The sequence below is a fragment of the Spirosoma jeollabukense genome, from assembly GCF_054777855.1.
In genome coordinates, this window is sequence record NZ_BAAHAD010000001.1 from 1,239,764 (window position 1) to 2,095,664 (window position 855,901).

667 protein-coding genes, 6 tRNA genes and 3 pseudogenes (1 of these 676 only partly in view) are annotated in these 855,901 nt (G+C 49.0%); 385 read left to right on the forward strand and 291 right to left on the reverse strand.

Annotation, left to right across the window (positions count from 1 at the left end):
- From atpH to ACYVEA_RS05060, 6 genes are all read right to left on the reverse strand, one after another.
- Window positions 1–511, reverse strand: the 5' portion of a protein-coding gene (atpH, locus tag ACYVEA_RS05035) for an ATP synthase F1 subunit delta (RefSeq protein WP_461112241.1). 29 nt of this gene lie to the left of the window's left edge; the window shows 511 of its 540 coding nt (coding positions 1–511); it begins with the start codon at window positions 509–511; the stop codon falls past the left edge of the window.
- A gap of 6 nt (window positions 512–517) precedes the next feature.
- A complete protein-coding gene (locus tag ACYVEA_RS05040; protein WP_461112242.1) occupies window positions 518–1,012 on the reverse strand; it encodes a F0F1 ATP synthase subunit B in 495 nt (164 codons plus the stop codon).
- 164 nt (window positions 1,013–1,176) lie between these two features.
- On the reverse strand, window positions 1,177–1,437 hold the full coding sequence (gene atpE, locus ACYVEA_RS05045) for an ATP synthase F0 subunit C (RefSeq protein WP_093828525.1): 261 nt from the start codon (window positions 1,435–1,437) through the stop codon (window positions 1,177–1,179).
- Between the two features lie 83 nt (window positions 1,438–1,520).
- Window positions 1,521–2,642, reverse strand: a complete 1,122-nt coding sequence (gene atpB, locus ACYVEA_RS05050; protein ID WP_461112243.1) for a F0F1 ATP synthase subunit A — start codon at window positions 2,640–2,642, stop codon at window positions 1,521–1,523.
- Between the two features lie 19 nt (window positions 2,643–2,661).
- A complete protein-coding gene (locus tag ACYVEA_RS05055; RefSeq protein ID WP_461112244.1) occupies window positions 2,662–3,024 on the reverse strand; it encodes a hypothetical protein in 363 nt (120 codons plus the stop codon).
- Between the two features lie 66 nt (window positions 3,025–3,090).
- Window positions 3,091–3,366, reverse strand: coding sequence for an AtpZ/AtpI family protein (locus ACYVEA_RS05060; RefSeq protein WP_461112245.1), 276 nt, complete (start codon window positions 3,364–3,366; stop codon window positions 3,091–3,093).
- A gap of 116 nt (window positions 3,367–3,482) precedes the next feature.
- Between ACYVEA_RS05060 and porW the strand changes: the two genes are divergently transcribed.
- From porW to uvrC, 3 genes are all read left to right on the forward strand, one after another.
- Window positions 3,483–5,744, forward strand: a complete 2,262-nt coding sequence (gene porW, locus ACYVEA_RS05065) for a type IX secretion system periplasmic lipoprotein PorW/SprE (protein WP_461112246.1) — start codon at window positions 3,483–3,485, stop codon at window positions 5,742–5,744.
- Between the two features lie 101 nt (window positions 5,745–5,845).
- Window positions 5,846–8,203, forward strand: a complete 2,358-nt coding sequence (locus ACYVEA_RS05070; protein WP_461112247.1) for a penicillin-binding protein 1A — start codon at window positions 5,846–5,848, stop codon at window positions 8,201–8,203.
- A 143-nt stretch (window positions 8,204–8,346) separates the two neighbouring features.
- A complete protein-coding gene (uvrC, locus tag ACYVEA_RS05075; RefSeq protein WP_461112248.1) occupies window positions 8,347–10,158 on the forward strand; it encodes an excinuclease ABC subunit UvrC in 1,812 nt (603 codons plus the stop codon).
- 75 nt (window positions 10,159–10,233) lie between these two features.
- Here the strand turns inward: uvrC and porN are convergent, their stop codons facing one another.
- From porN to sucD, 8 genes are all read right to left on the reverse strand, one after another.
- Window positions 10,234–11,277, reverse strand: coding sequence for a type IX secretion system ring subunit PorN/GldN (gene porN / locus ACYVEA_RS05080; RefSeq protein ID WP_461112249.1), 1,044 nt, complete (start codon window positions 11,275–11,277; stop codon window positions 10,234–10,236).
- Between the two features lie 66 nt (window positions 11,278–11,343).
- Window positions 11,344–12,930 carry a type IX secretion system motor protein PorM/GldM gene (gene porM / locus ACYVEA_RS05085; protein ID WP_461112250.1) on the reverse strand — a complete coding sequence of 529 codons (1,587 nt, stop codon included), beginning with the start codon at window positions 12,928–12,930 and terminating at the stop codon, window positions 11,344–11,346.
- A 106-nt stretch (window positions 12,931–13,036) separates the two neighbouring features.
- Complete coding sequence (porL, locus tag ACYVEA_RS05090) at window positions 13,037–13,849, reverse strand: type IX secretion system motor protein PorL/GldL (RefSeq protein ID WP_461112251.1); 813 nt, start codon at window positions 13,847–13,849, stop codon at window positions 13,037–13,039.
- A gap of 127 nt (window positions 13,850–13,976) precedes the next feature.
- Window positions 13,977–15,104, reverse strand: a complete 1,128-nt coding sequence (gene porK, locus ACYVEA_RS05095; RefSeq protein WP_461112252.1) for a T9SS ring complex lipoprotein PorK/GldK — start codon at window positions 15,102–15,104, stop codon at window positions 13,977–13,979.
- Window positions 15,105–15,371: 267 nt separating this feature from the next.
- Window positions 15,372–16,346, reverse strand: a complete 975-nt coding sequence (locus ACYVEA_RS05100; protein WP_461112253.1) for a PorP/SprF family type IX secretion system membrane protein — start codon at window positions 16,344–16,346, stop codon at window positions 15,372–15,374.
- A gap of 175 nt (window positions 16,347–16,521) precedes the next feature.
- On the reverse strand, window positions 16,522–17,307 hold the full coding sequence (locus tag ACYVEA_RS05105; RefSeq protein ID WP_461112254.1) for a uroporphyrinogen-III synthase: 786 nt from the start codon (window positions 17,305–17,307) through the stop codon (window positions 16,522–16,524).
- A 119-nt stretch (window positions 17,308–17,426) separates the two neighbouring features.
- A complete protein-coding gene (locus ACYVEA_RS05110) occupies window positions 17,427–18,542 on the reverse strand; it encodes a DUF4271 domain-containing protein (RefSeq protein WP_461112255.1) in 1,116 nt (371 codons plus the stop codon).
- Window positions 18,543–18,675: 133 nt separating this feature from the next.
- The gene (gene sucD / locus ACYVEA_RS05115) at window positions 18,676–19,554 is read right to left on the reverse strand and encodes a succinate--CoA ligase subunit alpha (protein WP_461112256.1); all 879 of its coding nucleotides are present in this window, start codon (window positions 19,552–19,554) and stop codon (window positions 18,676–18,678) included.
- Between the two features lie 161 nt (window positions 19,555–19,715).
- On the opposite strand from sucD, the gene ACYVEA_RS05120 reads away from it, so the two are divergent.
- Window positions 19,716–20,306: a DUF6962 family protein gene (locus tag ACYVEA_RS05120; RefSeq protein WP_461112257.1), complete on the forward strand. Its 591-nt coding sequence runs from the start codon at window positions 19,716–19,718 to the stop codon at window positions 20,304–20,306.
- A 107-nt stretch (window positions 20,307–20,413) separates the two neighbouring features.
- A complete protein-coding gene (locus ACYVEA_RS05125) occupies window positions 20,414–21,493 on the forward strand; it encodes a DNA topoisomerase IB (RefSeq protein WP_461112258.1) in 1,080 nt (359 codons plus the stop codon).
- Here the strand turns inward: ACYVEA_RS05125 and ACYVEA_RS05130 are convergent.
- Together ACYVEA_RS05130 and ACYVEA_RS05135 are read right to left on the reverse strand one after the other, a co-directional pair.
- Window positions 21,482–21,706 carry a DUF2188 domain-containing protein gene (locus tag ACYVEA_RS05130; RefSeq protein ID WP_461112260.1) on the reverse strand — a complete coding sequence of 75 codons (225 nt, stop codon included), beginning with the start codon at window positions 21,704–21,706 and terminating at the stop codon, window positions 21,482–21,484. The two genes, ACYVEA_RS05125 and ACYVEA_RS05130, sit on opposite strands and share 12 nt — an antisense overlap.
- A gap of 53 nt (window positions 21,707–21,759) precedes the next feature.
- Window positions 21,760–23,145 carry a TolC family protein gene (locus ACYVEA_RS05135; RefSeq protein WP_461112261.1) on the reverse strand — a complete coding sequence of 462 codons (1,386 nt, stop codon included), beginning with the start codon at window positions 23,143–23,145 and terminating at the stop codon, window positions 21,760–21,762.
- Window positions 23,146–23,252: 107 nt separating this feature from the next.
- Here ACYVEA_RS05135 and ACYVEA_RS05140 point away from each other — a divergent pair, with 107 nt between their 5' ends.
- Window positions 23,253–24,884: an amidohydrolase gene (locus tag ACYVEA_RS05140; protein ID WP_461112263.1), complete on the forward strand. Its 1,632-nt coding sequence runs from the start codon at window positions 23,253–23,255 to the stop codon at window positions 24,882–24,884.
- Here the strand turns inward: ACYVEA_RS05140 and ACYVEA_RS05145 are convergent, their stop codons facing one another.
- Together ACYVEA_RS05145 and ACYVEA_RS05150 are read right to left on the reverse strand one after the other, a co-directional pair.
- Window positions 24,885–25,349: a 3-oxoacyl-ACP synthase gene (locus ACYVEA_RS05145; RefSeq protein WP_461112264.1), complete on the reverse strand. Its 465-nt coding sequence runs from the start codon at window positions 25,347–25,349 to the stop codon at window positions 24,885–24,887.
- Between the two features lies 1 nt (window position 25,350).
- Window positions 25,351–27,078 (reverse strand): GMC oxidoreductase, encoded by a 1,728-nt coding sequence (locus ACYVEA_RS05150; protein ID WP_461112265.1) that lies wholly within the window; start codon window positions 27,076–27,078, stop codon window positions 25,351–25,353.
- Between the two features lie 144 nt (window positions 27,079–27,222).
- Here ACYVEA_RS05150 and ACYVEA_RS05155 point away from each other — a divergent pair, with 144 nt between their 5' ends.
- The 6 genes from ACYVEA_RS05155 (at window position 27,223) to ACYVEA_RS05180 (ending at window position 34,548) form a co-directional block, all read left to right on the forward strand.
- Window positions 27,223–28,407, forward strand: coding sequence for an ATP-binding protein (locus ACYVEA_RS05155; RefSeq protein ID WP_461112266.1), 1,185 nt, complete (start codon window positions 27,223–27,225; stop codon window positions 28,405–28,407).
- The gene (locus tag ACYVEA_RS05160; protein WP_461112267.1) at window positions 28,397–30,625 is read left to right on the forward strand and encodes an ATP-binding protein; all 2,229 of its coding nucleotides are present in this window, start codon (window positions 28,397–28,399) and stop codon (window positions 30,623–30,625) included. Before ACYVEA_RS05155 ends, ACYVEA_RS05160 begins: the two co-directional genes overlap by 11 nt.
- Window positions 30,626–30,676: 51 nt before the next feature.
- Window positions 30,677–31,573, forward strand: coding sequence for an SDR family oxidoreductase (locus tag ACYVEA_RS05165; RefSeq protein ID WP_461112268.1), 897 nt, complete (start codon window positions 30,677–30,679; stop codon window positions 31,571–31,573).
- A 95-nt stretch (window positions 31,574–31,668) separates the two neighbouring features.
- On the forward strand, window positions 31,669–32,532 hold the full coding sequence (locus ACYVEA_RS05170) for an SDR family oxidoreductase (protein ID WP_461112953.1): 864 nt from the start codon (window positions 31,669–31,671) through the stop codon (window positions 32,530–32,532).
- 64 nt (window positions 32,533–32,596) lie between these two features.
- On the forward strand, window positions 32,597–33,961 hold the full coding sequence (locus ACYVEA_RS05175; RefSeq protein WP_461112269.1) for a cytochrome P450: 1,365 nt from the start codon (window positions 32,597–32,599) through the stop codon (window positions 33,959–33,961).
- A 212-nt stretch (window positions 33,962–34,173) separates the two neighbouring features.
- Window positions 34,174–34,548, forward strand: coding sequence for an HPF/RaiA family ribosome-associated protein (locus ACYVEA_RS05180; protein ID WP_093828576.1), 375 nt, complete (start codon window positions 34,174–34,176; stop codon window positions 34,546–34,548).
- A 77-nt stretch (window positions 34,549–34,625) separates the two neighbouring features.
- Here ACYVEA_RS05180 and metK read toward each other — a convergent pair whose 3' ends face one another.
- The 4 genes from metK to ACYVEA_RS05200 form a co-directional block, all read right to left on the reverse strand.
- Window positions 34,626–35,903 carry a methionine adenosyltransferase gene (gene metK / locus ACYVEA_RS05185; RefSeq protein WP_461112270.1) on the reverse strand — a complete coding sequence of 426 codons (1,278 nt, stop codon included), beginning with the start codon at window positions 35,901–35,903 and terminating at the stop codon, window positions 34,626–34,628.
- A gap of 84 nt (window positions 35,904–35,987) precedes the next feature.
- Complete coding sequence (locus tag ACYVEA_RS05190; protein ID WP_461112271.1) at window positions 35,988–37,157, reverse strand: lycopene cyclase family protein; 1,170 nt, start codon at window positions 37,155–37,157, stop codon at window positions 35,988–35,990.
- Between the two features lie 86 nt (window positions 37,158–37,243).
- A complete protein-coding gene (gene lipA, locus ACYVEA_RS05195; RefSeq protein ID WP_461112272.1) occupies window positions 37,244–38,122 on the reverse strand; it encodes a lipoyl synthase in 879 nt (292 codons plus the stop codon).
- Window positions 38,123–38,248: 126 nt separating this feature from the next.
- A complete protein-coding gene (locus ACYVEA_RS05200) occupies window positions 38,249–39,046 on the reverse strand; it encodes a hypothetical protein (RefSeq protein ID WP_461112273.1) in 798 nt (265 codons plus the stop codon).
- Between the two features lie 158 nt (window positions 39,047–39,204).
- On the opposite strand from ACYVEA_RS05200, the gene ACYVEA_RS05205 reads away from it, so the two are divergent.
- Window positions 39,205–39,648 (forward strand): OsmC family protein, encoded by a 444-nt coding sequence (locus ACYVEA_RS05205; RefSeq protein ID WP_461112274.1) that lies wholly within the window; start codon window positions 39,205–39,207, stop codon window positions 39,646–39,648.
- Window positions 39,649–39,890: 242 nt separating this feature from the next.
- Here the strand turns inward: ACYVEA_RS05205 and ACYVEA_RS05210 are convergent, their stop codons facing one another.
- Window positions 39,891–40,709 (reverse strand): hypothetical protein, encoded by an 819-nt coding sequence (locus ACYVEA_RS05210; RefSeq protein ID WP_461112275.1) that lies wholly within the window; start codon window positions 40,707–40,709, stop codon window positions 39,891–39,893.
- A 552-nt stretch (window positions 40,710–41,261) separates the two neighbouring features.
- Here ACYVEA_RS05210 and ACYVEA_RS05215 point away from each other — a divergent pair.
- The 16 genes from ACYVEA_RS05215 to ACYVEA_RS05290 all read left to right on the forward strand — a co-directional run bounded on the left by ACYVEA_RS05215 (window position 41,262) and on the right by ACYVEA_RS05290 (window position 64,547).
- On the forward strand, window positions 41,262–42,056 hold the full coding sequence (locus ACYVEA_RS05215) for a FecR family protein (RefSeq protein ID WP_461112276.1): 795 nt from the start codon (window positions 41,262–41,264) through the stop codon (window positions 42,054–42,056).
- 21 nt (window positions 42,057–42,077) lie between these two features.
- Complete coding sequence (locus ACYVEA_RS05220; RefSeq protein WP_461112277.1) at window positions 42,078–45,230, forward strand: SusC/RagA family TonB-linked outer membrane protein; 3,153 nt, start codon at window positions 42,078–42,080, stop codon at window positions 45,228–45,230.
- 46 nt (window positions 45,231–45,276) lie between these two features.
- Window positions 45,277–46,989, forward strand: coding sequence for a RagB/SusD family nutrient uptake outer membrane protein (locus ACYVEA_RS05225; protein WP_461112278.1), 1,713 nt, complete (start codon window positions 45,277–45,279; stop codon window positions 46,987–46,989).
- Between the two features lie 165 nt (window positions 46,990–47,154).
- A complete protein-coding gene (locus ACYVEA_RS05230; protein ID WP_461112280.1) occupies window positions 47,155–48,576 on the forward strand; it encodes a Gfo/Idh/MocA family protein in 1,422 nt (473 codons plus the stop codon).
- A gap of 94 nt (window positions 48,577–48,670) precedes the next feature.
- Window positions 48,671–50,065 (forward strand): putative oxidoreductase C-terminal domain-containing protein, encoded by a 1,395-nt coding sequence (locus ACYVEA_RS05235; protein ID WP_461112281.1) that lies wholly within the window; start codon window positions 48,671–48,673, stop codon window positions 50,063–50,065.
- Window positions 50,066–50,071: 6 nt separating this feature from the next.
- On the forward strand, window positions 50,072–51,244 hold the full coding sequence (locus tag ACYVEA_RS05240) for a Gfo/Idh/MocA family protein (RefSeq protein WP_461112282.1): 1,173 nt from the start codon (window positions 50,072–50,074) through the stop codon (window positions 51,242–51,244).
- A gap of 169 nt (window positions 51,245–51,413) precedes the next feature.
- Window positions 51,414–52,769 (forward strand): sigma-54-dependent transcriptional regulator, encoded by a 1,356-nt coding sequence (locus tag ACYVEA_RS05245; protein ID WP_461112954.1) that lies wholly within the window; start codon window positions 51,414–51,416, stop codon window positions 52,767–52,769.
- Between the two features lie 516 nt (window positions 52,770–53,285).
- The gene (locus ACYVEA_RS05250; protein WP_461112955.1) at window positions 53,286–53,366 is read left to right on the forward strand and encodes a potassium-transporting ATPase subunit F; all 81 of its coding nucleotides are present in this window, start codon (window positions 53,286–53,288) and stop codon (window positions 53,364–53,366) included.
- Between the two features lie 45 nt (window positions 53,367–53,411).
- Entirely contained in the window at window positions 53,412–55,124 is a 1,713-nt protein-coding gene (kdpA, locus tag ACYVEA_RS05255) for a potassium-transporting ATPase subunit KdpA (protein ID WP_461112283.1), read from the forward strand.
- Window positions 55,125–55,168: 44 nt separating this feature from the next.
- A complete protein-coding gene (kdpB, locus tag ACYVEA_RS05260) occupies window positions 55,169–57,223 on the forward strand; it encodes a potassium-transporting ATPase subunit KdpB (RefSeq protein ID WP_461112284.1) in 2,055 nt (684 codons plus the stop codon).
- Between the two features lie 92 nt (window positions 57,224–57,315).
- Window positions 57,316–57,879, forward strand: a complete 564-nt coding sequence (locus ACYVEA_RS05265) for a K(+)-transporting ATPase subunit C (protein ID WP_461112285.1) — start codon at window positions 57,316–57,318, stop codon at window positions 57,877–57,879.
- 88 nt (window positions 57,880–57,967) lie between these two features.
- Window positions 57,968–59,107 carry a porin gene (locus ACYVEA_RS05270; protein ID WP_461112286.1) on the forward strand — a complete coding sequence of 380 codons (1,140 nt, stop codon included), beginning with the start codon at window positions 57,968–57,970 and terminating at the stop codon, window positions 59,105–59,107.
- Window positions 59,108–59,226: 119 nt separating this feature from the next.
- Window positions 59,227–60,351: a sensor protein KdpD gene (locus ACYVEA_RS05275; RefSeq protein WP_461112288.1), complete on the forward strand. Its 1,125-nt coding sequence runs from the start codon at window positions 59,227–59,229 to the stop codon at window positions 60,349–60,351.
- Between the two features lie 2 nt (window positions 60,352–60,353).
- Window positions 60,354–62,186 (forward strand): ATP-binding protein, encoded by a 1,833-nt coding sequence (locus ACYVEA_RS05280; RefSeq protein ID WP_461112289.1) that lies wholly within the window; start codon window positions 60,354–60,356, stop codon window positions 62,184–62,186.
- Window positions 62,187–62,231: 45 nt separating this feature from the next.
- Entirely contained in the window at window positions 62,232–63,068 is an 837-nt protein-coding gene (locus ACYVEA_RS05285; protein WP_461112290.1) for a ThuA domain-containing protein, read from the forward strand.
- A gap of 159 nt (window positions 63,069–63,227) precedes the next feature.
- Complete coding sequence (locus ACYVEA_RS05290; RefSeq protein ID WP_461112291.1) at window positions 63,228–64,547, forward strand: gluconate:H+ symporter; 1,320 nt, start codon at window positions 63,228–63,230, stop codon at window positions 64,545–64,547.
- 165 nt (window positions 64,548–64,712) lie between these two features.
- Here the strand turns inward: ACYVEA_RS05290 and ACYVEA_RS05295 are convergent, their stop codons facing one another.
- From ACYVEA_RS05295 to ACYVEA_RS05310, 4 genes are all read right to left on the reverse strand, one after another.
- Window positions 64,713–66,104 carry a Gfo/Idh/MocA family protein gene (locus ACYVEA_RS05295; RefSeq protein WP_461112292.1) on the reverse strand — a complete coding sequence of 464 codons (1,392 nt, stop codon included), beginning with the start codon at window positions 66,102–66,104 and terminating at the stop codon, window positions 64,713–64,715.
- 177 nt (window positions 66,105–66,281) lie between these two features.
- The gene (locus ACYVEA_RS05300) at window positions 66,282–67,070 is read right to left on the reverse strand and encodes an alpha/beta hydrolase (RefSeq protein ID WP_461112293.1); all 789 of its coding nucleotides are present in this window, start codon (window positions 67,068–67,070) and stop codon (window positions 66,282–66,284) included.
- A gap of 314 nt (window positions 67,071–67,384) precedes the next feature.
- Window positions 67,385–68,278 carry an alpha/beta hydrolase gene (locus tag ACYVEA_RS05305; protein ID WP_461112294.1) on the reverse strand — a complete coding sequence of 298 codons (894 nt, stop codon included), beginning with the start codon at window positions 68,276–68,278 and terminating at the stop codon, window positions 67,385–67,387.
- A 115-nt stretch (window positions 68,279–68,393) separates the two neighbouring features.
- Window positions 68,394–69,044, reverse strand: coding sequence for a hypothetical protein (locus ACYVEA_RS05310; RefSeq protein WP_461112295.1), 651 nt, complete (start codon window positions 69,042–69,044; stop codon window positions 68,394–68,396).
- A gap of 308 nt (window positions 69,045–69,352) precedes the next feature.
- On the opposite strand from ACYVEA_RS05310, the gene ACYVEA_RS05315 reads away from it, so the two are divergent.
- Complete coding sequence (locus ACYVEA_RS05315) at window positions 69,353–69,904, forward strand: DUF4468 domain-containing protein (protein WP_461112296.1); 552 nt, start codon at window positions 69,353–69,355, stop codon at window positions 69,902–69,904.
- A 19-nt stretch (window positions 69,905–69,923) separates the two neighbouring features.
- A complete protein-coding gene (locus tag ACYVEA_RS05320; RefSeq protein WP_461112297.1) occupies window positions 69,924–70,403 on the forward strand; it encodes a hypothetical protein in 480 nt (159 codons plus the stop codon).
- 6 nt (window positions 70,404–70,409) lie between these two features.
- Here ACYVEA_RS05320 and ACYVEA_RS05325 read toward each other — a convergent pair whose 3' ends face one another.
- Entirely contained in the window at window positions 70,410–72,167 is a 1,758-nt protein-coding gene (locus ACYVEA_RS05325) for a metallophosphoesterase family protein (RefSeq protein ID WP_461112298.1), read from the reverse strand.
- A gap of 447 nt (window positions 72,168–72,614) precedes the next feature.
- Between ACYVEA_RS05325 and ACYVEA_RS05330 the strand changes: the two genes are divergently transcribed.
- The 4 genes from ACYVEA_RS05330 (at window position 72,615) to ACYVEA_RS05345 (ending at window position 76,665) form a co-directional block, all read left to right on the forward strand.
- Entirely contained in the window at window positions 72,615–73,355 is a 741-nt protein-coding gene (locus tag ACYVEA_RS05330; RefSeq protein WP_461112299.1) for an SDR family oxidoreductase, read from the forward strand.
- Between the two features lie 30 nt (window positions 73,356–73,385).
- On the forward strand, window positions 73,386–74,300 hold the full coding sequence (locus ACYVEA_RS05335; protein WP_461112300.1) for a helix-turn-helix domain-containing protein: 915 nt from the start codon (window positions 73,386–73,388) through the stop codon (window positions 74,298–74,300).
- Between the two features lie 356 nt (window positions 74,301–74,656).
- Window positions 74,657–75,367: a lysostaphin resistance A-like protein gene (locus tag ACYVEA_RS05340; protein WP_461112302.1), complete on the forward strand. Its 711-nt coding sequence runs from the start codon at window positions 74,657–74,659 to the stop codon at window positions 75,365–75,367.
- A gap of 386 nt (window positions 75,368–75,753) precedes the next feature.
- The gene (locus tag ACYVEA_RS05345; RefSeq protein ID WP_461112304.1) at window positions 75,754–76,665 is read left to right on the forward strand and encodes an alpha/beta hydrolase family protein; all 912 of its coding nucleotides are present in this window, start codon (window positions 75,754–75,756) and stop codon (window positions 76,663–76,665) included.
- Between the two features lie 134 nt (window positions 76,666–76,799).
- On the opposite strand, the gene ACYVEA_RS05350 is transcribed toward ACYVEA_RS05345, so the two are convergent.
- The gene (locus ACYVEA_RS05350) at window positions 76,800–77,573 is read right to left on the reverse strand and encodes an NUDIX hydrolase (protein WP_461112306.1); all 774 of its coding nucleotides are present in this window, start codon (window positions 77,571–77,573) and stop codon (window positions 76,800–76,802) included.
- 367 nt (window positions 77,574–77,940) lie between these two features.
- Here ACYVEA_RS05350 and ACYVEA_RS05355 point away from each other — a divergent pair, with 367 nt between their 5' ends.
- Complete coding sequence (locus ACYVEA_RS05355) at window positions 77,941–79,620, forward strand: sulfatase family protein (protein WP_461112308.1); 1,680 nt, start codon at window positions 77,941–77,943, stop codon at window positions 79,618–79,620.
- A 270-nt stretch (window positions 79,621–79,890) separates the two neighbouring features.
- Here ACYVEA_RS05355 and ACYVEA_RS05360 read toward each other — a convergent pair whose 3' ends face one another.
- The 6 genes from ACYVEA_RS05360 to ACYVEA_RS05385 form a co-directional block, all read right to left on the reverse strand.
- Window positions 79,891–80,799 carry a helix-turn-helix domain-containing protein gene (locus tag ACYVEA_RS05360; RefSeq protein WP_461112309.1) on the reverse strand — a complete coding sequence of 303 codons (909 nt, stop codon included), beginning with the start codon at window positions 80,797–80,799 and terminating at the stop codon, window positions 79,891–79,893.
- 10 nt (window positions 80,800–80,809) lie between these two features.
- A complete protein-coding gene (locus ACYVEA_RS05365) occupies window positions 80,810–81,619 on the reverse strand; it encodes an SDR family NAD(P)-dependent oxidoreductase (RefSeq protein WP_461112310.1) in 810 nt (269 codons plus the stop codon).
- Window positions 81,620–81,843: 224 nt separating this feature from the next.
- Entirely contained in the window at window positions 81,844–82,155 is a 312-nt protein-coding gene (locus tag ACYVEA_RS05370; RefSeq protein ID WP_461112312.1) for a DUF5694 domain-containing protein, read from the reverse strand.
- 272 nt (window positions 82,156–82,427) lie between these two features.
- On the reverse strand, window positions 82,428–83,345 hold the full coding sequence (locus ACYVEA_RS05375) for a helix-turn-helix domain-containing protein (protein ID WP_461112314.1): 918 nt from the start codon (window positions 83,343–83,345) through the stop codon (window positions 82,428–82,430).
- Between the two features lie 129 nt (window positions 83,346–83,474).
- A complete protein-coding gene (locus ACYVEA_RS05380) occupies window positions 83,475–84,269 on the reverse strand; it encodes an SDR family oxidoreductase (RefSeq protein ID WP_461112315.1) in 795 nt (264 codons plus the stop codon).
- Window positions 84,270–84,597: 328 nt separating this feature from the next.
- Complete coding sequence (locus tag ACYVEA_RS05385; protein WP_461112316.1) at window positions 84,598–85,485, reverse strand: helix-turn-helix domain-containing protein; 888 nt, start codon at window positions 85,483–85,485, stop codon at window positions 84,598–84,600.
- Window positions 85,486–85,758: 273 nt separating this feature from the next.
- Here ACYVEA_RS05385 and paoA point away from each other — a divergent pair, with 273 nt between their 5' ends.
- From paoA to ACYVEA_RS05410, 5 genes are all read left to right on the forward strand, one after another.
- Window positions 85,759–86,397 carry an aldehyde dehydrogenase iron-sulfur subunit PaoA gene (gene paoA, locus ACYVEA_RS05390; RefSeq protein WP_461112317.1) on the forward strand — a complete coding sequence of 213 codons (639 nt, stop codon included), beginning with the start codon at window positions 85,759–85,761 and terminating at the stop codon, window positions 86,395–86,397.
- A 60-nt stretch (window positions 86,398–86,457) separates the two neighbouring features.
- Window positions 86,458–87,408, forward strand: coding sequence for an FAD binding domain-containing protein (locus ACYVEA_RS05395; RefSeq protein WP_461112318.1), 951 nt, complete (start codon window positions 86,458–86,460; stop codon window positions 87,406–87,408).
- 1 nt (window position 87,409) lies between these two features.
- Window positions 87,410–89,620: an aldehyde oxidoreductase molybdenum-binding subunit PaoC gene (gene paoC / locus ACYVEA_RS05400; RefSeq protein WP_461112319.1), complete on the forward strand. Its 2,211-nt coding sequence runs from the start codon at window positions 87,410–87,412 to the stop codon at window positions 89,618–89,620.
- Window positions 89,621–89,872: 252 nt separating this feature from the next.
- Window positions 89,873–91,534 (forward strand): carboxylesterase/lipase family protein, encoded by a 1,662-nt coding sequence (locus tag ACYVEA_RS05405; RefSeq protein WP_461112320.1) that lies wholly within the window; start codon window positions 89,873–89,875, stop codon window positions 91,532–91,534.
- Between the two features lie 290 nt (window positions 91,535–91,824).
- Window positions 91,825–94,227 (forward strand): FtsX-like permease family protein, encoded by a 2,403-nt coding sequence (locus tag ACYVEA_RS05410; protein ID WP_461112321.1) that lies wholly within the window; start codon window positions 91,825–91,827, stop codon window positions 94,225–94,227.
- Window positions 94,228–94,318: 91 nt separating this feature from the next.
- On the opposite strand, the gene ACYVEA_RS05415 is transcribed toward ACYVEA_RS05410, so the two are convergent.
- Window positions 94,319–95,170, reverse strand: a complete 852-nt coding sequence (locus tag ACYVEA_RS05415) for an alpha/beta fold hydrolase (RefSeq protein WP_461112322.1) — start codon at window positions 95,168–95,170, stop codon at window positions 94,319–94,321.
- Window positions 95,171–95,513: 343 nt separating this feature from the next.
- Here ACYVEA_RS05415 and ACYVEA_RS05420 point away from each other — a divergent pair, with 343 nt between their 5' ends.
- Both ACYVEA_RS05420 and ACYVEA_RS05425 read left to right on the forward strand, forming a co-directional pair.
- Entirely contained in the window at window positions 95,514–96,206 is a 693-nt protein-coding gene (locus ACYVEA_RS05420) for an aspartate/glutamate racemase family protein (RefSeq protein WP_461112323.1), read from the forward strand.
- Between the two features lie 159 nt (window positions 96,207–96,365).
- Window positions 96,366–97,424 (forward strand): medium chain dehydrogenase/reductase family protein, encoded by a 1,059-nt coding sequence (locus ACYVEA_RS05425; RefSeq protein ID WP_461112324.1) that lies wholly within the window; start codon window positions 96,366–96,368, stop codon window positions 97,422–97,424.
- 193 nt (window positions 97,425–97,617) lie between these two features.
- On the opposite strand, the gene ACYVEA_RS05430 is transcribed toward ACYVEA_RS05425, so the two are convergent.
- The 3 genes from ACYVEA_RS05430 to ACYVEA_RS05440 all read right to left on the reverse strand — a co-directional run bounded on the left by ACYVEA_RS05430 (window position 97,618) and on the right by ACYVEA_RS05440 (window position 98,992).
- Window positions 97,618–98,070 carry a nuclear transport factor 2 family protein gene (locus ACYVEA_RS05430; RefSeq protein ID WP_461112325.1) on the reverse strand — a complete coding sequence of 151 codons (453 nt, stop codon included), beginning with the start codon at window positions 98,068–98,070 and terminating at the stop codon, window positions 97,618–97,620.
- 4 nt (window positions 98,071–98,074) lie between these two features.
- Entirely contained in the window at window positions 98,075–98,305 is a 231-nt protein-coding gene (locus ACYVEA_RS05435) for a hypothetical protein (protein ID WP_461112326.1), read from the reverse strand.
- Window positions 98,306–98,395: 90 nt separating this feature from the next.
- Complete coding sequence (locus ACYVEA_RS05440; protein WP_461112327.1) at window positions 98,396–98,992, reverse strand: Crp/Fnr family transcriptional regulator; 597 nt, start codon at window positions 98,990–98,992, stop codon at window positions 98,396–98,398.
- A gap of 843 nt (window positions 98,993–99,835) precedes the next feature.
- Between ACYVEA_RS05440 and ACYVEA_RS05445 the strand changes: the two genes are divergently transcribed.
- The 7 genes from ACYVEA_RS05445 to ACYVEA_RS05475 all read left to right on the forward strand — a co-directional run bounded on the left by ACYVEA_RS05445 (window position 99,836) and on the right by ACYVEA_RS05475 (window position 115,597).
- Window positions 99,836–100,717, forward strand: a complete 882-nt coding sequence (locus tag ACYVEA_RS05445) for a hypothetical protein (protein WP_461112328.1) — start codon at window positions 99,836–99,838, stop codon at window positions 100,715–100,717.
- A gap of 3 nt (window positions 100,718–100,720) precedes the next feature.
- Entirely contained in the window at window positions 100,721–101,515 is a 795-nt protein-coding gene (locus tag ACYVEA_RS05450) for a LytR/AlgR family response regulator transcription factor (RefSeq protein WP_461112329.1), read from the forward strand.
- 4 nt (window positions 101,516–101,519) lie between these two features.
- On the forward strand, window positions 101,520–103,409 hold the full coding sequence (locus ACYVEA_RS05455; protein WP_461112330.1) for a sensor histidine kinase: 1,890 nt from the start codon (window positions 101,520–101,522) through the stop codon (window positions 103,407–103,409).
- A gap of 1,011 nt (window positions 103,410–104,420) precedes the next feature.
- Complete coding sequence (locus tag ACYVEA_RS05460; RefSeq protein ID WP_461112331.1) at window positions 104,421–111,437, forward strand: putative Ig domain-containing protein; 7,017 nt, start codon at window positions 104,421–104,423, stop codon at window positions 111,435–111,437.
- A gap of 179 nt (window positions 111,438–111,616) precedes the next feature.
- Window positions 111,617–114,364, forward strand: a complete 2,748-nt coding sequence (locus tag ACYVEA_RS05465; protein WP_461112332.1) for a right-handed parallel beta-helix repeat-containing protein — start codon at window positions 111,617–111,619, stop codon at window positions 114,362–114,364.
- 68 nt (window positions 114,365–114,432) lie between these two features.
- Entirely contained in the window at window positions 114,433–114,747 is a 315-nt protein-coding gene (locus ACYVEA_RS05470) for an antibiotic biosynthesis monooxygenase (RefSeq protein WP_461112333.1), read from the forward strand.
- Between the two features lie 502 nt (window positions 114,748–115,249).
- A complete protein-coding gene (locus ACYVEA_RS05475; protein ID WP_461112334.1) occupies window positions 115,250–115,597 on the forward strand; it encodes a nuclear transport factor 2 family protein in 348 nt (115 codons plus the stop codon).
- Window positions 115,598–116,071: 474 nt separating this feature from the next.
- Here ACYVEA_RS05475 and ACYVEA_RS05480 read toward each other — a convergent pair whose 3' ends face one another.
- Complete coding sequence (locus tag ACYVEA_RS05480; protein ID WP_461112336.1) at window positions 116,072–117,112, reverse strand: sialidase family protein; 1,041 nt, start codon at window positions 117,110–117,112, stop codon at window positions 116,072–116,074.
- A 267-nt stretch (window positions 117,113–117,379) separates the two neighbouring features.
- Between ACYVEA_RS05480 and ACYVEA_RS05485 the strand changes: the two genes are divergently transcribed.
- The 5 genes from ACYVEA_RS05485 to ACYVEA_RS05505 all read left to right on the forward strand — a co-directional run bounded on the left by ACYVEA_RS05485 (window position 117,380) and on the right by ACYVEA_RS05505 (window position 121,478).
- Window positions 117,380–118,321: a hypothetical protein gene (locus ACYVEA_RS05485; protein WP_461112337.1), complete on the forward strand. Its 942-nt coding sequence runs from the start codon at window positions 117,380–117,382 to the stop codon at window positions 118,319–118,321.
- Window positions 118,322–118,526: 205 nt separating this feature from the next.
- Entirely contained in the window at window positions 118,527–119,507 is a 981-nt protein-coding gene (locus tag ACYVEA_RS05490; protein ID WP_461112956.1) for a YihY/virulence factor BrkB family protein, read from the forward strand.
- A gap of 44 nt (window positions 119,508–119,551) precedes the next feature.
- The gene (locus ACYVEA_RS05495) at window positions 119,552–120,127 is read left to right on the forward strand and encodes a DinB family protein (RefSeq protein WP_461112338.1); all 576 of its coding nucleotides are present in this window, start codon (window positions 119,552–119,554) and stop codon (window positions 120,125–120,127) included.
- Entirely contained in the window at window positions 120,128–120,826 is a 699-nt protein-coding gene (locus ACYVEA_RS05500; RefSeq protein WP_461112339.1) for a pseudouridine synthase, read from the forward strand. It abuts the gene before it with no gap.
- 154 nt (window positions 120,827–120,980) lie between these two features.
- Window positions 120,981–121,478: a DinB family protein gene (locus tag ACYVEA_RS05505; RefSeq protein WP_461112340.1), complete on the forward strand. Its 498-nt coding sequence runs from the start codon at window positions 120,981–120,983 to the stop codon at window positions 121,476–121,478.
- Between the two features lie 97 nt (window positions 121,479–121,575).
- Here the strand turns inward: ACYVEA_RS05505 and ACYVEA_RS05510 are convergent, their stop codons facing one another.
- Window positions 121,576–122,733 carry a T9SS type A sorting domain-containing protein gene (locus tag ACYVEA_RS05510; RefSeq protein WP_461112341.1) on the reverse strand — a complete coding sequence of 386 codons (1,158 nt, stop codon included), beginning with the start codon at window positions 122,731–122,733 and terminating at the stop codon, window positions 121,576–121,578.
- Window positions 122,734–122,878: 145 nt separating this feature from the next.
- On the reverse strand, window positions 122,879–124,021 hold the full coding sequence (locus tag ACYVEA_RS05515; RefSeq protein ID WP_461112342.1) for a DEAD/DEAH box helicase: 1,143 nt from the start codon (window positions 124,019–124,021) through the stop codon (window positions 122,879–122,881).
- Window positions 124,022–124,206: 185 nt separating this feature from the next.
- On the opposite strand from ACYVEA_RS05515, the gene ACYVEA_RS05520 reads away from it, so the two are divergent.
- The 4 genes from ACYVEA_RS05520 (at window position 124,207) to ACYVEA_RS05535 (ending at window position 127,156) form a co-directional block, all read left to right on the forward strand.
- On the forward strand, window positions 124,207–124,725 hold the full coding sequence (locus tag ACYVEA_RS05520; protein WP_461112343.1) for an RNA polymerase sigma factor: 519 nt from the start codon (window positions 124,207–124,209) through the stop codon (window positions 124,723–124,725).
- Complete coding sequence (locus ACYVEA_RS05525; protein WP_461112344.1) at window positions 124,709–125,500, forward strand: HEAT repeat domain-containing protein; 792 nt, start codon at window positions 124,709–124,711, stop codon at window positions 125,498–125,500. Before ACYVEA_RS05520 ends, ACYVEA_RS05525 begins: the two co-directional genes overlap by 17 nt.
- A 156-nt stretch (window positions 125,501–125,656) precedes the next feature.
- Complete coding sequence (locus ACYVEA_RS05530) at window positions 125,657–126,433, forward strand: DUF4097 family beta strand repeat-containing protein (protein WP_461112345.1); 777 nt, start codon at window positions 125,657–125,659, stop codon at window positions 126,431–126,433.
- A gap of 24 nt (window positions 126,434–126,457) precedes the next feature.
- Window positions 126,458–127,156: a DUF4097 family beta strand repeat-containing protein gene (locus ACYVEA_RS05535; protein ID WP_461112346.1), complete on the forward strand. Its 699-nt coding sequence runs from the start codon at window positions 126,458–126,460 to the stop codon at window positions 127,154–127,156.
- Window positions 127,157–127,364: 208 nt separating this feature from the next.
- Here the strand turns inward: ACYVEA_RS05535 and ACYVEA_RS05540 are convergent, their stop codons facing one another.
- Complete coding sequence (locus ACYVEA_RS05540; protein WP_461112347.1) at window positions 127,365–128,705, reverse strand: DEAD/DEAH box helicase; 1,341 nt, start codon at window positions 128,703–128,705, stop codon at window positions 127,365–127,367.
- Between the two features lie 157 nt (window positions 128,706–128,862).
- Between ACYVEA_RS05540 and ACYVEA_RS05545 the strand changes: the two genes are divergently transcribed.
- From ACYVEA_RS05545 to ACYVEA_RS05560, 4 genes are all read left to right on the forward strand, one after another.
- Window positions 128,863–129,978 (forward strand): family 20 glycosylhydrolase, encoded by a 1,116-nt coding sequence (locus tag ACYVEA_RS05545; RefSeq protein WP_461112348.1) that lies wholly within the window; start codon window positions 128,863–128,865, stop codon window positions 129,976–129,978.
- Window positions 129,979–129,991: 13 nt separating this feature from the next.
- Window positions 129,992–131,227 (forward strand): hypothetical protein, encoded by a 1,236-nt coding sequence (locus tag ACYVEA_RS05550; protein WP_461112349.1) that lies wholly within the window; start codon window positions 129,992–129,994, stop codon window positions 131,225–131,227.
- Between the two features lie 72 nt (window positions 131,228–131,299).
- Window positions 131,300–131,506, forward strand: a complete 207-nt coding sequence (locus tag ACYVEA_RS05555; protein WP_461112350.1) for a DUF2281 domain-containing protein — start codon at window positions 131,300–131,302, stop codon at window positions 131,504–131,506.
- Window positions 131,503–131,889, forward strand: a complete 387-nt coding sequence (locus tag ACYVEA_RS05560; protein WP_461112351.1) for a type II toxin-antitoxin system VapC family toxin — start codon at window positions 131,503–131,505, stop codon at window positions 131,887–131,889. Before ACYVEA_RS05555 ends, ACYVEA_RS05560 begins: the two co-directional genes overlap by 4 nt.
- A 38-nt stretch (window positions 131,890–131,927) precedes the next feature.
- Here ACYVEA_RS05560 and ACYVEA_RS05565 read toward each other — a convergent pair whose 3' ends face one another.
- The 3 genes from ACYVEA_RS05565 to ACYVEA_RS05575 all read right to left on the reverse strand — a co-directional run bounded on the left by ACYVEA_RS05565 (window position 131,928) and on the right by ACYVEA_RS05575 (window position 133,675).
- On the reverse strand, window positions 131,928–132,257 hold the full coding sequence (locus ACYVEA_RS05565; RefSeq protein ID WP_461112352.1) for a YciI family protein: 330 nt from the start codon (window positions 132,255–132,257) through the stop codon (window positions 131,928–131,930).
- A 30-nt stretch (window positions 132,258–132,287) separates the two neighbouring features.
- Window positions 132,288–132,707, reverse strand: coding sequence for an ester cyclase (locus ACYVEA_RS05570; protein WP_461112353.1), 420 nt, complete (start codon window positions 132,705–132,707; stop codon window positions 132,288–132,290).
- Window positions 132,708–132,778: 71 nt separating this feature from the next.
- The gene (locus tag ACYVEA_RS05575; protein ID WP_461112354.1) at window positions 132,779–133,675 is read right to left on the reverse strand and encodes a helix-turn-helix domain-containing protein; all 897 of its coding nucleotides are present in this window, start codon (window positions 133,673–133,675) and stop codon (window positions 132,779–132,781) included.
- A 175-nt stretch (window positions 133,676–133,850) separates the two neighbouring features.
- Here ACYVEA_RS05575 and ACYVEA_RS05580 point away from each other — a divergent pair, with 175 nt between their 5' ends.
- Entirely contained in the window at window positions 133,851–134,321 is a 471-nt protein-coding gene (locus ACYVEA_RS05580) for a hypothetical protein (protein WP_461112355.1), read from the forward strand.
- A 45-nt stretch (window positions 134,322–134,366) separates the two neighbouring features.
- On the opposite strand, the gene ACYVEA_RS05585 is transcribed toward ACYVEA_RS05580, so the two are convergent.
- The 10 genes and pseudogenes from ACYVEA_RS05585 to rpoN form a co-directional block, all read right to left on the reverse strand.
- Window positions 134,367–135,233: a sugar phosphate isomerase/epimerase family protein gene (locus tag ACYVEA_RS05585; protein ID WP_461112356.1), complete on the reverse strand. Its 867-nt coding sequence runs from the start codon at window positions 135,231–135,233 to the stop codon at window positions 134,367–134,369.
- Window positions 135,234–135,331: 98 nt separating this feature from the next.
- Window positions 135,332–135,710, reverse strand: a pseudogene (locus tag ACYVEA_RS05590) (glycoside hydrolase domain-containing protein); the annotation flags it as partial.
- Window positions 135,711–135,796: 86 nt separating this feature from the next.
- On the reverse strand, window positions 135,797–136,003 hold the full coding sequence (locus ACYVEA_RS05595; protein WP_461112357.1) for a hypothetical protein: 207 nt from the start codon (window positions 136,001–136,003) through the stop codon (window positions 135,797–135,799).
- 419 nt (window positions 136,004–136,422) lie between these two features.
- Window positions 136,423–137,526 (reverse strand): ice-binding family protein, encoded by a 1,104-nt coding sequence (locus ACYVEA_RS05600; RefSeq protein ID WP_461112358.1) that lies wholly within the window; start codon window positions 137,524–137,526, stop codon window positions 136,423–136,425.
- Window positions 137,527–137,620: 94 nt separating this feature from the next.
- On the reverse strand, window positions 137,621–138,181 hold the full coding sequence (locus tag ACYVEA_RS05605) for a helix-turn-helix domain-containing protein (RefSeq protein WP_461112359.1): 561 nt from the start codon (window positions 138,179–138,181) through the stop codon (window positions 137,621–137,623).
- Window positions 138,182–138,418: 237 nt separating this feature from the next.
- Window positions 138,419–138,724, reverse strand: a complete 306-nt coding sequence (locus tag ACYVEA_RS05610) for a hypothetical protein (protein WP_461112360.1) — start codon at window positions 138,722–138,724, stop codon at window positions 138,419–138,421.
- A gap of 944 nt (window positions 138,725–139,668) precedes the next feature.
- Window positions 139,669–139,742: transfer RNA gene (locus tag ACYVEA_RS05615), tRNA-Arg, on the reverse strand.
- Between the two features lie 52 nt (window positions 139,743–139,794).
- Window positions 139,795–140,592 carry an enoyl-CoA hydratase/isomerase family protein gene (locus tag ACYVEA_RS05620; RefSeq protein WP_461112361.1) on the reverse strand — a complete coding sequence of 266 codons (798 nt, stop codon included), beginning with the start codon at window positions 140,590–140,592 and terminating at the stop codon, window positions 139,795–139,797.
- A 112-nt stretch (window positions 140,593–140,704) separates the two neighbouring features.
- On the reverse strand, window positions 140,705–141,343 hold the full coding sequence (locus tag ACYVEA_RS05625; RefSeq protein WP_461112362.1) for a hypothetical protein: 639 nt from the start codon (window positions 141,341–141,343) through the stop codon (window positions 140,705–140,707).
- Between the two features lie 142 nt (window positions 141,344–141,485).
- Entirely contained in the window at window positions 141,486–142,931 is a 1,446-nt protein-coding gene (rpoN, locus tag ACYVEA_RS05630) for an RNA polymerase factor sigma-54 (RefSeq protein WP_461112363.1), read from the reverse strand.
- A gap of 150 nt (window positions 142,932–143,081) precedes the next feature.
- On the opposite strand from rpoN, the gene ACYVEA_RS05635 reads away from it, so the two are divergent.
- From ACYVEA_RS05635 to ACYVEA_RS05695, 13 genes are all read left to right on the forward strand, one after another.
- The gene (locus tag ACYVEA_RS05635; protein WP_461112364.1) at window positions 143,082–144,569 is read left to right on the forward strand and encodes a nicotinate phosphoribosyltransferase; all 1,488 of its coding nucleotides are present in this window, start codon (window positions 143,082–143,084) and stop codon (window positions 144,567–144,569) included.
- A 280-nt stretch (window positions 144,570–144,849) separates the two neighbouring features.
- Window positions 144,850–145,587 (forward strand): HAD family hydrolase, encoded by a 738-nt coding sequence (locus tag ACYVEA_RS05640; RefSeq protein ID WP_461112365.1) that lies wholly within the window; start codon window positions 144,850–144,852, stop codon window positions 145,585–145,587.
- Window positions 145,588–145,683: 96 nt separating this feature from the next.
- The gene (locus tag ACYVEA_RS05645; RefSeq protein ID WP_461112366.1) at window positions 145,684–146,856 is read left to right on the forward strand and encodes a TIGR03364 family FAD-dependent oxidoreductase; all 1,173 of its coding nucleotides are present in this window, start codon (window positions 145,684–145,686) and stop codon (window positions 146,854–146,856) included.
- Window positions 146,857–147,101: 245 nt separating this feature from the next.
- A complete protein-coding gene (locus tag ACYVEA_RS05650) occupies window positions 147,102–150,521 on the forward strand; it encodes a SusC/RagA family TonB-linked outer membrane protein (RefSeq protein WP_461112367.1) in 3,420 nt (1,139 codons plus the stop codon).
- A 106-nt stretch (window positions 150,522–150,627) separates the two neighbouring features.
- Window positions 150,628–152,223: a SusD/RagB family nutrient-binding outer membrane lipoprotein gene (locus tag ACYVEA_RS05655; protein ID WP_461112368.1), complete on the forward strand. Its 1,596-nt coding sequence runs from the start codon at window positions 150,628–150,630 to the stop codon at window positions 152,221–152,223.
- Between the two features lie 151 nt (window positions 152,224–152,374).
- Window positions 152,375–153,472: an alkaline phosphatase family protein gene (locus ACYVEA_RS05660; protein WP_461112369.1), complete on the forward strand. Its 1,098-nt coding sequence runs from the start codon at window positions 152,375–152,377 to the stop codon at window positions 153,470–153,472.
- A 50-nt stretch (window positions 153,473–153,522) separates the two neighbouring features.
- Window positions 153,523–154,443, forward strand: coding sequence for a metallophosphoesterase family protein (locus ACYVEA_RS05665; RefSeq protein ID WP_461112371.1), 921 nt, complete (start codon window positions 153,523–153,525; stop codon window positions 154,441–154,443).
- Between the two features lie 19 nt (window positions 154,444–154,462).
- On the forward strand, window positions 154,463–155,002 hold the full coding sequence (locus ACYVEA_RS05670; RefSeq protein ID WP_461112372.1) for a phosphonate degradation HD-domain oxygenase: 540 nt from the start codon (window positions 154,463–154,465) through the stop codon (window positions 155,000–155,002).
- A 79-nt stretch (window positions 155,003–155,081) separates the two neighbouring features.
- Window positions 155,082–156,371, forward strand: coding sequence for a DUF5690 family protein (locus tag ACYVEA_RS05675; protein WP_461112373.1), 1,290 nt, complete (start codon window positions 155,082–155,084; stop codon window positions 156,369–156,371).
- 219 nt (window positions 156,372–156,590) lie between these two features.
- A complete protein-coding gene (locus tag ACYVEA_RS05680; protein WP_461112374.1) occupies window positions 156,591–157,493 on the forward strand; it encodes a ThuA domain-containing protein in 903 nt (300 codons plus the stop codon).
- 4 nt (window positions 157,494–157,497) lie between these two features.
- Window positions 157,498–160,689 (forward strand): PVC-type heme-binding CxxCH protein, encoded by a 3,192-nt coding sequence (locus ACYVEA_RS05685; RefSeq protein ID WP_461112375.1) that lies wholly within the window; start codon window positions 157,498–157,500, stop codon window positions 160,687–160,689.
- 129 nt (window positions 160,690–160,818) lie between these two features.
- Window positions 160,819–161,433 (forward strand): 2,3-bisphosphoglycerate-dependent phosphoglycerate mutase, encoded by a 615-nt coding sequence (locus ACYVEA_RS05690; protein ID WP_461112376.1) that lies wholly within the window; start codon window positions 160,819–160,821, stop codon window positions 161,431–161,433.
- A 150-nt stretch (window positions 161,434–161,583) separates the two neighbouring features.
- Window positions 161,584–162,516, forward strand: a complete 933-nt coding sequence (locus ACYVEA_RS05695; protein WP_461112377.1) for an NADP-dependent oxidoreductase — start codon at window positions 161,584–161,586, stop codon at window positions 162,514–162,516.
- A gap of 210 nt (window positions 162,517–162,726) precedes the next feature.
- Here the strand turns inward: ACYVEA_RS05695 and ACYVEA_RS05700 are convergent, their stop codons facing one another.
- A complete protein-coding gene (locus tag ACYVEA_RS05700) occupies window positions 162,727–163,998 on the reverse strand; it encodes an asparagine synthetase B (RefSeq protein ID WP_461112378.1) in 1,272 nt (423 codons plus the stop codon).
- Window positions 163,999–164,117: 119 nt separating this feature from the next.
- Between ACYVEA_RS05700 and ACYVEA_RS05705 the strand changes: the two genes are divergently transcribed.
- From ACYVEA_RS05705 to ACYVEA_RS05725, 5 genes are all read left to right on the forward strand, one after another.
- The gene (locus ACYVEA_RS05705) at window positions 164,118–166,712 is read left to right on the forward strand and encodes a M1 family metallopeptidase (RefSeq protein ID WP_461112379.1); all 2,595 of its coding nucleotides are present in this window, start codon (window positions 164,118–164,120) and stop codon (window positions 166,710–166,712) included.
- Window positions 166,709–167,623 carry a helix-turn-helix domain-containing protein gene (locus ACYVEA_RS05710; protein ID WP_461112380.1) on the forward strand — a complete coding sequence of 305 codons (915 nt, stop codon included), beginning with the start codon at window positions 166,709–166,711 and terminating at the stop codon, window positions 167,621–167,623. The genes ACYVEA_RS05705 and ACYVEA_RS05710 overlap by 4 nt, the downstream gene beginning before the upstream one ends.
- Window positions 167,624–167,710: 87 nt before the next feature.
- Window positions 167,711–168,178, forward strand: a complete 468-nt coding sequence (locus tag ACYVEA_RS05715; RefSeq protein WP_461112381.1) for a hypothetical protein — start codon at window positions 167,711–167,713, stop codon at window positions 168,176–168,178.
- 18 nt (window positions 168,179–168,196) lie between these two features.
- Complete coding sequence (locus ACYVEA_RS05720) at window positions 168,197–168,514, forward strand: DUF3817 domain-containing protein (protein ID WP_461112382.1); 318 nt, start codon at window positions 168,197–168,199, stop codon at window positions 168,512–168,514.
- Window positions 168,515–168,709: 195 nt separating this feature from the next.
- Window positions 168,710–169,075 carry a hypothetical protein gene (locus tag ACYVEA_RS05725; protein ID WP_461112383.1) on the forward strand — a complete coding sequence of 122 codons (366 nt, stop codon included), beginning with the start codon at window positions 168,710–168,712 and terminating at the stop codon, window positions 169,073–169,075.
- A gap of 61 nt (window positions 169,076–169,136) precedes the next feature.
- Here ACYVEA_RS05725 and ACYVEA_RS05730 read toward each other — a convergent pair whose 3' ends face one another.
- Window positions 169,137–169,439 (reverse strand): hypothetical protein, encoded by a 303-nt coding sequence (locus ACYVEA_RS05730; protein WP_461112384.1) that lies wholly within the window; start codon window positions 169,437–169,439, stop codon window positions 169,137–169,139.
- A 148-nt stretch (window positions 169,440–169,587) separates the two neighbouring features.
- On the opposite strand from ACYVEA_RS05730, the gene ACYVEA_RS05735 reads away from it, so the two are divergent.
- Window positions 169,588–170,301, forward strand: coding sequence for a lysoplasmalogenase (locus ACYVEA_RS05735; RefSeq protein ID WP_461112385.1), 714 nt, complete (start codon window positions 169,588–169,590; stop codon window positions 170,299–170,301).
- A 47-nt stretch (window positions 170,302–170,348) separates the two neighbouring features.
- Here ACYVEA_RS05735 and ACYVEA_RS05740 read toward each other — a convergent pair whose 3' ends face one another.
- Complete coding sequence (locus ACYVEA_RS05740) at window positions 170,349–170,783, reverse strand: hypothetical protein (RefSeq protein WP_461112386.1); 435 nt, start codon at window positions 170,781–170,783, stop codon at window positions 170,349–170,351.
- A gap of 195 nt (window positions 170,784–170,978) precedes the next feature.
- On the opposite strand from ACYVEA_RS05740, the gene ACYVEA_RS05745 reads away from it, so the two are divergent.
- From ACYVEA_RS05745 to ACYVEA_RS05760, 4 genes are all read left to right on the forward strand, one after another.
- Window positions 170,979–171,848: a bifunctional transcriptional activator/DNA repair enzyme AdaA gene (locus ACYVEA_RS05745; RefSeq protein WP_461112388.1), complete on the forward strand. Its 870-nt coding sequence runs from the start codon at window positions 170,979–170,981 to the stop codon at window positions 171,846–171,848.
- A 115-nt stretch (window positions 171,849–171,963) separates the two neighbouring features.
- Window positions 171,964–172,659 (forward strand): 2OG-Fe(II) oxygenase, encoded by a 696-nt coding sequence (locus ACYVEA_RS05750; protein WP_461112389.1) that lies wholly within the window; start codon window positions 171,964–171,966, stop codon window positions 172,657–172,659.
- On the forward strand, window positions 172,656–172,916 hold the full coding sequence (locus tag ACYVEA_RS05755) for an Ada metal-binding domain-containing protein (RefSeq protein ID WP_461112390.1): 261 nt from the start codon (window positions 172,656–172,658) through the stop codon (window positions 172,914–172,916). The genes ACYVEA_RS05750 and ACYVEA_RS05755 overlap by 4 nt, the downstream gene beginning before the upstream one ends.
- Before the next feature lie 61 nt (window positions 172,917–172,977).
- On the forward strand, window positions 172,978–173,607 hold the full coding sequence (locus ACYVEA_RS05760; protein WP_461112391.1) for a Uma2 family endonuclease: 630 nt from the start codon (window positions 172,978–172,980) through the stop codon (window positions 173,605–173,607).
- 57 nt (window positions 173,608–173,664) lie between these two features.
- On the opposite strand, the gene ACYVEA_RS05765 is transcribed toward ACYVEA_RS05760, so the two are convergent.
- Window positions 173,665–175,155, reverse strand: a complete 1,491-nt coding sequence (locus tag ACYVEA_RS05765) for an aminotransferase-like domain-containing protein (protein ID WP_461112957.1) — start codon at window positions 175,153–175,155, stop codon at window positions 173,665–173,667.
- 86 nt (window positions 175,156–175,241) lie between these two features.
- Here ACYVEA_RS05765 and ACYVEA_RS05770 point away from each other — a divergent pair, with 86 nt between their 5' ends.
- From ACYVEA_RS05770 to ACYVEA_RS05785, 4 genes are read left to right on the forward strand one after another with little or no spacing between them, the layout of a single operon-like run.
- Window positions 175,242–175,865 (forward strand): pyridoxamine 5'-phosphate oxidase family protein, encoded by a 624-nt coding sequence (locus ACYVEA_RS05770; RefSeq protein ID WP_461112392.1) that lies wholly within the window; start codon window positions 175,242–175,244, stop codon window positions 175,863–175,865.
- Window positions 175,866–175,880: 15 nt separating this feature from the next.
- Window positions 175,881–176,528 (forward strand): LysE family translocator, encoded by a 648-nt coding sequence (locus ACYVEA_RS05775; protein ID WP_461112393.1) that lies wholly within the window; start codon window positions 175,881–175,883, stop codon window positions 176,526–176,528.
- Between the two features lie 37 nt (window positions 176,529–176,565).
- On the forward strand, window positions 176,566–177,198 hold the full coding sequence (locus ACYVEA_RS05780) for an FMN-binding negative transcriptional regulator (RefSeq protein WP_461112394.1): 633 nt from the start codon (window positions 176,566–176,568) through the stop codon (window positions 177,196–177,198).
- 12 nt (window positions 177,199–177,210) lie between these two features.
- Window positions 177,211–177,687, forward strand: a complete 477-nt coding sequence (locus ACYVEA_RS05785; RefSeq protein WP_461112395.1) for an OsmC family protein — start codon at window positions 177,211–177,213, stop codon at window positions 177,685–177,687.
- A gap of 26 nt (window positions 177,688–177,713) precedes the next feature.
- On the opposite strand, the gene ACYVEA_RS05790 is transcribed toward ACYVEA_RS05785, so the two are convergent.
- The 3 genes from ACYVEA_RS05790 to ACYVEA_RS05800 form a co-directional block, all read right to left on the reverse strand.
- A complete protein-coding gene (locus tag ACYVEA_RS05790) occupies window positions 177,714–178,361 on the reverse strand; it encodes a response regulator (RefSeq protein ID WP_461112396.1) in 648 nt (215 codons plus the stop codon).
- 10 nt (window positions 178,362–178,371) lie between these two features.
- Entirely contained in the window at window positions 178,372–179,049 is a 678-nt protein-coding gene (locus tag ACYVEA_RS05795; RefSeq protein ID WP_461112397.1) for a sensor histidine kinase, read from the reverse strand.
- 730 nt (window positions 179,050–179,779) lie between these two features.
- A complete protein-coding gene (locus ACYVEA_RS05800) occupies window positions 179,780–180,451 on the reverse strand; it encodes a hypothetical protein (protein ID WP_461112398.1) in 672 nt (223 codons plus the stop codon).
- A 260-nt stretch (window positions 180,452–180,711) separates the two neighbouring features.
- Between ACYVEA_RS05800 and ACYVEA_RS05805 the strand changes: the two genes are divergently transcribed.
- Window positions 180,712–181,023: a hypothetical protein gene (locus tag ACYVEA_RS05805; RefSeq protein WP_461112399.1), complete on the forward strand. Its 312-nt coding sequence runs from the start codon at window positions 180,712–180,714 to the stop codon at window positions 181,021–181,023.
- A 155-nt stretch (window positions 181,024–181,178) separates the two neighbouring features.
- Here ACYVEA_RS05805 and ACYVEA_RS05810 read toward each other — a convergent pair whose 3' ends face one another.
- The 4 genes from ACYVEA_RS05810 to ACYVEA_RS05825 form a co-directional block, all read right to left on the reverse strand.
- On the reverse strand, window positions 181,179–181,907 hold the full coding sequence (locus ACYVEA_RS05810; RefSeq protein WP_461112400.1) for a universal stress protein: 729 nt from the start codon (window positions 181,905–181,907) through the stop codon (window positions 181,179–181,181).
- A gap of 119 nt (window positions 181,908–182,026) precedes the next feature.
- Window positions 182,027–182,998: an SPFH domain-containing protein gene (locus ACYVEA_RS05815; RefSeq protein ID WP_461112401.1), complete on the reverse strand. Its 972-nt coding sequence runs from the start codon at window positions 182,996–182,998 to the stop codon at window positions 182,027–182,029.
- An 87-nt stretch (window positions 182,999–183,085) separates the two neighbouring features.
- Complete coding sequence (locus ACYVEA_RS05820; protein WP_461112402.1) at window positions 183,086–184,303, reverse strand: MFS transporter; 1,218 nt, start codon at window positions 184,301–184,303, stop codon at window positions 183,086–183,088.
- 238 nt (window positions 184,304–184,541) lie between these two features.
- Window positions 184,542–186,284, reverse strand: coding sequence for a serine hydrolase (locus ACYVEA_RS05825; RefSeq protein WP_461112403.1), 1,743 nt, complete (start codon window positions 186,282–186,284; stop codon window positions 184,542–184,544).
- A 211-nt stretch (window positions 186,285–186,495) separates the two neighbouring features.
- Between ACYVEA_RS05825 and ACYVEA_RS05830 the strand changes: the two genes are divergently transcribed.
- From ACYVEA_RS05830 to ACYVEA_RS05855, 6 genes are all read left to right on the forward strand, one after another.
- Entirely contained in the window at window positions 186,496–186,894 is a 399-nt protein-coding gene (locus ACYVEA_RS05830; RefSeq protein ID WP_461112404.1) for a RidA family protein, read from the forward strand.
- Window positions 186,895–187,078: 184 nt separating this feature from the next.
- Window positions 187,079–187,816 (forward strand): VOC family protein, encoded by a 738-nt coding sequence (locus ACYVEA_RS05835; RefSeq protein WP_461112405.1) that lies wholly within the window; start codon window positions 187,079–187,081, stop codon window positions 187,814–187,816.
- Between the two features lie 37 nt (window positions 187,817–187,853).
- A complete protein-coding gene (locus tag ACYVEA_RS05840) occupies window positions 187,854–188,051 on the forward strand; it encodes a hypothetical protein (RefSeq protein WP_461112406.1) in 198 nt (65 codons plus the stop codon).
- Window positions 188,032–188,703 (forward strand): hemerythrin domain-containing protein, encoded by a 672-nt coding sequence (locus tag ACYVEA_RS05845; RefSeq protein ID WP_461112407.1) that lies wholly within the window; start codon window positions 188,032–188,034, stop codon window positions 188,701–188,703. Before ACYVEA_RS05840 ends, ACYVEA_RS05845 begins: the two co-directional genes overlap by 20 nt.
- 30 nt (window positions 188,704–188,733) lie before the next feature.
- Entirely contained in the window at window positions 188,734–189,579 is an 846-nt protein-coding gene (locus ACYVEA_RS05850; protein ID WP_461112408.1) for a DUF6597 domain-containing transcriptional factor, read from the forward strand.
- A 123-nt stretch (window positions 189,580–189,702) separates the two neighbouring features.
- Window positions 189,703–190,296 carry a c-type cytochrome gene (locus ACYVEA_RS05855; protein ID WP_461112409.1) on the forward strand — a complete coding sequence of 198 codons (594 nt, stop codon included), beginning with the start codon at window positions 189,703–189,705 and terminating at the stop codon, window positions 190,294–190,296.
- 195 nt (window positions 190,297–190,491) lie between these two features.
- Here ACYVEA_RS05855 and polA read toward each other — a convergent pair whose 3' ends face one another.
- Together polA and ACYVEA_RS05865 are read right to left on the reverse strand one after the other, a co-directional pair.
- Window positions 190,492–193,566 carry a DNA polymerase I gene (gene polA / locus ACYVEA_RS05860; protein ID WP_461112410.1) on the reverse strand — a complete coding sequence of 1,025 codons (3,075 nt, stop codon included), beginning with the start codon at window positions 193,564–193,566 and terminating at the stop codon, window positions 190,492–190,494.
- Window positions 193,567–193,786: 220 nt separating this feature from the next.
- The gene (locus tag ACYVEA_RS05865; RefSeq protein ID WP_461112411.1) at window positions 193,787–194,812 is read right to left on the reverse strand and encodes a fasciclin domain-containing protein; all 1,026 of its coding nucleotides are present in this window, start codon (window positions 194,810–194,812) and stop codon (window positions 193,787–193,789) included.
- A 208-nt stretch (window positions 194,813–195,020) separates the two neighbouring features.
- On the opposite strand from ACYVEA_RS05865, the gene ACYVEA_RS05870 reads away from it, so the two are divergent.
- Window positions 195,021–195,497 (forward strand): hypothetical protein, encoded by a 477-nt coding sequence (locus tag ACYVEA_RS05870; RefSeq protein WP_461112412.1) that lies wholly within the window; start codon window positions 195,021–195,023, stop codon window positions 195,495–195,497.
- Here the strand turns inward: ACYVEA_RS05870 and ACYVEA_RS05875 are convergent.
- Window positions 195,489–196,337 carry a sterol desaturase family protein gene (locus tag ACYVEA_RS05875; RefSeq protein WP_461112413.1) on the reverse strand — a complete coding sequence of 283 codons (849 nt, stop codon included), beginning with the start codon at window positions 196,335–196,337 and terminating at the stop codon, window positions 195,489–195,491. The two genes, ACYVEA_RS05870 and ACYVEA_RS05875, sit on opposite strands and share 9 nt — an antisense overlap.
- Window positions 196,338–196,581: 244 nt before the next feature.
- On the opposite strand from ACYVEA_RS05875, the gene ACYVEA_RS05880 reads away from it, so the two are divergent.
- On the forward strand, window positions 196,582–197,097 hold the full coding sequence (locus ACYVEA_RS05880) for an acyl-CoA thioesterase (RefSeq protein WP_093830503.1): 516 nt from the start codon (window positions 196,582–196,584) through the stop codon (window positions 197,095–197,097).
- Between the two features lie 99 nt (window positions 197,098–197,196).
- On the opposite strand, the gene ACYVEA_RS05885 is transcribed toward ACYVEA_RS05880, so the two are convergent.
- The 3 genes from ACYVEA_RS05885 to ACYVEA_RS05895 all read right to left on the reverse strand — a co-directional run bounded on the left by ACYVEA_RS05885 (window position 197,197) and on the right by ACYVEA_RS05895 (window position 200,402).
- Window positions 197,197–198,495: a serine hydrolase domain-containing protein gene (locus ACYVEA_RS05885; protein WP_461112414.1), complete on the reverse strand. Its 1,299-nt coding sequence runs from the start codon at window positions 198,493–198,495 to the stop codon at window positions 197,197–197,199.
- A gap of 36 nt (window positions 198,496–198,531) precedes the next feature.
- Window positions 198,532–199,041 (reverse strand): hypothetical protein, encoded by a 510-nt coding sequence (locus ACYVEA_RS05890; protein WP_461112415.1) that lies wholly within the window; start codon window positions 199,039–199,041, stop codon window positions 198,532–198,534.
- 146 nt (window positions 199,042–199,187) lie between these two features.
- Window positions 199,188–200,402 carry a PQQ-dependent sugar dehydrogenase gene (locus ACYVEA_RS05895; RefSeq protein ID WP_461112417.1) on the reverse strand — a complete coding sequence of 405 codons (1,215 nt, stop codon included), beginning with the start codon at window positions 200,400–200,402 and terminating at the stop codon, window positions 199,188–199,190.
- Between the two features lie 442 nt (window positions 200,403–200,844).
- On the opposite strand from ACYVEA_RS05895, the gene ACYVEA_RS05900 reads away from it, so the two are divergent.
- From ACYVEA_RS05900 to ACYVEA_RS05910, 3 genes are all read left to right on the forward strand, one after another.
- Window positions 200,845–202,485, forward strand: a complete 1,641-nt coding sequence (locus ACYVEA_RS05900) for a TldD/PmbA family protein (RefSeq protein WP_461112958.1) — start codon at window positions 200,845–200,847, stop codon at window positions 202,483–202,485.
- A gap of 108 nt (window positions 202,486–202,593) precedes the next feature.
- On the forward strand, window positions 202,594–203,934 hold the full coding sequence (locus ACYVEA_RS05905) for a TldD/PmbA family protein (protein ID WP_461112418.1): 1,341 nt from the start codon (window positions 202,594–202,596) through the stop codon (window positions 203,932–203,934).
- A 143-nt stretch (window positions 203,935–204,077) separates the two neighbouring features.
- Window positions 204,078–205,370, forward strand: coding sequence for an NAD(P)/FAD-dependent oxidoreductase (locus tag ACYVEA_RS05910; RefSeq protein ID WP_461112420.1), 1,293 nt, complete (start codon window positions 204,078–204,080; stop codon window positions 205,368–205,370).
- A gap of 88 nt (window positions 205,371–205,458) precedes the next feature.
- On the opposite strand, the gene ACYVEA_RS05915 is transcribed toward ACYVEA_RS05910, so the two are convergent.
- Window positions 205,459–205,971 carry a pyridoxamine 5'-phosphate oxidase family protein gene (locus tag ACYVEA_RS05915; RefSeq protein WP_461112421.1) on the reverse strand — a complete coding sequence of 171 codons (513 nt, stop codon included), beginning with the start codon at window positions 205,969–205,971 and terminating at the stop codon, window positions 205,459–205,461.
- Window positions 205,972–206,191: 220 nt separating this feature from the next.
- On the opposite strand from ACYVEA_RS05915, the gene dnaE reads away from it, so the two are divergent.
- Window positions 206,192–209,827 carry a DNA polymerase III subunit alpha gene (gene dnaE / locus ACYVEA_RS05920; RefSeq protein WP_461112422.1) on the forward strand — a complete coding sequence of 1,212 codons (3,636 nt, stop codon included), beginning with the start codon at window positions 206,192–206,194 and terminating at the stop codon, window positions 209,825–209,827.
- 2 nt (window positions 209,828–209,829) lie between these two features.
- Here dnaE and ACYVEA_RS05925 read toward each other — a convergent pair whose 3' ends face one another.
- The 6 genes from ACYVEA_RS05925 to ACYVEA_RS05950 form a co-directional block, all read right to left on the reverse strand.
- Window positions 209,830–210,867: a hypothetical protein gene (locus ACYVEA_RS05925; RefSeq protein ID WP_461112423.1), complete on the reverse strand. Its 1,038-nt coding sequence runs from the start codon at window positions 210,865–210,867 to the stop codon at window positions 209,830–209,832.
- A complete protein-coding gene (locus ACYVEA_RS05930) occupies window positions 210,854–214,210 on the reverse strand; it encodes a hypothetical protein (RefSeq protein WP_461112424.1) in 3,357 nt (1,118 codons plus the stop codon). The genes ACYVEA_RS05925 and ACYVEA_RS05930 overlap by 14 nt, the downstream gene beginning before the upstream one ends.
- Before the next feature lie 9 nt (window positions 214,211–214,219).
- Window positions 214,220–214,867, reverse strand: coding sequence for a hypothetical protein (locus ACYVEA_RS05935; RefSeq protein ID WP_461112426.1), 648 nt, complete (start codon window positions 214,865–214,867; stop codon window positions 214,220–214,222).
- Window positions 214,822–216,174, reverse strand: a complete 1,353-nt coding sequence (locus ACYVEA_RS05940) for a hypothetical protein (protein WP_461112427.1) — start codon at window positions 216,172–216,174, stop codon at window positions 214,822–214,824. Before ACYVEA_RS05940 ends, ACYVEA_RS05935 begins: the two co-directional genes overlap by 46 nt.
- A gap of 79 nt (window positions 216,175–216,253) precedes the next feature.
- Entirely contained in the window at window positions 216,254–216,919 is a 666-nt protein-coding gene (locus ACYVEA_RS05945; protein WP_461112428.1) for a DUF3226 domain-containing protein, read from the reverse strand.
- Window positions 216,916–218,094, reverse strand: a complete 1,179-nt coding sequence (locus ACYVEA_RS05950; RefSeq protein WP_461112429.1) for an AAA family ATPase — start codon at window positions 218,092–218,094, stop codon at window positions 216,916–216,918. Before ACYVEA_RS05950 ends, ACYVEA_RS05945 begins: the two co-directional genes overlap by 4 nt.
- Before the next feature lie 177 nt (window positions 218,095–218,271).
- On the opposite strand from ACYVEA_RS05950, the gene trxA reads away from it, so the two are divergent.
- On the forward strand, window positions 218,272–218,616 hold the full coding sequence (trxA, locus tag ACYVEA_RS05955) for a thioredoxin (protein ID WP_461112430.1): 345 nt from the start codon (window positions 218,272–218,274) through the stop codon (window positions 218,614–218,616).
- Window positions 218,617–218,758: 142 nt separating this feature from the next.
- Here the strand turns inward: trxA and ACYVEA_RS05960 are convergent, their stop codons facing one another.
- Window positions 218,759–220,522 (reverse strand): pyruvate dehydrogenase complex dihydrolipoamide acetyltransferase, encoded by a 1,764-nt coding sequence (locus ACYVEA_RS05960; RefSeq protein ID WP_461112431.1) that lies wholly within the window; start codon window positions 220,520–220,522, stop codon window positions 218,759–218,761.
- A gap of 229 nt (window positions 220,523–220,751) precedes the next feature.
- Window positions 220,752–221,948 carry a class I SAM-dependent rRNA methyltransferase gene (locus tag ACYVEA_RS05965; protein ID WP_461112432.1) on the reverse strand — a complete coding sequence of 399 codons (1,197 nt, stop codon included), beginning with the start codon at window positions 221,946–221,948 and terminating at the stop codon, window positions 220,752–220,754.
- Window positions 221,949–222,127: 179 nt separating this feature from the next.
- On the opposite strand from ACYVEA_RS05965, the gene ACYVEA_RS05970 reads away from it, so the two are divergent.
- Window positions 222,128–223,009 carry a sugar phosphate isomerase/epimerase family protein gene (locus ACYVEA_RS05970; RefSeq protein WP_461112434.1) on the forward strand — a complete coding sequence of 294 codons (882 nt, stop codon included), beginning with the start codon at window positions 222,128–222,130 and terminating at the stop codon, window positions 223,007–223,009.
- A gap of 115 nt (window positions 223,010–223,124) precedes the next feature.
- Here the strand turns inward: ACYVEA_RS05970 and ACYVEA_RS05975 are convergent, their stop codons facing one another.
- On the reverse strand, window positions 223,125–224,240 hold the full coding sequence (locus ACYVEA_RS05975) for a zinc dependent phospholipase C family protein (protein ID WP_461112435.1): 1,116 nt from the start codon (window positions 224,238–224,240) through the stop codon (window positions 223,125–223,127).
- A gap of 91 nt (window positions 224,241–224,331) precedes the next feature.
- On the opposite strand from ACYVEA_RS05975, the gene ACYVEA_RS05980 reads away from it, so the two are divergent.
- The 4 genes from ACYVEA_RS05980 to ACYVEA_RS05995 all read left to right on the forward strand — a co-directional run bounded on the left by ACYVEA_RS05980 (window position 224,332) and on the right by ACYVEA_RS05995 (window position 226,897).
- Window positions 224,332–224,730: a Dabb family protein gene (locus ACYVEA_RS05980; RefSeq protein ID WP_461112436.1), complete on the forward strand. Its 399-nt coding sequence runs from the start codon at window positions 224,332–224,334 to the stop codon at window positions 224,728–224,730.
- Window positions 224,731–224,834: 104 nt separating this feature from the next.
- Window positions 224,835–225,101 (forward strand): 30S ribosomal protein S20, encoded by a 267-nt coding sequence (rpsT, locus tag ACYVEA_RS05985; RefSeq protein WP_461112437.1) that lies wholly within the window; start codon window positions 224,835–224,837, stop codon window positions 225,099–225,101.
- Window positions 225,102–225,227: 126 nt separating this feature from the next.
- On the forward strand, window positions 225,228–225,923 hold the full coding sequence (radC, locus tag ACYVEA_RS05990) for a RadC family protein (RefSeq protein ID WP_461112438.1): 696 nt from the start codon (window positions 225,228–225,230) through the stop codon (window positions 225,921–225,923).
- A gap of 197 nt (window positions 225,924–226,120) precedes the next feature.
- Window positions 226,121–226,897, forward strand: a complete 777-nt coding sequence (locus tag ACYVEA_RS05995; protein WP_461112439.1) for a LytR/AlgR family response regulator transcription factor — start codon at window positions 226,121–226,123, stop codon at window positions 226,895–226,897.
- On the opposite strand, the gene ACYVEA_RS06000 is transcribed toward ACYVEA_RS05995, so the two are convergent.
- The 7 genes from ACYVEA_RS06000 to ACYVEA_RS06030 all read right to left on the reverse strand — a co-directional run bounded on the left by ACYVEA_RS06000 (window position 226,875) and on the right by ACYVEA_RS06030 (window position 232,468).
- A complete protein-coding gene (locus ACYVEA_RS06000) occupies window positions 226,875–227,933 on the reverse strand; it encodes a sensor histidine kinase (protein WP_461112440.1) in 1,059 nt (352 codons plus the stop codon). The genes ACYVEA_RS05995 and ACYVEA_RS06000 overlap by 23 nt on opposite strands.
- Entirely contained in the window at window positions 227,930–229,021 is a 1,092-nt protein-coding gene (locus ACYVEA_RS06005) for a sensor histidine kinase (RefSeq protein WP_461112441.1), read from the reverse strand. The genes ACYVEA_RS06000 and ACYVEA_RS06005 overlap by 4 nt, the downstream gene beginning before the upstream one ends.
- Before the next feature lie 79 nt (window positions 229,022–229,100).
- Window positions 229,101–229,694 (reverse strand): pseudouridine synthase, encoded by a 594-nt coding sequence (locus ACYVEA_RS06010; protein WP_461112442.1) that lies wholly within the window; start codon window positions 229,692–229,694, stop codon window positions 229,101–229,103.
- Window positions 229,695–229,743: 49 nt separating this feature from the next.
- Window positions 229,744–230,523, reverse strand: a complete 780-nt coding sequence (locus ACYVEA_RS06015) for an exodeoxyribonuclease III (RefSeq protein WP_461112443.1) — start codon at window positions 230,521–230,523, stop codon at window positions 229,744–229,746.
- A complete protein-coding gene (locus tag ACYVEA_RS06020; protein ID WP_461112444.1) occupies window positions 230,524–230,943 on the reverse strand; it encodes a hypothetical protein in 420 nt (139 codons plus the stop codon).
- A gap of 77 nt (window positions 230,944–231,020) precedes the next feature.
- Window positions 231,021–231,212, reverse strand: a complete 192-nt coding sequence (locus tag ACYVEA_RS06025) for a hypothetical protein (RefSeq protein WP_461112445.1) — start codon at window positions 231,210–231,212, stop codon at window positions 231,021–231,023.
- 35 nt (window positions 231,213–231,247) lie between these two features.
- Entirely contained in the window at window positions 231,248–232,468 is a 1,221-nt protein-coding gene (locus tag ACYVEA_RS06030; RefSeq protein WP_461112446.1) for a nucleoside permease, read from the reverse strand.
- A gap of 180 nt (window positions 232,469–232,648) precedes the next feature.
- Here ACYVEA_RS06030 and ACYVEA_RS06035 point away from each other — a divergent pair, with 180 nt between their 5' ends.
- The 5 genes from ACYVEA_RS06035 (at window position 232,649) to ACYVEA_RS06055 (ending at window position 238,561) form a co-directional block, all read left to right on the forward strand.
- Complete coding sequence (locus tag ACYVEA_RS06035) at window positions 232,649–233,368, forward strand: LolA family protein (protein WP_461112447.1); 720 nt, start codon at window positions 232,649–232,651, stop codon at window positions 233,366–233,368.
- Window positions 233,369–233,501: 133 nt separating this feature from the next.
- Window positions 233,502–235,694, forward strand: coding sequence for a M28 family peptidase (locus ACYVEA_RS06040; protein WP_461112448.1), 2,193 nt, complete (start codon window positions 233,502–233,504; stop codon window positions 235,692–235,694).
- 102 nt (window positions 235,695–235,796) lie between these two features.
- Window positions 235,797–236,546, forward strand: coding sequence for an acyl-[acyl-carrier-protein] thioesterase (locus tag ACYVEA_RS06045; RefSeq protein ID WP_461112449.1), 750 nt, complete (start codon window positions 235,797–235,799; stop codon window positions 236,544–236,546).
- Window positions 236,547–236,724: 178 nt separating this feature from the next.
- Window positions 236,725–237,621 carry a 2-oxoadipate dioxygenase/decarboxylase family protein gene (locus ACYVEA_RS06050; RefSeq protein WP_461112450.1) on the forward strand — a complete coding sequence of 299 codons (897 nt, stop codon included), beginning with the start codon at window positions 236,725–236,727 and terminating at the stop codon, window positions 237,619–237,621.
- A gap of 100 nt (window positions 237,622–237,721) precedes the next feature.
- Entirely contained in the window at window positions 237,722–238,561 is an 840-nt protein-coding gene (locus tag ACYVEA_RS06055; protein WP_461112451.1) for a sugar phosphate isomerase/epimerase family protein, read from the forward strand.
- A gap of 68 nt (window positions 238,562–238,629) precedes the next feature.
- Here the strand turns inward: ACYVEA_RS06055 and ACYVEA_RS06060 are convergent, their stop codons facing one another.
- The 6 genes from ACYVEA_RS06060 to ACYVEA_RS06085 all read right to left on the reverse strand — a co-directional run bounded on the left by ACYVEA_RS06060 (window position 238,630) and on the right by ACYVEA_RS06085 (window position 243,580).
- Complete coding sequence (locus tag ACYVEA_RS06060) at window positions 238,630–239,730, reverse strand: aminotransferase class I/II-fold pyridoxal phosphate-dependent enzyme (RefSeq protein ID WP_461112452.1); 1,101 nt, start codon at window positions 239,728–239,730, stop codon at window positions 238,630–238,632.
- A 40-nt stretch (window positions 239,731–239,770) separates the two neighbouring features.
- Window positions 239,771–240,796 (reverse strand): dipeptide epimerase, encoded by a 1,026-nt coding sequence (locus ACYVEA_RS06065; protein ID WP_461112453.1) that lies wholly within the window; start codon window positions 240,794–240,796, stop codon window positions 239,771–239,773.
- 131 nt (window positions 240,797–240,927) lie between these two features.
- On the reverse strand, window positions 240,928–241,578 hold the full coding sequence (locus ACYVEA_RS06070) for a response regulator (protein ID WP_461112454.1): 651 nt from the start codon (window positions 241,576–241,578) through the stop codon (window positions 240,928–240,930).
- Between the two features lie 150 nt (window positions 241,579–241,728).
- Window positions 241,729–242,529 carry a sensor histidine kinase gene (locus ACYVEA_RS06075; RefSeq protein WP_461112455.1) on the reverse strand — a complete coding sequence of 267 codons (801 nt, stop codon included), beginning with the start codon at window positions 242,527–242,529 and terminating at the stop codon, window positions 241,729–241,731.
- The gene (locus tag ACYVEA_RS06080; protein ID WP_461112456.1) at window positions 242,496–243,137 is read right to left on the reverse strand and encodes a hypothetical protein; all 642 of its coding nucleotides are present in this window, start codon (window positions 243,135–243,137) and stop codon (window positions 242,496–242,498) included. Before ACYVEA_RS06080 ends, ACYVEA_RS06075 begins: the two co-directional genes overlap by 34 nt.
- 65 nt (window positions 243,138–243,202) lie before the next feature.
- Entirely contained in the window at window positions 243,203–243,580 is a 378-nt protein-coding gene (locus tag ACYVEA_RS06085; protein WP_461112457.1) for a hypothetical protein, read from the reverse strand.
- 514 nt (window positions 243,581–244,094) lie between these two features.
- Between ACYVEA_RS06085 and ACYVEA_RS06090 the strand changes: the two genes are divergently transcribed.
- Window positions 244,095–244,649, forward strand: a complete 555-nt coding sequence (locus tag ACYVEA_RS06090) for a fasciclin domain-containing protein (protein ID WP_461112458.1) — start codon at window positions 244,095–244,097, stop codon at window positions 244,647–244,649.
- A gap of 78 nt (window positions 244,650–244,727) precedes the next feature.
- Here ACYVEA_RS06090 and ACYVEA_RS06095 read toward each other — a convergent pair whose 3' ends face one another.
- The gene (locus tag ACYVEA_RS06095) at window positions 244,728–245,594 is read right to left on the reverse strand and encodes an AraC family transcriptional regulator (RefSeq protein ID WP_461112459.1); all 867 of its coding nucleotides are present in this window, start codon (window positions 245,592–245,594) and stop codon (window positions 244,728–244,730) included.
- Window positions 245,595–245,818: 224 nt separating this feature from the next.
- Here ACYVEA_RS06095 and msrA point away from each other — a divergent pair, with 224 nt between their 5' ends.
- A complete protein-coding gene (gene msrA, locus ACYVEA_RS06100) occupies window positions 245,819–246,481 on the forward strand; it encodes a peptide-methionine (S)-S-oxide reductase MsrA (protein WP_461112461.1) in 663 nt (220 codons plus the stop codon).
- An 86-nt stretch (window positions 246,482–246,567) separates the two neighbouring features.
- A complete protein-coding gene (locus ACYVEA_RS06105; RefSeq protein WP_461112462.1) occupies window positions 246,568–247,776 on the forward strand; it encodes an MFS transporter in 1,209 nt (402 codons plus the stop codon).
- An 86-nt stretch (window positions 247,777–247,862) separates the two neighbouring features.
- Here ACYVEA_RS06105 and ACYVEA_RS06110 read toward each other — a convergent pair whose 3' ends face one another.
- Together ACYVEA_RS06110 and ACYVEA_RS06115 are read right to left on the reverse strand one after the other, a co-directional pair.
- The gene (locus tag ACYVEA_RS06110; RefSeq protein ID WP_461112463.1) at window positions 247,863–248,468 is read right to left on the reverse strand and encodes a hypothetical protein; all 606 of its coding nucleotides are present in this window, start codon (window positions 248,466–248,468) and stop codon (window positions 247,863–247,865) included.
- Between the two features lie 156 nt (window positions 248,469–248,624).
- A complete protein-coding gene (locus ACYVEA_RS06115; RefSeq protein WP_461112464.1) occupies window positions 248,625–250,475 on the reverse strand; it encodes an ABC transporter ATP-binding protein in 1,851 nt (616 codons plus the stop codon).
- Between the two features lie 215 nt (window positions 250,476–250,690).
- On the opposite strand from ACYVEA_RS06115, the gene ACYVEA_RS06120 reads away from it, so the two are divergent.
- From ACYVEA_RS06120 to ACYVEA_RS06135, 4 genes are all read left to right on the forward strand, one after another.
- On the forward strand, window positions 250,691–251,758 hold the full coding sequence (locus ACYVEA_RS06120; RefSeq protein WP_461112465.1) for a leucine-rich repeat domain-containing protein: 1,068 nt from the start codon (window positions 250,691–250,693) through the stop codon (window positions 251,756–251,758).
- A 194-nt stretch (window positions 251,759–251,952) separates the two neighbouring features.
- Window positions 251,953–252,903, forward strand: coding sequence for a thioredoxin family protein (locus ACYVEA_RS06125; RefSeq protein WP_461112466.1), 951 nt, complete (start codon window positions 251,953–251,955; stop codon window positions 252,901–252,903).
- Between the two features lie 98 nt (window positions 252,904–253,001).
- Window positions 253,002–253,520: a low affinity iron permease family protein gene (locus ACYVEA_RS06130; RefSeq protein ID WP_461112467.1), complete on the forward strand. Its 519-nt coding sequence runs from the start codon at window positions 253,002–253,004 to the stop codon at window positions 253,518–253,520.
- Between the two features lie 145 nt (window positions 253,521–253,665).
- Window positions 253,666–255,690 (forward strand): sensor histidine kinase, encoded by a 2,025-nt coding sequence (locus tag ACYVEA_RS06135; protein ID WP_461112468.1) that lies wholly within the window; start codon window positions 253,666–253,668, stop codon window positions 255,688–255,690.
- Here ACYVEA_RS06135 and ACYVEA_RS06140 read toward each other — a convergent pair.
- From ACYVEA_RS06140 to ACYVEA_RS06150, 3 genes are read right to left on the reverse strand one after another with little or no spacing between them, the layout of a single operon-like run.
- Entirely contained in the window at window positions 255,665–256,255 is a 591-nt protein-coding gene (locus ACYVEA_RS06140; RefSeq protein WP_461112469.1) for a biliverdin-producing heme oxygenase, read from the reverse strand. The genes ACYVEA_RS06135 and ACYVEA_RS06140 overlap by 26 nt on opposite strands.
- The gene (locus ACYVEA_RS06145) at window positions 256,255–256,686 is read right to left on the reverse strand and encodes a response regulator (RefSeq protein WP_461112470.1); all 432 of its coding nucleotides are present in this window, start codon (window positions 256,684–256,686) and stop codon (window positions 256,255–256,257) included. Before ACYVEA_RS06145 ends, ACYVEA_RS06140 begins: the two co-directional genes overlap by 1 nt.
- 3 nt (window positions 256,687–256,689) lie before the next feature.
- Complete coding sequence (locus ACYVEA_RS06150; protein ID WP_461112471.1) at window positions 256,690–258,930, reverse strand: ATP-binding protein; 2,241 nt, start codon at window positions 258,928–258,930, stop codon at window positions 256,690–256,692.
- Between the two features lie 268 nt (window positions 258,931–259,198).
- On the opposite strand from ACYVEA_RS06150, the gene rbsK reads away from it, so the two are divergent.
- From rbsK to ACYVEA_RS06165, 3 genes are all read left to right on the forward strand, one after another.
- The gene (gene rbsK / locus ACYVEA_RS06155; protein WP_461112472.1) at window positions 259,199–260,098 is read left to right on the forward strand and encodes a ribokinase; all 900 of its coding nucleotides are present in this window, start codon (window positions 259,199–259,201) and stop codon (window positions 260,096–260,098) included.
- A gap of 157 nt (window positions 260,099–260,255) precedes the next feature.
- On the forward strand, window positions 260,256–261,800 hold the full coding sequence (locus ACYVEA_RS06160) for an ADP-ribosylglycohydrolase family protein (protein WP_461112473.1): 1,545 nt from the start codon (window positions 260,256–260,258) through the stop codon (window positions 261,798–261,800).
- 83 nt (window positions 261,801–261,883) lie between these two features.
- Window positions 261,884–263,065 (forward strand): hypothetical protein, encoded by a 1,182-nt coding sequence (locus tag ACYVEA_RS06165; protein ID WP_461112474.1) that lies wholly within the window; start codon window positions 261,884–261,886, stop codon window positions 263,063–263,065.
- Window positions 263,066–263,188: 123 nt separating this feature from the next.
- Here the strand turns inward: ACYVEA_RS06165 and ACYVEA_RS06170 are convergent, their stop codons facing one another.
- Complete coding sequence (locus tag ACYVEA_RS06170; RefSeq protein ID WP_461112475.1) at window positions 263,189–263,821, reverse strand: outer membrane beta-barrel protein; 633 nt, start codon at window positions 263,819–263,821, stop codon at window positions 263,189–263,191.
- A 255-nt stretch (window positions 263,822–264,076) separates the two neighbouring features.
- Complete coding sequence (locus tag ACYVEA_RS06175) at window positions 264,077–265,537, reverse strand: sulfatase family protein (RefSeq protein ID WP_461112476.1); 1,461 nt, start codon at window positions 265,535–265,537, stop codon at window positions 264,077–264,079.
- Between the two features lie 226 nt (window positions 265,538–265,763).
- Between ACYVEA_RS06175 and ACYVEA_RS06180 the strand changes: the two genes are divergently transcribed.
- On the forward strand, window positions 265,764–267,020 hold the full coding sequence (locus ACYVEA_RS06180) for a cation:proton antiporter (protein ID WP_461112477.1): 1,257 nt from the start codon (window positions 265,764–265,766) through the stop codon (window positions 267,018–267,020).
- A 119-nt stretch (window positions 267,021–267,139) separates the two neighbouring features.
- Here ACYVEA_RS06180 and ACYVEA_RS06185 read toward each other — a convergent pair whose 3' ends face one another.
- Window positions 267,140–268,993, reverse strand: coding sequence for an outer membrane protein assembly factor BamB family protein (locus ACYVEA_RS06185; protein WP_461112478.1), 1,854 nt, complete (start codon window positions 268,991–268,993; stop codon window positions 267,140–267,142).
- 144 nt (window positions 268,994–269,137) lie between these two features.
- Complete coding sequence (locus tag ACYVEA_RS06190; RefSeq protein WP_461112479.1) at window positions 269,138–270,130, reverse strand: multidrug DMT transporter permease; 993 nt, start codon at window positions 270,128–270,130, stop codon at window positions 269,138–269,140.
- A gap of 126 nt (window positions 270,131–270,256) precedes the next feature.
- On the opposite strand from ACYVEA_RS06190, the gene ACYVEA_RS06195 reads away from it, so the two are divergent.
- The 7 genes from ACYVEA_RS06195 (at window position 270,257) to ACYVEA_RS06225 (ending at window position 276,162) form a co-directional block, all read left to right on the forward strand.
- Complete coding sequence (locus ACYVEA_RS06195; protein WP_461112480.1) at window positions 270,257–270,700, forward strand: DMT family transporter; 444 nt, start codon at window positions 270,257–270,259, stop codon at window positions 270,698–270,700.
- A gap of 66 nt (window positions 270,701–270,766) precedes the next feature.
- Window positions 270,767–271,375 (forward strand): hypothetical protein, encoded by a 609-nt coding sequence (locus ACYVEA_RS06200; RefSeq protein WP_461112481.1) that lies wholly within the window; start codon window positions 270,767–270,769, stop codon window positions 271,373–271,375.
- A gap of 75 nt (window positions 271,376–271,450) precedes the next feature.
- Window positions 271,451–272,749 carry an MFS transporter gene (locus tag ACYVEA_RS06205; protein ID WP_461112482.1) on the forward strand — a complete coding sequence of 433 codons (1,299 nt, stop codon included), beginning with the start codon at window positions 271,451–271,453 and terminating at the stop codon, window positions 272,747–272,749.
- Between the two features lie 11 nt (window positions 272,750–272,760).
- Entirely contained in the window at window positions 272,761–273,588 is an 828-nt protein-coding gene (locus ACYVEA_RS06210; protein ID WP_461112483.1) for a YwqG family protein, read from the forward strand.
- Window positions 273,589–273,661: 73 nt separating this feature from the next.
- Window positions 273,662–274,012 (forward strand): hypothetical protein, encoded by a 351-nt coding sequence (locus tag ACYVEA_RS06215; protein ID WP_461112484.1) that lies wholly within the window; start codon window positions 273,662–273,664, stop codon window positions 274,010–274,012.
- Between the two features lie 173 nt (window positions 274,013–274,185).
- Window positions 274,186–275,520 carry an argininosuccinate lyase gene (argH, locus tag ACYVEA_RS06220; protein ID WP_461112960.1) on the forward strand — a complete coding sequence of 445 codons (1,335 nt, stop codon included), beginning with the start codon at window positions 274,186–274,188 and terminating at the stop codon, window positions 275,518–275,520.
- Window positions 275,521–275,568: 48 nt separating this feature from the next.
- Window positions 275,569–276,162 carry a Uma2 family endonuclease gene (locus ACYVEA_RS06225; RefSeq protein ID WP_461112485.1) on the forward strand — a complete coding sequence of 198 codons (594 nt, stop codon included), beginning with the start codon at window positions 275,569–275,571 and terminating at the stop codon, window positions 276,160–276,162.
- A 55-nt stretch (window positions 276,163–276,217) separates the two neighbouring features.
- Here ACYVEA_RS06225 and ACYVEA_RS06230 read toward each other — a convergent pair whose 3' ends face one another.
- Window positions 276,218–276,997 carry an SMP-30/gluconolactonase/LRE family protein gene (locus ACYVEA_RS06230; protein WP_461112486.1) on the reverse strand — a complete coding sequence of 260 codons (780 nt, stop codon included), beginning with the start codon at window positions 276,995–276,997 and terminating at the stop codon, window positions 276,218–276,220.
- 287 nt (window positions 276,998–277,284) lie between these two features.
- Here ACYVEA_RS06230 and ACYVEA_RS06235 point away from each other — a divergent pair, with 287 nt between their 5' ends.
- Window positions 277,285–277,494 carry a hypothetical protein gene (locus ACYVEA_RS06235; RefSeq protein WP_461112487.1) on the forward strand — a complete coding sequence of 70 codons (210 nt, stop codon included), beginning with the start codon at window positions 277,285–277,287 and terminating at the stop codon, window positions 277,492–277,494.
- 47 nt (window positions 277,495–277,541) lie between these two features.
- On the opposite strand, the gene ACYVEA_RS06240 is transcribed toward ACYVEA_RS06235, so the two are convergent.
- The gene (locus ACYVEA_RS06240; RefSeq protein WP_461112488.1) at window positions 277,542–278,792 is read right to left on the reverse strand and encodes an MFS transporter; all 1,251 of its coding nucleotides are present in this window, start codon (window positions 278,790–278,792) and stop codon (window positions 277,542–277,544) included.
- Window positions 278,793–278,860: 68 nt separating this feature from the next.
- Between ACYVEA_RS06240 and ACYVEA_RS06245 the strand changes: the two genes are divergently transcribed.
- Window positions 278,861–279,529 carry a phosphoribosylanthranilate isomerase gene (locus ACYVEA_RS06245; RefSeq protein ID WP_461112490.1) on the forward strand — a complete coding sequence of 223 codons (669 nt, stop codon included), beginning with the start codon at window positions 278,861–278,863 and terminating at the stop codon, window positions 279,527–279,529.
- Between the two features lie 102 nt (window positions 279,530–279,631).
- On the opposite strand, the gene ACYVEA_RS06250 is transcribed toward ACYVEA_RS06245, so the two are convergent.
- Window positions 279,632–280,054 carry an Hsp20/alpha crystallin family protein gene (locus ACYVEA_RS06250; protein ID WP_461112492.1) on the reverse strand — a complete coding sequence of 141 codons (423 nt, stop codon included), beginning with the start codon at window positions 280,052–280,054 and terminating at the stop codon, window positions 279,632–279,634.
- Window positions 280,055–280,430: 376 nt separating this feature from the next.
- Window positions 280,431–281,201, reverse strand: a complete 771-nt coding sequence (locus tag ACYVEA_RS06255; protein WP_461112493.1) for an AMP nucleosidase — start codon at window positions 281,199–281,201, stop codon at window positions 280,431–280,433.
- A 115-nt stretch (window positions 281,202–281,316) separates the two neighbouring features.
- Between ACYVEA_RS06255 and ACYVEA_RS06260 the strand changes: the two genes are divergently transcribed.
- The 5 genes from ACYVEA_RS06260 to ACYVEA_RS06280 all read left to right on the forward strand — a co-directional run bounded on the left by ACYVEA_RS06260 (window position 281,317) and on the right by ACYVEA_RS06280 (window position 287,890).
- Entirely contained in the window at window positions 281,317–281,760 is a 444-nt protein-coding gene (locus ACYVEA_RS06260; RefSeq protein WP_461112494.1) for a type I restriction enzyme HsdR N-terminal domain-containing protein, read from the forward strand.
- A gap of 85 nt (window positions 281,761–281,845) precedes the next feature.
- The gene (locus ACYVEA_RS06265) at window positions 281,846–284,224 is read left to right on the forward strand and encodes a penicillin acylase family protein (RefSeq protein ID WP_461112495.1); all 2,379 of its coding nucleotides are present in this window, start codon (window positions 281,846–281,848) and stop codon (window positions 284,222–284,224) included.
- A gap of 197 nt (window positions 284,225–284,421) precedes the next feature.
- A complete protein-coding gene (argS, locus tag ACYVEA_RS06270; protein WP_461112496.1) occupies window positions 284,422–286,221 on the forward strand; it encodes an arginine--tRNA ligase in 1,800 nt (599 codons plus the stop codon).
- Between the two features lie 66 nt (window positions 286,222–286,287).
- Entirely contained in the window at window positions 286,288–286,908 is a 621-nt protein-coding gene (locus ACYVEA_RS06275; RefSeq protein WP_461112497.1) for a glutathione peroxidase, read from the forward strand.
- A gap of 85 nt (window positions 286,909–286,993) precedes the next feature.
- Complete coding sequence (locus ACYVEA_RS06280; RefSeq protein WP_461112961.1) at window positions 286,994–287,890, forward strand: 1,4-dihydroxy-2-naphthoate polyprenyltransferase; 897 nt, start codon at window positions 286,994–286,996, stop codon at window positions 287,888–287,890.
- 18 nt (window positions 287,891–287,908) lie between these two features.
- Here ACYVEA_RS06280 and ACYVEA_RS06285 read toward each other — a convergent pair whose 3' ends face one another.
- A complete protein-coding gene (locus tag ACYVEA_RS06285) occupies window positions 287,909–290,242 on the reverse strand; it encodes a metallophosphoesterase (protein WP_461112498.1) in 2,334 nt (777 codons plus the stop codon).
- Between the two features lie 348 nt (window positions 290,243–290,590).
- Here ACYVEA_RS06285 and ACYVEA_RS06290 point away from each other — a divergent pair, with 348 nt between their 5' ends.
- From ACYVEA_RS06290 to ACYVEA_RS06300, 3 genes are all read left to right on the forward strand, one after another.
- Window positions 290,591–291,952 carry an OmpA family protein gene (locus ACYVEA_RS06290; RefSeq protein ID WP_461112499.1) on the forward strand — a complete coding sequence of 454 codons (1,362 nt, stop codon included), beginning with the start codon at window positions 290,591–290,593 and terminating at the stop codon, window positions 291,950–291,952.
- 510 nt (window positions 291,953–292,462) lie between these two features.
- Complete coding sequence (gene ileS, locus ACYVEA_RS06295; protein WP_461112500.1) at window positions 292,463–295,903, forward strand: isoleucine--tRNA ligase; 3,441 nt, start codon at window positions 292,463–292,465, stop codon at window positions 295,901–295,903.
- Between the two features lie 200 nt (window positions 295,904–296,103).
- On the forward strand, window positions 296,104–296,619 hold the full coding sequence (locus ACYVEA_RS06300; protein ID WP_461112501.1) for a hypothetical protein: 516 nt from the start codon (window positions 296,104–296,106) through the stop codon (window positions 296,617–296,619).
- A gap of 112 nt (window positions 296,620–296,731) precedes the next feature.
- Here ACYVEA_RS06300 and ACYVEA_RS06305 read toward each other — a convergent pair whose 3' ends face one another.
- Window positions 296,732–297,283 (reverse strand): hypothetical protein, encoded by a 552-nt coding sequence (locus tag ACYVEA_RS06305; protein ID WP_461112503.1) that lies wholly within the window; start codon window positions 297,281–297,283, stop codon window positions 296,732–296,734.
- A gap of 219 nt (window positions 297,284–297,502) precedes the next feature.
- Between ACYVEA_RS06305 and recQ the strand changes: the two genes are divergently transcribed.
- From recQ to ACYVEA_RS06320, 3 genes are all read left to right on the forward strand, one after another.
- Entirely contained in the window at window positions 297,503–299,635 is a 2,133-nt protein-coding gene (gene recQ / locus ACYVEA_RS06310) for a DNA helicase RecQ (protein ID WP_461112504.1), read from the forward strand.
- A gap of 181 nt (window positions 299,636–299,816) precedes the next feature.
- Window positions 299,817–300,881, forward strand: coding sequence for a lytic transglycosylase domain-containing protein (locus ACYVEA_RS06315; RefSeq protein ID WP_461112962.1), 1,065 nt, complete (start codon window positions 299,817–299,819; stop codon window positions 300,879–300,881).
- Window positions 300,882–301,196: 315 nt separating this feature from the next.
- Window positions 301,197–302,261 carry a lytic transglycosylase domain-containing protein gene (locus ACYVEA_RS06320; RefSeq protein WP_461112505.1) on the forward strand — a complete coding sequence of 355 codons (1,065 nt, stop codon included), beginning with the start codon at window positions 301,197–301,199 and terminating at the stop codon, window positions 302,259–302,261.
- Window positions 302,262–302,401: 140 nt separating this feature from the next.
- On the opposite strand, the pseudogene ACYVEA_RS06325 reads toward ACYVEA_RS06320, so the two are convergent.
- The 3 genes and pseudogenes from ACYVEA_RS06325 to ACYVEA_RS06335 form a co-directional block, all read right to left on the reverse strand.
- Window positions 302,402–303,196 (reverse strand): annotated as a pseudogene (locus tag ACYVEA_RS06325) (DUF4249 domain-containing protein).
- 38 nt (window positions 303,197–303,234) lie between these two features.
- The gene (locus tag ACYVEA_RS06330) at window positions 303,235–304,551 is read right to left on the reverse strand and encodes a cryptochrome/photolyase family protein (protein ID WP_461112506.1); all 1,317 of its coding nucleotides are present in this window, start codon (window positions 304,549–304,551) and stop codon (window positions 303,235–303,237) included.
- Between the two features lie 100 nt (window positions 304,552–304,651).
- The gene (locus ACYVEA_RS06335) at window positions 304,652–305,362 is read right to left on the reverse strand and encodes a GNAT family N-acetyltransferase (RefSeq protein ID WP_461112507.1); all 711 of its coding nucleotides are present in this window, start codon (window positions 305,360–305,362) and stop codon (window positions 304,652–304,654) included.
- A 367-nt stretch (window positions 305,363–305,729) separates the two neighbouring features.
- Between ACYVEA_RS06335 and ACYVEA_RS06340 the strand changes: the two genes are divergently transcribed.
- The 3 genes from ACYVEA_RS06340 (at window position 305,730) to ACYVEA_RS06350 (ending at window position 310,039) form a co-directional block, all read left to right on the forward strand.
- Window positions 305,730–307,052: an MFS transporter gene (locus ACYVEA_RS06340; protein ID WP_461112509.1), complete on the forward strand. Its 1,323-nt coding sequence runs from the start codon at window positions 305,730–305,732 to the stop codon at window positions 307,050–307,052.
- 103 nt (window positions 307,053–307,155) lie between these two features.
- Window positions 307,156–307,953: an ion transporter gene (locus tag ACYVEA_RS06345; RefSeq protein WP_461112510.1), complete on the forward strand. Its 798-nt coding sequence runs from the start codon at window positions 307,156–307,158 to the stop codon at window positions 307,951–307,953.
- Window positions 307,954–308,095: 142 nt separating this feature from the next.
- Window positions 308,096–310,039, forward strand: coding sequence for a DNA polymerase III subunit gamma/tau (locus ACYVEA_RS06350; RefSeq protein ID WP_461112511.1), 1,944 nt, complete (start codon window positions 308,096–308,098; stop codon window positions 310,037–310,039).
- 11 nt (window positions 310,040–310,050) lie between these two features.
- Here the strand turns inward: ACYVEA_RS06350 and ACYVEA_RS06355 are convergent, their stop codons facing one another.
- Window positions 310,051–310,617, reverse strand: a complete 567-nt coding sequence (locus tag ACYVEA_RS06355) for a hypothetical protein (RefSeq protein ID WP_461112512.1) — start codon at window positions 310,615–310,617, stop codon at window positions 310,051–310,053.
- A 149-nt stretch (window positions 310,618–310,766) separates the two neighbouring features.
- The gene (locus ACYVEA_RS06360; protein ID WP_461112513.1) at window positions 310,767–311,885 is read right to left on the reverse strand and encodes a tetratricopeptide repeat protein; all 1,119 of its coding nucleotides are present in this window, start codon (window positions 311,883–311,885) and stop codon (window positions 310,767–310,769) included.
- 100 nt (window positions 311,886–311,985) lie between these two features.
- Here ACYVEA_RS06360 and ACYVEA_RS06365 point away from each other — a divergent pair, with 100 nt between their 5' ends.
- The 9 genes from ACYVEA_RS06365 (at window position 311,986) to ACYVEA_RS06405 (ending at window position 320,673) form a co-directional block, all read left to right on the forward strand.
- Complete coding sequence (locus ACYVEA_RS06365) at window positions 311,986–313,221, forward strand: M16 family metallopeptidase (RefSeq protein WP_461112514.1); 1,236 nt, start codon at window positions 311,986–311,988, stop codon at window positions 313,219–313,221.
- Window positions 313,218–313,697, forward strand: a complete 480-nt coding sequence (ispF, locus tag ACYVEA_RS06370) for a 2-C-methyl-D-erythritol 2,4-cyclodiphosphate synthase (RefSeq protein WP_461112515.1) — start codon at window positions 313,218–313,220, stop codon at window positions 313,695–313,697. The genes ACYVEA_RS06365 and ispF overlap by 4 nt, the downstream gene beginning before the upstream one ends.
- 19 nt (window positions 313,698–313,716) lie before the next feature.
- Window positions 313,717–314,847 (forward strand): amidohydrolase family protein, encoded by a 1,131-nt coding sequence (locus tag ACYVEA_RS06375; protein ID WP_461112516.1) that lies wholly within the window; start codon window positions 313,717–313,719, stop codon window positions 314,845–314,847.
- 96 nt (window positions 314,848–314,943) lie between these two features.
- A complete protein-coding gene (locus ACYVEA_RS06380; protein ID WP_461112517.1) occupies window positions 314,944–316,044 on the forward strand; it encodes a mandelate racemase/muconate lactonizing enzyme family protein in 1,101 nt (366 codons plus the stop codon).
- A 4-nt stretch (window positions 316,045–316,048) separates the two neighbouring features.
- Window positions 316,049–316,609: a GNAT family N-acetyltransferase gene (locus ACYVEA_RS06385; RefSeq protein ID WP_461112518.1), complete on the forward strand. Its 561-nt coding sequence runs from the start codon at window positions 316,049–316,051 to the stop codon at window positions 316,607–316,609.
- 86 nt (window positions 316,610–316,695) lie between these two features.
- Window positions 316,696–317,979 (forward strand): serine hydrolase domain-containing protein, encoded by a 1,284-nt coding sequence (locus ACYVEA_RS06390; RefSeq protein WP_461112519.1) that lies wholly within the window; start codon window positions 316,696–316,698, stop codon window positions 317,977–317,979.
- Window positions 317,980–318,032: 53 nt separating this feature from the next.
- Window positions 318,033–318,674, forward strand: coding sequence for a cysteine hydrolase family protein (locus tag ACYVEA_RS06395; RefSeq protein WP_461112520.1), 642 nt, complete (start codon window positions 318,033–318,035; stop codon window positions 318,672–318,674).
- A gap of 131 nt (window positions 318,675–318,805) precedes the next feature.
- Window positions 318,806–319,852, forward strand: a complete 1,047-nt coding sequence (locus ACYVEA_RS06400; RefSeq protein ID WP_461112521.1) for an aminopeptidase — start codon at window positions 318,806–318,808, stop codon at window positions 319,850–319,852.
- Window positions 319,853–319,881: 29 nt separating this feature from the next.
- Entirely contained in the window at window positions 319,882–320,673 is a 792-nt protein-coding gene (locus ACYVEA_RS06405; RefSeq protein ID WP_461112522.1) for a DUF3108 domain-containing protein, read from the forward strand.
- A 75-nt stretch (window positions 320,674–320,748) separates the two neighbouring features.
- Here the strand turns inward: ACYVEA_RS06405 and ACYVEA_RS06410 are convergent, their stop codons facing one another.
- Both ACYVEA_RS06410 and dnaA read right to left on the reverse strand, forming a co-directional pair.
- A complete protein-coding gene (locus tag ACYVEA_RS06410; protein WP_461112523.1) occupies window positions 320,749–321,723 on the reverse strand; it encodes a GNAT family N-acetyltransferase in 975 nt (324 codons plus the stop codon).
- A gap of 63 nt (window positions 321,724–321,786) precedes the next feature.
- The gene (dnaA, locus tag ACYVEA_RS06415; RefSeq protein ID WP_461112964.1) at window positions 321,787–323,196 is read right to left on the reverse strand and encodes a chromosomal replication initiator protein DnaA; all 1,410 of its coding nucleotides are present in this window, start codon (window positions 323,194–323,196) and stop codon (window positions 321,787–321,789) included.
- Between the two features lie 315 nt (window positions 323,197–323,511).
- On the opposite strand from dnaA, the gene ACYVEA_RS06420 reads away from it, so the two are divergent.
- Genes ACYVEA_RS06420 through ACYVEA_RS06430 form a run of 3 tightly spaced genes read left to right on the forward strand, consistent with a single transcriptional unit; the run spans window position 323,512 to window position 327,771 of the window.
- Complete coding sequence (locus ACYVEA_RS06420; RefSeq protein WP_461112524.1) at window positions 323,512–324,849, forward strand: methylmalonyl-CoA mutase family protein; 1,338 nt, start codon at window positions 323,512–323,514, stop codon at window positions 324,847–324,849.
- A gap of 22 nt (window positions 324,850–324,871) precedes the next feature.
- Window positions 324,872–327,076, forward strand: a complete 2,205-nt coding sequence (gene scpA, locus ACYVEA_RS06425; RefSeq protein ID WP_461112526.1) for a methylmalonyl-CoA mutase — start codon at window positions 324,872–324,874, stop codon at window positions 327,074–327,076.
- 35 nt (window positions 327,077–327,111) lie between these two features.
- Entirely contained in the window at window positions 327,112–327,771 is a 660-nt protein-coding gene (locus ACYVEA_RS06430) for a Uma2 family endonuclease (protein ID WP_461112527.1), read from the forward strand.
- A 48-nt stretch (window positions 327,772–327,819) separates the two neighbouring features.
- Here ACYVEA_RS06430 and ACYVEA_RS06435 read toward each other — a convergent pair whose 3' ends face one another.
- Window positions 327,820–328,893 (reverse strand): NHL repeat-containing protein, encoded by a 1,074-nt coding sequence (locus ACYVEA_RS06435; protein WP_461112528.1) that lies wholly within the window; start codon window positions 328,891–328,893, stop codon window positions 327,820–327,822.
- A 270-nt stretch (window positions 328,894–329,163) separates the two neighbouring features.
- Entirely contained in the window at window positions 329,164–331,188 is a 2,025-nt protein-coding gene (locus tag ACYVEA_RS06440; protein WP_461112529.1) for a tetratricopeptide repeat protein, read from the reverse strand.
- 127 nt (window positions 331,189–331,315) lie between these two features.
- Between ACYVEA_RS06440 and ACYVEA_RS06445 the strand changes: the two genes are divergently transcribed.
- On the forward strand, window positions 331,316–332,170 hold the full coding sequence (locus tag ACYVEA_RS06445; RefSeq protein WP_461112530.1) for a DNA/RNA non-specific endonuclease: 855 nt from the start codon (window positions 331,316–331,318) through the stop codon (window positions 332,168–332,170).
- Between the two features lie 20 nt (window positions 332,171–332,190).
- Here the strand turns inward: ACYVEA_RS06445 and ACYVEA_RS06450 are convergent, their stop codons facing one another.
- The 12 genes from ACYVEA_RS06450 to ACYVEA_RS06505 all read right to left on the reverse strand — a co-directional run bounded on the left by ACYVEA_RS06450 (window position 332,191) and on the right by ACYVEA_RS06505 (window position 349,999).
- Entirely contained in the window at window positions 332,191–333,273 is a 1,083-nt protein-coding gene (locus ACYVEA_RS06450) for a fatty acid desaturase family protein (protein WP_461112532.1), read from the reverse strand.
- A gap of 161 nt (window positions 333,274–333,434) precedes the next feature.
- Entirely contained in the window at window positions 333,435–334,331 is an 897-nt protein-coding gene (gene gnd, locus ACYVEA_RS06455; protein ID WP_461112533.1) for a phosphogluconate dehydrogenase (NAD(+)-dependent, decarboxylating), read from the reverse strand.
- Window positions 334,332–334,390: 59 nt separating this feature from the next.
- On the reverse strand, window positions 334,391–334,750 hold the full coding sequence (locus ACYVEA_RS06460; protein ID WP_461112534.1) for a VanZ family protein: 360 nt from the start codon (window positions 334,748–334,750) through the stop codon (window positions 334,391–334,393).
- Window positions 334,747–335,472: a gliding motility-associated ABC transporter permease subunit GldF gene (gene gldF, locus ACYVEA_RS06465; protein ID WP_461112536.1), complete on the reverse strand. Its 726-nt coding sequence runs from the start codon at window positions 335,470–335,472 to the stop codon at window positions 334,747–334,749. Before gldF ends, ACYVEA_RS06460 begins: the two co-directional genes overlap by 4 nt.
- A gap of 46 nt (window positions 335,473–335,518) precedes the next feature.
- Window positions 335,519–336,055 (reverse strand): DUF4199 domain-containing protein, encoded by a 537-nt coding sequence (locus tag ACYVEA_RS06470; protein WP_461112537.1) that lies wholly within the window; start codon window positions 336,053–336,055, stop codon window positions 335,519–335,521.
- A 28-nt stretch (window positions 336,056–336,083) separates the two neighbouring features.
- Window positions 336,084–336,635, reverse strand: coding sequence for a DUF4199 domain-containing protein (locus tag ACYVEA_RS06475; RefSeq protein WP_461112538.1), 552 nt, complete (start codon window positions 336,633–336,635; stop codon window positions 336,084–336,086).
- Window positions 336,632–337,987, reverse strand: coding sequence for a dihydroorotase (locus ACYVEA_RS06480; protein WP_461112539.1), 1,356 nt, complete (start codon window positions 337,985–337,987; stop codon window positions 336,632–336,634). Before ACYVEA_RS06480 ends, ACYVEA_RS06475 begins: the two co-directional genes overlap by 4 nt.
- 84 nt (window positions 337,988–338,071) lie before the next feature.
- A complete protein-coding gene (gene gcvH / locus ACYVEA_RS06485) occupies window positions 338,072–338,455 on the reverse strand; it encodes a glycine cleavage system protein GcvH (protein ID WP_461112540.1) in 384 nt (127 codons plus the stop codon).
- Window positions 338,456–338,543: 88 nt separating this feature from the next.
- Window positions 338,544–339,617 carry an aldo/keto reductase gene (locus ACYVEA_RS06490; RefSeq protein ID WP_461112541.1) on the reverse strand — a complete coding sequence of 358 codons (1,074 nt, stop codon included), beginning with the start codon at window positions 339,615–339,617 and terminating at the stop codon, window positions 338,544–338,546.
- 102 nt (window positions 339,618–339,719) lie between these two features.
- Window positions 339,720–340,574, reverse strand: coding sequence for an SDR family oxidoreductase (locus ACYVEA_RS06495; protein WP_461112542.1), 855 nt, complete (start codon window positions 340,572–340,574; stop codon window positions 339,720–339,722).
- A 34-nt stretch (window positions 340,575–340,608) separates the two neighbouring features.
- On the reverse strand, window positions 340,609–348,195 hold the full coding sequence (gene sov, locus ACYVEA_RS06500) for a T9SS outer membrane translocon Sov/SprA (protein WP_461112543.1): 7,587 nt from the start codon (window positions 348,193–348,195) through the stop codon (window positions 340,609–340,611).
- Window positions 348,196–348,508: 313 nt separating this feature from the next.
- Window positions 348,509–349,999, reverse strand: a complete 1,491-nt coding sequence (locus ACYVEA_RS06505) for a cellulose synthase family protein (protein ID WP_461112544.1) — start codon at window positions 349,997–349,999, stop codon at window positions 348,509–348,511.
- A gap of 200 nt (window positions 350,000–350,199) precedes the next feature.
- Between ACYVEA_RS06505 and ACYVEA_RS06510 the strand changes: the two genes are divergently transcribed.
- The 7 genes from ACYVEA_RS06510 (at window position 350,200) to ppk1 (ending at window position 358,239) form a co-directional block, all read left to right on the forward strand.
- The gene (locus tag ACYVEA_RS06510) at window positions 350,200–351,000 is read left to right on the forward strand and encodes a Rossmann-like and DUF2520 domain-containing protein (protein WP_461112545.1); all 801 of its coding nucleotides are present in this window, start codon (window positions 350,200–350,202) and stop codon (window positions 350,998–351,000) included.
- A 279-nt stretch (window positions 351,001–351,279) separates the two neighbouring features.
- Window positions 351,280–351,732, forward strand: coding sequence for an RNA polymerase sigma factor (locus tag ACYVEA_RS06515; protein WP_461112546.1), 453 nt, complete (start codon window positions 351,280–351,282; stop codon window positions 351,730–351,732).
- Window positions 351,733–351,743: 11 nt separating this feature from the next.
- Window positions 351,744–352,241 carry a hypothetical protein gene (locus ACYVEA_RS06520; RefSeq protein ID WP_461112547.1) on the forward strand — a complete coding sequence of 166 codons (498 nt, stop codon included), beginning with the start codon at window positions 351,744–351,746 and terminating at the stop codon, window positions 352,239–352,241.
- A 74-nt stretch (window positions 352,242–352,315) separates the two neighbouring features.
- Window positions 352,316–353,341: a WD40/YVTN/BNR-like repeat-containing protein gene (locus ACYVEA_RS06525; RefSeq protein ID WP_461112548.1), complete on the forward strand. Its 1,026-nt coding sequence runs from the start codon at window positions 352,316–352,318 to the stop codon at window positions 353,339–353,341.
- A 47-nt stretch (window positions 353,342–353,388) separates the two neighbouring features.
- Entirely contained in the window at window positions 353,389–354,504 is a 1,116-nt protein-coding gene (locus tag ACYVEA_RS06530; RefSeq protein ID WP_461112549.1) for a glycosyltransferase family 4 protein, read from the forward strand.
- Between the two features lie 117 nt (window positions 354,505–354,621).
- A complete protein-coding gene (locus ACYVEA_RS06535) occupies window positions 354,622–355,698 on the forward strand; it encodes a M48 family metalloprotease (RefSeq protein ID WP_461112550.1) in 1,077 nt (358 codons plus the stop codon).
- 417 nt (window positions 355,699–356,115) lie between these two features.
- On the forward strand, window positions 356,116–358,239 hold the full coding sequence (gene ppk1, locus ACYVEA_RS06540) for a polyphosphate kinase 1 (RefSeq protein ID WP_461112552.1): 2,124 nt from the start codon (window positions 356,116–356,118) through the stop codon (window positions 358,237–358,239).
- Between the two features lie 2 nt (window positions 358,240–358,241).
- On the opposite strand, the gene ACYVEA_RS06545 is transcribed toward ppk1, so the two are convergent.
- The 3 genes from ACYVEA_RS06545 to ACYVEA_RS06555 form a co-directional block, all read right to left on the reverse strand.
- The gene (locus ACYVEA_RS06545; protein WP_461112553.1) at window positions 358,242–360,065 is read right to left on the reverse strand and encodes a cytochrome c peroxidase; all 1,824 of its coding nucleotides are present in this window, start codon (window positions 360,063–360,065) and stop codon (window positions 358,242–358,244) included.
- A 75-nt stretch (window positions 360,066–360,140) separates the two neighbouring features.
- Window positions 360,141–361,616: an alkaline phosphatase PhoX gene (locus ACYVEA_RS06550; RefSeq protein WP_461112554.1), complete on the reverse strand. Its 1,476-nt coding sequence runs from the start codon at window positions 361,614–361,616 to the stop codon at window positions 360,141–360,143.
- A gap of 125 nt (window positions 361,617–361,741) precedes the next feature.
- Window positions 361,742–361,888, reverse strand: coding sequence for a hypothetical protein (locus ACYVEA_RS06555; protein ID WP_461112555.1), 147 nt, complete (start codon window positions 361,886–361,888; stop codon window positions 361,742–361,744).
- A 280-nt stretch (window positions 361,889–362,168) separates the two neighbouring features.
- Between ACYVEA_RS06555 and ACYVEA_RS06560 the strand changes: the two genes are divergently transcribed.
- The gene (locus ACYVEA_RS06560) at window positions 362,169–366,359 is read left to right on the forward strand and encodes a lamin tail domain-containing protein (protein ID WP_461112556.1); all 4,191 of its coding nucleotides are present in this window, start codon (window positions 362,169–362,171) and stop codon (window positions 366,357–366,359) included.
- Between the two features lie 184 nt (window positions 366,360–366,543).
- Here ACYVEA_RS06560 and ACYVEA_RS06565 read toward each other — a convergent pair whose 3' ends face one another.
- The 4 genes from ACYVEA_RS06565 to ACYVEA_RS06580 form a co-directional block, all read right to left on the reverse strand.
- Entirely contained in the window at window positions 366,544–366,798 is a 255-nt protein-coding gene (locus ACYVEA_RS06565; RefSeq protein WP_461112557.1) for a hypothetical protein, read from the reverse strand.
- A 224-nt stretch (window positions 366,799–367,022) separates the two neighbouring features.
- Entirely contained in the window at window positions 367,023–367,499 is a 477-nt protein-coding gene (locus ACYVEA_RS06570) for an alkaline phosphatase (protein ID WP_461112558.1), read from the reverse strand.
- A 24-nt stretch (window positions 367,500–367,523) separates the two neighbouring features.
- Window positions 367,524–368,870, reverse strand: a complete 1,347-nt coding sequence (locus ACYVEA_RS06575; RefSeq protein WP_461112560.1) for an alkaline phosphatase — start codon at window positions 368,868–368,870, stop codon at window positions 367,524–367,526.
- 157 nt (window positions 368,871–369,027) lie between these two features.
- On the reverse strand, window positions 369,028–369,714 hold the full coding sequence (locus ACYVEA_RS06580; protein ID WP_461112562.1) for a hypothetical protein: 687 nt from the start codon (window positions 369,712–369,714) through the stop codon (window positions 369,028–369,030).
- A gap of 335 nt (window positions 369,715–370,049) precedes the next feature.
- Here ACYVEA_RS06580 and ACYVEA_RS06585 point away from each other — a divergent pair, with 335 nt between their 5' ends.
- From ACYVEA_RS06585 to ACYVEA_RS06605, 5 genes are all read left to right on the forward strand, one after another.
- Window positions 370,050–372,935 carry a TonB-dependent receptor gene (locus tag ACYVEA_RS06585; RefSeq protein ID WP_461112564.1) on the forward strand — a complete coding sequence of 962 codons (2,886 nt, stop codon included), beginning with the start codon at window positions 370,050–370,052 and terminating at the stop codon, window positions 372,933–372,935.
- 48 nt (window positions 372,936–372,983) lie between these two features.
- The gene (locus ACYVEA_RS06590) at window positions 372,984–374,675 is read left to right on the forward strand and encodes an IPT/TIG domain-containing protein (RefSeq protein WP_461112567.1); all 1,692 of its coding nucleotides are present in this window, start codon (window positions 372,984–372,986) and stop codon (window positions 374,673–374,675) included.
- Window positions 374,676–374,982: 307 nt separating this feature from the next.
- On the forward strand, window positions 374,983–375,729 hold the full coding sequence (locus ACYVEA_RS06595) for a beta propeller repeat protein (protein WP_461112568.1): 747 nt from the start codon (window positions 374,983–374,985) through the stop codon (window positions 375,727–375,729).
- Window positions 375,730–375,798: 69 nt separating this feature from the next.
- Entirely contained in the window at window positions 375,799–376,233 is a 435-nt protein-coding gene (locus ACYVEA_RS06600; RefSeq protein WP_461112569.1) for an energy transducer TonB, read from the forward strand.
- A 512-nt stretch (window positions 376,234–376,745) separates the two neighbouring features.
- Complete coding sequence (locus ACYVEA_RS06605) at window positions 376,746–377,222, forward strand: YybH family protein (RefSeq protein WP_461112570.1); 477 nt, start codon at window positions 376,746–376,748, stop codon at window positions 377,220–377,222.
- 423 nt (window positions 377,223–377,645) lie between these two features.
- Here ACYVEA_RS06605 and ACYVEA_RS06610 read toward each other — a convergent pair whose 3' ends face one another.
- The 4 genes from ACYVEA_RS06610 to ACYVEA_RS06625 all read right to left on the reverse strand — a co-directional run bounded on the left by ACYVEA_RS06610 (window position 377,646) and on the right by ACYVEA_RS06625 (window position 385,197).
- A complete protein-coding gene (locus ACYVEA_RS06610; protein WP_461112571.1) occupies window positions 377,646–380,051 on the reverse strand; it encodes a TonB-dependent receptor in 2,406 nt (801 codons plus the stop codon).
- A 92-nt stretch (window positions 380,052–380,143) separates the two neighbouring features.
- A complete protein-coding gene (locus ACYVEA_RS06615; RefSeq protein WP_461112572.1) occupies window positions 380,144–380,674 on the reverse strand; it encodes a hypothetical protein in 531 nt (176 codons plus the stop codon).
- A gap of 106 nt (window positions 380,675–380,780) precedes the next feature.
- On the reverse strand, window positions 380,781–382,181 hold the full coding sequence (locus tag ACYVEA_RS06620) for a RagB/SusD family nutrient uptake outer membrane protein (RefSeq protein WP_461112573.1): 1,401 nt from the start codon (window positions 382,179–382,181) through the stop codon (window positions 380,781–380,783).
- A 67-nt stretch (window positions 382,182–382,248) separates the two neighbouring features.
- On the reverse strand, window positions 382,249–385,197 hold the full coding sequence (locus ACYVEA_RS06625; RefSeq protein ID WP_461112575.1) for a SusC/RagA family TonB-linked outer membrane protein: 2,949 nt from the start codon (window positions 385,195–385,197) through the stop codon (window positions 382,249–382,251).
- A gap of 971 nt (window positions 385,198–386,168) precedes the next feature.
- Here ACYVEA_RS06625 and ACYVEA_RS06630 point away from each other — a divergent pair.
- On the forward strand, window positions 386,169–389,387 hold the full coding sequence (locus tag ACYVEA_RS06630; protein WP_461112576.1) for a WD40/YVTN/BNR-like repeat-containing protein: 3,219 nt from the start codon (window positions 386,169–386,171) through the stop codon (window positions 389,385–389,387).
- A 133-nt stretch (window positions 389,388–389,520) separates the two neighbouring features.
- Here the strand turns inward: ACYVEA_RS06630 and ACYVEA_RS06635 are convergent, their stop codons facing one another.
- Both ACYVEA_RS06635 and ACYVEA_RS06640 read right to left on the reverse strand, forming a co-directional pair.
- Entirely contained in the window at window positions 389,521–392,517 is a 2,997-nt protein-coding gene (locus ACYVEA_RS06635; RefSeq protein WP_461112577.1) for a WD40/YVTN/BNR-like repeat-containing protein, read from the reverse strand.
- 15 nt (window positions 392,518–392,532) lie between these two features.
- Complete coding sequence (locus ACYVEA_RS06640; RefSeq protein ID WP_461112578.1) at window positions 392,533–393,600, reverse strand: PepSY-associated TM helix domain-containing protein; 1,068 nt, start codon at window positions 393,598–393,600, stop codon at window positions 392,533–392,535.
- 351 nt (window positions 393,601–393,951) lie between these two features.
- Here ACYVEA_RS06640 and ACYVEA_RS06645 point away from each other — a divergent pair, with 351 nt between their 5' ends.
- The 7 genes from ACYVEA_RS06645 (at window position 393,952) to ACYVEA_RS06675 (ending at window position 406,186) form a co-directional block, all read left to right on the forward strand.
- Entirely contained in the window at window positions 393,952–397,047 is a 3,096-nt protein-coding gene (locus tag ACYVEA_RS06645) for a VPS10 domain-containing protein (protein WP_461112579.1), read from the forward strand.
- 81 nt (window positions 397,048–397,128) lie between these two features.
- Window positions 397,129–400,365 (forward strand): WD40/YVTN/BNR-like repeat-containing protein, encoded by a 3,237-nt coding sequence (locus ACYVEA_RS06650; RefSeq protein WP_461112580.1) that lies wholly within the window; start codon window positions 397,129–397,131, stop codon window positions 400,363–400,365.
- Between the two features lie 42 nt (window positions 400,366–400,407).
- Window positions 400,408–400,959 carry a hypothetical protein gene (locus ACYVEA_RS06655; RefSeq protein ID WP_461112581.1) on the forward strand — a complete coding sequence of 184 codons (552 nt, stop codon included), beginning with the start codon at window positions 400,408–400,410 and terminating at the stop codon, window positions 400,957–400,959.
- 92 nt (window positions 400,960–401,051) lie between these two features.
- Window positions 401,052–403,394, forward strand: coding sequence for a TonB-dependent receptor (locus ACYVEA_RS06660; RefSeq protein WP_461112582.1), 2,343 nt, complete (start codon window positions 401,052–401,054; stop codon window positions 403,392–403,394).
- An 86-nt stretch (window positions 403,395–403,480) separates the two neighbouring features.
- The gene (locus ACYVEA_RS06665) at window positions 403,481–404,347 is read left to right on the forward strand and encodes a heme/hemin ABC transporter substrate-binding protein (protein WP_461112583.1); all 867 of its coding nucleotides are present in this window, start codon (window positions 403,481–403,483) and stop codon (window positions 404,345–404,347) included.
- A complete protein-coding gene (locus ACYVEA_RS06670) occupies window positions 404,347–405,414 on the forward strand; it encodes a FecCD family ABC transporter permease (RefSeq protein ID WP_461112584.1) in 1,068 nt (355 codons plus the stop codon). The genes ACYVEA_RS06665 and ACYVEA_RS06670 overlap by 1 nt, the downstream gene beginning before the upstream one ends.
- Complete coding sequence (locus ACYVEA_RS06675) at window positions 405,407–406,186, forward strand: heme ABC transporter ATP-binding protein (protein WP_461112585.1); 780 nt, start codon at window positions 405,407–405,409, stop codon at window positions 406,184–406,186. Before ACYVEA_RS06670 ends, ACYVEA_RS06675 begins: the two co-directional genes overlap by 8 nt.
- 301 nt (window positions 406,187–406,487) lie before the next feature.
- Here ACYVEA_RS06675 and ACYVEA_RS06680 read toward each other — a convergent pair.
- The 3 genes from ACYVEA_RS06680 to ACYVEA_RS06690 form a co-directional block, all read right to left on the reverse strand.
- A tRNA-OTHER gene (locus ACYVEA_RS06680) sits at window positions 406,488–406,576 on the reverse strand.
- A gap of 60 nt (window positions 406,577–406,636) precedes the next feature.
- Window positions 406,637–408,091: a Gfo/Idh/MocA family protein gene (locus ACYVEA_RS06685; RefSeq protein ID WP_461112586.1), complete on the reverse strand. Its 1,455-nt coding sequence runs from the start codon at window positions 408,089–408,091 to the stop codon at window positions 406,637–406,639.
- A 172-nt stretch (window positions 408,092–408,263) separates the two neighbouring features.
- Window positions 408,264–408,761: a hypothetical protein gene (locus ACYVEA_RS06690; RefSeq protein ID WP_461112587.1), complete on the reverse strand. Its 498-nt coding sequence runs from the start codon at window positions 408,759–408,761 to the stop codon at window positions 408,264–408,266.
- A gap of 90 nt (window positions 408,762–408,851) precedes the next feature.
- Here ACYVEA_RS06690 and ACYVEA_RS06695 point away from each other — a divergent pair, with 90 nt between their 5' ends.
- The 4 genes from ACYVEA_RS06695 to ACYVEA_RS06710 all read left to right on the forward strand — a co-directional run bounded on the left by ACYVEA_RS06695 (window position 408,852) and on the right by ACYVEA_RS06710 (window position 412,320).
- A complete protein-coding gene (locus ACYVEA_RS06695; protein ID WP_461112588.1) occupies window positions 408,852–410,012 on the forward strand; it encodes a sensor histidine kinase in 1,161 nt (386 codons plus the stop codon).
- 5 nt (window positions 410,013–410,017) lie between these two features.
- Window positions 410,018–410,779 carry a LytR/AlgR family response regulator transcription factor gene (locus ACYVEA_RS06700; RefSeq protein ID WP_461112589.1) on the forward strand — a complete coding sequence of 254 codons (762 nt, stop codon included), beginning with the start codon at window positions 410,018–410,020 and terminating at the stop codon, window positions 410,777–410,779.
- A 125-nt stretch (window positions 410,780–410,904) separates the two neighbouring features.
- Window positions 410,905–411,837, forward strand: coding sequence for a sugar phosphate isomerase/epimerase family protein (locus tag ACYVEA_RS06705; RefSeq protein WP_461112590.1), 933 nt, complete (start codon window positions 410,905–410,907; stop codon window positions 411,835–411,837).
- Window positions 411,838–411,912: 75 nt separating this feature from the next.
- The gene (locus ACYVEA_RS06710; protein ID WP_461112591.1) at window positions 411,913–412,320 is read left to right on the forward strand and encodes a hypothetical protein; all 408 of its coding nucleotides are present in this window, start codon (window positions 411,913–411,915) and stop codon (window positions 412,318–412,320) included.
- 19 nt (window positions 412,321–412,339) lie between these two features.
- On the opposite strand, the gene ACYVEA_RS06715 is transcribed toward ACYVEA_RS06710, so the two are convergent.
- Complete coding sequence (locus ACYVEA_RS06715) at window positions 412,340–413,782, reverse strand: glycoside hydrolase family 125 protein (RefSeq protein ID WP_461112592.1); 1,443 nt, start codon at window positions 413,780–413,782, stop codon at window positions 412,340–412,342.
- A gap of 213 nt (window positions 413,783–413,995) precedes the next feature.
- Here ACYVEA_RS06715 and ACYVEA_RS06720 point away from each other — a divergent pair, with 213 nt between their 5' ends.
- The gene (locus ACYVEA_RS06720; RefSeq protein ID WP_461112593.1) at window positions 413,996–417,466 is read left to right on the forward strand and encodes a ThuA domain-containing protein; all 3,471 of its coding nucleotides are present in this window, start codon (window positions 413,996–413,998) and stop codon (window positions 417,464–417,466) included.
- Between the two features lie 35 nt (window positions 417,467–417,501).
- Here the strand turns inward: ACYVEA_RS06720 and ACYVEA_RS06725 are convergent, their stop codons facing one another.
- Window positions 417,502–419,244 carry a serine hydrolase domain-containing protein gene (locus tag ACYVEA_RS06725; protein ID WP_461112594.1) on the reverse strand — a complete coding sequence of 581 codons (1,743 nt, stop codon included), beginning with the start codon at window positions 419,242–419,244 and terminating at the stop codon, window positions 417,502–417,504.
- Window positions 419,245–419,759: 515 nt separating this feature from the next.
- Here ACYVEA_RS06725 and ACYVEA_RS06730 point away from each other — a divergent pair.
- Window positions 419,760–421,175 (forward strand): annotated as a pseudogene (locus tag ACYVEA_RS06730) (ABC transporter permease); the annotation flags it as partial.
- Between the two features lie 109 nt (window positions 421,176–421,284).
- Window positions 421,285–422,028 carry a DUF3108 domain-containing protein gene (locus tag ACYVEA_RS06735; protein WP_461112595.1) on the forward strand — a complete coding sequence of 248 codons (744 nt, stop codon included), beginning with the start codon at window positions 421,285–421,287 and terminating at the stop codon, window positions 422,026–422,028.
- 18 nt (window positions 422,029–422,046) lie between these two features.
- On the opposite strand, the gene ACYVEA_RS06740 is transcribed toward ACYVEA_RS06735, so the two are convergent.
- A complete protein-coding gene (locus ACYVEA_RS06740; RefSeq protein ID WP_461112596.1) occupies window positions 422,047–423,588 on the reverse strand; it encodes a YifB family Mg chelatase-like AAA ATPase in 1,542 nt (513 codons plus the stop codon).
- A 689-nt stretch (window positions 423,589–424,277) separates the two neighbouring features.
- Between ACYVEA_RS06740 and ACYVEA_RS06745 the strand changes: the two genes are divergently transcribed.
- The 3 genes from ACYVEA_RS06745 to ACYVEA_RS06755 all read left to right on the forward strand — a co-directional run bounded on the left by ACYVEA_RS06745 (window position 424,278) and on the right by ACYVEA_RS06755 (window position 425,894).
- Window positions 424,278–424,838: a hypothetical protein gene (locus ACYVEA_RS06745; RefSeq protein ID WP_461112597.1), complete on the forward strand. Its 561-nt coding sequence runs from the start codon at window positions 424,278–424,280 to the stop codon at window positions 424,836–424,838.
- 60 nt (window positions 424,839–424,898) lie between these two features.
- The gene (locus ACYVEA_RS06750; protein WP_461112598.1) at window positions 424,899–425,486 is read left to right on the forward strand and encodes a hypothetical protein; all 588 of its coding nucleotides are present in this window, start codon (window positions 424,899–424,901) and stop codon (window positions 425,484–425,486) included.
- Between the two features lie 132 nt (window positions 425,487–425,618).
- Window positions 425,619–425,894 carry a hypothetical protein gene (locus ACYVEA_RS06755; protein ID WP_461112599.1) on the forward strand — a complete coding sequence of 92 codons (276 nt, stop codon included), beginning with the start codon at window positions 425,619–425,621 and terminating at the stop codon, window positions 425,892–425,894.
- A 152-nt stretch (window positions 425,895–426,046) separates the two neighbouring features.
- On the opposite strand, the gene ACYVEA_RS06760 is transcribed toward ACYVEA_RS06755, so the two are convergent.
- Complete coding sequence (locus tag ACYVEA_RS06760) at window positions 426,047–426,295, reverse strand: hypothetical protein (RefSeq protein ID WP_461112600.1); 249 nt, start codon at window positions 426,293–426,295, stop codon at window positions 426,047–426,049.
- Window positions 426,296–427,510: 1,215 nt separating this feature from the next.
- Between ACYVEA_RS06760 and ACYVEA_RS06765 the strand changes: the two genes are divergently transcribed.
- Window positions 427,511–428,095, forward strand: coding sequence for an outer membrane beta-barrel protein (locus ACYVEA_RS06765; RefSeq protein WP_461112601.1), 585 nt, complete (start codon window positions 427,511–427,513; stop codon window positions 428,093–428,095).
- 674 nt (window positions 428,096–428,769) lie between these two features.
- On the opposite strand, the gene ACYVEA_RS06770 is transcribed toward ACYVEA_RS06765, so the two are convergent.
- From ACYVEA_RS06770 to ACYVEA_RS06785, 4 genes are all read right to left on the reverse strand, one after another.
- Window positions 428,770–429,123, reverse strand: coding sequence for a hypothetical protein (locus ACYVEA_RS06770; RefSeq protein WP_461112602.1), 354 nt, complete (start codon window positions 429,121–429,123; stop codon window positions 428,770–428,772).
- Between the two features lie 359 nt (window positions 429,124–429,482).
- Window positions 429,483–430,742 (reverse strand): metal-dependent hydrolase, encoded by a 1,260-nt coding sequence (locus ACYVEA_RS06775; protein WP_461112965.1) that lies wholly within the window; start codon window positions 430,740–430,742, stop codon window positions 429,483–429,485.
- 1,013 nt (window positions 430,743–431,755) lie between these two features.
- Window positions 431,756–432,661 (reverse strand): 16S rRNA (cytosine(1402)-N(4))-methyltransferase RsmH, encoded by a 906-nt coding sequence (gene rsmH / locus ACYVEA_RS06780; RefSeq protein WP_461112603.1) that lies wholly within the window; start codon window positions 432,659–432,661, stop codon window positions 431,756–431,758.
- Between the two features lie 44 nt (window positions 432,662–432,705).
- Complete coding sequence (locus ACYVEA_RS06785) at window positions 432,706–433,713, reverse strand: hypothetical protein (RefSeq protein WP_461112604.1); 1,008 nt, start codon at window positions 433,711–433,713, stop codon at window positions 432,706–432,708.
- 184 nt (window positions 433,714–433,897) lie between these two features.
- Between ACYVEA_RS06785 and ACYVEA_RS06790 the strand changes: the two genes are divergently transcribed.
- The 4 genes from ACYVEA_RS06790 to ACYVEA_RS06805 all read left to right on the forward strand — a co-directional run bounded on the left by ACYVEA_RS06790 (window position 433,898) and on the right by ACYVEA_RS06805 (window position 438,890).
- Window positions 433,898–435,157, forward strand: coding sequence for a TlpA family protein disulfide reductase (locus ACYVEA_RS06790; RefSeq protein WP_461112605.1), 1,260 nt, complete (start codon window positions 433,898–433,900; stop codon window positions 435,155–435,157).
- A gap of 159 nt (window positions 435,158–435,316) precedes the next feature.
- Window positions 435,317–435,787 (forward strand): MarR family winged helix-turn-helix transcriptional regulator, encoded by a 471-nt coding sequence (locus tag ACYVEA_RS06795; RefSeq protein WP_461112606.1) that lies wholly within the window; start codon window positions 435,317–435,319, stop codon window positions 435,785–435,787.
- Window positions 435,788–435,799: 12 nt separating this feature from the next.
- Window positions 435,800–436,399, forward strand: coding sequence for a nucleotidyltransferase (locus tag ACYVEA_RS06800; RefSeq protein ID WP_461112607.1), 600 nt, complete (start codon window positions 435,800–435,802; stop codon window positions 436,397–436,399).
- Between the two features lie 40 nt (window positions 436,400–436,439).
- Window positions 436,440–438,890, forward strand: a complete 2,451-nt coding sequence (locus ACYVEA_RS06805) for a 3-hydroxyacyl-CoA dehydrogenase/enoyl-CoA hydratase family protein (protein WP_461112609.1) — start codon at window positions 436,440–436,442, stop codon at window positions 438,888–438,890.
- 124 nt (window positions 438,891–439,014) lie between these two features.
- Here the strand turns inward: ACYVEA_RS06805 and ACYVEA_RS06810 are convergent, their stop codons facing one another.
- On the reverse strand, window positions 439,015–440,007 hold the full coding sequence (locus ACYVEA_RS06810) for a hypothetical protein (protein ID WP_461112610.1): 993 nt from the start codon (window positions 440,005–440,007) through the stop codon (window positions 439,015–439,017).
- 188 nt (window positions 440,008–440,195) lie between these two features.
- Between ACYVEA_RS06810 and ACYVEA_RS06815 the strand changes: the two genes are divergently transcribed.
- Complete coding sequence (locus tag ACYVEA_RS06815) at window positions 440,196–440,834, forward strand: DUF1345 domain-containing protein (protein ID WP_461112611.1); 639 nt, start codon at window positions 440,196–440,198, stop codon at window positions 440,832–440,834.
- Between the two features lies 1 nt (window position 440,835).
- Here ACYVEA_RS06815 and ACYVEA_RS06820 read toward each other — a convergent pair whose 3' ends face one another.
- Together ACYVEA_RS06820 and ACYVEA_RS06825 are read right to left on the reverse strand one after the other, a co-directional pair.
- Window positions 440,836–441,018 (reverse strand): hypothetical protein, encoded by a 183-nt coding sequence (locus ACYVEA_RS06820; protein WP_461112612.1) that lies wholly within the window; start codon window positions 441,016–441,018, stop codon window positions 440,836–440,838.
- 76 nt (window positions 441,019–441,094) lie between these two features.
- On the reverse strand, window positions 441,095–442,330 hold the full coding sequence (locus ACYVEA_RS06825) for a nucleoside recognition domain-containing protein (RefSeq protein WP_461112613.1): 1,236 nt from the start codon (window positions 442,328–442,330) through the stop codon (window positions 441,095–441,097).
- A gap of 148 nt (window positions 442,331–442,478) precedes the next feature.
- On the opposite strand from ACYVEA_RS06825, the gene ACYVEA_RS06830 reads away from it, so the two are divergent.
- A complete protein-coding gene (locus tag ACYVEA_RS06830; RefSeq protein ID WP_461112614.1) occupies window positions 442,479–443,162 on the forward strand; it encodes a M15 family metallopeptidase in 684 nt (227 codons plus the stop codon).
- 80 nt (window positions 443,163–443,242) lie between these two features.
- Here ACYVEA_RS06830 and ACYVEA_RS06835 read toward each other — a convergent pair whose 3' ends face one another.
- Together ACYVEA_RS06835 and panC are read right to left on the reverse strand one after the other, a co-directional pair.
- On the reverse strand, window positions 443,243–443,425 hold the full coding sequence (locus ACYVEA_RS06835) for a hypothetical protein (RefSeq protein WP_461112615.1): 183 nt from the start codon (window positions 443,423–443,425) through the stop codon (window positions 443,243–443,245).
- Between the two features lie 41 nt (window positions 443,426–443,466).
- Window positions 443,467–444,306 carry a pantoate--beta-alanine ligase gene (gene panC / locus ACYVEA_RS06840; RefSeq protein WP_461112616.1) on the reverse strand — a complete coding sequence of 280 codons (840 nt, stop codon included), beginning with the start codon at window positions 444,304–444,306 and terminating at the stop codon, window positions 443,467–443,469.
- A 136-nt stretch (window positions 444,307–444,442) separates the two neighbouring features.
- On the opposite strand from panC, the gene ACYVEA_RS06845 reads away from it, so the two are divergent.
- Together ACYVEA_RS06845 and glmS are read left to right on the forward strand one after the other, a co-directional pair.
- A complete protein-coding gene (locus ACYVEA_RS06845) occupies window positions 444,443–445,249 on the forward strand; it encodes a glycogen/starch synthase (protein WP_093830615.1) in 807 nt (268 codons plus the stop codon).
- A gap of 191 nt (window positions 445,250–445,440) precedes the next feature.
- Window positions 445,441–447,279: a glutamine--fructose-6-phosphate transaminase (isomerizing) gene (gene glmS, locus ACYVEA_RS06850; RefSeq protein WP_461112618.1), complete on the forward strand. Its 1,839-nt coding sequence runs from the start codon at window positions 445,441–445,443 to the stop codon at window positions 447,277–447,279.
- Between the two features lie 46 nt (window positions 447,280–447,325).
- Here glmS and ACYVEA_RS06855 read toward each other — a convergent pair whose 3' ends face one another.
- The 3 genes from ACYVEA_RS06855 to ACYVEA_RS06865 all read right to left on the reverse strand — a co-directional run bounded on the left by ACYVEA_RS06855 (window position 447,326) and on the right by ACYVEA_RS06865 (window position 452,211).
- Entirely contained in the window at window positions 447,326–449,542 is a 2,217-nt protein-coding gene (locus tag ACYVEA_RS06855) for a penicillin acylase family protein (RefSeq protein ID WP_461112619.1), read from the reverse strand.
- A gap of 36 nt (window positions 449,543–449,578) precedes the next feature.
- Window positions 449,579–451,165 carry an amidase gene (locus ACYVEA_RS06860; RefSeq protein ID WP_461112620.1) on the reverse strand — a complete coding sequence of 529 codons (1,587 nt, stop codon included), beginning with the start codon at window positions 451,163–451,165 and terminating at the stop codon, window positions 449,579–449,581.
- Between the two features lie 200 nt (window positions 451,166–451,365).
- Window positions 451,366–452,211, reverse strand: a complete 846-nt coding sequence (locus tag ACYVEA_RS06865; protein WP_461112621.1) for an SDR family oxidoreductase — start codon at window positions 452,209–452,211, stop codon at window positions 451,366–451,368.
- A 98-nt stretch (window positions 452,212–452,309) separates the two neighbouring features.
- Between ACYVEA_RS06865 and ACYVEA_RS06870 the strand changes: the two genes are divergently transcribed.
- The 6 genes from ACYVEA_RS06870 to ACYVEA_RS06895 all read left to right on the forward strand — a co-directional run bounded on the left by ACYVEA_RS06870 (window position 452,310) and on the right by ACYVEA_RS06895 (window position 460,368).
- Window positions 452,310–452,759 carry a winged helix-turn-helix transcriptional regulator gene (locus ACYVEA_RS06870; RefSeq protein WP_461112622.1) on the forward strand — a complete coding sequence of 150 codons (450 nt, stop codon included), beginning with the start codon at window positions 452,310–452,312 and terminating at the stop codon, window positions 452,757–452,759.
- A gap of 142 nt (window positions 452,760–452,901) precedes the next feature.
- Entirely contained in the window at window positions 452,902–453,594 is a 693-nt protein-coding gene (locus ACYVEA_RS06875; protein WP_461112624.1) for a hypothetical protein, read from the forward strand.
- A 402-nt stretch (window positions 453,595–453,996) separates the two neighbouring features.
- Window positions 453,997–456,564, forward strand: a complete 2,568-nt coding sequence (locus ACYVEA_RS06880; RefSeq protein ID WP_461112625.1) for a TonB-dependent receptor — start codon at window positions 453,997–453,999, stop codon at window positions 456,562–456,564.
- Window positions 456,565–456,817: 253 nt separating this feature from the next.
- Entirely contained in the window at window positions 456,818–459,682 is a 2,865-nt protein-coding gene (locus ACYVEA_RS06885; RefSeq protein ID WP_461112627.1) for a TonB-dependent receptor, read from the forward strand.
- Window positions 459,683–459,793: 111 nt separating this feature from the next.
- Entirely contained in the window at window positions 459,794–460,051 is a 258-nt protein-coding gene (locus tag ACYVEA_RS06890) for an AbrB/MazE/SpoVT family DNA-binding domain-containing protein (protein ID WP_461112629.1), read from the forward strand.
- Window positions 460,039–460,368: a type II toxin-antitoxin system PemK/MazF family toxin gene (locus ACYVEA_RS06895; protein WP_461112631.1), complete on the forward strand. Its 330-nt coding sequence runs from the start codon at window positions 460,039–460,041 to the stop codon at window positions 460,366–460,368. The genes ACYVEA_RS06890 and ACYVEA_RS06895 overlap by 13 nt, the downstream gene beginning before the upstream one ends.
- Window positions 460,369–460,449: 81 nt before the next feature.
- Here ACYVEA_RS06895 and rpoC read toward each other — a convergent pair whose 3' ends face one another.
- The 17 genes from rpoC to mnmC2 all read right to left on the reverse strand — a co-directional run bounded on the left by rpoC (window position 460,450) and on the right by mnmC2 (window position 478,482).
- Window positions 460,450–464,799, reverse strand: a complete 4,350-nt coding sequence (rpoC, locus tag ACYVEA_RS06900) for a DNA-directed RNA polymerase subunit beta' (protein WP_461112632.1) — start codon at window positions 464,797–464,799, stop codon at window positions 460,450–460,452.
- 113 nt (window positions 464,800–464,912) lie between these two features.
- Window positions 464,913–468,782, reverse strand: a complete 3,870-nt coding sequence (gene rpoB, locus ACYVEA_RS06905) for a DNA-directed RNA polymerase subunit beta (RefSeq protein WP_461112633.1) — start codon at window positions 468,780–468,782, stop codon at window positions 464,913–464,915.
- A gap of 250 nt (window positions 468,783–469,032) precedes the next feature.
- A complete protein-coding gene (gene rplL / locus ACYVEA_RS06910; protein WP_093832246.1) occupies window positions 469,033–469,416 on the reverse strand; it encodes a 50S ribosomal protein L7/L12 in 384 nt (127 codons plus the stop codon).
- A 56-nt stretch (window positions 469,417–469,472) separates the two neighbouring features.
- Complete coding sequence (rplJ, locus tag ACYVEA_RS06915; protein ID WP_093832244.1) at window positions 469,473–470,006, reverse strand: 50S ribosomal protein L10; 534 nt, start codon at window positions 470,004–470,006, stop codon at window positions 469,473–469,475.
- Window positions 470,007–470,009: 3 nt separating this feature from the next.
- Window positions 470,010–470,708, reverse strand: coding sequence for a 50S ribosomal protein L1 (gene rplA / locus ACYVEA_RS06920; RefSeq protein ID WP_093832242.1), 699 nt, complete (start codon window positions 470,706–470,708; stop codon window positions 470,010–470,012).
- 25 nt (window positions 470,709–470,733) lie between these two features.
- Window positions 470,734–471,177 (reverse strand): 50S ribosomal protein L11, encoded by a 444-nt coding sequence (gene rplK, locus ACYVEA_RS06925; RefSeq protein ID WP_093832240.1) that lies wholly within the window; start codon window positions 471,175–471,177, stop codon window positions 470,734–470,736.
- Window positions 471,178–471,329: 152 nt separating this feature from the next.
- Window positions 471,330–471,890, reverse strand: a complete 561-nt coding sequence (gene nusG, locus ACYVEA_RS06930) for a transcription termination/antitermination protein NusG (protein WP_461112635.1) — start codon at window positions 471,888–471,890, stop codon at window positions 471,330–471,332.
- Window positions 471,891–471,955: 65 nt separating this feature from the next.
- Window positions 471,956–472,147, reverse strand: a complete 192-nt coding sequence (secE, locus tag ACYVEA_RS06935) for a preprotein translocase subunit SecE (RefSeq protein ID WP_093832236.1) — start codon at window positions 472,145–472,147, stop codon at window positions 471,956–471,958.
- Between the two features lie 16 nt (window positions 472,148–472,163).
- A tRNA-Trp gene (locus ACYVEA_RS06940) sits at window positions 472,164–472,234 on the reverse strand.
- Between the two features lie 122 nt (window positions 472,235–472,356).
- Window positions 472,357–473,544, reverse strand: a complete 1,188-nt coding sequence (tuf, locus tag ACYVEA_RS06945) for an elongation factor Tu (RefSeq protein ID WP_461112637.1) — start codon at window positions 473,542–473,544, stop codon at window positions 472,357–472,359.
- Window positions 473,545–473,688: 144 nt separating this feature from the next.
- A tRNA-Thr gene (locus ACYVEA_RS06950) sits at window positions 473,689–473,760 on the reverse strand.
- 73 nt (window positions 473,761–473,833) lie between these two features.
- Window positions 473,834–473,906 (reverse strand) — tRNA-Gly (locus tag ACYVEA_RS06955).
- 81 nt (window positions 473,907–473,987) lie between these two features.
- Window positions 473,988–474,070 (reverse strand) — tRNA-Tyr (locus ACYVEA_RS06960).
- Window positions 474,071–474,289: 219 nt separating this feature from the next.
- The gene (locus tag ACYVEA_RS06965; RefSeq protein ID WP_461112639.1) at window positions 474,290–474,823 is read right to left on the reverse strand and encodes a hypothetical protein; all 534 of its coding nucleotides are present in this window, start codon (window positions 474,821–474,823) and stop codon (window positions 474,290–474,292) included.
- Between the two features lie 148 nt (window positions 474,824–474,971).
- Window positions 474,972–476,993 (reverse strand): M13 family metallopeptidase, encoded by a 2,022-nt coding sequence (locus ACYVEA_RS06970; protein ID WP_461112640.1) that lies wholly within the window; start codon window positions 476,991–476,993, stop codon window positions 474,972–474,974.
- 118 nt (window positions 476,994–477,111) lie between these two features.
- Window positions 477,112–477,705, reverse strand: coding sequence for a thioredoxin family protein (locus ACYVEA_RS06975; RefSeq protein WP_461112641.1), 594 nt, complete (start codon window positions 477,703–477,705; stop codon window positions 477,112–477,114).
- Between the two features lie 111 nt (window positions 477,706–477,816).
- Entirely contained in the window at window positions 477,817–478,482 is a 666-nt protein-coding gene (gene mnmC2 / locus ACYVEA_RS06980) for a tRNA (5-methylaminomethyl-2-thiouridine)(34)-methyltransferase MnmC2 (RefSeq protein ID WP_461112642.1), read from the reverse strand.
- 93 nt (window positions 478,483–478,575) lie between these two features.
- Between mnmC2 and ACYVEA_RS06985 the strand changes: the two genes are divergently transcribed.
- The 7 genes from ACYVEA_RS06985 (at window position 478,576) to ACYVEA_RS07015 (ending at window position 489,877) form a co-directional block, all read left to right on the forward strand.
- Window positions 478,576–479,085, forward strand: a complete 510-nt coding sequence (locus ACYVEA_RS06985; RefSeq protein ID WP_461112643.1) for a DUF4293 domain-containing protein — start codon at window positions 478,576–478,578, stop codon at window positions 479,083–479,085.
- 158 nt (window positions 479,086–479,243) lie between these two features.
- Window positions 479,244–481,724 (forward strand): zinc-dependent metalloprotease, encoded by a 2,481-nt coding sequence (locus ACYVEA_RS06990; RefSeq protein WP_461112644.1) that lies wholly within the window; start codon window positions 479,244–479,246, stop codon window positions 481,722–481,724.
- A 163-nt stretch (window positions 481,725–481,887) separates the two neighbouring features.
- Complete coding sequence (locus ACYVEA_RS06995; RefSeq protein WP_461112646.1) at window positions 481,888–482,517, forward strand: TetR/AcrR family transcriptional regulator; 630 nt, start codon at window positions 481,888–481,890, stop codon at window positions 482,515–482,517.
- A gap of 39 nt (window positions 482,518–482,556) precedes the next feature.
- Window positions 482,557–483,924 (forward strand): TolC family protein, encoded by a 1,368-nt coding sequence (locus ACYVEA_RS07000; protein ID WP_461112647.1) that lies wholly within the window; start codon window positions 482,557–482,559, stop codon window positions 483,922–483,924.
- Window positions 483,925–483,933: 9 nt separating this feature from the next.
- Window positions 483,934–485,037, forward strand: coding sequence for an efflux RND transporter periplasmic adaptor subunit (locus ACYVEA_RS07005; protein WP_461112648.1), 1,104 nt, complete (start codon window positions 483,934–483,936; stop codon window positions 485,035–485,037).
- A gap of 14 nt (window positions 485,038–485,051) precedes the next feature.
- Window positions 485,052–488,201, forward strand: coding sequence for an efflux RND transporter permease subunit (locus ACYVEA_RS07010; protein ID WP_461112649.1), 3,150 nt, complete (start codon window positions 485,052–485,054; stop codon window positions 488,199–488,201).
- A gap of 218 nt (window positions 488,202–488,419) precedes the next feature.
- Window positions 488,420–489,877, forward strand: a complete 1,458-nt coding sequence (locus ACYVEA_RS07015) for a hypothetical protein (RefSeq protein WP_461112650.1) — start codon at window positions 488,420–488,422, stop codon at window positions 489,875–489,877.
- A 72-nt stretch (window positions 489,878–489,949) separates the two neighbouring features.
- Here ACYVEA_RS07015 and ACYVEA_RS07020 read toward each other — a convergent pair whose 3' ends face one another.
- A complete protein-coding gene (locus ACYVEA_RS07020; protein WP_461112651.1) occupies window positions 489,950–490,396 on the reverse strand; it encodes a DUF2846 domain-containing protein in 447 nt (148 codons plus the stop codon).
- Window positions 490,397–490,536: 140 nt separating this feature from the next.
- Window positions 490,537–491,478, reverse strand: coding sequence for a malate dehydrogenase (gene mdh / locus ACYVEA_RS07025; RefSeq protein ID WP_461112652.1), 942 nt, complete (start codon window positions 491,476–491,478; stop codon window positions 490,537–490,539).
- Between the two features lie 192 nt (window positions 491,479–491,670).
- Between mdh and ACYVEA_RS07030 the strand changes: the two genes are divergently transcribed.
- The 5 genes from ACYVEA_RS07030 to ruvA all read left to right on the forward strand — a co-directional run bounded on the left by ACYVEA_RS07030 (window position 491,671) and on the right by ruvA (window position 496,505).
- A complete protein-coding gene (locus ACYVEA_RS07030) occupies window positions 491,671–492,132 on the forward strand; it encodes a YkvA family protein (RefSeq protein ID WP_461112654.1) in 462 nt (153 codons plus the stop codon).
- Between the two features lie 172 nt (window positions 492,133–492,304).
- Window positions 492,305–492,511, forward strand: coding sequence for a Sec-independent protein translocase subunit TatA/TatB (locus ACYVEA_RS07035; protein WP_093832206.1), 207 nt, complete (start codon window positions 492,305–492,307; stop codon window positions 492,509–492,511).
- A 138-nt stretch (window positions 492,512–492,649) separates the two neighbouring features.
- Entirely contained in the window at window positions 492,650–494,074 is a 1,425-nt protein-coding gene (gene gatA, locus ACYVEA_RS07040; RefSeq protein ID WP_461112656.1) for an Asp-tRNA(Asn)/Glu-tRNA(Gln) amidotransferase subunit GatA, read from the forward strand.
- 96 nt (window positions 494,075–494,170) lie between these two features.
- Window positions 494,171–495,790 carry a lytic transglycosylase domain-containing protein gene (locus ACYVEA_RS07045; protein WP_461112658.1) on the forward strand — a complete coding sequence of 540 codons (1,620 nt, stop codon included), beginning with the start codon at window positions 494,171–494,173 and terminating at the stop codon, window positions 495,788–495,790.
- 124 nt (window positions 495,791–495,914) lie between these two features.
- The gene (gene ruvA / locus ACYVEA_RS07050) at window positions 495,915–496,505 is read left to right on the forward strand and encodes a Holliday junction branch migration protein RuvA (protein ID WP_461112659.1); all 591 of its coding nucleotides are present in this window, start codon (window positions 495,915–495,917) and stop codon (window positions 496,503–496,505) included.
- A 56-nt stretch (window positions 496,506–496,561) separates the two neighbouring features.
- Here the strand turns inward: ruvA and ACYVEA_RS07055 are convergent, their stop codons facing one another.
- Window positions 496,562–498,787 carry a S9 family peptidase gene (locus ACYVEA_RS07055; RefSeq protein ID WP_461112660.1) on the reverse strand — a complete coding sequence of 742 codons (2,226 nt, stop codon included), beginning with the start codon at window positions 498,785–498,787 and terminating at the stop codon, window positions 496,562–496,564.
- A gap of 213 nt (window positions 498,788–499,000) precedes the next feature.
- Here ACYVEA_RS07055 and ACYVEA_RS07060 point away from each other — a divergent pair, with 213 nt between their 5' ends.
- Together ACYVEA_RS07060 and ACYVEA_RS07065 are read left to right on the forward strand one after the other, a co-directional pair.
- The gene (locus ACYVEA_RS07060; protein WP_461112966.1) at window positions 499,001–502,141 is read left to right on the forward strand and encodes a SusC/RagA family TonB-linked outer membrane protein; all 3,141 of its coding nucleotides are present in this window, start codon (window positions 499,001–499,003) and stop codon (window positions 502,139–502,141) included.
- A gap of 2 nt (window positions 502,142–502,143) precedes the next feature.
- Window positions 502,144–503,454 carry a RagB/SusD family nutrient uptake outer membrane protein gene (locus ACYVEA_RS07065; protein WP_461112661.1) on the forward strand — a complete coding sequence of 437 codons (1,311 nt, stop codon included), beginning with the start codon at window positions 502,144–502,146 and terminating at the stop codon, window positions 503,452–503,454.
- Window positions 503,455–503,527: 73 nt separating this feature from the next.
- Here ACYVEA_RS07065 and ACYVEA_RS07070 read toward each other — a convergent pair whose 3' ends face one another.
- Entirely contained in the window at window positions 503,528–504,604 is a 1,077-nt protein-coding gene (locus ACYVEA_RS07070) for a Gfo/Idh/MocA family protein (protein WP_461112662.1), read from the reverse strand.
- Between the two features lie 108 nt (window positions 504,605–504,712).
- Here ACYVEA_RS07070 and ACYVEA_RS07075 point away from each other — a divergent pair, with 108 nt between their 5' ends.
- Together ACYVEA_RS07075 and ACYVEA_RS07080 are read left to right on the forward strand one after the other, a co-directional pair.
- Window positions 504,713–505,123 (forward strand): hypothetical protein, encoded by a 411-nt coding sequence (locus ACYVEA_RS07075; RefSeq protein ID WP_461112663.1) that lies wholly within the window; start codon window positions 504,713–504,715, stop codon window positions 505,121–505,123.
- Window positions 505,124–505,313: 190 nt separating this feature from the next.
- Window positions 505,314–506,696 (forward strand): DUF4932 domain-containing protein, encoded by a 1,383-nt coding sequence (locus ACYVEA_RS07080; protein WP_461112664.1) that lies wholly within the window; start codon window positions 505,314–505,316, stop codon window positions 506,694–506,696.
- Here ACYVEA_RS07080 and ACYVEA_RS07085 read toward each other — a convergent pair whose 3' ends face one another.
- The 6 genes from ACYVEA_RS07085 to ACYVEA_RS07110 all read right to left on the reverse strand — a co-directional run bounded on the left by ACYVEA_RS07085 (window position 506,697) and on the right by ACYVEA_RS07110 (window position 513,296).
- A complete protein-coding gene (locus ACYVEA_RS07085) occupies window positions 506,697–507,728 on the reverse strand; it encodes a galactitol-1-phosphate 5-dehydrogenase (RefSeq protein WP_461112665.1) in 1,032 nt (343 codons plus the stop codon). It lies immediately after the preceding gene.
- Window positions 507,729–507,839: 111 nt separating this feature from the next.
- Complete coding sequence (locus ACYVEA_RS07090) at window positions 507,840–509,432, reverse strand: McrB family protein (RefSeq protein ID WP_461112666.1); 1,593 nt, start codon at window positions 509,430–509,432, stop codon at window positions 507,840–507,842.
- 90 nt (window positions 509,433–509,522) lie between these two features.
- Window positions 509,523–509,876, reverse strand: a complete 354-nt coding sequence (locus tag ACYVEA_RS07095) for a DUF5615 family PIN-like protein (protein WP_461112667.1) — start codon at window positions 509,874–509,876, stop codon at window positions 509,523–509,525.
- Complete coding sequence (locus tag ACYVEA_RS07100; protein ID WP_461112668.1) at window positions 509,873–510,109, reverse strand: DUF433 domain-containing protein; 237 nt, start codon at window positions 510,107–510,109, stop codon at window positions 509,873–509,875. Before ACYVEA_RS07100 ends, ACYVEA_RS07095 begins: the two co-directional genes overlap by 4 nt.
- Before the next feature lie 23 nt (window positions 510,110–510,132).
- Window positions 510,133–512,589, reverse strand: coding sequence for a bifunctional aspartate kinase/homoserine dehydrogenase I (gene thrA, locus ACYVEA_RS07105; RefSeq protein WP_461112669.1), 2,457 nt, complete (start codon window positions 512,587–512,589; stop codon window positions 510,133–510,135).
- A 212-nt stretch (window positions 512,590–512,801) separates the two neighbouring features.
- Window positions 512,802–513,296: a DUF4126 family protein gene (locus tag ACYVEA_RS07110; RefSeq protein ID WP_461112670.1), complete on the reverse strand. Its 495-nt coding sequence runs from the start codon at window positions 513,294–513,296 to the stop codon at window positions 512,802–512,804.
- A 519-nt stretch (window positions 513,297–513,815) separates the two neighbouring features.
- Between ACYVEA_RS07110 and ACYVEA_RS07115 the strand changes: the two genes are divergently transcribed.
- The 5 genes from ACYVEA_RS07115 (at window position 513,816) to ACYVEA_RS07135 (ending at window position 519,676) form a co-directional block, all read left to right on the forward strand.
- Entirely contained in the window at window positions 513,816–515,171 is a 1,356-nt protein-coding gene (locus ACYVEA_RS07115; protein ID WP_461112671.1) for a neutral/alkaline non-lysosomal ceramidase N-terminal domain-containing protein, read from the forward strand.
- A gap of 161 nt (window positions 515,172–515,332) precedes the next feature.
- Window positions 515,333–516,154 (forward strand): hypothetical protein, encoded by an 822-nt coding sequence (locus ACYVEA_RS07120; protein WP_461112672.1) that lies wholly within the window; start codon window positions 515,333–515,335, stop codon window positions 516,152–516,154.
- 48 nt (window positions 516,155–516,202) lie between these two features.
- Entirely contained in the window at window positions 516,203–516,568 is a 366-nt protein-coding gene (locus tag ACYVEA_RS07125; protein ID WP_461112967.1) for a Shedu anti-phage system protein SduA domain-containing protein, read from the forward strand.
- A gap of 102 nt (window positions 516,569–516,670) precedes the next feature.
- Entirely contained in the window at window positions 516,671–519,298 is a 2,628-nt protein-coding gene (locus ACYVEA_RS07130) for a glycoside hydrolase family 9 protein (protein WP_461112673.1), read from the forward strand.
- 99 nt (window positions 519,299–519,397) lie between these two features.
- Window positions 519,398–519,676, forward strand: coding sequence for a hypothetical protein (locus tag ACYVEA_RS07135; protein ID WP_461112675.1), 279 nt, complete (start codon window positions 519,398–519,400; stop codon window positions 519,674–519,676).
- Between the two features lie 39 nt (window positions 519,677–519,715).
- Here ACYVEA_RS07135 and ACYVEA_RS07140 read toward each other — a convergent pair whose 3' ends face one another.
- The 4 genes from ACYVEA_RS07140 to ACYVEA_RS07155 all read right to left on the reverse strand — a co-directional run bounded on the left by ACYVEA_RS07140 (window position 519,716) and on the right by ACYVEA_RS07155 (window position 524,162).
- A complete protein-coding gene (locus tag ACYVEA_RS07140) occupies window positions 519,716–520,927 on the reverse strand; it encodes an ATP-grasp domain-containing protein (RefSeq protein ID WP_461112676.1) in 1,212 nt (403 codons plus the stop codon).
- 140 nt (window positions 520,928–521,067) lie between these two features.
- Window positions 521,068–522,540 (reverse strand): leucyl aminopeptidase family protein, encoded by a 1,473-nt coding sequence (locus ACYVEA_RS07145; protein WP_461112677.1) that lies wholly within the window; start codon window positions 522,538–522,540, stop codon window positions 521,068–521,070.
- 7 nt (window positions 522,541–522,547) lie between these two features.
- Complete coding sequence (locus ACYVEA_RS07150) at window positions 522,548–523,624, reverse strand: alpha/beta hydrolase (protein ID WP_461112678.1); 1,077 nt, start codon at window positions 523,622–523,624, stop codon at window positions 522,548–522,550.
- Between the two features lie 100 nt (window positions 523,625–523,724).
- Window positions 523,725–524,162 (reverse strand): response regulator, encoded by a 438-nt coding sequence (locus ACYVEA_RS07155; protein ID WP_461112679.1) that lies wholly within the window; start codon window positions 524,160–524,162, stop codon window positions 523,725–523,727.
- Between the two features lie 418 nt (window positions 524,163–524,580).
- On the opposite strand from ACYVEA_RS07155, the gene ACYVEA_RS07160 reads away from it, so the two are divergent.
- The 4 genes from ACYVEA_RS07160 (at window position 524,581) to ACYVEA_RS07175 (ending at window position 530,910) form a co-directional block, all read left to right on the forward strand.
- Window positions 524,581–525,744 carry a DUF4856 domain-containing protein gene (locus ACYVEA_RS07160; RefSeq protein ID WP_461112680.1) on the forward strand — a complete coding sequence of 388 codons (1,164 nt, stop codon included), beginning with the start codon at window positions 524,581–524,583 and terminating at the stop codon, window positions 525,742–525,744.
- A 132-nt stretch (window positions 525,745–525,876) separates the two neighbouring features.
- A complete protein-coding gene (locus ACYVEA_RS07165; protein ID WP_461112681.1) occupies window positions 525,877–527,037 on the forward strand; it encodes an imelysin family protein in 1,161 nt (386 codons plus the stop codon).
- A 122-nt stretch (window positions 527,038–527,159) separates the two neighbouring features.
- Window positions 527,160–528,509, forward strand: coding sequence for an HTTM domain-containing protein (locus ACYVEA_RS07170; RefSeq protein ID WP_461112682.1), 1,350 nt, complete (start codon window positions 527,160–527,162; stop codon window positions 528,507–528,509).
- Window positions 528,487–530,910: a TonB-dependent receptor domain-containing protein gene (locus tag ACYVEA_RS07175; protein ID WP_461112683.1), complete on the forward strand. Its 2,424-nt coding sequence runs from the start codon at window positions 528,487–528,489 to the stop codon at window positions 530,908–530,910. Before ACYVEA_RS07170 ends, ACYVEA_RS07175 begins: the two co-directional genes overlap by 23 nt.
- Before the next feature lie 5 nt (window positions 530,911–530,915).
- On the opposite strand, the gene ACYVEA_RS07180 is transcribed toward ACYVEA_RS07175, so the two are convergent.
- Window positions 530,916–531,260, reverse strand: a complete 345-nt coding sequence (locus ACYVEA_RS07180; protein ID WP_461112684.1) for a winged helix-turn-helix transcriptional regulator — start codon at window positions 531,258–531,260, stop codon at window positions 530,916–530,918.
- 90 nt (window positions 531,261–531,350) lie between these two features.
- On the opposite strand from ACYVEA_RS07180, the gene ACYVEA_RS07185 reads away from it, so the two are divergent.
- Window positions 531,351–532,319 carry an aldo/keto reductase gene (locus ACYVEA_RS07185; RefSeq protein ID WP_461112685.1) on the forward strand — a complete coding sequence of 323 codons (969 nt, stop codon included), beginning with the start codon at window positions 531,351–531,353 and terminating at the stop codon, window positions 532,317–532,319.
- A gap of 269 nt (window positions 532,320–532,588) precedes the next feature.
- On the opposite strand, the gene ACYVEA_RS07190 is transcribed toward ACYVEA_RS07185, so the two are convergent.
- The 12 genes from ACYVEA_RS07190 to ACYVEA_RS07245 form a co-directional block, all read right to left on the reverse strand.
- Window positions 532,589–534,226: a SulP family inorganic anion transporter gene (locus ACYVEA_RS07190; protein ID WP_461112686.1), complete on the reverse strand. Its 1,638-nt coding sequence runs from the start codon at window positions 534,224–534,226 to the stop codon at window positions 532,589–532,591.
- A gap of 101 nt (window positions 534,227–534,327) precedes the next feature.
- Window positions 534,328–534,627 carry a hypothetical protein gene (locus tag ACYVEA_RS07195; protein WP_461112687.1) on the reverse strand — a complete coding sequence of 100 codons (300 nt, stop codon included), beginning with the start codon at window positions 534,625–534,627 and terminating at the stop codon, window positions 534,328–534,330.
- Window positions 534,628–534,754: 127 nt separating this feature from the next.
- Complete coding sequence (locus tag ACYVEA_RS07200; protein WP_461112688.1) at window positions 534,755–536,122, reverse strand: sensor histidine kinase; 1,368 nt, start codon at window positions 536,120–536,122, stop codon at window positions 534,755–534,757.
- Between the two features lie 4 nt (window positions 536,123–536,126).
- Entirely contained in the window at window positions 536,127–536,810 is a 684-nt protein-coding gene (locus ACYVEA_RS07205) for a response regulator transcription factor (RefSeq protein ID WP_461112689.1), read from the reverse strand.
- Window positions 536,811–537,092: 282 nt separating this feature from the next.
- Window positions 537,093–538,307: a sialidase family protein gene (locus tag ACYVEA_RS07210; protein ID WP_461112690.1), complete on the reverse strand. Its 1,215-nt coding sequence runs from the start codon at window positions 538,305–538,307 to the stop codon at window positions 537,093–537,095.
- A gap of 18 nt (window positions 538,308–538,325) precedes the next feature.
- Window positions 538,326–538,961, reverse strand: coding sequence for an SCO family protein (locus tag ACYVEA_RS07215; RefSeq protein ID WP_461112691.1), 636 nt, complete (start codon window positions 538,959–538,961; stop codon window positions 538,326–538,328).
- The gene (locus ACYVEA_RS07220) at window positions 538,961–539,401 is read right to left on the reverse strand and encodes a hypothetical protein (RefSeq protein ID WP_461112692.1); all 441 of its coding nucleotides are present in this window, start codon (window positions 539,399–539,401) and stop codon (window positions 538,961–538,963) included. Before ACYVEA_RS07220 ends, ACYVEA_RS07215 begins: the two co-directional genes overlap by 1 nt.
- A gap of 4 nt (window positions 539,402–539,405) precedes the next feature.
- On the reverse strand, window positions 539,406–541,691 hold the full coding sequence (locus ACYVEA_RS07225) for a TonB-dependent receptor (protein ID WP_461112693.1): 2,286 nt from the start codon (window positions 541,689–541,691) through the stop codon (window positions 539,406–539,408).
- A 240-nt stretch (window positions 541,692–541,931) separates the two neighbouring features.
- A complete protein-coding gene (locus tag ACYVEA_RS07230) occupies window positions 541,932–542,309 on the reverse strand; it encodes a hypothetical protein (protein WP_461112694.1) in 378 nt (125 codons plus the stop codon).
- An 86-nt stretch (window positions 542,310–542,395) separates the two neighbouring features.
- The gene (locus tag ACYVEA_RS07235) at window positions 542,396–542,797 is read right to left on the reverse strand and encodes an acyl-CoA thioesterase (RefSeq protein WP_461112695.1); all 402 of its coding nucleotides are present in this window, start codon (window positions 542,795–542,797) and stop codon (window positions 542,396–542,398) included.
- A complete protein-coding gene (locus ACYVEA_RS07240) occupies window positions 542,787–543,035 on the reverse strand; it encodes a cysteine-rich CWC family protein (protein ID WP_461112696.1) in 249 nt (82 codons plus the stop codon). Before ACYVEA_RS07240 ends, ACYVEA_RS07235 begins: the two co-directional genes overlap by 11 nt.
- On the reverse strand, window positions 543,013–543,537 hold the full coding sequence (locus ACYVEA_RS07245; protein WP_461112697.1) for a PAS domain-containing protein: 525 nt from the start codon (window positions 543,535–543,537) through the stop codon (window positions 543,013–543,015). Before ACYVEA_RS07245 ends, ACYVEA_RS07240 begins: the two co-directional genes overlap by 23 nt.
- Window positions 543,538–544,067: 530 nt before the next feature.
- On the opposite strand from ACYVEA_RS07245, the gene ACYVEA_RS07250 reads away from it, so the two are divergent.
- Together ACYVEA_RS07250 and ACYVEA_RS07255 are read left to right on the forward strand one after the other, a co-directional pair.
- Window positions 544,068–545,009, forward strand: a complete 942-nt coding sequence (locus ACYVEA_RS07250; protein ID WP_461112698.1) for a cation diffusion facilitator family transporter — start codon at window positions 544,068–544,070, stop codon at window positions 545,007–545,009.
- Between the two features lie 117 nt (window positions 545,010–545,126).
- Window positions 545,127–545,420 carry a putative quinol monooxygenase gene (locus ACYVEA_RS07255; RefSeq protein WP_461112699.1) on the forward strand — a complete coding sequence of 98 codons (294 nt, stop codon included), beginning with the start codon at window positions 545,127–545,129 and terminating at the stop codon, window positions 545,418–545,420.
- 99 nt (window positions 545,421–545,519) lie between these two features.
- On the opposite strand, the gene ACYVEA_RS07260 is transcribed toward ACYVEA_RS07255, so the two are convergent.
- The gene (locus ACYVEA_RS07260; protein ID WP_461112700.1) at window positions 545,520–545,900 is read right to left on the reverse strand and encodes a DoxX family protein; all 381 of its coding nucleotides are present in this window, start codon (window positions 545,898–545,900) and stop codon (window positions 545,520–545,522) included.
- Window positions 545,901–546,024: 124 nt separating this feature from the next.
- On the opposite strand from ACYVEA_RS07260, the gene ACYVEA_RS07265 reads away from it, so the two are divergent.
- From ACYVEA_RS07265 to ACYVEA_RS07285, 5 genes are all read left to right on the forward strand, one after another.
- Window positions 546,025–546,420, forward strand: coding sequence for a winged helix-turn-helix transcriptional regulator (locus ACYVEA_RS07265; RefSeq protein ID WP_461112701.1), 396 nt, complete (start codon window positions 546,025–546,027; stop codon window positions 546,418–546,420).
- Between the two features lie 204 nt (window positions 546,421–546,624).
- Window positions 546,625–547,338 (forward strand): gluconate 2-dehydrogenase subunit 3 family protein, encoded by a 714-nt coding sequence (locus ACYVEA_RS07270; RefSeq protein ID WP_461112702.1) that lies wholly within the window; start codon window positions 546,625–546,627, stop codon window positions 547,336–547,338.
- Window positions 547,339–547,440: 102 nt separating this feature from the next.
- Window positions 547,441–549,159, forward strand: coding sequence for a GMC oxidoreductase (locus ACYVEA_RS07275; RefSeq protein WP_461112703.1), 1,719 nt, complete (start codon window positions 547,441–547,443; stop codon window positions 549,157–549,159).
- 22 nt (window positions 549,160–549,181) lie between these two features.
- Complete coding sequence (locus ACYVEA_RS07280) at window positions 549,182–549,829, forward strand: Uma2 family endonuclease (protein ID WP_461112704.1); 648 nt, start codon at window positions 549,182–549,184, stop codon at window positions 549,827–549,829.
- A 113-nt stretch (window positions 549,830–549,942) separates the two neighbouring features.
- Entirely contained in the window at window positions 549,943–550,875 is a 933-nt protein-coding gene (locus tag ACYVEA_RS07285; protein WP_461112705.1) for an NAD(P)/FAD-dependent oxidoreductase, read from the forward strand.
- Window positions 550,876–551,068: 193 nt separating this feature from the next.
- Here the strand turns inward: ACYVEA_RS07285 and ACYVEA_RS07290 are convergent, their stop codons facing one another.
- Complete coding sequence (locus ACYVEA_RS07290; RefSeq protein WP_461112706.1) at window positions 551,069–551,524, reverse strand: hypothetical protein; 456 nt, start codon at window positions 551,522–551,524, stop codon at window positions 551,069–551,071.
- Window positions 551,525–551,609: 85 nt separating this feature from the next.
- Between ACYVEA_RS07290 and ACYVEA_RS07295 the strand changes: the two genes are divergently transcribed.
- From ACYVEA_RS07295 to ACYVEA_RS07315, 5 genes are all read left to right on the forward strand, one after another.
- Complete coding sequence (locus ACYVEA_RS07295; RefSeq protein WP_461112968.1) at window positions 551,610–553,406, forward strand: family 43 glycosylhydrolase; 1,797 nt, start codon at window positions 551,610–551,612, stop codon at window positions 553,404–553,406.
- Window positions 553,407–553,656: 250 nt separating this feature from the next.
- Window positions 553,657–554,127 (forward strand): IS200/IS605 family transposase, encoded by a 471-nt coding sequence (tnpA, locus tag ACYVEA_RS07300; RefSeq protein WP_461112707.1) that lies wholly within the window; start codon window positions 553,657–553,659, stop codon window positions 554,125–554,127.
- Between the two features lie 4 nt (window positions 554,128–554,131).
- On the forward strand, window positions 554,132–554,689 hold the full coding sequence (locus ACYVEA_RS07305; RefSeq protein ID WP_461112708.1) for a GNAT family N-acetyltransferase: 558 nt from the start codon (window positions 554,132–554,134) through the stop codon (window positions 554,687–554,689).
- A gap of 67 nt (window positions 554,690–554,756) precedes the next feature.
- On the forward strand, window positions 554,757–556,004 hold the full coding sequence (locus ACYVEA_RS07310; RefSeq protein WP_461112709.1) for an MFS transporter: 1,248 nt from the start codon (window positions 554,757–554,759) through the stop codon (window positions 556,002–556,004).
- Window positions 556,005–556,034: 30 nt separating this feature from the next.
- Complete coding sequence (locus tag ACYVEA_RS07315) at window positions 556,035–556,574, forward strand: hypothetical protein (protein ID WP_461112710.1); 540 nt, start codon at window positions 556,035–556,037, stop codon at window positions 556,572–556,574.
- Between the two features lie 6 nt (window positions 556,575–556,580).
- On the opposite strand, the gene ACYVEA_RS07320 is transcribed toward ACYVEA_RS07315, so the two are convergent.
- Window positions 556,581–560,144 carry a carboxypeptidase regulatory-like domain-containing protein gene (locus tag ACYVEA_RS07320; protein ID WP_461112711.1) on the reverse strand — a complete coding sequence of 1,188 codons (3,564 nt, stop codon included), beginning with the start codon at window positions 560,142–560,144 and terminating at the stop codon, window positions 556,581–556,583.
- Window positions 560,145–560,332: 188 nt separating this feature from the next.
- On the opposite strand from ACYVEA_RS07320, the gene ACYVEA_RS07325 reads away from it, so the two are divergent.
- The 5 genes from ACYVEA_RS07325 (at window position 560,333) to ACYVEA_RS07345 (ending at window position 566,180) form a co-directional block, all read left to right on the forward strand.
- A complete protein-coding gene (locus ACYVEA_RS07325; protein WP_461112712.1) occupies window positions 560,333–560,728 on the forward strand; it encodes a GxxExxY protein in 396 nt (131 codons plus the stop codon).
- 91 nt (window positions 560,729–560,819) lie between these two features.
- On the forward strand, window positions 560,820–561,791 hold the full coding sequence (locus tag ACYVEA_RS07330; RefSeq protein WP_461112713.1) for an aldo/keto reductase: 972 nt from the start codon (window positions 560,820–560,822) through the stop codon (window positions 561,789–561,791).
- Between the two features lie 139 nt (window positions 561,792–561,930).
- Window positions 561,931–562,614 (forward strand): response regulator transcription factor, encoded by a 684-nt coding sequence (locus ACYVEA_RS07335; protein WP_461112714.1) that lies wholly within the window; start codon window positions 561,931–561,933, stop codon window positions 562,612–562,614.
- Window positions 562,611–563,882, forward strand: coding sequence for a sensor histidine kinase (locus ACYVEA_RS07340; protein ID WP_461112715.1), 1,272 nt, complete (start codon window positions 562,611–562,613; stop codon window positions 563,880–563,882). Before ACYVEA_RS07335 ends, ACYVEA_RS07340 begins: the two co-directional genes overlap by 4 nt.
- Before the next feature lie 108 nt (window positions 563,883–563,990).
- Window positions 563,991–566,180: a TonB-dependent receptor gene (locus ACYVEA_RS07345; RefSeq protein ID WP_461112716.1), complete on the forward strand. Its 2,190-nt coding sequence runs from the start codon at window positions 563,991–563,993 to the stop codon at window positions 566,178–566,180.
- A gap of 70 nt (window positions 566,181–566,250) precedes the next feature.
- On the opposite strand, the gene ACYVEA_RS07350 is transcribed toward ACYVEA_RS07345, so the two are convergent.
- Window positions 566,251–566,970, reverse strand: a complete 720-nt coding sequence (locus ACYVEA_RS07350) for an SDR family oxidoreductase (RefSeq protein WP_461112717.1) — start codon at window positions 566,968–566,970, stop codon at window positions 566,251–566,253.
- 313 nt (window positions 566,971–567,283) lie between these two features.
- Here ACYVEA_RS07350 and ACYVEA_RS07355 point away from each other — a divergent pair, with 313 nt between their 5' ends.
- Both ACYVEA_RS07355 and ACYVEA_RS07360 read left to right on the forward strand, forming a co-directional pair.
- Window positions 567,284–567,652: a hypothetical protein gene (locus ACYVEA_RS07355; RefSeq protein WP_461112718.1), complete on the forward strand. Its 369-nt coding sequence runs from the start codon at window positions 567,284–567,286 to the stop codon at window positions 567,650–567,652.
- Window positions 567,653–567,769: 117 nt separating this feature from the next.
- On the forward strand, window positions 567,770–570,244 hold the full coding sequence (locus ACYVEA_RS07360; protein WP_461112719.1) for a TonB-dependent receptor: 2,475 nt from the start codon (window positions 567,770–567,772) through the stop codon (window positions 570,242–570,244).
- A 106-nt stretch (window positions 570,245–570,350) separates the two neighbouring features.
- Here ACYVEA_RS07360 and ACYVEA_RS07365 read toward each other — a convergent pair whose 3' ends face one another.
- Both ACYVEA_RS07365 and ACYVEA_RS07370 read right to left on the reverse strand, forming a co-directional pair.
- Window positions 570,351–570,890, reverse strand: a complete 540-nt coding sequence (locus tag ACYVEA_RS07365; protein ID WP_461112720.1) for a YdeI/OmpD-associated family protein — start codon at window positions 570,888–570,890, stop codon at window positions 570,351–570,353.
- A 21-nt stretch (window positions 570,891–570,911) separates the two neighbouring features.
- Window positions 570,912–571,913 carry a helix-turn-helix transcriptional regulator gene (locus ACYVEA_RS07370; RefSeq protein WP_461112721.1) on the reverse strand — a complete coding sequence of 334 codons (1,002 nt, stop codon included), beginning with the start codon at window positions 571,911–571,913 and terminating at the stop codon, window positions 570,912–570,914.
- 228 nt (window positions 571,914–572,141) lie between these two features.
- On the opposite strand from ACYVEA_RS07370, the gene ACYVEA_RS07375 reads away from it, so the two are divergent.
- The 5 genes from ACYVEA_RS07375 (at window position 572,142) to ACYVEA_RS07395 (ending at window position 575,322) form a co-directional block, all read left to right on the forward strand.
- Window positions 572,142–572,564, forward strand: coding sequence for a pPIWI_RE_Z domain-containing protein (locus ACYVEA_RS07375; RefSeq protein ID WP_461112722.1), 423 nt, complete (start codon window positions 572,142–572,144; stop codon window positions 572,562–572,564).
- Between the two features lie 55 nt (window positions 572,565–572,619).
- Complete coding sequence (locus ACYVEA_RS07380; RefSeq protein WP_461112723.1) at window positions 572,620–572,868, forward strand: hypothetical protein; 249 nt, start codon at window positions 572,620–572,622, stop codon at window positions 572,866–572,868.
- A 113-nt stretch (window positions 572,869–572,981) separates the two neighbouring features.
- Complete coding sequence (locus tag ACYVEA_RS07385; protein ID WP_461112724.1) at window positions 572,982–574,346, forward strand: WGR domain-containing protein; 1,365 nt, start codon at window positions 572,982–572,984, stop codon at window positions 574,344–574,346.
- Window position 574,347: 1 nt separating this feature from the next.
- Window positions 574,348–574,596, forward strand: a complete 249-nt coding sequence (locus ACYVEA_RS07390) for a hypothetical protein (RefSeq protein WP_461112725.1) — start codon at window positions 574,348–574,350, stop codon at window positions 574,594–574,596.
- A gap of 264 nt (window positions 574,597–574,860) precedes the next feature.
- Window positions 574,861–575,322 carry a pPIWI_RE_Z domain-containing protein gene (locus ACYVEA_RS07395; RefSeq protein ID WP_461112726.1) on the forward strand — a complete coding sequence of 154 codons (462 nt, stop codon included), beginning with the start codon at window positions 574,861–574,863 and terminating at the stop codon, window positions 575,320–575,322.
- A gap of 113 nt (window positions 575,323–575,435) precedes the next feature.
- Here ACYVEA_RS07395 and ACYVEA_RS07400 read toward each other — a convergent pair whose 3' ends face one another.
- Window positions 575,436–575,597: a lmo0937 family membrane protein gene (locus tag ACYVEA_RS07400; RefSeq protein WP_143100767.1), complete on the reverse strand. Its 162-nt coding sequence runs from the start codon at window positions 575,595–575,597 to the stop codon at window positions 575,436–575,438.
- Window positions 575,598–575,762: 165 nt separating this feature from the next.
- On the opposite strand from ACYVEA_RS07400, the gene ACYVEA_RS07405 reads away from it, so the two are divergent.
- The gene (locus ACYVEA_RS07405) at window positions 575,763–575,972 is read left to right on the forward strand and encodes a hypothetical protein (protein WP_461112727.1); all 210 of its coding nucleotides are present in this window, start codon (window positions 575,763–575,765) and stop codon (window positions 575,970–575,972) included.
- Window positions 575,973–576,302: 330 nt separating this feature from the next.
- On the opposite strand, the gene ACYVEA_RS07410 is transcribed toward ACYVEA_RS07405, so the two are convergent.
- From ACYVEA_RS07410 to ACYVEA_RS07440, 7 genes are all read right to left on the reverse strand, one after another.
- Complete coding sequence (locus ACYVEA_RS07410; RefSeq protein ID WP_461112728.1) at window positions 576,303–577,613, reverse strand: T9SS type A sorting domain-containing protein; 1,311 nt, start codon at window positions 577,611–577,613, stop codon at window positions 576,303–576,305.
- Window positions 577,614–577,945: 332 nt separating this feature from the next.
- Window positions 577,946–580,645 (reverse strand): malto-oligosyltrehalose synthase, encoded by a 2,700-nt coding sequence (gene treY / locus ACYVEA_RS07415; RefSeq protein WP_461112729.1) that lies wholly within the window; start codon window positions 580,643–580,645, stop codon window positions 577,946–577,948.
- Window positions 580,638–582,518: a malto-oligosyltrehalose trehalohydrolase gene (gene treZ / locus ACYVEA_RS07420; protein ID WP_461112730.1), complete on the reverse strand. Its 1,881-nt coding sequence runs from the start codon at window positions 582,516–582,518 to the stop codon at window positions 580,638–580,640. The genes treY and treZ overlap by 8 nt, the downstream gene beginning before the upstream one ends.
- Window positions 582,519–582,630: 112 nt before the next feature.
- Complete coding sequence (locus ACYVEA_RS07425) at window positions 582,631–584,619, reverse strand: sensor histidine kinase (protein WP_461112731.1); 1,989 nt, start codon at window positions 584,617–584,619, stop codon at window positions 582,631–582,633.
- A 110-nt stretch (window positions 584,620–584,729) separates the two neighbouring features.
- Window positions 584,730–586,181: a Gfo/Idh/MocA family protein gene (locus ACYVEA_RS07430; RefSeq protein ID WP_461112732.1), complete on the reverse strand. Its 1,452-nt coding sequence runs from the start codon at window positions 586,179–586,181 to the stop codon at window positions 584,730–584,732.
- A 72-nt stretch (window positions 586,182–586,253) separates the two neighbouring features.
- Window positions 586,254–587,801 (reverse strand): hypothetical protein, encoded by a 1,548-nt coding sequence (locus ACYVEA_RS07435; RefSeq protein ID WP_461112733.1) that lies wholly within the window; start codon window positions 587,799–587,801, stop codon window positions 586,254–586,256.
- Window positions 587,802–587,910: 109 nt separating this feature from the next.
- Window positions 587,911–588,207 carry an SCP2 sterol-binding domain-containing protein gene (locus ACYVEA_RS07440; protein ID WP_461112734.1) on the reverse strand — a complete coding sequence of 99 codons (297 nt, stop codon included), beginning with the start codon at window positions 588,205–588,207 and terminating at the stop codon, window positions 587,911–587,913.
- A gap of 121 nt (window positions 588,208–588,328) precedes the next feature.
- Between ACYVEA_RS07440 and ACYVEA_RS07445 the strand changes: the two genes are divergently transcribed.
- Window positions 588,329–588,787 carry a hypothetical protein gene (locus ACYVEA_RS07445; RefSeq protein ID WP_461112735.1) on the forward strand — a complete coding sequence of 153 codons (459 nt, stop codon included), beginning with the start codon at window positions 588,329–588,331 and terminating at the stop codon, window positions 588,785–588,787.
- A gap of 4 nt (window positions 588,788–588,791) precedes the next feature.
- On the opposite strand, the gene ACYVEA_RS07450 is transcribed toward ACYVEA_RS07445, so the two are convergent.
- On the reverse strand, window positions 588,792–590,282 hold the full coding sequence (locus ACYVEA_RS07450; RefSeq protein ID WP_461112736.1) for a TolB family protein: 1,491 nt from the start codon (window positions 590,280–590,282) through the stop codon (window positions 588,792–588,794).
- Between the two features lie 205 nt (window positions 590,283–590,487).
- Here ACYVEA_RS07450 and ACYVEA_RS07455 point away from each other — a divergent pair, with 205 nt between their 5' ends.
- From ACYVEA_RS07455 to ACYVEA_RS07470, 4 genes are all read left to right on the forward strand, one after another.
- Window positions 590,488–590,895, forward strand: a complete 408-nt coding sequence (locus ACYVEA_RS07455) for an alpha-L-fucosidase (RefSeq protein ID WP_461112737.1) — start codon at window positions 590,488–590,490, stop codon at window positions 590,893–590,895.
- Window positions 590,879–591,913 carry an alpha-L-fucosidase gene (locus ACYVEA_RS07460; RefSeq protein WP_461112738.1) on the forward strand — a complete coding sequence of 345 codons (1,035 nt, stop codon included), beginning with the start codon at window positions 590,879–590,881 and terminating at the stop codon, window positions 591,911–591,913. The genes ACYVEA_RS07455 and ACYVEA_RS07460 overlap by 17 nt, the downstream gene beginning before the upstream one ends.
- 141 nt (window positions 591,914–592,054) lie before the next feature.
- On the forward strand, window positions 592,055–592,510 hold the full coding sequence (locus tag ACYVEA_RS07465) for a DUF2147 domain-containing protein (protein ID WP_461112739.1): 456 nt from the start codon (window positions 592,055–592,057) through the stop codon (window positions 592,508–592,510).
- A gap of 90 nt (window positions 592,511–592,600) precedes the next feature.
- Window positions 592,601–593,113 (forward strand): hypothetical protein, encoded by a 513-nt coding sequence (locus tag ACYVEA_RS07470; protein WP_461112740.1) that lies wholly within the window; start codon window positions 592,601–592,603, stop codon window positions 593,111–593,113.
- Between the two features lie 62 nt (window positions 593,114–593,175).
- Here ACYVEA_RS07470 and ACYVEA_RS07475 read toward each other — a convergent pair whose 3' ends face one another.
- The 8 genes from ACYVEA_RS07475 to ACYVEA_RS07510 form a co-directional block, all read right to left on the reverse strand.
- Window positions 593,176–594,420, reverse strand: coding sequence for an alkaline phosphatase family protein (locus ACYVEA_RS07475; protein ID WP_461112741.1), 1,245 nt, complete (start codon window positions 594,418–594,420; stop codon window positions 593,176–593,178).
- A gap of 164 nt (window positions 594,421–594,584) precedes the next feature.
- On the reverse strand, window positions 594,585–595,388 hold the full coding sequence (locus ACYVEA_RS07480) for an SDR family NAD(P)-dependent oxidoreductase (RefSeq protein WP_461112742.1): 804 nt from the start codon (window positions 595,386–595,388) through the stop codon (window positions 594,585–594,587).
- Window positions 595,388–597,499: an alpha-glucuronidase family glycosyl hydrolase gene (locus ACYVEA_RS07485; protein ID WP_461112743.1), complete on the reverse strand. Its 2,112-nt coding sequence runs from the start codon at window positions 597,497–597,499 to the stop codon at window positions 595,388–595,390. The genes ACYVEA_RS07480 and ACYVEA_RS07485 overlap by 1 nt, the downstream gene beginning before the upstream one ends.
- Before the next feature lie 49 nt (window positions 597,500–597,548).
- Window positions 597,549–598,748: a mannonate dehydratase gene (gene uxuA / locus ACYVEA_RS07490; RefSeq protein WP_461112744.1), complete on the reverse strand. Its 1,200-nt coding sequence runs from the start codon at window positions 598,746–598,748 to the stop codon at window positions 597,549–597,551.
- Window positions 598,749–598,799: 51 nt separating this feature from the next.
- The gene (locus ACYVEA_RS07495) at window positions 598,800–600,218 is read right to left on the reverse strand and encodes an alpha/beta hydrolase family protein (RefSeq protein ID WP_461112745.1); all 1,419 of its coding nucleotides are present in this window, start codon (window positions 600,216–600,218) and stop codon (window positions 598,800–598,802) included.
- Window positions 600,219–600,374: 156 nt separating this feature from the next.
- Window positions 600,375–601,679, reverse strand: a complete 1,305-nt coding sequence (locus tag ACYVEA_RS07500; RefSeq protein ID WP_461112969.1) for an MFS transporter — start codon at window positions 601,677–601,679, stop codon at window positions 600,375–600,377.
- A 365-nt stretch (window positions 601,680–602,044) separates the two neighbouring features.
- The gene (locus tag ACYVEA_RS07505) at window positions 602,045–603,322 is read right to left on the reverse strand and encodes a mandelate racemase/muconate lactonizing enzyme family protein (RefSeq protein ID WP_461112746.1); all 1,278 of its coding nucleotides are present in this window, start codon (window positions 603,320–603,322) and stop codon (window positions 602,045–602,047) included.
- A gap of 168 nt (window positions 603,323–603,490) precedes the next feature.
- Window positions 603,491–604,435 (reverse strand): RraA family protein, encoded by a 945-nt coding sequence (locus ACYVEA_RS07510; RefSeq protein ID WP_461112747.1) that lies wholly within the window; start codon window positions 604,433–604,435, stop codon window positions 603,491–603,493.
- Between the two features lie 271 nt (window positions 604,436–604,706).
- Here ACYVEA_RS07510 and ACYVEA_RS07515 point away from each other — a divergent pair, with 271 nt between their 5' ends.
- Both ACYVEA_RS07515 and ACYVEA_RS07520 read left to right on the forward strand, forming a co-directional pair.
- Complete coding sequence (locus ACYVEA_RS07515; RefSeq protein WP_461112748.1) at window positions 604,707–607,214, forward strand: glutaminase family protein; 2,508 nt, start codon at window positions 604,707–604,709, stop codon at window positions 607,212–607,214.
- A gap of 166 nt (window positions 607,215–607,380) precedes the next feature.
- A complete protein-coding gene (locus ACYVEA_RS07520; protein WP_461112749.1) occupies window positions 607,381–609,297 on the forward strand; it encodes a glycoside hydrolase family 2 protein in 1,917 nt (638 codons plus the stop codon).
- Between the two features lie 77 nt (window positions 609,298–609,374).
- On the opposite strand, the gene ACYVEA_RS07525 is transcribed toward ACYVEA_RS07520, so the two are convergent.
- Together ACYVEA_RS07525 and ACYVEA_RS07530 are read right to left on the reverse strand one after the other, a co-directional pair.
- Window positions 609,375–611,918: a TonB-dependent receptor gene (locus tag ACYVEA_RS07525; RefSeq protein WP_461112750.1), complete on the reverse strand. Its 2,544-nt coding sequence runs from the start codon at window positions 611,916–611,918 to the stop codon at window positions 609,375–609,377.
- A 227-nt stretch (window positions 611,919–612,145) separates the two neighbouring features.
- Window positions 612,146–614,077, reverse strand: a complete 1,932-nt coding sequence (locus ACYVEA_RS07530; protein WP_461112751.1) for a CocE/NonD family hydrolase — start codon at window positions 614,075–614,077, stop codon at window positions 612,146–612,148.
- 316 nt (window positions 614,078–614,393) lie between these two features.
- On the opposite strand from ACYVEA_RS07530, the gene ACYVEA_RS07535 reads away from it, so the two are divergent.
- Window positions 614,394–615,401: an IS110 family RNA-guided transposase gene (locus ACYVEA_RS07535; RefSeq protein WP_461112752.1), complete on the forward strand. Its 1,008-nt coding sequence runs from the start codon at window positions 614,394–614,396 to the stop codon at window positions 615,399–615,401.
- A 235-nt stretch (window positions 615,402–615,636) separates the two neighbouring features.
- Here the strand turns inward: ACYVEA_RS07535 and ACYVEA_RS07540 are convergent, their stop codons facing one another.
- Window positions 615,637–616,713, reverse strand: a complete 1,077-nt coding sequence (locus tag ACYVEA_RS07540) for an NAD(P)H-dependent flavin oxidoreductase (RefSeq protein ID WP_461112753.1) — start codon at window positions 616,711–616,713, stop codon at window positions 615,637–615,639.
- Between the two features lie 212 nt (window positions 616,714–616,925).
- Here ACYVEA_RS07540 and ACYVEA_RS07545 point away from each other — a divergent pair, with 212 nt between their 5' ends.
- From ACYVEA_RS07545 to ACYVEA_RS07560, 4 genes are all read left to right on the forward strand, one after another.
- Window positions 616,926–618,647, forward strand: a complete 1,722-nt coding sequence (locus tag ACYVEA_RS07545; protein ID WP_461112754.1) for a GH39 family glycosyl hydrolase — start codon at window positions 616,926–616,928, stop codon at window positions 618,645–618,647.
- 405 nt (window positions 618,648–619,052) lie between these two features.
- Window positions 619,053–619,424, forward strand: a complete 372-nt coding sequence (locus ACYVEA_RS07550; protein ID WP_093829098.1) for a BlaI/MecI/CopY family transcriptional regulator — start codon at window positions 619,053–619,055, stop codon at window positions 619,422–619,424.
- Entirely contained in the window at window positions 619,421–621,106 is a 1,686-nt protein-coding gene (locus tag ACYVEA_RS07555) for a TonB family protein (protein WP_461112755.1), read from the forward strand. The genes ACYVEA_RS07550 and ACYVEA_RS07555 overlap by 4 nt, the downstream gene beginning before the upstream one ends.
- Window positions 621,103–622,494 carry a M56 family metallopeptidase gene (locus ACYVEA_RS07560; protein WP_461112756.1) on the forward strand — a complete coding sequence of 464 codons (1,392 nt, stop codon included), beginning with the start codon at window positions 621,103–621,105 and terminating at the stop codon, window positions 622,492–622,494. The genes ACYVEA_RS07555 and ACYVEA_RS07560 overlap by 4 nt, the downstream gene beginning before the upstream one ends.
- Before the next feature lie 87 nt (window positions 622,495–622,581).
- Here the strand turns inward: ACYVEA_RS07560 and ACYVEA_RS07565 are convergent, their stop codons facing one another.
- The 5 genes from ACYVEA_RS07565 to ACYVEA_RS07585 all read right to left on the reverse strand — a co-directional run bounded on the left by ACYVEA_RS07565 (window position 622,582) and on the right by ACYVEA_RS07585 (window position 628,565).
- Window positions 622,582–622,968 (reverse strand): hypothetical protein, encoded by a 387-nt coding sequence (locus ACYVEA_RS07565; protein ID WP_461112757.1) that lies wholly within the window; start codon window positions 622,966–622,968, stop codon window positions 622,582–622,584.
- A 62-nt stretch (window positions 622,969–623,030) separates the two neighbouring features.
- Entirely contained in the window at window positions 623,031–626,321 is a 3,291-nt protein-coding gene (locus ACYVEA_RS07570; protein ID WP_461112758.1) for a M4 family metallopeptidase, read from the reverse strand.
- Window positions 626,322–626,410: 89 nt separating this feature from the next.
- Window positions 626,411–626,911: an FAD-binding oxidoreductase gene (locus tag ACYVEA_RS07575; protein ID WP_461112759.1), complete on the reverse strand. Its 501-nt coding sequence runs from the start codon at window positions 626,909–626,911 to the stop codon at window positions 626,411–626,413.
- A 123-nt stretch (window positions 626,912–627,034) separates the two neighbouring features.
- The gene (locus ACYVEA_RS07580; RefSeq protein WP_461112760.1) at window positions 627,035–627,541 is read right to left on the reverse strand and encodes a SixA phosphatase family protein; all 507 of its coding nucleotides are present in this window, start codon (window positions 627,539–627,541) and stop codon (window positions 627,035–627,037) included.
- Window positions 627,542–627,764: 223 nt separating this feature from the next.
- On the reverse strand, window positions 627,765–628,565 hold the full coding sequence (locus tag ACYVEA_RS07585; RefSeq protein WP_461112761.1) for a 3-keto-disaccharide hydrolase: 801 nt from the start codon (window positions 628,563–628,565) through the stop codon (window positions 627,765–627,767).
- Window positions 628,566–628,687: 122 nt separating this feature from the next.
- Here ACYVEA_RS07585 and ACYVEA_RS07590 point away from each other — a divergent pair, with 122 nt between their 5' ends.
- The 3 genes from ACYVEA_RS07590 to ACYVEA_RS07600 all read left to right on the forward strand — a co-directional run bounded on the left by ACYVEA_RS07590 (window position 628,688) and on the right by ACYVEA_RS07600 (window position 633,894).
- The gene (locus tag ACYVEA_RS07590; protein ID WP_461112762.1) at window positions 628,688–630,574 is read left to right on the forward strand and encodes a 3-keto-disaccharide hydrolase; all 1,887 of its coding nucleotides are present in this window, start codon (window positions 628,688–628,690) and stop codon (window positions 630,572–630,574) included.
- Between the two features lie 32 nt (window positions 630,575–630,606).
- Window positions 630,607–632,628 carry a c-type cytochrome gene (locus ACYVEA_RS07595; RefSeq protein WP_461112763.1) on the forward strand — a complete coding sequence of 674 codons (2,022 nt, stop codon included), beginning with the start codon at window positions 630,607–630,609 and terminating at the stop codon, window positions 632,626–632,628.
- A gap of 198 nt (window positions 632,629–632,826) precedes the next feature.
- On the forward strand, window positions 632,827–633,894 hold the full coding sequence (locus ACYVEA_RS07600) for a PLP-dependent cysteine synthase family protein (RefSeq protein WP_461112764.1): 1,068 nt from the start codon (window positions 632,827–632,829) through the stop codon (window positions 633,892–633,894).
- A gap of 13 nt (window positions 633,895–633,907) precedes the next feature.
- Here the strand turns inward: ACYVEA_RS07600 and ACYVEA_RS07605 are convergent, their stop codons facing one another.
- The 3 genes from ACYVEA_RS07605 to ACYVEA_RS07615 are packed head-to-tail and all read right to left on the reverse strand — an operon-like array spanning window position 633,908 to window position 636,762.
- On the reverse strand, window positions 633,908–634,381 hold the full coding sequence (locus ACYVEA_RS07605) for a Uma2 family endonuclease (RefSeq protein WP_461112765.1): 474 nt from the start codon (window positions 634,379–634,381) through the stop codon (window positions 633,908–633,910).
- A 40-nt stretch (window positions 634,382–634,421) separates the two neighbouring features.
- Window positions 634,422–635,783 carry a sensor histidine kinase gene (locus ACYVEA_RS07610; protein WP_461112766.1) on the reverse strand — a complete coding sequence of 454 codons (1,362 nt, stop codon included), beginning with the start codon at window positions 635,781–635,783 and terminating at the stop codon, window positions 634,422–634,424.
- A gap of 1 nt (window position 635,784) precedes the next feature.
- A complete protein-coding gene (locus ACYVEA_RS07615; RefSeq protein WP_461112767.1) occupies window positions 635,785–636,762 on the reverse strand; it encodes an acyl-ACP desaturase in 978 nt (325 codons plus the stop codon).
- A 151-nt stretch (window positions 636,763–636,913) separates the two neighbouring features.
- On the opposite strand from ACYVEA_RS07615, the gene ACYVEA_RS07620 reads away from it, so the two are divergent.
- Both ACYVEA_RS07620 and ACYVEA_RS07625 read left to right on the forward strand, forming a co-directional pair.
- Complete coding sequence (locus ACYVEA_RS07620) at window positions 636,914–637,660, forward strand: lysophospholipid acyltransferase family protein (protein WP_461112768.1); 747 nt, start codon at window positions 636,914–636,916, stop codon at window positions 637,658–637,660.
- A 78-nt stretch (window positions 637,661–637,738) separates the two neighbouring features.
- Window positions 637,739–638,095, forward strand: coding sequence for a hypothetical protein (locus ACYVEA_RS07625; protein ID WP_461112769.1), 357 nt, complete (start codon window positions 637,739–637,741; stop codon window positions 638,093–638,095).
- Window positions 638,096–638,121: 26 nt separating this feature from the next.
- Here the strand turns inward: ACYVEA_RS07625 and ACYVEA_RS07630 are convergent, their stop codons facing one another.
- Window positions 638,122–639,519 (reverse strand): sigma-54-dependent transcriptional regulator, encoded by a 1,398-nt coding sequence (locus ACYVEA_RS07630; RefSeq protein ID WP_461112770.1) that lies wholly within the window; start codon window positions 639,517–639,519, stop codon window positions 638,122–638,124.
- A 223-nt stretch (window positions 639,520–639,742) separates the two neighbouring features.
- On the opposite strand from ACYVEA_RS07630, the gene ACYVEA_RS07635 reads away from it, so the two are divergent.
- Complete coding sequence (locus ACYVEA_RS07635; RefSeq protein WP_461112771.1) at window positions 639,743–641,431, forward strand: ArnT family glycosyltransferase; 1,689 nt, start codon at window positions 639,743–639,745, stop codon at window positions 641,429–641,431.
- A 39-nt stretch (window positions 641,432–641,470) separates the two neighbouring features.
- The gene (locus tag ACYVEA_RS07640; protein ID WP_461112772.1) at window positions 641,471–641,917 is read left to right on the forward strand and encodes a hypothetical protein; all 447 of its coding nucleotides are present in this window, start codon (window positions 641,471–641,473) and stop codon (window positions 641,915–641,917) included.
- A 24-nt stretch (window positions 641,918–641,941) separates the two neighbouring features.
- Here the strand turns inward: ACYVEA_RS07640 and ACYVEA_RS07645 are convergent, their stop codons facing one another.
- Complete coding sequence (locus ACYVEA_RS07645; protein ID WP_461112773.1) at window positions 641,942–644,374, reverse strand: ABC transporter permease; 2,433 nt, start codon at window positions 644,372–644,374, stop codon at window positions 641,942–641,944.
- A gap of 167 nt (window positions 644,375–644,541) precedes the next feature.
- Window positions 644,542–645,258 carry a DUF5020 family protein gene (locus ACYVEA_RS07650; RefSeq protein ID WP_461112774.1) on the reverse strand — a complete coding sequence of 239 codons (717 nt, stop codon included), beginning with the start codon at window positions 645,256–645,258 and terminating at the stop codon, window positions 644,542–644,544.
- A gap of 153 nt (window positions 645,259–645,411) precedes the next feature.
- On the opposite strand from ACYVEA_RS07650, the gene ACYVEA_RS07655 reads away from it, so the two are divergent.
- Window positions 645,412–646,584 (forward strand): hypothetical protein, encoded by a 1,173-nt coding sequence (locus tag ACYVEA_RS07655; protein ID WP_461112775.1) that lies wholly within the window; start codon window positions 645,412–645,414, stop codon window positions 646,582–646,584.
- A gap of 10 nt (window positions 646,585–646,594) precedes the next feature.
- Here ACYVEA_RS07655 and ACYVEA_RS07660 read toward each other — a convergent pair whose 3' ends face one another.
- The 4 genes from ACYVEA_RS07660 to ACYVEA_RS07675 all read right to left on the reverse strand — a co-directional run bounded on the left by ACYVEA_RS07660 (window position 646,595) and on the right by ACYVEA_RS07675 (window position 656,870).
- A complete protein-coding gene (locus ACYVEA_RS07660) occupies window positions 646,595–648,997 on the reverse strand; it encodes an ABC transporter permease (RefSeq protein WP_461112776.1) in 2,403 nt (800 codons plus the stop codon).
- Between the two features lie 69 nt (window positions 648,998–649,066).
- Window positions 649,067–651,505: an ABC transporter permease gene (locus tag ACYVEA_RS07665; protein WP_461112777.1), complete on the reverse strand. Its 2,439-nt coding sequence runs from the start codon at window positions 651,503–651,505 to the stop codon at window positions 649,067–649,069.
- 90 nt (window positions 651,506–651,595) lie between these two features.
- Window positions 651,596–654,022: an ABC transporter permease gene (locus ACYVEA_RS07670; protein WP_461112778.1), complete on the reverse strand. Its 2,427-nt coding sequence runs from the start codon at window positions 654,020–654,022 to the stop codon at window positions 651,596–651,598.
- A 430-nt stretch (window positions 654,023–654,452) separates the two neighbouring features.
- Window positions 654,453–656,870 (reverse strand): ABC transporter permease, encoded by a 2,418-nt coding sequence (locus tag ACYVEA_RS07675; RefSeq protein WP_461112779.1) that lies wholly within the window; start codon window positions 656,868–656,870, stop codon window positions 654,453–654,455.
- A gap of 37 nt (window positions 656,871–656,907) precedes the next feature.
- Between ACYVEA_RS07675 and ACYVEA_RS07680 the strand changes: the two genes are divergently transcribed.
- The gene (locus ACYVEA_RS07680) at window positions 656,908–657,354 is read left to right on the forward strand and encodes a hypothetical protein (RefSeq protein ID WP_461112971.1); all 447 of its coding nucleotides are present in this window, start codon (window positions 656,908–656,910) and stop codon (window positions 657,352–657,354) included.
- Window positions 657,355–657,454: 100 nt separating this feature from the next.
- On the opposite strand, the gene ACYVEA_RS07685 is transcribed toward ACYVEA_RS07680, so the two are convergent.
- From ACYVEA_RS07685 to ACYVEA_RS07695, 3 genes are all read right to left on the reverse strand, one after another.
- Window positions 657,455–659,812, reverse strand: coding sequence for an ABC transporter permease (locus ACYVEA_RS07685; protein ID WP_461112780.1), 2,358 nt, complete (start codon window positions 659,810–659,812; stop codon window positions 657,455–657,457).
- 136 nt (window positions 659,813–659,948) lie between these two features.
- Complete coding sequence (locus ACYVEA_RS07690) at window positions 659,949–660,626, reverse strand: ABC transporter ATP-binding protein (protein ID WP_093829044.1); 678 nt, start codon at window positions 660,624–660,626, stop codon at window positions 659,949–659,951.
- Window positions 660,627–660,755: 129 nt separating this feature from the next.
- Window positions 660,756–662,003, reverse strand: coding sequence for an efflux RND transporter periplasmic adaptor subunit (locus ACYVEA_RS07695; RefSeq protein WP_461112781.1), 1,248 nt, complete (start codon window positions 662,001–662,003; stop codon window positions 660,756–660,758).
- Window positions 662,004–662,390: 387 nt separating this feature from the next.
- Here ACYVEA_RS07695 and ACYVEA_RS07700 point away from each other — a divergent pair, with 387 nt between their 5' ends.
- The 9 genes from ACYVEA_RS07700 (at window position 662,391) to ACYVEA_RS07740 (ending at window position 679,656) form a co-directional block, all read left to right on the forward strand.
- Window positions 662,391–664,787 carry an ABC transporter permease gene (locus ACYVEA_RS07700; RefSeq protein WP_461112782.1) on the forward strand — a complete coding sequence of 799 codons (2,397 nt, stop codon included), beginning with the start codon at window positions 662,391–662,393 and terminating at the stop codon, window positions 664,785–664,787.
- A gap of 116 nt (window positions 664,788–664,903) precedes the next feature.
- On the forward strand, window positions 664,904–665,314 hold the full coding sequence (locus tag ACYVEA_RS07705; protein WP_461112783.1) for a hypothetical protein: 411 nt from the start codon (window positions 664,904–664,906) through the stop codon (window positions 665,312–665,314).
- 40 nt (window positions 665,315–665,354) lie between these two features.
- The gene (locus ACYVEA_RS07710) at window positions 665,355–665,825 is read left to right on the forward strand and encodes a hypothetical protein (RefSeq protein ID WP_461112784.1); all 471 of its coding nucleotides are present in this window, start codon (window positions 665,355–665,357) and stop codon (window positions 665,823–665,825) included.
- Between the two features lie 106 nt (window positions 665,826–665,931).
- A complete protein-coding gene (locus tag ACYVEA_RS07715) occupies window positions 665,932–666,828 on the forward strand; it encodes a winged helix-turn-helix domain-containing protein (RefSeq protein ID WP_461112785.1) in 897 nt (298 codons plus the stop codon).
- Window positions 666,829–666,972: 144 nt separating this feature from the next.
- Complete coding sequence (locus ACYVEA_RS07720; RefSeq protein WP_461112786.1) at window positions 666,973–669,378, forward strand: ABC transporter permease; 2,406 nt, start codon at window positions 666,973–666,975, stop codon at window positions 669,376–669,378.
- Between the two features lie 81 nt (window positions 669,379–669,459).
- Window positions 669,460–671,925, forward strand: a complete 2,466-nt coding sequence (locus tag ACYVEA_RS07725) for an ABC transporter permease (RefSeq protein ID WP_461112787.1) — start codon at window positions 669,460–669,462, stop codon at window positions 671,923–671,925.
- 81 nt (window positions 671,926–672,006) lie between these two features.
- Window positions 672,007–674,412 carry an ABC transporter permease gene (locus ACYVEA_RS07730; RefSeq protein ID WP_461112788.1) on the forward strand — a complete coding sequence of 802 codons (2,406 nt, stop codon included), beginning with the start codon at window positions 672,007–672,009 and terminating at the stop codon, window positions 674,410–674,412.
- Window positions 674,413–674,652: 240 nt separating this feature from the next.
- On the forward strand, window positions 674,653–677,073 hold the full coding sequence (locus tag ACYVEA_RS07735) for an ABC transporter permease (protein WP_461112790.1): 2,421 nt from the start codon (window positions 674,653–674,655) through the stop codon (window positions 677,071–677,073).
- Between the two features lie 129 nt (window positions 677,074–677,202).
- Complete coding sequence (locus ACYVEA_RS07740) at window positions 677,203–679,656, forward strand: ABC transporter permease (protein WP_461112791.1); 2,454 nt, start codon at window positions 677,203–677,205, stop codon at window positions 679,654–679,656.
- Between the two features lie 86 nt (window positions 679,657–679,742).
- Here ACYVEA_RS07740 and ACYVEA_RS07745 read toward each other — a convergent pair whose 3' ends face one another.
- From ACYVEA_RS07745 to ACYVEA_RS07760, 4 genes are read right to left on the reverse strand one after another with little or no spacing between them, the layout of a single operon-like run.
- On the reverse strand, window positions 679,743–680,312 hold the full coding sequence (locus ACYVEA_RS07745) for an isochorismatase family protein (protein WP_461112792.1): 570 nt from the start codon (window positions 680,310–680,312) through the stop codon (window positions 679,743–679,745).
- Between the two features lie 31 nt (window positions 680,313–680,343).
- Entirely contained in the window at window positions 680,344–681,609 is a 1,266-nt protein-coding gene (locus tag ACYVEA_RS07750) for an MFS transporter (RefSeq protein ID WP_461112793.1), read from the reverse strand.
- 41 nt (window positions 681,610–681,650) lie between these two features.
- Complete coding sequence (locus tag ACYVEA_RS07755; protein ID WP_461112794.1) at window positions 681,651–681,959, reverse strand: hypothetical protein; 309 nt, start codon at window positions 681,957–681,959, stop codon at window positions 681,651–681,653.
- Between the two features lie 53 nt (window positions 681,960–682,012).
- Window positions 682,013–682,456 (reverse strand): MarR family winged helix-turn-helix transcriptional regulator, encoded by a 444-nt coding sequence (locus ACYVEA_RS07760; RefSeq protein ID WP_461112795.1) that lies wholly within the window; start codon window positions 682,454–682,456, stop codon window positions 682,013–682,015.
- Between the two features lie 292 nt (window positions 682,457–682,748).
- On the opposite strand from ACYVEA_RS07760, the gene ACYVEA_RS07765 reads away from it, so the two are divergent.
- The 24 genes from ACYVEA_RS07765 (at window position 682,749) to ACYVEA_RS07880 (ending at window position 725,068) form a co-directional block, all read left to right on the forward strand.
- Window positions 682,749–685,136: an ABC transporter permease gene (locus tag ACYVEA_RS07765; RefSeq protein WP_461112796.1), complete on the forward strand. Its 2,388-nt coding sequence runs from the start codon at window positions 682,749–682,751 to the stop codon at window positions 685,134–685,136.
- A gap of 162 nt (window positions 685,137–685,298) precedes the next feature.
- Complete coding sequence (locus ACYVEA_RS07770) at window positions 685,299–687,758, forward strand: ABC transporter permease (protein ID WP_461112797.1); 2,460 nt, start codon at window positions 685,299–685,301, stop codon at window positions 687,756–687,758.
- Between the two features lie 12 nt (window positions 687,759–687,770).
- Window positions 687,771–688,385 (forward strand): hypothetical protein, encoded by a 615-nt coding sequence (locus ACYVEA_RS07775; protein WP_461112798.1) that lies wholly within the window; start codon window positions 687,771–687,773, stop codon window positions 688,383–688,385.
- Between the two features lie 116 nt (window positions 688,386–688,501).
- Complete coding sequence (locus ACYVEA_RS07780; protein ID WP_461112799.1) at window positions 688,502–690,886, forward strand: ABC transporter permease; 2,385 nt, start codon at window positions 688,502–688,504, stop codon at window positions 690,884–690,886.
- A gap of 80 nt (window positions 690,887–690,966) precedes the next feature.
- Entirely contained in the window at window positions 690,967–693,390 is a 2,424-nt protein-coding gene (locus ACYVEA_RS07785; protein ID WP_461112800.1) for an ABC transporter permease, read from the forward strand.
- A 103-nt stretch (window positions 693,391–693,493) separates the two neighbouring features.
- Window positions 693,494–695,947, forward strand: a complete 2,454-nt coding sequence (locus ACYVEA_RS07790) for an ABC transporter permease (protein WP_461112801.1) — start codon at window positions 693,494–693,496, stop codon at window positions 695,945–695,947.
- Window positions 695,948–696,140: 193 nt separating this feature from the next.
- Complete coding sequence (locus ACYVEA_RS07795; RefSeq protein WP_461112802.1) at window positions 696,141–696,479, forward strand: PadR family transcriptional regulator; 339 nt, start codon at window positions 696,141–696,143, stop codon at window positions 696,477–696,479.
- 20 nt (window positions 696,480–696,499) lie between these two features.
- Window positions 696,500–699,130, forward strand: a complete 2,631-nt coding sequence (locus ACYVEA_RS07800; protein ID WP_461112803.1) for an ABC transporter permease — start codon at window positions 696,500–696,502, stop codon at window positions 699,128–699,130.
- A complete protein-coding gene (locus ACYVEA_RS07805; protein WP_461112804.1) occupies window positions 699,123–701,747 on the forward strand; it encodes an ABC transporter permease in 2,625 nt (874 codons plus the stop codon). Before ACYVEA_RS07800 ends, ACYVEA_RS07805 begins: the two co-directional genes overlap by 8 nt.
- 40 nt (window positions 701,748–701,787) lie before the next feature.
- The gene (locus ACYVEA_RS07810) at window positions 701,788–704,397 is read left to right on the forward strand and encodes an ABC transporter permease (RefSeq protein ID WP_461112805.1); all 2,610 of its coding nucleotides are present in this window, start codon (window positions 701,788–701,790) and stop codon (window positions 704,395–704,397) included.
- Window positions 704,398–704,569: 172 nt separating this feature from the next.
- Complete coding sequence (locus ACYVEA_RS07815) at window positions 704,570–705,157, forward strand: hypothetical protein (protein WP_461112806.1); 588 nt, start codon at window positions 704,570–704,572, stop codon at window positions 705,155–705,157.
- 69 nt (window positions 705,158–705,226) lie between these two features.
- Window positions 705,227–707,590, forward strand: coding sequence for an ABC transporter permease (locus ACYVEA_RS07820; RefSeq protein ID WP_461112807.1), 2,364 nt, complete (start codon window positions 705,227–705,229; stop codon window positions 707,588–707,590).
- Window positions 707,591–707,805: 215 nt separating this feature from the next.
- Window positions 707,806–708,351: an RNA polymerase sigma factor gene (locus ACYVEA_RS07825; protein WP_461112972.1), complete on the forward strand. Its 546-nt coding sequence runs from the start codon at window positions 707,806–707,808 to the stop codon at window positions 708,349–708,351.
- Window positions 708,326–709,165, forward strand: a complete 840-nt coding sequence (locus ACYVEA_RS07830) for a HEAT repeat domain-containing protein (protein WP_461112808.1) — start codon at window positions 708,326–708,328, stop codon at window positions 709,163–709,165. Before ACYVEA_RS07825 ends, ACYVEA_RS07830 begins: the two co-directional genes overlap by 26 nt.
- A 115-nt stretch (window positions 709,166–709,280) precedes the next feature.
- On the forward strand, window positions 709,281–710,153 hold the full coding sequence (locus tag ACYVEA_RS07835) for a DUF4097 family beta strand repeat-containing protein (RefSeq protein WP_461112809.1): 873 nt from the start codon (window positions 709,281–709,283) through the stop codon (window positions 710,151–710,153).
- The gene (locus tag ACYVEA_RS07840; protein ID WP_461112810.1) at window positions 710,153–710,995 is read left to right on the forward strand and encodes a DUF4097 family beta strand repeat-containing protein; all 843 of its coding nucleotides are present in this window, start codon (window positions 710,153–710,155) and stop codon (window positions 710,993–710,995) included. The genes ACYVEA_RS07835 and ACYVEA_RS07840 overlap by 1 nt, the downstream gene beginning before the upstream one ends.
- Window positions 710,996–711,005: 10 nt before the next feature.
- A complete protein-coding gene (locus tag ACYVEA_RS07845) occupies window positions 711,006–712,502 on the forward strand; it encodes a serine hydrolase (protein ID WP_461112811.1) in 1,497 nt (498 codons plus the stop codon).
- Window positions 712,503–712,688: 186 nt separating this feature from the next.
- Window positions 712,689–714,188 (forward strand): serine hydrolase, encoded by a 1,500-nt coding sequence (locus ACYVEA_RS07850; protein ID WP_461112812.1) that lies wholly within the window; start codon window positions 712,689–712,691, stop codon window positions 714,186–714,188.
- 153 nt (window positions 714,189–714,341) lie between these two features.
- A complete protein-coding gene (locus ACYVEA_RS07855) occupies window positions 714,342–715,514 on the forward strand; it encodes a serine hydrolase domain-containing protein (protein WP_461112813.1) in 1,173 nt (390 codons plus the stop codon).
- 557 nt (window positions 715,515–716,071) lie between these two features.
- Window positions 716,072–716,365, forward strand: a complete 294-nt coding sequence (locus ACYVEA_RS07860) for a hypothetical protein (protein WP_461112814.1) — start codon at window positions 716,072–716,074, stop codon at window positions 716,363–716,365.
- 96 nt (window positions 716,366–716,461) lie between these two features.
- Window positions 716,462–718,888: an ABC transporter permease gene (locus tag ACYVEA_RS07865; protein ID WP_461112815.1), complete on the forward strand. Its 2,427-nt coding sequence runs from the start codon at window positions 716,462–716,464 to the stop codon at window positions 718,886–718,888.
- Between the two features lie 82 nt (window positions 718,889–718,970).
- Window positions 718,971–721,346 (forward strand): ABC transporter permease, encoded by a 2,376-nt coding sequence (locus ACYVEA_RS07870; RefSeq protein WP_461112816.1) that lies wholly within the window; start codon window positions 718,971–718,973, stop codon window positions 721,344–721,346.
- A gap of 166 nt (window positions 721,347–721,512) precedes the next feature.
- Window positions 721,513–723,918 carry an ABC transporter permease gene (locus ACYVEA_RS07875; RefSeq protein WP_461112817.1) on the forward strand — a complete coding sequence of 802 codons (2,406 nt, stop codon included), beginning with the start codon at window positions 721,513–721,515 and terminating at the stop codon, window positions 723,916–723,918.
- A 118-nt stretch (window positions 723,919–724,036) separates the two neighbouring features.
- Window positions 724,037–725,068 carry a PA14 domain-containing protein gene (locus ACYVEA_RS07880; RefSeq protein ID WP_461112818.1) on the forward strand — a complete coding sequence of 344 codons (1,032 nt, stop codon included), beginning with the start codon at window positions 724,037–724,039 and terminating at the stop codon, window positions 725,066–725,068.
- Between the two features lie 46 nt (window positions 725,069–725,114).
- Here the strand turns inward: ACYVEA_RS07880 and ACYVEA_RS07885 are convergent, their stop codons facing one another.
- The gene (locus ACYVEA_RS07885; protein ID WP_461112819.1) at window positions 725,115–725,672 is read right to left on the reverse strand and encodes an ExbD/TolR family protein; all 558 of its coding nucleotides are present in this window, start codon (window positions 725,670–725,672) and stop codon (window positions 725,115–725,117) included.
- 98 nt (window positions 725,673–725,770) lie between these two features.
- Between ACYVEA_RS07885 and ACYVEA_RS07890 the strand changes: the two genes are divergently transcribed.
- The 3 genes from ACYVEA_RS07890 (at window position 725,771) to ACYVEA_RS07900 (ending at window position 730,738) form a co-directional block, all read left to right on the forward strand.
- Window positions 725,771–728,803 carry an FAD-binding and (Fe-S)-binding domain-containing protein gene (locus ACYVEA_RS07890; RefSeq protein WP_461112820.1) on the forward strand — a complete coding sequence of 1,011 codons (3,033 nt, stop codon included), beginning with the start codon at window positions 725,771–725,773 and terminating at the stop codon, window positions 728,801–728,803.
- A gap of 117 nt (window positions 728,804–728,920) precedes the next feature.
- Window positions 728,921–729,934: a hypothetical protein gene (locus tag ACYVEA_RS07895; protein WP_461112821.1), complete on the forward strand. Its 1,014-nt coding sequence runs from the start codon at window positions 728,921–728,923 to the stop codon at window positions 729,932–729,934.
- 123 nt (window positions 729,935–730,057) lie between these two features.
- Window positions 730,058–730,738, forward strand: a complete 681-nt coding sequence (locus ACYVEA_RS07900) for a 3-keto-disaccharide hydrolase (protein ID WP_461112822.1) — start codon at window positions 730,058–730,060, stop codon at window positions 730,736–730,738.
- 221 nt (window positions 730,739–730,959) lie between these two features.
- On the opposite strand, the gene arfB is transcribed toward ACYVEA_RS07900, so the two are convergent.
- A complete protein-coding gene (gene arfB, locus ACYVEA_RS07905; protein ID WP_461112823.1) occupies window positions 730,960–731,361 on the reverse strand; it encodes an alternative ribosome rescue aminoacyl-tRNA hydrolase ArfB in 402 nt (133 codons plus the stop codon).
- Between the two features lie 98 nt (window positions 731,362–731,459).
- Between arfB and ACYVEA_RS07910 the strand changes: the two genes are divergently transcribed.
- The 7 genes from ACYVEA_RS07910 (at window position 731,460) to ACYVEA_RS07940 (ending at window position 734,718) form a co-directional block, all read left to right on the forward strand.
- The gene (locus ACYVEA_RS07910) at window positions 731,460–731,801 is read left to right on the forward strand and encodes a hypothetical protein (protein WP_461112824.1); all 342 of its coding nucleotides are present in this window, start codon (window positions 731,460–731,462) and stop codon (window positions 731,799–731,801) included.
- An 84-nt stretch (window positions 731,802–731,885) separates the two neighbouring features.
- Window positions 731,886–732,260 carry a hypothetical protein gene (locus tag ACYVEA_RS07915; protein ID WP_461112825.1) on the forward strand — a complete coding sequence of 125 codons (375 nt, stop codon included), beginning with the start codon at window positions 731,886–731,888 and terminating at the stop codon, window positions 732,258–732,260.
- A 19-nt stretch (window positions 732,261–732,279) separates the two neighbouring features.
- Window positions 732,280–732,975 carry a hypothetical protein gene (locus ACYVEA_RS07920; RefSeq protein ID WP_461112826.1) on the forward strand — a complete coding sequence of 232 codons (696 nt, stop codon included), beginning with the start codon at window positions 732,280–732,282 and terminating at the stop codon, window positions 732,973–732,975.
- Between the two features lie 209 nt (window positions 732,976–733,184).
- Window positions 733,185–733,526 carry a hypothetical protein gene (locus ACYVEA_RS07925; protein WP_461112827.1) on the forward strand — a complete coding sequence of 114 codons (342 nt, stop codon included), beginning with the start codon at window positions 733,185–733,187 and terminating at the stop codon, window positions 733,524–733,526.
- A 70-nt stretch (window positions 733,527–733,596) separates the two neighbouring features.
- Entirely contained in the window at window positions 733,597–733,944 is a 348-nt protein-coding gene (locus ACYVEA_RS07930; RefSeq protein ID WP_461112828.1) for a hypothetical protein, read from the forward strand.
- Window positions 733,945–734,015: 71 nt separating this feature from the next.
- Entirely contained in the window at window positions 734,016–734,366 is a 351-nt protein-coding gene (locus ACYVEA_RS07935) for a hypothetical protein (protein ID WP_461112829.1), read from the forward strand.
- 1 nt (window position 734,367) lies between these two features.
- Window positions 734,368–734,718 carry a hypothetical protein gene (locus ACYVEA_RS07940; RefSeq protein WP_461112830.1) on the forward strand — a complete coding sequence of 117 codons (351 nt, stop codon included), beginning with the start codon at window positions 734,368–734,370 and terminating at the stop codon, window positions 734,716–734,718.
- A 74-nt stretch (window positions 734,719–734,792) separates the two neighbouring features.
- Here ACYVEA_RS07940 and ACYVEA_RS07945 read toward each other — a convergent pair whose 3' ends face one another.
- From ACYVEA_RS07945 to ACYVEA_RS07955, 3 genes are all read right to left on the reverse strand, one after another.
- Window positions 734,793–736,034 (reverse strand): FG-GAP repeat domain-containing protein, encoded by a 1,242-nt coding sequence (locus ACYVEA_RS07945; RefSeq protein ID WP_461112831.1) that lies wholly within the window; start codon window positions 736,032–736,034, stop codon window positions 734,793–734,795.
- Between the two features lie 107 nt (window positions 736,035–736,141).
- The gene (locus ACYVEA_RS07950) at window positions 736,142–736,987 is read right to left on the reverse strand and encodes an MBL fold metallo-hydrolase (protein WP_461112832.1); all 846 of its coding nucleotides are present in this window, start codon (window positions 736,985–736,987) and stop codon (window positions 736,142–736,144) included.
- Window positions 736,988–737,089: 102 nt separating this feature from the next.
- The gene (locus tag ACYVEA_RS07955; RefSeq protein WP_461112833.1) at window positions 737,090–737,944 is read right to left on the reverse strand and encodes an SDR family NAD(P)-dependent oxidoreductase; all 855 of its coding nucleotides are present in this window, start codon (window positions 737,942–737,944) and stop codon (window positions 737,090–737,092) included.
- A gap of 159 nt (window positions 737,945–738,103) precedes the next feature.
- Between ACYVEA_RS07955 and ACYVEA_RS07960 the strand changes: the two genes are divergently transcribed.
- Window positions 738,104–738,670: a hypothetical protein gene (locus ACYVEA_RS07960; RefSeq protein ID WP_461112834.1), complete on the forward strand. Its 567-nt coding sequence runs from the start codon at window positions 738,104–738,106 to the stop codon at window positions 738,668–738,670.
- Between the two features lie 195 nt (window positions 738,671–738,865).
- On the forward strand, window positions 738,866–739,345 hold the full coding sequence (locus tag ACYVEA_RS07965; protein WP_461112835.1) for a hypothetical protein: 480 nt from the start codon (window positions 738,866–738,868) through the stop codon (window positions 739,343–739,345).
- Window positions 739,346–739,418: 73 nt separating this feature from the next.
- On the opposite strand, the gene ACYVEA_RS07970 is transcribed toward ACYVEA_RS07965, so the two are convergent.
- Window positions 739,419–739,826: a hypothetical protein gene (locus ACYVEA_RS07970; RefSeq protein WP_461112836.1), complete on the reverse strand. Its 408-nt coding sequence runs from the start codon at window positions 739,824–739,826 to the stop codon at window positions 739,419–739,421.
- Window positions 739,827–740,004: 178 nt separating this feature from the next.
- Entirely contained in the window at window positions 740,005–740,544 is a 540-nt protein-coding gene (locus ACYVEA_RS07975) for a dihydrofolate reductase family protein (protein WP_461112837.1), read from the reverse strand.
- 141 nt (window positions 740,545–740,685) lie between these two features.
- Between ACYVEA_RS07975 and ACYVEA_RS07980 the strand changes: the two genes are divergently transcribed.
- From ACYVEA_RS07980 to ACYVEA_RS08010, 7 genes are all read left to right on the forward strand, one after another.
- Window positions 740,686–741,636: a homoserine kinase gene (locus tag ACYVEA_RS07980; RefSeq protein ID WP_461112839.1), complete on the forward strand. Its 951-nt coding sequence runs from the start codon at window positions 740,686–740,688 to the stop codon at window positions 741,634–741,636.
- A gap of 191 nt (window positions 741,637–741,827) precedes the next feature.
- Window positions 741,828–744,287 (forward strand): glycoside hydrolase family 20 protein, encoded by a 2,460-nt coding sequence (locus ACYVEA_RS07985; protein WP_461112840.1) that lies wholly within the window; start codon window positions 741,828–741,830, stop codon window positions 744,285–744,287.
- A gap of 170 nt (window positions 744,288–744,457) precedes the next feature.
- A complete protein-coding gene (locus tag ACYVEA_RS07990; RefSeq protein ID WP_461112841.1) occupies window positions 744,458–745,945 on the forward strand; it encodes an APC family permease in 1,488 nt (495 codons plus the stop codon).
- Window positions 745,946–746,096: 151 nt separating this feature from the next.
- Complete coding sequence (locus tag ACYVEA_RS07995) at window positions 746,097–746,723, forward strand: TMEM175 family protein (protein WP_461112842.1); 627 nt, start codon at window positions 746,097–746,099, stop codon at window positions 746,721–746,723.
- A 9-nt stretch (window positions 746,724–746,732) separates the two neighbouring features.
- On the forward strand, window positions 746,733–748,079 hold the full coding sequence (locus tag ACYVEA_RS08000; RefSeq protein ID WP_461112843.1) for a peptidoglycan DD-metalloendopeptidase family protein: 1,347 nt from the start codon (window positions 746,733–746,735) through the stop codon (window positions 748,077–748,079).
- A 78-nt stretch (window positions 748,080–748,157) separates the two neighbouring features.
- Window positions 748,158–748,514: a hypothetical protein gene (locus ACYVEA_RS08005; RefSeq protein WP_461112844.1), complete on the forward strand. Its 357-nt coding sequence runs from the start codon at window positions 748,158–748,160 to the stop codon at window positions 748,512–748,514.
- A 111-nt stretch (window positions 748,515–748,625) separates the two neighbouring features.
- Window positions 748,626–749,156, forward strand: a complete 531-nt coding sequence (locus ACYVEA_RS08010; RefSeq protein ID WP_461112845.1) for a ferritin — start codon at window positions 748,626–748,628, stop codon at window positions 749,154–749,156.
- Window positions 749,157–749,285: 129 nt separating this feature from the next.
- On the opposite strand, the gene ACYVEA_RS08015 is transcribed toward ACYVEA_RS08010, so the two are convergent.
- The 3 genes from ACYVEA_RS08015 to atpA all read right to left on the reverse strand — a co-directional run bounded on the left by ACYVEA_RS08015 (window position 749,286) and on the right by atpA (window position 752,841).
- Window positions 749,286–749,855 carry a DUF4136 domain-containing protein gene (locus ACYVEA_RS08015; protein WP_461112846.1) on the reverse strand — a complete coding sequence of 190 codons (570 nt, stop codon included), beginning with the start codon at window positions 749,853–749,855 and terminating at the stop codon, window positions 749,286–749,288.
- A 444-nt stretch (window positions 749,856–750,299) separates the two neighbouring features.
- Window positions 750,300–751,187, reverse strand: coding sequence for an ATP synthase F1 subunit gamma (atpG, locus tag ACYVEA_RS08020; protein ID WP_461112847.1), 888 nt, complete (start codon window positions 751,185–751,187; stop codon window positions 750,300–750,302).
- 79 nt (window positions 751,188–751,266) lie between these two features.
- Entirely contained in the window at window positions 751,267–752,841 is a 1,575-nt protein-coding gene (gene atpA, locus ACYVEA_RS08025) for a F0F1 ATP synthase subunit alpha (protein WP_461112848.1), read from the reverse strand.
- 373 nt (window positions 752,842–753,214) lie between these two features.
- On the opposite strand from atpA, the gene ACYVEA_RS08030 reads away from it, so the two are divergent.
- The 4 genes from ACYVEA_RS08030 (at window position 753,215) to ACYVEA_RS08045 (ending at window position 757,067) form a co-directional block, all read left to right on the forward strand.
- On the forward strand, window positions 753,215–753,985 hold the full coding sequence (locus ACYVEA_RS08030) for an FKBP-type peptidyl-prolyl cis-trans isomerase (protein WP_461112849.1): 771 nt from the start codon (window positions 753,215–753,217) through the stop codon (window positions 753,983–753,985).
- A gap of 68 nt (window positions 753,986–754,053) precedes the next feature.
- Window positions 754,054–756,159, forward strand: coding sequence for a carboxy terminal-processing peptidase (locus tag ACYVEA_RS08035; protein WP_461112850.1), 2,106 nt, complete (start codon window positions 754,054–754,056; stop codon window positions 756,157–756,159).
- Window positions 756,160–756,251: 92 nt separating this feature from the next.
- Window positions 756,252–756,491, forward strand: a complete 240-nt coding sequence (locus tag ACYVEA_RS08040) for a hypothetical protein (RefSeq protein ID WP_461112852.1) — start codon at window positions 756,252–756,254, stop codon at window positions 756,489–756,491.
- 135 nt (window positions 756,492–756,626) lie between these two features.
- Entirely contained in the window at window positions 756,627–757,067 is a 441-nt protein-coding gene (locus ACYVEA_RS08045; RefSeq protein WP_461112853.1) for a lasso peptide biosynthesis B2 protein, read from the forward strand.
- 42 nt (window positions 757,068–757,109) lie between these two features.
- Here ACYVEA_RS08045 and ACYVEA_RS08050 read toward each other — a convergent pair whose 3' ends face one another.
- On the reverse strand, window positions 757,110–758,468 hold the full coding sequence (locus ACYVEA_RS08050) for an MATE family efflux transporter (protein ID WP_461112854.1): 1,359 nt from the start codon (window positions 758,466–758,468) through the stop codon (window positions 757,110–757,112).
- A 153-nt stretch (window positions 758,469–758,621) separates the two neighbouring features.
- On the opposite strand from ACYVEA_RS08050, the gene ACYVEA_RS08055 reads away from it, so the two are divergent.
- The 8 genes from ACYVEA_RS08055 (at window position 758,622) to ACYVEA_RS08090 (ending at window position 766,220) form a co-directional block, all read left to right on the forward strand.
- Entirely contained in the window at window positions 758,622–759,488 is an 867-nt protein-coding gene (locus ACYVEA_RS08055) for a DUF4290 domain-containing protein (protein ID WP_461112974.1), read from the forward strand.
- A gap of 90 nt (window positions 759,489–759,578) precedes the next feature.
- A complete protein-coding gene (gene murA, locus ACYVEA_RS08060) occupies window positions 759,579–760,886 on the forward strand; it encodes a UDP-N-acetylglucosamine 1-carboxyvinyltransferase (protein ID WP_461112855.1) in 1,308 nt (435 codons plus the stop codon).
- Window positions 760,887–761,124: 238 nt separating this feature from the next.
- Window positions 761,125–761,772, forward strand: coding sequence for a DUF305 domain-containing protein (locus ACYVEA_RS08065; RefSeq protein WP_461112856.1), 648 nt, complete (start codon window positions 761,125–761,127; stop codon window positions 761,770–761,772).
- A 56-nt stretch (window positions 761,773–761,828) separates the two neighbouring features.
- A complete protein-coding gene (locus ACYVEA_RS08070; protein ID WP_461112857.1) occupies window positions 761,829–762,623 on the forward strand; it encodes a bacteriorhodopsin in 795 nt (264 codons plus the stop codon).
- Window positions 762,624–762,670: 47 nt separating this feature from the next.
- Window positions 762,671–763,567, forward strand: a complete 897-nt coding sequence (locus ACYVEA_RS08075; RefSeq protein WP_461112858.1) for an SAM hydrolase/SAM-dependent halogenase family protein — start codon at window positions 762,671–762,673, stop codon at window positions 763,565–763,567.
- A 170-nt stretch (window positions 763,568–763,737) separates the two neighbouring features.
- Complete coding sequence (locus ACYVEA_RS08080; RefSeq protein ID WP_461112859.1) at window positions 763,738–764,415, forward strand: DUF2306 domain-containing protein; 678 nt, start codon at window positions 763,738–763,740, stop codon at window positions 764,413–764,415.
- Window positions 764,416–764,484: 69 nt separating this feature from the next.
- Entirely contained in the window at window positions 764,485–765,510 is a 1,026-nt protein-coding gene (locus tag ACYVEA_RS08085; protein ID WP_461112860.1) for a sensor histidine kinase, read from the forward strand.
- Complete coding sequence (locus ACYVEA_RS08090) at window positions 765,507–766,220, forward strand: LytR/AlgR family response regulator transcription factor (RefSeq protein ID WP_461112861.1); 714 nt, start codon at window positions 765,507–765,509, stop codon at window positions 766,218–766,220. Before ACYVEA_RS08085 ends, ACYVEA_RS08090 begins: the two co-directional genes overlap by 4 nt.
- Window positions 766,221–766,228: 8 nt before the next feature.
- Here ACYVEA_RS08090 and ACYVEA_RS08095 read toward each other — a convergent pair whose 3' ends face one another.
- Together ACYVEA_RS08095 and ACYVEA_RS08100 are read right to left on the reverse strand one after the other, a co-directional pair.
- On the reverse strand, window positions 766,229–768,061 hold the full coding sequence (locus ACYVEA_RS08095; RefSeq protein ID WP_461112862.1) for an ABC transporter ATP-binding protein: 1,833 nt from the start codon (window positions 768,059–768,061) through the stop codon (window positions 766,229–766,231).
- A gap of 131 nt (window positions 768,062–768,192) precedes the next feature.
- Window positions 768,193–769,287, reverse strand: coding sequence for a glycosyltransferase family 4 protein (locus tag ACYVEA_RS08100; protein WP_461112863.1), 1,095 nt, complete (start codon window positions 769,285–769,287; stop codon window positions 768,193–768,195).
- 127 nt (window positions 769,288–769,414) lie between these two features.
- Here ACYVEA_RS08100 and hemE point away from each other — a divergent pair, with 127 nt between their 5' ends.
- On the forward strand, window positions 769,415–770,443 hold the full coding sequence (hemE, locus tag ACYVEA_RS08105; protein ID WP_461112864.1) for a uroporphyrinogen decarboxylase: 1,029 nt from the start codon (window positions 769,415–769,417) through the stop codon (window positions 770,441–770,443).
- 71 nt (window positions 770,444–770,514) lie between these two features.
- Here the strand turns inward: hemE and ACYVEA_RS08110 are convergent, their stop codons facing one another.
- The 4 genes from ACYVEA_RS08110 to ACYVEA_RS08125 all read right to left on the reverse strand — a co-directional run bounded on the left by ACYVEA_RS08110 (window position 770,515) and on the right by ACYVEA_RS08125 (window position 774,609).
- Window positions 770,515–770,982, reverse strand: a complete 468-nt coding sequence (locus ACYVEA_RS08110) for a hypothetical protein (protein WP_461112865.1) — start codon at window positions 770,980–770,982, stop codon at window positions 770,515–770,517.
- A gap of 153 nt (window positions 770,983–771,135) precedes the next feature.
- On the reverse strand, window positions 771,136–772,131 hold the full coding sequence (locus ACYVEA_RS08115) for a bifunctional heptose 7-phosphate kinase/heptose 1-phosphate adenyltransferase (protein ID WP_461112866.1): 996 nt from the start codon (window positions 772,129–772,131) through the stop codon (window positions 771,136–771,138).
- A gap of 90 nt (window positions 772,132–772,221) precedes the next feature.
- Window positions 772,222–773,730, reverse strand: a complete 1,509-nt coding sequence (locus tag ACYVEA_RS08120) for an NADH-quinone oxidoreductase subunit N (RefSeq protein WP_461112867.1) — start codon at window positions 773,728–773,730, stop codon at window positions 772,222–772,224.
- A 66-nt stretch (window positions 773,731–773,796) separates the two neighbouring features.
- Window positions 773,797–774,609, reverse strand: a complete 813-nt coding sequence (locus ACYVEA_RS08125) for a TerC family protein (protein ID WP_461112868.1) — start codon at window positions 774,607–774,609, stop codon at window positions 773,797–773,799.
- A gap of 426 nt (window positions 774,610–775,035) precedes the next feature.
- On the opposite strand from ACYVEA_RS08125, the gene ACYVEA_RS08130 reads away from it, so the two are divergent.
- Window positions 775,036–780,099, forward strand: a complete 5,064-nt coding sequence (locus tag ACYVEA_RS08130) for a translocation/assembly module TamB domain-containing protein (RefSeq protein ID WP_461112869.1) — start codon at window positions 775,036–775,038, stop codon at window positions 780,097–780,099.
- 9 nt (window positions 780,100–780,108) lie between these two features.
- The gene (gene tamL, locus ACYVEA_RS08135; RefSeq protein ID WP_461112870.1) at window positions 780,109–782,577 is read left to right on the forward strand and encodes a translocation and assembly module lipoprotein TamL; all 2,469 of its coding nucleotides are present in this window, start codon (window positions 780,109–780,111) and stop codon (window positions 782,575–782,577) included.
- A 42-nt stretch (window positions 782,578–782,619) separates the two neighbouring features.
- Here the strand turns inward: tamL and ACYVEA_RS08140 are convergent, their stop codons facing one another.
- The gene (locus ACYVEA_RS08140) at window positions 782,620–783,339 is read right to left on the reverse strand and encodes an arylesterase (protein ID WP_461112871.1); all 720 of its coding nucleotides are present in this window, start codon (window positions 783,337–783,339) and stop codon (window positions 782,620–782,622) included.
- A gap of 135 nt (window positions 783,340–783,474) precedes the next feature.
- Here ACYVEA_RS08140 and ACYVEA_RS08145 point away from each other — a divergent pair, with 135 nt between their 5' ends.
- The 7 genes from ACYVEA_RS08145 (at window position 783,475) to ACYVEA_RS08175 (ending at window position 798,771) form a co-directional block, all read left to right on the forward strand.
- Window positions 783,475–784,176, forward strand: a complete 702-nt coding sequence (locus ACYVEA_RS08145; protein WP_461112872.1) for an ABC transporter ATP-binding protein — start codon at window positions 783,475–783,477, stop codon at window positions 784,174–784,176.
- 73 nt (window positions 784,177–784,249) lie between these two features.
- Window positions 784,250–786,751, forward strand: a complete 2,502-nt coding sequence (locus tag ACYVEA_RS08150) for an ABC transporter permease (protein WP_461112975.1) — start codon at window positions 784,250–784,252, stop codon at window positions 786,749–786,751.
- 1,124 nt (window positions 786,752–787,875) lie between these two features.
- Window positions 787,876–791,043, forward strand: a complete 3,168-nt coding sequence (locus ACYVEA_RS08155) for a SusC/RagA family TonB-linked outer membrane protein (RefSeq protein WP_461112873.1) — start codon at window positions 787,876–787,878, stop codon at window positions 791,041–791,043.
- A gap of 27 nt (window positions 791,044–791,070) precedes the next feature.
- Entirely contained in the window at window positions 791,071–792,600 is a 1,530-nt protein-coding gene (locus ACYVEA_RS08160) for a SusD/RagB family nutrient-binding outer membrane lipoprotein (protein WP_461112874.1), read from the forward strand.
- Window positions 792,601–792,721: 121 nt separating this feature from the next.
- Window positions 792,722–795,622, forward strand: coding sequence for a tetratricopeptide repeat protein (locus ACYVEA_RS08165; RefSeq protein ID WP_461112875.1), 2,901 nt, complete (start codon window positions 792,722–792,724; stop codon window positions 795,620–795,622).
- Window positions 795,623–795,656: 34 nt separating this feature from the next.
- Window positions 795,657–797,144, forward strand: a complete 1,488-nt coding sequence (locus ACYVEA_RS08170; RefSeq protein ID WP_461112876.1) for a S10 family peptidase — start codon at window positions 795,657–795,659, stop codon at window positions 797,142–797,144.
- A gap of 49 nt (window positions 797,145–797,193) precedes the next feature.
- Entirely contained in the window at window positions 797,194–798,771 is a 1,578-nt protein-coding gene (locus ACYVEA_RS08175; protein ID WP_461112877.1) for a S10 family peptidase, read from the forward strand.
- A 97-nt stretch (window positions 798,772–798,868) separates the two neighbouring features.
- On the opposite strand, the gene ACYVEA_RS08180 is transcribed toward ACYVEA_RS08175, so the two are convergent.
- Complete coding sequence (locus tag ACYVEA_RS08180) at window positions 798,869–800,083, reverse strand: proline dehydrogenase family protein (RefSeq protein ID WP_461112878.1); 1,215 nt, start codon at window positions 800,081–800,083, stop codon at window positions 798,869–798,871.
- A 489-nt stretch (window positions 800,084–800,572) separates the two neighbouring features.
- On the opposite strand from ACYVEA_RS08180, the gene ACYVEA_RS08185 reads away from it, so the two are divergent.
- Window positions 800,573–801,469, forward strand: a complete 897-nt coding sequence (locus tag ACYVEA_RS08185; protein ID WP_461112879.1) for an AraC family transcriptional regulator — start codon at window positions 800,573–800,575, stop codon at window positions 801,467–801,469.
- A 32-nt stretch (window positions 801,470–801,501) separates the two neighbouring features.
- Here the strand turns inward: ACYVEA_RS08185 and ACYVEA_RS08190 are convergent, their stop codons facing one another.
- Both ACYVEA_RS08190 and solA read right to left on the reverse strand, forming a co-directional pair.
- Complete coding sequence (locus tag ACYVEA_RS08190; RefSeq protein WP_461112880.1) at window positions 801,502–802,311, reverse strand: methyltransferase domain-containing protein; 810 nt, start codon at window positions 802,309–802,311, stop codon at window positions 801,502–801,504.
- Between the two features lie 23 nt (window positions 802,312–802,334).
- Window positions 802,335–803,504 (reverse strand): N-methyl-L-tryptophan oxidase, encoded by a 1,170-nt coding sequence (solA, locus tag ACYVEA_RS08195; protein WP_461112881.1) that lies wholly within the window; start codon window positions 803,502–803,504, stop codon window positions 802,335–802,337.
- 267 nt (window positions 803,505–803,771) lie between these two features.
- On the opposite strand from solA, the gene ACYVEA_RS08200 reads away from it, so the two are divergent.
- Together ACYVEA_RS08200 and ACYVEA_RS08205 are read left to right on the forward strand one after the other, a co-directional pair.
- Window positions 803,772–805,151 (forward strand): Gfo/Idh/MocA family protein, encoded by a 1,380-nt coding sequence (locus tag ACYVEA_RS08200; RefSeq protein WP_461112883.1) that lies wholly within the window; start codon window positions 803,772–803,774, stop codon window positions 805,149–805,151.
- Between the two features lie 160 nt (window positions 805,152–805,311).
- Window positions 805,312–806,154 (forward strand): glycoside hydrolase family 16 protein, encoded by an 843-nt coding sequence (locus ACYVEA_RS08205; protein WP_461112884.1) that lies wholly within the window; start codon window positions 805,312–805,314, stop codon window positions 806,152–806,154.
- A 56-nt stretch (window positions 806,155–806,210) separates the two neighbouring features.
- Here ACYVEA_RS08205 and ACYVEA_RS08210 read toward each other — a convergent pair whose 3' ends face one another.
- Window positions 806,211–807,182, reverse strand: a complete 972-nt coding sequence (locus ACYVEA_RS08210) for a zinc-dependent alcohol dehydrogenase family protein (RefSeq protein ID WP_461112885.1) — start codon at window positions 807,180–807,182, stop codon at window positions 806,211–806,213.
- Between the two features lie 226 nt (window positions 807,183–807,408).
- Here ACYVEA_RS08210 and ACYVEA_RS08215 point away from each other — a divergent pair, with 226 nt between their 5' ends.
- Entirely contained in the window at window positions 807,409–808,134 is a 726-nt protein-coding gene (locus tag ACYVEA_RS08215; protein WP_461112886.1) for an MIP/aquaporin family protein, read from the forward strand.
- A gap of 22 nt (window positions 808,135–808,156) precedes the next feature.
- On the forward strand, window positions 808,157–809,656 hold the full coding sequence (gene glpK, locus ACYVEA_RS08220; RefSeq protein WP_461112887.1) for a glycerol kinase GlpK: 1,500 nt from the start codon (window positions 808,157–808,159) through the stop codon (window positions 809,654–809,656).
- A gap of 58 nt (window positions 809,657–809,714) precedes the next feature.
- On the opposite strand, the gene ACYVEA_RS08225 is transcribed toward glpK, so the two are convergent.
- Window positions 809,715–810,830, reverse strand: coding sequence for a mechanosensitive ion channel family protein (locus ACYVEA_RS08225; RefSeq protein ID WP_461112888.1), 1,116 nt, complete (start codon window positions 810,828–810,830; stop codon window positions 809,715–809,717).
- A gap of 571 nt (window positions 810,831–811,401) precedes the next feature.
- On the opposite strand from ACYVEA_RS08225, the gene ACYVEA_RS08230 reads away from it, so the two are divergent.
- Complete coding sequence (locus tag ACYVEA_RS08230) at window positions 811,402–814,542, forward strand: DUF5689 domain-containing protein (RefSeq protein ID WP_461112890.1); 3,141 nt, start codon at window positions 811,402–811,404, stop codon at window positions 814,540–814,542.
- Between the two features lie 199 nt (window positions 814,543–814,741).
- Here ACYVEA_RS08230 and ACYVEA_RS08235 read toward each other — a convergent pair whose 3' ends face one another.
- Both ACYVEA_RS08235 and ACYVEA_RS08240 read right to left on the reverse strand, forming a co-directional pair.
- Window positions 814,742–816,196, reverse strand: a complete 1,455-nt coding sequence (locus ACYVEA_RS08235; RefSeq protein ID WP_461112891.1) for a DUF1501 domain-containing protein — start codon at window positions 816,194–816,196, stop codon at window positions 814,742–814,744.
- A 64-nt stretch (window positions 816,197–816,260) separates the two neighbouring features.
- Window positions 816,261–819,734: a DUF1553 domain-containing protein gene (locus ACYVEA_RS08240; RefSeq protein ID WP_461112892.1), complete on the reverse strand. Its 3,474-nt coding sequence runs from the start codon at window positions 819,732–819,734 to the stop codon at window positions 816,261–816,263.
- Between the two features lie 379 nt (window positions 819,735–820,113).
- Here ACYVEA_RS08240 and ACYVEA_RS08245 point away from each other — a divergent pair, with 379 nt between their 5' ends.
- Together ACYVEA_RS08245 and ACYVEA_RS08250 are read left to right on the forward strand one after the other, a co-directional pair.
- On the forward strand, window positions 820,114–820,590 hold the full coding sequence (locus ACYVEA_RS08245; RefSeq protein ID WP_461112893.1) for a RidA family protein: 477 nt from the start codon (window positions 820,114–820,116) through the stop codon (window positions 820,588–820,590).
- 3 nt (window positions 820,591–820,593) lie between these two features.
- Window positions 820,594–821,709 (forward strand): D-TA family PLP-dependent enzyme, encoded by a 1,116-nt coding sequence (locus ACYVEA_RS08250; RefSeq protein WP_461112894.1) that lies wholly within the window; start codon window positions 820,594–820,596, stop codon window positions 821,707–821,709.
- Between the two features lie 145 nt (window positions 821,710–821,854).
- On the opposite strand, the gene ACYVEA_RS08255 is transcribed toward ACYVEA_RS08250, so the two are convergent.
- The 6 genes from ACYVEA_RS08255 to ACYVEA_RS08280 all read right to left on the reverse strand — a co-directional run bounded on the left by ACYVEA_RS08255 (window position 821,855) and on the right by ACYVEA_RS08280 (window position 827,279).
- Entirely contained in the window at window positions 821,855–823,375 is a 1,521-nt protein-coding gene (locus ACYVEA_RS08255; protein WP_461112895.1) for a c-type cytochrome domain-containing protein, read from the reverse strand.
- Window positions 823,376–823,664: 289 nt separating this feature from the next.
- Window positions 823,665–824,120, reverse strand: coding sequence for a DUF4890 domain-containing protein (locus ACYVEA_RS08260; protein WP_461112896.1), 456 nt, complete (start codon window positions 824,118–824,120; stop codon window positions 823,665–823,667).
- A gap of 86 nt (window positions 824,121–824,206) precedes the next feature.
- A complete protein-coding gene (locus tag ACYVEA_RS08265; protein WP_461112897.1) occupies window positions 824,207–824,689 on the reverse strand; it encodes a GAF domain-containing protein in 483 nt (160 codons plus the stop codon).
- A gap of 1 nt (window position 824,690) precedes the next feature.
- Window positions 824,691–825,197: a hypothetical protein gene (locus ACYVEA_RS08270; protein ID WP_461112898.1), complete on the reverse strand. Its 507-nt coding sequence runs from the start codon at window positions 825,195–825,197 to the stop codon at window positions 824,691–824,693.
- Window positions 825,198–825,278: 81 nt separating this feature from the next.
- On the reverse strand, window positions 825,279–826,115 hold the full coding sequence (gene mreC, locus ACYVEA_RS08275; RefSeq protein WP_461112899.1) for a rod shape-determining protein MreC: 837 nt from the start codon (window positions 826,113–826,115) through the stop codon (window positions 825,279–825,281).
- A 138-nt stretch (window positions 826,116–826,253) separates the two neighbouring features.
- Window positions 826,254–827,279, reverse strand: a complete 1,026-nt coding sequence (locus ACYVEA_RS08280) for a rod shape-determining protein (RefSeq protein ID WP_093828825.1) — start codon at window positions 827,277–827,279, stop codon at window positions 826,254–826,256.
- Window positions 827,280–827,512: 233 nt separating this feature from the next.
- Here ACYVEA_RS08280 and ACYVEA_RS08285 point away from each other — a divergent pair, with 233 nt between their 5' ends.
- From ACYVEA_RS08285 to ACYVEA_RS08320, 8 genes are all read left to right on the forward strand, one after another.
- Window positions 827,513–829,015: a GH3 auxin-responsive promoter family protein gene (locus ACYVEA_RS08285; RefSeq protein ID WP_461112900.1), complete on the forward strand. Its 1,503-nt coding sequence runs from the start codon at window positions 827,513–827,515 to the stop codon at window positions 829,013–829,015.
- A 13-nt stretch (window positions 829,016–829,028) separates the two neighbouring features.
- A complete protein-coding gene (locus ACYVEA_RS08290) occupies window positions 829,029–830,375 on the forward strand; it encodes an AAA family ATPase (protein ID WP_461112902.1) in 1,347 nt (448 codons plus the stop codon).
- Window positions 830,376–830,380: 5 nt separating this feature from the next.
- Window positions 830,381–830,962: an HNH endonuclease family protein gene (locus tag ACYVEA_RS08295; protein WP_461112903.1), complete on the forward strand. Its 582-nt coding sequence runs from the start codon at window positions 830,381–830,383 to the stop codon at window positions 830,960–830,962.
- Window positions 830,959–832,131 (forward strand): 1-deoxy-D-xylulose-5-phosphate reductoisomerase, encoded by a 1,173-nt coding sequence (locus ACYVEA_RS08300; protein WP_461112904.1) that lies wholly within the window; start codon window positions 830,959–830,961, stop codon window positions 832,129–832,131. Before ACYVEA_RS08295 ends, ACYVEA_RS08300 begins: the two co-directional genes overlap by 4 nt.
- 210 nt (window positions 832,132–832,341) lie before the next feature.
- A complete protein-coding gene (rseP, locus tag ACYVEA_RS08305) occupies window positions 832,342–833,658 on the forward strand; it encodes an RIP metalloprotease RseP (RefSeq protein WP_461112905.1) in 1,317 nt (438 codons plus the stop codon).
- Between the two features lie 70 nt (window positions 833,659–833,728).
- Window positions 833,729–834,199 (forward strand): DUF6702 family protein, encoded by a 471-nt coding sequence (locus ACYVEA_RS08310; RefSeq protein WP_461112907.1) that lies wholly within the window; start codon window positions 833,729–833,731, stop codon window positions 834,197–834,199.
- 184 nt (window positions 834,200–834,383) lie between these two features.
- Window positions 834,384–836,873, forward strand: coding sequence for an endopeptidase La (gene lon / locus ACYVEA_RS08315; RefSeq protein ID WP_461112908.1), 2,490 nt, complete (start codon window positions 834,384–834,386; stop codon window positions 836,871–836,873).
- Between the two features lie 109 nt (window positions 836,874–836,982).
- Window positions 836,983–838,230, forward strand: a complete 1,248-nt coding sequence (locus tag ACYVEA_RS08320; RefSeq protein WP_461112909.1) for an AGE family epimerase/isomerase — start codon at window positions 836,983–836,985, stop codon at window positions 838,228–838,230.
- 3 nt (window positions 838,231–838,233) lie between these two features.
- On the opposite strand, the gene ACYVEA_RS08325 is transcribed toward ACYVEA_RS08320, so the two are convergent.
- On the reverse strand, window positions 838,234–838,803 hold the full coding sequence (locus tag ACYVEA_RS08325; RefSeq protein WP_461112910.1) for a hypothetical protein: 570 nt from the start codon (window positions 838,801–838,803) through the stop codon (window positions 838,234–838,236).
- A 63-nt stretch (window positions 838,804–838,866) separates the two neighbouring features.
- Window positions 838,867–839,676 carry an N-acetylmuramic acid 6-phosphate etherase gene (murQ, locus tag ACYVEA_RS08330; RefSeq protein ID WP_461112911.1) on the reverse strand — a complete coding sequence of 270 codons (810 nt, stop codon included), beginning with the start codon at window positions 839,674–839,676 and terminating at the stop codon, window positions 838,867–838,869.
- 125 nt (window positions 839,677–839,801) lie between these two features.
- On the opposite strand from murQ, the gene ilvD reads away from it, so the two are divergent.
- The 4 genes from ilvD to ilvC all read left to right on the forward strand — a co-directional run bounded on the left by ilvD (window position 839,802) and on the right by ilvC (window position 844,948).
- On the forward strand, window positions 839,802–841,502 hold the full coding sequence (gene ilvD / locus ACYVEA_RS08335; protein WP_461112912.1) for a dihydroxy-acid dehydratase: 1,701 nt from the start codon (window positions 839,802–839,804) through the stop codon (window positions 841,500–841,502).
- Between the two features lie 79 nt (window positions 841,503–841,581).
- Complete coding sequence (ilvB, locus tag ACYVEA_RS08340; RefSeq protein ID WP_461112913.1) at window positions 841,582–843,327, forward strand: biosynthetic-type acetolactate synthase large subunit; 1,746 nt, start codon at window positions 841,582–841,584, stop codon at window positions 843,325–843,327.
- 1 nt (window position 843,328) lies between these two features.
- A complete protein-coding gene (gene ilvN, locus ACYVEA_RS08345) occupies window positions 843,329–843,862 on the forward strand; it encodes an acetolactate synthase small subunit (protein ID WP_461112914.1) in 534 nt (177 codons plus the stop codon).
- 42 nt (window positions 843,863–843,904) lie between these two features.
- The gene (ilvC, locus tag ACYVEA_RS08350) at window positions 843,905–844,948 is read left to right on the forward strand and encodes a ketol-acid reductoisomerase (protein ID WP_461112915.1); all 1,044 of its coding nucleotides are present in this window, start codon (window positions 843,905–843,907) and stop codon (window positions 844,946–844,948) included.
- On the opposite strand, the gene ACYVEA_RS08355 is transcribed toward ilvC, so the two are convergent.
- On the reverse strand, window positions 844,928–845,056 hold the full coding sequence (locus tag ACYVEA_RS08355) for a hypothetical protein (protein WP_461112916.1): 129 nt from the start codon (window positions 845,054–845,056) through the stop codon (window positions 844,928–844,930). The genes ilvC and ACYVEA_RS08355 overlap by 21 nt on opposite strands.
- Before the next feature lie 24 nt (window positions 845,057–845,080).
- Here ACYVEA_RS08355 and ilvA point away from each other — a divergent pair, with 24 nt between their 5' ends.
- The 11 genes from ilvA to ACYVEA_RS08410 all read left to right on the forward strand — a co-directional run bounded on the left by ilvA (window position 845,081) and on the right by ACYVEA_RS08410 (window position 855,735).
- Window positions 845,081–846,355 (forward strand): threonine ammonia-lyase IlvA, encoded by a 1,275-nt coding sequence (gene ilvA / locus ACYVEA_RS08360; protein ID WP_461112917.1) that lies wholly within the window; start codon window positions 845,081–845,083, stop codon window positions 846,353–846,355.
- A gap of 45 nt (window positions 846,356–846,400) precedes the next feature.
- Window positions 846,401–846,718 (forward strand): nucleotidyltransferase family protein, encoded by a 318-nt coding sequence (locus tag ACYVEA_RS08365; protein ID WP_461112918.1) that lies wholly within the window; start codon window positions 846,401–846,403, stop codon window positions 846,716–846,718.
- Window positions 846,699–847,049, forward strand: a complete 351-nt coding sequence (locus tag ACYVEA_RS08370) for a HepT-like ribonuclease domain-containing protein (protein WP_461112919.1) — start codon at window positions 846,699–846,701, stop codon at window positions 847,047–847,049. The genes ACYVEA_RS08365 and ACYVEA_RS08370 overlap by 20 nt, the downstream gene beginning before the upstream one ends.
- A 7-nt stretch (window positions 847,050–847,056) precedes the next feature.
- Window positions 847,057–847,917: a helix-turn-helix transcriptional regulator gene (locus ACYVEA_RS08375; protein ID WP_461112920.1), complete on the forward strand. Its 861-nt coding sequence runs from the start codon at window positions 847,057–847,059 to the stop codon at window positions 847,915–847,917.
- Between the two features lie 128 nt (window positions 847,918–848,045).
- On the forward strand, window positions 848,046–849,446 hold the full coding sequence (leuC, locus tag ACYVEA_RS08380) for a 3-isopropylmalate dehydratase large subunit (protein ID WP_461112922.1): 1,401 nt from the start codon (window positions 848,046–848,048) through the stop codon (window positions 849,444–849,446).
- A 65-nt stretch (window positions 849,447–849,511) separates the two neighbouring features.
- Window positions 849,512–850,108 carry a 3-isopropylmalate dehydratase small subunit gene (leuD, locus tag ACYVEA_RS08385; protein ID WP_461112923.1) on the forward strand — a complete coding sequence of 199 codons (597 nt, stop codon included), beginning with the start codon at window positions 849,512–849,514 and terminating at the stop codon, window positions 850,106–850,108.
- Between the two features lie 115 nt (window positions 850,109–850,223).
- Window positions 850,224–851,744, forward strand: coding sequence for an alpha-isopropylmalate synthase regulatory domain-containing protein (locus ACYVEA_RS08390; RefSeq protein WP_461112924.1), 1,521 nt, complete (start codon window positions 850,224–850,226; stop codon window positions 851,742–851,744).
- 134 nt (window positions 851,745–851,878) lie between these two features.
- A complete protein-coding gene (locus tag ACYVEA_RS08395; RefSeq protein WP_461112925.1) occupies window positions 851,879–852,574 on the forward strand; it encodes a class I SAM-dependent methyltransferase in 696 nt (231 codons plus the stop codon).
- A gap of 115 nt (window positions 852,575–852,689) precedes the next feature.
- Entirely contained in the window at window positions 852,690–853,766 is a 1,077-nt protein-coding gene (gene leuB, locus ACYVEA_RS08400; RefSeq protein ID WP_461112926.1) for a 3-isopropylmalate dehydrogenase, read from the forward strand.
- 263 nt (window positions 853,767–854,029) lie between these two features.
- The gene (locus ACYVEA_RS08405; RefSeq protein WP_461112927.1) at window positions 854,030–855,169 is read left to right on the forward strand and encodes a 2-isopropylmalate synthase; all 1,140 of its coding nucleotides are present in this window, start codon (window positions 854,030–854,032) and stop codon (window positions 855,167–855,169) included.
- Window positions 855,170–855,273: 104 nt separating this feature from the next.
- Window positions 855,274–855,735, forward strand: coding sequence for a hypothetical protein (locus tag ACYVEA_RS08410; RefSeq protein ID WP_461112928.1), 462 nt, complete (start codon window positions 855,274–855,276; stop codon window positions 855,733–855,735).
- The last annotated feature ends 166 nt before the right edge of the window (window positions 855,736–855,901 follow it).

The window sequence follows — 855,901 nt, forward strand, 5'->3', positions numbered from 1 at the left end:
TTAATTGATTACGAATAGAACCATCAATCTGTTGATCGCCCAGACGTAACACATAACCACCAATAAGCCTGGAATCTATTTTTTCCTCTAACTCAACAGTTTTACCGCCCGTTTTTTGCAAAACAATTGCCGTAAATTTCTCACGTAAAGCCTCTGTCAGCGGCACCGTAGTAATAATGGTTGCCCGTTCGATACTTCTCAGGGAATTATATTGATTGATGAATTCAGCCGCAACGGAATCCATAATGCCTTCCCGGTTTTTATTCGCAATGATCTGAAAAAACGCCATCGTCATTGGATTAAACCGACTGCTAAAAATTGCTTTTATAACAGCGTTTTTCTTCTCAGCACGAACTATTGGATTCTTTAACATTAGTAACAGAGGACGGCTTTGGTCCACTGTATTTTTAAAGAATACCATGTCTTTATACATTGTCTCGGTCAGGCCTTTTTCCTGCGCCAGGTCTAACAACGACTTAGCATAGCGAGCAGCAACTGTAGCAACAGCCATAATCGGTTAGTTTAAGCGTGAATTGGATACCAGATCCGTTACCAGTTTCTCCTGGGCGGATTTATCACTAAGTTCCTTTCGAAGAACTTTCTCAGCAATATCCAGTGAGAGTGTAACGACTTCTTTTTTCATCTGAGCGACTAATGCCTGCCGTTCGTTCTGCATCGACTCGCGAGCCTGCTCCAGAATGCGTTTGCCTTCCGATTCAGCCTTTTCGCGCGAATCGGCCAGCATTTTATCGGCAGTTTCTTTGGCTCCACGTAGAATAGCTTCACGCTCAGAACGCGCCTGAGCCAGTAATTTTTCGTTATCAGCCTTTAACGCTGTCATTTCCAGACGAGTCTTTTCGGCCAGATCAAGAGCACTTTGAATGTTATTTTCGCGTTCGTTCAGACTTTCTGTGATGGGTTTCCAGGCAAAAGCGCGAAGAATCAGAAACAGGCCGAGGAATACCACCACCTGCCAGAATAATAAGCCAAGATCGGGAGTAAGTAAATCCATGAGTTTGAATTATGGAGAAGTCAGTGTTAATAGAATACGTATCAATCTTTTGTTAGGAAACGCTCGCCCATCGGCAACCCCAAATGGGCGAGCGTTTTCCGGGAAACGGGTGAGTAGTGACGCCAGCACCTAATGCAACCAGCCTACTCAAACTTAGCGTCTGTTTAAGCCGCTGTAGCGACCAGCAGACAAATAACAGCTGCGAACAGAGCAACGGCCTCAATCAGAGCCGCGATGATCAGCATGGCAGTCTGGATACGACCAGCCGCTTCTGGCTGACGGGCAATACCTTCCATAGCACTACCACCAATTTTACCAATACCCAAACCAGCACCAATAGCGGCCAGGCCAGCGCCGATAGCGGCACCCATAACTGAAACACTACCAGACGCTTCTAACAGCAGGGAAAACAACATTGCGAACATAAAACTCAAACAGATTTATTAGTGAAACAAAAGATTGCAACTTAAATACCATCAACTCATTAACTTCAGTTGATAGATAACGATTAACCTAATTCTGACGTAGTACCTTCGTAGCCAATACCGTGATCAGCTTCATGATGATCTTCTACTGCGCTACCGATATACATAGCCGTGAGCAGAGTGAAGATGAACGCCTGAAGAAAGGCCACCAGCAATTCGATTAGATTAAGAAACAGGGTAAAAAACAGAACAACCGGGCTAATAGCGATACTGGTTGTCATACCACCCATGTGGTTGGCCATGAAAATAAGGCCCAGCAAACTCAAAATAATAATGTGACCAGCCGTGATGTTGGCGAATAATCGAATCATGAGCGATAAGGGCTTCATGAAAACGCCTACAATCTCAACCGGAACCATAATTGGAAGCAAGGCAATTGGAACTCCCGTTGGTTTCAGAATGTGTAACCAGTAATGCTTATTCCCGCTGAACGTGACAATCAGGAACGTAATAACAGCCAGCACCAGGGTGACTGTAATATTCCCCGTCAGATTGGCTGCGCCTGGCAATAAGCCCAGCAGGTTATTGACCAGAATGAAGAAGAACAGGGTTAATAAATACGGCAGGAACTTCGTGTATTTAGGGCCAATACTCGGCTTGGCAATCTCGTCGCGGACGAACAGGATTATTGGCTCCAGCAACGACTGTATACCTGATGGTGCCTTGCCCTTGTTTCTGGCATATCCGCGGCTAACGGCCGGAAACAGCAGCAACATAATAAGGGCACTTAACAACAGCGACGCTACGTTCTTCGTGATAGAAAAGTTGTAGAACTTAGCTTCATGGTCAACAACGCCGGCTTCCGTAACGCGGTGAATTTTACCGTGTTCATTCTTATACCCGTTGTAAACCTGTTCGTGAGCTAGTCGTGATGACGCGAACACTTCAAGTCCCCGATCTTTCGAGTAAAGAATTACGGGCAGCGGAATGGTAAAGCCGTGTGCAAGCTCCCAACCGTGATCATCTTTAATGTGGTGCATGATCATATCGCCCACATTAAATTTTCCCTTTTCAGCATGTGCCTCGCCTTCCTGCTTAGCTGGCGTTTCACCTTCGTGAGTATGCTCCTGCGCCTGTGCACCAACTAACGAACTCAAAATGAGAGCCGTTATCAACAAAAACTTATTAATTGAAGAACGCATCATATGATGTGACAGATCCTTTTTACGAATCGCGTCGCAAGTTACGAGTAACGCCCCAAATCTCAAAACCTGTATAGAATATATATAGTACAAGAAAGTCCAAAACAAAGACTCGGCGATGGTCAATGTGTTGAAACAGAAAAAAACCAATGAAGGCCAATCCCAGAATCAGCCGGGCGACGGTTGCGGCCAGGTAGAGTGGAACCAATCGTTCTCGATTGGCCTGTAAACCAGTCTCTACCAACCGTTGAGTCAGAAATGAGACACTAAAAAAGAAGATTAAGAGCATCTTCCAGCTGGGGTGTATCCAGGGCGCAACAAAATATTGTTCGGCTATGAAAAATACAATTGTTAATATGATGGTAAATACGAATATACGAAGCATAAGTACTGGCTTTAAGGAATAGTGACCCCTTAAAAATCAATAGGTTAGAGTAGCAGCTTTAATTACTTATTTTTTCGTAAGCTGGCGGATGAATAGATAAAGCGATGCTCCTATTGCCGTTAAGGACAAAACAATAGTCCAGATAGGCCGATGATTATTTTGCCATTGGTCTAACTTCATGCCTACCCACACGCCTAAACCAATCGTGCCGAGCATCTGAAAGGCAATACCACTGAACTGGACAAACGACGTACTTTTTTCGGTTGCCTTCTTGATGGGATCATTGTTCCGAACTGGCTTGTTCGGGACGTTCTGATTGGCTTGTTCAGGGTCGTTCTCCATAGAATTAGAAAGCAAAATGCAATATGTGGGGCAAAATTCGTTAATTTGGCCTTACGTTCCATATCGTCAAACCGGCTCTGAACGTTTTAGTACGAGTGACCACGCGTTATTTCCGAATGTCCCGCAATTTACGTAACCATCTGTTCCTGTTGCTTACGGTCCTTGTTTCACTGACCGGCGGACTGGTTTCTTGTTCTCAATACAGCACTAAACCAATCAGCAAAGGCTACCACAATCTAAATGCACATTTTAATGCGTATGTGATTGCCCGTGACCAGATTGATCTTGCCGAGCAGACACTGTTTAAAACCAGGCAGGAAAACTACAGTCATCTACTACCCATTTTATTACCAATTGATTCAATGCGCATTCAATCGGTAAAGCCTCAGTTAGATGATGCCATTAAAAAAGCATCCCTTATTCCTGAGCGCCATCAGAACAGTAAGTGGCTCGACAATGCCTATATTCTTATTGGCCGGGCGAGGTTGCTAAAGCAGGATTTGCCGAATGCGATTGAGGTCTTCAAATACGTCAATACAAAGGGCACCGACGAAAACGACAAACACACAGCGTTAGTGGGTTTGATGCGGGCTTACGTTGAAGCGAGCGATTTTACGAACGCATTGAACGTAGCGGAATACCTGCGTACACAACCGTTGGACAAGAATAATACACGGGATTTTTATTTAACGAAAGCTTATCTTCATGAACGTCAGGGTGAATATATAACGGCCGTTGGTATTTTAGAGGCTACCTTCCCGGCCCTGAACAAGAATGAAGCGACTGCCCGATTACACTTAATTGCCGGCCAGCTTTATGATCTGATAGGTCAGCCAGCAAAAGCGGTTGATCATTACCGCCAGGTATTAAAGTCGCAACCTACTTATGATCTATCTTTTTATGCGAACCTATATGCCATTCAAAGTAATGGCTTGACGGGTGATCAAAAGAAAATAGCGCAATCAGCAGAAACGTTTAACGACATGCTGAACGACCGTAAGAATACCGACCTGAAAGATAAGATCTATTTTACAATGGGTCTGCTCGAAGCCCGTAGCGGTCGGATCGATCAGGCGATCAAATACTATAGCCAGTCTATTCAGGCAGCGGGCGTAAACAAAGAGCAAGTGCCTTATACGTATCTGGAAATAGGGAAGTTGTATTTTGAAAAGAAAGCTGACTATTCAAAAGCAAAAGTATATTACGATAGTGCGCTCACACTGCTTCCTAGGCAATCGTCTGAATATGCAGCGTTGCTAAATCGAAAAAATACACTGGATGAATTTGTTCAGTATAAAACTACCGTCCAAACCAATGATAGTCTGCTACATCTGGCACAAATGGACCCGGCTGCACTCGACCAACTACTGAATAAGGTTATTGATCAGCAGGAAAAAGAAGCTAAAGATCAAGCGATTGCTGCTCAAAAAGCTACAGAACTGGCGTCAAAAGGCGGCCCGGCTTCCGTCGCGGGAGCGACTAATTCTAATCTGCAACCGTCCGAACGTTGGGTTCTATACAATCCTGTTGCCTTAAGTCAGGGACGACAGGAATTTTCAGTACGTTGGGGCAACCGTCTTCTTGAAGACAACTGGCGACGTAGCAACAAGGAAGCCTCTGAGTCGATAGCCAATGCAAACAGCCCGATCAACGGGAGCGCACCCGCTAATGCAGTGAACCCGAATGCACCCCTACAGCCTCAACTGGATACACCCACTTCAACGACCGCAACAGCCGGTCTCGTGGCTGGCCAAAAGACCAGGAAAGATGCCATGATGGCCAGAATTCCGTTTACCAAAGAAGCACAGGCACAGGCAAATCAGCGAATTGAAAATGCGCTGTACAAATTAGGTAAACTATATAAATTTCAACTCAATCAGCCTGCGGATGCCATTCCCACGTTTGAACAACTCTTGACGCGCTACCCAAATACGCTCCAGAAGCCAGAAATATACTATCTCCTCCATCTGTCGAATGAACAGTTGAGCAAATCATCTGCCTGGAAAGACAAACTGGTAGCCGAGTATCCAAATTCGTCTTATGCCCGCCTGATTGGCCGATTAGCGGCCACCGCTCCGACAACGACCTCTGAAGCACAGGCCCAAAAAACATACACTGCCATCTACGAACTTTATAAAGACAATAAGTCAACGGAGGCACTAGCTCAGGCAGAAACTGCCCTGAGTAGTTTAGCAGGCACGCAATTAGAAGATAAATTAGCACTGCTACGTGTCATGCTGGTGGGTAAAGTCAAAAGTGTGGATGAATACCGGCAGGCACTGGCTGACTTTGTGCGCGATTATCCAGCTAGTCAGCTAGTGTCCAGGGCAAAGGAAATGCAAATTGCAGCCGACCAAACGACGGCAAAACGAAAATAAAGTTGGGTTTACAGTGTATAGTTTTGGGTTTACAATGTTCAGTAAATCTTGTCTTAGCTCCCGAAAACCATACGCTGAAACCATAATCCCAGACACCTGTAATGTTTGAACTTGCGCCCGGTCCTTACCGGAACATAATCCGAAATCTCTGGCGATTATCGCTGCTTGGCGTTGCCTTGTTAGTTCTCTATATCGTAGCCGTGAGTTATAACTTTTTGTGGCTCTTTGGCGGCATGCCAAGTTTAAAGGCGTTGGAAAACCCAAAAAGTGAAGAAGCCTCCGAAGTATACACGGCTGATAGTCAATTGTTAGGAAAATATTACGTTGAAAACCGTACGCCTATTGAAATCTCACAGGTATCGCCCAACGTTACGTCGGCTCTGTTAGCTACCGAAGATGCCCGCTTCATCAAACACTCTGGCATTGACCCTCGATCGCTTTTCCGGGCTGTTAGTGGTTTTCTGACATTTAAGGACGCGTCAAGTTCAGGGGGTGGTAGTACGCTTACCCAACAAACAGCCAAAAACCTGTTTGATACGCGGCAGGAAGAACTTCGGGGTATATTAGGGCATATTCCCATCATCAGTCTTGTTATTGCTAAAACTAAGGAATGGATTCTAGCCGTGCGTTTGGAACGAAACTATACCAAACAGGAGGTAATGATGATGTACCTCAACACGGTTTCTTTCGGCAACAACACCTATGGTATCAAGACGGCAGCAAAAACCTACTTCAGTAAGGAGCCCTGGAATCTGACTGTGGAAGAAGCGGCATTATTAGTTGGGATGCTCAAAAATCCTACCTTTTATAATCCGCGTCTGTTTGAGGAACGTACCAGAGATCGGCGGAACGTAGTATTAGGACAGATGAAAAAGTACAAGTTTCTGACCAACGATCAATTCATTACGTATAAAAATAAGCCGTTAAAACTGGACTTCAGCGTTGAGAACCAGAATACAGGCATGGCGGCTTATTTCCGGTCAGTGATTAAAGAGGATATCAAACGGTGGATTAAGCAGTATAACGAAGAAAATCCAGGTTCTGAACTAGACCTGTATACGAGCGGACTGAAAATTTACACGACTATCGACTCCCGCATGCAGGCTTATGCTGAAGAGGCCGTCATGGCTAACATGCGTGATCAGCAGAAAAAATTCTATGAGCACTGGCGCGGTCGAAATCCATGGGTGCAGAAAGATTCACGAACAAAGAAATACGTCGAAATTCCAGGCTTTATTGAGTCTGTTGCTCGGCGTACCACTCGTTACAAGCAATTGAAGGCAGCTTACGGCAACGATGAGAAGGCTATCTGGCAGGAAATGCGCAAACCTGTTAAAATGAAGGTTTTCGTGTATGGCGGCCGACGTAACGAGAAGGATACGACCATGAGTTCGCTGGATTCGATTAAATACTATAAGCGTTTACTCAACACCGGTTTCATGTCGATGGACCCGCGCTCTGGTTATGTGAAAGCATGGGTTGGCGGTATCAACTTTAAACACATGAAGTTTGACCACGTTCGCCAAAGTCGACGTCAGCCGGGATCGACTTTCAAGCCATTTGTTTATTTAACCGCTATGGATCAAGGGTTTGTGACACCCTGTAGCCATGTTGTTGACCAGCCGACCGTATTTGCCCATGGCGAGGATAATAATGGTGGGCCGCCCTGGATGCCAAAAAATTCCAATGGCAAATATAGTTTCCGAAGTTTATCCTTGCGGGAAGCATTAGGCCAATCCATCAATACGGTAAGCGCTCAGTTGATTAAAAAAACCCGTGCCGCAACGGTCATTAAGTATGCGCACGATATGGGAATCGAAAGCAAAGATCTACCCAATAACCCAACACTCTGCCTGGGTACTGGCGACGTATCGGTTTATGAGATGGTGGCTGCTTATTGTGCTTTCGCGAATGGCGGTATGCGTGTACGGCCAATGGTAATTTGGCAGATTAAAGACAAAAATGGCAACGTCTTAAAGCAATTCCATCCGGATGCCAACCAGGTTATTAGTGCCAACCGCGCCTACGAAATGTTGCACCTCATGCGGGGAGCCGTTGAAGAACCAAGCGGTACAGCGCAACGGTTGCGGACGCAATACAAATTGCTGGATGGCGGTAATGAAATTGCCGCTAAAACTGGCACTACGTCGAACTATTCCGATGCCTGGTTCATGGGTATGACGCAGCACCTGGTTTCGGGCCTGTGGGTAGGTGGCGATGACCGTCCTATTCACTTTCGCACGATTGAATTAGGGCAAGGTGGTCGACAAGCTATGCCTGCCTGGGCCATGTATATGCAAAAAATATACAAAGATCCTACCCTGACCAGCTACCGGCCCGAACCATTCCGCAAACCTAATAACTTCAAAATTGATTGTGGTGGCTATCATATTGACTCTTCGCAACGGTATATTCCGCCTAAGGTTGTACCCGAAGACGAAGAAGAAATTTTACAGTAATACAGGGGAAAGGCCAGCATTCTTGCTGGCCTTTTTTTACATAAATAATCAAGCAACCTTTAGACAGAATAGGTTGTTTTGTATTACCGACCATCGGTAACGACCGCATACTAATCAGCTGACCATTTTGATCGGCATAGAGCATGGCTGAATTCGACTACAAGACAGAATTAACTAAAGTACCCCACGAACCTGGTGTATATCGATATTTTGACCTTTCGGGCGAGGTGATTTATGTCGGCAAAGCGAAAGACCTTAAAAATAGGGTAAGTAGTTACTTCACGAATTCTAAGCAGCACGATCGGAAAACACTACGTCTGGTGAGTCAGATCCGGAAGATTGAGTTTACCATCGTACATACTGAGTTTGATGCGTTGCTGCTTGAAAATCAACTCATTAAACGCTACCAGCCGAAGTTTAATATCCTACTACGTGACGATAAAACATATCCGTTCGTTTGCGTTACCAATGAGCATTTTCCTCGTGTTATCACCACTCGACGTATTGACCGCAAGCAGGGCACTTTCTATGGTCCATTCGCCAATCTGAAGCCCATGTATACGGTGCTGGATATGTTTAGCCAGCTGTTTACTATTCGTACGTGTAATTACAATCTTGCTCCCGAAAATATTGCAGCAGGCAAATACAAAGTTTGTCTGGAATATCATATTGGCAATTGTAAAGGACCTTGTGAAGGAAAGCAAGCCGAGGCTGACTACGATAGTGATGTTGAGCAGATTCACCACATTCTTAAGGGAAATCTTAAACCGGCGCAGGAGTACTTTAAAACCCGTATGGTCGAAGCAGCCAATGAGTTAGCTTTTGAACAGGCGCAGAAATACAAGGAAAAAATCGACGTGTTACAGCGTTTTCAAAGTAAATCAACGGTTGTCAATCCTAAAATTGAGAATGCAGATGTTTTCTCGATTGCCTCCGACGAAATTTCGGCCTATGTCAATTTCATGAAGGTTGTCAATGGCACGATCGTCCAGACACATACAGTTGAGATCAAGAAAAAGCTCGACGAAACGGACGCGGATCTTTTGGCAATGATGATCATTGAGTTTCGGGAGCAATATGGTAACCAAGCGAAAGAGATTATCTCGAACGTACCACTCGATGTTGATTTAAAGGCAGAGGTTACTGTTCCACAAATTGGTGACAAAAAGAAACTGCTGGATATGTCGTTGAAGAACGTGCTTTATTTCCGACGTGAACGGCAGGAACGAGCAGCCGCTGAAGCTACAGCCAATGCCAGCAAAAAAGATCGCGTCCTAATCAGATTAAAGCAAGATTTACAACTGAAAACGCTTCCAAACCGTATTGAGTGCTTTGACAACTCGAATATTCAAGGTACAAATCCTGTCTCAGCAATGGTATGCTTTATTGGCGGTAAACCTGCGAACAAAGAATATCGTCATTTTTCTATCCAGACTGTTGTTGGTCCCAATGACTTTGCCAGTATGTATGAAGTCGTTACGCGTCGTTACACGCGCGTACTGACTGAGGGAACCGATATGCCCGATCTAATTGTCATTGACGGCGGAAAAGGGCAGCTTAGTGCTGCGTGCGACGCACTGAAAGCGCTGGATCTTTATGGTAAAGTACCCATCATTGGCATTGCCAAGCGGCTCGAAGAAATTTACTTCCCTGAAGATAATTTGCCGCTTTATATCGATAAAAAATCCGAATCACTCAAGCTCATTCAGCGAATTCGTGATGAAGCTCACCGATTCGCTATTACGTATCACCGTGATAAACGTAGCCGTAATAGCCTTATTAGTGAGCTGGAAAATGTAGAAGGGGTGGGCAAGAAAACAGCTGCCAAGCTACTAAAGCATTTCAAAGGGGTCAAAAAAATTCGTGAAGCCACCCTTGATGACGTAGCAGAAGTGGTTGGAAAAGATCGAGCGATTAAGTTGAAGCACTATTTTGACACGTTGGAAAACGGGTAAAAAAGTGAAGCGGCTATAAGGCCGCTTCACTTAGTGTTGCACCACACAAAAAAGCGGCTTTCAAGCCGCTTTTTTTTAATATTCCCAGAGACTATGCTCGGTCTCCATCAGTTCGTATTCAGTTTGATAGGATTTCAATAAACCCTCCCGGTCTCCATACATTCCTACTAAATCTGTATCATTTGGGTTTGCTACTTTTGTAATCCGACCATAGAATAAACGTAAGTCGAAGGCATCAGCCAAGTTCTTATGTTGAGCCTGATTCTGCGGATTATACCAGATGAATTTCTTTGGATCACTACGGAACAACTTATCCAGATCTTTATACTTAAACGTAGCCAACGGAGTTTCAACACCCGCTGCATTTTTATCTGAAGGCAAATAGATCGTTACTGTTTGAATGTCATAATACAAACGTGAACGCTTCCGGTCGAAAATCCAGTCTTCCTTAATCTCCATGATGTTGAATTCTTTTGCAAAGTATTCGTCACCAGTTGGAACAGCGGCTACTTTAGCAACCGTATCCACTTTCGGAGCTTCGACAATAGGTTCCTGGACTACTTTGCCCTTTTTACCTTTCGTATTTTTGGCTACAGTCTTCTTTTTAGGTGTACCCCAACCATCATCGGCTGGTTGAGCCGCTGCTTTCTTAGGGGTTCCCCAACCATCGTCGGCTGGTTTGGCAGCTGTTTTAGGATCTGTTTTTTTAGTATCCCAACCATCTGTTGCACCCGCTGTTCCTTCTTTCCCAAAACCAGCTTCTATCTCTTCCTTTGACAGACCACCACCTGTATTTGGCATGATCATTCTATTTTGAAACTTCTCCGGTGTCAGTTTAGTGGTCACCGAGTCATTTTCATAACCGTCGATTAGGCCCGCCTTCATAGCATCAATCAGATACTTGGATATTTCGTTATTCTTCGAGAATAGCGACTGATTCTGTTTCTCCTTCAGGTCAATACGACGCCAAAGGGTCTTCTTCATCATAATATCGTTCTCATTGATTGCCCGAACCGACAGCGCGTTAGTGCCGGTGCTTGCTTTCTCCTGCGCCATTGCTCCTCCACCAGCTACCGCCAGCAGTGCAGCGGTTACGGCTATCGCTCTAACTTGTTTCATTGTCAACCGTTGTTTTTGTTGCCTTTTGTTCCTGTTGATAACGAAAGACTTCTCTGTTTAGTACGATTAATAAAGCGGTACTGTTTGCTGTGGACTTCCCATAGAAACCTCACTGATATCTCCTCTGAAATTTCGGCGTTGCACACCATCGACCTGAATCGACAGACGATCACCAGGTTGAATATCAGCAGCCATTGAGCCCAATGACCCGCCAGCAGGCCCTAAATTAACCTGACCTACTTTACGAGTACCTCTTGCTAAAATTACGGTAATACCCGTTACACGGAAGTTAGCATCATCTGGCGAGTAGTTGCGAAAACTCTCATCTGCAATGGCTGTTACACGTACGCTACGTGCCTGTCCAGCAGGTACACCTCTCGGATCTCCAGCTTTAGTTCCTCCTACATAATATTCAATAGTAGGCTTCGGTACACGATTCACCCGGAAATCATTCTTCCCTAATAGACTACCTGCATTACTAACATTCAACGTTAAATGAGCAGCGCTTGGGACAACCGTAATCTTACCTTTCTCTCCAGATGTGATTACAGAACCACCATCAGCCGAGAAACTTGGATTCCATAAAGCGCCTAACTGTGGACTTTGTACACTTAATTTATTGGCGCAACCAAGGTACAAAGGCGGAAATGAGCCAGATTCAATTTCATAGGAAGGTTTTGCAACAAAATACTCAGCAGACAAAGGGACTGTCTTTAAGCCCGATGGCGTCTGGTAAGCAATTGACCCTGTAAGCGTCCGCTTTGAAAGGCCATTTTTGTCGTAAGCACCACCCTGCGCTGTGAACTCAATAATACCTTGACCGTCCTGCACACGTACTGCACCACCGTTTAAACTCATTCGTGGTTGAATACCCGAGGACGATGCTGCTAAAAACATCTGCCCTTTAAATTTGGTACCTGCTACAACTACTTTTGAATCCATGCTCAACATGGCCAGAATCTTGTCAAACTTTACATCCTGGGCACCCACCTTACTAGCCAAAACATCAAGCACTTCACCCTCAATCCGCCGAACATCAGCTTGTTTTTGGCTTAATACCGCCAAAGCGGCTGGTACTGGTGTTTGAGCAAAGTTAAGTTCAGCAAAATCTTTTCGACGTTGATCAGGTGATCGATTTGCAATCGGATCATCCTTTCCATCAAGCGCCATTGGCGCATATTTTGAACCCGAATATTTCGATACGTTATCTACATACCCATTTAACTGATCTTTCAATTTGAAGGCAGCCCCTTTGCGATCAGTACCAATCATTAGCTGAGCTACTTTTTCTTCCTCACTCAGGTTTTTAATATTGCCTGACTCATCACGACCACCGCCCGCATCAACGAGTTGTTCTTTAAGTTTGTCTATCTCACCAACTATCCCGGCAGTCAATTGGCGCACTTCATCGGCTTGTTTGACGATGGCCAAATCGGTAGCTCGGTTTCCCGATTTTTCAACTGTGGCCCGGATATTGTCGAACGTCTGCTGGTTAACCTTACTGACTGCACCAGTTGATTGCTCCAGACTATTATTAATTAAAACGAATTTTTCCAGAATGGCCGACGTAACTTGCAAAGCAAGTAATGCGGTCAAAACCAGATACATCATCCCGATCATTTTCTGACGGGGTGTCTCTTTTGAACCTGCCATGAACTTATGGTAGTGAGAATTTAAAATTTATAGGATGTATAGGTCAAAGGGTGGGCTCAGAGTTAAGAAAACAATAACTCTGAGCCCACAAACTCTATACGTAAGTTTAATTACCGCGCATGGCTGTTAACATGCTGCCATATACGCCATTGAGAGACGCTAAGTTACCTGTCAATTTAGCAAGTTCGCTTTTGAACTGTTGCGTATCACGGCTGGCATCACTCATATTTTCCATAGCTGCCGTTAAGCTACCATAGAAGGCATTCATAGCTTTCAGGTGCTTATTTGTATCCTGCAATTCGAGCTCGTAAACCGCGTTCAGAGCCCCCATATTCTTGGTGACTTTTTGGGTCTGATCCCGCAATTCTTTTGTATCTGCCGTTGCATCAGCCATAGAACTAACAGCCGTAATTGCTGTATTATATGACTTGTTCATTTCAGAAAGCGAGCTAGATGCCGCTTTTACATTACGGGCATAATCGTTCGTGGCCACTGTAGCATCTGTAAGATCAGAAAGCTTGGACACTGTATCATTTAAATTACGGAAACCTGAACCTAAACGCTCAAACACATCAGGCGTTACTTTTGCCTGTGCCAGCATCTGATCCATATTGCCCGTTAAGCCATTCGCCTGTGGAGTTGGCTTACGAGCCTCACCTTTAAAATCATCGGCTAGCTCAGGATACACTTTTTCCCAGGCATAGCCATCACCAGCGGTTGCTGGATTAGTGAAACTTTGAACGGCGTAAAGACCGAAAATAACTACCTCAGTTAACAGACCAGCCGTTAAGAGCCAGCCAAATTGTTCGTTGTGCGTAATTTTTGCCCATGCACCGGCAATAACGACCGCGGCACCGGCACTATAAATGGTTGGTACTAAACGATCCCAAAAGAAACTTTCTGACTTTGCTGCTGCCATGATAAACTTGATAAACTATTGTTGGTTGGAATAGGTAACTAATTATAAGACAAGTTTAATTGTCCCGAACTAGACACGAACTTATATAGACTGTAACAGTCTATCCGTTTAACGCGTCCAGGTTTGGTTATACTTTCTTAGATGAAGACTTTTTACTACTCTTGGCTTTGCTGGTACGACCTCCCCGAGCGGATGCAGTACGACCTTCGAGGTTGTCCATTACACAACGGAAACCAATATAAGAGCGCTTTTGATCTTCGTACTCGTAATAACGGGTGCCTGTTTCGAGATAGTAAGCAATATCTTTCCAAGAACCACCACGTACTACCTTGCGAGGCTCATCAGCATTCTGATTGTCAGGATTCATGTCCCATACAATTGCATTCGTGTTGTCTGCATAAGCATCACGACACCACTCTGCTACATTACCAGCCATATTATATAAACCATAGTCGTTAGGACTATAAGCTGTTGCTGGAGCAGTATACGGATAGCCATCCGCATCAAAATTACCACGTTGCGGCTTAAAGTTGGCCAGATAGCATCCCTTGCCATTGGCTACGTACGGGTTACCCCAAGGATACTTAGCTCCACTTTTTCCCCCGCGAGCAGCCCATTCCCACTCGGCCTCAGATGGCAAACGGAAACCAAACGATTTATAACCACCATCTTTGGTGCGGAAATCATCGAGTGTATTCGTGCGCCATTTGCAGAAATGTTTTGCAGCGACCCAACTTACACCTACTACGGGATAAGTGTCAAAAGCAGGGTGCCCATAGTAGTGCTCCAGCATTGGATCACCATTGTGGTAAGTAAAGTCATTTTTCCAGACAGTAGTGTCAGGATAATACTTAGCCATAATCTCTTCTTCGCCCAGCGTTGACACAGAGTCAGCCAGTAAGGCGTTGACGTACTGACGGTATTCATGGTTCGAAATTTCAGCATCATCCATATAGAATGAACTGATCGTTACCTGCCGGTTCATGTTAATCTGAGTAGCCGCTACATCCTCATCGGCCTGTCCCATAATAAATGACCCGGATGGCACAAGTACCATGCCAAACGGGGTAGGTTGCTTCCAGCCTTTACGTCCAGTGGCGGTAATTTCACCATTCGTAACGCCTACTTCGCCCTCTTTACCGCCTTTGCCACCGAATTTCGACTTCAGAAAGCCGCAACCTTGCATCAGCAGTACGACTGCAGCGACCATCACTATCCGGGTTGCGTTGACTGTTAACGAGTTATAATTCATCATTGTAAAACTTTTACCTTCTTCTTGTGCGAGACCAGACTAAAAACGAAAATCTATTTGGATATTGTATAGTAAAATTTGGGATCGGCTTTTTTTCTGTTTACAGCCTATCTTCTTGCTAAGTATTTCCCGTTTAAGAGGATAATTTTTCTATGTAAATTACCCCATTTCCCAAAAATAAGCTACTGGAAGCAAACTCCCTAATAACCCTGTTACCCAGCTTTGCCACGCTGCAAAAAAGTTCCAGGAACAGTTCTACTTTCTCTTGCATTAATACCGGAAACGTGGTGTCCTTATAATTGGCTTCTTACGCGCATCCGGTGCTGGTAAAGCATAACCCAAGATGATTTCATGTGATGTTGCACTTTTTGCCTTCGCGCCGTTAGTAATAACATCCAGCGAATAGCCGACACGTAAGGCATTGTCCCGCAATAAATTGATACCAATCGTAGCCACAGCAGCATCTTTAAAGCGATAGCCTAGCCCAGCCCAAATTCGATTGTCATATGTACCCAGTAAATTTACGGCTACTGTAGATCCTGGAAATCCCTGAACTGTGCTGTATTGAACTAAAACCGATGGCTGCACATCAATGTTATAACCAACGCCAAGCCGATATCCTGCGGTCAAGTAGGCCTTACTATCAGACGGGTCAGTTGATCGGTCGGTCACATAGCTGTACTTTGCCTTGTTTAAGTGCGTCATGCTGACTCCAATCCAATAGTCAACCGTATTGTAATATACTCCAGCGCCTATATCGGGTTTGAATTGGTTGATACGTCCACCCGGAATGAGCGGGTCACCAGGATCATTTGGGCGAAACTGTCCATAGTCATATCCCTTATTAAACATACCAGCCTGTATGCCAATGGCTAATGTCCCATTCTTAAGCGCTAGTCGATACGCGTATGATAGCTGCACCGCCTGATTTATTGACGGACCATATTTATCATTGAGAGCATAGATACCAATACCACTATTGATTTTGGCTAATGGCATGTTAAATGACAAGAGCTGTGTGCTCTGTGCGGCACTCTCATCGCCATTACCAATGGTCTGATATCCCAAATATTGAGTTCTATGGGTAAGTTGAATCCGCGATACACCTTCCGACCCTGCAGCAGCTGGATTATAGTATAACGGATTATACATGTATAGACTAAATTGTGGGTCTTGCTGTGCAAACGCAGTCGGACCTGCAACCGTCAGCAGCAATAAAGCATAAACGTAAAGTGTGCGAATCATACTACCTAACCGAAATCAGAACTACTACTCTCATGGAACAGCGTTCCTGTAAATACTATCACAGTTTACAACTAAACGCCCGCATAATCAAATTATTGGCCCTATTTACATGATGAATGCCGGAAATGAGTTAAAAACCCGATCCCGGCATTCAACACGTGAATAACTGTGTTTTTTACGGATTGTTAGTCTTCTTAATGTACAAATCCAGTGCACCTGTCATAGAAGGCGCGTTGGGCAACGGAGCTTCAATATCGATCGTTAGTCCAGCATCAGTAATTGCTTTAGCCGTTGTAGGGCCGAAAGCCGCCAGCCGCGTGCCGTTTTGGTTAAAGTCAGGGAAATTGCTCAACAATGAACTCACGCCCGATGGGCTGAAGAAGGCAATAATATCATAACTCTGAATATCAAGATCCGATAAGTCGGTTGGTACTGTATCATACATTACGGCCTCGGTAAAGTGTAGACCGCTGGTATCCATAAACTCTGGAATATCATTACGGCGGATATTCGAGCAAGGAAACAGGAATTTTTCGTTCTTATGCTTCTTAATCAGGTCAAATAGCTCCGTAGCGGTTTTAGTCCCGTTGAAGATCTTACGTTTCCGAATGACAATGTATTTCTGCAGGTAGTTTGCGGTCTGCTCTGAAATACAGAAGTATTTCATATCGGCCGGAACCTCAATACGCCCCTCCTGGCAAATTCGAAAAAAATGATCTATGGCATTTCGGCTGGTGAAGATAATAGCCGTATGCGCCAGGATATTTATTTTTTGACGACGAAAGTCTTTGAATGACTCTCCCTGAATTTGAATAAAGGGCCGAAAGTCGATCTGAAGATTGTACTTACTTCCTAAATCAAAATAAGGTGATTTTTCGTCGGCAGGGCGGGATTGGGTCACTAGAAGACGGTTAACTTTCGTAAGCCGGTCTTGGGTAGGTTGCATGCTGGTCTCGTTCATTGAATCTCTACTCGGATCAATCGTTCGTTTTTAGTTTGCAGTTTTTGTTTTTAGCCAAAAAACACGTTTAGGTTAGCCGATTAACCAAAAGCTAGTAACAATAAACTATAAACTTTTCATCATAGTGCGAATCGCAAACCTATGATGAGTGGAATCAATTCAACGATACAAAGGTACGAAAATAAATAAAGATTCTTGATAGGTTCCAAGCTTCGGATAACGAAGTATAACAATGTCAGCCGAGCAGCATAGAACCCAATCAACGGTAGCAACAATATATTTTCTGACCAGGGCATTGCTGGTGTATTATAGGCAAGAACAGCCAGCAATAAGGTCATACACGTAAAGAACAGCAGTGACGACTGTACTATTTTAAAATAATGAACCTGTATACTTTCCTCCAATTTATAGAGCCCGCCTATCACCTCCAGTGATACGTATTTACCTATAAGACTGATCAATACAACAATACTTAATAAGAAAAACTCACCTACCAATCCACCCAGGCTCTGCTGACCCAATAACAGTGCCCGTGAGGCAAATACGTCAAGATTCCGACTTTGCACGAAAACAATCAGGTAAGCAATGATAAAGCTCAGGTTAAGTGTAAATAGCAGATTAACACTGCTTAGCGGACGGTTAATCAGGAACGAATCATCCTGTGCCCGCAGGGAAATCAAGTCCCGAAAATTGTAAAAACGTTGAAAGGCTCTACGATATAAGGCAAATAGAAAGGCATGAGTTGCCAGCAGAAATAGGAGTCCGAAGCCCAGGAAATTCTCATAAATTGTTCGCGGGCGGGGGCGAACGCTCAGATTATCATCCCGTAGGATAACGGGCTTCTGAGTAGCTGATTTAGGGTAACCAATAAAAAGTTGCTTATCATTGATACCTGGAGCCCCATAAATGGTTAGGAATATTTCGGGCTGGCGATACGTTCGAAACAGGCTATCAATGCTTAATATTTGCCACTGATTGGCGCGGAGCTTCCGTTTGAGAGCCGCATTGATAAACAGATAGCCATCCTGACGAGTCGATATCAGTAAGCTATAATGCCGATTGCTTTCAAGATCGACATAGGCGCTTAACGCAGTCTGATCGGCATGTTGCTCAATAATGTAAGGTATATAGGCTTTGGCTCCTTCGTCATACACCTGAAAATCATTACGAAAATCATGAATTGGATAGAAGCGATTCTCTGGACCGATGCCATTGACACGTGGCTGAGCAGTCACGATTGAAAAGATAAAGAGCGAAACCGGAACGCCGGAGCGGAGCAAAAAGCGAAAGAGTGTTATAATGAATATAGTCGCCCATTTCAATACACATCTTTTCGCTCTTTCACTCCCTCGCTCTTTCACTCTTTATTTAATTCTTTCCTAACGCTTTCAGCATTGTTTCGCCGATTAGTGCGGGTGACTCAACGACGTGGATACCACAATCACGCATAATAGCCATTTTAGCAGCCGCCGTATCATCAGCGCCACCAACAATAGCACCCGCGTGACCCATCCGACGGCCTTTAGGGGCAGTCTGACCAGCAATGAAGCCTACTACAGGCTTACGGTTACCATCGGCCTTTATCCAGCGGGCCGCTTCGGCTTCCATACCACCACCAATTTCACCTATCATAACGATCGCTTCGGTGTCTGGATCGTTCATCAGCAATTCGACCGCCTGCTTGGTCGTCGTACCAATAATGGGGTCTCCTCCAATACCAATGGCTGTTGACTGACCCAGCCCTGCTTTCGTCAACTGATCAACTGCTTCATACGTCAATGTACCGGACTTGGAAACAATACCAATCTTCCCTTTCTTAAAAATAAAACCCGGCATAATGCCAACTTTACATTCCTCGGCCGTCATGACGCCGGGGCAGTTTGGGCCAATTAGCCGCACATCTTTGCCAGCCAGGTAATTTTTCACATTGACCATGTCTTCGGTTGGAATACCTTCGGTAATGCAAATGATGACCTTAATACCAGCCTCGGCAGATTCCATGATGGCATCGGCAGCAAAAGCAGGTGGCACAAAAATGATGGAAACGTCGGCACCGGCTTCATCAACAGCCTGTTGAACAGTGTTGAACACAGGCCGGTCGAGGTGAGTCTGGCCACCTTTGCCGGGCGTTACGCCCCCAACGACGTTGGTACCATACTCGATCATCTGTTGGGCATGAAAACTGCCTTCAGAGCCGGTGAAGCCCTGGACGATAACTTTGGAGTCTTTGTTAACTAAAACACTCATGACGGTTTGTAAATCGTTGGCGATACGGTTATCTACTACTAACCCGGACAGACGAAAGAAAAATGAGTATCAACATTCAGTAAGGTCTTTCTTCTTCCGTCTATTCGACTGGTTACCCTAAAAAGTTGGGCAAAAGTAGCCGAATCTTCGTAAATTACGTGATGATTTTTTCGCACATCCTTTCCGGCTTTATTCTGGCTGGGACGGGCATCGGAGTATTCTGGCATTTTTTCGGACGAATTGCCCTCTTTAATCGGTTATTGTGGGGGTTCTTCTTACTAACAACCTCACTGGCCGCACTAATTAGCGTGATTCATTTTGCGGGGTACGAATCACTCGAACCCCTACGCCAATCAATGATTGTGCTCTCTGATAGTCTGGGAGTTGTATGTGCTGTAACAGCGGTTTACGCCCTTCTTAATCAGCGCACGCTTTCGCTGATAACCTTTGTGGCAACAATCCTCTTTGGCTTATTCCTGTTTGTTAGTCTATCGTTGCCTGATGGACGAGTTTTTACGCCGATCGTACCCTCTATGGGTATTTTAGTACTTATGCTGTTGGCCGTTTTTTCGCTACTTCAACGTAATAAACGGGGATTATGGGTTGTCCTGGCGGCCATGATGATGGGACTTGCAACTAAAGCCGATTCATTTAACAACTTCGTGCATCCAACTGATTTCTATCACTATGCTACTACGTTGGCCCTCTGGTTTTTCGGAAAAGCGTCAGACTGGCGTGTTGGAACCCGGTAAATTGAAACAAATAAGCGCTGAAAAAAAGTTAGCGACCTGGTTAACCAATACCTTCTTCAATCAGTTACTTCATCACTTATTTTTCGGTTACCAACTACTCAACGAACGTGAATTTCCCGGAATTAACTCACGATTCAGCCGAAGCGGCTCGGGCCGCCCGCTTAATCTATGTGAGTGATACAATGCCTGGCATTAGCCGCCAGGGCAATCCTAATCAGTTTAGGTATGTTGACCAGCACGGTCATGAAGTAGACGATGCCGAAACGCTGGGCCGAATTCGAAGTATGGCTTTGCCACCCGCCTGGCAAAACGTCTGGATTAGTCCTAAAGTGAACAGTCATTTGCAAGCCACGGGTATCGATACCAAAAATCGAAAGCAGTATCGGTATCATCCTAAGTGGAATGCCATTCGGAGTCAGACAAAATTTTTTCGGATGGTGGCCTTTGGCCAAGCCCTGCCCCTACTTCGGGCTCGATTGGCCAGCGATCTCAAAACTCGTGAATTGTCTCGGGAGAAAGTTATTGCCATTGCCCTGAGTGTAATGGAGCAAACACTGATTCGGGTGGGGAATGCTTCGTACGAAAAAGAGTATGGTTCGTATGGCTTAACAACCTTAAAAGACCGGCACGTAAAACTGGAAGGCACTGAAGCACGGTTTAGCTTTAAAGGAAAAAAAGGAATTTATCACGATATCACTCTTCACGACCGGCGGTTATCCCGTTTAGTAAAAGCCTGCCGCGACATTCCTGGCAAAGAGTTATTTCAGTATTTTGACGAGACAGGAAACCGTCATCCGATTGACTCCGGCATGGTTAATACGTACTTGCGTGAAACAATGGGTGATGATTTCTCAGCAAAGGATTTCCGCACTTGGGCGGGTACGGTAAATGCCCTGCGGCTTCTAGCCCAGTTAGAACCCTGTGACACGGAGAAAGAACTGAAGAAAAATGTAAATACAGTCTTAGATGAGGTATCTCATCAATTGGGTAATACACGCACTGTTTGCCGGAAACACTACGTGCATCCGCAGATACTGGAAGCTTATGAATGCCAGGATTTGAATCCCTATATCAAGCAAAAAGCCCGCTTTCAACAAACGAGTCCGCACGGACTCGATGGCATCGAAAAATTGCTGCTAAAGTTTCTGAAAGATCAGGTAAAGAAGACTGGCAAATCAGCGAAGTGAGTCGCTTTTTGGCGTCTCTGGTGCATTGGCCTTTCGGATTTTCATACCCCGATTCGAGGCCCATTCCTCAGCTTTGGCCGTTGCAATAGCGATGGCTCGTTTTTCGTCCGTACCATCAGCAAGCAGCGCGTTGGCGATGTCGATGGCTTTGTTACGTACCGGTGCCATAAAATTCTTCAACGAATCGGGATATTCTTTCTTTGTCCAGGGCATATAGTTGAGCCGTTAGTGAATTATCCACAATAACTGCATCCCCAAAAAACTGTTTACTGACGGCCAAGTTCTTGGGTAATGGTGCTACTTAGGCGCAGGAGTTCGATCTCAGCCGTCTTGGAATTAAACTCAGCATCGATCAGCCGAAGCTGGGCATCCAGCAGGTTACGCTGCACATCGCGAAAACCAACGGCCGTTAAGGTGCCCAATCGATATCGATCGTAAGCAATATCCACGTTTTGTGTAGTGATTTTATAGTTCTGGATTTCGAGCGATAATAATTGCAAATTGGTCTTGTACTGCTGATACGTCTGTGTCAGGGCCAGATCAAGTTGTACACGCTGGTCATTCGCCTGGTACTCCGCGGCCAGTGCATTCACAGAAGCTACCTGATTTAGCCGACGCTGATTAAATCCATTAAAAATTGGCACCGATGCCTGAATACCATACGTAAAGCCATTATTTCGGGCAGTGGCAACGGTTGTGTTACCTCCCTGGTTATTGGTATTCGTGTAAGTATACCCAGACAATAGATTAAGCGTTGGAAACTGTTGGGCTTTCGCTAATTTTATGTTGATGTCCGCTACACGACGGTTTAGAACGGCAGCGGCCAACAAGGGGTTATTATTAATCAATGACTCCCGCAGTTGTTCCAGTGCCAGATTAGAGCGAACCAGAATCGTATCACGTACTGAGAATTCAGTACTGGGGTCACGCACCAGAAGCGTGTTGAGCAACGTTTTAGCGTTGCTCAAAGCCAGCTGCTGGGCGATGAGGGCCGCACTATCTACATTATAATCAACCTGGGCTGTCAGATAATCAACTTTCGAGAAGCTCCCTACTTCAAAATTAGTTTTGGCCAGATCGAGCCGATACTGCGATATATCGAGCGCCTGTCGCACGGCCAGCAATCGTTGTAATTGACGCACGACATCATAGTACGATGTTGACACCCGCGCCACTGTTGCCTCTATGTTGGCTCGCGTATTTACTTCACTGATCCGGACTAACTCTTTTAATTGATCGAGCAAGTAGAACGTAGCAAAACCGTTGAAAACCGTCCAGTTTAGATTGAGACTCACTGTCGTGTTTTTACTGATGACACCCGGCCGGTCGGTTGGAGACGTAGTGGGTACCAGGTAGGTCTGACGCAGGTGCTGATTGGAATTATTATTAGTCAGGTTACCAAACAAGGTAGGTAACATACCCGCGTTACCCAGCGTCGTATTGTATGCAGCTACCTGTTGCTGAGTTTGCGTTACCTTAATTTGATAGTTTTGAGCCAGTGCCGTTTGAATAGCATCAGCCAGTGTAACTACTTCCCCCTGCTGCACAATGGTAGCATTGCGCAGGGCACGCTGAATAGGAGTTTGGGCAGGTTGTTGAGCGAAGGCCGAAAAAGAGAAACAAGTAAAAAGAATCCAACTGCTGAGCTTCATTGAATTAAGGTTAACGAGAACGATCTGGACAAAAATACAAGAATCTATGATTAGCTGGTTGGCTTATTAACTTTCGATTATCTTGCAATTTTTCCCAACCTCCCATTATGAAACACCTTTTGCGCTTGATGGCGCTTCTGCCGATCTTATTAGCCGGTTGTACATCCAAGAAAAAGGCCGATTTACTCGTTACCAACGCCCATATATACACCGCCGATTCGAGCTTTTCTACGGCGGATGCCTTTGCGATAAAAGATGGAAAATTTCTGGCTGTTGGTGCTAGTCAAGACCTTACTAATCAATATGATGCCGAAACTACGGCCGATTTAAAAGGGCAACCTGTTTACCCTGGATTTTACGATCCTCATTCACATTTTCTGGGCTTGGGCCAGGTGCTTGACCAAGCTGATCTGGTTGGGGCGAACTCCTATGACGAGGTGATTGAGCGACTAAAAAATTTCTATCAAAAACACCCAAAAGTCTTATGGCTCACGGGGCGGGGTTGGGATCAAAATGACTGGACTGATAAAGAATTTCCGACAAAAGAAAAGTTAGATGCCATTTTCCCAAATATTCCGGTTGCCTTAATGCGCGTGGATGGTCATGCGCTGCTCGTCAATTCAAAAGCGCTTAGACTGGCAAACGTAACGGCCGGATCGAAGATGCCCGGTGGCGAAATTTTAGTTAGAAATACTCAGCCCACGGGCGTTCTGGTAGATAACGCCATGCAGCTTATCAAACGGGTCATCCCGCAACCTGATAACACCGACAAGGCACGTATGCTGTTGAATGCCGAAAAAGCCTGCGTCGCCCTGGGCCTAACGAGCATATCAGATGCCGGTATCAGCCCCGACGAAATCAACTTGATTGATAGTTTGCAACGTACTGGCAAGCTCAAGATCCGCGACTATGCGATGATCAGCCTTGGCGAACCGAATATAAATTATTTTCTCAAACGTGGTCCTTTCCAGACCGATCGCCTAACCGTTCGTGCGTTTAAACTCTATGCGGACGGAGCGCTCGGTTCTCGTGGAGCTTGCCTCCGACGTCCTTACAATGATCGACCGGAAACAGGTGGCTTTTTGCTTCTCAGTCCGGCTGAACTGGAACGTGTAACGAAGTTACTGTACGAGTCAAAATTTCAGGCTAACACTCACTGCATTGGCGATTCGGCCAATCACCTTATGCTTGATCTGTACGGCAAATTGCTAAAAGGCAAAAACGATCGCCGTTGGCGAATCGAACACGCGCAGGTTGTCTCGCCGGAAGATGTCTGGAAATTTGGACGGTATTCAGTCATTCCATCGGTGCAGCCAACGCATGCTACGTCGGATATGTACTGGGCTGCCGATCGCTTAGGGCCCGTTCGGGTAAAAGGCGCGTATGCCTTCAAAGATCTCATGAAACAAAATAGCCTGATTGCCTTTGGTAGTGATTTTCCAGTCGAAGCCGTCAATCCATTATTTGGCTTTCATGCGGCTGTGGCCCGACAGGATGCGAAAAACTTTCCCGACAGTGGCTACCAAATGGAAAACGCCGTTGACCGTAAATCAGCTTTGCTGGCGATGACTCGCTGGGCAGCTTATGCCTGTTTTGAAGACCACCTTCGCGGCAGCATTGCGCCAGGTAAACAAGCCGATTTTGTCGTGCTTGATCAGGATATTATGACCGTTCCTAACGCCCAGTTGCGGCAAACTAAAGTACGCCAAACCTGGATTGGCGGTGAGCGGGTTTATTAATTAAACCACCTCCAGAATTTGATACGTCAGATTATTGAACGTAGCAGCATCGCCGATTTTCTTACTCGCTAACACGGTGGCAATAGGCGAGGCCGCTGAAACAGCAAAGTAATCTTTACCGTTGAGCGTAAGTTTTCCGGCACTGATACTAATAAAAAAAACACCCCGATTTGTGACAACTAAACTCCCCGGCTGAATACTATCGTATTTCTTGTCAATGGTCTGTCGGCTTAATTCCTGGCTCAATTTTATGGCTTCAGCCAGCAACTGCGCATGTCGGTCCCGCTCCAGTTGTGCCATCGCCCGACCTGTTTCGTATTTGTCGCCCGCGCTACTTTTCGACTCAGAATTCGCCGATTCCTGGGCGGCCTGCATGGCCTCTTTAGCCGTATCGATACGTTGTTGTACGTAGTGCTGGCATAAGGCAAGAAGTGCCTCCTTCGTTTGTTGATCCGTACCTGTCACGTTATAAATTTCCTTTTTTCATTTCATTTACGGCGAAATTAGCCGCTCGTGCGGTTAAAGCCATAAATGTAATGGATGGATTCTGAGAGCCCGTCGACGCCATGGCTGCCCCATCCGTAACGAACACGTTTTTCACGGCATGAAGCTGATTATGTGCATTGAGCAGTGATGTTTTCGGGTCACGACCCATCCGGACACCCCCTACTTCATGTATGTCGAGGCCGGGATTTCGGTGATCGTCATACGGCTTAATATTTTTGCAACCCGATTTGTCCAGCATCTCAGCGCCCTGTTCCAGGAAGTCTTTCATTACTTTCAGGTCGTTGTCAGTGTAGTCGATAGACGTCACGAGTTGCGGAATACCCCAGGCATCTTTTTGGTCGGCGCTAAGCCGCACGTGATTTTCGTAGCGCGGAACCGTTTCTGCCTGCATCATCATGAACACGTTCCAGGCTCCCGGATCACTCAATTTGTCTTTAAACCCGGCCCCAAAACCTTCCTGTGACGCCCCACGATGCCAGTTGGTACGGGCAGCGCTGAAAGCCACCATGTAGCCCCGCTGAAAATCCATTTCCTGTTTACGAACGTTCCGAAAGTTGGGCATAAAGGCCGTTGTTGGTCGACGTCCATAATAATATCCGTCTTCAAAGCCTTCGTAATCAGCGACAATATTTCCTCGATAATTATGAAACGCTACGTATCGACCTAGCAAACCGTTATCATTCCCCAAACCAGTTGGAAAACGTTTTGATGTAGAATTAAGTAATACCAGGTTTGTATTCAAACAGGCCGCATTGACAAAAATAATCCGGGCATAATACTCCGTCATTTGCTTCGTATGCGCGTCGATAACCCGAACGCCTGTCGCTTTTCCGAACGTCGGCCCGGCCTTCACTTCATCGTAAATAATCGAATGAACGACAGAATCGGGACGTAGCGTTAGTTTACCGGTTTTGGCTGCCCATGGAATCGTAGAGGAATTACTACTGAAGTAGCCACCGTAGGGACAACCCCGATAGCACAAATGCCGCGCCTGGCACTGCGCTCGCCCCTGATCATAGTGAATTTGCTTCGGTTCAGTCAGGTGCGCGCACCGGCCAATAATAACGTGGCGGTCTTTATAGTGTTCGGCAACCCGCTTCTGAATGTGTTTCTCTACACAGTTCAGTTCCCACGGTTTCAGGAATTCACCATCGGGTAGTGTTTCCAATCCGTCTTTGTTTCCGCTGATACCCACAAATTTCTCAACATGGCTATACCAGGGCGCAAGGTCTTCGTACCGAATCGGCCAGTCAACAGCGGCACCGTCGCGGGCATTGGCTTCAAAATCAAACTTACTCCACCGCTGCGTCTGCCGCGCCCAGATCAGCGATTTACCGCCCACCTGATAGCCCCGAATCCAGTCAAACGGCTTTTCCTGCACGTAGGGATGCTCGGCATCCTTCACAAAAAACTGCTGCGTGCTCTCATCCAGGGCGTAGCACTTTGTCGCAATGGGGTTTTCCTGGTCAAAGGCTTCGGGCATTCGGTTTCGATGTGGAAACTCCCAGGGATTCTGCGTTGCCGTAGGATAATCAACAATATGCCGAACATCACGTCCCCGCTCCAGAACGAGCGTTTTCAATCCTTTCTCGCAGAGTTCCTTGGCCGCCCACCCTCCGCTAATTCCCGATCCAATGACGATGGCATCGTACGTACGTGCAGCTTTGGCGTCACCGTTGATATTCATGAGTTGGTACCGTTTAACTATAAAAGTACAAAACTCGGTTATCTATACCGTATTGATTCGACCACATTTTGACAATAAAATTATTGCTAAACAACTTGACAATATTTTTATTGTTAATATTTTTGACAAAATATCTATTGTCAAATGAGAAACGTTATTGGTCAGGCCGTATCCGGAAGTGATTTTTTTGATCGCCCACAGGTGATTAACAAAATACGTCGCGCTATTCGCAATGGTAACTCTATCTATCTGTCAGCACCCCGACGGGTGGGTAAAACATCGGTAATGAACTTCCTTCAGGACAATCCTGAGACGGAACAACATTATATCTATGTAATCACACAATCCATTGATTCTGTAGATGGTTTTTATAAAGAATTAGCGAAACAAGTTATTGACAGCTCGGCTTTTCGCACCATGGCAAAAGTAACGGACACCTTAAAAAAAGTAGCCGGAGGCTTACTGCAACGTATCAATCTCAAAGTTTCTGTTCCGTTTCTTGACGTTTCTCTCGACAAAGGAGAACCCATAAATTTTCAAACAGATTTAGAGAAACTGCTGGAAGAATTAGATTTAAACGGCGGTAAACTTATCATCATGGTTGATGAGTTTACAGAAACACTCGACAATATCTTCCTGAAACACGGTAAACAGGAAGCCCGACGGTTTTTGCAACTCTTCCGAGAACTAATGCACAACCGCGAATTAGCCAACAAGGTGCAGTTTCTGCTGACGGGTTCTATTGGTCTCCAACCGTTGGTCAAGAAACTTGACGCCAGCGATCTTATCAATCAACTGCAATACATTGATATTCCGCCACTAACCGAAGACGAGGCTTGTACCCTTTTTCGAAAACTCATTGAACTGGAAGGGATTCAGATTGATGACAAAACGGTTCGCTTTATTCTACAAAAGATTGACTGGTTAATGCCTTTTCACGTGCAATTACTGGTGCAGGAAGTTATCGATGTATATGAAAGCAGCGGCAACCCAATTGATAGCGCAAAAGCAGAAAAAGCATTTCAGCAGGTATTTCACCAACGCAATAAAATCTATTTCGAACAATACTACGAGCGGTTGAAAAAACGGCTTGAACCCGGCGCTGAATATCTATTTGTTCATGACGTATTAAATAGGGCTACAGAAGAAACACCATTAGAGAAATCTGTTGTTCATGATCTGGCTGTTAAGCACAATATTGCTGAAAATTATAAGGCCACCGTTGAGTCGTTGGAGTACGACGGTTATTTACACCAGACGAACGATAACAAAGCATACCGATTTAATTCATCCATTCTCAAAATCTGGTGGAAAAAATATGTCAGCTAACCCGCAACCGCTAATTGCCACCATCTACAACCCGCATAATCAGAGTAAAGAAGCGCTGATTGCCGGGTTCATTGCCCGCAAGCAAAAATTCGAGCGGCTATTCCGTGACATACGCGATTCACCCATGACCAAACCCGAGCAACATTACCTTATTCAGGGTATTCGGGGGATGGGCAAAACGACGCTGTTGCTACGTATCGCTTACGAAATAGATAATATGCCCGAGTTACGTGAGCGACTCATTCCAATTGTGTTCAATGAAGAAGAATATGGTATTGGCTCGCTAGCTGATGTGTGGGAGCGTACTGCTCAGTATCTAGGCGAAACCGACGTAGCATTTGTCGATTTGTACGACGTAATGACGAAGCAATACGGTCAGGACGATTATGAACAACAAGCCCTTCAGACGCTCATTAGCGCGCTTCAACAGCGGAATAAAAAACTGTTATTGCTTATCGACAACATCGGCAACGTACTGAAAAAATTAGATAATCAGGAAGAACAACGCTTGCGCGAAGTGCTACTCACTACGCCTGAACTGCGACTCATTGGCGCTACATCGGTGGTTATTGAGCAAGTTCATGATTACACAAAGCCGTTTTACGAATTCTTCAAAATTGTTCATTTAGATGGCCTCTCTCAGCAGGAAGCCATCGACCTATTTTTGAAGCTTGGCGAAACCTACCATGCTGATGCGGTGCAGCAGTTGATTGAACGCCAACCGGGACGTATTGAAGCTATCCGCCGACTAACAGGCGGTGTGATTCGGACAATGGTACTCTTGTTTGAGATATTAGTAGAAAACGATTCTGGTTCCGTTTTTAGCGATCTAAAAGTGTTGCTCGACCGTGTTACTCCCCTCTACAAACACCGTCTGGACGACCTACCTGCTCAGCAGCAGAAAATTGTAGCTGCACTGGCCCAGGCTTGGGATGCTGCTAGCACAAAAGAAATGGCCCAAGTTGTACGTCTGGAAAGTAAAGTTGTATCCGCGCAGTTAAAGCAGTTAATTGATAACAGTATAGTCGAAAAAGTAGAAACTAATACTAAAAACCACCTCTACCGACTCGAAGAGCGATTTTTTAACATTTGGTATTTAATGCGTTTTGGCAGAAAAACCGATCAGCGGGTGCTTTGGCTAGTGCGCTTTTTTGAGACGATGTTTGAAGGTAATGCCGAATGGATGCAGGAACGTATTGATGGACATTTGCTGGCAATGGAAATCGGGACATTAGACCCGGAAGCAGCTTTGTTTTTAACTACAGCGTTTTCAGGGGTTTTAAAGGACGAAGAGATGGAGGATTTGTTGAAAAAAGAAACAAGAGATTATTTGACGAAGCTTGGACGTAGTGAGCTAGCTAAAGAAGTTAGTAGCTCACATTACGAGTCTGTAAGTTTGTTAATAAATAATGGTCAATACCAAGCTGCAATAGATACTCTTTTAGTATTTACTAAAAAAACAGTTGATGTCTATCTTGACTTAGCAGCCTGTTATATGTTTATAGGGGAGCCGGAGAAAGTGACCGAAAACATAAAGCTAATGTTCATTACCAATGAGAGTATTCGTAAAAGTTTAGATGAGGCTTTGAATGATGACCACACTAAAGATGGGGCAATGTTACTTTCTTCACATATTACTAACTTAGTAATAGAATATCCAACAAAGACTATAAGTTTAACTGATACTGCATTAGAGCATATCTCCCAAATCGCTTTTGAATATTTTCTCTCTGCAAATAAAGACAGAAAAAAAATCTCCAAATCGCTTATGAAAATTGTGAGCGGTGTTATTATCGAATATAACCAAAACAATAAAGATGAGAATATAGATGATCTACACAACCTTAAGATCGTTGAGTATATAATAAATTTATGGAACAACGATTTTAATTTTTTAATTAATACATCAATATCACCATTTTCATTATCACATGTTCAACAAATCGCCAAAGAAAAATACCCACAGGAAGATTTTTCTTTTCTAGGCCAAACCTACCTCAAACTTCTCCTTGCCAAGAAGCAATACCACACCGCATACAACTACTTCCAGCAGGAAGAGTGGCAATTGAAAGATCGGTTTAAACCGCTGTATTATGCTACGTTATATTTCCTAAAAGAGGAGTACCCAACCGAGTATTTGCGCATGGGACCGGAACTGAAAGAGACCGTAGATGATATTTTGGCTGAAGTCGCGCAGATGGCAATTGATTATGCTTAAACCCATCCCTAACAAATCCACCGTTTCAATCGGTTTTGTAAACAACCTGCGTTGCTTTCGGCTTATTTCAAAAAGTATAACCAAAGCAACGTTATGGAAGCTAAAATTCCCCCACAGCATCAGGACATTCAGCCCGGTATTGAAGCCGAGCTGGACCCGCAGCCGAAGGTGATCCGGTATCTTTATAAAGGTGCCAACAAATTGAAAGACAAAGTCGCGCTTATTACAGGTGGCGACAGTGGGATTGGTCGGGCGGTGGCCGTTCACTTTGCCCGTGAAGGCGCCGACGTAGCGATTTCGTATACACCCCGCGAAGAGGTTGATGCGCAGAAAACCAAAGAGTTAGTTGAAGCCCAAGGCCGGAAATGCCTGTTGCTGCCGGGCGATATCCGGCAGGAAACGTACTGTAAATATATTGTTGACAGTACTGTTGAGCAACTCGGCAAGCTCAATATTCTGGTTAATAACGCCGGGTTACAACTGCAACATAAAACCCTCGAAGAGGCTACTGATGACGATTTGCTGGCCACTTACGAGACCAATATCTATTCGTTTTTCCGGGTTACCAAAGCCGCTGTGCCACACCTGCATAAGGGCGACACAATTATTAACACTACGTCGATTACGGCCTATCAGGGTCGTGCTGACCTACTCGAATACTCGTCTACCAAAGGCGCGATCATGACGTTTACAAGGGCCTTATCAAGCAACCTGATTACCAAAGGGATTCGGGTCAATGCTGTAGCACCTGGACCGATCTGGACACCGCTTAATCCGTCTTCAGTCTCGGCGAAAGAAGTCGCTGAGTTCGGTAAAGACGTGCCAATGAAACGGCCCGGTCAACCCAGCGAAGTAGCGCCCGCCTATGTGTTTCTGGCTTCGGAAGATGCTTCATACATCACAGGACAGGTCTTACACCCCAACGGTGGAACAATTGTAAATGCGTAAAAACAAGTCGTCAGTTGATAGTCAATAGTCGTTAGCTAAAAACAGCTATCGGATGAAATTCACTATTGACTGACGACTATCGACTCATGACTATTATGGACCAAATGGAAATTGAAACCAAGCCCCAGCATCAGAACGCGCAGCCGGGCCTGGAATATGAAATGGACCCACAACCGATTTATATTCGGGATGATTATCAGGGGGCAGATAAATTAAAAGACAAAATTGCCGTCATCACCGGTGGCGATTCGGGGATTGGCCGAGCCGTGGCCATTCATTTTGCCCGCGAAGGGGCTAACCTGGCCGTACTTTATCATCCACGTGAGGAGCAGGACGCGCAAAAAACGAAAGCGCTCATTGAAGCCGAAGGTCGAAGTTGCTTATTGATTCCCGGCGATTTGAAACAACTATCTTTTATTCAGCAAGCAGTTGATACCATCATCGATACGTATAAGCACATCAATATTCTGGTCAATAACGCAGCTAACCACGTTGAACAAAAGGAATTTGTTGATATATCGGATCAGCAGATGCGTGAAACGTTTGAGCTGAACATTCTGGCTATGTTCCGACTTACAAAAGCCTTGTTGCCGTATATGGCTGAAAACGACTGTATTATCAACACAACGTCGGTGGTATCCTATCGGGGAAGCGAAGCTCTGATTGACTATGCATCGACTAAAGGAGCTGTGACGGCCTTCACGCGATCGCTATCGCAAAACCTGATTGAGCGCAAAATCCGCGTAAACGCTGTGGCACCTGGCCCCATCTGGACTCCTTTAATTGTGGCGACGAAAACGCTCAAAGAAGTCGAGGAGTTTGGCAAAGATGTACCCATGGAACGTCCCGGCCAACCGGCGGAACTGGCACCTGCCTACGTGTTTCTGGCCTCTGAAGATGCGTCATATTTTGCCGGCCAGGTCATCCATGTCAACGGGGGCGAGGTCGTTAATTCATAGCGTTTCGATAGTTCTAAGCTATATTTATAGTCGTTCTGAAATAATATTCGGAACGGCTTTTTTTATGGAAACAACTGCCTCTGCTCCGCTTACTGTGCCCTTGGTTCCAGGTCTGCCACTGCTTGGCAACACGCTTGCGTTCTTCCGCGATCCATTAAGTACGCTACAAACTTTACAGCGTCAACAAAATCGTATGGTGCATCTTCGGATTGGTGGGCGACACCAATACCTGGTTTTCAGCCCCGAAGACAGCAAACACATTTTACAGGAAAATCACCGCAATTACGGCCGGTCGCCTGCGTTTCAGGTGCTGAAAATTTTTTTAGGAAACGGACTGCTCACCAGCGAAGGTGATTTCTGGCGTCGGCAACGGCGACTGGCGCAACCAGCCTTTCATCGTCAGAAATTAGCGGCTCTCGCACAGACCATGATTACTGAAACGGCGATCTGGCTCGACGAATTGAAACAAAGCAATCGAATGCAGCCAGTGAATGTATCACAGGCATTTATGGACGTAACGATGCGGATTGTCTGCAAAACGCTGTTTGGTTCCGACGTAGCAGCCCAGCTTAGTGGATTATCATCGGCGCTCGATACGCTGAATTACATGGCCAACGAACGCCTGGTATCACCGTTCCGCTTGCCACTGCATTGGCCAACGCCTGGTAATCTCCGCTTTCGGCGGGCAAGCGCCCAGGTCGATTCGTTTATTTACGAATTAATTAACCAGCGCCGAAAAAACGTGAACGCCGACCAGGGCGATGATTTGCTCGGCATGTTGCTCAGCACAGAGGATGAAGAAACGGGGGAACGCATGTCAGACCAACAACTGCGCGATGAATGCGTTACGTTGTTTGCTGCCGGTCATGAAACCACAGCGGTCTCAATGGCCTGGACACTTCATTTATTAACGCAACATCCCGATGTAGTGAACCGACTTCGGGCAGAGAGTCAATCGGTGTTGGGCAAGGCTAAAATACCATCTGCTGATGCTTTTCGTGCCCTCCCCTATGCCTTACAGGTCGTACAGGAATCGCTACGTCTTTATCCACCGGCCTGGATCATGAGCCGTCTGGCACTGGGCGATGATCCGATCGGATCGTACGCCATTCCGGCAGGTGCTACAGCGCTGGTATGCCCCTACCTGCTTCACCGGGACCCCACAAACTGGCCTGATCCTGAACGCTTCGACCCCGATCGATTTGCGCCGGGTAGTATCAAAGAGCAGTTGCATCCTTACGCGTATCTGCCTTTTGGCGGTGGACCGCGCCTGTGCATCGGCAATCAATTTGCCCTGATGGAAATGCAGATTTTATTGGCCATGATGGTACGTAGTTTTGACTTTCAGCCCGTGCCAAGTCAACGCATTAGACCTAAACCGTTAATTACGCTACGTCCTAACAAGCCGATTCAGGTAGTTTTAGCATAATGGCTAATTATACTTTTTAAAGAATCTGTTTATTTAACCGTTTCACGATAGCAACTAAAAAGGTCACCTAACAGACGGTTAACTTTTTTGAGTAACAAAGTCCGTGAAACGGGGTTGCATCTTTCGTAGATGGCATTGACTTTCTGGTCCTTTTACTCAAACTTAGTTAATCCATTGATGCTTTTGTTTCAATTCATCTTAAAGGCGACACAATGAGACTACAAATTCATGCCGTGCGATTCACGGCCGATCAAAGCCTGTTAGATTTTATCCAGGCAAAGCTTGATAAGTTAGACACTTTTCATGACCGTATCGTTAGCGGAGAGGTGTTTCTACGACTAGAAGGAGCTGACTCCAACAAGGTCAAGGAGAAAATAGTCGAAGTACGGCTACTGATTCCAGGTAAAGAAATTTTCGTCAAAGAACATGACAAAAGTTTCGAGAGTGCTACCGACCGGGTGATGGATGTCCTGAAAGACAAGCTCGTTCGGTTTAAGCAAAAACGAAATGACATTTCAAGCCCAGCCATTACTGAGGCTAAATCCCGAACAGAAGAAGACGAGATTTTTGAAATCGACGAGTTATAAATCAGTAATTTAGCCAAACAGAAAGACCCACCAGCTAAGCTGGTGGGTCTTTCTGTTTATCGTCGGAATAACAAAAATTATAGGCCAAAAGCGGTTTTAACTTTATCCGTAAAATCAAGTTTTTCCCAGGTGAACAGCTCAACTTCCATCGTTTTAGTCTGACCGTTCGAGCCAAACGTTTTAGTAACAACTTCGTTCTTTCGACCCATGTGGCCATAAGCAGCGGTTTCAGAATAGATTGGATTGCGAAGTTTTAGCCGCTGTTCAATAGCGTAGGGACGCATATCAAAAATCTCGGCAACTTTCTCGGCAATAACGCCATCGTGCATATCCACTTTTGACGTTCCGTACGTATTTACATATAAACCGCAAGGCTTCGCTACGCCGATGGCATACGATACCTGCACCAACACCTGATCGCAAAGACCAGCCGCCACTAAATTTTTAGCAATGTGACGGGTAGCATAAGCGGCTGAACGATCTACTTTGGAAGGGTCTTTGCCCGAAAAAGCACCACCGCCGTGCGCACCTTTACCGCCATACGTATCAACAATGATCTTACGACCTGTTAGACCCGTATCGCCGTGCGGACCACCGATCACGAATTTACCCGTTGGGTTGATGTAATACGTAATGTTATCCGTAAATAGACCATGCAATTCTGCTTTCTGAGCGGCCTTAACCCGGGGAATAACAATGTTGATGATGTCTTCCTTGATTTTCTTCAGCATCGCTTCGTCATCAGCGAAATCGTCGTGTTGCGTCGAAACAACAATTGTATCAATCCGAATAGGCTGATCATCGTCTGAGTACTCGATCGTCACCTGCGACTTGGCGTCAGGCCGTAAATAGGGCATTAACTCAATTTCGTTATTCCGGATCACCGACATTTCACGCAGGATGGCATGAGCCAGATCCAACGGTAAAGGCATGTAATTGTCCGTTTCGTTGGTGGCATACCCAAACATCATACCCTGATCGCCCGCGCCCTGTGCATTGGCTAAAGTTTCGAAGTCGTCGTTAGCAACTTCACGATCAACGCCCTGGTTAATGTCGGCCGATTGGTCGTGCAAGGCCGAAAAAATACCACACGAGTTGGCCTCAAACATATATTCACTCTTGGTGTAGCCGATTTTACGGATCACCTCGCGCGTAATTTTTTGAACGTCTAAGTACGTATCGGTTTTTATTTCGCCAGCCAGAACCACCTGGCCAGTCGTTACCAGCGTTTCACAGGCTACTTTACTGGATGGATCAAACGCCAGAAAGTTATCAATTAGCGCGTCGGATATTTGATCGGCGACTTTGTCGGGGTGTCCCTCAGAGACAGACTCGGAAGTGAAGAGATAAGGCATTGCTGCTGCGTGTGACTTAGTTTGAAACTACAAAGCTACAAGTTTCTAGACAGGGGACAAGCTTCATAAGAGCATGAGGTTGGCTCAGCCGATTGCCTTCCTGCGTAATACATCAAAAAAAGCCCAGATGAAGGGGAAAAAGGGCATAGTAGCAAATAACCGCAATTCGTCAATAAACCGGGTATCTTCATCCAGAAATGTGAAAACACGGTGATGGTTTTCGGCATAAACCCGGGTAAAAATATCATCGGCATTATGGCGGTGTTTCTCCAGTACGTTCAAAAAAATACTGTCGTAAAGCTTGAACCGACCAGCAAACCACGACGACCGCCGATTCGGCTTACCCGTTTCAGCCAGATTCTTAACGATGGCTTGTAGATAGCGTTGGGTCCGTTGAAAAGTATAGCCAGTAGACGGCTTTGTGAAACCGCCCGACGTACCAATCCGGATGATATGCTCAGAAAGATTCTCCTCTGTTGGTTCGTCAGACATTGGGATGACCCCATATTCAGTTTCCCGAATTTGATACCCACCCGTGTCTAAGAAGTGATCAATATACTGAAGGAGTTCAGCTTCATACTCAGCATCTGTCAAAAGCTGGTCATTGAAAAGGGTGAACTCAACCAGGGCCGTTTTTTCATCGAAAGGCAATATGTACATGAACCGACAATCACCATGCTGGGCCACCCGAAAATCCATAAGTTCCGGCTGACTCTGGTTAAAGCATGGTTTCTCGGTTGTAATGACCCAGCCCTTGAAATGCTGGAGAAGATTATGATTTTCAGGTTGGTCCAACTTCAGCGCGAACGTACTATCAAACACATAGTCAGCAAGATAAGGCTCATCGTCGGCAATAACGAAGCCTCCCTGGGGCGTATCTTTGATCCGGTTGATTGTCGCCTGCTGAAACTCAATAGTTGGATGCTTGCTCAGTTCATTACGCACAAACGCATAGAAGTCAATACCGCGTAGCATTTTATACTGATAGTCACCCATGTCAAGCGCTCCGGCATAGGTAGTGCCATGAAAGCTAACGGTTTTCCATTTGCGGAATAGAATGGACTCGAACGCCGATGTGTATGCAGCAGACCCACCATCGGGCTCCCAGAAACACCATGTGCGATCGTTCCGGTTTTTTAGCTCACTATCCAGAATTAATATACTGCGGGTACGCAACGGAGACTGACTCAGATAATATGCCAGACTTAAACCCGCCATGCCTCCCCCAGCTATGATGAAGTCATATTTTTTCATATGGCAAAAAAAAGTCCGGACCGTTGGCCCGGACTCTCTTGTATAAATAATGGGACTGCCTAATTGTTTGAAAACTTGTCAATCAACTAAACATTCACGTGCTTCTCGGCATGATAGCTCGACCGGACCAGCGGGCCAGACTCAACGTATTTCAAGCCACGCTTCAGTCCTTCTTCGCGATACATGGCGAACGTTTCGGGATGAATCCATTCGATCACTTCGTGGTGCATCTTGGTTGGTTGCAGATACTGGCCTAAGGTAAGAATATCCAGTCCGTTTGCCGCCAGATCATCCATAGCTTTAACGACTTCATCCTTTGTTTCTCCTAAACCCAGCATAATGCCCGATTTCGTCCGTTGCCCGTATTCTTTCGTCCGCCGAATCTGCTCCAGACTACGTTCATAACGAGCCTGAGGCCGAACGCGACGATAAAGCCGCTCGACGGTTTCCATATTGTGCGATACAACCTCCTGACCAGCAGAAATCATACGGTCCAAAGCCTCCCAATTCCCTTTTGTATCAGGAATAAGCGTTTCGATCGTCGTTGTTGGCGAAGCTTCTTTAATCAAACGTACTGTCTGATACCAGATTTCGGCACCCCGGTCTTTCAGTTCATCTCGGTTAACCGATGTAAGAACGGCGTGTTTAACTTTCATCAACACAATAGCTTCGGCCACGCGCCGGGGTTCATCGGTATCGTATTCGTTAGGACGTCCCGTTGCCACGGCACAGAACGTACAGCTCCGGGTACAAACGTTTCCCAGAATCATGAACGTAGCCGTGCCCGCGCCCCAGCACTCGCCCATATTCGGGCAGTTACCGCTTTCACAAATGGTGTGGAGCTTGTGCTCGTCCACGAGTTTGCGGACCTTGGCGTATTCAGGACCGATTGGCAGTTTGACACGAAGCCAGTCGGGGCGTTTTTTTCGTTGTTGTTCGGAGGGTATTACCGGTAGTTCAATCATAGCTCCTCAATCCTTTCCAGCAAAATTCGTTTTTCGGGCGTAAAGTTCAATAGCATTGGGCAAAGGGGCAAGGGCATCGGGTATTCTGTCATTTCCCGATGCCCTTGCCCCTTTGCTCAACGCCACTCATTTCTTACTCCCAAAAAACAAGGTAATATAGCCGGATGTGAAGAAGCTACGATTACCATCTTCACGCTTGCCGGTAGGATCGGTGTTTGGGATGATCACAACTTTATTGGGGAAGGCTTCAGCCAGAAACCCGATTTCAATACCTGTTGTATTCGTTCGAAAGGCACTCAATTCAAAACTCAGGGCCGCTTTTACGTTCAATCCTACGGTAAGCTTCGACTCGCCGATGCCCTGGAAAAAACCACCTGCGCCTGTTACTGTCTCACCCGTAGGCGTAGTAAATCCATTTACCTGCGACGCTGGGACCGTACGGGTAAAATTGCCGTAGGAAACTTCAAGGTAATACGGTTTGATAATACCCAGGGATGGGCCACCCGCCAGAATGCCACTTACCGCAATCCCTTCGTCGCCATTCCGTTGAAACAAGCGGACCTCCCGACCATATTGCGGACGTAGCACAAGCAAGTAATTCTCTTTGCCTTCGATGAAACGCGATCCGTAGGAATTAAGTGATGACGGCAGTTCCTTGGGATGCTTGACATTGACAAGCTCGACGCTCAAATAGCGGGCCTGCGGCATACCCAACAATGTTCCCGACAACAGCTTTGACTGACGGAACGAAAGTCCGCCAATTATGCCTGAGTTGGTATTCGTTGTAAGGCCGAAGGTGGTTACCGTTTGGTAATTATCTTCGTCGGCATCGGCTTTCTGTGTCACCCGCTGTGCTACACTATTCTGCATAGAGAAAAGCATACCGCTTAAAACCAGCCCAATTAATCCGTATATCGTTCGCATTTTCGTAATATCCTGAATTAAAGCTACTATTTTTTGCCCGTTTTCACAAAATCACAGCCCCTGAGTTGTGTAACTATGGCATTAATTTATATGTTTAAGCCCAAACCGGTTGTGAATTAATTTATAAAATAATTACCGACCAACTTACTAACTGATTTATGCCTACAATTCATATCAACTACCTCGGCGAGTTACGTACCGACTGTGTTCACCTGCAATCTGGCACGCACATAAACACTGATGCGCCAACTGATAATCAGGGTCGGGGTGAAGCATTTTCACCGACTGATCTGGTAGCTAATGCACTGGGCACCTGCATCATAACAACCATGGCCATACATGCTCGCCGTGACGGTATTGATCTGACAGGCAGCGCACTCGACGTAACAAAAATCATGACCAGCCAGCCTCCCCGGCGAATTGCCCGTATTGAAATCAATTTAACCCTTCAGGCCAATCGGGATGGAGCGTCCTTCCTGCCCGACGACGAAACCCGTGCCTGCCTGGAAAAAATTGCCCACACCTGCCCGGTAGCCATCAGCCTACACCCTGATATTGAACAGGCCGTGAACATCCGGTGGGAAGAAGAAGTAAACGCGTAAAAGATGTAGGGTTGGGGCTACCCGTGCAGTACGATATATGACTGCCATCAGAAGATGTAAATCATGGCGCGTAGGCCACCCGATCTTACTATCAGACTAATTTATAGAAAGCAAATCTGGCCATCATACTTAACATTTGTTAGACGATTTACTAAACGGCAGAAAACAGCCAGCTTGCTGGTAGTCTGACTATTAAAACAAGATAACTAAGCCAGGATTTTGTCCCAGGTATATATGAATTATTAATTAGCCCGTGATGATTTTCGGGTTTTGCGTTTTTGCCGCCAGTATTTAACATCGGCGGTTAGGTTTTCGAGGAAAAACGAGGGGCCAACCGATATATAGAAACCGGTATAGTTGATATTACTATCGGGAATGTCTTTTTTAAGAATGAAGCGGTAGCCAGTCAGTATGTTCAAACCAAACCAATGGATTGGCCGAAGCCAGGATATAGATGGAAATTGATAAGCCGCTGAAACCCCTACCCCAAGCGGCAAGAAAATGCCCCGCGCCACTTCGTGCCTGTTCGATACGTCGTCGTTGACCTCGTAACGTGAGTGACCATAGCCTAATTCAATGGGCATACTTACTTCAAATGCTTTTCGACGTAGTAGATAACGTTCGTAATAAACCGTAGCAATACGCAAATGACGCGTAACTGACTCCGACGTATTGGGCAGTAATCCTGGCCGGTCCAGATGCTGGTTGATAAAATAAAAACCGGCTCCTGCTTTAAAGCTAGCGGAACGGCCATTCTTAAGCTCAGAGCGCTTATGATTTGGAGGAAATAAAAAACCTGCCCGTATACCATATACGCTCACTGGCACACGACGATTTTCGTCATTACGCGTATCACTGAAAAAGAAAAAACGCTGGTCGGTTGACGCAGTAAACGTCCGTGAAGACGGCTGAGTTGGCTGAATTTTCGTTGAATCTTGTGATTTATGGTCAACCTGCATCGGCGTAGACAGGCTCGAAAGAGGCATATGTGTCAGGAAAAATAATAGGTAGAGAAGGCAAAGTGGCTTTACCTGCCAACTTCGATTCGGGCTTGTTTTCATAGTATAAAAACATAACCTATAAAGACCACAATAGTTAACATTCGGGGTCAGGCATCACGTCAAAGTAAGGTCTCTGCCAACCTAGCAATCGTGACAGGCCTTTACAATGAATGATTTCGCCAATCGCCTGGAAATGAGCTATGTAGATTACACACCCAATCGTAAAGCAGCACACGAAATACCAGAATGGTATAAGAAAAATACAATATTTATAGTATAAAAATTTATTAGTTCATTTTAAGTTCAAGCGCTATTGCTAAGAATAGGTCTCTATTTTTTACAATTAATTTTTCTAATAATACTGTCCGGGAACGTTCCCGGAAGCGCTTGCATAAAAATAGTCGGATAAATTCTTTTTAATGTCTATTTTTATTCTGAAGCTTATAGTAAATCTGATCAGAGCGAAATTATATAAAATAAGCAAAATTTCCTCAAATAATCCATATTTATATAGTCTATTAGTAAAAAAGGCTTACTCAACTCATAATCGCAGTTAAATAAGTAGAAACCCCTATTCCTGACGCTTTGGCCTACACGCAACAGTTCTATACCGTGTCTCATAAGCCATATTCCGTCTACACCGTTGAAGAGCTTGCTCTTGACGACCTGTTCGTACGTTGGGTACAGCACCCCGACGACGATGAGGTAGTAGCGTACTGGCAAAACTGGCTCGACCAAAACCCCGACTGCGTCGATAAAGTCGAAACAGCTCGACAACTTATTATCGAAGGTAGTAAGCCATTACTTCCGGTGCTTTCGTCTGACGAAATCTCATCCGTTTGGGGACGCATTCGTGAATCGTTTCAGACGATGGAGGATCTTCGTCCCCTTCAGCCCGATGTGCGGGCCGTTGTGGGATGGTGGTATTTTATCCGTACGGTGGCTGCAGCGCTGGGCGTAGTACTGCTCATTGGCTGGGCACTCTGGATGCAATATGGCCCCAATCAGTCAGTATCGACTGTCAGCACCGATGCTAACCAAACTCGCCAGATTCAGTTGCCCGACAATTCGTTCATTACGTTGCATGCTAACAGCTCCGTAAAGTATGTACGCCGGTGGACCGATGAAACGCCCAGAGCTGTCTGGCTAAAAGGAGAAGCCGACTTTGCTGTTGTTCACCGCAACGATACGTCGTCAGCCCGTTTGTTTCGGGTTCACACGGCCGACATTACCATTGAAGCGGTAGGCACTACGTTTCAAGTGCGGGAACGCCCCAAAAGTACCTGCGTAGCCCTAACATCCGGGCAGATAAATCTCCTGCTGAAACACCAGACTCCAATTCGGCTACAACCCGGCGATTCGTTCGAAGTCGCCACTGGCACAGCCAAGTCATTGCCCAATAATTAATCACTTTTTACTAAACCTACAATGCAAACAACTATTACGCAACCGCCACGGCAATCGTGGCTTCCTCTACTTGGCCTGACAGCGCTGGTGCTGGTTGGCCAACCGGCGTTTAGCGCGCCACCCATATACCCCATGACTGCATCAGACCCGTTGCAGGAACGCGTCGTGACGGGCAAGGTGCTATCGACCGATGACAACGGTCCGTTACCGGGCGTTAACGTGGCTGTCAAAGGCACTTCACGAGGCACCACCACGGATGCGAATGGTGATTATAAAATTAATATACCAGCTGGGGGAACTACGCTCGTCTTTTCATCGGTCGGTTTTCTGGCCCAGGAAGTAGTCATTGGATCGAAATCAACAATTGACGTTAAGTTAATCGCCGACGATAAAACCTTGAACGAAGTCATCGTGGTTGGGTACGGTACGCAGAAAAAGAGCCAGTTGACCGGTGCCATTTCGTCAGTTTCAGCGAAGCAGATTACCGAACAACCCATTACAAACATAGGTCAGGCGATGCAGGGCCGTGTTGCGGGTGTCGACGTAGCGCAGTCGGGAAGTAAGCCAGGCTCAACACCAACGATTCGGATTCGCGGCCGTCGATCGTTCAACGCGGGGAACAATCCATTGTACGTAGTGGATGGCATTCCGCTTACCGGGGATAGAAATGAACTGCTGGGCACTCGTCCATTCGACTTTACCTCCGGTGGCTATGAAGACCTGAATCCAAACGATGTTGCCTCGCTGGAAATCCTGAAAGATGCTACCGCAACGGCCATATATGGTGCCAGGGGTGCCAATGGCGTTGTCCTGGTAACGACCAAACGGGGTAACAACAACGGGAAAACGACAATCAGCTATGATGCCTACGCCGGTGTTACAGATCCATTGGACAAAGTTCACCTGTTTAATGGCCCTGAATTTGCCGAATACGTCCGGGAAGCTTACCGGTCTACCAATGAATACAATGATGCCAATGGAAAGCCCGTGCCAACCGGCGTAGCGGACGCTTATGCAGACGCCCACGTTGCCCCTTTAGGCGGAGATCCTGCTGTAGCCGCCGGTATTGCTGCCAATCGGAACACCGATTATCAATCGTTGATCCTGAGGCAGGGATTTCAGCAAAATCACTCCCTTGGCATTCAGGGGGGAACTGAAAAAACGCAGTTCTATATCTCTGCGGGCTATTTTCTTGACAAAGGCATTAATCCTGGTTTGGATTACTCACGCTATTCATTGCGGGCCAACATTGATCATCAAATCAATAAGGTGATCAAAGTTGGTGTTTCTTCGTATATGATGTACAGCGTTCGAAACGGAGCCAATCTCAATCCATACGGTTTCACACTTTCGCAAAATCCACTTGGCAGACCCTACGATGATAACGGCAACATCATCTTCTCGCCTACCAACGATGCGCTGCTGACTAACCCACTGGCAGAGATTGTGCCGGGCGCTCAGGTAGACCAAATCAAAAAATACCGCATTTTCAACAGTATCTATGCCGAGGCTAATATTATCAACGGCTTGAAGTACCGCGTCAATTTTGGTCCCGATTTTTCCGTTTCGCGCGCTGGTCGCTTTACTGGCTCCCAGACGAACGACCGGAAGGGGGGTGACCCAACGGCGTCTAACAACAATCAGTTTGGATTCAATTATACACTGGAAAACATCCTGACGTATAACAAGACGTTTGGTGATCATAATGTAGGAATAACGGCGTTACAATCCATTCAACGGGATAATTTTGAATACAGCAACTTATCCGTACAGGGTGTTCCGGCCGAAACCCAGCAGTATAATAATGTAGGCAACGCCAGTCTGGTGCTGGGCGTCGGTAGTAATTTGATTCAGTGGACGCTCAATTCGTTTATGGGCCGGATCAATTATGACTACAAGGATAAATACCTGGTCACTGCTACGTTACGGCGGGATGGTTCAAGTCGTTTCGGTGAAAACACCAAATACGGTAACTTCCCTGGTATTGCCCTGGCCTGGAACATCAATAATGAGGATTTTCTGAAAGAAGTTACCTGGCTCGATCAGTTGAAGTTACGGGTTAGCCGCGGTTCGGTAGGGAACCAAGGGGTGGTTCCTTATCAAACGCAGGGGCTGTTGAGCCGTACCGTGTATGCCTGGAACAATACGGCAGCTTATGGGTATCGGCCTAGTACCATTGGCAATCCTGATTTGAAATGGGAAACGTCGACCTCATCAAACATTGGTATAGACTTTAGTTTATGGCGGGGACGGGTGGCCGGTTCGATCGAATTCTACCAGACCAATACAACCGACCTGCTACTGTCTGACCAATTACCTCAGTCTATTGGCTTTAACGCCGTCACAAAAAACGTCGGCGAAACCCGCAACCGGGGAGTCGAAATTAGTTTGTCGACGGTAAACGTTAACTCAAAAAGTGGCTTTAAGTGGACAACGGATTTCGCCTTCACCAAAAATAACGAAGCGATTGTTTCTCTCTACAATGGTGCCGTAGATGACCTTGGCAACAAGTGGTTTATTGGAAAGCCGTTAACTGCCTTTTATGACTATAAAAAAGCGGGTATCTGGCAGACAAGCGAAGCTGACCTAGCAAAATCATACCAAAGTAAGGAAGGGCAAATTAAAATACAGGATACCGACAATAACGGCAAAATAACAGCCGATGACCGGGTGTTCCTGGGGTCAGATATTCCCAACTTTAGCGCCGGGATTACCAACCGATTCTCCTACAAAGGGTTCGATCTGTCGTTCTTTCTGTATGGCCGCTTTGGTCAAACAATTCTGAGCGGATTTCACCGGGATAACAACCAGTTGGCGGGTCGATATAATCAAATCAAGGTGGATTACTGGACGCCCAATAACCCAACTAATGAATTCCCACGGCCCAACCACAACCAGGAATTCCCCGTCAATAACTCAGCCTTATTTTACTTCGATGGTACGTTCGTGAAAGTTCGTAACATCAATTTTGGGTATACTTTCTCGTCAAAGCTAGCTCAGAAGTTGGGCATGCAATCATTACGTGTGTTTACCAGTATTCAGCAGCCGTTCATCTTCTCAACGTATCGGTCGAAGTACAACGGTGTCGATCCTGAAACAGCCGACGGAACTATCAATAATAACGTTACGCCTGCTACCCGGATAACGACCTTTGGTTTAAACGTTAAATTTTAAACGTATCGGATGAGGCTGTTTAATACAACTTTTAATTTCTAAAAAAATGAACCGTATATATATAAAAAAATCAGTTTGCCTACTTGGCACGCTGGCTTTCCTGCTGGTTGGCCAATCTTGTAAAGACGTACTGGAGGAAAAAGTAATCTCTTCTATTGGCAATGATTATATCAATACCCCGAAGGGTTTTGAGGATGCTACCAGAGCTTCCTATGCGCCACTACGCAGCTTCTACGCAACGCAACAGGGCCTAACCATGACGGAATTCGGCACGGATTTGTACGCGACCGGCTCGGATGGTAGTTACAAAGGCTTCCATTTCTACGATACCCAGCTGAATAGTTTTGTTGATATTTTACAGGGTGTTTGGGAAGAACTTTACCGGGGCATCAACACCTGCAACGCGGTGATCGGACGAGCACCGGCAGCAACGGGAATAAGTGACGCGCTGAAAAAGCAGCGGGTAGCTGAAGTTAAGTTTCTGCGTGCCCACTATTACTTTATCCTGGTTCAGCAGTGGGGTGGCGTAGACTTGCGTCTAACAGAAACACTGGGGCCTACCAAAAAAACCAGCCGGGCAACTGAAGCCGATATTTATAAAGCTATTCTGGCTGACCTTGAGTCGGCATTACCAGATTTGGAGAACAAAGCCAGATCGTCGGACTATGGCCGTGCAACAAAAGCGGCTGCGGAGCATCTCCTGGCTCGTGTATACCTGACAAAAGCAACGTCGTCAGCGAAAGCAGCCGACGATTACGCCAAAGCAGCTACGTATGCCCAGAATGTGATTGCCAACTATGGGTTTAAATTATTGCCCGATTTTGCGAGTGTATTTGCGCAGGGAGCAGGCGAGATTAATGATGAAGTAGTTTTCGCGGTTCAGTATACATCCGATCCGCTGACCAATGCTGCCTCATCGCCATTAGCCAGTTCCGGGGGGAACACCGGGGGCAACAACCTTCACCTGTTCTTCGGTATGCAGTATGATACGCAGGCCGGCATGGTTCGGGATATCTTTTATGGCCGACCCTTTCGGCGCTTACGCCCGACAACTTACGCCCTGGAAACTGTTTTTAAGGATCGTGTGAATGACTCCCGGTATAAAAAGTCGTTTCGGGATACATGGTTGAGCAACAATCCAGGTACATTTAATACGGCCTTTGATAAATCGAAGTCAACCGTTACGTTCAAAGCGGGTGACACGGCCATTTTCATCCCTGGCTACGAAATGCCACTGGCAGAGCGGGCAAAAAAACCATATCAGGTTCTCGTGCCAAGTGCCTACAATGAAACGCTGTTCCTGCCCCTTCAGAAATTCTTCGACCCTCTCCGGCCCGACAAAACATATGAGCCCGGTAGCCGCGACTATCTGGCATTCCGCTTAGCCGAAACGTACCTGATCTTAGCCGAAGCTCAGATTAAGTTGGGGAAACCGACAGAAGCGGCTGCGGCCATCAACGCAGTACGTCGGCGAGCGGCCTGGCCTGGCAAAGAAACAGCGATGGAAATTACGCCAGCTGCTGCCACAATGGACTTCCTGATGGAAGAGCGCGGTCGTGAACTAATGGGTGAACAGATGCGCTGGATGGATTTAAAACGCTGGGGTAATCTGGTTGAGCGGGTTAAATTGTATAACCCTCAGGCGGCTCCGAATGTGAAAGAGACGAATAATCTTCGTCCCATTCCACAAACGCAGATCGACCGCACGGAGAAAGCTGCTGATGGCACCTCTGGTTTTCCGCAGAATCCGGGATATTAAAAGTTAAAGAGCGAAAGGGTGAATGGGCGAAAGAGTGGAAAAATAGGCAACGACCTTTTCACTCTTTTACTCATTCATCCTTTCGCTCTTTGAACGTAGTAAGATAATTCGATTGCTGTCTTTAGATAAATAGCCTTTAACAAGTGTCCTAAACCTCTCTGTTTTATGTCAATCGAAAAAAACGAACCTGTCACTCGGAGAAAGTTTCTCGATCTGGCAGCAAAAGGTACGCTGGCATCAACTGCATTCATCAGTGGTTTTCCAACTATCGTTCCGGCTTCGGTGTTCGGTAAAAATGCACCTAGCAACCGAATTAACGTAGCGGCAATTGGTACAGGGCGTATCTCTCGCGGACACGACATGCCGGGCGTTTGGCAGTACGACAACGCGCTGATTATGGCCGTTTGCGATCTGGATACCAAACGGGCCGACGATGCCAAAAAGTTGGTCAATGGCTACTACGCGAAGAAAAGTGGCAAGGATTACGACGGCGTTAAGGTCTATCACGATTACCGGGAGCTATTGCTCAATAAAGACATCGACGCTGTCATCGTCAGTACACCCGACCATTGGCACGCGCCGATTGTGATTGATGCAGTTCGAGCCAAAAAGGACGTGTATATGCAAAAACCGGCTTCACTCACTATTGCCGAAGGACGGATGATGGCTGACGCGGTGAAACAATCGGGTCAGATCGTGCAGGTGGGCAGTCAGCAGCGGTCGTCGGAGCAGTTTCGCTATGCGGCAGAACTGGTACGTAACGGACGTATTGGTGAGTTAAAAACCGTGTATGTTGGTCTGCCTGGTGACCCATCAGGCAATGAGGAACCACAAATGCCAGTGCCCAAAAACCTTAACTATGATATGTGGCTGGGCACAACGCCCGAGGTTTACTATACCGAGAAACGCGTGCATCCCCAAGCCGATTATGACCGGCCAGGCTGGCTCCGTTGCGAGCAGTTCGGCGCAGGTATGATAACGGGTTGGGGCGCCCACCATGTCGACTGCGCACACTGGGCCATGAACACCGAACATACGGGACCGATCGAAATCTGGGGGAAAGCCGATTTCCCAAAAAGTGGCCTGTGGGACGTTCATGGTATATTCCGGACGGAAGGGTTGTATGAAAATGGCGTCCATATGGTCGTCAGCAACGAGATTCCCAACGGCATTAAGTTTGAAGGAACAAAGGGCTGGATCTTTGTCTCCCGTGGCGATGCTGCCGTGACCACCAGCGATCCGATTGCCAAACAAAATGCAGCGAAAAAACTCGATGCCAGCGACCCAAAAATCCTGGAGTCGGTCATTGGACCGAATGAGGTTCATCTGACGGTTAGTAAGGAGCATCACGGCAACTGGCTGGAGAGCATCGTGAGCCGAAAAGAACCCATTGCCCCTGCCGAAATAGGACACCGTTCCTGTACAACCTGTCTGCTCCACCATGCAGCCATGAAACTAAACCGGAAGCTCTACTGGGACCCCAGGAAAGAACAATTCAAAAACGACCCGGAGGCTAACAAACTGCTGTCTCGTCCGCAACGCGCTCCATATGCGATAAAAATGGTCGCTTCCGCTAAAAGTCATTAGAAATTTTCAATTTTCGCCGGGTTAAAACCCGGCGCATTTTTACATCTCTCATTGCAATTGCGCCGGGTTTTAACCCGGCGAAAATAACAGTTCCATGAAGTTAGCCCCCACCGTTAGTAGCTTGCTTATGGCTACGTTAATTGCCGCTTGCCAGTCGTCGGAAAAGAGCGAAACGAGTAAAGCCGCTTTTCAACTGATTACACTGGACCCTGGCCATTTCCACGCAGCACTGGTTCAAAAATCCATGTATGAAGGTGTCGATTCAGTGGTGCATGTCTATGCACCCGATGGCCGTAGCGACGGACCGTCCGACCTGCAATTGCATCTGGACAAGATTCAGGGCTATAATACGCGTCCCGATAATCCAACACACTGGAAAGAAGAGGTGTATAAAGGCGCCGACTTTTTTGACAAAATGATTGCCGACAAAAGTGGCAACGTAGTGGTCATGGCCGGTAACAACCGGCTGAAAACCGACTATATTCAAAAAACTGTTGATGCTGGCTTCAACGTATTGGCCGACAAGCCAATGGTGATCAGTGCCTCAAACTTCGATAAGCTGAAAGAATCGTTTACGACTGCCGAAAAGAAGAACGTACTGCTCTATGACATCATGACCGAGCGCTATGAAATCTCGACGATGTTGCAACGGGCCTTTTCCCAACAACTGGATGTGTTTGGTACGCTGGAGAAGGGAACACCTGGCAATCCGGCCGTTACGAAAGAGAGCGTTCACCATTTCTACAAGAACGTATCGGGCAGTATTCTTACCCGTCCGGCCTGGTTTATGGACGTAGCACAACAGGGCGAAGGCATTGTGGACGTAACAACTCACCTGATTGATCTGGTACAGTGGGAGTGTTTTCCAGAACAAGTCATTGATTATCAGAAAGACATAAACCTGACCTCGGCCCGACGCTGGACGACCGACATGACCCTGAGCCAGTTTAAAGCCATTACAAAGCAGGAATCTTTCCCCGATTACCTCAAAAAGGACGTAGTGAAAGACAGCATTCTACGGGTGTATAGCAACGGTGAAATCAATTACCAACTGCGGGGCATCCACGCCAAAGTCTCGGTAACCTGGGCCTACAAAGCACCCGAAGGCGCGGGCGACACCCATTATTCCATCATGCGCGGCACGAAAACTAACCTGATTATCCGGCAAGGGGCAGCTCAGCAATACAAGCCAACCCTGTACATTGAAGCGGTTGCCGGAAACAAGCCACTGGAGGCTTCTCTGAAAGCTGCTTTACCAAAAATTCAGCAGGAATTTCCAGGCGTTGATATAAAGAAAATCGCTACGGGTTGGGAGGTTGTCATTCCAGAAAAATACAAGGAAGGCCACGAAGCGCATTTTGGTCGGGTGGCGCAAAAATATTTCGACTACCTCAAAGCCGGGAAGCTACCCGCCTGGGAGGTGCCCAATATGATTGCTAAATACTACACAACAACGCAGGCACTGGAGCTGGCGAAGAAATCTAACTAATCAACGATGAACGCACCACAGGCCAATCGGCGAAATTTTATAAAGGAAACCATCAGTACGGCGGCTGGTTTGGTTGTATTACCGGCTTTACCCACTGAATTGATCGGCGCACCGGCTATTCTGCGTAGTGGATCGCTCGGGAGTGACTCAGCCCCGGCGGGGGCGGCCCGAATTCGGTTTTCGGTTATCGGGATGAATCATGGCCATATCAATAGCCAGGTTGGGGCTGTCATTCGGGGCGGAGGTGAATTTGTCTCCTTTTACGCCAAAGAGCCTGATTTGATGGCTGACTTTGCTAAGCGTTACCCGCAGGTAAAACAGGCGAAAAGTGAGTCAGAAATCCTGGACGACAAGACCGTTCAACTTGTTCTTAGCGCGGGCATCCCCGTCGACCGGGCTCCCCTCGGTATTCGGGTCATGAAAGCGGGCAAGGATTATATGTCTGATAAGCCCGGCATCACAACCCTCGAACAACTCGCCGAAGTACGCAAGGTGCAGAAAGAAACCAAGCGTATTTACTCCATTATGTACAGCGAGCGGTTTGAAAACCGGGCAACCGTCAAAGCGGGCGAACTGGTCAAATCCGGCGCGATCGGGAATGTGATCCAGACTATCGGCCTGGGGCCACACCGAATGACGCCCAAATCGCGGCCCGAGTGGTTCTTCGACAAGAAAGAATTTGGGGGTATCATCTGCGACATTGGTTCGCACCAGTTCGACCAGTTTCTGTTCTTCACCGGATCTAAAAAAGCGGACGTAGTGGCTTCGCAGGTTGGCAACGTTCATTTCCCGCAGTACCCTAAGTTTGAAGACTTCGGCGACGTCATGCTACGTGGGGATGGCGGTATGGGCTACATTCGGGTTGACTGGTTTACGCCCGATGGGCTAAAAAGTTGGGGCGATGGTCGTCTGACGATTCTCGGGACGGAAGGCTTCATTGAGATCCGGAAGAACATCGATCCGGCCGGGCACGAAGGGGGAAACCATCTTTTTATTACCGATCAGAAAGAAACCCGCTATATTGATTGCAACAAAGAGCCGTTGCCCTATGGTGAACAACTCGTCAACGACGTTCTTAACCGAACCGAAACGGCGATGACGCAGGAGCACTGTTTCCTGGCTACCGAATTGGCGCTCAAAGCCCAGAAACAGGCACAGGAGGTTCACTTGAAAAAATAAATTGGTATTCTGGTGCGGGTTTAAACCCGCACCTGTTAATATTACCAGCATTCGCTGGTATCCTGGTCATTTCCCTCCATTGGCACGCCAGTAAGTACTGGTGATATTAACAGACACGTTGGTACCGCGCCCGAGCGGTGAGTACCCGCGCCAGAATTTCAACTATCTCTTGGCTGCTACTATTCTGATTATTGACGACGAGCCCCGGTTACGTCAGCTTCTGGCCCGGATCCTGCAACTCGAAGGCTATACCGTCCTGGAAGCCGACAATGCACGTAGTGGTCTCAAAATCCTTGAGCATGAGGAGGTTCAATTGGTAATCAGTGATGTAAAACTGCCCGACAAAAACGGCATTGAGTTGTCGGCCCAGATCAAGCAGCTTTATCCTGCCACCGAAGTCATTGTCCTGACGGCTTATGGTACCATTTCGGATGGCGTAACAGCGATTAAAAATGGGGCGTTTGATTACATCACCAAAGGCGACGATAACGACCGAATTATTCCGCTGGTTAGCCGGGCCGTCGAGAAGGCAAATCTGCAATTCAGGATCAAACAACTTGAACAACAGGTTGGTCAGCGATACGGATTCGATAGCATTGTGGGTCGATCAAAACCCATTCAACAAGCGATTGAGCTATCGCGTAAAGTAGCCGTCACTGAAACAACCGTTCTGCTGACGGGCGAAACAGGCACGGGTAAAGAAGTATTCGCCCAGGCTATTCACCAGGCGAGTCCCCGCCGGACGGGACCATTTGTGGCTATCAACTGTGGAGCTCTGGGCAAGGATATTCTGGAAAGTGAACTGTTCGGGCACCGGAGTGGAGCCTTTACGGGTGCTAACCGCGACCAGAAAGGCTTATTTGCCGAAGCCAATAAAGGCACTATTTTCTTGGATGAGATTGGAGAAATGCCTCTTGACTTACAGGCCAAACTGCTACGTGTGCTCGAAACGCACGAGTTCCTGCGCGTGGGCGATACCAAGCCGACGAAAACCGATGTCCGTGTGATTGCAGCTACCAACCGAGGACTGGAGCAGGAAGCCAATGCCGGTCGGTTTCGGCTGGATTTATATTATAGGCTATCGGTATTTCAGATTGAACTCCCACCGCTGCGCGATCGACGTACCGACATCCCTGAGTTAGCTGAGCAGTTTGCCCGACAAAGTGCCGCTAAAATTGGAAAACGAGCCGTGCGACTCAGTCCGACTTTTGTACAGAAATTACAACAGCACGCGTGGAAGGGCAACATTCGCGAATTGAAAAATGTCATTGAGCGGGCTGTGATCCTCGCCGATACGTCTCCCGATGGCTCCATTGAGCTGACGCCCGATCTTCTTCCCTACGAGATACAGGAAAATGGGATTTTGAATGACCCGACCGCGCTGGATTTAGCGACTGTGGAACAGCAACACATCCGTCGGGTGCTACGTCAGACGAATGGCAATAAAACCGAAACTGCCCGGCTGTTGGGCATCGGTCTGACAACACTTTACCGAAAACTTCAGGAAGCGGGCTTAAGTGACTGATAACTAATTGCCTGCATTCTATCGAACGCTATCGTAACAGTAGCGTCGTTAGTGCACCAGGTCAAAAAGTCGCCTGGATATGGCTCACCCCTTATACAGCGTTGACGCCACAAAGACCAACGGGTGTTGTTCAGTGTTACCAGAGATATTTTCACTCGCTCCGATTATGAGCAAACTACGCTAATCGCCACTCGCCACCTTATCAAACTGAAAAGCTGACCCTACCATTTTGGTAGGGTCAGCTTTTTTATGAACATATCCCAAGCTATTCTTAAAACTTTTAACTACTGATTATCAACATATTAAATCTATTATCGAAATAAGCTACTTCTCTGGACTACTTTTTGGCATACCCCCACCAGATAACGTTTTTAATCAATCATGATCATGGGTACTCTCCTGCTTCTTGTTGCCTCAGCACTAATCTGCTTCACTCTTTTTTACAAAGCCATCGAATGGTTCGAGAAAATCTAAAGATAAAAGTTAGGCCCTGGTTTCACTCATTCACGCAAAAAAATGCTCACGCTCTTATTTATTGTCTCGCTGTTGGTTTTCGCGTACATGCTGTACGTCCTGATTAAACCGGAAAAATTTTAACCGGATCGTCTCCCTCTCCTATGTCTGGAGTAAAACACATTCACTATGTCAACTGAATTATTAGGCGTCGCAGTCATGTATGGATTAACTCTCCTACTGGCCATTCCGCTGGGCAAATACATTGCCAACGTATTCAAACCCGAGTCTGCCAATGGCCCGGTCGAACGGTTCATTTATCGGCTCGCTGGAATTGATTCCAGCCGCGATATGACCTGGAAAGAAAACCTTGTAGCCTTACTCACAATCAACGCTGTTTGGTTAGCCTTTGCGTTTACATTGTTGCTGATACAGGGCTCACTGCCCCTTAATCCGGACGGAAACCCGTCAATGACACCCGATCTGGCGTTCAATACGGCCATTAGTTTTATGGTCAACTGCGACCTGCAACACTATTCGGGCGAGTCGGGGCTAACGTATCTGACGCAACTGTTTGTGGTCAATTTTCTGATGTTCACCTCGGCCGCAACAGGAATCGCTTCGCTGCTGTTGGTTGTGAGATCGTTTCTGCCTAAAGCAGTCGATACGGTCGGTAATTTCTACGTATTCTTTGTAAAAGCGATCACTCGAATCCTGCTGCCGATTTCGTTCGTAGTCGCTCTGCTGCTAGCCTTCAGCGGCACTCCGGCCAGTTTCGATGGCAAAGACAGTATCGTAACCATGCAGGGTGATACGGTTGGTGTATCGCGTGGGCCAGCGGCTGGTATGATTGCCATTAAACACGCAGGCACCAACGGCGGAGGCTGGTTTGGCACCAACTCGGCACACCCGTTCGAAAACCCTACCTATTTTACTAACGTAGTGGAAATGGTGGCGCAGGTACTCCTGCCAATCGCGATGTTGTTTGCATTAGGCTTCCTGATTAACCGTCGACGGTTTACCTGGGTTGTCTATGGCGTCATGACGATTGGTATGCTTTGCCTGCTTATTCCAACATTAGTGACGGAATTCCATGGCAATCCGACCATTGCTCAGTTGGGGGTGAGTCAGCCAACCGGCGCGATGGAAGGCAAAGAAGTACGTTTCGGCCCACTGGCATCGGCCTACTGGAGCATTGTCACAACGATTATTTCAACCGGATCAGTCAACTCGATGCACGACTCATCGATGGCCTTGTCGGGCACAATGGAGCTGTTGGGTATGATGACCAATGCCTTCTACGGCGGTTGTGGCGTCGGTTTTCTGAACTACTATTATTACCTCATCATTGCCGTCTTTATTTCAGGATTGATGGTCGGCCGGACCCCGGAACTCTTCGGGCGGAAAGTCGAAGCGCGGGAAATCAAGATTGCCTCGATCGTTGCCTTGCTCAGTACATTACTGATAAAAGGTGGAACGGCTCTAGCCGCCTGGGTTTATGTTAACTACTCGGATGGTGCCGGGTCCGATTGGCTGGTGAAGCCTTCAGCCTGGTTGAACAATCCAGCCAATCATGGCTTCACGGAGATACTTTATGAATTCACGTCGGCTAATGCCAACAATGGTTCGGGGTTTGAAGGACTAGGCGATAACAACTTTTTCTGGAACTATGCCACGGGCATTGTGCTGATTCTGGGGCGGTTCATTCCAATCATCGGTCCGGTAGCCATTGCGGGTCTACTTGCCCAGAAAAAATACGTACCAGAATCGTCTGGAACACTCCCAACGGATACCGCTACGTTCGGGCTGATGACCTTCGCCGTTATCATAATCATTACAGCTCTATCGTTTTTTCCAGCCCTGGCATTGGGACCGCTGGCCGAATACTTCTCACTTAAATAATTAACTATCTAAATCAGATTTTTTCTGGTTCGGAAACCAATATCATGGCAAAGCAAAATTCTTCCCCCGCCCTCTTTCAGCGCGAACTGGTAAGCAAGGCAATTCGGGATTCGTTTGTCAAACTTAATCCGGCCATTCTCATCAAGAATCCGGTCATGTTCACCGTCGAAATCGGTACCGTCGTCATGGTGCTGGTAACGGCCTACATCGCCCTCACAGGTGATACATCGCAGGGAACGCTGGGCTATAACATCGCCATCACGTTTATTCTGTTGCTGACGATTCTGTTCGCCAATTTCGCCGAAGCCATTGCCGAAGCACGCGGCAAAGCACAGGCAGAATCACTACGTAAAACGCGGCAGGAAACGCCCGCAAAAAAAGTCGTTGGCAATGATCGCATTGAATTAATCTCCTCAGCGCAACTGCAAAAAGGCGACGTATTTCTCTGCGAAACGGGCGACATTATTCCGTCCGACGGCGAAATCATTGAAGGTTTAGCCACTATCGATGAATCGGCCATTACGGGTGAATCAGCGCCAGTTATACGGGAATCGGGGGGTGATAAATCGTCGGTGACGGGCGGTACAAAAGTGCTTTCCGATCGCATCAAAGTACAGGTAACGACTCAACCCGGCGAATCATTTCTGGACCGAATGATTGCGCTGGTGGAAGGGGCCAGTCGGCAGAAAACGCCGAATGAAATTGCCCTTACGATTCTGCTGGCCGGTTTTACCCTGATTTTTATCATCGTCTGCGTCGCATTGAAACCTTTTGCGGATTATGCTAATACGCCGATCACCATTGCAGCCCTGATTTCGCTGTTCGTGTGCCTCATTCCAACGACCATCGGCGGCTTGCTTTCGGCCATTGGCATTGCGGGTATGGACCGCGCACTGCGGGCGAACGTAATTGCCAAGTCGGGCCGGGCCGTCGAAACGGCAGGGGATATTGATACGTTGCTGCTCGACAAAACGGGCACAATCACCATTGGCAACCGGAAAGCAACCAATTTCTACCCTGCTCCGGGCATTTCAGTAGACGACATGATACGGGCGTCGGCACTCAGTTCACTGGCCGACGAAACCCCGGAAGGCAAGTCCATTGTCGAACTGGCTGGCACGAACGTAACGAGTCGTTTATCAACAGAAGGCGCTACGTTGATCAAGTTCACTGCCGAAACCCGGTCATCAGGCATCGACATGCCCAGCGGCAAAAACGGTTCGCAAGTGCGAATTCGGAAAGGGGCCACCGATTCGATTCGGACTATCGTTGCACGGGCAGGGAATATCTTCCCAGCCATAACGGAGGAACAAGCCAAAAAGATTGCTGCGAATGGCGGTACTCCGCTGGTCGTTTCTGAGAATGAAGTAGTTAAAGGGGTTATCGAGTTGCAGGACATTATCAAACCCGGCATTTCGGAACGCTTCGACCGGCTACGAAAAATGGGCGTTAAAACCGTAATGGTAACGGGCGACAACCCATTGACGGCTAAGTTCATCGCTGAAAAAGCGGGCGTCGATGACTACATCGCCGAAGCCAAACCCGAAGACAAAATGAACTACATCCGTCATGAGCAACTAGGCGGCAAACTCGTAGCCATGATGGGCGATGGCACCAACGACGCGCCTGCTTTAGCACAAGCCGATGTAGGCGTAGCGATGAACTCTGGAACACAAGCCGCCAAAGAAGCCGGAAACATGGTGGACCTGGATAATGACCCAACCAAACTGATTGAGGTCGTTGAGATTGGGAAGCAGTTGCTTATCACACGGGGTACCCTGACAACGTTTTCGATTGCCAACGACGTAGCGAAATATTTCGCCATCGTTCCAGCTCTGTTCGTAGTGTCGATCCCAGCCTTGCAAGCGATCAATATCATGAAGTTGCACAGCTCGGAATCGGCCATCCTGTCGGCGGTTATTTTCAACGCGATCATCATTCCCATGCTGATTCCGCTGGCATTACGTGGTGTTGAATACAAACCGATTGGTGCGTCGGCCCTACTTCGCCGGAACCTGCTTATCTATGGCGTTGGCGGCCTCATTGCTCCGTTCATTGGCATCAAGTTGATCGATCTGGTCGTGGGGCTGTTTGTATAACGCTATGACACCACCGGGTTAAAACCCGGTGCAAATGGGAAATAGAATCAATTGCACCGGGTTAAAACCCGGTGGTATAAAAATAAAAAATCATGAAAAATCACATCTCACCAGCCATTCGGCTTACGCTTGTACTGCTGGTTATTCTTTCTATTGTTTATCCCATTGTCGTAGCTGGCATTGCTACGTTAGCGCCAGGGGGCGGAAAAGGCGAAACGATTATGGTTAATGGCAAAGTTGTCGGCTATGCGCTAATAGGTCAGAAGTTTACCGAGGACCGCTATTTCAACGGGCGCCCATCGGCCGTTGACTACAATGCAGCCGGGTCGGCGGGATCGAACAAAGGTCCGTCAAATCCCGACTATTTGAAAACCGTTCAGGCCCGGATTGATACGTTCCTCGTGCATAATCCGGGAGTAAACAAGTCCGCGATTCCGACCGAATTAGTAACGGCATCAGGTTCAGGACTAGACCCGGATTTATCGCCGGCGGCTGCAAAAATTCAGGTGGCGCGGATTGCCACGATTCGCAAAATCAGTGCTGAACGATTGAATCAACTTGTTGATGAACAGACCAAAGTTCCTCTGTTAGGATTACTCGGCCCATCAACGGTAAATGTGTTGAAACTAAATGTGGCACTCGACGCTCTGAAGTAAAAAGTCTGTGCCAAGCTCTAGCTTGGCCCGTCAAATATACATATGGTCAAGCCAGAGCTTGGGCCAGACTGAGTACAACCAAACGACCATGAAAAATATAGTTTACCCATTGCTGGTCACTACGTGGCTGGTGGTGACGTTGCCCTCGTTGGCACAAATAGCTATCGATTCTACAACCCGCTCAACTTCGACACCCTTACCCGCCGGGCTAAACTTCTCTGGTTACGTTGAAGCGTATTATACGCACGACTTCACCGCTCCGAAAACCGCCCAGGAGCGGCCGGGATTTTTGTATAACCACAAGCGAAACCGCGAAGTGAACGTAAATCTGGCGTTTATTAAAGGCTCCTACAGTACTGAGCGCGTCCGGGCGAATCTGGCAATTCAGGTTGGTACGTATGCGCAGTACAACTATGCCGCTGAGCAAGGTTTACTGAAGAATATATTTGAAGCCAACGCCGGGGTCAAGCTGAGCAAAACGCATGATCTCTGGCTCGACGCGGGCATTTTCTCGTCGCACATCGGGTTTGAAAGTGCAATTTCAAAAGATTGCTGGACGCTGACCCGTAGCCTTGTGGCCGAAAATTCGCCCTACTATCTGGCGGGGGCAAAACTGACCTATAACACGCCAAATGGCAAATGGACTCTTTTGGGATCGGTACTAAATGGCTGGCAACGGATTGCCAAACTACCCGGCTATTCCGGTCCATCAGTCAGTACGCAGGTGCAGTTCAAACCAACATCCAATTTTGTTTTTAACTGGAGTAGTTTTCTGGGCAGCGACCGGCCCGATTCACTAAAGCAAATGCGATTTTACAATAATATCTACGCGATTGTGAATCCAAACGAAAAAGTCAGCGCCATTCTCGGTTTCGATATTGGTGCCGATCGCAAGCCTGTCGGCGCTGATGGTCGTCGGGTGGGCAATGGCAGCTACGTCTGGTATGCGCCCGTAGCCATTGTCCGCTATTCGCTGAGCGACGTAGTGAAACTGGCGGGACGGGTGGAGTATTATGATGACAAAAACGGGGTAATCATTGCAACGGGCACACCAAACGGTTTCAAAACCTGGGGGTACTCGCTAAATGTCGACTACTTTATTTTGCCCACAGCGCTCTTCAGAATCGAAGGAAAAGTTTACAACAGTCAGGACGCTATCTTTGAAACGGTAAGCAGCGCCAGTAAGACAAACACCTCACTGACAACGAGTTTAGCGGTTTCGTTTTAATTTACTTTTTGTCATCCCGACAAAGGAGGGATCTTCGCTAATAGCAGATAAAAATCTTCTCACCCGAAGATTCCTCCTGCGTCGGAATGACAAAAAATGACCCAATCCTGTTAGCAAAAATGAATCCCAACGATCAGAACGCCGAGCATTTCCTGAACCTCCTCCGTCAATCCAGGCGGGGGAAGTTTAAGGTGTATATTGGCATGAGCGCGGGGGTTGGCAAATCGTACCGTATGTTGCAGGAAGCCCATACCCTGCTTCGCGGAGGAATCGACGTTAAGATTGGCTTCATTGAAACACACAACCGGGCCGAGACGCATGCGCTCATTGCCGGTTTACCCATTATTCCCCGGCGTAAGCTGTTCTACAAAGGCCGCGAGCTGGAAGAAATGGATGTGCAGACCGTAGTGAATAGCCATCCCGAACTGGTGATTGTGGATGAACTGGCGCATACGAACATTCCGGGGTCGAAAAATGAAAAGCGCTGGCAGGACGTACTGGATATTCTGGATTCGGGCATTAACGTGATCAGTGCGGTTAATATTCAGCATATTGAGAGCCTGTATTCATCGGTGCATCAAATTACGGGCATCGACGTCACCGAGCGCGTGCCGGATCGGGTGTTGCAACTGGCTGACGAGGTCGTCAATATCGACCTCACCGCCGATGAGTTGATCACGCGTTTGAAGGAAGGGAAAATTTATGATCCGGGCAAAGTTGAAACGGCGCTACGCAACTTCTTTCAAGCCGAGAAAATTCTGCAACTGCGCGAACTGGCGCTACGTGAGGTCGCCACTGCCGTTGAACGTAAGATTGAAACCTCGCTTCCAGCGAACAGCAAAGCAAAACCCGAGCGATTTCTGGCTGCCATCAGTTCCAACCACGAGATTGCCCGACATGTTATTCGCAAAACGGCGCGACTGGCCGCTTACTATAACTCGCGTTGGTTTGTGCTTTATGTTCAAACGCCTTCCGAAAACTCCGACCGTATTAAGCTCGATGTACAGCGGCATTTAATCAACAACCTTAAATTAGCCACCGAACTGGGGGCCGAGGTTATTCAGGTCAAAAGCAGCAACATCGTTACCAGCATCATGACCGAAGTTGAGAATCGTAACATCACAACAGTCTGCATTGGCAAGCCGCACCTTACCTTAATCCAGATTATTTTGCGGACGAACGCCTTCAATCAACTTCTCAACAAACTGTCGGGCTCGGATACAGACCTGATTATACTGTCGTAGCCATGAGTATAAAAAGCAAAATAGCCGTCGCTCTGGCGTTTATGTTTACCATTATTCTGGTACTCGGAGGCTTGAGCGCCTATTACCTGAATGAGCTTTCCAGCGATTCGCAGGCGATTTTGAAGGATAATTATATCTCGCTCGAATATGCCAGCAATATGCAGAAGGCACTGGCCATGTTCACCGAAACGCCTGAGCATGACCCCGAAGGCCTGACAGATTTTGACCGAAACCTGAAAAAGCAGGAAGGCAACGTAACAGAAATTGGGGAGCAGGAAATAACCAGTAGTTTACGCCGGGAATTCAATCGACTACGGACTAAACCTACTGATTCTCCGATTATTGCCCGGATTCGGCAACACCTCTTCGCACTGGACGACATAAACCGGCAAGCGATTATCCGCAAAAACGAAACGGCTAAACAAACGGCCAAAGAGGCCTTGCTATGGGTAGCGGTTGCAGGAACAGTATGTTTTCTGATTCTATTCTCGTTTATTATCAATTTTCCTGGCTACATCGCCAATCCCGTGCGCGAGTTAACGAGGGGGATCAAACAGGTAACCAAACGCAATTTTGAAGAACGTTTGCACATCGATTCCAACGATGAGTTTGGCGAATTGGCTCAGGCGTTCAACTCAATGGCGCAGAAACTGGATGAATACGAGCATTCCAATCTGGCGCAGGTGCTGTATGAAAAACGACGTATTGATACCCTTATCCACATTATGAGTGAGGGCATTGTGGGTATGGACGAAAAACGGCGCATTTTATTCGCCAATCCGGTTGCCTGCCGACTGTTGGGTATGGACGAAGCGCAGTTAGTAGGTCAATATGCACCGGACATAGCGGCCTCGAACGACTTGATGCGCACGTTGATCCAGGATATCATGACCGATACCCCACTCGATACCGAACAGAATGGGTTTCTCAAAATTTACGATCCCCGACCGGATAGTTCCCGACCGGATGGTATTCAATTGGATGATTCGGGGGCAGATGGACGCGGGAAAGAAAGTTATTTCAAACGGCGAACACACAGGGTCGATGTGATACGTACTGGCGAAATACATTCCGAACTGGCAGGCTACGTGATGGTGCTCGAAAATATTACACCCTACAAAGAACTCGATTTAGCCAAAACCAACTTCATCGCCACGATTTCGCACGAACTTAAGACACCCTTATCCAGCATCAAAATGAGCCTTAAGCTACTGGAAGACAGCCGCATTGGACAGGTGAATGACGAGCAGAAACAACTCATCGGCAACATCAGCGACGATACCAACCGGTTACTGAATCTGACGAGCGAACTTCTGAATATGGCGCAGGTCGAATCGGGTCAGATTCAGTTGAACATACAGGCCGTGGTACCTGCCGATGTGATCAATTATGCGACCAATGCCCTTCGCGTCTCGGCGGAGAACAAACACATCAGACTTTCGATAACGGTTCCCTCAGCACTCCCCACTGTGTTGGCTGACCCCGATAAAGTCTCCTGGGTATTGGTTAACTTTCTTTCGAACGCGATACGGCATAGCCCCGAAAACAGCATCATTGACGTGTCGGCGCAACAGGTCAATACGTATGTTGAGTTTCGGGTACGCGACCACGGTGCGGGTATCCGGCCTGAGCATCAGGACAAAGTGTTTGATCGTTACTTCAAAGCCCCCAGCCTTAACGGACAGGCAACTCAATCTGCCTCCAGCGGCACAGGTCTCGGTCTGGCCATTTCGAGCGAATTTATCCAGAGCATGAACGGCCAGATCGGACTGGACACCAGCATCACCGACGGAGCGGCTTTCTTCTTTCGGCTGCCCATCGATCGGCACGCGTAGATAAGCTATAGTCTGTGCTTATAGAATCATCAATTATAGGCAAAGATGATTCGATTTACGGCGGTGGCCTTTTCGGGGCTGTTTATTTTCCTGCTCACCCTGAGTACCAGTTGGAGCCAGGATGTCAACTGGAAGAAAGTCAGGGTACTAGTCTACACAAAAAATGGCAAAGGCTACGTCCACGACAACATCCCGAATGCGGTTCAGTGCATTCAGAAACTCGGCAGGCAGTACGGCTTCGCGGTCGATTCTTCGGCTCAGCCAACCGTATTTACGGAGAGCAATCTTAAACAATACACGCTGCTTATTTTCCCGAGCACGAACAACGACGTATTTGATACCGACGCCCAGCGGCTGGCCTTCCGGCGCTATGTTGAAGCGGGTGGTGGCTTTATGGGCATTCATTCCGTCATCGGTACCGAACGAAACTGGTCCTGGTTCAAACGCTTGATGGGTGGCAGTTTTGCCTGGCATCCCAAGTTCCAGACGTTCAGAATTGAGGTGCTCGACACGAAGCATCCGTCGATGAAGGGAATGCCGAAAGTTTGGCAGAAAGAAGATGAGTTCTATTTTATGAAAGAAATGTCGCCAGGCACAACCGTCGTTATGGCGAATGACCTCACCTCACTCAACTCCGATGAGCCCGAAAAAGTGAAGATGTTCGGCGGATCGTATACGCAGTTATACCCTTCGGCCTGGTATTACAATTTCGACGGCGGCTATACCTGGTGTACGACGTTGGGCCATGCCAAAACGGATTACCAAACAGATACTACGTTCATCAACCACATTTTTCAGGGTATCCGCTACGTTGCCGGACAGGTAAAAACGATCGATTTTAGCAAAGCTTATGCCGATTCGAGAGATACGCCAATCCGATAGTGTTTTGCAATTGAACACAGAGGCACAGAGAACACAGAGTTGTAATCGCTATTTTTTACCTCTGTGTTCTCTGTGCCTCTGTGTTTAAAATTTTAAATTTGATTCTGTCTTACGTCAGCTTTTGTGTTCAGTGGGTAGGCCGTATTTCTCTTTTATTCTATGACGCTTCTGGTCATCACGTTTCTTGGCATTCTAGCTCTTGTCGCCCTTATTTCGCTTGTTCGGCTGCACCCGTTTCTGTCATTTCTAGCCGTTTCGCTGGGTGTTGGTTTAGCCTTGGGAATAAAGCCGCTGGCCATTATGGATGCCATCCAGAAAGGCATCGGCAGTACGTTAGGTTCCATTACGGCCATCATTGCGTTGGGTGCGATGCTCGGCAAACTGGTGGCACAAAGTGGGGCCGCCCAACGTATTGCCCAGAAAATTATGGAGCTGGTGGGCACGCAGAATGCACGATGGGCCTTTCTGGTAACGGGCTTTGTTGTTGGCTTGCCGCTTTTCTATTCGGTAGGATTTCTCCTGCTGGTGCCGCTGGTCATCACGGTTTCCTATCGCTATAAATTGTCCGCACTGTACATCGGCCTACCCATGCTGGCGTCGTTATCGGTGACGCAGGGCTACCTCCCACCCCACCCGGCCCCCCTGGCGATTCTGAAACAGTTCAACGCCGACATGGGCCTGACGCTATTTTATGGCATCCTTGTCTCAATTCCGGCTATTCTCATTTCGGGGGCGTTGTTTGGCTCTACCGTAAAACGTTTCACTACGTTACCCAATTCCGCGTTTATTGCGCCCGATTTACAGGAAGACCAAATGCCTTCGGCAACGGTAAGTTTCCTGACGGTGTTGCTCCCCATTTTGTTGATTGGATTAAGTGCATTCTGTAGCTCCTGGCTGCCCACTGGTTCACTGAGCCAGCAAACGCTGCTCTTCCTGGGGGAACCCGTTGTCAGCATGTTTATCTCGGTCGTCGTGGCTACGTTCACGCTGGGCATTTGGCGAGGCAGAACCATGCCGGAAGTGACCAGTCTGTTTGGCGATGCCGTTAAAGAGGTAGCCCTGCTTTTCCTGATTTTTGGCGGGGCTGGCGCCTTAAAACAGGTGTTGACCGACGGAGGGGTGAATCAGGCTGTTGCCGACCTGATGCGCAACTCCACCTTACATCCCTACGTGCTGGCGTGGGGTATGGCGGCTCTTATTCGGGTAGCCGTAGGTTCCTCTACCGTATCAGGGATTACAACGGCGGGCTTCGTCGCGCCCATGCTGACGGCTACGGGTGTTGAACCCAATTTAATGGTACTGAGTATTGGTGCGGGAAGCATGATGTTTTCGCACGTCAACGACACGGGATTCTGGTTGTTCCGGGAGTACTTCCAGTTGTCGATGGCCGATACGATCAAGACCTGGTCAGTCATGGAAACGCTGGTTTCCGTAACCGGATTAGCGGGGGTTATGGCGCTGAGCTGGGTAATTAATTAGTTATTGTAATTAATTGCGTCTGTATTTTAGGCTCTAAAAGGTATTATCTAGCTCCATGAGGAGAATTTTTTGTCATTCCGACGCAGGAGGAATCTTCGGTAATAGTAGAGAAGAAGGACTCACTCGAAGATTCCTCCTGCATCGGAATGACAAAAAATCCGTCTATCAACTCGCTTTGGGCTCTGGCCCCCGAAAGGCGTCTTTTTTGGTGATAGTTTCCAGTTTTACTGGCTTTCCATCCTTCGCTGATTGATAGATCGCTTCCATAATTTTCTGATCCTGGAGCCCTTCTTCGCCGGGCGTAAACGGCATTTTATTGTCCAGGATGCATTCCGAAAAATGATCCATTTCGGTGGCAAAATGGTCTTTATCAGAAATGCTATGCTCAATGATCTGATTTACTTCGCCCTGCGCCTGACTCGTTTCCAGTTTCAGCCCCTTGTAAGGAAAAGCCGGGTCCATCTTGATCCAGCCCGTATCGGCCAGCACCCGGTAACTTTTGTCGTCGTGATGTCCGTAGCTGGTAGCGCAACTGGTCTGCACGCCACTCGGAAATTTCATGATCCAGTTCACCTGCTCTTCCACTTCTTTGAATCGCGGATCATCGGGCGTGCTGTGGATATAGCCCATCACCTCGGTTGGTTCTTCACCCAGTACGTATCGAATCGTGTTGAGGCAGTATAGCCCAACGTCGGGCAACGAACCACCACCCGCCAAGGCCTTATTGAATCGCCAATGTTTCGGGTTATCGGAGTTTTGGCCGTTATTCGCAATGATCGACTTTACCTTCCCAAATTTCGCCGTCTGGACCATATCGCGCACCATTCGGTTGTGCGGCTCATACTGAATCCGGTAGGCGATCATGAGTTTACGATCTGCTTTTTTGCAGGCATCGATCATCGTCTGGCATTCAGCCGCGGAGTTAGCCATCGGTTTTTCGCATAGAATATGCTTACCGGCCTGCGCTCCCCGAACGGTGTATTCGGCATGCATACCATTGGGCAATACGATGTAGATGGCCTGTACTTCCTTGTTATCTTTTAACTTATCGTAGTCGGCGTAGCTGTAACAACTCTCTTTTTTTACGCCATACTGCGCAGCTACTTTCTGCATCTTTTCGGGACTACCGCTTACCAGGGCCACAACTTTCGATTTTTTACAAGCCCCAAAAGCGGGCAAAATCTGATTAAGCGTCAGGTGACCAAGTCCAACAAGGGCATAGCCAACCCGCTGATCTTCTGGCATGGGGGTGGGCGTATCGCCTTCCTGTTGTTCGGTCTTGGCCTTGATCTGTTCCAGCTCGATTGGTTTTTGCTGTTCAGTTGGGACCGTAGCGGGTGGTGAGGTGGCGGGCAATTTGGGCGCAGCTCCACCGGACGTGCTGGCCGCTGGCGTGGACATAGTGGTTTCGGTTTTTTTCTCGCAGGCAATCAGCGTACTGCCAATAGCGCTTACGGCCAGACTGCGGCTTGTAAATTGTAGAAAATCCTGTCGCGATACCGGCTTTGTTGCCGGTTGATCGAGCAAAAGATTAACAAATTGATCAATCGATTTCATAACGTGTTGTTGAGTTTACGTCAGAAACAGATTGTAAAAACGCGTTGTTTAAAAGAATTAACCACCCTTGGCTGTTTACTACGTAGTAAAACTGTTGCCAGCCAATAAGCCAAATTAACTTCCCGAAGTTTTGAGCCGCTCGGGTGGTTCTGTTTCGGGAAGTTAAGACCGAACTCTTTACGCGTTTTTATCCAGCCAATCCAGGATATAGTCGGCGTCTTCTTTCCAGGTAGGCTGGCCCAGCACAAAGTGATTTCGTCCTTCAAACTCTTTGTAGTCCAGCACCGAACCATTGCTTTTGTAGGCCTCGAAATTACGATGGTTGAGGTGAGCCGGAATGATGTTGTCGATGCTGCCGGCCGTAAGCAATAAGGGCGCGTGTGGCTTTTCAAAATCCACATGGGCAGCACTGGTCAATCCACCCCTGGCCACCACTTTCGACTCTGGAATCGTGTTTTCATCGTAAGCTTTTTGTTGTTCGTCCAGTGGCATATCATTAACGAACGCATATTGCCAGTCTTCGAACGACATCAGGTACGTTTCATCAAGATCGGTAAACAAGCCCAGGGCTTTCCACCCCGCTTTCAGAAACGAGAACTCATAAGGAAATACGCCCTGTGGCGGAACGGAGTGAATGGCGACACCGGCAGTTGCCAGGTCATGACTCACGATGATCTGGGTTATCAGACCGCCCAGCGAATGCCCGATTACGATTGGTTTTTCGGGAAGCGCTTTCACAATATTCATATAATGATCGACCAGCTCATTCAGCGTTAATTTAGCCAAGTCGGTGTCATTCGGTTGCCGGGCGCGCAATTCGGCAGCCGTACCATCCTTAAAAGGCCAGGGTGGTGCCATTGTCTCGTATCCTTTGCTCTGGAAATAGGATTGCCATTCGTCCCAGCCAGTATTGACAACAAAGGCTCCGGTGACAAATACGACGGTTTTGGTTTTAATACCTTCCATGATTGTAATGTTTGATGGTTTGCAAAAAAGTGAAAGATGTCTCTATTCTCCTCATTATGAGCCGAATAGTACTGAGTAGTTTCGACTCATAATGAATTGAACAGGACAAAAACCAACCACTTAACCGATACTAATTGTAACCTATATCAAAATCGACAAAACGGATGATTTTTGTCCTACAAACCCAAGATAGGTTAAAGTGAGGAAGCTTCTGCCGGTAATGTCATTAACTTATTGTGAATGACAGGAGTAGGTGCCCAGTTACACTACGTAGCACTGGCCTAAAAAATGCAAAAACATAAATGACAAAATTGTCAGGGGGTTGCGCTTACTAATTTTAGTAAATCACGGTAGATGATATTATGTTGCCAGAATAACTGGGTGACCATAGCGATGTGTTTTTTCCCCGGCAATACGGTAAATGTGTGTTCCGTGCCAAGCTCCAGAAGGCGCTGGTTGAATTTCCGGGTGCTGCTGGCAATGCTCGGATAGGTACGTTCACCTACATACACCAACATAGGAGGACTATCGGCCCGCACATGATACATGGGCGACATGTCGCGCCAACCAGAAGGGTCTTTACCAAACGGCACCAGATACTGGTCGTCGCCCGGATACTCCATTTTTTTCAGATAATCGAACATATCCAGTCCACCCGGATCATCGAGAATAGCGCCTTTTATCGGATTTTTCGCCAGCCCAATCTTGGTAAACAGCTGATCGTCAGTAGCCAGTAGAGCGGCTAATCCACCCCCTGCCGAATGGCCCATGACAAAAATCCGGTCTGGATCTCCACCATAATCGGCAATGTGCTGTGTCGCCCAGCGAACCGCCTGGGCACAATCCTCAGCCATTGCGGGCACCTTTACGTTCGGAGAAAGCCGGTAGTTGATAATTACGGCGACAACGCCTTGTTTGGCCAGTCGGCGTCCGAGAAGGGCGTAGAGATTCTTATTCCCACTGTTCCAGTTACCGCCGTGAATAAACAACACGACGGGTTGACCTTTGAGGGCGCGTTTTCGGGGGGAGAACACATCCAGCAAGTGGCGATCGGTCGGGTCGGCGGGGGTTGTAGCGGGCGGTAAATAGGAAATATCTTTTGTCCGCCGACTACCGCTCGCAACAGCAAATTCGTTTAGGGAAAGCACCAAGACAACCACCAGCAATAAAGCCGCCGGAATTTGCCAGAGTAATCGAAAAGAAAGCATGTTAGAGGACCTCACCATCCGTATTTATAAACCACTACGTTCGCGAGCAGTTGGCTAGTATACAATACATACCACGAAAATAGGTTTCTGGATTGGTTCGCCAGGCTAACTACCCTTACTGACAAAGTTGGTTGTAGGAAGCTACCATCTCACCGAACTCACGCCAGTCACGGCGCGTGGCCGTCGGGTAGTTTTGAATGAACGTGGAACAATCGCCAAACAAACGATCATGAACAGACTCCATCTCTCCCTGCTTCGCCACAAACGATTCACCCCCGTTCTTCAACGCAATGTAGCTGAGATCCTGATGGTCTACACTTAACACGAAATTGCCGAAGGAATATTCGGTCGTTTTCTTCCAGCCTGATACATCGAAATAAAGGGCAATACGGCCGCCAGCGGGCGTCAGACGTTCCAGCAGCATCGGTTTGTCTTTGCGCCGTGGATTAGGGACCCGCTCAAATATGATCATCTCCCGATTGCGGGGTATACTACCGGTGGCGTACGCAAAGTCGGGCAATCGTTGGGCAATGACTGCAAGATCATCCCCTTTCAATTTCAGTTTGGCATTGTCGCCCGTCTTAATGATAATGCTGGCGGGGGAATCGTTCACCAGCGACCCGACCCGCACCTGCCCACGAATTGTATCGTTCTGCGTCGTTACGACGTAGCCATCTGTCCACATCGTGATGGCACCGACGGGCCTATATTGCGCGTTACTGGACAGGCTAATGAGAAAGGTACTAATGACAAAAAAAGCTTTCATAGGTTCAATGGTTGGTGTCAACAAAACTAATCGACACGTCACGGCGACAGAAGGACGATCTGACTGAACTGTAAAATGGGCGGTATGAGTTGGGGCCGAACAATTCAGTTGCCGCATCCGAACGACGTCAGGCGAAAGTAGATTCATTTGATGTAGCCACCACAAACCAATCCGCTATTTCCGCTACCTGTTCACCCAGACCTACCGACTGCCAACTCAGGCTGGATGTGCTCTTTCCCCTTTTCTACCTTTGACGAGGTTTACGATTCACTCCTATTCCTCTACCCAAACCAAACAACTCGTCATCTGTGAAGACCATAGCTTTTACCCTATTGCTGGGGTATCTATTAAGTACCGGCTCCGTTCTGGCCGATTGCCCACCCGTTATTATGAACGAAAAACTGCATGGCCTTTTGCCTCTCGTCAATCAGAAAGTAACGTACTCAGAGATCGTCGATTGCGGCAGCGTATCGCAGGCTGATCTGTTCCGGCGGTCCAGATTGTGGATCGCTCAATCTTTTCATTCGGCGAAAGACACTTTTGCGTTGAGCGATAAAGAAACCGGTGATTTAGTCAGTCGGTCTACGCAGGTAGTTACGATGCCTCGTTCGGAGAATTCGGCAGGGGGCGTCTATTCATTCCGGTATAGCCTTGTGGTTGAGTGTACCAATCGAAAATACCGGGTGACCATTAGCCAGATTGATCTGGACGAAGGCGGTGCTACCAGACCAACCCCCATCGAAACGTATTGCCAGAAGAATGATAAAGAGCTTCAGGTGATCTATTCAGAACTCGATAAACAACTCAGGAACGTACTGACTGCCTTTCAGGAGAATGTGAAAAACTACAAAGCGTTTTGATTGGGCAACGCCTTCATTCATGAATCGAACTGCTGCTTACCTCATAGGCCCTGAACTGATCTGGATACTCATGTTTGCCTTTGCCGGAGTCTTTGTTGCCGTAAATCAGCCCTTCAGCAGCTTAGGTCACTGGAACGTTATGTTTTCGAATCTGTTTCTGCCTGCTACTGGCGTTATGCTGGCCTTTGCCCCCTTTTTCTGGACGCCCGGCAATCCGTGGTGGTGCCTGGCCCGGATCATGCTGGCAAGCCTGTTTGGTGTGACTGGACTGGTATTTTTCCTGGGTAAAGCGGCCAGCTATCAGGATGTTCGTGACGTTGGCATTATCCTTGGTTCAGTGGCGTTCATTGCTCTGGGTTGGACAGTATTGGGCTTAATGGGTGGTATTGCCGGGTTGTTTCTGATCTCCCACTGGGCCTATCTGCCCGTGCTAAAATGGATACTGATTCTGTTCGTCCTGTTTATGCTTTTTTTAGCCATCTGGTGGCGGATAACCTAACCCATCTCACAACGTAAAACTCATCCGGCCAACAACCCTGGTTCCAATAGAAGCAATGAACCAGTACTGACCCGGTGTAGAGAGGGTAACCTGTTCCAGTACCTGCGACGTATTGACATACTGTTTCGAGAAAACAACCGTGCCATCGCTGGTCGTCAGTTGAAGGTCGATCGTCACCGGATCGGGAATGGACACTTTAATTGTAGCGACTCCCGTTACCGGATCAGGATACAACACAAGCTGGCCATCAAATCGCAAATCGTCGTTCGCTACGTTGACGATATACGTATCGGTCAGGCAGCCTACGTTATCAGTAACAGTATAGGTCGATGAAACCGCTGGTGACACGTTTATTGTCCGGTTTGTCTCGCCAGTACTCCACTGGTAAGTACCCGGCCACGAAGCCGTTAACGACACTGGATTGCCAGCATTATACGTAAGCGTCTGTTGCTTATTAACCCGTTTGAACATCGTAAACTTATCTTTTACGGTACCATCGGTGGCCAGCCACTGGGCATCCAGTCGATTGTCCACTACGTCAATCAGCATAGAACCGCCCACGGTATTGTTTGAATATACCATTGCCGGGTGTGGATACCCATTTCCATTGCCGCCTAACTGACCACCGCTGCCCGCCACTACGTAGACCACGCCCGACTGTTTATCGACAATAGGGCAGGAATTGGCAGAACCATCGTAGCGGGCAGAACTGGTCGATACAGCATGTTGATTGATAGTAAACGTATTAGCTAGACCATAATGCCCTTTTATCAGGTATGTCCGTTCATAGATGTGGCTGTGACCGCTCAGAACGAGATCGACGTTATAGCGCTCGAGAATAGGAACCAGTTTCTGGCGTAGTTGCGTCTGATCATCAAATACGTCGGAATCGCGCGAGCCTTTGCTATAAGGCGGGTGGTGAAAAAAAACGATCGTCCAGGGTTGATGATTGGCGGCTAAGTCAAGCTTGAGCCATTGAACCTGATGGCCCGTTGTATCGTAAAGTCGTCCGTCATCCTGACCTTCGGAATCCAGCGAAACGACGTGCACATTGGCATAATCAAATGAATAGTTGAGCTTCGAGCCCGACGCTACGCCCCCGGCTTCGGCCTGTTGCGGAACAGTAATCAGTTTAAAATAGTCGATGTTCAGGTTAGTAGGCACATCGGCATACTCATGATTACCGGGCGTTGACCAGGCGGGCAGGTGCTTTAAAATGTCGTTGTATATGGTGAACAACCGTTGCTGGTACTGTGAATCGTACCCCTGATCGTAGGCATTATCGCCGAGCCAGAGCCATATGTCGGCCGGATGACTCTGAGCCGCCTGCCGGTACTGGTCGAGCACCTGAAACTGGTTAACGGTACTACTACCAAAATCACCCAGTGCCCAGATGCGAACAGGCACCGTTGACCCGGCGATGGGCGACGTTCGGAAATATTGATCGCTGGAAACCATCAAATCACCGGCTGACGAGCCGATGGCATAAAAATACTGAGTGGCTGGTTGTAAGCCCGTCAACGTAATAATATGCTCGGTCGTTACTGCAGGATCAGTCGTTTGTTGAGCAAGCTCCGCCAGACTGGCCCCAAAGCGAACGCGACTATCCGTTGGCAGATCGGTTCGCCAGCGGATGGTAATACCGCTGGGTGTAACGGTCTGCAGGTAAGGCGAACGAGTAACTGACTGGGCAGTAGCCGTCATGAAACTGGCAACAAAACCAAGTAGAAGCATCCAACGGACTGGCGAAAGACGTAGCATCATATGGAAAAGAGAAGAAAGTAGGGCATAATTAACCAAAGAGGGTAAATTTCCGACTTGTCTCTAGTTGTTCGCAAGTATACCTAATTTGTTGATCGACAGCTTTCGGTTAAAAGTACTTACCGCCATGCTAAGCGAATGATTCAAATTTAGCGGGTTGGTGGTAATCCGTCTCACAAACTCAGCAGATGGATGAGAATTTGAGTTTGATTGGTGAGATGGCAATCGCTCCGCCAACCCGGTTGAGCGCGTAACCAATCTGGGTGGGTGACTCCTTAATCTAAAAACGTCGACTCAAAAAAACGGGCGTTTAATTGGACGACCTTTACTTAATAAGTGTCAACTATTATCCCTAGCATACGCGCAGCCTATCTGACTACAACATTTACTGATCTGACTACTTTTTGCCCAGGCCGAATCGGGACTTTTGCAGCAAACAAATCGAAGGGTATGCACAATCAAGTCTCGGATAAGATAGTTGCCATTACGGGTGCCGGAAGCGGCATTGGCAAGGCCATCGCTGTAGAACTGGCCAAATACGGAGCCAAAGTGGTGTTGGGCGCCCGCACCGAAGCGTCATTGATCGAAGTGGTCCAACAAATAAAAGAAGCGGGTGGAGAAGCGGTGTATGTGGTGACCGATGTAAAGAAAAAAGAAGATTTGCTTCAATTGGTTAAGACCGCTGTAGACAACTATGGCAGGCTGGATGTTATAGTTAACAATGCGGGGGTGGCGCACATAAGCCGTATGGATGAACTGAATGTTAATGATTGGGAAGACATGATTGACAGTAACTTGAAAGGCGTTTTGTATGGCATGGCAGCAGCCATCCCTGTTTTCAAACAGCAGCAGTCCGGTTATATCATCAATATCATCTCCACGTCGGGCCTGAAGATTGTTCCAACGCAGGGGGTGTATGCAGGAACCAAAAATGCCGTGCGAACCCTAACCGAAGCCTTCCGCCAGGAGTCGGACGGGACGATTCGCATCACCGGTATATCACCAGGTTATGTGAAAACGAACCTGGTCAATACGGTAAAAGATCAAGAAAAACGCCAACTGATGCTACAGGCGATGGAGCGGGTAGGATTGCCTCCGGCGGCCGTGGCCAATGCCGTTATCTATGCCATCAGTCAGCCAATGAATGTAGAAGTAGGCGATATTGTCATCCGGCCGGCGGCACAGGACTAAGTCTGAAAAAAATATCATTCTGTCACTCGTATGAACGAAAGTGGGAACACCTACCATTTTAGCAGTATCTCTCAATTAATGAAACAGGCGGGACATACTCCGCCATTGCATCCATTGATTGCGCTTGTCGATTACAGCAAGACTCCAGTTGAGGGCTTACCCAATAGCAAGAAAATTATACTCGATTTTTATAAAGTCTCGTTTAAAAAGAGCTTTACAGGAAGGGTGCGATACGGGCAACGCTATTACGATTTTGATGAAGGAGGACTCGCTTTCTTACGACCCAACCAGGTTGTGTTTACGCCTGATGATAAAAGTAATTACGAAGGCTATGCGTTGTATTTTCATCCCGATTTTATTCGAAACTACCCCTTAAGCCATGCCATTCACCGGTATGGTTTTTTCGCCTATGCCGTTGATGAAGCCTTATTCGTGTCAGCCCAGGAAAAAGATATCCTTACCCATTTGTTTGAGGCTATACAAAGCGAACTAGCCACCAATATAGACGCCTTCAGTCAGGATGTTTTGGTATCGCAGATCGAAGTGTTGCTCAACTACAGCCACCGCTTTTACAATCGCCAGTTTCTCACTCGTAAAGCCATGAGCCACGATATCATCTCGTCCTTAGACAACTTGTTGACTCAGTACTTTGAGGACCGCAAAGGCCAACAAACCGGTTTACCATCCGTGCAGTACATTAGCTTACAGCTCAACGTATCCCCCCGTTATCTGAGCGACATGCTCCGTTCGCTCACGGGACAGAACACACAGCAGTATATTCAACAGGCGGTTATTGAAAAGGCCAAAGATTTATTGAGTACTAGTTCCCTCTCCATTGCCGAAATCGCTTACCAGCTAGGCTTTGAGCATCCGCAGTCGTTTAGCAAACTCTTTAAAGCGAAAGCCAACCTTTCCCCGCTAGACTTCCGACGATCGTTCAATTAGCTCAAGAAGCGATTATCCGGCTTTAAACGCAGCAGTATATTGGGGAGTGGCCAACATTCGTACGAAATATTCCATAAAATACTCTCCCTGAAGCAACCCACTTATAATGTGCAAGTTAGATAGGTGGTAAAGAAAACGTTCGATTTCTTTACTTGCAATTGGCTCAGCAAACTATTCGTTTCGAAACCATTTTTAGGGTAATAAACCCAGTAAATGAATCAATGTAAGCTATCTATCATAGCTACTTGAGTTATTTTACTGCTTAGAGAGACCCGATGGAACATTTCGTACGAATGTTGCCCCCCGTAGTTGGGCTTGCATGCTGTAGTTTTAGCAAATCAGAAAAATTCAACTCTATGAATGCCTATTTAATCGTATCTATTTGCTTCTTAATCGTGGGTCTACTCGGGTTTGTAGGTAGTAAGACGCGACTACTTAATGACAAATTTTACATTCCATTTTGTCTAAGCAGTTTCATCTTCGCTGGATTATATGCTATTCAAGTTACTCGTCAATTTGTAATCCCATTGGTAGGCTTCAGTGATAAACTGAATAAGGTATTGTTTTATGATTACGGAAACGGGCTTTTGGGGCTACTTCCCTTAGCGCTTGCTCTCCTGTTTATTGGCAAGTATATACTCAGAATGGATTACAGTGACCAATGGAGTGGGACGACTACATATACGTTACTTTCGTTAAAATATGGACTTATTGCCGGACTAGTACTAGCCGCTATTCCATTACTGATCGTTGGTTCAACGGGACAAAAATTTAGCCCTAAAGTTGACGTTTACCGCTACGGAATTAATTGTGTTACCAACCTGTACGAAGAAATAATTTGTCGCGGGTTGTTGTTGGCTTGTTGCGTTAAATATTGGACTAGACTATGGGCCGTCGTATGGACGTCGGTGGTGTTCGGCCTAGCGCATGGGCTAACCGAAAAGAGTGTGGCGCTTGCGTTGGGGGCTGGGCTAATGGCTTGGGCCGTACTAAGGGCAAAAAGTTTGTGGGCCGGTTGGACTAGCCATCAACTGACGGATATGGTAGTCGATACGTTTTTACCCTAATTAGGTAAGGCTGACGACTTCCAACCGATTCGTAGGGTTGTATGATTAGGCTACGGATTGAGTTGCGGAGGCTGTTTCACCCGCTGATCCCAGGGAGTGAATGGCGTGTGAACTTCCGTAGATTTTCTCAGTTTTTGTCTCTCAGTATCGATCTCCGTAAATTCTCGGTAAGTGAGACGAAAGAGTATTCATGTATCTGCTTCTTAAAAGGCGTTTAGGTAGATTAATAGATTTGCTTTATTTTCCCATAGCAAATATAAACTTGGTGTAACATGCGGTTTGGAATGCTCGTCTTCCTGCTGTGTTTAGGGGTGCCTAGCCTGGCCCAATCTCAACGAAGCGTCAGGTTTAGAAACGGCAATCAGGTCCTAGCTGGCACACTCACGATGCCTCCAGGAACGGGCGTTCATCCGGCGGTACTGATTGTCTTGGGCAGTGGCTCTGGCAATCGAGATGGGGAGGTGGAGGGATTCAAGCCCTTCCAGGCAATGACGACCGAACTGGTCAAGAAGGGATTTACCGTTCTACGCTACGATAATCGGTCTAAAGGTCACTCACCAGGTAAGCCAATTGACGAGTTTACCACAACTGAATTGGCTTCAGATGCGCAAGCCGCGTTTAGATTCTTAAAGGCCCACAAAGAAGTAGATGCACGACGAATTGGGTTGATCGGGCACAGTGAAGGAGCGATCATTGCCGCTATTGCCGCGTCAAGAATTCCGGAAATCAGATGTCTGCTCGCTCTCAATGGGCCTGCCTTGCCTGGCTACGAAGATATTTTACTGACCGCTGAGCAGCGGCTACGAGAAGCGGGTACATCCGACGATACAATTGGTTTATATCTAACCAATATGCGGCTTTACTTAGGTCGCCCAGCTTCGACTCCGCTGGATAAAAGAAGGAGAGCTGTTCGGAACCTGGTTCGGTATGAGATGAATAGACTACCAGTTGACCAACGAGCGAAAATAACAAAGGCCGACATCGAATCGTCCGTAAATGGCCAGATGCACGAGGTACTATCTCGTTGGGAGCAGCACTACTTAAGCTTGAATCCTGCCGTTTATTATCAGCAATTGAGTTGCCCAATCGGTTTATTGTTTTCAGCTAGCGAAGTGGAAGGTCTGCTTTCGAAGCGACTGGCCGTATTCAGAAACCTGTTTAACGCTTCTAAGCAAGCAAATTCAATACGGCTTATTAAGAACGTCGATCATAACTTAATTACAACTGATCAGCATCCTAAAGCCGTCTCATCGACCTTTCTTAAAGCAGTCGTAGAGCAAGCGAGCAAATCGATTTAGCGTTTACTACATAATTATCTCAATAAAACGCTTGTCTAATTGGCCAGCCGTCATTGGTTAGTTCCATAAAATGTCGCCTGATACGTGTGTTTGATAGCTCTCCTAACAGAGGCTCTAAAAATGAACCCTGACAGCTAGAAGTCTTTTTCCAGCCCGTTTTCCAAAGCCTTGAAGTACATGTCTTCTTTAAACGAATACAGAAAGGGGGCCTTGTGGGCACCACCGGTGTATTGCTTCTCTTTTCGTTCTAATATGCCATAAGACAACAGCTTCCGATTGAAATTACTGCGCTCCAGCTTTCGACCCAGAATGGTTTCATAAATCGTTTGTAAACTCTTCAGCGGAAATTCTTTGGGCAGTAAGGTATAGCCAATGGGCTGATAATTCAGGTGTAAACGTAAGGCCTGCAAGGCGCTGGTAATGATCGATTCATGGTCGAATAACATCGCGGGAAGCTGACTGACAGGCTGCCAACTACAGGTCAGTGAAGTCTCATCGGGTTGGGGGACTACTTGGTCATAGTTAACCAGCGCATAGTAGCCAATGGTAATAAAACGTTGCATAAACCAGCTCTCCGCCGTTAATTCAATGCCCAATGTTCGCAGTACTTCCCCCAGATGCTCTTTTCGATTGCGTTTAGCACTGCCAAACACATGAAACTGTTGCAGAAATACATTGGTCAAGCCCGTACGGGCTTGAAGGGTCCTGGCTGCAGCGGTATCTATATCTTCATCTTTGCCGACAAACCCACCCGGTAGCATCCATTTCTGGTTGCTTTTAGCCTGGAGTAACAGCACGGTCAACTCATTGTGGTGAAAGCCAAAAATGACATTATCAATCGAAACAGCCGGTAAAAAGGAAACGGAGCCAGGCTGTAGATTACTACCTGGCGAGAACTGATTGAGCATAAAGTACTAATTTTCTTGGCAACCAGTTAGTTTACTTGTATATTGGGTCAAAATGACTCAATATACGAAACATACTTGCTACTTTTGGTTAGTCAAAGGTAAAGTAATGCCCCATGAAAAGGCTAACGGCTAATCATTTGAGTAAAGACCCTGACTGGTTTTAACGACTCACAAAACGAACGTGATTCGCCAGGGCTGTATCTCATTCGTTGGCCTTAGCGCTGAAGTTCGTACAATCCAATTTTGCAATAGCTGCCGTTATATGACAGCTCATGGTAGTAAATGTCTTTCCTTCCCAAGTAAAAAGGCCTTATCCCTTGATAACTCGTTCGTTAAGTAACTATATCGCTTCACCCTTACTCTACTTATGATTCACTCGTTTATTGTCCGCCCCGGTCTTAGCTTACTGGCGCTGGTCGGTTTATTGCTGGCACTGCCTGGTTACGTCGTTCAGCAGGGAGACCAGTTGCCCGCAGCCAAACCCGCTCGACCCAACATCATATTCATCATTTCCGATGACCATACGGCTCAGGCCATCAGTGCATATGGCAGTAAACTGGCCAAAACGCCAAACATCGATCGCATTGCTAAAGAAGGGGCTATCCTTTACAACAATGTCGTCGCCAATTCCATCTGCGGGCCAAGCCGGGCGACCTTACTGACGGGCCAGTTTTCGCACCGCAATGGCTACAAATTGAATGAAAAGGTCTTTGACATCAATCAGCCGGTCTTCTCGGAAGAATTGCAGAAAAACGGCTATCAAACGGCCTGGATTGGCAAAATGCACCTGGGTAGCCTGCCCCATGGGTTTGACTACCTGAATATTCTGCCTGGCCACGGCAGTTATTACAACTCCGACTTTGTTGACTCGAACAATAAGACAACGCGCCACATGGGCTACGTAACCGATGTGGTAACGAAGCTGTCCACCGATTGGCTCGATAAGCGGGATGCCGCCAAGCCCTTCTTTCTAGTGGTGGGCCACAAGGCTACCCACCGCGAGTGGATGCCAGCCCTGGAAGACCTGGGCGCTTACGATAACGTTACCTTCCCCCTACCCCCTACGTTCTACGACCAGTACGAAGGACGTTTAGCGGCCCAGAAGCAGGATATGAGCATCGAAAAAACCATGACCCTACAGGCGGACCTGAAAGTGCACGTGGACTACGAAGTCGATGAAGCCAAAGTGCCTCAGGAGAAAGCTCGGTTGAAAAAGATGCTGTACGGCGATATGGAGCCTACCCCCGAGCAAGATAAACAGCTCGACACGTACGTTCGGGAGGGATCTTACAAACGGCTTACTCCCGAGCAGAAGCAGGTCTTTTCGGCCTACTACGCCAAAATCAGTCAAGAATTCGACCAGAAGAAGCTGACGGGCAAGGCCCTGACGGAGTGGAAGTATCAACGTTACCTGAAAGATTACCTGTCGACGGCCAATTCGCTGGATCGCAACATTGGTAAACTCCTGAATTATCTGGATCAGCGTGGGCTGACCAAAAACACGGTAGTCATTTATACATCGGATCAGGGTTTCTATTTGGGTGAGCACGGTTGGTTCGATAAACGGTGGATCTACGAAGAGTCGCTGAAAACGCCGTTTGTGATTCGGTACCCGGGCGTGATCAAGCCCAGCAGTCAAGTCCAGCAGGTGGTCTCGAATGTGGACTGGGCGCCCACGCTGCTGAGTCTTACCGGTACGCCCATTCCAGCGTATATTCAGGGGGAATCTTTTTTAGGAGTATTGACCGGCTCCAGGAAAACGTGGCGTGACCAGGCATACTATCATTATTATGAATATCCCCAGCCACATCATGTATCGCCCCACTTTGGTCTACGAACGAAACAATACACGCTGGCCCGTTTTTACGGTCCGGACAATTTCTGGGAACTGTACGATATTCAGAAAGATCCACATAACCTGCACAATCTGTATGGGCAGCCAGGCTACGAAACGATCACGGCTGGCTTGAAGCAGCAACTGAAGCGTGAAATCATCAAATACAAGGACGAGGATGCGCTTAAACTGCTGGAAAGTGCTCCCCGGTAGGGCCAATAACCAATTTGTCTTCCTGCAGAGCTAGATTCTCAACGTAGTATCCAAGCATTCGTACTGTATGCAATTGATGGTGTTTGGCAGATAGTAAAATATAACTGTCTCAGCAAACGCTCCTAAGTGAGAACAACAGTGATTAATGGATTGTCTCAGATAATGAGCCCTTCTTGTCCTTCTTTTAGTGGATGGAGAAATTTCAACAGGTATATCTTCACTAATCACATGACATTTCCTGTAATAAACTAAAGAAAACGACACCAACATTCAATTGAACCCTGCCCTGAATTGCAGCGGTGTCTGCTCGGTTTTGGCCTTGAACAATTTACTGAACGATTGGGGATATTCGAACCCAAGGACGTATGCGATTTCACTGACCGTTAAACTCGTGGTCGACAATTTTTCCTTGGCCTGCTCGATGAGCTTCTCATGAATCAGTTGTTGAGTCGTGCTGCCCGTGAGTTGCTTCAAACAATCGCTCAGGTATTTGGACGATAAGTGCAAGGCGTCTGCTACATAGTGAGCCGTGGGCAGACCTTTGGGCTGATCGGATATGAAATAGGTGTCGAGCAACTGCTTAACCTTATCGACTAGCTCGCTGCCGACGGCCTTTCGGGTGATAAATTGCCGGTTATAGTAGCGATTACAATACGTCAGCAACAACTCAAGGCTAGCCATCCAGACCTCCTGGCTAAACGGATCAATAGGCCGAATCGATTCTTTCTCCAGTTGACTAAAAATGTACTCTATTTCGATTTGCTCTTCTTCCGAAAGGATCAACGCTTCATTGACGGCGTAGTCGAAATAACCATAAGATTTTATTTTACTGCTTAGCGGAAACGTTCGCAGAAAATCGGGATGGATCGAGAGCTGCCACCCTTTTTTGGCCGGGGTAAAATCCTTATCCAGAAAGCTCACCTGCCTGGGGGCAAAGCAGGACATGACCCCTTCATCGAAATCGAACCGGCTTTGACCATACTGGATCTTGCAAGGGCATTCGGTCTTTAGGGTGATCTGGTAGAATTCTGTGATCAGCCGGGTACGCTGTTCGATCTTGATTGGGGGAACATCCTCAAACTTGATCAAGCTGACGAGCGGATGCTTCGGTTTTGGGAGCTGCAATAACTGATGGAGCTGCGAGATCGATTGGATATGAACGGCTTCTGTGGTTTTCACAAGCAGTGACCTATTTAGGTTGGGCTAGTTTTTTACGATAGGAGCTGGCCATAGACCGGGCAATCATCGCATTGGGTAATAGGGCCAGCAGGCGGTAGCCAAATCGGTTTCTGCTTCCCGATACATGAAACAATTCTTTGGCATCAAAAGCTTTCACTAACTCATCGGCAACTTCTTCGGACATCTGGGCGGTAGCCGTCTCATAATCAGAACTGAGTCCAACCCCTTTCTCATTATTGATACCCGCTGCATGGTTAAAATTAGTCTTTGTCAATCCCGGTGCAAAAAGCATAACCTGGACATTATAGGGTTTACATTCCTGCGTAAGGGCTTCGGTAAACGAACGGACAAACATTTTACTGGCCGCATAAGTGGCCATGTAAGGAACAGGCATAAAGGCCGCCATTGAGGCCACATTGATGATCGTGCCTTGCTGACGGTCTTTCATCGGTTGCAGAAAAAGATGCGTCATGGCAACCAACGAAGCATTGTTAAGTTGCAGTAAGTCCAGCTCTGACTGCAGCGAGAGTTGGGCGAACTCACCCCCCGATCCAATGCCTGCATTATTGACCAGGATATCAATTTCCCAGTTTTGCTTTTGGGTTTGATCATAAATGGTGAATGGCGCGTCGGGCTTGGTTAGATCGGTCGCAATGAATGGAGCCTTTACTCCGTATTGCTGTTGAAGCTGCTGACTGAGTTGGGCTAATTTCTCTTCATTGCGAGCCACTAGCACGAGATTATGTTTTCTTTCGGCCAGTTTTCTAACCAGGGCTTCGCCAATACCGCCGGATGCTCCTGTGATTAGGGTATAGTTCATGTTCTGTTTTGCATCAAGTTATTGAGGCAAAGGTCGGCAGCCCTGCTTCACCCCATCCTAATCAAAAGGCGGTTTGTTGTGTTTAAAAGTCGGAGAGCAACTTGGTGCCAACCGTTTGATTACGGCATTAAGCGGGATTACTCCATTAAAAAACAATAAAAAATCATTGTCTCAGGAAATCGCTCCTTAAATTAAGATGAGAAGTCATCTTTTGAACGGGGTCTTTAGTTGAAGTAATCCATGGTATCTACCAGATCAAACTCTGGACTTGCTTTCAACAAATGCTTTAAAATATACAGGTGGGTGTTGCTATAAAGCACCAGGATACGGTCGGATGGGCGGGTGACAAGTCGCTGTATGTTCGAATAAATACGAATGTTTCGATTATAGTACCGCGAGATAAATTGATCAGCCCCGACCGGTTCTCGATTGGTGCCTCGCTTTTTGGTCACCAACCATCGCCCGATGCTGCGAGCCTGCGTATCTTCCCCATTTAAAAAGCGTAAAAAGTCGATTAACGATGACTGGTACTTCAAGGAGTCTTGCAACCTCGAATAGGGGGGTGCACTGAGTGTCCCAGTAAGTAAATGAAGAATCGGATTGCTGTTCAAACTTGGTAAACATGGTCAGCTTTGTTGACAGCTTTGTCTAGCAAGATTTGAGGGAGCAGAGCTACAGGTAGTAAAAATTTACGTCTTAACAAATGCTCCTATTCGGGAATAGACAGCATTTATGTATCTGATAGGCATTCAACTGTTTTAAGTTACCCGTGATCTACTTAATCAAATAAACTTGGCGGCAACGCTGCTTACCGAAAGGTGGCTCGAAAGGCTAAGGGGGTTTGGGCAGTTTTGGCTTTGAAGAGCTTACTAAATGAGGGCAGATGTTCAAAGCCTAACTCGTAGGCAATCTCGCTGATGCTTAACTCGGTAGTCGACAGCTTTTCTTTCGCCCGATCAATCAACCACTCGTGAATGTGCTGCTGGGCCGTTTGACCCGTGAGCACTTTAAGCATACTACTCAAGTAGTTGGGAGATACATGTAAAGCCTCGGCCAAGTAGCTCACCGTTGGCAAGCCGTTGGCCCGTAGATCCCGCTGGGTAAACGAATCACTTAACACGCGTTCCATCCGTTCCAGAAGTTGATGGTTGGCCTTATCCCGGGTGATAAACTGCCGATGGTAAAATCGATCGGCATAGGTCAGTAGCGTTTCCAGGTGCGAGAGGATAATGCGTTTACTAAAAGTATCCAGGTTGGCACGACACTCGTGCTGAATCGTTTGCAGGATCGTAGCCAATACGATCTCTTCCGTTTCGGAGAGAAATAGGGCTTCGTGCACCGAGTAGCCCCAGAAATCGTAGTGGCTAAGGGTGTTGGCCAAGGGGGTGTTCCATAGAAAATCAGGGTGGATCAGCAGCATCCAGCCCGATTGTTTGAGTTGCACCGCGTCCGGATCTAGGGAAAGACTCAACACCTGGTTAGGTGCCACGAAGGACAAAATACCCTCATCATAATCAAACGTTTGCTGACCGTATTTGACCTTGATTTGCTGGACATTAACGACGTGTTTGAGGCCTATGGAATAGAAATCGTAACACCAGGACGCCGGTTCAATCAGCCTTGATCGCTCAACTGCCTCCAGCCTGAAGACACTAATCAGCGGGTGATCGGGTTTGGGCAGTTGGCGAAAATGAAGTAACTCGCTGATGGTCTTAAAGCGTTTCATAGACTCAGTCTTCGTTTGTTATGTCTGGCACGAACTCACCCCGTACGCTTTTGATTGGCCACTGCGCTCATCCATGAGTTGGGTAAGCCCGTCCAGGGAGGAAGCATACGGTTCACCCCTTACTCAACTTTACACTACTGGCACCGTGCCCCCATCAATCAAATAGTTGGCACCGGTCAAGTAGGAGGCTGCTGGTGAAACCAGAAAATGAACCAGCGAAGCGACTTCCTCCGGTTCCGCCATTCGACCCATTGGGATGCCACCCGCTTGCGTCGCCATTCGTAGAAAGGCTTCTTCAGCACTTAGGCCGGAAGTGGCCGCAAAATTCTGGATGAGTTGCTGCATCAGGGGCGTGTTGGTCGCCCCTGGGGATACGGTCAGCACGCGTACGCCTTTGGGGGCAAGTTCATTTGACAGGGCTTTGCTATAAGCATTTAGTCCCGCTTTTGACACGGCATACGCCAAATTGTGATACCACACTGGCTTTAAACCAGCCACTGATGAAACATGAACAATCACTCCGCTTTTTTTATCAATCATGTGGGGTAACAGCGCTCGGTCTAGCCGAATGGCAGCCAACAAGTTAAATCGCAACTCGCTCTCCCAGTGTTGGTCCGTTAAGCTACTGAATCCCCCACCGGGTGCGGTCACTCCGCCAACATTGTTAACGAGGATATCAAGGCCTCCAAACGTTTCGTTGATGGCTTGGGCCAGCTTGTCTACCAGTTGTGGCTGGGTGATATCGGCTTCCATGAAATGATGTATCAAATTGGTCTTCCCGGGATGATGTCGGGCTGTAATGATAACCTGGGCTCCTGCCTGACTTAGCTTGTCGGCAATGGCTTTGCCAATGCCTTTGGTGCCGCCCGTTACCAAAGCCGTTTTACCGGCCAGATCTTGGTGCTGATGTTTGTTACTTTCCATCGGATTCATATGTCTGAATGAATTGGTTCAAACGTTGTGCTCAATCCTGTTCAGGATTAAGTGTTTGTTTGTGCAAAGGTGAGCCTGGTTGTCGAGACGGATTTAGCCGAATGACGGTTTAGTTTAGTCAAAACTCACCTAGGCCTTCTAAGATGTCGATGGTAGGCAGAGGATCAGAAGAATCCAATCGGCTAGTTAGTCGTTACGACGGAATGGCAAGCTCCAGTAAGTATAAAGTTGTCCTGTCATCTCAATAAAGGCTCCCAAATGAAACATCTTTTCTCCTGTATCTGCTTCAATAATAGGACGTTTGGCGAAACAGATAATTTTAATTCAACCCTCGATACTCAATCGGCGAAACCCCCACTTTCTGTTTGAAGAACCGGGTAAAATGCTGGGGATACTTGAACCCTAGTTCATAGGCTATTTTGCTCACCGATTTACGGGTGTCGAATAGCCGCTCTTTCGCCAGGTCAATCAGCCGCAGTTGGATGAATTCCAGGGCCGACTTCCCCGTTTCCTTTTTGATCAGATCGCCGAAGTAATTGGGCGATAAGTTCAGCGACTGGGCGAAGTAGGCCACGGTAGGGACGCCTTGTGTACCTAATTTTTCGCCCAGTAAATACTCGTTTAGTTTCTCTTCGAACTGCTCCAGAATGCCGTGATTCGCGTGCTCCCGAGTGATGAATTGCCGATCATAAAAGCGCAAACAGTATTTTAAGAGCAATTCCAGGTTCGCCACGATCAGCTGCTTGCTGTGGCGATCAATGTTTTGGCTGATCTCCACCGTTATATTGTCAAAGCAAGTCGTCACGACGGCTCTTTCTTTGTCGGAAAGATGCAACGCTTCATGGGACTGGTAACTGAAAAATGAATAGTCGTGGATCTGTTTACCCAGACTGGTGCCTTTAAGCAGGTCGGGATGAAAGACCAGAGCCTTCCCATACGGTTGATGCGGTTCCCCTTCCGGCTCATTGGTTATGATCTGCCCAGGCCCAAAAAAAACCATCGTTCCTTCGGCATAATCATAGTACTGGTTGCCGTACCGCAGATCACCGCAATTCGTTTCTTTGATGATAATGGCATAAAGGCTGAGCATGAACTTCTCCCGGAGAAGGGGCTTCGACTGATTAAAATCAACCAGACTGATGAGCGGATGCTGGGTTCGATTGTTAAACTTATCCGCATACCTTTTGATGGTGTCGTAGTGGATCATGAGTTCTGTTTTGGTCAAATCTAGGGACGAAAAACCGTGCGTCTGTAGGCTACCTGTAAAAGTGGTAGGCAAAACCGTAAAATGTATAAAACAGCGTAGGTTGACACTGGGTACCTTTGCAGCGTGCTCAATGTAGTTTTTAAAGAAAAAAAGGTGTGGTTTTAAAATAAGTTCAAACCTGTAACGTGTCGAACTTCTTGTTTGGTACCCCCTGAGCGGGTTTGGCTCGTTTAAACGAACCAGTACCGATTAACCCCGTGAAACGGCAATACGATGAAAGAGTCAAACGAGTCGACAATGAGTCGGCGTGAAATGATTGCGGGAACGACCGCTGCGATTGCCGTCATTACTCTGGGGAACCTGACGGGTACCCAGGCGGCTACGCATTCCGTTCCATTGTCGCTGGCGAAGGTATCATTCACGGTGAATGGGCAACCCCACAACCTGGAAATGGATACCCGAACGACCCTGCTCGATACCCTCCGGGAACACCTCCACTTTACAGGCACCAAGAAAGGCTGTGACCACGGGCAATGCGGTGCATGTACGGTACTGGTCAATAACCAGCGGATCAATGCCTGCCTATCGCTGGCCCTGCAGCACCAGGGTGATACCATCACCACCATTGAGGGGCTGGGAACACCCGGCCAGCTCCATCCCATGCAGGCGGCCTTCATCAAGCACGATGGCTACCAATGCGGCTACTGCACACCAGGGCAGATTTGCTCGGCGGTGGCCGTACTCAACGAGATCAAGGCCGGCCTACCCAGTCACGTGAGCGCCAGTCTGTTGGATACACCACAGGTCACTAACATGGAACTGCGCGAACGGATGAGTGGCAACATATGCCGCTGCGGGGCCTATTCCAATATCGCCGAAGCGATGCGTGAAGTGGCCGAAAAGCAAGCTTAAATCATCGGTTCATCCCAGATCTTCATTTATCCGTAGCCAGCCCTCAATCAACAAAGGCGTATGAAAACATTCACGTACGAGCGGGTGAGCACACCCGCCGAAGCCGCGGCAGCCGCAGCCCGAACACCGGGATCTAAGTTCCTGGCTGGAGGCACGAATCTGCTCGATCTGATGAAACTGGAAATAGAAGCCCCGGCGCACATCATCGATATTGGCAAAATTGGCCTCAACAAAATAGAATCAACCCCGGCTGGAGGGCTACGTATTGGTGCGCTGGTTAGCAACACCGATCTGGCAGCTCACCCCATCGTGCGTCGGGATTACGGGCTGCTGACCAGAGCGCTGCTGGCAGGCGCGTCGGGGCAGTTGCGCAACAAAGCGACCACCGCCGGTAATCTGTTACAGCGCACCCGCTGTCCGTATTTTTACGATACCAACCAGCTCTGCAACAAACGGGTGCCCGGCAGCGGCTGCGCAGCCATTGCCGGATTTAGTCGCCAGTTGGGAATCATCGGTACCAGTGCCTCATGCATCGCCACCCACCCCGGCGATATGGCCGTGGCCATGCGTGCCCTGAATGCAGTCGTCGAAACGATAAACCCCAATGGGAGCAAACGCACCCTTTCGCTGGACCAGTTTTACCGCCTGCCGGGCCAGACTCCGCACCTGGAAACGACGCTGGAGAAAAACGAACTGATCACGGCGGTACGGCTGCCGCCCCCGGTGGGTGGGGTGCATATCTACCACAAGGTGCGCGACCGCAGTTCCTACGCCTTTGCGCTTGTTTCAGTAGCGGCAATCGTACAGAAAGATGGGACTGGTCATGTGGCCATTGGGGGGATAGCTCCCCGGCCCTGGCGGGTTGAAAAGGCCGAATCACGGCTGCCATCCGGAGCGAAGGCGTTTACCGCCCAACTGTTGACCGGTGCCCGACCTACCAAGGAGAACGAATATAAAGTAGCCCTGGTCGAACGTACCCTGGCGGCCGTTTTAGACGAAGCCAACCACTGACATGAAATTTGAAACGCCTGCTGGAATCAATCCAATCGACCAGCTTAAGGTCATTGGCAAACCAACCGACCGCATCGAAGGCCCGCTAAAAACAACGGGGACGGCTACATACGCCTACGAACACAACGACGCGGTGACCAATCCCGCTTATGGATACGTCGTAGGCGCGGCCATTGCCAAAGGACGTATCAGGTCCATCGATCAGTCAAAGGCAAAGGCCGCCCCCGGTGTGCTGGCGATCGTGACTGCCGCCAGTGCCGGGCCACTCAAGCCGGGTAAATTCTACGTCGACCGGCTGCTGGCCGGGCCCGACATCGACCATTATCACCAGGCGGTCGCCGTGGTCGTGGCAGAGACCTTCGAGCAGGCCCGCGCGGCAGCTTCGCTGCTGAAAATAAGCTATACCAAAACCAAAGGAGCCTACGATCTGGCAGCCGCCAAAGACTCGGCACCTCTTATTAAGCCGGGTCCGTTCAGTCCACCCCCGACAACGAACGTAGGGAATTTTGAGGGAGCCTTTGCGTCGGCTCCCATCAAACTGGACGAAACCTATACCACCCCCGACCAGACCCATGCCATGATGGAGCCCCACGCGACCATCGCCAAATGGGACGGCGATAAACTAACATGCTGGGCATCCATTCAACAGATCAACTGGGGCGTTCGCGACATCGCCACGGTACTGGGTATCCCGAAAGAAAATATCCGACTGATATCCGCCTTTATTGGTGGCGGCTTCGGCGGCAAAGGTACCGTCCTGTCCGACATCATCGCGGCCGCGCTGGCGGCCCGGGCCGTGGGTCGACCGGTAAAAGTAACCCTGCCCCGGCCGCTGATCATGAATAACACCACCCACCGCCCGGCGACGATTCAACGCATCCGGATCGGTGCCAACCCGGACGGAACCATCACCGCCATCGGGCACGAAAGCTGGTCGGGTAATTTGCCCGGCGGTATATCCGAAACGGCCACCGCATCGACCCGGCTGCTGTACGCGGGCGCTAATCGGTTTACCCAACTTCGGTTAGCCGATCTCGATCTGGCAGAAGGAAGTGCCATGCGCGCACCGGGGGAAGCGACGGGCATGATGGCCCTGGAAATTGCCATGGATGAAATGGCCGAAAAACTTAAGATGGATCCCGTAGCCTTCCGCATCAAAAACGACACCCAGGAGGATCCCGAAAAACCAAGTCGCAAATTTTCGTCCCGTAAACTGGTCGAGTGCCTGAAAACCGGGTCTGAGCAGTTTGGCTGGAATAAGCGACCGACCAAACCCGGCACCGTTCGGGAGGGGCAATGGCTGATCGGGATGGGCGTGGCGTCGGCCATCCGGGGGGCACCCGTTATGAAGTCGGCGGCCCGCGTACGGCTGAGCCGGGAAGGCATCGTGACGGTCGAAACCGACATGACCGATATCGGAACGGGCAGTTATACCATTATCGGGCAAACAGCCGCCGAGATGATGGGCGTCAGCCTGGATAAAGTAGTGGTCAAACTGGGCGATTCGACGTTTCCGGAGTCACCCGGCTCGGGTGGACAGTGGGGAGCGGCCTCGGCTACGTCGGGCGTCTATGCGGCCTGCATTAAACTGCGCGAAGCCATAGCAACGTCACTAGGCATCAGCAACGAAGAAGCCGAGTTCGTGGGCGGACAGGTGCGCGCGGGCAACCGTAGCTATCCATTGGGTGACGCAGCTAAAGCAGCTGAATTGGTCGTCCAGGATGAAATGACCTACGGAACCCTTTCCAGGGAGTACGCCCAGGATACCTTCGGGGCTCATTTTGTGGAAGTGGGCGTGAACCGCTATACTGGGGAGATCCGGGTGCGCCGAATGCTGGCCGTTTGTCAGGCCGGGCGTATCCTGAATCCCAAAGCGGCCCGCAGTCAGGTCATCGGGGCCATGACGATGGGGGTAGGCGCGGCTTTGATGGAAGAACTGGTGGTCGACAAACAGGTTGGTTTCTTTGTCAACCACGATCTGGCGGGTTATGAAGTGCCGGTTCACGCCGACATTCCGCATCAGGAGGTCATTTTACTCGACGATCTCGACCTGACCATGTCGCCGATGAAGGCCAAAGGGATTGGTGAGCTGGGGTTGGTAGGCGTGGCAGCAGCGGTCGCCAACGCCGTCTATAATGCCACGGGTATCCGGGTTCGCCAGTACCCCATCACCCTCGACAAGCTGATCGATAAACTGACTATCAATGGGTGATTTAGGCATTCATAAAGTTAAAATTTTACTCCCAATCCTTAAAGGGGCTTAGTTTGCGAATAGTCAAGCAAAGCCTCCCTTAAGGATTGGGAGTAGATGACGAATAACGTTTAGTACAGTGGATTTAGCCTCAATGGCTGAGCCCAACATCACATTCGGTTTTCCGATCGCTACGTAAGAAACCAGCAGCAGAGCGATTCAAGAGAGCCCATTTTTTATAAGCAAAACCTGAACGCCTAAACCACCAACCCGATGAACCTCTTAGACCGACGCAATTTCTTGACCCGATTAACCCTGGCTACAGCCGCACTGGCTGCACCCGGATATGGAGTTTCAGGCGTTGGCCGGGCTGACGAATTCGTTGAGGTAGCTACCACCCACGGTCGACTGAGAGGGGTACGGAAGGAAGGCGTAACAATCTTTAAGGGCATCCCTTACGGAGGACGTGTTTCCGGCGATCGGCGCTTTCGACGACCCGCTTCCCTGGCCCCCTGGACGGGTGTGCGCGATGCGCTTGAGTTTGGTGCACCCGCCATTCAGGCACCCCGGCGCAACGAACCGGATCCCGCTGAGGACTGTCTGTTCCTGAATGTGTGGACACCAGCCAGCGATAATCGCAAACGCCCGGTGATGTTCTACAGCCATGGGGGTGGATTTGTAGCTGGTTCGGGGGCATCGGGGGGGCAGGATGGCTCGAACCTGGCCCGCAACTTCGACGTGGTCGTTGTGGAAGCAAACCACCGACTGGGGCTGTTAGGCTTTCTTTATCTGGACGAGCTGGCTGGTTCAGACTATGCTGGTTCGGGCAACATGGGCATGCTGGATATTACGGCTGGTCTGAAATGGGTACACGACAACATAGCTCAGTTTGGGGGCAACCCTACCAACGTAATGATCTGGGGCGAATCGGGGGGAGGGGCAAAAACATCCTGTCTGTACGCCATGCCCGATGCGGCTCCCTACTTCAACAAAGCCTCGATTGAAAGCGGACCGGGCGTTCGCATGCTCCCCAAAGAGGTTGCCGCCGAAACAACGGCCATGCTGCTGAAGGAACTCAGTATTGCCCCGAAAGACTGGCGCAAATTGCTCGATGTGCCAGCGTCTACGTTGCTGGCGATGCAGAACAAACTACCGTCCGTACCACCGTTCCAGGAGAAGAATCGGAGGCAGAGCCTGATGCGCCGGACCTACGGCGGGTTCGGACCCGTGGTGGATGGTGTCGTGCTGCCTCATCATCCCTTCGATCCGACGGCACCGGCCATCTCACGCAACAAACCCCTACTGGTGGGCTGGAATGAAGACGAGTACACTTTTTTTGCCTGGCAAAGCAAAGACATCGCGTTCGCCAAACTGGATTTTGAGGGTGTCCAGAAAAAACTGGAACCACAGTATGGAACCGATGCCGGGAAAATTGTCGATACGTATCGGAAAGCAAACCCCAACGCGTCGCCCCCCGCTGTTTTTGTCGCCATCTCGTCTATCACCATGATGGGGCTTGGCTCGGTCGATATTGCCGAGAAAAAAGTGAAGCAGGGCGGAGCACCGGTGTATTTATATAATTTCGGCTACAAGTCCGAAAAGAAAATTCCGGACACGGACTACGCGCTGGGTACGCCCCACGCGATGGATATTTCGTTTAAATTCAACAACGAGGTGCCCCCCCGCGACGGTTCGGCTCCCAAAGAGAGTTTCTTCGGCGGTAATCGGCCCGAACGGTTTACGGCTTCCCGCCACTTCGCTGAACTCTGGACCACCTTTGCCCGGACGGGTAAACCAGCCGCCAGGGATGTTCCCGCCTGGCCAGCCTACAACCTGAAAACTCGCCCATCCATGCGCATTGATGCCACCTGTGAGGTAATTAATAACCGCTTCAGCCAGGAGTTGGCTATGTGGCGCTCGATCGGTAAAGTCTGAAGGAAGAAGCTGGCGGCTTTCCCTACTGCCTACCCCTCATCCTCCTAGCGCTAACGAAACCCAATAACAAAGCAGATGTTATCTGGCGTATAATCAGTTGTAATTTACATCATATTAATTATGTAACGAGTGTTCCGTGACTATCATCTTTTTATGAATACGCATACGTCAGGATAAGGATAGCCCACTGCGGGGCGAGTAAGTCAAGCAGCCTGTTAAACAATATTAAGAATTAGCTTGTGCATCTGTGAATTTACTAATTTTCCCGCGTCCTGACTGATTCTTTCTGTATGGTCCTAAACTACCTCAAAATAGCACTGCGTAATTTGTGGTCGCAACGAGCCTACACGTTGCTCAATGTGCTGGGTCTGACGGTAGGCATAGCGGGGGGACTGCTCATTTTTTTATTTCTCCGCTACCACCTTAGCACCGACCGCTACCAGACTCACTTCGACCGACTCGTTCGTTTCAGCACCGACCTCCACCTGGAAGACGGTACCGTTGAGCCAGACGCTGGAGGCCCGCCCCCGCTGGCCAAGACGCTGCGAACGAGTTATCCCCAGGTTGAGCAGGCAGCATTTATGCTGAATCAGCCTGACATCCAGGTGAGTTTCCAGCGGGCCACTGACACTCCGTTAACCCGCTTTATGGAACATAGTGGCATAGCTTTCGTGGAACCCGAATGGCTCGATGTGTTAACCTACACCTGGATAGCGGGGAACCCCAGAACAGCGCTGCGTGCACCCAATCAGATCGTGCTGACCGAATCCTGGGCGAAGCGATATTTCAGTACAAGTAACTGTTTGGGTAAACGGCTCACGCTACAAAACAAAGCCGTGACGACGGTGGTGGGCGTAGTCGCCGATGCACCCGGCCCCACCGATACCCCTATACAAATGCTCGTGTCGCTGCCGACAATGTACTCGATTGGCGTAAGCGCGGGAATGGCCGACGATTGGTTTGCGCTCAACAGTACGAATCGGGTATATGCCCGGCTGAAGAATTCATCCGCAATCGGAGCGTTACAGCAGGCTATGCCAGCCCTTGAGAAAAAATACTATGGCCCCTCGGCCCACCTTTTTAAGCTTATCATTCAGCCCTTTGCCAACCTGCACACCGATGTGCTTCGAGACCCGGCCCACGCCATCCGCTCGCCACTGCTGTGGTCGCTGGGCATTATTGGCCTATTGCTGGTGGTGGTTGCCTGCATTAACTTCGTCAATTTGTCGACGGCCCAGGCGCTCCGACGGGGTAAGGAAATCGGCGTGCGCAAAACCCTGGGCAGTACACGAGGGCAATTGATTCGGCAGTTTCTGGCCGAGACCAGCTTGGTGGTCGGGGCAGCCCTAGTGCTGGGCTTACTGCTGACCCTACTGATTCTCCCCGTATTTACTGATTGGGTGCAGCTCCCGCTCCGGTTGCACCTTGATGGGTTAACGGTAGGATTCCTTGGGTTGTTGGCGGGTGGGATTCTGCTGCTGGCAGGCGGCTATCCGGCTTTTGTGCTGTCGGGTTTCTCGCCTTGGGCGGCCCTGACGGGTTCGCTCAAAACGACATCCAGCGGGGGGCTGACCCTGCGCCGGGTGCTGGTTATCGCGCAATTTACCGTTTGTCAGGTGCTGTTGCTCTGTGCATTGATCATTACCCGGCAGACACACCATATGCAGCAAGCCGACCCCGGTTTCACCAAAGGCAACGTGGTCATTGTTGACCTGCCCTATAATCAGAAAGCCCGGCATGACGCCTTCAAACAAAAGCTGCTGGCCTACAGCAGCATCCGGTCGGTTAGCCTATCGGTAGTGCCCCCGGCGACCCCGGCTATGTATGGTGGACAGATAAAATTCAACGGGAAACCCGACTGGGAAAAATTTCCCATCCGCGACCGCCTGGCCGATGCTGACTATTTGAAAACGTACGGGCTATACCTGCTGGCGGGGCGAACGATCACGCCGGGCGACACCATTCGCGACTACGTCATCAATGAGACGTTGATGCACAAACTCGGCTACCGCAAACCCGAACAGATTCTAGGCAAGCCGATGCTGCATTATCTCTCACACGTGCCGCTGCCGATTGTGGGGGTGGTGAAGGATTTTTATCAGAAATCACTGCGCGACGAAATCAGCCCGTGCGTCATTGCCTGCTGGCCTGAGTGGTACCGAAAAGCGGGTGTACGGGTTGCCGGACAAGATATGACGCAGACACTCGATCAACTCAAAAAAAGTTGGCAGGAGGTGTTTCCAGACGAGGTATTTACCTACCAGTTCTTCAACGAGGAAGTAGCCAGTATGTACAAAACCGAAACGCTGATTGTCCGGCTCGTCAATGCGTTTACGCTACTGGTGATTCTGATTGGCTGTTTAGGGCTGTACGGGCTGGTTTCGTATGTGGTCGTGCAGCGGACCAAAGAAATCGGGGTGCGCAAAGTACTGGGGGCGTCGGTGAGCAGTATCGTAGCGCTGCTCTCCAAAGACTTTTTGACGTTGGTGCTCATCGCGATCGTTTTGGCATCACCTGTTGCGTATTATGCCATGAATCGCTGGCTTGAGGACTTTGCTTACCGGATCGAGATTTCGGGGTGGGTGTTTGCCGGGGCAGGTTTGTTAGCGATGGTTATTGCGCTGCTAACGGTGAGTTATCAAAGCATCAAGGCGGCTTTGGTAAATCCAGTGAAGTCATTACGAAGCGAATAGCCGCATAAATCACCTATTCTCAGTTAACGATCCTACTTGAGAGGAGTTTTCATGGATAGGCCATCACCCAACAGCCTGGTAGCTGACTAAGCTAATTCCTATCCGTAGTATCTCGAATAAATCTAATACTAATCGAAAAAAACAAATTCGGGTCTCGTAACCAAGGGTCATGACCCGCATCATGAATCGTTTGTACCCGTACGTGGGGAAACAACGCCAGATACTCACCAGCCCCATCAAATTGGACACTTTTGGTGCCGTTGAACAATAATATCGGGACTGTGATTTGTTTTAAGCGTTCGGCCTTTGGCGCGGAGACCATACTCATAATCGGTTCGTATTGAGGCAAGCCCGAAGTAATCTCAATCTCTTTGGAAATGCTGACCGTGTCCTGCTGAACGGAATTCTCGGGTGTTTGTCGACTCACCAGACCGGTTTCGCCGATTGACCCTTTTAGGGCTTTGATGACCCGCCTGGCTACCAGCGAATCCCGCTGATAAATTCCCTCTTGCCCTTTCCAATCAACAGTGCCGCTCAGAATGAGTCCTTTAACATCTTGGGGATAGGTATAGGCATAAAGAATCGCTAAGAAGCTTCCCCACGAAGAGCCCGCTAGAAATACGGGTTGATTTTTGGCCAAGCGATTGATCAATCGTTTGAGATCAGCCACATGCTCCTGCCAGGTATAAGAAGCAGTTGGATCACTTTTACCACAACCTCGTTGATCGTAGTAGATGACCCTGGCGGTCTGGCTTAAGGCATCAAATTCGGGGCGCAGGTATTGATGCGTGGCCCCTGGCCCCCCATGTAGGACAATGACTGTGGTGGGTTGTTGGCCCACCTGCCAATAAGCCAGTTTAGGTAAACCGGTTATAAATCCATCCTGTCCATAACTTAAGTAGGTACGATTGACCAGAAAAAATAAAAGCAACCAGGTTCGCATAGGCCTTGGATAAAGACTTCATGTTATTGGAGATGCATTTGTTCAAGGAAATCCATAATCAATTTCTTATCTTTTGTCTTACCTCTCTTTTTGATTCATGTATTAACATTCGACTTACTGTGTCCGAGTGAGGATCGAACAGGGTCGTTCTATTGAGTTGTTTTCTTTAATTTTTACGTGTCTCATATAACCCTCTCAAGGGAGTCGGTATAGGGAAAGGCAGGTGGAGCCTGTCCGTTACTACTTCAGTGAGGTGGTAAAAGACACGCGGGTCGCCCCCTAAACCTCGACCGTTGGCTGCTACTTAAAACAACGTATGGTTTGTCAAACTAATAATTAATTTATGAAAACATTAGGACTAATTGGTGGGGTTAGCTGGTATGCTACATCCGTTTACTATAAGACGCTTAACCAACTCACAAACCAACGGCTTGGCAGCGCTCATTCGTCTAAACTCCTTCTCTTTTCGGTGGATTTTGAAGAATTCAGTGTACTACAAAGTGTAGGCGACTGGGATGCAGTTGAAAAGATGTTATCAGGCATTGCCATACAACTTGAGCATGCGGGAGCTGACTGCATTGTGATGTGTGCCAACACCGTTCACCTGGTTGCTGATACGATTCGACAAAAAATAAACATTCCATTGCTACATAGTGCCGAGGAAACAGCCAGGGAAATCGTTCGCCAAAAAATTGATAAGGTTGCGCTTCTTGGCACAAAATTTACAATGGACCATCCGTTCTTTAAAGATCGTCTTTCCCAGTTGGGCATCGAAACGATTGTTCCCGACGAAGCGGATAAGGAATTCATTCATGCGTCTATTTTTAACGAGTTGACAAAAGGAGTCTTTAAAGACGAAACAAAAAATAAATACATCGACATTATCGACAAATTAAAAAGTTACGGAGCAGAGGGAGTTGTATTTGGCAGCGCTGAATTTTCACTATTGCTTAATCAAACGGATTGCAGCATTCCAATTTTTGACACGATCGCCATTCATTCCGAGGCAGCGGTTGACTTTGCATTATCCAACTGACGACTGGGGCTATGGACTGGGACAGGAGTTGGAACAATGTTTTGGCCTGGCAAGGAGCGACAGTCATGGTTTTGTAGTCTGGAGAGCCACAGAGGTAGGGTTATCGGCACCCTGTCATTTTTATAAGAAAGTCCTGGTTGAAGAACAACACACAAAGCTATGCAGACGACACAAGAAGCCAATCAGCCAACATTCGTTAGCCAGGAAGTCGTGCTACCCGCCCCGGTGGACCCCGGCGGACTCCTCATTCGCAACAACGTACTAAACACTCCCGCAGTTGGCCAGGTGATCGTTCGGGTGGAAGCCAATGGTATCTCCTTTGCCGAGCAGGCCATGCGCCGTGACCGCTATCCGGGCCAGCCCGCCTTCCCCTTTGTGCCGGGTTACGATCTGGTCGGCACGGTGGCCGCCATGGGGCCGGGCGTTGATGCCTCATGGATGGGCAAACGGGTAGCGGCCCTGACCAAAACCGGGGGCTGGGCCAGCTATGCCCTGCGCTCGGCCGATGAGCTGTTGCCCGTGCCGGATGAAATTGATCCGGCTGATGCGGAAGCCCTGGTTGTCAACGGGCTCACAGCCTGGCAGATGTTGCATCGTAAAGCCCAGATTCGACCGGGCCAAACCATCGTCGTGCATGGAGCGAACGGTGGAGTGGGCACAATATTGGTACAACTGGCCCTGCACGCTGGGGTACAGGTGATCGGCCTGGCTTCGGGTCGGCATCACGCCACCCTGCAGCAACAAGGTGTTGAGCCCGTGGATTATAGGGATCCTGCCTGGGCGGGGCAGATTCGGCAACTAGCGCCGGATGGGGTCGATGCTGTTCTCGATAATGTAGGGGGTGGCGGTCTTACGCACTCCTTTGGCTTACTCAAACGGGGCGGAGTGCTGGTTAGTTACGCCATTGCCTCGGTCATGCTGAGTAATAAATCAATGCTTGTTAACTTCATCGACCTGATCGCCGAACTTACCTGGTGGAACCTGTTACCCAATGGCCGCCGGGCCTTGTTCTATGATGTGATGGCGGGCCGGGGCAGTCAGGCGTTTCAACGCCGGTTACAGGATGATTTTGCTGAACTAATGAGCTTGCTGCTCAGTGGCGTGCTCACCCCCCGGATTGCCGCTCGCTTTTCGCTGGATCACATTCAGCAAGCCATGGAACTGGCCGAATCCCGAACGGTATACGGGAAAGTAATCCTCACCCCAGCCCATGCCTAATAAATTAGTCCAAACACGTTAATTTTCCCTGTATAGGGCTAGATTTAAAAACATATAATTATTAACAAGAGCAGTCTATAATATCTAAATCTATGCTGTCACCAAAAAACAGAAGAAATGTCGCCCGTGTCATTCCTTTCGGCGTATTGTGGTTTATAAGACGTACCGTTTGCTTCTGACAGCGCTGATCTGGTTAATCTTCGATGGGAGCGGCCAACGCTTCAGAAAGACCATGGGCGGCCAGCCGTTCGCACATGGCAATAGTCAGCGCAGTATCCAGGTAGGCATGTAAGTAGACCACTTTGCCCCAGCGCATTTTTATGACATGTACACCCTCATTCACATAATCTGAGCCATCGGCGAGGGTAGCCCGGTCGATCCACTCGACAGCAATGGTCGTCTTCCAGGGCCAGCCATTGACGGCAACATTCTGAATCTCAAAAGCCAGGCCAGGCGACAGACGAAACAGGCGTTGAAACCATTGGCGCATGGCTCCAATACTATGCCGAGTGCCGCCCAGCGCGTGATGACCGCTGAAGGTATGGGTTATGGCCGGTGAAATACTTTTGAGCACCGTTTCATAGTTGCCCCGATTCAGGTGCTCGAAACTCTGGAGGGCCAGCTTTTTAACGATTGAATGATACATGATTTCAGGCATTTAGAGGGTGACCAGAGACTAAACTTGTAGCGGTTTTTCGACGCAACAGGTGGCCCTTCCACAGCCAGAGGCCGGTTAGGCTCAAACTGGGTATAACCACGATCTGCATCAGGAGGGTAAACCAGGCAAGGTTGTGCCAGGGAGCGTATACATAGGTGCCGATAGCGGCTGCACTGAGCAGGTGAATCCACCGGGTCAGTTTACGGAGTTGGGAAGTTTTCATGGGTTTGTATCAGTTTTTTGTAAATGACTGATACAAAGGTAAAAGGGCCCCAACCCCAGTGCATTGATGTATGTTAAGAAACGAAATTGCCTATTTTTTCAGGCGGGCAACCTGTTGTTTAACCCGGCTTAAACTCTCTGGTGTTACGCCTAAGTAGGTGGCAATCAGGTGCTGGGAAACTCGCTGGAGCAAGGCTGGCTCCTCCTGCAACAAAGCTAGATAACGGGTTTCCAGGTTGTGAAACTGAAAGTGACTCATCCGCCGATCCATCATCAGGTACGCATATTCGGCCATTAACCGACCGAATTTCTGCATTTGCGGATACCGTTCGTATAGATCGTAAATGTCAGAGCGGTAGAAAGTTGTTACCTGGCAGTCGTCAATACATTCGAGATAATAGTGAGAGGGTAAATCGGTTTTGAAACTGGCAAAGTCAGTAGCAAAGGCAAAAGAATCGGGGCAGAAAAAGAAATACGTAATGTCTACCCCTTCCTGAATACGATACGACCGTATCGCCCCGTGGTGAATAAACAGCATCCGGTCGCAGACCTGGCCCGGTTCCAGCAGAATGTGTTTCTTTTCGTAGGTGTTTGGGTGAGCCATGGCGAGTACAGCCTCCCATACCTCATCAGAAAGGGGAGCTAACTGGTTAAATGCCATCCGCATAGCAGCCCAATCCTGTTGCATACTCCCTTAAGGCCCTACCTGCCGTTGATTTTATAGCCCAATTTAGCAATCAATTTCTGAAATCAGAATTCTATGGCCAATGCATTGCTAAGTTTCCCGAAAATTGGTTCGATTGCTTTTTGAACTCGAAAGGCGCTTAATACCGCTACGTATGCACCTGATTGAGTTTGATAGATAGTAAAATTTTCGCACAGGGACTTGATCTAAATCGGACGTTTTTCTGAACGATTTTGGCAATCTCCAATAATTATAAATGACTCATTGTCATTCAAATACAATGCCAATCGTTTAGTTAAAAGACCCTTTCCTTAGACGGAATGGTCAGTTAAAACAGGAGGGGCTTATATGGACATAAACATGGATAGGCTGTAAGTAGAAAACTAGCTGGCCCATATCAGAAGCGGTGTAAGTGCTTTTCAAGTTAGTCGACAGCTACATTAATTAGTGTTGAACGGCAGTAGTCACTTGTTTTTGATTTTAATAATTGTCAACCCTAATTCGTCGCATACGGATGGACTTTAGGCGAATTTAGCTTACAGGTGAACCAACGGATTCAGTTCTGTCAAGCTGGTTCGGCGGTGGGGTATTTTAACCAGGAGAGAACCTACTAACTTACAGGGCTTGGCAACCGGCATGCTTTAGGTACAGACAGGGCTAACCGGAGACGATTCATTGCTTTATTCTGGTCGTTCATGTACGCAAACCTGTCGTTCATACCTATTTATGCGTACCGATAAATCCAACTAGTTACTTTTAAGGGGATAAGCGCCAGGCCGTTGATCCACAAGTATAGCGGGTGGTTTGACAAATTGATGTACCTTGAGTAGTCTTTTTCCTCTACTCATGCTGCGTACGTTAGCCCCACTAAACATCTCCCTGTTCATTTACCTGCTGTTGATAGCCATGGTTGCCTGTACACCCTCCGATCATCGAAACCCGGCGACCAGCGCCGATACCTTGTCCGGGCGGGCGGCTCCTGCCCGCCCCAAACGCCGGTGCCGACAGGTGGTGTGGCAGGCCTATAACACCGATTACTATACCTATACGTTTGACTCCGAGCAGCGGCTAAGCAAGTCTTCCGCCGTTGAACACACCTTTAACCGGAAGGATTATCCCCTGATTCAGCACCTGATTTACTCAAAGGCGGGCCTACTGGACCAGGTACGCCAGGAGCGGGGCTTCAGTCAATACCGTTATAAAAACGGACACCTGGTGGGCATCGACTTTTATCAGGATGGGCAACCCATCTATCGCTATCAGGTCAGCACCAATGCCAAAGGCCAGATCACCAGATTACTGGGAAGGCCCCTCAACGACAGTGGCCTGATGGCTTACTCAACCCACTACCGGCTGGATGAACAGGGGCGGTATGTGCAACTCGAGGTGCGAAACGACCGCAACATCCTCTACTACCGGGTCATCCAGGGCGACTTCAATTCGTCGGTATTCAGCCCTTATCAGTTGATACAGGGCGTACCCTTTGAGTTGAACCGCTACCCCTGGATTACCTGGGGAGAGGGGTTTCCCATCAGCCCCGAACTCGCCCGGCACGTGGAAATTTACCGATACGCCCCCCCCGAAACGCCCACTCAATTAATCAAACGGGCGGACGTGTCGGTTACCTGGCGAACCGACACCTTGGGCTACGTAACGGGGCAGTTTAGCACCGATGCGCTGACGGGCATTCGGGATACCGTTTTAATCGACTACCTGACCGTTCCCTGACCCATGGCTGAGCTGATCAACATCCTGATTATTGAAGATGAAGCGGTCCTGGCCATGGACCTGAGCGATTTGCTGGAAGAAGAAGGCTATTTCGTGGTGGGGACGGCCAACAACGGCCCCAAAGCCCTGAGCCTGCACCAGCAAAACCGGCTTGACCTGGCCCTGTGCGATATTCATATCAAAGGCGACTGGGACGGCATCCAAACGGCCGAACGCCTGTTGGCCGAACGGCCCATTCCCATCATCTTCCTGACCGCCCTAACCGATAAGACCACGCTCGAGCGGGCCATGCGGCTCTATCCGTCGGCTTACCTGATCAAACCCGTAACCGTACCCGGCCTCAGGGCCGCCATTGAAGTAGCCCTGCGCAACTTTACTCAGGCCGTGACGACGTCGCCCGAACCGGGGCCTGCCCCTATCAGTCCGCCGGCGCGCCAGGAGGACGCCCGGTCTGGCGAGACCCGGACCGAGCCCATTCTGCGGATTGACGACGCGGTGTTTATCAAACATAAATACCAGTTCGTCAAAATCAGCCTCGATGACATTGACTATATCGAAGCCGATGGGTCCTATACGACCTTAGTGACCCCCCAGCACCGCTACGCCCTGCGGCTGACCATTAGCCACGTGTTGGATCGACTTAGCTTCCCCCGCCTGATTCGCATTCACCGCTCCTATGCGGTCAATCTGAACCGGGTGAGTACCTTCAACGAGCGGGAAGTGTGCCTGCCCACGGGGCGCCTGCCGCTGGGCCGACGCTACAAGCCTGACTTTTTACGCCACTTCGACTTTCGGTAATCCTATGCGTAGCGGTCTGTTCCTTTTTTTGCTGTCGCTGAGTATCCGCAGTGGGGCTCAACCCCTGCCGCCGATGGATTACGATAGTCTCTATCAACGGCGGATGGCGGTTCTGTCGCCCGTGCAGCGATTGGTGTGGGCTGAAAAGTATACTATATTTCTAAGCGAACATTCCCGCTTCACGGAAGCCAGGACTTTGTCACAGGCTTCGTTAAACGTAGCCCAGCAAGCTCATTTAACCGCTTGGACAGCCCGCTTCTACGAGTTGTCCGGGCATGTTGAACAAACCAACGGTAATCTGGTCCGGTCCGTTGATTTTTTCCTCCAGGCCCTGGCGATCTACCAGGCTACCTATGCTTTTGAACAGCAACAAAAACTGTGTGTTCATCTTATCGCCCTCTATAGTAGCCTGCAGAATGTAGCTAAAAGACAGGCATACCGTCAGCAGGCCGCTACGTTACAAGGCGCGTATCGTCAATTGTCCATGCTGCCGTTTATGTATGCAGATAAAGCGGATGATTTCGTCAATGCCGGAAAGCTGGATTCGGCGCTGGTCTATGGTCGAAAAGCCATGACCATTTTATGGGTGACCCGGAAATGGCCACAATTTTATAGTTACCTGGATAATTACGGCGTTTTATTGACGGATGGGGGGCGGTACCGTGAAGCTGAAAAAACCTTTCGCCAGTGCCTGGCTTACAGCCTTCAGCAGGGTGATCCGCGACGGGAACTCTACGCCTACATCCACCTGCCCGAACCACTGCTCCATCTGGGCCGACTGGACGAAGCCGAACACTACGCCAACCTGGCCCTAAGCCGGATCGAACGCGACCCTGAACGCCAGGATGAACACCGAACGCAGGTCTACGAGTCCTTAACCCACATTGCCGAAGCCGGGGGTCAGTTCAAACAGGCCCTGGCCTACCAACGACTGAGCCATCAGTACCGGAATGCCGTGCTGAGCGGGGAGAAAAACCGGCAGATTGCCGACGTCGAAGCCCGCTACCAGAGCGCGCAGAAACAGGCCCGCATCAACCAGCTCAGCCTGGATAACCAGCGGCAGTTAACCCAAATCAGTTGGCAGGCGGCCGGCCTGTTGGCCCTGATCGCTCTGCTGGGCCTGGCCGGGTGGCAGTATCGCGCCCTTGGGCTGGCGAATGCCCGGCTGAGAAACTCCAGCCAGCTGGTGTTGGAAAACAACCGGCAGATTAGCCAGCAGTCCGACCGGTTAGGCGTGCTGATGCAGGAGTTGCACCACCGGGTCAAGAATAATCTGGCCATCGTCTCGAGCCTGCTGCGGATGCAATCTAAACGACTCGACGATCCGCGGGCGGTGCAGGCCGTCCAGGACGGACAACGACGGGTGGAAGCGATCTCGCTGATTCACCAGCAGTTTTACCAGACTGAAAACCTGGCCGATGTGCCCATCAAAGCCTACGTGACCGACCTGACCCAGAACCTGTTGCTGGGTTATGGTTTCGACCCCGGCACCTTCGAGTGTCAGGTCGAGGTAGCCGATATTCATCTGGATGTGGATGTGGCCGTGCCGCTGGGCTTGATTCTGAACGAAGTGCTGACCAATGCCTTCAAATACGCCTATACCCACGTGGCCAAACCCCGGCTACGCGTTCGGCTCCAGCCGGTAACGGATGGCCCGGCCACCGGGTTACTCGTCGAGGTCCAGGATAATGGTCCCGGACTGGAGGGGCCCGGTCGGACCGACGCTCGGCTGGAGGGTACGGGATCGCAGAGTTCAACCCCGGCTGGTAACGGGCGAAAAGGCTCCTTTGGCCAACGACTGATTCGGGAACTGACCGGCCAATTAGGAGGCCAGATGAGCCTGACGAGCCGACACGGCACCTACTTCCGGCTGTGGATTCCCAACCCGGCCTAACACCTTTGGTCAGGCCAGGATTGGCCTGACCAAAGGTGTTCCTTTTTGATTTACTACCCAAATTCGGTCGTTCGTGTACCTGATTTGGTCGTTTATTCCCCTTTCCGGGCGGGGCAAACGATTGCTAACCAATTTTACCCAGACGCTTGAGCGAAGCTAGTTCGGATAACTACCCTAAGGAAGACAGTACCGAAAATTTCGTTTGCAGGTACGTCTCGGGTTAATAGCCTGGACAATCACACCCTGTCAGGAGCCCGCAACCTGGAGCATACGATTATCAAGATGAATTGGCCACGCTGGTAAACGCATAAACCGATCCGGGTTTCCTCTTGCCTACGGCGGTGGCGAAGGCAAGAAGGCGTTTTGCTGGTGGTGCATGTTCCGTTGAGTCAACGTTAAGCTAGGGCAAACGGGCTCTTTCGTTTACCAGCCTGTGCGTTCGGGCTCAGTAGCCTGCCCGGGGTCAGATGGCGTTGAGTAGACGAGGGCTGAACCGGTTGCAGGCCTAAACACCCCCCATACAGTATTCATCGGTAAACCATTAAATCATGCCAATCAACTCGTTTGTTTATAGGTCCCCGCGCCAGCAAGGGGTGAGCCAACCGCGGCACTGGTCGTGGGGGCCAGCTGATTTGAGGAATGTCAGGTCGTCGTACCAGCCAGTTCCCCCGCCCGTCTACCCGTTGCTGATCCGCCTGTATGCGCTGTTCGAGGCCCACTTTGGTCTCGAGGAGCTGGTGAGTGAACTAGGGATGAGCCCCAGCGTGGTTGCCACGCCAAGCTAATTAGACAGTTTTCCCCTGCATTTTTTCTAGTGTTTTGGCCTAACATGAATCATTTGTTATCATCCGAAGGGGTGCTTACCCCCTACTTTTGGACTGTTCTTAGGTGTGGACTATACGCCTTGCTTACTGGAGGAACCCAACCTGGCCGACGTCTTCACCCGCAGCCTAAAAGCCCCGGGCGCGGCATCCGTTTTTTTTGAGTACATGTCTTTCCCTGTATACGCTTATGAAACTACCTTTCCGGTTCACGCTCCACGCACTCCAGCGACTTGTTTATTCGGCCACCTCCCTGCTCATGGGTCTGGCTTTTATGCTGTCCAGTCATCCCATGCTGGCCCAGTCCGGCGGCATCTATGCCACCCCTGGGCTCTACACCTACACCGTTCCGGCGGGTGGCCCTTACCAGATTCGCGTAACGGCTCAGGGCGGAGACGGGGGCGGAGATGGAAATGGAGGCAGTGGGGCCCGTGTTGGAGGAACCTTCACCGCTCAGAGTGGTGATGTAGTAACCCTCATCATTGGCCAAAGCGGTGTGCCCGTTACTGGTAATCCTGGTAATCCAGCAAATGGCGGGGGTGGCGGTGGGTCGGCGGTGGTATTGACTCATAATGGAACCCCCACGCTGTTACTAGCCGCTGGGGGTGGTGGCGGGGGAGGAACTAATCAAGGGGGAGTTAATCCTTTGGAAACGATACAAGGCTTGGGCGGGCGGGGTGTCGGGACGAGTTCTGCCGGTGCAGGTGGGCCAGGGGGGGGTAGTTATAGTGGTAGTGGTGGTGGTGGCGGCCTGGCGGGGCCAGGTGGCAATGGTGCTTCGGGATTTGGACCGGGTGGTGGTGGCGGGGGGCGTGCCAGTTTAACAGCCGTTAGTTCCGGTGGCAATTCCGGTGCAAATGGAGCTGGTGGGAGTGGCTTTGGAGGGGGGGGGAGCGCTGGTGGATATGACTCATACCCTCCTCAAGCTGCCGGTGGTGGCGGTGGTGGGTATGGTGGGGGAAATGGGGCGGGAGCCTTTTCGAACCCACAAGCCGTTTTGAATGCCCAGGGTGGCTACTCGTTTGTGAGTCCTGCGGGTAGTGCCACCACCGTAACGCCGGGTGTCGATGGTGCCAGTAAAAACAAGGATGGTTTAGCGATCCTTTCGTTTCCCAACAGCACAGCTACCGCAGCCCTTACCTCTACCAATCAGATTATTTGTCCGGGCTTTTCGACCATCCTACAAGGCACGGTCAGTGCCACGGGCAGTTGGACGCTAGTACTCAGCGATGGCACGGTGGGCACGGGCAGCGGGTCAACCTTCTCGATTCCTGTCAGCCCGCTTACATCGACAACCTACACCATTCAGGGACTACAGGACCAACGAGGCTTTGCTAATGCTAACAACCTGACGAGTAGTGTTGCTGTCACAGTCAACCCGCTGCCTACGGTGAGTTTAACCAATAATGGCCTTATTAGCTGTGCTCAGCCCAGTGTCACCCTGACGGCATCGGGGGGCAGCTCCTATACTTTTACCAATGGCACCACGGTCCTGCCCGGCGACCCCACCAGCAACACCCGCATCGTGACCAGTCCGGGAGCCTATTCAGTGATAGGCGCCCTGAACAGTTGCACCAACGCAGCCTTTACCACTGTTAGCCAATCGTCGACCCCGCTATCGGTGAGTTTAACCAATAACGGTCCGCTTACCTGCGCTCAGCCTAGTGTCACCCTGGCGGCATCGGGGGGCAGTTCCTATACCTTTACCAATGGCACCACGGTCCTGCCCGGCGACCCCACCAGCAACACCCGCATCGTAACCAGTCCGGGCACCTATTCAGTGATAGGCGCCCTGAACAGTTGCACGAACTCGGCCACCACGACGGTGACCAGTTTCGCCACTGCCGTTGTCAATCCGACCACGACGTTTTTTGTGGTGGGTCAGGCAGTGAGTCAAGCCTTCACGGCCTCGGGGGGTGTTTCCGGATCGCCGGACCGTCCCTACAGCTTTAGCGTGGCCAGCGGGAGTCTGCCCCCGGGCCTGAGTCTGTCGGCTAGTGGTCAGTTGTCGGGAAGCCCCACCCAGACCGGCAGTTTTACGGCCGTCATTCAGGCCAAAGATGCCAATGGTTGTACGGGAGTTGGCGTTCCCTACGAATCGATTGTGTCGCTCTCTGCCGTCACGGGTCCGGCCGCCACGTACACTACCCCTGGTCTCTACACCTACACGGTCCCAGCGGGTGGTCCATATCGAGTCTGGTTGACGGCCCGGGGCGGAGACGGGGGCGCGGAGTCGCTCGGCGGCACTGGGGCCCGTGTTGAAGGGTCTTATACTGTTCAGAGTGGTGATCTCTTAACGGTGATGGTTGGCCAGAGTGGCAGGCTCTTCAGTAGGGGCGGTGGCGGTGGCGGTGGTGGGTCGGCGGTGGTGTTGACCCGTAGCGGTGTCCAAACGCTGCTGGTGGCTGCTGGCGGTGGTGGTGGTGGCGGGCAAAAAAACATAACGCCGGGTGGTGGTGGCCAGGGCCTTGGCCCCAGTACCGGTGGCGTGGGTGGCCGATCGACTGCCAATTACAGTGGTGGGGGTGGGGGTGGCGGCCTGAATGCGCCAGGGGGCAATGGGGGCAGCGGTTTTGATCCGGGAGGCACGGGCGGTGGAGCCGCCAGCTTAACGGCTCCAAGTGTCGGCGGGCCGTATAGAGGTTCTGAAGATGGGTCTGGAGGTAGTGGTTTTGGCGGTGGTGGGGGCGTGGGCGGAGGTGACTCAGTGCCAGGGAGACCGGTCGGTGGTGGGGGTGGAGGTTATGGTGGGGGTGATGGCGGAGACAATGGAGCTCCGGTTGATGGAGCCACGGGAGGCTATTCGTATGTGAGTCCCGCTGGCAGTAACACTAGCGTAACGCCGGGTATCGGCGGAGCCAGTCGGAACCGGGAGGGTGTAGCCACCATTGGTTTTGGCCAAAACACAGCTACCGCAGCCATTACAACCACCAACCTGGCGGTCTGCCAGGGCACGCCCTCGCTCATAGAGGGCACCGTTAGCGCCACAGGCAATTGGACCCTGGTGCTGACTAACGGCCTGACGACCACGGGCAGCGGGGCCCGTTTCTCGATCCCTGTCAGCCCGTCCAGTCCCACCACGTACACCATTGAATCGCTGCTTGATGACCAGGGCTTTGCCCCGGTCAGTAACCTGAGTGGTCAGGCTAGTGTTACTGCAATCAAACCGGTGCCCACGGTGAGTTTAACCAATAACGGTCCGCTTACCTGCACTCAGCCTAGTGTCACCCTGACGGCATCGGGAGCAACCGCCTATACCTTTACGACCGGGAGCCTAACGCTGGCTGGTGATCCGGCCAGTAACACTCGGGTGGTAACCAGTCCGGGCACTTATTCAGTGGTGGGCGTCTCCCAGAACGGTTGCACGAACTCGGCCACCACAACGGTGACCAGTGTTGCCACGGTTACCGTTGTTAATCCGGCCACGACATCTTTTGTGGTGGGTCAGGCCGTGAGTCAAGCCTTCACGGCCTCGGGGGGCGTTTCTCCTCGTAGCTTTAGCGTGGCCAGCGGGAGTCTGCCGCCGGGCCTGAGTCTGTCGAGTACGGGCCAGTTGTCGGGAAGCCCAACCCAGACCGGCAGTTTTACGGCCGTTATTCAGGCCAAAGATGCCAATGGCTGCCCGGGCCTTGGTGCTCCGTACGAAGTGAATGTAACGCAGCCGATCGACATGAGTTTGACCGCCACATACACTACTCCTGGTCTCTACACCTACACTGTCCCAGCGGGCGGCCCTTACCGAGTCTGGTTGACGGCCCGGGGCGGAGATGGGGGGCAGTATTCGATTGGCGGCACTGGGGCCCGTGTTGAGGGGTCTTATACTGTTCAGAGTGGCGATCTCTTAACGGTGATGGTTGGCCAGGGGGGTAAGTTCGGCAGCGGCAACGATGGTAACGGTACCGGTGGCGGTGGCGGTGGTGGCTCAGCGATCGTGTTGACCCATAGCGGTGTCCAAACGCTGCTGGTGGCTGCTGGCGGTGGTGGTGGTGGCGGGCGAAGATACATAACGCCGGGTGGTGGTGGCCAGGGCCTTGGTCCCAGTACCGGTGGAGCGGGGGGGCAAAACGGCATTTCCGCTGACGGTAATTACAGTGGTGGCGGTGGCGGTGGTGGCCTGGATTCGCCAGGGGGTGATGGGACCAGCGGCTACTTTCCGGGAGGCACGGGCGGTGGAGCCGCCAGCTTAACGGCTCTAAGTGCTGGCGGGACATATAACAACAGTACTACTGATGGGTTTGGAGGTAGTGGGTTCGGGGGTGGTGGGGCCTTGGGCGGACGTGACACATCCCCGTCGAGACCGGTTGGTGGTGGGGGCGGAGGTTATGGTGGGGGGCATGGCGGAGATAGTGTGTTTCCGTCTAATGGAGGAGCCACGGGAGGCTATTCGTATGTGAGTCCCGCTGGTAGTAACACCAACGTAACGCCGGGTATCAGCGGAATCAGTCGGAATCGGGATGGCATAGCCACCATCGACTTTAGCCAAAATACCGCTACCGCAGCCATCACAACCACCAGCCTGGCGATCTGCGAGGGCTCATCCGCGAACATAGAGGGCACCATTAACGCCAAAGGCAACTGGACGATCGTGCTCAGCAATGGTACAGTGGGCACAGGCAGCGGGTCAACCTTCTCGATCCCTGTCAGCACGATAGATATTCCCCGCTCTTACTTGTATTTGACCATTGAATCACTGCTTGATGACCAGGGCTTTGCCCCGATCAGTAACCTGAGTGGTCAGGCTAGTGTTACAATCAACCCGGTGCCTACGGTGAGTTTAATCAATAACGGTCCGCTTACCTGCGCCCAGCCCAGTGTCACCCTGACGGCATCGGGAGCGACCTCCTATACCTTTACTACGGGGAACCTAACGATAGCTGGTGATCCGGCCAGTAACACTCTGGTCGTGAACAGTCCGGGCACCTATGCAGTGGTGGGCTCCCTGAACGGTTGCACAAGCTCGGCCACCACAACGGTGAGCAGTTCAGGGATCGTCGTTGCCAATCCGGCCACGACATCTTTTGTGGTGGGTCAGGCGGTGAGCCAAGCCTTCACGGCCTCGGGGGGCGTTTCTCCTCGTAGCTTTAGCGTGGCCAGCGGGAGTCTGCCGCCGGGCCTGAGTCTGTCGGCTAGTGGCCAGTTGTCGGGAAGCCCAACCCAAACCGGCAGTTTTATGGCCGTGGTTCAAGCCACCGATGCCAATGGCTGCACAGGGTTTGGGACTCCCTATGTAATCAATGTAACTCCGTTTAGCATCACCAGCCAACCCCCAGCCAGCCTGTTGGTCTGTGCGGACAACCCCGTGACCGCCAGCGTTGGCGTTTCGGGCACACCTACCGCTTACCAGTGGTACAAGAATAACACCCTAATTACGGGCCAGACCTCGGCTACCCTCTCGCTGGCGTCGGTGAGCCCGTCCGATGCGGGTAGCTACGTGGTGGTGATCACAGGAGGAGGGCTGAGTTTGACCAGTACCGCCTTTAGTCTGACGGTTGGGCCCAGTGTACCCGCCCGTTTTTACGTCAACGCCAGCGCCACGGGGGCCAACACGGGCCTGGACTGGGCCAATGCCTTCACCGATCTGCAATCAGCCCTGAGTGTGGGCAACGCCTGTGTGAATAATCTCAGGGAAATTTGGGTGGCCGGGGGTGTTTATAAACCCACCCCCACGGGTAATCGCAATGTTTTCTTTCCACTGCTCTCCGGGGTGGCCATCTATGGGGGGTTTGTGGGCAATGAAACCACCCTCTCCGAGCGCCCTTCGGTCAATCCCAACCTCGGCGGGGCATCGCAGCCCAGCAGTAGCACCCTGAGTGGGGATATTGGCCAGCCGGGTAACGGACTGGATAACAGTCAGGTGGTCATTGGCGGAATCGATCTGGCTCCCACCACCGTGCTGGATGGCTTTGTCATCACCGGTGGCCGCTCTGAGTCCAATACCAATGGGGTTACCGGAGGCAGCCTGTTAAACGGTGCCATTCGGGGCAGCAGTAGCCCCACGCTGACTAACCTGCTCTTTATTAATAACTATGCGGCTAGCCTGGGCGGAGCCATCTTAAATTATGGGGCTGGCGGTGAGGCCAGTCCGACCATCCGTAACTGTCGCTTTGAGCAGAACATGGCGGGTGTCGGGGGAGCTATCGTCAATTATACGGCCAGTAGCAACAGCCGTCCGGTGGTTACCAACTGTTTCTTTAAGGGCAATAGCGCTACCCAATGGGGCGGAGCCATCGCTAACGTCTCGTTTGGGGGCACTCTCAGCCCAGTGCTCACCAACTGCGCCTTTCAGGGCAATAGCGCGACCCAGGGTGGCGCCATCTGGCAGGCCACGGCACAGGCGAGTGTCCTCAATGCCCTGCTCACTAACTGCTCGTTTGGGGGTAACCAAGCGGGGGAAGGTGGTGCCCTCTACAATGCGACCTCCGTACCGGGGGGGGCGTCTGGCGGCCCCATCGGGCTGACGCTGACCAACAGCGTACTGTTTGACAACGGCGGGGCCAGCACCATCAGTAACACGGGGGAGGTGACCCTATCGGCCCGCTACAGCCTGCTAGAGCCTTCGGTTACGGGTTACACCAGCGGGCAGGGTAACCTAATAATCACCACCTCCCCCTTTGCCAGCCCTACCAGCCTGCTTTTAGGACCGGTCTCACCCGCTCTCAATGCGGGCGACAACGGAGCCTACCAGACGGCTGCGGGACCCGCCACCGATCTGGGAGGAAACGTCCGGATTCAGCAGACGACCATCGATATGGGGGCTTATGAAACTACCTCCACCGCTCCCACCTCCGACCTGACCCTGGTGCTGTTTGCCCAGCCTACCCTGATGTATGGCCCCACCAGCGTGAGCGTGGTGGTGAGTGTCTATGAGCTGAACGGGGTGGCGACTTCGGGTCCGGTGAGCGTCAAGCTGAGCGAGGATACTATGCTGAGTCTGGGCTTTGATCCGGCCGCCACCAGCGTGGGGGGCAAACCCGTGCAGAACTCACTCTGGCAGTTTAGTGGCCCCATGGATGGGATGTACACGCTGAAGGCCACCCAGCCCCTGCCGGCAGGTGGCCGACTCAGTGTCGGGCTGAGTGGCCCGCTGACGCCGGGGGCCACCAAAGGCCGGCTGAGTGTGAGTGCGACGGTGGTCGACCCGAGTGGGACCGAAACCCGGCTGAACAACAACATGGACGCCGAAACGATCGAGTATTTCAATAAATGAGGCCGGGTGACCAGCCGGGCTCGTAGGTTCGGCTGATCGCTGGCTTATACTCATTCTCTTACCGGGCTTAGGGGCATTAGCCAGGACAACGGCCCGGCTACCCGTGTCCGGCTGAATGATCCCAAGGGGATTGTGGCATTTTCTTTTTGCCTAAACAACGTATTCAACGAATCAAGTCTATGACTATTTCTTTATCCTTCTCTCTTCGTTTCAGGCAACAGACGGTCAGTTTGCTGGTGCTTATGCTAGGCATTGGTTTACTGGCTCAGGGTCAAACCATTCGCTACGTGCGGGTCAACGGCACCAACAACAACCCGGCCATGGCCACCACCTGGTCCACCAGCACTACCAACTTGCAGGGCGCTATCAATGCCAGTAACCCGGGCGATCAGGTCTGGGTAGCCATGGGCACGTACAAAACCACCACGATCACGGGGCCTGGCAGCCGCACGATCAGCTTTGCCATGAAGAATGGGGTAACCATTCTGGGGGGCTTTGCGGGTAGTGGTACGCCTACCCTGGCCCAGCGCAACCCCAGCAGCCTGACCACCGTGCTGAGTGGCAACCTTGGTGCGGTCGGCACCGATGCCGACAACGCCTACCACGTGATCAGAAACCCCGCTGGACTAACCAATACAGCGGTGCTGGATGGCTTTGTCATTACAGGGGGGAATGCGGATGGGAGTGCGGATGACCAAACCAAGGGGGGGGGCATGATCAATGTGAACACTAGTCCAACAGTAACCAGTTGTGTCTTTCAACGTAACATAGCTTATTCGGGCGAGTCAGGCGGAGGTGGAGGGATGTACAATAAGAACAGCAATCCCAGTGTGACCAGCTGTAGCTTTCAGGGTAATACGGCCTACAATGGCGGAGGGATGTTCAATCAGGGGAGTGTTCCCAGTTTGAGCAATTGTAGTTTCCAGGATAATTCGGCTTTCTACGGCGGGGGGCTATTCAATCTCGAGAGCAGCAATGCCATTATGACCAATTGTAGCTTCGTGAGTAACACGGCCAGGTACGGCGGGGGAATGACTAACCTTAGCAACAGCGATCCCCGTCTGACTAACTGTAGTTTCCAGAGCAACTCGGCCGACACTGGCGGGGGGATATATAACTATATCAACAGTGATCCCCGTCTAAGCGGCTGCAGTTTCCAGCGTAATTCGGCTGTCACGGGCGGAGGCATGTTCAATGATGGTGGCAGTCCCAACGTGGATGGCTGTACCTTTTTGAACAATAGGACGACGGGGTCAGGCGGAGGCATGTTCAATGATGGTGGCAGTCCCACGGTAACTAACTGTACCTTTCAAAGTAACACGGCTACTGCGGGCGGTAATGGCGGAGGCATGTCTAATGAGAGCAGCAGCTCGCCCACGGTAACCAACTGTGGTTTCCAGAGTAATGTGGCTACCACGGGCGGAGGCATGTTCAATGATAATAGCAGTCCCAGCGTGGATGGCTGTACCTTTTCGAACAATAGAACGACGGGGTCAGGTGGGGGCATGTCGAATGTGAACCGCAGCTCGCCCACGATAACCAACAGTGGTTTCCAGAGTAACACGGCTACTGCGGGCGGTAATGGCGGAGGCATGTCCAATCTGGCTAGCAATCTCAGGGTAACCAATTGTAGATTTGAGCGTAATATGGCTTCTATGGGCGGGGGGATGTCGAATGAGACCAGCGATCTCAGTCTGACCCGCTGTAGTTTCCTGAGCAATTCGGTACCTACCTATGGCGGGGGGCTGTTCACTCAGGGGAGCAACTTTCTCGGTCTGATCAATTGTGTCTTCCTGAGCAACTCGGCTAATTATGGTGGGGGGCTGTCTAATATCGACAGCCGTCCCAGTCTATTCAACTGTAGCTTCCTGAGCAATTCGGTTACTGGCGGCGGCGGGGGTATATACAATATCTCGGCTGTTAATCTAACCAACTGCGTAGTGTTTGGTAATGGAGGAGCCAATACGTATTATGGTGAAGCAATAACGGCCACTTACAGTCTACTGGAGGCCGGTGTGACGGGTTATAATGGCGGCAACAATCTGACCACTACCGTTTCGCCTTTCGTGAGTCCCACCGATGCCCGGCTCAACGGCTGTAGTCCGGCCATCAACACCGGCAATAACGCAGCCTACACTGCCAATGGCGGCTCCGCCACTGACCTGGACGGAAACCCCCGCTTTTTCAACAACGGTGTTATCGATAGGGGGGCCTACGAGTACCAGGCGGCTCTCACTAGCCTCACCCTCACGGCCCCCAGCGTGAACACGGCCACGGTAGGGGCGGCCTTCAGTCAGAGCTTTGTGGCTTCGGGCGGCATCAGTCCCTACCGCTACAGTCTGGCCAGCGGCAGCCTGCCGCCGGGGCTGAGTCTGGCCACCACCGGGGCGCTATCGGGCAGCCCCACCCAGGCGGGCAGCTTTACCTTGACCGTGCAGGCTACCGATGCCAGTGGATGCAGCGGCCTGGGGCATCCCTTTGTCGTCAAGATAGGCCTCACCCCGTCGGACCTGACCCTGGTGCTGTTTGCCCAGCCTACCCTGATGTATGGCCCCACCAGCGTGAGCGTGGTGGTGAGTGTCTATGAGCTGAACGGGGTGGCGACTTCGGGTCCGGTCAGCGTCAAGCTAAGCGAGGATACTATGCTGAGTCTGGGCTTTGATCCGGCCGCCACCAGTGTGGGGGGCAAACCCGTGCAAAACCCGTCGTGGCAGTTTAGTGGCCCCATGGATGGGATGTACACGCTGACGGCCACCCAGCCCCTGCCAGCGGGGGGCCGACTCAGTGTCGGGCTGAGTGGCCCCCTGACGCCGGGAGCCACCAAAGGCCGGCTGAGTGTGAGTGCGACGGTGGTCGACCCGAGTGGGACCGAAACCCGGCTGAACAACAACATTGACGCCGAAACGATCGAGTATTTCAATAAATGAGGCCAGAGTACAGCCGGACTCGTGGGTTCGGCTAGCCTCTAATTTACCCTCTCCCTTTCTATCCTACTATGGCCCGCTTCTGCCTGAGCCATGGCTGGCTGCTGTGGTTGCCGCTGCTGCCAGGCACCCTGTCGGCGGTCAGCCGCTTTTTTGAGCGCTCGATCCGGCCGGTGCTGGCCCGTCAGCCGGGCTTTCTGGAAGCGCATTTTCTAACCGAGCCGGGAAAGGAGCGGTGCCTGGTGGTGACACTGTGGGCCAGTGCGGGTTGCTGTCAGCGGGCGAAGAGCAGCCACGCCTGCCAGACGGCGTTTCAGCAGCTGGCGGAGTATTTTGCGGGTCAACCCACGGTGGCCTGCTGTGAGGTGATGGGCCAGATCGGTTGACGTTGATGGCAGGGGTTACAACCTGTTCGGTAGGGAGTAGGATACGTTTTGACGCAGACGTGCTTGGGTGGAGTCCTGAGCCAATAGAAGTGAATTTGAACGTACTAGTTTGCTTTTATATGAAACACGATTTCCCCTACGGAAGGCACCGGCTGCACTTCATCGGCAGCTTTTTGTGGGATCGCTTGGTGTGTTGTCCCGAAAAAATTCGGACGTTTAATTGAACAGCTTATTTTACTATCTGTCAACGACTATACGTAGCACACGTTTCATATGTGACTGATTGTGTCTGACAGATAGCAAAAAGTTAGTGTCTCGTAAAAAGGCTCCTATTGGCAAGGTGTGGTAGCTCTTTCCGTTAACAGCTAGGGGATAGCCATATTGGCAGACCAACTATTTCAACGACATTCCGGGCTTTCATAGCGTACTGAGCCATTTCAGAAAAACAAATTTCTGTCTAGTTCACTTATTGATATATACGCCCAGGAAAAGCCTGATTTAAATGATTGAGACCAACAAAGCCATTTTAGAAAAAGCGAACGCAGCTATCACCCAAGGTGACCATGAAGGCTTTCTAGCCCATTGCACCGAAGACACGCATTGGGAATTTGTAGGGGAAAGAACGCTATCAGGCAAGGATACCGTTCGGCAATGGATGGCCATTGCCTATGCAGAGCCTCCCCAATTTATGGTCGACCATTTTATCGCGGAGGGCGATTTTGTGACAGCCATTGGTCAGATCAGCCTCAAAGACGAAACCGGGGAGACAGCGACCTATTCCTACTGCGATGTTTGGCGCTTTCGAGACGGCAAAATGGCCGAATTGAAAGCGTTTGTCATTAAAGCATAGTCTCTTGAAAGATAAAAAGCGTTGCCCGATTGGTTAATATCTACACGATGGGTCCCCAAATTGAGTGAACTGCCCAATCGCCCGCGGTCGACTTCAGGTTGACTCAGCCGGGTCGTTACGTGATCTCCATGAAGCGATAGACGTATCGGTTTATCGGTCAGCCGAATTGTACCTGTAGCTGACTTCACCATTGAACAGCCCGGTTCTTTTCAACTGATCAATCCTGTTACAGCGCGCTTTACCAAAAACGACAGATGGGCACGGCTTATAGGCGATTCGCCGGGTTATATGACATTAGTTGGGGTGGGCTTCATTGTCATCATCGGTTTCCTTGCCAAATGGTCATTCTCAACGGTCTTCAAATGGATCTTGCTTGTTTTCGGTGTACTGCCGTTTTTAGCCGGTATCATCTCGTGGCTGCCATCGCTCGATACTCGCAAAGCGCCGGAATAGCAAACAGGATAAGCCTGGTCATTACCCTTTAGCTGGGTCGAGCACGACGTGCCTGATCCGGTTTCGCTTCCAGGTGTAGGTGATGTGAACCAGTCCGTCGGCGGTTTGAATGACGGCCGGGTAGGAATATTCGCCGGGTTCATTTTCCAGCCGGGCCAATGATTTCCAGGATTTGCCGTCGTTGGAAATGGCTACGTCCAGTGGAGTTCTTGGACCGCTTTTGCCGGCTACAGGCGATGTAGGATTATATACCAATACCTGCCGACCATCTTTCAGCGTCACAGCATCGGTTCCTGAGTTGGGGTTAGGAAGCGACGTTTTCTGCAAAGGCGACCAGGTTTTACCGTTATCTTTCGACCAGGTTTCCAGGATAAATCCGCTTTTCTGGCTCCGGCAAAGCGCCTGTAGTTGCCCATCAGCATGGAATAAAATGCTTGGCTGAATAGCTCCATCCTCCACGCCATCGTTGATTGGCCCTGTTTTTTGCCAGGTTTTGCCTAAATCGCTGGTCTGCTCAAAATGAACGCGCCAGTTGTGGTCTTCTGAACTGGTTGGGCAGAGCAAAACACCCGAAGCCAACAAGACCGGTTTGTTTTTAATTGGCCCCACGATTCCTTCCGGCAACCGCTCCGCTTCCGACCAGGTTTTTCCCGCATCACTCGACCGCTTCAACAGCCCCCACCAGGTTGATGGGCTGGGACCAACTTTGTAAAATAAAAGCAAATCGCCACCAGGCACCTGAAACAGCACTGGATTCCAGCAGGGAAGCCGCTTCCCATTGGGCTGTATACCCGTTGCTACTTCTACGGGCGTTGTCCAGTTCGTGGCTGACCGGCTACTGACCCAGATGCCCACATCGGGATGGCGCTCACGGGTGCCTCCAAACCAGGCGGCCACCAGGCCTTGGGGCGTTTCGGCCAGCGTAGACGCGTGGCATTCCGGAAAAGGTGCTTTTTCATAGATCCATTCGCTAAGCACAGTTGGCGGGGTGCCCGGCTGCGCCAAAACGAATTGTATGGAGAATAGTAAAGCAGTGAGAGTTGGCAGTAAAAGAGGTCTCATAAATGGCTCGTACAGTCAGGAAAGGTAACAGGTTTGATTTCGCTTAAAAATAAGGCTAGCAGCCTCATTTCCTACCAGTCAGTTACCGACAATTATCCTGTAGACCAATTGTCATCGGCCATATTTGGTATTCGTAGCCATTGATTTCATTGCCTGAATTGCGCGGTTCATGAATCGTTTTCAGCAGTTGATTACCAACACGCTTTCACTACGTGTCTTGACTCGCCAACTTCGCCTTACAAGGCTGAACCGTCCTCTTTTTTAACCATGAAATCTATAAAACAATTTTCCTTCTTAAGTGTGCTTGTTGTCGGCCCGCTCCTGATGGCGGCCAACTCCGGCGACGTAATGACCGAACTGGGGATTGAAGAACCAAAACTCCGTCAGGACGTCCTGCTGAACCTAAAAGAACCGCGCTGGTTCTTCTTCAATCCTACCAATTCCATGCGCCAGGCCGTTCGTCAACTTCCCGAATCGGCCCGTGCGGCCACCGTACGAACGCTGGGTAAGGCCGTTCGGGCTTATGTCGAATCGTCGTCGTTCAAGCAGGCATGGCTTCAGGATTTGCGAACGTATTATCCATATGATGAGACGTACACCGATGAATACATAGCGAAGAAAAAGCAAACCGATCAGGCAGAAAAATCGGTAGCACAAACTCAATTCTCGGCACAAATGGCTGGTATGGATCAGGCGTTTAGCCAGATGGACCCCGCTATGGTAAAAATGGCAGCCCAGGCACAACTAAGCCAGGAAGAACAGCAACTTGCTGCATTATCTGGCAGCGAGCGAACAACGCGCGCTCAGCACGTAGCAAGTTTAAAAAAGATGATGGCCCTGCCCCCGGCTGAGTTCAAAAAGCAATACCTGACCTCTCTTAAACAACACATGCAGGCCAATATGAATAAGTCAGACAATGAGCCTGAGCTGGATAAAGATCGCCTGGTGCAGGAACGTAAGCAGAAAGCAGAATTCGATGCTCACGCTGACTATCGGCCCTTGCTCAAACAACGCTTACAGGCATTCATTACGCTTAGCGAAAGTGTCGATTTCGAAGCCCGGTTAGTGCCGATGGGACGCAAGCAGGAGTTTGCCAATCCAGTTTATCAACGCAAGCCTGCCGAGTGGAAATTTCTATATCGCTTAGGCAAAGAACCCGTTGCAGAAGCGCGTGTTTTTGCTAAACAGTGGCTGGCAGAATTACACTAATCGCATCAAAAAGAAGCCTTTATAAATGGCCGCCAGGTTTCATTTGGCAACAACTCGTCTGGGTTTTAGTTATCTCTACAGCTGAAGCTGCTTGTTGACCTATAGCATGGTTTGGCGGGCAGCTTCAGCCATTATATAAGATACTCAACTCATGGCAAACTTACTAGGGCGATTCTACAACAGTTTATTCGCCGATTCGATACCTATGCCGACGACGACTCAACCTGCTAAAGTCCAGAAGGGCTTCTTTTCCAATGCCTGGACCGTATTGAGCGACTCCTTCAACGGTTTCATGGATGACCGGTGCCTGAAATTAAGTGCCGCCCTGGCCTATTACACCATTTTTTCGCTGGCGCCACTTCTGGTACTTATCATGTCGCTGGCCAGTATTTTTCTGGGCGAAGAAGCGATCCAGGGTGAAATATTCGGGCAGATAAATGGATTGGTCGGGAACGAGGCCGCCAAGCAAATTCAGGATATGATCAAGAGCGTAGGTCTGTCTGGCAAAACCAGTACAGCTCTGATCGTAGGTATCGTTACGTTAGTAATTGGTGCGACCAGCATTTTCGTCGAAATTCAGGATTCAGTCAATCTGATCTGGCGGGTCAAAGCCAAACCAAAACGAGGATGGTTGAAACTACTTAAGGACCGGCTATTGTCGTCTTCGCTGATTGTCAGTTTAGGCTTTCTGCTGCTGGTATCGTTAGTCGTGAACGGAATTGTTCTGGCTTTGAGTGGTCAGCTAACCCGTTTCCTGCCTGGACTTGGCGTATACGTAATCAGTGCTATTAATTTTGCCATCAGTACGATCGTTGTGACGATTCTTTTCGGAGTCATTTTCAAAGTCCTACCCGATGCAAAAATTGCCTGGAAAGATGTGCGATGGGGCGCTTTTTTTACCGCGCTACTTTTCATGCTTGGTCGTTATCTGATCGGTTTATACATCGACACTACCGGCACCAGTTCGACCTATGGGGCCGCTGGCTCACTCATTGTCATTTTAACCTGGATCTATTATACCGCGGCTATCCTGTATTTCGGCGCAGAGTTTACGCAGGCTTACGCCAACCACTTTGGCATTAAGATCGAGCCCGCCGATTATGCCGTTTACGTCGAGCAAACCGAGCGCGAACGGGACGTAGCCACGATACCAACGGAACAGAAAGTGGAAGCCGCTAAAAAATAAATTGATCGTACCTTTGCGCCCGTCCTAACCCCTATGATCAAGACGTGGAAAACCTGCCATCTGTTCCTGTTACCGGTCCCGTTACTGATTTGGAACGTAGTTACGCCATTGACTCACTTAACGCTACGTTAGCCAATCTTAAACAGACGCTTGAGGGGCTATCCATAGACCAGTTGACCTACAAACCAACTGTTGATCGCTGGTCCATTGCCGAATGCGTCGAGCACATCGCCCTGGTTGAGAAAGGTATTTATAAGGCGATACTGGCTGGAATGAGCGTTCCTGCCGATCCAGCCAGACGGGCTACCATCCGGGTATCGGATGTCGATGTGATCAAAGCCGTTCGTAGCCGATCATTTACATTGGCCGCCCCTGCACCTTTCGTTCCAACGGGTCGATTTGGTGACGCCAGCGCAGCACTGCAAGCCTTTGAAGAGCGCCGACGAGACATTACTGACTTTGTTCAGAGTACAAAAGACGATTTGCGTATGCACTATTTCATCCATCCGGCACTCGGCACGCTGGATACGTATCAGGCGGTTTTGGTGATGGCCTCTCATGTAGAGCGGCACCGAAAACAGATTGACGAAATAAAGGCCAGTCCTGGCTATCCGTCCTGAATGGCTGATTTACCCATCGTTTATCAGTCGCCCGATTTAGTGGCGATTAACAAACCCCACGGCTTGCTCGTTCACCGCTCGCCGATTGCCAGCGATGCCAGCGAATTTGCGGTTCAGCTCCTGCGCGATCAATTGGGGCAGCGGGTGTATCCTGTTCATCGCCTGGACCGAAAAACGGGGGGCGTGCTGCTTTTTGCGCTTAATGAAGCCATGAATTCCGTTATGCAGCAGCAGTTTGCGGATGGAAACGTAGCAAAAACCTATCTGGCGATTGTGCGGGGTTATACCGAAGACGAGCAGGTCATCGACTACCCCCTTCGGCGCGACGATGAACGGGGAGCGGGTCTGCTTCAGGAAGCTCATACGCATGTAAAAACGCTACGTCGCACAGAGGTTCCGTTACCTTTTGGCAAACATGCTACGTCACGCTATTCACTGGTAGAACTCACACCCACTACGGGCCGAATGCATCAGTTGCGGAAACACATGGCCCACATTCTGCACCCGATTATCGGAGACCGACCGCATGGCTGCAACAAACAAAACAAGCTATTCAAGGATCATTTCGACATGAACACGATGCTGTTACATGCCCAACGTATTGATTTTGTACACCCCATCTCGTCGGAGAAAATCACGATCATAGCTCCCCTCCAAACCGACTTCAACCGCATGTTGACTGGGTTGTTTGGCAACTGATTGATTGAACACAGAGCCACGGAGAACACAAAGAATTAAAAAAAACTCTGTGTTCTCCGTGGCTCTGTGTTCAATTACAACTTCTATAAACACTACTGACACAGGGCTGTCAGTGAGTGCAGCGATCTTTGTGCTGTAACAAAAACGAACAGCCATGTCAATCATTCAGATGCTTTTAACCGAAATGGAGCAGGAAGCTAAAACAACTCGTACTATGCTGGGCCGCGTTCCCGATGATAAATACGACTGGCAACCGCACGAAAAAAGCATGACGATTCGAAGCTTAGCCACTCACATTGCCGAGTTACCAACCTGGGTTACACTAGCGTTAACCACCGACGGTCTTGACTTTGCCACGGCTCCCTATGCACCCGTTTCAATCAACAACACGGTCGAATTGCTCGACTTTTTTGAGCGTTCGTTAGCCGACGGGAAGGCGTCATTGAGTCAGGCAACGGATGAGCAATTGGAATCCCTATGGACGCTGCGTAATGGCGAAGAAATTTATAGTAAGACGACCAAAGGCGAAATGATTCGCATAACCTTTTCGCAGATAGTACACCATCGGGCGCAGCTAGGCGTTTACCTCCGCCTGCTAAACATTCCAATTCCGGGTAGTTACGGACCCAGTGCCGACGAGCCAAATTTCTAATTAGCGCTACCGTACCAGCTGAGTTGTAACGAATAAGGCCGACAGATTGTCGGCCTTATTCGTTACTGGAAACATCCATTTATCTCTTCAGAAATCATCAATATATAAGAACTTTTAGCACTTCTGCTTTCCCATCCGCCGAATGTACGTTTAGATAATACAAGCCGGGCGATAAAACCGTCTGGGCCGTAATGGCAAGTGTTTTGACGCTACCACGCTGATTTACAAGAATAGGAATCTCTACTCCTGTGGCTGTATACAGCTTGACACTAGCGGATAGGCCACTGCCCGAAAGTGTGAAACTGCCCCGATTTGGATTGGGAAATATGGTTAGTTTTTCTTCCTGTTCGCCCGCCTTAACCCGCACCGCCGTGATCTGCGAGAACGCAAATTCTCCATCAGTATCTTTCTGTTTAAGCCGGTAATAATACAGTTGCTCAGGCAGCACGTTGGTATCTGTAAACTCATAAACAGACTGCACCTGAGTACTGCGGTTGCCTTCCACAAAGCCAACACCTTCGAAGCTCTTAGCATTCGTGCTTTTTTGAATCTCAAACCCCTGATTTTCCTTTTCCCAGCCCGTAACCCAATTTAATACGACTGAATTGTTACTGGATTTGCCAGTAAACGAAACCAGGTTGACAGGCAGCGGAGATGTACCAGTGACTGTAACATTATCCAGTCTGAATGTTCCGGCGGAAGCTGCTGCTCCGGCACCTAAATCAGCCCGTTGTGTACCATACGGATAAAATCTAAAGGTTAAAGTAGTCGTAGGCGGCACCGTAAAGTCGGCAAAGTCCCAGGTAATTGTCGTCCCTGTTGTTGGTGTAGTTGGCGCACTTCCCCAACTGGTTGATGTGGCAAAACCATCGGTGCTATACCGTACCTCTAACTGGTTGGGTGCCGTAACGCTGGCCTGCCTCAAAAAGCTGAGTGACGCTACGTTCAATTGAGCGCCTGGATTAGCTGTTACAGAAAACTCAATGTAGGAGGTATTACTTATGTTGGCAGTATTGTTGAGTGTTGTCGAGTTGAATACATTATTCGTGGCGCTGCATAGTAGTGTACTTCTCGTCAGTGGTGTGCCCGTAGCATTAGGCGAGGTAGTCGGTACGTTACCCTGCGTTGGGCAGGTACCGGTACCCGTAAACGTATTACTGTAAATTTGACCAACACTTACGATCGGAATCGCTAGTACAAAAGTGATTATCAGGACTCGGGTGACAGAGGGAATGAAAGGGAGAGGTATCATCATAAGAATTATGTTGGCAGGCTTTTTTATAAACTAAAATAGATTTATTGTGTAATACTATGAAACTTTTTTAATACTTCACAATACTTACTAATAAACCTGTTAAGCACTACCTGACGACAAAACTTATCAGCCCTCTGTAGAAATATTAGTAACTTAATAGATTCAGATCCGCCGTGTCAATCATCTCGACCCGTTTGCCCATCTTTTTCTGAATAATTCTGAAGTGATGCTCATCTTCGGGGCAGATGAGTGAAATCGCTTCCCCCGAGGCCTCGGCGCGGCCCGTTCGGCCAATGCGGTGAATGTAATCTTTAGGTGATCGGGGCAGCTCGAAGTTGATCACATAGGGCAAAAACTGAATATCTATTCCCCTGGAAATCAGATCTGTAGCAACCATCACCGTCAGTTTTCCCGCTTTAAACTGACGTAGTACTTCCATTCGGGAACCCTGCGTTTTCTTGCTATGAATGGCAGCCGCCTGAATCCCGTTCTTGTTGAGTTTGACGACCAGATTATCAGCCGTACGCACCGACGAGACAAAGACCAGCACCTGCTTCATATTACCGGTTTTGATCAGATATCGTAACAACGGGCCTTTCCGTTCGGGATCAACGCGATAGGCCAGTTGCTTAATTAAGTCGATATTTTGCTCCTCTTCGACAATCTCTATTTTTACGGGCTCGTGGAGCAGGTTGGCGTTAATGTCCTGAATGGCATCGCCTAATGTGGCCGAAAAGAGAATCGTCTGCCGCTTTTCGGGCAACAGGTCGAACACCTGATCCATCTCATCGGCAAAACCGAGGTCCAGCATTTTATCCGCTTCATCCAGCACGAGCAATTCAACCTGCGACAAACGTAGTGCCCGTTGTGCCACCAAATCCAGTAGTCGGCCCGGCGTAGCAACCATAATTTCAGCTCCATATACGGCAACCATCTGCGGATTAATGGCCACGCCACCGTATACCGCTACCGTTTTTACTTTTTGGGGAAGATACTGACTAAACGCCTGGAAAACTTCAGCTACCTGCACGGCCAGTTCCCTCGTAGGGACCAGCACCAACACACTGAGTGATTTATTGTTGACGGTATTGGACCGATGAAACAATTCCAGAATGGGCAACACAAAACTGGCGGTCTTCCCCGAACCCGTTTTCGCGATCCCAAGAATATCCTTACCTTCCAGAATCGCCGGAATCGCCTGTTCCTGAATGGGATACGACTGTGTATAATTTTGTTCGGCTACTGCTCTTAGCAGTGGTTTAGACAAACCAAGCGATGAAAAAGGCATACGTATAAATGAATTCGGGTTGTGTTCTATGCCAACGAAGGTAAGTTTAATCCCAGAGATTATTAGCCAAAAACCAGCCTGATGCCAACGTAGTGAAACCTGCCGGTTCAATTAATAAAGAGAATTACAAAAAATATTTCTCAACGCTGTAATGTTTTCCTGACTTAGTCGTCTTTGTCATTGAAATGGATTTACAAGCCTTTAAACAACGGATACTGCCTGTTCAGGGTCGCCTTTTTAGGCTGGCACAACTGTTTCTGCGCAATCGCGAAGAAGCCGAAGATGCCCTACAGGACGTATTGTTGCGGCTTTGGACCAATCGGCAGCAGTTGGATACGTACCATAGCGTGGAAGCGCTGGCCGTGCAAATGACCAAGAACCTGTGTCTGGATCGACTAAAATCGCCAGCGCACCAGAAAATGGCCAACGATGCGGGTTTGAGAGAGGTTGAGGCTGAAGGAGTTTCTCCTTATCGGCAGGTAGAATTAGCCGACAGTGCCGGGTTGATCCGTCGGTTAGTGGAGGATTTACCCGCCCAACAAAAGCTCATTCTCCATCTACGCGATGTGGAGGAATATTCGTTCGAGGAAATCGAACAGGTAACGGGCCTTAGCATCAATAACATACGGGTAATTTTATCGCGGGCACGGCTACGGCTGCGGGAGAGTTACGTAAAAGCAAATGATTATGAAGCCGGACATTGAAAAGCTCCTGGAAAAATATTATGAGGGCGAAACAACGCTCGACGAAGAAAAGGAATTGCGGCAGTTTTTCCAGCAGGAAACCATTCCAGCGCATTTGCTGGAGCATGCCGCACCATTTCGCTACTTCGCCGAAGCCCGGACGCAACACCCGTCTGCTACGTTCAACAATCGCCTGGTAGATAAGCTAACGGCACCTGAGCCAGGGCCAATTCGTAGCCTGACAACCTGGTTCATGCGTCTGGCGGCCAGTCTTGCTTTATTGATCGTTGGTTTCTCGGGCGGGCGGTTTTACGACCAGTGGCGGTCTGATCAGCCACGTACACAACAGACGGCTTCTTCGGGTGATGTCATGCCAACGCTCGAAATGAAAAAGGTGCTGGCCTTCGAGCAACATCCCAAAACATCGGCCAGCGAACGTATTCAGGCCGTGAATCAGAGTTACGAACTCTCCCAGGCCGATCGTGATATTACGCAACTGCTGATCAATACATTGAATTTCGACGCCAATGTGAATGTGCGGCTGGCGGCCTGCCAGGCACTGACACGCTTCGAGAACGAACCAGGTGTGCGCGAAGCCCTCATTCAATCGCTGACGATTCAAACTGATGCGAACGTCCAATTAACGCTCATTGATGCATTGGTAGCGATCAAAGAAAAGCGGGCTGTAAATGAAATTCAGCGAATAGCTCAAAACCAGGAAGTTCTGGACGTAGTGCGCCAGAAAGCGCAGGAAGGACTCAACAATCTGGTTCAGGGGGGAAAGTCTCCTTCCTAGTCACTAACTGCTCAATCACCTGATTTTGCAAAAAACAAACGGACTTTCGTTTCAGCCGATCAACGCTGGGGAACGTCCAGGGAAGTGTGTGCCTGCATCATTCCATTAACTCTCAAAAATCAATTATTTATCATTTACGCCAAATAACTAATGAACATGAAGAAGCTCCTAGTACTAAGTGTCGGCCTGTTATGGTGCCTGAGCAGCGCCAAAGCGCAGGAATACAAAACCAAGCTGGCGAATACAAAAGACCGAAAGGTAACGATTGAAATGGACGCTGGCGACATCAAAATTGAAGGTCACAATGGCGATGAGGTCATTATTCAGGCATCGGGCTACGAGGCTCCCCCCGAGCGGGCGAAAGGGCTAAAACCCATCTACAATTCGGCGGTCGACAACTCCGGTATTGGTCTGGCCGTGACAACGGAAAGTGGCGGTTTAAGAATCGAAAAAGCGACGAGAAAACCAATCAAATACACGATCCGGATTCCCCGAAAGGTCGCGCTACTCTTTGAACAAACGAATTGGCAGAGTTCAGCTTTATCCGTCAGCAACATGGATGGCGACCTGGAGGTACGGACCAACAACGGTTCCATTGACCTCAACAACGTAACAGGACCTATTGTAGCCAACAGCACCAACGGCGAAATCAAGGTTGTTTACTCGGCGTTGAGTCAGGAGAAACCGACCGCGATATCGACCATCAATGGCCCCATTGACATTACGATGCCTGCCAGTTCCAAATCCAACATGAAGCTCCGGTCGATTCACGGAGAAATGTATACCGATTTTGATCTGGGTGTAAAATCGACAAAAGACGGCATGTCGAGAGTGGGTGGTGGCAATAACATCGACGGCACGACAAACGGGGGTGGGGTGGAAATCCAACTGAAGACGATCAACAGCAATATCTACATTCGGAAGCAAAAATGATTTATCCAAACTCTCCTCATTCCCATGAAAAATATCGTCTATTCATTGCTGCTGAGCTTGATCGTCGGGCCAGCGTTTGCCCAGAAAATCATTGAAAAAACGGTGTCTGTTTCGGCAGACCAGGCCGTCAACCTCAACCTCAAGTTTGCCGACAGCATTCAGGTTCGTTACTGGGATAAACCGACGATGTCGATACGTATTGAGGTGACCATCAACGGGGGGAAGCTGAACGATGCGTTGCTGGTTACGTCCAGTTCTACATCGGGGGAAGTCAGCCTGAAAACCGACTTCGACAATGAATTATTGAAAGAAGGAAAAGCCGAAGATTGCCCCGGTAATACGTCCTCTCACTGGCGTACGGAACGGAACGGAAAAGATTACTACGTATGCAGCGACATTAATTACCAGGTATTTCTGCCCCGTCAGGTCAAACTAAAAGTTGAGACGATCAATGGCAATATTGACATTCAGGGGGCCACGGGAGCTGTCTTTGCGAAAACCATCAGTGGTTATGTCGACATGAGCTGGCCAAAAGCAAAGGGCGCCAATCTGGCCATGAAAACCATTACGGGTGAGGTGTATTCCGACATGGACATCAGCTTCAAAAAGAAAGAAAAACACCCGATCGTCGGCTATCTCCTCGAAGGAACGCTTAACGGTGGCGGCCCCGAAGTGCGGCTCGAATCGATCAGCAACAACGTTTACTTCCGAAAAAAGGATTGACTTTTTTCGTTTTACCCCCAACTCCTGAAGGGACTTTGCTCGACTATTCTCAACCTGAGCCCCCTTCAGGGGGTTGGGGGTAAGACGCAATACCTAATTGAAAGTAGTAGATAAAAGCCCCTAAATTCCCTGAAGGGGACTTTGTTTGAGCGTGAACAAAGTCTCCTTCAGGGGATTTAAGGGCTTTTCAGATGGTTTCTTAGGCTGACTAATCTCTCTTTTTCCTCCCTCCTACCCGCTTGATGGGTCTGCCGTATTTTAACATCTTTTCGGCGGCATGATCGCGCCGAACGTTTACCTTTTTGTTCTTATCAATTTTTTCGTGGAAGGCCGGGCCAACATCTTCCCGTTTGGGTACTTTCACCTCGATCGTTGGCATATAAACCTTAGGTTTCTCATCGGCCGTTAATTCATCCGAAATGACAAGATTTTCCGGTAACGCCCGCATCGGAATCTGGTAATTCATCAACTGCTCAACGGCGGCCTGCTGGTCGTTTTCGCTTTCCCTGATGAACGTAATGGCGATACCTTTTTTGTCGGCGCGGCCGGTTCGCCCAATGCGGTGAATATAATTTTCTGGTACGTCGGGCATATCGAAGTTGACCACATGAGACACATCCACTACGTCAATGCCGCGGGCGATAATATCCGTTGCAATCAGAATCCGGTACGTACCTGCCTTGAATTGATCGACGGCTTCGAAGCGTTTGTTCTGCTCTTTATTGGAGTGAATGATGCCGACCACGCCCGGAAACTTCTCATCCATCTGATCATAAACCTGATCGGCCAGTTGCTTGGTGGCTACAAAAACCAGGACTTTAGTCATGGTATCATCCTGCCTCAAAAACAGATCCAGCAGATTTATTTTCGTGTAGAAATTGGGAACCAGATAGCCCGTCTGTTCAATATTCTCCAATGGCGTACCAGCGGGCGCAGCCTCTACCCGAACCGGATTCGTGAAGAACGTGTGCATCAATTGCTCCACCTCATCGGTGAGCGTAGCCGAAAACAGCAGGTTTTGCCGTTTCGGCGGCAATAGATCCAGCACGATTTTCAGTTGCGTTCGAAAGCCGAGATTCAGCATTTCGTCTACTTCATCAATCACCAGTTTCTTGATGGACTTTGTCTTGATGGCTCCATTGGTCATCAAATCGACCAGGCGGCCGGGCGTAGCGACCAATATATCCAGTCCCTGTAACACCTGTGCCAGTTGCGGTTTCAGGTTAACGCCACCATATATACCCACCACTACAAGGTTCATGTAGGTGGTCAACTCCTTAACTGTTTCAACGACCTGCACGACCAGTTCGCGCGTGGGCACGATGATCAGCAATTGCGGGAGCTTATCCTTCGTGAATTGAAGCTGACGCAGGCACGGCAGTAAATACGCAATGGTTTTCCCCGTACCCGTTTGCGCAATGCCGCACACATCCTTACCCGACATTACAACCGAGAATACTTTTTGCTGAATGGGCGTCGGCGTGGTATACCCTAGATCCGTTAAGGCATTCAGCAGCGGTTTGTTCAGATTCAGTTCGTCGAAAGTCATAATTGTGCCCGTCAAATAAACCACGAAGGTAGGCTTATTCAACGAAGACATCATTGTCTGGACGTATCAACTAACAAAGTCAGGTTTCTATAAAATTGAATAGAATAACGTCCATATCGACTTATATTGATGTTCGCCTTACTGAAACGCAACTCGCATGAACCGGTTACTTTTTCCTTTTTTCCTGTGTCTTTTTCTGTTTACGAATCAGTTTGTCCTGGCGCAGGCAAAGATTGACAGCTTACTGCCCATACGCGGATTTTGTATTGCCGCCCCACAACCCCAACAACTGGATACGTTCATCAAGTTTATCAATGAAGAACTCGCTCCCCGGCAGGTCAATACGTTAATTCTGCGAGTCGACTTCAACTATCAGTTCGATAGTCATCCCGAGCTTCGCGATAATATTGCCCTGTCGAAACGGGAGGTAAAAAAGCTGGTTAAAGCCTGTCAGAAAAATAACATCCGCCTGATTCCACAAATCAATTTGCTTGGTCATCAATCCTGGGCCAGCACGACGCATAATCTGCTACGTGTCTACCCTGATTTCGACGAAACGCCCCACGTAAAAATGCCTACGAACTATGAATGGCCGAATCCTGACGGACTGTATTGCAAAAGTTATTGTCCGTTGCATCCGGGTGTTCACAAAGTCGTTTTTGATTTGGTCGACGAAATCTGCGAGGTATTTGAAACCGATGCGTTTCACGCGGGGATGGACGAGGTATTTTACATCGGCGACGATAAATGTCCGCGCTGTTCGGGCCGCGACAAGGCGGATTTGTTTGCCGGTGAAGTCACTGAAATCCGTAATCACCTGGCCCAGAAAAATCGGCAACTCTGGATTTGGGGCGACCGGCTCATTGACGGAAAAACGACAGGTATAGGCATGTGGGAGGGCAGCTACAACAATACGTATCGAGCCATTGACCTGATTCCCAAGGACGTACTGATTTGCGACTGGCATTACGAACGCCCGGATCAAACTGCTGTTTATTTTGCCACCAAAGGTCTCAGCGTCATTACGTGTCCCTGGCGAAAGCCCGGTTTTGCCGTCACGCAAACGCAGGACATGGTGAAATTTAGAAAGTCGGTAACGCCCATAATGAAAGCGCGCTTCCAGGGCATGATGCAAACCGTCTGGTCGGGCGCAGGGCCGTTTTTAGATGAGTTCTATGGCGTAAAAGTGAATCCCGCATCGGGGGAAGATACCGCCACCAATTGCTTTAAGGCTATGTTTGGCGAGATAAAAAAACTGAGCGACACAAATTAATCAACCACTACGTATGGTATCCCCATCAACCCAGTCAACCCGGTCCAAGTCGGTAGATGTATCGTTGAAACGTGTATTTTCAATTGATGTCTTCCGGGCATTAACGATGCTGACGATGATTTTCGTCAATGACTTCTGGACGTTAACCGGCATTCCCGTCTGGCTCGAACATGCGCATGCGGATCAGGATTTTCTGGGCTTTTCGGACGTAGTGTTCCCCTGTTTCCTGATTATCGTCGGCATGTCAATTCCCTTTGCGATTCGTCAGCGGCTCGACAAAGGCGATTCTTACCTACAAATCATCTGGCACATTACGCTTCGATCGGTTGCGTTGCTGGTAATGGGCGTCTTCACCGTCAACACACCCGATCTGAACGCGAAGGCTACGGGAATGCGTGTCGAATGGTATCAAATCTTAATGGTGCTGGGCTTTTTTCTGATCTGGAATCAATACCCCAAACGTGAAGACGTAGTAAAAACCATTTTTACGGGTCTGCAATGGCTGGGCGTAGGGGTACTTGTTTACTTAGCCTTAATTTTCAGGGGTGGTCCTGACACTGAATTAACCCGAATGACGCCCCAGTGGTGGGGAATTTTAGGCTTGATTGGCTGGACGTATTTTACCTGCGCCATCCTCTATTTATTTCTCCACAAACAACAAATTCTGCTGCTCATTTCCTGGCTGTTTTTCACCGTCTTGAACATAGCTGGCCACGCGGGTTGGTTACACGCAATCTGGCCCGATGGTCCAGGCGACTGGATTTTGGGCAATGGTGCCTTCAACACATTTGCCTTCGCTGGAATATTGGCTACGTTACTCCTGACACGGGTGCAGAGAACGGGTAAAACTCAGCGGTTACCCTTGCTTTTTACGGGTATAGGAATCCTGTTTCTCGTCGCTGGATTCCTATCCAGAAACTTCTTCATCATTTCAAAAATTCAGGCAACGCCCACCTGGATTTTCCTATGTTGTGGCATTGGCTTTATCGTTTACGCCGGAATTTACTGGTTGGTCGACATGAACGGAAAAACCGCCTGGTTTGATCCTATTAAACCCGCCGGAACAAGCACACTGACTTGTTACTTAATCCCTTATCTCTACTACAGCCTGGCCGATCTATCGGGCATTTCGCTACCCGACTCGCTAAAAACTGGCAGTGTTGGCTTAGTCAAATCGCTCCTGTTCGCCTTCCTGATCATTGGTATCACGGCGGCATTGGGAAGGCTGAAAATTAAGCTGAAATTGTAGAAGAAATGGAACAGAGATAATAGCGGAACTACTAACTATACAAAGCGTTATATTTGCTAAAAAGCATTTGTTATGCAGGCCGCCGAACTTAAAATACATGTCGTAAAAGAGATTGCTGAGTTATCCGATGAGCAGTTTATGCAGGTGTATGACGACCTGATACGCTTGTTACATCCTCCCGTTCGGAAACCTCATTTTGGTAGTGCAAAAGGCCTAGTCACGTTTATGGCTGATGATTTTGATGCGCCATTAGACGATTTTAAGGAATATATGCCGTGAACTTACTACTGGACACGCATACACTTATCTGGTACCTAGAAGGGAATCAGGAGTTGAGTCAAACCTGCCGTACTATGATCGAAGACCCAAGCAATACAAATTTTGTGAGTATTGCTTCTTTCTGGGAGATCGCTATCAAATTAAGCTTAAATGGAAAAATTGAGTTATCGCAACCGTTTGAGCGCCTTAATCAGATCGTTTGGGATAACAATATCACTACGTTGCCCGTCCGCTTCGAGCATACAGTTGTCATTAGATCCTTACCATTTTATCATAAAGATCCGTTTGATCGAATTATCATTGCTCAATCCATTACTGACACCATGCCTTTGTTAAGTCGGGACGGCAATTTTGATTCTTATTCAATTCATCGTATCTGGTAGATAAAGAGAAAAAGAATTAACTAAGTCTTTTTCCTGGCTTATTGCACCGCCCGAATTTCTACAAACCCATCAGCGTCGAAAACAGGGCAGGTTTGCATAAGGGCAACGGCTTCGTCTAAATCCGTAGCGTTGATTAGCAGATATCCCCCTACAATTTCCTGCCCGTTCACCTGGTATAAGCCTTCCGAGGCCGTTGGTCGCATAACTTTACCCGCAAGTGTCAACGAATGCCCACGCTCCCAATGACCTTTCGCCAATAAATCATCTATCCAGGCTTTCCAGTCGAGTTGGTGCTGACGGGTTTCGTCTGCGGAGGGGATGGTGGCACGACCATCCGGTTCACGAATCAAAATGAGATACGTTTTCATCTGCCTAATCATACAAAAATAGAAGGCTTGTTAAGGCTGGGTGATCTGTTGCAGAACGGAATGAGTATCGCGAATACCCCAATGTTCAATGTATTTACCGTCACGCAACCGTACAATGTCGATTACCGGAAATCGGATGGTTTTTCCCGTGGCGGGAACGCCCATGAACGTTCCGGAATGGGTGGCATGAAAGGCTTTTCGGGTAACAACTTTATCACCTTCCGCAATCTGATCGTAGATTTCAACGCGTAGATCGGGGAAAGCGGGTCGCAGTACGTCGAGGATGAAACGTATCATCCCGTCCCGACCTGGTGGCATTCCGGCGGGGGCTGTGTGGTTAATAAACGAATCGTCAATTAGTTCATAGAAAGCGGCAAGGTGGCCTTCTTCAATCGCTTCTTTATTGAACCGGTTAACAATAGCCTTATTTTTTTCTCCTTCCGAGTCCATGCTATTTGGTGCTTGTTGAGGGTACAAAGCTACGGCACTCAGCAGGGTTGGTTACTGGCTGTATGTCGGTTTCAATGGTACATTTCGCGGATCGTCGTCCGGAACGTAGCAGGCGTCTCACCGGTCAGGCGCTTGAAAAAGCGATGGAAGTACGCCCCATCCTCGAAACCCAGTTGCCAGGCAATTTCTTTAGCCGACAAATCGGTATGCAACAAACGGCGCTTTGCTTCCAGCACCAGTCGCTCGTGAATATGCTCTATGGCCGTTTTGCCGCTTTGTTGCTTTATCCGATCATTCAGATGACCCGGTGTCAAATTGAGCAGTTCAGCATAGTCGGCTACCTGATGCAACGTATTATAGTGACTGTCAATAAGGGCTCTGAATTTTTCCAACAACCCCCGATCTGGCGAACGATGGACAGCCTGAGACTGGTCGACGTACAAGCGACTCAAATAAATCAGCAATACGTTGACATACGATTGCAGCATGGTATTTCGCCAGCTATGCTCGGTATTAAACTCCACGACCATCTTGCCCATCAAATCTTCCAGAAACGCCATATGCATGGGCTCCAGCTTCAGCTCATGGGCATTATCGGGATTCTGAATAATGGGTAGTTTTCGAAGCGATTGATTTCCATCAAGCTGCAGGTACTCTTCTGTGAACGAGAGCATAATACCAGTCATCGGCTCGGTTTTCTCTTTCACCTGCACTTGCTGTGGCGACGAAAAATAGAACGTATTGGGTTGGAGTGTATACGGCACAAAATCCACCCAGTGGCGACTGTTACCCTTCCGTACCAGGCAAAAGAAATAAAAATCCTTACGATGCGGTACCAGGAAGTTGGATTTGCGCCGAATAAATTCCCCCTTCGCTTCCACGATGTCAAAAACCGTGCTACCAACGCTACTACTTTCCTGCAACGAATACTGCTGAATCGCTACGTCTTTCTGTTGGGTGACAATCATGCTTCGATATAGACTGTTAAAACCAATGGCGCCTGGTACTTTTTCGCCTGGCGGTTAACGCATTCGATAAACTACCAGGCGCCTTATTAGTTAAAATTACGTACTTGTCTGCCCGAATAAAGCGAATAGTAACATCCATCGTTTACCGCTTCTGATTAGCCACTCATTGTTTCTCATGACACACCTACTTCAAGCACTAGTTGGAACCTGGTTTATCTGTAGTACGAACTTTCCGATGTGGCTGAAAGGCGACAAACTCAATCCTACGTTTACGTATTCAATCGCGGAGAAAAAAGGGGCAACCAATGTATTGCTCGACGAAGTCAAGTACGTAAAAAAAGGAGAGCCAAAAATCCTTACTGGTTTTGATTATCAGGACCCGAGCGATTCGTCGGCCTTTGTCTGGCGTGGGAAAGGAGCCTTAAGCGTACTACGTAGCAAATGGAAAGTCGTTTTGCAGGACCCCGATGGCCAATGGGCGGTTATCTGGTTTTCAGGAACGCTGTTCACACCCGAAGGCGTCGATATTATCAGCCGGAGTCAGCAGCTTCCTAACAAGACACTCAACCATATCAAGTCACTAATGGCCGATAAACCCCTGTTAGCCAGACACATAATTAGCCTGAGGGAGCTACCTGTTCGGTAAGCTTCAATAATTGAAAACACAACATTCCACTACGTATTCTAACGATCACTTCGCGTATTTAGCCTGCATCGTTTTGATGAAGGTGAAGCCATTTTCGGCGATGTCCCAGGGGTCGTTGTATTCCCGCCACACGTTGATCGAATTTGCAAACGCAATGTCGTTTCGCGTGAAGGCTTCGATGGTCATCCAGCCGGTGTAGTTGATTTCAGCTAAGGTTCGAAATGTATCGTTCCAGGGAATATGTCCGTCGCCCGGTGTGCCGCGGTCGTTTTCGCTGATGTGAACGTGAGCCAGCACGGGCGCAATGGTACGGATGGCATCCGGGAATCGCTTTTCCTCCATATTGGCGTGGTGTGTGTCGAACATGGCCCGCACATTTGGATGGTCGGCCCGGCGCACCAGCTCTAGTAACTGACTCATGGTGTTACACAAATAGCACTCAAACCGGTTTAGGGCCTCCGGTGTCAGCACAATGTTGGCCTGTTTGGCATACTCGCCAGCGGCATGAAGCACTTCCGCACTACGTTCATACTCATCGGGTTGTGGTTCCTGGCGTGAGAACGTAGCAAAGGCCGAGTGAAACGGCCCGCAAATGACCGAAGCACCCATGGCGTGTGCCCGATCGATGGCCTCTTTCAGTCGAGTCAGCGCCTGGTCCCGAATCTGAGGGGAATCACTCGCCGGATTTTCGTCGGGACTCATGACCATCACGCAGGTGCTTTGTAAATTCAATTGCCGCAAATGATCGCCAAACTGCCGGTAAGCCGCTACGTCTTGGTAGTCAATAAAACACTCAATTCCATCGTAGCCGATTGTTTTAAGACGCTCCGTTATCGGATGCATTTTTTCGGAAATGGGGGCCGACCAGGCTAATAAGTTGAAACCAACAGGCGATGATGATGATGTAGGCATGAGATAAGGGCAAGGACTAGTTCAGCAAAAAAGATAAAATACTGTTCCGGCTACTGACAAGCCGTTCAGATAATACTTAAAACGTACCGGGCGAACGCCTATTTTGCTTCCGCCGTCGAAAACAAATAGGGGAAATCCTCTGGTTTGGTCTCCCGTTGTCGGCTTAGCGTTGCCGACATGTCCATATCCAACACAGCGCCTTGCATCAGTTCCCAGTGACTCAGCCAGTTTTTGTCATATGTTTTCCGTTCAGCCGTAGCGTGTTGATGTAGCGGTTCTACTCACTATTGGCGAGCGCATTGATGACGATCTGTTTGCCATTTTCCAGTGTCGCCGTAACTTTTTTAAACAACGGAGTGCCTATCACGTACTGATCCGTAGCGGGCAAACCGGATAGAAGCCCATCGCTGTAAACACGTATCATGTCGATGTCTGACCGTTGTCTTCGTCGCCACAGTACCCATCCGGCGTTGGCAGGGTTTTCTGTTTGACAGCCTCGAACGTATCACTTCCAATTTTCTTCAGGTTCAGTTCGGCCTGCTCATAGCTGATAAACGATGATGCTACACGCGCCAGAACTTGCTCACTTTTGGCCGTTTTGAAACGAATAGCGGCTCCTGTGTGATCGGATTCTTCGATAAACTGGATTTGAAATCGGTACCGATCAGCGGATTATCCAACTCCACCCAATCGACCGATTTGCCCAACCAGTAGGCACCCACAGCAGCAGACATAACTGCCCATAAAAGAAAACAGACGCTCTTTTTCATATAATCAATGGAAAGGCAACAGACCATTTAGCCTATGCCGCAGCACGTTCAGGTTAGGAGCCAGCGATTATTGCATAGCTGATCCAAAGGTAAATTTAGGGGTAAAGTAATTCGTATTGCAGCAAACAAAATCTTGCTATTGAGTCGAATAAATCTCCAGGACTGATGCTAAAGTGACGGTCATAAGCCGTACAGAGTCAAGTATGCTTTATAGAACTAGGCTGACAGAATCATATTATTATTGATATGAAACGAAAAAGCCACTTCAATTGAAGCGGCTTTCGTGCACGCACAGGAATTATATAACAATTTACTAGCCTTACATATATTTTTAACGTAGTTGCAGTAGTATTGTCGCTACATGGCTAGTAACCGAATAGCCATGATGGGTGTTAGATAGCTGTCATTCCATCTGATGCCTATTGCTTAAAGTATTCGATTTTATCAGCATCTGAATTGTTATTAATATTAACCTCTCCCCCACTACCCGCCATAATAGTAGTGCTAACGGTTAGCGCACCCTGCGTGTTACCTGGAGTTAACACGCCTGTAAGGCCAAACGATTTACGGCTACCACCTGCAATCACTTCGTTAGTAGTAAGGATATAAAAATTATCATTTGAGTCATTAAACGTCCAGATATCGTTCTGAACAGTTTTATTGCCAACAAAGACTGAACTACTGTTTAAACTCAGAACCACCAAGGGGTCTTTAGTTACATAAACTGTTATAAGATTATTGGTAGCCGTCGACAGAATATCAAACACATCAACCACGACGGTAAAGTTAGTAGTACCATACTGAATAGTTGGCAGCGTGTACATGATCGGAACCAGATCTGCAGTCAATGGTACGGCTACATTAGTAATACTACTTTCATTTACCGTAATGGCACCTACCGTTGAAAGTGCTCGCCCTTCAAGGGTGGTTGTATTCAAAACGATAGCTCCTTCCGCAATGATAGTACCTTTGAAAGTAGACCCCGTTCCTAATGTAGCAGCACCTAATATCTGGAAAAATACATTAGCTGCGGTAGCCCCATTCGTCAGTACGATACTGGAGTTAGTAGCCGTTACCAGAGCGCTACTTAACTTGATAATAAAAATACCTGTTCCACTTAGCGTCAATGTTCCTGTCAGGGTAGAAGGAAGGGCCGTGTTTTGGCAATATACGCCTGAAGTAAGGGTTTGATTTCCTAATTCGGGACTGGCCAAAATCACGGTGCAGGGAGTGGCAACCAGTGAATTGTAGGCCGTCACTACATCGGCCGCAGCAGAGGCCGACGTCGGATCGCTAATATGACTTTGCCCTGTTATAGTTGCGGTATTAAATCCGCTATATAATCCATCATTAGTACCCAGGTCGCCTACCACTGTTGATGATCCAACATTGGATAGTGCGCCCGTGGCTGTAAATAAAGCAAAGGTAGACGCTGTTCCTAAGTCAGGAGCCTGGCCTAAACTTGAGTTCAAGCCTACAAATAAGTAAACGGCTATTAAAGTAAGTAGTACGTTGATTTTCATTCTTTCGACAATTAAAATACCAATTTATGTAGTTACAAATATGGTATATTTAATAGCCGTTTAATTTTACAATTATGAACAATAGTTACATTATTCACACATTTTCGAGCGCAATACGCCTTTTGTGTTTAAGTTGTTTAAAGAAGGAGGGCGTTAAACCGGTAACTTTTTTGAATTGATTCGATAAGTGAGCGACACTGCTGTAGTTTAGCTTATACGCTATTTGAGTGAGATTAATCTCGTCGTATAACAGCAGCTCTTTTGCCCGCTCGATTTTGTGGGCAATAATGTAATGCTCGATCGTAAGGCCTGTTGCCTCAGAGAAAAGATTGGCTAGGTAGGTATAATCATAGCTGAGTTTCTCGCTGATATAAATTGAATTTTTAGTTTTAGGAAGTTCGTGCGCATAATGCACCATATGTATAATAACGTTTTTTATTTTTTCAATTAGTATAGCTTTTTTGTCGTCCATTAATTCAAGACCGCAGGCTAACAATCTAATTTTCAGGACATTATACTTTTCATCAGTAAGCGTCTCTGCGATTTCTACCTCGCCTAATTCTACCACTCCACTTTGTAGCCCGAGTTCAGTTAACGTTGCCTGCACAATCATTTTGCAGCGGATACTTACCATGTATTTGATGTAGAGTTTCATGTCATACTTTGAGAATGGTATAGATACATTAACAAATCGGCAAGTAAGGTTGGCGCCAAAGAAAACTAGCGAGGATTTTTTACGGCTTATTTTCTTCTGTATAGAAGAATAGCCTAGTTAATAGGCTTGGCCAATAATGATAGATGATGATTTTGGCCAAGCGTTCAAACGAAATTGAGCTGATTTCTGGATGAAGAGTAGTTAGTATATGTTTATATATGTCCCTCTGGAACGTACTTACTCTTGTGGGTTCTGTTTTATTGTTTCCTCCAAGTCTTCCGCAAAGCGATTAGTAAGAAAATACTGTAAGTCCTTAGTGAATGAGGAATCGGCTGGACTTAATTTTTTAAATAAGTTTTCAACAGAAATTGGAACCTGATCAACGATCTTTTTCACCAAAATTGTCTTCTCATCCGGTGTCATTGAGGCCCGTAAATATTCGTAAGTTACTTTTGCCATAGCCTCAATTGTACCAATTTTACCAATCAGGTTCGCTAATTCTTTTGCACTTAGAGTTACTGGGTTGTTTGGATCTGGATTCATAGTTTTAGTTAAATTTGAATTACGCAACTGCCAATTAACCTTGTAGTTGGCACAATTTATGGTGATTGATCGGCCTTGTCTGTTGATTTATAATTCTCACTGATACTCGACTTTAACCATCAAGTCAGGCCGCACTTGTGTTTGCAATAGACTCGCTGATAGCTGGATACGCCAGCATCGAAAAGTCAGGAAGGCCCCGAACCTGGATAACAAACAACATTCGAGTTGTTGCTGGAGCAGAAGTAGCCATTTAACTTGTCCTCTATCTCAACGCGCGTTGTCTCTTATAAATCAGGAAATATCGTCAGGATAAAGAATGTCTGCACATCGAGCCTAGGCCTTGTAATAGCTTTTACGCCCTATTGAGTAGAGAGTGCCAGAAACCTAATTACGTATTGCTACAAATGGATTTTGTATCCAATATATCACCACTTGATCATATATTGTTGGATTTAAAGAGTCAAAACCATTAACGAAAAACCAAGTTGTTTAAAAATTCTAAATTTACTAAAACTAAATTACTTATTGTGATAATAGTTTTTTATTAGTTCTAAGCTGGTTCGATAAGATATGACTGATTTTAAACAAGAAATTTACACTGACCTGAAATGAAGTTTCCCGCGTAAGCTTGATCCTTTCCAGACAGAACTTAAATACCAGCTATACCTATTTGTAGTGCCGATGAACGGGTTATAAAAAGCGACCTTATAGCGTGAGTGATTAGAGACTAGACGCTGAAACTCTGGCTACATCGGGATTGCCCAGCGCGCAGGTGGATTTAGTTTTGGCAGGAACAGGAACGAATAGCTGCTGAAACACTAAAAGGAGCTAAAGACGAAGAAATTACGAAGCTATTTCTTTATTTATACCTTATGCATAAACACCTTATGTGCAAACAAAAAGCCACTTACTACATTTCTGTCTGTAAGTGGCTTTTTGTCAAGTGCACTCGTAGGGATTCGAACCCCAAACCTCCTGATCCGTAGTCAGGTGCTCTATCCAATTGAGCTACGAATGCGTTCCCGTTGATTGGGAGTGCAAAAGTAGGGAGAAAAAGCAATCTTGTCAATCTATTTCCCTGAAAAATTTGCCTTACGCTTCATTAAAAAAGCACCAATGCCTTCAATTGCGTCTGCTGATCCACCTAATACATCCTGATTATCAGCTTCTTGATCCAGTTGATGATCGAGGTCGGAATAGAGCGATTGATTCAAAACTTGTTTCATTGCACCAATGGCGCGGGTTGGAGCTGTGGCGTAATAAGCCACTACGTCACTAACAGCTTCGTCTAATTCAATCACTGGAACCGAACGACTCACTAATCCTATGCGGGCTGCTTCGGGGCCATAGACACGGCGACCCGTGCTACATAGGTCAAAGGCTCGTTGCGGGCCAATGAGTCGCGGTAGAAAAAACGTTGAACCGGCATCGGGCATCAGGCCGATGTTCACGAATAGCTGGCTAAAATAAGCCTCGTCGGCACAAATCACTACGTCGCAGGCAAGTGCCAGCGAGCAACCCGCCCCAGCCGCTACGCCATTGATTCGGCCAATAACAGGCTTCGGCAGGTTACGGATGGCCCGAATCATTGGATGATACGTAGTTCGTAGCGACTCACCCAGTTGAAGCTGTCCACCCAATGACATGGCGCTGGTAATGCCTTCTTTCAGATCAGCACCCGACGAGAATGCTTTATCGCCCGCTCCGGTAATAATCACTACACGAACCTGATCGTTGGCACCAGCGGCTTCAACAGCGGATGTAATGTCACGAATCAAGCCAGGGCTGAGGGCATTATAGACCTGAGGACGATTGAGGGTGATCCGGCAAACGGAATCTGTAACCTCATAAAGAAGATTTTCGAACATAAGGGTAAACACAGAGATAATACAGATATACACAATGAGCACAGAGAATACTATGTTCTTTCAATTTGCTCTGTGTTCTTCCTGTAAATCTCTATTATCTCTGTGTTTAAACCTACATGAACCAGAATACGGTGAATAAACTTATGCTCAATCCCAGCGCTAGTCCGGCACTGATCTGAGCTGGCGTATGGGCGTTGAGCTGTAGCCGGGCACTCGCAACAAAACCTGTTAGTAATACAAGCAAAAGCAGCGAAAAAAACAGGTCTGTTATGCTGAACTTGATCATGATGCTGGCAATGAGGCCAACAACACCCCCGATACCAACCGTGTGGGCACTGATTTGCCAGGACAAACTAATGATTCCGACAAACAGAATGGAAACCGCCATGCTACCGATCATAATACCCACTTCAGGCGCAAGAGTCGAGATGAGCTGCATCTGAAACGCGAACAAATACGCCACAAACAGGTAGACGATGCCTATCATAAAATATGGCAATCGGCGGTCAGCCAGGCTGGTGAGTTGCAAACTTTTGACGTACCCACTGCGGTAGAGATAATAAATCAGCAGCGACGGCACCATAAACGTACCCACAAAAATTAGTACGAGCAGGCTGAGCCGTAAAGACTTGGAAAACGCATCCATACCCAGCACGGCGGGCACTTGAAACAGCAGTAAACCAAACAGGATCGTCGGCATCAGCAAGGGATGGAGAATAACCGACAGAAAGCGAGCAAAAGAATTTGTCAATGAGTTAAAAGTAATGATGAATTATGAATGATAAATGATAATCGCTAAGGTGCTTAGCTAACGAATGATAACTGATCTTGTGAACTCAGCAAAGTTACTAACTGCTTTCATTCATCATTCATCATTAATAAGTCATCATTTTTTACAGTTCTTTCCGTAAACGGGCGACGGGAATGTTGAGCTGCTCACGGTATTTAGCAACGGTCCGCCGGGCAATGTTGTATCCCCGTTCATTCAGAATTGTTTCAAGTTTATCATCCGATAACGGATGGAGTTTCGGTTCATTATCGATCAGTTCCTTCAGGATGTTCTTTACCTCACGGCTGCTGACATCTTCGCCGGAGTCGGTCGAAATACCTTCCGAGAAAAAATACTTGAGCGGATAGATACCAAATTCAGTCTGAATAGACTTGCTGTTGGCCACCCGTGAGACTGTCGATACGTCCATATCGATCATTGTGGCAATGTCTTTCAGGATCATAGGCCGTAGACGGGACTCTTCGCCGGTGAGGAAAAAATCGTACTGGAAACGCACAATGGCATTCATGGTTCTCAGCAGCGTTTGCTGACGTTGCTTGATGGCGTCAATAAACCACTTGGCCGCGTCTAGTTTCTGCTTGACGAACGAGACTGTTTCTTTCAGGACTTTGTTCTGTTTCTTGCTCTTGTCATACGTATCGAGCATATCGGAAAACGAGCGGCTGATCCGTAATTCTGGCGCGTTTTTTGAGTTCAGCGATAGTTCAAGTTTACCGTTACTGTTCGTCAGAATAAAATCAGGAATCAGGTATTGTACCGTACCCGATTCGCCTTCCACCGAACCCGGCTTGGGATTCAGCTTGATAATAATGTCAACAACTCGTTTCAGGGCTTCATCGCTTATATTGAGCCGATGTTGAATTTTATCGTAGTGTTTGCGGGAAAACTCATCAAAGAATTCATTGATAATCCGAATGGCCAGCCCTACATACGGGTCACTCTGATCTCGGCGCCGTAGTTGCAAAATGAGGCATTCCTGAAGCGTTCGGGCGGCAATACCCGGCGGATCGAACGACTGAATTTTGTGCAATACCTCCTCGACTTCGTCGGTATCGGTAAAGACATTTTGCGAAAAAGCAAGGTCATTCACAATGGCCTGAATGGATCGGCGTATATAGCCATCGGCTTCAATACTCCCGATCAGTTGCAACCCGATGATACGCTGCTCTTCACTTAAATCCAGGTAGCCAAACTGCTGCATCAGCGCATCGGTGAGGTTCGAGCTGGTGGCCAGTGGCATGTCACGATCTTCTTCGCCGTAATTGCCATCGCCCTGCATTTTGTATCCGGCGTAATCCTCGTCCTTGATGTATCCGTCTATGTCCAGCTCATCGTCGCGCTCCTTGTAATCATCTCCGTCGTCGAACGGGTCTTCCTCTTTTGGCTCATACTCCTCGTCCATTCCCTCTTCGAGCGCCGGATTTATTTCCAGCTCCTCTTCAATCCGAGTGTCCAGTTCAGCCGTAGGAATCTGCAGCAGTTTAATAAACTGGATCTGCTGCGGAGATAGTTTCTGCTGAAGGGACTGAGAAAGGCTTAACTTCTGCATGTCGGTATTGTCTGTCGATTAATCAGTTACGTTGAGTAGAATCAGTCATAGGCAAATCGGCCCTCACAATTATCAGACCAAAGTAATGAGATTTTTGTTTTTGTCCCGATTAATTTTCTGTAAAGCCCCCGAATAGTACCTTCGTGGCCTATGACAAATAAGCTTTACGATACGTCGCTGAGTTTGCTGACGGACCTGTACCAGGTAACGATGGCCTATGGCTACTGGAAGTCGAAAACAGCCGAAAAAGAAGCCGTTTTCAATCTGTATTTTCGCAAAAATCCCTTCAATGGTGGCTTTACGATAAGCTGCGGTTTAGCGAACGTAATTGGCTACATCAATAACTTCGGTATCTCAAAAAAAGATTTGCGCTACCTCCGTACGCTCACTGGTCACGATGGTGAGCCTATGTTCGAAGATGCATTTATGGATTATCTGGCCAACCTGAGGCTTACGTGCACGATTGACGCTATCCCGGAAGGAACGGTCGTGTTTCCGAACGAGCCACTGGTTCGGGTACGCGGCCCGATTTTACAGTGCCAGTTGCTGGAGACTCCCCTACTGAATCTCATCAATTTCGAGTCGTTAATTGCGACCAAAGCGGCCCGACTCCGGCTAGTGGCCGAGAAAGATTCCCTGCTGGAATTTGGGTTGCGTCGGGCGCAGGGTTTCGATGGCGGCATGACAGCCAGCCGGGCGGCCTACATCGGAGGTTGCGATGCAACGTCCAACGTACTGGCCGGGAAGCTATACGATATTCCGGTTCGGGGTACGCACGCGCACAGTTGGGTCATGTCGTTCGATACCGAACAGCAGGCATTTGATACGTATGCCGACATGATGCCCAACAACGTAACACTCCTGGTCGATACGTATGATACGTTACAGGGCGTCCGGCACGCGATCGAAACCGGAAAAAAACTGGTCGAACGGGGGCATAAGCTGTCCGGCATCCGGCTCGATTCGGGCGATCTGGCGTATCTGAGTATTGAAGCCCGCAAGCTGCTGGACGCAGCCGGTTTTCAGGACACGTCCATCGTGGCCAGTAACGATCTGGACGAAACAATCATCAATAGCCTGAAACAGCAGGGCGCTAAAATTGACATCTGGGGCGTGGGTACCAAACTCGTCACGGCTTACGATCAACCAGCGCTGGGCGGGGTGTATAAACTGGCTGCTTTCCGAAATGAACTCTCGGACCGTTGGGATTACAAAATGAAACTGTCGGAGCAGGCCATTAAAATCTCGACGCCGGGCATTCAGCAGGTACGTCGGTATCTGGATGATCGGGGTTTTCTGGCCGACATGATTTTCGATTCGGAAACGGGCGACCTGGATCAGCAGGGCGCCGGAAAAGCAACCGTTATGATTGATCCACTGGATTTTACCAAACGACGGCGTTTCGATGCGACGCAGCCCTACGAAAATTTGTTAGTGCCCGTTTTTCAGGACGGTAAGCAGGTCTATGTTCTACCCGACATTCACTCGGTCCGGGATCGGGTGCAGGCGCAGTTGGCCAGTCTCCATCCGGGCGTGAAACGGTTTGTAAACCCGCACATTTACCCGGTTGGTCTGGAAAAGAATCTGCATACGTTAAAAACGAATTTGATTTTAACCTTACGGGGCGAGTCGGCGTAAGGGTTTCGTTAAAGCAATGTAGACTTTCCCTTTTACAGCTAAGCGACTGTCTATCAGCCTTTTTTACCCCTAAATCCCCTGAAGGGGAATTTATTTGAGTAGGTGCAAAGTCCCCTTCAGGGGATTTAGGGGTAAAAACGACTAGAAAAAGCAATCATAATCAGCTATTTAAGGTCCACCAGACAGGCAACGACGATTTCTTTATTTCTTAATATGGCAACGATAAACTAAAGCAAAAGTTTCTGTTGCTTTGTTCACATTTCCTTTCTCTTTTCTAACCATGCAACCAATTGAATTAGTGGTTTTCGATATGGCCGGAACAACCGTTACCGACCACCACGAAGTAGAACGTTGTTTTGCTGAGGCAGCTACCGAAACCGGATTGTCGGTTTCCGACGAGCGGATTCTGGCCATGCAGGGATTGGCTAAACGCTACGTATTCGATACGCTCTGGAAGGAACAATTGGGGAGCGATCATCCAGCCATACAGCAGCAGGTAGACGTATCGTACGATGCCTTTCGCCGGATTCTGGAAAATCATTATCGCACGCAGGGTGCTACCCCCACCGAAGGCTGTCTGGAAACGTTTGCCTACCTGCGGGAGCGTGGCATCGCAATTGCTCTGACAACCGGTTTTTACCGGGTCGTGACCGATATTATCCTGGAGAAACTCGGCTGGCTTGAGGGCTTAAATGAGCAACGAATCGGTAGTCCCAACAGCCTCATTCAACTCTCCATTGCCAGCGACGAAGTGGAGCGCGGACGGCCCTATCCGGAGATGATTGAGCGGGCGATGCGCCTTCTTAACGTAGCAACCCCCAAAGCGGTTATAAATATTGGCGATACACCCTCCGATCTGCTGTCGGGTCGGGCGGCAGGTGTTGCGCTGAATCTGGGGCTCACGAATGGCACGCACTCGCGCGACCAGTTAGACGCCTACCCGCACGATCTTTTACTAGGCTCTCTTCGTGAGTTGCCTGCACTGATCACTGCCAGAGAAGAAACGATTAATGCCTAGAAGAGAGAGGAGGATTAGAAAGGAGGTAAGGATTAAAAATTTACGCTCCTCCCCCCTCTTTTTCTTTCCTCCCTCTCTTCCTTTTCCTCCTAAAAAATGTCTTCCTACGATTTACTAGTTATTGGGGCGGGGGCGCTCGGCACGTTTCATGCGTACCATGCCGCCAAAGCGGGAAAACGTGTATTGCTGCTCGAAAAAGACCGTTATCCGGTAGGCGCAACCGTACGTAATTTTGGCCAGGTAGTGCCGTCGGGACTAGCCGGGCGATGGTTCGACTACGGACGCCGGAGCCTGGAAATCTACCAAACCATTCAGCAGCAAACCGACCTGACGGTTCGCCGGAATGGCACGATCTACATCGCGTCCGACACCGACGAATGGACGCTGGCCAACGAACTCCACGACCGCTACCAACGCATTGGCTACCCCAGCGAATTATGGACCAAAGCGCAATGCCTGGCCCACTACCCGTCTTTGCAGGCTGACTACGTAGTGGGTGGGATTTTCTTTCCGCAGGAGATGAGCGTCGAGCCGGAACAGATGATTCACCGGCTGATTGCTTTTGTTCAGCAGAAATACGGGGTTGATTACCGGCCGGGTTCAGCCGTGATTGATGTGCAATCCAATTATAGTGGTGCCATCGTTACGCTGAGCAATCGGGAGCGATTCCAGGCCAGCCGGGTGCTGATTTGCAGCGGCCACGAAGTGCGGTTATTATTCCCTGACGTGCTGGCCGATGCCGGTTTGATAGTAAGTAAACTACAAATGCTGCTGGCCGAGCCGGTTGCCGGCCTTTCCTTACCCGGAAATATTCTGACCGGCTTGACGATACGTCGGTATGAAGCGTTTCAGGAGTGCCCGTCCTATAGAGACATCATGGCCCGCACGCCCGAACACCTGGCTGAACTCAAAAAATGGGGCATTCATATTTTGTTCAAGCAGGCCATAGACGGCTCCATCATTGTGGGCGATTCGCACGAATATGCCGACGCGACACAGGCCGAAGATTTGGGCTACCACACGCAGGATTTCATCAACGATCTGATACTGGCCGAAGCCCGGCGAATTGCTACGTTCCCGCTAACGATTAAAAAAACATGGGCGGGTTTTTACAGCCAGACGAAAGACGAAATCTTCAAGCACGATATCGATGAGAACATTCGCATCGTGACCGGCATTGGCGGCAAAGGCATGAGTTCGGGGGCGGGTTATGCCGAGGAGAGTATTCAGCAGTGGCTGGGCTTGTCCAGGAACGCAGCCGCGTTGTAAGGAACTGTCTGAAAACCCCTAAATCCCCTGAAGGGGACTTTTCTCACGCTCGGACAAAGTCCCCTTCAGGGGATTTAGGGGTTTTCAGACCAAATAAGAAATAAGCGCTTATTTCATGTCTATTAAGCTCATATGAAATCTCCTCAGCATCTGTTCACAAACCATTGATGATTGGTCAATATTGAGGTAATACCGGGGCTCTACTTTTGCAGGAATTTACTTGAGCAATCTCAACCTGCAAACGTATGGCTCTTATTTTACCTTCCTCAACACGACGGCAATCATCTCAGCAGCGAACCTCGCCCTCGGTTCGCACCCTACGACGATTCGCCGTAGCATTTTTATTTTGCCTGGCATCTGGCCTGTCGGCTTTCGCGCAAACCGTTAGCGGTCGGATTGTATCCGGTGAAGACAACCAGCCATTGCCCGGCGTGTCGATCATCGTGAAAGGTACAACCACGGGTACAACCAGCCGCGCCGATGGGACGTATTCAATTAACGCGCAATCGGCGAATACGCTGACGTTCTCGTTCATCGGGTATGAAACACAGGACGTAGCAGTGGGGAATCGAACCACACTTGACGTATCGCTGGTTGTAGGCTCGTCGACACTGAACGAAGTCGTCGTAACGGCCCTGGGCATCAAAAAGGATATTCGGCAAACGGGGGTAACGGTGCAAACTGTCGATGGAACGCAGTTATTGAAAGCCCGCGAACCGAACCCGATCAACTCCCTGACAGGAAAGGTGGCCGGGTTAACGATTGGCTCGTCGTCTGAATTGCTGGGTCGGCCGAATATCTCACTACGGGGTAATTCGGACGTATTGTTTGTGGTCGATGGGATTCCCATTACGTCCGATACCTGGAACGTCAGCGCCGACGATATTGAGACGTACACCGTGCTGAAAGGCGCGTCGGCCTCGGCATTGTATGGTTTCCGGGGAAAAAACGGGGCTATTCTGATCACGACAAAACGCGGTACGAAAGACAAACGTGGTTTTTCGGTAGAAATCAATACGAGCCAGATGGCCGACCAGGGATTCATTGCCATTCCGAAAGTGCAGGACGAATATGGCCCCGGTGATCACGGCGTCTATGCCTTTGGCGATGGCAAAGGCAACGGCCTCAACGATGGCGATTACGACATCTGGGGACCAGCCCTGAATGGTCAGTTAATTCCGCAATATGACAGTCCGGTTCTACCGGGTCAATCGTTCACCACGACATTTCCTAACGGAAAAACTTTTACCAGCAACCGGCAGCCAACGCCATTTTTACCTCGCGGCAAAGACAATCTCAGCCGGTTTATTCAGACCGGGATTCAGTCGAACAACAACGTAGCGGTGGCCGCATCGGGGGAGAAATACGATATGCGCTTCTCCCTGTCGCACAATTTTCAGCGAGGGCTGGTGCCGAACACCAAGCTGAACGTAACGAACTTCAACGTAACGGGGGGCTACAATTTTTCGCCCAGACTACGCTTCGAGGCCAGTTTGAACTACAACCGGCAGTACACACCCAACTTCCCGGATGTAAACTACGGCCCGAACTCGTTGATCTACAACATTATCGCCTGGGGTGGCGCCGACTGGAATATCGATGACATGAAGCAGATCTGGCAGCCGGGCAAAGAAGGCTCCCAACAGATTTATGCCGAATATCAGCGGTATAATAACCCGTGGTTCCTGGCAAAATACTGGTTGCGCGGCCATTACAACAGCAACATGTACGGTTACACATCGCTACGTTACCAACTTACGGATGCGTTGACCGTCACGGCCAAGACCCAGTTGACAACCTATAGCTTGCTTCGCACAGAAAAATTCCCCTATTCGGCCACGAGCTACGGCCGCGAAGAAGCTAGGGGCGACTACCGGGAAGATCGCCGAAACCTGTTCGACAATATCAACCAGGTGCTGGTTCAGTATAACAAAAAAGTTACGCCCGATTTAGCTGTTAACGCACTGGTAGGGGGTGAGGCCCGTATTTTCAATTATAACTCCGATTTCGCCAGCACCAACTACCTGAACGTACCGGGCGTATACAATTTCGCGAACTCATCAAACCCGGTCGTTGCGTCGAATTTCCAGTCGGATATGCGGGTGTTATCGGCCTACTACTCGGCTGATTTTACGTTCCGCGATTATGCTACGTTGACCACCACGGGCCGGATCGACAAACTCTCGACCTTGCCGAAGGGAAACAATGCATACTTCTATCCGTCGGTAGCGCTGAGCACGGTTATTTCGGACTATATCCAGCTACCGGCTAATCTTGGCATTTCATTCCTGAAACTGCGGGCGTCGTATGCCAACGTGAAAGACGGCCTGACCCAATCGACCATCGGCTCTACGCCAGGTGCTTCGTTTCCGCTCGGCTATGGCGTTGATTACAACTCGTCGTATGGCGGACCAACGTATCAGAACTCGGCCGTGTATACCCTGCCCCTGGCCTACAACAACAAACCGGCGGCTTATTATACCAATACGCTCAACAACCCAAATCTGAAACCCAACTCGACCTCACAATCGGAGATCGGACTGGACATTCGTTTCCTGAACAATCGTTTGGCACTGGATGCGGCTTACTACGTTAGTAACGACGGGCCGCGCATTTTCACACTGCCATCGTCGGAAGCAACGGGCTACACCGGCCGACTGGTTAATGGCATCAGCACCCAGAAAAAGGGAGGTGAAATCTCGCTGACGGGGCAGGCGATACGCTCAGCCAAAGGATTTAACTGGGATGTTGTCGCCAACTATTCAACCTACACCGAACGGTTGAAAGCGGTGTATCCAGAAGGCGGCATCAATTCCCTGGCATCGAACTTTTTTGTCGGAAGCAGTAGCGACAAACGTTTTATCAATGTTGGTGATCGTACAGATGGATTCTACTCAAGTGCGCTGGTGCGGACACCCGATGGTCAGGTTATTAATGATTACACCATAGATAAAGATGGAAATGGTAATCCTGTCAAAGATAGCCAGGGTAACACGGTTTTCTCTGGTGGACGACCAATCGTCAATCCGGTAGCGCAATTCCTGGGCTATGTGAATCCAAAATTTGTTTGGGGCATTAATAACCGTTTCAGTTATAAAAACATCACGTTTAGCTTTCAGTTCGACGGTCGTGTCGGTGGTGTTATCGGTGATTATGTTCGGCAAAAAACCTTCCAGGGTGGCCGTCACATCGAAACCGTGCAAGGCGCATTGGGCGCTGCCCGGCCTAATGATGTTAAAGGAATTAAATCGTATTTGAGTGAAGGAGTAGTAAATACAGCAACAGACGAAAAGGGTAATCTTATACCGATTAACTATGATGTCAATGGCAATGTGACAAACTATACTCAACTCAAGTTTGCACCGAATCCGCTCCTTACTTACGAGCAGGACTACATCGCCCGTGTTTATGGTGCCACCGAGTCGTTCCTCATGAGCCGGAGCTTTGCCAAACTGCGCGAGGTGATCATTGGCTATTCGTTACCACAACATCTGCTACGGCATGTTGGTGTAAAGCAGGCCAGTGTATCGCTGGTAGGGCGCAACCTGTTGTACTTCGCCCAATACAAAGACATCGACCTCGACCAATATTTGACAGGCGGCATCTCGGGTCTGCAAACACCAACGACACGTCGGTACGGTATCAACCTGAATCTGGTATTTTAATAACACTTACGAACCCCTAAATCCCCTGAAGGGGACCTAATCTAAATATGAGCCAAGTCCCCTTCAGGGGATTTAGGGGTTCGCCGAGTCTATCGACTACAATCTTATGAAACTCAATAAAATTCTCCTGCTTTCTTTAACAGTTACCGGCTTATCGCTGGCCAGTTGCGAACAGCCATTCGATCAGCTCGAACAGGACCCAAACCGGCCGACCAGCGCGCCCGCTTCGCTGGTTTTCAGTGGTGTACTGAATGACATGTATAATGCAAATACGTCTCCAACGGGCTATCACGGCGTTACGAATGGAGGCTGGAGCGATCAACAGCGCTGGAACCAGTTCTACGCCAGTAATTACAACTACTACTCGACCAACGATTACGCCTGGACGTCGACCGATCTCTATTACACAACCCTGAAAGACGTAGTGAAAATGGAACAGGAAGCAAAAAAAGCGGGCTTACCTGACGTGAACGCGTACTCGGCTCTAGGTAAATTTTTTCGAGCGTTCTTTTTCGAGAACATGACCAAACGCGTGGGCGACATTCCCCTGACCGACGCGTTGCAGGGCCTGGATAATCAGTCGCCCAAATACAATACGCAGAAGGAAGTGTATGTGCAGGTTCTGAAATGGCTCGACGATGCCAATACGGACCTGACCGCCCTTATCGCGAAAAGTGACAACAGCCTCTCGGGCGATATTTATCTGGGAAACAGCCTGAGCAAGTGGCAGAAGGTGGTGAACACGTTTAAGCTGCGTGTGCTGATTAGCCTGAGCAAAAAAGAAGCCGATACGGACCTGAATGTAAAAACGCGTTTCGCGGAGGTTGTCAATAACCCCACCAAGTTTCCGGTGATGGGCTCGATGGATGACAATCTGCAATACGTGTATAATAGTCAATTCAACAAGTACCCGCGCAATCCGGACAATTTTGGTCAAAGTGCTACGCGTGAGAACATGGCCGCTACGTATCTGGGCACGTTGACGACGCTGAAAGATTCCCGCACGTTTGTAGTCGCCGAACCCGCTACGGCAAAAGTTGCCGCTGGGATCAAACCAACCGATTTTGCGGCATTTGTGGGTGCATCGTCGGGTGAAGATTTAGCCATTATGTCGTCGGCTGCGAATCAGGGGGCTTATTCGTTTCAGAACCGGAAACACTATTACAGCACGTACACCGCTGAACCTTACATCATTATCGGCTATCCTGAACTACAGTTTACAATTGCCGAAGGCATCAACCGGGGATGGGCTACGGGCAGTGCCGAGGATTATTATAAAAAAGGCATTCAGGCATCCTGGGGATTTTATGGCCTAAAAGACGGTAGCAACGACGTATTTTTCTCAGCCGATGGTGGTTACAAGTTGTTCAATACGTATCAGGTCAATGTCAGCTTTGCCGATTACTACGCACAGCCTGCCGTGAAATATACCGCTGATGCCGCAGGATTGACGAAGATTCTGACCCAGAAATACCTCGCGTTTTTCCAGCAATCAGGCATGGAAGCGTTCTACAATCAGCGTCGGACGGGCGTTCCAACGTTCCTGGTTGGCCCCGGCACAGGCAACAGTACCCGTATTCCACTCCGCTGGCAATATCCATCGACAGAGCGCTCGTACAATACTGCGAATAACAGCGCAGCGCTGACAAGTCAGTTCGGTGGCAACGACGATATCAATGCAGCCATGTGGGTGCTAAAATAATTCACTACTTTCCGGCTAACGTTGAGCGTAGTCTCTGACTACGCTCAACGTTAGCCGGTCTCCGACCGGAATTAATAATCTATTTCAAACCGGTCGGAGACCGGATAACGCCCGAACGTAGTCGGAGACTACGCCGAACATCCGATAAACTATGCGACGTATTCTTTTTCTGCTTGGCGTTTTCGTGAGCGTCTCCACCTTTGCTCAACCGGCTCAGAACCTGATTCTGGTAACGCTCGATGGTGTGCGCTGGCAGGAGATATTCAATGGAGCCGATTCGACATTGCTTTTCGATCCGGTGTACAGTCGTGATACGGCTAGTGCGCGTAAGCAATTCTGGGCCGCTACGCCAGCCGAACGTCGGAAACGATTCATGCCGTTTTTGTGGAATACGATTGAAAAACAGGGACAGCTTTATGGGAATCGGCAATTGGGCAGCCGGATGAACGTATCGAATCCGCACTGGTTCAGTTATCCCGGCTACAACGAAATCCTGAGCGGCTACGCGGACGACCGCATCAAGTCGAATGACAAGATCGACAATCCGAACGTAACGGTGCTGGAATTTTTGAATCAGCAGCCGGGCTACAAAGGAAAAGTCGCCGTGTTTTCCTCCTGGGATGTGATCGAAGCGGCCGTTAACGAAAAGCGAAGCGGGATTCCGGCCAGTTCAGCCAATGAACCAAGCCGCCCTGTTACGTCCGCCGATTCGCTCCTGAGCGATTTGACAACCTTGTACCCGCGAGAATTTGGCGACGGCGTACGGGCTGACTTCCTGACCTATTTTTCAGCCCGGCAATACGTCAAGCAAAAACAGCCGCGCGTATTATTTCTGTCCTTCGATGAAACCGATGATCTGGCCCATGCCGGCCGTTATCACGATCACCTGCGCATGGTTCAGTCCATTGACAGTTACCTGGCCGACTTGTGGAAAATGATCCAGGCAATGCCGCAGTACGCCGGGAAAACAGCTATTTTAGTGACGACCGATCACGGGCGGGGCCATACGCCCAAAGCCCGCTGGAAAGATCACGGCACCAAAACCGCCGACTCCTACCAGATCTGGATGGCGATTATGGGTCCGGGCGTCGCTACGTCTGGCGTTCAGGCAATGGGGGAGCAGTCGGCAGGGCCGGTTCTTTTCCAGAATCAGATTGCCGCTACGTTAGCCCGTTTGCTGGGATTCGATTTTAAAAGCGACCATCCGGTTGGGAAGCCCATTGACTCCATCAGTAGCGGTAATAGATGATGGTCTTTCTCTGTCACATTCGTATGTAAACATAGCTCATGGCTGACCTTATGAACCGTAGAACCCTCCTCAAATCGGCTGCGCTGCTGCCGCTCGTGCCCGCGTCTCAGCCCTTAATCACCACCGCGCCCGCTGCCCGGAAACGTAGTGTTCGCTTTGCCTACATCGGCGATACGCACATAACACCGGACACCAAACCGATGGAAAGTATAGCGAAATGTTTCCATCATGCGCAGAATCAGGCCGACAAACCGTCGTTTGTTCTGCACGGGGGCGACGTGATTATGGATGCCCTAAAGCAGGATCGGGCGGGCGTGCAGAAACAATGGGATGCCTGGCACACGGTCATGAGAGCCGACAACTCGCTGCCCATCGAATACTGCATCGGGAATCACGACGTATGGGGTTTTGAGGGCGCTAAAAACGACCCAATGTATGGTAAGAAATGGGCCGTCGACCTGATGAAGATCAGCGGTCGCTATCGGAGTTTCGATAAGAACGGCTGGCATTTTATCATCCTTGATAGTGTGCAACCCAAGCCCGACGGCACCTGGTATACGGGCAATATTGACCCGGAACAACTGGACTGGCTGAAAGCCGATTTAGCCAAAACCGGCACCAAAACGCCGACGCTGGTTTTGTCGCACATCCCGATTTTCAGCCCTACGGCATTCTTCAGCGAGCAGAATAACAAAGACGGCAACTGGACCATTTCGGGCGGGCTGGTGCTCTCCAACACACCGGAGTTGCTCAAGCTTTTTTACCAGTACCCAAACATAAAAACAGCCTTGAGCGGTCACATGCACCTCCTCGACCGGGTTGACTACAACGGCGTTACGTATCTGTGCAATGGTGCGGTTAGCGGCAACTGGTGGAAAAGTGATACGTATCAGCAAACCAAAGCGGGGTATGCCTTGATCGATTTATACGACGACGGAACGGTTGAGCGGACATATTTGCCATACGCATAGCGTAAACAACGCAGTAAAAATGGAAACCATCAAAAACCTCTTCGCCCAGAGTGGCGACGATGCCTATTTCGGGGAGCCTGTCACCCAACTTGAACATGCGCTGCAATGCGCGCAACTAGCCGAACAGGCCGGGGCCGACGAAGAAACCGTCGTTGCTGCGTTTCTGCACGACATTGGTCATTTATTACCACCCGAATTAGCCGGGGGCTATATGGACGGTTACGGTACGATTGACCACGAGCGGCTGGGTGCCGATTACCTGCGGGAGCGGGGCTTTTCGGAGAAAGTGGCCCAACTGATCGAACACCACGTCAATGCCAAGCGCTATCTGGTGTTCAAAAATCCGAATTATTTCGCCCGGCTGTCGGAAGCGAGTTTGCGAACGCTGGAGTTTCAGGGTGGCCCCATGAGCGCGGGAGAAGCTTTGGCCTTCGAAACAAATCCCTATTTCAAGGGTATTCTGCTGCTGCGAACCTGGGATGAGCAGGCAAAGATTCCGGATTTACCAACGCCGGGAATTGAGTATTATGTAGCGATGAGTGAGCGATTGATTGAATAAATCGTAGCGTTTGTTTTACCCATATTATTCAGTAGCCTGTTCGGCCTGTTGATGTAATACAAAATGAATATATTGCATCATGCCAAAATCTCCTGCTTTTCTTCGTAACCCCACTACGTTCGTAATCTTTGGGGCGACCGCTGCGTTTTGCACCTATGCCTGCATGTATGCCTTCCGCAGGGGTATCACAGCCGTTACGTTCGAGGGCATGGCTTTTGCCGGCATCAGCTATAAAATCTGGCTCGTTACGGCGCAGGTATTTGGCTATGCGATGTCGAAGGGCATTGGCATTAAGGTTGTTTCTGAAATGTCGCCGGGCCGACGGGCGATCAACATTTTGTTCTTTGTCGCGATTGCCCTACTAGCCCTGCTTGGTTTTGCCCTGGTTCCGGCTCCTTACAATATCATCTTCCTGTTTCTGAATGGATTACCCCTGGGCCTGATCTACGGAACCATGCTGGGTTTTCTGGAAGGACGCCGACAGACCGATGCCCTTGTAGCGGGCTTGACGGCGTCCTTCATTTTTGCGTCGGGCTTTGTCAAAACCGTAGCGCTCACGATTCGGGCCGATTGGGGCGTGTCGGAATTCTGGCTGCCCTTTGTAACGGGGAGTCTATTCGTTCTGCCTATGCTGGTATCGATTTATGCGCTGACCTTACTGCCTCCACCAACCGACGAAGACCGGGCGCTACGTACCGAACGGAAGCCTATGGATGCGGCCGAGCGCCGGGCCTTCGTCAGGAGTTTCAGACCGGGGCTGGTGCTACTCATTGCCTCGTATGTATTACTGTCGGCTTTCCGCGATTTCCGAGATAACTTTGGTCCCGAAATTCTGAAGGATGCGGGCGTCCAGAATCCGGGGATTTTTGCTAAAACCGAAACCTTAGTGGCGCTTGGCATCCTCATCGTGATGGCTCTGCTCCAGCGCGTTACCGACAATTTTCGGGCCTTTGCCTTACTTAATTGCCTGATGCTGGCGGGCGGCTCATTAGTAGGATTAAGTACGTATGCCTATTCGACGGGTCATCTGTCGCCGGGCAACTGGTTTCTACTAACCGGGTTGGGGTTATATATGGCCTATGTGCCTTGCAACGGGCTGTATTTCGAGCGATTGATTGCCTCGTTCCGCTATGTCAGTACGGTCGGTTTCATCGTGACACTCGCCGACTGGTACGGCTATCTCGGCAGCGTAGCGGTCTTGTTGTACAAGAATTTCGGGCACGGCAACATCAGCTACCGGGAGTTTTTCGTGGACGGTGCCTACATCTTATCCCTGACCTATGGCGTTCTGGTTATAGGCTCGTTCATCTATTTCAGAAAACGCTTTCGGGACAGAGTCGTTCTTCAGGAACAGGAAAGCGTGGCTTAAGTTGTTCGGCGTAGTCTCTGACTAGGTCGTAGCGTTTGCCGGTCTCCGACCGGAATGTAATAATATACCAAAAACCGGTCGGAGACCGGCAAACGCTACGACCTAGTCGGAGACTACGCCGAGCAGCCCAAAACAGACGAATACATCTCATCATAAGTAAATTCAGACTCAAATTCGCTTAGATTGGCAGGTTGATTCTTTTCCTTAAAACAGCCTTTCATGCAAACCAATCGACGTGCCTTTTTGCAACAGGCAACGAGTCTGCTGGCCCTGACGGGTGTGGCAAGTCAGGCCGAAGCCATTGCAAACCACCTGAATCCTGGTTCGGCAAAAACCAAACCATACGTAGTGTTTGTTACCGGCGACCACGAATACAGTGGCGAACTGACGCTGCCGCTGATTGCCGCCGAACTCGAAAAGAACTACGGCATGCGGACGACCGTGCTGAAATCGCAGCCCGATTACAATGGCGAAAAAGATATTCCTGGCCTTGAAGCTTTGCGCGAAGCCGATCTGGCGGTTTTCTACCTGCGCTGGCGGCAACTCCCGAAAGAACAGCTTCAATTCATCGATGATTACTTAAAATCGGGAAAGCCCGTGATGGGGTTTCGGACCACGACCCACGCCTTCAATTACCCCGACGGCGACGATCGCAAACGCTGGAATGCCTTCGGGGAGTTTGCCTTTGGCGCTCCTCCAGGTTGGGGTGGCGAGGCTAAGCACACGCACTACGGTCATAAGAGCACGACCGACGTAACGATTATTCCGGCAGCAGCTCAGAACCCAATCCTGACGGGCGTTGCGCCCTCCTTTCACGTATCATCCTGGCTGTATCGCGTTCTGCCCGACTATCCGGCTAAAGGCGCGGTGCCGTTGCTAATGGGAAAATCCGTTAATCCCGATAAAGAAGCGATCGACAATCCTGTAGCCTGGACGTGGCAAAATCAGTGGGGCGGCCGGGCGTTCATCACGACAATGGGGCATCCCGAAGATTTTCAGGTCGAGTCGTTTCAACGTTTGGTTATCAATGCAATTCATTGGGAATTAGGGCTGCCGGTTCCGAAGAAATGGAAAGGTAAGCTACCAATCGACGTACCCTACGGCCACCCGAAAAAATCCTGATACTATGAAGTCGCTTATTCCTGGAAAAACCAGTCTCATTGGATTGCTCGTTGTGGTCGGACTGGCGATTGTTGCGTTCATGGCCTTTCAGTCGGCCCGGCACTCGGTTACGGCTGCTGATCCATTAAAAGTTAGCAAGGGAGCACACATCATGTTGCTGGGGAATAACCTCGGGTCGAGGATGATGAATTACGACAATTTCGAGACCGAGATGCAGGTTCGCTATCCCGATGATTCGCTGTACATACGGAACATGTGCGATGCGGGAGACACCCCCGGTTTCCGGCCTCGTTCAAGCCGGTTTTCGCCCTGGGCGTTCCCCGGTGCCGAGAAATTCCAGACTGAATATGCCAACCCTTCTGATAGCCAGGGCCAGTTTGAATCACCCGACGAATGGCTAACCCGGCTCAAGTCCGACGTAATCATTGCCTTTTTCGGTTACAACGAATCCTTCCAGGGCAAAGAAGGCTTAGCCAATTACAAAGCCGAACTGGATGCGTTTATCAAATGGACGCTCAATCAGAAGTATAACGGACGTAGTGCCCCGCAACTAGCCATTGTATCGCCCATCGCCTTTGAGGATTTGTCGGCCACGCTTGACCTTCCGAATGGCAAAAAAGAAAATGAGAACATTGCGCTATATGCCAGGGCCATGCAGGAGGTCGCTGAGCAGCATAAAGTTTTGTTTGTCGATGCATTTACGCCCTCTCAGAAATGGTATGACGACAGTAAAGAACCATTAACCATCGATGGTTCTCAACTCACGGAGGAAGGCTATAAAAAGTTAGGCGTCCTGCTGGCCGATCAGGTGTTTGGCAAGGCATCGCCCAAAGCTGAAGCCAACCGGAAGCTGATTCATGACGCCGTCATGGAAAAAAACTGGATGTGGCACAACGATTATAAAATTCCGAATGGCGTTCACGTCTATGGTCGTCGGTACGATCCGTTTGGACCGGATAATTACCCGGCAGAAATAAAGAAAATCCGTGAGCTGACGGCCATTCGGGACAATGCTGTCTGGCTGGCGGCATCCAAAGGCGAAAAACTGGATCTTAGCGTTGCGGATAAAAACACATCACCGCTGCCACCCGTAAAAACCAATTATAATCCTGAGAAAAACGGCAGCCTGACGTATCTCTCGGGCAAGGATGCGCTGGCGAAGCTAAAAGTGCCTCAAGGCTATAAAATTGAGCTTTTTGCGTCGGAAGAGGAGTTTCCTGACCTGGCGAAACCGATGCAGATGTCCTTCGATAACAAAGGGCGCCTGTGGATTGCCTGTATGCCGAGTTACCCGCATTACAAACCGGGCGATTCAAAACCCAACGACAAGATCATCATCCTGGAAGACACGAACGGAGACGGAAAAGCGGATAAACAAAGCGTTTTTGCGGATAAACTGCACCTTCCCCTCGGCTTCGAGCTGTCAAAAGAAGGTGTTTATGTTTCGCAGGGGCCTAACCTGAAACTATACACCGATACGAACGGGGACGAGAAAGCCGACAAAGTGGAAATTCTCATGAGCGGCTATGATGATCACGATACCCACCATAACAGCCACGCGTTCACCACCGATCCATCGGGTGCCATTTATTCTGGCGAGGGGGTGTTTTTGCATACCAACGTAGAGACGTCATATGGGCCCGTACGTGCCACAAACGGTGGATTTTATCGGTATGCCCCGCAACTCCATAAACTGGAACGTACTGCCCAGCTTTCCATTCCCAACCCCTGGGGTATTGCTTTCGATGAGTGGGGGCAACCCTTTTTCGCCGAAACGTCCAGCCCTGATGTTCGCTGGATGATGCCCGGTTCGGTATTGCCGCGCTACGGAGAGTTTACGCATAAGTCGGTTCAACTGGTCGAAGAGGCTCACCGCGTACGCCCGACGTCGGGACTTGAATTTGTATCCAGTCGTCATTTTCCGGATGATATTCAGGGCGATTTTCTAATCAACAATACCATTGGCTTTCTGGGTACGAAAGAACACACGCTGACCGATGATGGCACGGGATACAAAAGCCACCATCGAGCCGATCTGGTCGTTAGCGAGGATCGAAACTTCCGGCCGGTCGACATGGAATTTGCGCCGGATGGTTCGCTTTACCTGATCGACTGGCACAATATCCTGATCGGGCATATGCAGCATAACGCCCGCGACCCACTACGTGACCATTCGCACGGCCGGGTTTACCGCATTACGTATCCATCGAGACCCCTGGTGAAACCGGCTAAAATTGACGGCGCCAGCATCGAAGAGCTGCTGGATAATTTGAAGCTTCCTGAATATCGCACTCGGTATCGCACCCGGCGCGAACTAAGAGGCCGTGACGTGAATCAGGTCCTGACCAAACTCAAAACCTGGGTCGCCGGACTGGACAAAAAAGATCCGAGATACGAGCATCATTTGCTGGAAGGCCTTTGGGTTAGCTGGGGTATGAATAAGGTAGACCAACCGCTGCTACGTCAGATGCTCAAGGCAAAAGATTATCACGCCCGGGCGGCTGCCGTTCAGGTGGTACGATATACGGGGCATCAGGTAGCCGATCAGGCCGATTTACTCATGCAGGCCGTTCGTGACGACAACAGCCGGGTTCGGCTAGACGCCATTGTCGCGGCTTCGTGGATTGGTAAGGAGAAGGGGTTACCCATTTTGGCGGAAGCGTCGAAGAAACCCCTGGACGACTGGATGATTCATGCGTATGAGGCAGCCGTTGCGCACCTGAAAGGCGAAAATGTGAAGAAGGAAAAAGAGGTGGTCATAAAATCAACACTGAAAGGAGAAGAACTTGCTTTGTACAATCAGGGGAAAGAAATCTATGCCAAAGAAGGCTATTGCACTACGTGTCACCAACCCGATGGAAAAGGGCTTACGGCCTCCGGTTTTCCGCCCCTCATCGGCACAAAATGGGTATTGGGCAACGAAGATCGGTTAATCAAGATCGCGTTGAAAGGGCTTATGGGACCAATCGACGTAGGCGGCAAGACGTATCCCGGACAGGTGCCCATGACGCCGTTTGGCGGGTTGCTGAAAGACAACGAAATCGCTGCGGTGTTGACCTACGTCAGAAATTCGTTTGGCAATAATGCTCCGGCTATCCTTCCCGACAAAGTAAAAAAAGTCAGAGCGGCTACCGAAAGCAAGAAGGATTTTTACTCGCCTACCCAATTGCTCAAAGAATATCCCATGGAGAATTGATGGTATAAAGTCGAATTATTAAGGCCAGTACTTCGTTGGAATGAACTGTTGGGCATGGTTTCTAGGTGTTTTCGGCTTAGAAACCATGCCCATTCAGCAACCTATCATGTACGATTCTATTTATCTTTTATGCCACTCTTCGTTATCGTTCGCCACGGCCAGTCGCAGTGGAATCTAGAAAACCGCTTTACGGGTAATGTCGATACTCCGCTCACTGAACTTGGCCGGCACGAAGCCCGCGAAGCGGGTGCCCTGCTCAAAGCCCACCAGCCCCCCAACTTCGGCATTGGTTTTACATCAGAATTACAGCGGGCTATTGAAACAATGTCCCTTATGCTGGACGAGATTGGCCAAACGGACCTGCCCATCGAACGTAGTGCGGCCCTCAATGAGCGCATGTATGGCGATTTGCAGGGAATGAATAAAGATGAAGCCGAAGCCCGCTTTGGCGCCGAACAGGTGTTTCGCTGGCGTCGTGGTTATAATGACCAGCCGCCCCATGGCGAGAGTCTGGCTGATACGCACGCACGGGTAGTCCCCTATTTTAAAACGGCCATTTTGCCGCACCTGCAAGCCGGACAACCCGTTCTGGTAGCGGCACACGGCAACAGCTTACGCGCGCTGTTGATGGAACTGGAGCACATAAGCCCGGAAGATATCGAAAAAGTCGAATTAGCGACCGGTATTCCACGCCAGTATACTTACGACCAAACAACCGGCGCGTTTACCCTACTGCCGAAGTAAATCGGGGTTCAGTGCCAGCTTATCGCCCAAACCAGGCTCAAAAGCTATCGTAAACTAGTACGAGCGAATTCCCTTGCCAGTATGGGAATTGGGTGAATTCTTCTGCTGGCTATCCTGTTAAAATGCATAAGCATCACAAATTGTAATCGAATGAAAGCCGTTGTATTAACTGAGTGGGGTGGCGTCGAAAATTTTTCTATCCAGGACGTACCTACACCAACCATCAAACCTGATGAAGTGCTGGTAAATGTCAACGCCTTTGGCGTGAATCCTGCCGACTTTAAAACCCGCACCGGAACCACACCTTATTCCAAGAAGTATACACACCCGATTATTCTGGGCTGGGATATCGCCGGGGTAATTGACGAAGTTGGCAGCAACGTAACAAACTTCAAAGTGGGCGATGCCGTCTATGGCATGGTTAATTTCCCCGAACCCGGCAATGCCTATGCTGAATACGTAGCCTCACCGGCCGCTCACCTCGCCCTGAAACCGGCGGCTCTGTCGTTTGAAGAAGCGGCTGCAGCTCCGCTGGCGGTTCTGACAGCCTGGCAGGCACTGACCGAGCATGGCCACCTCAAAGCTGGTGAAAAAGTCCTGGTTCAGGCTGCGTCGGGTGGCGTTGGGCATTTAGGCGTTCAACTAGCCAAAGCCCTCGGCGCTTATGTCATTGGTTCAGCTTCTGGTAAAAACGAAGCGTTTGTCCGATCATTGGGCGCGGATGAATTTGTCGATTACACCAAAAACACGGTTGAAGAATCGTTAGGTGATCTCGATCTAGTGTTAGATACGGCTGGCGCCGACACGATCTTTGCCTCGGCCAGTGTCTTGAAATCGAACGGACGGCTCATTTCAATTGCCTACTCAGCTATGGACAAAGTGCTGACCATGCGACCTGATATTCATGCCGAACGTATTCTGGTGCATACCAGTGGCGATGACCTGCGCACCATCAACAAATTCATCGAAGACGGCAAACTAAAAATCACTGTGAGCCAGGTTCTCCCCGCCGACCAGATTGGCAATGCTCACCAGCAACTGGAAAGTCGCCGGACGACGGGCAAGATTGTACTGACATTTTAATTCGTTCGGCGTAGTCTCTGACTACGCCGTAGCGTTACCCGGTCTTCGACCGGTATTATGAGTCGTCATTCCGGTCGGAGACCGGATAACACGGCGACCTAGTCAGAGACTACGCCGAACTGGTAAAAAAGCTCCCCCGAAAATTGTAAACTTTCGGGGGAGCTTTTTAACTAGTAATAAGGGGGTGATAGGCATCCATTAATCATGAACCTACGTTTTGCGTTTCTTCTTCCGGGCGGATGGAAACAGTACGTTGTTCAGGATAAGCCGATAGCCGGGTGAGTGCGGATGTAGGTTCAGGTCGGTGGGATTTCGGAAGCCACCGCCACCCCGCAGGCCTTCAGGATCATGACCGCCGTAGAATGTCCACTGTCCACGACCCATTTCGCCGTAAAGATAGCGGTCGGAAGTTTTGCCTTCTCCCATCACTAAACTGCTTGGCTTAACGGCCCCTTTTCGGAAAGCCGTCGTCTGTCCAAAAAATTCCTTGATGATTGACTCGTGATTCTGTGTCAGCATGGAGGGAATCACATCCCATTTGGCCGAGAAATTGAATAACTCAAAAAAACCGCTTGGCTGATCGTACCCCCGTCCGCCAGCAGAGTTGATGTCGGAGAAGGTCGAGAAGCCCCGGTAGCCATTGTCGGCTTCCAGCGTGAAATTGCCGAACGCAAAGGTTTTGGTAAAGTCCAATTTTTCCTGGGCATTCGGATCGGTACCATCACCATCGTAGCTGCTGCCAACAATATCGACTCCTTCGGCGGCCAGCGCAATATCGAGCGTTTCGGCGGCTGAACACATGGCAAACAGATAGCCGCCACCGGCGCAGAATGCCTTGATCCCTTTGGCCACGGCCAGCTTCATCTGCGATACTTTTGAATAGCCATATTTCTTAGCAATGTCCTCCTGCACTTTAATGTCGGTGAGCGACTGCCGATGCATGTTCCGGCCATACTGACCCGTGAAATCCTCATGATGCAGGTGCAGCCAATCGTATTTGGCCAGATCGCCTTTCAGCACCTCCTCATCATACACCACTTCATACGGGATTTCGGCGTAAGTCAATACCAGCAGTACCGCATCGGTATTCTCGAACTCAGCCGGGCTAACCTTGATGGGCGAATACACGATGATTTTAGCCGCTTTCTGGAGCGTCACTACGTTCATATTCACATCAGGATCGGACAACTGTTGCTTGATGGAGGCTGCCTTAGAATCTGAAATAGTTTCGAACGAAACGCCCCGAACCCGGCACTCCGTTTCAATAGCGGTCGTTTGCTTCATCATGAAGCTGCCGCCCCGATAGTTCAATAACCAGTCAACGTCCTGTTCGTCTTTCAACACCTTGTAGGCAATGCCATAGGCTTTTAAATGGTTTGCCTGCTGATCGTCCATTGGAATCAGGATGGCATTTGCCCATGCGGACGTAATCTGGCCCATAATTGCCAGCAATAGAAGTAGAAAAGATAGCGGCTGTTTCATAGTGTACCGTATTTTTGACCCAACGATGCTCACTCACGACCAAACCCATTTTAGTTTATTGACTACTGTTATCGTGTTGCCATTTCAACGATTTTCACACATTCATCAACAACCTGCCAATGGTCTGGAACTCTTTCAACCTTATTCGTTACGGTATTTCTATACGTCTCCTGTCCCTCGTTATCATGTCGTTTAACCAGCGCCCGACTCAGGCCAGCCCGTTGCCGGTCGAAACCGGTGTATCGCAAACGCTGGCCAAAGCGAGGAAACAAGCCCTTAGTCAATTGGCGTATGCTCTAAAGTTCGACATTCCAGCGCAAAAAAACCAGCCCATTGCTGCCTCAGAAACCATTACCTTCAATTGGAAGAAAACAACGGATCCGCTCCAGTTGGACTTTAAAGAAAAACGTACTCATATACAGGCTATTGCCATCAATAACAAGAACATTCCAATTGTGTTTGAGCATGAGCATTTGTTAATTTCTACTGCTTTTTTAACCGCCGGAAAGAACACAATTTCGATCCGGTTCACCGCCGGTAATCTGTCGCTAAATCGCAACGACGAATACCTCTACACACTGCTCGTGCCCGACCGGGCCCGCACGGTATTTCCCTGCTTCGATCAGCCCGATCTAAAAGCTACATTTCAGCTAACGTTGATTATTCCGACGGGCTGGCAGGCCATGACCAACGCGCCAGTACAGGATTCTACGGTAGTAGGTGACCGAAAAACCGTCCATTTCGGACGCTCCAGCATCCAGCCAACGTATCTGTTCTCGTTCGTTGCAGGAAAATTCACGGCCGTGTCTCAGGTAGAGAACAAGCGTCCGATGACGCTTCTGCATCGCGAAACGGATACGTCGAAGATTCGATTGAGCCTGCCGTTACTATTTAAACTCCATGCCGATGCGCTGACGTTTCTGGAAGAGTACACGCAGATTCCGTATCCGTTTCAGAAGTTCGATTTCGTGGCCGTTCCCGATTTTCAATACGAGGGCATGGAACACGTTGGGGCAATTGATTACAAATCATCGGCCCTGTTTCTGGACAATGGCGCCACCCGCGATCAACGACTGGCCCGCGCCCATGTGATCGCCCACGAAACGGCCCATATGTGGTTTGGCGATATGGTCACCATGCGCTGGTTCGAGGACGTTTGGCTGAAAGAAGTGTTCGCTAATTTCGTGGCCGACAAGATTATGGAAGTGTCAACCCCGGACGCGAATTACGATCTTCAGTTTGTGGTCGATCATTTTCCGGCTGCATACGCCGTTGACCGCACCGAAGGTGCCAATCCCATTGGGCAGCCGCTCGCGAATTTGCAGGAAGCTGGTTCGCTTTATGGTGGCATCATTTACCACAAGGCACCCATCATGATGCGCCAGTTGGAACGACTGGTTGGCAAAACCGTTCTCCGCGATGGCCTGCGCGAATACCTCAAAAAATATGCGTTCGGTAATGCAAGCTGGACCGATCTGATCGCCATTCTGGATGCGCGAACGCCTGCCGATCTGGCTGCCTGGAACCACATCTGGGTTAACGAAACGGGCCGACCAAAATTCACGTATCAACTTGACAAACAGGTCAGTAAAATCAAAAAGCTGGTCATTTCGCAAACGGGTGAAGATGGTTCTAAACGCCTGTGGCCGCAGGCGTTTGAAGTGGCGCTCGTGTACCGCGACCATACGGATGAACTGACTGTGAATATGAATCAGTCTACGATTGAACTGACAGAAGCCGCGGGCAAACCAATCCCCCAGCACATTATTTTCAATACAACTGGGCAGGGGTATGGTGTATTTCCGGTGGATAGCCTTACGGTTTTGCAGCTGGAAACCCTCAAAAATCCGGTAACACGAGCGGCAACCTACATCGGCCTATATGAAAATATGCTGTCCGGCCAGATAATCTCTCCATTTCATCTGGCATCTGCCTACACGAATTGGCTGGAAACGGAATCGGAGGAACTAAACCTTCGATTGATTAGCAGTCAATTGTCAGACATTATCTGGAATTTTACACGACCCGAAAACCGCCCGGCCTTAGCCGCTTCGGCTGAGCAGAAAGCCTGGCAGTCAATGGAAAAAGAACCGGCTGCCGGAAAGAAGAAAGTACTCTTTCGGCTTTACCAAAGCATCGCCCTCAGTCGGGCGGCACAGGATCGACTCTACGCCATCTGGAACGAGCAGAAAGCCCCTCCGGGTGTAACGCTCACGGAAGACGATTATACATCACTGGCCCTCTCGCTGGCCGTCCGCGATTATCCCGCCGAAGGCATTCTGACAAAGCAGTTGAGCCGCATCAAAAACCCCGACCGTCGAAAACGACTGGAATTCATGATGCCCGCCCTGTCGGGCAACGTAGCCGAGCGTGACGCTTTTTTTGTCTCGCTGGCCAGCGAGACAAACCGCGAACACGAAGCCTGGGTAACGGCCGCGCTGGGCTATCTGCACCATCCACTACGTATGGCGACCTCCGCCAAATATTTGCCCAAGAGTCTGGATCTGCTGGAGGAAATTCAGCGAACGGGTGATATTTTCTTCCCCGAATCCTGGCTTCGCTCGACGCTATCGAATTACCAGACGCCCGAAACAGCGCTGTTAGTCCGCAAATTCCTCAGTGATCGACCGCAGTATAACCTGCGTCTGAAAGCTAAACTGTTGCAGGCTGCGGATAGCCCATTTCGGGCGAGTAAACTGCTTTATCGACGATGAATACCGAATCGCATTTCCCAGCGATCAGTCCGAGTATGGCTCGGGATCGGTTTCTTATACAGGATGACTCGTGGGAAGACCGGTTCCGGCCGGATTTCAACCAATTTATCATCGCTCCACTGGCGTACGCTCGCCCAGTTATCAAACTGCCATTACCACCCGGACGTACCAGCAATCATGTACTATTTCTCGTCACGCATGGGCAAATTGAGATGACGATTGGGCATACGGCCTACACGCTTTCGGCGAATGAATTGGTGGTTATTCCAGCCGCGCAGATTTTTTCCCTGGCCACCATTCAGGAAGACACGACCGGCTTCATGTGCTTCTTCAGCAACGAGTTGTACTTGAGCGCTGTGGGCGAGAAAGAGCCTGATTTCATGAAACTAACCAGCAATCCGCTCATCTCGCTGACCGACACGCAAACCGGACATGTTGGAGCCGTATGCGCCCGCTTGACCGTTGAATACACTGAAAATGGCGCTACGCAAACTGATCTTATCCGGCCTTACCTGCTGGCTTTACTTAGCGAAATCAACCGGGCGTATATCGGCTCGAGTTCAGCCAAATTGGACGCTGGCGCCCGTCTGGTGCAGCAATTTATGGACGTAGTATCGAAGCACGTTCGCCAGCAGCGGCTGGTTACGGACTATGCCAGCCAGTTGAACGTAACGCCCAACCACCTCAACAAAGTCGTGAAAGCCCGTACCGGCAAATCGCCATCGGTCTGGATTGATGAACGTATTGTACTGGAAGCTAAAGTTTTACTCTTTCAATCTACGCTCACAGTTGCCCAGGTTGCCGCTGAACTGGGTTTCGATGACCAGTCTAATTTTGGTAAAGTGTTCAGGCGATACGCCAGGGTTAGCCCGACCGCTTTTAGACGTCAGTGTATCGGGCCCAATGATTGATATGTACCAACCTTGGCCGGGTATAAACGAATGAATACCGGAGACGCCAGCTGATCTTTGCGGCTGACTATTGGTTACGTATTGCGCATGCTCTATCAGATTATATTAGTGATTCACAATGCACTGCGCTGGCTGGTGCTGGGCAGTTTACTGGCCACGCTGGCGAGTGCCTATTCGGGTTGGCTACGCCCCCGCTCCTACCGTCCTGCCGATCAGACACTACGTGTTGTGGCTACCTCCATTGCCCACACGCAATTGATCGTTGGTATCTATCTTTACACCATCAGCCCTATCATCAGCTATTACTGGAAATTTCACCCGAGCTTTGGTGAGGCTCGTGAATTTTCTTTTTTCAGCCTAATTCACATCAGTCTGATGCTCATCGCCGTCGTTGTTATGACAGTCGGATCGAGTACGGCCAAACGACTGAAAAATGACCGGCAGAAATTCAAAACCACAGCCATTTATTTTACCATTGGCCTCGTTATTATCCTGGTGGCTATACCGTGGCCGTTTTCACCTTTAGCCACCCGCCCCTGGATTCGTTTATTTTAATCAATCAACTTGTACACTATGCATTTTTTCAACTCGCCTAAAATTCGACTACGTGTCGTAAGTTTTGCTGAAGGGATTTCTTTTCTGGTGTTGCTGTTCATTGGCGTTCCCTTGAAACGCATGGGCGGTCATCCCGAAGTTGTTGAAATTGTCGGCCCAATTCACGGATTACTTTTTATGCTGTACGTACTGACCGTCATTCAGGCAAAAACCGAGTATAGCTGGCCTTTGGGAAAAACACTGCTGGCGTTGCTGGCGTCGGTCCTGCCGGGTGGTACGTTCTACGCCGATCACAAAGTCTTCCGCCATCTGCGCGATACGCCTGAGCAGGCTTAGCCGTTTGGCGTAGTCTGCGACTACGTCATGGCGTTATCCGGTCTCTGACCGGAATTTATAAATCAGCCTAAACCGGTCGGAGACCGGGTAACGCCATGACGTAGTCAAAGACTACGCCAAACAATGATTACCTTCGCCGAACCTAATCCGGCAACGAACAAATCGCCTGGTTAGCTTACTACCAAAAGCTCCAGTATGCTGAGATATAACGGTTTATACGTATCTGACAGCCCCTGGGTTGATGCAACGGGAACCAGCTATTTTAGCTACCTGCGTTTTTATGAAGATAGGCATGTTATCCAGGTAACTTCGTCCGGAACACCCGATCAGCTTACTACGTGGTTTACCCGAGAGAATCCGGCAAATTCTAAAGGGCTTTATTACCATGGAATACCTTACCGGGATGACTGGGAGGAGAAGCTTCATTTTGCGGTGGTTTCAGCAGAAGGCGTAGTTGGGTATATGGGGGACATTGTGAACGACCAGTTGATTTTACGCTCGTACAGTCTCATTAATGATCGTAGTGATACAAAGACGTTTCGCTTTGTCGCGATTACGTAGCACACCAAAAAAGGGAATCTGAATCAGATTCCCTTTTTTGATTATGTACTAATTGTCGTCTCTAGCTAGCGGCTTCAATGGCTGCGGCTGCTTCGATGGCTTCAATGGCGGAACGATTTTTCTCGTTGTATTCGTCACGCTTGGTTTCGAAGTAAGCAAAGATATCAGTGATTGCATCCAGGTTGGCGGCAATCTTCGAGTGCATGTCACCCAAATCTTTTTCCAGACGCGAGTCGTTCAGGCCGTTCATGTTATCTACTTCAATCTTACCGATTTTTTCGATTAAGGCTGTCTGGCTGTTCTGTAAGTCTTCCAACTCATTGACAACTTTATTCATCAACTCGAGCTTCTGTAACTTGTCCATTGGATTTGTTTTGGTTAAATAATATAGGGTAAACGTCCTGACGGGCAAATGGTTTTATTTCGTCTCTATTCAGCCGTTCGAAAGTCTAGTCTGGGTCGCAGGCATTTAGTGAGTTTTGGCTACCTTCGACCCGCCCTTCCCAACGATCATGTCGGCTAGACCTACCCTAATTTTCACGCTTACATTCGCCATCGTTACGTTACTCGAAATAGTGGGCGATACGTTCTCTGTTCGCATCCTGCATTATGGCTGTAAACCGTTGATCATGGCGTTATTACTGCTTTACGGCTGGCAATGCTATCGATCAATGGGTTCGCCCATCCCGATTCGCTGGCTGCTAATCGGGATGGTTTTCGCGCTGGCGGGCGATGTTTTTCTGATGATTCAGGAAGTTGATTTATTCGCGCCAGGACTGGGGGCCTTTCTGGTGATGCAAGTGTGTTATAGCGTAGTGTTCTGGCAATCGATGCGCCAACATGAACTACGTAGTAACCGGCGCTCGCTGTTGCTGAATGGGGCACTGTTTGCACTCTATTCGGGTAGCTTTCTGGTTATACTCAAGCCCACGTTCGACACGACTCCCGCTCTGATGACGTTATGGTGGCCGGTTGTATTCTACGTCATTTGCCTGAGCACCATGGGACTTCTCTCTACTCAACGGCGGGGCTTACCGGATGCTGGCTGGGTGGTCATGGGAGCCCTGTTGTTCATCCTATCCGACTCGCTCATCGCCATTGACAAGTTTCTGCATCCTCTTAGCGGGGCTGCTTTTTGGATTATGAGTACGTATGCTGCCGCCCAATACCTGATCGTTGTGGGTGTATTACAGTCGATTGCATCGGTTCCTGAAGGCTCAGATTGATTGTATATCGCAAAGCAGAAATGGCTTCAGTACGTCACCTAGTACAGTTACTGGCGAATGTCGTATTTAGTTTGTAGATCTAAAACCCTTTTTACATCACAGCCGAACACAAAGACCCGGGTTCTTCTGTCGTTAAGTCCGCCGTAAGGAATGTCATCTTTCCAGAACGCTATAGTTCTTTTGTCAAGTTCGGCTAACAATTCCGTTTCTAACGCCTTGTCTTTTATAAAACCGATGAGATGTCTGTTGGCAAATTTGTCGGCCGTTATTGTTTTGAAAGCAAAGTCAACGGCTTCCTGCTCTGTTTGAAAGTAGTTCAGATTCTGACGCTTTCCGCGTTCTGTGTAATACCAAACGTATTGACTGCCTGCTTTGTCCAGACCATACCCTTCATGAATACGTCGGCTTCCAATGGCATACGTATCGTCATAGCAATTTTCGGTCATCCATTCGTCAAGTTGACGTACTGTCGATAGTTCCATGGTGTGTTTTTTTGATACTCGTTAGATTGAGGGATAACCGGCTAAATTTATCCATTCAACCTACCGCAAAGTTACAGAAAAGCAACGTAATAGCTTTTGGGCTGATCCGGTTATCAGGCCGAAACTCCGCAAGAATCGGGTTTGTAAGGGCGGGGGTTCTGGCGACATTTGTATAGGTCAACCAACACAAATACCATGAACACCAACAGCACATACACCTATCAGCAAATTGCCCGAGCGATTGAGCATTTAACAACCAACTTCCGGGATCAGCCCTCTCTGAGCGAACTGGCCGAGAAAGTAAACCTAAGTGAGTTCCATTTTCAGCGGCTATTTACCGAATGGGCGGGGGTCAGCCCAAAAAAATTTGGACAATACCTGACGCTCGAACATGCCAAAACCCGATTACGTACCGGCGCTCCCCTGACCGACGCAGCCCACGACGCCGGACTGTCTGGTACGGGTCGATTACACGATCTGTTTGTGAGTATTGAGGGCGTAACACCAGGCCAGTTCAAGCAGCTTGGCTCCGGGCTTATGCTTTCGTATGGTGTATTCGATAGTCCATTCGGCCCCTATGTGCTGGGAGCCATTAACGCTGCGACAATTGCCGATAAAATTGCGCTGCTGCACTTCCTGAGCGATGACGACGAACCCGAAATGGTTGTCAAAACCGCCTGGCCCGAAGTCATGCTACGTCATGATCCGGATTCCGTGCAATCACTTGCTGACCAGATTTTCCCGGCAACCAACGTAGCAACGGACATCAAATCAGCGCAGCGACTATCAATTCTACTGCGTGGCTCGGCCTTTCAGCTCAAAGTATGGGAAGCACTATTGAAAATTCCTGAGGGACAACTGGCCAGCTACGATCAAATTGCCGAGGCCATTGGACAACCAACGGCTTCGCGTGCCGTTGGAACGGCCATCGGCAGCAATCCCGTTGGCTACCTGATTCCATGCCACCGGGTCATCAAGAAAACCGGTTTGTTTGGCGGATATCGGTGGGGGGTCGAACGTAAACAGGCTATGCTGGGCTGGGAGGCCGCCCGCGTTGAAAAATAGGTTAAACACAGAAATCACAGAGAGAAAACACGGAGATACATAAAGAAATTTATCAAAAAACCCTGTGTATCTCCGTAATTCCTCTGTGATCTCTGTGTTATAATATTTAATCATTATGAAACAATTCACACTCGACTGGCCGACGTACCAAAACACGCTTTCCGAAACGGGTTTCATTTTACTGCCTTCCCGCCTGTCAGTCGGCGAATGTCAGGAATTGGCCGCTCTGTTCGATGAAGCCGGTCTGTATCGGAAAGCCATTGTGATGCAAAACCATGGATATGGCAGTGGTGAATACAAGTATTTCAATTATCCGCTGCCGCCCGTTGTCGATGCGCTTCGCCATGAATTATTTACGAACATCGCATCTGTTGCCAACGACTGGAATGAAAAACTTGGGATTGCGCTACGTTACCCGGATAAACTGGACGACTGGTTATCCACCTGTCACGCGGCCGGGCAAACCCGTCCAACGCCCTTGATTTTAAAATATGGAGCGGGTGACTGGAACGCGCTGCATCAGGATATGTATGGCGAATTGTACTTCCCGTTTCAAGCAGTTCTGTTTCTCAGTCAACCGGATCAGGATTACGTTGGGGGTGAGTTTGTACTACTCGAACAGCGCCCTCGTATGCAATCAAAACCGATTGTCTTACGACCGGAACAAGGCCAGATTCTGATTTTTACGACCAAGTTCCGGCCCGTAAAAGGAAGCCGGGGGTATTATCGCGTGACTATGCGGCATGGTGTTAGCGAAGTCAAAAGAGGTACTCGGGTAAACCTGGGCCTGATTTTTCATGATGCGGCATGATTCGTCATCTCGATTTAGGACCAACGTCGTTTGGTCAACTGCGAACACTGGTTACGTTGGTCAAACGTGAAAGCATTACGTTAGGTGGTCACCGACCCGGCAAAATCTACGGACGTCTCAATTGCCGAACGGGCAGGCGCATGAAACCCGCAAACCGGGTCTTTTTCCGGGACGAAACGGAGGCTGTTGCGCAAGGATATCGCCCATGTGCCGTATGCATGCCAAAGGCATATAAAGTATGGCGGGGAAGGTCCTAACCCGGCTTGCCAGTCTGCCTCTTTTTCGTTAATCTTGTTAAGAATTAAATTAAATGCCGTTATGAGTATAGTTGCTGAGAAAAAACCACGCCAGCGGACTGGTCGTATTTCTGCCCGCAACATTCCACCTGCTCTTGTCTATGAAACATGGCAGGGTAAACCGGTTTATTATCGAGGCTATCAGGATGTGCTGACAGGAAAAAAAACCATCGAAGAAGTTATGTCATGTTCTGATTTACAGGGAGTTCTGGTATCACTATTAAACGGGTATTTATATAGTACAATTAATCGTAAAAAGTATTTACTTGCTACTAACGAAATAGGATTACATCTAGCCCTGAATGACAATCTCGGCAATGACGTAGTCATCTTTGAAAAAGAAAAAGTAGGCAAACTCAAGGGGAAATATTTCGACGTACCACCTAAAATCGTAATCGAAGTCGATATTAAAGCGGACGTATCTGACTTTGAAGGCAAACTGGACGGTTATCTTATTCAGAAATCTCAGAAACTGATCGACTTCGGCGTAGAAAAAGTAATTTGGGTTATTACGGCCGCTCAGAAAGTCTATGTCATTGACCGCAATGATCCAACCTGGTACGTAGTAAACTGGTCGGAGAACATTACCGTAATGGATGGTTGCATTCTGAATATCAAGCAATTGCTCGACGACGAAGAAATTGAATACTGATTTAAGGATCACGGGATAAAGTCCATTTTTAGGGCTAATTAGAAGTCCCTGATACCATCAAATAACGCTTTTCAGTACCGCCACGCTCTTCTCCAGTTCCTCTTCCGTACTTGATGCGAAACCCAGTCGTGTTCCGTTGAGCCGCTGACCGGGCGGATTATGCGATACTCCACTTGACAGAAATAGTCCTTTACTAGCCGCTCGTTGTGCCAGTATGTCCATATCAATCGCAGGATCGAATGTAGCCCAGACGGCCATGCCACCATCGGGTTTTGTGAAGTGTATAGCATCCGATAATTCGGTCGTCAGCAATTCGCAAAATCGATCGCGACGAGCGTGGTAGGTACGTAGTGCCTTGCGAAAATGCCGTTTCAGATCACCGGTTTTTAGTAACTGACCAATGGCAAATTCGAGCATCGGATCACCCTGCCGATCAATGATGCGTCGAAGGCGGGCCAGTTCATTAATGAGGGCCGTGGGAGCCACAACATACCCAATTCTAAAAGCAGGTGCGACTGATTTTGTTAACGACCCTACGTATACAACCATGCCTTGCTGGTCGGCACTGGCCAGCGGCAGAATCGGGCGGCTCAGGTAATGAAAGTCATAGTCGTAGTCATCTTCCAGAACGGCAAATCCATAGTGTTCAGCTAGTTGAAGCAACTGAATACGTCGATCCGCCCGTAGGGTTACGGTTGTCGGGTAATGGTGATGGGGGGTTACAAACACCATCCTAACCCGTTGATTCTGGCAAAGGACAGTAAACGCATCGACATTCATACCATGTTGATCGACCGGGACAGTGCGTAATGTTGCACCCGCTTTTCGAATATTCATCCCGGCACCTGCCCAATTCGTTTCGCCCGTCACCACCACATCACCGGGACGTAGCAATACCTGGCTAACCAAGTGAAGGCCCATGATACTGCCCCTCGTAATAAGGATGTTATTGGGTGTTGTTTGCAAACCCCGTGTTTCGTTCAAATGGGTTGAAAGCTGTTCCCGTAGCAGCAAATGGCCTTTTGTATCGCCGTAACCGAAGTGCTGCTGCGGATTGCCCCAGCGAAAATAAGAACGATAGGCCCGACTCAGTTCCTCCATTGGTGCCAGTCGAACATCAGGAAAGCCATCATCTAAATGCAACCCAACGGATTGAGTCAATACAGGTCGTGCCAGAAAATCGAGCGATTCAAATGAATAGCCAGGTTGGTTATCGGGCGACTTTCCGGCCGATGGCACACCGATCGCTCGGTCGCGTGGTTCAATCCCTAGTGGTTGGGGACGAATTTCAGGGAAATGCGTCGCTACGTACGTACCACTGCCTTTCCGACTTTCGAGCAAGCCCTGAGCCAACCCTTCATCGTAGGCCGCCACAACAGTTTGTCGATTTAAATTGAGCAGCTCAGCCAGTTGACGCGTACCAGGTAATCGCTGCCCCGGCGTCAGTAACCCAGTACGAATAAGTTGGCCAAGTTGATTAGTCAACTGAACGAAAACGGGCGTATTGGACGCTTTATCAAGCTGGATCAATGACTTAAAGGGGGTCATAACCGGACTAGCCATATTATTAAAACCGGATGATTTACATAGTCCGCTAAAAGAAGACATTTGTGGCACAAAAAGCAAACGAATCCATGCAAACTGCCCGTACAACGCCCAGTCGTTCAGCCAAACGTGCTCATTACGACGCCGAAACGATCCACCCCATTCTGGACGAAGCCCTTTTCTGCACCGTCAGCTACGTCCTTGACGGGCAACCAATGGCGATTCCAACGGCCTTCGCCCGGAAGGATGATAAACTTTACATTCATGGCTCAGTGGGTAGTCATTTCATTCGCACAATTGAGCAGGGAGGCACGGTCTGCATTTCGGTCATGCTGGCCGATGGCCTTGTTTTGGCGAAGTCGGCTTTCCACCACTCCGTTAATTATCGGTCGGTAGTCATCTTCGCTCAAGCCGAAAAAATAACCGATGAATCGGAGCGAATGGACGCATTGGCGTTGATTACAGACCACCTGATTCCGGGCCGATGGGATGATCTTCGCCCAACGACGGATAGCGAAATGCGTAAAACAACGGTGCTGGCATTTTCGCTGGATGAAGCGTCGGCGAAAGTGCGTACGGGTGGCCCAAATGATGATCCTGAAGATGAAGACCTGCCAACCTGGGCGGGTGTCGTTCCGTTGCAAACCGTCCGTCTGACGCCAATTCCGGCAGACAATAGCTTGGGAACACTACTGCCCGATTATTTATCCTAAGACGTTAAGATACGCATGCTGCCCATCAACGAATTACTGCTTTTTTCACTGGCCGCGTTGGGGTTGGTACTCAGCCCCGGCCCGAACATGATCTACATTATTTCCCGATCTATTACACAGGGACGGCGCGCCGGACTGGTTTCGCTGGCGGGGGTGTTGGTCGGTTTTCTGGTTCATATTTTCCTGGTCTCGTTCGGACTGACAGCGGTGTTCATGGCCATTCCGCTGGCCTATGATGTACTACGTTGGCTTGGCATTGGCTATCTACTTTATCTGGCCTGGGAAGCCGTCAGACCCGGCAGTAGCTCACCTTTCGAAAAGCGTGATTTACGGGTAGGGTCTGTCACTCCTGATTCAGCTCGGAAGCTGTTTCGGATGGGTTTTCTGACCAATGCGCTGAACCCTAAAGTCGCCGTCTTTTATTTATCATTTTTCCCGCAGTTCACGCATCCTGAATACGGTTCACTGCTGGCTCAGAACGTCCAATTGGGTTTTACCCAATTAACCGTCAGCGCCCTTGTGAATCTGCTGATTGTTTTGTCGGCATCCCGAATAGCCCACTGGTTTCAAACTCGACCTGCCTATATCCGAGCCCAAAAATGGATTATGGCCAGCATTCTGACCGGCCTAGCTATACGGATGGCCATTGACAAAGGAAAGTAATTACTAATTAACCATTCATCCTACTCGCAACACCACCATGTACACCCCCAAAATCTTTCAGGAAACCGACCGCGATACGTTGTTTCAGTTCGTTCGGGAGAACTCATTTGCGCTACTTATCACTACCAGCGACGACGGTGTTCCCATAGCTACACACTTGCCTATCGAACTCCTACCCAGCGCCGACGGGCAGTTTCAGTTGACCGGGCACTTGGCCAAAGCCAACCCACAAGGAAAATTGCTGGGTCGTGACGCACCGGCACTAGCCGTATTTTCGGGCGCTCATAGCTACATTTCTTCCTCCTGGTATGATCATGTTAACGTACCAACCTGGAACTACCTATCGGTACATATTACCGGCCGGACGCGTATATTGACCGAAGACGAAACACTGGACTTATTACGTCAGCAGGTAAACAAATACGAAGTCCATTCAAAATGTCCGGTGTCTGTCGAAAGCATGACCGAGGAATACGTACGAAAGGAAATGCGGGGTGTTGTCGCGTTTACAATGACCATCGACAGCCTACAGGGGACGGCTAAATTGAGTCAAAATCGCGATGACAAAAATTATAAGAATATCATCTCCGAGCTACGTCAGCAGGGCCATGAAAACGCCGAGGGAGTAGCCAGCGCTATGGAAGCCCGACGATCTGTCATTGACAACTAAACAACCTACATCATGGCTAAGGAACATCATTACTCATTGAGAATCAACTGGACAGGCAATATCGGAACGGGAACGAATAATTATCGCTCCTACGAACGTAGTCATACAATCTCAGCCGAAAATAAGCCGGAGATTCTGGCCTCATCGGACCCGTCGTTTCGGGGTGACAAGACCAGGTATAATCCAGAGGAGTTGCTGGTGGCCTCACTGTCAAGCTGCCACATGCTATCGTATTTACATCTGTGTGCGATAGCGGGCGTTGTCGTTCTTGACTATACCGATACCGCTACGGGCACCATGGTCGAAACATCGGATGGTGGTGGGCATTTCACTGAAGTTACACTGTATCCGGTTGTTATTGTCGCGGAGCCATCCATGGTGGAGAAAGCCAATGAATTGCACCATCAAGCGAACAAGTTGTGCTTCATTGCTAACTCCTGCAATTTTCCGGTTCACCATAAACCGTCTTGCCGTGTTCAGATTACGTAGCTGATGAGCAACGATCCTTTTCAAATTTACATCGGCACGATACCAAGGCGGATGGCCTGCATAGCCAAACTTACTCGACTTTTGACATTGAGTTTTTGGAAAAGTGCCTCTCGATAACCATCAACCGTTCGAGGGCTTACACACATTTTATCCGCTATTTCTGTGTACGTTAGTTCGGTACAAGCTAAGTGGATAAATTTTAGCTCCCGTTCGTTTAATCCTAATGCTTGAATTGGGTCAATAATATAATCTGGATTCAGGCTTTTTATCAACTTATCGGTAACGTACTCGGTATAATAAAACCCTTTTGTAGTTATTGCATCTAACGCCTGTTTTAGCTCCGATGGTTTGCAATCTTTTAAAATGTACCCCCTTGCACCATTGCGAAGCATTTTTACAATAAACTCTTCTTTATCGTTCATTGTAAGCACTAATATTTTTACTTCAGGATAATTATTTTTTAACCAGAGCGCCGTTTCATATCCATCCATTTTCGGCATATTAATATCTAAAAGCACAATGTCTGGTACCATCTTTAAATTAAAATGCCGGACTAATTCCTGGCCATTTTCAACTTCATACATAACGTCATACTCATCCATTTTTTGGATAAGCCCACCAATAGCTTTAGCTACTAACTGATGGTCATCAACAATGGCGATGGTGTGCTTCATACTATTGCATTTAGCTAGGTATAGTAATTATTACGCTGGTTCCCTTTCCAACCGACGAAATAAATTCCGACGTACCCCCAATAAGTGCGGCCCGGCGCTGGATATTACGAAGCCCCGCGCCTGACCGGCTTATGGCGTTCTCATTTATGGAGTGGTAATTAAATCCTTTTCCATCATCCATTATCATGAGTCTGAATAAGTTGGATGTATACTTTAATTGTATCGTAAGTTGATTAGCTTCAGAATGCTTAATCGCATTCTGAAGTACCTCCTGAACGATGCGATATAGAACAATTTCCCGTTGAAAACCAAGCGAGTAGGCCTCACCAATCACCTGTAATTCGGTCCCGAATTTACGCGTCTGCCGAATTCGCTGCAATTCTTGCGCAATGCTTTCGCTCAATCCAAAATCCTGCACAAAATCACCATCAAGACTCTTTGTTAATGCTCGCAAATCAACTATCGACTGACGTACAAGGTCATTTGCCTGTTTAATAAACTCCCGATTATCTTCCCCAGGCCCTGATTCTTCCACTACGTTCAAATTAATTCTCACTACCGAAAGCAACTGTCCAATATTATCATGCAGTTCCTCGCTGACGTGTTGCAACGTAGCATTTTGCACTTCAAGTTGCGAGGTTAGAATTTCCTGTTCGTATTGGGCTTTTAGGGTTGAAAGTTCTATCATATAATCTCTTCTCCTATTTTGATAAAGAACGATTGCAATTACAATAACTGCTATAAGAAATAACGTTAATGTAGCACTAACTACAACTGTAATGAATATTTCTTCATCTGATGAGAGCATAGAAAAGCAATTGAAAACATTACATATAATAAATAGTTGAAATTTTTTATAATTATCTGATGTAAAGTTTCAGCAACTGGGGAATGTTTCTTAATTAAATAATTATAAAGACCATTAAACAAAAAAATACCGGAGTGGAAAGTAATTATAGCGATACAGATCCAGAAAGTAGGAATTTTTACCACTGAATGGCCTGGATAAATTTTAATATTAAACATAGTATATATACTACACGATATTAGCAATAAGCCTTCAAGATTATCATTTAAACCTGGATGAACTAAAATACCAATTAATTTTATTGAGATAACATAGCTCAATATCGCAAATACTGGCACTGACAATAAAATAATTTTTTTAAACAATATATTATTATTGGCTAAGTAAAAATACCAAACGAAAAGTCCGTATTCTACAGGTGTGTAAATATGATAAATCACATGGTAATCCCAATAAGAAAAATAATAAAAATAGTCAACTGTTAACTCTGTCAATAATGAGACGAACAGAAGTATGGGAAAAACCCGGATTGATTTTTCCCACTTATAGCACCAAATACTTAATACCCACGTCGCAGTTAATAATGCTAAGTAAGCAAATAGCTCTATTTTCATTGAAAAGAAATTTTACCTCCGGTTTTTAACTCAATTAGAGAATTTATAGAGTCGCCCAGCATATTTGCATCTATATTCTCTTGTCTGTTTATTACATAATCTTCGAGCGTATATTTTCCCCCTCCAGGCCCATGTTTTTCATCTAGTTCTATATTTGAGTCAGGGAAAGTAGTTAGCTTAGACTTAAGAGTAGAAATAATTACATCAGTTATATAATTGTTTTGAGCATCTATGTTTACAGCAACTAGATCCTTCCAGTCTTTATCTACGGCACTTAACAATAAAGAGTTCTTTCCATGATCATCTTTGCAAGAATATATTCTTATGCCTTCACAACCTCTCTGTAATAGAAGCCTAGCGATTGTTTCTTTCCCAAAAACTGCTGCAAAACCTCTATTTAATACTTCTTCTGTTTTGGCATCTTTAAAATCATCAGATATTTTAGCCGCTGCATTAATTTCAGCTATCAAAGAAGCAAAAAAAGTATCAATCATTGCACAAGCTGCTCTAAGAGTAACTGGTTGCCCCGCTCCAGCGACTTCGTCATCAGAATAGAGAGGGTATTTTAGCAAAGCATTAGAATTAAATACCGGATTAGCGAATGCATTTTCACCTATTTCAACCTCTCTCGCAAGGTCGATTCCCTTCATAGTAATTTCGTTTTCCATTATTGTTTGTGTTAAAGTTTGATAATGTGGTGAACATAACGCGTTACGGGAATTTTTACAAGTGAAAATTATACGTTTATTATAGCTTATTGATAAACAATAAGTTACACTGGAAAATACCGTATATTTCCCGTATTTGGTTAAGAAAATCTGGTCTGGATTATGGAAGTTCTCCCGTTGTAGGAGTTACGAAATGCTAAGAGTTTTGCATTAGCAAATTAGTGTAAGCCAAGTATTCATCACCAAAAATTCCACAAACCATGAAAGCCAAATATCTATCCACACTCTTATTATCCACAGTCATGTTTTCGTGTAAAGAACTAATTGATCCAAGCTGTGGCAATGCTACCTTCATTATCTCCAACCGGTCTACGCAAATTCTTGACTATGTTGTTATTAATGGGGGCAGTCCAAAAGGTTGCGATAACCTGTTGCCAAATGATAAGTGTTCTACTTCAGTTCCATCAAAAACATCTATAAGTTTTAGCGCTGTTGGTAAAAAAGGGGGGAAGTGGGAAGGGACGCGAACGTTTGAAGACTGTCAACAGTATACTTTAGATTTAACAGATTAATGATTGTACATTTATCATTATTTCGCTATACAATAGGCAATAGTAAGTGTTCATAATAGGTATTAATTACAGCCACTCTTTACCAAAATAATAGTACCGTAATGACACCAGTTAGCCCTCATAGATTTCAAAAAGGGCTAACTGGTACCTTTTATTTACTCTTTTTCGTGATAAACCAAAACGGGCACATCAGACTTTTCGACTAGGGCCGCCGTGTGGTTTGGGTGAAATAACTTATCTAGGAATCCTGACTGTGGGTACAGTTGCATCACAATCAGGTCAGCATGCGTTGTATCAATCTGATCCTCAGTCAAAATGACGAGCTTCGCGTCAAAAGCCTCCACGATCGATTCAGTCTGAAAGGTTACCTGCGCATTTGTGGTCTGAGGCTGCATAGCATAGGCAATCGTATGTACCTGGGCTGGCCGAATGGCTTGCCCTTCGGGCGTAGTTGGCACAATCAACACCGGGCAGCGCGCTTCATCAGCTACTTCAGTGACGGACGTGCCCGCCAATCGGTCGAAGAAGGTACTCAGATCACTACGTCCCATTACGATCAGGTCGGCGGAATGATCCCTGGCTGCATCCAGAATACTATCTTCTACGGAGCCAATACGCCAGTCAACGCGAACGGACAGGCCTTCCGCCTGCAATTCGCTGGCCAGTGCGCTCAATCGCTGGCGACTAATGTCTTCAATTTCCTGTGACGCCATGATGCCCAATCCTGTATCGCCAACAGATGGAAAGGTCGTGTCGGGAATCATGGGCATATATACGTGTAGTAACGTGACGGTTGCACCGGTTTTTCGGGCGAAAAGGCGCACCCAGTCCAAAGCAGCCGTGTTACTGGCTGAGAAATCTGTGGGGAAAAGTAGGTTTGTCATACGTAGTGAATAAGGTTTTCGGTCTATGGTATACGGTCAATAAGTCGTAAATGCATGATTGTTGACGCCGGTCAGCTACCAAAAACCGTAACCTATAAACCGTTTACCGACCACTATGTTTACCGCTTTCCTGGTGCCGACGGGGGCGTAATAATACTGCTCGATCCAGCACCAGCACCCGTATTCATGGTTTCAACGGCCAGCATCTGCTTCATGGTTTTCTCCATTCCCTCGGTTGAACCATCCAGGAAGATGACATTTCCCTTACCGTTTTCGGCAAAATGTTTGATGGCTTCGGTCCAGATCGAGAACAAAATCAGCGAGGCATCCAGTTTGGCTTCGGTCATCACTTTGGCAGATTCGGCCATCCCTTTGGCAACTTCTTCCCGAAACAGCGCCACGCCCTGACCGCGCAATTGGGACGCTTTTTTCTCCGCTTCGGCCGAAATCTGAATGGCATTTCCTTCGGCTTCAGCGGCTTTGGTCTTTGTAATCAGCAGTGCCTGACCTTCATTTTCGGCGGCCGCTTTCAGGTTTGAGGAAGCTACAACCTGCGCCATGGAACGCATAATGACTTCGTCGAACGCAATATCATTCAGTTGCAGATCGGTGAGATGGTAGCCCCAGCTTTCGAGCAGTACATCGAGTTGCGATTTTACGTGCTCAATGATTTCGGAACGTAGCGCCAAGATTTCAGACTGTCGTTTGGTCGCCACAAAACTACGGATTGAGCCTTCGATGGTACGTATCAGGGCCTGCATAAACGACGCTTCGTCGATGAATTTGAACGCTACGTTCTTAATCGTTTCCTCCCCCTGGTTCAGCACCGAATAGACCAGCATGGCTTTGAAATTAACGTTTGCCTGGTCGGCCGTAATGGCCTGAAACGCCAGCTCAACGGAGCGATTCTGAATGGAGATACGGCGGTAAATGAACTCGATAAACGGGATTTTGAAGTTCAGCCCCGGCGTCATGACGCGGGCATATTTCCCGAAAATAGTAATAACAGCTACTGTGCCCTGTTGCACAATAACGACGGAGAGGTAGACAATAATAACCGCCAGCAAAAAAAAGATAGCCAGAAAACTCATGCAGGTAAGGTGGTTAAGACAAAAAAAAGGATTCCGCGTAAGGTACGGAATCCATGAATATGACAATCAATTTTTTGTCTGACTGGCTTAGTGCCCAGGTGCAAGTTCATAACCAACGACTTCTTCTTCGTTAGCCACATCCTGAGTATCGTTGACGACGGCATTCTTCTGCCTGAAATAGACGACGACAGCCAGCAGAAAACCGCTGAACGCCAGTAGAGCCCCTACCCATTCGGGCGAGGCATAGCCCAGACCGGCGGCAATCGGTAGCCCGCCCAGAAAAGCACCTATGGCATTACCGATATTGAATCCAGCCTGACTCACCGACGACGCCAGCATTTCGGACCCATTCGCGGCCCGAATCATCAGGATTTGAATAGGCGCGCCGAGCGAGAAAGCAATGGCACCCGTAATGAATGTCATAATCAGCAGCGGTATCTTGAAGGGTGCGACAAAGAAAACCGCCACCAGGGAAATTGACATCAGGGCTAAAAATAAAGCCGTGGCTTTAATAGGCGAAATAAGGTCAGCGATACGTCCGGAAATCAGATTCCCGGTCGCCATTCCCAAACCCGCCAGCACCAGAATCCACATCAGCTGATCGCTGCTAAAGTGAGCCACTTCGGTCAATAACGGCGCTATGTAACTGAACCAGGCAAATAACCCGCCTGTGCCAATAGCCGTGATGCCCAGAATCAGCCAGGGTTCTACCCGTGTGAACAGCTTTATATCTTTACGAAGATTGGATTCGCCTACTACCGGCATTACGGGCAGCAGTTTATGAATACAAAACATCGTAACCAGACCCACCCCGCCAATGATCACAAACGTGATCCGCCAGCTCATGGTATGACCAATGTACGTCCCCAGTGGTACACCGATGATGTTGGCTACCGTAAGCCCGGCAAACATCATGGAGATGGCCTGAGCCTCTTTGCCTTTACCGGCTAATCGACTGGCCACTACGGCACCTACGCCAAAAAAAGCACCATGCGGCAAACCTGATAGCAAGCGGGTAAGCATCATGATTTCGTACGTTGGAGCAAAGGCCGACAGCGCATTGAAGAACGTGAAAATGGCCATCAGGCCCAGCAAAATTTTCTTGGGCGGATAGTTTCCGGCAATGCCCACCAGCAACGGAGCGCCTAATACCACGCCAAGCGCGTAGGAGGAAATCAGGTGACCAGCGACCGGAATGGAGATGTGTAGTGTAGTGGCAATATCGGGCAAAACGCCCATGATGACGAACTCGGTCATTCCGATGCCGAAGCCGCCCATTGCGAGGGGTAACAAACTTTTTTTCATTGCAGCGTACTATTTTCTGACAGCTCGCGAGTTTGGCCAACTTGGAAAACTCACACGAATCCCCTTAAAACAGTGGGTATTCTATCAGGCAAATAAAAAAAGTGCAAAATTGTTCCTTCCTCTAGGAATGTTCTAATTTATTAGTTAGCGGATGCAATTAAGGGTGAGAGTTGGCGGGGGATAACGTAGTGAAAGCGACACTTCACTACGTTACTTCTTGTACAAGCTGATCAAGCCATCAACGAACCCGTTTCCCCGGCATGTCCTTCCCATTTTGGTGAAGAACCAGTTGCTCCACGTCGCCTTTGGCGTTGCTCGTAAACGTTACCTGCGCATCGACGACTTTGAGGTAAAACTTGGTTTTCGACTCGGCGAACAGCTCAAACTTAGGTTGACCCGTGGCTTGCCCGAAAAGTTTGTTGCCATCTTTTGTGATCACAATTGAAAAGGTTGGAGCGAGTTGATAGGTACCAACGTATGAATCCAACGTAGCAGCATCGACCGAAACCGTGGGTTCTTTGGGCGCTTCTACCTTCTCACCCAACTCTTTTAACTTGGCAAACCCGTTGGTATTACGTGGATTGATTTCGACCGATTTTTTATAGTCTTTGATGGCGGCTGTTTTATCGCCCGCTTTCATATAAGCCTCCCCCCGGCTATCGTAGACATTGTAGGAAGCTGGAAACGATTCGGCGTTGAGCGTGAATACGGTTAAAGCTTCGGTTGTTTTTCCATCGCGCAGTAATTCATAGCCCACGCTGTTCATCTCGCTTTCGTCCAGATTATAAGCTTTGCCACCTCTCCAAACGGTGAACTTTTGCCGCGACTGCTCGACGGATTCCGACAGCACCGACTTCCGAAGCAGATCGGCAATGGATTTCTTTGGTGGCTCAACCGCCTGACCGTGCAGAATATTAAGGATGTTCTTTCGGATGGCTTCGAGCGGGGCACTGCCGGTATTGTTGAGCAGGACGATCAGCTGTTTATCATCAGGCATTCGGCTAATTAACGTATTGAAGCCGTTGATGCCACCGCCGTGCTCAATCACCGACACACTGTCCTTGAGTTGCCCAACTTTCATTTTTGCTACGCCCCAGCCGTAGGCGTAATTGCTCAGGAAGGGGGTAAACATAACGGTCTTCAAACTGTCTGACAGGAGTTTATCGCCAGACAGCGCCTGACCCCAGCGATTTAAATCTTCTACGGTTGAGTACATCGACCCGGCCGCATACGGAATCGACATATCCAGATAAGGCGCATTCACGTAGCCGTTACTCTGCTTTTCGTACCCCGTCGCCCGCTTGGGAATAATCGGACTGAACAGGTCGTAGCCCGTATCCTTCAGTTCAAGAGGAGTAAGAATATTCTCTTGCAATACGTCAGCATACGATTTACCCGTCACTTTCTCGATGATCACACCCAGCAAAAAATAACCTGAGTTGCTATAGGAAAATGTCGAACCGGGCGCAAATTCCAGTGGCAATCCAGAGAACTCCTTCACAAACACATCCGGCGTATAGGGGTTGCGGGCCGTCGTCTCGAAAAATCTGGGGAAATTGGTATAGTTGGGAATCCCCGACGTGTGCGTGAGCAGGTGATGAATCGTGATTTTATCGCCCGTTGCTTTTGGGTAGTCGGGCAGGTAGGTGGTCACTTTCTCATCAAGCTTGAGTTTACCCTGTTCCACCAGTTGCATGATCAGCATGGCGGTAAACTGCTTCGTCACCGACCCTAGCCGAAATTTGGTGGTCGACGTATTGGCAATGTTCCACTCCATGTTGGCCATGCCATAGCCTTTTTTGATGATTACTTTTCCTTTATCGGCCACTAAGAGTGATCCGTTAAACTGCCGATTAGCTACGTACTGACGAACAAGCGCATCAATTTTCTCGGCTTTCGTTTGGGCAAACCCAGTAGTGATTGTTAACCAAAAAACACAGATAAAAACATTAAGAATACGGAATGAAGTTAGCGGTAGCATACAAGAGGGAGTAAGAAAAATCATGTGCAAGATAGAGCATAAAACCCTTCAGCACCCGTCAGAAGGCCCCTTTCCGGAGCCTACATTTTTTTAGTCATTTTTTTTCCTATGTCGCATTTCTTCAATACCTAGCTTGTAGGCTGCTCTACTTTTGCATAAAAATCAAGAACAAATTCAAGCACAATCACCTCTTTCTTAAACAACAATCGTCATGAACACAAACAAAATGATTATCAATCCCTGGAAATGGCAGGATCAATTAGGCTACGCTCAGGCAGTAGAAGTCTCTCACGCAACGCATACGCTTTACTGCGCCGGACAGGCCGCTATGGATGCAGAAGGCCGACCTGTTACGGCCGACATGGACGGACAAATCAGCCTGAGTTTTGATAACCTGGAGACCGTATTGGAGCAGGCGGGCTATACCCTGGGCAATGTAGTGCGACTCAATTTTTACACTACCTCGATTGAGCATTTTTTTGCAAACTATGGTCAGGTTATCGGCCGTCTGAAGGCCGCTGGCTGCGTGCCATCCAGTACGCTGACGGAAGTAAAAGCACTGGCATTCCCCGAACTTATGGTCGAGATCGAAGCGACGGCAGTCAAATAAATCGCTTTATCCATCCGGCTACGTGTTTGAAAAGACACGTAGTGGTTTACCCATCCACACTTCATACGTTGCTTTTGACGGTTCATCCAAGCTCATATAGGTTACAGGACTAAATCCACGCAGTTTTGATCTAGTAAACCACACAAAGCTGATTTGAACCGCCTGAAATGGCAACCTCTTTTTTATGAAAATCCTCGATCTTGAACTCTACTGTACCAACCTTGAGACTACGCATTTTTTCTACGTTCGTCGATTAGGCCTGCCTCTATTGACACTTTCAGCTACCCAGCTGACGGTACTGGTCGGTTATACTCGTCTGACATTTCGGAAAATTGAAGAGCCGGTAGCACCCTATCACCTGGCCATCAATGTACCTCGTGGTTCGCTTGACGTACTCATGTATTACTACGATCTCGATTATTTGTCTACGCAGGCATCCGGACAAACCATTGCTTACTTTCCCAACTGGCGGGCTAAAGCCTGTTATTTCTATGATCCTGCTGGTAATCTACTCGAGTTCATAGCAAGGACTGATCTAAATCTGGATAACCCCAATCTGACCTTAGGGGACATGTTTCAGGGTATTAGCGAGGTTGGCCTGGCTACTGAGGATGTACCATGCACGGCGGAACAGCTTCACCGGCGGTTCAACGTAGCACAGTTTGGCAGAACCATACCCCAACCGGATTTCAACGCCCTGGGTGATGACAATGGGCTGTTCATCCTGGCGAAAGTAGGCCGTCCCTGGCTGTTCACGGATACGCCTGCCGGGCTAAACTATTTCCGCATTCAATTCATGAACGGAATTGATGAGGCCGTGCAGGAATTGTATTCGTATGAAGTAAATCGATTGCCAATTGGAAGACCCGGCTCTGATCTTAGCCAACAGGTGCCCAGCCGAATGAGGGATTTTGCCTACTGAAAAAATCCGATGCTATGTATTTTCCAATCCACAAATCATGAACAAAGCCATCAGTAATCACGTGCAATCCGCCGGTTGTGCGCTCTGCCTTCGCCGACAGCAGTGCGCCGGTAAACAGTTGGCCGCTGGTGATATTTCGGAAAAAACCGCCAGGCTAACCACACAGAAATCAGGTTCACAATCAATCAAATCTCCTTTTCAACTTTATAAAAATCATGCAGGGACAACGCTATAACGTATTTAATCAAATCCACAAAGGTCTGCGGGGCATGCTCTACAATACGGCTCTCCATTTACAGCAAACCGATTTTACTCAGCCAGAGGCTCTTGACGTTGTCAACCAACTGGAGCAGGTACTTATTTATTTCGATGAGCATGCCGAGAATGAGGATCAGTTTATTCTGCCTCATATTCGCAAACACAACGCCCAGCTCATTGACGAACTGGAGAAAGACCACGACATCGACCACCGCCTGACTCAGACGCTCTTTGATCACATCCGCGAGTGGAAAGCAACTGACTCACCAGCTCAGCAGGAAGCCATCAGTCAACGGATCGCTTTTGCCTTTAGTGAGTTCATTGCCTTTAACCTTTACCACATGAACAAGGAGGAAAACGTACTGATGTATTTGCTCTGGAAGCATTATACCGACGAAGAGATCCGCCAGATGGAAGACCAGATTATACACTCCATTCCACCCCAGACGCTACTGGCCGAAAGCCGGTGGATGATGCGGTCCATTAATAATAAAGAAGTGATCGGGTGGCTATCAGGCATGAAACAGGGCGCTCCGGCTGCGGTATTCGAGACCTTTTTGCAAATGGCAAATGAGGAGTTACCCGCCAATCGACTGGCCAACGTGCACGCAGCCTTAGCACTTGCCTAACCAATAGAGAAGATAAGGCATTGACAATCAATGAACACGAGCTATCAGGAGTTTAAACCGTCCCCAGCTTTACAGCCTTTCGTTGAATGTTACTGGCTACATCAGTTTGAAGCCAGTATGAGCCAGGAGTCGCCCGTTCAGCGCTGCCTGCCCTTTGGTGCCCTGGAAATGATTCTGCACCTGGACGACAATCGGGCTTATGCGCTATTTGACAACCTTTGGCAGAAACTACCGCAAGCCTTCTTTGTGGGACTCTACCGAGATACCGTCCATTGGAAAGCCGTGGGAACAGGCCGCAAATTCGGTATTCGGCTAAAGCCGGAAAGTTTACCACAACTCTTCAGGATACCGATAGCTTCGCTATTTAACAAGTTTACCGATCTGGAAAGCTTCTTCGGTCGGGAAATCAATCGGTTGATCGACAGCGTACATAGTTTGCCGGATACAAACGCCGTGATCAACGTAGTGGAAACGTTTCTACTGATGCACCTGCGGAATGTCGGCACCGAGCGAAATTATTTGTTTGAAGCCACTCGGTTGATTCGACAAGCAAAAGGGAATCTGTCGATTGAAGCCCTGAGCGAGCACCTGTACGTCAGCAAGCGGCAATTGGAACGTAGTTTCAAAGACAATTACGGCACCACGCCGAAGCTGTACCAGCGCATTATTCGCTTCCGAAATGCCTATGAGTCGTTTCAGCAAACAACAGCAACGCCCAACTGGCTGGATGTATCCTACAATTTCGGGTATTCAGATCAGGCCCACTTTATCCGGGACTTCAAAGAATTTTCCGATGATGTGCCGACCCTCGTATTTCAGGATACCGGACAATATTTTCGTCGACCTGACAGAGCCCGATTCAGTGCAAGAGCTTAACATAGGTAAACCACTGGAAATCAACCCCAAACAAGTCAGTGATTTTATTGGTTTGTGGCGAATTTTGGTTTAAGATTACGCCAGAACTGACCTTCTTTTTCACTATAACTAAAAACAAACAAGATGAAATGGATTTACCTGACGGCGACAGCCGTTGTCGGCCTGGTGTGCGCTTTTACGCCCAGACATGACACACCTAAAGCGGTAAAACGAACGACACCGACTCATCAGGACCCCGCTAAGGGCGAACTCATTAAACGAGGCCAGTATCTGGTCATGACCATGGGCTGCGGTGATTGCCATGCGCCTAAAAAGCTGACCGCCAAGGGGCCAGAACCCGATATGGATCGCTTCCTTTCCGGCTACAACAGTGCTGAACCACTGGGGGCCTATGACAAAGATGTGGTTAAAACAGGGCAATGGGTGCTGTTTAATGGTCAGAATACAGCGGCTGTCGGTCCCTGGGGCGTATCGTTTGCCGCCAACCTAACGCCCGACGCCACGGGTATTGGTAGCTGGTCGTTTGAGCAATTCAACACGGCGATGCGGAAAGGGAAATCAAAAGGATTGATCAACAATCGTAACCTGCTGCCACCGATGCCCTGGCCAAATTACGTCGGGCTGGCCGACGCCGATATGAAAGCTATTTTCACCTACCTGAAATCGCTTAAACCGATAGCTAACGTAGTGCCCGCACCCATTCCACCCGCTCCCTGATGCGATAACCTAGCTACTAAAATGCCGCTTTAAATTTGACACGGCTTTTTAGTAGCTAGGTTCGGCGTAGTCTCTGACTACGTCGCCGTGTTATCCGGTCTCTGACCGGAACTTGGTTCATTGTAATTGCCGGTCGGAGACCGGATAACACGATGGCGTAGTCAGAGACTACGCCGAACGCATGAAAGCGAAGAATTAGTGCGCCAGCAACCAGTTTTCGCCGACACCAATGCCGGTTTCCATTTTCACGGCCATTGGAATGGCATTTTTCATGATGTCGTCAATATGCACGCGTAGCAGTTCAATCTCGTCGCGGTGCGCGTCGAACACCAATTCATCATGGACGGTCAGGATCATTTTTGATTTCAGTCGCTCCCGCTGCATGAATTCGTGAATTCGAATCATGGCAATTTTGAGCATATCGGCCGCACTGCCCTGAATGGGCGCATTGACGGCGTTACGTTCCGCAAACATCCGGTCGGTCTGGTTACGCGAGTTGATGTCGCGCAGATACCGGCGTCGACCCAGAATCGTTTCGGCATAGCCAAATCCCCGCGCTTTCTCGATACACTGATCGATGTAGTCTTTCACCGCCGGAAAACCCGCGAAATACTCCTCAATAATCTGAGACGCTTCTTTACGCGGGATCTTTAACCGCTGCGCCAACCCAAACGAAGAAATGCCGTAAATGATACCGAAGTTGATGGTTTTGGCTTTCCGACGCATGTCACCCGTTACCTCACTGATCGGCACGTGGAAGACTTTGCTAGCCGTTTGCGTGTGAATGTCTACCCCATTATTGAAGGCTTCGAGCATCGTTTGGTCGCCACTGAAAGCCGCCATGATACGTAGCTCTATTTGCGAATAATCCGCCGACATGATCAGAAACTCCGGTCCGCGTGGCACAAACGCCTTGCGAATTTCCTGACCGCGTGGGGTCCGAATTGGGATGTTTTGTAAATTTGGATTTACCGACGATAGTCGCCCGGTTGCTGCAACGGCCTGATTGAACGACGTATGAATACGCCCGGTACGTTTACTGATGAGCAACGGCAACACATCGACGTAGGTATTTTTGAGTTTAATCAACTCCCGATAATCCAGAATCTTCCGGGCAATTTCGTGCTCGGCCTCCATTTTAGAGAGAATCTCCTCGCCGGTTGCATATTGCCCGGTTTTGGTCTTTTTAGCGTTCTTATCGAGCTTGAGTTTATCGAACAACACTTCGCCCAGTTGCTTCGGCGAACCAATATTGAACGGCTCACCCGCTATGGCAAAAATCTCCTGCTGCACCTGCCGCATATCGATTTCCAACGTAGCTGAAAGATCGGCCAATGCATTGGTATCCAGCGTAACACCTTCCAGTTCAAGGTCGGTCAGCACCTGAACGAGCGGCATCTCGACCTGATCGAACAGTTTATGGAGGTTATCTTTTTCGAGCCGTGGCGCGAAAGTCTCTTTGAGCTGGAGCGTAATATCAGCATCCTCGGCGGCATAATCGACTACTTTCTGGATGTCCACATCACGCATCGTCAGTTGCCCTTTGCCTTTTTTGCCAATCAGCGATTCAATTTCGACCGGGCTATAATTCAAATACGTCATGGCCATCATGTCCATGTTATGACGCATTTCGGGCTCAATCAGGTAGTGGGCAATCATCGTGTCGAATAGTTTCCCCTGCACTTCCACGCCATACTTTTTCAGCATCAGCAGGTCGTACTTCAGATTCTGACCAATTTTGCCAATCGACGGATTTTCAAATACGGGTTTAAACTGATCCACAATGGCCTGGGCTTCGTCCCGGTCACCGGGTACGGGCACATAGAACGCTTCGCCAGTACGGTAAGCAAATGAAAGGCCCACCAGATCGGCCTCAACAGGATCAAGGGCCGTGGTTTCCGAATCAAAGCAAATGCTTTCCTGAAGACTCAGGTAATGCACCAGACTGGCCCGCAACTCGACCGTATCAACCAGTCGGTAATCGTGCTTGACCGAGAGAATAGTCTTGCGCCGTTCCGGCTGATTCTCATCTAGTTCGTAGTCCGGATAAACATCCAGATAAGCCGGTTGATCAGTTTCGGTCACCTCTGCGCCAACCGCATCGTCGGTCGTGACGGTCTCGCTTACTACGTTAGGCGTAGCTTCTGAGGCCGATGCAACGGGGGCTTTAACGGGTGTTCGTTTGCCTTTAGGTTTCTCCGCTGGTGCGGCCGTCGACGTAGTACCGGACCCAAAATCAAAGGGCAAATCGTCCGCGCCCGATGGGTTGGAGGAACCCATGTTCGAAAAAGGCAGAAACGCGGGACTATCACCGCCCGGCGAATCGAACAGGTTCATTTGCGACGAACCTGAATTTTGAAACGCAGCAGGTAATGGTTTTTCATCGTAATCGCCACCCAGCAATCGGGTTTTCATTTGACGAAATTCCAGTTCATCCAATAGGGCAGCCAGCCGGGGTTTGTCGTATTCCGTGTGACGCAAATGCTCCTCATCAAACGGTACCGGTACGTCCAGATGAATGGTAGCCAGTTGTTTTGAAAGCAATCCCTGCTGGGCAAAGTTGACAACGTTTTCTTTGAGTTTTCCCTTCAATTCATCAGCACGCGCAATCAGGTTTTCAACCGACCCAAAGTCAGCAATGAGTTTCTGCGCTGTTTTTTCACCAATGCCCGGAATTCCCGGAATATTATCGACTGAATCGCCCATCAACCCGAGCATATCCGTCACCTGATCAATACGTTCGATTTGCCAGCGGTCTAACACTTCGTTCACGCCCAGCTTTTCGGCGGGCTTCCCCATGAAGGCAGGCTTGTAGATGTGAATATGCTCTTCCACCAGTTGGCCATAATCCTTATCTGGCGTCATCATATAGACCTCAAAATCAGCCAGCGACGCTTTTTTGGCAATGGTACCGATGATGTCATCAGCTTCGTAGCCATCCAGAATCAGAATTGGAATATGCATAGCCTCCACGATCTGTTTGATATAAGGCATCGCTACACTAATATCTTCTGGCTGCGACTGTCGGGTAGCTTTATACATCGGAAACTGCTCGTGCCGGAATGTCTTCTTCGCCGAGTCGAACGCAACGCCAATGTGCGTAGGTTTTTCTTTGGTCAGCACCTCAATCATGGCGTTCATGAAGCCAAAAACGGCGGAGGTATTGATGCCGCGCGACGAAATGCGGGGCGCTTTACTGAAGGCGAAATGAGCGCGGTAGATAAGAGCCAGCGCGTCTAACAAAAAGAGTTTTTTCTGTGGTTTGGCCATTGGATATAGGTCACGTGTCAATGCGCCAAAGGTCGAAAGTCTTGCGGACAATCACGCGCTTTCGGGCCGACAAATTACTACGTAGCACGGGCGGAATCCCGTACGAATAGAACAGCCATAGGCGCTTTTTGATTCCTGCCAGACTGGTTTGCAGCCATTAAAAACAACACGAGACGCCTTACATAAGGCGTCTCGTGTTGGCATCGAAGTAACTTCCTGCTTAAGGCAGTAGAAGCCGGTCAATGATATGAATTACCCCGTTAGTCGCCGTAACATCGGGTCCTACAATGTTCGAAGCTGTGCCGCCATTGCTTTTACCCATAACAGTAATAGCGGTTGCACTAGATCCAATTGTGATCGTACCACCCGTAGATGTTGTCAAGCTGGAGCCGCTCGTTACCATGGGTGTATAGACGCGAGCGGGTACGACATGATACGCTAAAACCGCTTGTAAAGCAGTGACGGGTGTATTCGCAATCGTTGTTGAATCAAACCCTGATGCTTTAAACGCATTATCTGTTGGCGCAAATACGGTTAAAGGCCCTGTTGCACTCAGCGAGCTGGCGGTTGTCGCACCGGCTCTTGTTACAGCCTGTTGAAGCAGCTTGAACGAAATACCTGCCGTTGGGGCAAGTAGGGCATAAACTGTCGGAATCTGCGCTATTGTGTTCGGAATCGTGCCATAAATGGGTGGCAACAGGATACGATCTATCACATGAATCACACCGTTGCTAGCTTGTTGATCGGCAAGCAAAATATGTGCCCCATTAACTGATACAGCTGTACCAGATGAAGTAGCGGTTGTTAGCGCTACAGGCTTTGTGAAATACACCGAGCCCGTAGGAAACAGCGTTTGCTGAGCGGTATTCATTGCGGACGGGATCGCTGGTGCGGTTAACGTACTACCCAGCACATGGTACTGCATAACTGACTTCACCAAATCAGCAGGAGCCAGACCAATGACAGCTTCACTGGTAAGTCCAAAGGCCTTAAATGCATCATCTGTTGGGGCTAGTAAGGTGTAGGTCCCAGAAGCACCGAGCGTCACATCCAGACCTGCTTTTTTAAGAGCGGCTCTGAGTAAGGTAAAATTAGTACCGGAATTAATCGTTTCCGTAATTGTCGGGACTACAGGCGTAGTGGTATCGTCTTTTTTGCAGGACGAAAACGACAGTGTCAGTGCAGTGAGTGTGGCTAGTAAAAAGCCTGCTTTTCGCCCGGCGGGCAGAATTGAGTTGAGTTGCATAGAATTTGGTTAATAAGAGACAGAAAGGTATGTGCTACTACACCCTTTGGTAGAAGAACCGGCCTAAGACTATTTGGTTTACGAATCCCGGCCAAATGTACAGCAATTTACCCAGCGGTTGAACCTGAACCTTCATAGGGGCTCACTAGCTGGTTTAATAACGGATCATCCTGATAAAACTATTGTATTGAAAATTGGTTAAAAAGCGATGCGCCTTACTCTCATCGGACTCATCCTACTACTAACGGCTGGCTGTCGAAACACGTCATCAGACCAAACCGACAGCAAGTCAGCTACCGCCCAGTCAACTGAAACCACTACGTTACCGGCCACCGATACGTTATGTTTTCATCAAGTGATGAACCGCGACACAACGATCCTTCAACTGGTAGTCAATGGAAAGCAGGCCACTGGCTACGTTGATATCAAGCCTTTTGAGAAAGATCGGGCGCGGGGGCCATTCGCCGGAACCGTCGAGGGCGAACACATTCAGGCAGACTGGCAGCGGGCGGGGGAAGGCGTTACGCAACCCTACGCGCTCGACCTGACCCTTAAGGGCGATGCCATTACGTGGTATGAGGGCGAACGTATTGAAAAAGAAGGCAAATGGGTACTCAAACAACCCAATACTGGCTATCAATACGTATTGACAAAGACCGACTGTCTACCCAATTTATCAAGATAGCGTTTCGTCGGGCACCTTCTTCCCTACGGGCGGACGATACGTTTGAAAGGGCATTTTCAGCAGACTGCCAAGACGGGAATGTTCATGGGCATCAGGATGCGTATCGATGCCGTAGTGCAACTCGTTACCGGCCATTTCGTGATACGTACCAAATAGCCGGTCCCAGTATGGAAATATATTGCCGTAGTTGGTATTCGTAACAGGCAGTATGTAGTGATGATGCACGTGGTGCATGTTGGGCGTTACGATTACCAGACCCAGCAATCGGTCAGCCCAGCGAGGCAGTTCGATATTGGCGTGGTTAAACTGCGAGAGCAAAACCGAAAGCGCCTGGTACAGAAACACAAGCCACATGGGAGCGCCCACAATAAGCACGGCCAACGTAGTGAACGCGAACCGGACCACACTTTCGCCGGGATGGTGACGATTCGCCGTTGTCGTATCGACGTAGGTATCACTATGATGAATCAGGTGAAAACGCCACAAAAATTTAGTCTTATGCTGGGTCCAGTGAGCCAGCCAGGCGCCAATGAGATCTAGCCCAAGCAATCCGACAAGAGTCTGGGCCCAAAGCGGCAGAGCCATCATCTGCAACAGTCCAACCTGGTGGCGAACGGCCCAATCACTGGTTTGAAGCAGCATAAAGGCCAGCAGGAAGTTGACGACAATGGTGGTCAGCGTAAAGAATATATTGATACCTGCGTGATGGAGCTTTTTGTAGTTGAACTGAAATAGAGGCACTGCACTCTCAATGAGCCAGAAAATAGTAATGCCACCTACCAGAATCAAACTTCGGTGCAACGACGGAATATGCTCGAAATAGTTCACCAACTTCTCCATAAACGTTGTCTTGTTTTTTACAGGTATTATACAAATTTACAAGGAAACAGTGAAGATAATACGTAGCACAAACGGGTTTTTCAGCCTAAATTCAGCAAAGTTCATGGTTCACTTGCCCATGTCGGTTTTCAATGGTTGGTTTGCAGAAAAGTGAACAGTTAGCCGTTATCAGTAACCAGTTAGCAATAACCAGAAACCGATAAAGTATTGATGACTGATAACTGGTACTGATACCTAAAAAATCATGCCTCAACCCAAACGTGCCAGCGAGTCCATAACGGTTATGACCGAAATGGTGCTACCCAACGATACCAATACACTTCATAATTTGATGGGTGGTCGACTCCTTCACTTCATGGATATTGCGGCCGCTATTGCTGCCCAAAAACACTCCAACCGGATTGTCGTAACGGCCTCCGTCGACAATGTTTCCTTCGCCGAACCGATCAAGCTGGGCAATATCGTTACCATGAAAGCTCAGGTGACGCGGGCGTTCAGTTCCTCCATGGAAGTATTTATTGAAGTGTGGGCGGAGGATATTCCGGCGGGTATTCGGGTCAGTACCAATAGTGCATTCTACACCTTTGTGGCCGTTGACCAGAGCGGCCGACCTATTGAGGTACCAGCCGTTATACCCGAAACTGACGAAGAGAAAGACCGCTACGTCAGCGCATTACGTCGGCGCCAGCTACGTCTGGTCCTGGCTGGCCGCATGAATCCCGAAGAAGCAACCGAGTTGCGGGCGTACCTTAAAGTCTGAACCAGGATTTAGCTGATTTAGGGATTTACAGGATTTCGTTGGAAGAAAAATCAGATTAATCCCTAAATCAGCTAAATCCCGCGGGGCCGTCCCTACGGTTCATTTTTGTTCCTGCATCTGCGTAATGGCCTGATAGACCAGCACTTTAAATTTATCGGTCAAATCACCATAGCTATTTGGGTATTTTTGGGTGTAGATCAGCGCTACAATCCCTTCTTTCGGATCAACCCAGTAGGTCGTTCCGAAGATGCCGCCCCAATCGAAACTCCCGGTAGAAATGGGCATACGGGCAGCACTTCGTTCAGTGGCAATGCCAAACCCCAAACCGAACTTGTCGAGCCCATGATTCAGCTCGCCAATCTGGTTGGTCGTAATCAGCCGAACTGTCGTTGGACTGAGCAATCGCTGACCGTTGTATTCGCCCCCATTGAGCAGCATCTGCAGAAAAATAGCGTAGTCATACAGCGTCGATGACAGACCCGCCCCGCCCGAAAAATACGTACCGTTGACCTTCGGGTAATCGGGCGACATACCGAATTGCATAGCCTGACGCCGAACCATCCTGGTCGAATCTTCGGTATAGAGGACGGCCAACCGGTTTTGCTTAGCTGCAGGCAGATAGAAATACGTATCATTCATGCCCAAAGGATCAAACAACCGGGTTTTCAGAAACTGGTCGAGCGGCTGGCCAGACCAGATTTCGATAAGATATCCCAGCACATCGTCGCCAAGACTGTAGGTCCATCGCTCGCCGGGCTGATGCGCCAACGGCAACGTACCGAGGGTGTTCATTACCTCAGCGAGCTTGCGATTGGGCGTACCAATACCGCTTGGGATGTTATGTTTCGCGTAGATCGCATTCATTTCTTTGCTACCGATAACCGGATAGCCAACGCCCGACGTGTGAGTCATCAATTGCCGGATTGTGATCTCGCGCCTGGCCGGAACGGTCGTGAACGTGCTGTCTTTTTCGTTGAACTTGTCCAGCACCTTCGGGTTCCTGAAAGATGGTATGTATTTCGAAACGGGATCATCGAGCAGGAATTTTCCTTCCTCAAACAGCAGCATGGCCCCAATACTCGTGATAGCTTTGGTTTGCGAAGCAATTCGCACAATGGCATCACGCTTTAGGGGTGTTTTTGCCGCCATATCGTCCTGTCCGTAGGCTTTGTGATAGACGATTCGACCATTACGGGCAATTAAAACACTTACTCCTGCCTGCCGACCTTTGGCGATGTACTCATTGATAACAGCATCCATCCGTTGAAGTCGAGCCGTACTCATACCAACGGTTTCGGCCGACGCTTCCTTGAGAACGGGGCTTTGCGTGACCCGCGACTGGGCGTAGCCAGTCAGAAAAAAACCGGCCAACAGACCGGTTAGAATAAATCGTTTCATGAGAAAAGTAACCTGAAGGATTATAGGCGAAGATACTTATTTCTTCGTTGCTACAATTTCATACGTCTGCTTGTATTGCGCACCATTGCGTGTGGCCCGTGCTACCGAAGAGTACGAAAACAGTTTAGTATTGGGATCAAACACGCCAGTGGCGCTATAGTCAGAATCTACGGGCCTGGGTAATGGAATTGTATCCGTATTTTTATCAATAACGGCAAAATTTACGCCGTCTAAGTCGGCCGTAACGTTCAGCGTACGGTCGCCGGTACGATCACCTGTTGTTACAAGCTGAATATAAATTTCCTTCGGATTCGATCCTTTGGTAATCGTAGCGGTGGCCGTTCCGGCTTTCGGCTCGTCATACAAATCTTCGACGTTATAAATTGAATTTCGATACGTACCGGTATACGTACCAACGTACTGATCGCGGAGGTCAATATCGGGATCGGAGCCGCCCGATTTCTTGCAGGCCGTCGTTAGACCACCTATCACCAGCATAACAAGAAGCAGCTGGCGGAATGATCGGACGGTGTATGATTTAGCCATGTTTTCGTTTAGTCGATAGTTTGCGTTGACAAATTATCTATCAAACGCCGGATTGGGTTTTTCCAATATACATACAGCGAAAAGAAGACAGACGTACGTAGTATCAGGCACTAAAACCCACCCTAAAAATCCTCAAAGGCAAGCGCTTACTGAGCCTTTGCACGTCCTGTATAAGCCACGCGATAAATCACACCATTTGCATCATCAGTAACCAGCAACGAGCCGTCGGTATGCTGCGCAATACCACAAACCCGACCAAATTGCTCCTTATTATTACTGACCAGCCAGCCCGAAACAAAATCCTCGATACTCGTTGCCCGCCCCTGCTCATCAAAATGTACCCGTACAATTTTGTATCCCGATGGTTTGGCGCGATTCCAGGAACCATGCATGGTTACGAACGCATCATTCTGGTATTCTTTCGGAAAATTGTTTGTCGTACTGGCATTGAAAACCAGTCCCAAGGGTGCCGCATGAGCATCGTATAATTGAACGGGCTTGGTGGTTTTAGCTGCATACTGTTCAGGCGTTTCACCGGCAGGTTGTGGATGGGGAGGAAGTTTACCGTTCGCATAGACGTACGGCCAGCCATAATCTGACCCTTCTTTGATTTCATTCAGTTCTTCGCGCTGGTCTTCATCGCCAAGCCAGTCGATGCCATGATCAAATCCCCACAAGGCCCTGGTACGTGGGTGCCAGCCGAATCCGATCGTGTTGCGGAGTCCTTTGGCAAAAACCTTCCGCCCCGACCCATCTGTATTGACCTGCAATAACGTAGCAGACTCTTTATTACGCTCATCGCAGGCATTGCACGAGCTTCCGGCCGATAAATAAAGCTTTCCGTCGGGACTAAAATGGATGGTTCGGTTAGGATGCTGTCCAGCGTCGGGTAGGTCGCTATACAGCGTTTTCAGGTCACCCAACGTACCGTCCCCCTTAATATCAGCCACATACAGATCACGAATGGCCGCTATGTACAGTTTTCCGTCGCGTATGGCTAATCCATGCAGATCGGGTTTTTGAGCGACGTCCTTAATGAGTTCAGCTTTCCCGTCTTTGTTGGCATCGCGTACCAGCATAACCGTACCTTTTGTCCGATCAGAGACGTAAACGTCACCGTTGGGTGCTACGGCCAGCATACGTGGATTCCCAGTTTTTTCGGCAAATTTTGTAACCGTAAAACCAGTCGGTGCTTTCAGTTGCGCTATTCGGGCGTCCGTAGCTTCAACTTGCTGCGGCTTGAAAACATTAACCGGAAAGCCATCTTTAACGGTATTTTGGTAATCATTCTGTGCCATAGACGGCAACGTACCCAGCAAAAGTGCGAGGGTAATAGAAGAGAAAATGTATTGACCTTTCATAAGTTGAGTGTAAAAAAATAGACGGATTTATACTTGTAGCTAAAGCTGTCTATTGAGCATTAGTGTTGTAACCACTCGTTTTTGGTTCTTGTTATGAATCTTCCTTTTTAATCGGATAATGATACAACGTAGCCGTTTGCCTCGCTTTTCAGCTTAGTAACTATAGCCCTACCTAGGCTTTCTGTGGCCATATCCCGGCAAAATCTTTGGTTAGATAGAAAGTGTGTCCACCCTATAAACAAACTATTATTTTATTGTTCAAAGAAATACTAGAATTATGATTACAATTTACCGTAGTTTATTAAAATTTTATTTCGAATAAGTAAATAAATACATACTTTTCTTCGTAATTATAATTTTTCCTGTTCGGCAAATCCTTTTCTTCTTTAAAATTGAAGCCCGACAAATCAATACGTTATAAATCTATACGCAGGAAATGTCCTTGAATCGACGAGATTTTATGCAGGTGGCGGGTAAGGGTGCCAGTGCGCTCATGCTGGCCCAGCTTCCCACGTTCGGCCGCCTGGTTTCGGCAGAAGCCCTACTCGCTCCGGGTCTGGATGTATCGGTAAAAAAACGCCTGGCTGATGCCGCCCTCAATGCCGCCAAATCGAAAGGCGCGTCTTATGCCGACGTACGTATTGGCCGCTACCTGAATCAGTTCATCATCACCCGTGAAAACAAAGTTCAGAGCATCATCAATACGGAATCCTATGGGGTGGGCGTCCGCGTTATCGTGGATGGCTGCTGGGGATTTGCGGCTGTTAGCGATGCCAAAACGGAAACCGAGTTAGCCAAAGCGGCTGAAAAAGCGGTGGCCATGGCCAAAGCAAACGTGTTGCTGTCCGACGAACCCGTTAGGCTGGCTCCGCAGAAAGGTTTCGGGGAAATAAGCTGGAAAACGCCGATGCAGAAAAACGCATTTGAAATACCGATCAAGGAAAAGGTGGATCTGCTGATGACCGTCAACGGGGCCGCCATGACCAACGGGGCCAATTTTGTGAACTCGCAGTTCTTTTTCGTGAATGAGCAGAAGTATTTCGCGTCTACGGATGGCTCGTACATCGATCAGGACGTTCATCGGCAATGGCCGGGTTTTACGGTAACCGCTGTCGACCCTAAAACGGGCAAATTTGAAACGCGCGATGCGTTAAGTGCCCCGGTGGGAATGGGTTACGAATATTTGCAGGTCAATCCATCCGACAAAGTAACGGGCATCACGACCCGCTACAACAAAGGGTACGACATGCTGGAAGACGTCGTAGCGGCTGCTAAACAGGCCAAGCAAAAGCTCTCGGCAAAATCTGTCGAAGCCGGTAAATACGATCTGGTTCTCGACCCGTCGCACACCTGGCTCACCATTCACGAATCGGTGGGGCACCCGCTGGAACTGGACCGTGTGCTGGGCTATGAAGCTAATTTCGCCGGAACCTCCTTTGCTACGTTGGACAAGTGGAAAAGCAAAAACTTTAATTACGGCAGCAAACAAGTCGATCTCTTCGCCGACAAAACGCAGGTTGGTTCGCTGGGCGCCGTTGGCTACGACGACGAAGGCGTTCAGACCAAGCGCTGGGATTTGGTAAAAGAGGGCGTTCTGGTCAATTACATGGCCACCCGCGATCAGGTGCACATTGTGGGCGAGAATGAATCGCAGGGCTGCTCCTACGCTGATAGCTGGGGAACGGTTCAATTTCAACGCATGGCCAACGTATCGCTGGCGGCTGGCAAAGAACCACTGTCGGTTGATGAGCTGATCAAAGACGTCAAAAAAGGCATTTATATCATCGGCGATAGTTCTTATTCGATTGATCAACAACGCTATAACTTTCAATTCAGCGGTCAACTCGCCTACGAAATCAAGGATGGACAGATCGCAGGCATGCTCAAGGACGTAGCGTATCAGTCCAATACGCAGGAATTCTGGAACTCTTGTGTGAAGGTGTGCGACGAGCGTGATTTCCGGCTAGGCGGCTCATTTTTCGATGGGAAAGGGCAACCCATCCAGAGCAATGCGGTCTCGCACGGCAGCGCAACGGCTCGTTTCAATGGCGTCAATGTGATAAATACGGGAAGGAAAATTTAAAAAAGTTTACGGTTTATGGTATTCAGTTTACGGTGGGCTGACGCATCAGTATTTAGGCGTCAGCCCACCGTAAACCGAATACCATAAACCGTAAATCACAAGACTAAAATGGCAATCATCCTAACTGAAGCAGAGGCAAAAACGCTATTACAGAAGGCGTTGACGTATTCCAGAGCCAACGAGTGTGAAGTCAATTTGCAGGGCGAAGAGTGGAGCAACATCCGGTATGCGCTCAACAAAGTCTCGACCTGCGGTTCGAAAGTCTATAAAACCCTCTCAGTTCAATCGGCATTTGGCACAAAAGTCGGTGTGGCCACCATCGACGAATTCGACGATGCATCGCTGGAAAAAGTGGTACGTCGGTCGGAAGAACTGGCTCAACTGGCTCCTGAGAATCCCGAATACGTGGGTCTCGTCGGCCCCCAAAACTACCTACCTGCCACCGGTTTTTTCGACTCGACCGCGAATATGCAGGCCGTTGATCGTGCTAAAGCCATTGCCCAGAGTATCCAGATCGCCCGGTCGCAAAAGCAAACCGTGGCCGGTTATCTGGAAGACCGCGTTGGTTTTTCGGCGATGATGAATAGCAAAGGGTTATTTGCTTATTATCCGAGTACGAAAATCAATTTCAGCGCCACGATACGTACCGACAATGGAACCGGTTCGGGTTTTGCCGCCCAGGGCGTCAGCGATTTCTCGAAGTTGAATACGGCATCAGCTACGCAGACAGCGCTTCAGAAAGCACTCGGCTCGGTGGGTGCCAAAGCGATTGAGCCGGGCAAATACACCGTTATTCTGGAACCGCTGGCCGCTGCGGTCATGCTGGAACACTTGTTTCGAAGTCTGGATGCCCGTAGCGCCGACGAAGGTCGTTCGTTCCTGAGCAAATCCGGCGGCAAAACAAAACTCGGCGAACGTATTGTCGACGAGCGGGTTACGATTTACTCCGACCCAACAAACACAGAGCTACCCGCATCGCCCTGGGGATCGGACGGCCGGGCGCAGGAGAAAATCAACTGGATTGAAAAGGGCGTTATCAAAAACCTGTCGTATTCGCGGTTCTGGGCGCAGAAAAAGGGCGTAAAGGCCGTATCTGCCCCCACCAATTTCATGATGGTGGGCGGGAGTGCTACGTTAGACGAGCTGATTAAAAGCACACAGCGCGGGGTTCTGGTCACTAAATTCTGGTATATCCGCTCCGTTGACCCGCAATCACTGCTGGTTACCGGTCTGACTCGTGATGGTACGTTCTACATCGAAAACGGGAAAATCAAGCATCCGGTTAAGAACTTTCGTTTCAACGAAAGCCCGGTTATCATGCTCAACAATCTCGAAACACTGGGGAAAGTAGAGCGTGTCGTCAGTAGCGAAGGCTCCTTCACGAACTACCTCATTCCAGCGATGAAAATCCGGGAGTTCACGTTCACCTCGCTTTCAGACGCGGTGTGAGTGTCTATGAAGTAAACCGTATTTACCCCCAACCCCCTGAAGGGGGCTTTGCTGGACTATACTCGACGTAAGCCCTCTTTAGGGGGTTGGGGGTAAATCATAAAATACCTTCTTCTCTTTTACAATCACTTATCAGCAGCAACATGGCAACCGACGGGCAGAGCGAAAGCAAAGGATGTATTAATCGACGCCAGTTATTAAAGTTTGGTGTTCAGGGAACAGCATTAGGTGCATTAGGTACGGTCCTACCCGGTTCAGCGCAAGCCAGTGTTGCTACGTTCATTAAAGAGCCGGCCAAAAATGGCAAAATTGTCGTCGTCGGGGCTGGTGCGTTCGGCGGCTGGACGGCCTTGCATTTACTACATAAAGGCTATACTGTAACGCTCGTTGACCAATTTGGTGCGGGTAACAACCAGTCGAGTTCGGGTGGGGAAACGCGGTTGATTCGAGCGTATTACGACGACCCCGTTTACGTCGATATGGCCATGCGCGCCATGACCCTCTGGAAAGAAAACGAGCCCAAAATGGGCCATAAAATGCTGCATCAGAATGGCTTATTACTCTTCAATTACCCGTCCAGCAAGGCAGAATCGGAAGCGGCCATTTCAATCTATAAAAAGGCAGGATTACCCCTTGAAAAAGTAGGTCTGGACGATGCCGTCAAACGGTGGCCACAGATTGGCACCGAAGGACTCGACCACGTCCTGTATGACCCGACAGCCGGATATCTGGATGCGCGCAAAGGTTGCCAGGCCGTTTTTGATCTGTTTCTGAAAGAAGGCGGTACGTTTGTGCAGCAACAGGTGAAGCAGGAATCCATTAAGAGCGGCAGAGCAACATCAGTAACCCTTGCCAATGGCAACGTATTGGAAGCGGATCAGTTTGTGTTTGCCTGTGGTCCGTGGCTGGTACGTCTTTTTCCGGAACTCACAAAAAAGCTCAAAGTAACCCGCGCTCTATGCTTTTTCTTCGCCACGCCACCCGGCCAGGCTGACTTAATGGAGAACAAATTACCTACCTGGATGGACCGGGATATGACCGGGCCTTTCCGCTCATTTGGCGTGCCGGGCAGTGATTCGCGCGGGTTCAAAGTCGGCTTAACGCCCCCCGATAATAACGTAACCGACCGATTTGATACGTATCACCGGTATGCTAAACCGGAAGAACTAGACATGGCGCTGGGCATAATAAAACGGCGGTTTCCAAAAATGATAGATCAGCCCGTGATTGAGCAACGGGTTTGTCAGTATACCACCACCCCCGACTCCGATTTCATTCTGGATACCCATCCCGAAGCCGACAACCTCTGGGTGATGGGTGGCGATTCGGGACATGGTTATAAGCAAGGCGCTTCTTTCGGCGAACTGGCTGCAAATACCGTAGCTGGCGAAAAAGATAAGATGAAAAAGTTTGCGTTAAAACGACTGATTGGATGAAATCAAGCCACCTGTAAAAGCACAAAACGGCGCTGGAAAAGTGGGCAAAGTGCCACCTTATCAGCGCCGTTCCTAAAGCGTAAACTTACTACTGTGGCTCATCGCCGAACTTTTCGTTACGGCCCGTTTTGTCGGTATTTCCCGTCAAAGCTCCTTTCGCCATCTCAAATAATTTTACCATTTTCCCGCCCGGCCGATCCCAGTATTCGCCGGCATGGGTAGTAACTTTCAATAAGGCAAGGTTGGGATCGTCTTTTCCATTGGGAAACCATGTTTTTAACATGTCACTCCACAACTGATCGATTTTGGCTTGGTCTTTCACCACTTCGGCATACCCGGATGTGGACACGAATACTTCCGAATCAGGATCCGCAAAGCCAAGCGAAATGCGATCGTTTTGCCGAATTTCGTTTACTTTATTCGAGTTATCGTATGTGAAGAACCACATCGTACCATCGGCCTCTATCTCGTGCGTTGCCATAGGTCTTGTGTGAAAATCACCATCTGGCTCAAGCGTTGTCAACATGGCAATGCGGATATCCTTGATTTTATCTTTAAGCGTTTCCAGTTCAGCTGGATTCAATGTGCGTTGAGTTTGCATGTGATTTCTGATTTCGTTGTTTTGTCAAAATCATATGTTGAAGAATAGGGTTTATAAGTTTCTCATAAATCTTTCATAAGTCAGTCATTAGCTTTTGTAAGTTGAGCTAGGTTCCCTTTCACCATCAACTCGTTAGCGAATTCTTACTAAAATTCTCGCTTCTTCCTTACCCGTAACCCGCCGAAAGTGGCTATTTTTAAGCCGGTAATCTGCGAAACCTATGCAATTCTCTCATCTCCACTGCCACACTCAATACTCGCTGCTCGATGGTCAGGCGGACATTAAAAAGCTGATTAAGAAGGCCAAAGCCGACAACATGCCTGCCGTTGCCATCACTGATCACGGCAATATGTTTGGCGTATTTGAATTCGTGGCCGAAGCCAGCAAACAGGGCATCAAGCCGATTGTGGGTTGCGAATTCTACGTAGTGGAAGATCATACGATCAAGCAGTTTACGAAAGAGAAAAAAGACGTTCGTTACCATCAGCTCTTGCTGGCCAAGAACGCGCAGGGCTATAAAAATCTGGCAAAGCTCTGCTCGCTGGGCTACATGGAGGGCCTTTACGGCAAGTACCCGCGCGTTACGAAGGAGCTGATTGACAAGTACAAAGAGGGTCTGATCGCTTCCACGTGCTGCATCGGCGCTTCTGTACCGAAAACGATTCTCAAAAAAGGTGAGGAAGCGGGTGAAATTGAGTTTAAGTGGTGGCTCGACCGTTTCGGCGAGGATTACTACGTTGAGTTACAGCGCCACGAGATTCCCGATCAGATCAAAGCCAATGAGGTATTGATCAAGTTCGCCCGGAAATACAACGTCAAAATTATCGCGTCCAATGATTCGCACTACGTCGATCAGGACGATTGGGTAGCGCACGATATTCTGCTGTGCGTGAACACCAACGAAAAGCAAAGCACCCCGTCGATGAAGGATTTCAGCGACGATGATGTGATGCCTAAAAATACGCGTTTCGCCTTCTTCAGCGATCAGTTCTACTTCAAGAACACGCAGGAGATGACCACACTTTTCCACGATCTCCCCGAAGCCATCGATAATACCAATGAGATCGTTGGCAAGGTGGAAACGCTGAAGCTGAAGCGCGACATCATGCTGCCCAACTTTCCGATTCCTCAGGAGTTTCAGCAGCATACCGACGACGTACTGAATCAGTGGGAATACCTGCGCCACTTAACCTACGAAGGCGCCAAAGAACGCTACGTTGACATTCTGCCGCACATTCAGGAACGCCTTGATTTTGAGCTTTTTACCATCAAAACGATGGGATTCGCCGGGTACTTCCTGATTGTGGCCGACTTTATCAAAGCGGGTCGCGATTTGGGCGTCATGATTGGGCCCGGTCGTGGCTCGGCGGCTGGTAGCGCGGTGGCGTATTGCACGGGTATTACCAATATCGACCCCATCAAATATGACTTACTGTTCGAGCGGTTCTTGAACCCCGACCGGAAGTCGATGCCCGATATCGACACTGACTTTGACGATGAAGGTCGGCAGAAAGTGATTGATTATGTTGTGCAGAAATACGGCAAGTCGCAGGTAGCGCAGATCGTTACGTATGGTACCATGGCGTCGAAATCGTCCATCAAGGACGTAGCGCGGGTGATGGATTTGCCCCTTCAGGATGCCAACGCCGTCGTGAAACTCGTGCCCGACAAGCCGACCTACAACATGACGTTGAAACGCATTTTCGAGGACCCCCTCGAAGGGCCGGGTGGTTTGTCGAACGTTATTCAGCCGGAGGAACTGGATAACGTGAAGCGAATGCGGGCGCTCGAATCAGGGGATCGCAGTGCGGCTCAGGCTATGCGGATTGTCGATTACGAAAAGGTGTCGGCGGTACTCAAGCAGGCCCGAAAGCTCGAAGGTACAGTACGTAACACAGGCCTGCACGCTGCCGGAATCATCATTGCGCCCAGCGACTTATCGGACATTGTGCCAGTGTCAACCTCCAAGGATACGAACCTGATTATCACGCAGTATGAAGGTAAAGTTATTGAAGATGCGGGCGTCATCAAGATGGACTTTTTGGGTCTGCGCAACCTGACAATCATTAAGGAATGTTTGCGGCTCATCAGGCAAAACCATGGTGGATTTTTTATCAACGGTGTTGAAACGGATATCGATGATATTCCGCTGGACGACGAAGAAACCTATAAACTCTTCCAGCGGGGCGAAACCAACGCCGTTTTCCAGTTTGAATCCGACGGCATGAAAAAGCATATGAAAGACCTGAAGCCTGACCGTTTCGGTGACCTCATTGCGATGAATGCCCTCTACCGGCCTGGCCCGATTGCCTACATTCCCAACTACATTAACCGGAAACATGGTCGCGAAGAAGTCAAATACGACATGCCAGAAATGGAAGAGTATCTGGCTGATACGTATGGGATTACAGTGTATCAGGAGCAGTTGATGCTGCTGTCGCAGAAGCTCGGCAATTTCACTAAAGGTGACGCCGACGTACTGCGGAAAGCGATGGGGAAAAAGGACAAAGCAACGCTCGACAAAATGAAGGGCAAGTTTATGGATGGTTGTGCGTCCAATAACCTACCGCTGAAAGTCTGCGAGAAAGTCTGGACCGACTGGGAAGCGTTTGCGTCGTATGCCTTCAACAAATCGCACTCGACCTGCTACGCTTTCGTCGCTTACCAGACGGCTTACCTCAAAGCCCATTATCGTGCGGAATACATGGCGGCCGTTTTAACAAGCTGCCTGGGCACTATCGACAAGATTACGTTCTTCATGGAGGAATGTAAGAATATCAATATTCCCGTTCTTGGGCCAGATGTAAACGAATCGGAACGCTTTTTCGGGGTCAACAAAAAAGGAGAAATTCGATTTGGACTAGGTGGCATCAAGGGTGCTGGCGATGCCGCCGTAGAAGCCATCATTGAAGAACGTAAAGCAGGTGGACCCTTTAAAGATATTTTCGACTTCGCTATCCGGGTCAACCTCCGAACGGTGAACAAAAAAACGTGGGAATCGCTGGCCTACGCAGGTGCTTTTGACAGCATTGACGAGTACCACCGGGCGCAATATTTCGAGATGGGCGAAGGCGATACGTCGCCCTTTCTGGATAAGATTATCCGGTACGCCAACAACTATCACGCCGAGAAAGCGGCAGCCCAACAGTCCCTGTTTGGGGCCATGATGGGCGGTGAACCCATGCTTAACCGACCCAAGGCGCCTACCGTTACGGAGTGGAATCAGATCGAAAAACTCAAATTTGAAAAGGATGTAGTTGGCTTCTACATCACCGGACACCCACTCGACGAGTTCAAGCTCGAAATGGATGGCTTCTGCAACACTACGTTAGCGAACATTTTCGAGACGAAACAGCCTGAAATTAAAGTTGGCGGCATTGTGTCGGCGGTGCAAATGCGTATCACAAAAAGTGGTAATCCATTCTGTATCTTCAAATTTGAAGATTACAACAGTTCGCTTGAAATGGCTCTTTTCGGCGACGACTACGTCCGGCTTGTTCAATACATTGAAGTAGGGCGATTCCTGCACATTACGGGCAAGACCCAAAACAAATGGGGCTCGGAGCAACTGGAGTTTAAGCCAACGAGCATCCGGTTGCTGAACGACATGCGCGAAAAGTTCTGCAAGGAATTGCGTGTATCTTTAACCATCGACTCGCTGAATGCGCAACTCGTCGCTAAAATCAACGAGCTTGTGAACGCTCACCCCGGCACCTGTACGTTATCCCTTAACGTAGTGGATCATACCGAGCGTATCGAAGTCAGTTTGCAGTCCCGAACGCTGAAAGTCTCACCCGCCAATTCCTTCCTGCGGGCACTGGAAGCTATTGAAGGTGTTACGTGTAAGGTGGCGTAGGATTATTCTTCTGGACTTCTAAATCGTTCTAGCATTAAACCTAAATCATTAGACTCTTCTTCAATCCATTGGTCAGCCTTAATCAACTGTTGAATCAATGTTTTGTCTTCAATAGAAAAATCGCTGAGATTTAGTCCACAGTAAGGTTTATCCCTTTTCCATTCACTTTTGTGATTCTCTGAGTTTACAGGCAAATACTTGTCTATTGCCGCAGATGGATATAGCAGTTGAATATTGAAGCCTTTTGCTTTCAACCTGGCCTTGACTCTGGAGTATATTTCCAAACCTGCCTGATCCCAATCACAAGAGTAATACAAGGGCAATTGAATTTTGTGATTAGGTATTCTGTCGATTGCTGCAATGTTGTTTCCACCGATTGACCATAGATCTACGCGCAATTTACGAGCCATTTCGGGTAGACGCAGAAAATGGTAATTTTCGCATAGTACGAGTACCTCTGCCTCATCACATTCAATAGCCAAACGCCACTGATTATCCTTAGGATTTTCTCCAGGAAATGTACGATCAGTTTTTAAAATAGCTTTTACAGCTTTTTTTAATGATTCATGATCACCTAGATACTTAGCACCTTTATTCTTGAAAAATTGATTCGAGAAACTGTTAAGAGAGTAAGTTTCGAAATCTCTAAGAATATCTTCTTTTAAAGCAGCAATGGCCATTAAGGAATCTATATCTTCGGAACGATATGGATGGGTTCCTTCATCAGGTATGTCATGCTTACAAAAGAACTGCTGGAATTGGTTGATACGCTCTTTGTAGTTTTCCTCGTACCACGTATTGTATTCTGACCGTAAATACTCTGGTATATAATAGCCTTCAGCAGCATGTAACTTTGGCTGAACCCAAGCTTTGCCACTAATTAATCGTTGCTTGATAAAGCCATTACTAGTAATCTTTAGATTAGTTTGCCCATCAGTATACAACTGCCGTAACGCCCGATAATGTGGCCATGTGAAGTTATATCGGTGATCAAGCGGTAGGCTCTTCTTCGTCTTCTTCTTGATCTTAGTCGGAGTCATCGTCAAATTCAGTTCTTTCTGTTTCTTCGCTACTATTTATATCTTCGCTTGTTATAGAATTTTGATTGGGTTCATCATCAGCTTCAACATCATTCTGCCAATCACCAGAATTAGTATTATCTAACAACTCATCCAAATCAGCCTGACTGAAGATTGAATATGGAGTATAATTGATTGGATCTGGTGAATCTAAGTCACGTTGCAGCATGTGTACGTACTGACTGCCCTCTTTAAATGGCCCAACTAAGTTTATGGACATTGAAATCAATTGGTAATCATTGTTTCGGGCAATGTCGTACAGCATATCGTAGTTTGAGCCAAGTCCTTCGGCTTCGTCAATGGGCATGAAGCGAATCCCCTTTCTACGCACACGACCAATGAGCGACAAACGAGCTATACAGAGCAAGGCTATAGCCGCATACGTTTGGCCCGTACTACCATCATTGGTTTTTCCGCTATCGTTGACTGAAACAATACTGAAATCTAACTTCAAATACGAGTTTGGATTCAGCAGCTCAGGAATGTCTGGAGTAAAATTACGTACACCACTACAAGCCTTAAAAGCGGCTATTATCTTCTCTTTGAATGTAATCTGATCGATAAACTGATCCGCGAAATCATTTGAAGTAGCTAACTCCTGTCTGAAGTCATTAATCCATCTGATCGGAAAGGTCAAAGAGCCATCCAGCGTCAATTTAACCCGGTGACCACCTGTAATATGATGTCTTGAATCTTCAAAAAATCGCCCTATTCTTCTTAAGTTACTCCCTAATTCACGCCAATCTTCAACTACCCCGCCTAAAACCTCACTAATCTGATTCAGTCGACGCTTGTTAAGATTGCGTATGTGATTAAGCACTTCCGTAAGCCGTTGCGTGATACGAATCAAGGCAGCTTCTTCATTAGCACTGCTGTCGTCTAGCAGTTTGGGGAATAAGTAATTGACAAGTACTAAGTAATCGTAGGTGTTTTCTAACTCAAGGGCATAATCGCCTAAGAATTTTTCAGCAACTCGCCAATACTCCGACTCATATTGCGACTCTGCTTTCGTGTAGCGGCTCTGGCACTGTTCAAGACCTCCTAATTCTTGTTCAATGGGTAGCGACGGTAGTTTGCCATACAAGCTTTCATATCTATCTGCAACAGTGTCATAATGCTTTTTGGCCTGTTTACAGGTTTCGAACAAATTATCCCATTCACTACTAGATAACATGTATTGCTGTCTGGTACGCAGAGCACATCTTACCGATTGATAATTGGCAGTGAAAGGGAAGTCGGTTTGAGGAGCTTCCCAGATCGGCTGTACAAAATCGTTGACGTGCTCGCGAATGTACTGCTCTACAAGACTAGCTGTATTGGTATATGGTGTGTTAAGAGCCTCATAATCCACAGTATGACTAGCTAATAGTGAAATATTGGTTCTGAGGGTTTGTAAACTTTTTCGAGCCGCTTCATATGCACTGTTAGCCGCATCATGAGCTGTTTTGATACTCTCTCGGTTTGTGTAAGAGTTACAGCAGGTATCGAATTCTTCCTGACTGATATGAAATGGTAAATATTCTTCAACATCACAATGCTTATCTCTCTTTGCATAAGCGTTCAGAATGTCGATCTTCCATTCACCTAATTTGTCTATTTGACCACGTAAGGTTTTAATTCGATTACACTCAGACTTAATCTTTTGCAAAAACTTTATTGAATCATCGCTTTGCTTTTGCAGAAATGACTGTCTATTATTCGGCGTATTGAGTTTATCCAAAACGTCATCTCTGAACCGAAAATACTTTGATAACCCATTGAAACTTACATAAAAACCATCGCTATACTTTTCGGGTTGCGTTTGCTTGACATATGAAAATAATTCGTCAGGATTGGAAAGATATTCGCTTCCTGTTTCTGGATTAGGTGGCCTTACTTGATATAAGGGCATAAGCCCCATGAAGACGCTGACTTCATACAAGTCAAAATCATGCTCGTAATGATAGGCCCAATGACATAATGTAAGTGGATCATTTACATCTTTAAAGTCACGTAAGTCCTCTGCATCCTGAATTGAGTTTTCTAACTCAATAAGCTTTTTCTCGGACCATGAATGGCCTATTTCCCAGCCGTTTGCCCAACCTGATTGCTCAAACTCTTCCCATTGGTGCTTATCAGTAAAAACTTCACTTAGCTTCTGGTAAGCTTCCCGAATATTCTTCGCTTCCTTGTATTGTCTGAAGTGCTGGGGTAAGCTCTCAGCAACACCATCCCAACGTTTCAGCCATTCATCGACTTTTTGTATGTGTTTGAAAGGCTGGTGCTTTTCCGTATATACCGCTAAAGCTTCCTGTTCTGCTAGTAATAAAGGTGTTTCCTGCTTTTCAAAATCGCTGTGTTGCTCCTGACAGTATGTTTGCCAGTGTTCCATTGTCCGAGCCGAGGTTGTATAGTTCTCAAACGCTTTATACAGCTTTTGCTTCGTCAACCGACGTCGTTCATATGCATCCTGGAGCAATGCCAGATTATAGATGTGCTTCGCTTCCAGAAACCGCTTCTGAGTGGTACGAAGTGCTTGTAAAGCCGCTTCCTTTTCTTTAATTCGCTCAACTTCAGCTCGATTTAACCTGTAGTCATCATCATCTCGTTCAACAGACCGCATCAGGTCTTCATACTGCTTGTAGTTTTCCTGCCCTTTATCATTGCCAAACAGAAACTCAATTAGTTCTTTAGACTTTTTAGGGTCAAGCGATTTACGGCGAGAAAAAGCCTGAATGATTTTCGCGTATGTTTTTAATGAATGCTCGCTGGATGCCAAATCGAAAGGCAACAACTCATTTCGATACAGTAGCGCATGATAGGCCTTCGTTGATGGATATTGTTTTACCAGAAGGCCTCTTTTTTCAAGGTGATTAGCCAACTCTGAAAGAGGGAGCACATCATTGTCCACCAACACGTCCTTAATTGAGATTGGATCAGTAAATGGCGTAAGTTGGCTTAGATCATCTAATTCAAAGCCCTGCTGGACAATGAACAGGCGGACGCCATGATGCACATCTTCGATCTGAACACCAATGACCACATATTCCCCTTCAGCCGTTTCAATGTTCAGAAAAGCGTGCCCTACTAGTTCACCTGGTAGTAATAGCGTTTTGGGCTTGCGCTCATCGTCTAAAGACTGAGTGGCAGAACGGTATTCACGCGGACCAACAAAAATTAACTGTAACAGGTCAGCGATAATGCTCTTACCAGCTCCGCTTTCGCCAATGAAGTCTGTGCGTAATTGATGGAATAGATAATCCGCATTCTGATGATGACGAATATTAAGCGTATGTAGACTATAAAGGCGTGGAAAGTCTTTCATAAAATCGAATTATTCGGCGACCTGCCACCGGCCAATCATATTAATTGGGTCGCCATAAACAAGCGTTAGTCGTCCAAAGGCCGGTAATGTTTCGAAGTAGTCATTTTCTAACAGTATCCATCCAATACGACCAAATTCACGCATGGCTGATAAAACTATCCCATTCAATTTTTCGTCATCCATGTCACTGGGTTTCTTACGAGTCACTTGGGCCAGTTTCTCATAAATCAACGGCTTCAGATCTTCGTATTCTTCGCGGAGCATTTTCTGGAAGCGTTTCACCGAATCAAGCTCAATTTGCAAATCATTGTAGATTACTTTGTAAAGCAGGAAAGCAACGATAACATGCTCGGAAGCTAGGAAATATCGGTGTTCGGTAACGATCTTCCCCCGTGAATTGGCTTCTATAAAGTCAAGATAGAAATAGTGATCCGAACCGTTCTGACTTTTTTCCAGCTTTACTTCAAATAACTTTTCATAATAGGTGGACAAGTCAGGGTGGTTTTTATCTACAAAGAAATAGAAGTCAGGATGCAGTTTTTCCTGAATATGTAATCCGTCTTTAAGCGCATAATCTAACTTTCCGAACACCCGTTCGGCTTCGGTTGTGGTTAGGAAGGCGTATCCATTTGCCGTTTTTGTACGGTCATCTGCCATGATGAAAGCGGGAATTGAGCTTTATATTCAATAAGTGTCTCTTTATCAACAATGAGGTCGTAGCGGATATTATTGGTAAACTGACGGAATACCCTATACGCAACCCGCACCGCTAAATCAACATCGTTGTTTGCTTCTGTTAATATTATCTGGAAAAAAGGAGCAAACTCAGCTTTTCCCTGCCACTGGACCAACTTCTCAAAACGAGTCACCCAACCTTCCACCACGCTTTGTTGCTGAATGCGTCTGGCTGAACTTATAAATGCTTTCCGACGTCCTTCCAGACTTTCTGGTGGTTTTTGAGAGCGTGTAAGGCGTTTTACCGGAAATTCTTTTCGCTCAATGATAGGCAATGAAGGTGTGCTGATATGTAGTAGCAGCGAAGGTATATGTTCTGGCAACTGAAGCTGACGGCGACCTAAATTGTCCCGAACCATCTCGCTTTTAACTAATAAGTGGCGGAGAAACCGCTCAACTCGCCCGTTAAACAAGGGTTGGTTAAGGGTTCCGAAAAGTTGCCTTAGCTTAGGTTGAATGCGGTCAATCCGCCGATCAACAATTCGTAGATCACGTAGCATTTCGGCAAAAAAGACGAATGCGTTATCAATTGACTCTTGAAGAGAAGGCCATTGGTTTTTTGATTGAAGTTCATCAAGGTGCACCTTAATGCGATCAATTTCATGAAAGGCAGCCGTTAACTCTTTATTTTGTTCACGTATTTCATTAAGCCGCGTGACAACTTGTTCAAGTGCCTGTTGGATAGATGCGTCACTTCGGTGAGCATGTTTTCTTAACTCATCGACCGATTCCTGAATTTGCCGTTCTAAAAAATCAACCTGGCCTTTGAGCTGAGGTTGAAAAGCGGGTAAGTTATTTTCAAACCAGAACTTATATCGTTCCAGCGATTTAGCGTCTTCGAGGTCACGACGCAACTTGGCACAAATCTGCTCAATCTGAGTAGGGTTAAACGTATTAAGAAGAACCTCATATGCTCGCTGGCAAAACTCGATGGCATAATTTTTTAGCGAGTAGACCTGAAGCTGTTCATCATACCGCAGAAAAAACTCGTTCAAGTCGCTGATATTATCAGCATAATCCTGCTGTTGCTGCCGCTTGTGCCCAAATAATTCACGGAATGCCTGATTAATTGTGTCTTCTTTAAATGTCTTGTTTGGAAAGGCACCACTTAGATACTTATCGTAGAGCCACATAACCACCAAGCCAAGCCGGGGGTCGGGATAGAGCAGCTTATACGTTCGTGAATTATCGCGTCGGAGCGTGCCGAGAAAGTCAAAATCACCTGTCATGCTTAAATGTAGATTAAGGGGCTACATTTATCAATATCTGAACATTATATTGTACGGATATATTTAGTGAACGGTAATTTTATTGAGTGTTAAATAAGGCATCCAGCCACACTATGAAGCGCTGACACAGTTCAGAATTATGTTTCAAGTACGTCTTTGTGATTGACAAACCCATTGGTGTTCCGGGCTCTTCTTGCCAAGCTAGCCATGTATGAATTAAGGCCTTACTAGAATGAATAGTCTTGTATTTATTTAACCGATCAGTTTCGATCTTCGTTAAGATTTCTTCTGCAATTGGTTTTAACTGATCATCAGGTGGAATAAGAGTTGCTACAAAATGCTCCAGCATACCCGGCTTCTGAATATTATCAGGCATCAACCAGATACCAATCTTAGGTTTCCGCACTGTACCTGGTATGATCGTTCCTTCAGGAGCAGGATTCTCTGGTACTACATAATCTTGCGCAACTAGGGCGTCTCGTAAGCTATCCCAGCGAGCTTTTAAAGCATCATCTACATTTTCGGTATCAGCATCAGCATCTACGACTACACCAATTATGTCTACCTTAGTCTTTAAATAAGATAGTAAACTTGGCTTTATATTACTAACGCTTTTGCAGTCAATTATTTCGAAGTTGTCAAGCAGTTGATAAGACTCTCGAATATTAGCAATGACATGTAAATCATCATTACCCTCAACCAATAGTTTTTTTGGCCATTTGCTACGGTTAATATAAGTACTCATCGAGGATCAACGTGAACGCGGGTTGTAGCTTGGATTTCGTCAGCATCGTACAACGTTGCCTCAATATCACCTTCAAAATTATCAAGACGAATCATATAACCAGACTCTTTGTGATGTCTACCACTATTCAAGACAGCAGAAAACGCATCAATGCAATCATAACTGTGGGTAGTAGCAAACACCTGAATGTTGAGCCGTTTAGCTACACTAAAAATAACTTCCCAAAGTTGTTCCTGAACGGAATAATGTAGACCATTTTCAAACTCATCAATTAATAAATAACCATTTTCGCAATTGACCATTGCCAAGATGATCGTCAGGATTCGATTTATACCGTCGCCCATTGCCCTTAAAGGAACGACATCATTTGATGATTTTAGTTTTACTACTGGTACGCGTTCACGTTCGCGCTCGTTACGAAATGTAATTCTATCAATATTCGGCTCAATTATTTTTAGGGCATTAACTACTTCGTCTTCACTCTCAGTGAGTGCAATCTTATCCCAAAGCGTTCCGTTTATATCTCTCTCGATATTTTTTGTTTTAACAAATTGATAATCAGCCAAACGATCTTCGAAAAGGGATAGTTGAATTGAGCTTACCCCACGAGATGTACGCTCAATATTCCTAAATGGAATAATTGTTGTAAATTGATTAGCTCGCACTTCAACTCCTAAAATAGCTTCTGGATCATCCGTGTCATCAGGCAATATTGTTCGCTTCCGACGTGCGGGACCTGACGATGTCTCATCAGCATCTAAATAATCATATTTTTCTAAGAAGCGAACGAATCGCAATCCAGTTCGATTGTTTGAGGCAGGTTCTATACCAAACAAAGTATTATCCTGTTCTCCAATCAGTATAGAACTAGGTTGATTGAACTGAGCCTGTCTTCCCGTAAATAAAGCAGCAAGTGTTTTAAGAATAGTTACTTCCTTGGTTACTTCGGAACTTCGACGATCTGTATTTTCAGTCCGAATATAATTTTCCCCTCTCTCGCCAAGCAATTGTAAAAGAAAATCAACACTACCGCGATTAATGTGCACGGCAACAGCTTCTAATACTGATGTCTTACCAGTGTTATTCTTCCCTAACAACAAATTAACACGTCCTAACCGCTCAATTGAGAGGTGACGCAGATTACGATAGTTATGAATTTCTAAGGAGCGTAGCATTCCGTTAAATGATGCTAAAGTCCCAAAACTACAGTTTTTCGATTGAATACTGTCTAAAATCTATCATAGATAATAGAGAAAGGTGTTACGTGTAAGGTGGCATAAATTTCGGAACTAATCGGGTTGAAAACGGTTTATGTGGATGAAACAAGTTCAACTAATAAACTCATTTCAATCATGGCAGCAGGATCACATGCCGTAGAAGCAACAGACGCTAACTTTAGCGAACTTATAAATTCCGACAAACCCGTTTTAGTAGATTTTTGGGCCGAATGGTGCGGTCCCTGTAAAATGATCGGGCCCGTTGTTGAACAACTCGCCGGTGAATACGAAGGGAAAGCCACAATCGCGAAAATGGACGTTGACCAAAACTCTTCAGTCCCTGCGAAATTTGGTATCCGCAGTATCCCAACGCTGATGATCTTCAAAAATGGGCAGTTAGTGGATAAAGTAATTGGTGCCGTTCCCAAGAACGTACTGGAGCAAAAGCTGCAAGCTGCACTGGAACCAGCAACGGTTTAAGTTTCGCTTTTTTATAAAGTAAAGGCCCGTCCTGGATTATCTAGGACGGGCCTTTTTTATGTTTACGGTATTCGGTTTACGGTGGCTGACGCGAAAGCAACTACGCGTCAGCCACCGTAAACCGAATACCGTAAAACCATATTTACACCAGCATCCGCATGGGGTCTTCAAGCAGTTGCTTCACGGTTTGCAGGAAAGCCGATCCCGTTGCACCGTCTACTACACGGTGATCACAGGAGAGCGTCACTTTCATCACGTTCGTTGGCTTGGCTACATCGCCTTCAAATTTCACTGTCTGCTTAATGGCACCTACGGCCAGGATGCAGGAGTCAGGTGGATTAATGATCGCCGTGAACTCCTCAATGCCGAACATACCAAGGTTCGAGATGGAGAACGTACTGCCTTCCCATTCTTTCGGCTGGAGTTTCTTGTCTTTGGCTTTACCGGCCAATTCTTTTACTTCACCCGAAATGGTCGACAGCGTTTTCTGATCGGCATTACGTACTACCGGCACAAGTAAACCCTCGTCAACCGCCACAGCTACACCGATATTAACGTATTTGTATTTGCGGATTTTATCGCCCAACCACGATGAGTTAACATTTGGGTGCTGTTTCAGCGCTAAGGCGGCCGCTTTGATCACGAAATCGTTGAAGGATACCTTAACCGGGCTAAGTCCATTGACCGTGCCACGCAGTTCCATTGCCTTGTCCATGTTGATTTCCATGGTCAGGTAGAAATGGGGAGCAGTAAACAGGCTCTCGCTCAACCGACGGGCAATTGTCTTGCGCATCTGGCTAACCGGAACATCTTCATACTCGCCCGTTGGCGTCGGAGCAGGTTGTGCTGGGGCAGGAGCTGGCGTTGGCGTCGACTGAGCAGAAGGCGCGGGAGCAGCAGGCTGAGCGGCTGGGGCAGCAGGTGCTGCTTTACCCGGCGTGGCCTGGCTCGGAACAAACGACTCAACATCACTCTTTACAATACGTCCTTCGGGACCGCTACCATGAACCTGCGCCAAATTAATGCCTTTGTCTTCAGCAATACGCTTAGCCAATGGCGAGGCTTTTACCCGGCCATTCGATTCTGAAACAGCCCCTGCGCCACCACCATACGATAAATCGGTATCGGCATTAGCGGGGACGTCAGCCTGTGGATTTTGCTGAGCTGTTGCACTGCCACCTTCGCTTGTAGCAGCCTCCTGGCCGGCAGGTGCTGGCGCACTTCCGCCACCATCCAGCAGAACCTTGAAGTTCGCGCCTTTCTCACCAACGACAGCAATAATGTCATCGACGGCAACCGATGCGCCTTCTTTTACGCCAATATAGAGCAACGTACCTTCTTCGTAGGCTTCGAGATCCATGGTGGCTTTGTCGGTTTCGACTTCGGCCAATACATCGCCGGATTTCACCGTATCGCCTTCTTTTTTGTGCCAGGCAACAATGGTTCCTTCCGTCATAGTGTCGCTCATCTTCGGCATCCGAATGATCGACGCATTAACATTTTCTGCCGGGGCAGCAGCCACCGCTTTTGGGTCGGGCAGTTTGGTTTCCGTTTCGCTGCTGGTCGAACCCGTAGGTGCAGGAGCCGCTTCTGCTTTCGGAGCTGCCGGAGCGGGAGCATCCTGGCTTCCTCCACTAGACCCGTTAAGCAAAGCCTGATAATCTTCGCCGTCGGCTCCGATTACAGCTAAAACGCCATCAATAGGAACAGATGCCCCTTTTTCAACTCCGATATACAGCAAGGTCCCTTCGTCATAGGCTTCGAGGTCCATGGTGGCTTTATCGGTTTCAACTTCGGCCAGTACGTCGCCGGATTTTACTTTATCGCCCACTTTCTTGTGCCACTCCGCAATGACGCCTTCGGTCATTGTGTCGCTCATCTTGGGCATTCGGATTAATTCAGCCATAAGTAGCTATGTATGTAATCGAGTTATACGAAAGGATTGACCAAGCCCTTAACGGCCGGTACAGGACCGTGCCTAACGGTTGCGACCCAAAATTAGCGTAAAGCAATTAATCTTACTCTAAAACAGTAATTAAAGTATAATCACGATTGCTGTTTTAGCGTAACAACCAACAGGGGCATTTCGTTAAGCGACAAATGCCCCGTCTTTACTTCGTTGCCGTCGCAAAAAATCACTCTACCCACAATACCAATCCTTTCAGATAGCCACCTTCCGGATGAAACAAACTAACGGGGTGATCCGCGGGTTGGCTCAAATGGTGCAAAACGCGGACCTGCCGCCCAGCTTCAATAGCAGCCGCTACAATCGTATTATAAAACAACTCCCGATCCACCACCTGCGAACAGGAGAATGTAAAAAGAATACCTCCCTTCGCTACCCGACGAAAACCTTCCGCATTTAAGCGCTTGTAGCCCTGAACCGCCCGATGTCGCGCCGATAAACTCTTGGCAAAAGCCGGTGGGTCCAACACCACTACGTCGTATTTATGGTCATGCGCTTTCAAATAGTGCATAACGTCTTCGGCATAAGCCTCATGCCTTGTTTCATTGTCGCCAAAATTGGCGGCTATATTCTGATTGGTCAGGTCGATTGCTTTCTGCGATACATCGACCGAGTGAACCAACTTAGCACCAGCCTCCAGCGCATAGACAGAGAAACCTCCCGAGTAGCAAAAGGCATTCAATACGTTCTTGCCCTGGGCATAGTTAGCCAGCAGTGCCCGGTTATCGCGCTGATCAAGGAAAAAACCCGTTTTCTGACCCGTTATCCAGTCAACCAGAAATGTATTGCCGTTTTCATTTACCGGATGCGGTACGGGTGTCCGACCAAAGAGATAGCCGTTTGTTACGGTGGACCCGTATTCATCGGGTACCGTATCGGCACTTTTATCATAGACCGCTTTCAGTTCATTACCGAAAACGGCTTTTAATGCTTCGGTAATAATATCCCGTTCACGATGCATACCAATAGAGTGTGCCTGCAATACAGCAACGCCATTGTATATATCCAGGATGAGGCCCGTGCAGCCATCGCCCTCGCCATGAACAAGTCGGTAGCAGTTCGTCTCACCCGTTACAATGGCTTGACGGATGCTTCGAATATGCGTTAGCTTCTGCGTCCAGTAGGGTAAATCGGGCGTAACAGGACCACCGGCAGTAGCACCAAACGAGAAGATACGTACCGCAATACTCCCGTTATGATAATGACCGGTGGCGAGGTATTTATTTTTACTATCGAACACCTCAACCACGTCGCCATCGTTCAGGTCACCGTCAAAATGGCTAATCGCTCTTGAGAAAACCCAGGGGTGAAATCGCCGGACTGCCTCATCGCGACCGGCTAGTAAATATAGTTTCGAAAATGTCATTCGTATGCGGGAAAGGCTGCAAAGATACGTAGTAAGCGGGGAGAAAGGGGAAGAAAGGGATGAGGAGGACGAAAGGGATTAATTATCGACTCATTCGTTTTCCCTTCTCCCTCTCCTCTCATTTCTCCCTTCTTAGTCCCTATCTTTACGTTTCAAACCCGAAAACATTTTTTCAACCTATGCAACGACGCAGTTTCTTAAAACAGTCTGCTCTGCTAACAGCCGGTACGTTCGCGCTGAGCCAAACCGAGTCGATGGCCAATGTATTCACCAGCGCACCCGCCAAAAACATCAGTCCATTTGGTGTCCAGCTTTATAGCGCCCGCGACGTGATGCCAAAAGATCCAAAAGGTGTTATGACGCAACTGGCTCAAATGGGGTATAAACAGTTCGAGAGTTTCAGCGGACCACAGGGCTTTTTGTGGGGCCTGCAACCCAAAGAAATGAAATCATTTCTTGACGGACTGGGCGTGAAGATGATCAGCACTCACTTCAATTATAGAGCACAGGCCGATAAGCCCGACGAGATTAAGAAAAGTATAGAGATGGCGCAGGGAGCCGGATTATCGTACTTGCTTTGCCCGCACATCGGTCCGCAAAAAACGTGGGACGAGTGGAAAAAGATTGCCGATCAGTTCAATGTGGTTGGCGAAGAAGTAAGAAAGGCGGGCCTGAAATTCGGTTACCACAATCACGATTATTCATTCCGGCCCCTCGATGGAAAACTGCCGCAGGAATTTCTGCTGGCCAATACCGACCCTAAAAACGTCATGTTTGAACTGGATTTATGCTGGATTGACGTAGCGGGAGTAAACACAGCTGATCACCTTAAAAAATACGGCAAACGGTACGAGTTGTGCCACGTAAAAGATTACACTGTCAAAGATGGCAAGCCTGTACAGAATGATATTGGCAAAGGCAGCGTAGATTTCAAGAAAACACTACGTACCGCTCTGGATAGTGGCATCAAGTATTTCCTTGTTGAGCAGGAAGAATACCCAGAATCATCGCTCGCCAGCCTGAAAAACGATGCGGAATACATGAAAACGCTTTCCGTCTAAAACCAGGATTTTTATGATTTAGCTGACTGACTATGATTTTATTAAAACTGGCTACGCGTTAGCAAATTTTAAAAATCACAGTCAGTTAGTAAAATCACATAAATCCCGGTTCGGATTACTCCTCCCTCGCCGAAAACAGCCGTTTCAGCCAGCCTTTCTTTTCTTCAGCTTCTTCTTTTTGCTCTTCCTCAGTAAGCTGGTATTTCGCTAGTGCCCGCATGTCTGGCTGACCAGCATCGACCCAGCAGGTGTACCAGAAATCGCCGACCATCTTAACGGATGCCCTCATCTGGCGCTCTACCTGATCGCGAAGGCGTTCGTGATACTGCCGCGAAAAATCGGCTGAATATACCTTTGTCGTAATGCCGTTACGTTCCTCAAACCCAAATTTGCGGGTCTCGCCCAATTCGGTTGTGAGTTGCTGCTCAAAACGCAGTACGGAATCCAGCGCTGCATTTGCATTGAAAACCGCCCGCCAGGCCGCTTTTTGAGGAGAATGTATATACTCCGCCTGCCCTGTCAAAAAATCATACTCTGTGCTGAATAGCTCCGGCAGGCGCGACTCCCAGAAGCCGTGAATACCCTGCTGGTTCGTTAACTGTCCATTGTAGTTCCGTGTGGTGTGCAACGGTACGTTGGCATCGGCGATGTAATGTCCTAGATCAGCCGCCACCCGCAGAATTCGCCGGACGTTACGTTGTTTGAAGGCTTCGGTCAACTGATATTTCGTTAATTGAATTTGCCACGGCACTAACCCGTGCAACGCCAGTGTGTCAGCGCCATAGCGATCCGTCGCGTCTTTATAATAGCGAGGAAGTGTCGTGGACAACGTATCAGGGTATGCATCGAGATCAATGAAATGCCGGGGCGCTTCACCCACAACAGCATATCGGCGTTTGTCGGGATTCACCGCATTGTCGGTTAGAAAGTTGATGTGCTTTTTGAAGAATGGCATCATATCGACAGGAAGTGTGAAAACTGCCAGTCTATTAATTTGCTGATGCGCAAAAAAGCCCCACCGTGGATGCTGCTGGGCTGGATGGCCCCAGACGTGTTTATGTTCAGTTGAACGAGCTTTGTTTGGCCAATATTCGGCTGAATATGGCCTGGGTAAATAGTTGAGATCAGGTCGTTTTTCGGGCTTGGGGACGCTACCGCTCACTAAACTTCCAAATAAAATTTGGGCTGAAACTAACAACCAAATAAAACCGTTGTACATTTGACAAAACATGGTACTTTAAAGGGATAATAATTAACTATTCAATTAAATAAGCATGTTATTCAGAACAAAATTTGGACAAAAAGATAAATCACAAATAATCATGAATGCGAAATCAAAAGGGTATACATTAATAGTTGTGCTACTTTGCGCATTTGCTTTAACAATCTATGGTGCTTACTCACCCGCGAGAAAAGCCCAGAAACAGCAAATTGTGTGCATTAAATTCAAAAATGGGGTCGAAAATGGAGCTATTGAGCAGCATATGAGCGGTTTTGCTGCCTTAAAGCACGAAATTCCACAGGTCGTTGGTTACACATCCGGCAAGACAATTTTGCCAAACGGAGCCGTTTCTGATTATGACGTAGTACATTACCTTACGTTTCAGAACGAAGCCGATATAAAAACTTTTGAGAAGAGCGACGCCTACAAAGAATTTGTGGCCGAGAACAAAGGAATATGGGAAAAAACGTTGATTGTCAACGCTGATATTCGTCAGTAAAGCCGTGAAACACAAAGAATTTCGGGTGGGACTCTTGGTTGTTCCAACCGAAATTCTTATTTTTGCGCCCTCATATCGCGACAACGATCTCATTTTATATACCAATGGCAAATCATAAGTCATCAAAGAAAGCAATTCGGTCGAGTGCCAAGAAGCGTCTGATGAACCGTTACCAGCACGTAACGACTCGGAACATGGTAAAAAAACTACGTACCACCACCGACCACGCAATGGCCGTTGAACTGTTCAAAACGGTTTCTTCTGCTCTTGACAAATTGGCAAAACGCAACATCATTCATAAGAATAAAGCCTCCAACAACAAGTCGAAACTGGCTCGTTTGGTTAATGGGCTGAAAACCGCGTCGGCTTAGTCGTAGTCTGGTTTTAGTTCACTCTTTGTTGCGGGTGCTATCCCTATCTGAAACCTTACCTTTTTGCGGGTAAGGTTTTTTTGTGCACTTTGTAAACGAAAATAGGCCCGTAACTGACTTAATACTATGACCTACCAGACTTCCGGCACCATTCAAAGCTGGGCCGAAGAAGACCGCCCCCGCGAAAAACTCATGCTCAAGGGAAAAGCCGCCCTGTCAGAAGCCGAACTGATTGCCATTTTGATCAACTCCGGTACGGTTGATCTAACCGCCGTAGATGTCGCCCGAATTATCCTCAAAAGTGTTAATAACAACCTCAATGACCTGGCGAAACTGAGCATTAAAGATCTTTCCAAGTTCCGGGGTATTGGCGAAGCCAGAGCGATTACGATCATAGCTGCCCTTGAACTGGGCCGCCGACGAAAGGAACAGGATCGCCCCCAGCGAGCCCGCGTTACGTGCTCCCGCGATGCCTACGACGAGATGATCCCTCATTTGATGGATAAACCTCATGAGGAGTTCTGGATTTTGCTGATGAATCGCGCCAATGAGATTTTGCGACCCGTGCAAATCAGTACGGGGGGCGTTTCGGGTACAGTGGCCGATCCGAAACTCATTTTCAAGCAGGCTATCGAGTACCTTGCTTCCTCCATGATTCTGATGCACAACCATCCGTCGGGGAATTTGACGCCCTCACAAGCGGACAAGGACCTTACTAAAAAACTACGGGATGCGGGGCGGCTGTTGGATATTCCCGTCCTTGACCATTTGATATTTACCGATAAATCGTACTTCAGTTTCGCCGACGAAGGCATTTTGTAAGCAAATCGTCCCCACGACATATACGCTTACTTTGTCGAACTTCACTATATGTTTGATGCGGTATAAATATCACTTCATAGGCTACTTTTACCGGTTGGAAGGGTTTGTACCTGATTTAGGAAACCTCTGAGTGTACTTTTATTTTATCGGCTCAAAAAAACCTTTCTCTTTTTTAGCTCGAAATCACCCACTCTGCTATGAACGTATTCGTTATCGAAGATGAAGAGCTAGCCGCTCGTAAACTAACCCGGCTGCTACAGGAAGTCGATCCGGCCATTCAGATTATAGCTACAGCCGCCAGTGTGCAGGCATCAGTGAATTATTTGCAGAATCATCCCGCTCCCGATTTGATTCTGATGGACATCGAACTGGCCGATGGTCAGAGTTTCGAGATTTTCGAGCAGACACCCGTTGCATCGCCCGTCATCTTCACGACCTCATACGATGAATATGCCCTGAAGGCCTTTAAGGTCAATAGCATTGATTACTTACTTAAACCCATCAAACGTACTGAACTGGAAGCAAGTCTGGCTAAACACAAACGGCTCACAAAACAACAAGCGTCAGAATCGGATGGACACGTAGCCATTGACGCACTGGTGCAACAACTTCGGCAGCAACTTCAGCCAACCGAACACCGCAAACGTTTTCTGGTACGTCATCTTTCCCAGTGGCTACCCGTGGAAGTGAGTGACATTGCTTATTTCTTATCCGAGGAAGGTGTCAGTTTATTCCGCACTCATACCAACCAGAAATTTTCGCTGGATTATACGCTCGATGAGCTTGACGCCATGCTCGATCCAGCTCAGTTCTTCCGGGCAAATCGGCAATTTATCGTAGCCATCAATGCGGTACAGCAGATCCACCCGTATTTCAATAATAAACTCAAATTGATACTCAAACCAACAACAACCGATGAGGTGCTGGTCAGCCGGGAACGGGCATCGGATTTTAAAAAATGGATGGGGAAATAGCTACTGATTCTTCACTCAGCAGAGGAAGGCTTACGCTATACCAACCTGTCTGCTCGTCAATCTGAATCGCTTCCTGACCCAGTAACGTGTAGGTAGCCGCCAGATTCGTCAGACCATCGCCCACCGTGTCAATCCGAATAGACTTCCGTTGAAGCGTATTCTCAACCAATAGCCATCGATCTGACGTAGTACTTATTCGGATGGTCAGGGGTTTAGCCGCTAAAATCACATTGTAACGTACTGCATTTTCGACCAGGACCTGGATCGCCAGGGGCGGGATGAGTAAATCCAGCAACGACTCATCGACAGCAAGCTCAAACACGAGTCCCGTTGGATAACGGGTTTGCAACAGGTGAATATAAGCATGAATGAATGCCATCTCCTCGCGCAGGGCTATCAGCCGGTCTTCACTCGCTTGCAGTTGATAGCGAAAAACACTGGTGAGTTCTTCCAGAAACTGATCGGCAGCAACGGGATCTTCCCGAATCAGCGACGACAATGAGTTGAGACAGTTAAACAAAAAATGAGGATTCACCTGACTCTGCAACGAGGTAAGCTGGCTTTGCAGTGACACCTTCTCCAAGTCGTTGGTCTCTACGGTTGCGCGCTGCCACTGGCGCCAGATGTACCAGCCTTCATATACGACAAAATAGATAAAATGATAAAAAATCTGCATCCCGAGTGTGCGGCTCAGCTCTACAGCACTGGTGAAATACAGGAATTGCCCGTCAATCAAAAAGCGAACGGTGTGGCGCAACAGCCAGGCGAACGTTACCAGCACAGGCAAAGCCGCCAGCAGCCACAACAGGCGTCGGCGCGTATTGGCCAGACCCGGATACTGCTGTTGAAACCTCAGCACCACCCAACGGGCAATCTGCCAGCAAATCAGACCCGCCGTTAACCCAATGGCGTCATTGAATAAGGCGGTCTTCAGCGGGAGTTTAAAATACCAGTCGAGTCGAAAAAAGAGGGCCACGAACAAAAACAGGACCACCGGACCAAGCAAGCGCAGGCGGATGTCGTTGAGTGGTTTCATGAATGACTGGTTAATTCGGGTTGATTTGCCAGCAAGGGCAGGATGACAACAAACTGTCCATCAACTTCCTGAATCGTGAGGTCTCCCTGGCCCAGCAGCCGGTATTTGGTCGCAATGTTATTCAAACCCACCTTGTTCGACAGTATAGGCGTATTTTTCCGCTGAAGATTATTCCGAACCAATAACGATTGTCCCTGAGTCTCGATAACAATCTTCAGTGGTCGGTCGGGCATCATGACATTGTGTTTCACGGCGTTTTCGAGTAGCAGTTGCAACGTTAGCGCGGGTAATTTAAAATCCCGTTTCTCCGCGTCAACCTGAATCTGTAAATCGAGCCCTGCGCCATACCGGGTTTTCAACAGGTGGAAATAGGATTGAATAAACTGTAGCTCTGCGCCAAGCGTGGTCAACTCGCCATCATTGACGCGCAACAGATACCGATACACGATGCTAATTTCATCCACTACGTCCTCCGCCTTTCGGGGATCTTCATAAATAAGCGACGACAGAATATTAAGGCTATTGAACAGGAAGTGTGGGTTGATCTGGCTTTTCAGCTTATTAAGCTGGTGTTGTAGCTTGTCCTTTTTAAGACCTTCGTTTCGCTCGTAGGTCTGCTGCCAGGCCTGCATCACGTAACTCCCTTCATAAATGACAAAGTAGACAGCATGGTAAAACAGCTGAATACCAAGCCCATACGTATAAGCTGGCAACGGCGCCCAGAATGTATCCAGATTATTGAAGGCCATATGCCCGACTCGCCGAATAATCCAGGCTATATTAATAAGGAGAGGCAGCAACAGCGCCATCCATTGCAGACGACGACGCGCATTGGCTAAACCTGGGTAGCGTTTTTGCAGGGAAAGAACCACCCAGCGAGCCAGATTCCAGCAGATGTAGCCCGATACCAAGGCAATCAGGTCGCTGCGTAAGACCGTGGGCAATGGTTCTTCAAAGTACCAGTTCAGGCGGAAAAACAGCGTTCCAACCACAAACACGATGAGTGGACCGAAAATTCGTAGTCGCCTGTCGTTGAGCGTCTTCAAAGCCAGATAGGGATGGTTGCCTCTGTGTAAAGATAGCAACATGACGGCAGGAACGGAAAAAGTCGCCGACGAAACGTTTCATCGGCGATCATCACCAGCTTTCCGGAATTTCCCGGGTGATTCAAAGCCGCAGACCACGTACTACGTCCGCCCGACTTAATTCAAGCACCTGGCCTGGTTCCATACCTTCCGCTGTGAGGGTTTCAATAGCCCAGCGCACGAGCCGGAGCGTCGGGAAACCCACGGCAGCCGTCATCTTACGCACCTGCCGATTCTTGCCTTCGTGGAGCGCAATAGACAACCATGAAGTTGGAATATTGGCCCGGTAACGGATAGGAGGATTGCGAGCGGGCAAAGGTGGTTCGCCAATGGACTGAGCATGGGCGGCAAGCGTATGATACGGTTTACCATCTACCGAAATTGTGATGCCATCGGCCAGCAATTGACAGGCCTCGCTGGTCAGTGCGCCCTCGACTTGCACATAGTACGTCCGATTGTGGCGGAATTTCGGATTTAGTAAACGGTGGTTGAGTTGTTTGTCATTAGTCAGCAACAGCAATCCTTCGCTATCCGCATCCAGCCGCCCAACAGGATACACATCTGTCGGAAAATCGAATTCTAAATCAGCCAGCGTTGGCTTATCACCCTCACGCGAGAACTGCGAAAGCATGAGGTATGGTTTGTAGATGAGGAAGTAATCTGAACCGGGATTCATCTGATTTTTCTAATTAACTATGATTTTGTTGTCACTGATAAAATCATAGTCAGTCAGACAAATCACCCAAATCCAGGTTTAGACTTACCGGGCAATGGTCGGCGTGAACGACATCGGGCAGCATCTGGCAATCGATGATCTGATCCCGAAGATTATCCGTCACCGATGCATAGTCGATACGCCAACCTTTATTATTGCTGCGGGCCCCAGCGCGGTAACTCCACCAGCTATACGCTACGTCCTGGGGATGTTTATAACGGAAAGAATCAGTCATATTAGTTCCAAACCACTGGTCCATCCAGGCCCGTTCTTCGGGCAGAAAGCCGGTCGAATTTTTGTTCCGTATCGGATCGTGAATATCGATGGCGTTATGGGCAATATTGTAATCACCAACGACAATAAGCTTCGGGCGAGTTTTCCGTAATTCCACTACGTATTCATAAAAATCGCGCAGGAACTCCATCTTAACACCCTGCCGTATTTCCCCGGACGTGCCTGACGGAAAATAGCAATTTAGCAATGTAAGCTCACCAAAATCGGTGCGCAGAATACGGCCTTCGCAGTCATAGACCGGTAATCCGCAGCCCAGCACTACGTTAGTCGGGGCAATTTTCGAGAACGTTGCTACGCCCGAATAGCCTTTCTTCTCGGCCGCATGCCAGTGATATTGATAACCAAGCTGCTCAAAAACAGTCAGATCCACTACATCGGCGGTGGCTTTAACTTCCTGAAAACAGAGAATATCGAATTGATGCTGAGCAAGCCAGTCGGCCAGTCCGTTACGCAGAGCGGCCCGAATGCCGTTGATATTATAGGAAATGAGTTGCACTTAGGATTTGTTAGTTTCTGAAGTTTCGGTCCCCCCACCTTTCTTACTTTCTTCAATGAACTCATCAATCATTACAATATCGCGCAAGTCCTGAGGACGATGTGCAACAATTTTCTGTTCCCGTAAATCATTCAGGTGAAGAAAATGAATTAATGATCCTGAGTCGTTACGACATGTTCTTGACCGTTGAAAACATTCGGCAAAATCAAATCGCCGGTGAACGTAGGTTAAAATATCAATGTAATTATTTAAACCAAACACTTGAGGTTGAAAAAAATCAAGATCAGCCACTTGACTAATCTCTTCATCGTCATAACCTATTCCTGAAAGAACAGCCATAAAACGATGACCATTTTCCGGCGTTGGTTCAATCCAAATAGCTACATCTTCCGTATTTCTTGATAAGCCATTCAGATACATGGTAAATCACCCAATCACCATATAGCGTAGACCATTTACATCAGCACTCGATGCAAATAGCCTAAACTCTTCATGGTCTAAATCCATGACGGTTTACGAATGGTAATGCTTTTGGGGAATTTTGGGCGCCCTTTTAACGCCCAAAGTCGGGCCTGCATAGCAAAAAAACCCCGATAGCGCTCTTCTGGCGTTTCAAGCAACCCGTTCCTAAGCTGCCGCACGTGCGGTTCATCAAGGGTTTTATAGAGTATGATACGCTTCTTTTCCATGTTAGTTTGAGATGGACAGCTTATTTCTTTTTCCATTACAAATTTCCCGGTACTAACTCGTCTTCTTTCGTCCGAATTTGCTTATTGTCCGTAAACAAAAACACAAACACAAGCAAGACTACAGCCGCAATACCTGCCGGGACAAGCCAAAAGTCGGTCCAGTTGACGCTATTCCCAATCTTGAACATATCTTTCACGATACCGGAAAGATAAGAGCCGATACCCATACCGATACCATACGTTGCCAGTGAGATCAGCCCCTGGGCCGACGATTTAATTTTTGCACCCGCTTTATTGTCGGTATAAATCTGACCTGTTACGAAGAAGAAATCGTAACAAACGCCGTGCAGTACAATAGCCAAATAGAGCATCCATTCGCCCGAGCCGCCATCCCCATAACCGAAGCAAACGAACCGGATAATCCAGGCGATTAAGCCTACGATGAGCATTTTCTTAACCCCTAATCGCGTGTAGGCTAAGGGAATCAGTAACATAAAAATCACTTCCGATGCCTGACCCAGCGACATTTTATTTTCTACATTCTGCATACCACCATCCGTCAACGAAGGGTTGGCCATAGCGTAGTAGAAAGACAGTGGAATGCAAATGAGCACTGACGACAGGAAAAAAATGGCAAACGATCTATCTTTAAATAATTTAAAAGCATCCAGTCCCAGGATCTGCGAAAACGACGTAGCCGTTGTGGCTTTGGGGGGCGTGTCGGGCAGGAAGAACGAAAAAATCCCTAATACAACTGCCGAATACATCGACAGTTGGAAAATCGTTACTTTATCGCCAAAGCCGTAATACCCAACAATGTTCGTCACAACAATCCAGGAGACGGTACCCAAAACCCGAATTCCCGGAAATTCTTTTTCAGGGCTGGTCATCTGCTGCATGGCAATCGACGACGTTAACGCAAGCGTCGGCGCAAATGTCAAACAGTAAACTAAGAGCACCCAAAAAAACTGATCGGCATCATCAACTTGAATAAGATAAAATAGAACGGCTGCCCCTAGCAGATTAAGCACACCCAAAACCTTCTGGGCAGCAAAGTAACGGTCGGCGATCATGCCCACGAAAAAAGGAGCTACAATCATCGCAATCGAAAAGGTTGCAAAGGCGGCTCCCTGCTGTACGCCGGTGGCATGGAGTTGTGTCTCAAGGTATTTCGTTACTTGACCGTACCAGGCTCCCCACACAAAAAACTGGAGGAACATCATGATGGAAAGTTTAATGCGGGTCGTCGACAGCATCGTAGGTTTAGTTAGTTAGGGATTCAACTTATGAAGGTAGAAAACGACGGTCAGCCCTGCAAACCAGTTGGCGGTTAAAGTTGCCTATTGCGCACTAATACGTCGCTATATTTCCCTAAAATAACCATTGTTGCTGTGCCCGGTTTAGTATCTTTGACATAGTTTCTGACTAACTTTTTCATGAAAAAACAACTGATCACCCTTGTTGCCCTCATGGCAATTCCGGCTTTATCCTTTGCGCAGACGGCCGATGAAATAATCGATAAGAACATAGCGGCTTTGGGTGGAGCCGATAAAATTGCCGCGGTAAAAACGCTCCAGTACAATCAGAGTATGAGCATTATGGGGATGGAAATGACCGGCAAAACAACGACAGTGGTCGGCCAGTCATCCCGAACGGATATTTCGGCTATGGGTCAACAAATTACACAGGTCGTTGATGGCGATAAAGGCTGGATGATTAATCCGATGACGGGCGGTTCTGGTGCTCAACCTATTCCCGAAGATCAGATAAAAATGCAGAAAGGAAATACCTTTTTGATAGGTGCTGATTTATCTACGGCCAAGACGCAAAAATACCCGGTTGAGCTAGTGGGCAAGGAGAAAATGAACGACAAAGACGTATTCAATCTGAAAGTAACACGGCCAGAAGGCGTAGCCAACTACTACGTAGACGCCAACACTTACCAGTTGCTAGCGATGAAAGCAACGGTATCAGTACAGGGGCAATCGGGTGAGGTTAAGCAGCAGTATGGCAATTACAAAACGATTGAGGGCCTAACCCTCCCCTCGACGATGGAGCTTAATAGCCCGGCCATGCCCGGCTCCGTTACGTTAACGCTTTCGAACGTTGTCTTTAACCCTAAAATAGATCCAACTATTTTCGCGATGCCTAAGTAATAAAGGCTTCCTATATCAACACAAAAAAGAGACGTGGTAGCCACGTCTCTTTTTTCTTGCCAAATATTCATTTGCAACACGCCTATTTTACCACATTAAGTACCGATATTTGGAAGCTATACAACCTAAATTTATGAAGCATTTCCCTCTACTTAAAAATACCGGTCAGGCCTTGGTGCTGGCTTTGGGTGTGGTGGCAGCACAGGCGCAGCCGAACCTCACCGGATTCGTACCAGCCCGCCAGGCCGCTCAACTTAAACTCGAATCCGATTTCAAGACCAAGCAATCATCGGCAGCGTTTAAAAACCACCTCGAAAAACTCAGTAGCGTACCGCATATTACGGGTTCGAAAGAAAACGAACAGGTTCGCGACTACATCGCCGAAACGATGCGCAAAGCGGGCTGGCAGGTAGATATTTACCCGCACGACGTATTGCTCCCGAAGGGACCCGGTGAAATTGCCGTCGAACTGGTCGAGCCGATTCGTCAGCCCCTGAACATTCGCGAATTTCTGTTTAAAGAAGATAAGTACAGCAGCGACCCACGGCTGACGCCGGGCTACAATGCCTGGTCGGGGTCAGGTGATGCCACCGCCGAAGTTGTGTATGCGAACTATGGTCGTAAAGAAGATTTCGAGCAGTTGAAAGCCATGGGCGTTTCGGTAACCGGGAAAATAGTGCTGGCTCGCTACGGTGGTAACTTCCGGGGATACAAAGCCCAGTTTGCCCAGGCAGCCGGAGCCGTTGGGGTTATTATTTTTACCGACCCTGCCGATTCGGGCTATATGCGCGGCCTGACCTTCCCCGAAGGGCCCTATTACAGTGAGAGCGTCATTCAGCGTGGCTCTTTGTTGACAACGCCTTACACCGGCGATCCACTCACGCCCGGCGAAGCAGCTTTGCCAATGGATGCCAAAAATACACCTAAACGTCTCGATCAGAATGCGGTTGGCCTGCATAAAATCCCCGTAACACCCCTCCCCTATGGGTCGGCTACCGAAATTCTGAAACGCATGACCGGTGCAAAACCCGTTCCGGCGGGCTGGCAGGGTGGCTTACCCTATACGTATCGACTGGAAGGAGGACCGGCTTTGAAGGTGCGCTTGATGGTGAAGCAAGAGAAAACCATTCAGCGGATTTATCAGGTCGTTGGTACGTTGACCGGATCGGAGTTTCCCGACGAGTGGATTATTGCGGGCTGCCACTACGATGCGTGGTCGTATGGGGCCGCCGATCCCAACTCCGGCACGGCTATGCTGTTGAGTATGACCGAGTCAATGGGAAAACTGGCGAAGGCAGGCCAACGTCCCCGACGTACCATTAAAGTGTGCAACTGGGATGCCGAAGAACCCGGTGTCATTGGTTCAGCCGAGTGGAGTGAGCAGTTTCGCGATGAGTTGACCACCAAAGCCGTTGCCTACATGAACTACGATGCCGCCGTCTCGGGCCGGACGTTTGGCGCCAGCGCGTCACCCTCCATGAAAAAGCTCATTATTGAGGCAACGCAATCCGTTCAGTATCCTGATTCCAACATAACAGTTTATCAACACTGGCTGGGGCATAAAGCCGCCGGTAACCCTACCCGCGTAACGGGCTCATCGGCCCCAGCTCTGGTAGCAGGTGAGCCAACCATTGGCAACCTGGGCGGTGGCTCAGATCACATCGCGCCCTATATGCACATCGGTATTCCGTCGCTAAGCGCGGGTATGGAAGGGCCTACGCTCTACCACTCGCAGTATGATGACCTGTACTTCTATGACAAGTTCGTTGACCCGACCTACAAAATGGGGCCTATGATGGAACAAGTCGTTGGTACAATGACCCTCCGGCTCGCCAATGCCGACCTTGTCCCTTACGACATAGCCCGCTATCCGGCGGATCTGGAAGTTCACCTGAAAGCGGCCGAGAAAGCCATTCAGGCCTACGCACCTTCCTATTCAATTTCTCCGTTGCTGAACGTAGTGGCCGATCTGAAAAAGAATGCTGACGCCTGCGAAATGGCCCGACTGAACTACATCAAATCGGGGCGCACCGACAAGCTGGTGGAATTAAACAAAGAATTGCGTCTGCTGGAACGTTCCTTTATAGATCCCAAAGGCAATGCATTTGGTGGCTGGTATAAATCACTCTATGCCTCATCGGACCCCAACAGCGGGTATGCGTCCTGGATGTTGCCCGGTTTACTGTACGAAGCCTCGATAAAATCGACAGCCAATCTACCTGATCTGGAAGCCCGCTACAAAAAAGCCATCCAGACCCTGAGCGACAAACTATTGACACTTTCGCAGGGGATGGGCAGCCCATCGGCAATTGGTAGCGGTAAGTAATTTGTTCGGGTTTGTCGAAAAATGCTGCATGAGGTCAGGGTTGAATCCGGTGCCACGCAGCCTTTTTTTAACCTATTTTTGCCTGTCTTTTCCAGTCAGTACATGTCTTTTAGTCAAACCGATACGTTTACGATACGGGGTTACGAATGCGATGCGTTTGGGCGGATGAGTATCCCGGCCCTGATGAATCTGATGCAGGAATCCGCTAACCGAAATGCCATTGCGTACGGCATTGGGGTTGCTGATCTGGAGCAACGTGGTTTCGGCTGGATGCTGATGCGGTTCCAGTTGAGGATGCATCAATATCCACGCTACGGCCAAACCGTTCGGCTGATAACGTATCCCACCAGCGTCGAAAAATATTTTATTTACCGTGATTTTCGGTTAGTCGATGAAACTGGGGCGTTGTTAGCCGATGCCGCCAGTACGTGGATAGTCTTTAGTATGGAGAAACGGGCCATGGTACCGCTGCCGGGTTTCATTCTAAGTCTGTCCCCTCCAACCGATGTTGACCCGTTGCCAAGGCTACCGCTCAAGCCCGATTTTCAAGTAAAGCCGTTTGTCGCAACGCAGGAAAAAGATGTGGAAGTAGGCTGGCTAAGTATTGATAAGAATCAGCATGTCAACAACGTAGCATACGTGCAGTGGTTGCTCGAAGCGATGGACGGCGAAACCCTGCAAACGAAGGCATTAGCCGAAATTGATTTGGTTTACCGTACTGAAAGCCACTGGCAGGATCACCTGCTGGTGCAATCAACAATTGAAACACCGAATGCGTTTTTGCACCGGATTATTCATAGCGAATCAGGCAGAGACGTACTGCTGGCACGAAGCCAGTGGAAATTGAATTAATTGTTCGGCGTAGTCCAATGGCTCGGCCTAGTCTCAGTTCGGCGTAGTCTCTGACTACGTCGTAGCGTTATCCGGTCTCTGACCGGACTAATACCTTCTATCAAATACCGGTCAGAGACCGGATAACACGGCGACTTAGTCAGAGACTACGCCGAACCTAAACATAAACAAAACGCTAATGCTAACCTCAACCCTCGGTGCCGTGATGGATGGCCTGATGCGCCGATACAGTGAGCGCGTTCCCGACGTGCAAAAGGTGATCAACGCCATGATCGATGCGGGCGTCATCGCGTCGGCGGACGAGATCGAAAATGACCATATTGCCTTCCGGACAATGGGGGTTCCCAACCTTGGGCTCGCTTCATTCGAGAAAATTTTTCTGCACTACGGCTACGAAAAGCGCGACGAATATAACTTCATCGAGAAAAAGTTAACAGCCTACTGGTACAGTCCGCCAGAGCCGCGTTTTCCCCGAATTTTCGCCAGTGAACTTCGTGTAAACGAATTGTCCGACGAAGCCCAACGTATCATTCATCGCTACACAGACACGGTAACGAGCGACCCGGTCGATGCGCTGGATTTAGATGATGCCGAAGCCGTTGATCGGTTCCTGCATCAACCACTCTGGACGACACCAACGCTGGCCGATTATCAGGCTCTTCTAAAAGAAAGCGAATATGCGGCCTGGGTAATTTATAACCGCTATTACCTGAATCACTTCACCATCAGCGTTCATAACCTGAAAGCGGGGTACAACACCATTGATGAGTTCGTAGCGTTTCTGGAGCACCAGGGTTTACGGCTCAATTCGGCGGGTGGCACGATCAAAGTCAGTCCGGATGGCGATTTACGACAGGCGTCAACGGTGGCTCAGATGATTGACGCGGAGTTTGCCGGGGGCGACCTGTTTCGCATTGCCGGTTCATACGTCGAATTTGCCGAACGGCGCGTCTTACCGCAGTTCCAGAATCTGCCAGCCGGCCAAATTAACCGACAGCACCGACGCGAAGGTTTCGAGACGGGCAATGCCGACAAAATTTTCGAAAGTACGTTTACGACGCAAACGGGTAGATAATAGCCGGTTTACGGTTTTTGGTGCACGGCAAGAGTCACTACGTTGCTAAACAGGCTGCCGGTGGCTGTAAACTAATAACCGAATACCCAAACTTGAAATCATGAAAACGACATCTGCTTTCCTACTTGCCGGAATGTTGCTATCCAGCCTGGTTGCTCTGGCACAAAAACCCGCCCCGGTAGGTCTGCAATTGTATAGTTTCCGCAGTCAATTTGCCAAAGATGTTCCGGGTACAATGGCAAAAGTCAAACAAATGGGCTTTCGGGAAGCAGAAATTGCCGGAACCTATGGTTTGAGCCTGACCAATTTCCGTAAGTTACTTGACCAGAACGGGATAAAAGCGATAAGCACAGGCGCCAGTTTTGAGGACTTAGACAATAATGTGCCGAAGGTTTTGGCCGAAGCAAAAGCGTTGGGCGCCAAGTATGTTGTCTGTACCTGGATTCCACATCCTGGTGATACGTTTATGATTCAGGATGCCGACCGTGCCATCGACGTATTCAATACTGCCGGGAAATTACTGGCTGAAAACGGGATTACATTCTGCTACCATAATCATGGTTACGAATTTCAGACCTATAAAGACGGTACGTTCTTCGACTATTTAGCCGAGAATCTTGATCCGAAATCTGTAAATTTCGAAATGGACGTGTTTTGGGTAAAAGCCCCCGGTTATGACCCGGTTGCCTTATTGCAGAAGTACCCGAAACGCTTTCTGCTCATGCACCTTAAAGACCGCAAGCCCGACACGCCCGACAGTAACACTGGCCATTCGGACGTCGAATCGAACGTAGCACTTGGCCAGGGCGATGTTGGTATTGCGGCTCTCATGAAACAGGCAAAAAAATCGGGCGTAAAGCATTTTTTCATCGAAGACGAATCATCGCGTTCCATGGAGCAAATGCCTGCAAGTCTGGCATTTCTGGAGGGATTGAAATAGGCACTTCAACCGCAAAGGCGTAAGGGACGGCGCAAAGAACAGAGCAGGTTTTCTCTGCAGTCCTTGCGCTATCCGTTGTGTTCTTCGCGTTTAAAACTAGCAACCAGCTCAGCCAATCGCTCAATATCAGCCGGTTCATGAAAGGCGCTAATGACAACACGCGTATTAGCCCGATCAGCTGCTGTTGGGTAGGCAAATGAGTAAACGAACAGTTGATGATCAAGCAGATAGGGATACAATCCATCCTGTTTAGTAAAGAAAACAGGGTAGCCTTCCGCATGGTCAAACAAACCCGTTGGAAGCAGTAATGTCTCCGCTAAACGCACATTTCGCTGTAATCGCTCGCGGCCTTCTGCATACAACGTATCAGCCTTCAGATAAGCTTCTAGACTGGCCGGTGTCATGGGCGAGCAAGCGCCGAAGAAAGCCGTTTGACGTATCGCTTTTATGGTGCCAGCATCGCCAAAAATGGCACCGCCTGGCAGGCCCATCGCCTTGGCCAATGAAGTCGTCACCAATAGCCGAACCTGACTGTTGTGAAGTTTATGAGCGATCTCCGGCCAAATTCCCTGCCCGTTGTTCAATACACCAATTCCGTGCGAATCGTCTACCACGAGCGTAATAGGCCAATCGCTGGGTAAATCACTCACCCAATCAAAGTTGTAATATTCCGAACGAACGGCATCTATCGAATTGACTAGAATCGCTACAGGACCAGTAGACCGGTTACCGGTTAACTCACTACGTAGCTGATCGGCTACCTGAACAGTCCAATCAGCAAACGACAGCGCAGGCAACGTAACGGTTGGTTCATGCCACAAGGCTGGATGGGCGCTGGGACCGTACATGAACGTAGCATGCTGTGCCCGTAGCCAGTTTGAGATAACCTGCCCAGCCATCATGCCCGACGAAAGCGTTAAGGCAGCAGGCGAACCAACCATTGCTGCCAGTTTTACTTCGGCCTCTTCGTAGACAGCAAGTCGTAAATTACCATTCCGTGAGCTTCCAAAAACGGTGCCGTACCGATTGACGGAATCAACCATCAACCTCTGGAAATCAGCATGTTGAGGCAACCCTAAATAGGCTGTTCCACTAAAAAAGAGATATTTCTGCCCTGCATGGTTTATCGTTCGACCTGGCAGGTGATTAATCGTAAAATTTTCACTCATTCGCTACGTTCCGACAACCGGTTTCACATCGTTCATTCTTTTACCCGTTCGCCCTTGATAACCTTACTCCTGTGCCGTTTTCGTCAGCATAAATGACCTTACCATACTCGAACGTAACGCCGGTCGCGGGATCATTGGCAATGAGCATGGCACCATCTAAATCGGCATAGTCGAGCAGCGGCAGCAATTGTGCAATAGCCGAAATCCCTACACTCGATTCAGTCATGCAGCCAACCATGACACGCAGACCCAGCTCTCGGGCGCGGGCAATCATGCGTCGGGCAGGGGTAATTCCTCCGCACTTTGTTAGTTTGATGTTGACACCGTGAAAATAGCCCGCACACCGTTCAACGTCTGCTTCAACAATGCAGCTTTCGTCAGCAATGATGGGTAAAACCGACTGGTCAATCACGCGTCTGGCTCCTTCCCAATCGTCGGCAGGTAGTGGCTGTTCGATAAATTCAACCCCGAGTTCCCTCAGTTCGCGCGATTTACGGATGGCGTCATCAGCCGTCCACCCACAATTGGCATCAACCCGAAAGATGGCATCGGTGTGCTGACGTAGGGTCCGCACCAGTGCGATATCGTCTTCTGGTCGACCGAGTTTAATTTTATACAGCGGCCAGGGGCGTTCCTGCATTTTTTCGACCATTCGTTCGGGTGTATCAAGCCCAATCGTATAGTCAGTCAATGGACTTTTGGCTGAGTCGAGATTCCAGAGTTTGTACAGGGGTTTTCCCTGCTGTTTGGCCCATAAATCCCAGGCTGCCTGATCGAGCGCACAGAGCGCGAACGGATTACTGGCCAAGAGTGGTTGCATATCGGTCCAAAATACCTCGGGATTCGTAAGGTTATACGTTTCAATACGTTCACGGACTGCTTCAAGAACCGCGACCATGCCATCAATGGTAATGCCATAATAACGGGTTGCCGTAGCCTCGCCGAAACCACTGTGTTTGCCATCCCGAAGTTCGACAATGAGAGTTGGCTGAACATCGCGGCTATCATGAGCGATGGTAAATGTATGGTTCAGACGAAGATCAACCCGATGAAAAAACAACTGCATTCGGCAAAGATAAGAGGGAAATGACGAATGGATATTCGGGATCGCCCATGTAATCAATGAACAATGTAAACCGGAACTTACATCATGCTTTCTTCTACAGGGGCGATCCCGCTTATCCATTCGTCATCTTCTCAAAACTTTACCAGGCCATGGCGTACGGCTTCGATCACCATGCCCACCCGCGTCCGAACGTTCATTTTCTGAAACACAACTTCCCGATATCCGTCTACGGTTCGTGGGCTTACACACATTTTATCCGCTATCTCGTTATAAATCAATTCACTACATGCCAGTTTCAGGAATTCGAGTTCACGGGCATTCAGTTTAAAGGGAGCAACAGGAACATTGTCAATCGGGGCATTAAGACTACGAATGAGTTGATCCGTCAGGAAATCGGAGTAATAGAAACCTTTCGTCATGACGTCGTCCAGCGCCTGACGCAGTTCTTTCGAACGGCACCCTTTGAGCAGATAACCCTGTGCACCGTTTCGTATCATATGGACGATATCCTCTTCGCGATCCGTCATGGAGAGGGCTAATATACGTACCGACGGGTATATTTTGCGAAGCTGGAGGGTCGTTTCAAAACCATCCATTTCGGGCATATTCAGATCAATTAAAGCAACATCGGGAAGCCTGGCACTACGTTGGAGCTGATTAAGTAAATCACGTCCGTTTCCGGCGATAAAAAGTACCTCGTAATTGTCGAATTTACGAATCAAATCAGCGAAGGCTTCAGCCACCAGATGATGATCGTCGGCAATGGCGATGGAGGTAGGCATGAGAAAGTTACTTAAGCATATTTACGCCCCGAAAAGTAGGGAGTTGCCTGCCCAAACACAATACCTCTATTGGGGTATTTTCGAATGGGTTACTCTTTTATTGACACTATTTGTTGCATTATCAGCCAGATGGAGCCCTTTTTTGATGATTTAGTTACGTGGAATCTGAATTTCAATGCGCGTTCCTTCGCCCAGTCGACTCGTTACGGCACATGTTCCTCGCAATAAACCACTCCGACGGCTGAGATTATTCAGCCCGGCTCCAGCCTGATCCAGTTTTCGAGTCATTACTTCATCGACACTAAAACCCTTCCCATCATCGGCGATTATGAGCGTAAATGTGTCGGGATTGTAGTCAGCCGAAACCGTCAGGTTATGGGCATTAGCATGTTTTAAAGCATTATTAATTGACTCCTGCGCCATGCGTAGCAGTACAATTTCGGGCTGTTCGCCCAAGGAATACACGTCACCAGACGTAACAAGTTGAGTCTGAATACGACCCGCACGCTGAATACGTTCCAGTTCGAGCGTGAGGCTGGGTAAAAGACCGAATCGCTCAACAGTTTCGTAGTCAAGGGTTTTAGACAGTGATCGAACATCGGTAATGACGGTTCTGACCAAATCACGGGTTTGTTTAACTGATTGCTGGGTAGTGGATTGCTCAATTTCGTCTTCGAGTGAATTTAGCCGCATGATCACCACGGTGAGCAACTGGCCGATGTTATCATGGAGTTCCTGAGCGATCTGCTGAAGAGTATGATTCTGGATTTCGATCTGTGCCTGAAGAAGTTCGCGCTGGAACGTTTCAGCTACGCTGGCTAACTCCTGCTTGTGCTTCAAAATCCGCCTTTGGTGTAAAAAGAAGAAAGAAGCCACAAAAGTGGCTAAAAGCAGCATGAGCATCGTCCCGGCTACAACTATAATAACGATTGCTTCTGTCCCACTTTGCATACAAATCCAATTGTATAAAGACTATACAGAAGAATGTTTAAAAGATGATTTATGTTGTACAGTTTCGTCGCTACATCAGGTGATGTTCTTGCCAGGTAATTTAGTAATCCCATCAGGAAAAACGTACCTGTCTGAAAAAAAAGAATGCCTGTACAAATCCAAAACTCCGGTAATTGTCTGATGTGCAATACTTCGTCCTGTTTATACAAGTCATAGAAATAATAAGCCGACCACAATATTAACAGAATAGATTCTACACTAAAACTAAGCGAATTTATCGCATTAATCTTTTCAATAAATAACGCGTTGATAAAGCAAAAAATAGTAAACGAAATAATTGAAATGTGTGCCAGTTGTGTGGTACGTGTCCCGGCAAAGTAGCCGGCAAAAAAACTTGCCAGCAAGGCATATTCGGTTGGCTGAAAAATATGAAATACTACATTACTGTTACGTCCCGTAACGAGCCCCCAATAGCCAATTGCTTCAACAATCCATGTAATGCAAATTAAAGCAAATAGCCATCTAAAAGGGCCATCTAAAGAGCGCCGGTGCCAAAGTGCATACAATAAGCACCCCGTAAGCACAGCTAGATATAGGTTTAAAAGCATATTAGCTTTTATAATAGGAAACCTGCAAACGCATCGTTTACAGGCTCAAAATTAATGCAATAAGATTATGCTTCAGGAATGAAAATAAGATCCTCTCTAGGTGGACAACACTGGGTGCCATTTTCAAGAAGTCTGAACGTAGGATCTGCGGATGGAAGTTGATCTTTTCCATCCTTTCGTCCAACCAATATAGCCGTCAATCGGTCATAATCCTTTTTCTCACTATCCACTGTCTTTACAACGCCAAAGTAAACAACGATTTCGTCAGGCTTCTGGTTAAGCAAAGTATTGATTTCTGTAACGGAAAAAATAATTCCGTCGGGTTCCTCCTTTGGATCCACGCCCGCTGTGTTAGCTACTCTGTCTTTGTATTTCTGACGAATTTTTCTGTACCACGCTTCATCAATTGGCTTACCGTGTGTGGATGGATCTGTAGGGTTCATGATGGTAGTGTTTATGGTAAAAGATTAGGGAGCGAACGTACTCGTTTCAGTCAGTTTTCACAATAGCATAAATCGACATCTGTTTGGATTAAGCCCACAAAAAACAATATATAACTCATAATCAGCAAGTTACCCACCTTCGTCTATTTAAAAAGGGGCCTAAGCCAACTAAATACGGGAAATACATGGTGTACAATACCGTATTTTTCCCGGTCCGTTTCGGGTAAATATCCCGTACGGTATTGGATCAATCTTTATGAACTTTGACCTGTTGATTCTATCCTCTTCTTCCACCTCGCTTTCTAAGGGATCAGTTCCGCCGGACTAATGTCCGGCGGTCTTTTTTTGATATTTTACCGTATTTATCCTTAAAAGGGATAGCGGCAATACCCTAATAGCCAGTTAATTATAAATTATTTATTGGGTAATTAAATCCAAACCTTATCGCTCTGCCGTAAGTCTTCACGTTGATCGACACCATTTCACATTTTAAACATTACAAAAAAACAACGACATGAAGACGCTTAAAGTCACATTAGTTATAGGTGCGTTATTGGCGCTAAGCCAGGTTTCCTTTGCTCAGGAAAAAACAGTTACCGTGGGTGGTGCACCAATGTACCCCTCGAAGAATATCATTGAGAATGCAGTAAACTCGAAAGATCATACTACGCTGGTTGCGGCTGTGAAAGCGGCAGGTTTAGTCGAAACGCTGTCGGGACCGGGTCCATTCACCGTATTTGCTCCCACAAACAAAGCGTTTGATAAACTGCCAAAGGGCACTGTTGAAACGCTGGTGAAACCCGAAAACAAAGAAACGCTGACAGGTATCCTGACGTACCACGTAGTGCCGGGCAAAATGAGCGCGGCTGACTTAATGAAAGCCATTGCAGATGGTGGTGGCAAAGCGACACTGAAAACCGCATCGGGTGGCACATTGACAGCCATGCAGAAAGGGAAAAAAATAGAATTGACGGATGCAAAAGGTGGTGTAGCCACTGTCACAATCCCTGACGTGAATCAGTCCAACGGCGTGATTCATGTAATCGATACTGTATTAATGCCACAGTAGTCCGTTTCTATCCAATAGTGAAGCCCGGCCGAATTGGTCGGGCTCTTTTGTTTTCTTAGAACTCGTAAATCAGGGTGCTTACTCCGTAAGCACCATTCCCCCTACCAGCGCTTTTCGATACGTGCTGGGCGTTTGGCCCGTTATGGCCCGAAAAGTTTTATTGAAGTGTGAAAGATTATTGAACCCAACGGCAAAGCCCACATCGGCTATAGTTCGGGCGGAGTGGAGCATTCGGCGGGCCTGATTAACCCGATATTCATTCACAAAATCCGTATAGGTCTGGTGAGTCATGCGCTTGAAATACCGGCAAAACGCCGGAACAGTCAGGCTGGCCAGATCCGCGACTGCATGAATGTCAACCGGTTTAGCAAAGTGCTGTTCAACGTACTGACAAACTCGATTAATACGTTCCTGCTCCTTAGGATTAAGATCGAACCGAACACCGTCGGCATGGAGTGGCTGCACATCAGATGTTTCAGCCAGTAACTGTAGAACACGTAGCAACATCAGAAATCGCTCGAACGGTGCCTGCGTAACCATCTGTGATAGCCAGGGACACACTTGTTGTTTGGCATCGGGACCGAAAATCAACCCCGTGTGCGCCCGGTCAAACAAACGCCGAACGGTTTTCAGCTCTGGTGTTTGCAAAAACGCTTCACCCATAAAGTCTTCACGCATCTGCACCACAATTTCCTCATGATCACCCTGCTTGCCGTAACTATAATTGAGGTGTGGCAGGTTTGGGCCAATAAATATTAGTTCCCCTGCTTCGTAACGCGATACGTTAGTACCAATGCGTCGTTGCCCTTCGCCGACGGGTATATACACGATTTCGTATTCAGGATGATAATGCCAATACACCCCGCAGGCGTCAACCTCGGTGTGGTGAATCACCCGAAATGAACTACCCGCTTCGGGTTCTATCTTCTCAAACTGAAGTTTCATGATGAGGTAGTAAGACGGCTAAAAACCTGCTTTGACAGCAATAACGTACGGATTTCCACCCGCGTTACTTTATACGACAAAAGAAACCGCAAATGACTTTTATTCGTTTATATACTAACCAGGACTTTCGCTTAGGGCCGTGCCACGGTTCCTCATAACGCCTAGTGAACCGTGGCACGGCCCTAAGCAAAGTCTTAACCAACATAATACGATCACAAAACGGCATGAAACAAATTCATTTATATGTGCTGAGCCTGCTCTTGCTGGTAAGCTGCGCACAAGGCCAGTCGAAAGACTATTCGTTTGCCAAACTTCCAGCGCTCAAGCCGGGCGAAGCTGTCGCTACGTTTGCCGGGGGGTGTTTCTGGGCACTGGACGAGGGCATGAACCAACTTAAAGGGGTTCGGGAAGTGATTTCGGGCTATGCCGGTGGCACAACCAAAAACCCAACTTATGAGCAAGTCAGCACCGACGAAACCGGCCATGCTGAATCCGTACAGGTGTACTACGACCCTAAGGTCATTACGTATGCACAACTATTGGATGCTTTCTTTGCGGGCCATGATCCCACGACGCTCAACCGGCAGGGGCCGGATGTAGGCCGTGATTACCGATCGATCGCCTTTTATCGGACTCCCGAAGAAAAAGCTGAAATTCTGGCGGCTATCAAGCGTACCAATGAATCCAAGCACTATGCCAATCGGGTCGTGACGGAAGTGACTCCTTTCACAGTTTTCTATCCGGCAGAAACCTATCACCAGAACTACTTTGCCCAGCACCCTAATCAACCTTACATTCAGGGAGTATCGTTACCTAAGGTTGAAAAACTACGTAAAGCTATGGCTGGTCATTTAAAAAACAATACAGCGTTAACTATGGACCAATAGATATTGCGCTTAATGAGTTAATGCAGCATTAGTAACGGACAATAGATTGTTAAAAATAGCCGGCTCAAACCGGCTATTTTTGCATTATGAATACAACGGCATCCTTGAACAAACCACATCGTAACCTCTTCGTACAAAATCTGCTGACATTTTTTCTGAATCGGCAGGCCTTGGCCATTGGGTTAGTATTTGCGTCGGACAGCATCCTGTTTGGAAGCTGGGTTGCGCACATCCCGCATGTAAAAGAAAAACTGCATCTCTCTGATGCTGAGCTCGGTTTGACGCTTTTTGCTATGCCAATCGGGCTATTGATCATGAACCCGTTGACGGGCTGGATTATCGCTAAGCTCGGAGAAGCGCGAACGTGTTTCTGGGCGGCTGTAGGGCTGACTGTAACGATTTGCATTCCTATAAACGCGCCCAACACAGGCGTACTGGCTTTTGGACTTTTCCTGGTAGGTCTCGCAAGCGCCCTTATTAACGTAGCCATGAACACCACGGCCACAAACGTTGAGCGTACACAGGGCATCGTTATTATGTCGTCCTGTCACGGTATGTGGAGCGTGGGCGGCCTGCTTGGGTCGGGCATTGCCGGAGCGGTCATTGCCTTGCATGTAGCACCACCGGTACACATGGCCATCATGACCGGCCTGGTACTACTCATTACATTCCTGCTTCAGCCTATTCTGAATACCGTTCCATCGAGTAGCCGGACGGAGACGGGCGAAAAAGCCGGGTCATCGTTTGTGCGGCCTAACCTGGATTTGTTGCTGATGATTTTTATTGGCTTAGCGGTGGCCATGGGCGAGGGCGCGGCTTTCGACTGGAGTGCCGTTTACCTCCGCGAAACGCTTGGCGCCAGTAGTCAGATTGCCGCCCTGGGTTTTGGCGCTTTTTCTTTGACAATGACGGGTTTCCGTTTCCTTGGTGATGCCATAATTCCTAAAATTGGTCCGAAACGCTGGCTTCAGTTTGGCGGGCTTCTGGCGGCAGCAGGCCTGTTTTTCGCTATCGCCTTCCCGTATCCATCGACTGCTCTGCTGGGTTTTGCCCTGCTGGGAGCGGGTTGTTCGCTCGGAGCGCCTATTCTTTATGCAGCCTCCATGCGCGTGCCGGGCATTCCGCCAGCGGCTGGGCTGGCTACATTTGCTACGTTCAGTTTCATCGGATTTCTGGCTGGCCCGCCTGTGATTGGGTTCGTGGCCGACGCATTCGGGCTTTATTATGGCCTGGCATTCGTGGGAATAATCTTATTAATTTCGTCAGGATTAGCGCGAATCGTCAAGCTGTTCTGATAATCTAATACATGAAAACACCGGGTTAAAACCCGGCCCAATGGATTTATCACCTGCGCCGGGTTTTAACCCGGTGTTTTCATGTATTAGTGTGCGGTCGTTGAAACCGGCGGATTGATCATGATATGGGCCCGATGGGTACCTGGGTCCATAATCCAGGGCATACCAGGAGCTTCGGGTTTTAGAGGAAGGCCAGTGCTTTCGGCAGTAGCGTATGGAATGTACACAACGTAGCGAAGATAACCATCTTTTACCTCACCCGTTGCCGCGTTGTAATTCTCGTCTTTGGCAGAGTAAGAGAATAAGGTAGACGGATGAGCTGGCATTGTCAATTTCTTGTCTTTCACTTCCTGTTCACGAGTTTTCAGGATCTCATCGGCTTTTTTTCCATCCTTTTTCAAGATTCGGCCTCGCTCCATGAACGGGTCCAGATCGCGGTGATAGCACGATACGCTCAATCCCTTCTGAGCCGGATCGTCGGCAAGACAAATGAGTTCGTTGGTCCCTTTTCTCAACACCACAAACTCATTTTTGGGCGAGTATCCATATACCGTAGCCCCGTCCCGTTTGTCGGCTGGCGCGGCAAGTACGGCGGTTTTTATCTGCACATCGGGTGATGGCAGTGATGGCGTCTGAGCCATTGCACTCATCACCGATCCACCAAGTACAGCAATCGTAAATACTATTTTCATTGTTAGAAGAGGTTTAGTAGTAAGTATTGGTCAGATGAAGCAAAGTAGCTCATGAATCTAACCCAGTATCATTAAAAGTCTCAGACTGTATAAAAACTAACGTATTTTTCCACACATCTATCTGAAGCTCGAATAATAGTTAGTACATCGTTTATCCTATTGATACCCCCTTGCCTGCAGGCCAAATAATTCTGCGTAGCGGCCGTCTTTCTCCAGCAGTTCGTAATGACTCCCAATTTCGAGCAGGGTCCCATTTTCCAGCACCAGAATCCGGTCGGCCATGCGAACCGTACTGAATCGGTGCGAGATAATCACCGATGATTTTCCATCTGTCAATTTACCGAAACGCTGGAACACTTCATACTCGGCGCGGGCATCGAGCGCAGCTGTGGGTTCGTCCAGAATGATAAGTTGAGCATCGCGCATGTAAGCCCGGCCAAGCGCAACCTTTTGCCACTCCCCCCCCGACAATTCAACGCCCTTTCCGAACGAGCGGCCCAGCTGTTGCTCGTAGCCTCCTTCCAGCTTGGCAATAACTGTGTCGGCCAGACTTCGTTGCGCCGAGGCTTCAATACGGGGTTGATTGGTACGTTCGTCGATATCACCGACGGCGATGTTCACACCCGCCGACATCTTAAAGCGCGTGTAATCCTGAAAGATGACACCAATATTGCGCCGAACGTCCATAAGGTCATATTCGTGGAGGTCGTACCCATCGAGCAGAATGCGCCCTTCCGCAGGATCATACAGGCGGGCCAGTAGTTTGACGAGTGTGGTTTTTCCGGCACCGTTCTCGCCCACCAGTGCCAGTTTCTCCCCGGCGTGAAGGGTAAACGAAAGGTTTCGCAAAGCCCACCGTTCTGAATTGGTGTATTTGAAACCAACGTTCTCAAACACAAAGCCTTCACAGATCGGGTGTGGGAACGGCCGTGATGTAGCGGGTGAGTGAATGGATGGCTCAATGGCGAAATAATCAAAGAGGTCCTGCAAATAAATAGCTTCCTGTGTCAGGCTGCTGAATTGGAGCAAAATTCCCTCCAGTGAGCCCCGCACCTGCCGGAATGAACCCGCCAGAAATGTCAAGTCACCCAGGGAAATCTGGCCATTAACCGCCCGCATCACAATCCAGACGTAGGCACCATAATAACCGGCCGTACCGAGAGCTGTCAATAATACGCCCCACCCGGCGCGGCTAATGGCCAGCGCCCGGTTTTTCAAAAAGTACTCCCACGATAATGATTTGAATCGATCGATCAGGAATTCTGACAGGCCGAAAATCTTGACTTCTTTCGCCGTTTCGTCACTCGCGCCGATGAATCGCAGGTAGTCAAGCTCGCGTCGTTCGGGCGTCCAGGAGCGGGACAGGGAATAACTACGCTGATTGAAGTAATTGTCACCGATGAACGAGGGCGTGACGGCGACCAGGATCAGCAACAACAACCAGGGATTATACACGGCCAGACCAGCCGCCAGGAAACCAACCGAGATCAACTCCTGCACCTGGCCGAATACCCCGGAAAGCAAGGCTGTTCGGCCACTCGACTGACGCCGGGCCCGTTCGAGTTTGTCGTAGAACGTAGCATCTTCAAACTGTTCCAGATCGAGCGTGGCCGCGTGTTCCATCAACCGAATGGATATTTTATTGGCGAATAAATCGCCGAGCAGGCCATCCATTAGCGCCACCGCCCGACCCAGCCCGGTTGACAGAATGGCGAGGCCAAATTCAGCCGCGACAAGCCACCAGATGTAATTTGCATCATCAGTGGTCTGGTGTTTAGAGAGCGCAACCACCTGATCAATGATGAGTTTACCAATGTAGAGTGTAGCCGCTGGAATAGCCGCCCGAATCAGGCGCAGGACGGCATTGCCCAGGAATAAACCCGGTGAGACGTCCCACACTAATTTGAAAAAAGCCGGTAGATTACCCAGCGCTGCGAAGCGTTCGCGCCAGCTTACTTGGTCCTTAGTATCAGTGGAATTAGCATTTGGTTTTTCTTTTTTTGCCATATCTCAGAAGACAAGCTCAGATGCTGATTAGTTCATCCGGTTTGTGTCCAAACAGGCTTCCGGTCAGCTACTCCAGCGCGTTGTATTTCAATGAAAAGACAGGAGATTATAGCGGTATTTTTCACAAAAAATTAGCTAAATGTCACTTTTTCGCTATATTTTTCGTGCAAATTCTACATATACGATATACTTGCGTCCTAATTATGAACACCCGAATGATAGTACTCTCCTTAGCTGCGTTGTTAAGTTTCTTTTTCGAGTCCTGTAAAAGCAACGACCCTGAACCCAACCTACCTCCCTCAGCCTTTACTGTTACAGCTAAAATGGCAGCCAGCGGCACCGATGTAGTCCTGACCTGGACCAAGGCTAAAGACCCTAATGGTGATCCTGTTACGTATGCCGTCGTCTATAAAGATACCTTGGCTAAAAACCTTACCGACACCACCTATACCATTAAGAATGTGGCCTATAGTACAACGGTGGCGGGTACTGTCGTTGCCAGTGACAACCAAAAGGCATCGACCCCGGCATCGTTTAGTATCACCAGTGGCGTCAATCCTTACGTAACGATTCCGGACGTGAATTTTGAGAAGGCGCTGGTTGCAGCCAAAATTGATGATGTACAGGATGGAAAGTTACTGATAACCAGTGCGCAAAAAGTAACCCGGCTTGAAGTTGCCAGTAAACAGATCGCTAGTGTGCAGGGGGTTGAAACATTTACGAATCTACAGTATCTGGATATTCGCTCTAACGTTCTGACCACTATAGACATTAGCAAGGCTACTTCTTTAAGCGCCCTGCTAGGTAATGACAACAAATTGACGAGTTTGGACGTCAGCAAAAATGTAGCGTTAAAGTATTTGGATTGCAGTTCTAATATGCTGATAGCGCTGGATGTTAGCAAGAATACGGCCTTAAACAATTTGATTTGCTCGGTCAATAAAATCATCAGTCTGGATGTCAGCCAGAATACAGCATTAACTGATCTTGATTGCCAATCGAACTCGCTCACCGCGCTGGACGTCAGTAAAAACACCAGGTTAGGCACCTTATTCTGTGGTACGAATAAACTAACCGCGCTGGACGTCAGCAAGAATACGGCCTTAACGTATCTGGATTGCAGTATCAACCAACTAACCGCGCTGGATCTGAAAACCAATGCGGCATTGCAGGGAATGGTATCCACAAAGAATAGCATTCAGACTATTTGTGTAGCAGATATGTCTAAAATATCATCGGCCTGGAGGAAAGATGCCACGGCTACGTATCAGGTCTGCCAATAGAACAAGTGGATTTTACGTTAATTCTTTCGCATCGGTCGTGTTCAGTCAGAACACGACCGATGTTTTTTGAGTATTGGGTCAGAATCTGCTCCAATACTCAGGTCTGTCACCATCTACCGCGTTCAAGCGAAAATTTGGTTATTTGCCTAATCGCCGATAAGTTTATTTTCGTCTGAACGTAGCAAACATTCTGCATGAAACTGCTCATTATATGGCTGAGTTTGTGCCTGGGGCAACTCGTGGCATACACGCCCACCGCCCATAGTAGGACTCACCCGACTGACGGCCCAACGGGCATTACATTTTTTACAGGCTCCTGGAAAGATGTATTAGCCGAAGCAAAACGCCAGAATAAACCGATATACGTAGATGTCTATACAACCTGGTGCCCTCCCTGCAAACGCATGGCCATAGAGGCCTTCCCAAATTCAAAAATAGGCGCTAAGTTCAACGTCCATTTTATCAATTATCAACTTGATGCCGAAAAGGGCGAAGGTATCGGTATAGCTAAACGATACGTCGTGTCCAGTTATCCAACAGCCTTATACATAGCCCCGAATGGGGCCTTGATTCATCGGGCGGTGGGCTACACGGGCATTAATGGGATGCTCGATCAAGCGAACAAAATGCTGGAAACTCCCCAACTGCGTCCAACAGTTGCCAGGGGCGACAAAGACTATGCCGCTGGTCGACGTGATACAGCTTTTCTACGCAAATACCTGAAGACTCAGCAGACGCTCAACCGACCCACCACGGAGGTGCTGGACGCGTATCTGGACGTACTGTCGGCATCGGAACGCCTGACCAACGAAACAATGGTTTTTGTTGCCGAATCACTTCAATCATCGACCACAAAAGCGTTTGATTACCTGATTAAAAACCGCGCCCGAATACGCACAATTGACTCCGATCAAAAAAGCCTGGGAACCACCGTTTCGGATGCCCTGACCCGTGCGCTTGACAATGATTTCAGGCGAGCCAGTGCCACCAGCGATGAAGTTTTACTGGAAACGGTAATTGCCAACAGCGAACGTAACATCGCTTCGGCAAACCCATTTGTCATTCGGCAGGAAGCCCAAAAAGAAGAAGCAGCCAATGACTACCGGTTGAAGTTTTTAGCGCAAACCAACAACGCGGTGAAATAAGAGCAGGTTAATCAGACTCGCTTTCAGTAGACATTATAAATTTTTAATCTCACAAAGTGAGGCAGAGGAACGTTTATCAGGATAAACATCCTAATTGCATGAATACCAATAAATTCACCCAGTTTTTCGAGAAATTTGCATCCAAAGCCACGCAGAAAACCGGCTCGTCGGGTGCCTTTCTTATTGCCTTGCTGACCGTTGTTGTCTGGGTCATTACCGGGCCGCTTTTTAACTATTCCGATACATGGCAATTGGTGATCAACACGGGAACGACCATTATTACGTTTCTCATGGTTTTTCTAATTCAGAAATCCCAGAACAAAGACTCGCTGGCTATGCAGATCAAACTTAATGAACTGATTGCCGTTAACCGAAAAGCCAGCAATCGGCTGTTGAACGTTGAAGACCTGACCGAAGCTGATCTTCACGCGCTTCATCAATTTTTTGGTAAGCTGGGCGAAAAAGCTAAAACAGAAGATAGCCTGTCAGAATCGCATTCGGTTGAGGAAGCCGAAGATATTCACGAAGACAAAGTGGAAGCCTTAAAAGAACGGCAGGCTGAGCGCAAAAAAGAAAAGCAAATGGAAAAAGAGCAAAGAAGAGCCGCAAAACCGTAGAAACAAACCGTTTTTTTATCAATCCGGGTTGTATTTTTGATGGATATGGCGATTTCACTTCGTATCACATGAACAGCAACCTACAAAGTTGGTTTGATAAGGTATAGACTTGCTGTCCGCGTCTATTTTCAGATAGATTTAATGCATGAACCAGTTGTTTGCTGCGCATCCTAGCCCACTTTTGCCTGCCGAAGAAGCCCTACTCCGCCGTTCATATGATCAGTTACAGGCAGCCCTCAGCATTGGCCTTGTGGCTACGTGGTTCTGGAATATTGGGAGCGACAGAGTCTATGGTGACCAGAATCTGTTACGTCTGTTCGATGTCAATGAAACATCGGGGACAGATGGTCTGCCGTTGCAGATTTTTACCGATACTATCCATTCCGATGACCGACCACGGGTCATTCAATTGATTGACAAAGCGATCCATTCAGGAAATGCCTATGAAACAGAGTATCGCATAGGAGGTAGCAATCATGAAAAATGGGTACTGGCCCGAGGTAAGGTAGCCTACGATACGCAAGGAAGACCCCTTACTTTTTCTGGAATCCTGATCGATGTAACCGATCGTAAGCAGGCCGAAATTCGCTCTCAGGTGGCCGAAGCCCGGCTTCGGCTTGCCGTCGAATCCGCTCAGTTAGGAACCTGGGAATACTATCCGCTTACCGGCGAATTGACCTGGTCTGATCGCACGCGAGAACTGTTTAGCCTTTCGCCATCAGCCTCCCTTGACTACAGCGTCTTTTTACAGGGGCTGCACGCCGACGATCGTGCCCGTACCGATCAGGCCATTCAGGACGTATTGCGTCCCAATAGCACCGGACATTTTTCAGAAGAGTTCCGGACGATAGGTTTCAATGATGGAAAACTACGCTGGCTGCGATCCAATGGACAGACGTTTGCCGATGAGCAGGGGATGGTCTACCGCTTTATGGGTACGATTGTAGACATAACGTCCGACAAACGGAATGAGACGCTCTTACAGCAGCGCGTTGAAGAACAGACCCGAAGGCTGGAACAACAGGCGCTTCAGCTACGTACGACGCTGGATGCCTCGCTGAACAGTATCATCGCCATGACAGCCCTGCGCGACGGACGGGGGACTATCGTTGATTTCCTGATGAACACGGCCAACGAAGCCGTTATCAAAAGTAACTTCATGACGCCCGATCAAATCGTTGGCCGGTCCTTGCTGGAGACTTTTCCAGGGAATCGGGAAAATGGTTTTTTCGATCTATACGTCCGCGTTGTTGAAACGGGGCAGGCTGAGCAAAGCACCCAACCTTACCAGGATGAGTTTGGTCTGGAGGGGTGGTTTGAAGTGTCGGCCGTGAAACAGGGAGAGGATGGCGTCGTAGTAACCTACAACAACATTACTGAACGAAAGCAGGCTGAACTGGCAGCGCAGCAACAGGCCAAGGAATTGAATGAAGCTAACGCCGAACTCAAACGATCGAACGAAAGTTTACAGCAATTTGCGCACATAGCGTCGCACGACTTGCAGGAACCACTCCGGCGCATTCAGTCATTCAGCGACTTGCTGAAAAATCAATTTGCGGATAGCCTTTCGGACGGCGAACGGGATATGGTTCGACGAATTCAGAAGTCGGCCCGGCGGATGCAGTTGCTCATTAAAGATTTACTGGCGTATTCGAAACTGGCAACCCAACGCGATCAGTTTGAGTCCGTTTCGCTGACGAACGTTCTTAATGATGTCGTTAGTGACCTGGAAGTGACTATCGCTGAGAGAAACGCTACCATTGACGTTGGTCCATTGCCCAGTATCTCAGGGAGTTCGTCAAGACTTCGGCAGTTGTTTCAAAATTTGATCGCCAATGCGCTCAAGTTTAGCCAAACCAACGTAACACCGCTCGTTCAGATACGTTATCAGGCAGCCCAACCCGTTGAATTACCGTTGCACCTGCAGGAACAGCGCGATCAGCCGTTCTGGTTAATTACCGTGACCGACAATGGCATTGGGTTCGATGAACGCTATAAGGACCGTATTTTCACCCCTTTCCAGCGTCTGCACGACCCGATTACCTATACGGGAACTGGCATTGGCCTGGCCATCTGCCAGCGCGTGGCCGAAAGCCACGGTGGCGCGATAGATGTTAGCAGCCAACCCGGAAACGGTTCTACATTCAAGATATTCCTGCCGGTGCTTTAACGGCGGTCTGTTGGAAAGCGGTCTGATAGGCAACAAAAGCCTGTTTGGCCGCATCCACTACGTCGTCAGGCTGCTGAGCGCCCTGCTGTGTCAAAAAAGCGCCGAAATCCCGCCAATAACTGCCTGTTGACGGACCATACCCCTGATAGAATTGAGCATGCGCCAACAGCGGACGAAGGGCTTCATTTTTCTGCAATAATTTCCATATAACCGTTCCGCCCAGCATCGAACCCTCGCCCACGTAAGCCGCCCCTAACAACTCAACCGGCAACCAGCCGGCAAATAATTCCGGCATCAACGGCGGAGGTACTACGTTCAGATTAGCCAAATCGGCTAAAAGCCAAGGCGTTTTCCGACGAGTCTCTAGCGCATAGTCCCGAAAAAAATCCGGATAGTGACCAATGGCCTCTTCGAGTGCCTGATGATACGTCAGATGGGTACGTAGCAAATGGATGTATTCATCGACTGACAGCGTACCATTTTGCAAAGCTTCCGTATAAAAAAGCTGTTCGGTCCGCTCATGCTGAGGCCGGGTTTCTGCTCTCAATCGTTCGAGTAAGCTCATTATTTATAATCGATTCGGATATTAGTTTCCAGCCAGAAATCACACAGTTGCTCTATTGTCGTGCCTGTTGCTACGTAGCTACCGGGCTTTACTACGTAGGCATTCACGCCCGCTTCGTAGGCCGACTCAACGTCTTTCGGATTATCAGATGTGCTAAAGACGACAATCGGCAGGAAGCGCGTTTTGTCGATTTCCCGCGCCCGATGTACCAGGTCTATGCCACTAAATCCATTCAGGTTCAGGTCCAGCAGCAATAACTTAGGCAACGTAGTGGTCTGTTGATTGTAGCGTCCCTGCCCGGTTAAATAGTCTATCGCTTCGGACCCATTGCTAAGAATAGTATAGGTAATGGTACGGTTCAGTTTCCGTATCAGGCGGCTGAATATATATGCATCGTCCGCATTGTCTTCAACATAGAGAACGTCCACCATGATTCAGGGAACAGGATTAAGTGGAAATGAAACAGAAAACGTTGTTCCCCGGCCGGGTTCACTATGAAACCAGATTTTACCATTATGCCGGTTAACGACCCGCTTAACAATGGCTAATCCAACACCCGAACCTTCGTAAGAACGGGCATTTTCCAGCCGCTTAAATAAGTCAAACATCTTGCCAGCATGCTTCATATCGAAGCCAATACCATTATCTTCAACAGTATAGATAAGCTCATCGTCGGTCTGCTGCCCCTTTACCCGAACAATAGCTTCTGCTTTCGACTGGGTATATTTTGCCGCATTACTAAGCAGGTTCGTAAATAGCTGGAGCATCATGATCGGGTCAGCCGTTAAAGGCGGAACATCACCGATTTCGATACGTAGCACCCGATCTTTGGCCGTTATCATGATCTCCTCCCGAATACGTTCCAGCAATTCATTCATGTCGATCGGCTTAAGGGTCAGCTCAGTACGTCCCATACGGGAGTAGTACAGGATATGCCGGATGAGTCCCTGCATTCGTTCGGTCGAGTCGATTACCTTCTGAAAGAGTTGCTGTGCATCAGGGTTGAAATCCTGCCCGTATTCTTCAAGCAGGATTTCGGAATAACACCGGATTGACGACAAGGGCGTGCGTAAATCATGCGACACGGTATAGCTGAACGCATCCAGTTCTTCGTATGCAACCTGCAACCGCTGATTCAGGTACCGGATTTGGTTGGCCTGCCGGGTCAGTACCTGCATAATATCTTCCCGCAACTTGACCACAACCGATAGTTCGGTCTCGGTCCAGGGCTCCGATGTATTGCGCACAATTTCAGTCCAGGCCGCAAAACTGGTGCGGGGACTAATCCGGTGCTGGCCATTAGGATCGACCGTTACTGGTTTGTCGGGATTACCAGCCCACGTAACCTGCTGAACCTGTTCAGGTTTAAACCAGAGCAGGTATTCATTCAGCTCCCGCGACAGCACGATGGCCAGTAAGCCCGCACCCACGCCCCGAAATTCTTCGGCGGGCGGATAAAGAATTGGCAATTGGTTCGTCCCAAAAAACGTCTCGGTATTGGTATCACCTATCCACTCGATCAACGTTCGGATGGCGGCTTCATCAGGCGTTTCGCCAAGTGTATATAGCCGATCATTAAACAAAAGTGCCGCGCCCGTCGCTCCAGTGACGTCGAGGGCTGTCACAGAATATTTCGTTAAGGCACGTACTACGTCGTCGCTGAGTAGTAGTTGTTCATGCAGGCTCTGCCCATTCTGCCGATACTGGAGAAGATCTTTTTCTTCTTCATTGTCTTTACGAAACTCCAGCGCCGTCGATAGTAATTGACTAACAAACTTGGCCGCCTGCCGCGCCGGATAATCGACAAAACGCGGGGTCATGTTATGGCATGAAATCAAGCCCCACAATTCGCCCCGGTACAACAGCGAAATACTCATGGATGCCTGCACGCCCATGTTATTGAGGTATTCGATATGGACGGGTGAAACAGCCCTCAACACCGAATGGGTTAAATCCAGTGGTCGATTGCCGACCAAATCGGGCTGCGACAAAATGCGGGATGGCTCACTGGTTGCATCGGCAATTAACCGCACCAGATTAATCTTGTATAATTCACGCGCCTGGCGTGGAATATCGGAAGCGGGGTAATGCAACCCCAGATAAGGCTCCAGGTAATCTTCTTTCTCTTCGGCCACTACGTGCCCATGCCAGTCAGGGCTGAACCGATACACCATTACCCGATCGAAACCGATGATCGTTTTTACACGTCGGGCGGTGTTTTGCAGCAGTTCATTTAGCGTTCGGCTGGACTGTACTTCGGTCAGGGCCTGGGCAATCAATTGTTGATTAACCAGCACATTCCGATCGTCGCCAATGGGTTCCCATTCGAGAATAATAAGTCCCTGATGTTGATGAATGATAAGATTCCAGACCTTACCATTGATCGTCAATCGATATGGATTCATGGTTTCCCACGAATCGTTTCGCTGGCCTACGTTCACAAGTTCTACCAACGTACTGACAGGCAGGTCGGTATCTGTCAAGAGGGCCGATAAAGGTTGTCCCAGCAACTGAGCAGCCGACAGCCCTACCAAGTCGACAATGTTGTCGCTGGCATGAACAATCGAATAGGTGTCGGGCTGGATGGCAATCAGGTAGCCGTATGACTGAATGTGACCGAGAATGTGAATAGGTTCCCGCTCGCAATTTGTTAAGTCAACCGTCAATAAACTCATCGAACTAATATCGTGTGATTAAAGCAACGTACTCGTTGAATAAACAAACGAGAAACACCACTCAGAAGATTCATAGCGACAACGTGCAATATACACCCATGCGATGCATAGCCGTTGTGTCAACCTATTAACTGTCCCATAGGCCAAGTGGTTTAGACTATTTTGCCGGATATCAATGCCAGGCAATTGCCAGATAAACGAAGTGCAATCAGTAAATAAGCAACGAAAAATGCATTTTTAGAACAAAATATCCTAGACCCAATCATTCATGAACCAGATTCTGGTAATTGGCAGTTCCAACACCGACATGGTCGTTAAGACCCGTAAATTGCCTGCGCCAGGCGAAACCGTTCTGGGTGGTACGTTTTTAATGAATCCTGGGGGAAAAGGAGCAAACCAGGCCGTTGGAGCAGCCCGCTTGGGCGGACAGGTGACGTTTGTCACCAAAGTCGGCAACGATATATTTGGGCAACAGGCCCTAAGTGGATTCCAGCAGGAAGGCATCAATACGGCCTACATTTTGACGGATAAAGAGCATCCTTCGGGCGTCGCATTAATCAATGTTGACGAATCGGGAGAGAACTGTATTACGGTTGCCCCTGGCTCAAATGCCTACCTTCAACCCAGTGAGACCGATACCGCCTTCCAGGAAACGTCGATCGATTCACTGGTGCTACTCCAACTCGAAATTCCACTGCCAACGGTAGAACACGTAGTGCGGCAAGCGGCCGTTCGTAACGTGCGGGTTATTTTAAATCCGGCTCCGGCCCAAAAACTTCCTGTCGATTTATTCCCGAATCTGTTTCTCATCACGCCCAACGAAACAGAAGCGGAGTTATTAACGGGCATCCACGTAAATGATCTGACCACGGCTGAACAGGCTGCACAAAAATTCCACGAAATGGGCGTCCCGAACGTAGTGATTACGCTCGGCTCAAAGGGTGCGTATCTGCATAGCGGAACGAGCGGTCAGCTCATTACGTCGCCAGCCGTCAAAGCTGTGGATAGCACCGCTGCGGGCGACTGCTTCAACGGCGCCCTAACCGTAGCTCTGGCCGAAGGACAAAGCCTGTCCGATGCTGTTGCCTTTGGCTGTCAGGCCGCGTCGATTTCGGTTACACGCATGGGTGCTCAGGCATCGATGCCGAAACGTAGTGAACTGACCTAAAGTGTTCGGCGTAGTCTCTGACTACGTCGTTGTGTTACCCGGTCTCCGACCGGTTTCTGTCATCAATTAATTACCGGTCGGAGACCGGATAACACAGCGACGTAGTCAGAGACTACGCCGAACAGAGACTACGCCGAACACTAAACCTACCTTTTCCATGAAAAAACTCCTTCTCTCAGCTCTAACCATTACGTTGCTTTCAGCGACAGTGCCAACAAGCCAGCCACCCAAAACCGTTACGTTATCCAAAACCGTTATTCAGGATAAAATTAAAGGAGGCTGGGCTGCGCAGGTCATTGGCTGTACGTTTGGCGGACCAACTGAATTTCGATTTACGGGCACGATGATCAATGATTATCAACCCATTCCCTGGTATGATGGCTACATTAAGCACACAATGGTCAACAATCCAGGGCTCTACGACGACGTATACATGGACCTGACGTTCGTCGATGTGTTTGAACGGAAAGGCCTTGACGCGCCCGTTGCCGAACATGCCAATGCCTACGCGAATGCAGGCTATATGCTCTGGCACGCAAACCAGGCGGGGCGCTACAACATCTTGAACAGCATGAAAGCACCAGAGTCGGGGCATTGGCTCAATAACCCCCACGCCGATGATATTGATTTCCAGATTGAAGCTGATTTTTCGGGCCTGATGGCGCCGGGTATGCCGAATACCGCCGTGCAGATTGGCGATCCCATTGGTCACATTATGAACTACGGCGACGGCTGGTATGGCGGGGCTTACGTTGGTGCGATGTATTCGCTGGCGTTTGTCTCGAATGATGTCAGCTACATCGTTCAGGAAGCCCTCAGGACCATTCCGGCACAGAGTACATTTTATCAGTGCATTGCCGACGTCATCAAATGGCACAAGCAATTTCCTACTGACTGGAAACGTAACTGGTTCGAAATCCAGCGAAAATGGTCGGATGAAGTAGGCTGCCCTGAGGGCGTATTTCGTTCCTTTAATATTGACGCGAAAATCAATTCGGCCTATATTGTGCTGGGTCTACTCTACGGTGGCGGTGACTTTACCAAAACGATGGAAATAAGCACCCGTGCCGGCCAGGATTCAGATTGTAATCCAGCCTCGGCGGGCGGCATTCTGGGTACTATGCTCGGCTATGACAAGATACCTGCCTATTGGAAACAGGGTCTCAAGGAAGCCGAGGACATTGATTTCAAATACACAACCATGTCGCTGAACGACGTGTATGCGATGGGCATGAAACACGCCTTACGAGTCGTGGAACGTAACGGCGGTAAAATCAACGGCGATCAGGTGACCATTGCGGTGCAGACGCCCAAAGCCGTACGGCTGGAACAGGCGTTCACCGGACATTATCCAGTACTGGCCAAGGGAATTAATAAGGATCTGGAGAACGAGTATAGTTTTGATTTCGAAGGAATTGGCTTTGTCGTTAAAGGCGAAGCCAAACCTAAGAACCGCAGTTCGGTGGGCTACGAAAGTCTATTTACCTTCAACACCGAATTATACATTGACGGCAAGAAAGTTGAAACGGCAAAATTACCCGTCAACTTTACGCACCGGCGGTATGATCTGTTCTGGAAATATCAACTCCCCAAAGGCAAACATACGGTACGTATCAACGTATTGAATCCTGATAACGATCACGTTGTAAAAATGAGCGAACTGCTGATTTACAATGATCAACCCGTGAAGTCGAAGTTGTAATTTTTAAACACAGAGCGGCAAGAACACCGAGTTTTCTTATATTTTCCATATTCTCTGCCGCTCCGGGTTCACTTTATGCTAGCATGCTAAAAACCTGTCTGTTTGTTCTGATCACTACGTTGTCGGCCTGGGCCCAGAAGTCACCCGCCCCGACATTGCATACCGATCCAGCGGGTGCGTTGAAAACGTATCGGGAGAATCTGGCACTGCTTCGACAGGAGCATCCAAATCACCGGGAGTTACCGGATCTGAAGTTTTTTCTGTTTGGTATGGGCGATCGGTTGAAGTTAATCTACCGCAACGGTCGGCTCCTGAATGCGCTGACGGGGAATATCGAAGAGCAGTGGTCTGTGGCTGAAGAGATCATTGTGCCGTCGGAGTACCTGGTACACCTGACTTTAGCCGATGGACAAACGCTACAGATTCGCGAGGACGAAACCGGCGTATGGCTTCTTCAGCCCAACAAACGGCCAAAACTGATTCCCGGTACACGCAATCGAGTCAATCTGCCACGCTTTACGGGCAAAACATTTGGTCCCATATTGCGGGTATTGCATCAGGAAGTGCTCATTAACGTCATCAACGGACGCCCTGTCCCGAATTTTCTGGTTTACAGGAAAGCCTGGTATCGCGATGCCGCAGCGATGGGAAGGATGCTACGTGAAACGGATAATCTATTTCTTATCCAGGATTGGATTATGGCCATCCATCAACCATTCGACCGGAACAATCACGGGGTTACCGAAGCCGATAACCTTGGCGAAGTCCTGTTTCTGATCTCACTCGTATCAGACAAAAATCATCCAGCGGTTCAAATGATGCTGGACTCAGCTAAACAATTCCAGCACGATAACTACATCGTTGGCAAAACCGATTATACCGAACACGCTGTCTTTCAGACGAAATGGTTAAAATATGGCTTGAAATCGCTTGGTCTGCCCGACCCTTACGTCATTCCGGCCCAATACGACAGTTATTCGGCGCTCTTCTGGCAGGACTACACGAAGGAACACGTTGACGGCAAAAAGGTGAACGATATCTCCAGTAACAATTACCCCTATTTAACCTGGGCCGAAGATCACTTTTACTCGGAGAAACGTGGTCTTGTCGGCAATCTAGACTACCCGCTCAGTTGGGAACAGCTGGCGAGTGAAGCGCACTACCCCGGCATGACCGTTCTGGATAAAAACGTAGTAAAACAAAAGCTAGCCTTCCCCCACGCCTGGCATGCAACCGAGATGTTTTTTCTGTTGAACGAGCGGTGATTTTTTTGGAATACAAATGGCCCGTAGGGCCAAAACAAATCACCTAGTATAGCTCAAGCTAATTCCGAGCTTATGTTAGTTCATGTAACCTTATATACAACTTTTTGGTGTGTCGATCCCAGATTAGAAAGCGTTTACTTTCTTGCGGGAAATGCGGGAACCTATCGTGAACCCTACTTTCACGGCGAAGTATGAATTCTTAGCCGCCAAGGTAAGCCGGGTAGCGTTGATTGTAACCTGCGTGTCGCTAACCAGGTTGTAAGTACCTTCCAAATTAACGCTGCCCAACTTCACGCCAATGCGTGCCAGACCACCCAATACGTTGGTAGCGGGCAACGGATAGGATGTCGTTATGCCAAATCGCGTATCCAACTGAGTACTTTCCTCCGCATGATAGAGACCGACACCCAGACCAGCATAGGGATGGTATTTCCCCAGAGTGGTAATTTCATAATTCGCTGTTACAACCGCAGACATAAGCGATTTTGTCTTCGTCTGAAACACGATAACCTTATCAATGAATTCGGGGCGCTGAACAAAGGCCTGTTCGAAACGCAGCCCTACCGAAAAATTATTGATCAACCGATACTGAGGTTCAATACTATAGACAAAGCCAGCTTTACTAATGTCGTTGTTGGCAGCCTTCTCGGTAGGCGACGCAAAGCCCGCAGCCAGATTTACGGTAAAGGGTTTATAGTCTTGCGCACAAGCGACTGAAGATACGAAAAACAACACGCCAAATAATAGTTTCTGCATTGAGATTTAACAATTTAACCTAATTAATTTATTGATTATCAAAAAGTTAACACCAAACCTAACTACCTCGTTTTTCGCACCGAAGTAGAGAACCGGCCGATTGAATCGGCAAGTTAACGTCTAAATATGGTTTTAAACTCATGTTTATGGCGCTGGGTAATTTGTAATAGCTGTTTACCCTCCCTACTGCTAACGTTCTATTTCTGTTGCAAATCTCACGCACAAAAGTTCAGGTGTTCAACTATCGTTCAAAAGCTATTCATCCAGAAAAACAATGCCCGTTCGGGTTATCCAGGCGCGGGTGGTCGCCTGATAGCTGTCTATCTGATCGCCCCCGCCGTTTTGGCGAGGATCATTCTGCTGCTTCATCCAGCTATCTAATCGCTGCCGTAACTCTTTCTTAACGCCAGCATAGGTAGAGACCCCAGCCTGGTTATGGAGGTTGTAAGGATCATTTTTCAGGATATACAATTCTTCAGCCGGTCGCTTTTCAAAACCCAGAGTAAACAGCGGTTTAACTAACGCGTCATTCCGATGATCCATCATGTATACTTTGGTCGGGCCGCCATCTACGTCGCCAAAAACAGAAGGTGTATTAGGAATCGACTCATCGCCAGCAGGCACCCGGCTGGGGCGAAAATTGCGGATGTATAAATAGTCTTTGGTACGTATCGCCCGCATAGGATAACCCGCACCGTAATTCAGTTCGGCCCGACACAAACAATGCCGTTCACGTTCCAGAAATACCTCGGAGCGATGAACCGTTTTCCTGCCAGTCAGGATAGGCACCAGGCTGAGCCCATCAACTTCAGGGCGTTGTCTGACATCGGCCCACTCTAAAAAAGTAGGCATCAAGTCGATCAGATTCACGAACGAATCATTACGTTTTGGCTGGCTCTCTTTCCCGGAAAACCGGCTGATCAGCAGTGGCACACGCGTACCATAGTCATACAGATTCGCTTTGGCATGGGGGAACGGCATGCCATTGTCGGACGCGACGACAATGATGGTATTTTCCAGTTGACCAGCGTTTTCCAACGTCGCCAGCAGTTCACCAATTTCCCGATCAAATCGCTCCACTTCCGACAGATAATCGGCTACGTCGCCCCTGATTTCCGGTACGTCGGGCAGAAAGGCAGGTAAATGAATTTTCCGGAGATCGATGCCTGCTTTTTTGCCATTTCCCAAATCAAAAGGTCGGTGCGGATCATTCGTTCCGAACCAGAAGAAGAACGGTTTGTTCTTCGGCAGTTTATCGATAAACGGCTCGAATTTCGCGGAGTCGCCCGCCGGATTCTGTGTATACCCCATTTTACGAAAATCACCGGGTGCCCAGCCTTTGCGGTCGAAAGCAACCGAATAGCCTTCTTTTTGCAGAATCTGTACGTAGGTTGGAATACTGTGCTCAAGTTTTCCACATAGATTGACACCTTCCCCAAGATTATGCGGATAACGACCCGTTAGCATAGCGGCTCGGGAGGGCGTGCATGAGGGCGATGCACAATAAGCGTTGGTAAAAACGGTGCCGTGCTGCGCTAATTTGTCCAGATTAGGGGTTTTTATCGTATGATCGCCGTAAATACTGGCATACGGATAACTCCAGTCATCGGCCAGAATAAACAGGATGTTCGGACGTACTACGGTTTCCTGTTTAAAGGCGAATAGACCAAATGCAGCTAGTAAAATTGAGCCCATCAGGCAAAAGAGGAATTTCATAGAAGAGCCGTAATTTCTGGAAAGATAATGCGCTCATCTAGTTGTCGAAAATTAAAATATAAGTCGCCTATTCATGCAGACGTCTGGCCTGATTTCCAGAAGGGTTTAATCTTCAACGACATCGCCTAATAAATCCCGTAATAACAAGACGTAGCAGCCCACCGTTATCCTTTAGGTGAGCCATCCTCTGGCACGCCCTATTTTTTGTTTAGCTACTACGTTCTGAATGGATATATTTACCGCAGCCAGCGCCCTGGTTGGCCTAAGTGCGTTACTTTCTTACGTGAATGCCCGGTTTCTTCGCCTGCCAGGTACCATTGGCGTCGTTGTGCTGACGCTTGTCTTAACCATTGTCATGCTGGTTGTTGGCAGCATCTCATCGGGATTCACGAAGTTCCTGTTTGATCTTACGGAACGTATCGACTTCACCAAAACACTGCTGGATGTCATGCTGGGTTTTCTGCTGTTTGCGGGCGCTCTTCACGTTGATCTCGACGAGTTGAAACAGCAATTTCGGGCCGTATTGGTGTTAAGCACGGTTGGCGTGCTTTTGTCCACAGCCTTGTTTGGAGGTGGCTTTTTCTTTCTCACCCACGTCTTCGGCATCAACGTTCCACTTAGTTACTGCTTTCTGTTCGGGGCGCTGATTTCACCGACTGATCCCGTGGCCGTTGGGGCCATAATGAAGCAGGCACCCATTCCGCGTCGATTGCAGACCATCATTACCGGTGAATCTTTATTCAATGATGGCGTTGGCCTGGTTCTGTTTATCTCCCTTCAGGAAGTAATTAATCCCAATGTCAGTTTTTACTTCTCGGACGCGCTCCTCCTTTTTGCCCGGGAAGTATTCGGCGGTATCGCACTGGGGCTTCTGATGGGCTACGTAGCGTATCGTCTTATCAAAGCGTCGGATGACTTTCAGACAGTTATCCTGCTTTCACTGGCGCTGGTAATGATCCTTTCCGTAGTCGCCAGTGCCCTGCACGCATCAGTCCCGCTGGCCGAAGTGACGGCCGGTCTGTTAGTGAGCCGCCGGTTGCGTGGCAAAGCGGGCCAGGAGAGTCCAAAGGTTTATCTGAATCGGTTCTGGCACCTAATGGACGAGATTCTTAATACCATTCTGTTCGTCATGATTGGCTTACAGACTGTCGTGCTACCCTTCCAGAGCAGTTTTGTCGTCATTGGGTTGATGACCGCCGTACTGGCCATCATAGCCCGAAGTCTGAGTATAATTTTGCCCTTCCTGCTGCAATTTCGCCTGTCGCGGCTCAACCCCGGCAGTCTGCGTATCCTGACCTGGGCGGGTTTGCGCGGGGGCATATCGGTAGCCCTTGCCCTATCCTTACCCGACTCACCTTACCGAGAACTGATTCTGATTTGTAGCTATTGCATCGTTCTGTTCTCTATAATCGGTCAGGGGCTAACCTTAACAAAACTGGTCAATTCTGTCGTTAGTAAAGCTCCGCGAAGAGCGGTGAATTAAGAAAGATTTAGGATTTACTTTTAAATGGATAAACTTCTGTTTTCTAGTCAGTTTTACCCCTAAATCCCCTGAAGGGGATTTGGGGGTAAAACTGACTAGAAAAAAATCCTAAACAGCTTTTATTTTTCAACGTCGAAGGCCAGCAATACGTTTCCGGGTAGTTCACCGAACATTCCATAACCCGAGTTAACGAACAGCATTCCATCGGCTACGACCGGGGACGGGCCATCGAGGGACCCTCCCTTGCCTTTGATTCCATCGACGGATTCGTATTCTTTCACCGTATCGTAATCCCATAGAATTTTGCCATCTGTGGCGGAATAGGCACGAATATGGCCGTCTAACGTACCGGCAAACACAACGCCCGGAATAACCGTCGGAGCCGCGGAATTGGCTTCAAGGCATCCTCTCTTTCCGTCGCAGGAAGGCGCGGGCGTTTTCCACACTACGTTACCCGTTGCTACGTCTACCGCAAACAGGCCGGGCGCGGGTTTAACCAGTGAATCAACCTTGGGATCAATGCCATACTTATTGTCAGCGTTGGATGCATAGACCTGTTTTCCATCAGTAGCCATGCCCCAGTGAATACCGCCCAACGCGCCACCCCGACCGATTCGGGTTTGCCAGATCACATGCCCATCATCGGGCGACAACCCATAAACGAAACCAGACTTTTGCCCTACCACCAATAAATCATGGCCATCCGGTTGTTTCACCAGCATCGGTGCCATACCGAAATCATGGTCTGGACCGACTTTATCGGGGCAGTTCGGATTGCCGGGGCACGACATATTCCAGGTATCTACTTTGGTGGCCTGAAACGTCCAGGCCAGTTTACCCGTTTTAAGATTCAGGGCCTGAATGGCGTCGCTGTTGTTTGTGGCAGGGTTGGTATAATTCTCGCCCGTTCCGTAATAAAGTAGTCCCCGTTTGGCATCGACGGTTGGACTGCACCAGACAATCGCGCCCGACGGTCCATAAAACGGCTGCCCATTTTTCTTTTTCCCGGCTTCTTTTGCTTCTTCCGAAATGACGCGATGCCGCCAGATTTCCTTTCCCGAGCGGGTATCCAGCGCCACAATTTCACCAGACGACGAGCAGCAGGGATAGGTCGGATCTAAAACCGATGCAACTTCGATAGAGGTCAGCGGTACGTAGACGATGCGATCGTAGACGGCTACCGAACCCGTATTTCCCGACTGCGGATGTTTTCCGGCCTTGCTTTCCCAAATTAATTTACCCGTTTTTACATCGAGTGCATACACATTCGTGTTATTGTCGGCAAAGAAGGCCTGTATCTCGTTGCCCTGCTGAACAACGCTGACAGCCCCCCGTACGGCCGATTTTGCCAGAAAACGCCAGCCGATTTTACCCGTCTGTTTGTGGAGGCAGTACACTTCGCCAAACTGACTGCCCATAATCAGCCAGTCGCCGACGATGGCGGGTTTACTACGTACCTGATTGGCTTCCGGAAACGCAAATGCCCATTTTAGTTTGAGCTTACCAACGGTTTCAGCCGAAATACCGGCTTGCTGCACCGATCGAAAACCCGTTCCTTCCAGGTTACCGCCCCAGCCCGAATGATGCACCAGATTCTGCCCGGCAGGAGGTGTAAATGACGTGTAGGCTTCTTGAGGAATCGGTGTTTCGGTCAGTGATTTACTCGTAATCCACTGGGCAATCGCTTTGCGCTGATCAGTCGTCATATCTTTGGCCTGAACGCGCATTTTGCCTGTTTCCAGAGCCGCCAGAATAGCGCGGGGCGGCATCTGAGCCAGTACCAGGTAAGCCGGTGCGCCTAGCCCTGCTTCGGCTTTGTGGCAGTTATTACAGGTTGCCATGTATAACTTCTGGGCTTCCGTAGCTGCAGCAAAATCAAGCTTTTGGGCATAACTAATGGCGGAAGACAACAGTAGACCAGAGGCAACTGCCAATACCTTTATATTCGCCATAAACCGACAAGTAACCTCCATAATGACTTACTAGTTAGCGTACAGAATCAGAAAGGGAAATCCAATATGATCATGGCAAAAGTAAATGAGCGCATTACGCAGCGATACGTCTTTAGGATGAACGACCATTTTGGCCCGATAAACCAAGGGAATAGGCAGACCAATTTATTTCGCTGTAATAATCAGCACGAGGCCAAGTACGTAGCATAACCCCATGAGAATCAGGTAGCGGGTTGAGGATGAAGGAGCGCCCCGAAACTCTTGCCAGATAAATACGCCCCACAAAACAGCAATGATCGTTGCGCCCTGCCCCAGACCATAACTAATGGCGTAGCCAGCCGCACCCGATGCCAGCAAACTCGATGCCATACCCAGGCACCAGACCATACCACCCAACATACCAATCCGGTGACTACGTCCGCTCACGTCGCTGTATGTGATTTCTCCATCGGCGGGTTTCCCGGCAAACCGACGTAGGATGGGTATAAACAAGGGCGTACTCACAACAACACCCAGTGCAAACAGCACCAGAGCTGTGTAAGGCGTTAACAATCCAGTACCTGGGTTGGCAAAGTCCGCGGCCATCGACTTAGCCACGAAGTAGAAAAAAAAGCTCATCAGGAATCCGCCAACCAGCGAAATAACTAGCCCGCGCGTGCTGACGCTTTGATCAGTACTCCCCTTAGCCCGGTAGGCGAGTGCGCTAAAAACAACAGACAGAAAAATAGAAAAAACACCTGATGACAGCAACCCAATGTTACCCACCGGAGACAGTATATAATTAACAATTACGCCCAATATCAACGCCAGACCGATACCCACCGGCATAGCCACTGATAAGCCAGCCAGTTCAATACCAACGACAATAAGAATATTGGCCATGTTGAACACAAAACCACCAATCAGTGCGTAAAGTACATTGTGAGTATCAGCCTGTTTGAGGTCGGCTAGGAATGACCGGCCAACGGAGCCTATACTACCGAGCGTGAAAGCCAGTAATAGACTTATTAAAAGAATACCATAGGTATAATCGCGGTAGAAAATAGTTGTCGGTACTGACTGTGTAGCGAGTTTTTGGGTGTTGGCCCACGAACCCCAACAGAGCATGGTAAGGAAACAGACGACAACCGCCAGCGGATACTGGGTGATGATGAACATAGAAAGGAAGGTTTTCGGGTGTAGTAATGGATTTTGTAGCAAAGTTCTTAAAATAAATAACTTATCTGCCAGAAAAGCCAATTGAAAGATAAAACCCACAACCTGGTGTTTCCTACCTTTGCAACTATGAATTACATCTACATTCTATTTGCGTTTCTGGTTGGTATAGCCATTACGGTTCAGGCAGGCGTTAATGCGAATTTGCGTCAGGCCATGGCCAACCCGATTCTGGCCGCGGCTATTTCATTTGGCTCTGGTTTTGTGGTATTGGTGCTGCTTTTTCTGGCCACAGGCGGGTCTGCGCCTTCATCGGATACTATTAAGCAAGTTGCCTGGTGGAAATGGGCCGGGGGCGTTATGGGAGCGATCTATATGATTACGGTTATTGTCAGTGTGCCTAAAATTGGCACGGCTAACCTGGTGAGCCTCAGCGTGGCGGGTCAGCTTTTGGCAGCTGTCGTGCTGGATCACTACGGTTTGCTGGGTTTCTCCCTGCATCCGGCCAACGGCTGGCGCTTGCTCGGTCTGGTGTTTATTATGGCGGGTGTGTTGCTGGTGGTGAGAAACTAAATGTGTATCCATGGGTTTTAACGGGTGATGGATTCCCTAAGCACGGATTTTAGTCCGTGATACGTTATGATCAATTACCGCTTTTACCCGTCTTTGCTGAACGTATTTTCGCGCTATTTACAGGGCGGTAATCTTACGGTACAGTCATTGATTGATTCCATTAACCGCGTTCCGACACCCACTACGGCAGCGCAGGAACGGGGGGTTTCGTTTGAAGAAGCAATTGTAAAAGGCACCGACGAGGAACGCTTCGACCCGGAGATTATCAAAAAAGTCCGCAAGCTTCTCCCCCGCCCTATTGTCGAAACTCAGGTCTACTGCCAGTGGGAAATTGACGACGTACTGTTTTACGGCTATGTGGATTTGATTGGCAAATTCAAAGCCGTGGACTTGAAAACAACGGCCTCTTATCAGCCGGGGCGCTTCGTGCATAACCACCAGAATTTATACCTCCACGCGCTGAAACGGAAAGGAATCAAACTGATGGAATACGTTATTACGGACTTTGCCGATGTATATGTAGAGAGTTACACGCTGACGCATCCAATTGATAAACAACTGGAGGAAATCCGACTTCTGAAAACGTTTCTGGAAGAACATCGCCCATTAATTACGGACAAAAAGATCTTTGTACTACCCGGCGAGGAGGCTGATGGACGCAGGAGGAATCAATAGATTCCAGGGGATATAAGTTATCCATTACCTCAGTAACACATCGCCGGCGGGCCGGTTTCATCGTACATTCGCGCTATGCTTCAGCGCACTTTCCACCTTTACCAACGTGCTTACCAGGGCCTGTCGCCCTCGGTATGGTTACTGGCGGGCGTGATGCTCATTAACCGTTGCGGCACGATGGTATTGCCGTACATGACGCTTTACCTTACGCAAAAGCTTCATTATTCCATTACAAATGCGGGTATCGTAATGGCTATTTACGGCTTGGGCGCCTTCGTTGGTACATTCTTAGGTGGCCGATTAACCGACCGAATTGGGTTCTACTACGTTCAGTTGGTGAGTCTGCTGTTTAGTGGAGCGGCCTTACTGACCCTTCAGTTTATCACCAGTTTCCCGCTCCTTTGCGGCAGTGTGTTTGTTTTTACGCTATTTGGTGATGCCTTCCGGCCTGCCAACCAAACGGCTATTGCGTACTATTCCGAAACAGAAAACCGGACCCGGGCATTCTCGCTTAACCGATTGGCAATCAACCTCGGCTGGTCTGTGGGCGGTGGCTTGGGTGGTTTGTTAGCCAGCATTAATTATAATCTGCTGTTCTGGGCGGATGGACTGACCTGTCTTACAGCGGGCCTTGTTTTGTGGTTGTATTTACCCGTACCCAAAGTTCCCGGCCATAATCCGACCACTGCACCGATACGTTCGAATCAGCCGGATTCTACTACGTCCGGCCAATCGATCCTAACACGCCAGAAGTTAACCAGTGCTACACCTTACCGTGATACGTTGTTCCTTACACTTGTCTTCTGCAACACGCTGTATATGCTGGCGTTTATGCAGTTTTTCACCATGGCACCATTGTATTTCAAGGAGAAACTTGACGTGCCCGAACAGGCAATTGGGTTATTGCTGGCGCTTAACGGACTGCTGATCGTATTTATTGAGATGGCATTAGTCTACAAGCTGGAAAGCCAGAAACGGCAAAAGGTCCATTTAATCACCGCTGGTGTTTTGCTGGAAGCCGTTGCCTACAGTGTGCTGGCACTGCCCGGTTTAGTAAGTCTGGCTGTTCCAGGAATGTCCATTGCCCTATCATTTATCTTAATTGTAACGTTCAGCGAAATGCTGGTTATGCCTTTCCTTCAATCATTGATTGTTGAACGGTCAAAACCCGCTACGCGCGGACAATATCTGGCGGTTTACGCTATGGGCGGAGCACTCGCCCAAACAGCCTCTCCAGCACTGGGTTCGCAATTGGTAGCCCATTTTGGTTTTTCTACCCATTGGCTGGTTGTCGTGGGCATTAGTCTGGCATCCGCCGGTGGATTCTGGTTGCTGGGCAGGCGATTAAAAACGCAGCTATTTAGAGAAGCTTAATCTACATCATCATGTCTAACAACAAAACTATAAAGTTGACATCCGATCAGTATATATCCGCCAAGCTATCTCCTTACTTAGAGGCTATTAGAAGCTCGCAACGTCCATATATTCGTATCAAGGCGAAACCTGCTCAAGATGTACCGACGACTGCCAGTAAATTCACAGGTAAGCCTTACTGGCCTATTGGTAAAGTTTATCCACTTGATGAATCTGGTCATCCGATGATGCTGTTGGCACAGATTAATTTTTCTGAAACCCCAAGGCTCAATAATTATCCAGAACAGGGAATATTACAATTTTTTATCTCGGCTAACAGTGACACTTATGGAGCAGATTTCAACCAAATGAGCAGACAGAATAACTTTAGGGTGATATTTCATGATAGTATTGATTTCATTGAGACAGATAGCTCAATTCCGTCTTTTAATCTACAATCCCAAGAAATTATTACACCTATTACAACAGAACATTTGCTTACATTTTCGGAAGAAAAAGGGTATGTCAGTATTGGCGATGTATATTTTAGAGAGGTATTTGGGCAAGATTTTTATTCAATTGGTGAGCATCTTAATGACGACAACATCTGGGATGAATACAACAACGTGAGTGAAGCGAACGGCCATAAGATTGGTGGATATGCTTACTTCACACAGCATGACCCGCGAGATTGGAAAGAGAACGCTGATTATATAGATGCACTTCTTCTACTTCAGATCGACTCCGAAGGTGATCATATACTATGGGGTGATGTAGGAGTCTGTAACTTTTTCATAAACAAGGAAGATCTACATGCTCTTGACTTCTCCAAAGTTTTGTACAATTGGGACTGCTTTTAAAAAGCCTAGTAAAACATAAAAGCCTAGTAAAACATAATTAACAAGTGCCCAATCACTATATGAAATCTCTGTAATGACAACCACACTCTACAGACCCGTTGGTCCAAAAGAACTTGCTCTAATCGAACAATCGGGTTGGACAAAGTTTCCTCCGAGATTACCCGAGCAACCCATTTTCTATCCTGTTATGAATGAAGCATACGCCATTCAAATCGCCAGAGATTGGAACGTAGCGGCTTCGGGATCGGGTTTTGTAACAAAATTCTCGGTGAAGACCGATTACCTGAAAAAGTTTGAGGAGCAAAATGTGGGTGGTCCAATTCATAATGAACTCTGGGTGCCAGCCGAAGAACTTGATGTATTCAACAGCAACATTGTTGGGCCGATTGAAGTAACGCAATCGTTCTATTCAACAAACAAATAAAAATACGGCACCCCTACGTCCCTACGAAAACACAGTACCCCGAACAACTACCCAACTTTCTTTACGACCTTTGCAGAAAAACTAAACGAGCGAACGAGTGAATGAGTGATTACACAAGTCTCATTCGTTCACTATTCCACTCACTAACCCCGCTTCGGCGGTCCGATTTCGCTTTGAAACTCTGGCAAAAAGAAGGCGTTACAACCGCCGAACAAATTGAACGCTTCACCGTCGGCCGCGACCGTGAAATGGACCTTTACCTCGCTCCCTTCGACGTAGTAGGCAATCTCGCCCATGCGCAAATGCTCGAAACCATTGGTCTGCTGAGTGCTGATGAACTAAGTCTATTAACTGATGAATTGAAAGTGATTTATCAGAAAATCCAGGCAGGAGAATTTGAGATCGAGGAAGGTGTCGAAGATATACACTCACAGGTTGAATTGATGCTGACACGCGTACTGGGCGATATTGGCAAGAAAATACACTCCGGCCGATCCCGTAATGACCAGGTGTTGGTCGATATGAAACTCTTCACCCGCGACCGGCTCTGGCACGTAGCAGAAGCTGCCCGGCGTGTATTTGATCGACTAATCAGCCGTTCGGAGCAGCATAAGAATGACTTGCTACCCGGCTATACGCACCTGCAAATTGCGATGCCGTCGTCGTTTGGCCTATGGTTTGGCGCATATGCCGAAGCCCTCGCCGACGATATGCTGACGTTGCAGACAGCCTACCGTCTGGCCAACCGCAACCCACTCGGATCGGGTGCAGGTTATGGCTCATCATTTCCGCTCAATCGTACGCTCACGACGGAGCTGCTGGGCTTTGAGGGCATGCATGTCAACGTAGTGTACGCGCAGATGAGTCGGGGAAAAACCGAACAGACAGCGCTTATGGCTTTGGCCGCGGTAGCCGCAACCATCTCGCGGATGGCGATGGACATTTGCCTTTACAACAGCCAGAATTTTGCGTTCCTGACCCTACCCGACGCACTAACAACTGGCAGCAGTATAATGCCGCACAAGAAAAACCCCGACGTAGCGGAGTTACTACGTGCCAAAACCAATCGGCTGAAAGCATTGCCGATGGAGGTAACGCTGGTGATGAGCAATCTGCCTTCGGGTTATCACCGCGACATGCAGCTGCTGAAAGAAATTTTGATGCCCGCTTTCGACGAAATCCTGGACTGTCTGGACATCACCGATTTCATGCTTGAGCACATTCAGGTTAAACCAAATCTGCTGGATGACTCCAAATACGATTTGCTGTTCAGCGTTGAACGAGTGAATGAACTGGTGTTACAAGGCGTGCCCTTCCGCGAAGCCTACCGGATTGTGGGGAAGGAAATTGCCGAACATACGTACAGCCCTCCCCGCGAATTGCATCATACGCATGAAGGCAGTATTGGCAACCTCGGCAACGAGCTGATTATACAGGAAATGAATCGGGCTATGAGCGGTTTCGGTGCAGAGAAAGCCCAGATTGCGGTTGAACAGTTATTGGGCTAAAAACAGGTTAATTGCCTAACTTTCAGAAAACACACAAAGCGTATGGTTATGACAAACGAAACCGTTCAGACAGAGATCATTCCGGAGTCGCTCATTTACGAGACGATGAACGGTCGCCCACTTTATTACAAAGGGTATCGTGACGTTATAGCGGGTGATCTTAAACCAGAAGCCATTATGGGCAGCAGTGACTTGCAAAGTATTATTGTAACAATTCTCGTTGGGACGCTCTGGTCGAAGATTAACCGTAAAGTTTATCAGCTCACCACAAACGAATCAGGGCTTCACTTAGCAGTTGGTGATAATTTATCCGCCGACATTGCGATATTCGAGAAGTCTGCTTTGTCTAAATTAAAAGGCAAATATTTCGACGTACCACCCAAAATCGTGATCGAAGTCGACATTAAAATTGATCTGAAAGAAATTGGCAGCGACGTATCGTATGTTTCCGAAAAGTCGCAGGAATTGTTTGACTTTGGCGTTGAGCGTGTGCTGTGGGTATTATCCAGCATCCGGAAAGTAATCATCTTACAACCTAAACAGGACTGGATAATTACCGACTGGAGCAATGATGTACTCGTTATGGACGGTTGCATTCTGAACATCAAAAATCTGCTGGACGAAGAAGAGATTTCCTACTAACTAAAATGCCCGATCAGATTGATCGGGCATTTTAGCTAGATAATTGCCAAACCCACTATTCGAACCGATAGGCAACTAGCTTGTTCTTGAAAAACGTTGGTACGATCACCAGTTTTTTCTTCGCAACGTACTCAATATCAGCCGCATTCATTTTCTGTTCGCGCGTATCGAGTAATTGCTGTTTGGTACCGTCGGCACTAATGTGGAAAACTTGTCCATTCCAGTCAGACACAAAGTAATTACCTTTCCCTTCGGGGACAATACCATCTGTATTGGCCATGCCATCAGCAATTTTGGTTATTGTTTTATTGGCTACATCTACAGCTTGTAGCGCTCCAATTTTGGTGCTGCCGATCATAAGCTTATCCTTGCCAACCGCCAGCACACCGTTGGGTTTGTTAAGCTGCTCACCTTCCATCCAGACTTCCCATTTGCCGTCCTGCAATCGGTAAATTTTGTCGAAGCGACTGTCTGATACGTAAACCGTACCATCTTTTGCCACCGTTACGTCGTTCAGGAAAGCGCCTTTCCCAACGGCATCCCAGGTCTTTTCGGCCTGCCCGTTGGCGGTATTGATACATACCAACCGATACACATCCGTCACGTAAAGCTTGTCTTTATAAAGCCCCATTCCTTTGGGGGCATTCAGGCCAGATGTCCAGCGCAGGTTTTCAATTTTGCCATCAAGCGACACTTTTGAGATAAATCCGCTACCATCCAGTGAATCGGACTTGCCGTCGATATTAGCTACGTACAATGTATTGTTGCCATCATAAAGCACAGACTCTGGTGTGCGTAACGTGGTGTCCGTTTCCCAGGCTTTCACTAATTTCATAGGCTTCATTCGGCTTGGCGGAGACGTTAACGCGAGAAAAGTGGCTCCAATAAACAGCGCAGTCGCGGCAAGAGTAAATAGCTTCATACTTCGATTGAAAATCAACAAATTGAAAATTATAAAAAAATTTTAGTTGTATCGTTCCGGGCTGAAATTGGCTATAAGCCAAGGCAGGAAAAGGCCTGATATAATTTTTCTAACCACCTCCTAACGAATTGATTCTGACTTGAAAACAATCTAAAAACGAGGGTGTTTAGAAATCTCGCCTACTCAAAAAAACAAAACTCATGGAAAACTATCAATCCCTTCCTTATCAGGCATATACACCCGTTGATCAACTTAAGGAAAGCATCCGCGATATGGTCCGGCTACAGCGCGATTACCAGATTTCAGACGAATTATTTTGGGAGATTTTCAACGCAAGAGTACTCCTGAACGAACAACTCGACGTCAATGGATTCCTGAGCGACCTGAATATTTCCGTCGCTCAAGCCTGATACTTTACAGCTTTTCAGGGGCTCAATCCGGTCGGTTGTCTATGCGGTCAATCCAGACGTACCGCAAACAGTTCTTTTGACCTTGTATAAATATAGCCTACGACAAACAACGTAACGAAGCCGCCTAGCGCCACCGACGGCACCGTTCCCAGGAGTTTGGCCAGCAAACCCGATTCAAAGGCACCAATCTCATTGGACGAACTAATGAACATCCCATTTACGGCCGCTACACGCCCCCGCATGTGATCGGGCGGAAAAATTTGCAGAATTGTCTGGCGAATAATGACACTCACACTGTCGAACGCGCCCGTCAGCCCCAACATGAGCAGTGACAAGTAGAAATTTGTCGATACAGAAAAGACGATAGTAGCTACACCAAAGCCAGCTACAGCCAGCAACATGTTTCGCCAGGCATTATGCGTGGGGGGATGCTTCGTCATATACCCCATCGTTAACAAGGCACCAATGGACGGAGCCGCTCGCAGGAATCCTAGTCCTTCAGCACCCACTTTCAGTATATCTTCGGCAAAGATCGGTAAGATGGCGACTACCCCCCCGAACAACACCGAGAACAAATCAAGTGATATGGCATAGAGGACAATTCGAGTCTGGAACACAAATCGGAACCCTTCGCCCAAACTTTCTCGAAGACTTAGCACCGGCGCATCACTTACGGGAACAGGTTTACGATCAATCAACGAAATAAGCAGAAAGCAAACCGCCAGAAGGCCAATTACAACAATCAGCGAGTTATCAAAACCAACCCAGCTGTAGAGAAAGCCAGCTAAACCTGGTCCGACGATAGCCCCCGCCTGCCAGAATGAACTACTCCAGGTAGCCGAATTGGTGTATAATTCGCGGGGCACCAGGAATGGTTTCAGCGACGAACTCGCCGGTGAATAAAAACCTTTGGCCGTACCGATCAGCATCAATACGCCATAAATTGTGACCAATCGCGCCGTTTGCGACAACCCTACGGCGATGGAGGGTTGAAATACCAGATACAGAATGACCGAGCCAAGCAGAATAACCAGAAGGCTCCACTGTAAAATACGTTTCTTGTCACGCCGGTCGGCTAAATGGCCTCCAAACAACGACAGTGCAATAAATGGAATAGCTTCGGCCAGCCCAACCAGTCCTAACATCAGCGGGTCGTGCGTGATTTTGTACAGCTCGTAACCCAGAATAACTTCCTGAATCAGCAGAGTAGCCGTTATCAGGAAACTGTTCATCACGAAATAGCGAAATTCAGGAATGCGTAGGGATGCGTACGTATCAATTGGGGCTTGCTCAACCATAATGCTGACCGGCGAATCAATGCTGTAGTATCTTTGTCGCCTGCTCTTTAAATAAGAAACCGCAAATCATGGAATCTCAGTTCAGGGTACGTATAAAAATTTGCTGCATCAGCAGTGTTGACGAAGCTCGGCTAGCCGTTCGGCTCGGGGCCGATGCGCTTGGTTTAGTGGGCCGGATGCCCAGTGGTCCGGGCGTAGTAGCCGACGATCTGGCAGCGCAGGTTGTGCAGGCAACGCCCCCGCCCATCGCTACGTTCATGCTCACGAGCGAAACTATCGTCGACGACATTATTGCACATCAACAGCGTGTGGGGGCCAATACCATTCAGATTGTTGATGCCGTACCGCCCGAAACTTACGCTGCGCTACGTGCCAAACTCCCCGCCATCAAGCTGGTACAGGTTATCCACGTCCTCGATGAACGTAACATCGATGAAGCGTTACGAGCTGTTCAAAGCGGTGCCGATGCTCTGCTGCTCGATTCCGGAAATCCAACATTAGCGGTTAAAGAACTTGGTGGCACAGGTCGGATACATAACTGGCAGGTGAGCCGCCAGATTGTAGAGCAGTCGCCAGTACCGGTATTTCTGGCAGGCGGCCTGAATCTGGCCAATGTCCGCGAAGCCATTGATACCGTGCATCCATTCGGTCTGGACATTTGCAGTGGTGTTCGGACAAATGGGCATCTGGATGAGGAAAAGCTCGATGCGTTTATGAGGATGGTGCACAGAGCATAAAGACTTGGTGTAGAGCATGGGCATTCAATAGCGTTCCGGGCACAAAAAAAGCCCGCGCCAAATGACGCGGGCTTTCCCATCTTCCATGTTTACCAGATGCGCTTAGGCAACGGTAATTTCCTTCACTAATTTTTCTTCTTTCACGTCAACTTTAGGCAATTCAACGGTCAAGATGCCGTCTGTATAAGCGGCTTTGATTTGGTCGGCGTTTACCGTTTTAGGTAAGCGGAAGCTACGTTCGAACGACGTGAAACCAAACTCCTGACGAGTGAATTTCTCCGTGCTTTCTTCCGTTTTCACTTCAGAATTATAACCAATCGTCAACTTATTATTTTCAACGTTGATTTTCAGATCTTCTTTTTTCAGACCGGGAGCGGCCAATTCAAGAAGGAATGCGGTTTCAGTTTCTTTCACGTTTACAGCCGGTACATTAGGTGTAGTATTTTGATACCGGTTGATTACTGGACGACCGTAAAAAGGGTTAAAGAAAGTAGGGAAGTTGTTATATCGAACTAAGGTTGCCATGGTTTTATTTGTTTTTATTGGGTTGTTTACAATCAAACACACTCTCCTTATTACAAACCCCGTACCAAAGCATTTTCAAATAGCCAATATGACAAAGTGTCTCAATTTTTAATTAAAAAATGAAATATGAGACAATATGTCATCTTCTTGATTGGAGAATGGTAATCCGTGGCCATCTTTTGACAGTTTTAAGACAAATCACTACGTCCAGAACAGACTGAAAGATAGAGCTGGCGACGAAACGAGGGAAACTCGACTACAACCCAGCCTGTAAGAGGGTCAGTGATTTTTTAAACGAGAAAAGGGAAGAATAGGCCCAGAGGGTTTATTTTCCCTTTCGACTTATTCTTCCCACTTCTTCTTTTATTTCCTTTATTTATTCAAATCGCAAGTGCTTCACCGAATCGCCGGAGGATTCCAGTTCGAGCAGGGCGTCGATACCTATTTCCAGGTGCTTATTTACAAACTGACCCGTTACGCGTTTGTCGCTTTCTTCAGTTTTCACACCTTCGGGTACCAGCGGATTGTCGGACACCAGCAACAAGGCACCGTGCGGAATCGAATTGACAAAACCAACGGTAAAAATCGTGGCCGTTTCCATGTCGATGGCCATCGCCCGGAGTTCGCGGAGATAATCCTTAAAGGGTTCGTCGTGCTCCCAGATCCGCCGATTAGTGGTGTAGACCGTACCTGTCCAGTAATCCAGCTCGTACTTTTTAATGGTCGACGATACCGCTCGTTGTAATCGAAACGAGGGCAGGGCGGGAATTTCGGGACGCATGTAGTCGTTACTGGTTCCTTCTCCACGGATGGCGGCAATGGGTAAAACCAAGTCGCCAATCTGAGTTTTTTTCAGTCCACCGCATTTCCCCAGAAACAATACTGCTTTCGGATCAACGGCTGATAGCAAGTCCATGACAGTAGCTGCCATAGCACTTCCCATCCCGAAGTTGATAATCGTAATGTTGTTGGCTGTAGCGGTTTGCATCGCCCGCCCGATGCCAAAGATCTCCACGTCGAACTTCTGCGCGAATAGTTCGACGTAGTTGATAAAGTTAGTCAGCAAAATATATTCGCCGAATTGTTCGATGGGGGTGCCTGTGTAACGTGGCAACCAGTTCGCAACGATTTCTTCTTTAGTCTTCATCTTTCAGGAGGGATTCAGTGAGTGGATTGATAAGTGATTGAGAGAATAAAGTGTGAATTCCGTTTTTTCGTTCGCTTATATACGTCCTCACCCATACATTCTTTATCTTAGTGGTATGGACCCGTTGAATCTCCCCACTTTCGACTACAAAACTAAGCAAGTCGAAGGCAAACCTTACATATTCGATTTACTACGGCGCAAGTACGTTCGATTATCACCCGAGGAGTGGGTTCGGCAACATATTGTCAACTTACTTCTAACGCACTACGCTTATCCTAAAGCACTTATTCGATCGGAAGGGGGGCTGACGCTGAACACAACACAGAAACGTACGGACATCGTAGTTTTCAATCGGCAGGGGCAGCCATTTCTGATCGTCGAATGCAAAGCGCCCCATATTACCCTGACACAAAACGTATTCGATCAGATTGCCCGGTACAACCATGTGCACCGTGCGCCCTACGTAGTGATTTCCAATGGCCTAACGCATTATTGTTGCAGCATCGATCACGCGACTGCCGATGTGCAGTTCATGGACGACTTCCCGGCCTTTGTTTGATCTTCCAACTGTGCGTATTCGCTGTATTCTATAGCCGACGCTACGTTCGTAAATTGTTGGCTATATTACCTTCAAATCTGACCGCATGCGCCACCTCTTTTTCCTGTTAATCGTTTTTATACCAACCTGCTGTAATGCTCAGTCAACGCAACGGATGCGGGTAAAGGGTTTGCAACTGCCCGTCGAAATTATCCGCGACCGTTGGGGTGTCAATCATATCTACGCGAAGAACGAGCATGACCTGTTCTTCGCACAAGGTTACTCGGCGGCTCAGGATCGCTTATTTCAACTGGAAATCTGGCGCAGACAGGCAACGGGGACGGTTGCTGAATTGCTGGGGCCGCCGGAAACGAAGCGCGATATCGGCACCCGACTGTTTCGCTTTCGCGGGAATATTGATCAGGAATTAAAGCACTATCATCCGCGCGGTCCACAAATTGTTCGGGCGTTTGTGGAAGGTATCAATGCGTACATTACCGAAATGCTGAAAACGCCCGAAAAACTACCGTTCGAGTTTCGGGTACTCAGTACAAAACCGGGTTTCTGGACGCCCGAGGTCGTTATCAGCCGTCATCAGGGGTTGGCCTATAATGTGCGTGAGGAATTAAATTATGGCCGGTTGGTGAAGCTTATTAGTGCCGACAAACTGCGTGAACTGGACTGGTTTCATCCACGGTCCGACGTTTCAGGCACTAAATCCGGCGAACCCGATTTGACACTTCACGTGAACGGCGACGAGTTGTTTCAACCGATTCTGGAACTCTACGAGGCTTTTCGGTTGCCATTAAAATACAACGGGCGATCATCAAAAGCCGATGAGGACGAAGCTCGCTTGTCCCGTGATTCGATAAATGCCTGGTTTGAGACGGAAAAACAGTATGTTGGCTCGAACAACTGGACGCTGGCGGGCAACAAATCGGCTAGCGGGTATCCGATGCTGGCAAACGACCCGCACCGCTCACAGTCAACACCTTCGCTACGCTATTGGGTGCATTTGAATGCACCGGGCTGGAACGTAATGGGGGGCGGAGAACCAACACTTCCGGGCGTTTCGATCGGGCACAATGACTACGGGGCCTGGGGTCTGACAATTTCCGAGACCGACAATGAGGATTTGTATGTGTACGAAACCAATCCTAAAAATCCAAATCAATATCGGTATAAAGGTCGCTGGGAATCGATGAAAACAGTGACCGAAGCCATTCCGATGAAAGATGGAAAATCAGTTTTGGCAACGTTAAAATACACCCGTCACGGTCCGGTCGTATTTGACGATGCCGTCCATCATAAAGCCTATGCCGTTCGGACGGGCTGGCTCGAAACCGGCTGTGCGCCCTATTTAGCCAGTTTACGTATGAATCAGGCCCAAAGCTGGGCGGCCTTTCGAGAGGCTTGTTCATTCAGTCGGCTTCCGGGACTCAACATGGTTTGGGCGGATAAAAACGGCACAATTGGCTGGCAGATCGTAGGTCTGGCCCCCATCCGAAAGAATTTCACCGGTCTGGTACCCGTTCCGGGCGATGGCCGATTTGAGTGGAGCGGGTACTTACCCATCCTACAGCTACCGAACAAGACCAATCCGCCCGAAGGCTACGTAGTGACAGCCAATAATAACCTCACCTCTACCAATTTTCCACACCGGAACGCTATGGGCTGGACGTGGTCAGCGCCCAGCCGGGCACATCGCATCGAGGAAGTATTGAGTAACGGGAAACGCAAGAATCTGGTCGACTTTATGGCCCTGCAAGCCGACTATTTGTCCATCCCCGCCCGGACATTGGTACCACTTCTGCAAAACTTGTCATCGCCTGACAACCGTACGGAACAGGCCTTGAGCATTCTTCGGAAGTGGGACTATCAACTTAAGCCAGAGTCTGTAGCAGCGGCTATCTATGTGGCCTGGGAAGGTCAGTTGAAACAGGCCATTTATCAGGAAAAGATTCCCGAAAAGGCCCGCCCCTATTTGACATCCATACCATCGAAGCGCGTGTTCGATGCGCTGCTTGTGCCGACGCCAGCCCGCGACAGTCTGTTGTTAACCTGCCTGGATCGCGCCGTCAGCGAACTTACCAATCGGCTGGGTAACGACGTGGACGAGTGGTCATACGGACAGCGCAAAAATAAGCACATCACGATCAGGCACCCACTCAGCGATCTGGTCGACAAAGCGATGCAGAAGAAAATCGATCTCGGTCCGGTTGCCAGGGGCGGCTACGGCGAAACGGTCAACGCCACGAGTAATAACCTCAATCAAACCCACGGTGCTACGTTCCGGATGCTGGTCGATACCGAAGATTGGGACAAGACGCTCGGCATCAACAGTCCCGGCCAGTCAGGTGATCCAGATAGCCCACACTACGGTGATTTGTTTCCAATCTGGGCGGAAAATAGTTATTTCCCGGCGTTCTTCTCGAAAGAAAAAGTAAAGACAGTAGCAGAGAAAACGACTACGTTGCAACCTTGAGATTGTCGCTTGGCGTAGTCTCTGACTACGTCATGGCGTTGTCCGGTCTCTGACCGGTGAAAAGTGTCTAAAAAAAGTCTGATTGTCGCTTACTAAACCGGTCGAAGACCCGATAACACAATGACGTAGTCGGAGACTACGCCAAACGGCTTCCGCCCGCGCTACTTACACGCTACTTTTCGTACTTTTGCAGCCTAATGGATATTCAGGAAGAATTAAAGAAGGCAATTCAACAGGCTATTGCTGAATTGTATCAACAGGAAATCGGTGCGACCGGCATCGGTGAGATAACTTTACAACCCACCAAGAAAGAATTCGAAGGTCTTTACACGTTCGTAACCTTTTCACTGACCAAAGCACTACGTAAGGCGCCCGCTCAAATTGGGCAGGCCATTGGCACGTGGTTAGCCGAAAATAGCTCGGTTGTCAGTGGGTTCAACGTAGTGCAGGGCTTTCTCAATATCAGCATCGCCGACGCGGCCTGGATCGACGTATTGAATGATATTACCGCGAATCCAGCCTTTGGCACATTACCTGCCAAAGGACAATCGGTGATGGTTGAATTTTCGTCGCCCAACACGAACAAACCACTGCACCTTGGCCATTTACGCAACAACTTTCTGGGCGATTCAGTCAGTCGGATTCTGAAAGCAACCGGCTACGACGTAGTGAAAACCTGCATCGTTAATGATCGGGGCGTTCACATTTGCAAGTCGATGCTGGCATACCAACGCTTCGGCAACGGCGAAACCCCCGAATCGTCGGGCATGAAAGGCGACCATTTGATCGGGAAGTACTACGTCCTGTTCGACAAGGCCTACAAAGCGCAAGTCGAGGAGATGGTTGCTCAGGGAACATCTAGAGAAGAAGCCGAGAAAAAAGCGCCACTCATGCTCGAGGTCCAGCAGATGCTGCGTCTTTGGGAGCAGGGCGATCCTGAAACGGTGGCGCTCTGGAGTCAACTCAATGCCTGGGTCTATGCGGGATTCGATGCTACGTATAAACGCATTGGCGTTAGTTTCGACAAGACGTACTACGAATCGAACACGTATCTGCTTGGCAAAGAAGTCGTTGAAGAAGGATTACAAAAAGGCATTTTCTACCGGAAAGACGACAATTCGGTCTGGATTGATTTGACAGAAGAAGGGCTGGATCAGAAACTGGTTATGCGGGCTGATGGTACGTCAGTCTACATGACGCAGGACCTTGGCACCACCGATCTCAAGTTTCAGGACTACCACAACGACCGGTCCATCTGGGTGGTTGGCAATGAGCAGGATTACCATTTTAATGTCCTGTTTGCTATTCTACGTCGGTTAGGTCGGCCGTATGCCAATGAATTATACCATTTGTCGTACGGCATGGTCGATTTGCCAACGGGAAAAATGAAATCCCGCGAAGGTACCGTTGTTGACGCCGACGATCTGATTCAGGAAACGACTGACGCAGCTTCCGCAGCTGCCGATGAAGCGGCAAAGGGCAAGCTTCAGGAGTTTAGCGAGGCCGAAAAAACAGCGTTGTTTCAGATGCTTGGCCTCGGTGCATTAAAATACTATTTATTAAAGGTTGATCCGCAAAAACGGATGCAATTCAATCCGGCCGAATCGGTAGATTTGCACGGTAACACAGGACCGTACATTCAATACGTTCACGCCAGGATTCAGTCGATTTTGCGGAAAGCCGCCGACATGGGCGTATCGTCAGAAGGACCGGTCGCGGCCACTACATTAGATGAGATTGAACAACAACTGGTCTTTTTACTAAGTCAGTATCCGCAACGGGTTGCCGAAGCTGGCGCGGCCTATGCTCCCTCCTACATCGGGCAATACGTATATGAGTTAGCGAAGACTTTTAACCAGTTTTACGACAAGCTTTCCATCCTTAAAGAGAGTGATCAAAGTAAGCTGCATACCCGCCTTGTTTTATCAAAAGCTGTTGGTGAAACTATTCGTAAGGCAATGGGTTTATTGAGCATAGAAGTACCCGAAAAAATGTAGTCAATTTATTCATTTTCAGCGACTTTAAATTACCCTTTCCAAGTCTACCAAAATGTCAAAACAACTATGAAAAAGAATCTCGTTTTTAGCCTGATCGCACTTGCGTTCGTTTTCACCCTTTCCAGTTTTATGTCTTTATCAACACTCGTTAAAGGTATTTTCGCCGACAAACGCGAAGTGGCTGTGGCACCCGCCAATGCGCCAGCTCCTACAAAAAGTCTCTATGATTTCACGGTAAACTCACTCGACGGCAAACCCGTAGCGCTGAAGGGCTTCAAAGGCAAGAAAGTCGTTATTCTGAACGTAGCCTCGAAATGCGGCTTTACACCCCAGTATGCTGATTGGGAGAAATTCTACAAAGAGCATGGCGACAAGATCGTTGTGTTGGGTTTCCCAGCTAATAATTTCAAAAGCCAGGAGCCCGGCAGCAGCGAAGAAATTGCTGAGTTCTGCAAAAAGAATTACGGCGTTACGTTCCCCATGTTCGAGAAAGTATCGGTATTAGGCGACGACCAGGCCCCGCTTTACAAATGGTTGACAACCAAAGATATGAACGGTTGGAATGATAAAGTTCCTACCTGGAATTTCTGCAAATACGTTGTCAATGAGAAAGGTGAACTAACTCATTTCTTCGCGTCTAAAGTGAAGCCCGAAGACGAAGAGTTCAAGAAAGCAGTAGGTATTTAAGTTTGAATGATGAATGATGAATGATGAATCCAGCTCGCTTGTGTTTATCATTCATCATTCATCATTCATCATTTATAATTGAATGGTGAAGTCCTGGATTGCGGCTGCACGGCCGCGCACGTTACCCCTCTCCTTAGCCAGTATTATTCTTGGCTGCTTTCTGGCCAGTGCTGACCATCGCTTTAGCTGGCCAGTGGCGCTTCTGGCCATTCTGACAACTATTTTCCTGCAAATCCTGTCCAACTTCGCTAACGACTACGGCGATGCCGTTTCGGGGAAAGATACCGAATTACGGGTTGGTCCACGTCGCGCGGTAGCGACGGGTGACATCACCAAAGAAGCCATGTTTCGGGGTATCATCATAACGGCGGCATTATCCTTCGTTAGTGGTATGTGGCTGTTGGTTGTGGCGTTATATGACGCCGGTGGCGCGAAGCTTTTCTGGATTTTTGTGCTTGTAGGACTTCTCAGTATTGCAGCCGCCATTGGCTATACAAATGGCAAACGTCCGTATGGATATGCCGGTTTCGGCGACATTGCCGTCCTTATTTTCTTTGGTTGGGTAGGCGTTTTAGGAACGTATTTTCTACACACGTTATCGTTCAATCCACTCTTGTTATTACCCGCTACGAGTGTAGGCTTATTTGCTACCGGCGTATTAAACGTCAATAATATCCGGGATATTGAAACCGATACGTTAACCGGAAAGCGATCCATTCCGGCAAGGCTGGGTTTATCCTTAGCCATTCGCTACCACTGGGGATTGCTTATCACCGGCATGTTTTGCGCCATTGTGTACTCTTTCCTAACTGGCTCTACCTGGTTCAGTTATGTATACGTACTGGCCTTCCCGCTGTTCATCCTAAATGGCCGGGCTGTGGCTACGCACAAACGACCCGCAGAACTCAACGCCCGATTAGGACAGCTCGCTCTTAGTACGCTCTTGTTTGTCGTATTGTTTGGATTGGGACAGGTATTGTAATCCTGTTAGATCTGCCGTTTACTGGCGTACTACTTTCCGAGTCAACTTCTGCTGCCCCACCTGAACTGTCAACAAATACGTTCCCGAGGCATGAGGCATACGGATTGATTCCGTTAAGGAGATCGAAGGCGCAAAATGCTCCTGATAAATCGAACGACCCTGCATATCAGTCAGTTGGATAATGACTTCCTTTTTCTGGGTCGTTGTCAAATCCACATACACCACATCATGAGTGGGATTAGGATAGATGCGCAGCCGCCCGCCCGCAAACTCTTCTTCAGCCGTTGGTATTAATATTGTTATGGACGCCTGCCCTGAAGTAGTGCCCTTTCCACACCCGTTCTCAATGGCTGTTATTGAATAGACGACAGATCTGGCGGGCTGAACCGTAAGAACAATTGGATTCGCGGCTCCCGAAAAAGTCGTTCCGTCTGATAGAGCGCCCTTCCAGGGGCCATCCCCCGTAAGGCCAACAGCTAACGTAACCGACTTACCCTGAGACACGGTCGTTGAACCCGTTAGGGTTGCCGTGGGTAAGGCTTGAACTGTAAACTCACCACTTGACACGAGCTGAGCATTGGGAATACCACGCGGGCGAACGCGTAACCGATAGCCTGATCCGGCGGGGAAATTAACTGGAATAGTGGCTTTAAGTTCAGCTAGCTTCCCTGATCCAACAACCTGTTCATTGGTGAAATTGCCCGTTGCATCGGATAACAAAACGTCATACTGCAGGTCGGTAGCCTGGGGTGCATTTTCGAATGTGATCGTTATGGGCATCGTACCGCCTACACAAACTGAAGCGGCCGTTTTTGCTATTACTTTTAACGATTGCTGTACAGTTAATTGAAAAACATCGGTTAAACAGTCACGCCCGTCTTTGACCGTGATTGGATACGTACCGGCTTTATCGACCACGTAGCGAATACGGCGACTTTTTTGACCATCCGGCCAGCGGTATTCGTCCGACACACTGGGCCACGAAGCCGCCAATTGCAGCGTATCCCCAAGCTGAGCGGTCAATTCTGTTGTTTTATTGACGTTTTTCAGGATGGTAAATTTATCCTGAACGGTCCCATTGGCCATCAACAACTGCGCATCTAACCGGTTGTCGTTAACGTCCAGAATCATCGACCCACCGACAGTTGTATTATTAAACACAGTAGCTGGATGGGGAAAATCAGGCGATTGTCCACCCAGTTGGCCACCCGACCCATTCACTACGTAAACGGTCCCTTCTCCTTTCGTTAAAATGGGACACGAATTGGGCGAACCATCATAGCGGGCGGTCGTGTTTTCAGCGACGTTTTTATCTTTATTGAACGTAGCGGCTAGCCCACGAAGCCCTTTTAACCGGTACGTACGTTCGTAGCCGTGGCTATGCCCATTCAGGACCAGATCTACTCCATATCGCTCCAGAATCGGTGTCAGATTTTCCCGAAGCAGCACCATCGACTCCTCCGTATCGGAATTGTGGCCGCCTTTACTGTAAGGTGGGTGGTGAAAAATGACAATGGTCCAGGGCAATTTGTTGGCGGCAAGATCACGCTTAAGCCATTTTACCTGTGTAGACGTCGTGTCGTAGAGCCGAAAATCACCATCTGGTTTTCCCTGCGAGTCGAGCGAGATTAAGTGAACATTGCCGTAATTGGCCGAATAATACGACTTTGATCCTGATGAAATCCCCCCCGCTTCCCCTTGTTGTGGAAAGGCGAAAAGCTTGTAGTACGCAATATTGAAGTTGGTCTGACTATCGGCATAATCGTGGTTGCCGGGCGTAATAAACAAAGGTGTATTGCGGAGCGTGGGCGCATAGACCGGGAACACCAGTTGCTGATATTCTTCTTCCAGGCCAAACGAGTAGGCATTATCACCCAGCCACATCCAGAGGTCAGCCGGGTGATTGGCGGTTGCATTACGGTAGGCCTGATACACATCTGCCTGAACGGGAGTACCGGTTCCACTCCCAAAATCACCCAACACCCAGAATCGCAACGGGCGCGTATCGCCGGCAGGAACGGCCGTTTTAACGTAGTAGTCGGCTCCCGACGCTAGTTGCGTATCCTCATAGCCAATGGCGTAGGCATATTTCGTGGCGGGCTGTAGGCCCGTAAGTGTAAGACTATGTTCGAGAGAAGCCTCTGACTCCTTAACATCCCGCGTCAATTGACCAGCCGATTGACCAAACCACACCCGGCCTTTGGTTGGCTGATCGGTGCGCCAGCGGATAATAACGGACGTTGGTGTAACCACCTGTAAATAAGGACCGCGTATAAGGGCAGGCGACTGCGCTGAAGCTTTTGCAACGAAAAAAAGAAGAAAAATGGCGGTTAAGTAGAGGCTATATTTCATGTAGTACGAACAAAGCAACGGCGAATTTACACGTACTGGCTGGAACATCCTATCCCTATTTCACTGTAAATCAAAATATTACCTTTACACTAATCCAATATTAGATGTAATTATGGTAGCTTATTATAAGTCTTTATCAATCGGATGATTAACTGCATTCATCCATCAAAATGACGTACCTTTTGCCAGGAATACACTTATTATATCCTGATTGCTGTAACCCTACCTCCCCCGAAACCGTCTCATAAGTAAAGAATACAACCATTAAGAAGGTTAATCCGGGAAGAAAGGCATCAACCGGAGCCTCCATCTTTCATCATTGATAATCAGCTTTCTATTTCTTATTTCATGAAACATCATTACCTCATTTTCCCGATTTTAATGCTCCTGACTACGTCCTGCATGTTGGGTTCCTATCCATCCGGGTATCCGTCAGGTGGAGGGCAACAATACCCATCAGGCGGTCAGCAATCTCCCGATGGTACGTATCCAAGCTCAGCAAATCAGCCTGGCAACGCGCGCCCCGCCGACCCCGGCGTAACAGTTAATAATATTCGTTTAACGAGAGATTATACTATCCTTAATTTAACTTATACTGATAATAGCCAACCACAATATGACCGTAACGGAAAGCAGCTATCTACCGGTACTATTGGTTTCGATCCTTCAGGCTATTTGGTTGCCGCAAATGGCGCCAGAACATTTGCATTTGTGAAGGTTGAAGGCATTCCGGTGAGACAGGAACAAACGGATCGAAATACCGGAAAAACGGTACTCATTGGCAGGAATACTTTTTCTGGCGACAAAATTAATTTCAGCTTATACTTCCAGAGATTGGATAAGGGCCTGGAGAATTTTGATCTTTTCGAGTGCGTGAGCGACCAATATATCTGCTGGAACATTTACAATTTATACGTTAATAACCCTGCCGATCAGGTGGTTTATACACCGCCAACTACACCCTCTTCTACTCCTACACCCGTACCTAAGTTACCCAAAAACAGTAAACCATTACCCCAGCCCTCAGGAGAGTCAGGTGGCGAAATGGAAACGCCCAAATCAAAACCAACTCCGGCACCTGTAGCCACGTTAGTAGCGGTGTCGGGTGTAGTAAGCGATGCTAAAAATAAACGGCCCGTTACCGCTACCATCGACTACCAACTCTCATCCAGCAAACAGGCGATTGATTCGGTGCAAAGTTTTGCGTCAACGGGTGCTTATCGGATGAGTTTAAACAAAGGCCAGGTTTATACCTACATTGCCTCGGCACGCGGATATCAATCAACAAGTGGCGTTCTGGACTTAAGCAAGGTTGCAGGTGGGCAAAAACTTACGCGCGACATCGCCCTGACACCCTTAGCGGTGGGCGATAAAGTGACGCTCAAGAATATTTACTTCGAGATGTCGAAGTCGGATCTGCTGTCGGCTTCCTTTGCGGAGCTGGATAAGTTGGTGTCCATGATGCAGGACAACCCAAACATGACCATCCGGCTCGAAGGCCATACAGATATCATCGGCGACCATGATAAAAACCTGCAACTCTCCCGCGACCGGGTAATCGCCTGCCAACGCTATATGGCTCAGAAAGGTATTGATCTGGAGCGGGTTCAGGCCGTTGGGTATGGCGATACACGCCCTATTCTGACTAAAGGAACTGACGAAGAACGTAAGGTAAACCGGCGAGTAGAGTTCGTTATTCTGGCGATTTAAATGGTTAGTTGATAGCCTTCAGTCAATTTTCGATAGCGGGCTACAAGTTATGTCGGCAACTAATACCTAAAAACTATCAACTAATGACTGACGACTGTTGACGTTTAATTCTCATCTTTCTCTAATGGCCTAAGCAACCGTCCGATAGAGGTATTGTTTTATTATCATCAGATACCACCATCAGGGCTCTTTTTCTCCAATCCATCGCCACTTTGTAATCGCCAACGGCTGAGTAGCCACGCGTCAGGCCCATGTTTGTTAGAAACATATTCGGATATTTTTTGCCAGCGCCGAAAATGATCCCAAATCTTAGAGTGTACTAACTTACCCCAGATTTTGCCTTCGTGAACCGTACAGACTGGCTTTATTGTTGACAAAGGAACGGCTTATCGAAATATTGGAGCCACCAAACAAGCTTTTGTGCTCCGGTCATTTCCCTATCTTTGCCAATTATTTTTTAACTGCACGACAGTCCTTACTTCGGGTAGGGAACAATTCGTGCTTCTGATTATGCCAGGCGTGAAGTATCAGCAATATGAGTCCCTCGATTATGCGAAGATCGCAGCCGAGGTTTTGACGTATTGGAACCAAAATCAGGTTTTCGAACAATCCGTGGCGATCCGCGACGGACAACCCACGTTTACGTTCTACGAAGGTCCACCTTCGGCGAATGGCGCGCCGGGCATTCACCACGTAATGGCCCGGACGATAAAAGATATTTTCTGCCGGTACAAAACCCTGCAGGGCTTTCAGGTTGAGCGCAAGGGCGGCTGGGATACCCACGGCCTGCCCATCGAATTGCAGGTTGAAAAGGAACTCGGCATTACCAAAGATCACATTGGTAAACCAGAGTCGGAAGGGGGCATTAGCGTTGAAGATTACAACCGCAAATGCCGCGAAACCGTCATGCGCTTTACAGATCAATGGAACGATCTGACTCAGAAAATGGGCTACTGGGTAGACCTTGACAATCCGTACGTTACATACAAAAACGAGTACATAGAATCGGTGTGGTACCTGCTCAAACAGCTTTATGATAAGAATTTGCTGTACAAAGGCTACACCATTCAGCCGTATTCACCTAAAGCGGGAACGGGCCTGAGTTCGCACGAGCTAAACATGCCCGGTACGTATAAAGACGTTCGCGACACGACCATTGTGGCTCAGTTTAAGGTGAAACGTACGGGAAAATCGTTTTTTCTGTTCGATGCGGCTCAGGAAGCATCGAATGGAATCGAGCATGATTTATTTATTCTGGCCTGGACTACCACGCCCTGGACACTGCCCGCCAACTCAGCGCTGACCGTTGGCAAAGACATCGACTATGTACTGATCAAAACCTTTAATCAGTATACGTTCCAGCCAATGAACGTAGTGCTGGCCAGAGCGTTGGTGAGCCGCTGGTTCAATGAAAAAGGGAAACAGGAAAGCGGTGATAGCCGCGCGTTCGATGCTTATCTACCAAACGACAAGGTCATTCCGTGGGCAATCATTGAAATACCGGGTTTTAAAGGCGAACACCTGGAAGGCATTGAGTATGAGCAGTTGATGCCTTATGTCAAACCCGATGCGCCCGCGTTCCGGGTTATTCTGGGCGATTTCGTGACGACCGAAGACGGCACGGGCGTTGTGCATACGTCGCCAACCTTTGGCGCCGATGACTTTCGCGTAGCGCAGGCGGCTGGCATCCCGCCCATCATGGTGAAGGATGAAACCGGAAAAGACGTGCCGATTGTGGATAAACACGGCCAGTTTGTGGATGAAATCACGGATTTCGCCGGACGCTACGTAAAGGAAGAATATTATTCGGACGAAGAACGCGCCGACCCAGATTTCAAACCGACGGACGTATTGATTTCGATCAAACTGAAGCAGGAAAACCGAGCCTTCCGGGTGGAGAAATACGAACACCCCTACCCGCACTGCTGGCGTACGGACAAACCCATTTTGTATTATCCGCTCGACAGCTGGTTTATCCGCACGACGGCGAAAAAGGATCGGCTGGTTGAACTGAACAAAACCATCAACTGGAATCCCGAAAGTACGGGGACGGGTCGCTTTGGCAACTGGCTCGAAAACCTCGTTGACTGGAACCTGAGCCGCAGCCGTTTCTGGGGAACCCCGTTGCCAATCTGGCGCTCTGACAGTGGCGAAGAAGTTTGCATTGGCTCGGTTAACGAGCTGCAGGAGCATGTTCAGGAAGCGCAGTTGAGTAATGAGCTGAACGACGAGCAACGTAGCAAAAATGGTGCTTTTCTGGAAAAACTTTCGTCCGGCGATTACGACCTGCACCGGCCTTATGTTGACGAAGTATATTTTGTCTCGAAGTCAGGTAAAGTCATGCAGCGCGAGTCCGACCTGATCGACGTTTGGTTCGATTCCGGGGCAATGCCGTATGCGCAATGGCACTATCCTTTTGCAAATCAAGACGTATTTAAAAAGTCGTTCCCGGCCGATTTCATCTCGGAAGGTGTTGACCAGACACGCGGCTGGTTCTTCACACTCCACGCCATTTCGGTGTTGCTTTTCGATTCGGTGGCGTTTAAGAACGTAGTATCGACGGGTCTGGTGCTCGATAAAAACGGCAACAAAATGTCGAAGCGGCTAGGCAACGCTGTCGATCCATTTGCTACATTGGCGCAATACGGTCCCGACGCCACCCGCTGGTATATGATCACCAATGCGGAGCCGTGGGACAACCTCAAGTTCAATGTCGAGGGCATTGGCGAAGTGCAACGGAAACTGTTTGGTACGTTATCGAATACCTATAATTTCTTTGCACTGTACGCCAATCTCGACCAGTTCTCATTTGACGGACGTAGCGTGCCCGTGGCCGAGCGGCCCGAACTTGATCGCTGGATTCTGTCCAAATTGCAATCGCTAATTCTGGAAGTAGAGAGCCAGTTCGACAGCTATAATCCAACCAAAGCGGGCCGGGCGGTTCAGGATTTCGTGAACGATCAATTGTCGAACTGGTACGTGCGGTTATCACGCCGACGCTTCTGGTCGGGCGTCTCGTCCGACGGCCAATTAACGGCCGACAAACGTGCGGCTTACGAAACGCTGCACGAATGCCTGACAACCGTAGCACAGCTTATCTCACCGATTGCGCCATTTTATTCAGATTGGCTCTATCGGAATCTGACGGATGCTACGTCAGTCCACCTGACCAATTTCCCAACGGCCGATCAATCCCTGATTGACTCAGATTTGGAAACGTCGATGGAACTGGCGCAGGAGGTATCGTCGCTGGTACATTCACTGCGGAAAGGGCACAAGTTGAAGGTTAGGCAACCGTTGAGTCGCGTACTGATTCCGGTGCTGAATACCGATACGCGCCGACAGATTGAGCATGTCGCTCCAATTATCATGTCAGAGGTGAATGTAAAAGCGGTAGAGTTCGTGGATGATGCAAGCGGTATTCTGAAGAAAAAAGTCAAACCGAATTTCAAAGCCCTTGGCCCAAAATTCGGCAAGCAAATGAAGGACGTAGCAGCCGCCATCACAACAATGACGGACACCGACCTGAAAACGCTCGAGCAGACGGGCATCCTGAGACTTGCTCCTTACGACTTACAATTATCTGACGTAGAGATTCTTACCGAAGACATCCCGGGTTGGTTAGTGGCCAGCGATAATAGCCTGACGGTAGCACTCGACGTGAACGTGACGGACGAACTGCGTCGGGAAGGCATTGCCCGCGACTTTGTAAACCGGATCCAGAATCTGCGCAAAGACCGCGATTTTGCCGTAACTGACAAGATTGTCATTACCCTGGAACGTAACGACGAACTGCTGGCCGCTGCCGTCGAGAGCAATCAGGAGTACATTCAACAGGAAGTACAGGCGGTTGCACTTAACCTGGTTAGCGATCTGAATGGGACCGGGTCTACAGCCGCCGAAATCGAGATGGATGAATTTCTGCTACGTGTCCAGATAAAAGTTGCCTGATTTAGGCGATGTATAACTAAAAAAAGTCTCAGCTTGAAAAATCAGGCTGAGACTTTTTTTATCATTCCTCCTCTATCGGAATGATAAATCCATCCCTATTCTACTCACTATCAGCTATTTTCAAAAACTTTAATTGCCCTTTAACAAGCGAAACTCAATCATGTTGTTACTTTGATGCACAACAAAACCACAGAAAGGCAATGACGACGGCTTATAAATTTCTGATGGCAGGTTTACTAGCCAGTCAGACTGGCTGTGTAACCGTTAAATCCAGTATCAACTCCGATGCAATCCCAACCTTCAGCCGGGTTCTGATTGTCACGAAAATGCGGAACGCCCCGGATAGCTATGTGCGGCAATTCGCCCGAACATTTCCGGCGGGTTACGAAGTTTATACGCTGGCACTGAGCCCTTTATCGTTTGAGAATCCAGACGCGGCCATCAAGAAACAGCTTGACGAATGCCACAGCGATGTTATTTTAACCATTGAGCTGGTCCAGGCGGGTCATACAAGCCGGTATTCCAGTTATCCCTACCAATACAACGCCGAGATGCAAACAGTAGCAACCGGGCAGCCTTTCTGGAAAGCAATCATCTCGTCTAATCCAACATATGGCGAGCAGGTTCCTCCCGGCAGTGTCATCAAACGCTTGCTGGCCGATCACATCATTGCTGGTAAGATACCTACTACCAGCAAGTTACAAGCCTTAAATTGATACTATAATCTCGTTTGGACTAGCCAGTTCGATATCAAACGACAACATAAAGCCCGCTGAGAAGGCGGGCTTTTACGTTACTTACTATAAGTGAGGCCATATTTGAGATAGCCTATTTCACCCCACTTAAATACGTCTTGTTGCCGTTCTTATTGATATAGTATTTTCCACCGCGCGGGCCAGTCATAACTTTCTCCCCATTAGGACCTTTCTGCGATGGATCGACCGGGGCTTTGTAGTCGGCGGGGGTAGCTTTCTCGTCCTTCGCAACTGGCGTCGACGCTTTCGTCATTTTATCGTCTTTCAAGCCTGTGTTGGCGGCTCTTTGTACTGTCTTATCCGACGTAGCGGCCGCCGTTGTTGTGCTGGTCGTCGCTCCATTAGCAGCTTTTTTAGCCGCCTTAGCCGCTCTGGCAGCTGCCATCCGATCATTTACAGCCGCTTGCTTGGCCGGATCAGCCGTTGCATCAGCGGTTGTTTTGGCATCCGCCTTAGCATCTTTGACGGCATCTTTAGCCGCCTTTTTCTCTGCTTTGGCCGCTTTTTTTGCTGACGCATCCGCTTCATTCATTTCCTTTTTTGCTTTCTTGTCGTCCTGGGCTACACCATTGAAACCAACTAACAGACTGACTACGAGGCACAAAACTGAAAGGATCTTTTTCATGGTATTCTAGTTGGGGTTTGTGAAAGAAATAGTAAACTACTAACTCCTGAGACGGAAAGATGGGGATAAAATCACGAATCCCGTGACGAAAACTACTTAAATTTTACTTAAATTTGATATAGGGATGGTCGCCTGTTGATCAGCAACCAAACAACTTTTTCTGCGTCTTATTTACAACTCATTTTTATCCGAGTTATCACCCGGCCCAGCCAAGACTCAATGACCCTTTCAACTTCACCTGGTACGCAAACTCCTGCCGACTATCTCAAACGTTATTATGGCTATGATGTCTTCCGGCCCATGCAGCAAGACATCATTCAGTCCATTCTGAGCGGTCGCGATACCGTAGTACTTATGCCAACTGGCGGAGGCAAATCCGTTTGTTTTCAGATTCCGGCGCTGATGCTGCCGGGTCTCACGGTGGTGGTTTCGCCATTGATCGCCCTGATGAAAGACCAGGTTGGTGCGCTGCACATGAATGGCGTTCAGGCCGCTTTTTACAACAGCACGCAAACGGGTCGGGAACAGCGTGATATTGAAGATGATTGTGTTCGTGGTAAACTCAAATTACTCTACGTCTCTCCTGAGAAGCTATTAACTGAATCATTTCTAAACTTTCTGAAACGCATTAGCATATCGTTGTTTGCCATTGATGAAGCGCACTGCATATCGTCCTGGGGGCATGATTTTCGCCCGGAGTACACGCAGTTGCACATTCTGAAAGAGCAATTCCCGACCGTACCAACGATTGCCCTTACGGCCACTGCCGACAAACTCACCCGACACGATATTGCCACAAAGCTCGGCATGGTTGACCCAGCCATATTTGTGTCTTCGTTCAATCGGAAGAATCTGAGTTTACAGGTTCTGCCTGGTCAGAATCGCATTCAGCAGATTCTTCGGTTACTGCAACAAAAACCTGATACGTCGGGGATTATTTATTGCCTTAGTCGAAAATCGACAGAATCACTCGCGGCTAAATTGCAGGAGAAAGGTTTCAAGGCGGCTTTTTACCATGCCAAGATGGACCCCGACGACCGGTCGAAAACGCAGGAAGCTTTCCTGCGCGACGATGTCCGCATCATGTGCGCAACCATTGCCTTCGGCATGGGCATTGACAAATCGAATGTGCGCTGGGTGATCCATTACAACATGCCCAAAAATATTGAGAGCTTCTATCAGGAAATTGGGCGGGCGGGCCGCGACGGAGCGGCTGCCCAGACGGTCCTGTTTTATAGCTTTGCCGACGTAGCGACTTATAAGGAGATGCTGGCCGAAAACAGTCCGGCTAACCTGGGACTGCAACTGGCCAAGCTGGAGCGCATGCAACAGTACGCCGACGCCCACACCTGCCGCCGTCAGATTCTGCTTTCATATTTCTCGGAAGAATTGCCCGAACCCTGCGGTAACTGCGATGTGTGCCGCGACCCGCGTGTTACGTTCGACGGTACTATTCTGGCCCAGAAAGCGCTGTCGGCTATTGTCCGAACGGGCGAGCGCGTACCCATGAATCTGCTCATTGATATTCTGCGTGGTTCCCGAAGTCAGCAGGTGTTACAAGGTGGGTATGATCAGGTAAAAACGTATGGTGCAGGCCGGGATCTGCGTTTCGAAGACTGGCGAAATTACCTGCATCAACTGATCAACATCGGGGTTATCGAGATTGCCTATGATCAGCATTATGCCCTTCGTCGGGGTATTCTGGCCGATCAGGTGCTGTACAATGGGCGTAAAATTGATCTCGTCCGGCCCGACGATGCTCCGAAACCCGTCGTTGAGAAAACCCGCACCAGACCCGAAACCCAGCGCGACGATTTGTTCGAACGATTACGTGTCCTGCGCAAACGACTTGCCGACGAACAGAATGTGCCCCCTTACGTTATTTTTACAGATACAACTCTTGAAGACATGGCCCGCCAGCGGCCCATAACCCCCGATGCACTACGTAATGTAAGTGGCGTTGGCGAACGTAAGCTACAATTGTTCGGAAAGCAGTTTCTGGAGGAGATTCTAAACTACGTTCGGGGTCGGGTGCAGGCGGGTGAAAAGCCCAAAGGTTCGACCCAATTGGTAACGCTTGATCTGTACAACAATGGGTTGACCATTGCTGAAATTGCGGCCGAGCGTCAGCTAACAACCGGCTCTATTGCCGGGCATTTAGTACAGCTTTCACGGGCTGGCTATTCTATTGATTTAGTCTCGCTCATTGACCCGGTTGAACGGCAGGAAATCGAAAAAGCACTGGCCATCGTTGGCCTCGAAGAAGGCCGTTTAAAGCCTGTTTTCGATTATTTTGAGGGTCGTTACGACTATGGCAAGCTCACGCTCGTGGCAGGTTTGTTCGAGCGGTAAAGGCTGGTTTCCATGCATGCCATTGGATAATTCTCAGCGCTCAAATTTTGTATATATCAGATTATCAACTATATTCGTATTACTGTATTGGACAAGCCCGTTATTTTCAACGGGTTTTCTTGTCTTATTTTTGAACATAACTGTTGGTATCTTGATTAAAGAAGTAGGATTCTCACTGCTCATGGCGGCCATTAAACCGGTTCTCGCACTGCCCTTGATAGGAGCTGATACTAGCCGGTCACTTTCCTTGTCAAATGGCCTGAATACACCAGAATTATTAGTCGTTGACTCAACTAAACATCTATTTCCGGTTTATTTCTGCGGTGAAGAAGTACCCATTGGCGAACCGCGCGTATCGCGTCGCTGGGCGCAAACGCTACGTACCTATGGCGCACAACCAGAGTTTTTGCTTGACCTTCGCGATAAGGCTTCTACCTTTTTTCACATCATTGACCCGATTCTCCGAAAGCACAAAATTCCCCGCGATTTTCGGTTCATGCCACTAGCCGAAAGTGCTTTAGAGAACAATAGTGTTTCTTATAAAGGGGCATCAGGTTACTGGCAACTGATGCCTGGTACCGCCCGTGAACTGGGGCTAATCGTAAACGACCATGTAGATGAACGCTACAATCTGCGAAAAGCGACGGTGGCGGTTTGTCGACACCTGCATCAACTCTATGGCAAGTTAGGTTCCTGGACGCTGGTAGCGGCTGCCTACAACGGAGGCATCACACACGTCCGGCATAAAATGGATCAGCAGGGACATTCAAATTATTATCGACTTCGGCTACACCGAGAAACCAGCCATTATCTGTTCCGGATTCTGGCCTACAAAGAACTACTCAGCAACCCGCGCCAGTATGCCTTACTGCTACGTGGCTCAACGATGGAAGAGTTAACCAAACCGTTACCCAGCTGGCATAAACCACTCGCTCTGTCTAAAAAGATCAAGAATTCACCAACCGTCGAGCTGGTTGATGATGAGTCGGCTGATCCGAGCTGGGGACCCCGTCCAAACATGGCCTTAACCAAAACACCATCGGACACGCAACAGCTAATTGCCAATGCAGCGGCTATTAAAAAAGCAGCCAGTGCGCCTGATGCCAATCTGGAACAACAAGGCCCTCATTTCCCCATCAAGAAGTTGATGATGGGCTTAATGGTGCTTCGGTTTCGTCGGCCTCGTTTTCTGGACTGGAAAAAACGAGCCAGCAGTCGACCACTTCATTTCTGGGATTGGCTATAGAAAATAGTCGAAGCTTTGACAAACCGCTCCGGCGGCCCGGTTTGTCAAAGCTTCGACAGTCGGTTCCTAAATCCTTCGAACTAAACCCCCGCTTCGTTTCGTTGTCTACGGGTTAAACCAATTATACTTGTTTTGACAATCGCTTCACGATACGGTTTATTATTTGTTTTAAGCTTTTTGGGGTTAACCTCAATCAGTTTAGCGCAAAAGGAAAAGACCCCTACAAAAGTTAAAATAGCTCACTCGGTGCTAGCGAAGCCGCGATTTCAGCCACAGCGGCTGAGTCCACACCAGCTTCATTTTTGCGGAGAAGTTGTGCCTACACAGCAAGGAGACGTGTCGGCCAAGCTGGCATTTGCGCTGGCCAGTAGCTCAGGGTATGTCCAGCACGTAAACGCGCTGAAAGCACGCTCGGCTCCGTTCTTTGCGGTCATTGAGCCGATCCTCAACAAGTATAATATTCCAAGCGATTTTAAATATCTGCCACTTATTGAGAGTGCCTGGAAAGCAAATGCCGTTTCTTCAGCGGGGGCCATCGGTTACTGGCAATTTATGGATGAAACGGCAGAGGATATGGGCCTTTCCATTGCGTCAGGTAACGACGAACGCACTGATCTCTCGAAGTCGACCGAAGCCGCCTGTAAGTATATCAAGTTCTTATATCACAAGTTAGGCTCCTGGACATTAGTCGCGGCTGCCTACAACGGGGGCGTCGGCATGGTTCAGCGAAAAATAGTTAAGACGGGCCACCGTGATTATTATTCGATGACCATGAACCCGGAAACTGGCTATTATCTATACCGGATTCTAGCTATGAAGGAGTTGTTCACTAACCCAGCCTACGGTATCGGTTCAGCCGGAGTGATGCTGGCGTCAGCGGGCAACGCCTATGAGCTGGAACGCCAGCAGGCCCGACGCATGGGCTGGCTTAAGGACGACGAGCCCGAGCCCGTTGGCGTGCCTATTGAATCCTTATATGAGCCAAATGTTCCAGTACGTAGTGAAGCCGTTGTCATGGATAGTATGCTGACGGAATTGCTCAAATGTAAATCTACCTCAGCGTCCGTGTTCACTGGCGACGTAGCGGCCCGGTTAGTACAAGTTGGGCCGTTGAAAGTAGGCCAAAGCTGGGCGTTCGCATTAACAGCAGATGTTCAGATTGGCGAAGATGAACTGAAAGCGGGTGATATACTTTATGCGCTTGTAGACGATATAGACACGCGCGGCAACCTCTTCCTACGGGCCACAAAAGCCATTTCGGCGCAAACAAAGGTGACTATTCCCCTGACGCTAATGGCCATAAACCCAGCAACAGGTCTGGCAGGCGTTCCTCGTCCAAAGATGATCAAGCCGGGCTGGGTCGTGCAGTGGAAACTTTAGCTAGATCGCGCGGGGTGATTTCACCAGCCATCAGGTTCTGTAATTGGTATTTGGCCATACATATCCCGACAATCGCCCGGTGGTAAAATTTGACTTGACAGATAGCTGGTCAGTGCTTCGTAAAACGGTGCATTGTAGCTCTATTGCCGGATGCGCTTACGGGTAATAGAGGTAACGGCAAAGTAGCCACGTGCTACGTCGGTCGGATCGCTCGCGTTGACCACGTTACCCGTGACAGGGGCGGGTAACGGGTCGAAAATACTACCCGTTCGGGCGTTTTGTTGCTGATAGAGTTTCCAGAACTGATAATTAGCCTGTGTAATTCCATACTGCTGTATTTCAATTAATTGCGGACCAATCGCATAGACGGGTATCTGTATGACTTTTCGAGCCCGAATCGAATTTCCATTAATGGCTTCATCACTAAATACATCTACAACATCGCTCGACACCGTTGTCAAACACCGGTAATTGCATCTGCCTGGACCATTCAGACTGCATAATACGCCTATCGAAAGTCGAGTGGTAACTCCATAACCGGTCCAGCGGTAATAATTCTTTTCAGTGGCTAGGTCTCATGTATTGACAGCGTACGAGAAAGTATACGGATTCGCAAAATTTCCAGTCTTCACCAACGTTCCTGAAACACTGTCAATTGCAGGAATGGCGGGCATCTGCTCGGCTCTGGATACGTAGCGTTTACCCGTACTCAGGACAATGGACAAACTATACGCCCGACCCACCTGACCCCGGAACGTCGAGTCTGTGGTTTGGTATAAACCCTGCCCCATTTTCATGAATCGTACCGAACGACCCTGATCATCCGCCAAGCTCACCTGAGCTTCCTTCACATACTGATCGTCGGCATTCTGAAATAGTCTAGCAAAAGGCCCGTAAGGTATAAAAAGGTCAATAAAAAGTATAGGTTCGGGCACGGGCGCAGCTATTCCTGCTCTACTTACTAGTATATCCCTTACTTAACCTTCGCCAGCGCCTTCCGATACGTATCAATGGCCCGTTGGCGGGCCATGGTGTGTTCAACGATCGGCTTCGGGTAGTCGGGGCTGTCCACTTCAGGCACCCACCGGTGAATGTATTCAGCTTTTGGATCGAACTTCCGGGCCTGTAGCGTTGGGTTGAATACGCGGAAATAGGGAGCCGCATCGGTACCTGACCCGGCCGCCCACTGCCAGCCACCGTTATTGGCAGAAAGGTCATAATCCCGGAGTTTTTTGCCGAAATACGCTTCGCCCCAACGCCAGTCGATAAGCAAGTGCTTACACAGAAAGCTGGCGGTAATCATCCTGACGCGGTTGTGCATCCAGCCGATGGTATTTAATTGACGCATGCCCGCATCTACGATGGGGTAACCGGTTTGGCCCTGACACCATTTCTCGAACTCCTCTTCGTTGTTACGCCATTCAATCTGATCGTATGCCCGCCGGAAGGAATTTTTTTCGACATGCGGAAAATGATCCAGTACCTGAAAGTAAAAATCCCGCCAGCAGAGTTCGGTCAAAAACGTTTTTTCAGTAGCTTCATTCGCCTGACGGGCCAACTCCCGAATGCTCACTGTGCCGAAACGGAGGTGCATACTTAACTCGCTCGTACTGTGTAACAACGCAGGCAAGTCGCGCGTTTTCCGATACGTATCGAGCAACGTATCCGACACGGTTCGGGCCGGAAATGGCTCCCCTACTGGTTGAAAACCCATGTCCTTCAATGTGGGAACCGGCAGAACGCTCGTCTTCCAGAAGTGAGTGAAGTACGTTTCTGTCGGGTAGGCTTTCAGGTAAAAATCAGTCAGTTTTTCCCGCCATTTACGGCTATAGGGCGTGAAAACCGTATAAGGTGTTTTTTTGCCCGTAAGTACTTCTTCGCGGTCAAAAATCGTCTGATCCTTGCTCGTGTGGAACCCAATGCCATGCTCAGCCAGTAAGCGGCTAACAGCCTTATCACGCTCTTTCGCATATACTTCATAATCGTGATTGGCAAATACGTCGCCTATGTTGTACTGCCCGATCAGTTCTTTCCATACATCGGTCGGTTTGCCATAGCGAACAATAAGTGTTGACCCCAGTTTCGCTAGTTCACCCTGTAGACGGTTTATTTCCTGCACCAGAAACTCAACCCGACGGTCACGACGGTCTTCCAGCTCATCGAGAATTACACGGTCAAAGATGAAAACAGGAGCAACCGAGCGGCCACTTTTGAAGGCATGATATAAAGCCGCATTATCGTGTAGGCGCAAATCGCGCCGAAGCCAGACCAGAGAGAGCAATTCAGACATACGTTCAGGAGGTTAAGTGCTGTATAAACGAAAACAGCTACTATAAAACATAAACAGCCCGGAAGGGGCTTCCGGGCTGTTTATGTTTTATTTTTATGTATCAGGCAGTTTCCAGCTCACGATCAGACCGACGTGAACGCGAACGGTCAGTCGGGTGAATACGCATCAGAATGCGTTTTTTTATCCGCATCCAGCGTTCGTATAGCTTCGACTCCTTCAGAAAATTCCACTTCTCGTCTTTCTCTTCTTTTTTATGCTCTTCAGGATCGTAAAGCATACCTGTGCAAAGGCAATGTTTGCGGTTGGTACGTGTCAGGATGTCGAAGTTAGCACAGGTCTGGCAACCTTTCCAGAACGAGTCATCACCCGGTAACTCGCTGAGCGTAACAGGTTGATAGCCCAGGTCTGAATTGATTTTCATAACGGCCAGACTCGTCGTAATACCGATGATTTTGGCCGTAGGATATGTCACCCGTGAGAGTTCGAACGCTTTGGCTTTAATCCGCGTAGCGATTCCACTTTTGCGGTAATCGGGGTGAACAATCAGGCCGGAGTTGGCCACGAACTTGCCGTGGTCCCAGGTCTCGATGTAGCAGAAGCCGACCCATTCGCCTTCCAGCGTCATGGCAACAATGGCTTTGCCTTCGAGCATTTTTTCCATCACATAAATGGGTGATCGCTTGGCGATACCGGTTCCCCGGGCTTTCGCGCTTTCTTCCATTTCATGGCAGATGGTTTCGGCCAGCCGCAGATGATTTTCATTGGCGACCTGAACTATATAGGTATCGTTAACTACTTCGGGTGTGATCATTGTCGTTTATTGGCGGTTGTAAAGCCGCAGAAACGGAGACAGCGTAATCCGATGCTGATTTGTTTGATGAATAAAACGAGAAAAATGGCGGAAAAAGTCTACCACATAGGCAAACAAAATGATATAGTCCTTTCGGACCTAAACCGAAATGGCGTAGTATGGAAGAAGGTCGGTATGTAGACGAGCTTGGCCATTGGTTTTGCGCAGAAAACGCGGACAATGTTAGAGAGATTATCCGGGTCTTGCAATTAAAATAACGGATTTTTTACAAGATAGTTCGAGAACGGTCAAAACATACTTATTAATCACGAAGTCCTATAATTCCTGCCTACTAGGCACGTCCATAGACTACTTATCTATCCAACTTATGTTAACCGGCTTACCGTCATCGTCTTACCCACTAACGCTGAGCCGAAGTCAGTCATTACGCTACGCTGTCTTCTTTTATTTATACGTTATGCAGGGGCTTCCAGCAGGTTTTGCGTTGACTGCTCTGACCAATTATTTAACGGCCAAAGGCGTAAATCCAGCAGCGATTGGATCATTTGCGGCCATTGTCGGTCTGCCCTGGGCTTTTCAGTTTATATGGGGACCCGTTATTGACCGTTATCAACGCTCGGCCATGGGTCGGCGGAAACCCTGGGTCGTTGGCGCACAATTTATGGCGTTCCTAGCATCGCTGGGCGTCTTGTATGTGCGCGACCCAACCGAACAGATTGGAGTATTAGCCTGGTTTTTCTTTGGCCATAGTGTGTTTGCCGCTATTCAGGATGCAAGTGTCGATGCGATGGCCATCACGGTCATACCTGAAAACGAACGGGGGCGGGTCAATGCGTTTATGCGCGCTGGTTTTCTAATCGGGACAGGTGTCGGCGCGGCCGTATTTTCTCAGCTTTTACATGCGTACGGCTTCTTTACCGCAGCCCTCACTCAATCACTTTGTTTATTGACCCTAACGTTACTGACCGTCTTCATTCGCGAACGCCCAAACGATCGGCTGCTTCCCTCATTCAGCCATCGGGTACCGACAATGATTCATCCCCTACAGCTACAACGTAGTGAGCAAACCGACCCCAATTTCCGATGGCTGTTTACGGAATTATTTAAAGGTCTTTTCACCAAACGGAGTCTATTTTTGTTTGGCTCCGTTGTGGCAGCGTATGTCAGTATCAGTCTTTTTCTGCGGGCCTACAATTACCACCTGATTCAGAGACTCGGCTGGGCTGATACGTCGGTTTCCCTTCTAACAGGTACGTATGGCATGGTCGTCGCTACGGTTGTAGCCCTAACGGGTGGCTTCGTGGCTGACCGGATTGGACCGCGCCGTTTATTGATCATTATGTTGGGTCTTGTTGCCGTTTACCTACTCGCATTCAATGCGCTGTCAGACTTCTGGATTCGGCGGGAAATTGCACAGACAGGCCTGGTAGCTCTGTATTTTATGGACCCCAGCATTAGTGTAGCGGCTATGCCCGTATTAATGACGCTTTGTCGAAAAGGCGTGGAAGGTTCACAGTTTACTACGTATATGGCCTTCATAAATCTATCCGACATTGCCGGATCGTTTTTGACAGGGCATGCATTAACCTATTTCCAGGCACCCACAATTGGTTTATTTGCGGGGGGCCTGGCAACTATTGCTATGCTCGTGGCCCTATATACCCTAAACTACTACCGCACAGCGAGATAACTGGCAAACTGTAAATTACATCTGACTATTTTTCTTCAGGTGTAGGCAAAAACAAGTTCAACATTTGCGTAGTAGATTGCAGAACGACCTACCGTTCTCGCTCATGCTACACTTTCGCAAATTTCTGTATCGCATTCTCGAAATTTCAACCGGCAAGCGTCGGGGATTGAGCCTCATTTTCAATTTACTGTTGATTACGATCATTACGTTGAATGCCATTGCGATTGTACTCCATACAGTGCCAGAGTATAGTAAACGATTTTCGCGGTTATTCACCGATTTCGAGTTGTTTTCTGTCGGCTTCTTCACTATTGAATACCTGCTGCGTCTCTGGGTTTGTGTCGAAAATGAAAAGTATACCCATTGGTTCTGGGGTCGATTACGCTACGTTTTGTCCACATCAGCCATCATTGATTTTCTGGCTATTTTCCCCTTTTATTTCTCGCTGTTCGCTACTGATCTGGCCATCGTCCGAATTCTAAGGCTGTTCCGCATTTTTCGACTGTTTCGCATCTCGAAATATTCACATGCGTTTCGTATGATTCAAAGTGTACTACGCGAGAAGAAAGAAGAGCTAATTCTCAGCACGATACTGGTTGTTTTCATGCTGATTATCGTATCGAGCATTATGTATTACGTCGAGCATTCGGCTCAGCCTGATCAGTTCTCGAGCATTCCAGCAACCATGTGGTGGGGCGTAACGGCAATGACTACGGTCGGTTACGGCGACATTCATCCAATTACACCCTTAGGCAAATTGTTGGGCGGCATGACAGCCATTGTAGGCATTGGCCTATTCGCCTTACCAACCGGTATTTTGGTATCGGGCTTCAATGAGCATATTCGGGCGCATAAGACACCCCGTCGGACTTTCTGCCCACACTGCGGGAAGGAAATTTAAGATTTTGCTCTGATTACTACCGTTCGTCAGCCCTTTTCCTGCCACGTCCTACCGTTTTACCAGAGAGGTTTAATTAGACATCTCGAATCGAACTGCTTCACGCCAACGTTTGAAATCCGCCCCGGTCGTGCTAACTTTGGGTATGGAAAATTTCGTGGTCTCGGCCCGCAAGTACCGCCCTGCCACCTTCGACACCGTCGTGGGTCAGGAGCACATTACCACCACTCTCAAGAATGCCATCAAGACCAATCACTTAGCTTCGGCATTTCTGTTCTGCGGGCCGCGCGGAGTAGGTAAGACCACTTGCGCCCGGATTCTGGCCAAAACCATCAATTGCCAAAACTTAACGGCTGACGGCGAAGCCTGCGACACTTGCGAGTCGTGCGTAAGTTTTAATCAGAATGCCTCATTCAATATTCACGAGCTGGATGCAGCCTCGAATAACTCGGTTGAAGACATCCGTAACCTGATTGATCAGGTGCGTTATCCGCCCCAGTCGGGGAAGTATAAAATCTACATTATCGACGAGGTGCATATGCTCTCGTCGGCAGCTTTCAACGCGTTTCTAAAAACGCTGGAAGAGCCTCCTTCCTACGCCATTTTTATTCTGGCCACCACGGAGAAACACAAAATTCTGCCGACAATTCTGTCGCGTTGCCAGATATTTGATTTTAACCGGATTCAGCCGCAGCATATTGCCAGTCACCTCGCCGGGATTGCCGAGAAAGAAGGCATTACGGCGGAAACCGAAGCGCTTGATCTGATTGCTCAAAAAGCGGATGGTGGGCTGCGCGATGCACTGTCCATGTTCGACCTGAACGTTACGTTCGCTGCCGACCGGATTATTCGCTACAAGGAAGTGCTGGATAACCTGCACATTCTCGACTACGATTATTACTTCAAACTAACCGATTTGCTGCTGGCAGGGAATTTGCCTCAGAGTCTGCTAACGGTTGACGAAATTCTGCGGAAGGGTTTCGACGGGCATCAGTTTGTTGTTGGGTTATGTCGCCACTTCCGGGATTTATTGGTTTGCAAGGATGCCGCTACGGTTCAATTGCTGCAAGTGACCGAGAACGTTCGCCGGCAATACCTGGATCAGGCCGTTCGGGCACCCATGTCGTTCCTGCTATCAGCGTTAAGCATTGGTGGTCAGTGTGATATGAATTACAAGCAGGCCAAAGACCAGCGGCTGCACACCGAACTGTGGCTGATGAAGCTGGCTAACCTGCGCAACCTGCTCAACTGGGAAGCGCTACCCGATTTTCCGATTAATGGATCGCGCAGTGGGGAATTTAATGCGACAGGGCAAGTAATCACAGATAAGGGGGGGCCAGAGGTCGCTGAAAAAAAAAACGTCGAACGGACGCTCCCCAATCCACCCTCGCCTGATGCCGTCCGAAAATCGGAACCAGATGAGCTAGTCCGACCGGCCGAAAACCAAATACCCGAAACGCATCCCGTTACGAGTGAACCCGTAAACGGCTATCGGTCCACTACGTCCCCAAATGGTACGGCGCCCCACGGAACCGCGTATCAGAATGGACATGCAACGGCGACAAATGGCGTAGCAACGGCCCCGGCTAAACCCCAGATCGTGCCGCCATCGCGCCCGGCCAGTAGCCGGTTGCGTTCGACCGTTCCGCTAACGACCGGCCCGGTCCAGCTACTGGCCGATACAATCACCGAAGTAATTACCACGGCCCAATCCCGGCCCGATCAATCTTTTACGTTCGAGGAGTTGCAGGCTACCTGGATGACGTTTTCAAAAAACAGGTTGAAACAGGTCGATTCCGCCACAGAGCAACTGGTTCTCAACCGGGATTTTGTCCTCGATGGTACTACCATTCGCCTGACACTCGACAATACGTTGCAAGTTGGTTACCTGACCGATTTAAAACCTGATCTGCTGGGGTATCTACGTAGTGAACTCCAGAACAGCCAGATTCAATTGGAACATACGGTGACGTTGCAGGAAGTCAAGAAGATGATTTACAGTTCGCAGGACAAATTCAATTTCCTGGCTGAAAAGAATCCGGCTTTACACGAACTACGAAAGGTCCTGAATCTGGAAGTCGATTACTAGTCGATTTGCGTTTAGGCTATAATGGGTTGACCAGTTATAGGCTTTGTGCGGTATACCCTGGGAACGCGTGTACCCAAGGTGCTACGTAGACTCTTGGGCTCTGCAACGATGCGAGCGCCTGTCCATGTAGAGGCAATTACCATACCGGCTGCGATGAGGATGATATCTTTCAGGATATACTGAGCGGCCAGCGAAGGGGCGTGATGTGGTCCAGAAAAAAGCTCACCCGGAAAAAGCAGTACAGGCGCCATGGCACCAATCATCTGGGCAGCCATTAACCACACACCTACCCGTAAAAAACGACCCGTAAGAAAACAAGCGCCGATAACGCATTCCAGACCAGCCACAAAATCCATCGCATTATGGCCTGTAAATAAGCCCAGGGTAAGAATGGCTGTCGTGCGTGTGGCCAGCGATTCTATCGGACTGATACCAGGAAAGAACTTCAGCACCCCAAAGCCGAAGAAAACAAGACCCAGACAAACACGGAGAATATTGACACTATGGGCTACTAACCAACTGTTAATACGTGTATCCAGACGATCGAATCTAGTAAACAGATCTGTTGCAGTGTTCATATGAGTTGAGTTAGTTCATGTGTTGGTACTAACGCAAATTTATCTCACATGGATTGCCGGCTTGAACTTCTATAGGATATTTCTGTATTTTTTGAATAGCGCCTAACAGCAGTCCAAAACGCCCAAACGTTCCTTCTGTCTGTCAAGCTTCACCCTTTGAAAGCTTTCGCTTCCTTGACCAGCGATTTATACTCGCCCACAGCCAGCGCTTTTTTATAATACATTTTTGCCCGATTATGGTCATTGGCACGAGCGGCAATACGCGCTAAACCCGCATAGGCAAAAGCTTTGTACTCTTTGGTATAGGCGTCATCAGACGGTTGCTTTAAGGCAATTTCGTAGAATTCAGCCGCTTCCTTGTCGTTTTTATCGGCCTGCTCCATCAGCATGCCCGAGAACGTATTGAAAGCCAAGGGCACCAGTTTATTGGGCATTTGCCTGAGCCGTTGCACAAAAGGCCGTGCTTCAGCATACCGGCCAGCCAGCAGCAAAGCCTCCGCATAGGTCATGGCAAATAGTGGATTATTCGGATATTTTTCCACTAAATACTTCATATACACACTCGCCCGAACCGGATTCGTCTCGTGCTTAAGCAGCAGGTGAGACAGGTAATAATTCGCCACAGGACGCATGAACACGCCCCGGCGCGTTGCTACGTCCATTTGCTTCAAGCCCAGGGCAATATCGCCGTCGGCAAAGAAAATCATGAACGGTCGAACAACGGGGTGATCCATTGGGTAGCGCTCCACGTAGTAGTTATAGAGTCCGCTCGTGAAGTAGAAATCCGGATTTTTCTCCATCAAGGCAAAGCCATCCCGAAGATAATTATACGCTTTTTTTGATTCCCCAACGGCTTTTAGCGACTCGCCCTGGTTGTTGTACAGCGATGCCATATAGCTATGACAGGTAAGCATAAAAAAGACGGCTTCGGGATCGTTTCTGTCCTTTTCCAGCATCCGCTTCGACATCTCCAGTCCCTGGCTAACAGCCTGCACAAACTGCGCTACAGCGGCTTTATTTTCCGACAGCGGCAAATTCTGTATGTCCAGTTGGGTGGCCCGCAAAATTGACGCCACCGGATGCTGTGGATAGCGGGCCTGAAGCTGCCGGATCAGCGCTTCAGCCTGCGGAAACTCCAGATTATAAATATTGTCGAGCGCCTTCACAATGATTTGTTGAGCAGCGGGATCGCTCATGACCTGGGCGGGGGCCATCAGTGGCAAACAAAGCCAGATCAGGGCTAGAAAAATAGTTTTCAGTAGAGACAAAGCAGTCGTTCGTATTACGTCGTTTGATTCTATACGGTCAGAACCTTACTTTTGTTCAATGCGTAGTATCTAAAGAGAGCAGTACGCAACCGTTTTTTTCATGATTCATTACGAACAATTTGTCCTGGACAATGGCCTGCGGGTATTCGTCCATGAAGACGAGTCTACACCGATAGCGGCCGTCAATATTCTGTATAATGTTGGTTCCCGCGACGAAGATCCTTCTAAAACAGGCTTCGCACACTTGTTTGAGCATTTAATGTTCGGGGGATCTAAGAACATTCCGACCTACGACGAACCGCTGCAGAAAGTTGGGGGTGAAAACAACGCCTTTACCAGCCCCGACATCACCAACTACTACATTACGTTACCGGCGGCTAATCTGGAAACAGCGTTCTGGCTCGAATCGGATCGAATGCTTAGCCTTTCGTTTGACCCGCAGGTACTTGACGTGCAGCAAAAAGTCGTAATCGAAGAGTTCAAACAGCGTTACCTGAACCAACCCTATGGTGATGTCTGGCTCAAACTACGTCCGCTGGCTTACCAGCAACATCCTTACCGCTGGGCCACGATTGGCAAAGACATCAGCCACATCGAGAATGCTACGCTGGATGATGTGAAGTCATTCTTCTTCAAGTATTATTTGCCCAACAACGCCATTCTGGTGGTGGCTGGGAATGTAACCGTCGATCAGGTCAAGCAGCTATGTAACAAGTGGTTCGCGCCAATTTCAGCAGGTGATACCTACATCCGGCACCTGCCCAAAGAACCAATCCAGACCGAAGCCAGAAAGTTGGAAACTTCAGCGAAGGTCCCGCTGAACGGGCTTTATAAAGCGTATCACATGCCCGGTCGATTTGAGTCTGGTTTTCACACCGCCGACCTCCTGAGCGATATGATGGGACGTAGTAAATCGTCAAGGCTTTATCAGCAACTGCTACGGAATAACCCCTTGTTCAGCAATATTGGCGCCTATATCACGTCCTCCATAGACCCAGGTCTGTTAGTTGTACAGGGAACCCTGAACGAAGGTATTTCGCTCGAAGAGGCCGATGCGGCTGTGGAGTCAGTTATTCAGAAATTTATTGACCAGACCGTGCCGGAGGAAGAGTTAACGAAAGTAAAAAACCAGACCGAAGCTACGCTTGCCTTCTCGGAAGTTGAACTGCTGAATCGGGCGATGAATCTTGCTTATGCGGCCAACGCAGGCAATCCCGATTTAGTGAATCAGGAAGCCGCCCAGATTCAGGCCGTCACACCCGACGATATTCAGGCATCAGCCCAGCAGATTTTGCGCAAAGAAAATTGCTCGACCTTGTATTATAGAGTCGCATGAAAATCCGGGTAGGACAAGGGTATGACGTTCATCGACTGGAAGAAGGGCGGCCCTTTTGGCTGGGCGGCATTCTGATTCCCAGTACATTCGGGCCAGTTGGTCATTCGGATGCGGACATCGTGTGCCATGTATTATGTGATGCGTTATTGGGAGCCGCTAACATGCGCAACATTGGCTACCATTTTTCGGATAAAGACCCGCGCTGGAAAGGTGTGGACAGTAAACTCCTGCTGGCTGAAGTCCTTCGAATGGTACGTAGCGCAGGCTACGAAATTTCGAATGTGGACGTAACGGTCGTGTTGCAGGAGCCTAAACTCAATCCGCACATTCCAGCGATGAAAACCTGTCTGGCCGACGTAATGGCCATTCCGGAAGACGATATTTCTATAAAAGCCACCACTTCCGAGCATATTGGTTTTGTGGGGCGGGGCGAAGGCATTGCCGCTCATTGTGTGGCGCTTATCTTTAAGGATTAGTTTGTAAATACAACCGTTCATGAAACACCTGATTTACTTCTTCGCCTGTCTGCTGCCGGGGTTAATTGCCTGTGGTCAAACGCCCAAAACGGCTAAACCACCCGAACCATTGGGTTTTGAAGAATATGATCCTGTTTCGACGCTGAAAGTACCGGAGCACAAGGTGACGCATTCCAAATATCCATTCATTGATGTCCACAACCACCAGTGGGACATGGACAAGGCAAATTTGAAACCGCTTCTCGCTCAGATGGATAGCCTCAATATGGGCATTATGGTTAACCTGAGCGGCCGGGGTTGGGGCAGCGTCGAACAAGGCACCGAATTTTTCGATAAGGCGTTGGCCAATGCGAACAAGACCAATGCGAAACGACTTGTGCTGTTCACAAACCTTAACTTCGACGAGGTCGGTAAAAAAGGCTGGACCGAAGATGCTGTCAAGCTCCTGGAGGCCGATGTAAGAAAAGGCGCTCATGGGCTCAAGATTTTCAAGAATCTGGGCCTGACCAACAAAGATGAGACCGGCCATGTGCTTCGGGTTGACGATCCGCGCCTTGACCCAATCTGGGCGAAATGTGGCGAACTGGGCATTCCTGTATTGATTCATACCGCCGATCCTAAATCGTTCTGGGACCCAATGGACCGCTACAACGAACGCTGGCTCGAACTCAAGCTTCATGCTGGCAGGAAACGGGCCGCCAACGATCCTGTCCCCTGGGATCAGCTCATCGCCGAGCAGCACAACGTATTCCGCAAACACCCGAAAACGACATTCATTGCGGCCCACATGGGTTGGTATCCAAACGACCTGACTAAGCTCGACAGCCTGATGACGGTTTTCCCAAACATGAACGTCGAAATTGGCGCTGTGATCGCGGAATTAGGCCGTCAGCCAAGAGCGAGCCGGAAGTTCTTCGAGAAATATCAGGACCGGATTCTGTTCGGGAAAGACAGTTGGGTGCCGTCTGAATACGCTACGTATTTCCGGGTGCTCGAAACCGACGATGAGTATTTTCCTTACCACAAAAAATACCACGCGTTCTGGCGGATGTATGGTATGGGCCTACCCGACGAAATCCTGAAAAAAGTTTATTACAAAAACGCATTACGTATCATTCCCGGCCTGGATAAAAGCCAGTTCCCCAAATGACTCTTTAAACACAGAGAAAACAGAGAACTCACGGAGTAAACGGAGATGTCTCTGTATACTCGGTGTTTTTCCTCTGTTTACTCTGTGTTTAAGCCAATGAAAATCACACAAATTCTCCTCTACGCTTACGACATTCCGCTTAAAGCACCCATCGCCATTTCGCTCGGCACGATGGAACACGCCCGGAATATACTGGTTGAGATTCAAACTGACGAAAGCATTACGGGTTGGGGCGAAGGCTCGCATTTGTGGATGATCGTTGGCGAAACCCAGGCATCAGGATTAGCAGCGGCAAACGACATGGCCAGGCTATTGATCGGCCGTGATCCACTCGATATTGAAGGCTGTATCAATACGTTGACGCGCTACCTGCCCGGGCATTCCACTACCCGTTCGGCGTTCGACATGGCCCTTTACGACATTGCCGCTAAGGCGGCAAGGATGCCGCTCTATCAGTTTTTGGGCGGATCAAAGCGGGTACTCGTTACGGACGAAACGATTTATATCAACACACCCGAACGAATGGTGGAAGACGCGCTGCGTATTCAGGAAAAAGGGGCTGAAGCCATTAAAGTGAAACTCGGCACTAACCTGCGCGACGACATTGGCCGCGTAGAAGCCATTCGAAACGCGATTGGTGACGGAACGCCCATCCGTACCGACGCCAATCAGGGCTGGGACGTAGTGACAGCGCAGGCCGTGTTGCGCGCCATTGGGGACTGGAACGTTCAGTATTGTGAACAACCAATCAAGCGGTATGATATTGCCGGTTTGCGGCAAATCCGGCAAAGCTCAACCGTTCCGATTATGGCCGACGAGAGCCTGTTCGACGCGACGGACGCCATCCGGCTGGTACGTGAAGAAGCGGTTGATTATTTCAACATCAAACTCTCCAAAAGTGGCGGAATTTTTGAAGCGCTCAAAATCAATGCTATTGCCGAAGCCGCCGGAATTCCGTGTATGATCGGGTGCATGTCAGAATCTCGATTGGCGCTAACGGCCAATGCGCATTTTGCATCCGCCCGTCAAAACGTTCGTTTCTATGATCTGGACGGTTGTTTTGAACACGCTGATGATCCCGTTTACGGCGGCATTACGTATCACGGTTACCAAATCGAACTGCCTGAAACGCCCGGTATCGGTGCCGAAGTGGATTCGGCGTTTTTGAAAAAACTACCGTCGCAGATCATTGCCTGAATTTATGCTTACCGTTACCACTGTTCAATCCGACGCCGATGTGCGCGGTATTTTAACACTTCAACAAGCCAATCTCCGCAAGAACGTATCCATTGATGTGCAGGTCGATCAGGGTTTCGTGACGGTTGAACACGACCCGAACGTACTGGCTCGTATGAATAAAACCGCTCCCAGTATCATCGCCAAAGACGGCGCCACGGTTGTTGGCTACGCCCTGACGATGTTACCCGAATTTGGTACCGACGTACCGGAATTATTGCCGCTTTTTGAATTGATTGAGACGCTTTTTTACAAAAATCAACCGTTAAGCCAGTACGATTGGTACGTGATGGGGCAGGTTTGCGTGGCCGAAGGCTACCGCGGGCAACGGGTATTTGACCGGATGTTCCAGCATCATCACGACGTATACGGGGATCGCTATCAATTGCTCATAACCGATATTTCAGCCAATAATACCCGTTCGCTACGTGCCCACGCCCGCGTTGGATTCGAGTCGATTCATGAGTTTCATGACCCGGCCATTGGCGAAACCTGGGTAGTGGTCGTCTGGGATTGGGGTAAGTAGAATGGTTTCGGTTTACGGTTTTTGGTATTCGGTTTACGGCGAACCGTTATATGCCGTAAACTGAAGCCTATAAACCGTAAACCGAAATGCGCTTCCTCATACTTTTCCTCTTTTCGACATCTTTCCTCTTTGCCCAGTCTGTTCCTCAAACCTTCACAATCGCCAAATCTCCCGCCGACGCTGGTTTCTCAGCCGACCGATTGAAACGGCTCGATACGTGGCTACAGGACTTAATCGACAAAGACATTGCGCCGAATGCCGTTACGTTCGTGGCGCACAAGGGTAAAATTGTGCACTATAAAGCCTTCGGTTACAGCAATCTGGCAAAGAAAATACCGCTCAAACGAGATGATCTCTACCGCATTGCCTCCCAGTCGAAGGCGATCACGACGGTCACGCTGATGACGTTGTTTGAGGAAGAGAAATTTCTGTTAGACGACCCTATTTCGAAATACATTCCGGCCTTCAAGAATCCGAAAGTACTGGTTACCTACGACAAAAAAGACCCGACTGGCGGAAACTACGAAACCCGACCGGCGAAGAGTGAAATTACAATCCGGCAATTGCTGAGCCATAATGCGGGGCTTCCCTACGAACACCCACTCGATCAGCGGTCTGAGTTTAAGGTGCCATTTTTCAACTCGACCGCGTCCGACAAACTCGAAGACGTAATCAACAAACTGGCCAAACGCCCGCTCCTCCGCGACCCCGGCACTGACTCCACCGGGGCAGGCTTTACGTACGGCCTGAACATCGATGTCATTGGGCGTTTGATTGAAATACTTTCCGGGAAGCCGTTTGACGTAGCTATGCGCGAACGGGTGCTGGAACCGCTCGGAATGAACGATACGTATTTCTATCTGCCTGACAGCAAAGCCAGCCGCTTGGTCGAGTTGTATAGCAAATCGAGCATGGACAAACCACTAACCCTACACACCAACGAAACGTACCGAAATTTTGCCACTACGGGTGCCAGAACGTTTTTCTCAGGTGGAGCGGGACTGGTCAGCTCTGCGGAAGATTATGCCAGATTTTGCCAGATGCTGCTCAACGGTGGCACCTTCAACAACAAACGGATTCTAGGCCGTAAAACCATCGAAATGATGCTTCGGAATCAGATTGGGGCTGCTGAAGTCTGGGACCGCAAAGACAAATTCGGGCTTGGTTTTATGTTGATTACCGAAAATTCTCACTACGGCGATCAGGCATCGCCAGGTTCCTACAACTGGGGCGGAATGTACTGTTCCGAGTTCACAATCGACCCGAAAGAAGACCTTATCCTCCTGATTTTTACGAATGTACACCCTTACGCCTATTACGGCGATTTTGTGAAGAAATTCCGAATTGCCGTCTATCAGGCGTTGGAGTAAACACGGAGGTTCAGCTCCTTTCGGTATCAATTCGTCGCTAAAACCAAACTGTTATGAATCCGCAAAAAACTGCCGTTATCCTGATTGAATATCAGAACGATTTTACATCACCGGGGGGTAGTCTGCACGACGCTGTTAAAGACGTAATGGGCTCGACCAACATGCTGGAGAACACCCTTGATCTTGTCGCAAAAGCCCGTGAGGCTGGAGCGGTTCTTATTCATTCGCCTATTAGTTTTCAGGAAGGTTATTTTGAAATCACGAAACATCCGTATGGCATTCTGAAGGGTGTGGTGGATAGCCAGTCGTTCCGCAAAGGCTCATGGGGTGTCGACATTATTGATTCACTAACACCCCAATCCGGTGATATTGTGCTGGAAGGAAAGCGCGGCCTGGATGCTTTTGCCAGCACCAACCTCGACTTTATACTACGTAGTAAAGGCATTGAAACCATAGCCTTATGCGGTTTTCTGACCAACTGCTGTGTAGAATCTACAATGCGCTCAGGCTACGAAAAAGGATTTGAAGTTATCACCCTTACCGACTGCACAGCCACGCTCAGCGAGGAAGAACAAGCCTTTGCCTGCGCCAAAAACTTCCCGATGTTCTCCAAACCCATGACCCATGATCAGTTTCTGGATGAACTAACGGGCGAAAGTGTTCAGGAAGTAGAAACACGGGGTTACTCGGCCTGAACGTATCAGCCGTTATTCAAATCATAGAACCGGGCTACTCCGATGAGTGGTCCGGTTTTGTTTTATCGTTCACTCCCTCCCCGTCGTTGTTTAACTTTACAGCAAATTTTTGTATTAGATTATTCCAACCGATGCGTCGAAAAATTGCTCTGGTTATTATAGGGGTTCTAGCTGCTTTAGTTGTCTGGCAGTGGGACCTGGTTAGTTACGGCTGGATGCAGGCACGTGGTCAGGTACGCATATTATGGAATACCAAACCCGTTGCCGAGGTGCTTGCCGATCCGGCCTACCCTGATTCACTAAAGAAAAAAATAGAACTTATCCGAGAAATAAAGCGTTTTTCCATAGATTCGCTCGGATTAGACAAATCGGGAAGTTATGAGTCGTTTTACGATCAGGAGGGAAAACCCATTTTATGGGTCATTACGGCCGCCGAACCCTATCAACTGATTGCCAGACAGTGGCATTTCCCAATAATTGGTACGTTCTCCTACAAAGGTTTCTTTGAAAAAGATCGTGCCGATTCGACGGTTTCTGAACTGAAGCGGGAAGGATTGGACACGAGAGTTGGGGAAGTATCGGCCTGGTCGACGTTAGGTTTCCTAAACGACCCCATTTTATCCAGCTTTCTGGAACGACCCGAGGGCAGTCTGGCGGAATTGATCATTCACGAGCTAACACATGGTACGTTGTTCGTGAAAAATAGTCTGGAGTATAATGAAAACCTGGCGGATTTTGTAGGGGAGTATGGAGCGCTTCGATTTCTGGCGCAGAAGTACGGCAAAGCATCGGCGCCTTACCAGAACTATCTGGCCACTAAAGCGTTTTATGAACGATACGACAACCATGTCTTGCGTGGCACACAAACGCTGGATAGTTTGTACCGGACGTTTAAACCCACTACGCCAATCGCTATCAAAGATTCGCTGAAGTGGCAGACTATTGAGCAAATTGTTGTGTCGTCGGACACAATTACCGACCAACGCAGCCAGTCAAGTGTACGCTCAATAAAAAAACGGCGTCTTGGCAAACTAAACTTACCCAATAATGCGTACTTTATTGGGTATTTAACGTATCGAAAACAGCAGAACCGTTTTCGGCAGGAATTTGAACATAAATTCGGAGGGGATTTCAAACGGTATCTGACTTACCTGAAAGAAACCTATCCATCTTTATAAATTAACCCTACCAACGGGTAGTAACCCGCATGAAAAAGTTTTTAATTGGCATCGGTATACTTTCTGTTCTGAGCACTGGATTTATTGCGCTGAACGCATATCGGCGTGTTCCGAATAATAGCTTTGGACCCGGTGAACACATCGAATATCGGGTTCATTATGGCTTCATCAACGCGGCCGAAGCCATTGTAGACGTTAGCCCCACCCTTTATAAAGTCAACGATCGTCCCTGCTATCGGGTCAACGTGGATGGTCGTACGGTTGGTGCCTTTGATCTGGTTACCCGTGTTCGTGATACGTGGCGGTCCTACATTGACACGTCAGCTATCTTGCCGCAGAAATTCTACACCAACCTTCAGGAAAACAGTTATCGGAAGGAAGAAAATATTACGTTCAATCATGAAGCGAACACCGTAAAAGCCGAAGAACGTACGGAGAAAGATGTATTCAACGTACCGGACAATGTACATGACCTCATCAGCGGCTATTATTTCCTGAGAACGATTGACTTTAACAAGATTAACAGCGGTCAGGTTATTGAAGTACCCGCCTTCTACGATGACACCGTTTATAATATGAAAGTGCGCTATCGGGGCAAAGACGTAGTAAAAACGAAGCAGGGCAAGATTAATGTTATCAAGTTAAACCCCGTACTGCCGCCGGGCAACGCGATGTTTAAGCAGGAAGAATCAATCCGGATTTTTGTATCCGATGATACGAATAAAGTGCCGGTTAAAGTGGAAGTCGATCTGTGGATTGGCTCTATGGTGATGGATATGAAACGCAACGAAGGGCTTAAGCAGCCTTTGAAATTTTATTAACTTACAGGCATCAAAAAAGGCGGGCCACAGTTCAAAACTGTGGCCCGCCTTTTTTGATGCCTGCTTAAGCCTTATTCACCGGCCACGTACTACGTTCACTACTTTTCTAGCAATGTTTTCAACCACACTTAGCCGATTCCAGCGTACTGTATAGAACGGCTCTTCAAAAGCGCCAAAACTCCGATAAAAATCTCGGATAGACGGCTTTTCCGGACTTTCAAAATCAAAAATTAGCGCATCGCCAGCCTTTTTCCGGATCATCTGGTCAATCAGCAGCGTGCGGGCATTTCCCTGACGACCCGCTTCCGATGCCGCGTTGAAGAGATAAATTATCCGATCTCCTTCCTGAACAAACAAGGCTCCGGCTTCAATACGATGCTCACGGGTAGCATACCGTAGCACGACCAGATTCCGTTTGTTCAGTTCAGCAACCAAGTTTCTGAATATGTCATAAGCCCAATCAGCCACACCGCCGTCGATGCCGTTAGCCTGATATTTGCGAAATAATGTCAGTAAAGGTTCTGGGTCAGTCGAGTCAATGATTGTCCAGTTAGCCAGGTGAGCCCGACGCAGATTGGAGGCACGGTCGTGGGAGTAGCGTTGTGAAATGCGTTCATACCCAATCAACAGATCAAGAACATGTGTCGTTTGCGTCTGGAACGTACTGAATGACAATTGATTAACAAAGGACTTCCGTATGCTAAACATTGATCCGTAGCGAAACTCCTGCTGCATAAGCTGGAAAAATGGCACTGTATCAACCGATTCATCCCGACTAAAAATGTTCAGGAACTGACAAAAAAAAGGCTGATGCACGACCCAATGGTACGCTATGCCAGCCACTCGCTTTCGACGTAGTGGAATGGGCATAACGGCCTGATATTGACCATTAATATCCACATTCACAATACCAACCCATTTCCAGTCCGGACCAGGCAGAACGGCGTCTAAATACCAGGAGTAACCATATAGAATCCGTTGTGAAGAAGCAGCCACGCTGGCATCCCAGGCAGAAGAATTGATTTGATGGCGCGATAAAACTTGCAGCATTTTTATCTTTTGACAGGATAAAACGGACATAAAAAATCCCGTTTTATCCTGTCAAAAAGGAAGTTATTTAAACTGCGTTTTCAGTTTCTCAACAATCTCGCGCGTTTCGGGGTGTTTCATCACCAAATCACTGATGGTCTGGATAGCGTGAATGACCGTACTGTGATCACGTCCACCGAAATGATACCCAATGGACTTAAGCGACAGATCCGTTTTTTCTTTGGCCAAATACATAGCCACCTGTCGGGGATGTACCAGTTCTCGCTTACGACTCTTGGCTTTCAAATCGGCAATTGTTACGTTGAAATAACTGGCCACGGCTTCCTGCACCGTATCGATAGTAACTTCACGTTCTGAGTCTACGACAATGTTACGTAACGTATGCTTGGCCAGTTCAAGGTCGATTTCCCGTCGATTCAGCGATGCCTGCGCCATGAGTGAGACAATGACACCTTCCAGTTCCCGAACGTTGGTATTGACGCTATGAGCCATGTACTCAATCACGTTACTGTCGATATAAACGCCTTCGGCCTGCAGTTTCTTCTGGATGATAACGATTCGGGTTTCAAGATCGGGCGTTTGCAAATCGGCCGACAGACCCCATTTAAACCGGGACAGTAGGCGATCTTCTAGTCCATCCAAGGCTCGTGGAGCCCGGTCGGAGGTCATAATGATCTGCTTGCCCGACTGGTGAAGGTGATTGAAAATATGGAAGAAAATCTCCTGCGTTTTTTCCTTCTTCTGCAAAAACTGCACATCATCAATTACCAGTACGTCTACCTGCATGTAAAACGCTGTGAAGTCGCGAATGCCATCTGAGCGGACGGCATTCAGGAACTGGTTCGTGAACTTCTCCGAGGTTACATACAGGACGAACTTATTCTGATTATTATTCTTGATAAAGTTACCGATGGCCTGCACCAAGTGCGTTTTGCCCAGTCCAACCCCCCCATAAATCATCAGTGGATTAAACGACGTAATACCCGGCCGCTCGGCCACGGCATAGCCCGCCGACCGAGCCAATCGATTGCAATCGCCTTCAACGTAATTATCAAACGTATAGCTTGGGTTCAGGTATGAATCAAGCGTAAGCGAATCAAGGTCTTTAAAAATAAACGGACTTTTGATCAGATCCGGGTTAACATTATCAGGCTTAGCCGTTTGGGTCGATTTCGTTGTAGGGATATTAACCGTCAGTGGTCTGTTCTGCTCGTTGCCTTTATCAACAATAATGGAATACTCCAGTTGCCCATCGCGACCGATAGCCGTGTCGAGGGCTTTTCGTAGGGCATGCACAAAGTTTTCTTCGAGCCATTCGTAGAAAAACTCGCTCGGTACCTGAATCGTTAATACGTGACCATTGAGCTTCAGCGGCACGATTGGCTCGAACCACGTATTGAAGCTCTGTTCGGGTACGATTTCCCGGATGACGGTCAGACAGCGATTCCACACCGTCGTTACTTCACGCTGCATGCCTATCTGGGTTGTTACATTCACGGGGGTACATCACAGTTACGTCGGGGTCGCAAAAAAGGGAGACAAATGTAGAAAATTATTTGACCGTACTCCGTAAAGCAGGGCACGTTTTTTTTAATGGTCTACCTCAGGCTACGTCGTTCCCTTTCCCAATGTTAAGCTAAAATTACGCGTTTCATACTGAACGTCAAGGAAACAAATCAATCCCTTTGAATAATGCAACGGCAGGCTCTTATTGTCGGTATAAATGCGGTTTTTCCCTGAAAAGATAAAAAGACTACTTTTACTAACACATTGTCCTGAACTCATCTGATGGAGCCGCTTTTTTCAACTCTGTTTCCTGTTACCGATAAAGCGGCCTGGCTCGCACAGGTCCAAAAGGAACTAAAAAACGAACTGGCTTACGAAAATCTGCTGTGGCAGCCAGATGCGGGGTTCACCGTTGAGCCCTACTATACAGCCGATGAAATGAATCAGGGGCTGCTTAAAATGATTCAGGATAGCCAGAAACAGGCCCCCGGCTGGTTAAATGCGCCCGAGCAAGCGATTTTCGATGAAAAAAAGGATAATTTACGCCTGCGTGATGCACTCACCCGCGGGGCTGATGCGCTTGTTGTTAGCCTTTCTTCTCAAACGGATTTACCCCGATTGCTAAACGGCATCAAACTGAGTGATACACCCGTCTTTTTCCGGCTGGATGACGGCGTAGCCGTTACTGATTTTGTAAAGGCATTAAAAACCGTAGCGCCTTATCAGCTAAAAGGGGGTTTACTAACCGGTGCTGGTATATCAACAGCAGAGATAATACGGTTAACCGCAGATTCGCCTTTGTTCCGCACGATTTGCGTTAGCAGTCAGGCGTTTCATAATGCGGGCGCTAACGCTACGCAGGAACTGGCCTTTACACTGGCCTCACTGGCAGATATGTATGATCAACTCACGGAGGAGGGCCTACCGATTAATCAACTCGCTCCTAAAACGCTGTTATCCATATCAGTAGGTACGAGTTATTTCCTGGAGATTGCAAAACTACGTGCCCTTCGGATGCTCATGAACCGCATCATCGCAGCTTATCCTACCTCCACTATCATTCATCATTCATCATTCATCATTCATTGTCAAACCTCCACTTTCTACGATTCCACAGCCACGCCCTATACAAATCTCCTTCGGTCGACTACCGAAGCAATGGCAGCCGTTGTTGGTGGTTGTGACGTACTGACAGTCCACCCCTATGATACTGTTCTGGGCACTTCGAACGATGACTCCGCTGATCGAAGTCACGCCGACCGCATCGCCCGTAACGTATCGGTTTTGTTAAAAGAAGAAAGCTATCTGGACAAAGTTGCGGATCCATCAGCGGGTTCCTACTACATCGAAGCCCTGACGAGCCACTTGGTTGATGCTGCCTGGACGTTGTTTCTGGATGTCGAAAAACGAGGAGGGTTTACAAAAGCCTTTGCCGATGGATTTATTGAACAGGAAATTGATCAATCCTATCAGGCGAAAGTCGAAGCGATACGTAGTGGAAAGGTTTTGGTAGGTGTTACCAAGTTCCGGTTTGACGAGCCTTCTGACCAAACCAATACCGTTTCTGGGAATGGGACTGGTCCACTACCCGATCGACGACTGGCCGGGAAGTTTGAGTAAATCCGTTGTAATATCAACAAGCATGAGACCCGACTTCACCAATATACAGAATACATCATTACCAGGTAGTGTGAAAGGCGCGCCCCCCCTGCCCCCTGCCCCACGCCCTACGCTCTTCACTACGTCCGAAGGCATCAAACTGAAGCCTCGTTTCACGATTGCGGATTTGGCCGAGGCTGACCATTTGAATTATGCAGCTGGGATTCCGCCCTTTCTGCGTGGTCCCTATGCCAGTATGTACGTCCGTCAGCCGTGGACGATTCGACAATATGCAGGCTTCTCGACGGCCGAAGAATCGAACGCATTTTACCGACGTAATCTGGCGGCTGGACAAAAAGGGCTGTCGGTGGCTTTCGATCTGGCCACTCATAGGGGCTACGACTCCGATCATCCGCGCGTGGTAGGCGATGTAGGCAAGGCGGGCGTCGCCATCGATTCGGTTGAAGACATGAAAATCCTGTTCGATCAGATTCCACTCGATCAGATGTCGGTATCGATGACCATGAACGGGGCCGTGTTGCCCATTATGGCATTTTTCATCGTAGCTGCCGAAGAACAGGGCGTTGCACCCGAGAAACTTTCCGGAACCATTCAGAACGATATTTTGAAGGAGTTCATGGTACGTAATACGTACATCTACCCGCCAGAACCGTCCATGCGGATTGTCGGCGATATTTTTGCCTACACGGCTCAACACATGCCAAAGTTCAACTCCATCAGTATCAGCGGTTACCACATGCACGAAGCGGGCGCGCCAGCCCACCTGGAATTAGCTTACACCCTGGCAGACGGACTTGAATACATTCGTACGGGACTGCGGTCTGGTATGGGCATTGATGACTTTGCCCCTCGTCTGTCCTTCTTTTGGGGTATCGGCATGAATCACTTCATGGAAATTGCCAAACTGCGGGCCGGACGACTGCTTTGGTCTAAGATCGTGAAGCAATTTGCCCCAACGAACACAAAATCGCTGGCGTTACGAACACATTGTCAAACGTCCGGCTACAGCCTGACGGAACAGGACCCATTTAACAACGTAGCACGAACGACTATTGAAGCACTGGCAGCGGTGCTGGGCGGCACGCAGAGCTTACATACCAATTCGCTGGACGAAGCCATCGCCTTACCAACCGATTTTTCAGCCCGAATTGCCCGCAATACACAACTTTATCTACAGTACGAAACGGACATTACCCGCGCTGTTGATCCCTGGGGTGGCTCCTACTACGTTGAGTTTCTGACTCAGCAGTTGGTTGAAAAGGCATGGGCCTTGATGGAGGAAGTCGAACAGTTAGGCGGCATGACAAAAGCCATTGAAACGGGACTGCCCAAACTACGTATTGAGGAAGCAGCCGCCCGGAAACAAGCCCGGATCGACGGAGGAAAAGATATCATTGTGGGCGTCAATCGTTACAAACCCGATGTAGAAACGAGTATCGAACTACTCAACATCGATAATCAGGTGGTGCGTGACACCCAGATAAAACGATTGAACGAGATCAAGGCGAACCGGAACCAGGAGAACGTAGCCAAAGCGTTGGTAGCTATTACGGAGGTCGCTTTTACTCCACCTCCAGCCCCTCCCCTTAACCAAGAGGAGGGGAGCCTTGCCCCACGCCCCATGCCCCAAGCTCCTAACCTCCTCGCTCTGGCTATTGAAGCGGCTCGCCACCGCGCTACGTTAGGTGAAATTTCTGACGCTATGGAAAAAGCTTTTGGCCGTCATAAGGCCATAATTCGGGCAATATCTGGTATTTATTCGGCTGAAGTCTCTGACGATGAGAATTTCCGGCTAGCCCGCGAAATGAGCGACCGTTTTGCGGAACTCGATGGTCGTCGTCCCCGGATTCTGGTTGCAAAAATGGGACAGGATGGTCACGATCGGGGTGCGAAAGTCATCGCAACAAGTTTTGCCGATCTGGGATTCGATGTAGACATGGGTCCACTCTTTCAAACACCCGCCGAAGTAGCACGGCAAGCAGCCGAGAACGACGTGCATATTGTGGGGGTGTCGAGTCTGGCCGCTGGTCACAAAACACTGGTGCCCCAATTGATCGAGGAATTAAAGGAAATCGGTCGCAATGACATTCTGGTTATTGCCGGGGGAGTTATTCCAGCACAGGATTACCAGTTTCTCTACGATGCGGGTGTTCGGGGAATTTTTGGGCCAGGAACCGTCATTTCGATAGCCGCTCAGAAGATTCTGCGGGAGTTGATGGGGGAGTAAGTTTTTTGTATCTTCACATAAGAACAACCAACTACATGACCGACGAATTCATTGCCGAACTGTTTGACGCGCCCGATGCCAAACTGATTATTGCCCGCGTACAAGCTATGCTGGACGATGAAGCTCAGCAACGGAAGGCGTTTTATGAGTGGTTACAAGATGATATAAAAGCTGAATTTATCAATGGTCAGATTATTATGCATTCGCCTGTCAAGCGAAAGCATTTACGGGCGAATGGAAACTTGACAACTCTGTTACGCATCTACGTTCAGACGCATCATTTAGGTGAGGTAGATACTGAAAAAGCCATGGTATCGCTTACCCGAAATGACTACGAACCCGATATTTGTTTCTGGCGCAAGGAAGTAGCCGATGAATTCGATGACGAAACCATGCAACATCCAGCCCCTGACTTAATTGTTGAAATTCTATCGAAAGGAACGGCCAAGCGCGACCGTGGCATTAAATTTGAAGATTATGCATCGCATGGTGTTCGCGAGTATTGGTTAATTGACCCAACAAGGCAGACGGTCGAGCAATTTCGTCTAGATGAAGAATTTATGGCTTTCGACGCCGTAGGTAATTTCCATCTTAACGATACAATAACTGCTTTGACTGTACCAGGCTTTACAATTCCGGTAAAGGCTATCTTCGAAACAAAAGCGAATCATGATGTATTACGGCAAATGTTTTAATAGTTTGCATTCATCGAGCAATAAGTCGTGGCAAATCGTCCTATAACATCATCCTACCCGCACTAACTTTATCGGATACGTTTTTTTGGAATTCCACTGAGCAACGTATAAACTTTCGTCCTCATCGACTAGTACGTCGTGGGGGTGCAGAAATGGGGCAAAGGCCCTATCTTTTCGCTGCTCCAGTAACTGGTTGTCTTTGTAAACTGGCTCCGAACCACCGGGTGTTGATACAACTTTATTAGTCTTATCCAGAATCTGAACATAGCCCGAATCAGGATACGCATCGGACGTACTGCGAAAAACAGCGCCGTAAATCATGTCATTATGCAACACAGGACGACAAATGTAGGAGCCGGGCAGTGCGATGGTTGACAAATAGCTTCCATCCATTGAGAAGCGTTTCAGGCAGTTATGTCGTCGGTCGGTGATAAGCAACGTAGGCCCCGAAATACCGGCTACCTGGTTCTTTCGGGTATCGACTAAAATGCCATGGCAGCAGTCAAATTGCCCGTTTTCGGCGCCTTTACCCCCCCAATGGCGAATGTACCGTCCCGTTTTATCGTACTGCGTAATGTAATTTTCACCGTACCCATCCGCTACGTAAATATCCCCATTGGTGGGATTAATGGACGTTTCGGTAGGTTTAAACTGCGTCGGATGCGCATAAACGCCCGTTTCTTTCGGATAGTCAATTTTCAATATTTCGCGGCCTTTCAAATCTGTTTTGATAACCTGATGGCGGTCGGTATCACTAATGAACAGAAACTGTTCTCCCCCTTCGTTCGCTAGCGACAAACCGTGTGCACCGGGATAAGAATTTCCCCAGCTTTCGAGCAGCTTTCCCGATTTGTCGTAAATCAGTACGTTGTTTTTAGTCTCGTTCGTCAGCAAAATAATGCGGCCTTTCGCATCCTGCACCATTTCGTGGCAATCGTTCACCGGATTTTTGCTGGCATCGAGTACACCCCAGTTCGGTACGGCACGATACCGATAGCCACCGTGCCCAACAATCGTTTCTTCAATTTTTGGCTTAGCACCAAACAGGATCGTAGGGATGGCGATTCCAGCGGCTGCCGTGGTGGCTGCCTGAGCAAGAAAGGTTCGGCGCGTACTTTTCATAATGGGTTTCGGAAATAATCCTGTCTACTGGTTCGGACACGAATCGTAGGTTCAGTATCAGTACAAACCAAAGTCGCTTCTTTCTTTTTTTTACCGTTGAGTCCGCATTTTCGCCAGATGTCACTTTGTTAGATTAACCTGCTACGTCTCTACGCTCATCAAGCGCTAATAATTTGACATAGGGTCGGTTACCAAATCGACTATAACAAAGAATTCCCCGTTGCTATGTGGCAACGGGGAATGGCAATTTTTTAGCTATTCAGCTATTCGTTAATACTTATTCAGCACCGAGTCGGGCAGGAATTTGACATCAATACCCGTAGATTTATAAAGATTGGCCCGGTTGTTTTGCCCATCCACATAGGCCGGATTAACCACCATCGATCGGTTATAATAGTAGGAAGCCAATTCCAGTTTCTGCCGGTTATTCTGTGCCAGTCCTTCGCCCTGATAAATTACCCCCAGGTTATTGTAGGCTGGTGCATAGGCATTGGCCGCCCGAATGGTTTGTTTGTAATAATATTTTGCCGAGTCTACATTCGGTGTAATCTTCTGAAAGACATAGGCCATCGAAAAATACGCTTCGCCGAAACTGGGATAAATACGGGTGGACTCTTGTAAGTGATCGAGCGCCCATCGGCCATGTATGTTGGCCCGGGCAACGTTGGTGTCAATCAGAACCTGAGCTTTCTTCAGTTGATCAGGCGATGGTTTTGGCTTTATGGCATTGGTAGCGTTAGCAATCGAATCAACCTTTGTGCGATCTTTCAATCCTTTTTCAATCCACTCATTCGCTACGTGCCGTTGCACCTGGCAGCTATTGGGGGCATACGGTAGGGCTGAGTTAAAGAGAACAAAATTATTTTCCCAATCGCGGTTACGCTCGATAGTTTTGAAGGCGTATAACCCGGTTATAATGGCCATCAATCCGAATAAAGGCGCGTAACGGGCCAGCATTGGTTTTGACGACGATTCGCTGCTGGTATCGGCTGAATTACGTAGCAGTACTTTCTGCAACGCCCAGATAAGGACAAATCCGAAGCCCATTACGGCGGCATACGTAAAGCGTTCGGCGAATATGCCACCCCGCAGCCAGATGAAACCCAAACCTGGCGCCATCGTAACGAGGAACCAGAACAACCCAAAACCCCACAAGGTACGTTTCACGAATCCTTTCCAGGTTAGCCAGATCAATCCAACAAAAGTGAAAAAGCCAGCCCATGTCAGCAGATCGCCCTTCCCACCCGATGGAATTACATTGTAGGAATAATCGTACACCAGCGGATGCGGCAGAATCAGTAACCGGATGTAGTATTCCAGAAATTTAAACGTAGTAGACTTCTGCGTCTTCTCGATTGCATAGGGATAGTTGGCCCAGTCGACCGGTGGCGTACCACTCAACGTACCAATCATTTTCTGCTTCTGATAGAAAAATAAGACGGTCACAAGCAGAAAAGGCCATAAACTGATGAGCGACTGCCAGACGGTCCGTCGGGCAAACCAGTATTGCATGGCCGGAATCAGCGCCAGACTCACAATAGATGATTCCTTTGAGAGAAATGCCAAGTAGAGCGATACGCAAGCCCCCGCTATCCAGCCCCATTTGTTGGTTTCCAGATAGTGCCAATAGGAAAGCAACATCAAGGCAATAAACAGAAAACTCAATATCTCATCCCGCCCCTTAATGTTGGCAACAATTTCGGTATGGATGGGGTGTGCTATGAAAACCAGCCCGATCAAAAAAGCAGTAATCGTTTGAGCGGAGAGCCATTTCTGGAGTAAGATGCCAACTACTAAACCTGTCAGGCCGTATAATCCAGCATTGATCATATGGCTGATGTTAGGGTCGCCATTGAAATACTCCTGTTCGAGCGCAAATGTAATGAGCGATAGCGGTCGATAATACCCTAGTGAGATATTGCTAAAATGCCAAAACTCAGTACGTAGCAAATCGGGAATACCTGCAATACCTCTTTTAACAAACAGATTTTGCCCAATGGCGGCAATATCATCGAGCGCAAATTGATGCCCAAACGTATTGATGTACAGAGCGAACCCAAGTAGAGCCAAAGCGAGCGGAGGCCACCAAACAACAGGTCTCTCCTCAATCGGCAGGTCAGATGCAGGGGGACTATTAACGGGTTTCGTTGCCGTTGGACGAGTGATGGGGCGCTGGGCAGCTTCGGCGGGACGAACCGAAGCGGGACGAACCGAACCAGGTACTGGTGCCGGAGTAGATTTAGGTACTACAGGGCGTGGAGTATCGTTACCCGATGATTGCTTTTTTTTAGCCATGATAGCAAGTATACGTCTGTTTCAGGGCAATTTATCTTTCTACTTAGTTTTACAATAGGCTAAGTAGAGTTTCATTACATTTATAGACATGTAAAGTTCTGCAAGAATGTTAGCAAAATCAATCAATATGACGTATCAACTGAAAACAATCCTCTTAGCAGTTACGCTGGGACTCTTACTGGATGGGTGCCGAACGGTACGCCCAATCATAGCGCCCGCTCCCCTACACCGCACGGATAATCTCGCCCTTGGTAATCCGAGTGGCGCATCGACTGATAATCCTGATAACTATCTGCTGACAAAGCCCCAATACGTTGTGTCATACAATCGCAGCCGGGGAATTGCAAACTGGGTCAGTTGGCGCTTGAGTACGGTCTGGAAAGGAGATGCTAAACGGACCAATGAGTTCAGACCCGATGCTACGTTACCAACTGGCTGGTATGCCGTTCGCACGTCTGATTACACGAACACGGGCTTTGACCGGGGGCACCTCTGCCCATCCGACGACCGCGACAACACGCCCGAAGACAATGCTGCTACGTTTATTCTCACCAATATAGTGCCGCAAGCCCCTCGTCATAATCGGGAAGTATGGAAAAGCTTGGAAGATTACGAACGGCAATTGATGGGTGGTGGTAATGACGTTTACATTATCGCGGGCACAAGCGGAACGGGAGGCACGGGACAAAACGGTTATGCTACGTCCCTGGCTAATGGCAAGTTGACCGTTCCGGCAACGCTCTGGAAAATATTGATCGTCGTTCCTGTTGGTGCTGATGATTCTTTTCAACTTACATCCAGTACCCGAATTATTGCCGTAAATATTCCTAACGATCAATCGGCTGCTGATAAACCCTGGAGAGCTTATATAACCAGTGTCGATGCATTGGAAACCCTGACCGGCTATGATTTCCTCTCGAATGTGCCCGTCGACATTCAGCGCACCCTTGAAATGCGAATTGATGGAGGAAACAGTCAGTAAATTTAAATTCTCGGGGCTGATCAAGCAGCAACAGCTACTTTGGACGCAGTCAATCTTTCAGTCCGAAACGGAATCCGTTTTGTACGACGACGTAATAAAGCAATGGCTTCTTCATCGTTGGCAAACGTACCGTTAACGTTAACCATGTGCTGAGCCAGAACATCGTAACGCCTACGCATCAGTAGAAAGAAAACGTTACCAAAATCCAGGCCATCAAAAATAATCGCTTGGTTTTGCGCGTATTTATCAATCGTTTTCAGAAAAAATGTGGGGTGTTCGCTCCAGTGCATACCCGGTCGAACGTGGTGGCTAATATGGTAGCCATCATTCCAGCACTTTTTGTTATAATTCACATTGATGCAGGTAAGGCTGTTTTTATACGCATTACCCGGATCTTCGCCATCCACAAACGAGTGCTGTGTCCAATTGCCTACCATAGCAATCAGACGGTAAATAAAGAGCGGGAATACGAAGACGGCGATTACTGCGGGCCAGCTTACAAAGCAAAGTGCTATGCAAACGATGCTAAATATTATTTCACCAGCAAAGGCACGAGTAGCTAATTTAGGCCGGTTCTTCTTCCGGAGATAGCCCAACAGATTACGAACACCTACGACAAAAAAACGGCCAAAATAAGCGACGAAACTTCGAACACTATCCCGTTGATACGTCATTGTACTGCTGTCATCATCTTCAAGGTTGTTCTCGGGATGATGCATACCAATATGATGGCTGTAGTAGGTTTCGGGGGTATGGCCAAAAAGTGGAGCCAGTATCCAGGGCAGATAGTTGTTCATCCAGCCATATTCAGACTTAAAGAACTGCCGATGGCTGGTGCAATGAAGCATCAATCCGAAAGGCCCTTTAATACCGAAATTACTAAATCCGAAATGTACCACGGCCACTACCCACCAGGCCCAGCCTGTCAGAAAGGGCATGAACAATAGAACACTAAGGGGAATTAAGATAAGACTTATTCGAATGGTAAGATAAATAAAGGGCAAATCTCGCTCGTCTTTAATGTATTGGAGGAAAAACCGGTCAAGCCGATTATACTCACGCTCCGTAAAAACGGGATCGCTGATGACGCTCAGTACCTTCATGTATGCGTACGGTGGTTCTAGTAGTTATAAAGTTATAAAAAAAGGTTCGGGCCGCTTCGATTGTACAGTAAAACGACAATCGAAACTGCCCGAACCTTACGGTATGTAATACTAACGAAAAAAAAGCAATTGGATTGAGTGAGAATTTAGTAGGATGAAATTTATTTTTTCTCGACAGCATGCCCACCGAATTCGTTACGTAGTGCCGCTACTACTTTTCCGGTGAATGTATCGTCTTGCAACGACCGGTAGCGCATGATGAGTGACAGAGCCATAACGGGGGTTGGCACACCTAGATCGAGTGCTGTTTCGAGCGTCCATTTCCCCTCACCCGAAGAGAACATTTTGCCTTTGATCGCATCCAGTTTAGGATCTTTACTAAAGGCATTTTCGGTCAGTTCCATCAGCCAGCCACGAATAACGGAGCCGTGACTCCACATTTTGGCAACGGCTTCAAAGTCGAGCGGGAATTGACTTTTTTCCAGTACCTCGAACCCTTCGGCAATAGATTGCATCATGCCGTATTCGATTCCGTTGTGCACCATTTTGGTGAAGTGGCCACTACCCGCGGGACCGGTATAGAGATACCCATCTTCAACCGAAATATCCCTGAACACGCCGTGCAAGGGTTCAATTACATCTGGATCGCCACCAACCATGGTACAGGCTCCGTTCAAAGCTCCGCTGATACCTCCACTGGTACCGCAATCCAGGAAACCGATGCCTTTCTCTTTCAAGTATTCGTGCCGACGTAGCGAATCCTTGTAATGCGAGTTACCACCATCAATAACGATGTCGCCCGCTTGCATTACGGTTAGCAGCTGTTCTATGACTTTATCGACTAAGGGCCCAGCCGGTATCATCAACCACAAAACACGCTTCTCGGGTAGCGCATTATAGAGGTCCTGTAGCGTATTGACTCCCTGGGCGCCTTCAGTTTTGATGGCTTCGACCAGCGTCTCATTAATATCGTAGCCAACAACGGTATGACCGTGCTTTACTAAGTTACTGACGAGGTTGAACCCCATCTTTCCTAAGCCAATAAATCCAATATGCATAATGATCAATGATTTTGGCGGTTAATTTGGCGATTTTTTCCTTAATGAGCCAATACAATTTAAAAACCCTGCTTTGGAAATAGCCGATACCAGACCAGCGCCAGTCCCACACCTAGTATAGCACCAACAGAATCAGCAAGGAGATCGATAACATCACAGCTTCTATTGATAGGCAATACGTATTGAAGTCCTTCGATAAGGGCGCCGAAGAGCACCCCGGCAATGAGCGCCGTTTGTAGTCTCATACCAGCCAGCATCCACAGCGAGGAAAATGGTATAAATATGGCTATGTGCATGAGTTTATCGTTCCAGTTAGTCAGTGTGCCAGGCAATTGCGCATGGGGCGTCAGGCAGCCAATCAACATAATGATTGTCCAGGTGATGGCTAGCCCACGTAGCAGGATTGGATTAATTCTCATTTGGAAGCTTTCAGTCGGTTGGCTGTCAGTAGTAAAAAGAGTATGATCAGGCTAAATAGATAAATAACGTTGCGCGAGTCAATTACGCCCCTTCCCAGGGCTCGGTATTGTTCGTCTAGGGCGAATGAGGACAGATAATAGGCCAAGCTACCAAGCATCGATAAGCCTGCCAGCGCACTCAGCCCGGCGTAAAGCAGAAAGCAGAAAAATACGCCCAGCACAAAGGCAACTACCTGATTATCGTTGAGTGATGACGCCCACAACCCAACGGACACGAACACGCCTGACAACAAAATTAGCCCAATATATGATCCAAACACGCCTGCCGAATCGATATTACCTACAGGTGAACCGAGTTGATACAGGGAAACGTAGTACAGCAGGGTGGGCAGTAACGTAAGTATCACTAAAAGCCAGCTCGCCAGAAACTTCCCAACCACGACGCCCCACCGGCTGACGGGTTTCGTCAGCAACCATTCGAGCGTACCCGACCGAATTTCATCGGCAATGGCGCGCATCGTGATGGCGGGTACAAGAAACAGCATAACGTAGGGTGTCAAATTAAAGAACGTGCCCATGTCGGCGTACCCATTCTCGAGCAGACTCGTGTCAGGGAACACCCAGAGCAACAACCCAAGAGCCGTCAGGAACACGCCCATGATGATGTATGCAATGGGCGATGAGAAAAACTGATTGACTTCTTTGCGAAAAATGGCCAGCATAGTGCGGTTTTGGGTTTACGGTATACCGTAACCTATACACTTTTTTCTACTCAAACGGATTGGTTTTGGTCTTTCGCATAAATGCGCCAATAATCAGTGACATCAGGAATCCGCCAAACACCCAAAACAAAATACTCCCAATGAACGATATGCCTGCCATGCCTTTCTTTGGCTTATTTCCAGCATCCTCGACCTGCTCATCAAATTGCTCCAATTGCTCATCTTTAGCCCCAAACCGCTCCATCATATCCCGGGTCTGGCTGAGCGTTTTTTCTGTATACGCCGGATCGATATAAGTCTGATAGACTTGTTGATAGGTAGAATCCATGATGCCAATGATGGCAAACAGTAGCAACGTTAGGCTAATACTTTCTCCGTACGTCATCCAGCCCTTATTCTGTTGACGAAACTCCCGCATAGCCAATACGGTACCAGCAGCAAGGATGAGGACGGTAAGGACAGGAAAGAGAAAATTTACGTATTGATTTAGCGCGTACCGGATTGATGTTACCAACAATTCGACCAGCGCTGTCAGGAAACCCCATTTTAAAGCAATACGTGCAGCAGAAGGCTGTTCATTCATGGCTGTGATCTATAATCCGATGATACGTTTATTGCAATACGCTATAATCCTGTTTTCGGAAGAGAAGCGAGATAATGAGCACGGGCAGCACCGCTAAAGCTGTTTTCTTCGTCAGTTCATCGGGCAGTAGTACCGATGGTTTCATAGTAATGACTTTATCCCATTGCTTGGCGAAAGTTTCCGGGCCAAACTGATCGGTGATCTGTTTTTTACCCTCCAGCAGTAGCTTTTTAGAATTCACTACGTACTCCGCAAAGACGCCCGGATCAATCTGCGTCACAAATAGATAAATAAGCCAGCCGGTCACCAAAGCGGCTATGGTGTTGAGCACATACCCAATCGTCAGGCCTTCCCACAAATGTAGTCGACCATGACCAATGTATTTCCGGTAGTACCAGACTGTTCCTACCATTACGATAATATGAATGCCATAGTCGAGCACACGGATGTTACCCAGCGCCGGGACGCCCGCGGCATATAGTGCCAGAAAATACAGGAAACACAGAACACCCGTTGCCAACCCAGCCAGAAGCGGGATTTTCAGCAACGGATTTCCGAAATAAGAAAGAATACTTTTCATACAGATTTATTAAAATGACCGTGATGTACGGTCCCAATAACGCGGCCCGTAAGCCTTTGGCCAAGAAACGGCGAATTCTTTGATTTAGAGAGCGTACGGTCGTAGGTCCACGTAGCGGTTGGGTCGAAGAGCGTCAGGTTAGCCGGTTGTCCTCCGGCAATATGCACCGGCAAAAGTCGTAAGATTTGCCGGGGCCTACTGGTGATTTTTTCGATGATCTGTGCCAGTGGTACATTCTGATTATGGGTCATGACCGCAGCAAAGACTGTTTCCAGGCCAATTACCCCAAATTCGGCCTGATCGAACTCCAGGTTTTTGCTTTCAGCATCCTGGGGCGAATGATCCGATACAATGGCATCAATAGTGCCGTCGGCCAGCCCTGCCCAGAGAGCCGCTACATCGGCCTTAGATCGGAACGGCGGATTTACTTTCAGATTGGTATCAAAACCAGCTAGAGCCGAGTCATCAAAAACTAATTGGTGAGCCGCTACATCGCAACTGACGGGCATTCCCTGCGCCTTGGCCTGCCGAATCAGCTCCACTGAACGCGCCGTCGAGATAGTGGAAAAGTGCAGCACAGGTGGCGTGGAGCTTGGAGCATGGGGGTTGGGGCTTAAAGGCTCCAGATTCGACTTAGCTTCTGACTCCATGCTCCACGCCCCATGCTCCACGCCCAAAACATAATCCAGCAAGCGCAGATCGCGTTCAACCATAAGCTCTTCGGCTAAGGCGGGCATTCCCTTCAGGCCAAGCAACGTACTCTGAACGCCTTCGTGCATTTGCCCGAAACTCGTAAGCAACTGTTCTTCGGGACGATTCATCAAGAGCCCATTGACAGGTTGCAGATACTGAAGGGTTTTCAGCAGCAAATCAGGATTCTGGAGAGGATGCGTTCCATCCGAAAACGCGACGGCTCCGGCATGATGCAGATCAAGCATCTCCGTAAAGTCTTCACCTGCTGCTTTTTTTGTTACGGCGGCAATTACGTGAACAGTTACCACCTGCCCTTCAGCCATGCGCCGAACGTAGCCAAGTGTTCCTTTGGCATCAATCACAGGCTGCGTATTGGGCAATACAGCAATGTCAGTAAAGCCACCGGCCGCAGCCGCCTGACAAACGCTCGTCAGGTCTTCTTTGTGTTCATAACCGGGGTCCTGCGCCAACACGCGCATGTCTACCCAGCCCGTCGATACGTGCAATTCGTCGGCTTCAATTACCTGTACTGTTGCATTGGTTTCCAGATTTACGCCGATTTGTTGAATAAGACCGTTTCCGATTAATATATCAACTACTTGTCCATCGAAGGCAGAAGCCGGATCAACAACGCGGGCAGCACGGATTAAGAATTGCATGGGCAGTGGCATGGCTCAGTAAATGAGCATTCTGGTTCACAAAAAAGGCCCCTCTCGGAGCCTTCTGGTCTAAAATATAGTCAATCAGGCACCTACTAACTCCCGATACGCATCGGCTGTCAGTAAGCCGTCCTGCTCAACCGCACTTGCGGGTTTCAGACGGATAATCCAGCCTTCGCCATACGGATCGCTATTCAGCAACTCAGGGCTTTTCTCGATGGCTGGATTCAACTCAAGAACTTCACCTTCAATCGGCAAAAACAGATCCGACACAGTTTTTACAGCCTCAACAGCGCCAAACACATCACCTTTTGCGAGCGATTGTCCAATGGTATTAACATCTATAAAGATAATATCACCCAGTTCATTCTGTGCGAATTCGGTAATGCCCACCACGGCCGTACCGTCATCTTCTATCCGAATCCATTCGTGATCCTCTGTATAGCTCAGTTCTGCGGGAAAATTCATTATGGGGAGAATTAATTTATACGCACAAAATACGGTAGAAGGGGCCAAAATTGCAAACAGTAATGTGGACGGGTACCCGTCCACATAATTACTTAACGACGGCCGACTGATTCGGCGAGAAATTATAAGCGCCAAGGCGATCACTGCTCTGCCGCTGAATCATCCACTGCGGATAAGGCTTACTCGTCGCACTTACTTCATCGAGCTGTTCAAGCTGTTCCGCTGTCAAACTCAGGTCAGCGGCTTTGATGTTGTCCAAGAGTTGATCTGTATTTTTTGCGCCGATGATAACGCTCGTAACACCCGGTTTGGCTAATACCCATGCCAGCGCCACCCGGGCTACCGAAACTCCCGATCCGTCGCCACGGTGAGCCTCTGCAATAGACTCCATAGCCTCAATAATATCGTAAGCTTTCTCCTGATTGACGGGTGGGAAATCGAAGGCTAGTCGGCGGGAATCGCCTTCGGGTTTGTTATCCCGCGTATATTTCCCTGACAAAAATCCCCCGGCTAATGGGCTCCATGGCAAAATACCCATCTGCTGATCCTGCACCATCGGAACAATCTCATTTTCGAGGTCGCGACCAGCAATGGAATAATAATTCTGGGTTGACACAAACTTCGTCCAGCCATTCTTTTCGGCAATCCCATTTGCTTTCATAACCTGCCACGCTGCCAGGTTCGAGCAACCGATATACCGTACTTTGCCGCTTCTTACTACGTCCTCCAACCCACGCATGGTTTCTTCCAGGGGTGTCATCGGGTCAAATCCGTGAATCTGATACAAGTCCACATGATCCGTCTGGAGTCGTTTCAGGCTCCCCTCAATCTGCTGCATGATTTGCAGACGCCCCAGCCCAACCTGATTTTTGCCCTCGCCCATACGCCCCCGCACTTTGGTGGCAAGTATAAGTTCATCCCTCGATACCCCGAGCGACTGGATCGCCTGTCCCAGCAATCGTTCTGACTCACCGAATGAATAGACGTTAGCGGTATCAATAAAATTAATACCGTTATCCAGGGCAGTTTTAACAATGTCATTAACGGCGTTTTGCTGGAGTTCACCCATCGCTTTCCAGTAGCCAGTTCCGCCGAAGGTCATGGTACCAAGGCAAATTTCGGACACTAAGACGCCGGTATTTCCAAGCGGGTTATATTTCATACGGTTGCTGTTGGTAAGGTGTTGGTAGCATCAACCAGCAAACAGAAAGATTGTTGAGCGAAATCTGGCTGTAAGGCGATTTAATACGTCGCCAATGAGCCCTTATAACCCTAATTGCAAGGCTCGAATAGCCACCGTCTGCTGTAATCCATCAGGATCAGCCCCGGTTTTAAAGCGACAGAACTGCTCGGCAAAGTCGGATGTGCGTACGCGTACCGGAGCAGGCTGGGCCGCCAGTGTCTGCAACACCACCTCCGCAATATCCGCTGGTGTCTGTCCACTTTGGCTGGCACGGGAGCGGAAACGGTTGAGGTAGGCCGTGATGATCGGTGAGTAGGCATCATCTCGAAAGCCGCCTGTTTGCTGAAGACTCGACAGTACGTTGTTGGAAAATTCCGAGGTCACAGCCGCGGGTTCAACCAGGCTGACGCTGATACCAAAGAAGGGTTCGAGATAAGTCGCCAGTGTTTCGGCATACCCTTCGAGTGCAAACTTCGAGGAGCAGTAAATTTCATTGAATGGTTGCCCAACCAGGCCACCCACGGAAGAAATAAATATAAGATGACCGCTGTGCTGCGCCCTCATAACAGGTAACACTTTCCTGACACACCGCATTACCCCAAATACGTTCGTTTCAAATACCTGACTTATTTCGGCATCCGTAGCTTGCTCGGCAGTGCGCAGAAAACCCATGCCGGCATTGTTGATCAATACGTCCAGACGGCCTTCGCGCTCAAAAATGGTCTCAAAACAGGCATTGACAGATGCCTCGCTTGTGACATCTAACGTAGCAAGTTCGATGTCCAGATTTTCGGCATCGATACGTTCCCGAAGCGGCCCGGCTTTGTCAGGATTCCGCATTGTTGCATATACTTTGTAATCAGCTTTGGCTAACGAAACAGCCGTTTCAAGCCCAATACCGGTAGATGTTCCGGTTACAATGGCAACCTTTTTCATAAATAGAAGTGGATTGGACTCGGTTATTCTGGCGTTACTCAGCCAGGTTGAATTTCACCTGTATACCCCCCGAAGTAGTTGCCCGTCGGAAGGAGTTCGACACGAGTGGATCGTTGAAGGTGCGGTCGAAATAGAAATTGAAATTCAACCGACGACTAACAACATAACTGACTTGAGGACGTAGCTGGAAGTTCACATTTCCGGCCGTAATGATCTGCTCAGCATCTAATTTGCGCTGAATGGCGCGGGTGTCGCGGAAGGTAACATTACAGGAGAACGTCAGGTCATTTTTCAGCTTTTTGTAGGCGCCATTGATCCGGAACGGAATGCGGAAATTCTGTTTCGTAAACCCTACAGAAGCGGTCAGATCTTTGTTGCTCAACTCGGCGACTTGTGAGTTAGACAGACTCAGCGCTACGTCGCGACTCTGATTATACTCAAGTCGGCCAGTAACCCGGCTCTTGGTCTGAAACTGCACTCCAATCAACGGAGCAAACTTCTCTGACATGGTGATGGTGCTCATCGCAAACACCGGCACAAATTGCCCCTGCTGGTTGATGGACGTTGCCAGTGGAGCATTCTGGACGGATAAGTTGACGTAAGCCGCTCCGTAATCCAGGTTAGATATAAAGTTACCGACGCTATAGGTTGACGAATAGCTGTGGTTGATCGTAAACGCACTGAATTTTTTCCGAATGAACCCTAATCCCGACAGGCCATTATAGGCTACCTGCCAGTTCGGCAAGGGAAAATTGTAGAACGGCGACAGTTGTGCTTTCTCAATAGGCTGACCGCTATAGGCGGCAAAGAAAGCGGGTATTAATACATCCTGCGAGGTTATATCATACTTACCTGTCTTTTCGGCGTTGGCGGCTGTCAACTTATCAACAAAGTATTTCCGGTAGGATTCAAAACGATCGAAAATAGGAGACGTATTGTCACCTCGCAAGCCAATAAAGGCGGTGCGGAACGACCAGAATGACATGCTAAACTGCCCGTTACGTACCGGCGAGAACGTCTCAAACGGCCCGCCCTGTGAGCCCGGCCGGTAGTATTCCTGATACGCATCTGTACGGTCCAGGCGCCAGTTTATCTGCATCCGAAAATCCTTAAACGGTTCCAGTGTCGTACTAGCCGTAAACTTCTTCGTAATGTTCTGCTGGAAAGCGGTATTGAGTACCGTACTCGGCGAAAGCCAGCCTTTATCGGCGGCTTTATAAACTATGTTATGGTCCTGACTACCCAGCACGAAGCCCAGACCCGGCGCGTTGTTGCGGTCCAAACCAAAGAATCGTGGCGTTGGCAGAAAGCCCGGCAAAATCGTAGACTCCTGAATGACGTAGGAGAAATTGATCCCGCGCACCGTCAATAAGGCCCTCGTAAAGTTCTTGAGCACTTTGCTCTCTCCCTGCACAATGTCTTCGATGTCTCCCGGATTCCGGGCAAAGTTTTTACGTACCGGCGATGGCGTGTTGACAAAGCGTAGGTAGCGAATTTTATTATACAACCGAATCAGATCCACCCGACCGGTTATACCTCGTTCTCGGCTGTTGCGCAGAATATTACCGAATGGTACGCCAAGCGTATCGGCAATGCCAAACGAATTGGCCTGAAACTGATAGCCTACGCCATAGATGGCATCCGCCGACATCCAGTCGAGCAATGGAATCTTGTCCAGCGGTAACCGATACGTAGCCCGAATATCCTGCACGAAGTTTTTCATTCGGCCAAGTTGCTTAATGCTGTTGATAATCGAGTCGCGTTTCGCCTTCGTATTAATATCACCGGCTGGTTCGTCGATGATGGCATTCGCCTGCGCATGGTACGTCAGTACCAGGTTCCGCGTCAGATTCCAGGTCAGGTCATAATACCGGTTGAACAGAAAATACTTCTCGAATTGTGGCACAATCCCATTGGTCGTCAAATCCGACGAGCGAAGCTGGGTTTTGATAAAGCTCCGGTCCATATCGCTGCGAATCGACACTAAGGATGGCAGCAACGTTATGTTGAAATCCTTGAGCCAGCGCAGATAGGGCGCTTCGAACGACGCTACGTTCTTGAAGGGTTCAAACGGTTTCGGTTGTGCCGCGTACGTGTACGTAATGCCTCCTCTATTCTGCCGTTGTAGGTACTCCTGGGTCAGAATGTTGGTGTGTTTCGTATCGTTGAAGGCATACGTAAACGCAAAATTTTCAATATCCCAGAAGTGCGATTTGGCATTCGGGTTGGTTTTTACTTTCCTAACATTCGAGAAATTGTAGCCCCGGCGCATGGTGTTGTCCTGAACCAGTCGGCGATAACTATCCCGTTCAGCTTCCGATTTGGTCGACAGTGAGGTCTCCAGCGGGGTATCGGGGTCGAGTGGGTCAAAATGAGGGTCTATGTTTCGGTGATCGAAGTTGACATAAAGCGGAATACGCAATCCCCAGGTAGCGGGCAGAAATTTATCCACTGAAATAGCCGACGAAAAGCCAAACTCCGAGGTTGTTGACAGGGCTCGTTCTCCAATGCGCGTCTGAACGCCCCCGAACCCGAACGTAGTAACCCGACCCGACGCGGTTACCGTAGCGAGATCAGCCAATTTCACACTCACCGATCCAACGGCGGCCATTCCCGCATGCTGATCGTAGCCATTAGCCCGCAGTTCATCGACCCAGATTGTAAAGGACTTGGGCCGCTCACCGTCGCCAGCCATCTTCGGATTACGCACCCCAATCATGATGGACTGTACCGAACTTAAGTCCGGGTTGCCCACGACCGTAAGTCGATAACGACCACTGGCCGACATTTCCGAAAAGGCCAGCGACGTTTGGCGCGTCAATTGGCGATTGCGATCGGCTTTAAGGTTAATCAGTTCTTCTAAGGCTATATCCAGATCATTTCCGCCCGGTAGCCCGCCAGAGGTAGGCCAGACCGCAGCAGCGTCCGAGGTACCCGGAGGGGTCGCAATCAGGTTCGGAATTTCGATTTCGTAGTAATTGTTCGTATAATCCGTGCCAAGCCGGACAAAAGCAGATACCTGTCCACTCTCGTTATCGGGGTTGTGCATGTGCACAAACATTTTGAGCCGCTCCCGGAATAACAGATTAAAGTTGGTATTTCGGAACGCCCCACGCGAATCGCCATCACGCAGGTTCGTTACGCTCATCCGCATCGACTGCTCGTTCAGTTGCACCGTAGTAACCTGGGTATAATCGCGGTCACGAACATAACCCGGCGGCACGGAGTAGATGTATTTGTCATTCCCCGCCACGGTGGCTGCCGTACTGCTGTTTTCTTCGACGTTAACTGTTGAGACGGTGAAATTAGCATCGTACGGTTCGGGGACTTCCTGTAAGCCAGACTGCGTAAGGTCACCTGTGTACTTACGGTACTGGTTCGCTTCCATCTGCAACTCCGCGAAACGTAGTACTACTGGTTCGGCAAAATTGGTCAGGTACATCCGCATGAATCGAATGGATTTGAAGCCACTGATGCTACCCACTTTACGCGCTGGTTCACGCACCGGAATCCGGAACTGATACCAAGTCACTACGCCACCCGGTGCCCCTTCCGATGGAACGGTTACCTTGTCAACAATGTATTTCTGACCAACTTCGAGTTTCCCCGGCTGCAGGTCAATTTCATACTCATAATAGGCTTCGTTGTCATTGATGGTGTTGTCGATATTCAAATCCTCAATGTCAGGCAGCGTTGAGGATGCCGGCGTCAGGTACTGGTTCGTCGTCGTGTTTTCAGGCGAGTTATTCTCCATCCCCATAAACTTCTTGTACCGCGCGACTACGTATTTCTGTTGGTCCGCTTCTTCACCAAGATAAAATTGGAAGTCATCCCCAGAGGGGTCTCTCCGAATCTCGGCCAGTGCGTTAGGATCGGTAACTCTTGTTTGAATGGCCGCCAGGTAATTTTTGAAGAAGTCCTGCTCCGACGTAACACCTGTCGGAATATTCGGCTGGCTACTCAGTCCGTCCAGGCCAATATCCTGCCGTTCCCGGGAGCCGCTCTGGAAGGCATTCGTCACAAATTGCTGCGTGGGCGCTTTCCCCCAATTTGTTGTCTCAACTCCACCAATCCGGGGATTATTGACTTCGTCACTAAGCGGAAAGCCGTTTTCAAACTCGTAACGGCTGTCTTTCATAACATCTTCCGAAATATCGCCCAGGTTAAAAAGTAACTTACCACCTGTTGTATTATTGGTCTGCTGACTGGCATCCGGACCGGCACGAACTTTCCCGGCCTCACCCTGCACAAACGGGTCCATAAGCCAGAACGTTACGTTCTCGATGTTGGCATTGTCGAAATCGTTATCGGAAGAAATAGCCCGCGTTACAGCCCCGAAATTACCTCTTGGATTCGTCAGTAGACCGGCTGCTGTCAGGTTTGTATTGTAATTATACATCCCCCGTTCGCTGGGGAAATAGGCTACGTCCAGGATGGTTTCGGGCAATTGGACGGGCCGTGCCGAACGGCCGGGAAACAAGTCCTGAGGCAGAAAATAGCGTTCGTATACGTGTTTCCTCGCATCGTCGGGATCGACAGTCGACACAGCGCCCAGCGAACCAGCTGCGTAGAGACTCGGGTCGACGGAGTAAACCGATATGCGGGCACGGTTGTAGGCAAACGGCAATGGATCAGAAAACGAGCCCTGAGGGAACTGCTGGGGTGTGGTGCCCAGCCGCCACCGTATTGGCTGACGTGTGAGGTCAAAAATCGTCCGAGCGGCTTCGAAATCATCCAGGAAACTTTCATTGTTAGCACGTGGATTCGTGCCAGGAAACAACTGAGCAACCTCGCCCGTAGCCTGTAGAGTCGATAGTTCTTTGGTCTGAACAACAGGCAATTTATCCAGAAGGCGGGTCAGACCAGGCACATCTTTGCGAATGGTGGCATTCAACCCTAAAATGGTGTTGTTGACTGGTTCATTCCCAAGCGCCACCCGAGTCAGGAAACCAGCGGGGGTTTCCTTCATGTGCATGGCCGTCAAACCAATGCTTATGTCACGGTTAACGGCATAGTCTAAGCGAGTACCGATAAGCGTCCGAATCTGGTTTTGAAACAAGTCCGGCTGTTCGTAGCCGATACGAATTTCGCGGCCCGAATTACTTACACTCGCGTTTGTGATACGTAGCCTTCCCGTCTGGGCATCAAACACGTAGTCCTGGCCAGCCATCAAGGCCACACCACCCGCCGTCACCGTAACAGATTGCTCATTGACTCCATACGGCAGTTGTACCTCGGCCCCGTTGCTCGACTGGAACGAACCCCTCAGGAAAAATTTGTTTTTATCGGCAATCTGTGCGGCATCCGTTTGAGTGCCACTGTATAGCTGTCTAAATACGTATTTCGCTTTAAGATTATCCTCATCAGGATCGAATTGCTTTTCCAGATACGACCCAAACGGCTCCAGCGTCGGGAAAATAATTTTTCCATATCGGCTATCGATGGTATAATTCTCGACGTAGTCGAAATTGCCATCGGGCTGGGCGTCCAACTGCTGATTGAGCCGGTCCATGCCAAACAGTTGCACCAGCGGTCGGTTCTGCGTTCTCCGGCCTTCCTGAAGGTTAGGGTTATCGATACCCGTTACGTCATCTTTATAAATAAGCCGCAACTGGAATCCCTGCCGGGTAATTTGCGATGTATTGAGCGAATAAATGTTCTTCATCATCAGGTTCCACATCGGTAACTGAAGGTTGTTGCGCAACGTAGCTGATTTCAGCAGCTTCATCACCAACACCTCGTCATCTTTGCGAGCCTGATAATCTTCGGTCAGTTCACCCACTTTATGCTTTTGGCCCTGGTACGTATATTCATAAGAAACAGCCAGAATTTCGTCGTTACGCAGGGGGGTCACGAGTGAAATATACCCTAGATCGGCCTGGAGTTTAAACTCGGCTTCGGTCAGGCGTTTGGCCGTGCGTAGCAGGTCATAATCAGTGCTTTTCGCTAACCCGTAGGTAGACGTCAATACATCGTTTGTGCGGTCCACCTGACGGAGCGGATTCGCCGAATTGGCCGTTAGTTTGCTGTAAAGCCCATTGGCCGCGTTGTCGGTGGGGGTCAGGTTACTACGTGAAAATGGCAGCAGGTTGGGGTTTGTCTGACTATAGGGATTGCCTTCGCCTATGTCCTGAAACCCAACGATGTTGCGCAGGGCCGTGGTAGTATTCGTTCGGTTCGTAACGTAGACTTCAATACGCGTTACGTTGATACCCGACGTCACCTGCGGCAATGTCTTCAGTGAAGATTCATAGCGGGATCGGAAAAACTGCGACAGGAAGAAGTGCCGGTTTTCGTCATACTGATCAGCCCGAATTTCAAAAACCCGATTCGACGTCCCCCCCTGCAGGACGATCTCACTTTTCCGTGAACGCTGCTGCGATGCAACCAACGTAGCATTGAGTCGGCCAAAACGTAATTGGGTTTTAATACCAAATAGATTTTGTACACCCGGAATCAACTGACTATTAACAGCCCAGTTAATATTACCCACTTCAAGTCCCTGCAGAATACTTTCATTCTGAGGGGTAAAACCGCCGGGTGTTGTCAGGCTACTGGAACCCGGCAACGTCGGCGCATTAGGCAAACCCGGCATGCTGGGCAACCCCTGTCCTGACCCGAAAGCAGGTAAACCTCCACCAGGCTTGTAATTGAGTTTCAGGGCATTCTCGAAATTGAAGCTGGCTTTGGTATCGAAGTTGGCCAGAATGCCTAATTTCTCTCCGATCTTACCATTGAAGTTAATATTGATCTGCTCATTGAACAGGAAATTGCCATTCCGACGCTGCCGGACCGGCAATACGGGATTGTCAATAAATTGATAGAGGTACCCAAAGTCGAGCGTTACGAAACCATTGGGTTTGAAATCCACATTACTACCCCCGAAGAGTCGATCAATAACCGGTGGCAGTTCGAGTTTGGGAATCAGCCCGCGTCCGCTCAAGGCACTTTGTCCATCGCGTCTAGCACTGTATTCACGCCAGAGCGTATTCTCAACGCGCTGATTCTGTAACTGGTTATAAGTTGAAAAGGGAATGGTCTCAGCGGGTCGATACGGCAATCCAAATTGAGAGGGCGGCAATGCCAATCCCGGTACAGACTGGCCCGCCACGGCAGTTCCCGACGTAAGCGTACCAGCGCCCGGACTCGTGGTCCCTCCTACCCGTTCGGCTACACCAATGCTACCATCGGGACTAAGCTGAAATTCCGTTGCGATCCCTTTTGGATCGCGCAGGATAAACGGTGACTTGGACGGTCGTTCCGAAAAACGCGTCGCTCGCCGGTCAGCCCAGTTAACGGTGGCCCGGCGATTGGCACTACGTAGTGCTCTGATGCTATCAGTGCGATTTTGAAGCGCCTGTTTAGCGGAGTCGGCCCGCGCAACCGCTCGACGGCGAGCCTGGGCTCGCGCAGAGTCAGTAGCGGCCTGTTGCTGTCGACGGCTGGGAGCCGCTCGGCGGGCGGGCGCTGGTGCGGGCTGGTCTTGCCCGAAACTTGTGCCCATCCCCAAAAGCAACCATACCCCCAGGATTAACCACCCATTCGGAGCGAACAGGAGCCGGCTAACAGTGGGAATAAAGTGGTTGACAATAGGATTGTGAACAAAGTAGGGGTTCACCATTGAGGGTACTTTCAGGTTCAGTATAAGTAGCGTACGGTACGTCCTTCTATCAAACGGCCAAAATCGGGCCAATCGTCTAATCCAATGATAGATTTTTTTATTCGGTAGTCTTTAAGCTTATCAAGCCCTTTTTGACTAAAATGAAGCGTAAAAGTACGAATATAAGACAATGTTCTACCAATAATGTCACCTTATGTTAATGCACAAGGGGCTAAAGTCCAGCGCGAGTGTCCATCTATAAGACACGGCACCGAGCTTTAGCCCCTTGTGCATTACTTTTTATCCTACTTAGTAAATTCTATACCCTTGTCGCTCAGGCCCGAATTATTCCCGGTCGACGACCGGCCTGAACGATTGAATAGATGAATACCATCCCGAAGCCAACCATGAGCATGATGTGTAAAAAGAACATACGAAAATCATGGATATAAACAGCCAGGATCAAGCCCCCTAAAAAATAGATAGACAAAAATCCTTCTACTACCGTCAGCCAGTTCACCTGACGACTTACATATACATTCCCATCCCATTGGTCGGCAGATGTGGTGACGTTGAATTTGGGCGTTCGCACAAATGGAGTCTTTCGGCCCACATATCCTTCTATTACGGCAATAGTATTATGCAACGACAAGCCCATCATCAAAGATGAATACATCGGAAAATACCACACCAGTTTGGTTTTAGTCGTTGGCTTCAGGAACCAAAGAGGAATACCGTAGAAGGTAATAAGAATCAGTAAATTGAATTGAAACAGATTAATGACATAGAAGACCCACTCCCATTCCGGATGATGGCTCCGAATGTAAATCAACGGTACGCTCATGACGCCCAGAATCAGCACTAGAATAAACGTAGCACTGCTGAACAGGTGAAAAAACGCGTGCAGTTTCATCGTGAAGGATACCCCCGGCGTTCGAAGCACTTTACCGAATAACTTTCGGGCGCACTCGGCCGCGCCCTTCATCCAGCGGTATTGCTGCGATTTCAGCGCATTCATCGCAACAGGTAATTCGGCGGGTGAGCCAATATCTTCGCGGTAAACGAATTTCCAGCCCCGCAGTTGAGCCCGGTAGCTCAAATCCAGGTCTTCTGTCAACGTATCACTCTGCCAACCACCCGCATCGGCAATAGCCACTTTACGCCAAACGCCCCCTGTGCCGTTGAAATTGGCCAGAAACCCGGCGGCATTACGTCCGCTTTGCTCGATGGTGAAGTGAGCATTCAGCCCGAAGGCCTGTAGCTGGGTCATCAGCGAAAAGTCTTCGTTCAGGTGTTCCCAGCGTGTCTGGACGATACCCACTTTAGGATCAGCAAAGTTCGGTATCGTCTTAATAAGGAATTCCGGATCAGGCACAAAGTCAGCATCGAAGATGGCAATGAACTCGCCTTTGGCAAACTCAAGGCCATAGGCAAGAGCCCCGGCTTTGAAACCCGTCCGAACTGGTCGGCGGACGTGCTCAATATCGAAGCCCTGCTGCTTGTATTCGTTTACTTTCTGGGCAATTAACCCAACCGTTTCGTCTGTCGAGTCATCCAGGAGCTGAATATCGAGCTTATCTTTTGGGTATTCCAGCCGTACTATGGCGTCGATTAATCGTTCAACAACATACAGTTCATTGTAGATGGGTAATTGTACCGTTACACGAGGCAGTTTATCTGGCGACAGTATATTAGTCGAGTGAGCGGCCTTCCTTCGTTCTCGTTCCGAACGTATGTAAATGATAATGAGGCTTAACTGACCACAGTTGTAAAAAAACAACAACATCAGTGCCAGTCCGTATAAAAGCAGGACCAGAATTTCCATATTGAGGATAATAGCGTTTTATAGCGTTGAACCAAGAGTTGGAATGCCTGGCAACCGAGATAACTCTTTGAAGAAGCAAATGGTTAGTCAAGTACTTCTAATTGATGGATATAACCGAGAAATCTTATCCATTTTAGGCAGCAATACACTTAACTGCGAGGCTACGGCGCTGATTTACGGAAAATAGTCTATACTTGAGTATGGAAATTTCGTTTATCGGTGCAGGTAACCTCGCCTGGCATCTTGCCCCAGCGCTGGAAAATGCCGGTCATCATATTAATGAGGTCTATAGCCGTCAGCTTCAACATAGTCGCCAACTCGTTAGCAATCTGTTTGACGCCCACACACATTCGGACTTGAACTTTGCCGACAGCCCATCAAAATTATTTATCCTGGCCGTTTCCGACGATGCCCTCGAAAACGTTTGCTCACGGCTGGTGCTACCCGAAGACGCGATTCTCGTGCATACATCGGGTGGGCAATCACTTCAATCGCTGGCGCAGTGGATGGACATTTACAGCGATGTACCTGTCCACACGGGTGTCTTCTACGCACTTCAAACCTTCACCAAGGGGTTGTCATTCATGACGTTCGATGAAATTCCACTTTGTATTGAAGCCTCCGACAAAGAAACGGAAGAATTACTGGTTCAAATCGGCCAGAATATTAGTGACATCGTTTATCTGATCACCTCCGAAGAACGCCAGGCCTTGCACGTAGCGGCTGTGCTGGCCTGTAATTTCACCAATCACTTACTAACACTGGCCCGGGAGCTGACGATCCGGGATGATCTGGAATTCGACCTGCTCCGGCCAATTATTGCCGAGACATTTCGAAAAGGTCTAGCCGCCAGTAATCCGGCTGATGTACAGACAGGCCCGGCTCGTCGCGGTGATCTGACAACGATTGAGAACCATTTATTTTTTTTGGCTGACCAGCCGAAATTAGCCGAACTATATCAGATCATGAGCGACAGTATCCGACACTATTACGGTAAATGAAGAGGTTTTGAGTAAAAGGAAAGAATCCGACCAATTAATTTAAGTTTACTATTATAAAGAACATACTACAAAAGTTAACATATTTAGATAACTTGCATTGCTCTAGTTAGCAACGATGAGCAAAGGTTAGTAGGCCTTCCGCTTTATCCCATGCCACGGTTAGATTCAATAGTGTCAGGAACCGTGCGTGGCTTCCGGTACAAGCGCTGTAGAACGCTTGATGTTTACGGTAGTGCGCTTACCGTTAGCCCGCATTGTTTTTTTAATGAATGAAGTTGAATGGGTGCATTGAAACAAACAGATAGGAAACGGGATGCTCAGGAAGTCATGCGAAGTGCAGACCGGCTTTCGCTGTATGATCGTTATAGCGCTATAGCCTATGGAATTATTTTACAGATAATTCCAGAGCCGGAGTTAGCACAAACAGTGTTGATCGATGTATTCTCATCGCCACAGATTAATTCACTTGCTGAAGCCTCTACTCAGGCAATTGGTCCAATCATTCGATTAACCAGGGCCAAAGCACTGGAAGCAAGATCGAATTCTACAGCACTAAATCAACCGCAATCAATCCAAGTACCTGAGACGAACGTAAATACAGAAAAACTCGTTTTCAATCTGTCCTTTTATCAGGGATATACGACCGAGGAAATTGCGGATAAACTGCAACTCTCGCCAACGAACGTACTGAAAACTATCTACACGTATTTTAAGCAACTTCGTTCGTCTTAACTGAATTGACTTTGAAGAACTATCAATATTTAACAAGTGGTATTCTGGAAGCGCATCTGTTGGGATTGGCTACTGAAAAAGAACAAGAGGAATTAAAGCACCTGTTGGCCACTGATACAGATGTATTAAACCAGCTAGCCGAACTCGAAACGGAAATGGAAGACTATTTCCTGAAAAATTCTGTGCCTCCTCCGCCGGAGATACGGGAAAAAATCGAGTTACGAATCAGTGAAACAGAAATCAAAAAGTGGGAGCAGCCTGCCCGTGAAGAATTCACACAAAAATCGACCGAATCCCGCTCAAATGAGCCTCATTACGTAAATGTTGAGGTAAATAATACGCACATTCAGGTCCATAAACACTGGAAAACTGCGTTCATCGTTGTCTTTATTTTGTCAAAAGTATTTTTGATACTCGGTCTGTATTACTATTTCAAAGCCGATAGTTTGGCGCAGGAAGTTGAGCGCCTGAAAGCAGCAACTCAACAGACAGCTCCTTCGGGTCGATGACAACGCACATACTTTAAGATTATTTATCTAATTAACTATTGGCCAGCCATTTACTGACTGGCTTTTTCTTTGCCATGAACTATTTCCTCCCTTATCTATGCTGTTACCTGCTCGTATTTTTTCCGACACTTGCCCAATGGCAGCCCCAAACGGTTGGCACCGATGCCAGTTTTAGAGCCGTCAGTGCCGCTAATCCCGACGTTGTCTGGATTGGCGGGACAAAAGGTACGTTCGTTCGAACGGCAGATGGGGGGAAAACCTGGCAAACAGGCACCGTACCTGAGGCAAACGACTGTGACTTCCGGGATGTACAGGCGTTTGATGCCCAAACGGCGATCTTGATGAGCGCTGGCCCGGCCGAAAAAGGGCAGGCCCGGATTTATAAGACGACAAACGGCGGTCAGAGCTGGTCGTTACTCTATCAAACTCAACAGCAAGGCGTATTTTTTGATGGCATGGATTTTTGGGATGCCACGCATGGGATCGTATTTAGCGATCCCATTAACGGAAAATGGTTTATACTCACGACGGATGATGGGGGCAAAACATGGCAGCCTGTTTCGCCAGATGCCCTTCCAGAACTGGAAACCAACGAAGCGGCCTTTGCCGCCAGCGGCACTAGTCTGGTTGTTCAGGGGAAACGTAATGTCTGGATTGCGTCGGGTGGCGGATCGGTTGGGCGCGTATTCCATTCCAGCGACCGGGGCCGTACCTGGGCAGTTAGCCCTACAGCCCTGCCAGCTGGCGAAGCTACCGGCCTGTTTGGTATGCACTTTTTTACGGATAAAAATGGAATGGTTGTGGGCGGCAATTACAAACAGGAACAGCAACCTGGCCCGAACGCAGCCATCACCCGCGATGGTGGAAAAACCTGGCAAGTCGTTGCGCAAACAGACCCGCCCGGCCTGAAAGAAGCGGTTGCTCTGCTTCCCGGCGACCGGCTGCTTACCGTTGGTCCTTCGGGAACGAGTTTATCCGCCGATCAGGGCCAAACATGGCAGCGGCTCGATACCGAAGGCTTTCATTCAACGGCCTGTGTAAAAGGGACTTGCTATGCTGTTGGTGCAAAAGGAAAAGTAGCTATTCAGCGGTTTAAGTAACTGTGGCTAGTAAGGACAACGAGTTTATGCGTAAAATTGTGCCTGAAATGAAAATATTATACGATCATCAGGCATTCACGGCGTCGCGATTTGGAGGGGTAGCCCGGTATTTTTACAACCTGATGGTTTCACTTCGGAAAAAGGGGGTTGAGACTACACTTGCCATCCGGTTTTCTAACAACGTATACCTGCAGAACAGTCCCTGGTTCCACGTACAGTCGTTCCGGTATTTTCTGGGCTATATGCCCACCAGCATGTTGTTTTCGCAGATCAACCGGCTGTGGAGCTCGATTCAGTTGATGCGGAAAGATTACGACATATTTCATCCAACGTTTTTCCATCCTTATTTCCTGAAATTCATAGGCAATAAGCCCTTTGTCGTAACGTATCATGATGCCACCAAAGACAAATTCGGAGACAAATTCGGTCATTTAGATAACGCGTCCAAAGAATTAAAGCAGGCGCTTCTCGACCGATCAGCCCACATAATTGCCGTTTCAGAAAACACAAAAAACGACCTGATCGAAATTTTCCAGATTGAGCCGGATAAAATTACCGCGATCCACCACGCGACTAATTTTCGAAGCCTGTCGGTACCTGATACGTTTCAAATCAAGACGCCCGACTCGTATTTACTCTATGTAGGCGCACGGGGTAGTTATAAAAACTTCTTGCCGTTTCTTAAGGCTATTGCTCCACTCCTCAAAAAATATCCCCATCTGCACCTGATTTGCGGGGGCGGGGGCGACTTTAATCAGGAGGAAACCGACCTTATTGATAGTCTGGGGGCAGCCAGTCGGGTGATCTATTATTCCATTGACGATCAGATTTTATACCGTCTGTACCAACACGCACTGGCCTTCGTCTATCCATCGCTTTACGAAGGATTTGGCATTCCTATTCTGGAGGCTTTCGCAACGGGCTGCCCGGTTGTGCTGAGCAATACGTCCTGTTTTCCAGAAGTGGCGCAGGAGGCTGCTGTTTATTTCGATCCTGAGTCGGAGGCATCCATTCAGCAACAGATCGAAACGATTATACTGGATGATGCACTACGTCAATCGTTACGCCAGAAAGGTTACGTTCGGCAGGAAGCATTTTCGCCCGAAAAAGTAGTGACGCAAACCCTGGAAGTTTATCAACGTGTGCTGACTATGAGCCGTTAATGAACTACAGGCCATATTAATCGAATCTCAACAAATACATTTTTAGAAAACGCTGTAAACTACGCACCTACTTTCCTTCGTTATTCTGCCGTGTTGAACGATTAACCTGACTTGGTTATGCCTGTGAGAGCGGCTTTATCCCTACCCATTCTTTTGTTTAGTGCGGCCATCAATAGCCCTTTAGTAGCCCAACAAAGCGGGCCAATACGTCCCTTCGGCTCCAGTGCCTTTATCTGCAACTATACCGGCGGACGAGTTAGTCCCGAAGTCATCTGTTCACCCACAACTAAGTCCAACGGACACGCTGAACGGGTTGTCGACCGAATTTTAAAACCCATCGGGCTGATGCGCAACTTCAAGGTCATTGAGTGCTCCAACACCGACAATTGCTTCGCTACGGTGCTGAAGGGCCAGCGATTCATTGTTTACGATGGAGCCTTTATGGCGCAAATTGAAGAAGAAACTGAAACCGATTGGTCGGCGATCAGCATCATGGCGCACGAAATTGGGCACCATCTGCAAGGGCACACGATTGACGGACATGGGGGTCAACCGCAGAAAGAGATTGAAGCGGATAAGTTTTCGGGCTTCGTGCTACACCAGCTAGGCGCTTCGCTGGAAGAGTCAATGGTTGCAGTAAAGGCAATGGGCGACGAATACGCTACGTCGACGCACCCCGCTAAACTGGCCCGCCTGGACGCCATTCGGAAAGGCTGGCTGGAAGCCGAATCCATGTACCCGAAAAGCAGAACCAGCATTAAAACACCCGTTGCGATGGCACCCCGAGCCATCGGGCCAACGAGTGCCCCAGTAGCTGCCACACGGTCCGTGCTGGCTCCCAAAACACCTGTTCGGAAGACCGCAACCGTAGGCTGTGTTTCGGGCGATTGCGAAGACGGAACTGGTGTATTCATTTATCCAACCCGTGAACGCTACGTTGGCGAGTTCGAAGAAGGCGATAAGCACGGCGAAGGCATGGAATATTACGCTGACGGAAGACTGAAATACAAAGGGAATTTCCGCGACAATATGCGTTCTGACTACGGGGTTTACTACTACCAAAATGGAGATAAATATGCGGGCTGGTTTCAGAAAAACCTTCCCAACGGCAAAGGAACGTATTATTTCGCTGATGGGGAGCGTCTTAACGCTACGTTCAAAAACGGCGATCCCGTCGGTAAACCTCGTCTTTGATACCTCGATGGATCAAAAAAATGCATGATGCTGTCCTTGCTAAGTAAGTCTTGGCAAGGACTTTTTTTATCTGAAAAATTAAGAGATCCTGCCAACAGCCTGGCTGATGACGAAACTTGACACGATTAGATACGCCCTTAAATCACTGGCAGATAGCTTTTTACCTGATTGAGGTTAGCCCCCGGCTCACCTGATCCCACCTTTACTTCGCAACGTAGCAGGCAGGTAAATCATACGCCCGGCAAGCTAACTATGAATCGCCCAAAACATAACTTTCTACTTTATTTGTACCTAGTTATCCGGCTTGATCACGGGCATCGTGGATAAATTTAATAATTTGGTAATGAGCCAGACCTCTCCTGCCGAGTTATAAGAACACGACTAATCAAAACGATCGGGTTAGTCAAATCCCCATGCATGATGGAAGACCAAAATCAGTACGCAGACCGAGATTTGAGTTGGCTGTCGTTTAACTACCGCGTCCTGATGGAAGCGGTAGACCCAACGGTTCCTTTAGCAGACCGGGTTAAGTTTCTGGCCATTTATTCCGCCAATCTGGATGAATTCTTTCGGGTACGCGTGAGTTCGCTGCGGAGTTTGATTTCCCTGCATAAGAAAAAAATAACCAAACGACTGGGTAGCGATCCTCAGCAGACACTGACCCAGGTGCTGGCGGTGGTAGATCGGCAGCAAGAACACTATAACAGGCTCTTCCAGGAACAGTTGTTGCCACAGTTGGAGCAACACGGAATCGTTCTCTACCAGCAACAACCGCTGCTGGAAGTCCATCGGCTGGAAGTGGATCGGTTTTTTCGAAGTACGGTAATGGCCTACCTGCAACCGGTATTTATTGGCTCATGGCAGTCTACAAAAAGCAAACACCGACTCCCGTTTTTAGATAGCCATGCGCTGTATCTAGCGGTAATTCTTCGGCCTAAAGCAGACGGCTTCACCAGCCAGCGTGATCAGGTTGAAGAGTCTTTAGACGGTCATCAATTTGCCTACGTAAACATTCCGGTCGATAAACTCGCCCGGTTCGTGACTCTTTCGGTCATTGATGGCCGTCACTACTTCACGTTTTTGGATGAAGTAATCCGGTCCAATCTGTCCGTTATCTTTCCCGGTTATGAACTACTGGGCTCTTTTAGTTTCAAGCTCAACCGGTCAGAAGATATTGATATCAAAGACGAATACCGGGGTAATCTGGTCAAAAAAATTAAACGACAACTAAAAAAACGACAAACAGCCCCGCCTGTCCGGTTTCTGTACGATGGAAGTATAGACAAAGATTTACTGAATCCGTTTATCCGTCTTTTCAACGTACTGCCCGACGAACTACAGGCGGGTGGCCGATACCATAGCCTCAGTGCCTTACTGAAATTACCGTTACCCGCAGGCCCTGACATGGCTTCACCCGCCATGGTACCCCTGCTAAGGCCTGAACTGGATCAACAGGAGTCTATGCTAGCGGCTATCAACCTGAAGGACCGTATTCTGCATTTTCCTTATCAGTCCTACGAGTATGTCCTTCGCTTATTCAATGAAGCGGCCATCGATCCACTGGTGTATCAGATTGACGTAACGCTTTACCGGATTGCCGCCGATTCGCTCATCGCCAATGCCCTGATCAGTGCCGCTCACAATGGAAAGCGGGTAAGCGTGTTTGTGGAAGTCAAAGCCCGGTTTGATGAAGCCAACAATTTGCAGTGGGCCGAGCAGCTGAAAGCGGCCGGCGTCCGTATTTTCTATAGCCTGCCCGGCATCAAAGTACACGCTAAGATGGCGTTAATCAAACGACGGTCCCAGACGGCAACGGACAGGCCCACCCAATACGCTTACCTGGCTACGGGTAATTTTAATGAAGTGACGGCCGAAATTTATGCTGACCACGGGTTGATGACCAGCCATAAGCCCCTGGTACAAGAGGTGAAAAAGGTGTTTGATTACCTGGAAAAACAGAAACCCATCGGAAAATTGCGTCATCTGCTGGTGTCTCCCTTTACGCTTCAGGATCGTTACCTGGATCTTATCGATCGGGAAATCAGCTTTGCCAGACAAGGACGAGCGGCCCGACTCACGCTGAAGGTAAACGGCCTGGAAGAGTCCGTGCTGATCGACAAGCTTTACGAAGCCAGCCGAGCCGGTGTCGAAATTGAGCTGCTCGTTCGAGGAATTTGTTGTCTGGTGCCAGGTGTGCCAGGCATGAGTGAAACCATTCGGGTGATTCGTTTAGTCGATCGGTTTCTGGAACATGCCCGGGTGGCGATCTTCCATAACGATGGCCAGGAGGAAATCTATCTGGCGTCCGCCGATTGGATGACGCGCAACATCTACCACCGCGTGGAGGTGGGCTTTCCCGTTTATGATGCCGAGGTACGAACGGAAATCCGGCAACTGATTGCTTTCCAACTGGCGGATAATACCAAAGCCTGCCTGATTGACCAGCAGGCTGATAATCAACCCATTCGAAACCCGGAAGCACCTCCTGTCCGGGCGCAATACGCTAGTTACGATTGGCTAAAGCGAAGCGGGCATGAATGAATCTACAGCGCCTTCATAAACGCTACTAAGGACTTCTTTTCGGCGCTTGTGAGATGCAATGAATCGAAGGGCAACGTTTGGTTCTCCAGGCCGAATCCTAAACCATTCCCTCCTCCTTTATCATAAAAATCCACGACCTCTTCCAGTGTTCTATACACCCCATTGTGCATATACGGTGCCGTTTTCGCTACGTGCCGAACGGTTGGCGTTTTAAACGCATAGCGGTGTGGCTCCCGTTTGGTCAGGATGAATTTGCCTACGTCGGTGTCCACGTGCCGCCCAGCCGCGGTAGCGGGCGTTCCAATCACTTCGCTTTCAGTTTCCTGATAGGCGGGGGGAACGGTCCCGTTAAAAAGCGGAAAAAAGTGGCACGTAGCACACTTGGCTTTGCCCATAAACAAGTTGAATCCGAGTTTTTCGTCGGCTGTCAGCGCTACAGCCTGACCCCGCAACTGCCGATCAATTCGAGAGTCCAGGCTGGTCAATGAGCGAATGTAGCTAGCCAGGGCGTTCTTGAGGGAAGCCTCACTGACGCCTTCCGGGTAGGCTTTGGCGAAGAGAGCCTGATACTGAGGGTGCTGTTGTAAGGCCTTGACCGCCTTGGGCAACGATCCGTGCATTTCATCTTTATTTTGAATCACATCGCTGGCCTGATCTTCCAGGAACACGACCCGGGAATCGGCGAACTGAACGGCCTGCAAAGCTGCGTTGAGCAATGTTGGCGCGTTACGAGCGATTCTTCGACCAGCAAAACCTACGGCCAGGCTCGCCGACTCACCGTCCGTAAACGCGCGCGCTGGCTGGTGGCAGCTAGCGCACGTGCGCCCTGGATGACCGGATAAAATAGGATCAAAAAACAGCAACTTTCCTAACGCAGCCCGTTCTGGCGTGACTCGCTGCTGACTAAAATTGACAAAATAGCTGGGATCAAAAGCGCCGGAATCGGTCAGCGTCCGGGCTGACGGATTCAATAACCGACTCTCCGTGAATATAGGAATGTTCAATACGTTCTGTGCATCCAGCAGCAAGCCACTTAGTACATTGGCTTGCTGGGCAATGAAGCTCAGCCGGTCGAACCGGTCGAAATCAGAGGCTGAAGAAAGCGTATGCTGAGCCATATCAAACGCGCGATCGAGACGACTGGCCAGTGCTGGATTGTGTCTGGCAAGATCATAATGGCTAACCTGCCTTTGCAAGCTCTCAATGGCGCTGGCTGTCTCGGGAAGTGAATAAAAGGCTACCGGGGAGTCGAACCCAGTAATACCCAGTGTAATAAGACGAAATATTTCCAGTCGCATCGCATCAAACACATGACTGTCAGTCACCTCGTTGCCCTGCGAAATCAACCGAAGACGGTTGACGTTTGAACGCAAGACAGCCGCATGCTGCACCGCTTCTGCCTGCCGGGCCGAATCAACTACAGGAAATAGCAGCTCTTCCAGCACCTGAAACCCCTCCGGCGCATTCACGCGTAAATCGTCGTCGACTTCGGGAATGTTTGGTCCATTGAGGGCTTTGGTGGTCTCAGGACTGTAATAGGCTGACAGGAACTCGACGCGCTTGTAGGCCAGTCGAGCCCGGCGAAACGCAGCCTGCTGCAAAGGACTGGTCTGCCTGGCTACGATGGTTCGCTGTAATTGACTGACGGTGCTGTCGAGCAGGTCGACATCCCGCATGAATTGCACCTTGACGGCCTGGACGGGCGTCGGGCTGGATTGTAGCCAGAAGTATACGCCAAGACCCAACCCTACGCCTAATAAACTACCGATCAGCAGGCGAAACCAGCTTTGCTTTTTGGATGAGGTGTGGATAGAATCGGAAACCATTTCAAAAATGGAGTTAGTATAAAAAGCCTGACCGGAAACGTTTCCGGTCAGGCAGGCAAAAACACGTAATGAGGGTTAACGGGGCAATCCTTCAATCAGAATAAGTTGACTGGCCTGATTTTCGGCCTTCCGAACCGAGCCACCATCAACACCCTGGTATTTATCTCCTCGCCAGGTATGCGCCTGAATGCCCAGCATGAATGTATTCGGACGGCCCGTTACGTCGGATACGTCAATCATGCCACTACTTTCCCACGAGCCAAATTTCGACGTACCACCCACATTGTACTTAGCTGCGTCAGCTTCGGTCCGGCGATGATCCAGCACCAGAATCGGCGTCAGTTTGCCCGAACTCAGTTCGTATTGATACACATAGGCGTCGTGTTTCTCGTCCCCGTATTCGTTGGGATCTTCCATAATGTAGGCATAGTTGGTGGTCACGCAGATGTTGTCCGGGTCCTGGAACATATTTGCGGGACCATTACGATCATCGCCATTGAGTACTACCTCCAGTTTACCCTTCGTCGGATCAGCTTCGTCCAGTGTCAACCGGTAGATCCGGCCATATTTCGACCGTGAGTAATCCGCATTGACGCCCGTATTATTCTGCCCGGTTACGGTAAAAAATACTTCGCGGCCATTCGCTCCACCTCCCTTGCGATAATCTACGTCTTCTACGCGACCGAATTTAATGGCTTTCAACTCGTTCACTTTCCCATTGATCTGGGCTCCGGTAAGGGTTTTGTGGTTATCGATCTTAACGAACTCGACGTCGTATTTTACGCCCGTTGTCATGTCCATTTCCCGTTGATTGCCATCCGTACGTTTGAGCATATGCAAAGCACCGTTTTCCAGGTCCCCAACGGTATTGGTCAGATACAACGCTACCTGCCCACCATTCACATCCGAATCATCATCCCCGATGACAATGGCGGTTTTGCCCGGATAAGCGGTTTTTGGGAGAGGTAATGCATTCTCCGCACTCCAGCGTCCTAAAGACGGTACTTCCCGGGATATGGCAGCCTGCTGGGCATCCGCGTTTACCGGCAGGGCATGCGTACGGGATTCCTGACCGCTTTCGCCACAGGTCAGAAAGACGGGGCCAAATCCATGCTCCAGCGGGGTAACTAACGTAGCAGAGCAAAGCCGCCAGGTTCCTCCATCTGAGTTGAGGATGTATTCGCCCTTGACCGGTTTAAAAGACGCATCGAGCTTGATGCGCGAAACCGCAAAATTGTCTTCGTTGTTCACCAGAACCGTATAGGTTTTGTCGGGATTCTGAAAAATACCCGCGCCATCCGCCGAACCACCAAATACGTAGCCTGGCGACTGCTCTAGCTGATCATCACTGCTCAGCAACGAGTATAGTTTGATGCCGTCGGCAGCCAATCGGCCACCCGCCCCTGGCAATACTTTAGCTAAAACCGGCGTGACCGAGCGGTTTTGAACGGTGATGGCCGGGCTATCGGGTGCCCGATGATCCTGACAGCCAGCTAGTGCCAGCACGGAAAATGCCGATGTAGCAGATAAGAAAAGGTAATTCAGCTTCATAATTCGTGTTAGTAGATTATTCCACAAAACAACGAATATGCTTCGGGCTGACTGAATCAATCGGATTACGATTCTGCTACCAATTTAACGGCGTATTAATACAATTTTAATATCTCTATAGTGGGTCAGACCAACAGATTCAGCCCAATGGTAATAGCCAGAAAAAGAACCACAAACAGCACAAACCGGAGTTGAGCCCCCCGATCGTAGTGGCCATAGACACTATTACCCGCTAGTAAATTCATAAGTTCATTGATCCAATGAGTCAGCATAGAGAAATAGCCATACGACTGAGTGAGAAGGACCGCAAATATATCAGATGGCACGGCTTCCCAGATTACCTAATTATTATCATCCTGCTAAGAAACCGATTTCATGAGGGTACTTCATTGGCCCAGGCCGGAAGGTCGATATCAATTCCCTCCAACTATTGAAAGGGTTACTACTGTCTGAATAAATTGTTACGTAACGTCCTCACAATATAACAATTAGGTAATAAAAAGGAGAAGTGAGCCGCGCTAGCTTTGTACTTAACTAACTCATTTCCCGTTCATGAAAAAAACGTTACGAAAGACATTCTTCCAAAAAATGCTGTTCCTGAGCCTGGTTTTAGGGATCGGCTCTACATCTCTGAACAACGCATGGGCACAGTATACACCAGGCAACCTCGTCGTCTTGCAGGTTGGAAGCGGTACAGGCACGTTAAGCAGTGCCGCTACGCCGGTTAATCTGGTTGAATACAGTTCGACCAGCGGATCACTCGTCAATACACTGGCATTGCCAACCACTACGTCAGGATTAAATCGAAAATTGACCGTCAGTGGCACGGCGGCTTCGGAGGGGGCTCTTGCCCTATCACCAGATGGCCATTACTTAACGCTGGTAGGGTACGATGCCGCCGTATCTACCGCCAGTGTTGTGAGCGCGGCCAACATTGATCGGGTTGTTGCCCGAATTGATAACGGACGTGCCATCAACACAACTACCATAATTCCGCAGTCAGCCGCTTACACAGGCAATAATATCCGGTCCGCAGTCACTACCGATGGTACTCAGCTATGGACATCGGGTACAGGTACCGGCGGAGGCATTCGATACACTACCCTGGGGTCAACGGATGGTGGTGTGCAGGTGAGTAACACGATCACAAACACACGGGTTGTCAATATCTTCAACGGTCAACTGTATGCAACGTCTTCTACAGGGAGTTTCACAACGGTATCGTCGGTAGGTACTGGTTTACCAACAACCAGCGGGCAAACGATCACATCATTGCCGGGCATTCCAGCGTCAGCTGCGGCAAGTAATCCCTATGGTTTTGTGTTTTTTGACCGGGACCCTGCCATTCCGGGTGTTGATTTGTTATACGTAGCCGATCAGACAGCTGGCAATGGCCTTCTTAAATATAGCTTTGACGGTATTACGTGGACAGCCCGGGGTAGTTTTACGGGCATAGCCACGGGCCTGACAGGTGCCATTAATTCAACGACAAACGGGATTGACTTATACGTAACGGTGGGCACCGCAGTTGCCAACTCTATTTATAAATTGAGTGATAACACAGCGGCCACCGCATCTATTGCAGTTGGTAGTACCATCGCATCGGTGGGGACGGTGCTGGCAACGGCGCCGGCCAACACGGCATTTCGGGGAATTGCTTTTGCGCCCACCGCTATAGTTGTTCCTATGCCTGACTTGGCAGTTTCACTCTCCGCACCCGTTTCGGCTACACTGAACGTACCATTTAACTACTCATTGGTTGTTACTAATTCGGGTAGTGCCAGTGCGTCGGGCATTACGGCTCGATTTGAGCTTCCCGCACCGGCTAGTCTAACGTACAACTCGGCAACAGAAGCCAGTGGGTTCACCGCTAGCCAGACGGGGAATATGATTACGTTTTCGGGTGGCTCCCTGACGGCAGGCACCAGTACGACACTGACAATCAATGTAACGCCTATTATAACGGGTAACGTAACAAGCGGCACGGCAGTGGTTGACCCGTCAAATGCAGTGGCCGAAAGCAACGAAGCGAACAACTCGGCACCGGCGGTGACGGTCAATGTAGGCGTAGCGCCAGTTGGTCAGATACGAATCACAGAGTATGCCTACGATGGCGCCGGAACGGGTGGTGAATTTATTGAGCTAACCAACGTCGGGACGGCCGCAGTCGATCTGACGGGCTGGAGTTTTGACGATAGTAGCCGCCAGCCTGGTTCGTTTTCGATTGGCGGATTTGGGGTTGTGCAGCCGGGTGAATCAGTCATTATTGCTGAAAATGCAGCCAACGCCTTCCGTACAGCCTGGTTTCTGCCTACTACGGTAAAGGTGATTGGTGGAAATGACCAGAACCTTGGCCGTGGTGATGAAATAAATATCTATGACGCATCAAATACCCTGGTTGATCGACTGACGTATGGTGATAACGTATCGGGAGTAGGTGGACCGCGTACCCAAAATGCAAGTGCCTGGACAACGTCCGCTAACCTCGGCGCGAATACCATCACAACCTGGCAGTTATCCACTGTAAACGATGCCCAACATTCGTATTCATCGGTATCGGGCAATGTGGGTAATCCGGGTGGCTACAACGTTCCGCTCAATCGGGTTATCGTGCGTGAATCGGGCAATACGACCAACGTAGCGGAGGGTGGCGTATCTGATACGTATACGATAGTGCTAAACAGTCAGCCAACAGCCGACGTAGTAGTGGCCCTTGCGCCTGGTTCGCAACTGGCAACCAACCCGGCTGCATTGACATTTACCTCAGTCAATTATAACATCACACAAACGGTATCCGTTTCGGCGGTAGATGACAACGTAGTCGAAGGCATTCATTCGGGCATTATTACGCATAGCGTTACCAGCCCTGATGCGTCCTACAATGGGATAGCCATCAATCCGGTTTCTGTGACCATCACCGATAATGACGTATCAGTGGGTACTTCGCCCACGATTGCTGTCGCCGGTACGACAACGGCTTACCTGAGTGCATCGGCTGTTAGTGGTGTTATTGGTGACCCAACCGATCCCGCCCGTACGCTCGGGATTGATTTCACCATTAATGATATCGACACGCCCCTTAGCAGCCTGACCGTAATGGCCAGCAGCAACAACACCAGCGTTGTGGCGACGGCCAATCTGAATCTGACGGGGAGTGATGCCAGCCGAAACCTCAAAATTATACCCACGGGTATTGGCTATGCCACCATCACCGTAACGGTTACAGATGGCACCAATGCGACCTCCTATGTGATTAATTATGCCGCTTCGGCCGCGTCAACCAGCACCAGCCGCTTCCATACGGGTTCTAGTGATGCATCGACCGCCGTTGATGCCGGTGGAGGCTATATGCTGGTGGCGGATGACGAGAATCAGGTACTTCGCCTTTATAACCGGACCAATTCGGGGCTGCCCGTCAATGGATTTGATTATACGTCCTCGCTGGGATTGACCGATATATCGGGCGGTGTTCCCCGCGAAGTGGATATTGAATCGTCCGTGCGGGTTGGCGACCGGATCTACTGGCTTGGTTCGCACAGCAATTCGTCGGGTGGCGCCAACCGCCCCAACCGGAGTCGCCTATTTGCCACGGACGTAACGGGCAGTGGAGCCAGTACGACACTCAGCTACGTTGGCCGATATGATGGGTTAAAAACGGACCTGATCAGTTGGGATGTCAACAATGGACATGGGCTGGGAGCAAACTATTTCGGTTTACAGGCGAGTGCGGCAACGGGTATAGCACCGGAAGCCGACGGTGGTATTGGGTTCAATATCGAAGGACTCACTATCGCACCCGATGGCACAACGGGTTATCTATCGTTCCGCGCTCCTATCTCGCCCGCATCGAATCGGACAAAAGCGTTGATTGTGCCGGTTACTAACTTTACCTCGCTGGTGTCAGGGAATCCATCAAATGCTCCTGCTACGTTCGGTGCCCCTATCTTACTCGATTTGGGCGGGCGCGGCATTCGCGAAATCAAAGGGAATGGCAACGGACAGTACCTGATTGTGGCAGGCCCGTCGGGTGGTGCCGGAGCGGACCCGAATGCGTTTAAACTCTATACCTGGACGGGTGATGCGGCCGATGCACCCGTTCTTCGGGCGGCCGACCTTAGTGGATTAAGCGGAACGAGTGGCAGCAGCAGCATCGAGTCCATTGTAGAAGTGCCCGCTTCACTAGATGAAACCAGTTCGATTCAGTTTGTGCTGGACAATGGCGATCAGGTCTTTTACAACGACGGCACCATTGCCAAAGACCTGGCGCAGAATAACTTTAAGAAGTCCCGCAGTGAGTACGCTACGGTAGGCGCAGCTATCCTCCCCGATCTGACAGCCATTCTGTCTACGCTCCCCTCTACTGTCTACGCTACATCGCCCGTGACGGTGGTGCTGGATGTATTTGAACTGAACAATGTAGCCACCAGTAGACCGGCCACGGTTTACATTTCCAAAGATCCGCTGGTCAGCTTGAGCTTCGATCAAACGATGACCTTCGTTGGAGGCAAAATGGTGCAAAACAGCAACTGGACTTTCGATGCGGTATCGAACGAAAACTTCTATATATTGACCACAACCCAACTAATAGGGCCACAAGCCAAACAGTCGGTCGGGTTAACGGGCGTACTGAGTCCTGGTAATACGAAGGGTACCCTCACCTTAAGTTCGCTGGTTGTTGGCGGAAATGAAGTGAAGGTCACTAACAACGCCGATGCCGACAAGATCGACTATTTCAATAAGTAAGGTGCTGATGGCTAAAAACACGAAAGGCAACGTGGTCTAATTGGCTATCATCAATTAATCGATCGACACATCCTGTAGGGATGAAACAGCTACGCGGACTGGAAGTCGGAATGCCGCACTAGCCCATTACAGAAATAAACTCTGAACCTAACTGCCGACCCTGATAGGAGTCGGCAGTTAGGTTTTATAAATCAGCCTGTTGATTGGTTATCTTCTTACAATCTTCCTGCGCTTTTTCCAGAAATTTTCTGGATTGATCAAGGCCTGTCATAATGGTTTGACGTAACGTAGTAACCGCTTCATCTTCCTCCATCCGGTTCACTTTTTCTAGCTGAACCTCCATTTTTACAATTACCTTTTCGTATGTCCTGATTACTTTTTGTAGTCGTTTCTTTAGTTTATTTAAAACCTGGCGCTCCGGTAGTTGGGCTGTTCTCATGGGATGGTAAATACTAAAAGGTTATACCAAAAAGACCGGCCAAATCAAGCAGCCGATCTTTCGTTGTTTACTGCAAGTAGTTGGACTTGAAGCTCAAATGTACACGCTCACGCAAATAAATTTACCCTAAAACTGATCCGTAACCTTTTGATAATATATCCTCCTTTTAAGGTTAAAAGCTAGAATGAAAGATCTCAGAATGAGTGGATTGTTGTGCTTATTAGCTAGTTTCCGGTGACGTGATACTTCTGCAGAATGGTCATTATTTTATGCTGGATGTCGGTATTTTCGTAGACGCCCCGAAAATCCAGGGAATGTGGCCCGTATGCAAAGACAGGCACCATGATTCCCGAGTGATCGTTGGTGCTGAAGCTGCCATCGACATAACCGCGTTTCAGGTCGCCATCTAGCAAACTAAGTCCGCCCGTTTCGTGGTCGGCGGTGACGATGACCAGTGTTTCGCCGTTTGAGTCGGCAAACCGAATGGCGTCTCCAATGGTCCGATCGAAGTCCAGCATTTCCTGAACGACGTACCGCACATCATTGGCATGACCACCGTAATCAATCTGGGCACCCTCCGCCATGACAAAAAAGCCTGCTTTGTTGGGCTGAAGCTCATGAATCGTTTTCTGAAGGCTTTCTTGTAAAAAGCCCTTCCGCCCTTTGCTGACCGACACCACCGACGAGTCATCGAGTAGCACGAAGGGGGATTTCAGCGTTTCCAGCTAATTGAACGTAGTGCCGATCCGATAACCACGCTGACGTAGCGTATCCAGCACTTTTTCTTCCTGAAAATACCGATACCCGCCACCAATCAGGATGTCTACCGGATTACGAAGAAAGTCGGAGGCAATTTCCCTCTCGAACATGCGGTCGGGTTGGTGGGCATAAAAAGCGGCTGGCGTGGCGTCGGTAATTACACCTGCCGAGATAAGTGCGCTACCCATGTTCCATTTTTTGATCAGTGCCGGAATCGCGGGGAGTGATCTACCCATCGAATCGACACCAATGGCCCGATTATTCGTTTTTTGACCTGTAGCCATCGCCGTGCCTCCGGCTGCCGAATCGGTTATATACGTATCGGCTGCACTGGTTTTGGAGAAGCCAATGTTCAGAAGTTTTGCCAGATTTAAATCACCCCGATTCGCCGTGAGGCCAGCATAAATCTGGGCCAGGCCCATGCCGTCGCCAATTAGCAGAATCACATTCCTGACGCGGCTCCGGTTGTCGTTATTGCGGTACGTTGGCTGGTAGGTAGCATGGGGGGCTGGATTCTGGTATTCAGCCGTTTGGCGCAGACTGAGAAAATGTCCGAGAGCGGCAATCTGATCGGTATTGATGTAGTCAACGCCGAGATTCATTAGGGATTTCCAGGTATTAACGTTATCGGGCGTTGCCCAGAATCGGATTTTTTTACCCTGTCGATGCACTTGCTGAACGACTTCCTGAATCTTGGCCCGTTCTTTTTTGACAATCAATCCTTTACCATTCCAGTGCGTATACTGCTTGAAATCCTGGCTGATCAGGCCGACGTGCGTCAGTTGATCGGGTGTGTAGGCAACAGCAGGCCGACCGTCGAACTGAAGCCAGGTTGGATAAGTAGCAAACTGGTCAGGTGGTGGTACATTGCCACTCACAACAACCTTCACAACCCCACCAGTCCCAAAAATGTCTGGATAGGCGCTTAAGGCACTTACCAGAATTGGCAATGACAAATGGGCGGGCGTTTTTAAGTCGATCAGCCATTGTAGTCCATAGTTGGCACCAGCATAAACTTTCCCTTTGTTAGCGCGCACTTTTTCGACAATGGGCTTGATGTACAGCGCTTCCAGTGTCCGGGCGGGCGAAATGTCGGCGGAGTCGTGAGCCACATAAAGCTGACCGTCACGAGCGTATATGTCCGCTTCAATGGACCCAAATCCCTGGTCGTAGGCTTGCCAGAATGGAATCGTCTGTTCGTAATCGTTATGTGAATGCGCCTGAGCAGGCGAATAGGAAATGCCCGTCTGGGCCTGACCAATGGACGCTGAGACTAGCCAGGCGATAAATAATACAGGAAGTTGTTTTTGCATAGGCTTATCAGAAAAATGCCCGATTGAATGACGTCATTCAGCCGAGCATTTGGGAAGTCAGTTTTCCTGAGCAAAACTAGGTATGGATCATCTGGCAGGAAGGTGCATACGCATTGTTAATAGATTGATAATATAAGGATGCCTGTTTTATACCTGGCTACTTTATTGTTCGCTGCGCTTCCCGTTTATAAAGCTGCAAACGGCTCCTGGCAACACTCATGGCTTGATTCAATTGTTTATAGAGCTGATTTTGAGCGAATTGGATACCGCGCAATTTTTCTGACTCAACCATTGCTTGCTGCGATAGGGCATTAAACTGACTGGCCCGCTGCCGAAGTTCATGCAGGCAGTAAGAGGAGCGAATGGGTGTAAAATTGATCATTGGTAACAAATCAACCAACCAGCTAAAGTACCTGCCCAGCAAGGCGTAGGTGTCCTCGTGCAGGCGAACGTCTTTGTGAAGTACCGGTTTTCGTTTATCAATTGGGAACGTGTGGAGTGGTAAGCGATTAATTTTTCGGTACAGGCTCTTGATCAGGTCATTGGTTAACGTACCATCTTTAAACTGGTAATCAATGTCTTCCCACAGCTTATCCGTCAAGTGTTTTATACAGCCATCCGTTCCATCCGACAATCGCATACGCTTTTCGTAAAGGTCCCGGTAACGAAGCAATTGATTGTCGAATTGTTGATTGGTGGCTTCAATCTGTCTGATAAGCGCGTGCAGTATTGGCTCTTCGTCAACAGTCTTATTCCCGATTGATTTCACCACTGTCGACAGGTTGTCAGTAAGTTCGATTGCCTGCGTGAGTTTCTTCGTCAGGACGCATTCGTAAGGTGTCATGTATTAACAATTTTCGCGGCTGCCCAACAAGGGTACAATATGCCTTATTCCCACAACAGATTTATACTATTGGCCTTATTGACAGAAAGATTGGCTGATCCGATTTCCATATTTTCCTGGCTTTTTATTCCTATTTACCAGATTAACAACTAGTTAACGTAACGAGATGACTACTATAGGCCAACTGATTAACAAATTAACGGTAACAAGTTTGAGATTAAAACCAGATTAAAAAAACTTAACACAAATGCCCTAGGAACATAACATTGGGGTAATCCCGGAGAAATCTCGGGCCGGTAGTTTTGCGGTGCGAAAGCGACATCCGAGCTACCATGATGAATCGAAGTATCTTATTTCTTCTCCTTTTTCTTTCATATGTTGCCGCAATTGCGGCTAAAGATGCGCCCCTGGGCACCGTTCGTGGCACCATCCGGGACGAAAAAACGAAAGAAGCCCTTATCGGCTGCACCGTCCGTATCGACGGCACGCAACTGGGCGTCACCACCGATGTTGAGGGCAATTTTGTCATCCCGAACGTACCTGCTGGCACCCAGAAAATTGTCATCTCCTACATTTCTTATAAGACGAAGGAAATCCCCAATGTTCGCGTCGAAGCCGGGAATACAACCGTTGTTGAAACGGAATTAACGGTGGAAGGGCAAGCCCTTCAGGAAGTTGTTGTTCGGGGAAATCGAGCGACCAATACGGAGATTGCCGTAATCACCGAAATCAAACAGTTGAAGCCGATTGCGGTGGGGATTTCGGCCATGCAGATTCAGAAATCGCAGGATCGGGATGCGGCTGCCGCCATCCGCCGGGTGCCGGGCGTGAGCATTGTCGATAACCGGTTCGTGCTGATTCGTGGTTTGGGTACTCGCTATAACAACGTCCTGATTAACGACGTAATAGCACCCTCCACCGAGGTAGAATCCCGCTCGTTTTCGTTTGATATTGTGCCCAGCAACATCCTCGACCGGATGATTGTCTACAAGTCCGGCTCGGCTGAACTGCCGGGCGATTTTGCGGGCGGAGTGATCAAAATTTACACGAAACGTCGGCCCGAACAAAACTTTACGGATGTTGGCGTAACGGTTGGATACCGGGCGAATACTACGTTCCAGAACGTCCAGACGCATTCGCGGGGCGGGTTGAGTTTTCTGGGCTTGTGGGATGCCAAGAGCCAGTTACCTAGTAGTTTCCCGGCTAAAGCAAGCGAATTTAATGGCTTAAGCTCGGTACGCCGGGCTTCCTACGCTCGACTGTTGCCAAATGATTGGGGCCTGAAAAATATATCGGTTGCCCCCGATGTACGGATTGCCGTTAATACCGGTCGGCGATTCGAACTGGGCAACGTACGCATAAGCAACCTGACCAGCATCAACTACGCCTTGACTAATCAGTTCCAGGACGTTAATCTACGGCTGTACGAAAACACAACGGCCAACGACGTTCAGCAGGAATACAATGATGCTACGTATGCCCAGAATACGCGGTTAGGCATTTTACATAACTGGACCTTCCGCTTTTCACCCCGCTTTACGCTGGAATGGAAAACACTCTATAATCAACTAGGCTCGACGGAAACGGTTGTCCGGAACGGAAGCTTTGTCATTGACGGTGTCGATGTTCAGAGTTATTCGGAACGTTTCGAGAATCGCAGTATTCTGAACACACAGGTGTCGGGAGAGCATTCCCTTAGCGAATTAAGCAAGGTAAACTGGATTGCCAGTTATGGCTATTCGGGTCGTTGGGAGCCAGATTGGAAACGGGCTCAATATACCCGACCCGTTGGTGCGACAGGTCCCGATGGCCAGCCGGAACCCTTCCGGCTCAATGTCCCTGTTCAGCCCAGCCCGCTCAACCTGGGCCGATTCTACTCAAAGTTGAATGAGCAGGTGGTTTCATTGATTGGTAATTATGATCACACCTTCGGGAATCCAACGGACCGGGAGCCAAACCGAATTAAGGCTGGTGTTTATGGCGAACGTCGGAATCGGGATTTTGCCGCCCGTTTCTACGGCTACGAACGGTTTGGCCTGATCAATAACATCAGTGGTCTGGAAATTGGCCAGGCGTTAGCGCCCGAGAACGTAACGGGCCGTGAAGGTAGCTTCAGCCTTCAGGATGGCACGGTTGATAATGACTCCTACAATGGCCAGACGACCTACGCGGCTGGCTACGTATCGGGTGATGTGAATGTCGGGTCACGGGCCAACCTGACGCTTGGTTTTCGGGGTGAGTTCTATAACCAGACCCTTCGGTTAACGTCGGCGGTTAAACCGTTGGTAGACAACAACATTTTTAGCCCGCTACCGTCGGTCAATTTCACCTACAAACTGACTGAACAGCAAAATCTGCGATTCGCTTACTCCTCCACGGTCAATCGACCTGAATTGCGGGAATTAGCTCCGTTCCGATATTATGATTTTGCCCGGCAGATTGAAGTCATAGGGAATCCGCGTCTCAAAACCGCTACTATCCAGAACTTCGATGCGAAGTATGAATTCTACCCGACTCCGAATGAATTAATCTCAATCACGGCTTTCTATAAAAGCTTTAAAGACCCAATAGAATCATTCCTGATTCCAATTCCCGGAAACTTCATATTCACCTTCACCAACGCACTGGCAGCTCGGAATTATGGGGTAGAAATTGAATTCCGGAAAGGCTTTGCCAACTCTGGTAGCACCTTTCTCCAGAATCTCCAGATCGTTGGAAATGCCTCGTACATAAACAGCCGGGTTACAACGGCCGATTTCATTGAAGCGCCAGGCGCTGGTGGCGCTATTGAGCTTGTCGGCAACAGTACCGACCGGAAGCGAGCGTTGGCTAATCAGTCGCCATACCTCATAAACCTGGGTTTGTACTACGCTAATCCTACATCTGGCTGGCAGTACAACCTGCTGTACAATGTAGCGGGACCACGTATTTTCCTGGTGGGTAATATTGAAGACCCAACCACCTACGAAATGCCCCGGCACGTAGTGGATTTCAACATTAGCAAGACTATCAAACAGCAATTTGAAGTCCGGTTAGGTATCCAGGACATCCTTAACGCCCCGTTCCGGTTCGCTCAGGATTATAACGGCGATCGTAAGATCGGTAAAGACGTAACGTCCCGCAGTGCCGATGCGGACCAGAACTACATCAACTACCGACGGGGTCAATACGTAACCCTGACGGGTGTGTACACCTTCGGCCGACGAACCGTAGTGCCCTGATAATAACTACTCAACAAAAAATAATAATCAAATTAAACCAATCAATTTATGCTTTTTATCAAACGCTTCCAGTACACACTGCTTTGCGCATTGGGCTTGACGATGTTCATCTCAGCCTGTAAGAACAACGATACGCCAGGACCTGATCCACTTTCTATTACGAGCATCAATCCAGCACAGGCTCCGGTGGGTGCGTCAATTGTGATTACCGGAACGAGTTTTAATACCACACCCACCAGCAATTCGGTTGTGTTTACCGGCAACGCTGTCGCGCAGGTAACGGCAGCTACGACAACCTCGATGACCGTGATTGTACCGACAACTGCACAGAACGGTCCTATTTCGCTTTCGTCGGGAGGTACGACGGTACAGTCACCGTCTTTCACTATCTCGAATCGCGAGGTTGTTACGTTAGCTAATTCGATCACAGCCAGCCAGACCTTAACGGCGAACAAGATTTACGCGCTGAAGGGCTACGTTTACGTATCGAACAATGCCGTGCTGACCATTGAGCCAGGGACTATTATCCGGGGGTACAATGCCAGTCAGGACCCTGAAAATCAGAACCACCCCGGCACGCTGATCATCGAAAGAGGAGCGCGTCTGGAAGCCAAGGGGACAGCGGCTGCGCCCATTATTTTTACGTCGTCTCAGGCAGTAGGTGCTCGTAAATATGGCGACTGGGGCGGTGTTGTCCTGATCGGTCGTGCACCCGTCAACCGAGGTAGCACCATTGGCTTCGAAGGAGGTATCCGGGGTACGTTCGATTCAAACCTGAATACGGCCAATGACAATTCGGGTACATTGCAATACGTTCGGATTGAGTTCCCGGGCGTTGCGTTGTCCACAACGGCCAATAGCGAAATTAACGGATTGACCATGTATCAGGTTGGCTCGGGTACCACCATCGACCATGTGCAGGTTTCGTATAGTGGAGACGATGCGTTCGAATGGTTTGGCGGTACAGTTAACGCCAGATACCTGGTTGCGCTACGTACCTTCGATGACGATTTTGATACAGATTATGGCTACTCAGGTAAAGCGCAGTTTGGTGTTGCCCTGCGTGATCCGAACGTAGCTGACCAATCGGGTTCCGAAGCGTTTGAATCGGACAACTTCGATCCGGGCGTGCCAGCCCCTGCCGGGCTTCCTCAGACAGCCCCGGTTTTCGCTAATTTTAGTGCGTTTGCATTCAATCCTGGCGTACCCAGCAGTGCCAACACGCCAGGTGGTTCAGGCGCTTACCGGGCGGCTATGCACCTGCGTCGGAATACGTCGATCAGCATTTATAACTCCGTCTTTACCGGATTTCCAGAAGGTCTACGGCTGGAAGGTACGACGGCTGGTACGTTAGCAAACACGGCGAACGGCGGTCTGGAATTACAGGGAATTGTATTGGGCAATTCTGAAATTCCAAATTCAACGACGGTGGTACGTGGTGTTGGCGACATTACGACAGCCGATGCGCAAGCGTATTTCAATTTGGCTGCTCGTAAGAATCAGATTATAGGAACCGACATCACGTCGTTACTATTGAACGCTCAGAACTTTAACCTGACCGCCCCTAACTTCCTACCACAGGCTACATCACCTTTATTGGTGGCGGCTAATGCGGTTACCGGTGGTAAACTGGCCGATGCGTTTTTTACAGCAGCTCCGTACCGGGGTGCTTTCAATACGGAGAACTGGCTGACTGGCTGGACTAATTTTGATCCGCAGAATACGAATTACGATAAATAATCTACCCACTTAATCTTGGTAGAAGTTGCTGGTAAAGGCCGGAGCACTGCTCTGGCCTTTACTGTATATGTACACCAAAACGCGTTAAATTTTCCATCAACAAGCCACGTATGCGGCTTGATTCTATGTACTGCTGGTTCACAAAAATCCCCCGGGTAACAGAAATGAACCTTATGGTACATAGGCCGTTTCATAACAATAATTTAATACCTCATGAAGGAATCACTTTTCATCAATGGGTATTTTCGACAGTGAAAGGAAGCGTTATTTGATCATCTGACGTAAACGCATTAATTCCCTAAATCAAATGGATATACTCGTTGTAAAGAAGGTATTTCTGTTTCTGACGGTTTTACTGGTGACTGTTTCCTGCATGCATAATGACTCACCAATCACGTCCCCGGCAACCAGCGCAGAAGACCCTGACTGGATCAGGCTGGAAATACCAACAGGGCGGGAAGCGTATGCTATTGCAGGCGATATTGATAAAACATTACTCGTTTCTACTTGGTCAAAAGCCTACTACAGCACCGATCAGGGGAAGAGCTGGCGGGAATCCAAAGACTTTCAGGGGCCAATCCCTGGGTTATTCGTCCGCAATGACACCACCTTTGCCATGAATGGCATAAGGTATGATCGGCAGGGTACTCTGCTGGGCGCCTGCGACCCTCTGTATTTCACGGCTGATTATGGACAAACCTGGGATTACTATTCTAAATACTACAAGCAGTACCTGGATGACATTTTGCCCATCGGGATGGTGAAGGCATCAACCGGTACGGTGTATTCTATTCAAGCCTATAGTACACCAACGGCTCCCGGCTCAACGACTAGTTACGTCAATCCATCTGAAATTAGGAAGCAGGATACAGGTACCAGACAAACGGTCCGATTTCCGTTTAAACATCGTCTCATCAACTTGTATGTCGATACGAAAAATCGGGTGTATGTAGCTGCTTCGGGTGGTACTTATCAACCGGAGACTAACGGCTTTTACTGTTGTGAGGACACGATGCCTGCCGTTGTCTACGTATCAAGACGACCGCTTCCGTAGCGTCAGTTCTATATAAACCGCAAAACCACTTTTCGGGAATTTTACAGTTCGAATCACCCATTTTTTCACATGAGAAACGTATCAGTAACTCCGCGAAGTCTTTTTCTCTATCCACTGGCAGGGCTCTTTATGGCGCTGCTATTGATGTGCAAAAAAGAAGTTGAACCAGACAGCAATGCTATTGTGGGCAACGTCTATACGGTGGTTGACCAGCCGCCGGTTCCATCGGGTGGCCAGGCAGGGCTTGGCCAGTACCTGATGAAAAATCTACGGTATCCGGCCGAAGCCCAACGCGCCAAGATAGAGGGCACAGTGATAGTCAGCTTTGTGGTGACTAGTGATGGCCGTATTGCGGATGTGCAGGTTAAGCAAAGCGTGGGAGGAGGCTGCGACGAGGAAGCGCTCCGGGTTATCAAAGCCATGCCAGCCTGGAGCCCTGGGCAGCTAAACGGCAAGCCAGTGAATGTGCGGACTAGCCTGCCCGTTTCCTTTGTGTTACTGTAAGCACAACCCATCAGCAAGAAAACCGCTCAATTGGAGATTAATTCAAGCAGTGAATCTATCCCATATCCTGCCACAATACACGCAGTCAGGTATACTCTGGTCCAGGTTGGTAAAATGGCATTTGTGTAACCAGTTCATATGGGTATTGATCTACTAGTAGGTCAACCCAGCCTTGACGTCCGACGCCATGATACGTATTACGAAATGGCAACAAACACGTTGGCTTACTTTCCATGGCTCCGCGAATAAATACCTATATAGTTACTCATTCAGGCAGCCTATATTCTTACGTACCAGGTAAGCCGTCGGCAGTCAAGGGATATTTAGCCGCTTTTGACGAATTGCACGTTTCCTGGTTGAGCTTTACAAACTATTCTATAGTGTTGGAGTGAAATACGCTATCATACGTTGTGGTAGAGAAGGTTATTCATGAATAAACGTAAACTAATGAGCGAGTAACAGGCAACGCTTGGGGATTTACTGCATCTTTAGCAAACAAATAAATCTGCCGTATGAAAACCCCAGGATGCCTGCTCCTAACTGTTGCTTTACTGACTATAGTGAGTCCCTTTACCAAGACCTTTGCTCAATCAACAACAGATAGGGCCTCATTAGAAAAAACAAGCCAGGCCATTCGGACCGCTTTCGCACGTGGGGATGTAGCTGCTATTCTTACTTATCATCATCCTGACGTCGTTAAAGCGCTTAGTTATACGAAGTATTTAAAAGGACGTGATGCGGTGAAAGTCGATCTGGAAGGAACGCTTCAAGGGTTTACTCTGGAATTCAAAGACAACCAGGTCGAGAGTCTGTTCATTCAGGGAGACACCGCTATTGAACAGGCTCTTTTTACGATTAAAGGTATTCCAAAAAAGGGGGGAGAGCCATTCTTCTTTAAAGGGCGTGCGCAGGTTGTGTACGTCCGTTATAAACAGAGCCCAACAGGCTGGGCCTCCATTCGAGAGATTATTCAACCCGCTACCGAGTAAGTGTCAGATTGTCCAAATATGTACGATCGTATGCGACGGATAAAATTGGACATTTATTAAAAAAGGGCATTCAGAAAAGCGCTGGTGGAATTTACTGTTGGATTTAGACTATGCAACAAACGAGTTAGTAGTGTCAATTTAGATCACCCTAGAATTCGTCCACGAAAACCTTGGTATATTTTCCTGAGTAGATAATAGTGCGCGTACCAGCTTTTGATTTCAGTGCGAGATTGTAAATGAACCCGCCAAACGGCTGAACACGACCGTAAGTGGCTGCTTTGCGGCTATTCGGTTAAAGGTTTCTATTGGTAATACGGCCAAACGAATGCGCCGTCAAAAAATGGCTAGAGTAGCTGAAGAGAACGGATAATGTCAATAAATCGACGAGTTAAACTCCGTCGATTTATTGACACTAAGACATCACTAAAACGTTGCTCGGGCTGAAACAATCAAGTTTCGGCCCGGAGCCACAAGTCCTGAGCTATAAGGCCGGTACCGCTGATCGGTCAGATTTTCCAGTCCGGCGTTGATCGACAGGTAGTTCAGCAGTTGGTACTGAGCCTTAAGATTCAACGTGTACCAACTTGGCGAATACGGCTTTCCATCAGCGTCAATGGCATACATGTAATCTTTGCCCTGCTCTTCCTGGGCTAATCCTTTGTTGGTAACCCCGCCGTTGTAGACGCCATACAATTCGGCACGTAGCCGTTTGGCGGTGTAACTTAGTCGGGTAACGCCAAAATAAGGAGCCGCGTGCCGAAGTGGGCTGGTTGTGCCATCGTCCAGTTCTTCGTCGCCTTTCTGATACGTAAACTGCGACGATAACCGGAACCCATTTCGAAGGTTGATTTCGAGTCCGGCCTGTAATCCATATACCCTGGCTTGCGCTGCATTCTGGATTGCCTGCACCTGACTGAGTTCGCCATTGTACACAATGCTGTCGCGGCCGTTCAGCGTAAAATTGCGACGTACCAGCGCGTTGTCCAGCAAGGTATAATAACCCGTTACGTCCACTTTCACCGAACTGCCAATTGTTTTAGCTATGCCAATTTCGGCATTATATGCGTATTCAGCTTTGAGCGATGGATTTGGAATCACAACCGAGCCCGGTGCCGAATCGAACACTTTACCGATGTCATCCACATTGGGCGAACGGAAACCTGTCGCCAGATTAGCACTGAGCATCCAGGATTCCGATGGACTGTAAACGAGTCCAGCACTACCCGTGAGTGCTCCATTATTGAGTTTAGCCGAGGTAAACGGGAACGGATAAAACGTAGTCTCGAACTGAGAATTCAGGACAAACTGGTTGTACCGGGCACCGGCCTGAAATGTCAACTGATCGCTGGCTTTCAACTGATACGTCAGATAAGCCGCATAGGACGCCCAGTTCGATTTCGGATAACGGGGAGCGCCGGGCGTCGTAACCTTGGTGACGATATCCAGATTGGTAGCGGTGGAAACAACATCGTTGTAGATCGCTTCAACACCATAAAATACGCGCTGTTTCGGATCAACCTGCCTGTTGAAATCGACGCTGGCCGAGAAGGCATTGACTTTTTCCAGCGTAGTTCGGCGCTGGGGCGTGTTTAAATCGCGGTCAATCCGGCTTTCTTCGAAAAATTGATGCGCCAGCCGAACCGTCATCTGATCGTAGATACCCGCTGATTTGGTGTGCGTCATCGTTAGGTTGTTCATCATCCATTCCTGCGGCCCGTAATTCCATTCGGCACTACGTGGTAGGTTACGCCGGTAGCGCAGCAACCGGTCATAGCGGGCATAATCGGAGGTGTTTGAGTAATGAAACCCATAATCAACCGTCCACGTTTCGGTTGGTTTGAAGCGTACTTTCTGGGTCAAATTAAGCTGTGAATACCCGCTTGGGCGTTGTATCTGAGGATCAGAGTTCGTGATGACCACATCTTTGCCATCCATTCGTTCCACGTACTCCTTTCGCAGGTATTCATTCGGACCGTTCGTGCCCATGCGCAAATCGCCAAAATTGTTGTGGGATATACTGGTGGCGATAGCCCACTTTTGCCAGCCGACATTCACATCAGCATGACCCGTAAATTCACCATTGGCCGAGGAATAACGACCCAAGGCAGAACCCGACACGAAGGTTTTGGCACTTGTGGACAGTTTAGGCGTCAGCGTATAAAAGCTCATCACACCCGCAATGGCGTCGCTCCCGTACATAACCGAGCCTGGCCCAAACAGTACTTCGGTATTACTGATTGCGAACGGGTCGAGTGAGATCACGTTTTGCAGGTTGCCACTCCGAAAAATAGCCGTATTCATGCGTACGCCATCGACGGTAATCAACAGCCGGTTGGTCGAAAAGCCCCGAATCATCGGACTGCCACCCCCTTGCTGACTTTTTTGAATAAACACCTCGCCCGACATACCCAACAAGTCAGCCGCCGTTTGCGGATTCTGAAAGGCTACGTCCTTAGCTGAAATCGTGGTGATTTTGGCGGGAATATCCCGTCTCGACTGATTCCAGCGATTAGCCGTTACAACCACCTGATCCAGCGAAATGTATGCTGGCTTTACGTAGATAAACCCGTTCGGTTTGGCCAACTCGTCGTACGTCAGGAGTTGTGTTTCGTATCCAACCATCCGAACCTGAATTTGGGTAGCGCCTTTAAATGTCGAAATATTTACTTTCCCATTCGCATCTGTAATGGCTGACGCTTTGGGGTTTTCACTCGAAAGCGTTGCCCGTTCGAGTGGTCTGTAATCCTGTTGATCTTTCACGGTTATCTCCTGAGCGTAGCTTGTGAGGTAAGCGCCCAGCCATAAACCGAGAATTATATATTTTTTCATTTCTCATGAATCAGTTTCATAACATACAGATAAATAGACCCTTAGTCAGCTTCATTTTCAGACGCTGACAAGTGGAAATCCAGTACATGAAATTATGATTCCGGCGGGAGAAGGGGCGGAGCCAGAGCGATACGTATTAGCGGAAGGTTAGTGAAATCGTAACCAACGCGGGCCATACACAAACAAGCCGGCTTTGCCTGCCAATGGGTGAGTTCCTGATAGTAGAGCGGCTTTAAGAAAATGAACTGCTCATCCGAGCCACCTGCTTCGGCAGTAGACCCGACTACCCACGTCATTAACTTTTCGAGTTGCCTGTTCAGGCGGGTTTCTTCTTTATCCCACAGGCATTTATACCAGATACTATCGCCTTTCACGGTTGCTTCGATGAGGTCATACATCTGGCCTTTATACTCAAATTCCCAATCGTGTTCCCAGTGAAGTTGCTTTTTACTATCTGAAACAGAAAATTTCAGCAGCACAAGTTCATTGGTATCGATGCCCCTACGAAGCTGCTCGGTAACCTCCTCTTTTACCTCTTTTTTTTGGGATTGCAGAATCGTATACGTCCCCCAGAAAGGAACGCCAAGCGAAAACAACAGCAATATGACAATCAGGATTTTCAAACAGAGAAACCGTATACCTTCGCCCAGTCAACGCCAGGTGGCATTTCCTGGGCGAAGGCACGTTGAAATGAGTGTCTACAGGCAGTATCTGGGCAAAATAGCTCCCCTATTTGTACCCATCGTTCTGAACCAGTTTCTTGTTCGAGTCGATGTCAGCCAGGGGAATTGGGAAAATTTGCCGACCGGCATTGCTCAACGTAACGGGTGGCCCGTTTTTGCGGCTTACCTGCACCAGTTTCGTCAATGCCTGGTTCGTGCGAACGAGGTCGAAGAAGCGGTGACCTTCAAATGCCAGTTCCAGTTTACGTTCCTGCCAGATGGCTTCCAGCGTTGGCTGCACGCCCGTAAGGGTCAGACTTTCTACGCCCGCCCGGTTTCTGATTTTATTCAGGTCAGCTAAGGCACCCGTCAGATCACCGGTTTGAGCACGCGCTTCGGCCCGGTTTAGATAGATTTCCGCAATACGAATAATATGGGCATTGTCAATATTACCCGCCTTCTGGTATTTTGTTGAATAATATACATTTACTGTGTTGTCGCGGGCTACCATCTTGCCCCGCACATCCTTTGGGTTGGCGATCAACTCCTGATAAAAGCTCTCGTGAATAGCAATGTCACCCCGACCGCCCAGACTCGACGGGAAATACCAGTTGCGCATGCCACTCTGGTCGGTACTACCAAAGTTCAGCTCGAAGACGGATTCCGCTGTGAACTTCCCTGAGAAGATACTTTCGTAGGACGTTTGCAGTACGTATTTCGGGTCGGCAATCACTTCATTTGCGTATTGCAACACCTTGGTAGGTTGTTTAAGGTACAGATAAAGCCGTGATAGCAAGGCTTTGGCCGTGCCTTTAACCGCCTGTGCCCGTGTGGTGATATCCGACGCGTAGGCCTCCGGCAGCAATTCGAGTGATTTTACAAGATCGCTTTCCACGTGATCGTAAGAGGCTTTTAATGTAGGCCGACTTGGATACAAGGTTTCATCAACAGTTTTTGAGGGCGTCAGAACAATGGGAATTCCCAACGTACCTACTACGTCTGGCACGCCTGCATATACCCGAGTCAGGTCGAAATAAACCAGCCCTCTCAGGAAGTACGCCTGGCCCAGTAATGCATTCTTTTCGGCAGTGGTCAGGTCTGCCAGGTTTGGCACATTAGCGATCAGCGTATTGGCGATGTTGATGGCCCGATAGCCGCGCGTCCAGAGTGCCGCGTTCTCCCGATTGGCAGGTGCGGTTACGTAGGTATCCATTTCCCGGTAAAAATCCCAGGTGCCCACACTCTGCGAGATGTCGGATGCTACGTCGCCCATCAGTTGAAAATTACGCCCATAATAGTTGCCGTCCTGAAGCTGGTTATACAAGCCCGCCAGAGCCGCATTAGCGCCTTTTTTATTCGTCACGGCAATTGATTCGGCTACTTCGGCCTGTGGCAACTGATCGAGTACGTTGCAGGCAGAAAACACACTGACCAGCCCCGCCAGTAAAAGAGTATTAATAGGTTTCATGATACAAAGTCGGTTAGTGAACGGCCTCTTTTTCAGGTCATTCATAAAAAAATAGCGTCAGTTGGCGTTAGAAACTAACATTGAGTCCAGCCATGTATACCTTAGGTTGTGGCATCGTAAAGAACTCGATTCCCTGGGTCAGGTTGGTCGATGCGGTGCCGGTCATTTCAGGGTCCAGGCCGGTGTATTTCGTGAACGTCAGCACATTCTGACCTGAGACGTAGATCCGCAAATTCGACAGATGGAGTTTATCCAGCAGCGGTTTCGGCAGCGTGTACCCCAGCGAAATATTCTTCAACCGCATGTATGAACCATCTTCCAGAAACCGCGATGGACGGAGGTTACCCGCGTAGTTTTCAGCGGTCATTTTGGGGATCATTGTCTGATCGCCCGACTTCTGCCAACGGTCGAGCTGGCTGGTCATGAAGTTCGTGTTTCGTGTTCCGCCGTGCTCACCAAAGAATCGGTTCCAGTGCAGTTGTTTGTTGCCCGACGAATACTGGAAGAAAAACATCAGGTCGAAGCCTTTGAAATTCAATGTATTCGTGATGCCGCCGAAGAATTTAGGGTTAGCGTTGCCCACAATTTTCCGGTCAACGTTCGCGTCAAACTTACCATCGCCGTTTACATCTGTCCAAATAGGCGCGCCCGTTTCCGGATTTACACCCGTTTGCTCATGCAGATAAAACGAGTACATCGAATAGCCTTCCTCGTAGCGGTAGATGTCCCGATTGTAGACCGTAAATGGGGCCGCCAGTTTGGTTAGTTTGTTCGTGTTGGTGGCAATGTTGAAGTTGACATTCCAGCCAATTTTTTGGTTGTCGCCTTTCAAAATATCGGCGTTGATACCCAGTTCAAACCCTTTGTTCTGAACGGCTCCGTAGTTCTGCACTAAGGTATTAAACCCGGACGTACGGGGCACTGGAACGGCCAGCAACAGATCAGTTGTGTTTTTAACGTAGTAATCGGCGGTAATTTTCACCCGATTCTTGATGATGCCCAGGTCTAAACCAACGTTGGTTTGGGTCGTTGTTTCCCATTTCAGATCCTGATTGGCCAGTTGGATAGGCGCCGTACCCGGTAGATCGACATAGGCTGATGAGCCAGACGGCGCACCCAGATCGTCCAGATTACCGCCCCATAAGCCAATCGACTGGAAGTTGGTGATACCGCTCTGATTCCCCGTAAGCCCGTAACTCCCCCGAATTTTAAGCACGTTCAGAAACGACAGGTCCTTCATGAATGACTCTTCGGAGATAAGCCAGCCTAACGCCACCGATGGGAACGTACCCCAGCGATTGTCGCGGCCAAAGCGGGAGGATCCATCACGCCGGACATTGACCGTTGCCAGATACCGGCTTTTGTAATCGTAAACGATACGTCCAAACAGCGAAGAAATGCCCCAGCTAGTGCCCTCGGACGTACCCCGTTGCACAGCTGCCGAGATAATCCGGGTGAAGTCGTTGCTCGGAAACTGCTCGCCAGTGGCCGTAGTCCGATCAAAGGTCGATTCCTGCATAGACGTCCCAACCAGTGCATTGATGGAATGATCGCCGAACGAGCGCTGGTAGGTCAATACGTTCTCCTGAATCCAGTTATTGTCCCGCGAGTTAAGCGACTGGCCGAACCCGTTCCGGGAAGCGCCGTTATTCAGAAATGTATTGTCGTATAAATCCTCCTGAATGTTCGAGTAATCAAGACTAAAGGTGCTCCGTAGATTCAGGCCGGGTAGAATATCATATTGAGCGTATACGTTGGCCAGAAACCGATTCGTATTCATCTTGATATTGTTGTTCTCAACGGCGGCAATTGGATTCTCGAACGTACCAAATTTAGTGTAAGAACCGTCGGCCTGGTAGAAAGGCAGATTCGGTGGCAGGAAAAACGCACCCGACAGCGCACCGGAAATATTATCGTCGCTCCGGATAAGATTGCGCGTGCTTCGGGCAAACAGAACGCTCGTTCCTACCTTGACCTTGTCAATCGGGGTAAAATCAAGATTGACACGCCCGCTAGTTCGTTTGAAGTCCGATCCTTTCACCACCGCTTCCTGAAAGAAATTATTGGCCGACACCAGATACTGGACTTTCTCGCTGCCCCCGGCAATTGACAGGTCATAGTTGCGGAGTGCGCCATCCTGAAAGATGCGCTCGCTCCAATTGCTGTTTGTCGTACCAGCCGGATTCGCATAAGTAGGTTTTTGCCCGTTGTTTACGTTCGCTTCGTTAATGAGCGTTTCGAACGTAGGCCCGTCAACAACAGCGGGTTTACGCCAGAGTTGTTGCGTGCCCTGATATGTACCAAAACTGATTTTCGCTTTTTTGTTGGCACCCCGTTTGGTCGTAATCAGTACAACACCATTGGCTGCCCGGGCACCATAAATAGCCGTTGCCGAGGCATCCTTGAGGATTTCCATCGAGGCAATATCGGCCGGGTTAATATCCGCGATCGGGTTTGTCGTACTACCGCCCAGCCCAATACCAGACAGGTTGTTCGATTGAATTGGAATACCATCTACTACGTACAAAGGGTCGCTGGAGCCGTTGATGGATGTTGTCCCCCGGACGCGTACCTGCATCCCGCCACCGGGCGTACCGGAGTTGGCGCTCACCTGAACACCGGCCGCCCGCCCTTGCAGGAGTTGGTCGCTACTGGGCGCCGGGATATTCTCAATGGATTTGCCACTCACTGAGGCAATCGAGCCCGTTAGCGTTTTCTGCGCTTGGGTGCCATAGCCGGTGATAATCACTTCCGACAGTTGCTTGGTGTCGGGCAACAGTTTGATCGTCACTTTGCTGAGGTTGCCAATAACTACTTCCTGCGCCTGAAATCCGATCGATGAGAAGAGTAGCGTTCCCCCCTGATTTGGAACGGCCAGCTTGAACGCCCCGTTGGCGTCGGTGGTTACGCCCGTACTTGTCCCTTTCAAAACCACGTTTACGCCTGGCAAGTCGGTGCCGTCTTCGCTGTTGGTTACGTTGCCAGTAAGCGTACGCGTCTGACCAAACAGGGACATGGTTGATAGGCACAATAAGAAAATGAGTAGAGATGTTTGTCTCATCATGTAGACTGCTGCCATAAGGCGATTTTTAGATTAAAACTAGATTAAAAAAGGTGATATAAGCCGACGATTTTCAGTCCACACTAGTTCCAGTTTGGAATTTGTCTAAAAAAGAATGAACGTACTATTAACACGTAGCATTGAGGATGGTACAAAACCATATTGCCGTATTCTTGGATAAGAATAGACATAAAATAAGAAAATACTATTTTATGAGTAGACAAAATAGTATTTTGCCAAATGCGGGATGTCAACGGATTTTCGCTTGCTAATGTAGGGACTTGCCGTAGGGAACGCAAATTTTATCCTACAAAATCACTTAGCCTTTTTTAGAAATACCGGTCGTATTTTTCGTCAATTATACGGCTGGCAACTGAACTAATTAATGCTGGAGTACCTGCTATTTGTCATTATTTTAGAACTATTTTTTTGATATATATAATTTTTATTATTAATTAATTTTAGCGTAAGATTAATTAGTAATTAAAATTGGGTTTACTGAAAATAGTAGTGAATATTTGAATCGGGTTTGCAGAAGGTATAGATTGACGTATCAGTATAAGTGGATTTTTTGAACCCATTTCCCCAAAAAAGAACCATAATGACCGTTTCCAGTCAAGCGGAGTCAGGCATGGCGTTTCACCTATCCAAACCTGGCTTGTGTGCACTATGCACAAGTAGTTAACGTACGACTATACCAGCGCCGACAGAAATTCTGTACTCCCGGAGGTGATGTTGTGCCTGGTATGTTCGGAAACGGGAATACATTTTTTTCTTGTACCATAAGCCAAACTACGCAGACCTGTACATGAACTCTCCTTAATAATTCCTCAACAGGAAGTTCTCCACTACTCCAGGTATCCGAGAATTTAATTGCTGACCAAGTCCCTTGCCCTGCCGCAGGGAAATTTCTTAACCCAATCTCTATGTCTCATTACTTTACTTCCTTTGCCGGAGCTATGGTAGCGGCCCTACTGCTTACCGATCCTGCACTGGCTCAACGAAAACCTAAATCGACGGCTGCGCCTGTTCAGGCCTCCTCCGACAGCCTCTTTAATGGCTTGAAATGGCGTAATATTGGGCCGTTTCGAGGTGGGCGCTCGCTGGCAGCAGCGGGTCATTCCGACCAGCCACTTACGTACTACTTTGGCGCGACGGGTGGTGGCGTATGGAAAACTACCGACGGCGGTGCCAACTGGAACAGCATCTCAGATAGTACGTTTAAATCCAGTTCGGTAGGCGCTATTGCCGTTGCCCAGTCTGACCCAAACATCATTTATGTGGGTATGGGTGAACCGGATATCCGTAGCAACATCGCCAACGGTGACGGAATCTATAAGTCAACGGATGCCGGAAAAACCTGGAAACACGTGGGGCTGAAGCTGGCCGATGCCGTGAGTAACATTGAAATACACCCTAAAAATCCTGATATAGCCTATGTCGGTGCGCTGGGAAACCCATTTGCACCGAACAAGGAACGAGGGGTTTTTCGGACTATGGACGGAGGCAAAACCTGGAAACACATTCTCGCCAAAGGCGACAGTATAGGCGCGGCCTGCATTGAACTTGACCCCAATAATCCGTCGATTCTATACGCGTCCATGTGGAAGGCGTACCGCAACAGCTACATGATGAGCAGCGGTGGAACGGGCGGTGGCTTGTATAAATCAACCGATGGGGGCGATACGTGGACCAGCCTGCATGATAAGCCAGGTATGCCGAAAGGCTTGCTGGGTAAGATTGGCATTACGGTTTCGCCGGTTAACTCCAATCGCCTGTATGCCATGATTGAAAATGCGAAAGGTGGTTTGTATCGCTCCGATGATGCGGGCGAGAACTGGCAATTGATCAATGAAGACAAAAACCTGTGGCAGCGTCCCTGGTACTACATGATGCTGGCCGCCGATCCGCAGAATGAGAATGGCCTCATTATTCTGAACGTGAATGCGCTGAAGTCGTATGATGGTGGCAAGACATTCAAGACTATAGAGGTTCACCACGGCGATACGCACGATATCTGGTGGAATCCAAAAAATGCCCAGAACTTCATTATCGCCGATGATGGTGGTGCCGAAGTGACCTACAATGGCGGTGCTACGTTCTCGGACATCGACATTCCTACGTCGCAGTTTTACCATGTCTCGCTCGATAATGATTTCCCGTATAATTTGTACGGCGCTCAGCAGGATAACTCGGCCATTCGCATTGCCAGCCGGACAACGGAATTCTCCATCGGGCCAAGTGCCTGGTATACAGTGGCGGGTGGCGAGTCGGGTTACATTACACCGGACCCTAACAACTCACAAATCACGTTTGGTGGTAGCTACGATGGGCTGATTACCCGCTACGACAAGGATACGGACCAGAACCAGCGAATTAACGTGTACCCCGATTATAGCATGGGAGCGCCTTCTTCCGACCGGAAGTATCGCTTTCAATGGACGTTCCCCATTGTGTTCTCTCCGCACGACAGCAAAGCCCTCTATGTTACGTCGCAGTATGTGCACCGGAGTATGGATTATGGGCATTCGTGGGAAGATCTCAGCCCCGACTTAACCCGCAACGACCCCAAAACGCAGGGTGATACGGGTGGCCCGATCACAAAAGACAATACGGGTGCCGAGACGTTTCCAACGATATTTACCTTCGCCGAATCACCGGTGGAAAAGGACGTGTTCTGGGCGGGTTCCGATGATGGCCTGATGCACATCAGCCGTGATGGTGCCAAAAGCTGGCAGAAAATCACGCCCCCAACGTCCATGCTGCCGGAGTGGGCCATCATGAGCATGGTGCACCCATCCGATCATGTGAAAGGCAAGGCGTACCTAGCGGCTAAACGATATATGTCGGGTGACCGCAAACCGTATATGTTCAAAACGACCGACTATGGTAAAACCTGGACATCAATTTCGGCGGGTATTCCTGCCGATGACTATTGCCATGTCGTCCGGGAAGACCCGAACAAAGCTGGCTTGTTGTATGCCGGTACCGAACGCGGTATTTATGTGTCCTTCAACGACGGCGCATCCTGGCAGAAACTGAGTTTGAATTTGCCGGTTACGCCAGTCCGCGACTTGCAGGTTCACAAACGCGATAAGGATCTGGTCATTGCTACACACGGCCGCGCGTTCTGGGTTATGGATGACGTAACGCCGTTGCACGAAATTGCGGATCAGCAGCCCGCACTCATTAAAAAAACGGCCCATTTATATAAACCCCGCCCGGCTTATCGCATGGAAGGCGGTGCGGGCGGTGGCCGGGGTGGCCCAATTCTGGACGAAGGTGAAAATGCTCCGAATGGCGTCATCGTTCGGTATTACCTGAAAAAGGCACCGACAAAAGAATTGAAGTTGCTGTTTATGACCAGCACGAACGATACGATCATCACGTATTCGAGCACGAAAGACAAAAAAGGACAGCCGCTGAAAATCGCGAAGGAGTTTTACAACGATCCAACCATGACGCGTCCCGGAACGGCTCCGGCAGTGGCGGGCATGAACGCTTTTGTGTGGGACATGCGCTACCCGGACGTAACGGCCGTCGATGGCATCAACGTCATGTGGACGGGTCGGGGCATTGGCGCCAAGGCCGTGCCGGGCAAATACAAAGTTCGGCTGCTGCTGGGCGACTCGCTGGTGGCTGAGCAACCCGTTGAAATTCTGAAAGATCCGCGTCTGAAACTTACCGATGCTGATTATAAGGAACAGTTCGATCTGTTAATGAAGATCAACAATAAGTTGTCGGAGACGCACAAGTCGATCAACAAACTTCGCCAGATTCGGAACCAGATCAGCAGCTACATGAAAGAGGTGAAAGACACTGTAACGATCGCTAAGTTCAAGAAAGTGACGCAACCTATTCTGGACAAACTGGATAAGCTGGAATCAACCATGATGCAGCCCAAGTCGAAAGCAGGTCAGGATGCATTAGCGTACCCAATCCGGTTGAACGATAAAATGTCGGGGGTTAGCTCAGTGGTATCTTCGGCTGATACGAAGCCTACCAAGTCGTCTTATGTCGTGTATGAAACGCTGGAAAAGCAGGTTAATACATCAATCGGTCAATTGAAGGAAGTTATCGAGCGAGAGGTGCCTGAATTCAACAGGCTTGTAACCGAGCAACATATTCCGGCAATTATCCCGTAAACAAACATTTTCGACGTCAATCTACGTTGCATGAGGTAGTTTAAACCGCTGACCAGCGGTTTAAACTACCTTTTTTGTTGTACTGAGTACCCGGGCGGCCGATGCTTCAACATCGTAGATGGCCAGTTTGATACTACTTGTTATTTTTAAGAAGCGTCCACTGAGCTAACATTTTTTTCAAGGTAGTCTGCGCTTCGTTGGCAGCCGCTATCGCTTGCGTGGTCGGTGGCATGTCGGCATCCTGAAGCACGCCAAAAATAGAGTTGAACGCCCGATTCAAACTTGTTAAACTGGTTTTGAGGGCATCGAGACTTTTTTTCTGCGTGTCAGAAGCAGCAGAGGTTTGTATTTTCTGCATGTCGCCCAATAATCCAATTATCTGTTTCCGGCCTTCGTAGGCAGCTACCGACAGATCATGTTGCTGCTTCAATACAACCGGGCTGGCCTTACTACGCGGGTCCATTGTTATGGTAAGCGGTTGGGTATACACTTTGCCATTGACTGTCAGTTTAACTGTATAGGTTCCGGGTAACACCCAGGGCGATGTAGGATCGGGAGCCGTCTGATGATACGTAGCCGCAATTGGATACGAAGGGGGCATATCCAGCGGGGTATAATGCATATCCCATTGGAAGCGGTGGGCACCCGCCTTGCCCGATAAAATTTGCTGCGGCCGAATCCAGTACGACGGCAGATTCACATCCGGTACGTTGTAGGGCTTTTCATCACTGCGGTATTTACGAATTATGTTACCGCCTGCATTCAGGATGTCCAGCGTAACAACCGAGTTAGCCTCTGTAGCGAGGTAGTAATTAATGATCGCCCCATCTGGCGGGTTTTGCCCAGCCGGTTCTTCCTGCGGTAGTGGTGTATCGGTGTTCATGTTCCACCGAACGCGGTAAGCCCGTTGAGGTTTATAAAGAATAGCCGCATTTTTTGTCAGATCGGTAGTCAACTGGCGCAACGGGCTAATATCGTCCAGAATCCAGAACGACCGGCCGTGAGTACCAATGACGAGATCATTGTCTTTTATGACCAGATCGCGAATTGACGTAGCGGGCATGTTCAGCCGGAGCGACTGCCAATGATCGCCATCATCAAACGAGACGTAAACCGCGGTTTCTGACCCGGCAAACAGCAAGCCTTTACGGACAGGGTCTTCGCGAACGGTATTAATTGGATCGTTGGGTAAACCGGCTACGATCTCCTGCCAGGTTTTACCCCCATCGTGTGTCCGATAGATATGCGGACGCATGTCATCACACCGGATGCGATTCACGGCGGCATAAGCGGTATTTACATCAAAATGCCCAGCCTCCATAATTGACACTTTACTCCAGGAACCAACACCGGGCGGGGTAACATTCGTCCAGGTTTTACCCCCGTCGCGGGTGACCTGAATATAGCCATCGTCAGTGCCGATCCAAATCATATTCACATCCTTGAACGACGGGGCTATGGTATAAATAACGCCCCGTTGAGGCATAGTTTTCATAGCCTCGGTTCTATAGTCCCCCACGCTTTCGGGAATGTCAGGATAGGTCTCGCGGGTGAGATCGGGACTGATTACCTGCCAGGCGTTTCCACCATTCTGCGTTTTAAACAGTACGTTGCCTGCGAAATAAAGCGTTTTGGGATCAATGGGCGAAAACAGAACCGGGGCGGTCCGCACAAATCGGTACTTACCACTACGTACCGCTTCGGGCGCGATGTTCTGCACCTGGCCGGTTCGTTTGTCGAATCTGGTGATTTTTCCCCCATAAATAATATTGGGGTCGAGTGGGTCGGCGGCTACGTAGCCATATTCTTCGACGCCCACCGGATGCCACTCCCGAAAGGTAATCTGTCCATCGTTGCCCCGGCTGGCAATGCCAACCGATCCGCTTTCCTGCTGGCCACCAAGCACGTTATAGGGGAAACTGTTATCGGTGCTCACGTGGTAAAACTGCGCCGTTGCCTGGTTGTACCACGAGCTAAATGTTTGGCCGCCATTTACTGTAATGATCCCTCCCTGATCGCCAGCCAGCAGCATCGTGTTAGGGTCGTTCGGATTGATCCAGAGCCGGTGATAGTCATCGCCACCTGGTGCGCCCCGAAAATCATTCCAGGTTTTGCCCCCATCTTCAGATTTCCACGCAGCTACATCGGCAATGAATAGAATATCGGGGTTGGTAGGATGCGCTTTTACTTCGGCGAAATCGCTGCCACGGCCCCATAATCGCGGATCTTTATTGAAGCGTGTCCAGGTTTCGCCTGCATCGTCCGATCGATAGACCCCGCCAAGTTCGGGCGCATCGACGGTAGCGTAGAGCCGATTGGGGGCGCTGGGCGCGATACAAAAGCCGATGCGCCCCAGTCCCTGCTCAATCGTGGGCAGGCCTTTGGTAAGTTTTTGCCAGCTTGTGCCACCATCCGTTGATTTATATAGACCGCTTTCCTTTCCCTGCCAGGCACCATTTTCCCACGGACCTTCCTGGGCTGTCCAGAGATCAGCGTAAACAATCGCCGGATTTTTTGGGTCGATGGTTACCTGAATGGCTCCCGTATCCTGGTCTTTGTACAGTACTTTTTCCCATGTTTTACCGCCATCCGTGGTACGGTAGACACCCCGTTCGGTATTCGGACCATAGGGATGCCCCAATACAGCGGCAAAAACACGGTTTTCATTGGTGGGATCTATGGATATACCGCCAATTTGCTGACCATCGCTTAAGCCCAGGTGCGTCCAGGTTTTGCCCGCATCGGTCGATTTGTACATCCCATTGCCCACCGATAAATCCGGGCGATGGAGCCCTTCGCCACTCGCTACGTAAACAACATTGGGGTTTGAGGGTGCCACCGCAACGTCACCAATGGAACCGGTGGATTGATCATCGAAAATGGGAATCCAGGTACGTCCATAATCCGTCGTTTTCCAGACACCCCCATTATTGACACCGATATAAAAAACATTTGGTTGTTGCGGCACGCCCGCTGCCCCAACCGTACGGCCACCCCGATGCGGCCCAATCATCCGCCACTTCATAGCATTAAATAGATTAGGCGCGAAGGGTTGTGCCTGAAGGTCAGCCAGCGAAACGAATAGAATAAGCGACCCCAACAGACGCTTTGTGCCCAGAGAAATACCCATTAGAAAGTGGTGCGGTTAGTTCCGCTTTAGAAACCAGATGATCAGGCCCGTAACTGTTACGACGGCTGTCGCCAGCGCCAGAAGAATATAGATTATCTGAGTAATCCAGCCACCGTAGCGGCCGAAATGCAGTTCTTCGAAAATGTGTTCGGCGATGTATTCCAGGTCGGCATCCCGTGCGTTGAAGCCGCTCATGTATTGACCGGTTCGAGCATCCATCGTAGCCGACACATTGTACTTACCCAGCATCCGGATACTACCCGGCATATTCCCGCGAATGACTAACGTAGTGTCGCCTGGTTTAGGAAAATCAATTTGCTCGGGCTGAAAACCGGCGATAGAAGCCTTAGCAGCCGCTAGCGAAGCATCAACCTGAAAATTGGTCGGCGTTACCAACGTGGACTGGGATCGGTTCTGAAGCGCCCCGTCGCCAAATTTTCGTTCGATCTGTTCCCAGTGAAAGAAAATACCCGTAGCGCTCATCATCAGCATAAAAAGCAGAGCGACGACACCCAGCCATTTATGAATATCGGCATACACGATACGCGCCGATTTATTCCACCGAACACCAATTTTGAAAACGCTCAGTAGCGACCGTCGGTAATACCAGGTTCCCGTCAGCGCTGACGCCAGCAAACAAATACCCGCCAGCCCCATGACGAAGCCACCCACGGGTTCCAGCAACAAATTTTCGTGCAGTTCCCGCGCCCTCCGGACCAGCGTAGCATCGGCATTTCGTGCACTGACAACCGCACCGGTGTATGGATTCAGCACAACCCATTGCCAAATACCCTGATCGATCAAATCCACTTGGGTACCACTTGTTTTATCCGTACCGGCTACCTGAAGATTGAGCAGTTGAGCCGAGGGATACTGCTGATTCACTTTTGTCAGTAACTGGTCATAGGATAGGCGTTTGCCAACGGCTTCAACCTTAGCCGGATTTTGATTCAGTAACTTATCGACCTGTTTGTCAACGACTAGAATAGAGCCGGTAATCGTAATTATTAGAATAAATACCCCCCCAATTAACCCCGAAATTCGGTGCAGGCTGTAAACGGTTTTGTCGGAAAGCGAAAGCATAAAAAGAAGAAGTAACTATAGATAAAGCGCTTTTAACGATAATAAACCAGTAACACAGCTGTAAATACCGTTAAATAGCTAAAGTAAATGGGAATTAACGCTCGTCAAATTTACTTCAAAAAATTCCACTGGTTCAATATATTATTTCTCTCTAGTGGCCGCTTCGGCCTTAAATTGCCGATATATAATATTTAGTATAAATTAAAATTTGGCCTAATCACAAAAAGCAGAATATATTTTTTTGGATTTACATGCCGGAATTGGGTGGGACTTACTTAAGTTTGCTCAGTCTATTCCCAGGTGCCTATTGCCTTTTGAGCATCCTATGCGCCATTTCTCCCCAGCGCACAGATGAATCAACGTATTGTCATAATAATCCTTAAAATGAAGCATTTTGTCTTTATAATCGCTGCCGTCATTGGCAGTACATCCATAAGTGAGCCGCTCTGGGCACAACAAAAAGCAACTGCCGATACAGCAATCAACCCTGTTTTTAAAGGAATGTCCTGGCGTAACATTGGGCCTACCCGGGGTGGTCGCTCGCTGGGAGCTGCTGGTTCGCCCAGCCGTAAACTGGAATACTATTTTGGCGCCGTGGGCGGAGGGTTATGGAAAACGACGGACGGGGGCCAAAGCTGGGCACCGGTGACGGATGGGCAACTGAACAGCTCCTCGGTGGGCGCTGTAGCCGTCGCCGAAACCAATCCAGACATCGTTTATATTGGAACGGGAGAGACCCAGCTTCGGGGCAACATCATGCAGGGTGATGGGGTCTATAAAACAACAAACGCTGGGAAAACCTGGACCAACATCGGTTTGAAAAATACGCAGGCAATTGCCCGCGTCCGTATTCACCCGGCAAACCCGGATATTGTCTACGTAGCGGCTCTGGGACATCCCTACGGCCCGAATGAAGAACGCGGCATCTTTCGAACCACCGACGGGGGCAAGAACTGGAAAAAAGTCCTTTACAAAAGCGACAAGGCGGGTGGTGTCGATGTTATCATCGACCGGAAGAACCCAAACGTCCTGTATGCCTCCATCTGGGAGGTCTATCGAAAGCCCTGGAAAATGTGGGGCGGGGGTGGTGCGTCGGGCCTGTTCAAATCCACGGATGGGGGCGATACCTGGACTGAACTGACCCGCAAACCCGGCATGCCTAAAGGCACTGTTGGTAAAATTGGTGTGACTGTTTCACCAGTTGATCCCAACCGCGTCTGGGCCATTGTCGAAGCCGAAGACGGGGGCGTCTATCGATCCGATGATGCCGGAATGACCTGGAAGCACGTTAATGACGAACGGAAACTGCGCCAGCGGGCTTTTTATTACTCCCGTATTTATGCCGATCCCCTCGATAAAAATGGTGTGTATTGCCTGAACGTTGGCTTCTACAAATCGACGGATGGGGGAGTAAAATTCAACAAAACCATCACCGTTCCGCATGGCGATAACCACGATCTCTGGATCGACCCCGCCGACTCAACCCGCATGATCACATCCAACGACGGCGGTGGAGCGGTGTCGGTCAACAGTGGCAAAACCTGGACTGACGAAAATTTCCCGACAGCTCAGCTATATCACATCACGACCACCACCGATTTTCCTTACCACATCGCCGGTGCCCAGCAGGATAATACGACGGTTGCGGTGGCCAGCGAGGGCTGGACGAACCAGCTAGTGAAAAGCAACAGCATCAAGAAAAGCGAATGGGGGTACGAAGTAGGTGGTGGCGAAAGTGGCTACATTGCCCAGGACCCGAAGAACCCTGACATTTTTTATGCCGGCAGTCAGGGAGCCTTGCTAACACGCTACGACCGGTCGACGGGTCAAACCCGCGATGTGCAGGTGTATCCACGCTTCTTTTCGGGTGAACCAGCCAGCGCCCTGCCCGAACGGTGGCAATGGACCTATCCCATTGTGTTTTCGCCTAAAGACCCGAACCGACTCTACGTATGTTCACAACACGTTTGGGTATCGACCAATGAAGGCCAGAGCTGGGCGAAAATAAGTCCAGACCTCACGCTGGCCGATACCACGACGCTTGGAAAAAGCGGTGGCGTTATCACGATGGATATGAACGGCCCCGAAATCTACGCGACCGTTTTTGCCCTGGCTCCATCTTATCACGACGTTAACACGATCTGGGCTGGTTCCGATGACGGACTCATTCACATCACCCGCGACCATGGCAAAAGCTGGCAGAATATCACCCCGCCAGATCTGCCCAAACATACCCGCGTGAGCATTATTGAGGCCTCGCGGCACAAACCCGGCACGGCCTACGTAGCGGCCAAACGCTACCAGATGGAAGACCGGACGCCGTATATCTACAAAACGAATGATTACGGCAAAACCTGGAAGAAGATCATTACGGGCTTACGGTCAGATGATTATGCGCATTCGATCCGGGAAGATATTACCCGTCCCGGCCTGCTCTACGCGGGTATGGAACACGGTATCTGGGTATCGTTTACGGATGGTGAAACCTGGCAACCACTGCAGTTAAAGTTGCCCGATACCCAGATTGCAGACATACAGGTTACGGAAAAAGACGTAGTAATTGGTACCCATGGGCGGTCGATCTACGTACTGGACGACATCGCCCCGGTTCGGGAATACACGCCCGATCTGGCGAAGAAAAGTGTCCACCTGTTCAAGCCTTACTATGCCGTTCGACGGGTACAACCGGCTGTTTTTCAGTATTATCTGGCGAAACAGGCCGATAGCGTGAAAGTCGAAATTCTGGATGCTGCCGGAACGGTCATACAGAGCTTTACAGGTAATAAACCAACGAACCCAAAAGTTGGCGAGGACGATGATGACGATGAGCCGGGTAAGCCTCGGGTCAAGCTACCCACAACGGCTGCCGGTCTGAACCGCTACGAATGGGACCTACGCTATCCCGGTGCTACGTATTTCAAAGGCATGATCATGTGGGGGGCGCGCCCAACATCTGGCCCGTTGGCCTTACCCGGTCAATATCAGGTACGGCTTACGGTGGGCGGTCAGTCCAGTACACAGCCCTTCGAGATCAGGCTTGACCCCCGGTTGAAGGGTGTAACGACAGCCGATGTGCAGGAGCAGTTCAAAATGGCTATGAAACTGAGAGATGAGACCAGCAAGGCCAACGACGCCGTCATTCAGATTCGGGCCATGAAGGAAAAACTGGCGAAGCAACCCGAGAATCCGGCCAATAAGAAGCTCAAGGAACAACTGAGCATCATCGAAGAAAATCTGTATCAGATCCGGAATCAGAGCGGGCAGGACCCGTTGAACTTCCCGATCAAACTGAACAACCGGCTGGCAGCCCTCTGGCGCAGTGTAGAAAACGGTGATGCTAAACCAACGGATGGTTCCTACAAAGTCTATGAGGAATTATCGGGCGATTTGAACAAGCAATTGACTGATTTAGATAAGCTTACAAAAACCGCCAAAATTGGTATGTAGCTTCCTGGCTAAACCCATAACCTGGACGATGGTATGGCGAAAAACGACCTTAACAGCAACCAGCCGAATTATTGAACCCTCATGATGACAACACGTCGAGTAAGTCCTTGTCACCTGCTTCTTGCCTTAGTTGGGGGCGCTTCCCTGCTTAGCAATTTTCAGGTAACGGCGCAGTTAACCTCCGTTAAAACAACTCAGGACCCAACGTCGGTCAATGTATCGGTCATGAAAGCCATGCAATGGCGGAACATCGGCCCGTTTCGAGGAGGGCGTTCAGTGGCTGTAGCGGGGCATCCCACTGAACGGCTGGTATTTTACATGGGCACAACCGGCGGGGGTGTCTGGAAAACCGAAAACGGGGGCATCACCTGGCGGAACATATCGGATGGTTTTTTTAAAACGGGTTCCGTGGGTGCCATTGCGCTGGCGAAATCCAATCCCAATATCATGTACGTTGGGATGGGCGAACATACACTGCGGGGGAATCTGGCCCACGGCGATGGCATGTATAAATCGACGGATGCGGGCAAAACCTGGACCCATATTGGGCTGAGCGATACGTATCACATTGGCTCCGTTATCATTGATCCGACGAATCCGGACATCGTTTACGTAGCCGCCCTGGGGCACGCTTTTGGCCCTAATGCCGAACGGGGTGTTTTTCGTACGCAGGATGGCGGAAAGAGCTGGCAAAAAGTCTTGTACAAAAACCCGAACGTTGGCGCTATCGACCTGACGATCGATCCGGCAAACCCCAAAACGCTGTATGCCTCTACGTTCGAATTTCGCCGTTTTCCGTGGGGCGTACGTAGTGCCGGACCGGGGGCGGGCATTCACAAATCGACGGATGGCGGCACCACCTGGACCGATATTACCCGGAATAAAGGCTTACCCACCGGCACCAATCGCGGACGGATCGGCCTGGCACTTTCTCCGTCGAAACCCGACCGCATCTGGGCGATTATCGAAGCCGAAAACGAACAGACGGGCGTCTACCGAACGGATGATGCGGGGGCTACGTGGCAGGTGGTCAGTCAGTTTGCCGACCTGTTTCAACGGCCCTGGTATTATCATCACCTCGCGGCCGATCCCAAAGACCCGGAAACGCTTTGGGTGCTCAACATCGACATGTGGAAGTCGGGCGACGGCGGAAAAACGTACAAAAAAGTGGACCCTCCGCACGGCGATAACCACCAGCTCTGGATTGATCCGAACGACACCAAACGAATGGTGCAGGCTAATGACGGCGGTGGAACCGTTACGTTCGATGGGGGAAACTCGTGGTCGACTATCTACAACCAGCCGACGGCCCAGATGTACCATGTCATTACTGATAACAAATTTCCGTATCGGGTTTATGGCGCACAACAGGACAATTCAACGATTTCCGTTCCCAGTCGCTCGGATTATGGCGCTATCTATCCCAACGAAAACTACGACGTGGGCGGGGGTGAATCTGGCTATATCGCTTTCGACAAAAATGATCCGTCAATGATTTTTGCCGCCAATCACCACTGGCTTACCCGCCTGAATCAGAAGACCAACCAGCTCAAAGACGTATCGGTTATTCCGGACGATATGTATGGCTACGGATCAGCAGATTTGGCTTATCGCTTCCAGTGGACGTACCCCGTTTTGGTGTCTCCCCATAATCCGAAGGTGCTTTATGCTACGTCGCAGTACGTTCACCGATCAACCGATCAGGGAGCAAGCTGGCAGGTGATCAGCCCTAATTTATCCCGGTCTGATCCGGCTACGCTCGAAAAAACACCAACGCTGGACGATCAGTCGATTGGAAAAGACTGGGGGCCTATTAAACGGGACAATACGGGGGTGGAGTGGTACGGCACGATTTTCGCGCTGGCCGAATCACCGAAAAAAGCGGGTGTTTTGTGGTCAGGATCAGATGATGGGTACGTGCAACTGTCGCAGGATAATGGCAAAACCTGGAAAAACGTTACACCGAAAGACATGCCCGCGTTTGCCCGGATCAGCATTATTGACCCTTCGCCACACGATCCGGCAACCGCCTATGTAGCCGCCCTGAAATACAAGCAGGATGACTTTCATCCGTACGTCTACAAAACCAGTGATTACGGCAAAACCTGGACGAAAATCACGCAGGGTATTCCCGACGATGATTTCGTTCGGGTCGTTCGCGAAGATCCCAAACGGCGGGGGCTGCTCTATGCGGGCTCCGAAAAAGGCATGTATGTTTCGTTCAATGATGGTGGACAGTGGCAATCCCTCCAGTTGAACCTGCCGGTGGTGCCTATCCACGATCTGGCGATTCAGGATAATGATCTGGTGGCGGCCACTCACGGGCGCTCGTTCTGGATTCTGGACGACCTGACCATTTTGCACCAACTGACCGATGATGTACAAAAAACGGCCGTACACCTGTTCAAACCCCGGCCAACCGTTCGGTTCAAAGCGGGCCTGGACCCAGCCATAAAACCCGTGCCGAATGGCAATACCGAATTAGGGAAAAATCCACCCAATGGCGTTCGGGTTGTTTATTATTTACCCGAGAAACCGAAGGGCCAGATCTCACTCGATTTCTTTGATTCCAGCGGACTACTTATTAAATCCTACAAAAGCAGCGCTGTAACCACTGCAACACCGCGATCTGTGTCGGCAACGACGCCAAAAGATTCGTCCGGTTTAGCCGAAATGCGTCAGCCGAAAGCACCCGCCCGAAAAGAAATAATGTTGCCGGCTGAAGCTGGTGGCAACGCCTTCGTTTGGGAGGATATGCGCTATCCGGACCCGATTGCGTTACCTAATTCGGTGACGCACGGACGTGCCAGAGGACCGCTGGCCATGCCGGGTACGTACAAGGTCCAGTTGACGGTGGATGGAAAAACGTATGCTCAGAACTTTGAAATCAGTAAAGACCCGCGCATTGAGACAACACCGGCCGAGTTTAAAGAGCAGTTCGATATGCTCATCAAAATTCGGGAGCGGCTTAATGAACTGCGTAACGGAGTCCTGACGATTCGGCAGATGCGCCAGCAGTTGGACAGCACGGGTCGATCTGCCGATGATCAATCCATCAGGGAGCTAAAAGACAAATTGCTACGTATTGAAGATGCTTTGTACCAGTTTCGGGCGAAAGCCAATCAGGATTTAACGAATCACCCGGTTCGGCTGAATACAAAGTTTACCGCCCTGGGTGGATTTATCGAGTCCGATGATTCGAAGCCGACCAAACAACAGGTTGATCAGTATAACAGCTTGTCGAAAAGCCTGGCCGAGCAGTTGAAAGCGTTGGATGCATTAAAACCAGCGATTCAGAGCAAGAGCCGACCAAACTAAGAACCCACTTGCCTTGATAAGAAAAGGACCTAACCGCCACAAATGTCTATTAGGCGTATCACTCTAACGCGTATCCTGCTGGTGACGGCGATAGTGGCTCTGGTGGGCCTTTACGGTCACTACTATGCCCGAGAGTTTATGGCCAAATGGGCATTCACCCATCAAACGTACTTCGCGTCTGACAGGCTGATCCGTATCAGCGTTCCCCAAACCGAATTATCTCACCAAACGGATTTTCTGGCAACTGAGGCTGAATTTGAGTGGATGGGCCAGATGGTCGATGTGCTGTATCGCGAGATTCGTTCCGATACGTTATACGTATATGGATTTCGTGACGATGCTGAAACGGAGCTGAAACAAGAGGCTCCCTGGCTGTATGAAGAAACGGCTCACGTTGATCAGACCCTTGGTTCCAGACCTGGCAGCAGGCGTAAGCTGATAAAATGGCGAACCATTTTTGATCTGCCTTACCTCACCGAATTTAACCAGCTTCCCCAGGTTACGTGGCACGACCTTAAGCCGGTTTATCAGTACTGTTCGCTTCTGATTACACGTCTGGCGCTAGACGTGATCTCTCCTCCGCCCAATATATAGACGCCCGCTGCTCTTGCGTGTCTGCTTTCCAGACACAAGGAGAGGTACGCCCTTTCCGGAAGGATTCTACGTCTACTTTTATTGAACTACTCATGAAATTTATCTATAAAAAATATATACTCACGCTGCTCTTAGCTACGTGTTTCGGCTCAGCACTTTTTGCCCAAATGACCATAACGGGCCAGGTTGTTGACCCAACTAATTCTCAGCCTATTACCGGCGCATCGGTACTGATTAGTGGCACAACACGCGGTACAACAGCCGACGATAAGGGTCAATTCAGCCTGTCGGCCAATGAAGGAGATCAACTCCAGGTTTCAGCTATTGGCTATCAGACACTCACAGTCGGCGTCAAGGCCACAACAAGCCGCCTGACGATTGAGCTGGACCCATCCAACACCGACCTGAACGAAGTTATCGTGGCGGGTTACTCGACGCCCCAAACGATTCAACGTACGGCTGGAGCGGTGGGGCTGATTACCAGTCGGGATATTCAGCGAACCAATGGCATTCACCTTCAGAATTACGTAAACCTGATTCCCGGGGTGAAAGTAGAGATGCGGACAATTGCCGCCGGAAACCGGATCGTTATTCGTGGGTATGGCAACCAGACCAACTTCAACGGAGTTGGCTACAAAGCTTACCTGAACGATATTCCACTCACCGACGGCGACGGCACTACGTTCCTGGATGATGTTGATTTTACGACCCTGAGTCGGGTTGAAGTATTGAAAGGACCTGGATCGAGCGCGTATGGTAATGCGATTGGGGGCGTCGTTAATTTCTATACCGAACGGGCACCAATTGGTAAAACGAGCATCAGTCAGCAGGTTCTGGGCGGATCGTATGGCTTATTCCGGACGAACACATCCATAAAAACGGGCTCGGATAATACCAGTCTGAACATCAATTATGGCCATCAGAAATACGATGGCTTCCGGGTGCATGGCGGTTCCCAGAAAGACTTTCTGAGTATCACCAGCGACACCTATATGAGTGCGAAACGGTCGATGTCGGTCTTTGTCGGGTACACCAATTCGTATGATCTGCTGGCCGGAGAAATAGATAGTGTGGCTATTCTGGAACATCCGGAAAGCTCCGATCCGGCCTATGTCAGCAACAATGCCAGCATCAAAACCGAAAGTGCCCGGGTTGGCCTGAGCCATAACTATCAGTTTACAGACCGGTTCGCTAACAAAACAACCCTGTTTGTGGGTGGCCAGATCATTGATCAGCCCTTTGCCGCCGGGGTGAACAAGACAAACAAATTCAAGTTCGGGGGACGTACCGTATTTACGTATAGCAACGATGCCAGCCCGTTCCGGCCAACGATCAGTTTTGGTGGCGAGTTTTTGAAGAACTTCAACTATGCAAAAGGATATGGTCTTTCGAATGGTGTTCTGGGCGCACTCCGCTCCGATCTGGAAGTACAGGCCATGCAGTACAGTGTGTTCGCTCAGGCCGCTCTGCAAATAGCGCCCAAACTGACGTTATCGGCGGGGGCGGGGCTCAACTATGTCGAATATGGCATCACTGATATGCGGGCCGCTACAACAACGCCCCTTTATGTAAATGTATCTGGCTACAAGCGGTTCACTCCCATTGTGTCGCCAAGGGCTGCGCTGGCCTATCAGATCACAAACAATGTGTCGCTGTACGGCAGTGTCAGTCAGGGATATTCCGCACCGGGGACTAATCAGGTCGTTGTCGCACAAACGGGCGTCGTCAATTATGATCTTCGCCCCGAGTTAGGCACCAACTACGAAATTGGCAGCAAAGGGAGCTTCCTGAATAAATCACTCACCTACGAAGTCGCTTACTTCACGATGGACGTAACGGACAAACTCGTCCCGCAGGGATTTGCGGCTACCCCGACCATACCCGCCTATTCGATAACGACCAACGCCGGGAAAGTGCAGCACAACGGACTGGAACTGGCTATTCAGTACGCCTATCGCCCGAGTGCCGGAGCCATTTCCCTGATCCGTCCGTTTGTGTCGTATACTTATAGCGACTTTTACTACAAGGATTACAAAAGTGACAACAACAGCGACAACAGAACGGTCGATTATACCGGGAAGAAAGAGTCGGGTATTGCACCAAATCTGCTGAATGCCGGGGTCGATCTGGAAATTCGATCGGGGTTCTACCTAAACGGAACCATGATGTATGTTGATAAAATGCCCATTAATCTGCCCAACAACCACTTCGCCCCGGCCTACACGCTTGTTAATGGGAAACTTGGCTATCGCAGTGGCTTAGGGAATCATTTCAGCCTGGACGTGTATGTGGGCTCAGACAATATGCTGAGTAGTACGTACTCCTCATTGGTTTTCCTGAACCTGGCCAACCCGGCCAACAACCGGCCCCTGGCCTACAATCCATCCCCGAAGATTACGGTCTACTCAGGTGCCATGCTGAAGTACATATTTTAATTTTTTGTGACGTATGCAGAGACGCATGGTTGGCGATCCGCCAGTGCGGTTTCTACATACGTCACAGTTAACTTTTTATCAATTCCATGAAACAATCGAAATTACCCATAGTACTCCTTCTCATTATCGCGATTGCGTCCTGTACGTCCAATAAGAAAGACCAGACAGAAGCCACCACCAAGCAGCGTATTGTCTGTGTGGCCAAGCAACTGACCGAATTGATTTACGCCCTCGGGGCTGGGGATCAGTTGGTAGGCGTTGACTTGTCCAGTACCTATCCAACGGCAGCGCAGAAACTTACCAAAGTGGGCTACCACCGCCTGCTAAACGCCGAAGGGATTATCGCCCTCAAACCCACGGTCGTTTACCACGATGGCAACGTAGCGCCGGAAGCTGTGATGGAGCAGTTGAAAAAAGTGGGCGTGCCGATGAAGGTATTTCCCGATGCGCACACGATCCCGGAGGTCAAAGCCTTGTTTGATTCGCTGGCGGCTCAGTTTGGTGCTCAAAAACAGGCCGATAGTCTGAAAACAAAACTGGATGCTGACCTGGCGAAAGCTGCGGAAGATGTGAAACAGTACAAAACCACGCCTAAGGTCGCGATCATTCATTTTGGCCGCGTAATCAACAATTACCTGGTTATCGGTAAGGCCGGAACCGCGTCGTACATGCTCGGTCTGGCAGGCGGCAAAAACGTAATGGATACGCTGAAAGGCATGAAACCACTTAGCCCGGAAATTATCAGTAAAGCGCAGCCCGACATTATTCTGATGACGGATTTCGGTTATGACCGGCTGGGTAACGCCGAGAAATTGGCGACACTTCCTGGCATCGCCCTGACGCCCGCGGGCAAGAACAAAAAGATTTACCGCATCGAAGAACATGACCTGATTTATCTTGGACCGCGCACGGGCGAAAATGTGCAGATGCTCATGAAGTTAATTCATCAGTAATGAAAGTATCGTCATTCTCGCCGGGAAGCTGGTATGGATTTTTAGCCGTTCTCCTGCTCCTGTCCATTGTGGCCGCCCTGCGAATCGGTGCCGTCGACCTGTCATTCGACGATATAGGGCATATCCTGCTGAACGGCATGGGCTTCTCAAACGAAACCGTCGACCCGGTTTCGCAGGGGCTTTTTTTGCAGATCCGGTTGCCCCGTGTCTTGCTGTGCGCCACCGTTGGGGCTGGGTTGTCGGTGTCGGGCGTGCTAATGCAGGCACTATTTCGTAACCCCATCGTTGAGCCGGGACTGGTTGGAACCAGCTCCGGCGCAGCGTTGGGGGCCGCGTTGGTTTTTGTGCTTGGCAAGAACATCAACTGGGCCTTTACCGATGCACTGGGCTTGTTTTTGCTTCCATGCGTTGCATTTACGTTTGCCTTTCTGGCTACATTCCTGGTGTACCGAATTGCGTCGATGAGCGGTAAAGTAAACGTAGCGACCATGATTCTGGCCGGTATCGCCATTAACGCACTGGCAGCCGGTGGAACGGGCTTTCTATCCTACATTGCCCGCGACCCACAGGCCCGTTCCATTACGTTCTGGAACCTGGGTACTTTTTCCGGGGCCGACTGGACGCAGTTTTTGATCGTACTGCCGGTTACGACGGTTGGTATTCTGCTGGCCCTTCGTTTCACCAAAGCGCTGAACGTCCTTATTTTAGGGGAAGATGAAGTGCGGCATCTTGGCTACAATATCGACCGGCTCAAGATTCAGGTATTGTTGTTGAACACCCTGCTGGTGGCGGTTGGCACAGCGATGGTTGGGGTAATTTCATTCGTTGGGCTGGTGGTGCCGCACCTGCTTCGGTTACTGAAAACATCCGATAATCGGTTTCTGGTCATCGCATCTGCCTTGCTGGGCGGGTCATTGCTCACAATGGCGGATACCATTGCCCGCAGGCTGGTGGCGCCCGCCGAATTTCCAATTGGTGTCATCACTGCGTTCGTTGGTGCACCGGTGTTTATCTGGCTACTTGTCCGCAATGCCCGGTCGTTTCAAAAAGGAGGTTTTTATGCTTAGAGCCGAACATCTGTCGTTTCAAATCGGGGGTAACCGTCTGATTACCGATGTATCGCTGACGTTGCTGCCTGGCGAATTTACGATGGTATTAGGGCCGAATGGAGCGGGGAAAAGCACGTTGCTGAAGCTATTGACGGGAACAGAAACGCCCTATCAGGGCCAGGTCTGGTATGGCGATCAACCGCTGAAGTCGATACCACTGCCTACGCTGGCCCGGCAGAAAGCGGTGCTTTCCCAATTGCTGTCGTTGCCGTTTGACCTGAGTGTGTCAGACGTCGTGATGATGGGCCGCTATCCATATTTTGATCTTAACCCAACCAGTCAGGATAAAAAAATTGCGGATGATTGCCTGGAAGCCGTGGGCATGTTTTCGTTCAAAACACGTGCGTTTGCGTCACTTTCGGGAGGGGAGAAACAGAAAGTACATCTGGCTCGGGTACTGGCTCAGTTGTACCGCCAACCATCGGATGAGTCTGTCAAGTATCTCTTTCTCGACGAGCCCATTTCGGCACTGGATATTCATTACCAGCATCAGATTCTAAAGCTGGTGCGTGAATTAGCGTCGCAGAATATGGTTGTGTTCGTCATTGTGCATGACATTAATCTGGCGCTGCAATACGCCCAGAAAGTGATCCTGATTGATCAGGGAAGCGTTTATGGCATTGGCCATCCCGACGACGTACTGACTCCGGCTGCTATTGAAACGGTGTTCCAGCTCAGGCCGTACTTTATGACGCACCCTGAAACCGGCCGACGGGTTATGATTTGCTGATTTCTCCCTATTTTAGTTGACCATAGTTCCGTGAATCTGTTGTTATGTAAAAGGGGTGTATAGGGGGCCTTCTCAGTGGACGAGTAAAGCGCAAACCATCCCGGCCGAAACGTCCTTATATAGTCGTGTTTTGGGTATGCTTAGTGTGTTCTGTAGCCTGCTAAACATACCCTTTTGTGGGTTCAGAATTAAATCGAGCTTTCAGACTGCTTCATTGGTGGTATGCTAACACCCATATAAAATACTTTGTATGCAAACAGAACAGCTACTCAACATTTCTACTAAGTGGCTGATTATTAGGCAACCCCGGACAGATTCGAACTGTCGACCCATTGATTAAGACGGGGCCGCCCGAGCGGTCAATTGCTCTATCAACTGAGCTACGGAGTCAATTAAAGGTTTTAGATACACTATTAAACCCTAAAATAAGTGCCTGGGAAACTGCCAGGTCTACGTTTTTTTAGTCGTCGATTTTGTCGAAGCGATCGTCTTTTTCCTGGCAGGTGCCGCAGCGGCTGGGTTCTTCTGCGTCATTGTAACAGGGTCCCAGTGCACCACTTTTTGCTCAAAAAAGCTCTCGTTGCAGGCCAATACCGGCGCGGCAGCCCGGAATCCAAACACCGGATCTTCAAGAGTACCCTGGCTTCCCTTCCGAACGTTGTCGAAGAAGTCGGCGAAGTGTTTAGCATGCGCATCGTCATCTTTCGGAGCCGTGAACTTCACCTCTTTTACGGGCTCAGAAGTACGGGTTTCGGGCGGATATTTAGCGTCGTAGCCTTTCACAAATTCCTGCTGCACAGGCTCTGTAAACGTAAAGAAGCTGTCGTAGCCACCGTAGCCGGGCGCAATCGGCAACTTCTTTTTGGTCATGATCAGGTTGTTTTCCGAAAACTCAATCTGCCCTTCGTTACCAATGATACGTGTTACATCGTTGATCTTGCCCGCATTGGCAAAATTGACCCGCAACACCATCTGGAAAGCTTCGTGCTGCTCTGTTTTGGGGTAATCCATAATGCACGCCATGATGTCGGGAACGTCGCGGCCATCTTTCCAATAGGCCAGGTTGCCCGACGAATAGATACGGGTAGGCCCCATAGTATTCGTTACGAAATGGACGCCAGTGATGAGGTGAATAAATAAATCACCGGCTACACCCGTACCATAATCTTTGTAATTCCTCCACCGGAAAAAGCGTTTCTCATCGAATGGGCGCTTAGGGGCATCTCCCAGAAACCGGTCCCAGTCGACGGTTTGGGTAGATGCATCCGGTGGAATGGAATAGTCCCAGGCCCCAATCGCACTGAACCGGTCATTGTTGGATTCGATGTAGTTGATCTGACCAATTTCGCCCGCTTCCACCAGCCGCTTTGCCTCCTTGAAAGCCGCGCTACTGATACGCTGGCTACCGACCTGCATCGTTTTCCCCGACTTTTTCCAGGCGTCAATCACCGCTTTGCCTTCGTTCAAATGTTGTACCATCGGCTTCTCGCAATACACATGCTTACCTGCTTTGAGCGCGGCAATCGTGATGTGATCGTGCCAATGGTCAGGTGTAACGATTAGGACGGCATCGACGTCGGATCGAGCCAGAATTTCGCGGTGGTCGCGGGTAGTAAATAAATCTTTGTCTTTACCGTAGGCTGTTTTGGCATGTTCGAGCCGTCCTGTGTAGAGGTCGGCAACGCCAACCAGTTCAACATCAGGATTGCGCAAAGCCGCCTGTGTATCGAAGTTGCCCTGAATGCCCATGCCGATGGTCGCAAAACGAATTTTGTCATTCGGACTTACTTTCATCAGATTGGGAATATAAGCCGGTACACCGAATGGTTTGGCAACGCTCTCAGTAGCGATCAGCGCTGAAGCCGCTGATAGGCTTTTTATAAACGTGCGTCTGTTGGATTGCATGGGAACGAGTAATTTACAGGTACGTCTGAAAAAGCGGGTATACGCTGAAATTTACCTACTCCATCCCCGATCTATACGTTCTTATTACGTATTAAATGAAACCTATAAACGCAAAAATGGCCCGTAGTTCTTCACGGGCCATTTTTAATGTCAATGAATGCTCAGAAACTCATTATCGCTCAAATTGAACGGCTACCCACTGCCGATCGGTAGGAACCTTATGCGTAGCATTCCAGACGAACATGGCCTGCTCCAGGGCTACGTTCAATTGCAGCTTGGTTTGTTTACGGTTGATGTTCAGGCTACGGTTTATGGTTTCCTGATAGATAAGTTTCTGCTCGTTCGTATAAAAACGTACAGTGCACTGGTGACTTTTGGGAGTCGTTTCAATAACCCAGAACCCATCGCGGGCCACGGGTGGATTATTTTTCGATTGAGCCTGAATAGTCAACGAAGCGGCAATAAGCATGAGAACTGTAATGGCTAAGCGGGGTTGCAAAAGAGTGTTCATCGTATTTCTGTTTAGTGTGTTTATGTTAGTCGAGAACTGAGTCAAAAGTAGAAACACGTATAATAGCTCGCCAGCATTATCGGCTGGTGACACGGGGCGGTCTACATACACCCATTCGTTGTCTGTTTCTGTCGTTTGTTGCCCGTTAACGTTGTTCATCACCAACAGCCCGTTGTTTGTCGACAAGGGGACTGACTGGTAGGCGAATACGTAACGTTTGTCTATATTCGGGGAGTAATTATCTGACCTATGCAGCGTTTGACCAACGAATTTGTCTTCTCGAATGAATCCCGTCATCGACTGATGCGGCATGGTTTATTCTGGCTGGTCTGGACATTATTTTTCACATTCACGTATGGTTTTTTACCCGCTGGTTATCTGCATGGACATGGCGTGCCCTGGCCCATATCCCTCCTGAAAGGCTTTGCCATGGCAGGGATTGATGCACTGCTGTTCATGCCCGCTCATATGGTATTCACCTATAGCATTATTTATTGGCTGATGCCTACTTTTCTGTTTAGGGGTCGTTACGGCTGGGCCGTGGTTGCACTTCTTCTTATCGTCGTTGCCACGTCGATCTGTTCAGCCATGCTATCCATATTCGTTGTGGACCCAATACGTTTCTCTATCGGTGCCCTAACCATAAGGAATACGTTTGTAGCGGCTATGATGGCAGGTATGCGCGGGGGCACCACGATCGGCGGTTTTGCCGCTGCCATTAAGCTGGTAAAAGTCTGGTATCTGAAACAGGAGGCCTATCAACAGATTGAGCGGGAAAAATTGCATGCCGAGCTACAACTACTTAAATCACAGATACATCCGCATTTTCTCTTCAATACGCTCAATAATCTGTACGCCCTGACGCTCAGCAAGTCGGATCAGTCGCCAGCGGTGGTACTGAAATTGTCGGAGTTGCTACGGTACATACTCTATGACTGCAACGCGCCCGAAGTACCGCTTACGGAAGAGATCACATTTATGCGCAACTACATCGGCCTGGAGCAACTGCGTTACGGCGATCGGCTGGATATGTCCGTTACTATCTCAGGGGATTATGAAAGCAAATTGATGGCCCCGCTCCTACTGATTCCCTTTCTGGAAAATGCCTTCAAACACGGCACCAGCGAACAACTGGAACAGGCATGGATGCATGTTGAGCTATCGGTTCAAGATAACGTACTGAAATTCAAAGTCATCAATAGCCGGGAAGAGAATCCCCATAACGATACGTATGCTGGTGGCATCGGGCTGCAAAACGTACAGAAACGCCTGCAACTCCTGTATGCCGACCGGCATGAGCTAAAAATTGTGGCCGAGGAAGAGACGTTCATGATTGCCCTAGCCCTGGAACTGCAGTCAACAGTAATCCCTCCCCTCCTGCCTGTCAACCAACTGGCAGAAGTTGCTTAATCTGTATGCCGATACGCTGTCTACTTGTTGATGATGAACCACCTGCGCTGGACATAATCGAGTCCTACGTCGCGCTGGTTGATGGCCTGGATGTGGTGGGAAAATGCCACAACGCCATCCAGGCGTTCAGTGTCTTGCAATCAACGCCCGTCGATTTGATGCTGCTGGACATCAAGATGCCGAAACTGCTTGGCACAGACTTCGTGCGCAGTTTGCGTCAGCCGCCCAAGGTCATTTTTACGACGGCGTACCGGGATTATGCGCTGGATGGCTACGAACTGGATGTCGTCGATTACCTGCTCAAACCCATTTCCTTTGAACGATTTTTGCGGGCAGTTTCCAAAGTAATGCGGACGGACCAGCCACTGGGGAACGCCAGTCAGGCTAAGCAAATGGAGCTTCTTTCGGCACCCTTGGCCGAGAAGCAAAGTACTACGTCGGCCGAGAACACGTTTCTGTATTTCCGGGCCGACCGCAAGATGGTGAAGGTATTTATCCGCGACATTTTATACGTAGAAAGCCTGCGGGATTACGTCAAAATCATAACTATATCGGCTCAGCCACTGGTTGTTAAACAAAGTATCAGTTCGCTGGAAGAGATGCTCCCCGAAGCCGATTTCCTGCGCATTCACCGGTCATTCATTGTGGCCATTGACAAAATAACGGCCTATACGCCCAGCCACATCGACATTGGCGGACAGGAGTTACCCATCGGTCGATTGTATCACAAAGAAGTGGGTCGCGTGTTAAAGATTGGCATGGACTAGCGCAGAAACTGCATCTTAAACGTAGCCTATTGACTCGCCATACGTAGCGGTTTTCAGTAAGCACCGTAGATTAAGCGGCCTTGTGGCTTTTGTCGATAACTGACAATTCACAACCGTCCATTCCAATGAAATCCATTGCTCGTCGCTGTTTTTTGCAGTCATCGACTATTTTAGCAGGAAGTCTGTTCATGCCGTCGCTTCCGGCCTTTCGGCTGGCGCAGAAGCCGCTGCGACTGGGCGGCCCTATTTTCCTCAAAAGCGACGATCCGGACGAATTAGCGCGGGAACACCGGCGATTGGGCTACAGCTCGGCCTACGTGCCCGCCGTCGATCTGAAAGACACCACCAAAATTGACGCCATTCGAAAGGCGTTTGCGGCTCAGAATGTAATTCTTGCCGAAGTGGGTGCCTGGGTAAATATGCTGGATCAGGATGCGGAAAAGCGTCGAAAAAATCTGACCTACGTAACCGAGCGCCTGGCCTTGGCCGAGGCCGTGGGCGCGCTGACCTGTGTCGATATTGGGGGATCATACAATCCTACCAAATGGGACGGCCCCGATGCCCGCGATATCAGCAAGGAGTATTTCGATGCGACGGTCGAAAACTGCCGTAAAGTGATCGACGCGGTAAAACCTAAACGAGCCAAGTTTGCGCTGGAAATGATGGGCTGGAGCTTACCCGATGGGCCGGATTCGTATTTGAAGTTTATTAAAGCAATCGACCGACCGGCCTTTGGCGCCCACGTCGACATGGCCAACATCATCAATACCCCAACGCGTTTCTATACCAATACGGCCCTTATTAACGAAACGTTTCAGAAGTTGGGCCGCTGGATTGTGTCGTCGCACGCGAAAGATATCTACGGCAAAGACGGCCATTTTGCCGAAACCATGCCGGGCCGGGGACAACTCGATTACGCTACGTATCTACGCAATGTTACGTCCCTGCCGCAGGAAGTTCCCTTTATGCTTGAGCATTTGCGCACAGCCGAAGAGTATGACGAAGCGCGCCAATACGTTGTCAATCAAGCCGCTAAAGCTCAGATTCCGTTGGCCTGAAAGCTAAAATTTCAGGTCTATGCAACGTTTTGCGACGTAGCTACCTCTTATAGCAAACCCTAAAAATTAGTCGTTATGACAATCAAAGTCCTACTTTCCGCTATCATCTTGCTCGTTGTTACGTTCCAGACAACCAGAGCCCAGACGTCATCCTCTAAAAGTGACACGACCGTCGCGGGGAAGTGGGCTGGTACGTATTCAGGCGACGCTTCGGGAAAATTCGAATTAACTCTTAATCAGGCTGGCAACAAAAAGCTAACGGGGCAGGTGACGATGATAGCCGACAATGGTAATCAACAAACGACCGACCTAAAAACGATTACCTGGCAAAACGGTCAACTCAGTGCTACGTATGTAGACCCTGCTGAAAACGATGAAGTAAGCTTTACGGGCTCCTACACAAATTCAACGCTAAAAGGAACCTGGAAATCAGACGGCGGACAGGCCACGGGAACCTGGCAGCTAACTCGTTCAACCCGATAACAGAAAGTCCGCTGCCGGACTATATCTCTTTACTCAGCAAATACGGGCGTTCGTTAGCTACTTTTAGAACGAGTTCGCCGAAGAGTGTATTCGCCCAGGCAAACCATTTACGGGTGAATTTAGCCGGATCGTCTTTGTCGAACGACTCATGCATGAAGCCCGTACCCGCGTGGGTTTGCTTCAATTGACGCAATTGGGCCAGAATTTCCTGATCGTCGGTTGAGGTGAGCGCCCGCATGGTCAGGCTCATCGTCCAGATATTATTGATCAACGTATGCGGACTCCCGACACCTTCGGCGGCTTTCCCTTTGAAAAAATAGGGATTGTCGGGACTGAGCACAAATCGTCGGGTCGCCCGGTAAATCGGGTCGGCGGCAGGCATGGCGCCCAGATACGGCAGCGCGAGCAGATTCGGTACGTTCGCATCGTCCTGAAGCAAATAATTTCCGTAACCGTCCACCTCCAGCGCGTAGATTCTGCCGTATACCGGATGCGTATAGATGGCGTACTTTTTCAGGGCAGCTTCCACTTCATTGGCCAGCGCCCGGCACTCGCTTGAAAACGTTGGCAGTTCGGCTTTGGGACTGGGAAAAAGCTGATCGAGCATAGCCGCCAGCTGCCGAAATGAGACGACAGCAAACCAGTTCGACGGCACATAAAACGGAAATACCGTTGCATCGTCGGAGGGCCGAAAAATACTGTGAATCAGCCCAATGGGTCGGGTTGGATTTCCATATCCATCGCCCGGCACCGTATCAGTCGACCAGGCAGTTTCGCGACTGAATTTGTAGGGACCCCGGCTGGTTTTTCGCTGCTGCTCCTGACAGGTTTTCAGGACCAACTGCATCGCCTGTAGCCAATCGGCATCGAACGGGCTGGTATCGCCTGTCGTTTTCAAATAGTGATACGCGAGCCGGATGGGATAACAGAGTGAATCCAACTCCCATTTACGTTCGTGAAGGCCCGGCTTCATGGTCGTTTTATCGCTTTTCCATTCGCCTTCCTTGGTCTGATCCGAATAAAAGGCATTTGCATACGGGTCCCACCGAATGCACTGCGCCTGCCGCCGGATAACACCCGCAATCAATTGCCGTAATGTCGGATCTTCCTTGATCAACGGCAGGTACGGCCACACCTGCGCTGTGCTATCCCGCAGCCACATGGCGTCAATATCACCCGTTATGACGAACGTATCAGGCTGGTCATTGGTGAGGGTAAACTGAACGGTCGTATCGAGTGTGTTGGGAAAACAGTTTTCGAAGAGCCAGGCCAGTTCCGGGTCGCGAATGGTTTTGTGCATCCGCTCAATCGTCTGCTCGACGAAGGCACTGGTGAATTTCCGTTTCCCCACCGCCGTTCGAACCACGGGAAAAGCGGTTGTGGGTATGGCCCATAATGGCTGACTGGCTAGTGCTAAACCGGCACCCACGGCCGATTGCTGGATAAAGTGACGACGATGCATAAGCAGAGGAATTGAGCGCGGAGGCTCTGAAGACACAAAGAAAAATCAAAACGCTGTGTTCTCCGTACCTCTGTAGTCAATAAGTTTATTTAAAGTGCGAACAGCGTACTACTTTTCCATGATTTGACGGTGTATTAGGTAGTTTATTCAGCAAAATGACTTATTAAGCAATCGTACGCTCCTCAAAAACAGCTACTCAACTTTCGTTTTCTTATGTCACCAACATCTAGTACGTACTGGCTCCGCCTGTTTGGCATCGCAGGCATTGCGCTCAGCTTATTTGCCTGCCTTAGTACGCAAAAGGCAGTCGCTCAACCAACACCAACGTCGGCACGAGTGCTGGTTTTTTCGAAGACCAAGGGCTGGAAACATACGTCGATTCCGTTTGGGATTGCCGCCATTCAGAAACTCGGTCGGGAAAATAATTTCCGGGTCGATACCACCAAAAATGCGGCTTACTTCAACGACGACAGCCTGAAGCATTACCAGGCGGTAGTCTTTCTAAGTACGACCGGAAACGTACTGAATCAAGTTCAGCAAGCGGCTTTTGAACGATACATACAGGCAGGTGGCGGCTACATGGGCATTCACGCTGCCGCCGATACCGAGTACGACTGGCCCTGGTACAACAAGCTGATGGGGGGTTATTTTTCCAGCCACCCCAGTAACTCCAACGTCCGCAAAGCGACGGTTGAGGTCCTTGACAAAAAACACATTTCTACCGCGCACCTCCCCGACCGCTGGGAACGTACCGACGAATGGTATAATTATCGCTCGCTCTATTCAGACCTGAACGTACTGGCCAACCTGGACGAAAACACCTACGACGGCGGCACCAACGGCAGCAATCATCCCATTGCCTGGTATCATGAATTCGATGGCGGTCGGGCGTTCTATACCGGTGGTGGCCATGAAGACGCGAGTTTCAGCGAACCCTTGTTCGTGCAGCACGTATGGGGCGGTCTGAAATGGGCGATGGGAACCGGCAAGCCACTCGACTACAGCAAGTCATATGCGGTGGTGATGCCCGAAGAGAATCGGTTTGTTAAAACGGTTCTGGTCAATGACCTGAACGAACCAATGGAGGTAGCCGTGGCCGACGATGGCCGGGTGTTCTTCACGGAACGTAGTGGCAATTTGTCAGTTTATAACGCCAAAACGAATAAGCACCAACTGGTGCACAAGTTCACCGTCCCTACCAAGCAGGGGCACGGCGTGCAGGGAATAACGCTTGATCCCAAATTCTCGACCAACCATTTTCTGTACATTTATTATTCGCCTGACGTCGAAAAAGATCCCTTCTATAACCTCTCGCGCTTTGTTGTCAAGGACGATAACACGCTCGACGTGGCATCCGAGAAAATACTGCTGAAAGTGCCGAGTCTATTTGAACCAGGGTCGCACCATGGCGGCTCGCTCACGTTCGATAAAGAGGAAAATTTGTACCTCTCCACGGGCGACCACACGAATCCTTTCCCCTCCAATGGCTATGCGCCAATTGATGCCCGGCCTGATCATCTGGCGGCTGATGCGCGGGGAACGGCGGCCAATACCAACGATTTCCGGGGAAAAATTCTGCGTATTCATCCGCAACCTGACGGTACGTATACCATTCCGGACGGGAACCTGTTTCCCAAAGGCACGGCCCAGACGCTACCGGAAATCTACACGATGGGCTTACGGAATGCCTACCGCATTGCCGTGAACCCGAAAAGCTCCGTGTTGTATTGGGGTGAAATCGGGCCAGACGCCGGAAAAGATAGCAGCACGTTAGGGCCACGAGGCTACGATGAGTTCAATCAGGCAAAAAAAGCCGGTAATTTTGGCTGGCCGCTGTTTGTCGGGAATAGTCAGCCCTATGGTGATCTCGATTTTGCAACGAACGTAGTAGGGCCACATTTCGATCCCAAAGCGCCGGTGAACAACTCGCCCAAAAATACGGGTCTAAAAAATCTGCCGCCCACCAATCCGGCCATGATCTGGTATCCGTACGCAGCGTCCAAAGAATTCCCGGAACTGGGTCAGGGCGGACGTAGTGCGATGGCGGGGCAGTTTTATACGTACGACAAAAACTCATCGTCCAAAAACAAATTCCCGGAATATTACGACGGTTCCCTATTCATTTTCGACTGGATGCGTAACTGGGTGCTAGCGATCAAGGTCGATAAAGATGACAATTACCTTCGTACCGAGCCGTTTATGTCGGCAAGTGGCGATTTCCGACGCCCTATTGATCTGGCGTTCAGCAAGGACGGAATCATGTATATGCTCGAATATGGCTCCGTGTACGGGGCTGACAACGACGACGCCCGGCTCGTAAAAATCGAATACAATACCGGCAATCGGGCGCCCATTGTCAAGGCCATGGTCATTGATTCTGTCGCAGCGGCCCAGTTCAGCGCCCGCTCCTACCTGACATCTGACGGACGTAACGCGCCCGTGATCCATGAAGCGTTTGGGCAGGCGCCCCTGCGGGTGAAATTCGGTGGACGTGGTACAGACCTGGATGATGACGATAAATTAACGTATCAATGGCTGTTCGATGGCAAAACCGTAGGCGACACCAAACCCAACGCTACGTATACCTACACCAAGCCCGGCATCTACAATGCCATCCTGAAAGTGACTGATCAAACGGGACTGGTGGGGATGGATACCATCGTGGTAAAAGTGGGGAACGCCAAGCCGGAAGTCGCAATCACGACGCCTGGCAACAAGTCATTCTTCTGGGGAAACAAACCGTTTAGCTATGCCGTAAAAGTGACGGACAAAGAAGACACAAAGATTGACCCCAAACGCATTAAGGTTTTCTATGAATACAGCGCGCAGGCAGGCAGTCCATCAACGGCAACTCCACAGATTGGGCATCAGGATGTAGCCTCTATCGGCAATGGTTCGTTAGGCAAAACCCTGATTGCCAGCAGTGACTGTAAAGCCTGCCACACGATTGACAAACCATCGGTTGGGCCAACGTTTCTGGCTGTTGCCGAACGCTACAAAGGCCAGGCGGGTAGCGTAGAACGCCTGGCCAAAAAGATCATTGAAGGCGGTGGCGGCAACTGGAGCAAAGATCACCTCATGAGTGCCCACCCACAGATTCCGGTTCAGGACGCTCAGGAGATGGTGAAATATATCTATTCGCTCACCGACTCCCGTAATCAGAAAGCGATTCCGGTGCAGGGGAATCTGGCCTTAAACGAACACAAAGCCGACGATCCACGCGGCCAATATACGCTGCTGGCTTCCTACACCGACAAAGGAGGTAAAGTGGTTGGGCCACTCACCAGCACCGACGTCGTAACGCTACGTAATGCCCAGGTTAAAACACTAAACGCCGATGCGTACGTGGGCTTCCCACGGTTTGGCAATCGGCTGGGTGCCGGAAATCATAAATCGTATGTGCTGCTGAAAGGGATTGACCTGACAACCATCAAATCGCTGACGTATGACTATTCGTCATTAAATAAAGACGGCGAAATTGAAGTGCGGCTCGACTCCTACCAGGCACCCGTGGTTAGCCGAACGACCTACAAAGCAACGGGTGACTGGAAAACGGCGGGGCAGGTAACTACTACATTTGACAAGCCAATAACGGGCAAACATGATGTTTATGTGGTAGTTGTGAAGCGCGATAAACCGAACGACAGTATCATTCAATTGAATAGTATTCAGTTTAATCAATAATATAACAGCCCAGGGTTGAACCCTGGGCTGTTATATTATTGACTCACTACGTCATAATCCGTGACCAGTCCATCAGACGTCAGGTAGACGAGTATGTATTGTGGCGTGTTATTGGATACGAGTTTGTAGGTCAATACCTGATCTACCTTACCCTCATGCCGTTCGATGCCACGCCCTTTAACATCTTCAGCATTGATGAACGTACTGGATTTAACATCCGGTAAACCACCGGCACCCTGAGCGAAACCTTTACGTGCCCCCGGCGTAATACCCGGCGCATCTGCCACGGTTTTGCCGCCCTTGGCCATTGCCCTCAACGCAGCTTCGATCTGGTGGGTGCGGGTGGGGTCAGGGTCAGATTTCGGCTTCGTTGTTTGAAAGAGCGGCCCAATGCGCGGTATTTTCCGTTCCTCTTTGCCATCCTTCCACACTAACTCACTCACCTCTCCCTTCGCGTCGGGGTTAAAGGCCAGGTACACATCCCGATCCGCCGAGGCAAAGCGTGTCGCCGTTTCGGGTATAAATTCTTCGTCCTCGAAGCCATCGACCAGCGCAAACAGCCGATCCTTGCTCGCTTTGAAGGCAATCATTCGGTTGTTATAAAGTTCGTAGCGGCCTTCAAAAGCGGTGAGGTTTTTTGCATTGACCGTGGTGGCTGTACGCCTGGTGGGCGTCGTCACGGTATAGCCAGCCCATTTGTATTCCTTAGCAACAGCGTCCACAATCTGTCCCATCATCCGGGAGTTATCGTTGGCATTGATCATAATAGCCACACCCTGACCGGTCTCAATACCGGCTGTCAGTAGGGCGTCGAAACCTTCATCCCGACCATTATGTCCAAAACGCATCGCGTGTCCCTCGCCTTGCAGGAACACGCCCAACCCATCGTTATCCTTTTGATTCGTAAGCATTTGCCGGGTCATTTGCTGCGACAGCACCGAACCAGCTTTTCCAGCGAAGGCCTGCTGAATGCCGATGGCAAAACGAGCCAGATCGGAAGGTGTCGTCCAGAGCCCGGCGGCCGCCATTTCGGGGTAAATATGCCATCGCCCTTTCACCAGACGTCGGTCGCTATAATGTCCCGTAGCCGTAATGTTGGCTTTTTCAGCCGGAAGTGGTTGCTGGTAGGTACTCTCCGTCATGTTCATTGGTCCCAACACCGTTTCCTGCATAAACTGGGGGAAAGGTTTGCCCGTTACGTCCAGCATCAGTTGTTGCATGACTGTATAGCCACCACCCGAGTAGCGCCAGCGGGTACCCGGAACAAAATCGACCCGAACAGCCGACGTATTGGCTGGAGGAGACCCGTCGAGAATCTGCACCACCGATGGCATAGGACTGGCTACATCGTAACCAGGAAAGCCATGTACTGTCAACCCCGTTGTGTGGCTCAGTAGCCCGCGCAGGGTCACCTTCTTTTCTTTCGTGAATTCATTTTCCGGGACTTTCCAGGTCCGTAGTTTGGTATTCACGTCCTCATCCAGTGACAATTTACCTGTTTCGGCCAGATACAAAGCACCGACAGCCGCGACTGATTTGCTGATGGACCCAGCCTGGAACAGAGTCGCCGTGGTGACGGGTGCAGAGTTATTCTTGTCAATGAAACCGTAACTTTTGGCCTTCACTATTTTGCCGTCCTGAATGATGGCGATAGACAGGCCCGGCACGTGTCGTTTTTGCAGTTGTTTCTTAATAAAGTCATCGAGATCGTCGGCACGACCTTCAGAAATGAGGGTCAGCAAAGAAAGAACGATGATGGATCGGAGTAATGGACGCATAGGAAGGAGGGTGAAAGGAATTGTTGATCTAAAGATGCGTAAAACCAGCTTTCGTTGCTTGCGTGATGGCCCTAACCTATTCCGTCCATCCATTTTCACGCCGTCGATATTACGTTACGTATTGGTGCTATATCTTTCTTGATTGAAAGCGTTGCTAACCTCATTACAAAGTGCAGATTACGGGCTATAATCTGACCAATTCGGATACTATTGACCCGGCGAATTATAGAAAACAAGAAATTGATTCCCAGCACAATAAGGCGTAAAAACCGGTTTAAGTTAAACTTTCTTAATTACGTAGCGACAACACAACTTGTGGACGACACCAAGCATCCTGTTTCTATAAACCCTACTAAACAATGCTATGTAACTACATCAAAATAGCGTTCCGAAATCTCTGGCACAACAAACTATACAACAGTCTAAACGTTGGTGGTCTGGCAATTGGGCTGACGGCCTGCCTGGTCATGGTGCTATATGTTAACCACGAGTTTTCCTACGATACGTTCCATCCCAAATCTGAGCGGATTGTTCGGGTAACAACCTCCATGAAAACACCGGAGTCGCCCCTGTCGATAGCGTCCGGCCCGTTGCTGCTGGCGGATATCCTCAAGCGGGATTATCCGGAAGTCGAGACGGCCATCCGGCTACAGCCACTATCGACTATTGTTCGCACGAAAGACAAGCTGCTCAGTTAACTGGATGTGTACTATGCCGACAAGAATGTATTTTCGGTGTTTGACTATCAATTCCGGGCTGGAAATCCGGCCCTGGCACTAGCTGACCCCAACAGCACCGTTGTCACAGGAAGCTTCGCCACTATGTATTTTGGTCGGCACGATGTGTTGGGGCAATCCATTCAGATAAATAAACAGCCATACAAAATTACGGGCGTCATCGCCGACGTACCCAGCAATACCGATCTCCCTATCAGTGCGTTATTGTCGAAAAATTTTTTAGGTACTTCCTAGGCGGACGATGATTTTCCGTGTTATACCTACTTCGGGAACAGCCTCAAACAACGTAGTGAAATCGATACGGTAACCCTTGGATCGGGATTGCAGTTGAACGGATTGCTACCAATGGCGTCGACGAGTTTTCGGACGAATGGCAAAAAACGGGAAGTCATGAGCAACTACCTGTTTGTCGATGAGACGTTTCTGCCACTCCTCGCGATTCGCTTGAAAGAAGGGCGAAATCTATCTGCTCAATCAGCCGCCGACCTGAACGGTGGCCTTTTGATCAACGAAGCGTTTATGAAACTGGCGGGCTGGAAGACGGGCGTCGGGCAGGCGATTGGGGGTTTCGGGCACAAAGGCAAGGTAGTGGGTGTAGTCAAAAATTTCAATTACCGTTCTCTGCACAATCCGGTTGAGCCACAAGTTCTTGTCTACAATACGGCTCCCGTCAGCAATCTGATGCTACGTATCAAACCGGTGCATCTGCCGGTCGTAAAAGCGATCTGGCAGCGGCATTACCCAAACTATCCGTTTGAGTACACTTTTCTGGATGAATCGTTCGACGCTCAGTATCGTAAAGACCAATTGATGGTTGCCATCTTTAATGGTTTTGCCGGGTTGACCGTGCTGGTTTCCTGCCTGGGTTTGTTTGGCCTGGTTGCGTTCACGACCGAACGGCGCACGAAAGAAATCGGGATCAGAAAGGTACTGGGTGCAAGTATATTGGGCATCGTTACGTTACTTGCCCAAGATTTCTTAAAATTAGTGCTAATTGCTAGTGTCATCGCGTCGCCCATTGCGTGGTATGCAATGGATAAATGGCTACAGGATTTTGCCTACAAAATTGACATGGAGTGGTGGGTTTTCGCCCTGGCCGGATTCCTGGCTGCGGGCATTGCCCTCTTGACGGTCAGTTTCCAATCCGTTAAAGCTGCCCTGATGAATCCCGTGAAATCGCTAAGAACGGAATAAATAAAGCAGGAGAAGAGTAATGGGAAGAGAGGGATTAAGACAAGAACAGAAAATCCCTTTCGGCTCTCCCCTATTCATTTTTTTACGCCCACTAAAAAACTATCTCAAAATGAAACTACAAAATACTGGTCTACTTCTCTTAAGTGTGCTGGGTATTCACCATCAAGGCCTGGCTCAAGCCAAGCTAGTGCCGTCGACAACGCTGCTTGCTAACTACGTAGTAACGACCGAAAAACAGAATAGTAACTGGTATATGTGGCAGGATTCCGCCAAACGCGAGTTAGCGACTATCACGACTACCATTCAGCCGGGTTTTCAGGGCGACAAAGTGCTTATCGTTCAACAAATTGCCATGAAAGGAGCACCAGGAACCTGGGTCGATACGACGGTTGCGCTGCAAAAAACAATGGCACCCATTTATCATTCTTCGTTTAATGGGCAGCGCAACATGGTTCTGGCGTTCAATGGGCAGCGAATTGAGGGCTATTACAAGAATCAGAAAGATGGAATAGTTACCCTTGTAAACGATCAGATGAGTGAACCTTATTTTGATTCAAATATCTATCCGCACTTAATCCGATTTCTGCCGTTGAAGGCCGGCTATCAGGCAACTATACCTATTTACGACTTCAATCCACGCCAGCATGGGCTTCTGTTCGCTCGAGTCACAGATGTTAAAGAGACAATGTTGACGGATAAAAATGGCCAGAAAATACCGTGCTACGCTGTTCAGGTGACCGATGATCTTTCTCCCGATTCCCGAACCACGCATTATATAGCAAAAAAGGATCGGGCCATCGTAAAATTAGAGCTGGTAGCCGGTAGCCGACGCATGAGTATTGAAGCTCAGTGAAACGTAGTTTATAAATTTCTATCCCGCCCAGTTCTCCCGGTCTAGACTCCGGTATTGAATGGCTTCGGCGAGGTGCTCAATACGTATTTCGTCGGTAGCGGCTAAGTCGGCAATCGTGCGCGACACTTTTAGAATGCGGTCATAAGCGCGGGCCGAAAGGCCCAGTCGCTCCATCGCGGTTTTGAGTAAAGCACGTCCGGCATCGCTGATGATACAAATCTCTTTCACCAGTTGCGAGGGCATCATGGCATTGGAATAAATCCCCGGCTGATCGGCAAAACGGGCCGTCTGGCGCTCTCGTGCTCGTATAACCCGCTCCCGAATGGCTTCGCTGGTTTCTGATGGACGATTTGCCGTCATCTGGTCGAACGATACGGGCGTTACTTCTACGTGCAAATCAATTCGGTCGAGCAGTGGCCCACTGATTTTGGCCAGATACTTCTGAACGACGCCCGCTCCGCAAACGCACTCTTTTTCGGGGTGATTATAGTAACCACATGGACAAGGGTTCATGCTGGCAATGAGCTGAAAACTAGCGGGAAACTCGACGGCCCATTTTGCCCGCGAGATACTCACTTTCCGATCTTCCAGTGGCTGACGCATCACCTCCAGTGCCGAGCGTTTAAACTCGGGCAGTTCGTCCAGAAACAGAACGCCGTTATGCGCCAGTGAGATTTCACCCGGCTGGGGAAAACTTCCACCGCCGACAAGTGCCGCGTCAGAAATTGTGTGGTGCGGGCTTCGGTAAGGCCTCGTAGCGATCAGGTTAGCCTTTTTCCCAAGCTTCCCCGCCACCGAATGAATCTTTGTTGTCTCTAATGCTTCTTGTAAAGTCAATGGAGGAAGTATACTCGGCAAACGTTTGGCCAACATGGTTTTACCGGCGCCAGGCGGCCCAATCATGATCACATTATGGCCACCAGCGGCCGCAATTTCCATCGCCCGCTTAATGTTCTCCTGGCCCTGAACGTGCGAGAAGTCCGCATCATAGGCATTGATTTGCGTCATAAACAGATCGCGCGTATCGCTCACCAACGGCTCAATATCTTTTTTGCCCTCAAAAAACTCAACCGCGTCCTGCATAGTCGATACAGCAATCACATCCAGTTGATTGACGATGGCCGCTTCCTGCGCATTTTCGGTCGGTAGCACGAAGCCTTTATAGCCTTGTTTACGGGCTTCGATAGCAATGGGCAACACGCCTTTAATGGGACGTAACGTGCCATCCAGCGCCAGTTCACCCATGATCACGTAGTCTTCGAGGTTCCGGGTTGTCGTGATCTGTTCTGATGCCTGCAACACGCAGAGCGCAATCGGCAAATCATACGCGGAACCTTCTTTACGGATGTCGGCAGGTGCCAGATTAACCACAACTTTCTGGCGGGGCATTCGGTAGCCAAAGAATTTCAGCGACGCTTCGACACGCTGCTCGCTTTCCTTTACGGCGCTGTCGGGCAGACCAACCAGATGAAAATGCAACCCCTGGGCAACAACCACTTCAATGGTAATGAGACTGGCATTAACACCATAAACGGCACCGCCGAAGGTTTTAGCTAACATAAAGCGTTACAAGTAAACGATTAAGAGAGATGGGTATCAAAGCTACGGAACGAACGGGCAATAAAAAAGTCAGTACGTAATCAGCCTATTGTCTTTTTGCCAAAGCTGATTTACTGTGGTGAGCCCAAGTAAGAAAATAATGTAAATGCGATAATAAGCACGTATGCACGTATAAAGGTCATTCCAGGGATAAATCCTGCTCTCCACACCCTCTTTTTAAGCAAACAGTCTGTCTTCGAATGAGTAAGCAAACTTGATACCGACCGATCGGCTATTCTGATGATGCTACTTCGTCATTTGATTAAACGTAGTGCGCCATTAAGTAGGAACCGGATACAAACCATCTACTGAACGATTGTCGTACTGAGTATAGTCAAAGCAGCCCCCAGCCAGGCTTAACGGCAACAAATACTTTACGCGTCCATCAGCTCTATTGATACGTACCGGCTTGTCTGCTGTAACTCGCTCCACGTGGCGATGCCGGAGTTGGCTAATACAGAATTTTGTTGGGTAATTTGTCCCTATATTAGGGCCAGTTCTACTTGTCGAAGATAGTATAATTTGGAAACATTGTTGTCCAAACGGTGACAAAACGGTAGCTGGTTAACATAACGTTAGATTATACAACACTAAGGAATACTTCTGGTGGAGTTTAATTTGTTACGATCTATTGTTTTTGACCTGAAAATATGAAGTGGTATCAATTGGTACTTTGCTTAATCCCTAGTATTGCTCACAGCCAGATTGAGGATCTTAACTATATCTCTTGGAGCCCTACCCGAAAGTTAGCTGTTGCCGATTTCGTTATTAAAACAAAGCCTTTGGCATCAAACCCTTGCTTCGCTCAGTTCACCATTGGGTTTGGATCTGGACATGTCAATCTTTTCAATGGTAATGTTAGCTACAAAGTATTCAATTCGTTCCTCAAATCAGCTTCTTGGATTGATACTACATCCAATGTGGAAGTAAGTTTACGCTATCAGCAAACGCTTTTCGACTTGGCCGAGATTTATACAAGGCATCTTCGTCGTGACCTTCAATTGAATCGAAGGCAACTTAGAATGATGCCTGTTAAATTGCTACCTAATTTCTTAGACAAGCTCAATGCCGAGGTAATGGCAGAATTTGCCAAACGAAGAGTTGAATACGATGAGGAGACTAAATTTGGTAGCGTTGCCCTAGAACAAAAACGTTGGGAGTTAGACATTCAGCGCGAACTCTCAGAGTTACACGAATACATTTTGAAGTAAAAGTCAGTTAATCTTAACATTGACTTAACATAATTGCACTTATAAAACATCTTTACTAGTATGAAACGGGTCATAACAGGGTGCAGTATCCTCCTAAATATTGGGCTGTTAATTCCCTTTACCAATGCACAGACGGGTTATCCCCCTCCATGCACAGAGGTAAAACAAGTTAAACTAGATACAGACCAAACAAAGCGGCAAATCCTATCCGAATTCGTTAACAGATGCGTATCCAACAGCTCCTGGAAAAATGATAAAGGCATTGTTCTGCTGCGAGAATATCAAAATGAACAGGGCAAGACCTGTTGGTTACTCTTACCGAGTATCGATGACAGCTACAAGGATAACCCACCTAGTCGGTTCGCTTCTTTTAATGGCGACATTATCTTAGTCTTTGAGGCCGATTCTAATCGAAATGTCAAACCAGCAGTAGGCGACAAATCCCGTTTAAATCAATGCTTGGAGCAAATTATCGGGGATCGTGTTTACACTCGACCCACAATCAAAAGTCGTTGGACCGACAATGTTATGCCAATTACTAACCGCAAGATGGAAAGAGGAGCTTCGCGAATTTCAGGGGGTAATGGGGGCAGTTTAATTATTATCTTCAATGCAGATGGTAGCTACGAAAAGCTATTACCTATATAAGACGATTTCAAGCTATCCTATTTTACAAGGCTTACTTGAATTCTAGTTTTGTTCCCTTTACATAAAGTTAGTTATACAACAGGTCTAGAAATATTACAAATGGCTGGCTTTGCGCTCAATTATACAAATCTAATGTTATCCGTTCAAAGAGCTCTTCTAGGAGCAATTAAACCACATATGAGGGCAGTTTATGTAGGCCATGATGAGAAAAGCATTTTTTTGAAATTGTTTGTTGATCAAATAGTTACAGAAGATGATCTTGAAGATATTTCAGTCATAGGTAATGAAGTAATTGCAGACTTTCCTTGGGCTAACATTATTGAAGAATGTGTTTTTTCAGAAGATAGGCAAAATACTTTCACTGTAAAAAATTTTACAGCCGTTGCTTATGCAAGACACGAGCTTTAAAAAGCTGCAAATAGTAATAATGCAAATTTAAAGTACTAGCAGAATCACTTCTTTATAAAACTATTTCTAGACCTGTTGTATAACTGATTTTATGTTATGTGACTAAATTAGGTTTAGTTCAAGAGCGACAGGAAGATTAAACATTTGAAAAATTACAATTCGGCTATCTGTGTAATTTGAACTGGTGAATACAGAGGCTGTTCGTTTGGTTTCGTGCAGGCCCCCTTTACTTGGCCACTGAAGCGAACTTTGGCATTATTTATCTTAGTCGATTGACTGAGCGTTGTTGAATCACAGACCGACAGACGAAGCGCTTTGCTCGCATTGATAATCCGAAATAAGCGAACACCACCAAGTTGTTGAATCTCGATTTGTCCTTCTTCCTGGCTTAGTGTAGTCACTGTTTGGCCATCACAGCCGCATGAGGGAAGCTGATCAACTCTATCCTTACAACCGAATAGAGATAGCACCAATGCGAAAACGGTCATTTGACTAAAGAAGCTCATATCAGTGTAGGTAATCCAAGAACGAAGACCCTATCTGTGTTTAGAAGGTTGCATTAAAATTGTTGTATAAGTGGCAATATGTTAACCTAGACCTTGCTTGTCATTATTAACGACATCCAAATTGTTCCTATTCCTCCGATACCTACCCCAAAAAATAGTAATACAATACCTCTATAAGGCTCCAGCGGAATATGTAGTGCAATCCATGCCATTAAACAACCAATAAGTAGCATAGTGAGTGAAAGCAATATTTTTACTGATTTGGGCAATATCTTATATTTAAGATAAAACATGAAAATTTTTCCATAGACACGAACAAAGTATAGAGTGCTTGTTATCCCAATAGCCAATCCAAAAATATAAATTGAAATAGTATTGAATGTACTACGCTGTGGAATTGAAGATGGAAAAGTTAATAGGAATAATGCGAACAGCATCATAATTAGTGAAAACAGAGCAGATAGTATCTTTAGAAATAGCATATACCTGATATATTTCTTTAAGAGAGAACAAAGGCAGATTTAGTAGTCTAACTTGTTGTATAATTTGCTTTATGTAAAGTAGAGCCTCCTGAAAGCCTACCCAGAAAGGCAGAAAGCCTGCCGGAAGCCTCCTTGAAGCCACCTGAAATCCTATAGTGCCCTATCAGAAAGGGGATAAAAATAGTGCAAATCAGTAGAGAGCCTTTAATTGGCAAAATGACTTGTAAACTAGTTTACAAATCTCTGAGCGAAATCAGACCCCATTTTACAATAGCAAGATGTGTTTTTGTCCGACAAAAACCTTTCCGTAGCCTTCAGCTAACGGACTTAATGGCCTTCGAAGTCGGCCATTTTCAAGGCAAAGACAAAAAGCGAATCTTGTTTTTATCGGCTTCGGCCGTCCGACCCTTTCCAATTTTTCTTAATTTGCCCATTAGCCCGTTCCGGACTGGATTTTCTAGCATAGCCCCTACTCAAAGGGTCAGGGCTGGGCACGCACGATCTGGATTTCCCAAGATTCTTCGAGGGTAGATGGACAATTAAATTGTGTTAAATATTTTCTTAGACACTGGCTCATCCACAACTCTTTAGGAGATTTGAGTGTCTTTACTCGAAACTAAATCTACTTATGAAAACTATTCTCCTGTTTTTGATCTCAACAACTTCTCTACTCGCACAGGGTAAATTTTCAGTTGCTCCAAGCTATTGGTTCAACTATGGTAACTATTCGTACAAAATACGTTCTGTTTATGATGGATCAGTGGCCAACCCATCCGGTCATAGTACAGCTTCATCAGTTGGATTGACAGCTCATTATAACTTTAATCAGAAATGGGACTTGTCAGTAGGTGCACTCTACAACAAGACTATATCCCATCTAAAAACCTCTATAAATGAAGATACCAGACTAACGGCGGAATACATTCAGTTTCCTGTCTTGGTCAACTACAGGCTATCAGAACGCCGTCTATCACCTTATTTCTCGGCAGGGGCTATTTTTGAGAAGAACAAAACGACTAATAGCGATCCATTGAAAACCAATGCAGCTCTAGGAGTAGGGATAGACTATAAGATTAGCTCCAGATTTTCTTGGCTCATTCAGCCAACGGCAAGCTATCTACTTAACAAGCCCGATAATACGACGCTCTTCCAATTTGATAACTATACTTCATACCGGATCGGCATACAGACTCAACTACTGATTCATTTTTAGAGGTGTCTGCGACGCTGTATAAGTGATTAGGGGTTAACCCCCAGGATTTTCTTAGGCATAGATCACCCCAATTGTACTTTTTAAAGCGAAAACACGCACAAATCGTTATGCTGCTTATCATGTAGTGAATGGTGTGATTAGTTAAAAAGGGCTGCTGTTAGCGGTCTTTTTTGTGTACAGTTGGGGTGGTCCATGCCTAAGAAAATGCCGTAGCCGTAGGACATAAACTCATACGAATCGGGGTTTCCACTCATCGAAATCTCAATTTAGGCCAACGAAAAACTATTTGTTGATCAATTTTGAGTTGTCTAGTCAACCCTTACGATTGCTTAGAAACCCTTTTCAGAGGTGCTTTTCTGGTAGTTAGCAATCTCAATCCAGGGATATTCCATTAATATAATGTTTTACTTTCCTCTCCCCTTTCCAAACTGCAATTGGGCCTGTTTTCAGGGCTTGTATACGGTGGATGGTCTTGGAATATTCCCTTAACATAACGTACGTGGCTGTTGCAAAAGTCTGGAAGGGATTCAAAGAGCCAGTTTAGGCAGCCATTCTTTGGCTATTAAAAGGCTAAACGTTACCGATCCTCCAAGCTCTGATAAGTGGGGTTCTACTTTTGCAACAGCCACTTGCTATATGTTAATCAAAATCTCAAAAAAGAGAAATTCTGAATCTTATCGATGAACAACATAGTTAATATAGTACGAAAATACCTCGAAGCCGATCAGTATTGCTAAACGGAAATAGATCACTTTTAACGCCGGTTGAAAAACGGGGGCTGGCTGTGGGTCATTAGCAATGAACAGCCAAGTTAGCCGAAGCAGCCAGAAGATAGCTGCCAATACGCCACCAACGGCGGATAGAAACACAATCGGCATCCAATAAGGGTAACAGCCAGGCCAAAAGCGATCCGCAAAGACAGCTAGGGTTAACCCTAAGGGAACAACTGCGGCTGATAGCAGCACATAATTTAAGCGGAGTAGCTTCGCAGCAGTCAGGTTAGAAAGTTCTGTATCCGTTACAAACATTTAACGTCCGATTTATGAGGAGACTATGCTCCTAGTCTACCACTTTATGATTAGTCAGTTAGCAGTCAATATAGTTCGTTTCAGAGTACTGCTTTTTCTTTGTTTTGCGCGCTTAATTTTGGGGTTAATTCTTGGAATAGTTTCTTAACATAAGATTCGTGGCTGTTGCAAAAGTCAGTATTGCTGCTAACTGGCTAGTTTACAAAAGAGTTTTTAGCCGTTTTTCGAATGAATATGAACGGTCAAATCACACTTTTTTATCCAGCCTAGACTTTTGCAACAGCCACATTCCTTATACAACTTGCATGGGAATAAGTATAGCAGATCCTTCAACCTAGCTTATTAGTTTCCTTTAGTCCTTAGTTCTCGTTGCCCTTCGCCTGCCAGATGAGTAAAGCCGCGTTCAAGTGCGCGGTTTCCTTTAGCTTATGCGCCAGCATCGCTTTCTGAACCCGGTACAGTTCGACATTCACCGGTTCGGGTTTTTCAAACCCAGCAATCCTGGCGGTTATTTCCCTAACCTTCTCCCGGCGCTTCCCCTCCTCATAGTCCGTTTCGGCTACGCTGGCCGTGTGATGCGCTAGCGCCTGACAATGCTGTTCCAGCTCCTGTAATTTGGTGGTATAGCGTAGCTGCTCGCTTCGATAGTGTAATTCGAGCGTTTCCAGCTCGTACTGCGTTTGGGCGTTGTCGATGGCCAGTTGCTGAAATCGTGCTGCATTCGGATAGTCCACGGATAGATCGTTTCCCTTTTTCATAATTGGTCCTTCAAAATAATACAATTCCTGCTCACTCTGGGCGGTGACTTTCACCACTGGTTTACTCATGTATGTATTTAGGCTGTCGGCGCTCACCTGTAATAGATTGATGGTCTTGACTTCGTGACGGCTACGGTTGCGTTTCAGGAAGTTCATTAGCTTGTAGTTGTCGGTTTCAAATCGCTGGAATCGCTTTTCCTTTTCTCTCCAGAGAATCAATTCGGTGGGTTTCTGCTCAACTAATATGCCGACGGTTGTATCGTTGTCGGCAATGCTCAACAGCATTACAGCGTAATCGCCTGGCTTATGTTTGGTTTCGCGTTCGAGGTGGTCATACGTAGCAAATCCGCGATTGTAGCGTGTCCAGAAGCCCTGCGCCATCAGTGGATAACTGAATACGTTCAGACAGCAGAATACCAGAAAGACAATGGCTTCACTGCGGAAGTCATTGACGCTTAATCTGAGTTTGGGATTGGCTGGCAAGACAAAGGGCCTTCGGCTAAAGGGGTACATGAGGGGTATTCCCTGTTTGGTGCACATGTCAAAAATCAAATGACTGCCAAGCGCCAGGGCCACGGGTAAGGTGAAGGGAAGGTGAAACAGGTTATCGACTGCCTTGATGAGGAGGACGACAGCGAGGTAGAAAAAGATCGAATGGGTGACGGTGCGATGGCCGTACTTGGTTTGGAGCCATGTAGACAATGGCCGGGATGCCCACCCGATGATACTTTTTGTATGGTCAATGTCGGGCAGGATAGCGGCCCCCCAAACGATGGCCATGGTATCGAAGCGGTCAAAAATATTAACGTCCGCAAAGGAGCAGAACAGGCCCGTCATGGCGAACCCGCCTGCTACGTGGATTACGTTCTAAAAATAATCTCTTTGAAGTGAGAGAACATAGAAATAGCCTTAAAGTCAATCAATTGTAGAAAGTAGAATGGTACATCTTTAACACATATGATAGGTTCTGGCCAAGTTATATTAGTGGCAATGTGTTAACCCAACTTAGCTAGCTCATGAAATCAACTCGTTCAGATTTAGTTCTTCCACATAAAGATCCAATCGTTGTAACCTTGTGAATGAACATACGCAAGTGGGTCGGCCCGTTTCTATATGAAAGCACAATTCAGCATAGAAATCACTAATGCTATATAACTCACGAACTCGACATAGGTCCACTCGTCTAGACAACGGCGTCCCCCATAAGTGTAAGGCTCCTTGCCGAATAAAAAGCGGTTTTTGATCGAAGTTATCCCGGGAAATGTACATCTGCATTGAGCGGTTATAGACAAGAATGCTATAACTTCTAATTCACTAAAATGTCTATCCGTCTCTTCTCGAACAGGAATGTAGTTACATCTAGTTTCTGCTGTATAATTTAAAACACAGGTATAAGCCTATGTACAAAGCAAAAAGTAAGCCAGGTGACACAGTGCTGTCTGACTTTCATTTTTCCTGTTTATGGAGTTTCACTTTCAAATGATGTGGTCAATCAGGAGATACTCTATTGACATACTAAATGCTTATACCACTCGTATGAGAATAGTTATACTATGGTCCTTAAAACTAAATTATTAGCTTCGTTTATTCGTAGTTCTCATTTCCCTCATCCTGCCAGATCAACAGAGACATGTTCAAATAGGCCGTTTACTTTAGCTCCAGCATCACTTTCTAAACCAGTACGGTTCGACGTTGACGGGTTCGAGAAAATCTGATGAGTTAACCTTTTGGGCTAGCTCTCTGATTTTCTCATCGTGTTTCCCGATTAAGCTATTCCTACGATATGAATTCCCGATTCTATGACCAAATACGTCCAGACAAGAGCGAGTTGTGTTGCAACCCGAACCAGTAAGCCGGATTGCGTTTGAATAGGCTCAAATTTTCTCCGCAATCCTGAGTTTCGCACTTCGGGCGCGGGGATTACGGGCGATTTCGTCGGGCGTGGCCTCAATGGGTTTGCGCGTTATCGAATGCAACGGCTTGATTTCGTTGCCGAATAAATCTTTCTCAACTTCACCCTGAAACTTACCCTTGTTAATGAAGTTTTTCACCAATCGGTCTTCGAGCGAGTGATAAGACATAACGACCAGCCGACCACCCGGTTTTAGTATGTCGGGCACTTGTTCCAGAAATTCTTCCAACGCCTGCAATTCTTCGTTGACTTCGATACGTAGCGCCTGAAACACCTGCGCGAAATACTTGTTTTCTTTACCACGTGGAGCAAACCGCTGAAGCGCATTTTTCAGATCGTTCACTGTATTGAGCGGGCGGTTCGAGCGGGCCGACACGATGGCACCAGCCGCCGTACGAGCGTTGGTCACCTCACCATACATCCCCAAAATCCGGTGTAATTCATTTTCAGGGTAGCTGTTGAGTACCTGTTTAGCGGTTTTGTCAGCGTGCTGATTCATGCGCATATCGAGATCGGCATCAAATCGGGTCGAGAACCCCCGTTCGGGTGTATCAATCTGATGGGATGAAATCCCCAGATCGGCTAGAATTCCATCTACCTGATCCGCTTTATACAGACGCAGGTAGCGCTTTATGTTGCGGAAGTTCGATGCTACGAACGTCAGTCTTGGATCGCCAATGGCCTGCGCATTCACGCGGGCATCAGCATCCTGATCAAAGCCGAACAATTTCCCGCCCTCCAGCTGATTCAGGATTTCGCGGCTATGTCCGCCCCCACCGAACGTAATGTCAACGTAGGTGCCGCCGGGTTGCAAATTCAGCCCGTCGATGCAGGCTTGTAATAAAACTGGTTCGTGGTAATTGCTCATTCAGCATTAAGATTGGTTGAGCACTTGTGCTTCTTCCTACGTGTTTATCGGGAGGCTGGGCGGCCGATAGGTATTGTTGCACTGAGATTAATCAATGGCTGAATATATAAGCTGCCTTGTTCACGGAAGCCGCTAAAAAGACCCGAAAAAACTGGATATCGAAGCTCCGCTGAAATCATTTTTCGATAGCTTAACCCAACTCCTGTATCAAATGCGCCAAACAAAGTTGACAGACCTGTGTATATCTTTCCCTGAATAGCCCGTCGACCAAAATATTGACCACCATATATGCCTACGATTATAGCAGATCTAGCGCCTAAAACTGTTTCTTGACTTGCTTTACCAGCATTAATCATGATGAAAACGTTGTGAAGCCGCCGAGGGAGCAATATCTGCATATTTAATCCATAAACTAAATGTTGAGCGTATGCACTATTCCAATAAGAAGCATATGGCCCTATGCCAACCGTAGCTTTACCAAGTTCCTTTTGTTCTAAATATATTTTGGAATCAATTCGACAAAACGATAAGTAGTCTTTCAAAAGATTGATTAAACTAACCTCCGTATACTGAGTATTATCTGTATTCAGGGTAGGACATTCGTATAAGGCAGTACGTAGCTTTTTACGATAAACGTGGCTTTCAAATTTAAATACAGTTCCACTTTTAATAAGTTGAACCTGAATATCATCTAATAAAATCAGGGAATCATACTTGCTAATGAGAAATCGGAGATGGTTATCATTATCAAAAAAGCGGTAAAATTTCACCGGCTCACTATCAAGTAATAACTCGGCCAGACGATACGTTGAATCCGTATGATCGATGATATTACTTCCTGGCAACACAGGATCTGTAGAGTAATAAGGCACTTTCAAGTATAAGCTCTCATATAATGGGCCATCCTTAAGAGATAGCTTTCGTATATTTCGCAGGGGAAATGTATTCATCGATCCTGATGAATCTTCGCCAAATTCTATACTTTTAGGACTCTTATCCCAATCATAGTATTTAATAAATCCAGATATTGTTTTTTCAGTACGATCTGTCAATGTAGCTGACCTTATTTGGTATTGGGCTAACAGAGGAATTGGTAGTAATAACAGAAGGAGAGTAAAAAATGGCCGCATGAATAAGCGTGAAGGTGGTGGGGAACAATTTATTTGCTTTCGTCTTACAAACCTCAAGTTATTCGAGTCTATTCGCAAGCTATTTAAACATCAATAATTGTTTTTCATGAAAAAAGTAATTACTTATATCATTTTCCTTGCAGTTACAGCCTGCTCCGGTCAATCATCGCCAACGGTCAAAACCGGTACGTATCGGGCAGTTCTGAAAACACGCGGGGGCGAGTTGCCCTTTGGTCTCGATATTCAGCCCGCACCCGGCGACGCCAAAACGTATACCGTCTTCGCACTCAATGGCAAGGAACGGCTACCCATGGACCCCGCTACCGTGCAGGGCGACTCGCTCCGTATACCGATGGCGCTGTTTGATTCAGAATTAATGGCAAAGATAGACAGTAATACGTTGCGGGGCGTCTGGCGTCGCCGTCGCGCAGCACAACAATACCAGACGTTGCCTTTCGAAGCGCAATATGGCGTGAATTATCGGTTTGTGCCCGACGAAAAAACAGGCTCGGCAGCAACTAACCTGACCGGTACGTGGGCAACTAATTTCGGCAGTAAAACAGGCAAGGTCGATACGGTGAATGCCGTAGGCGTATTCGACCAGAAAGGGAGTCATTTAACCGGTACATTCCTGACACCCACCGGCGACTACCGATATCTGGATGGCAATGTTGTGGGTGATAGTTTGTTCCTTTCCTGCTTCGATGGGTCGCATGTTTATTTATTCAAAGCGAAACACGACCCAGCAACGAAAACCCTCACCGGTGGCCAATGGGCGGGTGTTTCGGGCTACGAATCCTGGGTAGCCAGGTTCGATCCCAGTGCCAAACTTCCTGATGCGGCTACGTTAACCTACCTGAAGCCAGGCGCCAAAACGCTCAACGCTTCCTTTCCTGAACCAAATGGCAAAATCGTCTCGTTAGCCGATCCGCGTTTTAAAAACAAAGTGACGATCGTGCAGATTCTTGGCTCATGGTGCCCTAACTGTATGGACGAAACCAATTTTCTGAGCCCCTGGTATAAGCGCAATAAGCAGCGGGGCGTTGAAATTTTGGGGCTGGCCTTTGAACGATCGGCCGAAATGACTGAGTCCGGACCGAAGATTGAGCGCATGAAGCAACGGTTCAACATAGATTATCCTGTCGTGCTGGCAGGCACGAACGATAAAGCCCAGGCTTCTAAAGCATTACCTGACCTGAATGCCATTGTCGCTTTTCCAACGACGATTGTTCTTGATAAAAAAGGACAGGTACGCCACATTCACACGGGTTTCTCCGGCCCCGGCACGGGCAAATACTATGATCAATACGTAGATGAGTTTAATCGGCTGATCGATAAACTCGTTTCCGAACCGGGATTTAACTGATTTTAGGATTAACCTGATTTTGCTAATTATAGAAACGACATACAAAATCAGGTTAATCCTAAAATCAGTTAAATCCCGGTTCAAACGTTATGCATGCATACTGTTTTTCAAAAAAAATGGTAGATTTACGTCTTGAAGTTGGACAGGACGACACCTACCATGAAAAAAGAAAAAACCGTTGATTTTCATATAAAATGGGGTTGGCATGCCATTTCACGGATGTACAATGCCTATGCAGGCCGCTTCGACATTACGATGGCGATTGGCTACGTGTTACTGAATATTGACCTGGAGGAAGGCACCCCTGCCACCAAGATTGGTCCGCTTCTGGGCATGGAACCACGTTCGCTGGTCAGAATGCTGAAGAGCCTCGAAGAGCGGGAGTTGATCCGGCGCGAAGTCGATGGTAACGACAAACGGTTCGTCAGAATCTACCTGACAGAAGAAGGCAAAGCGAAACGCGAGATGGCCCGTGAAGGCGTCATTCAGTTTAATAACATGATCCGGGAGAAAATTCCGCTCGACAAACTGGTCGTTTTCTTCGACGTGATTAAAGAAATCAATCGGATGGTCGAGGACGAAAATGCCCGGATCAAAGCCGGTGAACCCGAAGAATTACCTCTTGACTAAGTACATAGAGCTATGCGTACTATCCTCAACAACAGTGCGGAAACCCGAATCAAGGCGTTTACACGGTTAATGAGGACGGCTTCGAAACTTTATCACGCCAATCCCAAAAACCCTCCCAAAAACATGAACATTGCCGATGACGACGTACTGCAATTATTGCAAAGTCTGAACCGATACAACGTTCAGTTTTTGTTAGTGGGTGGTATGGCAGGCGTTGTCCATGGGCATATCCGCACAACGCAGGATATGGATTTGTGGCTAAAATCAGATGCTGAAAACAAAGCGAATCTAATCTACGCACTGGAAGAAAACGATGTTGCCGGGGCTATTCATCTGAAAGACGTTCCGCTAATTTTTGAATGGACGTCTGTTGCAGTCGGCAAATATGGATTCACGCTGGATATGGGCTATCATCTGAAAGCCTTCCGGGATATAGATTTTGACGCCTGTTACGAACGGGCCATTGACGTAATGTTTGATGGCGTATCGTTTAAAGTAATCCGCCTGAATGACCTGATTACGGAAAAACTGGCCACTGGTCGCTCAAAAGACATTGGTGACGCCGAAGAATTAATTAAAATAAAAGATAGAAACGACGGTTCAGATACGTAGTGCGTCTCTGTATAAGCCTCGTTCCCAGTAGTATAAAACTATGGAAGCAACCCTGGAAAAACCGAAGTCCCAGACAAAGAATCGTACCATCCGGCGCGTAGCCGTGCTGGGCTCAGGTATTATGGGATCGCGTATTGCGGCCCACTTCGCTAATATTGGTGCCGACGTCTTGCTATTGGACATTGTTCCGAAAGAGCCTAACCCAGTTGAACAGGCGAAAGGACTGACCACAGAAAGTCCGGCAGTACGTAACCGGATTGTCAATGATGCCTTCCAGACTATGCTGAAAGCTAGTCCGGCATCGTTCTACAGTCCCAAACTTGCGGAGCGGGTCAAGCTGGGCAATTTCGATGATAACCTGAAAGAGATTGCTACGTACGATTGGGTGATCGAAGTTGTGGTGGAACGGCTGGATATCAAACGTTCTGTTTATGAGCGCGTTGAGCAGTTCCGTAAACCCGGCACGCTCATTACGTCGAACACGTCGGGGATTCCAATGCACTTGCTGACGGAAGGACGTAGCGAAGATTTCCGTCGGAACTTTTGTGGAACGCACTTCTTCAACCCACCGCGCTACCTGCGTTTGCTCGAAATCATTCCCGGCCCCGACACTGATCCAGCCGTAATAGATTTCCTGATGAACTACGGCGATTTGTACCTCGGCAAAACGACCGTATTGTGTAAAGACACGCCCGGCTTCATCGCCAACCGGCTGGGTATTCAATCGCTGATTCACACAATTCGCGTGGCCGAAGAACTTGGCCTGACAGTTGAAGAAGTAGACAAACTCACGGGTCCAGTGGTAGGTCGGCCCAAATCCGGTACGTTCCGGTTGTCGGACGTAGTGGGTCTGGATACAACCGTCAACGTAGCCAGTAACCTCGTCAACATGGAGCACGACGAGTCGCGGGCGAGTTTTGAGTTGCCTGCTTCGGTGCAGAAACTGATGGAAAATAAGTGGCTCGGCGACAAAACCGGCCAGGGCTACTATAAGAAAACAAAGGACGATAAAGGGCAGACGCAGATTCTGGCACTTGATCTGAAAACGTTTGAGTACAAGCCGTCTGAGAAGGTCAAATTTGCTACGTTAGACAGTACAAAAGCAATTGACAGTCTCAAAAAACGCTTCCCGTTACTAATTGCCGGAAAAGATAAAGCGGGCGAATTTTACCGTAAAACCTTTGCCGATGGTTTTCAGTATGCTACCCACCGCATCCCCGAAATTTCAGACGAATTATACCGGATTGATGCGGCCATTACGGCAGGTTTCGGCTGGCAAATGGGCCTGTTTGAGACCTGGGACGCGATTGGTGTCAGGCAAGGCGTCGAGCTAATTGAAGCGCAGGGGAAGAAACCCGCGCAATGGGTGTATGACATGCTTGATGCTGGCTTTGATCGGAATGCCGAACCAAGTTTCTACAAAGTCGAAGGGGGCAAGCGGAAATATTATGACATTCCAACCAAAAGTTATAAGGCCATTCCGGGCGTTGAGTCGTTCACGATTCTGGAGAACCTGAGTAACAACATAGTTTGGAAAAACGCCGATGCCAATATCTATGACATCGGCGACGGCATTCTGAACGTCGAGTTCCGGAGCAAGATGAACACCTTCGGGCAGGGCGTTTCGGAGGCCCTACTGAAAGGCATTACGTTAGCCGAAAAGGATTTCCGGGGTTTGGTCGTCGGTAATGATTCAGCCGAAGCGTTTTCGGCGGGGGCCAACTTAGCTACGTTGTTCATGTTTGCCGTTGAGCAGGAGTTCGATGAGGTCAACCTGATGATCGCTCAATTCCAGAAACTTATTACGCGGCTACGCTATTCGTCAATCCCGGTGATTGTAGCGCCCCACACGCTTACGCTCGGGGGTGGCTGCGAGGCAACCATGCATTCCGACCGCGCCGTGGCTCATGCCGAAAGTTATATTGGTTTGGTCGAAGTAGGTGTCGGACTAATTCCGGCCGGGGGTGGTACAAAAGAAATGGCGGCTCGTGCGTCGGACCTTTACCAAACTGGCGACCCCGAATTGAACATTCTGCAAAACATGTTCATGAATATTGCGACGGCGAAGGTTTCGACCTCAGCGCAGGAAGCCCGCGACATGAATTACCTCCGGTCGACGGACCAGATCGTTCTGAACCGCAGCCGCCTGCTAGCCGAAGCAAAGCAAGCCGCCATTGAACTGGCCGAAGACGGTTACACGCAGCCTAAACCACGCACAGATATTAAGGTGCAGGGTAAAACGGGCATCGCGCTCTTCAAGGCTGGCATCGCGGCTATGCGCATGGGTCGCTACATATCTGACCACGACATGAAAATTGCCGACAAACTGGCCTATGTCATCTGCGGGGGTGACTTGAGCAGTCCACAGAACGTATCGGAACAATACCTACTCGATCTGGAACGTGAGGCATTTCTTTCACTCACGGGCGAAAAGAAAACCCTTGAACGGATTCAAAGCCTGTTGACAGGCGGCAAACCGTTGCGGAATTAACCTGTAACCGTTTTGTCTATAGCGTCCCGTAGAACAGAGAGAAATGACATTTAAAACTCTGTGTTCTACGGGACGCTATGGTAAAAAAATTCTGTCAAAAGAAACTTCAGCTAGCTACGCAACGCTAGTTGAATTTCAACCATTGCTTCAATATATCAACATTGGTCAACGCCTTGACGTCAGCTTTAATTTGCTTTACATCCCGCTTCAATTGAGCAATGTTACTGTTGAGGCTGAATTCCAGGGTAATACGTGAGTTGACTGCAAAAGCGGGTTTGCCCGTCAGAGCCGCTAACTCATGTTGCAATCCGGCCAATTCGTCGTCTAATTCCTGCGCCTGTTGCCGCAGTATTTTGTTATAATAGTTGAGTTGGTTTTCGGCTAGGTTTTCCAGATGCGTCTGGTCGATCCGTTCAAGTTCGAGTTGGAGACGTAGTAGTGCCAGCAAATCACTTTTTTCGTAAGCATCCGTCACGCGGTGCATAATTTCAGTTTTGCGTTGTTTCTCAGCGTCGTCGGGTTCCCGGTCGGGGTGAAACGCCTTTACCAGATCCGTGTAGACGGTCCGAACGGCCTTCGTGATGTTACGTTCCTCAACCAGTTTTTTCGCTTCCCGTGCCAGTCGTTTCTCGCTTTTGGGTTTAGCAGCCTTCCGCTCAGCTTCAACCGTCTCTATCGATTCTTCGGGTTCGTTAACCGGAAAGGCTGGTCCATCCGTTTCGGCGTTGGCTTTGTCGAACCCCTGGGCATCATAGTTGTCGTAAATGGATTTTAGCTCATCGAAACCATGCACGGCGATCAACTCAAAGGCCAGATCACGAATCAGACTGGCGAGTTTTTTATTTTCTGTTCGGGTAAGCTCATTTCGGTCGTAAGCACGATCGAATAACCGGACCAGCTCGACGCGAAACTGGTTATGTTGATCAATGAGAGGCCAGTAATCGGCTCGCATCCGCTGCTGAACGTATTGAGCAGCGTCGCGCAGGTCATGAATATCACTACCTAATTTTTCTATCTTTCGGATGAGCCGATTAAACTCTTTCTGCGATTTAGAAAGAACTGTTTTCTCTTTATCAGCCCCAATCCGAACTATGTGCTGCTGGTCTTGTTGAGCCATAAGAACTGTTAACTTATCTCGTAAACAAAGGTAAAATAGTCAGGGGCATTGATCTGGCAGCCCCCCTTTTCAACTATCGATTTCAGGAACATTTTGGTAATCTGCACATCAATGACGCGTGTCATCCACCCAAAGAAAATTATTCTGCAACTCACTCTGCTTCATCTACTACGTCATTTATTATTGATATGCTAGCTGCTTTAGTACGTCGCATTGCTTGCCTGGACTCTCATCATCGATTAATAATCGGCCTGTTTGTTTCAGCAAGTGCCTATTTTATCTTTCCTGCCAACGGCAATGAATCAGCCCGTTTTACCATTGCCTGGGTAAGCTTTTTACTGACCGTATTGGCACTGATGTGGATAACTATGTTCACCGTTCATCCGCGTGATCTACCACAGCTTTCGCGCCTTCAGGATTCGAGTCGACTACTGATTTTACTGTTCGTAATCGTGGCGGCCGGAGCCAGTATGTTTGCTATTATTGACTTGATCAATAATCATACCCAACCTATGCTGGCTATTGTGGCCATTGTTGGTTCATGGAGTTTGGTGCATTCGGTTTTTATAATCCGTTATGCCCATCTGTATTATGGCAATAATTTAAAGCAGACAAAACGGCCTGGTGGTCTGGATTTCCCGCATGAGCCCGAGCCGGATTATCTGGATTTTGCGTACTTCTCCTTTGTTATCGGCATGACCAGTCAGGTTTCCGACGTAGCGATCGGGTCAAAAGCCATGCGCCGAACGGCCCTGGCTCATGGTGTACTGTCATTTGGGTTCAACGCAGTTATCATTGCCCTGACCGTCGGTGCCTTTTCGCATTGATTTAGTTTGAACGTCGTTCGCTGGACCGGGACTGTTTTTTAGCTTTTTCGGACTGTTCGCGTTCGTAATCTTCGCGCTGGCGCTTGTCGGAAATCAGGGTACGGTATAGGCCATTCAGTACGTAGATATCGTCTACTTCGTCGATCAATCGATGGAGATGTTCTCGGACTTGGGTAATATTCATTCGATTTGGCCGCCGAAACGGTACGTTTGTTGAGTTAGCTAAGCTACTTAACTAACACAATTACGAGCTTTTTTGCTCAGTGAAAGAAGAAATAACCCAGCGCAATGCCCGCAATAACGCCAACTAAATCGGCGAACAGGCCGTATGGAATGGCGTGCCTTGAGTTGCGTATACCTACTGAACCAAAGTATAAAGCAACGATGTAGAACGTAGTATCGGCCGACCCCTGGAAAATACAGCCCAAGCGACCGACAAATGAATCTGGGCCAAATTGCTTCATGCCGTCGATCATCAGGGCGCGTGCTCCGGCTCCGCTCAGCGGTTTCATGAGCGCTACGGGCAAAGCACCAGTGAAATCAGTATTAATGCCGGTTAGCTCAAATAAATACCTCAAGCCCCCAACCAGGTAATCCATAGCACCGGCGTTACGGAATGCGCCAATTGCCACCAGCATTCCAACCAGATACGGGATAATCTTTACAGTCGTTTCGAAGCCGCCCTTTGCTCCTTCAATAAACGTCTCAAAAATCGGCACTCTCCTGATTAATGCTCCTACCAGAAAGGATACGACAATCGTTAACAGAACCAAATTGCCGGTAATTTTCGAGACGGTTTCAATTTCTTCTTTCGGTAGGCCCGATAAATACCACAAGGCTAATCCGATCATCGACGTAATGCCAATTAGCCAGCCTAGTACGGTTGTATTCAGCAGGTTTATGCGTTGTTTCAGGGCTACAGCTACAAGTGCCACAACAGTTGTTACATATGTACCAATAACGCACGGGATAAACACGTCCGACGGATCTTTAGCCCCTAGAATTGCCCGCTGCGCCATAACGCTAAGTGGAATAATCTGTAGTCCAGACGTATGCAGGACCAAGAACATGATTTGGGCATTGGAGGCCGTTTCTTTACTAGGATTTAGCTCCTGCAAGCTTGCCATCGCTTTCAGGCCGAAAGGCGTAGCGGCATTGTCAAGTCCGAGCATATTGGCCGAAAAATTCATAATCATCTGTCCATTCGCCGGATGCCCTTTGGGTACTTCGGGAAAGAGCTTGTGGAAAAACGGACCAATGATCCGTGCCAGTAAATTAATGGCTCCCGCTTTCTCGCCAATGTTGAGCAATCCCAGGAAAAACGTCATGACGCCAGCCAGTGGCAAGGCAATGTCCATCACGGCTACTTTCGATGAGTCGAACAGCCCCTCTACGACAATTTTGAATATCTCGGTATCGCCCAGAAAAATCAGTTTAGCCAACGCCACCAGAAAGGCAATCACAAAAAAAGCAACCCAGATGTAGTTTAGTGCCATCAGTAAGTAAAAAGCGAAAGACTGAATGAGCGAGCTGGCGTTCCAGCGAGCTAATAGATAGGCGTATATCCACTCATACCTTTCCGTTTAGAAATCCTGTAAGTTTACAAGATCATTCGTCTCAAACCAACTTTGGCTTAACGTAGCAATGCGACATATTTCTGTTTTCACAATCACTCTTTCGCTCGTTCACTCGTTCGCTCTTTCACTTTTTGCCCAGCCCAACGTTGAGCAGGCAATGATCAAGCAGGGGCTTGTTGACGTGCAGAAAGTAGACCCAAGCATTCTGGTTGAGCTTAAATATTCGACTACTGATAATTTTGTTGGTAAAGATGTATATGACGACCTCACTAGGGCCTATATGCAGCCCATGGCGGCCCGCAAACTCGCAGTTGCCAGCAAGTACCTGCAAGACCATCACCCCGAACTGCGGCTACTGGTTTACGATGCAGCCCGCCCCCGCACAGCGCAGTGGAAGTTATGGAACGCGCTGCCCAATATGCCCGAACGTGAACGCCAGACCTACGTAGCCGATCCGCGAAAAGGCTCGATCCATAACTACGGTTGCGCCGTGGATTTAACGGTGGCGACCAAAGATGGCAAGCCGCTCGACATGGGCACAAAATATGATTTTTTTGGGGTATTGGCCTATCCTTCCCGCGAAGACGAATTGCTAAAATCAGGAAAGTTAACGCAGAAGCAGATCGACAATCGGCACATGCTGCGAACCGCGATGCGGGAAGGTGGTTTCAGTTCAATCGAGTACGAATGGTGGCATTTCAACGCCTTATCCCGTGAGAAAGCCAAAATGGCGTTTCGAATTGTGGATTGATACGTTACTTAATAGAATAAGCAGCCTTATAAACAGTGGTAAAGAGATAGCTATTTGTTAGCCCTGGCGTAAGTTGAAAACTATACGGCTTGACGTCTTTTTTCAGCATGCTGACTATCTAGTTTCTCTAGCGCTTTTTGTACCTCTGGGTCGGTGGCAAACGACTCCCGCATCTGTCGCTTTGTTTCGCGCTTTTCTACAGATAGCCGACGTAGCAACATAATAGTCGCATTAGGGGCTTCTTCCGTGTTGGTCGATTTCATAGCAGTTGTTCGTTTAGTACGTAAAGATAACCATTTACCTCTCAAAAGACCAGATTGTCAATCAGTCTGACATTGCCCAGATGCACGGCCAGGCAGATGGCCGTTTGGCCCGGAGCCAGCACTTCATTGGCAAGTTGCAACGTATCGGCATTGACAACCTCGACGTATTCCAGGCGAAAATTGGGATTAGTCGTAAAAAATCCCGTTACGGCGGCTTTGGCCTGCGTTGTACTGTGCCCTTCGCTTATTAGTTCGTGGGCCAGCGTTAGCGCTTGAAACAGCGCTGGTGCCTGCGCGCGCTCCCCCGGCGTGAGGTTGCGGTTACGCGACGACATAGCCAGGCCATCTGCCTCACGGACTGTAGGGCAACGTACTAACTCAATAGGGAAACTCAAATCCCGAATGAGTCGCCGGATGACAGCAACCTGTTGTAAATCTTTCTGGCCAAAATAAGCCCGGTCGGCTTGTATAATGTTGAACAGCTTGGCTACTACAATACCAACACCATTAAAATGTCCCGGCCGAAAAGCCCCTTCCATCAGCGTTTCCAACTCGCCAAAGTTTAATCGCAGCTTGGGTGGTTCGGGGTACATTTCGTCGACGGATGGCGTAAAAACTATATCACAACCGGCCGCTTCGAGTTTCTGACAATCATCTTCCAGTGTACGCGGGTAACGAGCCAGATCGTCTGGATTATTGAATTGAGCTGGATTAACAAAAATGCTACTTACTACGACATCATTCTCCTTTTTAGCTTTTTCAATAAGCGTTATGTGGCCTTCGTGTAAGGCGCCCATCGTAGGAATCAGGCCAATTGTCTGTTCGGAGCGGATTTTGGCCAGATGTTGACGCAGTGAGGCAATGGTCTCGAAGCGATGCATACCGGTTAATTTATTTTTCAGGCCGCAATGATAGTGCATTTGCAACTTTTTTGCGCAAAGTGTATTGAAATACGGGAAAAATTTGTATAATTTTGCAAGTTTTTTTGTTCTCACAGACAATACACACTTCCCTATTATGAGCAAATTACGTATCCTTTACGTTGCCAGCGAAATCAACCCTTTCCTCAAAACCTCTGATGTCGCTGACTTCGTCCGCAAACTGCCACAGGCTATGCAGGAGCGGGGGATGGAAATCCGAATTCTGGTGCCGCGCTTTGGTCTTATTAACGAGCGCAAAAACCGGTTGCACGAAGTGGTACGATTGTCGGGTATCAATATTGCCGTGGGTGATGATGAAAAGCCGCTGATTATCAAGGTGGCATCGATACCAACGGCCAAATTACAAGTGTATTTCATTGATAATGAAGACTATTTTCAACGGAAATACGTCTTCCACGACAAAGAAAACCGATTCTACGACGACAACGACGAGCGGGCTATTTTCTTCTGCAAAGGCGTGTTGGAAACGGTTAAAAAATTAGGTTGGGCGCCTGATATTGTCCACTGCAACGATTGGATGACGGCCCTGATTCCGCTGTACTTAAAAACGACCTATAAAAACGACCCAATGTTCAAGGACACCAAATCGGTTTTCACGGTCTATAATAATTCATTTGAACACCGTTTCGAAGGCGACATCATCGAAAAAGCGCGGATGATGGATATTGACGATGAGATGCTGGCCGAATTAAAAACGGCTGATTTTGAGGGCTTTATACGTATCGGTTCCACCTATGCCGATGCTGTCGTTCGGGCCGAAGAAGAAACGAGCGAAAGCCTGAATGCCATCTTAACTGATTTTCCGGAGCATAAATTTGATTCCGTTGAAGATGAAGACGTAACCGACCGTTACTACAATCTCTATACGCAATTGGTGGGCTGAACAATACGTTCTAAAGCACCCAATAGCATAGACAGCCCGTTTTCGGTAGTGTCGTTGCATCAACTTATCAAAAAGCCGGGGATTCCCGGCTTTTTGCATTTACTTTACTTATCGAACAACCAACCTCATTTTTTTGAGAAGCTCGATTAATAACAGCTAAACGTACCGGCGAACCGGTATCAACTGAGATTATGTGCGGAATTGTGGCATATGTTGGACATCGGGAAGCGTGTCCATTGGTGATAAAAGGCCTGAAACGTCTCGAATATCGGGGGTACGATAGTGCAGGTGTAGCCCTGATGAACGGGCACGGCCTGGAAGTCTATAAGAAAAAAGGCAAAGTTGTGGCGCTGGAACAGGAATTGGCGGGCAAAGAGCTTCACTCCACGATCGGCATGGGCCATACCCGCTGGGCAACCCACGGGGAACCCAACGACATGAATGCCCATCCTCACTATTCCTTTCACCGCAAGCTGGCCATCATCCACAATGGCATCATTGAGAACTATGCGGCTATTAAACAGGCATTGATCAAGAAAGGACATACGTTCTCCAGCGAAACTGACACCGAAGTATTAGGCCAGTTCATCGAAGACATTTGGGAAAACAACGGCGGTACACTCGAAGAGGCTGTGCGGCTAGCCTTGCAGGAAGTTGTGGGGGCGTATGCCATCGTGATCATGAACGAAGCCGATTCAACGCAGCTTATTGCGGCTCGCAAAGGTTCCCCTTTAGTGATTGGCGTTGGTGAGAATGAGTTCTTTCTGGCATCGGATGCCACACCCATTGTTGAATATACCAAAGACGTAATCTACCTAAACGATTATGAAGTTGCGGTTATCAAAAATGGGGCGCTTACTGTCGTAACGCTCGATAATGCTACGACAACGCCCTACGTCCACAAAATTGAACTGGAGCTGGAAGCCATCGAAAAAGGTGGTTTTGACCACTTTATGCTCAAGGAAATTTTTGAGCAACCCCGCTCCATAGCCGATTCCATGCGGGGCCGCGTTCGGGTCAACGAAGGAACACTACAGCTGGGTGGTTTGAGAGATTATCTTGATAAATTGGCCAAATCGAAGCGGATTGTCATCGTTGGCTGCGGTACGTCCTGGCACGCGGGTTTGGTAGCTGAATACATTTTTGAAGAACTGGCCCGTATCCCCGTCGAGGTGGAGTACGCATCGGAGTTTCGCTACCGAAATCCGATTATCAAAGAAGGCGACATTGTGATTGCCGTCTCGCAGTCGGGTGAAACGGCGGATACGCTGGCCGCTATCGAACTGGCAAAATCAAAGGGAGCAACAATTTTTGGCGTTTGCAACGTAGTAGGTTCCTCTATTGCGCGGGCGACTCACGCAGGTGCCTACACCCATGCCGGACCAGAAATTGGCGTAGCCAGCACGAAAGCGTTCACGGCGCAGGTAACGGTGCTCACGCTGATTGCACTGGCCGCAGCCAAGCGTAAAGGCACTATTTCTGATTCCCTATTCCGGCAGCTACTAGCTGAACTGGAAAGCATTCCGGCGAAGGTTGAACGCGTATTGCAGGCGGCCGACAAGATCAAAGAGATCGCCTATATTTTCACCTACGCCCGCAATTTCATCTACCTGGGTCGAGGCCTTAACTTCCCCGTTGCACTGGAGGGCGCGTTGAAACTAAAGGAAATCAGCTACATACATGCCGAAGGCTACCCAGCCGCCGAAATGAAACACGGTCCCATCGCGCTCATTGACGAAGATATGCCGGTAGTCGTTATTGCCACGAAAGATAGCTCGTACGAAAAAGTAGTTTCGAATATTCAGGAAGTGAAAGCGCGCAAAGGTCGGGTCATTGCCATCACAACCGAAGGCGATACGCAACTGCCGGGTATTGTAGACTTTACAATTGAGATCCCAAAAGTCCATGAAATTCTCATGCCGCTGGTATCAGTTGTCCCCCTGCAACTACTGGCGTATGACATTGCCGTAATGCGCGGCCGTAACGTCGACCAGCCAAGGAATCTGGCGAAATCGGTAACGGTGGAGTAAGTTTTCGTCAAACCCATAAGGTTTGCTAGACCTTATGGGTTTGTAATTACTTATCTCCCGGATGATACGTCTTTTCAACGTGCTTCTGGACATCTTCAGGATAGAACAATACGTCCTTAAACTTGCCCTCGCAGTAGAGCGGAGCCTGATCGGTGAAATGCTGCGCGCCCGGTCGACTACTTTGGCCACCTGTCACCACCGACCGGGCTTTTACACGTTTACCGAACTCTACGACAGCCACAAAGCTATTGCCCACACTACCATAGCGTTTTTTGGTACCGGGATAGTTTCTGGCCGCAAAAGCGGCTAACGACCCCCAGGCCGACGACGTGAAGCCAACCGGAATACTCGGCTTCTGATCGTCGTAGGTTTCCTGAATTTTCCCCGTCAGGCGCTGATACCGGTTGATATCGCCCCAGGGCGTTTTCCAGGTGCCAAAATCGCGCGTCAGCTCCGTTAACACGTCGGCCAGCGCCGTCACTTTTTCTTGCGGTGATGTATTGCTGATCGTAAACGCGGTAAGACTCAAGTTATCAAATCGCTGATCGCTGGCGGCACGGCTACGGGCAAGCTTCTGTATTTTTTCGCCCCAGAAAATAGCCAGCGTCTGACCGACGGACGTAACACCATAGGTTTTGTCCCAGTCTTTCAGAATCTGAATGGCTTCGGCCAGGTCTTTCGATTGGTTTGCTGCATCGCTGGAAACCGTTTGGTAGGCGCTTAGTAGTGGTGGCAGCAATTCCTCGAAAGCCACCAGATGTGGGTCGTTGGCGGCCGCAATCAACGTATCGAGTGTAAAAACAGATTTCTGACTCAAGACACGGGCTGCATTGATACCCCGATAGTTTTGAGCATCGGGAGCCATGTAGTCTGGATACTTGCTCTTTTCCGGGCTGCTAGGACCCGACACCGTAAAGGGCGTAGAATTGCAATTCTGAATCCAGCCGCTGGCGGGGTTACGTACCTGCACAATGTCATCGACCGAATGGAGCCCCTTCCAGTCCGTTTCAGGATTGCTGCCATCAACGGGCTGGCTCCAGTCAAATTTGGGGTCTCGCTTCGGCATAAAATTGCCGTGCCAGTAGGCGATAGTACCGTCTTTATCGGCAAAAATTGTATTGTTAGACGCATTACCGTTTAGTTTCATGACGTCTTTGAAACCCGCGTAGCCTGTTGCCTTCGTGCGCAGATACGACTGCTCCAGGGCATTCAGGGGCGTATTCATCATGTCGATGGCAATCCATTTTCCATCCTTTTCGCCCGCAATGGGTCCGTGTTGCGTGAAATACATAGTAAACTCTTTGTACTGAACGCCATTTCCCGATTTGTAGGCTAATCTGACTTTTTGCGTTCGAACGGGCTTGAGATCAGTACCGTGTTTATAGTAGATCGCGTTTCCTTTTTTCTCGATGGTTTCCAGATATTCGTCCATCGAATCAGCATAACTGGTCGTGTGCATCCAGCCGCAATTTTCATTAAAACCCTGGTAGATAAAGAACTGCCCCCAGGTAACAGCCCCATACGCGTTTAAGCCGCCCTGACTAACCATGTGCACCTCCGATCGAAAATAGAACGATGTATGCGGATTAATCAGCAGTAGCGCGTTTTTCGTAGCACTTTTGGACGGTGCAATGGCAAACCCATTCGAGCCAACAGATTCGCGTTCGTAATGATCGAAATTATTGATCCACGACGTTGATTTACGCTGCTCATAAAACGCCTTTAACCGCTCGATCGGCACTACGCTGATGTTACCGCCAATGCTGCCTTCACTGAACATCAGCGGCATCCACGGTTGAAATCGTTTCAGCAGCCTGGGCGTTACGTCCGGATGCGTATAGAGATAATAGTTAGTTCCATCGGCGAAAGCGTCCAATAGCTGTTTCATCCAGACCGGACTCTTTTTATACGTAGCAATCGCCTGTGTGCTATCCATGAACAAATGCGCCCGTAAATCGTGATAAAGCGCGGACTCGCCTTCCACTTCGGCCAAGCGGCCAATTGACGTAATATAGTTTTCCTCAACCCGCGCGAAATCATCTTCGCACTGAGTGTACATAAGTCCAAACACGACGTTCGCATCGGTTTTGCCATAGATATGCGGAACGCCCCACGTATCACGCGTGATAGTGACCTGTTTGGCCTGCTGCTGCCATCGGGCAAGGTCAGCTTTGCTAAACGGCTGACCTTGTGCCGAAGCGGAAAATAAAATGGCGAACAGGCTGAAAAATGAAATGATTGGAGGCAACGTAAGGCGATTCATTGACAAAGAAGTGATGTAGTGATTATAGAATTCTAATTATTGACGAAGGGCTGGAAATCGTTTGGGGGCTACCCGGTGGTGAGTTGCCTGTTCATAAGCATACGTCAATCGGATCAACGTTGGCTCATCGAACATGCGGCCCAAAAACTGAATACCAGCGGGTAAATCGCCGGTTGTGAAACCCATCGGAATCGTGAAAGCAGGCTGACCCGTTGCGGGAGCAATCAACTGGCTATTGTCGCCTTTGTAACCCTTCGCATCGCCCACCAGCGCAGGTGGATAATTCCAGCTTGGGTAAATTAAGGCATCGACATGCTGCTGATCCATTTTGGCTTCGATGGCTTTACGGTACGCAATACGTAGTGGATCGGTAAACGCATCTCCGCACGGAATTTCGGGGTGGTTAGCGCGGCCCGTATGAGTTTGCTGGTACGTTAACCGATCGCGCACGATGTCCGAATAACCGCCTACGCGGATAATATCTTCCAGCGTTTTTAGGGAATCCCGTTTAACAAATGTTCGGAGGTACGTTTCAACATCATTTCGAAAATCGGCGCACCACTGATTGGCCCGTAGCGAATCAAACTCCGGGATCGTAACATCAATGACTTGCGCGCCCGCCCGCGTCAAATCGACGATAGCCTGCTCGAAAAGCACTTTAATTTCCGGGTGAATATTCTTGTCGCTCAGCTGACGTAGCACGCCAATTCGGGTGCCCTTCAGGCCATCTTTCCGTAAAAACTGTGTATAATTTTTGGGGATTTTGCCCTGGCTGTTTTTTGTGATCGCATCATTGGGATCATAGCCCGCCGTAACGTCCAGCAATCGGGCCGCGTCTTTCACCGTGCGACACATCGGCCCGCCCACGTCATTGCGAGAGTAAAGCGGAATGATCCCGTAACGACTTACCAGCCCTAGCGACGTACGGAAACCCACTAAGGCGTTATGCGACGAGGGGCCACGTATTGAATTTCCCGTATCCGAACCTAATCCAACTGCGCCTAAGTTAGCCGCTACAGCCGCTGCCGTACCACCGCTCGATCCGGCTGGGACATACGCTAAATTGTAGGGGTTCAGGGTTTCGCCGGCTATCGAGCTTTGCGAGTGCATGGGCGTAAATGCCCACTCGGCCATATTGGATTTAGCCAGTACGATGGCCCCGGCTTCACACAATTTCCGAACCTGGTAGGCATCTTCATCAGGAACAAACCCTTTCAGCGCGATGGAACCACCCGTCGTTTGGAGCCCTCTCGTATTAAAATTGTCTTTGACAATAACCGGAATGCCATGCAGCGGGCGCAGTCTTCCGGTTTTCTTAAACTCAGCATCTAGTGCACGGGCCGTAGCGAGTGCTTCCGGATTTACACTAATAATTGAGTTAAGCCTGGTTGGCTGATCGTAGGTTTTGATACGTTCCAGATAAGCATTCACCAATTGTTCACTGGTCAGCGAGCCCGCACGAAAAGCCCGATGGATGTCGCTAATGGTCGTTTCAATAACGTCAAACTCATGGGTCGGCGCTGGTTTGGGTGGCGACTGAGCAATTGCTAACAAGACTGGACTCAGCAGCGCTAGAAATAAATAAATGTATGGTTGATGAAGAAAACGAATAGGTCGCGGCATACGGAATATAAGCGAACATTATAATCGTATGGCAAAAATAGTCTTTCTTAGTAGGAATAATCTTATAAATGAATAAGTAAGCCTTATTTATATGGACAACGATGTATTTAGCGAAATAGAAAATGTAAAGGTACCGAGGCTTTCAGTCCGTTTTAATCCTTTCTGCTGAATTAAAAACGGACTGGAAATCCCGGTACCCATTACAAACTCTTTAGATACGTATCCAGACTAACTGGCTCACGGCCCAGCAAATTTTTCAGCACCGGAGATGATACGTTAAAATCGTTTTGTTTTATGCCTTCGGCCATTCCGGCATAAATCTTAGCGGCTACCGGTGGCAAATGCTTCACCAATTCAGCTTCATAGGCACTGCCCGGAATATCGACATACTCAACTGTTGTGCCGTTGCGACTTAGACTGTTGGCAATGTCGCTGAACGACCAGGCTGTAGGCGAACCAATGTCATACACTTTATTTTCGTGACCTTCGCTGGTTAGGGCGTTGGCCAAACCCTCGGCGATGTCGGTACGTAACACAAAATTGACTTTCCCCTCGCCTGCGGGATAATAGAGCTTACCCGATTGAGCCGCATCGCCAATAACCATCGGCAGCACGTCCAGATACAAGTTATTGCGAAAAAAGGTGTACGTCAAGCCAGACTCTATAATCAAATTCTCGGTTCGGAAATGGTCAATACCAGGCGTAAACAACGCGTTCGGCGAAGGGTTTGGGGCACTGGTGTAGAAAATATGTTTCACACCAGCTTCTTTCGCGGAATTGATAACGTTGCTATGCTGACGAACCCGATCATCTCCCACTACCGCGCTGGAAATCAGCAGTAACGTATCAACACCGGCAAGGCCCGTCATGAACGACGCTTGATCTTCGTAATCGCCCTGACGAACCGCTACGCCTTTGTCGGCAAATTCGGCAATTTTTTGCGGGTCCCTAACAAGGGCGACCAATGATTCAGGGCTTGTTTTACTGAGCAGAAATTCGAGAGTGGCTTTACCTAAATGGCCAGAGGCTCCGGTTATTGCGATCATGATATTGTTCTTTTTAATTCCTTAGTTACTTTTGGTAACTCAAAGGTATTCAGTAGCTATAACGCCCACAAGAAGGCATTTTTTAATTCGTCAGGCACATGGAGAGAACTATTGTTGATAATCAGCAAGATCAGTTGCAAAAAAAGTTGCAAAAAATTTTAGGAACAGTTGAATCGGTGGGCGGTACGTGTCCCATTCGCCATATTCTGGCTCGGTTTAGCGATAAATGGTCGACCTTATCCATTTTTCATCTGGGCGACGCGGGCACACTCCGTTTCAATGAATTAATGAAACGTATCGATGGAATTTCGCAGCGGATGCTTACCGTTACGCTACGTACTTTAGAGCGCGATGGCCTGATTACGCGCCGGATTTACGCCGAAATTCCGCCCCGGGTTGAGTATCAATTGACCGATTTAGGCCGAAGTCTTTTAGTGCAGATTATCGAACTGGGCGATTGGGCCAGTAACCACAGTGATCAAATTCTGGCGGCCAGAGCCCAGTTTGATTCTCGTGAACGAGGACTAATGGATATAGCTCAAAACTGACAAATTAGGTTCTGATTATGTTTGTGTTACGCCTTTGAAATCAGCGGTTTGTTACGTATATTTACTACCCCAATTTCCAACAAACAACCATACTAATGAGTCGGGTTTTGGCTTAAACACAGCGCCCGGCAACTCAATCCGCATGAAGAAAGGACGCTCGAATCCGAACCAACTCCAGATTGATTTTCTGGCCGCTTATCGCCGAATGCTTATCAGTCTAGGCAGCCCCGAAAACCTGCCCGTCAACGAGAGCTTGTTTATGCGCATGACCGACCAGTGGGAAAATACACGCGTCATGCCAAACGATCTTTTATTTCACAAAAGCCCTGTCGAAGCCGTTGTTTTCCGGTTACAGAAAAACGACGAACCAGGCGAATCGGCTCGCCTAAACTTTCCGGACGAACTGATTGCAGGCGAAATTCGGGGAGAGCAGGGCTTAACAGGTTTTTCAGCCAAGTTCCGGGATCAGGGCTGGATTATTCTGCCCGCCGAACTGTCGTCTACCTACAAAAATCTGTTTCTGAATATACTGGCCGCGTCTATTGGCCTGGAACATCTTTATCCATCCCGCAAGGAGTTACTGGTCGAGGCCGAACGTATTGCGCTGGCCGCAATGCTCCCTGAAGCTGAAATGCGGAAGTTCTTCGGTCTGCGGTTGTCTCGTTTCCCGGATAGTTTCCGTAGTGAAGTGGTCAACTATTATAACGTACCGTTTGATTACGTACTGAAACGGGCGAATCATTTGGGCATGGTGTCCGAACAGGTCATTGAAGAAGCGAACCAACCACTACGTTCCACCATTCTGCGTAGACCTTCGAGTAGTCGGGCTGCGTAGTATAAGACGAATAAAGAATAATTTCCAAAGTCGGTTAAGCATCATATTGTGCTTAACCGACTTTTTTATAAAATTATCAGCGTTTTTACCAGCCAATCCGCAACTCTCCTATACATAGTAAAACCAACGAGATTTACCTGCCATGGCCCTCCTATTGACCTATTCCTGGACAAGCTAGTTTTTAACCAAGAAAATCAGTCGACTTAGCAGAATTTTCTCTATAACGTTTGGAAGTACGCCTAAGAAGCGGCTGTTTTGCATTTCCTATTAAACCAATAGACTATAAGTACTATTAGTCTATCTACAACCGGGAGAATAGGGAGAATACGTAAAACATTAAAAAAGCATGGCGCAGATGCTCGCATATAGCGCTACCACAATTACTACCAAACACGATTAGGAATGAAACAAATTTTAAAGGCAACCTGGCTGATAGGAATATTATTCACACCCTTACTTGCAATAGCTCAAAATGCACCCATCATCAATTCAACAGTATCAGGTAAAGTTGTTGACGCACGCACGAAAGAATTCTTAGTTGGCGCTACCGTAACCATTAAGGGAATAACCAATGGGGCTTCAACCGACATAAATGGCCAGTTTAATCTTCTTACAGCCCAAAAGCTACCGTTTACAGTAGTAGTTTCTTTTGTGGGCTATCAAACCAAAGAAGTTGTTCTGAACGATAACAACGTAGAAATTCAACTTGAAGACGCTCCCAATCAGTTGGATGATGTAGTCATTACGTCCCGACGTCGGCAGGAGTCGGCGCAGGACGTTCCCATTCCGATCTCCGTGGTCAGTGGAAACCGGGCCGAAGATGCGGGCGCTTTTAATGTGAACCGATTAAAAGAACTGGTCCCTACCGTTCAGTTATATGCCTCCAACGCCCGAAATACAACGCTTAACATTCGTGGCTTAGGCTCTACGTTTGGGTTAACGAACGACGGTATTGATCCGGGTGTCGGGTTTTATGTTGATGGCGTTTACTACGCCCGTCCGGCGGCCACAGCGCTCGATTTTATCGATATTGAGCAGGTGGAGGTGTTGCGAGGCCCTCAGGGGACATTATTTGGTAAGAATACAACGGCTGGAGCCTTTAATATTACCACGCGTCCTGCCGGGTTTACGCCAGGCGGAAGTTTTGAACTGAGTTATGGCAATTATGGGTACATCCAGGCCAAGGGGTCACTTACGGGGCCACTGAGTAAAAAGCTTGCCGTGCGGGTGTCATTTACGGGAACGCAGCGGAATGGGACCTTTTATAATGTACATACCCAGCTTCCAATCAATGATATTAACAACATCGGTGTGCGGGCGCAACTTTTATACACGCCAAGCGACAATGTAAAAATCACCATCATCGGGGATGTTTCTGAGCAGAAACCGAATGGATATGGCTGGCCCGTAGCGGGTGTTGTTCCTACCAAACGAGCGGCCTACCGCCAGTTCAACGCCATTATCGCTGATTTAAATTACAAACTTCCGTATTCAAGCGCTTTTGAACGTATCGTTGACCTTGATACGCCTTCAAAAGCAGATAATAACCTGGGTGGCGTATCGGTGAATGCGGATATCAAAATCGGTAATGGTACGCTAACCTCCACGTCCGCCTGGCGGCACTGGCAGTGGACCCCGCTGAACGACCGCGATTACATTGGTTTACCCGTCTTTACGATTTCGTCGGGCAACTCGGTGCATGATCAATGGTCGCAGGAAATACGATACGCCGGTAAAATTTCCTCCCGGTTGAGTGGGGTTGTCGGCTTATTCGGTCTTTGGCAGGATTTAAAATCCGACCCCGTACAGACCGAAGAAGCTGGTTCTGCTCAATGGCGTTTTGCGCAAAGCTCCACCAGCGTGCTCTGGAAAACGCCCGGTCTGTTCGATAATTTCGGCATTCGCACAACCAATCGGATTCAGAGTACAGGATTAGCGGCCTTCGGCCAACTCGACTGGGCCCTGACAGATCGAATCCATATTCTGCCAGGTGCACGGTATAATTATGACAAGAAGGTAGCCAGCTACAAACGGGAAACCTACGGAGGTCTGCAAACGACCGATCCGGCGTTGCTAGCCCTAAAGAACGGAGTTTACACAAATCAAGCGTTCGACACGGACGTATCAGAAGGTAATTTCTCTGGACAGGTTACCCTGCAATATAGAGCTGGGCGGACAATCAATGCCTTTGGAACCTATGCAATCAGCTACAAACCCGTCGGAATTAATATTGGCGGATTGCCAACGGCCAATGGGCAAACCTTACTTGATCTGGCCCGAGTGAAGCCTGAGCACGTAAACCACGTCGAATTTGGCTTAAAAACAAAGCCATCCCCTAACTCCACCCTGAATCTGGTCGTTTACAATACAGAAATTAAAGACTTTCAGACACAGGTACAAACACCAGAGCCGGGCGTAAACAGAGGCTATCTGGCCAATGCGGAGAAAGTACGGGTAATGGGTGTTGAGCTAGACGGAAATGTACGGGTAGCTAATCGGTTAACCCTAAACGCAGCCATTGCCTACACGGATGGCAAGTATGTATCTTTTAAAAATGCGCCAGTGCCGCTCGAAGAAACGGGTGGAGAGCAAGCGTTCAAAGACATTTCGGGAGGAGTATTGCCCGGTATCTCAAAATGGTCAGGATCGGTAGGTGGTGAAGTAACCGCCAGGGGAAACCTCATCAGTTTAAAAGGAAATTACTTTCTTGGAGTAGATGCTTTCTATCGTTCTTCGTTTTCTTCGAGTCCATCGCCATCTCAATATTTAAATATTGATGGCTATTCGCTGGTGAACGGCCGACTTGGTTTTAGGGCTTCCTCTGGAATTTCGATTTTTATCTGGGGTAGAAATCTCTTCAATACGAACTATTACGAGCAGTTACTGGCGGCTCCAGGAAGCGCAGGCCACTATGCCGGTATTGTAGGAGATCCGCGCACCTATGGTGTTACGTTACGCTACACGTTCTAACTGTATCAAAAACCACCCCTCAATACCAGGCTGTTTTCTGTCTCGTGGTTACATTTACGACATCAAAACCGGTTGATGGATCGTAGTTTCTGGAGCTTCAGCAGTAGGAACAGAGCATCAAGGCTAGTTGAACTGCATTTTTTTATTTGCCAGAAGCTGTTTACGTTAGTAATATTAACGTAAACAGCTTCTGCTTTTTTACAATCTTTGCATTTACCTTCCTTGATGTGTTAATCTATCAAGGTATCCAACTATGAGAAAACATCTTCTATTTGTAGCTCTTGCGTTATTATGTGCATTACCTGGCCGGGCGCAACTCAACCTGGCAGGGATAGTGACAAATCAAAAAGGGCAACCACTAGAGGGCGCAATTATCATCATTAAAGGGACCAGTAAAGGGACTATTTCCCAAGCCGACGGACACTTCGCGCTTCAATCCACAGCTGCTTTACCATTCCCAATTACCATTTCATACATTGGCCACCATCAGGAGAATGTAATGGTTCGTGGTAATAACTTTCGTCGTATCCTTGTCGAACTCTCACCCGAATCTATCCTAACCGATGAGGTGGTTGTAGCGGCCAGCCGCGTACCGGAGGATATCAAGACAACGGCTATATCCGTCGAGAAACTTGGAGTACGGCAATTCCAGCAGTCGCCAGCCATTAGCCCATACGATGCACTTCAGAACGTAAAAGGTGTCGATTTTCTAACGCAGAGTCTGACGTTTAAGTCGGTCAATATGCGTGGATTTGATTCCAACAATAACACCCGGTTTCTGCAACTAACGGACGGCATGGATAACCGCTCACCAGGTTTAGGGTTCGGTTTCGGGAACGTAGCGGGAATTCCGGATTTAGATGTTGAGAGTATTGAGCTGGTTCCGGGTGCGTCGTCGGCTCTCTATGGACCCGATGCCATGCAGGGCATGATGCTCACTACGAGCAAGAATCCCTTTACGTATCAGGGGTTAAGTGTGCAAATGAAAGGTGGCGTCAACAATGTGGGAAAGGCAAATTTCGGGTCGAAGCCATACACCGACCTATCGGTACGTTATGCGAAACAACTCGGTGAGCGAATGGCGTTTAAAGTCAGTTTTCAGCGCATAGACGGCACTGATTTCATCGCCGACGATTATAGCGACCGGTCAACGAGTGCCCGAACCAGTTTTTTCATTACCGATGCCAGTCGGGGGGGTATTGCTACCGGTATCGGGTACGCACCCATTACGAACGCTACTATAAATTTTGAGTATGATGGCGTCAACGTATATGGCGATGACATCAATAGCGGGGGGGCGTTTAAGTACCCTGCCAATTACGCCAACGTACTGTTAAACAACAAGTTCGTAACGCGAACGGGTTATAATGAACTCGACGTGATAGGCAACAAAGGCAAGGTCTTTAACAATCGCGCGAACGTAGCACTCCATTACAAACTGTCAGATGATATCGAGGCCTCTCTAAGCTGGAATTATGGAAATGGCAATTTTATCCGCACCAATAATTACCGCGAGTATTTCCCAGATTACCAGCGCCACCAGATCAAGGCTGAAATACGCGGAGACATTTTTTTCCTGCGGGCCTACACAACCCAGCAAAAAGCCGATGGATGGAACATTGGACAAGTAGCGACAGTCATCAACAACACCTGGAAATCGCTCGGACAGTGGGCTGCAGAATTTGGGCAGAGTTACGTCGAAAACAAAGTCAGCATTGGTCAGGCCCGCGTTGAGTCCGATCGGGGTCGTTATCTGCCCGGCTCAACTTCCTTTAATACAGTTCGTGATACGTATGCCAATACGTACAACACTGATTTCATTCCCGGTTCAACCGCTGCACGAGGACGACGTTTCCGCGATAACTCACAGCTATGGCATTACGAAGGGATGTATACTTTCAAAAACCTACTCCAGGTAGCCGACGTAATGGCAGGTGCCAGTCTTCGGCACTACACCCTAGCCTCTGGTGGTACGTTGTTCTCTCGAAAAACCGATGGTTCGGAGTACACGATTAATGAAGTAGGCGCTTACATCCAGGCCTCAAAAGAATTTGGTCTGGATGAAGAGGTGACATTCAAGCCAACCATAGCGGTACGCTACGATAAAAACCAGTATCTAAAAGGCGGATTAACGCCCCGTGTGTCGGCAGTGCTCAGCCTTGGTGTACATAATTTTCGGGCTTCCTGGCAGACAGCTTTCCGAAATCCCACGCCAGAGCAATTATTTCTGATTCCTACGGCTGCTGCAAGCGGTGAAGTGGGTGGATCATCGGTGGCCTACAGCGGTGCGGGTCTGGTGAGTAATCCTGGTTACTTACAAGCAGAAACAACACCTTATCAGTCAAACACAACCACTACATCCCCAAGTCCGTTTGTTGTCGATCCAAACCAGTTTACGACGGAAAAGATCAGCACGTGGGAAGTTGGTTATAAATCACTGATTAAAAATAAATTCTACGTCGATGCCTTTTACTTTGCCAGTCGCTATACCGATCTTATTACTCCCCAAGCAGAATACCAATTGTTAACACCGGGTGGCGGTGCAACGGCCCTCCTGACGCCGACGAATTACAGGACCCTGCAAGTCAATGTCAATAGTAATAATGAGGTTTTTATACGGGGTGCTGGCATTGGACTAGAGTACGGATTGGGCGAAGGCTTCTCAATAAGTGGAAATTACACGCATCAGATTGGCTTGATCACGTTACACGACGCGCGGGGAGCGATACGTAATGACCTGGCAGGTGCGCCTGTTGTTAAGCGTAAGATAAGCAACCCCGAAGTTGTACAGTTGGGTCGTAATTTCTTCAATACTCCTGAAAATCGGTATAACATTACGCTAAGCAACCCGCGGATAACCGAACGCCTTGGGGCTACCATTACGTATCGATGGACCGATCGAATGTGGTATGAACAGGGAATCACGGCGGGTGATGTCTGGCTCCCTTCCTGGACGAGCCTGGATGCACAGGTATCCTACAAAGTACCCTCCGTCAAGTCGATTATTAAGCTTGGAGGCACAAATATTCTGAACAATTATTACGCACAAGGGTATGGCCTGGCTCAAATTGGCGGGTTATACTACGTTAGTATTACCTTCGATGAGCTAATGCATTAGTCTGTCATTGGAGAAGTTGCTCTATAGCACCAAAATTATACGCAGCCTAAACTATTCAACGGGTGATTGCAGTTATTTAGTTATACCTTTGTTATAACTCACTGGCTGATTATGCATGTTCACATTCGACGTATTGGCAATTCGCAAGGTATCATTATCCCTCGGCCTTTGCTTCAACAAGCAGGCATCGAAAATGAGGTTGAATTAAAGGTAATAGATGGTGCAATTGTTCTTCGTCCTGTGAAATCAAATCCGCGTACGGGCTGGGACAAACAATTTCAAGAAGCTATTGAAGCTGGTCACAAACCGGAGAGTGACTTGTTTGATAACCTATCTAACGATTTTGATCAAAGCGAATGGCAGTGGTAGTTGATCGTTTTGACGTATGGCTGGTTACTTTAGACCCAACACGGGGCAGCGAAATTGCGAAAACACGCCCCTGCATTATTATCTCGCCTGATTCAGTTAATCGCTATCTAAATACTGTCACAATTGCCCCTTTAACAAGCACTCGCAAGCCCTATCCAACGCGAGTTGATTGCCACTTTGACGGCAAAGAAGGTCAGGTAACACTAGACCAAGCCCGAAGTGTTGATAAATCGCGTTTAGTGAAGAAGCTTGGACAGTTGGATCATACTATTAACCAAAAAATTTGCGAAACACTTGTAGCGATGTTCACGTACTAACTACTAACCTATTGTATCATACAAAAAATGCCCCAGCCATTTCTGACCGGGGCATTTTACTATTCACTTTAGATTCGACGCTTAGACCGTCGCCCGCTTTTTGCTTCGGGCAAACTGCTCGCGTGATTCCGTAACAACTTCCAGTTCTTCTTTCGAACCAACAATCGCGTTCTGGTAATGACGCAGACCCGTACCGGCTGGAATCAGGTGACCAACGATCACGTTTTCTTTCAGACCGTCGAGTACGTCGCGCTTGCCACGAATCGAAGCCTCGCTCAACACTTTCGTCGTTTCCTGGAAAGAGGCTGCCGAGATGAAGCTGTCCGTACCTAACGACGACTGAGTAATACCCATCAGCGTTGGTTGTGAAACGGCTGCCATGGCGTCGCGAACGGTCACAAGGGCCATATCACGACGTTTCAGGCTTGAGTTCTCATCGCGTAGTTGACGACTCGTTACAATTTGACCTGGTTTAACGTTTGGCGAATCACCGGCATCCATAACAACCTTAGCATCAAGAACTTTGTCGTTCTCTTCACGGAAAGACCATTTGTCAACCACTTGACCTTCGAGGAAGTTCGTGTCGCCAGAATCGATGATCTCAACTTTCTGCATCATCTGCCGAACAATGGCTTCGATGTGCTTGTCATTGATTTTCACCCCTTGCAGGCGGTATACTTCCTGAATTTCGTTCACCAGATACTCCTGAACGGCCGTCGGACCTTTGATGGCCAGAATGTCGCTCGGAGTAATAGCACCATCAGACAGCGGAGCACCAGCCCGCACGAAGTCGTTATCCTGTACAAGGATAAACTTTGACAGAGGTACGAGATACTTCTTCTTCGTGCCATCTTTCGACTCGATGAAGATTTCGCGGTTACCCCGTTTGATAGCGCCGTACGTAACAACACCATCAATTTCGCTTACCACAGCAGGGTTCGACGGGTTCCGGGCTTCAAACAATTCCGTTACACGTGGCAGACCACCCGTAATGTCACGAGTTTTACCAACGTTACGTGGAATTTTCGCTAGCGGCTGACCAGCCTTGATTTTCTGCCCTTCTTTCACGACCAGACGTGATCCAACAGGTAAGTTGTAACTCTTCTGTAATGGACCACCTTCGTTGTCGGGAAGGTGAAGTGTCAGCGTTGTTGTACCCTGAACAATAATGGCCGGGTTTTTCGCTTTATCACGCGTTTCGATGATTACTTTCTCCTGGAAGCCTGTTTGTTCATCAAACTCTTCGCGGTAGGTGATACCATCTTCAATCGCATCGAATGACAAAGTACCCGTCAATTCGGACAGAATAACAGCGTTATAAGGGTCCCAGGCGCAGATATCGTCGCCTTTCTTCACCATATCACCATCTTTCACCCGCAGGAATGCGCCATATGGTACGTTGTTACTGATTAGTACTACGTTGCGATCGTTTGGATTCACAATCCGAACTTCGCCCGAGCGACCCATAACAATCGTCAACGGATTTCCTTCAGCATCTTCTGAATCAACCGTCCGCATTTCTTCAAGTTCGATCAGACCATCGAATTTCGCTTTGATCGACGCATCGACCGCAATGTTAGAGGCCGTACCACCCACGTGGAAAGTACGCAGGGTTAGCTGTGTACCTGGCTCACCAATTGATTGCGAGGCAATTACGCCCACCGCTTCACCGATGTCGACCATGCGGCCCGATGCCAGGTTACGACCGTAGCATTTGGCACACACACCCTGACGTGATTCGCATGTCAATACCGACCGGATTTCGACCGTTTCAATGCTGGTTTCGTCAATATGGGCAGCAACCTCTTCGGTTACTAATTCACCAGAAGCGACAATCAACTCTTTCGTGAGCGGATCATAAACATCATGAACCGTTGTCCGGCCCAGAATCCGTTCCGAAAGTGGCTCAACGATATCTTCATTATCTTTCAGAGCCGATACTTGCAGGCCGCGCAGCGTACCACAATCATCCTCACTGATAATAACATCCTGGGCTACGTCATGCAGACGACGGGTCAGGTAACCCGCATCGGCCGTTTTCAAAGCGGTATCAGCCAGACCTTTCCGAGCGCCGTGGGTCGAGATAAAGTACTCCAACACGTCAAGACCTTCTTTGAAGTTCGACAGAATTGGGTTTTCAATAATCTCACCGACAGAGCCTTGCAGGTTTTTCTGCGGTTTAGCCATAAGACCACGCATACCACCCAACTGACGAATCTGCTCACGGGAACCACGGGCACCCGAGTGCATCATCATGTAGATCGAGTTGAAACCACCCTGATCCGCTTCGAGTTGCTTCATCAGCGTCTCGGTCAGCCGGGAATTCACACGCGTCCAGATGTCAATAACCTGGTTGTAGCGTTCGTTTTCCGTAATCAGACCCATCAGGTAGTTGTCCCAAACAGCCTGAACTTCAGCTTTAGCTTCGTCGACAAGACCCTGTTTTGCTTCAGGAATCATGACATCACTCAAACCGATAGACAGACCGCCTTTGAACGCCATCTGGAAACCAAGTTCTTTAATATCATCAAGGAACTGAGCTGTCCGGGCACCACCTGAAATTTTGAAGATAAGCGCAATAATTTGCTGCAGTTTCTTCTTGGTCAGTAGTTCATTGATATAACCAACTTCTTCCGGAACAGCCTGGTTGAACAACAACCGACCCGCTACGGTGTCAATTACTTTATAAACCAACTCACCGCTTTCGTCCCGAAGGCGCACCCGGCACTTGATATTCGCGTGCTTGGAAACTTTGCCCTCGTTAATACCAATAATAACTTCTTCGGTACCATAGAAGGTCATGCCTTCGCCCGCAATTGGGTACTCAGGAATGCTCTTACGACCTTTTGTTACGTAGTATAGACCCAATACCATGTCCTGCGACGGTACCGTAATCGGTGCACCGTTGGCCGGGTTCAGGATATTGTGCGAGGCTAGCATGAGCAACGATGCCTCCAGAACAGCTTCCTGTCCCAGTGGTACGTGAACGGCCATCTGGTCACCGTCAAAGTCAGCGTTGAAAGCCGTACAAACGAGTGGGTGAAGCTGAATAGCTTTCCCTTCGATCAGTTTCGGCTGGAACGCCTGGATACCTAACCGGTGTAATGTTGGAGCCCGGTTAAGCAATACAGGATGACCTTTCAATACGTTTTCCAAAATATCCCAAATAACAGGATCTTTTCGATCAACGATTTTCTTCGCCGATTTCACTGTTTTCACAATCCCCCGCTCGATGAGTTTCCGGATAACGAACGGCTTGAACAATTCAGCCGCCATGTCTTTCGGAAGACCACACTCGTGCAGTTTCAATTCAGGACCAACGACGATAACCGAACGACCTGAATAGTCGACACGCTTACCAAGCAGGTTCTGACGGAAACGGCCTTGCTTACCTTTCAACATGTCTGACAACGACTTCAGCGCACGGTTACCTTCCGAACGAACGGCGTTTACCTTACGTGAGTTGTCGAACAGCGAATCAACGGCTTCCTGCAACATCCGTTTTTCATTCCGGAGAATTACTTCAGGTGCCTTGATTTCGATAAGCCGTTTCAGACGGTTGTTCCGAATGATAACCCGGCGATACAGGTCATTCAAATCGGACGTAGCAAACCGGCCACCATCCAGCGGGACGAGCGGACGCAGTTCGGGCGGAATCACCGGTACCATTTTGATCACCATCCACTCAGGACGGTTTTCAATACGGCCGTTGGCTTCACGGAACGCTTCAACTACTTTTAGCCGCTTTAAGGCTTCAGCTTTGCGTTGCTGCGACGTATCCGTAGCGGCTGAGTGACGTAGTGAATACGACAGCTCATCCAGTTGAACGCGCGACAACAGCATTTCTAACGCGTCGGCCCCCATCTTCGCGATGAATTTGTTAGGGTCTTTGTCGTCGAGGTGCTGGTTGCTGCTCGGCAGTTTGTCGATAATGTCCAGGTACTCGTCTTCCGTCAGGAAGTCAAGTTGATTGATACCATCTTCGGCTTTTACGCCAGGCTGCACGACTACGTAGCGTTCGTAATAGATAACCTGATCGAGTTTCTTTGTCGAAAGACCGAGCAGATAACCAATTTTATTCGGCAGACTGCGGAAATACCAGATATGCGCAACAGGCACCACCAGTTCGATGTGGCCCATTCGCTCCCGGCGAACCTTTTTCTCGGTTACTTCCACACCGCAGCGGTCACAGATAATGCCTTTGTAGCGTATCCGCTTATACTTGCCGCAGTGACACTCCCAGTCCTTCACGGGCCCGAAGATGCGCTCGCAGAACAAGCCGCCCATTTCGGGTTTGTAGGTCCGGTAATTGATTGTCTCCGGCTGTGTCACTTCGCCGTAGGAACTCTCCAAAATAGACTCCGGCGATGCCAAGCTGATTGTTACGCTGGCAAAGTCGCTGTTGAGTTTCTTGTTCTTTTTGAACGACATTGGTTGGAGATTAATAGTGAGGTTTTCAGTTGGCTGTTTACAGTTTTCGGTTGGCTGACGCATGACCGCTTCGCACAACTGAAAACTGTAAACTGTAAACCGTAAACTATTTTTTATTCTAATGTAATTTCAAGGGCCAGACCACGTAACTCGTGAACAAGTACGTTGAACGACTCTGGGATATTCGGCTTCGGCAGGTTTTCACCTTTCACGATAGCTTCGTATGCTTTCGCACGACCGACCACGTCATCTGATTTTACGGTAAGAATTTCCTGCAGGATGTTGGCAGCACCAAAAGCTTCCAATGCCCACACTTCCATCTCACCAAATCGCTGACCACCGAACTGCGCCTTACCACCCAGCGGCTGCTGTGTAATGAGCGAGTAAGGTCCAATTGAACGGGCGTGCATCTTGTCGTCCACTAAGTGACCGAGTTTGAGCATGTAAATGATACCCACCGTTACAGGTTGATCGAAACGTTCACCCGTCAGACCATTGTACAGATAGGTCCGGCCGAATGAAGGCAAACCTGCTTCGTTCAGCTCATCGGCAACCTGCTGTTCTGTTGCTCCGTCGAAAATCGGCGTAGCGTACTTACGGTTAAGTTTCTGACCAGCCCAAGCCAGTACAGTTTCATAAATCTGACCCAGGTTCATCCGGGACGGTACGCCAAGCGGATTCAGGACGATATCCACTTTCGTTCCATCTTCAAGGAACGGCATGTCTTCATCACGAACAATACGGGCCACAACCCCTTTGTTTCCGTGACGACCAGCCATCTTATCCCCTACTTTCAGCTTACGCTTTTTGGCGATATAAACTTTAGCCAGTTTGACGATACCTGCTGGGAGCTCATCACCAACTTCAAGTGTGAACCGTTCACGCTTGAACTTACCTGTGATTTCGCTCCGACGATTGTTGTAGTTTTTCACCAAAGCAACAACCATCTGGTTCAATTTATCGTCGTCCGTCCAGCCTTCCAGAATTACGTCAGCCAGTAGGTTAGCTTCTTCCGGAACGGCATAGCTGCTTTCATCCCGATAAGCATTGCGGTCTGGGAACAAGTTTTCCATAATGTTCTTACGGCTAAACTTCACTCCCTTACTAACAAGCTCGTCACCAAACTTATGCTTGACACCTGCGCTGGTTTTACCATCCAGCAATGGCACGATTTTTTCAATCATCCGGGCGCGGAAGTCGTTCAGCTCACGGCCGTACTTCTTCATCAGTGCTTTAACCTCGTCTTTGTGTTTACCCCGATCTTCTTTGGCCGGACGCGCAAACAACTTGGTATCAATCACAACGCCTTTCAGGGATGGTGGTGCTTTCTTGGACGCATCTTTCACATCACCCGCTTTATCACCGAAGATGGCACGGAGAAGTTTTTCTTCCGGTGTCGGATCGCTTTCGCCTTTTGGCGTAATCTTACCGATCAGAATATCCCCTTCTTTTACTTCCGTACCAACTCGAACAATACCGCTTTCATCAAGATTACGAACGGTTTCTTCGCTTACGTTCGGGATTTCAGACGTTAATTCTTCTTCACCCCGTTTCGTATCACGTACTTCCAGTTCAAACTCTTCGATGTGAATCGATGTGAAAATATCTTCGCGCACAACACGCTCCGAAATCACGATAGCATCCTCAAAGTTATAACCCTGCCAGGGCATGAAGGCAACCTTCATGTTCCGACCTAAGGCTAATTCACCAGCCTGTGTTGCATAACCTTCGCACAATACATCACCTTTCTTTACCTTCTGGCCTTTCAGCACGGTTGGCTTGATGTTGATGCAAGTATCCTGGTTAGTACGGCGGAATTTAATCAGCTTGTAGGTCTTCCGATCTTCATCGAACGTAGTAGCAAGCTGATCTTCTTCGAGGCTATAGCGAACAACAATTTTGGTTGAATCAACAAATTCAACAACACCATCCGCTTCGGCAATTACGAGCGTCCGTGAGTCAACAGCGACACGGCCTTCTAGACCCGTACCCACAATTGGAGCCTCGGGACGTAGCAGCGGCACGGCCTGACGTTGCATGTTCGAGCCCATCAAGGCCCGGTTGGCATCGTCGTGCTCAAGGAACGGAATCATGGACGCGGCTACCGACACAATTTGGTTGGCAGCAATATCCATGAACGTTACGTTCTGCGGATCAGCGATTGGGAAGTCACCTTCAAAACGAGCTTTCAGGCGATCGACCGTAAAGTTTCCTTTTTTGTCGATACCTGCGTTCGCCTGAGCGATATAGTGTGTATCTTCCTCTTCAGCCGTTAAGTACATCACTGGCTTATCCATCGATACTTTACCGTTTTCGATAATCCGATACGGTGTTTCGATGAAGCCCATGCTATTGATTTTAGCATAAACGCAAAGCGATGAAATCAGTCCGATGTTCGGTCCTTCCGGCGTTTCGATGGTACATAGACGACCGTAGTGTGTATAGTGTACGTCACGAACTTCGAAACCAGCCCGTTCGCGCGATAGACCACCCGGCCCCAGCGCTGACATCCGACGCTTGTGCGTCACTTCAGCCAGCGGGTTAGTCTGGTCCATGAACTGCGATAACTGGTTCGTACCGAAGAACGAATTGATTACAGACGATAGCGTACGAGCGTTAATCAGGTCAACAGGCTTGAAATCCTCATTATCCCGAACGTTCATCCGTTCTTTAATCGTCCGCGCCATCCGGGCCAGACCAACACCGAACTGAGCGTACAATTGCTCACCTACTGTCCGAACACGCCGGTTGCTTAAGTGGTCAATATCATCAACAACGGCTTTCGAGTTAATCAGACCGATCAGGTATTTCACAATCGACACGATGTCTTCTGTAGTCAATACCTTCATGTCCGACGAAATGTCAAGACCCAGTTTTTTATTAATTCGGTAACGGCCTACATCGCCAAGGTCATACCGCTTATCTGAGAAAAATAGACTCTGAATAATTTCACGAGCGGTTTGTTCATCAGGCGCATCGGCATTACGTAGCTGGCGATAGATTTGCTCCACAGCCTCTTTCTCAGAGTTGGAGCTATCTTTTTGCAGCGTATTATAAATAATGTTGTAATCGGCCATATTCATGTCCTCCTTGTGCAGGATGACCGATTTCTGACCCGACTCCGTAATGACATCGATGTCGTCTGCCGAGATAGCCGAATCCCGCTCCAAAAGGACTTCGTTCCGACTAATCGACACAACTTCACCGGTATCTTCATCCACGAAATCTTCTGTCCAGGTACGTAGCACCCGAGCAGCTAACCGACGGCCAATAGCCTTTTTCAGGTTGGCAGGCGTTGCGGGCACTTCTTCCGATAGACCGAACAGATCCAGGATGTCTTTATCCGAACCAAAGCCAATGGCACGTAGCAACGTAGTTACCGGGAATTTCTTTTTCCGGTCAATGTACGCATACATGACATTGTTTACATCCGTCGAGAACTCGATCCAGGACCCTTTGAACGGAATAATCCGCGCAGAGTAAAGTTTCGTCCCATTAGTGTGCTTGCTCATCGAGAAGAACACACCCGGCGAACGGTGTAACTGAGAAACAATCACCCGCTCCGCTCCGTTAATGACAAACGAGCCTTTCTCGGTCATATACGGAATGTTGCCTAAGAATACTTCCTGCTCGATCGTTTCGAAATCCTCGTTATCAGGATCATTGTTCGATAGGCGCAGTTTAGCTTTCAAAGGAACCGAATACGTCAGTCCCCGGTCGATCGACTCATCGACTGAGTACTTCGGTGGATCGACCGAGTAATCAATGAACTCCAGCTTAAAATTTTCGCGGGAGTCTGAAATAGGAAAATTTTCCTGAAAAACTTTGAACAACCCTTCCTCCGACCGTTGGTTAGACGGCGTATCAAGCTGAAAAAAGTCTTTGAAGGATTTAACTTGAATATCCAGAAAGTCTGGATACCCAATCACTGGCTGAATCGTCGCAAAATTTTTGCGCGTACTGATTTTCGCGTTTGTAGCCAAGATTGTGCTTCGTTTAGTTGCGTAACCGATTCTCAATGAGTGCGTTGCGAAGATTTGCCACGGCACTCGGACTAAGCGGCTATTGAGACCCCGGGTGTCACCCGACCCAAGGGGCGTAAATAGACAACATAATGCAATAAAAATAAGTTTGTCTTTTGCAATAGCTTAGACAAAAAGTCTCCAAACAGGAAAAGACCAGACGTCGGTCTGGCCTCCCCTATCTGGAGTAATATGCGAAAGAGCTATCTGCTTACTTAACCTCTACTTCAGCACCAGCTTCTTCAAGCTGCTTACGTAGGGCTTCAGCTTCATCTTTGCTTACACCTTCTTTTACTGGTTTCGGTGCTGTATCAACCAATTCCTTGGCTTCTTTTAGACCCAGACCTGTCAGATCTTTAACCAGTTTAACGACAGCTAGTTTAGCAGCACCAGCCGCCTTCAGAACAACGTCGAACGACGTTTTCTCAGCGACAGCAGCCGGAGCATCAGCACCTGCACCGCCACCAGCTACCATTACTGGAGCAGCAGCAGCTGGCTCGATACCATACTCATCCTTCAGGATGGTAGCTAGCTCGTTAACTTCTTTAACTGTCAGGCTTACAAGCTGCTCCGCGAACGCTTTCAAATCTGCCATTGTAGTATTTTCTTAATTTGATTGTGATACAATATTGAACAATAGATGCCGGAAAATTAAGCTGCTTCCTCGCGCTCCGACAGCGTTTTGAGGATACCGGCCAATTTGTTGCCACCACCTTGCAACGCCGAAATGACGTTTTTGGCAGGCGATTGCAGCAGGCCGATGATTTCGCCAATCAACTCTTCCTTGCTCTTCAGTGCGATGAGCGTGTCAAGTTGGTCAGCACCAATAAATAGGCTGTAGTCGATCGACGCAGCCTTCAATTGCAGCTTGTCACTCGTTCTACGAAATTCCTTAATAAGCTTTGCCGGCGCTTTGCCATTATCAGGGTGAAACATCACCGCTGACTGACCATGCAGCACCGTGTCGTTGAACGGCGTATAATCCGTATCGAGAGGTTCGAGTGCTTTTTTGATGAACGAATTTTTCACCACTTTGTACTCTATACCCCGGTCAAAACACATCCGACGGAGATTGTTGGTTTCAGCAACCGTCATGCCATTGGCTTCCGTGATGTAGAAGAAGGGAGTCGACTGAAACTTTTCAGTCAATTCCTCAATAATTGCTCCTTTGTCCTCGCGCTTCATGGCTTAAATTCCGGCTACTGTGCCTTTATCAATCGTTACTCCCGGACTCATCGTGCTCGACAGGCTGATCGTTTTCACATACGTACCTTTAGCCGATGAAGGCTTCAGACGCATTAATGTGGCCATGATTTCCTGCGCGTTTTCAGCCAGTTTTTCTGGCGTAAACGATACTTTACCAATACTGGTGTGAATGGCGCCCTGTTTGTCGACTTTAAAGTCGATTTTACCGGCCTTCACCTCGCGAACAGCTTTTGCTACGTCGGGAGTAACCGTACCCGATTTCGGATTTGGCATCAGACCACGTGGACCCAGTACTTTACCCAACCGACCAACTTTAGCCATGACGCTCGGCATCGTGATAATCACGTCGACGTCCGTCCAGCCTTGTTCGATCTTTTGGATGTAGTCGTCCAGACCCACGAAATCAGCACCCGCTTCTTTCGCATCGTTCTCCTTGTCCGGGGTGCAGAGCACCAGAACGCGAACCGTTTTACCCGTACCATGTGGTAACGTAGCAACGCCACGAACCATTTGGTCGGCTTTACGCGGATCAACGCCTAACCGAACGTCAATATCCACGGAAGCGTCGAATTTAGTATACGAAATTTCCTTCAGAATTTCAGCCGCTTGTTGCAGCGAGTATTCTTTGGCAGCGTCGTATTTCGATTGAGCTTCCTTTTGTTTTTTCGTTAACTTAGCCATCTCTGTGTTTGCTTCGGCAAGTCTATTAGTTCTCGAAGGGCGCAGTGCCCGTCACCGTGATACCCATACTGCGGGCCGTACCGGCCACCTGTTTCATTGCGGACTCGACTGTGAAGGCATTCAAATCGGGCATCTTTGTTTCCGCGATAGTCCGAATTTGATCCCACGATACTGAGCCAACTTTGTTACGGTTTGGTTGAGCAGATCCGCCTTTCAGCTTAGCCGCTTCCAGCAGCAGAATTGGAGCCGGCGGGGTTTTGATGACGAAATCAAAGGACTTGTCCTTGTAATACGTAATCAATACTGGCAACACCGTACCCACTTTGTCCTGCGTCCGACCGTTGAACTGCTTGCAGAATTCCATGATATTTAAACCCTTGGAACCCAGCGCCGGACCAATCGGAGGTGAGGGGTTGGCTTGCCCGCCTTTGACTTGCAGCTTTACATAGCCACCTACTTCTTTTGCCATTGTGGTAATTGAGTTACGATCTCCTGCTTCCGGTTTCCTATCGGTTAGTCACATAACCAATCCGCACGCCTGTCGCAGTAAATCAACTTGTTTTGGGCGGTCATTCTCTGAGGGAAGCATAGAACGCCGGACCACGGATAACTGATTTGCGATCAATTCTCCTTCTCTACTTGTGCGTAACTGAGTTCTACCGGAGTATTCCGGCCAAATATTTTTACGACGACATTCAATTTCTTCCGGTCATCGAATACTTCTTCTACAGTGCCGATGAAACCACCAAATGGACCATCGACTACTTTTACATTTTCACCTCGGATATAAGCCACTGTCGAGCTAACCACTTCCTGAGCTTCTTCCTCCACTTTACCCAGAATCCGATTTACTTCGGCCTGACGTAGTGGAACAGGGACTTTTGATGTAGTGCCCACTTGCGCATTACCCAAAAACCCCAGTACACCCGGCATATTCAGGATCATGTCGAGTGCCCGGTTATTACCCAAATCAGCCGAAATCAGGATATAGCCAGGGAAAAATGATTTTTCCCGAACACGCTTCTTACCGTTGCGCATTTCGTACACCTTCTCCGCAGGAATCAAAACCTGTGGAATAACTTCGTCTAACTTCTGCCGGATAATTTCGTTATCAAGGTAGGATTTGATCTTCTTCTCCTGCCCTGATACCGCCCGAATGACGTACCACTGTATGCCGCTCATATTGGTAAAGATTTATGACCTGTAATTGCTGATCTACATTAGAAAGCAGCAATGTCAATCATAGATTAGAATGACTGATAAAATGCATTCAGCCCGTTCTCGAATACTAAATCAATTAACCCGACCAATAGCGCAAAAATCAACGATGCTACAAGTACCAGCGTTGAACTGGATTGCAGATCGCTGAATTTAGGCCAAGTCACGTTGTGCTGAACTTCCTCCCAGGAGGCTTTCAGAAACGATACAAACTTGTCCATTTATGTAAGGGATTTGCACGGGTGGAGAGATTCGAACTCCCATCAACGGTTTTGGAGACCGCTATTCTACCCTTGAACTACACCCGTTTTAAAATTCTATACTGTTGTCCGAATCAGCGTGCCCCAAAACGGACTGCAAAAGTACGAACTATTATTAAAAAAACAAGTGCATCTCTAGTAAGAAATGCACTTGTTATGAGATATTTACCTTAGTCGAGGATTTCCGTTACCTGACCAGCCCCTACAGTACGGCCACCTTCGCGGATAGCGAAACGTAGACCTTTTTCCATGGCGATTTTGTTGATCAGACTTACTTCAATCGTAATGTTATCACCAGGCATTACCATTTCAACGTTAGCAGGCAATGTAATTTCGCCCGTTACGTCTGTGGTACGGAAGTAAAACTGTGGGCGGTACTTGTTAAAGAACGGCGTGTGACGGCCACCTTCCTCTTTCGAGAGTACATAAACCTCAGCTTTGAACTTCAAGTGTGGAGTTACTGAACCTGGTTTGCAAATAACCATACCACGACGGATATCGGTTTTTTCAATACCACGGAGCAGAAGACCTACGTTGTCACCAGCTTCTCCACGATCCAGAATTTTCCGGAACATTTCAACACCTGTCACAACTGATTTCAAGTTTTCAGCACCCATACCCAGGATTTCAACCTGTTCGCCAGAGTTGATAATTCCGCGCTCGATACGACCTGTAGCAACTGTACCACGACCCGTGATCGAGAATACATCCTCTACTGGCATCAGGAACGGAAGATCCGTCATACGAGGAGGCAGAGGAATGAAATCATCCACATTCTGCATCAAATCTTCGATGGTAGCAACCCATTTAGCATCACCGTTCAGGCCACCAAGAGCCGAACCTTGAATAACTGGGATGTTGTCGCCATCGAAGTTATAGAAGCTCAGTAGCTCGCGGATTTCCATCTCAACGAGTTCGAGCAATTCTGGATCGTCGACCATGTCCACTTTGTTCATGAACACCACAAGCTGAGGTACACCAACCTGGCGAGCAAGCAGGATGTGCTCACGCGTTTGTGGCATTGGACCATCCGTTGCAGCTACCACGAGGATAGCGCCGTCCATCTGAGCAGCACCCGTAACCATGTTTTTCACATAGTCAGCGTGGCCTGGGCAGTCAACGTGTGCGTAGTGGCGATTCGCGGTTGAATATTCAACGTGCGATGTATTGATGGTGATACCGCGCTCTTTTTCTTCAGGAGCGTTGTCAATCGAGGAAAAGTCCCGAATTGCGGCCAGACCCTTTCCGGCCAGCACTTTCGTAATGGCAGCCGTCAGCGTCGTTTTACCGTGGTCAACGTGACCAATCGTACCGATGTTTACGTGCGGTTTCGAGCGGTCAAAATTCTCTTTTGCCATGTTTTTAAAACGCTATTGTGAACTGTTTTTGTTATTGGATGAACTCGCTTAACGTCAATTAAGCCGAACGAGATCACCCTATTGAGGTCTGACGCCGTTTTAGCTTAAAACTCAAATCAAAAAAGACTTCTTCTCGAAGTCTTGAGCCGTTACGGGGATTTGAACCCCGGACCTCTTCCTTACCAAGGAAGTGCTCTACCACTGAGCTATAACGGCTTGCTTTAACAGTCATTAGCCATTAGCACTCAGTCGTTAAAAACGATGGTCAGCTAATGGCCATGTGCCATTGAGCGGAAGACGGGTCTCGAACCCGCAACCTATAGCTTGGAAGGCTATCGCTCTACCAATTGAGCTACTTCCGCGAAAGAGTCAGCAAGCCTTAGTTACCAGTTTTTAGTGTAACCCACTATTGACCAATGACTATTGATTTGCGACTTTTCTTGTGGGGAGTGGAGGATTCGAACCTCCGAAGGCGTACGCCAGCAGATTTACAGTCTGATCCATTTGGCCACTCTGGAAACTCCCCGAAATTCACTAGTAAAAGAACATTTCCCGTCCCCTTTCCGGTTTGGAGTTGCAAAATTACACGTTTTTGCGACGTTGTCAACAGATCAATTAAAAATAATTTGTGGTTTACTTTTACAGTGAGCTACTCTACTGTCCACAAATTTTATAGCCTGTGCGTAAAAGGGCACCAGCTTATATTTTAAAATACAGGTAGTCAGCCATTTCTATTAGATATCGGCTAGCTTAATAACTGGGTCAGCCGTTTTCCGTCCGGATAAACCATCTCTGTGATACGCCACCGACCACTTATTTGCTGCATGTCAATCTTGACTTCCTCAACTTTGCCTTTATTTTCAAATGTTACATATACAATCGCTCTTGAACCGCCTACAATTGCCGGAAGTACCCAGGTTTTTTTGACGGCTGCATCGGATGCATTAAAGAGAAGATTTATTTTTGATCGGTTCACTTTACTTGCCGATTTCAACGCATCGCTCCAGATGAGATCGGCGGTGGATTTGGCGAAAAACTGGTCTACCAGCGCACGATCTTTCTTCTCCAGAAATGGATTTTCTTTTTTGTTATGCTCGAAGTAAAGCGCTCTCACTAAGCGGTCGGCCGCTGATCTTGGAGTGTCTGGACCAGGACGTTTTGCCAACGCCGAGGCACTATCTTCTGTTGCTGTGGACGTAGCGGCAGCCTCCTGCTTAGGCTTGGTTTGGCACGATAGATTTATCGCTATCAAAATCAGAAAAAGGTAGGATGTTTTCATGGTGACGGCTAAGGAAGTTGGTCCGTTCAATTGACAAAAACCCATTATAAAATGTCTCGAAAGTTAAGCAATCTATGTATAGATTTTAAAAACGCAAAAGCCGCGCCCAATTACTTGAGTACGGCTTTTAGCGTATTTCTATCGTCCTTTACCAAACCTTGATACGTTCCTCTGGCTTTTTGTACATCTTATCACCGGGCTGAACATTGAAGGCCTGATACCAGGCATTAATATTCGACAATGGCCCATTGCAGCGATAGAGACCCGGCGCATGTGGATCGGTCATAATCAATTGGGCTTGCGTCTCTGGCAGCACGTTAATGCGCCAGACCTGCGCCCACGACAGGAAAAACCGCTGATCAGGTGTGAAGCCATCAATCATACTTTTTTTGCCACTCGACTTACCCTGCGCTGTTTTCTTAAAGGCATCATACGCAATGTTTAGACCGCCGAGATCTGCCAGATTTTCGCCCAGTGTTAACTGGCCATTGACCTTAATCGAGTCAAGTACTTTGAAGCCAAAAAACTGATCTTTTACCTGATCGGCCCGTTTTTTAAAGTTGTCAGCGTCGGCTTTGGTCCACCAGTCACGTAGTGTTCCATCGGCATCGTATTGCCGACCCTGATCATCGAAGCCATGCGTCATTTCATGACCAATTACCGCGCCAATTCCGCCATAATTAATCGCATCGTCGGCCTCGAAATCGAAGAAAGGAAACTGCAGAATAGCGGCCGGGAAAGCAATTTCATTGTTGACCGGGTTGTAATAGGCATTTACCGTCGGTGGTGTCATGCCCCACTCCATCTTGTCAACCGGCTTACCCAATCGGTCAATCATGTAGTTATACGACCACTTGCTCGCCGATTTCACGTTGCCATAGAAATCATTTCGTGTAATGGTAACGCCTTCATAGTTTTTCCATTTGTCCGGATAGCCGATTTTGCGTTTGAAGGCCAGCAGTTTCGTGAGGGCTTTCTTCTTGGTTTCCTCACTCATCCAGTCGAGATTTTTTATATGCTCTTTGTAGGACGTTTCGAGATTTCCGACCAATGTAAGCATCCGTTGCTTGGCCTCGGGTTTGAAATAACTCTGAACGTAAAGCTGGCCCAGCAAATCACCGAGGGAGTTATCAATAAGGCCACTGATACGTTGCCAGCGAGGTGTTTGCTCTTTCTGACCCGTCAATATTTTCGAAAAGGCAAAACTCTGTTTCACAAACGCATCACTCAAGTACGGAGCTGCCCCTTTCAGAATATTCCAGCGCATATAGGTGCGTAAGTCCTCAATAGGCGTAGCTGCGACCATACTATCTAGTGAGCGAAAGAAAGCCGGACTCTGCACCAGTACGGTATCCTGTCCTTTTGCGCCAAATTTTGTCAATTGGTCCGCCCAGTTGATACCGGGTGTTAGTTTGTTAAAATTAGCGACCGTAAGCTTATTATAGGTTTTGTAGGGATCGCGCAGATCAACTCGAGCCAACTGAGCCTTTGCTAAGGCGGTCTCGAAGTTCAAAATCACTTCTGCCTGCTGGGCAGCCTGAGCTGATTCTTCACCAATCAGCGTGAACATTTTGGTCAGATTATCGCGATAGGCATCCCGGATTTTTACACTGCGTGTGTCGTTTTTCAGGTAATAATCGCGATCTGGAAGTGTAGTACCGCCCTGACTGAACTGGGGCATGTATTTACTGACATTTTTACGATCCTGAGCGACAAAAAACCCAAAGAGCATGCCATTACTTTGTGTTCGCTGGTAAGCAAGCTCATCGAAAAAAGCCTGTTTATTGTTGACCTTATCAATACGGGCAAGCTCAGGCTTAATGGGGTCGAAACCACGCTTCTCAATCGTCAAGCTATCCATCCCACTCGTATAATAATCGCCGACCATTTGGTATAGCCGCCCTTTCGTCGTTGTCTTGGCGGCATCATCGAGCAAGGACTTCATAGCCTCAAGGCTCTTTTCCCGAAGTTCGTTGAAACTGCCCCATGACGTTTTAGACGCTGGAACGGCATTCTGTTTCAGCCAGTTGCCATTCGCATACTGGTAAAAATTATCGCCCGGTTTCACGGACATGTCCATGTTCTGAGGGTCAATAAATTTGCGGGTATCGGCAGCCATAAAACCGACAGCCACCGTCGTCGCAAAAAGAAAAGCCAGTTGTTTATTCATGTATCTTAAATTGTTGTACTTAATAAAAGCCTACAAATATACTACGTAAGGCGGGTGGAAACCTGCGCTTTGGCAAGAGCCAAAGCGCAGGTTTCCACCCGCCTTACGTAAGTTAGTTTTATTTATTCGCCGTCAGGGCTGTTCTGAACTCTCGGGCGTAGGTGCCGGCCTTGTACTGATCGAAAGGCTCTTTCTGATGATAATCCTTGCCAAAATAGGTGATAATCTGATGGAACGTACGAGGCTCCAGATAACCAGGAATGGGTTGAATCAGATTGAATTTCTCGTCCAGAAATACTGTCGTCGGATAACTCATCTGATTTTTCAACAGAGCCGCAGCCAGTTCGTGAACGCCCCGACTACCCCCGCCAATGTATTTAAATGTCTCCTTACCCAATGTCACGTCGGCAGTTTGCTCCGCATTAAACCGAACGGGGTAAAAATTCTCATTAACGTAATCGACAATAGCTGGTTTTGAAAACGTTTCGCGATCCATTACTTTACACCAGCCGCACCAGTTGGTATACACATCGACGACAAATTTCCTGGGCTTCTTCTTTGTCAGAGCATAAGCTTCCTGAATAGTCAGCCAGTTAATGTGTTTACGTTCGTCGGTGGGCTTGCTGATCGAGTGCTCAATAGGCAACGTAGTACGGAAGGCGCTGATGGTGAGCAAAACGAAAGCGAGAAAAAAGAGAAGCAGCCGGTTCATAGTTATCAGGTCGTTGACATATTCATTGTTTGACTAATAACGTTCGGTGACCCGGAAAATTAGGTCAATCGGCTGGTATTGGGATTAAAATATGCAACTCTCATCATTAGTCTACTTAATCGCCCTAAGTATATCGCGTTTCCCGAGTGGTCCAGAATGTTTTTCGACAGTCAGGCCAGCCGCCCGCATATTACGCTGTACGTAACTTTTGGAACAGTACGTAGTCAGCATGCCGCCCGGTACCAGAAAATCAGCCATTTGCTGAAAAATTTCGGGCTCCCAGAGTTCGGGCTGGGCGGTTGGTGCAAAGGCATCGTAATAAATTACGTGGAAATGATCGGCTATACTTAATTCCTGCAACTGGGTTTCAATTTTAAGCAGCGTAAAATAGGGATTTATAGTAATCAACTCCTGCCAGGGTGATTCGTGGAGTTTCGGCAGATAGGACGTACTAAACAATTCATCATAATTGAGCTGGCGGGCCTGATCAAGCGCTAGTGGAAACGCATCAACCGTAGTGTATACAACCCGACATTGATGATCTAGTGCTTCGCGAGCTGTTAGCAATGCATTGAGACCTGTACCAAAGCCCATTTCAAAAACACGCAATTCATCGTGAGCGAATTTTTCGAAGGCGGCCAATAGACCCAGTTCGATGTATACCCGCTGTGATTCCTGGTAAGCTCCATGAACAGAATGGTAGGTTTTATCGAGTGCCTGATTGACGGCCGTATGGGATCCGTCGGCTGTTACCATCAGACGAACATCTGCTTTCATAATCTATCAGTTTTTGGGCTATTTTTGCCCTCAATTAATGGCTAACGCATTAATTTATCCCATTAATCCAGTATTCATTTTACGTTAACTCCAATGATCCAACGCGTTCAAACAATATTTTTGTTTCTTATTACTGTTGCTATGTGCTTTGCACTGGCTACTCCAATTTGGGAAAAAGCGGGCACGCAATCGCCTGCCATGGCCCACCTATCCGCACTGCAATACACACAGGAACGGATTATTACTCCTCAACCAGGCCTTCCGGTACAAACCGCCCCAGCTACGTATGCTGACACCATTTGGTATCTTGCCTTATTGATTGCTTTAGTGGGACTGGTGTCATTCTACGCCATTTTTCAGTACAAGAATCGACTGACGCAAACCGCGTTGTGTGCCGTCAATGCGCTTATGCTAACAGCCATTATGGGCATTATACTTTACAAAACGCTTTACGCCGGAAAGGCCTACGGCAATCCCGCTGATCAGGGTACATTTCTCACAGGCTTTTATGCCATCATTGCGGCCTTGGTTTTCAACGCGCTGGCCAACCGATTCATTCGTCGGGATGAGAAGCTGGTACGCGGATCTGACCGATTGCGGTAGCTCTTCTTTAGCTATGTCTTCTCTTATTATTCCCATTAAACCCCAAATTAATTTGGGGTTTAATGGGAATAATACAATAATCTTCTTGAAAATAGGGCAATTGCTCGACATTAAGCTCTTTTGCCGTATCTTGAGCGAAAACTACAACCTCGCTCAAAATGAAAAAAAGCGTACCCACTCTCCTCTGTTTAATACTCATTGCCTACCAGCTCGTTGCTCAGTCATCTACTGGGGCTGGCACATCGGGCAGTATTGCTACGTTCACAACGGGTATGGAGCGCAATCCGGGCTTCATGACCTATTATTGGGACGCCAAAAAAGGGAAAGTATGGCTCGAAATTGCTACGTTCGATACCGAGTTTCTCTATTACCCAACCTTAGCGCAGGGCGTTGGCTCTAACGACATCGGGCTGGACCGTGGCCGCCTGGGCCAGGAACACATCGTGAAATTTCAACGGAGCGGCCCCAAGGTTTTACTCATTGAACCCAACTACGCCTATCGAGCTATCACGAATGACGTACTTGAACGTAAAGCCGTTGAGGAATCTTTCGCAAAATCGGTTCACGCTGGATTTGACATTGTAGCGGAAGAGGGTGGAAAAGTATTAGTGGACCTCACTCCTTTTCTGATGCAGGATGCCGTTGGCGCCGTGCAGGCCATCGCCCGCACTAAACAAGGTATGTTTAAATTCGATCCGGCCCGTAGTGCGATGTATTTGCCTCACACAAAGGCTTTTCCACAAAATACGGAGTTCGAAACAATTATCACGTTAACCGGCGACAATCCAGGCGCCTATCTGCGCGAAGTTGTTCCAACGCCTTCTGCCGTGACGATGCACCAGCATCATTCGTTTGTCCAACTACCGGATGCAGGCTACAAACCCCGGCTGTTCGACCCACGTATCGGTTACGGTGGCATCGAGTATTTCGACTATGCTACACCCGTTAGTCAGCCGATTATGAAGCGTTACATTTCCCGGCACCGATTGGAGAAAAAAGACCCGTCGGCGGCTGTCAGTGAAGCGGTGAAACCGATCATCTATTATATCGATCCCGGAACGCCGGAACCTATTCGCTCGGCGCTGATGGAAGGAACGGCCTGGTGGAATCAGGCGTTTGAAGCGGCTGGTTATAAGAATGCCTTTCAGGTTAAATTGTTACCAGCCGATGCCGACCCGATGGATGTTCGGTATAACCTTGTTCAATGGGTGCACCGCTCTACGCGGGGATGGTCATATGGTGGTAGCATCAGCGACCCGCGTACCGGCGAAATCATTAAAGGCAAGGTGACGTTGGGTTCACTACGTGTCCGGCAGGATTATCTGATTGCGCAGGGTTTAGTAGGTGATTTTTCCAGTGCTGCCAGCCCAAATCCTTCATCGGATCCAATGCTTCAGATGTCAATAGAGCGGCTGCGCCAATTGGCAGCGCACGAAGTAGGTCATACACTAGGCTTACCTCATAACTACATCGCCAGCACACAAAATCGGGCTTCGGTGATGGATTACCCAACAATGGTTGCCAAAGTAAAAGGCGCCATTATTGACCTGTCGGATGCGTATGCGAAAAACATTGGCGAGTACGACAAATGGAGCATCCGGTACGGCTACGAGCAATTTCCGAATGGAACGGATGAAAAACAGGCACTTGACAAGATCGTAAACGACATGCACAAGGCAGGGCTCACCTTCCTGACCGATCAGGATGCCCGGCCCGAAGGCTCCGCGCACCCTGGTACGCACTTATGGGATAATGGAGCCAATGCGGTCGATGAACTGAAACGTGTATCAGATGTTCGGCGCGTAGCACTGGCTAATTTCTCAGAGAAGAAAATACCGGTTGGTGCACCAATGGCAACGCTCGAAGAGGTGCTGGTACCGATGTATATGTTTCACCGGTATCAGGTTGAATCGGCCGCGAAAGTAGTGGGCGGTCAAACGTATACAAACGCGCTGCGGGGTGATGGTCAGCCGGTGATGTCGACGGTTCCTGCGCCGGAGCAGAAACGAGCGCTGGATGCTTTACTCGCCACCATTGACCCGGCTTTTCTGGCACTTCCCAAGCCAATTCTAGCCCTAATTCCACCCCGTCCATTTCGGTACGACCCCAACCCACGCGAAGTATTTAAACGTCGGTCGGGCATCACGTTCGACCCAATGGGAGCCCCCGAAGCAGCAGCAGGCATGACGCTCCAGATGATGTTAAATCCGGAACGTGTCAGTCGATTAGTGACGCAATCAGCCATCGACCCGGCACAACTGAGCCTGGAATCAATGCTCGATCAATTGCTTACTGCTACGTGGTATAAAGCTGACCCAGCCGATGGATACCAGGCAGAAGTGAAGCGATTAACCGATAAGTTGTTCCTGCAGAAATTGATTGACTTATCTGGCAATCAGGATGTAGCACCACAGGCACGAGCCATTGCTACGTTCAAATTAAGTCAATTGAAAGGTAAGCTCAGCGCAGCCAGCGCAAATCCGAAAACAGCCGCCCATCATCTGTTTGCGGCTGATCAAATTCGTCGGGCGGAGGGAAACATGGCCGATCTGCGCCCGTCGAGCGCGCAAGCTCCTCCCGACGGTGCGCCAATCGACCCTGGCCAGGAGTGGTTATCACCAGATTGCGACTGGAAATAAAATAATAAAAATTGTAATTTTTCAAGGAAGGCCAGTACATCCATTGTGAGGTACTGGCCTTCTGCTGTTATAAAATGACCGTTTATAAAATTTTCAGCAAAAACAGAGTATAACGAAACAAATAAAATCTACCTTTGTTAGATAATTTGCAAGACGTTAGATAATGAGTGTAATTGATCGTAGAACCCGGCAAAAAGCAGAAATACGACAGCGTATTCTGGATGCAGCCCGGCAGATCGCCCGTGAGAAAGACTGGAATGCCGTAACGATTCGGAGTATTGCCGATGCCATTGACTATACTGCTCCAATCGTTTATGAGCATTTTGAGAACAAGGAAGACGTACTGCTCAATATTGTGAAGGAAGGGCATGTTACAAACCGCAAGGCGTTTGATGCCACGCTGGCGATGGAACTGAGTGCCGAGGAAAAAATTGTCAAGCTGTCGATGATCCAGTGGACGTTTGCGCACGAGCAGCCCGAAGTGTTCCGGCTCATGCACAACCCGGAACGAATGGAGCAGCAACGGGAGATGGTCCGGGAGGGCATGCAGGAAGCCAAACGAAAAATTGAGAGCCTGTTTCGGGAAGTTAGTCCCGAAACAGAGAATATATCTGAAGTGATTTTCAACTGGTTTTGCCTGATGCAGGGCTATATCAATGTGATCACCAACGTTCGCCCAGAGCAGGGAGCCAAACTGCTTGAGAAAGTTGAAGACCCCAACATGGTGGCCCTCTTCAGGCAGCCCACTCACTTGTTTGAACGAGCCATCCGCCGATTTATAAAAAGCTTATAACTCCTTTCCCGCTTCACTATATATAGATTCCCAGAACTAATGAAAAGCATAAAGCAGACTACACTGATGATGCTGACGCTGAGCTTACTGGCAAATTGGGCCAGCGCTCAGAGCGCACCATCGGGTGGTTATACCCTCGCACAGTGTGTTGAATATGCACGGGCGAACAATCCAACGATTAAGATTTCCCGCATCAACGAGCAGATTTCGGTAGCACAAACGCAGCAGGTTATTGGTCGAAACCTGCCACAGGTTGGTATATCGGGATCAGTGCTGGACAACGTCAAAATCCCGGTTCAGCTACTACCAGGCGAGTTTTTCGGGCAGCCAGGCACCTTTCTTCCCGTGCAATTCGGTACACAATATAGTGCTACGTTAACGGGCCGGGTCGATCAGAAGCTTTTCGACCCATCGTTTGGGCTTGCGCTGAAAGCCGCAAAAATTTCAACCCAGGTACAAGCACAGGCGACGTTGCAGGCGGAACAAACCCAAGCCTACAACATTGCACGAGCGTATTATCAGACGTTAGTCATTGACTTGCAGAAACGCCTGACAATTCGCGACTTAACTTCATCTGATACGTTGTTGCGGCAGGAGCGGGTTCGTTTGCAGAACGGCACCACACGCGAGATCGATTTTGGCCGGATTCAACTGAACCGCAACAATCTACAGTCGCAGTTGGAACAGGCAAACCGTAATTACGAACAAGCGATCAACCAGCTGAAATTTCAGATGGGCATGCCGCTCAGTGAAACGCTGGTGATTCAACCCCTGGAGATCGAGAAAGAATTACAGGTGAATGAACTCCCAAACGCGGATAGCCGTTTTTTCGAGAATCGGCCCGATTTCAGACAGCTAGTTTTAAATACACAGTTGCAGGATCTGAATCGCCAATCCAACAACCGGGGCTATTATCCGTCGCTGGGTTTGTATGGGACATATGCAACCAATGCGCAACGGCAGACATTCAGCTTTTTCGATGGTAGCCTGCCATGGTTCAAAAGCTCAACAATTGGTCTGACGCTAAACTGGACGCCATTCGATGGGAATCAGCGAAAATACCGTGACCGCGAAAATCGGCTGAACCTGGAAACGCTACGTCTTCAGCAGATTCTGACGCGCGAATCGGCTCAGTTGAGCCTCAGCAATGCACAGGTTAGCTACCAGAATCTGGTGACCGACATTCAGCGGGAGCGTGACAACATCGACTTGGCCCGCAAAATTCTGACCGTTACCGAACTGGAGTATAAGGAAGGAATTGCTACGTCAGTAACACTGATTGATGCCAAAGATGCACTGACCACCGCTCAAAACAATTTAGCCAACAAGCTCATTAGCTTGTATCAGTCCCGATTAGATTACGAAAACTCGCAGGGAACCATTCTTCAATACGTCACCCCAAAATAAACAGTTACCATGAAACGAATTATCATTATAGGTGCGGTAGCTGGCCTGATCGCGCTGATTGGCTTCCGATTGGCAAGCAACAAAAAAGATATCGATGCCGCCAAAACGTCTTCGGTACAGTTCCAGACCACACCCGTCGTCGATGTGCAGCCAGTCTCTTACGAACGTCTTGACCAGAAGCTCTCGCTCCTGGGAACGGTGGCTGCCCGGAACGAAGGGGACATCATTGCCGAAACCCGGGGAAAGCTTCAGAATTTCAACTTAGTGCTGGGCACGTTCGTTAAGAAAGGCCAGCAGGTTGGTTATATCGAGGACCCCGTGCAGGGGGTTGTAGTAGAAAACAACCAGACAGCGGTTGAAAACGCCAAACGGGAAATGGAACGTTACGAACGACTGCTGAAAGGCGGGGCCGTGACGCAGGAAGCGTATCAGAAGTATAAGGATCAGTACACCACGGCCTTGTTGAACACCAAACAGCAACAACGGGTACTGGGCAACGGTGCCGTTATCGCGCCCATCAGCGGGTATGTATACGATAAAAAAGTAGAGAACGGTGAGTACGTAGCGGTTGGTGCGGTGCTGGCATCGGTCATCAACTTACAGGAGTTAAAACTGGTCGTCAACGTACCGGAGCAGGCCGTTTATCAACTCCAGCTTGGCGACAAAGCCAGTATTACGGCACAGGCCTTTCCGGGCGTTACCTTCACGGGAACGATACATTACATCAGCCCTAAAGGCGATGATCTGCATAATTATCCGGTCGAAATCTACCTGAATAATAACAGTAAAAATCAGTTGAAAGCCGGTACGCTGGCGAACGCTCGATTTACGTTCAAAAACGGCTTGGCAGGCCTATTCATTCCTCGCCGGGCGCTGGTGGGTGGTGCGGATAGTGCAAGTGTCTACGTCGTACAGAACAATGTCGCCCGATTGCGTAAGATTCGGCTTGGCTACGACAGTGGCGATTTGTATCAGGTGCTCGACGGCCTGAAACAGGGTGAACCCATTGTCGTCAATGGTCAATTGAATCTGACCAACGGGGCTAAAGTAACAGTAAGTAAAAGCCAGCCAGCGCAGGCTCAAACAGATACGTCAGTAGCTGTCAATCCTTAAAACCAGAACTATACATGTCAGTAACTGAAATAGCCATCAAACGCCCGACGCTGGTTGTGGTGGCGTTTACTGTCCTGGGTATTTTAGGCTTTATCTCGTATAAAAGCTTAAATTATACCCTATTACCTAAATTCGATGCGCCCGTTGTGACGGTCATCACCACCTATCCGGGCGCAGCAGCTGGTGAAGTCGAGAACTCCGTGACCCGCAAACTCGAAGATGCGGTTTCATCCCTCGAAAATCTGAAAAATATTAGCTCCACCAGTCAGGAAGGGCTTTCTATTATTCAGTTGGAACTAGGTTCGAATGCCGATCCGAATCAGGCGCTGCAGGATGCCCAGCGAAAAGTTAACGCTGTTCTCTCGCAGTTACCCGATGAGGTTGAATCGCCAACGCTGCAAAAATTCTCGACGGACGACGTACCAGTCATCCGGATGGGCGCCCGGGCCAATCTGGGATCGACTCAGCTCTATGATCTGGTTGATGATCAGATTCGAACGCAGTTGACCAAAGTAGATGGCGTTGGACAAGTAACGCTCACGGGCGGACGCAGACGCGAAATCCGTATTGGGGTCGATCCGGACAAACTCAAACTGTATAATCTCTCGCTGGGACAAGTAACGCAGGCCGTCACCTCAGCGAACCTTGACTACCCAACCGGACGTATTGAAACCGATCAGGCCCAGTACGCGATCCGGCTGGCGGGTAAGTTTACCGACATAAACCAGATTCGAAATGCGTCGCTGTTGACGTCAGCCAATGGCACGAAAGTGGTGCTGAGCGACATAGCAACCGTTACCGATGGTATTGCCGATGCCACAACGATCAACCGGATCAACGGACGCGAATCGGTAGGTATCTCCATTCAGAAACAGACCGATGCCAATGCGGTGGCTATCAGTCAAAACGTACGGGCAATTCTGGGCGGTATTGAAAAACAGTACGCTAACATCGGCCTGAAGTTCGAGATTACCAGCGACTCCTCGACGTACACGCTGGCATCGGCCGAGGGGGTTATTTTCGACCTCGAGTTTGCTGTTGTACTGGTTGCCCTGGTGATGTTGCTGTTTTTGCACAGTATTCGTAACGCCTTTATTGTGATGGTGTCGGTACCGGCTTCGATTATCTCTGTTTTCGTGCCGATGTATCTATTGGGCTTCACGCTCAACCTGATGACCTTGATGGCGCTTTCGCTGGTGGTTGGTATTCTGGTCGATGACTCGATTGTGGTTTTGGAAAATATCTACCGCCACCTCGAAATGGGCAAAAACCGACGCACGGCTGCACTCGATGGCCGGAATGAGATTGGCTTTACGGCCGTGGCTATCACCATGGTAGACGTAGTAGTTTTTCTGCCACTCGTCTTTGTGCAGGGTCTGATTGCGAACATCATCCGGGAGTTCTCGCTGGTAGTTGTGTTTTCGACGCTCATGTCGCTGATCGTGTCGTTCACCATTACGCCATTGCTGGCCTCGCGTTTTGCCAAAGAAACCGATCTCAATGGCCCCGGCCTGGGCAAGCGTTTTCTAGCGTGGTTTGAAGGCCAGTTTGATTCACTCAAGCATGGTTACGCACGGCTACTAGCCTGGAGCCTGGTCCACAAACGGTGGGTATACCTCACGGCGATTGTCTTATTTGTTGCCTCTATTGGCCTTGTGACGGGCGGCTTCATCGGTACTACCTTCTTCCCGCAAAGTGACCAGGGCGAATTTATCATCCAGATTGAAGGCGAGCCGTTTAACAGCCTGGCTGAAACGAACCGTATCTGTCAGAAAATTGAAAAGCAATTGATGCAGAACAAGTTGGTAACGAAAGTGAACAGCAACGTCGGTTATTCCAGCTCGGCATCGGGTGGCGGTTTAGGCTCTACACCCTACCACAAAGCCGAAATTACGGTCACCATTCTGCCAAAGAAGGAACGTACTATTTCAGTTGAGACGTTTGCTGCCCAGACGAAAGCGGAAATCTTGAAAACGCCCGGCCTGAATGTCAAATCGGCACCGTTGGCTATTACAGGCGGAGCCAACGCGGCTCCAATTCAGATTCTGTTACAAGGAAATTCGCAGCAGGATTTGCAACAGGCAGCCACGATTGTGAAGCAGGTAATCAAATCCGTGAGCGGAACCACCGATGTTGAGCTGGCGGTCGATGATCCCAAACCCGAGCTAAAAGTAAACCTCGACCGTCGTCAGATGGCTCAGTACGGGGTTTCCGTTGCGAATGTAGGGGCTACGTTACAGACGGCCTTTTCGGGAAATACGGACAGCAAATACCGGGTTGGTAGCCGCGATTACGACATTCGGGTAGAACTCAATAAGTTCAACCGGCAGAATAAAGACGACGTGGGTAACCTAACGGTACCCGATGCGCGTGGGAAACTCATCGAAATCCGACAGATTGCGGATTTGTCACTCGGCACAGGCGCGACTCAATTAACGCGTTATAACCGGGTTGGGTCATTATTTGTCAATGCGAACGTAGTAGGTCGTCCAACAGGAACTGTCGGCACGGAGATTGACAATATCCTCAAAACGAAGCAATTACCGGGTGGCGTAACGTACAAATTGAAAGGTGATCTGGAGCGGCAATCCGACGCGTTCGGTAGTCTGGGACTGGCACTGGGCATGGCCATCACGTTTGTTTATCTGTTGATGGTTGCGCTCTATAACTCATACTTCCGGCCATTTGTCGTCCTATTTTCCATTCCGATGGCCGTTATCGGTGCCTTTCTGGCGCTGGCGCTGGCTGAGCAGGCCATCTCGTTCTTCGTTATGCTGGGGATGATCATGCTGATCGGTCTAGTAGCGAAGAACGCCATCCTGCTGGTTGACTTTGCCAATGCGCAGAAAGAGGAAGGAAAAAGCACGATTGATGCGCTCGTTGAAGCGGGTCGCGAACGGATTCGACCGATTCTGATGACGACCATCGCAATGGCGATTGGCCTGCTGCCAATGGCCCTGGCAACGGGCGATGGGTCGGAATCGAAAAACGGATTAGCGTGGGTAATTATTGGTGGCCTGATCAGCTCGCTTCTGCTGACGCTGGTGCTAGTGCCAACCGTATACCTAACGTTCGAAAACGTATTCAACGCATTTAGCCGACTGTATGGACGGTTGACAGGAAATAAAAACAAGCCTGTCCCGGCCAAACCAGCTGAAGTATAAGCATTTAGTATGACGTAGTGCCAAGTTTTCTTTCCAGGGCTGGCAGGACATAAAAAGCGGCTTGTTTCATGAAACAAGCCGCTTTTTATATTTCCCCACTAACTCAGGCACCTCATATTCAAAAGTTTAGCTCAAATTAAATACATTTCGATTCGGCTGTTGCCTACGCAGACACACTCCGCTCTACCTTTGTGCTGGTTCCAAAAAAAGCAGTAAGCATGATCAAAACATTGAAACCTGTCTGGGTAAGTGCCTTGTTGATAATCACTCGACTCACATTTGCTCAACAAACCATACCGGTTGATACTGTCAAATCAACGTCAGCAATCGTAAATGAACCCGTTACGACGGATCCTAAACCCAGGCCAGCAGCAGAAAAAAACGAGTTAAAATACAATCTCAACGAATCGGGAACACACTTTTTCAAAGCTACTTTTCTGAATCAGGCCTGGCTCCAGTTCAACCAGAGCAACCCCGGCACCACCGTTATTGGCGTTCCTAAAGACAATACGTTCTCCATCGGTCTGCGCCGGACTCGGATACAGCTATTCGGCCAACTCAGCGACCACGTTTTTCTGTATCTACAGTTCGGGATGAACAATTTCAACTACCTAAACGGCGGATTTAGTCAAACGGCGTCATCGCAACGAAAAGTACAGGCGTTTTTCCACGACGCCGTTGCGGAATACCTGGTCTTCAAAAACAAAAATTACCTGAACCTCGGCGCTGGCCTGACCATCGTAAACGGACTTTCGCGGTTTAGTGCGCCCAGCGTAGCCACCATTATGAGTATGGACGTACCGGTTTTTGCGCAGGCCACGGTTGACCAGACGGACCAGTTCTCCCGCAAATTGAGTGTATATGCCCGCGGGCAGGTTGGCCACCTCGACTACCGCGTAGCGATGAGCGACCCATTCCCTATTCAAACCAATGGTTCGGCGTTGCCTTCTTACGGCCCAACTTCTATTTTCGCGCTGAAGGGCCACGAAAAACAGTTTCAGGGTTTATTCATGTGGCAATTCTTCGACAAAGAAGCCCACCAGGCACCCGGCTACAACACCGGTACTTACCTCGGTGCAAAGAAAGTTTTCAACATTGAAGCCGGCTTTATTACGCAGAAGAACGCGATGGTACACGTAGCAGCGCCCGGCGATACAGTTTATGAGAACATGAATCTATGGTCGGTGGCGTCGTTCCTGGATATGCCGTTGAACAAGGAAAAGGGAACAGCGGTCAATGCGTACCTGGGCTATTTCCACACCGACTATGGCAAAGACTATGTTCGTTTCAATGGGGCAATGAATCCCGGGAGTGACATTGCTGCCGCACAACGTCCGGGTGGTTTGGGCGGTACACAGGGAAACGCGTTCCCTATGTTCGGGACGGGTAGCGTGATCTACGGTCAATTGGGTTACTTAATGAAACGTGACCTGTTTGGCGCTGGCAACGGAACGCTAATGCCGTATGTACAGGCTCAGCTCGCTAACTACCATCGGCTAACTAATACGTTAGGCGTTTATAATATCGGCCTTAATTACCTCATCAAAGGACATAATGGTAAGTTGACACTCGATTACCAAAACCGCCCTTATTATGAACCGTCTTCCGGTACCTCTCAACTCTCGGCAGGGGGTCGCCGTGGGCAGTTAACCTTGCAGTATCAGGTGTTTATTTGATAAAGCTGTATTTACCTATAAAAAAGCCTCCACAATTAATGCGGAGGCTTTTTTATATCGACTAGTTGAACGCTAATTAGTCATTGTCTCCTGACATTTATCAACCGTCATATCTTTCATGTCACGATTGGCAGTATTCTCTGTTACTTCCGACATCTCCAGACGAGTTCGGGTGAGACTCGATTTTACGTCCCCTTTAACGTAGTACTTCTTTCCGGCTTCGGTATCCAGATCAAGTCCTGTCTCCCGTTTAAATACTTCGATGCCACCCCGCTGCGCTGTTATGGCAAGCTTGCCGGGTTTTACTTTGTATTCTATGTATTTGTTGTTGCTGAGCTTACAAATTTTCTCCCCATTAACGTAGATACTATAATTTATAGCTGATGCGTAAAATTGCCCACCTCGGTAGATATAGATAGTTGCGAAATCATCGGTTGGTGGCTTGTGAATAGAATCGCTTCGAAAAGACGCGCAAATAAGACATAAGCTAAGTAGTGTAAATAAAGACGCTGTTTTCATACAGTAAAGAAGTCATTAAAGTGCGAAGCAATATCGCTATCAACTAGAGTAGGTGGTACGAAAGACTTATCAACCGTTAACAAAAAAAACTGACCGTTTACAGACGGTCAGTTTTTGATCTATTTTGGAGTACGTTCTAGTTACACACCGATATTCAGCGTGCTCAGTACACCATTCATATTCCGGACGGCATCGGCCGATTTATTGAAAGCTGCCTGTTCCTCATCGGTCAGTTTGTAGTCGATGATTTCTTCCCAACCACTACGTCCTATAACGACCGGTACACCCAGACAAATGTCCGACTGGCCGTATTCGCCTTCGAGCAACACGCAGGACGGAATTATACGTTTCTGATCGCGTAGGATACTCTCAACCATGTAGGCACCGGCCGCACCCGGCGCATACCAGGCCGACGTACCAATCAGGCCTGTCAACGTAGCACCACCCACCATTGTGTCGGCGGCTACTTTTTTCAGTGTTTCTTCGTCCAGGAACTGGCTTACCGGAACACCTGCTTTCGTGGCCAACCGTGTCAGCGGAATCATGGTCGTATCGCCGTGTCCACCAATAACGGAAGCTTGCAGATCGTTGGGAGAACAATTCAGGGCCAGCGAGAGGTACGTTTTGAAGCGAGCCGAATCCAACGCACCCCCTAAGCCAATGACCCGATTTTTTGGCAAACCCGACGACTTCAGCGCGAGATACGTCATCGTATCCATCGGGTTCGAGATAATGATAAAGATGGCGTCGGGCGAATGTTTCAGGATGTTTTCTGTCACACCTTTCACAATACCGGCGTTAATGCCAATAAGATCTTCGCGCGTCATACCTGGCTTACGAGGCAGGCCAGACGTAATGACGACGACATCCGAACCGGCCGTTTTCTCATAATCATTGGTAGAACCCGTCAGTTTAATATCGCAGTCGAGCAATGTGGATGCCTGAAGCATATCGAGGGATTTGCCTTCACTGATGCCTTCCTTGATATCTAAGAGCACAACTTCATGGGCGAGTTCCCGACGAACAATGTTGTCGGCACAGGTGGCGCCAACGGCCCCAGCACCTACTACGGTAACTTTCATATGGTATTCGGAATTAAAGGGTTAACAAGCGACGCAAAAGTAAGGCCCCGGTTCAAGACAAACCAACCCGTTTATAATAAAACTTCTGGACCTATTTACCGTTAATAGACTATTCGAAGTAAAACTTGTTAGACTTTACTCATCCTTTGCTTTGTTATGCTGGCACCAGTCAGAACGGCAAATAAAATACTAATGAAAAACAGCAATCTCATTTCACGAATTCTAACCTCGATTTTCTTTAAACGGGCGAATATGGGAGCCGTTCGCTATGCCCGAAATACCCGGAGTCTGTTGCAATTGATCCGTGACGCAGTAGAAAAAAGTGGCGGGCTGTCGGGGGCAAACATTTCAGCGTTTCGTGATCAGTTAGGTGTTGTTACCCGCCTGTTGAAAGCCTATGCATCAGGTCAATACCGTGAACTACCCTGGAAAACCCTGATTCGGATCATTGCCGTATTGATTTATTTTGTTTCACCTATTGACATCCTGCCTGATTTTTTGCCCATCGTGGGCCTGACGGACGATATAGCGCTGATGTTCTGGCTATTTAGCGGCATAAAGGACGACATTGAGAAATTTCGTCAGTGGGAAAATACCACAACCAGTTCAGGGGAGAACGTACCTCGGCGAGGTGAGACGATTAAAATTGGGTGAGTAGAATTGAATGAGGTTAAAGTTTACAGTAGGTGGTTCACGGTGAAGAGTGACAAACCGAATACCGTAAACTGAAAACCAAATTGGCTATTACTACGTAAGTTTCAATACGTTTTAATAGATTGTACGAGAGAGTTTTGTTATTTTTGCATACATTCAAATTCCAGAAACCATGGTATTGGCAAGCATTTTTGCAATTTTGGGTTTGGGCAGTCAGGAAATGATCCTTATCTTCCTGGCATTGCTCCTGTTGTTCGGCGCTAAAAAAATCCCCGAACTCGCACGGGGCCTTGGAAAAGGCATCAAAGAGTTTAAAGACGCCACAAAAGACGTTCGCGAAAATATCGAAGACGGCCTGAAAGAGACCGATACGAAATAATCGAGTTTGTTCGTGACAGACAATCAGGCAGTTCCTTCCGGGAGCTGCCTGATTGTCTGTTTTTATTAGTTTGTCTTTCCGAACAGGGTGCGGAGTTGATAGGCCGAACCACCGGAATGACAGGAACTGTTTTCTATTTTGACAATCTATCGTAACTTCTCCTCTGTTCAAGCCGATCTCAAAATCGGCACGATTACCTGCCTTCAGTTGGTGGATCAATACCTGGCTCGTATTGACGAACACCAACACCTGAACGCTTTCACCGAAGTCTACGCCCACGAAGCCCGGCAACAAGCCGAAGCTGTTGACCAGAAACTGGCAGCGGGTACAGCCGGACGACTGGCTGGTATGATTATCGGTATCAAAGACGTACTGAGTTACGCTGGCCACAGCGTTCGGGCCGGGAGCCGGATTTTAGAAAACTTTACCGCTCAATTTACCGCAACAGCCGTGCAACGGTTGCTGAACGAAGATGTCATCATCATCGGTCGTCAGAACTGCGATGAGTTTGCCATGGGTTCGTCGAACGAGAACTCAGCTTTTGGTCCCGTTCGCAACGCAGCCGATCCTAATCGGGTACCAGGTGGGTCGAGTGGCGGCTCTGCCGTAGCAGTACAGGCGGGTCTATGTCTGGCTAGTATTGGGTCCGACACCGGTGGCTCGGTTCGACAACCAGCCGCTTTTTGCGGTGTAGTGGGGTTGAAACCAACCTACGGACGTATCAGTCGTTGGGGACTTATTGCCTACGCATCCTCGTTCGATTGCATTGGCCCAATCGCCAACAATGCTGACGATGCGGCCCTGCTGCTCGAAATCATGGCTGGACCTGATGAATTTGACAGCACCGTGTCGAGTCAGCCTGTTGCTTCCTACACCTCCGCTACCCTTCCCGACAGACCTTTACGTATTGCTTACCTACGCGATGGCGTTGAGAGCGCGGGTGTAGACAAAAGCATCCGCGATGCTACTCAGCTTACGCTGAATGAGTTGCGAGCCGCTGGTCACACAGTAGAACCCGTAGATATATCGCTTCTTACGTATTTACTGCCTACATATTACATTTTGACCACTGCCGAAGCCTCATCGAATCTGTCGCGCTTTGATGGAGTACTGTACGGATATCGTAGTCAGGGAGATGGTACATCAGTAATGGATCTTTTATCGTTGTACAAAAAAAGCCGTACAGAAGGATTTGGTGCAGAAGTACGTCGGCGGATTTTGCTCGGCACCTTTGCCCTGAGTGCCAGTTATTATGATGCGTATTATACCAAAGCGCAGCAGGTCCGGCGACTGATTCGCCAGGAAACCGAGCGTGTTTTTGAGAAATATGATTTTTTACTTTCCCCAACCACGCCCACTCCGGCGTTCCGGCTGGGTGAGAAAACAGATGATCCACTGCAAATGTACCTCGCCGATATTTTTACGGTGCAGGCTAACGTAGTAGGTTATCCGGCCATATCGGTCCCTAATGGAACGGATGCCAGCGGTCTGCCAATTGGTTTGCAGTTAATGGCTCCTCCCTTTGCCGAAGGAGCGCTGATAGCTTTTGCAAAGAGTTTGTAGTACGGCTGAAAAACCGTTGTTTATTGAATAGAGCGGCTTCCCCGCGACGGCGGACCAGCCGTAGTTTAAAACGTAACGAACCAAACCGAGAACTGCATGAAGTATCTGAACCTCGCCCTCTTAAGACTAGGCCTGATGAGCATGATGCTGGGCCTGACGATGGTGGCTCGCGCCGAAAGTACACCCCGACCCGAACCACAATTGCCCGACACGCCAACGCTCAAACAAGATACTGTTATAGCCGTCAACACAGTCCCCGATAGCGTGCTCCGCGAACGGTTAGCCAAGTTGCAGAAAGACATTCCTCTGAATTACCACAAAGCTGTCCAGTCTTACGTCGATTATTTCACCTTCCGGAAGCCGAGCCTGATCAAGTTAATGCTCGAACGTATGCCGCTTTTTTTCCCCCTATATGAGCGGATGCTGTCGGAATACAACTTACCCGACGAGTTAAAATACCTCTCTATCGTTGAATCTTCATTGACGCCACGTGCTGTCTCTCACTCGGGCGCGGGTGGCCTTTGGCAAATTATGCCCGGCACTGGCCGGGACCTGAAACTCTACCAGGACGACTACGTAGATGAACGTATGGACCCGGTTAAAGCCACGGAGGCTGCCTGCAAGTATCTCCGCGACCTGTACGCAATTTTTGGTGACTGGGAACTGACAATGGCAGCTTACAATTGCGGGCCAGGGGCGGTTAAAAGGGCTATGCGCCGGTCGGGGGGTGATTCATATTATGCGATTTATGACGCGTTACCCAAAGAAACCCGTGGCTATGTTCCTCAGTTTGTAGCCTTTACGTATTTGATGAACCATGCCAGTGACCACGGCATTTTTGGCGAGACATTCCAGTCCCCCATCCCAATGGATACGATCCAGATTACGGGCTACTTCAATCTCGAAACATTTGCCAAACACAGTACCATGGACCTGGCCGATCTACAAAAAATGAATCCGGCTATCACAACAACAATTTTACCTCCTTTCACAAACCGCTATCCGCTCCGGGTTCCCCGCCAGCAGTACGCTTATTTTGCCAGCCACCGACGGGCTATTCTGGATTCAGCCAGTCGGGTCCCGGGTAACATGGAACACATTTTGCTGGCTACTGCGGAAGACATTCGCTATGGAGCTGACTCAGCAGGAACCTGGGCCGCATTGAGCAGTAATCCACTAGCTAATATTGGCAGAGAAGAAGCGCTTGCCACCCAGATGGTAGCCAAAACCGCGAAAGCAGGCGGCTCAGAGAAACTGGCCACGCGACTGGCTGAAGCCGAATCAGCTGACGAGCCCGAAGAGGATCTGGAAACGGTGGTGATGCGCAAGCCCAAAAAGCAAATCTACGTCGTCAAAAAGAAAGACAATCTGAATGAGATTGCGGAGCGCTACAACGTTGAAGTCTACGATTTGAAGCGCTGGAATCACCTGCGCTCCATCACGCTTCAGCCCAACCAAAAAATAATCATCCTGAAGGAAGCGGATGAAACCCGTACTGAGCGGTTAGCCGATCAGGGAACGGCTAAAGGCCACAAAAAAGAGGTGGCGATTGCGAAAACGAAACGGTACAAGCCACGGTACCATCGCGTGCAGGATGGCGATACGTTATGGAACATTGCCCAACGCTACGGCGGTTTGTCAATTGATCAGCTCAAGAAAATGAACCACATCCGCAGCAATGCCCTCCGACCAGGACAGAAGCTGATTGTAGGCTAATTTGGCAACGAAAACACGCCAGTTGACCTGCTTTTAACCCACGATTTTCACTCAGAAAAGTCGTGGGTTTTTCGTATCTTTACTACGTATAACTACCTTAAAAACAAGCTTTTCCGACAGTCGAATGATTGCTTATTTAGATGGAACTCTAGCCTTTAAAGAACCGACACACGCTATTATTGATGTGCATGGTGTGGGGTACTCAATTCATATATCGCTTCAAACGTATTCAGTACTTCCCGGCGGTGGCGACCGAATTAAACTGTTCATCCACCATCTGTTTCGGGAAGATTTGCAGGCGCTCTACGGCTTTGCCAACGCCGACGAAAAGGCCTTGTTTCTTGATTTGATCGGCGTCTCGGGCGTTGGGCCAAACACGGCGCTGGGTATGCTCTCTGCTATGCAGCCAGGCGACCTTCGGCTGGCGATTCTGGGCGAAAATGTCCGGGCGGTACAAGCGATCAAGGGAATTGGTGCCAAAACAGCCCAACGTATCATTCTTGAATTACGTGACAAAATGAAAAAAGCGGGCGTCGTACCAGACGGACCAAGTTATCGCCAGCAACCGGCGGCTAACCCCGTTCGGGAAGAGTCTCTAGCCGCGCTGGTAGCCTTAGGTTTCCCCAGAGTAACGGCCGAAAAAAGCGTCGACGATGCCTTAAAAGCCGATCCGACATTATCTGTCGAGGATGTAATTCGGCGGGCACTACGTTAAAACGTCGAGGTGTCAGGCTCTCAAGTCTGACACCTCGACGTTTTACCTAAATTTAGTTAATTCTCTACGGTTTTTCCTTTCAGATATGTCTCCAGGTAAGTCGTATACTGCTGAAAGAGCAGCAGTTGCGTACCAGGGCTATAGGCTACCCCATGTGCGCCAGGTGGATAAATACGTAAATCGACGTCTTTGCCAGCATCTTCAAACGCGTTCATCAACTGGAACGTATTGCGAACGTGCACATTTTCGTCCATCGTCGAATGGGCAACAAACATTTTTCCCGCCAGATTTTTAGCGTAAGGTGACACCGCGCTGGCTTTGTATTTGGCCTCATTTTCGGGTAATAGGCCCATGTAACGCTCCGTGTAAATGGAATCATAAAGGCGCCAGTCTGTTACGGGTGCTCCAACGAGTGATACTTTGAATACACCGGGATGCGTCAGCATGGTATAGCTGCTCATATACCCTCCGTAACTGTGGCCACGAATGGCCATACGGCTACCATCTACCCACGGTTGTTTTGCCAGATAAGCTGCTGTTTCGACAAAATCCTGACTTTCGTACTTGCCCAGTTTCTCATAGACAATTTTCTCGAAATCACGGCCGTAGCCTCCACTGCCCCGGTTATTCACACTCACCACTACGTAACCCGTTTGAGCCAGCCACTGGTGCCAGCCCGATGTAGTAAACTCATTATAAACCGATTGTGCACCAGGTCCGCCGTAAATATCGACGACAACAGGATACTTTTGGGACGGATTGAAACCCAGCGGTTTGATAATGGAAATATCTATTTGCTGACCATCTGACGTGGTAAAGTTGGCGAGTTCTTTCGGCACATACTCGTGACTGGCAACGTAGTCCGTCACGCGCTTATTCGTCTCTAACGCCTTGATGAGCTGGCCTTTTGTATCGCGCAATTCGACCTGCGTAGGTGTTGATACGTTCGAATATTTGTCAATAAAATACTGACCGTTGGGCGAGAAGTTGACCGTGTGTTTACCAGGTGCCGACGTTAACCGACGTTTATTTTTGCCGTATACATCCGCCACGAACAACTGCCACTCCAGTGGCGACGCTTCGGTCGAGGTAAAATAAACTTTCTTTGCCTTCGTATCGATGTGGTGAACGTAGGTTACCTCCCATTTACCAGTAGTAACCTGGTTGAGCAGTTTCCCCGAATAGTCGTACCGGTAAAGGTGCGCAAATCCGTCACGATCGGACACCCAGTAAAATTCCTGAACACCCGCCGGAAAGTGAATCAGGTGATTGAGGCCTGCGAAGAAATCGAAAATATCCACCCAAGTCTTCGACTTTTCTTCCATGATCTGGCGAGCCTCGCCCGTACGGGCGTTCGCCATGAACAGGCGCAGGTGATTTTGTTTGCGGTTCAGATGCATCAGTGCAATTTGCCCTTCCTGCGACGTCCAGTAAACGCGCGGAATATAGCCATCTCCCAGGTCAACCTTTATCCATTGTTTTGCCTTGTTGGCAACCTCGATGACTCCGATGCGAACGATTGGGTTTGAGTCACCAACGCGCGGATACGGTAGCGAATCGAATTTCTCATCGAAGCCTTTATAATCGGTCAGTTTGTACATCGGCACCTGTCGTTCGTCGGACTGCCAGAACGAAATAAACTTGCTATCGGGCGACCAATCCCAGGCTTGCGCCAACCCAAATTCTTCTTCATAAACCCAGCCAAAACGCCCGTTCATAAAGGCAGGTTTGGCATCGTCGGTGAGTTGCGTCTCCTTCTGGGTTGCAAAATCAAACACGAATAAGTTGCCACCCCGCTCATAACCAACTTTGCTCCCATCGGGCGCGAGTTCGGCGGTCTGGGCATCCCTGGCAACGAGTTTCAAACTCTTGTCGGCGACGGCATAGACGTAGTAATCGGATATGCCTGAATGGCGATACACCTTACGGAAATTGGTCTGGAAAAGTATATTTTTTGAATCCCTGGACCATTGAAACGACTCATAGTCAAAGGCTTTCTCCGTACCCGGAAATTTCAACTGGCTTCCATCAAAAACGATCTCTTCTTTCTGGTCCTTTGGCGACAGCGTTTTTATGGTACGCTGCCCATCAAGAAAAGAAAACTTAGTACCATCTTCAATCCAGTTGACACTACGTGGCCCCGTCGACCCACTGAGCTGACCACCCGAAAAAACGGCCTGCTGAAGACTGGCGTAGCGTTGTTTGGCTTGCTGTGCGTTAGCCAAATGAGAAATAAGGATGATGCCGCTCACCAGCCATCCAATTCGATTACGGTTGATCATGAAGTATATGGGACTTATCGAAGATTCAAATTTACTAAAAAATGGTGTTTTAGCATTTGTAGCACAACCAGGCCTTACGGATGGGCCAGGCAGAGTTTTATACTTATATTTCAGATTAAATTATCTTTAATTTATTAATCACCTACCACTTTCTTCTACAGACCTATGGACAACAGGTACGTACTCGTTAGTCGGCGTCTTCATCACTTGTGGATGCTCTGGCTAACCTTGTTACTTTGTACAAATGCAGTTGCGCAAAGTACACGTTTTACCATCAAAGGCCACGTAACGGACCCCGAAAAACAGGCACTTCCCGGCACAACCGTCGCGATTGTAGGTACAACGCTCGGCACCACGACTGATGCTGACGGCGATTACACGCTCACGGTAACGCTTAAACCCGGTCCTGTAACGCTGGCCTTCTCAGCTATCGGCTACGAAACACTACGCCAGCCGATTAGCCTGGGGAATGCCGACCAGGTTACAGCCAACGCAGAACTGGCGGCAGCCACGACAAACCTTGACGAAGTCGTCGTAACCGGCTCAACGCTGTCGGCCCCCAAGCGCGAATTAGGAAACGCGATTAGCACAATTAAAGGGTCAGACCTGCAACAGAGCGGCTCAGGGAACCTCATTAACGCCCTGCAGGGAAAAGTACCAGGGGCACAAATCACCCAGAACTCTGGTGATCCGGCGGGTGGCATCAGCATCCGGTTGCGGGGGATCAAGTCATTGGTTGGCTCGTCGGACCCGCTCTACGTTGTGGATGGTGTGATTGTGAGCAACGCCAGCACCAACGTATCGCAGCTTGCTCTGTCAAATGACGTAGGAAACGCCAACGTCGGGCAGAATCGCCTATCGGATATTAACCCCGACGATATTGCTACGTTGAACGTCATTAACGGGGCGGCTGCGGCTGCTCAATATGGTTCGCGGGCGGCTAATGGTGTGGTTATCATCACGACTAAGCGCGGTCAGAGTGGTAAAGCGCAGGTAACGTTCTCGACTTCGTTCAACATCAATGAACTGCGCAAAGGCGTGCCGGTCAATACGTACGGCAAGCAGTTTGGCTTTGCTTCCCTCCGACTGTATCCCATCGGGGTTATTTCGGACGCTCAGGTTGCAGCTAATCCAGGCACAACCACAACCGGAATTTATCGAGATGGTACTACGTCGCAGTTGGCCACTAATCTGGTGGATGTGCAACGCTACAACTATTTTGATCAGATTTTCCGGACTGGCTACGGCACAGATAATAACCTGTCTATTTCGGGTGGACGCGACAACACGCAGTACTACGTATCGTTCGGCTATTTGAAGAATCAGGGCATTATCAAAGATACCGATTTTACCCGCTATAACCTTCGTGTCCGCGTTGATCAGCGGCTAACGAACTGGGCCAAAATATCGGTAGGGTTGAGTTATGCGAATAGCTTCTCCAACGAGAAAGCCAACGGCAACGTATTTTATAGCCCTATCAACTCGGTCAATATCACCAACAATATCTACGACATCACCAAGCGCGATGCCGCGGGAAACCTGCAAGCGGTTGAGCCAACGCGCGTAAATCCATTGTCGACCATTGAAGACATGAAATTTTCGCAGTCGGTAAGTCGTACAATCAACAGCCTTCAGTTGAATCTGACTCCTTTGAAAGGGCTGAGTATTGACTACATCGTTGGCGTTGATGCCTACTCGCAGTTTGGCAAAAACTACATTCGTCCGTATCCGTATCAGGCAGTGGCCGGTTTGCCAGCCGCCCGCTATCCGGGTGGATTCGCGGCTACAGCTACCAATCAGGTGCTGCAGTTTAACAATGATCTAAACGCACAATATGAGCGCCAATTCAGTGATAAGTTCAAGCTGAACGCAGCCATTGGCTATAGCTATCAGTATTATCAGGCCGATTACTCGATCAATAGTGGACAGAATCTGGTCCCTTTGATTGAAACTGTTAGCGGAGCCAGCAACACGACGTATCAGGTACGTTATGATCTGGATCGATTCAGTTTGAGTGGTGCCTTTGCGCAGGCTACGCTTGGCTTCCGAAATCTGGCGTTCATTACCGGGGCCGTTCGGCGCGATCAATCGTCGAAATTCTCGTCTACGCAAACCAATCAGTATTACCCGAAGGTAAGCGGTTCGTTTATCGTGTCAGACCTCGATTTCTGGAAGAATTTATCCTTTAGTAATGCATTCAATAGCCTGAAACTTCGGGCCAGTTATGGTGAAGCCGGTAACCTGTCGGGTATTGGTTCATACGCCCGTTTCTACCAATTTAGCCCCGTGGGCTTTCTTGGCAAAAACACGGTTGTGCCGGGTACACAGTTGGCGAATCCCGACGTGAAGCCCGAGCGCATGGCCGAACTCGAAGGGGGTCTTGATCTGGCCTTCCTGAATGGGCGAATTGGTTTAGGGGTAACCGCCTACCAACAGAAAATCAGCGACCTGGTCGTAAACCGAACATTAGCCCCAACCACGGGTGGCACCAGCATCGTGAATAACGTAGGTGCCATGGAAAACAAGGGATTTGAGATTGTTCTGGACGTTAATCCAATCAAAACCAAAACCCTGAACTGGGACTTCACGGTCATTTATAACCACAATCGCAATAAAGTACTCGATTTAGGCGGTCAGCCCATCATCAACCCAGACGCATCGTCGGCGTCGGGTACACCGGGCAACCTGATTGTTGGTCAGCCAGTTGGGGTTTTCTACGGAACGGGTTACGCCCGGAATACCGATGGCTCGCTGATACTTTCGCCTTCAGGGTTTCCACAATCCGAACGGGCTTCCTCGCAGGACAACGGCTCTATTAACTACGTGCCTGCTCGTAATTCGGATGGAACATTGGACGTAACAAAACCATTAGCTAACCTCCTTATTGGGAATCCTAATCCGAAATGGACTGGCTCATTCAGCACAAATCTAGCCTACAAAAAGCTGACGCTACACATTCTCCTGGATATGGTTCAGGGCGTTGACGTTTTCAACGCTGACAAACGCACACGGCAGGGTGTGGGTCTGGGTGACTATGCTGAGCAGGAGTTGCGGGGTACACTCAAACGCGGTTACATTTTCGGGGTGTACAACACGCAGGAATTCCGGGTTGATCCGGGTTCATACACCAAATTACGGGAAGTTTCGCTCAGCTATACGTTACCTCAGTTCATTAAGGGACTTAGCCGTCTGACGGTATCGGCGGTTGGCCGTAATTTGTATTCGTGGGATAAATACACCGGCTTCGATCCCGAAACCAATGCCGGTGGCACCAACGATCTGCTACGTGGTATCGACTTTGGAAACGTCCCCATTCCCCGTACGTATCAGTTTAAACTAGCTGCGACATTTTAATCATGAAAAAAATCCTCATACCAACAATCCTGTCAGGCTTGCTTCTCACGCAAGTTGCCTGCAACAAGGAATATCTGAACCCCAGTACCATCAGTCAGACGCAGGCGGTTAGTTCGCCCGATGGAGATGGCTTACTGACACTTTGCAATGGGCTGCAATATCGCTACACTACAGGGGGAGCCTTGAGCGTCCTCTATGCCAGCACGGCCGGTGCGGGCCTGACGACCCGCGAGGAGTCTGTGTTAAACGCGGGCAATCTTGATGAAGCCAATCTGGCCACAGGAGCTGGCAACGTTACCAATACAAATGGTGTCGTACGTAATATCTGGACACAGAGCCATTTAGTGAGGTCCAATGCGGAATTGATTCTGACGAATGCAGGTGTGGTGACCGATGCGGGCACCAAAAGCGGTATCGTTGCCTATGCGTCTATATTCCGGGCTTTATCGCTCGGTACATTGGGCCTGTTTTTCGAGCAGTCGCCCATTACAATGGGCAACAACGTACCGTTTGTCCCCCGGGCACAGGTATTTAAGGAAGCCATTACAACACTCGAAACAGCCGCTACGCAACTGGCAGCCGCGCCTGTCTCGGCTAACTTTACAAATAAGGCCGTTACGGGTGTCGATATTCCAAATACAATTCAGGCGTTGATTGCTCGCTATGCCCTCTTTTCAGGGGATTATGACAAAGCGATTGCCGCTGCGGCCAAGGTTGATTTGAGCAAAAAGTCGGTCTTTAATTTCGACGACAACACTCGTAATCCGCTGTTTGAATACACGTTTGGTAACCTGAACGTGTTTCAGCCGACCAACGCAAACCTGGGCCTGACCGGTGCGTTGGCACCCAGCTCAGCCGATAAGCGAATTGCCTTCCTGACGAAGCCCAGCACAAATACAGCCGTAACTCCCGTAATCGCGACGGCCTATTATACAGCTAACAACGCAGCTATTCCCGTCTATCTGCCAGGTGAAATGATGCTGATTCAGGCGGAAGCCTACGCCCGAAAAGGTGATCTGGGCAACGCCGTTACTCAGTTAAACAGAGTGTTAACCAAAACGACTGATGCCTTTGGCCTTGGTGCCGGACTGCCTGCCTATGCTGGTGCACAAACCGCCGACGCTATTCTAACAGAGATCTACCGGAATCGGCAGATTGAACTGGCCTATCAGGGCTTTCGGTTAGAAGACAGTCGTCGCTTTGGCCGACCAGGTCCGGGCACAACCGGTGCCGAGCGGAACCGGAATTTCTTCCCCTATCCATTGACGGAACGTAACAACAATACCAGTACTCCGCCAACTGATCCGAATTAATAGAATGTAGTTTTTTGTCTAAATAGACGTAGCGGATGGGTGTGAGAATCTCACACCCATCCGCTACGTCTATTTACATTTTTACCGGCAAACCCGTTCGGGTTGATTCGTAAATGGCCTGGAAGAGCGCTACCACCTTGCGGCCATCCTCACCTGTTACGTTGGGTGGACGATTTTCCCGGATAGCGTCGCGGAATTCGGCAATTTGCAAGCCGAAGTAATAGACCGTAGCATCGATGGTGTTGAAGAAAGCGGTGTCTTCAGCGACGAATTCGGCCAGCAGGTTTTCTTCGCCCGGTACTGTCCAGAGATCATTGACAGGCGGGTCGGTGATGGTCGACATGCCGGCAATGAACAACGCGCCACCATCAGTCTGGACGCCCACCGATGCACCATTCTGCCCATGGACGTGGACTTTCCCGAAAATGCCCGGTTTCTGCGAATTACTCACGATGATATTGCCCAACCCACCGTTTTTGAATTTTACGATGGCTAATGCGGTGTCGTCCACCTCAATGTATGGGTGATTCAGATTGCGCCAAACGCCATATACTTCGTCCACTTCGCCCATATACCACAGTAATAAATCCAGCTGATGAGGTGACTGATTGACCAATACGCCACCACCTTCGTCGGCCCAGGTGCCGCGCCAGGCATCACTTTGATAATATTCTTCACTGCGCCAGCCGAGCATCTGAATGGTGCCCAACACAGGATTTCCTATTTTTCCCGAATCAATGGCTTGCCGAATTCGCTGGCTTGGCGCATAAAACCGGCGTTGGCTGATTACGCCCAGGTAGCGGTTATTCCGTTTGGCCGCGTCAATCATCGCATCACAATCTTCGAGCGACGACGCCAATGGCTTCTCAACCAATACATGCGAACCCGCATTGAGGGCGGCAACCGTCGGCTCGCGGTGGGCAGGATGCGTGGTACAGACAAGGCACAGGTCTACATTTTCGCGGTCCACCATGTCGTAGACATCACTGTAAGCCCGGATATTATATTTATTGGCGAAATCTTCCGCTTTCTGATACGTTCGGCCATAAACGGCAACTAGTTCTGTATCGGGAGTTTGTAAAACGGCCTGGGCGTGCAAGTGGGCCACTTTGCCGGGGCCAATAATGGCGATGCGGAGGGGAGTTGGCATAGTTAATTAAACGTATTCCAACGAAATGCGTTTTACGGGAATCTTCTACTCAAAAACAGGCAAAAGTTATTCGTCGCTGGCATTCAATTCTGATCCAAAACATCGTGTATGAAAACCCTGTTAACTACGCCAATTTGGATACTTCTTCTGGCTGGAGCCTGTCGGAGTGAAGGTTCTATTGGCCCATCTGATTTACTGTATAAACGCTGGCATTTACTCCAGAGCCGTGGTGTAAATGACACAGCGTGGGTCATGTACGATACCGATGCTTACTATGATACAGAATACCGAACAGACGGTTCGCTCATTTATCGTAGGAATGGTGTTGTTACGTCGGGGCCTTGCTGTGCGGGTAATCGATTTGAACGAAAGGGCGTGATTATTCAGTACAGTGATTCTATATCCTGCCCAAATGTCAGATGTGGCCCTACTTTGATCGCTACAATCACCATCCTGAAAGATAATTTGCTCGAATTGCAGACGGGCGATCGCGTTTCTCAATACACCCCGGCTCAATAACAGTTTCGGGTTACACCAGCTTTGACAAAGTTTTAAACTTTGTCAAAGCTCTTCACTCTTTATACCACCTAATAAAATAAGGACTAGTAGGGCTTTCTATCGAGAAGATGCCTAAGAACACTGGCACAAGTTTTTCGATACTACGAGCTTTTTCATTAAAATGCAGAACATTCCGACGCTCTTACTTTAGATGAAGGCAACCTTAACTTATCTATTGATTTTCGCATCAATAAGCAATGCATTATCGCAATCCAAATCGATTCCAACTGTCCGGACAACAAGTAATCGACTGGTGATGTATATCAACAACGAACGGGGCAATTTCAACGGCGTAAACGGTTTGCCTACTTCTTTTTCTTACAGCTTCGGTTTAGAGCAAGCGACATCACGGTTGGCGTTTGTATCAGAAAAAGATTCCATTTCAATGACGCTCCAGCAGGGTGTTCCAACGATTTGCCAGATTATCCGCGAAGCGCAACACGATACAGTAACCTGCTTTCTTACCAGCCATAAACTCGTCAAGGCTGCTGTTTTTAATGATGCCTACAAAAATGCGAACGAAGGTAAGACCAGCCTAGAAATACCTGAGGCATATGAGTTGATCAACGTCGTTTTTGCGTTGACCAACTACGGAAAAACACCTGCTATTTACAAAGAAACGGATTATTACCCCGCCGTCATTGCTCACTTCTCCCCTTACAAAAACCATCTGGTAGTACGTAGTATTGATTCGCTACTGGCCAAATCTGAGGGTAATTATTACAACCTAAAAATGGACAGTTACGCCTATCGATTCGATGGCAATAAACTGATCAACGGCGGAGTTTATGACCGGGTTAGCTGGGGAGAAGTCAATGAGTTAGTTCCCTATATCCCTTTGCTGGAAGAGTTCGCCAAACAATCAAAATTTCGAACTTTCTATCGAAAGCATACACCCTATTACGAAAGTCTGAAGGAGGATTTTCGCAAAAATGTGGACGTCGCTACGATGAAAGCCTGGCTGGAAAAGCAGTTTCCAACCACACATTATTCGTCGGTAAAAGTGTTGTTTTCGCCCCTGGTGGGCTGGAACCAATCGGCTAATAGATTCGAGGATAATGGCTTCACGGAAGCACAAATGCATATCGACTTCCCATTCGTTAACACGACCACTAAAAAGCAACCTCTCGACATTATAAAAGGGAAACGTATGACAATCGCGTTCACCAAACTGAACCATAGTTACCTCAATCCTGAAGCCGAGAAATATACAAAAGATATTGCAATAGCCTTTAAAAACTTAGCAGCTTGGACCGACTCCAAGAAACCAGCCGCTAATTATAGTAATGACCTTTCCTGCTTTGAAGAATACATGAATTATGGGCTTGTAACACTTCTTTATAATGACCTATTCGATCAGAAAACTGCTGAAACACTTAGGTCCGATATTGAAAAGGATATGGTTGACAGGCGAGGGTTTCGCCGATTTAAGGAATTTGATCAGGAGTTACTGCGATTGTATCAAACTAGAAACCCGGGCCAAACCGTTGCCGATTTATACCCGGCGATTATAGCCTGGGCTGCGAAGCAATAATCAGGGTTTCAATACCACTTTAATTAGGCCTTTTTCCTTCGCATATAGCCGCTTAAACCAGTCGGCTCCTTCATTTAATGGCACTTCGGCGCTTAGAATCGCTTCGACATTGATCCGGCCCGACGAAATTAGGGCTAGTGCGGCTTCGTATTCGCCGTTGATGGCGCAGGAGCCTTGCAATCTCAATTGCCGGGTTACAACGGCTTGTAACGGAATCTCAACGGTTGGCGCCAGATTCCCCACTAACGTAACGGTTGCTCCTTTTCGGACGCATTCGATGGCCGTTTTAACAGTTGGCTCTGCGCCAACCACTTCAAACGACACGTCGGCCCCGCGCCCGTGGGTGAGTTCCTGAACCTGTTTCGCTACGTCACCAGTTTTGGCGTTGATCACATGCATTGCGCCAAGTTTTCGGGCAAGGGCAAGCCGGTCATCATCCAGGTCAATGGCGATGATGGTGCCGCATCCCGCCAGTTTCAGCGCCTGAATGACAAACAAACCAATCATCCCGGACCCAACAACTACTGCCGAATCATTAACCTGAATGGGCGTCAGACTCAGCGCATGAAGCGCCACGGCTACCGGTTCAACCAGAGCAGCCTGCGTGAACGTAACGTTATCGGGAACGGCATAGAGAATATGTTGCGGCACCGCCACGAACTCAGCAAATGCGCCCTGTCGTTTAAAATCCGGTGTCGAAACACCCACGACTTCGCGACCATCACTAAGGTTATACTGCCCCCGTCGACTGTACCAGTCGTCGAGTACGTAGACCGTCGAGTCGAACGTAACGCGGTCGCCAGTGGCCCAGCCGCGCACCTCGCTGCCTACCTCGGCAATGATGCCACTCGCTTCATGCCCCATCACAATGGGCGGAATACGTCGGCCGCTGCTGCCATCCATCCCGTGAACGTCGGACCCGCAAATACCGACAGCCTGTACACGTACCAGTACCTCATTAGGCCGAATGGTCGGCTGGGGTACGTCCTGTAAATCGAAATGATTGTATTCAGTGAGAACGAGTGCTTTCATATTTTTTGTCATGCTGGTGAAGGAAGCATCTTCGCCGGTCTGCCAGAGCGGTAGTAAATGTGCCTAATTGCTAGTAGCGAAGATGCTTCCTTCGTCAGCATGACAAAATCGTTAAGCTATTTTCTGATAAATTCTACTAAACGCTTCAGCGGGAATCTGGTCGAAATCACCTTGCTGGAGATTCGGGTTGATTTCATAGGTTATGACCTCATCGATTGAGTCGGGCATTTCGCCGAACAGTTTGCTGGCAGCGCCAGCCGTGTATTTCTTTTTAATCCACACCAGTCGATGGTCAGGCTCTTTGCCCCAGGCAGGGTTATCGCCCAGAACCAGCTGAATTTTGGACCAGTCGTTGAAGAAATACTCCTGTAAGAGCGGAATAATCCGGTCGCGAAAGGCAATACAAAGATCAGCGTGCGTTTCTACAGTAGTCAAATAGGCGTGACCAATCTGGTGATCACGATCGAGCAGGTACTCGATACGTTCATTGATCGTTCGCAGCAACTGAGCCAAATCTACGCCATCAACCGCATTCAACATTGTTGGATCGGGCAACATCTCACGAAACGAAAACCGTCGACGTAATGCAATGTCCAGCAGCGCAATCGATCGGTCGGTGGTGTTCATGGTTGCAATGACGAACAGGTTCATCGGTACACCGAATGGCTCTCGTGAGTAGGGCAACGTCAACCAAAGTTCGTTCGCTGCCCCAAGTCGCTTATCGGTTTCAAGCAACGTAATCAAATCCCCAAAAACGCTGGCAACGTTGGCTCGATTGACCTCATCAATTAGCAAATAATGGGCTGGTGCTTTTTTTAATTTCTGACTACGATTCTCCGGGCTATCATGCAGACAATCAGCCAATGTGCCATACCCGGCTTTCTGAATTGCAGATAGGCAAGCCTTGTGAAAAATTCCTTTGTTGATTTTATACGTAATCTGGCCGTTCATCACTTCCGGACGAATGCCTTCCACAAATTCTTCGTAACTATAAGACGGATGAAACGTAATCAGACTGGCGTTCTTCTCACGTAAATAGGGTTGCAAGGCGAACGTTTTTCCTGTTCCCGGCGGGCCGAATAGAATAAGGTTATGGGGCTGATTCGGTAGTTCCGGCTCTGTTGCATATTCACCTTCCGGCTCCTCGACACTGTATCCATTAAGAATTCGGTCCCCAAGCGTTGGGTCATCAGCCAGTCTAATTACTTCGCTCAGAAAAGCATCATCTTCGGCCGCCCGATACACATCGGCATTGTGTCGTGCTGAGTGCGGACCTCGTTTGTTGCTCTCAACAAGTTCGAGTAGGCAGTCTTCCCAACAGGTGTGCAGTGTGGGATTGGCTAGTAAATGAACACTCGACTGACCAATAATGACCGCCAGATAATCTGACTTTTCGGTGAGCGGTTCAAAAACCCACTCTTCGATATTCTTCAGCCGATCGTGGCAGGTTTTTTTAACGGTCAGGTGATATTCGACTTCACCGCGACGTGGCTTCTGAATACGTAGCGCCTGAAAGAAATTAATGTTCGCAATGATGGACGTTTTCTCCTGACGTACCGTAAACGCCAGCCGGGCGTCGCCGTTGGGCAGGTTAACAATATCAATCAGCTCCTTCAACAACCCAAAGAAACGCCGAATCGCTTCGGGGTGACCAATGTCGCGAATACGTTCAATCAGAGGTTGTTGCGGGGTATCAGTTAGCACAGGATAGAGCAAATTATCGTTTATGAATTTACGAACTTTTCAGCGTTTTTGCAGCTGAATTGTTACGCCATCTGTAATTGCAAAAACACCTTATTCATGTATTATATAGTCGTCGTTGTTCAACTCAATAAATGTGTGCAAATTGAACAGATCGCTAATTGCAGCAATGTTACTGCGAAATAAGTCCAATAATTTTCGATTTTTTATATTACCAGTGGTTAGCAATAGCAACCGAGGTGGCTGGCCCATCAGTAGATAACTATCTTGAAAATCAGAGTCTTTTGTAATTACAACCCGCTCCTCCTGAGTAGCTATCTGGCGAATAGCTGTATCACTGGTTTCATCCTTATCGGGTAAATCGTCGGTGTGAATTATATCATACCCTTTCCCCCGAAGCACTTCTGCCAACAGATAAGGTAACTGAGCATCTATCAAATACTTCATGCAAGAACACGATGAATACTCTTCACACGCGCTAACCGGCTCGCGTAGGTCAGGCATGCCCGAATGTCGTCGTCTTCTAAAGAAGGATAATCGTCCAATATTTCCTGATGAGTCATACCCGCCGATAGTAGATCAAGAATCATCTCAACCGGATATCGTTTGTTTCGGATAGTTGGTTTGCCGTGACAGATGTCCGGATTTAACGTAATACGTTGAAGCAGTTCATTTTCCATGGCTTTTCTTTAATAAACGCAAGTTACGCCAAATAACTCCCAATGCTCACTACGTCGGCGAATACACCCGAGGCTGTTACTTCGGCACCAGCGCCGGGACCTTTGATAACCAGCGGCCGGTCTTTATAACGCTCCGTCGTGAACGAAACGATGTTGTCGGCGCCGGTTAGCTGATAAAATGGATGATCAGCCTCTACTGATCGCAGGCCGATGGTTGCTTTGTTGTTCTCGAAACTGGCTACAAACCGAAGCTTTTCGCCACGCTCGTGCGCTTCCGCAAGCAGGTTTTCGAAATAAGCATTGTTGCGTTCCAGTTCCTCAAAAAACGCGGGAATCGTTGGCGCATCCAGACACGATTGTGGCAACAAATTCGTGATCGTTACGTCTTCGGGTTCCAATGGAAAACCAGCCTCCCGCGCCAGAATCAGAATTTTTCGGGCTACGTCCAGCCCGCTCAAATCGTCGCGGGGATCAGGTTCAGTGTAGCCTTTTTCTTTGGCTTCGCGCACTACGTCAGCGAAGGAGGTGCCGGGCCGGAACGTATTGAAAATGAACGACAACGTACCGGACAGAATCGCTTCGATTTTCAGAAAGCGGTCACCGGAAGTCATCAGGCCCTGAAGCGTGTTGATAATCGGCAAACCGGCCCCGACGTTGGTTTCGTACAGGAATTTAACACCCCGGTTCAAAGCGGTACGTTGCAGCCGCCGGTATTCGGCATACGGCCCGGAGTTAGCCACTTTGTTAGGGGTTACGACCGAGATGTTCGCATCCAGCAGCGACTCATAAAACTGCACAATATCTTTATCTGACGTGCAGTCGATGAACACCGAGTTCGGCAGGTTGTAATCCTTGATTTTCTCGACAAAAGCCGGTAACGACGTCGTGACACCCTCGGCCAATAAACGCTCACGCCAATCATCCAGCGAGATGCCTTTCGGGTCGAGCACCATCTTTTTGGTATTCGTCATACCCACCACGCAGACTTTCAGCAGTTTCTCCGAGCGTAGGTATTCCGACTGGTCAAAAATCTGCTTCAGCAACGTTTTACCAATCAATCCCGTGCCCACCAGATACAGGTTCAGAACCCGCGCTTCGGACTGGAAGAAAATGTTATGCAGCGAGTTAAGGGCCTTTGACAGGTTATTTTTGTTGATAACCACCGAGATATTAATCTCCGACGAGCCTTGCGCGACGGCCACAATATTAACCCCATTTTTGCCCAGTACCGAAAACAGTTTCCCGGCAATACCAGAGCTTTTCTTCATGCCCTCCCCCACGGTGGCAATGACCGACAGATCGCGCTCGATGGCAATATTGTCGATATGACCATGCGCAATTTCAGTAGCAAATTCAGCATCCAGAATGGCCTTCACATTCTCGGCTCCGCGTGGGTCAATGGCAAAGCAAATCGAGTGCTCCGACGAGGCCTGTGAAATCAGAATGACGCTGATTTTGTGAGCCGCCAGCACGCCAAACAATTTGGCCGACACACCCGCCACGCCAATCATACCCGATCCCTGTACGTTCACAAGCGCAATATCGTCGATACTCGAAATACCCGTTATTGTGTATTGACGCCGTTCGGCCGTGCGACTAACGACGGTACCTTCATGTGTGGGATTGAATGTGTTCAGTACGCGAAACGGAATGTTCCGGGCGAAAGCAGGTTGCAGACTCGGCGGGTAAATCACTTTGGCGCCAAAGTGACTCAACTCCATCGCTTCGGCATATGTAATGGTCGGAATATTGAACGCATTGGGCACTTTGCGCGGATCGGCGGTCATCATGCCGTCGACATCGGTCCAGATGTCGATACGTTCCGCATTCAACGCAGCCCCAACAATCGAAGCCGTATAGTCCGAACCGCCCCGACCGAGCGTTGTCGTTTCGTTTTTTTCCGTCGAGCCGATAAAGCCCGTAATCATCTGTATATCCGTCGACTTCGAAAAATAGTCCTGAATCAGTTGATTCGTCAGGCTATACTTTACTTCGGCCTGACCGAACTGCGCATCCGTTTTAATAAGGGTACGGGCATCACAAAACTGGGCTGGAATACCACGACTTTTTGCACATTCAGTGATGACCGTTGTGGATAACCGTTCGCCAAAGCTGGTGATCAGGTCGTGGGTACGTAGCGTCAGTTCGCGAATGAGCGACACCCCTCGTAGTAAATCTTCGAGTTCATTGATAATGCCGCGCACGTGAGCAAACACTTTGCTCTGCTCCTTGATGGGAATCAGGGCTTTCACTACGTTGAAATGGCGATCTTCAATCCGCCGAACGAGTTCCATGTAGTCGGTTTCGCCGGTAATGGCCATGCGGCCGATTTCTATAAGCTGGTTCGTGACACCGCCCATCGCCGAAAAGACAACCGCGATCTGGTCGCCGTTTGATCGGTGATTTTCAATGATTTGAAGAACCTTCTTTATACTTTCTACGGACCCGACCGAGGTGCCACCAAATTTAAGAACCTGCATTGGTAATGAGCGAATGAGTGAGTAAGTGAATGAACGAATAGCCTCAGCGGACAATTCGAATCAATCACTCTTTGCAACTTGTTGAAGCGGTTGATGAGGGTAGTTTTGGGAGGACAAAGATAATAGGGTTAGCAGACAATCAGGTTATTTTACCAGAAAAGGCGTACCCTATGGGCACGCCTTTTCTGGTACTACTAATTCTCTAAAATCGGCTAAGAGGCTGTCTTCCAAAGCTCGCCGTCATTTACAATCAGCAAACCCGCACCGATTGCCAGCGCATCTTCGGCCAGAGCGACCATTGGATCAGGAAGATCTTTTTCGTGGGTTAACCATTGGCGCAGGTAGAAAAAAGCAAAAGACCCGGCCGTAGCTCCCAACGCCCCTAAAACTGCTCCGTAAGTAGTCGACTTTTCTTCGGATTCGACTATGGCAGCGCCACACATAGCGCCAGCGCCAATTCGGCCCAGTATCTGGGGAAATCCAATGCGATCACCCGCCTGAGGGAGCTTATCACCGACTAATTCACCGGCCGCCATAACCGCTAATACGTTTGTCGCCTTAGGCGAAGTCAAAAAATGAAGCTTTGAATCGGGTAACGGATTAGGCGTCGTTCGCGACAATTTGTAGCTAACCAAAGCAGGAGCCGTCATGGTGCGCATGCCCGCAACAACACCGATCTGGAAAGCTTTTAGGTATGTTCGAATCATAATAATATCGTTGAGTATCATGACGTTCAACACCGTTCGGCGTCGTTTGTTTGCTGGTCTATTACCCAGATTACACCGTTTCCGCTGCCACATACCTGCTCCCACCGATGCCAGCTTTAGCCTTGGAAGACCCATACACATTTTATTGTAAAAAATAAATCTAATTTTCTATTTACATCGTAAGTAGATCAAATAGCCTGCAAAATGATAGGTATCAGGCCAGATTCTGTTTCTGCATTATGAACGGGTCACGGAAAAAGCCGGGCAGCATTTGATGAGCCATTAACAAAAGAGCGGGTGTTAACTACTACAACGCCATTTCTTATATAGAAAAATACAATAGGGAGGCCGGGAAACCGGAAGGGTGGTGGAAGGCATCGGGGATTTTCTCCGGTGCCTTTTTTTGGCGTCTGACGCAGGTATTTACCCGCGCCTGAAGGCCACTTATATGTTAGTTTTTTTCCTGATGCAGTGGTTTTTTCGTTGCTTGCGCCTAAAATTCGCCTGCGTCAAGCCGTTATGAGATTTCTCCGCATTTTCCTGAAAGTCCTGCTCGGGCTTGTTGTCTTTATTCTTCTGTTTCTAGCCATTAGTCTGGCTCCGGTCGATGAGACACCGTACCAGCAAATGCCTTACTATACACAAACGAAACAGCGGCTGGCTCAACTCCCTACTCCCCCATCGGCAAAAACAGCTATCAAAGCAGGCTGGGCTAAAGTGAACATAACCCCGCCCTACACAACGGCAACGGGCGGCTACGGGGCCCGACGTGGGAAGCACTGGCACATTGTGAGCGACTCGATCTACGCGCGGGCCATCGTCCTCGACAATGGCGGTACGAAGGTTGCCGTGGTGGGTCTGGATTTACTCATTACGCCCCCAACCGTAGCCGAAGAACTCAAAAAGCGATTACCCGAAGTTGGACTGCGCTGGGATAACGTGTATATGGGCGCTATTCATTCGCACAACAGCATTGGTGCCTGGGCACCGGGGCTGGTGGGACAGTTGATTGCGGGTGGCTACAAAGCCGACATTGTGACACGTATCACCAACGGGATATTGAACGCACTACGTAACGCGCAGACAAACATGGCGCCCGTTCAGGTAGGTTACGGGCACACCGACGCCAGCGATCATATTTACAACCGCATTGGTTTCTCAGGACCAACCGGGCCGCTGGAGGGCAATATCAACCTGTTAAAACTTAAAAAGACCTCAGGTGAATCGGCGTTACTTTGCTCATTTTCAGGCCATGCTACCCTTTTCGAGGATGATATGGACGCCTACCTTAGCCGGGATTATCCGGGCTCACTGGTAGATCGTTTAGAGAAGAAATCAGCCGATTTCGCGGTATTTCTGGCGGGTGCCGTTGGTAGTACCGGCCCACAGGCACGAGGCAAAACCGACTGGCAGGAGATCCGCAATTATGCGGGCGACCTGGCACTACGTATCGAACGGACGGTTCCACAAATCCAGATGCAGACCGATAGCACGCTGGAAATGTTGACATTACCACTGGGGTTGCGCGAACCGCACCCACGCGTAATCGGCAATTGGCGCGTACGGCCGTGGCTTTTCTACGCCATCTACGGCGATTATCCCTCGGACTTGAGAGCACTACGTATTGGTAAGACTGTTTTACTTGGTACGCCCTGCGATTTTTCGGGCGAACTGGCCGTCGACCTCAAGCCCGCAGCCGCTAAAAAAGGATTTAACCTCATCGTTACCAGTTTCGACGGCGGCTATATTGGCTATGTTACCCCCGACAAATATTACAACCGCACGACCTACGAGACCCGCGACATGAACTGGTTTGGCCCCTACAATGGTGATTATTTCAAGGAAATGATGACAGGTTTGATGGATAAATTGTAGAGAAAAGAATCTATATTTTCAGAAGACGACCATTACTATATATTCGGTAGTTTAAGGACAATAATACCAAGTTTATGAGAGGGTTGCATCTTTTGTTAAGCTTGACTTTATCAAGCTTTAAGTCGTAGGAAATTATTTGGCAATATTCTAGATTTCACACTATGAATGAACTAGAGTCGGAAGATTTCAAAGACAGTTCTTTGGCAGTCGGAAAAAAACTTATGGAGCTTTATTGGTTACCGCTTTACAACTATGTCGAAAAAAATAAGCATCTAATAAAAACAGTAACTGGTTTACTTTTCGAGCATGAAAAATTAGTATTCTACTTTGGTAAAACTCATTTAGCAATTGAATATTTCGGACCTGAAAGAATTGAAACCTTAGCTCCTAATGGCTCTGTTTATATTACTTATTACGATCTAACACAGACAGATGAAAATTTCATTGAACAGATAGTAGGATTCAAATTTGATAGCACTGTAGGAATTTCATTCCCATTACCACTTTATGCTGAAGATCTTATTATCCCTACTAATAAAGGAGCCGACAAATTGATTGAATTAAAATGGAATTTTGCTGCTCAGAACTCCATGATAGCTTTTAATGCAGGAAATTTTTACATTCAAAAAGGCCAATTTGCAAGACACGTCAATTCATTATATTTTGATGCTGACGAAAACGGATTAAAAACTAGGCATATCAAATGGATTGATTTTATTCCTTTAGAATATGATGATAATGGAAGCGAATATGATAGTATCGCTATTAATTTCAAGTATTACAATGAAACTCTTGTTCACCATGATGCTCATTATGTTTATCCTATACCCGATAAAAATGACTTCAAATTTTCAAAACTTCCTCAGATAAATAGACTAATAGAATTAGCAGGGCATAAATTAAGCTCTGAAACAGCCATTACTTCATTCTTAGAAAGAGACGAAAATAAATTCATATTATCAATGGCTTTCCTTGCAAAGTAAATTCACGCCCAACTAACTTGTGAGTGGCAAAGTGAAATCAAAGATAACATTAAACCCGATTTTTTTATTGTGCAGCCAAATGGTTATGCAAATATTGTAGAGTTTAAACTGCCTTACTTAAAATCAAATTTGGTTACTGGTAGAAGCAACAGAGAAACTTTCTCAGCAGAGATAAATTCCTACATTTCACAAACTAGGGTTTACAAGTCCTATTTTGACGACCCCAACAACAGAAAATGGTTTGAAGCTAAATATGGTTTTAAGGTTTTTAATCCTAGGCGAATTTTAGTAATTGGAAGAAGATGGGATTTTAGAAATGACGATTGGAGAGAAATAGTGGCTGACTATAAGGATATAGAAATAATGACCTACGAGGACTTAGTTGATGGAGTAGTGGCACAATTTTATATTTAATTGCAAAGTGGGTTTGAAAGTTATTAGTATCAATTGACACTGTTGGGCTGAATTTATTTTAACACAATAGGATTGCCTGTTCACTATTTGCCTTCCTAAGCTATGCTCGTTCGCTCAATTTCATTTATCGTTTTACTAATCAGTGGCTTTGTTGTAACGCGGTTGGAAACCCGCGCTTTTCAGCCTGTGATCGCAGGTTTCCAACCGCGTGACGAGCCGTCGGCCGTTATTCGAATTAATCTGCTGGGCTATCGGCCGAATAGCCCCAAGATAGCGGTGTGGGGAAGTCTTACGGCACAAACGGTGACCAGTTTTCAACTTGTTGATGAGCAGACGAATCAGGACGTTCAGCAGCTACAGGTGGGGCAGACATTTGGCGAATATGGTCCCTTTCGGCAAACGTATCGGCTCGATTTCTCGGCAATTCAAAAACCAGGCCGTTATTACCTCCGCACCAACGACGGTACCCGGTCGCCTGGTTTCCGGATTGATGAGGATGTGTATAAAGGCGCGGCTGATTTTTGTCTGCGTTATATGCGCCAGCAACGTAGTGGATTCAATCCGTTCCTGAACGACTCCTGCCACACGCACGACGGCTACACGCTGTACGGCCCTATGCCCGACAGTACGCACATCGACGTAGTGGGGGGCTGGCACGATGCATCCGATTATTTGCAGTACGTAACCACCTCAGCCAATGCTACGTATCATCTGCTAGCTGCGCTACGTGATTTCCCCAGTGCGTTCGGTGATATGTATCAAACCAATGGTCTGGAAGGGAAAAACGGGCAACCCGACGTACTGGACGAAGCGCGCTGGGGCCTCGACTGGCTACTGAAAATGCACCCTACCGATGACTGGCTTTTCAACCAGCTCGGCGACGACCGCGATCATTCCGCCATGCGCATTCCCAAACTGGACAGCCTGTATGGCAAGGGCTATGAACGCCCGGTTTATTTCGCTACAGGTCAGCCGCAGGGTATGTTTAAATATAAAAACAGAGCAACGGGGGTAGCCTCTACGGCGGGTAAAGTGAGTAGTGCTTTGGCCCTTGGTTATCAGTTATTGCGAACTCGTCAAGCTACGTACGTTGACCGCAACTACGTAGCGCGACTCCGGCAGCGGGCAACATCGGCTTATAAACTTGGGCTGTCGAAACCCGGCAATTGCCAGACAGCGCCGGGCCGGGCACCATATTTTTACGAAGAAGACAACTATGCCGACGACATGGAACTGGCCACTGTCGAGCAACTCAACATAGCAGGCACCACGGGAAAACAGGCGTTAACCCAACAGAAAACCGCGCTGGATTTTGCCCGACAAGAGCCCGTAACACCCTGGATGCTGAACGATACGGCACGGCATTATCAGTGGTATCCCTTTGTCAATATAGGCCATGCCGAACTGGCAAAAAAACTAACGGGTGCTAACCGAAAAGCCGTTACTAATTTCTACAAATCAGGGATTGAGACCGTTTGGCAGCGGGCCCGACAGAATGCGTTTTACCGAGGTGTCCCGTTCATCTGGTGTAGCAACAACCTCACTACGTCCTTTGCGACGCAGTGTTTCTGGTACCGGCAGCTCACCAACGACAACCAGTACGCAGCTCTCGAACAGGCCAATTTCGACTGGCTTTTCGGTTGTAATCCCTGGGGAACGAGTTTCGTGTATGGGCTGCCTGCCCAGGCCGATACGCCCGCTGATCCGCATTCGGCGTTCACCCACCTGAAAAAGTACCCTATCGATGGCGGCCTGGTTGACGGACCTGTGCGCGGCAGCATCTACAGCAAACTGATTGGTATTACACTCCACGAACCCGACGAATATAAGGCCTTCCAAAGCAGCGTAGCCGTTTATCACGACGACTACGGTGACTACAGCACCAACGAACCAACAATGGACGGCACAGCATCACTCGTTTATCTGTTGGCGGCTAAACAGGCCGAACGCCTGTCGCCCACACGTAGCGTTTCATTGCCAAAAAAAATTAATCGCCCCGTCAATAAATTGACACCTGCGAAAGCTATTGGCACAAAGGCAACGTATTTCAAAGGCGCTAAAATTCGGGGAGACACAACCACTCGGCGGATGGCGCTGGTTTTCACGGGCGACGAGTTTGCTGATGGTGGCCCAACCATTGCCCGGACATTGCAGAAGCATGATGTACGGGCTTCGTTTTTTCTGACCGGTCGTTTTCTGCGAAACCCGGCCTTTGCCCCAATTATCCGGCAATTAGTTCGGGCGGGGCATTACGTAGGCCCCCACTCCGACCAGCATTTATTGTACTGCGATTGGACGAAACGTGATAGCCTGCTCATCAGCCACGAACAATTTACCGCCGATTTGACCGCGAACTACGTAGCACTTTCCCGATTTGGTCGGCAACGTAGCGAGACACGCTTGTTTTTACCGCCCTACGAATGGTATAATGATAGCATTGCAGCCTGGACAAAAGCCGAAGGAGGACAGCTCATCAACTACACCCCCGGTACGCTGAGTCATGCCGACTACACAACACCTCAGGATGGAAACTATCGCAGCAGTGCAACTATTCTAAAATCCATTTGGACGTATGAACAGCAAAAACAGGCTGGATTGAACGGATTTATCTTGCTGATGCACGTAGGCACTGCCCCTAACCGGACCGATAAACTCTACGATCACCTGGATGAGTTACTGACCGAATTACAGCAAAAATCATATAGACTGGTGCGCGTTGACGAGCTGTGAAATTAACTTGAAACCTTACGCCCGAAAGCGGGTTGATAGAGGTGCAGACAGCCGACCATTCCAGTTGGCGTTTGCTTACTCAACGAACGATCTTTTCTTATGCGCCAGGCCCTGTTTTTACTCGCCATGAGCTTATCCGGCTCTGTTTGTTTCGCCCAAAGCGATTCGTCAAAAACCACCGAGGCCCCTGTTCAAAAGCAGGTGGCGATTCCAGGCGTTGATTCGCCCACATCGGGGCCGGGCATGACGGCACAAATGCCTGTTACCCCCGTGCCTGCACGTAACGACAACAAAAAACGGAAAACCCAACCGCCCACCGATCCAAGAGCGTTTGGCGTGTCGGTGCCGATTGGCAAGACCAAGAAGGATAGTTTGTAACTACGTATCCACGAGCATCAGCCCGTGGATACAATACAGTTAATTCGTTGGCTTTTCGGGCAGCGGTGCCGATGCATGAAACTCCTGGTAAATCCGGTGCATGTAATCGTCCAGCAGATCCAGGATGCGGGTGCGATCTTCGGCCCGAACAATGAGCCCAACATGGTACTCGCGGTTGATACGCCAGTAAATTTCTGAATCAGTAAATACGGATAAATCAGGCCATTGCTGACGCGCCAGCGACACAATCAAACCCGCGTGTCCTCTATTGTCAACGGGTGGCACATAGTGTTCTTTCCGCGCAACGGCACTTTCGAGCTTGGCCCACTCCTTCCAGAGACTCACCCCCGACGCGGCCTCAACCATCTCGGCAATGTGCGCTCCGCCCACACGGGAAGCGGTTTCCAGAAAATACAGTTCGCCGTCGTGATCACCCCGGATGTACTCGGAATGCGACGCACTATAGCGCATGCCGAAAGCGTCTAAAACCTGATCGTTAATCTGATGCAGCGCATCGGTTTCGGGCGTATCGAGTGGCAATGTACCCGTACGAAAAACCCCGCCCCCATGGGCTACTTCCATAGGCGTCGCCAGGTATTGGCTAACCCGCGTAAAAACAGCTTTACCATCAACCGACAGTGCATCAACGTGATAGACTTTGCCGGGCTGAAAGGTTTCGATGAGATAATTATGCCGATTGTCGCCCAACAAATGAATGGCCGACCAGGCTTCTTCCAGTGAATGCACTTTTCGAATACCCGTTGCCGAGGCTTCTGAACGGGGTTTGATCAACCAGGGCGCTTCGGTCACCTGTAGAAAAGCCGTAACCGCTTCGTCATTGAAAATCGGACTAAAGGCCGGGACTCGAATACCGGCCGCAGCGGCACGCATGCGCATGGCCAGCTTATCACGGAAATACCGGGAGGTCGTCTGGCCCATTCCATCAATGCGAAACGTTTCCCGAATGAGCGCACCTTTCTCCACGTCGAAGTCATCCAGGGCAACCACCCGGTCAATTTTTCGGGAACGCATCGCATAAGCCAGACCCACTATCATTTGATCTAAATCGACCGCTGCATTGCTCGGCGATGGTAGAAAGAACATGTCGTCGATGGCTTCCCTGGGCCAGGCTTCATTTGCCAGTTTCTGGTCCGTCATCAGATAAACGGTGTGGCCCAGTTCTTTACAGGCACGCATAAAATCATGCCCTTTGAAAAAGGTAGCAATGCACAAAAAAGATAATTGACTCATAGGAAGGGTGGTTTTGGGTTTACGGTTTTGGGTATTCGGGTTACGATGGTCCACTATAACCCGAATACCCAAAACTGTAAACCTATTTGTGTTTCTCCCAAAAAGATAAGGCCAAAAGATCAAAAGGCGAATTTTCCTTGTTAGTTATTGGCGATTAACGCACGTAAATACGCGATCAACAACCGAATACCAAATCCTGTTGCGTTTTTTTGCGACCCAAACTCAGTGTCAGCAAAGGCCATCCCGGCAATATCCAGGTGCGCCCAGGCCGGATGTTTTTCCGTAAATACTTCCAGAAACTTAGCCGCACTGATGGCCCCCGCCATCGGTTTTCCACTAAAATTTTTCACGTCCGCTACGTCCGATTTAATGTCTTCGCGGTAATCGTCCCATAGCGGAAGTCGCCAGAGTTGTTCGCCAGTTTGGTTGGCGGCTTTGGTAAGGGCCTCGGCTAACGTATCGTTCTGGGTGAACATGCCCGCTGCGTGGTAACCTAACGTCGCAATGACGCTCCCCGTTAACGTAGCCAGGTCAATTAATACGTCGGGTTGGAAGTTGCGAACCATGTAGCCTAATCCATCGGCCAGAATAACCCGTCCTTCGGCATCGGTATCGATGATTTCGATGGTCTTTCCAATATAGGACGTAATGACATCACCGGGTTTTGTCGAGCGGCCATCTATTGAGTTTTCTGTTGACGGAACAATTCCGACCAGGTGAATAGGCAGTTTCAGCTTTGCCGCCACTTCCAGTGTGCCGAGTACAGCCGCAGCTCCGCCCATATCGCTTTTCATGAGGTGCATATTGTTCGACGTTTTAATCGAAATACCCCCCGTATCGAACGTAACACCCTTACCAACCAGGCCAACGGTCATCAGATCAGCGACGCCCTCGGGCTTATACTCAGCAATGATCAGCACAGGTGGTTCATCGCTTCCCTGGCTAACACTCAGCAGCGCCCCTAAACCTTGTTTTTCCAGTTCGGCATAATCGAGCACCCTAACGTCATACTCGTATTTTTCGCCAGATGCGACAGCCCATTCGGCCAGCGTTTCCGGATTTTTGTAGTTAGCAGGCGCATTCATCAAGTCCAGCATTTGCCGTTGTGTTTGGGCAATGGCTTCGGCGCGCGTCAGTGCTTCCTGCGCAACGGCTTCTTGCTCAACCGTTACGTAAAGTGTTAGGGCCCCAGTTTCAGAGAAGAAAACCGGACCGTCTGGCTTATCCGTCTGGTAAAGCTTCAGGTCATAGCCCCCCCCGCGAACGCCCAATACAACGGCTTCAACAAGGGAGCCCTCGACAGCCGTCAAGTCAATGCCAAGCTGCGCGGGCAATTTATTTTTCTGTTCGAAAAACAGCTTTCGGAACGTACGTAGCCAATCCATTTCTTTTGGATCGCCACCCAAACCGAGCAAGTATGTTTTTGTCCCCTTCGGGCTATATAAGACTACGGTTTCTTTAGCATCGGCTTTGAAGTCGCGCTGTAACACCGATTCCGCTATGCCCAGCTTCGGAGCGAGGCTGCTCAGTTGATCGGCCAACGTATCGGTTTGTAAAACCGGTATAATCAAGTCTCCGCCGGAGACTGGTTGTGTGTTCAGGGTAATGTTCATGAGTTTTTTAATAAAATAACCACTCCACCGCTGTGGGGAATTCGTGACTCCAGTGGGCTTCCTGATGCGTGCCGGTCGGATCGACAGACAGATGAACATCAATGGGATTACCTCCGTACTGCTGACGAGCCAGGGCGTCCCTGAAACGTTGAATACCAGGCACCATATAGCTCGACTCTTTCCCACCACCATAGGCATAAATTTTCATGGGCACCGGTGCCTGAAAGCGGATGGCGTCGAAGTAAATATTGGGTGAAATCCAGAGTGACGGCGAGAAAATCATCAACCGCCCGAAAACATCAGGGTGGAGAAGCCCGGCATAAATGCTGATCAATCCACCCAGCGAACTTCCCCCTATACCCGTGTTAGCCGCATCCGGTAACGTTCTAAAGCGTTTATCAACCAGGGGTTTCAACGTTTTATGGATAAAGTCCAGGTAATACTGCCCCCGGCCATCACCCGCGCGCGTTCGAGTGAGCGTAAACTCCCGAATTCGCTGCTCATTGGTGTGATCGATCGACACCAGGATGACTTCATGATGCTGCCTGGAAGCCAATATGGCCATTTTCTGATCAACTTCCCAGCTTCCGTAGCCAACGCCCCCCCCAAACAGATTCTGTCCATCGTGTAAATACAGAACGGGGTACCTTTTTTCTGAGGAAGCGTAGTCGTGTGGAAGCAGCACATGAACCCGGCGCGTCTGGTTAACTCGGGGTACTTTGAAGTCATCGCCCAATAGTTCTATTTTGGGCAGGAACGACGGATTAAAAGGCATTCCATACCACCGCCAATGGGGTACATAGTCCCGTTTTAACTTTACGGAGCGCGCTACGGTTCGATTCCCCACACTCTCGCCCGATGCATTCAGCTCCACCTGATCCCACCCACCCCTCGTGTACTTATATTCCAGCGTTTCAGGCAGCGTACTGTCTTGAGGAAACTCATATACATACTCCCCGGGCCCAACAGATTGCATCCGAAATGCATCCAGATCGGGTAGCCAGTCACAAAAATTACCCGACACAAAGACCGGGCGATCATCATGAGGCAAGGTCGTTAATTCTAAACGTAGTGATGAGAACATACGTCAAGAATCTGATACCGGGGGAAGATGGTTCAGATTCGATGCAAAATAACCAGGAAATGACGGGCCGTTTTTGCAGACAGGCGGTACGATGAGAAAGCTAGGCCATTTCTGTCAACTCCCATTGTTCGCTTAATTTCTTAACCAGCGTCACGAGCTGCTTGTAATTGGCCGGTTTGGTCAGGCACTGATTGGCGCCCAAGGCTAAACTCTGGCGGCAATCCGAACTATCGGACGACGTCGTCAGCATCACAACGGGCAGATGGGCAAACGTCGGTGTGCTACGTAGTTGAACAAGGGTTTCAAAGCCGTTCTGCCGCACCATATTGATGTCCAGCAAAATCAGCCGGGGCAGTTCGTCACAATCAGCCAGGGTCGGCAATAGCTGGTCACCGTCATTAAGTGTCAGCACATTTATGGGCTGCTGCGTTTCGTCAAAAGCCGATCGAATGAAGAGTCGATCATCTTCATCATCATCAACCACCCAGACGGTAGACGTAGTAGGTAGCTTACTGCCAGCAAGCGAGTGAAAAGCCATGACAAGGAAACGTTACAGGTGGATGAAGAATAAAGCGAGGCATTAAATCACCGACTGGCTACGGCGTAACTGGCGAGAAAAATTGCAGGGCGGGCGGGTCATTTCAATGAATACTCACCGATGTAATGAACCAGACCAATGGGCCGGATTAGTTGATAAACCAATGGTGAGGAAGAGCATAGATATACCCAAATATATACTACGTTGGTGGTTATGCCAAACAATTGACCCAACATTTAATAGTAAGTTAACGATCTTTTAAGATGTTTATTACCGCTTATTGGCAAAAGCCAAAGATATTCAACCAATTAAGAAACAGGGCCTTATAAATTAATTAATAAAATAAGACTGCTAAGTATTTTATAATTAGTCTAAATACCACTTACATTTGCAGGAAATAATATCGCCAATCCCATACATGTTTACTTCTTCACTATTTACTCGACTAGCACCCGTTGCACTGCTCGCTGTCAGTTTATCAGCCTGCAACAACAACGACGAAAACCCAACCACAATCAATCCGCAACTTCGTAAGTCAGTAGACTACGCAAAACTGACGGATACCACTACATATGCCAATTTTTTTGTGGATGATGCAGGTGCCAAAACCGTTGACCTGACGAATGGCGCCAACCGGTTGTTGATTTTCCGATCCATCAATACCTACAACGGTACGGCTGTTGGTTCAGGCGCTACCCTGGATGCCAATGTCCTCAAAAATATGTTTGCGAATACAGGCAGCCCGTTCTCTGGTACCCTTGCTTCGCTGAACACGTCGGGGGTGCAGTTGCGAAACGTAACGGCCTCGTCTTTTTCTGCAGCCGATGCCGAAAAAGAACGAGCAACTATTGAAGCTTCTTTCCCGGCAATTGCCACAGCCAGTAAATCGGTTTCAGCCACCGCTTCGGAAGGCAAAGCAGGCAGACTAGGAACGTATCTGGTTGATGAAAAAGGCATTGAATACGCTCAGATTATTCAGAAAGGCTTAATCGGTGCGTTTCAGGTCGATTATATTGGCAATGTTCTGCTCAGCGACAAAAACCTGGCGCTGGACAATACGACGCTGGTAGCTGGCAAAAAATATACGCAGCTTGAGCAAAATTGGGATGAGATTTATGGTATTCTTACTGGCAATCCAGTTTATGGCGCCAAAGCAACGGCTACGTCATCGGGCGAGAGCTTTATTGGTTCTTACCTATGGGAATACAACAAGACGGATTTCCCAAAAATCCATGCGGCTCTGTTAAAAGGACGGGCAGCTATTGTCAATAACGACATGGCTACGCTAAAAACGCAGGCGGCTTTCATTCACCTGGCCATGGAACGGGCTATTTCCGGTGCGGCTCTGGGCTATCTTGACAAATGGAAAACGGGAACCACCGATGCGGCCCGGGCTCACGCTATGGGCGAAGGACTCGGTTTTATTTATAGCCTGCGTTACGCTACATTGAATAAAGCCGATGCGGCCTTCTCAGATACAATTCTCGCCGGTCTGATCGGTGCGCCGAATGGTTTCTGGGGATTGACGAATGATAAAATAAATGCCGCTTCTGCCGCGATTAAAGCGAAGTTCACCTTATAAGCGACAAATTTTGATTCGGTTGATTCTTCTGACTTGCAGGGTAATTTATCAGAATCAACAGAGTCAACTCTAACCTCATTATCAGGCTACGCAGAGCGGTACATTACGTATCGCTCTGCCCCTTTTTACATCATGGCACACTTCAAGTGGAAACAGATCGGTTTTGCCTGCGCATTCGTGGGGGCATTGTGGGCTTGCGGAGGCAGTAGTTCAGATACGCCCGCGCCAACGCCCACCAATCCAACCGATCAGGCAAGCAGCGATCGGAAAGCGATGCTGACGAATATCGCCGACAACATCATCGTACCCAGCTACGCAAATTTCAAAATGAAGTTTGATTTGATGCTGACCAAATCGGATGCGTTTGCCGCTAAACCCGATAAAGCCTCATTAACCGATTTGCGCCAAGCCTGGGTCGATGCGTATACCGAATGGCAAAAAGTTGAGCTGTTTGATGTTGGTCCGGCGGAACAGAATACGCTCCGTAATTTCTTCAATATCTACCCCACCGACGTTACCGGAATTGAAGCCTACCTTACAGCCGGAACAGGCGCGTTTGACGTACCGGCCTCTTACCCCAAACAAGGGTTTCCAGCGCTGGACTACCTCATTAATGGCCTGGGTACCACCGACGATGCCATCGTGGCACGTTACACCACAGCGGCCGATGCAGCCAAACGCATAGCCTACCTCAAGCGGCTGACAACGCAGATGAATACGCAATTCTCGTCGGTGTATACCGCCTGGACCACTGGTGGCTACCGCGATACGTTCATCAACTGCACCGCCTTGAACGCAGGTTGTTCAACATCGAAATTAGTCAATGGCTACGTGCTTAATTATGAGCGGTATCTCCGCTCCGGGAAGTTCGGCATTCCGTCGGGCGCCATGAGCAATGGCACCGTTTCGCCCGATAAAGTCGAAGCGTATTACAAAAAAGACCTGGCAGTAACGCTGGCCAAAACGGCACATCAGGCTTCGGTTGATTTTTTCAATGGTAAAGGCGTAAAAACGGGCCAGGAAGGGCCGAGCCTGAAAACATACCTGAACTCATTAGGCGCCAAAGACAGCAGTACTGGTACGTCGCTGGTGGACATCATCAACAAGCAGTTTGAGGCTGTTAATCAGCAGCTTACTACGTTGAAAGCCAACTTATCCGACGAAATTAAAACCAACGATGCCGCCGTAGTGCTGGTGTACACCCAAATGCAAAAAGCCGTGCGGATGCTGAAGGTTGACATGACAACCGTCATGAGCATCACGATCACCTATACCGACAACGACGGAGATTAATTACTGTTTACGGTTTTTGGTATTCGGTTAACGATAGGGTGGCGCATACGGATTGCTCGCGTCAGCCCACCATAGCGACGGACCGCCATAAACCGAGTCCCAAAAACCGTAAACCTCCTGCTATGCTCGCCTATTTTCGCAAAACCACTTCGGCAGCGCCCTTGGCTGTATTCAGACTCTTATTTGGACTGATGCTCTTTGGGAGCATTGTTCGTTTTTGGAGCAAGGGCTGGATTGAAGAATTGTATATCAAACCCCGCTATTTTTTCCCGTTCTACGGGTTTGACTTTGTACACCCGCTAGGCTCCTATACCTACGTATTGTTTGCTGTTTGTGGGCTTTCGGCGCTGTTTGTCGCCATCGGACTTTTCTACCGAGTAGCGATTGTAAGCTTGTTTGTGAGTTTTACGTACATTGAACTCATCGATAAAAGCACGTATCTCAACCATTACTATTTCACGAGTATGGTTTGTTTACTGCTAATTTTCCTCCCCGCCAATACGTACTTCGCAGTAGATGCCTTTCGCCGTCGTACGTTGCTCGCCGGTCAAATTCCGGCCTGGTGCATCGACTCGTTGAAACTGTTTGTGGCGCTGTTGTATGTGTTTGCGGGCTTAGCCAAACTTAACAGCGACTGGCTCCTGAATGCCATGCCACTACGTATCTGGCTACCAGCACACAACGACCTTCCCGTTGTTGGCTTTCTATTTAATGAGCACTGGATACCCTACGCGTTCAGTTGGTTTGGCTGTCTGTATGATTTGAGCATTCCATTTCTGCTCTGGAATCGCCCCACGCGGCCTTGGGCTTACGTAGCGGTTATCATATTTCACGGATTGACGGCGTTGCTGTTTCCAATTGGCATGTTTCCCTACGTTATGATCGTGACAGCCCTAATCTTTTTCTCCGCAAACTTTCATCGGGCTATCATCCGGCAGATAAGCCGCTGGCTATCCATTCCAACAACGTTTCTACTGGCCCACAGAACCTATACGTATCAGCCCATTGTAGCGAATTTGATACGTAGCGTATTCGTCGTTTTCTTTATCATCCAATTGCTGTTTCCCTTCCGTTACCTGCTCTATCCGGGCGAATTGTTCTGGACCGAGCAGGGATACCGGTTTTCATGGCGGGTCATGTTGATGGAAAAAGCGGGCTACGCACAGTTTACGGTTAAAGACAATCTGGGACACCGGACCATTGTCAACAACACCGAATTTCTGACTCCATTGCAGGAAAAAATGATGTCGACGCAGCCCGATATGCTACTTCAATATGCGCACCTGCTGCGGGATTATTACGCTCAGCATGGATATCACAATCCGGAGGTATATGTCGACTCTTACGTAGCGCTCAACGGTCGGCTGGGTAAGCCCTTAGTTAACCCTGATATTAATCTGGCCAGTGAACAGGAATCGTTTGCGACCAAAACATGGATCACCTCTTTCGATGACAAAATTTACGGTTTTTAGTCTGTTTCTTTTCTGCCTTTTCTCAACGGCGATTTCAGCGCAACACCAGCTTTCGGGCACTGTACAGGCTCGTCATGACAGTGCGGCAGTAAAGGGCTGCACTGTCTTTTTGAACGATGGAAAGCGTACTGCCACAACTGATAGCCTGGGCAAGTTCGTGTTTGCGAATCTGCCCGATGGTCAATACGTATTGCACACGAGTTCTCCCGATTTTAAGGCAGCAAAGCACACGACAACGATTTCAGGACGTGATCAGTACGTAGTGATTCGGCTAGCTAATCGGCTCGAAACACTGGATGAGGTAACCGTTACGGATAAACAGTCTGATTTTGGCTTCACCCGGATGCGGGGGGTGGAAAGTATGGGGATTTACGAAGGTAAAAAAACGGAAGTGATCATTCCCGATCAGCTCGTAGCCAACCTGTCGACCAACAATGCTCGTCAGATTTACGCTCGCGTCGCTGGACTAAACATCTGGGAAAATGAAGGCGCCGGCCTGCAACTCAGCATTGGCGGGCGCGGCCTCGATCCCAACCGAAGCTCGAATTTCAACGTCCGTCAGAACGGCTACGACATCAGTGCCGATGCTTTAGGCTATCCCGAAAGTTATTACACGCCACCTACCGAAGCCGTTGGACGGATTCAGATTGTGCGGGGGGCGGCCTCGCTTCAGTACGGTACGCAATTTGGCGGGTTGTTGAATTTCGTTATGAAAAAACCCGTAGCCAATCGCAAATTTGAGTTGACTGCTCGGCAAACCATCGGGTCATTTGGCTTTTACAATGCGTTCACGAGTGCCAGTGGCACGGTGGGCAAGTTAAGCTACTACACGTTCTTTCAGTACAAAAAAGGTGACGGCTGGCGCCCCAATTCGCACTTTACCAACTACACCGCCTTCGCCGATATTGACTATCATTTCACGGAGACTACAACCCTCGGTTTCGATATAACCCAGATGAGCTATCTGGCCCAGCAACCGGGCGGCCTGACCGATGCGATGTTTCGGGAAGATCCCCGGCAGAGTAATCGGGAACGAAACTGGTTCAAGGTGAACTGGACGATGCCTGCGCTGCATTTCGACCATAAATTCAACGCCAATAATGAGTTCAATCTGCGGGTATTTGGGCTGTATGCGTATCGGTATTCGCTGGGTTTCCGGCCCAACCGCGTAGCGAGTATCGACGACAACAGCGAGCGGGATCTGATCAAAGGCGACTTTCAAAACTACGGTGCCGAAGCCCGGTATTTGAAACGCTATTCCGTCGGCAAACAACAGGCCGTTTTGCTGATCGGCGGACGGTATTATCACGGCTACAACCACAGCATACAGGGTCTGGGAAGCACGGGAAAAGACGCTAATTTCAATTTCATCGACGACGCTCAGGAAATAGCATCCGACTATCAGTTCCCGAACCGGAACGTATCACTGTTTGCCGAGAATATTCTCTACGTTGGCAACAAACTGTCCTTTACCCCCGGTGTCCGCTTCGAATACATTCACACAACAGCCGATGGTTTCTACGGCACCATTACGCGCGACCTGGCCGGAAATATTATCAACTCCACCCGCACCAACGAGTACCGCACCAACGGGCGGCAATTTATTCTGGGCGGATTGGGCATCAGCTACAAGCCCACGACGCAGTTGGATGTTTACGGCAATATTTCGCAGAATTACCGCTCCATTACGTTCAGCGATATGCGGATTGCCAATCCATCGTCGGTGATCGACCCAAACTTGCAGGATGAAAAAGGGTATTCCATTGACCTGGGGATACGTAGCACGCAAACCACACTGTATAATTTCGACGTCAGCGCCTTTTACCTCAACTACAACAACCGCATTGGCGAAGTACAATTCTACGACGTGAACGACCGCGTTCTCCGGCGTCGGGGCAACATTGGGCAGGCCGTCATTATGGGTCTGGAATCCTACGCAGAGGCCGATTTTCTGCGACTGCCGAATCCATTAAACACTAACCTGAGCGGTGTTCTGTTTGCCAACGTAGCCTTAATTCATTCCACCTACAAAGCCAGCGAAATTGCTGGAGTCGTGGGCAATCAGGTCGAATTTGTACCAAATGTAAACCTGAAAAGTGGCGTCCGGCTAGGCTACAAAAACCTGAAAGCATCGTTACAATACACGTATCTGTCGAACCAGTTTTCCGACGCCAGCAACGCGACAGATGGCGGGGTTTCGGCGGTTATCGGCCTGATTCCGGCCTACACGATTCTGGACGCCAGCCTTTCCTACCAATTCTCACGCTTTCGGCTGGAAGGCAGCCTGAACAATCTCGCGAATCAGGCTTACTTCACGCGTCGCGCTACAGGGTACCCCGGTCCTGGTATCCTCCCTTCCGATGGACGTAGCGTTTACTTAACCTTGCAGGTGAAGTTGTGAAGTGCCTAGGTAAACAGCGGCTCTAGTACACCACGATGGTCTTCCCCCCATTGGGCTGTCAACTCAATGATGGGTATCAAGGTTTGGCCCAGTGGCGTAAGCGTGTATTCTACCTTTAAAGGCAATTGATCAAAACTACTTTTGGAAAGGATACCATGCTCGACCAACTGGTTTAACTGGGTATCTAACAATCTCCGAGATGCTTTAGGAATTTTGCGCTGTAGTTCACCGGGCCGCTTGATGCCCGAATGAATGCACCAAATGAGATTGATCTTCCACTTCCCATTCATCACTTCCATAAACAGGTGGAGGCCGCAGTCGAGGTTGACGGGTAACTTTCTCTCGTACATTCGACAAAGATAGGTTATCTGAACATCTATCAGATACGGCTGAATTCAGCCGTACTTGACCAGGCATGGCTTATTGCTGTCCTTTGTACTATGAACTATAAATTATTCGGAACACAGACCGGTTTACCAGCTAGTGAGCTGATAATGGGCGGTTCGCAGTTGGGCGACCGCCGGGGTTATGGTACTGCCGCCCATGACGCACTCCAGATACTCTCGGCTTATGCAGATGCCGGTGGAAACTTCATCGACGTATCTGACCAGTACCAATTTGGCGAAGCGGAAGAGACTATTGGCAAGTTTACAGAGCACAAACGACACGATTTTATTATTTGTACCAAGTACACCCGCAGCAGCCAAGCTGCTCCGTCGCTGGCCAATGCCGGTAACCACCGCAAAGCCATGCGCCAGGCCATAGAGGGAAGCTTAAAACGCCTGAAGACGGATTACATCGACCTGTATATCCCGCATTTTGATGACGGTGTGACGCCATTGGAAGAAACCGCTCGTGGTCTGGAAGATTTAGTTACAGCGGGCAAAGTTCTATACACAGGTTTAGCCAATTTTCCGGCCTGGAAAGCGGCAGCCATTGCTACGTCTATACCGCTGGCAGCTATACAGATCGAATATAACCTGCTGCAACGAACTCCAGAACGAGAGTTAACGCTCATGGCAGAACACTTTGGTTTGGGTGTGATGGGCTATTCTCCTTTGGCTGGGGGATTGCTGACCGGGAAATACCGGCAGGGCTCATCTGGGCGGTTGACACTTTCGTTGGCTAACGATTATCAGGAAGACGAGCGAACAAAGACAATAATCGACCAACTGGAGCTGATCGCCACAGAACTTGACACAACTCCCAGCCAGGTAGCGTTAGCCTGGGTATTGAGTAAAAACGTATTTCCGATTATCGGCGCACGAACACTGGCCCAACTTGAACACAGCTTGCAAGCGGTTGATATTCAATTAACTGCCGACCAGACAAGGCGCCTGGATGAAATTAGCACCATTGCGATGGGTTATCCTCAAGAAGTACTTGCTACGGTGCAGAAAAAATACTGAGTAATGGCGGTTGACCCGTTTGGGAACGGGTCAGTAGCTTCAGAAACTATCCGTTAATAGACGATACACCAGCGTTTTTATCAGTCACCTCTATTTCCTGAGAAAATCGAAAAAGCAACGCAGATTATGTCTTTGGGTCGACAGAAACAGGCTGAAAACAAACCCCATTTTAATCAACACTATACGGCTGTGTTGATTAAAATGGGATTATTCGCTCTTGTATACTCGCAAGCCCCGGTATCCTCCCCGCCAATGGACGTAGCGTTTAGTTAACTCTGCAGGTGAAGCTGTGAACCATTACGTCGGTAGGTGTTGACAAGCTCCTTCGGAGGGAAAACCGGCGATTGATCAGCTACTTTGCCGGGTAGAAAAATAAGCTGGATATTCCGCTGCTTAGCCGACGTACCGAAATTCTGAATAGCCGTAATCACGTCGCTGTCGATGTAGGAAGACCCGCTTCCGTCAATTTCAACGATGGCATCATCAGGAACAGTTTTCAGCAGTTTCATTAATTTAGCTTTGCTCAAAAACGACACGTGCTCGCCTAAACTCACGTGAATTCGCTTTCTATCGCGATCCCACTCCGTCCGAACCCGGTGCGTATTCTGGTAATGGTCGCGCAGAACAAAGAAGATACCCGTAGCCATACCAATGCCAATACCCGTAAGCAAATCAGTCAGTAGGATGGCCAGGACGGTAACGACGAAGGGAATGAATTTCGAGATCCCTTCCGCAAAAACGGCTTTGACGATCTCGATACGTGCCAGTTTGTAGCCGGTCACCAGCAGAATAGCCGCCAGACTGGCCCAGGGAATTTTATTCAGTAACGTCGGAAGCGTTACCACGCAAACCAGCAACAGGGTTCCGTGAATCAGGGCGGCCAGTTTGGTACGGGCTCCCGCGTTGATACTTACCGAACTCCGCACAATAACCGACGTTAGCGGAATACCCCCAATCAACCCACTCACCAGATTACCAATACCCTGCGCTTTCAACTCGTGGTTAGCAGGGGTTTTGCGCTTCAGTGGGTCCAGCTCATCCGACGCTTCGATCGCTAAAAGGGCCTCCAGACTCGCCACCAGCGCAATCGCTACGGCCGATGTGTAGACCAGCGGGTTATTCCACTGGGAGAAATCGGGTAGTGTAAACAGTTGAAAAAATGCCATTACATTCTCGGGAACGGGCAATTGCACAACGTGATTCCCCTTCAATACCCACTGAGGGAACGTAGCGCGGACAAGTTCGTTGATGCAGATACCCAACACGACCACTACTAAGGCAGCCGGAATATTTTTCGTGATTGCGTGTTTTTTGAAAGCAGGCTTCTCCCAGAGGTAGAATATACCCAGCGATGCCAGTGCAATCAGGATAGCGACCCCGCTGAACTGCCCGAGAGCCATATGAAGTTGCTCAATGATATTGAAGCCGCCCGGCTGGAACAGCGCAAATCCTTCGGCCGCATCGGCATCGTAGCCAACCAGGTGCGGCAACTGCTTCAGGATCAGTATGATGCCAATCCCCGCCAGCATGCCCTTAATAACCGACGATGGAAAGAAATTACTGACAATTCCCGCTCGGGCAAAACCCAAGCCTATCTGAATAACCCCAGCGATACACATGGCCAGCAAAAATGCCGGAAATGAGCCCAGCGCCTGAATAGCACTTAATGTAACGACAATCAGGCCTGCTTCAGGGCCCGAAATGCTTAGCGCAGAGCGGCTAAATATACCCACTACCACACCGCCCACAATGCCAGCAATAATGCCGGCAAAAAGCGGAGCCCCCGACGCCAGCGCAATGCCCAGACATAGAGGCACGGCAACCAGGAACGAAATGGCTCCACCCCGAATGTCGCCCTGGAGATTACTGGAATCGAGGACCTGGTTACTAAATTGCTTTGTGTTCATTAGAATTTCTTGTTGTGTACTGTTAGTTTGTGCCTGCAACAGGAAGCCATCCCATACGACGATGCTTACGAAAAACGTTCCTGCGACAGGGCTTTGTCTCTTTATAATTCGCTGGATGCGAGTGATTTTTGCGTCTTTTCAGCGAATTTGATTGATGTTCTTTGTACGCTACTGGCTTCTATTTTCTGGAGATGTCGTTCCAGCCGTATCGTTTCCCGGTACAGCGAATCAGCCCGTTGACTTGCGGCCTCATAGCGCGTCCGATAGTGATTTTTCTTCAGTACAGTCTGGCGATTATCGATGTATAAATTGAATGCGATGCACCCAAAAATGAAGCCCCAGACAGTGATCCAGTTGATAAGCGTACCGGTCTTTCCGTTGCCATTGTTTCTGTTGCCCATAGCTTAAAATGGTTTCTGTTGCCCACTTAGCATAGTAGGCAACAAAGTTCCGACAATCAAGCGTAGCGTTAATTAAGGTCTCGTTAGAAGGTAATGAGAGACCGATTAGAAGTTGATTAGAAATCGATTAGAACGTCTTGGGCAACCGGACGACAAACGTGGTTCCTTCACCAATCTGAGACGCGACACTGATTTGGCCCCGGTGAAGTTGAATGATGCGATACGTTAGCGGAAGCCCTACGCCATGCCCATGGATACGCTTGACGTTTTGCGCCCGGAAGAAAGGCTCGTAAATTTTTTTAATGTCGTCTTCGGCAATGCCAACGCCCTCGTCCTTAAATTCAATGGTCGTCCACCGGTCGTTGGCCCCGAGCGTTACATTCACCCGTTTCTTTTCAGAAAACTTGCAGCCGTTTTCCATAAGGTTGAAAAAGGCCGAATAGAGCAGCGATTTATTCCCTTCTATTGTTAAGGACGGGTGAATTTTCTCCATCTTCCCCTCAAACGCGAACACTACCGAATAGTCCGGCTGCCGGTTCATAAGCATTTGGGCAGCCTGATAAATAACCTCATCTACAGGCACTTCACTGAATTTTAAAGGGGCAGACTCAAGGCTTACGAGCGTCAGATCCAGCAGGTTGTTGGTTAGTTTGTTCATCCGCTGAATCACTTCCAAAGCAGCTTTCCACTTGGCTTCGTGCTCTTCGACAGTACGTCGTTTTAGCAGCGTGACCTCAATTTGCCCCGTAATGATGGTGAGGGGTGTACGTAGTTCATGGGAAGCATTGGCCACAAAATTCCGCTGCACTTCAAACCCTTCCTGCACCCGATCGAGCATCAGGTTAAAGGTGTGCGCCAACTGAGCGAGTTCGTCATGATCGTTGCCTGCCGTTACGCGCTGATTGAGATTGGAGGTCGTAACCTGATCAACCTGCTGCACTACGTCGGAGATGGGACGCAGGAATCGCCCGGCGTAGGCCCACCCAACCGCGCCTACCAACGCCAGACTACAAACCAGTCCCACGACCATAATCGTGCCGAGGTGCTCGATTTCCTCAATTCCATATTGATCATAAGCCGAAGCGACCAGTACGTATTCCTGGTTCTCATACGGATAGGTAAACCCAACGATTTCGGCCTTGTTCTGACGAAAAAACACCTCTTTCTTCCGGCGGATCAGCGCCAGTACGTCGGGTTTCACAATTGAACTATCGCGCGTCGAATAGACGATTCGGTTGTTCGAGTTATAAACATTGATTTGTTCTTCGGGCAGTGCCGTGAGGTTATTCCGTTCAATTATCCGAAACAGGCGGGCATCAATCTCGTCTTCTTCCAGCAGAAGCCGGGCCGTGTTTTTCACCTTATCGCTCAGCCGGAAATAAAAATCCCGCTGGCGGAAATATTCAGCGGTGGCATACACCACAAACGAGAACAGTAGCAGGATGGCCGCAACTACCCCCACGAATGTAAAGGAAAGGCGGGTGCGTATTTTCATGGGTTTAGTCGTCGGTAGCCTGCATAATGTAGCCGATGCCGCTAATGGTATGAATCAGTTTAAGCGGAAAATCCTTATCTATTTTTTTGCGCAGGTAATTTACGTACACGTCTACTACGTTGGTACCCGTGTCGAAATTGAGGTCCCAAACGTGCTCAATAATCTCGTTCCGGGTAAGAGCCCGGTTCTGGTTTTTCATAAAAAACTCGAGCAGCGCCAGTTCGCGGGCCGTCAGAACAATTTTCTGGTTGCCGCGCTTTACGGATTTGCTTTGCTGATTGAATTCCAGATCAGCAATTTTAAGCACCGAAGCTTCCTGTTGTGCAGCTCCACTCCGTCGGTTGAGCGCCCGAAGCCGGGCAACCAGTTCACGAAACTCGAAAGGTTTTACTAAATAATCATCGGCACCCGCGTCGAAACCATTCACTTTGCTGTCGGTAGTACCAAAAGCCGTCAGCATCAGGATCGGCAATGTTTCGAACTTATTCCGAATCATCCGGCACAGATCAAAGCCATTGATTACTGGCAGGTTTACATCCAGAATCACCGTATCATACTCGTGTTCAGCCAGTTGCTGTTGTGCCTCTATGGCATGTCCGGCAATATCGGCTTCGAAGTCATATTCCTCCAAACCACTTTTAATGAGTGAGGCAACTTCCCATTCATCTTCAACAATCAAAATTCGCATGGTGTCTTCCGATAGCGGTTCTTCAAAACAGCAGCTAAATTAAGTAAGCCCGTCGAAACCACTTCTATGGCACTCAGCAACAGTGTTCCTGTTTGTAGAACGTGAAATCCCCAACCATTGTTGGCCGGGGATTTAGTACGTAGTCGTTTAAAAGTACCACTCGTTATATTACCCCACCCCAACCCCTCCCCTAAAAGCAGGAGAGGGGCTAAAAAGGCTGGCTCTACACCCCTCCTCTAGTTTTCAGAGAGTAGATAAGGTAATATAATTTTGCCTTATAGGCTACTGAACCTCCAGCAACCGGGCGACGATCACGGTATTCTCTTTTCCCTTGGTCTGCTCATAAGCAACCAGCACACCCTGTTTCGTCGCCATCAGAGCGGGATACGTAGCATCGACAGACTCGGGGGTGATATACGTAGTAGCACTGCTCGCCTTACCGTCAAACGTCCGCATCCCAATCCGCTGCACGAAGGAACCCATTTGGCCCGAACCATCTTTGGAGATCGATTCGTCCCACACCCAAACGAGTTGACTACCAGCCGTTGCCACTTGCGGATGTTTTGCCCGGTTTGATAGCACGCTCGACGCTAATTTATCCGAACCCAGCCGGGCAAGCCGTAATCCAACCGCATTTTCCTTTCCCGAAAACCACGTTATCAGCATATCACTGCCCAATTGCGTCACTACGGGTCCTGCATGTGGGCAAGCGTTCACCTGCCAATGATCGGCAAAAACGACCTGAGGCTTACTAAATGTTTTGCCACCATCTACCGAGACAGCCGTACTAATGTCGCGGGAAGCGATTTCGCCTTTTTGAGCCGATGGCAGTAGGTCGCGATACGTCAGGTGGATGTTTTTCTTCGCGTCGACAAACACATTCGTCCGGCAGCACTGGCAGGCATTGTCATCAACCAGCACAGCCGCGCCAAAACCTTTTCCTTTCGTCGTTTGGGCAAATACCACCGGTCGCCCCTCTCGTCCGGGCCGTTTTTCATCGAGCCAGGCAATGCCGATTTCGCCATTGGGCAAGCGCGTTATATCACTGAATGAGTGACTTTTGCCCGGCGATGCATCCTGATGAACGGGCTTTGCATCGGTCCACGTTTTACCCTTATCAGTGGATAGTGTGTAGAGCAGATCACCCGCAAATCGCGACTGTTCGGTGGGTTTCGGCACTTCAAAAACGGCCAGCAACGTACCGTCGGCTTTTTCCGCAATTTTGGGCATTCCTTCAGCATGAACAGCTATCGTCGCGGGGGCTTTTACCCTGGTTTTCTCGCCAAACGTTTGACCACCATCTGCCGATGTAGCAAAGTAAAAAGCAGCCCCTTTGTCGCCTTCTTTCTCAACCCAGCTTAACAGCGGATTGCCTGCCGCGTCGGTAGTCAGGCGCGGAACAGCGCCCACAAATTGAGGGTTCGAAACAGCCGTTTCAACAGGGGTTGTTAGCGCCAAAAGCCAGCCTAAAATTGGAAATAGAAATGAGTAAGTCATTGTTTTTAAATTAGTTAGTCAATCATACTCTTCCCGTAGCCTTTCAATATCGGCAATGAGTTTTGTCGTTCCCTCAGTGGTCGTACCGTCGTACATGCCCCGAATGTGCTTCTCTTTGTCAATCAGCACAAAGGCTCCGCTATGGATGTAACCACCCGGCGCCGTCGAGTCTTTCTTCGCCGTAACCAGATAATGGTTTTCTCCAATGTCGTAAATCTGCTCGCGATTACCCGTTACAAATTGCCACATCGTTCCGGTTACATTCAATTCATTCGCATAGTTTTTCAACACAGCAGGCGTGTCATGATCGGGGTCGATGGTGTGCGAAAGAATACGAACGTCAGGGCTGTTTTTATAGGCGTCATACACCGTCAGCATGTTGCGTTTCATAATCGGGCAGATAGTAGGGCAAGTGACGAAAAAGAAATCCACTACGTAGATTTTACCAGCAAAGTCACGCTGCGTTACCGGCTTCCCATCCTGATTTATGAATTGAAAACCTGGAATGACGGGGTATTCCTTTTCCTCAACGGCCTTGCCATCGACTACTTTTTTGACTAGTTCAGGTTCACCTATGTAAGGCAGTTTTTCTGTGTCACACGACCAGAATCCAACCAGGCAGATCATGACTGGATATAAAATTGTCCGCTTCATCAGTTTATATACCGTTTAGCGTCAGCCAGACTTTTCCGCATTGCCTCGCGCACCGTGTTGACTTTCGTCTGTTGATCTTTCAAATAGACAAGTCCGTGAGCCTGATCCAGCTTTTTTAGCGTATCGCCGTTGTATTCATGCATCCAGTCCATCATCAGTTGATCCGCCCCCTCTAGCTGCTCATGAACGACCAGCCCCTGTTTCCTGGCAGCATCATCTTTCACCTTTTCCAACTGAGCTGACACCACCTTTTTAAGTCGCATCAGTTCGCTCATTTGCGTCATCACACTGTCGTGGGTAGCCAGTACCTGTTTTTCCAGTTCAGCCACGGGACCCGCTACGTTTGTAGCTTCTTCATGATGGCTATGTTCGTTCGTTTTTGATTGGCAACTCCCTGCCAACAGGCTCAATACAAGCAGTATTCCAGTTAATATTTTCATCTGTTTAGCGTTTGCCGGTGAAACTATATTGAATCCCCACTACGAATGTGCGCGGAGCCGCCGGGGTATACGTAGTGTGGTCGGTGGTGTTGTTGCCACGCGTTGCGTTGGTGGCAAAAAGCGCGTTTGTTACGTTCAGGATGTTTGAAAAGGCCTCAATGCCTTTCCATTCATAGCCCACGCGAACGTTCGCAAAATCGTAGCCGCCGTAATTAACGGTGTTGGTCTGGTTCTGATACCAACTGGCTACGTGCTGCCATTCAGCCGAGGCCCGGAAATTCCTGAACCAGGCCGGATAATAGCTGATCTCGGTATTCCAGAGCGTTCTAGGAGCCGATGGCATGTCCTTTCCATTGACGTTCTGTAGTACGTCGGAAGCCCGCTGGCTGAGCGTGAACTCCACAAACTGGTGCACCGCGTGTGTGCCGCCAAACCGAAAAAACACCTGTTTCGAAGGACGATACGTAACGCCTAGCTCAACACCCCGATGCAGCGTCTTACCCGCCGACTGATAATCGGTTGAGTTATCGGGCTGGCGGATATTGAGCAACTCGTTTGTGCCATTCATCTGATATAGAGCTGCATCCAGGTAAACCTTGTTGTTCAGCAACGACGCCCAGCCGCCAATTTCCAGGTTGTCGAATTTGGCGGGCTGCAGGTTGTAGTAGAACAGATCACCCGTGGCTGTTGGGATGTTCCGCTTGAGAAAAATAGCCGTGAGCGCGGGGGGCGAAAATCCTTTGGCGTAATTAAGATACAAGCCTTTCCCGTGGCCCAGCTCATACGTCGCCCCGATTTTGGGCGTCACCTGGCTGTACGATTTTCCACCCGAACTCTTGTCCAGTGCGTTGATGTAATCGAACGCCATCCGGTCATAGCGCAGTCCCGCCGACACCCGAAGTTTGGGCAATGGCTCGAAATCATACTGCGCATAAGCTGCTACGTTATGAATATCAGCCTGGTAGTTAGCCAATTGAATATCAGGGCGTTCCTCTACCTGCGTGTACTTCTCAACCGATTTTTTGTCGGTCCGAAGCTGCGCCGTCAAATTAGTTTGATACGCCAGATACGTATTGGGCGACAGATCGAGCGTAGCACCGACAATGAGCTTACTAGTCAGGAAATTCAGTTTTTGCGTGTGCTGGGCAATGAAGCCATAGCTTTTAAAATCGTTGCTGTTGATCTGGCCCGTAGCGGTTGCGGCACCCGTTGTCCACCGAATCGAATAGGCCGGATTTTGCCCGACGCTGTTACTCCGTACGAAGGCCGTTACGAACGACTGGGAGCCGCTTCGCCAGTCATGTTCAAGCGTCAATCGACTTCGTAAAGAAGTTGTTTTTCGATACGTGAAATCGGTTGTGCTAACGTATTGCCGGGCAAAAAAGGCCGTGCTGTCGACGCTACCGCTGGTTTGAGAACTATAGTCGTTATACGAAAGCGTGCCTGTCAGGCGAGTTCGGGCGCTGAACGCATATTCGAGCCGGATAAAGTAGGAAGACTTATCATAGTCCGAACTGGCCAGCCACGAGTTCCGCTGCCGGGATACAAAGCCGCCTACGTATATACCAAACTTTCCCTGCGTTGCTCCTGCCCCAACCTGCACACGCTGATACCCCCATTGATCGGCCTGAATTCCAATACGAGCCGTTGGCACGGCGGTTGGTCGCTGGGTGATAAAATTCACCGCGCCACCCACGGCCTCTGGCCCATAAATCGACGATACCGGCCCTTTAACTACTTCAATAGAGCTGACCGTAAACTGATTCATCTCCAGCAACGCGTTGTGGTTGAACACGCCCATCGGCCGGATGGGCACGCCATCTTCCATGTACAGAAAATAAGCGTTGGTGGTCATTGGCTGCCGAATGGCCATCATATGCTGCTCATTATTGAGGTTCACCATGAGTACACCGGGCGTTTTATTGATCACCTCGTAAATGCTCGTGGGCTTGGTCTCGTTAATCAGTTTGGCCGACAGTTTCGAGATCGCAATCGGCGTTTCGGTACGTAGCGCGGCTTCGCGATTGCCCGTTACAACCACCGTTTGCAGATCTTCCGTTGCCGGTTCGAGCGCGATACGTAGCGGCTGGCCAGGTGTTACCACAACGGCCTGTTTTCGATAGCCAACAGCCGATACAACGACTTTGGCTGCCTTATTAGCCAGTGAGAATCGCCCGTTTGCATCGGAAATCACACCTGATTCCCCATCAGAAAACACCAGCGTTACGCCGGGCAGTGGCTCTTTGGTCTGGGCGTCGAAAACAAGCCCCTGACCAGCAAACTGTGCCAAGGCATAGCATGCAGAAATAGCCCATAACCAACAGGTTATGAGAACCTTATAAATATTCACAAGAAATTTAGTTTTAAGTCGAGAAACTATGTGAGAAAGAAGCTAATAATACCGGTGAGCGGAGCATTAGCCATTGCCTTTTGTCATGCTGACCGAGGAAGCATCTTAATCTTTCCAAACCATTCTGTCAGGAGAATATAAGGTGCTTCCTTCGTCAGTATGACAAAAAAGGATCTGGACTTACACTTGTGGAGGATGAAACAGACCCGCTAATGGGGCGGTATAAGCAGGAAAATGATACGCCGAAAACGCGGCCGAATCCAATACAGGCCAGCTCTGGCGAAATTGAAACAACAGGTTGGCCTGACAAAACAGCTGTACTACGGGCGAATTCTGCACCCGCTGCGTAGTTTCTTTATCCTGCTTATCCTGTTGAGCTTTTAGCCGCTTGGCTAAATAACATTGTCCATCGCAGTGGAGCATAGGCTTATCTCTGTTTTGACACAGGACACGCGCGATGTAATCCTTATTGACGTGGTAGTACGCAATGGTTCCCCACGGACTGATGCTGGGCAGCAGCGTCGCGACAAGGAGAATATATACCAGTGCGTTTTTCATGACGGGACAAAGGTATAGCGCGATCGTGATGTTTCAGACTCTCTTGATTAAAGTTTATGGAGAAATACCAACTCCTGGGCGCTCATCTACACAATGCGAATGGGCTTTTTGTCTTCGTCAAGCGCCACGAATGTAAAGGTCCCATGGATAGCCTGGTGCCGCTCCATCGAATACATTTCTTCGACATAAATCTCGACGGCGATCCGAATGCTGGTATTGCCTACGTGTTCTACTCGCCCAACCAGTTCAATGATCGTACCGGCCGGTATCGACTTGGTAAAATTGATTTTGTCGGACGAAACCGTGACCATTCGTTTGCGGGAAAACCGCGTAGCCGTAATAAAGGCCACTTCGTCCATCAGTTGCAGCGCAGTGCCGCCAAATAACGTATCGTAATGATTGGTTGTACTGGGAAAGACAGCCTTAAAAATTCGGGTTTCGGCGGTCGCAATTCGGTCGGAGATGGAAGGCGTTTCGTTAATGGCCATGTACTAATTTGGTAATCGTCTGTTGATGAGTCAATTGATTGTATTCCGAACGTAGTGTCAGCAGGCAGTCGGCACAAAGACAACCCTGATAATGTGCACTAATGTATTGCCGTTGCTCATCGGTCAGCGTGAGCGACTGACACTGGCACAGATTAATACTGCCCACCCGGCATTCGAAAGGACGCTGGCAACGCGGACAGCCGATGTGCTCATGCTTAGCGGTCGATGTAAGACTCATCGAAGGGAACCTCCTGCTCGAAGGCTATATAGTTGACTACTTGTTTCTGGCGGTTAACAATTGGCCAAATCATAACCTGACACCAATAGGTGGTTTGGTCTTTCCGGTAATTCATAATCCATTCTTTCACAGGCTTTTGCCGTTCGATGGCTTGTTTAATTCGCTGACGAACGTGTGGCGAGGTCCCTGCGCCCTGTAAAAAAGTAGGCCGACGACCAATGGCTTCATGGTCAGCATAACCTGTCATTTCCTCAAAATTAGGATTCGTATACTGGATTATTTGATCGGTATCCGTAATGATGACCGCCCATTTATCATTCAGCAAATCGCGACGCATGGCCGCCGTCAATACCCATTCCTGCGTTTTCGCCAGCGATTGCCAGTCTACATTTCCAACTACCGTTGATTTTTGCCGAAATTCCCAGCCTGCCAGTAAAGGAGACGGCAGAAAAGCCTGATACTGGGCAGCAAGTTGTTTGTCGTAAGGTCCGCAGAAATTCATAGTAGCGAAGGTAAGGCCTTCTAGTCAGGTATTTACAGAAGGCTGTGATTGATTATGTAGATCTAATAACTAATTCGCGGACAGTTTGGGTAGCTTTTTCTGTATCGAAGTTGAAAATAGTCTGGTCTTTTTTACTAATTACTTCCGACAAAGCTTTAGTCGAAGCGCTCATCCATCCATTTACCAAAAAATATGATGAGCCCACTAGCCCAGTCACTTAGGTTCATTTAACGCAATAAATTTCGACCAGTCACTGCCGTCATTGTCCTGTTCATCGGTTTCATCGTATATCTTTTTCACAACACCACAGGATTAGTCTACAGCCTTTACTTTTGATTACCTGTTGCATGTCCCTGACCTCTACTTTTGCAATTAAGAAATCGACAATCCTACTTTTCTGGTTATAACAGCAGACCAGTTACCGGCCTGCGTAACCAATAGTACGTTCCAGAGTTGGTAGAATCATTTACGATAGCAGTCAATTAACCATTGATACGTAGCGTGGACCTGCGTCCAGACTACACCGAAATATGGCGCACGCTCATCAGGAACACAACCACGACCACACACACGCGGGTCATAGTCACGGACCGGTTGTGTTAACATCCATTAACCGGGCGTTGATTATCGGTGCCGTTTTAAACGCTGGTTACGTCATTGTCGAGTTCGTTCTCGGATTTTATTATAACTCACTGGCCCTGGTTGCCGATGCGGGCCATAACCTGAGCGACGTAGCCAGCCTGTTGCTGTCGCTGCTCGCTTTCCGACTGGCGCGCGTGCGCCAAACGCCGGGCTTTACATATGGGTACCGAAAAAGTACGGTGTTAGCCTCGCTGACCAATGCCGTCGTTTTATTGATCACTATCGGCGCTATTTTATGGGAAAGCATTGGTCGCTTCCGTCACCCCGAACCCGTTGCGGGCGGACCTGTAGCCTGGGTAGCTGGGGTGGGTATGCTGGTCAATGCGGCCTCGGCCTTGTTGTTTTTCAACGATAAAGACCATGACCTGAACGTGAAAGGAGCTTATCTGCACTTAGCCACCGATGCGCTGGTTTCGCTGGGCGTGGTCGTGTCAGGTATTATTATCAGCTACACGGGCTGGGTTTGGTTAGACCCGGTTATTGGCCTTCTTGTCGCCATTGTAATTATGGGGTCGACCTGGCGATTGTTGACCGACAGCCTGCGCCTTTCGATGGATGGCGTTCCGGCAGGTATCGATCTTCCGGGCGTACTGACTGACCTTCGGTCGGTCAAGGGTGTTGAAGACGTCCATCATGTTCATATATGGGCCATGAGCACCAGCGAAAATGCGCTCACAGCCCACCTTGTGCTGCAACCGGGCCTTTCCGACGCACAAATTGCGACCCTTAAACACGACGCCCGTCATCGGCTTGAACACCGCAACATCAGTCACGCCACGCTTGAGACCGAAACGGTGGCTCAGGATGATTGCGAAACTGAGGTCTGTTAGATTCGATGTAGTTAATCTGAAGCGTTCAGAAAGAGAAATTTATTGAGTTACCGCAATCCATATACGGAGCTGAGCCGAATATACCTGAGAATTAATCAGTCTAAAAATCAAGCGATTATGATCAAGGTAGGATTACTGGTACGGCTGGAAGCCAAGCCTGGCAAAGAACAGGCAGTGATTGATTTTCTAAAGAGTGGCTTGGCCCTCGCCCAGGACGAACCTGCCACCATTACCTGGTATGCTACCCAGTTGGGACCATCCACATTTGGCATTTTCGATACGTTTCCAGACGAAGCCGGACGGACGGCACATCTACAAGGGCCCATAGCAGCCGCGCTGATGGCCAATTCCGCTGATCTGCTGGCAACCGATCCAGTTATTGAGCAGATCGACATTTTGGCCGCCAAGTAAGAACAATCAGACTATAAGCGAACGAACCTACGTAGTAATCAGACGACTGGTTACTACGTAGGTTCGTTCATTTTTGCTAGTAATCCCTATAATATCATCTTACGCAAATTGACCGCGCACAACCTGCTGTGTATGGTAGTACCGATAGGAAACGACCAGGATAATGAAGGAAATGACGGGCGCTACTACTACGCCTGCGGGGTCACCGCTGCTGATGTGGGCAATGGCCGCCGAAATGAACGTAATGCCCACTCCCGCATACGCCCATTCTTTAATTTGGGCTGGTACAACAGGAATCGCCAGCACCAGGGCGGCTATAATCTTGGCAATGCCTAATTCTACCCGGAAATAGTCAGGAAACCCTAAATGTTTAAACCCAGCCTTCACAGCAGGATCTGTGAAATAGGCAAAGCCGGCGAATCCTAAACTCAGGACAATAAGGGTCGTGGCTACCCAATAGATTATTTTATCTCGTTTCATGTGTTTACGTTTTTTCGGTCAACTTTCTTGTTGACGATGGCAAACTTATCTATATTTGCTATACACAATAAAGTACTATACCGTTGTATAGCGCTATACTTTGGTATAGCAGAACGAGAATCATATGGAAACACAGACCGCACTTTCAGAAGATATTGACCAGTTTACGCCACATACACCCGCCGATCATAATGAATGCACGGGCATGATTCTTCCCGTTAGGGATGCGCTGGATATTTTGAGCGGCAAGTGGAAGCTGCCGATCATTATCGCTCTTTCCTTTGGCACCAAACGTTTCGGACAGATAGCGAAAGAAATTCCGAACATTACTGACAAAATGCTGTCGAAGGAATTGAGGGAACTGGAGATGAATGACCTGGTGAAACGTACTGTTCACGATTCCTACCCGGTGGTCATTGACTATTCTATGACGCCTTATGGTCAATCGCTCGAAAAAGTCATCAATGAACTCCGCCTGTGGGGCATTCAGCACCGGAAGCGCATTTTAAGTAAAAAGTAGACGATTAGGCAATAGATGTAGGCGCACACCGTAAAGGCTATTTTGTTGCTTTTGAGCTACTTCAATCCTGTCGAATCGGATAAGTAGGATTACCGTTTTCTTCCTTTTTACACAAACTACATCTGCATAATAGGGCGATTGACATGATAAATCGGTCTCCATTATCAGAACGTAGCCCGGTCAACGCGTTTTTATCAAGTTACTATGAAACGTAGAGAAGCCATTCTTCAGGTAGCCCTCACGATGGGCAGCGCGCTTTCGGCACCAACGATGGCGTCAATTCTTGAGGGGTATCAACCCCATCGAGTTGGGAAGCGTATGCCATCAACCTTCGCCTTGCGGGCTGACCAGACAGCTTTGCTTGATGAAATCACCGAAGTGATCATGCCCGCTACGTCGACGCCGGGTGCCAAAGAAGCCAACGTTGCATCGACTATTCAGTTGATCCTCAAAGATTGCTACAAGCCAGCCCAGCAGGAACACTTTCGAAAGGGCCTGGACGCCGTTGAGGCAGAAAGCCGGAAGGCGTATAGCAAATCATTTGTTGACTTATCGATTGAGCAGAAAACGGCTATTCTCAAGCAGTTTGAGCAAATGGCAAAAACGGAAGCGAAGGAACATCCTAAACGGCAGGAAAAACTGGCCAAAGATCCTGAAACCAATCTGGGCGCGTTTGCCCCCGCCGGTAGCGATCAGACCGAAGCCAAGCTGGTAGATGCCGAAACGGGCGTTGTCGCAAAAGATGCGGAGAAAAACGCTCCGCTAACCCCATTTTTCAAACTGGTAAAAGAGCTGACTATTCTGGGGTATTTCAGTTCCGAAATCGGCTGCACTCAGGCATTGGCCTACGTACCCATTCCGGGTCGTTATGAAGGCGTTGTCAAACTGAAAGACGGACAAAAAGCGTGGGCCACGTAACACTTAGTCGATAGCCGTTAGTCAAGCGTCGCTAGAGACTGGCCATAAACTAACAAAACTATTGTTTAACCCCTATCGACCCTTGACTAACGACTAACATCCATGAACCTCAATCTCGACGCTAAAAAAGGGATGACCTATGACGCCATCGTCGTAGGCTCCGGTATATCGGGTGGCTGGGCCGCCAAAGAACTGACTCAGAAAGGCCTGAAGGTTCTGATGCTGGAACGTGGGCCCGACCTGAAGCACGTAACAGATTATCCTACGGCGATGAAAGCCCCCTGGGAGTTTCCACACCGGGGTAAAATCGAACTTTGGGCCGCTGAAGAATACTGGGCCAATGCGCGCTCCGGCGGGAAACCCGGCGAAGATCAGCGGCATATGTTCACTAAAGATGTTGATGTGCCTTACATCGAAAAGCGGCCGTACGACTGGATTCGTGCGTATCATCTGGGTGGCCGATCGCTCGTGTGGGGGCGACAAAGTTACCGGCTCAACGAACGGGACTTCACGGCTAACCTCGAAGACGGTCACGGAGTCGACTGGCCAATTCGATACAAGGATCTGGCACCCTGGTATTCTTACGTCGAGAAATTTGCGGGTGTTTCGGGAAATCGCGATGGGCTGGCGGTTTTGCCTGATGGCGAATTTGTGCCGCCTATGCAGATGAACAGTATTGAACTACTGGCGAAAGCGGGCATTGAAAAGAACTTCAAGAATCGCCATCTGGTGATCGGTCGCCCGGCCATTATTTCGGTCGCGCAGAAAGTCCATACCGACGTAGGCCGGGCGTCGTGCCAATTCCGAAACTTATGCGTGCGCGGTTGTCCGTTCGGTGCCTATTTCAGCACCCAATCCGCTACGTTGCCAGCCGCCGTAAAAACGGGTAACCTAACCGTTATTACGGATAAGATTGCGTACCAGGTTATTTACGACGAGCAGAAAAATAAAGCCACTGGCGTTCGAGTCATCGACCAGAACACAAAACAAACGCAGGAGTATCACGCTAAAATCATTTTCCTGAACGCATCGACGATGAACACAGCCTGGATTATGATGCAATCAACCTCCAAGCGTTTCCCAAACGGCCTTGGTAATGATTCGGACCAGTTGGGCCGAAATCTGATGGACCATCATTTAGGGGCCGGAGCATCAGGAGAGTTCGAGGGTTTACAGGATATGTACTATTTCGGTCGGCGGGGCAACGGGATTTACATTCCCCGCTTTGCCAACTGGGGCGACGATAAGCGAAAAGATTTTGTGCGGGGATTTGGTTATCAGGGCCGGGGTGCCCGTCAGGACTGGGTGGCCGGCGCAACTAAAGATGGGTTTGGCCCGGAATTTAAAGACAACCTCACCAAGCCCGGTCGCTGGGAATTTAATATCGGTGGCTTTGGCGAAACATTGCCTGATCCAAGCAATCGAATGCGTCTTTCCGACAAGAAAGACAAGTGGGGTCTGCCCATCATTGAGTTCGATGCCGCCTGGGGCGACAACACGATCGGCATGCGCAAAGCGATGATGAACGATGCCGCTGAAATGCTGGAAGCGGCTGGTCTGAAGAACGTTAAGACACGTAACGACAACACAAAAAATCAGGGCATTGGCATTCACGAAATGGGGGCAGCGCGCATGGGCCGCGATCCGAAAACGTCGGTGCTGAACTCCTGGAATCAAGTATGGGGTGCAAAGAACGTATTTGTCACAGACGGTGCCGCCATGGTTTCCTCCTCCTGCGTAAACCCCTCGCTGACCTACATGGCCCTGACCGCCCGCGCAGCCGCCCATGCTGTAGGCGAGTTGAAGCGCATGAATTTGTAGTATCTTGCTTAAAAATCCACGTATGCAGGCCGTAACACAACAGCAACCTCGTAAGCGACGCAACCCAGGCTCTGCCCAGAAGCAGCCGCCGGTTGCCCTGGAATCGCTGGTATATGAAATGCTTGACGGACGTCCGCTGTATTATCTCGGCTATGAAGACGTACTGGCAGGCAAAAAATTGCCAGAAGACATTATGGGTTCCAGTTCCTTGCAGTGGGTACTTGTTTCTTACTTTATGTGTATTATGATTCGTCAGTTAGATGAAAAAAAATACTGGTTCGCATCGAATGAAGCCGGTGTTCATATTGATCACCGCAATAATCTTTCGCACGATGTCGCTATTTATGACCGGAACGTACTGACGCCGGATAAGATCAATACGCAATACGTTAGTGTTCCCGCTAAAGTAGCCATTGAAATTGATGTGAAAGCCGACATATCGAAAGTCGCTGATTTTAATTACATCAACCGTAAAACGAAAAAGCTACTCGACTTCGGTTCTGATAAAGTCATCTGGGTTTTCAGCAGTTCGCAACAGGTGATGGTGGCCGAACGTAACGCTGATGCCTGGCTCACAATGGATTGGCACCGTGACCTGGAACTTCTGGACGGTCAATATTTCAATATTGGCCGATACCTTGAGGAAGAGGGAATTGAGGTAAACCTTTGATTTTTAAACCAAAGCCAGAAAATCTCTATGGACAAAAAGAGGCTTTATTTATAAATGCAACAGCGTTGCATTTATAAATAAAGCCTCTACCTTTGCTGCAAACAATCCGTATTATGCAGCAGACAAATCCATTCGACGTCATTATTATAGGAGGCAGTTATGCCGGGTTAAGTGCAGCCATGACATTGGGGCGGTCGTTACGAAACGTTCTTGTCATTGATAATGGCAAACCCTGTAATCGGCAGACGCCCCATTCGCATAATTTTCTGACGCGCGACGGCGAAACACCCGCTACTATTTCGGCCATCGCCAAAGAGCAAGTCCTTCAATATCCAACCGTTTCTTTCCTGAATGATTTAGTAACCAACGCTTACGCTGGATCGAGCGGTTTTGTGATAAAAACGGCAACCGGTCAACAGATTGACACAAAGAAATTAGTATTGGCAACCGGTGTCGAAGATCTAATGCCGACCATTCCTGGTTTCGCAGCATGCTGGGGACGTTCGGTGCTGCATTGTCCATATTGTCACGGCTACGAAGTTCATGGTCAGCGGCTTGGAATTCTGGCATACGGCGACACGGCCTACGAAATGGTGCGGCATATTCAGCACTGGAGCCCTACGATGACGCTCTTCACAAATGGTCCCTCCGGCCTCACCTCCGACCAGCGGCAGGTGCTCGATCAACTCGATATTCCAATCCTCGAAACCGAAATAGCGGCTATTGAGCATGAGAACGGGCAATTAAAAAATCTGCGTTTTACGGATGGATCTGCTTATGAATTAGACGCCATTTTCAGCCGGGTTGCGTTTCGGCAACATTCCGATTTAGCGAACCAACTAGGCTGCGACCACACCGAATCGGGTTTAATTAAAGTTGCCGAGTTCGGTCAAACCAACGTAGCGGGCGTCTATGCTGCGGGCGACACTAGTTCACCCATGCGCCAGGTGTCACTAGCCGTAGTGAAAGGAAATCTGGCTGGTGTCTGGATAAATCGTGAACTGATTGACGAGGATTTGGCCGTTCGTTTACAACTTGGCGTTTAACACTAGCCGTTTATGCTGTAGCCACTATCCTGATAGCCAGTCGCGGCTAGCTTCCAGGATAGTGGCCCAGAAAAATGGGTAGACAATACGTTCGGATTCGTCAATAAAAGAGCGTATGAATACCAAAACGTTCATACGACAGCATGAAGACTGAACAGGCTGATGAAGAAAGTCGGCAAGCTGACCAATCAGGCTAACGACGTTTCAGCCATGTATACACGCCCGCCGTTACCAGCCCACCGACCAGATACCAGCCGATCGTCATAGCTGCCGTAGCCGGGGTTCGGCTTGTGGGGGCGGTTCCTAACCCCATCGGGCCGGGAAGACCAACGGCTCCTACACCAGCGGCCAACCCAAGCGCACTCCCTGCCAGCAGGGCATGCTTCGGTTTGGCCAGGCCCACCAGACTATAATACAGGGCGTTAGAAACAATGTCGCTGCCTAATGTCCAGGTATAAAGGGCATCGCCGGTGGGTGGTTCCTCACCCACTTTTTTCACCATCTTTTTGATAGCCCGCTCGCCCACAATATCAACGCGGGGAGCCTCATCAATAAATTGCCGGACGGTTTCATGTAGGATATTCAGGGCGCAGGCACCGGCCAGTCCGCTGCCCAGTGATTGCAAAATCGTTTTGTTTATATTAGCCATAGCTGCTTAACTTGTGAGCCTGTGCAAATGTTAATTACCCTACCTAAACACTTGCTATTCTGTGAAATTCCTGACCTTATTTCTTCTGATAATCTATACGGTAAGTCCTGTTGTTCAGGCGCAGCAACAAGTGACCGCCCGTACGTATTGCAACCCGATGGACATCAGCTATCGGTATAATTTTGAGCAACTGAACGAGAAAATATCCTACCGGTCCGGGGCCGACCCGGTTATCGTTAACCACAAGCATGAGTACTATCTGTTCGTCACGATTCAGGGCGGCTGGTGGCACTCCAAAGATCTAGTCAACTGGAACTACATCGTCCCCGACAAATGGCCTATGGAAGATATGTGCGCTCCAGCTGCCTTGTCGGTTCGCGATACGTTGTATTTGTTTCAATCCACCTTTGAACAAAGACCTATTTTTTATTCTACCGAACCCGAAAAGGGGAAGCTGAAATTCTATAACCGCTGGTTGCCACGACTGCCCAAAGACATTGGCCCCTGGGACCCGGCCCTGTTTCACGACGACGATACCGACAAGTGGTATATGTACTGGGGCTCATCGAACGTTTATCCACTTTTTGGTGCCGAGTTGGATAAAAAGCGCAACCTGACGTATGCGGGCAATAATCCGGCCGAAGCCTACAAAGCTATGCTCTGGCTTGACCCCTACAAACACGGATGGGAACGCTTCGGCCCGAATCACTCCGACCCCTTCAAACCATTCACCGAAGGCGCCTGGATGACTAAGTACAAGGGTAAATATTACCTGCAATACGGCGCCCCCGGCACTGAGTACAACGTTTATGGCAACGGTACGTATGTCGGCAAAGATCCGTTGGGGCCGTTCGAATATGCACCCTACAATCCGGTTGCTTACAAGCCGGGGGGCTTTGCCACGGGCTGCGGACATGGCAATACGTTCCAGGATAATTTCGGTAACTATTGGAACACGGGCACCACCTGGATTGGCTATAACTGGGGGATGGAACGGCGAATCGTGATGAATCCGGCTGGTTTCGACAAGGACGACCAGATGTTTGCCAACACCCGTTTCGGGGATTTTCCGCATTACCTACCAACCAAAAAAATAGCTAGCCAGAGCGGTACGGACAGCGATGCACTTTTCACTGGCTGGATGCTGCTGAACTACAAAAAACCCGTTGTCGCGTCATCCACCTTATCCATTCCTACGGATACGATGCGGGTTGCCGCCAATGTAGTGGATGAAAACCCACGTACCTTCTGGGTGGCGGCTCATAACAAACCGGGTGAAACGCTAACGTCTGACCTGGGCGCCGAGCGGGAAATCCGGGCGGTTCAGGTCGACTACATTGACTACAAGCAAACCGTGTATGACTCCGACTCAACGGTTTATACGCAGTTCAAAATCCTGACCTCAACCGATAACAAAAAGTGGGCCGTAGTGGCCGACCTCACCAAAGAACCCAAACGCGACCGGGCCTCCGCTTACGTCGAACTGAGCAAGCCTGTACGGGCGCGCTACGTTCGGTATGAGCACGTATACGTAGCGGGTTCGCATCTGGCAATCAACGCCTTTCGCGTGTTCGGCAATGGATCGGGTAAAGCCCCCGCAACGCCTGCTACGTTAACCGCCAAACGGCAAAAAGACCAGCGCAACGCCGATCTTTCCTGGAGTAAAGTGCCCGGCGCGGTGGGCTACAATATTCGCTGGGGCATTGCGCCCGACAAGCTCTATCAGAACTACCAGTTCTGGAACGACGAACCCAATACGTTTGAACTACGGGCCTTAAACGTTGGTGTCCCGTATTACTTCGCCATCGAAGCCTTCGACGAAAATGGCGTATCGGTATTGAGTAAAGTCGTGGACGATGGTTCGGGCTTGGGTAAGCCTTAACATGACATACACTCTAACCCCAAGTTGCACTTGGGGATATCTATAGTCAACCCCTTCGGGGTTAAGTAATATAGCATGAAACCCCGAAGGAGTTGACTATGGATAACCGTATACGTAGTGTACGGATTACGCAGATCTCGCGATACCGATACCAGGGCACGTACTACCAGAGTACGCGCTACACAGCACACATACTACCACAACGCCGTATGTGTTGACTATCACTGATCCTATACGTAGCTTACACCCTATGAGTTATCGCCAAATTTTATACCACACTGTTTTTGGAACAAAATACCGAAAATCCACTATTGAAGAAGCTAATTGTAATGAACTGTATCAATACATCTGGGGCGTCATTAAAGATAAAAACTGCAAGCTATTCAGAATAAATGGTGTCGAAGATTATATCCATATATTGAGCGATTTGCATCCTTCCATTGCGTTAGCTGATTTCGTAAAAGACATCAAAGTCGGTAGTTCGCTCTGGATGAAAGCCAGTGGTCTATTTCCGCATTTTGAAGGATGGGCCGAAGGCTATGGTGCGTTTACGTATTCGATCAAAGAGCGCGACCGGGTTATCAACTATATCAAAAAGCAGAAAGAACACCATCGACAGGTAACATTCAACGACGAATACAGAACCTTGCTGGAAGAACACGGCATTGCATACGATGAAAACATTTATTCACCTAACTCCGAAGGAGTTGACTATCGATAACCGTATGCGCAGCCTACGGGATGCCTGCTACGTATACAGATTTGACGAAGACATGACGTTTACTTTCCGAAACGACCAGCCTGATCTGGCGATTAACATACTACGTGAAGTTGGCCAATGGCTGGCAGAAAACGACCGCGAACTTTGGGAGGTTGATACCCTTACCCCGGAGAATTTACTGGATCAATACACAACGAATAATCTGTACGTTATGTACGCTGACAGACAGGATGGCACAACGCCAGAGCCCGCTGCGGTTTTCATTCTGCAATGGGAGGACCCGCTTTTCTGGCCCGACGTACCAGCCAATACATCCGGTTTTATTCACAAATTAGCTATTCGACGGCCTTTTAATGGGCAAAATCTGTTTGCTGCTATCCTGGATTTCAGCCGGGACGAGTGCCTGAAACGAGGCATTAAAACCCTGCAACTTGAAACCGATGCAACGCGGTCCAAGCTTATGCAATTTTATGAGCGATATGGTTTCCAGCCAACGTATCAACGAGCTATGGAGGAATTTGGTCAGTCGTTTCTTTCTCAGTTTTATGTCTTGCCGCTTTAAAATGGCGAACCGTATGCATGGGACAACGTTATAGTATAGTCCCATTAGCCTGGTAACCCGTTCATCCATGCCAAACCGTCGGCCCGTCCGCGACTATCGTCTGCTTCATATTTACGCTATTATCTTCATTGACGTGGTCGTTGGCTCGGCGGTAGGGCCAATTTTGCCGGAGTTCGTGAAAGGATTAGAGTGGCCTCAATTATGGCTTTCCGTCGGTACGGCGCTGTTTTTGGGGATGCAGTTATTTTCGGCTCCGCTGCTGGGAAAACTCTCCGATGGTTATGGACGTCGACCCATTTTTATTGTCTCGGCCGTTGGCACGTTCCTGGCCGATTGTTTGCTGCTGCCCGTTCGCGTTGGCTACTATTTTGCCAATCGGATCAGTGATGGCACAACAAATGGCATGTATGCTACAGTCCGGTCGGCCATCACAGACATTTCTCCCAAAGAGGAGCTGTTTAAAAATCTTGGCATTGAAGGGGCCATTCTGTCGCTCGGCTTTGTCATCGGTCCGGCTATATCGGGCCTATTATTAACCCTATTTGACGTAGTGCAGGGGAACCAGGCCAAAGTCGTAGCTATTATGGCCGTCACGCTGTCGGGCCTGAATATGATTCTGAGCTGGACCCTTCGCGAAACGCATCCGAACCCACCCGGTGTAGAGGCTGCTGTCCTGAAGAATGAACTGGTGCAATCCATTAATATAAATACCCTTTGGACGCGTTTATTAGCCAAAAACCGTCAGTATCCAGGCTTAAAACAGTTGGTACTGATGCAATTAGGCTTAACTCTGAGCATCGGCTATTATTTCTATTTCGTCACGTTCGCCAGCTTCGGTGAATTAAAAATGGATGCCAAAGCCATTTCGTATTTTTTCATGTATTTCGGCGCACTGGGTGTCATTATCAGCTATGTGTTTTACACCTACATTGCCGACCACATCAATCAACGCCGGGCTATTTTCTGGTTTGCGCTGCTGGGTGTACCTGTGTTGATTGGCTACGGCCTGGTGGGGTCGTCGATGGTCTGGCTATATATTCTGATCACGATTGATTGCCTGACGTTTTCACTCATTCAGGGCTTGATTGAAGGCCTGATGGCGCAACTGACAACGGATGAGGATCGTGGTGAAATATTCGGCATCAACCAGGCTCTTCAGGGATTGGCCAGTTTTGTCACAACACTCATTTTCGGGGGGTTAGCACTGCTCGACTTACGTTTACCGTTCGGGTGGTTCGCGGCTTGTCTGGCCGCTGTTGCTTGGCTGGCCTGGGAACGACTGCCAGCCAAGCTTGCAAACACCCGGCCAATGTAGTAGCTTTAAAGTATTTCCAAGCTAGTCTTCATGCGCTCATTTTTAGCATTGACTTTATTGACAATCAGTACGTTAATCGGTTGTCAACGGGATTCCAATCCACAACCTGAGCCCGTGCAGTACACCGTACCGGCGGAGGTTGAGCCGTTTATTCAAGCCTTTCGAGACGAGGCTCAGAAGCGAAACAACGCTGTTTCGACGGCTAATCTGATCATCACTTTCGGCACGACACAAAGCGGGGATGTGTGTGGCCAGTGCCTACTGCAAAACGGAAAAACACCCCGCATTACCCTGAACAATGATGCATTCTGCTGGCAGCAAGCCAATCAGTATGAGCGCGAATGCCTTGTTTTCCATGAACTGGGTCATTGCCTGCTGAAGCGGGAGCATAATACAAATCGGTTTTCCAATGGCGCTTTTACTAGCCTGATGAACCCCGATAATGTGGATGTATATGCTACGTGTCGCTATCCGATTGGTGGGGATGAGTGTGACAAGCGCCCGCGCCGAGACTATTATATCGACGAGCTTTTTGATCCCGCTACACCCACACCCGCCTGGGGTAAATAAGCCTCGTTATTGCACACGAAACAGCTTTACGCCCACCACTGGCCGACCGTCGGTAGTGATGCCCTGCACGGTCACACGTAGGGTTCTCACCACATCCGACAAAGGGAACGTCACCTGACTACGCCCCTGGCCATCGGTCTGCATAACGGGTTTCCAGTACAATACGTCCCGACGATCAACGCGTGTTGATGCAGTAGTCTGTGCTTCACTGGCCTGATCGGGTTCGTAGCGCGGTACATAAAACTCTCGCATAACTGACGAATAACCAATGAGTTGCACAGACTTCATGCCTGCTTTTTGGTTAGGCGACGGCTGGTCCTGGCGGAACCGTTTAGAGTAAAAAGCAATCACTCCATTGCCCCCACGAACGCCATAGATTCCAGCCGTTCCCGCATTTTTCAGTACTTCGATCCGCTCAACATCTCCCGGATTAAAGCTCAGTAAGGCGGTCCCCTCCGGGTCCTGAATGGGTACCCCATCCAGCAAAAACAGCGCTTGTGGACTACCAACCAGGGTACCCATTCCACGAATAACCACCTGATAACCACCCGTTGTCATCTGAGATACGCTTACCCCCGCCACCCGGCCCCGGATCATTTCGTAGAGATTAGTAAACCGGGGGGATTTATCATCAAACATCAACGTAGCATCAGCTCCATTATGGAGACTTCTTTGCCGAATGTCGTCTGGCCGTTCGTCATATTTTCTGGCACGAACCGTAACTTCCTTCAATAGTTTGGCGGTTTTGTCGCGATACAGGTCAGCATCGGCTTCCTGACGCACTTTAACGGCCTCCAGTTGCGCCTGTAAAGCCGTCCAGTTCGGCAACCCATTGATTGTATCCGGGTCCCATGAACTCCCCGGGCCTTCCAGAACGTAGTGCGCGTCTTTGTCCTGCATATCTTTCAATTGCCGATCAGTGAGTTGCGTCATCAGGCTCATGGTATCGGCAATGGTGAGGCCCGCCAATCGAAACCGACCCTTTTCATCAGTCCCCGCCGACCGCACAAAGGACTGGCCGGGCGCGGTAGACGCCACAATAATCTGCGCGCCAGCTATCGGTTGGTTTTTTGGATCCAGCACGCGCCCCATCATCGACACGCCCCCGAGCAGCTCAGTAGAAGGCGTTCCCCGCACCCGTCGCCAGCCCTGCGTCAGTAGCAGGTCATCCAGCGCTCGGCGCGTTTCGGGCAGGCTGTTTCTGAAATAAACCCCAGGCTGCTCAACGCGTCCTCTAAGTTCGCCCGTCAGCAATAGATGCGTCTGAATAGTCGCTTCAGCGGTATCTTCCGGAACTTGCTCAGCATCCGTAATGGAGGCCGACAGCGCTGCTACCGTCGGTTGGCCATCATCGTTCAAATTGAAACTCATGACAACCTGCCCGCGGGGTTGATAGCGTGGTTTATTAACTGCCATCAGCACGCGAACGGGCGGCAGGCGCTCCGGCAAAAAAACCAGCCGTTCGGCCTGCGGGCGGGCAGCGGCATCGTATAATGTTAGCTGATGGAGGCCGGAAGGCAGGGTAGCCACGGGCAAACTAATACGGGCGACACCGTTCTGTAGCAAGATTTTATGCTGACCAACCAACCGACCCTGCTGTTGAATCAGCACATAAGCCGAATCTTTTGCAGGGCGGTTAGTTCCCGTTATGGCTAAAGCCAGTTGGTTGGTTTCACTGACCACGTCGGCCGATAGCAATAATCCTTCGGTTTCGACTGGGGGCAATTGAGCCGTTCCCGACAAGCGGTGACGATGTTCGGGGTGAACGCTCAATGCCTGTGCACGATACGTATGGCCTGCTGCGGGCGTCATCACGACGCTAGCCATACCAAACGGGCTGGTGGTGAAACGCGCGACCTCAATGCCTGCGTCATCAAGAATACTACCAATCGCAGATAGGCCATGTCCATTGGGCGCTACGACTTTTATACCTAAACGGGATGGCAAACCCGCTACCCAACGACCACCTTCGGGCAGTACCTGCACATCCAACGGTTTCCGGGTTGTGTCGGGCAAGATATTGGACGTACCGCGAAGCAGGTTATATACCGCTATAGATCGCTCAAAAGCAGGTCCATGCTGTCCATCGTCCTCATCCGTGTAGGCACGCAACCGATACGTACCGGAAGCCAGCGAATCCGAGAGCCGGAAATTACCCGTTGCCCGACCGTCCGTTAGTCGCAGCCACTGGTGCTGAACGAGCGTCCCGGTAGATGTCAGTAAATCTACATGAATAGCGGTTTCACCAACTGGCCGACGATTCGTAGCGGCATCGAGCAGGTACGTACTAAGCCACAGGCGATCACCCGTAGCGTAGAACGGTTTGTCGATGTGAACAAATAAAACCGGAGCCAGATCATGAAATCGGTCGTTAAAAGCCGTCGCAATTCGGCCCAGCCGGGCATCGGGCGGCAAGAGCTTACCCTGCGTCGCTATGGGGGCATTGACGGTTGGATTAGCCTCAGGCTGAATCGGTTTCCAGTCGGCAGGCAGCATGGTCGACAGGCGGTCATCAGCCAGCGAACCCTGTATTTCGACACCAAATGGCATCGTAATTGTGCCGTCAACCGTAAGCTGCATCTGCTTGTTGGGTAATTGAATCTGCGAATAGGCGTATCGGGCATCCGTATAGGGCGAGTAACTCGACACACCATTGGTGTAAAAAACCACCAGTGGCCGTTCCGACACGAGCCGTCGTTCGAAAGGCAATCGTCCCGGCAGAATCAATTCGTTAAGCTTAAGCGGCACTAAATGCCCATTTAAAGAGCCTGTCAGGGTGGCGTGGTTATTAATACTCCGGGCGATTGGCACAGCCATATTTTCCTGATAGACCAGAAATCCCTCGCGCTCATACGTACTGTCGATCAGACTGGCCATCAAATGCCGGGTCGACCCTCTGTAAGCTGCCAGGCGGTTCCGTCGAAATCGGTTAGCCTGCCGATCATCGGCTGGTTTTAGCTCCTCAAAACGCGTTGTGCCCGCGTAGTACACTTTCTGAAACGTACCGTCAAAATACAGGAGGTCATACCAGATTTTGTAGCCCAGCGCATGATTTTCAATAACGATCGGTTCGGTGGCGGTGGCGGTCAGATGCCCTTTCTCTTCATGGAAACTGAGTGCATCACTATTCAGGATCTCGCACTGGCCGCCAAAGGGTTCGCCGAGCAGTTGTTTTTTAAACTGCTTGAGGTGTTGCTGCCATTTTTTGGGATTTCCGCGAACCGTTACGGTAGCCAGTGTCTGATCGCCGGGTTTCAGGCGAAAATTGGCGGTTTTGGCCTGAGTATCATCCATGCGAAGGGTAAGCCGCTGCGGTTGATAGCCGACAAACGAGGCCACAACTTCAACCGTACCGAGCGGCACACCACTTAACGAAAAATGGCCCTGCTCATTGGTCGTCGTGCCGTGCGTACTGCCGTTCAGATAAACGTTGGCAAACGGCATGGGCTTACCGGTAGTCGCTTCGGTAACGTAACCGGAAAGCGTAACGGTCGTCTGGGCATACGCGAATGGCCCAAGCCAGCCCATCAGACAGGCAATCAACCAACCGATAGCATGCCGACAGTTCATTGATAATCAGCCGTTAGTTCGCTATTTTAAAAGGCAAAATATAAGTGATTTTACTCATGATCGCTGTAGGATATGTAAGCAAGCCTTGTTTTTAATTGAACACAGAGACACAAAGAACACAGAGATAAGTCATATGAAAAAACTTTGTGTTCTTTGTGTCTCTGTGTTCAATCTAAAATCCCGTAACTATGAATGAAATAGGCTACAACAGGCTCAGCAATAAAATTATAAGTGCTTGTATTGAGGTACATCGCGAACTGGGACCTGGGCTACTAGAAAGTGTTTATGAGGAATGTCTCACCCACGAATTACGTAGTATGGGATTATATGTAGAACGACAGGTTGAGATTCCCGTTATGTACAAAGGAATAGAAACGAACAAAACGTTTTTCATGGATTTAGTGGTTGAGGATGTAATTGTCTTGGAACTGAAAGCAGTAGAAAATCTGCTTCCTATTCACGAAGTACAAACCGTCACCTATCTACGTTTAGCAGATAAAAGGTTAGGATTACTTATCAACTTCAATGTGCCACTAATGAGCCAAGGTATTCGTCGAAAAATTAATGGCAACTTAAATCAATAAAAATAGATTGAACACAGAGGCACAGAGGTCACAGAAAAAAACGTAAAACTTTGTGTTCTTTGTAGCTCTGTGTTCAAATAAACCCTATCTCATGAATTATCGCACATTCGGCCGCACGGGCTGGGAAGTTTCTGAAATTGGTTACGGCATGTGGGGGCTGGCGGGATGGACCGGCTCCGACAAACAGGAAGTGCTACGTGCCCTCCAGCGCTCCGTTGAACTGGGCTGCAATTTTTTCGATACCGCCTGGGCTTACGGCGATGGCGTCAGCGAAGAAATTTTGAATCAACTACTAAAAGACAACAGCGATAAGCAATTATACGCGGCCACCAAAATTCCGCCCAAAAACCGGCAGTGGCCGTCGAAACGGGACTCCAAGCTGGCCGACGTATTTCCAGGGGATTACATTGTGGAATACACCGAAAAAAGCCTGAAAAACCTCGGCGTCGAAACGATTGATTTGCAGCAATTCCACGTATGGGAAGATGCCTGGGCCGATCAGGATGAGTGGCAGGAAGCGGTGACGAAACTGACCCGGCAAGGCAAGGTACGGGCGTGGGGAATCTCTGTAAATCGCTGGGAGCCGGACAATAGCCTGAATACGCTACGTACTGGCCTGATCGATGCCGTACAGGTGATCTACAACATCTTCGACCAGAATCCCGAAGATCATCTGTTTCCACTTTGCCACAAACTGAATCTGGGTGTCATTGCCCGCGTACCCTTCGATGAAGGAACGCTGACTGGTACGCTCACCAAAGAGACAACCTTCCCGGCCAGTGACTGGCGTTCAACCTATTTTGTGCCCGAAAATCTTAACAGCAGCGTTGAGCACGCCGAAGCACTACGTCCGCTTATTCCGGCAGGTATGACAATGGCCGAAATGGCTCTGCGGTTCATTTTGAGTAACCCCGACGTTCATACGACCATTCCCGGTATGCGCCAGATCCGTAACGTTGAAGCGAACATCGCGGCCAGTGATGGAAGCGGCTTATTGCCCGAATTACTACACGAATTAAAAGATCACCGCTGGGACCGAACACCCACCGAGTGGAGTCAATAGGTTAATGTATGGTATACGGTTTATGGTTTACGGCGGTCCGTCGCTACGTTGGGCTGACCGGTGCAGCATGAGGGTGCTGACGCGCCAGCCCAATGTAGCGACGGACCGCCGTAAGCCGAATACTGTAACCTATAAGCCAATGAAAGTTCTCTTAATCGAAGACGAACCTGCGTTGCAAACGGCCGTCAGGAAATACCTGGAAGGTGAAGGTTACACCGTTACACCGGCGGATACGTATCAGCAGGGAGCCGAAAAAGCGCATGATTACGACTACGATTGCATAGTGATCGACTTGATGCTGCCCGACGGTAGCGGGCTTGATCTGGTTCGGGACTTGAAACGTCGGCAGTCAACGGTGGGCATTATTGTTGTAACGGCGAAAGATGCTCTTTCCGACAAACTTACCGGTCTCGACGCTGGAGCCGACGACTACCTGACAAAGCCCTTTCACCTGCCCGAACTCAACGCCCGGCTCCGGTCGGTACTACGTCGGCGGCTTTTTGGCGGACAGGCCAAAGTGATCGCGGGTACGCTTACGCTCTGGCCCGATCAGCAGCGAGTAAGCGTTCGCGACAATGATATTAAACTGACGGGTAAGGAGTATGAATTACTGTTGTTCCTGGTTATCAACGCCGAACGACTGCTCTCCAAATCGGCCATTGCCGAACACGTCTGGGGTGACGCCATGGATGCCACCGACTCGCACGAGTTTCTATATACGCACGTCAAAAATTTACGCCGGAAACTTATCGCGGCCGGTTGTCCCGATTATATTCAGACCCGTTATGGAGCAGGATACGTTTTTTCAACCCGAACGCCATGAGTCTATTTAGTCAGACAGCCCGCTATTTACTGCTAACGGCGCTTGCGATTGCCCTGATAGGTGCCGTCGGCTTTTACACGCTCATTCACCGAAAAATTCGACACGAGGTAGACGAAATTCTGACAAGTCAGGTTAAACAAACGGAACTTCGGCTACAAAAATTACCGGTCAACAACGTATCGGATTGGGACGATAATCCACGTATTGAGCGTGTGATGACGCCGATACGTTCCAAATTCTCTGACTTGACAATCCGGGATTCATTAGGGGATAATCAGCCAATTCCAATACGTCAACTGCAGACTACCGTATCGGCGAAGGGCCAGATTTATCTGATCACCGTCCAGCTGCCGTATTACGAATTCAATGAACTATCGCGGGAAATGTCCGTGGGCGTCATTGTTGGCTTTTTACTACTGATGGCGTTGTCGGTTATCATTGGTTTAGGGTTATCACGCAGGCTGTGGCGACCATTTTACTCAACGATTGATCAACTCGGGAGTTTCCGGCTCGATGAGGCAAGTGGGTCTACATTTCCAGAAAGTAGCATCAAGGAATTCCGTTTGCTGGGGCGCTCACTGAATGAATTGACGCAGAAACTAGGTCGCCAGTTTTCATTGCAGAAACAGTTTACTGAAAATGCGTCGCACGAACTGCAAACGCCACTAGCGGTGGCATCGGCCGAGTTAGAACTGCTTCTGCAATCTGAACATCTGACCGAAGCTGATCACACACATCTGCAACACATTACAGATGCGCTCGGCCGCATGAGTCAATTGAATCGCTCATTACTCTTGCTTACTCAGGTCGAAAACGATCAATTCGCCAGGGAAGACGTACTGAATTTAAGTGAATTACTCAATCAGTATGTGAATGACTATAAGCCGTTTTTTGAGCATAAAAATATGACTGTCAGGCGAAATATTTCGCCTGATGTATACCTTCAAATGAATCGGCAACTGCCCATCGTCCTACTGACTAACTTACTAAAAAATGCGGCCCGGCATGGAATAAATGAAGGCTGCGTTAGTATCGAGCTAACGGCTGATGCACTCACCATTCAGAATACAGGCAACTCATTACCGTTTGCGGATAATCTATTATTTAAGCGCTTTGTAAAAGATCCCGCCCGCCCCGACTCAACGGGTTTAGGCCTGGCGCTAGTCAAGCAGATCTGCGATCGCTACAGCTTACCGCTAACGTATCAATATGATGCTGACCAGGGAAACCATTCGTTTCAGGTTGGTTTACTTCAGCCAAGGGCGTAACTCGTCAGGAAGAATTTTCCGTAGCTGAGCACCTTTCTTGGCCGGAAACTACTTCTTCAAATTCTCTCCATAATTCATCCCGAAACTTGCTGACAAATGCTGTAAGTGATGAAAAATCTATTTCTCGTTAGTCTGTTCATGCTGGTTATCGCGCGAGTGTTCGGCCAAACCAATCGTATCATTCGGGTTGAGGACAGCCTGACGCACGAATCCATTATTGGGGCTACAATCCGTACATCTATCAAACCAGTCATTGGCGCTGTTACCGACGTTAACGGTGTGGCTCGACTTAACAACCTACCTGCTGATGCCAAAGCCTTAACGGTTAGCGCTGTGGGTTACGAAACCGAATCATTTCCCATAACCGCTACGTCCGACACGCTCGTTTTTCGACTTAAATCAGCCAATGAGGCCATTGACGAAGTGACGGTAACGGCGACCCGTACCAACTCTCGCATTGAGGATTTACCTATCAAAGTTGAGGTATTGGGTCAGGAAGATATGGACGAAGAAAGTGCCGTTGTGCCAGGCAATGTGAGCAGTATTCTGGGGGATATTTCAATTATTCACATCCAGCGAACGTCGGCGGTGAACGGCAACCAGGCCATCCGGATGCAGGGGCTCGATCCAAAATACACGCAGATTTTACGGGATGGATTACCACTCTACGAAGGTTTTTCGGGTAATCTAGGCGTGTTGCAAATTCCACCGCTGGATTTGAAGCAGATTGAAATCGTTAAAGGCTCCGTTTCAACGCTCTACGGCGGTGGCGCCATCGGCGGGATGATTAACATTGTGTCTAAATCACCTACCTCCGAGACGCCCGAATTTACGGCCTTGCTCAACCATTCGAATCTGAAAGAAACCAATCTAAACGCCTACTATTCACAGAGATATGGCAAAACGGGCTTGACCTTGTTCAGTGGTTATACAAATCAGCAGGCGGTAGATGTAACAGGGGATGGCTTTACGGATAGCCCTCAAATTAAGCAGTTCAACTTTCACCCGCGTTTTTTCTGGAATCCTACGGATCATACCAAACTTAACATTGGATACGCCTTCACGAACGAGCATCGCGAAGGTGGCTACTTGCCCGCTCTCGAAGGTACGCAGCCCAATACGTATCGAAACATCACGGACCTGCAACGGCACACAGTCGATTTTAACGCCAGCCACAATACGTCAGAAACTAATGCAGTAACGTTTAAAGGCGCCGTCAGTACGTTCCATCGCCAGAATACCGATTACCAAAAACTATCCGACGGACGCCAATCGTCGGTTTATCTGGAAGCCAATGATCTGACCCGGTTCGGGAAACAGCAGCTCATCGTCGGTGCGAACCTGACCGTCGAAGCATTCCGTAAAAATCCTGATAGTACCCGACTGGTGGATTACACTTACAGCACAATTGGTGCCTTCGTGCAGGACGACTGGCAGGTGGGGGAAAAAGTGGCCATACAAGCCGGATTGCGCGTTGACCACCACAATACGTTCGGCAACTTCCTGCTGCCCCGATCGTCAGTAAAACTCAAACCATCCGAACCCTGGACAGTGCGACTAAGCGTTGGAACGGGTTACAAAACGCCGAATCTATTTGTAAACCAGACGCCCGGCGCTCTAAACGTCAGCCTGATTTTTCCGCGTCTGCTGCCCATCGACGCAGCAACCGTGAAGGCTGAAAAATCGGTGGGCGCGAACGTCGACATTGCGTACGCTAAATCGTTTGAAAGTGGCTTCTCCGTTCAGGTCGATCAGGCGTTTTATTATACCTACGTCAACACGCCGGTTGTATCGGCGTTTGCCAGTACGTCGAGTAATCTGGGAGCCTATACGCAACTGATCAACGCCCCCTATAACCTGTTCAGCGTAGGCACAGACACCTACGTTCGGCTGGAATACAAAGCCTACGAATTGTATTTTGGCTACAACCACACCCTCGCCCGACGAGACGGACCGACTGATAATACGTATCTGCCGCTTGCTCCACAGGACAAATTCTCGACGACGGTAGCCTGGGAAAACAAGCATTTCCGCTTTGGTATCGAAACCAGCTACGTAGGCACGCAATACCTCTATAACAACCAGAAGGCAGCCAATTACTGGTTCTTCGCCGGAGCCGCTGAATACCACTACAATGATCAATGGCGACTGGTGCTTAACGCCGAAAACCTGTTCAACGTCAAACAGGCCAACTACGAAACCGTCGTAAGTGGCCCCATCAATCAACCTACTTTTCGACCAATCTGGGCACCATTGGAAGGACGCATTGTAAACGTAGCGTTGAAGTACACGTTGTAAAAAATGATGAATTATAAATGATGAATGATTAGACTCCAAAATCATTCATCATTTATAATTCATCATTCAATTAATACTCCTGCTCTAGTGGATGCACCATGAACTCGTCGATAACGACGTGGGCGGGACGGCTGACGATGAACAGCATGGACTCGGCCATGTCTTCGTTTTTAAGCCAGTTTTGGGAGGATTCCGCACCGGGTTTGTTGTGAAAATGGGAATCAACCAGCCCCGAATAGACGCCCGTCACTTTGATGCCAAAGGGCCGGACTTCCTTACGTAGCGCGCCCATGAACGCTTCCTGCGCGTACTTGCTGGCGGTATAGAGCGAGCCACCGGCGAAAGTACGTTTCGCCACGTCGGAGGCCACGACAACGATATGTCCTGACCCTTGCGCCTTCAACGTTGGTAGCGCAGCTTTGGTCAGCAGGAACGTACCTTTTACATTAGTGGCCATTACGTCATCCCACTCACTGACAGAAATTTCCTCTACGTTTTTGAAGATGCCGAAACCCGCGTTGTTGATCACGACGTCGATACGGTTGAATTGATCGAGAGCGGTTTGCACCACGGCGGCCATGTCAGCTTCATTCGAAACGTCGCCCGGTACGGCTATGATTTTGCCGCGCGTATGTCCTTCGGCGGCTTCCTTTTCGAGTTGTTTCAGCTCCTCGGCGTTGCGGGCTGTAACAACGACATTAGCGCCATGTGCGGCCAGAAGCAGAGCCGTTGCCCGGCCAATGCCGCGCGATGCGCCGGAAATTATGATGGTTTTATTTTCTACAGTCATGGCATTAGTTTGAAAACCGAATTATCGGCCCAGCACAAAGGTCGCAAAGGATAGCGCAAAGTTCGCCAAGAAGTTGCGGGTTCATGACCTTCGATGTATTGGTATTATCTCTGCTCTTATCGGCCTTTACCAAACTGAAACCTAGTTTTGGCTTTCTATTCTTGTACTATTCAACCCATGAGTAGTAAAATTTATAGCTAACGGAAAATAGATTTTTAGATTTACCTAAAAACACGCAACTTGTGCTGACAAATACGTAGTACTTTTGTAAAAATGTTTGTGTCCTGATAATCAACCAGTAGCAAACAAAAAGATGATTGATTGGCTTCAAATACATCGACTTCGGTTGGCTCGTGTGCTGCTTGGCCTGTTCCTGGCTATGTGGCTCAACGGGGTTGTATTTCGCCATGCCCACCGCTTAGTCGATGGCCGGCTGATCGTTCACGCTCACCCCTACTGGCCTTTCGGCAAAGGGCCGATTCTCCCTAATAATCACACAGCTCAAGAGATTTTGCTGCTGGACTTAGCGGCTCATGTCCCTATTGTTGTCAGTGCTTTTTTTGCGTTTCTTTTTCTGTTACGTAGTCGCCAGTCAGTCGTTTTTCGGTTCACTGAGCGGCCTTTTCGGGCTGTTTCCCCCTTCCGCTGCTTCTCGCACCGCGGCCCGCCCGTCGTTTGGTAATTTCCTGATTTGCTTACACTGGCGTACACGCTGGTGATCAATTCTGCATGCCATCAGAGCGGCCAACTCCTGGTACACGCTTCTGCTGGTACGCCAAACCAAACGACAACCTCTTTCATGAAATTACTTCTTCTACTGATTAGCCTCGGGCTAACGGGGGAATTTGCCTATGCGCAGCCGTCTCCTACCCGAATTATTCGTGGATCTGTCACGGATATTGATAGCCATAAACCGATTTCCTACGCAACCGTGAGCGTAGTAGGGCTCAACAAAGGTGCCCTTACGGATGCGCGGGGCCAGTTTTCCATATCCATAAAGGCGGATTCATTACCGCATAACCTGATCACGTCGTATATCGGTTACAAATCCGATACGGTACAGATTCGGCCCGAAACCGCTACGTTTGCCATTACCCTTCTGCCCATTGTCAATGCCCTCAACGAGGTTGTAGTAACGGGTGTCACGCGGGGGACGCTGCTCCGGCAGAATCCGGTGGCGATCCTGGCTATTTCGCGTCGAGCCATCGAGAATACCACCAGTAGTAACATCATCGACGTACTGGTTAAAAATGCGCCGGGCCTGAATGCAGTCAAAACGGGCCCCAACATCTCAAAACCGTTTATTCGGGGGTTGGGCTACAACCGGGTATTGACGCTTTACGACGGCATTCGGCAGGAGGGCCAGCAATGGGGCGATGAGCACGGGATTGAAGTTGATAATTATAACATAGATCGGGCCGAGGTCATCAAAGGCCCCGCCAGTTTGATGTATGGTTCTGATGCGCTGGCGGGTGTGGTAAGTATGATTCCCACGTATCCGAAAGATACGGAGGGAAAGATCAAGGTGGGTCTTGTGTCAGAATATCAGTCGAATAACCGGCTGCTGGGGGAGTCGGTCAGTCTGGCATCGGGTGGGGCACGCTGGGCCTGGAATCTGCGTGGTTCGCTGCGGGCGGCTACGAATTACCAGAACAAAGTCGATGGCCGGGTGTATAACACCGGGTTTTCCGAAAAAACGCTAACGGCTATGGTCGGCTATTCCGGCCCTCGCGGCTATTCACGTTTCGGGGCTGCCCTGTACGACAATTTGCAGGGCATTCCCGACGGTAGCCGGGATTCCCTCACCCGCCAGTTTACGAAGCAGGTTTACGAATCCGATCGTGACGATATTCAGCGTCGCCCCATTGTTCCAGCCAGTGAATTGTCATTGTACAAGCTTGGCCCGCTGCATCAGCGCATCCAACATTATCGGCTGCATACCAACAACCATTATCAGGTTGGCAATGGAGAAATCGACGTATTGCTGGCTTTCCAGCAGAACGTACGTCGGGAATACAATCACCCTACCCAACCCGAGCAGGCAGGCTTATTTGTCCGGCTCAATACGCTCAATTATGGCGTACGTTATAACCTGCCGGAAGTAGCGCACATTGCAGCTACCGTGGGGGTGAATGGCATGTATCAGTCCAACAAAAACAAGAACGGTACAGATTATCCCATTCCGGATTATTCGCTTTTCGACGTTGGTACGTTTGTTTTCCTAAAATGGCAGGCTGATAAACTAACCCTGAGCGGTGGCGCCCGCTACGATCAGCGCTCGTTGCGGGGTGATGATTTTTACGTGCGCAACAATCCAAAAACCGGCTTTGACACGCACGTTACGTTGCCCGATACCATCGGAGCAACCCTTCAGTTTCCGAAATTGCGGCAATCATTCACCGGCATTTCGATGAGTCTAGGGATGGCTTATGAATTCTCCGATAAACTGGCGCTGAAAGCCAACATCGCGCGCGGATATCGGGCGCCGAGTATCACCGAAATAGCGTCGAATGGCCTCGATCCTGGAGCGCACATTTATTACATCGGTGACCGGAATTTCAAACCCGAGTTTAGTTTACAGGAAGATATTGGCCTGACGCTCACGCTGCCCGACCTGAATATTGGCGTCAGTGTTTTCAATAACTACATCCAGAACTACATCTCGCTGGCCCAGTTAGTCGACGCCAATGGAGAATCGATTATCCTCATACCGGGCAATAAAACGTATCAATATCAGCAATCATCGGCGCAACTGTATGGCTTTGAAACTCAGTTTAGTCTGCACCCAACGGGCTGGCGGGGCTTTAGTTTCGATAATAGTGTGGCAGTGGTATACGGCTATAATCGGGGAAGTCGGTTTTCTGATGCGGGCCTACAGGGAGAATATTTGCCGTTTATCCCACCCTTTCGCGTTTCTACGGGTGTCAGTCAGACGTTGGGTTTCAAACGTAACTGGCTGTCGGACATTACAATCAAGGCCGACGTAGATCATAACGCGAAACAAGATCGATATCTGGCCCTGAACAGCACTGAAACGTTTACGCCCGCCTATACGCTCGTCAATGCGGGCATTGATGGCCTGATCCGCTTCAGCCAGAATAGCCCCGGCATGCGGCTTATCTTTCAGGTAAACAACCTGTTCGACGTAGCCTACCAGTCAAACCTGAGCCGGTTGAAGTATTTTGAGTATTTCACCCAATCACCAAACGGTCATCTGGGTATGTACGGCATGGGACGCAACCTGTGCGTGAAGGTGATTCTTCCGTTTAACTGATCCGAACCGGGATTTACGGGATTTAACGGACCGACTATGATTTTATAGACCGGCTTTCTCTGAAAGCAAAATCATAGTCGGTCCGTCAAATCCCATAAATCCCGGTTCAGACTTTGTTCTTAAAATACCGGATCATTGGGCCATAGTCCAGCCCCATTGCCAGACCACGTAGCGACTTGGCGATGCGGTCAGCTTTAGTTTCGGGGGTCTTGGCGTCCTCAATCCACTTGCTGAAATAGTTCTGATGGCTTTTGCTCAGTGAATTAAAGTGCTTGAGTGCCTCAGGATCATCTTCCAGGCAAGCCAGTAAATCGGCCGACTGCGGAACTGGATCAGTATCCACTTCAAGACTGACATGCACCGTTTCACCTTCTTCGGATTTCCCCATGCCCCGACGCATATCGGCATTGATGGGCATCATAAAACCACCTTCCCGGCCGTCGGTGATACGTTCCACCGACTTGCCCATGGGAAGAAGTGCAATCAGTTTGATCGGATGATTGTCCAGCGTTCCCTTCACCCGAAACGTTGTTTTCTGACCGGGTTTCAGGGCATCCGTTATGTCAACTGGAATTTCGATGTAGGTCCAGCGGGTTTTATCGCCTTTCTCCCCGAATTTCTGAAGTATGGTTGTAAAGGTGGGCATAATACGTCCGTTCGAATAAAATCAATACCCAGCCAACGTAGCGGCAAGTGACTCTTTCATATCCTGCACCAGGCTGGCAGGTTTCAGTACTTTCAGATTCTCGCCATAGCTGCGCAGGTGCATGAGCAGGTCGCGGTTGGGCGCCAGACGCAGGCGCACGACGCATTCGGTTTCGGTATCACTGAGGACTTCCTGTGTCTGGTGAATTGGCTTGGCTTTTACGTAGCGCCCAAAGAGTGGCGTAAACGACAGTACTATCTCCTCAACCGGGCCACTGCTGTCCGTAATGCCGTAAATATGCTCGAATAACTCACTTACGCTGGTCAGCACGGCGGGCGGAATGGCGCACAGTTCGGGGAGCAGTTCCAGATCGCTCATGCGGTCGAGGGCGAAGGTTCGTTCTTTGCCCGTGTTCTCGTCGTAACCGATCACATACCAGCTATCGCCCACTTCCCGCAGTAGAATCGGGTGCAGCGTGCGAAGTTTAGGATCGGGCTCCGGACTATCGTGTTTGCTGTATCGAAATTCAATCTGCCGATTCTGGTTGACCGCCCGAATCAACATTGGTACGTAGTGACGATTGCCACCCAGAATCTTTTCTTCGACATACACCACCCGACGGGTCAGGGTTTCGGTTTTTACCTCCCGAATGATGTCGAGACTTTGCCGCACTTTCTGAAGGGCATTAGCCAGTTCGCCCGCTACCGACGCCCCCTGCGTGGCGGTGAGCACTTCGCGGGCGTAATCGAGCGCTTCCATATCGTCGGGTGAGAGCATGAGCCGAAGCAACCGAAACTGTGGATCGGTGTAGTAGTACCCGTTTTTGCGTTTGTCGTAGGCAATCGGCGCGTCGTGATCTTCCCGCAGTCGCTGAATGTCTTTCTCCAGCGACGACAGCGACCGAATGCCGTATTGCTCACGACACAACTCAAACAGCCGTTGCTTGGAATACTGACGCGGGTAGCGACTGATTACTTCATCGATCAGACGGTAGCGCTGGAAGGCTGAACGGGTTATAGGCATGTTTCTTTAAATTATAACACAGAGATGCACGGAGGAGGGCGGAGCTACTCAGAGTTTTTTATTCTATTTTCTCTATGTAGCTCTGTTTTCCTCCGTGCATCTCTGTGTTGAACTTTTATTTATACACCACAAAAAAGAGAAATTTTTTTTCACAAAAAAAGAAGACCGTAAAAAGATTACGTGCATCCGGGTAGAACTTTGTTCTGTGAATTTTAAACAACGATACTAATGAACACTCTCTTTCAATCCTCAGCACAATGGTCAACACCCGTTGCCACTCCCCGCCCAGCCAAACGTGCTACGTTGTCGGCTGGTCAATTGTTAGACATCGAATTGGGCTTGTTCCTGTTGTCACAACTGTTGCCAACGGCCCCACCCGACATTCTGCCTAACCTGTTGCACGACAACGGCTCGTCGTTTCTGGATCGCCCGACCTGGACACCTAAACAACATAAACTCCTGAATCGGGGCCGGATGTTGCTGAGCCATATTCAACAGAGCCATGTGTGGTCGGCTTTGCTGGATGCCTATACCACCATCCCCGATCGGTTGCAGGCCTACGACATCAGCAATGATCGCTGCCGATTCAGCGAGAAGACCGTCGGCTTTTTTCGTAATCGCATCATTACGTTACGGCAGATGGCGAGCTAAGGTAAGCTCATTTGCACGACCTGATTTTAAATTTTAACCCCTACCGCTGGCTACAATGAACGCAATCCTGAAGCAAATCACTCCTTCTGCCGTCTGTCTGGCGGCTACCACATTAATCCTGGCGGAGGGCAGCACCTCTACGCTTATCGTTCAACAATCACTACGTAACCGGGGGTATCGGGCCAACCAGGCCGAGGTATCGAAATGGTTAGGCGTAGTGGCGCTGGCCGAAGGCTGGGCCATCAACGACGATGGCTTATTCCGGGTGTATAATTTTCCAACCCTTGGTGCCATATCGCAATAAGTACAGACTGGATTTTATCGATCAGGCGTATTTGTTCGAATCGAAAGCAGAAAAAGAATCTCACTGATGAGTCTGTGGATTCTACATTGACCCAACTACTTATCCTCTGAATTATGCTCATGAATCTGCTCCGGCGATTGAAAAATTGGGGTGCCCCATCCACTACGTTACAACGAATTAAGCCAACGTCCATTACAACGTCAACGACTTCCACTTCCTTAACGGTTTCCGTATCACCTACCTCTACTATTACAGACAAACATTTCCGCACGCTGAAACTCATTATGGTGACGGCGGAAAACAACAACAAATATTATGAAATGCGCGAGAACGATAATGATACGTTCACTGTGCAGTATGGTCGGGTGGGCGGTACGTATAGCACGGCTACTTATCCTGTGGCAAGTTGGGACAAAAAGTTTCGCGAGAAAGTATCAAAGGGATACGTAGACCAGACGCATCTGTATGCCGATAATACTGCAACACCCGATGCCAGCACCATTGCAAATCCAGCCGTGCGCACCCTGATGGCTCGACTCATGGAGTTAGCCAACCTATCCATTTTCCAGAACTACGTAGTGACCGCGCAGCAGGTAACGCGCAAACAGGTCGAAACGGCACAGCAGGTGCTCGATGAACTGGCAGCCTTAATAACTCCTAACCTCGATACGGCCGTTTTCAATAATAAATTGCTCGACCTCTTTAAAACCATTCCCCGAAAAATGGGGAAAGTGCACGATCATTTGGTTTTCAAGATACCGCAATCGGCGGATGATCTTCAGGTGTTGCACGACCAGTTGGCCAGTGAGCAGGATACGCTTGATGTTATGCGTGGCCAGGTTGAACTGGCTCAAGCGCAACTGACGCCGGAAGAAACACCCCTCAGCCTGCTCGACAGCATGAGCCTGACGGTTGAACCGGTTACTGATAAACGAGCCCTTACCCTTATTAAACAAATGATGGGGCCGGACGTAGGTAAATTCGATACAGCGTTTAGTGTCAAACAGGCCGTCACTGATATGGCATTCGACCACTACGTGCAACAGCGGCCCAACCCGAAAACACAGTTGCTGTGGCACGGTAGCCGTAGTGAGAACTGGATGTCTATTTTAAAAACGGGTCTGTTGCTACGTCCTGCCAATGCCGTTATCACGGGCAAAATGTTTGGTTACGGAATCTACTTCGCCGACCAGTTCAGCAAATCGCTGAATTACACATCTCTACATGGTTCCGTGTGGGCGAAGGGTAGTCAGCAGGAAGCCTATCTGGCGATTTACGAAGTACATGTAGGCGAACAATTCGTCATAAAACAACACGAAGGCTGGCATATGTCGCTGGATAAAAAGGGATTAGAAAACGTTAAGCCAACCTATGACTCGGTGTTTGCCTGCCAGGGTGTCAGTCTGCAAAAAAACGAATTCATCGTGTATCATCCGGCGCAGTGTACTGTCCGGTACATCGTCAAAATCAAGGCATAGCATGAAAGCAGGACAGAAGAAAATCAACCGGCACGCGCTACGTCTGGCCGCGACAACTCTGATTTTGGCAGAAGGTTGCACAACGACCCTAAATGTCAAGACTTTCCTTCGCCACCGTGGCTACCGGGCCTATCAGGCCGACGTTTCGAAAGGGCTTTTCGCTGTAGCGCAGCAGGAAGGCTGGGCCATTAATGACAATGGAGCCTTCCGGGTCTATTACTTCCCACGGCTTGCTGCACTACCACAGTAAACACTCACGAAGCCTTTCTGTCATTCCGACAAAGGAGGAATCTTCGCTGATAGCATTCTTTTCTCACTACCGAAGATCCCTCTTTTGTCGGAATGACCAACCTCATCTACCCAGTGAGCTCAAGTGATTCACTTCCAGAAAATTAGAATCTTGTGATCTCTGTGGCTCTGTGTTTAAAATATTTTTTAAAATAAATAGAAGACCGTAAAAACATTACGTTCACAGGGTGCGATCTTTGAATAGAACAGTAAACAACAATAACTAATGAACACTTCGCTAACCTCCGCATATCCAACTGCTCGCCCAGGCCTGACGAATCTGCTACGTTGGCAGGAACCCCTTGTTACCCGACTCCGCTACCGTCATGCCCTGCCGGGCATGGTCGCCAATCGCCTGCTCAATGTCGAGCTAGGCATATACCTGATGGCTGAGTTGCTACCCTTAATTCCACCGCAGTTTCTGTCCGATTTGCTCAACGGACAGGGAACCGTATATCGGTTGCGGCCCATCTGGACACCGCAGCAACACCGCACGCTGAACCAGGCCCGGACACTGCTGGCTCCTTATCGCGACCGTGCGGTCTGGCTAAAAGCGTTAGACAAATATGCTACGTTAGCGCCTGAAATGCGGACGTTTTCGGTAAATGGCCGGGGTGGCTGGAACTCCGAAATCAGCAGTTACACGCTACGCGAACGACTGAATTTATTTCAGGAAGTGCTGGCGTAAGCGCAACCAGCAAAACAATCTCTTCACAAAATCACCAAATGCAAAAGGGCCAGTAGAAACATGTCTGTCGCTACTGGCCCTTTTCATAGTTTACTTCCTACGCATTATAGTCATTATACACTTCGCCCCTGAATTAAGCGAAGTATGATCATAATCACGGCAATTACGAGCAAAACGTGAATGAGTCCACCCATTCCAAAGCTACCAAATCCTAAAAAACCCAGTAGCCAGATGATAATAAGTACTACTGCGATGGTATACAATATGTTGCCCATGGTTGTCAGTGATATAGGGGTTAGTGATGTAGTAAGTAAAACTATAAACAACTGAAAACGTTTAATAAATATGAGCGAACGGTATTTTCAGATTAAACTATTCGAGGGAATAACTGTCTTTATAACTTGATATCACTCAGGCATTTACTCAACAGACAGACTCTCATGCGCCAGGCCTCATCAATCTTTCTTTTCATTGTTGTTGGTATTATTTGTTTCGGTGGATACTGTGTAGCGCTAATTGATTGGGTACAGGATGCTAAAACAGGGGTGTATGAAAGCAATTACATAGAAGCTGTTCTGGAGACATCTGCCCTAGTGATCTATACCTACCTGGCTATGCGTTTTATGAAAAGAAAAATACCTTTTTCGTAGCGTGTGCAGTTGTGTAACGTTTCTATAACAGGTAAAAACTACAGCGGCCCTACCAGCTCTTCGAACGCCAAGTATCCTCAGACTTTCACTGAAATGCCGCTGTAGCCAAATTATGAGCTTGATAGGAAAGAGCCTCAGTAAACTAGATCCGTTTGAAGCAATGTGAATCCGGGATCAGATTGGGCCTGATTCGTTCAAGACACAGGGTTTGGGCTCATAGAAATGGGACGCCATTAAAGCATTCAGAGGGACTTGGATTGCGGAGCAACTGGTGACTCACCACGGATTCCATCACGACTGGCAATCTAGCCAGTGTTGATTTGACGCTCTTTATGATTTGATCAGCTTACGCACAAAGTACTGATTGCCAAGCCGGACTATGGCAAAGTAGATGCCTGCCGGAAGGTTAGCCGTTGCCAGCATATGCGTCACCACCGATTCGCTCTTTTCTCCCGTTACGGTTAGTTGAAGTTTACCCAGAGCTGAGTAAAGCTGAATTACGTAGGTTCCAGCGATTGAGGTATTGATCGTGATGGCCAGCTCATCAGAGAAAGAATTGGGCTTTATAGCGACACCCTTATCCTCGCTGGCAAACACGACGCCAACAATTTTGGAATAGGAGTACGTATTATCCAGATCAACTTGCTTTAGCCGGTAATAGAACGTACCGTTTTTAGCAGTAACGTCCGTCCAGGTGTATTGACGGTTGCCCGATTTATCGGCTAACGAAGCAATACGAGGGCTGATGGCTTCAAATCCAATGGCATCTGTGCTACGCTCAACCTGGAAATAGTCGAAATTCTGCTCCAGCGAGGTCGCCCAATCCAAGCGTATGTCTTCGCTAAGCGCCTGAGCCTGAAACGAAATCAACCGTACGGGCAACGCTTTATAACAGCCCCCATCGGGTGAGGCCCCCGAGCAGTTAGTGTTAACTGCTGCGCTACCAATATTACTGGGTATGCTGGCACCGGGCAAGCAAACAGATATGTTGCTGGTATTCGTCAACGAATTATTAAATCCATTGAAACTACTCCGAATAGCAAAACAGCCTTTTGCCATCGCGTTAGTCACACCAGACGAGTTTGCCTGATCGTTTGAGCGAAATTGAGACGTATTGACAAGGCCATTGTTAAAGCATACGTTTCCTCCACTGTTGACAGCAAATGCATTATTGACATATAGAACGGATCGGTCAACGACCAAGGTGCCATTTACATCGAGACTACTAACGGTTAACGTGGCACCGTTTTCGACAATGAGCGTTGAACTGGAATTAATAGCCGTCATATTAGTTAAACTAACACTGCTACGTATACGCAACGTACCTCCGCCAAGATTACCCACTTTAATAGGATCGCTAACCGTACCACCATTATAGATAATCGTACCGCCATTCAGGTTTCCGCTAACAATTTGACCATCACCCGATATGCAGATTACGGCAGATCCGCTTACGTTTAAATTTGTGATGGCCGTGGTAACACAATAAGTGCCTGCGCTAAGGTTCTTGTTACCATTTTCTGTAACTGCAATACAGCCATTACAACTTGGCAGAGGAGGTGTAGAACACTGTGCCCAGCCGTTTATCGGTGTTACTAACAGGAAGTAGATTGCTATAGCAAAAAAATAAAGTTTTCTCATAATTTTAGTACAATTCTTATATTTTTTAAACTTATTTGACCATTATGATGGTATTTGCCCTGGTAAGCCAATACATTAACTGATCTAATTACGCCTATTCCCCAAAGCTTATTTACGTTACTATCAATTATTAAACTCAAGTTATACCATTATATGTAGACACATCCAATAACAATAGGTCACTAAATAATTTCCATTTGATCGTAATACATATACTCATGTTTTCGGTCATTTCAATAAAACGAGTCGTCTTGGCGGGCTACAGTATTGTAGCCCGCCAAGACGACTCGTTTATTCTGGTGTTTCCTAGGTTTATATAGAAGTTAACAGGATCATCCCAACTTCAGCAGGGCAACGGGCAAGTGAGTCAAAAACTTTTGAACCGAGAGGCCGGACGCATTGTCACCGCTCGTTCCGAGCAACAAACTAGTCCATGACGTTGACGCCCAAGCTGGCAGTACAACCTGTGTATCACGCCACTCGAGGGTGAGCACGTTTTTGTTTTGTTGCCGACAAAGCCGCGCTGTATGCAATGGCACAATCACTACGTAGCACATAGACTCATATTGCCGGGCAAACGCCATAACATAGTCACGAAACTCGCCTTCAATCGTCAGCGGTATATACTGGCCTTCCGCAAACAAGGCCGGATTTTGCTGACGCTCCCGAAGTAATGCACGGGTAAGCCTGCCTTTGATGCGTCCATCGAAACGATGCTGCCAGAGGTCTGACCAGCTGGCTTCATTAGCTAGCCACTCTACCCGTTTCGCAAAGTCAACGGGACGACGGTTGTCGGGGTCAACCAGACTAAAATCCCAGCCTTCTCCTCCCTGATACAGGTCTGGAACCCCAGGACAGGTGAACTTAAGCATCACCTGCGCGAGCGAATTGACTACGCCCAAATCAGCTATCTCCTGGTGAAATTTTCCAAATCGCTCCCAGAATGGACCTTTTTTATCTAACAATTGAGCCGTAAAGGCCTGAACATCTTTATGGTAGGGTCCATCAACAGTCCAGCCTGTAGTATGCCGTTTAGCTTCCTGTAACGCCTTTTCCAGGTACTGCTGAAATCGTGGTTCGAAGTCGTCGTCCTGTGCCGATTCGCCGGATATAGGGTACGTGCCAATCAGATTCTGATAAATAAAATACTCATCGTTCTGGTCGGGCGTGTCGTTGCGTTTGAGTGTGCCATTCAGCTGTTGCCAGTGCTGCACTTCGGTTAGCCATTCATCGGCCAGATCGGTCAATACGTTTAGTCGGGCGCGTGCATCTTCACCCCGTTTGGTATCATGTGTAGCGGTTGTGTTCTGGGCCAGTGGCCAGTGTTGCTGACGCGTCTGCATCGCTTTATGAAAAGCATCGACCGACAGGCCAAACCGCTCGGGTGAATCCCCCACTTCATTATGACCAATGAAGCAATTGTAGGTATACAGTAACGTATCTTCCACGCCTTTGGCCATGAGCGGTCCCGAGAATTGCATCAACCGTTGGTAGAAACGTAAGGCCCGGCCATTGTAGTCCTCATCGGCCACCGGCGGTTTCCGGATGAGCGCATCCTCCAAGATGTCAACAGCCGTGGCTAAGTTGGGATTATTCTTACGGATCGTTTCGAGCAGTTGCCGGAGGGTGGCCGCTTCGTTATCCGGCAGCGGCAGTTGATTCCCGTAATACCGATACACCGGACACTCCACCAGCAGTTCACCAATAGCGACTTTCAATTCACCCACCGACAGCTCAGTCCGTTGATCTTCTTCTGCCAGATTCAGGTCTAAAAAATACTGATGCAGATTAGCCAGTTCGCCACCCATAAACTGAGCCAGGAAATAAGCTTTCCGACCCCGAATACGATCGGGCAGAGACGTGTCACTGTCAATCAGTTTAGTATAAAAATCCCGAAATAGCAGTTCACTACGTCGGTCAGTCAACAAGTTATTGACCATAGCCAGGAAATCGTACCCCGTAGTACCTTCTACAGGCCACGATTCGGGCAAGTCTTCGTCAGCTTGAAGAATCTTCTCGACCACGATATACGTATCATCACCAACCAGTTTACGAAGTCGGTCCAGGTAGCGTTCAGGATCAAATAAACCGTCGATATGATCAACGCGCAAGCCCTGAAAAACGCCGTCGTCTACCAGCGTTTTTGTTAAGCCATGCACCTGTTGAAAGACCGTTTCGTCATTGATGTTCAGGCAAATCAGGCTATTTACCGCAAAAAAACGGCGATAGTTGATCGCTTGCCGCGTTTCTGGCTCGTCACAAAGTCGATAATGCTGCTCACTGGCGAGTTGCTGCAGTCGCGTCGGATCAGTATTCACTGCCTCAATGGCGTTCTGCACATACTCACTCATTACAGCATTTTTCATCAACGCCAGCAACTGGTTCCGAAACTCATCCCAGGCCAGGGCATACGCTTCCGGCTCATCAAGATGGTGGACCTGGTCGAGTTGGTCCAGCAATTGCCGAACGGCGTCATTGAGAACGTCCGTAGTCGCTTGCAGAACCGTCGCATAACTTCCCGCTTTTACCGGGAACAGGTTTTCGCCGGTCTTTATCATAAACCGTCCTTCTTCAAAGACCAGCGTCAGATCCCCTTTCGCCAATGTTTCATCCAGGGGTTCGGGCAAAACCGGAGCCACGATACGTCCGTGAAAAAACGAGCTGGCTAATGACGTATCGAAAAAAGAGGCATAGCGCGACAGGTTCCCTTTTTCGAGCACATCCGTCAACCACTCATTAGTAACGTGGTAGGCCATGTGATTCGGCACAATATCCTGTACCCAGCCCATACCCGCCTGTTGAAGTCGTCGGCTGATGGTCCTTAACTGTTCCTCTGTGCCAATTTCAGGATTAATCCGATTAGGATTCACCCCATCATACCCATGTACGCTTCCGGGGACGGCCGCAAAAATGGGTGATGCATAAATGGTCTTGATACCCAGCTTCTGTAAGTAGGGAATCAGCGCGTCGAGATGGGTAAACGTAAACTCTTTATTGAATTGAATACGATACGTTGATACTGGATTATACATGTGTGTTTGTGTAAATTAGTATGGATTCAGCCTGCACGATCACCGTCCCGTTACCAGCGACCGACAAGGCGGCTGCAACAGGCCCATTCCACTGAGGATCAGCCGAGTCTAACAATTTCTGCCAGGGTTTATCATTGATCGGGAGGACGAAGGGCTGCGGGTCTGCGGAAAAATTCATCAGACAAACGACCGTTCCTTCAGCCACAGACCCAACTGGTAGTTGAGTCGGGGCGGCTGGCTGTTTGGGCTGGCGAAACAACGTAAGTGTCTGCTTCCCTTCATCAACGATGACGGCTACCGACTCGCGATTCGGATGGCGCAGGGGCGATTGCTTACGTAGTGCCAGCAGTGTCTGATAATAGCGAAAAAGCGTATTGTGAGGTTGCTGAGTTAGCCGCGCCCATTGGAGTTTCGACCGTTCGAAGGTCCGTTCGTCCTGCGGGTCGGGTGCTTCTACGGTTGTCTGAAAGGCCGCAAACTCTTTTTTCCGACCCTGACGCACGGCCTCTACCAGATCCGGGTCCGAATGACTCACGAAATAGAGAAACGGGTTTAGCTCGCCCCACTCCTCCCCCATGAACAGCATCGGCAAATAGGGGCTGCTCATCACCGCGCCTGCCATCAGCTTTTGCATTGCAAAACTTACCAGTTGACTTGGTCGTTCGCCCAACATCCGGTTACCAATCTGGTCGTGATTCTGCGAGAAAACTACAAATTGCCGCCCGGCATGCCCACTCGTCGATTTGCCCACAATCCGGGCGCGCCGGGGCATGTATGTGCCGTCATACACGTAGGCATCGCGGTACGATTTCGCCAGATGCTGAATGCCGTTATAGTCGGCATAGTACCCACTCCGTTCCCCGCCGGCCGTCACGCGCAACGCATGGTGAAATTCGTCGTTCCACTGCGCATCCATGCCGTAGCCTTCGTCGGCCAATGGTTGAATGAACTTCGTTTCGTTCTGATCTGACTCAATAATCAAATAGTGCTGCCGACCCGTTTCCAGCATTAACTGATCGACGTGTTGTTTGATGTCACGCATCAGATGGATTTCGCTGGCGTCGTAAATAGCGTGAACGGCATCTAAACGTAGTGCGTCGATGTGGAAATCCCGAAACCACATCAGCACATTTTCAATAAAATACCGTCGAACGCTATCATTATAATCATCGTCGAAGTTCAGGGCGTTTCCCCAGGGGGTTATGTATTTACTGGTGAAGTAGGGGCCATAATCAGTAAAATAATTTCCCTCCGGACCCATGTGATTATAGACGACGTCGAGCACCACGGCCAGCCCCCGACGATGGCAGGCATCGACCAGTTGCTGAAGTCCGGCAGCGCCCCCATAGGAATGTTGCACGGCATAGGGAAAAACGCCGTCGTAACCCCAGTTACGTGTACCGGGGAACTGCGCCACAGGCATGATTTCAATCGCATTGACCCCCAGTTCGAGCAGATAATCCAGCCGATTTTCGATACCCACAAATGTCCCCTCTGGTGTAAACGTACCCGTGTGGAGTTCATAAAGCAGGTAATCTTCCAGCGGCAGATTAGACCAGGTGGCATCCGTCCAGACAAACCGAGACGTATCAACAGCCTGCGACGGGCCATGCACACCCTCGGGTTGCGACAACGAAACCGGATCAGGCCGTTCGATCGTGTCGTTCAGGATAAATTTATACGTATCGCCGGGTTGGAGCTGGTTGGTGGTTATCTGCCAGTAATAACCATCATTCTGGAGGGGAATAGTTAGGTTCTGGCGAAAAAGATGGATAGCGACTGTTTGCGCCAAAGGTGCCCAGACCCGCACCGTTGCGCCATCGGCCGAGAACGTAACGCCAAGCGTTCGCTGATTGATTACTGCTTGATTCATACCTTGAGAAAAGAGGTTAGGATGACAACAAGCAGTGCCCGACATGTGTTGGCGATGAGCTAAAAAGAGACCGGTTTATTTGCTACGTTGCTCTCGCTGACGCGCCAGCAACTCACACGTCAACTTCTACGGTTGTTCCTTCTTCGGCAAAAACCCGAAAAATACCGCCGAGTTCATGCGCGCGGGTTTGCATATTTTTAAGGCCGTAATGGTGCTCCGAAACAGCACCGTTAGACCAGTTGAAGCCTCGGCCGTTGTCGTGAATGCGTAGGTTAATATGCCTGTCGGAATGCACATTGAGCTGTACGTTGGCGTGTGTAGCCTGCGCATGTTTAATAACGTTGTTGAGCGCTTCCTGTACGATCCGAAACAGATTCAGGACCTGCGCCGAGGTAAGTCGCTGCGTATGTGAACCCGTCACGTCTACATCGACGTGCAATCCGTTGGTTTCGTGAACATAGCGATTGATGTACTGATTGAGCCGCTCGGCAAACTCCTCGACGGTGAAGCTCTCCTGATGAATGGCCCAGATAGTTTCCCGCAGGAGTTTAACAGCCTCACGGGTGTGCATCACCAGGGTGCGTAGCTGACTGGCCCACTGCTTCCCTTCTTTACCCGCGTGTTTCTCAGCCTGATCGCTGATATGCGTGAGGTTCGTTACGATAAAGGCCAGGTGAGCGCCCACATTATCGTGCAGGTCACGGGCAATACGTCCCTTTTCAACCAATAAACTATTTGTCAGGGCAAGTGTCTGCACTTCAGCTTCGTAGGCTCGTTGCTGCTGATCATTACGTTCTTTAATGAGTCGCTCGGTCTGGTCGCGATCTGTTTTGTAGCGGTAAGCCAGCCCAACCGTCAGTACCAGCACCTCGAACAGAGCTGCCGGGGCATAATAAGCGAAGTCTGCCAGCGCTTTATAGGTTGGAAGCAGGCCAAAATTGGCAAACACCAGGCCGAGATTCAGTGCATAGAAGGGTAAGATGGCGACCAGATATAGCCAGGCTTCGCGCGGATGATACTTCCGGATAATATTGACCACAATGTAGGCGATAATGACCGGCATGGGAAGCCAATATAGCGCAACGAAGATTCGGGTCAGAATCAGTTCCAGAGTGGGGGTCAGGGGGATGAACCACTCGGCCGTCAGGGCCAGCAGGCAAAGCAGCCCACAATAGAGTACCACGGTTCCAACCGTATGCCAGCGATGCGACGGCGTATTACGTAGTGAAAGAAACGTGCGGATGAAGGTTAACTGCGAGTAGAACAGAATGAGCGGGAACAAGAAATAAACGTTTTGCCGGGGCATCAGAAATTGCTCATAAAACCCAAACTGATTCAGGAATCCGTCATTGATGACAAAAAAACCGACCAGGCCCAGCAAACAGAATATGTATTTTGAGTAAACACGATGCAGGGTTATCAGAAAGAAAATCAGGCTCATAATGGCCACGAACGTTAGGGTGAACAGTACGCCCCCCCAAAACAAATATCCTTTCTGAACAGCTGACTCGTAGGCTGATGCCCGAACGAGCCGAATGGGCACAATCTGGGTTCCCCGGTGTTTCAGCATACGCAGGTAAGCCGTTACGTTCTGCTCAGCCAACACCGTAAATGGAAACCAGAAATGCCGGTGTTGACGAAAACGCTGCGACGTGGGTGTTTTCCAACCCATTACCGGCGACGTAGAGAGGACGTTACCGGCTTCGTCCACCACAAACAATTGCAGTTCGTCGAAGCACCAGAAGTCAATTTCGGCATACCACTCCTGCGGCTGGACGGTCGCATTTTTCATCCGGAACCGTAGCCAGACAGGCTTAGCCGATTGTGTGCCACTGATAACGCCAAAATTAGGCGTGGGCGTTGTAATGGGCTGAAAAGCCGGTGAGCCAGCCAGTTTAACAACATCCGGAATGGACCGGCTCCCCAGCGAATCCCGAAAATAGGCCATATGTCCCTGTAACGACTTACCGTCTTCATTGTCAGGCAAGACAACAACCGGCTGGTTACGTAGTGGCTGAGCCACCGCACGCATCGCCCATGGTCCACTGCTGAGCAGCGCCAGTTGAAAAATCAGCAGTACGAGTTGGAAAAAGCGTCTCATCAGCAGACGGGTGAGCCACTAATGTAAAATAAATAAGTCAATAGTTGATAGTCGCCAGTCAATAGTCGAAAGGGATTAGTGATTGACGACCATCAACTATTGACTAATGACTACAACGTATATCCACCATTGTACTGCCGTTTCACAAACTGATTAGCGTAATCGAAGTTGGTAATTTTCATGGTATCGCCATCCCAGATGAGCTTTTTGCGGCCTGTGAATTTGCCATCTTCACGGGCTAGATAGGAACGCGTGGCCAGATTACCCATCAGTACGGTTTCGGTCAGCGGCCCCGACTGATCGAAGGACGAAGACGTGTAGGCGCCGAACCCCTGTTTGCAGGCTTTAACCCATTGCTGCTGATGCCCTTCTGTTTTACCGTCAACCAGCGGTCGGTCGGGAGTTGGCAAGGCTTTATCCGCAAATTTGCTGGCAGGCAGCAGTTTCGGATTGTTCCCGAACAACCCGCCCGTCAGCATGCCTTTCGTACCAATGAACAGGATGCCCCCATCAATTTCGCGAAATACGTCGCTGTACTCAACGCCCTCGGGAAGCTGCGGCCGAATGCCCCCGTCGAACCACGAAAACTTGATTTCTTTCACCTTTTTATCGTCGGACGGAAAGGTCAGGTGAATGGCCGACGACGGCGGACAGACATCATCGTAAAACGCTTCTTTGAAGAAATCGGAATAAACTGATCCTACGCTACATTCCACCGTAGTTGGATACTTGAGCTTTAGCGCACGAAACGGTACGTCCATAAAATGGCACCCCATATCGCCGAGAGCCCCCGTACCAAAATCCCAATACCCCCGCCAGCGGGTTGGCATGTAGGCTTCGTGGTACTGACGCGGAGGAGCCGTACCCAACCAGAGCGGCCAGTTGACCTCCGGCGGAACGGGTTGCGACTCGCCTTTGTCTTTGGGCGACCTGACCCCCTGCGGCCATACCGGGCGATTGGTCCAGCAGTAAACCGTATGGACATGGCCAATCAGTTTGTTCTGGATAGCCGTCTCGATAACGCGCGTAGCATCACCTGAACTCCCCTGATTGCCCATCTGTGTCACGACCTTGTACTTCTGTGCCGCTTGTGTCATCATGCGGGCTTCGTAGATATCGTGCGTCAATGGTTTCTCAACATAGACGTGTTTACCCAGTTGCATAGCCGCCATCGCGATGGGTGCGTGCATATGGTCGGGCGTACTGACGATGACGGCATCGAAGGTTTTGCCCGCTTTATCGAACATCTCCCGATAGTCCTGAAAATAGGGTGCGTTGGGAAACTGAGCACGAAACTTTTTAGCCTGTCGGTCATCGACATCACACAACGCGACGAAGTTGTCGGAGCCGTTATTATACGCCAGCCGAATGTTGACGTCGGCCTTGCCGCCACAACCTACAGCCGCGATGTTGAGTTTATCGGATGGGGCAATGATCCGCGAACCATCCGCCGATTTGCCACCCAGCACATGGCGGGGCACAATGAAGAAATTCCCGGCCGACACGGCGGTAGCGGCCAGCGCGCTGGATTTCAGAAATTTACGACGAGAAAACCTGGCCATAAAGGTGCAAGAGCGAAAGAGTGATGAATAAAACGTAGTAAGCTCGGATACGCTACGTACTACTTATTCACACTAATGTCCAGTTCGCTGCTTTGCCAGGTACCGATAGAAAAAATATCGCTGGGGCTCGTGCGAGTAAAAATTATTTACGCTGCTCAGCATGTTATCCGGATCATGTAATTCGTCGATTTTCGGGTCAGCCAGCGAACCAACGCCATTCAGAATTTTGGGTTTATCGGTAAACGACAAACTGCGAATCAGGCTATAGACCGGCGTTTGAAACGAAATCAGCAGCACCAGCACAACAGCATAAAATAGTGGTCGTCTGCTACGTGTTTCTTCGTACAGTTCAATGAGCGCCTTTAGCGTTAAAATCAAAAGAACGGTCAGGAAAGGCATCGACCCTCTGGACGCCAGATCATTGTACGTCCCGATTACCCAAAGGGGCAGCACCAGCAGTACGCTAAAAATTAGCCAGAACCATAGTTTATTGGCTTCGTAGGTGCGTTTGGCGAGGAAATAAATGAAGGACAAGTAAATGCCAGCTTCCAGGAAAAACGTCACGAAATAGCTAATCACCAACAGTGTATTCAGCTTCGGCCCCCGCGTCAGGTAACGACCCCAGAACGACGTATTCTGGACTGAGCCCGAGTGTGCCTGATAAAACAGACCGTAGCTAATCAGGATTATCAACGCCCCCAGGATGTCGGGTCGCCAGATCGCCTGAAGGAATTCATTCCCATAATCCAGCCGTTTTTTGTCCGGCCGATACGTACTGAAGACGTAGTGAAGGCCGTGCGCCAATACCAGCCCGATAAAGACAAACGGCGAATAGGCGAACAAAATGACGACCGGAAATACCTGTATTTTCTTTCCCGCATTGAGTACATACAGGATAAAAAGCCAGGCCGGAATTGCCTGATTGAACGGGTTAAACAGATCGGCCGTAAACGAGGTGTAGAAGTAATAGTAATACGTCTCGGAGAGGGCATCAATTGGCGGAAGCGTTTGTCGGATAAGCAGATAGCCCAGCAAGTCGAACCCGCTCCAGAAAATAAACAGGCTAACACAGATCAGGGAGTATTTAAAAGCGAACAGACGATTCAGGTAATAAAATGAAAGCAAAATGCCGATATACGACCAAAGCAGTAAGAAGTCACCACCCGCTTTGTGACCGAAGAGCTTCCCGATGCAGGCCGCTGGTAGCCAGAACGTAAAATAGTAATTCAGGGATGAGTGCTTCCCCGCCAATTCCCGAAAATGATAGTCGGCGGAAAAGTCATAATAGATTGGCCAGTCAAACGTGATCAGATCATAGAAGATAGCATTTCGCCCGTGGTGATCCCAATCCTGGTTTGTGTAGCCACCAATACCCGAGCAATAAACCCAGACGAATCCAGCTAGGGCTATTAAACCCGTTTTTGGCCAGTTTATTTTTAACTCTGCTACAGCACCTGATTGGTCCGCTCGTTTGGCGTAAACGAAGGCCGAATAGCCCAATACTACCGTAGCAGGGATTGACACTATAGGACGCAGCCAGCCGAGAAAGAAGATACTAATCGGGATCAAACCATACAGTAGCGCAAGCGTATCTACGAACGGGTCGTATTTGTTTCTCATCTACGGAAGCATTTGGTGTGTTCAGGAGGCTAGGCAATATAAAAAAATCTCCCCTCAGGTAGTAGCTGAAAGGAGATTAGTGTATTCGTTACGGATTGGGCGTGCTGCGTTAGCCCATCACCTGCCCCATTTTCATGGCAATGCCCATATCGCCCTTAATTTTGAGCTTTCCTGTCATAACGGCCATCATCGGATTCAGGTCTCCCGTACCCATTTTGACCAGATTATCTATACTCACGTGAAGTGCGCAATCGGCCTCTTTATCTTCATTGGATACCAGCGCAGGCGATTGAGTGGCGTCGATAAATATGGCTCCTTTATCCGTCACCAGTTTAACCGTGGCGTTAATGTTGTCGGCATGCGTAACTTTGGCGCGAATCTGGTCAGTCAGTTCTTGAAGGGTCATCTTACTTGGTTTTAGTTGGTAAAAAGCAAACTCTGCCGCTAAAATAAAGTTTTTTAAAGGAGTAGTGCGGGTGGAAACCTGCTTCAGACTTATAAAAATGCGGGGCTCCCTCGCACTACACATGCGTTCTCAATTTTTAACCGTTCTCTGTATCCTCACATTTGTCAGTTGTGCAATAGGTATTTCGGATGCCGTCGTCTCGCTTACACAAACGGATGCCGTCTCGGAGACGTTATACGTCGAACCAAAGCCATCGGCGGAAAAGAACCAGGAAGACAAACTACAAAAAAAGTATTTTGAAGATCGCTCGTCCGGCGACGCTCCCCTGCCAAACGACCCTGCCGAAGTGCGAAACTTAGCCTTCGCGCAGCTTGCCTACACCTTGTTGACGCTAGTCGGGGCTATACTGATGTTCCGATTGCGAAAGATCGGCTTCTGGATTTATGTGGCTGGCATTGCGGTTGGATTAGTGCTACCCGTTGCGCTGGTAGGTTTTATTGCTCTCAATACGTCCTTCGGCGTGTTTTTCAGTATGTTGTTTGCGGGTCTGTACTGGGTGTCAATAAAGGAAATGCATTAACCACTCATTTAGAGCTTGTATCAACCGGGCTCAACACGCTGACATCGGTATTACTCACGAAGGCAATCCGTTTACTATCGGGCGACCAGGATGGCGTATTGATGGTGCCCTGACCGCCGTAAATGTAGGCGATCACTTTTGGCTTCCCGCCCGAAACAGGCATCAGGCGCAGGTACACATGCTTATAGGCCGGATGGTCGCCAGCCGCTACTTCGTCTTTCAGGAACGATAGAAATACAAGCCATTTTCCATTGGGCGAAATATGGGCAAACCAGTCGTGAAACTCCCCATCGGTAACGGCTTCCTGCTGACTCCCATCGGGTTTCATTCGCCAGATTTGCATAGTCCCGGTTCGGTTGGAGTTAAAATAGATGTACTTACCATCAGGCGTATATTCCGGGCCATCGTCCAAGCCTTTGGCATCGGTCAGGCGCACTTCATCACCCCCTTTGGCGGGTACTTTATAGACATCGTACTCATTGTTACGTGCCCCACAAAATACCAGGTCCCTGCCATCCGGCGACCAGCCGTGCAGATACGACGGTCCTTTAGGCGTAATCTGTTTGGGCACGCCCCCGGTTACTGGAACGGTGTAAATGATTGACCCACCCAAGTCACTGACACCACTGCTCAGGCCCAGCATTTTTCCATCGAAGGCCAGTACGTGGTCGTTGTTATTGTTTTTAATGGTGCCCGTATTAAGTACTTTCGACTGGCGAGTGGCTATATCGAACGCATAAATTAAGCCTTTGCCGTTGTAGATGAGCGTTTTCCCATCTTTTGTCCAGTTGGGTGCCTGAATGGAATACGGTTCAGTATGAATAACACTTCGCTTGCCTGTGGCTACGTCCAGGAGTTCCAGGCGACTCGCCAGATTCATCTGACCCGGCTTTTCATCCGAACTAACGGGCACACTAATCCGTACATCCTGACACACCGCTTTTTCGACCACATCTTTATTATGCGCACTGATGAATAGACCGACGTAGAGCTCATCCCCTATCGTAACATCAGCGATTTCGCGGGTCTGAAATGGCTCACCAAATTTAGCAGCCCGCATGGTGAACGTAGTACCTCGCCGTTCTAACTGAATAATGTCGGCCTGCGTAATTGTCGCCCGATTTTCTTCCGTAACTGCTCCGGCAGTCCGGCGAAATTGTAACGAAGTAAGCCCGTCGCCATGCACAGCAGCGCTTACGTGTGCGGCATTACCGTCTAAACTACTACGGGCCATCCAGCCAATTTTTCGGTGCGGATCGGTGCCTTTTCCTATGAAATCAGCCCGTGCGTAAACAATAAAATCACCTTTGATTCGCTTCCAGACGAAATGAAATTCATCCTGATTCGCCCAGATGTTAGTCCCGGACCCGCTGAGTTCGTACTGCTGGGAGGCCGTCTTATAGGTGCCTGAGCCAGGGTGCAACACAGTACCAACGTCGGATTGCCCCTCAAAAACACCAATTGAATGTTGCTGTGCGAACGTAACGTGACTCATGACGATAAGAAGGCACAGAATCAGTGAAAAACTTACCTTATTCCTGTTTTTACAGACGGGCATATAAATGAGAGTTAGGCAACAGATTGCTTTCTGCAAAAGAGCCGATGCAACAAAGTTTACTTTTACGCTAGGCTTCTGTTTATTTTCCGCAAACGGCACTACTGTTTGTGGCTATGTTTGTATTCGCTCCAACTTTTATGCTATGCGCCTGATAATTTCCCAAAGACCAATAAAATGTCTTCTCAACCTGCTCTTTTTACTGTCGTTCGCCCCGTCAATACTACATGCGCAGTTGAAGGCTACCCAGCCTAGCCAGCTAGCCCAGCTTCAGCAGGATTTTGTTGATCTACGGTTTGGCATGTTTATTCATTTTAACATCCCCACGTTTATGGAAGACGATTGGGCCGACCCCAATGCCTCGCCTACACTTTTCAACCCGACAAAACTCAACTGCGATCAATGGGCTAAAGCAGCTCGATCAGCAAATATGTCGTATGGTGCCCTGACCACGAAACACCACAGTGGATTCTGCATCTGGAACACCAGGACTACTGACTACAACGTCATGAATAGTCCCCTAAAAGCGGGACGTAGTGAAAGAATACGTTGATGCTTTCCGAGCGAATGGCCTGAACGTTATGCTTTATTATTCGATTCTGGATACGCACCATAAATTACGTCCGGGCTTTATTAGCAAGCAGCACATTGCTATGGTAAAGACGCAGCTTACTGAATTACTGACCAATTACGGCCCTATTTCGGCGCTCATTATTGACGGATGGGATGCACCCTGGTCGCGAATTTCCTACGATGACATTCCCTTTGAGGAAATCTATTTACACATAAAATCCATTCAGCCGAATTGCCTGGTTATGGACCTGAACGCGGCCAAATATCCAGCCGAAGCACTGTTCTATACAGACATTAAATCTTATGAGCAGGGAGCGGGACAGCATATTTCAAAAGAAACCAATCAGTTACCCGCACTGTCGTGCCTACCTATTAACAAAGCATGGTTCTGGAAGTCAGGTTTTCCTACCGAGCCTGTCAAAGAGCCCGCTACGTTGGTAAACGAAAATTTGATTCCCTTCAATAAAGCGTATTGCAATTTCATCCTTAACGTAGCCCCCAACCGGGACGGTTTGTTAGACGAAAATGCAGTAACAGCGCTGGCTAAAATAGGCGATTTGTGGAAAGAGAAAAGTCCACCCACGAAACTTCCCATTGTCGACGCACCCATCATATCGTCAAATCTGGCTAAGCATCAGCCAAGTAATTCAAGTTGGAGCGATGATATGTGGATCATGGATTTTGGCAATGACGATAATTTTAAAACGGCCTGGACGTCCAATAAATCGGTTAAAAAGCCTTGGTATGAAGTAGACTTTGCTACTGACAAGGCACTCAATATGATAACGATAGTAGAGAAGCAACCCAGCATTACTACTTATCAGCTGGAGTACTTTTCTAACGGGCAGTGGAAACCAATTTCGACGGGCAATTCACCTGGCAGGGCGAAGATCCATCGTTTTAACACGGTTAAAGGAAGCAAAGTCAGACTGCTGATCGACGAATTTTCAACCCCGCCCGCTATTGCTGAATTTGGCATTTATAACGAACGGCGATAGCCAATTGCTGACTAATGAATAAAACCTGCTAAGTCTACTTTATCTGGCTGGTTAATACGATTTTTTAGCGCTCATTCGACCAATACGCTTACTAAAACGTTATATACCAAAACCAATGCATTAACTGTTGTATAGCCCGCTATGAACCTGTCCCGCCTTATCGTTCTTCTCTGCTTAGTTTGTGTCACCTTCAGTTCAATGGCCGCTACTACAGATGATCCCGATGCTATAGTGGGTAAGTGGCTCAGTTCCAAAAAACGCAATCAGGTGCTGATCTATAAGCAGGGAACTAAGTACTTCGGTAAACTGGTCTGGATGCTGGAGCCAAACGACCCCGCCACCAACAAGCCCAAACTTGATAAAGAAAACCCCGATGAAAAGCTGCGTTCCCGGCCGCTTATGCACACTGTATTAGTGACTAATTTAACCTACAAGGGCAACAATACATGGGGGGATGGCGAGATTTACAACCCCGAAGACGGCAAGACCTACAACTGCGAAGTGTCGCTCCGAGATGCCAACTCGATTGATTTGCGCGGCTACGTAATGGGCATCAGCTTTTTGGGCAAATCCAAAATCTGGACACGGGTGCCATAAAGAAAGTGATAACATTCCTTAACTTGGCTTATTTGGAATTTGCACCAACTAAGTATCCAATTATTGAATTTTAATCACTACATTCGCTCTATGACACCAGACCGCAGACTTGACCAACTTAAGCCACTAATGGCCGATTCGCTTCAAAAAATTGATCGCCTGATTGAGGGGCAGGGAAAGCTTGTTGAGCTAGCTACGAATACGGACCAAAAAGTCGATGCAGTAGATCGAAAAGCCGCTGCTATAGATCGAAAGGTCGACGCAGTAGATCAGAAAGCCGACTCAATCAATCGAAGCGTTGATGCAGTTGATCAGAAAGCTGACTCAATTAATCAAAAAGTTGGCGCCGTAGACCGAAAAGCGGACGCCATCGATCAAAAGGTTGGCGCAGTAGACCGAAAAGCCGATACCATCGATCAAAAGGTTGGTGCAGTAGATCGAAAAGCCGATACAATAAATGAAAAAGTTAACACAGTAGATCGGAAAGTTGACACGGTAACTAAAGGCGTGGCTGAGTTGACCGTTTCAACCCAACGACAATATAAGGAACTGAAAGCTGGGCAGGAAGCTATCCTGCAATACCTACGGGAAAAACTTCCTTAAACTATCGCCCTGACCGGTCCGGTACTTGCGCTCCAATTCAAACTGGAGCTTTTTTGTTGACTTTACTTTTCGACAATCCAGCGCGTCAGGTGATTGTAGCGGCCCTCCAGCACAATCTTGAAGAACCCAGGAGGCAGCTTTGATACGTCGAGTGTAATGGTTTCTGATTTGGCAGGCACCTCTGCCAGCAGGAGATAATCGTCGCGCTTGCCTTCTTCGAAATGATTAGTTGTTGAGACCCAGATTTTCACATTTCCCTCTGGCTCGACGGCTTTCCAGTTGAGCGTTAGTTGCTTGCCTTCTTTTTTGACTACCGGCTCGGTAATAGACAGTTTTCCTGTTAGCGGAACGCCATCAAGCTCAAAAGCCTGTTCTTTTGGTAGGGTCAATTGCAGGTGGCGGGCCATTGTCGGCATAATATCCACAATGCCGGGGGTATTTTTCCTAAACTGGCTGTTCAGGTCTTTTGCGTTGGTCACAATCCAGGTGCTACGTTCCCGATCCGATTGCCCACCGTGATTTTTACCCGTATCGGCGCTTCGGCCGTGATCGGTGGTGATGAACAGTTGCCAATCTTCGCCGAAGGTTTTCTGCCGGTACTGAATGGATTTCCATAAGCGGCCCATCTGCTCGTCCATGATCTTAACAGCTTTGTAGAACGGTTCACTGTCGCCGTATTTATGCCCCATGTCGTCGGTATATTCAAGGTACACCCATGACAAATCGGGGCTTTCATCCTGAATGTAGCGGGCGGCCTCATCGACCACTTTCTCATCAATCTTATGGATATATTCAGATACGTTGTCGTGCGGAAAAAGCAACGTATCACGCTCCAGCCCATCAAATGAATAATCTATTCGAAGATGGCCCGTCTGCGGCAAATCTTCACCGATGAGTTTAGTCCGGTTGTCGAGCCAGGTCGAAAACACGGCGCTCTTCTTCGCCGGATACTGACTTTCAAAAAATCGGAATATGGTCCAGTACGCGTAGTTGGGCGCTTTGATGCTATTGTCCCACACGTTGTGTTTGTTCACCCAGGTTCCGGTGAGCAGGCTGTTATAGCCAACGGCCGAGATGGTAGGGGTTTGGGAATACGTATTTTTTTGCCCACCCACATACGCCTGTGCGTAACCTCCTTCTTTAGCAATCGCGTCTAAATTTGGCGTTGGCTGTTTTTCAATGACATCGGCCGGAATGCCATCGACAATTACGAATACCACTTTTTTAGGTTTCGTCTGCGCCCAGCTTAGTTGAGCTAAAAGCAGGCAACAAGTAGTAATCAACCGCACTGTAGCATTCAATTTCATAACCATAAGCCAGCGTATTACCGAATAGCGCTCAAAATAAGCGCAGTCTGACGTATGGATAAAGCGTCAAGTCAAAATTTCACACCTTCATAATACGTCTTACGAAAAAAAGCTTCCCGAAAGCCTAAAGCTTTCGGGAAGCTGAAAACTAAACTCAAAACTGGCTAGAACCCGATCGAGTTGCCACCATCAACCGGTAACGATGCGCCGGTGATGTATTTAGCGGCTTCGGAGGCCAGGAAAACAGCAGCCCAGCCGATGTCGTCGGGTTTCCCGAACTTTCCCATCGGCGTCCGACGCATGGCGCGGGCAAAGCGGTCGGGGTCGCCACCCATAGCGGTTTTGCTCATCGCCGTTTCGATGAAGCCCGGTGCAATAGCATTGACGCGAACACCGTTACCCGAAAACTCCGACGCCAGTACTTTCACCATCCCCTCAACGCCCGATTTGGACGCAGCATAGGCTGCCACCCGATCAATGCCGTAGTAGGCCGCCATCGACGAAATCATAATGATAGAGCCACGTTTACGATCCATCATGCGTTGGGCACAAACGCGCGTCAAGCTGAAAACGGAGTTCAGATTGGTATACACAATCCGGTCAAAATCGGCATCAGTAACTTCCAGGGCCGGTTTTTTCATGTTGATTCCAGCGTTATTGACCAGAATATCAATCGGCCCGTAAGTCGCTTCAATACCTTCCACCAGAGCGTCTAACGATTCGCGCTCCGTTACGTCGTTCACTACGTAGTGCGCTCGTTCGCCAAGAGATTCAATAGCTTCTTTGAGCGGTTGCTCCCGCCGACCCGTTATCACTACGTTGCCCCCAGCCTCCACCATGCACTTTGCAATATCAAAGCCGATGCCACTCCCTCCACCAGTAATCAGGGCGAGCTTGCCTTCGAGCGAGAAAACATTTTGATTGGGCGACGATTGAGCGTCGGTCTGTGCAGTTTGTGTTTGTTCCACTAGCGTAATTTATAAATTTCGGATAAGCGTTTAACATCTTCCAGCGTGCGCTCAGGCTTTTTGAACGGAGCCGGAATAGGCTTTCGGGAATAGGTCTGGAGATATAAAACCCAGGAATCCCGCCACCAGATAGCCTCCGTATGCTGCGTTGCCAACCGGCCCGTTACGTCGGCAAAGATCTCGGGATCAATGGCGGGTTTAACCTGAGCCCATTGCTGCTGCATCCAGCCGACAGAATCGGCACCGGTGTAGAAACGGGTGCAAAGTTCGTCCCAGAGGGTCCGCCCCGTGCCTAGCTTCTTTGTCCACGGAACGTGGTGAAACCAAAGCAGATAGGGCAGCGGACAGGTTTCGGGATTATTCCATTTCTGTTGTACTTCCGGGCTGTACTGGGCCAATGCATTGCTACCGGTCGTCGTCCGGTCGAAGCCCAGTCCGATGGAATCGGCGCGGTGGTAATAAATGGCCGTCCAGTCAGGGCGGACGCTTTTTTCCTGCCAGGGTTCAGGTGCGAAGTGAAGCCCCGACCAGGGTCGCGACAAGCCCAGTGGCGTATTATAATCGACATAAATTTCCCGCGACTTAAGCATCAAATTAGTAATCGTTCTGACGGCTTTCGGGTCGCTCGTGAGCGTCATCTTAACCCATTCATTGGCAATACCTTCCGATGTCAGCGTATGATCCCAGGCCAGCCTCCCGAATGCGTACCAGTTCGCCTGGGCCATCGGATTTCCGGTCCAGTTGCGGTCGGCACCGGTGTTGGCGACGCCCGCAATAGCCGTCATGGCGTATCCGTGTAATGTTCCATCAATGACATTGGCTACGGTAGATCCACCGGCTTTACCTTTCGCATACGTATCGGTGTCCAGACATTCCTTGAAAATCGGTGCTTCATACACCCAGTGCGTGGCAAAGCCAGTGTATTCCTGCGTAATCTGAAACTCCATCGATAACGGTGTTTTGGGCATCGCGCCGAACAGAGGAGAAAACGGCTCACGTGGCTGAAAATCAATGGGCCCGTTCTTTACCTGAACGATTACTTTCTTATCGAACTTACCGTCCAACGGCGTAAACTCTTCATAGGCTGCTTTGAAGCGATCAGCTTTCGGATCAGCTTTATAGACGAAGGCTCGCCACATGACAATGCCGTCGTATGGCTTCAACGCTTCGGCCAGCATGTTGGCTCCGTCGGCATGGGTCCGGTCATAATCCTGAGGACCAGGTTCTCCTTCGGAGTTGGCTTTGACCAGATACCCGCCAAAATCGGGGATGGCCTTATAAATTTCTCTGGTTTTGTCGACCCACCATTTTTTGACTTCGGGATCAAGCGGATCGGCGGTTTTCAGACCTCCAATTGTTTTGGGGGCCGGGAAGTACACGGACAAATAAATTCGAATCCCATAGGCCCGAAATACATTCGCCAGAGCGGCTACTTTCTGAATGTATTCGTCGGTCAGGAAACGGGGGCTGGCATTGACGTTATTGACGACGGTTCCGTTAATGCCCAGCGACGCATTGGCGCGGGCATAGTCAACGTAGCGCGGGTCAACGGTTGCGGGGAGTTCGTACCATTTCCAGAGCGTTCCGCCCGCGTAACCCCGCTCGATCGTACCGTTTGTGTTATCCCAGTGATTTAGCAATCGATACTGAATTTTGGGGCTACTAGTCAACGCGAGATTGTCAATCGACTGACCCGTTTGCAGTTGCCGGAGCAACGCAAAAACCCCATAAAGCACGCCCGCGTCTGACTTACTGACAATCGCAATGTTATTTTGTTTTTTAAAGACCCGATACCCTTCCCGGTTCAGTGCCTCTACAGCAGCATCCGGACCCTTGCTCTCCGTCAATACAATTCCGCCCGTTCGGTTTTCTGCTTTGGCAACGATCGGAACCGACTTCCCCAGTAAGCCCTGCAAGCCGGTTTGTAGTTCATTGGCGGCTGATTTGAGAACCGGACTCGTACTGTTCACAACAATAAACTGCGCCGAACGAGTATACCCATCCCGTTTTGCTACGTCCTTAATCAGGTCATATTTCAGCCACAATCGATATCCGTCATCACCAAAGGCAACTTTGCTAATGAGTAAAAGGCACCACAGTATTCGTTTCATTCGTTCAAATTTTCTGGCGCGGGTGTAAACCCGTACCAAAATACAACACCTACAAACTTCGCTCGATTCCGTATTCTAACCCGCGCAATTCGGCCAGTCCCCGCAGCCGACCGATGGCTGAATAGCCTGGGTACGTCCTCTTGTGCAAATCGTCGAGCATCTGGTGACCATGGTCGGGGCGCATGGGAATGGATGTTTCACCAAGACCGACCTGCGCACGCCGTTTCTGTTCGAGCACAATGGCTTTTATAACGGCGTACATGTCGACATCACCCGCCAGGTGATCCGCTTCGTGGAAGTTACGTTGATCCGCTTCGCGCTTCGTTGTCCGTAGATGAATGAAATGAATACGTTCGCCAAAGCGCTGAATCATACCAGGTAAATCATTGTTGGGGCGAATACCCAATGAGCCGGTACAGAACGTAATGCCATTGGCCGTTACGTCGCTGGCAGCCATCAACTGCGCCAGATCCGCTTCGGTACTTACTACGCGGGGCAGTCCCAGTAACGGGCGTGGTGGGTCGTCAGGGTGAATACACAAATTAACCCCTACTTCCTGCGCAACTGGCGCAACTTGCTGAACAAAATAATACAGATTCTGGCGAAGTTCGGCATCGCCAATCGTGGCGTACTCGTTCAGTAAGCTCTGGAACGTATCGAGCGTGAAAGCTTCCTCCGAACCGGGAAGACCCAGCAGCACAATGTTCGACAATTCGGTAAGCTGCTCAGCCGTCATCTGGCCGAACTTCTGACGGGCTGATTCAATGATCTCCGGTTCGTAGTCCGACTCAGCGCCGGGCCGTTTCAGAATATACAAATCGAATACGGCGAAATCCTCCCAGACAAACCGAAGGGCTCGTGACCCATCGGGCATTTCATACTTGAGGTTCGTGCGCGACCAGTCCAGCACGGGCATGAAATTGTAGCAAACCGTTTTGATGCCACAGGCGGCCAGATTACGGATCGACTGCTTGTAATGCTCAATATACGTAGCGCGCGTTGGCCGACCTTTTTTAATGTCTTCGTGTACCGGCAAGCTCTCAACCACGCTCCAATGCAAGGGTGAATATGTATCGTTTTGCGCTTCTACCAGTCGTTTTCGTTCCTCGATTGCATCAGTTGACCACAGTTCGCCCACCGGAATCTGGTGCAAGGCCGTCACGACGCCCGCGCAACCTGCCTGCCGAATATCCATCAGCGAAACCGGATCATTCGGTCCGAACCACCGCATGGTTTGTAACATTCCCATTTGTTCTAAAAGTGTGTTTTTGTCCTGCATCAGCAGGACAAAAATGCTTAGTTAGTACTTCTTCAACTTAAACTGCCGTTGCGCAAATTCCAGAAAAGTCGGCCAGTCGAGTATATCTACGTGTCCACCTTCGTGATTTCGGAACGCAATATCACTATCAATTAACGCTATATCAGGGGCAGGCATTTCAGTCGTACTCAAGCCTTTTTTGCCTAATAACGAATAAACCGGGCTGGCCGCCACACAAGCAAGAAACTCCCCTTTAGGATCGGCCCAACTGTCTTTGGTACCACCCGTAATGAACAACGGCCGGGGCGCAATCAACGACATTAGCTCATGCGAATCAACGGGCATAGCAGTCCAATTGCCACCGTATTTCAGAAAGTTGCCGGCCATCCAGTGATATTCGCCCGAACCCGCTACATTGTCAATGGTTTCGCCAAAGTTGCGTTTTTCCAGCGAAGCTCCCAGCGAATCTGAGCAACTGGCAAATACGATAGCCCAACGAGGGTCCAGCGCACCTGCCAGCAAAGCAGTTTTGCCCCAACGTGAATGGCCTTCAATCCCAATCTGTTTGGCGTTGATACCACTATCTTTTTCGAAATGATCGAGTACCCGACTTAGTCCCCAACCCCAGGCCGACAACACGCCCCATTCATCGGGCTTCCGGTCTTTACCGCCGTTCATAAGGCCAATAATACCTTCGTGTAAACCGGCACCGCTGTCCATCTGGATAGCCCCGGTATTTACCAAAGCAACAGCCCAGCCCGCATCAATTAACTTTTCGATACTTGGCATAGGTTGCGGAAAGGAACCCCAGACAATAATCATCATTGGAATTTTCCCTGACGCCTTAACCGGTCGGTAGTACGTAACGGGAATACTTGGACTTACCGACGGATAGCGGGTGTTATCGATGCGACCCAGTATATTTTTACGAAGGGCTTTTCCGGCCAGTACGGTACTATCGGTTCCCGTTGGGGCAAAAGTTACAGTCGGCGTATTGTCAGGCGTTTTGCCAAATATCTCGGTCAGGTAATCGTTCAGAATTTCGGGGCGACGTTGTTTCCACCACGTAGTAGCCTCTTTTACCGGTTTACCGTTTTTCAGCACCAGCGGATCGGGTAGTTGATAGTCGTTCGCTTTGGCATCATCATAGTTCGTCCAGTTGCCCCACCCCGACCGAACATGGTTATTACCTGCCTCATCGAACCAGTTATTGGAGCCTTCTTTTTGTTTAAGATGCTGCGGTCGTTTAGGATCTTCGGCGGGTGGAGGGAGCGTCGGCAGTTTCAGGTTGAGTTTATCCATCATCACCTGCCAATCGGCCTGACTGGCTTCCCGCATTTTAGTCATGTAAGCCGTTCGTTCTTCCGGCGGCATTTTCTGAAAATCAGGCGCTTGTGCCCGAATGCTGCCCGTCGATAAGCAAAATCCTAAAATTACAGTACCCAGCTTTTTTGGTGACATGACGTTTCTGGTAGAAGTTACTTAAGGCCTTATATCTCTTTATAGTCCGTGGACGTTTTTGTCCTTCCGACCAAGGAGGAATCTTCGGGTGGGGTTATTTTTAATTATTACTGAAGGTTCCTCCTTGGTCGGAAGGACAAAAAAATCATGAGTTTCCTACTTGACGTTTACCCGGCGGAACACAAAAATGTATAACATGGTCCAGGCTACTAAATAGGCCAGGCCCGCGATGTAAAAAATGATGTAATATCCTTCTGACAATTGGTCCAGTGCTTTATAATGGTCCAGAATCCGGCCTACCAGCAGCGGAAAAACGGCCCCGCCAAGCGTCCCGGCCATCGTTCCTAAGCCCACAACACGGCTGAGTACCTGTTTGGGAAACTGATCGGCAGCTACGGTGAAAATATTGGCAGACCACGCCTGATGAGCGGCCACAGCCAACGACAAAATAGCAATAACCGGCCACATGCTACCCATCTGGCTAATGAACATGACGGGCGTAACGCAGATGGCAAACAGCGCCATGGCCCATTGACGTGCCCGCGTTGGATGCCAGCCCTGCTGAATCAGTTTAGAGGACAACCAACCACCCCCAACGCTACCAATCGTGGCTGCCAGGTAAATCACGATCAGCGGAGCGCCCAGTTTTTTCAAATCAAGGTGATAGATATTGGCTAAGTAGGACGGCAGCCAGAACAGGAAAAACCACCAGATAGGGTCGGTCAGTAGCTTACCGCTCATGAAGCCCCAGATGGCTTTGTTAGCAAAAATGGGATATTTGGCAACAGGAGCGCCGTCGATCATATTGGTTGAAGCGGCATCACCAGCCGTGGCCGCTTCAACCGATGGTTCTGCCGTGATATGAGCCAGTTCAGCCGCGTTGACGCTTTTGTGTCGACTCGGAATCTCGTAATAGAACCACCAGGCAATAATCCAGACAAAGCCCAAAGCGCCCGTTACGATGAAAGCCGTTTGCCAACCCGCCACGAGTGCCAGCCAGGGCACAACCGCCGGAGCCGCCACCGCCCCGATGTTAGCACCCGCGTTGAAAATACCAACGGCCAGCGCCCGCTCTTTTTTCGGAAACCATTCGGCAACGGTCTTGATGGAAGCGGGAAAATTGCCCGCTTCGCCAATGCCCAGAAACGCCCTTGCAATCATGAACCCGAACGTACTACCGGCCAGCGCATGGCCCATGGCAGCAAAACTCCAGACCAGAATCGCGCCAATGTAGCCGAGTTTAGTCCCAACCCGGTCGATAATATACCCGGCAAGGAGCGTACTGGCCCCGTAGAAAAAAGTGAAAACGGTTACGATGTTACCATAGTCGGACTCGGTCCAGCTAAACTCTTTCTCCAGGATGGGCTTCAACAGGCTGATAACCTGCCGGTCGAGGTAATTGATAGTTGTCGCAAAAAAGAGAAGAGCAACAATTACCCAGCGATAATTTGTCTGCTTCATCAGTGAGTTCGTAGCAGAACTCATGAATTCGGCAGGTGCGGGAGTGGATTTGGGCGTCAACGTAACGGAAGAAATTAGATTGAGTGATGAATTTGTCAGATAGACTCTTAAGACTTTTGCCTGGAGCCGTGCCACGGTTGCTTTTTACGCTCATGATAACCGTGGCACGGCTCCAGGCAAAAGTCTTAACTCTACTAAAACACAGGCACAGGGCGGACTTACTGTTCAAGGCATTACGATACTGAATTTACCGTTAGGCCAGCCAATATAACGTAGCATCGCGGCAAAACGCTACGTAGTGTCAGGATCAATGGGTTAGCCATGAACTGACCAGTGAAGCAACTGGTCAGTTCATCAGGCATTGCCTATACAAAGAACGGTACATCTTTGGGCGCGTATTTTTTCATACCTTCTTCGTTGATTTCGACACCGATACCCGGCTTTTCGGATAGGGGAATGAATCCTTTTTCGACCATAGGGCCATCGAACGTGACGATCTCTTTGAACATCGGCTCCTCGTGGAAATAAATCTGCCACTCCAGAATCAGGAAGTTCGGCACCGACGCGCAGACATGGCTCGACGCCATTGCCCCCAGGTAGGAGGCCACCATATGTGGGGCAAATGGTACGTAGTAGAGGTTCGCTAAATTGGCAATCCGTTGCGCTTCACCCAAGCCACCTGCTTTCTGTAAATCGGGCATGATGATGTCAACGGCCCCAATTTCGAGCAGTTTGCGGAAGCCGTGCGCCAGATAATGATTCTCCCCCGCGCAGATGGGCGTGTTGGAGGCTTCCCGAATTTGCCGGTACGCTTCGGGGTTTTCGGCGGGAATGGGCTCTTCGAGAAACAACAGATTCAGCGGCTCCATCATCTTGGCCACGCGTCGGCCAGTCGTTACGTCATACCGGCCGTGCATATCCACACAAATGTCGATTTTCGGACCAACTGCCTTGCGAACACCGGCGATCTGGTTGTACATCCGCTCCAGTTCCCCCTGGCTGGCGGTCCAGTTGTAAGCGTCGTATTTATTGGGGTCGTTCCGTTCGTCAATGTCATATTTCACAGCGGTAAACCCCATGTCAACGGCTCGTTTGGCACTTTTCCCGAAGGCCTCGGCACTGGTGTCAGTTTCCCGATAGGCCCCTGTATCGCAATAAACGCGGATTTTGTCCCGAAACTTTCCGCCTAACAGGCGGTATACAGGCATACCCAGTGCCTTTCCGGTCAGATCCCAAAGCGCCGTCTCAACCGCAGAAAGCACCGAAATATACATGCCGGCCTGCGCTCCCTCAAAGAAACCCGACTTTCGAACGTCTTCGAACAAACGATTGACATTGAGTGGGCTTTTGCCTTTGATCCGTTCCCCCATCAGTTTCACCAGGTGATACGTTCCAACGGACGCATCGACGGCTTCGCCACAGCCCCAGATGCCCTGATTGGTATGAATTTTCACAAACAGACTGTGTCCACCCCGCGTGTAGCCGCATTTTATATCCGTGATTTTCAGGTCGGACGGTGCCGATGAAAGTGGGGCATTATGAACGGCAGTTTCGAGGCCTTCCCCGAACGTTGAGAAAGTTGTTGCGGCCAACGCACTGGCGATGGCGCCCTTAGTTAAAAAGGAACGACGAGATGTTGTCATGTAATTTTGAAGATTCTAGGAGTTTAGTAAAATGTTGAGCGTAGTCTCAGACTACGCTCGGGCGTTACCCGGTCTCTGACCGGTATTGAATGAATCAGATTACTGGTCTCTGACCAGTGAACACTTGAGCGTAGTCTTAGACTACGCTCAACGTAGACAATAAATCAATCACCACGTCCGGGTTTTCAGGTATTCCTGGATTTGCTCTTTCGGCACGGGCAGTTCGCTGACGTGGGCGTTCAGCCATTGCGAGAAATCCTTCTCGATTTCGTCCGACCAGCGCGTATCAATCTGGCCCGGCGTATATTTCTGTTCGCGCAACCGCAGATGGCCGAACATGTCGCGCAGGCGGATAATCTCGGAGGTTTTCACAACCTTTTCGGCCAGGTGGGGCGGAATAAAACAGACACCCCCATCGCGGCCCAGGACAATGTCGCCGGGCATAACCATCACCTTGCCGATACGTGTCGGGCGGTTGATGCCTACCAACGTAGTATTCAGGTTGCCTTCCGGATTGTGGTGCGAGGGGTGATAGCTGCGAAAGTAGGACGTAAACCCACCGATTTCTTTCAGTCCCGCAACATCCCGAACCGCGCCTTCATAGACGATACCGTTGCCCGTTTTGGCGTAAATGGAATTGCCCAGATTGTCGCCAATCGTTGGTCCATCTTCATGCATTCCGAACTGGTCCACTACGTATACATCGCCCTTCACCAGCATGTCGATGGGCCAGGCGTTTTGCGATTTCACCCGGCCATCTTTGGTATGTCCTTTGTCATCCGTCACTCGGTGCACATCCGGGCGGCCGGGCATAAACGTAGCGGTCAGCGCCCGTCCGACCAGCACGCTATCCGGGTTGATCGTCTGCCAGTCGCCCGCAAACTGGTACCGGTAGTTTTCCCCTTTCAACACGGCCCAGGCTTCTTCCTGAGTGACCTTCTTCATGCGTTTCAGAATAGCGTCCGGCACTTTCGGACGCCCGTCGGGGAATCGTTCGCCTTTCCAGTCGGGGGTTAGAAAGATAAGTTCTTCCTTAGAAATTTGCTGTGCGAACGATACCGTCGCCGATCCTGCCAGCAACAACATAGCCACAACTACCATTACCTTTTTCATAGAAAATAGCAAGAGATTAAGGGATTTAGGTTTAGGCTAAAATAAGGAGCATACCAGATGCTTCTACCCTTCCTGATGGTCAGGAATCTTACCAATAATCAGGGATAATTTTCAAGTCAAATCCCTTCTTCTACCAAACCCTTCGCTACCGATGGGTGTAATCACCTGACATGAGAAATGTCGGCCTGGTCGCTTTTAATAAGTAAAGGTTATCCGTCATCTGGTTTATATTACGGATATTTTCCTCTGTATCTGCAAATCAACAGTTCCAATGCAAAAAATTACGGCTCTTTGCGTTTTGATCACCCTCTTTTTTTTTGGTCAACTTCCCGCTCAGGACTTACGCCCACCGGCTTACCCGCTTATCACCCATGATCCCTATTTTAGTGTCTGGAGCACGACCGACAAATTGACTGATTCGCCTACCCGCCACTGGACCGGCAAGCCGCAATCGCTGGAAGGGATGATTCGGGTCGATGGGAAAGTTTATCAATTTCTCGGCGCCGTACCGACTACCTACGAACCTATTTTAGCGACGGGCGAATCGCACCCCTACACGGCTCAATACACGATGAACAAACCCGGCCCCGGCTGGGAAAAACCGGATTACAATGCCGCTGGCTGGTCGTCAGGCCAGGGGCCATTTGGAGATACACCCGAGGCCAAAACGAAGTGGACCAACAGCGATAATGCCGGGATGAAAGAGGGGATTTACTTCCGGCGCGAGTTTTCATATGACGGAAAAGCCGATCCGGAGAAACTTCTGTTGTCCATTAATCACGATGACGACGTAGTGGTTTACCTCAACGGCAGCAAGATTCTGGACAAGCCCGATTATGTCAATGAGTACGTTAATTTGCCCTTGTCGGCTGCGGGGCAGAAAGCGCTACGTACCGGCAAGAATGTGCTGGCCGTGCATTGCGTAAGTCCACGGGGGGGCTCGTTTATCGACGTAGGCATCCTTAACCCCATTACCCCCCCGGCGCTGGAAACGGCAACCCAAACGGGCGTAACGGTAGCCGCAACGCAAACCAATTACACGTTTACAGCCGGACCAATCAAGCTGGCGGTGAATTTTCTGTCGCCCCTGTTGCTGGACGAACTGGAAGTAGCCGCCCGGCCCATTAGCTACGTTTCATTCGATGTTCATTCGGGTGATAGCAAACCGCATTCCGTACAGATATTCCTGAGCGAGTCGGGCACAATGGCGACAAACACGATCGGGCAGGAAGTGGTCATGAAGGCTGGTCAGGCAACCGGTTTAACGTATCAGACAGTGGGTACCCAGGCGCAGGAAATTCTGGCCAAAAAGGGCGATAACGTCCGCATCGACTGGGGGTATGCTTACCTGGCAGTGCCACAACAGGCGGGGAATAAAACCGCTTCGGGGATGGCCGATGGCTTGAAAAAGGCGTTTCTGTCGACGGGTCAATTACGGGCCGCCGGGGGTAACGTATCACCGCGGGCCGCCGTCGATATTGCCATTGCTACCGTGCTGGACTTCAGCAACGTAACAACAAAGACCGTTAGTAAACACGTGATGCTCGCCTACGACGACATCTATTCGGTCCAGTATTTCAAGCAGAACCTGCGTCCATGGTGGCGTCGGGATGAGAAAACTACGATGCCGGAACTGCTACAAACGGCCGAAAAAGATTATCCCCGACTGTTCCACAAGTGCACGGCTTTTGATGCACAACTCCGCGCTGACGCGCAGAAAGCTGGTGGCAAAGATTATGCTGACTTATGCGTTCTGGCGTATCGGCAAGCCATTGCGGCCCACAAGATTGTGGCTGGACCAAAAGGCGAAGTGTTATTTCTGTCGAAAGAAAATTTCTCCAACGGTTCCATCGGCACCGTGGATATTACGTATCCATCGGCACCGTTGTTTTTGCTGTACAATACAACCTTGCTGAAGGGAATGATGGAACCCATTTTTCAGTATTCGGAGAGCGGTCGCTGGAAAAAGCCGTTTGCCGCACACGATGTTGGTACGTATCCGCAAGCCAACGGCCAAACCTATGGCGAAGATATGCCGGTGGAAGAATCCGGTAATATGCTCATCCTGACCGGCGCCATTGCCGCAGCCGAAGGCAATGCCAACTACGCTAAGAAACACTGGAAAACCCTGACAACCTGGGTGGAATACCTCAAAAAAGACGGGTTTGATCCCGCTAATCAATTGTGCACCGACGACTTCGCCGGGCACATCGCCCGGAATGCGAATCTATCCATCAAGGCAATTATGGGCATTGCTGCTTATGGAAAAATGGCAGGCCAGCTTGGCGATAAAGCTACCGCCGACAGCTATCTGAAGGCCGCCCGCGACATGGCTACAAAATGGCAGGAGCTGGCTATTGACAAAGGCCACGATAAACCCCACTATGATCTGACATTCGAGAATGCGGGCGATACATGGAGCCAGAAATACAATCTGGTGTGGGATAAAATTTTGGCCCTGAACATCTTTCCGAAGGAGGTCGCCCAAACGGAAATTGCGTATTACCTCAAGAAACAGGAGCCGTATGGATTGCCCCTAGACAGCCGCAAAACCTACACCAAGTCGGACTGGATTATCTGGACTGCCACGCTGGCCAAATCAAACGGCGACTTCAGGGATTTCGTCAAGCCCGTCTGGCGCTACGTTAACGAAACTCCATCGCGGGTTCCTCTTTCCGACTGGCACGAAACCACCAACGCCAAACAGGTTGGCTTCCAGGCCCGGTCGGTCGTGGGTGGGTATTTCATGAAAATGCTCGAAGGCAAATTGAGCAAGTAGCTCAAGGTCAAATACATACAGACTAAATAGATAAGCCCGTTTTTGTCCTTCCGACAAAGGAGGAATCTTCACAAATAGCAATAAAAGAAACATCACCCGAAGATTCCTCCTTTGTCGGAAGGACAAAAAACATTGACTAAACTCCTTAACCCAACCCCTGAAATTCATGCGTTTCAATCAGTTTTTTACGCTTGGTCTTGCCCTGGCAAGTACCGGGTTTGCTTCGGCTCAGGCTCCACCCACTCCGCAACTCCAGCCGGCACCCATTATGAGCCGATGGGAGAAGCAGGTAACGGCTGACAACGCCTGGCGTGAATACCCACGTCCGCAACTGGTGCGGAAGCAATGGCAGAATCTGAACGGGATGTGGGAGTATGCCATTACGGCCAAAACGGCGCCCCAACCGACCAAATACGACGGCCAGATTCTGGTCCCCTTTTGCCTGGAATCAACCGTATCGAAAGTAAATAAATCACTGACCCCCGACCAGCGATTGTGGTATCGCCGGACCATGAGCGTGCCAAAAGACTGGGGCGATCAGCGGGTGTTGCTTCATTTCGGTGCGGTGGATTACGAGTGCAGTTTGTGGGTTAACGGGGGCTTAGTGGGCTCCCATACAGGTGGTTCGGATGCCTTCAGTTTCGACATTACGGAGTTCCTGAAAGCTGGACAGAATCAATTGATACTGGGCGTAACGGACCCTAGTTCAACCGGCGAGCAACCGCGCGGCAAACAGTTGCTCAACCCCAATGGCATTTGGTACACACCGGTATCGGGCATCTGGCAAACGGTCTGGATGGAACCTGTACCCAGACAAACGTACATTGAAGAAGTCAAGATGACGCCCGAGCTTGATTCAGGTCGTGTCAGGGTCGACGTATTGCTCGACAAACCCGCCAACAATTACACAACAGCGGTTCTTCTGACGGCTTTGGACGGCACGCAAACCGTAGCAACAGCGCTGGTCCGGGCGGGTCGAACAGCGTATCTGAACGTCAAAAACCCCAAACTCTGGTCGCCTGATAGTCCGTTTCTGTATGACATAAAAGCTGAGCTAGTGACGGTAACCGACCCGTTTGGCGATACGCCCCGTAACAAACGTCCCCGCCAGGACGCGGCCATCGAGACCGCTTTCGCCAACGCAACCGTGACCGGAAGCCCGCTCGATGTGGTGACCGGCTACTTCGCCATGCGCAAGATTTCGGTTGGCCAGGGTCCGGTTTCGAGCCAGCCCGTGCTATTGCTAAATAACAAATTTGTCTTCCAGAATGGCCCGCTCGATCAGGGCTGGTGGCCGGGTGGATTACTGACTCCACCTTCGGACGAAGCGATGACGTTTGAGATAGACTTTCTGAAGAAATCGGGTTTTAACATGCTACGTAAGCACATCAAGGTTGAGCCTGACCGCTACTATTACCTCTGCGATAAACTGGGGATTCTGGTCTGGCAGGATATGCCGTCGGGCTTTCTGGAAGGGCAAAACGAATACCCCGGTGATCAATCGGAACCAATACGTCGGTCGAAGGGGAAAGAGCAGTTTGAGCTGGAACTCCGGCGGATGATGAATCGCCTGCATAACCACCCCAGCATTGTTACGTGGGTTGTGCACAATGAAGGTTGGGGTCAGTACGAGAATAAACGACTGGCGGACTGGGTGAAAGCCCTGGACCCAAGCCGGACCATCAACGCCAGCAGCGGCTGGAATGACGTTGGTGCTGGTGATTTCTACGACATTCATACCTACGAAGAGGAACCCAGATCGCCAACCCCTAAAACCGACCGCGTGGTTGTTATTGGTGAGTTTGGAGGCATCGGCTGGCCGATTCAGGGGCATCTCTGGAATCCCGGCATGCGCAACTGGGGGTATCAAACGTATCAATCGGCCGATGCGGTGCTCAAGGCGTACCAGAAGAAATATGCTAAAATCGTTGAGTATTATCAGAAACAGGCCTTGTCGGCGGCCGTCTATACCCAGACTACGGATGTAGAAGGCGAAGTGAACGGACTCCTGACCTACGACCGCGAAGTCATCAAGATTCCTATCGAAACCCTCCACCAGATTCACGCACCGCTGTTTAAGTAACGTAGTGGATTTATAAAGGGGGTTGCATAGCCATTCACGTTATGCGACCCCCTTTAAGTATAAACAAATTCAGCCGTTTACATCTCCCAGACAATGTTGGTGTAATAAAAGCCGCCGACGGCTGGGCCGCCGATGAAGGTGTAGTAACGCTTATTGGTCAAATTGGTGCCGCCTGCTTTCAGCAAAAGACCCAGTTTTGGCAGTTGGTAACTGACCTGAGCATCCACCGTATTAATGGCCGACACGTTACCCGACGCCAGCTCCGATTGCCACAAAAAGGCGTCCTGGTGTTTGTAATTCACCGAGAAGCCAATGCCATTCCACAAATTACCGTTTGATACGTTCAGGTTGGTAATCCACTTGGGGGTGTTGAAGGCGCTCTCTAACCCATCACCATTTTCGGCGCGGTCAAGTTTAGCTAATGAAGCATTCCCGCCTACCGACCAGTTCGCTGTCAGACTATAGCGAAGACCCAGGCTAGCCCCATAGTTATACACTTTTGTTTGTGAGTTGGTCCAGAGCCGGTAACGATCCTGCGTGTTCGCCGACGAAAAATAATACGCTAATGAGTCAGGATTCGAGCCTTTTGCCAGGTTAGCGTTCACCTGGGCGATGAAATTTTTGTAGGCCATGTAATACGCATCGATGTCGACATAAAGCCGTTGCCGCAACAACAACCCCTTATAGCCCACTTCAAAACTATTAACCTGTTCGGGTTTTAGGTACGTGTAAGGGCTTTGTTTGAGCAGTCCTTTATTTTTCTGGATGGCCGCGTTGGTTGTCAGTCCGTTGGTGTTCACATCCGTGGTGATAGCCGCCTGAAAGGCGTTAATAGACGTAACCAGGTAGGCGTTTTCGTAAATCCCTTTCGACATGATCGGCAAGCCACCAACGCGCTTTACGCCCCCCGAGTTGATATTCGTGAAACCTTCGAACAGGGAAGGAAACCGATACCCATTCTGATAAGAAACGCGAATGTTATGATCGGTCGTTGGCGAATACACGAGCGACAGCCGAGGGTTAAGCCGGGCATCGAAATAGTAGTTTTTGTCGAGTCGCAACGACGCAGCTACCTTTAGTTTGTCATCGAGAAACGTCCGGGTAGCCTGGACAAAGCCCCCCGTTTTGCCATAAACCAGGTTGTTGCCCGGCTCCGTTGGATTGATAAAATAGTTACCATCGGGAAATACTACGTAGCGTCGAAAATCGAATCCCGCCTGAATCGTCAGGCCACTCTGTTCCCGAAATCGTTTCCAGAGCACCCGCGTCGGTTCAACTTGCCCTTCCACATGGTACATCCAGGATTGCACCCGCAAAGCTGCGCCAATGTCCCAGTTGTTAATGTCGCGGAGTTTAGCAATCAGGTCGTTAAAAGTTTGCGTCCCCGGAACAGGCCGTCCCTGATCGGCGACAGCGCGGGCATCCCGGAGGGCCGTTGGTACAGTTGTGCCAGCCTGCGTTTCCCTATTGAACTGATTGGTAAAATCGGTGAACCACTGATTATCGCTCTTAAACGACTTGTCGATATTTTCGGCCATTGACCGGATATTATACGAATCACCCGTGTTTTCGCTGCTCCGGTAGGCCCGCACCTGTATTGAGGGTGTGGTTAAGGTCAAGCTATGCTGATCGAGCCGGTAATTCTCTAACCGAAAGCGATTGGTGCGCTGATAGACATTGTTTAACGTAGCACCCTGGTAGGTGTAGGCCAGTTCGACATTTGGCGAGAATCGGTAATGGAGGGACAAATCCCCCCGCAGATTCCGCAAGCCATAATCGGTAGCCTCCGCTTCGTAATAGCCCGTTCGCCCAATGCTGTATCGCTTACCGCCTAAGGTCAGCGTTCGCCGGTTAGCTGCTTCATTGCCATAACCGTTGACAGGATCGTACGCTGGATTATCAGCACCGAACAGGTTTAGAGACGCATTGCCATTGGGGTTCAAATCATTCCCGTTACCAGCCACCCAGTCGTAGCCTGCCTGATACACCAGATTGACTTTGAAAGCGAATCGATCGCCAATTCGACGGGCATACCGAATACTGGTTTCCGAAAATAGCCTGGCTGATACGTCGGCATCGCCCACGTGGTTTACGCCGGTTTTCTGGCCAATGCTCAGTCCCTGTGAATCGAACGGATTACGGGTCAGCACGTTGACCAGTCCATTCAAGGCGTTCATGCCGTAGAGGGCCGACGCGACACCCGGCACCAGTTCGACCTGCTGAATATCCAGATCAGAAGGGGCCAACGCGCTGGCAATGGGTGCGCCAATGTGCGGAGCCTGATTATCGCGGCCATCGACAAGCTGGACAAACCGAACGTTGGTGGTGGCGGCAAAGCCACGAGTGTTATAGACTTTAAAGCCCATACTGGAGGTCAGCAGTTGAACCCCTTTCAGGTTTTCAATAGCATCGAAGTAAGACGGTTGCGCCGATAGCCGGATTCGGCGGGCGTCAAGGACTTCAATACTTACCGGCGAACGTAGCACCGACTCAGCCACGCGTGACGCTGATACGACAATTTCGGTCAACTGCACGGAACGTAGTGAATCGACTTTGGGCAAGGTATCGGCCGGTGTTATAGCCGTCGATAAGGTTGTAAAAAGTAGAGCGATATCGAGCATACAGAGCCGATCAACAAATTAAAAAGCAGATAGCGTTATTTCCGAACAAATATAACGCTATACTGTAAATGTCAATACAGCATGCGTACTTGCTTATTATTCGGCCCTATTTATGCAGGAAAGCGACGGCTGGCCCAAACAAACACCTCTCCCGTCAGTAGCGCCTTCAGCTTTTACTAACGGGAGAGGTGTCAATTTAAAACTACTACGTATTGGTCGCAGGAAGTCTAATTTGGATCTTTTTTGATAACGCTGACCATTACACTGGATGGCTGTTGGGGCGAAAAATAAACCCGATGCGTTGCCTTCTGAAAATCGGCTTCGGTGGCCTGGTAGATATTCACAAATTTCTGCGGATTGCGGTCAACCAGTGGGAACCACGAGCTTTGAACCTGCACCATCATTTTGTGGCCTTTTTTGAACGTGTGAGCCGCATCTTGCATGTCAAACTTCACTTCCGTAACCTCACCGGGCTTCATCGGTTCGGGTTTTGAGAAGCTGTTCCGAAACTTGGCCCGCATCACTTCACCCCGCACCAGCAGTTGAAATCCGCCCATTTTTGTACCAGCAATGGGGCTATTGTTCGGTGCATTACCGGGATATACGTCGATCAACTTGACCACAAAATCGGCATCCGTACCCGTCGTAGACACAAACAGATCCGCCATTACGTTACCCGATATGGTCACGTCTTCGGTTAACGTATCGGATTCGTAAACCATTACGTCGGGCCGAGTCGCAGCGAAACGCTGGTCTTCGTACATAAAATCACTGCCCCGAATGTTCCGGATTTCGGCTGTGTAGGGCACGGGTTTTTTGGGGTCACTCACGTATTCGTCATAGGGAGTTGGGCTGGTTGTAGGGACATCAAACGACAGCTTTCCATTCGGATGAAAATAGAGTTTCTTCTCCTGCGCTGTTTTAGGCGGCCACTGATCGTACTTTTTCCATTGGTTGGTGCCGGTCTCAAAAATGTAGGCTTTGGGCAACTGTGGATCGGGTTTGTCTTTCAGGTAATGACCAAAAAACGGAAATTCAATCGTTTCCCGATAAAATGGGGCTGTCTTGGCATCGAAACGGATATTCCCCAGCGCTTCACCCGTTGACCGCGACCATCCGCCGTGAATCCACGGACCCATAATCAATGAATTGGGCGACTTGGGATTGTTACGTTCGATACCCGCATACACTTTCAGCGGGCCATACAAATCTTCCTGATCGAACCAGCCACCAACGGTCATGACAGCAGGTTTGATGTTCTTAAGATGGGGTACGGGCGTACGTGCCTGCCAGAATTCGTCGTACGTATCGTGGTCCATCATTTCGTTCCAGATCGCATTTTTGCCTTTGAAAATCTTCTCGTTGGCGTTCTTGATGGGTCCCAGATTCATGTAAAACTCATAGCCGCTGGGCGTACCGTACCCCGAGTAACCGGGGCTACTCTTGGGCGTGGGCACAGGGCGGGGCTGGCCATAGGAGGAAAGAAAAGCGAACGTTCCCATCAGGAAGAAAGCGCCGTTGTGGTGCCGGTCGTCGCCCATAAACCAGTCCGTTACGGGCGCCTGTGGCGAAACGGCTTTCAGGGCCGGGTGCGCATCGAGCAGGGTTTCAGTCGTGTAAAAACCGGGTGCCGAAATGCCCCACGTACCAACCTTCCCGTTGTTGTTCGGAATGTTCTTGAGCAACCACTCAATGGTATCGTACGTATCAGAGCTTTCATCGACGTCGGTTTTCTTTTTCTTGTTGGGAATGTAGGGTTTTACCGCCACAAAGTCGCCTTCTGACATATATCGACCACGAACATCCTGATAGACAATAATATACCCATCCCGTGCAAACAGCATCGACGGCCCAATGGACGTTTTATATTTATCCTCACCGTAGGGCGCTACGTTATAGGGTGTACGATCCAGCATGATTGGATATTTCTGGTCGGTGCTTTTCGGCACGTAGATCGACGTGAAAAGCTTCACCCCGTCGCGCATGGGAATCATCCGCTCCAGTTTGGTATAGTTTTCCCGGACGTAGATCGAATCTTCCTTATTCGTCTGCGGCCCCTGAGCGGCTACTTTCTGCAACAGCAAAGACAGCAACAGGCACAGGAGCATGCCCGTCGTTTTTTGCTGTTTGCTAATCAATTGATACGTAATGAGGTTCATAAATGCTCCGTTGTTGTGAAGTGGTTAGGCTATTTACCGGGTGTTTTCTGATTGTAAAATTTGTCATGCTGACGTAGGAAGCATCCGCTCCAGCCTTTAGGTTTGAGTGCTGGTAATTTGGGTAGCTTGCCAGACAGACAACCGAGCGGGCTTCCCTAGCGTCTCCGGCCAGGCTCGCAACCTATGGGCCGATTCAGGTCCCGCTCGGTCTTTCTTACTTAACCTCGAATAGAAATTAGGGTGTTGTGACCCATTAGCAAGGTAGCGAGTGATGAGTAAGCAGTCTGATTATCTAACCCTAAAATTAAGTACTCTAATGGATATTCGCCACTTCATTGGGATTGATGTTTCGAAGAACACGCTGGATTGGGCTGTTTATACTAATAAAGGTATTGTCTGGCAGACCCAATCTGAAAACTCACCTACTGCTATCCGAGCGGTGATCAAACAACTCCAGGCACTTCCTGATTTTGGTCGCTCAACCTGCGTGGTTTGTATGGAACACACGGGTCTTTACAACGCACACGCCTTGGACGTGTTTTTTCAGGCTCAGTTACCGATCTGGCTAGAAGCTTCCCTACATATTAAACAAGCTGGCGGGCTGCAACGAGGTAAGTCAGATAGTATTGATGCTCAACGCATTGCTGAGTACGCTTATCGCTTTCAAGACCGGACTCAGCTCTGGAAGCCAGCTCGGCCAGTCATGAAAAAGCTGGCGGAATTTACTCGTCTTCGTCAGCGTCTGCAAGGTACGATCAGCCAGTTGAAGGTGCCTTTAGCCGAACAAAAACGATTTGGCGACAAAGCCCTGACTACCCAACTAGGGCAGCATTGTAGTAGCTCACTGAAGGCGCTTCTGAGTGATTTAAAAGGGGTCGAAAAGGCAATCAAACAGCTTATTGCTGACGATCCTACTCTGAAAGCACTCTTTGAGTTAGTTACTTCTATCCCCGGTGTTGGTCAAGTCGTGGCCACTGAATTAATCCTAGCCAGTGATGAGTTCAAAGCTATTGATGACCCCAAAAAGCTAGCTTGCCATGCGGGCGTAGCTCCCTTCGAGCACTCCTCGGGCAGTAGTGTACGGGGTAAGACCCGGGTGAATCATCACGCTCGAAAATCACTAAAAACCTTACTTCATATGGCGGCCATGTCGGCTCTTCAAATGCCCGGTGAATTACAGGAGTATTATCAGCGAAAAGTCAAAGAGGGTAAGAATAAAATGCTGGTTATCAATGCGCTAAGAAATAAACTCATCCATCGAGTCTATGCAGTCGTCAAACGGGGCAAAAAATATAACAAAAATTATACGCCAACCCTTGTTTAATCCATAGAAATCGGCCCGGTTGAACTACCCTGGCGAAGATGCTTCCTACGTCAGCATGACAAATTTTACCGAATTATTCTTTGCTGATTTTCCAGCCAATGCTATTTTTCTTACTATCCATCTCTATTGCCAAAGTAGTTCAGTATTGGCGTCCGGACGCCAAAGTTCAGAAAAAACAGCCATCTGAACACAAATTACGTTGAGCTTTCCCGTCAATTTAAGTCCAACAGCCACCTTAACGAGCGGCAAGTCTCGCCAGCGTTTCTTCGGCGAGTAGTTTAGTTAATTCGCCTGCAGGTAGCTCACGACCCAACCCAGCCGCCTGTCCCGACCAGAGTGACATAAAATCGCCCGATCCTGCTGGTTCAGATTTAAACCGCAAAGGAGCAAGAACGCCACCCGCCAGTGGAAACTCCGGTGCTACATCAGACATGGGTCCAACTTCCCGAATTAGCCGATTCACAATGCCCCGCGCCGGACGCCCCGTAAATACATTGGTGAGTACGGTATCATCGCTCTTCGCCTTTCGCAGGGCTTCCCGATGAATTGGCGACAGTTTTGCTTCCGGGCAGAACAGGTAAGCCGTTCCCAGTTGCACGGCCGAAGCACCCAGTGCAAACGCGGCCACAATTCCCCGTGCATCACCAATGCCACCGGCCGCAATAACCGGTACGTTCACGGCATCAACTATCTGGGGAACAAGCGCCATGGTACCAATCTGTCGGGAAATGCCTTCGCGTAGAAACGTAGCCTGATGACCACCCGCTTCGGCACCCTGCGCAATAATGGCGTCGCAGCCTTCCTGTTCAAGCCAACGGGCTTCGTCTACTGACGTTGCGGATGCTATAATTTTGGCGCCCGTTGCGGTAACGCGATCCAGCAGTTTACGATCAGGAAGCCCGAAATGGAAACTGATTACTTCGGGTTTGACTTCGGCCACCAGATCGCACATTGCGGCATCGAATGGTGTACGATTAGACGTTGGAATAGGCGCTTTAGGATCGACGCCTAATTCAAGGTAATAAGGGGCAAGACGTTTTCGCCATTTGTTTTCACGTTCCACATCAACTTTTGGCGGCTTGTGGCAGAAGAAATTGAGGTTAATGGGCCGGGTAGTACGCTGGCGAACAAGGCTGAGTTCACTACGTATCTGTTCGGCATTCAGCAACGCACAGGGAAGCGATCCAAGGCCACCGGCTTCTGCAACGGCAATGACCATGTCTGCTAAAACCGGCCCGGCCATGGGCGCCAGGATGATTGGCAATTCAATACCAAAAAGCGTCTGAATACGATTATCTGGCCACGTCTTCATGTATAAACAGCGTTAATGTAGGGTCGATAAAAGCTTATTTTCAGTCATTCCAGAATAGTATGCCTGACTATCCGGATAAAGATTGGCTGGCGTAGGCGCTACTACCTTAGAGGCCATTTAAATCGGTATACGTTCCGAATTTAGGCCGACAGAGTAGATGTGCCCCAAACCAGTCTTGACCAACTACGCCACTTACTCCATTTCCTTTATTTATGCGTCAACGTACTTTTACTCCTGGGCTGAAGGCTGCCACGCTCAGTCTATGTGTCTTCAGTTTATTGGCCGGGCCAGGTATCCTGGCGCAGTCGAGCCCACCCAAACCTGTAACGATTCAGGTGGATTTGGGGAAAAGCAAAGGTCCCCTTAAACCCATATGGGCCTGGTTTGGCTACGATGAGCCGAACTATACCTACATGAAAGATGGACAAAAACTGCTTACTGAAATCTCACACTTAAGCAAGGTGCCTGTCAATGTCAGGGTACATAGTCTGCTGGTTACGGGTGATGGGACGGCAGCCCTGAAATGGGGATCAACCAATGCCTATACAGAAGACAGCAAAGGCAATCCAATTTACAACTGGACCATTATCGACAAGATTTTCGATACGTATATTCAGCGGGGCATGAAGCCCATTGCGCAAATTGGGTTTATGCCCGAAGCGATGTCGACCAAGCCGCAGCCTTACCGGCATTACTGGAAACCCGGCGATAATTACAATGACATCTACACGGGTTGGGCGTATCCGCCCAAAGATTATCAGAAATGGAGCGAGCTGGTCTATCAGTGGGTGAAGCACTCCGTTGGTCGGTATGGACAGAAAGAAGTGGAAAGCTGGTATTGGGAACTCTGGAACGAACCGAACATCAGCTACTGGAAGGGCACCGTCGATGAATATATCAAACTATACGACTACACGGCCGATGCCGTCAAGCGGGCGTTGCCAACGGCTAAAGTGGGTGGCCCGGAAGTAACCGGCCCTGGCGGTGGCAGTTCACCAGCTTTCTTCAAGGCGTTTATGGATCATGTCGTGAAGGGCAAGAATTACGTAACGGGTAAAACCGGTACCCCCATTGATTTTATCACTTTTCACGCCAAAGGGGCGCCGAAACTGGTCGATGGCCATGTGCAAATGAATATGGGAACGCAATTGCGCGACATCGACAAGGGTTTTGAGATTGTGGCCTTCTACCCCAGTTTAAAAAATCTGCCCATCATCATTGGCGAATCGGACCCGGAAGGCTGTGCCGCCTGCTCAGAAGATTTAAGTCCGCAAAATGCGTATCGGAATGGTACGATGTATTCGAGTTATACAGCTGCTTCGTTTGCCCGCAAATATGATCTGGCAGCCGCGCGCGGTGTCAATCTGGCCGGAGCCGTTACCTGGGCGTTTGAGTTCGAAGATCAGGCCTGGTTCAGAGGATTTCGCGATTTGGCCACCAATGGTGTCGATAAGCCGGTGCTAAACGTATTCCGCATGTTTGGGATGATGCAGGGAAACCGGGCCGACGTAAAAAATGGGCTGGCTTACGATTATATCCGCGTTCGGAATCAGAGTGTGCGCGCCGAAGCCGACATTAATGCGCTGGCCAGTAAAGATGCCAAAACGGCCGCCGTGATGGTCTGGAATTATCATGATGACAACGTACCGGCTCCCGATGCGCCCATTTCCGTTGAGGTAGAGGGGCTACCAAATCAGCGCGTTCTGCTCCAGCACTATCGCATCGACAAGCAGTTCAGCAATTCGTATGAAGCCTGGAAAAAGATGGGGTCCCCAAAAACACCTACACCTGAGCAAATAGCCGATCTGGAAAAGGCCGGTCAACTGCAACTGCTTACCTCGCCCGAATGGATTACAGCAAAAGAGGGCAAAGTAACCCTTACCTTCGACCTACCCCGCCAGGGCGTATCACTGCTGAAGTTTTCCTGGGAGTAAGACAATCTAAATCAACCTAATTAAGTATAAATTCGAGATTGTTTGGTCTGTATCAGGTTTGTTTGGCCCGTTAGGGCCTCAACAACGTAGCGTCGGTAGGATACATTCCACTTTCACGATTGTCTTAGCGTGCCGTACCTACGGCACGCTAAAGATTGTTTTGGCACCCATTTTCTACCGACGCTACGCTGTTGAGGCCCTAACGGGCCATTTCTGATCCCGAACCCAGGTTTATTCAGGCATTTCAGCCTCATCATATAATCCGTTATGCCCTTTATTTAGCAAAAAAAGTAGTCAGCCAATTAGCTGACTACTTTTTTCCAAACCTATTAACTAATAAATTAGTTGTAAAACTAAACCATTAGTCATACATTCGTTCATCATTTTACAATCACTACAGAAATCATGCAGGTGCGCGAACTTACCAAGGCTGAAGAAGAGATTATGCGGGTTCTTTGGCAGCTCAAAAAAGGCTTCGTCAAAGACGTATTAGCCGAGTTGCCAGAACCGAAACCAGCCTATAATACTGTCTCTACAATTATTCGAATTCTGGAGAAGAAAGAGTTGGTAGGTTATACCGCCTACGGAAAAACGCACGAGTACTACCCGCTCATTACGGAAGAGCAATACCGGCGCTTCCAGACGGAACAACTGATGGCGAACTACTTCGACAATTCGCTCAAAAAGTTAGTCTCATTTTTCGTGCAGGACAAAAACATCAGCCTGAACGAAGCCGACGAAATCATTAAGCTCCTAAACAAAAATAAAGATCAATGAACGCCCTCGATTACATCCTGAAAGCCAATCTCTACGGCCTGCTGTTTGTGGGTTGTTACTGGTTGCTACTACGTCGGCATACGTTTTTTACGTTGAATCGGGCGTATTTATTGGCCTCGGTTGTGCTGTCGCTACTTTTGCCCTTAGCGAGTCTGCCCGCCCAAACCGTTGAGGCCGACTGGCCGGTGCCCGTGGGTGTCATTGCCTTACCCATGACGGCGATTACCACCATGCCCGTCGACACAGGACCCAACTGGGAGCAAATCGCGTTGCTCGCTTACGGATTGGTTGCGTTTACGTTGCTGCTGCGTCTGGCGATTCGGATTGGACGATTATTTCAGTTTATTCAGCAGCTGCCCCATCAAGTAGGTAATGATAATGATTACGTACTGGTTCAAGCACCGAACCCCACCGGATCAGAAGCTTCCACACCGACCTTTTCCTTTTTCCGGTATTTGGTCCTTAATCCGGAGGATGTACAAAATGAGTTGATCATCCGGCATGAACTGGTACATATTCGTCAGAGGCACAGCGTCGACGTACTGGCCTTAGCCCTGTTGCGAGCTGTGTTCTGGATAAGCCCGTCACTGTGGCTAATTGACCGCATGCTACGGCAGGTACACGAATTCCTGGCCGATAAACAAGCCGGTCAGCCCACCGTTTACGCCCGTTTTCTGGTCGAGTATGCGTTTGGTTCGCAAACCGATACGTTGACCAATGGCTTTTTCAATCCGTCGCTTTTAAAGCAGCGGATTCTGATGTTGCATCAGAAATCAACAAACCGCTGGGCATTGGGCAAATACGTACTGGTGCTTCCGCTGGCATTTGGCTTACTAGCTATGACCACCGCCCGGGAAGACATGATACAAACTGGCATACCTACAGTACAGCCTGATACATCAATAGCAGATCAAACCCAGCCAGAAAGTCAGACTAGTAGAAACGGAGTGATTTTTACCGTTGTTGAGGTGGTCCCTCAGTTTCCGGGCGGTATGCGGGCGTTAGGAGAATACATCAACAAAAACCTGCGCTATCCAGCTGAAGCCCGAAAGAAGAAAGTAGAGGGACGTGTCTTCCTGCGATTCATCGTCTCGCAAACGGGCGACGTTCAGGATGTACAGATTCTCAAAGGCATTGGTAGCGGATGCGACGAAGAGGCTACACGCGTAGTGAATCAAATGCCAAAATGGATTCCCGGCAAGCAGGCAGGAAGGCCAGTCAACGTACAATACAACCTGCCCATTCAGTTTTCACTGGAAAAGAAAGAAGACAAAAGAACGGGGCAGGCTGATCCAGCTATTTTCAAGCCGACCGGTAGTCCGATTGGTGAGTTTCCGACCATGCGGGATGTAAGTTACCCAAATCAGCCACACCTGGCAATGACCAACGTCTCCGTGCCTGCTAGCTCCTTCAAAAATGATACACTACCTCAGTCAGGTTTGATGCCAAAACCGACCCCTGCCGTAACAATACGTGGTAGAGGTCCGCTTGGTGAGTTAGGCCCCGAACCGCTTTATATTGTTGACGGTGTTGAGATACCAAAGGCTACGCCCAGGCCCCTGGATAAAGTTAGTCCAAATGACATCGAGAATATAAATGTGCTGAAGGGTGAGTCAGCAACGAGTGTATACGGCGAGAAAGGCAAAGATGGCGTCATTGTTATATCCACGAAGAAGAAATGAATGCCCTCCCCTACTTCCTCACAGCCAGCCTGTATCTGCTGCTTTTTTATGGCTGCTACGTATTGCTCCTGCGCCGGAACACATTTTTTGGTCTGAACCGAGTGTATTTGCTAGTATCAGTAGTCTTGTCAACACTATTGCCGTTAATCGAATTACCAAGCGGAACGGCAGAATCTCTTCCTATTGGCACGATTACACTGCCCGCGTTTGCGGTTAAACGTGAACGCACAGTCTGGTCGCAGGATCAATGGGTCTGGCTGATTTACGGGCTTGGCGTGGTGGTCATGAGTCTGCGACTGGCATTAAATCTGCTGACCGTTTTCCGACTTGTAAGGCAAGGAACCGCCGAACGAAAATCAACGTATACGCTCGTACGACTCCCCAAAAATTTAGATTCGAAACGGGCTATTCCATCGTTTTCATTCGGACGATACCTGGTTCTCAACCACGTCGATGCACTCGCTGAACCCGATGTGCTACTACGTCACGAAGAAGCCCACATCCGCCAGCGCCATACCGTTGATGTCTTGTTTCTGGAAATTGTGCAGGTTCTTTTCTGGTTCAATCCAGTGTTGTGGCTGTACAAACGCGCCTTGCAGGAAGTACACGAATTTCTGGCTGACCAAGCGGTTTTAAAAACACCCCAACCGGATTATCCACGCCAATTGGTTGCCTACGCACTCAATGTCTCTTCGACGGCGTTGATTACGCCTTTTGTTTCTAAATCAACCCTAAAACAACGTATCGTTATGTTACACAAACCGCAAACTCATCGCCGGGCTCTTCTCGGTTACGTCCTGGTCTTGCCATTGGCAGCTCTGTTAACCATGTGTTCACAATCGGAACGCGATCAGCCTCAAAGCAAAGCCAGCGCTCAAGCGTCGGCCCGTAAACCGGTGAAAGTAGACGGAGAGATTTTTACTGTAGCCGAAAATCAACCTGAATTTCCGGGTGGTATGAAAAAAATAGGCGAATATTTAGCTCAGAACCTGCATTATCCTGAAGCCGCCCAGAAAGCTAAAGTCGAAGGAAAAGTGTTCGTCCGTTTTGTCGTTACCAAAGAAGGCGATATTACCGATGTTCAGATTCTAAAAGGTATTGGATACGGGGCAGATGCTGAAGCGGTGCGTGTCGTAAAAAGTATGCCCCGCTGGAAACCGGCTATACAAGGTGGGCAAGCGGTGAATGTACAGTATAACTTACCCATTAACTTTCAGTTAGAGGAGGATAAAGTAGCCGAAAAAGCATCTGCGTTTAAAGGCATAAAACACTTTATTATTGATGGCAAAGAAGTTACAGAGCGGGATATTACTGCGCTCTCGCCCGATAAAATTGCCCGTATGGACGTTAATAAAGAGAAAGCAGAGATTGTCATTACCACAAAATAACCTCTACACGCTAATGAATAAGGGCTTATAGAGACTAATTATAAGTCAGCTATAAGCCCTTGTTCTGTTCCTGGCAAGGCCAAGTTTCTATTTCAGCCGCTCTTGCAAAAGCGTCAAAATCAATTGCTGCGTTTGTTGAATGTCAGTGACGGTAGTTTCTAAGCGTGCCTGGCCCGTTTGCAAATCAGTCACAGCGGTTTCTAAGCGTGTCTGGCCCGTTTTTAGTTCGGCAATCTCCTCATGAACCTCATCAAATCGTTGGTTCACCTCACTAAATCTACGGTCGACTTCATCAAATCGTTGATCGACTTGATCAAATCGTTGATCGACTTCATCAAATCGTCGGTTGACTTGATCAAATCGCTCGTTCACCGTCACGGTTAAATCCGCAACGCCTTTGGCGATGATTTCAATCTGCCGACCATGATCAACAGACAGGTTTTCTAGTTGCCCTACGCGCTCTTCCAAATACATATCCAAATATACATTTTATTTGATTTATCTACTAAGACGTAAAAAGCGAATAAAGTCAGCCATTATTCTTTCACCACCTTTCGATAGGCAGTTCCATCGGGCGTTTGGACTTGTAGTAAATACAGCCCTTTTGGCAAATGACCGAGTTGCAACGTAGCGGTTCGCTGGCGGGAACGTAGTGGCGGTTGTACCACCGTAGCCCCGGTAAGTGTTTTGAGTGACAAGCTTTCGAGGACTGCTGTACCGGGCAATTCGACCTGCAACGCAGTGTGGACAGGATTCGGGTAGACCAACAGCGCATCACTCCAGAGGGGTTCATCGCCCGTAACGATTAATGCATTAAACGTCCGATCAACAGCCGTAGCCGCATAAAATTGGTCATTCCCATCCTGATAAGCGCGCACCGTAACAGCACCCGCGCCCGTAAGCTTCAGAGTTGTTCCGGTTAATGTAGCGGGGCCGCTTCGTACCTGAAAGCTGACGGCCAGATTAGATGAACTCGTAGCTTTCAATGCCAAATCACCCTGGTTTGTATAGCGATCAGCGATAGCATCGAAGGTAATGGTCTGCGCCGTTTTGGTGGGTATTGTACGAGCCCCCTGTATATACCAGACCGGCCATTTGGCACCGGTGTACAAGACTGATACGTCGCCCGATACTGAAATTTTATCCGGGTTCAGATCGATACCGGATATATCCTCGCTCGAAGGTGATTCAGTACTGAATACCAGCTTATTATCTAAACGCGAGTAGCTTGGAAAGCCCAACGTCTTATTTCTGTATATGCTTTTCAAATTACCCTGACTCAGGTCAGTAGCCATCACATAGTAGACATTATCGTTCTCGTTAAAGTAATCGAAGGCAATAACATCAGGCGAATTTTTTGAGTACGATGGATTGCCTACGCTCTCACCTTCGTCCAGGTTACTGAATAATTTTTCAATATCTCCGGTAGCAAAATCGCCTGTTTTGTTATCCCAAACTTTAATAAACCCAACGTCCCAGTAATCAATATTGGCTCCGCTATTATTCTGAAGCGCATTCAGGGCATCATAAACGAGGGTTTCACCCGTAAAATCCCACTCAAATGAATCGGCGTATTGAACGTCGCCCGTCTGGATGCCTTCTGAGTAGGTTGGATTATACAGTTTAAATTCGGCCCATTTCTTTTTGGCGTAACTATACACGTAAATGGACCCATCGCGGTCGGCAGTGAGAGCGGCTAGTTTGGTGCCGTCTTTCGAGATGGCTACGTTGTCCCAAATGGTTTCGTCGGAAATGATCGTTTCAGTTGGTGTCCCGGTCAGATTAACGGCCCGAATCCGTTTGTCGGTTGTTACGTAGTAGGCCGTTTTTCCATCGTCGGTCACGCTGGGGCGGTGCACCAAGCCCAATGCCGTTTTCTGATCAAACTTGGCGGGCGTAACACCCACAACGGTTGAATAAAGTTTAGCCGTATTCTCGTCGGACAATAACAACAAATCCTGGCCTGATGCCACCGGTACGTCGGGTTGTTTGCCGGGCGTCGTTGGGGTACCTTCGACAATGCCAACCGCGTCGAACGCATTTATTGCCGCCGTAACCTCAGCACCCGGCGTGCCATACACATCACCGGCCGCCCGGATGACCGCTAAACGCAAATCCAAAAATTGGGACGTACGGACCAGATAGGTTGTTAACGCCCGATAATAAACTCGCTCAGCTTTGTCTTTCCCAACAGCGGTGGCGAATTTATAGAACGCAAAATTGGCAATTCCACTATTGCTATGCACACCCCCATTGTCGTCAGCGGTGTTGTCGTATTGGGCCATCGTAGCGGGTTGATAGCCATTGGGATCTTTGCTTTTACCGCCCTGATTTGGATTGGCCATGTTACGCAGGGCACCGGATGGTAACAGAGCTGGTGTAGCAATCTCTTCGCCAATGGTCCAGTTTGACCGGTCAATCAGGACACCAAACACGTCAGCAAACGACTCGTTTATGGCGCCCGACTGACTTTTATACTGCAAATTGGCCGTATTCTGAATAACACCATGTGTCATTTCATGGCCCGCTACGTCCAGTGCCCCGGCCAGCGGTTTCAGGGTTCGGCCATTGCCATAGGCTATGTACTTCCCATTCCAGTAGGCATTGTCAAGACCTTTACCGTCATCGTCTACAACATTGATAAGCGAAATAATTGTTTCCCCCGTGCCCGTGATGCCGTTGCGCTTGAACGTATTTCGGTAATAATCGTCGACAATACCGGCGTTGTAATGAGCCGAAATAGCCGTTGGGCTCCAGTCCGTATTATTACCCGATGTGATCTGATACGCTTTGGGATTATCACCCACTACGTTTCTCGCGTCCACGGTCCACAGGGCGCCAACCGGCTTTCCTGGCATGCTGGATGCCGAAGCATTGAACATTGGGCGCGACGCATCAATCATATAATACGCGTTACTACTCTGCTGATACGTTTGAAACGAGCGGGTTACCCCGTTCAGATCGCGACCCGATGCGGGTGTTGGCCCCACGAACGTGCAGGTATGATTGTATTTGTCGAGAACGTCGCCTGTCTGGGCGTCAATAACGCATTCCCAGCGTTCGAGCATATTCGGCCTTACTGTTAGTTGATACGCAAGCCTGGCAGTTCCTTTTTCTGCAAAAACACACAACGTCCCTTCCGACAATTTCAAATTCAGCATATTATCGCCAAACGACCGAACAGTCGACGTTTTTCGGACCTCTTTCAAGGCACGTTCGGATGCGTCAGCCAGGGTTAGTTCAGGCGTCGTAGCGAGATCATTCGGGATAGGTTGATACCGGCCGTTCAGCAGTGCTACGTCACCATCCGTCAGGTGGGCAACGAGTTCGGAACCGAGAACAGGAATACCCCGGTGGGTTTGGGACAAACGAACATGCATCTGCCCAAAATCGTCGGTATCGGTACGGGCAACCGTGAAATTCTCTTCCGGATTATCAAGTTTAAGCAGTTCACGTACCTGCCCCATAAACTTGTAAGTAACCAGGGTGGCCGCTGCCGCCGAAAGACGCGCTCCACTATTTTTGTTTGAATTAACATTGGTTGCTTTGGTTACTTTCCGCTCAATGAAAATCGGCAAACCCGTAACTGAGTCACGTATTACCCGCAATTTCATGGCATTTAACGTCGGCCTTGCTCCACCTGTTGCCGTCAGCGTCTGATGACCGGTCCGGTCCTTTGGTAGCGGCACGACTACCGCATTCAGCCGCTGGGAAAGTCCCCCGGAAGGCAACGTAGTTTTATGCTTACGATCAAAGCCAGCCTTCGGCTGTTGGGCATGAGCTACAGCAGTGAGCAAGAGCGTCAGGAATAGAAGAAATGTTTTCATTGAGTAGTTGGTTTTGTCGTTTACTCATTTAAGTATAGAAGACCCCATTTTCCGATTTGGAGTTGGGCGTATTGTCAGAGGGCTACCTATTACTTCAATCGCGATGCAGTTGGAATCATGGCCATGAATGAGTCGTAGAATTTGGGGTAACTTGCTGGCACTGTTTTTCCGGCTTCACCCCAGGTTACAGTATATTCCAGCTTGCCTTTTCGCCACCGGACAAACTTGTATGTGTTGCCGGGGTTGCTAAACTTCGTCTTCTTGATCTTACAGGCATTTTCAATCTGGCTAAACATCCGCTTTGTCGTGGTCGATGTTTGTCGGCGGATCAATGTAAACGTAGTATCACGGCTGCGTCGGCCAAATAATTTTCCGTTTTCCAACAGATAATAGGTCGTTGTAAAACCGGTGAAACCACCGCCATTTCCCACCAAAATCTGACGCCCCTGATACGTAGCAGGTGTGCTAACCGGAACCGTTTTGCGCACTGTCGCTACGTTGCTGACCGTGACATGGATCCCCTGCGCCTGAACGCATAGCCCAGATAAGACCAATGAGAAGGCGAGTAGCGTTAGGAGTAATCGTTTCATTTGGTAACCAGGGCAAGAATAAACTTTCATAAAAATAGCCATCCTTAACACTATTGTTACTATAATCTTGTATGAGTTGATGAAAACAATCTACAGGCCGGAATATACTGCACTTCAGTTACGTTACGGAAGTGTCATCTGGCCATAGGTCATTTCCGAAAGCGTGACCGACTTCCGAAACGGTCCGCGATGAATGCGGACATGTAGCAGATTATCAAAATCTCCCGGTGCAATGGTAGCTATCGTCGGATTCGCGCCCAGGCCTCTGGCAATCTCCAGAATCGTGTTGCTATGCCCCGCCACCACGACGGTCTTATTCCGAATTTGACGGATTCGGGTGATGATAGCCTCATTCGGTTTGGCGGGATAATCCACCACAGGAACCCCTATTCGCTGAGCCAGGGGCCCAACCGTTTGACGAGTCCGTCGGAAAGGCGTTGAGAAGATCGAATCAATTTCCCGATTAGCCAACGTATCAGCCAGTGCATTAGCCCGTGCGTAACCCGCCGGACTCAGGTTGGTGGTATCAGATTCGTTGACCTTCTCGCCATGACGAACGATGTAAACTGTGGTTGTCGAGCAGGCCGTCAGGAACATGAACAGAACGGCAAGAGGCAGACTAGGGCGCATACTACGTATATACGGGCTTCAGCCCGTGGTTTAATTAGGACTTTCACTCGGAGCCGTGCCACGGTTGTTAATGATGCTTACTGAACCGTGGCACGGCTCCGGGCGAAAGTCCTCTTAATTAAAGAGCACTTAATTACGGATTAAAATTCGAGGATACAATACAACAAAAAAGCCCCCGGCGAAAACCGGGGGCACCTATTATCTAACAAAGAACAAATCAAGATTACAGCGGCCGTATCCAGATATTGCGGAAACCAACCGGGTTACCATGATCCTGTAACAATATCGGACCAGCGCCGTGGGGTTGTACTTTTGGGTAGCCGATGTACTCGGTTGTGCCGCGAATGGCCGCGTGGTTCTGCACCAGCACGCCATTGAGCAATACCGTTACGTAGGCATAATCGGTCATCATGCCAGCTTTATTGAAGCGGGGGGCCTGATAAACAATATCATACGTTTGCCACTCACCCGGTGGGCGACTTGGATTCGCCAGCGGGATAGCCTGTTTGTAAATGGAGCCTACCATACCGTCTACGTAGGTTGGGTTGTTGTAGTTATCCAGCACCTGCAACTCATAGCGACCCTGTAAAAAGATACCACTGTTACCGCGGCCCTGGCTCTTACCTTCTACTTTCTCAGGGGTTTTAAATTCAACATGAAGCTGAAAATCATTGAATTCCTTTTTGGAACGGGCCGAAAAACCAAGTGTCGAATACAGAACACCATCCTTAACCGGCCACTTTAGTGGGCCTTCATTCTTGTTCTCCCAACTGGCGGGTGAATAGCCTTTAATGGCTACCCATTCGTCGGCATTTTTACCGTCAAAAAGTACGATGGCATCAGAAGGGGGCGTCGTGCCACTTGTGTTGGCAGAAGCGGTGCCGGGTGTAACAACTGGGGGAACGGGTTCCCAGATTTCGGTGGATTCAGGGGTTTGTTTGCTGGGCTGCGTCTGCGCTACAGCCGCAACCGACAAGCCAACCAGACCAATGCAAAAAGCAAGCGATAACGGGGTGTTTTTCATAGAAATATAATCGGGTTATTGAATTCGCGGGTAAAACATTCAAAGATAGAGCAAATGTGGATTTACGTCCTTTTTCTGGGAAAAAATGGTAGATTTCGCCCTTTAATTTCCGTTCTTATACTATGGTAAACCTATCTACTAAAACTTATTTACCCTGGTTATTGAGCGTCTGCTGCGTCATCAGTATCCAGTTGGGGCTGGCACAACCCGCTCCGTTGGCCGGTATTCCCTTACCGCTCAATGACCTAAGCGCCTTTGCGCCATCAACACCCAACTGGCGTATTGTTGGCAACGTCCGGGCAGACCTCAACAAAGCCAATACGCTCAATACCGATAAAGGCACGGGTATACTGGCGAATATTCCGCTGGATAAAGCCCCGGCAGACCCAAAAAATCCCTATAAATATGATCTGTTCACTACGTTACAACATGGGGATGTCGACCTGGAATTAGATTACATGATGGCCAAAACGGCTAATTCAGGCGTGTATTTGCAGGGACGTTACGAAATTCAACTGCGTGACAGTTGGGATGTCCGTACGCCGAATGTGCACGATAATGGCGCGGTTTATGAGCGCTGGGATGAAAAACGGCCCGAAGGTAAAAAAGGCTATGAAGGCCACCCAGCCCGGCAGAATGCCAGTCGGGCGCCGGGCCTGTGGCAACACATGAAAATTTCGTTTCAGGCCCCGCGTTTCAATGCCAACGGGCAGAAAACGGAAAACGCTCGTGTGATTCGGATCGAACTGAATGGCGTAATTATTCAGGAAGATGTTGAGCTGACCGGCCCAACCCGGGGCTCTGCATTTGATAACGAAAAAGCACTGGGGCCGATCCGGTTTCAGGGCGATCATGGGGCAGTTGCTCTACGCAACATCCGCTACGTTACCTACGACAAACCGCGCCCCGAATTGGTAAATCTTAAATATGCTGTCTACAAAGGCAAGTACGAGAAGGAGCCCAATTATGACAAAACAGCGCCCGAATCGGAAGGTGCCACAACGGTACTGTCGGCATCCATGAGCCGCATTCCAAACGAGTTTCTGATTCGCTACACCGGCACACTACGTGTCTCGGAACCGGGTGAATACCAGTTCAATCTGGGCGTTCCGGGTGGTGGCGGACTGCTAAAAATCAATAATCAATCGGTCATTGCACCGGGTGAATGGAATGCCCGTGGGAAAGCAACGCTACCTAAAGGTGATTTACCGTTCGAACTGCTGTATGCCAAATTTGTCGATTGGGCGCAACCAGCGCTGGGCTTAACGGTAGCCGGACCGGGCATCCGCGAATACGCCATCAGTGACGGGGTAGGCAGCACTGGCGAGGAAGTTGACCCAATTATGGTCGATGCGTCAACCAACACCATGCTGCGTAGCTTTATGGATATGCCGGGAGAAAAGAATGCTCAAGGGCGTACGCTACGTATAACACATGCCGTTTCGGTAGGTAGCCCCGAACAGATTCATTATACGTACGACTTAGACAAGGGGGCGCTGGTGCAGGTTTGGCGCGGTTCATTTCTGGATGCGACGCCGATGTGGCACGAGCGGGGCGATGGCTCTTCCCGGCCAACGGGTATGGTTCAGCGGTTTGGCACACCCGTATTATTTCTGGGTAAACTGGCATCCCCTCAGGCCAACTGGATTGCCGACACTACGGGCGCCAGTTATCATCCGAAAGGCTACGTACTGGACGATAGTAATCGGCCGACTTTCCGTTATCAGAGCTATGGCGCTTCGATTGATGATAAAATCCGGGTTTTAGACGCAGGGAAGGGCCTTCAACGCGAAGTGACCATAGCGAATCCTGCCAGCGATTTATATGCGCGGCTGATCAGCGGCACCACCATCACGGCTGTGGAGAACGGCCTGTATCTGGTTGATGGGCAGGCATACATACGGATAGATGACGTGGCCGGAGCGAAACCAACGATTCGCGACGCCAATGGCCGGCAGGAACTGATTGTGCCAGTTAAGGGGAAACTAACGTACTCGATTCTTTTTTGATTTCATTCCGGGCTTAAGCCCGGAGCTACACCATGAAAAAGCTACTAACAACTCTCCTCGCCATAGCCAGCCTGACAGTGGTTCAGGCGCAGGAGTCGCCAAAGGAGGAAGACTTTTACAAAATCCAGAAAGTGACCTCACCAGAAGGAACCCTCCTCGAAGTAGGCGGCCTGACCGTTTTGCCCGATGGCAATCTGGGCGTGGCCACCCGTCGGGGTGACATCTGGATTGTCGAAAACCCAACCAGCCGCAAGCCTTTTTTCCGGAAGTATGCGACAGGATTACACGAGATTTTGGGGCTGACCAACAAAGACGGTGCTCTTTATTGCGCTCAGCGGGGTGAACTTACCAAAATCGTTGATGCCAACCATGATGGCAAAGCTGATACGTTCGAGACCATTTATGCCTGGCCGTTATCGGGTCACTACCACGAATACAGCTACGGGCCAAAAATTGCACCCGACGGCCAGTTTTTCGTGACAGGCAACGTAGCGTTCGGTGACGAAGAGTGGTGGCGGGGTGAAAGTCGGGTGCCCTGGCGCGGCTGGACAATGAAAATCAGCGAGAATGGCACCATGCAGCCCTGGGCTACGGGTATGCGGTCGCCCTGCGGAATGGGTATCTACGACGGTGAACTCTTTTATGCCGACAACCAGGGCGACTGGATGGGGTCGGGCGGCATTGTCCATGTAAAAAAAGGAGCCTTTGTGGGCCATCCAGCCGGTTTACAATGGACAAGCATGGCTAACTCACCTCTCAAACTGACCCCCGAACAATTCTACGCCAAAATTGACGAGCGTCGGCGCCGGGACGAGAACGGGCGGGCTATCAAACCCGAAAACGTAATTAACGAAACGCCTACTCTGCTCTATACCATGAAGGATCAGTTCCCAAACGTGGACATTCAAACGCCTGCCGTTTGGTTACCGCATGGTATTCTGGGGATTTCGAACTCCGAAATTGTGGAGATTCCACAAGGTGCGTTTGGGCCCTTCGCCGGTCAGTTACTGATTGGCGATCAGGGCATGAGCAAGATTTCGCGCGTGTTCATGGAGAAAGTGAACGGCGAATATCAGGGGGGAGCCATCGAACTACGTAATGGTTTTCGGTCGGGCGTACTACGTATGGCCTTTGCAAAAGATGGCTCGCTGTTCGTGGGCGAAACGAACCGGGGCTGGGGATCGGCGGGTGATGCCAACGAAGGCTTACAGCGACTGGTCTGGAACGGGGCCATGCCGTTTGAGATACGTACCGTGAAAGCCATGCCCGATGGCTTCGAAATAGAATTTACGAAACCCGTCGACAAAAAATCAGCGGAAGACCTGGCGTCGTATCGGGTAGAGAGTTTTCTCTATAAATACCATTCGGTCTACGGCAGTCCGACGATTAACAAAGAAGCGCTGCCACTCAAGGGGGTGAAAGTATCAGCTGATGGTTTGAAAGCCCGGCTGATCGTGAACGACCTTCGCCGATATTATATCCACCAGCTCACCCTGGATGGCATTCGTGGCGCCGAGGGGTCATACTCACTCGTTCACCCGATTGCCTATTACACGCTCAACAACATTCCCGACGGCCAGAAACTGGCCATGAGCGAAGTAAGCACCACCAATTCAGCGGCCGCTGCGTCAACCCCAGTTTCAGCATCAGCCGCTGTCGCAGCCGGCAAAAAAGCGCCTGCCAAAGCGACAACGGGCGAATCCACGCGGGGGGCTAAACCAAAACTGGTAGAAGGTCAGGCCGTAACGATGGCTAAAGCACCGACTTACGAAGAGGTAAAAGGCTTGCTGACTCGTCATACCTGTGCTGCCTGTCATCAGGCCAACAAACGGCAGGTTGGCCCGGCTTTTTCGGACGTAGCGAAACGGAAGTACACCAACGACCAGATCGTGGAGTTGATTTATAATCCGAAGCCGCACAACTGGCCCGACTATTCAACTGAAATGCCACCGATGCCGCAGGTCCCTAAACCCGACGCCCTGAAAATTGCGGCCTGGATCAACTCGCTGGCACCCGCCAGCGGCAGTAGTTCAACCGGCGCGCCAAAGCCCTAATGACCAGAAACAACCTATACAGCCCCTAGAAGGCTAACTGCTTAAATAGCTGGACGTAATAACTTTCAGCTATTTTTATACCTGGCAGTCGAAAACGAAACAATCGGCTTTATGCTATCCAACGTTGCTGGCTGCTCGCTGCTTTTGCAGACTGTAGCCAGCAACAGTTACTTTGACTGATCATCAGATCATCAACCTATGACTCCATCCACCGTAACTCCGATCAAACCGGCTATTCAGGAAAAGTTTGAACACCTCTGGCATCTGGTCGGCAACACGCCCATGCTGGAACTCTTCTACTCCTATCAGGGGCAAGCGCGATCGCTCTATGTTAAATGCGAACACTATAATCTGACCGGTAGTATGAAAGACCGGATGGCGCTTCACGTACTGCACCAGGCGTATCGGGAAGGCCATATTCAACCCGGCGATCGTATTGTTGAAGCCACTAGTGGGAGCTCAGGTATTGCTTTCTCGGCCGTTGGCCGGGCGTTGGGCCATCCGGTTACGATCATTATGCCAGCCGGTATCAGTCAGGAACGTATCGACATTATCCGTAGCCTGGGGGCCGACATTGTTTTGTTTACGAAGGAGGAAGGCGGTTTCATGGGGGCAATTCAACGGTCGGAGGACTTGGCAGCCTCCGATCCGCATGTGTTTTTACCCCGTCAGTTTGCTAATCAATACAACGCCGAAGCCCATCGGCTGACTACGGGTAAGGAGATATGGCTGCAAATGCAGAGCGTAGACGTTACCCCCGATGCCTTTGTAGCCGGTGTTGGCACGGGCGGAACGGTTATGGGGGTGGGACGTTACCTCAAATCGCGCAAACCCGACATCCGCATTCATCCGCTCGAACCCGCCGAATCCCCGACCCTCTCGGTAGGCCATAAAACGGGCTCACATCGCATTCAGGGGCTTTTCGACGAGTTTATTCCCGATATTCTTAAATTGAATGAGCTGGACCACGTAGTACAGGCCAGCGATGGTGACTCGATTCTGGTCGCCCAGAAATTAGCCCTGCAACTGGGCATTGCCGTGGGTATTTCGTCGGGAGCAAACCTGGTTGGTGCCATCAATCTTCAGAACGAAATGGGGCCAGACGCCCGCGTCGTGACCATCCTGTGCGATAGCAACAAGAAATACCTGAGTACCGATTTAGTGAAGGAAGAGCCGATCAAACCGGGTTACGTAGCGCCCGATATTGAATTTCTGGATTATCGACCGATCAGTCGTCTGTCGCTGGGCCGACCGGGTGTTTTTTAGCAGGATAAGAAGTTCACGCAAATACCTCCGCCAGTGGAATGCTGATTTTTAACGTATCATCCAGTAACGTATCCGCGTAAGTAAACATTTTGAATTCATCGAAGGAACTGAATACGTAAATCGAACGCAGTCCGGGCAATACAAGCCAGCAAGATTGGACCCCATGCTCAAAATAGGCTTTTGACTTATCAACCAACTCCTGAAGACTTTGCATTGGCGATATAATTTCAATAGCACATAATGGGGGCGTTGTCACTCGGATTTCGTCCTGACGAACGTCAATCGTCATTTTCGGGTAAATAACCAGATCAGGGACTGACCACCAGCCATCTAAATCAAGGCTGAGTTCGGACATGAACGTAAATCGATCTTTGTACCGGGACTTCAACTCAAAAATAAGGTTACTTTGAATGTAAGCATGCACTTTACTAGGCATAGGCTTACCCCTCTCCTGTTCATATGCCGATTGTTCTGTTACCACTTCCATATCACTCCGGCGATTAAAGTTTCTGTAAGTATAACCAAAATCAGAACACCAGGCTAAACGTACTGCCTTCACCCGGTGTAGACTCGGCCGTGAGCTGGCCGTTGTGGAGTTGCATAATCTGCCGCGATAAACTTAACCCAATGCCCGACCCCGTTTTCTTAGTCGTATAGAAGGGAATAAAAATCTGTTCCAGTGCTTCTGGTTCAATCCCCGGACCGTTATCGGTCACCCGGATAATTACACGCGGACCGGCAGCCTCCGCATCAAGATGAATTAGTGGCGTTACGTTTTTACCCAGACTTTCTACCGCATTTTTAAGCAGATTTATCAATACCATTTCAATCTGAGCAGCATCGGCCCGAATGGCCAGGTTTGGTGACGAAACCGCTACCACAATCTGTTCCTTTTGTTTTTGTGCATCTGGCTGCACTAACTGTACTACGTTACGTAGTAGTTGTTCAACCGACACGTCGGAAAAAACTGGCTGGGGAATGGTCGTAAAATGGCGGTAGGCGTCAACAAATTGCATCACTCCAGCCCCCCGCTGCTCAATAGTTGTCAGGGCGTCGCGCAGATCATTGATCGACTCAGCCACAAACGGTGGCATGTTGAGTGAACTTTCGGGCGATGACAACGGAAGCAAATCTGTTTCGACAATATCGCGCATCGTGCCCGCCAGTGACACGATCGGCGTAATTGAGTTCATGATTTCGTGACGCAACACTTTCGTTAGATTTTGCCACGCGTCAAGCTCACGCTGCTGTAATTCAGAACGGATATTTTGCATTGAAGCGACCGTAATTAACCGGCCCCTCAACCGCACCGCCGTACACCGCACCGACAGTTCTCCATCGGTGCCGGTCTGATAGGAAACTGGTGTTGGCGCAAGCGTAGCCGCCCGGAGTAAACCCGCCAGTTCAGGGTGTGTACTGTTGAGATCGTTGAGGGTTCGTATCCGATAAATGCCCAACAACCGCAGGGCCGTTTGGTTGACCAGTTCCACCTGCCCGGACGCATCGAACGTGAGCAAACCCACACTCACATGCTGCACAATTGTATTAACGTAGTGCAGGTTAGCTTCTTTCTCCGCCCGCGCCTGCCGAAACGCATCCAGCACTTCGTTGAACTGGTCGTTTAATCCATTAAACGAGGGACCAAGATCACTGTCGGCGCGAAAGGCAACCGCAAAATCGGAGTAACGTACCGATTCCAGAAACCGCGTTAATTTACGGTTCAGGCTGGTAACGAACTGGTATAGGTTAATGGTTAAAAATAATTCAGCACTCAGTAAAGGAAAGAGCATCAGGCCATTAATACCCTGAATATAAATATAAGTTATCGCGCTGGTTAAAACGACGATACCCCCAATGCGCCAGCCAATACCGATTGCAAAACGAGTCATGCTATGAGGCAATCCAACTAAATGGATACTCAAGCGTAGGCACTTTGGTACGCTCAGCTACCCGACGTAACCGGGCGGGTAACGCCATCAGATAGTCCCGGGCACGTTGTCCGGCATCGTTAAGATCCGTAACAGAGCCAATATTCCAGTCAACGAGCAACGATTCGGCAATATCGATATAGTCCTGAGTCGTGTAAACACCCAACCGTTGAGCTGCGTCGGAAAAATGGCTGAACGTCTGCCCAATTTTAACGCCGGTTTCGCGCAGGAAGTGAGCAGGCATCACAATTTTCTTACGCATCATATCTTCGAAAGCCAGAATCATTTCGGAGGGATCGACCTCTAAAATCTGGCTGACAAATGATTTATACGCTTTCGCATGGCGCATCTCATCGGAGGCTATAACGCCACAGATTTTCGACAACTGGGTGCAGCCTGCCTGTTTAGCCAGCGTGGCCGTCCGACGGTGCGATACGTTGGTAGCCAGTTCCTGAAACGATGTATAAATAAAATTACGGTAGGGATCTCTGCCCGTACCGATGTCGAAACCATCGGCAATGAGGTATTGTGTCGATACTTCCATCGCCCGCATATTCACCCGCCCCGATAGATACAGAAACTTATTAAGCAGATCACCGTGGCGATTTTCTTCGGCGGTCCAGCTCCGAATCCAGCGCGTCCAGCCGTGTGGATCGCCCTGCGTAACGCCTTCCATATCCATCAACCACGACTCGTAGGTTGGTAGTGCTTCTTCGGTAATTGTATCGCCCACCAGCACGGCTACATAATCATAGGAAAGCTCACGTGTACTTTCACGAAGCAGCTTAACCTCTTCCAGAAAGGTCTCCTTTGTCGTATCGGGCAAGAAATCAGTCGGTTGCCAGTTCGTCTCAATAGGTTTCAGGAATTCTTCCATCGAGACGTCGATTTTTTCGCCGACGAATCGCATAACATCCAAACGCGTGCCTGATAAGCTCATGTAATACTCAACACTGAAAATGAACAATAAATCTAACTATCCGCAAAGTTCGGCAATATAACCGATTGAATTATTTCGACTTGTGTATTTCTACCTGATAAAAATCAGGTGATCGTTAATTTTGCGGCAGAATTGCGGCAACCTCCCTTATATGAAAAAAATAGTTGATTACGTATTGAGCGTTATTTACCTGCTTTACTTTGGCCTGGTCTTGTGTGTTTACCACGTTATGCAATTCGTTGCGTTTAATTTGTTTGGTCGACCCGCCCACAAAAAAACGGTAGACTGGATGAACGCCAGTATTGCGTATGGCTGGTATTTGACCGGCAGCAGCATTGACTTTCGAAATAACCAGAACCTGCCCACCGACCGCCCCATTATTTTCGTAGCCAATCACCAGAGTATGTTCGACATCTCGCCGATCATCTGGTTTCTTCGTCGATATACCCCTACGTTCGTCTCGAAAATCGAACTGGCGCATGGAATCCCCGGCGTGTCGTATAACCTGCGCAAGAGTGGAGCCGCACTCATCGACCGCAAAGACCCGAAGCAGGCCATCGTCGAGATTGCCCGGCTGGGTAAACTCATTCAGCAGCAGAATCTGTCGGCCATGATTTTCCCGGAGGGCACCCGAACGCGTTCCGCAACGTATCAGATGCGTCCGTTCGTAACGGGTGGCGTCGCTACGTTGCTCAAGCGGGCACCCTCAGCGCTGGTTGTACCCATTGCCATCCGGGGAACAGGCCGATTTAATCCCAAAGGCTTGTTTCCGCTAACCTCTTTCACCCGCATGTCGTGGGACGTATTGCCCGGCATTGAACCCACCGGACGTACACCAGACGAGATTCTTAAGTTAGCAAGAGAAGCCATCGCCAACGAATTGGGACAGCCAGTTTGAGACTTAATTTGGCACAGCGTTGTATTTTGTCATTCAGAAAGAACAATTCGTATATTTACCTCAAATACTGCCATCTGCATGACACCCGATAAACGTTTAGATCAAATCGAACCTGTATTAGCCGACGTAGCTCAAAAAACTGACCGCTTGATTGAATCGAACGGACAGATTCTGGAGGTAGCTCTCCGTGCGGATACCAATGCCAAAATAGCAGCTAAAGGCGTTGCTGATTTGACGGTTGAAATGCGTCAACAGTTTGGACAAGTCGGTCAACGATTCGATTCGGTCGATCAACAATTTGAGCAACAACAAAATCAAATTGATGGCTTACGGCAAGAAGTCCAGCAGGGCTTTCAGGAAGTGAATCAAAAATTTGCTCAGGTAGAGAAAACTCAACAACAGATTTTAACGCTTTTACTGGATCGGCTTAGCTAAATCTTGTTATAAACAAGATGTCACCTTTAAAGTCCGAACTTCTCCAGGCGTCGATACAACGCCTGCCTTGATAAACCCAGCTCCCGTGCTACGTCGGTAATGCTGCCCCGATGTTTTTGCATGGCCTGATGAATCAACTGCCGCTCCATATCTTCTAACTGCAGCGTTTCATTTACGGGCGACGACACGGACGTACCATTCCTGAAAACGAAACTCTCCGGTTGCAGCATTATCCCCTGGCCCAGCTCCGGCCGAGCCAGAATAACAGCCCGTTCGACAGCGTGTTGTAGTTCCCGAACATTTCCAGGCCAGCGGTATTGCTTCATCTCGGCCAGCAAGGCCGGACTCAGTCCTGACACCGACCGGTTGTACTGCTTGGCATACTTTTTCAGAAAAAACTCAGCCAGCGGTCCAATATCGGCGGGACGTTCACGCAGGGGCGGCAAATGCAGTTCGATGGTATTGATCCGGTATAGCAAATCCTGCCGGAATGCCCGTTCCGCAACGCGTTCGTTGAGATCAGCATTCGTGGCACAAATTAAGCGTACATCCACCGGACGGGCTTTGTTTGATCCAACACGCGTTACCTGTCGTTGTTGCAGAACAGTAAGCAGTCGAGCCTGTTGAGCGGGCGTTAGGTTACCGATTTCATCCAGGAAGATTGTCCCGCCATTGGCTTCTTCAAATCGTCCGGCCCGGTCGTCACGAGCATCCGTAAAGGCTCCTTTAACATGCCCAAACAATTCGCTCTCGAACAGGCTTTCGGTCAGGGCACCTACGTCAACACTCACGAATGGTTTGTCCTTCCGTAACGACTGGTCGTGAATAGCGCGGGCAATCAGGTCTTTACCCGTGCCATTTTCACCCAGAATCAATACGTTGGCATCGGTTGGGGCTACCTGCTCAACTGTGTCGAGCACCGGGCGCATGGCCGAACCAATAATGCTGGTCTGTTTGGTCGATTTCTTATCGGATTGCTCTTTTCCGTTCGACTCCTTGCCTACTACTGAACCCGCTCCTTCCAGTCCGCCAGCCCGATCTGTGCGGCCTTCGACAGCGCCACGGATGGTATCTAAAAATTTATCGTTCTGCCAGGGCTTCAGCACAAAATCCACGGCGCCAGCCTTTATGGCGCGAACGGCCATCTCCACATCACCGTAGGCCGTAAATAACACGACCCGGGCTTTGGGGTCTATATCCAAAATACGATCAAGCCAGGCAAACCCCTCGCGTCCACTGCTGACATCGCGCTGAAAATTCATGTCCAGCACAATCGCATCGTAGCGGTTATTATTGAGCAGAAACGGGAGCTTTTCGGGGTTTTTTTCGATGTCTACCGAATTTACATGTCGTTTAAGCAGCAGCCGGGCTGCCAGCAATACGTCGGGATCATCGTCAACGAGTAAAAGTTTTGCGTCTTGCATATACTAAAGATAAAGAGCTGACCGATTTGTTGCACGTCTGTACCGATTCAACAGCGAATTACGGTTTTCTTACGTACTTTGGCGATAAAAAGTCGTTAAGCGGTCAGTATGGTCAGTAGATGGTCGTTGTCGTTATCGGGTGGTAATTGGCTGTCATTTAGTCAATTGAACCGTAAAGATAATAAAACGACTACTTGACAGAATTGACCGTAAAAGCCTGCGAATGACTGACGTTTACTCATCTTCTCCTATTAGCGATCGCTGGTTTTATGCGCTGGTAGCGGCTGGCGTTTTCCTGAATGCAACCGGCCTGTTTCCGCTCATTCTGGAACCCGATGGCGCGCTCTATGCCACTATTGCCAAAACGATGACCCAATCCGGGGATTTCGTTAATCTGTACGCCGTGGGGAGCGATTGGCTCGACAAACCACATTTTCCATTTTGGGTGGCGGCTATCAGTTTCAGGATTTTCGGCATTACTACGTTCGGGTATAAGTTTCCGGCTTTACTGTTTTTTCTTGGCAGTGTGGTGTATACGTACCAGTTTACCCGGCTGACGTATTCAAAACTAACAGCACAGGTCGCTACGTTAGTAGTACTGACGGCCTTCCACGGTGTGCTGTCCAACAGCGATGTGCGGGCCGAACCCTATCTGATGCTGGTCATTATCGGGCCGGTCTATCATTTCTACCGTGTATTTCTGGGCGCCCGGTTTTATCATCTGCTGCTTGGCTCTTTGCTGACCGGCTGTGCCCTGATGACAAAAGGTGTTTTCGTGCTCGTACCCATTGGTGCAGGGTTAGTGCTGCACTGGCTCCTGACGGGGCATTGGCGTGAACTGCTTAAAGGACGCTGGTACGTAGCCGTGGCCTTGTCGTTTGCGTTCACTCTACCCGAAATTTATTGTTTGTATCAACAGTTCGATCTGCATCCTGAAAAGGTCATTTTTGGCAAAACGGGGGTGTCGGGCGTACGGTTTTTCTTCTGGGATAGTCAGTTCGGGCGGTTCTTTAATACAGGTCCTATCAAAGGCGAAGGCGATCCGTTCTTCTTTGTCCACACATTGCTTTGGGCATTTCTTCCCTGGTCGTTGCCTTTATATCTGGGGATTGGCAAAGCTCTGCTTGGGCTTACCAGGCGAAAACTGATCCTGCCAGAATACGTATCGCTTGGGTCCGGCCTGGCTACGTTCGTGCTGTTCTCATTGTCGGGTTTTCAATTGCCGCACTACCTGAATATTGTTTTTCCGTTTTATGCTGTTCTGACAGCGCAGTTTCTGGTCATGTTGACGCCCCTGGCAATGCGCCGATGGACGATTGGCCAGACCATCATTGGTTTGCTATTGGTCCTACTTATGGGAGCCTTGTTATGGCTGGTGCAACCGAATCAATTGGGGAGCGCTTTAAGCTGGCTTGTGGTCATTACGTTTATCTTTTTCGCCCTTTTCCGGCAGAACAGCCTGCTGTCATTGATGGGTCGAATGGTGGGAACCATGCTGGTACTGGCGGGCTCACTGAATCTGTTTCTGTACCCAACCTTTCTGCAGTATCAGGCGGGAATGGCAGGCGCCGACTATGTAAACACACAACCAGCTTTAGCAAAAAAACCAACCGTGCTCTATGAACCCGGTACGGGAAACGGCGGTGGAAGTTTCTGGACATACGAGTTTTATGCCAACGCCCCAACATACTACGTCCGCACCGATTCGGCCTTACGTGCCCAGATTCAGTCAGGCCCGAAGCAGGTATTTACAACGGCCGAATACGCCGATTCATTATCCGCCAGAGGTTTTACTACGCATACACTGGCGGTGTTTCCTTATTATCATGTCAGTCAGTTAACGTACCCATTCCTGAATCCGGCCACGCGATCCAAAACGCTGCTGCCTTATATATTGACCGAGGTACATTAGTCATTTTTTCATTAAATTTGTTTATATCCCTCAAGGCCTATGTATAATCCAGCCGCTTTTGAATTAGCTTACGTAAACGACGATATGAGCGTTTATGGCCCCAAGGCACATCAGCGGGTCATTTCTAAACTCAATGCGGGGCTTGGGCCGCTCTTCTACCGCGAACGTTCTATACAACTTGAACCACTGCCCGAAACCATGCTTGATGAAGGCCAGGCAAGCCCTGTTCCTGACTTAATTTTATACAACAACGAAGCTCGGACAACTCCTATCATTATTGAGGTTTGCCATACGGATGGGTTGCGCAAAGACCTCAAAAAGGTAATCGCCCTGCTTGAAGCCGATGACTATGGTATTCTGGAAGGGTTTATTTACGACTACGTAGCGACTCAATGGTATCGGTATACAAAAGGGGACGGCGGCCTGACTCAGTCAACCTCTTTTTCAGAGGTCCTGCAATTAGACCTGAATCAATTTCTTGTTTGAACCACACAGGCGGCCCGGCGGGATTTATTCGCTACGCAAACTTTGCACTGGATTCATTAAGGCAGCTCGGATGGCCTGCGTGCTGACAATCAATCCAGTTAGTATCGTTAACGTACTGACCACTGACACGAATGGCAACCAGGATAAGTTTGTGCGATAAGCAAAGTGGGTTAGCCAGTCGGTTAATACGTAGTACGCTAAGGGGCACGCAATCAGGCTGGCAAACAGCAGGATCAGGATAAATTCCTTCATAAACAGATTGACGATACCGACCGTCGATGATCCAAGCACTTTTCGGATACCAATCTCTTTGGTTCGGCGGGTTACGTTCAGCGATACCAATCCCAGTACGCCCAGCAGTACAATCACTAACGCCAACGTAGTAGCCAGTCGCGAGGCTTTTTGGAGTTGTAGTTCGGTCTGGTAGAGTTTCTGGAGCGTATCGTCCATGAACGAATACTCGAAGGGCGCTTCAGGGAAAAGCCGTGTCCACTCCTGCCCAATTGCGGCTACCGTTTCTGGCAAACGACTCACGCTGGCCGGATCAGCTTTAAGTTTGAAAGAGAAATACCGGTAGATGGTATTTGCCCGAACGGGCAGAATAATCATCGGTTCAATCACTCTGTGGAGGGACCCAAAGTGGAAATCAGCCAAAATACCGCCTACCCGATACACCCGATTACTACCCTGCAGCCGCACGAACTGATCCATCGCTTTAGCAGGCTCAGCCCAGCCCAGTGCCCGAACGGCTGATTCATTTAAAACCACCCGCGTTGAATCATAACTGCTGCCATTGGCATGAAAAAACTCCCCTTCCCGCAAGCGGAGTCCGTAGGTTTGGGCAAATCGTTCATCGGTGGTCAGTACTGTAACCACAGCCGCACTGCTACTATCACGCCCTTGTCGAAAAAGCTGCCCATTGCCGCTGCTTCGTCCATCGGGAATTTCAAACGAAAAACTTACATCGCTAACGCCCGGGATGCGCGCCAGTTGATCACGGATGCCCTCCATGCGCTGTACACCGGCGGGCGACCAATCGCGTGGCACCGAGGCCACCGACAACAAAGCTTCTTTTTGGTACCCTAGATCTTTGCTAAAGAAATACGCTACCTGCCGACCGATCACCAATGCACCAATGAAAACAACGATAGCTATCGTAAACTGAAACACAATCAGGGCCCGGCGCAATCCGATGCCTTTTTGCACCGAAGCGACCAGTTTTCCTTTCAAAGATTCAACCGACGGCAAGCTTGACAACGCAAAAGCCGGATAACTACCAGCCAATACACCAATCAACAACACAAGACCCGCCAATCCCACAAATGCCACCGGGGACCAGTCGGCTATTGATGGTATGGGGCGGCCTAACAAGCCGCCAAACATCGGCCGGAAGATCTCGTGACATCCCGACGCCAGTAACGTAGCACCGAGAGTCAGCAACAGCGCTTCGGCCAGAAACTGCCCGACAAGTTGCTTTTTCAACCCGCCCAGCACCTTCCGCACACCAATTTCGCGCAGCCGCGTTGCCGACATGCCGATGGTGATATTCACGAAGTTAACCACCGCCATCAGGAGAATAAATACAGCAATCAAGGTCAGCGCAAGCACCATCTTTTCGACTAAACCGTTCTGGCCTTTCAGATAATACGTCTCTAGTGGACTGAGGTAAACCTGCAAATTCTGCTTAAAACCCGGTGGTGCGTAGATAGCCAGGCACTGCGCCATCGGCCTAGTTAACTTATCGGCAGTTACACCCGGTTGCAGTTCCAGGTAAGTTGGAATGTACTGATTCTGCCAGGAACGCATTGACGCTTCGGCCATAAAATAGCTGACATTCCGCATGGGAATAAACACCACATCAGGCGTTGGCGTGAGGTTGGTAACGCTGTTCTTCGGCAAGTCACGCAGCACACCCGTAACGATAAAAACCTGTTTGCCACCCGCCGGCGTCTGTATCGTCAGTTGCTGGCGAAGGACATCCGTTTTACCAAAATACTTTTGGGCAATGGCTTCTGTAATAACAATGGAGTTGGGTTCGAGAAGCGCCCGTTGTGGATCGCCGAAAGCCATCGGGAAACCAAACATCGACAACAGCGTAGAATCCCCAATCTGAATCGACTCCCGAAAATGCTTCTCCCCATTCGATACGTTAGCCGAAACCCCGTAATATCGGTAATAATTGGCCACCAGCGCCGGATATAACTGCTTGAGCGTCGGGCCGATGGGCGCCAGCGTTGTAAAATCCATACCCATATTTGGTTCTCTCCAACGACTTTGTACCAGATACTGCTGACCAGGATTTCGGAGGTGTCGATTCACGCTCAGTTCGCCCTGAATGTAGTTGCTGATGAGCAGCAAAAACGTAATGCCAACGGTTAGGCCAACCAGCGTTACGAAGGCGTAGAACCGTCGCCGAAGCAGGTTACGAAAAGCAATTTTGATGTAATTCTGAAGCATAAGGCCAACCGTTTATACGAGATGATTTTTACTACGTGAAAGTATCGACTGTTTACCTTTCTTCCTGATTAGTAGGCCGTTAAAAATTGTTAAGTTGCGTCAAGCAGCGGGTAAGGGCAGAGGTCAATTAACTACTCCATGCCCTTACCCCTCTGCCCCACACTACGTCAAAACTGATTTTTCAACGCCAGCGTGGGATAAACCTGCAGTTGGTTTTCGTCTGTCAATACGTGGTAGAACAGATTAATCCGGGAGCCAATGGAAACCGCTTTTGTAAGTTTCACCCAGCATTGGGGATCTCCAAAAAAGACTACTTTTTTGCCACTCATCTCTTTCGTAAAATCATTGCCCTGGTTTCGGTTTTCGCTCCACGCAACCAGACTTCCCGCAACCATAATCCGGTAATTGAAGAAGCCCCGTCCGAAGTAAAACGTAAGTTGTGGGTCGTGGCTCGGCTTCGGGAAAGCGCTGTACCGATACACGACACTCGTGCTAAACCAGGCCCCCCGCCATTGAAACGGATAAGCCGCGCCAACGCCAAACGTATTGGTGAGGTAATAGCCGTAAGCCGGTGGAGCTATCCCTAAGCCGCCACTGTAGGTCAGCGCCAGTTGAATTTTAGGCCGCCAGTATCGTAGATTCCTGGAAACCTGTATAAAAATCTGACCGACATTATTATTTTCGCCCGTAAAGTCGGTTTGCGTTTTCAACAAGAAAGAACCGGTCGAATCGTTTCCCTTGAAATACTCGAACGTCAGCGAGGCAAAATTTCGTCGATTGAGCGTCGCGTTTATCGAATGCCTGAAATCATAGTGAAGCTGGAGCTGCTGAGCCTGGCCAGACAGGGACGTAACGCAAAAAATAAGCAGCAGGACATTTTTCATGGGGGACGTTTTTTTTCGTAAATCTTCGTCACCAGAGAAAAAAACAGCGGAATTCGGGCGGAAACGTTACGACATTCACAATTCCGATATGGTATCCACGGGCTTCAGCCCGTGATTTAACGTACACGCACGGGCTGAAGCCCGTGGATACAGATGGATGATTTCGACCGGCGGGCATTTTCCGATCTATTCAAGGCGGTAGTCATGAAGTGTTTCGGCCATCCGCTGAGTGAACCGCTTTCTGAGCCGGAGAGCAAACACCTGAGCAACGAAATAGAGGAACATACAGGACTTGTTATTGGCTGGAAGAGTATAAAAAATTATGCGGCTTATGTGCTCAACCCCTCATCAGGAAAGCAGGAAAATCCGTCGGTAGCCACGCTCGATACGTTGGCACGCTACGTACTTGGCGCTCCTGCTACATCGGAAGCGGAACGCAAAAAAACGGATGAACATTTTCCCTACTGGTTCCGCTATCGCGAACAAGCTGGTCTACTTCCTAAGCCGGAAATTTCCAAAAATAGCCCAGCAAAGCGTCGTTCAAGAGCAATCATTACGGGACTCGCAACAGCGGTACTACTTGGCTTATATCTGTTTTTACAGCATTCGGAGTTGGCACAGTTGCAGGAAGATTTCCATGCTACCGACGAGTCATATCTCAAGCAGCATGGGTGGTTTGTGCAGGATAAAAACGCCCGGTTCTGGAGTCGCAGAGCCGAGAAACCAAATCACCTGACACTTTTTACGCTCAAAGGAGACAACTGGCCCAAAACCGGCGAAGTGCCACGCGTCCAGAATTTACTGTTGCACGAAATTCTGGATGATTGTTTCTATACAGAAGTTCACTTCAATGATTTTGTACCCGATAGCAACTGGCAGCAGGCGGGTCTTTTGCTGTTGGAAGACACCCTTTTCTCGGGTAAAAGCATTCGGCTATCACTTTCCTACAACAATTACTTTGGCGGCTACGTCAAACCCGGCGAAATCCTCATTCAGGCCATTGCGGCCTATGGCAAAGGGCACGCTAATCTGGAAGAGTTTGTGCACCAGCCCTTGTTTCAGCTAGCCACTGCCGATGACCGACGTATCGCCACAACGAACCTTAAAAACTTCGCCTTCAGGATTGAGAAACAGGGTCAGAAATTTCGGTTTCTATACTCGGCCAGCCCCGTCGACAATTTCTCATTTAAGGAAGTCACGACCCACGAATTTGGTATGACGCCAAAATACATTGGCCTGTTCGCCCTGAAAGGCTTTGTCGATACAACAGCCGAAATGCCTGTTTCAGTCCGTTACTTTCGACTGGACGGGCAACGCTGTGAGTAGCATCACTACACTACTCCGACCGTAACGACTTCACCGGGTTCATCAGCGCAGCTCTGATACTTTGGAAACTCACCGTCAGTAAGGCAATGCCAATGGCCAGTAGGCCCGCCAGGGCGAAAACCCACCCGTCGATTGTGATCTTGTAGGCAAAGTCCTGCAACCAGCTGTTCATGGCCCACCACGCCAGTGGACTGGCGATGAGGATGGCTATGAAAACCAGTTTCAGGAAGTCTTTAGCCAGCAACGTAATGATGCTGGCGACACTCGCACCCAATACTTTGCGAACCCCAATCTCCTTGGTACGTTGTGCCGTGGTGTAGGCTGATAATCCAAATAAACCCAGGCAGGCCAGAAAGATCGACAGAAATGCAAAGACGCTGAAAATCTGACCGGTACGTGTTTCGGCAGCGTAGAGTTTGTTAAATTCCTCATCCATAAATTCGTAGGCGAACGGGCGGTCGGGCACGAGCGTCCGCCATTTGCTTTCCATAAATTGAAGCGTGTTTGGCAACTGACTACCCGATAACTTCACCAACAAAACCTCCCCGCCCATTTCCGGAAAGAGAAGAAGCGGTCCAATCTTCTGCTTTAGGGATGCAAAGTGAAAGTCAGCCACGACAGCCTTGATTTCACCTTTTCGGCCATTCATCTCAATTTTCTGACCGATAGCTTGCTCTGGTGTCCAGCCAAGCTCTTTTACCGCCGATTCATTTGGAATGAAATGATAATAATTCAGACTATCACCGTCGGGAACGCTAGCCTGCTCTACATCAATTTGGGTTATGTCGCGGCCTGCTACCAGATGCAGTCCAACTGTTTTAATAAAATCCTCGTCAATCTGTAATCCTGCGACCATCTTATACGCTCCATCTGGCATATTGGCCCGGCGTACCCCATAGCCACCATTGATAAACACGGGTGATTCTGAGGCTAATGACACCTGTTGCACGTCGGCATTCTGACGAAATTCGCTTTTTATCGACCGTATTTTCGCAAGAACCTGCTTATCGACAGGCAACATCAATACATGGTCTTTGCTGTACCCCAGCTTTTTTTGCTGGATATACGATAACTGATTTCGAACCAGCAACGTACTGGTAATGAGGAAGGCTGTAATGGCAAACTGGAAAACGATCAATCCCTTACGAAACTGCCCCACTCCAGTCACTTTCAACTGACCTTTCAACACCCGAATGGGTTGAAACCGCGCCAGCACCAACGCCGGATAACTCCCCGCTATCAAGCTAACGACTACGCCAATACCAAGCAGTAACAGGAGATTGCCCGGTTTAAGCCAGACAGCAAACGAAAACTGCCGATCCGATAACGTATTGAACAAGGGGAGCATTAGACCCGCCAGCAGCAAGGCGAGCAACAAGGCCACCGACGTAACGATTACCGATTCGCCAATGAACTGCCCGAATAATTGCCCCTGCACGGCACCCATCACCTTCCGCACCCCCACTTCCTGCGCCCGCTCCACAGCCCGCGCCGTGGCCAGATTCACGTAGTTGACACAGGCTATCACCAGAATCAGGAGCGCAATCGACCCAAAAATATAGATATACGTCAGGTCGCCGTTGGGTTCAAAACTTCCTTCCACGTCTGAGTGCAGATGCACCTGACGGAGTGGTTCGAGATTATACGTCAGGTAACTGCCAGCCGACATTTCATCCTTGCTGAACTGCGTTTTCATGAAGCCCGGAATCTTCGCCTGTAACGGAGCGATAGCCTCAGGCGACCGTAGCAGCAAATACGTAGCGTAGTTAGACGAATACCATTCTTCTGTTTTGGCCGCCGAGAGGGTCGTAAATGACGCCAGCAAATCATACTTGATCTGCGAATTAGCCGGACAATCAGCAACGACGCCCGTTACTGAATAATCCCGAAAGGAGCCGCCGGTATTGATCCGTAGTGTTTTCCCGACCGGGTTTACAGCACCAAAATAGTTCTGTGCTGTCGTTTCGGATAACACCACTACGTTGGGACCCACTAACGCTGTTTGCGGATTACCCTTTAGCAGCGGAAATGAAAACAGGGTGAAGAAAGCCGAATCGGCAAACACAAGTCGCTTTTCGCTGAATTGCCGATCACCATTGAGCACAACAGCTTCCCGATTGATCATCCGAACGCCCGATTCGATCTCCGGAAATTGACGACCAAATTCCGGTGCTACTTTGGTGCCCGTTTGTGGTATTTTAGCCACCCGCCCTTCCATGCTGTACTCCATGGTTACCCGCACAAGGCGATCAGCTTTTTGCTGAAAATCATCGTAGCTCAGTTCATGCGAAATGTACATGAATAGCAACAAACAGGAAGCCAGCCCGACAGCCAGCCCGGTTACATTAATGCCAGAGAAAACCTTGTTTCTCCACAGATTGCGAACGGCGATTTTGAGATAGTTACGTAGCATAGGGGATTGGTGCACGGGGCTTGGGGCATGGAACTTGGCGTTGATGCCCTGCTCCTTGCTCCTCGCTATTTATTCGGAACGTAATGATTTTACGGGATTCATCAGAGCGGCTTTTATACTTTGAAAGCTGACGGTCAGCACCGCGATTCCGATCGCCAGCAGGCCCGCTACCGCAAACACCCACCACTCGATGTCGATGCGATACGCAAAATCCTGTAGCCATCGGTCCATCGCATACCAGGCAATGGGTGAGGCAATCAGAATCGCCATGAAAACCAATTTAAGAAAGTCTTTGGAGAGCAAGGCGACCAAATCCGGAATGGAGGCTCCCAACGTTTTCCGAATGCCAATTTCTTTCGTTCTCAGCCGAATAACATACATCGCCAATCCCAGCAACCCCATACAGGCAATGAAAATCGCCAGCAAGGCAAACACCCCGAAAATCCGTTGGGCCACCTGCTCCGACTGGTATAACGCACCCCAGTCAGCCGCTAGATACGAATAATGAAAAGGCTGATCGGGCAAATAGTGCTTCCACACCCGTTCAACCTGGCTTACGACAGCCCCCGGCTCATCGGCGCGCACGCGTATGACAAGCTCGTTATTAACCCGGCGAAAAAGCCGGTCATTTAGCACAAACAGGGGGCTGATACGCTGGTGCAACGAACCAAAGTGAAAATTACGAACGATACCAACAACGGTGTAATTGACAGATGCCCCTCCACGTTGCGCCAGATTATCGGGACTGGTAATCTGTTTCCCGATGGGATCGGACAACCCTATTTGCCGGGCCGCTTCTTCGTTCAGAATAACCGACAGCGAGTCATCGAACTGACGGCTGAAGGGCCGTCCGGCGGCCATGTTCATACGTAGTGTTTGCAGGTATTGGTCGTCGACGACGCAACCCTTCCCTGTAACCGTTTCATTCTCGCCGTTTTTGCGAAACGTAATCCCAAAAAAACCTTCCTCGCCGGGGGTGCTGCTCGTGCCGCCTACACTCGCCACCCCAGCCAGTTTTGCTACGTCCTGCTTGAAAGCGTCGGTATTTTTATCCAGAAAACCGGCGCCTTTTAGTTTAACCACCGATTCCTTTGTGAAGCCCAGTTCTTTCTGCTGAATAAAATTCAATTGGCTGAACACAACAATCGTGCTGACAATCAGCAACACAGATATAGCAAATTGAAAGACGACCAGTCCATTACGTAGCGAATGCCCCTGACGGGTCGATGAAAACTTACCCTTCAGGACCTTGATCGGTTCAAAGGCGGATAGCACGCCCGCGGGATAACTACCAGCCAACAGACCAACCAGCACCGCTCCGCCCAGGAGCAAAGGCAAGGTTTCCCAACGTACCAGCGACAACAACGTAAGCGATTTACCCGCCAACGTATTGAATGGCGTAAGCAGGCTGGCAACCAACACCAGCGCTACCACTAAACTGAATAAACTTAACAACACCGACTCGGTCAGAAACTGAGCGGCCAGCTGGTTGGTTGTGGAGCCCAGCGATTTACGAATACCCACTTCCTTTGCCCGCTCCGACGAACGGGCCGTGGCCAGATTCATGAAATTAATGCAGGCAATCAACAGGACGAAAGCCGCGATAATCGAGAAAACGGATACCAACGACCGGCTGCCATTCGTCAAATGCTCCGCTTCCAGATGCGAGTCGAGGTGAATGCTGCGGAGTGGTTGTAGAAAATAGAAGTACCCATTTCCGGCCTTCACATAATCACGGTAGGAAACACCGAAATTTCGTTCTACTTCGCCCGATGCATATTTTTCGACTACAGCGGGCAATTTAGTTTCAACGGTTTCGGGCTGCGTATCAGGCCGTAGCAACAGATACGTATGTGCTGCAAAGCTGATGTGATTGACTTGTTCAGCTTCCTGAAAACCGCGCGTGGACGACAGGAAATTATAGGTGAAATGAGCATTGGCTGGAGCATCTGCGCAGATACCGGTTATTTCTAATTTCGGTCCCTGTACAATCTCCAGTACTTTTCCGATAGGATTGGTCTGGCCAAACAAACGCCGGGCGGTGCTTTCGGTTAAAACAACGGTATTTGGCCGGCTGAGCACCCGATTAGGTTGCCCCCGCAAAAGTGGCGTCTGGAATACCTGAAAAAAGGTTGAATCGACGACCAGAAAGCCTTTCTCTTCGACGGTGTGTCCATCTAGTTTGAACAGCGTTGGCTGGTTGCTACCGAAGTCAAATACGCGCGTGGTCTGCTCTATTTCCGGTATTTCTTTCTTTACCGATTGGGCATAGGATGGCGGGATAATCGCATATTTAGTGCTACGTCCGGGATACCGGCGCTCAAGGGCCATCCGGTAAATTCGCTCCCCATTCGGCCAGTGCTGATCATAACTCAACTCATCGGTAACATACAAAACAATCAGCAGGCAACACGCCATGCCAATGGCCAGACCCGCTACGTTAATGACCGTGTTCGCCTTATGTTTCGCCAGATTGCGCAGGGCGATTCTGATGTAGTTTTTTAGCATGGGGCATAGGGATTGGAGTGGAGCAAGGTGCATGGAGCGCGGTTTTGTCGTAACGACGGACCGTCCCTGCTCCATGCACCTTGCTCCACGCTATTCAGACCGTAGTGATTTGACCGGATTCATCAGGGCTGCTTTAATACTTTGGAAACTCACCGTCAATAGGGCAATGCCTACGGCCAGCAAACCCGCCAGCCCAAACATCCACCACTCAATATCAATCTTGTAGGCGAAGTCCTTCAACCACTGGCTCATGGCGTACCAGGCCAATGGCGATGCAATGAGGATCGCAATCAATACCAGTTTCAAAAAGTCTTTGGAAAGAAGACCAATGATGCTACCAACCGACGCCCCCAGTACTTTGCGTACGCCAATTTCTTTAGTACGTTGCTCAGCCATGAAAGCCGCCAGTCCGAACAGACCCAGACAGGCGATCAGGATGGCGAGTGCGGCAAACGTGAGCGCAATGGTGCCGATACGTTGTTCGGCCCGGTACATCTCATCGAAGCTATCGTCCATAAACTGGTAGCTGAATGGCTGGCCGGGAGCGATTTGTTTCCACTTAGCTTCAATTTCCTTCATCAGCACGGGCATATTCGCACGGCTGATTCGGAAGGAAGCCGCCCCTGAATTAGCATCAAGCACAAGCGATAAAGCCCCAATATTGCGACGTAGTGACTCGAAGTGGAAATTTTTGATAACCCCAATGATGGTATATACTTTTTTAGTTTTAAGCTGTGGGTCGTCGGGCCGCCAGATTCGCTTGCCAAGCGGGTTTTTAAACCCTAAAATCTTTACCGCTGCTTCATTTACCAGTATACCCGACGAATCGGAGCCGAATTCCCGCGAGAAATCACGTCCCTGAACAACCTGCATCCCCAGCGTTTTTACATAATCATAGTCAACGCCCCAGTACTGCATGCTAATCCCTTTGTTCAGATCGGTCTGTTCTTCAGGAAAGAATGACGTATCACCCCGGTTGGAAGGCGTAGGCAAATAGCCTGAAACGCTCCCGCTGATTACGCCCGGCAAACGTAGTACTTCCTGCTTGAACGTTTCGGCCTGTTTACCCATGGCATACACCCCGTTAACCGTCATGACCTGATCGCGGTTGAAACCCACGTTTTTGGTTTGTATGTAGGTGATTTGCCGGTATACGATAATCGTTCCGACAATGAGTACTACCGACATCATGAACTGAAAAACGACCAGGCCGCTACGTAGTCCAACACTTTTGAAACTGACGTTAATTTTGCCTTTCAACACCGTAATCGGCTGAAAAGAGGACAGGAAAAACGCCGGATAACTACCGGCCAGCAGACCAACGAGTATGGGCAGGGCAATCAGCAGGGGTAGATAGTAGGGTGATACGAGCTGAGCGATGCTCATCGTTTTTCCCGAAATGGTGTTGAAGCCCGGTAAGGCCACAGTAACAAGACATACAGCGAGCAACATAGCCAACACCGTTGTCAGGATTGATTCGGTCATAAATTGCCCGATGAGTTGTTTCCGTTCCGAACCCATCACTTTCCGGACGCCTACTTCTTTCGCCCGATTTGCCGAGCGGGCGGTGGCCAGATTCATGAAGTTGATACAGGCAATCAGCAAAATGAACAGAGCTACAGCGGAGAAAATATAGACGTACTGAATGTCGCCATTTGGTGCCAGTTCAACTTGCTGCTTTGAGTGCAGATGAATATCGGTGAGCGGAATCATCCAGAAGGCAATCTGATTCCCGGCCTTCCGAAACTGTTCCATCGACGTACCAACCAACTGCAATGCCTGCGGACCAACGTACTTTTCGATAACGGCATCAAAGTTTTTAGAAAAAATAGCCGGGTCCGTACCCGGTTTAAGCAGGATATAGGTGTGGTGGTTATTGCTGAGCCACTGCCCCCAAGGATAATTATCGTTGAGCATGCTCAGGAAGAAATCACTGCGGAAGTGTGAATTCTGGGGCATATCGCGCATAACGCCCGATACCTTGAAGGTCTTGTTGTTGTCGAACAGCATTGGCTTGCCCATTGGATTCTGGCTACCGAAGTGCCGCTTAGCCGCCGACTCGCTGATAACCACCGTATTGGGTTCGGCTAATGCCCGCCTGGGATCACCCGATACGAGGGGCAGCGTGAATACATCAAACAGCGTTGAGTCGGCGAAGGTGATATTATCTTCGCGTAAGCTCGTTGGCTCACCGACCCGCTTCACCAGCCACGTTCCGCGCTGGTGAAGGCGCACAAACTGCTCAACCTGTGGGTAATCTTTTTTAAGCGTCGGGCCTATTGGATCGGGCGAAACGGCAAAGTGCATATCATTCCCGCCGAACTTAATGTCGGCCTGAATGCGGTAAATCCGGTCGGCTTTGGCGTTGTAACGGTCGTAGCTTAACTCATCCAGCACGTAGAGCATAATGAGCATACAGCAAGCCAGCCCAACCGCTAAACCAACGATGTTGATGAACGTAAAACCCTGTTGTTTGCGAAGCGTCCGCCAGGCGATTTTGATATAGTTTACAAGCATAGAGGTAAGGGCATGGGGATAAGGGCGTGGGGTGGTCTGTCGTCATGCATGGGGCTTGAAACCGGGGTTACCGTAACGACGGACCGCGTAACGACGGACCGCCCTATGCCATTTATTCTGAACGTAGCGATCTGTCACGCTTTGGCCATAAAGCAACCGGCAAGAACTAGTCCCATCAACAATACTTTCATAAAGATGCTAAGAAAAGTAAGTTGAGCTTTCATGATTCAAGTAGTAAATGTTGGTAAAAGAGGAAGTTTTACTGATTTCTCTACCACGATCATGCCACTTATACAAATGCTTAATTTTCAGCATATTAGCAAACTAAACAACAGAAAAATGTCCACTATCGGACAGATTTTGTTCGACAGTGGACAGAAGGGGCGTGGAGCAAGGAGCGAAAACCATGCCCCAGGCTCCTTGCTCCAGGCTATTCAGACCGAAGTGATTTGACCGGATTCATCAGGGCCGCCCGAATGCTTTGGAAACTCACGGTAGCGAGGGCGATTGCGATAGCTAATGTACCTGCCAGCGCAAATACCCACCACTCGATGTCAATTTTGTAGGCAAAGTCGGCGAGCCATTTATCCATCGCCCACCATGCAATCGGACTGGCAATCAGGATGGCGACCAATACCAGTTTCAGAAAGTCTTTGGAAAGCATCGCAACGATGCTGGGAATACTGGCACCCAGCACTTTACGGACCCCTATTTCTTTGGTCCGTTGCTGAATCGAAATCAGGGCAATGGAAAACAAACCCATACACGACAGCATAATAGCAACGGCCGCAGCCGACGAAAAAATGGTGGACAACCGCTGTTCTTTTCGATACCAGCGCTCGGTATTTTCATCCAGAAACGAACCAATAAATTCCTGTTTAGGCGCAATTGATTTCCAGGCCGCTTTGATGGTTTCCATAGCCCCCGTCAGGTTCTGCGGATTCACCCGAATCAGCACGTAGCTGATCGGGGAGTTAGGTTGCATTTGGAGAGCGATAGGTTGGGCTTCCTGGTGCAGCGAGTATAGATTAAAGTCCGACACGACGCCAACGATCTGGAACTGTTTGTTGTCGGGTTTAATGAACTTACCAACGGGATTAGCCTCGCCCAACTTTTTCGCCATACTTTGCGTAATCAGAATGTTCGTGCTCGAATCGGTGCCAAAATCAGCGCTGAAATCACGACCCTGTAACAACTTGATACCCATTGTTTTCAGATAATCGGTGTCTACCCGAAGCCAGTCGCAGGTGATATCTCGTTTACCGTACAGGAAACCGAACATCATCCGCGACGAGCTATTATCTAAACCTGTTCCGATGTTGACGCCCGAACCTGATATGGCAGCAATGTTGGGTTGATTAGCCAATCTGTCGCGCATGGCCTTCAGCGCTACGTCCCCCTTAAGTTCGGTGCCTACCGGAATGCTGATCACCTGCTCTTTATCCAAGCCCATCGGCTTCTGTTGAAGATAAGTAATCTGCTGGCGTACGATCAGGGTACAAACGATGAGCAGGCAGGCAATGGCAAATTGGGTCACAATGAGCGAATTACGTAGCAAACCCGGTCGACTCATTTTTACATTTCCTTTCAACACTTCCACGGCGTTGAAGCGTGTTACGAACCAGGATGGATACCCTCCAGCCACTAGTGCAATGAGGAGGAAACCCACCCCCGTAACGGCTAAGACACTTGGCTTGAGGAAGTTAGCTAATGACAGATTGCTTTGAAACAGGCGATTAAACGTAGGCAGAACCACATAGGCCATACCCAGACCAATTACCAGAGCCACAAGGCAAAGCAGAAGCGTCTCACCCCAGATCTGGCCGAACAGTTGTACCCGCTGTGCACCCAGCGACTTCCGTACACCCACCTCCCGCGCCCGCGAAAGTGATTGGGCAACGGTCAGGTTAATGAAATTGATGCAGGCAATAGCCAGAATAAACAGTCCAACCAACATCAACGTGTAGATATATGTCCGGCTAATGGCCTCACCGTGCATCGTTTCTGTGTCGAAATGCACCTCTCGCATTGGTGCCAGCAGCAGACTTTTCTGGAAGCCCAGTTCATTATTGGGGTAACCTTGCTCCTTATGCTCTTTTATATCCTGGGCAAAGTACTTCTCCATGAACGGCTGCGTTCGCCGTTGCAACGTTTGCGGATCAGTTCCTGGTTTTAGTTTTACATATACATCGTGATTGCCAAAATCCCAGCGGCTTTTATTAATCTGGTATTCCACGGAATTTTCACTACGTATCAGCGCATCGAAATCGAACGTAGAATTAGCCGGTGCATTGCTAATAACGCCCGACACGGTGAATGCCTGCCACCTATCGTTCATGCGGAGTTGAAGCGGCTTCCCCATTGGGTCTTCCTTTCCGAAAATATCGCTGGCCATTTTTTCACTGATGACAATGTCACTCAGGTTACTCATGGCGTTTTGCGGATTGCCTTTCCGAAGCGGAAATGTAAACATGTGCAGAAAATCGGGATCGACCATCCTAACATCTTTTCCGTACGTCTGTTCATTTCGCCGAACGGTTGCACTTCGACTAAAGTAGCGGGATACGCCTTCAATCTCGGGAAATTCAGCTTTCAGTGCGGGCGAAATTGGGAAAGGCATTGTGCCCCCTTTATCCGGCGTACCGTCGCGATTAGAGGAGAGGAAGTTCAGCCGAAAAATCCGGGCGGCATCCGTATGGAAATTATCATACGATAATTCAAAGGTAGCGGTCAGAAACAGCAGCACACACGTACCAAACGCCACCGACAGCCCAACGATGTTAATCAGCGAGTGCGAACGGTTTTTCCAGAGGGTGCGGAGGGCGATTTTGAGATAATTGCGGAACATGAACTTTTATGGTATGTTTGTTGAAACCCTATTGGCTATGTATTTCCCTTCGACAAATTCGCTGTCACTTGTCCATGAAGACCTAGGTGTTTGGGCTCCTGCCGACCATCAGCGAATTATTTCAAGGTTGACTGTCGGCCTGGGCATTCTTTACTATCACGAGAAAAAGATTCGACTAGAACCATTGCCTGAAACAATGCTTGATGATTCTAAGGTTAGTCCTGTTCCTGACTTGTCGCTGATCAATAACGATTCCGACGAAACGCCAGTCATTATTGAAGTTTGTAAGACAAAAGGCCAAAAAGATGACATACAAAAAGTTATTCAATTAGTTGACAACGATCTGTATGGAATCCGTGAAGGCTTTATTTATAATTATAAAACAGGCCAGTGGCATCGGTACTGTTTTGGCGATGGTGGCCTGACAACCGAATCATCTTTTTCCGAAATCCTGAACCTCGACCTGAATACGTTTTTACTGTAGAGACGCAACCGCACCGGCGGCCCGGCCTTTGCGTTAGCAAGATCATACGGGGTGTGAGACGCAAAGGCCGGGCCGCCGGTGCGGTTGCGTCTCTACAACATTATTCGGCCTTCAAACTCGTTACGGGGTTCGTCAAGGCGGCTTTGATACTCTGGTAACTCACCGTCAGGAAGGCAATGACAACCGCCGTCACACCCGCTACGCCGAATATCCACCAGGTCAACTCCGTCTGGTAGGCGAACGTACCCAGCCACTTGCTCAAGGCCCACCAGGCCAGGGGTGACGCCAGCACCAAGGCAATCAGCACCAGTTTCAGGAAATCTTTCGAGAGCAAACCAACAATGTTTGGCACACTGGCACCCAGCACTTTGCGTACACCAATTTCTTTAGTACGTTGCTCGGCGGTAAAGGCGGCAAGGGCAAATAAACCCAGACATGAAATCACAATAGCCAATAGCCCGAAGTAGTTGACGAGCGTATTCACCTGCTGTTCACTACGGTACAGGCTTTCGTACTCTTCATCCATGAAATGATAATTGAAGGGATAATTCGGGTTAAACTCCTTGGTGATACGTTCCAGATCGGCGATGGCCTGCTGTGCCTGACCAGGACGGGTTTTGACGAGTAAGTAGCTGGTATTCGACGCATTGAATGTCAGAACCAGGGGCGAAATGGCCTGGTGCAATGAGTTTAGGTGGAAGTCTTTCATCAACCCAACAACCCGGCCTCTGCCACTCCAGAACTGGATTTCTTTACCGACCGGATCTTTCATTCCCATCAGCTTCGCGGTAGCTTCGTTGATGAGGTAATTCGATGAATCGGCGGGGCTGTCTACCTGAAAATCGCGACCGCCCAGCAGTTTGATGTTCATCGTTTTGATAAACCCACCGCCCACGGCCATGGCTGATACAGTGGTTTGCAGCGTAGGATCTTTGCCGGACCAGTTCAAATCGCCCGAATTACTCTGAACATTGATGGGGAGCGACATCGTTGTTGTTGCCGATGCAATTGAAGGAGCCCGCATCACTTCCTGACGGAAGGGTTCTACCTTTTTAGGTTGAGCTATTTCACCCTCCAACGGTATGTAAATCACATTTTCCCGGTCAAGGCCGAGGTTTTTGGTACGTAGGTAATCCATTTGTTTACCTACCGCCAACATACCCACAATCAGGAAAATAGACAGCGAAAATTGAAATACCACCAGCGCCCGACGGAACAAAGCTGGCCCCGATCCGAATTGCAAGCGGCCTTTAAGAATCTTAATCGGCTGCAGTGACGACAAAAACAGTGCCGGATAACTGCCCGACACAAACCCCGTTATCAGCACGAGGGCCGCAATAACGAGCCAGAGGACAGGTTCGCCGAGGTTTAGCGTTAACTGCTTCGCGAATACCGTATTAAAGGTAGGTAACACGAGCCAGACCAAACCAATTGCCAGCACAACAGCCAGCAAACTGGTTAGCACCGATTCACTCAAAAACTGCCCAACTAAGGAGGATCGCATAGCGCCAACTACCTTTCTGACGCCCACCTCCTTCGCCCGTATAGACGAGCGGGCGGTGGCCAGGTTCATGAAGTTGATGCAGGCAATCAGTAGAATGAATAAAGCAACAAGGGAAAAAATCCGAACGTATTCGATTCGTCCACCAACAGACGTTCCGTTCTTATACTCGCCATACAGGTGTAAGTCTGTAATGGGTTGCAGCGTTGGCCGACCCGTCTCGAAATTCTTACCGGCAAAGCGCGGATAGATGCCTGTCATAGCCGCTTCTGCCTGCGCCATCGTCGTGTTAGGCTTCAAGCGGACAAAGGTCTGAAAGGAATTATTACCCCAGGTTTTCATCCAGTCCTGCTCCTGCACCTTCCAGTTCACAAGCCACTCGAATGGTAGCGAGGAAGTAGGTGGCACATCTTCGATGACGGCGCCAACGGTATAGAATTTATCATTATCGAGTTGCAGCGTTTTCCCCAGCGCTGAGCCAACCGGAAAATACTTTTCGGCTAGTTTTCGGGTAATGACAATCTTGTTAGGCTGCGCCAGAGATGCTTTGGGATCACCATATAGTACGGGGAGATCGAATACACCAAAGAAATCCGACGTAGCGAAACGACCTTTTTCTTTCGATGTTTTGTCACCGACCTTAATCAGCAGTTCAGGTCCGTAATTGACCTTGGCTACAGCGGCCACTTCTGGAATGCTCTGTGCAATGGCTTCCTGCAACGGGCCGGGCGTTACCGAATTAGTAACAATTTCACCGTTGTATGGAAAGTTGACCCGTACGTAATGAATACGCTCCGCATCAGGCAAAAAGCGATCATAACTAAGTTCGTCTTTTACCCATAAACCGATCAAAAGGCTGCACGCCATGCCCAATGCCAACCCCAGTACATTGATGCCCGAATAGAGCTTATTTTTCAACAAACTCCGAACAGCGATCTTGACGTAGTTACGAAACATTATCTAAGTGGACCACCGACGCGGCCAGGATTTATTGGATTTAAATGATTGACCGGACTTATGCGAATCCGGAGTTAGGGCTTGCCAGAATAATCATGCTAATCAAATAAATCCTGAAAATCCTGGGTCAGACAATTTAAACGTGGAAATTCTCCGTCACCACTTTTCCGTCAAACAGATTCACGATACGGTGGGCAAAACCAGCGTCGTAGGGTGAGTGCGTTACCATGATGATGGTCGTGCCTTCGTCGTTCAGTTCGCCTAAAAGTTTCATCACCTCTTCGCCATTTTTCGAATCGAGGTTACCCGTCGGTTCATCGGCCAGAATCAACTTCGGTTTCGCCACAACCGCCCGTGCAATGGCCGTACGTTGCTGCTGTCCACCCGACAGTTGCTGCGGGAAGTGATTGCGCCGGTGCATGATGCTCATCCGCTCCAGCGCTTCCTCAACCCGCTTTTTGCGCTCATCGGGTGGTGTTTTCAAATAGAGCAGCGGCAACTCGACGTTTTCGTAAACTGTCAGTTCGTCAATCAAATTAAAGCTCTGAAACACGAAGCCAATGGAGCCTTTGCGTAGTTGTGCCCGCTGCCGTTCGGTCATTTTGGCGACTTCGGTGCCGTAGAAATTGTAATCGCCGTCGCTCGGATTGTCCAGCAATCCTAGGATGTTCAACAGCGTGGATTTTCCACAGCCAGACGGGCCCATGATAGCCACGAATTCACCGTCTTTAACATCCATGTTGATGCCATTGAGAGCGGTGGTTTCTACTTCTTCGGTTGCGAAGAGTTTCTGAAGGTTAATTGTTTGGATCATTGTGGTAGGAGTGTCTGAACCGGGATTTTTATAATTTTATGGACTGGATTTGATTTTAAAACAAGGCTTTCAAAGAAAGCAATAATCATAGTCAGTCAATAGAATCATAAAAATTCCGGTTCAGATGAGTTAAAATTCAAGTACTTCGTTATCGCCAAAATTCTCGTATGAACTCGTTATTACCTGTTCGCCGGGCTCAATGCCGCTGAGTACTTCGTAAAACTCAGGATTTTTGCGACCCAGGGTGATCGGCCGTTTTACGGCCCGTTTGCCCGACTTATCTACTACGTATACCCAGTTGCCGCCCGTGTCGGAGAAGAAGCCCCCAACGGGCAGGAGTGTCGCTTTGGCCGCTTTACCCAATTCCAACTGAATCGGTGATGACTGCCCACGCTTGATGCCTTCGGGCGCGCCTTTGGGGAAAACCATATCGACTTCAAAACGACCGCTTTTTACTTCAGGATACACGCGGCTTATTTCAAGTTCGTGCATCTTTCCGTTGAATTCGAACGATCCTTTCAGGCCCGAAAATACCCGGCTAATGTAATGTTCGTCAACGCCGACGCGCATTTTGAAGCCGTTCAGGTCATCAATCTGCCCGATGTTCTGGCCCCGGTTGATGTTTGAACCGACTTCTACATCGATACTTGACAATTGACCCGACACAGGCGCTTTAACAACCAGGTTATCCAGTGTCTGTTGCCAAAGAGCTACATTTTTCTGCGTACGTTGCAAGGTTCCTTCAAGTTGTTTGATCTGGAATTTTGCGTTTTCCTCCTGATACTTCTGCGTTTCGATTTCGATAGTACGCTGGCTAATCAATCGATCATACGCCCGTTTCGCTTTCAGGTAATCTTCTTCCGACACGACTTTGTCTTTGTACAGCTTTTCCTGACGGTCGTAGGTGTCTTTCGCCTGAGAAATCTGAGCATCGACATCGGCCAGCGTTTTACGTAGCGTAAATCGTTCGATCTGTATCCGTTGACGTGTGTTTTGCAGGTCGTTAACGAGTCGGTTGGCTTCTGTTTCCGATTGCAGAAAGCTTAGTTTGAGGCTCTGGTTTTCGAGCTTCAACAGCACTTCGCCCTGTTTTACGGTATTACCGCCTTCGACCAGTTTCTGGGTTACGTACCCCCCTTCAATAGCATCCAGCCGAATGGTTTTGAGCGGTTGAACAACGCCCGTTACGGCAATAAAATCTTCAAATGGTCCCGTCGATACGGTGGAGACGGTTATTTTATCTTTTTCGACATTCAGCTTCGACCGCCGGTCGGTAAAGAAGAATGTGTACGCTAAAAGCCCTATGATCAGGGCACCACCGCCAAAAATAGCGAGACGCTGTGTAGTCCAAAAACGTTTAGGTAAGACGCGATCCATTTTTCAATTAACAAATGAGTGATTTAGTGATTGACATATCGAACCAGCGAATATAGGCCCGGAACTCATTTGTTATTATGCCCTGTGCCAATAGTCATGCCAGTTGCCTGTATAGCTTGATAATCAGAAGTTTGATTGATATTAATGCAATTAATATGTCCGCTTTCGGACGCAAATTGTCCGTTTTTGGCGCTCCCTTTTCACGTACTTATCACCTGGTTGCAGTGGCCTGATTCTATCGAATGAAAGTTAGCAAAAATGGGGCATAAACTTCGCAACGAAACCGCTTAACATTTTTTAACGAGTCAACAACGTAGCATACGTGACGATAAGCGCTGATCATGAATACCTTCGCAGCAACGAATAGCCTCATTGACAGCCTTTCTCATGCTTCGTTCCTACCTCAAAATTTCCCTCCGGAACCTGCGTTCACAGCGCGTTTATACCTTCCTGAATATAACTGGGCTTACGATAGGGCTGGCCGGTGGGCTGCTGATTTTCCTGTTTATCCGCTATCACCTGAGCACCGACCGGCACCACATCAACTACAACCGGATTTTTCGGGTCGATACCGATTTATACCTCGCTGACGGTTCGATAGAGTATAACCCCGAAGCGCCCCTGCCGATGGCTCAGGTCATGCGAACAGACTATCCACAGGTAGACCACGCGGCATTTTTAATGATGATTCGGGAAATGACCCTTAGTATAAAGCGGGCGGGCAGAACCGAACCCCTTCGGTTTCGGGAGCACAGCCATATGGGATTTGTTGGGCCGGAATGGTTCGACATTCTGAGCTATAGGTGGTTGCAGGGAAATCCTAAAACGGCGCTTCGACAGCTTAACCAGGTTGTTCTGACTCAGACGTATGCGCAAAAATACTTTGGCGAGACGAACCCCTTGGGACAGACCATAACGCTCGACAACCGAACCAACGTAACGGTTGTGGGGGTACTTGCCGATCCACCAACGACGACCGATACAAATCTGGGGATATTCATCTCGCTGGCGACGTTGAAGCAATATGATCCGAGCTATGACCAAACGGATTGGGGCCTTCTGAACAGTACGAACCGACTTTACATTACGCTACGTGATCCGGATGCCACCGCCAGTCTCGAACGAACGTTTCCAGCTTTAGCAAAACGCCAATACGGACTTGATGCCAAATATTATCGTTTTCACCTGCAACCCATGCGCGAGTTCCACTTCGATGTGGCACGAGGTGGTGGGTCAATTCGTGCCTCACTAGTATGGTCGCTGGGTATCATTGGCTCTCTACTTATTCTGGCAGCTTGCATCAACTTTATCAACCTGGCTACGGCGCAGGCGCTTCGGCGGGGGAAAGAAGTCGGCGTTCGAAAAACACTGGGAAGTTCGCGGAGGCAATTGGTGAGCCAGTTTCTGCTCGAAACATCCCTCATTGTATTGATAGCAACCAGCCTTGCCTTGATACTGGTTATCAGTACACTACCCCTCATTAATCAGTGGCTGTCCATCAATTTGTCGTTGTCGATAAACGGGCAGACGTTCGGCTTCGTGGTGTTGCTTGTCGGCGTTGTCACTGGATTGGCGGGCGGCTATCCAGTTGCGGTTTTGTCGGGGTTTAGTCCGTGGGCGGCTCTGAAAGGTACGCTATCGTTGCGTTCCGGCGGAAATTATTCAATCCGTCAAACCCTTATTGTCGTGCAGTTCATGGTTTGTCAGGTACTGATTATTGGGGCCCTGGTCGTAGCCAATCAAATACGCTACATGCAGCAGGCTGATTTGGGTTTTCGGAAAGACAACGTAGTACTGGTTACCATACCCGATAAGAAGACGGCTACGCAGGAAGCCTTTCGGCAGCAATTAGTCGCGTATCCGGATATTCAGTCGGTTAGTTTCGAACATCGTCCACCAGCGAGCGAACTGAACTACGGGGGTTCCTTTAGATTTAATGGCAAACCCGACTGGGATCGGTATCCTGTTCGGGAGCGGCTGGCCGACGCGAATTACCTGCGAACATATGGGCTGCAACTCATTGCAGGACGTAACATTGTGCCGAGTGACACCATTCGGGAATATCTTATCAACGAAACCCTGTTGCGTCAACTCGGCTTTCGCGATCCGCAGCACGTGTTGGGAAAAACGATGCAATACTATCTCTCGCCAGTTCCGCTCCCTATTGTTGGCGTGATCAGCGATTTTCATCAGAAATCATTCCGCGACCCCATTGGCCCCTGCTTTATCGCCAGTTATGCTCCCATGTACGCGCAGGCCAGCATCCGGATCACGGGGCAGAATCAGCAGCAGACGGTGCAGCGCATTCGGGACGTATGGCAGACTTTATACCCTAATGAAGTTTTTGAATACGAGTTTCTGAACGATCAGGTAGCCAGACAGTATGAAACCGAAAATCTGGTGTTTCGGCTGGTCAATATCTTTTCGGGCATTGCAATGCTGATTTGCGGTTTAGGTCTGTATGGCCTTGTGTCTTTTGTTGTGGTTCAGCGCACGAAAGAAATCGGCGTCCGAAAAGTGCTGGGCGCGAGTGTGGCGGGTATCGTTACGTTGCTCTCGAAAGATTTTCTGAAACTGGTTCTGCTTGCGATCCTTATGGCGTCGCCACTCGCGTGGTGGGCCATGAATAACTGGTTGCAGGATTTTGCCTACAAGATCACAATTGACGGGTGGATATTTGTTTTAGCGGGTTTGCTGGCAATCGGAATTGCGCTGATCACGGTAAGTTTTCAGAGTATAAAAGCGGCTTTAGTGAATCCCATCAACTCGCTACGTTCTGAATGATATCCAGAACCACGACTGCATGGTTTTACAATTCCTTTACAAGCTTTTACAGGGCTTTTTCAACTCTGGCAGACGGAGCATCTACTTTTGATTCATCCTTTAAACGAACAGGAACCATGACAAAAGTAAGCAAACTCATTCTCGCTATTTGTTGCAGCGCTGTATCTACGGTTGGCCTCGGGCAACATGCATTCAACAATTGTTCAGCGGCTTTTTTGACTAACAAAATGGTCGTGAATAAATACAGTACGAAAGGCAAATGTAGGCTACCATCAAACGCCACCGGCAAGCTCACAGTTTGTACGGTTAACGTATCACCAACGGCGAGCCAGGCAGTTGATAAAATTCCGTTCAGAATTACGATCCGAAATAAGAACTCACAAGCGTTGCTGCTCCTTACGAAAACCGACGTGACGCAGATTGATGTGCATAACGTGTTGACAAAGTGCAAAAAAAGGGATCACATCGTATGGCTGACACTGGACGATCAGTACGCCATGCCGCACAATGAAATTCTTGTTCAGTAGTTAGTTTTCATCTTCATTTCACCATCTAATTTACGCTCCAGTGAAACTGCAACTAATGATCTGGCCAGTGGTAGTTCTATCAGCCTTTTCTCTACCGACAATTAATACGTTCGCTCCGGGCAGCACAACGGAACCCGGCTCTATAGTTCATGCCAACCCGTTGCTACTGAACAATAAGGCCTTCGATTTCACAGCTTTCTCAATGGCAAGCAAAGGGACGTTGACGGTCGTATCCAGTAATCCAGCAACGACGCAAATTGAAAAGATTCCGTTTCGAATTTACTTGCGTCGAAACGGGAATGTAGTTGATAAGAGTGTATCGAATACCAGTCAATCTGCACTCGAAATCGACGTAGCACCTGTGTTGGCCATGGCAAAACCGGGTGATGATCTGGTTATTGAGCCCGTCCGAACCAGCGATTCAAGAGCCAGACGGAGCATTAAATTGAAGCCTTTTTTCAACAGCGATTTATTATTTCCTATTTTGAGGAAACGCGGAGACGGTTGCTAATAATGAAGTTATTTTGTCATACTGACGAAGGAAGCATCTTCGGGAAGTAGAATTTTATCTTTACCGAAGATGCTTCCTTCGTCAGTATGACAAACAGGTCGCTATCATGAAAAAGTCAGTTATTATCATCGCCCTGCTGGTAGCCGGTTTACTGTTTATGCAGTTTGCCTGGCGAACGCCGTCTGCGGGCCAGGGCAACAAGGCTGACTTTGCCAAAAAGGTAAATCTGGCGCTACGCCGTACGGCGCATCACCTGTTAATCGAAAAAGGCGATTCGACCTCCCGGATTCCAGTAGTGCAACATTCTACTGCCACTACGTTCCTGGTCCGTCTGGAACAGCCCTTCGATTACGGGCGATTACCAACGCTACTGCAACAATCGCTGGCGATTCATCAGATCAAAGCCAACTACGATGTAGCGTTGGTGGATTGTGCAACCGGCGAATTGCAGTTGGGCTACAATTTTCTCGATGTATCCGGAAAGAATGAGATACCCTGCGGAGGCCGTCAACAGAAACGGGGGTGCTATACCCTACAACTTACCTTCAACACGCCGGTGTCTCCTCAACCGAAAGCGACCAGCATCCTGTGGGCCTGGGCGGTTGGTTTCCTGCTGGTTGGTGGCGCCTATATCGTCTGGCAGAAATCAGATAAAAAAACGAATTCAGTACTGCCGCCAGAAACCATTCCCAGGGCATCTGACCATCTAATCTCCGTCGGACAACTGTCTTTCAATACGACGAATCAATCGGTGAACGTAGCGGGTACTATGCATCCGCTCACCTATCGCGAAGCCAAGTTACTTCATCTGTTTGTCCGCCATCCGAATCAGTTATTGACGCGCGACTTCATCCTCAAATCCGTCTGGGAAGATGAAGGCATTATTGTTGGACGTAGTGCTGATGTCTTCGTGTCGCGACTCCGTAAGCTGCTCCAGCCCGACTCAACCATTCGTATTGTGGCTGTTCATGGCGTAGGCTATCGGCTGGAAGTAATTACATAAAAAATGGTGTCCGCAACTGTACGGATTGCGTCCGTTTGCGGACATTTTTTCGACTGATCCAGCATTTACTAGCTGATTTTCAGAGAGTTTCATTTCTGGTATAGCATTTGGACTATCAGAATTTGATATCACTTCTGCTCGATTATGCTACGTAATTATCTGCTTATCGCGTTTCGCAATCTTCGAAAATACAAGGCGTTTAGCTTCATCAATATTACGGGCGTGGCCGTTGGGCTGGCGTGTTTCCTGCTTATTGCGCTCTATGTCAGAGACGAGTTGAGCTACGACCGTTACAATACTCATGCCGATCGAATTTACCGCGTTACCCGAACCTTCCTGTCGTCGGAAGGAACCGCGTCGTTGCGACTGGCGCAGTTGGCCCCTCCTTTCGGCCCCTTGATTAAACAGGATTTCCGGGAAGCCGAGCAAGTAGTTCGAACCATTGATAACGGCGGGCTGCTGAAGTACGGGGAACATTCATTCAATGAGGAGGATATATTCTTTGCGGAAGCCAATCTGTTCAAGGTGTTTGATTTTAACCTGGTCAGCGGAAACCCCGATCAAGCCCTGATCAATCCATTTTCCATTATGTTTTCCCGACCGATGGCGGAGAAATATTTTGGTAACGAAAATCCGATTGGCAAAACGGTGAGACTTAATAACCAGTTCGATATGACGGTTACGGGCGTCTTTGAACCATTACCGGCTCAGGCCCATTTTCATCCCAAATTTTTAGTCTCCTTCGTTACGTTTAACGACCCCCGCGTATATGGGGCTGAAGGGTTACGGACCAACTGGAGCAACAACTCCTTCAATACGTATGTGTTGCTACAGCCCCGTGTCGATCCCAAACGTATTGAAGCGGCTTTCCCGGCTTTTCAGAATAAACACATTCCACCCGAAGAAGGACGGAATCCATCGGCCTGGTCGGTGTTGAATCTGCAACCCCTCACGAGTATTCACTTACGGTCGCACACCGATTCGGAGGTAGAGCCAACGGGCGACATTAGTTATATCTATTTATTCTCGGCTATTGGTTTATTCATTCTGTTGATTGCTTGCATCAATTACATGAATCTGGCAACAGCCCGTTCGGCGGGGCGGGCCAAAGAGGTTGGGATGCGCAAGGTTGTAGGGGCTTTGCGCACCCAGCTCATTGGTCAGTTTTTGAGCGAATCCATTTTATTGGTGACCCTGTCACTGGGCATCTCCATTGTATTGGTCATGCTATGCTTGCCTTCATTGAATCAGTTTACCCAAAAGCAACTCGAATTCAGCCAGCTTCTTGATCCTGTCTTTCTTGTCATCCTGGTTAGCATTACGTTGTTGACGGGCCTGGTGGCAGGCAGTTATCCCGCTTTTTTCCTGACGTCATTCCGGCCGCTTGGTGTGCTGAAAGGCCAGATTGCCTCCACCATGCGTACGGGTAAACTGCGGCAGGTGCTGGTTATAACGCAATTCGCCATAGCGATTGTCCTGATGATCAGCACGGCGGTTGTCTACAACCAGATGAAGTACATTCAGGATTACCGGCTGGGTTATGCCAAAGATCAGGTGTTACTAATGCCCGATTTCAGCGATTCAGCCAGGAATTACGAAACAATCAAGGAACAATTCATTCAAACGGGGGCGGTGCGCGATATGGGACGTTCATCCCGAATTCCCTCCTCCCGACTACTCGACTCCTGGGATGCGGCTGCGGCAAAAGGCGACAGCATGGCTCCCGTCAAAATCAATCTGCGGGGTCTGCGCGTCGATTATGACTTTATTCCGGCCTATCAGATTGCGATGGCGGCCGGACGCAACTTTTCCCGCGCCTACTCAACTGATACGTCGATGGTTGTTCTGAACGAAACGGCTGTGCGGCAGTTAGGCTGGACACCCGAACAGGCCATTGGCAAAGCCTTCCGATACGGTCCGGTGAAAGGCCAGGTTATTGGCGTTACCAAAGACTTCCACTTCGAATCCCTGCATCAGGAGATGGCAGCCCTGGCGATGGTTATGTCGACAGAAAACTTCCGATGGCTGTCCATTCCGTTGAAAGGTGATGTGCCGACGGCGATTCAACGCGTTGAAACGGTCTGGAAGCGCTTCTTCCCGGAGCACCCGTTCGATTATCAGTTTCTGGATACCCGCTTTGATCGGCTCTATGCTCGCGAGCAAACACAACAGACCCTGTTCAGCATCTTTGCGGGCATCGCCATTCTGATTTCGTGCCTGGGTCTGTTTGGCTTGTCGATGTTCATGGCTGAGCAACGTACCAAGGAAATTGGCATCCGTAAAGTGTTGGGTGCATCGGAAATAAGCCTGGTAACCCTGTTCTCCAAAGACTTCATGAAACTGGTGATTGTGGCGCTGATCATTGCCTCACCCGTGGCCTGGTATGCCATGCACACCTGGCTGAACGATTTCGCCTATCGGACGAGCATCCATTGGTGGGTGTTCCTGCTGGCTGGTGGCCTGACCGTATTGATTGCCCTGCTAACGGTCAGTTTCCAAAGCGTGAAAGCCGCCCTGATGAATCCGGTTAAATCACTACGTTCTGAATAAGCTGCGTGGAGCAAGGGGCATGGAGCCTGGCGTTAAAACTCTGCTCCATGCCCCTTGCTCCACGCCTTACCCTTTCTTCCCATGCTCACAAACTATCTCAAAATCGCCGTCCGTAATCTACTGAGAAGCAAATCGTTCTCAGCCATTAACATTTTCGGGCTATCCGTCGGGATGACGTGTTGCATGTTGTTGCTGCTATACATACGTAGCGAACTGTCGTACGACAAACACCAGCAACACGCCAGTCAGTTGTACCTGATGGCGCAGGAAACAATTATCGGGAAAGCCAATAAGGATGCCGGAAGTGAAAAGAATTCGACCGCATCGGCTCCCTATGCGTTCGCGCTGAAGTCCGAATTTCCGGAAATCGAACAGGTGGCCCGTTTATGGGTCAATTTGATCGATGATAAATCCCTGTTACAGGTACGCGAAGGCGGCAAAGCCGTTAAATCCTTTTACGAAACCAAAGGCTACCAGGTCGATTCGACATTTTTCGACCTGTTTTCCTATCAGTTTACAGAAGGCAACCCACGTACTGCGCTGGTCGATCAACATTCGGTGGTACTGTCGGAAGAAATTGCTCACAAGCTATTTGGGGATGCCTCGGCGTTGAACAAACTGATCCGGATTGGCGGCACGGCGGGTAATGGCGAAGACTTCAAAATAACGGGTGTTTACCGCGACGAAAGTGCTCGTTCCCACATCGACGCCAAGTTCTTTCTACCCATTTCCGCAGGTTGGATTGGTGGCTTTCTTCGAAACGCCAAACTTGATTTCTGCTGCAACAATATGTTTGTTACCTACCTGAAATTACGCCCAGGAACAGACCCGGTTCAGTTGCAAACGAAGTTTCCGGGGTTTATGGATAAATATGCCAGCAACGATTTGAAGAATGTAGGTTTCGGCAAAAAGTTGTTCCTGGTTTCGGTTCCGGATTTGCACCTCTCCGACCAGTTGAAAACCGTTGTGACGCCCACCAACAGCACAACATACCTGTACATTCTGGCGTCGATTGCCCTATTCACGCTACTGATTGCCTGCATCAATTTCATGAATTTGTCTACCGCCCGGTCTGCCAAACGGGCGGCTGAAGTCGGCGTTCGGAAGGTGATGGGCGCCGAACGGGGTTCGTTGATCGGGCAGTTTCTGGGTGAGTCGATCGTGCTGTCCTTGCTGGCGCTGGTGATTGCCCTTGGTCTGGTCTCACTGTTTTTAACTGTGTTCAATCAACTGACGGCCAAATCCTTACTTGTATCCGAGTTGTTCGAACCACGAATTATACTGGCGTTTATTAGCCTGGCCTTGCTAACGGGCTTGCTGGCAGGTAGTTATCCGGCGTTCTATCTGTCGCTGTTCAATCCGGCGCAGGTGCTGAAAGGTAAATTTACGAATACACTGTCGGCCATCGCGCTACGTCGGGGACTGGTCGTGTTTCAGTTTGTGATTTCGATTGGGCTGGTGCTGGCTACGTTCGTGATTCAGGAGCAGATGCGTTTTTTGCGCAATACGTCGCTGGGCTTTACGCAGGATCAACAGATTGCCATTCCGCTGAGCAGTAAAGAAGCGAACGCGGCCTATACCAGCTACCGGGCCGAAATTCTACGAAACAATCAGGTACTGGGAGCCGCAGGCACGCAGTATTATCCGGGCATCAACAACGCCAGCGATTTTCTGTTGTATCGACCCGAGCGGGGCGTCATGACAGCCCAACAAGTGAAAACAAACTGGGTCGATTATGATTTCATGCAAAACATGGGCTTCAAACTGCTCGCCGGGCGGATGTTCTCCCGGCAGTTTCCGGGCGACACCAGCAACCGGATTGTCGTCAACGAAGCTACCTTACGAGAGTTCCAGATTCCGCTGACGAAAGCCATCGGGCAAAAACTAAATTTCGACTGGCAGGGCGAAACGCACCCTTACGAAATTGTGGGCGTCTTGAAGGATTTTCACTTCGAAAAGCTGCACCAAACCATCCAACCATACAGTTTTCTGCTCAATAGCCGCCCCAACTACAACTACATCATTGCGCATGTCAAAACGGCCAATATGGAGAACGTATTGAGTTTTCTGGAACAGAAATGGAAAGCACTACGTCCCGATGAGCCGTTTCAATACACGTTCGTAAATGAAGACTTCCAGAAAAATTATGAGGCTGAAGCCCGCACCTCCCGCATTGTGAGCTACTTCACGGTTATCTCTATCCTGATTTCGTGCCTGGGTTTGTTCGGTCTGGCCACGTTTGCAGCGCAGCAACGTACGAAGGAAATTGGGGTGCGCAAAGTACTGGGCGCATCGGTCACCAATATTGTGCTCCTGCTTTCCAAAGATTTCCTCACGCTGGTGGTTATCGCGATTCTGATTGCTTCACCCATTAGCTGGTGGGCCATGAATAAATGGTTGCAGAATTTCGCCTACAAAATCGACATTCACTGGTGGATTTTTGCGGTAGCCGGGGCTCTGGCGGTGGTTATTGCGTTTACAACCGTCAGTTTCCAGAGCATAAAAGCTGCCTTAATGAATCCCGTTAAATCACTACGTTCGGAGTAGCAGAGGGGAGGGGATGAGGAAAAAACTGGCCTACGCCCTCTACCCCCTACCCAATGCCCTTATCCCCATGCTCTTTTTCCCATGCTACGCAACTACGTCAAAATCGCCTGGCGGAATTTGGTCCGCAACAAAGCCTTCTCAGCTATTAATATTCTGGGGCTTGCCTTGGGTATGGGCTGTAGCCTGTTGATTTTCCTGTGGATTCAGGATGAGTTAAGTGTGGATAACTACCACGCGAATGGGCCGCAATTGTACAACGTCATGCAACGGCAATTTTACGACGGCAAAGTGCAAACGGGTCGTTTTACGCCCGGCGTGTTACCTGACGAGTTGAAAAAGCAATTTCCCGAAATCATCTATGCGGCAGGTTATACGGGCTGGGATGCAAATCTGACGTTTGCGGTCGGCGATAAGATCAACAAAGAATCCGGGCACTGGGCGGGTGCCGACTGGTTCAAAATGTTCAGTATTCCACTACTGGCCGGAACGCCCGCAACGGCGCTGAACTCGCCTACCAGTATTGCGATCTCCCGCAAAGTAGCGGAATTCTATTTCGGCAATCCGGTGGCTGCGCTGGGCAAAAGCATACGAATCGACAACAAAAATGACTATCAGGTGATGGGCGTTTTTGAAAATATGCCGCAGAACTCATCGGACAAATACGATTTTCTGATAAACTGGCAGGATTGTGTAGCCCGTAACCCGTGGATGAAAGAGTGGGGAAATAACGGTCCTCACACGCGTATCATGCTACGCCCGGATGCGAATGTGGCCAACCTGGACGCCAAGCTCAACCCGTTTTTGAAGAAGTACAACAAAGATATCGGCAAAAGTTTCGATGCGCAGCTCTTCCTGCAACCCTATCCCGACGGCTACCTGTATTCGAACTTCAAGAATGGCCAGCAGGACGGTGGACGTATTGAATACGTGCGCCTGTTTGGTATTGTCGCCGTTTTTCTCCTGCTGATTGCCTGCATTAACTTCATGAACCTGGCAACGGCCCGTTCGGTCAAACGGGCGCGGGAAGTGGGTATTCGTAAAGTTATCGGTGCCATGCGAAGTGTGCTGGCGGGTCAATTTATCGGGGAGGCTTTGTTGTTCACATTGGTGGCGTTAGGGATTGCGTTATTTCTGATTTTCCTGCTACTCCCGGCCTTTAACGTATTAACGGGCAAATCCATCAGCTTACAGACCACCCAGGTTTCCTTCTGGGCGATTTTGCTCGGTATGACGTTGCTCACTGGTTTAATTGCCGGTAGTTATCCAGCTTTGTTTTTATCGTCGCTGGAGCCGGTTCGGGTGTTGAAAGGGACCGGTCCGTCGTCACGGTTCCTGTTTGGCTCCGGGGCACGGCTACTTCGACAGGGATTGGTGGTGTTCCAGTTCGTCCTGTCCATGCTGCTCATTGTTGGCACAATCATCGTGTACCGCCAGGTCAACTACGTTCAAACGACAAACCTTGGCTACGAGCGGGAAAATCTGATCTATGTTCCGGTGGAGGGCGAACTAGGTGCTCAGTCGAACTATAAAACCTTCAAAGACGAGTTGCTACGTCAGCCCGGTATTTTAGCCGTGTCGTCGATGCAGGAAGCACCCACCAACATTGGCAGCAGTACGGGCGGAATAACCTGGCCGGGGAAAGATCCAAATGTCAACATTGAAATGACTCAGACAGCGGTTGGGTATGATCTGCTGAAGACGTTAAAGGTAAAAGTGACGGGTCGCGATTTCTCGCCGGAGTTCAGCACAGATACTACCAACTACTTAATCAACGAAGCTGCGGCCAAACGTATCGGCTACAAGACCCGCAACGGCGGACCGCCCGTCGGGCAACCCATTACGATGTGGGGCAAACCGGGGAAGATCATTGGTGTTATGGAAAACTTCCATTTCCAGTCGCTGCACATTCCCATAGCGCCCCTGATTATGCGATTGGCGACAGAACCCGGCTGGCAGACGTTCATGATTCGGACCCAACCCGGCCAGACCAAGCAGGCGCTGGCCAGTATCGAGTCGGTCTGGAAACAACTGAATCCAAAGTTTCCGTTTGCTTATCGCTTCGCGGACGATGAATACCAGAAACTCTACAAGAGCGAGTCCATTGTCGGCAGTCTGGCTAATTATTTCGCGTTCCTGGCGATTTTCATTTCCTGCCTGGGCCTGTTTGGACTTTCGGCGTTCACGGCCGAACAACGGACCAAAGAGATCGGCGTCCGAAAAGTGCTAGGCGCGTCTGTAACGGGCATTGTTGGCCTGCTTTCCAAAGATTTCCTAAAACTCGTTCTGCTGGCAATCGCTATTGCCTCACCGTTGGCCTGGTATGCCATGAACCAATGGTTACAGGGATTTGCCTACAAACTTGACATCGAGTGGTGGATTTTCGCGCTGGCGGGTGTGCTGGCAGTTACCATTGCCCTGCTCACAATCAGCTTCCAGAGTATCAAAGCCGCGTTGATGAATCCCGTCAAATCACTCCGTTCGGAGTAGCAACGGGGTAAGGGCATGGGTCATAGGGCAGAAGGCGGTCCGTCGCCACGGTAAAACCGGCCTCTGCCCCACGCCCTTTGCCCAATCCCACATTGTCCGCAACTGAACGAATAATCGTCCGTTTGCGGACAATATTTGTTTACACCGAATTCTATCGCTCTAAATATCAAATATTTACAAACGTGGTACATCATTTGGGTATAGACGATTAAGCGTTAGCTCACCAATCCTTGCTTACTCATGCTACAGAACTACATAAAAATTGCCTGGCGGAATCTGAAACGCAATCGGGCATTCTCGGCCATTAACATTACAGGGCTGGCAATCGGGTTGGCGACGTGTATGCTCATCAGCCTGTTCGTACTCGACGAACTTAGTTACGACCGTTTCAATGACAAGGCCGACCAGATTGTACGCGTCGTTTTCCGGGGCTCGATTCAGGGTGGTAAAATGAACGAAGCGCATGTGATGCCGCCCGTTGCGCAGACCCTCAAAGCCGACTATCCTGAAGTGCTGGAATCAACCCGTTTACGTCAGGGTGGTGCCCCCCTCATTACGGTGGGTGATAAGACATTTAAGGATAATGTCATCGCCTATGTAGACTCCAATTTTTTCCAGGTATTTACACTGCCCCTTCTTCAGGGCGACGTAAAAACAGCTCTGATTCGTCCGAATACGGCCGTTATCACGCAGGAAATGGCCCGGAAGTATTTTGGAAACGACAACCCTATTGGAAAAACGGTAGCTATTAAAGACTGGAATACTACGTATCAAATCACGGGGGTTATGGACAAGGTGCCTATCAATTCGCACTTCCATTTCGACCTGTTTGTGTCGATGGCCAGTTTCCCGGATGCTAAATCGAACTCCTGGATGACGTCCGAATTTCATACGTATTTAGTCCTGCCTAAAGACTACGATTACCACCAACTGGAAGCCAAACTACCTACCGTAGTAAACAAGTACATGGCTCCCCAATTGGAGAAGGCGTTTGGCATGAGTATAGGTCAGTTTCGCAAAAAAGGCAATGACATCGGCCTGTTTCTGGAACCACTGACGGACATTCACCTGCATTCGGATATGACGCAGAATCTGGAAGCAGGGAGCGATATTCGATACGTCTACATTTTTGGCGCCATTGCGTTGTTTATGCTGCTGATTGCCTGCATCAACTTTATGAACCTCTCCACGGCGGGCGCATCCAAACGAGCCAAAGAAGTGGGCATTCGGAAAGTGATGGGATCGGTAAAATCGGCGCTGGCCAATCAATTTCTGATTGAATCGCTGCTGCTGACGACCATTGCGCTGATGCTGGCCGTTGGCTTGGTTTACCTGACGTTACCACTCTTCAACGATCTGTCTGGCAAAGAACTGACGCTAAATTTTACGGCTAATGCCTGGACGTTACCGAGCCTGTTGCTGTTGGGCCTGCTGGTGGGTATTTTGGCCGGCAGTTATCCCGCGTTTTTCCTGTCGTCGTTCAAGCCAATTGCTGTGCTGAAAGGCAAGTTTACATCGAGCAAAAATAGCATCGGACTACGTAGTGGCCTGGTCGTTTTCCAGTTCTTTATTTCGATCTCGCTGATGGTGGGCGCCACCGTGGTGTATCGGCAACTCAGCTACATCCAGAACAAGAAATTGGGGTACGACAAAGACCAGGTACTGGTGCTGCCCGAAACTTGGCTGCTGGGCAAAAAGGAAGACGTATTCCGCAATCAGATCATGCAGGACCCTCGCGTGGTGAATGTCAGTACGTCCGGCTATCTGCCCGCGGGCCCGAGTAACAACAACAACTTCACGGTCTATCCCGAAACGAACTCCACCCAGTTAATAAAGACCCTTCGCTACGACGTGGATTACAATTATATTCCAACACTGGGAATGCAGATGGCGTATGGGCGAAACTTCTCCAGAGACTATGGCACCGACTCGTCGGGGGTAATTCTAAACGAGACGGCCGCTAAAACGTTCGGCTGGAGCAAAAATGCGTTGGGCCACACGGTGACCAATGCGAACAACGAAGGCCAAAAAGCTACGTATCGGGTCATTGGTGTGGTGAAAGATTTCCACTTCAAATCGCTGCACGAGCGTATTTCTCCGCTGGTGATGGTGCTGGGCCATACCGGAGGCACCGTAATTGTAAAGGTAAAAACCAAAGATATTTCCGGCTTACTCGCCAGCCTGAAAACGAACTGGAATCAGTTGATGGCCGACGCACCTTTTACGTACTCTTTTCTGGATGAACGCTTTAACCAAACCTATCTGGCGGAGCAGAAAATTGGTCGTATTCTGGGCATTTTCGCGGGCCTAACCATCTTCGTTGCCTGCCTCGGCCTGTTCGGACTCGCTACATTCACGGCTGAACAACGGACCAAAGAGATTGGCGTTCGCAAAGTGTTGGGTGCATCAGTCGGCAGCATTGTAGCGCTACTCTCGAAAGACTTCCTGAAACTAATAGCCATTGCCATCGTGCTGGCGGTTCCGGTAGCCTGGTACGTCATGAGCCGCTGGTTACAGGATTTCGCCTACAAGATCGACATTTCGTGGTGGATGTTTGCCCTCGCAGGTGTGCTCTCAGTAAGTATTGCCTTATTGACCGTAAGTTTCCAAAGTATCAAAGCCGCCCTGATGAATCCCGTCAAATCACTCCGTTCGGAGTAGCAACGGGGTAAGGGCATGGGCGGTCCATCGTGACGGCAGGAGGCAATCCGTCGTCACGCGGTCCGTCGCCACAGTAAAACCGGCCCAAACCTCTATGCCCTTACCCCGTTGCCCAAACCCCTATGCCCTATGCTACGTAACTACATCAAAATCGCGTTTCGGAATTTATGGAAGGCTAAGGTCTTTTCACTGGTCAATATGCTGGGACTGGTCGTTGGCATTACGGCCTGCCTCCTGATTTTGCAATACGTTAGTTTTGAGTTGAGTTTCGACCAGTTCCAGCAAGATGCTGACCGCATTTACCGCGTCACCAATGACCGGTTTCAGCAGGGGAAACTCGTTCAGCACGGCACCATTACGTATCCAACCATCGGCAAGACGATGGCGAACGATTATCAGGAAGTCGAAGGCTACACGACGCTGGTTAATAATGGAACCGTAAAATTTCGGCGGGAGAAATCGGTCTATCAGGAGGAGCAGACGTTTTTTGTGGATGATAATTTCCTGACCTTCTTTACCTTCCCACTGGTAGCGGGCGATCCCAAAACCGCCTTGAAAGCCCCCAATAGCCTTGTGCTGACGGAGAAGGATGCACAACGCATTTTTGGGGCGCGACCAAACGATTATGCCCGACTGATTGGCAAAACGCTTTTCATGGATTTAGATACGGAGCCTTTCCGAATTACAGGTGTCATGAAAGACATCCCTGCTACGTCGCACCTCCAATTTGGTGCCCTGATCTCCTACGAAACGCTGGTCAGAACCTGGGGTCCCTGGGTGAAAACCAGTTGGGACGGATCGGATATGTGGCATTACCTGAAGTTGAAGCCTGGCGCTAACGCCGTAGCGTTGGAAAGCAAATTCCCTGCGTTCAGCCAACGCTATTTCAAAGGCGACAAAGTCTCCGGCAGCCTTGAAAAATTTCATTTACAACCGCTGTTGAAAGCCCATCTATACTCCGATTATGAGTATGAGATCGGCGTTGTAAATAACGGCAAGGCGGTCTGGACCATGTTGATTATCGCCGTGTTCATTTTACTGATTGCCTGGATCAATTACATCAACCTATCGACGGCCCGCTCGCTGGAACGAGCCAAAGAAGTGGGCGTTCGGAAAGTAGCTGGGGCAACCACGAACCAGTTAATCGGCCAGTTTCTGTCCGAATCAATCTTATTGAATTTGCTGGCGCTCGTTTTCGCATTGGGATTGACCGTTTCCCTGGAACCGTTTTTGAGCGAACAGATTGGTAAACCACTCTCCCTATCGTTACTGACCGGCGCAGGTTATGGCGGTAGGCTGATGGCCATTGCGCTGGGAGTGGTCTTCATTCTGGGTATGTTTCTGTCGGGTTTCTACCCTGCTTTTGCCCTATCTTCTTTTCGGCCAATCGGCGTGTTGAAAGGGAGTTTCAAGCGGTCGGCCTCGGGGGTCTGGGTCCGGAAATCGCTGGTGGTTTTTCAATACATAGCGTCAATAATCCTGATCATCGGCACGTTCATCGTTTTCCGGCAACTGGCTTATATGCGGAGTGAGAAACTGGGCTTCAATATGGATCAGGTGCTGGTCATCTCCGGGCCTGCCCTAACCCGCTGGGATTCAACCTCCATCGAACGTATTGCCAGCTTTAAACAGGAGCTGAAGCAGTATCCGGCCATCAAAGCCGCTTCGGCTTCCATCAACTTGCTGGGCGACCGGCTTCCACGCACGTTCAATGTGAAGCGGGTTGGGTCCAATGAAGAGAAGGGTGTAACGCTCGGGCGGATGAATGTTGACCTTGACTTTTTCGGCATGTATCAAATAAAGTTACTGGCAGGCCGGACTTTCCAGCCCACCGACTCTGATCCTGACGGTCGAAAAGTCAAGAATATACTGATCAATTCATCCGCGACCAAGCTGTTAGGATTCCAGAATGCAACCTCCGCCGTTGGGCAAAAAATCAACTTTATGGGACGGGAATGGGAGGTGGTCGGTGTTGTGAGCGATTTTCACCAGCAATCACTACGTCATCAGATCGAACCCCTTGTTTTCCAGCCTTTCTACACGAATGGAGGATTCTATTCAGTCAAAATCGCCACCAGTGACCTGAATCAGACCCTTGATCTGGTGAAGCAGACGTACAACGAGTTTTTCCCCGGCAACGACTTTACGTACTTTTTTATGGACGAGCAATTCAACCGGCAATACAAAGACGACCAGGTTTTTGGCCGAATAACGACCATCTTTTCCATTCTCGCCGTGCTGATTGCCTCGCTGGGATTGTTCGGATTATCGTCCTATACTATCTCGCAGCGGACCAAGGAAATTGGGGTGCGGAAAGTGCTGGGCGCGTCAATTCCCAGCCTGATTGCGCTGTTGTCCAAAGACTTTATCAAGCTGGTACTGGTCGCAATCGTCATGGCGTCGCCGATCGCCTGGTATGTTATGGACCTGTGGCTAAGCGACTTCGCTTATAAAATTGACATTTCGTGGTGGATATTCGCGCTGGCCGGTGTATTGGCCATTGGCATTGCGTTACTAACGATCAGTTTCCAGAGCATAAAAACCGCCTTGATGAACCCGGTTAAATCACTACGGGCTGAGTAGCGACGTAGCCTTTGCATCTCCCGTGCGGCAGCTAAAAACCTCCGGTCAGGAGCCGTAAAGGCCGGGCCGCCGATGCGGTTACGTCGCTACATAAACTCTACCATCGCAATAATCGCGTCGGTATCATCTACTTCGCCGATGCGGGGAAAGATCGTCCTGAGGCTGTTTTCGTGGGCGCTGGCCACTACGTCGGTCATGGCATCCTGCGCAAACGCAATGTTATAGCCCCGTTCGCTGGCGGCTCTGGCCGTACTTTCTACCCCTCGGCTGGTGGCCACACCTGCCAGCACGATCCCCGTAATGCTGCGCTTTTTCAGCTCTTCGTCCAGATTCGTTTCATGAAAGGCACCCCAGGTATGCTTGGTAATGAAAATATCGCCCGGTTCTGTTTTAATTTCCGGTACTAACGCCAGAGCTTCGGCAGGGAGAGCAGCAGGCATCGGCGACGTCACATCCCGACGCATCGTCGACCCGGTAGCCTTAGTGGGATCGACCGTGACAATAACAATGGGCAAAGCGGCCTTCCGAAAAGCGGCTACCAGTTTGGCAGCATTGGCTAAAATAACCTCGGCGGGTGTCACTGACGGAATTTTTACGATCGCGTTTTGCAGGTCAATTAAAACAAGAGCGGTTTTCGGATCGAGTGCAGTTACCATGTGTAGTTGAGGTTGAATGAACAGGTACGTATCAGACCGGTGGGGCTTCTTCTGGAATCAGCTTATCAGGCACAGAGGAAACGTTTTGGCGTACTTTTACATGTTGCAGATGGCGCAGATGCAACAGCCCAATGAGTAAAGCCAGTATGCCTTCGCCCAACACAGTCGCCTGTACGCCAACGCGCTCAGATATAGCGCCAACAATCAGCCCGCCAATCGGTAACGCACTGGCGTAAACCATCACGAACATACTGATGACCCGACCCCGCATGGCAGGAGCCGCCTGAGTTTGCAGCAACGTATTGCTGATGGTAATCTGCGACATCATCCCGAAGGAGCCGATCACAATAAAGAACAGCGCCAGCGGATACCAGCTTGTATAGGAAAATAAGATAAGCCCCGCACCGAAAACAAAGGTATTGATGGCCAGCACCTTGCTCAAACTAACGCCGGGTTTCAGGGAAGCCAGAAAGATGGCACCGATAAACGCGCCAAGGCCGATGGCACTGTTCAGCATACCAAAGGTGGAAGCCGTACCATGAAATACATCCTTCGCATAAACGGCCATCAGGTTGGTGAAGGGCAGCACCAGCAAGCTGACCAGCGCCAGCATACCGATAACAAACCGAATGGAGGGCGTTTCTTTTACGTAAACGAAGCCTTCGATCAGTTCACCCAGTATATTCTTAGTGTGGGATTTGGCTACGTACTTGGGCAGTTTCATAAGCAGAAGCGAGCCAATAACGGCAATGAAACTGACGGCATTTAGTCCAAAGCAAACAACCTCCCCTAATCTTTCGATGGCAACACCGGCAATCGCAGGGCCAATCAGTTTAGACAAATTGACCATGGATGAATTCAGGGCAATTGCATTGGGCAAATCTTTTTTGTCGTCGACCATTTCGTAAATCATCGACTGTCGGGCGGGCACATCGAACGCATTGATCAGGCCCAGCACAACGCTCAACCCGATGATCTCCCAAACTGCGTAGTCCTTGAAGAAAACCACTACGGTAAGCAAAATGGCCTGCACCATCGACAGGATCTGCGTGAGCAACAGCACCCGATACCGATTATACCGATCGGAGATGACACCGCCGAAAGGTGTCAATAAAGCCGACGGAAACAACGTAGCAAATACGCTGACGCCCAGCATAAACTTGGAGTGCGTCTGCGAATAGATCACCCAGCTTACGGCCGTTTTTTGCATCCAGGTGCCCAGCAGCGAAATGGACTGCCCGGCAAAGAATAATCGGTAATTATGGCTTTTAAATGCGTTGAATGTGGTTACGTTCATACCGTGAGTGTAGGTTGATATTTCTTGATACTGTCTGAAAATCAGGGCTTCATCTTGTCCATAAATGAAATACTCGCCATCAGCGATATGGCCACAATACCCAATAACAACAGGAACATCGACAGCTTGTTCTGTGGGGACGCCTTACTTACCCGAAGCAACACATAACCGATGAACAGGTTGAAACAGGCCCACAGTACATTGATCGTTGGTGAAGACAACCCCTTACCGGGCGGATTGGCAAAAGGACTTGGAAATGGGTCACCGGAGATACCGTGAACATAATGAGGTACTACGTTGGCCAGGAAAGCACCGGCAAAAAACGCGGCTACATACTGATACCATTTCATGATCCGATGATTAATTTGCTTATAAAAGTTTTAAAATCAATTACTTATCAATTTCAGTCAACTTCCAGGAGTTTGCTCAACGGACCCAGTGCCTGACGCAGGATGGCTTTGTCTTCGGCGGAGCAGGTTGCCTGGATAGCTTTACTCAACCACTCGTCCACCTCATTTCTGACAGCGGGTAAAATCGCCTGACCTGCCTCCGATAGTGAGATTATGACTTTGCGCTTATCGGTTTCGGAGGGCTTTCGGGTAATGTATCCAAGCGCCAACAGATGATTCAGAATCTGCGACATCGACTGCGTCGTCACTTTTTCCATCTTGGCCATTTCGTTGGGCAGCATTTCTTTCTGCTTATCGAGCAGTTTAATGACCGACCGTTCGGTAAGCGACAGCTTTTGATGAGTTGGTGACTCGCTGCGTAGCTTTTTAACGAGCCGGGTCACAATCGTTCGTAGCTCGGTCGATAACTCCTGATCCGGTTGAGTGGAAAACTTCATGTTTGTAAAGTAAACTTGTTAAGTTACTTTACAAAATTACAACTATTTATTGAATTAGCAAGGAGCGTGGGGCAGAGGGAGAAGGGCTTGGTGCTACTCTCCTGCTCTTTACCCCATGCCCTAAACCCCATGCCCCATGCTCCTTGTCCGTAAGCGAACAAAAACGTGTCCAGTTTCGGACAGGCAACAGTTAGCAATAAGTCAATCGCCTGGTATCCAGCATCTTATTTTTATGGTACAACTTTTGGATAAACGTCTAATACGTTCCAGTCGAATCAACCTAAACTTCCCCATGCTTACGAACTACCTTAAAATCGCCTTTCGGAATCTCTGGAAAAATCGGATGTTCAGTACGTTGACCATTGCCGGCATGGGCGTGGGAATCGCAGCCGTTGGGCTGATGGTGTTGTATGTATGGCATGAATTGAGCTACGACAAATTTCACGCGAATGCCGACCGGGTGTTTCGGGTCGTACATTATGCGCAATGGGCGGGCGGTAATCTCAAGTTAGCCCCTACCTCAGCTCCTTATGCCGACGCGCTGAAACATGAATATCCCGAAATAGAAAAGACCGTTCGACTGTATCCCGAAGGTGGTGGCATGATAACGTATCGCGACAAAAAAATCGAAGCCAACGACATTATGTTCGCCGATAAATCGGTGTTTGATGTCTTCACGTTTCCCTTCCTGTACGGCGATCCGGCTTCGGCACTGGCTCAGCCGGAGCGGATTGTGCTGACCAAAAGTCTCGCCGAAAAGCTGTTTGGTGATGCGGCCAAAGCTGTCGGGCAACCGATTGAATTTAGTAATAATTTCGTCAACACGGTATCGGGGGTTATCGCCGACGTACCACTGAACTCGCATGTACAGTTCAGTGCGTTGCGGTCAATGCCGACCAACTACACCAACGGCTGGCAGAATTTCGAGCTGTACACCTACGTATTGCTCACGAAAGGAACCGACTATATGGCGCTGGAAGCCAAGCTACCCAGCTTTTATCCCAAGTATCTGAAGAAAGAAATGGGCGAGCTGACGTATCGGATGGAACTTCAGCCATTGACGTCAATTCACCTGCACTCTCATTTAGATTACGAAATCGGTGCGAACGGCAACAGCCAGACCGTTTACATTTTTGCGCTGGTAGCGGGGCTGATTTTGCTCATCGCGGGTATCAACTACGTTAATCTGTTTACAGTTCGGTCGATTGGCCGATTGCGCGAAGTGGGTGTCAGGAAGGCGATTGGCTCCCGGCGTACTCAGCTTGTTGAGCAGTTTCTGACCGAGTCAATGCTGATGGCGTTTATGGCCAGTCTGGTCGGTTTAGTACTGGCAAAAATGGCCTTACCGCTCTTCAACCAACTGGCTGACAAACCCTTAACCTTAACATTGTATGGACCCTGGATCACGGGAGCTATCGCACTCTTGTTTGCCCTGGTACTGGGTGCTGTCAGTGGATTATATCCAGCTTTGTTTCTGTCGGGTTTTCGAACGGTAGTGGCCTTAAAAGGCAAAACGGACAGTCAGGTTGGCGGCATTGGGTTTCGTAAAGCGCTGGTTGTCTTCCAATTTATAGCGGCCGTGGCGCTGATTTCCTGCTCATGGGTCATTTACCGGCAGATGGGCTACATGCTGCACAAAGACCTGGGGTTCAACAAGGATCAGGTGCTGACTTTCCATCTGGAGAGCGAAGGACCGCGGAAGCAAATACAGGCACTGAAAGAAGAGTTACGCAAAAGCCCACTTATCGAAGCCGTTTCAGCGGCCAGTAACCCAATAGGGAACAATAATATCGGCACCAACGGCATGTTCTTCGAGCAGAACGGTGTAATGGCCGCCAGCACGCAGGTTGTTCAAAAATTCTCAGTCGATTCAGATTACCTCAATACGTTACAGATCAAGCTATTGCAGGGGCGTAACTTCTCGGAGTCGTTTCCGGCGGATGCGGTGGGCGCGGTGCTGGTCAATGAAGCACTGGTGAAGAAGATGGGCTGGCAAACGCCCGTCGGCAAGCGGGTGAAGTATTTCATTGGCAAAGACGAAACGGCCGAAGCGCGCGTGGTTGGTGTGGTCAGGGATTTTCACACGTACTCGCTCCAGCATAAAATTGAACCGCTGGTGCTACAAATGCCTGCGCCATCCGACAAAGACAACCTTTATGTTCGCATTCGACCCGGCCAAACCGAAGAAGCCCTGGTCTACATCAAAAAGGCTTATCAGCAGTTTGATCCAGCAGCCAGTGTTACGTTCCATTTTCTGGATGAAAACTTTTCCCGGCAGTACAAAGCAGAACAAAAACAGGGGCAGTTGCTACTCACCTTCACGATTCTGGCGGTACTGATCGCCTGCCTGGGTCTGTTCGGATTGGCGGCTCTGGCAGCGGAAGCCCGTACCAAAGAGATTGGGGTTCGGAAAGTGCTGGGTGCCTCGGTCGCGAGTATCGTTACACTGCTGTCCAAAGACTTTGTCAAACTGGTGCTGATCGCTATCGTTATGGCGTTGCCCATCGCCTGGTACGCTATGGGACAGTGGCTACAGAGTTTTGCCTATAAAATTGATCTGGAGTGGTGGGTATTCGCGCTGGCGGGTTTGCTGGCTGTGGGCATCTCCCTGCTCACGATCAGTTTCCAAAGTGTGAAAGCCGCCCTGATGAATCCCGTCAAATCACTACGTTCCGAATAGCACGGAGCGCGGGGCAAGGAGCCGGGCCTCTTATTCATTCATAAACACTGACTAATAGGCTTTTATACAACATCTTTTTTCTATTGACTTCTCTGCCAGTATGCAACATGTATCATTCCTATGCGTCTTTGCTGGAGCTGTGTCAGAGGTACTACATGAACTATGCTACGTAACTACATCAAAATTGCGTTCCGCCGTCTTTGGGCCGACAAGACAAATACGATGATCAATGTGCTGGGGCTAACGCTGGGCATTACGTGCTGTTTAGTCATCTACATTTTCGTGCGGTACGAACTCAGTTTTGATGGCTTTCATACCAACACGAATCGCATTTATCGAATTGTACAGCACACCCAAACTGCCGATGGGATACAGCACTGGCCCACAACGGCTTATCCGTTAGCCGAAGCCATACGGCAGGAGATTCCCGGCGTTGGCGTTACGCAAACCGCCGGTCCTGATAGTCGCCTGATCAGCTCGGTCGATAGCCGCGGGGTTGTCCATCGCTTTGACGAAAAACGCGTCATGTTTGCGGATGCACAGTATCTCCAGACGTTCGATTTTGCCGAAGCTACTCCGAAGGGACGTTGGCTGGCAGGCAATGCCCAAACGGCCTTTCAACAACCCAATGCCGTTGTACTAACGCAAAAACTAGCCGAACGCTATTTCGCCGGGAGCAATGGGCATTTTAAACAGCTACTGGGCAAAACACTGACGCTGAATAACACCAATCCACTGACCGTATCGGGCATTGTCCGCAACCCACCCGCCAACACGAATCTGCCGTTCGACATGTTGGTCAACTATCAGTTTTTCAAAGCCAACAATCAATACCAGGTTACTAACTGGTCGGGTAATTATCAGGGCACTACGTATGTTACGTTGCCTGCGGGCGCTGATCCAACCGCCGTTGCCCGTCAGTTGCGGACGTTGCAAACGAAATATATGAAACCGGAAGATATCCGGCGAATCCGCTACGTGCTTCAACCACTCACCGACATACACACCGAAACGCTGTATGGAAGTTCACAGGGTAGCTACGTAGTAAGCCAGGATATGCTCTGGGGCCTGGGCAGTCTGGCAGTTTTTCTTATTCTGATTGCTGCATTCAACTTTATCAATCTGACCACGGCGCAAGCCATTCGCCGACGAAAAGAAGTGGGTGTTCGGAAAGTGATCGGTAGTACGCGGGTGCAGCTTTTCAGTCAGTTTATTGGCGAAACGCTCTTTGTCGCTATCGTGGCCGGTTTGTTATCACTCGCGGCTCTCAATGTGCTGCTGAACTGGGTAAACCAGTCGTTGACAATTATCGACCTTACTCTCCACTCAGATGCGACAATCTGGGCGTTCAGCGCCGGACTGATCTTACTTGTAGCCGTATTGGCTGGCTTTTATCCCGCGATAGTTCTGTCGAACTTCCAACCCATCACGGCCTTAAAAAACACCGTTCCCGAGCGACGCGACCGTTTCTCGCTCCGGCAGGGCTTAATTGTCCTGCAATTCTGCATTACGTACGGCCTGCTCGTTGGGACGTTTGTTGCCAGTCGGCAAATGAATTTGTTTCGGGATAAGGATTTAGGCTTTACGAAAGAGGCTGTTCTAACGTTAAACGGACCGCGCAATCAGGCAGCGGGCCGGATGAATACGTTCCGACAGCAGTTACTCCAGAATCCCGGCATTAAAGCCGTGAGTTTTGGCTCAGGGGCGCCCATCACCAACAATCACTACGGCACCAATTTTCGCCTGAAATCGGAATCCGTTCAGATGAATCGGCAGGCCGAGGAGAAGTTCGTTGATCTGGAGTATCAACCACTTTTTGATCTGAAACTAGTCGCCGGGCGCTGGTTCACGCAGTCGAATAATTTGCCGGAAGGCGCGCCGTTCAATGGCTTTGTAGTGAACGAAACAATGGTTAAAATGCTTGGATTGACACCTGAGTCCGCCATTGGTAAAAACATCGTTATCAGTGAAGGGGAAGCGCCAATTCTGGGCGTAGTCAGCGACTTCCACAACGTATCCTTGCAGCAACCCATTACCGCCTGTATACTGATATGCCAGCATACAGGATTCGCCGAGCAGGTTCACCTACAGATACAGACGCAGCATAGCCGCTTCCTGAACCTTCCGCAAACGCTCGGTTTCATCGAGAAAACCTGGAAGCAATTGTTTCCCGACGATGTGTATCAATACACGTTTCTGAACGAATCCCTGGCGAAAAATTACATCATTGAACAACTGATATTCGACGCTTTCCGAATTTTTGCGGCCATCTCCATTTTCATTTCGTGCCTGGGCCTGTTCGGGCTCATCACCTTCGCAGCAAATCAACGGACCAAAGAAATCGGGGTTCGCAAAGTGCTGGGTGCGTCGGTCGCCAGCCTCATCGCCCTGCTGGCTAAAGATCTTTTAAAGTTGGTACTCATCGCTATCGTCATTGCCTCGCCCCTAGCCTGGTATGCCATGAATCAATGGTTGCAGGATTTCGCCTACAAAATCACAATCGACGGGTGGGTATTCGTGCTGGCGGGTGTGCTGGCGATCGGAATTGCCTTGCTGACGGTGAGTTTACAAAGTGTAAAAGCCGCCCTGATGAATCCCGTCAAATCATTAAAAACCGAATAAACGACAAATCGAATGAAAACACTCGCAATTACCTTCTTCGTACTGGCCGGCACAGTAGCAGTCGCCCAGAAACACTCGTCCATCAGCCGCAACATCAACGACGATGGCAAAACGTTGTCGATTCGCGTCAACGGAACGGTCGACGGCAAAGCCATTGATTATGACCGCACCTTCGATGTTGCCAGCTTAAACCTGGAGGAACGTAATGCGCTGCGTGAACGCATTCTGGATTCCCTTAACATCAGCATGCCGGAGCCGCCCATACCTCCTGTCCCACCAGTTCCTCCTGTCCCACCAGTTCCTCCTGTTCCGCCGGTTCCTCCAACGCCACCCATTCCACCTGTGCCACCTGCTCATCCGGATATATCGGTAACTGGTAATGGGCATTCGATGGTATGGATCGATAGTGGTGATAATCAGACAGTGGCTGTCGGCGGCAAGAAACCCTTCACCAAAGAAGTCAACTACAATTCTGAATCCGGTCAACTGTATCTGCGCTATCGACTAACGAAAGATGGGGATGATTTTACGTACGAACGTACCCTTGATGTAAAAGGTAAAACGCAGCAGGAACGGCAACGTATCATTGAGACTATTGAAAAGGAAATCGGCGTACCTGCAAAATAGCGTGGAAAAGAGGGCATGGGGATTGGGGCATAGGGCGTGAGTGATTGGGTCTTGGTTACCCTGTGCCCCGAACCCCATGCCCAAACCCCTTTGCCCTAAACCCCCTACCCCTTCCTATGCTACTAAATTATCTCAAAATTGCCTGGCGGAATCTTCGGAAAGATAAATTCTATAGCCTGATCAATATTCTGGGGTTAACGGTTGGTGTTACGTGCGGACTGCTGTTGCTGCTGTACGTAACGGACGAACTGAGTTACGACCGCTATCACCAAAACGCATCGCAGATTTACCGGATCGTTTCGCACATTACCGAACCGGATAAAGTCAATCGCTGGAGTAGCACACAACCGCCTTTAGTCAAACAGTTGAAACAGGATTATCCGTTCGTAAAAAATTACGTACGCTTCTTTCCCTACGGCCGGGTGATGTTCCGGCAGGGCGAAAAGCGTTTTTATGAAGACGATGTGTATGCTGCCGACTCCACGGTGTTCGATGTGTTTAGTTATAAATTCATCGAAGGTGATCCCAGAACGGCACTGGACCAGCCGGGCAGTGTGGTGTTGACCCAGAAATCGGCGCAGAAGTTTTTCGGTTCGGGCAGCGCCCTGGGCCAGTCGCTGCAAACGAATGATACTACGTTCTATAAAGTAACCGGGGTGCTGGAAGATGTACCAAAAAACTCTCACTTTACGTTCAACGCCCTGATTTCTACAGGTCAGAACGAACGTCAGGCGACTGGCTGGGGTGGTTTTTACATACAGAGTTACCTGGTTTTACCCGAAAACTTCGACACCAAAATCCTTGTCAGCAAGTTTCCGCAGGTGTACGACAAATACATCGGGCCCATTTTCAAGCGGATGGGCATTAAGGTTACTTACGAATTGCAGCCACTGACCCGGATTCACCTCTATTCTAATCTCGAAGGCGAGTCCAACGGCGACATTGGCTACGTGTATACTTTCAGCGCGGTGGCGTTTTTCATGCTGTTGCTGGCCAGTATCAACTACATGAATTTAGCGACCGCCCGGTCGGCCAAACGCGCAAAGGAAGTTGGACTCCGTAAAGTAATGGGATCGGTACGCGGTCGGCTCATGGCGCAATTCCTGACCGAATCAGTGCTAATGACGGTTCTGTCGTTAGTCGCCAGCCTGATTCTGGTTGTCCTGTTACTGCCATTCTTCAATACTGTTTCGGGCAAGGAGATTCAGTATCAGGAATTATTACGGCCGCAGTTTCTGCTCATTGCCCTGGGCATCGTCGTGTTTACGGGCTTCATCTCAGGCAGTTATCCGGCCTTTTATTTGTCGGCCTTCGAACCGGCGGCCGTACTCAAAGGCTCATTCAACGCCAAAGGAGGGAGTTTTTTCCGAAAGGCGCTGGTGGTTTCGCAATTTGCCATTTCGCTGGTCATGCTTATCTGCACCTGGATTGTGTATAAACAGCTCAATTTCATGCGGAATCATGATATGGGCTATGATCGGGAGCAGGTCCTGACAATTGATTTTCAGGGTCGTCAACCCAGGGATCGATTCAGTACGTTACGAAATGAGCTGATGGCCAATCCGAATATTCGGGACGTAGCATCGGCTTCAGCGCCCACCAGCAACATTGGTAGCCGGGTCATCTTCACCGTCGAGTCGAATACGGGCTTGAAGGAGATGGGCTTCAAGCCCTTCCAGATCGACTACGATTACCTGAGGACGATGGGAATGAAAGTGGTGGCCGGTCGTAATTTTTCGGACAAATTTCCGGCTGACACCCTGAATTCAGTTCTGATCAATCAGGCGGTAGTGCAGCGGATGGGCTGGAAAGAACCGCTGGGCAAAAAAGTGATTCTCGGCGGCCTGCCTCAGGGGAAAGAGCAGGGGCCACCGACGGCGCAGGTGGTTGGTGTGGTAAAGGATTTCCACCAGCAGTCCCTCTACAGCCCCATCGAGCCCATGATTCTGATGTGCCGCCGGGCCAATCCGGTCATTCACATCAAAGTACAGGCAAAAGACGTTGACAAAACAGTGGCCTTCATTGGCCAGAAATGGCGTGAAACCTATCCGGATCGCCTGTTCGAATACCGCTTTTTAGACCAGGATTTTGAGTCGGCCTACCGGGCCGATGAACTGCGTGGTCGGATCTTCTCGACGTTTTCCGGCCTGACCATTCTCATCGCCTGTCTGGGCCTGTTCGGTCTGGCTACGTTCACAACGGAGCAACGCGTGAAAGAAATCGGGGTGCGCAAGGTGCTGGGTGCGTCGATCTCCAGTGTGGTTTTTCTACTCTCGAAAGACTTCACAAAACTCGTATTGTTCTCGTTCCCGATTGCCATTCCAATTGCCTGGTTTTCCATGTATAAGTGGCTGCAAAACTTTCCTTACAAAACGGATATTGGCATCTGGATTTTCGTGCTGGCCTGCATCCTCACCCTGCTGATCTGCTGGTCAACAGTAGTTTACCAGAGCCTGAAAGCCGCGTTGACCAATCCAGTGAAAAGTTTACGATCCGAGTAGCAAAGGGCATGGGGCTAGGGGCATAGGGTAAATAAAACCCAGCCCCTGCCCTTTGCCCCACGCCCAAACCCCTTTGCCCCATGTTAAAAAGCTATTTCTCAACCGCCCTCCGCGCCCTGAAGCGCAACTGGAATTACACCGTTATCAATATTGTCGGGCTGACATTTGGCTTAGCCTGCTGCCTGATTCTGTTTCTGGCGATTCGGTATGAACTGAGCTACGATCGCCATCATACCAACGCCGATCGCACGTATCGACTCATTACGTACAACAAACGATCGGAAGGCGATGGGCGAAACATTGGCATCCCGCTTCCGGCCCTGGCCGCCCTGCGCAACGACTTTCCGGAGATAAAAAATCAGGTGACAATGGCCTACGAACTGTATGGTGCTTTGGTTCGGGTGAGTGACAAAAAGGGCAGCAAGTTTCAGGAGCCCGGGGGTGTTGTGGCATTTGTAGAGCCTGAATATTTCAACCTATTTGATTATCAGTGGCAAGAAGGCAATGCCCAAACGGCAGTCAGGAATCCCAATACGGTCGTGCTGTCGGAACGGATGGCGAACAAGTATTTCGGGAATACCGACGCCGTAGGCAAAACCATCCGAGTCGAAAACAAGATGGATTTCGTCGTAACGGGTGTGGTTCAGAATCCACCCGCTACGAGCAATTTGCCTTTCGAGGTACTCTTGTCTTTTCCTTCGTTGAAACAATACGGAGCCAACGGAGGATGGGAGGACTGGGGCTCAAACTATAGCGGGGCTCAGGTCTATATGGCGCTGCCTCAGAACGTAGCATCGGCTCAGATGGAGAGCAAGTTTGTTCCCTTCATCCGCAAATACATGAAGCCCGACGACGCCAAAAATATTCAATACGAACTCCAGCCACTCACCAGTATTCACTTCGACACGCGTACGGGCAATTCAGCCAATCGTACCGTCAGCAAGCAAATGATCTGGTCAATGGGCCTGATTGGCCTGTTTATCCTCATTACGGCCTGCGTCAACTTTATTAATCTGGCCACGGCACAAGCCATCCGTCGGGCAAAGGAAGTGGGCGTTCGGAAAGTGCTGGGTAGTTCGCGCACGCAGCTGGTCCGTCAGTTTCTAGGCGAAACGGGTTTATTGACGGGTTTGGCCGTTGGACTCGCATTTTTGGTTGCCCATCTATCCTTACCCTACGTATCAGACTTGCTGGACATTAAAGTGGCCGCACTGGTGCTGTTTGATCCGGGCGTTATTGCCTTTGTTGTGCTGCTGGCCGTTCTGACTACGATATTGGCGGGTTTCTATCCGGCCCTGGTGTTGTCCGGCTACCAGCCTGTGCTGGCCCTGCGGGGTAAAATGAAGATGACGGGCAGCAGCCAGTTGACGCTCCGCCGGAGCCTAATTGTTTTTCAGTTTGCCATTTCGCAGATGCTCCTCATTGGCACCATCGTCGCGTATTCGCAGATGAAGTATTTCAGGTCAGCCGATCTGGGCTACAATAAAGACGCTGTGCTGACAGTAGGCGTACCTGAACAGAAGCCGGGACAACTGGAGACATTCAAGGCCAAAGTAGCGGCCTTGCCCAACGTAAAATCACTGAGTTACGGCATTTCGATTCCCTCGGCCGATGGCAACTGGTGGACGAGTTTCCGCTACGAAAATGCCGAGAAGGAAGCCGACTTCAGTGTGGTCATGCGACCCGCTGATACGGCCTATTTCAACACATATGGACTGAAACTGATTGCGGGACGTATCTACCAATCGGCCGACACCATCCGGGAGTTTGTGGTCAATGAGTCGTTTGTCAAGAAACTGGGTATTCGGGAGCCTCAGAAAGTGCTGGGTAAGTACCTCACGCTGGGGGGAACTACCACCAGAAAGCAGATTGTGGGCGTTGTGAAGGATTTCAATACGTTCTCACTCCATCAGCAAACGCAACCCTGCCTGTTAGCCAGCCAGCGGAGCGCCTACAACGTATTAGGCATCAAGCTCTCCACGCAGCAGGGCGGCATGGAATCCATTCATCGAATGATTAGCCAGATAGAGAAAGACTGGAATGCGACCTACCCCGATTTTGCGTTCAGTTATGAATTTCTGGACCAGACCCTCGCCAATTTCTATAAAGGCGAGGAGCGGATGTATTCGCTGTTTCGGCTCCTGGCGGGCATTGCCATTTTCATCGGTTGCCTGGGCCTGTATGGCGTCGTCGCGTTTATGGCTGAATCACGAACCAAAGAAGTGGGCATTCGAAAGGTACTGGGTGCTACAACCACCCACATTGTCGGGTTATTCTCAATTGACTTTGTCAAACTGGTGCTCATCGCGCTGGTTCTGGCCTCGCCTATCGCGTGGTACGTCATGAACAAGTGGCTGGCCGGTTTCCCCTACAAGATTAACATTTCCTGGTGGATGTTCGCCCTGTCAGGGGTGCTGGCGGTAAGCATTGCCTTGCTGACAGTCAGTTTCCAAAGTATCAAAGCCGCGTTGACAAATCCAGTTAAATCACTACGTTCGGAATAGTAAAGGGAGAGGGTTTGGGACAGAGGGCATCGAGTGTTTTTTCGTGACGATGGACTGCCCTCTGCCCTTACCCCTCTGCCCCACGCCCAACTCCATCTTCCCCATGCTAAAAAGCTATTTCACTACCGCCCTCCGCGCCCTGAAGCGCAACTGGAGTTACTCGATTATCAACGTGCTGGGCTTGACCCTGAGCCTGGCCTGTTGCTTGCTGCTGTTTCTGGCCATTCGGTATGAACTCAGTTTCGATCAGCACAATGCCAACGCCGATCGCACGTATCGGATAGTCTCGTTCAACAAAAAATCGAACGTCGACCGCCGGAATGTTGGTATCCCCCTTCCGGCGCTGGCCGCCCTGCGCAACGACTATCCTGCTCTGAAACAGCAGGTCACCATGGTAAACCGGCTCGCGAACGTAGTGGTTACCGTGAATGAAAAGAGTAGTCGATCAACGAAAAAATTTCAGGAGGGCGATGGCGTAGTGGCCTTTGTCGAACCCGAATACTTTCGACTGTTCGATTATGGCTGGCAAAAAGGGAGTCCACAAACCTCGATTACGAATCCAAATACGGTGGTGCTGAGTGAGCGCATGGCCCAGAAATACTTCGGCACCGGCAACCCGATCGGAAAAACGCTACGTATCGAGAACAAGATGGACTTTGTCGTAACGGGGCTCGTGCAGGACCTACCCGCGACGACCAGCATGCCATTTGAAGTGCTGCTCTCGTTCGCGTCACTGAAGCAATTCGGAGCCTCCACCAATTGGGACGACTGGCAATCGACCTATGGCGGAGCGCAAATTTATCTAATGCTCCCACCGGCTCAGGATCAGGTACTGGCAGCCGCGCAGATGAACCAGCAACTGGTGTCGTTCGTCAAAAAGTACCAGAAACCCAAGGACGCCAAAGATCTGGTTTATGAATTGCAGCCGCTAACCAACATTCATTTCGACACCCGCACCGACAATTATGCCAAGCGGACGGTCAGCAAAGAAATGATCTGGGCCATGGGTTTGATTGGCCTGTTCATTCTGATTACGGCCTGCGTTAACTTCATCAATCTGGCGACAGCCCAGGCGATTCGGCGTGCCAGAGAGGTTGGTGTCCGCAAAGTATTGGGTAGTTCACGGGGGCAACTAGTCCGTCAGTTTCTGGGCGAAACCGGCGTACTGACAGGTCTGGCGGTGCTTTTATCCCTAATCGTTGCCCAGGTATCGCTTCCCTACGTGGGAGAATTGCTCAACATTAAACCCGGAGCCGCGACGCTATTCGACCCACTAGTGCTGGGTTTCCTGCTGACGTTAGGCGTCGCGACAACCGTATTAGCCGGTTTTTATCCAGCCTTGGTCTTATCAGGCTACCAGCCCATTCTGGCGCTGAAAGGCAAGATGAAAACGGGTGGCAAAGGTGTAATCAATCAGTTAACGCTACGTCGGGGGCTGATTGTGGGGCAATTTGCCATCTCGCAAATGCTCATTATCGGTACGATCATAGCCTATAATCAGATGAACTACTTCCGTTCCGCCGATCTAGGCTACAGCCGGGAGACCGTATTGAATGTATACATTCCGGAGAAAAAGCCCGGCCAGCTGGAAAGTTTAAAAGCGAAACTCAGCGGGTTGCCCGGTATCCAGTCGATGAGTTTTGCGATGACAACCCCGTCGTCGACCAGCAACTGGAGCACCGGTTTCCACTTCGAAAATTCGGATAAAGACCCCGATTATGGCGTACTGATGCGACCCGCCGATAGCGCCTATATTCACACCTACGGCCTGAAACTGATAGCGGGTCGGATGTACCAATCCGCCGACACTATGCGGGAGTTTGTCATCAACGAAGCGTTTATGAAACGCCTTGGTTTTCAAACACCGCAGCAGGTCATTGGCAAGTTTATGTCGGTGAATGGCGAAGACATGAAAAAGCCCATTGTTGGCGTGGTGAAAGATTTCAACGCGTTTTCGCTCCACCAGCAGATCGAACCAAGCGTACTAACCTCCTATCGTGATCAGTACCGCAGTCTGGGCATCAAACTCTCATCCCAGCAGAGCAGCCCCGAAGCCATTAGTCATTTGCTAAAAGACATAGAAACCGCCTGGAATGCTACCTTCCCCGACTTCGTGTTCAAGTACGTCTTTCTGGACGAAACCCTCGCCAATTTCTACAAAAGCGAAGAACGGATGTATTCGTTATTTCGACTGCTGGCGGGCATTGCCATCTTCATCGGTTGCCTGGGCCTGTATGGTGTAGTGGCATTTATGGCCGAATCACGGACCAAAGAAGTGGGCATCCGCAAGGCATTGGGGGCATCGACGGCTAGCATTTTTGGCCTATTCTCTACGGACTTTGTCCGGCTGGTGTTGGTCGCGCTGGTCATTGCGTCGCCCGTTGCCTGGTACGTCATGAACAAATGGCTGGCCGATTTTGCCTACAAAATTGATATTGCCTGGTGGATGTTTGCGCTGGCGGGCTTGCTGGCCGTAGGCGTTGCCCTACTGACGGTAAGCTTCCAGAGTATCAAAGCGGCCATGATGAATCCGGTGAAGTCACTACGTTCCGAATAAGAAGTCAACAGAACCCATTTTCGACAAGGCAATCCAGCGCTGGATTGCCTTGTCCGTTTCGGTACGTATGCTGTCCACAAACGGACAATCCAGCCTGGCACAATTCCCAAAAAAGCCATTCCAAGATCGTTACGGGCTTGTTTTCGAATTGGCATTGCATTTGATCGGCATTATCGTATAATATAGCTGAGGCATGAAACGAGCCTTTTTGGGAGAATTTGAAGAAGTAGTCCTATTGACTGTGGCGATTCTGGACGAATCCGCTTACGGCGTCACGATCACACAGGAGATCGAGCAGAAAACCGGTCGGTCGGTTGGTTTCAGTACCGTTCATACGACACTGCAACGGTTGGAAGAGAAGGGCTTTCTTTCGTCACAAATGGGGGGTGCCACGGCCGAACGAGGTGGCCGACGTAAACGCTTTTTCATGGTAACGGCGGCCGGGCGTCGGGCGTTACAGGAAGTGAAGCAGGTACGTGCCGACTTGTGGAACGCGCTGCCTCCGCAAACACTGCAACTCATGGGAGGGTGAAGGGTACTGATGACTACTAAATGATGAAAAAGCCACCCCGCTGGGCCACCTGGCTCCTGGCAACCTTCGGTTGCCCCGACACGCTGGAAGAAGTGCAAGGCGACCTGCTCGAACTCTACGACCACTGGGTTGGAACCCTGGGGAAACGTAACGCCGACTGGCGCTATAGCCTTACTGCACTCAAATTATTGCGGCCTTTGGCTAAACGACGATCGAACGAACCCTACTCCTCATCCCCTTCATTTCTGAGTCCTTCTATGCTACGCAACTATATAAAAATCGCCCTGAGGAACATTACCAAGAACAAAGTTTATTCCTCCATCAACATTGGCGGGCTGGCGGTAGGCATGGCGATGGCCATGCTCATTGGCTTGTGGATTTATGACGAACTAGCCTACGACAGATACCACCAGAACTATGACCGTATTGCCAAGGTCATGCAACGCGGCACGTTTGAAGGCGAGTTTGGCGCAGGAGGCTACATGCCTCTCCCGCTCGGGAATGAGTTGCGCACCGATTTCGCCGATGATTTCACTTACGTTGTTATGTCGTCCTGGAATGGAGAGCATATCCTGGCCTATGGCGACAAAAAATTCACAAAACGGGGTAACTACCTGAGCCCGGAAGCGCCCGACATGCTCACCCTGAAGATGCTACGTGGTACGCGGGCGGGCCTGAAAGATCCGGCATCGATCATGCTGTCGGCGTCCGTTTCCGGAGCACTTTTTGGGAGTGGTGATCCACTGGGCAAAATCGTAAAAATTGATAACAAGCTGAACGTAAAGGTGACGGGGGTATATGAGGATTTGCCCTATAATACCGAGTTCAGAGACCTGACTTTTATTGCACCCTGGGATTTATACGTGTCGTCGGAGGCATGGGTAAAGCGGGCGCAGGATAACGTGGAGTGGAATAATAACTCCTGGCAAATACTTGCCCAGATTGCCCCTAACGCTGATTTTGATGCCGTTAATGCCAAGATCAAAGGGTTACGGGTGAAACACGTTCCGGAAGCAGCTCCCTATAAAGCCGAAGTATTCTTGCAACCGATGCGCCTATGGCATTTATACACGGGTTGGGATAAACAGGGGAACCTGGAAGGGCGCATACAGTATGTCTGGCTATTCGGCATTATTGGCCTGTTTGTGCTGCTGCTAGCCTGTATCAACTTCATGAACCTCAGTACGGCACGTAGTGAAAAACGAGCCAAAGAAGTGGGTATCCGAAAAGCAGTGGGATCGGTACGCTCGCAACTCATCAGTCAGTTTTTTAGCGAGTCGCTGATGGTTGTTGCGTTTGCCTTTATCCTATCCATACTACTAGTCATTCTGGCACTTCCTCTTTTCAACGAAGTGGCCGATAAGCAACTGAGCATCTTATGGAACAGCCCTTTGTTCTGGCTTGCAGGCATCGGATTTAGTCTGTTCACCGGTATCGTTGCGGGTAGTTATCCCGCGCTGTACCTGTCTTCTTTTCAACCGGTAAAAGTCCTGAAAGGTACGTTTAGAGTAGGCCGGTTTGCGAGTGTGCCCCGCAAGGTGCTGGTGGTCATTCAGTTTACCGTTTCGGTTACGCTCATCATAGGAACGATTCTGGTTTTTCGGCAGATCCAATACGCCAAAAATCGCCCCATCGGCTACGACCGCAATGGGCTGATCACGATTACCATGAACACGCCCGAACTACACAGCCACTACAATGCCCTGCGGGAAGAACTACTACGAACCGGTGCGGTTGTGGACATGTCTACCTCATCGACACCGGCAACGAATTTAAATTCACAAAATGGCGGATTCGAATGGGCAGGGAAAGACCCCACGTTCAACGCCCAGTTCGGGACAATCGCCGTAACGCACGATTTCGGCAAAACGGTAGGCTGGCAGTTTAAGGAAGGTCGTGATTTTTCGCGAGCCTTCTCGACCGATTCCGCAGCGCTGGTCATGAACGAAACGGCAGCAAAGTACATGAACTTGAAAACCGGATCGCCGGTGGGCATGATCATGAAATGGAATGGGCGACCCATGCGCGTATTGGGTGTGGTTAAAGACATGGTGATGGGGTCGCCGTTTGAGCCGGTTGTTCAGACTGTTTTTATGCTGGATTATGGATGGGCAAACGTCATCAATATTAAACTTAACCCGGAACTGAGTGCGCCCGAATCGCTGGCGAAAATCGAGGCCGTCTTTCGAAAATTCAATCCGGGAAGTCCATTCGATTACAAATTTATCGATCAGCAGTACGCGCTGAAATTTGCCGCCGAAGAGCGCATCGGCAAGCTGGCTTCTGTCTTCGCCATACTGGCTGTATTTATCAGTTGCCTGGGCCTGTTTGGCTTAGCGTCGTTCGTTGCTGAACAGCGCACCAAAGAAATTGGGGTGCGTAAAGTACTGGGCGCATCAATAGCGAACGTATGGCTGATGCTTTCCAAAGACTTTGTGATGCTGGTCATTATTGCCTTTGGTATCGCTACACCCATCGCCTGGTATTTCCTCGGTAACTGGCTTCAGAAATACGACTATCGAACTGAGCTGTCCTGGTGGATTTTTGCCTTATCCGGTCTAGGGGCTCTGATCGTTACGTTGCTCACGGTGAGTTATCAAAGCATCAAAGCAGCCCTGATAAACCCGGTAAAAAGTCTGCGAAGTGAGTAGTATTGATAAGCGAAAACCGCCCCGCTGGCTGGACTGGCTACTTGCGTCGTTCGGCCACCCCAATACACTGGAAGAAGTGCAGGGCGACCTGCTGGAGCTTTACTCATACTGGGTGCAGAGCGTGGGAGTTCGTAAGGCTCGCTGGCGATACGCAGGTAGTGTATTGAAATTACTACGGCCGCTGGCCAGATCAAGAAAATCAAATGAGTATCCGTTCCCGTTTTTCTTAAGTCCTCATATGCTACGTAATTATTTAAAAATCGCCTTTCGCAACCTGATCCGAAACAAAGTTTTTTCGGGTATCAACCTGCTTGGATTATCTACGGGAATTACGGTATGCCTGCTGATCTTTCTGTTTATCAGTAATGAATTCAGTGTAGATAATTTCCATAAAAATGGAAAAAGCATCTATCGTGTCATGCGTGGCATTGAGAATGAGGGCAAAGAAATTGCGGTTTCTTATTTATCTGGGCCTTATGCGCCTGCGTTACTGACCGATTTTAAAGGACAAATCACGCAGGCTGTTCGGGTAAACCCTACGGATGCGTTGGTGACTAGCCAGAACAAATCGTTTCATGAACGGAAAATCATTGATGTCGACCCTAACTTTTTTGACTTCTTTTCCTTCCCGTTGCTCAGAGGTAATCCGGCTACCGTGTTGGCCGACCCAGCCAGCGTCGTGCTTACCGAATCGACGGCCAAAAAATATTTTGGTAGTGTCGACAACGCCATGGGCAAAATTGTCGAAATCAATAAAAATCTACCCGTAAAAGTGACGGGTATTGCTCAGGACGTGCCCGTAAATTCCCATCTGGATTTTGATCTGGTTGTGCCGTTAGAAAACTACAAAGACCGGGGCTGGATGACCGGCTGGATTAATAACGGTATTTACACCTACGTACAGCTTGCGCCAACGGTCAGCAAAGAACAGATTGAACGAAATTTCCCGCGCTTTATGGATAAGCACATGGGCCTGATTATGAAGCAGTACGGCTTTCATTTTAATCTGTCGCTCACGCCATTGCGGGCTATTTATTTCGAACAGGCGGCCTTTGATAGCGTCAAACACGGCGATAAACAAGTGGTTTATATCTTTCTATCCATTGCTATCCTCATTCTGCTGGTGGCCTGCATCAATTTCATGAACTTATCGACGGTTCGGGCGGTAGAGCGATCCAAAGAAATTGGGGTGCGGAAAGTGCTGGGCGCCATTAAAGGCCATCTGGTGTGGCAGTTTATTGGCGAGTCACTCTTGCTGACGGCACTTTCCTGCGTACTGTCGATTGGTATGCTGACGTTAGTTTTACCCTATTATAAGCAACTGCTGGGCCACTCGCTGAACCTATCTGCGTATGCAGGGCCGATTGGGCTGTTTCTGATCAGCATTATCATAGTAGCTGGCTTTTTTTCAGGCAGTTACCCGGCGTTTGTACTGGCGGCCTTTTCGCCTATCCAGGCCCTGAAAGGTAAACTACGACTGGGTAAAGGTGGTATTTCATTGAGGCAGATGCTGGTCGTGGTACAATTCAGTATTTCGATATTGCTGATGCTCGGGACAGCCATCGGTACCCAACAAATGAACTACCTCAAAAACAAACAGCTTGGATACAACAAAGAGCAAACCCTGGTAATCCCTATCGACAATGGCGATATCTATAACTTTTTCCGGAAGCATAAACAGGATCTGCTCGCCCAGAGCCGGATTGAGGCTGTTTCGGTGATGTCGGGCGAACCGGGTGGTTTTTTCGACGGGCTTATGTTCGACGTCGAAGCGCATCCCAACCGGTGGAAAGCCCGGACAGAATTTACCGATTTCGATTATGTGAAAACGATGGGACTGAAACTGATTGCAGGCCGCGATTTTTCGTCCCAGTACCCCACCGACACGGCTCAGGCGGCTTTAATTAATCGAACGGCGGCTGCCAGGCTGGGCTGGACTCCGCAGGAAGCTATCGGCAAGTGGCTAAAAAATACGCTTCGTGACAGTACCAACCGTACTATTATTGGTGTGGTCGAGGATTTCAATTTCCTGTCTTTGAAAGAAGCCATAGAGCCGTTGGTGATTGCACCCTACGACGACCAACGAGTCGCTTTAATTCGGCTAAAACCCGGCAATCTAACGGCTTCAGTGGAGACGATCCAACAGTTATATGCCAGAACGCGACCGGCGTATCCATTTGAGTACCATTTCTTAGATCAACAATTTGACCAGATGTATCAGACAGACCTGCGTCAGCAAACGATTATGCGGATTTTTGCCGGACTGGCCATTTTTATCGCTTGTTTGGGTCTGTTTGGATTAGCCTCTTTCTCGGCCCAGCAGCGCACCAAAGAAATCGGGGTGCGTAAAGTACTGGGCGCATCGGTGGGTAGTATTGTGGGCCTGCTTTCCAGTGATTTTCTAAAACCAGTGGGCATTGCCATTCTGATCGCCAGCCCGATTGCCTGGTATGTTATGAATCAGTGGCTGCGAAATTTTGCTTACCGGGTTGATATTTCGTGGTGGGTCTTCGCGTTGGCGGGGTTGCTGGCCATTGGCATTGCCCTACTGACAGTGAGTTTCCAAAGCATCAAAGCCGCTCTGATGAATCCGGTTAAATCACTACGTTCCGAATAAAGTAGAGAAGCAATTCCTAACGTCTCTACAAAAGAAACGCATGAATGCCAACCCAAATCCACCCCGATGGGCTCAGAAACTTGTAGAGACCTTTGGTGATCCCAACACCTCGGAAGAGGTGCAGGGAGACCTTCTGGAACTCTACGCTCATTGGGTGGCAACAGTGGGGGAGCGAAAAGCTCGCTGGCGATACGCCCTAAGTGCCCTGAAACTACTGCGGCCATTGGCCAAACGCAACCTAACAACCGACTACTTATCACCTTTTTTCCTAAGTCCTGATATGCTACGTAATTATGTCAAAATCGCCTGTCGGAACCTGATTCGCAACAAAGCGTTCTCCGCCATTAACATCTCAGGGCTGGCCCTGGGGATGGCTGCCAGCCTGCTGATATTCCTGTGGATCCGGGATGAGCTGAGTGTGGGAAAGCAGTACGCAAACGGGAACAATCTGTACCGGGTGATGGAGAATGAGATGGCCGACGGACGGATTGTGACCGATGAAGATACGCCCGGCCTATTGGCCGATGAACTCAAGAAACAGCTTCCTGAAGTAGTTCATGCCGCAGGGTTGTCGTCGAAGGAAGGGCATATATTAACCGTTGGTAATACGATAGCCCGACAAACTGGTTGCTATGCCGGAGCCGACTGGTTCAGAATGTACAGCATTCCCCTATTGGCCGGAACGGCTGACGTAGCACTCAATGCGCCAACTAATCTGGCTATCTCACGAAAGCTGGCCGAAACGTATTTCGGTGATGCACAGTCGGCATTGGGCAAATCCGTTCGATTCGATAATACCACCGATTATCAGGTGACGGCAGTATTCGAGAATCTACCCCACAATTCACTCGACAAATATGATTTTCTACTGAACTGGGATAACTACTTAAGACATAATCCCTGGCGTACTGAGTGGGAAAATAGTGGCCCTGATACGCGTCTCGAACTTCGCTCCGACGCCGACCCAGCCAGGGTCAATGCCAAGCTCAAAACGTTTCTGAAAGGCCGAAACAAGGACATCAATGCTACGTTCAACATTGAATTATTTCTGCAACCCGAGACGGAAGCGTATCTGTATTCCAACTTCAAAAACGGGCAACGCGACGGGGGACGTATCGAATACGTTCGACTTTTTATCCTTGTTGCCGTGTTTCTACTGCTTATTGCGGGGATCAATTTTATGAACCTGGCTACGGCCCGCTCGGCCAAACGGGCGCGCGAAGTGGGCGTTCGGAAAGTGGTCGGGGCCGAACGGGCGTCGCTGATCGGGCAGTTTATGGGCGAGGCACTGCTCCTGACGCTTATCGCTCTGGGGCTGGCTATCATGCTGGTTAGCCTCTTGCTCCCCGTGTTCAACCAGTTGACCGACAAGCAACTAACGCTACCGTTCACCCAGCCTTCTTTCTGGTTGCTCTTGGCAGGTTTACTCCTCCTGACCGGTGGTTTGGCAGGTAGTTATCCGGCGCTGTTTCTATCGTCACTCAATCCGGTACGAATCCTGAAAGGTACCTTACGATTTGGCGCAGGGGCTCAATTATTTCGGCGTGGTCTGGTTGTCTTTCAGTTCGTACTCTCAATGCTGATGATTGTCGGAACGGTGGTCGTTTATCGGCAACTTCAGTACATTCAAACGAAGAATCTCGGCTACGACCGTGAGAACCTGATCACTATTCCCGGCATAGGCGAAGTAGCCAGCAAGTACCCAACTTTCAAGCAGGAGTTATTACAACTGCCAGGTATTCAATCGGTAACGCATATGATGACAAGCCCGTTAGAAAATGGAAACACAACCGACGGTGTCCATTGGGAAGGCAAAGATCCTTCGCTCGCCATTCAATTCAACAACACCGTGGTGGGCTACGATTTTGCAAAAACGTTTAAAGTCAAGCTCCTTCAGGGCCGCGATTTCTCACCAGCTTTTGGCACGGATTCAAGTAATTATCTGATTAATCAGGCAGTTGCCAAACGTATCGGCTATAAGAATCCGGTTGGGCAACCGCTCACGTTTGGGAAGCAACCTGGAAAGATTGTAGGGGTTATGGAGGATTTTCATTTTCAGTCGCTGCACGTAGCGATCAGACCGCTTATCATTCGTCTGGGAGAAACCTGGTGGCCCAACAACATTCTGGTGCGAACGCAACCCAGCCAGACCAGTCAGGCCTTGGCCAGTATCGAAGCCCTTTGTCGGAAATTAAACCCCAAACTTCCTTTTTCGTATTCATTCGTTGATGCGGACTATCAGAACCTCTACAAAAGCGAAACGGTTGTTGGGACACTATCCACAATTTTCGCCTGCCTGGCGATTTTCATTGCCTGTCTGGGCTTATTTGGTTTAGCGGCCTTCACCGCTGAGCAACGGACCAAAGAAATTGGCGTGCGCAAAGTACTGGGGGCGTCGGTCGCCAGCATTGTGGCGCTGCTCTCCGCAGACTTCCTCAAACTGGTCATGATCGCCGTTATCATGGCATCGCCCATTGCGTGGTACGGCATGAACCGGTGGCTACAAAATTTCGCCTATAAAATTGACATTAGCTGGTGGGTCTTTGCGCTGGCGGGTTTGCTGGCCATTGGCATTGCCCTACTGACGATCAGTTTCCAAAGTATCAAAGCTGCGTTGATGAATCCCGTCAAATCACTACGTAGTGAATGATACCGGTTTCAACCTTTGTCCGCTGTCGTACGAAAACTGTCCGATAATGGACAACTTCGTCAGATTACGCCAGGTAAATTATTGAAAAGCAACAGCTTATACATCTGGCACGAAGATAGATAGGACGAATATGCTAATCTAATCGAACCATCACGAAACTTCTTGCTGATTTATGAAAACGCTATTTACCCTATTACTGGTCACAGTAGGCTTCGGTGCCGCAGCACAGCGTTCGTCCAGCAAGGAGGTTACTACCGATGAGCGGCAACTTCGCATTCGTGTTGACATTGAACAGCCTGGCCGCTCGATTTATTACAGCCGCTCGTTCGACATAGCAGGCATGGATAAAGACGCCGTAAATGAATTGAAATCCCGTATTCTTGATTCCTTAGACCGTGCCTCATCTGAGCAGGAAGGGGGTGTCGCTATTGTCGGACGAAAACGTGAAGTTGCCTCGCAGCGCAAACGGAAAGCTGACGAACAGGCCATCTACGTAGCCCATTCCGACGAAAGCAGAAGTAATCACCTGGAAGCCAGTGCCTCATCGTCCTTTTCTCCAAGTGAAGTCGCTCCATCGTCGGTATTAGTCCGGGAAGACAAAGAAAACGGGCGGCTCTGGATGCAATACACATTCCAGAAGGATGGCGAAGAGCTGATTATTGAACGGACTGCCAACGTAATCGGTAAATCTGAGCGCGAAAAACAGGCGATCATCAGAGAAACCGAGCGCAGCTTTGGTATCAAGACGGGCAATCAATAATATACTGTATTTTTGTAAAGACCGGTTAACGTATCGCATCACCGTCGGTACGGTCTCTACGAAAATACCATGCTGGACAACTACCTCAAGATTGCCTTACGTAATCTCAAACGCAACCTGCGCTATGTGATCGTTAATGTTGTCGGGTTAGGACTGGGGCTCGGCTTTGGCATTCTGGCTTTTCAAAATTACCGATACGCTAATTCCTACGACAGCTGGCACAAAAATGCCGACCGTATTGTGCGGATTGAAAGCGTAAAAGCCGACAACGATGCTCTATACGGCATCTGCCCCTCCCGCATAGCAATCGACGCACCACAGCAACTTGCCAACGTTGAAGCGGCTGTCCGTTGGGATTCAAGACGGGCGGTCGTCAAGCAGGGAGACAATATCTTCAATGAAACGATCCATTTTGCCGATCTTAATTTTCTGCGGGTATTTGACTTTCCGGTAGTGAATGGCGCTGCCGACTTCACCGATCCGTCCAAGGTTCTCATCTCGCAGGAAACCGCGACAAAGTATTTTGGCAACCGGAATCCAATTGGTCAATCCCTTACCATTTACGCGGATCAACCTACCCGAAAAACGCTCATCGTAGGTGGCGTTGTGGACGGAGATTTCAAGCACTCAAGCATACGGTTCGATTTCCTGACGCAGTTAAGCAATCAACTTGAGGGCGATCAGCCCGTTGATCATACAGACTGGAAATACCGGGTCGATGCGGTGTTTCTGTTACTCAGACAACCTGCCGCTGTTTCGGCCCTCGAAGCCTCCCTGGCTCCTCTTGTTGCCCGTCAGCAATCGGCTGACCCTGACTGGAAAATCCGGCGGTTTGTGGTGGAGCCCCTTCGAACGCTGGCCCTGAACGCCCGCAACCTACGCGCGAACAGATTGTATCCTTCGCTCCCGGCATCGGCGGTTTGGGGCATGCTCATAATGGCCATTCTGATCTTGCTGACAGCCTCGCTCAACTTCGCCAACATGACCATTGCGATCTGTAATCGTCGGTTACGTGAAATCGGTGTCCGCAAAGTAATGGGAAGTTCACAAGGGCAACTTATTATTCAATTGCTCGCCGAAGCGGGCGTCATTTGCGCACTTGCCATGTTGCTGGGCCTGATCCTGGCCTTTCCGATTTCGAGTTGGTATAATCACATGTGGCCCTACATGGCCATCCAGATTGATTACCTCGACCCGGTTTTAGGCGCCTACCTGGTGGGGATGTTCCTATTCACTACGTTATTAGCAGGCTCGTACCCCGCCTTTTATGTAAGCGCCTTCCGGCCAGTGCATATTTTTCGCGGAACACTACGTTTCGGAGGATCAGGTCTTTTCTCCCGCACTATGATGGGCATTCAGGTTGCCATTTCGCTGATAGCGGTGGTCGTGGGACTGAGTTTCGAACGTAACGCCGAGTATAACCACATCGCCGATGTGGGCTACGATCGCCATAACCTCATCGGTGCATATGTATATGACGAGTCGAGCTGGCGGGTTTTCAAAACAGCAGCCCAGACGATTCCGCATGTTGAGGCCGTCAGTGGTACCCAGCATATTCCCGGCTTTAGTTACAGCACCATTAACTTTAGACTGAATAGCCTGCCGCACGAATCGATGGTCTACAATGTGGGCAACGACTTTACACGGATGCTCCAGATACAACTACGCGACGGTCAACCCTTGCTGGCCACCCAGGACGGCAGACCAGCGCCCAACGTGCTGGTGAACGAGACCTTTGTTCGGGAGTTTGGGGAGGGAAAATCGCTGGTAGGCCAGTCCATTCAACTGGATTCAGCTACGTATCAGATCAGCGGGGTTGTACGCGACTTCATGACCAATACGCCGTTCCGACCGATTGCGGCTGCGGTGATCCGTCCTGTATCGGCCAGTCAGTTTTCGTATTTCATTGCCCGCGTGAAAGCCGAACACCAACAGCAGGTTTTCGCTGACCTGGAACGCACCTGGAAACGACTCTTCCCTTACAAACCTTTCGACGGGTTTTATCAGGACAACGCCCTTGCCGAAGCCGAATCAGTATCCAACAATGTGGCGCAAACAATGGGCGTTTTTGCGCTGGTGACCATACTATTGGCGATCTCGGGCCTGTTTTCCTTAGTATCTCTCAACGTACTGAAACGTATGCAGGAGGTAGCCATTCGGCGGGTCCTAGGCGCTACAGGCGCCCAGATTGGCTGGGTACTGCATAAAAACTACGTTTGGATTCTGATCGTTGCGGTCGTTTTAGGCTGTGCCAGCGGATATGTTATGGCGTTGGTGTTGCTGAATAGTATCTTCAAAATAAATAACGGCGTTTCCACAGGCATACTGATTATTTCGGCCAGTAGCGTTCTGGCGATAGCCTTCCTCACAATTTTGCTGAAGCTCTGGCAAACACTCCAGATCAACCCATCCAGTTCACTGAAATCAGATTAGTAGTTGCAGAAATGTTTATTGGCTTCTCCTTGACCGGATGGTGTTGCTGACGAAAAAATTGCCGACGCATAGGAGACGCAAGGGATTGCGTCTCTACACAAATAAAAAAATTTCTTCTTTTTCTGTAACCTTCTCCAATTCGCGCAGTTCCCAGTCCAAATTCCACCAATAACCCGATACCAACGCGGTTGACCTCTCTGACAGACAACGCTATTATGCTGCAGGTAAAGGCAGGCAATATGGATGCGATGAGCTTGCTCTTCGAGCGGTACAATCGTCCCCTGTTCGGCTTCCTTTTCCATATGACTAACCAGCGTGAGGCCAGTGAAGATATGGTCCAGACGGTGTTCTACCGGATGCTTAAGTACCGACACACGTTCACCGGCGACGGCGAGTTCAGGAGCTGGATGTACCATCTGGCCCGGAACGTACTGGTCGATCATAGCAAGCAAAACAAGCGTTCGGCCCATCAGTACGACCTGGCCGACGTAGCGGAGAAAATTGGTGGCGGACCAGCCGCCGATGAGCGAATCCAGAAAGAACAGGAACTGGATGCGCTTCATCAGGCAATGGGAAAACTTAGTGACGAGAATCGCGAGGTGCTGGTACTGAGCCGTTTCCAGGAGTTGAAGTATGAGGAAATTGCGCGGGTGCTGAATACAACAGAGGGCGCTATTAAAGTACGGGTGCACCGCGCGATGAACGAATTAAAGAAAATTTACCTGAAGCTTGACAATGGAAAAACTGCCTATAAACTGTGACCAGATACAAGACCAGCTAACCGATTGGCTCAGCAACCAGTTGCCGGATGCGGAACGGGTTGCGCTGGAAACGCATCTGGCACAGTGCCCAGCCTGCCAGGCAGAAGCCAATTCGACCCGGCAGCTTTGGCAACTGATGGGGAACGTACCGACGCCCGAACCAAGCCCCATGGCACGGGTTCGGTTTCAGGCGATGCTTGATACGTATAAAGAGACCGTTAACACAAAACAGGAGAGCCTATTTGACAATCTACTGACGACACTCCGCCAGCTGTGGGCACCCAGATACGCGTATCGACTGGGGTATAGTTTTGTGCTATTGAGCGTTGGTGTTGCGGCTGGATACTGGTTCAGTCACCCGGGCCAAACGACCGTGGCGGTTCAGCAGCAGCAGATCGATACGTTATCGACGCAGGTACAGGAAATGCGCCAGATGATGCTGCTCTCTGGACTGGAAAATCCGTCAGCCTCTGAACGGCTTCGGGCGGTAAGCTATACCGAAGAAATCAATCAGGTAGATGCAAAGGTGGTTGATGCGCTATTAACAACGCTCAACAACGACTCAAATGTAAATGTGCGGCTGGTTACGCTGGAAGCCCTCGCAAAGCTGGCCGATAACCCAAGTGTACGAGAAGGTCTGGTGCAGTCGATCGCCCGGCAGGAATCGCCATTGGTACAGTCAGCGCTGGCTGATATTATGGTGAAGTTGCAGGAGAAACGATCCATCAAACCTCTTCGCCAGCTCCTTCACGACGACAATCTAAACCATTTAGTCAAAGGTAAAATCGAGCAGAGTATCCGGGATTTATCTTAATTAAAGGGTGAAAGAATGAATGAATAGAGCGCGCCAAGCTTGCCAACTGTTTTTGTTCATTCACTCTTTCGCTCATTCACTCTTTCGCTCATTCACTCTTTCACTTTATATCTGTATGAAACTATTACTAATCCCCGTACTGGCGGGGCTGGTACTTTCTTGTGCCCAATCGCCAGCTACTGCTCAGGAATTTAAGGAGCACGTCAGCAAAGAATTTACGGTATCGAAGTCGGCCAGTGGTGCGCTGGCGATCTACAATATCAACGGCTTTATCAAGGTCGAGGGCTACTCAGGCGACAAGGTTATTCTGGAAGTCGATAAATCCATCACGGCCAAAAACAATCAGGATCTGGAAATTGGCAAGAAGGAATTCCAGCTTCAGTTCGATCAGCAGGGTGACAGCATTGTGGCCTACATCGCCGAACCCTTCGATTCACGTCCCCGACGCAGCCGGAACCGGGGCAACAATTGGGGCAACGACCGGGATGTCGACTATGACTTTACGCTCAACTTCACCGTGAAAGTCCCGAATCGTATGAATCTGATCGTCTCGACGGTGAACCGGGGCAACGTAACGGTAAAGGATGTCGAAGGAGCGCTCAGGGCACGTAACGTAAACGGCGCCATCACCCTGACGAACGTGAAAGGCACTACCGATGCTCACACCATCAACGGAAACCTCGACGTCGACTACGTAGCGAACCCTCCCGAAAACTCGTCGTACTATACGCTCAATGGCAACATTAACGTAAGTTATCCAGCCAATCTCTCCGCCGATTTACAGTTCAAAACCTTTCAGGGCAAATTCTTTACCGACTTCCCGAACACCGAAGTGTTGCCGGTGCAGGCGATTAAAACAACCCAGAAAACCGGCGATGGAACGGTCTATAAGCTCAACAAAAACACGGCTATACGTATCGGCAGCGGTGGCAAAACATTCAAGTTTGAAACATTTAACGGAAACATTTACATTAAAAAACAATCCTGATGAAAACACTTAAATTGACGATTGGACTTTTATTTATAAGCCTGCTTGCGCGGTCGCCACTACTTGCTCAGAATGAGGTGAAAGAGCAACTTGTCGTCCCGCTGAGTGATCCCGCCAAACCCGGTTCGTTGCACGTTGGGTTAATCAACGGCTCGATCAAAGTGATTGGCTACTCGGGCAAAGACGTAGTGATCGATATTACGGCCACGCCAAAACGCAGCCGACGGGACGACGACAATGATCGTCCTGATAAAGCCGCGAATGGCATGAAACGAATTGCCACCGGATTACCCCTCGATGTCAGCGCTGAGGAACGGAACAACACCGTTAACGTCAACGCCAATTCCATGAAGCACTCTATTGATCTGACGATTAAAGTGCCGCAACGGTTTGGGCTCAAGGTCAGCACCGTGAATAACGGAAATATCGAGATCGAGAACGTAACGGGTAACCTGGAAGTCACCAACGTTAATGGCTACATCCACCTGACCAATGTTGCGGGTTCAGCCGTTGCCAACACGGTCAACGGAAATCTGATCGCTACGTTCAAATCCATTGATTCCGATACGCCGATGGCCTTTTCTACCCTCAACGGTAATGTCGACGTAACGTTTCCGGCCTCGGTGAAAGCGAACACGAAACTCAAATCCGACCGGGGCGACATCTACAGTGATTTTGATATCGACGTCGATAAAAATCAGCCGAAAGTGAGCCGCACAAACCAGTCGGGTATGTATCAGGTGAAAATTGAGGATTGGGTATACGGTAAAATCAACGGCGGTGGCCCGGAAGTCATGATGAAAAACATGAACGGGAATCTCTACATCCGGAAGGCAAAATAAACGACGTATCATGACCGCCAATCGACTCAGTATCGTCACGTTAGGACTGGCCGCGACGCTTACGTTCAGCTTCGGACAAAGTAAGCCTACGCCCTCTACTACGCCTGGTAACGCGCAAACATCCGTGGATTCGCTCGACAAATTCTTGCGCGACAGGATGAGCCAGCTTAGCATTCCGGGGATGCAGGTTGCGGTGGTACAGCGGGGAAAACTGGTGTTGACTAAATCGTATGGGTTTGCTAATCTACAGGACTCTGTTCCCGTAACGCATAAAAGCATTTTTGCCATTAACTCCTGCACAAAAGCGTTTACAGGCGTGGCCATCATGCAACTCGTTGAGGAGGGTCAGGTTGATTTATCGGCACCCATTTCCCGTTATGTAGATGACCTTCCGGCCGATTGGCAACCGGTGACGATCAGGCAGTTGTTAACGCATGTTTCAGGACTGCCTGATATTCTTCGGGTGCTTAGCTCCTCAACCGGTGGGCTGGCCGAGTTGGGCAGCGAAGAAGCGGCCTGGGAGAAAATAAAGACAAGGCCCATGGACTTTCAGACGGGCGAACAGTTCAGTTACAACCAGACAAATTATGTGTTGCTGGGCAAGGTCATTGACAAGCTACGCGGCAAACCATTCGCTCAGGTATTCAATGAGCAGCAGTTTCAACCTGCCGGTATGACCAATACGGTCTTTGGTGATTCCCGTGACGTTATTCCGCATTTTGCACCGACTTATTCACTCAAAACCAGCCTTGATGGACATAAACTGAGTGAAGCGAAACTAACAAATAATTACGCTGAATTTCCGGCGTCCCGTCGAACCGCATCGGGTTTGAATAGTACTGCCGAGGACATGGCTCACTGGATTATCGCATTGCAACAAGGGAAATTACTGAAGACAAAAGCCGCACTTACCACGCTCTGGACACCCGGTACGTATAACAACGGTTCGCCAACGCAATGGGCACTTGGCTGGGGACTTACCAAATTTCGGCCAAAGCACCGGGCTGTCGGTATGTCGGGCGGTGGGCGTTCCGCTTTTCTTGTGTACCCGGATGATGATCTGGCGGTTATTGTGCTGACCAATTTGGGCGGAAGTTCACCGGAGAATTTTATTGAAGAACTGGCCGGTTACTTTAATCCAGACATTCCGCTGTCCGACCCCATCACGGCACTACGTCTTCAAGTGCAGAAACGAGGGTTTGACCAGGCGATTCCTGTTGCCGACGAACTGAAAAAACGAAATCTCCAGCCCGATGAAAATGAACTGAATGACTGGGCTTATCGGGTAATGAGCAGCGGTCAAACGAAAGACGCGCTCGAACTTTTCAAACTTAACGTGCACCTGTATCCAGAAAGCTGGAATACGTATGATAGCCTGGCGGAAGGCTACGAGCGGTTAGGAAATCATGAATTGGCCGTCGAAAATTATAAACGCTCGCTGGCCCTGAATCCGAAAAACGCCAATGCAACCGGTCATCTGAAAAAGCTGACGCAGGGTAACAAGTAATATGTGTAACACCGGGTTAATTATTAATGAAGTTGTTTAGGATTTGATTTTAATCGTATAAATCCTTCATTAATCTATCTAAAAACCCCTAAATCCCCTGAAGGGGACTTAGCTTACTCATAGACAAAGTCCCCTTCAGGGGATTTAGGGGTAAAAGGCTAGAAAAAATTATTCTAAATAGCTTCAATGTTTCTGATTCAAAACTCCATGCACACCAACCGACTCATTTTTGCCAGCTGTCTACTGACAATAACTATACAGGCCGCCCCTGGGCAAGCTCAGCCAGCCGCAACTGAAACCACTATTCAACAGTTGGGAACGGCATTCGTTCAGGAGAAAGCGCACGTAGGCTTGTCGATTGGTATTGTCCGAAATGGGAAGACGACTTTCTATAATTTCGGCACCACGGAGAAGGGGAAAAATCAGTTGCCCACGCAGAACACGATTTATGAGATTGGCTCGATCAGTAAAACGTTTGGGAGCCTGCTGCTGGCACGGGCCGTTGTCGATAAGAAAATCAACCTAGACGATGACATTCGGAAGTACCTCGATGGTGACTACCCGAATCTGGCCTACGAAGGCAAGCCTATCCGGCTGGTAAATCTGACCAACTGGACGTCTGAATTGCCCGATAATTTTCCAGATAAGCCTGACCGGTTCAAGCAAGCTAATCCCGATTCAATTCCGTTCCTGATTATAAATGAGTTGATCAGCTATACGAAGCTCGATTTTTTCAACGACTTGCACAGGGTTACGCTTAAGGCAGCTCCCGGTCAGAATCCGCGCCATTCGAACGTAGCGGCTCAGTTAGTGGGTTATATTCTGGAGAAAATCTACCAGAGGCCTTACGAGGAGTTAATTAACACACAGATTGAACAGCCGCTCCAGATGCGCCATACGTTCGGGCCAGAAGCGCCGTCGGATCAGTTCGCCATTGGCTATGATGGAAAGGGCATTCGGATGCCCGCATTTACGCTGAAAGCGATGCAGGCCGCTGGTGGACTCCGCTACAGTGCGGCTGACCTGCTGAAGTATGCAGCCTATCAGCTAAACGAGAACAACAAAGCGGTGCAATTGAGTCATCAGCTTAGCTGGGGAAATACGGATAACCTGGCGCTGGCACTGAACTGGTTTCTTCATAAAACCATCGACAGCAAACGGCAGATCGAACACTCAGGCGGTACGTTCGGCTTTGCCAGTTTCTGCGATTTGTACCCTGATCAGAAAACGGGGCTTGTGCTGCTCGCCAACAACTCAGATCAGTCAACACAGGGCCAGCTTCAGGAACTGTCGGGCAAGATCATGAACGTATTATACGGCGAACCGGCGGGACTAAAGGCCCTCAACGAGGAACTGAAAAAGCGAGGTTATGCACAGGTTATCAACATAGTGAAGGATGTCCGTAAAAAACACCCTGAACTGTACCTGGGTGAAGGGTACGTAAATGGCTGGGGTTATACGCTCGTTGGACAAGGCAAACTCCAGGAAGCGCTTGAGATTTTCAAACTGAACGTTAGCCTGTATCCCAACGCCTGGAACGCCTACGACAGCCTGGCCGAAAACTACGAGCACATGGGAAATCGGGCACTGGCTATTGAAAATTACAAGCGTTCACTGGATTTAAACCCTCAGAACACAACCGCAACCGATTTCCTGAAACAGGCTGGCCAGACGGCTGGCAAATAGCCCAGCCGTCTGGCGACACGACGTGATTATCGGGAATATTTACATTCATAAGACGATGTAAGCAACCCGAACGTAGCAACCTGCATCTTTAACGCAAACAGCAGGCAGAATAGCCATTCCGTTTGCAACAAACCTCTAAACCAGACTATTACCATGACTGCCTGGCTTATCTCCGCTTTTCTGCTATTTCCCTTACGATCTATTCAGCCCAAACGCCCCGCAGCCCTCGTTACGGTTCCCGAAAAGGCATCGACGGATAATCCGCTGAAAACATCGGTCGATTTCATTGTTGAGGAGGCCGCTCAGCATTTCATGACGGCACCACAGTCGGTTGGGCTTTCGATCGGCATTATCAAAGATGGACAGTCGTATATGTACAATTATGGTACCGTTGAAAAAGATCGGCAGCAACTCCCGACCAGCCAAACTTTGTACCCAATCGCGTCTATCACCAAGACATTTACAGGCGCTTTGCTGGCGCAGGCAGTCGTTGAAAAGAAGGTGAAACTGGGCGACGATATTCGTAAGTACCTGACCGGTACTTATTCAAACCTGGCGTATGAAGGGCAACCCATCCGGCTTTTCCACCTGATTAATCACCGCTCAGGATTACCGTTCCTGTTACCAGATCGGCCGGACGCCTTTGCCAATACCGCCATTCCTTCCTCGACAATCGCTGCAGAGCTTTTACAAGGCTATACCCGCGACGATTTCTACGCCGACTTACATAAGGTAAAGCTGGATACGATGCCGGGCTATACATTCCGGTACTCCAATGCGGGCGCTCAGTTGCTGGGTTACATTTTAGAGCGGGTGTACAACATGCCATTCGAGGACTTGGTACGGCTGAAAATAACCCAGCCGCTCGCCATGAGCCACACAAAGATTGACTTGGCCTCCTCAGATCAGCCTGCTCTTGCCAAAGGCTACAATTGCAACGGCGTTGAAATGCCACCCATTCCCGATCAGCTTCAGGGAGCCGCTGCGTTGAAATCGACCGTGACGGATATACTGAAGTACATCCAGTGGAATGTAGCGGAAGAGACGGAAGCCGCGAGACTGACGCATCAGCCGACGTCGGGCGATGCCTCCCGCTATTCGTCGGGGTTGAACTGGCAGATGCTGAACGTAGCGGGCAACCGCGCCATCTGGCAGGATGGGAACATCCCTGGTTTCAGCAGCTTATGCGTTAATTATCCAGAGCTGAACATGGGCATCGTTGTCCTCTCCAACGAATGCGACCGCATGACCGCGTCCCGGGTGACGGCCCTGACCAACCAGATTGCAAAAGCCATAGACGAGCGCGCTGTTGCGCTGCCGAACTGATGTATTGAGTGTTATTCTAATTCAAATCGGATGGAATGTATTTAATACGTTTCATTGATATTTCATCGAAATGTGTAAGTAGCTCTAGCGGGTCTGTTGAAAATAGAATTTCCTCGTCGTCATCATCAAATGTCCCTCCCGATTTAGATTCCTCTATAATTGACTGCTTACTAAAAATCATTCCATTGACTAGCTCGACCTCAAATGTTTTTCCGCCGAAGCTTAAGATGGTGTTTGTTTTAAACTGTGAATCCATAAAACATTAACTTGTTAAAGTGCAATTTAAAGATAGCTCAAATATTTAATTTTGAAAATGTGTATTCTTACATTTCGCCTAGTGATCTGTAACAATAGGCTATCTGTTGTCTAATATAATCTCTTGTCCACAAATGAACGTAGCGTGTCCGATTTTGGACACGCTACGTTCATTTTTTACTTACAACTTACTGTATAACAACTAGTTATTTAGAGTGGTATAACATTTGAGGCTCCCGGGTAGTAATACGCTGTGCGTTGCGAATTGACAATCTTTACTCATCTATCTTTTTCCTACCCCTATGTCATACATCGCCATTCCTATCTCATCGTTACCCGGCAAGCAGGACATCGAAATCGACGTCACCATCAACGGTCAGAAACAAGCCCTGCATTACCGCGTGGAGTTGTTCTACTGGGGCGACTGCCGGGTGCCAACCTTCGACCGGGTCGAGTGCATCCGCCAGTTGCTGGCCGACTACGACCACGACTGGACGCTCTATTATATTGGTTCGCCAACCGACGAATTCGTACCCATTACGTTCGTTAAGCGGGAAGATTTAGTTAAGCAGCGACAATTGCTCAGGGCCAGATAGCCCGGTTCCAAACCCTATGTATTGGGCATGAGAAATATAAGATTTCTCGTATAGGTTCATCCCAATTTTCCTTTTTCCACTTCATGCCCTTTACTTATGATTCAATCCTATATCAAAATCGCGCTGCGCAACCTCCGCAAGAACCAGGTATTTTCAGTCATCAATATTATTGGACTAGCGCTCGGCATTGCCGCCTTCGTCCTGATTCTGGAGTACATTAGTTTTGAAAAAAGCTTCAATCAATTTCACACGAATCTGGACAATACATATCGCGTATTGCTGCAGCACAAAGATGGGAAAACCGACAACGACGTACCGTCGGCAATAGCGCCAGCCTTAAAACAGCAGTTCAGTACGGTTGACGCTGTTTGCCGGATAGCCTCCGTTCAGCAGGGAATTATTACCATTCCAGGTAGTAACAAAACCCAGGCAATACGTTCATTCAGAGAAACCAACGCGATCACGGCTGACGGCGACTTCTTCCGAATATTTTCGTTTCCGCTCGTCGCAGGATCACCATCGCTGCATCAGCCCAACACAGCCGCACTCTCCCAGACCAAAGCCAGAACGTATTTCGGGAATGAGAATCCCATCGGTAAGATTCTGACCCTCAACAGCCAGTTTGGTAAAGCACCTTATCGGGTGGTGGCCGTTTTTACCGATGTTCCGGCGAACTCCGATCTGCAATTTGATCTGGTCTATTCCCTCAGTACGTTGGCGAACAAAGGAAATCGCAATGGCAATGATTGGGCGAGTTTAGACAATTGGAATGGAGCATTTTCTGAAACACTGGTTCTTCTCAATCCCAAAACGGATCTGGCTGCCTTTGAGAGAAAAGCGACAGACCTAGTTGCCAAAGCGCGTCCGAAGGAAACAGATTTGGTACAAATGCAACCTCTTACGTATCTGCACCTGGGTAATGGGTTAAGCGATACGCGCCCAACGGCGGCTAAAGTTGGTTTTGTGTATATGCTGGGCGGCATTGCCCTGCTGATTCTACTGATTGCCTGGCTCAATTACATCAACTTGTCGACCGCCGGTGCGCTAAAACGGGCGAAAGAAGTGGGCGTTCGGAAAGTGGTTGGGGCCAATCGGGAACAGATTATCGGTCAGTTTCTGGGCGAATCACTGATACTCAACGTACTGGGTTTTGGGCTGGCCATACTGGTGATCCTGCTATTGCAAGAGCCTTTTAATCAGCTGGTTGGCAAACCTCTTTCGCTCGCGTCAATTGGCCAGAGCCCCTTCTGGATTGCTGGTTTAGGAGCTGTGTTGCTGGGAGCTATAGCCTCGGGCAGTTATGCCGCATTTGTGCTGTCGGGTTTTCCGGTACTAAGCGTGATGAAGACGGCGTTTGTCCGGACAGGTCAGGGCGTTTGGGTGCGACAATCGCTGGTTGTGTTTCAGTTTGCGATCTCCATTATGCTGATTGTTGCCACGGTAGTGCTGTACCGGCAGTTGTCATTCATGCAGAATCAGAACCTGGGCATGAACCTGAAGCAATTGCTGGTTATCAAAGGCGCTGAAGTTGGCGATGATTCGGTCCGAAGAGCCGGACGAACGGCCTTCCGCAACGAAATCGCTCAGTTACCTTTTGTCGATGATTACTGCAATTCGGGCAGCGTACCGGGCGGCTGGTACAATTACAAAGCTGACGGCATTACCCGCCTGAACCCTGTCCCCGGCGATGAGAAGAAAAGCTATGCCGTTACGTACGCTGATGATCGTTTCCTGAAAACCTATGGCATTTCGCTGGCCGCCGGGCAAAACTTCACACCCGAAATGTGCGCCAAAGGTACCGACGCCAACCGGGTACTGATCAATGCCAAAGCGGCCAAATCCCTCGGATTTGCCTCGGCCCAGGCAGCCGTTGGCCAGAAGCTGAAATATGGGGCGGAACTCGAAATTATCGGGGTGATCAATGATTATCATCACCAATCACTGCAACAGGCCATCGAACCGCTGATTATTTACCCCGGCTATCCCAGTTCGAATTATACCGTTCGCTTAACGACAGATCGTATGCAGGCGAAGGTTGGTGAGTTGGAACAGCTCTATAAGCAACTCTTCCCCGGCAATCCATTCGAGTATTATTTTGTGGATGAAAACTACCGCAAACAATACCAGACTGAACAGCAATACAGTTCCATTTTCACGGTTGCGTCGGCCCTGGCAATACTGATTGCCTGTCTGGGTTTGTTCGGTCTGGCAGCCTATGCCACCGAACAACGTACCAAAGAGATTGGCGTGCGGAAAGTATTGGGCGCATCGGTAGGAAGCCTCGTCGCGCTTCTATCGAAAGACTTCCTGAAACTGGTTCTGATCGCGATCATCATTGCTACGCCCATTGGTTGGTGGATGATGAACCGCTGGTTACAGGACTTCGCTTACCGCGTTGATCTTTCCTGGTGGGTATTCGCCCTGGCTGGCCTGTTAGCCATAGGCATTGCCATTTTGACCGTCAGTTTCCAGAGCATCAAAGCGGCCCTAATGAATCCGGTGAAATCACTACGTTCTGAATAACGCTTGGGGCAAGGGGCATGGAAAGTCCATCAGTATGGTATGACGCCTAATTCCGTGCTCCAAGCCCCATGCCCTTACCCCCATGCTCCAAAACTTCCTCAAAACGGCCATTCGAAATCTGTGGAAACACAAGCTGTTTTCATTTATCAACATCTTTGGTCTGGCGTCGGGTATGCTGGTGTGTTTGCTGGCCATGATCGACATCAAGGGTGCGTTTGATTACGATTCGTTTCATCCGCATGCGGATCGCACCTACCGAATTCTGACAGACGTAACGAACGCTACGAATGATGAGCAGGGATTTGCTACGTCGCCCATGCCCCTGGCAGATGCCTTGAAAAGGGATTATCCGTTTGTGGAAGAAGCCACCCGGGTTGTTCGTAATTACGGCAAATTCAGCGCGAATCGAAAACAACTGCCGGTTATTTACAGCGCCGTTGATCCGGGTTTCTTTAAAATTTTCGGGTTCCGGCTCGAGAAAGGGCAAGCCGCCATTGCGCCCCAAACCGTCGTTCTGACGCAGCAGACAGCCAAACGATTTTTTGGGACGGCTAATCCCGTCGGCAAAATCATAGAACACCCAACGCTGGGCGCCATGACGATTTCGGGCGTTTTCGCCGAGAACCCAACAAAATCTCACGTCAGCTTCGATGTACTCGTGTCGATGGCGACGTTTTCCAGCCCGAAATGGCAACAATTTCGGATGAGCTGGGCCGATTATGAGCAAGCTTATACCTACGTTTTGCTGAAATCGGGCGTACCCACTAAGACGCTTGATGGCGTACTGCCAGCCCTAGCCAGCCGGGTTACAAAAGGTCTGCGATTTGCGAAAGATAAAGGCTACACGTTTCGTAGCCAGCCCTTAACGCAGCTTTCACCCGCCCGCGAAGAATTCATGAAGCCAACCTATGAACCAACTGCCGGCAAACTGGAAACTGAGTTAGGCGTAGGCTTACTAACCCTGTTACTGGCCGCTTTCAACTACATCAACCTGACGCTGGCCCGGTCGTTGAGCCGTGCTCGTGAAGTAGGCATCCGGAAAGTGGCCGGAGCGCTACGCTGGCAATTGATGGGGCAGTTTATGGCCGAATCGGCGGTGCTATCGCTCGTTGGACTTGGGCTGGCGTATGGTATGCTTCAAGTAATTAAGCCGATGCCTTTTGTGCAGCAATGGCTCATCGGGGGCGTACAATGGGAGAATGACATTCGCATATGGCTGATATTCATAGCGTTCAGCCTTACGACGGGCTTGCTGGCCGGATTGTTACCCGCACGGGTATTGTCGAGCTTCCAGCCAGCGCAAGTACTACGTAGTCAGACTGGCTTGCGGGTGTTCAGGGGAATAACCCTCCGCAAATCGTTGATTGTGGCCCAATTCTCTATTTCTTTACTGGCCATGATTTCCCTGCTGGCCATGGCGCTTCAGCAAGACTACATGGCCACAGCCGATTATGGCTTTCAGCGGCAAAACATTCTAACTATCCCACTGAATGGTTTGCCATCAGGTCGCTTATCGACTGACATTAGCCGATTGGCGGGTGTTGAGCGGGTAGCGGCTACCGGCGCTTTATTCGGCGATCATGGTGATGGATTCCAGATGGTTTATCGACAGAAAGCGGGGGGCGATTCATCGGCAGCCCATGTCTTTGCGGCTGATGCCAATTTAGTACCTGCAACGGGATTAACCCTCCTGGCTGGTCAGAACATACCCATGTCGGTATCCGACTCAGCTTCACGAAGGGTGCTTATTAACGAGGAAGCCGTACGAACCTTTAAGCTAGGAGCACCCGGAGCTGCTGTTGGACAGACACTCTGGTTAGATGACAGTACGGAAGTACAGATTGCCGGGGTGCTGAAAAACTTTAAATTCACTACGCTCGTCTGGAAAATACAACCCTTACTTCTTCGCTATCAACCGAATGAGTTCAGGTATCTGACGGTAAAAGTAGCGGGTAACGATCCAGAAGCGATCAAAAGCAACATAGCCCGAATTTGGAAACGACAGAATCCGTACGAACCCTTCAACGGCCAATGGTACGACGATTTTCTGTATGACCGACACAGTCACTCCGACGACATAAACTTCATGGCCCTCTTAATTGGGCTGGCGGTGTCAATCGCCTGCATGGGCCTACTGGGTATGGTCACCTACACAACCGAGCTGCGCACGAAGGAAGTTGGCGTCCGGAAGGTGATGGGCGCACGCGTTAGTCAGGTTATCTGGCTCCTGTCGTGGGATTTCCTGAAACTACTGCTGATCGCCGGAGCCATTGCTTTACCACTTGGTTATCTGGCTGGAAGTTTCTTGCTGATGACGTTTACGTATCACGTTTCCCTGGGCCTGGGTGCGTTGAGCCTTTGTTTTGGCACACTGCTGTTACTGGGCGGCCTGACTATTGGCTGGCGCACCTACAAAACGGCCCTGACCAATCCAGCAGAATCACTACGTAGTGAATAAGGCGGCCTTATGTTTGGCGTAGTCATAGACTCTGTTTGGCGTAGTCGGAGACTACGCCAAACAATCTACACATAATGGATATTTTATATATAAGAATATTATATATATTTGTCGTATTAGGCAATGAGCGTATCCATGCCTATGACTCCTAAACTTTCCGTTAGCTATGCTTCACAATTATCTTAAGACGGCACTTCGTAACCTCTGGCGCTATCGACGCGTGAACGCCATTAGCATTGCTGGATTAGCCGTGGGTCTGGCCTGCGGCATCGTTATTTTCTTACTGGTCAGTTATATGTTCAGCTTCGACCGTTACCATGCAAAAGCCGACCGGACGTACTGGATCGTGACTGATCTACATCACGAGAACGTAGTACCCACCGATGCCACCCCCCGACCGCTGGGCGAAATTCTACGCCGTGACTATCCGTTCGTGGAAAGCGCCGTTCGGGTGGAAAACATCTTCGGACGTGTGGTTAGCGTGCCGGATGGAAAAGGGGGATTCAGTAAAAAATTCGATGAGTCGCGCACGCTCTGCTTTACAGAACCACAATATTTCAACGTTTTTGATGTCGCCTGGATAACCGGGAACCCAAAAACGGCCCTCTCTACACCCAATACGGCCGTTCTGTCAGAGCGATATGCCGAGAAGTATTTCGGAACAACGAATGCCATCGGTCGAATGCTACGTTACGACAATCAAACCGATCTGACGGTAACGGGTGTCATCAAAAACCCACCATCCAATACCAAGCTTCGGTACGAACTTCTGATTTCTTACAGCACCCTTCCGACCTTGCTGGGTAGTCAGGGACAGCAGGCAATGCAATCCTGGGGCAATGTCACAACAGTGTGTTTCGCCACGTTACGTACCGGCGTGCCCGTAGCGCAGTTGGCCAGTGTATTACCCGTCATTCGCAAGAAATACCTGAGTGCCCAGGAAGCTAAAACCCTCGATTTCCACGTATTGCCGCTAAGCGATTTGAGCCATAATTCGCAGTATGGTGGCGAATCGCCCTACCTGATTCTCTACGCATTGATCATTGTAGGCGTGTTTCTGGTGGTGGGAGCCTGCATTAATTTCATCAACATAGCTACGGCTCATGCCCTGAAACGAGCCAAAGAAGTCGGTGTCCGGAAGGCAATGGGCAGCACACGCTGGCAACTCATTGGGCAGTTCATGACCGAAACAACGCTCATTACGCTGGCGGCTGTGGTCGTGGGTATGTTACTGGCGCAACTGGGTCTGCCGGCACTCAACAATGCACTGTCCATGCTGAACGCAGACCTTAGTATTCTTGATCTGTTTCTGCCGAGGTCGTTAGTGTGGTTTACAGGTCTAGTCGTGAGCGTTATTGGACTGGCGGGACTTTATCCTACGCTGGTACTGACCCGTTTTAAGCCGGTGGTGGCCCTGCACGGACAAATGACGACGCAACAGGTGGGTGGGTTACGCGTACGGCGGGGATTAGTGATCACGCAGTTTTTTATTACGCAGTTGTTCTGCATTGGCGTTGTCGTCATGATGGCTCAGGTTCGGCACATGCAACAGGCCGATCTGGGTTTCCGCAAGGAAGCTATTTTGACCGTACCCGTTCCGACCGACAACCCCATAAAGCAGCAAACGCTACGTGATCGAATGCGCCAGGTGCCGGGTGTCGAGCAGGTTGCTTTGGGCGCCGAACCACCAGCCTCGTTCCGGCGAAACCCCGTTCCGTTTACGTTCGACACGCATACCGAGCCCGAAAAATTTCCGACCAGCGTCAAAATTGGCGATACGAATTACCTGCCGCTGTTCGGGATCAAGCTGCTGGCCGGACGAAATTTCCGCAACAATGACACGACGAATGCTGAAGCCCTTATCAACGAAACGATGGTGAAACAACTGGGGTTGCGTTCGGCAGCGGAAGCCCTGGGCAAACGGCTCAACATTTGGGGTAGCGATAAAACCATCGTTGGGGTGGTGAACAATTTCTACTCGGGCGAACTAAAAATGGGGCTCCAACCGATTGCGCTGCTCAATATGCACCGCGAAAACAACATGGCCGCGCTACGTATCAATCCAACCAACATACCTACCACGCTCAAAGCCATCGAAAGTACCTGGAATGAGCTATTTCCCGAGCGGGTTTTTAAGGCTACGTTCGTGGATGAGTTGCTGAAAAACTTCTATGTCACCGAACGGATTTTACTGGCACTAGCGCAGGTTTTTTCGGTCATCGCCATCCTGATTGGTTGCCTGGGATTATATGGTCTCGTGCTGTTTATGGCTGAAGCCAAACAAAAAGAAATTGGCGTGCGGAAAGTGATGGGAGCCAGCACGAACCAACTGCTGTGGCTCTTTGGCCGCGAGTTCGGCTGGCTGCTTGCCATTGGCTTCATACTGGCCGCGCCCGTGGGCTGGTTCGTGATGAACAACTGGCTCAAAAGCTACGCCTATCGCATTAATCTCGGCTGGTGGGTCTTTGCAGTAACGTTAAGCCTTGTCACGATCATTACGCTCCTGACAGTTTCGTTCCAGGCCATGAAAGCCGCTCTGACCAACCCGGCAAAAAGCCTGCGAACGGAGTAAATTAACCTTCCCTACCATTTAAGATATAAGCAGCCTATGAACTAATCATCTTTGCCCTAAAGGCTTACAGATGAAAGCACTAGCCAGACTTGTCGGATTGTTTATCTGCCTGATCCCTGTGCCAGCACGCGCACAGCAGGGGCTGAAAGGTGAGTATTATACCGGAACGAATTTTGAGCACAAAGTTTTTACCCGAACTGATCGTCAAATCAGTTTCAATTGGTTAGACCGCACACCGGGGCCAGGCATGCCTGAGTCATATTATTCCGTTCGCTGGACGGGCAAATTGTTAGCGCCAGCAACGGGAACCTACAAATTTTTCGCCAAAGTCGACGACGGTATACGGGTTTGGGTAAGCAATAAAAAAGTGATGGACTCCTGGCAGTTAAACGATTCCGAAAACTTCACAGGCAGTATTACACTGGAAGCAGGGCATCAGTATGATTTACGGGTAGATTACTTCAACGCGATGCTGGAAGGTGAAATTCAATTGTACTGGCAACGGCCTGATACCAGGAAACTAGTTCAGAACCCATTTGCTACGTCGGGTGAGCCTATAACAGCGAAGTATTTCTTTCAAAAAGCGCCCCCCGCTCCCATCTCCCCAAAACCAACGAAGCCAGTTGCCACAACGCCCGTAGTAGCGGCTTCGCCCCCGCCAAAACTCATTCCTAGAAAACCACGGATCATCATAAAACCGAAAACAACCCTTACTCCGCCCCCACCGGAGCAAACAGCCGTTGTTGATACGTTGGTTGCATCAGCACCGATTCGCAAACCAGCACCCGAGCCGGACTCCGGGCTAAAAGCCGACACTACGTTCGTTCTACGTAGCGTTCAGTTTGAGCAAAGCAGCTACATTTTACTGCCCGAATCATCGGCAGAACTGGATCAATTGGTGGCCATCCTAAAAAAGAATCCGCGCTGGACCATCGACATCGTAGGCCATACGGATAATATCGGCGACCCGCGTCTGAACTTAGCCCTCTCGGAAAATCGCGCTAAAGTTGTGTCCAGCTACCTCACACGCAGAGGTATTGCCGATGAGCGCGTTACCTCAAAAGGCTACGGCGGCACCCGTCCCATTGCCGACAACGCCATTGAAAACGAACGCAGTAAAAACCGGCGCGTGGAAATTACAATTCGCTAGTCGTATCGTTCCATGAGTCGATGCATGCAATTGGATCGATTGCTTTTCATTCATCTCGCACGGCACAGTAAAAAGGAGCCGTTTGTACAAACACCGTATTGTTTACATCCGGATGACGAACGAATAGTTGCTCATAATGCCTTAGAATACTTTGCTCTTTCCTATCCAGATCAGAAACCAACAGATAAGGCAAATTGCCCACTATTTTAAGTTCATTAAGGACATCAGCAACATTCTTGAACGTTGCCTGCCGAGTAGGCTTAATCACAACCGCGACGTCGTCCCTGGCCCCCTTACTGATCTGCTTCAGTGCTTGTCTAACACCCTCCGGCCCATAGGTAGTTGTCTGTAATTCAGCCATATCATCTTTGTACCAGTGCTGCATCAATCCAATGCGGTTATCACGTAGCAGAAAGAGCGTAACCAGTTTACGGGGGTGAACGGACGCTTCGTACTTCCGGCAGCCAGCTGGAACCGTAATGCCCATAATGACAGGGCGTTGTACTTCTTTCTGCCACATAAAAAATACAATCAACAAAAAGGCAACACTCACAAACGGTGTAAAGTCAGTGCGTATCGAGGCATAGGTTTGGCGAGTTCTCATGGCAAATCGGGGTTTGGTCATTGATGGTCAAAGCAACCTATTTCCACAAACGCGTGTCGGTTTTTGTATCTTTACAGTACGTTTGATGCTCAGCCGCTATGTTCCGCTTAACCCAGAAATTTCCGTTTGCCAGCCTGCTCCCGTCGTTCGAGGGTGATCTATATTTTGATGAATCGCCGGAGCATACCGCTCAGCGTGTACTCTACGCGACAGACGCATCGGTTTATCAGGAAATGCCGGTGGCAGTGGCCCTGCCCAAATCGGTGGCCGACATTAAACGACTGCTACGCTTCGCCCAGCAGCATGAATTGGGGTTGATTCCCCGCGCGGCCGGTACGTCGCTGGCGGGGCAGGTGGTGGGTAGTGGCATCGTCGTCGACATCTCTAAATACTTCGGAAAAATTCTGGACATCAACGCCGATGAGCGTTGGGTACGTGTTCAGCCGGGCGTTATTCGCGATGACCTGAATGCGTTTTTAAAACCACACGGCCTGTTGTTCGGACCCGAAACCAGCACCGCCAGTCGAGCTATGATTGGCGGCATGATTGGGAATAATTCCTGCGGCCTGCATTCCATAATATGGGGAACCACGCGCGACCATCTGCTCGAAGTACGGGCGGTACTGAGCGATGGTGCCGAAGTAACCTTTGGGTCACTCACGCGTGAGCAATTTGATGCCAAATGCCGGGGTGAGAACGTAGTAAGCCCACTCGAGCAGCGGCTCTATGTTCAGTTTCGTGACTGGCTGTCAAAACCAGACGTTCAACAGCACATTCAGGACGGTTACCCAAAACCCACCGTCAAACGCCGAAACACAGGCTATGCGCTGGATGCGTTAGTGGCGTTTTTTGACGAGCATCGGACAGCGGGCATGGAGCAGAGGGTTCAAACGGCTGGTAACTTTCTGCCCCAAGCCCTCCGCCCGCTGCTATTCAACTTCGCCAGCCTCATTGCGGGCTCTGAAGGGACGCTTTGCTTTATTACCGAATCGAAACTGAATTTGCTACCATTGCCGCCTAAGGAAATTGCGCTGGTTTGCGCCCATTTCCCAACCATTCGCCAATCGCTTGAAGCTAATCTGGTGGCGTTGGCGCATGATTGTTCAGCATCCGAACTGGTGGATGATTATATTCTACAACTGACCAAAACCAATATTGAGCAGTCGAAGAATCAAACGTTTGTCGAATGTGATCCAAAAGCCATTCTGATGGTTGAGTTTTTCGCGGATACGAAATCGGGTGTAGCGCTAAAAGCCCAGGCATTTGTGGATGCATTGAAGACGAAGGGATTAGGCTATGCGTATCCGATTCTGTTCGATGAAGAGACGAAAAAGCCCTGGGCGTTGCGGAAAGCGGGATTGAGTATCATGTATAACATTCCCGGCGACGAAAAACCGGCTAATGTCATCGAAGATACGGCCGTCGATGTACATGATCTGCCCGATTACATTGATGAGCTGGACAAAATGGCCTGGGAGCAACATGGCCTGAAACTGGAATATTCGGCTCATGCCGGAGCGGGCGAAATCCACGTGTTACCGCTTATCAACCTCAAATCGTCGGAGGGGCGTACTACGTTTCGGGCGTTGCTGATGGACACGGCTCAACTGGTCAAAAAATACGGCGGCTCTCTGTCGGGCGAACATGGCGATGGGCGGCTTCGGGGTGAGTGCATCGCGTTTATGCTCGGCCCCGAAAACTACCAGTTGTGCAAAGAAGTCAAAGCGCTCTGGGATCCGCATAATACGTTCAATCCCGGCAAGGTTGTTAACACGCCTGCCATGAACGAGTCGCTACGTTCGGAAGCTGACGTCGTGATTCCGCAACCCAAAACGGTCTTCGATTTTACGAAAGATGGTGGGCTGCTGGAACTGGCCGAAAAATGTTCCGGCTCTGGTGATTGCCGTAAAACTGAAATCTCCGGCGGAACGATGTGCCCCAGTTACATGGCTACCCGTCGCGAACACGACACAACACGAGCACGAGCCAATATTTTACGACACTTTTACAGTAACCAGGAGAGACCCACTGAGCACGATTTTGCGGCCGTAAAAGACGTACTGGATTTGTGTTTGTCCTGCAAAGCCTGCAAGGCCGAATGTCCGTCGAGTGTGGATATGACGCGGATGAAAGCCGAATTCACCCAGCAACAATACCGCGAATCGGGCATTCCGTTGCGGGCGCGACTGGTGGGAAATTTCACTAAACTTATGTCACTGGCGAGCATAGCGCCCTGGGCCTACAACGCTATCTACGAAACGCCTGCGCTACGTCGTCTGGCGAACAGCGCCGTAGGTTTCCATCCCGACCGCACGATGCCCGAACTGGCGAGCACGACGTTGAGGAAATGGTTTTCGGTTTACCGTTCACAGTTTTCGGTTAACCATCCGGAAAACCGAAAACCGAAAACTGTAAACCTTTTCTGTGATGAATTCACCAATTACAACGATGTAGAAGTTGGGCAGAAGGCCATTCAACTGCTGGAACGCCTGGGCTACTCGGTCAGTTTGCCCGAACACGCTGAAAGTGGTCGGACGTACCTGTCGAAAGGGCTGGTGGAAGACGCCAAGCAAATCGCTATCAGGAACGTAACGCTGTTCAAAGACCTCATCACTGACGAAACGCCCCTGATTGGTCTGGAGCCATCGGCGATTCTGACGTTCCGCGATGAATACCCCGATCTGGTTCCGGCTGAGTTAAAAGACGACGCGCTACGTATCGCCAAAAACGTTTTTCTGTTTGAGGAATGGCTGGCTGGCGAAGTTGAAGCCGGACGGGTGAACAGGGATCAGTTTACGACCGCAGCGCGTGAGGTAAAAATACACGGCCATTGCCACCAAAAAGCGTTGTCATCTATGGTGCCAGTCAAAAAAATCCTGTCGTTGCCTGCCAATTACAGCGTCCAGTTGATTCCATCAGGCTGTTGCGGCATGGCTGGTTCGTTTGGCTACGAAACTGAACATTACGATCTGTCCATGCAAATCGGTGAACTAGTCTTATTCCCAGCCGTCCGTAAGGCCGAAGACGCGATCATCTCAGCGGCTGGCACCAGTTGCCGCCATCAGATCAAAGACGGAACGGGCCGCAAAGCCCAGCACCCCGCTGAGATTTTGTTTGATGCACTGGCGTAATGCCGTATTGCTGGCCCGGCTATCAAACATTAATCTCAGGCGGGCCAGCGATACGGCATTATAAAACCTTTTCCGTTGCCAACGGTTCTTCATAGACCTAAAACATTAACAGTAGTCATGGAAAATTCAAATTCATCAGCCCTTAGCGACGGAGCCCAACAGGCCAATATTGTTTCCGGTGAAAATGCGGAGGCAATGTTCGGTGCTGATCAGGCTGAAACAAATATGGTGAAACTCGTGGATGGTAAATTAACATCCATTGGTGATACCGACGACGACGTAGTAGATGGTCAACTGGCTAATCGATACAGTTCCGACGAGGAACGGAGTTTGCAGGGCGACGAATTGCGGGGGAAAACCTACGAAAACTCCGACGCAGCACTTCGCGCGGGCGATGGTATTGATAATCAGGAAGTGCCTGAAGACCCAATTGCCGAAGCTGAATTAACGGGTAATCCCGATGCAGGGGCAACCGTCAATACAGGCTTACCTTCGGAAGATGAACCCGATAAAACGACACCCACCAATTCATTTGGTGGCTGGAATTTCATTGGCGGAGGCAGTCCAGTAAATGAAATGATTCCGCCAACACCAGGTACGCCAGACCCAATGCAGCCGGTACCGGGTATTCCCGAAACGCCACCGTATAATCCAATTCCCGGCCCCGAAATCCCGGACCTTCCGGGCACGCCACAGCCCGCTACGCCCGAAATCCAGGAGCCTGATCAACCCGATCGGTCGCATGAGGTGAATGGCTTTGAGTTGACTACGTTCACATCAACCTTTGCGAACGTAGCGCCAAAACATGGCGGAGTGAGTGAACCCGTTGACGGAACTCCCTACGAAGAGAAAGGAGCAGGACCTGATAATCAGGGAATGGAAGACAAGCCGGATACCGGTGACTCTGCCCGGCCCTATGATGTCAACGCCAAAGATGCTGAGCCAAATCAGCCTGGCGAACGGCCCGAAGAAGCTCAGGAAGCGAAAAAATTTCCACGGGAAATGGCCGACGAAAGCAGCACGGCGGCCCAGGATATGATTTCTGGACCCGATCGTTCTGACCAGAAATCGACTGATGGTCTCGACCGAAAATACAACGACCCGGAAGCCGCCCGCGAAATGGCGAGCTAGGCAACGGTTTTTACGTAATGCGGGTGGAAGCCCGCGATTTATAACGGGAGGGTTTCCTTTATGAATCGCGGACTTCCACCCGCATTACGTTTTTAGTACCTTTAATCCCAAATTCTAAACTACATGAAAAAGTTACTTATTCCCTGCCTGCTGCTTAGCGCAATCGCTTTAGCAGCTCCTCCGAAATGGACATCGCTATTCGATGGCAAGACGATAAAAGGCTGGCACAGCTACCACAAAGATGGCGTTGTCGGCTGGTATGTTGAAGACGGCGCTTTAACGCCCGATGGCACCGGTGGAGACCTTGTAACCGACAAAGAATACGAAAACTTCGAACTGGAGTTCGACTTCAAAATCCCCAAAGGCAGTAATAGCGGTGTCGTTTATAAAATCATAGACAGTCCTGACATTAAATCAACTTATATGTCGGGCCCAGAATATCAGGTAATTGACGACAAAGGCTATCTTGACGCCGAAGGAAAGCCCTATAAATTGAAAGATACCCAAATGACTGGCGCTAACTACGACATGATTCCACCGTCGGACTTCTCGATTGCGAAAGCGCCCGGCGAATGGAATAAAGCACGTATCGTGGTAAACAAAAATCACGTAGAGCACTTCCTGAACGGCAAAAAAGTCGTTGAGTATGAATATGGTTCTGATAACTGGAAGGCATTGGTCGCTAAGAGCAAATTTGCCAACTGGCCCTATGCAACGGCTCATACGAAAGGTAAAATTGCCTTACAAAACCATAGTCCCAAAGAGCGCGTTTGGTACAAGAATATTCAGATTCGGGAATTATAATTGAGTTTGCAGGACTCTCACTTAGATCTGTGCCACGGTTCGAAACCGTGGCACAGATCTAAGTGAGAGTCCTGGTTTGATATAGATTGAAAAAAGGCCGCAGGTGATCAGATCATCTGCGGCCTTTTGTATGTTTTTCTCAACCAGGTACGTCGTCATACGTAGTGCACAGGTCCAATGGTTACTTCTATTAAAATCCGGTTATCGCTATAGTTCCGGATCTAATAATCAACCTTTTTCCGCCCCTCTTTTATATCCCCTTTCTGCTTTTTTCGCGAAATACGTTCCTCCACGGATGCTTTTGACGGTTTGGTCACTTTGCGGGGTTTGGGCTTCTCAAATGCCTTTTCAATGAGTCGGTAAAACTTCTTCGTTACCTTTTCCTTATTGGCCAGTTGCGTTCGCTCGGTTTGATGAGTGAGTACCAGTTCGCCCTCGGTGGTCAGTTTGTTGGCTAATTTTTCTTCCAGCGTCGCCCGTTCCTCTTCTGTGAGCAACGTCGAGTTTCGAATATTGAAACGTAGTTCCGCTTTTGTAGCAACTTTGTTCACGTTCTGCCCACCCGCTCCCCCACTGCGGGCAAACTGATACTGTATGTCGGGTTGTAAGCGGGTGGCATCCATAAGTAAGTAAATTATTGTGAGCTAACTGGGAAATACGTTCGTTCGGCGAACAATCACCGGAGGTATGGGTTTTCCCCAAAACTAATGGATTGAACGTTATGGCACATCACGATCAAAAAATTGCCACTATGCTCGGCGATACGTTAGCTGTACTTGGTGGTGGTTCCCCTTCAACCACCACCGACGAAGGCGTCAATCTGGTGTCGGAATGGATCGGTATTGTTCGTTCCAACGCCAATACCGAATGGGTGGCCGAACCGCTCCGAAAGCTTCGCGATGCACTCAATGCCAACGATGTTAACGAAGTTGAAGGCATCATGCGCGACCTCTCCGGCATACTCACCGACTTTGCCACTGACGGTGCCGCGGGTAACTACAAAGAGGACCTACAAAATCTATCAACAACGTTGAAGGATTTTGCCCGGGGTCTGGCTAAGTAAATTAACGGTGTAGTTATACACAGCTCTCCTGGCGAGTACACTCATCAAGGCGTACAACAAATCATTACTCAACAAACAAACCTTATGATTACGAACGACCAAAACCAGCTCTCGCTCATTGGACAGACGGTAAATACCCTTGACGGAAATATTGATACAACCACAGCAACCGATGGTTTATCGCTGATTGATAAGTGGTTGAATCGGCTTGACGAAATTGGTGATGACGCGACCGAAGATATCGCCGATACACTCGAACGACTACGCGCGGAGGTCGATACTGCACAACGCTACAACCGGATTGACAACCAGCAGATAGCGGATTTATTACAGGAACTGATTGATCAGACCCGGAACGTAGCAGAGACAGCCGAAGCCAGTGCGGAACAAACAGAACTTTCGCAATTGATCGCTACCCTCGAAAATCTGCACCGGCAGGCCGTCAATTCTATTTCTTAATCCAAAATGAACCCTACTTATGGCCATAAATCAGCATGCTTCTAACCTGGTGGATCTAACTGCCAAGGCTTTCAACGGTAACGTAACCAGTATCTCTCCTACGGATGGCATTTCACTGATCGACAGTTGGATCACGTTCCTGAAAGCTGACGATCAGGCTGGCAATTCCATTGCTACTACGCTGAACGAGTTGAAAACTGAATTGCAAAGTGACAATCCTGACGGCATACACGTTCAGCAAATTCTGGCCGATCTGGCCAGGCAAACAAAGCAAATTGCCAATTCGTCCGACTCGGATAGTAAACCAAGATTAACTACTCTGGCAGAAGCTCTGGAAGGTTTCAGCCAACAAATTAGTGGCGCATCCGGACCGGCGGCTACCGGCGGTCAGGCACCCATGACAAGCACCGTCGGGGGCGAATCAACCACCAGTGGAACCGGCGCTTCGGCATTTGGTGCAACCGAAGATGACTTGACTAATCGTACTGGCGGTACGATCAGCAATGAATCGGCGGTCGATACAGATGACACAACCGAAGGCAATAGTCGTTCGGTCGCTTCCGGTTCATCGCAAGGCGACGACTATTCGAATAGCTCGCAGCGAGATAGCCCGCAGTTGTCCAGAAGTGATACGTCGCGGCTGTCGGGTATGGGCGTTTCGGGCGGTACCGGCGATGCCGATTCCAGTCAATCGGGCGGTCGATCTCAGTATTAACTAGCTAATAAACGCAATCTGTGCGTCAGGATCATTGATGACCATCAGTCATTCTGTCTGTAAAGATTGCGTTTTAGCTTATCGGCCAATGTCTTCAGGGGCGCTAAACAAACCGCTCCTAAGCGGGTTATTTGAAGACCATAAATCATCAACAGGTTAAGAACCGCTTAGAATAATCGATTCTTAACCTGTTGCAAATCCATAAAACTATGCCTTCTCATGCATTAGATCAGCGGCTGTTTGAACGCACAAACAGCCTGGCCGACGAAGATGGCTCTAGTACGGCATCTCCTCAGGATGGAATTGAACTTATTGACGGCTGGCTCAGCGTAATTTCGGGTAATACGAGTACACAAATCATAGAAGAAGAGCTAAAAGAACTCCGCAACGAGTTATCGCTCGATGAGCCCGATACCGACCGTGTTCAGGAGTTGCTTTTAAATCTGGCTGACAACATCACACTGGTGGGCCAGAGCAGGAATGTGCAGGAGCAAACCACAAATAAATTAGACACCATTGCCTTTACGCTGCGCACACTGGCAGGATTGTAACTTATGCCCATACCGCCAAGGCACGTAAGTCCCTGGCGGTATGACTTTTAATCTTTAAAAATCTATATTCATGTTAGGATCGAACATTTTGGAGGAGAGCATGCTCAATGACACCCTCACCGCTCTTCGGGATAACGACCGATTCGCGGTTTCGCCAGAGCAGGGAATTATGCTCATCGATGGATGGCTACAGGCCTTGCAGGGCGACCCAAATCTGGATCAGCTAAAGGGACAACTTGGTGAGCTTCGCACGGCGTTGCAGGCGGCTCAACCCGATGAATCCTACATCCGGGAATTATTGGTCAGTCTGGCCGATAAAACACAGGCGGTAGCCGAAGATCCTATTTCCGAAGGCACCTGGACGGGCGGCCTGGAGAGCCTGTCAAAAATTCTACGCCATTTTGGACGTAAATCATAAGAGGATTTAGGCAACTTTAGATGCATAAATGAGTCCTACACATTGCAAAAATTTAATTCACTACATACACTATGGAAGGAACTGGAACAACCCTTGAACACCGCATGCTGAATGATACGTTGGGCGCATTCGGAGACGGCACTAATGCTACTGTATCAGCAGAACAGGGGATTTTATTGCTTCAGGGCTGGTTGAATGCCCTGCCGGGTGATGTGGGTGCCGAACGCATTCTGGCCGAAGTTGCGGCCCTGCGCGATCACCTGAAAACAGGCGAGTACGACGGCGAAAAAATTCGTCACCTGTTGCTTAGCATGGCAAGCCATACGCAGACGCTCTCTCATGAGCCATCCGTTGACGGGACAACGGCTCATCAGCTTACCCAGTTAGCGTCTGCTTTGCGTAATTTCACTAATCAGATTTAATATGCTTACTCACGAAGAATCCACTGATTTGCTCGACGCGACAATGGATGTCCTGGAAGGCGATATGGCAAGTGCCACGCCACAAAGTGGCTTGGGCGTTATTGATCGATGGCTCGCGCAACTCCAGAAAACCGAAAACGCAAAGGCGATAACCAGTACGCTCGAACAGGTAAAAACGCAGTTGGAAAGCGACCAGATTACACCGGAAGAACTAAGTCAGTTGCTCGATACGTTAGCGACCCAAACCGTCGAGTTTAGCACCCTGATGGGCTCCGAAGGCGACATTACTCCCCGGCTTGACGGACTGGCATCGGCCTTGAAATCACTGGCCGGGCTAGTCAGTCATCAGTGACGAGTATGGTCTTCGGTTTACGGTTTTTCGTCAGCTACCGTAAACCGAAGACCGTAACCCAAACCAACAACCTCTTACGGCTTTAACTGATTCCAGTAAATCAATACGTTGAGTGTTGCCCGTCCCGACGCAATAATGTCCAGATCACCATCACCATCGAGATCGGCGGCCTGCAGATCTTCGCAGGCCATTCGAACGCTGTCATCGAGCGAATACCCCTCTACATTTCCTTCTTCTTTGGGCTTGAACAAGCGAACGCCAACTTTCTTTTCGGCATTGGGATTTCGCCAGCCAGCTACAATCTGACCGCTACCAATCCCCAGAAAATCTCCGCAGACAAGGGCGTGTCCCTGACTGAATAAATCCGTCAATACGTCTATTTCCTTATCGGTGACCAGTTTTCGTGGTTTTCGAAACGAATAGAAGCCGCTTTCCACCTGTAGCAGATTACCGTGCATGGGTTGAATCGTCGCGATGGACGTGCCGCCATTAAGTCGCCGGATTTCGCCAATACCATCCACCCCTTTGTTGAGCAGTGGCAGCGCATTACTGGCCGATTCATTGTTAAACGGACGCCATTTCTTTTTCCGCCATTGAAAGACATTTCCACCTTCCTTTCCGGCGATAATCAACCCCGTAGCCGAACCATTATCGCCATCTTCCCAAATCTCGAAGTTGTGTGTCAGGTGCATGGTTGAGTCGACCAGTTGCCGCTTCCATACGCTACGTGGATCTTTTGGAAACTCATAGCCCCAAATCCGAACGCCCCGACCTTCGCCGTTCTTGTTACCCAAGCCATGCAAAGGCACAACGATTAACTGATAATTGTCTTTACCGACTCTGGCCCAGCGCATCCGGTGGGTAGTTACTTCGTGGTGAAGACGCACCGGTTCCCATTTCTGGGTTGGGTCCTGCGGGCGAATGAGGTAGAAAACAGCGCCCGATTTGGTACTATCAGCCGTTTCGGCGGGATTCCAGCCTGCACCAACGGCCACCTCTACACGGCCGTCGCCATCCAAATCGCGCGCGGCAATACAGACGTTGTCCTGGGGCGTCAGGTTGGCCGCCATGACGTAGCGTTTCCAGGCAGACATTTTATCGCCCGGGTTTTTATACCAGACGATCTCCTTCTGATCAGCCAAAAGAATATCGGATCTTTTGTCACCATCCACGTCACCAATAGCCAGCCCATACCCGATAGCAATTTGATTATCAACAACCTGAATCTTAAAATTCAGTGTTTTTTGTTTAGTGGTATCCGGTTGTGCCATCAATGGCGAGGATAGGAACAGCAAATAGAAAAGGTAATTTTTCATGGGATTTTTGTCATGCTGACGAAGGAAGCATCTTCTTGCAATTACAACTACAGCTATCGAAGATGCTTCCTTCGTCAGCATGACAAAAAGCACTGCTTTTAGGCAGTCTACCGGCTTATGATCACCCGCTCACCTAACAGCATCACACGATAGGGCGTATTATGGTGTTCACAGGCTTGCACAAAGTCGGCGGGATCGGCCGTGTTGAATTCAAACAAATCGTAATGATGCGGAATAACTAGTTTGGCCCCGATCGCCTTTCCAAGCCGGGCCGCTTCATCCGGATTAAGATTACCCGCCACGCGCCGTTCGGGTTTGTTTCCGTTGATGGGCAGAAACGCTACGTCTACCTGAAAAGGTTGCAAAATTTCTACCATGCCGTCATACCAAAGTGTATCGCCAGAATGATAGATGCTGAAAGGGCCAATTTTCACTACAAATCCCATGAATTTGCACCGTTCTTCGGCGTCGCGTTCAATTTCATTGTGCGCAGCCGGAACTCCGTGAAAGGTGAACTCATCAACAGTCGCCGTTTGTCCATCCGTCAGCCCAATGGGCCAATCCAACCGGGTTTGGAGTCGGTCGGTACTGAAAACGCGGTTCGCTTCGGGAATGACGAATTGAAGCGCTGGGTTAGCGGCAAGGAGTGGTAGAAGCGTATCGGCGTCGAGGTGGTCGGTATGGTTATGGCTGGACGTCACTACGTCGATCATCGTCAATCGGGCTGGATCAATGACCCGTTCTGAAATGCGGACGTGCGGCTTATCTGTATTGGCATATTTTCGACTTAATGATTCCGACAAATAGGGATCAACCAATACGTGCTTACCGTTGTATTGCAGCAAGAAGCCACTTTGCCCAAGCCACCAAGTGTGGAGCGTATGGGGGTCATTACGAGCAGCCTGTATATCAGCGAGAAGTGCGTCGTCTTTTTGAAAAGCGGCTTTAAGCATAGTTCGTACTATTTTTTCTGTTCTGCTGACGCAGGAAGCATCTTCGGGTGAGCAAAAAATACTGTCAGCGAAGATGCTCCCTGCGTCAGCAGGACAAAATTGTTATTTCGTCAAGCCGCTGATACGTACTAGAATCCAGTCCAGCACCCGGTCAGGCAGCAAGCGGGGAAGTATCCAGCCTACTAATTTATTAGGGACCAATGCATAGCGAATGCGAGGGCGAGTGGCTTCATGTATATCCACAATACGCTTGCCAAGATAATCTATTGATAATCCTCGGTTCTCAGCCGCTTCAACCTGCTTTAAAAATCCCTGCATAGCCGGGTAATAGGCCGTGTGTTGATACGGGCTAATATCCGTCCCTTTACCCCAAATCGGTGTTTTAACAGCTCCAGGTCCAACAATCACTACGTCAATTCCGAACAGAGACAATTCCCGGCGCAGGCTGTGCGATACGCCTTCCAGTGCAAACTTAGAACCCACATAAGCCCCCATAAACGGGATGGCAATCTGCCCATTCACCGAGCTAATATTCTGAATTCGACCCGGCTGAACCGGATGATTTTCCTGTGCACCCAGTAAGGGCAAAAATGCCTGCGTGACTTGTAACACGCCCAACACATTAACTTCGAAATGTTGCCGGATTGTGAAAAGAGGCTGGTGTTGTAGCGGCCCCCCAATGGCAATGCCCGCATTGTTGATTAAACCGGCCAACCCATTCCCAGCTAATCGCTCAGTCAACCAGATGACACTCGCCTTCACGGCTTCGGCATCCGTTACGTCGAATAGTATTGGGGTAAACTGGCTACCAAATTCAGCCTGCAGCCGATCGGCGTCAGCCTGGTGACGCACGCTGCCAAATACAGTGTAGCCGCGCTGAATAAATTGCCTGGCTGCGCCGTGGCCAATACCCGTCGAAACGCCGGTAATGAGAATGTTTTTGCTGACAGGTTTCATTGTGTAAACTTACCCTAATCCGACTCAACAATCGCCCGAAAATTGGCGTTAAGCATAGTAATAATAAATGAAAGAGTGAGCGGGTGACTACCTGACACAGATTTTATTCGCACTTTCGCTCATTCAATCCGTTTCGGCGGTCTGATTTTGCTTTTAATCATGCAGGATATTGAACCCTTTTACGGCTGGGAGAAGTACTACACGGCCTCGGAAGATGAGCAGTCGCCATTCTATGAGCGAGAGTACAACATGCAGCAATACGAAAACACGATCTACGGCTACTACATCCATCCACTCTGGGATGAAATCGGCTCCGAGACCCTGTATTGCAAAATTTTGTTTGCCAATTATGACCGGCAATTCGTTGTAATCGAACTGTTTGGCGAATGGAATGATACGCTTCACAACGACATCATGTACCTCAAACGACAGGTGATAGACCCGCTCGTTCAGCAGGGCATCAAGTACTTTATACTGGTTAGCGAGAACATTTTAAACTTCCACGGCTCCGACGATAGCTACTATGAAGAATGGTTTGAAGATGTGGAAGATGGCTGGATTGCGGCTATTCACTCCCCGGAATTTATCGAACGGGAATGGAAAAAGTACCACCTGGATTACTACATCAACTTCGGCGGTACACTCGACATTGCCAACTGGCGCACGCTTAAACCGGCTAATCTATTCGAACTAGTCAATAGCCTGATTATTCGGCGCCTGGGGTGAACAACCGCGTATTCTGGACTTTAGTCCAGGCAGTCATAGGCTCGAAGAACAGTGATTACTTAGTAGCCAACTATCCGGACTAAAGCCCAGAAATACCTTCCCTCTCCCTGTACGGCCCTTCCTCCTTTTCTTTTTTGGTTTTCCCCACGTTTCTTTTCAACTTTCGCTCGTACCTAAAATCTCACGCATAATCACATGGAAAATACGGATAAAGCCGCAGCCACCGAACAAGTTCAGGCAGCAAAAGCAACGACCGCCCAAAAACTTGAATCGTTCAAGACAGAAGCTGGCCAGCACCTGGATGCGGCCGCTACGCAACTGGATGAGATGAAAGACAAGCTGGTCGCTCAGGCTAAAGAATTCGGCAAAGACATTGATATTGATGGGTTACAGGCAAAAGCAACGGAGCATTTCGAAGCCGCCAAAGCCGCTACCGCCGAGAATCTGGCGAATCTGCAAGCCCAGGCGGAAACCGCCTTTGCAGCAGCCTCGGCAAAAGCCGATGAGCTATCGGACGTAGCCGAAGATAAGTTTGACGAAATGAAGGCCGAAGCTGCCGTACAACTCGCAGCTGCTCAGGTTAAACTAGACGAACTGAAAGCTGAAGCCGCCCTTCAGATTGAAACGGCAAAGGAGAAAGCAAAAGGTTTTTGGACTCAGTTATTTGGGGAATAGAACGTAGTAGTCCATCAAAACGGCCAGATTCTCATCAGAGAATCTGGCCGTTTTGATGAGCGCTCAGGCTGGTTTAGCCGTGATGCGGAGGTCTGGGAGGACCACCGGGACCGCCTGTGCCGCTATGCGGAGGAGTATCTGTACCACTATGGGGGCCGGTTGCCGTACCGCTGTGCGGTGGCCCCGGAGGAGGCCCACCCGGACCACCTGTTCCACTGTGCGGACCCGTAGCTGTGCCACTATGCGGTGGTCCGGGAGGAGGGCCACTTGGACCACCCGTTCCACTATGTGGATGCGTCTCGGTTCCGCTGTGCGGAGGAGTACCTGTACCACTATGCGGCCCGGTCGCTGATCCTGACTGAACAGAGCCATTACGAGCGGCTGCATCCGTTGCGGCAGGTGAAAGGTCCGAACTTTTGGTGCAGGAATAGCCGAGGGCTAAAATGGACGCAACGCAAGCTGAGAGAATAATTTTTTTCATCAATGCAGACCGTTTAGGGGCTAAATCAGGAATATTATACGTCTTTCCTACCCGATACGACAAGGCCCTATTGACCGTTGCATCTTTAATGAAGATTTAATCTAGTATTATTACTTATCTACCAAGCCTACTATTCTCATTTACAAAGAGAGAGCCTAAGTAATAATCCTCAGTATGCTTATAGGCTCTCCCGAACGTAGTGTAACTGCGCCAGTCCCTTATCAAAAGACGTGGCGGTTATTAGTTTGAGCTTTCGTTCTGGTCTTCCTTTCCTGAATAACGGGATGCCATCGCCAAGCAGAATAGGAATAATGGAGATGTATAACTCATCGATCAAATCATCTTTCAGCAGTTCATGCACCGTTTCGGCACCACCGTCGACGAAGATATTTTTACCACCTGCGGTTTTCAGATTTGCAACAAGGTCGGGTAAGCTTCCCGTGTAAAATGTAAGGTTACCAATACTCGGTCGCTTTGTTCGGGTCACGATGTAAGTATCCTTATCGCTGTGCGGAAAATCGTACCCCATTGCCAGCACCTTGTCATACGTTTTCCGGCCCACAATAACTGCATCTATTGTCTCAATAAACGTAGAGTACCCATAATCCTGGCCTTCCTGCTCAACAATTGACAGGAAGCCTAAATCATCATCGGGCGCTGCAATGTAGCCATCCAGACTCATGGCAATGTAAAGAATCACATTTCGGCTGTCCTTCATAAAAGTTGTAAATAATAGGGTATGATAAGATTAATTTTTTGTACCACAAAATACATAAGTAGGTTCAGGAAGGCTATGGAGCAACATTGATTTTACGGCCTAAAATCGCTTAATTTGTGCATAAATTGCCCCTTTCCTACCGTGAATTCAATTACTGTGTTTGCCCCCGCTACAGTTGCCAATGTTGCCTGTGGATTCGACATTTTTGGCTTTGCCGTCGATAATCCCGGCGATCAGATTACGCTTACCGCCCGCGATGAACCGGGCGTTCGTATTACCGATATTATTGGCGACGAAGGCCGGTTACCCCGCGAAACATCACGCAACACGGCAGGCATAGCCATTCAGACGTACTTGAAGCACATCAACCGGACCGATGTAGGTGTTGATATTGTGCTGCATAAACAAATGCCGTTGGGTAGTGGCATGGGGTCCAGTGCCGCCAGTTCGGTAGCGGGTGTTTATGCCATAAATGAACTCCTTGGTCGGCCATTGCCAATCATGAAGTTACTGCCATTTGCGATGGAAGGCGAACGCATAGCCAGCGGTTCCGCTCATGCGGATAACGTAGCCCCTTCCCTACTGGGCGGGTTTGTCGTCATTCGTAGTTATCAACCGCTGGATGTTATTCGAATTGAAACACCCGCTTCGCTATTCTGTACGCTGGTTCACCCCGATATTGAGGTCAATACGAAAGATGCCCGATTCATCCTCAAAAATGAAGTCTCGCTGAAAAACACCATCATCCAGATGGGGAACGTAGCGGGATTGATTGCCGGTTTGATGACGCCCGATTACGATCTCATCAGCCGATCTCTGGTCGACGTAATTATCGAGCCAGTCCGAGCCATCCTGATTCCGGAATTTAACGAAGCCAAACAGGCTGCTCTGGATAATGGCGCTCTCGGATGTAGTATTTCGGGTTCGGGGCCATCTATGTTTGCACTGAGTCGTAATGCGGAAACCGCTGAACGAGTTGGCGCAGCTATGCAGCAGGCGTTTCTGTCGGTTGGCATCACCAGCGAAGCTTATGTTTCGCAGATCAACCGCCAGGGACCCAAAGTGCTCGTTGGTGAGCAAGTGCCCAGCTAGTTACCCAAATAAAGTTTTTCATCAAAAACAGGGGTCACAATTTTGAATTGTGACCCCTGTTTTATGACCATTCTGTCACCAACTCAAACCCGCGCCAGAGCGAATAACAACGACATACGGCAAGATATTTACACGGTTTCCAACCTTTCTACGTTGATTTTGCAGATTATCGGCCACCGCCGGACTTGCGTATGCTTATTCGTTTTCCATTGATTGCTGTTTATATGCTGCAATCAGTCCTTGCCTTTTGTCAGTCCAGTGACCGCTATACCATCATTCCACGTCCGGCTCAGTTGGAGGCTCGTCCCGGTGAATTTATTATCAATCAGACCACTACGATTAGCATCCCGCTCGCGCAGACCGCGCTGAAAGCTATTGCCGATACGTTCGCGCATCAACTAAACCGCAGTAGTGGCCTGACTATTCGGATACAAAGTACTGGTAAGACCACGCAGGCGAATCGGGAGGAGGTGCCAAACCTAATTCAGTTTTTACCATCCCGCGATACAACGCTCAGCGAAGAAAGCTATCGAATCGACGTAACAGATAAGCTGGTGACCATCGAAGCCGCCAACCCGAAGGGTTTCTTCTACGCCGTTCAGACCTTGTATCAATTACTACCACCCGCGGTATTGGGGCATGGGGGTAAGGGCATGGGGCGTGGCGCAAAGGGCACGGAGCCCTTACTCCCCGATCAAAACCCGCTGCCCCTCACCATTCCTGCCTGCCACATTGAGGATCGTCCGCGCTATCTGTACCGTGGGATGCATCTCGACGTTAGCCGACACTTTTTCCACGTAGCGTTCATTAAGAAATACCTTGATTTGATGGCCCTGCATAAATTCAATACGTTTCATTGGCACTTAACCGACGATCAGGGGTGGCGCATTGAGATTAAAAAATACCCAAAACTGACGCAGATTGGATCGCATCGACCCGAAACGATTATTGGCCACTACGACGATTATGATCCGCAAGTATTCGACGGTGAGCCCTATGGTGGTTTTTATACGCAGGCTGATATTCGGGAGGTCGTTCGCTATGCTGCGACCAAATACATCAACGTAGTGCCAGAAATTGAGCTTCCTGGGCACGCACTGGCTGCGTTAGCGGCCTACCCCGAACTGGGTTGCTCGCCCAAATCGCTGTCAAACGAACCCTACCGGGTGTCGACTAAATGGGGCGTATTTGACGATGTGTTCTGCCCAACCGAAAAAACGTTTACCTTTCTGGAAGACGTATTAACGGAAGTAATGGCCTTGTTTCCAAGTCAGTACATTCACATCGGTGGCGATGAGTGCCCTAAAACGGTATGGCGGAAAAACGCTTTTTGCCAGCAGCTTATCAAGCGTCACAAGTTAAAAAACGAGAGTGAATTACAGCGCTATTTCGTTCTCCGGATTGACAAATTCGTGGCGGCCAAAGGGCGTCGAATAATTGGGTGGGATGAGATTCTGGAAGGTGATGGTCCGAAACTTCGACTGTCGCCCAAGGCAACGCTGATGAGCTGGCGTGGTATCAAAGGCGGTATCAAAGCGGCCCAACAACAGCACGACGTCATTATGACACCCGGCCAGTTCTGCTACTTCGACCATTTCCAGGGCGACCCCGACATGGAACCGACAGGCTTTGGCGGGTCTTTACCCCTGGCAAAAGTCTATTCGTATGATCCTACGCCTGCCGAATTATCGCCCGCCGATGCAACGCATATTCTGGGGGTTCAGGGTAACCTCTGGACGGAGTATATTTCAACGCCCGGTCAGGCCGAGTACATGATCTGGCCACGGGCCGCAGCGATGGCCGAAGTGGCCTGGACGCCCTTATCACTGAAAAATTACGATGATTTTATACGCCGATTATCCGTTCATTTCGAGCGATTGACAGCATTAAACGTCCATTATGCCGGAACAATTTACGACGCCATCCCGGCAGCCAAACCAACACCCGAAGGCAAAGTAGAAGTTATCCTGTCGGCGGTTAAACCAGTCCTGTTTGACGGTTCGTCTGTACTTCCTGCACAGAGCATTCGATACACAACCGACGGTAGCATCCCTTCGAACGAATCACCGGTTTACGAAAAGCCATTTCTACTGGAAAAATCGGCTATTATTCGAACCGCAACGTTCCACAATGGCAAGGCGCTGAGCCAACTGGCGAAAGTCCGAAAAGAGTTTATTATCTCAAAAGCTACCAGTAAACCGTACACGCTGCTTAACGCCCCCAACAGCACCCGCCCCGACAAAAACTATAGCCTGACCGACGGCACAACGGCTGGCATGGGTGGCTACGAACTGTCAGGTATTGTCTCATTCAAGACCGATATCAACGTAGTCATTGACCTTGGCAGGCCGGAGTCGGTGGAAAGCGTTCACATTGGCTTTTTGAAATATACGGCCAAGAATTTCTGCCTGCCTAAACAGGTTGAGATTTCCGTTTCTGAGGATGGGAAGACGTTCACGTCTGTACTAACGGCCAAAACGAACGCTAATGAAAACGGGAAACGAGCCATCGTTCGGCTTCCCTTCGATTTTGCACCAGTCGCCGTTCGCTACGTTCGCATCATCGCCCGGAACGTTGGTCAGGTGCCGGCGGGGATGCGAACGCCCGGCAAGGCGGCCCAACTAGCGGTGGATGAAATTGACGTGCGCTAATAAGCAGAAGCCCGTTTCTAAGCCGTGCGTGATCGACAAAATACAATTTGGCAAATAGTCCTTTATTCCCAACATTAATTATCAATTAGGCTGAGATATGAGCGATTTGGCCGTACTGGTTTGTTTTTTTGCCCGATTGGCCGGTTCTTGTCATTCATATCGTCTTCTTCATGGCAAACAATCAGGCAAACTCTGTTTCGTCAGCCGATTTGGCTACCGAACCAACCGAATTCAAACGCTCGCTGAGTCTGCTCGACTCGACCCTTATCGTTTCCGGCTCCATGATTGGCTCCGGCGTTTTCATCGTTACAGCCGACATGGCTCGCAACCTTGGGTCGTCGGGCTGGCTGCTTATGCTCTGGGTGCTGACCGGTGTATTGACCGTAGCGGCCGCGCTCAGTTACGGCGAACTGGCTGGCATGATGCCTAAAGCGGGTGGCCAATACATTTACATTCAACGGGCTTTCGGTCCATTGACGGGCTTTGTATATGGCTGGACTGTGTTCATGGTTATCCAGACAGGTACGATTGCAGCCGTAGCGGTCGCCTTCACCAAATACACAGCCGTGTTTGTCCCGGCACTCGGCCCCGATAACGTATTACTCGCGCTGGGTCCCATAAAGATCACGCTGGGGTCATTGTTTGCCATTGGCAGCCTGGTCCTGCTAACCTGGCTCAACAGCCGGGGTGTCCAGAGCGGAAAACTCATTCAGAATGTGTTTACTTCGGCCAAACTGATTGCGTTGCTGGGGCTAATTGTTATTGGCATTACCATTGGGTTGAGCAGTGGTTTGCTCTCCACCAACCTCGATAACGCCTGGGATGCCAGCCTTACGTCGGCTACGGGAGAAGTACTTCCACTAGCGGGTATGGCGCTTATTCTGGCTTTCGGCACGTCGATGGTTGGCTCATTATTTTCGGCTGATGCCTGGAATAACGTAACATTCATTGCGGGCGAAATCAAAAATCCACGTCGGAACATTCCACTGGCTCTGTTCTTCGGCACGCTCCTGGTGACGACGATCTACTTTTTAGCGAACATCTCTTACCTGTCGCTGCTCCCGTTAAAAGGCTCTCCAACCGCAACAGACATCATCGGCCGGGGCATTCAATTTGCTTCCGCCGACCGTGTGGCGACGGCCGCCGTCGAAACAATTTTCGGAAACGTAGCCGTTGCCATCATGGCGGTGCTGATTATGATTTCGACCTTCGGTTGTAATAATGGCCTGATTCTGGCGGGCGCGCGGTTGTATTATGCTATGGCTAAAGACGGCCTGTTCCTCAAACAGGCTTCGCACCTGAACGAGAATGCCGTTCCGGGCCGGGCGTTATGGCTTCAGTGCATCTGGGCATCTTTATTGTGCCTGTCGGGTAAATACGGTGATTTACTCGATTACTGCACATTTGCGTCCCTGTTGTTCTACATCGTCACCATTTTTGGCTTGTTCCGGCTTCGTCGCATTGAACCCAACACAGAGCGACCTTATCGGGCGTTTGGCTATCCGGTTGTTCCAGCGCTGTATATCATTGCGGGCCTGACCATCTGCGCGATTCTGCTCTACACAAAAACCTTCAATACCGGAATGGGCCTTTTAATTGCGGGCTTAGGTATTCCCGTCTACTTCCTGACCAAACGAAGCCAACGGGCAGAAGCTTAGCTGTGCTTCTTAACAGTAAATTTTATCGGGTAATGAGCCTACATGTTGTCTTACCATAGTCTCATTACTCGATAAAGCGATACGTACTAGATGGACCCATAACTATTTGCTTCACTAACCGTTTGTTAAACAGGTAATCCTGTGTGGACGAATGGCAGATTTTCAGGAAAGCGATACAGTGCGTGTTGAAGCTTTCAGCGATGGTGTTTTTGCAATTGATATAACGCTTCTTACTTTTCAGTTAAAAGCGCCAAGCCTGAAAGCCGCTACGTCCAGTCATTCCTTAGCCCTGGCTCTGTATCACCAGTGGCCTAATTACATCGCCTATTTCATCAGCTTCACAACCATCTTTATCATCTGGCTGAATCACCACCGGATGTATAATGTTATTCGGCGGAGTGATGTGCGATTCATGTTTTATAACGGCCTGTTACTCCTGTTAGTAAGTGTTGTCCCGTTCACTACGTCGCTACTCGCCGATTACATCAACACCCCTGCTTACCAGCTATCGTCTGCGCTGTACATGCTGCTCTTTGCGGGCATATCCTGGACATTATTCAGCATGTGGAATTACGCGACCGATAACTACCGATTGCTCAAACGGCCCGCTGCCCAGGTTCGCATTCGGTCGATTTACACTAGCCTGCTCATTAGCACGATAACTTATACGGCTGCGGCTGGGTTATCGTTTTTACTCCCTTTTCTGAGTATTTTAGTAGGGTTAATCATGGTTGTTTACTTATCCCGGCTGATCTATCACCGCGAAAAAGTCGTCTAACAGAATACTATGGCAGTAAATAAGGTATTTCGTTTTTTTTGGATTGGATTGCTGGCTGGCTGGCTCAGCGCCTGTACGGGTTTTGGTCCTACGCAAAACCTGTTTCGATCTCCATCTCCCCACGATCAGTATAGCCAATCTCTCAAGGCCGCTAAACTTGACAAAACTGCACTCGGCAGCGAGTGGATTATGGCTAGTGAACGAGCCCTCCAGGATTCGCTTAAAATAACCGTACCGTATCGGGAAAGTGGGTACTTCTCCGCCAACAAAGCGTTTGCGGTGGGCTATCGCCTTGCGGCCGAACGGGGTGACCGCTTCCTGATAAAAGTTGAAACACAGGGACGAAAAGAAGCACAGGTATTTATTGACGTATTTGAGCTTAACGATCGTCAACAAACCAAGCCCGTTGCTACATCGAAAGCGGACACGAATGTATTGGCCTGGGAACCTCGAAAAACACAGACCTACCTGATCCGGGTCCAACCCGAGTTACTACGTAGCGGTAACTATACGATTACCATTACGCGCGAGCCAGCCCTGGCGTTTCCGGTGCAGGGACGTGATAGCAAACAGATTGCCAGTTTTTTCGGCGCTGCTCGCGATGGTGGTCGCCGTCGCCATGAGGGCGTGGACATTTTCGCGCCGAGAGGAACACCAGCGTTAGCCTCCGTGAATGGAACAATTACGGGTGTTGGAACGAATAAACTAGGCGGAAACTTCGCATTTCTGACCGATAATAGCCGCGGTATCAGTCTCTACTATGCCCATCTCGACAGTTGGAAGGTCAGCAACGGGCAGCGGGTACTGGTTGGCGACACAGTGGGGTTTGTCGGAAATACAGGGAATGCCCGAACCACTGGTCCGCATTTACACTTTGGCCTGTATGGCCCTGGCAACTCAGCCCTAAATCCGTTGCCTTTCATCCGGCTCGGACGCGGCCCGGCGAAACAACCGGTGTTGCCCGTAGCACGGCTGGGTGATTCAATACGTGTGTCGGGGGCAAATTCAGTGGTTCGGATTGCGCCACATAATGATTCTCCTGCTCTCCGAAAACTTTCTGCTTCATCGGCCCTGACGATTATTGGTGGTACCGAATTCTGGCTGCGCGTTGAGTTACCCGACGGGTTAACCGGATACGTAGCCAGCAATACCGTTGAAACCCTCAAGCGGCCACTTAAGAAGCTTGCGCTTTCTGTGCAAAGCAATCTGTTAGAGTCCGCTAACAGTCAGGCCGCCACAATCAGGACATTGCCGGCGGGTTCGGCTGTCGACGTACTTGCCACAGCCAATATGTTTCAGTTGATACGTAGCGCGGACGGACAAACGGGCTGGTTATCAGGCAATGCCGCTCCTTGAAGCTGTCGAAAAAATATTGTTTAGAAACTATCTAAACTAACTAGTGCGTTGTATCTTTGCATACTCATTTGTGCAACCATGACGGGGAACGTACCAGTAACGTATCAGGAAGTATTTCGGACCGAGAGAGGTGTTGTTTATCAGTGTGATGTAAGTAATCGGCTGATTCTGGAATTTTGGGACACGCATACCCAGTTTTCGGCACGTGACTTTACACAATTCCGGCGTATGGTCGAAACGGTCGACATCCGGCAGATGGCCTTAAGCACTGCTGCTGCCGATGACGTTGAAATCCTGGCGCTTCCCCGCTCCGAGCGCTGTTATGTATTGACGCTTTGTGAAATTGTTCACCTGCGCGAATTGCTCAACGGTGCCAAACTCATGCTTGAGTTAAACGCGATGCTTCGCGAATGTGGTTGCACTTTAGCCGAATAGGCATAAATAGACTTTTTCTAAATTTCCTGTATATCAACCGACTGTGTAACAACGGTCGGTTTTTTTGTGTTGTTTTGGCATATGAATTTCTCACCGGACACGGTTAACACCATGAAAGATTTAGCAAGATTACGCACCTCAGTTAAAGAAAGTGTCGAACTGGCCCTAAACCAGCAGATACAAATGGAAATGGTTTCGTCGTCGAAATATTTGGCGATGGCGGGCTGGTGCGACCGGAATGGGTTCGATCATAGTGCTGGCTTTTTCTATAAGCAGTCGGAGGAAGAACGTAAACACGCGATGAAATTCTTTCACTACCTCTGCGACCAGGGTGCAACTGCCTATTCCCCCGAGATTCCGGCAGTCGGTCAGGAATTCGACTCACTACGTTCAGTATTTGAAGGTGCTCTGGAACAGGAAATTTCTGTGACAGATTCAATCAACCGAATTATCAGCATTTGCCGTCGGGAGAACGATTATGCCACGGAAGAGTTGCTGAAATGGTACGTGAGAGAGCAGATGGAAGAAGAGTATATCGCTCGTCGTTGCCTCGAACTGATCGATCAGATTCCGGCCGATCAAGTTTACTATTTAGATAAAAAACTCGCCAGCGTTACTTACGATGGCAACATATTTGAATAACCAACCTATGAAATGACAAAAAAGGCATCCACCAGTGGATGCCTTTTTTGTGTTAAAGAAAGAACACCATGTCATAAAAAAACCTGCTATCCAACGATAGCAGGTTTTTTTATGGACTATTTTGATACCTTACCGAGCTGCGCCATAATCCTGGCCAGCACTCTCAGGGAAGTTCTTCATGATACTGGTCACCGTTTCGCGGAAAGCCTGATCGCGGTCACGCTCCTTATTACGGCTATTCAGTTGTCCTGTTGCCCAGCCTTGCCATACGATGTCGTTCGTACGGGCGTCCAGTACGTTGATAACTACGCGGTTTTCTTCATACTGCCGTGAGTAAACGTTGTTACCCATGCCACCGTACCACCAGGAATAAGGGGAATACATGTTGTTGGACTGAATCTGCTGCTTGTCTTTAGAATCCATAAAGAAACGAACAACCAAGTCAGCTTCGCCCTGGGTTACGGGTTTGTAGCCGCGTGCTTTGAGCGATTGATCCAGTGCATCAGCAATACGGCGCTGGTTCAAATTACTGCCCACAATAGGGTCAGCGTTACGTTGCCTATCAGCTTCGATACGATAGGTTGTAAACTGCCGAACGTTCACTTTAGGATCGTAATCGTATTTAACCGTAAGTGCAGGTGCGCAGGATGCCAACGTACCAACAACAAACAGACTAGTGATTATGCTTTTGAGTTTCATGTTATTTGAGTCGTTAAACAGTTACCGGAATGATAAGTAAACGCTAAAGAATCGGCCGTTCGTATATCACAACTTAATAACTAAAATCGGGGCTTCTTCGTTCCGATTTTGCATGTTATCTACGTGCCCAATCACCTCTTTAAGTAGCTGACAATCAGAAGGCAACCCAATTTTAAGCATTTTTAACGGAGGATTAATTCATCCCCTTTCAACGGGGCTATTTACAAGGCTTAAACCAGGTTGCTTAGCCTCTTATTATTCTTGTTGAAGACCCTAGAAGTGGCTCATGGCGATAGTATAAGAACGTACTAAAACAGATAACTATTCACCATGACGCTATCTGAGCGCAAACCGTTGCAATCAGTAGCAAAATTAGGGTATAAATAACAAAGCCGCTCCCTGAGTAGAAGCGGCTTTGCGCAGTAAAAATAAGTTTTATTACCCTTAGGCACTGGCTAATGCTTCGGCACCGCCTACGATTTCGAGAATTTCGGTCGTGATAGCTGCCTGCCGAGTCCGGTTATAAACCAGCCGAAGCTCTTTCAGCAGTTCACCCGCATTTTCGGTCGCTTTATCCATGGCTGTCATTCGGGCACCGTGTTCTGATGCGTTTGAATCCAGCACCGCTTTGAACAACTGAATCTTGATCGTTTTCGGAATTAACTCCGTGATGATCTCCTCTTCCGATGGTTCAAAAATATAGTTGATCGACGTAGCTGGTACGCCTGCTGGTGCTTCGGCCGAAACGATGGGCAACATCTGCTCCGTTCGTACGATCTGCATCGCAGCATTCTTAAATTCATTGTAAATCACTTCAACCACGTCATAACGACCTGTTGCAAAGCCATTCATAGCTTCTTCAGCGGCTGCACGTACCGTGGCGAAATTTAGTGAGCTAAATGTTTCTACGTGGTTTGTGTTTACTTTAAACCCCCGGCGTTGAAACGCTTCAGCCCCTTTCTTACCAATGGCCATGATCTCAACATTCCCGGATCGGGCCTGAGAAGTGTATTTCTCATCGATGAGGGCTAGTGCGCCTTTTACGGCGTTCGTATTGAAGGCTCCGCATAAACCACGATCTGATGTAACTACAATCAGGAGAACGCGCTCAACGGTACGTGTCTGCTTGTATGGATTTTCGGAAGCTGTGCTGGTGCCAGCCGAAACCGTTCCGAGCATCTGGCTCAGTTTCCTGGCATAAGGCCGCAATTGCGTAATATTATCCTGCGCCCGGCGCAACTTGGCAGCCGCCACCATTTTCATGGCTTTAGTAATCTGCTGCGTCGAGTTAATTGAGGCAATTCGGGCGCGTACTTCTTTCAGTGATGCCATGTGTGTAATAAGTCAGTCGATAGTCAATAATCGTCAGTATTTTTTCCGACCACTATTGACTACCGACTATCGACTGATTTTAATATTGCGCCGACAGATCAGCCGCTACTTTCTTCAGCGTTGCGATGGCTTCGTCGGTTAGTTTACCAGCCCGAAGATCGGCCAGGACAGCGGGATACTGTGCACCCAATACCATGGCAAACTCCCCTTCAAAGGCTTTCACCTTGTTGACCGGCACTTTATCCAGCAATCCATTGATCGATGCGTAGATAATGGCAACCTGCTGCTCAACAGCAACCGGTGAGTACTGAGGCTGCTTCAATATCTCCTGATTCCGCCGACCACGTTCGATGGTCAGTTTAGTGGACGCATCAAGGTCAGAACCGAACTTGGCAAAAGCTTCCAGTTCGCGGAACTGAGCCTGGTCGAGTTTCAACGTACCAGCCACTTTTTTCATCGACTTGATCTGGGCATTACCCCCTACACGTGATACCGAAATACCTACGTTAATGGCTGGGCGAATACCCGAGTTGAACAGGTTCGATTCCAGGAAGATCTGGCCGTCTGTAATCGAGATTACGTTTGTCGGAATATAAGCCGATACGTCACCTGCCTGCGTTTCAATGATTGGCAGAGCCGTTAATGAACCACCGCCTTTTACCTTATCTTTCAGTGAAGGTGGCAGATCGTTCATGTTTTTAGCAATGTCGTCGTTGGAGTTGACCTTAGCGGCCCGTTCCAGCAACCGGCTGTGCAGGTAGAATACGTCTCCTGGATAAGCCTCGCGGCCTGGTGGCCGACGTAACAGCAGTGACACCTCACGGTAAGCAACCGCCTGTTTCGACAGATCGTCATAAACAACCAGGGCAGGACGGCCTGTGTCGCGGAAATACTCGCCGATGGCGGCACCCGTAAACGGCGCAAAGAACTGCATTGGCGAAGGGTCGGATGCGTTGGCGGCAACGACTACGGTGTAATCCATAGCGCCAGCTTTACGTAGTGTTTGCTCAACTTGCTTCACGGTCGATGCTTTCTGACCGCAGGCTACGTAGATACAGAACACAGGTTCACCTTTGTCGTAAAATTCTTTCTGGTTGATAATAGTGTCAATCGCAACGGCCGTTTTGCCCGTCTGACGGTCACCAATAATCAATTCGCGCTGGCCGCGGCCAATAGGGATCATGGCATCAATAGCCTTGATTCCCGTTTGCAGCGGCTCATTTACCGGCTGGCGGTAAATTACGCCCGGCGCTTTACGCTCCAGCGGCATTTGGAATAATTCGCCCTGAATGGGGCCAAGACCATCAATTGGCAGACCGAGTGTGTTTACTACCCGGCCCAGGATACCATCTCCAACGTTAACATAGGCAATCTGATCGGTGCGCTTAACGGTATCGCCTTCCTTAATTTCCGAATAATCGCCAAGCAATACTGCTCCAACGTTATCTTCTTCAAGGTTTAAAGCCATAGCCTGAAGCCCATTGTCGAACGAAAGTAATTCGCCGGCCTGCACCTTCGAGAGGCCGTAGATACGCGCTACGCCGTCACCAATTTGCAGCACCGTACCGACTTCTTCGAGTTCAGCCTCGGTTTGCGTTCCAGCCAGTTGCTGGCGCAGGATGGCTGATATCTCGTCGGGTCTTACGGAATCCATATGTGTATAATGAGAATTTAATGTTGATTTTTCGGCCGCAAAGGTACGATTAAAATTTAATAAAAATACGACGAAACCTATATTCAGTAGCTGAATCTTAGACTTTTCCGATATAAAAAAGCAACGACGGCAACCAGTAGTCAATCAATAGAAACCGTTTATCCAAATTAGCCATAGTTTAAGAGGTCAAAATTGATCTCAGCCAATTTTTAAGCTACTTTTATTTCCTTATTCCAATGGATACAAATGGGTTTGAGAAGCAATTGAGAACTAAAATGTTTTTATCAAACCAGCCTGTACTTAAACTTTTATCCTATTCATTCACGTTTCAATAGTATTACTTTCGTTTATATACACCACGTTTCGTTTTCGCATGAAGTTCAACCAATTGATGCTGGCCGGTATGGTGTCAGCTGTTTTTGTCGCTGGTTCCGCGACTGCACAAGTGAAAAAACCTGTAGCTAAAAAGCCCGCAACGGCAAAACCCGCAACGGCTGCCAAACCAGCAACGGGAATTGCAATAGCCTCCACTCAGGACTCAGTTAGCTATAGCATTGGGATGTTTATGGCTCAGAATCTCAAACAACAGGGCATTTCTGACATTAACAATGCGTTGTTGATACGTGGGTTAGAAGATGCACTCAAAGATCAACCTACTAAGCTGACACAGGTGCAGGCTGGACAGGTCATGAATACATTTATGCAGAAGCAGATGGCGTCTCGCAACGCAGAAGGCATGAAAGCATCGGCCGAGAACAAAAAAATTGGCACTGCATTTTTGAATGAGAACAAAGCGAAGGCGGGAGTAACAACTACCGCCAGCGGTTTACAATATTCTGTCGAAAAAGAAGGGACCGGGGCTAAACCAACGGCCACAGATCGAGTTAAAGTACACTATACGGGTAAATTGCTGGATGGCAAAGTATTTGATAGTTCAGTGGAGCGTGGTCAACCGGCCGAATTTGGTGTTAGTGAGGTGATTAAAGGTTGGACGGAAGCGCTGCAACTGATGCCAGTTGGGTCAAAATGGAAACTTTACATTCCATCTGACCTGGCTTATGGCGATCGGGGTGCTGGCGCCGACATTAAACCTGGTTCGACGTTGGTATTCGACGTAGAACTGCTTGATATTGTTAAACAATAAACAAGAGTGAACGCGTGAGCTACTGGCGCCAGTAGCTCACGCGTTCACCATTAACCTGGGTAATGTAGATGAAAAAGTATCTGGTAACCCTATTGCCCGTGCTGATGCTAAGTTTTCAGCCGGATTCGCCATCGAATGGAGCCACGGGCCAGGCTACCGATGCGGGCGCTGTGTCTAAGCCTACTTCTTACACGGCGGATGACCTGAAACCATCTATCTCGCAGGAGAAAGTGGAAGTACAGGTAGCTAAGCTACTAACGCAATACCATTATCGGAAAGTCCCACTCAATGATTCGCTGTCGTCGGTTGTATGGGACAATTACCTGAAAGAAGTTGATGGTAACAAAACGTATCTACTGGCGTCAGACGTAGCGTCTTTTGAAAAGTACCGCTATCAAATTGACGATGCCCTCATCAACGGTGATCTGACAGCGGCCTACGATCTGTATAACCTTTTCCGTAAACGATATGCAGAACGTAGTGAATTCATCAAAGCCCAGATCACCAAGCCGTTCACATTTACGGCCGATGAAACATTCAATACTGATCGCGAGAAAGCTGCCTGGCCAAAAACGGTGGAAGAGCAGAACGAGCTGTGGCTAAAAATCCTGAAAAACCAGGAACTGGAGCTACGCTTGGGAAATCGGAAGGACAGTGTCGTTACGGCAACAATGAAGCAACGATATGCCAACCTCGACAAAGCCATTAACCGGGTGAAAAGTGCAGATGTGTTTCAGATCTATATGAACTCGTTTGCCGAGTCACTGGATCCACATACCAATTATTTCTCGCCCAATAGTGCTGATCGCTTCAACCAGGAGATGAGTCAGTCGCTGGAAGGTATTGGCGCCATGTTGCAGGAAGACGGTGAATACATCAAAATAACGAGCGTGTTACCCGGTGGTCCAGCTTTCAAGAGCAACATGTTAAAGACAAATGATAAAATTGCGGGTGTAGCGCAGGGCGATAATGGTGCTATGGTGAACACCATGAACTGGCAGGTAGATGAAGTTGTGAAACTGATCAAAGGCCCTAAAGGCACGGTGGTACGTTTGCAGGTGGTTTCTCCCGATGCGCTGGCTGGTGCTCCGCCAAAAGAAATTCGTCTGGTACGTGAAAAAATTAAGCTTGAAGAACAGCGGGCCAAAAAGGAAGTGATTGAAGTCTCTGACAACGGGAAACCGTTTAAGATTGGTGTCATAAATATCCCGATGTTCTATCGTGATTTTGAAGGCGCTCGCAAACGTGAGGAAGGCTTCAGCAGCACGACAAGCGACGTGAAGAAGTTCATTGATGAGCTGAAAGGCGAAAAAGTCGATGGTATTGTGATCGACCTACGCGATAACGGCGGTGGATCTCTGACGGAAGCGATTGACCTGACTGGCCTGTTCATTCCAAATGGGCCGGTTGTACAGGTTCGTGAGTCGAACGGCGAAACAGAAGTGTATACAGATCCCGATCCGTCTGTTACCTACGATGGTCCAATGGCTGTTCTGGTGAACCGGTTCAGCGCATCGGCTTCCGAGATTTTTGCAGCAGCGATTCAGGATTACAAGCGCGGAATTATTGTGGGAGGTCAAACTTTCGGCAAAGGCACCGTACAGACACTGGTTGATCTCAATCGGTTTTTACCGAAAGACCCTGAGAAGGTGGGCCAGTTGAAAATGACGATTCAGAAGTTCTATCGCATTAATGGCAGTAGCACGCAGCACAAAGGCGTAACTCCTGATGTACAATTTCCATCGGCATTTTCGGCAGAAGAGTATGGTGAAAGTTCGCAGCCGAGTGCGTTGCCCTGGGATCAGATCAAGTCAACCCGCTACGAACAATCACGTGCCGTTGACGATAAAATTCTGGCCCGCCTGCGCGACCGTTTCGATCAGCGACTGAAGTCGGACCCAGAACTAAAGCAGCTAGCACAGGATTTGGCTGATTTTAAGAAAGCCAAAGAAAACACGGTGGTGTCATTACAGGAAGCGAAACGTCGCAAAGAACGCGACGAAGCCGAACGTAAACGGGCAGCTGCTACAAAAGTATCGCAGGTCACTACACCAATAGATGAAACAGGAACACCATCGCCAACGGCGAAGAAGAAGAAGGACCTGTATCTAACAGAAACAGGGTTGCTCCTGGCCGATTATATTCTGGCTGTGAACCTGGCCGTGAACAAATAGTTACATTGGCTTATGTCTGAACCATTTGAAACCCCTGCACATCAATCCGATGTGCAGGGGTTTCGCTTTACATCAAACACGTCAATCCATTTATGTGGTATTTTCTAATCAAGCAAGGCGACCTCGAACAAAAGCAATTACGAGCGGTACAAAAACAGGTTTCATTAACTGAAATTGAGTTGTTTAATGAGCCCTACGAAAACTGGTATGTATTTTCGGTTGAGAAAGACGATTATGCTACGTTTATCGATTATCTCGACCGGGAAGGCATTGTTTATGAATTGGCATCTGACCGGCCAACCCGAGCGGAGATGCTCGCCGGAATGAACTAACTATATATCAATCTGGCTTTGTATTTTAATAAACACAGAGCCACAGAGAGCACAGAGTAATAGACTAATTGTGTATTAATCCTTTGTGTTCTTTGTGGCTCTGTGTTTAACAAAAACCCTTGACATAAGTTGGTAATGGAAAAATGGTTGCGACGATTTAAGAAATTTTTCTCGCTGTCCTTTTCGGATAAAATGCTATTGCTGAACGCATTTTTCGTTGTTGCTTCGATACGTCTCGCGCTGAAAGTGTTCTCGTTTTCCCGTTTCAAAAGCGTGTATGCGTCAGCCATTGCAACAAACGATCAGGTCGATGTCAGGGATGATGCTATTAAGCAAAAGGTTTGGGCAATCGAATCGGTAAGCTACACGTTATCAGCCGTTTGTCTGCCACAGGCGTTGGCGCTTAAATATATGTTGCGAAAAGATAAGGCGACGGAGATAATAATTGGCGTACGAAAGAACGGAATATTCGAAGCCCATGCCTGGGTTAAGAAAAACGGGAAAATTTTGATTGGTGACTCTCCTGCTACGAACCAGCAACCACTGGATTTTCAGCCATTGTGGACGTGGCAATAAGTAGCGTCAGGACTACTGTAATCAATATTTTGATACGTAGTATCAGGCCAGATTAATGTGCTTGACCCGCCGAAAAAATCGCCATGTCAACAGTACAGCGGCTATACTTAAGCCCGCCAATAAGCCAACCCACACGCCAATCGCATCCATCTTAAACGGGAACGCCAGTACGTAGCTTAACGGTAAGGCAACAACCCAATAGGAAAATAACGTAATGAGCGTCGGTACATTTACGTCCGATAAGCCCCGAAGTCCACCCAGAGCTACTACTTGCACCCCGTCGGATAGTTGAAAAATTCCCGCCATAATAACCAGCGAAGAAGCAATGGCGATCACAGCGGGATTATCGCGGATATAAAGCAAGACCAACCAGTTGTTTGCGGTCAGGAAAATCAGGGCAGCGATACTCATAAAACCTACAGATAGAGCAAAAGCAGCCATGCCTGCCCGCCAGACGCCTTCCCGGCTTCCCCGACCAACGGCCGCGCTAACCCGAATGGCCGCAGCAGACGAAATCCCCGTTGCCATCATGTAGGTAACGGAGGCCATATTGATCGCAATTTGGTGAGCCGCCAGCTGAGCTTCACCCAGCCAGCCGACGATCACAACGGCGAGGGAGAATGTAGCCACTTCAAAGAAAAAGGTTAGTCCGCCGGGGACACCAAGCCGCAGAATCAACCAGGCGTCCTGGGCTGACGGCAGCGAATTAAACTCAGTACGTAGAAAAGTGTTGAAACGCGGAGCCCGATAAATATAAGCCAGCATGGCACCCGCCATAAAAGTCCGCGATAATAACGTAGCACAAGCCGACCCCATCAACCCAAGAGCCGGAAATGGCCCTGCACCTTTAATCAGTAAGTAGTTAAACAAAGCGTTGATGAGTAGGGCCGAGAGTGTAATTGTCATCGCGACACGCGGATAACGAAGGCCGTCGCAAAGTTGACGGGCAGCCACGAAAACCAGCAACGGCAAAAGGGATACACTCAGGATCAGCATGAAGTCGCGGGCCAGCAATGTTACCTGGGGAGTTTGGCCAAACAGGCTAAAATTATAGGCCAGCAGTGCCGACAAGGCCCCCAATACAATACTCAGCAATAGAGCAACGCGCAGCCCGGCCCGAAACAGTCGATTGATGGTAGCCGGATCGTTCTGGCTATTTGCTTTTGACACTAGAGCAGCCACAACCGGCAGGGCTCCTACGCCAACACATGACATCAAAAACGAAAATGAATTAGCTAATCCAGCGGCACCAAGCGGCACTGCGCCCAACAAGCGCCCAACAAAAAGGTTATCTGTTACACCCATTAGAACGACACCCAGTTGAGCAATAATAATAGGGACGCTCAATCGAAGTGTGTCGATAAGTTCAGTAAGGAATAAATGGCGATGGGTGTGGGGCATGAGACGGAGTGTAGGGGCAACAAAGATAACGGTTCTTGCTTACTTGCCCCGTTTACCTAACACCCTATGCCCCAAACCCTGTGCTACGTACCCCTTGCCCTTCGCCCCTTTCTTTGTACTTTTGTTTTCTTTATAACGAATCCGTCAAGGCCATTGAAAGAATACGGCAGTAGTATCCAAAAGTTAGTTGACAACATGGTCAACATCGAAGATCGGGAAAAGCGCACCCGTTATGCGCATATCCTGATTGAGCTGATGCGGCAGATTCACCCTAACATGAAGGATGGGCAGGACTACTACAATAAATTGTGGGACGACCTGTATATTATGTCTGGTTTTACGCTGGATGTAGATAGCCCCTACCCCCCGCCATCAGAAGAAGCGCTGGGCAAAAAACCCCAACGAGTTCCCTATAATACGCACAACCTGAAATTCAAGCATTTCGGGCGAAACGTGGATTTATTGGTAGCGAAAGCCATTGCACTGGAAGAGCCCGACGAACGACGGGCGTTTGTTTCATACCTAACACGGCTGATGCGCACGTTTTATCAGGCATGGAACAAGGAGTCGGTGGAAGACGAGACCATTTACCAAAGCCTGATCGAACTGTCGAACGGGAAACTGTACGATGACATAAAACTCATTCGGGAACAGGGATTAGTCGAAGCAACGCCCCGTGAACGTACTGGCGATCAACCACAGCGGGTTGGCAATAATTACCGCGAAGGCAACCAGCGTAACCGGAACGATCGCGATGGCGGCTCGAACCAGGGGCGGCCAAACAATCGCAACGATCGCGATGGTGGCGGACCCGGCGCGCCACGTAACTTCAATAACCGGAATAATGGACCAGGGGCGCCAAATCGTCCAAACAACCGCAACGATCGCGATGGTGGTGGACCCGGCGCGCCACGTAACTTCAATAACCGGAATCGGGGTGATGGGTCAGATGGGTCACGCGGCAATAATCGCGACCGGAACGACGGTCCAAATCGCAACAACGACCGCCGTCGGCGGTAGTTTTCTTAATTATGAATGATGAATTATAAATGATAAAAAAAGATATCAGCATTATTCATCATTTATAATTCATCATTTATAATTCCAAGAATGGCATCCTTTCAAATTACAGGCGGACGCAAACTCAATGGCGAACTCGTTCCGCAGGGAGCGAAAAATGAAGCGTTACAAATTCTCTGCGCCGTCTTATTGACCAAAGAACCTGTCACGATTCATAATATCCCCAACATTCGTGATGTCAACCAACTGATTGACTTACTGGGAGATCTGGGTGTCTGGGTAACGAAAATCGGTGAAAGTTCGTACCGTTTCCAGGCCAGCGACGTTAATCTTGACTATCTGGAAAGTGATACGTATAAACGCAAAGCAGCCGCCCTACGTGGTTCCGTTATGTTGCTTGGCCCGATGCTGGCCCGCTTCAAAAAAGGACGCATTCCCCGGCCCGGTGGCGACAAAATTGGCCGTCGACGGTTGGATACCCACTTTCTGGGGTTTGAGAAACTGGGTGCCCGGTTTAACTACGATGCCAATGATGGCGGCTATTATCAGGTGGATGCCAGCAATTTGCGGGGCACCTATATGCTCCTCGACGAAGCGTCGGTAACGGGTACCGCCAACGTATTGATGGCCGCTGTGATGGCCGAAGGTATCACCACGATTTATAATGCTGCCTGTGAGCCTTATCTTCAGCAATTGTGCAAAATGCTCAATTCAATGGGCGCGAAGATTTCGGGCGTTAGCTCTAACCTGCTGACAATTGAGGGCGTTTCGGAACTACAGGGTACCGAACATACGATGCTGCCTGACATGATCGAAATTGGCTCGTTCATTGGTATGGCGGCCATGACTCAGTCGGAAATTACGATCAAAAACTGCCAGATTCCGCAGTTGGGCATTATTCCCGATCAATTCAAACGGCTTGGTATCCAGATGGAGTTTCGGGGCGACGATATTTTCATTCCCGCTCAGGATCACTATCAAATTGAGAGCTTCCTGGATGGCGGCATGATGACCGTTGCCGATGCACCCTGGCCCGGCTTCACCCCCGATTTACTAAGTATCGTCCTCGTAACGGCTGTACAGGCACAGGGTACGCTGCTTATCCATCAGAAGATGTTCGAAAGTCGGCTATTTTTCGTAGATAAACTGATCGACATGGGTGCCCAGATTATCCTTTGCGACCCACACCGCGCTACGGTTGTGGGCCTAAACCGGCAAATTCCGCTTAAGGGTATTCGCATGTCGTCGCCTGATATTCGGGCGGGAGTTGCGTTGCTTATTGCCGCTATGTCGGCCAAAGGAACCAGCATCATTGATAGCATTGAACAGATTGATCGGGGTTACCAGCACATCGACACGCGCCTGAACGCCATTGGTGCCGAGATCATACGGTTGTAACCACATATACTTTTCTATTCAACTAAAACAGACAGCAAAAATTGCTGTCTGTTTTAGTTGAATAGGGTTTAACTCCCCTGAAGTACAGCGGGTTGAGCAATGGTCGGATTGCATCAAATTTTAAGTTCTTATGCTTCGTGCCAAATCACCTTCACTAAACCTTCTCTATTAATTTTTGTCTTTAGTATGTAACCCGGTTAACTTACCGACGTCAAGACTTTATAAATTAATAGAAACAATGAAAACGCTAAAATCCAACGTATCAATCTGGGCACTGGCTGTTATGCTGGCCGGTGGCTCATTAGCAGCCTGCGCTCAGGCGACAACCAGCGGTACAACCGCCAGTACGGCTAGCGGTGATCCAGCAAAAACAACACTCCTTACTCCTTTACAACAGACAATTACACAACTAAAGAAATTGTCAGCGACAGGCGATCCCGATTTTGACTACGCTTTTCAGGCTAAAATTCATGCGCAGGGAACACAGAACTTATTGAACCAGGAAATCCAGAATGGGAAAGACACCGCCTTGACACAAATGGCAAAGTCGTTGCTACCTGGTACTGCAGCCGACATTACGTTACTTGATGGGACGATGCGTCAATTAAAACCAACTCGTCCTAACCAGGCTTTCACCCAACAACAAAGTCGCAATATTGAAGCGATGAGCTTGAAATTGCAACAGACTGGCTCCAGCGACAAGCTGACCAACAATCTGGATAAGAACTTTTCAGTACTTATGCTTGACCAGCGTCAGGATGCCATCGATATGGCGACCACTTATCTGCAATATGGCAATAATGCCACGCTGAAAACCTATGCGCAGCAATTGATTGACAAGTCGAAACAGCAAATCAATTCGATTAAGGCGCAGCAGCCTAAATAAAAAGTTATTATGAATGCTGTAATGGCTGTATCTTCAAGCCGACCATTATTGCATTCATGGACGTAACTAACACATTCATTCCAACGGCGGGCGTCGTTGGCCTTTTGCCCATGGTCACGTACTTTTTCTTAGTCGTGACCATGTTTGCATTTATAGGAAATTTCATTTTTACGCTGACTACACAGTCAACTGTCTCTTCAGAATACCGTGTTTTACACGCGTTGACGGCCGTTATTGCAGTCATAGCAGGTGCCTCCTATTACGTTATCCAATCCTATTACCACAACATGCTGGCGGAGTTGGCTACCGTGACGGACATCAACGACCGACAAACGCTCATCCGCGAATCGTATAGCGCCATCGGCCAATACCGATATATGGCCTGGGCCGTCACAACACCGCTGTTGCTGATTCAGGTAGTTTTTGTACTCAAGGCCGAGCTAATTGTGATTAAGCGCCAGCTTACTACGTTGCTGACGGCTAGTTTTTTCATGGTTTTGGCTGGCTACATCGGCCATCAGCAGCTTTCATTTGACAACGAAGTCTTAGCTGGTCCCAAGTTGATTTGGGGGGCCATTTCGGCACTGAGCTACGTAGTAATTTTATTAGCACTATATCGGCTCTGGAAACAGTTTATCGACCAGATTTCACTCAATCAACAACGTGTCTATCGACAAGTATCACTCATAATTGCTACGTTCTGGGGCGTTTATCTACTTGGGTATGTACTGACAGTTGTTGATCTTGATTTTAACTGGATTCATATTGTTTATACTATTGGAGACATCGCTACCTACATTGGGGTAGGGCTTATACTGAATTTTGGCAGCCTTAAAACCTTAAGAAACTAGCAGCGTTGAAAATTTTGCCTTGATCTCACCCATCAAACTTTGTTGCTATGCGTATCTTTTACAACGTAGCGGTACTGCTTGTCCTCTTTGCTAAACAACTCGTTTTTGCTCAAAATGGTATTGTCGTCTTTCAATCTGATTTTGGGCTGAAAGATGGGGCCGTTTCGGCCATGAAAGGTGTGGCGCTCGGTGTATCGTCAGAGCTGAAACTGTTTGATCTCACCCACGAAATTCCGGCCTATAACATTTGGGAAGCCGCTTATCGACTTCACCAAACGGTGCCCTATTATCCAAAAGGAACGGTATTTGTATCCGTCTGCGATCCGGGTGTTGGCACAGAGCGGCATTCGGTTGTTATGCTAACGAACTCTGGACATTACATCGTCACACCCGATAACGGCACACTGACGTTGATAGCCGAACATCTTGGTATTCAGGAAGTACGGCAGATTGATGAAGCCATTAACCGGCTGAAAAATTCAACTGCGTCGTATACGTTTCACGGGCGGGATGTGTATGCGTATACAGCCGCCCGGCTGGCGTCACGTACCATTACATTTGAGCAGGTAGGTCCAAGGCTCCCCAATGAAGTAGTTCGGTTGCCGTATCAGAAAGCAGACTATATAAACGGCCTGGTCCAGGGTAATATCCCGGTTCTTGATGTTCAGTACGGCAATGTTTGGAGCAATATCCCCAAAGCAATGATTGACCAGCTCGGCATTAAACCGGGCGAGAAACTACGTATCCAGATTTTCCAGAAAAGTAAAATCCTGTACGACAAGTCAGTGCAGTTGGTTAATACGTTCGGAGAAGTCCCTATCAGCACCGACGTCGCCTATATTAACAGTCTACTGAATTTTTCAATTGCTGTTAATCAGGGCAATTTTTCGGATAAATACAAAGTCTTCAGTGGAGCCGACTGGACGATTAAGGTAAGCAGGTAACACCCTTTATAAACGATTCGATTGCCAGATGGGAAATTCATGTAGTCAGACTTGCCTGTTTGCTCTACGAATTTACCTCGTTTGTCTAGTGTTCCACCCGATCATTTCTTCTTTAGTTAGCTTCGACCTCAATAGATAGTAGATCTATCGAGAGCATCTAAAGAAAGCATATGCAAACAGGCAAAATGACGATTCGTTTCGGGTATGGCGCACTGATCCTGTTATCGTTGATCGGGATTGGAATTGTGGTACGCAGAACCATCCTCCTGGTGCCTATTCTTGTGAATGGGTATCGGCCAGCAGTGTCATCCAAACCAGCATCACCCTTTAGTGAGACAGACGCGATATTTGCTCATTATCCGTTTTTAACGCTGATTCATATTGTTCCTGCGCTGCTATTTGTCACATTAGGCCCTATTCAATTCAGTAGAAAAATCCGGCGTAATTATCCAGCTTGGCATCGCCGAAGTGGACGAATTTTTCTATTAAGCAGTACAATCATTGGCTTGACGGCCTTACTGATGAGCCTCGCCATGCCGTCCATCGGTGGGTTCAATCAGGCGGCAGCGACTACGTTATTTTCGATATTCTTTCTGGTTGCCATCTACAAAGCTTTCCGTCACATCCGGCAACGTAACATTGCCTTGCACCGGGAATGGATCATCCGTGCTTACGCCATTGGTCTGGCGGTAGCCACTATTCGGCTCGTTAATGCCGTTCTGTTTGCAACCAGTTCATGGTCAGGCTTAACGATCGCTGAATTTTTTGGGACTGGCTTTTGGCTTGGCTTCGTGCTGCACCTAATTGTTGCTGAAGTATGGATTGATTATACCCAGCCAGGAAAATAAAGTGGTGAATCACTATCTTCACAAAAGATCTCATTACGGATAAACGATTCATACAATACGGCTGGCTCAATGACTATACCGTTCAGTCCCAGGTTGATCCATATCGCCTTTCACGTATTGATCTGGAGCACGCAGTTACTGTTGCCGTACGTTGTCTCTACGGCAGCCAATGGTTATAAGATAGGTGATATCCCCGGCGCGTTCTTCCCGGCGGCCGGCCTGATTCACATGGCAATTTTCTATATCAACGCGTTTTATCTGTACCCTAAGTGGCTAAATCGACGTTTCTGGTGGCTATATCTGCTAGCGAGTATTGCGTTAGTCGGGAGTTCACTGGAGTTAAAATATCACATTCTGGCATTCTGGCTACCGGATGTTCTTAAAAATCCCATTTCGTATAAATTTGTCTTTGGGCCTTCGATTGCTTTTTTTTTCATTAGTATCGTCTATCGGAAAATCATCGACCAAATTCGGTTGGAGAAACAGCAGGCCCAAAAGCAGGCCGAGCAACTAAGCGCGGAATTAAAATTTCTGCGTTCTCAAATCAGTCCGCACTTTTTGTTTAATGTGTTAACTAATCTGGTTTCCTTAGCCCGAAAAAAATCAGATCAGGTAGAGCCATCACTGCTGATGCTTTCGGATCTGATGCGTTATATGCTATATGATACACAGGGCAAAAAAATTGCGCTTCAGACAGAAATTGACTACCTCACCAGTTACGTTGACTTACAGAAACTGCGCTTTGGACAGGAGACGCCTATTTATTATCAACTGGCGGTAGACGATGTTTCTCATGCGTGCCTAATTGAGCCTATGTTGCTGATTCCTTTCGTAGAAAATGCGTTTAAGCACGGCCTTGGATCAACCGAAAATCCACAGATTCGCATCCATTTATCGGCGAATCAGGAACAATTGATATTTGACGTACAGAATAAATTTGACCCTGAATCGGCTGTCAGCAAAGACACGAACTCGGGCATAGGCCTTCGCAATCTGAAGGCTCGGTTAGAGTTGCTTTATCGGGGTAAGTATACGTTGTCAATAACTGACACCGATAACTGGTTTCACAGTACTTTAACTGTACAACTGATATGATGCGATGTCTGGTGATCGATGATGAACAACTGGTTCGTGAATTGCTGGAAGATACGATCAGGCAGATTCCTTTTTTACAGTTGGTAAAAAGCTGTAAAAATGCATTGGAAGCCAATGAAGTTCTACAGACAGCATCCATCGATTTGCTCTTTTTAGATATTCAGATGCCCCGGCTTACCGGGATTCAGTTTCTTCAATCACTCCACAAACCACCCCTGGTTATTCTGGTTACCGCTTATGAACACTACGCCCTGGAAGGATTTAGTTTACAGGTCGTAGATTATCTGCTGAAACCATTCAGTTTCGAGCGTTTCCTGAAAGCCAGCAATCGAGCCCATGAATTGTTCCGGCTGCAACAAAATAGCCTGGCACAACCATCCCCCGAGCCGGACGATTTTTTTGTCAATGTTGAATATACACTCGTCAAAATCGTGGCATCTGACATTACGTATATCGAGGGACTAAAGGATTACATCAAGATTTACCTTTCTTCCTCACGTAAGCCCGTACTGACCCGAATGTCGATCCGAGCGATGGAGGAAAAACTTCCGGCTTCCGGTTTTGTGCGAACGCACAAATCGTTTCTGGTGGCCGTCAGTAAAATCACAGCTATAAAACGCGACTTTGTTTGTATTGGCGAAACAGAAATTCCCGTGGGAGATTTTTATAAGGAAAATATTGAGCGTATACTCAATCGATCAGGAAATTAACGGACGAATCAAACGCTTTGCATCGTACTTAATTTCCGATAAAATCCTTCATCCAGGGTCAGCAATTCATCATGGCGGCCCCGCTCAACGATACGTCCCTGATTCACTACCAGAATTTCATCAGCGTGTTGGATGGTACTTAGCCGGTGGGCAATCACAAGGGTTGTGCGATTGGTCATCAGGCGCGTAAGGGCTTCCTGCACTAACTTCTCGGATTCGGTATCCAGTGCCGACGTTGCTTCGTCCAGAATCAGGATGGGTGGATTTTTGAGGATCGCTCGGGCAATACTGATACGTTGTCGTTGCCCCCCCGATAGTTTACCTCCCCGATCACCAATCAGGGTCTGGTACCCATCAGGCTGCTCCATAATGAAGGTATGGGCATTGGCAATTCGGGCAGCGTCTATAATTTCGGCTTCCGTAGCGCTACTACCGAAAGCAATATTGTTGAATATGGTATCGTTGAACAAGATACTCTCCTGCGTGACAATGCCCATCTGCTCCCGCAACGACGCTACGGTGCAATCACGCATGTCCACGCCGTCAATCATGATCGTACCAGATGTAGGATCATAAAAGCGTGGAATCAGGTCGGCAATGGTTGACTTTCCTCCGCCCGATGAGCCCACCAACGCAATCGTTTTTCCCTTCGGCAAGTCGAAACTAATGTCACGTAGCACAGGGGTATCGATGTTGTAAGAAAATGATACGTTCTGCACCGAAATTCGATCGTGGAAGGTATCAAGCGTCACAGCATTAGGCTTATCCTGAATAGCCGGTTGTGTATCAATCAGTTCGAGAACCCGTTCGCCTGACGTAAGTCCACGCTGTGATCCGCTGAAGGCGTTCGATATATCCTTGGCCGGGCGCGTTACCTGGGAGAAAATAGCGATATACGAGATAAATTCAGCCGCTGTCAGATCGGATTGTCCACTCAAAACCAGTGAACCGCCGTAGAATAGAATGCCAGCCACCACCGCTACGCCCATGACTTCCGAAAACGGCGACGCCAGTTCGCGCCGGTTCGCCAGTGAACGAATCGCATTTCGATAGCCATCATTTTCTTGCCGGAATTTATTCAGAATAAATCCTTCGGCGACAAAGCCTTTCACGACACGCATGCCGCCAAAGGTTTCATCCAGCAAGCTCACCAGACTACTGAGCCGTCTCTGCCCTTCCTGCGCGTCCCGCTTCATTCGCCGAACGAGCGTAGCAATAAAACCGCCTGAAATCGGAATAACAATGATGGCGAATAACGTTAGTTTAACCGAAATACTCAGCAATGCAATAATGTAGCCCACCAGCAAAAAAACCTCTTTCGAGGCCGCAGAGAGCGTATTAGCAATTGAATTTTCAACCTCCTGAACATCAGTGGTAATGCGGGAAATAAGGTTTCCTTTTCGCTCATTCGAGAAAAATCCGAGATGCAGATTCAGCGTTCGGCTAAACACAGCTTCACGCAGTTTAGCTACCATGCGCGCCTTAAATGACTCTAATTGCCTGACGGATAAGTATTTAAATAAATTATTCAGCAATACAGATATGACAATTACAATACAGACGAATTGAAGCGCCCCCACTTTACCATACTGCTGAAATACCTGAGCGAAATAGTACCGAAAAAAGCCTGCTGGCGACGTAGTGAGGGATGGGGCAGATTGGCTCAGAAACGATTGCATTTCTTTGGTATCCACCTTGTCGAACAGGATACTGAGCAGCGGAATAAGCAATGTAAAGTTCAACACACCAAATACACTAGCCACCAGCGACGTCAGTACGAAGGGTGTTAGGAAGCGGCCCAGCGGTTTAGCAAACGAGAGTAAACGAAGATAAGTTTTCATTAGTGGTGCAAAGGTAATCTGAACCAGGATTTATATGATTTTCTTGACTTACTATGATTTTATTAGCTAGCTTTCGTTGAAAGCAAAATCACAGTCGGTCAAGAAAATCACACAAATCCCGGTTCAGACACTCACCGGCCGATTTGTCCTGATGCTAGTTCCTGATACAATTTCCAGTATTCTCCAGCGACGCTTGGCCAACTGAAGCCAGCAGCTCGCTTACGTAGTCGACCTTCACGTAACGAGTTCTGACCGAAGTCATTCAGGCCATCATGGAGAATTTTAGCCATGCTTTCTGGCTCGAAATTCTCAAAATAATACGCGTCGTTACCACCAACTTCAGGAAGACTGGTTAGTTTCGAGATGAAAACGGGCTTACCAAACGTCATGGCTTCGGCAACGGGCAAACCAAAGCCTTCCGATAGAGACGGAAACAAAAAGGCCTCACAATGCGCGTAGAGCCACAATTTAGTTATCTCATCAACTGATCCCGGCATAATGAGTCGATCTGCAATGCCGAGTTTCTGAGCCTGCTCACGGATGTGCTGCGCATACGGATGACGATCTGGCCCAGCCAACACTAAGCGATAATCGGGGAAAGCTTCGAGCAATGGCAGCAGTGTATGAACATTCTTTTTGGGATGAACAACCCCAACGAATAAGAAATAGGGACTGTCGCTCCCGTCCATAAACGACGGTTGGGACGTATCAGGTGGCAAGTCCCGCTCGCTAACGGCTACACCCGTATAAACCACTTTTAAGGGCAATGCGTCGGCAATATGCAGGTGTTCTCTAACGACCGAAGCGGTATAAGCCGACCCGGCCGTCAGCAGAGACGCCCGATTAATTTTGCGCTGAAGCTTGCCTAGCTTACGCCCTTTTTTTGCTGTTGAGTAATCAGCTCGTTCCAGAAAATTAAGGTCATAAATCGTCAGCATCAACTTGGCGGTCTTACTTCCAGACTGACTGGGCAGGTAATCAGAATCCTGATGCAGGCAGTGCCAGACGTCATACTTTCCCGAAATCGAAAGCTTTTTCAGCCACGACGCTTCAATGTATTTCGCCTTATCACCAAAAGCGCCACTTTTGCCTTTTGGCACAAGAAATGTCAGGTTCCAGTCTGGCGGACACTGCCGAACAAGTTCACGACTGAGGTGCAGACAAACCTGTCCTAAACCGCTATTCAGGTCGCGCAGGCGTTCGGCATCTATAAAGAGAGAGGGCATCAGATTTTCTAATTTTGGCAAAATTGAGAAATCTTAGGAAATACACGTAGCTAATTATTCTTGCCATTGCACATAATATTCCTGAACAACAGTCTGTCAGCGTCATGTTAGTTCGGATATTTGCGGCATGATTTTACAAAATGACTTATTGCTCCGCACCGCACGGGGCGAGTTGACCGAACGAGTACCGGTATGGATGATGCGCCAGGCAGGTCGTGTACTACCCCAATATCGAGTGGTCCGGGAGCGGGCTGGCAGTTTCATTACGCTGGCCAAAACCCCCGAATTGGCTGCTGAAGTGACGATTCAGCCCGTGGATGCGTTCGATGTGGATGCCGCTATTATTTTCTCCGACATCCTGGTGGTGCCCGAAGCAATGGGGTTGCCTTATGAAATGATCGAGAGCAAGGGGCCGCTTTTTCCGAAAACCGTCCGCAACATGAATGACATGAGTCATTTGCGCGTTGCCGATGCCGAAAGTGATCTGGGTTACGTACTGGATGCCATAAAACTGACAAAAAAAGAGCTGAATGGCCGGGTGCCCCTCATTGGATTTGCTGGCGCCCCGTTCACAATCTTCTGTTACATGACCGAAGGCCACGGCTCTAAAACCTTCTCGGTTGCCAAAAAGCTGCTCTATACGGACCCCGATTTTGCCCACGCGCTGCTTCAGCAAATTACCGACAGCACAATTGCCTATTTACAGGCACAGGTACGAGCCGGAGCCGATTTGGTACAGATTTTCGATTCCTGGGCCGGTATTCTATCACCAGATCAGTACCGGACGTTTTCGCTGCCCTACATCAAGCAAATCTGTGACCTTATTACCGATACACCAGTGACCGTTTTTGCCAAGGGAGCGTTCTTCGCCCGACACGAAATTGGACAGTTGAGTTGCGACGTCGTAGGGCTGGACTGGAATATGGACCCGCACGAGTCACGGCAATTGATTCCAGATCGGGTTTTGCAGGGGAATCTAGATCCTTGTGTTCTCTATGCAGATTTTGCCCAGATCCGGGCGGAAGTAAAGCAAATGTTCGATGGGTTTGGTCGCCAGCATTACATCGCTAACCTCGGCCACGGCATCTATCCTGATACCAACCCCGACAAAGCCCGGTGTTTTGTTGATACGGTGAAGGAACTGGGAACGATCTAGTGAATGACGTTTAAAGCATTAAGGTCAGGCGCAGCAAATGATTTGCCAAGTCTGACCTTATTTATTTCCAACTATTTTTGCGCTGAGATAACTACTCCTTTTACTATTGAACTGGCTGGAACTGGTGGCGAGTTTGTAAGCCAAACCATAATAGCTGATCCTTCTGTATGCTCATAAAAGGTATTCCCTTCTATTCTACCTTCATACGTTGCGAGCGGTTCCGTCCTGGCAGACAGTTGGAATTTACCATTCGTCTCACTCACACCAACGTCTCGCAAGGCAAGGGTGGGATTGAAGCCATTTTTTGTATAAAAGATTCCGACACGTACTGAATCGGGTTCCTTACGGTCTACCTGAACGTAGAAATCACTGACGTCAATTTTATTAACTCCCTTTGCTGAATAGAGGGTATCACCATTTACTACGTAATACTGCACTACATATTTGCCGGATGCCCGAGCCGCCACGTCAGAAGGTTGGTCATCCGATTGACAGCTTACCAGACCGATAAATGACAGAAATAGAATCAATTTGTTCATGTCGTTGAGCGTTTACTACGCTAACGCTCAAGTGCTTTCCTCTTGTATACTTAATCGATATTTTAAAATAGACACATAGCCTGCAACAACCTCGTTCTCAATCGGCTAAGTCAGACCAGAACGCATAGCTTTGGCCTCCAAACGCAGGCTACATCACAAATTCTCTTTGGCTTCTTCTTTCAACTGCGCTTTGTTGATTGGCACCACGCCCACCGATTCACAGACCAAGCCCCCGCCGAGGTTCGATAGACCGGCGATAATAGCTGGTGATTGACGTAAGGCCACACAACAGGCGGCAATGCTGATGACGGTATCCCCCGCCCCCGATACGTCGGCAATCTTGCGGACGTGCGCTGGAAGTTTCAGGGTTTCATGGTTGTAGTCGATAAAGGCACCACGTTCTGACAACGTAATTAGGGCACCTTTCAAATTCAGGGTATGTTTTAGCCGACCGACAACAGCTTCTAGTTCAGTCATGTTGTCGACATCAAACGCTACGTTCAGACCCTCCCGTAATTCTTTCAGATTGGGCTTGAAAAGCGTCGTGTTCTGATAGGACAGAAAATTGCGTTTTTTGGGATCAACGACGGTCGGTACGTTCTGCTCGTTGGCAAAATCGGTGATTTCGGCAATCGCTTCTTTACTCAGAACACCCTTATCATAATCCTCAAAAATAACGACGTGACAGCTTGGAATCAGATCTTTGGCTTTAGCGACTAGCTGTGCCCGTTCGTCGTCGGTAATGTATTTATCCGTTTCGGTATCGACCCGCACCACCTGCTGCGAACCGGCAATGATACGTTCCTTAATGGTCGTAATACGGTCAGCACTACGGATGAGGCCATCGCAGTTCAATCCCCGGTCGCAGAGTTCCTGTTCGAGTTGATCACCCGGCGCGTCGGTACCGATGACGGAACAAATAATAGCTTCAGCCCCTAATGCCTGCACGTTTAGCAGTACGTTCCCCGCCCCACCTAACCGGAGTTCGCGCCTATCGACGGTAACTACCGGCACGGGTGCCTCAGGGGAAATGCGCTCAACCCGCCCCCATACGTAGGAATCGAGCATTACGTCGCCGATAATCAGTACACGAAGGTTGTCAAACTGATCGAACAACTCATCAAGGCTCATATCCAGCACCGGGCTCATAGGCAAAAAACAACGTAGTGAAGGCGCAAAGAAACGAAAAGTGAAGCCTTTTTCCGAAATGAGATGACACGTTCGAGTAAACGGCCTGTATTACCAACCCGTCAGCCACCTTAGCAGCAGGTCAGGTTTGAGGAAAAGGACAATCACCGGAAACACTAATCCAATCGATAGCCAAACAGCTGCTTTGGGCAATGGAACAGGCTCTTGGGGAGTACTTGCCGACCGGAAGAACAGGAGAAAGGGAATCTTTAAATAATAGACTAATGAAATCAGCGCGTTCAGTAAACCGAGTACAAACAGCGCTAACAGCCAGGCCTCACCACTACGCTGATAAGCTTCGTAAAGGGCCGAGAATGACAGAAGCTTGGCCGTAAAACCAACGGTTGGCGGAAGGCCTGTTAACGCCAGCATGACCACCGTCAAGGCAATGGACAATACGGGCTGTTTGGGTCCAAGACCCGCAAAGTGGCTGATTGTTAGATCACTGCCATTACTTTGAGCCAGTAGGTCAATCAGGAAAAAAGCGGCCAGCGAGATAAATAAGTACGTACCTACGTAGAATAGGACAGCGTCAAAACCCGCATCATTCAACGCCACGACGCCTACCAGTAAAAAACCCGCGTGGGCAATAGTCGAATACGCCAGCAGTCGCTTCGCATCCGTTTGACGTAGCGCCGACAAATTACCAAGTAAAATGCCCGCCAGCGCCAATACGGCCAAGGGTGTCTGCACGACCATGGCGGTCGTTCCACCTAACGGCGACTCCGCGGGTAGTGCCGTTACAACCCGCATCAGAACCAGTATCGCAGCCGCCTTGGGTCCAACCGAAAAGAAAGCGGCAACGGGTACCGGTGCGGCTTCGTACGCGTCGGGCGTCCAGACGTGAAACGGTACGCCAGCGAGTTTAAACAACAAACCGGCCATCGTCAGTAACAAAGCGACAGCCACTACTGACGTATCCTGACCGGCGAGCTCGGCTCCAAATGCGTTGGCGGTGATGTCGAGTGTGCCGGTCATGCCATACAGCAACGACATGCCATAGAGCATAATGGCTGAACTGATGGCACCAAATAGCAGGTATTTGATCCCTCCTTCCGATGCTTTACGGTTAGCCGTAAGGGCCGTTAACAGATAGGAGGAGATGGAAACCAGCTCGATGCTCAGATAGATACTGAGCATGTTCACTGATATTGCCATCAAAAACAGCCCTAATGTCATGGCAACCAATAGCGAATACCATTCGAGCGGTAATTTTGATAAGCCAGTTTTCTCCTGTGGCTGGACGGTCAAAAACTCATAGACCAACACAAAAACAGCACTCAACGCGATCAGTACCTGAATAAAAATAGCCTGATTATCAACAAACATCAGGTGCATAAACAGGAATCCACGCGTTGGCAGCAGAAAAGCCCAAATACCCGCAATCAATACCACACCAACGCTCAAACCAGCCAGTAATCGGCGAGCGTGAGTCCGACGGCTACGTAGCATAATCAATTCTGCCAGCAATAACACACAGAATGATGCCGACAGCCAGACCTCCGGCCCAAAGCCGCCGAGGCTATTGATAATGTCGTTTAATTGATCGGTAAGGGACAAAATAGTTTTTAGTCGATAGCTGTCAATTAATAGACTATAAATGAGCCTGTTGACTGACAGCTTTATTTAAATTATTCCATCCTCACCTGGCTGCCCATCGTATTCATGCAGGTGAACAGGAGTTTGTTTCTTGCGGAGACGGATATTGAGAAATTCGACCAGCAGCGAGAAAGCGATAGCGAAATACAGATAGCCTTTAGGAACCGTGCCGACTTCCTGATCGAAAATAACAACCTCCGACAGATGCGCGCCTTCGGCCACCAGCATGAACCCAATCATAATCAGGAATGCCAGTCCCAGCATTTGAATGGTGGGGTGTTCGTTGACAAATGACCCGACCGGACCCGCAAAGAACATCATGATTAAAATAGACAGCACAACGGCAATCATCATGATGGTCACATTCTGGGTTAGACCGATGGCCGTCAGAATCGAGTCAATCGAGAAAACGATGTTCGTAATCGCAATTTGCGTCACTACGCTCGAAACGGTCGTTTTAGCTTTTGTGCTACCTTCCAGTTCTTCATGGTCAGTACCTTCCAGCTTATGGTGAATTTCGGAGGTAGCTTTATACAGCAGAAATAAACCGCCCGCAAACAGAATCAGGCTCTGGCCCGTGAAAGCCGCTTTGAACCAGCCTGCATCGATGTGGGTGAATGGTTTGCTAAGGGAAATAACAAACGAAATACCCAGCAGCAGCACTAATCGGAAACCCATGGCCAGCGCCAAGCCGATATTTCGTGCTTTGGCCTGATCCTGACGAGCCAGTTTATTAGCGGCAATGGAAATAAAAATGATGTTATCAATACCCAGAACGATTTCTAGAAATGTCAGGGTAAGTAAGCTGATAATGGACGCAGCAGTAAAAAGATCGCTCATTGGTTAAGCCGAAGTGGAAGCCAAAATTACCCGCTTCGAACCGGGTCTGCAACAACTTGTCTAAGAAAGAGCCACGAAACGGACGAAAGGTGCGTAAATACTAGTGAGTGGTAAAAGCCAGCACGAATTTATATGGTGAATGTAAACTTTTGTTTTGGACGTGAATTTGTCATTCCTCCTGCGTCGGAATGACAAATTCACGCCATTTTTAAGTTTCGACGTTTGAACAGCTTCCGTTTCCGCAATCTTCAGGCAGGCTATCTTGGGTCGGCATTCGATTTCATAAGCAGCAGATGTTTAAGGACATTTGGTAGCTTTGGAGTCAATCAGTAACATATTTACCCTTATACGCGTTTATGATGGGAAACCTTGTTGCCCCGATGCAACATTAAATTAGTTTCCTCCCAGCCGGAAAATTCATTTATTGTGTCGAAGCTACTTGTTCGTGTTCTTCTCGGTTTACTTGCCATCGTGCTGTTGCTCGTGGGATTCGTAGTACTTGTTACTACAACACCCTGGGGACAGCAATTCGTGACGAAACAGGTAAATTCGTACCTCGCCGGAAAAATAAAGTCACCATTCCACATCGGGCGCATTAGTTATTCCATTCCCGATTGGCTTGAACTGGAAGATGTGTTTTTCCAAACACCTAAGGGCGATACGTTGATTAATGGCGGCCGGATGCGGGTGGACCTCGATATGTGGGGGTTGCTTAATAACCGTGTCTCTCTAAATCATGTTGAATTCGAGCATATTCGCTTGAATATCAAGCGCACCCTGCCTGACACTACGTTCAATTTCCAATACCTGGTTGATGCCTTCACGACGGCTGGCCCCGCTGCCCCTGTTGATACGGCGGCTACGCCAATGCTTATTAATCTGTCGGGCGTTGCACTCACCGACGTTCGGATCAAGTACCTGGACGATGTGACAGGAGCTGACGTCAATACGCACGTAAACAGGCTTCAGGCTACGTTCAGTGAAAGCGATGTTGCTAAATCGAAATACCACCTGTCGAACGTGGATGTAGAGGGCTTGGATGCCTATGCCCGTCTCTACCAAGGTTTACCAACGCCACCCAGCGCGCCCAGCAAACCGGGCGACACGCTCGATCTGGGGTTAGGAAAGTGGCAGATCAGGAACGCCAAATGGGACGTTCGGGTCGAAACCGCTGATTTCAAAACGAAAGGAAAGACGGAGCGGCTGGCGATGGAATCCGATTATTTTTATCTGGAAGGCGCAAAAATTGGTATTAAATCACTTGAATTAACAGGGGGCGATATTGCTGCGGTTTTGACGAAGCCTATAAAGAAAGCAACAACGACTACGTCTACAGCTTCAGCCACTACAGAGACGGGGGCGCCGGGCTGGCAAGCCAAACTTACCAATGTCCGCTTTGCCGATAACCGCATTCGGTACGACGACGAAACGGCACCCCGGCAAAAAACGGGATTGGACTATGGTCATCTCGACCTTCAGAATCTGGGCATCGACGGCCGTTTTCTTGTTTATCAGGATTTAGGCAAACGCGGGCAACGTATCAGCGGGCAGGTTAGCAAGGGGTGCTTCCGGGCAACGAGCGGATTTGTGCTCCAGCAACTCGACGGTAATCTGCTATATACCGACACGACAACGACGCTGACGAAGCTTTATATCCAAACACCAACCTCTCTCATTCGGGACCAGATGGTGCTACGGTACGACTCGCTGGGGCAGTTGAGCGACCCGCGTTTTGCAAAACGGGTGGGTGTTCGGGTCAATCTGCGCCAAAGTCGATTGTCGGTAGAAGATGTGCTGCAACTCGCTCCATTTCTGGCCGATACACCACCCTTCGCAGGAAATCGTGGAGGTGTTTTCAAAGCGAATGCACAGGCGACTGGTACGTTGGCTGCGTTAAATCTGCCACGTGTTGAACTGGAGATGTTATCCGGCACGAAACTTAGAGGCAGTGGTCGCCTGGCAAACGTAACCGATCCCGATCATCTTGGCATAGACATGACGGTGCAAGAAGCCACCACTACGTTAGCTGATATCAATAAGCTGGCTCCGAAAGGGTCGATACCGTCGTCTATTGCGCTGCCGCCTTCTATAAAACTGACGGGCAAAGTCAACGGTCAATTGAACGATCTTATTTTAGATGCCAACGTCAATACGGAATGGGGCACAGCCGATTTCAATGGTCGGCTGGCAGGCTTCATGGCCAATAAAAACCAAACCTATAAAGGAACGCTTAACCTCAATGAGTTCGACGCAGGAAAATGGCTAAAACAAACGGGCACCATTGGTAAAGTAACTGGTCGCGCTACAGTCGATGGACGTGGCATTGACGTTAAAACGCTGACTACGAACTTCGATCTGGCCATACAATCGGCGGATCTGAGCGGCTATACGTATCAAAACCTCGTGGCCAATGGAAAATTATCAACTGGTGATCTGACGCTTGTTGGTAACCTTAAAGACCCCAATGCCAACCTGGCGCTGGATATTAAAGCGGGTTTACAGAGCGACTTCCCGAGTGTTGCGGGTGAAGCAGTCATAAACGAGTTGAATCTGCAACAGCTTAAACTGTATAAAGATCCGCTATCGCTTAAAGGCCGGATTTTGCTGGACATGACCTCGACCGATCCGGCCAAACCTGTCGGTACAATTTCAGCAGGCGACGCCGTCGTAACGTTGCAGGGCAAGGCTTATCCGGTCGATTCGTTGTATGCCAAATTATCAGCCGATGGGCCAACAAAGAACGTAGTGGCCCGGTTGCCAGGCGCCAAACTGCGCCTGAACGGGCAATTTGAGTACACTCAGCTTTACGACATTGTCGCGGGGGAACTGAGCCAGTACATTGCCCTGCCCGCGCTGACGTACAAGAAAATTCCACCTCCACACGCGTTTACACTGGGGTTAAAAGCGTACCAAAACCCACTGCTTCAAGCGTTTGTCCCGGCACTGACCCGGCTGGATACGGTCAGGATGGACGCTTATCTGGACAGCAGCCGGGATACAACGTTTTCGGCAACGCTGCAATCCGGCATCATTGTTTACGATACCATTACGGTGCAGGGAAGCAGCCTGGCGTTACGGGGAGCCAATAATCAATTACTCGTCAATGGCCGCGTGAATGGCGTATTATACAACGGCATCACCATTCGCGAGACGGATTTGACAGGTACGGCCGCCAATAACCAGTTCCGGTTTGCGGTGGTCAACAAAGATTCGATTAATCAGGATTTACATGGGTTATCGGGCACGCTCAGCGTTGTGGACTCCAGCTACCGGTTTCAGTTTGCCTCTAATGGCTTGCTAACAAATTATCAGCGTTGGCAAACGGATACCAGCGGGTATGCTCAGTATGGCAATGACGGCGTATTGATCAACAGAATTCACCTGGAAACTGACCAGCAATCGCTCGAAATAAGTAACACAGAACCTTACGGCAACGCTCCCATTCGGGTTACAGCCCGCGCCATTGAACTGGCGAATCTGGCACGGCTCGCCAATCAGGATACTACATTGGCCAGTGGTCAGCTCAATGGTACCATCATTGTGCGCGACTATATGGGGGCGAACAGTAATTTAGCCTTTACGGGATCGATTTATGTCGATAGTTTACAAGTCATGAGTAAACCGATTGGCAATCTTACGGCCCGTTTCAGCAATGGCAGTGACGGACGTATCAGTGTTAATACTGCACTGGTGGGCACCTTCAATGATGCCACCGTGACAGGATTTTACGATCCATCCAATGCCAAGCAGGCGCTTGACCTGGCCATTAAGCTGAAGCGGCTGGATGCCCGGACGATCGAAGCCTTCAGCTTTGGGGAGCTTCGACAGGCGAAAGGTCAACTCACGGGTGACTTTACCGTAGCCGGTGCCGTCGACAATCCGGAGATGGATGGCAGTGTCGCGTTCGATTCCGTTGCGTTTAACATCAAACAACTCAACGCTACGTACCACATTGACCAGGATAAATTAGCTTTTTCGGGCCAGACCATTACGTTCGATAAGTTCAAACTTCGCGATGACCAGAACCGAATCTTAACGACGGATGGCACGGTTGTCCTGAAAAACCTCCCCAACGCAGCCTATAATCTACGTGTTCAGGCAGATCATTTCCAGGTGTTGAACGCTGCCCGAAAAGACAATGATTATGCCTATGGACAGGCTGCTATCAGCGCCGATCTACGCATTAAGGGAGCCGGTTCCAACGCATCCATAAACGGCAAAGTCAAGCTCGAAGACGGTAGTAAAATTTCAATGGTGCTGCCCGACCAATCAACAGATGTGGCCGAAGCCAACAAGATTGTTACGTTTATCGACAACAAAGATTCATTAGCGCTGGCAAAATACATTTATCGTCCGAAATCAGACAGCGTGAAAACAACCCGGCTGGCGTTTGATCAACTCAGCAATTCGACTATCTCGCTCGATCTGGAAGCCGACGAAAAATCGGAGCTAACCATCATTGTCGATGAACTCAACGGCGACTATCTGCGGGCACGGGGCAATGCTCAGCTTAACGTGGGTATCAACGCAGCCGGACAAATGACGGTGTTAGGGCGTTACGACGTGACGGAGGGCGAATATTCCCTGACGTATCAGGTGCTAAAGCGCCAGTTCAAAATTCAGAAAGGTGGATACATCAGCTTTTCGGGTGATCCGCTCAAGGCCGACATCAACATCACGGCTGTTTATCAGGTATCAACATCACCTGCCGACCTGATTGGCAGTGAGTCCACTACGTTGCCCAATAACGCGGCTAACCGGAAATTACCGTTCAACGTAGCACTGACCATTGGCAATAACCTGGCCGCTCCGAAACTGGGCTTTGACATCCGCTTGCCAGAGGTTGAAGATAACACCAGTGCCTCGGCATCGAGCGAATTTGGTACCCAGATCGAGAATAAGTTGAAAACGCTACGCCAGGATGAGTCGCAGATGAACAAGCAGGTTTTCGCGTTGCTGATTCTGAGCCGATTCTTACCCGAGAACACCTCTGATTTTTTCTCGGGATCTAACTCCGGCCTCAATTCGCAGGCTGAAGGCATTGCCCGGAGTAGCGTGAGTAAACTTATATCGGATCAACTAGGCCGCCTGGCTTCGGGTATTTTAAAAGGCTTTGACGTAGACTTTAATTTATTGTCGGAGAACAACATCGCCAGTAATAGCGGTGGTACGGGTGCCCGCACGGATCTGAATGTGGGCCTGTCACGAAGCTTTCTGGAAGGGCGGGTAACCGTATCGGTCGGGAAAAACTTTGTCCTGGAAAACACAACCGGGACGGCTAACCCCAACCAGGTGTTCGATAACCTATCTGTGAACTACAACGTATCGCGCGATGGGCGATACGTGCTACGGGCTTACCGGCGGAATGACTACCAGGCCGTATTGGATGGTTATATTATTGAGACAGGCGTTGGCTTCGTAATTACGTTAGACTACAACACCCTGGCCGACATTTTCCGTCGGTCATCGAACGGCCCCTCGCTGAATTAATTCGTCGTTATGAACCATACTTTTGCAACATATTTTGTCATGCTGACGAAGGAAGCATCTTTTAGTCAATATCAATTGAGATGCTTCCTTCGTCAGCATGACAAAAAAACATCCCTGTTCTTTTCACCCCGCTTCCTGCCGCAAGCCCTTTGCCTTTTGCTTCTGGCGGTTCTGCTTACCAGTTGTAATATTGGCAAACACTTACCTGCCAATGAACGGCTGTACATGGGAACGGACATCAAGCTCAATGCCGATTCAACCGTTACGGAAAACGAGAAAGAAGCCATTCAGGAACAGTTGGCCACACTGGCCCGTCCTAAGCCCAACAAACAGCTCTTTGGATTTCCTTACAAAGTCGGTTTATATTACTTATTTGGCGAGCCGAAAAAGAATGGTTTTCGAGCCTGGTTTCGGAAAAAATTTGGCGAAGAACCCGTTCTGGCAAGTGCAAAAGCTATTACATCGAACATTCCCGTCTGGAAAGCAACTCTTCAGAATGACGGATACTTTGGCTCCAACGCGACGGGATCGTTAAAGGAAAGTGGATACAAAGCACGGGGTGTTTATGAAGTTGATGTTATGCCCCGGTACCACATCGACTCGGTGGCCTTTATCGTCGATTCGTCAGAAGTCCGGAAAGCCTTACGCGCTTCGGGCCGACGGACAGTGCTGAAAAAGGGCGACCCTTATAGCCTGGATAATATCAAAATAGAACGGGAACGTATCAGTCAGTTTATTAAGCAGCGGGGCTTCTATTACTTTTTACCCGATTATTTGGGTGTGCTGGCCAATAATGATTCGGTAAAACACCGCACCTCGCTTTTCGTGTATATCAAGCCCGATGTACCTGACGCAGCGGCCGTACCGTACACTATCCGTGACGTATTTATCTACCCAAATTATAATCTGTCCACCGCGCAACAGGACACCAACAAACGCCGGGCTTATCAGACCAATGAACGGTTCAGGATTGTTGATTCTACCCGTATTTTCAATCCAAAGTTGTTCCGCGACATCATGACGGTGCAACCCGGCAGACGTTACAACAGTCGGGCGCAGGATTTAACGCTATCGCGCTTCATCAATGTGGGTGCCTTCAAGTTTGTCCGAAACCGCTTTGACCCCGACCAGCAGGGCGATTCGGCCGTGTTGGATGTGCATTATTACCTGACACCTTATCCGGCGAAATCCATTCGCCTGGAGCCTGACTTTACGTCACGTTCCAACAACTTCAATGGTACGCAGCTTACGCTTAGCTGGCGCAATCGAAATACGCTCAGGCGCGCTGAACTCTTAACCATCAATGGTACCGCTGGGATTGAATTTCAGGTGGGGGCCGGTACGCAGGGAATAACAAACTACCGCTTAGGGCTCGAAGGTGTCTTAAGTTTTCCCCGCCTGGTAAGTCCATTGCGGTTTAATTATGATCAGCGGCAGGCGCTCCCCAAAACCAACGTAACGCTGGGCTATCAAACGATCATTCGAGGTGGTTTATACCGGATCAATTCCTTTCAAACAACGTTTGGCTATTCATGGAGACAGAGCCAGCAGGTTGAACACACGTTTATACCCCTAAGTGCCAACTATGTTTATGTACCTCTCAACAGTGTAGGTGACCGTGTATATGATATTTTGTTTGATCCAGACATTTCACAGATCGTTAAGCAACAGTACCAGACCACCGTTTTCAATTCCGACCAGCTTATTTTGAGTTCGTTGTATACATTTAACTATAATTCGTCGCCCCGTTCAACCTCGCCCAACACGTTTCGGTTTACCGCCAATGCCGAAGTTGCGGGTAACGTAGCAAGCCTGTTTTTCCGAAAGCCCTTAGAAATGGACCCGCGAAATGGAATTTTTGGCGTTGCGTATGCACAGTACTTTCGGGTAGATGCCGATGCCCGGCTCTACCGGAAGTTGACTAAAAACGTTACGTGGGCTAACCGTTTTTTTGCGGGTCTTGGCCTTCCTTATGGTAATTCCAATGGTTACCAATTACCGTTTACCAAACAATATTTCGTGGGTGGTAGCAACAGTATTCGGGCATTCCGCCCACGCGCCATTGGGCCAGGTCTATTCACCCGCGATACGCTTCGCAACCTGCCCGCTTTTCAGGATGGCGGGGGCGATATTAAGCTGGAAGCAAACACGGAGATACGGGCTAAATTCACGAAATACCTGGAGGGTGCCGTATTTGTTGATGCAGGTAACGTTTGGACGTATTACAACCTTCCAAACTTCGAAGGCGACGTAGAAACATTTTCCTCCAATTTCTACAAGCAGATAGCCATTGGAACAGGTATTGGCCTCCGAATTGATTTGTCGTATTTCCTGGTACGTTTCGACTTGGCCACCCCCCTGCGCAAACCCTATAAAACGAACGGCAGCGAATGGGTCACAAAGCTCATTGACTTCGGTAGCACTGACTGGCGCAAACAAAACCTGATCCTTAATATTGCCGTCGGCTATCCGTTCTAAAGTTGACTGACTACATCGGCGGCCCGGTGTGTTCAAATCTTCTTATTTCAGCAGTGGCTGTAGTACCTTCCAGACGGTGTTGGCCACAATCTTATGACCAGCGGGCGTTGGATGAATGCCATCCGGCTGATTTAACTTAGGAATCCCCCCAACGCCTTCGAGCAGAAACGGAATCAGGACCAACTTGTTCTTATCGGCGAGTTCCTTGAATAGTCCCCGAAATTCCCGTGCATAACTTGTGCCCATATTCGGTGGAATCTGCATCCCGGCCAACACAATGGTTACCTGTGGGCTTTTTTGTCGTACGGTGTCGATAATGGCTTGCAGATTCTGTCGGGTAGCCGCCAGTGGAAGTCCACGGAGGCCATCGTTCCCGCCCAGTTCAAGCACAAAGACCGACACGGGTTTCCGCATGACCCAACCAATCCGGCTTTTTCCCCCGGCTGTCGTTTCACCACTGAGTCCGGCATTGACAACACTGTAGTTCAATCCGACGGAGTCAATTTTTTTGCCTATCAAGGCCGGGAACGCCTGCGCTGGTTCGACACCATAGCCCGCCGTGAGGCTGTTCCCGTAAAACAGCACAATTTGTTTTGTTGACGGAACAGCCGTTTTGGTTTCTGCTGACGTAGTATTAGCTGAATCAGACGCCGATGTTGATTCGTTTTTTGTACCAGACGACCCACATCCCCAGACCGTTAAGAGTAGCAATAGCCCGTTTATCATTGAATAGGCCATTTGACGGGTTTTCAAGAACTTCATAAAGATTGAAGCGGTTAGTTACTTTAAACGCAAAGAAAAGAATGACACAAAGGCCACGATGTCTCTCGATGTTCGCTGTGTAATTCTCTTTTTCCTCTGTGTTTAACTCAAGTAGTATCAACCTGTTTTTGTTCCATGAGTATTCTGCGCGTCGAAGATCTTACTAAAACCTATTCAAGTGGAGGTCGTGAGCTGACTGTTCTGCACGGTGTCAATTTCACCCTTGAACCCGGTGATACGTTCGCTATTGTCGGGCCGTCGGGCAGTGGAAAAACGACCTTGCTTGGCTTATGTGCGGGATTAGACCGAGCCTCATCGGGTAGCGTTTATTTGAACGATGTTCGTCTGGATACGCTCAATGAAGATCAGCGGGCAGCGCTACGGAATCAGCACGTTGGTTTTATTTTCCAGAATTTTCAACTGCTGCCTACGCTCACGGCTCTGGAAAATGTGATGGTTCCGCTTGAACTTCGTGGCGAGAAGGGCGCGGCTAAAACGGCGCAGGCCTTGCTTGAACGCGTTGGTTTAGGGCAGCGAGGGCATCATTATCCGAGTCAATTGTCGGGTGGAGAACAGCAACGGGTTTCTTTGGCACGCGCGTTTTCAAATCGTCCCAAACTTCTTTTCGCCGATGAACCGACCGGGAATCTCGATGCCGACACCAGCGCGACCGTAGTGGACCTACTTTTTGAACTCAACCGGGAAGCCGGTACGACGCTGGTTCTCGTTACACACGATATGGAATTAGCCTCCCGCACCCAACGTATCATCCGCATAAAAGGTGGCACGGTGGTATCAGACTCAAAAGAGCGAATTAGCGAACGAGTGCAAGAGTGATTTTTCTGCATTTCGCGCACACGCTCTCTCATTTATTCGATCTTTATTCATGAATACCTCCTGGCTTTTTCGCATGGCCTGGCGCGACAGCCGCCGGAGCCGTCAACGGTTACTCCTGTTTATGTCGGCCATTGTGCTGGGCATCGCGGCTTTGGTGGCCATCAATTCTTTTGGAGATAACCTGGCCCGGAGTATCGACGATCAGGCGCGTGAACTCTTGGGTGCCGATCTAACGCTCTCCTGGTCACGCCCATTATCGCCCAAAACTCAGCAACTTGTCAAAACCATTGGTCGGGATCGGGCTTTTGAAACATCTTTTGCCTCGTTGGTATCTATTCCTAGAACGGGCGGTGTGCGGCTGGCGCAGGTGAAAGGGCTGGCGGGTAATTTTCCGTACTATGGCACGTGGGAAGTTCAACCGGCTTCGGCCATCCAAACCTTCCGCCAGGCACGTAGCAAAATCGCCCTGGTAGATGATGGCCTGTTAGTGCAGCTCAATGCTCAGCCCGGCGACTCCGTGAAAGTGGGGGACCTCTCTTTTTTAATTGTAGGTCGTGTCAACAAAACACCGGGGCAGGCGGCAATAGCCGCTACGGTTGCGCCAACGGTGTTCATTCCCAATCAATTTCTGACAACAACGGGTCTTTTGCAGCGAGGCAGTCGAGTGGCCTACAAATACTATTATCGATTTGCCCCCGGCACCGACGTTGAGCAATTTATCAAAGCCCGGTCAGCCCGCTTAGACAAGGAAGGCATTAATTATGACACCGTGGCTGGCCGCAAAAAGCAAACTGGCCGCTCCTTCGCCGATCTAACCAAGTACCTGAGTTTGGTCGCGTTTGTTGCGCTGCTGCTGGGCTGTGTGGGCGTCGCCAGTGCGGTACAACTGTACGTAAAAGAGAAGCTTACCTCGGTGGCAATTCTGCGGACACTCGGTGCCAGTGGCCGACAGGCCTTCCTGATTTATTTGCTTCAGACTGCTCTAATGGGCCTGATTGGCGCTACAGTCGGGGCGCTGATTGGATCGACGGTGCAGTTGATTTTACCGCGCGTGTTCGGTGATTTTCTGCCTGTGGCCGTCGTAACGGACCTTTCAGGATCGGCTATACTTGGCGGCATTGGTACTGGCCTTTTAATTTCAGTTTTGTTCTCATTACTGCCTTTGCTGGCTATTCGGAACGTATCACCGTTACGCACGCTACGTACCTCTTACGAAGACGATCTGAGCAATCGTGACCCCTGGCGATGGTTAGTTTATCTGCTTATCATAGGCTTCATTGTTGGGTTTGCTTACCTGCAAACGCGCAATTTCTCACTAGCCGTTGGCTTTACGGCTGGTCTGGCCCTGGCATTCAGCATTTTAACGGCGCTTGGCCTGGGGTTGATCTGGCTAGTACGTCGCTTTTTCCCGTCGTCCTGGAGCTACGTATGGCGACAGAGCTTAGCAAATCTCTATCGGCCGAATAATCAAACGCTCATACTCGTGACGTCCATTGGCCTGGGTGCTTTTTTAATTGCAACACTTTATCTGACACAAGGGCTTCTGCTGGGTCGCGTTGAGCTATCGGGAAGCGGCAAACAGCCCAATATGGTCTTGTTTGACATTCAGAACGAGCAAATCGCAGGGGTTCGCTCATTAGTAAGTGCGCAAAAGTTGCCCATTTTGCAGGAAGTCCCTGTTGTAACGATGCGCCTAAACGACATTAATGGAAAAACCGGAGAGGCTGCTCCTAGGGATACGAGCGCCAAAATACCCAAATGGGCATTTACGCGTGAATACCGCGTGACCTACCGCGACTCATTGATCTCGTCGGAGAAAATTGTATCGGGAAAAGCGCCCTACCAGGCAAACGGCGCAATCTATGTATCTATTGAGAAAGATTTCTTCGAGCGCATGCACCTTAAACTCGGCGACACCCTCAATTTCAATGTGCAGGGCGCTCCCATCCAGACAATCGCTGGTGGTACGCGTGAAGTCGACTGGAACCGGGTACAGACCAATTTCCTGGTTGTCTTTCCAAAGGGCGTGTTAGAACAGGCTCCGCAGTTTCACGTAGTAATGACCCGTGTGCCGAATAACCAGACATCGGCCCTGCTTCAGCGAGCGTTGGTAAGCCGCTTCCCGAACGTATCAGCCATTGATCTTGGGCTGATTTTAAAAACGGTTGACGAAATTCTCGGCCAGATCTCGTTTGTTATTCAGTTCATGGCCTTATTCAGCATTCTGACGGGCTTACTCGTTCTGGCCAGTTCAGTTGTTATCAGCAAATACCAGCGACTGCGGGAAAGCGTTCTTCTCCGAACCTTGGGAGCAAGTCGACAGCAAATTCTCCGTATCACCGCGCTGGAATATGGGTTGCTAGGTTTATTAGCGGCCTTATCTGGCATTTTATTATCTGTTTTTGGAACGTGGGCGTTGGCGCAGTTCGTCTTCGAGGTGCCCTATCGTCCTGACGTCGTTCCCTTGGCCATTGTAGCCATCGTTGTTACGTCGCTAACCGTATTAATTGGTGTTTTTAACAGTCGTGAAGTGCTTGTTCGACCGCCACTTGACGTATTGAGAGCAGAGAGCTAAACCGAATATTGGCCAGAAATTCTAGTTACTATTAGCCGCCTACAATTACTCTATGCGGACGTATCGACTTTTTTTGCACAATATGCACCGCGCTAAACCCATTGAGAAGAAAACCGGGCAGGTTTACCCAATTTCTTTCATCAGGATAGTCTAACTCCAGCTACCCCACGATTCTGTTGGTTCAGCAGCCAGACCAGTAAACTGCGTTCCTGCCTCCTACGAATCCCCTTTATAAAGTTCTCCTCCGGCACTGGCAGTGGTCTGCTTTTTTAATTTTACTTGCCTTCGATCCTAGTCTTTGCTAAAGACTTTAGCTGAAGAAGCATAGTATGGTGGAGCCGTCGCTACGCTAGTAAAGGCATAGATTAGCGAAGGATTGGCTAATTGATAAAGACACTCAGCCCAAGAAGTTACATCGGCGTGATAAATTTTCAGGAATCTAAAGGCGATTTCTTACCGATTCGCCACGTAATTTTTAGTTAAAATAATATCCCTAAATTATCCTGTCTTCTGGCATGATGCCTCGAGATAATATTATTTTTACTTAGCCCGACCCGCACGACCTACTGATGAAAAGGGCTCTATCTTAGGGTAATTTACTTTATAAAATGCTGATTATCAATGGTATTTTCCAAAAATTAGGCTTATTTTACAAAACTGCTTTGGTTGCAGAAATCAACAAGAATTATATTTCCCCCTTTCCTCAGTTCCCAGACTATAATTCTGCTTTTAACAAAAATTGTCTGTTAATAAATAAATATTGGTCGAATAGGCCATATCTGGTTTGGGGCTGAATAGCCTATCTTTTCTTTTTGCTTACTTTACTCATAAACCAACGAACACCTTACTATTTGTACATAAAGTTGGCTGGTTTTACCTCAATTCTGCCAGATTTGACTCTTGCGCAGAACAAAAAGTTCAGGCACAGTAGCGGTAAGTAGCGCTTATCGGCCTATCTGCGGTGACTGATTATCCTGAATATACGCACTGGAATCGACAGCTTTTAACTGATAGCATCTTTACCGTATGGGGCGGTTGACATAATCAATCCTCCTACCTGATAAAATATCACCTCTGTAATTTGTCAAATGCGTCTAATCAATCACAAACCGTAAAGCACCTCTATGAAAAAATTTACACAACTAATGCGTGGCTGTCTGTCAGTTGCTGTCGTTTTTTTCTGTCTTCTGACAGGAGCCGTCAGCCTGGCAGGTGCGGTGCCTCTGGCCGATATCGAAGTTACGGGCGTAGTAACCTTCAAAGATGATGGCAGCCCGTTGCCCGGTGCATCCGTTTTATTGAAAGGTAGTCCAAACACGGGTACTATTACGGATGCAAACGGTAAATTCCGAATTAACGTACCAGAAGATGCTACGTTGGTTATCAGCTATATTGGGTATATCGCTCAGGAAATCAAACTGAATAAGCGTACCACGCTGACAGTCGCCCTGGATGCCGATGCGCAGCAATTGAGCGAAGTGGTGGTCACGTCCTTTGGTATTGCCCGCGACCGGAAAACGCTGGGTTATGGGGTAAGCGAAGTAAAAACCGAACAACTGACCAAAGCGCCGACTACAGACATTACTAACTCGCTGGCGGGTAAAGTTGCCGGGGTGCAGGTTACAGGAGCAGGGGGTGGCTTTGCCGGCTCTAACGTAACGATCCGTGGATTCTCGACCTTCACAGGGAGCAACCAGCCTTTATACGTTGTTAATGGTATTCCGCTCGACAATTCCAATGGTAGTGGCGCATCGAACGGGTCAAACTCTGTAAATACAGGGGTGGTTAACTCCAGCCGGATTTCGGACATCAACCCACAGGACATTGAGAGCATCAGTGTGCTGAAAGGAGCGGCAGCTACGGTGCTTTACGGGTCAAGAGCGGCATCGGGCGTTATTTTGATTACGACCAAGAAGGGAAAAAAAGGAACGAACAAGCAGATTTCGTTTTCTACGAACACAGCGGTCGGCACGATTAGCCGGTTTCCTAAATTCCAGAATCAGTACGCGCAGGGAAGCAACGGCACGTATGCCAACAACGTAGCGGGATCATGGGGGCCGCTCATTCAGGGGCAAACGGTAACGAACTGGTTCGGCAATCAGGAAACACTACAGGCTTATCCGGACAACATCAGGGACATTCTGCAAAACTCAATTTCTTCGCAGAACGACCTTAGTTTTTCGGGAGCCACCGATAAGTATGACTACCGGGTTTCCTACGGCAATGCCTACGAAACAGCGCTTGTTCCGAACAATAAGTTGAACCGTAACAACCTCACGGTCAATGCCGGTACACAACTAACCAGCAAGTTTAGAATCAACACGGCCTTTACCTATACCAACAACATTTCGGATCGTACGCAATCGGGTAATCAGGGGTCGAATCCACTATGGCGCGGCATCTATACACCACGCAGCTATGATTTAACAAATTCGCCCTACCAGGATGCCGTCGGTGGTCAGCTCTGGTTTGCGGCCGAAGATCAGCCTTACTGGTCCATCAATCACATCAAAAACCATCAGGAAGTCAACCGGTTCTACGGTAACATCAACCTTAAATATGATATTACCGATTGGTTACAGGCCGATTTGAAAGTTGGTAGCGATGTATTCACTTACATCACGAAAGGCTTTGATGATAAAGGCGTACGAAGCAATGCCAATACGAGTTCGGCAGGCGCAGGGGGAGTTTTGGATCGGTCAGAAATCACCCGAAACCTGAACTCTTACTTTACCGTAACGGCCAACCGGAAACTCACCAGCGATCTGCATCTGACAGCCACGGTAGGGAACGAAATCATTTCCAACTACAACAGCTTTATTCAGGATATTGGCTTAGGGATCGTCGTAGCCGGATTCGATAACGTCAAAAACTTTTTGACATTCAACCCAACATCAGCTATTACCAAGCAACGGACGGTGGGTTTCTTCGGCGACGTAGTATTTGACTATAAAACATGGCTTTCAGTCAATGCCAAGGCCAGAAATGACTTTGCATCAACCTTGGCTCCCGGCAACCAGTCGATCTTTTATCCAGCCGTTGCGGTGAGTTTTGTGCCGACCGAAGCGTTCACCTCCATTAAGTCCAAGGTGCTGACATCGGCAAAGATTCGGGCAAATATTGGTGAAGTGGGCAAAGGCGCTACGCCTTATGTGATCAATACGTACTACGGAAAAGCCAGCGCGGGCGATGGTCTTGGTTCAACGGCGGTCAACTTCCCGTTCAACGGTCTGGCGGGCTACACCTACAATGATGGCACGGGCAATCCGAACTTAACGCCGGAATTTACACGTGAAATTGAATTAGGGACCGAGCTGGCCTTCTTCAACGGACGGCTCTCCATTGACGGATCAATCTACAGACGTGACAGCCGAAACCTGATTTTCTCCGTTCCTGTCCCCTCAACGTCGGGCTTCACCAGCCTGGTTACCAACGCCGGAAAACTTTCTACAAAAGGAATTGAATTGTTAGTAACGGGTAACATCATCGAAAAGGAGAACTTCAGTTGGGAAAGCTCCCTCAACTTCACCAGCTTCAAATCGATCGTTGAAGAACTGGCGCCGGGTGTAACAAGTATCTCCATTGGTGGCTTTACGTCGCCCAATATTCGACTGGTTCCGGGGGAGCAATATGGTCAGATATGGTCCAACGCCTATCAACGGAATGCGCAGGGACAGATGATCATTGGCAGCAACGGCTTGCCTAAACCAACCACCGCGGTGCAGCGGGTTGGTAATCCGAATCCAAAATTTACGATGGGTTTCAGCAACACCTTCAATTACAAGGGTTTCAGCCTTTCGTTCCTGTTTGATTTCAAATACAAAGGCGACCAGCTGTCCCGTACGATCGGTGATTTACGCATCAACGGCGTTTCAGCAGAAACAGCCGAGTTCCCTCGATTTAATGCCGATGGTACTCCAAATAAGCCCTACGTATTCGACGGTGTTCTGGACGATGGCACGAAAAATAATATCGGTGTAACGGCTCAGCAGTACTTCAGCCTGCAAGGCAAGTATGTAGCCTGGGAAGGATACGTACTGGATGCTACGTACCTGAAACTGCGCGAGGCAAACCTCACCTATAAGTTGCCAACGTCGATCGTAGGTGGTTCGAAATTTATCAAAAGCCTGCAATTGTCGGTATACGGTCGTAACCTGTTCATTTACGCCCCGAATTATCCTGACCTCGATCCTGAACAAAACCTGTTAGGGGTCAGCAATGCACGCGGACTTGAGTTTGGTATCACGCCAACCGCGCGGCTCATCGGCGGTAGTATACGAGCTATTTTTTAATAGGCGCCTAACCACAAAATCGACATCATGAAAAAATTAGTCTATACAACTGTTCTGGCCACAGGGCTCGCCCTTGGCTCATGTACTTCGTTCCTAGATGTAAACGCCGACCCAAACAATATTCAGGCGGTTCAAGTATCCCAATTACTACCGTCCGCTACGGTCAATATAGGGTATATGGGCGCCAGTGATCTGTTCCGGTATGCTAGCCTGTTGATCCAACAATTTAGCGGACAGGGGCCCAATACAGGGTTTGCTACGTTCAAGGAATACGAACGGTATAACATCAACGACTCGGATGTGAACAACCAATGGGTAACCATTTTTGGTACGGTACTGAGCGATCTGGAATTAATGACCGCTCAGGCCACTAAGGAAGGAAGTCCGCATTATGCTGGCGTTGGCAAAATCCTGAAAGCCTATACGTATCAGATCGTTGTTGACTCATGGGGCGACGTACCTTACACGGAAGCAAGCCGTCATAGCGCCAACTTCTACCCCAAATTTGACGACGATGAAGCGATCTATAAAGATTTGATCCGGCTCATTGATGATGGTATAAAAGATGTGAGTGCTACGACCTCTGTTCTGTCACCGAACACAAACAGTACCATTTATGCAAGTACGACTTGGGCAGCATCGCAGGCAAAATGGATCAAATTTGCCAATACGCTGAAACTGCGCATCTTTTTGCATTACTCGGCCAAAGATCCTGCCTATACAACGGCGCAGATCACGGCGCTGGTCAACAGCGGAGCCAAGTTTATGGAAAGCACGGCGGATAACTTTCAGATGATGTTTCTGAGCGAATCGCAGCGTCAGAACCCATTGTACAGCATGGAGAATGGGCAATTCAAAAACCAATTTTTCCCCAATCGCTTCATTGTTGATTTGATGAATTCGAAGGCTGATCCACGTCGGAACTCGTATTTCATTCCGTTCCCGTACACGGCTACACCCGCCACCGCTACGTTCAAAGGGGCCAGCGCACTCGACGTGGACCCATCGGCAAACTACTCGCGCAGTTACCAGTACCTCTACGGTACGCCTTCAGCCGTGAATTTATCGTTGGTTAATACCAACGGGAGTCTGAAAGATGGCGCCATTACGTTCAGCGGCAATAGTCCGGCCCGGTTGCTCACCTTTGCGGAGTACAATTTCATACGGGCCGAAGCCGCGCTGCTCTACAATGCGCCAGGCAGCGCGCAAAGCTTTTTCGAAGCAGGCATTCGGGCATCGATGGCCGATGCAGGTGTAGCCGCAGCCGATATTACGACCTACATCACGGCCAATGGTACATTGAAAGGGGCGCCCCAGCAGATGCTCGAGCAGATCATCAACGAGAAATACGTAGCGAATCACGCGGTACTAGTTGAACCCTGGACTGATTATCGGCGGACAGGTTATCCGGCATTGACGCCCCTCAAAACGCCTTTCGCTATTTATAATGAGGTGCCCCGGTCGCTGTTCTATGCCCAGTCTGAGATAAACAATAACCCAAATGCCAAACAGAAAAGCTCTATGCTGGACCGGGTGTTTTGGGATACGCGTAAGTAAATTCTAAGCCGTCCGGCGTTTGTGGCTCGAAGTCAATTATACTTCATCAACAAACTTAAAAAATGCCCTTCTTTGGGTGGCAAACGTCGGACGACTTACCTTTCAAATCCCTTCCTACCCCATGCTGAAACTCTACTTTCTACCGATCCTTTTGCTTTGCCTGATCGGCACACTGTCTGCCCAATCGGTCAACGACACAAAAGCAGTCCAGGCAAGTCTCGAAAAAACGCGTGCGTCAGTACGTAGTCAGGTTAAGCAAAGTACGAAAGACAAAGCGAAGGGTATCAAGCAATTGCTGGATCTCGGTCTATGGCAGGAGGCTACCAATGCCATCAAAGCCGGAACGGGGTTGAATACTGCCGAGAAATCCATTTTGTTAGCCGAATATCACTGGCTAACCAATGATTTCAAACAGGCTGAAAAAGACGTAACCAATGCGCTCGCAGCCGATAAGAATAATACCTGGGCAAAACGATTGAAGGCGCAGTTGGCTATTGAAGCCTGGGATTTACAAAATGCGGAGAAACAATGCAAAGCCTTGCTGGCCGGTAATCCGAATGATGAAGAAACCTCGCTGGTTTTAGGCCGGGCCTTGCTGCTGCAAAAGAAATACCCTGAAGCCCTGGACGTAGCTAAAAAGCTTCAGCAAAATAACGCTAATCTGGCCGGAGCCTACCTGCTCGAAGCCAATGTTTACTTCTGGGACCAGCACCCCGAACAGGCGGAGGCCCCGCTGGTAAAGTCCCTAACGTTAGATCCTTTTAACGCCGATGCCCGATTCAGTTACGGCTATGCCATCTGGCGACGTATCGACGCGACGCAGTTGAACGACATGGCCGCGCAGTGGCAACTGGCGCTGAACATTAATCCACTGCACTTCCAAACACACTGGCACTGGGGAAACGGACATACCAATCTGACCTACGCCGACTATGCGGATAAAGACGAAAAAGTAATCCGGGAGAAATTGCGGGAAGCCGACAGGTTATTCCATGAAAACAAGCTGGCCGACGCCGTGGCGGTCACCTATAAAGTAGCCAGAGAATATCCTGCATCGGTATTACCAGCCATGCACCGGGGCTCACTCTATTACAGCGATTTTGACACGCCAAATCGTAAGGCAAATCTGGACTCGGCGGAGATGGCATTTGTTGGTATTTTAGACAAGAAAAAGCATTACGGTCCGGCACACAATGGGTTATCAGCGGTCATCAAATCAAAGCGGATTCCGTATTTGATGACTTATGACTCGATAACGAACGTACTGAAAACCACAAAAATTAACGACCCCGAGAACTTTACAAACGTATTCCCGGATCTGACCTATTTTCCCGGTAGCCGGGCGAAAGCGATGGTCTGGAATCAGATGTATACCAGTGTCGTTTACTTTCCCTTTCTGTCCAAGCAGGGCAATGCCTTTGTGGTGCCACCCCTGCACATCGACCTGGCCATCGCCATGCGGTCACCGTATTTCCGGGCTTCCACTACGTTCGATAACCGCCAGTGGATGGACATCCGCGGAGTAGGCAGCGGGGCAGCCGCCATTGAATATGTAGAGCGCGGAGCCTACCAGGAACGTAACGTCGTGCTGCACGAATACGTCCACCTGTTTCATGGCAGAGTGCTGACCGATGCCGAAAATCGCATCATTCGAGAACGCTACTACAACGCGATGAAGAACCACCTGACGCTGGATTACTACTCGCAGAATAACGAATCGGAGTACTTTGCGCAGACATATCCGGCTTACTTCGAGACGGTTAAAGTGCATCCGCTGGATTTCAAGTCGATGAATATCACCGCGGAACTGAAAAATAAAGATCCGGAGATGTATAAATTTCTGGATGGGCTGGTCAAAAAAGAGCGGGCGTATTTAAACGGCGATCACTCAGTGATGGCGTCGAACTGGGCGCAGGTTTACATTAACCTGAGCAACAAAGTCATTAAATCCGATCCGGCTAAAGCGGGCAAATACCTCGATACGGCGCTGGTTTACGATAGCAACTATCAGCCTGCGTATCTGGCCTATGCGCGGCTGAAGCAACAGCAAAACGACTTCGATAAAGCGCTCAGCTATATAAAATCGGCGGAAAAAATAGACCCAAACTATGCCCCGGTTTACGTTGCCTATGCCAAATGGGAGGAGGATAAAGGCGGGTCGGATAAAACGCCGGATGAGTTTGTCAAGTCGCAGGCGGCCTGGCTTCAGAAAGCACTGGATTTAGAAAAAGATTATCAGACGCGTGCCTATGCGGCTATCCAGTTGCGTGAGATGTATTATCAGAACGGTCGAATTAGCCAGGCCATAAAAGCTGCCGAAGAGTATGCTGCCACAGGTGCGGACGTATCGACCTACCTGCGCGACCGACGCGACGACGCGAAAGCCTTCGCGCTGGCCCAACGCGGTATGCTGGGTTACGCTAACCAGCTCGACGGCCTGAAAAAACTGGTCCTGCAACGACCTCAGAACTATGAACTACGGGGTTTGTATGCCGATGCGTTGCTGGCGATTGGTCGCAATCAGGACGCCATCACCACCATGAAAGAAGTACAACGTATATTGGAGTCCGGTAAAAATCCACGTACTGATTTCGATCTGCGCATTGCCGAAGGTTATGCAAAGTTGGGCAAACAGGATTCACTGGCCTTCTATCTGGATAAAACCCTGGCCGAAAAATCCAGTCTGGACGCAACGGACAAACAGCGGTTAGCTCGTCTGCTAGCAACGGCGAAGCGATTGCCCGACGCCGAAGCCCTGTATAAAAGCCTGAATACCAAGGGGAGTTTGCTTTATCAATCCTCGGCTATGCAGTCAACTGGCGTATTGGCTATGCAAAATGGTAAATCAGATGAAGCCATAACAGCCTTCAAAAAATCGCTGGAATACAATCCCTATAATCTCGAAAGTTACGTAGCGCTGGCCAATTTGTATAAGCAAGCCAATAAGCAGGATGAATTAAAAGGATTATTGGCAACGGCCAGTCAGCTCGATATAAAACCAGGTGAAGTGTCTGGTTTATAATAGGTTATCTTCTGAGAAAAAGTACAACATACCCATGAAAAAAACCTTTACGCTAGCGCTGCTTAGCCTTATTACGTTTACCATTTCAGTAGCTCAAAATCGGCGGTTGAAACTGGATGGCGACGTAACAACCAAAGATCAGGTTACGATTAAAGGCAAAGTGGTACCCTATAACGCTACGGCTGGCAATCAGCCCGTTTACGACGAAAACGGGAAACCCATTGCTACGTTGTTCTACGTGTACTACGAACGCTCGGACGTGACCGACCGGACGACTCGCCCGTTATTCATTTCGTTTAACGGGGGACCAGGAGCCGCTTCGTGCTGGATGCACATTGGCTATACGGGACCAAAACGTGTGCTGGTCGATAGTGAAGGTTACCCAACGCAGCCCTACGGCGTAAAAGACAATCCGCATTCGATTCTGGACGTAGCGGATATTGTTTACGTAGAGCCGGTCAATACAGGTTTCTCCCGAGCGATCAACGATTCCATCCCTAAGTCAAAATTCTTTGGTGTCAACGCCGATATCAAGTACCTGGCCGAGTGGCTCAACGTGTTTGTCAGCCGGAAAAATCGCTGGCCATCACCCAAATACCTGATTGGCGAGAGTTATGGTACGTCGCGGGTGTCGGGTCTGGCGCTGGAGTTGCAGAATGCCAACTGGATGTACCTGAACGGCGTCATTCTGGTGTCGCCTACCGATCTTGGTCTGGACCGAGGAGGTCCGGTTGAAGCGGCCAATATGCTGCCTTACTATTCGGCAACTGCCTGGTATCATAAAATGCTCCCCTCCGACCTTCAGAGTAAAGATTTAACAGCCATGCTGCCTGAAGTTGAGCAGTTTACCATCAACGAGTTAACGCCCGCCATTGCCCGGGGAGGTTTTCTGGAGCCAGACAAGAAAAAACAGATTGCCGCCAAAATGGCTCGTTATTCCGGTCTGTCGGAGAAGGTGATTATGGAACACAATCTGGTGATTCCGTCTACTTTTTACTGGAAGGAATTGCTACGTGACAAAGGCTATCAGATCGGGCGGCTGGACTCCCGCTATCTGGGAATCGACCGCGAGACAGCGGGCGAACGACCCGATTATGCCGCAGAGTACACTTCCTGGCAGCATTCCTTTACACCTGCCATCAATTATTACCTGCGTCAGCACCTCAACTACAAAACCGATCTCAAATACAACATTGCCGGACAAACTCGCCCCTGGGATCGCGAAGGTGCCAACACCGACCAAACCGGCGAAAACTTACGCCAGGCCATGGCCCAGAATCCGTATCTGAATGTCCTGATTCAGTCGGGTTATTATGATGGTGCCTGCGATTATTTCAACGCCAAATACGACATGTGGCATATTGATCCGAGCGGAAAACTGAAAGCCCGATTTGAGTGGAAAGGCTACCGGGGCGGCCACATGATGTACCTGCGTGATGAGGATTTGGCCACGTCGAACGAAGACATCCGGGTCTTTATCCAGAAAACCTTACCCAAGCCAACCCAGGCAGCTAAGTACTAAGCCATTACAACAAAACGATTACCATTACTTTTTAACCCGTACACTCTACATGAAACGAATTGCAATTTTATTGCTCATTGGCGTAACAACAGGTTCGTTATCGTTTGCGCAAGGTCAGCGTGGGCAGGGTCAGCAGCCTCCAGCCGCTGCCGGACAAGCGCCAAGGCCAACGCCCGGCACTTCGGCAAAACCAGGCCCCGGTGATCTTAGACTGGCGATGGATTCGACCATAACCACCTCGCATTCAGTCACAATCAAAGGGAAATCGGTTCCCTATACAGCCACGGTCGGTACGCAACCTGTTTGGGATGAAGACGGCAAACAGATAGCCGGTGTATTTTTTACGTATTACGAACGATCAGATATTAAAGACCGGACGACTCGCCCCCTGGTTATTTCTTTCAATGGTGGTCCCGGCACGGCCTCCGTGTGGATGCACCTTGCCTACACTGGCCCCAAGTTGCTAAACATTGACACCGAAGGGTACCCGTTGCAGCCTTACACGCTGAAGGATAATCCAAATTCGCTCCTCGACGTAGCGGATATCGTATACATCGATCCTGTCAACACAGGTTATTCCCGTATGGCCAATAAAGACGTACCCAAGTCGAAGTTTTTTGGTGTCAATTCGGATATCAAGTACCTGGCCGAGTGGCTCAACGTGTTTGTGAGTCGGAAGAACCGCTGGCCCTCACCTAAGTATCTGATTGGGGAGAGCTATGGAACAACCCGCGTGTCGGGCCTGGCGTTGGAATTGCAGAATGCCAACTGGATGTACTTAAACGGCGTCATTCTGGTGTCACCCACCGATCTTGGTATTGAACGCAAAGGTCCCGTAGGCTCTGCCAATATGCTACCTTATTATGCGGCAACGGCCTGGTTCCACAAAGCCCTCGGCCCCGATTTGCAGAGCAAAGATCTGACGGCAATACTACCTGAAGTTGAGCAGTTTACGATCAATGAGTTTATTCCGGCACTGGCCATGGGCGGCTTCATTGACCCCCAGAAGAGACAGCAAATTGCGGCTAAAGTAGCCCGTTATTCTGGTCTGTCGGAAAAAGTAGTCCTGCAACACAACATGGACATTCCAACTAACTTTTTCTGGAAGGAATTGCTACGTGACAAAGGCTACACCATCGGTCGGCTGGATTCGCGCTATCTGGGAATCGACCGGGAAGACGCAGGCGAGCGCCCCGATTATTCGCCGGAGCTTACGTCCTGGTTACACTCGTTTGCAGCCCCGATGAACTACTACTTCCGGGAATTCCTGAATTACAAAACCGACCTGAAATATTACATGTTTGGGCCGGTACATCCCTGGGATCGTAGTGGCGCCAATACGGATCGAAGTGCCGAAAACTTACGTCAGGCCATGGCTCAGAATCCATACCTGCACTTATTTGTCCAGTCGGGTTATTACGACGGTGCCTGTGACTACTTCAATGCGCAGTATAATATGTGGCAGATGGACCCCAGTGGAAAGCTGAAAAGCCGAATGTCGTGGAAAGGTTACCGGAGCGGTCACATGATGTACCTACGGCAGGAAGACCTTGTTAGCGCCAATGATGACCTTCGGGACTTTATCAAGAAATCGACACCGAAGCCAAATCAACCGGCTAAGTACTAGGCCAATTACCCCCAACCCCCTAAAGGGGGCTTAGTCCACTAGCAAAGCCCCCTTTAGGGGGTTGGGGGTAATTGGATTCGCCCTAGAAATATCCTTCTTACAATCCTCTCCTCTTTATTTCCTTCTCAATCAAAAACAGCTCCCTGCTGGTTTGGCCAGCAACGGAGCTGTTTTCTTGTGCCCGACGCATCAAATACGGGATAACGTCCTCAATGGGTCCGTAGGGCAGGTATTTACTAACATTACACCCGGCTTTGGCCAGATTAAACGTAATATTATCGCTCATGCCATAGAGCTGTGAGAAATGAACATGCGGGTGATTTAAGGGCAGATTAGCCTCATCCAGTAGCCGAACTGCATGTTGAGCGCTGTACTCATTGTGTGACGCTATGATTAAAGAGATTTCTTCGATGTGCTTGATACAGAACGTAATGGCTTCATTAAAATCCTGATCGCTCGCGGCCTTATCCGGCTGAATAACCGTTTCTTCCTGTAGCTCACTCGCCCGTTTGCGCTCCTTTTCCATGTAGGCACCACGAACAATCTTGGCACCTAGAACAAACCTATTTTTTGACGCGATGTCAAAACATTGTTTTAGAAAATCGAGACGATCATGTCGGTAAAGCTGAATGGTATTATACACAAGCACCTTCTCCTGGTTATACCGCTGCATAACCTGCATCGTCAGCGCATCAATCGTATTCTGTATCCACGATTCTTCGGCGTCAACCAGGATACCAACGTTATTTCTATCAGCTATTTCACAAAGCTCAACCAGTCGTTGAATAACATTATTCCATTCCTGCTTTTCTGATGCGTTTAAGGACGTAGTATCAACCGCAATTTTATCGCTTGAAATGGACGTTGACTGATTCAATTTTTCCAGCAAATTAAATCGCGCTAAAGCAGTCAGTTTAATACCAATTAGGTTGACGTTTTTATGTTTAGATGCGTGATGTATTACCCGAATGAATTCTTCTTTAGTTTTTTCAAAATCGTTTTCTGTTTCTTTCCCTTCGGCCCCGTAATCCAGTATTACATCGATACCATATTTACCTAAATTTTTAATACTGCTAGTCGTTTCCTGAAGTGTCTCTCCGCCAACAAATTGCTCAAAAATAGTCGATCGTATTAAGCCCATAACGGGCAAATTCCATTTGATAGCTAACAGGCCCACTTTTATACCTGTTTTTACCAGCCATTGCTGGTTCATCAATTGAAATAAGTAACTTGTTTTCTTTAATTGCTTATCCGATTTATAGGCAAAGGCCAGTTCTGTGTTATCGAAGGACAATAAGGCTTCAGAATTCATAGGCTTTTTTTCTTAAATGTATATACAGAAGTCGAGCGCAGCACAATTCGGCAATTTTTGATTAAACATGGATAATTATTGTCCGGCTTGTGTTTAACCAGAGGTAGGCGAGCAAACAAGGCTCTAAAAACCAACCTGGGGTTAAACACTTACACACCTTCGACTCATGAATTTATCAGGCCGTTTCCAACCTAGAGCCGATATCCCTAACTAACTTAATATAAGATAGTTAAAAAGAAATAAGTAGTAGTTAACATCATGAGGGCAAGATTTCGAACGTAGCAAAATAACCTCGCTAAGTAGATGAATCTGCGAAACAGGCTTGTAAGTACTCGGCGTATCAATTAATTTCGTTTTAATTTCCTCGGATCAGAAAACACAGGCCTATCGTTGCCTTGCTCTAGCTATTTAGCTTGGCAGGACATAGCCAATGTGCCTGTAAATCGTGTAGATTCTTTACCTAACACTGCTAGTTAAACGCTCCTCGTCATGAAAGTATTGGAATATACGCCCCCGGTTCCCAAAGAAGATTCGGTTGTAGTTGATGAAGATATTCTCCCTAATTTTTATGACTATTTTCATCGCCATAAACAACTACAACTCACGCTAATTATTAAGGGGGAAGGAACGCTCATGGCGGGTAACTATAGCCAGGCATTTAAACCAGGGGATATTTATATTCTGGGGGTCAATCAACCGCATATTTTCAAATCAGCACCTACCCATTTCGCGAATCCTCAGAAAGGAAATTCACATGCAATCCATGTTTATTTCGATCAGGACCGTATTCCAAATGCGTTTTTCAGTCTTCCGGAAATGGAATCTATTAGCAATTTCCTGGCGAGTACGCAAAATGGCTTTCAACTTCCGGCAGAATACGCAGGTTATGTCACTAAAATTCTGTTGAAATTAAGGAACAAATCCAATCTGGATCGGCTATTACATATCTTAAAACTATTTCACTATTTTTCTCAGGAAGTCAGGGGCTGGAAATCACTGGGTTCCGGATTTGCCAATACCTCTCTTTCTGATTTTGAAGGGTTACGAATGAATGATGTTTTTCAGTATACCTTAGAACATTATGCTGAAAACATTACGTTGAACCGAATTGCCGAAATTGCGAACATTACCCCCCATGCTTTTTGTAAATACTTTAAAAAACATACCCGAAAAACGTACAATACATTTCTGAATGAGATACGTATCAATGAAGCCTGTAAAAAAATAATCAACAGTCATTACGATGGTATTTCTACCATCGCTTATTCAACTGGCTTTAACAGCGCCACTAACTTTAATCGGGTTTTTCGGAAAACGACAGGCATGTCGCCCAGAGATTACATCCGGGAGTATAAAAGCAAAGTTGGCCACTGGGCTAACTCCTGATCCTGAGAACATAGCGCGCTTTGAGCGACGTCTTACAACGCTTGCTGGGCTTCTACGGCCAGCAAATAGACCGTCATCGATTCGCCCTTGTTCGCAATCCAGTTATCGTAATCTACAATGGCCTGAAGGCGCTGCTCTTCTGTAAGATAGCCTGCCTCCACCAATTGAGGGCCACGTAGCGCTGCCACTTCAGACCATAGACGACTGGTCACGGCAAAATCAGGATCACTTTTCCGGGACACTTCAAACTGAGGCTCCACCTGCACATTCGCAAAGCCAACTTGTAGCATCAGCTCGTGCAGGTGATCGGCAATGGCGTTATCGAAACCCGCATCCTGCCGCCATTGCAGAAAGGCGTCGTAGAATAGCCGCATGGCTTTCGGCGGCTCGGGTGTCCAGGCAAGCTTTTCGTGGTTGAAATCGAGCACTGCCAGATAGCCGCCCGGCTTCACGAAGCGTTTCAGATTAGTAAGCGCTTCTTTAGGTTGAGCCAGCCATTGCAGGGTTCGGGCGCAAGTCACTATGTCGAAGGACTCGGACGTATCGAACGTATAAACGTCGCCCTGTTCGAAAGCAAGTCCGGTCAAATTGCCTGCATTTTGACGCGCCTGCTCAATAAGGCCTTCGTTCGGATCGATGCCCAGTACCCATCCGGTTGGGCCAACTTTTTCGGCAATGCTACGTGTAATGGCACCCGAGCCACAACCTACGTCGAGCACACGGATACCGGGCCGCAGGTATTTCAACAGATTCTGGTTACTGTTTTCAACGGTTCTCCGTTCCAGAACCGGATTGTGGGCGGCAGGCATTTTCGCCCGTTCGGTAGCAACTTGATCAGACATCAACGTAGTAGTTACTCGACTATTTAGTGGGTGAATTGGGAAAAACGTTCCAACTGAAACGCCTGAATATCAAAATCTGTCTGTCCCTGTAAGGCCAGCTCGGCCATAATTTGCCCTACGGCCGCCGAATGTTTGAATCCATGACCCGAGCAGGCCGAAGCCAGCAATACGTTAGCAGAATCGGGGTGATGGTCAATAATGAAATCGCCATTGGGCGTCATAGTATACAGGCAAACCGTTGATTTAACGCATTCGGGGCCTACTCCTACAAAGTTAGGTGCTATGTACTGTTTATACATCTGCTCAATTTCGGCTTTGCTAACCGTTCGTACTATGTCCTTAGGCGTCGTTGTCTGGCTATATTGCTCTGTCGCGATTTTGATGCCTGCTCCTGCCCCACCGATGGCCGGGAAACCATATAAATCCCTATCGCTCAGAATGTATACCGGCATATGGTCAGGTGCATACTGCGTGTAATCGCCCTGAGTAGCGAACCAGTATTGAACCTGCCGATACACCTTGAGCAATTCGCGATAAGGCGTGTTACGTAGAGATTCTGTAATCCAGGGGCCGGTCGTCAGAATCAGCTTTCGGGTTTGATAAACAGTTTCTTCTGTTCGCACCCAAATTTCGGCCCCTGTCTGTTCAAAAGATAACATTTGCTCATACGGGTGGATGATAGCGCCGTTTTGGTGAGCTTGTGTCAGTTGCGCCGAGATGCATTGCTCGGGTCGAAGAAACCCGGCGTTTTCTTCGTAATATCCAAGATCATCATCCACAAATTGAAACTGAGGAAACCGTTTTCGCAGCATTGCTACGTCAAGTAGTTGATGAGCGATTCCGAATTGCTTTGCTGCCTCGATAGTGGTTGTTAGCCAACCCGGTTTGTTGTGTGTCTGCACCTCCGAGTGCTCTTTTCCAACAAAAAGTCCACCTGTAATGGTTAGCAATTGTTGGTCAGTACGCTGTTCGAGTTCCCGCCATATCTCATAGGAACGTAGTGCCAGCGGTACAAAATAAGCCCCTTCGCCAATAGCCTGCCGGGTAATGCGGCTATCACTGTGCGTCGATCCAAATGGATGTGGAGGATTGAACCGATCGATTCCGAGAACAGCGGACGTCTGTTTTGAGAGCTGGTAAAGAGCAGCACTTCCCACGGCACCTAAACCAACAACAATCGCGTCATAAACCATACGAGCTTAATCATTTTCCAGTATCCCGACAAAGATAGTGACTAGCCAATCGGTGTAAGGTCTGACAAACTATTGCTACAGTTAGAAGTCGGTGGCAAAAGTATTGAAGACATCCAGGACCCGTCTATTATTGAATATTTTAACGAATCAACAGGAGTATTTACGCAATGGAAGCTCCTTTGTTGTAGAGCGTTCGCTGGCGAATCTTCCGGCAAATGGCCGCTCTCAACTACAAATCCGGATGTGTCGTCCGACCCCTAAACTTGCATGCATAGCTTCAACATTAATCGTCGTCGTTTTATCCAGGGCTCAACTGCGGCCCTTGCTCTTTCGAGTTTTGGAGCACGAGGTTTAGATCTTATTAATCCGACCAAAACGCTTCGCGTGGGGCTGATTGGTACCGGCTGGTATGGTAAAAGTGATTTGTTTCGATTGATTCAGGTCTCTCCCGTTGAGGTGGTCGCCCTATGCGATGTGGACAAGAACATGCTGGCCGATGCAGCCAAGCTCGTTAGTCAACGGCAGAAATCGGGCAAGACACCCAAGACCTACGGCGATTACCAGAAGATGCTGTCGGAAAATGAAATGGATGTGGTGCTGATCGGCACCCCCGACCACTGGCATGCGCTCCAGATGATCGATGCCGTTAAAGCAGGCGCCAACGTGTATGTCCAGAAGCCCATCAGCGTCGACGTGATCGAGGGTGAAGCGATGGTAGCCGCTGCCCGAAAGTACAATAAAGTAGTGCAGGTTGGGACTCAGCGCAAAAGTACACCTCACCTGATTACGGCCAAAAGAGACATCGTTGACGCAGGATTGCTGGGCAAAATATCGCACGTAGAAATGTGCTGCTACATGCATATGCGGGCGAACGGCAATCCGCCCGTACAGGCAATTCCCGACTTTCTGGACTACAATATGTGGACCGGACCCGCTCCGCTACGTCCTTACGACGGTTTGCCGCACGTTCGCTGGTGGCGGACATTCATGGAATATGGCAACGGCATCACGGGCGACATGTGCGTGCACATGTTCGATACGGTGCGCTGGATGCTGAAACTGGGCTGGCCTAAACGTATCAGTTCTGAAGGCGGCATTTACGTGCAGAAGGAAGGCAAGTCCAATATCTCCGATACGCAATCGGCTGTTTTCGAGTATGATGGCCTAAACTGCGTGTGGCAGCATCGTACTTGGGGCACGCCCAATAACCCAGACTATCCATGGTCGTTTACGCTCTATGGCGACAAGGGCACGCTCTGGGCCAGCACGATGCAGTGTGATTTTATTCCGGACGACAAAAATGGCAAGAAGATCCACTTAGACGTCGTATACGAGAAAGAGAAATATCCTGAGGATCTGACCGAACCGACAAATCCGAAAATTGAGTTGAACGCAGCTCCGGCAACGCGTTTGCACATGCTCAACTTTCTGGATGCTATCGATAAAGGCAGCCGTCCCGTAGCTGACATTGAAGAAGGCCACATTTCTACGGCGAGTTGCATTCTGGCCAATATGTCCATGAAAACGGGGCGTCCCATCGTATACGATTCAGTAAAACATGAAATCGTTGGTGATCGGGAAGCCAATGGATTGCTTCAGCGACCATACCGCGATCCGTACAAGCACCCCGATCCAAAGAAAGTTTAGCAGGTTGCTCTGGAGGTGTTGAGCCTGGTTTTAACTTGTCGAACCGTCTCCAAAAAAGCTAGCCTGAAAAATAGGTGAAGCTTATAGTCAATAGATGGCTGTGTAAACCGGTTTAAGAACCGACCTACACAGCCATCTTATTTTCTAACGTATCCTCATAATGAACGTACTACTTTTCTTACTTTACTTCCCTTTTGGCGGTGGTAATGCTACCGATTCATCTGCCGCCCGAACTCAAGCTGATACAACCTGGAAACTGGTCTGGGCAGATGAATTCACTAAAGACGGAGCGCCAGATCCTAAAAACTGGACATTCGAACAGGGGTTCGTTCGCAACCATGAGCATCAATGGTATCAGCCCGAAAACGCTCGATGCAAAGATGGCTTGCTAATCATTGAAGGTCGCCGGGAGCATCGCCAGAATCCAACGTATCAATCCAACAGCGCCAACTGGAAAACAAGCCGTCCTTCTATCGACTACACATCCTCCAGCTTACACACCAATGGGTTGCACCAATGGCAATATGGCCGTTTTGATATGCGGGGACGTATCGACATCAGTCCCGGCATGTGGCCTGCTTTCTGGACGTTAGGCGTTTCGGGCGAATGGCCTTCCAACGGCGAAATTGACATCATGGAGTATTATCGAAATCAATTGTTAGCCAACGTAGCGTGGGCAACGGCAAAACGTTACACGGCCGAATGGCGCAGCACGAAGAAACCAATGAATTCTTTTTCGGACCCAGACTGGTCAAAGAAATTTCATGTGTGGCGCATGGATTGGGATGAAAAAGCGATCAAACTGTATGTCGACGATCAGCTTTTAAACGAGGTACCTCTAAGCGAAACGACCAATCAGGATGGAACGGGTCGTAATCCCTTTAAGCAACCTCATTATTTGTTGCTAAACCTGGCTATTGGGGGCGATAACGGCGGTGATCCTTCGACCACTACATTCCCAAGCCGGTTTGAAGTGGATTACGTGCGGGTTTATCAAAAATGACGAAGCCATAACTGGAGAGCCGTGCCACGGTTCAAAACCGTGGCACGGCTCTCCAGTTATGGCTTCACTAGAATTTTTCCCCAGCGTCCCGGACGCTCAGCGTGTTCGACCGCTTCGGCTATTTGGTCGAGTGTATACGACGCTTCGACAGGCAATTGAATTTTTCCCGACGCTAGCAACTGGATTACGTTCTGCGCTACGTCCTGCCGCGTCTGACTATCTACCCGGCGCATCCAGTCCGATAACCAGAATCCCCTAACGGTCAACTCCCTGAATATCATCAAACCAATATTAAACGCTGGCTCCTGCCCACTCAAAACGCCGTAAACGAGCATTGTGCCCCCTTTTCCAAGGCATTTGAGCGCTTCGCTAGCCGTATGACCGCCAACGGCGTCTAGCACACAGGTAACTCCTTCTCCACCCGTGATCTGTTTAACACGAGCGGATAAGCTTTCCGTCTCAGTATTGACAACTTCAGTCAGGCCAAGTGCTTTCAGCTCGTCGTTGAGGTCGTTGCGCCGAACGGTACCGATCGTTCTGATACCCCGCATAGCGCACAATTGAATCACCAGTTTACCAAACGCCGATCCGGCAGCCGTTAGCATCAGCCAGCCATTCTCTGGCACATTTGCTTCCTGCACCATCGCATAGGCCGAGAACGGATTCACAAACAACTGAGCCGCTACGTCGTCTGGTATGGCATCGGGCACTGGAATCAAGCTGCGCTGATGGGCGATGGCATACTCAGACCACGTACCGATGCTGGTGAAACTTACCCGCATGCCCACCTGTAGGTGAACACCTTCGCCTACCGCTTCGACAACGCCCACGCCCTCAAAACCTGCTCCAGACGGCAAATGAGGCCGGATACCGTATAAATTCTCTACGAACTTGATATCCGACGGATTGACTGGGCTGGCAATAACCTTAATCAGAACCTCATCTGGCCCGGGTTGGGGCGTTGGTACGTCAGTAAGTTTAAGGGTATCGGTAGGGGTTCCGATTTTATCAAAAATAATGCTTTTCATTTGTTAATGAACGAGTTATAAGATGCGTAGTCGAGGACTGAAATCCTGGCCAACCGAGATTCCGGCCTTTTATTTGGAATGAGGCCAAAAATATGACTTAATTCGCATAAACTATTCCTAAACCTTGAAGCCAGGTGCTAGTCGATAGTGTTAGTCAGGAGCCTCTAGCAAGTACTATTGATGGCACCTGACTAACACTATTAACTAGTTACCGACGACTACTTTCATGCACACCTCTCCTTTTCTTGGTGAATTAATTGGCACAATGGTACTCATATTGTTGGGTAATGGCGTTGTTGCCAATGTTGTCTTAAAACAAACAAAGGGAGAGTCCTCCGGCTGGATCGTCATCACAACCGGTTGGGCATTCGCCGTCACCATGGGCGTATTTGTGTCCAAAGCCTTTGGCGGACTGGATGCCCATTTGAACCCAGCCGTTACGGTCGCTTTTGCCGTAGCCACAAATGATTTTAGCCACCTTGTCCCCTACATTACGGCCCAGCTCATCGGGGCATTTTTAGGTGCCGTACTGGTCTGGCTGCAATACCTCCCCCACTGGGCTGCTACACCCGATCCTGGTGCCAAGCTGGCCTGTTTCGCAACCGGACCAGCCATCCGGAATCCACTGGCAAACTTTTTGAGCGAATTTCTGGCAACCCTCGTGTTAATTCTTGGGCTATCCGGTATTTCATCTAAAAACCTGGGCGAACTAGCCATTGGCGTTGGGCCGTATCTGGTCGGTATTCTGGTGTGGAGCATTGGGCTTTCGCTCGGCGGCACAACAGGCTATGCCATGAGTCCCGCCCGCGATTTCAGTCCGCGTCTGGCTCATGCGCTCCTGCCAATTCCCGGCCGGGGTTCGTCGGATTGGGGCTATGCCTGGGTGCCAATTGTCGGCCCGTTGGTTGGTGCTGCCGTTGGCGGTCTACTCATCCGGTTGTTCGCCTTATAATCTTTACTCTTTCAAAAACTCTATGCCCTCCTACGTAGCCGCCATTGACCAGGGGACAACCAGCACCCGCTGTATCGTATTCAACCGCCAGGGACAGATTGTTTCTGTAGCCCAGAAAGAGCACAAACAGATTTATCCACAACCCGGCTGGGTTGAACACGATCCCGAAGAAATCTGGCGTAACACGCTCGAAGTCATAGCCCTGGCACGTATCAAAGGTAAACTTTCGGCACATGACATTGCCGCCATTGGGATCACGAACCAACGTGAAACGACGGTTGTCTGGAATCGCCGAACGGGCAAGCCCTATTACAATGCCATTGTCTGGCAGGACATGCGCACTGCCGATTTAGTTACTCAGTTTTCGAGCGAAGGTGGACAGGATCGCTTTCGGCCTCAAACAGGGCTACCCCTGGCAACTTATTTCAGCGGTCTGAAACTAAAATGGTTATTAGACAACGTAGCAGGTTTGCGCGAGGATGCCGAACGGGGCGACGCCATCTTTGGTAACATGGACACCTTCGTGGTCTGGAACCTGACGGGCGGACCAGACGGCGGCTTGCACCTCACGGATGTAACAAACGCCAGTCGGACGCAGCTGATGAATCTTCAAACGCTCAATTGGGACGACGCCTTACTTGCTGACTTTACGGTTCCCCACACCATGCTTCCCCAAATCCGGCCAAGTAGTGAAGTATATGGAACCGTTACGTCGGAAGTGCTGCCCAATGTGCCCATTGCAGGGATTCTGGGTGACCAGCAGGCCGCGCTGGTTGGCCAAACGTGTTATGAAGCGGGACAGGCTAAGAATACATACGGTACAGGTTGTTTTCTGCTCATGAACACCGGCACCGAACTCCGAACATCGACCTATGGCTTGCTGTCAACCGTAGCGTATCAGTTTCAGCATGAGCCTGTTCACTACGCGCTGGAAGGTAGCGTAGCGATTACGGGCGCGCTGGTACAATGGCTACGGGACAATCTGGGCATTATCAAAAAAAGCACCGATATAGAAACCCTCGCCCGTTCGGTGGAGGACAACGGTGGTGCTTATTTTGTGCCCGCTTTTTCGGGTTTATACGCGCCACACTGGAAAGCCGACGCGCGCGGTATCATTGCCGGGCTAACCCGCTTTGTCAACAAAGGCCATCTGGCACGGGCCGTTCTGGAAGCCACTGCTTATCAAACCGTTGACGTCGTGCGGGCAATGGAACAGGATGCGGGCGTATCCCTCAAATCACTACGTGTCGATGGGGGCATGGTTGGCAATTCACTCCTGATGCAGTTCCAGTCCGACGTATTGAATGGGCCCGTCGTTTGCCCACAAATGACCGAGACGACGGCCCTTGGCGCGGCCTATGCGGCTGGTCTGGCCGTGGGATACTGGCAAAATCTGGACGATTTACGCCAGAACTGGGGTGTCGCTCGGACCTACGAACCCAACATGGACGATGCGCAACGAAAGAAACTCATGCACGGCTGGCAGAAAGCCATCGAGCGCTCGTTTGGCTGGGAAGACTAATTGGCCTGCGTTTAGATCTCCCGAAAGTTTTGAACTTTCGGGAGATCTAGTTTTCACATTATACCTCATTCTCCTTTGGCTTTAACTCCTCCGCCAGCATCAACCTGGTTTGCGGTAGACTTTGCGGATATTCGTCGCGCAGGAAAGCAATGAGATTCTCACGCATGTGACACCGTAGATCAAAGGCCGAAGGCGCATCCTGCGCCGATACCAGAATCCGCACGACAATACAGGTCGGTTGCGTATCGGTCACCTGTACGGCAAAAACGTCGCCGGTCCAGAGGGGATCATTCTCCGCTAGTTCACGGGCTTTCTCCCGAATTTTGTGGACAGGTGTATTGTAATCAAGGTATAATAAAACAGCGCCGGTAATTGACGCGTCGGAACGGGTCCAGTTTTCGAAGGGGGTTTCAACAAAATAGGTAATGGGTAGAATCAGCCGACGGCGATCCCATATTCTGACAATAACGCTCGTCAGGTTGATTTCTTCGATACGGCCCCATTCTTTTTCAACCACCACAGCATCGTCTAACCGAATCTGCTGATTAAAGGCGATCTGAATGCCAGCCAGCAGATTCGCCAGCGTTTTCTGGGCGGCAAAACCAATCACGACTGATACAACCCCGGCCGACGTCAGGACGCTTAATCCCACTTTGCGACTTCCCTGAAAAGCAATCAGCAGTAGTGATGCCCCGATAACCATAACTCCAATGGCTATGGTTCGGCGAACAAACCGCACCTGTGTGACAAACTTCCGCTGCGATAAATTGACATCCTTGGTCGTGTCGTATTCCCGGATAAGTAACAATTCCGAGACTTTCAGCAACGTAACAATCAACCAGGTGGCGGTAATCAGGAATAAAACCTCCGCGGCTTTGTCGGCCACGGGATGGCGACGTAAGAAACGTTCGGATTGAATATTAGTCGCCAGCAGAAAAAACAGCGAGGGCATAAATACCCAGAACGACCAGCGAACGTGCGATTTAAGCAGTACCAACGTTTGATACGGGCGCCGACGGGATACAAACCGAATTAGTTGGGTCACTACAAAATCGACCGCCAGACCCAGCAGTAAGGCTATGATAAGTAATATCCATCCCGACAGATCACGGTTAGGTACGTAGCCAAACCATCGGACGATGGCCCGTATCCATATATCTAATTGCTGTTGCATAATCTGATACTTGAATCAACTTGGTTGTGCAAAGTAAGCACTTCTGCGAATGTAGTCAGGTATCGAGAGCTTGTTCAACACAATCGTGTAAGACAGTATTATGCCGAGCCAGCTCCTTATTTTAACGGGCATAGCGTAATCTTGGTTTTAAGCTGCCTATAACCCAACCCTTCATAGCCATGCAAAAATTCTTATAAAAATTGGCAGATTACGGCTTTAACTAAATGGCTCTTTTACCTTGATTCATAACACAAAGTTCATATTGATGCCTGCTAGGGTTGAGGTAAATATTCTGAATTTTGCGTTGGCTAAAAAAACAGTCAGAATTAAATGGTAGTCAAGGATATAATCCGCTCACTAAACATTTGAATCGGGCAGATGGAAGTCTATTGATAGCCTTTATGCATCTCGGCTTTTAACTGTTTTAGTAGGATTTTAACCAGTATTTTTTATCCTTTCATGTGAATAAATTGATGTTTCACAAAAAAATAAACAATGTGTCTGAGTATTGATTTTCTTTGAAGGCTCTGATAGACATTGTTATTCATCAACTTCTTTTATCTCCTTTTTTATGCACAAAAAACTACTTTATGTGTTATCGTTTCTTCTTGTAACACATAGTCTTTTTGCTCAGGTATCTTTAACTGGCACAACTTCATACACCCAGAATTTTAATAGCCTCCCCAATACTGGAACATCGGCTACCTGGGCCAATAATACGACTCTTCCGGGTTGGTATGCAGCGGTTACAAATGCAAGTAACGTAACGAATCCCCCCGCTACTATCCTTATTGGTATTGGAAACTCTACTTCAGGTGGATTTTATGATTTCGGGCCTTCATCAAATACCGATAGGGCATTAGGCTCAGTAGGTTCAGGGGCTGCGAAGGCTATTTATTATGGTGTTCTACTGACAAATAATACAGGTAGCCCCATCAAAGCTTTATCCGTAAACTACAAAGGGGAACAGTGGCGGAGCAGCACGTCGGTGCAAAACACACTTACTTTTGCCTATAAAGTTGGAGCAACCACTATTGACGAAGCTGGCTATACGAACAACAGTTCTCTGAATTTTGTGGGAGCGGCACCAGTTACCAGCAACGGTCCACTTGATGGGAATGCAAACGCTACGTCAATCAGTGGGGTCATTGTCACTAACATTGCGGTTGGACAATCAATTATGCTCCGATGGATGGATGTAGACGATGCCGGAAGCGATGCCGGGCTTAGTGTCGATGATCTGACAGTAAGTGTCGTTACTACCCCATTCCTTACCGTAAACCCTACGTCCATCACAGGGTTGGGTTACACAGAAACGTCGACCTCTTCACTCACAGCTACGTTTAACGTTGGCGGTATTAACCTTACCCCATCTACGCCCGTAACAATTGTACCACCAGCGAATTTCGAGATATCGACCGATAACGCAACATTTTCCTCGTCCCCATTATCCGTTAATCCGGCGGGAGATGGTACACTTAACCAAACCATTTATACGCGTCTGGTGACTGGTTTATCAGCCGCTCCTTACTCAGGAACCGTAACGGTAAGCAGTCCAGAAATAGCTGCGGCTTCAACAGTAGCACTAAATGCTACCGTTTACCCGGCTGGTCCGGTCGGCCCTTGCGGAACCTCCACCGTTATCAGCGCGATTCGGCCCGCTGCCGAAGGTGTGACCTTCACGGCAACTGGTCGTGTAACCTCAATTGTCACGACAAACATTTACATTCAGGATGCAACGGGCGGAATTTTACTGTATACAGGGACAGGAACTACAATAGAAATTCCAGAACTTAGCGTAGGTGACGAAATTCAGGTAACGGGCGTATTATCCACCTACAATACGGACAAAGAGCTTAAAAATTTCACAGGTTGTTTCGTGAAAACAGGCACCACGAACGTTTCACCGACATCTTTAACGGTTACTACGGCAACTCTTTGCAACCACAAAGGTGAGTTAGTTACGCTGCCAGGTGTCAATGTCCCGGCTGGAGGAACGTTTGCGGGAGGCACCAATTACAACCTAAGCGATGGCACCCAACTACGCATTCAGGCAGGAACGGATTTGGTAGGCGCTACCCGACCTACCACTACAACAGATATCACAGGTGTAGTCGGTGTATTCAACAATGTCTGCCAGTTATTACCCCGTTCGCTAGCCGACGTTCCCGGCGCAACGGCTAACACCGCATCCTGCCCTGAGGTGGGAACAGGTGGCTCGGGTATTTCTGCTGACAATACGTTAGATATTACCTGGTGGAACATCGAATGGTTTGGTAATACCGGTTTTGGTCCAACCAACGAAGCCCAGCAACAAACAAACGTTGGCCTGCAACTACAGGCCTTAAACCAGGACATTTACTGCCTGGAAGAAGTTTGTGACATACCAAAACTGGATGCTCAGATCGCCCTGCTAAATGCGGCTACGGGGAAAACATACGCCAGAACCTGTGGTGAAGTACCTGGCCGTACTCCTCCTGTCTATTATTCACACTGGTTTGATGACCCGGAAGTTCCTGGCGATGCCACAACCTATGGGCAGAAAGTCTGCTTTGTATACAACACAGCCATCGTGACCAACGTAACGGCAAGCCAGATTCTGGCCGATGGCAATACGGGTAGCAGTTCATGGGCGTCTAATCGTTTTCCCCTATTGATGAGCGCTGACGTTACCTTGAACGGAGTCACTAAAAATATTAAACTAGTTGGCCTTCATGCTAAATCAGGGTCCGATAATTCGTCTTACAGCCGTCGGATAGCTGATTTTACGGGCTTAAAAAGTTACCTTGATGCTACGTATCCGGCCGACAATGTCCTGATCATGGGTGATTACAATGACGATGCGGATCAGTCGATTTACGTCGATGCGGCTACCAGTGCCACGGTGGTCTCATCGTTCCAGAATTTCGTAAACTCTCCCGATTATACGGTCATTACCAAACAGCTCAGCAACTGTAACATTTCCAGTACAGCTAGCTATCCGGACATCATTGACCATTTGACAGTTTCCAACGAGATTAGCACGAACGGATCAGTACCTACAAGCGGAATCAGCTATATCCCTAACTCGGTGAAAGTTAATCGGCCCATTATAGGTGGGACCACTACGTCGGATCACTTTCCGGTAACTGCTCGGTTTCAGTTTTATAATCCGCTTCCGGTCAACTTCATCTCGTTTACGGGACAAGCGAAAGAAAAGGCGATCAGCTTAAACTGGGTAACGGCCTGGGAGGACAAAAATGAGGGTTTCGACGTCCTTAAAGGAGACAATGCGGCTGGTTTTGAAAAGGTTGGTTACGTAGCAGGCCATGCCACAACCACAAATCAGTCTGTTTATGAGTTCTCGGATTCAGACGTGAAGGAGGGGCAACTCTACTACTATCGTCTCAAGCAAAAAGACGTTGATGGTACCGCTACGTTATCGAAAATCATTGCGGTACGGGCCGGTGCGAGTGCTGACGCCATGGTACCCGTGGTTTATCCAAATCCAAATCCGGGCAGTTTTACGCTTTCTGCAAAAAATCTGGACGTGGCATCCATCAAGCTATACAATGCGTTGGGTGCTGAAGTCCCCGTAAGCACGAGTAAAGATCAAGGTGCCGGGTCATTCGTGATACAGGCTACGAATCCGTTGCCAGCAGGTCTTTATTACCTGAGGATTCAGGCAGTCGATGGTACCTATAAACAATCGGTGAACGTACTGGTACGGTAAGAGACTGTCTGAACACCCCTAAATCCCCTGAAGGGGAATTTGCTCAATCTCGGACATACTCCCCTGCAAGGGACTTAGGGGTGTTCAGACCAAGTAAAATAATTCAAAGACAGGTTCTAGCTGATTCTATTTTCATAAAAATACCTGCTCTCTATCCCAGTGAGCAGGTATTTTTATTTTTTGCTACGTATACTGGCCACTACGCCAGCAATGGCTTCACTACTTTCCCGTGGACATCGGTCAGACGGTAGCGTCGACCCTGGCTTTTGAAGGTCAATTTTTCGTGATCAACGCCGAGCAAGTGCAGCACCGTTGCCTGAAAATCGTGCACATGAACCGGATCTTTAATGATGTTATAGCCGAATTCATCGGTTTCGCCATAGACCAGTCCTTTTTTAACACCGGCGCCCGCCATCCAGACGGAGAACGCCCGCGGGTGGTGGTCCCGACCGTAGTTGTCTTTGGTTAGTTTACCCTGCGAATAGCTACCTCGCCCGAACTCGCCACCCCAGATAACCAACGTATCGTCCAGTAAACCCCGTTGCTTCAGGTCCATAATAAGCGCAGCCGACGGCTGATCGACGCTTTTTGCCTGCGTCTTGATATCATTGGGCAGGTTGCCATGCTGATCCCAGCCCTGATGGTATAACTGAACAAATTTCACATCTTTTTCAACCAGCTTACGAGCCAGCAGGCAATTGGCCGCGAACGTACCAGGCTTGCGGCTGTCGGGACCATACATATCGAAGATATAATCTGGCTCTTTCGAAATATCAAGCGTTTCGGGCACCGATGCCTGCATTCGGTAAGCCATTTCGTACTGCGCCATGCGATTATTGATTTCAGGGTCCAGTACGTGTTTATATTGCTCGTGATGAAGTTTGGTCAGGCAATCGAGCATGCGTCGCCGGCTGGTTTTGTCGATACCCGGTGGGTTATTGAGGTAATAAACCGGGTCTGGCCCCGATCGGAATACGACCCCCTGATGCACCGACGGCAGAAAACCATTACTCCACAATTTAGCGTAAAGGGGCTGATCGCCATTACGTCCTTTGGAGAGCAGCACAACGAAAGCAGGCATATTCTGATTATCAGATCCCAGGCCGTAACTCACCCATGAACCAAAAGAAGGTCGCCCAGCCTGTTGGCTGCCCGTTTGAAAAAAAGTAACAGCAGGATCATGGTTGATTGCTTCCGTGTTCAGGGAACGGACAAACGTAAGGTCTCCGGCAATGCTGGCCGTGTGGGGAAGCAACTCACTCAGCCACATTCGGCCAGGTCCGTATTGGGCAAATTTGTACTTCGATGCCGCCAGCGGAAACCGACTCTGGCCAGCACTCATGCCCGTCAGCCGCTGCCCGTTACGTACTGATTCGGGCAAATCCTGCCCCCACATCGCTTCGAGTTTCGGCTTGTAGTCGAACAACTCTAGCTGCGAAGGAGCCCCACTTTGGAATAGATAAATAACCCGCTTCACTTTGGGAGGAAAGTGCGGTTTGCCTACCGCCGGATTTTCGCCCGGCGCAGCGTTTCCCGCAAACAGATTCGTCGGGTTCAGTAGCGACGCCAGTGCAATCGTACCTAAGCCCGCACTGGCTTGTCCCAGAAAAGTCCGGCGGCTAAGCTGGTCGTGTATTTCATCCTGAATATCCATAGTTAAGGGCAGAGGGGAAAGGGCATAGGAGAAGGGATAACCCCCTGCCCCACACCCTGGCCCCCTACCGTTTTATAATTGCTTCGTCGAAATTCATAATCGTACTCGTCACGACCGTCCAGGCCGCTAACTCCGCCAGGTTGAGTTTTTTGTCAACCGGATACTCCCCTACTGACACTAACTCCAGGGCTCGCTTGGGAATCTTTTTAAAATCGGCCAATTCATCGGCATAGAGCTGCTTTATTACCGTCACTTCTTCCGGCCGGGCCGGACGACTGATAACGGCTTTAAAAATCGCTGAAATACCGTTCGTCGATGCGGCAGGTTGCCCAACCGACATTATTTTTTGGGCAAGTACCCGCGCGGCTTCAACAAATTGTGGATCGTTGAGTGTGACAAGTGCCTGCAAGGGCGTACTGGTTTTTTGTCGTTTAACGATGCATGTATGGCGCTCGGCTGCGTCGAAATTGAGCATCATCGGTGCCGGCGATGAGCGTTTCCAGATCGTATACATTGACCGGCGATACAGACTATCGCCTTTACTTTGTACGTACTTAACGGCGTTACGTGTGGCTAAAGCCTCCCAGATACCAGCCGGTTGATAAGGGCGTACACTCGGCCCGCCGATACGTTGTGTGAGCAAGCCGCTCGCGGCTAAGGCATTATCACGCACCTGCTCTGCCGACATCCGGTAACTGGGGCCACGGGTCAGGAACGTATTGTCGAAGTCCGCTTCACGCGCTTTTTCCGACACGCTGGATGACTGCTGATACGTAGCAGACATCACAATCAGCTTGTGCATCGCCTTCGTATTCCAGCCGTGCGACGGACCGCCTGTTTCCCGGAATTTTATGGCTAGATAATCTAGCAATTCGGGATGGCTTGGCAACGCGCCCTGATTGCCGAAATCGTCGCTATTTTTGGCAATTCCCTGACCGAAATACTGCTGCCAGAACCGATTGACCATGACCCGGCTAAACAGCGGATTTTCGGGCAGTAAAAGCCATTTAGCCAATCCAAGCCGATTTTTGGGAAAGTTTTCGGGTAGTGGGGCCATGCTGTGCAGGACGGCGGGCGTTACAACTTCGCCCGGCGCGTCATAAACACCCCGTTTGAGCAGGTGCGTTTCGCGAGGCTTACTACGTTCCTGCATCACCATAACCTGATCGGAATTCGTGTATAGCATCAGTTGCTCAGCCCGCCATTTCATGGACTCTCTAAACGCTTGCTGATAAACGGAGTCGTGCGTTGTTACGTAGTACGTATATAATCCGACCCGCTGGGCAGGCGTCCGTTTTGTAACAGGTGTTTGCAAAGCCGCGGCTACAGCGTCTGGACTGCCCGCCAGCCTTGGCATTTCGAGGGGCGTCAGGCAACGGTTATAGATACGAAGTTCATCGACTGAAAAATCTTTATAGTAATAGTCATGCATCCGGCCGATGTAAAAGGAATGCTGGACCCAGTGCGTGCGATTTTTACCATACACGATACTGTGCTGAAGATTGTCGGTGATGACCCGAGCCCGCATGGGCTTGCCATTCAAATACAACGTTAGTCCATTGGCGCGGGCCAGCCCATTGTAGGTAAACGCTACCTGAAACCATTGGTTAGTTGGTACCTTATCGATCGATTCAATGTCGAGCGCGTTGGCCGGCCAGACATGGCTAAGCATCAGTTTCAGTCGACAATCAGCCAGCAGGTCGAGTTGATAACCGCGTTGGCCGTCCATAGGCCCGGCCGTACGACCGAGCAGGGTGGCGGCACTCCCCGCTTTTGCCAGTTTAAACCAGCTACTAATCGTAAACGGCTGATTCTGTTCAAAGGCGCCAAAATCGGAGGGTAAGCTGATGTAGCTGTCGCCGGGCAGAAAACGGGCCTTTCCAAAACGACCGGCCACGGAGTAAGGCAAGTTATCCGAATCGCCACCCAACCGGGCCGGAATGGTGTCGTTGACTTCATTTGCAAACGCATTGCGTGGATCTTTTAACAGCTCCTCTTTGGTTTTGCGTTTGACAACTTTTTTCTCCTCCGGCTTTTTCTTGCCTAGCTTCTCCCACTTTTCGGCTTCTTTTTTGCGCTTTTCGTCCTCCAGCTTCCGTTTCTCATTCTCTGCTTTCACATACGCTTTAATATCGGTCCGGTCGGCTTCATCGAACGTATAATGCGCCAGTAAACCAAGCTCAGGCTGAGTTGGTGTTTGTTCTGCTTTAGCCAGCCATTGGCCAAACCGCTGCTGATAGTCTGGCCGGTTGACGTTCATTTTTTGGCTCAATGGCGTCAGTTTGTCCCGAATGAATTTCAATTGAGCGTCCGCCTGCGGGCTTGTCAACGTAATGGTGGGGGAAGCCTCGCCGTTGTAGGGAATCTGACCGCGCTCGTTGTTATTGTTAAAAAACGCGTACAGCGAAAAGTAGTCTTTCTGACTGATAGGATCGTATTTGTGATCGTGGCAGCGGGCACACTCCGTCGTAAGTCCCAGAAATGCTTTTCCGAACGTATTGACCCGATCTGCTACGTATTCGGTACGGTATTCTTCATCAACAATTCCCCCTTCCTGGCTTTGCTGGTGGTTTCGGTTGAAGGCCGTTGCTAACAGCCGGTTCTGGAGCGATGGTCCATTTTTCTGGTTTGGCAATAAGTCGCCAGCCAGTTGCCACGTAACAAACCGGTCGAAGGAAAGATTGCGATTGAAGGCGTTGATAACCCAATCACGGTAGGGCCAGATCGTACGTAATCCATCGTCCTGATAGCCATCCGTATCGGCATAACGCGCTACGTCGAGCCACTCAACGGCCTGTCGTTCGCCGTAGTGCGGACTGCTAAGTAACCGGTTCACAACTTTCTCGTACGCATTCGGGGATGTATCGGCCAGAAACGCATCGACCTCGGCCGACGTTGGTGGCAGGCCCGTCAAATCAAGGCTCACCCGTCGGAGAAGCGTTGTTTTATCGGCCTGGGGTGCATGGCTTAGCTTTTTAGCTTCCTGTTTTGCCAGCACAAACCGATCAATGTCATTTTTCACCCACTTCTCGTCCTTGACTTTAGGGATTTCTGGCATCGTCGGGGCAATCAGCGACCAGTGCTGTTTGTATTCCGCCCCCTGCTCGATCCATCGCATAAGCACTGCTTTTTCCTCGGGCGTCAATGTCAGGTTCGACGACGGCGTGGGCATGATTTGCTCCGGGTCCTTGCTCAGAATGCGATTGACTAATTCACTCTTCGCTAAATCACCCGGAACAACGGCCTTATGCCCGCTTTTCGCCAACGCTTCGTAAGCGCCTTCGGGCGTATCTAATCGCAGACCAGCTTTCTGCTTGGTTTTATCAGGCCCATGACACACAAAGCAACGATCGGATAAAATCGGCTTTACATGGAGGTTGTAATCAACTTTTTCGGGTAAATTAACTTCAGCCGCAACAATATCAGCTGGCTTTTCGACTGATGTATGGCAAGCCGTCAGCCAGACAGACGCGCCAAAGAGGCCAGCCGTTGCGCTAAGCAGCACGTATCGAAATCGTATGTCAGACCAAACGGGCATCCGAACGAATGAATTAATAATAAAATGACTTTACAAAGATAATACTGTAATAAATGAGAATAATAGACTATTTCATCACCTAAATAGACTATTCTATCCTATTGACCTAGCAAAGCTCTTGCCAAGTCCAACTATCTGGAAGCGGGGCAAAGGTCTACTTTACTAATTGGCAAAATTGGGAAGACGACACACTTGTTCTTTAACGCCATACCGACACCGTTCAGTTCTTAACAAAGGATTAAATCTTGCTATTATATAATTTTTCCATCAACCTATTTATTCTTATTCGTACTGGCTAGCATAAGCCAATCGGGAAGGTGAGAATGTTTAACGAATGCATTAATTTGACCCCTCGAAATCAATCGCAACTGTTCCTTTTATGTCAACCCATGTTCTGTCGCCCGAAGCAGCCTTCGCTCAACTAGGCCTTTCGTTACCTCCTGCCCCTCAGCCATTAGGTGTTTACAAACCCTATCTTATTGATGGAAAGTATCTGTACGTATCAGGGCACGGTACAGTTAAAGATGATAAAAGCCTGATTATTGGACGCATTGGCGACGATATGGATATCGAAGAAGGGAAACTGGCAGCCCGGCAAGTTGGTTTGGCCATCTTATCGACCATCAAAACAAATCTGGGCAGTCTTGACCGGGTAAAACGGGTGATTAAAGTATTGGGTATGGTTAACTGCGTATCCGATTTCAAACGCCATCCGTACGTCATTAATGGCTGTAGCGAACTTTTTGCGGCCGTTTGGGGTGAAGAAAATGGCATCGGTGTTCGCTCAGCGGTTGGTATGGGTTCGCTACCCGATAACATACCCGTTGAGATCGAAGCTTTATTTGAACTTGTCTGATCTATGGAACAAACGCCCTGGTATCTGATTAACAATCTGGACCAACTCGATACACCCGCGCTGGTCATCTACCCCGATCGGGTGAAACACAATATTGATTTGCTAGTACATTCCATCGACAATATAAGTCGGTTGAGACCGCACGTAAAAACGCATAAATCGCGTGAGGCTACTCAGTTGATGTTAACTGCTGGCATCCGGAAGTTCAAGTGCGCAACCATTGCTGAAGCCGAAATGCTGGCCGAATGCGGTGCGCCGGATGTACTATTAGCCTACCAGCCCAACGGCGCAAAAGCCCACCGGTTGCTGGCACTGATGAAGGCGTTTCCTGAAACACAGTTTTCCTGTCTGGTTGATAACATTGATACGGGCAAAATTCTGTCGAAACAAGCGGTTGAAGCGGGTTTGGTCGTGCCCGTATTTATTGACCTGAATGTGGGGATGAACCGCACGGGCATTGGCCCAGACGATGCCGTTCTTATTCTCTACGCGGAGTTAAACGACTTGAAAGGGGTAAAACCGGTTGGGTTACACGCCTATGATGGACATCTCAGAAATCCGGACCTGGCGATTCGGAAAGAAGACTGCGATGCAGCTTTTTTTCCGGTACAGCAACTGAGCGACGAATTAGTGGCCCGTGGTTTTCCAAAACCGATTATTGTTGCGGGCGGCAGTCCAACGTTTCCCATTCATGCCCAGCGAGTCGGCGTAGAATGCAGTCCCGGCACCTTTGTTTACTGGGATAGAACGTATCGGGATGGTTTATCCGAACAACCTTTTCTGCCAGCAACGCTCGTTGTAGCTCGGGTTATCTCCTTACCCAGCCCTACAAAAATCTGCCTGGACCTGGGCCATAAATCCATTGCGGCTGAATCCGAATTAACGCAACGCGTTACGTTCCTGAACGCGCCAGCGTTAGTAGCCGTTGGGCAGAGCGAAGAGCATTTGGTGGTTGAAGCGGGCGAAAATCATTCGTACCGCATCGGAGATGTGCTATATGGCTTACCCAACCACGTTTGCCCAACCTGCGCTTTATACGAACGCGCTTTCACCATTGAGGATGGCACTGTATCGGGTGAATGGCGCACCGTTTCCCGAGATAGAATGTTGACGTATTGACTTTTGTTCGGCTTTTGTTCGGCGTAGTCTCTGACTACGTCGCAGCGTTATCCGGTCTCCGACCGGAACCTAAGATAAAATCAGAATTCCGGTCAGAGACCGGATAACGCAATGACGTAGTCAGAGACTACGCCGAACTACCAAACTAGGGCTTCGCATCTTTGTTTTTCGTTTCCGTAGTCGTTTTAGCAAACTCGGCAACGGCTTTTTCCGTGATGCCACCGACAATGTCAAGGTTTGGCATAGACTTTTTCAGATTGGCCAATCCCTGCTCTGTCACAGCAGTTTGCCAGAGGTAGACGGTTTTCAGATTTTTCAGGTTTGGCAGCTCAGCCAGTCCCACATCGGTAACGGACGTACCGTAGAGATTCAGGTATTCCAGATTGGTTAGGTCTTTCAGTTGCTTCAGCCCCGCATCCGTAATTTTAGTTTGTTCCAGGTGCAGTTTCTGAAGGTGTTTAAGTTTAGCAACCTGCGCCAGCGCTGCGTCCGAAATGTCGGTATCACCCAATTTTAACCAGACAATCTGATCGCTTAGCCTAGGCAACAAAACCGCCTGTGCATCGCTGAAATTATGCGCATTAACAGCGCTAACTTCCAGTTGATTCTGCTCTTTTGATAGAGGCAGTACCAGCAGCCCCGTTTTCTTTAACTCATCAATCACATTCGGATTCGCGGCCGGAAGCTTCATAGTCAATACCGGCGATTCAGGGGCGGGCCCGGAGGCTGCTGTAGCTTTCCCACCCGCTTCAATCGGCCCACCACCGCCGAGCGAGGCCAGTACGGGCCGAATAGCATCGTTTACTTTCAGGTCCGATACTTTTTTGTCGAACGTAGCACCCTGATCAATCCACCACGTCAATAGGGCGATCTGACTTTCCTGCAGTTGCGTCTTTCCTTTTGGCGGCATGTGGTGATCGTCTTCTTCGGGCAACAGGCACACTTTCACCAACTCGCTGCCTGTACCTTTTCCAGCGACAAAGACAGGGCCGTCTTCATAGCCTTTCTTGATCATGTCGGGTGTATCCAGTCGTAATCCCGCCTTCGATTTATCGGCGTTATGGCATTGCACGCAGCGTGTTTGCAGAATTGGATTGACAATCTGCTGGTAAACCATCGCCTGATTCACGTCAGTGATCGGCTCGAATTTAAATTCTGGCTGCTTGGCAGGCAGGCCCGCCAACGTTCGAATAGGACCAGGCGCGTATTGCGTCAGGTAATCAGACCCGTGCGTCAGGTTTCCGCCAAGATGCCCGGTTGCCAGTAGCAACACCAGGGCGACACCCAGGGCGGGGAGATAAAGCAGTTGGGCAAACGGAATAATTCGACCAAGGTTTTCTGACTTCACAGACCAGGCCACCCAAGCAAATACTGCCACCGCGATACCCTGCCATTTGTGGGCTTCGAGCGTTTCGGTGTCATAGCCTCCACCCAGCGATAGCAAGTAGCCAAATGCACAAGCCATTGTAGCGCTCACCGCCGACCAGAACAGAATTAACGTAATGGTATGTGCACTCACCGAGTTCCGTCGAGTCAACCGATCCAGTTCAAGCAGACCGGCAATAAGCAGAAATCCAATCGGCAAGTGAACAATGAGCGGGTGAAAATGCCCAAGAAACAACGCCCAGTCAGACGTATTAGCCGCCAACAAAATCAATTTATTCATAAGCTGAACGCACACAACAAAAGCAAGAAGGTGCTCTTGCCGACTTTACAGGAAAAGTACGCAGCGCATAAACTTTACTGACAGTGAACAGACATACAGGCCTTTGACCGTCTTCTATCAACCCGTTGTCAACGTAGTGAAATGACGGCAAACAAAAAGGTGGCTGCTAGCGCTAGCAGCCACCTTTATTAGATTCAGGACTTTCGCTGGAGCCGTGCCACGGTTCTCAAGTGCATTCAATAGAACCGTGGCACGGCTCCAGCGAAAGTCCTGAGATTGTTAAAACAGATTATTTCTGTTCCTGGTCGTCCTTGTCACTAGCAGGGCCACCTTTGCCTCTCCGCATATGACCTTTCATCGACTCAACCTTCGCAAACTGATCGGGGGTCAAAATGCTTTTCAGCTTGGCTTTGTAGTCGTCGGCGTTGGCTTTCAGGGCTTGTGCTTTGGCTTTGTTATCATCGGCACTGGCCTGAATATCGTTTACTTTCTGAGCGCGGGCCAACGTCGCATCGTATAGTTTTTGTGACGTAGCCTGGTCCAGCCCCAATTGTTGTGTCATGCGATCGGTCATTTTCCGGGCGCGTGTAGCCGGATCACCCATTGGGTGTTGCTGCATCGACCGACCTTTTCCCATCCGGGTTGTTGTGGTGGCGGGTGCATCGGGTGTAGCCGTTTGCTGAGCCAGCAAAGGCAACGAGAACATCGAGAGCACTAATCCGCTGAGGGCAATTTTCTTAAACATGGTTCTTAGTATTTAAATCCAGACATAAGACGGCACAAACCCATCAGGGTTTAAGCGTCTTCGTGAATTTAATTACATCTTAACCATCAGAGATCCGTAATTAGCCGGGCAATGCGCTCCAGTCCTGCCTGATCGATCTCGCTAAAATCATTCAGTTGATCGCTGTCGATGTCCAGTACCATCACTACGTTCCCGGCTCGGTCAAACACAGGTACAACAATTTCTGACTTCGACGCCGAGCTACAGGCAATGTGTCCTGGAAACTGCTCCACATCCGGTACCAGAATCGTTTCCCGGCGCGTATAAGCGGCCCCACAAACGCCTTTATTAAACGAGATTCTTGTGCAGGCAACGGGTCCCTGAAACGGCCCAAGCACTAATTGATCGTCTTTTTTGAGATAGAAACCAATCCAAAAGAACCCAAAAGCTTCTTTCAGCGTAGCCGCGATATTCGCCAGATTCGCCACTAAATCCGATTCGCCATCAATCAGGGCCGCTATCTGTGGAACCAGGCTGTCATAAATAGCCTGACGATCGGTCGTTTGGGGAATGATGAGTGTTTCAGCCATCTTAATTTCTCGTAAAGAACTGAATAAGAACAATACTTACTGTGGTAAAAAGCGTACTGGCCCCAACCCGGATCAGCGTTGGTATAAGTAACACCAGGCTACTGGCTTCAATGAAAAATAGGGCAGTATGATGAATGAGCGTTAGCAAAAACACGTAGCGAAAAAAAGGACCAACGCCCAGTTCCCGCAACGAAAACTGAATCCTGGACTCAACACCCGGCACATCAATCTGAGCCCGCACAATCAGCGGTCGGCAGTACGCCATTAACACGGTAGCGGCTGCATGCATTCCCAACGTGTTGTAAAACGTATCGACAATAAGGCCCGTCGCAAACGCAATGATCAGCAGCCAGGTTCGACTGATTTCATTCGGCAGAAGCAGTATACAGGCGATGTAGATAAAGCAGAAGCCATAATCAAACAGGACTACATTGCGCACGAGCAAAATTTGCAGTGCCAGATACAGCACAAACAACAACGTAGTAGAGAGGATCTCGCGCAGGGTCATGTATAGTCGTTAGTCGGCAGTTGATAGTCGTTAGTCATTCAGTATCAGATCGCTCTTGACTAACGACTATCGACTGACCACTCATTTTTCGTTATCAACTTGTTTTTCCAATTGTTCCTGCTCGGCCTGTAAGCGATTTTCGACAACATACACAAATGACAGGTTACTAAAATTCGTGGCCAGATTGAGGGTAATATCGTGGAACGTCTGATTGGGCATCGGTGCAACGGATAAGACTCGCCCAATTAAAATACCGGGCGGGAATGTTGAATTGTGTCCCGATGTAACGACAGAATCACCTTTGCTAACCGGCTTATAGCGTGATATATCGAGCAGTTTGATAAATCTTGGATCAGAACCGTCCCATTTGGCGGTGCCAATCTCATTCGCTTTCACGAGTTGCGATGAAACCAGGTATTCGGAATGAAGAATGGACGTAATGACCGAAAAATGATGGTTACAAACGCGCACCTTTCCCACAACGCCCGTCGGTGAAATAACGCCCATGCCCGGCCGAATTCCGTCATCACTCCCTTTGTCAATGGTGATGTAATTATTGGCGAACTGCGTTGTATTGTCAACTACTTTGGCCACCGTAAATTTAAAACGATCCGCAAAGGCAGAATCAGCCCGATACTCAGTCGGCGCTTCTGGCCTGCTCTGGAGCGCTTTCGTCAATTGTGCATTAAGCCGTTGATTTTCGAGGGCTAAATCAGCGTTGACCTTCCGTAAATTTGCATATTCGTTGGCCGCGTTCGACCACGCCAGAACCTGAGCCGCGTAGCGATTCGATGTATTGAAGTACGTAGCACTCCAATAATTGCTGGTATTAATGATGAAGTAAAAACAGAGTACTTCCAGCAATACGAACAAAATGAAGTGGCGGCTTCGGAGGAAAAAATCAACTAATTCTCCCATTGGAGCAGCAATAACAGCCAAATAATTCCGGCTGATTTGTCATTCCAACGCAAGAGGAATCTTCATTAATATGAGAAAATATCCTCATCCGAAGATTCCTCCTGCGTCGAAATGACAAATCAGCCGGAATAACAAACTTTAACTAATCAGTACCGACCGGTACATATCCAGATTCTTAATCACTTCACCGGTGCCCTTCACAACGGCCTTAAGTGGATCATCGGCAACGTGAATAGGCAACTTTGTTTTGGCACCCAGGCGCTTATCGAGTCCGTGCAGAAGCGCCCCGCCACCCGTCAAGTGAATTCCGTTGGTATAAATATCAGCAGACAACTCCGGTGGCGAAATTTCGAGAGCTTTCATAGTTGCTTCCTCGATTTTCGAGATCGATTTATCAAGGGCGTACGCAATTTCACTGTACGTCACTTTAATTTCCTTCGGAATACCCGTCATCAAATCGCGACCCCGGATTTCGTAATCAGCGGGTGGGTTATCGAGTTCTGGTAAAGCCGATCCAACTTCCATTTTAATCTGCTCGGCCGAGCGTTCGCCAATAAGCAGATTATGTTCACGGCGCATATAATCCACGATATCACGGGTAAAGACGTCGCCAGCGATACGTATCGACTGCTCGCAGACAATCCCCGACAAGGCAATAACGGCGATCTCGGTTGTGCCGCCCCCAATGTCCACAATCATGGTGCCGTTGGGTTGAGTAATATCAATGCCGATCCCGATGGCAGCCGCAATTGGTTCGTGTACCATATACACTTCTTTGGCACCAGCATGTTCAGCCGAATCCTTGACAGCCCGCTTTTCTACTTCCGTAATACCCGACGGAATACAAATAACCATCCGGTGTGAAGGGGAGAAAAGTTTGCTGCCCGTATCTATCATTTTAATCATACCCCGAATCATCAACTCGGCGGCCGTAAAGTCAGCAATAACACCATCTTTCAATGGGCGAATGGTCTTGATATTTTCGTTGGTCTTTTCGTGCATCTGCATGGCCTTATGCCCAATGGCTAGCACCTTGCCGCTGATCTTGTCCATTGCAATAATCGAAGGCTCATCCACCACAATCCGATCCTTGTGAATAATCAAGGTATTCGCCGTGCCCAGGTCAATAGCAATGTCGCTGGTTAGAAAATTAAAAAGTCCCATTATAGGTTAACGCAGAACGTCTTATTACAAGTACTGTGAATTAAAAAGAACGCAAAAATATAGATTATTCAAGACAAACCGTGTCGAAGGCTCGAATAGACTAGTGTATTTTTAAGATGACTATCAGGGGGATGGATAACGAACGATGCCAAAGGAGCAGGATGTAAAGGTACACGGATAAGCCATCGAACCTACACGATTCATTATCTATTATATAGTACTTTTGTGTTATTATGGGAATTAGGTCGGTAGCAAGTAAGCCATTAGCCAAATGGGTCGTGGAACGGCAACAAACCTGGATGTATCAGCCTGCGGAAGCTCAGCAAGAATGGCTTCAGAAGTTGATCGACGGTGGCCGTCATACGGTATTTGGCAAGGATCATCACTTCCGGGATGTGCATACCATCGAAGAATTTCGGCAGGCTGTACCCGTTCGGGATTATGAAGACCTGAAACCCTATATCGAGCAAATTCTAGCCGGTAATTCTGATGTACTCTGGAAAGGAAAGCCGCTCTATTTTGCGAAAACATCGGGCACTACGTCTGGCACAAAATACATTCCGATTACCCAGGATTCCATTCCAAACCATATTGATTCGGCCCGTGATGCCCTGCTGAATTACATCAACGAAACAGGGAACAGCGCGTTTCTGGATAAAAAACTCATCTTTCTGTCGGGCAGTCCCGAACTGACGCAGAAAGCGGGCATCAACATTGGTCGGCTATCGGGCATTGCCAACCACCACGTACCGGCCTATCTGCGCACGAACCAACTTCCCAGCTACGAGACGAACGTTATCGACGACTGGGAAACCAAGCTGGAACATATTATCGACGAGACGCTGACGCAGCCCATGTCGCTCATTTCGGGGATTCCACCCTGGGTACAGATGTATTTCGACCGTATTCAGGAGCGGACCGGTAAGTTGATCAAAGACGTTTTTCCCGATTTTTCGGTATTTGTGTACGGTGGTGTGAACTTCGAGCCTTATCGTGCCAAATTATTCGACAGCATCGGCAAGCATGTAGATTCCATCGAAACGTACCCAGCGTCTGAGGGATTCATCGCGTTTCAGGATACACAAACAGAAGAAGGTTTATTGATGCTGCTGAACAGCGGCATCTTTTTTGAATTCGTTGCCGCCGATGAGTACTTCACCGAAAATCCGCGACGACTGACGATTAGCGAAGTAGAACTAGGCAAAAATTACGCCGTCATTATCAATAACAATGCGGGTTTGTGGGGCTACTCGCTCGGCGATACAGTCAAGTTCGTCTCCCGCGACCCGTACCGGCTGCTCGTAACGGGGCGTATCAAGCACTTCATTTCGGCCTTTGGCGAGCACGTTATTGGAGAAGAAGTTGAGAAAGCCTTGCAGTACGCGATGCAGCAGCACCCCGAAACTGAAGTGGTTGAGTTCACCGTAGCGCCGATGGTTAGTCCGAAAGAGGGGTTGCCGTATCACGAGTGGTTAGTTGAATTTGCTACGTCTCCCCACGACCCAGCCGCCTTCGCCCGCGACCTGGACAACCGCCTGACCAAACTAAACGTATATTACGACGACCTCATCACTGGCTCCATCCTGCAACCCCTAAAACTAACGAGCCTGCCCCGCGGAGCGTTTCAACGGTATATGAAATCGCAGGACAAGTTAGGCGGACAGAATAAAGTACCGCGCCTGGCGAATGACCGAAAAATTGCGGAGGGATTATTGGCAATAATGCACAATGTCTAATGGATAATATATAATGAAAATAACTGGCATTGACATTGGCGAGTACCGCCAGTTTAAAAATATAAAGTTTGATTTTACGTACCCGGCAGACCACAAAAAAGCTGGTCAGCCATTGGATAAGGTATGTTTTATCGGGCAAAGTGGTACGGGAAAGACGACGTTGTTGAATATTATTTGGGATTTTTTTAGACTACTTGAAGATAGTTATTTAGTTGTTAACAATAGGGAAGTCATTCATAATAATTCGGGGAATTTTGATATCTTCTATAGTCCTATCTCAATACAAATAGCAAGTGATGGGGTTCACACTTCCTATCAAACTGAAAGCTTAGAAAACTATGAGAATCATAAACAGGTAAGAGTAGCTTTACTAAAGAAATGGGTTGAAGAGAATGGCTTACTATACGCAATTGATGATACAGTAAAGCTTTGCCTGTTTATCAAAGAGTCAATTGCCCGCGAAGCCGATGCTTTTCTATTCGATCAAAAAGACCAGCCGCAAGCTTTTTCAGATTTCGTAAAGACCGATACGCAAATTGAAAAAGAAAAAGCAGCCCATGACTATCGTATCTATGAAACTGGCGCTAAAAAAGTGGTTTCATTAGGTGATATGCAATCATTATCTACCTGGCAATATTTACTCCGAGAAATTAATCAGTACGATGAAGAAACGGTGCAGCAGATTACAAAAATCATTCAAACTACACCAAAAAATAAAGTAACTGAAGAACTTCAAAAGTGGATAGCTGCTGATCCTCGTATCGAATTAGCTGAAAAATGTCTGAACCCAATTTTGAATGATTTTTTTCTGGAGGTGAATATTGGTGCGAAAGGTAATGCCCCAATAGCGCTTTGCAAAAGTAATAAGCAGGACACTGCAATTCCTAGTTCAAATCTCAGCACCGGCACCCGTCAACTCTTATCCACAGCCATCCCAATTTATAAATTTGACACCCAAGATACTGTCATCCTTTTCGATGAACCTGAACGCTCTTTATTTCCTGATATACAACGTAAATTGGTAGAGTATTACACTAATCTCGCTCCTGAAGCTCAATTCTTCTTTGCTACGCACTCGCCGATTATCGCATCAGCATTTGAGCCTTGTGAACGATTCATTTTATATTTTGATGAGAATGGTGAAGTTAAGTTTCATAATGGCGTAGCCCCAGAAGGGGATGACCCGAATGATATTTTAAGCGAAGATTTCGGTTTGGATGAGCTAATGTTGCAGCCGGGAATAGACGCCTACAAGCGGTATCGGGATCTATTCGTAGAAATTAAAAATGAAAAGGACCCCGTGCGGCAAAAAAAATTAGTAGTCGAGCAGGCTAAGTTAGGCGACCAATACAAATTTTAATCGGCATGCGACGTATTATAAAGTCGACTCAGTCGAAAATTATTGAACGCCGGTTAGCTTATAAAGACGGCCAAAATGACGAATTGAGGCAGTTATTGGCATCAGAACAGCATAGCATCTGCGCGTACACCGAAACCTATCTTGGTTCGTCAGATGACGCACATATTGAACACTTCAACCCGACACTAAAAAACACTGATACTGACGGCTATACGAATTGGTTCCTGGTTAAAAGTCTGTGGAATATCAGAAAATCAAACAAATGGACAGAACCTATACTTCATCCTACTGCAGACGATTTAGAACAGCGAATTCTATACTTTGATGGAAACTACGCTGCCGCTGATCCAAATGATATTGAAGCTCAAAATCTCATTCGATTACTAGACTTGGACAATGCTCGTTTAGCTGATCAACGTAAACGATATATTACATCTAAAAAGCAACAGATTGATAACTTAAATCAACCAGCGCAGCAGTACATTGACGAATTGCTGGTTGACTATCCCGAAGGTGTCTATTTCATCCGCGCTCTTAAAGAAGAATTAGACGTAAAAGTCGATTTTGACTTAGTGAAAACTAAATGACTGACATAAAAAAACGCCATATCGCTATCCTCGGCTCGACGGGCTCGATCGGAACACAGGCTGTTGAGGTGATAAAAGCCCACCCCGATCAGTTTCAGGCCGAGGTGCTGACGACCAATAATAATGCCGAGCTGCTTATCGAGCAGGCTATTGAGTTAAAGCCGAATGTAGTGGTTATCTGCAATGAAGACCGCTACGATCAGGTATTCTCGGCGCTCGATCCACTCGACATTAAAGTGTATGCCGGGGCCAAGTCCATTGCCTCCGTGGTACAAATGGACACGATTGATATAGTCCTGACCGCTATGGTCGGCTATGCGGGTCTGCTGCCAACCATCAAGGCGATTGAAGCGGGAAAATCGATTGCACTGGCTAACAAAGAAACGCTCGTCGTCGCGGGCGAACTCGTAACCCGGTTGGCTGCACAGAAAGGCGTTAACCTGTTTCCGGTCGACTCTGAGCACTCGGCTATTTTTCAGTGTCTGGTTGGTGAGTTTCACAATCCGATTGAGAAGATCATCCTGACGGCATCGGGGGGCCCGTTTCGGGGAAAGTCAAAAGAGTTTTTATCAACTGTCACGAAAGCCCAGGCGCTCAAGCATCCTAACTGGACGATGGGGGCTAAAATTACGATTGACTCCGCTACGTTGATGAACAAAGGTCTGGAAGTCATCGAAGCGAAGTGGCTATTCAATCTTCGCTCCGACCAGATCGACGTAGTGGTACACCCCCAGAGCATCGTTCATTCGCTGGTGCAGTTTGAGGACGGCAGCTTGAAAGCGCAAATGGGTTTGCCCGATATGCGCTTACCGATTCAGTTTGCTCTTGGCTATCCAAACCGTTTGAAGTCCGATTTCCCCCGCTTCAACTTCATGGATTATCCATCCCTCACATTTGAACAGCCAGACAAGGAAACGTTTCGTAATTTGCAACTCGCTTTCGACGCGCTGGATTTGGGCGGTAACGCATCCTGCATCATCAATGCAGCGAACGAAGTGGCGGTAGACGCCTTCTTACACGATCGAATTGGCTTTTTAGACATATCAGAAATTATTGAGATGTGTTTGGTCAAAGCAACCTTCGTTCGTGCGCCAACCTACGACGACTACGTATCTACAGACGAGGAAACACGTCGGCTAGCCACGGAGCGAATCAAAAGTTTGGTTTAGATGTTTGTACAGTATCCGTTGTTCCTAACGTTTTATCCACATGCCATTTTGGCTTTGGTTTATTATTGGCCTGGTACTTGGTACTGTTTTATCAAAGGTTTGCAGCAAAGCGGTCAGGCAAATGAGAATGGATGCCTACGAGAATGAGTTTTAATCAGCAAGTACTATCAGCGCGGTTTCCCAATCGCAACTAATGACAAAACCGATCAAATGGAAATTTTAATTATGGCGGGACAGCTCATTCTGGGTTTGTCCATTTTAGTAGGCTTACATGAACTGGGTCACCTGCTGGCAGCCAAAGCGTTTGGGATGCGGGTAGAGCAATATTTCATTGGCTTCCCACCAAAAGTGTTTAGCATCAAACGCGGGGAAACAGAATACGGGATTGGGGCGATTCCGTTGGGGGGATTTGTGAAGATCTCGGGAATGATTGATGAATCGCTCGACACCGCTCATACAAACACGGAGCCACAGCCCTACGAATTCAGAGCGAAACCAGCCTGGCAACGATTGATCGTTATGCTTGGTGGTATTATTGTCAATGTCATCGTTGGCATCCTGATTTTCGTAATTCTGACTTACAAAAACGGTAATACGTATCTGGCAGCAAAGGACGCAAAATATGGTATCGTCGCTTATGATCTGGCCAAAAGCATTGGATTGAGAACGGGGGATAAAATCGTCAAGGTAAATGGAAAACCGATAGTAGATTTCAATGAAGTTCGCAGTTCCGACGTATTACTGGGCAACAACAGTTCTTATACCATTGAGCGGAATGGTAAACTTGAGGACATTTACATTCCCAATAATTTTGTGGATAAACTGGCCGATAAGAAAGCTGCCGGACAATTTATTGAGGCTATCGAGCCATTTAAAGTCCGTTCGATTGCTAAAGGTATGCCCGCAGAGAAGGCTGGTCTTAAAGAGAACGACCGGATCACAGCCGTTAATGGGCAACCGACACCGTTTTACCACGAATTTCAACAGCTTATCAAAGCAAATACCGGCAAAAGAGTTACCCTTGCCGTGCAGCGCGGTAGTCAGTCATTAACATTGACTTCAGCTGTTACGCCAGATGGCCTTATCGGAATTGGCGTAGAACAATTATTGCCAGTATCTCACGTAGATTATACGTTTGGTGAAGCCCTTTCGATAGGCACAAGCAAAGCCTTTCAGGTCGTATTTGATAATATAAAAGGTTTTGGTAAAATTTTCCGGGGCGAAGTCTCGGCATCTAAAGCACTTAGTGGTCCCATTGGCATCGCCCAAAATCTGTTCGGTGGTATCTGGGTTTGGGATCGTTTTTGGACCGTTACGGGGTTGCTCTCCATGGCCCTTGCTTTCATGAATGCGTTACCTATTCCTGCTCTCGACGGTGGTCATGCCACGATTTTAGGCTACGAAATCATTTCTGGCCGTAAACCTTCCGACAAGTTCCTGGAAGGTGCTCAAAAGGTAGGCATGGTCATGCTGCTTGGTTTAATGGCTTTTGCAATTTTCAATGACGTTTTCAAAGCCTTCTTTTAAAAAAGTAAACCGCAAAGACGTGAAGTTCGCAGGGGCCTGCCTAGGGTCCTTTTCTTCGCGTCTTTGCGGTTTGCTCATCGTTCTGCTATTTACAAATAGTCGTTCGGCACATGATTTTCATGCCAGCGTCACGCAGATGCAGTATGATCCGAAAGAGCAGGTGTTTGAAATCAGCATTCGCATCTTTACGGATGATTTCGAAAAGGCTCTTTCAGCCGAATCGAACACTAAAGTCAATTTAAGTGACAGCAATAAAAATGATGCGCTGATTGAGAAATACATCCGCGCGCATTTCGCGTATATGAATCCGCAGAAACAGACGAAGCCGATTAAATACGTAGGACACGAAATCGAGGCTGATGCCAATTGGCTTTACCTGGAAATGCCTTACGCAGAACCGTTTCGGGGTGGACAGTTGAAACAGAACGTATTGATGGAGTATTTTGATGATCAGGTCAATATGGTTAACATCCAGTACCAGCATCAGAAAAAAACATTTGTTTTTCGCAAAAGCCAGTCCGTTCAGGACATTTCACTCTGATTAATAAATTTATTAGGCCGCTTATCATCTGGTTTTGTTATTTTGTGGAAATAACAGAAGGCCCGCCACTTCGTCATAACATTAATGAATGGCACGGCCCTTGCAACTAGCTCAGTTTCCTTGGCTTTCCTTATATTTTAGGCACCTATCACTTATTGAAGGCTGTCAGTTTGGCAGTGTACTTATGATTTCAGAAAAAGAGTTAGCTACCCGTTTGATGCTGGCCGATTTTGATTCGGATAATTTAGAAATTGTTCCGCTCGGCTCGTCGGAGGGGTTGTATGATGATTATGAATTGCCACCAAATCTACCCATTCTACCGGTCCGTAATACGGTCCTGTTTCCGGGTATGGTGATTCCCGTTACGGTAGGCCGATCAAAGTCAATTCGGTTAGTTAAGAAAGCATATAAAGGCAATCGAATTATTGGTGTAACCGCTCAACTCAATCAACAGAAGGATGAACCCACCGCCGACGATCTATATCGTTTTGGTACGGTAGCGTACATTATTAAGATGATTACGTTGCCCGATGGTAACATCACGATTATTATTCAGGGGAAGAAGCGCTTTGAAATTCAGCAAATTACGCAGGAAGAGCCTTTTATGACGGCACAGGTTCGCCAGATCGACGACTCGTTTCCGAATGCAAACAAAAAGGAAGGTAAAGCCCTGCTGCAATCCGTAAAAGACGCAGCCTATAAAGTCCTGCGCCTTAATCCAGAAATACCACAAGAAGCCCGTATTGCGCTGGACAATATCGAAAGCCCAACTTTTTTACTGCACTTTCTGTCTTCAAATATCAATGCAGATGTTGCTGATAAACAACGACTTCTAGAAACGCTGGAGGCTGTTCCACAAGCTAACTTGCTGCTGGAGTACATGCTTCGCGATGTGCAGTTGCTCGAACTCAAACGCGAGATTCAGTCAAAAGCGTCCTCCGATTTAGATCAGCAACAACGCGATTATTACCTGCGTCAGCAAATGAAAGTCCTACAGGACGAGCTAGGCATGGATAATCCCGATCGGGAGATTGATGAGTTACGGATTAAAGCCGACCGCAAGAAATGGCCCACCGAAGTGCGGGCGCATTTTGATAAGGAACTGAATAAATTACAGCGAATCAACCCAATGGCTCCGGAATATCCGGTAACGATGAATTATGTTGAGCTCATGGTTGATTTGCCCTGGAATGAATATACAAAGGATAATTTCGACCTGAAGCGGGCGCAAAAGATTCTCGATACGGATCATTTTGGGCTGGAAAAAGTAAAGGAACGCATTATCGAGTACCTGGCCGTTCTAAAGCTCAAGAACGACATGAAGGCCCCAATCCTGTGTCTTTACGGCCCTCCAGGCGTAGGTAAAACTTCGCTGGGCAAATCGGTAGCCAAGGCATTAGGCCGGAAATACAGCCGGATGGCGCTGGGCGGTGTTCACGACGAAGCCGAAATTCGTGGCCACCGCAAAACGTACATTGGTGCTATGCCGGGCAAAGTCATTCAGAATATCCGTAAGTGCGGTACGGCCAATCCGGTCTTTATTCTGGACGAAATTGACAAGGTTAGCTCTGATTTCCGGGGTGATCCATCATCGGCGCTGCTCGAAGTTCTGGACCCCGAGCAGAACTCGACTTTCATGGACAACTACCTTGAAACGGAATTTGACCTGTCGCGGGTGTTGTTCATTGCTACAGCGAACTCCCTCGATACCATTCATCCTGCCCTGCGCGACCGGATGGAAATTATCGACATTGCGGGCTACACGGTTGAAGAAAAAGTTCAGATTGCCAAGAAGTACCTCATTCCCAAACAACGCAGAGATCACGGGCTAAAACCCAAAGATCTGGTTATTGAGGACAAAGCCATCCTACGTATCATTGAGGCTTATACACGAGAATCAGGTGTTCGGAATCTGGAACAGAAAATCGGTGCACTGATACGTAAGATCGCCAAATCCATTGCGATGGAGGAGGAATACAACCATACGATCAAAGCCAGCGATATTCCTAAAATGCTTGGTGCCGAGATCTTTGACAAAGAACTCTACGCCGACGATGACATTGCGGGTATTGTAACGGGCCTGGCCTGGACACAGGTTGGTGGTGAAATACTGCTTATCGAATCCAGCTTGAGCCGTGGCAAAGGTGTCTTGACTTTGTCTGGCCAACTGGGAGACGTCATGAAGGAATCTGCCGTAACGGCCCTCTCTTATCTCAAAGCACACGCTGACGATTTAGGTATCGACTACCGGGTTTTCAGCCACTACGACCTGCATATCCACATTCCAGCTGGTGCTGTTCCGAAAGATGGTCCGTCTGCGGGAATTACGATGCTGACGTCCATGACTTCTATCTATACCCAACGTAAGGTTAAACCGTATCTGGCGATGACAGGTGAGGTGACGCTACGTGGTAAGGTATTGCCTGTAGGCGGGATAAAAGAGAAAATTCTGGCGGCCAATCGGGCGGGTATCAAAGAGATTATTCTCTGCTCGAAGAATCGTAAGGATATTGAGGAAATAAATCAGACATACATTAAAGATCTGACGTTCCACTACGCCGATACGGTCGATCAGGTATTGGCCATCGCTTTACTGCCCAGCCAGGTTGGTAAACCCATGAAGTTTATACTTCCTGAAGAGAAAGAGCAACGCGAAATCGAAAAAGTTTATTGATCGTCAAGAAAACGGTCGGGCCGACGGAGTAGGCAATCAGATTGAGATGGATATTCCATAAATCTGCTTAACTACTCCGTCGGCCCGACCGTTTTCTTATCTTTACGCCGTGCATGATTTTCAAAAACTCTCCGCTCTTTATCAGCAGGCGTTACTACGTCAGGTTGTGCCATTCTGGCTCAAACATGGCCGTGACGAACAATGTGGAGGATATTTTGATATACTGACTTCAGCAGGCGAGGTCGTTGATGGGGATAAATACGTTACTCTTCAGTCCCAACAAACCTGGGCATTCGCCTGGCTCTATAATACGGTCGATGGCCAGCCAGCCTGGCTCGAACATGCCCGCCACGGAGCGCTCTTTCTGAGTGAGTTTGCTCAGGACGCTACGTTAACTTGTTATGCTCAACTTGACCGACGAGGCCGTCCGGTTGCTACCGCATCGGATTATACACCCGACAGTTTTACCATTATAGCCTACGCACAACTGCACCGTGCAACGGGTGAGGATGAATGGGCGATGCTGGCGAAACAAGTATTCTCGAACTTACGCCAGCGTAGAGAAGCCGATCGTGCAAATCAAATCGATACACTGGATGGCTTTCGACAACTCCACCACTTGAGCGAACCGGTAGCCCTATTGAAGGCGGTTTTGGAAATGCAGCCTTTACTAGATGAAGAAACATGGAAAGAAGCGCGAGACAGTCTTGTACAGGAGCTACTACATGAATTTGTAGATCGACGTACCGATACGTTACGTGAATTTATATTACCCGAAGGCGCCTTTGTTAATACGCCTGAAGGTCGGAGACTTGCTATTGGGCTAACCTTTCAGACGGCTAGTTATTTGCTTGACGTCTATTCCGAAAGTAGCGACAATCGAGGTGGGGTACTGGGAAACACTAACCGCAAACTGGCGTCTCAGGTCATTACGTGGTGTTTGCAAGCTTGCGAACAAGCCTGGGATGAAACCGGCGGTGGCCTGAACCAATACGTAGACATGAAAGGTCAGCCGGCTATTTTTCCGGACTGGCAGCAAAAGTGGGCCTGGGTGCAGGTCGAAGCCATTAATGCCCTGGTAAAAGGCTATTTATATACACGCCACCCAGATTGTCTCAGATGGTTTAAACGTATCCACGATTATACGTTCCAGCACTTTCCTGACCCAGCCCAAGCCGGTTGGCAGTTGGTACTTGACCGGCAGGCTCAGCCCCTGTTGCCCGTCAAATCGCTTCCGTCGGTTGGCTGTTTTTCGCTTATTCGATGCCTGGCTGAAACAGCCCGGCTATTGACCAAATGTGATAAAATTCAACCTAGAGAGCGCATTGGCCGATCTGGTCTTCCGATTAGCTCATAACATTTACTGTAGTGGCAGTACTGCTAAAGCTAGATTAGTTACTTCGGCCACCAGAAAGTTAATTGTCGACGTACCATCAGTTTGTAGATTGATAATAAAAGAGTGATTTCCCGCGGCTACAAACGTATTGACAAGCGTTTTCTGTTGTGTATGATGCACAGCATCAAGCTGGTACAGGTCAATTAGCAGTTGGCAGTCAGTTACTACCGTAATGTGTATTATCAAACGCTCATGCTGCTGACAGCTAAATTCGGTAATCACTTTATTAGCCAGTGGACTATCAGCAAGGGCTAGCTGAATTTGCTTGACTAACAACGTAGTAATAGGCGCCAACCCATCAACAAACAGAATTGACGCCCGCTGAGCTAAAAAATCAGCTTTAAGCAACGTGTTGGTTTGCTCGTCAACTCCTCGTCCAAAGGCAATCAGGTCAAACTCGGCAGCATTGAAATCCTGACTAGCCTGTTCAACAAGATTCGTGGTTTTTACGACAAATCCTTCATGGGTTAAGGCTTCGGCTAAGCTGGCCAGTACGTTAGTATTACGGCCAATAAGCAGTATTTTTTTGTTCATCACTTTCTGAATATGATTCAAAAAGGAAGACGCAACAGGACAGCAGATTACTTTACGAACAGCTCATTCTTCCGTCTGGCTAAAGCCGTCAATGGCCCCACGCACATTGCCAAACTTCGCTAATAATGCTTCGGCTTCTTCGCGACCAACGCCAATTTCACTCATGACCATTTTAGCCGCCCGATCCTGCAATTTGATGTTAGTCAGCATCATATCGACCATTTTATTACCTTTCACCCGACCCAACTGAATCATAACCGAAGTCGAAATCATGTTCAGGACGAGTTTTTGAGCTGTTCCGGCTTTCATACGTGTACTACCCGTTACGAACTCTGGGCCAACGACTACTTCTACGGGAAACTCAGCTGCCTGCGCTACGGCTGAGCCAGCATTGCAAACAATACAGCCAGTCAATAATCCAGCCGCCCTTGCCTGATTCAGCCCGCCAATTACGTAGGGCGTTCGACCTGACGCTGCAATACCAATAACAGTGTCGTGTTCGTCTGGTTGATAGGGCGCAATATCTTTCCAGGCTTGTTCAGCGTCATCCTCTGCATATTCAACGGCTTTTCGAATGGCACCGTCGCCACCAGCCATCAGACCAATGACTAAATCATGCGGGACACCGTACGTCGGTGGGCATTCGGAGGCATCCACTACGCCAAGTCGGCCACTCGTGCCAGCGCCAATGTAAATAAGTCGCCCGCCCTGACGCATGCGTTTGACAATTTCAGTCACTAGCGCTTCGATCTGTGGAATTGCCCGCTCAACTGCAAAAGGTACAGTTTGATCTTCTTTATTGATATTGGTCAGCAAGTCGTGGACCGACATATGCTCAAGATGGTCGTAATGAGAGGTGGTTTCAGTAGTCATACCTCAAAAGTAATACAGGCTGATTTTAACTAATAAATATTCGGTTTTTTCTTGCCTTTCCCAAAAACAACCCCTTTATTTACGGCGTTATTACACTACCAGCGAAATTTCGCTAACTGTTGATTATGATTGTCAAGCAGCCTATTACCGAACTAAATCGATTTAGCCGCACCTTAACGCAGGAAATCAGTAACCCAGCCGCCAAAGCCATGCTCTACGGCGTAGGCCTGACTGAGGAAGACATGCAGAAGCCGCAAATTGGCATTGCCAGTACGGGCTACGAAGGTAACACGTGTAACATGCACCTGAATGGACTTTCCGTGTACGTAAAACAGGGCATTCAGGCAAGTGGATTAGTAGGATTGATCTTCAACACGATTGGCGTGTCCGATGGCATGACGAACGGCAACGATGGCATGCGCTATTCGCTGCCCAGCCGGGACCTCATTGCCGATTCAATCGAATCAGTCGTAGCCGCACAATGGTATGATGGCGTTGTCACGGTCGTTGGCTGCGATAAAAATATGCCGGGTGCCGTCATGGCCATGGCTCGACTAGAGCGTCCGGGAATCATGGTTTATGGGGGCACGATACGTTCGGGACATTATAAAGGACAAAAACTGGATATCGTCTCGGCGTTCGAAGCGCTGGGCAAAAAATACGCCAATAACATCTCTGATGAAGATTACGAAGGTGTTATCAAAAATTCCATTCCGGGTGCTGGTGCCTGTGGCGGTATGTATACAGCCAATACGATGGCCAGCAGCATCGAAGCGATGGGCCTGAGTCTGCCGTTTAGCAGCACCTACCCGGCTACACACGAAGGGAAGCAAGAGGAGTGTAAGAAAATCGGGGCAGCCATGCGATTGTTGCTGGAACGCAACATTACGCCGAAAGAAATTATCACCCGCCAATCGCTTGAAAACGCCTTGACGATTGTGATGGCGCTCGGCGGCTCGACGAATGCGGTGCTGCATTATCTGGCTATTGCCCGGGCAGCCGGTATTACGTTGACGCTTGACGAGATTCAGGCGATCAGCGACCGGACCCCATTGCTGGCTGATTTAAAACCAAGCGGTAAATATTACATGGAGGACATGCTCGCCATTGGGGGCGTACCAGCCGTGATGAAATACTTATATCAGAACGGATTTATCCATGGGGAGTGCATGACGGTTACGGGTAAAACGGTAGCCGAAAATCTCGACGAAGCGTCTGATCTAAATTTCGACACCCAGAAAATTGTCTTCCCATTGAGCAAGCCAATCAAAGCAACGGGTCATATCCAAATTATGCGGGGTAACCTTGCCCCTACCGGGTCAGTAGCCAAGATTACGGGTAAGGAAGGTTTACAATTTGACGGTACGGCAAAAGTGTGCGAGCACGAAGGTGAAGTGATCGAAGCATTGTCGAAAGGCGAAATCCTGCCGGGGCAGGTTATTGTGATACGTAACGCAGGTCCTAAAGGCGGACCCGGTATGAGCGAAATGCTGAAGCCTACCTCAGCCATTATGGGCGCAGGGCTCGGCGACAAAGTTGCTTTGATTACCGACGGCCGCTTTTCGGGCGGTACCCACGGATTTGTGGTTGGACACGTAACACCCGAAGCCTTCGACGGTGGCCCAATTGCCCTCGTCCATGATGGCGACCGCATCACCATTGACGCTGAAACTCGCCAGTTGATCCTGCATATATCAGACGAGGAAATGGCCGATCGTAAAAGTCGCTGGACGCAACCGGCTCCGCCTTTCACCAAAGGTGTATTAGGCAAATACATTCGAAATGTGAAATCCGCGAGTGAAGGATGCGTAACGGATGAAGATTAAAGGAATACCACTACGTAGTGAAAACGCGTAGTATCATGATAACAACAAACTGAAACGACCTTAAAACTGACCATACGTCATGGAAGCTATCACGATTGAAATGCCGAAAGCCGTAGAGGAAACATCGGCTCCTACTTACATCAACGGATCACACGCCCTGATGAAAGCCCTCATAGCCGAAGGCGTGGACACCATTTTCGGCTATCCTGGCGGAGCCATCATGCCCGTTTATGATGCGCTTTACGACTATCAGGAGCATATCAATCACATTCTGGTTCGTCATGAGCAAGGCGCAGGCCATGCAGCCGAAGGCTACGCACGGGTGACGGGTCGGGCGGGTGTTTGCCTTGTTACGTCCGGGCCTGGTGCCACCAACCTTGTTACGGCAATTGCTGACGCCCTTATCGACTCTACACCAATGGTTTGCATCGTTGGTCAGGTAGCCAAAAAATTACTCGGTACTGATGCGTTTCAGGAAGCAGACGTAATGGGCGTTACGATGCCCATTACCAAGTGGAATTACCAGGTTACCGATGCGAATGAAGTTCCGGAGATATTATCGAAGGCATTCTACATCGCACAGTCGGGCCGTCCAGGTCCCGTTCTGATTGACATGACGAAAAGTGCGCAACTGGAGCTAATGACGAAGCCATTCGTTTATGAGCGCTGTCAAAGCATAATCAGCTACCGGCCACGTCGGGTACCTAAACACGAACAGGTTGAAGCGGCTGCTCAGTTAATCAACTCAGCCAAACGCCCTTATGTATTAGTGGGCCATGGGGTTCAGATTGCCAAAGCGGAAGACGAACTGAGGGAGTTTGTCGAAAAAACCGGCATTCCAGTGGCGACAACGCTGCTGGGGCAGTCAACTATTCCAACCAATCACCCGCTCTACGTTGGCTGGTTAGGCATGCATGGTAATTATGGCCCTAATGTTATGACCGACCACGCCGATGTGGTTGTGGCCATCGGCATGCGTTTTGACGACCGCGTTACGGGTGATGCCAGCAAGTATATCAAACAGGCAAAAGTCGTTCATATTGAAATTGACCCGTCTGAAATTGATAAAATCATTCACGCCGATGCACCCGTTGTGGGTGATGCCAAAGAAGCATTGAAAGCGCTGATTCAATTGGTAAAGCCTAATGATCATACGGTCTGGCGGAATGAGTTCAGAAAATACGACGCCATTGAGAACGAAACTATTACGGTTCCAGAATTAACCAGCGTAGCCGGTAAAATCAGAATGGCGGAAGTGATCGATATGCTGTCGACGAAAACAAAGGGCGAAGCTATTTTGGTGACAGACGTAGGCCAGCACCAGATGATGGCTTCCCGTTACTACCAATTCCGCAGACCCAACAGTTTAGTTACGTCGGGCGGTATGGGTACGATGGGTTTTGCGCTGCCAGCGGCTTTTGGGGCTCAAGTTGGCGCACCTGACCGGCAAGTTGTAGCCATCATCGGCGATGGTTGTTTCCAGATGACCTTACAGGAATTGGGTACCATCGTTCAGAATAAACAGCCCGTTAAGGCGATCATTCTAAACAACAACTTCCTGGGCATGGTACGTCAATGGCAGCAGTTGTTCCATGAGCGTCGGTATTCATTTGTCGAATTACAGAACCCTGATTTTATCACCATTGCCAGAGGCTTTGGCATGGATGGCCATACCTGCGACGAGCGGTGTAATCTGGCCGAATCACTGGATAAAATGCTGGCTCACGAAGGGCCCTATCTGCTCGAAGTGATCGTTGAAAAAGAAGAAAACGTATTTCCGATGGTACCCGCCGGGACCAGTGTTTCGCAGATAAGACTGAAATAAGATGACTACCTACACTATCTGCATATTTACCGAAAATACAATCGGGTTGCTGAACCGCATCACGATTATCTTCACACGCCGACGTATCAACATCGAGAGTCTGACCGTGTCTGAAACGGAACGGAAAGGCGTATCCCGATTTACGATTGTTATCAAACACGAATCCCGCGAAGAAGTTGAAAAGCTCGTTCGCCAAATTCGTAAAATCGTGGAAGTGATGGCGGTTTTCGGGTATCTCAATGACGAAATCGTGTACAATGAAATTGCCTTATTTAAAATTTCGACGCCATTAGGCAGTAAACCGCTGGATGTTGAGACGATCAACAAGGAGTACAAAGCCTGGGTTGTTTACTGGGGCTTAGACTACGTAGTGATTGAGAAGACCGGTAATGACACCGACATTTTTGAGTTTTTCGCTTACATCAAGCAATACGACATTTTAGAATTTGTTCGCTCTGGCCGGGTAGCGGTCGGCAAAACCGAAAAAGGGCTTGTCGAATATCTGCCGGAGTCTGAGTGGGCCTATTACCTGTAACCAATTAGTAACCTAAAATACGAGTACCAAAACCAATTAAACATGGCAACGATTAATTTCGGAGGAGTTGAGGAACAAGTTGTAACGCGGGAAGAATTTCCGCTAGAAAAAGCCCGCGAAGAGCTGGCCAATGAAACCATTGCTGTTATCGGCTATGGTGTACAAGGCCCTGGTCAGTCGTTGAATATGCGCGATAATGGTTTCAATGTCATCGTTGGACAACGTAAGGGTAAGACCTACGATAAAGCTGTCGCGGATGGCTGGGTTCCCGGCGAAACCTTGTTCGAAATTGAAGAAGCGCTGGAAAAAGGCACGATCATTTGCTTCCTGCTCTCCGATGCTGCCCAGATTGAACTCTGGCCAACCGTAAAAGCGGCACTTAAGCCCGGCAAATCGCTCTATTTCTCGCATGGTTTCGGCGTTACCTATAAAGAGAAAACCGGCATTGTTCCTCCTCCCGATGTTGACGTGTTCCTGGTAGCACCTAAAGGTTCAGGTACGTCACTACGTCGTCTGTTCGTAGAAGGCAAAGGCTTGAACTCGTCGTTTGCTATTTATCAGGATGCAAGCGGCAATGCACGCAATAAAGCCATTGCTATGGGTATCGGCGTTGGCTCGGGCTATCTATTCGAAACTGATTTTTACAAAGAAGTAACGTCTGACCTCACCGGTGAGCGTGGTACATTGATGGGCGCCATTCAGGGTATTTTTGCCGCTCAATACGAAGTACTACGTGCCAATGGCCACAGCCCTTCAGAAGCGTTTAACGAAACTGTTGAAGAGTTAACGCAATCACTGATGCCGCTGGTTGCCGAAAACGGGATGGACTGGATGTATGCCAACTGCTCGACCACAGCCCAACGCGGTGCTTTGGATTGGTGGAAACCGTTCCATGATGCCACCAAGCCTGTTTTTGAGAAGTTATACAATTCTGTAAAATCGCAGGAACAAGCTGAAATCAGCATCACCCGCAACTCGCAGCCTGACTATCGCGAGAAACTCGAAGTAGAACTAGCCGAACTGCGCGACTCAGAAATGTGGCGGGCAGGTGCCGCCGTGCGGTCACTACGTCCAGAACGTAGCTAGAATTGAACAGGAACGTAGCGTTGGGCAGGTTATCATGGATATATAATCTGTGATAATCTGCCCAATTTGCGTTTCCAGGGCAATAGAATAGGCTTGCCGTATTCCCATTCTTTTGTTTCGTAACTTTACACTATGAGCACAGTTGTCGAAAACGATAAGAAAATAACCTTTCCCGACCTTGATAACATTTACCTGGCCGCTGAGCGACTTCAGGGTATAGCATCCCATACACCCTTACAGGAGAATATTAACCTGTCCGACCGCTATGGTGCCAATATTTACCTGAAACGAGAGGACTTGCAGGTTGTTCGGTCCTATAAAATTCGAGGAGCCTACAATAAAATGGCCAGCCTGCCTGCCGAATCACTCGCTAAAGGGGTAGTGTGTGCCAGTGCCGGAAATCACGCACAGGGTGTTGCTTATGCGTGCCGGAAAATGGCTGTTCGGGGGATTATTTTTATGCCTACCACTACGCCAAACCAGAAGGTTAAGCAGGTGAAGTTATTCGGCAAAGAATTCGTAGATGTCATTTTAACAGGCGATACGTTCGATGACGCATTTCATGCAGCTATCGAGTATGTCAATACCCACGAAAGCATATTTGTCCATCCGTTTGACGATTTGCAGGTCATGGAAGGGCAGGGAACCGTTGGCCTGGAGATTTTCAAAGATTCAAACGTCAAGATCGACTACCTGCTGATGGCCATTGGCGGGGGTGGTTTGGCCTCTGGCGTTTCAATTGTATTCAAACAGCTGAGTCCTAAGACCAAACTGATTGGGGTCGAGCCACTGGGATCGCCATCCATGAAGATTTCCATTGACGAAGGTCATGTTATAGCGCTTGACAAGATTGATAAATTTGTAGACGGAGCCGCTGTCAAACGACCGGGTGATACTACGTTTGAAATCTGTCGCCAAAACCTCGACCGTGTTCTGCTAGTCCCCGAGGGCAAAGTCTGCACGACTATTCTGAAACTGTACGACGAAGACGCTATTGTGGCTGAACCAGCGGGTGCCCTGACCATTGCCGCGCTGGACATGATCAAGGATGAGATCAAAGGCAAGAACGTAGTGTGCTTAGTAAGTGGCGGCAACAACGACATTACCCGGACTGAAGAAATCAAAGAACGATCATTGTTATACGAAGGGCTAAAACACTATTTCATCATCCGGTTTCCGCAACGGGCTGGTGCTTTCCGCGATTTTCTGGACGTATTAGGCCCGGATGATGACATCAGCCGCTTTGAATACGCGAAGAAAACGAACCGGGAAACTGGGCCGGCCGTAGTGGGCATCGAACTAAAACATCGCGAAGATTTCGAGCCGCTCATCCAGCGAATGAACGCACAAAATATCGTATTTGAGTACCTGAATGACCAACCTGATATCTTTCAGTTTTTGGTATAGATTATCTGGTAATAGCCATTTTAGCTGTTTTTAACTTAAGAAGCTATGATTACAGCCGTCCAAAATAAACAGCAAGCTTTCGAACGCATTCAATCTCATCAATCGGCACTGAAACAGTTTGGTGCAGCTCGACTAGGCTTATTCGGGTCGTTTGTTCGGGGGGAACAAACCGAACAGAGTGATATTGATTTTGTGGTGGAGTTTCAGGAACGCAAGAAAACATTCCGCAATTTCATTAACATGGTCTATTACCTTGAGAAAGTAATGGGACGCGAAGTAGAACTTCTCACTTGGGAGGGAATGGCTTCATTTGTAAAACGTAAAGCCGAAAAAGAGATTGAATATGCACCCCTCATCAATTGATTTTTTACAACATATACAAGCTGAATTAGCCTACATTCTGAAATATTCAGAGGGTGTTACGTATGATGAGTTCCTGAATCATCCATTTCTATTTAAAGCGTTTATCAGAAGTTTTGGGATTATTGGTGAAGCTTGCAAAAACATTCCAGATACGGTACGCTTTGCTCATCTCGAATTTGATTGGAAAGGCTTTGCTGGCATGCGAGACAAGTTGATCCATCACTATTGGGGTATCGACTATGAGTTGATGTGGGATGCTATCCAACAGGAAATCTCACCAAATAAGGAATGGATCGATTTGATTAGTGAGCAGGAGATGAACAAGCTCTAAAACAGCCATGCTTCGCGTCCCCTCTTCTATTCAGCCTAGCCAATTTCAGTCGCTGAGCATTCGACGTCCCGATGCTTCAGAAATGACGTTTGTCGCCTACCGCAGTGACGTATACCCCGAACGGAACGAGGTCTTTTTTGAGGAACATGCCGTTATTGTAGTACTGGAGGGCGAGAAAAAGTTTAGTTCACCTACTCAGGAATTGCATGTGCACAAAGGAGATATCCTTTTCTTTCAGCGGGGTTGCTACTCCATGAACGAATCCATCGATACCAGTTACCGAAGTCTGGTGTTTTTCGTGAATGAGAAACTGCTGAAAGAATTCGTCAGTCAGCATTTATCCGTGTTTCAGACAACCTCAACCTCGTTACCTACCGATCTCATTCTGTCTTTCTCATCGTCAGCTGCATTTACTACGTTTATCGACTCGTTGTTGCCTTATTTTGGGTCTAAAACTCCCTTTCTAAACGAGATATTGCGATTAAAATTTCAGGAGTTATTACTACATCTGCTTGAACTTGATACGTTGGAGCAATTACGCGCCATTCTGTGGCACATCTATCAGGGCCAGAAAACCGATCTCGATTACCTGATGAACACATATCTCCTTAAACCATTGTCGATGAACGAGTTGGCCAGGTTATCAGGCCGTAGCCTGTCGGCGTTCAAACGCGATTTTGAGGAGCACTTTCACACCTCACCTGGGAACTGGATACGTAGTAAACGACTCGAACATGCTCATTTCCTACTCCGGAACACCGATAAAAACGTATCGGAAGTAAGTATGGAGATTAGTTATGAGAGCGTATCACACTTCATTAAAGCTTATAAGCATCAATACGGTTTTACACCCAAACGAGTTGGCTGAACCAAAATCGCTATTTACTGGACGAATGGCGAGATGTATAGTCCCGTAAGATTAATCAATTTTGTAACCTCATTTCCCTGCAACAGCCACAGCAGCGAAAACACAATAGAAAAGCCATACTAACCGCTATGAGTACCCCACAAACCCTGTTCGATAAAGTATGGGATGCACACGTCATCCGACAGGTTAAAGACGGTCCCGATGTGTTATTTATCGACCGGCATTTTATCCATGAAGTAACCAGCCCAGTGGCGTTTTTAGGTCTTGAAGGCCGGGGCGCACCGGTGTTGTTTTCCGGCCGTACATTCGCGACTGCCGACCACAATACGCCAACGCTTAACCAGCACCTGCCCGTAGCCGATCCAATGTCGGCCAATCAGTTGGCGGCACTGGAACGTAACGCCAATCATTATGGCATCTCACACTGGGGCCTGGGTCACGTGAAAAATGGGATTGTACACGTAGTAGGTCCTGAAAATGGTATCACGCTTCCTGGTATGACGATCGTTTGTGGGGATTCGCACACCTCAACGCACGGTGCATTTGGAGCCATTGCCTTTGGTATTGGTACGTCGGAAGTTGAAATGGTACTGGCAACGCAGTGTATCATGCAGCCCAAACCGAAGAAAATGCGGATAACCGTAAACGGTAAGGTGGGCAAAGCTGTGCTGCCCAAGGACGTGATTCTGTACATCATTTCGCAGACGTCGGCCAGCGGAGCTACAGGTTATTTTGTGGAGTATGCCGGTGAGGTATTTGAGAACATGAGCATGGAAGGTCGCATGACAGTTTGTAACATGACCATCGAAATGGGGGCACGGGGTGGCATGATTGCTCCTGACCAAACCACGCTCGATTACCTGAAAGGCCGCGAATTATCCCCCAAAGGCGAGCAGTGGGACAAACTGGTACCGTACTGGCAATCACTTAAGACCGATGAAGGGGCGACGTTCGATCTCGATCTAACCTTCGACGCATCTGATATCGAGCCGCAGATTACGTATGGTACGAATCCGGGCTTGGGAACGGGCGTAACACACCAGATCCCAACAGCCGATTCGGTGAAAGATGGATCAGCCAGTTACAAAAAATCACTGCAGTATATGGGGTTCGCCGAAAGTGAAACCATGATTGGCAAGCCCGTCGATTTTGTGTTCCTGGGCAGTTGCACCAATGGACGTATCGAAGACTTCCGCGCGTTTGCATCCATTGTGAAAGGCCGTCAGAAAGCTGATAACATAACAGCCTGGTTAGTACCGGGATCGCATATCGTTGAAAAGCAGATTAAAGATGAAGGCATTCTGGACATCCTGACACAGGCGGGTTTCGAATTGCGTCAACCCGGTTGTTCTGCCTGTCTCGCTATGAATGAAGATAAGGTTCCAGCGGGTAAATACGCTGTTTCTACTTCCAACCGTAACTTCGAAGGCCGTCAGGGACCGGGGTCACGCACTTTGCTAGCCAGTCCGCTGGTAGCAGCCGCAGCCGCTGTGACAGGCGTAGTAACCGATCCAAGACAGTTCATCTAGTTTACAGTTGGCTGACGCGTCATCTATGCATGCGTCAGCCAACTGTAAACCGAAAACCCAAAAAAATGGCTTACGACAAATTCACCATCTTACGTAGCAGTGCCGTTCCTATGCCGAATGAGAACGTAGACACTGATCAAATTATACCTGCCCGCTTCCTGAAAGCTACTGAGCGTAAAGGATTTGGCGATAATCTTTTCCGCGACTGGCGTTATAATAACGACAATACACCCAAGACCGATTTCGTACTGAACGATCCAACCTATTCGGGCAAAATTCTGGTTGGAGGAAAAAATTTCGGCAGCGGATCGAGCCGCGAGCACGCAGCCTGGGCCATCTATGACTATGGCTTTCGCTGTGTCGTGTCGAGTTTCTTTGCCGATATTTTCCGGAATAACTCCATCAACGTTGGTATCCTTCCCGTACAGGTAAGCCCTGAATTTCTGGAGAAAATTTTCGCGGCCATCGAAGCTGATCCAAAGACAGAGCTGGAAGTTAACTTACCTACGCAGACCATTACGTTGTTGGCGACGGGTGAGAGCGAAACCTTTGCCATCAATGAGTACAAAAAAGATAATCTCATTAATGGCTACGATGACATCGACTATCTGCTATCGATGAAAACTGAAATCGAAGCCTTCGCCGAAACGCGACCCTTCTAAAAGCGAAAGATAGAAAGAGGGAAAGAGTGAAAGTAAAGCTGACGCATAGCTTTTGTGCGTCAACCATCTTTTGCTCATTCGCTCTTTTAATCATTCACTCTTTCGCTCTTTATTTATGAAACGTCGCTACATTGAAATTATGGATACGACACTCCGGGATGGTGAACAGACCAGCGGGGTGTCGTTCTCAGCGTCCGAAAAGCTGGCTCTGGCGCAATTACTGCTTACTGAGGTCAAAGTGGATCGGGTTGAAGTAGCTTCGGCCCGCGTATCGGCGGGTGAGTTGGAAGCCGTACAGCAGATTACCGGTTGGGCTGCTAAAGTCGGACTGCTTGACAAAATCGAGGTTTTGACATTCGTTGACGGCCAAGCCTCCCTCAACTGGATGCGGACGTCGGGCGCGAAGGTTATGAACCTGCTGACAAAAGGTTCACTCAACCACCTGACCCACCAACTTAAGAAAACGCCAGAGGAACATTTTGCTGACATTCAGCAGCTAATGCATGAAGCCCAGAAGCTTGATTTGCAAGTGAATGTTTATCTGGAAGACTGGAGCAATGGCATGCGCAATTCGCCTGAGTACGTGCTTCAATACCTAGATTTTCTTCAGACACAACCAATACGCAGGGTTCTATTGCCTGATACGTTGGGGGTGCTTACGCCTAGCGAAACCTACACATTTATCAGTCCGCTGGTAAGTCGCTATCCCAACCTCCACTTCGATTTTCACGCCCACAACGATTACGATCTCAGTATTGCTAACGTAATGGAAGCCATACGGGCGGGCGCGCATGGTATCCATCTTACGGTCAATGGCTTGGGTGAACGAGCGGGCAATGCACCAATGGCCAGTGCTATCGCGGTACTACGTGATTTTATGCCCGATGTAAAAATGGGCGTAGTCGAAAAATCGCTGTATCAGGTGAGCAAAATTGTCGAGACATTTTCGGGGCTTCGGATTCCTGATAATAAACCCGTCGTTGGCGATAATGTGTTTACCCAAACAGCAGGCATTCATGCCGACGGTGATAAGAAAAATAACCTCTATTTCAATACGCTATTGCCCGAACGCTTTGGCCGCAAGCGTAGCTACGCACTTGGCAAAATGTCGGGAAAAGCGAATATAGAGAACAACCTCCGCGAATTGGGTATCTTGCTATCGGACGACGACCTCAAAAAAGTGACCCAACGGGTTATCGAATTAGGTGACCAGAAGGAGGCTGTTACACGGGAAGATTTACCTTATATCATCTCTGATATACTAAACACCAACGCTGTAGCCTCACGGGTAGAAGTTCTCAACTACGTATTGACCCACTCAAAAGATCTTAAGCCATCAGCTACATTACGGGTGCGGATCGATGCAGAGTACTTCGAAGAAAACGCACAGGGCGACGGGCAATATGATGCGTTTATGAACGCACTGAAAAAGGTTTATAGCAAAAAGAAACTTACACTGCCCTTACTCACCGATTACGCAGTACGGATTCCGACAGGAGGCCGAACCGATGCTCTTTGCGAAACAATCATTACCTGGACCTACAACAATCGTGAATTCAAGACCCGCGGTCTCGACTCCGATCAAACGGTATCCGCGATTAAGGCAACCCAGAAAATGCTGAACGCGCTGGATTAAACACGGTAGAGAATCATATTCTTAAGGTTCTGGCTCACGGAAAAAGCCAATTTTCGCATTTATAGCGATTCATTTAATAACTTCGTGCTTTATAAAGTAGACTATATAACGTATTAACGTTTAAATCGTCCTATATGAGTCAGGCAAAACAAACGGCAGAAAAAGTAGAATATAATGGGTCAGACAATCTGGCCATGATGAGCCACGCTATCAATTATAACAGTGGTCTGTATAATTGGGTGGCTCGTGATATTCGTCCTGGTGAAGCTGTACTGGATTTTGGCGCTGGTAATGGGGAGTATGCCAATCGGTTTCCGCTGGGCAGCGTTGATGCGGCTGAGATTGATCCGGAGCTTCTGCCTTTGATCAAGCAGCCCATATACACGGACATTAGCCAGCTCACGAAGAAATATGATTTGATCTACACAATTAACGTACTGGAGCATATAGAGCACCATGGTGAAATTGTAAAAGAATTATATACCAAGCTCAAGCCAGGCGGACGCATTAAAGTATTCGTTCCTGCCCGGCAGGAGATTTTTAGTAATATGGACGAACACGTTGGTCATTACCGACGATACGATAAGAAATTAGTCAGGCAGATTTTAGAAGATGCCGGTCTACAGGTTACGAGCGTAAAATATTATGACTTTGCCGGCTATTTTATCTCACTGATTTACAAATGGCTTGGCAAAGACGGGCGTATTACGAAAGAGTCAGTAATCCTTTATGATCGGGTGATTTTTCCGGTAAGCCGGTTATTTGATAAACTAACTGTTGGACAAGTCATTGGTAAGAATGTAATTGCTGAAGCCGTTCGACCAAAGTAAGCGTGTTATTACCCTGTATCTGATTTTATTTTTCTATTTAGCTCAAATATCCTGAAGAACGAACAAGTGTAATTCTCGCAGAGAAGCAACGTAGTTTCGGGCTTTTCCCCTCAAAATGAAAAAACATATCCTTGTGGTTCCTGGTGATGGCATAGGAGCTGAAGTAACGACAGTTGGTAAGCAGGTTCTGGAGGCAATCGCCCATAAGTTTGGCCACGAGTTCACCTACGACGAAGCACTTATTGGCCACGTTGCCATTGAGGCCACTGGCTCTCCACTACCCGCTGAAACATTAACTAAAATGCGCGCGGCTGATGCTGTTCTATTTGGCGCAGTAGGCCACCCCAAATATGACAATGACCCTTCGGCAAAAGTCCGGCCTGAGCAGGGTTTGCTACAGATGCGTAAAGAGCTAGGTTTGTATGCTAATCTACGCCCTATTAAACTCTTTGACGAGCTACTGGATGCATCGAGTATTAAACCAGAGATTCTGCGTGGAGCCGATATACTGTTCTTTCGCGAGTTAACCGGTGATGTTTATTTTGGTAAACGCGAACGGCTTGACGAAGGCAATACGGCCTATGATACCATGATTTATAGCAAATACGAAGTGGAACGTATTGTTAGAAAGGCGTTCGAAGCGGCTCGCACACGTAGCAAAAAACTGTGCTCAGTCGACAAAGCGAACGTATTGGAGAGCAGTCGTTTGTGGAGAGAGGTCGTACAGGCACTTGCCCCAGAATATCCAGATGTTACCGTTGAACACCAATTTGTTGATGCAACTGCGATGTTACTCATCAAGGATCCAAAACGTTTCGACGTAGTAGTGACGGGTAATCTTTTCGGCGATATTCTAACTGACGAAGCTAGCCAGATTGCTGGATCAATGGGGATGCTAGCCTCAGCATCGGTTGGCGACAGCACGGGCGTTTATGAACCCATTCACGGTTCAGCACATGACATTACCGGCAAAGGTGTAGCCAATCCACTAGCGTCAGTTCTATCAGTGGCCTTATTACTGGATATTTCATTTGGACTTAAAGAAGAAGCCCAAGCAGTTATTGACGCTGTTGACGCCGTCTTAAAATCAGGCTTCCGTACTGGCGATATTGCGAACAGCAGTACCTCAGCAGATAAAATTTTAGGAACGGATGCAATGGGCCTCCAAGTATTAAACCGATTAATCGCCTGATCTACAAGCTACATTTATTTATTAAAAATCGATAATTCATTTGCAGTATTCGTTAAAACAGCTAATTTTACAGCGTATTTACGCAATCAGCGAAATTTCGCAAATAATCCTTATGTCTGACTTTCTTACCTACCGACTGCAAAAGCTAATCGTTTCTTAAGAACGGAGAAGGACATGCTATATAAAAAAAGCCCTTCCTCCTTCTGGAAAGGGCTTTTTTTATATATTAAACATACTATTACCATTTCAATCATTACCGGATCATGAGCCAACGAGTTTATATTTTCGACACCACCCTGCGCGACGGCGAGCAAGTACCAGGTTGCCAGCTAACTACTGAAGAGAAAATTGTAGTAGCCAAAGAACTAGAGCGGATGGGCGTAGATATTATCGAAGCAGGTTTTCCTATCTCTAGTCCTGGTGATTTTCGATCGGTAGTAGAAATATCCAAAGCTGTAACAGAACCAACAATATGTGCCCTTAGCCGAGCGGTTAAAGGTGATATTGATGCAGCTGGTGAAGCACTCAAATGGGCAAAGCGAGGCAGGATTCATACCGGCATTGGCTCATCAGATATTCATATTCGGAATAAATTCAATAGCACTCGAGAGAAGATTCTTGAACAGGCTGTAGCTGCTGTTAAGCATGCTAAAACATACGTTGAAGACGTCGAATTTTATGCGGAAGATGCAGGCCGTGCTGACCTAGCCTTCTTGTCACAACTTACGGAAGCTGTTATCAACGCTGGTGCCACTGTTGTGAATGTTCCAGATACAACGGGTTACTGCTTACCCGACGAATATGGCAGAAAGATAGCCTACATTTATGAACACGTATCAAATGTTCATAAAGCAACGATTTCCATTCACTGCCATAATGACCTAGGACTGGCAACAGCCAATACATTGGCCGGCGTTATGAACGGAGCCCGGCAAGTAGAAGTAACTATGAATGGCATTGGCGAACGTGCAGGAAACACATCACTGGAAGAGGTTGTAATGGCAATAAAGGTTAAAAAGGAATTGGGTCTACACACAAACATAGATTCTACGCGGCTGTTTCCAGTTAGTAACCTGGTATCACAAATGATGCGTATGCCTGTGCAGGCGAATAAAGCTATTGTAGGACGAAATGCCTTTGCACACTCATCAGGTATTCATCAGGATGGTTTTTTGAAGCATTCCGAAAATTATGAGATCATGAACCCACATGATGTAGGCGTACCTGAATCATCTATTGTGTTAACGGCACGTAGCGGTCGACATGCTTTAAAGCACAGACTTGAATTGCTTGGCTTCCGTTACGACAAACCAACCCTGGATGGTATTTACACTCGTTTTCTCGACATGGCAGATATTCGAAAACAAGTTAATGACAAAGATTTAATGGAATTAGTAAGATAATTAAAAGCCTGTCATATGACAGGCTTTTTTGTGGAGAACAAAACCTTAAAACGTAGTGTTCCGGCATAAAGAGTATCATAGAACAAGTATAAACTCTGATCATTATGGCTCGCCCTACTCCTGAATTAATTAATGCTCTTCGCCAAACAGCTCATAAATTAAAGAATGGTGCGCCCTACCAATGGGGGCATATGGGCGGCTGCAATTGCGGCAATTTGGCGCAGGAGTTAACCAAGCTTAACAAAGACCAGATACATCAATACGCTATGCAACGACATGGTGACTGGAACGAACAGGCCGAAGATTACTGCTCAACTAGCCAGATGCCCATTGACCTGTTGATTAATGAAATGCTTACTGCAGGCCTGTTACTTGAAGATTTAAAACACCTTGAAAGACTTGATGACCGTCAAGTTTTAGTACGGCTCCCGCTTGCTAAAAGACATTTAAAGCACAATGTGCGTGAGGATGTAATCTCTTACATGAATGCGTGGGCCGAGTTATTAGAAGATCAGCTAATTGATAAAATAACGCTGCCCAATTTGCAGGATTTTGAATTAGCGTAGTTTTGAGTTGCTATAATAGACTAAACAAATCATTATTTCTTTTATAATCTTGTTAAAAATATCTAAAATGCCGAACGCCGTGCTCTGGGTAGAACACGGCGTTGGATCTGGTTTCCTTAGGTGGCACCTTCCTACTCTCCCGCTTGTGACAGCAGTACCATCGGCA

Bases quoted from the DNA above. Each gene is read 5' to 3' on its own strand.
- ACYVEA_RS05040 (WP_461112242.1), bottom strand. From the start codon at position 1,012: ATGGATTTACTTACTCCCGATCTTGGCTTATTATTCTGGCAGGTGGTG.
- atpE (WP_093828525.1), bottom strand. From the start codon at position 1,437: ATGTTCGCAATGTTGTTTTCCCTGCTGTTAGAAGCGTCTGGTAGTGTT.
- atpB (WP_461112243.1), bottom strand. From the start codon at position 2,642: ATGATGCGTTCTTCAATTAATAAGTTTTTGTTGATAACGGCTCTCATT.
- ACYVEA_RS05055 (WP_461112244.1), bottom strand. From the start codon at position 3,024: ATGCTTCGTATATTCGTATTTACCATCATATTAACAATTGTATTTTTC.
- ACYVEA_RS05060 (WP_461112245.1), bottom strand. From the start codon at position 3,366: ATGGAGAACGACCCTGAACAAGCCAATCAGAACGTCCCGAACAAGCCA.
- porW (WP_461112246.1), top strand. From the start codon at position 3,483: ATGTCCCGCAATTTACGTAACCATCTGTTCCTGTTGCTTACGGTCCTT.
- ACYVEA_RS05070 (WP_461112247.1), top strand. From the start codon at position 5,846: ATGTTTGAACTTGCGCCCGGTCCTTACCGGAACATAATCCGAAATCTC.
- uvrC (WP_461112248.1), top strand. From the start codon at position 8,347: ATGGCTGAATTCGACTACAAGACAGAATTAACTAAAGTACCCCACGAA.
- porN (WP_461112249.1), bottom strand. From the start codon at position 11,277: ATGAAACAAGTTAGAGCGATAGCCGTAACCGCTGCACTGCTGGCGGTA.
- porM (WP_461112250.1), bottom strand. From the start codon at position 12,930: ATGGCAGGTTCAAAAGAGACACCCCGTCAGAAAATGATCGGGATGATG.
- porL (WP_461112251.1), bottom strand. From the start codon at position 13,849: ATGGCAGCAGCAAAGTCAGAAAGTTTCTTTTGGGATCGTTTAGTACCA.
- porK (WP_461112252.1), bottom strand. From the start codon at position 15,104: ATGATGAATTATAACTCGTTAACAGTCAACGCAACCCGGATAGTGATG.
- ACYVEA_RS05100 (WP_461112253.1), bottom strand. From the start codon at position 16,346: ATGATTCGCACACTTTACGTTTATGCTTTATTGCTGCTGACGGTTGCA.
- ACYVEA_RS05105 (WP_461112254.1), bottom strand. From the start codon at position 17,307: ATGAACGAGACCAGCATGCAACCTACCCAAGACCGGCTTACGAAAGTT.
- sucD (WP_461112256.1), bottom strand. From the start codon at position 19,554: ATGAGTGTTTTAGTTAACAAAGACTCCAAAGTTATCGTCCAGGGCTTC.
- ACYVEA_RS05120 (WP_461112257.1), top strand. From the start codon at position 19,716: ATGATTTTTTCGCACATCCTTTCCGGCTTTATTCTGGCTGGGACGGGC.
- ACYVEA_RS05130 (WP_461112260.1), bottom strand. From the start codon at position 21,706: ATGCCCTGGACAAAGAAAGAATATCCCGATTCGTTGAAGAATTTTATG.
- ACYVEA_RS05135 (WP_461112261.1), bottom strand. From the start codon at position 23,145: ATGAAGCTCAGCAGTTGGATTCTTTTTACTTGTTTCTCTTTTTCGGCC.
- ACYVEA_RS05140 (WP_461112263.1), top strand. From the start codon at position 23,253: ATGAAACACCTTTTGCGCTTGATGGCGCTTCTGCCGATCTTATTAGCC.
- ACYVEA_RS05150 (WP_461112265.1), bottom strand. From the start codon at position 27,078: ATGAATATCAACGGTGACGCCAAAGCTGCACGTACGTACGATGCCATC.
- ACYVEA_RS05155 (WP_461112266.1), top strand. From the start codon at position 27,223: ATGAGAAACGTTATTGGTCAGGCCGTATCCGGAAGTGATTTTTTTGAT.
- ACYVEA_RS05160 (WP_461112267.1), top strand. From the start codon at position 28,397: ATGTCAGCTAACCCGCAACCGCTAATTGCCACCATCTACAACCCGCAT.
- ACYVEA_RS05170 (WP_461112953.1), top strand. From the start codon at position 31,669: ATGGACCAAATGGAAATTGAAACCAAGCCCCAGCATCAGAACGCGCAG.
- ACYVEA_RS05175 (WP_461112269.1), top strand. From the start codon at position 32,597: ATGGAAACAACTGCCTCTGCTCCGCTTACTGTGCCCTTGGTTCCAGGT.
- ACYVEA_RS05180 (WP_093828576.1), top strand. From the start codon at position 34,174: ATGAGACTACAAATTCATGCCGTGCGATTCACGGCCGATCAAAGCCTG.
- metK (WP_461112270.1), bottom strand. From the start codon at position 35,903: ATGCCTTATCTCTTCACTTCCGAGTCTGTCTCTGAGGGACACCCCGAC.
- ACYVEA_RS05190 (WP_461112271.1), bottom strand. From the start codon at position 37,157: ATGAAAAAATATGACTTCATCATAGCTGGGGGAGGCATGGCGGGTTTA.
- lipA (WP_461112272.1), bottom strand. From the start codon at position 38,122: ATGATTGAACTACCGGTAATACCCTCCGAACAACAACGAAAAAAACGC.
- ACYVEA_RS05200 (WP_461112273.1), bottom strand. From the start codon at position 39,046: ATGCGAACGATATACGGATTAATTGGGCTGGTTTTAAGCGGTATGCTT.
- ACYVEA_RS05205 (WP_461112274.1), top strand. From the start codon at position 39,205: ATGCCTACAATTCATATCAACTACCTCGGCGAGTTACGTACCGACTGT.
- ACYVEA_RS05210 (WP_461112275.1), bottom strand. From the start codon at position 40,709: ATGAAAACAAGCCCGAATCGAAGTTGGCAGGTAAAGCCACTTTGCCTT.
- ACYVEA_RS05220 (WP_461112277.1), top strand. From the start codon at position 42,078: ATGCAAACAACTATTACGCAACCGCCACGGCAATCGTGGCTTCCTCTA.
- ACYVEA_RS05225 (WP_461112278.1), top strand. From the start codon at position 45,277: ATGAACCGTATATATATAAAAAAATCAGTTTGCCTACTTGGCACGCTG.
- ACYVEA_RS05230 (WP_461112280.1), top strand. From the start codon at position 47,155: ATGTCAATCGAAAAAAACGAACCTGTCACTCGGAGAAAGTTTCTCGAT.
- ACYVEA_RS05235 (WP_461112281.1), top strand. From the start codon at position 48,671: ATGAAGTTAGCCCCCACCGTTAGTAGCTTGCTTATGGCTACGTTAATT.
- ACYVEA_RS05240 (WP_461112282.1), top strand. From the start codon at position 50,072: ATGAACGCACCACAGGCCAATCGGCGAAATTTTATAAAGGAAACCATC.
- ACYVEA_RS05250 (WP_461112955.1), top strand. From the start codon at position 53,286: ATGCTCACGCTCTTATTTATTGTCTCGCTGTTGGTTTTCGCGTACATG.
- kdpA (WP_461112283.1), top strand. From the start codon at position 53,412: ATGTCAACTGAATTATTAGGCGTCGCAGTCATGTATGGATTAACTCTC.
- kdpB (WP_461112284.1), top strand. From the start codon at position 55,169: ATGGCAAAGCAAAATTCTTCCCCCGCCCTCTTTCAGCGCGAACTGGTA.
- ACYVEA_RS05265 (WP_461112285.1), top strand. From the start codon at position 57,316: ATGAAAAATCACATCTCACCAGCCATTCGGCTTACGCTTGTACTGCTG.
- ACYVEA_RS05270 (WP_461112286.1), top strand. From the start codon at position 57,968: ATGAAAAATATAGTTTACCCATTGCTGGTCACTACGTGGCTGGTGGTG.
- ACYVEA_RS05275 (WP_461112288.1), top strand. From the start codon at position 59,227: ATGAATCCCAACGATCAGAACGCCGAGCATTTCCTGAACCTCCTCCGT.
- ACYVEA_RS05280 (WP_461112289.1), top strand. From the start codon at position 60,354: ATGAGTATAAAAAGCAAAATAGCCGTCGCTCTGGCGTTTATGTTTACC.
- ACYVEA_RS05285 (WP_461112290.1), top strand. From the start codon at position 62,232: ATGATTCGATTTACGGCGGTGGCCTTTTCGGGGCTGTTTATTTTCCTG.
- ACYVEA_RS05290 (WP_461112291.1), top strand. From the start codon at position 63,228: ATGACGCTTCTGGTCATCACGTTTCTTGGCATTCTAGCTCTTGTCGCC.
- ACYVEA_RS05295 (WP_461112292.1), bottom strand. From the start codon at position 66,104: ATGAAATCGATTGATCAATTTGTTAATCTTTTGCTCGATCAACCGGCA.
- ACYVEA_RS05300 (WP_461112293.1), bottom strand. From the start codon at position 67,070: ATGGAAGGTATTAAAACCAAAACCGTCGTATTTGTCACCGGAGCCTTT.
- ACYVEA_RS05305 (WP_461112294.1), bottom strand. From the start codon at position 68,278: ATGCTTTCTTTTCGATTACTCTGGCAAATTCCGGCGGCTTTATTGCTG.
- ACYVEA_RS05310 (WP_461112295.1), bottom strand. From the start codon at position 69,044: ATGAAAGCTTTTTTTGTCATTAGTACCTTTCTCATTAGCCTGTCCAGT.
- ACYVEA_RS05320 (WP_461112297.1), top strand. From the start codon at position 69,924: ATGAATCGAACTGCTGCTTACCTCATAGGCCCTGAACTGATCTGGATA.
- ACYVEA_RS05325 (WP_461112298.1), bottom strand. From the start codon at position 72,167: ATGATGCTACGTCTTTCGCCAGTCCGTTGGATGCTTCTACTTGGTTTT.
- ACYVEA_RS05330 (WP_461112299.1), top strand. From the start codon at position 72,615: ATGCACAATCAAGTCTCGGATAAGATAGTTGCCATTACGGGTGCCGGA.
- ACYVEA_RS05335 (WP_461112300.1), top strand. From the start codon at position 73,386: ATGAACGAAAGTGGGAACACCTACCATTTTAGCAGTATCTCTCAATTA.
- ACYVEA_RS05340 (WP_461112302.1), top strand. From the start codon at position 74,657: ATGAATGCCTATTTAATCGTATCTATTTGCTTCTTAATCGTGGGTCTA.
- ACYVEA_RS05345 (WP_461112304.1), top strand. From the start codon at position 75,754: ATGCCTCCAGGAACGGGCGTTCATCCGGCGGTACTGATTGTCTTGGGC.
- ACYVEA_RS05350 (WP_461112306.1), bottom strand. From the start codon at position 77,573: ATGCTCAATCAGTTCTCGCCAGGTAGTAATCTACAGCCTGGCTCCGTT.
- ACYVEA_RS05355 (WP_461112308.1), top strand. From the start codon at position 77,941: ATGATTCACTCGTTTATTGTCCGCCCCGGTCTTAGCTTACTGGCGCTG.
- ACYVEA_RS05365 (WP_461112310.1), bottom strand. From the start codon at position 81,619: ATGAACTATACCCTAATCACAGGAGCATCCGGCGGTATTGGCGAAGCC.
- ACYVEA_RS05375 (WP_461112314.1), bottom strand. From the start codon at position 83,345: ATGAAACGCTTTAAGACCATCAGCGAGTTACTTCATTTTCGCCAACTG.
- ACYVEA_RS05380 (WP_461112315.1), bottom strand. From the start codon at position 84,269: ATGGAAAGTAACAAACATCAGCACCAAGATCTGGCCGGTAAAACGGCT.
- ACYVEA_RS05385 (WP_461112316.1), bottom strand. From the start codon at position 85,485: ATGATCCACTACGACACCATCAAAAGGTATGCGGATAAGTTTAACAAT.
- paoA (WP_461112317.1), top strand. From the start codon at position 85,759: ATGAAAGAGTCAAACGAGTCGACAATGAGTCGGCGTGAAATGATTGCG.
- ACYVEA_RS05395 (WP_461112318.1), top strand. From the start codon at position 86,458: ATGAAAACATTCACGTACGAGCGGGTGAGCACACCCGCCGAAGCCGCG.
- paoC (WP_461112319.1), top strand. From the start codon at position 87,410: ATGAAATTTGAAACGCCTGCTGGAATCAATCCAATCGACCAGCTTAAG.
- ACYVEA_RS05405 (WP_461112320.1), top strand. From the start codon at position 89,873: ATGAACCTCTTAGACCGACGCAATTTCTTGACCCGATTAACCCTGGCT.
- ACYVEA_RS05410 (WP_461112321.1), top strand. From the start codon at position 91,825: ATGGTCCTAAACTACCTCAAAATAGCACTGCGTAATTTGTGGTCGCAA.
- ACYVEA_RS05415 (WP_461112322.1), bottom strand. From the start codon at position 95,170: ATGCGAACCTGGTTGCTTTTATTTTTTCTGGTCAATCGTACCTACTTA.
- ACYVEA_RS05420 (WP_461112323.1), top strand. From the start codon at position 95,514: ATGAAAACATTAGGACTAATTGGTGGGGTTAGCTGGTATGCTACATCC.
- ACYVEA_RS05425 (WP_461112324.1), top strand. From the start codon at position 96,366: ATGCAGACGACACAAGAAGCCAATCAGCCAACATTCGTTAGCCAGGAA.
- ACYVEA_RS05430 (WP_461112325.1), bottom strand. From the start codon at position 98,070: ATGTATCATTCAATCGTTAAAAAGCTGGCCCTCCAGAGTTTCGAGCAC.
- ACYVEA_RS05435 (WP_461112326.1), bottom strand. From the start codon at position 98,305: ATGAAAACTTCCCAACTCCGTAAACTGACCCGGTGGATTCACCTGCTC.
- ACYVEA_RS05440 (WP_461112327.1), bottom strand. From the start codon at position 98,992: ATGCAACAGGATTGGGCTGCTATGCGGATGGCATTTAACCAGTTAGCT.
- ACYVEA_RS05445 (WP_461112328.1), top strand. From the start codon at position 99,836: ATGCTGCGTACGTTAGCCCCACTAAACATCTCCCTGTTCATTTACCTG.
- ACYVEA_RS05450 (WP_461112329.1), top strand. From the start codon at position 100,721: ATGGCTGAGCTGATCAACATCCTGATTATTGAAGATGAAGCGGTCCTG.
- ACYVEA_RS05455 (WP_461112330.1), top strand. From the start codon at position 101,520: ATGCGTAGCGGTCTGTTCCTTTTTTTGCTGTCGCTGAGTATCCGCAGT.
- ACYVEA_RS05460 (WP_461112331.1), top strand. From the start codon at position 104,421: ATGAAACTACCTTTCCGGTTCACGCTCCACGCACTCCAGCGACTTGTT.
- ACYVEA_RS05465 (WP_461112332.1), top strand. From the start codon at position 111,617: ATGACTATTTCTTTATCCTTCTCTCTTCGTTTCAGGCAACAGACGGTC.
- ACYVEA_RS05470 (WP_461112333.1), top strand. From the start codon at position 114,433: ATGGCCCGCTTCTGCCTGAGCCATGGCTGGCTGCTGTGGTTGCCGCTG.
- ACYVEA_RS05475 (WP_461112334.1), top strand. From the start codon at position 115,250: ATGATTGAGACCAACAAAGCCATTTTAGAAAAAGCGAACGCAGCTATC.
- ACYVEA_RS05480 (WP_461112336.1), bottom strand. From the start codon at position 117,112: ATGAGACCTCTTTTACTGCCAACTCTCACTGCTTTACTATTCTCCATA.
- ACYVEA_RS05485 (WP_461112337.1), top strand. From the start codon at position 117,380: ATGAAATCTATAAAACAATTTTCCTTCTTAAGTGTGCTTGTTGTCGGC.
- ACYVEA_RS05490 (WP_461112956.1), top strand. From the start codon at position 118,527: ATGCCGACGACGACTCAACCTGCTAAAGTCCAGAAGGGCTTCTTTTCC.
- ACYVEA_RS05500 (WP_461112339.1), top strand. From the start codon at position 120,128: ATGGCTGATTTACCCATCGTTTATCAGTCGCCCGATTTAGTGGCGATT.
- ACYVEA_RS05505 (WP_461112340.1), top strand. From the start codon at position 120,981: ATGTCAATCATTCAGATGCTTTTAACCGAAATGGAGCAGGAAGCTAAA.
- ACYVEA_RS05510 (WP_461112341.1), bottom strand. From the start codon at position 122,733: ATGATGATACCTCTCCCTTTCATTCCCTCTGTCACCCGAGTCCTGATA.
- ACYVEA_RS05515 (WP_461112342.1), bottom strand. From the start codon at position 124,021: ATGCCTTTTTCATCGCTTGGTTTGTCTAAACCACTGCTAAGAGCAGTA.
- ACYVEA_RS05520 (WP_461112343.1), top strand. From the start codon at position 124,207: ATGGATTTACAAGCCTTTAAACAACGGATACTGCCTGTTCAGGGTCGC.
- ACYVEA_RS05525 (WP_461112344.1), top strand. From the start codon at position 124,709: ATGAAGCCGGACATTGAAAAGCTCCTGGAAAAATATTATGAGGGCGAA.
- ACYVEA_RS05530 (WP_461112345.1), top strand. From the start codon at position 125,657: ATGAAGAAGCTCCTAGTACTAAGTGTCGGCCTGTTATGGTGCCTGAGC.
- ACYVEA_RS05535 (WP_461112346.1), top strand. From the start codon at position 126,458: ATGAAAAATATCGTCTATTCATTGCTGCTGAGCTTGATCGTCGGGCCA.
- ACYVEA_RS05540 (WP_461112347.1), bottom strand. From the start codon at position 128,705: ATGACTTTCGACGAACTGAATCTGAACAAACCGCTGCTGAATGCCTTA.
- ACYVEA_RS05545 (WP_461112348.1), top strand. From the start codon at position 128,863: ATGAACCGGTTACTTTTTCCTTTTTTCCTGTGTCTTTTTCTGTTTACG.
- ACYVEA_RS05550 (WP_461112349.1), top strand. From the start codon at position 129,992: ATGGTATCCCCATCAACCCAGTCAACCCGGTCCAAGTCGGTAGATGTA.
- ACYVEA_RS05555 (WP_461112350.1), top strand. From the start codon at position 131,300: ATGCAGGCCGCCGAACTTAAAATACATGTCGTAAAAGAGATTGCTGAG.
- ACYVEA_RS05565 (WP_461112352.1), bottom strand. From the start codon at position 132,257: ATGAAAACGTATCTCATTTTGATTCGTGAACCGGATGGTCGTGCCACC.
- ACYVEA_RS05570 (WP_461112353.1), bottom strand. From the start codon at position 132,707: ATGGACTCGGAAGGAGAAAAAAATAAGGCTATTGTTAACCGGTTCAAT.
- ACYVEA_RS05575 (WP_461112354.1), bottom strand. From the start codon at position 133,675: ATGATTGTCACCCAACAGAAAGACGTAGCGATTCAGCAGTATTCGTTG.
- ACYVEA_RS05580 (WP_461112355.1), top strand. From the start codon at position 133,851: ATGACACACCTACTTCAAGCACTAGTTGGAACCTGGTTTATCTGTAGT.
- ACYVEA_RS05585 (WP_461112356.1), bottom strand. From the start codon at position 135,233: ATGCCTACATCATCATCATCGCCTGTTGGTTTCAACTTATTAGCCTGG.
- ACYVEA_RS05595 (WP_461112357.1), bottom strand. From the start codon at position 136,003: ATGAAAAAGAGCGTCTGTTTTCTTTTATGGGCAGTTATGTCTGCTGCT.
- ACYVEA_RS05600 (WP_461112358.1), bottom strand. From the start codon at position 137,526: ATGAAAATCAACGTACTACTTACTTTAATAGCCGTTTACTTATTTGTA.
- ACYVEA_RS05605 (WP_461112359.1), bottom strand. From the start codon at position 138,181: ATGAAACTCTACATCAAATACATGGTAAGTATCCGCTGCAAAATGATT.
- ACYVEA_RS05610 (WP_461112360.1), bottom strand. From the start codon at position 138,724: ATGAATCCAGATCCAAACAACCCAGTAACTCTAAGTGCAAAAGAATTA.
- ACYVEA_RS05620 (WP_461112361.1), bottom strand. From the start codon at position 140,592: ATGTTCGAAAATCTTCTTTATGAGGTTACAGATTCCGTTTGCCGGATC.
- rpoN (WP_461112363.1), bottom strand. From the start codon at position 142,931: ATGCAGAAGTTAAGCCTTTCTCAGTCCCTTCAGCAGAAACTATCTCCG.
- ACYVEA_RS05635 (WP_461112364.1), top strand. From the start codon at position 143,082: ATGACAAATAAGCTTTACGATACGTCGCTGAGTTTGCTGACGGACCTG.
- ACYVEA_RS05640 (WP_461112365.1), top strand. From the start codon at position 144,850: ATGCAACCAATTGAATTAGTGGTTTTCGATATGGCCGGAACAACCGTT.
- ACYVEA_RS05645 (WP_461112366.1), top strand. From the start codon at position 145,684: ATGTCTTCCTACGATTTACTAGTTATTGGGGCGGGGGCGCTCGGCACG.
- ACYVEA_RS05650 (WP_461112367.1), top strand. From the start codon at position 147,102: ATGGCTCTTATTTTACCTTCCTCAACACGACGGCAATCATCTCAGCAG.
- ACYVEA_RS05655 (WP_461112368.1), top strand. From the start codon at position 150,628: ATGAAACTCAATAAAATTCTCCTGCTTTCTTTAACAGTTACCGGCTTA.
- ACYVEA_RS05660 (WP_461112369.1), top strand. From the start codon at position 152,375: ATGCGACGTATTCTTTTTCTGCTTGGCGTTTTCGTGAGCGTCTCCACC.
- ACYVEA_RS05665 (WP_461112371.1), top strand. From the start codon at position 153,523: ATGAACCGTAGAACCCTCCTCAAATCGGCTGCGCTGCTGCCGCTCGTG.
- ACYVEA_RS05670 (WP_461112372.1), top strand. From the start codon at position 154,463: ATGGAAACCATCAAAAACCTCTTCGCCCAGAGTGGCGACGATGCCTAT.
- ACYVEA_RS05675 (WP_461112373.1), top strand. From the start codon at position 155,082: ATGCCAAAATCTCCTGCTTTTCTTCGTAACCCCACTACGTTCGTAATC.
- ACYVEA_RS05680 (WP_461112374.1), top strand. From the start codon at position 156,591: ATGCAAACCAATCGACGTGCCTTTTTGCAACAGGCAACGAGTCTGCTG.
- ACYVEA_RS05685 (WP_461112375.1), top strand. From the start codon at position 157,498: ATGAAGTCGCTTATTCCTGGAAAAACCAGTCTCATTGGATTGCTCGTT.
- ACYVEA_RS05690 (WP_461112376.1), top strand. From the start codon at position 160,819: ATGCCACTCTTCGTTATCGTTCGCCACGGCCAGTCGCAGTGGAATCTA.
- ACYVEA_RS05695 (WP_461112377.1), top strand. From the start codon at position 161,584: ATGAAAGCCGTTGTATTAACTGAGTGGGGTGGCGTCGAAAATTTTTCT.
- ACYVEA_RS05700 (WP_461112378.1), bottom strand. From the start codon at position 163,998: ATGAAACAGCCGCTATCTTTTCTACTTCTATTGCTGGCAATTATGGGC.
- ACYVEA_RS05705 (WP_461112379.1), top strand. From the start codon at position 164,118: ATGGTCTGGAACTCTTTCAACCTTATTCGTTACGGTATTTCTATACGT.
- ACYVEA_RS05710 (WP_461112380.1), top strand. From the start codon at position 166,709: ATGAATACCGAATCGCATTTCCCAGCGATCAGTCCGAGTATGGCTCGG.
- ACYVEA_RS05715 (WP_461112381.1), top strand. From the start codon at position 167,711: ATGCTCTATCAGATTATATTAGTGATTCACAATGCACTGCGCTGGCTG.
- ACYVEA_RS05720 (WP_461112382.1), top strand. From the start codon at position 168,197: ATGCATTTTTTCAACTCGCCTAAAATTCGACTACGTGTCGTAAGTTTT.
- ACYVEA_RS05725 (WP_461112383.1), top strand. From the start codon at position 168,710: ATGCTGAGATATAACGGTTTATACGTATCTGACAGCCCCTGGGTTGAT.
- ACYVEA_RS05730 (WP_461112384.1), bottom strand. From the start codon at position 169,439: ATGGACAAGTTACAGAAGCTCGAGTTGATGAATAAAGTTGTCAATGAG.
- ACYVEA_RS05735 (WP_461112385.1), top strand. From the start codon at position 169,588: ATGTCGGCTAGACCTACCCTAATTTTCACGCTTACATTCGCCATCGTT.
- ACYVEA_RS05740 (WP_461112386.1), bottom strand. From the start codon at position 170,783: ATGGAACTATCGACAGTACGTCAACTTGACGAATGGATGACCGAAAAT.
- ACYVEA_RS05745 (WP_461112388.1), top strand. From the start codon at position 170,979: ATGAACACCAACAGCACATACACCTATCAGCAAATTGCCCGAGCGATT.
- ACYVEA_RS05750 (WP_461112389.1), top strand. From the start codon at position 171,964: ATGAAACAATTCACACTCGACTGGCCGACGTACCAAAACACGCTTTCC.
- ACYVEA_RS05755 (WP_461112390.1), top strand. From the start codon at position 172,656: ATGATTCGTCATCTCGATTTAGGACCAACGTCGTTTGGTCAACTGCGA.
- ACYVEA_RS05760 (WP_461112391.1), top strand. From the start codon at position 172,978: ATGAGTATAGTTGCTGAGAAAAAACCACGCCAGCGGACTGGTCGTATT.
- ACYVEA_RS05765 (WP_461112957.1), bottom strand. From the start codon at position 175,155: ATGACCCCCTTTAAGTCATTGATCCAGCTTGATAAAGCGTCCAATACG.
- ACYVEA_RS05770 (WP_461112392.1), top strand. From the start codon at position 175,242: ATGCAAACTGCCCGTACAACGCCCAGTCGTTCAGCCAAACGTGCTCAT.
- ACYVEA_RS05775 (WP_461112393.1), top strand. From the start codon at position 175,881: ATGCTGCCCATCAACGAATTACTGCTTTTTTCACTGGCCGCGTTGGGG.
- ACYVEA_RS05780 (WP_461112394.1), top strand. From the start codon at position 176,566: ATGTACACCCCCAAAATCTTTCAGGAAACCGACCGCGATACGTTGTTT.
- ACYVEA_RS05785 (WP_461112395.1), top strand. From the start codon at position 177,211: ATGGCTAAGGAACATCATTACTCATTGAGAATCAACTGGACAGGCAAT.
- ACYVEA_RS05790 (WP_461112396.1), bottom strand. From the start codon at position 178,361: ATGAAGCACACCATCGCCATTGTTGATGACCATCAGTTAGTAGCTAAA.
- ACYVEA_RS05795 (WP_461112397.1), bottom strand. From the start codon at position 179,049: ATGATAGAACTTTCAACCCTAAAAGCCCAATACGAACAGGAAATTCTA.
- ACYVEA_RS05800 (WP_461112398.1), bottom strand. From the start codon at position 180,451: ATGGAAAACGAAATTACTATGAAGGGAATCGACCTTGCGAGAGAGGTT.
- ACYVEA_RS05805 (WP_461112399.1), top strand. From the start codon at position 180,712: ATGAAAGCCAAATATCTATCCACACTCTTATTATCCACAGTCATGTTT.
- ACYVEA_RS05810 (WP_461112400.1), bottom strand. From the start codon at position 181,907: ATGACAAACCTACTTTTCCCCACAGATTTCTCAGCCAGTAACACGGCT.
- ACYVEA_RS05815 (WP_461112401.1), bottom strand. From the start codon at position 182,998: ATGAGTTTTCTGGCTATCTTTTTTTTGCTGGCGGTTATTATTGTCTAC.
- ACYVEA_RS05820 (WP_461112402.1), bottom strand. From the start codon at position 184,303: ATGAAAAAAAGTTTGTTACCCCTCGCAATGGGCGGCTTCGGCATCGGA.
- ACYVEA_RS05825 (WP_461112403.1), bottom strand. From the start codon at position 186,284: ATGCTACCGCTAACTTCATTCCGTATTCTTAATGTTTTTATCTGTGTT.
- ACYVEA_RS05830 (WP_461112404.1), top strand. From the start codon at position 186,496: ATGAACACAAACAAAATGATTATCAATCCCTGGAAATGGCAGGATCAA.
- ACYVEA_RS05835 (WP_461112405.1), top strand. From the start codon at position 187,079: ATGAAAATCCTCGATCTTGAACTCTACTGTACCAACCTTGAGACTACG.
- ACYVEA_RS05840 (WP_461112406.1), top strand. From the start codon at position 187,854: ATGAACAAAGCCATCAGTAATCACGTGCAATCCGCCGGTTGTGCGCTC.
- ACYVEA_RS05845 (WP_461112407.1), top strand. From the start codon at position 188,032: ATGCAGGGACAACGCTATAACGTATTTAATCAAATCCACAAAGGTCTG.
- ACYVEA_RS05850 (WP_461112408.1), top strand. From the start codon at position 188,734: ATGAACACGAGCTATCAGGAGTTTAAACCGTCCCCAGCTTTACAGCCT.
- ACYVEA_RS05855 (WP_461112409.1), top strand. From the start codon at position 189,703: ATGAAATGGATTTACCTGACGGCGACAGCCGTTGTCGGCCTGGTGTGC.
- polA (WP_461112410.1), bottom strand. From the start codon at position 193,566: ATGGCCAAACCACAGAAAAAACTCTTTTTGTTAGACGCGCTGGCTCTT.
- ACYVEA_RS05865 (WP_461112411.1), bottom strand. From the start codon at position 194,812: ATGCAACTCAACTCAATTCTGCCCGCCGGGCGAAAAGCAGGCTTTTTA.
- ACYVEA_RS05870 (WP_461112412.1), top strand. From the start codon at position 195,021: ATGCGCCTTACTCTCATCGGACTCATCCTACTACTAACGGCTGGCTGT.
- ACYVEA_RS05875 (WP_461112413.1), bottom strand. From the start codon at position 196,337: ATGGAGAAGTTGGTGAACTATTTCGAGCATATTCCGTCGTTGCACCGA.
- ACYVEA_RS05880 (WP_093830503.1), top strand. From the start codon at position 196,582: ATGCCTCAACCCAAACGTGCCAGCGAGTCCATAACGGTTATGACCGAA.
- ACYVEA_RS05885 (WP_461112414.1), bottom strand. From the start codon at position 198,495: ATGAAACGATTTATTCTAACCGGTCTGTTGGCCGGTTTTTTTCTGACT.
- ACYVEA_RS05890 (WP_461112415.1), bottom strand. From the start codon at position 199,041: ATGGCTAAATCATACACCGTCCGATCATTCCGCCAGCTGCTTCTTGTT.
- ACYVEA_RS05895 (WP_461112417.1), bottom strand. From the start codon at position 200,402: ATGAAAGGTCAATACATTTTCTCTTCTATTACCCTCGCACTTTTGCTG.
- ACYVEA_RS05905 (WP_461112418.1), top strand. From the start codon at position 202,594: ATGGCAATCATCCTAACTGAAGCAGAGGCAAAAACGCTATTACAGAAG.
- ACYVEA_RS05910 (WP_461112420.1), top strand. From the start codon at position 204,078: ATGGCAACCGACGGGCAGAGCGAAAGCAAAGGATGTATTAATCGACGC.
- ACYVEA_RS05915 (WP_461112421.1), bottom strand. From the start codon at position 205,971: ATGCAAACTCAACGCACATTGAATCCAGCTGAACTGGAAACGCTTAAA.
- dnaE (WP_461112422.1), top strand. From the start codon at position 206,192: ATGCAATTCTCTCATCTCCACTGCCACACTCAATACTCGCTGCTCGAT.
- ACYVEA_RS05925 (WP_461112423.1), bottom strand. From the start codon at position 210,867: ATGACTCCGACTAAGATCAAGAAGAAGACGAAGAAGAGCCTACCGCTT.
- ACYVEA_RS05930 (WP_461112424.1), bottom strand. From the start codon at position 214,210: ATGAAAGACTTTCCACGCCTTTATAGTCTACATACGCTTAATATTCGT.
- ACYVEA_RS05935 (WP_461112426.1), bottom strand. From the start codon at position 214,867: ATGGCAGATGACCGTACAAAAACGGCAAATGGATACGCCTTCCTAACC.
- ACYVEA_RS05940 (WP_461112427.1), bottom strand. From the start codon at position 216,174: ATGACAGGTGATTTTGACTTTCTCGGCACGCTCCGACGCGATAATTCA.
- ACYVEA_RS05945 (WP_461112428.1), bottom strand. From the start codon at position 216,919: ATGAGTACTTATATTAACCGTAGCAAATGGCCAAAAAAACTATTGGTT.
- ACYVEA_RS05950 (WP_461112429.1), bottom strand. From the start codon at position 218,094: ATGCTACGCTCCTTAGAAATTCATAACTATCGTAATCTGCGTCACCTC.
- trxA (WP_461112430.1), top strand. From the start codon at position 218,272: ATGGCAGCAGGATCACATGCCGTAGAAGCAACAGACGCTAACTTTAGC.
- ACYVEA_RS05960 (WP_461112431.1), bottom strand. From the start codon at position 220,522: ATGGCTGAATTAATCCGAATGCCCAAGATGAGCGACACAATGACCGAA.
- ACYVEA_RS05965 (WP_461112432.1), bottom strand. From the start codon at position 221,948: ATGACATTTTCGAAACTATATTTACTAGCCGGTCGCGATGAGGCAGTC.
- ACYVEA_RS05970 (WP_461112434.1), top strand. From the start codon at position 222,128: ATGCAACGACGCAGTTTCTTAAAACAGTCTGCTCTGCTAACAGCCGGT.
- ACYVEA_RS05975 (WP_461112435.1), bottom strand. From the start codon at position 224,240: ATGTTTTGTCAAATGTACAACGGTTTTATTTGGTTGTTAGTTTCAGCC.
- ACYVEA_RS05980 (WP_461112436.1), top strand. From the start codon at position 224,332: ATGAATGCGAAATCAAAAGGGTATACATTAATAGTTGTGCTACTTTGC.
- rpsT (WP_461112437.1), top strand. From the start codon at position 224,835: ATGGCAAATCATAAGTCATCAAAGAAAGCAATTCGGTCGAGTGCCAAG.
- radC (WP_461112438.1), top strand. From the start codon at position 225,228: ATGACCTACCAGACTTCCGGCACCATTCAAAGCTGGGCCGAAGAAGAC.
- ACYVEA_RS05995 (WP_461112439.1), top strand. From the start codon at position 226,121: ATGAACGTATTCGTTATCGAAGATGAAGAGCTAGCCGCTCGTAAACTA.
- ACYVEA_RS06000 (WP_461112440.1), bottom strand. From the start codon at position 227,933: ATGAAACCACTCAACGACATCCGCCTGCGCTTGCTTGGTCCGGTGGTC.
- ACYVEA_RS06005 (WP_461112441.1), bottom strand. From the start codon at position 229,021: ATGTTGCTATCTTTACACAGAGGCAACCATCCCTATCTGGCTTTGAAG.
- ACYVEA_RS06010 (WP_461112442.1), bottom strand. From the start codon at position 229,694: ATGAATCCCGGTTCAGATTACTTCCTCATCTACAAACCATACCTCATG.
- ACYVEA_RS06020 (WP_461112444.1), bottom strand. From the start codon at position 230,943: ATGTATCTGAATGGCTTATCAAGAAATACGGAAGATGTAGCTATTTGG.
- ACYVEA_RS06025 (WP_461112445.1), bottom strand. From the start codon at position 231,212: ATGGAAAAGAAGCGTATCATACTCTATAAAACCCTTGATGAACCGCAC.
- ACYVEA_RS06030 (WP_461112446.1), bottom strand. From the start codon at position 232,468: ATGCTGTCGACGACCCGCATTAAACTTTCCATCATGATGTTCCTCCAG.
- ACYVEA_RS06035 (WP_461112447.1), top strand. From the start codon at position 232,649: ATGAAAAAACAACTGATCACCCTTGTTGCCCTCATGGCAATTCCGGCT.
- ACYVEA_RS06040 (WP_461112448.1), top strand. From the start codon at position 233,502: ATGAAGCATTTCCCTCTACTTAAAAATACCGGTCAGGCCTTGGTGCTG.
- ACYVEA_RS06045 (WP_461112449.1), top strand. From the start codon at position 235,797: ATGTCTTTTAGTCAAACCGATACGTTTACGATACGGGGTTACGAATGC.
- ACYVEA_RS06050 (WP_461112450.1), top strand. From the start codon at position 236,725: ATGCTAACCTCAACCCTCGGTGCCGTGATGGATGGCCTGATGCGCCGA.
- ACYVEA_RS06055 (WP_461112451.1), top strand. From the start codon at position 237,722: ATGAAAACGACATCTGCTTTCCTACTTGCCGGAATGTTGCTATCCAGC.
- ACYVEA_RS06060 (WP_461112452.1), bottom strand. From the start codon at position 239,730: ATGAGTGAAAATTTTACGATTAATCACCTGCCAGGTCGAACGATAAAC.
- ACYVEA_RS06065 (WP_461112453.1), bottom strand. From the start codon at position 240,796: ATGCAGTTGTTTTTTCATCGGGTTGATCTTCGTCTGAACCATACATTT.
- ACYVEA_RS06070 (WP_461112454.1), bottom strand. From the start codon at position 241,578: ATGCCTACCTCCATCGCCATTGCCGACGATCATCATCTGGTGGCTGAA.
- ACYVEA_RS06075 (WP_461112455.1), bottom strand. From the start codon at position 242,529: ATGCAAAGTGGGACAGAAGCAATCGTTATTATAGTTGTAGCCGGGACG.
- ACYVEA_RS06080 (WP_461112456.1), bottom strand. From the start codon at position 243,137: ATGCTTTTAAACCTATATCTAGCTGTGCTTACGGGGTGCTTATTGTAT.
- ACYVEA_RS06085 (WP_461112457.1), bottom strand. From the start codon at position 243,580: ATGAACCCTACAGATCCATCCACACACGGTAAGCCAATTGATGAAGCG.
- ACYVEA_RS06090 (WP_461112458.1), top strand. From the start codon at position 244,095: ATGAAGACGCTTAAAGTCACATTAGTTATAGGTGCGTTATTGGCGCTA.
- ACYVEA_RS06095 (WP_461112459.1), bottom strand. From the start codon at position 245,594: ATGAAACTTCAGTTTGAGAAGATAGAACCCGAAGCGGGTAGTTCATTT.
- msrA (WP_461112461.1), top strand. From the start codon at position 245,819: ATGAAACAAATTCATTTATATGTGCTGAGCCTGCTCTTGCTGGTAAGC.
- ACYVEA_RS06105 (WP_461112462.1), top strand. From the start codon at position 246,568: ATGAATACAACGGCATCCTTGAACAAACCACATCGTAACCTCTTCGTA.
- ACYVEA_RS06110 (WP_461112463.1), bottom strand. From the start codon at position 248,468: ATGAAAATAGTATTTACGATTGCTGTACTTGGTGGATCGGTGATGAGT.
- ACYVEA_RS06115 (WP_461112464.1), bottom strand. From the start codon at position 250,475: ATGGCAAAAAAAGAAAAACCAAATGCTAATTCCACTGATACTAAGGAC.
- ACYVEA_RS06120 (WP_461112465.1), top strand. From the start codon at position 250,691: ATGATAGTACTCTCCTTAGCTGCGTTGTTAAGTTTCTTTTTCGAGTCC.
- ACYVEA_RS06125 (WP_461112466.1), top strand. From the start codon at position 251,953: ATGAAACTGCTCATTATATGGCTGAGTTTGTGCCTGGGGCAACTCGTG.
- ACYVEA_RS06130 (WP_461112467.1), top strand. From the start codon at position 253,002: ATGAATACCAATAAATTCACCCAGTTTTTCGAGAAATTTGCATCCAAA.
- ACYVEA_RS06135 (WP_461112468.1), top strand. From the start codon at position 253,666: ATGAACCAGTTGTTTGCTGCGCATCCTAGCCCACTTTTGCCTGCCGAA.
- ACYVEA_RS06140 (WP_461112469.1), bottom strand. From the start codon at position 256,255: ATGAGCTTACTCGAACGATTGAGAGCAGAAACCCGGCCTCAGCATGAG.
- ACYVEA_RS06145 (WP_461112470.1), bottom strand. From the start codon at position 256,686: ATGGTGGACGTTCTCTATGTTGAAGACAATGCGGACGATGCATATATA.
- ACYVEA_RS06150 (WP_461112471.1), bottom strand. From the start codon at position 258,930: ATGAGTTTATTGACGGTTGACTTAACAAATTGCGAGCGGGAACCTATT.
- rbsK (WP_461112472.1), top strand. From the start codon at position 259,199: ATGAACCAGATTCTGGTAATTGGCAGTTCCAACACCGACATGGTCGTT.
- ACYVEA_RS06160 (WP_461112473.1), top strand. From the start codon at position 260,256: ATGAAAAAACTCCTTCTCTCAGCTCTAACCATTACGTTGCTTTCAGCG.
- ACYVEA_RS06165 (WP_461112474.1), top strand. From the start codon at position 261,884: ATGCTAAAAACCTGTCTGTTTGTTCTGATCACTACGTTGTCGGCCTGG.
- ACYVEA_RS06170 (WP_461112475.1), bottom strand. From the start codon at position 263,821: ATGCAGAAACTATTATTTGGCGTGTTGTTTTTCGTATCTTCAGTCGCT.
- ACYVEA_RS06175 (WP_461112476.1), bottom strand. From the start codon at position 265,537: ATGAAATTCCTCTTTTGCCTGATGGGCTCAATTTTACTAGCTGCATTT.
- ACYVEA_RS06180 (WP_461112477.1), top strand. From the start codon at position 265,764: ATGGATATATTTACCGCAGCCAGCGCCCTGGTTGGCCTAAGTGCGTTA.
- ACYVEA_RS06185 (WP_461112478.1), bottom strand. From the start codon at position 268,993: ATGGAGGTTACTTGTCGGTTTATGGCGAATATAAAGGTATTGGCAGTT.
- ACYVEA_RS06190 (WP_461112479.1), bottom strand. From the start codon at position 270,130: ATGTTCATCATCACCCAGTATCCGCTGGCGGTTGTCGTCTGTTTCCTT.
- ACYVEA_RS06195 (WP_461112480.1), top strand. From the start codon at position 270,257: ATGAATTACATCTACATTCTATTTGCGTTTCTGGTTGGTATAGCCATT.
- ACYVEA_RS06200 (WP_461112481.1), top strand. From the start codon at position 270,767: ATGATCAATTACCGCTTTTACCCGTCTTTGCTGAACGTATTTTCGCGC.
- ACYVEA_RS06205 (WP_461112482.1), top strand. From the start codon at position 271,451: ATGCTTCAGCGCACTTTCCACCTTTACCAACGTGCTTACCAGGGCCTG.
- ACYVEA_RS06210 (WP_461112483.1), top strand. From the start codon at position 272,761: ATGTCTAACAACAAAACTATAAAGTTGACATCCGATCAGTATATATCC.
- ACYVEA_RS06215 (WP_461112484.1), top strand. From the start codon at position 273,662: ATGACAACCACACTCTACAGACCCGTTGGTCCAAAAGAACTTGCTCTA.
- ACYVEA_RS06225 (WP_461112485.1), top strand. From the start codon at position 275,569: ATGACAAACGAAACCGTTCAGACAGAGATCATTCCGGAGTCGCTCATT.
- ACYVEA_RS06230 (WP_461112486.1), bottom strand. From the start codon at position 276,997: ATGAAATTAGTGAAAGCCTGGGAAACGGACACCACGTTACGCACACCA.
- ACYVEA_RS06235 (WP_461112487.1), top strand. From the start codon at position 277,285: ATGGAAAACTATCAATCCCTTCCTTATCAGGCATATACACCCGTTGAT.
- ACYVEA_RS06240 (WP_461112488.1), bottom strand. From the start codon at position 278,792: ATGGTTGAGCAAGCCCCAATTGATACGTACGCATCCCTACGCATTCCT.
- ACYVEA_RS06245 (WP_461112490.1), top strand. From the start codon at position 278,861: ATGGAATCTCAGTTCAGGGTACGTATAAAAATTTGCTGCATCAGCAGT.
- ACYVEA_RS06250 (WP_461112492.1), bottom strand. From the start codon at position 280,054: ATGGCAACCTTAGTTCGATATAACAACTTCCCTACTTTCTTTAACCCT.
- ACYVEA_RS06255 (WP_461112493.1), bottom strand. From the start codon at position 281,201: ATGAAGACTAAAGAAGAAATCGTTGCGAACTGGTTGCCACGTTACACA.
- ACYVEA_RS06260 (WP_461112494.1), top strand. From the start codon at position 281,317: ATGGACCCGTTGAATCTCCCCACTTTCGACTACAAAACTAAGCAAGTC.
- ACYVEA_RS06265 (WP_461112495.1), top strand. From the start codon at position 281,846: ATGCGCCACCTCTTTTTCCTGTTAATCGTTTTTATACCAACCTGCTGT.
- argS (WP_461112496.1), top strand. From the start codon at position 284,422: ATGGATATTCAGGAAGAATTAAAGAAGGCAATTCAACAGGCTATTGCT.
- ACYVEA_RS06275 (WP_461112497.1), top strand. From the start codon at position 286,288: ATGAAAAAGAATCTCGTTTTTAGCCTGATCGCACTTGCGTTCGTTTTC.
- ACYVEA_RS06285 (WP_461112498.1), bottom strand. From the start codon at position 290,242: ATGAAATATAGCCTCTACTTAACCGCCATTTTTCTTCTTTTTTTCGTT.
- ACYVEA_RS06290 (WP_461112499.1), top strand. From the start codon at position 290,591: ATGAAACATCATTACCTCATTTTCCCGATTTTAATGCTCCTGACTACG.
- ileS (WP_461112500.1), top strand. From the start codon at position 292,463: ATGCCAGGCGTGAAGTATCAGCAATATGAGTCCCTCGATTATGCGAAG.
- ACYVEA_RS06300 (WP_461112501.1), top strand. From the start codon at position 296,104: ATGACGACGGCTTATAAATTTCTGATGGCAGGTTTACTAGCCAGTCAG.
- ACYVEA_RS06305 (WP_461112503.1), bottom strand. From the start codon at position 297,283: ATGAAAAAGATCCTTTCAGTTTTGTGCCTCGTAGTCAGTCTGTTAGTT.
- recQ (WP_461112504.1), top strand. From the start codon at position 297,503: ATGACCCTTTCAACTTCACCTGGTACGCAAACTCCTGCCGACTATCTC.
- ACYVEA_RS06315 (WP_461112962.1), top strand. From the start codon at position 299,817: ATGGCGGCCATTAAACCGGTTCTCGCACTGCCCTTGATAGGAGCTGAT.
- ACYVEA_RS06330 (WP_461112506.1), bottom strand. From the start codon at position 304,551: ATGTCTGAATTGCTCTCTCTGGTCTGGCTTCGGCGCGATTTGCGCCTA.
- ACYVEA_RS06335 (WP_461112507.1), bottom strand. From the start codon at position 305,362: ATGATCACACCCGAAGTAGTTAACGATACCTATATAGTTCAGGTCGCC.
- ACYVEA_RS06340 (WP_461112509.1), top strand. From the start codon at position 305,730: ATGTTAACCGGCTTACCGTCATCGTCTTACCCACTAACGCTGAGCCGA.
- ACYVEA_RS06345 (WP_461112510.1), top strand. From the start codon at position 307,156: ATGCTACACTTTCGCAAATTTCTGTATCGCATTCTCGAAATTTCAACC.
- ACYVEA_RS06350 (WP_461112511.1), top strand. From the start codon at position 308,096: ATGGAAAATTTCGTGGTCTCGGCCCGCAAGTACCGCCCTGCCACCTTC.
- ACYVEA_RS06355 (WP_461112512.1), bottom strand. From the start codon at position 310,617: ATGAACACTGCAACAGATCTGTTTACTAGATTCGATCGTCTGGATACA.
- ACYVEA_RS06365 (WP_461112514.1), top strand. From the start codon at position 311,986: ATGATTCATTACGAACAATTTGTCCTGGACAATGGCCTGCGGGTATTC.
- ispF (WP_461112515.1), top strand. From the start codon at position 313,218: ATGAAAATCCGGGTAGGACAAGGGTATGACGTTCATCGACTGGAAGAA.
- ACYVEA_RS06375 (WP_461112516.1), top strand. From the start codon at position 313,717: ATGAAACACCTGATTTACTTCTTCGCCTGTCTGCTGCCGGGGTTAATT.
- ACYVEA_RS06380 (WP_461112517.1), top strand. From the start codon at position 314,944: ATGAAAATCACACAAATTCTCCTCTACGCTTACGACATTCCGCTTAAA.
- ACYVEA_RS06385 (WP_461112518.1), top strand. From the start codon at position 316,049: ATGCTTACCGTTACCACTGTTCAATCCGACGCCGATGTGCGCGGTATT.
- ACYVEA_RS06390 (WP_461112519.1), top strand. From the start codon at position 316,696: ATGCGCTTCCTCATACTTTTCCTCTTTTCGACATCTTTCCTCTTTGCC.
- ACYVEA_RS06395 (WP_461112520.1), top strand. From the start codon at position 318,033: ATGAATCCGCAAAAAACTGCCGTTATCCTGATTGAATATCAGAACGAT.
- ACYVEA_RS06400 (WP_461112521.1), top strand. From the start codon at position 318,806: ATGCGTCGAAAAATTGCTCTGGTTATTATAGGGGTTCTAGCTGCTTTA.
- ACYVEA_RS06405 (WP_461112522.1), top strand. From the start codon at position 319,882: ATGAAAAAGTTTTTAATTGGCATCGGTATACTTTCTGTTCTGAGCACT.
- ACYVEA_RS06410 (WP_461112523.1), bottom strand. From the start codon at position 321,723: ATGCTGCAAGTTTTATCGCGCCATCAAATCAATTCTTCTGCCTGGGAT.
- dnaA (WP_461112964.1), bottom strand. From the start codon at position 323,196: ATGCAGCGTGAAGTAACGACGGTGTGGAATCGCTGTCTGACCGTCATC.
- ACYVEA_RS06420 (WP_461112524.1), top strand. From the start codon at position 323,512: ATGGAGCCGCTTTTTTCAACTCTGTTTCCTGTTACCGATAAAGCGGCC.
- scpA (WP_461112526.1), top strand. From the start codon at position 324,872: ATGAGACCCGACTTCACCAATATACAGAATACATCATTACCAGGTAGT.
- ACYVEA_RS06430 (WP_461112527.1), top strand. From the start codon at position 327,112: ATGACCGACGAATTCATTGCCGAACTGTTTGACGCGCCCGATGCCAAA.
- ACYVEA_RS06435 (WP_461112528.1), bottom strand. From the start codon at position 328,893: ATGAAAAGTACGCGCCGAACCTTTCTTGCTCAGGCAGCCACCACGGCA.
- ACYVEA_RS06440 (WP_461112529.1), bottom strand. From the start codon at position 331,188: ATGGCTAAAAAAAAGCAATCATCGGGTAACGATACTCCACGCCCTGTA.
- ACYVEA_RS06445 (WP_461112530.1), top strand. From the start codon at position 331,316: ATGACGTATCAACTGAAAACAATCCTCTTAGCAGTTACGCTGGGACTC.
- ACYVEA_RS06450 (WP_461112532.1), bottom strand. From the start codon at position 333,273: ATGAAGGTACTGAGCGTCATCAGCGATCCCGTTTTTACGGAGCGTGAG.
- gnd (WP_461112533.1), bottom strand. From the start codon at position 334,331: ATGCATATTGGATTTATTGGCTTAGGAAAGATGGGGTTCAACCTCGTC.
- ACYVEA_RS06460 (WP_461112534.1), bottom strand. From the start codon at position 334,750: ATGAGAATTAATCCAATCCTGCTACGTGGGCTAGCCATCACCTGGACA.
- gldF (WP_461112536.1), bottom strand. From the start codon at position 335,472: ATGCTGGCCATTTTTCGCAAAGAAGTCAATCAGTTTTTCTCATCGCCC.
- ACYVEA_RS06470 (WP_461112537.1), bottom strand. From the start codon at position 336,055: ATGAATGAACAGCCTTCTGCTGCACGTATTGCTTTAAAATGGGGTTTC.
- ACYVEA_RS06475 (WP_461112538.1), bottom strand. From the start codon at position 336,635: ATGAAAAGTATTCTTTCTTATTTCGGAAATCCGTTGCTGAAAATCCCG.
- ACYVEA_RS06480 (WP_461112539.1), bottom strand. From the start codon at position 337,987: ATGCAATTCTTAATCCGTGCTGCCCGCGTTGTTGATCCGGCTTCTGCC.
- gcvH (WP_461112540.1), bottom strand. From the start codon at position 338,455: ATGAATTTTCCCGCAGAACTGAGCTATACAGAGGATCACGAATGGATT.
- ACYVEA_RS06490 (WP_461112541.1), bottom strand. From the start codon at position 339,617: ATGAAATATAACCCGCTTGGAAATACCGGCGTCTTAGTGTCCGAAATT.
- ACYVEA_RS06495 (WP_461112542.1), bottom strand. From the start codon at position 340,574: ATGAAAAAGGTTGCCATTGTAACCGGAACATCTACCGGTATTGGGCTT.
- sov (WP_461112543.1), bottom strand. From the start codon at position 348,195: ATGGTGAACCCCTACTTTGTTCACAATCCTATTGTCAACCACTTTATT.
- ACYVEA_RS06505 (WP_461112544.1), bottom strand. From the start codon at position 349,999: ATGGAAATTCTGGTCCTGCTTTTATACGGACTGGCACTGATGTTGTTG.
- ACYVEA_RS06510 (WP_461112545.1), top strand. From the start codon at position 350,200: ATGGAAATTTCGTTTATCGGTGCAGGTAACCTCGCCTGGCATCTTGCC.
- ACYVEA_RS06515 (WP_461112546.1), top strand. From the start codon at position 351,280: ATGGGTGCATTGAAACAAACAGATAGGAAACGGGATGCTCAGGAAGTC.
- ACYVEA_RS06525 (WP_461112548.1), top strand. From the start codon at position 352,316: ATGAACTATTTCCTCCCTTATCTATGCTGTTACCTGCTCGTATTTTTT.
- ACYVEA_RS06530 (WP_461112549.1), top strand. From the start codon at position 353,389: ATGAAAATATTATACGATCATCAGGCATTCACGGCGTCGCGATTTGGA.
- ACYVEA_RS06535 (WP_461112550.1), top strand. From the start codon at position 354,622: ATGCCTGTGAGAGCGGCTTTATCCCTACCCATTCTTTTGTTTAGTGCG.
- ppk1 (WP_461112552.1), top strand. From the start codon at position 356,116: ATGATGGAAGACCAAAATCAGTACGCAGACCGAGATTTGAGTTGGCTG.
- ACYVEA_RS06545 (WP_461112553.1), bottom strand. From the start codon at position 360,065: ATGGTTTCCGATTCTATCCACACCTCATCCAAAAAGCAAAGCTGGTTT.
- ACYVEA_RS06550 (WP_461112554.1), bottom strand. From the start codon at position 361,616: ATGAAGCTGAATTACCTTTTCTTATCTGCTACATCGGCATTTTCCGTG.
- ACYVEA_RS06555 (WP_461112555.1), bottom strand. From the start codon at position 361,888: ATGCTGACTCATTGGATCAATGAACTTATGAATTTACTAGCGGGTAAT.
- ACYVEA_RS06560 (WP_461112556.1), top strand. From the start codon at position 362,169: ATGAAAAAAACGTTACGAAAGACATTCTTCCAAAAAATGCTGTTCCTG.
- ACYVEA_RS06565 (WP_461112557.1), bottom strand. From the start codon at position 366,798: ATGAGAACAGCCCAACTACCGGAGCGCCAGGTTTTAAATAAACTAAAG.
- ACYVEA_RS06575 (WP_461112560.1), bottom strand. From the start codon at position 368,870: ATGCAAAAACAACTTCCTGTATTATTTATCGCCTGGCTAGTCTCAGCG.
- ACYVEA_RS06580 (WP_461112562.1), bottom strand. From the start codon at position 369,714: ATGACACCTTACGAATGCGTCCTGACGAAGAAACTCACGCAGGCAATC.
- ACYVEA_RS06585 (WP_461112564.1), top strand. From the start codon at position 370,050: ATGAATCGAAGTATCTTATTTCTTCTCCTTTTTCTTTCATATGTTGCC.
- ACYVEA_RS06590 (WP_461112567.1), top strand. From the start codon at position 372,984: ATGCTTTTTATCAAACGCTTCCAGTACACACTGCTTTGCGCATTGGGC.
- ACYVEA_RS06595 (WP_461112568.1), top strand. From the start codon at position 374,983: ATGGATATACTCGTTGTAAAGAAGGTATTTCTGTTTCTGACGGTTTTA.
- ACYVEA_RS06600 (WP_461112569.1), top strand. From the start codon at position 375,799: ATGAGAAACGTATCAGTAACTCCGCGAAGTCTTTTTCTCTATCCACTG.
- ACYVEA_RS06605 (WP_461112570.1), top strand. From the start codon at position 376,746: ATGAAAACCCCAGGATGCCTGCTCCTAACTGTTGCTTTACTGACTATA.
- ACYVEA_RS06610 (WP_461112571.1), bottom strand. From the start codon at position 380,051: ATGAAAAAATATATAATTCTCGGTTTATGGCTGGGCGCTTACCTCACA.
- ACYVEA_RS06620 (WP_461112573.1), bottom strand. From the start codon at position 382,181: ATGAAACCTATTAATACTCTTTTACTGGCGGGGCTGGTCAGTGTGTTT.
- ACYVEA_RS06625 (WP_461112575.1), bottom strand. From the start codon at position 385,197: ATGTCCCTGTTTGGTCAGACGCGTACGCTTACTGGCAACGTAACCAAC.
- ACYVEA_RS06630 (WP_461112576.1), top strand. From the start codon at position 386,169: ATGTCTCATTACTTTACTTCCTTTGCCGGAGCTATGGTAGCGGCCCTA.
- ACYVEA_RS06635 (WP_461112577.1), bottom strand. From the start codon at position 392,517: ATGGGTATTTCTCTGGGCACAAAGCGTCTGTTGGGGTCGCTTATTCTA.
- ACYVEA_RS06640 (WP_461112578.1), bottom strand. From the start codon at position 393,600: ATGCTTTCGCTTTCCGACAAAACCGTTTACAGCCTGCACCGAATTTCG.
- ACYVEA_RS06645 (WP_461112579.1), top strand. From the start codon at position 393,952: ATGAATCAACGTATTGTCATAATAATCCTTAAAATGAAGCATTTTGTC.
- ACYVEA_RS06650 (WP_461112580.1), top strand. From the start codon at position 397,129: ATGATGACAACACGTCGAGTAAGTCCTTGTCACCTGCTTCTTGCCTTA.
- ACYVEA_RS06655 (WP_461112581.1), top strand. From the start codon at position 400,408: ATGTCTATTAGGCGTATCACTCTAACGCGTATCCTGCTGGTGACGGCG.
- ACYVEA_RS06660 (WP_461112582.1), top strand. From the start codon at position 401,052: ATGAAATTTATCTATAAAAAATATATACTCACGCTGCTCTTAGCTACG.
- ACYVEA_RS06665 (WP_461112583.1), top strand. From the start codon at position 403,481: ATGAAACAATCGAAATTACCCATAGTACTCCTTCTCATTATCGCGATT.
- ACYVEA_RS06670 (WP_461112584.1), top strand. From the start codon at position 404,347: ATGAAAGTATCGTCATTCTCGCCGGGAAGCTGGTATGGATTTTTAGCC.
- ACYVEA_RS06675 (WP_461112585.1), top strand. From the start codon at position 405,407: ATGCTTAGAGCCGAACATCTGTCGTTTCAAATCGGGGGTAACCGTCTG.
- ACYVEA_RS06685 (WP_461112586.1), bottom strand. From the start codon at position 408,091: ATGCAATCCAACAGACGCACGTTTATAAAAAGCCTATCAGCGGCTTCA.
- ACYVEA_RS06690 (WP_461112587.1), bottom strand. From the start codon at position 408,761: ATGAACAACGTTAACGGGCAACAAACGACAGAAACAGACAACGAATGG.
- ACYVEA_RS06695 (WP_461112588.1), top strand. From the start codon at position 408,852: ATGCAGCGTTTGACCAACGAATTTGTCTTCTCGAATGAATCCCGTCAT.
- ACYVEA_RS06700 (WP_461112589.1), top strand. From the start codon at position 410,018: ATGCCGATACGCTGTCTACTTGTTGATGATGAACCACCTGCGCTGGAC.
- ACYVEA_RS06705 (WP_461112590.1), top strand. From the start codon at position 410,905: ATGAAATCCATTGCTCGTCGCTGTTTTTTGCAGTCATCGACTATTTTA.
- ACYVEA_RS06710 (WP_461112591.1), top strand. From the start codon at position 411,913: ATGACAATCAAAGTCCTACTTTCCGCTATCATCTTGCTCGTTGTTACG.
- ACYVEA_RS06715 (WP_461112592.1), bottom strand. From the start codon at position 413,782: ATGCATCGTCGTCACTTTATCCAGCAATCGGCCGTGGGTGCCGGTTTA.
- ACYVEA_RS06720 (WP_461112593.1), top strand. From the start codon at position 413,996: ATGTCACCAACATCTAGTACGTACTGGCTCCGCCTGTTTGGCATCGCA.
- ACYVEA_RS06725 (WP_461112594.1), bottom strand. From the start codon at position 419,244: ATGCGTCCATTACTCCGATCCATCATCGTTCTTTCTTTGCTGACCCTC.
- ACYVEA_RS06735 (WP_461112595.1), top strand. From the start codon at position 421,285: ATGAAACTACAAAATACTGGTCTACTTCTCTTAAGTGTGCTGGGTATT.
- ACYVEA_RS06740 (WP_461112596.1), bottom strand. From the start codon at position 423,588: ATGTTAGCTAAAACCTTCGGCGGTGCCGTTTATGGTGTTAATGCCAGT.
- ACYVEA_RS06745 (WP_461112597.1), top strand. From the start codon at position 424,278: ATGAAGTGGTATCAATTGGTACTTTGCTTAATCCCTAGTATTGCTCAC.
- ACYVEA_RS06750 (WP_461112598.1), top strand. From the start codon at position 424,899: ATGAAACGGGTCATAACAGGGTGCAGTATCCTCCTAAATATTGGGCTG.
- ACYVEA_RS06755 (WP_461112599.1), top strand. From the start codon at position 425,619: ATGTTATCCGTTCAAAGAGCTCTTCTAGGAGCAATTAAACCACATATG.
- ACYVEA_RS06765 (WP_461112601.1), top strand. From the start codon at position 427,511: ATGAAAACTATTCTCCTGTTTTTGATCTCAACAACTTCTCTACTCGCA.
- ACYVEA_RS06770 (WP_461112602.1), bottom strand. From the start codon at position 429,123: ATGTTTGTAACGGATACAGAACTTTCTAACCTGACTGCTGCGAAGCTA.
- rsmH (WP_461112603.1), bottom strand. From the start codon at position 432,661: ATGAGCAATTACCACGAACCAGTTTTATTACAAGCCTGCATCGACGGG.
- ACYVEA_RS06790 (WP_461112605.1), top strand. From the start codon at position 433,898: ATGAAAAAAGTAATTACTTATATCATTTTCCTTGCAGTTACAGCCTGC.
- ACYVEA_RS06795 (WP_461112606.1), top strand. From the start codon at position 435,317: ATGAAAAAAGAAAAAACCGTTGATTTTCATATAAAATGGGGTTGGCAT.
- ACYVEA_RS06800 (WP_461112607.1), top strand. From the start codon at position 435,800: ATGCGTACTATCCTCAACAACAGTGCGGAAACCCGAATCAAGGCGTTT.
- ACYVEA_RS06805 (WP_461112609.1), top strand. From the start codon at position 436,440: ATGGAAGCAACCCTGGAAAAACCGAAGTCCCAGACAAAGAATCGTACC.
- ACYVEA_RS06810 (WP_461112610.1), bottom strand. From the start codon at position 440,007: ATGGCTCAACAAGACCAGCAGCACATAGTTCGGATTGGGGCTGATAAA.
- ACYVEA_RS06815 (WP_461112611.1), top strand. From the start codon at position 440,196: ATGCTAGCTGCTTTAGTACGTCGCATTGCTTGCCTGGACTCTCATCAT.
- ACYVEA_RS06820 (WP_461112612.1), bottom strand. From the start codon at position 441,018: ATGAATATTACCCAAGTCCGAGAACATCTCCATCGATTGATCGACGAA.
- ACYVEA_RS06825 (WP_461112613.1), bottom strand. From the start codon at position 442,330: ATGGCACTAAACTACATCTGGGTTGCTTTTTTTGTGATTGCCTTTCTG.
- ACYVEA_RS06830 (WP_461112614.1), top strand. From the start codon at position 442,479: ATGCGACATATTTCTGTTTTCACAATCACTCTTTCGCTCGTTCACTCG.
- ACYVEA_RS06835 (WP_461112615.1), bottom strand. From the start codon at position 443,425: ATGAAATCGACCAACACGGAAGAAGCCCCTAATGCGACTATTATGTTG.
- panC (WP_461112616.1), bottom strand. From the start codon at position 444,306: ATGCATCGCTTCGAGACCATTGCCTCACTGCGTCAACATCTGGCCAAA.
- ACYVEA_RS06845 (WP_093830615.1), top strand. From the start codon at position 444,443: ATGAGCAAATTACGTATCCTTTACGTTGCCAGCGAAATCAACCCTTTC.
- glmS (WP_461112618.1), top strand. From the start codon at position 445,441: ATGTGCGGAATTGTGGCATATGTTGGACATCGGGAAGCGTGTCCATTG.
- ACYVEA_RS06855 (WP_461112619.1), bottom strand. From the start codon at position 449,542: ATGAATCGCCTTACGTTGCCTCCAATCATTTCATTTTTCAGCCTGTTC.
- ACYVEA_RS06860 (WP_461112620.1), bottom strand. From the start codon at position 451,165: ATGCCGCGACCTATTCGTTTTCTTCATCAACCATACATTTATTTATTT.
- ACYVEA_RS06865 (WP_461112621.1), bottom strand. From the start codon at position 452,211: ATGATCGCAATAACCGGAGCCTCTGGCCATTTAGGTAAAGCCACTCTC.
- ACYVEA_RS06870 (WP_461112622.1), top strand. From the start codon at position 452,310: ATGGAGAGAACTATTGTTGATAATCAGCAAGATCAGTTGCAAAAAAAG.
- ACYVEA_RS06875 (WP_461112624.1), top strand. From the start codon at position 452,902: ATGAAGAAAGGACGCTCGAATCCGAACCAACTCCAGATTGATTTTCTG.
- ACYVEA_RS06880 (WP_461112625.1), top strand. From the start codon at position 453,997: ATGAAACAAATTTTAAAGGCAACCTGGCTGATAGGAATATTATTCACA.
- ACYVEA_RS06885 (WP_461112627.1), top strand. From the start codon at position 456,818: ATGAGAAAACATCTTCTATTTGTAGCTCTTGCGTTATTATGTGCATTA.
- ACYVEA_RS06890 (WP_461112629.1), top strand. From the start codon at position 459,794: ATGCATGTTCACATTCGACGTATTGGCAATTCGCAAGGTATCATTATC.
- ACYVEA_RS06895 (WP_461112631.1), top strand. From the start codon at position 460,039: ATGGCAGTGGTAGTTGATCGTTTTGACGTATGGCTGGTTACTTTAGAC.
- rpoC (WP_461112632.1), bottom strand. From the start codon at position 464,799: ATGTCGTTCAAAAAGAACAAGAAACTCAACAGCGACTTTGCCAGCGTA.
- rplL (WP_093832246.1), bottom strand. From the start codon at position 469,416: ATGGCAGATTTGAAAGCGTTCGCGGAGCAGCTTGTAAGCCTGACAGTT.
- rplJ (WP_093832244.1), bottom strand. From the start codon at position 470,006: ATGAAGCGCGAGGACAAAGGAGCAATTATTGAGGAATTGACTGAAAAG.
- rplA (WP_093832242.1), bottom strand. From the start codon at position 470,708: ATGGCTAAGTTAACGAAAAAACAAAAGGAAGCTCAATCGAAATACGAC.
- rplK (WP_093832240.1), bottom strand. From the start codon at position 471,177: ATGGCAAAAGAAGTAGGTGGCTATGTAAAGCTGCAAGTCAAAGGCGGG.
- nusG (WP_461112635.1), bottom strand. From the start codon at position 471,890: ATGAGCGGCATACAGTGGTACGTCATTCGGGCGGTATCAGGGCAGGAG.
- secE (WP_093832236.1), bottom strand. From the start codon at position 472,147: ATGGACAAGTTTGTATCGTTTCTGAAAGCCTCCTGGGAGGAAGTTCAG.
- tuf (WP_461112637.1), bottom strand. From the start codon at position 473,544: ATGGCAAAAGAGAATTTTGACCGCTCGAAACCGCACGTAAACATCGGT.
- ACYVEA_RS06965 (WP_461112639.1), bottom strand. From the start codon at position 474,823: ATGAAAACATCCTACCTTTTTCTGATTTTGATAGCGATAAATCTATCG.
- ACYVEA_RS06970 (WP_461112640.1), bottom strand. From the start codon at position 476,993: ATGAATAAACAACTGGCTTTTCTTTTTGCGACGACGGTGGCTGTCGGT.
- ACYVEA_RS06975 (WP_461112641.1), bottom strand. From the start codon at position 477,705: ATGAACCGGCTGCTTCTCTTTTTTCTCGCTTTCGTTTTGCTCACCATC.
- mnmC2 (WP_461112642.1), bottom strand. From the start codon at position 478,482: ATGAAAGCAGATGTTCGTCTGATGGTAACAGCCGACGGATCCCATACG.
- ACYVEA_RS06985 (WP_461112643.1), top strand. From the start codon at position 478,576: ATGATCCAACGCGTTCAAACAATATTTTTGTTTCTTATTACTGTTGCT.
- ACYVEA_RS06990 (WP_461112644.1), top strand. From the start codon at position 479,244: ATGAAAAAAAGCGTACCCACTCTCCTCTGTTTAATACTCATTGCCTAC.
- ACYVEA_RS06995 (WP_461112646.1), top strand. From the start codon at position 481,888: ATGAGTGTAATTGATCGTAGAACCCGGCAAAAAGCAGAAATACGACAG.
- ACYVEA_RS07000 (WP_461112647.1), top strand. From the start codon at position 482,557: ATGAAAAGCATAAAGCAGACTACACTGATGATGCTGACGCTGAGCTTA.
- ACYVEA_RS07005 (WP_461112648.1), top strand. From the start codon at position 483,934: ATGAAACGAATTATCATTATAGGTGCGGTAGCTGGCCTGATCGCGCTG.
- ACYVEA_RS07010 (WP_461112649.1), top strand. From the start codon at position 485,052: ATGTCAGTAACTGAAATAGCCATCAAACGCCCGACGCTGGTTGTGGTG.
- ACYVEA_RS07015 (WP_461112650.1), top strand. From the start codon at position 488,420: ATGATCAAAACATTGAAACCTGTCTGGGTAAGTGCCTTGTTGATAATC.
- ACYVEA_RS07020 (WP_461112651.1), bottom strand. From the start codon at position 490,396: ATGAAAACAGCGTCTTTATTTACACTACTTAGCTTATGTCTTATTTGC.
- mdh (WP_461112652.1), bottom strand. From the start codon at position 491,478: ATGAAAGTTACCGTAGTAGGTGCTGGGGCCGTTGGCGCCACCTGTGCC.
- ACYVEA_RS07030 (WP_461112654.1), top strand. From the start codon at position 491,671: ATGAAAAACAGCAATCTCATTTCACGAATTCTAACCTCGATTTTCTTT.
- ACYVEA_RS07035 (WP_093832206.1), top strand. From the start codon at position 492,305: ATGGTATTGGCAAGCATTTTTGCAATTTTGGGTTTGGGCAGTCAGGAA.
- ACYVEA_RS07045 (WP_461112658.1), top strand. From the start codon at position 494,171: ATGAAGTATCTGAACCTCGCCCTCTTAAGACTAGGCCTGATGAGCATG.
- ruvA (WP_461112659.1), top strand. From the start codon at position 495,915: ATGATTGCTTATTTAGATGGAACTCTAGCCTTTAAAGAACCGACACAC.
- ACYVEA_RS07055 (WP_461112660.1), bottom strand. From the start codon at position 498,787: ATGATCAACCGTAATCGAATTGGATGGCTGGTGAGCGGCATCATCCTT.
- ACYVEA_RS07060 (WP_461112966.1), top strand. From the start codon at position 499,001: ATGCTCTGGCTAACCTTGTTACTTTGTACAAATGCAGTTGCGCAAAGT.
- ACYVEA_RS07065 (WP_461112661.1), top strand. From the start codon at position 502,144: ATGAAAAAAATCCTCATACCAACAATCCTGTCAGGCTTGCTTCTCACG.
- ACYVEA_RS07070 (WP_461112662.1), bottom strand. From the start codon at position 504,604: ATGCCAACTCCCCTCCGCATCGCCATTATTGGCCCCGGCAAAGTGGCC.
- ACYVEA_RS07075 (WP_461112663.1), top strand. From the start codon at position 504,713: ATGAAAACCCTGTTAACTACGCCAATTTGGATACTTCTTCTGGCTGGA.
- ACYVEA_RS07080 (WP_461112664.1), top strand. From the start codon at position 505,314: ATGAAGGCAACCTTAACTTATCTATTGATTTTCGCATCAATAAGCAAT.
- ACYVEA_RS07085 (WP_461112665.1), bottom strand. From the start codon at position 507,728: ATGAAAGCACTCGTTCTCACTGAATACAATCATTTCGATTTACAGGAC.
- ACYVEA_RS07095 (WP_461112667.1), bottom strand. From the start codon at position 509,876: ATGAAGTATTTGATAGATGCTCAGTTACCTTATCTGTTGGCAGAAGTG.
- ACYVEA_RS07100 (WP_461112668.1), bottom strand. From the start codon at position 510,109: ATGGAAAATGAACTGCTTCAACGTATTACGTTAAATCCGGACATCTGT.
- thrA (WP_461112669.1), bottom strand. From the start codon at position 512,589: ATGCAGGTTCTTAAATTTGGTGGCACCTCGGTCGGGTCCGTAGAAAGT.
- ACYVEA_RS07110 (WP_461112670.1), bottom strand. From the start codon at position 513,296: ATGATTCGAACATACCTAAAAGCTTTCCAGATCGGTGTTGTTGCGGGC.
- ACYVEA_RS07115 (WP_461112671.1), top strand. From the start codon at position 513,816: ATGAGATTTCTCCGCATTTTCCTGAAAGTCCTGCTCGGGCTTGTTGTC.
- ACYVEA_RS07120 (WP_461112672.1), top strand. From the start codon at position 515,333: ATGAATGAACTAGAGTCGGAAGATTTCAAAGACAGTTCTTTGGCAGTC.
- ACYVEA_RS07130 (WP_461112673.1), top strand. From the start codon at position 516,671: ATGCTCGTTCGCTCAATTTCATTTATCGTTTTACTAATCAGTGGCTTT.
- ACYVEA_RS07135 (WP_461112675.1), top strand. From the start codon at position 519,398: ATGCGCCAGGCCCTGTTTTTACTCGCCATGAGCTTATCCGGCTCTGTT.
- ACYVEA_RS07140 (WP_461112676.1), bottom strand. From the start codon at position 520,927: ATGAGTCAATTATCTTTTTTGTGCATTGCTACCTTTTTCAAAGGGCAT.
- ACYVEA_RS07145 (WP_461112677.1), bottom strand. From the start codon at position 522,540: ATGAACATTACCCTGAACACACAACCAGTCTCCGGCGGAGACTTGATT.
- ACYVEA_RS07150 (WP_461112678.1), bottom strand. From the start codon at position 523,624: ATGTTCTCATCACTACGTTTAGAATTAACGACCTTGCCTCATGATGAT.
- ACYVEA_RS07155 (WP_461112679.1), bottom strand. From the start codon at position 524,162: ATGGCTTTTCACTCGCTTGCTGGCAGTAAGCTACCTACTACGTCTACC.
- ACYVEA_RS07160 (WP_461112680.1), top strand. From the start codon at position 524,581: ATGTTTACTTCTTCACTATTTACTCGACTAGCACCCGTTGCACTGCTC.
- ACYVEA_RS07165 (WP_461112681.1), top strand. From the start codon at position 525,877: ATGGCACACTTCAAGTGGAAACAGATCGGTTTTGCCTGCGCATTCGTG.
- ACYVEA_RS07170 (WP_461112682.1), top strand. From the start codon at position 527,160: ATGCTCGCCTATTTTCGCAAAACCACTTCGGCAGCGCCCTTGGCTGTA.
- ACYVEA_RS07175 (WP_461112683.1), top strand. From the start codon at position 528,487: ATGACAAAATTTACGGTTTTTAGTCTGTTTCTTTTCTGCCTTTTCTCA.
- ACYVEA_RS07180 (WP_461112684.1), bottom strand. From the start codon at position 531,260: ATGTACGAGAGAAAGTTACCCGTCAACCTCGACTGCGGCCTCCACCTG.
- ACYVEA_RS07185 (WP_461112685.1), top strand. From the start codon at position 531,351: ATGAACTATAAATTATTCGGAACACAGACCGGTTTACCAGCTAGTGAG.
- ACYVEA_RS07190 (WP_461112686.1), bottom strand. From the start codon at position 534,226: ATGAACACAAAGCAATTTAGTAACCAGGTCCTCGATTCCAGTAATCTC.
- ACYVEA_RS07195 (WP_461112687.1), bottom strand. From the start codon at position 534,627: ATGGGCAACAGAAACAATGGCAACGGAAAGACCGGTACGCTTATCAAC.
- ACYVEA_RS07200 (WP_461112688.1), bottom strand. From the start codon at position 536,122: ATGAAAATACGCACCCGCCTTTCCTTTACATTCGTGGGGGTAGTTGCG.
- ACYVEA_RS07205 (WP_461112689.1), bottom strand. From the start codon at position 536,810: ATGCGAATTTTGATTGTTGAAGATGAATGGGAAGTTGCCTCACTCATT.
- ACYVEA_RS07210 (WP_461112690.1), bottom strand. From the start codon at position 538,307: ATGACTTACTCATTTCTATTTCCAATTTTAGGCTGGCTTTTGGCGCTA.
- ACYVEA_RS07215 (WP_461112691.1), bottom strand. From the start codon at position 538,961: ATGAAGCGGACAATTTTATATCCAGTCATGATCTGCCTGGTTGGATTC.
- ACYVEA_RS07220 (WP_461112692.1), bottom strand. From the start codon at position 539,401: ATGAAAATATTAACTGGAATACTGCTTGTATTGAGCCTGTTGGCAGGG.
- ACYVEA_RS07230 (WP_461112694.1), bottom strand. From the start codon at position 542,309: ATGAAAAACGCACTGGTATATATTCTCCTTGTCGCGACGCTGCTGCCC.
- ACYVEA_RS07235 (WP_461112695.1), bottom strand. From the start codon at position 542,797: ATGGCCATTAACGAAACGCCTTCCATCTCCGACCGAATTGCGACCGCC.
- ACYVEA_RS07240 (WP_461112696.1), bottom strand. From the start codon at position 543,035: ATGAGTCTTACATCGACCGCTAAGCATGAGCACATCGGCTGTCCGCGT.
- ACYVEA_RS07245 (WP_461112697.1), bottom strand. From the start codon at position 543,537: ATGAATTTCTGCGGACCTTACGACAAACAACTTGCTGCCCAGTATCAG.
- ACYVEA_RS07250 (WP_461112698.1), top strand. From the start codon at position 544,068: ATGGCGCACGCTCATCAGGAACACAACCACGACCACACACACGCGGGT.
- ACYVEA_RS07255 (WP_461112699.1), top strand. From the start codon at position 545,127: ATGATCAAGGTAGGATTACTGGTACGGCTGGAAGCCAAGCCTGGCAAA.
- ACYVEA_RS07260 (WP_461112700.1), bottom strand. From the start codon at position 545,900: ATGAAACGAGATAAAATAATCTATTGGGTAGCCACGACCCTTATTGTC.
- ACYVEA_RS07265 (WP_461112701.1), top strand. From the start codon at position 546,025: ATGGAAACACAGACCGCACTTTCAGAAGATATTGACCAGTTTACGCCA.
- ACYVEA_RS07270 (WP_461112702.1), top strand. From the start codon at position 546,625: ATGAAACGTAGAGAAGCCATTCTTCAGGTAGCCCTCACGATGGGCAGC.
- ACYVEA_RS07275 (WP_461112703.1), top strand. From the start codon at position 547,441: ATGAACCTCAATCTCGACGCTAAAAAAGGGATGACCTATGACGCCATC.
- ACYVEA_RS07280 (WP_461112704.1), top strand. From the start codon at position 549,182: ATGCAGGCCGTAACACAACAGCAACCTCGTAAGCGACGCAACCCAGGC.
- ACYVEA_RS07285 (WP_461112705.1), top strand. From the start codon at position 549,943: ATGCAGCAGACAAATCCATTCGACGTCATTATTATAGGAGGCAGTTAT.
- ACYVEA_RS07290 (WP_461112706.1), bottom strand. From the start codon at position 551,524: ATGGCTAATATAAACAAAACGATTTTGCAATCACTGGGCAGCGGACTG.
- tnpA (WP_461112707.1), top strand. From the start codon at position 553,657: ATGAGTTATCGCCAAATTTTATACCACACTGTTTTTGGAACAAAATAC.
- ACYVEA_RS07305 (WP_461112708.1), top strand. From the start codon at position 554,132: ATGCGCAGCCTACGGGATGCCTGCTACGTATACAGATTTGACGAAGAC.
- ACYVEA_RS07310 (WP_461112709.1), top strand. From the start codon at position 554,757: ATGCCAAACCGTCGGCCCGTCCGCGACTATCGTCTGCTTCATATTTAC.
- ACYVEA_RS07315 (WP_461112710.1), top strand. From the start codon at position 556,035: ATGCGCTCATTTTTAGCATTGACTTTATTGACAATCAGTACGTTAATC.
- ACYVEA_RS07320 (WP_461112711.1), bottom strand. From the start codon at position 560,144: ATGAACTGTCGGCATGCTATCGGTTGGTTGATTGCCTGTCTGATGGGC.
- ACYVEA_RS07325 (WP_461112712.1), top strand. From the start codon at position 560,333: ATGAATGAAATAGGCTACAACAGGCTCAGCAATAAAATTATAAGTGCT.
- ACYVEA_RS07330 (WP_461112713.1), top strand. From the start codon at position 560,820: ATGAATTATCGCACATTCGGCCGCACGGGCTGGGAAGTTTCTGAAATT.
- ACYVEA_RS07335 (WP_461112714.1), top strand. From the start codon at position 561,931: ATGAAAGTTCTCTTAATCGAAGACGAACCTGCGTTGCAAACGGCCGTC.
- ACYVEA_RS07340 (WP_461112715.1), top strand. From the start codon at position 562,611: ATGAGTCTATTTAGTCAGACAGCCCGCTATTTACTGCTAACGGCGCTT.
- ACYVEA_RS07345 (WP_461112716.1), top strand. From the start codon at position 563,991: ATGAAAAATCTATTTCTCGTTAGTCTGTTCATGCTGGTTATCGCGCGA.
- ACYVEA_RS07350 (WP_461112717.1), bottom strand. From the start codon at position 566,970: ATGACTGTAGAAAATAAAACCATCATAATTTCCGGCGCATCGCGCGGC.
- ACYVEA_RS07355 (WP_461112718.1), top strand. From the start codon at position 567,284: ATGATTGATTGGCTTCAAATACATCGACTTCGGTTGGCTCGTGTGCTG.
- ACYVEA_RS07360 (WP_461112719.1), top strand. From the start codon at position 567,770: ATGAAATTACTTCTTCTACTGATTAGCCTCGGGCTAACGGGGGAATTT.
- ACYVEA_RS07365 (WP_461112720.1), bottom strand. From the start codon at position 570,890: ATGCCCACCTTTACAACCATACTTCAGAAATTCGGGGAGAAAGGCGAT.
- ACYVEA_RS07370 (WP_461112721.1), bottom strand. From the start codon at position 571,913: ATGCCTATAACCCGTTCAGCCTTCCAGCGCTACCGTCTGATCGATGAA.
- ACYVEA_RS07375 (WP_461112722.1), top strand. From the start codon at position 572,142: ATGAACACTCTCTTTCAATCCTCAGCACAATGGTCAACACCCGTTGCC.
- ACYVEA_RS07380 (WP_461112723.1), top strand. From the start codon at position 572,620: ATGAACGCAATCCTGAAGCAAATCACTCCTTCTGCCGTCTGTCTGGCG.
- ACYVEA_RS07385 (WP_461112724.1), top strand. From the start codon at position 572,982: ATGCTCATGAATCTGCTCCGGCGATTGAAAAATTGGGGTGCCCCATCC.
- ACYVEA_RS07390 (WP_461112725.1), top strand. From the start codon at position 574,348: ATGAAAGCAGGACAGAAGAAAATCAACCGGCACGCGCTACGTCTGGCC.
- ACYVEA_RS07395 (WP_461112726.1), top strand. From the start codon at position 574,861: ATGAACACTTCGCTAACCTCCGCATATCCAACTGCTCGCCCAGGCCTG.
- ACYVEA_RS07400 (WP_143100767.1), bottom strand. From the start codon at position 575,597: ATGGGCAACATATTGTATACCATCGCAGTAGTACTTATTATCATCTGG.
- ACYVEA_RS07405 (WP_461112727.1), top strand. From the start codon at position 575,763: ATGCGCCAGGCCTCATCAATCTTTCTTTTCATTGTTGTTGGTATTATT.
- ACYVEA_RS07410 (WP_461112728.1), bottom strand. From the start codon at position 577,613: ATGAGAAAACTTTATTTTTTTGCTATAGCAATCTACTTCCTGTTAGTA.
- treY (WP_461112729.1), bottom strand. From the start codon at position 580,645: ATGTATAATCCAGTATCAACGTATCGTATTCAATTCAATAAAGAGTTT.
- treZ (WP_461112730.1), bottom strand. From the start codon at position 582,518: ATGAATCAAGCAGTAATCAATCAGCGAACGCTTGGCGTTACGTTCTCG.
- ACYVEA_RS07425 (WP_461112731.1), bottom strand. From the start codon at position 584,619: ATGAGACGCTTTTTCCAACTCGTACTGCTGATTTTTCAACTGGCGCTG.
- ACYVEA_RS07430 (WP_461112732.1), bottom strand. From the start codon at position 586,181: ATGGCCAGGTTTTCTCGTCGTAAATTTCTGAAATCCAGCGCGCTGGCC.
- ACYVEA_RS07435 (WP_461112733.1), bottom strand. From the start codon at position 587,801: ATGAGAAACAAATACGACCCGTTCGTAGATACGCTTGCGCTACTGTAT.
- ACYVEA_RS07440 (WP_461112734.1), bottom strand. From the start codon at position 588,207: ATGACCCTTCAAGAACTGACTGACCAGATTCGCGCCAAAGTTACGCAT.
- ACYVEA_RS07445 (WP_461112735.1), top strand. From the start codon at position 588,329: ATGCGTTCTCAATTTTTAACCGTTCTCTGTATCCTCACATTTGTCAGT.
- ACYVEA_RS07450 (WP_461112736.1), bottom strand. From the start codon at position 590,282: ATGAGTCACGTTACGTTCGCACAGCAACATTCAATTGGTGTTTTTGAG.
- ACYVEA_RS07455 (WP_461112737.1), top strand. From the start codon at position 590,488: ATGCGCCTGATAATTTCCCAAAGACCAATAAAATGTCTTCTCAACCTG.
- ACYVEA_RS07465 (WP_461112739.1), top strand. From the start codon at position 592,055: ATGAACCTGTCCCGCCTTATCGTTCTTCTCTGCTTAGTTTGTGTCACC.
- ACYVEA_RS07470 (WP_461112740.1), top strand. From the start codon at position 592,601: ATGACACCAGACCGCAGACTTGACCAACTTAAGCCACTAATGGCCGAT.
- ACYVEA_RS07475 (WP_461112741.1), bottom strand. From the start codon at position 594,420: ATGAAATTGAATGCTACAGTGCGGTTGATTACTACTTGTTGCCTGCTT.
- ACYVEA_RS07485 (WP_461112743.1), bottom strand. From the start codon at position 597,499: ATGAAACGAATACTGTGGTGCCTTTTACTCATTAGCAAAGTTGCCTTT.
- uxuA (WP_461112744.1), bottom strand. From the start codon at position 598,748: ATGGGAATGTTACAAACCATGCGGTGGTTCGGACCGAATGATCCGGTT.
- ACYVEA_RS07495 (WP_461112745.1), bottom strand. From the start codon at position 600,218: ATGTCACCAAAAAAGCTGGGTACTGTAATTTTAGGATTTTGCTTATCG.
- ACYVEA_RS07500 (WP_461112969.1), bottom strand. From the start codon at position 601,679: ATGAAGCAGACAAATTATCGCTGGGTAATTGTTGCTCTTCTCTTTTTT.
- ACYVEA_RS07505 (WP_461112746.1), bottom strand. From the start codon at position 603,322: ATGACAACATCTCGTCGTTCCTTTTTAACTAAGGGCGCCATCGCCAGT.
- ACYVEA_RS07510 (WP_461112747.1), bottom strand. From the start codon at position 604,435: ATGAAAAAGGTAATGGTAGTTGTGGCTATGTTGTTGCTGGCAGGATCG.
- ACYVEA_RS07515 (WP_461112748.1), top strand. From the start codon at position 604,707: ATGCAAAAAATTACGGCTCTTTGCGTTTTGATCACCCTCTTTTTTTTT.
- ACYVEA_RS07520 (WP_461112749.1), top strand. From the start codon at position 607,381: ATGCGTTTCAATCAGTTTTTTACGCTTGGTCTTGCCCTGGCAAGTACC.
- ACYVEA_RS07525 (WP_461112750.1), bottom strand. From the start codon at position 611,918: ATGCTCGATATCGCTCTACTTTTTACAACCTTATCGACGGCTATAACA.
- ACYVEA_RS07530 (WP_461112751.1), bottom strand. From the start codon at position 614,077: ATGAACCTCATTACGTATCAATTGATTAGCAAACAGCAAAAAACGACG.
- ACYVEA_RS07535 (WP_461112752.1), top strand. From the start codon at position 614,394: ATGGATATTCGCCACTTCATTGGGATTGATGTTTCGAAGAACACGCTG.
- ACYVEA_RS07540 (WP_461112753.1), bottom strand. From the start codon at position 616,713: ATGAAGACGTGGCCAGATAATCGTATTCAGACGCTTTTTGGTATTGAA.
- ACYVEA_RS07545 (WP_461112754.1), top strand. From the start codon at position 616,926: ATGCGTCAACGTACTTTTACTCCTGGGCTGAAGGCTGCCACGCTCAGT.
- ACYVEA_RS07550 (WP_093829098.1), top strand. From the start codon at position 619,053: ATGCAGGTGCGCGAACTTACCAAGGCTGAAGAAGAGATTATGCGGGTT.
- ACYVEA_RS07555 (WP_461112755.1), top strand. From the start codon at position 619,421: ATGAACGCCCTCGATTACATCCTGAAAGCCAATCTCTACGGCCTGCTG.
- ACYVEA_RS07560 (WP_461112756.1), top strand. From the start codon at position 621,103: ATGAATGCCCTCCCCTACTTCCTCACAGCCAGCCTGTATCTGCTGCTT.
- ACYVEA_RS07565 (WP_461112757.1), bottom strand. From the start codon at position 622,968: ATGTATTTGGAAGAGCGCGTAGGGCAACTAGAAAACCTGTCTGTTGAT.
- ACYVEA_RS07570 (WP_461112758.1), bottom strand. From the start codon at position 626,321: ATGAAAACATTTCTTCTATTCCTGACGCTCTTGCTCACTGCTGTAGCT.
- ACYVEA_RS07575 (WP_461112759.1), bottom strand. From the start codon at position 626,911: ATGAAACGATTACTCCTAACGCTACTCGCCTTCTCATTGGTCTTATCT.
- ACYVEA_RS07580 (WP_461112760.1), bottom strand. From the start codon at position 627,541: ATGCGCCCTAGTCTGCCTCTTGCCGTTCTGTTCATGTTCCTGACGGCC.
- ACYVEA_RS07585 (WP_461112761.1), bottom strand. From the start codon at position 628,565: ATGAAAAACACCCCGTTATCGCTTGCTTTTTGCATTGGTCTGGTTGGC.
- ACYVEA_RS07590 (WP_461112762.1), top strand. From the start codon at position 628,688: ATGGTAAACCTATCTACTAAAACTTATTTACCCTGGTTATTGAGCGTC.
- ACYVEA_RS07595 (WP_461112763.1), top strand. From the start codon at position 630,607: ATGAAAAAGCTACTAACAACTCTCCTCGCCATAGCCAGCCTGACAGTG.
- ACYVEA_RS07600 (WP_461112764.1), top strand. From the start codon at position 632,827: ATGACTCCATCCACCGTAACTCCGATCAAACCGGCTATTCAGGAAAAG.
- ACYVEA_RS07605 (WP_461112765.1), bottom strand. From the start codon at position 634,381: ATGGAAGTGGTAACAGAACAATCGGCATATGAACAGGAGAGGGGTAAG.
- ACYVEA_RS07610 (WP_461112766.1), bottom strand. From the start codon at position 635,783: ATGACTCGTTTTGCAATCGGTATTGGCTGGCGCATTGGGGGTATCGTC.
- ACYVEA_RS07615 (WP_461112767.1), bottom strand. From the start codon at position 636,762: ATGAGCTTATCAGGCACGCGTTTGGATGTTATGCGATTCGTCGGCGAA.
- ACYVEA_RS07620 (WP_461112768.1), top strand. From the start codon at position 636,914: ATGAAAAAAATAGTTGATTACGTATTGAGCGTTATTTACCTGCTTTAC.
- ACYVEA_RS07625 (WP_461112769.1), top strand. From the start codon at position 637,739: ATGACACCCGATAAACGTTTAGATCAAATCGAACCTGTATTAGCCGAC.
- ACYVEA_RS07630 (WP_461112770.1), bottom strand. From the start codon at position 639,519: ATGCAAGACGCAAAACTTTTACTCGTTGACGATGATCCCGACGTATTG.
- ACYVEA_RS07635 (WP_461112771.1), top strand. From the start codon at position 639,743: ATGACTGACGTTTACTCATCTTCTCCTATTAGCGATCGCTGGTTTTAT.
- ACYVEA_RS07640 (WP_461112772.1), top strand. From the start codon at position 641,471: ATGTATAATCCAGCCGCTTTTGAATTAGCTTACGTAAACGACGATATG.
- ACYVEA_RS07645 (WP_461112773.1), bottom strand. From the start codon at position 644,374: ATGCTTCAGAATTACATCAAAATTGCTTTTCGTAACCTGCTTCGGCGA.
- ACYVEA_RS07650 (WP_461112774.1), bottom strand. From the start codon at position 645,258: ATGAAAAATGTCCTGCTGCTTATTTTTTGCGTTACGTCCCTGTCTGGC.
- ACYVEA_RS07655 (WP_461112775.1), top strand. From the start codon at position 645,412: ATGGATGATTTCGACCGGCGGGCATTTTCCGATCTATTCAAGGCGGTA.
- ACYVEA_RS07660 (WP_461112776.1), bottom strand. From the start codon at position 648,997: ATGCTACGTAACTATCTCAAAATCGCCGTTCGCAATCTGTGGAGAAAC.
- ACYVEA_RS07665 (WP_461112777.1), bottom strand. From the start codon at position 651,505: ATGCTAAAAAACTACATCAGAATCGCCCTGCGCAATCTGGCGAAACAT.
- ACYVEA_RS07670 (WP_461112778.1), bottom strand. From the start codon at position 654,022: ATGCTTGTAAACTATATCAAAATCGCCTGGCGGACGCTTCGCAAACAA.
- ACYVEA_RS07675 (WP_461112779.1), bottom strand. From the start codon at position 656,870: ATGTTCCGCAATTATCTCAAAATCGCCCTCCGCACCCTCTGGAAAAAC.
- ACYVEA_RS07680 (WP_461112971.1), top strand. From the start codon at position 656,908: ATGTATTTCCCTTCGACAAATTCGCTGTCACTTGTCCATGAAGACCTA.
- ACYVEA_RS07685 (WP_461112780.1), bottom strand. From the start codon at position 659,812: ATGTTTCGTAACTACGTCAAGATCGCTGTTCGGAGTTTGTTGAAAAAT.
- ACYVEA_RS07690 (WP_093829044.1), bottom strand. From the start codon at position 660,626: ATGATCCAAACAATTAACCTTCAGAAACTCTTCGCAACCGAAGAAGTA.
- ACYVEA_RS07695 (WP_461112781.1), bottom strand. From the start codon at position 662,003: ATGGATCGCGTCTTACCTAAACGTTTTTGGACTACACAGCGTCTCGCT.
- ACYVEA_RS07700 (WP_461112782.1), top strand. From the start codon at position 662,391: ATGCTTCGTTCCTACCTCAAAATTTCCCTCCGGAACCTGCGTTCACAG.
- ACYVEA_RS07705 (WP_461112783.1), top strand. From the start codon at position 664,904: ATGACAAAAGTAAGCAAACTCATTCTCGCTATTTGTTGCAGCGCTGTA.
- ACYVEA_RS07715 (WP_461112785.1), top strand. From the start codon at position 665,932: ATGAAAAAGTCAGTTATTATCATCGCCCTGCTGGTAGCCGGTTTACTG.
- ACYVEA_RS07720 (WP_461112786.1), top strand. From the start codon at position 666,973: ATGCTACGTAATTATCTGCTTATCGCGTTTCGCAATCTTCGAAAATAC.
- ACYVEA_RS07725 (WP_461112787.1), top strand. From the start codon at position 669,460: ATGCTCACAAACTATCTCAAAATCGCCGTCCGTAATCTACTGAGAAGC.
- ACYVEA_RS07730 (WP_461112788.1), top strand. From the start codon at position 672,007: ATGCTACGCAACTACGTCAAAATCGCCTGGCGGAATTTGGTCCGCAAC.
- ACYVEA_RS07735 (WP_461112790.1), top strand. From the start codon at position 674,653: ATGCTACAGAACTACATAAAAATTGCCTGGCGGAATCTGAAACGCAAT.
- ACYVEA_RS07740 (WP_461112791.1), top strand. From the start codon at position 677,203: ATGCTACGTAACTACATCAAAATCGCGTTTCGGAATTTATGGAAGGCT.
- ACYVEA_RS07745 (WP_461112792.1), bottom strand. From the start codon at position 680,312: ATGGTAACTGCACTCGATCCGAAAACCGCTCTTGTTTTAATTGACCTG.
- ACYVEA_RS07750 (WP_461112793.1), bottom strand. From the start codon at position 681,609: ATGAACGTAACCACATTCAACGCATTTAAAAGCCATAATTACCGATTA.
- ACYVEA_RS07755 (WP_461112794.1), bottom strand. From the start codon at position 681,959: ATGAAATGGTATCAGTATGTAGCCGCGTTTTTTGCCGGTGCTTTCCTG.
- ACYVEA_RS07760 (WP_461112795.1), bottom strand. From the start codon at position 682,456: ATGAAGTTTTCCACTCAACCGGATCAGGAGTTATCGACCGAGCTACGA.
- ACYVEA_RS07765 (WP_461112796.1), top strand. From the start codon at position 682,749: ATGCTTACGAACTACCTTAAAATCGCCTTTCGGAATCTCTGGAAAAAT.
- ACYVEA_RS07770 (WP_461112797.1), top strand. From the start codon at position 685,299: ATGCTACGTAACTACATCAAAATTGCGTTCCGCCGTCTTTGGGCCGAC.
- ACYVEA_RS07775 (WP_461112798.1), top strand. From the start codon at position 687,771: ATGAAAACACTCGCAATTACCTTCTTCGTACTGGCCGGCACAGTAGCA.
- ACYVEA_RS07780 (WP_461112799.1), top strand. From the start codon at position 688,502: ATGCTACTAAATTATCTCAAAATTGCCTGGCGGAATCTTCGGAAAGAT.
- ACYVEA_RS07785 (WP_461112800.1), top strand. From the start codon at position 690,967: ATGTTAAAAAGCTATTTCTCAACCGCCCTCCGCGCCCTGAAGCGCAAC.
- ACYVEA_RS07790 (WP_461112801.1), top strand. From the start codon at position 693,494: ATGCTAAAAAGCTATTTCACTACCGCCCTCCGCGCCCTGAAGCGCAAC.
- ACYVEA_RS07795 (WP_461112802.1), top strand. From the start codon at position 696,141: ATGAAACGAGCCTTTTTGGGAGAATTTGAAGAAGTAGTCCTATTGACT.
- ACYVEA_RS07800 (WP_461112803.1), top strand. From the start codon at position 696,500: ATGATGAAAAAGCCACCCCGCTGGGCCACCTGGCTCCTGGCAACCTTC.
- ACYVEA_RS07810 (WP_461112805.1), top strand. From the start codon at position 701,788: ATGAATGCCAACCCAAATCCACCCCGATGGGCTCAGAAACTTGTAGAG.
- ACYVEA_RS07815 (WP_461112806.1), top strand. From the start codon at position 704,570: ATGAAAACGCTATTTACCCTATTACTGGTCACAGTAGGCTTCGGTGCC.
- ACYVEA_RS07820 (WP_461112807.1), top strand. From the start codon at position 705,227: ATGCTGGACAACTACCTCAAGATTGCCTTACGTAATCTCAAACGCAAC.
- ACYVEA_RS07825 (WP_461112972.1), top strand. From the start codon at position 707,806: ATGCTGCAGGTAAAGGCAGGCAATATGGATGCGATGAGCTTGCTCTTC.
- ACYVEA_RS07830 (WP_461112808.1), top strand. From the start codon at position 708,326: ATGGAAAAACTGCCTATAAACTGTGACCAGATACAAGACCAGCTAACC.
- ACYVEA_RS07835 (WP_461112809.1), top strand. From the start codon at position 709,281: ATGAAACTATTACTAATCCCCGTACTGGCGGGGCTGGTACTTTCTTGT.
- ACYVEA_RS07840 (WP_461112810.1), top strand. From the start codon at position 710,153: ATGAAAACACTTAAATTGACGATTGGACTTTTATTTATAAGCCTGCTT.
- ACYVEA_RS07845 (WP_461112811.1), top strand. From the start codon at position 711,006: ATGACCGCCAATCGACTCAGTATCGTCACGTTAGGACTGGCCGCGACG.
- ACYVEA_RS07850 (WP_461112812.1), top strand. From the start codon at position 712,689: ATGTTTCTGATTCAAAACTCCATGCACACCAACCGACTCATTTTTGCC.
- ACYVEA_RS07855 (WP_461112813.1), top strand. From the start codon at position 714,342: ATGACTGCCTGGCTTATCTCCGCTTTTCTGCTATTTCCCTTACGATCT.
- ACYVEA_RS07860 (WP_461112814.1), top strand. From the start codon at position 716,072: ATGTCATACATCGCCATTCCTATCTCATCGTTACCCGGCAAGCAGGAC.
- ACYVEA_RS07865 (WP_461112815.1), top strand. From the start codon at position 716,462: ATGATTCAATCCTATATCAAAATCGCGCTGCGCAACCTCCGCAAGAAC.
- ACYVEA_RS07870 (WP_461112816.1), top strand. From the start codon at position 718,971: ATGCTCCAAAACTTCCTCAAAACGGCCATTCGAAATCTGTGGAAACAC.
- ACYVEA_RS07875 (WP_461112817.1), top strand. From the start codon at position 721,513: ATGCTTCACAATTATCTTAAGACGGCACTTCGTAACCTCTGGCGCTAT.
- ACYVEA_RS07885 (WP_461112819.1), bottom strand. From the start codon at position 725,672: ATGAGAACTCGCCAAACCTATGCCTCGATACGCACTGACTTTACACCG.
- ACYVEA_RS07890 (WP_461112820.1), top strand. From the start codon at position 725,771: ATGTTCCGCTTAACCCAGAAATTTCCGTTTGCCAGCCTGCTCCCGTCG.
- ACYVEA_RS07895 (WP_461112821.1), top strand. From the start codon at position 728,921: ATGGAAAATTCAAATTCATCAGCCCTTAGCGACGGAGCCCAACAGGCC.
- ACYVEA_RS07900 (WP_461112822.1), top strand. From the start codon at position 730,058: ATGAAAAAGTTACTTATTCCCTGCCTGCTGCTTAGCGCAATCGCTTTA.
- arfB (WP_461112823.1), bottom strand. From the start codon at position 731,361: ATGGATGCCACCCGCTTACAACCCGACATACAGTATCAGTTTGCCCGC.
- ACYVEA_RS07910 (WP_461112824.1), top strand. From the start codon at position 731,460: ATGGCACATCACGATCAAAAAATTGCCACTATGCTCGGCGATACGTTA.
- ACYVEA_RS07915 (WP_461112825.1), top strand. From the start codon at position 731,886: ATGATTACGAACGACCAAAACCAGCTCTCGCTCATTGGACAGACGGTA.
- ACYVEA_RS07920 (WP_461112826.1), top strand. From the start codon at position 732,280: ATGGCCATAAATCAGCATGCTTCTAACCTGGTGGATCTAACTGCCAAG.
- ACYVEA_RS07925 (WP_461112827.1), top strand. From the start codon at position 733,185: ATGCCTTCTCATGCATTAGATCAGCGGCTGTTTGAACGCACAAACAGC.
- ACYVEA_RS07930 (WP_461112828.1), top strand. From the start codon at position 733,597: ATGTTAGGATCGAACATTTTGGAGGAGAGCATGCTCAATGACACCCTC.
- ACYVEA_RS07935 (WP_461112829.1), top strand. From the start codon at position 734,016: ATGGAAGGAACTGGAACAACCCTTGAACACCGCATGCTGAATGATACG.
- ACYVEA_RS07940 (WP_461112830.1), top strand. From the start codon at position 734,368: ATGCTTACTCACGAAGAATCCACTGATTTGCTCGACGCGACAATGGAT.
- ACYVEA_RS07945 (WP_461112831.1), bottom strand. From the start codon at position 736,034: ATGAAAAATTACCTTTTCTATTTGCTGTTCCTATCCTCGCCATTGATG.
- ACYVEA_RS07950 (WP_461112832.1), bottom strand. From the start codon at position 736,987: ATGCTTAAAGCCGCTTTTCAAAAAGACGACGCACTTCTCGCTGATATA.
- ACYVEA_RS07955 (WP_461112833.1), bottom strand. From the start codon at position 737,944: ATGAAACCTGTCAGCAAAAACATTCTCATTACCGGCGTTTCGACGGGT.
- ACYVEA_RS07960 (WP_461112834.1), top strand. From the start codon at position 738,104: ATGCAGGATATTGAACCCTTTTACGGCTGGGAGAAGTACTACACGGCC.
- ACYVEA_RS07965 (WP_461112835.1), top strand. From the start codon at position 738,866: ATGGAAAATACGGATAAAGCCGCAGCCACCGAACAAGTTCAGGCAGCA.
- ACYVEA_RS07970 (WP_461112836.1), bottom strand. From the start codon at position 739,826: ATGAAAAAAATTATTCTCTCAGCTTGCGTTGCGTCCATTTTAGCCCTC.
- ACYVEA_RS07975 (WP_461112837.1), bottom strand. From the start codon at position 740,544: ATGAAGGACAGCCGAAATGTGATTCTTTACATTGCCATGAGTCTGGAT.
- ACYVEA_RS07985 (WP_461112840.1), top strand. From the start codon at position 741,828: ATGCTTATTCGTTTTCCATTGATTGCTGTTTATATGCTGCAATCAGTC.
- ACYVEA_RS07990 (WP_461112841.1), top strand. From the start codon at position 744,458: ATGGCAAACAATCAGGCAAACTCTGTTTCGTCAGCCGATTTGGCTACC.
- ACYVEA_RS07995 (WP_461112842.1), top strand. From the start codon at position 746,097: ATGGCAGATTTTCAGGAAAGCGATACAGTGCGTGTTGAAGCTTTCAGC.
- ACYVEA_RS08000 (WP_461112843.1), top strand. From the start codon at position 746,733: ATGGCAGTAAATAAGGTATTTCGTTTTTTTTGGATTGGATTGCTGGCT.
- ACYVEA_RS08005 (WP_461112844.1), top strand. From the start codon at position 748,158: ATGACGGGGAACGTACCAGTAACGTATCAGGAAGTATTTCGGACCGAG.
- ACYVEA_RS08010 (WP_461112845.1), top strand. From the start codon at position 748,626: ATGAAAGATTTAGCAAGATTACGCACCTCAGTTAAAGAAAGTGTCGAA.
- ACYVEA_RS08015 (WP_461112846.1), bottom strand. From the start codon at position 749,855: ATGAAACTCAAAAGCATAATCACTAGTCTGTTTGTTGTTGGTACGTTG.
- atpG (WP_461112847.1), bottom strand. From the start codon at position 751,187: ATGGCATCACTGAAAGAAGTACGCGCCCGAATTGCCTCAATTAACTCG.
- atpA (WP_461112848.1), bottom strand. From the start codon at position 752,841: ATGGATTCCGTAAGACCCGACGAGATATCAGCCATCCTGCGCCAGCAA.
- ACYVEA_RS08030 (WP_461112849.1), top strand. From the start codon at position 753,215: ATGAAGTTCAACCAATTGATGCTGGCCGGTATGGTGTCAGCTGTTTTT.
- ACYVEA_RS08035 (WP_461112850.1), top strand. From the start codon at position 754,054: ATGAAAAAGTATCTGGTAACCCTATTGCCCGTGCTGATGCTAAGTTTT.
- ACYVEA_RS08040 (WP_461112852.1), top strand. From the start codon at position 756,252: ATGTGGTATTTTCTAATCAAGCAAGGCGACCTCGAACAAAAGCAATTA.
- ACYVEA_RS08045 (WP_461112853.1), top strand. From the start codon at position 756,627: ATGGAAAAATGGTTGCGACGATTTAAGAAATTTTTCTCGCTGTCCTTT.
- ACYVEA_RS08050 (WP_461112854.1), bottom strand. From the start codon at position 758,468: ATGCCCCACACCCATCGCCATTTATTCCTTACTGAACTTATCGACACA.
- murA (WP_461112855.1), top strand. From the start codon at position 759,579: ATGGCATCCTTTCAAATTACAGGCGGACGCAAACTCAATGGCGAACTC.
- ACYVEA_RS08065 (WP_461112856.1), top strand. From the start codon at position 761,125: ATGAAAACGCTAAAATCCAACGTATCAATCTGGGCACTGGCTGTTATG.
- ACYVEA_RS08070 (WP_461112857.1), top strand. From the start codon at position 761,829: ATGGACGTAACTAACACATTCATTCCAACGGCGGGCGTCGTTGGCCTT.
- ACYVEA_RS08075 (WP_461112858.1), top strand. From the start codon at position 762,671: ATGCGTATCTTTTACAACGTAGCGGTACTGCTTGTCCTCTTTGCTAAA.
- ACYVEA_RS08080 (WP_461112859.1), top strand. From the start codon at position 763,738: ATGCAAACAGGCAAAATGACGATTCGTTTCGGGTATGGCGCACTGATC.
- ACYVEA_RS08085 (WP_461112860.1), top strand. From the start codon at position 764,485: ATGACTATACCGTTCAGTCCCAGGTTGATCCATATCGCCTTTCACGTA.
- ACYVEA_RS08090 (WP_461112861.1), top strand. From the start codon at position 765,507: ATGATGCGATGTCTGGTGATCGATGATGAACAACTGGTTCGTGAATTG.
- ACYVEA_RS08095 (WP_461112862.1), bottom strand. From the start codon at position 768,061: ATGAAAACTTATCTTCGTTTACTCTCGTTTGCTAAACCGCTGGGCCGC.
- ACYVEA_RS08100 (WP_461112863.1), bottom strand. From the start codon at position 769,287: ATGCCCTCTCTCTTTATAGATGCCGAACGCCTGCGCGACCTGAATAGC.
- hemE (WP_461112864.1), top strand. From the start codon at position 769,415: ATGATTTTACAAAATGACTTATTGCTCCGCACCGCACGGGGCGAGTTG.
- ACYVEA_RS08110 (WP_461112865.1), bottom strand. From the start codon at position 770,982: ATGAACAAATTGATTCTATTTCTGTCATTTATCGGTCTGGTAAGCTGT.
- ACYVEA_RS08115 (WP_461112866.1), bottom strand. From the start codon at position 772,131: ATGAGCCCGGTGCTGGATATGAGCCTTGATGAGTTGTTCGATCAGTTT.
- ACYVEA_RS08125 (WP_461112868.1), bottom strand. From the start codon at position 774,609: ATGAGCGATCTTTTTACTGCTGCGTCCATTATCAGCTTACTTACCCTG.
- tamL (WP_461112870.1), top strand. From the start codon at position 780,109: ATGAACCATACTTTTGCAACATATTTTGTCATGCTGACGAAGGAAGCA.
- ACYVEA_RS08140 (WP_461112871.1), bottom strand. From the start codon at position 783,339: ATGAAGTTCTTGAAAACCCGTCAAATGGCCTATTCAATGATAAACGGG.
- ACYVEA_RS08145 (WP_461112872.1), top strand. From the start codon at position 783,475: ATGAGTATTCTGCGCGTCGAAGATCTTACTAAAACCTATTCAAGTGGA.
- ACYVEA_RS08150 (WP_461112975.1), top strand. From the start codon at position 784,250: ATGGCCTGGCGCGACAGCCGCCGGAGCCGTCAACGGTTACTCCTGTTT.
- ACYVEA_RS08155 (WP_461112873.1), top strand. From the start codon at position 787,876: ATGAAAAAATTTACACAACTAATGCGTGGCTGTCTGTCAGTTGCTGTC.
- ACYVEA_RS08160 (WP_461112874.1), top strand. From the start codon at position 791,071: ATGAAAAAATTAGTCTATACAACTGTTCTGGCCACAGGGCTCGCCCTT.
- ACYVEA_RS08165 (WP_461112875.1), top strand. From the start codon at position 792,722: ATGCTGAAACTCTACTTTCTACCGATCCTTTTGCTTTGCCTGATCGGC.
- ACYVEA_RS08170 (WP_461112876.1), top strand. From the start codon at position 795,657: ATGAAAAAAACCTTTACGCTAGCGCTGCTTAGCCTTATTACGTTTACC.
- ACYVEA_RS08175 (WP_461112877.1), top strand. From the start codon at position 797,194: ATGAAACGAATTGCAATTTTATTGCTCATTGGCGTAACAACAGGTTCG.
- ACYVEA_RS08180 (WP_461112878.1), bottom strand. From the start codon at position 800,083: ATGAATTCTGAAGCCTTATTGTCCTTCGATAACACAGAACTGGCCTTT.
- ACYVEA_RS08185 (WP_461112879.1), top strand. From the start codon at position 800,573: ATGAAAGTATTGGAATATACGCCCCCGGTTCCCAAAGAAGATTCGGTT.
- ACYVEA_RS08190 (WP_461112880.1), bottom strand. From the start codon at position 802,311: ATGTCTGATCAAGTTGCTACCGAACGGGCGAAAATGCCTGCCGCCCAC.
- solA (WP_461112881.1), bottom strand. From the start codon at position 803,504: ATGGTTTATGACGCGATTGTTGTTGGTTTAGGTGCCGTGGGAAGTGCT.
- ACYVEA_RS08200 (WP_461112883.1), top strand. From the start codon at position 803,772: ATGCATAGCTTCAACATTAATCGTCGTCGTTTTATCCAGGGCTCAACT.
- ACYVEA_RS08205 (WP_461112884.1), top strand. From the start codon at position 805,312: ATGAACGTACTACTTTTCTTACTTTACTTCCCTTTTGGCGGTGGTAAT.
- ACYVEA_RS08210 (WP_461112885.1), bottom strand. From the start codon at position 807,182: ATGAAAAGCATTATTTTTGATAAAATCGGAACCCCTACCGATACCCTT.
- ACYVEA_RS08215 (WP_461112886.1), top strand. From the start codon at position 807,409: ATGCACACCTCTCCTTTTCTTGGTGAATTAATTGGCACAATGGTACTC.
- glpK (WP_461112887.1), top strand. From the start codon at position 808,157: ATGCCCTCCTACGTAGCCGCCATTGACCAGGGGACAACCAGCACCCGC.
- ACYVEA_RS08225 (WP_461112888.1), bottom strand. From the start codon at position 810,830: ATGCAACAGCAATTAGATATATGGATACGGGCCATCGTCCGATGGTTT.
- ACYVEA_RS08230 (WP_461112890.1), top strand. From the start codon at position 811,402: ATGCACAAAAAACTACTTTATGTGTTATCGTTTCTTCTTGTAACACAT.
- ACYVEA_RS08235 (WP_461112891.1), bottom strand. From the start codon at position 816,196: ATGGATATTCAGGATGAAATACACGACCAGCTTAGCCGCCGGACTTTT.
- ACYVEA_RS08240 (WP_461112892.1), bottom strand. From the start codon at position 819,734: ATGCCCGTTTGGTCTGACATACGATTTCGATACGTGCTGCTTAGCGCA.
- ACYVEA_RS08245 (WP_461112893.1), top strand. From the start codon at position 820,114: ATGTCAACCCATGTTCTGTCGCCCGAAGCAGCCTTCGCTCAACTAGGC.
- ACYVEA_RS08250 (WP_461112894.1), top strand. From the start codon at position 820,594: ATGGAACAAACGCCCTGGTATCTGATTAACAATCTGGACCAACTCGAT.
- ACYVEA_RS08255 (WP_461112895.1), bottom strand. From the start codon at position 823,375: ATGAATAAATTGATTTTGTTGGCGGCTAATACGTCTGACTGGGCGTTG.
- ACYVEA_RS08260 (WP_461112896.1), bottom strand. From the start codon at position 824,120: ATGTTTAAGAAAATTGCCCTCAGCGGATTAGTGCTCTCGATGTTCTCG.
- ACYVEA_RS08265 (WP_461112897.1), bottom strand. From the start codon at position 824,689: ATGGCTGAAACACTCATCATTCCCCAAACGACCGATCGTCAGGCTATT.
- ACYVEA_RS08270 (WP_461112898.1), bottom strand. From the start codon at position 825,197: ATGACCCTGCGCGAGATCCTCTCTACTACGTTGTTGTTTGTGCTGTAT.
- mreC (WP_461112899.1), bottom strand. From the start codon at position 826,115: ATGGGAGAATTAGTTGATTTTTTCCTCCGAAGCCGCCACTTCATTTTG.
- ACYVEA_RS08280 (WP_093828825.1), bottom strand. From the start codon at position 827,279: ATGGGACTTTTTAATTTTCTAACCAGCGACATTGCTATTGACCTGGGC.
- ACYVEA_RS08285 (WP_461112900.1), top strand. From the start codon at position 827,513: ATGGGAATTAGGTCGGTAGCAAGTAAGCCATTAGCCAAATGGGTCGTG.
- ACYVEA_RS08290 (WP_461112902.1), top strand. From the start codon at position 829,029: ATGAAAATAACTGGCATTGACATTGGCGAGTACCGCCAGTTTAAAAAT.
- ACYVEA_RS08295 (WP_461112903.1), top strand. From the start codon at position 830,381: ATGCGACGTATTATAAAGTCGACTCAGTCGAAAATTATTGAACGCCGG.
- ACYVEA_RS08300 (WP_461112904.1), top strand. From the start codon at position 830,959: ATGACTGACATAAAAAAACGCCATATCGCTATCCTCGGCTCGACGGGC.
- rseP (WP_461112905.1), top strand. From the start codon at position 832,342: ATGGAAATTTTAATTATGGCGGGACAGCTCATTCTGGGTTTGTCCATT.
- lon (WP_461112908.1), top strand. From the start codon at position 834,384: ATGATTTCAGAAAAAGAGTTAGCTACCCGTTTGATGCTGGCCGATTTT.
- ACYVEA_RS08325 (WP_461112910.1), bottom strand. From the start codon at position 838,803: ATGAACAAAAAAATACTGCTTATTGGCCGTAATACTAACGTACTGGCC.
- murQ (WP_461112911.1), bottom strand. From the start codon at position 839,676: ATGACTACTGAAACCACCTCTCATTACGACCATCTTGAGCATATGTCG.
- ilvD (WP_461112912.1), top strand. From the start codon at position 839,802: ATGATTGTCAAGCAGCCTATTACCGAACTAAATCGATTTAGCCGCACC.
- ilvB (WP_461112913.1), top strand. From the start codon at position 841,582: ATGGAAGCTATCACGATTGAAATGCCGAAAGCCGTAGAGGAAACATCG.
- ilvN (WP_461112914.1), top strand. From the start codon at position 843,329: ATGACTACCTACACTATCTGCATATTTACCGAAAATACAATCGGGTTG.
- ilvC (WP_461112915.1), top strand. From the start codon at position 843,905: ATGGCAACGATTAATTTCGGAGGAGTTGAGGAACAAGTTGTAACGCGG.
- ACYVEA_RS08355 (WP_461112916.1), bottom strand. From the start codon at position 845,056: ATGGGAATACGGCAAGCCTATTCTATTGCCCTGGAAACGCAAATTGGG.
- ilvA (WP_461112917.1), top strand. From the start codon at position 845,081: ATGAGCACAGTTGTCGAAAACGATAAGAAAATAACCTTTCCCGACCTT.
- ACYVEA_RS08365 (WP_461112918.1), top strand. From the start codon at position 846,401: ATGATTACAGCCGTCCAAAATAAACAGCAAGCTTTCGAACGCATTCAA.
- ACYVEA_RS08370 (WP_461112919.1), top strand. From the start codon at position 846,699: ATGCACCCCTCATCAATTGATTTTTTACAACATATACAAGCTGAATTA.
- ACYVEA_RS08375 (WP_461112920.1), top strand. From the start codon at position 847,057: ATGCTTCGCGTCCCCTCTTCTATTCAGCCTAGCCAATTTCAGTCGCTG.
- leuC (WP_461112922.1), top strand. From the start codon at position 848,046: ATGAGTACCCCACAAACCCTGTTCGATAAAGTATGGGATGCACACGTC.
- leuD (WP_461112923.1), top strand. From the start codon at position 849,512: ATGGCTTACGACAAATTCACCATCTTACGTAGCAGTGCCGTTCCTATG.
- ACYVEA_RS08390 (WP_461112924.1), top strand. From the start codon at position 850,224: ATGAAACGTCGCTACATTGAAATTATGGATACGACACTCCGGGATGGT.
- ACYVEA_RS08395 (WP_461112925.1), top strand. From the start codon at position 851,879: ATGAGTCAGGCAAAACAAACGGCAGAAAAAGTAGAATATAATGGGTCA.
- leuB (WP_461112926.1), top strand. From the start codon at position 852,690: ATGAAAAAACATATCCTTGTGGTTCCTGGTGATGGCATAGGAGCTGAA.
- ACYVEA_RS08405 (WP_461112927.1), top strand. From the start codon at position 854,030: ATGAGCCAACGAGTTTATATTTTCGACACCACCCTGCGCGACGGCGAG.
- ACYVEA_RS08410 (WP_461112928.1), top strand. From the start codon at position 855,274: ATGGCTCGCCCTACTCCTGAATTAATTAATGCTCTTCGCCAAACAGCT.